At 74.8% G+C, this 898731-nt stretch carries 846 protein-coding genes, 12 tRNA genes, 1 rRNA gene, 1 other RNA gene, 7 pseudogenes and 3 riboswitches (1 of these 870 only partly in view); of the genes and pseudogenes, 386 read left to right on the plus strand and 481 right to left on the minus strand.

What is annotated here, in order from left to right; all coding sequences use genetic code 11:
- The 10 genes and pseudogenes from BLP29_RS00875 to BLP29_RS00920 all read right to left on the minus strand — a co-directional run.
- Positions 1–1879, minus strand: the 5' portion of a protein-coding gene (locus tag BLP29_RS00875; RefSeq protein ID WP_092798936.1) for a phage tail tape measure protein. Its footprint begins 1049 nt before the window's first position; the window shows 1879 of its 2928 coding nt (coding positions 1–1879); it begins with the start codon at positions 1877–1879; its stop codon lies beyond the left edge, outside the window.
- Positions 1880–3269: 1390 nt separating this feature from the next.
- A complete protein-coding gene (locus tag BLP29_RS00880; protein ID WP_092798938.1) occupies positions 3270–3929 on the minus strand; it encodes a hypothetical protein in 660 nt (219 codons plus the stop codon).
- Positions 3930–3943: 14 nt separating this feature from the next.
- Positions 3944–4546, minus strand: a complete 603-nt coding sequence (locus tag BLP29_RS00885) for a hypothetical protein (protein ID WP_133378946.1) — start codon at positions 4544–4546, stop codon at positions 3944–3946.
- An 11-nt stretch (positions 4547–4557) separates the two neighbouring features.
- A complete protein-coding gene (locus BLP29_RS20845) occupies positions 4558–4722 on the minus strand; it encodes a helix-turn-helix domain-containing protein (protein WP_165839236.1) in 165 nt (54 codons plus the stop codon).
- A gap of 829 nt (positions 4723–5551) precedes the next feature.
- Entirely contained in the window at positions 5552–5794 is a 243-nt protein-coding gene (locus tag BLP29_RS00895) for a hypothetical protein (RefSeq protein WP_092798944.1), read from the minus strand.
- Positions 5791–6714 (minus strand): bifunctional DNA primase/polymerase, encoded by a 924-nt coding sequence (locus tag BLP29_RS00900; protein ID WP_092798946.1) that lies wholly within the window; start codon positions 6712–6714, stop codon positions 5791–5793. Before BLP29_RS00900 ends, BLP29_RS00895 begins: the two co-directional genes overlap by 4 nt.
- On the minus strand, positions 6711–7139 hold the full coding sequence (locus tag BLP29_RS00905; RefSeq protein WP_092798948.1) for a hypothetical protein: 429 nt from the start codon (positions 7137–7139) through the stop codon (positions 6711–6713). The genes BLP29_RS00900 and BLP29_RS00905 overlap by 4 nt, the downstream gene beginning before the upstream one ends.
- Before the next feature lie 749 nt (positions 7140–7888).
- The gene (locus BLP29_RS20850; RefSeq protein ID WP_341537338.1) at positions 7889–8815 is read right to left on the minus strand and encodes a recombinase family protein; all 927 of its coding nucleotides are present in this window, start codon (positions 8813–8815) and stop codon (positions 7889–7891) included.
- Positions 8816–9000: 185 nt separating this feature from the next.
- Positions 9001–9252, minus strand: a pseudogene (locus tag BLP29_RS21935) (recombinase family protein); the annotation flags it as partial.
- Positions 9253–9284: 32 nt separating this feature from the next.
- Positions 9285–9995, minus strand: a pseudogene (locus BLP29_RS00920) (TadA family conjugal transfer-associated ATPase); the annotation flags it as partial.
- 190 nt (positions 9996–10185) lie between these two features.
- Between BLP29_RS00920 and BLP29_RS00925 the strand changes: the two are divergent.
- Complete coding sequence (locus BLP29_RS00925; RefSeq protein WP_092798952.1) at positions 10186–10527, plus strand: group I truncated hemoglobin; 342 nt, start codon at positions 10186–10188, stop codon at positions 10525–10527.
- Between the two features lie 7 nt (positions 10528–10534).
- On the opposite strand, the gene BLP29_RS00930 is transcribed toward BLP29_RS00925, so the two are convergent.
- Both BLP29_RS00930 and BLP29_RS00935 read right to left on the minus strand, forming a co-directional pair.
- Positions 10535–11347: a GIY-YIG nuclease family protein gene (locus BLP29_RS00930; protein ID WP_092798954.1), complete on the minus strand. Its 813-nt coding sequence runs from the start codon at positions 11345–11347 to the stop codon at positions 10535–10537.
- 1 nt (position 11348) lies between these two features.
- Positions 11349–12284 carry an NADP-dependent oxidoreductase gene (locus tag BLP29_RS00935; RefSeq protein ID WP_243469601.1) on the minus strand — a complete coding sequence of 312 codons (936 nt, stop codon included), beginning with the start codon at positions 12282–12284 and terminating at the stop codon, positions 11349–11351.
- Between the two features lie 113 nt (positions 12285–12397).
- On the opposite strand from BLP29_RS00935, the gene BLP29_RS21150 reads away from it, so the two are divergent.
- Both BLP29_RS21150 and BLP29_RS21155 read left to right on the plus strand, forming a co-directional pair.
- Positions 12398–13687 carry a bifunctional glycosyltransferase family 2/GtrA family protein gene (locus BLP29_RS21150; RefSeq protein WP_092798958.1) on the plus strand — a complete coding sequence of 430 codons (1290 nt, stop codon included), beginning with the start codon at positions 12398–12400 and terminating at the stop codon, positions 13685–13687.
- A complete protein-coding gene (locus BLP29_RS21155) occupies positions 13684–15594 on the plus strand; it encodes an ArnT family glycosyltransferase (protein WP_092798960.1) in 1911 nt (636 codons plus the stop codon). The genes BLP29_RS21150 and BLP29_RS21155 overlap by 4 nt, the downstream gene beginning before the upstream one ends.
- Here BLP29_RS21155 and BLP29_RS00950 read toward each other — a convergent pair.
- Together BLP29_RS00950 and BLP29_RS00955 are read right to left on the minus strand one after the other, a co-directional pair.
- Positions 15575–16063, minus strand: coding sequence for a hypothetical protein (locus tag BLP29_RS00950; RefSeq protein ID WP_092798962.1), 489 nt, complete (start codon positions 16061–16063; stop codon positions 15575–15577). The genes BLP29_RS21155 and BLP29_RS00950 overlap by 20 nt on opposite strands.
- Positions 16060–17259, minus strand: a complete 1200-nt coding sequence (locus BLP29_RS00955; protein ID WP_092798964.1) for an acyl-CoA dehydrogenase family protein — start codon at positions 17257–17259, stop codon at positions 16060–16062. Before BLP29_RS00955 ends, BLP29_RS00950 begins: the two co-directional genes overlap by 4 nt.
- 122 nt (positions 17260–17381) lie before the next feature.
- Here BLP29_RS00955 and BLP29_RS00960 point away from each other — a divergent pair, with 122 nt between their 5' ends.
- Positions 17382–17804, plus strand: a complete 423-nt coding sequence (locus BLP29_RS00960) for a DUF4190 domain-containing protein (RefSeq protein ID WP_092798966.1) — start codon at positions 17382–17384, stop codon at positions 17802–17804.
- Between the two features lie 38 nt (positions 17805–17842).
- Here the strand turns inward: BLP29_RS00960 and BLP29_RS00965 are convergent, their stop codons facing one another.
- The 3 genes from BLP29_RS00965 to BLP29_RS00975 are packed head-to-tail and all read right to left on the minus strand — an operon-like array spanning position 17843 to position 20609.
- Complete coding sequence (locus BLP29_RS00965; protein WP_092798968.1) at positions 17843–18796, minus strand: HpcH/HpaI aldolase/citrate lyase family protein; 954 nt, start codon at positions 18794–18796, stop codon at positions 17843–17845.
- A 47-nt stretch (positions 18797–18843) separates the two neighbouring features.
- Positions 18844–19761, minus strand: coding sequence for a DMT family transporter (locus BLP29_RS00970; protein WP_243469602.1), 918 nt, complete (start codon positions 19759–19761; stop codon positions 18844–18846).
- Positions 19758–20609 carry a PhzF family phenazine biosynthesis protein gene (locus BLP29_RS00975; protein WP_243469603.1) on the minus strand — a complete coding sequence of 284 codons (852 nt, stop codon included), beginning with the start codon at positions 20607–20609 and terminating at the stop codon, positions 19758–19760. The genes BLP29_RS00970 and BLP29_RS00975 overlap by 4 nt, the downstream gene beginning before the upstream one ends.
- Before the next feature lie 25 nt (positions 20610–20634).
- Here BLP29_RS00975 and BLP29_RS00980 point away from each other — a divergent pair, with 25 nt between their 5' ends.
- Both BLP29_RS00980 and BLP29_RS00985 read left to right on the plus strand, forming a co-directional pair.
- The gene (locus tag BLP29_RS00980; protein WP_092798970.1) at positions 20635–21873 is read left to right on the plus strand and encodes a magnesium transporter MgtE N-terminal domain-containing protein; all 1239 of its coding nucleotides are present in this window, start codon (positions 20635–20637) and stop codon (positions 21871–21873) included.
- 17 nt (positions 21874–21890) lie between these two features.
- Complete coding sequence (locus BLP29_RS00985; RefSeq protein ID WP_207798245.1) at positions 21891–22454, plus strand: DUF1003 domain-containing protein; 564 nt, start codon at positions 21891–21893, stop codon at positions 22452–22454.
- A 2-nt stretch (positions 22455–22456) separates the two neighbouring features.
- On the opposite strand, the gene BLP29_RS00990 is transcribed toward BLP29_RS00985, so the two are convergent.
- Genes BLP29_RS00990 through BLP29_RS01010 form a run of 5 tightly spaced genes read right to left on the minus strand, consistent with a single transcriptional unit; the run spans position 22457 to position 25706 of the window.
- Positions 22457–23875: an aminotransferase class I/II-fold pyridoxal phosphate-dependent enzyme gene (locus BLP29_RS00990; protein ID WP_092798972.1), complete on the minus strand. Its 1419-nt coding sequence runs from the start codon at positions 23873–23875 to the stop codon at positions 22457–22459.
- Positions 23865–24374, minus strand: a complete 510-nt coding sequence (locus BLP29_RS00995; protein WP_092798974.1) for a hypothetical protein — start codon at positions 24372–24374, stop codon at positions 23865–23867. Before BLP29_RS00995 ends, BLP29_RS00990 begins: the two co-directional genes overlap by 11 nt.
- Entirely contained in the window at positions 24371–24688 is a 318-nt protein-coding gene (locus tag BLP29_RS01000; protein WP_092800561.1) for a CHY zinc finger protein, read from the minus strand. The genes BLP29_RS00995 and BLP29_RS01000 overlap by 4 nt, the downstream gene beginning before the upstream one ends.
- 14 nt (positions 24689–24702) lie before the next feature.
- Entirely contained in the window at positions 24703–25011 is a 309-nt protein-coding gene (locus BLP29_RS01005; protein WP_092800563.1) for an AzlD domain-containing protein, read from the minus strand.
- Positions 25008–25706, minus strand: coding sequence for an AzlC family ABC transporter permease (locus BLP29_RS01010; protein ID WP_243469604.1), 699 nt, complete (start codon positions 25704–25706; stop codon positions 25008–25010). Before BLP29_RS01010 ends, BLP29_RS01005 begins: the two co-directional genes overlap by 4 nt.
- A gap of 130 nt (positions 25707–25836) precedes the next feature.
- Here BLP29_RS01010 and BLP29_RS01015 point away from each other — a divergent pair, with 130 nt between their 5' ends.
- Positions 25837–26988, plus strand: a complete 1152-nt coding sequence (locus BLP29_RS01015; protein ID WP_092798976.1) for an Mrp/NBP35 family ATP-binding protein — start codon at positions 25837–25839, stop codon at positions 26986–26988.
- Positions 26989–27014: 26 nt separating this feature from the next.
- Here BLP29_RS01015 and BLP29_RS01020 read toward each other — a convergent pair whose 3' ends face one another.
- The 4 genes from BLP29_RS01020 to sigE all read right to left on the minus strand — a co-directional run bounded on the left by BLP29_RS01020 (position 27015) and on the right by sigE (position 30059).
- The gene (locus BLP29_RS01020; protein ID WP_092798978.1) at positions 27015–27359 is read right to left on the minus strand and encodes a twin-arginine translocase TatA/TatE family subunit; all 345 of its coding nucleotides are present in this window, start codon (positions 27357–27359) and stop codon (positions 27015–27017) included.
- A gap of 14 nt (positions 27360–27373) precedes the next feature.
- Positions 27374–28801 (minus strand): S1C family serine protease, encoded by a 1428-nt coding sequence (locus BLP29_RS01025; protein WP_243469605.1) that lies wholly within the window; start codon positions 28799–28801, stop codon positions 27374–27376.
- Between the two features lie 131 nt (positions 28802–28932).
- Positions 28933–29478 (minus strand): anti-sigma factor family protein, encoded by a 546-nt coding sequence (locus tag BLP29_RS01030; RefSeq protein ID WP_092798982.1) that lies wholly within the window; start codon positions 29476–29478, stop codon positions 28933–28935.
- Positions 29475–30059, minus strand: a complete 585-nt coding sequence (gene sigE, locus BLP29_RS01035) for an RNA polymerase sigma factor SigE (RefSeq protein ID WP_092798984.1) — start codon at positions 30057–30059, stop codon at positions 29475–29477. Before sigE ends, BLP29_RS01030 begins: the two co-directional genes overlap by 4 nt.
- A 217-nt stretch (positions 30060–30276) precedes the next feature.
- On the opposite strand from sigE, the gene BLP29_RS01040 reads away from it, so the two are divergent.
- Positions 30277–30951, plus strand: a complete 675-nt coding sequence (locus BLP29_RS01040; RefSeq protein WP_092798986.1) for an O-methyltransferase — start codon at positions 30277–30279, stop codon at positions 30949–30951.
- Here BLP29_RS01040 and BLP29_RS01045 read toward each other — a convergent pair.
- Both BLP29_RS01045 and glgC read right to left on the minus strand, forming a co-directional pair.
- On the minus strand, positions 30948–31445 hold the full coding sequence (locus BLP29_RS01045) for a 2'-5' RNA ligase family protein (RefSeq protein WP_092798988.1): 498 nt from the start codon (positions 31443–31445) through the stop codon (positions 30948–30950). The two genes, BLP29_RS01040 and BLP29_RS01045, sit on opposite strands and share 4 nt — an antisense overlap.
- Positions 31445–32668 carry a glucose-1-phosphate adenylyltransferase gene (glgC, locus tag BLP29_RS01050; protein ID WP_092798990.1) on the minus strand — a complete coding sequence of 408 codons (1224 nt, stop codon included), beginning with the start codon at positions 32666–32668 and terminating at the stop codon, positions 31445–31447. The genes BLP29_RS01045 and glgC overlap by 1 nt, the downstream gene beginning before the upstream one ends.
- Positions 32669–32767: 99 nt before the next feature.
- On the opposite strand from glgC, the gene BLP29_RS01055 reads away from it, so the two are divergent.
- Genes BLP29_RS01055 through BLP29_RS01065 form a run of 3 tightly spaced genes read left to right on the plus strand, consistent with a single transcriptional unit; the run spans position 32768 to position 35532 of the window.
- The gene (locus BLP29_RS01055; RefSeq protein WP_133378950.1) at positions 32768–33331 is read left to right on the plus strand and encodes a hypothetical protein; all 564 of its coding nucleotides are present in this window, start codon (positions 32768–32770) and stop codon (positions 33329–33331) included.
- Positions 33332–33359: 28 nt separating this feature from the next.
- Positions 33360–34532: a glycogen synthase gene (gene glgA, locus BLP29_RS01060; RefSeq protein ID WP_092798994.1), complete on the plus strand. Its 1173-nt coding sequence runs from the start codon at positions 33360–33362 to the stop codon at positions 34530–34532.
- A 28-nt stretch (positions 34533–34560) separates the two neighbouring features.
- Complete coding sequence (locus BLP29_RS01065) at positions 34561–35532, plus strand: MsnO8 family LLM class oxidoreductase (protein ID WP_243469606.1); 972 nt, start codon at positions 34561–34563, stop codon at positions 35530–35532.
- On the opposite strand, the gene BLP29_RS01070 is transcribed toward BLP29_RS01065, so the two are convergent.
- A complete protein-coding gene (locus tag BLP29_RS01070) occupies positions 35501–36475 on the minus strand; it encodes an App1 family protein (protein WP_092798996.1) in 975 nt (324 codons plus the stop codon). The two genes, BLP29_RS01065 and BLP29_RS01070, sit on opposite strands and share 32 nt — an antisense overlap.
- The gene (locus BLP29_RS01075; protein WP_092798998.1) at positions 36472–37218 is read right to left on the minus strand and encodes an alpha/beta fold hydrolase; all 747 of its coding nucleotides are present in this window, start codon (positions 37216–37218) and stop codon (positions 36472–36474) included. The genes BLP29_RS01070 and BLP29_RS01075 overlap by 4 nt, the downstream gene beginning before the upstream one ends.
- A 33-nt stretch (positions 37219–37251) precedes the next feature.
- Here BLP29_RS01075 and BLP29_RS01080 point away from each other — a divergent pair, with 33 nt between their 5' ends.
- Positions 37252–38703 carry a phytoene desaturase family protein gene (locus BLP29_RS01080; protein ID WP_092800572.1) on the plus strand — a complete coding sequence of 484 codons (1452 nt, stop codon included), beginning with the start codon at positions 37252–37254 and terminating at the stop codon, positions 38701–38703.
- Here the strand turns inward: BLP29_RS01080 and BLP29_RS01085 are convergent.
- The 5 genes from BLP29_RS01085 to BLP29_RS01105 all read right to left on the minus strand — a co-directional run bounded on the left by BLP29_RS01085 (position 38700) and on the right by BLP29_RS01105 (position 42917).
- The gene (locus BLP29_RS01085; RefSeq protein WP_092799000.1) at positions 38700–40148 is read right to left on the minus strand and encodes a hypothetical protein; all 1449 of its coding nucleotides are present in this window, start codon (positions 40146–40148) and stop codon (positions 38700–38702) included. The two genes, BLP29_RS01080 and BLP29_RS01085, sit on opposite strands and share 4 nt — an antisense overlap.
- A gap of 55 nt (positions 40149–40203) precedes the next feature.
- Positions 40204–40389 (minus strand): Rv0909 family putative TA system antitoxin, encoded by a 186-nt coding sequence (locus tag BLP29_RS01090; protein ID WP_092799002.1) that lies wholly within the window; start codon positions 40387–40389, stop codon positions 40204–40206.
- A 41-nt stretch (positions 40390–40430) separates the two neighbouring features.
- Positions 40431–42023, minus strand: a complete 1593-nt coding sequence (locus BLP29_RS01095) for a leucyl aminopeptidase family protein (RefSeq protein WP_243469607.1) — start codon at positions 42021–42023, stop codon at positions 40431–40433.
- Positions 42024–42070: 47 nt separating this feature from the next.
- Complete coding sequence (locus tag BLP29_RS01100) at positions 42071–42238, minus strand: DUF3117 domain-containing protein (RefSeq protein ID WP_082522773.1); 168 nt, start codon at positions 42236–42238, stop codon at positions 42071–42073.
- A 127-nt stretch (positions 42239–42365) separates the two neighbouring features.
- Positions 42366–42917, minus strand: a complete 552-nt coding sequence (locus tag BLP29_RS01105; RefSeq protein ID WP_279385426.1) for a DNA-3-methyladenine glycosylase I — start codon at positions 42915–42917, stop codon at positions 42366–42368.
- Between the two features lie 25 nt (positions 42918–42942).
- On the opposite strand from BLP29_RS01105, the gene BLP29_RS01110 reads away from it, so the two are divergent.
- Positions 42943–44010 carry an NAD-dependent epimerase/dehydratase family protein gene (locus BLP29_RS01110; protein ID WP_092799006.1) on the plus strand — a complete coding sequence of 356 codons (1068 nt, stop codon included), beginning with the start codon at positions 42943–42945 and terminating at the stop codon, positions 44008–44010.
- A gap of 101 nt (positions 44011–44111) precedes the next feature.
- Positions 44112–45776, plus strand: coding sequence for an HNH endonuclease signature motif containing protein (locus BLP29_RS01115; RefSeq protein ID WP_133378952.1), 1665 nt, complete (start codon positions 44112–44114; stop codon positions 45774–45776).
- Between the two features lie 45 nt (positions 45777–45821).
- Here BLP29_RS01115 and BLP29_RS01120 read toward each other — a convergent pair whose 3' ends face one another.
- Both BLP29_RS01120 and BLP29_RS01125 read right to left on the minus strand, forming a co-directional pair.
- Positions 45822–46709, minus strand: a complete 888-nt coding sequence (locus tag BLP29_RS01120) for a DMT family transporter (RefSeq protein WP_092799010.1) — start codon at positions 46707–46709, stop codon at positions 45822–45824.
- Between the two features lie 73 nt (positions 46710–46782).
- Positions 46783–48126, minus strand: a complete 1344-nt coding sequence (locus tag BLP29_RS01125; protein ID WP_092799012.1) for a hypothetical protein — start codon at positions 48124–48126, stop codon at positions 46783–46785.
- 61 nt (positions 48127–48187) lie between these two features.
- On the opposite strand from BLP29_RS01125, the gene BLP29_RS01130 reads away from it, so the two are divergent.
- From BLP29_RS01130 to BLP29_RS01145, 4 genes are all read left to right on the plus strand, one after another.
- Positions 48188–48841 carry a glycosyltransferase family 2 protein gene (locus BLP29_RS01130; RefSeq protein ID WP_092799014.1) on the plus strand — a complete coding sequence of 218 codons (654 nt, stop codon included), beginning with the start codon at positions 48188–48190 and terminating at the stop codon, positions 48839–48841.
- Positions 48838–49488, plus strand: a complete 651-nt coding sequence (locus BLP29_RS01135) for a TIGR04282 family arsenosugar biosynthesis glycosyltransferase (RefSeq protein ID WP_092799016.1) — start codon at positions 48838–48840, stop codon at positions 49486–49488. Before BLP29_RS01130 ends, BLP29_RS01135 begins: the two co-directional genes overlap by 4 nt.
- A 67-nt stretch (positions 49489–49555) precedes the next feature.
- On the plus strand, positions 49556–50812 hold the full coding sequence (locus tag BLP29_RS01140) for a molybdopterin-dependent oxidoreductase (RefSeq protein WP_092799018.1): 1257 nt from the start codon (positions 49556–49558) through the stop codon (positions 50810–50812).
- Positions 50809–51267 carry a hypothetical protein gene (locus tag BLP29_RS01145; protein WP_092799020.1) on the plus strand — a complete coding sequence of 153 codons (459 nt, stop codon included), beginning with the start codon at positions 50809–50811 and terminating at the stop codon, positions 51265–51267. The genes BLP29_RS01140 and BLP29_RS01145 overlap by 4 nt, the downstream gene beginning before the upstream one ends.
- Here BLP29_RS01145 and BLP29_RS01150 read toward each other — a convergent pair.
- Genes BLP29_RS01150 through BLP29_RS01170 form a run of 5 tightly spaced genes read right to left on the minus strand, consistent with a single transcriptional unit; the run spans position 51243 to position 54149 of the window.
- Positions 51243–51701, minus strand: a complete 459-nt coding sequence (locus BLP29_RS01150; protein WP_092799022.1) for an SRPBCC family protein — start codon at positions 51699–51701, stop codon at positions 51243–51245. The two genes, BLP29_RS01145 and BLP29_RS01150, sit on opposite strands and share 25 nt — an antisense overlap.
- On the minus strand, positions 51694–52026 hold the full coding sequence (locus BLP29_RS01155; RefSeq protein ID WP_243469608.1) for a DivIVA domain-containing protein: 333 nt from the start codon (positions 52024–52026) through the stop codon (positions 51694–51696). The genes BLP29_RS01150 and BLP29_RS01155 overlap by 8 nt, the downstream gene beginning before the upstream one ends.
- Positions 52027–52031: 5 nt before the next feature.
- Entirely contained in the window at positions 52032–52832 is an 801-nt protein-coding gene (locus BLP29_RS01160) for an LOG family protein (RefSeq protein ID WP_092799024.1), read from the minus strand.
- Positions 52829–53950 (minus strand): succinyl-diaminopimelate desuccinylase, encoded by a 1122-nt coding sequence (gene dapE / locus BLP29_RS01165; RefSeq protein WP_092799026.1) that lies wholly within the window; start codon positions 53948–53950, stop codon positions 52829–52831. Before dapE ends, BLP29_RS01160 begins: the two co-directional genes overlap by 4 nt.
- Positions 53951–53960: 10 nt before the next feature.
- Entirely contained in the window at positions 53961–54149 is a 189-nt protein-coding gene (locus tag BLP29_RS01170; protein WP_092799028.1) for a hypothetical protein, read from the minus strand.
- A 37-nt stretch (positions 54150–54186) separates the two neighbouring features.
- Here BLP29_RS01170 and dapD point away from each other — a divergent pair, with 37 nt between their 5' ends.
- Positions 54187–55161 (plus strand): 2,3,4,5-tetrahydropyridine-2,6-dicarboxylate N-succinyltransferase, encoded by a 975-nt coding sequence (dapD, locus tag BLP29_RS01175; protein WP_092799030.1) that lies wholly within the window; start codon positions 54187–54189, stop codon positions 55159–55161.
- Between the two features lie 3 nt (positions 55162–55164).
- Here the strand turns inward: dapD and BLP29_RS01180 are convergent, their stop codons facing one another.
- Positions 55165–56265, minus strand: coding sequence for an alpha/beta fold hydrolase (locus BLP29_RS01180; protein WP_092799032.1), 1101 nt, complete (start codon positions 56263–56265; stop codon positions 55165–55167).
- A 140-nt stretch (positions 56266–56405) separates the two neighbouring features.
- Here BLP29_RS01180 and BLP29_RS01185 point away from each other — a divergent pair, with 140 nt between their 5' ends.
- Complete coding sequence (locus BLP29_RS01185; protein ID WP_092799034.1) at positions 56406–57203, plus strand: hypothetical protein; 798 nt, start codon at positions 56406–56408, stop codon at positions 57201–57203.
- Here the strand turns inward: BLP29_RS01185 and dapC are convergent.
- Both dapC and fdxA read right to left on the minus strand, forming a co-directional pair.
- Positions 57200–58297: a succinyldiaminopimelate transaminase gene (gene dapC, locus BLP29_RS01190; RefSeq protein ID WP_092799036.1), complete on the minus strand. Its 1098-nt coding sequence runs from the start codon at positions 58295–58297 to the stop codon at positions 57200–57202. The genes BLP29_RS01185 and dapC overlap by 4 nt on opposite strands.
- Positions 58294–58614, minus strand: a complete 321-nt coding sequence (fdxA, locus tag BLP29_RS01195) for a ferredoxin (protein ID WP_091056825.1) — start codon at positions 58612–58614, stop codon at positions 58294–58296. The genes dapC and fdxA overlap by 4 nt, the downstream gene beginning before the upstream one ends.
- 140 nt (positions 58615–58754) lie before the next feature.
- On the opposite strand from fdxA, the gene BLP29_RS01200 reads away from it, so the two are divergent.
- On the plus strand, positions 58755–59483 hold the full coding sequence (locus BLP29_RS01200; RefSeq protein ID WP_243469609.1) for a GNAT family N-acetyltransferase: 729 nt from the start codon (positions 58755–58757) through the stop codon (positions 59481–59483).
- Here BLP29_RS01200 and BLP29_RS01205 read toward each other — a convergent pair.
- The 7 genes from BLP29_RS01205 to BLP29_RS01235 all read right to left on the minus strand — a co-directional run bounded on the left by BLP29_RS01205 (position 59437) and on the right by BLP29_RS01235 (position 66810).
- Entirely contained in the window at positions 59437–59841 is a 405-nt protein-coding gene (locus BLP29_RS01205; RefSeq protein WP_092799040.1) for a hypothetical protein, read from the minus strand. The two genes, BLP29_RS01200 and BLP29_RS01205, sit on opposite strands and share 47 nt — an antisense overlap.
- Positions 59838–60722: an N-acetyl-1-D-myo-inositol-2-amino-2-deoxy-alpha-D-glucopyranoside deacetylase gene (gene mshB / locus BLP29_RS01210; protein ID WP_092799042.1), complete on the minus strand. Its 885-nt coding sequence runs from the start codon at positions 60720–60722 to the stop codon at positions 59838–59840. The genes BLP29_RS01205 and mshB overlap by 4 nt, the downstream gene beginning before the upstream one ends.
- A gap of 128 nt (positions 60723–60850) precedes the next feature.
- Positions 60851–61879: an ABC transporter ATP-binding protein gene (locus tag BLP29_RS01215; RefSeq protein WP_092799044.1), complete on the minus strand. Its 1029-nt coding sequence runs from the start codon at positions 61877–61879 to the stop codon at positions 60851–60853.
- Positions 61876–62979 carry an ABC transporter ATP-binding protein gene (locus tag BLP29_RS01220; protein WP_092799046.1) on the minus strand — a complete coding sequence of 368 codons (1104 nt, stop codon included), beginning with the start codon at positions 62977–62979 and terminating at the stop codon, positions 61876–61878. The genes BLP29_RS01215 and BLP29_RS01220 overlap by 4 nt, the downstream gene beginning before the upstream one ends.
- A gap of 10 nt (positions 62980–62989) precedes the next feature.
- Entirely contained in the window at positions 62990–63934 is a 945-nt protein-coding gene (locus BLP29_RS01225) for an ABC transporter permease (RefSeq protein ID WP_092799048.1), read from the minus strand.
- A gap of 16 nt (positions 63935–63950) precedes the next feature.
- Positions 63951–64940, minus strand: coding sequence for an ABC transporter permease (locus BLP29_RS01230; RefSeq protein WP_092799050.1), 990 nt, complete (start codon positions 64938–64940; stop codon positions 63951–63953).
- 145 nt (positions 64941–65085) lie between these two features.
- Positions 65086–66810: an ABC transporter family substrate-binding protein gene (locus tag BLP29_RS01235; RefSeq protein ID WP_092799052.1), complete on the minus strand. Its 1725-nt coding sequence runs from the start codon at positions 66808–66810 to the stop codon at positions 65086–65088.
- A 435-nt stretch (positions 66811–67245) separates the two neighbouring features.
- On the opposite strand from BLP29_RS01235, the gene BLP29_RS01240 reads away from it, so the two are divergent.
- Positions 67246–67416, plus strand: a complete 171-nt coding sequence (locus BLP29_RS01240; protein ID WP_092799054.1) for a CsbD family protein — start codon at positions 67246–67248, stop codon at positions 67414–67416.
- 51 nt (positions 67417–67467) lie between these two features.
- On the opposite strand, the gene BLP29_RS01245 is transcribed toward BLP29_RS01240, so the two are convergent.
- On the minus strand, positions 67468–68226 hold the full coding sequence (locus BLP29_RS01245; protein WP_092799056.1) for an NUDIX domain-containing protein: 759 nt from the start codon (positions 68224–68226) through the stop codon (positions 67468–67470).
- A gap of 26 nt (positions 68227–68252) precedes the next feature.
- Between BLP29_RS01245 and BLP29_RS01250 the strand changes: the two genes are divergently transcribed.
- The 5 genes from BLP29_RS01250 (at position 68253) to BLP29_RS01270 (ending at position 72366) form a co-directional block, all read left to right on the plus strand.
- The gene (locus BLP29_RS01250; protein ID WP_243469610.1) at positions 68253–68735 is read left to right on the plus strand and encodes an RrF2 family transcriptional regulator; all 483 of its coding nucleotides are present in this window, start codon (positions 68253–68255) and stop codon (positions 68733–68735) included.
- A 14-nt stretch (positions 68736–68749) separates the two neighbouring features.
- Entirely contained in the window at positions 68750–69286 is a 537-nt protein-coding gene (gene cysC / locus BLP29_RS01255) for an adenylyl-sulfate kinase (RefSeq protein WP_092799060.1), read from the plus strand.
- A 150-nt stretch (positions 69287–69436) separates the two neighbouring features.
- Positions 69437–71095, plus strand: a complete 1659-nt coding sequence (locus BLP29_RS01260) for a nitrite/sulfite reductase (protein ID WP_243469611.1) — start codon at positions 69437–69439, stop codon at positions 71093–71095.
- 154 nt (positions 71096–71249) lie between these two features.
- A complete protein-coding gene (locus BLP29_RS01265; protein WP_207798248.1) occupies positions 71250–71963 on the plus strand; it encodes a phosphoadenylyl-sulfate reductase in 714 nt (237 codons plus the stop codon).
- A gap of 97 nt (positions 71964–72060) precedes the next feature.
- Complete coding sequence (locus BLP29_RS01270; RefSeq protein ID WP_092799064.1) at positions 72061–72366, plus strand: 4a-hydroxytetrahydrobiopterin dehydratase; 306 nt, start codon at positions 72061–72063, stop codon at positions 72364–72366.
- Here the strand turns inward: BLP29_RS01270 and BLP29_RS01275 are convergent.
- The 3 genes from BLP29_RS01275 to BLP29_RS01285 form a co-directional block, all read right to left on the minus strand.
- Positions 72363–74291 carry a PhoX family protein gene (locus BLP29_RS01275; protein WP_092799066.1) on the minus strand — a complete coding sequence of 643 codons (1929 nt, stop codon included), beginning with the start codon at positions 74289–74291 and terminating at the stop codon, positions 72363–72365. The two genes, BLP29_RS01270 and BLP29_RS01275, sit on opposite strands and share 4 nt — an antisense overlap.
- A 108-nt stretch (positions 74292–74399) precedes the next feature.
- On the minus strand, positions 74400–74798 hold the full coding sequence (locus BLP29_RS01280) for a DUF3037 domain-containing protein (protein ID WP_092799068.1): 399 nt from the start codon (positions 74796–74798) through the stop codon (positions 74400–74402).
- Positions 74795–75649: a HipA family kinase gene (locus BLP29_RS01285; RefSeq protein WP_092799070.1), complete on the minus strand. Its 855-nt coding sequence runs from the start codon at positions 75647–75649 to the stop codon at positions 74795–74797. The genes BLP29_RS01280 and BLP29_RS01285 overlap by 4 nt, the downstream gene beginning before the upstream one ends.
- A gap of 39 nt (positions 75650–75688) precedes the next feature.
- Here BLP29_RS01285 and BLP29_RS01290 point away from each other — a divergent pair, with 39 nt between their 5' ends.
- The gene (locus BLP29_RS01290; RefSeq protein ID WP_092799072.1) at positions 75689–77092 is read left to right on the plus strand and encodes a M1 family metallopeptidase; all 1404 of its coding nucleotides are present in this window, start codon (positions 75689–75691) and stop codon (positions 77090–77092) included.
- A gap of 16 nt (positions 77093–77108) precedes the next feature.
- Positions 77109–77639 carry a DUF1990 family protein gene (locus BLP29_RS01295; RefSeq protein WP_092799074.1) on the plus strand — a complete coding sequence of 177 codons (531 nt, stop codon included), beginning with the start codon at positions 77109–77111 and terminating at the stop codon, positions 77637–77639.
- A 4-nt stretch (positions 77640–77643) separates the two neighbouring features.
- On the opposite strand, the gene BLP29_RS01300 is transcribed toward BLP29_RS01295, so the two are convergent.
- The 3 genes from BLP29_RS01300 to BLP29_RS21940 form a co-directional block, all read right to left on the minus strand.
- A complete protein-coding gene (locus BLP29_RS01300) occupies positions 77644–78360 on the minus strand; it encodes an FAD-binding oxidoreductase (protein ID WP_092799076.1) in 717 nt (238 codons plus the stop codon).
- Complete coding sequence (locus BLP29_RS01305) at positions 78353–78967, minus strand: sulfite oxidase-like oxidoreductase (RefSeq protein WP_092799078.1); 615 nt, start codon at positions 78965–78967, stop codon at positions 78353–78355. Before BLP29_RS01305 ends, BLP29_RS01300 begins: the two co-directional genes overlap by 8 nt.
- A gap of 98 nt (positions 78968–79065) precedes the next feature.
- Positions 79066–79263, minus strand: coding sequence for a M81 family metallopeptidase (locus tag BLP29_RS21940; protein WP_424321707.1), 198 nt, complete (start codon positions 79261–79263; stop codon positions 79066–79068).
- Here BLP29_RS21940 and BLP29_RS01310 point away from each other — a divergent pair.
- The 9 genes and pseudogenes from BLP29_RS01310 to BLP29_RS01350 all read left to right on the plus strand — a co-directional run.
- Positions 79205–79843: pseudogene (locus BLP29_RS01310) on the plus strand (succinate dehydrogenase cytochrome b subunit); the annotation flags it as partial. The gene BLP29_RS21940 and the pseudogene BLP29_RS01310 overlap by 59 nt on opposite strands.
- Positions 79844–79856: 13 nt before the next feature.
- Entirely contained in the window at positions 79857–81803 is a 1947-nt protein-coding gene (locus BLP29_RS01315) for a fumarate reductase/succinate dehydrogenase flavoprotein subunit (protein WP_092799082.1), read from the plus strand.
- Positions 81803–82558 carry a succinate dehydrogenase/fumarate reductase iron-sulfur subunit gene (locus BLP29_RS01320; RefSeq protein WP_092800584.1) on the plus strand — a complete coding sequence of 252 codons (756 nt, stop codon included), beginning with the start codon at positions 81803–81805 and terminating at the stop codon, positions 82556–82558. The genes BLP29_RS01315 and BLP29_RS01320 overlap by 1 nt, the downstream gene beginning before the upstream one ends.
- 144 nt (positions 82559–82702) lie before the next feature.
- Positions 82703–84049, plus strand: a complete 1347-nt coding sequence (gene gabT, locus BLP29_RS01325; RefSeq protein ID WP_092799084.1) for a 4-aminobutyrate--2-oxoglutarate transaminase — start codon at positions 82703–82705, stop codon at positions 84047–84049.
- A gap of 56 nt (positions 84050–84105) precedes the next feature.
- Complete coding sequence (locus BLP29_RS21390; protein WP_341537339.1) at positions 84106–84525, plus strand: GNAT family N-acetyltransferase; 420 nt, start codon at positions 84106–84108, stop codon at positions 84523–84525.
- Positions 84526–84534: 9 nt separating this feature from the next.
- Positions 84535–85530, plus strand: coding sequence for a dihydroxyacetone kinase subunit DhaK (dhaK, locus tag BLP29_RS01335; protein ID WP_092799089.1), 996 nt, complete (start codon positions 84535–84537; stop codon positions 85528–85530).
- Positions 85527–86138: a dihydroxyacetone kinase subunit DhaL gene (dhaL, locus tag BLP29_RS01340; protein ID WP_092800587.1), complete on the plus strand. Its 612-nt coding sequence runs from the start codon at positions 85527–85529 to the stop codon at positions 86136–86138. The genes dhaK and dhaL overlap by 4 nt, the downstream gene beginning before the upstream one ends.
- Positions 86135–86542, plus strand: a complete 408-nt coding sequence (gene dhaM / locus BLP29_RS01345) for a dihydroxyacetone kinase phosphoryl donor subunit DhaM (RefSeq protein WP_092799091.1) — start codon at positions 86135–86137, stop codon at positions 86540–86542. Before dhaL ends, dhaM begins: the two co-directional genes overlap by 4 nt.
- Before the next feature lie 51 nt (positions 86543–86593).
- Positions 86594–87550, plus strand: a complete 957-nt coding sequence (locus BLP29_RS01350) for a DUF808 domain-containing protein (RefSeq protein WP_092799093.1) — start codon at positions 86594–86596, stop codon at positions 87548–87550.
- Between the two features lie 2 nt (positions 87551–87552).
- Here BLP29_RS01350 and BLP29_RS01355 read toward each other — a convergent pair whose 3' ends face one another.
- A complete protein-coding gene (locus tag BLP29_RS01355) occupies positions 87553–87753 on the minus strand; it encodes a hypothetical protein (protein WP_092799095.1) in 201 nt (66 codons plus the stop codon).
- A gap of 23 nt (positions 87754–87776) precedes the next feature.
- Positions 87777–87947: a hypothetical protein gene (locus BLP29_RS20865; RefSeq protein ID WP_165839240.1), complete on the minus strand. Its 171-nt coding sequence runs from the start codon at positions 87945–87947 to the stop codon at positions 87777–87779.
- A gap of 64 nt (positions 87948–88011) precedes the next feature.
- On the opposite strand from BLP29_RS20865, the gene BLP29_RS01360 reads away from it, so the two are divergent.
- Positions 88012–88827, plus strand: a complete 816-nt coding sequence (locus tag BLP29_RS01360) for a polysaccharide deacetylase family protein (protein WP_092799097.1) — start codon at positions 88012–88014, stop codon at positions 88825–88827.
- A gap of 22 nt (positions 88828–88849) precedes the next feature.
- Here the strand turns inward: BLP29_RS01360 and ychF are convergent, their stop codons facing one another.
- Together ychF and BLP29_RS01370 are read right to left on the minus strand one after the other, a co-directional pair.
- On the minus strand, positions 88850–89923 hold the full coding sequence (gene ychF, locus BLP29_RS01365; RefSeq protein ID WP_092799099.1) for a redox-regulated ATPase YchF: 1074 nt from the start codon (positions 89921–89923) through the stop codon (positions 88850–88852).
- Positions 89924–89951: 28 nt separating this feature from the next.
- Positions 89952–91025 carry a glycosyltransferase family protein gene (locus BLP29_RS01370; protein WP_092799101.1) on the minus strand — a complete coding sequence of 358 codons (1074 nt, stop codon included), beginning with the start codon at positions 91023–91025 and terminating at the stop codon, positions 89952–89954.
- A 122-nt stretch (positions 91026–91147) separates the two neighbouring features.
- On the opposite strand from BLP29_RS01370, the gene BLP29_RS01375 reads away from it, so the two are divergent.
- The 4 genes from BLP29_RS01375 to BLP29_RS01390 all read left to right on the plus strand — a co-directional run bounded on the left by BLP29_RS01375 (position 91148) and on the right by BLP29_RS01390 (position 95068).
- Positions 91148–92650: an AlkA N-terminal domain-containing protein gene (locus BLP29_RS01375; RefSeq protein WP_243469613.1), complete on the plus strand. Its 1503-nt coding sequence runs from the start codon at positions 91148–91150 to the stop codon at positions 92648–92650.
- A complete protein-coding gene (locus tag BLP29_RS01380) occupies positions 92647–93165 on the plus strand; it encodes a methylated-DNA--[protein]-cysteine S-methyltransferase (protein WP_092799105.1) in 519 nt (172 codons plus the stop codon). The genes BLP29_RS01375 and BLP29_RS01380 overlap by 4 nt, the downstream gene beginning before the upstream one ends.
- A 21-nt stretch (positions 93166–93186) precedes the next feature.
- The gene (locus BLP29_RS01385; RefSeq protein ID WP_092799107.1) at positions 93187–94296 is read left to right on the plus strand and encodes a DNA recombination protein RmuC; all 1110 of its coding nucleotides are present in this window, start codon (positions 93187–93189) and stop codon (positions 94294–94296) included.
- A 169-nt stretch (positions 94297–94465) separates the two neighbouring features.
- Positions 94466–95068: a DUF6542 domain-containing protein gene (locus BLP29_RS01390; RefSeq protein WP_092799109.1), complete on the plus strand. Its 603-nt coding sequence runs from the start codon at positions 94466–94468 to the stop codon at positions 95066–95068.
- Positions 95069–95104: 36 nt separating this feature from the next.
- Here BLP29_RS01390 and BLP29_RS01395 read toward each other — a convergent pair whose 3' ends face one another.
- Positions 95105–96082 carry a 4-hydroxy-3-methylbut-2-enyl diphosphate reductase gene (locus BLP29_RS01395; RefSeq protein ID WP_092799111.1) on the minus strand — a complete coding sequence of 326 codons (978 nt, stop codon included), beginning with the start codon at positions 96080–96082 and terminating at the stop codon, positions 95105–95107.
- Between the two features lie 66 nt (positions 96083–96148).
- Here BLP29_RS01395 and BLP29_RS01400 point away from each other — a divergent pair, with 66 nt between their 5' ends.
- The 3 genes from BLP29_RS01400 to BLP29_RS01410 are packed head-to-tail and all read left to right on the plus strand — an operon-like array spanning position 96149 to position 98481.
- Complete coding sequence (locus tag BLP29_RS01400; RefSeq protein WP_092799113.1) at positions 96149–97009, plus strand: lipid droplet-associated protein; 861 nt, start codon at positions 96149–96151, stop codon at positions 97007–97009.
- A 45-nt stretch (positions 97010–97054) separates the two neighbouring features.
- On the plus strand, positions 97055–98275 hold the full coding sequence (gene xseA / locus BLP29_RS01405; protein ID WP_092799115.1) for an exodeoxyribonuclease VII large subunit: 1221 nt from the start codon (positions 97055–97057) through the stop codon (positions 98273–98275).
- Positions 98272–98481 (plus strand): exodeoxyribonuclease VII small subunit, encoded by a 210-nt coding sequence (locus tag BLP29_RS01410; protein ID WP_092799117.1) that lies wholly within the window; start codon positions 98272–98274, stop codon positions 98479–98481. Before xseA ends, BLP29_RS01410 begins: the two co-directional genes overlap by 4 nt.
- 72 nt (positions 98482–98553) lie before the next feature.
- Here the strand turns inward: BLP29_RS01410 and BLP29_RS01415 are convergent, their stop codons facing one another.
- Positions 98554–99168, minus strand: coding sequence for a DUF4245 domain-containing protein (locus BLP29_RS01415; protein WP_092799119.1), 615 nt, complete (start codon positions 99166–99168; stop codon positions 98554–98556).
- Between the two features lie 86 nt (positions 99169–99254).
- Here BLP29_RS01415 and glpX point away from each other — a divergent pair, with 86 nt between their 5' ends.
- Positions 99255–100310: a class II fructose-bisphosphatase gene (gene glpX / locus BLP29_RS01420; protein ID WP_279385427.1), complete on the plus strand. Its 1056-nt coding sequence runs from the start codon at positions 99255–99257 to the stop codon at positions 100308–100310.
- A 61-nt stretch (positions 100311–100371) separates the two neighbouring features.
- On the opposite strand, the gene BLP29_RS20870 is transcribed toward glpX, so the two are convergent.
- Positions 100372–101151: a hypothetical protein gene (locus BLP29_RS20870; RefSeq protein ID WP_092799121.1), complete on the minus strand. Its 780-nt coding sequence runs from the start codon at positions 101149–101151 to the stop codon at positions 100372–100374.
- A 187-nt stretch (positions 101152–101338) separates the two neighbouring features.
- On the opposite strand from BLP29_RS20870, the gene BLP29_RS01430 reads away from it, so the two are divergent.
- Complete coding sequence (locus tag BLP29_RS01430; protein WP_092799123.1) at positions 101339–102733, plus strand: class II fumarate hydratase; 1395 nt, start codon at positions 101339–101341, stop codon at positions 102731–102733.
- Between the two features lie 30 nt (positions 102734–102763).
- Here the strand turns inward: BLP29_RS01430 and BLP29_RS01435 are convergent, their stop codons facing one another.
- The 3 genes from BLP29_RS01435 to BLP29_RS01445 are packed head-to-tail and all read right to left on the minus strand — an operon-like array spanning position 102764 to position 105814.
- Entirely contained in the window at positions 102764–104155 is a 1392-nt protein-coding gene (locus BLP29_RS01435; protein WP_092799125.1) for an NAD(P)-binding protein, read from the minus strand.
- The gene (locus BLP29_RS01440) at positions 104148–104900 is read right to left on the minus strand and encodes a methyltransferase domain-containing protein (RefSeq protein ID WP_092799128.1); all 753 of its coding nucleotides are present in this window, start codon (positions 104898–104900) and stop codon (positions 104148–104150) included. The genes BLP29_RS01435 and BLP29_RS01440 overlap by 8 nt, the downstream gene beginning before the upstream one ends.
- Complete coding sequence (locus tag BLP29_RS01445) at positions 104897–105814, minus strand: GNAT family N-acetyltransferase (protein ID WP_092799130.1); 918 nt, start codon at positions 105812–105814, stop codon at positions 104897–104899. The genes BLP29_RS01440 and BLP29_RS01445 overlap by 4 nt, the downstream gene beginning before the upstream one ends.
- Before the next feature lie 78 nt (positions 105815–105892).
- On the opposite strand from BLP29_RS01445, the gene BLP29_RS01450 reads away from it, so the two are divergent.
- The 6 genes from BLP29_RS01450 to BLP29_RS21700 all read left to right on the plus strand — a co-directional run bounded on the left by BLP29_RS01450 (position 105893) and on the right by BLP29_RS21700 (position 112194).
- Complete coding sequence (locus tag BLP29_RS01450; protein WP_207798250.1) at positions 105893–106408, plus strand: sugar 3,4-ketoisomerase; 516 nt, start codon at positions 105893–105895, stop codon at positions 106406–106408.
- Complete coding sequence (locus BLP29_RS01455) at positions 106405–107532, plus strand: DegT/DnrJ/EryC1/StrS family aminotransferase (protein WP_092799134.1); 1128 nt, start codon at positions 106405–106407, stop codon at positions 107530–107532. The genes BLP29_RS01450 and BLP29_RS01455 overlap by 4 nt, the downstream gene beginning before the upstream one ends.
- Positions 107529–108584: a glycosyltransferase family 2 protein gene (locus tag BLP29_RS01460; RefSeq protein WP_092799136.1), complete on the plus strand. Its 1056-nt coding sequence runs from the start codon at positions 107529–107531 to the stop codon at positions 108582–108584. The genes BLP29_RS01455 and BLP29_RS01460 overlap by 4 nt, the downstream gene beginning before the upstream one ends.
- A gap of 4 nt (positions 108585–108588) precedes the next feature.
- On the plus strand, positions 108589–109899 hold the full coding sequence (locus tag BLP29_RS01465; RefSeq protein ID WP_092799138.1) for a citrate synthase: 1311 nt from the start codon (positions 108589–108591) through the stop codon (positions 109897–109899).
- A gap of 85 nt (positions 109900–109984) precedes the next feature.
- The gene (locus tag BLP29_RS01470) at positions 109985–110191 is read left to right on the plus strand and encodes a hypothetical protein (RefSeq protein ID WP_092799140.1); all 207 of its coding nucleotides are present in this window, start codon (positions 109985–109987) and stop codon (positions 110189–110191) included.
- Between the two features lie 191 nt (positions 110192–110382).
- Positions 110383–112194 carry an NlpC/P60 family protein gene (locus BLP29_RS21700; protein WP_092799142.1) on the plus strand — a complete coding sequence of 604 codons (1812 nt, stop codon included), beginning with the start codon at positions 110383–110385 and terminating at the stop codon, positions 112192–112194.
- A 67-nt stretch (positions 112195–112261) separates the two neighbouring features.
- On the opposite strand, the gene BLP29_RS01480 is transcribed toward BLP29_RS21700, so the two are convergent.
- From BLP29_RS01480 to BLP29_RS01515, 8 genes are all read right to left on the minus strand, one after another.
- Positions 112262–113002: a hypothetical protein gene (locus tag BLP29_RS01480; protein ID WP_092799144.1), complete on the minus strand. Its 741-nt coding sequence runs from the start codon at positions 113000–113002 to the stop codon at positions 112262–112264.
- Positions 113003–113015: 13 nt separating this feature from the next.
- The gene (locus BLP29_RS01485; RefSeq protein ID WP_092800593.1) at positions 113016–113360 is read right to left on the minus strand and encodes a hypothetical protein; all 345 of its coding nucleotides are present in this window, start codon (positions 113358–113360) and stop codon (positions 113016–113018) included.
- A gap of 98 nt (positions 113361–113458) precedes the next feature.
- The gene (locus tag BLP29_RS01490; protein WP_092799146.1) at positions 113459–114526 is read right to left on the minus strand and encodes a sigma-70 family RNA polymerase sigma factor; all 1068 of its coding nucleotides are present in this window, start codon (positions 114524–114526) and stop codon (positions 113459–113461) included.
- Positions 114527–114706: 180 nt separating this feature from the next.
- Positions 114707–115198, minus strand: coding sequence for a hypothetical protein (locus BLP29_RS01495; RefSeq protein ID WP_092799148.1), 492 nt, complete (start codon positions 115196–115198; stop codon positions 114707–114709).
- Positions 115199–115307: 109 nt separating this feature from the next.
- On the minus strand, positions 115308–115592 hold the full coding sequence (gene csrA, locus BLP29_RS21705) for a carbon storage regulator CsrA (RefSeq protein ID WP_092799150.1): 285 nt from the start codon (positions 115590–115592) through the stop codon (positions 115308–115310).
- 143 nt (positions 115593–115735) lie between these two features.
- Positions 115736–116620 (minus strand): flagellar hook-associated protein FlgL, encoded by an 885-nt coding sequence (gene flgL / locus BLP29_RS01505; RefSeq protein ID WP_092799152.1) that lies wholly within the window; start codon positions 116618–116620, stop codon positions 115736–115738.
- Between the two features lie 4 nt (positions 116621–116624).
- Positions 116625–118031: a flagellar hook-associated protein FlgK gene (gene flgK, locus BLP29_RS01510; RefSeq protein ID WP_092799154.1), complete on the minus strand. Its 1407-nt coding sequence runs from the start codon at positions 118029–118031 to the stop codon at positions 116625–116627.
- Positions 118028–118513: a flagellar protein FlgN gene (locus BLP29_RS01515; RefSeq protein ID WP_092799156.1), complete on the minus strand. Its 486-nt coding sequence runs from the start codon at positions 118511–118513 to the stop codon at positions 118028–118030. Before BLP29_RS01515 ends, flgK begins: the two co-directional genes overlap by 4 nt.
- Positions 118514–118774: 261 nt before the next feature.
- On the opposite strand from BLP29_RS01515, the gene BLP29_RS01520 reads away from it, so the two are divergent.
- The 31 genes from BLP29_RS01520 (at position 118775) to BLP29_RS01670 (ending at position 149365) form a co-directional block, all read left to right on the plus strand.
- Positions 118775–119641 (plus strand): sigma-70 family RNA polymerase sigma factor, encoded by an 867-nt coding sequence (locus BLP29_RS01520; RefSeq protein WP_243469614.1) that lies wholly within the window; start codon positions 118775–118777, stop codon positions 119639–119641.
- 139 nt (positions 119642–119780) lie between these two features.
- Positions 119781–120899: a flagellin N-terminal helical domain-containing protein gene (locus BLP29_RS21710; RefSeq protein ID WP_092799158.1), complete on the plus strand. Its 1119-nt coding sequence runs from the start codon at positions 119781–119783 to the stop codon at positions 120897–120899.
- A 188-nt stretch (positions 120900–121087) separates the two neighbouring features.
- A complete protein-coding gene (fliD, locus tag BLP29_RS01530) occupies positions 121088–122494 on the plus strand; it encodes a flagellar filament capping protein FliD (RefSeq protein ID WP_092799160.1) in 1407 nt (468 codons plus the stop codon).
- 37 nt (positions 122495–122531) lie between these two features.
- Positions 122532–122915 carry a flagellar export chaperone FliS gene (gene fliS / locus BLP29_RS01535; RefSeq protein WP_092799162.1) on the plus strand — a complete coding sequence of 128 codons (384 nt, stop codon included), beginning with the start codon at positions 122532–122534 and terminating at the stop codon, positions 122913–122915.
- Entirely contained in the window at positions 122912–123337 is a 426-nt protein-coding gene (locus tag BLP29_RS01540; protein WP_243469615.1) for a hypothetical protein, read from the plus strand. The genes fliS and BLP29_RS01540 overlap by 4 nt, the downstream gene beginning before the upstream one ends.
- 314 nt (positions 123338–123651) lie before the next feature.
- Entirely contained in the window at positions 123652–124005 is a 354-nt protein-coding gene (flgB, locus tag BLP29_RS01545; protein ID WP_243469616.1) for a flagellar basal body rod protein FlgB, read from the plus strand.
- Positions 124002–124409, plus strand: coding sequence for a flagellar basal body rod protein FlgC (locus BLP29_RS01550; RefSeq protein WP_133378957.1), 408 nt, complete (start codon positions 124002–124004; stop codon positions 124407–124409). Before flgB ends, BLP29_RS01550 begins: the two co-directional genes overlap by 4 nt.
- Complete coding sequence (gene fliE / locus BLP29_RS01555; protein ID WP_243469617.1) at positions 124406–124819, plus strand: flagellar hook-basal body complex protein FliE; 414 nt, start codon at positions 124406–124408, stop codon at positions 124817–124819. Before BLP29_RS01550 ends, fliE begins: the two co-directional genes overlap by 4 nt.
- Positions 124819–126387: a flagellar basal-body MS-ring/collar protein FliF gene (fliF, locus tag BLP29_RS01560; protein ID WP_092799164.1), complete on the plus strand. Its 1569-nt coding sequence runs from the start codon at positions 124819–124821 to the stop codon at positions 126385–126387. The genes fliE and fliF overlap by 1 nt, the downstream gene beginning before the upstream one ends.
- Positions 126384–127466 carry a flagellar motor switch protein FliG gene (gene fliG, locus BLP29_RS01565; protein WP_092799166.1) on the plus strand — a complete coding sequence of 361 codons (1083 nt, stop codon included), beginning with the start codon at positions 126384–126386 and terminating at the stop codon, positions 127464–127466. Before fliF ends, fliG begins: the two co-directional genes overlap by 4 nt.
- Positions 127467–127473: 7 nt before the next feature.
- Positions 127474–128292 (plus strand): FliH/SctL family protein, encoded by an 819-nt coding sequence (locus BLP29_RS01570; RefSeq protein ID WP_165839241.1) that lies wholly within the window; start codon positions 127474–127476, stop codon positions 128290–128292.
- On the plus strand, positions 128289–129608 hold the full coding sequence (locus BLP29_RS01575; protein ID WP_092799168.1) for a FliI/YscN family ATPase: 1320 nt from the start codon (positions 128289–128291) through the stop codon (positions 129606–129608). Before BLP29_RS01570 ends, BLP29_RS01575 begins: the two co-directional genes overlap by 4 nt.
- Positions 129605–130054: a flagellar export protein FliJ gene (locus BLP29_RS01580; protein WP_092799170.1), complete on the plus strand. Its 450-nt coding sequence runs from the start codon at positions 129605–129607 to the stop codon at positions 130052–130054. Before BLP29_RS01575 ends, BLP29_RS01580 begins: the two co-directional genes overlap by 4 nt.
- On the plus strand, positions 130042–130998 hold the full coding sequence (locus tag BLP29_RS01585) for an NlpC/P60 family protein (protein ID WP_092799172.1): 957 nt from the start codon (positions 130042–130044) through the stop codon (positions 130996–130998). The genes BLP29_RS01580 and BLP29_RS01585 overlap by 13 nt, the downstream gene beginning before the upstream one ends.
- Positions 130995–132719, plus strand: coding sequence for a flagellar hook-length control protein FliK (locus BLP29_RS01590; RefSeq protein ID WP_092799174.1), 1725 nt, complete (start codon positions 130995–130997; stop codon positions 132717–132719). Before BLP29_RS01585 ends, BLP29_RS01590 begins: the two co-directional genes overlap by 4 nt.
- Before the next feature lie 12 nt (positions 132720–132731).
- A complete protein-coding gene (locus BLP29_RS01595) occupies positions 132732–133154 on the plus strand; it encodes a flagellar hook assembly protein FlgD (protein ID WP_092799176.1) in 423 nt (140 codons plus the stop codon).
- A gap of 39 nt (positions 133155–133193) precedes the next feature.
- Complete coding sequence (locus BLP29_RS01600; RefSeq protein ID WP_092799178.1) at positions 133194–134483, plus strand: flagellar hook protein FlgE; 1290 nt, start codon at positions 133194–133196, stop codon at positions 134481–134483.
- A gap of 124 nt (positions 134484–134607) precedes the next feature.
- Complete coding sequence (locus BLP29_RS01605) at positions 134608–134919, plus strand: flagellar FlbD family protein (RefSeq protein ID WP_092800610.1); 312 nt, start codon at positions 134608–134610, stop codon at positions 134917–134919.
- Between the two features lies 1 nt (position 134920).
- On the plus strand, positions 134921–135700 hold the full coding sequence (locus BLP29_RS01610) for a motility protein A (RefSeq protein ID WP_092799180.1): 780 nt from the start codon (positions 134921–134923) through the stop codon (positions 135698–135700).
- Positions 135697–136632 (plus strand): OmpA/MotB family protein, encoded by a 936-nt coding sequence (locus BLP29_RS01615; RefSeq protein ID WP_092799182.1) that lies wholly within the window; start codon positions 135697–135699, stop codon positions 136630–136632. Before BLP29_RS01610 ends, BLP29_RS01615 begins: the two co-directional genes overlap by 4 nt.
- Entirely contained in the window at positions 136629–137111 is a 483-nt protein-coding gene (locus BLP29_RS01620) for a flagellar basal body-associated FliL family protein (RefSeq protein WP_243469618.1), read from the plus strand. Before BLP29_RS01615 ends, BLP29_RS01620 begins: the two co-directional genes overlap by 4 nt.
- A gap of 117 nt (positions 137112–137228) precedes the next feature.
- Positions 137229–138197: a flagellar motor switch protein FliM gene (locus BLP29_RS01625; protein WP_243469619.1), complete on the plus strand. Its 969-nt coding sequence runs from the start codon at positions 137229–137231 to the stop codon at positions 138195–138197.
- Positions 138194–138946 (plus strand): flagellar motor switch protein FliN, encoded by a 753-nt coding sequence (gene fliN, locus BLP29_RS01630; RefSeq protein WP_092799184.1) that lies wholly within the window; start codon positions 138194–138196, stop codon positions 138944–138946. The genes BLP29_RS01625 and fliN overlap by 4 nt, the downstream gene beginning before the upstream one ends.
- Positions 138943–139491 carry a FliO/MopB family protein gene (locus BLP29_RS01635; protein ID WP_092799186.1) on the plus strand — a complete coding sequence of 183 codons (549 nt, stop codon included), beginning with the start codon at positions 138943–138945 and terminating at the stop codon, positions 139489–139491. Before fliN ends, BLP29_RS01635 begins: the two co-directional genes overlap by 4 nt.
- A complete protein-coding gene (gene fliP / locus BLP29_RS01640; RefSeq protein ID WP_092799188.1) occupies positions 139491–140315 on the plus strand; it encodes a flagellar type III secretion system pore protein FliP in 825 nt (274 codons plus the stop codon). Before BLP29_RS01635 ends, fliP begins: the two co-directional genes overlap by 1 nt.
- On the plus strand, positions 140315–140590 hold the full coding sequence (gene fliQ / locus BLP29_RS01645; RefSeq protein WP_092799190.1) for a flagellar biosynthesis protein FliQ: 276 nt from the start codon (positions 140315–140317) through the stop codon (positions 140588–140590). The genes fliP and fliQ overlap by 1 nt, the downstream gene beginning before the upstream one ends.
- Positions 140591–140594: 4 nt before the next feature.
- Entirely contained in the window at positions 140595–141359 is a 765-nt protein-coding gene (gene fliR / locus BLP29_RS01650; RefSeq protein ID WP_092799192.1) for a flagellar biosynthetic protein FliR, read from the plus strand.
- 4 nt (positions 141360–141363) lie between these two features.
- Entirely contained in the window at positions 141364–142548 is a 1185-nt protein-coding gene (locus BLP29_RS01655; RefSeq protein WP_092799194.1) for an EscU/YscU/HrcU family type III secretion system export apparatus switch protein, read from the plus strand.
- A gap of 64 nt (positions 142549–142612) precedes the next feature.
- Positions 142613–144646 carry a flagellar biosynthesis protein FlhA gene (flhA, locus tag BLP29_RS01660; protein ID WP_092799196.1) on the plus strand — a complete coding sequence of 678 codons (2034 nt, stop codon included), beginning with the start codon at positions 142613–142615 and terminating at the stop codon, positions 144644–144646.
- The gene (locus BLP29_RS01665; protein ID WP_092799198.1) at positions 144627–149129 is read left to right on the plus strand and encodes a hypothetical protein; all 4503 of its coding nucleotides are present in this window, start codon (positions 144627–144629) and stop codon (positions 149127–149129) included. The genes flhA and BLP29_RS01665 overlap by 20 nt, the downstream gene beginning before the upstream one ends.
- On the plus strand, positions 149126–149365 hold the full coding sequence (locus BLP29_RS01670) for a hypothetical protein (protein ID WP_092799200.1): 240 nt from the start codon (positions 149126–149128) through the stop codon (positions 149363–149365). The genes BLP29_RS01665 and BLP29_RS01670 overlap by 4 nt, the downstream gene beginning before the upstream one ends.
- Positions 149366–149446: 81 nt before the next feature.
- On the opposite strand, the gene BLP29_RS01675 is transcribed toward BLP29_RS01670, so the two are convergent.
- From BLP29_RS01675 to BLP29_RS01695, 6 genes are all read right to left on the minus strand, one after another.
- A complete protein-coding gene (locus BLP29_RS01675; RefSeq protein ID WP_092799202.1) occupies positions 149447–150742 on the minus strand; it encodes an RNA 5'-3' helicase PhoH2 in 1296 nt (431 codons plus the stop codon).
- 214 nt (positions 150743–150956) lie between these two features.
- Positions 150957–151715: an ABC transporter permease gene (locus BLP29_RS01680; protein WP_092799204.1), complete on the minus strand. Its 759-nt coding sequence runs from the start codon at positions 151713–151715 to the stop codon at positions 150957–150959.
- Positions 151712–152701, minus strand: coding sequence for an ATP-binding cassette domain-containing protein (locus BLP29_RS01685; protein ID WP_092800619.1), 990 nt, complete (start codon positions 152699–152701; stop codon positions 151712–151714). Before BLP29_RS01685 ends, BLP29_RS01680 begins: the two co-directional genes overlap by 4 nt.
- Before the next feature lie 60 nt (positions 152702–152761).
- Positions 152762–152938, minus strand: a complete 177-nt coding sequence (locus BLP29_RS20875; protein ID WP_165839242.1) for a hypothetical protein — start codon at positions 152936–152938, stop codon at positions 152762–152764.
- Complete coding sequence (locus tag BLP29_RS01690) at positions 152935–154149, minus strand: DUF885 domain-containing protein (RefSeq protein ID WP_092799206.1); 1215 nt, start codon at positions 154147–154149, stop codon at positions 152935–152937. The genes BLP29_RS20875 and BLP29_RS01690 overlap by 4 nt, the downstream gene beginning before the upstream one ends.
- A 25-nt stretch (positions 154150–154174) precedes the next feature.
- Positions 154175–154954: an isoprenyl transferase gene (locus tag BLP29_RS01695; protein WP_243469620.1), complete on the minus strand. Its 780-nt coding sequence runs from the start codon at positions 154952–154954 to the stop codon at positions 154175–154177.
- Between the two features lie 106 nt (positions 154955–155060).
- On the opposite strand from BLP29_RS01695, the gene trhA reads away from it, so the two are divergent.
- Positions 155061–155897: a PAQR family membrane homeostasis protein TrhA gene (gene trhA, locus BLP29_RS01700; RefSeq protein WP_092799210.1), complete on the plus strand. Its 837-nt coding sequence runs from the start codon at positions 155061–155063 to the stop codon at positions 155895–155897.
- Here the strand turns inward: trhA and BLP29_RS01705 are convergent.
- Complete coding sequence (locus BLP29_RS01705) at positions 155894–156913, minus strand: hypothetical protein (protein ID WP_092799212.1); 1020 nt, start codon at positions 156911–156913, stop codon at positions 155894–155896. The genes trhA and BLP29_RS01705 overlap by 4 nt on opposite strands.
- Positions 156910–157242, minus strand: coding sequence for a PadR family transcriptional regulator (locus BLP29_RS01710; RefSeq protein ID WP_092799214.1), 333 nt, complete (start codon positions 157240–157242; stop codon positions 156910–156912). The genes BLP29_RS01705 and BLP29_RS01710 overlap by 4 nt, the downstream gene beginning before the upstream one ends.
- A gap of 166 nt (positions 157243–157408) precedes the next feature.
- Between BLP29_RS01710 and BLP29_RS01715 the strand changes: the two genes are divergently transcribed.
- Positions 157409–157654 (plus strand): hypothetical protein, encoded by a 246-nt coding sequence (locus BLP29_RS01715; RefSeq protein WP_092799216.1) that lies wholly within the window; start codon positions 157409–157411, stop codon positions 157652–157654.
- Positions 157655–157675: 21 nt separating this feature from the next.
- Here the strand turns inward: BLP29_RS01715 and BLP29_RS01720 are convergent, their stop codons facing one another.
- The 5 genes from BLP29_RS01720 to mca all read right to left on the minus strand — a co-directional run bounded on the left by BLP29_RS01720 (position 157676) and on the right by mca (position 161600).
- Positions 157676–158920 (minus strand): geranylgeranyl reductase family protein, encoded by a 1245-nt coding sequence (locus BLP29_RS01720; RefSeq protein WP_092799218.1) that lies wholly within the window; start codon positions 158918–158920, stop codon positions 157676–157678.
- 58 nt (positions 158921–158978) lie between these two features.
- Positions 158979–159692 carry a hypothetical protein gene (locus tag BLP29_RS01725; RefSeq protein ID WP_207798251.1) on the minus strand — a complete coding sequence of 238 codons (714 nt, stop codon included), beginning with the start codon at positions 159690–159692 and terminating at the stop codon, positions 158979–158981.
- A 117-nt stretch (positions 159693–159809) separates the two neighbouring features.
- Positions 159810–160349: a phosphate-starvation-inducible PsiE family protein gene (locus BLP29_RS01730; RefSeq protein ID WP_092799220.1), complete on the minus strand. Its 540-nt coding sequence runs from the start codon at positions 160347–160349 to the stop codon at positions 159810–159812.
- A 34-nt stretch (positions 160350–160383) separates the two neighbouring features.
- On the minus strand, positions 160384–160704 hold the full coding sequence (locus BLP29_RS01735; RefSeq protein ID WP_092799222.1) for a hypothetical protein: 321 nt from the start codon (positions 160702–160704) through the stop codon (positions 160384–160386).
- A complete protein-coding gene (mca, locus tag BLP29_RS01740; RefSeq protein WP_092800625.1) occupies positions 160701–161600 on the minus strand; it encodes a mycothiol conjugate amidase Mca in 900 nt (299 codons plus the stop codon). The genes BLP29_RS01735 and mca overlap by 4 nt, the downstream gene beginning before the upstream one ends.
- Before the next feature lie 175 nt (positions 161601–161775).
- On the opposite strand from mca, the gene greA reads away from it, so the two are divergent.
- Both greA and BLP29_RS01750 read left to right on the plus strand, forming a co-directional pair.
- A complete protein-coding gene (greA, locus tag BLP29_RS01745; RefSeq protein ID WP_243469621.1) occupies positions 161776–162279 on the plus strand; it encodes a transcription elongation factor GreA in 504 nt (167 codons plus the stop codon).
- Positions 162280–162287: 8 nt separating this feature from the next.
- The gene (locus tag BLP29_RS01750) at positions 162288–162656 is read left to right on the plus strand and encodes an RNHCP domain-containing protein (RefSeq protein WP_279385432.1); all 369 of its coding nucleotides are present in this window, start codon (positions 162288–162290) and stop codon (positions 162654–162656) included.
- A gap of 178 nt (positions 162657–162834) precedes the next feature.
- On the opposite strand, the gene BLP29_RS01755 is transcribed toward BLP29_RS01750, so the two are convergent.
- The 5 genes from BLP29_RS01755 to BLP29_RS01775 all read right to left on the minus strand — a co-directional run bounded on the left by BLP29_RS01755 (position 162835) and on the right by BLP29_RS01775 (position 168860).
- Positions 162835–164925 (minus strand): M3 family metallopeptidase, encoded by a 2091-nt coding sequence (locus BLP29_RS01755; protein WP_092799226.1) that lies wholly within the window; start codon positions 164923–164925, stop codon positions 162835–162837.
- 59 nt (positions 164926–164984) lie between these two features.
- Positions 164985–165791, minus strand: a complete 807-nt coding sequence (locus tag BLP29_RS01760) for an ABC transporter permease (RefSeq protein ID WP_092799227.1) — start codon at positions 165789–165791, stop codon at positions 164985–164987.
- Positions 165788–166789, minus strand: a complete 1002-nt coding sequence (locus BLP29_RS01765) for an ATP-binding cassette domain-containing protein (protein ID WP_092800630.1) — start codon at positions 166787–166789, stop codon at positions 165788–165790. Before BLP29_RS01765 ends, BLP29_RS01760 begins: the two co-directional genes overlap by 4 nt.
- A gap of 131 nt (positions 166790–166920) precedes the next feature.
- Complete coding sequence (gene ilvA, locus BLP29_RS01770; protein WP_092799228.1) at positions 166921–168144, minus strand: threonine ammonia-lyase; 1224 nt, start codon at positions 168142–168144, stop codon at positions 166921–166923.
- A gap of 20 nt (positions 168145–168164) precedes the next feature.
- Positions 168165–168860, minus strand: coding sequence for a GOLPH3/VPS74 family protein (locus tag BLP29_RS01775; RefSeq protein ID WP_092799230.1), 696 nt, complete (start codon positions 168858–168860; stop codon positions 168165–168167).
- A gap of 70 nt (positions 168861–168930) precedes the next feature.
- Between BLP29_RS01775 and BLP29_RS01780 the strand changes: the two genes are divergently transcribed.
- From BLP29_RS01780 to BLP29_RS01790, 3 genes are all read left to right on the plus strand, one after another.
- Entirely contained in the window at positions 168931–170367 is a 1437-nt protein-coding gene (locus BLP29_RS01780; protein ID WP_207798252.1) for a sigma 54-interacting transcriptional regulator, read from the plus strand.
- A 2-nt stretch (positions 170368–170369) separates the two neighbouring features.
- Positions 170370–172355, plus strand: coding sequence for a VWA domain-containing protein (locus BLP29_RS01785; protein WP_092799234.1), 1986 nt, complete (start codon positions 170370–170372; stop codon positions 172353–172355).
- A gap of 198 nt (positions 172356–172553) precedes the next feature.
- Positions 172554–173000 (plus strand): GNAT family N-acetyltransferase, encoded by a 447-nt coding sequence (locus BLP29_RS01790; protein ID WP_092799236.1) that lies wholly within the window; start codon positions 172554–172556, stop codon positions 172998–173000.
- Here the strand turns inward: BLP29_RS01790 and BLP29_RS01795 are convergent.
- Positions 172993–174354 (minus strand): DUF2252 domain-containing protein, encoded by a 1362-nt coding sequence (locus BLP29_RS01795; protein ID WP_243469622.1) that lies wholly within the window; start codon positions 174352–174354, stop codon positions 172993–172995. The genes BLP29_RS01790 and BLP29_RS01795 overlap by 8 nt on opposite strands.
- 65 nt (positions 174355–174419) lie before the next feature.
- On the opposite strand from BLP29_RS01795, the gene BLP29_RS01800 reads away from it, so the two are divergent.
- Both BLP29_RS01800 and BLP29_RS01805 read left to right on the plus strand, forming a co-directional pair.
- Positions 174420–175439, plus strand: a complete 1020-nt coding sequence (locus BLP29_RS01800) for an SGNH/GDSL hydrolase family protein (RefSeq protein ID WP_092799238.1) — start codon at positions 174420–174422, stop codon at positions 175437–175439.
- A gap of 57 nt (positions 175440–175496) precedes the next feature.
- Entirely contained in the window at positions 175497–176717 is a 1221-nt protein-coding gene (locus BLP29_RS01805; protein ID WP_092799240.1) for an acetyl-CoA C-acetyltransferase, read from the plus strand.
- A 168-nt stretch (positions 176718–176885) separates the two neighbouring features.
- Here BLP29_RS01805 and BLP29_RS01810 read toward each other — a convergent pair.
- From BLP29_RS01810 to BLP29_RS01830, 5 genes and pseudogenes are all read right to left on the minus strand, one after another.
- Positions 176886–177707, minus strand: a pseudogene (locus BLP29_RS01810) (DUF559 domain-containing protein); the annotation flags it as partial.
- Positions 177708–178008: 301 nt separating this feature from the next.
- Positions 178009–178818 (minus strand): Bax inhibitor-1/YccA family protein, encoded by an 810-nt coding sequence (locus BLP29_RS01815; protein ID WP_092799242.1) that lies wholly within the window; start codon positions 178816–178818, stop codon positions 178009–178011.
- A gap of 156 nt (positions 178819–178974) precedes the next feature.
- Entirely contained in the window at positions 178975–180603 is a 1629-nt protein-coding gene (locus BLP29_RS21715; RefSeq protein ID WP_092799244.1) for a M20/M25/M40 family metallo-hydrolase, read from the minus strand.
- Between the two features lie 121 nt (positions 180604–180724).
- Positions 180725–180801 (minus strand) — tRNA-Leu (locus BLP29_RS01825).
- 7 nt (positions 180802–180808) lie between these two features.
- The gene (locus tag BLP29_RS01830) at positions 180809–181570 is read right to left on the minus strand and encodes a uracil-DNA glycosylase (RefSeq protein WP_092799246.1); all 762 of its coding nucleotides are present in this window, start codon (positions 181568–181570) and stop codon (positions 180809–180811) included.
- 40 nt (positions 181571–181610) lie between these two features.
- Between BLP29_RS01830 and BLP29_RS01835 the strand changes: the two genes are divergently transcribed.
- Positions 181611–181916 (plus strand): DUF4235 domain-containing protein, encoded by a 306-nt coding sequence (locus BLP29_RS01835; RefSeq protein WP_092799248.1) that lies wholly within the window; start codon positions 181611–181613, stop codon positions 181914–181916.
- 10 nt (positions 181917–181926) lie between these two features.
- Here BLP29_RS01835 and BLP29_RS01840 read toward each other — a convergent pair whose 3' ends face one another.
- Genes BLP29_RS01840 through eno form a run of 4 tightly spaced genes read right to left on the minus strand, consistent with a single transcriptional unit; the run spans position 181927 to position 185260 of the window.
- On the minus strand, positions 181927–182874 hold the full coding sequence (locus tag BLP29_RS01840; protein WP_092800636.1) for a Ppx/GppA phosphatase family protein: 948 nt from the start codon (positions 182872–182874) through the stop codon (positions 181927–181929).
- Positions 182871–183377 (minus strand): DUF501 domain-containing protein, encoded by a 507-nt coding sequence (locus BLP29_RS01845; protein WP_092799250.1) that lies wholly within the window; start codon positions 183375–183377, stop codon positions 182871–182873. Before BLP29_RS01845 ends, BLP29_RS01840 begins: the two co-directional genes overlap by 4 nt.
- Before the next feature lie 22 nt (positions 183378–183399).
- A complete protein-coding gene (locus BLP29_RS01850) occupies positions 183400–183963 on the minus strand; it encodes a septum formation initiator family protein (protein WP_092799251.1) in 564 nt (187 codons plus the stop codon).
- Positions 183964–183976: 13 nt separating this feature from the next.
- Positions 183977–185260: a phosphopyruvate hydratase gene (gene eno / locus BLP29_RS01855; RefSeq protein WP_092799253.1), complete on the minus strand. Its 1284-nt coding sequence runs from the start codon at positions 185258–185260 to the stop codon at positions 183977–183979.
- Between the two features lie 49 nt (positions 185261–185309).
- Between eno and BLP29_RS01860 the strand changes: the two genes are divergently transcribed.
- Entirely contained in the window at positions 185310–186239 is a 930-nt protein-coding gene (locus BLP29_RS01860) for a DUF3592 domain-containing protein (protein ID WP_092799255.1), read from the plus strand.
- Positions 186240–186246: 7 nt separating this feature from the next.
- Here BLP29_RS01860 and BLP29_RS01865 read toward each other — a convergent pair whose 3' ends face one another.
- The 18 genes from BLP29_RS01865 to BLP29_RS01950 all read right to left on the minus strand — a co-directional run bounded on the left by BLP29_RS01865 (position 186247) and on the right by BLP29_RS01950 (position 207926).
- Positions 186247–187140 (minus strand): nucleoside triphosphate pyrophosphohydrolase, encoded by an 894-nt coding sequence (locus tag BLP29_RS01865; RefSeq protein ID WP_092799257.1) that lies wholly within the window; start codon positions 187138–187140, stop codon positions 186247–186249.
- A gap of 4 nt (positions 187141–187144) precedes the next feature.
- Positions 187145–188146 (minus strand): SurA N-terminal domain-containing protein, encoded by a 1002-nt coding sequence (locus BLP29_RS01870; protein WP_133378959.1) that lies wholly within the window; start codon positions 188144–188146, stop codon positions 187145–187147.
- A 35-nt stretch (positions 188147–188181) separates the two neighbouring features.
- Positions 188182–188985 (minus strand): hypothetical protein, encoded by an 804-nt coding sequence (locus BLP29_RS01875; protein ID WP_092799261.1) that lies wholly within the window; start codon positions 188983–188985, stop codon positions 188182–188184.
- The gene (gene mfd / locus BLP29_RS01880; protein WP_092799263.1) at positions 188982–192524 is read right to left on the minus strand and encodes a transcription-repair coupling factor; all 3543 of its coding nucleotides are present in this window, start codon (positions 192522–192524) and stop codon (positions 188982–188984) included. The genes BLP29_RS01875 and mfd overlap by 4 nt, the downstream gene beginning before the upstream one ends.
- 112 nt (positions 192525–192636) lie before the next feature.
- Positions 192637–194382, minus strand: coding sequence for a sugar transferase (locus BLP29_RS01885; RefSeq protein ID WP_243469623.1), 1746 nt, complete (start codon positions 194380–194382; stop codon positions 192637–192639).
- Between the two features lie 112 nt (positions 194383–194494).
- The gene (gene pth / locus BLP29_RS01890) at positions 194495–195148 is read right to left on the minus strand and encodes an aminoacyl-tRNA hydrolase (protein ID WP_243469624.1); all 654 of its coding nucleotides are present in this window, start codon (positions 195146–195148) and stop codon (positions 194495–194497) included.
- An 8-nt stretch (positions 195149–195156) separates the two neighbouring features.
- Entirely contained in the window at positions 195157–195852 is a 696-nt protein-coding gene (locus tag BLP29_RS01895; protein ID WP_092799265.1) for a 50S ribosomal protein L25/general stress protein Ctc, read from the minus strand.
- A 248-nt stretch (positions 195853–196100) separates the two neighbouring features.
- Positions 196101–197081, minus strand: a complete 981-nt coding sequence (locus BLP29_RS01900) for a ribose-phosphate diphosphokinase (RefSeq protein ID WP_092799267.1) — start codon at positions 197079–197081, stop codon at positions 196101–196103.
- Positions 197078–198541, minus strand: coding sequence for a bifunctional UDP-N-acetylglucosamine diphosphorylase/glucosamine-1-phosphate N-acetyltransferase GlmU (glmU, locus tag BLP29_RS01905; RefSeq protein ID WP_243469625.1), 1464 nt, complete (start codon positions 198539–198541; stop codon positions 197078–197080). Before glmU ends, BLP29_RS01900 begins: the two co-directional genes overlap by 4 nt.
- Positions 198542–198594: 53 nt before the next feature.
- Positions 198595–198667: transfer RNA gene (locus tag BLP29_RS01910), tRNA-Gln, on the minus strand.
- A 72-nt stretch (positions 198668–198739) separates the two neighbouring features.
- The gene (locus tag BLP29_RS01915) at positions 198740–199693 is read right to left on the minus strand and encodes a 4-(cytidine 5'-diphospho)-2-C-methyl-D-erythritol kinase (protein ID WP_092799269.1); all 954 of its coding nucleotides are present in this window, start codon (positions 199691–199693) and stop codon (positions 198740–198742) included.
- Positions 199694–199697: 4 nt separating this feature from the next.
- Positions 199698–200612, minus strand: a complete 915-nt coding sequence (gene rsmA, locus BLP29_RS01920; RefSeq protein WP_243469626.1) for a 16S rRNA (adenine(1518)-N(6)/adenine(1519)-N(6))-dimethyltransferase RsmA — start codon at positions 200610–200612, stop codon at positions 199698–199700.
- Positions 200575–201705 carry a resuscitation-promoting factor gene (locus BLP29_RS21720; protein ID WP_092799271.1) on the minus strand — a complete coding sequence of 377 codons (1131 nt, stop codon included), beginning with the start codon at positions 201703–201705 and terminating at the stop codon, positions 200575–200577. Before BLP29_RS21720 ends, rsmA begins: the two co-directional genes overlap by 38 nt.
- 234 nt (positions 201706–201939) lie before the next feature.
- A complete protein-coding gene (locus tag BLP29_RS01930; protein ID WP_424321705.1) occupies positions 201940–202782 on the minus strand; it encodes a hypothetical protein in 843 nt (280 codons plus the stop codon).
- 192 nt (positions 202783–202974) lie between these two features.
- Positions 202975–203847, minus strand: coding sequence for a TatD family hydrolase (locus BLP29_RS01935; RefSeq protein WP_092799275.1), 873 nt, complete (start codon positions 203845–203847; stop codon positions 202975–202977).
- On the minus strand, positions 203844–205640 hold the full coding sequence (metG, locus tag BLP29_RS01940; RefSeq protein WP_092799277.1) for a methionine--tRNA ligase: 1797 nt from the start codon (positions 205638–205640) through the stop codon (positions 203844–203846). Before metG ends, BLP29_RS01935 begins: the two co-directional genes overlap by 4 nt.
- Before the next feature lie 9 nt (positions 205641–205649).
- Positions 205650–206282: a hypothetical protein gene (locus BLP29_RS01945; RefSeq protein WP_092799279.1), complete on the minus strand. Its 633-nt coding sequence runs from the start codon at positions 206280–206282 to the stop codon at positions 205650–205652.
- A 126-nt stretch (positions 206283–206408) separates the two neighbouring features.
- Positions 206409–207926 (minus strand): amino acid permease, encoded by a 1518-nt coding sequence (locus tag BLP29_RS01950; RefSeq protein ID WP_092799281.1) that lies wholly within the window; start codon positions 207924–207926, stop codon positions 206409–206411.
- 136 nt (positions 207927–208062) lie between these two features.
- On the opposite strand from BLP29_RS01950, the gene corA reads away from it, so the two are divergent.
- Both corA and BLP29_RS01960 read left to right on the plus strand, forming a co-directional pair.
- Positions 208063–209151, plus strand: a complete 1089-nt coding sequence (gene corA, locus BLP29_RS01955; protein ID WP_092799283.1) for a magnesium/cobalt transporter CorA — start codon at positions 208063–208065, stop codon at positions 209149–209151.
- Between the two features lie 166 nt (positions 209152–209317).
- Entirely contained in the window at positions 209318–210247 is a 930-nt protein-coding gene (locus tag BLP29_RS01960; RefSeq protein ID WP_092799285.1) for a DUF559 domain-containing protein, read from the plus strand.
- Positions 210248–210379: 132 nt separating this feature from the next.
- Here the strand turns inward: BLP29_RS01960 and rsmI are convergent, their stop codons facing one another.
- Complete coding sequence (rsmI, locus tag BLP29_RS01965; RefSeq protein ID WP_092799287.1) at positions 210380–211213, minus strand: 16S rRNA (cytidine(1402)-2'-O)-methyltransferase; 834 nt, start codon at positions 211211–211213, stop codon at positions 210380–210382.
- 91 nt (positions 211214–211304) lie between these two features.
- Here rsmI and BLP29_RS01970 point away from each other — a divergent pair, with 91 nt between their 5' ends.
- From BLP29_RS01970 to BLP29_RS01985, 4 genes are read left to right on the plus strand one after another with little or no spacing between them, the layout of a single operon-like run.
- Positions 211305–212828 (plus strand): dolichyl-phosphate-mannose--protein mannosyltransferase, encoded by a 1524-nt coding sequence (locus tag BLP29_RS01970; protein ID WP_092799289.1) that lies wholly within the window; start codon positions 211305–211307, stop codon positions 212826–212828.
- A 37-nt stretch (positions 212829–212865) separates the two neighbouring features.
- Entirely contained in the window at positions 212866–213291 is a 426-nt protein-coding gene (locus BLP29_RS01975) for a MarR family winged helix-turn-helix transcriptional regulator (RefSeq protein ID WP_092799291.1), read from the plus strand.
- A gap of 42 nt (positions 213292–213333) precedes the next feature.
- The gene (locus tag BLP29_RS01980) at positions 213334–214653 is read left to right on the plus strand and encodes an MFS transporter (RefSeq protein ID WP_243469627.1); all 1320 of its coding nucleotides are present in this window, start codon (positions 213334–213336) and stop codon (positions 214651–214653) included.
- A 58-nt stretch (positions 214654–214711) separates the two neighbouring features.
- Positions 214712–215497 (plus strand): enoyl-CoA hydratase/isomerase family protein, encoded by a 786-nt coding sequence (locus BLP29_RS01985; RefSeq protein WP_092799293.1) that lies wholly within the window; start codon positions 214712–214714, stop codon positions 215495–215497.
- A gap of 43 nt (positions 215498–215540) precedes the next feature.
- Here the strand turns inward: BLP29_RS01985 and BLP29_RS01990 are convergent.
- From BLP29_RS01990 to BLP29_RS02010, 5 genes are all read right to left on the minus strand, one after another.
- Positions 215541–215613 (minus strand) — tRNA-Ala (locus BLP29_RS01990).
- A gap of 46 nt (positions 215614–215659) precedes the next feature.
- Positions 215660–216340, minus strand: a complete 681-nt coding sequence (sepX, locus tag BLP29_RS01995) for a divisome protein SepX/GlpR (RefSeq protein ID WP_092800654.1) — start codon at positions 216338–216340, stop codon at positions 215660–215662.
- 182 nt (positions 216341–216522) lie between these two features.
- On the minus strand, positions 216523–217086 hold the full coding sequence (locus BLP29_RS02000) for a GNAT family N-acetyltransferase (RefSeq protein WP_243469628.1): 564 nt from the start codon (positions 217084–217086) through the stop codon (positions 216523–216525).
- Positions 217087–217156: 70 nt separating this feature from the next.
- Positions 217157–218614, minus strand: a complete 1458-nt coding sequence (gene glp / locus BLP29_RS02005; protein WP_092800657.1) for a molybdotransferase-like divisome protein Glp — start codon at positions 218612–218614, stop codon at positions 217157–217159.
- A gap of 87 nt (positions 218615–218701) precedes the next feature.
- Complete coding sequence (locus BLP29_RS02010) at positions 218702–219640, minus strand: UTP--glucose-1-phosphate uridylyltransferase (protein WP_092799297.1); 939 nt, start codon at positions 219638–219640, stop codon at positions 218702–218704.
- Positions 219641–219666: 26 nt separating this feature from the next.
- Between BLP29_RS02010 and BLP29_RS02015 the strand changes: the two genes are divergently transcribed.
- A complete protein-coding gene (locus BLP29_RS02015; protein WP_092799299.1) occupies positions 219667–220260 on the plus strand; it encodes a 5-formyltetrahydrofolate cyclo-ligase in 594 nt (197 codons plus the stop codon).
- Positions 220261–220326: 66 nt separating this feature from the next.
- On the opposite strand, the gene BLP29_RS02020 is transcribed toward BLP29_RS02015, so the two are convergent.
- A complete protein-coding gene (locus BLP29_RS02020; protein ID WP_207798253.1) occupies positions 220327–221013 on the minus strand; it encodes a FadR/GntR family transcriptional regulator in 687 nt (228 codons plus the stop codon).
- 162 nt (positions 221014–221175) lie between these two features.
- Here BLP29_RS02020 and BLP29_RS02025 point away from each other — a divergent pair, with 162 nt between their 5' ends.
- The 5 genes from BLP29_RS02025 to BLP29_RS21170 all read left to right on the plus strand — a co-directional run bounded on the left by BLP29_RS02025 (position 221176) and on the right by BLP29_RS21170 (position 226007).
- Positions 221176–222486 (plus strand): SLC13 family permease, encoded by a 1311-nt coding sequence (locus tag BLP29_RS02025; RefSeq protein WP_092799303.1) that lies wholly within the window; start codon positions 221176–221178, stop codon positions 222484–222486.
- 15 nt (positions 222487–222501) lie between these two features.
- Complete coding sequence (locus tag BLP29_RS02030) at positions 222502–223686, plus strand: CaiB/BaiF CoA transferase family protein (protein WP_092799305.1); 1185 nt, start codon at positions 222502–222504, stop codon at positions 223684–223686.
- Positions 223671–225209 carry a carboxyl transferase domain-containing protein gene (locus tag BLP29_RS02035; RefSeq protein ID WP_243469629.1) on the plus strand — a complete coding sequence of 513 codons (1539 nt, stop codon included), beginning with the start codon at positions 223671–223673 and terminating at the stop codon, positions 225207–225209. Before BLP29_RS02030 ends, BLP29_RS02035 begins: the two co-directional genes overlap by 16 nt.
- A 122-nt stretch (positions 225210–225331) precedes the next feature.
- Positions 225332–225724 carry an AAA family ATPase gene (locus BLP29_RS21165; protein ID WP_207798254.1) on the plus strand — a complete coding sequence of 131 codons (393 nt, stop codon included), beginning with the start codon at positions 225332–225334 and terminating at the stop codon, positions 225722–225724.
- A gap of 73 nt (positions 225725–225797) precedes the next feature.
- Positions 225798–226007, plus strand: a complete 210-nt coding sequence (locus BLP29_RS21170; protein WP_207798255.1) for a hypothetical protein — start codon at positions 225798–225800, stop codon at positions 226005–226007.
- Between the two features lie 4 nt (positions 226008–226011).
- On the opposite strand, the gene BLP29_RS02045 is transcribed toward BLP29_RS21170, so the two are convergent.
- Entirely contained in the window at positions 226012–226488 is a 477-nt protein-coding gene (locus BLP29_RS02045) for a MarR family winged helix-turn-helix transcriptional regulator (RefSeq protein ID WP_092800663.1), read from the minus strand.
- A gap of 111 nt (positions 226489–226599) precedes the next feature.
- Between BLP29_RS02045 and BLP29_RS02050 the strand changes: the two genes are divergently transcribed.
- The 3 genes from BLP29_RS02050 to mscL all read left to right on the plus strand — a co-directional run bounded on the left by BLP29_RS02050 (position 226600) and on the right by mscL (position 228190).
- Positions 226600–226953, plus strand: coding sequence for an FmdB family zinc ribbon protein (locus tag BLP29_RS02050; protein WP_092799307.1), 354 nt, complete (start codon positions 226600–226602; stop codon positions 226951–226953).
- 113 nt (positions 226954–227066) lie between these two features.
- The gene (gene cpaB / locus BLP29_RS02055; RefSeq protein ID WP_092799309.1) at positions 227067–227714 is read left to right on the plus strand and encodes a Flp pilus assembly protein CpaB; all 648 of its coding nucleotides are present in this window, start codon (positions 227067–227069) and stop codon (positions 227712–227714) included.
- 38 nt (positions 227715–227752) lie between these two features.
- Positions 227753–228190 (plus strand): large conductance mechanosensitive channel protein MscL, encoded by a 438-nt coding sequence (gene mscL / locus BLP29_RS02060; RefSeq protein ID WP_092799311.1) that lies wholly within the window; start codon positions 227753–227755, stop codon positions 228188–228190.
- An 85-nt stretch (positions 228191–228275) separates the two neighbouring features.
- Here the strand turns inward: mscL and BLP29_RS02065 are convergent, their stop codons facing one another.
- Together BLP29_RS02065 and BLP29_RS02070 are read right to left on the minus strand one after the other, a co-directional pair.
- Entirely contained in the window at positions 228276–228509 is a 234-nt protein-coding gene (locus tag BLP29_RS02065; RefSeq protein ID WP_092799313.1) for a hypothetical protein, read from the minus strand.
- A gap of 22 nt (positions 228510–228531) precedes the next feature.
- Positions 228532–229077 carry a YbaK/EbsC family protein gene (locus BLP29_RS02070; RefSeq protein WP_092799315.1) on the minus strand — a complete coding sequence of 182 codons (546 nt, stop codon included), beginning with the start codon at positions 229075–229077 and terminating at the stop codon, positions 228532–228534.
- 43 nt (positions 229078–229120) lie between these two features.
- On the opposite strand from BLP29_RS02070, the gene BLP29_RS02075 reads away from it, so the two are divergent.
- The 3 genes from BLP29_RS02075 to BLP29_RS02085 are packed head-to-tail and all read left to right on the plus strand — an operon-like array spanning position 229121 to position 230462.
- On the plus strand, positions 229121–229507 hold the full coding sequence (locus tag BLP29_RS02075; RefSeq protein ID WP_207798256.1) for a VOC family protein: 387 nt from the start codon (positions 229121–229123) through the stop codon (positions 229505–229507).
- Positions 229504–229908 (plus strand): PaaI family thioesterase, encoded by a 405-nt coding sequence (locus BLP29_RS02080; protein ID WP_092799319.1) that lies wholly within the window; start codon positions 229504–229506, stop codon positions 229906–229908. Before BLP29_RS02075 ends, BLP29_RS02080 begins: the two co-directional genes overlap by 4 nt.
- A gap of 59 nt (positions 229909–229967) precedes the next feature.
- Positions 229968–230462 (plus strand): DinB family protein, encoded by a 495-nt coding sequence (locus BLP29_RS02085; RefSeq protein ID WP_207798257.1) that lies wholly within the window; start codon positions 229968–229970, stop codon positions 230460–230462.
- A gap of 1 nt (position 230463) precedes the next feature.
- Here BLP29_RS02085 and BLP29_RS02090 read toward each other — a convergent pair whose 3' ends face one another.
- From BLP29_RS02090 to BLP29_RS02105, 4 genes are read right to left on the minus strand one after another with little or no spacing between them, the layout of a single operon-like run.
- Positions 230464–231357, minus strand: coding sequence for an MSMEG_6728 family protein (locus tag BLP29_RS02090; RefSeq protein ID WP_092799323.1), 894 nt, complete (start codon positions 231355–231357; stop codon positions 230464–230466).
- Positions 231358–231372: 15 nt separating this feature from the next.
- Positions 231373–231681: a biopolymer transporter Tol gene (locus BLP29_RS02095; RefSeq protein WP_092799325.1), complete on the minus strand. Its 309-nt coding sequence runs from the start codon at positions 231679–231681 to the stop codon at positions 231373–231375.
- The gene (locus BLP29_RS02100; protein ID WP_092799327.1) at positions 231678–232544 is read right to left on the minus strand and encodes an NAD-dependent protein deacetylase; all 867 of its coding nucleotides are present in this window, start codon (positions 232542–232544) and stop codon (positions 231678–231680) included. The genes BLP29_RS02095 and BLP29_RS02100 overlap by 4 nt, the downstream gene beginning before the upstream one ends.
- Before the next feature lie 10 nt (positions 232545–232554).
- Entirely contained in the window at positions 232555–232998 is a 444-nt protein-coding gene (locus BLP29_RS02105; protein WP_092799329.1) for an SRPBCC family protein, read from the minus strand.
- Between the two features lie 222 nt (positions 232999–233220).
- Between BLP29_RS02105 and BLP29_RS02110 the strand changes: the two genes are divergently transcribed.
- From BLP29_RS02110 to BLP29_RS02125, 4 genes are read left to right on the plus strand one after another with little or no spacing between them, the layout of a single operon-like run.
- The gene (locus tag BLP29_RS02110) at positions 233221–234717 is read left to right on the plus strand and encodes a pyridoxal phosphate-dependent decarboxylase family protein (protein ID WP_092799331.1); all 1497 of its coding nucleotides are present in this window, start codon (positions 233221–233223) and stop codon (positions 234715–234717) included.
- Positions 234714–236024 (plus strand): lysine N(6)-hydroxylase/L-ornithine N(5)-oxygenase family protein, encoded by a 1311-nt coding sequence (locus BLP29_RS02115; RefSeq protein ID WP_092799333.1) that lies wholly within the window; start codon positions 234714–234716, stop codon positions 236022–236024. The genes BLP29_RS02110 and BLP29_RS02115 overlap by 4 nt, the downstream gene beginning before the upstream one ends.
- Positions 236021–236557, plus strand: a complete 537-nt coding sequence (locus BLP29_RS02120) for a GNAT family N-acetyltransferase (RefSeq protein ID WP_092799335.1) — start codon at positions 236021–236023, stop codon at positions 236555–236557. The genes BLP29_RS02115 and BLP29_RS02120 overlap by 4 nt, the downstream gene beginning before the upstream one ends.
- Complete coding sequence (locus BLP29_RS02125; protein ID WP_165839245.1) at positions 236554–238329, plus strand: IucA/IucC family protein; 1776 nt, start codon at positions 236554–236556, stop codon at positions 238327–238329. The genes BLP29_RS02120 and BLP29_RS02125 overlap by 4 nt, the downstream gene beginning before the upstream one ends.
- An 80-nt stretch (positions 238330–238409) precedes the next feature.
- On the opposite strand, the gene BLP29_RS02130 is transcribed toward BLP29_RS02125, so the two are convergent.
- The 8 genes from BLP29_RS02130 to BLP29_RS02165 form a co-directional block, all read right to left on the minus strand.
- The gene (locus tag BLP29_RS02130) at positions 238410–238856 is read right to left on the minus strand and encodes a VOC family protein (RefSeq protein ID WP_092799337.1); all 447 of its coding nucleotides are present in this window, start codon (positions 238854–238856) and stop codon (positions 238410–238412) included.
- Between the two features lie 10 nt (positions 238857–238866).
- Positions 238867–239295 carry a helix-turn-helix transcriptional regulator gene (locus BLP29_RS02135; RefSeq protein WP_092799339.1) on the minus strand — a complete coding sequence of 143 codons (429 nt, stop codon included), beginning with the start codon at positions 239293–239295 and terminating at the stop codon, positions 238867–238869.
- Positions 239296–239379: 84 nt separating this feature from the next.
- Entirely contained in the window at positions 239380–240546 is a 1167-nt protein-coding gene (locus tag BLP29_RS02140) for an acetate/propionate family kinase (protein WP_092799341.1), read from the minus strand.
- On the minus strand, positions 240543–242624 hold the full coding sequence (pta, locus tag BLP29_RS02145) for a phosphate acetyltransferase (RefSeq protein ID WP_243469630.1): 2082 nt from the start codon (positions 242622–242624) through the stop codon (positions 240543–240545). The genes BLP29_RS02140 and pta overlap by 4 nt, the downstream gene beginning before the upstream one ends.
- An 89-nt stretch (positions 242625–242713) precedes the next feature.
- Positions 242714–243376, minus strand: coding sequence for a response regulator (locus tag BLP29_RS02150; protein ID WP_092800669.1), 663 nt, complete (start codon positions 243374–243376; stop codon positions 242714–242716).
- Positions 243373–244521 carry a sensor histidine kinase gene (locus BLP29_RS02155; RefSeq protein WP_165839246.1) on the minus strand — a complete coding sequence of 383 codons (1149 nt, stop codon included), beginning with the start codon at positions 244519–244521 and terminating at the stop codon, positions 243373–243375. Before BLP29_RS02155 ends, BLP29_RS02150 begins: the two co-directional genes overlap by 4 nt.
- Before the next feature lie 18 nt (positions 244522–244539).
- Entirely contained in the window at positions 244540–245337 is a 798-nt protein-coding gene (locus BLP29_RS02160; protein WP_092799347.1) for an ABC transporter permease subunit, read from the minus strand.
- Positions 245334–246248 (minus strand): ATP-binding cassette domain-containing protein, encoded by a 915-nt coding sequence (locus BLP29_RS02165; protein ID WP_092799349.1) that lies wholly within the window; start codon positions 246246–246248, stop codon positions 245334–245336. The genes BLP29_RS02160 and BLP29_RS02165 overlap by 4 nt, the downstream gene beginning before the upstream one ends.
- Positions 246249–247134: 886 nt before the next feature.
- Between BLP29_RS02165 and BLP29_RS02170 the strand changes: the two genes are divergently transcribed.
- From BLP29_RS02170 to BLP29_RS02180, 3 genes are all read left to right on the plus strand, one after another.
- Positions 247135–247317 (plus strand): SMP-30/gluconolactonase/LRE family protein, encoded by a 183-nt coding sequence (locus tag BLP29_RS02170; protein WP_092799351.1) that lies wholly within the window; start codon positions 247135–247137, stop codon positions 247315–247317.
- 51 nt (positions 247318–247368) lie between these two features.
- Entirely contained in the window at positions 247369–247827 is a 459-nt protein-coding gene (locus tag BLP29_RS02175; RefSeq protein ID WP_092799353.1) for a DIP1984 family protein, read from the plus strand.
- 296 nt (positions 247828–248123) lie between these two features.
- Positions 248124–248345 carry a hypothetical protein gene (locus BLP29_RS02180; RefSeq protein ID WP_092799355.1) on the plus strand — a complete coding sequence of 74 codons (222 nt, stop codon included), beginning with the start codon at positions 248124–248126 and terminating at the stop codon, positions 248343–248345.
- 3 nt (positions 248346–248348) lie between these two features.
- Here the strand turns inward: BLP29_RS02180 and BLP29_RS02185 are convergent, their stop codons facing one another.
- From BLP29_RS02185 to BLP29_RS02225, 8 genes are all read right to left on the minus strand, one after another.
- On the minus strand, positions 248349–248618 hold the full coding sequence (locus tag BLP29_RS02185; RefSeq protein WP_133378961.1) for a hypothetical protein: 270 nt from the start codon (positions 248616–248618) through the stop codon (positions 248349–248351).
- Between the two features lie 125 nt (positions 248619–248743).
- On the minus strand, positions 248744–249415 hold the full coding sequence (locus BLP29_RS21175; protein ID WP_207798258.1) for a nucleotidyltransferase domain-containing protein: 672 nt from the start codon (positions 249413–249415) through the stop codon (positions 248744–248746).
- Between the two features lie 217 nt (positions 249416–249632).
- Positions 249633–250634: a nucleotidyl transferase AbiEii/AbiGii toxin family protein gene (locus BLP29_RS02195; RefSeq protein WP_092799359.1), complete on the minus strand. Its 1002-nt coding sequence runs from the start codon at positions 250632–250634 to the stop codon at positions 249633–249635.
- Entirely contained in the window at positions 250624–251181 is a 558-nt protein-coding gene (locus BLP29_RS02200) for a type IV toxin-antitoxin system AbiEi family antitoxin domain-containing protein (protein ID WP_092800675.1), read from the minus strand. Before BLP29_RS02200 ends, BLP29_RS02195 begins: the two co-directional genes overlap by 11 nt.
- A gap of 470 nt (positions 251182–251651) precedes the next feature.
- Positions 251652–253394, minus strand: a complete 1743-nt coding sequence (locus BLP29_RS02205; protein WP_133378963.1) for a hypothetical protein — start codon at positions 253392–253394, stop codon at positions 251652–251654.
- A gap of 108 nt (positions 253395–253502) precedes the next feature.
- Positions 253503–253802: a DUF2442 domain-containing protein gene (locus BLP29_RS02210; protein WP_165839247.1), complete on the minus strand. Its 300-nt coding sequence runs from the start codon at positions 253800–253802 to the stop codon at positions 253503–253505.
- A 62-nt stretch (positions 253803–253864) separates the two neighbouring features.
- Complete coding sequence (locus BLP29_RS02215) at positions 253865–254224, minus strand: hypothetical protein (RefSeq protein WP_092799365.1); 360 nt, start codon at positions 254222–254224, stop codon at positions 253865–253867.
- 821 nt (positions 254225–255045) lie between these two features.
- Positions 255046–255765 (minus strand): hypothetical protein, encoded by a 720-nt coding sequence (locus tag BLP29_RS02225; RefSeq protein WP_092799369.1) that lies wholly within the window; start codon positions 255763–255765, stop codon positions 255046–255048.
- Positions 255766–256207: 442 nt separating this feature from the next.
- On the opposite strand from BLP29_RS02225, the gene BLP29_RS02230 reads away from it, so the two are divergent.
- Positions 256208–257449: a hypothetical protein gene (locus tag BLP29_RS02230; RefSeq protein WP_092799371.1), complete on the plus strand. Its 1242-nt coding sequence runs from the start codon at positions 256208–256210 to the stop codon at positions 257447–257449.
- Complete coding sequence (locus BLP29_RS02235) at positions 257446–259509, plus strand: hypothetical protein (protein WP_092799373.1); 2064 nt, start codon at positions 257446–257448, stop codon at positions 259507–259509. Before BLP29_RS02230 ends, BLP29_RS02235 begins: the two co-directional genes overlap by 4 nt.
- 257 nt (positions 259510–259766) lie before the next feature.
- On the opposite strand, the gene BLP29_RS02240 is transcribed toward BLP29_RS02235, so the two are convergent.
- Positions 259767–259842: transfer RNA gene (locus BLP29_RS02240), tRNA-Arg, on the minus strand.
- A 221-nt stretch (positions 259843–260063) separates the two neighbouring features.
- Between BLP29_RS02240 and BLP29_RS02245 the strand changes: the two genes are divergently transcribed.
- Both BLP29_RS02245 and BLP29_RS02250 read left to right on the plus strand, forming a co-directional pair.
- Positions 260064–260396, plus strand: a complete 333-nt coding sequence (locus BLP29_RS02245; RefSeq protein ID WP_092799375.1) for a GNAT family N-acetyltransferase — start codon at positions 260064–260066, stop codon at positions 260394–260396.
- A gap of 26 nt (positions 260397–260422) precedes the next feature.
- Positions 260423–261772, plus strand: a complete 1350-nt coding sequence (locus tag BLP29_RS02250) for a cryptochrome/photolyase family protein (RefSeq protein ID WP_092799377.1) — start codon at positions 260423–260425, stop codon at positions 261770–261772.
- Between the two features lies 1 nt (position 261773).
- Here BLP29_RS02250 and BLP29_RS02255 read toward each other — a convergent pair whose 3' ends face one another.
- Together BLP29_RS02255 and BLP29_RS02260 are read right to left on the minus strand one after the other, a co-directional pair.
- The gene (locus BLP29_RS02255; RefSeq protein ID WP_092799379.1) at positions 261774–262232 is read right to left on the minus strand and encodes a CBS domain-containing protein; all 459 of its coding nucleotides are present in this window, start codon (positions 262230–262232) and stop codon (positions 261774–261776) included.
- Positions 262233–262309: 77 nt separating this feature from the next.
- Positions 262310–263146, minus strand: a complete 837-nt coding sequence (locus BLP29_RS02260) for an SCO6745 family protein (RefSeq protein ID WP_092799381.1) — start codon at positions 263144–263146, stop codon at positions 262310–262312.
- 78 nt (positions 263147–263224) lie between these two features.
- On the opposite strand from BLP29_RS02260, the gene BLP29_RS02265 reads away from it, so the two are divergent.
- Both BLP29_RS02265 and BLP29_RS02270 read left to right on the plus strand, forming a co-directional pair.
- The gene (locus BLP29_RS02265; RefSeq protein WP_092799383.1) at positions 263225–264031 is read left to right on the plus strand and encodes an Fpg/Nei family DNA glycosylase; all 807 of its coding nucleotides are present in this window, start codon (positions 263225–263227) and stop codon (positions 264029–264031) included.
- Positions 264032–264059: 28 nt separating this feature from the next.
- Positions 264060–264515 (plus strand): GNAT family N-acetyltransferase, encoded by a 456-nt coding sequence (locus BLP29_RS02270; protein WP_207798259.1) that lies wholly within the window; start codon positions 264060–264062, stop codon positions 264513–264515.
- On the opposite strand, the gene BLP29_RS02275 is transcribed toward BLP29_RS02270, so the two are convergent.
- Together BLP29_RS02275 and BLP29_RS02280 are read right to left on the minus strand one after the other, a co-directional pair.
- Complete coding sequence (locus BLP29_RS02275; protein ID WP_092800681.1) at positions 264512–264823, minus strand: putative quinol monooxygenase; 312 nt, start codon at positions 264821–264823, stop codon at positions 264512–264514. The two genes, BLP29_RS02270 and BLP29_RS02275, sit on opposite strands and share 4 nt — an antisense overlap.
- Before the next feature lie 29 nt (positions 264824–264852).
- A complete protein-coding gene (locus BLP29_RS02280; RefSeq protein WP_207798260.1) occupies positions 264853–265149 on the minus strand; it encodes a DUF1905 domain-containing protein in 297 nt (98 codons plus the stop codon).
- Between the two features lie 61 nt (positions 265150–265210).
- On the opposite strand from BLP29_RS02280, the gene BLP29_RS02285 reads away from it, so the two are divergent.
- The gene (locus tag BLP29_RS02285) at positions 265211–266539 is read left to right on the plus strand and encodes an FAD-dependent oxidoreductase (RefSeq protein WP_092799385.1); all 1329 of its coding nucleotides are present in this window, start codon (positions 265211–265213) and stop codon (positions 266537–266539) included.
- 135 nt (positions 266540–266674) lie between these two features.
- Here the strand turns inward: BLP29_RS02285 and ppc are convergent, their stop codons facing one another.
- Positions 266675–269470: a phosphoenolpyruvate carboxylase gene (ppc, locus tag BLP29_RS02290; protein WP_207798261.1), complete on the minus strand. Its 2796-nt coding sequence runs from the start codon at positions 269468–269470 to the stop codon at positions 266675–266677.
- Positions 269471–269526: 56 nt separating this feature from the next.
- On the opposite strand from ppc, the gene BLP29_RS02295 reads away from it, so the two are divergent.
- Positions 269527–270435, plus strand: a complete 909-nt coding sequence (locus BLP29_RS02295) for an SMP-30/gluconolactonase/LRE family protein (RefSeq protein WP_092799389.1) — start codon at positions 269527–269529, stop codon at positions 270433–270435.
- A 137-nt stretch (positions 270436–270572) separates the two neighbouring features.
- On the plus strand, positions 270573–271943 hold the full coding sequence (locus BLP29_RS02300; protein WP_207798262.1) for a cytochrome P450: 1371 nt from the start codon (positions 270573–270575) through the stop codon (positions 271941–271943).
- Here the strand turns inward: BLP29_RS02300 and BLP29_RS02305 are convergent.
- The 5 genes from BLP29_RS02305 to BLP29_RS02325 form a co-directional block, all read right to left on the minus strand.
- Positions 271936–272808, minus strand: coding sequence for an SDR family oxidoreductase (locus BLP29_RS02305; RefSeq protein WP_207798263.1), 873 nt, complete (start codon positions 272806–272808; stop codon positions 271936–271938). The two genes, BLP29_RS02300 and BLP29_RS02305, sit on opposite strands and share 8 nt — an antisense overlap.
- Positions 272809–272860: 52 nt before the next feature.
- On the minus strand, positions 272861–273838 hold the full coding sequence (locus BLP29_RS02310) for a TIGR03557 family F420-dependent LLM class oxidoreductase (protein WP_092799391.1): 978 nt from the start codon (positions 273836–273838) through the stop codon (positions 272861–272863).
- Between the two features lie 106 nt (positions 273839–273944).
- Positions 273945–275111 carry an ABC transporter permease gene (locus tag BLP29_RS02315; RefSeq protein WP_092799393.1) on the minus strand — a complete coding sequence of 389 codons (1167 nt, stop codon included), beginning with the start codon at positions 275109–275111 and terminating at the stop codon, positions 273945–273947.
- The gene (locus BLP29_RS02320; RefSeq protein ID WP_092799395.1) at positions 275108–276001 is read right to left on the minus strand and encodes an ABC transporter ATP-binding protein; all 894 of its coding nucleotides are present in this window, start codon (positions 275999–276001) and stop codon (positions 275108–275110) included. The genes BLP29_RS02315 and BLP29_RS02320 overlap by 4 nt, the downstream gene beginning before the upstream one ends.
- A gap of 46 nt (positions 276002–276047) precedes the next feature.
- Positions 276048–277220, minus strand: a complete 1173-nt coding sequence (locus BLP29_RS02325) for a glucose-1-phosphate adenylyltransferase family protein (RefSeq protein ID WP_092799397.1) — start codon at positions 277218–277220, stop codon at positions 276048–276050.
- 70 nt (positions 277221–277290) lie between these two features.
- On the opposite strand from BLP29_RS02325, the gene BLP29_RS02330 reads away from it, so the two are divergent.
- Positions 277291–277698: a hypothetical protein gene (locus BLP29_RS02330; RefSeq protein WP_092799399.1), complete on the plus strand. Its 408-nt coding sequence runs from the start codon at positions 277291–277293 to the stop codon at positions 277696–277698.
- Here BLP29_RS02330 and BLP29_RS02335 read toward each other — a convergent pair.
- Both BLP29_RS02335 and pdxH read right to left on the minus strand, forming a co-directional pair.
- A complete protein-coding gene (locus tag BLP29_RS02335) occupies positions 277683–278993 on the minus strand; it encodes an MFS transporter (protein WP_092799401.1) in 1311 nt (436 codons plus the stop codon). The two genes, BLP29_RS02330 and BLP29_RS02335, sit on opposite strands and share 16 nt — an antisense overlap.
- The gene (gene pdxH, locus BLP29_RS02340; RefSeq protein ID WP_243469631.1) at positions 278990–279661 is read right to left on the minus strand and encodes a pyridoxamine 5'-phosphate oxidase; all 672 of its coding nucleotides are present in this window, start codon (positions 279659–279661) and stop codon (positions 278990–278992) included. The genes BLP29_RS02335 and pdxH overlap by 4 nt, the downstream gene beginning before the upstream one ends.
- Before the next feature lie 185 nt (positions 279662–279846).
- On the opposite strand from pdxH, the gene BLP29_RS02345 reads away from it, so the two are divergent.
- Together BLP29_RS02345 and serC are read left to right on the plus strand one after the other, a co-directional pair.
- Positions 279847–280974: a citrate synthase 2 gene (locus BLP29_RS02345; protein ID WP_092799403.1), complete on the plus strand. Its 1128-nt coding sequence runs from the start codon at positions 279847–279849 to the stop codon at positions 280972–280974.
- Complete coding sequence (serC, locus tag BLP29_RS02350) at positions 280974–282089, plus strand: phosphoserine transaminase (protein ID WP_092799405.1); 1116 nt, start codon at positions 280974–280976, stop codon at positions 282087–282089. The genes BLP29_RS02345 and serC overlap by 1 nt, the downstream gene beginning before the upstream one ends.
- A gap of 15 nt (positions 282090–282104) precedes the next feature.
- On the opposite strand, the gene BLP29_RS02355 is transcribed toward serC, so the two are convergent.
- The 3 genes from BLP29_RS02355 to BLP29_RS02365 form a co-directional block, all read right to left on the minus strand.
- Complete coding sequence (locus BLP29_RS02355) at positions 282105–283583, minus strand: circularly permuted type 2 ATP-grasp protein (protein WP_092799407.1); 1479 nt, start codon at positions 283581–283583, stop codon at positions 282105–282107.
- A 7-nt stretch (positions 283584–283590) separates the two neighbouring features.
- A complete protein-coding gene (locus tag BLP29_RS02360) occupies positions 283591–285450 on the minus strand; it encodes a S9 family peptidase (protein WP_092799409.1) in 1860 nt (619 codons plus the stop codon).
- 78 nt (positions 285451–285528) lie between these two features.
- A complete protein-coding gene (locus BLP29_RS02365; RefSeq protein WP_092799411.1) occupies positions 285529–287313 on the minus strand; it encodes an N-acetylglutaminylglutamine amidotransferase in 1785 nt (594 codons plus the stop codon).
- 173 nt (positions 287314–287486) lie between these two features.
- Between BLP29_RS02365 and sepH the strand changes: the two genes are divergently transcribed.
- Together sepH and BLP29_RS02375 are read left to right on the plus strand one after the other, a co-directional pair.
- A complete protein-coding gene (gene sepH, locus BLP29_RS02370; RefSeq protein WP_092799413.1) occupies positions 287487–288410 on the plus strand; it encodes a septation protein SepH in 924 nt (307 codons plus the stop codon).
- Between the two features lie 107 nt (positions 288411–288517).
- Complete coding sequence (locus BLP29_RS02375) at positions 288518–288994, plus strand: YflT domain-containing protein (RefSeq protein ID WP_243469632.1); 477 nt, start codon at positions 288518–288520, stop codon at positions 288992–288994.
- A 70-nt stretch (positions 288995–289064) separates the two neighbouring features.
- On the opposite strand, the gene BLP29_RS02380 is transcribed toward BLP29_RS02375, so the two are convergent.
- A complete protein-coding gene (locus BLP29_RS02380; RefSeq protein WP_092799415.1) occupies positions 289065–289847 on the minus strand; it encodes a TrmH family RNA methyltransferase in 783 nt (260 codons plus the stop codon).
- A gap of 57 nt (positions 289848–289904) precedes the next feature.
- On the opposite strand from BLP29_RS02380, the gene BLP29_RS02385 reads away from it, so the two are divergent.
- Positions 289905–290843: an NAD(P)/FAD-dependent oxidoreductase gene (locus tag BLP29_RS02385; RefSeq protein ID WP_092799417.1), complete on the plus strand. Its 939-nt coding sequence runs from the start codon at positions 289905–289907 to the stop codon at positions 290841–290843.
- Positions 290844–290866: 23 nt separating this feature from the next.
- Here the strand turns inward: BLP29_RS02385 and BLP29_RS02390 are convergent, their stop codons facing one another.
- Complete coding sequence (locus tag BLP29_RS02390; RefSeq protein WP_092799419.1) at positions 290867–291505, minus strand: DUF4232 domain-containing protein; 639 nt, start codon at positions 291503–291505, stop codon at positions 290867–290869.
- Between the two features lie 30 nt (positions 291506–291535).
- Between BLP29_RS02390 and BLP29_RS02395 the strand changes: the two genes are divergently transcribed.
- Genes BLP29_RS02395 through BLP29_RS02405 form a run of 3 tightly spaced genes read left to right on the plus strand, consistent with a single transcriptional unit; the run spans position 291536 to position 295493 of the window.
- Positions 291536–292219 carry an ABC transporter ATP-binding protein gene (locus tag BLP29_RS02395; RefSeq protein ID WP_243469633.1) on the plus strand — a complete coding sequence of 228 codons (684 nt, stop codon included), beginning with the start codon at positions 291536–291538 and terminating at the stop codon, positions 292217–292219.
- Positions 292216–292866 (plus strand): ABC transporter ATP-binding protein, encoded by a 651-nt coding sequence (locus BLP29_RS02400; protein WP_092799423.1) that lies wholly within the window; start codon positions 292216–292218, stop codon positions 292864–292866. Before BLP29_RS02395 ends, BLP29_RS02400 begins: the two co-directional genes overlap by 4 nt.
- Entirely contained in the window at positions 292863–295493 is a 2631-nt protein-coding gene (locus BLP29_RS02405; RefSeq protein ID WP_092799425.1) for an FtsX-like permease family protein, read from the plus strand. Before BLP29_RS02400 ends, BLP29_RS02405 begins: the two co-directional genes overlap by 4 nt.
- Positions 295494–295534: 41 nt before the next feature.
- Here the strand turns inward: BLP29_RS02405 and BLP29_RS02410 are convergent, their stop codons facing one another.
- From BLP29_RS02410 to BLP29_RS02430, 5 genes are all read right to left on the minus strand, one after another.
- Positions 295535–296350, minus strand: a complete 816-nt coding sequence (locus tag BLP29_RS02410; RefSeq protein WP_092799427.1) for an acyl-CoA thioesterase — start codon at positions 296348–296350, stop codon at positions 295535–295537.
- A gap of 31 nt (positions 296351–296381) precedes the next feature.
- Positions 296382–296852 (minus strand): hypothetical protein, encoded by a 471-nt coding sequence (locus BLP29_RS02415; RefSeq protein WP_133378967.1) that lies wholly within the window; start codon positions 296850–296852, stop codon positions 296382–296384.
- Between the two features lie 71 nt (positions 296853–296923).
- Positions 296924–298255 (minus strand): MFS transporter, encoded by a 1332-nt coding sequence (locus BLP29_RS02420; RefSeq protein WP_092799431.1) that lies wholly within the window; start codon positions 298253–298255, stop codon positions 296924–296926.
- Positions 298256–298326: 71 nt separating this feature from the next.
- The gene (locus tag BLP29_RS02425; RefSeq protein WP_092799433.1) at positions 298327–298761 is read right to left on the minus strand and encodes a MarR family winged helix-turn-helix transcriptional regulator; all 435 of its coding nucleotides are present in this window, start codon (positions 298759–298761) and stop codon (positions 298327–298329) included.
- Positions 298762–298820: 59 nt separating this feature from the next.
- On the minus strand, positions 298821–300305 hold the full coding sequence (locus BLP29_RS02430; protein WP_243469634.1) for an NCS2 family permease: 1485 nt from the start codon (positions 300303–300305) through the stop codon (positions 298821–298823).
- Between the two features lie 59 nt (positions 300306–300364).
- On the opposite strand from BLP29_RS02430, the gene BLP29_RS02435 reads away from it, so the two are divergent.
- Positions 300365–300568, plus strand: coding sequence for a DUF2530 domain-containing protein (locus BLP29_RS02435; protein ID WP_243469635.1), 204 nt, complete (start codon positions 300365–300367; stop codon positions 300566–300568).
- Positions 300569–301012: 444 nt separating this feature from the next.
- On the opposite strand, the gene BLP29_RS02440 is transcribed toward BLP29_RS02435, so the two are convergent.
- Positions 301013–301810, minus strand: coding sequence for a DUF3027 domain-containing protein (locus tag BLP29_RS02440; protein ID WP_243469636.1), 798 nt, complete (start codon positions 301808–301810; stop codon positions 301013–301015).
- A gap of 100 nt (positions 301811–301910) precedes the next feature.
- Here BLP29_RS02440 and BLP29_RS02445 point away from each other — a divergent pair, with 100 nt between their 5' ends.
- Positions 301911–303518, plus strand: a complete 1608-nt coding sequence (locus tag BLP29_RS02445) for an MFS transporter (protein WP_207798264.1) — start codon at positions 301911–301913, stop codon at positions 303516–303518.
- Complete coding sequence (locus BLP29_RS02450) at positions 303515–304018, plus strand: DUF2771 family protein (RefSeq protein WP_092799439.1); 504 nt, start codon at positions 303515–303517, stop codon at positions 304016–304018. The genes BLP29_RS02445 and BLP29_RS02450 overlap by 4 nt, the downstream gene beginning before the upstream one ends.
- Here BLP29_RS02450 and BLP29_RS21970 read toward each other — a convergent pair.
- Entirely contained in the window at positions 304015–304398 is a 384-nt protein-coding gene (locus BLP29_RS21970) for a cold-shock protein (protein ID WP_092799441.1), read from the minus strand. The genes BLP29_RS02450 and BLP29_RS21970 overlap by 4 nt on opposite strands.
- Positions 304399–304547: 149 nt before the next feature.
- Here BLP29_RS21970 and BLP29_RS02460 point away from each other — a divergent pair, with 149 nt between their 5' ends.
- On the plus strand, positions 304548–304877 hold the full coding sequence (locus tag BLP29_RS02460; protein ID WP_092799443.1) for a hypothetical protein: 330 nt from the start codon (positions 304548–304550) through the stop codon (positions 304875–304877).
- A 76-nt stretch (positions 304878–304953) separates the two neighbouring features.
- Here the strand turns inward: BLP29_RS02460 and BLP29_RS02465 are convergent, their stop codons facing one another.
- Both BLP29_RS02465 and BLP29_RS02470 read right to left on the minus strand, forming a co-directional pair.
- The gene (locus BLP29_RS02465; RefSeq protein WP_092799446.1) at positions 304954–306600 is read right to left on the minus strand and encodes an AMP-binding protein; all 1647 of its coding nucleotides are present in this window, start codon (positions 306598–306600) and stop codon (positions 304954–304956) included.
- A complete protein-coding gene (locus BLP29_RS02470) occupies positions 306597–306824 on the minus strand; it encodes a hypothetical protein (protein WP_092799448.1) in 228 nt (75 codons plus the stop codon). The genes BLP29_RS02465 and BLP29_RS02470 overlap by 4 nt, the downstream gene beginning before the upstream one ends.
- Positions 306825–307017: 193 nt before the next feature.
- Here BLP29_RS02470 and BLP29_RS02475 point away from each other — a divergent pair, with 193 nt between their 5' ends.
- A complete protein-coding gene (locus BLP29_RS02475; RefSeq protein WP_092799450.1) occupies positions 307018–308241 on the plus strand; it encodes an MFS transporter in 1224 nt (407 codons plus the stop codon).
- Here the strand turns inward: BLP29_RS02475 and BLP29_RS02480 are convergent.
- Entirely contained in the window at positions 308238–308732 is a 495-nt protein-coding gene (locus tag BLP29_RS02480) for a hypothetical protein (RefSeq protein ID WP_092800701.1), read from the minus strand. The genes BLP29_RS02475 and BLP29_RS02480 overlap by 4 nt on opposite strands.
- Positions 308733–308775: 43 nt before the next feature.
- On the opposite strand from BLP29_RS02480, the gene BLP29_RS02485 reads away from it, so the two are divergent.
- The 4 genes from BLP29_RS02485 (at position 308776) to BLP29_RS02500 (ending at position 316206) form a co-directional block, all read left to right on the plus strand.
- Entirely contained in the window at positions 308776–311022 is a 2247-nt protein-coding gene (locus tag BLP29_RS02485; protein WP_092799452.1) for a helicase C-terminal domain-containing protein, read from the plus strand.
- Between the two features lie 66 nt (positions 311023–311088).
- Positions 311089–312372: an SAM-dependent methyltransferase gene (locus BLP29_RS02490; protein ID WP_092800704.1), complete on the plus strand. Its 1284-nt coding sequence runs from the start codon at positions 311089–311091 to the stop codon at positions 312370–312372.
- 67 nt (positions 312373–312439) lie between these two features.
- Positions 312440–314125, plus strand: coding sequence for a DNA repair helicase XPB (locus BLP29_RS02495; RefSeq protein ID WP_092799454.1), 1686 nt, complete (start codon positions 312440–312442; stop codon positions 314123–314125).
- Positions 314126–314436: 311 nt separating this feature from the next.
- A complete protein-coding gene (locus BLP29_RS02500) occupies positions 314437–316206 on the plus strand; it encodes a DEAD/DEAH box helicase (protein WP_243469637.1) in 1770 nt (589 codons plus the stop codon).
- A gap of 156 nt (positions 316207–316362) precedes the next feature.
- Here BLP29_RS02500 and BLP29_RS02505 read toward each other — a convergent pair whose 3' ends face one another.
- The 5 genes from BLP29_RS02505 to BLP29_RS02525 all read right to left on the minus strand — a co-directional run bounded on the left by BLP29_RS02505 (position 316363) and on the right by BLP29_RS02525 (position 322515).
- On the minus strand, positions 316363–316854 hold the full coding sequence (locus tag BLP29_RS02505) for a cupin domain-containing protein (RefSeq protein WP_092799458.1): 492 nt from the start codon (positions 316852–316854) through the stop codon (positions 316363–316365).
- 5 nt (positions 316855–316859) lie between these two features.
- Positions 316860–317435, minus strand: coding sequence for a DapH/DapD/GlmU-related protein (locus tag BLP29_RS21725; protein WP_092799460.1), 576 nt, complete (start codon positions 317433–317435; stop codon positions 316860–316862).
- A complete protein-coding gene (locus BLP29_RS02515) occupies positions 317432–320320 on the minus strand; it encodes a helix-turn-helix transcriptional regulator (RefSeq protein WP_092799462.1) in 2889 nt (962 codons plus the stop codon). Before BLP29_RS02515 ends, BLP29_RS21725 begins: the two co-directional genes overlap by 4 nt.
- A 277-nt stretch (positions 320321–320597) precedes the next feature.
- Positions 320598–321884 carry an MFS transporter gene (locus BLP29_RS02520; RefSeq protein WP_092799464.1) on the minus strand — a complete coding sequence of 429 codons (1287 nt, stop codon included), beginning with the start codon at positions 321882–321884 and terminating at the stop codon, positions 320598–320600.
- Between the two features lie 79 nt (positions 321885–321963).
- The gene (locus tag BLP29_RS02525; RefSeq protein ID WP_133378969.1) at positions 321964–322515 is read right to left on the minus strand and encodes a DUF7282 domain-containing protein; all 552 of its coding nucleotides are present in this window, start codon (positions 322513–322515) and stop codon (positions 321964–321966) included.
- Between the two features lie 134 nt (positions 322516–322649).
- Between BLP29_RS02525 and BLP29_RS02530 the strand changes: the two genes are divergently transcribed.
- Positions 322650–324074 carry a glucose-6-phosphate dehydrogenase gene (locus tag BLP29_RS02530; RefSeq protein WP_243469638.1) on the plus strand — a complete coding sequence of 475 codons (1425 nt, stop codon included), beginning with the start codon at positions 322650–322652 and terminating at the stop codon, positions 324072–324074.
- 202 nt (positions 324075–324276) lie between these two features.
- Here BLP29_RS02530 and BLP29_RS02535 read toward each other — a convergent pair whose 3' ends face one another.
- Positions 324277–325032 (minus strand): LURP-one-related family protein, encoded by a 756-nt coding sequence (locus BLP29_RS02535; RefSeq protein WP_092799468.1) that lies wholly within the window; start codon positions 325030–325032, stop codon positions 324277–324279.
- A gap of 31 nt (positions 325033–325063) precedes the next feature.
- Between BLP29_RS02535 and BLP29_RS02540 the strand changes: the two genes are divergently transcribed.
- On the plus strand, positions 325064–326329 hold the full coding sequence (locus BLP29_RS02540; RefSeq protein WP_092799470.1) for an ArgE/DapE family deacylase: 1266 nt from the start codon (positions 325064–325066) through the stop codon (positions 326327–326329).
- Positions 326326–326946 carry an HD domain-containing protein gene (locus BLP29_RS02545; protein ID WP_092799472.1) on the plus strand — a complete coding sequence of 207 codons (621 nt, stop codon included), beginning with the start codon at positions 326326–326328 and terminating at the stop codon, positions 326944–326946. The genes BLP29_RS02540 and BLP29_RS02545 overlap by 4 nt, the downstream gene beginning before the upstream one ends.
- On the opposite strand, the gene BLP29_RS02550 is transcribed toward BLP29_RS02545, so the two are convergent.
- On the minus strand, positions 326918–327193 hold the full coding sequence (locus BLP29_RS02550) for a DUF4031 domain-containing protein (RefSeq protein WP_092799474.1): 276 nt from the start codon (positions 327191–327193) through the stop codon (positions 326918–326920). The two genes, BLP29_RS02545 and BLP29_RS02550, sit on opposite strands and share 29 nt — an antisense overlap.
- A gap of 32 nt (positions 327194–327225) precedes the next feature.
- On the opposite strand from BLP29_RS02550, the gene BLP29_RS02555 reads away from it, so the two are divergent.
- Positions 327226–328209 carry a Gfo/Idh/MocA family protein gene (locus BLP29_RS02555; RefSeq protein ID WP_092799476.1) on the plus strand — a complete coding sequence of 328 codons (984 nt, stop codon included), beginning with the start codon at positions 327226–327228 and terminating at the stop codon, positions 328207–328209.
- A gap of 142 nt (positions 328210–328351) precedes the next feature.
- Here BLP29_RS02555 and BLP29_RS02560 read toward each other — a convergent pair whose 3' ends face one another.
- The 10 genes from BLP29_RS02560 to thrC all read right to left on the minus strand — a co-directional run bounded on the left by BLP29_RS02560 (position 328352) and on the right by thrC (position 339643).
- Positions 328352–329353: an iron-siderophore ABC transporter substrate-binding protein gene (locus BLP29_RS02560; RefSeq protein ID WP_092799478.1), complete on the minus strand. Its 1002-nt coding sequence runs from the start codon at positions 329351–329353 to the stop codon at positions 328352–328354.
- A gap of 199 nt (positions 329354–329552) precedes the next feature.
- Positions 329553–331178, minus strand: coding sequence for a chaperonin GroEL (gene groL / locus BLP29_RS02565; RefSeq protein ID WP_092799480.1), 1626 nt, complete (start codon positions 331176–331178; stop codon positions 329553–329555).
- A gap of 188 nt (positions 331179–331366) precedes the next feature.
- The gene (locus BLP29_RS02570; RefSeq protein ID WP_092799482.1) at positions 331367–331813 is read right to left on the minus strand and encodes a hypothetical protein; all 447 of its coding nucleotides are present in this window, start codon (positions 331811–331813) and stop codon (positions 331367–331369) included.
- 9 nt (positions 331814–331822) lie between these two features.
- Complete coding sequence (gene wecB / locus BLP29_RS02575) at positions 331823–332917, minus strand: non-hydrolyzing UDP-N-acetylglucosamine 2-epimerase (protein WP_207798265.1); 1095 nt, start codon at positions 332915–332917, stop codon at positions 331823–331825.
- Complete coding sequence (locus tag BLP29_RS02580) at positions 332914–333777, minus strand: hypothetical protein (RefSeq protein ID WP_092799484.1); 864 nt, start codon at positions 333775–333777, stop codon at positions 332914–332916. The genes wecB and BLP29_RS02580 overlap by 4 nt, the downstream gene beginning before the upstream one ends.
- Positions 333774–335564 carry a glycosyltransferase family 2 protein gene (locus BLP29_RS02585; RefSeq protein ID WP_092799486.1) on the minus strand — a complete coding sequence of 597 codons (1791 nt, stop codon included), beginning with the start codon at positions 335562–335564 and terminating at the stop codon, positions 333774–333776. Before BLP29_RS02585 ends, BLP29_RS02580 begins: the two co-directional genes overlap by 4 nt.
- On the minus strand, positions 335561–336154 hold the full coding sequence (locus BLP29_RS20880; protein ID WP_165839248.1) for an archaeosortase/exosortase family protein: 594 nt from the start codon (positions 336152–336154) through the stop codon (positions 335561–335563). Before BLP29_RS20880 ends, BLP29_RS02585 begins: the two co-directional genes overlap by 4 nt.
- Positions 336151–337224 (minus strand): GAF domain-containing protein, encoded by a 1074-nt coding sequence (locus tag BLP29_RS20885; RefSeq protein WP_165839249.1) that lies wholly within the window; start codon positions 337222–337224, stop codon positions 336151–336153. The genes BLP29_RS20880 and BLP29_RS20885 overlap by 4 nt, the downstream gene beginning before the upstream one ends.
- A 97-nt stretch (positions 337225–337321) precedes the next feature.
- Positions 337322–338245, minus strand: coding sequence for a nucleotidyl cyclase domain-containing protein (locus tag BLP29_RS02595; protein ID WP_092799488.1), 924 nt, complete (start codon positions 338243–338245; stop codon positions 337322–337324).
- 120 nt (positions 338246–338365) lie between these two features.
- Positions 338366–339643, minus strand: coding sequence for a threonine synthase (gene thrC, locus BLP29_RS02600; protein ID WP_092799490.1), 1278 nt, complete (start codon positions 339641–339643; stop codon positions 338366–338368).
- Between the two features lie 12 nt (positions 339644–339655).
- Positions 339656–339772: riboswitch (SAM riboswitch) on the minus strand.
- 31 nt (positions 339773–339803) lie between these two features.
- Here thrC and BLP29_RS02605 point away from each other — a divergent pair.
- Positions 339804–340625 carry an HAD family hydrolase gene (locus BLP29_RS02605; protein WP_092799492.1) on the plus strand — a complete coding sequence of 274 codons (822 nt, stop codon included), beginning with the start codon at positions 339804–339806 and terminating at the stop codon, positions 340623–340625.
- A gap of 6 nt (positions 340626–340631) precedes the next feature.
- Here BLP29_RS02605 and BLP29_RS02610 read toward each other — a convergent pair whose 3' ends face one another.
- The 5 genes from BLP29_RS02610 to rarD all read right to left on the minus strand — a co-directional run bounded on the left by BLP29_RS02610 (position 340632) and on the right by rarD (position 347428).
- Complete coding sequence (locus BLP29_RS02610) at positions 340632–341492, minus strand: ABC transporter permease (protein ID WP_092799494.1); 861 nt, start codon at positions 341490–341492, stop codon at positions 340632–340634.
- Positions 341489–344338 carry an alpha/beta fold hydrolase gene (locus tag BLP29_RS02615; RefSeq protein ID WP_243469639.1) on the minus strand — a complete coding sequence of 950 codons (2850 nt, stop codon included), beginning with the start codon at positions 344336–344338 and terminating at the stop codon, positions 341489–341491. Before BLP29_RS02615 ends, BLP29_RS02610 begins: the two co-directional genes overlap by 4 nt.
- A 110-nt stretch (positions 344339–344448) precedes the next feature.
- Complete coding sequence (locus BLP29_RS02620) at positions 344449–345891, minus strand: LytR C-terminal domain-containing protein (protein WP_207798266.1); 1443 nt, start codon at positions 345889–345891, stop codon at positions 344449–344451.
- 171 nt (positions 345892–346062) lie between these two features.
- Entirely contained in the window at positions 346063–346386 is a 324-nt protein-coding gene (locus BLP29_RS02630; RefSeq protein ID WP_092799500.1) for a DUF3263 domain-containing protein, read from the minus strand.
- A gap of 127 nt (positions 346387–346513) precedes the next feature.
- The gene (gene rarD, locus BLP29_RS02635; protein WP_092799502.1) at positions 346514–347428 is read right to left on the minus strand and encodes an EamA family transporter RarD; all 915 of its coding nucleotides are present in this window, start codon (positions 347426–347428) and stop codon (positions 346514–346516) included.
- Between the two features lie 70 nt (positions 347429–347498).
- On the opposite strand from rarD, the gene BLP29_RS02640 reads away from it, so the two are divergent.
- Complete coding sequence (locus BLP29_RS02640) at positions 347499–349136, plus strand: Na+/H+ antiporter (protein WP_092799504.1); 1638 nt, start codon at positions 347499–347501, stop codon at positions 349134–349136.
- A 1-nt stretch (position 349137) separates the two neighbouring features.
- On the opposite strand, the gene BLP29_RS02645 is transcribed toward BLP29_RS02640, so the two are convergent.
- From BLP29_RS02645 to BLP29_RS02660, 4 genes are all read right to left on the minus strand, one after another.
- Entirely contained in the window at positions 349138–349938 is an 801-nt protein-coding gene (locus BLP29_RS02645; protein ID WP_092799506.1) for a hypothetical protein, read from the minus strand.
- Positions 349939–349965: 27 nt separating this feature from the next.
- Entirely contained in the window at positions 349966–350412 is a 447-nt protein-coding gene (locus BLP29_RS02650; protein WP_092799508.1) for a PTS mannitol transporter subunit IIA, read from the minus strand.
- A complete protein-coding gene (locus BLP29_RS02655; RefSeq protein WP_092799510.1) occupies positions 350405–350713 on the minus strand; it encodes a PTS lactose transporter subunit IIB in 309 nt (102 codons plus the stop codon). Before BLP29_RS02655 ends, BLP29_RS02650 begins: the two co-directional genes overlap by 8 nt.
- Positions 350714–350789: 76 nt before the next feature.
- The gene (locus tag BLP29_RS02660; RefSeq protein WP_092799512.1) at positions 350790–351551 is read right to left on the minus strand and encodes a DeoR/GlpR family DNA-binding transcription regulator; all 762 of its coding nucleotides are present in this window, start codon (positions 351549–351551) and stop codon (positions 350790–350792) included.
- Between the two features lie 123 nt (positions 351552–351674).
- Between BLP29_RS02660 and BLP29_RS02665 the strand changes: the two genes are divergently transcribed.
- Entirely contained in the window at positions 351675–352073 is a 399-nt protein-coding gene (locus BLP29_RS02665) for a DUF5313 family protein (protein WP_092799514.1), read from the plus strand.
- On the opposite strand, the gene BLP29_RS02670 is transcribed toward BLP29_RS02665, so the two are convergent.
- Positions 352073–352144, minus strand: a tRNA-Thr gene (locus BLP29_RS02670). The two genes, BLP29_RS02665 and BLP29_RS02670, sit on opposite strands and share 1 nt — an antisense overlap.
- A gap of 160 nt (positions 352145–352304) precedes the next feature.
- Between BLP29_RS02670 and BLP29_RS02675 the strand changes: the two genes are divergently transcribed.
- Complete coding sequence (locus BLP29_RS02675) at positions 352305–353669, plus strand: trypsin-like peptidase domain-containing protein (protein ID WP_092799516.1); 1365 nt, start codon at positions 352305–352307, stop codon at positions 353667–353669.
- 63 nt (positions 353670–353732) lie between these two features.
- Positions 353733–355001: a DUF445 domain-containing protein gene (locus tag BLP29_RS02680; protein ID WP_243469640.1), complete on the plus strand. Its 1269-nt coding sequence runs from the start codon at positions 353733–353735 to the stop codon at positions 354999–355001.
- A gap of 147 nt (positions 355002–355148) precedes the next feature.
- Here BLP29_RS02680 and BLP29_RS02685 read toward each other — a convergent pair whose 3' ends face one another.
- From BLP29_RS02685 to BLP29_RS02710, 6 genes are all read right to left on the minus strand, one after another.
- On the minus strand, positions 355149–355520 hold the full coding sequence (locus BLP29_RS02685; protein ID WP_092800719.1) for a cupin domain-containing protein: 372 nt from the start codon (positions 355518–355520) through the stop codon (positions 355149–355151).
- Between the two features lie 107 nt (positions 355521–355627).
- On the minus strand, positions 355628–356596 hold the full coding sequence (gene rlmB, locus BLP29_RS02690; protein WP_092799518.1) for a 23S rRNA (guanosine(2251)-2'-O)-methyltransferase RlmB: 969 nt from the start codon (positions 356594–356596) through the stop codon (positions 355628–355630).
- A 34-nt stretch (positions 356597–356630) separates the two neighbouring features.
- Positions 356631–358031, minus strand: a complete 1401-nt coding sequence (gene cysS, locus BLP29_RS02695) for a cysteine--tRNA ligase (RefSeq protein WP_092799520.1) — start codon at positions 358029–358031, stop codon at positions 356631–356633.
- Entirely contained in the window at positions 358028–358537 is a 510-nt protein-coding gene (gene ispF / locus BLP29_RS02700) for a 2-C-methyl-D-erythritol 2,4-cyclodiphosphate synthase (protein WP_092799522.1), read from the minus strand. The genes cysS and ispF overlap by 4 nt, the downstream gene beginning before the upstream one ends.
- The gene (gene ispD, locus BLP29_RS02705; protein ID WP_092799524.1) at positions 358534–359250 is read right to left on the minus strand and encodes a 2-C-methyl-D-erythritol 4-phosphate cytidylyltransferase; all 717 of its coding nucleotides are present in this window, start codon (positions 359248–359250) and stop codon (positions 358534–358536) included. Before ispD ends, ispF begins: the two co-directional genes overlap by 4 nt.
- On the minus strand, positions 359247–359729 hold the full coding sequence (locus BLP29_RS02710; protein WP_092799526.1) for a CarD family transcriptional regulator: 483 nt from the start codon (positions 359727–359729) through the stop codon (positions 359247–359249). Before BLP29_RS02710 ends, ispD begins: the two co-directional genes overlap by 4 nt.
- 130 nt (positions 359730–359859) lie before the next feature.
- Here BLP29_RS02710 and BLP29_RS02715 point away from each other — a divergent pair, with 130 nt between their 5' ends.
- Positions 359860–360720, plus strand: a complete 861-nt coding sequence (locus BLP29_RS02715; protein ID WP_243469641.1) for a UbiA family prenyltransferase — start codon at positions 359860–359862, stop codon at positions 360718–360720.
- On the opposite strand, the gene BLP29_RS02720 is transcribed toward BLP29_RS02715, so the two are convergent.
- On the minus strand, positions 360714–362246 hold the full coding sequence (locus BLP29_RS02720) for a cryptochrome/photolyase family protein (protein WP_243469642.1): 1533 nt from the start codon (positions 362244–362246) through the stop codon (positions 360714–360716). The genes BLP29_RS02715 and BLP29_RS02720 overlap by 7 nt on opposite strands.
- 101 nt (positions 362247–362347) lie before the next feature.
- Between BLP29_RS02720 and BLP29_RS02725 the strand changes: the two genes are divergently transcribed.
- The 3 genes from BLP29_RS02725 (at position 362348) to disA (ending at position 365514) form a co-directional block, all read left to right on the plus strand.
- Entirely contained in the window at positions 362348–362908 is a 561-nt protein-coding gene (locus tag BLP29_RS02725; RefSeq protein WP_165839250.1) for a copper chaperone PCu(A)C, read from the plus strand.
- Positions 362909–362950: 42 nt separating this feature from the next.
- Positions 362951–364318 carry a DNA repair protein RadA gene (gene radA / locus BLP29_RS02730; protein WP_207798270.1) on the plus strand — a complete coding sequence of 456 codons (1368 nt, stop codon included), beginning with the start codon at positions 362951–362953 and terminating at the stop codon, positions 364316–364318.
- Between the two features lie 113 nt (positions 364319–364431).
- The gene (disA, locus tag BLP29_RS02735; RefSeq protein ID WP_092799530.1) at positions 364432–365514 is read left to right on the plus strand and encodes a DNA integrity scanning diadenylate cyclase DisA; all 1083 of its coding nucleotides are present in this window, start codon (positions 364432–364434) and stop codon (positions 365512–365514) included.
- Positions 365515–365578: 64 nt separating this feature from the next.
- Here the strand turns inward: disA and BLP29_RS02740 are convergent, their stop codons facing one another.
- Positions 365579–366295, minus strand: coding sequence for a DUF4232 domain-containing protein (locus BLP29_RS02740; protein WP_092799532.1), 717 nt, complete (start codon positions 366293–366295; stop codon positions 365579–365581).
- Positions 366296–366403: 108 nt separating this feature from the next.
- On the opposite strand from BLP29_RS02740, the gene BLP29_RS02745 reads away from it, so the two are divergent.
- Positions 366404–367276 carry an HhH-GPD family protein gene (locus BLP29_RS02745; protein WP_092799534.1) on the plus strand — a complete coding sequence of 291 codons (873 nt, stop codon included), beginning with the start codon at positions 366404–366406 and terminating at the stop codon, positions 367274–367276.
- A 72-nt stretch (positions 367277–367348) separates the two neighbouring features.
- On the opposite strand, the gene BLP29_RS02750 is transcribed toward BLP29_RS02745, so the two are convergent.
- The 9 genes from BLP29_RS02750 to BLP29_RS02790 all read right to left on the minus strand — a co-directional run bounded on the left by BLP29_RS02750 (position 367349) and on the right by BLP29_RS02790 (position 377840).
- A complete protein-coding gene (locus BLP29_RS02750) occupies positions 367349–369883 on the minus strand; it encodes an ATP-dependent Clp protease ATP-binding subunit (RefSeq protein WP_092799536.1) in 2535 nt (844 codons plus the stop codon).
- A 338-nt stretch (positions 369884–370221) separates the two neighbouring features.
- A complete protein-coding gene (locus BLP29_RS02755) occupies positions 370222–370578 on the minus strand; it encodes a histone-like nucleoid-structuring protein Lsr2 (protein ID WP_092799538.1) in 357 nt (118 codons plus the stop codon).
- Positions 370579–370724: 146 nt separating this feature from the next.
- The gene (gene lysS, locus BLP29_RS02760; protein ID WP_092799540.1) at positions 370725–372230 is read right to left on the minus strand and encodes a lysine--tRNA ligase; all 1506 of its coding nucleotides are present in this window, start codon (positions 372228–372230) and stop codon (positions 370725–370727) included.
- 33 nt (positions 372231–372263) lie between these two features.
- Positions 372264–373052, minus strand: coding sequence for a type III pantothenate kinase (locus tag BLP29_RS02765; RefSeq protein WP_092799542.1), 789 nt, complete (start codon positions 373050–373052; stop codon positions 372264–372266).
- 1 nt (position 373053) lies between these two features.
- Entirely contained in the window at positions 373054–373968 is a 915-nt protein-coding gene (gene nadC, locus BLP29_RS02770; protein WP_207798271.1) for a carboxylating nicotinate-nucleotide diphosphorylase, read from the minus strand.
- Positions 373965–375650 carry an L-aspartate oxidase gene (locus tag BLP29_RS02775; RefSeq protein ID WP_243469643.1) on the minus strand — a complete coding sequence of 562 codons (1686 nt, stop codon included), beginning with the start codon at positions 375648–375650 and terminating at the stop codon, positions 373965–373967. Before BLP29_RS02775 ends, nadC begins: the two co-directional genes overlap by 4 nt.
- Positions 375647–376072 (minus strand): aspartate 1-decarboxylase, encoded by a 426-nt coding sequence (gene panD / locus BLP29_RS02780; protein WP_092799544.1) that lies wholly within the window; start codon positions 376070–376072, stop codon positions 375647–375649. Before panD ends, BLP29_RS02775 begins: the two co-directional genes overlap by 4 nt.
- Positions 376069–376908 (minus strand): pantoate--beta-alanine ligase, encoded by an 840-nt coding sequence (gene panC, locus BLP29_RS02785; RefSeq protein ID WP_092799546.1) that lies wholly within the window; start codon positions 376906–376908, stop codon positions 376069–376071. Before panC ends, panD begins: the two co-directional genes overlap by 4 nt.
- Complete coding sequence (locus BLP29_RS02790) at positions 376905–377840, minus strand: Rossmann-like and DUF2520 domain-containing protein (protein ID WP_092799548.1); 936 nt, start codon at positions 377838–377840, stop codon at positions 376905–376907. Before BLP29_RS02790 ends, panC begins: the two co-directional genes overlap by 4 nt.
- Positions 377841–378081: 241 nt before the next feature.
- Between BLP29_RS02790 and BLP29_RS02795 the strand changes: the two genes are divergently transcribed.
- A complete protein-coding gene (locus tag BLP29_RS02795; protein ID WP_092799550.1) occupies positions 378082–378882 on the plus strand; it encodes an SDR family oxidoreductase in 801 nt (266 codons plus the stop codon).
- A 15-nt stretch (positions 378883–378897) separates the two neighbouring features.
- Here the strand turns inward: BLP29_RS02795 and BLP29_RS02800 are convergent, their stop codons facing one another.
- On the minus strand, positions 378898–380193 hold the full coding sequence (locus tag BLP29_RS02800; RefSeq protein WP_133378977.1) for a DUF6779 domain-containing protein: 1296 nt from the start codon (positions 380191–380193) through the stop codon (positions 378898–378900).
- 71 nt (positions 380194–380264) lie between these two features.
- On the opposite strand from BLP29_RS02800, the gene BLP29_RS02805 reads away from it, so the two are divergent.
- Entirely contained in the window at positions 380265–380870 is a 606-nt protein-coding gene (locus tag BLP29_RS02805) for a DUF1684 domain-containing protein (RefSeq protein ID WP_092799554.1), read from the plus strand.
- Positions 380871–380950: 80 nt separating this feature from the next.
- On the opposite strand, the gene BLP29_RS02810 is transcribed toward BLP29_RS02805, so the two are convergent.
- The 3 genes from BLP29_RS02810 to BLP29_RS02820 form a co-directional block, all read right to left on the minus strand.
- Complete coding sequence (locus BLP29_RS02810) at positions 380951–381961, minus strand: glycine betaine ABC transporter substrate-binding protein (RefSeq protein ID WP_092799556.1); 1011 nt, start codon at positions 381959–381961, stop codon at positions 380951–380953.
- A gap of 122 nt (positions 381962–382083) precedes the next feature.
- Complete coding sequence (locus BLP29_RS02815) at positions 382084–382782, minus strand: ABC transporter permease (protein ID WP_092799558.1); 699 nt, start codon at positions 382780–382782, stop codon at positions 382084–382086.
- Complete coding sequence (locus BLP29_RS02820) at positions 382779–383486, minus strand: ABC transporter permease (protein WP_092799560.1); 708 nt, start codon at positions 383484–383486, stop codon at positions 382779–382781. The genes BLP29_RS02815 and BLP29_RS02820 overlap by 4 nt, the downstream gene beginning before the upstream one ends.
- A gap of 41 nt (positions 383487–383527) precedes the next feature.
- Between BLP29_RS02820 and BLP29_RS02825 the strand changes: the two genes are divergently transcribed.
- Positions 383528–384736 carry an ABC transporter ATP-binding protein gene (locus BLP29_RS02825; protein ID WP_207798272.1) on the plus strand — a complete coding sequence of 403 codons (1209 nt, stop codon included), beginning with the start codon at positions 383528–383530 and terminating at the stop codon, positions 384734–384736.
- A gap of 1 nt (position 384737) precedes the next feature.
- Here BLP29_RS02825 and BLP29_RS02830 read toward each other — a convergent pair whose 3' ends face one another.
- The 10 genes from BLP29_RS02830 to dacB all read right to left on the minus strand — a co-directional run bounded on the left by BLP29_RS02830 (position 384738) and on the right by dacB (position 393907).
- Entirely contained in the window at positions 384738–385232 is a 495-nt protein-coding gene (locus BLP29_RS02830) for a DUF3180 domain-containing protein (protein WP_092799562.1), read from the minus strand.
- Complete coding sequence (gene folK, locus BLP29_RS02835; protein ID WP_092799564.1) at positions 385229–385732, minus strand: 2-amino-4-hydroxy-6-hydroxymethyldihydropteridine diphosphokinase; 504 nt, start codon at positions 385730–385732, stop codon at positions 385229–385231. Before folK ends, BLP29_RS02830 begins: the two co-directional genes overlap by 4 nt.
- On the minus strand, positions 385729–386091 hold the full coding sequence (gene folB, locus BLP29_RS02840; RefSeq protein WP_092799566.1) for a dihydroneopterin aldolase: 363 nt from the start codon (positions 386089–386091) through the stop codon (positions 385729–385731). Before folB ends, folK begins: the two co-directional genes overlap by 4 nt.
- Positions 386084–386926 carry a dihydropteroate synthase gene (folP, locus tag BLP29_RS02845; RefSeq protein ID WP_243469644.1) on the minus strand — a complete coding sequence of 281 codons (843 nt, stop codon included), beginning with the start codon at positions 386924–386926 and terminating at the stop codon, positions 386084–386086. Before folP ends, folB begins: the two co-directional genes overlap by 8 nt.
- Entirely contained in the window at positions 386923–387537 is a 615-nt protein-coding gene (folE, locus tag BLP29_RS02850; protein WP_481268980.1) for a GTP cyclohydrolase I FolE, read from the minus strand. The genes folP and folE overlap by 4 nt, the downstream gene beginning before the upstream one ends.
- Complete coding sequence (ftsH, locus tag BLP29_RS02855; RefSeq protein WP_092799568.1) at positions 387534–389546, minus strand: ATP-dependent zinc metalloprotease FtsH; 2013 nt, start codon at positions 389544–389546, stop codon at positions 387534–387536. The genes folE and ftsH overlap by 4 nt, the downstream gene beginning before the upstream one ends.
- Before the next feature lie 230 nt (positions 389547–389776).
- A complete protein-coding gene (hpt, locus tag BLP29_RS02860) occupies positions 389777–390358 on the minus strand; it encodes a hypoxanthine phosphoribosyltransferase (protein ID WP_341537335.1) in 582 nt (193 codons plus the stop codon).
- Complete coding sequence (gene tilS / locus BLP29_RS02865) at positions 390355–391323, minus strand: tRNA lysidine(34) synthetase TilS (RefSeq protein ID WP_092799570.1); 969 nt, start codon at positions 391321–391323, stop codon at positions 390355–390357. The genes hpt and tilS overlap by 4 nt, the downstream gene beginning before the upstream one ends.
- 4 nt (positions 391324–391327) lie before the next feature.
- Positions 391328–392401 (minus strand): zinc-dependent metalloprotease, encoded by a 1074-nt coding sequence (locus BLP29_RS02870; protein WP_092799572.1) that lies wholly within the window; start codon positions 392399–392401, stop codon positions 391328–391330.
- A gap of 147 nt (positions 392402–392548) precedes the next feature.
- Positions 392549–393907, minus strand: a complete 1359-nt coding sequence (dacB, locus tag BLP29_RS02875) for a D-alanyl-D-alanine carboxypeptidase/D-alanyl-D-alanine endopeptidase (protein WP_243469645.1) — start codon at positions 393905–393907, stop codon at positions 392549–392551.
- Between the two features lie 149 nt (positions 393908–394056).
- On the opposite strand from dacB, the gene BLP29_RS02880 reads away from it, so the two are divergent.
- Positions 394057–394551 (plus strand): inorganic diphosphatase, encoded by a 495-nt coding sequence (locus BLP29_RS02880; protein WP_091059257.1) that lies wholly within the window; start codon positions 394057–394059, stop codon positions 394549–394551.
- Positions 394552–394638: 87 nt separating this feature from the next.
- Here the strand turns inward: BLP29_RS02880 and BLP29_RS02885 are convergent, their stop codons facing one another.
- From BLP29_RS02885 to arsM, 6 genes are read right to left on the minus strand one after another with little or no spacing between them, the layout of a single operon-like run.
- Positions 394639–395613, minus strand: coding sequence for an NAD(P)H-dependent flavin oxidoreductase (locus BLP29_RS02885; protein WP_092799576.1), 975 nt, complete (start codon positions 395611–395613; stop codon positions 394639–394641).
- Between the two features lie 10 nt (positions 395614–395623).
- Positions 395624–396559 carry a dihydropteroate synthase gene (locus BLP29_RS02890; protein WP_207798273.1) on the minus strand — a complete coding sequence of 312 codons (936 nt, stop codon included), beginning with the start codon at positions 396557–396559 and terminating at the stop codon, positions 395624–395626.
- The gene (locus BLP29_RS02895; protein WP_133378979.1) at positions 396556–397290 is read right to left on the minus strand and encodes a dihydrofolate reductase family protein; all 735 of its coding nucleotides are present in this window, start codon (positions 397288–397290) and stop codon (positions 396556–396558) included. The genes BLP29_RS02890 and BLP29_RS02895 overlap by 4 nt, the downstream gene beginning before the upstream one ends.
- Before the next feature lie 10 nt (positions 397291–397300).
- On the minus strand, positions 397301–397717 hold the full coding sequence (locus BLP29_RS02900; RefSeq protein WP_092799580.1) for an arsenate reductase ArsC: 417 nt from the start codon (positions 397715–397717) through the stop codon (positions 397301–397303).
- Positions 397714–398841 carry an ACR3 family arsenite efflux transporter gene (arsB, locus tag BLP29_RS02905; RefSeq protein ID WP_279385428.1) on the minus strand — a complete coding sequence of 376 codons (1128 nt, stop codon included), beginning with the start codon at positions 398839–398841 and terminating at the stop codon, positions 397714–397716. Before arsB ends, BLP29_RS02900 begins: the two co-directional genes overlap by 4 nt.
- Positions 398838–399602 (minus strand): arsenite methyltransferase, encoded by a 765-nt coding sequence (arsM, locus tag BLP29_RS02910; RefSeq protein ID WP_092799582.1) that lies wholly within the window; start codon positions 399600–399602, stop codon positions 398838–398840. The genes arsB and arsM overlap by 4 nt, the downstream gene beginning before the upstream one ends.
- Before the next feature lie 100 nt (positions 399603–399702).
- Here arsM and BLP29_RS02915 point away from each other — a divergent pair, with 100 nt between their 5' ends.
- Positions 399703–400059 (plus strand): ArsR/SmtB family transcription factor, encoded by a 357-nt coding sequence (locus BLP29_RS02915; protein WP_092799584.1) that lies wholly within the window; start codon positions 399703–399705, stop codon positions 400057–400059.
- 27 nt (positions 400060–400086) lie between these two features.
- Here the strand turns inward: BLP29_RS02915 and BLP29_RS02920 are convergent.
- From BLP29_RS02920 to BLP29_RS02950, 7 genes are all read right to left on the minus strand, one after another.
- Positions 400087–400162: transfer RNA gene (locus BLP29_RS02920), tRNA-Thr, on the minus strand.
- Between the two features lie 58 nt (positions 400163–400220).
- Entirely contained in the window at positions 400221–401402 is a 1182-nt protein-coding gene (locus BLP29_RS02925; protein WP_243469646.1) for a DNA polymerase III subunit delta', read from the minus strand.
- The gene (gene tmk / locus BLP29_RS02930) at positions 401399–402034 is read right to left on the minus strand and encodes a dTMP kinase (protein WP_243469647.1); all 636 of its coding nucleotides are present in this window, start codon (positions 402032–402034) and stop codon (positions 401399–401401) included. The genes BLP29_RS02925 and tmk overlap by 4 nt, the downstream gene beginning before the upstream one ends.
- 63 nt (positions 402035–402097) lie before the next feature.
- Positions 402098–402859, minus strand: coding sequence for a class I SAM-dependent methyltransferase (locus BLP29_RS02935; RefSeq protein ID WP_092799590.1), 762 nt, complete (start codon positions 402857–402859; stop codon positions 402098–402100).
- Between the two features lie 34 nt (positions 402860–402893).
- Positions 402894–405854, minus strand: a complete 2961-nt coding sequence (gene topA / locus BLP29_RS02940; RefSeq protein ID WP_092799592.1) for a type I DNA topoisomerase — start codon at positions 405852–405854, stop codon at positions 402894–402896.
- 134 nt (positions 405855–405988) lie between these two features.
- A complete protein-coding gene (locus tag BLP29_RS02945; RefSeq protein WP_243469707.1) occupies positions 405989–407497 on the minus strand; it encodes an alpha/beta hydrolase in 1509 nt (502 codons plus the stop codon).
- Complete coding sequence (locus tag BLP29_RS02950) at positions 407497–407814, minus strand: hypothetical protein (protein ID WP_092799596.1); 318 nt, start codon at positions 407812–407814, stop codon at positions 407497–407499. The genes BLP29_RS02945 and BLP29_RS02950 overlap by 1 nt, the downstream gene beginning before the upstream one ends.
- Before the next feature lie 157 nt (positions 407815–407971).
- Between BLP29_RS02950 and BLP29_RS02955 the strand changes: the two genes are divergently transcribed.
- A complete protein-coding gene (locus BLP29_RS02955) occupies positions 407972–410551 on the plus strand; it encodes a DEAD/DEAH box helicase (RefSeq protein ID WP_243469648.1) in 2580 nt (859 codons plus the stop codon).
- Between the two features lie 9 nt (positions 410552–410560).
- On the opposite strand, the gene BLP29_RS02960 is transcribed toward BLP29_RS02955, so the two are convergent.
- The 7 genes from BLP29_RS02960 to ssd form a co-directional block, all read right to left on the minus strand.
- On the minus strand, positions 410561–411082 hold the full coding sequence (locus BLP29_RS02960; RefSeq protein WP_341537336.1) for an Rv3654c family TadE-like protein: 522 nt from the start codon (positions 411080–411082) through the stop codon (positions 410561–410563).
- Positions 411079–411516: a TadE family type IV pilus minor pilin gene (locus tag BLP29_RS02965; protein WP_243469649.1), complete on the minus strand. Its 438-nt coding sequence runs from the start codon at positions 411514–411516 to the stop codon at positions 411079–411081. The genes BLP29_RS02960 and BLP29_RS02965 overlap by 4 nt, the downstream gene beginning before the upstream one ends.
- A gap of 2 nt (positions 411517–411518) precedes the next feature.
- A complete protein-coding gene (locus BLP29_RS02970; protein ID WP_092799600.1) occupies positions 411519–411701 on the minus strand; it encodes a DUF4244 domain-containing protein in 183 nt (60 codons plus the stop codon).
- 141 nt (positions 411702–411842) lie between these two features.
- A complete protein-coding gene (locus BLP29_RS02975; RefSeq protein ID WP_092799602.1) occupies positions 411843–412547 on the minus strand; it encodes a type II secretion system F family protein in 705 nt (234 codons plus the stop codon).
- On the minus strand, positions 412544–413308 hold the full coding sequence (locus BLP29_RS02980; protein ID WP_092799604.1) for a type II secretion system F family protein: 765 nt from the start codon (positions 413306–413308) through the stop codon (positions 412544–412546). Before BLP29_RS02980 ends, BLP29_RS02975 begins: the two co-directional genes overlap by 4 nt.
- The gene (locus BLP29_RS02985) at positions 413305–414450 is read right to left on the minus strand and encodes a TadA family conjugal transfer-associated ATPase (protein WP_092799606.1); all 1146 of its coding nucleotides are present in this window, start codon (positions 414448–414450) and stop codon (positions 413305–413307) included. Before BLP29_RS02985 ends, BLP29_RS02980 begins: the two co-directional genes overlap by 4 nt.
- Positions 414443–415501: a septum site-determining protein Ssd gene (gene ssd / locus BLP29_RS02990; RefSeq protein ID WP_243469650.1), complete on the minus strand. Its 1059-nt coding sequence runs from the start codon at positions 415499–415501 to the stop codon at positions 414443–414445. Before ssd ends, BLP29_RS02985 begins: the two co-directional genes overlap by 8 nt.
- Before the next feature lie 126 nt (positions 415502–415627).
- Between ssd and BLP29_RS02995 the strand changes: the two genes are divergently transcribed.
- From BLP29_RS02995 to BLP29_RS03015, 5 genes are read left to right on the plus strand one after another with little or no spacing between them, the layout of a single operon-like run.
- Entirely contained in the window at positions 415628–416437 is an 810-nt protein-coding gene (locus BLP29_RS02995) for an HAD family hydrolase (protein WP_092799610.1), read from the plus strand.
- Positions 416437–417549 carry a MacS family sensor histidine kinase gene (macS, locus tag BLP29_RS03000; RefSeq protein ID WP_092799612.1) on the plus strand — a complete coding sequence of 371 codons (1113 nt, stop codon included), beginning with the start codon at positions 416437–416439 and terminating at the stop codon, positions 417547–417549. Before BLP29_RS02995 ends, macS begins: the two co-directional genes overlap by 1 nt.
- Positions 417546–418193: a response regulator gene (locus BLP29_RS03005; RefSeq protein WP_092799614.1), complete on the plus strand. Its 648-nt coding sequence runs from the start codon at positions 417546–417548 to the stop codon at positions 418191–418193. The genes macS and BLP29_RS03005 overlap by 4 nt, the downstream gene beginning before the upstream one ends.
- A 29-nt stretch (positions 418194–418222) precedes the next feature.
- Positions 418223–419635 (plus strand): argininosuccinate synthase, encoded by a 1413-nt coding sequence (argG, locus tag BLP29_RS03010; RefSeq protein WP_092799616.1) that lies wholly within the window; start codon positions 418223–418225, stop codon positions 419633–419635.
- A 27-nt stretch (positions 419636–419662) separates the two neighbouring features.
- The gene (locus BLP29_RS03015) at positions 419663–420088 is read left to right on the plus strand and encodes a YkvA family protein (RefSeq protein WP_092799618.1); all 426 of its coding nucleotides are present in this window, start codon (positions 419663–419665) and stop codon (positions 420086–420088) included.
- Here BLP29_RS03015 and BLP29_RS03020 read toward each other — a convergent pair.
- Together BLP29_RS03020 and BLP29_RS03025 are read right to left on the minus strand one after the other, a co-directional pair.
- Positions 420066–421133, minus strand: coding sequence for an aldo/keto reductase (locus BLP29_RS03020; RefSeq protein WP_092799620.1), 1068 nt, complete (start codon positions 421131–421133; stop codon positions 420066–420068). The two genes, BLP29_RS03015 and BLP29_RS03020, sit on opposite strands and share 23 nt — an antisense overlap.
- A gap of 76 nt (positions 421134–421209) precedes the next feature.
- Entirely contained in the window at positions 421210–422037 is an 828-nt protein-coding gene (locus tag BLP29_RS03025; protein WP_243469651.1) for a Fic family protein, read from the minus strand.
- 36 nt (positions 422038–422073) lie between these two features.
- Between BLP29_RS03025 and BLP29_RS03030 the strand changes: the two genes are divergently transcribed.
- The 4 genes from BLP29_RS03030 to pabB are packed head-to-tail and all read left to right on the plus strand — an operon-like array spanning position 422074 to position 425610.
- The gene (locus tag BLP29_RS03030; protein ID WP_092799622.1) at positions 422074–422610 is read left to right on the plus strand and encodes a histidine phosphatase family protein; all 537 of its coding nucleotides are present in this window, start codon (positions 422074–422076) and stop codon (positions 422608–422610) included.
- Positions 422607–423128: a bifunctional adenosylcobinamide kinase/adenosylcobinamide-phosphate guanylyltransferase gene (gene cobU, locus BLP29_RS03035; RefSeq protein ID WP_092799624.1), complete on the plus strand. Its 522-nt coding sequence runs from the start codon at positions 422607–422609 to the stop codon at positions 423126–423128. The genes BLP29_RS03030 and cobU overlap by 4 nt, the downstream gene beginning before the upstream one ends.
- Positions 423125–423871 (plus strand): adenosylcobinamide-GDP ribazoletransferase, encoded by a 747-nt coding sequence (locus BLP29_RS03040; protein ID WP_092799626.1) that lies wholly within the window; start codon positions 423125–423127, stop codon positions 423869–423871. Before cobU ends, BLP29_RS03040 begins: the two co-directional genes overlap by 4 nt.
- The gene (pabB, locus tag BLP29_RS03045; RefSeq protein WP_243469652.1) at positions 423868–425610 is read left to right on the plus strand and encodes an aminodeoxychorismate synthase component I; all 1743 of its coding nucleotides are present in this window, start codon (positions 423868–423870) and stop codon (positions 425608–425610) included. The genes BLP29_RS03040 and pabB overlap by 4 nt, the downstream gene beginning before the upstream one ends.
- Before the next feature lie 62 nt (positions 425611–425672).
- Here the strand turns inward: pabB and BLP29_RS03050 are convergent, their stop codons facing one another.
- The 6 genes from BLP29_RS03050 to BLP29_RS03075 all read right to left on the minus strand — a co-directional run bounded on the left by BLP29_RS03050 (position 425673) and on the right by BLP29_RS03075 (position 435463).
- Complete coding sequence (locus BLP29_RS03050; RefSeq protein WP_243469653.1) at positions 425673–426230, minus strand: FKBP-type peptidyl-prolyl cis-trans isomerase; 558 nt, start codon at positions 426228–426230, stop codon at positions 425673–425675.
- Positions 426227–429853: a cobaltochelatase subunit CobN gene (gene cobN / locus BLP29_RS03055; RefSeq protein ID WP_207798275.1), complete on the minus strand. Its 3627-nt coding sequence runs from the start codon at positions 429851–429853 to the stop codon at positions 426227–426229. The genes BLP29_RS03050 and cobN overlap by 4 nt, the downstream gene beginning before the upstream one ends.
- 53 nt (positions 429854–429906) lie before the next feature.
- A riboswitch (cobalamin riboswitch) is annotated at positions 429907–429974 on the minus strand.
- Positions 429975–430002: 28 nt separating this feature from the next.
- Entirely contained in the window at positions 430003–431748 is a 1746-nt protein-coding gene (locus BLP29_RS03060) for a SpoIIE family protein phosphatase (RefSeq protein WP_165839251.1), read from the minus strand.
- Positions 431749–431828: 80 nt separating this feature from the next.
- Positions 431829–433484 carry a class I adenylate-forming enzyme family protein gene (locus tag BLP29_RS03065; protein WP_092799630.1) on the minus strand — a complete coding sequence of 552 codons (1656 nt, stop codon included), beginning with the start codon at positions 433482–433484 and terminating at the stop codon, positions 431829–431831.
- Positions 433481–434449: a cyclase family protein gene (locus BLP29_RS03070; protein WP_092799632.1), complete on the minus strand. Its 969-nt coding sequence runs from the start codon at positions 434447–434449 to the stop codon at positions 433481–433483. Before BLP29_RS03070 ends, BLP29_RS03065 begins: the two co-directional genes overlap by 4 nt.
- A 90-nt stretch (positions 434450–434539) precedes the next feature.
- Entirely contained in the window at positions 434540–435463 is a 924-nt protein-coding gene (locus BLP29_RS03075) for a TetR-type transcription factor C-terminal domain-containing protein (RefSeq protein ID WP_092799634.1), read from the minus strand.
- 89 nt (positions 435464–435552) lie between these two features.
- On the opposite strand from BLP29_RS03075, the gene BLP29_RS03080 reads away from it, so the two are divergent.
- Together BLP29_RS03080 and BLP29_RS03085 are read left to right on the plus strand one after the other, a co-directional pair.
- Positions 435553–436788: an acyl-CoA dehydrogenase family protein gene (locus tag BLP29_RS03080; protein ID WP_207798276.1), complete on the plus strand. Its 1236-nt coding sequence runs from the start codon at positions 435553–435555 to the stop codon at positions 436786–436788.
- A gap of 181 nt (positions 436789–436969) precedes the next feature.
- Entirely contained in the window at positions 436970–437899 is a 930-nt protein-coding gene (locus BLP29_RS03085) for an NAD(P)/FAD-dependent oxidoreductase (RefSeq protein WP_092800764.1), read from the plus strand.
- Positions 437900–437901: 2 nt separating this feature from the next.
- Here BLP29_RS03085 and BLP29_RS03090 read toward each other — a convergent pair whose 3' ends face one another.
- Both BLP29_RS03090 and BLP29_RS03095 read right to left on the minus strand, forming a co-directional pair.
- Positions 437902–438636 carry a putative protein N(5)-glutamine methyltransferase gene (locus tag BLP29_RS03090; RefSeq protein ID WP_092799638.1) on the minus strand — a complete coding sequence of 245 codons (735 nt, stop codon included), beginning with the start codon at positions 438634–438636 and terminating at the stop codon, positions 437902–437904.
- On the minus strand, positions 438633–439955 hold the full coding sequence (locus BLP29_RS03095) for a DUF2254 domain-containing protein (protein WP_165839252.1): 1323 nt from the start codon (positions 439953–439955) through the stop codon (positions 438633–438635). Before BLP29_RS03095 ends, BLP29_RS03090 begins: the two co-directional genes overlap by 4 nt.
- Before the next feature lie 57 nt (positions 439956–440012).
- Here BLP29_RS03095 and BLP29_RS03100 point away from each other — a divergent pair, with 57 nt between their 5' ends.
- Positions 440013–441680, plus strand: a complete 1668-nt coding sequence (locus BLP29_RS03100; protein ID WP_092799642.1) for a hypothetical protein — start codon at positions 440013–440015, stop codon at positions 441678–441680.
- On the opposite strand, the gene BLP29_RS03105 is transcribed toward BLP29_RS03100, so the two are convergent.
- Entirely contained in the window at positions 441671–442501 is an 831-nt protein-coding gene (locus BLP29_RS03105) for a helix-turn-helix domain-containing protein (RefSeq protein WP_092799644.1), read from the minus strand. The genes BLP29_RS03100 and BLP29_RS03105 overlap by 10 nt on opposite strands.
- Positions 442502–442539: 38 nt before the next feature.
- Between BLP29_RS03105 and BLP29_RS03110 the strand changes: the two genes are divergently transcribed.
- Positions 442540–443079 carry a TIGR03086 family metal-binding protein gene (locus tag BLP29_RS03110; RefSeq protein WP_092800766.1) on the plus strand — a complete coding sequence of 180 codons (540 nt, stop codon included), beginning with the start codon at positions 442540–442542 and terminating at the stop codon, positions 443077–443079.
- Between the two features lie 6 nt (positions 443080–443085).
- Here the strand turns inward: BLP29_RS03110 and BLP29_RS21730 are convergent, their stop codons facing one another.
- Positions 443086–443409 carry a tetratricopeptide repeat protein gene (locus tag BLP29_RS21730; RefSeq protein ID WP_092799646.1) on the minus strand — a complete coding sequence of 108 codons (324 nt, stop codon included), beginning with the start codon at positions 443407–443409 and terminating at the stop codon, positions 443086–443088.
- Positions 443410–443490: 81 nt separating this feature from the next.
- Between BLP29_RS21730 and BLP29_RS03120 the strand changes: the two genes are divergently transcribed.
- The 4 genes from BLP29_RS03120 to BLP29_RS03135 are packed head-to-tail and all read left to right on the plus strand — an operon-like array spanning position 443491 to position 448220.
- On the plus strand, positions 443491–444729 hold the full coding sequence (locus BLP29_RS03120; protein ID WP_165839253.1) for an MFS transporter: 1239 nt from the start codon (positions 443491–443493) through the stop codon (positions 444727–444729).
- Between the two features lie 13 nt (positions 444730–444742).
- A complete protein-coding gene (cobG, locus tag BLP29_RS03125) occupies positions 444743–446011 on the plus strand; it encodes a precorrin-3B synthase (RefSeq protein WP_092799648.1) in 1269 nt (422 codons plus the stop codon).
- Positions 446008–446643 carry a precorrin-8X methylmutase gene (locus BLP29_RS03130; protein ID WP_092799650.1) on the plus strand — a complete coding sequence of 212 codons (636 nt, stop codon included), beginning with the start codon at positions 446008–446010 and terminating at the stop codon, positions 446641–446643. The genes cobG and BLP29_RS03130 overlap by 4 nt, the downstream gene beginning before the upstream one ends.
- Positions 446640–448220, plus strand: a complete 1581-nt coding sequence (locus BLP29_RS03135; protein ID WP_092799652.1) for a precorrin-2 C(20)-methyltransferase — start codon at positions 446640–446642, stop codon at positions 448218–448220. Before BLP29_RS03130 ends, BLP29_RS03135 begins: the two co-directional genes overlap by 4 nt.
- Positions 448221–448349: 129 nt before the next feature.
- On the opposite strand, the gene BLP29_RS03140 is transcribed toward BLP29_RS03135, so the two are convergent.
- Positions 448350–449315, minus strand: coding sequence for a hypothetical protein (locus tag BLP29_RS03140; RefSeq protein WP_243469654.1), 966 nt, complete (start codon positions 449313–449315; stop codon positions 448350–448352).
- Positions 449316–449512: 197 nt separating this feature from the next.
- Between BLP29_RS03140 and BLP29_RS03145 the strand changes: the two genes are divergently transcribed.
- On the plus strand, positions 449513–450703 hold the full coding sequence (locus BLP29_RS03145) for an MFS transporter (protein WP_243469655.1): 1191 nt from the start codon (positions 449513–449515) through the stop codon (positions 450701–450703).
- On the opposite strand, the gene BLP29_RS03150 is transcribed toward BLP29_RS03145, so the two are convergent.
- From BLP29_RS03150 to def, 6 genes are all read right to left on the minus strand, one after another.
- On the minus strand, positions 450690–451298 hold the full coding sequence (locus BLP29_RS03150) for a PilZ domain-containing protein (protein ID WP_165839254.1): 609 nt from the start codon (positions 451296–451298) through the stop codon (positions 450690–450692). The two genes, BLP29_RS03145 and BLP29_RS03150, sit on opposite strands and share 14 nt — an antisense overlap.
- Positions 451299–451400: 102 nt before the next feature.
- Positions 451401–452048, minus strand: a complete 648-nt coding sequence (locus tag BLP29_RS03155; protein WP_092799658.1) for an HAD hydrolase-like protein — start codon at positions 452046–452048, stop codon at positions 451401–451403.
- Positions 452039–452743 carry a cobalt-precorrin-6A reductase gene (locus BLP29_RS03160; RefSeq protein ID WP_243469656.1) on the minus strand — a complete coding sequence of 235 codons (705 nt, stop codon included), beginning with the start codon at positions 452741–452743 and terminating at the stop codon, positions 452039–452041. The genes BLP29_RS03155 and BLP29_RS03160 overlap by 10 nt, the downstream gene beginning before the upstream one ends.
- Positions 452744–452808: 65 nt before the next feature.
- Positions 452809–453549 carry a precorrin-4 C(11)-methyltransferase gene (gene cobM / locus BLP29_RS03165; RefSeq protein WP_092799662.1) on the minus strand — a complete coding sequence of 247 codons (741 nt, stop codon included), beginning with the start codon at positions 453547–453549 and terminating at the stop codon, positions 452809–452811.
- A complete protein-coding gene (gene cbiE / locus BLP29_RS03170) occupies positions 453546–454763 on the minus strand; it encodes a precorrin-6y C5,15-methyltransferase (decarboxylating) subunit CbiE (RefSeq protein WP_092799664.1) in 1218 nt (405 codons plus the stop codon). The genes cobM and cbiE overlap by 4 nt, the downstream gene beginning before the upstream one ends.
- Positions 454760–455317 carry a peptide deformylase gene (def, locus tag BLP29_RS03175; RefSeq protein ID WP_092799666.1) on the minus strand — a complete coding sequence of 186 codons (558 nt, stop codon included), beginning with the start codon at positions 455315–455317 and terminating at the stop codon, positions 454760–454762. The genes cbiE and def overlap by 4 nt, the downstream gene beginning before the upstream one ends.
- Before the next feature lie 32 nt (positions 455318–455349).
- Here def and BLP29_RS03180 point away from each other — a divergent pair, with 32 nt between their 5' ends.
- Positions 455350–456282 (plus strand): cobalamin biosynthesis protein, encoded by a 933-nt coding sequence (locus tag BLP29_RS03180; RefSeq protein ID WP_092799668.1) that lies wholly within the window; start codon positions 455350–455352, stop codon positions 456280–456282.
- A gap of 46 nt (positions 456283–456328) precedes the next feature.
- On the opposite strand, the gene BLP29_RS03185 is transcribed toward BLP29_RS03180, so the two are convergent.
- Positions 456329–456580, minus strand: a complete 252-nt coding sequence (locus BLP29_RS03185; RefSeq protein ID WP_133378981.1) for a hypothetical protein — start codon at positions 456578–456580, stop codon at positions 456329–456331.
- A gap of 60 nt (positions 456581–456640) precedes the next feature.
- On the opposite strand from BLP29_RS03185, the gene yczR reads away from it, so the two are divergent.
- The 5 genes from yczR (at position 456641) to BLP29_RS03210 (ending at position 461055) form a co-directional block, all read left to right on the plus strand.
- Entirely contained in the window at positions 456641–458095 is a 1455-nt protein-coding gene (gene yczR, locus BLP29_RS03190; protein ID WP_092799672.1) for a MocR-like transcription factor YczR, read from the plus strand.
- Positions 458096–458161: 66 nt separating this feature from the next.
- Positions 458162–458818 (plus strand): lysophospholipid acyltransferase family protein, encoded by a 657-nt coding sequence (locus BLP29_RS03195; protein ID WP_243469657.1) that lies wholly within the window; start codon positions 458162–458164, stop codon positions 458816–458818.
- Positions 458815–460314, plus strand: coding sequence for a cobyric acid synthase (locus BLP29_RS03200; RefSeq protein WP_092799676.1), 1500 nt, complete (start codon positions 458815–458817; stop codon positions 460312–460314). Before BLP29_RS03195 ends, BLP29_RS03200 begins: the two co-directional genes overlap by 4 nt.
- Positions 460311–460649 (plus strand): hypothetical protein, encoded by a 339-nt coding sequence (locus tag BLP29_RS03205; protein ID WP_092799678.1) that lies wholly within the window; start codon positions 460311–460313, stop codon positions 460647–460649. Before BLP29_RS03200 ends, BLP29_RS03205 begins: the two co-directional genes overlap by 4 nt.
- A complete protein-coding gene (locus tag BLP29_RS03210) occupies positions 460642–461055 on the plus strand; it encodes a DUF1810 domain-containing protein (protein ID WP_092799680.1) in 414 nt (137 codons plus the stop codon). The genes BLP29_RS03205 and BLP29_RS03210 overlap by 8 nt, the downstream gene beginning before the upstream one ends.
- A gap of 7 nt (positions 461056–461062) precedes the next feature.
- On the opposite strand, the gene BLP29_RS03215 is transcribed toward BLP29_RS03210, so the two are convergent.
- Positions 461063–461446 carry an acyl-CoA thioesterase gene (locus BLP29_RS03215; RefSeq protein WP_092800772.1) on the minus strand — a complete coding sequence of 128 codons (384 nt, stop codon included), beginning with the start codon at positions 461444–461446 and terminating at the stop codon, positions 461063–461065.
- A 28-nt stretch (positions 461447–461474) separates the two neighbouring features.
- Between BLP29_RS03215 and BLP29_RS03220 the strand changes: the two genes are divergently transcribed.
- Positions 461475–462065 (plus strand): MSMEG_1061 family FMN-dependent PPOX-type flavoprotein, encoded by a 591-nt coding sequence (locus BLP29_RS03220; protein WP_092799682.1) that lies wholly within the window; start codon positions 461475–461477, stop codon positions 462063–462065.
- Here BLP29_RS03220 and BLP29_RS03225 read toward each other — a convergent pair.
- On the minus strand, positions 462062–462571 hold the full coding sequence (locus BLP29_RS03225; RefSeq protein WP_165839255.1) for a class I SAM-dependent methyltransferase: 510 nt from the start codon (positions 462569–462571) through the stop codon (positions 462062–462064). The genes BLP29_RS03220 and BLP29_RS03225 overlap by 4 nt on opposite strands.
- A 67-nt stretch (positions 462572–462638) precedes the next feature.
- On the opposite strand from BLP29_RS03225, the gene BLP29_RS03230 reads away from it, so the two are divergent.
- Positions 462639–463064: a VOC family protein gene (locus tag BLP29_RS03230; RefSeq protein WP_092799686.1), complete on the plus strand. Its 426-nt coding sequence runs from the start codon at positions 462639–462641 to the stop codon at positions 463062–463064.
- Between the two features lie 9 nt (positions 463065–463073).
- Here BLP29_RS03230 and BLP29_RS20550 read toward each other — a convergent pair whose 3' ends face one another.
- A complete protein-coding gene (locus BLP29_RS20550) occupies positions 463074–463283 on the minus strand; it encodes a hypothetical protein (RefSeq protein WP_133378983.1) in 210 nt (69 codons plus the stop codon).
- Positions 463284–463458: 175 nt separating this feature from the next.
- Between BLP29_RS20550 and BLP29_RS03235 the strand changes: the two genes are divergently transcribed.
- Complete coding sequence (locus tag BLP29_RS03235; protein WP_092799688.1) at positions 463459–464085, plus strand: type II toxin-antitoxin system PemK/MazF family toxin; 627 nt, start codon at positions 463459–463461, stop codon at positions 464083–464085.
- Between the two features lie 9 nt (positions 464086–464094).
- Here BLP29_RS03235 and BLP29_RS03240 read toward each other — a convergent pair whose 3' ends face one another.
- From BLP29_RS03240 to BLP29_RS20890, 4 genes are all read right to left on the minus strand, one after another.
- Positions 464095–465171: an AbrB family transcriptional regulator gene (locus BLP29_RS03240; RefSeq protein WP_243469658.1), complete on the minus strand. Its 1077-nt coding sequence runs from the start codon at positions 465169–465171 to the stop codon at positions 464095–464097.
- 63 nt (positions 465172–465234) lie between these two features.
- Positions 465235–465540, minus strand: a complete 306-nt coding sequence (locus BLP29_RS03245; protein WP_092799692.1) for a transcriptional regulator — start codon at positions 465538–465540, stop codon at positions 465235–465237.
- The gene (locus BLP29_RS03250) at positions 465537–465977 is read right to left on the minus strand and encodes a hypothetical protein (protein ID WP_092799694.1); all 441 of its coding nucleotides are present in this window, start codon (positions 465975–465977) and stop codon (positions 465537–465539) included. Before BLP29_RS03250 ends, BLP29_RS03245 begins: the two co-directional genes overlap by 4 nt.
- Positions 465974–466423, minus strand: coding sequence for a hypothetical protein (locus tag BLP29_RS20890; RefSeq protein WP_165839256.1), 450 nt, complete (start codon positions 466421–466423; stop codon positions 465974–465976). Before BLP29_RS20890 ends, BLP29_RS03250 begins: the two co-directional genes overlap by 4 nt.
- Positions 466424–466452: 29 nt before the next feature.
- A riboswitch (cobalamin riboswitch) is annotated at positions 466453–466586 on the plus strand.
- 32 nt (positions 466587–466618) lie between these two features.
- Between BLP29_RS20890 and BLP29_RS03260 the strand changes: the two genes are divergently transcribed.
- The 7 genes from BLP29_RS03260 (at position 466619) to cobA (ending at position 474493) form a co-directional block, all read left to right on the plus strand.
- A complete protein-coding gene (locus BLP29_RS03260; RefSeq protein WP_092799698.1) occupies positions 466619–468706 on the plus strand; it encodes a putative cobaltochelatase in 2088 nt (695 codons plus the stop codon).
- Positions 468706–469320 (plus strand): cob(I)yrinic acid a,c-diamide adenosyltransferase, encoded by a 615-nt coding sequence (cobO, locus tag BLP29_RS03265; protein WP_092799700.1) that lies wholly within the window; start codon positions 468706–468708, stop codon positions 469318–469320. The genes BLP29_RS03260 and cobO overlap by 1 nt, the downstream gene beginning before the upstream one ends.
- Positions 469317–470687 carry a cobyrinic acid a,c-diamide synthase CobB gene (locus tag BLP29_RS03270; RefSeq protein ID WP_092800774.1) on the plus strand — a complete coding sequence of 457 codons (1371 nt, stop codon included), beginning with the start codon at positions 469317–469319 and terminating at the stop codon, positions 470685–470687. Before cobO ends, BLP29_RS03270 begins: the two co-directional genes overlap by 4 nt.
- A 62-nt stretch (positions 470688–470749) precedes the next feature.
- Complete coding sequence (locus tag BLP29_RS03275) at positions 470750–471178, plus strand: cobalamin biosynthesis protein (RefSeq protein ID WP_243469659.1); 429 nt, start codon at positions 470750–470752, stop codon at positions 471176–471178.
- Positions 471175–472188, plus strand: coding sequence for an Rv2231c family histidinol phosphate aminotransferase CobC (gene cobC, locus BLP29_RS03280; protein ID WP_092799704.1), 1014 nt, complete (start codon positions 471175–471177; stop codon positions 472186–472188). Before BLP29_RS03275 ends, cobC begins: the two co-directional genes overlap by 4 nt.
- Positions 472185–473234, plus strand: coding sequence for a nicotinate-nucleotide--dimethylbenzimidazole phosphoribosyltransferase (cobT, locus tag BLP29_RS03285; RefSeq protein ID WP_092799706.1), 1050 nt, complete (start codon positions 472185–472187; stop codon positions 473232–473234). Before cobC ends, cobT begins: the two co-directional genes overlap by 4 nt.
- Positions 473234–474493, plus strand: coding sequence for a uroporphyrinogen-III C-methyltransferase (gene cobA / locus BLP29_RS03290; protein ID WP_092799708.1), 1260 nt, complete (start codon positions 473234–473236; stop codon positions 474491–474493). The genes cobT and cobA overlap by 1 nt, the downstream gene beginning before the upstream one ends.
- Here the strand turns inward: cobA and BLP29_RS20895 are convergent.
- The 3 genes from BLP29_RS20895 to BLP29_RS03305 all read right to left on the minus strand — a co-directional run bounded on the left by BLP29_RS20895 (position 474487) and on the right by BLP29_RS03305 (position 478372).
- Positions 474487–476835, minus strand: coding sequence for a hypothetical protein (locus BLP29_RS20895; protein WP_092799710.1), 2349 nt, complete (start codon positions 476833–476835; stop codon positions 474487–474489). The two genes, cobA and BLP29_RS20895, sit on opposite strands and share 7 nt — an antisense overlap.
- An 81-nt stretch (positions 476836–476916) precedes the next feature.
- Positions 476917–477540, minus strand: a complete 624-nt coding sequence (locus BLP29_RS03300; protein WP_165839257.1) for a class F sortase — start codon at positions 477538–477540, stop codon at positions 476917–476919.
- The gene (locus BLP29_RS03305) at positions 477524–478372 is read right to left on the minus strand and encodes a hypothetical protein (RefSeq protein WP_092799714.1); all 849 of its coding nucleotides are present in this window, start codon (positions 478370–478372) and stop codon (positions 477524–477526) included. Before BLP29_RS03305 ends, BLP29_RS03300 begins: the two co-directional genes overlap by 17 nt.
- A gap of 203 nt (positions 478373–478575) precedes the next feature.
- Between BLP29_RS03305 and BLP29_RS03310 the strand changes: the two genes are divergently transcribed.
- From BLP29_RS03310 to acs, 3 genes are all read left to right on the plus strand, one after another.
- Positions 478576–479142, plus strand: a complete 567-nt coding sequence (locus BLP29_RS03310; RefSeq protein ID WP_092799716.1) for a hypothetical protein — start codon at positions 478576–478578, stop codon at positions 479140–479142.
- Positions 479143–479200: 58 nt separating this feature from the next.
- Positions 479201–480748 (plus strand): InlB B-repeat-containing protein, encoded by a 1548-nt coding sequence (locus BLP29_RS21735; RefSeq protein WP_165839258.1) that lies wholly within the window; start codon positions 479201–479203, stop codon positions 480746–480748.
- Positions 480749–480910: 162 nt separating this feature from the next.
- Positions 480911–482872 (plus strand): acetate--CoA ligase, encoded by a 1962-nt coding sequence (acs, locus tag BLP29_RS03320; RefSeq protein WP_092799720.1) that lies wholly within the window; start codon positions 480911–480913, stop codon positions 482870–482872.
- Between the two features lie 49 nt (positions 482873–482921).
- Here the strand turns inward: acs and BLP29_RS03325 are convergent, their stop codons facing one another.
- A complete protein-coding gene (locus BLP29_RS03325) occupies positions 482922–483554 on the minus strand; it encodes a hypothetical protein (RefSeq protein WP_092799722.1) in 633 nt (210 codons plus the stop codon).
- Positions 483555–483759: 205 nt separating this feature from the next.
- Between BLP29_RS03325 and BLP29_RS21180 the strand changes: the two genes are divergently transcribed.
- On the plus strand, positions 483760–484263 hold the full coding sequence (locus BLP29_RS21180; protein WP_092799724.1) for a phage holin family protein: 504 nt from the start codon (positions 483760–483762) through the stop codon (positions 484261–484263).
- Positions 484260–485171 (plus strand): alpha/beta fold hydrolase, encoded by a 912-nt coding sequence (locus BLP29_RS03335; protein WP_092799726.1) that lies wholly within the window; start codon positions 484260–484262, stop codon positions 485169–485171. Before BLP29_RS21180 ends, BLP29_RS03335 begins: the two co-directional genes overlap by 4 nt.
- 67 nt (positions 485172–485238) lie before the next feature.
- Here BLP29_RS03335 and BLP29_RS03340 read toward each other — a convergent pair whose 3' ends face one another.
- Genes BLP29_RS03340 through nth form a run of 5 tightly spaced genes read right to left on the minus strand, consistent with a single transcriptional unit; the run spans position 485239 to position 489001 of the window.
- Positions 485239–486420, minus strand: coding sequence for a MarP family serine protease (locus BLP29_RS03340; protein ID WP_092799728.1), 1182 nt, complete (start codon positions 486418–486420; stop codon positions 485239–485241).
- A 4-nt stretch (positions 486421–486424) separates the two neighbouring features.
- On the minus strand, positions 486425–486892 hold the full coding sequence (locus BLP29_RS03345) for a cupredoxin domain-containing protein (protein ID WP_092799730.1): 468 nt from the start codon (positions 486890–486892) through the stop codon (positions 486425–486427).
- Positions 486889–487638 (minus strand): NUDIX hydrolase, encoded by a 750-nt coding sequence (locus BLP29_RS03350; protein ID WP_243469660.1) that lies wholly within the window; start codon positions 487636–487638, stop codon positions 486889–486891. The genes BLP29_RS03345 and BLP29_RS03350 overlap by 4 nt, the downstream gene beginning before the upstream one ends.
- Complete coding sequence (locus BLP29_RS03355; RefSeq protein WP_092799732.1) at positions 487635–488222, minus strand: TlpA family protein disulfide reductase; 588 nt, start codon at positions 488220–488222, stop codon at positions 487635–487637. The genes BLP29_RS03350 and BLP29_RS03355 overlap by 4 nt, the downstream gene beginning before the upstream one ends.
- Entirely contained in the window at positions 488219–489001 is a 783-nt protein-coding gene (gene nth, locus BLP29_RS03360; protein ID WP_243469661.1) for an endonuclease III, read from the minus strand. The genes BLP29_RS03355 and nth overlap by 4 nt, the downstream gene beginning before the upstream one ends.
- Positions 489002–489139: 138 nt before the next feature.
- Here nth and BLP29_RS03365 point away from each other — a divergent pair, with 138 nt between their 5' ends.
- The gene (locus tag BLP29_RS03365) at positions 489140–489397 is read left to right on the plus strand and encodes a hypothetical protein (protein ID WP_092799734.1); all 258 of its coding nucleotides are present in this window, start codon (positions 489140–489142) and stop codon (positions 489395–489397) included.
- A 126-nt stretch (positions 489398–489523) separates the two neighbouring features.
- The gene (locus tag BLP29_RS03370) at positions 489524–490198 is read left to right on the plus strand and encodes a Crp/Fnr family transcriptional regulator (RefSeq protein ID WP_092799736.1); all 675 of its coding nucleotides are present in this window, start codon (positions 489524–489526) and stop codon (positions 490196–490198) included.
- A gap of 69 nt (positions 490199–490267) precedes the next feature.
- Here the strand turns inward: BLP29_RS03370 and BLP29_RS03375 are convergent, their stop codons facing one another.
- Genes BLP29_RS03375 through sp36 form a run of 3 tightly spaced genes read right to left on the minus strand, consistent with a single transcriptional unit; the run spans position 490268 to position 491719 of the window.
- The gene (locus tag BLP29_RS03375) at positions 490268–491080 is read right to left on the minus strand and encodes an NUDIX hydrolase (protein ID WP_092799738.1); all 813 of its coding nucleotides are present in this window, start codon (positions 491078–491080) and stop codon (positions 490268–490270) included.
- Between the two features lie 7 nt (positions 491081–491087).
- Positions 491088–491555, minus strand: a complete 468-nt coding sequence (locus BLP29_RS03380; protein WP_092799740.1) for a RidA family protein — start codon at positions 491553–491555, stop codon at positions 491088–491090.
- Positions 491552–491719: a Sp36 family protein gene (gene sp36, locus BLP29_RS20900; protein ID WP_092799742.1), complete on the minus strand. Its 168-nt coding sequence runs from the start codon at positions 491717–491719 to the stop codon at positions 491552–491554. The genes BLP29_RS03380 and sp36 overlap by 4 nt, the downstream gene beginning before the upstream one ends.
- 67 nt (positions 491720–491786) lie before the next feature.
- On the opposite strand from sp36, the gene bagA reads away from it, so the two are divergent.
- From bagA to BLP29_RS03400, 3 genes are all read left to right on the plus strand, one after another.
- The gene (gene bagA, locus BLP29_RS03390) at positions 491787–492761 is read left to right on the plus strand and encodes an ATPase BagA (RefSeq protein ID WP_165839259.1); all 975 of its coding nucleotides are present in this window, start codon (positions 491787–491789) and stop codon (positions 492759–492761) included.
- Positions 492758–493936 carry an ATPase BagB gene (gene bagB, locus BLP29_RS03395; RefSeq protein WP_165839260.1) on the plus strand — a complete coding sequence of 393 codons (1179 nt, stop codon included), beginning with the start codon at positions 492758–492760 and terminating at the stop codon, positions 493934–493936. Before bagA ends, bagB begins: the two co-directional genes overlap by 4 nt.
- Positions 493937–494056: 120 nt before the next feature.
- Positions 494057–496351: a penicillin-binding protein gene (locus tag BLP29_RS03400; RefSeq protein WP_092799746.1), complete on the plus strand. Its 2295-nt coding sequence runs from the start codon at positions 494057–494059 to the stop codon at positions 496349–496351.
- Between the two features lie 87 nt (positions 496352–496438).
- Here the strand turns inward: BLP29_RS03400 and BLP29_RS03405 are convergent, their stop codons facing one another.
- Entirely contained in the window at positions 496439–496891 is a 453-nt protein-coding gene (locus BLP29_RS03405; RefSeq protein ID WP_092799748.1) for a GatB/YqeY domain-containing protein, read from the minus strand.
- Positions 496892–496955: 64 nt separating this feature from the next.
- Here BLP29_RS03405 and BLP29_RS03410 point away from each other — a divergent pair, with 64 nt between their 5' ends.
- From BLP29_RS03410 to BLP29_RS03450, 9 genes are all read left to right on the plus strand, one after another.
- Entirely contained in the window at positions 496956–497894 is a 939-nt protein-coding gene (locus BLP29_RS03410) for a metallophosphoesterase (protein ID WP_092799750.1), read from the plus strand.
- 15 nt (positions 497895–497909) lie between these two features.
- A tRNA-Pro gene (locus BLP29_RS03415) sits at positions 497910–497986 on the plus strand.
- A 60-nt stretch (positions 497987–498046) separates the two neighbouring features.
- Complete coding sequence (locus BLP29_RS03420; RefSeq protein ID WP_133378987.1) at positions 498047–498472, plus strand: hypothetical protein; 426 nt, start codon at positions 498047–498049, stop codon at positions 498470–498472.
- Position 498473: 1 nt separating this feature from the next.
- On the plus strand, positions 498474–499790 hold the full coding sequence (locus BLP29_RS03425; RefSeq protein ID WP_092799754.1) for a glutathionylspermidine synthase family protein: 1317 nt from the start codon (positions 498474–498476) through the stop codon (positions 499788–499790).
- Positions 499790–500668, plus strand: a complete 879-nt coding sequence (locus BLP29_RS03430) for a DUF350 domain-containing protein (RefSeq protein WP_092799756.1) — start codon at positions 499790–499792, stop codon at positions 500666–500668. Before BLP29_RS03425 ends, BLP29_RS03430 begins: the two co-directional genes overlap by 1 nt.
- A 10-nt stretch (positions 500669–500678) precedes the next feature.
- Positions 500679–502028 (plus strand): amidase family protein, encoded by a 1350-nt coding sequence (locus tag BLP29_RS03435; RefSeq protein ID WP_092799758.1) that lies wholly within the window; start codon positions 500679–500681, stop codon positions 502026–502028.
- Positions 502029–502074: 46 nt separating this feature from the next.
- Complete coding sequence (locus BLP29_RS03440) at positions 502075–503421, plus strand: hemolysin family protein (RefSeq protein WP_092799760.1); 1347 nt, start codon at positions 502075–502077, stop codon at positions 503419–503421.
- Complete coding sequence (locus tag BLP29_RS03445; protein ID WP_092799762.1) at positions 503418–504485, plus strand: hemolysin family protein; 1068 nt, start codon at positions 503418–503420, stop codon at positions 504483–504485. The genes BLP29_RS03440 and BLP29_RS03445 overlap by 4 nt, the downstream gene beginning before the upstream one ends.
- 11 nt (positions 504486–504496) lie before the next feature.
- The gene (locus tag BLP29_RS03450; RefSeq protein WP_243469662.1) at positions 504497–506302 is read left to right on the plus strand and encodes a S9 family peptidase; all 1806 of its coding nucleotides are present in this window, start codon (positions 504497–504499) and stop codon (positions 506300–506302) included.
- Here BLP29_RS03450 and BLP29_RS03455 read toward each other — a convergent pair.
- The 3 genes from BLP29_RS03455 to BLP29_RS03465 are packed head-to-tail and all read right to left on the minus strand — an operon-like array spanning position 506292 to position 509793.
- Entirely contained in the window at positions 506292–507503 is a 1212-nt protein-coding gene (locus tag BLP29_RS03455) for a glycosyltransferase 87 family protein (protein WP_092799766.1), read from the minus strand. The genes BLP29_RS03450 and BLP29_RS03455 overlap by 11 nt on opposite strands.
- Positions 507500–508531, minus strand: coding sequence for an aspartate-semialdehyde dehydrogenase (locus BLP29_RS03460; protein WP_092799768.1), 1032 nt, complete (start codon positions 508529–508531; stop codon positions 507500–507502). The genes BLP29_RS03455 and BLP29_RS03460 overlap by 4 nt, the downstream gene beginning before the upstream one ends.
- Positions 508528–509793: an aspartate kinase gene (locus tag BLP29_RS03465; RefSeq protein WP_092799770.1), complete on the minus strand. Its 1266-nt coding sequence runs from the start codon at positions 509791–509793 to the stop codon at positions 508528–508530. Before BLP29_RS03465 ends, BLP29_RS03460 begins: the two co-directional genes overlap by 4 nt.
- A 60-nt stretch (positions 509794–509853) precedes the next feature.
- Between BLP29_RS03465 and BLP29_RS03470 the strand changes: the two genes are divergently transcribed.
- From BLP29_RS03470 to BLP29_RS03505, 8 genes are all read left to right on the plus strand, one after another.
- Positions 509854–511458 carry a phospholipase D family protein gene (locus BLP29_RS03470; protein WP_092800780.1) on the plus strand — a complete coding sequence of 535 codons (1605 nt, stop codon included), beginning with the start codon at positions 509854–509856 and terminating at the stop codon, positions 511456–511458.
- Between the two features lie 292 nt (positions 511459–511750).
- The gene (locus BLP29_RS03475; RefSeq protein WP_165839261.1) at positions 511751–512437 is read left to right on the plus strand and encodes a helix-turn-helix domain-containing protein; all 687 of its coding nucleotides are present in this window, start codon (positions 511751–511753) and stop codon (positions 512435–512437) included.
- 119 nt (positions 512438–512556) lie between these two features.
- Entirely contained in the window at positions 512557–515244 is a 2688-nt protein-coding gene (gene mbhE, locus BLP29_RS03480) for a hydrogen gas-evolving membrane-bound hydrogenase subunit E (RefSeq protein ID WP_092799774.1), read from the plus strand.
- Entirely contained in the window at positions 515241–515561 is a 321-nt protein-coding gene (locus BLP29_RS03485) for a sodium:proton antiporter (RefSeq protein WP_092799776.1), read from the plus strand. The genes mbhE and BLP29_RS03485 overlap by 4 nt, the downstream gene beginning before the upstream one ends.
- Positions 515558–517021, plus strand: coding sequence for a proton-conducting transporter transmembrane domain-containing protein (locus tag BLP29_RS03490; protein ID WP_092799778.1), 1464 nt, complete (start codon positions 515558–515560; stop codon positions 517019–517021). Before BLP29_RS03485 ends, BLP29_RS03490 begins: the two co-directional genes overlap by 4 nt.
- Complete coding sequence (locus BLP29_RS20905; RefSeq protein ID WP_165839262.1) at positions 517018–517353, plus strand: Na+/H+ antiporter subunit E; 336 nt, start codon at positions 517018–517020, stop codon at positions 517351–517353. The genes BLP29_RS03490 and BLP29_RS20905 overlap by 4 nt, the downstream gene beginning before the upstream one ends.
- Positions 517350–517619 carry an MrpF/PhaF family protein gene (locus tag BLP29_RS03500; RefSeq protein ID WP_243469663.1) on the plus strand — a complete coding sequence of 90 codons (270 nt, stop codon included), beginning with the start codon at positions 517350–517352 and terminating at the stop codon, positions 517617–517619. The genes BLP29_RS20905 and BLP29_RS03500 overlap by 4 nt, the downstream gene beginning before the upstream one ends.
- On the plus strand, positions 517616–517981 hold the full coding sequence (locus tag BLP29_RS03505; RefSeq protein WP_092799780.1) for a cation:proton antiporter: 366 nt from the start codon (positions 517616–517618) through the stop codon (positions 517979–517981). Before BLP29_RS03500 ends, BLP29_RS03505 begins: the two co-directional genes overlap by 4 nt.
- On the opposite strand, the gene BLP29_RS03510 is transcribed toward BLP29_RS03505, so the two are convergent.
- Positions 517922–518965 carry a calcium/sodium antiporter gene (locus tag BLP29_RS03510; RefSeq protein ID WP_092799782.1) on the minus strand — a complete coding sequence of 348 codons (1044 nt, stop codon included), beginning with the start codon at positions 518963–518965 and terminating at the stop codon, positions 517922–517924. The two genes, BLP29_RS03505 and BLP29_RS03510, sit on opposite strands and share 60 nt — an antisense overlap.
- A 180-nt stretch (positions 518966–519145) precedes the next feature.
- Between BLP29_RS03510 and leuA the strand changes: the two genes are divergently transcribed.
- The 4 genes from leuA to BLP29_RS03530 all read left to right on the plus strand — a co-directional run bounded on the left by leuA (position 519146) and on the right by BLP29_RS03530 (position 526717).
- Positions 519146–520876: a 2-isopropylmalate synthase gene (gene leuA / locus BLP29_RS03515; RefSeq protein ID WP_092799784.1), complete on the plus strand. Its 1731-nt coding sequence runs from the start codon at positions 519146–519148 to the stop codon at positions 520874–520876.
- A 104-nt stretch (positions 520877–520980) separates the two neighbouring features.
- Positions 520981–521721: a hypothetical protein gene (locus tag BLP29_RS03520; RefSeq protein ID WP_092799786.1), complete on the plus strand. Its 741-nt coding sequence runs from the start codon at positions 520981–520983 to the stop codon at positions 521719–521721.
- A complete protein-coding gene (locus BLP29_RS03525) occupies positions 521718–523289 on the plus strand; it encodes a DNA polymerase Y family protein (protein ID WP_092799788.1) in 1572 nt (523 codons plus the stop codon). The genes BLP29_RS03520 and BLP29_RS03525 overlap by 4 nt, the downstream gene beginning before the upstream one ends.
- A gap of 14 nt (positions 523290–523303) precedes the next feature.
- The gene (locus BLP29_RS03530; RefSeq protein ID WP_092799790.1) at positions 523304–526717 is read left to right on the plus strand and encodes an error-prone DNA polymerase; all 3414 of its coding nucleotides are present in this window, start codon (positions 523304–523306) and stop codon (positions 526715–526717) included.
- Positions 526718–526729: 12 nt separating this feature from the next.
- Here the strand turns inward: BLP29_RS03530 and mnhG are convergent, their stop codons facing one another.
- From mnhG to BLP29_RS03560, 6 genes are read right to left on the minus strand one after another with little or no spacing between them, the layout of a single operon-like run.
- Complete coding sequence (gene mnhG / locus BLP29_RS03535) at positions 526730–527152, minus strand: monovalent cation/H(+) antiporter subunit G (RefSeq protein ID WP_092799792.1); 423 nt, start codon at positions 527150–527152, stop codon at positions 526730–526732.
- Entirely contained in the window at positions 527149–527481 is a 333-nt protein-coding gene (locus BLP29_RS03540) for an MrpF/PhaF family protein (protein WP_092799794.1), read from the minus strand. The genes mnhG and BLP29_RS03540 overlap by 4 nt, the downstream gene beginning before the upstream one ends.
- Entirely contained in the window at positions 527478–528059 is a 582-nt protein-coding gene (locus BLP29_RS03545; RefSeq protein ID WP_092799796.1) for a Na+/H+ antiporter subunit E, read from the minus strand. The genes BLP29_RS03540 and BLP29_RS03545 overlap by 4 nt, the downstream gene beginning before the upstream one ends.
- A complete protein-coding gene (locus BLP29_RS03550; RefSeq protein WP_243469664.1) occupies positions 528056–529636 on the minus strand; it encodes a Na+/H+ antiporter subunit D in 1581 nt (526 codons plus the stop codon). The genes BLP29_RS03545 and BLP29_RS03550 overlap by 4 nt, the downstream gene beginning before the upstream one ends.
- Positions 529636–530232 (minus strand): Na(+)/H(+) antiporter subunit C, encoded by a 597-nt coding sequence (locus tag BLP29_RS03555; RefSeq protein ID WP_092799798.1) that lies wholly within the window; start codon positions 530230–530232, stop codon positions 529636–529638. The genes BLP29_RS03550 and BLP29_RS03555 overlap by 1 nt, the downstream gene beginning before the upstream one ends.
- Positions 530229–533120 (minus strand): Na+/H+ antiporter subunit A, encoded by a 2892-nt coding sequence (locus BLP29_RS03560; RefSeq protein WP_092799800.1) that lies wholly within the window; start codon positions 533118–533120, stop codon positions 530229–530231. The genes BLP29_RS03555 and BLP29_RS03560 overlap by 4 nt, the downstream gene beginning before the upstream one ends.
- Before the next feature lie 68 nt (positions 533121–533188).
- Between BLP29_RS03560 and BLP29_RS03565 the strand changes: the two genes are divergently transcribed.
- Positions 533189–533560: a helix-turn-helix domain-containing protein gene (locus BLP29_RS03565; RefSeq protein ID WP_207798277.1), complete on the plus strand. Its 372-nt coding sequence runs from the start codon at positions 533189–533191 to the stop codon at positions 533558–533560.
- Positions 533561–533695: 135 nt separating this feature from the next.
- Here the strand turns inward: BLP29_RS03565 and BLP29_RS03570 are convergent, their stop codons facing one another.
- Positions 533696–535495, minus strand: coding sequence for an ABC-F family ATP-binding cassette domain-containing protein (locus BLP29_RS03570; RefSeq protein WP_092799804.1), 1800 nt, complete (start codon positions 535493–535495; stop codon positions 533696–533698).
- Between the two features lie 118 nt (positions 535496–535613).
- On the opposite strand from BLP29_RS03570, the gene BLP29_RS03575 reads away from it, so the two are divergent.
- The 4 genes from BLP29_RS03575 to BLP29_RS03590 are packed head-to-tail and all read left to right on the plus strand — an operon-like array spanning position 535614 to position 539325.
- Positions 535614–537020 (plus strand): hypothetical protein, encoded by a 1407-nt coding sequence (locus BLP29_RS03575; protein WP_092799806.1) that lies wholly within the window; start codon positions 535614–535616, stop codon positions 537018–537020.
- 7 nt (positions 537021–537027) lie between these two features.
- On the plus strand, positions 537028–537738 hold the full coding sequence (locus tag BLP29_RS03580; protein ID WP_092799808.1) for a hypothetical protein: 711 nt from the start codon (positions 537028–537030) through the stop codon (positions 537736–537738).
- A 7-nt stretch (positions 537739–537745) separates the two neighbouring features.
- Positions 537746–538705: a hypothetical protein gene (locus tag BLP29_RS03585; RefSeq protein WP_133378991.1), complete on the plus strand. Its 960-nt coding sequence runs from the start codon at positions 537746–537748 to the stop codon at positions 538703–538705.
- Between the two features lie 53 nt (positions 538706–538758).
- Complete coding sequence (locus BLP29_RS03590; protein ID WP_133378993.1) at positions 538759–539325, plus strand: GNAT family N-acetyltransferase; 567 nt, start codon at positions 538759–538761, stop codon at positions 539323–539325.
- Here the strand turns inward: BLP29_RS03590 and BLP29_RS03595 are convergent.
- The 4 genes from BLP29_RS03595 to BLP29_RS03610 form a co-directional block, all read right to left on the minus strand.
- Entirely contained in the window at positions 539309–540262 is a 954-nt protein-coding gene (locus BLP29_RS03595) for a transglutaminase family protein (protein ID WP_243469665.1), read from the minus strand. The genes BLP29_RS03590 and BLP29_RS03595 overlap by 17 nt on opposite strands.
- Positions 540259–541209, minus strand: a complete 951-nt coding sequence (locus BLP29_RS03600; RefSeq protein ID WP_092799814.1) for an alpha-E domain-containing protein — start codon at positions 541207–541209, stop codon at positions 540259–540261. Before BLP29_RS03600 ends, BLP29_RS03595 begins: the two co-directional genes overlap by 4 nt.
- Positions 541203–542801 carry a circularly permuted type 2 ATP-grasp protein gene (locus BLP29_RS03605; RefSeq protein WP_092799816.1) on the minus strand — a complete coding sequence of 533 codons (1599 nt, stop codon included), beginning with the start codon at positions 542799–542801 and terminating at the stop codon, positions 541203–541205. Before BLP29_RS03605 ends, BLP29_RS03600 begins: the two co-directional genes overlap by 7 nt.
- A gap of 75 nt (positions 542802–542876) precedes the next feature.
- Positions 542877–543914 carry a LacI family DNA-binding transcriptional regulator gene (locus BLP29_RS03610; protein ID WP_243469666.1) on the minus strand — a complete coding sequence of 346 codons (1038 nt, stop codon included), beginning with the start codon at positions 543912–543914 and terminating at the stop codon, positions 542877–542879.
- 192 nt (positions 543915–544106) lie between these two features.
- Between BLP29_RS03610 and BLP29_RS03615 the strand changes: the two genes are divergently transcribed.
- From BLP29_RS03615 to BLP29_RS03640, 6 genes are all read left to right on the plus strand, one after another.
- The gene (locus BLP29_RS03615) at positions 544107–545414 is read left to right on the plus strand and encodes an extracellular solute-binding protein (protein WP_092799820.1); all 1308 of its coding nucleotides are present in this window, start codon (positions 544107–544109) and stop codon (positions 545412–545414) included.
- 76 nt (positions 545415–545490) lie between these two features.
- A complete protein-coding gene (locus BLP29_RS03620) occupies positions 545491–546492 on the plus strand; it encodes a carbohydrate ABC transporter permease (protein WP_133378995.1) in 1002 nt (333 codons plus the stop codon).
- Positions 546489–547391: a carbohydrate ABC transporter permease gene (locus BLP29_RS03625; RefSeq protein WP_092799822.1), complete on the plus strand. Its 903-nt coding sequence runs from the start codon at positions 546489–546491 to the stop codon at positions 547389–547391. Before BLP29_RS03620 ends, BLP29_RS03625 begins: the two co-directional genes overlap by 4 nt.
- A 5-nt stretch (positions 547392–547396) precedes the next feature.
- Positions 547397–548776, plus strand: coding sequence for a GH1 family beta-glucosidase (locus BLP29_RS03630; RefSeq protein WP_243469667.1), 1380 nt, complete (start codon positions 547397–547399; stop codon positions 548774–548776).
- A 154-nt stretch (positions 548777–548930) separates the two neighbouring features.
- Positions 548931–549944, plus strand: a complete 1014-nt coding sequence (locus BLP29_RS03635) for a pirin family protein (protein WP_092799826.1) — start codon at positions 548931–548933, stop codon at positions 549942–549944.
- A gap of 1 nt (position 549945) precedes the next feature.
- The gene (locus BLP29_RS03640) at positions 549946–550914 is read left to right on the plus strand and encodes a pirin family protein (RefSeq protein ID WP_092799828.1); all 969 of its coding nucleotides are present in this window, start codon (positions 549946–549948) and stop codon (positions 550912–550914) included.
- Positions 550915–551013: 99 nt separating this feature from the next.
- Here BLP29_RS03640 and BLP29_RS03645 read toward each other — a convergent pair whose 3' ends face one another.
- The 6 genes from BLP29_RS03645 to BLP29_RS03670 form a co-directional block, all read right to left on the minus strand.
- Positions 551014–553032: a TPM domain-containing protein gene (locus BLP29_RS03645; RefSeq protein ID WP_092799830.1), complete on the minus strand. Its 2019-nt coding sequence runs from the start codon at positions 553030–553032 to the stop codon at positions 551014–551016.
- Positions 553033–553203: 171 nt separating this feature from the next.
- The gene (locus BLP29_RS03650; protein WP_165839263.1) at positions 553204–555192 is read right to left on the minus strand and encodes a TPM domain-containing protein; all 1989 of its coding nucleotides are present in this window, start codon (positions 555190–555192) and stop codon (positions 553204–553206) included.
- A 29-nt stretch (positions 555193–555221) separates the two neighbouring features.
- The gene (locus BLP29_RS03655; protein ID WP_092799834.1) at positions 555222–556916 is read right to left on the minus strand and encodes a dipeptide ABC transporter ATP-binding protein; all 1695 of its coding nucleotides are present in this window, start codon (positions 556914–556916) and stop codon (positions 555222–555224) included.
- Positions 556913–557911, minus strand: a complete 999-nt coding sequence (locus tag BLP29_RS03660; RefSeq protein ID WP_092799836.1) for an ABC transporter permease — start codon at positions 557909–557911, stop codon at positions 556913–556915. The genes BLP29_RS03655 and BLP29_RS03660 overlap by 4 nt, the downstream gene beginning before the upstream one ends.
- Positions 557908–559002, minus strand: coding sequence for an ABC transporter permease (locus BLP29_RS03665; protein WP_092799838.1), 1095 nt, complete (start codon positions 559000–559002; stop codon positions 557908–557910). Before BLP29_RS03665 ends, BLP29_RS03660 begins: the two co-directional genes overlap by 4 nt.
- 92 nt (positions 559003–559094) lie before the next feature.
- On the minus strand, positions 559095–560723 hold the full coding sequence (locus BLP29_RS03670; protein WP_092799840.1) for an ABC transporter substrate-binding protein: 1629 nt from the start codon (positions 560721–560723) through the stop codon (positions 559095–559097).
- Positions 560724–560898: 175 nt separating this feature from the next.
- Between BLP29_RS03670 and BLP29_RS03675 the strand changes: the two genes are divergently transcribed.
- Positions 560899–561816 carry an aldo/keto reductase gene (locus tag BLP29_RS03675; protein ID WP_092799842.1) on the plus strand — a complete coding sequence of 306 codons (918 nt, stop codon included), beginning with the start codon at positions 560899–560901 and terminating at the stop codon, positions 561814–561816.
- Here BLP29_RS03675 and BLP29_RS03680 read toward each other — a convergent pair.
- Genes BLP29_RS03680 through BLP29_RS03690 form a run of 3 tightly spaced genes read right to left on the minus strand, consistent with a single transcriptional unit; the run spans position 561813 to position 564961 of the window.
- The gene (locus tag BLP29_RS03680) at positions 561813–563975 is read right to left on the minus strand and encodes a malate synthase G (RefSeq protein ID WP_092799844.1); all 2163 of its coding nucleotides are present in this window, start codon (positions 563973–563975) and stop codon (positions 561813–561815) included. The two genes, BLP29_RS03675 and BLP29_RS03680, sit on opposite strands and share 4 nt — an antisense overlap.
- A gap of 34 nt (positions 563976–564009) precedes the next feature.
- A complete protein-coding gene (recR, locus tag BLP29_RS03685; RefSeq protein ID WP_092799846.1) occupies positions 564010–564603 on the minus strand; it encodes a recombination mediator RecR in 594 nt (197 codons plus the stop codon).
- A 25-nt stretch (positions 564604–564628) separates the two neighbouring features.
- Entirely contained in the window at positions 564629–564961 is a 333-nt protein-coding gene (locus BLP29_RS03690; RefSeq protein ID WP_092799848.1) for a YbaB/EbfC family nucleoid-associated protein, read from the minus strand.
- 49 nt (positions 564962–565010) lie between these two features.
- Here BLP29_RS03690 and BLP29_RS03695 point away from each other — a divergent pair, with 49 nt between their 5' ends.
- Entirely contained in the window at positions 565011–565865 is an 855-nt protein-coding gene (locus BLP29_RS03695) for an N-acetylmuramoyl-L-alanine amidase (RefSeq protein WP_207798278.1), read from the plus strand.
- Positions 565866–565987: 122 nt separating this feature from the next.
- Here BLP29_RS03695 and BLP29_RS03700 read toward each other — a convergent pair whose 3' ends face one another.
- Complete coding sequence (locus tag BLP29_RS03700; protein ID WP_092799852.1) at positions 565988–566653, minus strand: TetR/AcrR family transcriptional regulator; 666 nt, start codon at positions 566651–566653, stop codon at positions 565988–565990.
- Between the two features lie 96 nt (positions 566654–566749).
- Between BLP29_RS03700 and BLP29_RS03705 the strand changes: the two genes are divergently transcribed.
- Positions 566750–568252 (plus strand): MFS transporter, encoded by a 1503-nt coding sequence (locus tag BLP29_RS03705; RefSeq protein WP_092799854.1) that lies wholly within the window; start codon positions 566750–566752, stop codon positions 568250–568252.
- A gap of 90 nt (positions 568253–568342) precedes the next feature.
- Here the strand turns inward: BLP29_RS03705 and BLP29_RS03710 are convergent, their stop codons facing one another.
- The 4 genes from BLP29_RS03710 to BLP29_RS03725 all read right to left on the minus strand — a co-directional run bounded on the left by BLP29_RS03710 (position 568343) and on the right by BLP29_RS03725 (position 572240).
- Positions 568343–571144 (minus strand): DNA polymerase III subunit gamma and tau, encoded by a 2802-nt coding sequence (locus BLP29_RS03710; RefSeq protein ID WP_243469668.1) that lies wholly within the window; start codon positions 571142–571144, stop codon positions 568343–568345.
- Positions 571145–571238: 94 nt separating this feature from the next.
- Entirely contained in the window at positions 571239–571907 is a 669-nt protein-coding gene (locus BLP29_RS03715) for a YceI family protein (protein ID WP_092799856.1), read from the minus strand.
- Between the two features lie 111 nt (positions 571908–572018).
- Positions 572019–572114, minus strand: an RNA gene (gene ffs / locus BLP29_RS03720) — signal recognition particle sRNA small type.
- A gap of 41 nt (positions 572115–572155) precedes the next feature.
- A tRNA-Ser gene (locus BLP29_RS03725) sits at positions 572156–572240 on the minus strand.
- 83 nt (positions 572241–572323) lie between these two features.
- Here BLP29_RS03725 and BLP29_RS21185 point away from each other — a divergent pair.
- Positions 572324–573895: a serine/threonine-protein kinase gene (locus BLP29_RS21185; protein ID WP_207798279.1), complete on the plus strand. Its 1572-nt coding sequence runs from the start codon at positions 572324–572326 to the stop codon at positions 573893–573895.
- Between the two features lie 43 nt (positions 573896–573938).
- On the opposite strand, the gene BLP29_RS03735 is transcribed toward BLP29_RS21185, so the two are convergent.
- From BLP29_RS03735 to BLP29_RS03755, 5 genes are all read right to left on the minus strand, one after another.
- Positions 573939–574028, minus strand: a tRNA-Ser gene (locus BLP29_RS03735).
- A gap of 10 nt (positions 574029–574038) precedes the next feature.
- Positions 574039–574497, minus strand: a complete 459-nt coding sequence (locus BLP29_RS03740) for a nucleoside deaminase (RefSeq protein WP_092799858.1) — start codon at positions 574495–574497, stop codon at positions 574039–574041.
- The gene (locus tag BLP29_RS03745; protein WP_092799860.1) at positions 574494–575129 is read right to left on the minus strand and encodes an HAD-IA family hydrolase; all 636 of its coding nucleotides are present in this window, start codon (positions 575127–575129) and stop codon (positions 574494–574496) included. Before BLP29_RS03745 ends, BLP29_RS03740 begins: the two co-directional genes overlap by 4 nt.
- Positions 575126–575596: a tRNA adenosine deaminase-associated protein gene (locus BLP29_RS03750; protein ID WP_092799862.1), complete on the minus strand. Its 471-nt coding sequence runs from the start codon at positions 575594–575596 to the stop codon at positions 575126–575128. The genes BLP29_RS03745 and BLP29_RS03750 overlap by 4 nt, the downstream gene beginning before the upstream one ends.
- Positions 575593–576255 carry an O-methyltransferase gene (locus BLP29_RS03755; RefSeq protein WP_092799864.1) on the minus strand — a complete coding sequence of 221 codons (663 nt, stop codon included), beginning with the start codon at positions 576253–576255 and terminating at the stop codon, positions 575593–575595. The genes BLP29_RS03750 and BLP29_RS03755 overlap by 4 nt, the downstream gene beginning before the upstream one ends.
- On the opposite strand from BLP29_RS03755, the gene BLP29_RS03760 reads away from it, so the two are divergent.
- The 3 genes from BLP29_RS03760 to BLP29_RS03770 all read left to right on the plus strand — a co-directional run bounded on the left by BLP29_RS03760 (position 576254) and on the right by BLP29_RS03770 (position 578148).
- The gene (locus BLP29_RS03760) at positions 576254–576832 is read left to right on the plus strand and encodes a PaaI family thioesterase (RefSeq protein WP_243469669.1); all 579 of its coding nucleotides are present in this window, start codon (positions 576254–576256) and stop codon (positions 576830–576832) included. The two genes, BLP29_RS03755 and BLP29_RS03760, sit on opposite strands and share 2 nt — an antisense overlap.
- A gap of 82 nt (positions 576833–576914) precedes the next feature.
- The gene (locus tag BLP29_RS03765) at positions 576915–577802 is read left to right on the plus strand and encodes a prephenate dehydrogenase/arogenate dehydrogenase family protein (RefSeq protein ID WP_092799866.1); all 888 of its coding nucleotides are present in this window, start codon (positions 576915–576917) and stop codon (positions 577800–577802) included.
- A 109-nt stretch (positions 577803–577911) separates the two neighbouring features.
- Positions 577912–578148 (plus strand): DUF2630 family protein, encoded by a 237-nt coding sequence (locus BLP29_RS03770; protein WP_092799868.1) that lies wholly within the window; start codon positions 577912–577914, stop codon positions 578146–578148.
- Position 578149: 1 nt separating this feature from the next.
- Here BLP29_RS03770 and BLP29_RS03775 read toward each other — a convergent pair whose 3' ends face one another.
- Positions 578150–578686 (minus strand): MarR family winged helix-turn-helix transcriptional regulator, encoded by a 537-nt coding sequence (locus tag BLP29_RS03775; protein ID WP_092799870.1) that lies wholly within the window; start codon positions 578684–578686, stop codon positions 578150–578152.
- Positions 578679–579788, minus strand: coding sequence for a hypothetical protein (locus BLP29_RS03780; RefSeq protein WP_092799872.1), 1110 nt, complete (start codon positions 579786–579788; stop codon positions 578679–578681). Before BLP29_RS03780 ends, BLP29_RS03775 begins: the two co-directional genes overlap by 8 nt.
- A gap of 193 nt (positions 579789–579981) precedes the next feature.
- Between BLP29_RS03780 and BLP29_RS03785 the strand changes: the two genes are divergently transcribed.
- From BLP29_RS03785 to BLP29_RS03800, 4 genes are all read left to right on the plus strand, one after another.
- Positions 579982–581274 (plus strand): alpha-hydroxy-acid oxidizing protein, encoded by a 1293-nt coding sequence (locus tag BLP29_RS03785; RefSeq protein ID WP_092799874.1) that lies wholly within the window; start codon positions 579982–579984, stop codon positions 581272–581274.
- Positions 581275–581294: 20 nt separating this feature from the next.
- Entirely contained in the window at positions 581295–582686 is a 1392-nt protein-coding gene (locus BLP29_RS03790; RefSeq protein WP_243469670.1) for an amino acid permease, read from the plus strand.
- 154 nt (positions 582687–582840) lie between these two features.
- Positions 582841–584307 carry an NAD-dependent succinate-semialdehyde dehydrogenase gene (locus BLP29_RS03795; RefSeq protein WP_243469671.1) on the plus strand — a complete coding sequence of 489 codons (1467 nt, stop codon included), beginning with the start codon at positions 582841–582843 and terminating at the stop codon, positions 584305–584307.
- Positions 584308–584315: 8 nt separating this feature from the next.
- On the plus strand, positions 584316–585455 hold the full coding sequence (locus BLP29_RS03800; RefSeq protein WP_165839264.1) for an ROK family protein: 1140 nt from the start codon (positions 584316–584318) through the stop codon (positions 585453–585455).
- Here BLP29_RS03800 and BLP29_RS03805 read toward each other — a convergent pair.
- The 4 genes from BLP29_RS03805 to BLP29_RS03820 form a co-directional block, all read right to left on the minus strand.
- On the minus strand, positions 585452–586555 hold the full coding sequence (locus BLP29_RS03805; protein ID WP_092799878.1) for an ABC transporter ATP-binding protein: 1104 nt from the start codon (positions 586553–586555) through the stop codon (positions 585452–585454). The genes BLP29_RS03800 and BLP29_RS03805 overlap by 4 nt on opposite strands.
- A 202-nt stretch (positions 586556–586757) precedes the next feature.
- A tRNA-Arg gene (locus BLP29_RS03810) sits at positions 586758–586830 on the minus strand.
- 21 nt (positions 586831–586851) lie between these two features.
- Positions 586852–586940 (minus strand) — tRNA-Ser (locus tag BLP29_RS03815).
- Between the two features lie 74 nt (positions 586941–587014).
- Positions 587015–588196, minus strand: coding sequence for an MFS transporter (locus BLP29_RS03820; protein WP_092799880.1), 1182 nt, complete (start codon positions 588194–588196; stop codon positions 587015–587017).
- A gap of 140 nt (positions 588197–588336) precedes the next feature.
- Here BLP29_RS03820 and BLP29_RS03825 point away from each other — a divergent pair, with 140 nt between their 5' ends.
- Positions 588337–588867, plus strand: coding sequence for a CGNR zinc finger domain-containing protein (locus tag BLP29_RS03825; RefSeq protein WP_092799882.1), 531 nt, complete (start codon positions 588337–588339; stop codon positions 588865–588867).
- Between the two features lie 104 nt (positions 588868–588971).
- Here the strand turns inward: BLP29_RS03825 and BLP29_RS03830 are convergent, their stop codons facing one another.
- Entirely contained in the window at positions 588972–590003 is a 1032-nt protein-coding gene (locus BLP29_RS03830; RefSeq protein ID WP_092799884.1) for a hypothetical protein, read from the minus strand.
- Between the two features lie 121 nt (positions 590004–590124).
- On the opposite strand from BLP29_RS03830, the gene BLP29_RS03835 reads away from it, so the two are divergent.
- Complete coding sequence (locus tag BLP29_RS03835; protein WP_207798280.1) at positions 590125–591567, plus strand: bifunctional phosphatase PAP2/diacylglycerol kinase family protein; 1443 nt, start codon at positions 590125–590127, stop codon at positions 591565–591567.
- Here the strand turns inward: BLP29_RS03835 and BLP29_RS03840 are convergent.
- Positions 591549–592196, minus strand: a complete 648-nt coding sequence (locus tag BLP29_RS03840) for a hypothetical protein (protein WP_133378997.1) — start codon at positions 592194–592196, stop codon at positions 591549–591551. The two genes, BLP29_RS03835 and BLP29_RS03840, sit on opposite strands and share 19 nt — an antisense overlap.
- A gap of 149 nt (positions 592197–592345) precedes the next feature.
- On the opposite strand from BLP29_RS03840, the gene BLP29_RS03845 reads away from it, so the two are divergent.
- Positions 592346–592936 carry a DoxX family protein gene (locus BLP29_RS03845; protein WP_092799888.1) on the plus strand — a complete coding sequence of 197 codons (591 nt, stop codon included), beginning with the start codon at positions 592346–592348 and terminating at the stop codon, positions 592934–592936.
- The gene (locus BLP29_RS03850) at positions 592933–593961 is read left to right on the plus strand and encodes a PHP domain-containing protein (RefSeq protein WP_092799890.1); all 1029 of its coding nucleotides are present in this window, start codon (positions 592933–592935) and stop codon (positions 593959–593961) included. Before BLP29_RS03845 ends, BLP29_RS03850 begins: the two co-directional genes overlap by 4 nt.
- Here BLP29_RS03850 and BLP29_RS03855 read toward each other — a convergent pair.
- From BLP29_RS03855 to BLP29_RS03870, 4 genes are all read right to left on the minus strand, one after another.
- Positions 593958–594659 (minus strand): hypothetical protein, encoded by a 702-nt coding sequence (locus BLP29_RS03855; protein ID WP_092799892.1) that lies wholly within the window; start codon positions 594657–594659, stop codon positions 593958–593960. The two genes, BLP29_RS03850 and BLP29_RS03855, sit on opposite strands and share 4 nt — an antisense overlap.
- A 75-nt stretch (positions 594660–594734) precedes the next feature.
- Positions 594735–596054 carry a UDP-glucose dehydrogenase family protein gene (locus BLP29_RS03860; protein WP_092800800.1) on the minus strand — a complete coding sequence of 440 codons (1320 nt, stop codon included), beginning with the start codon at positions 596052–596054 and terminating at the stop codon, positions 594735–594737.
- 40 nt (positions 596055–596094) lie between these two features.
- Entirely contained in the window at positions 596095–596838 is a 744-nt protein-coding gene (locus BLP29_RS03865) for a hypothetical protein (RefSeq protein WP_092799894.1), read from the minus strand.
- A gap of 87 nt (positions 596839–596925) precedes the next feature.
- A complete protein-coding gene (locus BLP29_RS03870; protein ID WP_092799896.1) occupies positions 596926–597387 on the minus strand; it encodes an FAD synthase family protein in 462 nt (153 codons plus the stop codon).
- Between the two features lie 309 nt (positions 597388–597696).
- On the opposite strand from BLP29_RS03870, the gene BLP29_RS03875 reads away from it, so the two are divergent.
- Genes BLP29_RS03875 through BLP29_RS03885 form a run of 3 tightly spaced genes read left to right on the plus strand, consistent with a single transcriptional unit; the run spans position 597697 to position 601587 of the window.
- Positions 597697–599211, plus strand: a complete 1515-nt coding sequence (locus tag BLP29_RS03875; RefSeq protein ID WP_133378999.1) for a YveK family protein — start codon at positions 597697–597699, stop codon at positions 599209–599211.
- Entirely contained in the window at positions 599208–600452 is a 1245-nt protein-coding gene (locus tag BLP29_RS03880) for a hypothetical protein (protein WP_092799900.1), read from the plus strand. The genes BLP29_RS03875 and BLP29_RS03880 overlap by 4 nt, the downstream gene beginning before the upstream one ends.
- On the plus strand, positions 600445–601587 hold the full coding sequence (locus BLP29_RS03885) for a glycosyltransferase (protein ID WP_092800801.1): 1143 nt from the start codon (positions 600445–600447) through the stop codon (positions 601585–601587). The genes BLP29_RS03880 and BLP29_RS03885 overlap by 8 nt, the downstream gene beginning before the upstream one ends.
- Before the next feature lie 3 nt (positions 601588–601590).
- On the opposite strand, the gene BLP29_RS03890 is transcribed toward BLP29_RS03885, so the two are convergent.
- The 7 genes from BLP29_RS03890 to BLP29_RS03920 all read right to left on the minus strand — a co-directional run bounded on the left by BLP29_RS03890 (position 601591) and on the right by BLP29_RS03920 (position 616496).
- Positions 601591–602844: an MATE family efflux transporter gene (locus BLP29_RS03890; RefSeq protein WP_243469672.1), complete on the minus strand. Its 1254-nt coding sequence runs from the start codon at positions 602842–602844 to the stop codon at positions 601591–601593.
- Between the two features lie 61 nt (positions 602845–602905).
- A complete protein-coding gene (locus tag BLP29_RS21460) occupies positions 602906–606175 on the minus strand; it encodes a PKD domain-containing protein (protein WP_092799902.1) in 3270 nt (1089 codons plus the stop codon).
- Between the two features lie 228 nt (positions 606176–606403).
- On the minus strand, positions 606404–612136 hold the full coding sequence (locus BLP29_RS03900; protein ID WP_092799904.1) for a PKD domain-containing protein: 5733 nt from the start codon (positions 612134–612136) through the stop codon (positions 606404–606406).
- A gap of 231 nt (positions 612137–612367) precedes the next feature.
- A complete protein-coding gene (locus BLP29_RS03905) occupies positions 612368–613009 on the minus strand; it encodes a hypothetical protein (RefSeq protein WP_092799906.1) in 642 nt (213 codons plus the stop codon).
- Complete coding sequence (locus BLP29_RS03910) at positions 613006–613791, minus strand: CDP-alcohol phosphatidyltransferase family protein (protein WP_207798281.1); 786 nt, start codon at positions 613789–613791, stop codon at positions 613006–613008. Before BLP29_RS03910 ends, BLP29_RS03905 begins: the two co-directional genes overlap by 4 nt.
- Positions 613788–615005, minus strand: coding sequence for a DUF1972 domain-containing protein (locus tag BLP29_RS03915; RefSeq protein WP_092799908.1), 1218 nt, complete (start codon positions 615003–615005; stop codon positions 613788–613790). The genes BLP29_RS03910 and BLP29_RS03915 overlap by 4 nt, the downstream gene beginning before the upstream one ends.
- A gap of 135 nt (positions 615006–615140) precedes the next feature.
- The gene (locus BLP29_RS03920) at positions 615141–616496 is read right to left on the minus strand and encodes a sugar transferase (RefSeq protein WP_424321706.1); all 1356 of its coding nucleotides are present in this window, start codon (positions 616494–616496) and stop codon (positions 615141–615143) included.
- Between the two features lie 513 nt (positions 616497–617009).
- Between BLP29_RS03920 and BLP29_RS03925 the strand changes: the two genes are divergently transcribed.
- Positions 617010–618149: an LCP family protein gene (locus BLP29_RS03925; RefSeq protein ID WP_243469673.1), complete on the plus strand. Its 1140-nt coding sequence runs from the start codon at positions 617010–617012 to the stop codon at positions 618147–618149.
- Positions 618150–618227: 78 nt separating this feature from the next.
- Here BLP29_RS03925 and BLP29_RS20910 read toward each other — a convergent pair whose 3' ends face one another.
- Positions 618228–618386 carry a hypothetical protein gene (locus BLP29_RS20910; protein WP_165839266.1) on the minus strand — a complete coding sequence of 53 codons (159 nt, stop codon included), beginning with the start codon at positions 618384–618386 and terminating at the stop codon, positions 618228–618230.
- Between the two features lie 241 nt (positions 618387–618627).
- On the opposite strand from BLP29_RS20910, the gene BLP29_RS03930 reads away from it, so the two are divergent.
- On the plus strand, positions 618628–619167 hold the full coding sequence (locus BLP29_RS03930; RefSeq protein ID WP_243469674.1) for an acyltransferase: 540 nt from the start codon (positions 618628–618630) through the stop codon (positions 619165–619167).
- Between the two features lie 225 nt (positions 619168–619392).
- Here the strand turns inward: BLP29_RS03930 and BLP29_RS03935 are convergent, their stop codons facing one another.
- The gene (locus BLP29_RS03935; RefSeq protein WP_243469675.1) at positions 619393–620934 is read right to left on the minus strand and encodes a sugar transferase; all 1542 of its coding nucleotides are present in this window, start codon (positions 620932–620934) and stop codon (positions 619393–619395) included.
- A gap of 383 nt (positions 620935–621317) precedes the next feature.
- Here BLP29_RS03935 and BLP29_RS03940 point away from each other — a divergent pair, with 383 nt between their 5' ends.
- Together BLP29_RS03940 and BLP29_RS03945 are read left to right on the plus strand one after the other, a co-directional pair.
- Entirely contained in the window at positions 621318–622838 is a 1521-nt protein-coding gene (locus BLP29_RS03940) for an oligosaccharide flippase family protein (protein ID WP_092799912.1), read from the plus strand.
- Between the two features lie 23 nt (positions 622839–622861).
- Positions 622862–623869 (plus strand): glycosyltransferase family 4 protein, encoded by a 1008-nt coding sequence (locus tag BLP29_RS03945; RefSeq protein WP_092799914.1) that lies wholly within the window; start codon positions 622862–622864, stop codon positions 623867–623869.
- On the opposite strand, the gene BLP29_RS03950 is transcribed toward BLP29_RS03945, so the two are convergent.
- Both BLP29_RS03950 and BLP29_RS03955 read right to left on the minus strand, forming a co-directional pair.
- A complete protein-coding gene (locus BLP29_RS03950) occupies positions 623857–624618 on the minus strand; it encodes a phytanoyl-CoA dioxygenase family protein (protein WP_092799916.1) in 762 nt (253 codons plus the stop codon). The genes BLP29_RS03945 and BLP29_RS03950 overlap by 13 nt on opposite strands.
- Before the next feature lie 85 nt (positions 624619–624703).
- Positions 624704–626311 (minus strand): FAD-dependent oxidoreductase, encoded by a 1608-nt coding sequence (locus BLP29_RS03955; protein ID WP_092799917.1) that lies wholly within the window; start codon positions 626309–626311, stop codon positions 624704–624706.
- 319 nt (positions 626312–626630) lie between these two features.
- Between BLP29_RS03955 and BLP29_RS20915 the strand changes: the two genes are divergently transcribed.
- Both BLP29_RS20915 and BLP29_RS21945 read left to right on the plus strand, forming a co-directional pair.
- A complete protein-coding gene (locus BLP29_RS20915; protein ID WP_165839267.1) occupies positions 626631–626786 on the plus strand; it encodes a hypothetical protein in 156 nt (51 codons plus the stop codon).
- A gap of 210 nt (positions 626787–626996) precedes the next feature.
- A pseudogene (locus BLP29_RS21945) lies at positions 626997–627125 on the plus strand (glycosyltransferase); the annotation flags it as partial.
- 251 nt (positions 627126–627376) lie between these two features.
- Here BLP29_RS21945 and BLP29_RS03970 read toward each other — a convergent pair.
- The 3 genes from BLP29_RS03970 to BLP29_RS03980 all read right to left on the minus strand — a co-directional run bounded on the left by BLP29_RS03970 (position 627377) and on the right by BLP29_RS03980 (position 631687).
- Positions 627377–628321 carry an aldo/keto reductase gene (locus BLP29_RS03970; protein ID WP_092799920.1) on the minus strand — a complete coding sequence of 315 codons (945 nt, stop codon included), beginning with the start codon at positions 628319–628321 and terminating at the stop codon, positions 627377–627379.
- A 16-nt stretch (positions 628322–628337) separates the two neighbouring features.
- Positions 628338–630383, minus strand: coding sequence for a hypothetical protein (locus tag BLP29_RS03975; protein ID WP_092799922.1), 2046 nt, complete (start codon positions 630381–630383; stop codon positions 628338–628340).
- 65 nt (positions 630384–630448) lie between these two features.
- Positions 630449–631687, minus strand: coding sequence for a glycosyl hydrolase family 28-related protein (locus tag BLP29_RS03980; RefSeq protein ID WP_133379003.1), 1239 nt, complete (start codon positions 631685–631687; stop codon positions 630449–630451).
- A 206-nt stretch (positions 631688–631893) separates the two neighbouring features.
- On the opposite strand from BLP29_RS03980, the gene BLP29_RS03985 reads away from it, so the two are divergent.
- Genes BLP29_RS03985 through BLP29_RS04000 form a run of 4 tightly spaced genes read left to right on the plus strand, consistent with a single transcriptional unit; the run spans position 631894 to position 636926 of the window.
- Positions 631894–633579 carry a GumC domain-containing protein gene (locus BLP29_RS03985; protein ID WP_133379005.1) on the plus strand — a complete coding sequence of 562 codons (1686 nt, stop codon included), beginning with the start codon at positions 631894–631896 and terminating at the stop codon, positions 633577–633579.
- Positions 633572–634465: a glycosyltransferase family 2 protein gene (locus BLP29_RS03990; RefSeq protein ID WP_092799928.1), complete on the plus strand. Its 894-nt coding sequence runs from the start codon at positions 633572–633574 to the stop codon at positions 634463–634465. The genes BLP29_RS03985 and BLP29_RS03990 overlap by 8 nt, the downstream gene beginning before the upstream one ends.
- Complete coding sequence (locus tag BLP29_RS03995) at positions 634462–635811, plus strand: oligosaccharide repeat unit polymerase (RefSeq protein WP_133379007.1); 1350 nt, start codon at positions 634462–634464, stop codon at positions 635809–635811. The genes BLP29_RS03990 and BLP29_RS03995 overlap by 4 nt, the downstream gene beginning before the upstream one ends.
- 8 nt (positions 635812–635819) lie before the next feature.
- On the plus strand, positions 635820–636926 hold the full coding sequence (locus tag BLP29_RS04000; protein ID WP_092800808.1) for a glycosyltransferase family 4 protein: 1107 nt from the start codon (positions 635820–635822) through the stop codon (positions 636924–636926).
- On the opposite strand, the gene BLP29_RS04005 is transcribed toward BLP29_RS04000, so the two are convergent.
- From BLP29_RS04005 to BLP29_RS04020, 4 genes are all read right to left on the minus strand, one after another.
- Entirely contained in the window at positions 636899–637717 is an 819-nt protein-coding gene (locus BLP29_RS04005) for a class I SAM-dependent methyltransferase (protein ID WP_092799932.1), read from the minus strand. The genes BLP29_RS04000 and BLP29_RS04005 overlap by 28 nt on opposite strands.
- A 117-nt stretch (positions 637718–637834) precedes the next feature.
- Positions 637835–638941, minus strand: a complete 1107-nt coding sequence (locus BLP29_RS04010; protein WP_243469676.1) for a glycosyltransferase — start codon at positions 638939–638941, stop codon at positions 637835–637837.
- A 22-nt stretch (positions 638942–638963) separates the two neighbouring features.
- Positions 638964–640493 carry a glycosyl hydrolase family 28-related protein gene (locus BLP29_RS04015; RefSeq protein ID WP_133379009.1) on the minus strand — a complete coding sequence of 510 codons (1530 nt, stop codon included), beginning with the start codon at positions 640491–640493 and terminating at the stop codon, positions 638964–638966.
- Positions 640494–640731: 238 nt separating this feature from the next.
- Positions 640732–640956 (minus strand): hypothetical protein, encoded by a 225-nt coding sequence (locus BLP29_RS04020; protein WP_092799938.1) that lies wholly within the window; start codon positions 640954–640956, stop codon positions 640732–640734.
- An 851-nt stretch (positions 640957–641807) separates the two neighbouring features.
- On the opposite strand from BLP29_RS04020, the gene BLP29_RS04025 reads away from it, so the two are divergent.
- A complete protein-coding gene (locus BLP29_RS04025) occupies positions 641808–642434 on the plus strand; it encodes an SUKH-3 domain-containing protein (protein ID WP_165839268.1) in 627 nt (208 codons plus the stop codon).
- Here the strand turns inward: BLP29_RS04025 and BLP29_RS20570 are convergent.
- Both BLP29_RS20570 and BLP29_RS04055 read right to left on the minus strand, forming a co-directional pair.
- Positions 642398–650248, minus strand: a complete 7851-nt coding sequence (locus tag BLP29_RS20570) for a WXG100-like domain-containing protein (protein ID WP_133379011.1) — start codon at positions 650246–650248, stop codon at positions 642398–642400. The two genes, BLP29_RS04025 and BLP29_RS20570, sit on opposite strands and share 37 nt — an antisense overlap.
- Before the next feature lie 57 nt (positions 650249–650305).
- Positions 650306–650710 (minus strand): YbaB/EbfC family nucleoid-associated protein, encoded by a 405-nt coding sequence (locus tag BLP29_RS04055; protein ID WP_092799952.1) that lies wholly within the window; start codon positions 650708–650710, stop codon positions 650306–650308.
- Between the two features lie 207 nt (positions 650711–650917).
- Here BLP29_RS04055 and BLP29_RS04060 point away from each other — a divergent pair, with 207 nt between their 5' ends.
- Positions 650918–651757, plus strand: coding sequence for a hypothetical protein (locus BLP29_RS04060; RefSeq protein ID WP_092799954.1), 840 nt, complete (start codon positions 650918–650920; stop codon positions 651755–651757).
- Between the two features lie 1964 nt (positions 651758–653721).
- Here the strand turns inward: BLP29_RS04060 and BLP29_RS04070 are convergent.
- The 8 genes from BLP29_RS04070 to BLP29_RS21975 all read right to left on the minus strand — a co-directional run bounded on the left by BLP29_RS04070 (position 653722) and on the right by BLP29_RS21975 (position 662167).
- Entirely contained in the window at positions 653722–654105 is a 384-nt protein-coding gene (locus tag BLP29_RS04070; protein ID WP_092799958.1) for a hypothetical protein, read from the minus strand.
- Positions 654102–654968 carry a hypothetical protein gene (locus BLP29_RS20920; RefSeq protein ID WP_092799960.1) on the minus strand — a complete coding sequence of 289 codons (867 nt, stop codon included), beginning with the start codon at positions 654966–654968 and terminating at the stop codon, positions 654102–654104. The genes BLP29_RS04070 and BLP29_RS20920 overlap by 4 nt, the downstream gene beginning before the upstream one ends.
- 9 nt (positions 654969–654977) lie before the next feature.
- The gene (locus BLP29_RS04080; protein WP_133379013.1) at positions 654978–655319 is read right to left on the minus strand and encodes a hypothetical protein; all 342 of its coding nucleotides are present in this window, start codon (positions 655317–655319) and stop codon (positions 654978–654980) included.
- Between the two features lie 22 nt (positions 655320–655341).
- Positions 655342–656463: a hypothetical protein gene (locus tag BLP29_RS04085; RefSeq protein ID WP_133379015.1), complete on the minus strand. Its 1122-nt coding sequence runs from the start codon at positions 656461–656463 to the stop codon at positions 655342–655344.
- 66 nt (positions 656464–656529) lie between these two features.
- Complete coding sequence (gene nrfD, locus BLP29_RS04090; RefSeq protein ID WP_243469677.1) at positions 656530–657804, minus strand: NrfD/PsrC family molybdoenzyme membrane anchor subunit; 1275 nt, start codon at positions 657802–657804, stop codon at positions 656530–656532.
- Entirely contained in the window at positions 657801–658892 is a 1092-nt protein-coding gene (locus BLP29_RS04095; protein ID WP_092799966.1) for a 4Fe-4S dicluster domain-containing protein, read from the minus strand. Before BLP29_RS04095 ends, nrfD begins: the two co-directional genes overlap by 4 nt.
- Positions 658889–661594, minus strand: coding sequence for a formate dehydrogenase (gene fdh, locus BLP29_RS04100; RefSeq protein ID WP_092799968.1), 2706 nt, complete (start codon positions 661592–661594; stop codon positions 658889–658891). The genes BLP29_RS04095 and fdh overlap by 4 nt, the downstream gene beginning before the upstream one ends.
- A gap of 12 nt (positions 661595–661606) precedes the next feature.
- Complete coding sequence (locus BLP29_RS21975; protein ID WP_092800810.1) at positions 661607–662167, minus strand: dehydrogenase; 561 nt, start codon at positions 662165–662167, stop codon at positions 661607–661609.
- Between the two features lie 216 nt (positions 662168–662383).
- Between BLP29_RS21975 and BLP29_RS04110 the strand changes: the two genes are divergently transcribed.
- From BLP29_RS04110 to BLP29_RS04150, 9 genes are all read left to right on the plus strand, one after another.
- On the plus strand, positions 662384–663622 hold the full coding sequence (locus BLP29_RS04110; RefSeq protein ID WP_133379017.1) for a hypothetical protein: 1239 nt from the start codon (positions 662384–662386) through the stop codon (positions 663620–663622).
- Between the two features lie 528 nt (positions 663623–664150).
- Positions 664151–664594, plus strand: coding sequence for a hypothetical protein (locus BLP29_RS20580; protein WP_133379019.1), 444 nt, complete (start codon positions 664151–664153; stop codon positions 664592–664594).
- A gap of 141 nt (positions 664595–664735) precedes the next feature.
- Positions 664736–667333: a putative bifunctional diguanylate cyclase/phosphodiesterase gene (locus tag BLP29_RS04120; RefSeq protein ID WP_092799974.1), complete on the plus strand. Its 2598-nt coding sequence runs from the start codon at positions 664736–664738 to the stop codon at positions 667331–667333.
- On the plus strand, positions 667330–669909 hold the full coding sequence (locus BLP29_RS04125) for a diguanylate cyclase domain-containing protein (protein WP_092799976.1): 2580 nt from the start codon (positions 667330–667332) through the stop codon (positions 669907–669909). Before BLP29_RS04120 ends, BLP29_RS04125 begins: the two co-directional genes overlap by 4 nt.
- On the plus strand, positions 669906–670670 hold the full coding sequence (locus BLP29_RS04130) for an MBL fold metallo-hydrolase (protein ID WP_092799978.1): 765 nt from the start codon (positions 669906–669908) through the stop codon (positions 670668–670670). Before BLP29_RS04125 ends, BLP29_RS04130 begins: the two co-directional genes overlap by 4 nt.
- Positions 670667–671272, plus strand: a complete 606-nt coding sequence (locus tag BLP29_RS04135; protein ID WP_092799980.1) for a DedA family protein — start codon at positions 670667–670669, stop codon at positions 671270–671272. Before BLP29_RS04130 ends, BLP29_RS04135 begins: the two co-directional genes overlap by 4 nt.
- The gene (locus BLP29_RS04140; protein ID WP_092799982.1) at positions 671269–673431 is read left to right on the plus strand and encodes a phage holin family protein; all 2163 of its coding nucleotides are present in this window, start codon (positions 671269–671271) and stop codon (positions 673429–673431) included. The genes BLP29_RS04135 and BLP29_RS04140 overlap by 4 nt, the downstream gene beginning before the upstream one ends.
- Entirely contained in the window at positions 673428–673838 is a 411-nt protein-coding gene (locus tag BLP29_RS04145) for a hypothetical protein (protein WP_092799984.1), read from the plus strand. The genes BLP29_RS04140 and BLP29_RS04145 overlap by 4 nt, the downstream gene beginning before the upstream one ends.
- A 105-nt stretch (positions 673839–673943) precedes the next feature.
- Positions 673944–674924 carry a glucosyl-3-phosphoglycerate synthase gene (locus tag BLP29_RS04150; protein ID WP_092799986.1) on the plus strand — a complete coding sequence of 327 codons (981 nt, stop codon included), beginning with the start codon at positions 673944–673946 and terminating at the stop codon, positions 674922–674924.
- A gap of 12 nt (positions 674925–674936) precedes the next feature.
- Here the strand turns inward: BLP29_RS04150 and BLP29_RS04155 are convergent, their stop codons facing one another.
- Complete coding sequence (locus tag BLP29_RS04155; protein ID WP_092799988.1) at positions 674937–675599, minus strand: HAD family hydrolase; 663 nt, start codon at positions 675597–675599, stop codon at positions 674937–674939.
- Between the two features lie 71 nt (positions 675600–675670).
- On the opposite strand from BLP29_RS04155, the gene BLP29_RS04160 reads away from it, so the two are divergent.
- Both BLP29_RS04160 and BLP29_RS21200 read left to right on the plus strand, forming a co-directional pair.
- On the plus strand, positions 675671–676120 hold the full coding sequence (locus tag BLP29_RS04160) for a DUF5946 family protein (protein WP_133379021.1): 450 nt from the start codon (positions 675671–675673) through the stop codon (positions 676118–676120).
- Positions 676121–676151: 31 nt separating this feature from the next.
- Entirely contained in the window at positions 676152–677009 is an 858-nt protein-coding gene (locus BLP29_RS21200; RefSeq protein WP_092799992.1) for a TetR/AcrR family transcriptional regulator, read from the plus strand.
- On the opposite strand, the gene BLP29_RS04170 is transcribed toward BLP29_RS21200, so the two are convergent.
- Both BLP29_RS04170 and BLP29_RS04175 read right to left on the minus strand, forming a co-directional pair.
- Positions 676916–677524, minus strand: coding sequence for a TetR-like C-terminal domain-containing protein (locus tag BLP29_RS04170; RefSeq protein WP_092799994.1), 609 nt, complete (start codon positions 677522–677524; stop codon positions 676916–676918). The two genes, BLP29_RS21200 and BLP29_RS04170, sit on opposite strands and share 94 nt — an antisense overlap.
- 110 nt (positions 677525–677634) lie before the next feature.
- On the minus strand, positions 677635–678525 hold the full coding sequence (locus tag BLP29_RS04175) for a 1,4-dihydroxy-2-naphthoyl-CoA synthase (RefSeq protein ID WP_092799996.1): 891 nt from the start codon (positions 678523–678525) through the stop codon (positions 677635–677637).
- 60 nt (positions 678526–678585) lie between these two features.
- Between BLP29_RS04175 and BLP29_RS04180 the strand changes: the two genes are divergently transcribed.
- A complete protein-coding gene (locus tag BLP29_RS04180; protein ID WP_092799998.1) occupies positions 678586–679395 on the plus strand; it encodes an endonuclease/exonuclease/phosphatase family protein in 810 nt (269 codons plus the stop codon).
- On the opposite strand, the gene BLP29_RS04185 is transcribed toward BLP29_RS04180, so the two are convergent.
- The 4 genes from BLP29_RS04185 to BLP29_RS04200 all read right to left on the minus strand — a co-directional run bounded on the left by BLP29_RS04185 (position 679379) and on the right by BLP29_RS04200 (position 682368).
- Complete coding sequence (locus BLP29_RS04185; RefSeq protein ID WP_092800000.1) at positions 679379–680029, minus strand: Pr6Pr family membrane protein; 651 nt, start codon at positions 680027–680029, stop codon at positions 679379–679381. The genes BLP29_RS04180 and BLP29_RS04185 overlap by 17 nt on opposite strands.
- Positions 680030–680054: 25 nt before the next feature.
- On the minus strand, positions 680055–680522 hold the full coding sequence (locus tag BLP29_RS04190) for an NUDIX domain-containing protein (protein ID WP_092800002.1): 468 nt from the start codon (positions 680520–680522) through the stop codon (positions 680055–680057).
- Between the two features lie 89 nt (positions 680523–680611).
- Positions 680612–681085, minus strand: a complete 474-nt coding sequence (locus tag BLP29_RS04195; RefSeq protein ID WP_092800004.1) for a CoA-binding protein — start codon at positions 681083–681085, stop codon at positions 680612–680614.
- Positions 681082–682368 (minus strand): O-acetylhomoserine aminocarboxypropyltransferase/cysteine synthase family protein, encoded by a 1287-nt coding sequence (locus tag BLP29_RS04200; protein ID WP_092800006.1) that lies wholly within the window; start codon positions 682366–682368, stop codon positions 681082–681084. The genes BLP29_RS04195 and BLP29_RS04200 overlap by 4 nt, the downstream gene beginning before the upstream one ends.
- Positions 682369–682443: 75 nt before the next feature.
- On the opposite strand from BLP29_RS04200, the gene BLP29_RS04205 reads away from it, so the two are divergent.
- Positions 682444–682797 carry a VOC family protein gene (locus BLP29_RS04205; protein ID WP_165839270.1) on the plus strand — a complete coding sequence of 118 codons (354 nt, stop codon included), beginning with the start codon at positions 682444–682446 and terminating at the stop codon, positions 682795–682797.
- An 18-nt stretch (positions 682798–682815) separates the two neighbouring features.
- On the plus strand, positions 682816–683115 hold the full coding sequence (locus BLP29_RS04210) for a hypothetical protein (RefSeq protein ID WP_092800010.1): 300 nt from the start codon (positions 682816–682818) through the stop codon (positions 683113–683115).
- On the opposite strand, the gene BLP29_RS04215 is transcribed toward BLP29_RS04210, so the two are convergent.
- A complete protein-coding gene (locus BLP29_RS04215) occupies positions 683087–684280 on the minus strand; it encodes a hypothetical protein (RefSeq protein ID WP_133379023.1) in 1194 nt (397 codons plus the stop codon). The two genes, BLP29_RS04210 and BLP29_RS04215, sit on opposite strands and share 29 nt — an antisense overlap.
- Before the next feature lie 112 nt (positions 684281–684392).
- On the opposite strand from BLP29_RS04215, the gene BLP29_RS04220 reads away from it, so the two are divergent.
- Together BLP29_RS04220 and BLP29_RS04225 are read left to right on the plus strand one after the other, a co-directional pair.
- Positions 684393–686015, plus strand: coding sequence for a tetratricopeptide repeat-containing diguanylate cyclase (locus BLP29_RS04220; protein ID WP_092800014.1), 1623 nt, complete (start codon positions 684393–684395; stop codon positions 686013–686015).
- Positions 686012–687613 (plus strand): GGDEF domain-containing protein, encoded by a 1602-nt coding sequence (locus tag BLP29_RS04225; protein ID WP_092800016.1) that lies wholly within the window; start codon positions 686012–686014, stop codon positions 687611–687613. Before BLP29_RS04220 ends, BLP29_RS04225 begins: the two co-directional genes overlap by 4 nt.
- Here BLP29_RS04225 and BLP29_RS04230 read toward each other — a convergent pair.
- The 11 genes and pseudogenes from BLP29_RS04230 to BLP29_RS04280 form a co-directional block, all read right to left on the minus strand.
- Positions 687591–688322, minus strand: a complete 732-nt coding sequence (locus BLP29_RS04230; RefSeq protein WP_092800018.1) for an IclR family transcriptional regulator — start codon at positions 688320–688322, stop codon at positions 687591–687593. The two genes, BLP29_RS04225 and BLP29_RS04230, sit on opposite strands and share 23 nt — an antisense overlap.
- 10 nt (positions 688323–688332) lie before the next feature.
- A pseudogene (locus BLP29_RS04235) lies at positions 688333–689319 on the minus strand (PDR/VanB family oxidoreductase); the annotation flags it as partial.
- Entirely contained in the window at positions 689283–689588 is a 306-nt protein-coding gene (locus BLP29_RS20590) for a hypothetical protein (protein WP_133379025.1), read from the minus strand. The pseudogene BLP29_RS04235 and the gene BLP29_RS20590, both read right to left, overlap by 37 nt.
- Positions 689585–690658: an aromatic ring-hydroxylating oxygenase subunit alpha gene (locus BLP29_RS04245; protein ID WP_092800022.1), complete on the minus strand. Its 1074-nt coding sequence runs from the start codon at positions 690656–690658 to the stop codon at positions 689585–689587. Before BLP29_RS04245 ends, BLP29_RS20590 begins: the two co-directional genes overlap by 4 nt.
- A gap of 87 nt (positions 690659–690745) precedes the next feature.
- Positions 690746–691906 carry an MFS transporter gene (locus tag BLP29_RS04250; RefSeq protein WP_092800024.1) on the minus strand — a complete coding sequence of 387 codons (1161 nt, stop codon included), beginning with the start codon at positions 691904–691906 and terminating at the stop codon, positions 690746–690748.
- Positions 691903–694218 (minus strand): 2-hydroxyacyl-CoA dehydratase family protein, encoded by a 2316-nt coding sequence (locus BLP29_RS04255; protein WP_092800026.1) that lies wholly within the window; start codon positions 694216–694218, stop codon positions 691903–691905. Before BLP29_RS04255 ends, BLP29_RS04250 begins: the two co-directional genes overlap by 4 nt.
- The gene (locus BLP29_RS04260) at positions 694218–695465 is read right to left on the minus strand and encodes a CaiB/BaiF CoA transferase family protein (RefSeq protein ID WP_207798282.1); all 1248 of its coding nucleotides are present in this window, start codon (positions 695463–695465) and stop codon (positions 694218–694220) included. The genes BLP29_RS04255 and BLP29_RS04260 overlap by 1 nt, the downstream gene beginning before the upstream one ends.
- Positions 695466–695526: 61 nt before the next feature.
- Positions 695527–696291 carry an amino acid ABC transporter ATP-binding protein gene (locus BLP29_RS04265; protein WP_165839271.1) on the minus strand — a complete coding sequence of 255 codons (765 nt, stop codon included), beginning with the start codon at positions 696289–696291 and terminating at the stop codon, positions 695527–695529.
- A 10-nt stretch (positions 696292–696301) separates the two neighbouring features.
- Entirely contained in the window at positions 696302–697183 is an 882-nt protein-coding gene (locus BLP29_RS04270; RefSeq protein WP_092800031.1) for an amino acid ABC transporter permease, read from the minus strand.
- Complete coding sequence (locus tag BLP29_RS04275; protein WP_165839272.1) at positions 697180–698052, minus strand: transporter substrate-binding domain-containing protein; 873 nt, start codon at positions 698050–698052, stop codon at positions 697180–697182. Before BLP29_RS04275 ends, BLP29_RS04270 begins: the two co-directional genes overlap by 4 nt.
- A 263-nt stretch (positions 698053–698315) precedes the next feature.
- A complete protein-coding gene (locus BLP29_RS04280) occupies positions 698316–698879 on the minus strand; it encodes a MarR family winged helix-turn-helix transcriptional regulator (RefSeq protein ID WP_092800035.1) in 564 nt (187 codons plus the stop codon).
- 125 nt (positions 698880–699004) lie between these two features.
- On the opposite strand from BLP29_RS04280, the gene BLP29_RS04285 reads away from it, so the two are divergent.
- Together BLP29_RS04285 and BLP29_RS04290 are read left to right on the plus strand one after the other, a co-directional pair.
- Positions 699005–700450 (plus strand): hypothetical protein, encoded by a 1446-nt coding sequence (locus BLP29_RS04285; RefSeq protein WP_207798283.1) that lies wholly within the window; start codon positions 699005–699007, stop codon positions 700448–700450.
- Between the two features lie 72 nt (positions 700451–700522).
- Positions 700523–701401 carry a PaaX family transcriptional regulator gene (locus tag BLP29_RS04290; protein WP_092800815.1) on the plus strand — a complete coding sequence of 293 codons (879 nt, stop codon included), beginning with the start codon at positions 700523–700525 and terminating at the stop codon, positions 701399–701401.
- A 9-nt stretch (positions 701402–701410) separates the two neighbouring features.
- Here the strand turns inward: BLP29_RS04290 and BLP29_RS04295 are convergent, their stop codons facing one another.
- The 8 genes from BLP29_RS04295 to BLP29_RS21980 all read right to left on the minus strand — a co-directional run bounded on the left by BLP29_RS04295 (position 701411) and on the right by BLP29_RS21980 (position 710761).
- Positions 701411–702607, minus strand: coding sequence for a cytochrome P450 (locus BLP29_RS04295; RefSeq protein WP_092800037.1), 1197 nt, complete (start codon positions 702605–702607; stop codon positions 701411–701413).
- An 11-nt stretch (positions 702608–702618) separates the two neighbouring features.
- Positions 702619–703554, minus strand: coding sequence for a PDR/VanB family oxidoreductase (locus BLP29_RS04300; protein WP_092800039.1), 936 nt, complete (start codon positions 703552–703554; stop codon positions 702619–702621).
- Between the two features lie 136 nt (positions 703555–703690).
- The gene (locus tag BLP29_RS04305) at positions 703691–704419 is read right to left on the minus strand and encodes an IclR family transcriptional regulator (RefSeq protein ID WP_207798284.1); all 729 of its coding nucleotides are present in this window, start codon (positions 704417–704419) and stop codon (positions 703691–703693) included.
- Complete coding sequence (locus BLP29_RS04310) at positions 704416–705915, minus strand: class I adenylate-forming enzyme family protein (protein ID WP_092800041.1); 1500 nt, start codon at positions 705913–705915, stop codon at positions 704416–704418. Before BLP29_RS04310 ends, BLP29_RS04305 begins: the two co-directional genes overlap by 4 nt.
- A gap of 5 nt (positions 705916–705920) precedes the next feature.
- Positions 705921–707171 (minus strand): ABC transporter substrate-binding protein, encoded by a 1251-nt coding sequence (locus BLP29_RS04315; RefSeq protein ID WP_092800043.1) that lies wholly within the window; start codon positions 707169–707171, stop codon positions 705921–705923.
- Positions 707168–708301 (minus strand): branched-chain amino acid ABC transporter permease, encoded by a 1134-nt coding sequence (locus BLP29_RS04320; protein WP_092800045.1) that lies wholly within the window; start codon positions 708299–708301, stop codon positions 707168–707170. Before BLP29_RS04320 ends, BLP29_RS04315 begins: the two co-directional genes overlap by 4 nt.
- Positions 708294–709187: a branched-chain amino acid ABC transporter permease gene (locus BLP29_RS04325; RefSeq protein ID WP_092800047.1), complete on the minus strand. Its 894-nt coding sequence runs from the start codon at positions 709185–709187 to the stop codon at positions 708294–708296. Before BLP29_RS04325 ends, BLP29_RS04320 begins: the two co-directional genes overlap by 8 nt.
- On the minus strand, positions 709184–710761 hold the full coding sequence (locus tag BLP29_RS21980; RefSeq protein ID WP_092800821.1) for an ATP-binding cassette domain-containing protein: 1578 nt from the start codon (positions 710759–710761) through the stop codon (positions 709184–709186). Before BLP29_RS21980 ends, BLP29_RS04325 begins: the two co-directional genes overlap by 4 nt.
- 138 nt (positions 710762–710899) lie before the next feature.
- Here BLP29_RS21980 and BLP29_RS04335 point away from each other — a divergent pair, with 138 nt between their 5' ends.
- Positions 710900–711754, plus strand: a complete 855-nt coding sequence (locus BLP29_RS04335) for a PaaX family transcriptional regulator (RefSeq protein ID WP_092800049.1) — start codon at positions 710900–710902, stop codon at positions 711752–711754.
- A 134-nt stretch (positions 711755–711888) separates the two neighbouring features.
- Here BLP29_RS04335 and BLP29_RS04340 read toward each other — a convergent pair whose 3' ends face one another.
- Positions 711889–712329 (minus strand): MarR family winged helix-turn-helix transcriptional regulator, encoded by a 441-nt coding sequence (locus BLP29_RS04340; RefSeq protein ID WP_092800051.1) that lies wholly within the window; start codon positions 712327–712329, stop codon positions 711889–711891.
- 65 nt (positions 712330–712394) lie between these two features.
- On the opposite strand from BLP29_RS04340, the gene BLP29_RS04345 reads away from it, so the two are divergent.
- From BLP29_RS04345 to BLP29_RS04370, 6 genes are all read left to right on the plus strand, one after another.
- Positions 712395–713300 (plus strand): SDR family oxidoreductase, encoded by a 906-nt coding sequence (locus tag BLP29_RS04345; RefSeq protein WP_092800053.1) that lies wholly within the window; start codon positions 712395–712397, stop codon positions 713298–713300.
- Between the two features lie 13 nt (positions 713301–713313).
- On the plus strand, positions 713314–714177 hold the full coding sequence (locus BLP29_RS04350) for an amidohydrolase family protein (protein ID WP_279385434.1): 864 nt from the start codon (positions 713314–713316) through the stop codon (positions 714175–714177).
- Entirely contained in the window at positions 714174–715715 is a 1542-nt protein-coding gene (locus BLP29_RS04355) for an acyl-CoA synthetase (RefSeq protein ID WP_092800057.1), read from the plus strand. The genes BLP29_RS04350 and BLP29_RS04355 overlap by 4 nt, the downstream gene beginning before the upstream one ends.
- The gene (locus tag BLP29_RS04360) at positions 715712–716179 is read left to right on the plus strand and encodes a MaoC family dehydratase (protein WP_092800059.1); all 468 of its coding nucleotides are present in this window, start codon (positions 715712–715714) and stop codon (positions 716177–716179) included. The genes BLP29_RS04355 and BLP29_RS04360 overlap by 4 nt, the downstream gene beginning before the upstream one ends.
- 132 nt (positions 716180–716311) lie before the next feature.
- Positions 716312–716896, plus strand: coding sequence for an LOG family protein (locus BLP29_RS04365; protein ID WP_092800061.1), 585 nt, complete (start codon positions 716312–716314; stop codon positions 716894–716896).
- 10 nt (positions 716897–716906) lie between these two features.
- Positions 716907–718007, plus strand: a complete 1101-nt coding sequence (locus BLP29_RS04370; RefSeq protein ID WP_092800063.1) for an NAD(P)/FAD-dependent oxidoreductase — start codon at positions 716907–716909, stop codon at positions 718005–718007.
- A 54-nt stretch (positions 718008–718061) separates the two neighbouring features.
- Here BLP29_RS04370 and BLP29_RS04375 read toward each other — a convergent pair whose 3' ends face one another.
- The 8 genes from BLP29_RS04375 to BLP29_RS04410 form a co-directional block, all read right to left on the minus strand.
- Positions 718062–719087, minus strand: a complete 1026-nt coding sequence (locus BLP29_RS04375; RefSeq protein ID WP_092800065.1) for a GGDEF domain-containing protein — start codon at positions 719085–719087, stop codon at positions 718062–718064.
- A 58-nt stretch (positions 719088–719145) separates the two neighbouring features.
- A complete protein-coding gene (locus BLP29_RS04380; protein ID WP_092800067.1) occupies positions 719146–720090 on the minus strand; it encodes a helix-turn-helix domain-containing protein in 945 nt (314 codons plus the stop codon).
- The gene (locus BLP29_RS04385) at positions 720087–720551 is read right to left on the minus strand and encodes a DUF3237 family protein (RefSeq protein WP_165839273.1); all 465 of its coding nucleotides are present in this window, start codon (positions 720549–720551) and stop codon (positions 720087–720089) included. Before BLP29_RS04385 ends, BLP29_RS04380 begins: the two co-directional genes overlap by 4 nt.
- The gene (locus BLP29_RS04390) at positions 720548–721585 is read right to left on the minus strand and encodes an ABC transporter permease (protein ID WP_165839274.1); all 1038 of its coding nucleotides are present in this window, start codon (positions 721583–721585) and stop codon (positions 720548–720550) included. The genes BLP29_RS04385 and BLP29_RS04390 overlap by 4 nt, the downstream gene beginning before the upstream one ends.
- Before the next feature lie 2 nt (positions 721586–721587).
- Positions 721588–723153: a sugar ABC transporter ATP-binding protein gene (locus tag BLP29_RS04395; RefSeq protein ID WP_165839275.1), complete on the minus strand. Its 1566-nt coding sequence runs from the start codon at positions 723151–723153 to the stop codon at positions 721588–721590.
- Entirely contained in the window at positions 723146–724315 is a 1170-nt protein-coding gene (locus tag BLP29_RS04400; protein ID WP_092800076.1) for a sugar ABC transporter substrate-binding protein, read from the minus strand. The genes BLP29_RS04395 and BLP29_RS04400 overlap by 8 nt, the downstream gene beginning before the upstream one ends.
- Before the next feature lie 26 nt (positions 724316–724341).
- Positions 724342–725751, minus strand: a complete 1410-nt coding sequence (locus tag BLP29_RS04405; RefSeq protein WP_092800078.1) for an amidase — start codon at positions 725749–725751, stop codon at positions 724342–724344.
- A 150-nt stretch (positions 725752–725901) separates the two neighbouring features.
- Positions 725902–726972, minus strand: a complete 1071-nt coding sequence (locus BLP29_RS04410) for a GGDEF domain-containing protein (protein WP_243469679.1) — start codon at positions 726970–726972, stop codon at positions 725902–725904.
- Positions 726973–727149: 177 nt separating this feature from the next.
- Here BLP29_RS04410 and BLP29_RS04415 point away from each other — a divergent pair, with 177 nt between their 5' ends.
- Positions 727150–729144 carry a helicase-related protein gene (locus BLP29_RS04415; RefSeq protein ID WP_243469680.1) on the plus strand — a complete coding sequence of 665 codons (1995 nt, stop codon included), beginning with the start codon at positions 727150–727152 and terminating at the stop codon, positions 729142–729144.
- Positions 729145–729238: 94 nt separating this feature from the next.
- On the opposite strand, the gene ddaH is transcribed toward BLP29_RS04415, so the two are convergent.
- Positions 729239–730078 carry a dimethylargininase gene (gene ddaH, locus BLP29_RS04420; RefSeq protein ID WP_243469681.1) on the minus strand — a complete coding sequence of 280 codons (840 nt, stop codon included), beginning with the start codon at positions 730076–730078 and terminating at the stop codon, positions 729239–729241.
- Positions 730079–730204: 126 nt separating this feature from the next.
- Between ddaH and BLP29_RS04425 the strand changes: the two genes are divergently transcribed.
- Positions 730205–730648: an Lrp/AsnC family transcriptional regulator gene (locus BLP29_RS04425; protein WP_092800082.1), complete on the plus strand. Its 444-nt coding sequence runs from the start codon at positions 730205–730207 to the stop codon at positions 730646–730648.
- Between the two features lie 84 nt (positions 730649–730732).
- Positions 730733–731317 carry a TetR/AcrR family transcriptional regulator gene (locus BLP29_RS04430; RefSeq protein ID WP_092800084.1) on the plus strand — a complete coding sequence of 195 codons (585 nt, stop codon included), beginning with the start codon at positions 730733–730735 and terminating at the stop codon, positions 731315–731317.
- A 12-nt stretch (positions 731318–731329) separates the two neighbouring features.
- Here BLP29_RS04430 and BLP29_RS04435 read toward each other — a convergent pair whose 3' ends face one another.
- Together BLP29_RS04435 and BLP29_RS04440 are read right to left on the minus strand one after the other, a co-directional pair.
- Entirely contained in the window at positions 731330–732346 is a 1017-nt protein-coding gene (locus BLP29_RS04435) for a LacI family DNA-binding transcriptional regulator (protein ID WP_133379027.1), read from the minus strand.
- Between the two features lie 244 nt (positions 732347–732590).
- Complete coding sequence (locus tag BLP29_RS04440; protein ID WP_092800088.1) at positions 732591–733043, minus strand: VOC family protein; 453 nt, start codon at positions 733041–733043, stop codon at positions 732591–732593.
- A gap of 99 nt (positions 733044–733142) precedes the next feature.
- On the opposite strand from BLP29_RS04440, the gene BLP29_RS04445 reads away from it, so the two are divergent.
- The 4 genes from BLP29_RS04445 to BLP29_RS04460 all read left to right on the plus strand — a co-directional run bounded on the left by BLP29_RS04445 (position 733143) and on the right by BLP29_RS04460 (position 738284).
- Entirely contained in the window at positions 733143–734183 is a 1041-nt protein-coding gene (locus BLP29_RS04445) for a helix-turn-helix transcriptional regulator (protein ID WP_092800090.1), read from the plus strand.
- A gap of 708 nt (positions 734184–734891) precedes the next feature.
- A complete protein-coding gene (locus tag BLP29_RS04450) occupies positions 734892–735329 on the plus strand; it encodes a hypothetical protein (RefSeq protein WP_092800092.1) in 438 nt (145 codons plus the stop codon).
- A gap of 105 nt (positions 735330–735434) precedes the next feature.
- Positions 735435–736058, plus strand: a complete 624-nt coding sequence (locus BLP29_RS04455) for a DUF305 domain-containing protein (protein WP_092800094.1) — start codon at positions 735435–735437, stop codon at positions 736056–736058.
- A gap of 165 nt (positions 736059–736223) precedes the next feature.
- Positions 736224–738284: a heavy metal translocating P-type ATPase gene (locus BLP29_RS04460; protein WP_092800096.1), complete on the plus strand. Its 2061-nt coding sequence runs from the start codon at positions 736224–736226 to the stop codon at positions 738282–738284.
- A gap of 87 nt (positions 738285–738371) precedes the next feature.
- On the opposite strand, the gene chrA is transcribed toward BLP29_RS04460, so the two are convergent.
- The 3 genes from chrA to BLP29_RS04475 form a co-directional block, all read right to left on the minus strand.
- A complete protein-coding gene (chrA, locus tag BLP29_RS04465; RefSeq protein ID WP_092800098.1) occupies positions 738372–739697 on the minus strand; it encodes a chromate efflux transporter in 1326 nt (441 codons plus the stop codon).
- Between the two features lie 178 nt (positions 739698–739875).
- Positions 739876–740316 (minus strand): chromate resistance protein ChrB domain-containing protein, encoded by a 441-nt coding sequence (locus BLP29_RS04470; RefSeq protein WP_092800100.1) that lies wholly within the window; start codon positions 740314–740316, stop codon positions 739876–739878.
- A complete protein-coding gene (locus BLP29_RS04475; RefSeq protein ID WP_207798286.1) occupies positions 740313–740834 on the minus strand; it encodes a Chromate resistance protein ChrB in 522 nt (173 codons plus the stop codon). Before BLP29_RS04475 ends, BLP29_RS04470 begins: the two co-directional genes overlap by 4 nt.
- Before the next feature lie 114 nt (positions 740835–740948).
- On the opposite strand from BLP29_RS04475, the gene BLP29_RS04480 reads away from it, so the two are divergent.
- From BLP29_RS04480 to BLP29_RS21205, 3 genes are all read left to right on the plus strand, one after another.
- The gene (locus BLP29_RS04480; protein ID WP_243469684.1) at positions 740949–741314 is read left to right on the plus strand and encodes an ArsR/SmtB family transcription factor; all 366 of its coding nucleotides are present in this window, start codon (positions 740949–740951) and stop codon (positions 741312–741314) included.
- Positions 741311–742483 (plus strand): cation diffusion facilitator family transporter, encoded by a 1173-nt coding sequence (locus tag BLP29_RS04485; RefSeq protein ID WP_092800104.1) that lies wholly within the window; start codon positions 741311–741313, stop codon positions 742481–742483. Before BLP29_RS04480 ends, BLP29_RS04485 begins: the two co-directional genes overlap by 4 nt.
- Positions 742484–743010: 527 nt before the next feature.
- Positions 743011–744669: a hypothetical protein gene (locus tag BLP29_RS21205; RefSeq protein ID WP_207798287.1), complete on the plus strand. Its 1659-nt coding sequence runs from the start codon at positions 743011–743013 to the stop codon at positions 744667–744669.
- Between the two features lie 51 nt (positions 744670–744720).
- On the opposite strand, the gene BLP29_RS04495 is transcribed toward BLP29_RS21205, so the two are convergent.
- Positions 744721–744807: transfer RNA gene (locus tag BLP29_RS04495), tRNA-Ser, on the minus strand.
- A 92-nt stretch (positions 744808–744899) separates the two neighbouring features.
- On the opposite strand from BLP29_RS04495, the gene BLP29_RS04500 reads away from it, so the two are divergent.
- Positions 744900–746030: a glycosyltransferase family 4 protein gene (locus BLP29_RS04500; protein WP_092800106.1), complete on the plus strand. Its 1131-nt coding sequence runs from the start codon at positions 744900–744902 to the stop codon at positions 746028–746030.
- Between the two features lie 154 nt (positions 746031–746184).
- Here the strand turns inward: BLP29_RS04500 and BLP29_RS04505 are convergent, their stop codons facing one another.
- The 4 genes from BLP29_RS04505 to BLP29_RS04520 form a co-directional block, all read right to left on the minus strand.
- Entirely contained in the window at positions 746185–747459 is a 1275-nt protein-coding gene (locus BLP29_RS04505; protein WP_092800108.1) for a fibronectin type III domain-containing protein, read from the minus strand.
- A 198-nt stretch (positions 747460–747657) separates the two neighbouring features.
- A complete protein-coding gene (locus BLP29_RS04510) occupies positions 747658–748512 on the minus strand; it encodes a MaoC/PaaZ C-terminal domain-containing protein (protein WP_092800110.1) in 855 nt (284 codons plus the stop codon).
- A complete protein-coding gene (locus BLP29_RS04515) occupies positions 748512–749864 on the minus strand; it encodes a 3-oxoacyl-ACP reductase (RefSeq protein WP_092800112.1) in 1353 nt (450 codons plus the stop codon). The genes BLP29_RS04510 and BLP29_RS04515 overlap by 1 nt, the downstream gene beginning before the upstream one ends.
- A gap of 14 nt (positions 749865–749878) precedes the next feature.
- Complete coding sequence (locus BLP29_RS04520; RefSeq protein WP_092800114.1) at positions 749879–751153, minus strand: acetyl-CoA C-acetyltransferase; 1275 nt, start codon at positions 751151–751153, stop codon at positions 749879–749881.
- A gap of 64 nt (positions 751154–751217) precedes the next feature.
- Between BLP29_RS04520 and BLP29_RS04525 the strand changes: the two genes are divergently transcribed.
- From BLP29_RS04525 to BLP29_RS04545, 5 genes are all read left to right on the plus strand, one after another.
- Entirely contained in the window at positions 751218–751934 is a 717-nt protein-coding gene (locus BLP29_RS04525) for a TetR family transcriptional regulator (RefSeq protein WP_092800115.1), read from the plus strand.
- On the plus strand, positions 751931–753985 hold the full coding sequence (locus BLP29_RS04530) for an acyl-CoA dehydrogenase family protein (protein WP_092800117.1): 2055 nt from the start codon (positions 751931–751933) through the stop codon (positions 753983–753985). Before BLP29_RS04525 ends, BLP29_RS04530 begins: the two co-directional genes overlap by 4 nt.
- 95 nt (positions 753986–754080) lie before the next feature.
- On the plus strand, positions 754081–754779 hold the full coding sequence (locus BLP29_RS04535) for a trimeric intracellular cation channel family protein (protein WP_092800119.1): 699 nt from the start codon (positions 754081–754083) through the stop codon (positions 754777–754779).
- A gap of 94 nt (positions 754780–754873) precedes the next feature.
- Positions 754874–757177 carry a putative bifunctional diguanylate cyclase/phosphodiesterase gene (locus tag BLP29_RS04540; protein WP_092800121.1) on the plus strand — a complete coding sequence of 768 codons (2304 nt, stop codon included), beginning with the start codon at positions 754874–754876 and terminating at the stop codon, positions 757175–757177.
- A 61-nt stretch (positions 757178–757238) separates the two neighbouring features.
- Positions 757239–758303: an EAL domain-containing protein gene (locus BLP29_RS04545; protein ID WP_092800123.1), complete on the plus strand. Its 1065-nt coding sequence runs from the start codon at positions 757239–757241 to the stop codon at positions 758301–758303.
- Between the two features lie 41 nt (positions 758304–758344).
- On the opposite strand, the gene BLP29_RS04550 is transcribed toward BLP29_RS04545, so the two are convergent.
- The gene (locus BLP29_RS04550; protein ID WP_092800126.1) at positions 758345–759265 is read right to left on the minus strand and encodes an aldo/keto reductase; all 921 of its coding nucleotides are present in this window, start codon (positions 759263–759265) and stop codon (positions 758345–758347) included.
- 250 nt (positions 759266–759515) lie between these two features.
- Here BLP29_RS04550 and BLP29_RS04555 point away from each other — a divergent pair, with 250 nt between their 5' ends.
- Both BLP29_RS04555 and BLP29_RS04560 read left to right on the plus strand, forming a co-directional pair.
- Positions 759516–759803, plus strand: a complete 288-nt coding sequence (locus tag BLP29_RS04555) for an HU family DNA-binding protein (RefSeq protein WP_207798288.1) — start codon at positions 759516–759518, stop codon at positions 759801–759803.
- Between the two features lie 141 nt (positions 759804–759944).
- The gene (locus BLP29_RS04560) at positions 759945–761162 is read left to right on the plus strand and encodes a serine hydrolase domain-containing protein (RefSeq protein ID WP_165839276.1); all 1218 of its coding nucleotides are present in this window, start codon (positions 759945–759947) and stop codon (positions 761160–761162) included.
- Position 761163: 1 nt separating this feature from the next.
- Here BLP29_RS04560 and glsA read toward each other — a convergent pair whose 3' ends face one another.
- Positions 761164–762096, minus strand: a complete 933-nt coding sequence (gene glsA / locus BLP29_RS04565) for a glutaminase A (RefSeq protein WP_207798289.1) — start codon at positions 762094–762096, stop codon at positions 761164–761166.
- 129 nt (positions 762097–762225) lie between these two features.
- Between glsA and BLP29_RS04570 the strand changes: the two genes are divergently transcribed.
- Together BLP29_RS04570 and BLP29_RS04575 are read left to right on the plus strand one after the other, a co-directional pair.
- The gene (locus BLP29_RS04570) at positions 762226–762651 is read left to right on the plus strand and encodes a PaaI family thioesterase (RefSeq protein ID WP_092800132.1); all 426 of its coding nucleotides are present in this window, start codon (positions 762226–762228) and stop codon (positions 762649–762651) included.
- 59 nt (positions 762652–762710) lie between these two features.
- Positions 762711–764315: a 4-coumarate--CoA ligase family protein gene (locus BLP29_RS04575; protein ID WP_092800135.1), complete on the plus strand. Its 1605-nt coding sequence runs from the start codon at positions 762711–762713 to the stop codon at positions 764313–764315.
- Between the two features lie 72 nt (positions 764316–764387).
- On the opposite strand, the gene BLP29_RS04580 is transcribed toward BLP29_RS04575, so the two are convergent.
- Positions 764388–765608 carry an FAD-binding domain-containing protein gene (locus BLP29_RS04580; RefSeq protein WP_092800138.1) on the minus strand — a complete coding sequence of 407 codons (1221 nt, stop codon included), beginning with the start codon at positions 765606–765608 and terminating at the stop codon, positions 764388–764390.
- A 59-nt stretch (positions 765609–765667) separates the two neighbouring features.
- Between BLP29_RS04580 and BLP29_RS04585 the strand changes: the two genes are divergently transcribed.
- Complete coding sequence (locus tag BLP29_RS04585) at positions 765668–766648, plus strand: NAD(P)H-quinone oxidoreductase (protein WP_092800141.1); 981 nt, start codon at positions 765668–765670, stop codon at positions 766646–766648.
- 12 nt (positions 766649–766660) lie between these two features.
- Here BLP29_RS04585 and BLP29_RS04590 read toward each other — a convergent pair whose 3' ends face one another.
- The gene (locus BLP29_RS04590) at positions 766661–767878 is read right to left on the minus strand and encodes a cysteine desulfurase-like protein (protein WP_092800144.1); all 1218 of its coding nucleotides are present in this window, start codon (positions 767876–767878) and stop codon (positions 766661–766663) included.
- 95 nt (positions 767879–767973) lie between these two features.
- On the opposite strand from BLP29_RS04590, the gene BLP29_RS04595 reads away from it, so the two are divergent.
- Positions 767974–768510 (plus strand): bacterial proteasome activator family protein, encoded by a 537-nt coding sequence (locus tag BLP29_RS04595; protein ID WP_092800147.1) that lies wholly within the window; start codon positions 767974–767976, stop codon positions 768508–768510.
- An 81-nt stretch (positions 768511–768591) separates the two neighbouring features.
- Positions 768592–769983, plus strand: a complete 1392-nt coding sequence (locus tag BLP29_RS04600; protein WP_207798290.1) for a PepSY-associated TM helix domain-containing protein — start codon at positions 768592–768594, stop codon at positions 769981–769983.
- On the opposite strand, the gene BLP29_RS04605 is transcribed toward BLP29_RS04600, so the two are convergent.
- From BLP29_RS04605 to serS, 5 genes are all read right to left on the minus strand, one after another.
- Positions 769980–771590: a methyl-accepting chemotaxis protein gene (locus BLP29_RS04605; RefSeq protein ID WP_092800150.1), complete on the minus strand. Its 1611-nt coding sequence runs from the start codon at positions 771588–771590 to the stop codon at positions 769980–769982. The two genes, BLP29_RS04600 and BLP29_RS04605, sit on opposite strands and share 4 nt — an antisense overlap.
- Before the next feature lie 143 nt (positions 771591–771733).
- Positions 771734–773575 (minus strand): dihydroxy-acid dehydratase, encoded by a 1842-nt coding sequence (ilvD, locus tag BLP29_RS04610; RefSeq protein WP_092800153.1) that lies wholly within the window; start codon positions 773573–773575, stop codon positions 771734–771736.
- Between the two features lie 9 nt (positions 773576–773584).
- Entirely contained in the window at positions 773585–774391 is an 807-nt protein-coding gene (locus BLP29_RS04615; RefSeq protein WP_092800156.1) for an HAD family hydrolase, read from the minus strand.
- On the minus strand, positions 774388–775317 hold the full coding sequence (locus tag BLP29_RS04620) for an HAD family hydrolase (protein WP_243469685.1): 930 nt from the start codon (positions 775315–775317) through the stop codon (positions 774388–774390). Before BLP29_RS04620 ends, BLP29_RS04615 begins: the two co-directional genes overlap by 4 nt.
- Positions 775314–776600 carry a serine--tRNA ligase gene (gene serS / locus BLP29_RS04625; RefSeq protein WP_092800159.1) on the minus strand — a complete coding sequence of 429 codons (1287 nt, stop codon included), beginning with the start codon at positions 776598–776600 and terminating at the stop codon, positions 775314–775316. Before serS ends, BLP29_RS04620 begins: the two co-directional genes overlap by 4 nt.
- An 84-nt stretch (positions 776601–776684) precedes the next feature.
- Here serS and BLP29_RS04630 point away from each other — a divergent pair, with 84 nt between their 5' ends.
- Positions 776685–777113: an ATP-binding protein gene (locus tag BLP29_RS04630; RefSeq protein ID WP_165839277.1), complete on the plus strand. Its 429-nt coding sequence runs from the start codon at positions 776685–776687 to the stop codon at positions 777111–777113.
- Between the two features lie 115 nt (positions 777114–777228).
- Here the strand turns inward: BLP29_RS04630 and BLP29_RS04635 are convergent, their stop codons facing one another.
- Positions 777229–777939, minus strand: coding sequence for a hypothetical protein (locus BLP29_RS04635; protein ID WP_207798291.1), 711 nt, complete (start codon positions 777937–777939; stop codon positions 777229–777231).
- A 107-nt stretch (positions 777940–778046) separates the two neighbouring features.
- Positions 778047–778823 carry a precorrin-6A synthase (deacetylating) gene (gene cobF, locus BLP29_RS04640; RefSeq protein WP_243469686.1) on the minus strand — a complete coding sequence of 259 codons (777 nt, stop codon included), beginning with the start codon at positions 778821–778823 and terminating at the stop codon, positions 778047–778049.
- 36 nt (positions 778824–778859) lie between these two features.
- On the opposite strand from cobF, the gene BLP29_RS04645 reads away from it, so the two are divergent.
- The 3 genes from BLP29_RS04645 to BLP29_RS04655 are packed head-to-tail and all read left to right on the plus strand — an operon-like array spanning position 778860 to position 780968.
- Positions 778860–780293: a GuaB1 family IMP dehydrogenase-related protein gene (locus BLP29_RS04645; protein ID WP_092800165.1), complete on the plus strand. Its 1434-nt coding sequence runs from the start codon at positions 778860–778862 to the stop codon at positions 780291–780293.
- Positions 780290–780637 (plus strand): metallopeptidase family protein, encoded by a 348-nt coding sequence (locus BLP29_RS04650; RefSeq protein ID WP_092800168.1) that lies wholly within the window; start codon positions 780290–780292, stop codon positions 780635–780637. Before BLP29_RS04645 ends, BLP29_RS04650 begins: the two co-directional genes overlap by 4 nt.
- A 7-nt stretch (positions 780638–780644) precedes the next feature.
- Positions 780645–780968, plus strand: a complete 324-nt coding sequence (locus BLP29_RS04655) for a GroES family chaperonin (protein WP_092800171.1) — start codon at positions 780645–780647, stop codon at positions 780966–780968.
- A 4-nt stretch (positions 780969–780972) separates the two neighbouring features.
- On the opposite strand, the gene pheA is transcribed toward BLP29_RS04655, so the two are convergent.
- A complete protein-coding gene (gene pheA, locus BLP29_RS04660) occupies positions 780973–781932 on the minus strand; it encodes a prephenate dehydratase (protein ID WP_092800174.1) in 960 nt (319 codons plus the stop codon).
- 115 nt (positions 781933–782047) lie between these two features.
- Between pheA and BLP29_RS04665 the strand changes: the two genes are divergently transcribed.
- From BLP29_RS04665 to BLP29_RS04675, 3 genes are all read left to right on the plus strand, one after another.
- Positions 782048–783841 (plus strand): GGDEF domain-containing protein, encoded by a 1794-nt coding sequence (locus BLP29_RS04665; protein WP_092800177.1) that lies wholly within the window; start codon positions 782048–782050, stop codon positions 783839–783841.
- Between the two features lie 124 nt (positions 783842–783965).
- Positions 783966–786743, plus strand: coding sequence for a diguanylate cyclase domain-containing protein (locus BLP29_RS04670; protein ID WP_243469687.1), 2778 nt, complete (start codon positions 783966–783968; stop codon positions 786741–786743).
- Between the two features lie 217 nt (positions 786744–786960).
- Positions 786961–787554 (plus strand): TMEM165/GDT1 family protein, encoded by a 594-nt coding sequence (locus BLP29_RS04675; protein ID WP_207798292.1) that lies wholly within the window; start codon positions 786961–786963, stop codon positions 787552–787554.
- 18 nt (positions 787555–787572) lie between these two features.
- Here the strand turns inward: BLP29_RS04675 and BLP29_RS04680 are convergent, their stop codons facing one another.
- The 3 genes from BLP29_RS04680 to BLP29_RS04690 are packed head-to-tail and all read right to left on the minus strand — an operon-like array spanning position 787573 to position 790619.
- Positions 787573–788016: an SRPBCC family protein gene (locus tag BLP29_RS04680; RefSeq protein WP_092800186.1), complete on the minus strand. Its 444-nt coding sequence runs from the start codon at positions 788014–788016 to the stop codon at positions 787573–787575.
- A gap of 57 nt (positions 788017–788073) precedes the next feature.
- A complete protein-coding gene (locus BLP29_RS04685) occupies positions 788074–788598 on the minus strand; it encodes a hypothetical protein (RefSeq protein WP_207798293.1) in 525 nt (174 codons plus the stop codon).
- Positions 788595–790619 (minus strand): NAD(+) synthase, encoded by a 2025-nt coding sequence (locus BLP29_RS04690; RefSeq protein WP_092800189.1) that lies wholly within the window; start codon positions 790617–790619, stop codon positions 788595–788597. The genes BLP29_RS04685 and BLP29_RS04690 overlap by 4 nt, the downstream gene beginning before the upstream one ends.
- Before the next feature lie 216 nt (positions 790620–790835).
- Here BLP29_RS04690 and BLP29_RS04695 point away from each other — a divergent pair, with 216 nt between their 5' ends.
- Positions 790836–791711 (plus strand): tryptophan 2,3-dioxygenase, encoded by an 876-nt coding sequence (locus tag BLP29_RS04695; RefSeq protein WP_092800192.1) that lies wholly within the window; start codon positions 790836–790838, stop codon positions 791709–791711.
- Positions 791712–791799: 88 nt separating this feature from the next.
- On the opposite strand, the gene BLP29_RS04700 is transcribed toward BLP29_RS04695, so the two are convergent.
- Positions 791800–794091, minus strand: a complete 2292-nt coding sequence (locus BLP29_RS04700) for a HelD family protein (protein WP_243469688.1) — start codon at positions 794089–794091, stop codon at positions 791800–791802.
- Between the two features lie 163 nt (positions 794092–794254).
- A complete protein-coding gene (locus tag BLP29_RS04705; protein ID WP_092800195.1) occupies positions 794255–796015 on the minus strand; it encodes an FAD-dependent oxidoreductase in 1761 nt (586 codons plus the stop codon).
- Positions 796016–796113: 98 nt separating this feature from the next.
- Here BLP29_RS04705 and BLP29_RS04710 point away from each other — a divergent pair, with 98 nt between their 5' ends.
- Complete coding sequence (locus BLP29_RS04710) at positions 796114–796995, plus strand: 3-methyladenine DNA glycosylase (RefSeq protein WP_092800198.1); 882 nt, start codon at positions 796114–796116, stop codon at positions 796993–796995.
- Positions 796996–797081: 86 nt separating this feature from the next.
- Here BLP29_RS04710 and BLP29_RS04715 read toward each other — a convergent pair whose 3' ends face one another.
- Complete coding sequence (locus tag BLP29_RS04715) at positions 797082–797963, minus strand: haloalkane dehalogenase (protein ID WP_092800201.1); 882 nt, start codon at positions 797961–797963, stop codon at positions 797082–797084.
- Positions 797964–798023: 60 nt separating this feature from the next.
- On the opposite strand from BLP29_RS04715, the gene BLP29_RS04720 reads away from it, so the two are divergent.
- From BLP29_RS04720 to BLP29_RS04740, 5 genes are all read left to right on the plus strand, one after another.
- Positions 798024–799046: a hypothetical protein gene (locus BLP29_RS04720; protein WP_133379029.1), complete on the plus strand. Its 1023-nt coding sequence runs from the start codon at positions 798024–798026 to the stop codon at positions 799044–799046.
- 69 nt (positions 799047–799115) lie between these two features.
- Complete coding sequence (locus tag BLP29_RS04725) at positions 799116–799877, plus strand: MerR family transcriptional regulator (protein WP_092800207.1); 762 nt, start codon at positions 799116–799118, stop codon at positions 799875–799877.
- Positions 799878–800005: 128 nt separating this feature from the next.
- Positions 800006–802294, plus strand: a complete 2289-nt coding sequence (locus tag BLP29_RS04730) for a putative bifunctional diguanylate cyclase/phosphodiesterase (RefSeq protein WP_133379031.1) — start codon at positions 800006–800008, stop codon at positions 802292–802294.
- A 306-nt stretch (positions 802295–802600) separates the two neighbouring features.
- Complete coding sequence (locus tag BLP29_RS04735; RefSeq protein ID WP_243469689.1) at positions 802601–804202, plus strand: methyl-accepting chemotaxis protein; 1602 nt, start codon at positions 802601–802603, stop codon at positions 804200–804202.
- 13 nt (positions 804203–804215) lie between these two features.
- Positions 804216–804539 (plus strand): TfoX/Sxy family protein, encoded by a 324-nt coding sequence (locus BLP29_RS04740; RefSeq protein WP_092800213.1) that lies wholly within the window; start codon positions 804216–804218, stop codon positions 804537–804539.
- A gap of 44 nt (positions 804540–804583) precedes the next feature.
- Here the strand turns inward: BLP29_RS04740 and BLP29_RS04745 are convergent.
- A pseudogene (locus BLP29_RS04745) lies at positions 804584–804841 on the minus strand (EAL domain-containing protein); the annotation flags it as partial.
- 177 nt (positions 804842–805018) lie between these two features.
- Here BLP29_RS04745 and BLP29_RS20925 point away from each other — a divergent pair.
- Together BLP29_RS20925 and BLP29_RS04750 are read left to right on the plus strand one after the other, a co-directional pair.
- A complete protein-coding gene (locus BLP29_RS20925) occupies positions 805019–805507 on the plus strand; it encodes a glycoside hydrolase family 18 protein (protein ID WP_165839278.1) in 489 nt (162 codons plus the stop codon).
- 17 nt (positions 805508–805524) lie between these two features.
- Positions 805525–806598: an FUSC family protein gene (locus BLP29_RS04750; RefSeq protein ID WP_165839279.1), complete on the plus strand. Its 1074-nt coding sequence runs from the start codon at positions 805525–805527 to the stop codon at positions 806596–806598.
- A gap of 58 nt (positions 806599–806656) precedes the next feature.
- Here BLP29_RS04750 and BLP29_RS04755 read toward each other — a convergent pair whose 3' ends face one another.
- The 3 genes from BLP29_RS04755 to BLP29_RS04765 form a co-directional block, all read right to left on the minus strand.
- A complete protein-coding gene (locus tag BLP29_RS04755) occupies positions 806657–807463 on the minus strand; it encodes a methyltransferase domain-containing protein (protein WP_092800219.1) in 807 nt (268 codons plus the stop codon).
- Between the two features lie 107 nt (positions 807464–807570).
- On the minus strand, positions 807571–808491 hold the full coding sequence (locus tag BLP29_RS04760; protein ID WP_207798294.1) for an SDR family NAD(P)-dependent oxidoreductase: 921 nt from the start codon (positions 808489–808491) through the stop codon (positions 807571–807573).
- Positions 808488–809834, minus strand: a complete 1347-nt coding sequence (locus tag BLP29_RS04765; protein ID WP_092800222.1) for a flavin-containing monooxygenase — start codon at positions 809832–809834, stop codon at positions 808488–808490. The genes BLP29_RS04760 and BLP29_RS04765 overlap by 4 nt, the downstream gene beginning before the upstream one ends.
- A gap of 131 nt (positions 809835–809965) precedes the next feature.
- Here BLP29_RS04765 and BLP29_RS04770 point away from each other — a divergent pair, with 131 nt between their 5' ends.
- The 3 genes from BLP29_RS04770 to BLP29_RS04780 are packed head-to-tail and all read left to right on the plus strand — an operon-like array spanning position 809966 to position 812540.
- Complete coding sequence (locus tag BLP29_RS04770; protein ID WP_092800225.1) at positions 809966–810604, plus strand: TetR/AcrR family transcriptional regulator; 639 nt, start codon at positions 809966–809968, stop codon at positions 810602–810604.
- Positions 810601–811794, plus strand: a complete 1194-nt coding sequence (locus BLP29_RS04775; protein ID WP_092800228.1) for an alanine racemase — start codon at positions 810601–810603, stop codon at positions 811792–811794. The genes BLP29_RS04770 and BLP29_RS04775 overlap by 4 nt, the downstream gene beginning before the upstream one ends.
- Entirely contained in the window at positions 811791–812540 is a 750-nt protein-coding gene (locus BLP29_RS04780; protein WP_207798295.1) for an amidohydrolase family protein, read from the plus strand. Before BLP29_RS04775 ends, BLP29_RS04780 begins: the two co-directional genes overlap by 4 nt.
- 31 nt (positions 812541–812571) lie before the next feature.
- Here the strand turns inward: BLP29_RS04780 and BLP29_RS04785 are convergent, their stop codons facing one another.
- Positions 812572–814086, minus strand: coding sequence for a glycerol-3-phosphate dehydrogenase/oxidase (locus tag BLP29_RS04785; RefSeq protein WP_092800231.1), 1515 nt, complete (start codon positions 814084–814086; stop codon positions 812572–812574).
- A 152-nt stretch (positions 814087–814238) separates the two neighbouring features.
- Here BLP29_RS04785 and BLP29_RS04790 point away from each other — a divergent pair, with 152 nt between their 5' ends.
- Together BLP29_RS04790 and BLP29_RS04795 are read left to right on the plus strand one after the other, a co-directional pair.
- Positions 814239–815927, plus strand: a complete 1689-nt coding sequence (locus BLP29_RS04790; protein WP_092800234.1) for an FAD-binding oxidoreductase — start codon at positions 814239–814241, stop codon at positions 815925–815927.
- 51 nt (positions 815928–815978) lie between these two features.
- A complete protein-coding gene (locus tag BLP29_RS04795) occupies positions 815979–816311 on the plus strand; it encodes an STAS domain-containing protein (RefSeq protein ID WP_165839280.1) in 333 nt (110 codons plus the stop codon).
- Here the strand turns inward: BLP29_RS04795 and BLP29_RS04800 are convergent.
- Positions 816274–817200 (minus strand): LysR family transcriptional regulator, encoded by a 927-nt coding sequence (locus tag BLP29_RS04800; RefSeq protein ID WP_092800240.1) that lies wholly within the window; start codon positions 817198–817200, stop codon positions 816274–816276. The genes BLP29_RS04795 and BLP29_RS04800 overlap by 38 nt on opposite strands.
- A 72-nt stretch (positions 817201–817272) precedes the next feature.
- On the opposite strand from BLP29_RS04800, the gene BLP29_RS04805 reads away from it, so the two are divergent.
- Both BLP29_RS04805 and BLP29_RS04810 read left to right on the plus strand, forming a co-directional pair.
- The gene (locus BLP29_RS04805; RefSeq protein ID WP_092800243.1) at positions 817273–818265 is read left to right on the plus strand and encodes an EamA family transporter; all 993 of its coding nucleotides are present in this window, start codon (positions 817273–817275) and stop codon (positions 818263–818265) included.
- 120 nt (positions 818266–818385) lie between these two features.
- Positions 818386–819588: an arginine deiminase gene (locus BLP29_RS04810; protein ID WP_092800863.1), complete on the plus strand. Its 1203-nt coding sequence runs from the start codon at positions 818386–818388 to the stop codon at positions 819586–819588.
- On the opposite strand, the gene BLP29_RS04815 is transcribed toward BLP29_RS04810, so the two are convergent.
- The gene (locus BLP29_RS04815; protein WP_207798296.1) at positions 819585–820796 is read right to left on the minus strand and encodes an FAD-binding protein; all 1212 of its coding nucleotides are present in this window, start codon (positions 820794–820796) and stop codon (positions 819585–819587) included. The two genes, BLP29_RS04810 and BLP29_RS04815, sit on opposite strands and share 4 nt — an antisense overlap.
- A gap of 87 nt (positions 820797–820883) precedes the next feature.
- Between BLP29_RS04815 and BLP29_RS04820 the strand changes: the two genes are divergently transcribed.
- From BLP29_RS04820 to BLP29_RS04830, 3 genes are all read left to right on the plus strand, one after another.
- A complete protein-coding gene (locus tag BLP29_RS04820; protein WP_092800249.1) occupies positions 820884–821210 on the plus strand; it encodes a DMT family transporter in 327 nt (108 codons plus the stop codon).
- On the plus strand, positions 821210–821788 hold the full coding sequence (locus BLP29_RS04825) for a TetR/AcrR family transcriptional regulator (protein ID WP_092800252.1): 579 nt from the start codon (positions 821210–821212) through the stop codon (positions 821786–821788). The genes BLP29_RS04820 and BLP29_RS04825 overlap by 1 nt, the downstream gene beginning before the upstream one ends.
- Positions 821789–821876: 88 nt before the next feature.
- Entirely contained in the window at positions 821877–822572 is a 696-nt protein-coding gene (locus BLP29_RS04830; protein WP_092800866.1) for a DUF4383 domain-containing protein, read from the plus strand.
- 45 nt (positions 822573–822617) lie between these two features.
- Here the strand turns inward: BLP29_RS04830 and araA are convergent, their stop codons facing one another.
- The 7 genes from araA to chvE all read right to left on the minus strand — a co-directional run bounded on the left by araA (position 822618) and on the right by chvE (position 831865).
- On the minus strand, positions 822618–824144 hold the full coding sequence (gene araA, locus BLP29_RS04835) for an L-arabinose isomerase (RefSeq protein WP_243469691.1): 1527 nt from the start codon (positions 824142–824144) through the stop codon (positions 822618–822620).
- Positions 824141–824857 carry an L-ribulose-5-phosphate 4-epimerase gene (locus BLP29_RS04840; protein ID WP_092800255.1) on the minus strand — a complete coding sequence of 239 codons (717 nt, stop codon included), beginning with the start codon at positions 824855–824857 and terminating at the stop codon, positions 824141–824143. The genes araA and BLP29_RS04840 overlap by 4 nt, the downstream gene beginning before the upstream one ends.
- The gene (gene araB / locus BLP29_RS04845) at positions 824841–826607 is read right to left on the minus strand and encodes a ribulokinase (RefSeq protein ID WP_092800259.1); all 1767 of its coding nucleotides are present in this window, start codon (positions 826605–826607) and stop codon (positions 824841–824843) included. Before araB ends, BLP29_RS04840 begins: the two co-directional genes overlap by 17 nt.
- 97 nt (positions 826608–826704) lie before the next feature.
- Positions 826705–827742, minus strand: coding sequence for a LacI family DNA-binding transcriptional regulator (locus tag BLP29_RS04850; RefSeq protein WP_243469692.1), 1038 nt, complete (start codon positions 827740–827742; stop codon positions 826705–826707).
- A 26-nt stretch (positions 827743–827768) separates the two neighbouring features.
- Positions 827769–829034: a multiple monosaccharide ABC transporter permease gene (gene mmsB, locus BLP29_RS04855; protein WP_092800262.1), complete on the minus strand. Its 1266-nt coding sequence runs from the start codon at positions 829032–829034 to the stop codon at positions 827769–827771.
- A complete protein-coding gene (gene mmsA, locus BLP29_RS04860; RefSeq protein WP_092800265.1) occupies positions 829031–830569 on the minus strand; it encodes a multiple monosaccharide ABC transporter ATP-binding protein in 1539 nt (512 codons plus the stop codon). Before mmsA ends, mmsB begins: the two co-directional genes overlap by 4 nt.
- A gap of 138 nt (positions 830570–830707) precedes the next feature.
- Entirely contained in the window at positions 830708–831865 is a 1158-nt protein-coding gene (gene chvE / locus BLP29_RS04865) for a multiple monosaccharide ABC transporter substrate-binding protein (RefSeq protein ID WP_092800268.1), read from the minus strand.
- Positions 831866–832269: 404 nt separating this feature from the next.
- Here chvE and BLP29_RS04870 point away from each other — a divergent pair, with 404 nt between their 5' ends.
- Positions 832270–833358, plus strand: a complete 1089-nt coding sequence (locus BLP29_RS04870) for a GGDEF domain-containing protein (protein WP_165839281.1) — start codon at positions 832270–832272, stop codon at positions 833356–833358.
- Between the two features lie 34 nt (positions 833359–833392).
- Here the strand turns inward: BLP29_RS04870 and BLP29_RS04875 are convergent, their stop codons facing one another.
- Positions 833393–834331, minus strand: coding sequence for a DUF5926 family protein (locus tag BLP29_RS04875; RefSeq protein WP_092800275.1), 939 nt, complete (start codon positions 834329–834331; stop codon positions 833393–833395).
- A gap of 53 nt (positions 834332–834384) precedes the next feature.
- Between BLP29_RS04875 and BLP29_RS04880 the strand changes: the two genes are divergently transcribed.
- The 4 genes from BLP29_RS04880 to mptB all read left to right on the plus strand — a co-directional run bounded on the left by BLP29_RS04880 (position 834385) and on the right by mptB (position 839662).
- Entirely contained in the window at positions 834385–835575 is a 1191-nt protein-coding gene (locus tag BLP29_RS04880) for a cytochrome P450 (protein WP_092800278.1), read from the plus strand.
- 46 nt (positions 835576–835621) lie between these two features.
- Positions 835622–837232, plus strand: coding sequence for a long-chain fatty acid--CoA ligase (locus BLP29_RS04885; protein WP_092800281.1), 1611 nt, complete (start codon positions 835622–835624; stop codon positions 837230–837232).
- A gap of 130 nt (positions 837233–837362) precedes the next feature.
- Positions 837363–838175 carry a polyprenol monophosphomannose synthase gene (locus BLP29_RS04890; RefSeq protein ID WP_165839282.1) on the plus strand — a complete coding sequence of 271 codons (813 nt, stop codon included), beginning with the start codon at positions 837363–837365 and terminating at the stop codon, positions 838173–838175.
- A gap of 50 nt (positions 838176–838225) precedes the next feature.
- Positions 838226–839662: a polyprenol phosphomannose-dependent alpha 1,6 mannosyltransferase MptB gene (mptB, locus tag BLP29_RS04895; protein WP_092800287.1), complete on the plus strand. Its 1437-nt coding sequence runs from the start codon at positions 838226–838228 to the stop codon at positions 839660–839662.
- Positions 839663–839669: 7 nt separating this feature from the next.
- Here the strand turns inward: mptB and BLP29_RS04900 are convergent, their stop codons facing one another.
- Entirely contained in the window at positions 839670–839999 is a 330-nt protein-coding gene (locus BLP29_RS04900) for a rhodanese-like domain-containing protein (RefSeq protein ID WP_243469709.1), read from the minus strand.
- 33 nt (positions 840000–840032) lie between these two features.
- Here BLP29_RS04900 and BLP29_RS04905 point away from each other — a divergent pair, with 33 nt between their 5' ends.
- Both BLP29_RS04905 and BLP29_RS04910 read left to right on the plus strand, forming a co-directional pair.
- Positions 840033–840533 carry a PH domain-containing protein gene (locus BLP29_RS04905; protein ID WP_092800293.1) on the plus strand — a complete coding sequence of 167 codons (501 nt, stop codon included), beginning with the start codon at positions 840033–840035 and terminating at the stop codon, positions 840531–840533.
- 1 nt (position 840534) lies between these two features.
- Positions 840535–841965, plus strand: a complete 1431-nt coding sequence (locus tag BLP29_RS04910) for a PH domain-containing protein (RefSeq protein WP_092800296.1) — start codon at positions 840535–840537, stop codon at positions 841963–841965.
- Here BLP29_RS04910 and BLP29_RS04915 read toward each other — a convergent pair.
- Complete coding sequence (locus BLP29_RS04915; protein ID WP_133379033.1) at positions 841949–842137, minus strand: hypothetical protein; 189 nt, start codon at positions 842135–842137, stop codon at positions 841949–841951. The two genes, BLP29_RS04910 and BLP29_RS04915, sit on opposite strands and share 17 nt — an antisense overlap.
- A gap of 63 nt (positions 842138–842200) precedes the next feature.
- Between BLP29_RS04915 and BLP29_RS04920 the strand changes: the two genes are divergently transcribed.
- The gene (locus BLP29_RS04920) at positions 842201–842836 is read left to right on the plus strand and encodes a pentapeptide repeat-containing protein (RefSeq protein ID WP_092800302.1); all 636 of its coding nucleotides are present in this window, start codon (positions 842201–842203) and stop codon (positions 842834–842836) included.
- A gap of 120 nt (positions 842837–842956) precedes the next feature.
- Here BLP29_RS04920 and BLP29_RS04925 read toward each other — a convergent pair whose 3' ends face one another.
- The 3 genes from BLP29_RS04925 to BLP29_RS04935 all read right to left on the minus strand — a co-directional run bounded on the left by BLP29_RS04925 (position 842957) and on the right by BLP29_RS04935 (position 846293).
- Positions 842957–844204 (minus strand): glutamate mutase L, encoded by a 1248-nt coding sequence (locus tag BLP29_RS04925; protein WP_092800306.1) that lies wholly within the window; start codon positions 844202–844204, stop codon positions 842957–842959.
- A 110-nt stretch (positions 844205–844314) separates the two neighbouring features.
- Positions 844315–845940 (minus strand): solute symporter family protein, encoded by a 1626-nt coding sequence (locus BLP29_RS04930; protein WP_092800309.1) that lies wholly within the window; start codon positions 845938–845940, stop codon positions 844315–844317.
- Positions 845937–846293: a DUF485 domain-containing protein gene (locus tag BLP29_RS04935; RefSeq protein WP_092800312.1), complete on the minus strand. Its 357-nt coding sequence runs from the start codon at positions 846291–846293 to the stop codon at positions 845937–845939. Before BLP29_RS04935 ends, BLP29_RS04930 begins: the two co-directional genes overlap by 4 nt.
- Before the next feature lie 169 nt (positions 846294–846462).
- On the opposite strand from BLP29_RS04935, the gene BLP29_RS04940 reads away from it, so the two are divergent.
- Positions 846463–847686, plus strand: a complete 1224-nt coding sequence (locus tag BLP29_RS04940) for a Rieske 2Fe-2S domain-containing protein (protein ID WP_092800875.1) — start codon at positions 846463–846465, stop codon at positions 847684–847686.
- Between the two features lie 93 nt (positions 847687–847779).
- Here the strand turns inward: BLP29_RS04940 and BLP29_RS04945 are convergent, their stop codons facing one another.
- Positions 847780–848823, minus strand: coding sequence for an ornithine cyclodeaminase (locus tag BLP29_RS04945; protein WP_092800314.1), 1044 nt, complete (start codon positions 848821–848823; stop codon positions 847780–847782).
- A 154-nt stretch (positions 848824–848977) separates the two neighbouring features.
- Between BLP29_RS04945 and BLP29_RS04950 the strand changes: the two genes are divergently transcribed.
- From BLP29_RS04950 to BLP29_RS05000, 11 genes are all read left to right on the plus strand, one after another.
- Entirely contained in the window at positions 848978–849436 is a 459-nt protein-coding gene (locus BLP29_RS04950) for a universal stress protein (RefSeq protein WP_243469694.1), read from the plus strand.
- 93 nt (positions 849437–849529) lie between these two features.
- A complete protein-coding gene (locus tag BLP29_RS04955) occupies positions 849530–850222 on the plus strand; it encodes an HAD family hydrolase (protein ID WP_243469695.1) in 693 nt (230 codons plus the stop codon).
- 77 nt (positions 850223–850299) lie between these two features.
- Entirely contained in the window at positions 850300–851508 is a 1209-nt protein-coding gene (locus tag BLP29_RS04960; RefSeq protein WP_092800320.1) for a sensor histidine kinase, read from the plus strand.
- Entirely contained in the window at positions 851505–852200 is a 696-nt protein-coding gene (locus tag BLP29_RS04965) for a response regulator (protein WP_092800323.1), read from the plus strand. The genes BLP29_RS04960 and BLP29_RS04965 overlap by 4 nt, the downstream gene beginning before the upstream one ends.
- Positions 852201–852301: 101 nt before the next feature.
- On the plus strand, positions 852302–853309 hold the full coding sequence (locus BLP29_RS04970; protein ID WP_092800326.1) for a hypothetical protein: 1008 nt from the start codon (positions 852302–852304) through the stop codon (positions 853307–853309).
- 4 nt (positions 853310–853313) lie between these two features.
- Positions 853314–854873: an efflux RND transporter periplasmic adaptor subunit gene (locus BLP29_RS04975; protein WP_207798297.1), complete on the plus strand. Its 1560-nt coding sequence runs from the start codon at positions 853314–853316 to the stop codon at positions 854871–854873.
- Positions 854870–855586, plus strand: a complete 717-nt coding sequence (locus BLP29_RS04980; protein WP_092800329.1) for an ABC transporter ATP-binding protein — start codon at positions 854870–854872, stop codon at positions 855584–855586. Before BLP29_RS04975 ends, BLP29_RS04980 begins: the two co-directional genes overlap by 4 nt.
- Positions 855583–856866, plus strand: a complete 1284-nt coding sequence (locus BLP29_RS04985) for an ABC transporter permease (protein WP_092800332.1) — start codon at positions 855583–855585, stop codon at positions 856864–856866. Before BLP29_RS04980 ends, BLP29_RS04985 begins: the two co-directional genes overlap by 4 nt.
- A 192-nt stretch (positions 856867–857058) precedes the next feature.
- Positions 857059–859683, plus strand: a complete 2625-nt coding sequence (locus BLP29_RS04990) for a putative bifunctional diguanylate cyclase/phosphodiesterase (protein ID WP_133379035.1) — start codon at positions 857059–857061, stop codon at positions 859681–859683.
- Positions 859684–859771: 88 nt separating this feature from the next.
- A complete protein-coding gene (locus BLP29_RS04995) occupies positions 859772–860107 on the plus strand; it encodes an STAS domain-containing protein (RefSeq protein WP_165839283.1) in 336 nt (111 codons plus the stop codon).
- A 17-nt stretch (positions 860108–860124) separates the two neighbouring features.
- Positions 860125–862131, plus strand: a complete 2007-nt coding sequence (locus BLP29_RS05000) for a SpoIIE family protein phosphatase (RefSeq protein WP_207798298.1) — start codon at positions 860125–860127, stop codon at positions 862129–862131.
- A gap of 16 nt (positions 862132–862147) precedes the next feature.
- On the opposite strand, the gene BLP29_RS05005 is transcribed toward BLP29_RS05000, so the two are convergent.
- The 7 genes from BLP29_RS05005 to BLP29_RS05035 all read right to left on the minus strand — a co-directional run bounded on the left by BLP29_RS05005 (position 862148) and on the right by BLP29_RS05035 (position 868407).
- Positions 862148–862462, minus strand: coding sequence for a hypothetical protein (locus BLP29_RS05005; protein ID WP_092800344.1), 315 nt, complete (start codon positions 862460–862462; stop codon positions 862148–862150).
- A gap of 38 nt (positions 862463–862500) precedes the next feature.
- Positions 862501–863520, minus strand: coding sequence for a D-alanine--D-alanine ligase family protein (locus tag BLP29_RS05010; RefSeq protein WP_092800347.1), 1020 nt, complete (start codon positions 863518–863520; stop codon positions 862501–862503).
- Entirely contained in the window at positions 863520–864806 is a 1287-nt protein-coding gene (locus BLP29_RS05015; protein ID WP_207798299.1) for an ATP-grasp domain-containing protein, read from the minus strand. The genes BLP29_RS05010 and BLP29_RS05015 overlap by 1 nt, the downstream gene beginning before the upstream one ends.
- A 65-nt stretch (positions 864807–864871) precedes the next feature.
- Positions 864872–865711, minus strand: a complete 840-nt coding sequence (locus tag BLP29_RS05020) for a TauD/TfdA dioxygenase family protein (protein ID WP_092800352.1) — start codon at positions 865709–865711, stop codon at positions 864872–864874.
- 10 nt (positions 865712–865721) lie between these two features.
- Positions 865722–866507: an O-methyltransferase gene (locus BLP29_RS05025; protein WP_207798300.1), complete on the minus strand. Its 786-nt coding sequence runs from the start codon at positions 866505–866507 to the stop codon at positions 865722–865724.
- Positions 866504–867736, minus strand: a complete 1233-nt coding sequence (locus tag BLP29_RS05030) for a sedoheptulose 7-phosphate cyclase (RefSeq protein ID WP_092800355.1) — start codon at positions 867734–867736, stop codon at positions 866504–866506. The genes BLP29_RS05025 and BLP29_RS05030 overlap by 4 nt, the downstream gene beginning before the upstream one ends.
- Positions 867737–867747: 11 nt before the next feature.
- Positions 867748–868407 (minus strand): HAD family hydrolase, encoded by a 660-nt coding sequence (locus tag BLP29_RS05035; protein ID WP_092800358.1) that lies wholly within the window; start codon positions 868405–868407, stop codon positions 867748–867750.
- A gap of 305 nt (positions 868408–868712) precedes the next feature.
- Here BLP29_RS05035 and BLP29_RS05040 point away from each other — a divergent pair, with 305 nt between their 5' ends.
- On the plus strand, positions 868713–869480 hold the full coding sequence (locus BLP29_RS05040) for an ABC transporter ATP-binding protein (protein ID WP_243469696.1): 768 nt from the start codon (positions 868713–868715) through the stop codon (positions 869478–869480).
- Positions 869481–869483: 3 nt separating this feature from the next.
- On the plus strand, positions 869484–871937 hold the full coding sequence (locus tag BLP29_RS05045; RefSeq protein ID WP_092800364.1) for an FtsX-like permease family protein: 2454 nt from the start codon (positions 869484–869486) through the stop codon (positions 871935–871937).
- Between the two features lie 54 nt (positions 871938–871991).
- Here BLP29_RS05045 and BLP29_RS05050 read toward each other — a convergent pair whose 3' ends face one another.
- Positions 871992–873566: a cation:proton antiporter family protein gene (locus tag BLP29_RS05050; RefSeq protein WP_092800367.1), complete on the minus strand. Its 1575-nt coding sequence runs from the start codon at positions 873564–873566 to the stop codon at positions 871992–871994.
- A 183-nt stretch (positions 873567–873749) separates the two neighbouring features.
- On the opposite strand from BLP29_RS05050, the gene BLP29_RS05055 reads away from it, so the two are divergent.
- The 3 genes from BLP29_RS05055 to BLP29_RS21465 all read left to right on the plus strand — a co-directional run bounded on the left by BLP29_RS05055 (position 873750) and on the right by BLP29_RS21465 (position 876970).
- Positions 873750–874610, plus strand: a complete 861-nt coding sequence (locus BLP29_RS05055) for a hypothetical protein (protein WP_092800370.1) — start codon at positions 873750–873752, stop codon at positions 874608–874610.
- 39 nt (positions 874611–874649) lie between these two features.
- The gene (locus BLP29_RS05060) at positions 874650–875750 is read left to right on the plus strand and encodes an MBL fold metallo-hydrolase (protein WP_243469697.1); all 1101 of its coding nucleotides are present in this window, start codon (positions 874650–874652) and stop codon (positions 875748–875750) included.
- A gap of 98 nt (positions 875751–875848) precedes the next feature.
- The gene (locus tag BLP29_RS21465) at positions 875849–876970 is read left to right on the plus strand and encodes a YrzE family protein (protein ID WP_243469698.1); all 1122 of its coding nucleotides are present in this window, start codon (positions 875849–875851) and stop codon (positions 876968–876970) included.
- Between the two features lie 85 nt (positions 876971–877055).
- Here the strand turns inward: BLP29_RS21465 and BLP29_RS05070 are convergent, their stop codons facing one another.
- Together BLP29_RS05070 and BLP29_RS05075 are read right to left on the minus strand one after the other, a co-directional pair.
- Positions 877056–877913: an Fpg/Nei family DNA glycosylase gene (locus tag BLP29_RS05070; RefSeq protein ID WP_092800889.1), complete on the minus strand. Its 858-nt coding sequence runs from the start codon at positions 877911–877913 to the stop codon at positions 877056–877058.
- A 133-nt stretch (positions 877914–878046) separates the two neighbouring features.
- Entirely contained in the window at positions 878047–878985 is a 939-nt protein-coding gene (locus BLP29_RS05075) for an ABC transporter substrate-binding protein (RefSeq protein WP_092800376.1), read from the minus strand.
- Positions 878986–879092: 107 nt separating this feature from the next.
- Between BLP29_RS05075 and BLP29_RS05080 the strand changes: the two genes are divergently transcribed.
- Positions 879093–879434, plus strand: coding sequence for a PadR family transcriptional regulator (locus BLP29_RS05080; RefSeq protein WP_092800379.1), 342 nt, complete (start codon positions 879093–879095; stop codon positions 879432–879434).
- Positions 879431–879940 carry an HAAS signaling domain-containing protein gene (locus BLP29_RS05085; RefSeq protein ID WP_092800382.1) on the plus strand — a complete coding sequence of 170 codons (510 nt, stop codon included), beginning with the start codon at positions 879431–879433 and terminating at the stop codon, positions 879938–879940. The genes BLP29_RS05080 and BLP29_RS05085 overlap by 4 nt, the downstream gene beginning before the upstream one ends.
- Before the next feature lie 3 nt (positions 879941–879943).
- Here the strand turns inward: BLP29_RS05085 and BLP29_RS05090 are convergent, their stop codons facing one another.
- Positions 879944–880726, minus strand: a complete 783-nt coding sequence (locus BLP29_RS05090; RefSeq protein ID WP_092800386.1) for a hypothetical protein — start codon at positions 880724–880726, stop codon at positions 879944–879946.
- Positions 880727–880801: 75 nt separating this feature from the next.
- Here BLP29_RS05090 and BLP29_RS05095 point away from each other — a divergent pair, with 75 nt between their 5' ends.
- Positions 880802–881248 (plus strand): MarR family winged helix-turn-helix transcriptional regulator, encoded by a 447-nt coding sequence (locus tag BLP29_RS05095; protein WP_092800892.1) that lies wholly within the window; start codon positions 880802–880804, stop codon positions 881246–881248.
- 40 nt (positions 881249–881288) lie between these two features.
- Positions 881289–881909, plus strand: a complete 621-nt coding sequence (locus BLP29_RS05100) for a DedA family protein (protein ID WP_092800389.1) — start codon at positions 881289–881291, stop codon at positions 881907–881909.
- 6 nt (positions 881910–881915) lie between these two features.
- On the opposite strand, the gene BLP29_RS05105 is transcribed toward BLP29_RS05100, so the two are convergent.
- On the minus strand, positions 881916–882368 hold the full coding sequence (locus BLP29_RS05105) for a DUF309 domain-containing protein (protein WP_092800393.1): 453 nt from the start codon (positions 882366–882368) through the stop codon (positions 881916–881918).
- Between the two features lie 179 nt (positions 882369–882547).
- Between BLP29_RS05105 and egtA the strand changes: the two genes are divergently transcribed.
- The 9 genes from egtA (at position 882548) to egtE (ending at position 890944) form a co-directional block, all read left to right on the plus strand.
- A complete protein-coding gene (gene egtA, locus BLP29_RS05110) occupies positions 882548–883801 on the plus strand; it encodes an ergothioneine biosynthesis glutamate--cysteine ligase EgtA (protein WP_092800396.1) in 1254 nt (417 codons plus the stop codon).
- Positions 883798–885060 carry an ergothioneine biosynthesis protein EgtB gene (gene egtB, locus BLP29_RS05115; protein WP_092800399.1) on the plus strand — a complete coding sequence of 421 codons (1263 nt, stop codon included), beginning with the start codon at positions 883798–883800 and terminating at the stop codon, positions 885058–885060. Before egtA ends, egtB begins: the two co-directional genes overlap by 4 nt.
- Positions 885061–885065: 5 nt before the next feature.
- On the plus strand, positions 885066–885755 hold the full coding sequence (egtC, locus tag BLP29_RS05120; protein WP_092800403.1) for an ergothioneine biosynthesis protein EgtC: 690 nt from the start codon (positions 885066–885068) through the stop codon (positions 885753–885755).
- Positions 885752–886720 (plus strand): L-histidine N(alpha)-methyltransferase, encoded by a 969-nt coding sequence (gene egtD, locus BLP29_RS05125; protein WP_092800407.1) that lies wholly within the window; start codon positions 885752–885754, stop codon positions 886718–886720. The genes egtC and egtD overlap by 4 nt, the downstream gene beginning before the upstream one ends.
- An 88-nt stretch (positions 886721–886808) precedes the next feature.
- Positions 886809–887627 (plus strand): DUF4397 domain-containing protein, encoded by an 819-nt coding sequence (locus BLP29_RS05130; protein WP_092800410.1) that lies wholly within the window; start codon positions 886809–886811, stop codon positions 887625–887627.
- A gap of 14 nt (positions 887628–887641) precedes the next feature.
- A complete protein-coding gene (locus BLP29_RS05135) occupies positions 887642–888328 on the plus strand; it encodes a class F sortase (protein WP_092800413.1) in 687 nt (228 codons plus the stop codon).
- 46 nt (positions 888329–888374) lie between these two features.
- Positions 888375–888962 carry an RNA polymerase sigma factor gene (locus BLP29_RS05140; RefSeq protein WP_243469710.1) on the plus strand — a complete coding sequence of 196 codons (588 nt, stop codon included), beginning with the start codon at positions 888375–888377 and terminating at the stop codon, positions 888960–888962.
- Positions 888943–889815 (plus strand): anti-sigma factor, encoded by an 873-nt coding sequence (locus BLP29_RS05145; RefSeq protein ID WP_092800420.1) that lies wholly within the window; start codon positions 888943–888945, stop codon positions 889813–889815. The genes BLP29_RS05140 and BLP29_RS05145 overlap by 20 nt, the downstream gene beginning before the upstream one ends.
- A 22-nt stretch (positions 889816–889837) precedes the next feature.
- On the plus strand, positions 889838–890944 hold the full coding sequence (egtE, locus tag BLP29_RS05150) for an ergothioneine biosynthesis PLP-dependent enzyme EgtE (protein ID WP_092800423.1): 1107 nt from the start codon (positions 889838–889840) through the stop codon (positions 890942–890944).
- 7 nt (positions 890945–890951) lie between these two features.
- Here the strand turns inward: egtE and BLP29_RS05155 are convergent, their stop codons facing one another.
- The 10 genes from BLP29_RS05155 to rrf form a co-directional block, all read right to left on the minus strand.
- On the minus strand, positions 890952–891269 hold the full coding sequence (locus tag BLP29_RS05155) for a DUF4333 domain-containing protein (RefSeq protein ID WP_092800426.1): 318 nt from the start codon (positions 891267–891269) through the stop codon (positions 890952–890954).
- A gap of 52 nt (positions 891270–891321) precedes the next feature.
- The gene (gene alc, locus BLP29_RS05160; protein ID WP_092800429.1) at positions 891322–892338 is read right to left on the minus strand and encodes an allantoicase; all 1017 of its coding nucleotides are present in this window, start codon (positions 892336–892338) and stop codon (positions 891322–891324) included.
- Positions 892335–893660: an allantoinase AllB gene (gene allB / locus BLP29_RS05165; protein WP_092800433.1), complete on the minus strand. Its 1326-nt coding sequence runs from the start codon at positions 893658–893660 to the stop codon at positions 892335–892337. Before allB ends, alc begins: the two co-directional genes overlap by 4 nt.
- Positions 893657–894370: an urease accessory protein UreD gene (locus BLP29_RS05170; RefSeq protein WP_092800436.1), complete on the minus strand. Its 714-nt coding sequence runs from the start codon at positions 894368–894370 to the stop codon at positions 893657–893659. The genes allB and BLP29_RS05170 overlap by 4 nt, the downstream gene beginning before the upstream one ends.
- A gap of 52 nt (positions 894371–894422) precedes the next feature.
- Positions 894423–895109, minus strand: a complete 687-nt coding sequence (gene ureG, locus BLP29_RS05175) for an urease accessory protein UreG (RefSeq protein WP_207798301.1) — start codon at positions 895107–895109, stop codon at positions 894423–894425.
- A 90-nt stretch (positions 895110–895199) separates the two neighbouring features.
- Positions 895200–895955 (minus strand): urease accessory protein UreF, encoded by a 756-nt coding sequence (locus BLP29_RS05180; protein WP_092800439.1) that lies wholly within the window; start codon positions 895953–895955, stop codon positions 895200–895202.
- Positions 895956–895957: 2 nt separating this feature from the next.
- Complete coding sequence (locus BLP29_RS05185; protein ID WP_092800442.1) at positions 895958–897679, minus strand: urease subunit alpha; 1722 nt, start codon at positions 897677–897679, stop codon at positions 895958–895960.
- Positions 897679–897981: an urease subunit beta gene (locus BLP29_RS05190; protein ID WP_092800445.1), complete on the minus strand. Its 303-nt coding sequence runs from the start codon at positions 897979–897981 to the stop codon at positions 897679–897681. The genes BLP29_RS05185 and BLP29_RS05190 overlap by 1 nt, the downstream gene beginning before the upstream one ends.
- A complete protein-coding gene (locus BLP29_RS05195) occupies positions 897978–898280 on the minus strand; it encodes an urease subunit gamma (RefSeq protein ID WP_092800448.1) in 303 nt (100 codons plus the stop codon). Before BLP29_RS05195 ends, BLP29_RS05190 begins: the two co-directional genes overlap by 4 nt.
- Before the next feature lie 182 nt (positions 898281–898462).
- Positions 898463–898579: ribosomal RNA gene (gene rrf, locus BLP29_RS05200) — 5S ribosomal RNA — on the minus strand.
- Positions 898580–898731 lie beyond the last annotated feature (152 nt).

An 898731-nucleotide genomic window follows, 5' to 3' on the forward strand; every position in this document is an offset into this window, starting at 1 on the left:
CGTCAACGACCGTCGTGGACGTCTCGACGTAGCCCTCCATCGCGGCCACCGCGTCGGGGAACCGGCGACGGAACTCCCCGATCTCCCCACCCGACCGCACCCACGCGTTGTACAGCTGCATCGTGGCGTTCGCGGCGGCCTCGGCGTTCCCGTTCCCCACCATCGCCGCCAGCGCGTCATCGAGGTCGGCCACGTTCTGCTGAGCCTGCGCAAACTCATCCCGCATCGCCTGCAAGTTGTCACCGCGGTCCTCGAACGTGAACAGCTGCCCCAGGTCGAACGACCCGCGATCATCCAGCAGCTCGAACTGGTAGAGCATCGAGTCGATGCCGCTGGTCACCTGCGGCAGCGTGGCGTTCATGTCGTCCACCAGCCCGCGCAGGCCAGCGCCGAAGATGTCCCGCAGCGCCCCATCGGCCACCCCGGTCTGCGCCAGGCCCTCCAGCGCCCGCTGTAGTTCCTCGGTGTCGGCGATGACCAGCTCAGCTGGCGGGTGCATCGCGTCGTAGGCAGCCGACAGCAGCCCGATAGCCACCCCAGCGGCACCGGCCTTCGCCGCGAACCGACCGAACGCACCCAGGCCCCGGTCAACCCTGATCCCAGCGTCGCCCATGTCCCGCAGCGTGTCCCGAGCCTCCGCGACCCGAGGGATCAGGGACCCCACCACGCCCAGCGCCAGCGTCCCAGCACCAGCCACACCCAGGACGCCCGTCGCGGCCCCCTGTAGCGGCCCAGGAAGCTCCGAGAACGTGTCGACGGCACCGGTGGCGGTCTGCACCAGGAACCGCAGCACACCGTTCGCTGAGGACCCCGACTGGATGAGCGCGGTGTCGAACGCTCCCCCGAGCCGTTCGATATCCCCGGCCAGGTTGTCCGTCAGCTTCGCGGCCTGCTCAGCCGCATAACCCTGATCGTTGACGTTCCTCGTCCACTCGGCGACGCCCTGCGAGCCGGCGTCGTAGAGGATCGTTGCCGCCCGGATCGCGTCGGTGCCGAAGATGGTCTGCAACGCGCTGTTGCGCTGCTCCTGCGACAGCCCCGACAGCCCGGTCTGGAGCTGGCCGGCGTACTCCTGCAACCCGACGAACTGACCCTGCGCGTCGTAAGCCCGCAGCCCAAGCTGATCCATGAGGTCGGCAGCTTCCTGCGACCGCGGGTTCAACGACATCAGCATTGTCTTGAACGACGTCCCGGCGTCCGACCCCAGCAGGCCCTGCGAGGCGAACAGCGCCAGCGCACCGGTCGTCTGGTCGATGCTCAACCCGGCGTTCTTCGCGACCAACGCCGACTGGTTCATCGCCTGGGACAGGTCATCTACCGACCCCTGCGCCTTCCCAGCACCAGCGGCCAGCAGATCCGCGACGTGGTTCATCTGCGAGCCCGACAACCCGAACACGCTCAGCGCCGTCGCCGCGATCTCCGCAGCGTCCGCCACCTCCAGCTGGCCAGCAGCTGCCAACGACAACGCGCCATCGAGGCCACCCGACAGGATGTCGCTGGTGCTGACGCCGGCCTTCGACAGCTCGGTCATCGCGTTCGCGGCCTCAGTTGCCGAGTACGCCGTGTCTGCACCCGCATCGAGCGCTGCCTGCCTCAGCTGCCCCAGCTGAACGGCCGAAGCCATCGACGCAGCACCCACCGCCGACATCGCCTTGTCGAACTCCGCGGCCTTCGCCACTGCCAGCCCAAACCCGGCCACCATCGCGCCGCCGACCAGGGTCGCGCCCATGCCAATCGTCTCGAGCCCAGCCCGGGACTTCTTCGAGTGCAGATCGACCAGCGACCCGAACTGCGTCGTCTGCGCCGCAGCCGCCCGCATACCGGCCATGTATTGGGCGATGTCCGCCCGGATTGCTACCGAGACAGTTCTGTTCGCCATGATCCGACGGTCGAGCTAGTTCCCCCTTCAACGCGCACTGACTACCTAGTCAGGAACTAGAGGTGCGGCCCCCGCAAGTGGACGCGGGGACGACTGCGCCGACGACTACGCGCCCAAAGGACCACCCGACCCACGATTGGCTTCCCGAAGCGGTTCCGCTCGAGGCGGGTCGCGACCCGCCTGCGCACCAGGAAAAACCGCGGCGGCAAAAGCGCGTACGACCGACAAAAGGCAAGGGCGCATCGCACACGCCAAAGGCCTACCCGAACGCACTTCCAATCGGTTCGACCGACGCCAAACCCGGACCCGTCCTGCCAGAACGCCGAAACTTTGAGGAACTCTGCAGCGAGCAGTTCTCGCTGCAGAGTGACGCCGAGCAACCGGCCACCCGCCCGTCTGCTCAACAGACGGACCCGTCTCCGACAGAAGGCACCACTCACGTACCTCTTGTGGACCGCACAGGCCATGAGCACGTGGGGATAGTGGTCCCCAGCGTCTGCGCTTCTGGCCCAGAGCAGGTCCACCAAAGCAAGGACGCGATTTTGCTGAGCTCGGAAGGCATCCCGCTGCACCTCATGGAGCCACATACTGCGGTCCTCACCATGGGGAACGGAGTCCGGCCTCCATGCGCCCGTCTTTACGCCAATCATCCAGCGAATCGCCGCGCCATGCCGCGTGATCTCGGGACCTAATACATTGTAAACATCTCCACTGCGCAGTCGCCCTTGTAGAACCAATCCTGCGCAGAAATCAAGGAACGTGACCACATTCTGAACGGGACCAACAAACGCATTCTTCACAGCACGCGTATCATCCCAATCGAGCCCATCGATCTCGTCGGCGATGTGGCGGACGCGGTCGCGGGTTTCTCGACTGGCATAGCTGTAGTAGTCCTCTGGACCTCGAGCCAGCACTAAGCTCAGAGACCAATCGGGTGCGAGCTTGACCCACTCAGTCCTCACCTGGGCCACGAGGGCGATCCGACTCTGTTGAAGCGCCTTGCGACCGGTCAGCGATGAGGCGGCCGAGGCAAGAAGAGCGAGACCGGAGATGACAATCGGTAGCACTTGAACCCACGTCAGGCCTGCAGCTTCTGGTTGCACAAGGGAGAGAGTGGCTTACGGCTCCGACAAGACCATTCGGACACCCGTCAGGACCCGTGGGGGGTGACCCCCTGACCAAGATCATCCGGCCCACCGCCGGGAGGTGTCCGATCCCCCTCCGAGGGTCGGTTCCACACCGTCCCCCCGCAGCAACGAACCCCCGTCACGCCCGGTGACGGGGGTTCGCGTGCGCGTGACCCTAGCGGGGTCCGGACAGCGAGATGCCTCCCGACGGTGGCTCGTTGATCTTGAGGGCGGGCGTCACCCCCCACCCCCGTCACGCTGGGTTACAGCGCCACCGCGGCGCCGGCGAGGGCATTGACCTCCCACTCGCTGAGGCCCGCGACCTCCGCAGGCGGCTCGAGGGCGAACGCCATCTCCTCGTTCATGACGTCGCGGGCACGAGTGTGGGTGTGTGCGATGGCCCAGTAACGGTCGACCGCGGGCTCGATGGCGGGACGCGCAGCGCTGAACGCGTTGACCACGTCGGCGCATGACCGGTCGATAGCCGCCTCGGCGACTGCTCGTGCCATGAACTCGTCACCGGCGCGCTCAGCGCGCTTGAGGAGCTCGGCCAGCACGGGCTCGGGGTGCTGCTTGAGGATGTCGGAGCTGTTCGCTGCGTCGAGGGCGGACCTGACCCTGTCCTGCGCATCTCGCATGGCGACCGACGCGGTGGCACGGGTCGAGGCGTCAGCCCTCCAGCCCACGATGCCGTCAAGGCCGAACAGGTCGGACTCCAGCTTGCGGCGTTCGTCAGCCGCGTTGGTGTTGAGCCGCTCGCGCAGGGCCTTGGCCGCGTCGCGGTGGGCCACCCACGACCGGGCGATCTGCCGCTGCCGGGCCTCGAAGGTGAGGTCGCGGTTCGCTCGGATGTGGGTGGCCTCGGCGTCGATGGTCTTGCGGAGCTGGTCGAGGGCCTGGGTGGTGGTGGGGTCGAGTCGCATGGTGTCTCCGTTGGTCAGGCGGCCGGGGCCGGGGTCTTGAGCTGTCCGCTGGCGTCGACGTGGCCGGCGAGCTCGGCGGGCATCTGCATGCGCAGCTGCATCTGGGTGTCGAGGATCGAGTCGGCGTGGCTGACGCGGGACAGCTCGTCGACGTCGGCCTGCAGGTCCGGGCGGGCCTGGAGGTAGGCGGTGACGAGTTCGTTCCACGGGGCTGCCGACGGGCCGGCCATCTCGTAGGCGTGGGCGAACACGGCCCGCTCGAGCACCTTGTCGCCGGACCCGCGGGCCATGCTCAGCAGCTCGTTGGCCTGGTCGGCGTTCTGGATGCGTGAGGCGCGGTCGAGGGCGTCGCGGTAGCTGATGACGTCGGCGCCGAGGGCGTGTGGGGTGAGCCCGAACAGGCGGCGTTCGAGGTCGGCCTTGTGCTTGGTGTCGCGCTCCCGGATGCGGTCGTGCTCGGCGCGCAGCTGCTTGCTCGCGGCCTGGTGGACGCTGAGCAGATTGGCTCGCTTGCCTTCATCGCTGAGGTTGCGGTCGGCGCGGATGCGGTCGAACGCCTCTGCGGCCCGGGCGCGGATGCCTGCGGCGATCTCGCGGTCCTTGTCGGTCATCGGCATGGTGGTCTCCTTCACGCGGCCCGCTGCCGGCGGACGGTCTTGAAGTGCTCGAACTCCTCGCGGGTGACAAACCAGCGGCCGTGCTGTCGCTCGGCCCGCAGTCGGCCGGTCTCGATTGCCACCCGCACACCGCGGACGGTCATGTTGAGCCGGTCGGCTACGTCGCTGGTCGTCATCCACTGCGAGGGTGGCGCCTGTTCCTCGCGCTTCCCGGGCGCGCTTCCTGTCGCGGAATCGAGCCAAATGGCTCCCGACGTGGCGATGGCTAGGAGCACGTTGTCGACCTCGGGGTCAGCGCCTCGGTGGGCAACTCGTAGGTCGGTGAGGTTGGCGCGGGATGTCAGCCAGGCAGCCACCCGGCCGGGGACGATGACGAACGAGCCAGCGCCGAGGCCGTGCACGTAGTGCTGAGGGGGCCTCACGGGCAGGTCGGCGCTCATGCGCTGGCCCGTCCCGTCCCTGTGGTGGTCACGCTGGGTCGGGCCTCGATCGGCGTCGGCCGCCGTGTGGTGGCGGTGTCAATGCCGAGGGACGTGAGTCCACGGTCAGGTGACACCCGGTCATGCACGGGGTGCGTGCCGTTGTCGGGGTTTGTCTTACTGACGCGCACGCGTATGGGTGCCTTCTCAGAGCACCCATCGCCATCTTCCGGACCTGCTGAAGGGTGTCGCGGAAGGGTGCTCTCTGCCCGATACCTTCCGAGTCGAAAGGTTGCGCTCTCGGGGCACCCTTCAACGACCTGCGCGGCGTACTTGGAGACCTGCCCGTTGTGCCCGCCGGCCACCTTCACCAACAGGCCAGCCTTCGTCGCCTGACCAACGAGCACGGTCACCCGGTGGGGGCTAATGCCGAGCTCGTCGGCGAGCTGGTCTCGAGGGACCTTGACGTATCCGCGGTCCTCCATGTGCATGACCGCCATGAGCGCGAGCAGCTCACGGCAGGGTCCGGTCACGAGGCGGGTCCTCAAGACCTCGGCGTACCAGCGGTCACGAACCGTCCGCCGGCTCACCGGTCGACCGCCACAACCTCCACGAGGCGCCGGTTGCGGTGCTCGAGGATGGCGAGGAGGTCGTCAACGCGGTTGGTGGGGCAGCACCACTGCTTGCGAATGGGGCACCGCATCCGTGGGATGCCTGCGTCATCGAGCGCCCGGAGCAGGCCCTTTCCGCGCAGCCAGGCGGTTCGCCGCCCAACCTCGATAAGCACTGGGCTGGGGTCGCGCCCGAACAGGGCCATCTGGTCGCTCATGCCGCGACCCGCCCCAGGAGCGTCTTCGCGGCTGCGGACATGTCCCCGTGGTGGGTCAGCAGCGCGTAGGCCCGGAACCGCGTCAAACCGACTGGGTTGCCGCTCTCGGTGACCGGTAGCGGGGTGTTTGGGCTGTAGACGAACAGCAGCCCGTGCCGCACGGTCGCGGACACCGAGGACGTCGCCGCCGGGTGCAGCCACCTCGAGCCGTCGCTGTCCCCATCGCCCCCTGCGCATCGCCAGCCGTGGGCGCCCAGCACGTCGTTCCAGGAAGCCTCGGCGCTGTACCGGTCTGCGATCCCCGGTCCGGCGCCGATGGTCACCACCTTGGCGGGAGGCCGCTGGGGGGGCGCCTGTGGCGTCAGGAGCGTCAGTAGCCAGTCGGGCATCCGCTCAGGCCGACGAGGGCCGTCCTGCATCCGGTAGGGGTGGCCTGTGTCGGGGTGGATGCTGGGGGGGAGCACGCAGTAGCCGGCGTGGGTCTTGAGGTCGAGCCCGGACCCCAGGCCGGCCCCGGACAGCGGCCGGTCGGGGCAGCGCAGGTAGAAGTGCCTACCGCCGTCACCGCGGCCGGAGATGACCGTGAGGGTTGAGGGCAGGCGACCGTGCTCGCGAACGAGCGCAGTCATGTTGTCCGCTCCCCCAGACCGGGGGTCGACGTCGAGCACAGCGACGCCCTTGGGGACGCGGCCCCCGATGTTCGCGGTGGGGTTCTGCCGCCACCACTGACGGACCGTCTCAGCGTCGCTGGTGGCGTCGAGGACCCCGTGCCCGATGCGTCCGCAGGTGCCCTTGCAGACGCCCCAGAGCGGGTCGCCCTGCGGGTGGGCCGTCTTGAACAGGGGGGCCTTGCCGCGCAGCGGGAAGATCTCCCAGCCGGCCGCTGCGAGCTGCTGGGCGTGGTTGGCGATAGCGGTCACGCGGCGTCACCGCCGACCCACTGACGCAGCCACGCGCCGTGGCGCGATGGCCTGCGGGACTGCACGAAGCCCATGGGTCGGATGAGGCCAGCCCGAGCGGCTGCCATGAACTGCGCGCCGACCGCATTCGGGTTCGCGGGGTCGGGCACGCCCAGGGCCCGCACCTCGTCGGCCGTGAATTCCCAACCAGTCGACGCCCAGTAGGCGATGCCGGTCTGCCAACAGCTGCGCGTCCAGCCGTCGAGCGACTCGTCGGCCCGCGCAATGCCCTCATCGCGCAGCAGGCGGTTCAACTGCTGCAATGTGAGGAGTGCCGGGAGGGCTGGCGTTGCGGTAGTCTCGGCGGTGAGATTCTGCAGCTTGGCGGCGGCGTTCTCGGAGGGGTCGGTCCCTGTGGCGGGGGCCGACCTTTCGTTTGCGCTCACGCAGCCGCACCCCCGCTGGGGATGGAGCCGTGAAGCAGCAGCGCCAACTTCTCGCGTTGCTCATTCGTCAGCGGGGGTGCGCTGGCTAACGTCTTCTGGAGGTACTCGGAGATGCGCTGAGCTGCGAGTTCACGTCGAACGTCGTCAGCATTGGCCTTACCCCAGCGCACGGCCGCGCCGGCTCGAGCGGCGCTTGAACGAAGATCGGGACTACTTGCGGGCATGCGGGAACCCCTTGGGTTCCGGTCGCCCTACTTCATCCGGTTCGGCATTCCATGCCGGGCTCTACGTGCTGCTGTGACGATAGCAAAGAATCCGGGTTAGTCACACCCGCACTACGTAGGGCCGTCCGGGTTTTCCAGCCGAGAGATCTGCGAGCAAGGACCGCCCAGTCAGAAATCGATCGAGGTGGTCACACTTCAACATCGCCCCCATCTGATCGGGCAGCGCCGGATCGGCAACGTCATCGATCGACACGACGCGGGGCTTCCACCGCCGGGCACCGTCCAGAGTGCGGCTTGCGCGAGCAGTTGCTGCGGAACTCTTCGCATTTTTCTCGGGCGATGTGCGGTACTGGGGTAGCCAGACGAACAAGCCGTTAGGCGTCTGAAAGCACGTGAGAAGCGCACATCCACGCTGTCGGCAGTAGTACTCGAGGACGGCTGCCGGCCGACGCTGTGCGCGAGTCATGCTCGACCAGGCGGCCCCGAGCGCCTCGATCTCCTGCTGGCGAGCGAGGAGGGGGTCCGTCATGAGTGCCTCCAGTCGATGCCCACCGATTCGGGCTTGAAGGTGCGGGCACCCCGGCCCGGCGAGAACAGCGTCACGACCATGAGAGCGTCGATGACGGCGCGCTTTCGATCGAGGTCCAAAGCGTCCCAGACCGACGCCACGTCCCCGCCCGCAACGAGCTCTCCAAAGACCGACACCCTGCCTGCGTCCGCAAGGCGCTCCTCCGCCACCCGGAGAGCTTGACGGGCTCGTTCGCTACCGCGGGTCAGCTGGGCCTTGCTGATCGCCCCGTCCGCGAACAGGTCAGTTAGCTCGCCCAGGCGCGTCCTAAGCGCCGCCGCCTTCTCGCGCAGTGCGTTCAGGTCTGGAAGCGTCTCGTCGGTCAACATCAAGTCTGCGGCGTCTGGTTGCGACAGCCGGCCGATGACGAGCGCGGAGACAAGGTTGTCGACCGGTTCGGCCGCCCGAGACATGTGACCGCGGGTCTCGCTGCACCGGTAGGTACGCGGCCCTCGAGACGACCGGCCAGTGATGACGGGGCTGCCGCACCGGCAGAGAGCGAGGCCCGCCAGTAGGTACTTTCGCGCCGTGTCCGGCGTCGTCCGTCGCGTCGGATCCTCCAGCAGCGCCACGGCTGCTCGGTAGGTGTGCTCGGGGACGATGGCTGGCCAAGAGCCGGTTCCTACCTCCTCGCCGAGATGGACCACGAGTCCCGCGTTGCGAGGGTTCTTCAGCGTGTATCGGACCGCATCCGGTCGCCAGGCACCCCCGCGGGTGGTCGGAATGCTGCTGGCGTTCCACTGTGAAGCCAGTCCGCGAAGGCTGCCGCCGCCGAGGAGCTGCCGGTAGCCGTCTCGCAGCAGGGCTGCCTCGCTCTCGCGGACTTCGTGGCCGCCCGGTTCGTACCCGAAGGTTCGGTTTCCTCCTGCTCGCGGTGCCCCCATCTGGGCCCGTTGCAGGTTGGCGCGCTTCTGTCGCGCCGACTTCCGCTCGATCTCTCCACGGGCCACTGCGCCCTTGATCCGCGCAAACAGGCGGCCACCGTCGGTGGACAGATCGGCGTCACGCCGATGGTGGCGAGAGCAAGGCGGTTTTTGTCGGCCAAAGCAATGAAGTGCTCGAGCTCGATGGGCTGCCGGTGCAGGCGGTCAAGATCCCAGGCAACTACGGCCTGGATAGCCCCGCGTTCGATGTCGGCGAGCATCCGCGTGTAGCCCGGCCGCGCCTTGCTCGACGTCGCGCTCGTGTCGTTGTCGACGTATTCGACCGGCGTCCAGCCGCGGTCGGCGCAGAGCCGTAGGCAGTCCTCGCGCTGGCGTGCGACTGCGAGTCCCGACCCGTCTCGGTCGAGTGACTGTCGTAGGTAGACGCCGGCTTGCACGTGTGCAATGGTATCGGCACCGGCAGCTCGAAGACCTCCTCGGCGGTGACCACCCGCTCCCGGGCGGGGATGGCGGCGCAGAGGCAGTTGAGCATCGTGGTCTTGCCGGCCTGGGTGCCTCCGCTGACCAGGATGTTCAGCCCGGCCGCCACGGAGGCCTCGAGGAAGCGGGCGACCTGCGGGGTCAGCGTGCCCAAGGCCACCAGCTCGTCGAGGCTGTGCGCCTGCAGCACGAACTTGCGGATGTTCACCGCCATGTGCCGGCGGGTGATGTCGGGGATGACGACGTGCAGCCGCGAGCCGTCGGGCAGCGAGGCGTCGACGAAGGGGGTCGACATGTCGACACGTCGACCCGAGGTGCGCAGCATCCGCTCGACGAGGTCGGCCAGCTCGCCGGCGCCCAGGATCGTGGTGGTCAGCTCGCTGCGCCCGCGCCGGGCGACGAACACCCGACCGGGCTCGTTGACCCAGATCTCCTCGACCTCGGGGTCGTCGAGCCAGCGCTGCAGCGGCCCGAAGCCGGCCACCCGGTCGAGCACGTCGCGCAGCACGCCCTCGGGGTCCGCGATCGGCGGCAGCGAGGAGGACGACGCCCGGTCGGCGTAGTCGGCCACCACCTCGCGCACCAGCGCCCGCACCGGGCCCGGGTCGACGGCGGGGTCCAGGCCCCGGCGACGCACCAGCTCGCGCACCTCGGCGTCCACCAGGTCCAGCGCGGTCGCCGCAGCGGGCAGCACGGGCACGCACGACTCCCCGAGGTCGGACGACAGGACGCCCGGAACCTACGAGACCCACCGGGTCCGCGGAACCCGGATCACCCCCCCTGTGGATGAGGTGCGACCAGCCGTACCTGATCGGGTGACCCCCGCGTCAGCGCGCCGTGGCGCCCCCGACACGTAGCGTCAACGCACGGCACACCGAGCGGAGGTCCCCATGAGCGCGCAGACCGGCAGCCCCTCGCTGCTCGACACCGCGGTCGAGCGCTTCTACGCGCTGGTCGTCGCCGACCCGCAGCTGGCGCCGTGGTTCACCGGCGTCGACGTGGACCGGCTGCGCCGGCACCAGGCCGAGTTCCTCGGCGCCGCCCTGGACGGCGGCAGCACCCGGTTCGACCTGCGCCGCACGCACGCCGGTCTGGGCATCGACGACGCGGCCTACGACCGGCTGGTCGCCCACCTCGCCGCCGCGCTCGCGGAGGTGGGCGTCGACGAGGGCCACGTCCGCGAGCTCGCGGCCCTCGTCGACGGCCTCCGCGACCAGGTCGTGGAGGCCTGACCCCGGCTCAGTTCCTGTTGAGTCCGTGCCGGCGGGTGTCGAGCGCGGTCTTGAAGTGGCCCTCCGCGGCGTCGATCACCGTCCTGGGCGTTGCCGGGTCGAACACCCGGAGCAAGGAGAAGCTGAAGCTGGTCGGGTCCAGGTTCCGCAGCTCCACGTTCCCGCCGTGGCCGTTGGTCGCGTAGGCGCCCCAGCGCTGGCGAACACTCTCGGCACCGTCGGCCTTGCCGACGTAGTGACGCCCGTCCCGCGTGTCGGTGATCAGGTAGACACCGACCACGGACGACAGCGCGGTCCGCCATGCGGCGTACCGGTGCTCCCGCATGACCGCCTGGAGCTGTGCGTGGTCGAGCACGAGCCGGTCGAAGCCCGGGAACGGCACCGGTTGGGCGTCGGCGATCTCCAGGACCGGGTAACCGGCCGCCGTGGCGCCGGTCAGCCGCCACGTCCGCGGCGACCGCCACCCGACCACGAGGCGGTCCCTGAGGTCGGCGAGGTGGTCCGACACGGCCAGGTCGAAGGTGCGCTCCACCCCGTCCGTGGACAGCTCGCCGCGGTTCTCCAGCACGGACCACAGCCGGGCGCGGTCGCCCCCCTCCCGCATGAAGACCACCCAGAACCGCGGCGGGCTGGCCGGGAAGATGCGCGGCTGCGCAGATTGGCGCCGGGTGTACTCCAGGATCTCCTCGTGCGTCGAGTCGGCGTGCAGGCCCGGGAGCCCGGTGTCCTCGTGCTCGCGCACGAAGGCGTGCCGGATGGCCTGGGTCTCCTCGGGGTCGATGCCCGCGCTCCGCAGGACGTCGCCGACGACCAAGGGCATCTCAGAACACGAGGACGAGGCGGCCGCGGACGCCGCCGGCCTCCAGGCGGGCGTGGGCTGCGGCGGCATCGGCGACCGGCACCTCGTCGGCCACCCGCAGGGTCACCTCGCCCCGCTCGGCCTGCTGGCGCAGCAGGTCCAGCGCCGCGGTGTTCTGCCCGTAGTCACGGACGAAGACCGGCTCGAAGCGGACGCCCCGCGCCAGCGCGTCGTCCTCACCCCGGTAGCCGCGCACGGTGGTGACCACGCCGCCGTCGCGCACCACGCGCGCGCCCTCGGCGCCGAGCAGGGCGCCGTCGGCCAGGCCGTCGACCCCGCCCGGGTAGCGGTCGAGCACCGCGTCGGCCCATCCCGCGCCGCGCTCGAGCACGACGTCGGCGCCGAAGGATCGCACCAGCTCGCGGTCGGCCTCGGACGCATCGGCCACCACGACCAGCCCGTCGACCTTCGCCAGCTGCACGACGTAGCCGCCGAACGCGCCGGCCGCGCCGGTCACCGCGAGCACCTGACCGGGCGCGAGGCCCATGCGGTCCAGCGCCAGCCGGGCGGTCAGCCCGTTCATCGGCAACGAGGCGGCCTCGGCGTCGGAGACCCCGGCGGGCACCGGGACGACGGAGGCGGCCGGCAGCACGATCTGCTCGCGGTAGCCGCCGTGCGCGCCGCTGGGCACCACGATCGCCATCACCCGGTCACCCACCTGCAGGGGCGTGTCCGTAGCGGGCCCGACCTCGTCGACCACGCCGGCGACGTCCATGCCGGGGATCCACGGCATCTCCTTCGGCGCCTTCGGGTGCTGGGCGTAGGTGCCGTTGCGGGCGTAGGTGTCGGTCGGGTTCACCGCGGCGGCACGCACGGCCAGCCGCACCTCCCCCTCACCGGCGTGCACCTCGGGCACGTCGAGCAGGTGCAGGGCCTCGGGCCCGCCGAACTCGGTCACTCCGACAGCTCTCATGTCCGTGGCCAAGGCGGGGCACCCCCTCCCGGATTCCCACAGCAGGCCTGCAGCAACTCCTCTGCCCGCCGTCAGGCAACGAGCACACAGTCCCCGCCATGCCCCCGCTGACGGAGTCCTCCGGCGCCCCCCTGGCCGTCTCCCCCGTGCTCGACGTCGTCGTGCCGGTGCACGACGAGGAGGCCGACCTCGAGCAGTGCGTGCGCCGCCTGCACGCCCACCTGGCGACGCTGCCGTTCAGCCACCGCATCACGATCGCGGAGAACGCCAGCACCGACGGCACCGTCGCCGTCGCCCACCGGTTGGCCGCCGAGCTGCCCGGGGTCGTCGTCCGCATCGAGACCGAACCCGGCCGCGGCCGGGCGCTGAACCGGGCCTGGGCCGCCAGCGACGCCGCCGTGCTGGTCTACATGGACGTCGACCTGTCCACCGACCTCAACGCCCTGCTCCCGCTGGTCGCCCCGCTGATCAGCGGGCACTCCGACCTGGCCATCGGCACCCGGCTGGCCGGGTCGTCGCGGGTGGTGCGCGGGGCCAAGCGCGAGTTCATCTCCCGCAGCTACAACCTGCTGCTGCGCGGCACCTTGGCCACCCACGTCTCCGACGCCCAGTGCGGGTTCAAGGCCATCCGCGCCGACGTCGCCGCCCGCCTGCTCCCCCTCGTCGAGGACACCGGCTGGTTCTTCGACACCGAGCTGCTGGTGCTCGCCGAGCGGGCCGGGCTGCGCATCGCCGAGGTGCCCGTCGACTGGGTCGACGACCCCGACAGCCGCGTGCACATCGTCTCCACCGCCAAGGCCGACCTGGCCGGCATCGTGCGCATGTGGCGCGCCTTCACCACCGGCCGGCTGCCCGTCGCCGACCTGCGGGCCCAGATCGGCCGCGGCCCGCTGGTCGACCCCGACCTGGACGGCGTCCCCGCCGGGCTGGTCGGCCAGCTGGTGCGCTTCGCCGCCATCGGCGTCGTCTCCACGCTGGCCTACCTGGCCCTGTTCGTCGCGCTGCGGCACGGGATGGACCCCCAGCCGGCCAACTTCGTGGCCCTCGCGGTCACCGCGGTGGCCAACACCGCCGCCAACCGTCGCATCACCTTCGGCGTCCGCGGCCGCGGCGGTGCGGCCACCGCCCAGTTCCAGGGCCTGTTCGTGTTCGCGCTCGGGCTGGCCCTGACCAGCGGCACCCTCGCCGGGCTGAACAGCTGGGACCCGCACGCCCACCGCCTGGTCGAGCTGGGCTTCCTGGTCGCGGCCAACCTGGCGGCCACCCTGCTGCGCTTCGTGCTCTTCCGGGCCTGGGTCTTCCGCAGCCGCGCGCCGCACGAGCACCGCCCGCTGCCCGCGACGCTGGCCGACCTGCGGCCCGCCGTCCTCGCCGACACCGCTCGGTGAGCGCCGTCCTGGACCGGCCCGTGGCCGGGCTGCAGCCGGACCAGGCCGAGCTCCCCCCGCCGGCTCCCGACCGCGACCCGGGGTGGGTGCGGCCATGCCTGCTCGTGCTGCTCGGCGCCTCCGCCGCCCTGCAGCTGTGGGACCTGGCCGCCTCCGGCTGGGCCAACGCCTTCTACGCCGCCGCCGCCCAGGCGGGCTCGCAGAGCTGGACGGCGTTCTTCTACGGCTCCTCCGACGCCGCGAACGCCATCACCGTCGACAAGCCACCCGCCTCGCTGTGGGTCATGGGCCTCTCGGTGCGGCTGTTCGGGCTGAACCCGTGGTCGCTGCTGGTGCCCCAGGCGCTCATGGGCGTGGCCACCACCGGCCTGGTCTTCCTCGCCGTGCGCCGGGTCGCCGGCCCCGGCGCCGGGCTGCTGGCCGGGGCGGTCATGGCGACGACGCCGGTCGCCGTCCTCATGTTCCGGTTCGACAACCCCGACGCGCTGCTGGTCCTGCTGCTCACGGCGGCGGCGTACCTGATGACGCGCGCGCTGCAGTCGGGGCGTCGGGCCACCCTGGTCGGCGTCGGCGTGCTGATCGGTGCGGCGTTCCTGACCAAGACGCTGCAGGCCTTCCTCGTCGTCCCTGGCTTCGCCCTGGTGTGGCTGGTCTGCGCCCCGGTGTCGTTCCGACGGCGGCTGGTCGACCTGCTGTGGGCCGGGCTGGCCGTGGTCGCCGCCGGCGGCTGGTGGGTGGCGGTCGTGGAGCTCGTGCCGGCCGACTGGCGGCCCTACGTCGGCGGCTCGCAGGACGACTCGGTCTGGCAGCTCATCTGGGGGTACAACGGACTGGGCCGGCTGACCGGTGCGGAGACCGGCTCGGTCGGCGGCGGTGCGGGCTGGGGCGAGACCGGTCTCGGGCGGCTGTTCGACGTCGAGATCGGCGGCCAGATCGCCTGGCTGCTGCCGGCCGCCCTCGTGCTCGGCGTCGCCGGGCTGGTCGTGCTGGGCCGGGCCCGGCGCACCGACGTGCGGCGCAGCGCACTGCTGGTCTGGCTGGCCTGGCTGCTGGTCACCGGCCTGGTCTTCAGCCTGATGGCCGGCATCTTCCACGCCTACTACACCGTCGCGCTGGCACCGGCGGTCGCCGCGGTCACCGGCATCGGCGGCGGGCTGCTGTGGGCCCTGCGGGACGCGTGGTGGGCCCGCGGCGTGCTGGCCGTCGTCCTGGCCGGCACCGGTGCCTGGTCGTGGGTGCTGCTCGGGCGCACGCCGGAGTTCGTGCCGTGGCTGGCCCCCGCCGTCCTCGCGGTGGCGCTGGTCGCCGCGCTCGGCCTGCTCGTGGTCCACCTGCACCGCACCGTCGCCGTCCTCGTCCTGACCGCGGCCGCAGCGGCCGCGCTCGGGGGGCCGACCGCCTACGCGGTGCAGACGGCCGGCACCGCCTACGCCGGGTCGATCGTCACCGCCGGACCCGACGGCGTCACCGGCACCGGCCGCAACGGGCACGCCCCGGGTGCGCCGCGCCCGGACACCGGCCACCCCCCGATCAGCGCCCACGGCACCCTCATCGGCGCGAGCGACCCCGGCCCGCAGGTGGTCGAGGCGCTGCACCAGAACGCCTCGACCTACACCTGGGTGGCCGCCGCCGTCGGCTCGCAGGTCGCCGCGGGCTACCAGCTGGCCAGCGGCGACCCGGTGATGGCCCTCGGCGGGTTCAACGGCAGCGACCCGACTCCGACCCTCGCCCAGTTCCAGCGCGACGTCGCCGAGGGCGACGTCCACTGGTTCGTCGCCGGCAGCATCGGGCGCAGCGGCAGCGGTTCGGACGACGCCGAGCAGATCGCCGCCTGGGTCGAGCGCTCGTTCCCCGCCACCACGGTGGACGGCATCGAGCTCTACGACCTCACCCGGGCGGTCCGCTGACGCTGCCCCACGGCGCGAACAGCCGGCGCGCCGTGGCGTCGGGGGTGCGGTAGGTCAGCGTCGACCCGTCGTGCAGCAGCACCGACACCACCAGCGGCTCGGCCGGGCCGGGGTGCTCGGGGCCGGTCAGCACGACCGCGCTGATCTGCTCGCCCCGGACCCGGCGGCCCGGGTGCTGCCGGCCCCGGGCGCGGAACCGGGCGATCCGCACGGCCGAGAACAGCAGCAGGCACAGGCCCACGACGGCGAGCACCAGACCCGACACGCCCCCCACCCCGTCGAGCCGGCCGGCGGCCAACGACAGCAGCACCAGGACCCCGAACCCGCCGAGCAGGAACAGCAGCTGGGGGCGCGGGTCGGCGGAGTCACCGATCGGCTGGGGTTGCTCGACCCAGCCGTCGTCGTCGACCGCCAGCCGCCACCGGTCGCCCGCGGCGTCCTCGGCCGAGACCCACCCCCGTCTGCTCACCCCTTGAGCATGTACTCCTTGAGCAGGCCGCGGCTGATGATGGTCTTCTGGATCTCGCTCGTGCCCTCGCCGATCAGCAGGAACGGGGCCTCGCGCATGAGGCGCTCGATCTCGTACTCCTTGGAGTACCCGTAGCCGCCGTGGATGCGGAAGGACTGCGTGGTCACCTCGGCGCAGTACTCGCTGGCCAGCAGCTTGGCCATGCCGGCCTCGACGTCGTTGCGCTTGCCGCTGTCCTTGAGCTTGGCCGCGTTGACCATCATCAGGTGGGCGGCCTCGACCTTGGTGGCCATCTCGGCCAGCTGGAAGGCGATCGCCTGGTGCTGGGCGATCTTCTTGCCGAAGGTCTCGCGCTGCTGGGCGTAGGCCACGGCCAGCTCGAAGGCCCGGATCGAGATGCCGCAGGCCCGGGCCGCGACGTTGACCCGGCCGACCTCGACGCCGTCCATCATGTGCGCGAAGCCCTTGCCGGGCACGCCGCCGAGGATGTCCTCGGCCTTGGCCCGGTAGCCGTCGAACACCAGGCTGGTGGTGTCCACGCCCTTGTAGCCCATCTTGTCGATCTTGCCGGGGATGGACAGCCCCGGCACGACCTCGCCGAAGCCGGTGGGCTTCTCGACCAGGAAGGTCGTGAGGTTCTGGTAGGGCTTCTCGGCGCCCTCGTCGGTGCGCACCAGCGCGGCGACCAGCGTCGAGCTGCCGCCGTTGGTCAGCCACATCTTCTCGCCGTCGATCACGTAGTCGCCGTCGGCGTCCTTCTTGGCCCGGGTGCGGATCGCCGCGACGTCGGACCCCAGGCCGGGCTCGCTCATCGAGAACGCACCGCGCACCTCGCCGGTGGCCATGCGCGGGAGGTAGCGCTGCTTCTGCTCGTCGGTGCCGTGCTGGATGAGCATGTAGGCGACGATGAAGTGGGTGTTGATGACGCCCGAGACGCTCATCCAGCCGCGGGCGATCTCCTCGACCACCAACACGTAGGTCAGCAGGCTCTCGCCCAGGCCGCCGTACTCCTCCGGGATCATGAGCCCGAACAGGCCCATCTCCTTCATCCCGTCGACGATCTCCTGCGGGTAGGTGTCGGCGTGCTCGAGCTCCTGGGCGCGCGGGATGATCTCCCGGTCGACGAACCGGCGGACCGTGGAGAGGATCTCGGTCTGGATCTCGGTCAGGTCGGCGGTCTGGGCCAGGCGGGTCATGGGTGCTCCTCGCGGGGACGACGGTGTCCGGGGTTACCGGTGAGTATGGCCCAGCGACCGTCGCCTCCCCGGTGGGCTGCATCACCTCTGCCAGGCTGTGCGGCGAACCCCAGGAGGACCCCATGAGCCAGGACGACGGCTTCTACCGCGGCGACCCGCCGGTGCAGTCCACCCAGGGCGCCGTGCCCCCGCCGGCGTACGGGCCACCCCCGGCCTACGGCCCGCCGCCCGGCTACGGACCCCCGCCCGGCTACGGACCCCCGCCGGGCTACGGCCCACCCCCGGGCTACGGGCAGCCGGTCTTCGTGGTGCGGCGGCCGACGAACACCACCGCCATCCTGGCGCTGGTGTTCGCGTTCGTGTTCCCGCCGGTCGGGCTGGCCCTGGGCATCTCCGCCCGGCGCACGGTGCGGCACACCGGCGAGGAGGGCGACGGCCTGGCGCTGGCCGGCATCGTCGTCGGCTCGATCGGGACGGCGATGTACGCGCTGCTGCTCATCACCTGGGTCTGGGCCGTGGTGACCGTGGCCAGCTTCGGCCCCTGAGCACCGAGGTCGGGACAGGGGCCGAAGCCGGCGGGGCCTCAGTCCTCGGGCGGGGTGAAGCTCGAGGTGCGGCCCATGCCGGCGGCACGGCCCTTGCCGGCGATGACCAGGGCCATCTTGCGACTGGCCTCGTCGATCATCTCGTCGCCGAGCATCGCCGAGCCCTTCTTGCCACCGGCCTCGCTGGTCGCCCACTCGTAGGCGTCGAGGATCAGCTCGGCGTGGTCGTAGTCCTCCTGCGAGGGGGCGTAGATCTCGTTGGCCGCGTCGATCTGGCCCGGGTGCAGCACCCACTTGCCGTCGAACCCGAGCATCGCCGAGCGCTTGGCGACCTCCTCGAACGCGGGCACGTCGCGCACCTGCAGGAACGGCCCGTCGATGGCCTGCACGCCGCGGGCGCGGGCGGCCATGAGGATCTGCATGAGGATGTAGTGGAACGGGTCGCCCGGGTAGTCCGGGTGCAGCGCGCCCACGACCAGCGACTTCATGTTGATCGAGGCCATGAAGTCGGCCGGGCCGTAGATGATCGTCTCGATGCGCGGGCTGGCGAACGCGATCTGGTTGACGTTGATCAACCCCTGCGCGGTCTCGATCTGCGCCTCGATGCCGATCTTGCCGACCTCGAGGCCGTTGGCCTTCTCGATCTGGGTCAGCAGCATGTCCAGCGCCTGCACCTGACCGGCGTCCTGGACCTTCGGCAGCATGATGCAGTCGAGGTTCGCGCCGGCGCCGCCGACGACCTCGATGACGTCCTGGAAGGTCCACTCCGTCGTCCAGTCGTTCACCCGGACGGTGCGGATCTTCTCGCCCCAGCCGCCCTCGTTCAGGGCCGCGACGATGTTCTTGCGGGCGCCGGGCTTGGCCAGCGGCGCGCAGGCGTCCTCCAGGTCCAGGAACACCTGGTCCGCCGGGAGGCCCTTGGCCTTCTCCAGGAACCGGGGGTTGCTGCCCGGGACGGCGAGGTTGGAACGGCGGGATCGGAGCTCGGCCACGGTGCCTCCACGATCGACGATGGTTACCGGAGAGTAACCAAGGCTCGTCAGGTCAGCGGCTCGACCACCGTCGGGGGCCGCGACGCCCGGACGACGAGGGCCACCCCGACCACCACCAGCGCCATCCCCGGCAGTGCGAGCAGCGGCGGCAGCTGCTGCAGCAGCACCAGGGCGACCAGCAGGGCGCCGGGCACCTCGAGCAGGATGGCCAGCCCCACCACGGTCGGCCCCACCGTAGAGAGCACCAGGTTGAACAGGGTGTGGCCCAGCAGCTGCGCCACGACGGTGATGCCGGCGATCAGCCACCAGTCGCGGGCGCTGAACCCGGTCAGCGGCACCCCGACCGCCAGCGCGGCGACCGCCACCACGACCGCGCACGTCGAGTAGCAGACCACCGCGTAGGCCGACGTCGACAGCGTCTGCCGCGCCTTCGCCCCGGCCAGCACGTACCCGGCCGCCGCGATGGCCCCGAGCAGCGCCAGGCCGTCACCGGCCAGGGCGGTCCACGACACGGTGACGTCGACCCCAGCGATGAGCGCCACCCCGCCGACGGCGAGCACCAGCCCCCACCAGACCTGGGCGGGCAGCCGCACCCCCGACAGCCGCGCGGCCAGCGCCGTCCAGATCGGGGTCGTGGTGACCAGCGCGATCGACGCCGCGACCGTCGTCATCGACAGGCTCGGCAGCCAGGCCGCGAAGTGCCCGGCCAGGAAGAGCCCGCCGACCACCGAGCTGAGCAGGTCGCGCCAGCGCAGGCCGCGCGTGGCCGCCCGCTCCCGGGTGAGCAGCACCGGCAGCAGGGCCGCGGCGCCGGCGGCGTTGCGCCAGAAGGCGATGGCCAGCGCCGGGGCGGCGACCAGCGCGGTCATCGGCCCCGACAGCGAGACGCCGACGACCGCCACGGCCATGATCGCGACGTCCCGGCCGCCGGGCCGGTGCAGGGCCCATGCGTCGGTGGAGCTCATGCGGGCACGGCGATCGTGCCGCGCGAGACCGGGTGCACGTCGCCGGCCACGGTCGCCGCGACCACCCGGCCGCCCTGCACCGTGACCGTGCCGTCGAGCACAGAGGGCCGGAGCAGCGCAGCGCCCTGGTGCAGCCGGTAGGTCGTCGTCCCCTCCCCCACCAGGCCCTCGGCCGCGAGCCAGACGCCGGTGCCCAGGGCCGCGGACCCGGTGGCCGGGTCCTCCTCCCAGGCCAGGCCGCCGGCGAACACCCGCACGGTGTGCTCGCCGTCCGCACCCCGGGCCAGCACCGAGACCCCGCCGTCGACGTCGGGGAGCAGCGCCGCCAGCGCGCGGCGGTCGGGCACGGCGCGGTCGAGTGCGGCGGGGTGCACGTCGAGCTGGGCGAACTCCAGGCCGCAGCCGACCACGGGGGCCGGCCGGCCGGTGACGTCGCCGGGACCCAGCCCGACGGCGGCGGCGAGCGCCGCCGGGTCGGGGCCGGGGCGCATCTGCACCGGGCCGCCGGTGAGCCGGGCACCGGTGGCGGTGACCTCGACCGGGACGACGCCCGCGCCGCAGTCCTGCAGGACCGTGCCGGGGGTGAGCATGCCCAGGCGCACCAGCGTGTGCGCGGTGCCCACGCTGGGGTGCCCGGCGAAGGGCAGCTCGGTCTCGGTGGTGAAGATCCGCACCCGGTACCCGCCGTCGTCGACCGCGGTGACGAACGTGGTCTCCGACAGGTGGAACTCCCGCGCCAGCGCCTGGCACTGCTCGGTGGTCAGGTCCGCGGCGTCCAGGACGACGGCGAGCGGGTTGCCGGCGAAGGGCCGGGGGGCGAAGACGTCCACGACCTCGAAGCGCAGCACGGGCGCGACGGTAGCCTCCACCTCCGTGACCACGGCGACGCGAGCGTACGTCTCCCGCCTGGCGGGGTTGACCGTCTTCGACCCCGACGGCGACCGGGTCGGCAAGGTCCGCGACGCCGTGGTGGCCCTGCGCGTGGGGCCGGCCGCACCGCGGGTGCTCGGCCTGGTGCTCGAGGTGGTCGCCCGCAAGCGGATCTTCCTGCCGATGGGCCGGGTGACCCGCATCGACTCCGGCGCGGTGGTGCTGTCCACCGGCACCCTGAGCCTGCGGCACTTCGAGCAGCGCGCCGGCGAGACCCTCGTGCTCGGCCAGCTGCTCGACCGCCGGGTGCAGCTGCTGGAGGACGACCGGCCCGGGGTCGTCGTCGACGCCTCGATGGAGCAGATGCGCACCGGCGACTGGGCGCTCACCCGCCTGGCGGTGGCCGAGCCCGGCCGCTTCGGCCGCCGCGGCCAGCTGCACCAGGTGGCCTGGGACGAGGTCGAGGGGCTGGCCCTGGAGGCCACCGGGCAGAGCGCGGAGGCCCTGCTGGCCACCTACCGCGAGCTCAAGCCGGCCGACCTCGCCCACGCCCTGCAGGGCCTGCCGGCCAAGCGCCGCATGGAGGTCGCCGACGCCCTCGACGACGAGCGGCTGGCCGACGTGCTGGGCGAGCTGCCCGAGGACGAGCAGATCGCCATCCTCGGCACGCTGGAGGACGACCGCGCCGCCGACGTCCTGGAGGAGATGGACCCCGACGACGCCGCCGACCTGCTGGGCGAGCTGACCGACGTCGACCGCCTGCGGCTGTTGAGCCTGATGGAGCCCGACGAGGCCAAGTCGGTGCGCCAGCTGCTGGAGTACTCCGAGGACACCGCCGGCGGCATGATGACCAGCGAGCCGGTGGTCCTGGCCCCCGACGCCACGATCGCCGAGGCCCTGGCCCGGGTGCGCGCCGAGGAGATCACGCCCTCGCTGGCCAGCCAGGTGTACGTGTGCCGCCCGCCGTCGGCCACCCCCACCGGCCGCTACCTGGGCCTGGCGCACATCCAGCGGCTGCTGCGCGAGCCCCCGTTCACGCTGGTCTCCGGGGTGCTCGACGACCTCGAGCCGCTGCGCCCCGAGGCGCCGCTGGCCGAGATCACCCGCTACTTCGCCACCTACAACCTGGTGGCCGCCCCGGTGGTCGACGCAGCCGGCCGGCTGCTGGGGGCCGTGACCGTCGACGACGTCCTCGACGCGCTGCTGCCCACCGACTGGCGCAACCGGGACCGTCGTGGCTGAGCCGCGCGAGGTGCACCGTGGCTGACGACCGTCGAGCCGACGCCGACCGGCGGGCCGACCTGCAGCTGGACCAGCCCTCGGGCACGCGCAGCTTCGCCCAGTTCCTGAACTTCAACCCCGACGCGATCGGCTACTACGCCGAGAAGATCGCCCGGTTCCTGGGCACCGGCCGGTACCTGGCGATCCAGACGATCATCGTGATCATCTGGATCGCGATCAACGTCGTCTGGGTGTCGATGCGGTTCGACCCGTACCCGTTCATCCTGCTGAACCTGGCCTTCTCCACCCAGGCCGCCTACGCCGCGCCGCTGATCCTGCTGGCGCAGAACCGGCAGACCGACCGCGACAAGGTGCAGATCGAGGAGGACCGCGCGCGGGCCGCGCAGACCCGCGCCGACACCGAGTTCCTGGCCCGCGAGCTGGCCTCGCTGCGGGTCGCGATCGGCGAGCTGGCCACCCGCGACTTCATCTCCCGCGAGCTGGACCGGTTGGCCCCGCCCGACGACGACGCCGCCGCGCGCCGCAAGAAGGAGCGCAAGCGCAAGCGCGAGCAGCAGGCCCGGGACAACGCTCCCGACTGAGCTCAGCGCACGACGCGCAGCGTGCCCAGCGTCGGGTCGGCCGCGTAGGCGATCCGCACGCCGGCGTCGCGGGCGGCCAGCAGGGCGCTCAACGCCGCGGCGGTCACCCGCTCGCCGGGCGCCAGCACCGGGATGCCCGGCGGGTACGGGGCCACGAGCTCGGCCGACACCCCGCCCACCGCGGCGGCGAGCGGGACCGCGACGGCGTCGGCGAAGAACGCCGCCCGGGGGACGAGCACCTGCTCGGGCTCGACGCCGTAGACCGCTGCCCCCACCACCGGCCGGGGTGCCCCCCGGTGCCGCTGGACCGATGCCGCGACCGCCTCGGCGAACCGGCCCAGGGTGGCGTCGTCGTCGGCGAGCGACACGACGCCGACGAGCAGGTCGCGCTCGGCGGCCTCCACGGGCAGCCCGGCGGCGAGCAGGTCGCGCTCGACCGCGAGACCGTCGGCCCCGGTGCCCGGCAGCAGCAGCGTGAGCTTGAGCGGGTCGACGTGCGGCCCGTCGAGCACCACCGACCCGGGGACGGCGGCCAGCCGGTCGCGGGCCCGGCGCGTGGCCGCGATCGCCGTCCCGAGCAGGTCGGCGCCGTCGCGGGCCAGCAGCGCCCGGGCCGCGTCGGTGCTGGCCAGCACGGCACCGGCCGGACTGGTGGTGGCGGTGGCCTCGACGCCGGCGTCCAGCCGGGCCGGGTCGACCCGCTCGGTGCGGGCCAGCACGAGCGCGGCCTGGCTCCAGGCCGGCAGGGTCTTGTGCGCGCTGGTGACCAGCACGTCGGCGCCCAGCTGCAGGGCGTGCCGGGGCAGGTCGGGGTGGAACCCGGCGTGCGCGGCCCACGCGCCGTCCACCACCAGCGGGACGTCGTGGTCGTGCGCCGCCGCGGCCAGCCCCGCCACGTCGCCGACCGTGCCGACGTAGGAGGGGTCGCCCACGAACACCGCACGGGCCCGCGGGTGCTCGGCCAGGGCCCGGGCGACCGCGGCGGGTGGCACGCCCAGCGGCAGCCCGGTGGCCGGGTCGACGTCCGGCCGCACCCACACCGGGGTCAGCCCGGCCAGCACGAGACCGATCAGCAGCGAGCGGTGCAGGGTGCGGCTGACCACCACCTCGTCACCGGGTCGACCCACTGCCAGGGCGACGGCCTGGTTGGCGTGGGTGGCCCCGCCGACGGAGAACCGGCAGACGTCGGCGCCCCACAGCGCGACGGCGCGGGCCTCGGCGTCGGCCAGGACGCCGGCGGACAGCTTCATCGTGTCCAGCCCGGCGTACAGGGGGACGTCACCGGCCACGACGTCGCCGACGAGGTCGTGCCGCTGCTTGTGCCCGGGGATCGTGAACGGGGTGGGCGCCTGCTCCTGGAAGCGCAGCCAGGCGTCGAGCAGCGGGGCGTCGCCCCGCAGCCCGCGGGGGTCAGTGGCCACCGGCCAGCTCCGAGAGGTTCCGCAGCTGCTTGCGCATCATGACGAGGTCGCCCCAGCACAGTGCCCGGTCGACCGGCCGGGGCAGCCGCCGGACCCGCAGCACGCCGAGCAGCCGGCTGCCGACCGGTCCGGGGGTCACCACGTACCCGAGGACGACGTCGCCCAGCGCCCGCGACACCGGCCCACCGGGGGCCGCGAGGGTGACCTGCTCCCCCGGCCGCACCGACGCGATGCGGAACACCCCGGCCATCCGCTGGCCGACCTCCAGGTGCTCCAGGCCCGGCGTGAGCGTGCGCGGGCTGCGCCGGCCCAGGTTGTCGACCAGGTCGTAGCTGTAGGGCGCCGCCCGCAGCTGGCACACCCACCGCCAGGTCACCGCCGGCGGTGCCTCGACGTCCACCCCGCGCAGCCACCGGCCGGGGGCGTCGGGGGCCCGCTCGTCGGCGTCGTACCGACGGGCCACCTCGGCCGGGGTCACGCCCCACCGGTCGGGGCTCATGCGAAGTACAGGTGGTGGTGCAGCCGGCAGCCCGGGTTGAAGGCCGCGCCGCAGGAGGGGCACCCGTCGGCGTCGACGTAGTCGGTGACCGACAGCGTGCTCCGGCAGACCCCGCACACGACGGCGTGGGCGCCGCGGTCGTCGGCCGGCCACACCACGGCGGGGTGGTCGGCGCACGCGGCGTGGCACAGGTGGCAAGCCCAGAACGGGGTGCAGCAGGCGAACCGGATGGCCACGACGTCGAGCTCGGTGCGGTAGTGCTCGCAGCGGCTCTGCCCGTCGACCAGCCGTCCGCCCAGCTCGACCTCGGCCATGCGCCGACGGTAGATCACGCCAGCACGTGCACCAGTGCCCCGGTCGCCCCGGCCAGCAGGAGGACGACGACGAACGGCGCCCGCAGCGCCAGGGCGAGCGCGGCCACCGCGAGCCCGGCCAGCCGGCCGTCGACGACGAGCTGCGACCCCGACGTCGCGGCCTGGACGGCGACCAGCGCGGCCAGCAGCGCGGCCGGCACGAAGTCGACCACCCGGCGCACCACCGGGTGCTCCACCCACGCCGCCGGCACGCTGAGCCCGGCCAGCTTCAGCAGGTAGCAGCCCAGGCACGCAGCGAGCACCGCGAGCCAGGTGGCGCTCACCGCCGCCACCCCCCGGCCAGCGCCACGGCCACGACCGCGGCGATGACCTGGACCCCGGCCGGCACGAACGGCGTGAGCACCAGCGCGACCACCGCCCCGCCGAGGGCCACCCGCCGCTGCGCCGCCGGTTCGGCCTGCGTCTGGGGCACGGTCCGCTGCAGCCGCGGCCACAGCAGGGCCAGGAAGGCAGCCGGCACGACGGCGTCCAGGGCGGCCAGCCAGGGCCCGGTCAGCGCGTCGGCGCCCAGCGCACCCAGCAGGGTGGTGGCGTTCCAGCCCAGGAAGATCGAGCCCCCGCCGACGGTGAAGGCCAGCCGGGCGTTCTCCCGGTCGGGCGCGGCCAGGGCCAGCGCGGTCGACTCGTCGATCACCAGGTGCGCCGTGCCCAGTCGGCGCAGGCCCCTGCGCGGCTGCAGCAGCGGCACCAGCCGGACCCCGTACACGGTGTTGCGGGTCCCCAGCAGCACCGCGCTGCCGACGGCGGCGAGCACCCCGCCCCCGGCGCCGAGCACCCCCACGAGGGCGAACTGCGACGCCCCGGTGAACATGAGCAGCGACAGCGCGCAGGCCTGCCAGGCGTCGAGGCCGGCGGCCACCGCGGCCGCGCCGAACGCGGCGCCGTAGAGGCCGACGGCCACGCCGAGGCCGAGCGCGTCGCGGATCGTCGCCCGACGGGCGGCAGCGGCGTCGGTCACTGGGCCGACTCTAGGTCCGGCGCCGGACGTACAGTGGTCGGTGGTCTGCAGCGCGGGTCGCCGCCCCCACCGGGGCGCGGGCGACCGCGACGACGCGGACCCCCACCGATGCGAGGAGACACACCACCGCATGTCCGACACGCTGACCGGCACCCCGGCCGCCGACGCGGTCAACGCCGCCCTGGCCACGGTGCAGGACCCCGAGATCAACCGCCCGCTCCCCGAGCTGGGCATGATCAAGGAGGTCCGCATCGGCGCCGACGGCCTCGTCGAGGTCGACGTCTACCTCACCGTGTCGGGCTGCCCGATGCGCGAGACCATCACCAGCCGGGTGACCGAGGCCGTGTCCGGCGTCGCCGGCGTGACCGGCGTCAAGGTCGGCCTCGACGTCATGAACGACGAGCAGCGGGCCGAGCTGCGCAAGACCGTGCGCGGCACCGACGCCCCCGAGGCCGTCATCCCCTTCGCCCAGCCCGGCTCGTTGACCCGCGTCTACGCGGTCGCCTCCGGCAAGGGCGGCGTCGGCAAGTCCAGCGTCACGGTCAACCTCGCGGCCTCCCTGGCCAAGCGGGGGTTGAGCGTCGGCGTGGTCGACGCCGACATCTACGGCCACTCGGTGCCGCGCATGCTGGGCGTCGGCGACCTGCCCACCCAGGTCGACAACATGATCATGCCGCCGCAGAGCTACGGCGTGAAGGTCATCTCGATCGGCATGTTCACCCCGGGCAACACCCCGGTCGTGTGGCGCGGGCCGATGCTGCACCGCGCACTGCAGCAGTTCCTCGCCGACGTCTGGTGGGGCGACCTCGACGTCCTGCTCATGGACCTCCCCCCGGGCACCGGCGACGTCGCGATCTCGGTGGCCCAGCTGGTGCCCAACGCCGAGATCCTGGTCGTCACCACCCCGCAGCAGGCCGCCGCCGAGGTGGCCGAGCGCGCCGGGGCGATCGCCACGCAGACCCACCAGCAGGTGGTCGGCGTCGTGGAGAACATGTCGTGGCTCGAGCTGCCCGACGGCTCGCGCATGGAGCTGTTCGGCTCCGGCGGCGGCCAGGCGGTCTCCGACGCGCTGACCAAGACGCTGGGTGCGCGCGTGCCGCTGCTGGGCCAGATCCCGCTGGACACGCGGCTGCGCGAGGCCGGCGACGCGGGCGCCCCGATCGTGCTGGCCGAGCCCGACGCCCCGGCGGCGCAGGCGCTGGAGAAGATCGCCGAGGGCCTCGCCGTCCGCTCGCGCGGGCTGTCGGGCATGTCGCTGGGCCTCACCCCGGTCCGCCGGTAGGCAGAACGGGCCCTACGGCGCCGGCGTCAGGTGGCGTCGGTGTCGTAGGGGGCGGGTCGGGAACGGTCGCGGACGACCCGGACCGGCCGGGAGACCGCGGCCTGGGCCGGCGGGGTGTCGCCGTCACCCATGAGCTGGTCGCGGATGAACGTCTTCGGGTGGTACTTGCGCAGGTCGAGGTCGCGCAGCTGGTCGAAGTCGTCGCCCAGGCTGTCGTGCAGCTGGCCGCGCACCCCGGTGATCGCCTCGCGGGCCTTCTTCAACCCCTGCGCGGCGTCCCGGGCCAGGGTGGGCAGCCGGTCGGGCCCGAAGATGAACAGCGCTGCCAGCCCCAGGACGACGATCTCGCCCCAGCCGATCGAGTCGAACACCGGTCCCCTCCCCCTCAGGCCGTGGTGAGCGTGGCTTGCACCTGCGTGGACGATGATCCACCGCGCACCAGCTCGACGGTGACCGTGTCGCCGGGCCGCTTGCTGTCCACGGCCACCTGCAGCTCCTCCGAGCTGCCCACCGGGGCGCCGTCCACGGCGATGATGACGTCCTGCTCCTCGATGCCGGCCTCGGCGGCGGGGCTGCCGGGCTCGACGTTGACCACGAGGGCGCCGTCGCGGGTGCCGTCGGTGACCGAGCGGGCCTGCACCCCGAGCGAGGCGTGCACCGCCGTGCCCGTGCTGATCAGCTGCTCGGCGATGTCGCGGGCCTTGTCGACCGGGATGGCGAAGCCGAGGCCGACCGACCCACCGCTGGTGCTGGCGATCGCGGTGTTGATGCCGATGACCGCACCGGTGGCGTCGACCAGCGCACCGCCGGAGTTGCCCGGGTTGATGGGCGCGTCGGTCTGGATCGCGCTGATCACGGCGTTGGTGTCGCTGCCCTCGCCCGAGAGCCGCACCGGCCGGTCGAGTGCGCTGACGATGCCGCTGGTGACCGTGCCCGACAGCCCCAGGGGCGAGCCGATGGCCACCACGGGGTCGCCGACGACGACGTCGGTGCCGGTCGCCAGCGCCGCGGCCACCAGGCCGGGCTTCTCGACCTTGAGGACGGCGATGTCGCTGGCCGGGTCGCGCCCGACGATCTGGGCCGCCGAGCCGCTGCCGTCGGAGAAGATCGCCCGGATCTCGGCGCCGTCGACGTCGGCGGCGCCGGAGATGACGTGGTTGTTGGTGACGATGTAGCCGTTGTCGGCGTCGACCACCACGCCGGAGCCCGTGGCCCCGGACTCGCCGACCCGCACCTCGATGGACACCACGGCCGGGCTGACCTGCTCGGCGATGCCGGCCACCGAGCCGGGTTCGCGGGTGATGCCGGGCTCGACCTCCGACAGCCGGGTGTCGGCGGTGATCAGCGGCTGCTCGCTGGCGGTGCGGCCCAGGTACCAGCTCAGGGTGCCGCCCAGCGCCGCGACGAACAGCAGGGCCAGGACGGCGACCACCGCCACCGGCACGGACACGTCGGACAGCCGCAGGCGCCGGCGGCCCTTGCGGTCGACCACCACCGGCCCGGGCTGCTCGGACTCCTCGACGTACTCGGCGGGGCGGCCCAGGGAGGTGGGGGCGGCGGGGTCACGCCACGGGTCGTCGGCGGCGTCGGCCTTCCACCACGGCCCGCTGGAGGTGCGGCGGGGGCCGGGGCGACCGCCCGGGGGCAGGCCGAGACCGCTCTGGCCCTCGCGCGGGGCGAACGCCCGCAGCACGGCCTCCGGCGGCGGGGCCAGCGGCGGGCGCGGGCGGGCCAGGGGCCGCCCACCGGCGAAGGAACCCTCGACGTCGACGGGTCGGCCGAACGCGGCCTGCTGCTCGGGCGGCGGCGGCACCGGGCGGTTGCGCGGCCGCGGAGGCGACTGCGCGACGCGGTCGAACGAGCCGTCGGTGCCGGCCGGCCGGCCGAAGCCGCCGTCGGCGTCCTCGTCGTGCGGCTCGCCGGCCCGGTCGTCGGGCCGCTCGCTCAGGGGGTGCCGCCGGTCAGCTCGGCGCCGACCGTCACCGTGCGGACGACCGGGGGCACGACCTCGGTGCGCTCGCCGGGGACGGAGCCCACGGCGCCGGCGTCGGTGCGGGAGACCTGCGCCGACGGCGAGGAGGCGGGCAGGCTGACCGCGAGGGCGACGACCCCGGCCCCGATGCCGACCAGGCCGGCGGTCATGCCGCGGCGCAGCCAGCGGGCGTGGCCCGGCCGGTCCGGGGGCTCCTGCGGCGCGAGCGGGCTGAGCTGCTCGAAGAACACCGTGCCCGTGCCGCCGAACCCGCCGGAGGCGGAGACGTCGGCGGTGAACGGGATCGCCTGCAGCCGGCTCAGCAGGTCACCGGGGACGGCGACGTCGCGGCTGGTGTGCAGGGCCTCCTTGGCCTCGCGCTGGGCCTCGACCGCGAGCCGGCACTGCAGGCAGCCGGTCAGGTGGCGGGCCGCACGCCCTGCGGCGACGCCGGACAGCTCGCCGTCGACGAGCGCGGCGATGGCCTCCTGGGCGAGGTGGCTGGCTGGGATGTTCACCGGATGCCCTCCCCGATCGCGTCGGCGCGGCCGGGGGCGCCGGGCGCGAGGTGGGCGAGCGCCTCGCGCAGCTGGACCCGGCCGCGGTGGATGCGGCTGCGGACGGTGCCGAGCTTGATGCCGAGGGTCGCCGCGATCTCCTCGTAGGTGAGGCCCTCGATGTCGCAGAGCACCACCGCGACCCGGAACTCCGGCGACAGGGCGTCGAGCGCGGCCTGCACCTGGGGGTCGAGGTGGGTGTCGGTGTAGACCTGCTCGGGGCTCGGCGCGGTGCCCGGCAGGCGCTCGGTGTCCTCGGGCAGGGCGTCGAAGCGGATGCGCTGGCGACGACGCACCATGTCCAGGAACAGGTTCGTGGTGATGCGGTGCAGCCAGCCCTCGAACGTGCCCGGGGAGAACGTGGCCAGGGAGCGGAACACCCGGACGAACGTCTCCTGGGTGAGGTCCTCGGCGTCGTGCGCGTTGCCGGAGAGACGGTAGGCCAGCCGGTAGACCCGCGCGGAGTGGTCGCGGACGACCTGTTCCCAGGTCGGCGCCACCCAGACGTCGGTGGCGGCTTCGGCCCCGGGAGTCGTGGTCACGGGTCCAGGATCGCAGACCGCGACCGCGCCGACCTCCTGACGGGGGGTGGAGGACTCGGCGGGTGACTCGGACGAAGGACGCTTCAGGCGCACGTCCGGTCCAACGGACGACGAGGCACCCGGTGTTCCCGGAACCAGGGGTCACAGGGACCCCACAGGTGGGCCCCGCCCGCGGCTCGGTGCGCCGTCGGGCCCCCCGGGCCACTACCCTCGCCGGGTGACCAGCCCCGCCGGACCACCGCCCCCGGGCGCGCAGCCCGCCGACGCGGCGGCCTACGCGGACACCTTCGCCGCCGAGCCCCCCGCCGTCGCCGCAGCCCGCCACCGGGCCGAGGCCGCCGTCGACGCGCTGGGCACCGTGGCCCCCGTGGAGCCCGCGGTCGGCGCCACGCTCGCGGTGCTGGCGGCCGGTGTCGGGGCCCGCTCGGTCGTGACGATCGGTGGCGGTGGCGGGGTCGCGGGCCTCTGGCTGCTGCAGGGCATGCGCGCCGACGGCGTCCTCACCGCGCTGGACTCCGACCCCACCGAGCTGCGCGCCGCCCGCCGCACCTTCACCGACGCCGGGCTGCCCAGCGGCCGCACCCGGCTCATCTTCGGCACCCTCGTCGAGGTGCTGCCCCGGCTGTCACCGGGCGCCTACGACCTCGTCTGCTGCGCCGGCCCGCCCGCCGAGTACAGCAAGCAGCTGCCCGGTCTGCTGGACCTCGTGCGCGGCGGCGGCTCGCTGGTGCTGCACGGCATCAGCGCCTCGGCCGTCGGCGACCGCTCCCAGCGCGACCCGCAGACCGTCGCGTGGCGCGAGCTGGTGCGCACGCTGAAGGACGACGAGGACCTCGTCCGAGCGGTCATCCCCGTCGGCGCCGGCCTGCTCGTCGCCACCAAGCGCAGCTAGCCGAAGGCGTACCGGGCAAGCGGCGTCCACGGGCCGCCGTCGTAGCGCCACAGGCCCAGGCCCTCGGCGCGCACGCGGTAGGGCTCGAACCCGGCGGCGAGGTCGGCGTGCAGGGCGCGGGCGACCTCGGCGTCGACCTTGTTCTGCACCGTGACGTGCGGGTGCCTCCACTGCGCGTCCTGGCGGGTGAGCCACGGCGCCCAGCGACGGGCCAGGTCGCCGCGCAGCGAGGTGACGACCTCCGAGTGCAGGTCGTAGGCGACCCCGCGACCCAGGAACCGCAGACCGCTGACCTCGACGTCGAACGGCGGCCGGGCGGCCGCCGTCCCCAGGTCGGCCCGGACGACGTCCTCGTGCTCGCCCGGGACGGCGTGGAACAGCGTGACGTGCGCCTGCAGGTGGTTGCGGTCGGCCGGGAAGTGGCGCGACCGCAGGTCGTCGAACCGCTGCTGCGCCTCGTCGTCGAGCAGCAGCGTGACGACCAGCGGGCGCATCAGTCGACGATGGCGCGGGCGCCCTTGCCCAGCACGGTCACCCCGCCGGCGCTCACGTGGTAGCGGGCCCGGTCGGCCTCGTGGTCGACGCCGATGCGGGCGAAGGGCGGGACGACGACGTTCTTGTCCAGGATCGCCCGCCGCACGACCGCGCCCTCGCCGATGTGGACGCCGTCCATGAGCACGCTGTCCTCGACGTAGCTGGCGCTGTCGACCCGGACACCCGGGCTCACGACCGACCCGCGCACCGTGCCGCCGGCGACGATGACCCCGGCGCTGACCATGGAGTCCTCGGCTCGGCCGCCCAGCACGAACTTGGCCGGCGGCAGCTGCGGGGGCAGGGTGTAGATCGGCCAGCGGTCGTTGTACAGGTTGAAGATCGGCGACACCGAGCGCAGGTCCATGTGCGCGTCGAAGTAGCTGTCCATGGTCCCCACGTCGCGCCAGTAGCCGTGGTCGCGCTCGGTGGCCCCGGGCACCTTGTTGGTGGAGAAGTCGTAGACCCAGGCCTCGCCCTTGTCGGCGAGCATCGGCATGATCGACCCGCCCATGTCGTGCACCGAGGAGTCGTCCTCGGCATCGGCGCGCAGGGCCTCCAGCAGCGCCTCGGTGGTGAACACGTAGTTGCCCATGGAGGCGAAGCTCTCCTCGGGCGAGTCGGGCAGACCGGGCGGGTCGGCCGGCTTCTCCAGGAAGCTCTTGACCTTGCCCTCGGCGGTGGCGTCGATGACGCCGAACTCGGTGGCGTCGGCACGGGGCACGCGCAGGCCGGCGACCGTGACGCCGGCACCGGTCTGCAGGTGCTGGTCGATCATCTGCGCCGGGTCCATGCGGTAGACGTGGTCGGCGCCGAAGACGACGACGATCTCGGGCCGGGCGTCGTGGATGAGGTTCAGCGACTGGAAGATCGCGTCGGCGCTGCCGGTGAACCAGCGCGGGCCCAGGCGCTGCTGGGCGGGCACCGGGGTCACGTAGTTGCCGAGCAGGCTGCTCATGCGCCAGGTGGTGGTGATGTGCCGGTCGAGCGAGTGGCTCTTGTACTGCGTCAGCACCGCGATCTGCCGGATCTCGGCGTTGACCAGGTTGGACAGCACGAAGTCGACCAGGCGGTAGTTGCCGCCGAAGGGCACGGCCGGCTTGGCCCGGTCCTGGGTGAGCGGGGAGAGTCGCTTGCCCTCTCCGCCGGCGAGGACGATGCCGAGAACCCGCGGTTGGCCACGCATGTGGTGAAGGTAACGGTTGATCACGCCCCCTGCGTCACCGGACGGCGCGGCATCACCCGTACGCGGCACGAGGGCCCGGTCATGGGGGAAGCTGGTGGGGTGAAGCGCAGTCGTCCCTCCCCCCGAGGCCTGGCACGGGGCACGGCCATGGAGGCCGCCCGCCGGGCAGCCGACCTCGCCCTCGACCGCTGCCTGCACGACCTGCGGTCCACGATCGGGGCCGACCGGGCCCTCGTCGTGTTCCGCCTGCAGCGCGGCGGTGACGCCCTCGGTCTGGCCGGCGTCGACGTGGTCGTCGACGGCACGGTGCAGGTGCTCACCCCGGTCGGCGAGCGGCTGGCCGACTGGACGGCGCTGTACGGCGACCTGCTGGAGGCCGTGGGCCGCTGGACCGGGACCCTGTGCCCCGAGGGCCTGGTCGTGGCCCTCGACCGGCGCACCGCGGACATCGTCGGCTACCCCGGCGAGCACTGCGACCACTGGGACGGCGGCCCCGACCTCGCCGTCGAGTACCCCGCCCCCGACCCGTTCGCCGCCTTCGACGAGCCACCCTTCCCCGAGTGCTGCCCCGGCCACCGGGTGCACGCCGCGCTCGAGGCCCTGGGCACCCCGGTGCCCAGCGTCCGCGGCGACTTCGACTGCGACGACGACCCGCAGGACTGATCGGGCGCGGGCGCACTAGGTTCTGCCCATGCGCGTGGGAGTCGTCACCCGGGAATGGCCGCCGGACGTCTACGGGGGTGCCGGCGTCCACGTCGAGCACCTCGTGGCCGCGATGCGGGGGCTGGCGAACGGGCCCGAGCTCGACGTCCACTGCTTCGGCGGGCCGCGCGAGGACGCCACGGCGCACGCCGTCCCGGCCGGGCTCACCGAGGCCAACGGCGCCCTGCAGGCCGTCGGCGTCGACGTGGAGATCGCCGCGGCGCTCGGCTCGGCCGACGTCGTGCACTCCCACACCTGGTACGCCAACCACGCCGGGCAGTTGGCCGGCCTGGTGCACGGCATCCCGCACGTGGTCACCGCGCACTCCCTCGAGCCCCGCCGGCCCTGGAAGGCCGAGCAGCTGGGCGGTGGCTACCGGCTGTCGAGCTGGGTCGAGCGCACCGCCTACCTGGCCGCCGACGCCGTGATCGCGGTCAGCAACGGCATGCGCACCGACGTCCTGGACGCCTACCCCGAGCTCGACCCGGCGAAGGTGCTGGTCGTCGGCAACGGCGTCGACGCGGAGGCCTACCGGCCCGTGCACGACGACGACGTCGTCCGCTCCGTGGGCGTCGACCCCGACCGGCCCTACGCGCTGTTCGTCGGCCGGATCACCCGGCAGAAGGGCCTCGTCCACCTGCTGGCCGCGGCCGAGCAGCTGCCGCCCGAGGCCGGGCTCGTGCTGTGCGCCGGCGCCGCCGACACCCCGGCCGAGCGCCAGCAGGTGGCCGACGCCGTCGTCGAGCTGCAGCGCCGCCGCTCCGGGGTGGTGTGGATCGAGGAGATGCTGCCCCGGCACAAGCTGGTCCCGCTCATCACCGGCGCGACGGTGTTCGTCGTCCCCTCGGTCTACGAGCCGCTGGGCATCGTGAACCTCGAGGCCGCGGCCTGCGGCACCGCCGTCGTCGCCTCCGCGGTCGGCGGCATCCCCGAGGTCGTCGACGACGGCCGCACCGGGCTGCTCGTGCCCTACGACGAGCACGACCCGGCCGCGTTCGCCGCGGGCCTGGCGGCCCGGATGTCCGAGCTGCTCGCCGACCCCGACCGCGCCGCCGGCATGGGCGCCGCCGGCCGCGACCGGGTGCTCGCCGAGTTCGGCTGGCCGGCCATCGCCGAGCAGACCGTCGCGGTCTACGAGCGGGTCCTCGCCGCCCGGGACTGACCGGGCTGCCCGGGGCGTTGCCTGGGTCGTGGACATCGGACTCTCGCTGCTCGACCGCACCCGCACGCGGGTGGGCGAGACCGATGCCCAGGCCGTCGCGCACACCGTCGAGCGGGCGCGGCGGGCCGAGGCGCTGGGCTACGACCGGTTCTGGGTGGCCGAGCACCACGGCGTCCCCGGGGTGGCCGGGTCGGCGCCGGCGGTGCTGCTCGCCGTCCTGACCGGGGTGACCTCGCGCATCCGGCTGGGCTCGGCCGGCGTCATGCTGCCGCACCACCAGCCGCTGGTCGTCGCCGAGCAGTTCGCCACCCTCGCCGCGGTCGCGCCCGGGCGCATCGACCTCGGGGTGGGCCGCTCCCCCGGCTTCACCGCACCGGTGCGGCGGGCGCTGCGGCAGGCCGGCACCGACTTCGCCGCCGACCTCGGCGAGCTGCGGGCCCACCTCGAGGGCGCCGCCGAGATCACCGCCCACCCGCGGCCGGCGGCCGCCGTCCCGCTGTTCGTCCTCGCGACGGGTCAGGGGCTGCAGGTCGCCGCCGAGCTCGGCCTGCCGGTGGTCGTGGGCGGCCCGCTGCTGCGCGACCCCGAGGAGCCGCTGGACCGCTACCGGCAGGCGTTCCGGCCCTCGGCGCAGGCCCCGCAGCCATGGGTGGGCATCAGCCTCGACGTGCTGGTCGCCGACACCGCCGCGCAGGCCCGCGCCCTGGCCCTCCCCGAGGCCTGGGCGATGGCGCAGGCCCGCACCACCGGCACCTTCCCGCCGCTGCAGCCCGCCGGGCCCATGACGGCGGTGCAGCAGCGCTACGCCGACGAGACCCTGGCCGCCGCGGTCACCGGGACACCCGGCCAGGTCGCCGAGCAGCTGCACGACCTGCTGGCCCGCACCGACGCGGCCGAGCTGGTGGCCTCCTCCAGCACGCACGACCGCGGGGCGCTGGCCGAGTCCGACGCCGCGCTGGCCGAGCTGGTCAGCGGCGCAGCGACGCCCGCGCGCGGCTGAGCGCGGCGCCGTCGGCGGCCCGGACCACCGGGACGTCGCCCACCGACGCGACGGTGGGCCCGGCGGCGGTGACGTCGCGCAGCAGGATCTCGGCGACCCGGTCGGGGTGCGCGCGGGCGAACTCCTCGTAGAGCGCCGGGTCGTGCTCGCCGGTGTCGCCCACCAGCGTCCAGTCGACGCCGGGCAGGTCCTCGGCCAGCCGCAGCAGCGAGCTGCGCTTGTGCGCCTGCCCGTCGCGGAACCAGCGGTCGGGCTGCAGCCCCCAGTCGGTGAGCAGCAGGGCGCCGGGCGGGAAGCCGTTGCGCTCGAGGAACCGCGACAGCGGGCCGAGCAGGTTCCACGGCCCGTTGGACAGGTAGAGCACCGGCACGTGCTCGGCGCCGGCGGTGACCTCGCGCAGCAGGTCGGCCATGCCGGGCACCGCCCGCCGCGACCCGCTGCGCTGCACGAAGGTGCGGTACGCGGCCCGCAACGGGTGCGCGATGTCGGTGACCAGCACGGTGTCGTCGATGTCGCAGACCACGCCGCGGTGGGCGTCGGAGGACGCCAGGTGCACCGGCGCGGTCGCCCACCGCAGGCCGGTGCCCATGCGCGCCGACACCGTGGGCCGGCCCTCCAGCGGGCGGGCGGCCGGGAGCACGGCGTCCAGCAGGCCGTCGTCGTCACTGGTCAGCCGACGCCGGGTGCCGGCGACCTCGACGACGACCTCGGTGCGCGGCGCCTCCAGCGTCAGGAACCGCTGCCAGCCCGGGATCCGCAACCGTGACTCCGGGTGGGTGCCGGCCGGGGCCAGCAGCACGCGGCCGAGCACCCGCACCCGCCCGCCGCTGCCGTAGCCGGGGTAGGCGATCGCCACCGGCGTCCACCCGAAGGCGCGGGCCACCCGGGAGGCGAGGTCGCGCAGCCCGGTCTCGAACCGGTAGGCCGCCCCGACGACGCTCACCGGCAGAACTCCAGGACCGCCGCGGCGAACGCCTCGGGCGCGGAGAACACCAGCCCGTGCGGGCCGCCGGGCACCACCTGCAGCTGACCCCGGGGCAGCACGGCGGCGAGGTCCTCGCACCACTGCTGCCCGGCGACCGGGTCCCGGCTGCCGCGCAGCACGAGCGTGGGGACGTCGACCTCGCCCATCGCGTGCTCCTCGGGCCGGCGCAGTGCGTGCCGCAGCACCGCGACCATCGTCAGCGGACCGGCGCGCAGGTAGTCCCGCACCGCCACCGGCAGCAGCGCCGGGCGCTCGCGGGGCGCGTCGAGCAGCAGCCGCCACGCCTGCCCGACCCAGGTGGGGGCGCTGGGGTCGCGGGTGGGCCCGACGAGCACGAGGTGCTGCACCCGCCCCGGGCGCTGGCGCACCGCCGCGGCGACCACCTGCGCGCCGAGCGAGTGCCCGACCAGGTCCACCTCGTCGAGCCCGACGGCGTCCATCCATCGGTTGAGCGCGTCGGCCAGCCCGGCGATGCCCAGCGTGCGGCCCCGGCCGCGGGTGCGGCCGTAGCCGGGCAGGTCCGGCGCCAGCGTGCGGCGCTCGCGGGCGAGGACCCGCAGGGCCGGCAGCATCGAGCGGCCGGACATGCCCAACCCGTGCACGAGCACGAGGGGTCGCCCGGCGGTGCCGGCCTCGCGGTGGTGCACCCGCACGACGCGACCGGGACGCAGCCGCACGGGGGTCCACACGTCGTCCGGCACCAGCGCACCGTATGTCCTCCTACGGTGGACGGCATGGCGCGCGTCGTGGTGGTCGGGGCCGGGCTCGGCGGGTTGGCCGCAGCGGCCCGGACGGCGGCCGGCGGGCACCGGGTGACCGTGCTGGAGCAGGCCCCCGAGGTGGGCGGCAAGCTCGGGTGGGTCTCCCGCGACGGCCACGGCTTCGACACCGGCCCCTCCCTGGTCACGCTCCCCCAGGTCTTCGCCGACCTGTTCGCCGCGACCGGCGACCCGTTGGACGACGTCCTGGACCTCGTGCGGCTCGACCCGGCGGTGGCCTACCGCTTCGCCGACGGCACCCGGCTCGCCGTCCCCGGCACGCTCGACGGCGTGCGCTCGACGTTGGGCCCGGAGTGGTCGGCGTTCCTGGACCGGGCCGCCGAGATGTGGCGGGTCACCGAGCAGCCGTTCCTCCGCTCGCCGCTGCAGGGCGCCCGCACGCTGGCCCGGCTGGCCCGGTCGGTGGCCGACGTCCGCACCGTGGCGCCCTGGTCGTCGCTGCGGAGCCTCGGCGCTGCGTACCTCACCGACCCGCACCTGCGCATGCTGCTGGACCGGTACGCCACCTACTCGGGCTCGGACCCCCGGCTCGCCCCGGCTGCGCTGGCGACCGTGCCGTGGGTCGAGCAGGCCTTCGGGTCCTGGTACGTGCGCGGCGGGCTGCGCCGACTGCCGCTGGCCGTCGCCGACCGGGCCGTCGAGCGCGGGGCGGACATCAAGACGTCGACGCCGGTCACCCGGGTGCTCGTCGAGGGCGGCCGGGCGTGCGGCGTGCAGCTGGCCGACGGCGGGCGCATCGACGCCGACGTCGTGGTCTGCAACGCCGACGCCGCCGCCCTCTACGGCGACCTGCTGCCGCGCCGGGCGCCGGTGCGCAGCGCCCGCGCCTCGTTGGCCCGGGCGACGCCGTCGTCCTCGGGGTTCGTGCTGCTGCTCGCGCTGCGTGGTCGCACCCCCGACCTCGCCCACCACACCGTGCTGTTCCCGGCCGACTACGACGCCGAGTTCGACGACCTGTTCGCCCGCCCCCGCCCGCTGCGCGACCCCACCGTCTACGTGAGCGCGCCCGACGACCCGGCCACCCGACCCGACGCCGACAGCGAGTCCTGGTTCGTGCTGGTCAACGCCCCCCGGCAGGGCCAGGTCGACTGGGACGCCCCCGGGGTTGCCGAGACCCACGCCGACCACGTGCTGGACGTGCTGGCCCGCCGCGGGCTCGACGTCCGCGACCGGGTGCGCTGGCGCGAGGTGCGCACCCCGGCCGACCTCGAGCGGGCCACCGGCAGCGTCGGCGGTGCGATCTACGGGACGTCGTCCAACGGCGCCCGCGCCGCGTTCCTCCGCCCCGCCAACGCCTCGCCGCTGCCGGGGCTCTTCCTGGTCGGCGGCTCGTCGCACCCCGGCGGCGGGCTGCCGCTGGTCACCCTCTCCGCCGAGATCGTCGCCGGCCTGGTCGGCCCCGCCTAGCCGCGCGCGGCGCCCACGCCGAGCACCGCGGCCAGGCCGAGGGCGCTGCGCGGGGCGTAGGGCCCGCGCCACAGGCCCCCGTGCGCCGCGGCGTGCGCTTCGTCCTGCCACGGCTCCTCGTGCGCCGGACCGCCGCCGGTGTGCAGGTCGTGCACCAGCAGGGCGGCCATGAGCACGTTGGACGTCGCGGGCTCGAACACCTCGACGCCGAACCGGTGGGCGCCGGCGTAGGCAGCGGCCAGCGCGCGGTTCTTCACCACCGACCGGGTGCGGGTGGGCGGCGCGACGTTCATCGACACCGTCGTCCCGGCCGCCCGTGCGGTGGTGGCCCGCCAGCGCTGCAACCGCTTGGCCAGTGCGTAGTTGGGGCCCTGCTGCGGCACCAGGCTGTCGGCGATCCCCGGCCCGGTGGCGTCCTTCGGGTACGCCCGCTGCAGCAGCCGGCCGGCGGTGACGGTGCGCAGGGGTCGGCCCAGCAGCTTGGCCACCTGCCCGCGGCCGGCGTACGCGGCCTGCGAGGCGGCGACCGCCTCCTCCGGGACGACGAACACGTCGGTCGGCGTGGCCAGGAAGGCCAGCGCGAGGTCGGGTCGCTGCCCCTGCAACCGCAGCGTGAGGGCGTCGACCGCCGTCGACACCCGCACGTTGGTGGCGCCGTCGGCGTAGACGTAGTTGCCGAGCACAGGGACGCCGTCGAGCCCGCCGAGCCAGTCGGCCACCGCGGGCACGTCGCCGATGAGGTCGGCCCCACGGACGTCGTCCCGGGTGGGCAGCAGCAAGGTGCCTGCGCCCCGGCGGGCGGTGTCGAGCACCCGCTCCCACAGCGGCGGGCGCGGCAGGTCGACCGCGGCGACGGTGGCGCCCCAGCGCAGCAGCGCGGTCAGCGGCCCCATCTCGGCCCCGGCGCCGAGCACCGCGACGGTGCGACCGGGCAGCGCCAACCATTCGGGGTGCGCGGCCACCGCGGCGACGGCGTCGGCGCAGCTGGGCTCGACCACGCCCCGGGCCACCCAGTCCTCGAGCTGCGCCGACAGCTCCGCCCCGCGCAGACGACGGCCGCGGAAGGGCAGCGTCAGCTCGCGCTCGGGCTCACCCTCCCCGGTGACCGTCTCGGTGGTCAGCGATCCCGACGGTGCGGCGCTGCGCAGGTGGGCGAGCTCCACCTCGGCCCCGTCGACCACCACCCGCATCTGCCGGTGCACCGAGGCGAGCCCGGCCTCGGCGACGGCCAGTGCCCCGGTCCGGGACCCGACCACGGCCTCGGTGGTGCGCCGCACGTGCGCCAGGTAGCCGGTCCGCCAGTTCGTCTCGCGCTCGGCGGCCCGCGCCCCGGTGGGGTCCACGGGCGCCAACGCGTCGGCCACGACCGTGCGGCCGACGGCGCCGGTGCTGCGCCGTCCGTCGGGTCCGGCGGGGAAGACGACGCCGTGCTGCTGCTCGCTCACCCCGCGAGCATGCCGCACCGTGCGGGCCGGGGGGACCCGGCCCGCACGGATGGGGTCAGCGCTCGTCGCCGCCGGACCCGATGCGGTCGTCGGCGGCATCGCGCCCCTTCTGGACCTGGTCGGCGTGCCCGCCCGCCTTGCCCTCGGCGAACGCAGCACCCTTGTCCAGGGCGCCGTCGCTGGCCTGCTCGCCCTTGTCGCTGTCCAGGAAGTCCTTGGCCTTGTCGCCCAGTCCTGCCATGGTGTCGCCTCCTCGCCGCCCGCCGCAGCGGTGCGATCCGGTCACGCCTGGTGGCGCGGCTCCGGGGGGACCGTGCCCGCTGCCGGGGGGCTCGACACCCCGGACCCGAGCCAGCGCAGCAGGGTGCGGACGGCGAAGCCCGTGCCGCCCTTGGTCGTCTCGGCGTGGTCGCCGCCGGCGCGGGCCGGGCCGGCGATGTCCAGGTGCGCCCAGGGCAGACCGCCGGTGAAGGGCTGCAGGAAGAGCGCAGCGGTGGTCGCACCCGGCTTGCCGGGGCTGTTGTTGGCGTCGGCGACCGGGCTGTCGAGCTGCTCGCGCAGGTGGGCGACGTGGTCGTCGGTGAGCGGCATGCGCCACCACGGTTCGCCGGCCGCCTCCCCCGCCGCGAGCAGCGCCGACGCCAGGTGGTCGTCGGTGGCGAACAGGGCGCCGGTGCGGGCGCCCAGCGCCGTGCGGGCGGCACCGGTGAGGGTCGCGACGTCGACGAGCAGGTCGGCGCCGAGCGCGAGGCGGGCGTGGGCGAGGGCGTCGGCGAGCACGAGCCGGCCCTCGGCGTCGGTGCTGCGCACCTCGGTGGTGCGGCCGCCGACGTGGGTGAGCACGTCACCGGGTCGGTAGGCCGCGCCGGACACCGCGTTCTCGGCCAGCGGCACCAGCGCGGTGACGTGCACCGGCAGACCCAGCCGGGCGACGGCGTCGATGACCGCCAGCACCGCTGCCCCGCCGGCCATGTCGGTGTGCATCTGCCGCATGCCTGCGGTCGTCTTGACCGAGACGCCGCCGGTGTCGAACGTGATCCCCTTGCCCACCAGCACGACGTGCGGGCCGGCGGTGACCTCGGGCAGGTGCTCGGCGACCACGAGCCGGGGCGGGCTGTCCGACCCGCCGCCGACGGCCAGCAGGCCGCCGAAGCCGGCTGCCCGCAGCTGCCGCGGGCCCAGCACGGTGGTGCGCACCCGGTCGTGCACGGCGAACCGCTCGACCGCCTGCGCGGCGAGCCAGTCGGGGTCGGCGGTGTCCGGCGGGGTCTGCACCAGGTCGCGGGCCCACACGACGGCCGCCGCGGTCACCAGCCCGCGGTGCAGGGCGTCGACGGCGGCGGGCTCGGCGGTGGGGACCACCAGCACGACGCGGGTCAACCGCGGCGGGTGCGGGGTCGACGTGCGGCGGTACCGGTAGCCGGCCAGCAGCACCGCCTCGGCGGCCACCCGGACGAGCTCGGGGTCGGCGCCGGGCGGCAGGGGCAGCACGAGCCGGGTGGCGCCGTGCTCGGCGAGGGTCTGCGCGCGGCGCACGGCCACCGCGACGTAGCTGCGCAGGTGCGCGGGGGTGGCGTCGCCGACCCCGACGGCCACGAGCGAACGGGGTCGCCGGCCCGGGACCGGCAAGTTGGTGATGCCGCCAGGCCGGCCGCCGTTGCCGGTGTCGGCCAGCGCGCCGCCCACCCACTCGGGGTCCAGGTCGGCGGCGGCCAGCCACGACGGCAGCGCCCCGCGGGCGCCCACCGGCACCGCGAGGACGTCGTCCTCGGTCAGCTCGGGCAGCGACGTCGCCAGCTTGACCCGCGGGTGCGGGGCCGTCGGGTGCGCAGCCGTCGGGTGCTTCGCCGTCGGATGCACAGCGGCCCCGGTCACCGGCGTGCTGCCGGCGGCCGGGGCCGTCTGTCGTCCTGCCGGACCCGTCAGCTGATCGCGCCCTGGAGCGCCTCGGAGAGCGCCGCCGCCTCGTCGGCGGACAGCTCGACCACGAGCCGGCCACCGCCTTCCAACGGCACGCGCATGACCAGGCCGCGACCCTCCTTGGTGACCTCGAGGGGACCTTCACCCGTGCGCGGCTTCATGGCCGCCATGCGTGCCTCCTTCAACCGGCCACCCGCTGTCCCGTGCGGGACGCGGTGTGGCTGTTCGTCAATGCTGGAACCAGAGCTGGGTCCATTCTCCCGCATGGTCGGGCGGGCACCAACACGAGCCCTCCCCCTACGAGCCGGACGCGGCCCGGAAGCAGGTGGCCACGTGGTCGTCGACCATGCCGGTCGCCTGCATCAGCGCGTAGGCGGTGGTGGGGCCGACGAAGGCGAAACCGCGCTTCTTCAGGTCCTTCGCCAGCGCCGTCGACACCGGGGTGGAGGCCGGGACGTCGGCGAGGGTGGCCGGGTTCGGCCGCGGCGGCGGGGCGTAGGACCACAGCAGCTCCGACAGCCCCTGGGGCAGCTGCTGCGCTGCCCGGGCGTTGCGCAGGGCGGCCTCGATCTTGGCGCGGTTGCGCACGATGCCGGCGTCGGCCATCAACCGCTCCACGTCGGCGTCGCCGAACTCGGCGACCGCGTCGATCGAGAACCCGGCGAACGCCGCACGGAACGCCGGGCGCTTGCGCAGGATCGTGATCCACGACAGCCCGCTCTGGAACGCCTCGAGGCAGAGCCGCTCGAAGAGGGCGTCGTCCCCGCGCAGCGGCACCCCCCACTCCTCGTCGTGGTAGGCGACGTAGTCGGGGGTGCTGGTCGCCCAGCCGCAGCGCTGCAGCTCCACGCCCGCGAGGTTAGCGTTCGCGATCATGCGCATCCTGGTCACCGGCGGAGCCGGGTTCATCGGCTCCCACGTCGTCGCCGCCCACCTCGAGGCCGGGCACGAGGTGCGGGTGCTCGACGCGCTGCTGCCCGCCGTCCACCCGGCCTACCCCGACGGCCCGCCCGGGCTGGACGGCGTGGAGCTGGTGGTCGGCGACGTCCGCGACGCCGCGACCGTGGACCGGGTGCTGCGCGGCGTCGACGCCGTCAACCACCAGGCGGCGATGGTCGGCCTGGGCATCGACGTCCAGGACATGCCGCTGTACGCCGGCACGAACGACCTCGGGACGGCGGTGCTGCTGGCCGCCATGGCCCGCGCCGACGTCGGGCAGCTGGTGTTCGCCAGCTCGATGGTGGTCTACGGCGAGGGCCGGTACGAGTGCGCCGAGCACGGGGCGGTGGCCGCCGCGCCGCGCCGCCGCCCGGACCTCGACGCCGGGGTGTTCGACCCGCCCTGCCCGGTCTGCGGACGGCAGCTGGCCTGGGGCCGGGTGGGCGAGGAGACCCCGCCGGACCCCCGCAACACCTACGCCGCCACCAAGCTCGCCCAGGAGCACCTGTCGTCGGCCTGGGCACGCTCCACCGGCGGCACAGCCGTGGGCCTGCGCTACCACAACGTCTACGGCCCGCGGATGCCGCGCGACACCTTCTACGCCGGCGTGGCGAGCATCTTCCGATCCTCCCTCGAGGGCGGCCGGGCGCCGCAGGTGTACGAGGACGGTGGCCAGATGCGCGACTTCGTGCACGTCACCGATGTCGCCCAGGCCAACCTGCGCGCGTTCGAGAAGTCGCCGGAGGAGTCGACCCTGCGCACGTACAACGTCGCCAGCGGCACCCCGCACACCGTCGGGGACATGGCCGCGGCGCTCGCCGACGCGTTCGGCGGGCCGGCTCCCGAGGTCACCGGGCAGTACCGCATCGGCGACGTCCGCCACGTGGTCGCCAGTCCCGCCCGCGCCCAGGACGAGCTCGGGTACGCCGCAGCCGTGACGTTCGAGGACGGCATGCGCGAGTTCGCCACCGCTCCCCTACGGGCCGCCCCCCAGCAGCCCTAGCTCGGCCGGCGGCGTTTCCGCGGAAACGCCGCCGGCCCGTTTTGTCGGTACCCCCTGCCACTCTTCGCTCAGGTGTTCGAACGAGAGCAGAGGTGGCCACCGTGCCGGAAGTGCCGCAGGACCCGGCCGGGGATGCCCCCGGGCCCACCGACCTCCCCCACCCGGCCGTGCCGGACGAGCAGGTCCGGGTGCCCCCGACGAACGAGTGGGAGCACGAACGGCCGAGCGACGCCGTGCCGCTGCCCCAGCTGGCTGCGCGGCTGTGCGCAGGAGCCGTGGCCATCTCGGCCGCGACGGCGGCCTGGTTGGTGCTGGTGGCCGAGTTCGACCGCCGGCGGGGCTGGGCCGTGCCCGGGGTGTCCTCGTGCGCGCACTGGTTGTCCTGGCAGTGCGGCATCAGCCCGGGCACCGCGCGCGACCACGTGCGGTTGGCCCGCGCCCTGCCGTCTCTCCCCCGGGTCACCGAGCAGCTCGCCGGCGGGGCCATCTCGTTCGCGAAGGCCCGGGCCATCGCCCGCGTCGCCGACGCCGACACCGAGGAGGTGCTGCTCCGCGTCGCCGAGCACTGCACCGCCGCCCAGCTCGAGAAGGTGGTGGCCGGCTGGCGCCGATCCGACGAGACCCAGACCCGGGGCGCTCGTCTGCGCAGCGAGGTTGCCGGGGAAGAGGCCCGAGCCGCAGCCCTGGCCGACGGCGCCTCCGAGGACGCCGCCGCAGCCGCCGGGCGCGAGGCCGCCGCCGCGGTGTGGCTGGACGCCTGGCCCGACGGCGCCGACCCCACCCGCCCGGTCCCGCAGTGGGAGCAACGGTTCGACTGGCACGACGAGGGCGACGGCAGCGTCACCCTGCGCCTGCGGCTGGCCGCCGAGGACGCCGCCGAGCTGGTCGCCGCCGTCGAGCACCGCGCCGAGGTGCTGAGCCGCCGCGAGCGCATCGCCCGCAACGGCTCGACCGAGGTGGACAGCGCACCGCTGGACTGGTCCGGCTGGGTCGCCGGGGACGACCTGTCCGACGACCGCGCGGCCGGCCGTGGCCAGGAGGTCGCGGCTGCCCGCCGGGCCAGGGTCAGCGTCGCCCGGACCTCCGCGCTGATCGACCTGGCGCGGGCCGGAGCCGGGGCCGTCGACACCCGCCCCGGCGACCCGGCCCGTCGCGAGGTGGTCGTGCGGGTCGACGCCGCGGTCCTGGCCGACGACGCCGCGGCCGGGCAGGCCACGCTCGACGGGGTCGCCGCGCTCAGCCCCGCCCAGGCCCGCCGGCTGGCCTGCGACGCCGCCCTGACCGTCGTCCTGGTGGAGGACGGCCAGGTGCTGGCCTGCGGCCGCACACGCAGGTTCGCCACCACCGCACACCGCCGCGTCCTGCTGCTGCGCGACGGCGGCTGCGCCCGGCCCGCCTGCCCCGAGACCCGGCCCGAACGGCTGCATGCCCACCACGTGGTGCCCTGGCTGACGGGTGGGCGCACCGACGTCGACAACCTGGTCCTGCTCTGCGACCGCTGCCACGGGCTGGTCCACGACCTCGACCTGACGCTGCGGCGCACCCCGCACGGCCCGTTGTCGGCGTGGACCTCCGACGGCGCGCCCGTGTGGTCCTCGGCCGACGACGGCCGACCACCGGAACCGTTGCCGGACGGCGGTCTCCCGGCGGCCTGGCAGGCGAACGGCGAACGCCTCGGCATCGGCTACGCGATCAGCGTCCTCCTCGACAACCGCGCCGCACTGCGCCGCCAGCAGACCGCCGGGACGGCCGCCGAGGCAGCGTGAGGATGCCGGGGCGTCTCCGTGGGAACGCCCCGGCCAGGGACAGGATCAGGCCGGGGCGACCGGGACGGGGTCGGGGGCACGGGTGCGGCGGGTGGCCAGCACGCAGCCGACGAGGATGACCGGCAGACCGACTGCGATGCCCACGGTGAAGGGCTCGCCGAGCAGCAGCACCCCGAGCAGCACCGCCACCGCCGGGTTGACGAAGGTGATCACCAGCGCACGCTGCGGACCCACCTCGCGGATGAGCCGGAAGAACAGCACCAGCGCCAGCGCCGTGCAGACCAGCCCGAGGACGACGACCGCGGCCACCGCATCCAGCGGGGCGCCGTCGAGCTGCCCGAGGCGGGGGACGGCGAACGGCGCGTAGACCAGCGACGTCACGCACAGCGCCACGGCGCTGGCGGCCACGCCCGGCACGTCGGCGAGCTGGCGGCTGATGATCAGCGGGGCCGTCCCGTACCCGATGACGGTCAGGACGACCGCCCCGATGGCCACCAGCTCGGCGCCCCGCACGTCGAGTCCGAGCAACGCCACGATGCCCACGACACCCAGCAGCATGCCGGCGATCCGCACCCGGGACAGCGGTTCCTCCCCGCCCACCAGTCGGCCCGCGAGCGCGGCGACGAACGGCACGCTGGCCACCAGCAGGCCGGTGAGCGAGGACGACAGCGTCTGCTCGGCGATGCTCAGCAGCAGCCACGGCCCGGTCATCTCCAGCACCGTGAAGGCCAGCAGCGGTCGCCAGTGCCGGGCCAACCCGCGCAGCTGCCCGCGCGCGACCACGAGCGGCACGAGCAGGACGGCGCCGAGCACGCAGCGGGCGAAGACCACCAGCACCGGGTCGAAGGTGCCGACGGCGACCTTGATCAGCAGGTAGGGCACGCCCCAGATGACCGACATGGCGACGAACAGCGCCCAACCCCGACGACTCACCCGCTCATCCTGCGCCGTGGTCGGCCCGGCGTCCGCATGCCCCGCTGCCAGTCATCGCCGGGATCCGGCCACCTCACCACTCGGTGCGGACGGTCACCTCGATGCCGATCGCCAGGACGGCGCCCAGCGCGAGCCAGAGCCGCAGCTGCCGCGCAGGCAGGAAGGCGGTCGCGCAGAGGACCCAGACGTAGAAGGGCAACCAGATGCGCTCGGTCTCCCCGCGCACCAGGCCGGTGGCGTCGCTGGCGAGGATCCCGACCAGCGCGGCCAGCGGCAGCAGGGCCAGCCGGTGCCGGCGCAGGCAGGCCAACCCGGCGACCGCGGCCGGCCCGACGGCGAGGACGGCGGCGGCCAGGTTGGAGAACAGGAAGAACCCGAGCGGCCGGTTGGCGTACGACGGCCCGGAGCGCACCCGGTCACCGGCGGCGTGGAAGCCGTCGAGCCACCAGTAACCGCCGAGCGCGAAGAGAGCGACCACGACCAGGACGCCGACCGCGCCGACCCCCAGCACCCGCACCACGCCGGCCCACCCGATGCGCCCGCGGTGCACCAGCACCACCACGACCGCCACCAGCCCGAGCGCGGTGAGCCCGAACGACAGGAACAGCGCCAGCCCGAGCAGCAGACCCCCGGCCAGCGCCTTCACGTCCCGGCGCCACCCCGTCGAGACCGCGGCGGTGGCCAGGCCGGCCACACCCCACGAGGCGACACCGGCGAAGAAGGCGTCGGCGCTGGTGGCCACCCACAACGCGACGGGCGCGAGCACCAGGAACGGAGCCACCACCCGTGCCCGGGCCTCGTCGGCGACGGCGCGGACCGTCAGCAGCACAGCGGGGACCGCGAGCACGCCACCGCCGATGCACAGCGCGGCGTCCCAGCCCAGGCCGGACAGGCCCAGCCGGTCGAGCAGCACGAAGGCCAGCAGCGCACCCGGCGGGTGGCCGGCGACGTGGGTGGTCCACGGGTCGGCGGAGTCCGCGGGCACGAAGTCGGTGAACGTGGCGAGGAAGGTGCCGATCGAGCCCACCCGCGGGACGTCGTTCGGGTACTCGTAGACCACCGACAGCGGCTCGGGCAGCCGGTGCCACCCGCTGGTCAGCGCCAGGGCCACGGCCCACCCCGCGGCGACCACCGCCGACCCCGCCGCCAGCGCCCCGAACCGCACGCGGGCCGCGAGCGCCGGACCGGCCAGCACCACGACGAGCGCGACGGCCACCGGCATGAGCACCCGGGGGGTCAGCACGACCTCCCACCCACCGCGCAGCACGTAGCCGCCGAGCAGGTGCAGGACCGTGCCGCCCTCGGCCAGGTGCCGGCCGATCGTCGTCATCAGCCAGACGAACAGGCCCGCGCCGACGACTGCGACGAACGGCAGCCCCCGCCGCACCCGGGACGTGGTCGGCTCCGCGCTGGTCACGCCGCCGGACTCTAGGTGCCTTCACCGGGCGGGGCCCGGGGAGCGCGGTTAGCGTCCACGGGTGCCCGACGTCGTCCTCCCCTGCCTCGACGAGGCCGGGGCGCTCCCCTGGGTCCTGTCCCGACTGCCCGAGGGGTACCGCGCGATCGTCGCCGACAACGGCTCCACCGACGGCTCCGCGCAGATCGCCGCCGACCACGGGGCCACCGTCGTCCACGTCCCGCAGCGCGGGTTCGGCGCCGCCGCGCACGCCGGCCTCGAGGCCGCGACCGCCGACGTCGTCTGCTTCTGCGACGCCGACGCCTCCATGGACCCCCAGCAGCTCCCCCGCGTGGCCGGACCGGTCGAGGCCGGCGAGGCCGACCTGGTGCTCGGCCGCCGTCGACCCACGAGCCGGGACGCCTGGCCCCCGCACGCCCGGGTGGCCAACACCGCGCTGAGCGTGCTCATGCGCCGGCGCACCGGCCTGCGGCTGCACGACCTGGGCCCCATGCGCGCCGCACGCCGGGCCGACCTGCTCGCACTGGGCATCACCGACCGCCGCTTCGGCTACCCGCTGGAGATGGTCACCCGGGCCTCGGACGCCGGCTGGCGCATCCGTGAGCTGGACGTCGACTACCACCCCCGCGCCGACGGCACGAAGTCCAAGGTCACCGGCACCGTGCTGGGCACCGTGAAGACCGTGCGCGACATGTCCCGGGTGCTGGCCCGATGACCCAGCTGCTGGTCATCACCAAGGCCCCGGTGCCGGGCCGGAGCAAGACCCGGCTCACCCCGCCCTGCACCCCGCTGCAGGCCAGCACCATCGCCGCCGCCGCGGTCGCCGACACCCTCGACGTCGTGCGGGCCACCCCCGTGCAGCGCCGGGTCGTCGCGCTCGACGGCGCCCCCGGCGACCTCGACCTGCACGACCTCGTCGTCGTCCCGCAGGTCGAGGGCGACCTGGGCACCCGGCTGGCCGCCGCGTTCGCCGCCGCGATGGACGGCGACGGCGACCTGCCCACCCTCCTGGTCGGCATGGACACCCCCCAGATCAGCCCCGAGCTGCTCACCGACTGCCTGGCCCGGCTGGTCGCCGCGGGCCCGGGGACGGCGGCCCTCGGCGTAGCCCCGGACGGTGGTTGGTGGGCGCTGGGCGTGCACTCCCCCGACGCCGCCGCCGTCCTGCCCGACGTCCCGATGTCCCGCGAGGACACCGCCACCAACACCCGCGCGGCGCTGGAGGCCGCCGGGCTGACCGTGGTCGACCTGCCGGTGCTCACCGACGTCGACCACTGGCCCGAGGCCGTCGAGGTCGCCGCCCTCTGCCCCGAGGACAGCCGCATGCGCCGCACCGTCGAGGAGATCGCCGCATCGATCTGACCAGTCCGGAGTGCCCCCGCGGCACGAACCCTCTCGACAGGCACTGCACCAGCCGATGAGGAGTCTCGTGACACGACCACTGGACCGCGTGCTGGGTGCCCGGCTGCCCGACCCGCCCACGGCGCTGAGGCGGGGCCCGTTCGCCGAGGGCGCGTTCCGCAGCCCGCTGCACACCGAGCGGCGGGCGTCGCGGGTCGGGGTCTGGCTCGGTTCGGGCTTCGTGGTGTGCTTCCTGACCGGCCTGCTCAGCCACCTCGTGCAGCACCCGCCGAGCTGGTTCGTCTTCCCCGCCTCGCCGGTCTGGCTCTACCAGGTCACCCAGGGCACGCACGTCATGGTCGGCCTGGCACTTGTCCCGCTGCTGCTGGTCAAGCTCTGGACCGTCTACCCCAAGCTGTTCAGCTGGCCACCCGCCGCCACCCCGGCCAAGGCCGTCTCCCGGCTCAGCCTGCTGGTGCTGGTCGGCAGCGCGGTCTTCATGCTGGTCACCGGCCTGGTCAACATCAGCCAGTGGTACCCGTTCGGCTTCTCGTTCAAGGTCGCGCACTACTGGACCGGGTGGGTCGCCGTCGGCGCCGTGCTCACCCACGTCGGTGCGCTGGCCCCCCAGATCCGGCGCGGGCTGGCCCGCCGCGGCAGCGCGGCCTCGGTCGCCGGGCTCGCCCCGGCCGAGGTCGAGGCCGCCCACGCGGCCACCGAGGCCGAGGAGACCGGCCCGGTGAGCCGCCGGGCCTTCGTGACGACGGCGGCCCTGGCCACCGGCGCCGTCGCGATCACCCAGTGGGGCCAGACCATCTCCCCGCTCGCGCAGGTCTCGGTGCTGGCCCCCCGGATCCCCGGGGTCGGCCCGCAGGGCCTGCCGGTGAACCAGACCGCGATCACCGCCGGGGTGACCGAGTCCGCCGTCGACCCCGCGTTCCGCCTGGTGGTGGAGGGTCCGACGCCGCTGTCGCTCAGCCTGGCCGACCTGCAGGCCATGCCCCAGTACACCGAGCGGCTGCCGATCGCCTGCGTCGAGGGCTGGAGCGCCAGCGCCGACTGGACCGGCCCCCGGCTGCGCGACGTCCTGGCCGCCGCCGGGCACCCGCGCGGCACCGTCGTGCACGTCGAGTCCATCCAGACCGGCGGCTCCTACCGGGTGTCGACCGTCGGCCGCCCGCACGCGGACAGCCCGAAGACCCTGCTCGCGCTGCAGGTCAACGGCCAGGAGCTCGACATCGATCACGGATACCCCGTGCGGTTGATCGCCCCCAACCGCCCCGGCGCGATGCAGACCAAGTGGCTGGGCCGGATCGCCCCGGGTGCCGCGGGCGTGGGCTCGTGAGCGGCAGCGACGAGCGCCGGCCCCTGCACTCCGCGCTCACCCCGTGGTGGCGCTGGCTGTTCCTCGTGCCCGGGCTCGCCGCCGTCGCGGTGGGGGGCTACGGCCTGTGGACCTACCTCAGCACGACCGCCCAGATCTCCTGGGGCATCTGGTTCGTCGGCAGTGCGCTGCTTCACGACCTGGTCATCGCCCCGCTGTGGATCGGCCTGGGGTGGGTCGCGAGCACGCTGCTGCCCCGCCCGGCCCGCGCGCCCATGGTGGTGGGCGCAGCCATCAGCGGCTCGGTCACCCTGGTCGCGCTGCCGTTCGTGCTGGGCTACGGCGGCGACGAGGGCGACACCTCGTTCCTGCCCCGCGACTACGGGCTCACGCTGCTCGTCGTCGTCGGGGTGGTGCTGGCCGTGAGCGCCGCGTGGGCGGCGCTGCGGGTTCAGCGGGCCCGCGACTCCGCGTAGCGGGCGAACCGGCGCAGCGACAGCCGCACCCCGGCGACGAACGCCGGCTTCACCAGCGGCCAGCCCAGCCGGCCGAGCGCCCCCAGCGGCAGGTCGAGGGTCTCCACCCACACGAACGTCGAGCCGCCGTCCCGCTCGCGCACCTGGAAGCTGCCGGTCCCGCGCACCACCCGGCCGGTGTGCCGGACGTCGACCACGTTCGGCGGGTCCCAGCCGGTGATGGTCATGCGGTCGAGCACGCCGAGCCGTCGTCCGCCGGGCAGCGGCACGCCGGTGCGCGCCTCGATGCGGCCACCCACCTCCTGCGCGTCGCCGTCCACGGTCCGGACGTCGGTGAGCAGCATCCACTCGCCCTGCGTCGTCCAGTCCACGAGCGCGGCGAACACCTGCTCGCGCGACGCGGCGACGTCCACGGTCTCGACCAGCTCAGGCACTGCGGGGCTCCTCGTCGGCAGGGGTACGGGCGTCGAGCTCGGCCTGCAACCGGGCGATCTCGACGTCGCGCTCGTCGATGGTCTGCGCCAACTGCTCCAGCAGCCAGTCGACCTCGGTCATCCGGTACCCGCGCACGGTCACCGACACCTGCAGCGCCCGCACGTCGTCCCCGGTGACCGGGCGGTCGTCGGGCAGCTCGACCGGCGAGCGGTCCAGCTCGGCCGGGGGCTGGGTCTCCCCGCGGCCCAGCAGCAGCGAGGCGCCCAGGAACAGCAGCCCGCCGACCAGCACCAGGCCGACGACGAAGACGACGAAGCTCAGCACCGGGGTCAGCCCTCGACGGAGGCGGGCTCGCCCGAGTCCTGCCCTGCGGCCTCGCGGGCCGCCTCGGCGTCGCGGATGACCCGCACGGCCTCGGCGACGTCGTCGGTGACCGTGATGAGGTCGAGGTCCTTCGGCGAGATCATCGCGTGGTCGGCCAGCGTGCCGCGGATCCAGTCCATGAGGCCCGACCAGTACGCGGTGCCGAACAGGATCACCGGGAACCGGGTGACCTTGGTGGTCTGCACCAGCGTCAGCGCCTCGAACAGCTCGTCGAGGGTCCCGAAGCCCCCGGGCAGGATCACGAAGGCCTGCGCGTACTTCACGAACATGGTCTTGCGCACGAAGAAGTAGCGGAACGAGATGCCGACGTCGACCCACTCGTTGAGCTCCTGCTCGAACGGCAGCTCGATGCCCAGACCGACCGACATGCCACCGGCCTCGCAGGCACCCTTGTTGGCCGCCTCCATCGCGCCCGGCCCGCCACCGGTGATGACCGCGTAGCCGGCCTCCGCGAGCGCGGCGCCGAGTTCGACCCCGGCGGCGTAGAACGGGTCGTCGGGCTTCGTGCGGGCGCTGCCGAACACGCTGACCGCGCGGGGCAGGTCGGCCAGCAGGCCGAAGCCCTCGACGAACTCGGCCTGGATGCGGAGGACACGCCACGGGTCGCCGTGAACCCAGTCCGAGGGGCCGCGGGAGTCCAGCAGCCGCTGGTCGGTCGTCGTGCCGGCGCGGCGCGGGTCGGGGTCGTCGCCGCGCAGCTGGACCGGGCCGCGCGTGCGGGCCCGTCGGGTGCCGTTGTCGCTCATGCCGCACTCCCCGTGCTCGTCAAGTAGGCGATCAATGCGTCCTCGGCGGGCTGCAGCCGGTCGACCCGGACGTGCTCGCCCCGCTGGTGCGCCTGGTTCGGGTCACCGGGACCGTAGTTGACCGCCGGGATGCCGAAGGCGGCGAACCGCGCGACGTCGGTCCAGCCCAGCTTGGCGCGGGCCGGCCGGCCCACCGCGGCGACGAACTCCGCGGCCGCGGGCTCGGCCAGCCCCGGCAGCGCGCCGCCGGACATGTCGGTCACCTCGAGGGTGACGCCGGCGGCCAGCGCGTCGGCGAACACCTCGCGCACGTGCGCCTCGGCGTCGTCCTCGTCGCGGTCGGGGGCGAACCGGAAGTTGACGGTCACCCGGCACTCGTCGGGGACGACGTTGCCGGCCACCCCGCCCTCGATGCGCACCGCGTTGAGGCCCTCGTGGAAGTGCAGCCCGTCGATCTCGACCTCGCGCGCCTCGTACGCGCCCAGCACCGCGAGGATCGAGGACGCCCCGTGGATGGCGTTCGCGCCCAGCCACGACCGGGCACTGTGCGCGCGCTTCCCCGGCACGGTGAGGACGACGCGCATCGTGCCCTGGCAACCACCCTCGACGTCGCCGTCGGTCGGCTCGAGCAGGATCGCGAGGTCGCCGTACAGCCACCCGCGCAGCTCGCGGGCCACCTGGCCGAGGCCGTTCTTCACCGCCTCGACCTCCTCGTTGTCGTAGAACACGAAGGTGAGGTCGCGGGCCGGGGCGGCGCCGGGGGTGCCGAACATCCCGGCCACCCGCAGCATCAACGCGTCGCCGGCCTTCATGTCGCTGGTGCCGCAGCCGTACAGGCGGTCCTCGCCGTCCACCGTCTCCCGCCGGCTGGGCACGTTGTCGGCGACGGGCACGGTGTCCAGGTGCCCGGCCAGCACGACGCGGGTGTCGCGCCCGAGGTCGGTGCGGGCGAGCACGTTGTTGCCGATCCGCACCACCTCCAGCCCACCCAGCCCGCGCAGCGCGGTCTCGACGAGGTCGGCCAGCGGCCCCTCGGTGCCCGACACGGAGGGGAGGTCGACCAGCGCGCGGGTCAGCGCCAGGACGTCGGCGGACAGGTCGAGCCCCGGAGCGGTCACGGCCGCCAGCCTAGGAGGGCCCGGTCCCCCTCCTGCGCACGTACCGGACGAGCAGCGCCACGGAGCCGACGACGAGCAGCACGCCGATGCCCTGCAGGCCCGGGGAGTCGTCGGCCCCACCCGCCACCACCGAGGCCACGCCCAGCAGCACGCCGAGGGTGGCGGCGAACGCGGCGAGCAGCACGGGGCGGTCGGTCACGGACCCATGATGGCCGCCCTCGGTAGCCTCGGCGACCGTGACTGATGCACCCACCGGCGCCACCGCCGTCGGCCTCGCGACCGTGACCACCGCAGGCGTCGTCCTCGACACCTGGTACCCCTCCCCGGCCCTCGGCGACGTCGCGACCACCGGCACCGAGCGGCTGGGCACCCTGGAGCTCGAGGGCGAGCTCGGCCCGGACTTCGGGTCGCTGCTGCGCATCGACGACGCCCGCGGCGTCGAGGTGGTCGCCGTCCGGACGACGATCGCCGACCTCGCCGCCGCCCCGGTCGACGCGCACGACGTCTACCTGCGCCTGCACCTGCTCTCGCACCGTCTGGTGCGCCCGCACGGCCTGAGCCTCGACGGCCAGTTCGGCCTGCTCGCCAACGTCGCCTGGACCAGCGCCGGCCCGGTCGAGGCCGCCGACTGGACGCCGGTGCGCGCGGCGAAGGTCCGGGCCGCCCACGGCCACGTCACCGTCACCCACGTCGACAAGTTCCCCCGGATGGTCGACTACGTGCTGCCCTCGGGCGTGCGCATCGGCGACGCCGACCGCGTGCGGCTGGGCGCCCACCTGGCCGAGGGCACCACCGTCATGCACGAGGGCTTCGTGAACTTCAACGCCGGCACGCTCGGCCCCTCGATGGTCGAGGGCCGCATCTCCGCCGGGGTCGTGGTGGGTGCGGACTCCGACATCGGCGGCGGCGCCTCGATCATGGGCACCCTGTCCGGCGGCGGCAAGCAGGTCGTGTCGATCGGGTCGGGCTGCCTGCTGGGGGCCAACGCCGGCATCGGCATCTCCCTGGGCGACAAGAGCGTCGTCGAGGCCGGCTGCTACGTCACCGCCGGCTCCCGGGTCACGCTTCCCGACGGCTCCGTGGTCAAGGCGCTGGAGCTCTCGGGCCGGCCCGGGCTGCTGTTCCGCCGCAACTCGGTGTCCGGTGCGCTCGAGGCCCTGCCCCGGGACGGCGACTGGGGCGCGCTGAACGCCGCCCTGCACGCCAACTGAGGCTCAGGTGAGGCCGGCGGGCTCCGCGGGCGGCGTCGTGAGGTGCTCGACCAAGGCGGCGACGAACTCCTGCGGGCGCTCGACGTGCGGCGCGTGGCCGACCCCGGGGAGCACCACCTCGCGGTAGGCCCCGCCGCTGGCGGCGTACCGGTCGAGCACGGCGCGGGTCTGCCCGACCATCGGCTGCGGCGGGAACGCGTCGGCGCCCGGCCAGCCGGGCACCGCGCCGATCGAGCCGAGGAAGGCCAGGTCGAAGGCCGAGGTGTCGCTGACGATCTGGTCGGCGTCGCCGCGCACCCACAGCACCGGGGGCTTGAGCGGCAGGTCGGTGATGCCCGAGACGTCGAGGACGGTCGGGGCCAGCGTGTTGAGCACGCCGCGTGCCCCGGGAGCCGCACCCGGCCAGGCGTCGGTGGCGACGACGTCACCGGGGTAGTGGTCCTCGCCGGTGCGGGTGGTCAGCATCGAGGCCACGTAGACGTCCTCCAGCCGGTCGTCGACGGGCAGGCTGTCCGGGGCGACGTAGAAGGCGCGGAAGATCGACCGCGGGCTCGTGGGTGCCTCCGCGGTCGTGACACCGGCGGCCAGCGCGGCCACGAAGTCCGGGTTCGCCCCGCCCGCCCCGGACCCGGTGCCGTCCGGGTGCACCCGCGCACCGTCGGCGCCGGTCGTGCCGCCGAAGCCGTAGGGGGACACGGGCGCCACCAGGGTCACCGAGGCGACGCGCTCGGCGTGGTCGAGCAGGTGCTGCAGGACGACGCCCCCGCCCATGCTCCAGCCCACCAGGTGCACCCGCTCGACGCCGAGGGCCTCGACCAGCGCGGCGAGGTCGTCGGACCAGTCGCGCACCCCGCGGGTGGCGTCCACGGGCTCGGGGTCGGTGCCGCCGAAGCCGCGCAGGTCCACCGCCAGGGCGCGCCACGACGGCGCCAGCGCGAGCAGCGGTTGCTGCCAGAACAGCGCCGAGCTGACGTTGCCGTGCACGAGGAGGACGGCGTCTCCGCCCGCGCGGGGGTCGACGTCCTCGCGGTGCAGCACCTGCTGGGTCAGCCGGGCGGTCTCGACGCGGGTGGCCCGGACACCGGGCAGCAGGGGCGCGGTCACGGGTCACACGCTAGTCAGCGCCTACTCTGGGAGCGGTGACCAGCGCTCGGCCGGCGGCCCGTCCCGCCGCGGCGCGGCCCCGTCCCCGGCCGGCGCGAGCGCCGCAGCGCCGCCGGCGGCGGCGGAAGCGGAGCAGCCGCATGGCCGGGCTGTGGGTGCCGCTGCTGGTCGTCGTCGTGGCCGTGGTCGGCCTCTCGTGGGACACCGACAGCCAGGGGGTGCCGCCGGTGGCCGGTCGCTGCACGATCGCGGGTTCACCGCTGACGTTGACCAACGAGCAGGCGGCCAACGCGGCCACCATCGCCGCCGTCTCCCGCTCGCGCGGGCTGCCCGAGCGGGCCACCACGATCGCGCTGGCCACCGCCCAGCAGGAGTCCCGGCTGCGCAACCTGGCCTACGGCGACCGCGACTCCCTCGGCCTGTTCCAGCAGCGCCCGTCGCAGGGCTGGGGCACGCCCGATCAGGTGCAGGACCCGGTCTACGCGACCGGGAAGTTCCTCGACGGCCTGGTCGAGGTCCCCGGCTGGGACACCGGCCGGCTCACCGAGGTCGCGCAGGCGGTGCAGCGCTCGGGCTTCCCCGAGGCCTACCAGCAGTGGGAGGAGATGGGCACGACCCTCTCCCGGGCACTGCTGGCCACCACCCCGGCGGCGCTGTCGTGCACCTACAGCCCACCCGACGCGGCCGGACCGGTCGACGAGCGGGCCGCCGCGGTGGCCGACGTCGTCCGCCGCGAGGCCGGTGCCCCCACCGTCCTGGCCGGGGGTGTCGTGTCGGTGGCCGCCACGGGCTGGCCCGAGGCCACCTGGGCCGTCGCCCACGCCCGCACGCTGCAGCTCACCGAGGTGCGCTTCACCGACTGGACCTGGACGCCGACCGGCGGCTGGGTGCAGACCGGCGAGGACGCCGGCGCCCTGCTGCTGCAGCTGGCGGTCTAGGCGGTCAGGCGCTCCACCGCGGCGTCGACGCGCTCGTCGGTCGCGGTCAGCGCCATGCGCACGTGGCGCTCCCCCGCCGGCCCGTAGAACGCGCCCGGGGCGACCACGACGCCCAGCGCGGCGAGGCGGTCGACCGTCGTCCAGCAGTCCTCGTCGCGGGTGACCCACAGGTACAGCCCGGCCTCGGAGTGCTCGATGCGGCCACCCCACGCCTGCACCGCGGCCCGCAGCCGGTCGCGGCGGGCGCCGTAGCGCGACCGGGCCAGCTCGACGTGGCCGTCGTCGCCCAGCGCCGCCGCGGCCGCGGCCTGCACCGGGCCGGGCACGAGCAGGCCGAGGTGCCGGCGGGTCTCCCACACCCGGGTGACCAGCGCCGGGTCACCCGACAGCAGCCCGGCCCGGTACCCCGCGGCGGTCGACTGCTTGGACAGCGAGTGGACGGCGAGCAGGCCCTCGTGGGTGGCCCCGGCCACCGAGGGGTGCAGCACCGACGTGGGGACGACGTCCCAGCCGAGCTCGACGTAGCACTCGTCGGCCACCACGGGCACGCCGCGCTCGCGGCCCCACGCGACCCAGGCCCGCAGCTCCTCGGGCGTCAGCACCCGGCCGTGCGGGTTGCCCGGGGAGTTCAGCCACACGAGCACCGGGTCGGCGACGTCGGCGGGCGGTGAGTCGGCGCGCAGCACCGAGAGCCCGGCCACGACCGCGCCGACCTCGTAGGTGGGGTAGGCGACCTCGGGGATCACCACCGTCCCGGCGTGCAGCCCGAGCAGCGTCGGGAGCAGCGCGACCAGCTCCTTGGAGCCCACCGTCGGGATCACCGAGGGGACGGCCCCGAGCGGGTCGGCCACCGTCACGCCGAGCCGGCGCTCGAGCCACCCCGCGGCCGCCGTGCGCAGCTCAGCGGTGCCGAGCGCCGTCGGGTAGCCCGCCGAGTCCGACCCGTCGGACAGCGCGGTGCGCAGCACGTCCGGGGTCGGGTCGACCGGGGTGCCGATCGAGAGGTCGACCACGCCCCGCGGGTGCTCGGCGGCCTTCGCCCGGGCCGGCCGCAGCGAGTCCCAGGGGAAGTCCGGCAGCGAGCGGGAGCTCACTCCCCCTGCGGCGGCAGCGCCGCGACCAGCGGGTGGTCCTTGCCGACCTTGCCGGTGCGCGCGGCGCCACCGGGGCTGCCCAGCTCGGAGAAGAACTCCACGTTGGCGTTGTAGAAGTCCTTCCACTTGTCCGGGACGTCGTCCTCGTAGTAGATGGCCTCGACCGGGCAGACCGGCTCGCACGCACCGCAGTCGACGCACTCGTCGGGGTGGATGTAGAGCATGCGGTCGCCCTCGTAGATGCAGTCCACCGGGCACTCGTCGATGCACGCCTTGTCGAGCACGTCGACGCAGGCCTGGGTGATGACGTAGGTCACGGGGGTCCCTCCGGGGTACGACCAGCTGGTTCTAGGGTCTGCACCAGTATGGCGGCGTCCGCGGCGCCCTGGAGGTCAGGGTCGCCTATCCCGCCACCCCCGGGAGGGAGATCGTGGGCCAACGACGCAGTCCCCTCGACGTGGTCGAGCTCGAGCGGCTGGCCGCCCGCGGCTGGCGGGGCACCGAGGCCGAGCCGTGGGGTGACTGGCTGCTGCGGGCCGGGGGTGCGGGGTTCAGCAGCCGCGCCCACTCCGCCCTCGTCGTCGGTGACCCCGGCGTCCCGCTGCCGGCCGCGGTCGACCGCGTGGTCGCCTGGTACGCCGCCCGCGGCCTGCGCCCCTGCGTGCAGCTGCCCGGCCGACAGGCCCGGCCCGCCGACGCGGTGTTCGCGGCCGCCGGCTGGGACCGCGACGAGGACACCATCGTGATGACCGTCGAGCTGGACGACGGGGAGCCCGGCCCCCGGGCCACCGTGCGGCTGGCCCCCGAGCCCGACGAGGCCTGGCTGGCCGCGTGCCGTCAGCACGGCACCCCGCTGCCCGCCGGCGCGGAGGTCGTGCTGACCGGTGCCGACCGCACCGCGTTCGCCTCCGTGCTGGGCGAGGACGGCGAGGTCGTCGCCGTGGCCCGGGGGGTGCTCACCGACGACTGGCTGGGCATCACCGCGGTGACCGTCGCCGAGGCGGCCCGCCGCGGCGGGCTGGCCACCTCGCTGACCCGCGGCCTGCAGTCCTGGGCGGTCGACGAGGGCGCCCGCTGGTGCTACCTGCAGGTGGTGGCCGGCAACGCCCCGGCGCGGGCGCTGTACCGGCGGCTGGGCTTCATCGAGCACCACCGCTACCACTACCGGCGGGCACCGGTCGGCTGAGCACGCGGCCCACCGCGAACGCCCCGAACAGCACCCCGACCAGCAGGAACCCCAGGCCCACCAGCTGGGCCGGGACCGTCTGGCCGGTGATGAGCAGGTCACCCTCGGGACGGCGCACCGAGGCACCGACCGCGACGACCACCCACACCAGCGCGGGCAGCACGCCGACCACCCGCGAGCCGGACAACCGGTGCGCCCAGGTGACCAGCAGCAGGTTGCCCACCGCCGCGGCCAGGACGGAGACCGGGACCGGCACCGGGCCGATGCGCAGCGGCAGCCAGAGGACCTCGACCACGGCCAGCCAGGCCGCGACCAGCACGGCCAGCAGGCCCCAGCCGACGGTGCGCAGCGTGGTCACAGGCCGGCGAACAGGTCGGTCTCCCAGCCGTGCTCCCCCGCGCCCGGGCCGCGCTCGCCGCGGACGAGCCGGTAGTGCTCGGTGGTGAGCACCTCCTGGCCCAGGTTGTTGGACAGCGCGTAGAACTCGCCGTCCATGGTCAGCTGGGTGGCGTGGGCGGCCATGGCGGCGGCCTTGGCCGCCCGGTGCGCGGCGCCGTCGATCTCGCAGGTGACGTCGGCGTCCTCGGCGGCGAAGGGGATCTCGCGGGCGTCGGTCACGCCGTCGTACCCGGTGTCGGCGGCGGCCAGGGCGTCGAGCCCCTGCTGCAGCACCGAGACCGGCACGCAGGTCCAGTAGACCTTGGCGACGGTGTGCGGCGCGCCCAGCTCGGGCCGGTGGGCGGGGTCGGCGGCGGCGTCGACGGCCCGCATGGTCACGCGGTGGGCCTGGATGTGGTCGGGGTGGCCGTACCCGCCGTGCTCGTCGTAGCCGACCACCACCTGCGGGCGCACCTCGCGCAGCACGGCCACGGCGGCGTCGACGGCTTCGTCGAGGTCGGCGTTCCAGAAGGCGCGGGGGTGCCCGTTGGCCGGGGTGCCGATCATTCCCGAGTCGCGCCAGCGGCCGGTGTGGCCGAGGAACCGGTGGTCGGTCACCCCGAGGGCGGCCATGGCGGCGGCGAGCTCGGCGATGCGGTAGCCACCGAGCTGGTCGGCCTGGTCGGCGGCCAGGCCGGCCAGCTCGGGCACGAGGATCTCGCCCTCCTCGCCGAGCGTGCAGGTGAGCAGCGCGACGTGCGCGCCCTCGGCGACGTAGCGGGCCATGGTGGCCCCGTTGTTGATCGACTCGTCGTCGGGGTGGGCGTGCACGAGCAGCAGACGACGATCAGCGAGAGGCACGGCTCAATGATCCCCGAGCACGGGCCTGGTGATCGCGGGGGTCGAAGACTCCCCGATCGCCAGGCCGGACGCGCTCGTCGCAGCAGGGGACGGCCACTGGCCGCGGTGCGGTCCGGAGGACCGCAGTGTCACAGCACCTTCAGCGCTTCGGCGTAGTGGCAGGCGCTCTGGTGGTCGGTCCCGCGGGACTCCAGCGGCGGCTCGACGGTCATGCACTTCTCGCGCTGGGTGTCGTCGAGCTGGTTGGCGAACTTCTGGCACCGGGTGCGGAACCGGCAGCCCGAGGGCGGGTTCGCCGGGCTGGGGACGTCGCCGGTGATGATGATCCGCTGGCGGCTGCGCTCCAGGCGCGGGTCGGGCAGCGGGATCGCCGACAGCAGGGCTTGCGTATAGGGGTGCGTGGGCGCCTCGAACAGCACGTCCCGCGGGGCCACCTCGATGATCTTGCCGAGGTACATGACGGCGACCCGGTCGGAGATGTGCCGCACCACCGACAGGTCGTGCGCGATGAACAGGTAGGAGAGGCCGAGGCGCTCCTTGAGGTCCTCGAGCAGGTTGATCACGCCGGCCTGGATCGAGACGTCGAGCGCGGAGACCGGCTCGTCGAGGACCAGGACCTTGGGCTCCAGCGCCAGCGCGCGGGCGATGCCGATGCGCTGGCGCTGCCCGCCGGAGAACTCGGCCGGGTAGCGGTTGGTGTGCTCGGGGTTGAGGCCCACGGTCTCGACCAGGGTGCGCACGCGCTCCCGCAGCTCGGCCTCGTCCTTGGTCAGGCCGTGGATGATCAGCGGCTCGGCGACGATGTCGAACACCGGCAGCCGCGGGTTGAGCGAGGCGTAGGGGTCCTGGAAGACGATCTGGATGTCGCGGCGCAGCGGCCGCATCTCCTTGCGCCCCAGACCCACGATGTCGCGGCCCTGGAACACCACGGACCCGCCGGTGGCCGGCTGCAGGTTGAGGATCGCCCGGCCGGTGGTGGACTTGCCGCAGCCGGACTCGCCGACCAGGCCGAGGACCTCGCCCGGGTAGAGGTCCAGGTCGAGCCCGTCCACGGCGCGGACGGCGCCCACGGTGCGCTTGATCAGCCCGCCGCCCTTGATCGGGAAGTGCTTCTCCAGACCGCGGACGCTGAGGATCGGTTCACGGGTGGCGGTCATCGGGCCGTCTCCTCCTGGGGGGTGGCGGGTGCGGGCTCGGTGGTCAGCGTCGCGTCGTCCGAGGAGTCCTCGAACACCGTCGCCGCGTCGCCCTCGGCCTTGCGCACCTCGTCGATGCGGATGCAGGCCGCGGCGTGGCCGTGCCCGACCTCGACCAGTTCGGGCTCCACGGCGTCGCACTCGGCGACGTGCAGCGGGCACCGCGGGGCGAACGGGCACCCGGGCGGCATGTTGACCACCGACGGCGGCGAGCCCTTGATGGGGGTGAGCCGCTGCTTGGTCGAGGCGTCGAGGCGGGGCAGCGACCCGAGCAGGCCCAGCGTGTAGGGCATGCGGGGCTCGTAGTAGATGTCCTCGACCCCGCCGACCTCGACCGGGCGGCCGGCGTACATGACCAGCACGCGGTCGGCGATGCCGGCGACGACGCCGAGGTCGTGGGTGATCATCACCATCGCCGCGCCGGTCTCCGAGAGCGCGGTCTGCAGCACCTCGAGGATCTGCGCCTGCACCGTGACGTCGAGGGCCGTCGTCGGCTCGTCGGCGATGATCACGTCGGGCTGGTTGGCCATCGCGATGGCGATGACCACGCGCTGGCGCATGCCGCCGGAGAACTCGTGCGGGTAGGACCGCACCCGCTCCGCCGCGTTCGGGATACCGACCAGGGCCAGCAGGTCCGCGGCGCGGGCCTCGGCGGCCTTCGAGCTCAGCTTGGGGTCGTGGACCCGCAGGGTCTCCTCGATCTGGAACCCCACCCGGTAGACGGGGTCCAGCGACGTCATCGGGTCCTGGAAGATCATCGAGACGCCCTTGCCGCGCACCCGCGACATCGCGCGGTCGCTGAGCCCGAGCAGCTCCTGGCCGCGGTACTTGACCGAGCCGGTGACCCGGGCCGAGCCCGGCAGCAGGCCCATGACGGCCAGCGAGGTGACCGACTTGCCCGAGCCGGACTCCCCGACGATGCCGAGCACCTCGCCGGAGTGCAGCTCGTAGTCCACGCCGCGCACGGCGTGCACCAGGCCGTCCTCGGTCGGGAAGCGGACGTTGAGGTCCTGGACCGACAGCAGCGGGGTGCGCGGGTCGGCGTCGTTCGTGATGGTCATGGCGTACCCCTCAGGACCGCACGCGGCGGTTGCTCGGGTCGAAGGCATCCCGGATCCCGTCGCCGATCAGGTTGATCGACAGCACGATGACCAGCAGGGTGATGCCCGGGAAGTAGAAGAGCCAGGGCCGGGTCGTGGTGGCCTGCACGCCGTCGGAGACCAGGCGGCCCAGCGACGTCTGGTTGGCCCCGTTGACGCCGAAGCCCAGGTAGGTCAGCGACGCCTCGAGGATGATGGCCGTGGCCGCGGCCAGCGTCGTCCACACGATCAGCGACCCGAGGGCGTTCGGGATCAGGTGCTTGAAGATGATCCGCTTGTCCGAGGCGCCCATGGCGTGCGCGGCCTCGACGTACTCCTTCTCGCGCAGCGACAGGAACTGGCTGCGCACGATGCGGGCCAGGTCCAGCCAGCCGAACAGGCCCAGGATGATGCCGACGCCCAGCGGCGTGCGGGACCCGGGGAAGTTCGTCGCGACGACGATCAGCACCACCAGCAGCGGCACGGTGAGGATCAGGTCGACGAACCGCATGAGCAGGCTGTCGACCCACTTGCCGTAGTAGCCGGCGAGCGCACCGACCAGCAGGCCCAGCGGCAGCGCGATGACGATGAACAGCAGCACGATGAACAGCGAGCGCTGCACGCCCTGCATGAGGCCGGCCAGCAGGTCACGGCCGATGGCGTCGCTGCCCAGCGGGTAGCCGTCGACGCCGGGGGGCACCGACTGCGCGCCGGAGTTCAGCGTGCCGTAGTCGGTCGTGTAGACCAGCGGGCCGCCGAAGCCGAAGACCAGCAGCAGCACGAAGACGACCAGGCCGGTCATCCCGACCTTGTTGCGCAGGAAGCGCCGCACGATCTGCTGGCGCTGGCTGCGCGCCTTGACGGTGAACTCGCGCTCGGCGCCGGGACCGGGCGTGTTGGCGGCGGCCGCCTCGGTGGCGGCCTGGGTGGTGGTCATGAGGTCTCCTGGCCGGTCAGGCGAGACGGATGCGCGGGTCGAGGACCGCGTAGAGGACGTCGGCGACGAGGTTGAACAGCACGACGAAGACCGCGCTGACCAGCAGCCAGCCGAGCACGACGTTGATGTCGTTCTGCCCGATGCCGTTCTGCAGCAGGTACTCGCCCATGCCGTGCCAGACGAACACCTGCTCGGTGATGACGGCACCGCCGAACAGCGTGCCGATGCCCAGCGCGACCACGGTGGTCAGCGGGATGAGCGCGTTGCGCAGCCCGTGCTTCATGACCACCCGGCGGTAGGGCAGGCCCTTGGCCCGGGCCAGGCGCATGTAGTCCGACCCCAGCACGTCGAGCATGGCCGAGCGCTGGAACCGGCTCCACGAGGCGAACGACAGCAGCGCCAGGCTGATGGTGGGCAGCACGAGGTGGCCGATGCGGTCGCTCCACAGCTCCCAGCCGCTGGCGTACAGCGACAGACCTGGTGTCTCCTCGCCGATCGTGTAGAGCACCTGCTGCCCGAACAGGTCGTTGACGCCGCCGGCCACGAACTCCTTGAGGATCGCGGCGAACCAGAAGGTCGGCAGCGCGATGAGGACGTAGGCGAGGAAGGTGAAGGCGTAGTCCGAGGGCTTGTACTGCCGCACGGCGCCGATGACGCCGACGATGACCGCCAGCAGGACGGCGATGATGATCGCCAGCAAGATCATGCGGCCGGTCACCAGCAGGCGGCCGCCGAGCTGGTCGGTCACGGGGGTGCCGCCGATCGTCTCGCCGAAGTCGCCGCGCAGCACGCCGGTGAGCCAGTGCCAGTAGCGGACCAGGAAGGGCTCGTTGAGCCCGAGCTGCTCGCGGACGCCGTCGAGGTACTCCTGGGTGGGGGGCGGCTGCCGCTGCCGGAACTTCGCCAGCGGGTCGAAGCTCGCGGCGCAGAGGGCGAAGACGAGGAACGAGCTGGCGATCAACACGAGGACCGAGGCGATGATCCGCCGGACCGTGAAGAAGAACATGCGGGGACCTTACGCCGAGAGCGGAAGCCGTCCGGGGGGAACGACCAGTTCAGCAGGGACGTCCGGGCACAGCACGGCCCCCGGGGGGTGAGCCCCCCGGGGGCCGTGACTGCGATCAGGTGTCAGCGGTGGTGCGACCTGTGGGTCAGCTGGACACGGCCCAGGTCTCGGCGTTCCAGAGCGGCCCGGTCTGCGAGGCGTTGTCCTCGACGTTCGAGATGGAGCTCTGGTACGCGATCAGCGTGGGCTTCTGGTACAGCGGCAGCGTGGCCATCTGGGCCCACAGCGCCTGGTCGACCTGGTTGGCCAGGTCGGCCGCCTTGTCCGGGTCGGGCTCGGACACCATCTGGCTCAGCAGCTGGTCGATCTCCGGGGTGCCGATGCGGGAGTAGTTCTGCCCCAGACCGTTCTCCGGCGAGTAGTAGATCGACTGGTTCGACGAGACGAACGGGGTGGAGACCCAGGCGAAGAGCGCGGCCTGGAAGCCACCGGCCACCAGCGAGGTGGGCTTGTCGACGTCGGCGAAGATGTCCGGGTTGGCGTTGAACGTCGCCTCGATCCCGGCCTCCTTCAGCTGCGGGATCATGACCTCGATGGTGGTCTGGCGCAGCGGGTTGTTGGCCGTGGTGTCGATGCGGATCGACAGGCGCTGGCCGCCCTTGGCGTAGATGCCGTCGGCACCCAGGACCCAGCCGTCGCCCTCCAGCAGCTGCTTGGCCTGCGCGGTGTTCTGGCTCTTGTACTCGTCCGGGGCGTTGTCCTGGTACTCCGGCTGGTTGTTCACGTAGAGCCGGTTGTCCAGCACCTGTGCGTCGGAGGAGAACTGGCCGACGGTCTGGTCGACGATCTCCTGGCGGTCCAGCGCCATGGCGAAGGCCTGGCGGACCGGCAGCGAGCTCAGGATCGGGTCGGTCGTGTTGAAGTCGAGGTGCTCGAACGTCAGACCGAAGGTGATCTTGTTCTCCACGCCCGGCTCGAGGCCGTCGAGCTGGTCGACCAGGTCGAGCTGGGGCTGCGGGTAGACGACGCCCAGCTCCTGGTTCTGCAGACCCTGGACCGTGGTCGTCGGGTCGTTGCCGACGTTCTGGATGACCAGGCGGGCCAGCTTGGCCGGCTCGCCCCACCACTCGGGGTTGGGGGTCAGGATGACGATCTGGCCACCGACGTCGATGTTCTCCTTCTTGACCTGGAACGGCCCGGCGGAGATGTCGTCGATGATGCCGTCGGCGATCGGGAAGCCGTTGGAGATGGTCTCGCAGAGGGCCGTCGGGTCCTCGTTGTCCATCAGGTGGGCCGGCAGGAAGGTGCTGAACAGCGACTGCCAGTCGGCGTAGGGCTCGGTGTAGGTGACGGTGACGGTCTTGTTGTCGTCGCCGCCGCCCTCGACCGAGGCGATGTTGGCGTAGCCGTTGGTCGACAGCACGGCCTCGCAGCCGCCGTCGGCCGGGTCCGCGCTGCGGTTGGCCTTCCAGGTGAAGGCGAAGTCGTCGGCGGTGATGGGGGTGCCATCGCTCCAGACGGCGTCGGGGTTGATCTCGTAGGTGTTGACCTGCTGCCCGCCGTTGTCCTCCAGCGTGGGCTCGGAGGCCAGGATGTTCTCGTCCCAGGTGACCGAGAAGTCGGGCGAGACGTTGAAGGCGCTGGGCAGGACCCGGCCGATGATGGTCTGGGTCGCGGTGCTGTTGCCCGCCGAGATGAACGGGTAGATGTTCTCCGGGAAGGCCGTGGGCTCGCCGAAGACGACCTGGCCGGAGCCACCCTCCCCGCTGCCTCCGCCGTCGCTGCTGCTGCCGCCGCCACAGGCGGACAGCACCATCGCGCCGGCGATGCCGGTGGCGACGAGCGCTGAACCGCGCTTGCTCAACTTCACGTTCGATTGCCTCCCTCGACCCGCACGCGCGGGGGGAACTGACCTGGTCTGCCCTCCTGGACGCGATCGGCGTCCAGGACGAACTGGGTACGAGCCGCGCCGCACCTGGCAGAGGACTGTCCGACCAGGCCGACCTGCAGGACACTAGGCATCGCCGCCGGGACGGGTCCACGGCCGTCACCATTTTGTGACCTGGGCTCACGACCCCGGGCCACGGGCTCGCGACCTGCTGGAACGCCCGCGCAACACCGCCGTCACGACAGGACGTCTTGCGGTCCGCGAGCCCGTGGAGCGCAGCTCTTCCGGGTCGTCCGGTACCGGCATCCCGGTACCGACGCCGACTGCCAGCGAACCGGCAGGTGGATCGATGTGTGCGCCCCACGGCCCCGGGTAGACGTGGTCTCGACCGCAGAACTCGAACGTGAGGAGAACGTGATGAGCGCCGTGGACAAGATCAAGAACAAGGCCGAAGAGCTGATGGGGCAGGGCAAGGAGGCCGCGGGCGACGCGACCGACAACCGCGACCTCAAGGCCGAGGGCCAGGCCGACCAGGCCTCGGGCAACGCCAAGCAGGCCGGCGAGAAGGTCAAGGACATCTTCAAGTAAGCAGTCCCCCGAGAGGCCCGTCCCGCGACCGCGGGGCGGGCCTCTCGTCGTTCAGAGGCGTGCGAGCAGCGCGCGCACCGCGGGTAGCAGGGGGCGGTCGGCCGGGATCCAGTCCAGCCCCTCCAGCTCGTCGCCGGTCAGCCACCGCACCTCGTGGTGCTCGTGGGCCACGAGCTCGCCGGCGCTCACCCGCCCCCACCACACGCGCAGCGTCGAGGCACCGGGCGGCCCGCCGGCGACGACCCCGGGCAACGGCACCTCCCCCAGGAAAGCCTGCGGGGCGACGTCGACCGACAGTTCCTCCCGGCACTCCCGGACCAGCGCGTCCAGCTCGGGTTCCCCGCGCTCGACCTTGCCGCCGGGGAATTCCCACTTGCCGGCCAGCGCCCCCGACCCGCGCTGGGCGACGAGCACGCGGTCGCCGTCCACCAGCGCCGCCCCCACCACCTGGACGACGTCCTCGGCCCGGCGCTGCGCGGCCGCGGCGTAGAGATCGAGGTGGGCCTGCATCGCGGCCAGCACCCGCCGACGCACGACCGTCCGGTCCAGCAGGCGGCCCAGCGGCCCGGGGACCCGGTTGTCCCACTCGACCTGGTCGTCGACGAGCGTGCCGGCGCCGGTCGGGGAGAAGCTCCGGGTGTGCCGCACCTGCGCCAGCAGACCGCCGCTGCCGGTGTGGGCGTCGGCGTGCGGCCGGTCGGAGGCGACCTCGGTGAGGGCCCACGGCCAGGGGCGCCCGAGCACCCGGGCGACGTCGAAGGCCACCGTCAGCGGCGCCTCCACCAGCGTGGTGAATCGCAGCCAGGGCACCGCGCCAGTTTCCCAGACCGGGCAGGATGGGCTCCGTGCGCATCACCGCCCGGGTGGACTACGCGGTACGGGCCGCCCTCGAACTGGCCGCCGCGAGCCCCGACGCCCTCACCTGCGACCGCATCGCCACCTCCCAGGGGATCCCGGCCCGCTTCCTGCAGGCCATCCTCGGCGACCTGCAGCACGCCCGACTGGTGACCAGCCAGCGCGGGCGCGACGGCGGCTACCGGCTGGCGCTGCCGCCGTCGGAGGTCTCGATCGCCCGGGTTATGCGCATCGAGCAGGGGTTCCTCGCCGAGGTGCACGGCCAGCGCCCCGAGGACGCGACCTACCCCGGCGTGGCCGAGGCGCTGACCGGGGTCTGGGTCGCCGCGCGCGACTCCTACCGCCGGGTGCTCGAGCAGGTGACCCTCGCCGACGTCGTCGCCGGACGACTGCCGGCCGCGGTCGCCGAGCTGGCCGAGGTCGAGAGCGCCTGGCGCTCGTTCGGGGCCGTGCCGGTCGACTGATTGACTCTGCGGCCATGAGCGGAGTCGCCGTCCTGCTGACCGGGCTGTCGGGCGCGGGCAAGTCCACGATCACCGACGCCCTGGTGGCCGAGCTGGAGGCCGAGGGCACCCCGGTCACCGTGCTCGACGGCGACGTCGTCCGCACCCACCTGTCCTCCGAGCTCGGGTTCTCCCGGGCCGACCGCGACCTCAACATCCGGCGCATCGGCTGGGTCGCCGGCGAGGTGGTCAAGCACGGCGGCACGGCGGTCATCGCCGCCATCGCCCCGTTCGAGCAGGCCCGCGCCGAGGCCCGCACGCTGGTCGAGGCGCACGGCCGGTTCGTGCTGGTGCACCTGTGCACCCCGCTCGAGGTGTGCGAGGCGCGCGACGTGAAGGGCCTCTACGCCAAGGCCCGCGCCGGGGAGATCCCGACGTTCACCGGGGTCAGCGACCCCTACGAGGAGCCGGTGCGCGCCGAGCTGCGCATCGACACCTCCGTGGTGGGTCTCGCCGACGCCGTCGCACAGGTCCGGTCGGCCATGGCCGGTGTGGGAGACTCCTCCGCGTGACTGGCCGCGGCACCCCCCTGGTCGCGCGGCTGCACATCGACCTGGGCCGCGTCGTGAGCGCCGCCTGTCGCCGCTCGATCTGAGCCGCGCCACCCCAGCCCCCGCAACGCCGCGCCGCCGTCGACCCCGGCGCGAAGATGGAGTCCTCCCGTGTCCTCCCCCACCCGCTCCAGCCGCACTGCCCAGAAGGGGCAGGGCCAGTGGGCCCTCGGCTACCGCGAGCCGCTGAACCCCAACGAGCGGATGAAGAAGGACTCCGACGGCCTCGACGTCCGGCAGCGGATCCTCGACGTCTACGCCCACACGGGCTTCGACGGCATCGACCCCGGTGACCTGCGCGGCCGCATGCGCTGGATGGGCCTCTACACCCAGCGCGCGCAAGGCATCCCCGGCGGGAAGACCGCCGTGCTGGAGCCCGAGGAGCTCGAGGACGCGTACTTCATGCTGCGGGTGCGCATCGACGGCGGGCAGCTGTCGGCCGACCAGCTGCGGGTGATCGCCGGCATCTCCACCGAGTTCGGGCGTGGCGTCGCCGACGTCACCGACCGGCAGAACGTGCAGCTGCACTGGATCCGCATCGAGGACGTCCCCGAGATCTGGCGGCGCCTGGAGGCCGTCGGCCTCTCGACCACCGAGGCCTGCGGCGACACCCCGCGCGTGATCCTCGGCTGCCCGCTGGCCGGCGTGCTCGACGACGAGGTGCTCGACGCCACCCCCGCCGTCGCCGAGGTCGTCGAGAAGTACCTGGGCGACCGCGAGTACTCCAACCTGCCGCGCAAGTTCAAGAGCTCGATCTCCGGCTGCAGCCACCACTGCACCAACCACGAGATCAACGACGTCGCCTTCGTCGGCGTGCGCAACGCCGCGGGCGAGGCCGGCTACGACCTCTGGGTCGGCGGCGGCCTGTCCACCAACCCCCGGTTCGCCGAGCGGATCGGCGTCTTCGTGCGGCCCGACCAGGTCGCCGACGTCTGGGCCGGGGTCTGCGCCGTGTTCCGCGACTACGGCTACCGCCGCTCGCGCACGCACGCCCGCATCAAGTTCCTCATGGCCGACTGGGGCCCGGAGAAGTTCCGCCAGGTGCTGCAGGACGAGTACCTGCACGAGGCACTGCCCGACGGCCCCGCCCCCGAACGGCCGGCCACCGACCAGCGCGACCACGTCGGCGTCATGAAGCAGGTCGACGGCACCAACGCGCTGGGCTTCGCGCTGCACACCGGCCGGATCGGCGGCGAGCTGCTGGCCACCGTGGCCGACCTCGCCGAGCAGTACGGCCGGGGCCGCATCCGGACGACAGCCGACCAGAAGCTGGTGGTCCTCGACGTCCCGGACGACGCGGTGGAGGCAGCCGTCGCCGCGCTGGCCGAGCACGACCTGCTGGTGCGCCCCAGCGTCTTCCGCCGGCAGACGATGGCGTGCACCGGCATCGAGTTCTGCAAGCTGGCCATCGTCGAGACCAAGGGCCACGCGAAGGAGCTGACCGCCGAGCTCGAGCGGCGGCTGCCCGGGTTCGACACCCCGGTGACCATCAACGTCAACGGCTGCCCGAACTCCTGCGCCCGGTTCCAGACCGCCGACATCGGGTTCAAGGGGATGATGGTCGCCGGTGAGGAGGGCTTCCAGGTGCACCTGGGCGGCCACCTGGGCTTCGAGTCCTCCATCGGCCGCAAGCTGCGCGGGCACAAGGTCGCCGCCGCCGACACCGCCGACTACGTCGAGCGGGTGCTGCGCGGGTACCTCGAGCACCGCAGCGAGGGCGAGACCTTCGCCGCCTACGCCACCCGCGCCGACGAGGAGTGGCTGCGCTGAGCGGCGAGGGAAGGGTCCGGCAGCTCCCGCCGTTCTACTGCCCGTACTGCGGCGAGGAGACCCTGCGGCCGCGCGACACCGAGGGAGAATGGCACTGCGGGTCCTGCCTGCGGACCTTCACCCTGCGGACGACGGGAACGGGAGTGCAGCAACCGTGAGCGCAACCCTGGTCGAGCCCACCCCCGAGCTGGCCGCCGAGGCCGACGCCCGCTTCGAGGGCATCACCGACCCGGTCGAGCAGGCCCTCGCCGTGCTGCGCTGGGCCGGGGAGACCTTCGGCGACTCGTTCGCCCTCACCTCCTCGATGGCCGACGGCCTGCTGGCCCACCTCGCGGCCCGGGCGCACCCCGGCGTCCAGGTGGTGTTCCTCGAGACCGGCTACCACTTCGCCGAGACCATCGGCACCCGCGACTGGATCGCCTCGGTGATGGACATCCGGGTGCTCTCGGTCGAGGCCGAGAAGACCGTCGCCGAGCAGGATGCCGAGTTCGGGCCGCAGCTGCACGACCGCGACCCCGACCTGTGCTGCGACATGCGCAAGGTGCAGCCGCTGGCCCGCACCCTGGCCGGGTTCTCCGCGTGGGGCTCGGGCGTGCGCCGCGACGAGTCCGAGACCCGCCTGGGCACCAAGGTCGTCGACTGGGACGCCAAGCGCGGCATGGTCAAGGTCAACCCGCTCGCGGCCTGGACCTCCGACGACGTCGACCGGTACACCGCCGAGCACCAGGTGCCGGTCAACCCGCTGGTCGACATCGGGTACGCCTCGATCGGCTGCGCGCCCTGCACCCGGCCCGTCGCCCCGGGCGAGGACCCCCGCGCCGGCCGCTGGGCCGGCCGCAACAAGGTGGAGTGCGGGCTCCACACCTGAAAGGCCCCCCTCGCCCCCCGGTACGCGCTCCGCACGCACCGGGTCCCTGCGAGGCGGCCGAGCTGCGACGACCTCCGGGCTGTTGCACTCTCCGTGCATGAGCAGACCGCAGGCACTGTCCGACGGGGAGGTCGCCGCGGCGGTGGCCGAGCTGACCCACTGGGACGGCGACGCCCAGGGCATCTACCGCCGGCTGGAGTTCGACTCGTTCCGGGCCGCCGTCGACACCGTGGTGCAGATCGCGGAGGTGGCCGAGGAGATGGACCACCACCCCGACCTCGACATCCGGTACACCAGCGTGCGGGTGGCCGTGGTGACGCACGACGCCGGCGGGGTCACCGAGCTCGACCTCGAGCTCGCCCGCCGGGTCGACGCGATCCACCCCGGCAGCAACGACGGCTAGCGCCGCCTGATCGCCACCACCGCCGAGCGCGGCACCGACGTGCCGCCGTCGGGCCAGTTGCTGGTCGGCTCGGCCAGGGTCCCGCCCTCCCCCGGGTGCTGCACGGAGGCGAACATCGTGGTCTCCGTGGTGTTGAAGAAGACACCGGTCATCTCGGCGCCGTACACCGCGCCGAAGATCTGCTGCGTGCGGCCGCGTCCGCTGCCCACGACCGGCAGGCCCAAGACGGCGTCGTTCATCGCGGTCGGACGCCCCCGGAACGCGCTCGGCGCGCCGTCGGTGGCGATCCAGAGCTGACCGAGGGAGTCGACGGCCAGGTTGTCCGGGCAGGCCAGCTCGCTGACCTGGTCCGGGGTGAAGCCGCCGTACACCGCGCCGTCGGTGGCGTCGCCGGCCAGCAGCAGGATGCCCCAGGCGAAGGTGGTGGCCCCGGCGTCGGACCCCGCCTCGACGATCTCCAGCACGTGCCCGGTGGCGTTGCCCGGCCGCGGGTTGGCCGCGTCGGTCTCCGTGCGCCGCGAGTTGTTCGTCAGCGCGACGTAGACGCTGCCGGTGACCGGGTTGGGCTCGATGTCCTCGGGCCGGTCCATCGGGGTGGCGCCCAGGGCCGACGCCGCCTCGCGGGCGTAGAGCAGCACCTCGGCCTGGTCGGCCCAGCCGTTCTCGGGGGTGAGCGGGCCCTGCCCGTGCACCAGCGGCAGCCAGACCCCGCTGCCGTCGTCGTCGAACCGGGCGGCGTACAGCGTGCCGGCGTCCAGCAGGTCGCGGTTGCGGCGGGCGCTGGGCGAGACCCGGTCGCGGGTGACGAACTTGAACACGTGCTCGAAGCGCGAGTCGTCACCCGAGTAGACCGCGTACCGGCCGTCGGCGGTGGTGGTGCCGGCCGCGGCCTCGTGCTTGAAGCGGCCCAGCGCGGTGCGCTTGCGCGGGGTCGCCCGGGGGTCGTAGGGGTCGATCTCGACCACCCAGCCGAAGCGGTTGACCTCGTTGGGCTCCTGGGCGAGGTCGAAGCGGGGGTGGTGGGCCTCCCAACGGCGCTCGCTCGCGCCCTCCGGCACGCCGAACCGCGTGAGCGAGGCCTGCTGGCGGGCATCGGTGACCGTCGACCGGTTCGCGAAGTACTGGTCGACGTTCTCCTCGCAGGTCAGCAGCGTGCCCCAGGGGGTCACGCCGCCGCCGCAGTTGTTGAGCATGCCGAGCACCCGGGTGCCGGTGGGGTCGGCGGAGGTGCGCAGCAGCGGGTGCCCGGCCGCCGGGCCGGTGAGCTGCATCGGGGTGGTCGCGGTGATGCGCACGTTGTCGCGGTGCGGCTCGTAGCGCCACGAGCCGTCCCGCTCCTGGCGCACCCGCACGAGCGAGCCGCCGTGCGCGGCCAGCTCGATGTCCACCTGCTCGCGGGTGGGGCTGCCCTCGACGTAGCCGGGCAGCATCATCACCGGGTCGGTGTACTCGTGGTTGACCCACAGCAGACCCTCGGTGCCCGCCCGGGGGCCGGTGTCACCCCGTCGGCGCGGGAACCAGGCGGTGTAGTCGGCGTTGAAGCCGAACCGCTCGGCCTGCTCGGCGGCGGTGAGCGCGGTGACGTCGAAGGGCGCGCGGCCAGGGCGCAGCGGGTCGCCCCACCGGATCACCACGTCGTGGGTGAACTCCGGGGCGATCACCGGTGCGTCGAACGGCGCCGGCGCGGTGGGCTGCGCCGCCGTCCAGGTGGTCAGGTCGAAGGCGTGGGCGGCCGGCCCACCCCCGGGCCCACCGCCGGGCCCACCGCCGTGTCCTGGCCGGGCCAGCGCCGGGCCGGCCGCCCCGGCGACGACCGCTCCCCCGCCGACGACGACGCCGACGCGGAAGAGGTCCCTGCGCGAGAGCCGGCGGCGGACGACGTCCTCGAACGTGCCGGTGGTCGTGGTGGGTCCGGTGATGGTCACGGCGAGCTCCTGGGGCAGCGGGCTGGTCGTGAGCCATGCTCACGAAGCCCGGCGACGCCCGGGTGGCGTCCAGGTGGGGACGACGTGAACCCGCCGGCCACCTCCCGTTCACCCGACGGGCAGCACCAGGAGCGACAGCAGCCGGTCGGCCTCGGCGTCGGGGTCGGCGGTCAGCCCGGTGTGCACCGGCCCGGGCTGGACGACGGTCGAGCGCGGCGCGGTGAGCCAGCGGAACCGCGAGCCGAGCACCTCGCGCCCGGCGGCACCGGCACCGGGCGACGCGGCGCACACGTCGGCGGCGGCCTGCAGTGCCCGTGCGACGGCGACCGGGTCGGCGGTGGGGTCCAGCGCCCGCAGCCGGTTGAGGTCCAGGAGCACGCGGGAGCCCAGGTAGTCGCGCTGCCGGCAGTAGACGAGCACCCCGGCGTTCATGCACTCGCCACGCTCGACCCGCGGCACCACCCGCAGCACCGCGTACTCGTAGGTCTCGTGCGCCGGGGTGGTCACCGCTGGGTGACCCCGGGCGGGGGCGGCGGACCGAGCCAGCCCGGCCGGTTCTGCCCGCGCGGCTCGGGTGCGCGACCCCGGGAACCGTCGGCGGCGGCCTGCACGAGGGGCGGCAACCACGCCGGGCGGGCGTCGAGGCGGGCAAGCAGCTGGGCGACGTACCGCTCGCGGGTGACCGCGGCCGGCTCCTCATCGGGCCCGCGCAGCCAGGCGTCGGGCACCAGGTCGAGGACCCGCTCGAGCAGCGGGCGGGTCACCAGCGGTCCGAGGGCGGCGTCGGCGGCGCGGACGTCGGGGTGCGACTCGACCAGGGCGTGCTGGGCGGCGTCGTAGGGCCGGGCGACCGCGGCGGGCGCGCCGGGCCAGTGGTGGTGGAACGTCAGGGCTGCGCCGTGGTCGATCAGCTGCAGCCGGCCGTGCCAGAAGAGCATGTTCGGGTTGCGCCACGAGCGGTCGACGTTGCCCACCAGGGCGTCGAACCACAGCACCCGCCCGGCCAGCTCGGGGTCGACGTCGGCGGCGTGCGCGGAGAAGTCGAGCGCCCCGGGCAGGTAGTCCATGCCCAGGTTGGTGCCCGCGGAGTGCCGCAGCAGCTCCTGCACCTCCTGGTCGGGCTCGCCCACCGCGAGCTCGGGCGCGACGTCCACGGTCACCAGGGCCGGCACCGGCAGCGCCAGCGCCCGGGCCAGCTCGCCGCAGACCACCTCGGCCGCCAGCACCGGCACGCCCTGGCCGGCCGAGCGCCACTTGACCACGTAGGTGCCCAGGTCGTCGGCCTCGACCAGGCCAGGCAGCGAACCGCCCTCGCGCAGCGGGAGGACGTAGCGGGTGGCGGTGACGGCGACGAGCACAGTGCCGCCGACGATACGGCCGGGCCCTACGGTGCAGCCATGCGCCGCCGACCCCTGCTGCTGACCGGCGCCCTCGTCGTCCTCACCGGCTGCAGCTCCGCCGTCCTCCAGCCGCTCACCCTGTTCGGCGCCCCGGGCATCGGCGACCCCTACTACCCCGGCGACGGCAACGGCGGCTACGACGTCGAGCGCTACGACCTCGACATCGCCTACGACCCGGCCGACGACGTCCTCACCGGGGTCGCCACCATCACCGCCACGACGACCGGGGCCCGCCTGTCCGGCTTCTCCCTCGACCTCGTCGGCCTGGACGTGTCCGCCGTCGAGGTCGACGGCACCCCGGTCGAGGTCACCCGCGAGGGCGACGAGCTGGTGGTCGACCCCGGCCAGGTGGTCGTCGACGGCGACTTCGCGGTGCGGGTGGAGTACTCCGGCGTCCCCGAGCCGGTCGAGGACGGTCCCGGGCAGTCCGGCGTCGTGCCGACCCCGGACGGCGTCCTGGTCGTCGGGCAGCCCGACGTCGCCGCCACCTGGTTCCCGGTGAACGACCACCCCCGCGACGCCGCCGCCGTCCAGCTCGCCGTCACCGTGCCCGAGGGCCTCGTCGCGGTCTCCAACGGCACGCTCGTCGAGCGCGGCGAGCCCGTGGACGGGCAGCGCACCTGGACCTGGCGCACCGACGAGCCGATGGCGCCCTACCTGCTCACCCTGGCCGTCGGCGACTACGAGCTGACCGAGCGCGAGGTCGACGGCGTCACCTACCGCGACGCCGTCTCCCGCCGGCTGAGCGAGCGGCTGGCCGGCAACGCCCGCACCGCGCTGGACCGCCAGCCCGAGGTCGTCGACTTCCTGGCCGAGCTGTTCGGCTCGCCGTACCCGTTCACCGAGTGCGGCGCGATCGTCACCGACTCCCCCCTCGGCTTCGCGCTGGAGACCCAGACCCGCCCCATCTACGCCCGCGACTTCTTCGGCTCGGCCGACGGCGCCGAGCTGGTGGTGGTGCACGAGCTGGCCCACCAGTGGACCGGCGACGACCTGCGGCTGGACCGCTGGCGCGACATCTGGCTCAACGAGGGGTTCGCGACCTACGCCGAGTGGGCGTGGACCGAGGCCCAGGGCGGCGAGACCGTCGCCGACCAGCTCGCCGCCGTCCTGGACACCGACGCCGACGACGAGTTCTGGACCCCGGCCATCGGTGACCCCGGCCCGGCCACCGAGGACCTGTTCGGCGAGGCGGTCTACGTGCGCGGCGCAGCGACCCTGGCGGCACTGCGGGAGGAGGTCGGCGACGACGCCTTCACCGATCTGCTGTCCCGCTGGACCACCGGACGCGCCGGGCAGGCCGTCACCACCGACGAGTTCACCGGGCTGGCCGCCGAGGTCGCGGGCACCGACCTCACCGACTTCTTCGACGGCTGGCTGGGCGCGGGCAAGCCCACCTGAGCCGACACTGGGGGCCATGGATCCCCGGCTCGCCGCGCTGACCGACGCCCCGTTCACCTACGCCGAGGTCGGTGCAACGAGGTCCGGCGAGCTGCCGGCCGGGGTGCACGTGGCTCGCCGGCGGGCGGTGGTGGGTCGCGGCGACGACGCGTTCGACCGGGCCGTGGCGGCGGTGTTCGACTGGGCGCCGCAGCGGAACGCCGGCCTGCGGGTGCGGGCCAGCGGGCCGGCCAGCGAGCCCGGCGCCGTCGTCCTCATGACCGCCGGGCTGCCGCCGCTGGGCCTGCGCATCCCCTGCCGGGTGGTGTGGTCGCAGACCAGCGGCGACCGCCAGGGCTACGCCTACGGCACGCTGCCCGGCCACCCCGAGAGCGGCGAGGAGTCCTTCGTCGTCTCCCGCGACGGCGCCGACGTGGTGTTCGAGATGGTGGCCTTCTCCCGGCTGGCCACCCGGGCCGCCCGCCTCGGCGGACCGGTCAGCCGCGTGCTGCAGGCGGTAGCGCTGACCCGATACACCGGCGCCGTGCGCCGCGCCGCCCGCGGCTGACCCCTCAGGTGCCGCTGGGCCCGAACTGCTCGACCTTCACCGACCCCGGCGCGAAACCGAGCCCCACCAGCAGGTCACCCGCCGTGCGGGCGAACCCGGCCGACCCGCACACGAACGCGGTCTGGCCCTCCTCCCACAGCGGGAAGAGGTCCACCGCGGTCAGCCGGGACGCCGGGCGGATGCCGTGCGCCTCCCGCGTGAGGACGACGACGGCGCCGGCGGCCTGCAGCTCGTCGGCGTAGGGCAGCTCGGCCAGCGTGCGGGCGCTGACCGCCACCCGCAGCAGGTCCTCCCGCCCGGTCGCCCGGGCGTGCCGCACCATCGCCACCAGCGGGACCACGCCGGTGCCGCCGCCGACCAGCAGCGCGGGGGTCTCGCCGTCCCAGGCGAACCCGCCCCCGATCGGCCCGCGCACCTCGAAGGTGTCGCCGGGCTCGACGACGTCGGCGAGGTGGGTGGAGACCTCGCCGTCGTCCAGCCGTTCGACGAACAGCTCGAGCAGCGGGTCCGACGGCGGGGAGGCCACCGAGTACGACCGCTGCGCGGTGTAGCCGTCCTCGGCGGTCAGCCGCACCACGTAGTGCTGACCGGGCAGGTGGTCGACCCGGCCGGCGACGTCCAGGCGCAGCTGCACGGTGCGCGGCAGCGGGCGCCGGACCCCGGAGACCGTGGCGGTCGTCCAGGGCCCGGGCGCGGGGGCGGTGACCACCGGCTCAGTCATCCCCCTGGTAGCGCTGCTGGCGCCACGGGTCGCCCCGGTCGTGGTAGCCGTTGCGCTCCCAGAAGCCCTGCTGGTCACGCTTGAGGACGTCGAGCTTGGTCACCCACTTGGCCGACTTCCAGAAGTACAGGTGCGGCACCAGCAGGCGCACCGGACCGCCGTGCTCGACGGTCAACGGCTTGCCGTCGAACTCCCAGACCAGCCACGCCTTGCCGCCGGTGAGGTCCTCCAGCGGCAGGTTGGTGGTGTAGCCGGACTTCGAGGTCGCCATGACGTACTGGCCCTCGGGCGTGGGCCGCGCGACGTCCCACAGGGCGTCGAGGGAGACGCCGGCGAAGTGCGTGTCGAACTTCGACCAGGTGGTGACGCAGTGGATGTCACCGCGGTACTCCGAGGACGGCAGCGCGTGGACGCCGTCCCAGTCCCAGGTGGTGGGGTTCTGCACGTTCCCGGCGACGGTGATGCTCCACGTCTCGGGGCTGATCCGGGGCACCGGCTCGGCGGTCAGCACCGGCCAGTCGGCACCGACGTCGTACTGGCCGGGGGGCAGACGCGGGTCGCGGGCGGTGCGGGCGCGGCCGAGGAAACCGCGGGTGGGTCCGGGCACGGGGGCCTCCTTCTCGGGGTCGGTGCGGGGAACACCGGGCGGGCTACGTTCGTTCCGCCCGGTAAGGGTGGCCTTCCATGAGACGTGTCACGCCGCGTTCACGTAGGTGTGACCTGTGCAGAGTCGTACCGTGTCCTCGTGGCGACAGTGACGACGCAGCAGGCAGGGCAGTCGGCGGGGGCGAACCCCGGTCCGAAGCGGCAACCGAACACCGGGCGGTTCGGTTCCTCGGTCTTCAAGAAGGCCGTCATGGCGGTCACCGGCATCATCTTCGTGCTGTACCTCATCGCGCACATGGTGGGGAACCTAAAGGCGTTCGCCGGGGCCGAGACCTTCAACAGCTACTCCGAGTTCCTGCGCGAGCTCGGCGAGCCGATCCTCCCCCGCCTGACGGTGCTGACGATCATCCGCATCGTGCTTCTCGTGGCCGTGGCCGCGCACATCTGGGCCGCCTTCTCGCTGTGGAAGCAGGCCAAGCGCGCCCGCCCGATCGCCTACCAGACGAAGAAGCGGGTGCAGCAGAGCTACGCCTCGCGCACCATGCGCTGGGGCGGGGTCATCCTCATCCTCTTCATCATCTGGCACATCCTCGACCTCACCCTGGGTGCGGTGAACCCGGCCGGTCGCGACTCGCTGCCCTACGGCCGCCTCGTCGAGGGTTTCCAGAACCCGGTCGTCACGATCTGGTACGCCGTCGCGCTGATCGCCCTGGGCATGCACATCCGGCACGGCGTGTGGTCGGCCACCCAGACGCTGGGCCACAGCAACAAGCGCCGCGAGCGGGCGCTGAACGTCTTCGCCACGGCCTTCGCCGTGGTGCTGATCGGCGGTTACCTGCTGATCCCGTTCTCCGTCCTCTTCGGCATCATCGACTGACAGGGAAGCTGACATGGCACTCGAGCTCTTCCTCGAAGGCGACCCGATCGCCGACACCAAGGCCCCCACCGACGTCCCGATCGGCGAGCGGTGGAGCGAGCGCAAGTTCCGCGGCAAGCTGGTCAACCCGGCCAACCGCCGCAAGATGACGATCATCATCGTCGGCACCGGCCTGGCCGGTGGCGCGGCCGCCGCCACGCTCGCCGAGGCCGGCTACCACGTGAAGTCGTTCTGGTTCCAGGACAGCCCGCGCCGCGCGCACTCGATCGCCGCCCAGGGCGGGATCAACGCCGCGAAGAACTACCGCAACGACGGCGACAGCGTGCACCGGCTGTTCTACGACACGGTCAAGGGCGGCGACTTCCGCTCACGCGAGAACAACGTGCACCGCCTGGCCGAGGTCAGCACGCAGATCATCGACCAGTGCGTGGCCCAGGGCGTGCCCTTCGCCCGCGAGTACGGCGGTCTGCTGGACAACCGCTCGTTCGGCGGCGCCCAGGTGTCGCGCACCTTCTACGCCCGCGGCCAAACCGGTCAGCAGCTGCTCATCGGCGCCTACCAGGCCTTCGAGCGCCAGGTGGCCGCCGGCACCATCGAGACGCACTCGCGCACCGAGATGCTCGACCTGGTCGTCGTCGACGGCAAGGCGCGCGGCATCGTCGTCCGCGACCTGGTCACCGGTGAGGTGACCACCCACGTCGGCGACGCGGTCGTGCTGGGCACCGGCGGGTACTCCAACGTCTACTACCTGTCCACGAACGCCAAGGGCTCCAACACCACGGCGATCTGGCGGGCGCACAAGCGGGGCGCGTACTTCGCCAACCCCTGCTACACCCAGATCCACCCCACCTGCATCCCGGTGTCGGGCGACTACCAGTCGAAGCTGACCCTGATGTCGGAGTCGCTGCGCAACGACGGCCGCGTGTGGGTGCCCAAGGAGCGCGGCGACACCCGCCCGCCCCAGGACATCCCCGAGGACGAGCGCGACTACTACCTCGAGCGCAAGTACCCCGCGTTCGGCAACCTGGTGCCCCGCGACATCGCCTCGCGCCAGGCGAAGAACGTCTGCGACGAGGGCCGCGGCGTGGGCCCGGGCGGGCTGGGCGTCTACCTCGACTTCGCCGAGGCCATCGAGCGCCTGGGCCGCAAGACCGTCGAGGCCAAGTACGGCAACCTCTTCGACATGTACGCCCGGATCACGGGCGAGGACCCGTACTCGGCGCCCATGCGCATCTACCCGGCCGTGCACTACACGATGGGCGGGCTGTGGGTCGACTACGACCTGCAGTCGACCATCCCGGGCCTGTTCGTGATCGGCGAGGCCAACTTCTCCGACCACGGCGCGAACCGCCTGGGTGCCAGCGCCCTCATGCAGGGCCTGTCCGACGGCTACTTCGTGCTGCCGAACACGATCACCGACTACCTGTCGGCCGCGCCGTTCGAGAAGGTCCCGGCCGACCACCCGGCGATCCTCGAGGCCGAGGCCGGCGTCAAGGCGCAGGTCGAGAAGTTCCTGTCGATCAACGGCACGCGCACGGTGGCCTCGTTCCACCGCGAGCTGGGCCGGCTGGTCTGGGACTACTGCGGCATGGAGCGCACCGCCGAGGGCCTGCGCAAGGCACTGGACCGGATCCCCGAGCTCCGCAAGGAGTTCTGGACCAACGTGAAGGTGGCCGGCGACGCGCACACCTTCAACCAGAACCTCGAGCACGCGGCCCGGGTCGCCGACTTCATCGAGCTCGCCGAGCTGATGTGCATCGACGCACTCGCCCGCGAGGAGAGCTGCGGCGGCCACTTCCGCGCCGAGAGCCAGACCCCCGAGGGCGAGGCACTGCGCAACGACGAGGAGTTCGCCTACGTCGCGGCCTGGGGCTGGACGCCCGAGGGCGAGCCGCCGGTGCTCCACAAGGAAGAGCTCAACTACGAGTACGTCCACCTCGCACAGCGGAGCTACAAGTGATGAAGCTGACCCTGAGGGTCTGGCGCCAGCCCTCCCCGCAGGTCAAGGGGAAGATGGCCAACTACCACCTGACCGACGTCTCCGAGGACATGTCGTTCCTCGAGATGCTCGACGTGCTCAACGAGCAGCTGATCCTCGACGGCGAGGACCCCATCGCCTTCGACCACGACTGCCGTGAGGGCATCTGCGGCAGCTGCGGGCTGATGATCAACGGCATCGCGCACGGCCCCGAGCAGACCACCACCTGCCAGCTGCACATGCGGTCCTTCTCCGACGGCGACACCATCGACATCGAGCCGTGGCGCTCCGGGGGCTTCCCTGTCGTCAAGGACCTCGTCGTCGACCGGTCCGCCTTCGACCGCATCATCTCCGCCGGCGGGTTCATCTCCGCGCCCACCGGCACCGCGCCCGATGCGCACGCCAACCCGGTGCCCAAGGTCGACGCCGACGCCGCGTTCGACGCGGCCACCTGCATCGGCTGCGGCGCCTGCGTGGCGGCCTGCCCCAACGGCTCGGCGATGCTGTTCACCGCCGCCAAGGTCACCCACCTCGGCCTGCTCCCCCAGGGCCAGCCCGAGCGCGACTCCCGGGTCGTGAAGATGGTGGCCCAGCAGGACGCCGAGGACTTCGGCGGCTGCACCAACATCGGCGAGTGCTCCGCGGTGTGCCCGAAGGGCATCTCCATGGAGACGATCTCGCGGCTGAACCACGACCTGCTCGGCGCCCTGCGCGCCAACGCGGTGCCCACGAGCTGACCGGCTCGGAGGTTCGGAAGGGGCGGTGCACCGGCAGGTGCACCGCCCCTTTCCGTCGTGCGGCAGCCCGAACGCGACGGATTCCGTTCGACGGCGATCGGTGACACCATGGGCGCCGACGACCCCCGCGTGAGGAGACACCCCATGACCGACGTGCTGGACCAGACCGGTGTGCAGCAGCGCCGCCAGCTGGTCACCGAGATCCCCGGCCCCCGGTCGGTCGAGCTCATGGCCCGGCGTCAGGCCACGGTGTCGGCCGGTGTCGGCACCACGCTGCCGGTGTTCGTGGCCCGCGTCGGGGGCGGGATCGTCGAGGACGTCGACGGCAACAGCCTCATCGACCTCGGCTCGGGCATCGCCGTCACCAGCGTCGGGGCCAGCGCGCCCCGGGTGGTCGCCGCCGTCCAGGCGCAGGTCGCCGACTTCACCCACACCTGCTTCATGGTCACCCCCTACGAGGGCTACGTCGCCGTCTGCGAGGCCCTCGCCGAGCTCACCCCCGGCGACCACGCCAAGAAGAGCGCGCTGTTCAACTCCGGCTCCGAGGCCGTCGAGAACGCGGTCAAGATCGCCCGCCACGCCACCGGCCGGCAGGGTGTCGTGGCGTTCGACCACGCCTACCACGGGCGCACCAACCTCACGATGGCCCTGACGGCCAAGAACATGCCCTACAAGCACCGCTTCGGGCCCTTCGCCGGCGAGGTGTACCGGGTGCCGATGAGCTACCCCTACCGCGACGGGCTGACCGGCGCCGAGGCCGCCGCACGGGCCATCTCGCAGATCGAGGTGCAGGTGGGCGCCGGCAACACCGCTGCGCTGCTCATCGAGCCGGTGCAGGGCGAGGGCGGGTTCATCGAGCCGGCCCCGGGCTTCCTGCCCGCGCTGCGCGAGTGGTGCACCGCGAACGGCGTCGTGCTCATCGCCGACGAGATCCAGTCCGGGTTCTGCCGCACCGGGCAGTGGTTCGGCGTCGACGCCGAGGGCGTCGTCCCCGACCTGGTCACCACCGCCAAGGGCATGGCCGGCGGCATGCCGCTGGCCGCGGTCACCGGCCGCGCCGAGATCATGGACGCCGTGCACCCCGGCGGGCTGGGCGGCACCTACGGCGGCAACCCGGTGGCCTGCGCCGCGGCCCTGGGCGCCATCGAGACGATGAAGGCCGACGACCTCGCCGGCGCCGCCCGTGCGATCGGTGAGCGCATGCTGCCCCGGCTGCGGGCGATGGCCGAGCGCTTCCCGGCGATCGGCGACGTGCGCGGGCGCGGCGCGATGATCGCCGTCGAACTGGTGCGCCCCGGCACCACCGAGCCCGACGCGGCACTGGCCGGCGCCGTGGCCAAGGCCTGCCACGCGCAGGGCGTCGTCGTCCTCACGGCCGGGTCCTACGGCAACGTGCTGCGGTTCCTGCCGCCGCTGGTCATCGGGCACGACCTCCTCGACGAGGCCCTCGACGTCGTCGAGGCCGCCTTCGCCGAGGTCACCGGCTCCTGATCCGCCGGCTCGACGGGCCCGACTGGGCCCTGCTGCGCGACGTCCGGCTCCGCGCCCTGCGCGCGGACCCGGACGCCTTCGCGTCCGCCCTCCACGTCGAGGCGGCGCACCCGGACGAGCACTGGCGGGCCGAGGTCGCCGCCGGGGTCTGGTTCCTGTCCCACCCCCTCGGCCTGGCCCACGGCACCCTCGACGGGTCCGACGCGGTGCTCAGCGCGATGTGGGTCTCCCCCACCGCACGGGGTCACGGCGTCGGGGTGTCGCTGGTCGGGGCGGTCGTCGACTGGGCGACCGCCGAGGGTGCCGACCGGCTGCTGGCCCGGGTGTTCGACGACGCCCCGCACGCCCGGGCGCTCTACGGCGGGGCCGGCTTCGTCCCCGAGCCGACGGCGCGGGCGAGCCGGTGGCACCCACCGCGCACGTGGCGCACCTGGGCGCTGCCGCTGCCCGTTGTGGGGACCGCCCCGGAGTCCTAGCGTCAGGGCATGAAGAAGCTGATCAACGACCCCGCCGACGTGGTCGCCGACGCCCTGCGGGGCATGGCCGCCGCCCACCCCCGGCTGCGGGTGGACCACGAGAACCGGGTCGTGCTCCGCGGCGACGCGCCCGTGCGGGGCAAGGTCGGGCTGGTCTCCGGCGGCGGGTCGGGCCACGAGCCGATGCACGGCGGGTTCGTGGGGCCCGGCATGCTCGACGCCGCGTGCGCCGGCGAGGTCTTCACCTCCCCCGTGCCCGACCAGATGGTGGCGGCCACCCAGGGCGTCGACGGCGGCGCCGGGGTGCTGCACATCGTGAAGAACTACACCGGCGACGTCATGAACTTCGAGATGGCCGCCGAGCTCGTCGCCGCCGAGAGCGGCACCGAGGTGGTCACCGTCGTCGTCGACGACGACGTCGCGGTCACCGACAGCCTCTACACCGCCGGGCGCCGCGGCGTGGGCACCACCGTGCTGCTGGAGAAGATCGTCGGCGCCGCGGCCGAGGAGGGCCGGCCGCTGGCCGAGGTCGCCGACCTGGCCCGCCGCGTCGACGACACCGGCCGCAGCATGGGCGTCGCGCTGACCTCGTGCACCGTCCCGGCCGCCGGCAAGCCCACGTTCGACCTGCCCGAGGGCGAGATGGAGATCGGCATCGGCATCCACGGCGAGCCCGGCCGCCGCCGCGTGCCGCTGGCCCCGGCCCGCGAGGTCGCCCAGATGCTGGTCGAGCCGATCCTGGCCGACCGCACCTTCACCGACGGGGTCATCTGCTTCGTCAACGGCCTGGGCGGCACGCCGCTGCTGGAGCTCTACGTGGTCTACGCCGAGGTGGCCGCGATCCTGGAGAAGGCCGGCATCGGCATCGCGCGCTCGCTGGTCGGCCCGTACATGACCAGCCTGGAGATGGCCGGCTGCTCGGTCACCCTGCTGCAGGCCGACGACGAGCTGCTGCGGTTGTGGGACGCCCCGGTCGACACCCCCGGGCTGCGGTGGGGCGCGTGAACGCCGCCCAGCTCACTGCCTGGCTCACCCGGTTCGCCGAGCTGGTGCACGCCCAGCGCGACGAGCTGACCGCGCTCGACTCGGCCATCGGCGACGCCGACCACGGGTCGAACATGGACCGCGGGATGACAGAGGTCGTGGCCGCGTTGGCCGAGGCCCCGCCCGACGACGCCGCCGCGCTGCTGAAGAGGACCGGCACGACGCTGGTCTCGAAGGTCGGAGGGGCGAGCGGGCCGCTGTACGGCACCCTCTTCCTGCGCATGGCCGGGGCGATCGGTGACGGCTTCGCCCCCGCCCTGCGGGCCGGGTTCGAGGGCGTGCTGGCCCGCGGCAAGGCCGAGCCGGGCGACAAGACGATGGTCGACGCCCTGGGGCCGGCCTGCGACGTGCTCGACGCGGGCGGGTCGCTCGCCGAGGCCGCGCAGGCCGCGGCCGACGGGCGCGACGCCACGGTCCCGCTGGTGGCCCGCAAGGGGCGGGCCAGCTACCTTGGTGAGCGCAGCGCCGGTCACCAGGACCCGGGCGCGACGTCGACCGCGCTGCTGCTGCAGGCCGCTGCCGAGACGCTGGGCGGGGTCCAGGGGCAGGGCGAGGAGGCGACGCCGTGACCGTCGGCATCGTCGTCGTCTCGCACAGCCGAGCGCTGGCCGACGCCGCGGTCGAGCTCGCCCGGCAGATGCTGCCCGGCCGCGAGCTGTCCGTGGAGGTGGCCGCCGGCACCGAGGACGGCGGGCTGGGCACCGACGCCGCGGCGGTCTCGGCGGCGATCGAGGCGGCCGACTCGGGCGAGGGCACCGTCGTGCTCATGGACCTGGGCAGCGCAGTGCTGTCGGCGGAGACCGCGCTGGAGTTCCTGGACGACGAGGTGCGGGGGCGCACGCTGCTCACCGCCGCGCCGCTGGTCGAGGGGCTGGTCGGGGCGGTGGTGGTGGCCGCCGGCGGGGCGTCGAGGGAGCAGGTGGCCGCCGAGGCCGAGCGGGGCCTCGCGCCGAAGCAGGCCCAGCTCGGCTGACATGCCCTAGCCTCGCGCTGTGACCCTGCTGAGCGTCCCCGGGAGCCGTTGATGGCCAGTGGCCTGTTCGCCCTGTTCGACGACGTCGCCGCGATGGTGCGGCTGTCGGCGGCATCGCTCGACGACATCGGTGCCGCTGCCGGGCGGGCCGGGGTCAAGGCCGCCGGCGTCGTGGTCGACGACGCCGCCGTCACCCCGCGGTACGTGCAGGGGCTCGAGCCCGAGCGCGAGCTGTCGATCATCTGGCGCATCGCCAAGGGGTCGATCCGCAACAAGCTGCTGATCATCCTGCCGGCGATCCTGCTGCTGTCGCAGTTCCTGCCCTTCCTGCTCACCCCGATCCTGATGGTCGGCGGCGCCTACCTCTGCTACGAGGGCGCCGAGAAGCTGTGGGAGAAGGTCACCGGCCACCACCCGGAGGAGACCGCGGCCGCCGAGGACACGGTCACCGAACCTGCCGAGCACGAGAAGACCGTGGTCTCCGGTGCCGTGCGCACCGACTTCATCCTGTCCGCCGAGATCATGGTGATCGCGCTCAACGAGGTCGACACCGAGCCGTTCCTGTCCCGGGCGATCATCCTGGTCGTCGTCGCGGTCCTGATCACCGCGCTGGTCTACGGCGTCGTCGCGCTGATCGTGAAGATGGACGACGCCGGGGTGGCACTGGCCGTCAAGCCCTCCAGGGGCGTCGCCGCGTTCGGGCGCGGGCTGGTCAAGGCCATGCCGATCGTGCTGGCGACGCTGGCCACGGTCGGGGTCGCGGCCATGCTGTGGGTCGGCGGGCACATCCTGCTCGTGGGCGCCGACGAGCTGGGCTGGACCTGGCCCTACGACTTGGTGCACCACGTCGAGGTGGCCGTGCACGACGCCACCGGGGCGCTGGGCGGGGTGCTGGGCTGGCTCACCAACACGGCGCTGTCGGCCGTCGTCGGCGTCCTGGTCGGCGCGGTCGTCGTAGTGGTGCTGCACCTGGTCCCGAAGCGCGGCGGCAAGGCCGCCGCGCACTGACCTCAGCCGCCGCGGGCGAACAGCTCCGCGGCCTGGGCGTCGTCCACGAAGGGGTACTTGACCTTGAACTGGGCCAGGGCGTCGGCGACCGACAGCACGTGGTTCTCGCGGCGTCCGGCGGCGTCGACGGTCTGCACGGTGACCATGTCGTCGTTGATCGGCACCCAGTGGGTCTCGGCGTAGTCGGTGAAGACGTTCGGCACGTCCGCGACGGTAGCCCGGCCGGTCAGTGCAGGGGCGCGAGCTCCCGGAACAGCTGTGCCTCGAGCGCCTCGGTGACCGCGGTGGACATCCACCCGGCGGCCAGGAAGAGGTCGGGCTGGCCCTCGGTCGCCGAGGAGAGGGTGGCCGCCAGGGTCCCGGCGCTGCCCACTGCGTCGCACACGGTCGTCGTCATGCCCCCCACATCGGCAGGCGACGGCCCCGTCCCGACGTCCCCGCCGGTCGCCTAGCCTCTTCGGGTGGACCGCCGCCGATTCCTCGCCCTCTCCCTCGCCGGCGGCGCGGCCCTCGCCGGCTGCCGGGCGACGCCGTCCGCCGACTCACCGGGATCGACGACGCAGCCCCCCACGACCGCCCCCGCCACCTCGTCGGCCGCGCCGACGACACCCCCGGCGCCCACCTTCCCGGCGCCCCAGCTGGTCAAGGTGCCCATCCCGGCCGGCCGGCTCACCGAGCTGCCCGGTGAGGGCACGCTGCTGGCCTGGACGGTGGACGACGGCGACGACACCACCGTGGTGCGCGACTACACGCAGTTCTCGAAGGACACCGGCACCCGGCTCACGTTCTTCCTCAACGGCTCCAAGCCCGCCTGGACCGACAACGCGGCCCTGCTCCAGCCGTTGGTGTCCGAGGGGCGGATCCAGCTGGGGAACCACACCTGGAGCCACGTCGACCTCACGTCGCTCTCGCGGGCAGGGGTGCAGGACGAGCTGCAGCGCAACCACGACTTCGTGCTGGCCACCTACGGGGTCGACATGCGGCCCTACTACCGGCCGCCCTTCGGGTACCGCAACGCGGCCACCGACGCCGCGGCCGCCGAGATCGGCTACACCTGCCCGGTGCTCTGGTACGGCTCGCTGTCGGACTCCGGCCTGCTCACCCCGGAGCAGATCGTGGGCTTCGCCGACCAGTGGTTCCTGCCCCAGCACATCGTGATCGGCCACCTGAACTTCACACCGGTCACGACCGTCTTCCCGCAGCTCACCGGCATCATCGCCAGCCGCGGGCTGACCACCGTCACCCTCGACGACGTCTTCGTGAAGCCCACCGGCTGAGCGACGAGGGGCCGGCCGCCGGTCAGACGTTGAAGCGGAACTCCACCACGTCGCCGTCCTGCATGACGTACTCCTTGCCCTCGATGCGCACCTGGCCCTTGGTCTTGGCCGCAGCCATCGACCCTGCGGTGACCAGGTCGTCGAAGGACACGACCTCGGCCTTGATGAACCCGCGCTGGAAGTCGGTGTGGATGACCCCGGCGGCCTGGGGGGCGGTGGCGCCGACCGGGATGGTCCAGGCCCGCGACTCCTTGGGGCCGGCGGTCAGGTAGGTCTGCAGGCCCAGGGTGGCGAAACCGACGCGGGCGAGCTGGTGCAGGCCCGGCTCCTCCTGGCCGACCGCGGCCAGCAGCTCGGCGGCCTCCTCGTCGGGCAGCTCGGCGAGCTCGGCCTCGGTCTGCGCGTCGAGGACGATCGCCTCGGCCGGGGCCACCAGGGCGCGCAGCTCGTCGAGCAGATCGGTGTTGGTCAGCTCGTCGCTGTCGACGTTGAACACGTACAGGAAGGGCTTGGTGGTCATCAGGCCCAGCTCGCGCAGCGGCTCGCCGTCCACGCCCGCGCTGAACAGGGTCTGCCCGCCGTCCAGGATCTTCTGCGCCTCGACCGCGGCGTCGTGCAACGCCTTGCGGTCCTTGTCCTTGCGCATCTCCTTCTCCAGCCGCGGCACGGCCTTCTCGAGGGTCTGCAGGTCGGCCAGGAGGAGCTCGGTGTTGATGGTCTCGATGTCGTCCTTCGGCGAGACCTTGCCGTCGACGTGCACGACGTCGGGGTCGCTGAACACCCGGATGACCTGGCAGATCGCGTCGGACTCGCGGATGTTGGCCAGGAACTTGTTGCCCAGGCCCTGGCCCTCGCTGGCCCCGCGCACGATCCCGGCGATGTCGACGAAGGACACCGTCGCCGGGATCTGCTTCTGGCTGCCGAACACCTCGGCCAGCTTCCCGAGCCTCTCGTCGGGGACCCCCACCACGCCGACGTTCGGCTCGATCGTCGCGAACGGGTAGTTGGCGGCGAGCACGTCGTTCTTGGTCAGGGCGTTGAACAGGGTCGACTTGCCGACGTTGGGCAGGCCGACGATCCCGATGGTGAGACTCACGTCGGACCAGAGTACGGCCCGGTGGACCTCAGCCGACCGCGACCGGGCCCCGCCGCAGCGCGTCCGCGCGGTGCTCGGCGGCGCGCTCCCAGGCCGCCACCCAGGAGGGGACCGTGTGCTCGGTCAGGTGCCGGTCCAGCACGACCTCGCGCGCCTGCCGGGCCTGCTCGCGGCGCCAGTCGGCGTCCTGGATGCCCTTGGTCAGGCCCTTGGCCCAGTCCTTGGCGCTCCTGGCCCGCCACCCCAGGCCCAGCCGCTCGTACTCGGGCGTGGCCGACCGCACCGCGTAGACCCCGCGCGCGCTGTACTCGAGCACCTTCAGCCAGCTCTTCGCGGCGTTGAACCGGTCGCTGCGCAACGGGGCGATGCCGATGTCGAACAGCTCCCCGAGGGCCTGGATGTAGCCGTCGACCTGGGGGATCCAGGGCACCTCGACCGGCTCCTCGACCAGGCCCAGTCGCTCCCGGGCATCCCACTTCTGCCCCAGCACGGTGAACCGGCTCGCGCCACGACCGGCATCCAGCGCCTGGCGCAACCCGGTGCCGATCTCCTGCAGGTCGTAGGGGTGGCCGCCGACGTTGCCCGCCCAGCCGACCTCGACGACGCCGGGGTCGCGCTCGTAGGCCGGTGGCAGCTCGGCCAACCGGCGCGGCACGGCGTTCGGGACGACGAACGCGCGCCCGTGCCCGCCGTACTCGGCCTGCAGGGCCGGCGTGGTCACCGTGACCGCATCGGCCTCCCGGGCGCACTCGGCCACCCGCTTGGCCTTCCCGGCCGCCACCAGGCCGTGGCCGACGTTGCCGAACGGGACCCCGGACAGCAGGTCGTCCACCTCGACGACGACCGCCACCCCGCGCGCCTGCAGGATCCGCATGCACTGCAGCAGCTCGGTCGTCTTGGGCAGCTGGAGGACGACGACGTCGGCCCCCTGGTCGTCGACGTCGAGCACCACGGGCTCCGCACCCCGGCTCATCGTCGTGGCGAGCCCGGCGACCACCTGCACCCGGACGCCGACGTCCGCCTCGGCCACGGCCCGGGCAGGCTCGTCGACCCGGTGGTAGCTGACCCCGGTGTACTTGGTCTTGCAGACGAGGATGTCCATGCGCGGGGCCTGACTGTGGGACGACGGTGGCCCCGCTGTCATCGGCGGCCCCGGCCGTCCGCCGGACGGCCATGTCCGATTCCCGCCAGAAGGACGGCGGGGCCGCTGGCATGCTCGATCCCGTGACCGAGCTGCTGGAGGGACGCGGGCTGGACCCCGAGCGCTGCTACCGCGCCGTCACCAGCCGCGATGCCCGTTTCGACGGCTGGTTCTTCACCGCGGTGCACACCACCGGCATCTACTGCCGCCCCTCGTGCCCGGCGCGCACCCCGTTGCCCGGCAACGTGAGCTTCCACGCCACCGCGGCCGGGGCCCAGGCAGCCGGGTTCCGGGCCTGCCGGCGGTGCCGTCCGGACGCCGTCCCCGGGTCGCCGGAGTGGGACGTGCGGGCCGACGTCGTCGCCCGCGCCGTGCGGGCGGTCGCCGACGGCGAGGTCGAGCGCAGCGGCGTCGCCGGGCTGGCCGCCGGGCTGGGCTACAGCGAGCGGCAGCTGCACCGGCTGGTCGTCGCCGAGCTGGGTGTCGGGCCGCTGGCCCTGGCACGGGCGCAGCGCGCGCAGACCGCGCGGGTGCTGCTGGAGACCACCGACCTGCGCGTCGCCGACATCGCCTTCGCGGCCGGGTTCGCCAGCGTGCGCCAGTTCAACGACACCGTGCGCGAGGTGTTCGCCACGACCCCCACGGGGCTGCGCGGCGCCCGACGGCCGCTGGCCGGGCCGTCGGGGTGGCTCGCCCTGCGGCTGGCCGCCCGCGCCCCGTTCTGCGCCGAGGAGGTGCTGCTCTTCCTCGGCGGCCACGCCGTCGTCGGCCTCGAGGAGTGGGACGGCGAGACGTTCTCCCGCGTGCTGGACCTCCCGCACGGGCCCGGCGTCGTCCGGCTCTCCCCCGGCGCCGACGGCGCCTCGGTCACCGCCCGGCTGCAGCTGACCGAGCTGCGCGACCTCGGCGCCGCGGTCGCGCGTTGCCGGCACCTGCTCGACCTGGACGCCGACCCCACCGCCGTCGACGACGTCCTGGCCGCCGACCCCGCGCTGACCGGGCTGGTGCGCGCCGCGCCCGGTCGCCGCGTGCCCACCCACCCCGATGCCGCCGAGGCCGCCGTCCGGGCCGTGCTCGGCCAGCACGTGTCGCTGGCCGGCGCGCGCACCTTCACCGCCCGACTGCTGACCGCCGCCGGGACCCCGCTCCCCGAGCCGGTCGGCACGCTGACCCACGCCTTCCCGCGGGCCGGGGCACTGGTCGACGCCGACCTGGGTGCCGTGGGGCTGACCGGCAGCCGGCGACGCACGGTGCACGGCCTCGCCGCCGCCCTGGCCGCCGGGGACGTCGACCTCGGCCCCGGCGCCGACCGCGCGGAGGCCGGCCGGGCGCTGCTCGCGCTCCCCGGCATCGGCCCGTGGACGGTCGCCCTGGTGGCTCTGCGCGGTCTCGGCGACCCCGACGTCTGGTTGCCCGGCGACCTGGCCCTGCGCCGGGCCCTCGCCGCCCTCGGCAGCTCGGACGCCGACGCCGCCACCCGTTGGCGGCCGTGGCGCTCCTACGCCGTGCTGCACCTGTGGGCGATGTCGGCCCCCGCCCTGTTCACCCGCCACCCTGCCCGATCGCCGACGGAGGCCCAGCCGTGACCGCCCAGTACGCCACCACCGCCACCCCGATCGGCCCCTTCACCGTCCTCGTCCAGGACGACGCCGTGCTCGCCAGCGGCTGGACCGCCGACATCGGTGACCTGCTCCCGGTGGTGCACCGCTCGCTGCGGCCGGCCACCGTGGCCGCCGTCGACCGGCTGCCCGTGCTCGAGGTCGTCGACGCCTTCCACGCCGGCGACGTCGCGGCCATCGACCACGTCGTGGTGCGGCAGCGCTCGGGCCCGTTCCTGCAAGAGGCGTGGGAGGTGCTGCGCACGGTGCCCGCCGGCGAACCGGACAGCTACGCCGCCTTCGCCGCCCGCTGCGGCCGGCCCGCCGCGGTGCGGGCGGCCGCCGGCGCGTGTGCCCGCAACGCCGCGGCGCTGTTCGTGCCCTGCCACCGGGTGCTGGCCACCGGCGGCGGCCTGGGTGGCTTCCGCTGGGGGACGCCGGTGAAGCGCTGGCTGCTCGACCACGAGGCCGCCGGCACCCGGGCCGGGGCGGGAATGTCGTAGCCCTCGTGCACCCTGCCCGGCATGGACGCGACCTCGTTGCTGCTGGGCCTCCTCGTCGGCGCGCTGCTGGCCACCGCGGTCACCCTCGCCGCGGTCGCCCTGCTGCGCCGCCGCGCCCCGCAGCCCGACGGTCTGGAGCCGGTGCACGAGTCGCTCGACCACCTGCACCGGCTGCTCGCCGGCATCGAGCGCGACCGGGCCACCGCGCACGGCGAGCTGCGCGAGCAGGTGGGCACCGTGGGCCAGACCTCCGCCCTCCTGCGCCAGGAGACCGCGGCGCTGGTCACCGCGCTGCGCACGCCGCACGTGCGCGGCCGGTGGGGCGAGGTGCAGCTGCGCCGCCTGGTCGAGGTCGCCGGCCTGCTCGAGCACTGCGACTTCGTGCAGCAGCCCTCGGCGGTCAACGACCTGGGCGCCGGGGTGCGCCCCGACCTGGTGGTCACCCTCGCCGACGGCAAGCAGGTCGTGGTCGACGCCAAGGTGCCCTTCGCCGGGTGGATCGAGGCGGTGCAGGCCACCGACGAGACGGTCCGCCAGCAGCGGGTCGCCGAGCACGCCCGCCAGCTGCGGGCCCACGTCGAGGCGCTGGCCCTGCGCCGCTACCCCTCGGCCTTCGAGTCCGCCGCGCCCTTCACCGTGCTGTTCGTGCCGTCCGACGGCTTCCTCACCACCGCGCTCGAGGCCGAGCCCGCCCTGCTCGAGCACGCCTTCTCCCGCGACGTCGTCGTGGCCACGCCGAGCACCCTGCTGGCCCTGCTGCGCACCGTGGCCTACTCCTGGCGCACCGAGCGGCTGGCCCGCGAGGCGGCGTCGGTGCTCGAGGCCGGCCGGCTCCTGCACACCCGCCTGGGCACGCTGTCGGGCCACCTCACCCGGCTCGGCAGTGCCCTGGGCTCGGCGGTGGGGCGGTTCAACGACACCGTGGGCAGCTACGAGACCTCGGTGCTCGGTGCCGCGCGGCGCTTCGACGACCTCGGGGTCGCGGCCACCCCCGTGCCGCAGCCGTCCGCGGTCGACGCCGAGGTCAGGGCCCTGCGGCCGGCCCCCGGCACGGCCCACCCGGTGTCCCCCGACGAGCACGCCGACCACCGTCCCGACCAGCGGGCCGAGGGTGGCCTGCGGTACGGGTGAGGCGACGCGTCACAACCCGCCACGCCCCGGGCGTGCGACCTCCAGCCGGTACCCAGGGAGGGCCGTTACCGTGACGTGATCGATCGGCGGGCCACGGACGGTTCTGCCGGGAGCGAGGAGGTGCACCATCGCACCGGTCAAGGCTGTCGAGTCCAGGCGGGAGAGCGACGTGCAATCCGAGCGCGACCACGCCGACCAGTTCCGGCCCCCCGTGCCGCGATCCCGGTCGGGGGCACCGGCTCCGCGCAGCCGGGCCACCGGGCGGGCGGCCCGCGACGAGTGGGCCGAGGACGCCGATCCCCGCCACGGCCGGGAGCCCCGTGCGTCCCGCGACCCGCGCGCCACCCGTGACCGACGCGGCCCTGCGCCGGCCCGCGACCAGGACGGCCGGCGCAGCGCCCGCCGCACCCCCGCCCCGCAGCGCGGCGTGCGCGGCGCCCTCGGGGTGCTGAGCATGTTCCTGCTCACCCTGGTGGGTGCGGCCGCCGACTCCTGGCTGGGCGTCGGGCTGGGCACCATCACCACCGTGGCCCTGATCGCCTCGACCGTCGTCGCGGCCCTCGTGGTGCGCAAGCGCGACCTGGCCACCGTCGTCGTCGCCCCGCCGCTGGTCTACGTCGGCGTCGCGGTGGTCAACATCGTGCTCGCGCCCTCGGCCACGTTCTCGCTGGCCACCATCGCCACGCTGCTCATCCGCGGTTTCCCGGCCATGGCCATCGCGGTCGCCGCGGCGCTGGTGCTCACGGTCGTCCGGCTCATCGCCCGCCGCTGACCCGGCCGCCCGCCGCGCGTGCGGCGGGCGGGTGGCTCACTCGGCCGAGGTGTCCACGGTCAGCGCCTCGCGGCGCTGCTTGAGCTCGTGCGGCAGCGCGAACACCAGCCGCTCCTCGGCCGCCTTCACCGTCTCGACGTCGGGGTAGCCGCGCTGGCCCAGCCAGTCCAGCAGCTCGCTGACCAGCACCTCGGGCACCGATGCCCCGCTGGTCACGCCCACGGTCTGCACGCCCTCGAGCCAGGCCTCGTCGACCTCGGCGGCGTAGTCGACCAGGTAGGAGGCCCGGGCGCCGGCCTCGAGCGCCACCTCGACCAGGCGCACCGAGTTCGAGGAGTTCGTCGAGCCCACCACCAGCACCAGGTCGCACTCGCCGGCCATCTGCTTCACGGCCTGCTGGCGGTTCTGGGTGGCGTAGCAGATGTCGTCGCTGGGCGGGCTCTGCAGCCCGGGGAAGCGCATCTTCAGCTGGTCCACCGTGGCCAGGGTCTCGTCCACCGACAACGTGGTCTGGGAGAGCCAGACCACCTTCTCCGGGTCGCGCACCTGCACGTTCGCGACGTCGTCGGGGCCGTCGACGAGCTGGGTGTGGGTGGGCGCCTCACCCATGGTGCCCTCGACCTCCTCGTGCCCGCGGTGGCCGATCAGCAGGATGTCGTAGTCGTCCTTGGCGAACCGCTGCGCCTCCTTGTGCACCTTGGTCACCAGGGGGCAGGTGGCGTCGATCGTGCGCAGCGAGCGCTGCGCGGCCTGCTCGTGCACCGCCGGGGAGACCCCGTGCGCGCTGAAGACCACCACCGCGCCCTCGGGCACCTCCTCGGTCTCCTCCACGAAGACCGCGCCGCGGCGCTCGAGGGTCGCCACCACGTGCTTGTTGTGCACGATCTGCTTGCGGACGTAGACCGGGGCGCCGTGGATCTCCAGCGCCTTCTCCACGGCGATCACCGCACGGTCCACCCCGGCGCAGTAGCCCCGGGGGTCGGCGAGCAGGACACGTCCGCGAGCTTCAGGCATGCCTCCACGGTAACCGCGCAGGCGTCCGGGAGCGCGGGTCCGCCGCGACTGGGGCACGCTGGTGGCATGGCCCGTGAGATCCCCGAACCCGTCCGCGCCGTCGCCGGGCTGGCTGCCACCCTCCTCGAGGAGGCGCGCAAGCTGCCCGCCACCCTGCCCGCGCTGCCCGTGCGCGCGATCGGTCTGGCGATGCAGACCACGCTCAAGCTGCAGCAGGAGTACTCCGGGCTGGTGGCCCGGGGCGACGAGGTGCTCACCGGGCTGCGCGGGGAGTCCGAGCCCGGCCTGGCCACCTTCGACGACGAGGACGACCTCCCCACCCCGTCCCCCGTCGGCGGCCTGGGCTCGCGCAGCTCGGCGTTCGACCGGGTCGAGGTGGACGAGGACGACGGCTACCTCGTGGACGAGGCGACCGACGAGGCGACCGACGACGGGGCCGACGACGGGGCCGACGAGCCGCAGACGCCGCTGCACGTGGTCGACGAGGCCGCCGCGGTGGGTGACGACGACCTCACCGACGAGACGCTGGCGCTCGAGGAGCTCACCGCCACGACGCTCACCGCCGACCTGGGCGGCGCCGACCTCACCGACGCCGACGTCGCGGCGCTGCCCGACGACCCGGCCGCCGACGAGATCACCTCCACCGTCGACGAGCTCGCGGTCAACATGAGCGAGGACGCCGCCGAGGACGACGCGATGATCGCCGCGTCGGAGAAAGCCATCGAGGCGGTGCACGAGGCCGCCGCCGAGGCCCCCGTCACCGGCTACGACGGCTTCACCGTCGCCCAGCTGCGCGGACGCCTGCGCGGGTACCAGCCGGTCACCGTCGACGAGCTGCTGGCCTACGAGCAGGCCCACGAGGCTCGGCCGGCCTTCCTGACGCTGCTGCGCAACCGGCAGGAGAAGCTGGCGCGCGAGCAGGGCTGACCGGCCCGCGCGAGCACCTGGCAGGCTCGCCGTCGTGACCGCACCGTGACAGCGCCGTCCTCCCCCGACCAGCCGTGGCCGGTGCGCACCGTCGCCCGCAAGGTCGCCGAGTGGATCGGCCGGCTCGGCGAGGTCTGGGTCGAGGGCCAGGTCGCCCAGCTCTCGCGCCGCGGTGCGGCCACCGTCTTCCTCACCCTGCGCGACACCGCGGCCGACCTCTCGGTGCCGGTCACCTGCCCCCGCGACGTCGCCGACCGGCCCGGGCTGGCGCTCACCGAGGGCGCCCGCGTGCTGGTGCGCGCCCGGCCCGACTACTACGTGGCGCGCGGGTCGTTCTCGCTGCGGGCCACCGAGATCCGGGCGGTGGGGCTGGGCGAGCTGCTGGCGCGCATCGAGCGCATCCGCTCGCTGCTGGCCGCCGAGGGGCTCTTCGACGCCGCCCGCAAGAAGCCGCTGCCGTTCGCACCGGGCGTCGTCGGGCTGATCACCGGCAAGGACAGCGCGGCCGAGCGCGACGTCCTGGTGACCGCGCGCCGCCGCTGGCCAGCCGTCCGGTTCGCCGTGCAGCACTGCCTGGTGCAGGGCCCCTCGGCCGCCGAGGACGTGATCGGCGCCCTGCAGCGGCTCGACCGCGACCCCGAGGTGGAGGTCGTGGTCCTCGCCCGCGGCGGTGGGTCGGTCGAGGACCTGCTGCCCTTCTCCGACGAGGGCCTGGTGCGGGCCATCGCGGCCTGCCGCACCCCCGTGGTCACCGCCGTGGGCCACGAGACCGACACGACGCTGGTCGACCACGTCGCCGACGTCCGGGCCGCCACCCCCACCGACGCCGCGCACCGCGTCGTGCCCGAGATCGGTGAGCAGCGCCGGCTCGTCGAGGGCCTGCGCGCCCGGGCCCGCGCCCTGCTCGCCGGCCGGCTGGACCAGCAGGAGCGCTGGCTGGACTCGGTGCGCAGCCGCCCCGTGCTGGCCGAGCCCGCCCGGTTGCTGGCCGGTCGGGACGACGACGTCGCCGCCCTGCGTCGGCGCGGCACCCGCACCCTCGTGCACCGGGTCGACCTCGCCGCCCGCGACCTCGAGCACGCCCGGGCCCGCATCGCCGCCCTCTCGCCGCAGGCCACGCTCGAGCGCGGCTACGCGCTGGTGCAGACCACCGACGGCGCGCTGGTCCGCGACCCCGTCGAGGTCGCCGTCGGCGAGGAGCTGGCCGTGCGGGTGGCCGGTGGGCGCATCGCGGTCCGGGTGACCGGGCAGGATGAGCAGCCGTGAGCGAGCCGAGCACCCCCCCGACGCAGAGCTACGAGCAGGCCCGCGAGGAGCTCGCCGACGTCGTGCGCAAGCTCGAGGGCGGCGGGCTCACGCTCGAGGAGTCGTTGGCCCTGTGGGAGCGCGGCGAGGAGCTGGCCGGGATCTGCCAGCACTGGCTGGACGCCGCCCGCGAGCGGCTGGACAGGGTCGGCCCGACGGACGACTGACGTCCGTCGGCCTCGTCGCGGGTTCCCTCGCCAGCGTGCGAGCGGAGAGGAGGACGGGGTCCTCCTGCCGGCTCAGGACGAGTAGGGCTGCACCGACGCGGCGAGGGTGCGCAGCTCGTCGTCGGTCGCGGAGCCGGTGACGACCACGGTGGCGGCACCGTCCTCGAGGCGGAAGGCGGTCTCGCCCCGGGCGGTGGTGAGCTGCTCCCACCGCCGGTCGCCGATCTCCACCACCCCGCCGTCGCGGGCACCGTCGACCACCTCGGCGAGGTCCTCGGCCCGCGGGTCGTCGCCGATCACGAAGCCGGCGTACTCCTCGCCCGGGGTGAACCAGCCGATCGAGAGGGTCACCGGGTCGCCCGCCTCGGTGGCCTGGCCGGCGTCGGTGCGGACGCTGGTGGGCCGCCACCCCGCGGGGAGGTCCTGCGGCACGAGCACGTCGTAGCCGGCCCGGGCCGCGGCGAGCTGGATGCTCGAGGAGGTCTCGACCTCGCGCACCGGGTCGGCCCCGTTCTGCCGCAGCGCCACCAGGCCCACGAGCGCCAGCACGATGACCGTCAACGGCAGCAGCGACCGCACCATGTTGGCGGCGGTGAACTTCGCCGCCCGCTCCTGCGACGACGAACGGGCGACCGCCGCGGTGACGTCGTCGGGAGCCTGCTGACCGTGCGGTGCGGTGTCGCCCATGCACCTAGGATCGCAGCAGCGCTCCCCCATCCCGTCGGCCGGCGGTGCACCCGACGGCGCGGCGGCCGCCCGAGGAGGTCCTCACCTTGTCCCTGCCCGTCCCCGACGGTCCGGCGCCGACGTACCACTCCGCGTTCCACGAGCAGACCCCGCCGACCGGCATCCGCCCCGACCGCAACCTCGCGATGGAGCTGGTCCGGGTCACCGAGGCCGGGGCGATGGCGGCCGGCCGCTGGGTGGGCCGCGGCGACAAGAACGGCGGCGACGGCGCGGCGGTCGACGCCATGCGGGCGCTGATCCAGACCGTGAGCATGCGCGGCACGGTCGTGATCGGCGAGGGCGAGAAGGACGAGGCGCCCATGCTGTTCAACGGCGAGGAGGTCGGCGACGGCACCGGCGCCGAGTGCGACGTCGCGGTCGACCCCGTCGACGGCACCACGCTGATGGCCAAGGGCATGCCCAACGCGGTCTCGGTGCTCGCCGTGGCCGACCGCGGCGCCATGTACGACCCGTCCGCGGTGTTCTACATGGACAAGATCGCCACCGGCCCGATCGCCGCGGACGTCGTGGACATCCGGCTGCCGGTGAAGGAGAACATCCGTCGGGTCGCCAAGGCGAAGAAGGCCTGGCCGGCCGACGTCACCGTCGTCATCCTCGACCGCCCGCGGCACGACAAGCTCGCCCAGGAGGTCCGCGACGCCGGGGCACGCATCAAGTTCATCTCCGACGGCGACGTCGCCGGCGCGATCGCCGCGGCCCGCGAGGGCACCGGCGTGGACCTGCTGCTGGGCATCGGCGGCACACCCGAGGGCATCATCACCGCCTGCGCCCTCAAGTGCATGGGCGGCGCCCTGCAGGGCCGGCTCATGCCCAAGGACGACGACGAGAAGCAGAAGGCCATCGACGCCGGCCACGACCTGGACCGGGTGCTGGACATCGACGACCTGGTGCGCGGCGACGTCTTCTTCGTCGCCACCGGCATCACCGACGGCGAGCTGCTGCGCGGCGTGCAGTACCGCGCCGGTGGCTGCACCACGCAGTCGCTCGTCATGCGCTCGCGCTCGGGCACCATCCGCGCCATCGAGAGCCTGCACTCGCTGGAGAAGCTGAACCAGTACTCGGCGGCCGGCTCGGAGTACTGAGCCACCGACGACGACGGCCGGTCCCCCCGCGGGGGGACCGGCCGTCGTCGTCAGCGGGAGGTCAGTAGGTGGCGCAGTCGAAGACCGAGGAGTCCTCGGTCCACGGCACGCGACCGCCGCAGCTCTCGGCGTACTTCTCGTAGGGCGACCCCACGTCGGAGTAGGTCCACAGGTCCAGGCAGCCCTCGACCGAGCCGTCGAAGCAGCTCTGCGCGTACTCGTTGAGCTCCGGGTCGCTGCCCAGGCCGTCGGGGGGCGTCGGGGTGCCCTCGATGATCGTGCCGTAGATGTCCCCGTCGTCGGTCTCGTCGGAGTCCGACGAGGAGGAGCTCGAGCCCGAGGAGCTTGAGGACGAGCTCGACGACGAGGAGGACGAGGACTGCGACGTCCCGGTGGGCAGCGTGGTGGTGCCCGGCGACGCCGTGGTCGAGTCGTCGTCCCCGCCGAGGAACACGACCAGGCCGACGACGACCGCCGCGATGACCACGACGGCGCCGATGGACAGCGCGATGATCGTGTTCTTGTTGTTCTTGGGCGGCTGGCCGTAGGGCGGCTGGCCGTACTGGCCGGGCTGCCCCTGCTGCCCGAACTGCTGCCCGTACTGGCCCTGCTGGCCGTACTGGTCCTGGCCGTACTGGCCCTGCTGGCCGTACTGCTGGCCGTACTGGTCCTGCCCGTACTGGGGCTGGCCGTACTGGGGGCCCTGCCCGTACTGGGAGCCCTGCCCGTACGGCTGACCGGGCTGCTGCTGCCCGTACTGGCCCTGCTGGCCGTACTGACCCGACTGGTCGCCGCCCCAGGGCTGCTGCCCGTCGTTCGGCGGATAAGGGGGCTGAGACATGCGTGGACTCCTCGGTTCCGGACCCTGGCGGACGGATCCTAAGGATCACCGGCGCACCGGGCCACTCGCCGTGACCGGGAGGTGACCCGGGAGGGTCGGACGGCGGCCTCCCGGGGCCGCCGGAGGGCCGGTGCACCGGTTGTCTAGGGTCGGGTCCCAACCGACCGACCACCCCCGGGAGCGCAGCGTGGCCACCGAGCAGGACTTCCGCATCGAGCACGACTCCATGGGCGAGGTCCGGGTGCCCGCGCACGCCAAGTGGCGCGCGCAGACCCAGCGGGCCGTCGAGAACTTCCCGATCAGCGGCACCCCCATCGAGCGGGAGCTGATCGGCGCGCTGGCGGCCATCAAGGGCGCCGCCGCCACCGTGAACGCCGAGCTCGGCGTCCTGGACGGCGACGTCGCGCGCGCCATCTCCGCCGCCGCGCAGGAGGTCGCCCGCGGCGACTGGGACGAGCACTTCCCGATCGACGTCTTCCAGACCGGGTCGGGCACCTCGTCGAACATGAACACCAACGAGGTCATCGCCACGCTGGCCTCGGACGCCTCCGGCCTCGCGGTGCACCCCAACGACCACGTGAACGCCTCGCAGTCCTCCAACGACGTGTTCCCCTCGGCCATCCACATCGCCACCACGCGCGCCGTCGTCGCCGTCCTGGTGCCGGCGCTGGATCACCTGGCCGCCAGCCTCGAGCGCAAGGCCACCGAGTTCGCCACCGTGGTGAAGAGCGGGCGCACCCACCTGATGGACGCCACGCCGGTCACCCTCGGCCAGGAGTTCGGCGGGTACGCCGCGGCGATCCGCTACGGCGTCGAACGGCTGCAGGCCTCGCTCCCCCGCATCGGCGAGCTGCCCCTGGGCGGCACGGCCGTGGGCACCGGCATCAACACCCCGCCCGGGTTCGCCTCGAAGATCATCTCGACGCTGGCCGCGGACATGCAGCTGCCGCTCACCGAGGCCCGCGACCACTTCGAGGCGCAGAGCTCGCGCGACGGCCTGGTCGAGGCGTCGGGCCAGCTCAAGACCATCGCGGTCGGTCTGGTGAAGATCTGCAACGACCTGCGCTGGATGGGCTCGGGGCCGCGCACCGGCCTGGGCGAGATCTACCTGCCCGACCTGCAGCCCGGTTCCTCGATCATGCCCGGCAAGGTGAACCCGGTGCTGCCCGAGGCCGCGATCCAGGTCGCCGCCCAGGTCATCGGCAACGACGCCGCCGTCACCTTCGCCGGCACCACGGGCTCCTTCGAGCTGAACGTGACCCTGCCGCTCATGGCCCGCAACGTGCTCGAGTCGATCCGGCTGCTGGCCAACGTCTCGCGCCTGCTGGCCGACCGCTGCGTCGACGGCATCACGGCGAACGAGGAGCAGTGCCGCTCCTACGCCGAGAGCTCGCCGTCGATCGTGACGCCGCTGAACAAGTACATCGGCTACGAGGAGGCCGCGGTCGTGGCCAAGACCTCGCTCAAGGAGCAGAAGACCATCCGCCAGGTCGTGGTCGAGCGCGGGTACGTCGAGCAGGGCAAGCTCACCGAGGCCCAGCTCGACGCCGCCCTCGACGTGCTCTCGATGACCCACCCCTGATCCCGCCGGGGCGGTTCGGGTGGCGCCCGCTCACCCGAACCGCTCGGCCAGGGCCAATCCCTGCACCACCTGGTCGGCCAGCGAGTTCAGCCCCGTCCCGAGCAGCCCCCCGGTGGGGACCGCACCGGCGCCGAGGAGCTCGTCCCGGGACCGCCGGTCCGCGGCGACCGAGGCCGCCGTCGGCACGGCGAGCGCCCGCGGGGCACGGAGCAACCGCAGAACGCGGACGTCGGGGTGGCCGGTTCCGCCGGCACCGGGGTCGGCGTGCGGCAGGCCCAGCAACCCGACCAGGTCCTCGACCAGCCGCCGGGCCAGATCGCCCCCCGAGTCGGCCAGCCGTTGCCCGGCCGCGCCGGCCTCCACGGTCACCCGGCGCCAGGCCCGGTCCCGCCCGGCCTGGGCGTCCTGGTCGGTGACCCGGTAGGCGACGACCGCGGGGTCGACGACGAGCAGGCAGCCCGCGGGGTCGCGGACGGCGTCGGCCCGGACCAGGCAGCACAGCACGGCGACCGGGGCGGCCGACCCGACCGGCACGGGAGGCAGCCCGAGCAGCTCGCGGGCCCGGTCCCGCGGCAGCCCGACCGCCGGCGCGGGGTGGTCGTGCACCGCACCGTCGGTGTGCACCCGCAGTGCGTCGCCCTCGCGGCGCACCGACCGGACGGGGCCGTGGTCGAGGGTCACCAGCGGATGGGCGGCGAGCTCGGCGTGCAGCCCGGTGACCACCTGGGCGACCAGGCCGGAGTCCGTCGTCCAGAAGGCGTGCTCCGGGACCGGTGTCGGCCGGTGGTCGGTGGCGGCGGCCACGGTGGCCGGCCAGTACAGCGGCAGCCAGGCGGACCGGTGGTGACGGGCCAGCAGGTGCTCGGCGGCCGACCCCAGGACGGAGTCCAGGAACGGGTCCACCAGCCGGGCCTGCACGTCGGGGCCGTGGTTGGCCCGTGCCGCCTCCCGGTAGGGCAGCTCGTCGTAGGCCTTGCCCGTCGTCTTGTCCGCCGCGTGCCTGGGGTCCGCGCGGTCCAGCAGCGGCGCGGGGGGTTCGGCCCCGGCGAGCACGTCGAGCCGGTCGGTCATCAGGTGGTCCGGGTGCCGTCGCCCCGCCACCAGGACCTGCGGCGTCGGGGTGCGGCGCAGCTCCACCCGACCCGCCTGCCAGCGGTCGACGGCGGCGGCGTAGCGGGTCCAGTCGTAGCGCCGGTCCGGGTCGTAACCGGACAGCGCAGGCACCGGCTGCGCCCCGGACGCCGGCCGCTCCAGGGTGACCATTCCGGTGTCGAACGCGACCCCGTCGACGACCAGCCCGGCGAAGTGGCCGCCGGGGGGCCGGCCGTCGGTGAGCAGGGTGACCCGCTGGCCGGCCGCGGCGAGCTCGCCCGCGGCCACGAGGGCGGCCAGGTTCGCCCCGACCAGGAGCGCGTCAGGCATCGACCGGCTCGGCGTCCACCCAGATCTCCGACCCCAGACCGGGCAGCTCGACGGCCAGCCGGTCCAGCCCGTCGAGCATCTCGGCGGTGAGGAACCCGCTGTCCACCAGTCGCTGCATCTGGGCGTGCGTGAACGGCTTGACCAGCAGGCTCCCCCGGTCGCGCACCCGCAACCCGGCGGCGGCCAGCTCGGCCTCCAACCGGGGGGCGTCGTAGACCGCACGCTGCTGGAGCACGCGCTGGTTCTCCGACTCGGTGTCCGGCGTCGGGATCAACCCCATGGCCACGGCCAGCAGACGGTGCAGGGACCGGGCGTTGGGCACGCTGACGTGGACCACCCCACCGGGCGCGCAAGCCGCCCGGGCGGCGCCCAGCAGCCGGGCCGGGTCGGGGACCTCGTGCAGCAGACCGGCGACCACCACCAGGTCGCACGGCCCGCCCAGCTCGTCGAGGCGCACCTCCTCGAGCAGGCCGGGCACCACCAGGACGTCCGTGCGGTCGGCGGCCTCGGCCCGGGCCCGTGCGACGAAGGCCTCCGTCGGCTCCACCACCACGTGCCGCGGGCCGCGGACGTCGACGAAGAGCGGGCGGTCGGCGCACCCGACCTCCAGGACGCGGGCCGGACGGAGGGCGCCGACCCGGGCCAGCACCAACCGTCGCCGGTAGGCCGCCTGCACCGGTTCGAAGGGCAGCAGTCGGTACTGCTCGGAGTAGTCCTGCAGGTCGCGCGCACCCGGGTCGGTCACAGGCGTGCCGCCAGCACCTTGCGGGTCCCGGGGACGGCGCCCACGGCACGCTTGAACGCGAGCAGGCCGGTGTTCGGGGTGCCGTCCTTCTCACTCGAGGGCCCCAGGTCCAGCAGGCGCAGACCGGCGGCCAGGGCCCGCCCCACGAGCAGGTGCGCCAGCAGGTCCATCGGCGAGCGGGCCAGGTCGTGCTCGGCGTCGCCCCAGGCGACGAGCAGGTCGACGTCGTCGAGCACCCGGTAGACCACGGCCGCGGCGACCGGTCGGCCCCCGACCCGCAGGAGCAGCAGCCGCACCCGGTCCGGGAACGCCTCGCGCGCCGACGCCAGGTAGTCCCGGCCGAGCCCCGGCGGGCGTCCGTGCGCCGCACGGTTGGTGGCCAGCAGGCGGTGCAGGGTCGACAGGTCCTCCCCGCCGGTCACCTCCTGCAGGTCGTGCGGCTCGCGCAGCGCGGCCCGCACCGAGGACCGCTTGCGCCGCAGCAGCGTGAGCGGGTCCTGGCCGGCGTGCATCGGCGCCAGGTCCACGTGCTGGTTGACGTCGCAGTGCGCGAGCTGGAAACCCCGGTTGAGCAGCACGTACTCCAGCAGCGGCTCGGCGGCCGAGTAGACCGGCGGGCGCGCCTGGATGCGGATGCCCCTCAGCCCGGCCGCACGAGCCGCGGCGAGCGCGCCGTCGACGAGGTCCAGCACGTCCTCCACCGGGGGGTCGGCCCGCACGAGGTCGGGGCCGCCGAAGGGTGCGCTGTGCCCGGACCGGAGCACGCCGTCGACGACCACCCCCTCGAGGACGCCGACCAGCCGTCCTCCCCGCCGCTGCTCGTGCCGCCACCGGTCGGCCGCCGGCACCCCGTTCAGGTCGTGGAAGCGCGGGTCGGTGAACAACGCGCCCCCGCCCAGCAGACCCTCGCGCACGGCGCACCCCCCGTCCCCGGCCCGGGCGGTCCCCGCGGGCGGTCCCCCTGATCCTCCCGGCTGCCGATGGAGAGGTGCGTGACCCTCCTCGACCGGCGCGCCTCCACGCCCGGCCGCCGAGTGGCCGACTGGAACCCCGAGCAGTCCGGGTCGGGCGCCGGGTGCCGCCTGGTCCCCCTGCCGCGGATCACCGACCCCCGGGGCAACCTCACCGCGATCGAGGGCGGCGACCACGTCCCCTTCGACGTCGCCCGGGTCTACTGGCTCTACGACGTCCCGGGCGGCGAGTCCCGCGGCGGGCACGCCCACCGCGAGCTCCAGCAGCTCATCGTGGCCGTGGCCGGGAGCTTCGACGTCGTCGTCGACGACGGCACCGAGACCGCCCGCTTCCACCTCAACCGGTCCTACGTCGGCCTCTACGTCCCCCGGATGACGTGGCGGGAGCTGGGCAACTTCTCCTCCGGCAGCGTGTGCCTGGTTCTCGCGTCCCTGCACTACGCCGAGGACGACTACCACCGGGAGCACGAGGCCTTCCTGCGGCACCGCCGGGCCGAGGACGCCGCCGCTGCGTCCCCCCGACCCGGTGCTGCGTGAACCCGTCCCCGACCGCACGCCCCGACGTCCCGTTCCTGGACGTGCGCGCCCAGCACGCCGAGCTCGCCGCCGAGCTGGACGCGGCCGCGCTGCGGGTGCTGCACAGCGACCGGCTGGTGCTCGGCCCGGAGGTCAAGGCCTTCGAGGCGGCGTGGGCCGCGCAGGTCGGGGCCCGGCACGCCGTCGGGGTCGCCAGCGGCCTGGACGCGCTCACCCTCGCGCTGCGCGCCGTCGGGGTGCGGCCCGGTGACGAGGTGGTCGTGCCCGCGCACACCTTCGTCGCGACGTGGCTGTCGGTGGTGCACGCCGGGGCCCTCCCGGTGCCGGTGGACGTCGACGGCGAGACCGGGGCGTGGCCGGTGCCGGCGGTCGCGGCCGCCCTCACCCCCCGGACCACCGCGATCGTCCCCGTCCACCTGTACGGGCACCCGGTCGACCTGGAGCCCCTGCTGGAGCTCGCCCAGCGGCACGGCCTGGCCGTGGTGGACGACGCCGCGCAGGCCCACGGAGCGCGCCGGGCCGGCCGCCCCGTCGGTGCCCGCGGGCACGCGAGCGCCTGGAGCTTCTACCCGGGCAAGAACCTGGGGGCCGTCGGGGACGCCGGTGCCGTGACCACGTCGGACGCCGCCGTCGCCGACCGGTTGCGCTCGCTGCGCAACTACGGCTCGACGGAGAAGTACCGGCACGACGAGATCGGTTGGAACAGCCGGCTCGACGAGCTGCAGGCTGCCCTGCTCGGCGTGAAGCTGGGCCGCCTCGACGAGTGGAACGCCCGCCGACGGCGCGTGGCGGCCCGGTACGGGGACGCGTTGGCCGACCTGCCCGACCTGCAGCTGCCCGGCGCGGCGGCCGGTACCGACCCCGCCTGGCACCTGTACGTCGTGCGGTCCCCGCGGCGTGACGCGCTGCGGGCGCACCTGGCCCGGGCCGGGGTGCAGACCGTCGTGCACTACCCGGTCCCCCCGCACCGGCAGCCGGCGTTCGCCGGCACCCCTGCCGCGGCGGCGGACCTGCCGGGCGCCGACCGGCTGTCCGCCGAGGTGCTCAGCCTGCCCCTCGGGCCCCATCTGCCCCGTCCCGACCAGGACCGGGTCATCGACGCACTCCGGGAGTTCTACCTGTGACCGAGCCCTTGGTCAGCGTGCTGGTGCCGACCTACAACGGCGAGCGCTTCCTGCGCCCGGCGTTGAGGTCGGCCCTCGAGCAGAGCCACCGCACCATCGAGGTGCTGGTCGGCGACGACGGGTCCACGGACCGGACGCCGGAGATCCTGGCCGCGGCGGCCGCCGCCGACCCCCGGGTGCGGGTGATCCGGCACGAGGAGAACCTGGGGGCCTTCGAGAACCCGCTGGCGTTGCTGGCCGCCGCCCGCGGGGAGTACGTGAAGTTCCTGCTGCACGACGACGTCCTGGCCCGGGACTGCGTGCGGGTCCTCGTGCGGGGCATGGAGGCTGCCCCGGAGGCGACGCTGGCGTTCTCCCGGCGCACCGTGGTCGACGTCGAGGGCCGCCCGACCCCCGGGGGCGTGCTCAGTCCGCTGCGCGACCGGGCCGGCCTGTGGGACGGCCACGAGCTCGGCGATGCCTGCCTGACCGCCGGGCAGAACCTGATCGGCGAGATGACCACCGTGCTCTACCGACGGACCGCGGTCGAGCTCGAGGACTACTGGCAGGTCGACGGCGAGCGGCTCGAGGTCCTCGGCGACCTCGGCCTGTGGCTGCGTCTGCTGGCCACGGGGCCGGCGTTCTACAGCCCCGACGCGCTCAGCCGCTTCCGGGTCCACGGCGAGCAGCGGTCGGCCGACCACGACCTGGCCACCCGCGGTGTCCTGGACTGGCCCCGCCTGGTCGACTGGGCCGAACGGGCCGGTTTCCTCCACGATCCCGCTGCCCGCCGGGCCGCCTACGCCGGCATCCTGCACGGGTGCGCCGGACGGGTCGTGGGACTCGGCGGGGCGCCGGGCTCGGGGGCGGCGCTCGAGGCCAGCTTCCTGGCCCTGGTCCGCTTGGCCGAGCTGGACCGACGGCCCACCGACGACCCGGGGCCCCCGGCACCGCTCGCCGTCCGGGCCCACTCCCCCGCCGAGCTGGCCCACCTCCGGCACGGTCTGCACCTCACCCCGGACGCGCCGGGCAGCCGACCGCGCCCCGGGCTCGTGGACTCGGTAGCGTCCTGACCTGATGAGCGCCACAGCAGACACCGAGGTACCCGGTCCCGCCACGCTGCACTACCCGGGGGGTGAACTCGAACTACCCCTGCGCACCGCCAGCGAGGGGTCCGACGGCTTCGACACCGGCAAGCTGCTGGCCACCACCGGCAACGTCGCCCTGGACATCGGCTTCGTCAACACGGCGGCGTGCACGTCGGCGATCACCTACATCGACGGCGACGCCGGGATCCTGCGCTACCGCGGCTACCCGATCGACCAGCTGGCCGGCAAGGCCAGCTTCGTCGAGGTCTCCTACCTGCTGATCCACGGCGAGCTGCCCACCCCGGCGCAGCTCGAGGAGTTCGACGGCAAGATCCGCCGGCACACCCTGCTGCACGAGGACCTCAAGCAGTTCTTCAAGGGCTTCCCCCGCGACGCGCACCCGATGCCGGTGCTGTCCTCGGCGGTCAGCGCGCTGTCGACCTTCTACCAGGACTCGCTGGACCCGTTCGACCAGGCGCAGGTCGAGATGAGCACGTACCGGTTGCTGGCCAAGCTGCCCACCATCGCGGCCTACGCCTACAAGAAGTCCGTGGGCCAGCCCTTCCTCTACCCGGACAACTCGCTGGGCCTGGTGGAGAACTTCCTCCGCATGACCTTCGGGTTCCCCGCCGAGCCCTACGAGGCCGACCCCGAGCTGGTCAAGGCCCTCGACATGCTGTTCGTGCTGCACGCCGACCACGAGCAGAACTGCTCGACGTCGACCGTCCGCCTCGTGGGCTCCTCGCACGCCAACCTGTTCGCCTCGGTCTCGGCCGGCATCAACGCCCTGTTCGGGCCGCTGCACGGCGGGGCCAACCAGTCGGTGCTGGAGATGCTCGAGGGCATCAAGGCCGACGGCGGCGACATCGCGAAGTTCGTGCAGCGGGTCAAGGACAAGGAGCCCGGCGTCAAGCTCATGGGCTTCGGCCACCGGGTCTACAAGAACTACGACCCCCGTGCGGCCATCGTCAAGGCCACCGCGGACAACGTGCTGGACAAGCTGGGCGGCAACAGCGAACTGCTCGACCTGGCCCGCCAGCTCGAGGAGGTCGCGCTCACCGACGACTACTTCGTGCAGCGCAAGCTCTACCCGAACGTCGACTTCTACACCGGCCTGATCTACCGGGCGATGGGCTTCCCCACCCGCATGTTCACGGTGCTCTTCGCCCTCGGCCGGCTGCCCGGCTGGATCGCCCAGTGGCGCGAGATGATCGAGGACCCGGCGACGAAGATCGGCCGCCCGCGACAGCTCTACACCGGGCCCACCGAGCGCGCGTTCGTGCCGCTCGACCAGCGCTGAGCGCACCCGTTCGCCGCACCACCACCGGAGCCCCGTCGTCCCCAGGGACGGCGGGGCTCCGTCGTCGCCGCGTACGGTGCCAGCCGTGATCACGGCTGGGGACCCGGACGACGGCGACACCTTCCGCGTGCCCCCGGTGCCGCTGGCCTCCGGCACCCGCCTGGGCGGGAGCGAGGGGGGCCGGGTCACCGCCGTCGAGCTCGTCGTCACCACCGAGGACGGCGCGACCACGCGGATCCCGTTGCGGGCGCAGCACGGCGCATGGTGGGCCCCGGATCCCCCGGAGGGGTGAGCGCGCACCCCCGGTCGGGGTGAGCGCCTCAACCGGGCCGGGCGGGGTCCCGATGCCGTGGGTGGACACCGGTCGACCGGCTGCCCGCCACCGGCGCGGGCGCGACCCGTGCCGGGGGGAGATCCGTGCCGCCGCGCTCGCCTGCCCCCGCCCGCCCCGCACAGCGGCCGGTGCGCGGCGCCCCGCCCCGCGTGCGCACGCCCGAGGAGGTCGCGCGCGCCCGCGCGCGTGCCTCCTCGACCGCCGCCCGCCGGGCGGCCGTCCAGCAGCTGCGCACCGAGCGCGCGGCCCGGGTCCGCGCCCGGCGGCGTGCTGCCCTGCGCCGCTGGACCCACCGCGCCGGGGCGGTGGGCGCCGCGCTGGTCGTCGTCCTGCTCGGCGCCGTCCTCGTCTCGGGGGTGCAGCCCGAGACGCCCGCCGCGGCCTCCGTCGCGCTGGACCTCACTGCGCGCGCGACCCAGCTGCGCGACCAGCTCACCGCCACCACCACCGACCTGCAGACCGCGCGCACCTCCGTCGCCGCGGCCGAGGCCGACCTGACCGCCGCCCAGGACGCGCTCGACGCGGCGCAGGCGACCCTCGCCGCCGCCCGCGCCACCGTGGGCACCGGCGCCGACGACCTGTACCGCGCCGGCCCCGCCGACCGGGCGGTCGCCGCCGGCTACCCGGCCGGCACCGACCCGGCGGTGTCCGGCAGCCTCGCCGTGGCCGCCGAGCGCGCCCGTGAGCAGCTGGCCGGGGCGACCGTCACCGCGCAGTCCGCCGCCCGCGCCACCGACCTCGCCGCCGTCCGGGTGGACACCGCGGCCGCCGTGCTCGCCGACGCCCGAGCACGGGTCGTCCAGGTGACCGACGCCGCCCGCGACCGCGCCGGTGCGCTCGAGCCCGGCGTGGCGATCGCGCTCACCGGCCTTGCCGGCGGACCGTCCGCCCCCGACCAGCAGGGCGTGGACGACGCCGCCCGCGCCGGCTGGCAGGCCCGGCTGACCGCCATCGCGGCCGCCGGTGTCACCCTGCCCACCGCCGAGCAGCTGCGCACCGGACAGCTGCCCGCCGGGCTGACCCCCGCACGCGACGCCGCAGGCGCCGAGGTACCGGGGGTGGCCGCCGGCGTGGTCGGCGGCACCGTCGTGACCATCCCGTCGGCCGAGGCGGCCGCCGCCGTCAGCTACGCCTTCGCCCAGCTGGGCACCCCCTTCGTGCCCGGGGGCACCACCCCGGCCGGCGTCGACTGCACCGGGCTGGCCGCCGTGGTCTGGACCGCCGCCGGCACCGCCCTGGGCACCGGGCTGCTGGACCAGTGGGTCGCCGGCGTCGTCGTCCCGCCCGGCCAGCTGCAGGCCGGTGACCTCGTGTTCGGCGTCGACCCGTTGGCCGGCCTCGACGACGTCGGGGTCTACACCGGCGACGGCTCGGTCGTCACGGCCTCGGCCCAGCGCCACCAGGTCGTCGTCGGCCCGCTGCCCCCCGGGGCCACCGGCATCCGGGTGACCGTGCCCGCCGAGAGCCCGAACGCGGCTCCCCCGGGCACCGGCACGCTGCCGGTCACCTGCGGGGTGCCGGCCGCGCAGGTGACCGTCGCGGCCGTCGACCCGGCGTGGGGCGGCTACGCCAACGGCCGCGTCCCGGTCTCGGCCCTGTGCCCGATCGGGGGTGGCCACCTGCTGCGGTGCGACGCCGCGGGGGCCTACACCGCCCTGGCGCAGGCCTTCCAGCTGCAGTTCGGCACCCCCTTGTGCATCACCGACTCCTACCGGTCCTTCGCCGCGCAGCAGGACGCCCATGCGCGCAAGCCCCGCATCACCGCGGTGCCGGGCACCTCGAACCACGGCTGGGCCCTGGCGGTCGACCTCTGCGGCGGGGTGAACGTCTTCGGCTCGGCCCAGCACGACTGGATGGACACCTACGCGGGCTGGTTCGGCTGGGTGCACCCGGACTGGGCCCAGCGGACCGGGGAGAACCCCGAACCCTGGCACTGGGAGTTCGGGAACCTGCGGAGCTGATGGAACTGCCCCGTCCCCGGGGACCGCGGCGTGCGGAGCACGTCGTGGGGTGGGACGGGGTCCTTCCTCAGGCCCAGGGCAGGTCGGCGACCTCGCGCCAGGGGAGCACGGCGCACGGCTCGGAGGTCTCCCCGGCCAGCCGGCCCGACACGCCGCGGTTGGCCCACGCCACCGGGCGGCCCGGGGTGATGACCACGCTGCCGTCGCCCAGCGGGAGCCCCAGCGCCGCGGCGCGGGCCAGCACCTGCTCGGGCGCGGCCAGTGCGGCGGTGGCCAGATGCGGTTCGTCGGCGTCCAGCAGGAGCACCGGGCCCTCGACGGTGCAGCGCACGACGACGTCGGCCGCCCGGGCCCAGGCAGCGGCGCGGGTGGCGAGCACGTCCCCGGCGGAGGTGAAGGGGTGCGGCGCCCAGGCCACGAGGCCGGTCGCGCGGCGCACCGCCACCTGCCAGGTCAGCCGGTCATCGGCGACCGGGGACCAGGCGAGCACGGCGATGCCGCGGCGGGCCGCCTCGGCGTCGGTCACCGGGCGCTCGTCGAGCCAGCCCCGCAGGGCGGCGGCGAGGTCGTCGGGTCCGGTGCCGGTCCGGCTGCCGGCGATGACCTGGGCCAGCTCCAGCAGGTCGACGGAGCACGAGCGCTCGTCCTCCTCGACCCGCAGGGTCGGGTGGCGCGGGTCGTCCTCGTCGAGGACCAGGTGCACCCCGGCCGGGCCGGTGGCGCAGAGGTCACGGGCCGCCTCGACGAGGTCCTCGACGTCGAGGACCCGGCGGGGCAGCAGGCGCAGGGCCGTCCCGAGCGGGGTCACCGGGGGACGGTGGTCAGGCGCTGCGGCCACCGGTGAGCGCAGCGCGCACCGGTGCCGGGAGCTCGGGCAGGCTCAGCGCGCACGCGAGCTCCATGGCCGAGAGGCGGACGGGCAGAGTGTCGGGGTCCCACCCGGTGACCAGCCGCACGCGGGCGGCCGAGGACGGCCAGACCACGTCGCGGGCCCGGGCCACGTGCAGCTCGGTCAGGACGTCGAGCAGGCGGTCGGCCGTGGCGGCCGGGAGGTCCTCGCGGGTGAGGGCGGACTCGAGGGCGGCGGCGAGGCCGTCGCGGTCGGCGGCGGACAGCCAGTGCGGCACCAGGACCACTCGGGTCTGCTGCTCGTAGGCCATCGTCATCGTCGACACGCTCCCCTGGGGTCGAGGGACGGCCCCGTACGGCTCATCCGTCCCACTGACCTCATGTATCGGCAGCGCGAGGGCCTCATCCATCCGAGTCAGCCGGCGAGTTCGAGCAGGCGGTCCTTGAGCACCCGCTCGGCCCGGTCGGCGTGCACGTTCATGTTGCGCACCGAGGTGCCCAGGTCGGCCGACAGCTGGGTCTTGGTCTGCCCGCCCCACGTGGTCAGGTACCAGGTGACCCACCCGAGCACGTTGGGCTGGCCGGCGCGCTGGTCGGCGCGAGCGGTCAGGTCGGGCGCGCACGCCGCGGTCAGCGCGTGCGAGAGCAGCGTCTGCTCGGCCTCGCCGAGGATCTCGTCGGGGGCCTGTGCCGTGTCGGGCAGCAGGTGGTCGGCGCCGTCGGGCACGCCGTCCAGGGACTGCAGGTTGCGCAGGCCGTTGAGGGTCGCGACGGACTGCGCGTTCTTGCGCAGGACGGCCACGCTCTGCCCCAGCAGGTCGGCCAGCTCGCGCTCGGTGGGCCGGCGCTGGTGCTCGGTGACGAACGCCGCGATCGCCTTCTGCTGCTTGTTCTCCGTGTCGGTGGCGGTGCGCCCGAAGGCGGCGCGCCCGAGGTCGTGCACCCACTTGGACAGCTGGGTGGCCAGGAAGGCCCCGAAGGGCACGCCCTTGGTCTCGTCGTACTGCGCGACGGCCTTGAGCACCCACTCGCTCACCTGCTGCACGACGTCGTCGTTGTCCGGGATGTGCAGCCGGATCGTGCTCATGTTGCGCTGCAGACGCTTGAGGCTGACCGGCCCGTAGTGCCGGCACAGGTCGGCCAGGAACTGCGGGGGCAGGTCGCGCGGTGCCCGCCGTCGCACGCCGCTCTCGGCCCGCAGGCCCACGGTGCGGTGGTCGTGCGCGGCGCACCAGTTCTTCACCAGCGCCGACAGGGACGCCGCCTGCCCGGAGTCGCCGTCGACCCGGTAGAGGCCCTCGCCCTCGTCGAGGGTGACCGTGACGCCCCCGGGCATCGCCGCGCGGAACTCGGCCAGCGGCAGCTCGCGCTCGGTGCGGAAGTGCACGCGGTCCCGCAGCGTGATCGGGGTGCAGGCCCAGGCCTCGGCCTCGGTCATGCCGCCGAACACCAGCGGTGGGTGGGACCTGCGGGGTTCGGACACCGGGTGACTCCTGTCGTCGGGTCGGGATCTCGGGGGAAGACGGACGGCCGGGTGGCCGGCGGTCCGCGGGATCGCGTCTCGGCGGAGCACGAGGTGCGACGGTGACGCGGTGGGTGCTGCGGTGGGTGCTGCGGTGGGTGCTGCGGTGGTGCCGCCGTGGTCGGGCGCGGGACCGAGGGGTCAGGCGCTGACGGCGCCGTGGACCTCGTCCTGCCAGACGGGCGCGACGGCCCAGCCGACCTGCTCGCCCGAGCGGAGGAACGGCGCCACGGCGGCGCTCTCCTCGGCGGTGGGCTCGGTGGCGTAGACCGGCATGTGGTCGTAGAGCACCGTGAACAGGTCGGAGACGAACCCGTAGGCGGCCTGGGCGGCCGGGGAGAACCGGGCCACCTCGAGGCGGGGGCCGAGGTCGACGGCGACGGTGATGCGCAGGACCCGGTCGTCCTTGCTCAGCCCGGCGAGCGCGACGGGCACGCCCGAGTGCTCGGTGGCCAGCTGCGCGAGCGCCACGAGGCACTTGCGTGCGGCAGCGCGCCGCGGCCGCAGCTGGACGTGCACCACCAGATGGTCGGCGGCGGCACGGTCGGCGGCACCGTCGATGCCGCCCTCGATGACGGCCATCTCGGCGCCGGCGTCGGTCCGGTGCGTCGTGTCGGTAGCGCTGTGTCGCATCTTCGTTGCCCCCTGTCACGTGCTTGGGGCAAGGATGGCGTACCGGAGGGGCCGACTTGAGCGGAAACGGTGTTCGTGTCGCCCAACTACCGACGAACTCGTGGGCAGATCATGCCGAGGCGCGCTCCGCCGTGTCGCCGTCGGGAACGGGGGTCGAGGTGCCACGGGTGCCACCGAGGGCAGCGGTCAGCGCGTTGACCGCGTCGGCGGCCACCCGGACGGCGAGGCGACGAGCCGCCGCGATCTGCTCGTAGACCTCCTCGCGGTGGATGGACACCTCGCGGGGGGCCTTGAAGCCGAGCCGGACGGTGTTGCCGCGGACCTCGACGACGTGCACCTCGATGTCGTCGCCGATGCGGATGGTCTCGCCGATCGTGCGGGTGAGCGTGAGCACCTGTACCCCTCCATGGGTGTCGGTGGCCGGGCGGCGTCCTCGTCGCCCCGGTCGGGTGGTCCCGCCCCCATGATCGGCAGTCGCGCAACCCCTCCGGTGATCACCGGTGCGGGAGCGCCCCCCGGGGCGGCTGGGACGGGTGATCAGCGGATGAAGTCCACCAGCGACGTCTGCACCGACTGCGCGCTGATGTTCAGGGCCGCCTCGTAGGAGTTCTGCCGCAGCTTGAGCTCCAGGTAGGCCTTGGCGGTGTCGATGCCCTCGACATCGCCCAGCTGGGAGTTCAGCGAGAGCGCGACGTCGGCGTTGACGGCCTTGACGGTGTCCAGCCGGTTCACCCGGACCCCGACCTCGGTGCGTGCCGTGGTCAACCGGCGCAGCGCGGTGTCGACGTCGGCGATCGAGGCGTGCAGGTCGTCGGGCGAGGACACCATCTCCCCCGCGATCCGCGACACGAGCGCGAACAGGTTGTCCGGGTCCGCGCCGAAGGCACCCGGGCCGTCGACATCGGTGCGCACCGTCTCCGAGGAGGACACGCGCACCTCCTGGGCGATGCCCGAGCGGCCGGTGAACGCACCGCTGGTGGGGTCGTAGGCCTGGATGCCCGACGTGGCCCCGCCGAACACCGGCCGGCCGTCGACGGTGCGGTTGGCCATGGCCAGCAGCCCGTCGCGCAGGCCGGCCACCTCGACCGACAGCGCCTTGCGCGACTCGGCGCTCTGCGCGCCGGTGTTGGCGCCCTGCGTGGTGAGGTCGCGGACCTTGCGCAGCAGGTCGCCCATGGTCGCCAACGCACCGTCGGCCGCGGCCAGCGCGGTGCTGGCCTGCGAGATGTTGGCGGTGTGCTGGTCGTTGGTGGCCAGCTCGTCGCGGGTCCGCATGGCGGTCGCGGTACCGCTGGGCGAGTCCGAGGGCCGGGTGATCGCCTTGCCCGACGAGATCTGGTCGTTGAGCTTGGCCACGGCCGCCAGGTTGGCGCCCATGTTGCGGATGTTGTTGTCCGCCAGGGTCCGCTGCGTGATGCGCATCAGGTCACCTTCCGACCAGTCCGGTGCGGTTGATCAGGACGTCGAGCATCTCGTCGAGAGCGGTCACCACGCGGGCCGCTGCCGCGTAGGACTGCTTGAACACGACGAGGTTGGTCATCTCCTCGTCCAGGGACACGCCGCTGACCGACAAGCGGTCGGCGTCGACCTGGCCGAGGACGGTGGAGGCGGTGGCGCTGGCGCTGGCCGCGCTGCGCGAGGCGATGCCCAGGCCGGTGATCATCTGGCGGTAGGTGGCATCGGGACCCGTGGGGGTCTTCCCCAGCTGGGCGATCCGGTCGGCCACGGCACCGTCGGCCGAGGGGTCGGTGCGCGTGCCGACGACCAGCGGGGGGTTCGCGGCGACCGCGAGCCTGGCCGGGTCGGTCATCACCACGGCGATGTCCCGGGCAGAGGTGCCCGCGAACAGCGGCGCCCCAGGGGTCGAGCCCGCCTGGTCGTACCCGGTGGCCAGGACGTCGTTCACGTCCTGCACCAGGTCGGCGACCGTGTCCAGCTGCGCCTGGTAGCCGGGCAGGACGACGTTCAGGGCGTCGATCCGGCCGGCGACGCCGCCGCCCACCCGCAGCACCGAGCCGCCGGGGACGACGGCCAGCCGCACCGGGTCCGTGGTCGCGGCCGTGGGGTCGGTGGCCCCGCGCAGCGCCAGCTTCGAGGCCCCCGTGCCCGAGACGAGGCTGGTGCCGTCGACGACGACGTCCACCATGCCGTCGGTCGTGTCCACCGACGTCGCACCCAGGGACTGCGCCAGCGTCGCCACGAGCACGTCGCGCTGGTCCTGGAGCTCGTTGGCCGGGTTCCCGGTCAGCTGCGCGTCGCGGATGGACTTGTTGAGGTCCGCGATCTGGGCCAGCGTGGCGTTGGCCTCGGCCACCACGTCGGTGGTGGCGCCCAGCGTGTTCGTCCACTGCCGGTCGACCGATGCCGAGACGGTGCGCAGGCCCTTGGCCAGGGCGTCGGCCGAGGAGAGCACGGCGATGCGCGAGGAGGTGTCGGTGGGGCGGGTCGACAGCTGGCTCCAGGCGGTGGACACCGCCGAGAGCAGGCTCTGCACACCGGTGCTGCCCGGCTCACCGGAGGAGGTCTCCAGCTGGTCGTAGGTGGCCGCGGTCGCGGCCGCGCGAGCTGCGTTGCCGACCTCCTGCTGGGCGCGCAGCTCCAGGAAGGCGTCCCGCACGCGGATGACCTTCTCGGCGCTGACCCCGTTGCCGGTGCTGTCCTCGCGGGACTGCAGGCCGTAGGCCGAGACGCTGGCCAGCGACTGCATCTCGACCCGCTGGCGGGTGTAGCCGCGGGTGTTGGCGTTGGCCACGTTCTGGCCCGTGACGTCGATGGCCCGCTGCTGGGCGGCCAGCGCCCGGGCGGCCACGTTCAGGGAGGAGAAGCCGCTCACAGCGCGCCGTCCAAGGTCACCGAGCGGTTGGCGCCGGACTGGGCGCGGCCGGCCGCGGAGTAGGTGCGCACCGAGTCCGGCCGCACGCTCAGCAGCGCCTCGTCGATGGCGGCCAGGCCATTGGCGATCAGGTCGCGGTTGGCGTCGGAGAGCCCGCGCAGCTCGCTGACCAGGACCAGGAGCGCCTCGTGGTGCCGGACGAGCAGGTCGTCCCAGGGGGCGCCGGCGTGCTCGGCGAGCACCCGCAGCGACGGGTTGGCCGGGAGCCCCAGCTGCTCGGCGATGACCTCGGCGACCGCGGCGCGCTCGACCTCGAGCGTACGCAGCTGCTCGAGCACGACCTCGATCTCGTGGGCGATGCGCGGCAGCCACCGGTTCTTGCCGGTGACGATGAGGTACTGCTTCTCCTCCGCCTTGAACAGGAGCAGGTCCAGGAGTTCCTGCTCCCGCCAGAGCAGGGTCGACAGGTGCTGGTAGTCCACCGGGTGCTCCTCTCGTCGTCGGGTCCGTGCCGGTGACGGTGCTGCTGGGCTGCCGTCCACCGGTCTCGGGGGCTGTCTTCGGCACATCACGACGACGGTTGAGCCGAGCGCTCAAGTTCGGTGACGGAGTTGCCGAGGAGGGTCAGGTGTGACTCGTGGTGCGCCGAGATAGGGGGCGTGAACCCGTCCCGCCCGTCGCCTCCCCAGGCGGGCCCCTCCCGACCCGGCCGGACCGCCCCCGCGGCCCCGGTCGGCACCGGTGTGGACGCACTGGTCACCGAGCACCTCGCGCTCGCCCAGTACGCCGTCAACGCCGTGGCCGCCCGGATCTCCCTGCCGGCACACGTCAGCCGCGAGGACCTCCTCTCCTGTGCACAGGTCGCCCTCGTGGAGGTGGCCCGGCGCTTCGACGCGACCGCCGGCGCCACGTTCGCCACCTATGCTCTACCCCGCCTCCAGGGCGCCGTGCTCGACGAGCTCCGCTCGGGCGACTGGGCCAGCCGCTCGGTGCGGGCCGCTGCCCGGCGCAGCGACGCCGCCGCCGACGCCCTGGCCGTGCGGCTGGGTCGTCCCCCGACGCGCGTCGAGCTGGCCGCCGAGCTGCAGGTCTCCCCCGCCGAGCTGTCCTCCCTGCAGGTGGACGTGCACCGCGCGGTCATGGTGAGCATCGACGCCAGCACCGGCGAGGACGGCACCGGGTTCGACGTGCCCTCCACCGGCGACTCCCCCGAACGCACCCTGGTCAAGCGCGAGCGGGCCCGCCATCTGCACGAAGCGGTGCTGGCGCTGCCCGACCGTCTGGGTGAGGTCGTCGAGCGCAGTTTCTTCGGTGACGAATCGCTGACCGACATAGCGGCCGACCTCGGCGTGACGCTCTCGCGGGTCTCCCAGATGCGCGCTCGCGCCCTGACCCTGCTGCACGCGGCCATGAGCGAGGCGTGGGAGGAACGGGCGGTCGCGCCCCAGGGCGGCGTCCGGGCCCGGACGCAGCAGAGCGGGTACGTGGCCCAGGTGGTGCAGCGGACCGCCGGGGTGTCACGGCCGCAGCTGGTCGGCTCCCGCGCGCTCTACCCCCCGCCGCCGCGCAGCTCGGCCGCGGTGCGGCGGGCCTTCGGCCAACCCGCCTGACCCGGGTGGGGGGGCCGCGGAAATTCCTGCGCGGTTCCGCTCAAGCTCCACCCGGTCCCAGCCGTAAACACCTCCGTACCACCCGCAGCACGGATGCAGCGGGAACCACCCAGCACAGCCTTTATCCAGGAGGATCACCATGGGCATGCGCATCAACACCAACACCGCGGCGATGAACGCCTACCGCAACCTGTCGGTCAACGACTCGGCGATGAGCAAGTCGCTCGAGAAGCTGTCCTCGGGTCTCCGCATCAACCGCGCTGCGGACGACGCGGCGGGTCTGGCCATCTCCGAGGGCCTGAAGTCCCAGATCGGTGGCCTCAAGGTCGCCACCCGCAACACGCAGGACGGCATCAGCGTCGTGCAGACCGCTGAAGGTGCGCTGGCCACCACCCAGAACATCCTCCAGCGCATGCGCGACCTCGCCGTGCAGGCCGCGAACGACAGCAACGACGGCAGCGCTCGCACCTCGATCGCCAACGAGGTCACCTCGCTGCGCGACGAGCTGAGCCGGATCGCCGACTCCACCAACTTCAACGGCAAGAAGCTGCTGGACGGCACCACCGCGTCGCTCGACTTCCAGGTCGGTGCCAACGGCGACACGGCCAGCAAGATCACCGTGAACCTCGCCACGGCCAACGTCAGCACCATCGCCACCACGCTGACCAGCGGCGGTGCCGGCACCTCGTTCGCCGTCGACACGCCCACGGCGGTCACCGGCAACCTGGCGTTCATCGCCGACGGCAACACGACCACCGTCGCCATGGGTGCCGCCGGCACCTACAAGACGGTCCAGTCGGTCGCCGACAAGCTGAACTCGGACGCCTCGTTCCAGCAGCGGTTCACCGCCTCGGTGGACAAGGACAACAAGCTGCAGGTCGTCGCCCGCACCGGCTCGGCCCTCACCGTGACGGCGCCGGGTACCGGTGTCGCTGCGGGTACCGCCAACACCGGTGGCCTCAGCTTCGCCGACGCGGCGTCCGCCCGGACGTCGATCACCACCATCAACACCCAGATCGGCCTGGTCTCCACCGCCCGGGCCGCCCTCGGTGCGATCCAGAACCGCTTCGAGTCCACCATCGCCAACCTGAACATCGCGGTGGAGAACCTCTCGGCGTCGAACTCGCGCATCGTCGACGTCGACATGGCCTCGGAGATGACCGAGTTCAGCAAGAACCAGATCCTGGTCCAGGCCGGCACCTCCATGCTGGCCCAGGCCAACCAGTCCTCGCAGTCGGTCCTCAAGCTCCTGCAGTGAGCTGAGGCGGGAGGAACACCCGCAGCACAGCACTCCCGGTGAGGGGGGCGGCCACCCGGCCGCCCCCCTCTTCGGCGTCCGGGTCCCCCGGACGAGGTGGGCGCCGCCGCTCGGCTCAACTCCCCGCCGCGACCGCCGATGTAGAGGGAGCGCCGACCGGCGCTCGGATCCACGAGGAGGACAGCGCCATGGTGAACCTGGGAATCGACGGACTGGCCTCCGGGCTGGACACGACGTCGATCATCGCGAACCTGATGAAGATCGAGGCCCGACCGCAGGACCTGCTCAAGACGCAGCTGACCGACACCCAGGCCAAGGCCGCCGCCTACCGCGCGGTCAACACCCGCCTCGACGCGGTCCGCTCGGCCGCCGAGGCGCTGACCACCGCCGGGCTGGCCGCGGCCCGCAGCGCGTCGAGCTCGAGCTCGACGGTCACCGCGAGCGCCTCCGCCGCGGCGGCCACCGGGGCCACCGTCCGGTTCGACGTGGTCTCGCTGGCCACGGCGCACACCGTGGTCCTGGGCCAGGACTTCACCTCGACCACGGCCCCGCTGCCGTCACCGAGCGTGCCGGCGTTCCCCATCGAGGTGCGCAGCACCGACGGCACCAAGGTCGGCCGCATCGCGCTGCCGGCCAACGCGAGCCTGCTCGACGCGGTGTCGGCGGTGAACGCCAGCTCGTACGGCCTCAACGCCACCATCATCCAGGTGGAGCCGGGCCACTACCGCCTCCAGGTGAGCGCCAAGGAGACCGGCGCCGCCAACGCCTTCACCATCACCCAGGACGACGGCAGCGGCAGCACCCAGGTCGCCCTGGACGACGTCGCCGTGGTCGTGCAGGGCGGTGACGCCGAGCTCGACCTGGGCCTGGGCGACGGCACGCGCGCCCGGTCGGCCACCAACACCTTCACCGACCTGGTGCCCGGCACCAGCATCACGGTCTCGAAGAAGGAGTCCGGCGTCACCGTGTCGGTCGGGACCGACAACTCGGCCGTGACCGCCAAGGTGAAGGCGCTCGTCGACGCCGCCAACGGCGCGCTCTCGGCCATCAAGGTCTACAGCACCTCGACCGCCGGCACGACGAAGGCGACGCTGCAGGGCGACAGCACCCTCGTGCGGCTCTCCGGCGAGCTGCTCAGCACGATCTCCTCCGCGGTCGGCGGCGGGAGCGCCAGCTCGATCGGCCTGCAGCTGTCCAAGGACGGCACCATCTCCTTCGACCCCGCGGTCTTCTCGGCCACCCTGGCCAAGGACCCCGCAACCGTCGCGAGGCTGGTCTCGGGTACCGCCGCCAGCACGGTGGGCGGGGTCACCACGCCCGCCGTCACGGGCATCGCCGGGGCGTTCGCCGCGCTGGCCCGAGCCGCGAGCGACCCGTCGACGGGGTCCCTGACGATGCTGGCCAGCGGTCGCGACACCCTCGCCGACACGCTCCAGGACCGCATCGACGCCCTGGACATCCGGCTCGACGCCCGCCGTGCGGCACTCACCAAGCAGTTCACCACGCTCGAGACCGCACTGGGCACGATCAAGAACCAGTCGGCGTGGCTGAGCTCGCAGATCGGCCAGCTGTACAGCCCCAACAAGTCGTCCTGACGCCCCCGCTCCCCCGAAAAGCCCAGGAGATCCCCCGATGACCGCCGCGCTGCGTTCCCGCTACCAGTCCTCCGCCGTCGAGACGGCGTCCCCGCAGCGACTGCTGGTGATGCTGTACGACCGGCTCGCGCTCGACCTGGTCCGCGCCGAGGCCGCCCTCACCGACGGGGACCGCGTGGAGGCGAGCGCCCAGCTCATGCACGCCCAGGACATCGTCCTGGAGCTGCACAGCACGCTGAACCCCGAGGTGTGGGAGGGCGCGGGCGCGCTCAGCTCGCTGTACACCTGGCTGTACGGCGAGATGGTGCTGGCCAACGTCAAGGGCGATGCCCGTCGGGTCGCCGACTGCCGCACCGTCGTCGAGCCGCTCCGCGACGCCTGGGCCGAGGCCGCGGCGATCCTGGGCCAGGGCAACGGGTGAGCCTGCCCGGCCTCCGGGCCATCGGCTCAGCGGACCCCTGGCCGGCCACCGCACCGAACCCCGCCCAGGACCACCCGGGCGGCCGGCGCCGCCGGTCGGACACCCCGCCCCGCACCTGGGGCGAGGCACTCGACGACCTCGAGCACGACACGCGGTCGGCCGAGCGCACGCTGGCGGGTGCCTCGGCCGAGGAGATCGCGGCGTGGGGCCGCCGGTCCACCGACTGGGTGCCCCCCGCCGGGCTGGGGCCGCTGCCCGACGACCTGCGCGAGCGGGCCGCCCGGTTGCTGCAGCACCAGCTGGCCGTGGCCGAGGCCCTCGTCGAGGGCATCGTGCAGTCCCGGCGCCAGCGGGACGTCGCGGCGCGCATGTCCCAGTCGCCGGCCCGACCTGCGTCCTCCTTCATCGACCGGCCGGTCTGACCAGCAGCCAGCAGAACCCCACAGGACCCCCCACCCGACCTTCGATCGGGCTGGGGGGTCTTGGCGTTGCATGCCAGATCGATGGTCACAACTCAACATCCGAGGCGGCGCGCCGATGATGTGCTCGACACCCCAGCCACCTCCACCGCCCGTCCCGCCCCGGTCGTCACACGCGTCGCCACGGCCACGATGGTCACGATGGGCCCGCGCACTGCCGATGAACGGTGCACACGACGGACCTGCCTTCCCGAGGGTCCGCCGAGGCACCCGGAGGTAGTGATGGAGCGCGTGACGCCCGGACGGACCGTCGTCCGTTGATCGGCATCGGCGACACCACGACGACCGCGTTGCACGCCGCCCTCTCGGGGCTGGCGCAGCGGCAGCGGGTCAGCGCGGACAACATCGCGAACGTCAACACCCCGGGGTTCCTGGCCGGGCGGACCGACTTCGAGTCCAACCTGCGCTCGGAGCTCAGCTCCGGCGACAGCCCCGCCATCACCGGCGGCTCGGTGCACCGGTCGCTGGCGGCCACCCGCACCGACGGCAACAACGTCGACCTGGACTCCGAGACCGTCATCGCCACCGAGACCGGCCTGCGCTACTCGCTCGCGCTGCAGGCCCTCAACGGCAAGTACGACCTCCTGAGCGCCGCCATGAGGACCCAGTGAGCGCCTTCGACGCCCTCCGGATCGCCGGCTCGGGCATGACGCTGCACCGCAAGTTCCTCGACGCCGTCTCGGACAACGTCGCCAACATCAACACCGCGGCGGCGCCCGGCCAGGAGGCGTTCAAGGAGCGCTTCATCGTGGCCCAGGCCAACGACTACGGGTCGGGCACCGGCGGCGTCCGGGTCGCCGGGGCGGCGTTCGGCAGCGGCGAGGGCAAGCTCGTCTACTCCCCCGACAACCCGATGGCCGACGAGGGTGGCTACGTCCGCATGCCCGACATCGACCTCGGCACGCAGATGACCAACATGCTCATCGCCCAGCGCGGCTACCAGGCCAACATCAGCGCGATCTCGCGCGCCACCGACGCCTACCAGGCGGCCCTCTCGCTCGGGAAGAACCTGTGACCGTCAACCCGCTCGCCCTGACCACCGGCTACGGGGTGGGTGTCAGCTCCGGCTACCGCAACAACGGCGTCAGCAACAGCATCCCGGCCGGGGACATCAGCGGCATGCTGACCAGCGGCATCTCCTCCACCGGCACGGTCGGTGCGGTCGGCACCCCGGGCACCGGGCAGGTCGCCCGCACCGCCGACGGCAGCACGTTCGCCGACATCCTCACCGGCTCGATCGGCCAGCTGCAGGGTCTGCAGAGCACCGCCGACGGCTACGCGAAGCAGGCCGCCACCGGCGACCTGCAGGACGTCCACGACTACATGATCGCCGCGTCCGAGGCCAAGCTCGCCACCACCGCCGTCGTGACCATCAAGAACAAGGCCGTCGAGGCGTTCAACGACATCATGCGGATGCCGGTCTGATGCCCGCCGCCCTGACCGCGCAGCTGGACCGGTTGCGCACCACGCTCGCCACGATGACCTTCCAGCAGAAGGCAGTGGCTGCGGCCCTCGTGCTCGGCCTGGCGATGGGCGCCTTCTTCTTCGTGCGGTGGGTGACCACGCCGACCTACGAGCCGCTGTTCACCAACCTCTCGCAGACCGACGCCGCCGCGATCAGCGACGAGCTGACCGCCGAGGGCGTCGACTTCCAGCTGCAGGGCACCAGCACCATCCTGGTGCCCAAGGACCAGGTCAACAGCCTGCGGCTGACCGTCGCCGGCAAGGGCCTCACCCCCCAGGCCGGCAGCGACTCGGGCTACGCGCTGCTGGACCAGCAGGGCATCACCACCAGCGAGTTCGAGCAGCAGACGACCTACCAGCGGGCGCTCGAGGGCGAGCTGAACAACACCCTGGAGACGATGGACGGCGTCACGACCGCCGCCGTGCACATCGCCATGCCCAAGGACGAGGTCTTCGTGACCGACACCAGCAACCCCACCGCCTCGGTGCTGCTGGACCTCAAGCCGGGCACCGAGCTGTCGGGCGAGCAGGTGCAGACGGTGGTCAACCTGGTCGCCGGCAGCATCGCCGGGATGAAGCCGTCCGACGTGTCGGTCAGCGACACCACCGGCCGGGTGCTGTCGACCACCGGCGGCGGCAACACCACCAGCCAGACCGACGCCACGGCCACCTTCCAGAACACGCTGCAGGCCAACGCACAGCAGCTGCTGGACCGCGTGCTCGGCCCCGGCAACGCCATCGTCACCGTCGCGGCGACCATGGACTTCGACCAGAGCCAGAGCACCTCGACGACCTACTCCTACCCGGCCCAGCTGCCGGCGACGTCGGAGCAGTCGAACACCGAGACCTACACGGGCACCGGCAACGGCACCGGCGGCGTGCTGGGCACCGACGGCACCAACGGTGCGACCACGGGCGGGGGCGACGGCACCTACAACAAGGAGTCGACGACCACCAACAACCCGATCAACACCACGGTCGAGAACACCATCAACGCCCCGGGCCAGGTCGAGCGCCTGACCGTGGCCGTCGCCCTGAACACCGCCGACGGCGTCACCGCCGTGCCCGGCACCATCCAGGACCTCGTGAGCCAGGCCGTGTCGCTGGACCCGGCCCGCGGCGACACCATCACCGTGGCCTCCCTCGGGTTCAGCACCGCCGCCGCCGAGGCCGCCCAGGCCGGCATCGCCGAGGCCCAGGCCGCCGAGGCCAGCGCCCAGATGTGGTCGCTGGTGAAGACCGGCGCGATCGTCGGCGGCCTGCTGATCCTGGTGCTGCTGGTCTGGCTCAAGAACCGCAAGAGGAAGGGTGACCTCGAGGACGACTACGAGGAGTTCGACGAGTACGACGACGTCGACGCGCTCCAGGTCGCCAGCACCCGCGACGCCGGCCTGCAGGCGCGCACCTCCGCCGCCGTCGAGGCCCTCGAGCGTCAGCGGCTGCGCGGTGAGATCACGTCCATGATCGAGACGCAGCCCGACGCCGTCGCGTCGACCCTGCGCGGCTGGTTGGCCGAGAGCCGGACATGACCCTCGCGTCCGTCGAGCAGATGGTGGGGCTGGAGCCCGCGGTCGACCCCGACCGGGCTCCCGTCCGCCTACCCCGACGCGACCTCTCCGGACTGCGCAAGGCGGCTCTCTTCCTCGCGCAGATGACCAGGGAGGAAGCGGGCGCGGTCATGGCCCAGCTCTCCTCCGAGGAGATCGACGCCCTCACCGGCGAGCTCATGCGCCTCAAGAACGTGGACCCCACCGACATCGAGGACGTCCTCTTCGAGTTCCACGACCGCATGGTGAACGCCACGGCGATCGGCTCCGGCGGTGTGGAGTTCGCCCGGCAGGCCCTCGCGGCCGGTCTCGGCGACGCCGAGGCCGCCGCCGTGCTCGGCCGGCTGCAGGTGGCGTACGAGGAGCCGCCGTTCACCTCGCTGCGCAACGCCGACACGCGCCAGCTGCTGTCCTTCGTGCGCGAGGAGCACCCGCAGATCATCGCGCTGGTGCTGGCCCACCTGCCCGCCCCGCAGTCGGCGGAGCTGATGAGCCGACTGGAGCCCGCGCGCCAGGCCGACGTGGCCCTGCGCATCGCGATGATGGACCGGACGACCCCGGAGGTCGTGCGGCTCGTCGAGGACGAGATCGGACGCCGGATGGGCTCGCTGCTGTCCTCCCCCGACCTGCCGGCCGCCGGCGGCGTCGAGACCCTGGTGGAGATCATCAACCGGGCGTCGCGGCCGACCGAGAAGTCGATCCTGGAGGGACTGGCCTCCACCGACCCGGAGCTGGCCGACAAGGTGCGCTCGCAGATGTTCGTCTTCGAGGACATCGTCATCGTCGACGACCGGTCCATGCAGCTCGTGCTCCGCGAGGTCTCCCCGGCCGACCTGGCTGCGGCCCTCAAGGGTGTCCGCGACGACGTCCGCGAGAAGGTCATGCGCAACCTCTCCGAGCGCGCGGCCCTGGACCTCACCGACGAGATCGAGCTGCTCGGCCCGGTGCGTGCCGCCGCCGTCGGCGAGGCCCAGGCCCGGGTGGTCGCGGTGCTGCGCACCATGGAGGAGTCCGGTCAGATCGTGATCGACCGGGGGGGTGACGACGATCTCATCGCCTGAGGGAGCCGTGCTGCGCGGGGCCTCGGCCGCGCGCGCCGTGGTCTGGGACCGGTCCGCCGGCTCGACCACCCGCACCGTCCGCGAGGCCCCCACCCGGGTCGAGCGGCCGGTGCTGTCCCGGGTCGGCGCGGCCGTCGACACCCCGTCGACGGTGCTGCGCGGCGAGGCCGCGGCCGACGTCGTCCCCTTCGTCGCCGACCGGCGCTCGGGTGACCGGGCCGGACGACGGTCCGGCGACCGGCCCACCCCCCGTCTCGAGGACGTCTACGCCGCCGAGCTGGCGCGGCTGCGCGAGCTGGCCCGCACCGAGGGCTGGGCGGCCGGGCACGCCGAGGGCCTGGCCGAGGCGGCCACCACCGTGGCGCGCGTCGAGGCCGAGGCCGAGGCGCGGCTGCTGGCCGTGCAGCAGCGGTGGGAGGCTCGAGTGGCCTCCACCGTCGCCGCGCTGACCGCCGCCTGCGCCCAGGTGGACGCCACCCCGCCCGTGGGCGGGGAGACCTTCGACCAGCTGGTGCTCGGCGCCACCCTCGGTCTCGTCGAGGAGGTGCTCGGGCGCGAGCTCGCCGTCGCCGCCGACCCCGGTGCCGACGCGCTGCGCCGGGCGCTCGCGCTCAGCCCCGAGGACGGTCCCACGGTCGTGCGGCTGCACCCCGACGACCTGGGCCGCATCGACGGGGCCGTGCTCGCCGGGCTGCCGCTGTCGGTGCGGCTGGTCGGGGACCCGGGCGTGGAACCCGCCGGCGCGGTCGCCGAGACCGGCGTGCACCGGGTCGACGCCCAGGTGGGCCCGGCGCTGCAGCGGGTGCGGGACGTGCTGGGGGCATGAGCGTCGCCGACGTCCTCGAGCGGGCCCGCGCGGCTGCCCGCCCCCTGTGCACCGGCACCGTCACCGGCGCCATGGGCCTGACCATCTCCGTCGACGGCGTCACCGCGGCGGTGGGCGACATCGTCGAGATCGGCGGCGACCCACGGCACCGGGTCGACCCGTTGCGCGCCGAGGTCGTGGCCCTGCACCGCGACCGGCTCACCTGCATGCCGCTGGGCGAGATGACCGGGGTGCACGTGGGCTCCCGCGTGCGGCCGACCGGCCGCCCGCTGCAGGTGCCGGTCGGCAACGCGCTGCTCGGCCGGGTGCTCGACGGCCTGGGCCGGCCGGTGGACGGCGGCCCCCCGCTGGCCGGCCGCGCCCGCTGGGTGGACCTGGCCACGCAGACCCCGCACGCGCTGGCCCGCACCCGGGTGCAGCACCCGCTGTCCTTCGGCGTCCGGGCACTGGACACCCTGGTGCCGGCCGGCCGGGGCCAGCGGCTGGGCATCTTCGCCGGCTCCGGGGTCGGCAAGTCCACCCTGCTGGCCCAGATCACCCGCGGCACCGACGCCGACGTGCGGGTCATCGGGCTGATCGGCGAGCGTGGTCGCGAGGTCCGCGAGTTCCTCGAGGAGAACCTCGGGGCCGAGGGCATGGCCAACACCGTCGTCGTCGTCGCCACCTCCGACGAGCCACCGCTGGTGCGCCTGCGGGCGGCCTTCGTGGCCACCCGGATCGCCGAGGAGTTCCGCGACCAGGGCCGCGACGTGCTGCTGCTCATGGACTCGATCACCCGCACCGCCATGGCCCAGCGCGAGGTGGGGCTCTCGGCCGGCGAGCCCCCGGCCACCCGCGGCTACCCGCCGAGCGTCTTCGCGATGATGCCCAAGCTGCTGGAGAAGGCCGGCACCGGCGCGGTCGGCTCCATCACCGGGCTCTACACGGTGCTGGTCGAGGGCGACGACCACAACGAGCCCATCGCCGACACCGCGCGCTCCATCCTCGACGGGCACGTCGTGCTCACCCGGCAGATGGCCACCGCCGGCCACTTCCCCGCCATCGACGTCCTGGAGTCCATCTCGCGCGTGGCCTCCTCGGTCACCGCCCCGCACCGCATGGCCGACGCCCGCGAGGCCCGCCGGCTGCTGGGGGCGCTGCGCGACGCCCGGGAGCTCATCGAGATCGGCGCGTACACCGAGGGCAGCGACCCGCTGGTCGACCGCGCACGGGTGCTCGAGCCGCAGCTCACCGGGTTCCTGCGCCAGTCGGTCGAGGACACCACCTCGCCCGAGGACGCGTGGGAGCAGCTGCACCGCATCGTGGCCGGTTCGTGAAGAAGGCAGGTTTCCGCCTCCAACCGGTGCTCGAGCTGCGCCGGGCGCAGGAGCGCACCGCCGCGCTCGCCGCCGTGCAGGCCGCCGCCGCCGCGGCCCGGCACGAGCAGCAGGCCGTCGAGGTGGCCGCTGCGCTGAGCTCGGCGGCGGTGCCCCGGCAGCTGGACGGCGCGACCTTCGTGGCGACCATGGTCGGGTTGCGCGCCCTGGCCGCCGATGAGGTGGATGCCCGGGCGACCGCCCGGGCCACCGCCGAGCAGGCCGAGGCGGTGCGCGCCGGCTGGACCGCAGCCGCCCAGGCCACCAAGGCCCTGGAGCGGTTGGCCGAACGCCACCGGCTGGCCGCGGCCCGCGCCGAGCTGGCCGCCGAGGAGCGCGCCGCCGACGACGTCGTCACCGGCCGGTACCGCACGAGCCGCAGGGAGGAGGACGCGTGGAGGGACTGACCGCCGTCCAGAGCCGGATCACCGAGATCCAGAGCCGCATGGCGACCTTCTCCGGCCGCACCCCGAACGCCGCGTGGCTGTCCGCCGCCTCGGCCGCCGGGCTCATGGGCACGGGCAGCACGACGGCGACCACGACCACCACCGCCGCGGCCGGCGCCACCGCCGAGACCGCCGTCGTCCAGGCCGCCCAGAAGTACCTCGGCGTGCCCTACCTGTGGGGCGGCACCGACCCGGCGAAGGGGCTGGACTGCTCGGGCTTCACCCAGCGGGTGTACGCCGACCTGGGCATCACCATCCCGCGGACCTCCAGCCAGCAGGCCACCGCCGGCACCGCCGTCGCGGGTCTCGCCGACGCCCGCCCCGGTGACCTCGTCTTCTTCGACAACAGCTCCGCCCGCGCCGGCATCGACCACGTGGGCATCTACCTCGGGAACGGGAAGATGATCGCCGCACCGCAGGAGGGCGACGTCGTGAAGGTCCAGGACGTCGGCAACCCCACCGTCATCCGCCGGGTGCTGCCCACCAGCAGCGCCGCGACCGGCTCGGCCCCCACGGGTTCGCTGTCCGGCGTCCCCTACAGCGACCTGTTCACCGCCGCCGCGGCCAAGCACGGCGTCCCCGCCTCGCTGCTGGCCGGCGTCGCGAAGGTGGAGTCCGGCTTCGACCCGGCCGCGGTCAGCCCCGCCGGCGCGCAGGGCCTCATGCAGTTCATGCCGGCCACCGCGGCCGGCCTCGGGGTGCGGCCGATGGACCCCGCCTCGGCCGTCGACGGCGCCGCGAAGTACCTCGCCCAGCTGACCCGCCAGTTCGGGTCCACCGACCTGGCCCTGGCCGCCTACAACGCCGGGCCCACCGCCGTGACCAACGCCGGCGGCATCCCGCCGTACGCCGAGACCCAGGCCTACGTCCGCAAGGTCACCGCTGCCGCAGCGGCGTACGCGTGACCGCCGCACTGGGCGCCGCGGTCGTCGTCGCGCCGTCCGGCCCCGCCCGCACCGGATCCGCCCCCGCCGACCCCGAGAGCGCGGCGGCCTTCGCCGGCCTGCTGCACGGCGAGGTCACCGCGCAGCGAGAGCGCCCCGGTGACCAGCCGGGCACCGAGACCGGGACCGCCGCGACGGACACGGCCGCGGACACCGCGACGGACGCCGTCCTCGACCCGGCCGCCGTCGTCGTGGCCCCGCCGGCGTGGTTCCTGGTCGCCCTCGGGACGGCGACCCCGGCCGCCGCTCCCCCGACCACCGAGGCCGCCCCGGGAACGGCCGGGGTGGCTGCGGTCGGCACGGCCGGCGTCGGCACGCCCGGCGCGGGCACGGCTGGCGCGGGCACGGCTGGCGCGGGCACGGCCGGCGCGGGCAGGGCGGCGGTGGGCACCGGCCCCGCACAGCCGGCCACCGCACTCCCGCCCACCGCACCCTCGACCACCGGGGCCGGGGGGACCGGCGGCTCAGCCCCGACCGGCGCCGTCCCCGCGTTCCCGGACCACCCCACCGTCGACGGCTCCGCCGGCCCGGTGCCCACCGCGGCCGGACCGACCGTCGCCCCCGGCACCGCGGCGCCGACCGGGGAGACCGGTCCGGCCGGCCCCGTCGGCGTCACCACCTCCGCCGCTCCCGGCGACCCGGCCAGGGGCGCCGTGCCGACGCACGGCGTGCCGGGCGCCCCCGCAGGTCGCCTTTCCGCCGGGCCGGCCGCACCGGGGTCGGTGCCCGCGACGGGCGCCCCGTCCCCGACGGACGCGGCCACCCCGGCACCGGGCGCCCCTGCGGTGCCCGGCGCCGACCAGCCGGGCACCGCAGCCGGCACCCTGCCAGGTGCCGCGCCCTCCGCCGAGGCGTCGGCTGCCGCAGCGGCCGCGCCGGCGGTCGCGACGCCACCGGCCACGGCCTCGGCCCCGCCGGCCGGCCCGCTCGCGGCGCCCACCGCGACCGGCCTGCAGACCGGCGCCCCGGTGCCGGCCGGTGACCCGGTCACGGCCGGCGACCCGTCACCGGAGGCCACGACCGCGCCGGCCTCCGGCGCGCCGGCCGGCACCGCCGCGGTCGACACCGCAGCGATCGGCACCTCAGCCGCCGACACCTCCGCCGCCGACACCTCGGCCGACACCTCCGCCGACACCGCGTCCGACGGCGTCCCCGTGGCTGTGGTCCCGGGGCAGCCGGCCGCAGCCGCGCCCGTGACACCGACCGGCCCGGCGGCCGCGGGCCCGGCCCCGGCCGACCCGCCGGTGGCCGCCCAGCTCGCCGCGCCCATCACCTCGCTGGCCAGCGTCGACGGGAGCCACTCGGTGACGATGGTGCTGGCGCCGGAGTCCCTCGGTGAGGTGCACGTGCACCTCACCGTCTCCGGTGACCAGGTGACGCTCGCGCTCGCCGCCGGTCACGAGGGCAGCCGGGCGGCGCTGGCCGAGGCCGTCCCCGAGCTGCGCCGCGAGCTCGCCGCCGCCGGCCTGGTGCTCACCGACGCCCAGGTGTCGACGGGCACCGGTTCGTCGGCGGGCGGTCAGGGCTGGTCGCAGGGCACCGACCCGCGGTCGGCACCCACCACCCGCTGGGGGCAGGTACCGACCGGTTCCGCGGCTGCCGATGAGGACAGCAGCACCACCGGCACCACCCGTCACACCCGTGGCGGCACGACGTCGACCGGCGTCGACGTCCGCGTCTGAGCAGGAGACCCCATGACCGTGACCGCCACCTCCGGCACCTCGCCGCTCGCCGGGATGGCCGGCGCGGCCAGCACCTCGGTGGGCAGCACCGGGATGGACAAGGACACCTTCCTCAAGCTCCTGGTCGCCCAGATGAAGTACCAGGACCCGCAGGCGCCGACCGACTCGAGCGCCCTGGTCTCCCAGACCGCGACGTACTCGCAGGTGGAGGCGCTGCAGAAGTTGACCGAGCAGAACTCCACGATGCTGGCGATGCAGCGGGCGTCCAGCGCCGGGGCCCTGGTCGGCAAGACCGCCACCTACGTGGGCGAGGACGGCCTCGCCGCCACCGGCCAGGTGACCTCGGTCATCCTCGGCAACGACACGACGGACGCCACGGCCGTCATCGGCGGCAAGACGATCGCCGTCGGCCGCATCACCGCCTTCTCCGCCTGACCCGGCGCTCCCCCGCCCACCCCACCCCAGGAGTCCCCCGTGCTGCGTTCGATGTTCTCGGCCATCTCCGGCCTGCGCGCCCACCAGACCAAGATGGACACCGTCGCGAACAACATCGCGAACGTGAACACCGTCGGGTTCAAGACCCAGAACACGGTCTTCGAGACCACGCTGACCCAGGTGCTGCGCACCGGTCGCGGTCCCGACGACACCGAGGGCGGCACCAACCCCGCCCAGGTCGGCCTGGGCGTGAAGCTCGCCGCCATCACCACCGACTTCGGCCAGGGCAAGACCCAGAACACCGGCCGCGCGCTGGACTTCATGATCCAGGGCGACGGGTTCTTCGTGACCAAGTCCGGCGGCCAGCAGCTGTTCACCCGCGCCGGCTCGTTCACCTTCGACGGCGCCGGCAAGCTCATCACCGCCGACGGCAACCGGGTGCAGGGCTGGATGGCCGACGCCGACGGGAAGATCGACAGCGGCGGCACCATGGAGGACCTGCAGGTGCAGTACGGCGCCGCGCTGCCGCCCAAGGCCACCACCTCGGTGACGATGAGCCGCAACGTCATGATCGACCCCACGGCCGCGGCGGGGGCCAACGTGCGCGTCGCCAAGGCCGTCGTCTACAACCAGGCAGGCGTCGAGCAGCGCCTCAACCTGACCTGGACCCAGCAGTCCACCGACCCGGGCAACGGCGACAGCTACTGGGTGCTCAGCATCGACGACGAGGGCGCCGTCGCCCCGAGCGCCACCGCGCAGACCTACGGCGCGAAGTTCACCGCCGGCGGGAAGCCGGTCTTCACCGCCGAGGGCGCGACGACCTCCACCCCGGCCAGCACGTTCCTCGCCGGCAACTCCATCCCCGTGACCGGGTGGGGTTCCCCCACCGGTGCGACCTTCGACTTCGGCCAGGTCACCGCCCAGGCTGCGGGCACCGCCATCCAGGCCGTCGACCAGAACGGCTACACCGCCGGCTCCCTGTCCAGCTTCTCGCTGTCCGAGGACGGCACGATGACCGGCGTCTACACCAACAACGAGCGCCGCGCGATCGGCAAGCTGGCCATGGCCACCTTCGACAACCCGTCGGGCCTGATCAACATGGGCAACACCAGCTACGCCATCGGTGACAACTCCGGCGTCGCCCTGATCGGCGAGGCCGGCACCGGCTCGCTGGGCACCCTGACCTCGGGCGCCCTGGAGATGAGCAACGTGGACCTCTCCGAGGAGTTCACCGGCCTGATCATCGCCCAGCGCGGCTTCCAGGCGAACAGCCGCGTGATCACCGCCTCCGACGAGCTGCTGCAGGACCTGGTCAACCTCAAGCGCTGACCTGGGTCAACCGGTAGGCGGCCCGGTCACCCCAACGGGGTGACCGGGCCGTTCCCCTTCAGAGACCCCGCCGGCGCGCCGAAGAGATGTGTGCGCCACCCACGACGACGACCTGGAGACACCGGTGATCTGCCTGACCCGCCTGAACGGGGAGCCGTTCGCGCTCAACCCCGATCTGATCGAGCGGGTCGAGGCGCACCCCGACACCGTCATCTCCCTCAGCGACGGCGGCGTCCGCTTCCTGGTGCGCGAGAGCCTGCACGAGGTGCTCACCGCCATCCGCGACTGCCGCGCCGACGTCCTGGCCACCGCCTACGCCATGGACCGGGGGGCCCACCCCCGCCCCCTGATCACCGTCGTCGCCGACGACGACTGCTACCCCACCGAGGACGGCGACCACGCCGTCCTGCCCTTCCCCCACCGCGAGGAGCGCTGACATGGATCCGGCAACCCTGATCGGCGTCGCCGTGGCCCTGGTGGCCATCCTGGTCTCGATGATCCTCGAGGGCTCCTCGCCCATGGCGATCATCCTGATCCCGCCGATCATCCTGGTCTTCGTCGGCACCTTCGGCGCCGCCGTCGCCGGCTCCACCATGGCCGACGTCAAGAAGATGGGCGCCTGGATGAAGCAGGGCTTCATGCCCGCCGCCGTCCCGCCCGCCGCCGACAAGATCGCCGAGCTGGTGACCCTGGCCGAGAAGGCCCGCAAGGAGGGCCTGCTGGCCCTCGAGGGCCCGATCAAGAACATCGAGGACCCGTTCCTGCAGCGCGGGCTGCAGATGGCCGTCGACGGCACCGACCCCGAGGACCTCCGCACCGTGCTGGAGGCCGAGATCTCGGCGAAGAAGGCCGAGGACAAGGTCGCCGCCAAGTTCTTCACCGCCATGGGCGGCTACGCGCCGACCATCGGCATCATCGGCACCGTCATCGGGCTCATCCACGTGCTGGAGAACCTCAACCAGCCCGACAAGCTCGGCCACCTCATCGCCGCCGCGTTCGTCGCCACCCTCTGGGGTGTGCTCTCGGCCAACGTGCTGTGGCTGCCCGCCGGCGCCAAGATCACCCGCACCAGCGACCTGCAGGCCGCCCAGATGAAGCTGCTCGTCGAGGGCATCTCCGAGATCCAGGCCGGCACCAGCCCGCGCACCGTGCGCCAGAAGCTCACCTCCCTCGTGCCGCCCAGCGAGGCCGCGGCCATGGCCAAGGCCGCCGCATGAGCAAGCACGACTCCGGCGGCAAGGGCCGCCGCCGGCACGAGGAGCACGAGGAGGAGGAGCACGAGAACCACGAACGGTGGCTGGTGTCCTTCGCCGACATGATGACGCTGCTGACCGCCGTGTTCATCGTGCTGTACTCGATCAGCCAGGTCGACCAGCTCAAGTTCGCCGCGTTCGCCGAGGGCCTGTCCGAGAGCTTCGGCGCCCCGACCTCGATCCTCGAGGACGGCTCGGTCACCACCCAGACCAGCGTGCTCGACGAGCTCAACTCGCCGATGCAGGTGGACAACCAGACCGACCCCACCCAGCAGGTCGACGGCACCACGATGGCCGCCGCGCAGGCCGCAGCCCTCGCCCAGCAGTCGGCGGAGACCCAGGCCGAGGCCCAGGCCCAGTACGACCAGCTGGCCGCGGCGCAGGCGGCGATCACCGCCGCGTTGACCGCCGCCGGGGACGCCGGCGCCGCCACGTTCCAGATCACGAAGGACGGCCTGGTCGTGCACATCGTCGCCGACCAGGTGCTCTTCGGGGCGGAGGAGGCCGACCTGCGCGGGGAGGGCAAGACCGTGCTGGACGCGATCGCACCCACCTTGGCCGGGCTGCCCAACCAGCTGCAGATCGAGGGGCACACCAACTCGCTGCCGGTGACCCCGGGCGGGCGGTACGGCTCCAACTGGGAGCTGTCCTCGGCGCGGGCGACCAACGTGCTGCGCTACCTGGTGGAGACCGACGGTCTCGACCAGAACCGGGTGCAGGCCGCCGCGTTCGCAGCGACGCGCCCGCTCCTGCCCGACTCCGACCCGGCTTCGGTGTCGGTCAACCGCCGGGTCGACGTCGTCGTCCTGTCCACCGCCTCCGCCGAGGCCAGTGCCCTGCTGCCCGGGCTCGCGTCGCAAGCCGCGGCCACCACCCCCGAGGAGACCACCCCGTGAGCGCACCGACCAAGGAACGCCCCGCCAAGGGCAAGGAGATCAAGGACGCCGAGGACGGCGAGGAGAAGAAGGGCGGCAAGCTCAAGCTGATCATCGTCGCCGTCGTGGCGCTGCTCGCGATCGGTGCCGGGCTCTACTTCTTCGTGTTCTCCGGCGGCGGCGAGGACGCCGAGCCCGCGCCGGTCGCCGGCATCGAGCTGCCGCTGGACGACGTGACCATCAACCTCGCCGGCGGGGGGTACCTCAAGATCGGGGTCACCCTGCAGCTGACCGAGGAGGCCGGCGAGACCGCCCCGGGCACCGCCAAGGCCACCGACATCATCATCGACATGTTCTCCGAGGCCCAGCCCACCGACGTCACCGGCAACCGCGACGCCATGAAGGCCGAGCTCGAGAAGCGCCTCGAGGAGGCCTACAACACCGAGGAGGCCGGGGACATCGTGATGGGGGTGTACTACACCTCCTACGTCACGCAGTAGCAGAAGGACCCCGTCCCACCCCACGACGCGCTCCGCACGTCGCGGGCCCCTGGGACGGGGCCGTTCCATCACCTCGCCACGGTCAGGGAGACCACCCGGGCCGCCGATGAGGGAGGCGTGACCCTCGCCGACGCCGTTCCCGCATCGCGCGGGGCGGCGTTGATGGCGTCCCGGCGCCGGCGCGGTGAACCGCGCAGCTACGACTTCCGCCGCCCCACCAAGCTCTCGCGCGACCACGTGCGGGTGCTGCAGAACCTGCTGGAGACCTTCACCCGGCAGACCGCCACCAACCTGACCCAGGCACTGCGCACCGAGGTCAAGATGGAGCTGGGCGGGATCGACCAGTTCGCCTACGACGACTACATCGCGCACCTGGACAACCCGGTGTTCATGTCGGTCGTCACCTTCGAGCCGCTGCGCGGGCGCGGACTCATGACGTGGTCGATGGACATCGCCATGGCGATGATCGACCTCCTGCTGGGTGGATCGGGCGCGGCCGAGCAGCCGCAGCGCCCGATGACCGGCATGGAGACCCGCCTGGCCAAGTACCCGGTCGAGCGGGTGCTCCACGAGCTGGGCACGGCCCTGCGCCCCATCGTCCGCGTGGACTTCGGCCTCGAGGGGTTCGAGTACCAGCCGAACCTGGCCCAGTTGGCGGTCAGCTCGGAGACCGTCGTGGTCTGCTCCTTCTCCCTCACCCTCGGTGAGCGCGAGACCGAGGCCACGCTCATGCTGCCCTTCGCGCCCTTCGCCCCGGCGCTGCACGGCGCGACCTCCCCCCAGCTCTCGGCGCACGCCCTGCGCGAGCGGCAGCAGGCCGCCGACGCGTTGTCCGACCGGCTCGGCGCCGTCCCGGTCGAGGTCAACGCCCGCTTCCGGCCGATCACCGTGCCCAGCGCCGACCTGCTGTCCCTGGCCGTCGGCGACGTCCTGCTGCTGCGGCACCCGCGGGACAGCCCGCTGGAGGTCACCACCAACGACGTCGTCTTCGCCCACGCCGTGGCCAGCAACCACCGACGGCGGCTGGCCGCCGAGATCGTCGCCACCCCGCCCGGTTCCACCAGCACCACGAGGGACGCCCAGTGAGCACCAGCACCGCCGGCCGCAACGACGACGCCGCCACCATCTCCGCCGCCGTGGTCGCCGCGGCGGAGGCCGCCGGGGCGCTGCTCCCGGCCCCGTCCGCGCTCAGCACCGGCACCCCCGTCGACGACCCCGACATCGCCCCGCTGCCCGGCGACGCCCCCGCGGCCATCACCGCACGGCTGTCCGGCGAGGTCAGCGGCGACGTCGTCCTGGTCGTCGCCGGATCCGTCGTCGAGGCCCTGGCGAACTCCCCGGTCGGCAAGCTGGACGTCGCCGCCGCGATGCGCCCCGCGCTGGAGGCCGCCGCCAGCGTCCTCGGTCGGGTGACGGTCACCAGCGAGCGCATGGAGGAGCCCGAGGCGGCTCTGGACGGGCTGCGCGACAAGGGCGTCTTCCTCGCCGTCCCGCTGCTGGCCGGCGGCGAGCACCAGGCCACCCTCGCGCTGCAGGTCACGCTCCCCCGCGCGCAGGCCACCCAGCGCGGCAGCCTCGAGCTGCTGCGCAACGTGGCCATGGAGGTCACCGTCGAGATCGGCCGCACCCGCATGACGGTGCAGGAGCTGCTCTCGCTCTACCCGGGCGAGATCGTCGAGCTGGACCGTGCGGCCAGCGCCCCGGCCGACCTGCTGGTCAACGGCACCCTCATCGCGCGCGGCGAGGTGGTCGTGGTCGACGAGGAGTTCGGCCTGCGGATCACCGAGGTGGTCACCGACGCCGCGGCCGCCGAGCTCGGGCAGGCCTCGGCATGACCTGGATGGTCATCCGGCTGATCCTGTCGCTGGCCTTCGTGGGTGGCGTCCTGTGGTTCGCCGCCCGCGTGGCGAAGAAGCGCGGGCTCGGGATGGGCAACGGGCTGATCGAGGTCGTCGCGCGGCAGCGGATGGGCCGCAGCAGCACCGTCAGCGTGCTGCGGGTCGCCGACCGCGTGCTCGTGGTCGGCAGCACCGAGGAGAACGTCACGCTGCTGGCCGAGATGGACGCCGAGGTCGTCGAGGAGGTGCTGGCCGAGGCCGAGCAGGAGCGCCTGGCCGTGCAGGAGGCCCGCCGGGTCGCCGTCGCCGCCCGTCGCACCACCCCCCAGCTGGAGGGGGCCGACGACCTCGAGCCCACCGACCCGCCCACCACCCGCATCGCCCTGCCCCCCATCCCCGGCCGGCCCGGCGCCCGGCGTCCCGTGCCGGCTGCCCGCCACGGCCACGGACCGACGGCCGGGCTCACCGCCGGCTCGGTGTTCGACCGTGCCGCGTGGACCCAGCTGGTCGAGGGGCTGCGGGAGCGGACGGTGCGCCGCTGATGCCCGCGCTCCTGCGGGAGCGCGCCGGTCGCTGGGCCACCCGGGTGGGGGTGGTCGCCGCCGTCGGCGCCACGCTCCTCTGCCTGACCGCGACCGCCGCCCTGGCGGTCGACGACCCCACCGCTCCGGTCGACCCCACCGTCCCGGTGGTCGACGGCGGCGGACTGGACATCAACATCGGGGGCGACAGCCCCTCCAGCGCCATCACCCTGATCCTGGCCATCACGGTGCTGTCCGTCGCGCCGTCGCTGCTGCTGCTGGTGACCTCGTTCACCAAGATCGTCGTGGTGCTGTCGTTGACCCGCAACGCCCTGGGTCTGCAGAACTCCCCGCCCAACCAGGTGCTCACCGGGCTGGCGTTCTTCCTGACCCTGTTCGTGATGGGGCCGGTGATCGCCGACATCAACCACCTGGCCATCCAGCCCTACCTCGACGGGCAGCTGTCGGTCGGGCAGGCCTACGACGCCGGAGTCGAACCGCTCAAGCACTTCCTGCTGGCCAACACCCGCGGCGACGAGCTCAAGCTCATGGTCGGGCTGAGCGGTGAGGACATGCCCGCCGACCCCGAGGCCGTGAGCATGCTGACGCTGGTGCCGGCCTTCGTGCTCAGCGAGCTCAAGAGCGCGTTCATCATCGGCCTGGTCGTCTTCATCCCGTTCCTGGTGCTGGACATGCTGGTCAGCGCCGCGCTCATGGCGATGGGCATGATGATGGTGCCGCCGGTGATCGTGTCGCTGCCGTTCAAGCTGCTGCTGTTCGTCGTCGTCGACGGCTGGGCCCTCATCACCACCGCGCTGGTGGGTTCCTACGGGAGCTACGGCTAGTGAGCGACGCGCAGATCACCGACATCGCGGTGCAGACCATGGTCGTCGCGGCCAAGGTCTCGGCACCGATCCTCCTGACCGCGCTGCTGGTCGGCTTCGCGATCTCGCTGTTCCAAGCGGCGACCCAGATCCAGGAGCAGACCCTCTCCTTCGTGCCCAAGCTGGTCGCGGTGGCCATCGCCCTGGTCATCACCGGGAACTGGGTGCTGTCGGAGCTGGTCTCCTTCACCCACCACCTCTTCGACGCACTGCCGGCGCTGCTCGGCCGGAGCTGACGGCGTGGACCTCGACGTCTCCGAGGCCACCCTCGCAGCCCTGCTGCTGGCCACCGCGCGCACCGCCGGCTTCGTGCTGCTGGCCCCGCCGTTCAACTCCAAGGCCATCCCGGGAGCCGTGAAGGGCGCGCTCTCGGTGTGCCTGGCCCTCGTGGTGTTCCACCAGGTCGAGAGCCAGCTCGGCGTCCTGTCCGCGGGCTACCTCGTGCTCACCGCGCTGACCGAGGTGGTCATCGGCGCCGCGCTGGGGTTCGTCGTCCAGCTGTTCTTCGCCGCGATCCAGCTCGCCGGCGACATCCTCGACGTCACCGGCGGCTTCTCCCTGCAGCCCGCCTACGACCCGCTGTCGATGAGCACCGCCTCGACCATCGGCCGCCTGCAGAACCTGCTGGCCACCGCGCTGCTGTTCACCAGCGGAGGGCACCTGCTGCTCGTGCGCGGGCTGTTCACCTCCTACGAGGGGCTGCCACTCGGCGCGGTGCTGCCCGGCGACCAGGTGGGGCAGGTCGTCGTCCACGCGATGTCGACGATGTTCCTGGCCGCGCTGCAGATCGCCGGGCCGCTGGTCGCGGTGCTGCTGCTGGCCGACGTCGCCCTGGGCCTGGTGTCCCGGGCGTCGCCGCAGATGAACATCTTCGCCCTGGGCTTCCCGGTCAAGATCATGCTCACGCTGGTCATGCTCGGGCTGACCTTCCCGCTGCTGCCCACCGCGCTGGACACGCTGATGGACACCGCGACCCGCGCCATGCTCTCGTTCCGGGCGGGCTGACGCCGTGGCCGACTCCCCGGGTGGTGAGAAGACCGAGAAGCCGACTCCCCAGCGCCTGAAGAAGGCGCGCGGAGAAGGCCAGATCCCACGGACGCAGGAGCTCGGCACCTGGATGGGTGCGGTGGCGGCGAGCTTCCTGCTGCCCATGATGGCCAGCTCGTCGTTCGAGGCGGCGGGTCAGCTGTTCGGCCAGATCGGGCAGATCGCCCGCACCCCCGACGTGTCCGCGATCGAGCACCTGCTCGGCGAGGCGCTCTCCTCGTTCCTCGGTGCGGCGTTGCCGCTGGCCGCCGGCGTCCTGGTCGTGGGGGTGATGTCCTCGGCCGTCCAGGGCGGTGTCGTGTTCGCCAGCAAGCCGGTGAAGCCGTCGTTCAGCAAGATCAACCCGTTCCCGGGCCTCAAGCGCATGTTCGGCGGGCACGGGCTCTGGGAGGTCACCAAGGCGCTGCTGAAGACCATCGCCATCGCCGTGGCGATCCTGCTCACCGTCTCCGACGTGAAGGCCCTCGTGGCGTCGTCGGGGTCGATGCCCCTGTCGGTCGTCGCCGGCGTCTTCACCGACTCGGCGCTGATGATGATCCGGGTCGCCGCCCTCACCGGGCTGGTGCTCGCGGTCGCCGACTACGCCGTCGTGCGCTTCCAGCAGATGAAGAAGCTCAAGATGAGCCACTACGAGATCAAGCAGGAGCACAAGCAGCAGGAGGGTGACCCGCACGTGAAGGGCCACCGCCGCGCCGTCGCGCTCGCCCAGGCGCGCAACCGCATGATGACCGACGTCACCACGGCCGACGTCCTGCTCACCAACCCCACCCACGTCGCCGTGGCGCTGAAGTACTCCCCCGCGTTCGGGGCACCGAAGGTCGTGGCCAAGGGGTCGGGCGAGGTCGCCCGGCGACTGCGCGAGCTGGCCGCCGAGCACGGCGTCCCGCAGGTGCGCGACATCCCGCTCGCCCGTGCGCTGCACGGCAGCTGCGACATCGGCCAGGAGATCCCCCCGCAGCTGTTCACCGCCGTGGCCCGGGTGCTCGCCTTCGTCATGCAGCTGGGCCTCAAGGGCGTGAAGGGCGGGGTGCACCAGCCCGGCTTCACCCCGCCGGACACCGAGGGCCTGCCGGTCGCCGGCCGCCGGCGCGCGACACCGGTCGCCGGCGGGGGCACCGGCGCCGTGGGCGGCGTCGCCGCGGCGTGATCTGCGCGGCCGGTCCGTGACGGGGCGGTCACGGCCACCGGGCCGCCTGCCGATGTAGACCTGCGTGAAGTGGACGACGGCAGCCGTGCCCATCGGCGTGGTGGCGATCGTCCTCATGCTCGTGGTGCCGATGCCGGCGATGCTGCTGGACCTGCTCATCGGCATCAACATCGCGGCCTCGCTGCTGATCCTGCTGGTCGCGATGTCGATCAAGCGCCCGCTGGACTTCGCCGTCTTCCCCTCGGCCATCCTCATCGCCACCCTGCTGCGGTTGGCGCTCAACGTCTCCTCGACCCGGCTGGTGCTCTCCGACGGCTACGCCGGCGCCGTCATCGAGGCGTTCGGCCACTTCGTCATCGGCGGCTCGCTGGTCGTCGGCCTGGTCGTCTTCCTGATCCTCGTGGTCATCCAGTTCGTGGTCATCACCAAGGGCGCCGAGCGCGTGGCCGAGGTCGGCGCCCGCTTCACCCTCGACGCGATGCCGGGCAAGCAGATGGCCATCGACGCCGACCTCAACGCCGGCCTCATCACCGAGGCCGAGGCCCGCAAGCGCCGGGCCGACGTCACCGCCGAGGCCGACTTCTACGGCTCGATGGACGGTGCCAGCAAGTTCGTCAAGGGCGACGCGATCGCCGCGATCATCATCGTGCTGGTCAACCTCATCGGTGGGCTGATCATCGGCATGGTCCAGGGCGGGATGAGCGCCGGGGACGCCGTCAGCACCTACTCGCTGCTGGCCGTCGGCGACGGCCTGGTCTCGATGGTGCCGGCGCTGCTGCTGTCCACCGCCACCGGCATCGTCGTCACCCGCTCGGCCGCCGACGGCGAGCTGGGCCAGGACATGATCGCCCAGCTCGGCCGCAGGAAGCAGCCGCTGCGCATCGCCGGCGGCGCCCTGCTGGCCCTCGGGCTCATCCCCGGCCTGCCGAAGCTGCCCTTCCTGCTGACGGGCGCGATCTTCCTGTTCCTGGCCTCCCGGGTGGACGAGAACCCCCCGGTCGAGGACGAGGCGCCGACCCCCGGTGCCGACGCCCCCTCCCCCGACTCGCCCGAGGCGATCGCCGAGAAGATGCGGGTCGACCCGCTCGAGCTCGAGGTGGCCTTCGACCTGGTCGAGCTGGTCGACAGCGCCCGCGGCGGCGACCTGCTCGACCGCGTGAAGGCACTGCGCCGCAAGGTGGCGATGGACACCGGCCTGGTCATCCCGCTGGTGCGCACCCGCGACAACCTCGACCTGCCCGCCTCCCAGTACGTGGTGTGGCTCAACGGCGTCCCGGTCGCCAAGGGCACCTCGCCCGCCGGCACCGTGCTGGCCATCGGCGACTCGCTCGACGGCCTGCCCGGCAAGCCCACCCGCGAGCCGGTGTTCGGGCTGGCCGCCAAGTGGGTGCCCGCCGAGCTGCAGCGCCAGGCCGAGATGGCCGGGGCCACCGTCGTCGACCGCTCCTCGGTCATCACCACCCACCTGGCCGAGGTCGTGCGGCAGAACGCCGCGCAGCTGCTGGGCCGCGAGGACGTCAAGCTGCTGCTGGAGATGGTCCGCCGCACGCACCCCGTCGTCGTCGAGGAGCTCACCGGCGGCGGGCTGTCCCTCGGGCAGGTGCAGCAGGTGCTGCAGGCGCTGCTCGAGGAGGGTGTCTCGATCCGCGACCTGGTGCGCATCTTCGAGGCGATGTCCCTGCGGGCCAAGACCGGCTCGGACCTCGACAGCCTGGTCGAGGCCGCCCGCGGCGCGCTGGGCCCGGCGATCAGCCACCCCTACGTCACCGCCGACGAGAAGCTCTACGTCATGACCCTGGACCCCGGCTTCGAGCAGCGCCTGCTCTCGGCGGTCCGGCAGGGCGAGCAGGGTGCCGTGCTGGCGCTGGACGCCGGCATGGTCGACGCCCTGGCCCGCGGCGCGAGCGACCTGCTCGACGACGCCGAGAAGCTGGGCATCACCGCCCTGCTCGTCTGCTCCCCCCAGGTGCGCCCCGCGCTGTCCCGGCTCATGCGCCAGGTCGTCGCCCGCTGCACCGTCATCTCGTACGCGGAGGTCTCGTGTACGGCCCAGATCGAGACGATCGGAGTGGTGAACGGTGCCGTCGCCCTCGCCTGAGCCGCCCGCGGGCACCACCCGGGACGAGGCCATCGCCGCCGCCCGCGCCCAGTACGGGCCCGGCGTGCGCATCCGCGGCGTCCGTCGCATCCGCAGCGGCGGGGTCGCCGGGTTCTTCAGCCAGGAGCGGTACGTCGCCGACGTGGTGCTGCCGGCCGGGGACGACGACCCGCGTGCCGCCGCGCCCACCCCCCGCGGTGCGGCACCGACGTCCACCGGTCGGCCCGCCGTCGCCCCGGCCCGGGCCGCCACCCCCACGGTCGTCGCCGAGGTGCCGGCTGCGCGGCTGACCCAGGCCGAGACGATGTCGCAGTGGCCGTCCTCCGGTCTGTCCGTGGACGACCTGCTCGAGGTCGCCCTGCAGGTGCGCGACGCCCAGCGGGCCGCCGACGAGACGCCCACCGGCGTGCTGCCCGTGGTCGACCCGGTCGACGAGCTGGCCGACCTGCTGGGCGCCGGCGGCGTCGAGCAGGTGGCCACCTACTCCCCCGCCTCGCTGGCCCGGCCCGGCGCGCAGCGGCAGGAGGCCCCCCGCCCCGCCGATGCCCGCCGGCCCGCGGCCCGACCCACCGCGCCCCCGCGCGCCCCGATCGCCACCCGCCGCGAGCCCGAGCCGCCCGCGCCGGCCGCCCCTGCCTGGGAGCGCACCACCCGTGCGGCCGCCCCGGTCGACCTCCACGCCGAGGACCACCGCGCCGAGGACCACCGCGCCGAGGACCCCGCGACCGAGGCGACCCCGTCCGTGGACGACGCCGCCCCGGACGTCACCCCGCCCTCGCCCTTCGCCGCGGCCCTCATGCGCGTGGTGACCCAGGACGACGAGGTCCAGGCCGCCGTGGCCGACGTCGAGCAGCAGCAGGAGGAGCAGCGGGTGGCCGCGCAGCAGGACGAGCAGCCCACGACCGAGCGCCAGGACGCACCCCGGGGGCGGTCTGCCGCGGTGCGGGCCGCTGCGCTGCGCGCCGAGGCCGAGGCCGTCGCCACCGCCCGCGCCGGGATCGACCGGGCCGAGGCCGCCGTGGCCGCCGCCGTCGAGACGTCCGTCGCGGTGCTGCCGGCCGCCGTCGAGGCCGCCCCGGCCACCCGCACCGCCGAGGAGCGGCGGGCCGCGGCCCGGGCCCGCGCGGAGGCCCGTCGCGCCGCCCGCACCCCCCGTCCGGCCACCACCCGCACCCGGCCGGCGGCCCAGGCCGGGACGGTGTCCCCGGCGGGGACGGCAGCCCCGGCCGCGTCGGCGCCCGAGGCCGTGGCGGAGGCCGTGGTCGAGGCAGAGGCCGTGGTGGAGGCCGTGGTGGAGGCCGTGGTGGAGGCAGAGGTCGTGGTCGAGGCAGAGGTCGTCGCAGACGCCGTGCCCGCGACCGGGCCGGTCCCGCCGGCCGTCGTCACCGTCGACGGCCAGCCCGTCTGGGACGCCACCAGCGTGATCGAGCTGGCCCCCCGCGCCGGGATGCCGGCGGCCGCCAAGCGTCCGCCCGCCCCTGCCCCGACCCGTCCGGCGAAGCCAACCCGGTCCCTCGCGCCCGCCTCCGCCACCGCGGCGGCGAGCCCGGCCCCGGCCGCGGCCGCCACCCCTTCCCCGGCCCCGACCCCGGCCCCGACCAAGGTCACCTCCGCCCGGGCCGGCGCTGCCGCGCTGCGGGAGGCCGCCATCCGGGCCGCTGGTGAGCTGGCGGAGAAGCACGTCACCGCCGGCCGCACCGCCCCGGACCTGCTCGACGAGTTCATCGACGCGGAGCTGGCCGGGGCTGCCGCAGCTCCGCGCGCCAGCTCGTCGCCTGCTGCCGCTGCGCCCACCGGGTCGACCGGGTCCACAGGTGTACCGCTCGCCGACCGGGCCGCCCGGCTGCGGTCGGTGCTGGCCGCAGCCACCCCGCTGGCGGAGCTGCCGGCAGGGTCCGGCGGTGCCGAGCGCCCGGTGCGTCGCCTGCTGCCCGCCGTGCCCCCCGCGACCGCGTCCGCCGACGCCGACCAGACGGCCACCGAGGCCGAGCGCACCGCCGCGCAGGCTGCGGCGGACGACGCCGCTCGGGTGCGGGCCGTGGCCGACGAGGCCGCCGCCGAGCAGGCCCGCGTCGAGGCCCAGCGCGCCGAGGCCGCCCGCGTCGAGGCCGAGCGCGTCGAGGCCGCCCGTGTCGAGGCCGCCCGCGTCGAGGCCCAGCGCGCCGAGGCCGCCCGGGTCGAGGCCCAGCGCGCCGAGGCCGCCCGGGTCGAGGCCCAGCGCGCCGAGGCCGCGCGGGTCGAGGCCGAGCGCGTCGAGGCCGCCCGGGCCGAGGCCGAGCGGGTCGAGGCCGCCCGGGTCGAGGCCGAGCGGGTCGCAGCGCTGCAGGCCGAAGCCCGTCGCGTGGCCGCCGCCGAGCAGGCAGCAGCCGAGCAGGCAGCAGCCGAGCGGGCAGCTGCCGAGGCGGCTCGGGTCGAGGCCCGGCGTGCCGAGGCCCAGCGGACCGAGGCCGCGCGGATCGAGGCCGCGCGGATCGACGCGGAGCGCCGGGCCGTGGAGCGTGCGGCGGCGGAGGAGGCCCGCATCGAGGCCGAGCGCGCCGAGGCCCGTCGGTTGGCCGCTGCCCGCAGCGCGGCGCTCGAGGCGGCTCGCGCCGAAGCGGCCCGCGTCGAGGCCGAGCGGCTCGAGGCCGCCCGCGTCGAGGCCGAGCGACTCGAGGTCGCCCGCATCGAGACCGAGCGTCTCGCCGAGCTGGCCGTGGCTGCACAGGTCGATGCCGAGCCGGTGCGCGAGCTGCGCGCGGTGGGTGCCGAGCCGGCCGAGGACGGCGGTCGTCGCCGCACCCGGGCCGAGCGCCGAGTGGCTGCCGAGGCCGCCCGCGACCGCTCCGCCGAGGTCACCGCGCTGCCGACGACCGCCCTCCCCGAGGACCGGCCCGCGACCCGCGTCCAGCGCACCGACGACGCCGTCGAGGTCGCCGCGGCCCGCGTCGCCGAGGTCACCGAGGCCCCGGCCGTCGACCCCCTGTGGGGCACCCTGGTGGCTCGTCCCGTCGAGGCCGCCGACAGCGGTCGGCACCGCGGTGCTGCAGCGCACCGCCGGCTGGACACCGTCGAGTCGCCCGCGGTGACCGCCGATGAACAGCCGGCCGGGGCCGCCGCCGTCCACGCGGTCGCGACGACCCCGACGTCGCCGTCGCCGTCGACCGTCCCGGGTCCCAGCACGGCGCAGACGTACACGGCCGGGTCGCGCTACGACGAGATCCTCTTCGGCTCCCCGCGGACCACGGCCCGCCCGGCGGCGTCGGAGGCCCTCGAGGCCCTGCGGGCCGCAGCGCTCGCCGGCGGGGTGACCGGGCCGCGTCGCCGTCGCGCCGAGGACGCCGGGCGGCACCGCACGCTGCCGACCCAGGTCGACATGCCCGCGGTCGGCGCCGCGCGGCTCACCGCGCTCGACGACCCGTCCGAGGCCACCTCGGGCTTCATCGAGGTGCTGCAGGCCATCGCCGACAGCGACTTCGTGAGCGAGCCGGCGCCCGAGGCGCCGCTGTTGGCCGCCGAGGTGTCCGGCGTCCTGGTGCAGGAGATGGCGCACGAGATGGCGGCGGGCATGGCCGAGGAGCTGGCCCGCACCGCCAGCGACCCGGCACCCCTGCCGGCCGACGGCACCTCGGTGCTGCCTGCGCTCGAGGGTCTGGTCCCGTCGTCGTCGCCGCGCGTGCGGGGTCACCGCCCGCCGGTGCCGGTGTCCTCCACGCGGACGCGGTCGCTGCCGCCGCACCCGTCCACCCGCATGCGCGGCGTCCGGGGCACCGACGACAGCGACGGCTGGGCGACCATCACCCATCTCGTGCCGGTCGCCGACGACCCGGCCCCGGCCGAGGGCGCCGCGGGGCTCGCCGCCCTCGGCGTGCCCGCCTCGGTGCTGGGCGCCGACTTCGCCGCCGAGGCCGGGCGCCGCGGCACCTTCGCCGCGCTGGCGTCGGCGCTGGGCCGTGCCCTGCCCGCCGCTCCCGCGCTCCCCGCCGAGCCCGGCGACGTGCTGGTGGTCGTGGGCCCGGGCGCCGAGGCCCTGACCGCCGCCCGCGGTCTGGCCCTGGCCCTGCGGCTGGACCCCGCTCGCGTGCAGTGGTGCACGCGGGGGCCGCTGGCCGGGCTCGTGCCCGACGACGTCCAGGTGCCCGGTGCCGCTGCGGCAGCCGAGCGCCGCGCCGTCGCCGCGGCGGCCGACGTCCCGACCGTCGTGGCGGTCGACGTCCCCCTCGGTGACGCCGGTGGCGCCTGGGCTGCCCAGATGGTGCAGGCCTGGGCCGGCACGGCCGTGTGGGCGGTCCTGGACTCCACCCGCAAGCCCGGTGCCCTCCGCAGCTGGCTGGCCGACCTGCCGCGGGTGGACGCCGTCGTGGTCACCGACACCGACTCCGCGCCCGACCCGGCTGCGCTGCTGGACGGCCTGTCCGTGCCGGTCGCCGTCGTCGACGGCGCCCGGGCCACGCCGCACCGCTGGGCCGCGCTGCTCTGCGAGCGGTTGGCCGGTCGCCGATGAGCCCGCTGCGCTGGGACGTCCTCGGCGCAGCGCTGCTCTTCGCCGTCCCCGTCCTGCTCCTGGGTGCGGTGGGCACGCTGGACACCGACGACGTGCTCGACCGTCTGCCGTGGTGCCTGCTCGCCGGCTGGGTGGCCAGCTCGCTGCTGCGCGCCGTCCTCCCGGCGCCGAAGCCCGAGCCGCGGGCACACCGACCGCGTCCTCGGCCCGCCGTGGAGGCCGAGGCCGAGGCCTGACCCCTGGCCCACCGGGTGTCGTCGACGACGGCCAGGGGGTGCACGGACGCCCGTCCTGCACCCCCGGCCGACGCGGCGGGGTCAGAGGGGGATGTCCTCCAGCATCTCGGTGACCAGCGCGGCGATCGGCGAGCGCTCCGAGCGGGTCAGCGTCACGTGCGCGAACAACGGGTGACCCTTGAGCGCCTCGATGACCGCGGTGACGCCGTCGTGCCGCCCTACCCGCAGGTTGTCCCGCTGCGCGACGTCGTGGGTCAGCACCACGCGGGAGTTGGTGCCCAGCCGCGACAGCACGGTGAGCAGCACCCCGCGCTCGAGCGACTGCGCCTCGTCGACGATCACGAACGAGTCGTGCAGCGAGCGCCCGCGGATGTGGGTCAGCGGCAGCACCTCGATGAGGCCGCGGGCCAGAATCTCGGTGACCACCTCGCTGCTCACCAGCGCGCCGAGGGTGTCGAACACCGCCTGCGCCCAGGGCGCCATCTTCTCGCCCTCCGAACCGGGCAGGTAGCCCAGCTCCTGGCCGCCGACGGCGTAGAGCGGCCGGAAGATGACCACCTTCTTGTGCGCCCGGCGCTCCATCACCGACTCCAGGCCCGCGCAGAGCGCCAGCGCCGACTTGCCGGTGCCGGCCCGGCCGCCCATCGAGACGATGCCGACCTCGGGGTCCAGCAGCAGGTCCAGCGCGATGCGCTGCTCGGCCGAGCGCCCGTGCAGGCCGAACGCCTCGCGGTCACCCCGCACCAGCTTGACGTGCTTGTCGGCGGTGACCCGGCCCAGCGCCGAGCCGCGGGAGGACAGCAGCACCAGCCCGGTGTGCGTGGGCAGCTCGGCGGCGTCGGGCAGGAACAGGGTGCCGCCGTCGTACAGCGCCGAGATCTCCTCCTCGGACAGCGACAGCTCGGCCATCCCGGTCCAGCCCTGGTCGACCGCGCCCAGACCGCGGTACTCGTCGGTCTCCAGGCCCACCGCGGCGGCCTTGACCCGCAGCGGGACGTCCTTGGTCACCAGGCAGACGTCACGGCCCTCGGCGCGCAGGTTGAGCGCGACCACCATGATCCGGCTGTCGTTGCTGTCGTTGCGGAACCCGGCCGGGAGCACCGAGGCGTCGGAGTGGTTGAGCTCCACGTGCAGGGTGCCGCCCTCGTCGCCGACCGGTACGGGCGCGTCGAGCCGGCCGTGCTGGACCCGCAGGTCGTCCAGGGTGCGCAGCGTCTGCCGGGCGAACCAGCCGAGCTCCGCGTGGTGCCGCTTCTCCTCCAGTTCCCCGATGACCACGAGGGGGACGACGACGTCGTGCGGACCGAAGCGGGCCAGGGCGCCCGGGTCGGAGAGCAGGACGGAGGTGTCGAGGACGTACGTGCGGCGATCGCTCACGGTCGACTCCTGGGGAGGCGCAGGACGCGCCCCTCATCGAAGGTGGCCGGGCCCCGGCGCAGAGGCCGTGGACCGGCCCCCTGGCTCGACGACGTGCATCGGACCAACCGGGCCTCCCGTGTCCGGGGAGGCGGGCTCCCCTGACACCGACGACGGTAGGCCCGCGACGTGTCGTGCGGGTGACAGGACACCCCGAGTCACCCGACGGAGTTGTTCAGCCCGATTCTTTACGGAACTGTGAGGTGCCGTACCAGGCGCCCAGGGCGGCGAGGACGGCGGTGAACAGCACGCCCCAGCCGACGTCGGGCGCGCCGAAGTCACCGGCGAACAGGGCCCGGGCGCCGTCGACGATGTGCTTGAACGGCACGACGTCGGACACGTTCTGCAGCCAGTTCGGCGCCAGCGTCATCGGCAGCAGGATCCCCGAGAGCAGCAGGATCGGGAACAGCACCACGTTGAGCAGCGGGGCGAACGCGTCCTCGCTCTTGAGCGTCAGCGCCAGGGCGTAGGAGACCGCTGCCAGGGACCCGCCGAGGACGGCGACCAGCGCGATCGTCAGCGCCACCCCGCCGACCGAGGCGTCGAGCCCGAACGGGACGGCGACCAGCACCAGCACCACGCCCTGGACGGCGAGCACCAGCACGTCGCGCAGCACCCGGCCCAGCAGCAGGGCCGCCCGCGGTGCCGGGGAGACCCGCTGGCTCTCGATGACCCCGGCGCGGTACTCGGCGATGAGGCTGAACCCCACGAACGCGGTGCCGAACAGGCCCAGCTGCACGAGGATGCCGGGCACGAACACCTGGTAGGCGTTGGCCCCGCCGAGCTGGCCGGCGATCGGCTCGAGCAAGGGGCCGAACAGCACGATGTAGAGCACCGGCTGCATGAGGCTGATGACCAGCCAGGCCGGGTTGCGCAGCGAGGTGCGCATCGCGCGGACGAAGACGGTGCCGGTGTCGCGGACCAGCGTGCTCATGCCTGCGCCCCCTCGGGCTCGGTGGTGGTCTGCTCGCCGTCGCGCAGCGAACGCCCGGTGACGGTGAGGAAGACGTCGTCCAGGCTGGGGCGGCGGCTCTCGACGCCGTCGACCTCGATGCCGGCGGCGTCCAGGTCGCGCAGCAGGGCGACCAGTGCGGCGCCGCCGGCCGGCACCCGGCAGCTGACACGGTCGCCGTCGACGGTGGGCGCCTCGGCGCCGGGCAGGCCGGCCATGCGGCCGGCCACGTCGGCGGCCCGGGGCGAGGTCAGGGTCAACAGGTCGCCGCCCACCGAGCTCTTCAGCTCGTCGGGGGTGCCCGAGGCGACGATCGTGCCCTTGTCGATGACCAGCACCCGGTCGCAGAGCGCGTCGGCCTCGTCGAGGTAGTGGGTCGTGAGGAAGACCGTGGTGCCGCGCTCGCTGCGCAGGCCCTCGATGTGCTGCCACAGGTTGGCCCGCGCCTGCGGGTCCAGGCCCGTGGTGGGCTCGTCGAGGAACACCAGCCCGGGCACGTGCACCAGGCCCATGGCGATGTCCAGCCGGCGCCGCTGGCCGCCCGACATCGCCTTGGGCTGGCGCTCCCACAGGCCGTCGAGGTCGAGCTCGGCGAACAGCTGCTTGCCGCGGGCGGTGGCCTCGGCGGTGCTGACGCCGTAGAGCCGGGCGTGGCTGACCAGCTCCTCCCCCGCCCGGTTCTCCGGCGCGGTCGACCCGGCCTGCGAGACGTAGCCGATGCGCCGGCGCACGCCGACCGGGTCGGTGAGCAGGTCGCACCCGGCCACCGTGGCGGTGCCCGCCGTGGGCGCCAGCAGCGTGGTCAGCATGCGCATGGTGGTGGTCTTGCCGGCCCCGTTCGGACCCAGGAACCCGACGATCTCGCCGGCCTCGACGTCGAGGTCGACCCCGGCGACCGCGACCACCTCGGTGGTCTGCTTGCCGCGCTTCTTGCGGAAGGTGCGGGACAGCCCGCGGGCGTGGATCACGGTGCGCAGCATGGCACCCGGGTCGGACGGTTCCCAGTGGTTCCGGGCTGGGCCGGTCCGCTACCGCGACGGACGACGCGGGCGCAGCGCCACCAGCGCCCAGACCACGGGCACCAGCAGCACCGGCCACTGCAGCGCGATGTCGCCCACCCACAGCAGACCGACGACGAGGGCGACGAGCAGGCAGGTCGCCGTCCAGAGGCCCAGCACCCGCTTCTCCTGCGCGGTGTGCCTCACCCGGCGAGCTCGGCGGTGATGCGCCCGGGGGTGAGCGGCTCGTCGAGCAGCCGGAGGAACCGGTCGGCGACGGGCTGCTCGGCCGGACGGGCGTGCAACCACCGTGCGAGCAGGTCGTAGCCCTCGACGTAGGTGGTGATGTAGGCCCGCCACAGCGGGTGGGTGAGGAAGCGCAGCTGCTGCACCGCCCGGTCGTGGCTGACCAGCGACCAGCGCTGCAGGTGCGCGACGACGTCGTCCGCCGACGCGCCCTGGTCGTGCAGCATGATCGCGGCGTCCTGGCGCACCCGGTTGAGCGGGGCGGCCGCGGCGGAGACCCGCTCGGCGAGGTCGCCGTCCAGCCGGAGCCCGAGGTCGGCGAGCACCTCGGCGGTCCACGGGCCCCACCCGGCCCCGACCGCGGCCTCCAGGCCGAGGTCGGCCAGCCCCTCGGCCATGAGGCACTCAGGGGTGTTGACCAGGAAGACCGTGTGCTCGACGTGCCCGGCCCGCTCGACCAGGCCCATCTCCTTGCGGCAGTGCTCGGTGTGGTGCCCCGGGTAGGACTCGTGGGCGACCAGGTGCGGCAGCTGGCTGGTGCGGTGCGGCAGGTCGGCGTTGATCGCCACGCGCGAGCGGTAGTCGCCGGCGTAGTAGTTGAAGCCCGACCACGGCTTGTCGGTGACCACCTCGTAGGCGACCGTCTCGGCCTCGGGCAGGCCGTAGGAGCTGCGCACCCGGTCGCGCAGCGCGCTGGACAGCGCGTGCACGGCCTTCTCCAGCGAGGCCGGCGGGCACTCCTCGCGACGGCGGTGCACCGCGTAGCGCTCGGCGAGCGTGCCCGAGCCCGGCAGCAGCTCCTCGAGCTCGGCGTGCGCCGCGGCGTAGGACGCCTCGTCGCCCAGGGCGACGTCGACCTGGAAGTAGGCCTGCACCTCGTCGCGGTAGCCCACCGGCTCGCCGGCCATCGTGCGGGCGGTGCACTCCAGCGCGGTCAGCTGGCCGCGCAGGTGCTGCACGCGGTCGGCCGGGAGGTCGCTGGATTCGAGCTCGCGCAGCAGCCCGCGGGCCTGGTCGCGCAGCCCCTGCGGGGTGGGTGCCGGCTCGTCGGCCACCTGCGCACGGATCCGCCGGTCACCGGTGTAGGCGTCGACGAAGCCCTCCTCGAGCCGGTCGAAGCGCAGACCCAGCCGCACGTACTCGAGGGGGACGTCGACCGGGCCGCTGACCATGGCGGCCAGTCTCCCAGCCGGCGCCTCAGCCGCCGAACCGGCGCTGCCGGGCCGCGTAGTCGCGCAGCGCCCGCAGGAAGTCCACCCGCCGGAACTCGGGCCAGTAGACGTCGGTGAAGTAGAACTCCGAGTGCGCGGTCTGCCAGAGCAGGAAACCCGACAGCCGCTGCTCGCCGCTGGTGCGGATCACCAGGTCGGGGTCGGGCTGGCCGCGGGTGTAGAGGTGCTCGGCGATGTGCTCGACGTCGAGGGTCTCCACCAGCTCGGGCAGCGTGGTGCCGCGCTCGGCGTGCTCGGCCAGCAACGAGCGGACGGCGTCGGCGATCTCGCGCCGACCCCCGTAGCCGACGGCCAGGTTCACCGTGGCTCCCGCGCGCCCGACCGTGCCCTCGGCCGCGCGCTGCAGCACCGCCGCGGTCTCCGGCGGGAGCAGGCCCAGCGCACCCACCGCGTTGAGCTGCCAGCGGCGGTCGGGCCCGGACAGGTCGCAGGCCACGCCCTCGATGATCCGCAGCAACGGGGTCAGCTCGTGCTCGGGCCGGGCCAGGTTGTCGGTGGAGAGCAGGAAGAGGGTGACCACCTCGACGCCGGCCTCGTCGCACCAGCCCAGGAAGTCGGCGATCTTGTCCGCTCCGCGGCGGTGGCCGTGGACGACGTCGCCGTGCCCGGCGGCCCGCGCCCACCGGCGGTTGCCGTCGACGATGACGCCCACGTGCCGGGGCACCGCGGCCCGGTCGAGCCGGTCGGCCAGCCGCCGCTCGTAGAGCGCGGTCAGCGCCTCACGCACCTGCTGGCGGGCCCCCACGGGGAGCAACCCTAGGACGCCGGGGGCACCCCGGGAGCACCGGCCGTCGACGCAGTTCACAGCTCCGCAGATGTCGTCGGCGGCCGCACGGTCGTAGCCTCGGCACATGAGCGCTCCACGCGACCCGGACGAGACGGTGCGCGTCGCCTCCGACGGCGCCGAGGTGGAAGCGCCGGCCGGTCAGGCGGTGACCGCGGTCCTCGAGGAGGGCGAGCAGGTCGCCGCGGTCGCGCGCGACGGCGAGTGGGCCGACGCCGAGTACGGCGACGCCGACTTCGACCACCCCGACACCCGACCGCGGATGCGCGGCTGGCTGCACCTGTTCGCCGCCTTCGGGTCGGTCGTCGCCGGGGCCGTGCTCATCCCGCTGGCGTGGGTGCACGGCGGGGTGCGGGCCGGGCTGCCGGTGTCGATCTACTGCCTGACCATCCTCGGGCTGTTCGGCATCAGCGCCGCCTACCACCGCCGCCGCTGGTCACCGCGCGGCTGGAAGATCATGAAGCGGCTCGACCACTCCATGATCTTCTTGTTCATCGCCGGCACCTACACACCGTTCGCCGCGCTGGCGGTGCCGTACCCGACGAACTGGTGGATCTTCGGCATCGTCTGGACCGGGGCACTGGCCGGGGTGGGGCTCAAGATGGCCTGGCCCACCGCGCCCCGGTGGCTGGGCGTGCCGATCTACCTGGCCCTGGGCTGGGTCGCGGTGTTCGTGCTCGTCGACATCCTCGACCTGGCCGGGGTCACGGCCATGGTGCTGCTGGCCGCGGGCGGGCTGCTCTACAGCGTCGGCGCCGTGGCCTACGCGACCAAGAAGCCCAACCCGTGGCCCGGCGTCTTCGGCTACCACGAGGTGTTCCACGCGATGACGATCGTGGCCGCTGCCTGCCACTACATCGCGGTCTACTTCGCCATCTACAACTCACCCTTCCTGCAGCGCTAGGGCGCTGGCGCCTCGGTCGGGGCCGGCTCCGGGGTGGGCTCGACCGGCGGGGCCGACGACGACGGCGCGGCCGTGGTGGGCAGCGGGGACTCCGCCGTCTGCGGGGTGCCGTACTCGTCGTAGGTGACGACCTCCTGCCGCTGCGGGTAGGCGTTGTCGGGCTGGACCGGCACCCCCTGCTGCGGACGCACCTCGGTGCCGTCGTCGTCCCAGGTCGACAGGTTGTCGATCGGGCGACCGTCCTGGTCGTACAGCAGGACGCCGGCCAGCGGCTCGCCGTCGGGGCCGTAGGGGACGATGTTGGTGATCGGCGTGCCGTCCTCGTGGACCAGCGTGGTCGGACCGGAGTCGTAGGAGACGGTGGTCGGGTCGTACCCGGCGTAGCTGAACCGGTCGGCCACCCCCACGACGGCGATCACGGTGCAGACCGCCAGCGCCAGGTTGACCGCGGCCCACCCGTGGGTGAGACCGGCCCCGGCGGCCCGGGTGCGCAACCCGACGCGCACCGACCACACGACCACCGCGAGCGTGATGGCCCAGCCGACCACCCCGAGCCCGAGGCTGGGCAGCGGCATCGTCACCTCGCCCTGCACGGCGTAGCCGAGCACGGCCACCACGGCCCAGCCGCGCACGACCCACCAGGCCGGGCGCAGCTCGGGCAGGAACTCCCGCACGGCGACGACGACGCCGTGGTCGGCGTACCGGTCGCGGTACCGGGCCAGGTCCCAGCGCCAGCCGTCGGTCCGGTCGCCCGGCGCACCGTCGGGAGCCTCGGGCAGGCCGGCGGCCCGCCGCAGCTCGGCGGCGTAGGCGGCCGGTGAGCCGAGCCGGTCGTCCAGCGGGCCGGGGGTCTCCGAGGCCACCTCGACCAGGTGCTCCTCGAGGTCCTCCAGCAGCTCCTCCAGCCGCGCCGCGGAGACGTCGGCGAGGGCCTCGCGCACCTGGCGGGCGTAGGCCGCGACCTCCGGGTCGGCCGATGCCGCCGATGCCGCCGATGACGTCGTCGGAGCGCTCATGCCGCCACCTTCTCCCCGGCGAGCAGCGCCGCCATCGTGTCCGCGAACCCCGCCCAGGTCTTGGTCGAGGTCTCCAGCTGGGCCCGGCCCGAGACGTTCAAGCCGTAGTACTTCCGGTGCGGCCCCTCCACCGAGGGCACCACGTAGGAGGTCAGGTGCCCGGCGGCGTAGAGCCGCCGGAGCGTGCCGTAGACCGAGGCGTCGCCGACGTCCTCCAGCCCGGCGGCGCGCAATCGGCGCACGACGTCGTAGCCGTAGCCGTCCTCGCCGTCCAGGACAGCCAGGACGGCGAGGTCGAGCACCCCCTTGAGCAACTGCGTGGTGTCCATGCGCCCCTCCGGTTCGTTCCGTGGACGGCACGGTACCGCGTATCCCGCACTAGCCCGCATCCACCTGTACCGGGCGTGTCGGAACGCGGCCGTCCCGTCGCGGGGCGGCGCGCCGATCCTGACGGTGCCCGAGGACCGGCATCGCTCGAGGAGAGAGCAACCCACCGTGACCCAGTACGCCGAGTACGACGACGTCCTCGAGGGGAAGTGCCCGCTCGGCGGGAACACCCTCGGCGGCGCGCAGGTGCACCGGGCCACCCGGCACGACCTGGTGTCCGGGTCGAACGCGCAGCTGCGGGCGGTCGCCGAGGTGCACGCCTCGGCCGACGGCCACGAGCGCTCCGTGCGCGACTTCGTGGCGGTCCGGGACGAGGTGATGATGGCCGACCGGTACGACGTCCGGGCCGGCTGATCACCGGGCCTGCGCGCCGGTTCAGCCGGCGCGCAGGTCCGCCGCGGGGAACGGGGGCCGCTGGTCCAGCCGGGTGCTGAGCCGGCCGGCGGCGCGCCACGCCCGCGCGGTGAGGTCGCGGTCCTCCTCGGTCACCAGGTTGCCCATCACCCGCAGCGCGACGGTCATGAGCGTGCGCGAGCGCATGCCGACCGGCCCCGCTGCCGGCAGCAGCCGGGGCAGGGTGAGCAGCCCGGCGAGGCGGCGGGCGATGGAGAACGCCTCGCCGTAGTGCCGGCGCAGGGTGGCCGGCCACGCCGTCGTCCAGTCGTCCTCGTCGAGCAGGCCGGCCAGCGTGCGGCCGGTCTCCATGCCGTAGTCGATGCCCTCGCCGTTGAGCGGGTTCACGCAGCCGGCGGCGTCGCCGACCAGCGCCCAGTTGCGCCCGGCGACCCCGGAGACCGCGCCGCCCATGGGCAGCAGCGCCGAGGCCTTGGCCCGCACGTCACCGGTCAGCTGCCACTCGTCGCGCCGGCTGTCGGCGTAGAAGTCCAGCAGCGGCTTGAGCTGCACGCCGGCCGGGCGCTTGGCGGTGGCCAGGGTGCCGACGCCGATGTTGACCTCTCCGTCGGACAGCGGGAACACCCAGCCGTAGCCGCTGAGCAGCTCGCCCTGGGTGCCGCGCAGCTCGAGGTGGCTGGAGATCCACGGGTCGTCGCTGCGCCCGCTGGTCACGTAGCCGCGGGCGGCCACCCCGTAGGCGGTCTCGCGGTGCCACTCACGGCCGAGCACCCGGCCCAACGGCGAGCGCACACCGTCGGCGACCACCAGCTTCCGGCACGCGATCGTGCGGCCGCCCTCGAACACGACGGCCGACACCCGGTCACCGTCGCGCTGCACGTCGACCGCGCGGGACCCCTCGACCGGCAGGGCGCCGTCGTCGAGGGCGACCTGCCGGATGCGGGCGTCGAGCTCGGTGCGCGGGACGGCGCTGCCGTGGTCGGGCAGCGACCCACCGGGCCAGGGCAGCAGCAGCTCCTGACCGAACCCGGCGGCCCGCAGGCCCCGGTTGGTGCCGTGGGAGCGCACCCACTCCCCCAGCCCGAGGTGGTCGAGCTCGGCCACCGCCCGCGGGGTCAGGCCGTCGCCGCAGGTCTTGTCGCGCGGGAACACGGCGGCGTCGGCCAGGACGACGTCGTGGCCGGCGCGGGCGGCCCAGGCGGCGGCGGCGGAACCGGCCGGCCCGGCTCCGACCACCAGGACGTCGGTGCTCTCGGGGGTGGACACCCCCTCATCCTCCCTGGTGGGGAGCCCGAAGGGGTGGCCACCTGGCGAGACGTCCGGCTCAGCCCAGCTTCGGACCCTGGGCGCGCACCTCCTCGACCGACTGCATGGCCGCGCGCAGCTGGGTCAGCCACTCGTCGGCGTGCTCGCCGACCAGCCGCACCGACCAGACCAGCGCGTCGGAGCGCGAGCGGGCCACGCCGGCGTCGACGAGGGTGTCGAGCACCAGCCGCTCGGACTGCCGCAGCCGGGTCATCACCGGCGCGGAGACCGTGGTGAACAGCTCGGTCACCTCGCCGCACCGGGCGCCCCACGAGACGGTCCGGCCGAACCGCTCCTGGGCGGCCTCGGCGATCTCGACCCGGCGGGCTCGGGTGTCCTCGCGGAAGCGGGCGATGCGGCCCGAGCGCGCGGCCTCGGCGGCGGCCGGCGTCTCGTCGGCCTCGGTGGGGGGTTCGGGGACGGTGACCACCACGATGATCTCGTCGCGGTCGACGGTCAGCCTGGGTGCGACCGCCGTCCAGTCGTCGGGCAGCCGGCCGGTGAACCAGCCGGCCACCTCGGCGCGGTCCAGCGGCGGCGGGGCGTCGGCCCCGCGGCCACGGCCACCGGGCCCGCCGGCGCCGCGACCGCGACCACCGCCACGACCGGGGAAGCCCCGACCGGCGCCGGCGAAGGCGGCCGCGAACGGGCCACCGGGGAAGGGACCGCCGCCGTGCTCGCCGCGGTCGCGGCCGTGCCGGTGGGGGCCCTGAGGGGGGAAGGGGGGACGCATGGCGCTCTCCTCGGATCGGAGGGCCCGCGGTTCGGGTCCTGCTGTGCATCACTGTAAGTGTGTAATCAAGTAATGCAAGCACGTTCCGTTGTAGGCGGACCGCCGGACCCGATGGGGTCAGGGGCGGTCGCTGGTCTCGGGGTCGGCCGGTGCGTTCTCGCCCTCGTCGGGCTCGCGCTCCTTGCGGCGCAGCAGCAGCGACGTCACGCCGAGCAGCAGGACCAGGACGCCGAGCACCCCGATCTCGATGATCCGGTCGGCGAACCCCGCGGTGCCGACCTTGCCGGCGGCCTCGACGCTGAGCACCACGATCTCCTTGATCGAGGCGATGATGCCCACGAGCAGGAACGGCTCGGCGATCAGCTCGCGCTTCTCGACGGTGGTGCGGACGGCGAACAGCAGCTCGACCACGATGAAGACCAGCAGCAGGACGTCGAGCAGCTCGAGCACCGGGGTGGTCGACAGGTCGGTGACCAGACCCCAGCTGGTCTTGCCGGCCAGCACGAGCAGAACCAGCGCAGTGACCAGCAAGAACAGCGCGATGCCCGCGTAGACGACGTTCTCGGCCAGCTCCAGCAGGCGGGTGCCCACCTTCCCGAACCCGGGCGGGTGCTCCGCGTCGTCGTGCTCGTCGTCCCTGCGTCGCTGGCCGGTCACGGCGCGATCATGCGGCACAGCTCACAGCCGCGCCTCAGGACGCGGCGGTGGGCCCCTCGTCGGGGTCGACGCGCCGGGGCGGCTCGATGGCCAGCGGCTGCCGGCGCAGCACGTCGAGCAGCTCCTCGCCCGGCCGCGGCTCGAACAGCTCGGAGGCGTCGTCGGGGACGTCGACCGGCGCGTCGGCCGGGTCGAAGCTGGGCGGCAGCCGCTTGAGGTGCTTGCCCATCGAACGCCCCAGGAGGAGGACGGCGACCAGCAGCACGACGGTCAGCAGCAGCCCGAGCGGGCCGGACTTGCCGACGTCCTCGGGCAGCTGCTGGTCGGCCGCGAGGATCAGCAGACCGGCGTTCATCGGACCCCCACCTCTTCGTCGGCGCGGCTGCGGATGCCGGCGAACAGGTCGTCCTCGGGCGTGGTGCTGTCGACCAGCGAGCGGGCCAGCTCGAAGTCCTCGGTCGGCCAGACCCGCTGCTGCATGTCCATGGGCGTGGAGAACCAGCGGCCGGTCGGGTCGATCTGGGTGGCGTGCGCGATCAGCGCGCGGTCACGGATGCCGAACCACTCCCCGCACGGCACCCGGGTGGTGACCCGGTGGGAGATGTCCTTGGCCGGGTCCCACTTCTCCAGCATCTCGGTGTAGGGGGACTCGAGCCCGCCGGCCAGCATGGCCTCGTGGATCGCCTTCGTGCGGGGCAGGGTGAAGCTCATGTTGTAGTACAGCTTGCTGACCTGCCACGGCTCGCCGAGCTCGGGGTAGGCGTCGGGGTCGCCGGCCGCCTCGAAGGCGTGCACCGAGATCTCGTGCGTCTTGATGTGGTCGGGGTGCGGGTAGCCGCCTCGCTCGTCGTAGGTGGTCATCACCTGCGGGCGGAAGCGCCGGATGAGCGCGACCAGCGGGGCCGCGGCCTCCTCGGTGGGCACCAGGGCGAAGCAGCCCTCGGGCAGCGGGGGCAGCGGGTCGCCCTCGGGCAGGCCCGAGTCGACGAAGCCCAGCCACTCCTGGCCGACCCCGAGGATCTCGCGGGCCGCGGCCATCTCCTCGGAACGGATCTGCGGGAGGCGTTCCCACACCTCGGGCCGGTCCATCGCCGGGTTGAGCACCGAGCCGCGCTCACCACCGGTGCAGGTGGCGACGAGGACGTCGACGCCCTCGTGCACGTACTTGGCCATGGTGGCCGCACCCTTGCTGGACTCGTCGTCGGGGTGGGCGTGCACCGCGAGCAGGCGCAGCTGGTCCGGTTGGGTCACGGGGTCCATGGTCCCACCTGTGCGCGGACCACGACGTGCACCCCGGGCGGACCCGCACCGTCTCGGATCCGGGCGCGTGCGGTTGCGGTGACGCGCACCTCGGTGTTCACTCGGCGGTTCGACCGCAGCCGCTCCCCGACCGGGGGGCGGCTCTTGAGTTGTAGGAGCCGTGATCGTGTCCACGACCGACGAGCAGGACCAGGGCGTCTGGCTGACCCAGGAGGCCCACGACCGGTTGAAGGGCGAGCTCGACGAGCTGATCGCCGGGCGGCCCGCCATGGCCGCGGAGATCAACGCCCGCCGCGAGGAGGGCGACCTCAAGGAGAACGGCGGTTACCACGCGGCCAAGGACGAGCAGGGCAAGCAGGAGGGCCGCATCCGCCAGCTCACCGACCTGCTGCGCAAGGCCCGGGTCGGCGAGCCGCCGAAGACCGCCACCGACGCCGCGCTGGGCACCGTCATCACCATCGCCTTCGACGGCGACGAGGACGACACCGAGAAGTTCCTGCTCGGCTCCCGCGAGATCGCCGGCACCACCGAGCTCTCGGTCTACTCCCCCGAGTCCGCCCTCGGCGCGGCGATCATGGGCGCGAAGCCGGGCAGCTCGGTCACCTACACCGCACCCAACGGCAAGGACATCACCGTGAAGGTGCTGGCCGTCGAGCCCTTCGTCCCCTGAGCACGACGCTGGACGAGCAGCCGGACGAGACCGACGGGCCCGGGAGCTACGGCTCCCGGGCCCGTTCGCGCGCTCGCGAGAACACGACCTTCGCCTGCGTGCACTGCGCCCGCACCGTGCCGGCGAACACCGACGGGCACTACCGCAACCACTGCCCGTACTGCCTGTGGTCCCTGCACGTGGACGTCAAGCCCGGCGACCGGGCGTCGGCCTGCCGGCGGGCGATGGAGCCCGTCGGCCTGGTCGAGAAGTCGGGCAAGGGCTGGCAGGTGGTGCACCGCTGCACCGCCTGCGGGCACCGCCAGCCCAACCGCCTCGTGCGCGACGGCGACTCCCCCGACGACCTCGACCTGGTGCTGTCGCTCCCCTGGCTGTGACATGGCGATCCTGCGGATCGCACCGCGACCAGGTACCGGTGCCGGTTGCGACGAGCGGGTCCTGCGATGCCGGCGGGAGGACTTCGTCCCCCGCACCGGCATCGCCCTGGGCTTCGCCCGGTTGCCTCCTCGTGGGCGGCGGTGCTGGGCTTCCTCGGGGACCCTGCGGGCCCCCTCGTCAGCCCAGGCCGCGGCGGGCGAGCAGGGGGGCCGGGTCGGGGTCGTGGCCGACGACGTCGCGGAAGGCACCCAGCGGGTCGACCGAGCCGCCGCGCGAGAGCAGCTTGTCGCGGAACGCGTCGCCGTTGGCCCGGGTGAGCCCTCCGTTGGCCTTGAACCACTCGACGGTGTCGGCGTCGAGCACCTCGGACCAGATGTAGGAGTAGTAGCCGGCTGCGTACCCGCCGGCGAACACGTGCTGGAAGTACGTGGTGCGGTACCGCGGCGGCACCAGACCCGACGCCACGCCGGCGGCCTCGAGCGCGGCGGCCTCGAACGCCTGCGGGTCCTCGACCACCGTGTCCGGGGTGATCCGGTGCCACGCCTGGTCGAGCAGCGTCGCCGCCAGGTACTCGAGCGTGCCGTGGCCCTCGCCCCACAGCGCCGCCGCCTCGATGGCCGCCACGACCTCGCGGCCCAGCGGCTCGCCGGTCCCGGTGTGCCGGGCGTAGTGGTCGAGGACCTCGGGCCACAGCGCCCACATCTCGTTGACCTGGCTGGGGAACTCGACGAAGTCGCGCGGCACGCTGGTGCCCGAGAAGCGCGGGTAGGTGACCGCTGAGGACAACCCGTGCAGGGTGTGCCCGAACTCGTGGAAGAGGGTGTTCACCTCGTCGAGGGTCAGCAGCGTCGGCTGGCCGGCAGCGCCCCGGGTCACGTTCATGACGTTGAAGACCACCGGCCGGGTGCCCAGCAGCCGCGACTGGCTGACGAACGAGCTCATCCAGGCCCCGCCGCGCTTGCCGTCGCGGGCGTAGAAGTCGCCCAGGTACAGCCCCACCGGCTCGCCTGCTGCGTCGGCGACCTCCCAGACCCGCACGTCGGGGTGGTAGCCGGGCAGGTCCGGGCGCGGGGTGAACGTGTAGCCGTAGAGCAACCGGGCGGCGTGGAACACGCCGTCGACCAGCACCCGGTCGAGCTCGAAGAAGGGCCGCAGCGCGGTGGTGTCGACCGCGTACCGGTCGCGCCGGACCTGCTCGCTGTAGTACGCCCAGTCCCAGGCGGCGAGCTCGACCCCGTCGGCGGCGGCCAGCTCGGCCAGCACCTCGGCCTCGGCGCCGGCGTTGCGCACCGCGGGCGGCACCAGGGTGGCCAGCAGCTCGTCGACCGCGGCGGAGGTCTTCGCGGTCTGGTCGGCGGCCACGAGGTCGGCGTGGGTGGCGAACCCCAGCAGCCGAGCGCGCACGGCGCGCAGGTGGGCGATCTCGGCGGCCACGGGCCCGTTGTCGTGCTCACCGGCCGACGCGCGCGTCACCGACGCCTCGTGCAGCCGGCGGCGCAGGGCCCGGTCGCGGAGCTTGGCCATCGCCGGCTGCCCCGAGGGCAGCACCAGGGTCAGCAGGTACCCCTCGCGGCCGCGCTCGGCGGCGGCCACGCCGGCGGCCTCGACCTCGGCGTCGCTGAGGCCGTCGAGCTCGGTGCGGTCGGTGACCAGGACGGCGGCCGCCTCGGTGGCCACGACGAGGTTCTGCCCGAAGGTGGTGGACAGCCGGGACAGCTGCTGGTTCAGCTCACGCAGCTGCTCGCGGCCGGCGTCGTCGAGCCGGGCGCCGGAGAGCACGAAGTCGAGGTGGTACCGCTCGACCAGCCGCACGGCCTCGGCGTCGAGCCCGTGCCCGCCGGCCTGCACCTGGGCGTGGACGGCGTCGATGCGGGCGAACAGTGCCGGGTCCAGCCGCAGGGCGTCGGAGTGGGCCGCCGCCAGCGGGGAGACCTCGCGCTCGATCTCGCGCAGCCGGTCGGAGGAGTTCGACGACGCCAGGGCGTAGAACACCGCCTGGGCACGCCGCAGCAGGGCCCCGGACCGCTCCAGGGCCACGACCGTGTTCTCGAAGGTCGCCGGCCCGGGGTCCGCGGTGATCGCGTCGACCTCGCCCCGCTGGGTGGCCATGCCCACCAGCAGCGCCTCGCGGCAGTGCTCGAGGGTCAGCCCGGTGAACGGCGGCAGCCCGAACGGCAGCTCCGAGGGGCGGGCCAGCGGGTTGTCGGCGGAGAGGTCGACGGGGGCGGGCGAGGTGCTGGGGGCGGACGAGGCCGCGGGCGTGGTCATCGCGGTCCAGTCTCCGCCCGGTGACCGGGTGCCCGCCCGGCGGGCGGTCACCCGGTCGATCAGCGGGTGGCGGTGCGCAGGTAGGCCCGCACGGCCAGCGGTACGAACACGGCCAGGATGGCCACGGCCCAGATCGCGGTGTACAGCACCGGGTTCTGCAACGACCAGGCGTCGGCCACCGGCACGCTGTCGGGCTGGTTGCCGAACAGGTCGCGGGCGGCCTGCACCACGGTGGAGACCGGGTTCCACTCGGCGAAGGTGCGCAGCACCGACGGGAAGCTCTCCAGCGGCACGAAGGTGTTGGCCACGAACGTCAGCGGGAAGATGACGATGAAGCTGGCGTTGTTGACCACCTCGGGGGTGCGCACGAGCAGACCGACCAGGGCCATCATCCAGCTGACCGCGAAGGCGAACACCAGCAGGATGAGGAACCCCCCGATCGCCTCGGGCACCGAGCTGTTGATCCGCCAGCCCACCAGCAAGCCTGTCAGCGCCATCACCAGGATCGAGATGGCGTTGAGCCCGAGGTCGGCGACGGTGCGGCCGATGAGCACCGCCGACCGGGACATGGGCAGTGACCGGAACCGGTCGATCAGCCCCTTCTGCAGGTCCTCGGCGATGCTGGCGCCCGTGGTGGTGGACCCGAACACGACGGTCTGGGCGAAGATGCCGGGCAGCAGGAACTCGGCGTAGGTGATGCCGTCGGGCAGGTTGATCGCGCCGCCGAACACGTAGCGGAACAGCAGCACGAACATGATCGGCGACAGCGTCGCGAACACGATCAAGTCGGGCACCCGCTTGACCTTGATCAGGTTGCGCCGGGTGATCACCAGGCTGTCGGACAGGGTGTGGCTCAGGGCGCTCATCGGGTGCTCTCCGCGGGCTCGGCGTCGGCGGTGGTCCCGGCGGTGGCGTCGACGGCGGCGTCGGCGGAGTGGCCGGTCAGGGTCAGGAAGACGTCGTCGAGGTCGGGCCGGCGCAGGCCCACGTCGAGCAGCTCGACACCACTGCCCTCGAGGAGCTGCAGCGCCTGCGCGAGCGTGGCGGCGCCGCCGGTGACCGGGACGGTGAGCCGACGGGTCTGCTCGTCGCGCTGGGGCTCGTCGACCGCCAGCGGCCGGAGCAGCTCGGCGGCCCGCGCCAGGCCCTCGCCCGAGCCCACCGTGAGCTCGATGCGCTCGCCGCCCACCTGCGCCTTGAGCTCGTCGGCGGTGCCGCGGGCGATGACCGCGCCCCGGTCGATGACCACCATGCGGTCGGCGAGGCGGTCGGCCTCCTCGAGGTACTGCGTGGTGAGCAGGATCGTGGTGCCGTCGCTGACCAGGTCGGCGATGAACTCCCACATCCCCAGCCGGCTGCGCGGGTCGAGCCCCGTGGTGGGCTCGTCGAGGAAGAGCACCTGCGGGCGGGCGATGAGCGAGGCGGCGATGTCGAGCCGGCGGCGCATGCCGCCGGAGTAGGTCTTCGCCGGGCGGCGGGCCGCGTCGGTGAGGTCGAACCGTTCGAGCAGCTGGCCGGCCCGGGCGCGGGACTCCTTCTTGCCGAGCCGGTAGAGCCGGCCCACCATCTCGAGGTTCTCCTCACCGGTCAGGTACTCGTCGACCGCGGCGTACTGGCCGGTCAACCCGATCACCGCACGCACCTGGTCGGCCTGGGTGGCGACGTCGAGACCGGTGATCTCGGCCCGGCCGCCGTCTGCCCGCAGCAGTGTGGACAGGATGCGCACCACCGTCGTCTTCCCGGCCCCGTTCGGGCCGAGCAGGCCCAGCACCGTGCCCTGCGCGACGGTCAGGTCGACCCCCCGCAGCGCGGTGAAGTCACCGAACCTCTTGACCAGCCCCTCGACCACCACTGCGTCGCTCATGCCGGGCACCGTAGGTCCTGACACCGACAGAACTGCTGCACGTCCGCTCCTCCGCGTCCCGGCGCCCCGCGATCACGGGTCGTCCGGGGTGGGGACCGGTGCCGGCTGCAGAACTCATCGGCACCCGTACCTCAGTCCGACGTCACCGCGTAGCCGACCCGGGTGAGCGCGGACTGCACCTCGCGGGCGTGGTCGGGGCCCCGGGTCTCCAGCACGACGGCGATCTCCACCTCGCCGAGGTCCAGCTGCGCCGTCGTCCGCTCGTGCTCGACGGAGAGCACGTTGGCCGACACCGCGGCCAGCTCGCGCAGCAGGCCGGCCAGGGACCCCGGCCGGTCCGGGACGCGGACCCGCAGGGACAGGTAGCGACCAGCCGCGGCCATGCCGTGCTGCACGACCTTGAGCATCAGCACCGGGTCGATGTTGCCGCCGGACACCACGGCCACGACCGGCGCGCGGAAGGCGGCGGGGTCGGCCAGCACCGCGGCCACGGCGGCCACCCCGGCCGGTTCCACCACGAGCTTGGCCCGCTCGAGGCAGAACAGCAGCGCGCGCGAGAGCTCGTCCTCGGTCACCGTGCGCACCTCGTCCACCAGCCCCGCGACGTGGGCGAGCGTGAGGTCGCCGGGTGAGGCGACGGCGATGCCGTCCGCCATCGTGGCCATGGTGGCCAGCGGCACCGGCACCCCCGCGGCCAGCGAGGCCGGGAACGCCGCGGCCATCGCGGCCTGGACGGCCACCACCCGTACGTCGGGACGCCGGGCCTTGACGGCGGCCGCGATGCCGGCCACCAGCCCCCCACCGCCGGTGCAGACCACGACGGTCTGCACGTCGGGGCACTGCTCGAGGACCTCGAGGCCGACGGTGCCCTGCCCGGCGATGACGTCGGGGTGGTCGAAGGGGTGGATGAACACCGAGCCCGTGCGGTCGGCGTACTCCCGCGCCGCCAGGAGGGGCTCGGTGAGCGAGTCGCCCAGCTGGTGCACCGTCGCCCCGTACCCCCGGGTGGCCGCGAGCTTGGGCAGCGGGGCCGGCTCGGGCATGAACACCGTCGCCGCCGCGCCGAGCTCGCGGGCGGCCAGCGCGACGCCCTGCGCGTGGTTGCCGGCGCTGGCCGCCACCACACCGGTCGCACGCTCGGCGTCGGTGAGCCGGGCGATGCGGGTGTAGGCACCGCGGATCTTGAACGACCCGGTGCGCTGCAGGTTCTCGCACTTCAGCCAGACCGGCCCACCGACCCGTTCGGCGAGCGCCCGCGAGTGCTCCAGCGGGGTGCGGCGCACCACACCGGCCAGCAGCGCGGCGGCGGCCTCGACCTCGAGCCCGGTGACGAGGGGGACGGCGGGTTCGCTCACCCCCCGATCCTGGCAGCCGGTCAGCTGCTGGTGGCCACGACCACCGGGACGAGGGTCGTCACCATCACGACGGCCATGAGGTCCTCGAGTGCCTTGGCGACCGCGCCCCCGGCCCAGCCGGACTCCCGGACGGCGTCGGCCCGGGCCTGCACCGCCTTGCCGTCGTCGCCCGGGAAGACCTTGGGGGCCAGCTTCGTCACCGACAGCATGGAGACCAGCAGCGCCGTCCGTGGGTCGGGCTCGGCGCCGAGGACGAGCACGGCGCGCACCCGCTCGCGCACCTCGCGCTCCACCGCCGGGTCGGCCTCCGGCCACCGCTGCGTCGGGAACAGGCCGAGCACCTTGCCGCGCTCGTGGGTGAGGACGCCCTCGGCGACCAGCTCGGCGAGCAGCTGCTCCTGCAGCTTCGCCCCGCGGTCGGTGAAGGTCATCGTGGTCAGCGCCCCGACGGCGTCCCCGGGCTTCTTGCCGTGGCAGGTGTCGACCACCTCGGCCAGCAGCGGATCGCTCGGGCGGGCCACCCCGGTGCGCCGCAGCCGCCCGGCCTTCACCTCCCCGCCGTCGACCTCCTGCAGCGCGAGGGCACCGGCGGCCGCGAGCTCGGCCACGGCGGTGCCGGCGAGTGCCGCGTTCAGGGTCGAGCCGTCGACGAGCCCCTTCCCCGACTTCTCGTCCAGGGCCAGCAGCAGCAGCTCGGCAGCGACGCTCCTCGACATGCCCCGACCCTGGCAGGGCCCCCACCTGCACGCATCCCGGGGAGGGCGCAGCCGTCGTACCGTGAGTGGGGTGACGGAGAGCCCCGCACCCACGACCCTCGGCGAGCTGCGCGACAGCGGTGCCACCCACGTCGGCGTCAAGGCCGAACTACGCGCGAACCTGCTGGCCCGCCTCGCGGCGGGTGAGCCCACCCTCCCCGGCATCGTCGGCTTCGAGGACACCGTCCTGCCCGAGGTCGAGCGCGCCCTCATCGCCGGCCACGACCTGGTGCTGCTGGGCGAGCGGGGGCAGGGCAAGACCCGGCTCATCCGCACCCTGGTCGGCCTGCTCGACGAGTGGACGCCGGTGCTGGTCGGCAGCGAGCTCAACGAGCACCCCCTCGCGCCGGTCAGCGTCTGGGCGCACCGGCAGATCGCCGAGCACGGCGACGCCACCCCCGTGGGCTGGCTGCACCGCAGCGACCGCTTCGGCGAGAAGCTGGCCACCCCCGACACCAGCGTCGGCGACCTCATCGGCGACGTCGACCCGATCAAGGTGGCCGAGGGCCGCACGCTGGGCGACCCCGAGACCGTGCACTACGGCCTCGTGCCGCGCACCAACCGCGGCATCTTCAGCATCAACGAGCTGCCCGACCTCGCCGAGCGCATCCAGGTCGCGCTGCTCAACGTGCTGGAGGAGCGCGACATCCAGATCCGCGGCTACCGGGTGCGGCTGCCGTTGGACCTGCTGCTGGTCGCCAGCGCCAACCCCGAGGACTACACCAACCGCGGGCGCATCATCACCCCGCTGAAGGACCGCTTCGGCGCCGAGGTGCGCACCCACTACCCCATCGAGCTGGCCGACGAGATCCGCCTGCTGCACCAGGAGGCGCAGACCTCGTGGGGCCTGGGCGACGGCGCCCTGGACAAGCCGCTCGTGCCCGAGCACCTGGTCGAGATCATGGCCCGCTTCACCCGGCTGGTGCGCGAGTCCAGCCAGGTCGACCAGCGGTCCGGGGTCAGCGCCCGGTTCGCCATCGCCGGGCTCGAGACCGTGGCCGCCTCCGCCGTCCGCCGCGCCGCCGTCGCCGGCGAGACCCGCCCGGTCGCCCGGGTGGTCGACCTGCCCTCGGTCGTGCCGGCCAGCCGCGGCAAGGTCGAGTTCGCCGACGCCGGGTCCGACGACGACGGCGAGCGCGAGCTCGAGGTCCTCGAGCACCTGCTGCGCCAGGCCACGGCGCAGACCTTCCGCGCCCGCTGCGGCGGGCTCGACCTGACCGGCCTGCAGGAGCACTTCACCTCCGGCGAGGTCGTCGAGTCCGGTGACCTGGTCAGCGCCCCCGCGCTCATGGGGCAGGTCGGCACCGTGCCCAACCTGGCCCAGCTCCTGGGCCGCCTGGGCGTGCCCGAGGGCGAGGAGTCGCCCGAGCAGGCGGCGGCCGCGGTCGAGTTCGCGCTCGAGGGGCTGTGGTTGACCCGCCGGTTGGCCAAGGACACCGACGGCGGCCGCACCGTGTACGGGAGCTGACCGTGCCCAGGGGCAACCGCGGGTACCGCTACGGGCGCTGGCGGGGCGGGGCCGACCCGCTGGCCCCGCCCTACGACCTCGGCGACGCCGTCGACGACATCGGCGACCAGGTGCTGGCCGGCAGCAGCGTGCGCGAGGCGCTGCGCGACCTGCTGCGTCGCGGCCTCGACGGCCGACGCGGTCTCGACGAGCTTCGCCGGTCGGTCCGTGACCGGCTGCGTGCGGCTCGCAAGGCCGGGAGCATGGACGGAACGCTGCAGGAGGTCCGCGAGCTGCTCGACCGCGCCCTGGAGGCCGAGCGGCGGGAGCTGTTCCCCGATCCCGACGACGCCGCCCGGCTCGCCGAGGCCGAGCTCGACGCGTTGCCGCAGGACACCGCGGGAGCGGTGCGGGCGCTGAAGGACAAGCAGTGGCGCTCGCCCGAGGCCGCCGAGGCCTACCGGCAGATCCAGGACCTGCTGCAGAAGGAGGTGCTGGACAGCCAGTTCCAGCACATGAAGCAGGCCCTGCAGCAGATGAACGCCGACGGGCAGGACGGCAACCAGGCCGTCAAGGACATGGTGGCCGACCTGTCCGCGCTGCTCGACGCGCACAACCGCGGCGAGGACACCGACCAGCGGTTCGCCGACTTCATGGACCGGCACGGGCAGTTCTTCCCCGACGACCCGCAGACGGTCGACGAGCTGGTCGACTCCCTGGCCCGTCGGGCCGCCGCGCAGGAGCGCATGATGGCCGGCCTGACCCCCGAGCAGCGCGCCGAGCTGGGCGAGCTGATGGGCCAGGCCATGCAGGACATGGGCCTGGCCAGCGAGATGGCGCACCTGGGCGACGCGCTGCGCCAGGCCCGCCCGGACCTGCCGTGGGGCCGGTCGGGCCAGGTCCCCGACGGCCCCGAGGGGCTGGGCATGGGCGATGCCACGACCGCGGTCGCCGAGCTGGCCGACCTCGAGGCGCTGTCCGACCAGCTCTCGCAGGGCTACGCCGGCGCCAGCCTGGCCGACATCGACGAGGAGCTGGTCGAGCGGGCGCTGGGGCGCTCCGGTGTCGACGACCTCGCCGCCCTGCGGCAGCTCGAGCGCGAGCTCGAACGACAGGGCCACCTCACCCGCACCGAGGGCAAGCTGGAGCTGTCGCCCAAGGCGGTCCGCCGGCTGGGCGCCACGGCGCTGCGGCGGGTGTTCGCCCAGCTGGACAGTGCCGGGCGCGGCGACCACGACGTCGCCGATGCCGGCGCCACCGGTGAGCTCACCGGTGCCAGCCGCGAGTGGCGGTTCGGCGACGAGCAGCCGCTGGACGTCGTCCGCACCGTGCGCAACGCGGTGCTGCGCACGGCCGGCTCCCCGCAGCCGGGGGCCGGTGTCCGCATCGCGGTCGAGGACTTCGAGGTCGTCGAGACCGAGCGCCGCACCGGCGCGGCGGTGGCGCTGCTGGTCGACCTGTCGTACTCGATGGCGCTGCGCGGGACGTGGGGTGCGGCGAAGTCCACCGCGATGGCCCTGCACTCCCTGGTCACGACCCGGTTCCCGCAGGACGCCATCGAGATCATCGGGTTCGCCTCCACCGCGCAGGTGCTGCGCCCCGAGACCCTCGCCGAGCTCAGCGTGGACACGCTGCAGGGCACGAACCTGCAGCACGGGCTGATGCTCGCCCGCCGGTTCCTGGCCCGGCACCACGACGCCGAGCCCGTCGTCCTGGTGGTCACCGACGGCGAGCCCACCGCGCACCTGGAGGACGACGGCTCGCCGTACTTCTGCTGGCCACCGATGCCGCAGACGATCGCCAGGACGGTGGCCGAGGTCGAGCGGGTGGCCCGGTCCGGGGCGACGATGAACGTGTTCGCCCTGGACCCCGAACCGGCGCTGGTGCACTTCGTGCAGGACATCACCCAGCGGGCCGGCGGCCGCGTCTTCCTCCCCGACGGCGACCGCCTCGGCGAGTACGTCGTCGCCGATTACCTGCGCGCCCGCAGGGGGCGGCGTAGCCGTTAGGCCCTGCGCAGGGTCCCGGCCCGCGCGCAGCGTGGGGCGGGGGGCGCCGGGTCCTTCTGCTGCGCGCCCGCAGGGGGCGGCGTAGCCGTTGGGCCCGGCGCAGGGTCCCGGCCCGCGCGCAGCGTGGGGCGGGGGGCGCCGGGTCCTTCTGCTGCGCGCCCGCAGGGGGCGTCGGGGGCGCTGAGGGACACTGGCCCGGTGAGCACGGTCAGGATCGAGCGGGTCCCGGTGGAGGACACCTACGAGCTGCGCGCCCGGGTGCTCCGCCAGGGCCGACCCGTGCAGATCACCGGCGACGACGCCCCCTCGGCCATCCACCTGGCCGCCCGCACCGACGACGGCCGGGTGGTCGGCGTCGTGCGGTTCCACCCCCAGGTCTGCCAGTGGCGGGAGTCCGAGTACGCCTGGCAGCTGCGCGGCATGGCCACCGACCCCGACGTCCGGGGGGTGGGCGCCGGCCGGGCGCTGGTCGCCGAGGGCCTGGTGCAGATCTCCCGGGCCGGCGCGGACCTCGTGTGGTGCGACGCCCGCGCCGCCGCGGTCGGGTTCTACGAGCGCATCGGCTTCAGCACCGTCACCGAGCCCTACGACATGCCCCCGGTCGGACTGCACCTGGGCATGGTGCTGGACCTGCCGATCAGGTGACCGGGTGCTCCCCGGCCGAGCTGATGCCGGGGATCTCGCCGGCCCGGAAGGCGTCGACGAACAGCCGGTGGTCGGCGCGCACCCGTGCGGCGTAGGAGTGCGCGAACACCGTGAGGTCGGCCACCAGCTGCTCGCGGCGGTCGCCCACCAGCGCCAGCACGGCGTCCTCGACCTGGACGTCGACCGCCTCGTGCTCGGCGTCGGCGTCCCCGATGCAGTGGATCTTCGCGGTCGCGCGGCCCAGCTGGGCGACCACCTCGGCGATCTCGTCGGGCTCGGTGAGGTCGTCCCAGTCGAGGTCGTCCTCGTAGGGCGACAGCTCCGAGACCAGGAACCCCACCCCGCGGATGACCGTGTGGCCCAGGAACGGCGAGGCGTGCGACTGCATGGCCCGCTGCGCGGAGACGGTGCGCTCGCCCTCGTGCTCGAACAGCGCCCGCACCTCGGGGTCGGTGACGATCCGCGAGGGCGCCGCCGTGCCCGCCTGCTTCAGCGACAGGACGACGTCGTTCTCCAGCGCCTGGTCGTAGCCCTCGAGCAGCACCGTGTAGGCGGGCAGCCCGGCGCTGCCGATGCCGAACCCGCCGGTGCCCACGACGTCCTTCACGTCGTAGGCGACCTCGCGACGGCGCACCCCGACCGGCACGGTCTCCCGGTAGGCCTCCACCGCGGCGAGCACCTCGGCGCGCTCGGCGTCGTCGAGCCGGCGGTGCCGCGGCACGTCGGCGAACCGGCGCTGGTGGTCCTCGACGACGGTCAGCCGCTCCAGCAGCGACACCCGGGTCTGCTCGGCGGTGGCGAGCACCAGGTCGCGCACCGCACCGACGGTGTTGTGCCGGTCGAGGGCGAACTGACGGTCGGCGTCGGTGCCGGCGAACGCGGCCACCTGGTCGAGGTAGGACTCGAGGTACACGCGCAGCACCCCCGCGATGACGTCGTCGCTCAGTGCCTTGCGCCAGGCCAGCAGCGCGAAGCTGGCGCAGAACCGGCGCAGGTCCCACGACAGGTGGCCCAGGTAGGACTCGTCGTAGTCGTTCACGTCGAAGACGATGCGGCCGGTGCCGTCCATGTAGGTGCCGAAGTTCGCCGCGTGCAGGTCACCGTGGATCCACGTGCGCGACGTGCGCTCGTCGGCCCACTGGTCCTCGGTGTCCACCAGGTCGGCGTAGAACAGGCACGCCGAACCGCGGTAGAAGGCGAACGGGTCGGCCGCCATCTTGCGGAACTTCACCCGGAAGGCGTCGGCATCGGCGGCCATGAGATCGGAGAAGGCGTCCACCAGGACCTCGACGATGCGGCTCCGGCGGGCCCCCTCGTCCTCGGGCGACGGCAGGTGCAGCGGGTCCACGGGCACGCGGACACCCTAGGGGCGTTAGCCTCGCCGGGCAGGGTGGACGACCGACCAGGGACGGTGACCGGGTGACACGGGCGAGCAGGGCACGGCGGCTCGCCACGGCGGCGGCCTACGGGGGCGGCGGGCTCGGGCTCGTAGGCGCCGGGCTGGCCACGCTGCTGCGCCAGGAGGCCCGGTTGGCCCGGCGCCGGGTCGAGTCCCGCACCGCCAAGGCCGACCCGCCCACCGGCGAGGGCCGGTACGGGCACCACCGCGGCAAGCAGATCGTGCTCGCGGTGCTGGGCGACTCCAGCGCGGTCGGCCTCGGCGTCGACCGCGCCGAGCGGACCCCCGGCGTCCTGGTCGCCTCGGCGCTGGCCGAGGTGGCCGAGCGCCCCGTACGGCTGGTCAAGGTGGCCGTCTCGGGTGCACGATCGGCCGACCTCGCCGGGCAGGTCGAGCGCGTGCTCCCGCACCGGCCCGACGTCGCGATGATCATGATCGGCGCGAACGACGTGACCAGCCGGTCCAAGCCCGCACTCGCCGTCCGCGACCTGGCCGCCGCCGTGCGGTCCCTGCGCGAGACCGGGTGCGAGGTCGTCGTCGGCACCTGCCCCGACCTCGGCACCATCCGCCCGGTCCAGCAGCCGCTGCGCACCCTCGGACGGCGGTGGAGCCGCCAGCTGGCCGCCGCGCAGACCATGGCCGTCGTCGCCGAGGGCGGGCGCACCGTCTCGCTGGGCTCGCTGCTGGGCCCCCAGTTCGCCAGCGACCGCACCATGTTCTCCAGCGACGAGTTCCACCCCTCGGCCGCCGGCTACGCCGCCGCGGCCGCCTGCCTGCTGCCGTCGGTGGCCGACGCCCTGGGCGTCTGGCCCGCCTCGGCCGACCGGGGTGCGCGTGGCCTGCGCCGGGACACCGTGCGGCCCATCGCCCGGGCGGCGGCCAGCGCCGCCGGTCGGCCCGGCACCGAGGTCCAGCCGGCGTCGGTCGACGGCTCGGACGCCGGCCCGCGGGGCCCCTGGGCGCTGCTGCGGCGGCGTCGTCCGCAGGAGCTGCCCGAGGCGACCCCCGCGACCGAGACCTCCGGAGCTACCGACCGGTAGCGTCGGGGGCACGTCCGCGCCCGCCACCACGGGTGCGCCTCACCGTGGAGGTCCTCCGTGCCCGAAGCCGTCATCGTCTCCGCCGCCCGCTCCCCCATCGGCCGCGCGTTCAAGGGGTCGCTCAAGGACCTGCGCCCCGACGACCTCACCGCGACCATCGTGCGCGCGGCGCTGGACCAGGTGCCCTCGCTCGACCCCCGCGACATCTCCGACCTGATGCTGGGCTGCGGCCTGCCGGGCGGGGAGCAGGGCTTCAACATGGGCCGCGTCGTGTCCGTGCTGCTGGGCATGGACCACCTGCCCGGCACCACGATCACCCGCTACTGCTCGTCGTCCCTGCAGACCACCCGCATGGCCCTGCACGCCATCAAGGCCGGCGAGGGCGACGTCTTCATCTCGGCCGGGGTCGAGATGGTGTCCCGCTTCGCCAAGGGCAACTCCGACGGCCTGCCCGACACCGAGAACCCGGTGTTCGCCGACCGCAAGGCCGAGATCGCCGAGGTGGCCGAGACCGGCGCCGACTCGTGGACCGACCCGCGCGAGGACGGCGGGATCCCCGACGTCTACATCGCGATGGGCCAGACCGCGGAGAACCTGGCGCTGCTCAAGGACGTCTCCCGCGCCGAGATGGACGAGTTCGCCGTCCGGTCGCAGAACCTGGCCGAGAAGGCCATCGCCGACGGCTTCTGGGACCGCGAGATCACCCCGGTCACCACCCCCGACGGCACGGTGGTCAGCAAGGACGACGGCCCCCGCGCCGGCACCACGCTCGAGGGCATCTCGCAGCTCAAGCCGGTCTTCCGTCCCGACGGCCGCGTGACCGCGGGCAACGCCTGCCCGCTCAACGACGGCGCCGCGGCGCTGGTGATCATGAGCGACACCAAGGCCGCCGAGCTGGGCATCACCCCGCTTGCCCGCATCGTGTCGACCGGTGTCACCGGCCTGTCGCCGGAGATCATGGGCTACGGGCCGGTCGAGGCCTCCAAGCAGGCGCTGGCCCGGGCGGGCATGACCATCGACGACATGGACCTCGTCGAGATCAACGAGGCCTTCGCCGCGCAGGTCATCCCGAGCTACCGCGACCTGGGCATCGACATCGACAAGCTGAACGTGCACGGCGGGGCCATCGCCGTCGGCCACCCGTTCGGCATGACCGGCGCCCGCATCACCGGCACGCTGCTCAACGGCCTGCGCTCGACCGACGGCACCTTCGGCCTGGAGACCATGTGCGTCGGCGGCGGCATGGGCATGGCGATGGTGCTCGAGCGCCTCAGCTGACCTGCGGGGGCGCCCCCCGCGCCCCGACCGGCCCACCCGACCCGGCCACTGTGCAGTTGCGGTCGCCCGCACCGGCGCGCCACCGCGCGTCGACGACCGCAACTGCACAGTCGCGCCTGCACACCACCGGGCGTCCCGGCTGCGCAGCGCAGAGCGCACCCGGTCCAGGACCACCTGCGGGCGCCCGAGGTGGACGTCGGCGAAGCGCAGCGTCAGCCATCCCTGGGCCGAGAAGAAGCTGTACCTCTCCACGTCGCGGCGGAACTGCTCCCGCTCGGCGTGCTGACGTCCCTCGTACTCGACCAGGATCCGCCACCGCTCGTAGCCCAGGTCACCGTGGGCGACCACGACGCCGGCCCGGTCGCGCACGGGCACCTGGACCTCGGGCGGCGGCAGGTCGCTGTCGAGCAGGTACCACCGGACGATGCTCTCGGGCCTCGACGCGGCGCCGGCGTGCAGCAGTGGGGCGACCCGTCTCGCGAGCACGACACCGCGCGCGCCCGCTGCGCCGTCGAGCAGGGCTGCGAGGTCGTCGCGCGCCAGGTGGCCGGACCGGAGCAGCGCGTCGCCCACGGCCAGCAGCTCTGCGGGGGGCAGGTCGGCGGCCAGGTCGAGCCAGGTGCGCCCGGGCGAGGTCAGGCGGAGGCCGAGGTGGGTCCGCACGTCCTCGTCGTCCAGGGTCCGCTGCGACGACCGGAAGCCCTCGCGCCTCGGCCTGGCCACGCCGGGTGGGACGACCACCCGGACCGGCGGCCGATGGTCCAGAGGAGCGCCCCAGAGCACCGCCGCCGTCCGGTGGCCGAAGACGGCGTCCACCGGGAGGACCAATGCGGCAGCCCGGCAGAGCGCGAGCAGCGAGGGCGGCAGCGCCTCGGAGACGTAGGCGCCACGCGTCGCCCGCCGGCCGTCCTGCCGCCGCTGCGCCCGGGTGAGGCCGGCGTCGTGCGCCTGCTGCCAGGTGTACACGGGTGCGAGCGCGCCGCCGGCCATGCCCGCCACCGTCGCCCGCCCGCATCCCTGCGGGGCCCATCCGGCCACGTCTGTGGACGGGGCCCCGCCATGTGGACGGCGGGCAGCGCGCCCCCTCCCGACCTGCTACGCCCGCCCGGCCCCTGCGCCCGTCGCGCCCGTCGACTGTGCAGTTGGGGTCGGCGACACGCAGGGGCTCGCCGGTTGCGACGACCGCAACTGCACACTGGCGGGGCCGGCACGGGCACGCGCGGGGACCCCGAACGGACCGAGGCCCGGCCCCCGTGCGGGGACCGGGCCTCGGTGCGTGGTGCGGGTGCGGCTACTCGCGGAAGTAGCTGAGCAGACGCAGGATCTCCAGGTACAGCCAGACGACCGTGACCAGCAGGCCGAAGGCGATGTACCAGGCGGTCTTCGGCGGGGCACCGCGACGGATCGCCTCGTCGGCCATGTCGAAGTCGAGCAGCAGCGAGAACGCCGCGACACCGATGACGACGAGGCTGAACCCGATGGCCAGCGGGCCACCGTCGCGCAGGCCGGTGTTGAAGCCGAACAGCGACGCGACGAGGTTGACCAGCATCAGCGCCAGGACGCCGAACATGGCGCCGACGATCCAGCGGGTCAGCTTCGGGGTGACGCGGATGGCGCCGGTCTTGTAGACCACCAGCATCCCGAAGAACACGCCGAGCGTGCCGATGACGGCCTGCGCGACGATGCCCGGGTAGACCTGGTTGAAGGCCTCGCTGATCGCACCGAGGAACACACCCTGGATGGCCGCGTAGGCCAGGGTGGCGCCCGGGTTGGCGATCTGCTTGAAGGTGATCACCATGCCGAGCACGAAGCCGACCAGCACCAGCGGAAGGGCCAGGCCGAAGGCGACGTCCTGCGGGACCATGACCCACGTGACGGCGGCGGTGAGCACCGTGACGAGGAACGTCAGGCCGGTCTTGGTGACGACGTCGTCCATCGTCAGGTACTGGGCACCCGTGGCCGCGTACGGCGACTGCTGGGTGTAGGGAGCCGGGGAACCCCACTGCTGCTGCGACTGCTGGCCCCAGGCGGTGGCCTGGGCACCCTGGCCGTTCGCGGCACCGGGGAAGCCCCGGCTGAACGCCGGGTTGCTGCTGGGCATCGTCATCTCCTCGAGGTGACTCGGTCGGGTGCGTGGGCCGGGTGGAGCTGACCCACTCGACCACCACAACGCACGTGTGCGCCGATCGGTTCCTGGGGGCCGGCTGGACGTGACCACACCGTGATCACCGAGGTGACCACGTCCAGCCGGAGGGGCTCAGGCCGTCGTCCCGCCGGGCCCGTGACCGTGCCCGGGGCCGCCGTGGCCGGGGCCACCGGGACCGCCGTGGCCGGGGCCACCCGGCCCCTGCCCGGGGCCGCTGCCCGCCTGGGCGGTCATCAGCACCGCGTAGGCCACGGCGTCGGAGTTCTGGTCCAGGGCGACCCGGCTGATGTTGGTGACGTCGTCGCAGGCCTGGTGGTAGCAGGGGTCGTAGGGCTGGCCCGCGGTGCCGCCGTACCTCACCGCCTGCTCCTCGGTCATGACCCCCTCGGCCCCGGAGAACAGCCCGCCCGACGGGATGCCCGCGTCGGCGAAGGCCTGGTAGTCGCTGCGGCCGTCGAACTCGGTGTCCTCGTAGGCGATGCCACGCGAGTCGTAGAAGTCCTCGAAGGTCTGCTCGATCGCGGCCGACGCGTCGCTGACGTACCCGTCGGGGGCTTCGAACGTGTCGCCGTCGCTGTCGTACACGAAGTTGGCGAAGTTCGGCGAGCCGAGCATGTCGAAGTTCAGGTAGGCGCCGATGCGGGCGAGCTCGTCGGCCGGCAGCGAGTCGACGTAGGCCTGCGACCCGAGCAGCCCGAACTCCTCGGCACCCCAGAACGCGAAGCGCACCGGGTGGGCCAGCCGGGTGTTCGCGAGGTTCTGCGCGACCTCCAGGATCGTCGCCGACCCCGAGCCGTTGTCGTTGATGCCCGGGCCCTCGGGCACCGAGTCCAGGTGCCCGCCGACCACGACCACGCCGTCGGACGAGCGGCCGGGCAGCTCGGCGGTGAGGTTCTCGGTCTCGCGCACCTCGCTGATCGCGGTCACGGCGATCTGCACCGTGTCCCCGGCGAGGGAGGCACCCAGCGCGTACGTGGTGCCGACCACCGGGATGGTCACCCCGGGCTCGCCCAGCGTCGGGTTGAGCAGACCGTCCTCACCCGTCGTGCCGCGGTTCACGATGACGACGCCGACCGCACCCGCCGCCTCGGCGTTGGCCGCCTTCTCGCCGAAGGAGCAGGTACCGCGCTGGACGAGGGCCACCTGCCCCGCGACGGCGTCGGTGAAGTCGCTCGCCTCGCACCCGCTCGTGCTGGTGTCGGAGGGGCTGAGGTCGGTGTCGACGGGGACCGCGGTGCCGGTCACGTCGGCGGACCCGGAGAAGCTGGCCACCGCGTAGTCGGTGCCGGCCGTGTAGGTCGCCGGTTCCGGGGCGACCTGCGCGAACACCGACGGGGCCGTCTCCTCGAAGTACGGGAACGCGAAGGACTGCCGGACGACGTCGTACCCGGCCGCGGTGAGCACGGCGTCGACGTGGTCGGCGGAGGCCGTGTACCCCGGCGACCCGGACGCGCGGTTGCCGCCGTTGCCCTCGGCCACGTCCTGGAGGGCCTGCAGGTGCTCGGTGACGCCCTCGACGGTGACGCAGCGCAGCAGCTTCTCGACGTCGGCGTTCACCCGCCGCTCGCACCCGGCCGGGGCACCACCGGGGCCTCCCCCGGGACCACCGCCCGGGCCGCCGGGCGGTCCCGCCGCCGCCGGCGCCGCCGTCAGCAGACCGGCCGCGGTCAGCAGGGCGGCGCCGCCCAGCGCCGTCCACCTCGTCCGGCCCCTGCGCCCCTGGTGCTCGAGTGCGTCCACGTCGTCGCCCTCCCGCCCGACCCACCTGCTGTGGATCTCCTGTGCCCGACCGTGGTCGATGGGCGGCGGGAGAACAAGCCTTGACCTGGGCGCCGCGGGAGGTTAGTGAGCGGAAGGAACCTGGTGCCCTCGGTGGGGTTCGAACCCACACTGGGACCCTTTTAAGGGGCCTGCCTCTGCCGGTTGGGCTACGAGGGCCGAGCCGTCATCCTGCCGCGAGCGCCACGGCGCGCTGCAGGACGGCGTCGAGCATCGGTTCGGTGAGCCGCCCGGTGAAGGTGTTCTGCTGGCTTACGTGGTAGCTGCCCAGCAGGGTCAACGGCCCGTCGGGGCCGACCAGCTCCACCTCCACCCCGTGCCCGAACCTCGGCCGGGGCCGAGGGAGCACGTACCCGGCGGCCGCCAGCACCGGCAGCAGCGCCGACCAGCCGAACCCGCCCAGCACCACGGCGACCCGCAACCGCGGCAGCAGCTGGAGCTCTCGGGCCAGCCACGGCGAGCAGGTGTCGCGCTCGGCCGGGGTGGGCGCGTTGTCCGGCGGGGCGCACCGCACGGCCGAGACGATGCGCACGTCGTGCACCTCGAGCCCGTCGTCCCGGCTCACCGACGTCGGCTGGTTGGCCAGCCCGGCCCGCCAGAGGGCGGCGAAGATCCAGTCGCCGGACCGGTCGCCGGTGAAGATGCGGCCGGTGCGGTTGCCGCCGTGCGCGGCCGGGGCCAGCCCCACGACGGCGATGCGCGCGTCGGCCGGGCCCATGCCGGGGATCGGCCGGCCCCAGTAGACCTGGTCGCGGAAGGCGGCCCGCTTCACCTCGGCGACCTCCTCCCGCCAGGCCACGAGCCGGGGGCAGGCCCGGCAGCCGCACACCCGTTCGTCCACCGCGGCGAGGTCGCGGGCCGACCGGGCGCCGCGCACCACCCCGGCCGGGGTGCGGGTGACGGGGTAGCCGTCGGCGTCGCGTGCCATCCACCCAGCAGAGCACAGGTGGGCGCGGCATGATCGGCCGGTGGCGAAGAAGCAGAAGGTCAAGACCCCGGCGCTCTACAAGCTGCTGGGCCCGGCGCTGGCCATCCCGACCGGCATCGTCGTGAAGAAGGTGGCCGACCAGGCCTGGATCGCCGTGCGGGGCACGCCGCCGCCGAAGAACCCCGACGTGCCGGGGATCAGCTGGGGCGACGCCATCGCCTGGGCCGCGGTCTCCGGGGTGCTGGTGGCCGTGGGCCGGCTGCTGGCCGCCCAGGGCGCCGCGAAGGCGTACACCGCGTTGACCGGGAAGTTCCCGGCCAACGCGAACGCCGACAGCGCCGCCTGACCAGGTAGCCCTAGCGCCCCAGGGCGAGGGCGATGCCGTCGAGGATGTCGTGCTCGCTGACCACGACCTCGTCGATGGCCAGGGCGTCCATCACCACCCGCAGCACGAGCGCCCCGCCGCCGATGACGTCCACCCGACCCGGGTGCATCACCGGCAGTGCCGCACGACGGGCCCGGGTGGCGGTGAGCAGCCCGGCGGTCACCGACCGCACGGCGCCGACCGGGATGCGGGCGCCGTGGATCGTGTCGGCCCGGTACTCCGGCAGCCCGAGGGCGAGCGCGGCGACCGTGGTCACCGACCCCGCGAGGCCGACCAGGGTGGCGGCCTCGCCGACGGGCACGTGGGTCGCGACGTCGGCCAGCGCCGCCCGGATGTCGGACTCGGCCCGCTGGATCTCGTCGGCCGTCGGCGGGTCACCGTGCAGGTGCCGCTCGGTGAGCCGCACGCAGCCGATGTCCACCGAGCGGGCGGCCCGCACGCCGTCCGCGTCGCCCAGCACGAACTCGGTCGACCCGCCGCCGATGTCGACCACCAGGTAGGGCGCGGGGGGCGGGGTCGAGCCGTGCGCGGCCGCAGCGGCCGCCAGCGACGCGGTCGCGCCCCGGAAGGACAGCTCGGCCTCCTCGAGGCCGGGGACGACGTCGGGCCGCTGGCCCAGGGTGGCGGCCACCATCTCCTCGAAGTCGGCCCGGTTGGCGGCGTCGCGGCTCGCGCTCGTGGCCACCATGCGGACGCGCTCGGCGCCCAGCTCGCGAGCCTGCTGCGCGTACTGCGCCAGGACGACGCGGGTGCGCTCGATGGCCTCGGGCGCCAGCCGGCCGGTGGCGTCGACGCCCTGGCCGAGCCGGACGACCTCCATGCGGCGCAGCACCTCGGTGTGCGTGCCGGCGCCGTCGACGTCGGCCACCAGCAGCCGGATCGAGTTGGTGCCGCAGTCGACGGCGGCGACGCGGGTCACGCGTCGGACCCGTCCTGCGCGGCGGCGCACGGCCCGGCCGTCCACCACTCGCCCATGCCCTCGAGCGCACGGTCGCCGACGGGGTTGACCCCCGGCCCGGCGGCCAGCGAGTGCGCGGCCAGGGCGTGCAGGCACTTGACGCGGTCGGGCATCCCGCCGGCGGAGGCCCGGGTGGGCAGGACGTCGACGGCGTCGCGGGTGGCGAGGAAGGCCTCGTGCGCTGCGGTGTAGGCCGCGGCCAGCTCGGGGTCGGTGGCCAGGTCGGCCTGCCACTGCTTCATGAGCCCGGCCGACTCCAGCCGGCTGGCGGCCGCGGACGCCCGCGGGCAGGTCAGGTAGTACACCGTCGGGAACGGGGTGCCGTCCTCCAGCCGGGGTGCGGTCTGCACGACGTCGGGCTGACCGCACGGGCAGCGGTGGGCCACGCCGACCAGCGCCCGCGGGGGGCGGCCGAGCTGACGGGCGACGACCTCGCGGTCCTCCGGGCTGACTGCTTCGCTCACCCCGGAATCCTCTCAGGCTCGGCTACCCACCTGAGCCATCAGCCGTCCCGACGGACTCCAGCAGGCCCTCGTACCAAGGCGGGCGGGGGGCGTCGTCGGTGGTGACACCGGGGGTCTGCGCCGGGGCCTCGCCCTCGACGACGGTGCCGTCGGCGACGACGACCAACCGGTCGCCGGGGAGCACGAAGTTGAGCCGCTCGCGGGCCTGCTGGGCGCGGTAGGCGGGGTCGGCCTGCCGGTCGAGCTCCTCCTGGAGCTGCTGCTGCTGCAGCGAGAGCGCCTGGTTCTGCGCGGCCAGCTCGGCCAGCTCCTGGCGACCGGCCACGAAGGACCGGATCGGGCCGGCGAGCGTGAGCGCCAGCAGGAGCACCAGGACACCGAGCAGGACGGCGCGACCGGTCACCAGCGGACGGTGCCCGGCGGTCGTCGTCGTCCGGGCCGGGCGACGGGTGCGGCGACGGCCCTGCCGCGCGTCGGCGGCCCCGCGCCCGCCCGGGGTGGCCGGGCGGGCGGTGGTGCGACGGCGTGCGGACGCACGACCGCTCCCGGCCGAGGACGAACCTCGGCGGGAGCGGTCGTCGCTCATCCGGTGACCGGCCTCAGGAGGCGGGGGTCAGCCGCGGGAACGCGGCGGCGCCGGCGTAGCGGGCGGCGTCGTCGAGCTCCTCCTCGATGCGCAGCAGCTGGTTGTACTTCGCGACGCGCTCGGAGCGGGCCGGGGCGCCGGTCTTGATCTGCCCGCAGTCGGTGGCGACGGCGAGGTCGGCGATCGTGGTGTCCTCGGTCTCGCCCGAGCGGTGGCTCATCATGCAGCGGTAGCCCGAGCGGTGCGCCAGGTTGACCGCGTCGAGGGTCTCGGTGAGCGTGCCGATCTGGTTGACCTTCACCAGCAGCGCGTTCGCCGCGCCCTGGGCGATGCCGTCGGCCAGCCGCACCGGGTTGGTGACGAAGAGGTCGTCGCCGACGATCTGCACCTTGTCGCCGATGGCGGCGGTCAGGTCGACCCAGCCCTCCCAGTCCTCCTCGGACAGCGGGTCCTCGATCGAGACGATCGGGTAGGCGTCGAGGAGACCGGCGTAGTACTCGGTGAGGTCGCCGGCGGTGAGGGTCTTGCCCTCGAAGGCGTAGCCGTCGGCCGAGTGGAACTCGGTGGCGGCGACGTCGAGGGCGAAGGCGATGTCGGTGCCGACGGAGTAGCCGGCCTTCTCGACGGCCTCGGCGATGAGGTCGAGGGCGTCGCGGTTGCTGGGCAGGGACGGCGCGAAGCCGCCCTCGTCGCCCAGGCCGGTGGACAGCCCGCGCTTCTTGAGCACCGACTTCAGCGCGTGGTAGACCTCGGCGCCGGTGGCCAGGGCCTCGGCGAAGGTGGCCGCCCCGATGGGGGCGATCATGAACTCCTGGACGTCGACGTTGGAGTCGGCGTGGGCGCCGCCGTTGACGATGTTCATCATCGGCACGGGGAGCACGTGCGCCGAGGGACCGCCGACGTAGCGGAAGAGCGGGAGACCGCTGGACTCGGCCGCGGCCTTCGCGACCGCGAGGCTGACGCCGAGGATGGCGTTGGCGCCCAGGCGGGACTTGTCGGGGGTGCCGTCGAGGTCGATCAGGGCCTGGTCGACCAGGCGCTGCTCGGTCGCCTCGAACCCGACGAGCTCGGGACCGATGACGTCGAGCACGCCGTCGACGGCCTTGGTCACGCCCTTGCCGAGGTAGCGGTCACCGCCGTCGCGGAGTTCCACCGCCTCGAAGGCGCCGGTGGAGGCGCCGCTGGGCACCGCCGCCCGGGTGATCGTCCCGTCGTCGAGGGCGACCTCGACCTCGACGGTGGGGTTTCCGCGCGAGTCGAGGATCTCCCGCGCGCCTACTGCCTCGATGCTGGCCACGGGGTGGAGCCTATCGGTGCCGAGCACCGGTGCGGGACCATGGCTCCCGATGACCGAGATGCCGCACACCCGGGCCCGCGCCCAGCTCCTGGTGGGCCTGGTCCCGGTGCTCGTGGTCGGGCTCGCGCTGCTCGTCCTCCTCGCGGTGCGGCTGGGTGACGCCCAGGAGCCGCTGGCCCGGGCGTCGGCGACCGCGGCGGCGACCGTCGAGTCGGTCGACGGCACCGAGGTCGCGGTGCGCTACCCGGGCCCGGACGGCGCGCAGCAGCAGGGGCGGTTGACGCTGCGGCAGGAGGTCGACGTCCCCACCGGCGCCGAGGTGACCGTGCAGTACGACCCGGACGACCCCGGCACGGTCTACGCCGACGGCGACGCCGCGCACGCCGCGGTGCAGGACGTCGTGTTCGGGTTGGTCGTCGTCACCGCCGTCCTGCTGGCCGTGGGGGTGCTCGGCGGCCGCGCCCTGGTGACCCGCCCGCGGCTGGCCCGGCGACCGACCAGCCGGGTGACCGCGACCCACCTCGTCGTGCGGCAGGGGCTGCTGGTGCGCAGCTGGCTGGAGCTGGGCACCGCGCGCGGGGTCCGCTGGCAGCCCGTGCACTGGGCGCCCGAGCTCGACCGGCTGCGCGCCGACTCCCCGCTCGAGGTGCACGGTGACCCGACCCGCGACGCCCGCGTGCTGCCGGTCCTCGACGGGCAGCAGGTGTGGCCGTCCGGGCGGCTGCGCCGGTCGGCCCCCCGCGGCGACGTCCGCCAGGCGCCCGTCGACCCCTCAGCGGGCCCGCAACCGCTGCGCCGTCAACTGCGCGCGGACTCCGTGGTGGTCGTCCTCGCCCCGCTGCTGGGGTTGGTGTGGGCCTACGTCGACGGCAGCGGCCCGGCCGGTTTCGCGGTCGCCTCCGTGCTGGCCGCGGCGCTGCTGTTCTGGCTCCCCCAGCAGCTGGGGTCCACCCCCGCGACGGCGTCCCGGGAGGACTGACCGCCGCTCAGGCGCGTGCGGCTGCGTCCACGGAGGCGTCCACGGAGGCGGCGTAGCGGCGGACGGCGGTGCGCAGCGCGTCCTCGACGTCCCAGCCGCGCTCGCCGGCCGCGGCCACGACGCCCAGCAGGTGCTCGCCGAGCGCCGCCGGGTCGTCCGCCGCCAGCTCGGCCGGCGGCGGCACCGGCAGACCCGCGCGCCGGGCCCGGGACACCAGCGCCGCCGCCCAGGCGGCGGCCGACTGCGAGGTCGAGATCCCCTCGGTGGGTGAGCGGCGCTGCTTCTCGGCCCGCTTGATCTCCTCCCAGCTGGCCTCGACCTGGGCGGTGTCCCGGGGACCCACGTCGCCGAACACGTGCGGGTGCCGGCGCACCAGCTTGGCCACCAGCTCGCCGGCGACGTCGTCCACGTCGAACCCGTCGGGGCGCTCGGCGGCGACCCGGGCGTGGAAGGCGACCTGCAGCAGCACGTCGCCGAGCTCCTCGCGCATGGCGACCGGGTCCTCGTCGGTGATCGCGTCGTAGGCCTCGTGCGCCTCCTCGAGCAGGTAGCGGCGCAGCGAGGCGTGGGTCTGCTCGGCGTCCCACGGGCAGCCCCCGGGCGAGCGCAGCCGGTCCATGACGGCGACGACGTCGAGCAGGCGGGCCCCGGGCGGCTCGGGGGCGGCCGTCACGACCGGGGCATCCCCGGCGTCGGCGGCGGTCACCAGGACGACGTCGTCGGGCCCGGCACCCGTGGTGTCCGCGACGTCGGTCACGGTCCACCCGGCGGCCCGCAGGGCGTGGGCGGTCGCCGCCGCCCCGGGGAGCGCCAGCACGGCGGGGGCGGCGGTGAGCACGCGCCAGGCGTCGGGGCCCAGCAGGGCGGGCAGGCGGGGGCTGACGGCGAGGAGGACGGCCACCCGGTCAGTCTCCGGCAGCGGCCCCGGTCGCGGCTGCGGCGGCCGCGGCGTCGTCCAGGATGCGCACCACGCCGCCGTCGTCGGCCACCACCGAGCCGTCCTCCAGTGCGCCGTAGCGGGGGTTGAGCGTCACGTCCAACCCGTCCTCGACGTCCTGCACGAGCGGCTGCGCGGCCTGGGACGCCGCCTGCCGGACCTGCCGGTCGAGGTCGGCCCGGAGGTCCTCGAAGGCCGGGAACCGCACCTGGCCGACCACGACGCCACCGGTCTCGGCGACGGGGAGGCTGAAGACGCCCTCGGGCAGCACGGTCTGCACCGGCGCGGCCAGCACCTGGGGCAGTTCGTCGACCGTGGTCAGCCGGGGCGCCACGGTGTAGGTGCCGGCGTACTGCGCTGCGAGGGCGTCGTAGCTGGCGGGGTCGGCCCGCAGCTGGGCCACGACGGCGTCGGCGGTGGCCTGGTCGGGCACCGTGATGTAGCCGAAGTCGAACTGCCGGCCGGCCGACCTCGCCTGCTCGTAGGCGGCCTGCAGGCCGTCGTCGGACAGGTCGGCCAGGCCCTCGGCCTCGGCGACCTCCTCGCGCACGAGCAGCTGCCGGACGATCTCGCGGGCGTCGTCGGGCAGCAGACCCTGTTGCTGGGCCAGCTGGGCGAACACCTGGTCGGCGTCCTGGCCGTCGAACAGCTGCTCGAGGCGGTCCTCCACCTGCGCGGGGGTGACCTCGACGTCGTAGCGGGCCTCGACCGCGTCGTACACCCGCTCGCCGATGAGGAGGTCGAGCACCTGGCGGGTGTAGGCGCCGTCGTCGAGCCCGGCGGCGTACCCGGCGACGTCGGGGTCGGCCAAGCCGTCGTCGACGGCGTCGCGCACCTGCTCGACGGTGACCCGTTCCTCGCCGACGTAGACCGCCACGTCGGGTGACGTGCGGCAGCCGGCCAGGCCGGCCAGTCCTGCGACACCGGCCATGCCGAGGGAGAGCAGGGACACGAGCGGACGTCGGCGCACGGGTGGACCCTCTCACGTCCGGCGTGACGCACGCCTCATCCGGTCCGCGCCGTCGACCCGTCCCGCCCGCTGCGCAGCAGCTGCACCGCGGCCAGCAGGGCGAGCGCGCACCCGGCCAGCGCCGCCGCCGTCCACCCCGGGCGCACGCGCTCGTCCAGCAGCCAGTGCCCGACCGCCGCCGGCAGCACCGTGCTCGTCACGTACATCAGGCCCAGCACCGGTACGGCGGGCGCGACGGCCAGCCCGCGGGTGAGGTGCAGCTGGCCGAGCAGCAGACCGCCCGCGGTGAGCAGCCCGGCGGCCCAGGTCCCGCCGGGCAGCTGCCAGAACAGCCACCACCGCTCGGGCAGCCCGGAGACCAGGACGCGGGCCCCGACGGCGCCGACGCTGAACGCGACCCCGGACAGCACCCCCGACCGCCAGGACGCGCCGGGCAGCGCAACCCCCACCGCCGCCACCAGCAACCCGGCCGCCGACCAGACCAGCACCGCCGACCCGCGGACGGCGGCGGGCCCGGTCACCGTGGCCGCGGCGAGCAGGGCCAGCCCGGCCACCGTGCCGGCGATGGCGAGGGCCTCGCCGCTCCCCCACCGGCGGACCCCGCGCGCGCCCTGCAGCACCGCGGTGACCGCCAGCGCGGTCACGATGGCCGACTGCACCACCAGCAGCGGCAGCTCACGCCTGGCCAGCAGGGCCAGGAAGAAGGCCCCGCCCTGCAGCGCTGTGCCGGTCCACCACGTGCGCGAGCGCAGCGCGGTGGCCGCGCCGGCGCTGAGCCGGTCGCCGGCGACGCCGTAGCAGAGGACGGCGCCGGCCAGCGCCGCGACGGCCACGATCACGCGGCGACCGGCTGCTCCAGCACGGAGGTGAGCAGCGCGTGCAGCTTCTCCAGCAGGGCGACGTCCCGCAGCGGCGTGCGCCGGTCGGGTCCGACCGGGACCTTGAGCGACACCGTCTCGCCCATCGACTTGTAGGTCGCGCCGTCGGCCAGGCGGGCCAGCTTCATCTGCTGGGACTCCCGCAGCACCACCGGCGAGATGCGCACGTTGCGCCCGGCCATCGAGACCTCGGTGACGCCGAGCCCGCGCATCGCGGCCCGGAAGCGGGCCACGGCCAGCAGGTTCAGCACCGGTGCCGGTGCGGGGCCGTAGCGGTCGGTGAGCTCGTCGAGCACCGCCTGGGCCTGGTCGTCGTCCTGCACCGACGCGACCTTGCGGTAGGCCTCCATGCGCAGCCGCTCGCCGGGCACGTAGTCGTGCGGCAGGTGGGCGTCGACGGGCAGGTCGACGCGCACCTCGGCGGGCTCGACCGCCGGGGCCTCCCCCGTCGCCTGGGCGCGGTAGTCGCTGACCGCCTCGCCGACCAGCCGCACGTACAGGTCGAAGCCGACGCCGGCGATGTGCCCGCTCTGCTCGCCGCCCAGCAGGTTGCCCGACCCGCGGATCTCCAGGTCCTTCATCGCCACGGCCATGCCGGCCCCGAGGTCGGTGTTGTGCGCGATGGTGGTCAGCCGGTCGACCGAGGTCTCGGTGAGCGGCCGGTTCGGGTCGTAGGTGAAGTAGGCGTAGGCCCGCTCGCGGCCACGGCCGACGCGGCCGCGGATCTGGTGCAGCTGCGAGAGCCCGAACGTGTCGGCCCGGTCGACGATCAGGGTGTTGGCATTGGGGATGTCCAGGCCCGACTCCACGATGGTCGTGGCGATCAGGACGTCGTACTCCTTCTCCCAGAAGCCGACCATGATCTTCTCGAGCTCGTGCTCCTTCATCTGCCCGTGGCCCACGGCCACCCGGGCCTCGGGCACCAGCCGGCGGATGGTGGCGGCCGCCTTGTCGATCGACTGCACCCGGTTGTGGATGACGAAGACCTGGCCGTCGCGCAGCAGCTCGCGGCGGATGGCGGCGGCCATCTGCTTGTCCTCCCACGCGCCGACGTAGGTCAGCACCGGGTGCCGCTCCTCGGGCGGGGTGAGGATCGTCGACATCTCGCGGATGCCGGTCAGCGACATCTCGAGCGTCCGCGGGATCGGCGTCGCGGACATCGACAGCACGTCGACCGCCGTCCGCATGGTCTTCAGGTACTCCTTGTGCTCGACGCCGAAGCGCTGCTCCTCGTCGACGATCACCAGGCCGAGGTCCTTGAACCGGGTGGTCGGCTGCAGCAGCCGGTGCGTGCCGACCAGGACGTCGACCTCGCCGTCGGCCAGCTTGCGCAGCGTCTCGTCGCTCTCGGCCTTGCTCTGGAACCGCGAGAGCACGGCGACGGTCACCGGGAACTGGGCGTAGCGCTCGGCGAAGGTCTTGTAGTGCTGGTTGGCCAGCAGCGTCGTCGGCACCAGGACGGCGACCTGCTTGCCGTCCTGCACCGCCTTGAACGCCGCCCGCACCGCGATCTCGGTCTTCCCGTAGCCGACGTCGCCGCAGATGATGCGGTCCATCGGGACCTCCTGCGCCATGTCGGCCTTGACCTCGTCGATCGCGGCCAGCTGGTCGGGGGTCTCCTGGAACGGGAAGGCGTCCTCCAGCTCGCGCTGCCAGACGGTGTCCGGGCCGAACGCGTGGCCCTTGGTCGCCATGCGCGCGGAGTACAGCCGGATGAGCTCGGCGGCGATCTGCTTGACCGCCTTGCGCGCCTGGCCCTTGGTCTTGGCCCAGTCGGCGCCGCCCAGCTTGGACAGCGCCGGGGCCTCGCCGCCGACGTAGCGGGTCAGCTGGTCGAGGGCGTCGGTGGGCACGAAGAGCCGGTCCGGCGGCTGGTTCCGCTTGCCCGGGGCGTACTCGACGATGAGGTAGTCGCGCTGCCCGCCGTGCACGGTGCGGCTGACCATCTCGAGGTAGCGGCCGATGCCGTGCTGCTCGTGGACGACGAGGTCGCCGGGCTGCAGCTGCACGAGGTCGACGGCGTTGCGCCGGCGGGCGGGCATCTTCTGCGCGTCGCGCATCGACGTGCCGCGCTGGCCGGTGAGGTCGTGCTCGGTGACCAGGGCGAGCTTGACACCGGGCAGCGTGAACCCGGCCTCGAGGTTGCCCTGGGTGACGTAGGTCAGGCCGGCGTCCTGGGCGGCCGGGACGTCGGGCACCAGCCGGACGCCGAGCTCGGCCTCGGTCAGCTGGTCGGCGGCGCGCTGGGCCGGACCCGGGCCGGCGAAGGTGAGCACCACGCGCCAGTCGTCGCGCGACCACTCGCGCAGCCGCGCGGTGGCGGCGTCGGTGTCGCCGTGGAACCGCTCGACCCCGCTCGCGTCGAGGGCGACGTGGGTGTCGTCGTCCTCGACGGCGAGGGTGAAGGCGCCGGTGGTCCACCAGGGCAGGCCGCGCCCGCGGGCGTCGTCGACGACGTCCTCGAGGTCGCGGAAGGACGAGGCCCCGAGGTCGACCGGCGCCTGCCCGGCCTCGGCGGCGGTCTGCCACGAGGCGGCGAGGAACTCCTCGGCGGTGCGCACGAGGTCGGCCGCGCGGCTGCGCACCCGCTCGGGGTCGCAGACCAGCACGTGGGTGCCGGTGGGCACCAGGTCGGTGAGCAGCTCCATGCTCGCGGACCCGATGAGCGCCGGGATCAGCGCCTCCATGCCCTCGACCGCGATGCCCTCGGCCAGCTTGTCGGCCACCTCGGCCAGCTCGGGGTGCGCGACGGCCAGCGCCCGTGCCCGCTCGCGCACCTCGGGGGTGAGCAGCAGCTCGCGGCACGGCGGGGCCCACAACCGCTCGGGGCGCTCGTCGAGCGAGCGCTGGTCGGCCGCGGAGAAGTACCGCAGCTCGTCGACCTCGTCGCCCCAGAACTCCACGCGCACCGGGTGCGGCTCGGTCGGGGGGAACACGTCGAGCAGGCCACCGCGGACGGCGAACTCACCGCGCTTCTCGACCAGCTCGACCCGGGTGTAGGCGGCGTCGACCAGCCGCTGGCCCACGGCGTCGAGCTCGGCGGCGTCGCCGGCCCGCAGCTCGACCGGGGCGAGGTCGCCGAGACCGGGGGTGAGGGGCTGCAGCAGGCTGCGCACCGGGGCCACGAGGACGTCGATGCGCCCGGTGGCCGCCTCCGGGTGGGTGAGGTCGCGCAGCACGGCCAGCCGGCGTCCGACCGTGTCCGCCCGCGGGCTCAGCCGCTCGTGCGGCAGCGTCTCCCAGGCCGGGAACACCTCGACCCGGCGGTCGGGCACGAAGCAGCGCAGCAGGTCGGCGGTGGCGTCGGCGTCGCGCTCGCCGGCGGTCACCACCAGCACCGGGACGTCGGCCCCGGGTGCGGGCGCGGCCAGGGCCGCGGCCACCAGGGGCTGCACCGTCGGCGGGGCGGTCACGGCCAGCTCGGCCGAGCCGGCCCGCTGGACCACCCGGGCGACGGCGGGGTCGGTCAGGACGACGTCGAGCACGCCGCGCAGGCTCACGAGGGGGCACTCCATCAGGTCCGGCCGCACCGCTCACGCTGCCCGCGCAGGTCGCACGGGCGCGCGGGGGGCCGTCGCCAAGATTAGCCCCGGACAGCCGGCAGGTGCCGGGTCAGTACGCCCCGGAGCCCGCGACCACCGCACGCGCCGTGCGCGCCAGGATCGACAGGTCCCGGCCCACCGACCAGTTGTCCACGTACCGCACGTCCAGCTCCACGGTCTCGGCCCAGCTCAGGTCCGACCGGCCGCTCACCTGCCACAGCCCGGTGACCCCCGGCCGCACGAGCAGGCGCCGCTGCATGTCCGGGCCGTAGGTGGCCACCTCGCCGGGCAGCGCCGGACGCGGGCCGACCAGCGACATGTCCCCGCGCAGCACGTTCACCAGCTGCGGCAGCTCGTCGAGGGAGAACCGGCGCAGCACCCGGCCGACCCGGGTGACGCGGGGGTCGATGCGCATCTTGAACAGCACACCGTTGCCCTCGTCGTCCTCGGCCAGCCGCTCCACCTGGGCGTCGGCGCCGACGCCCATGCTGCGGAACTTCAGCACGTCGAAGGTGCGCCCGTACCGGCCCACCCGGGCCTGCCGGTAGAGCACGGGTCCGCCGTCCTCGCGGCGCACCAGGACGGCGATGACCAGCAGGACCGGTGCGAGCACGACCAACCCGGCCAGGGCGGCGCTGCGGTCCAGCACGGTCTTGGCCAGCCGCCGGAGCCCGCGGTAGGAGGGCTCCATGATCTGCACGACGGGGAAGCTGATGGTCGGTCGCACCTCCAGGCGGTCGACGGCGACCTCGACCAGGCCGGGGGCCAGCAGCACCTCGATGCCGGTGCCCTCCAGCCGCCACGCCAGCTGGCGCAGGTAGGACGCCGCGCCGTCGCTGGCGGAGGCGACCATCACGGCGTCCGCGCGGGCCTGGTCGAGCACGGCGGGCACGAAGTCCAGCCCGCCGAGCACCGGCACCCCGATGCGGGCCAGGCCACCGGCGCCGGTGGGGTCGGGCACGCAGGCACCCACGACCGACCACCCGGAGGTCGCGTCGCGGCGCAGCCGCGTGGCGATGTCGACGAGGGCCGCCTCGCGGCCGACCAGGACCACCCGCTTGCTCATCAGCCCGCGTCGTCGTCCGGCGTGCAGCCGGGCGCGGGCCACCCGCCGGCCCAGCAGCGTCGCCCCGGTCGCGGCACCCACCGCCAGCACCGGGGCGACCGGCCCCTGGGTCGCGGCCAGGTCGAGCGCATCGGCCACGGCCACGGCCGCCGTGAGGCCGGTGGCGGCGATCAGCACACGCCGGTACTCCTCGGTGCCGGCGCCGAAGTGCGCCTCGCGGTACGCCCCGGCCAGGTGCAGCGCGAGCACCCAGAGGACGACGGCCCCCGCCACGTGCCGCGCCCCGACGGAACCGTCGCCGGCGAGGTGGGCCCCGAGCACCGTCGCGCCCGCGGCGGACAGGGCATCGAGGACCAGCAGCCCTCCGAGGTGGGCCGACAGCCACTCCGGCACGCGCCGGCGACGGGCTGCGAGGGGGTCGTACATGGGCAGGTCGGCCAGGGAGCCGCGCCCGCTGTCGCCCGCCCGCCGCCGGGGCAGCTCGGCCGCGGCGTGCGCCGGCCCACCACCGGACAGGGCGCGGGGGACGCCGGGCAGGCCGACGACCGGCCGGACGCCGTCGGCGTCCAGGGCGCCGGGCGACCCGAGTCCGTGCGCGGCGGCCTCCGCGGCCGCCGCCGTCGCGCGGGCGCGCTCGGCGGCACGGGCCGCCCGGGCGTCGCGGACGACGCCGTCGGCCGGGTCGGACGGCGGTCCGTCGAGCGGGTCGCGGTCACGGCGGTGCGGTGGCAACGCCTCTGGTGCGGACAACGATCAGCTCCCGGGTCGCGTGCACTCGACGTGCACCTCCCTGCACCGTCGACCGCGCACGTGCACGGGTCAACGCGGACCGGGCCGCGCCCACCCGGAAGGGGGACACCCGTCAGGTGCGCGGGTGGACGACGTTCTGCGCCGCCTCCAGGCCCTTCTCCAGCAGCAGCTCGACCGCGTCGGCGGCCTCGCCCACGAGCAGCTCGAGGGTCTTGCGCTCGGTGGCCGAGAAGTCCTTGAGCACGAAGTCGGCCGGGTCCTGGCGGCCGGGCGGGCGGCCGATGCCGACCCGCACGCGCAGGTAGTCCTTCGTGCCGGTCGACCGCGAGATCGAGCGCAGACCGTTGTGGCCGCCCTCTCCCCCGCCGCGCTTGAGCCGCACCACGTCGAAGTCCAGGTCGAGCTCGTCGTGCACGACGACGAGGGCACCCGGGTCGATGGAGTGGTAGTCCAGCAGGCCCTTCACCGGGCCGCCGGACTCGTTCATGTACGTGGTCGGCTGAGCGAGCACCACGCGGCGCCCGGCCAGCCGGCCGTCACCGGACACCGACCGGGCCCGCGGGCCCTTGCCCGGCGACAGCTTGGTGCCGACCCGCGCCGCGAGCTCGGCCAGCACCATCGCGCCGACGTTGTGCCGGTTGCCGGCGTAGTCGGGACCGGGGTTGCCCAGGCCGACGACAAGGTAGGGCCCCTCGGGCACCGGTGGCGGGGACGCCGCAGGGGCGCCGGCGGTGCCGGCGCCCCTGCGGGTCGTGCTCTCGGTCAACGGACCGCTCAGTCGTCCGCGGAGTTGCTGGCGGCGTCCATCGACTCGCCGCTGCCCTGGTCGGAGGGCTCGGGGACGACGTCGCCGTCGGTGTCGGACTCGTCGCGCTCGATGCCGGCCTCGGCCTCGGCCTCGGCGAGCTCGGCCTCGAGGGCCTCGGCGGTCGGGGCGGCGAGGAAGCCGATGACCTGGGCTTCGGCGTCGGTGAGCAGCGTGGCGCCCTCGGGCAGCTGCACGTCGGCGGCGGCGATGCCCTCGCCGGCGGCGCGACCCTGGACGTCGATCTCGATGTTCTCCGGGATCGAGGTGGCGGGCACCTCGATGGAGATCGTGTTGAGCTCGAAGTTGATGATCGTCTCGGGCGCGACGTCGCCGGTGACGACGACGGGGACGTCGACGGTGACCTTCTCGCCCTTGCGGACGATCAGCAGGTCGACGTGCTCGTGGACGCGGGTCAGCGGGTCGCGCTGGACGGCCTTGGTCAGCGCGAGCTGCTCCTTGCCGTCGAGGACGACGGTCAGCAGCACGTTGGTGCCGCCGTTGCGCAGGGCCGCGGCGAACTCGCGGGCCGGCAGCGAGAGGTGGACGACGTCCTGGCCGTGCCCGTACAGGACGGCGGGGACGCGACCGGCACGGCGGGTGCGGCGGGCGCTGCCCTTGCCGAACTCGGTGCGGGGCTCGGCGGTGAGGCGGAAATCAGCCACGGTGGTGTGCTCCTAGTCAGACAGGCTGCGGGACCGGCGGCGGACGCACGGACGCACCTGGAGGCGCACACGCACGTCGATCACGGAGCGGCAGCTCCCTCGCCGGGCAACAGGCACAGACGATACCCGATGTCGTCCTCCGGACTCCGGCCGCGGCCACGAGCCGTCCCCGACCACGCTGAGCCGAACCCCGTCCGACCGTCGGGAGCCTCCGGCCCCGCGACGGCCGGACGGCAAGCCAGGAGAACCTAGCTCGCCCCGTCGAAGAGGCTCGTGACCGAGCCGTCCTCGAAGACCTCCTTGATGGCACGGGCCAGCAGGGGGGCGATCGACAGCACGGTCAGCTTGTCGAACCGGCGCTCGGGCGGGATGGGCAGCGTGTTGGTGATGAGCACCTCGGAGGCCCGGCAGTTCTTCAGCCGGTCGACCGCGGGGCCGGAGAGCACGCCGTGGGTGGCGGCGATGACGACGTCGGCCGCGCCTTCGTTGAACAGCGTCTCGGCGGCCTTCACGATGGTGCCGCCGGTGTCGATCATGTCGTCGACCAGGACGCAGACGCGGCCCTTGACCTCGCCGACCACGCGGTTGGCGACGACCTCGTTGGGCCGGGTCATGTCGCGGGTCTTGTGGATGAAGGCCAGCGGGGTGCCGCCGAGCTTGTCCGACCAGCGCTCGGAGACGCGCACGCGACCGGAGTCGGGCGACACGACGGTGAGGTCGCGGTCGCCCCACTTGCGCTTGACCTCGTCGATGAGCAGGTCCATCGCGAAGAGGTGGTCGACCGGGCCGTCGAAGAAGCCCTGCACCTGCGCGGTGTGCAGGTCGACCGACATGAGCCGGTCGGCCCCGGCGGTCTTGAACAGGTCGGCGACCAGGCGGGCGGAGATGGGCTCGCGGCCGCGGTGCTTCTTGTCCTGGCGGGCATAGGGGAAGAACGGGGCGACGACCGTGATGCGCTTGGCCGAGGCGCGCTTGGCGGCGTCGACCATGAGCAGCGACTCCATCAACCACGTGTTGATCGGCGAGGTGTGGCTCTGCACGATGAACGCGTCCGAGCCGCGCACCGACTCCTCGAAGCGCACGTAGAGCTCGCCGTTGGCGAACTCGTAGCTCGAGGTCGGGGTCGGGGTGATGCCCAGGTGGCCGCCGATCTCGTCGGCGAGCTCCGGGTAGGCGCGACCGCTGAACAGCATCAGGCTCTTGGTCGGGGTCTGGGTGATCGCGCTCATGACCGGGCTCCCTGGGCGTCGTCGGTGTGGGGCGCTGTGGCGGCCTCGGCGGCTGCTGCTGCAGCAGTCCCGGGCCGGCGGCGGCGGACCCACCCTGCCACATTGCGTTGCGCGGCACGGGCCACGCCCATGGCCCCCGGCGGGACGTCGGTGGTGATCACCGAACCGGCCGCCGTGTAGGCCCCGTCCCCCACGGTGACCGGCGCCACGAACATGTTGTCGGCACCGGTGCGGGCGTGCGAGCCGATGGTGGTGTGGTGCTTGGCCACCCCGTCGTAGTTGACGAAGACGGTGGCCGCGCCGATGTTGGTGCCCTCGCCGATCGTCGCGTCGCCGACGTAGGACAGGTGCGGGATCTTCGAACCCTCGCCGACCGTGGCGTTCTTGGTCTCCACGAAGGTGCCGACCTTGGCGCCCCGCGCCAGCCGGGTGCCCGGCCGCAGGTACGCGAATGGTCCGACCTGGACGTCGGGGCCCACGACGGCCAGCTCGGCGTGGGTGCGCACGACACGGGCGCCGTCGCCGACCTCGGTGTCGGTGAGCGTGGTGTCGGGCCCGACGACCGCGTCGGAGCCGACCACGGTGGCGCCCAGCAGCTGGGTGCCGGGGTGCAGCACGGTGTCGGCGCCGACCTCGACGGTGACGTCGACCCAGGTGGTGGCCAGGTCGACGACGGTCACCCCGCTGCGCATGAGCTCGTCGAGCACCCGGTCGTTCAGCGTGCGCCGGCGGGCGGCCAGCTCACGGCGGTCGTTGCAGCCCAGGGTGTCGTCGGGGTCCTCGGCCGGGTGCCCGCCCACCGGTGCGCCGTCGCCGACGAGCAGGCCGAGGACGTCGGTGAGGTACTGCTCGCCCTGGTCGTTGGCCGCGCCGACCCGGGCCAGCGCGGCGCGGACAGCGGCGCCGTCCCCGACGTACACCCCGGCGTTGACCTCGGTGATCGCCCGCTGCTCGGCCGTGGCGTCGCGCTCCTCGACGATGGCGGTCACCCGGCCCCCCGCGTCGCGCACGATGCGGCCCAGCCCGGTCGGGTCGGCCACGACCGCGGTGAGCACGGTGAGCACGTCGCCGGCCGCCCGGTGCGCCTGCACCAGGGCCTCGACGGTCGCCGCGCGGAGCAGGGGCGCGTCCCCGTTCACGATCAGCACCGGGCCCTCGAGGTCGGTGATCGTCGCCAGGGCCACCGCGGCCGCGTGGCCCGAGCCGTTCTGCTGCTCCTGGACGACCGACCGTGCCTGCGGCGCGATCTCGGCGAGGTGGGCCTCGACCTGGTCGCGGCCCGAGCCCACGACCACCACGGTCGCGGCCGCCCCGAGCGGTCCCGCGGCGGCGAGCACGTGGCCGAGCATGCTGCGACCGCCCACGGCGTGCAGCACCTTGGGGGTGCGGGAGCGCATGCGCGTGCCCTGCCCGGCGGCGAGGACGACGACGGCGCTGACGGACGGACCGGTTGCTGGCACGGCTTCTCCCTGGCGATGGCGGCGCGGCACGGCACGGCCGGCGTCGGACTCAGCTGGGGGACTCGGACTCGAACCGAGACTGCACGGCTCCAAAGGCCGGCGGGCTGCCGATTACCCCATCCCCCACCACCCCCGGGCCTGCGAGGTGCGTCCGCGAGCCTAGGGCGCGCGCCCGGCCGGGGCGACCACGGGGAGCCCTCAGCCGGCCAGCCGGGCGCCCGGGACCGGGCCGTGCACCGCCTGCACGCCGCGGAAGGCCCCGCCGCGCTCCAGCGCCGCGGCCGTGGTGCCGGCGGCCTCGGCGTCGGCGACGAGCGCGGCGACCGTGGGACCCGATCCGCTCACGAGCGCACCGAGCGCACCGGCGCCGGTCATGGCGCGCAGTCCACGGTCGAGCTCGGGGCGCAGCGCCAGCGCGGGGGCCTGCAGGTCGTTGGCCAGGTGCCCGGCCACCTCGTCGGCGGGAGCGCTGCGCAGCGCGGTGAGGACGTCGTCCGCGGGGCCGGCGGTGGACCCGGCCGGCAGCACCCCGGCCGCACGCAGCCGGTCCAGCTCGCGGTAGACGGCCGGCGTGGACAGCCCTGCGTCGGCGATGCCGAGCACCCAGTCGGTGCGCCGGCGGGTCAGCACGGGGGTGAGCTGCTCGCCGCGCCCGGTGCCCAGCGCCATCCCGCCGACCAGGCTGAACGGGACGTCGCTGCCCAGCTGGGCGGCCAGCCCGGCCAGGTCGCCGCGGGTGCAGTGGGTGCCCCACAGGGCGTCGAGGGCGACCAGCGCGGCGGCGGCGTCGGCCGAGCCCCCGGCCAGCCCGGCCGCGGCCGGGATCGCCTTGTCGATGTGGAGGGCGGCGTCGGCCCGCACGCCGGCGTGCCGGGCGAGCAGCTCGGCGGCCTTCCACACCAGGTTGCGCGCATCGGTGGGGACGGCGCCGTCGGCGCCCTCGCCGGTCACGGTGACCGACAGGCCGTCCTCCGGCCAGACGGTGACGGTGTCCAGCAGCGAGACCGCCAGGAAGACGGTCGTGAGCTCGTGGAAACCGTCCTCGCGCAGCGGGTGGACGGCGAGGTGGACGTTGATCTTCGCCGGGGCGTGCGCGGTCACCGAGCCGTCGCCGGCGATGCGGCCCGGCCCGCCGGAGGTCGCGTGCGGCACCGCGTCAGCCTGCCTGCACGGGGTCGGTGGCCGCCAGCCGCGCGAAGTCGGTGACCGACAGCCGCTCGCCGCGCCACGTCGGGTCGATGCCCGCCTCCCGCAGCCGCGCCTCGGCGGCTGCCGGGCTGCCCGCCCAGCCGCCGAGCGCGGCCCGCAGCCCCTTGCGGCGGGTGGCGAAGGCGGCGTCGACGGCGGCGAACGTGGCTGCCCGGTCGCCGGCGGGGGGCTGGCGTCGGGTCAGGCGCACCAGGCCGGAGTCGACGTTGGGCACCGGCCAGAACACCGGCCGGCCGACCGCGCCGGCCCGCCGCACGTCGGCGTACCAGGCCGCCTTGACGCTGGGCACCCCGTAGGCGTCGCTGCCGGGGGCGGCCGCCAGGCGCTCGGCCACCTCGAGCTGCACCAGCACCAGCGCGGTGCGGATGCTCGGGAACCGCTCGAGCCAGTGCAGCAGCACCGGTACCGAGATGTTGTAGGGCAGGTTGGCGACCAGGGCCGTGGGCGCGGCGCCCGGCAGCTCGGTCACGCGCATCGCGTCGGCGGTCACGACCGTCAGCCGGTCGGCGCAGGCGGGGCTGCGCTCGGCGACGGTGCGCGGGAGCTGCTCGGCCAGGCGGGGGTCGACCTCGACCGCGGTGACCGCGGCGGCCGCCGGCAGCAGGCCGAGGGTCAGCGACCCCAGCCCCGGGCCGATCTCGACGACCACGTCGTCGGGCCGCAGCTCGGCGGTGCGCACGATGCGCCGGATCGTGTTGGCGTCGTGCAGGAAGTTCTGCCCGAGCTGCTTGGTGGGACGCAGGTCGAGCTGCTGGGCCAGGCTGCGGATGGCAGCCGGGCCCAGCAGCCCGTCGGACGCGTCGGCGGGAGCGCTCAGCGCCGGATCACAGTCGCTTGCCGCAGGACGGCCACGGCGAGGCACCGCGGGCGGCGTACGTGCGCTCGCCGACGGCGATCTGCTGCTCACGGGTGGCGAGGTCGGGGCGGGAGGCGAACTCCTGGCCGCCGTAGGCGTTCCACGTCGAGATGTTGTACTGCAGGCCGCCGTAGTAGCCGTTGCCGGTGTTGATGGACCAGTTGCCGCCGGCCTCGCACTGCGCCAGGGCGTCCCAGTCCAGCCCGCTGGTCGACGCCGGGGCCGAGGCGCCGGTGTTGCTGCCACCCGTGCTCGCAGCCGGGGCCGGGGCCTCCTTGGTGCCGACGCTCACCTGCTCGTCGACCGGGGCGCGGGTCACCGTCACGCCGGTCTGCACCCGGCTGGTCTCGACGCCGTCGGTGGTGGTGACCGAGAACGTGACGGTCTGCTCGCCCTCGACGCCCTCGGTGGTGACGGTGCGGGTGCCCTCGGCGGCCTCGGGGTCCTCGGTCTCGACGGTCTGGTAGTCCACCGGCTGGGTCTCGGTCACGTCGGCGACCTGGACCCGCCACACCTGCAGCACCATGCGGTCCAGCAGCGGGGCGGTCGGGTAGAGGCTGGTCCGGTCGGTGGCCGACAGCGCCAGCCCCTGCTCGGCGAGCAGGTCCCCGGCGGTGCCCGCGGTCGTGGTGACCTCGCGGGTGGCGCCGTCGGCGACCACCGTGATCGTCTTCGGGGTGGTCACCTGCAGGGCCATGCCGTCCAGCGGCAGGCGCTCGCTGCGGGAGGCGCTGAGCACCAGCCCGTCACCGCGGTAGCCGAGCTGGTCCAGGGCCTCGTCGACCGACAGCGCGGTGGTGGTCACCGTGGAGGTCACGCCGTCCACGGTGAGCTCCAGCGGACGCGCCCGGTTCAGGACGACGGTGTCGCCGTCGGTGACCTCGCTGTCGACCGAGGGCAGGACGACGTCGTCGCCGGCGACGTCGATGTTCTCGTCGGCCAGGAGCTCACCGGCGGTGTCGGCGTAGGTGCTCACCTCCCGGGACTGCCCGTCGACGGTGAGCGTCACCGCCTTCTGCGCGAGCACGTAGGCGGTGGAACCGCCGACGAGGCCCAGCAGGACGAGGGCGAAGAGACTGAGCTTGAGCGTTCGGTGCACGGCACATCCACGGGTCACGGGGGCCCGGGCAGGGGAGGCTGCGCCCCCACCCCGACGGGTCGGTCACGACACGATAACGAACACGGAGCACGAATCGGCGGTTCGAGCGACATCGAAACAGGTCGACCTGTCGACACGCTGTAGCCACGCCGACACCACTCGTCACGAAAGCCCTGTTCCGTCGCGCCGGACGGGTGATCGGGTGACGTGACCAGCGTCACGGTGTGAGCTGGGTCAGCGCGCGAGGGCCGGCTCCGCGCGGCGCACCGGCCGCAACCACGTCACCAGGAACACGGCGACCGCCAGGCCCGCCGTGATCGCCGAGAAGCCACCGGCCACCAGCGCCACCGGCACCAGGTCGACGCCGTCGGTCACCCGGTCCCCGAGGTCGATCCCCGCCACCAGCAACAGCGCCCCCAGCGGCACGAGCGCCAGCACGCTCGCCGCCCCGCACACCAGGTGCGCACCCCACGTGCGCAGCGCCTCGTCGACCGGCACGTCCGACCCGTCGGCAGCCAGCGGCCGCACCAGCAGCCGCAGCAGCGCCACCTCGGCCAGCACCCAGCCCACCGCCGGTGCCACCAGCGCGACCAGCGCCACCTCGTCGGGCAGCGAGTCCGAACGCCACAGGACGGCGGCGGCCACCAGCTCGCCCACCACGGCACCCCGGGTCGACCACAGCAACCACGGCGAGATCTGCTCGGAACGGCGCGGGCGGCGCGAGCCCGGCGCCCAGCGCGGACGCGGACGGGTGGCCTCGGCCAGCAGCACCCCGGTCAGCAGCCCGACGACCAGTGCCGGCAGCCATAGGAACACCGACGCCTCGGCGAACACCACGACGCTCGCCCCGATCAGCACCAGCCCGAGCACGAAGCCGACCCACCGCAGCCGACGACCGTGCCGCGACTGCCGGGCCAGCACCGCCGCGCCCTCGTCCGAGGGCGGGACCAGCTCCACCGCTCCGCCGGCCACCGCCCGCCGGTCGGCGGCGCGGGACCACGCCCGGGCCAGCAGACCCGACGGCACCATCACGGCGATGAACAGCACGACGGCGATGAGGCGACCCACCCTGTTCATTGTCGTCCTTCGGACTCCACCGCGCTCAGGTGCCGTTCCCCTGCTGCGATGAGCCCTGCGAGCACTCGTCGGGAAGCCCTCCGGGCCCCCGCTCCTCGTGCGGGCAACGCGGCGTCCGGGTGAGCCGTCCCCGGCTGCCGTCGCCGTCTGCGAGCGGCTTCTCGGGGACCCTCCGGGCCCCCTCGTCCCCGCTCAGTCCTGCCAGGGGCCGAAGACTCGTTCTGCCGTTGCGGTCAGGGAGCGGCAGAGGCTCTCCAGCTCGATGCCCGTCACCTCGGACAGGGCGCGGACGGTGTGGGTCACGAGCCTGGAGGCGTTCGGCCTGCCGCGGTGCGGGACCGGGGTGAGGAAGGGGCTGTCGGTCTCGACGAGGAGCTGGTCGACCGGGGCGATCGCGGCGGCCTCGCGCAGGTAGCCGGCGTTGCCGAAGGTCAGGGTGCCGGCGAACGACAGCACCGCACCGCGGTCCAGGCACTGCCGGGCGAACGCGGCGTCGCCGGAGAAGCAGTGGAAGACCGTGTGCTCGGGCAGGCCCTCGTCGTCGAGCACCCGCAGGATCTCGGCGTGCGCGTCGCGGTCGTGGATCACCAGCGCGATCCGGTGCCGCTTGGCGATCGCGATGTGCGCCCGGAACGACGCCTCCTGGGCGTCCCAGCCCTCGGGCCCGGTGCGGAACCGGTCCAGCCCGGTCTCCCCCACCGCGCGCACCCGCGGCAGCCCCGCGAGCCGGTCGATCTCGGCCAGCGCCTCCGGTGTCGCCCCGCCCGCACCGGCGTCGTTCGGGTGCAGCGCGACCGCGGCCAGCACCGACGGGTGCCGCGCAGCCAGCGCGGCCGACCACTGCGAACTGGGGACGTCGACGCCCACCTGCACCAGCCGGGTCACCCCGACGGCGGCCGCAGCGGCGATCTCGGTGTCCACCTCGGCGTCGGTGGGCAGCCGGTCCTCACCGCCGACGGCGATGTCGAGGTGGGTGTGGCTGTCCAGCGCGGGGGCCGGCAACGGCTCCGGGGACGGCGGCGGCTCGCCCCGCTTGTTCGCCCGCGAGGACGCCGACCGGCTCACGGTGTGCCCTCGGTGAACCGGGCCAGCTCCTCCTCCACGATCGACTCGTCGAGCTTGGTGAACACCGGCTTCGGGGCGGCCAGCGGCGTCCCGGGGGTGATCGGGACCGACGCCCAGACCGCCTGCCCCGTCTCGTAGTCACCGGTGATCACCGGGTAGGGGCGGCCGTCGTCGAGGTCGGTGACCTCCTCGATGCGCGGCGCGACCGACCAGGTGCCCTCGCCACCGAGGAGCTCGTGCACCTGCTGGGCGGCGTGCGGCAGGAACGGCGACAGCAGACCGTTGCAGTCCTTGATCGCCTGCAGCGCGGTGAACAGCACCGAGTCCCGGCGGGCCGGGTCCTCCTTCAGCTTCCACGGCGCCTGGTCCGAGAGGTACTTGTTCGCCTCGCCGACCACGCGCATGGCCTCGTTGATGGCCGCCTTCTGCCGGTTGCGGCCCAGCAGGTCCCCGACGGTGCCGAAGGCCCCGGACGTCGTCGCCAGCAGGTCGCGGTCGGCGTCGGCGAGGTCGCCGGGCTGCGGCACCGCGCCGACGTTCTTGGCGGCCATCGAGATCGACCGGTTGACCAGGTTGCCCCAGCCGGCGACGAGCTCGTCGTTGTTGCGGCGGCGGAACTCGGCCCAGGTGAAGTCGGTGTCCTGGTTCTCCGGCCCGGCGACCGCGATGAAGTAGCGCAGCGCGTCGGCGTCGTAGCGCTCCAGGAAGTCGCGGACGTAGATGACCACGCGGCGCGAGGAGGAGAACTTCTTGCCCTCCATGGTCAGGAACTCGCTGGAGACCACCTCGGTGGGCAGGTTCAGCGCCCCGTAGGAGCCCGGCGTGCCGCCCTTGTCGCCCGCGCCGTTGTAGCCCAGCAGCTGCGCGGGCCAGATCTCGGCGTGGAAGACGATGTTGTCCTTGCCCATGAAGTAGTAGGCGTCGGCGTCCGGGCTCTGCCACCACTGCCGCCACGCCTCGGGGTCACCCGACCGGCGGGCCCACTCGATGGACGCCGACAGGTAGCCCACCACGGCGTCGAACCAGACGTAGATGCGCTTGTCGTCGCGCTCGCGCCAGTCGGGCAGCGGGATGCGGATGCCCCAGTCGATGTCGCGGGTGTAGCTGCGCGGCTTGAGGTCCTCGAGCAGGTTGACGCTGAAGTTCAGGACGTTGGGCCGCCAGCTCCTCCGCGTGCCCAGCCAGTCGCCCAGCGCCTTCGCGAAGGCGGGCAGGTCGAGGAACCAGTGCTCGCTCTCCACGAACTTCGGGGTCTCACCGTTGATCTTGCTGACCGGGTTGACCAGGTCGACCGGGTCGAGCTGGTTTCCGCAGTTGTCGCACTGGTCGCCCCGGGCGCCGTCGTACCCGCAGATCGGGCAGGTGCCCTCGATGTAGCGGTCGGGCAGCGTGCGCCCGGTCGAGGGGCTGATCGCGCCGAGGGTGGTCTGCGGGAAGACGTAGCCGTTCTTCAGCAGGCCCAGGAAGATCTCCTGGCTCACCGCGGCGTGGTTGGCCGTCGTGGTGCGGGTGAACAGGTCGTAGCTCAGCCCCAGGCCGGTCAGGTCACCGACGATGATCCGGTTGTTCCGGTCGGCGATCTGCTGCGGCGAGACACCCTCGGCGTCGGCGGCCACGGTGATCGGGGTGCCGTGCTCGTCGGTGCCGCTCACCATGAGCACCTTGTTGCCGGCCATGCGCTGGTACCGGCTGAAGACGTCGGACGGGACACCGAAGCCCGAGACGTGGCCGATGTGCCGGGGGCCGTTGGCGTAGGGCCAGGCGACCGCGGTCAGGATGTGCCGATCACTCACGGCACGAGACTAGTGAGCGCTGTCGACCACGCTCGCGGGTGCGGTGCTGCCCGGCGCCGGGTGCCCGGTCACCGCGACGGTGGTGAGCACCGCCGCGATGACCGCGAGGGTGACCGCCCGGGCGCGGCGGTGGGCCTGCGGCGGGCGCGGGGCGCGTACCGGGCGGGGGGTGGTCGCCGTCCACGTGCCGGCCGCCGGGGACGTGCCCAGCAGCAGCTTGACCAGGGGCACGACGGCAGCGGTGACCGCCAGCGCGGTCAGCGGCAGGGGGCGGCCGGACAGCTCGACCGTCCGCACCCCGTCGACCACCCCGGCGAGGGCGAGCACCGCCAGCAGCGCCAGCTCCCCCACCGCGACCGCCACCAGCAACCGGTTGCCCGCGCCGTCGACGAGGGACGCACCGCCGGCGGCGGCGACCACCACCCACGCGGCCAGGCCGACCAGGGTGCCCACGACGAGTCCACCGGGCGGCCGCAGACCGTCGCCCCAGACCGCGTCCAGCGAGGTCAGACCCAGGGCGAGCAGCCCGACCGCCTCGGCGACGGCGAGCGCACCGACGGCCAGCACGGCGGCCGGCGGCCGGCGACGCGCGGTCGGGTGCACGGCCGGCACACGCGGCAGCGCGACGGTGGTGCTGGACAACGGGACTCCTCGGCCGGTGACGGGTGGTCACCGAGGACGTCGTCCGCCCGGGGCCGCAGCCGCAGACGACGGCGGGGCCGCCTCACCCCCTCGGGTGAGACGGCCCCGCCGTCGTCGTGCTGCCGGTTACTGCTTCGTGGCCGTGCCGTCGCCCGTCTCCACGCTGTGGTCGTGGTCGCCGCCCTTGGCCAGCCGGCTGTGCCGGCGGCCGTACAGGTAGTACACGGCCACGCCGAGGGCCATCCAGACCGCGAACCGGATCCAGGTGTCGGTGGGCAGGTTGAGCATCAGGTAGAAGCTGGCCAGGGCCGCGATGATCGGCAGCACCGGCATCAGCGGCACCCGGAAGGACCGGGGCAGCTCGGGCCGCTTCTTGCGCAGCACCACCACCCCGATGCTGACCAGCACGAAGGCGAACAGCGTGCCGATGTTCACCAGCTCGGCCAGGGTGCCCAGCGGGATCAGCCCGGCCATCACCGCGACGACCACACCCGTGATGAGGGTGATCCGGTACGGCGTGCCGTAGGTGGGGTGCACCTTGGCCAGCGCCGGGGGCAGCAGGTGGTCGCGGCTCATGGCGAACAGCACCCGCGACTGGCCCAGCAGCAGGATCATGACGACGCTGGTGAGCCCGGCCAGCGCGCCGACCGAGATGATCCCGGAGAAGAACGGCAGGCCGACGCTGGAGAACGCACCGGCCAGCGGAGCCGAGGCGTTGAGCTCGGTGTAGTTCTGCATGCCGACCACCACGAGGCTGACCAGCACGTACAGGATCGTGCAGACCGCCAGCGAGCCGAAGATGCCGCGCGGGAGGTCCTTGGCCGGGTTCTTCGTCTCCTCGGCGGCGGTGGCGACGATGTCGAAGCCGATGAAGGCGAAGAACACGATCGCGGCACCGGCGATGACGCCCTCGACGCCGAAGCTGGCCGGGGAGAAGCCGGTGAGCAGCTGGATGAAGGGCTGGGTGAGGCCGGAGCCACCGCCCTCGGCCGGCTGGGTCGGCGGGATGAACGGCGAGAAGTTGGCCGCCTTGACGTAGAAGGCACCGACCACGATCACCAGCAGGACGATGGCGACCTTGATGGCCACGATGATCGAGGTGATCCGGGACGACAGCTTGACGCCGAGGATGAGCACGCCGGTCATCACCAGGGCGATGACCATCGCGGGGATGTTGAAGCGGGCGGTCTCGCCGGCGATGGTCTCGGGCAGCCCGATGCCGATGTCGCTGAGCAGCTGGTTCAGGTACCCGGACCAGCCCACGCTGACCGTGGCCGCACCCAGCGCCAGCTCGAGGACGAGGTCCCAGCCGATGATCCAGGCGAGCAGCTCGCCGAACGTGGCGTAGGAGAACGTGTAGGCCGACCCGGCCACCGGGACCGTGGAGGCGAACTCGGCGTAGCAGAGGGCGGCCAGGCCGCACACGATGCCCGCGATGACGAACGAGATGGCGACGGCGGGGCCGGTGGTGGTCTGCGCGACCTCGCCGGTGAGCACGAAGATGCCGGTGCCGATGATGACGCCGACGCCGAACACGGTGAGGTCGAGCCCGGAGAGGTTCTTCTTGAGCTGGTGCTCGGGCTCCTCGGTGTCGGCGATGGAGTCCTCGACGCTCTTGACGCGCCAGCGATCGGTGACGGCCATGTGCGTTCCCCCTGCCCTGCTTGTTGATCACGTGTGGTGTGCGGAGCGTGCCACGCGTCACCGACAACCGCTCCTCGACCGGCCCTCCGCGCCGGCGGGCCTACGCTCGCCGTCGACCGTGCCGCGGAGGAGAGACATGACCAGCACCGACCGTCGGCCACCCCAGCCGCGCCCCCGACACGTGCCCGGGCCTGCAGGTGCCCCGCTCCACCCCGCCCCGCAGCGCCCCGACGGCGCGCCCGTCGTGGGCTGCGGGGTGTACGTCGAGGGCCGGCGAGTGCCCGACGTGCACCCCGACGACGCCCTGCGCACCGCCCGCGAGCGCGACGGCTTCGTCTGGCTCGGGCTGCACGAGCCCACCGACGCCGAGTTCGAGTCGATCGCCGAGGAGTACGGGCTGCACCCGCTGGCCGTGGAGGACGCCGTCTACGCCCACCAGCGGCCCAAGCTCGACCGGTACGACGACGGGCTGTTCGTCGTCCTCAAGACCACCACCTACGTCGACCACGGCGAGCTCACCGCCACCAGCGAGGTCGTCGACACCGGGGAGGTCATGGTCTTCCTCGGCGACCACTTCGTCATCACGGTGCGGCACGGCGCGCACGGCGGGCTCGCCGAGCTGAGGCGCCGCCTCGAGCAGCAGCCCGACCTGCTCTGCCACGGTCCCTCGGCGGTGCTGTACGCCGTCGCCGACCTCGTGGTGGACCACTACGTCGAGGTCGCCGCGGCCATGGAGGAGGACGTCGACGAGCTCGAGGCCTCGGTCTTCTCCCCCGACCGCACCGACGACTCCCAGCGGCTCTACCAGCTCAAGCGCGAGCTGATGCAGCTGCGCCGTGCGGTCACCCCGCTCGACCTCCCGATGCAGGCGCTCACCGACCGGCAGGGCGAGATCGTGCCGAAGGAGATGCGCTCCTACTTCCGCGACGTCCAGGACCACGTGATCCGCGTGCGCGACCAGATCGCCGCGCTCGACGAGCTGCTCGGCTCGATCCTGCAGGCGTCGCTGGCCCGCACCTCGCTGTCGGACAACGAGGACATGCGCAAGATCTCGGCGTGGGCCGGCATCATCGCCGTCCCCACCGCGATCGCCGGCATCTACGGCATGAACTTCGAGTACATGCCCGAGCTGACGTGGCACCTGGGCTACCCGCTGGTGCTCCTGGTGATGGCACTGGCCTGCGGCCTGCTCTGGCGGGCCTTCAAGCGCAGCGGCTGGCTGTAGCCACGGCGTCCTCCGCCGGCGGGGGGGTATCGGAAGCTCCACCCTGCCGATCCACCCCGCGGGACGGGGAGAAGCTTCCGATACGCCCGGTTGTGGATGGGGGTGCGCTGTCCACAGATGTGCGACGGCGCATCCATACCTCGTCCAGTCGGGTCAACCTGCGCGGGTGACCGACCACGACTGGCGCGCCCGCATCGATGCTCTGCTCCGCCGACAGCACGGCCTGGCGACGCGGCAGGACCTGCTCGCGGTCGCGCCGGCGGGCATCGTCGACAACCACATCGCCAGCGGGCGGCTGCAGCGCGTCTTCCCGCACGTCTACACCGCGCGGGGCAACCCCGCTGCCGGGGACCGCCGCCTGCGCGCAGCGGTGATGTGCGCAGGCGGGCTGGCGGTCCTGAGCCACACCACGGCGCTCGCCGTGCACGGGGTGCGCGACCACGCCGGCCCCGTGCACGTGACCATCGACGAGACCCGGCGGCGGGCCGGCTCCCGGGACCTCGTCGTGCACCGCCGCGTCGACCTGGCCGATGCGGACCGCTGCACCGTGCGGGCTCTTCCCGTGACGTCGCTGCCCGACGCCCTGGTCGACGCCTGGCCCCTGCTCCCGCGAGCCGAACGGAGACCGACGCTCGTCCGCGCCGCCCGTGACCACCACATCGAGGCCGACGCGCTCCGACGGGCGGCCGCGCGTCGGCCCAACCTGGGTGGCCACCGCGAACTCGTCCTCGCCGTCGACCTCGTGGCCGACGGCGTGCAGAGCGAGCTCGAGGCCCTCGGCGTCCTGAAGGTCTTCCGGCACCGGTCCCTCCCCCGCAGCCGCGGTCAGCTCGCCTTGGCCTGCCCGGACGGCGTCACCCGCCACCTGGACCGGGCCTGGGAGGAGGCGATGCTCGCCGTGGAGCTGGACGGCGCGGCCTTCCACACCTCCCCCGCGGATCGGCAGCGCGACCTGCACCGCGATGCCGTCCTGGCGTCGATGGGCTGGCTGGTGCTGCGGTTCACCTACGCCGAGGTGCTCCGCGACCCCGACGGCGTGCGGGGGAAGGTCCTGGCCGTGTACCGGACGCGGGTGGCCCAGCTGCAGTCAGCCTGACCCACCTGACCACCCGGGGTATCGGAAGCTGCACCCTGCCGATCCGGCCCGTTCACCGGGGTAGGGCTTCCGATACCCCGACGGGGGCGGGGGCGGGGCGGGAGCGGGGGCGCCGCCGGGGGCGGGGCGGGGTCAGCCGGGCTTGGCGGCGACGACGGCGTCGAAGACGGTGCGCTTGGGCAACCCGGTGCGGGTGGCCACCGCGCGGATGGCGTCCTTGCGGGTCTCACCCGCCGCCTCCTCGCGGGCCACCTCGGCGGCGAGGTCCGCGGCGGTCATCTCGACCGGTCCGGCGGGTGCACCGGCGACGACCAGTGTGATCTCCCCCCGCACCCCCTCGGCGGCCCAGGTGGCCAGCGACCCGAGGGTGCCGCGCACGACCTCCTCGTGGGTCTTGGTCAGTTCACGGCACACCACGGCGGGCCGGTCCTCGCCCAGTTCGGCCGCGGCGTCGGCGAGGGCGTCGGCCAGCCGGTGCGGGGACTCGAAGAAGACCATCGTGCGGGGCTCGGCGGCCAGGGCGGCGAACCAGGTGCGGCGCCCCCGGCGGGGCAGGAAGCCCTCGAAGCAGAACCGGTCGCAGGGCAGCCCGCTGACCGCGAGGGCGGTGGTCACCGCCGACGGCCCGGGCACCGACGTCACCTCGATGCCGGCCTCGACCGCCGCCCGCACCAGCGTGTAGCCGGGGTCGCTCACGGAGGGCATGCCGGCGTCGGTCACCAGCAGCACGGTCTGGCCCGCCTCCATCGCCGCCACCAGGCCCGGCAGCCGGGAGACCTCGACCGTCTCGTGGAAGGTGACGACCCGGCCGGTGAAGGTCACCTCGAGGTCCTGGGCCAGCCGGTGCAGGCGCCGGGTGTCCTCGCAGGCCAGCACGTCGGCGGTGGCCATCGCCTCGCGCAGCCGGGGGCCCACGTCCCCCGGCCGGCCCAGGGGCGCACCGCCCAGCACCAGTCGTCCCGTCACACCACGACACTGCCACGGCCCCCGTGCAGGGGCCCGGTGCGAGCCTGCGAGTGCCGGGGGGCACGGGGGTCCTCTGTCTACGCTGACGCCCATGGCGGTGCTGGCTCCCGAGCGCAGGGACGACGAGGCGCCGCCGGCACCCCGCCGCCGGGCACCGCGGCGCCCGGCCCGCCAGCTCACCCCGCCGCTGCCCACCGACCGGTGGCTGTCGTGGGTGCTGGCCCTGGCACTGGGCGCGATCACGTTCGTGAGCCGGCTCTGGGACCTCTCCTACCCCTCCGACCTGCTCTTCGACGAGGCGTACTACCCGCCCGAGGCGAACGAGGTCCTCGAGTGGGGCCACGAGTACAACCGCGGCTACACGTTCATCGTCCACCCGCCGCTGGGCAAGCTGCTCATCGCCGGGGGCATCAAGGCCTTCGGCTACGACAGCTTCGGGTGGCGCTTCCCCAGCCTGGTCGCGGGCACCGTCGCGGTGGTCGTGCTCACCCGGCTGGCCCGCCGGCTCACCGGGTCCACCCTGCTGGGGCTGGTCGCCGGGCTGCTGATGGCGCTCGACGGCTTCGCCTTCACGGTGGGCCGCATCGGCCTGCTCGACGTCTTCCTGCAGATGTTCGTCATCTGCGCGGTGGCCTGCCTGGTGGTCGACCGCGACCGGGTGCGCGCCCGGGTGCGGGCGCACGCCGACGCCGCGGCCGGGTTCGCGCTCGGGCCGCGGGGCTGGCGCCTGGCCGCCGGTGTGCTGTTCGGCTGCGCCGCGGCGGTGAAGTGGTCCGGGGTGTACTTCCTGGCGTTCTTCGCCGTCCTCAGCCTGTTCTGGGAGCGTGCCGCCTGGCGCGAGGCGGGCGTCCCGAGCCCCACCCGCACGACCCTGCGCCGCGGGCTGCCCGGTGCGGTCTGGGCGCTGGGGCTGCTGCCCGTGCTGACCTACCTGGCCACCTTCACCGGGTGGTTCCGCGGCGAGAACGCGCAGGGCAGGCACTGGGCCGACCAGAACCCCGACACCGACTGGCCGTGGATCCCCGGCCCGCTGCGCTCGCTGTGGCACATGCACGGCGAGTGGCTCACCTTCCACAACGGCCTGTCCACGCCGCACCCGTGGGAGTCCGGCCCGTGGTCGTGGCTGGTCGACGGGCGCCCGATCCTGCTGTGGAACCCGCAGGGCCTCACCGACGCCGACGGCGGGCAGGTCGTCCGCTACATCCTCATGGTCGGCACGCCCACGCTCTGGTTCGCCTTCGCCCCGGCCATGCTCTGGTTGCTGTGGCGCATCGTCGCCCGCCGCGACCCGGCGGCCCTCACCGTCGCCGTCGGCATCGCCGCGGGGTGGCTGACCTGGTTCGTCAACCTCGAGCGCACCATGTTCATCTTCTACATGGCACCGGTGCTGCCCTTCTTCGTGCTGGCCGTGACGCTGGCGCTGCAGGACGTCATGGGCCGGCAGCGGGGCCCCGACCGCGACCCGCCGCTGCGCCGCCAGCTCGGCCTGGGCGCGGTGGCCTTCTACCTGGCCGTGGTCGCCATGACGTTCGTCTTCTTCTACCCGGTGCTCACCGGCCAGCCCCTCTCCTACGACGAGTGGGTGCAGCGCATGTGGTTCCCGTCCTGGTTCTGAGGTTGCCCGTTCCATAGTTGCGTTGTACAACTGACGTGTGGACATCGACCGCACCGAGCTGGCCGCGCGCCTGGACGACGTCGTCGTCGGGCTGCGACAGGTGACCGCCAGCCGCAGCGACCTCAGCCTCACGGCCGCCGCAACCCTGGCGACGCTGCAGCGCTCGGGCCCGGCCCGGTTGACCGAGCTGGCCGTCGCCGAGGGCATCAGCCAGCCCTCGATGACCGCCCTCATCGCCCGGCTCGCCGGGCAGGGGCTGGTCGACCGCGCGGCGGACCCCACCGACGGCCGGGCCGTCGTCCTCAGCCTCACCGGTGCCGGCGCCGACCTGCTGGCCCGGCGCAGCGCCCAGCGGGCGGCCCGGCTGGCCGACCCGCTGGCGCACCTCGACGACGACGACGTCGCCCGCATCGCCGACGCGCTGCCCGCCCTCACGCGGCTGGCCGGCGTCCTCCAGCACTGATCCCGCACCGAACCCCAGAACCCGCACCCCGGAGGTGACCTGGTGAGCGCACACGGCGCGACCAGCGAGAAGAACACCCTGTTCGCCCAGCCGAAGGCCGTCTACGCGGTGGCCTTCGCCTGCGTCGTCAGCTTCATGGGCATCGGCCTCGTCGACCCGATCCTGCCCGCCCTGTCCAGCCAGCTCGACGCCACGCCCAGCCAGGTGACGCTGCTGTTCACCAGCTACCTGGTGGTCACGGCGGTCGCGATGCTCGGCACCAACTGGGTGTCCAGCCGGCTGGGCGCCAAGAAGACCCTCATCGCCGGGTTGGCGATCATCGTGGTGTTCGCCGCCCTGGCGGGCCTGAGCGACTCGGTCGGCGGCATCGTCGGCTTCCGCGCCGGCTGGGGGCTGGGCAACGCCCTGTTCATCGCCACCTCGCTGGCGGTCATCGTGGCCAGCGCATCGGGCGGGTTCGCCGGCGCGATCGTGCTCTACGAGGCCGCCCTCGGGCTCGGCATCGCGGCCGGGCCGCTGGTCGGCGGGCTGCTGGGCTCGGTCAGCTGGCGGGGCCCGTTCTTCGGCGTCTCGGCGCTCATGGCCGTCGCACTCATCGCGACCGTCGTCCTGCTCGACGCGACCCCCAAGCCCGCCCGGCCCACCCCGCTCTCGGCGCCGCTCAAGGCCCTGCGGCACCGCGGCCTGCTGACGATGGCCGTCACGGCCCTGCTCTACAACTGGGGCTTCTTCACCATGCTCGGCTACGCCCCGTTCCCGATGGAGCTCTCGGCGATCCAGCTCGGGTTCGTGTTCTTCGGGTGGGGCCTGCTGGTGGCGCTGTTCTCCGTGGTCGGCGCACCCCGGCTGCAGGCCCGGTTCGGCACGGCCCGCAGCCTGTACGGCGCGCTCGGGCTGTTCGCGGTGATCCTGCTGCTCATCGGCCTGTTCACCGACACGAGGTGGGCCCTGGTCGCCTGCGTCGTCGCTGCCGGCATCCCGATCGGCATCAACAACACCCTCATGACCCAGGCGGTCATGCTGGTCAGCCCGGTCGAGCGGCCGGTGGCCTCGGCGGCCTACGGCTTCGTGCGGTTCCTCGGCGGCGGCCTGGCCCCGTTCGCGGCCGGCAAGCTGGTGGAGTCCTTCGACGTCCACGTGCCGTTCCTGCTGGGTGCGGTGACCGTCGCCGTGGCCGTCGGCGTGCTGGCGACCGGCCACCGCATGCTCGAGCAGGCCGACGCCGGCCTCGACGAGGACGGCCACCCCGCGACCGACCACGGCCGACCCGAGGACGTCGCCGGTGAGGTGGCCGACGAGTTCGGCGGCGCACCGGCCGCGATCGACGCCGAGGTCGAGGCGGAGCTCGCGCACCGTCGCTGAGGACGTCGCCGAGCGCCCCCGGGTCCGCACGGACCCGGGGGCGCTCTAGCGTGCGGCCATGGACACTCCCCACCGCATCACGACCGGTGTCGACGGCGACGTCTGGCGGGTGGTGCTGGACCGCCCCGACGCCGGCAACGCGATCGACCTGGCGCTGGCCGACGCCCTGGTCGCGGCCCTGGCCGACCGTCCCGCGAGCACCCGCGCGGTGCTGCTGCTGGGCAACGGCCCCCGCTTCTGCGTGGGCGGCGACGTCGCGGGGATGGCCGCCGCGGAGGACCGGCCCGGGTTCATCGGCGCACTGGCCGACCGCTGGCACGACGCCGTCCGGGCCGTGGTCGAGGCGCCGGTGCCGGTGGTCGCCGGCGTGCAGGGCGCCGTGGCCGGCGCCGGCGTCGGCCTGGTGGGCGCCTGCGACCTGGTGGTCTGCGCCCGGTCGACGAAGATCCGGCCGGCCTACGGCGCGATCGGCCTGTCGCCCGACGGTGGCACGTCCTGGGCCCTGGCCCGCACCCTCGGCGCCCCGCGCGCCCTGGAGCTCATGCTCACCGACGGCACCCTGACCGCGGCCCAGGCGCACGAGGCCGGGCTGGTGGCCCGGCTCGCCGACGACGAGTCGCTCGCCGAGGCCGCCACCGCGCTGGCCCACCAGGTCGCCGCGGGACCGGTGCGGGCGATGGTGCGCACCCGGGGGCTGGTGCGCCGGGCTGCCACCACCTCGTTGTACGACCAGCTCGACGAGGAGGCGCGGCTGATCGTCGAGTCGGCCGAGGACGCCGAGGCGGCCGAGGGCATCGCCGCGTTCGCCGAGAAGCGGGCGGCGGACTTCCGGAACGCCCCGTAGAACGCGTCAGGCCGGGCCCGAGGGCCCGGCCTGACGGTGCGGGTGGAGCTGAGGGGATTCGAACCCCTGGCCTTCTCATTGCGAACGAGACGCGCTACCAACTGCGCCACAGCCCCTTGCGCACGACAGCTTACCGCCTCGCCGCCGCGCTGCCGCGGAGGGTCAGCCGGTGGCCGCCCGCGGCGTGTACGTGTCGATGTCGGCGAAGCCGATGTCGTCGTCGTCCAGACCGACCACGGCGCTGTGCTGCCAGCCGGCGGCCGCGGGCACCCCGTGCGAGGGGGCCACGACGCGGCCGGGGCGCAGCGGGTGGACCGGGGCCAGCGGGGCGCTGTGCACGGGCACCGAGGGGGCGGCCGCGGCTGCCGGGCGCGGCGCGGGACGGGCCGCGGGACGGGCCGGGCGGGCGGCGAGCCGGGTCCGGCGGCGGGCGGCGGCCCGGCGCTCCCGCTCGGCGGCGGCCCGGGTGACCATCAGGTAGCCGACGACGGCGAGGTCGAGCAGCACCTGCGGCGCCCACAGCCAGGAGCGGTAGGTCAGCGCGCCGACCAGCACCAGGACGGCCAGCGCCACGAGCCCGGCAAGGGTGCGACGGCGCAGCGCGTGGACGTCGACCACCAGCTCACCGGTGCGGTAGAGCTGCTCGCGGTCGACGGTCACCCGCTCGGTGTCGGCGTGCACGACGGGGTCGACGACGCGGCGACGGCGCAGCGTGCGACCAGCGCCCACGGCACCCACAGCACCTGCACGGGCCGGTGCTGCGTCGCCGCGGGTGACCACCATCGGCACCAGCACCACGAACCACAGCACGACCAGAGCGGCCAGCAGCACACCCGATCCCATCGCGAACCACCCCATCCCTGGCATCCCGCGTGTGCGGCGCCGATCCCTGGCGCCACACGAGTCACACGGGTCACTCGAGTGGGCACGTTAGGGCGCGCACTCCCCCGTGCGGGGGAGGCGCACCGGGACGTGCCCGTGTCGTGTCGCGCCGCACCGGCGTGTCGCGGCTGTCGGCGTGTCGGTCAGGACTGCGCTGACCGTCGCAGGTGCGCGACCACCCCGGCGGGGTGGTCGTCGGCGAGCAGCGCGTAGCCCTTGTGGTCGCGCCACGCGCCGTCGATGTCGAGGTACGAGCGGAAGAGTCCTTCCTCGCGGAAACCCAGTCGCTCTACCAATCGGCAGCTGCGGGCGTTCTCGGGACGTACGTCGGCCTGGATCCTGTGCAGACCCACCGGACCGAACGCGTGGTCGCACGCCATGGCCACCGCCAGGGACGCGATCCCCTGCCCCGCAGCGGCCCGGTCGATCCAGTACCCGACGTGCGCCGACCGCAGCGCGCCGCGCACCACGTTGTCCAGGGTGACCTGCCCGACCAGCCGGTCGCGGTGCCGGACGGCGAAGGGCAGCGTCAGCCCCAGCCGGGCCCGCCGGTCGGTCGCGCGGCGCATGCCGCGGTAGACCGTCGGGGTGTGCCGGGCGGCCCACGCGACGGGGGCCGAGGGCTCCCAGGGGGTCAGCCAGTCCTCGTTCTCCTGCCGCAGCCGCGACCAGGCCTGCGCGTCGGACCGGCGCAGCGGGTGGAGCACGACGTCGCCCTCGCGCAGCTCCGCGGGCCACCCGGGGTGCAGCGCGGGGTCACCCCAGAGGGGGGCCAGCTCAACCGCCCAGCAGCATGGGCATGACCGTCACCAGGCCGCCGGGGGCGACCTCGGTGACGTCCTCGTCGATGACGACCAGGCAGTTGGACCGGGCGGTGCGGGCCAGCGCGGCGTCGTGGCCGCTCTCGCCGCCGCCGACCGGCTCGACGACGTAGCCGCCGTCGGGGTGGCGCATGACCTGGCCGTGCAGGTACTGCCGGTAGCCCAGCGGGGACAGCAGCTGCTGGGCCGACACGGCCTGCACCGTGCGGCGGAACAGCTGCCGCTTGCCGAGCATGAGCCGGATGGCCGGGCGCACGAACACCTCGAAGGCCACCAGCGCGGCGGCCGGCTCGCCGGGGATGCAGATGACCGGCACGCCGTCGCGGCCCAGCCGCCCGAAGGCCTGGATCGCGCCGGGGTGCATGGCGACCTGCGCGAAGGTGACCTCGCCGAGCTGGGCCAGTGCCTCCTGCACGAGGTCGAACCCGCCGCCGGCGAACGTGCCGGCGATGAGCACGACGTCGCTGCGCAGCAGCTGGCTCTCCAGCAGCTCGACCAGCTTGCGCCGGTCGCGCGGCACGATGCCCGAGCGGTAGGCGTCGGCCCCGGCGTCGCGGGCGGCCGCGGCCAGGGCGTAGCTGTTGACGTCGACGACCTGCCCGGGCCCGGGGGTGGTGCCGACGTCGACGAGCTCGTCGCCGGCGCACAGCACGGCGATGCGCGGGCGCGGGTGCACCAGCACCCGGTCGCGGCCGACGGCGGCCAGCAGGCTGATCTGCGCCGGGCCGATGGGGCTGTTGAGCGCCACCGCGGTGTCGCCGACGGCGACGTCGTCCCCGGTGTGCCGCACGTAGGTGCCGGGCGCGAGCTCGGCGTGCACGCCGACGTGCGCGGCGCCGCCGTCGGTCCAGACGGTCGGGACGACGACGTCCGCGCCGACCGGGAGCATCGCCCCGGCCGCCACGCGGTGCGCCAGCCCGGGCCCGATGGCCGACTGCTCGGACGGGCCGGCGACGCTCTCCCCCACCACGGCCAGGCCGACCGGGTCCTCGGGGGTGGCGCCGATCGTGTCGACCGAGCGGGCGGCGTAGCCGTCGAGGGCGGCCTGCTCGAAGCCGGGGAGGTCGCGGCTGCTCACCACGTGCTCGGCGCAGAGCAGGCCCTGCGCGTCGAGCACCGCGAGCTCGATGGGGTCGGGGGTCGGCGCGGCGGCCAGGATGAGGTCCAGGTGCTGCTCGACCGTGCGCACCACGGGGACGGCGGCCTCGAAGGAGTCGGTGGCCGGGTCGGTGCGGCCGAGCCCGGGCAGCTCGTCCCGGTCCACCTGCACGGTGGCGTGGCCGGTGACCGTGCGGGTGCCGGTGATGGCCTGGGTGGGCTGCGGACCCACCGCGGCGGGCGTGCCGGTGCCCAGGTCGAGCGCGGTGGTCTCCCGGGTGCCCCGGAACCATCCCCGCGGCTTGTCCTCCGTCATGCCCACCACCGTCACCACCGCCGTCCTGGTCCGCAGCGCACGAGACGTGCCGCCCGGCCCACGATGGTGCCCGTTGCGGAGGCCTGGTCAGGCCTGCGACGCGCCCTCGGGTGCAAGGTCACCGACGAAATCGCGCAGCCAGGGCCGCAGTGCCGGGCCGAGGTCCTCGCGCTCGACGGCCAGCCGGATGACCGCCTTGAGGTAGTCGAGCTTGTCGCCGGTGTCGTAGCGGCGGCCGGAGAAGACCACGCCGTGCACGGGGACGCCCTGCTCGAGCAGCGCCAGGATGGCGTCGGTCAGCTGGATCTCCCCACCACGGCCGGGCGGCGTGCTCCGGATGGCCTCGAAGATCTCGGGCGCCAGCACGTACCGGCCGATGATGGCCAGGCTGGACGGCGCCTCCTCGCGCGGCGGCTTCTCGACCATGCCGGTGATGCGCACGACCTGGTCGCCTTCGCCGGCGTCGGTCTGCGGGGCGTCCTCGATGGCCACGCAGCCGTACTTGTCGATGTTCTCGGGCCCGACGTCGAGCAGGGCGACGACGCAGCCGCCGTGCTCGGCCTGCACGGCGAGCATCTGCTCGAGCAGCAGGTCGCGCTCGTCGATCAGGTCGTCGCCGAGCATCACCGCGAAGGGCTCGTCGCCGACGAAGGAGGCCGCCTGCAGGACGGCGTGGCCCAGGCCCTTGGCCTCGCCCTGCCGCACGAAGTGCACCTGCGCGACGTCGGTGGAGGCGGCGACGGCGTCGATGCGCGCCTGGTCGCCCTTCTTCTCCAGGGCGGCCTCGAGCTCGGGGGTGCGGTCGAAGAAGTCCTCGATGGCGGCCTTGCCGCGGCCGGTGACCATGAGCACCTCGGTCAGGCCGGCGCGGGCGGACTCCTCGACGATGTACTGCAGCGCCGGCCGGTCGACCACCGGCAGCAGCTCCTTGGGCACGGCCTTGGTGGCCGGCAGGAACCGCGTGCCCATCCCTGCGACGGGGATGACGGCCTTGCGGGCGGGACGACGGTTCGTCGGGCTCGACATGGGGCGACCCTAACTAGGCTGGGACCGTGGGCGCCTCCCCCGAGCTGGTGAGCCCCAAGACGGCCCTGCGCACACGGCTGCTGGCCTCCCGCGCCGCCCGCTCCCCCGTCGAGCGCTCGGCCGCCGCCCGGGCACTGTGCGCCCACCTGCGGCCGCGCCTGGTCGAGGCCGCCGGCACCGTCGCCGGGTACGTGCCCGCAGCGGAGGAGCCCGGCGCCGGTGAGCTGGTCGGTGCCCTCGGGGCCGGGGCGCTGTTGCCGGTGGTGCCACCGACCGGCCGGGTGCTGGCGTGGGCGCGGGCGACCGGGGAGCTGGCCCCGGGCCGGTTCGGGCTGCTCGAGCCGGTGGGGCCGCGCCTGCCGCCGGAGGCGCTGGCCACGGCGTCGCTGGTCGTCGTACCGGCGCTGGCGGTGGGACGCGACGGATCACGGCTGGGCCGGGGGGCCGGCTTCTACGACCGCGCCCTGCTGCACGCCGCGCCGGACGCCGTCCTGGTGGGCGTGGTGTTCGACGAGGAACTGCTGCCGTCGGTCCCCACCCAGCCGCACGACGTCCGCCTGCACGCGGTGGTCACCCCCTCCCGCGGCTGGCTGGACCTCGGGGTGGCCGCACATCCCTGACGGTGGCCGGCCGTCCCGTCGGCCGGCCACCGTGCGGGACGTCGGGCCACCCCCGCGGCTGCCCCGTCAGCCGCCGCCGAGGAGGGGGACGTCGGAGACCAGGCTGATGTGGGCGGCCATCGCGGCGGCCGCGGCGTCGGGGTCACCGGCGCGGATGGCCTCGGCGATCGCCCGGTGGCCCTCCAGCGACCGGTGCGGCCTGCCCTCCTGGGCGAGGGACTCGATGCGGGAGTCGCGGATGCGGTCGGCGATCTCGGCCATGAAGCGGGCCAGCAGCGCCGAGTGCCCGGCGGCGGTGACCGCGGCGTGGAACCGCTCGTCGCCGGCCACCCCGCGCCCCCCGGCGGCGACGTCGGCGCCCATCGCGTCGAGCGCGGCGTCGAGCTCGGCGAGGTCGGCGTCGGTGCGCCGGCGCGCGGCCAGCCCGGCCAGCCGCACCTCCAGCGCCTCGCGGGCCTCGATCACCGCACCCAGGTCCTCCCGGCGGGCATCGAGGGCGGCCAGCACCGACTCCGGCCTGGGCGCGGTGAGCAGCACGGTGCCGTCGCCGTGCCGGACGGCGACCACCCCGGTCACCTCGAGCGCGACCAGCGCCTGGGCGAGCGTGGCCCGGCTGACCCCGAGGGAGGCGGCGAGCTCGCGCTCGGCCGGCAACCGGTCACCGGGCCCCAGCCCGGCGGACGCCGCCCAGGTGAGCAGCTGGTGCACCACCTGCTCGTAGAGCCGGTTGCGGCGCAGCGGACCCGGACCCACCGGCACCTCCTTGACAGGGACGTCGTGACTGGTGCCACACTATCGCCGGTCCAGTGGCCAGTCCACTGAGCCAACGGCGCCGAGGTGCCGCTCCCGACCGGTACGAGCACGATCCGAGCACAGCCGACGCACAGCCGGCCCCCGACGACGTGGGAGAAGACCGTGTCACCCGAGATCATCTCGATCCTGGCGCTGGTGGCGATCTTCGCGATCGCCACCTTCCTGCCCATCAACATGGGCGCGCTGGCGTTCGTGGCCGCCTTCCTCGTCGGCACCCTCGCCGTCGGGATGACCACCGACGACATCATCGCCGGCTTCCCCGGTGAGCTGGTGCTGACGCTGATCGGCGTCACGTACCTGTTCGCCATCGCGCAGAACAACGGCACGGTCGACCTGCTGGTGCGCGGCGCGGTGAAGCTGGTGGCCGGCCGGGTGGCGCTGATCCCCTGGATCATGTTCGCCGTCACCGGGGTGCTCACCGCCATCGGCGCCCTCGGCCCGGCGGCGGTCGCGATCATCGCCCCGATCGCGCTGGGCTTCGCCGCGAAGTACTCGATCAGCCCGCTGCTGATGGGCATGATGGTGATCCACGGCGCGCAGGCCGGTGGCTTCTCCCCGATCAGCGTCTACGGCGTCACGGTCAACAACATCGTCGCCGCCAACGACCTCCCGGGCAGCCCGCTGGCGGTCTTCCTGGGCAGCCTGTTCTTCAACCTGGCCATCGGCATCGTGCTGTTCCTCGTGTTCGGTGGCCGCAAGCTCGCCGGCCGCCGGGTCGGCGACGAGCCCGAGGTGACGCCGGCCGACGGGGACGCCGAGGTGAGCGGCCACGGCACGTCCGCCGGGTCGTCGGTCGACGTGCAGGCCCGCGCCGGCGTCACCGCCGAGCAGGTGCTGACGCTCGTCGGGCTCGCCGCCCTCGTCGTCCTGGCCCTGGTGTTCGACCTCGACATCGGCTTCGTCTCCATCACCATCGCCACCGTGCTCGCGGTGTTCTCCGCCGCCCGGCACAAGGGCGCGGTCATGCAGATCAGCTGGTCGACCGTGCTGCTCATCGCCGGCGTGCTGACCTTCGTGTTCGTGCTGCAGGAGGCCGGCACCATCGACTACGTCGGCGAGAGCGTCACCGGCATCGGCGCCCCGCTGCTGGTCGCGCTGCTGCTGGCCTACATCGGCGGCATCGTGTCGGCCTTCGCCAGCTCCACGGCGATCATCGGCGTCGCGATCTCGCTGGCCGTGCCGTTCCTGCTCGCCGGCGAGATCGGGGCGGTGGGCGTCGTCGTGGCGCTCTCGGTCGCCTCGACCATCGTCGACGTCAGCCCGTTCTCCACCAACGGCGCCCTGGTGCTGGCCAATGCCCAGGACGTCGACCGCGACCGCTTCTACAAGCAGATCCTCGGCTACTCGGGCGTCGTCGTCCTGGTCGGGCCGCTCCTGGCCTGGCTGGTCTTCGTCGTCCCCGGCTGGCTCTAGACACAGGAGAACCGCATGTCCGCAGGACCTCTCGACGGCGTGCTCGTCGTCGACCTCACCCGCGCCCTCGCCGGGCCGCACGCCGGCATGATGCTCGGCGACCTCGGCGCCCGGGTGATCAAGGTGGAGAACCCCGGCAGCGGGGACGACACCCGCGGCTGGGGGCCGCCGTTCGTCCAGCCCGAGGACGGCGACCGGGAGTCGACGTACTTCCTGTCGACGAACAAGAACAAGGAGTCGATCACCCTCGACCTCAAGTCCTCCGAGGACAAGGCCGTGCTGACCGAGCTGATCAGGCGCGCCGACGTGCTGCTGGAGAACTTCCGCCCCGGCACCCTGGCCCGCCTGGGCTTCGGCACCGACGTGCTCGCCGAGCTCAACCCGCGGCTGGTCACGCTGGCCATCAGCGGGTTCGGCCACGACGGGCCCGAGGGCGGGCGGGCCGGCTACGACCAGATCGCCCAGGGCGAGGCCGGCCTGATGTCGCTGACCGGCTCCGGGCCGGAGGACCCGCAGCGGGTCGGCGTCCCCATCGGCGACCTGCTGGCCGGCATGTACGGGGCCTACGGGGTGCTCGCGGCGCTGCTCGAGCGCGAGCGGACCGGCCGTGGCCAGGTCGTGCGGACGTCGCTGCTGGCCGCCGTCGTCGGCGTGCACGCCTTCCAGGGGACGGCGTGGACCGTCGGCGGCAAGGTCGGCCACGCGCAGGGCAACCACCACCCCTCCATCGCCCCGTACGGGCTGTTCCGGTGCGCCGACGGCGGCTCGGTGCAGCTGTCGTGCGGGTCGGAGTCGCTGTGGCGCAAGCTGTGCGCCGAGTTCGACCTGGACGCCGAGGCCGAGGGGCTGGCCACCAACGGCGAGCGGGTCGGCAACCGCGACCGCGTCATCGAGCTGCTGGAGTCCGCGTTCGCGCAGATCGACGCCGAGACGCTGCTGGCCCGGCTGTCCGCGGCCGGGGTCCCGGCGGGCAAGGTGCGCACGATCGACGAGGTCTACGCCTGGGACCAGACGCTCTCGCAGGGCCTGCTGGTCGACGTCGACCACCAGACGCTGGGGAAGGTCCAGCTGCCCGGGCCGCCGCTGCGGTTCTTCGCACCGTCGACCGACGGCGAGACCGAGACCACCCGGCGGGAGCACACCGCTCCCCCGGTGCTGGGCGCCGACGGCGACGCGATCCGTGCGTGGCTGACCTCGTGAGCACCCGCATGGACGCCCGCTCGCTGCGTGACCTCGTGCTGGACGCCGACTCCTGGGTCTCCTGGGACTCCCCCATCGGGCCGCGCGACGTGTCCGAGCAGTACGCCGCCGAGCTGTCGGCCGCGCAGGAGAAGTCGCGCCAGGACGAGGCGATCGTCACCGGCGAGGGCCGGCTGCGCGGCCGCAGGGTCGCCGTCGTGGCCGGTGAGTTCGGCTTCCTCGCGGGCTCGATCGGCGTCGCCACCGCCGAGCGCCTGATCCAGGCCATCGAGCGGGCCACCGACGAGGGCCTGCCGCTGCTGGCCGCGCCCGTCTCCGGCGGCACCCGCATGCAGGAGGGCACCGTCGCCTTCCTGCAGATGGTCGGCATCACCCAGGCCATCGCCCGGCACAAGGAGGCGGGCCTGGCCTACCTGGTCTACCTGCGCTCGCCCACGTTCGGCGGCGTGCTGGCCTCGTGGGGGTCGCTGGGCCACGTGACCATCGCCGAGCCCGGCGCCTCCATCGGCTTCCTCGGCCCGCGGGTCTACGAGTCCCTCTACGGGGAGAAGTTCCCCGAGGGCGTGCAGACCGCCGAGCACCTGCACGAGCGCGGGGTGATCGACGCCGTCGTGCCGCACGAGCAGCTCGCCGACGTCGCCGACCGGGCGCTGCGGGTGCTGTCGGCGCGGTCGACCTGGCACCGCGGGGCGGCCATCGCCGGCCCGGTGGAGGGCGACGGCACCGATGCCGACGACCCCGAGGACGGCCGCACCGCATGGGACGTCGTCACCGCCTCGCGGCGCACCGACCGGCCCGGCGTGCGGCGACTGCTGCGCACCGCGGCCACCGACGTCGTGGCGCTCAACGGCACCGGCGCGGGCGAGGCCGACCCCGGCCTGCTGCTGGCGCTGGCCCGGTTCGGCGGGGCGCCGTGCGTGGTGCTCGGCCAGGACCGACGCGGCCAGTCCCTCACCGCACCCCTCGGCCCGGCCGCGCTGCGCGAGGCCCGCCGGGGCATGCGGCTGGCCGCCGAGCTGCGGCTGCCGCTGGTCACCCTCATCGACACCCCCGGGGCGGCGCTGTCCAAGGAGGCCGAGGAGGGCGGGCTGGCCGGCGAGATCGCCCGTTGCCTGGCCGACCTCGTCGTGCTCAAGGCGCCGACCATCGCCGTCCTGCTCGGGCAGGGCACCGGCGGTGGGGCGCTCGCGCTCGTGCCGGCCGACCGGGTGCTCGCCACCGCGAACGGCTGGCTGGGTCCGCTGCCGCCCGAGGGCGCCTCGGCGATCGTGCACCGGGACACCACCCACGCCGGGGAGATGGCCGCGCAGCAGGGCGTGCGGGCCACCGACCTGTGGCGCGCGGGCATCGTCGACCGCGTGGTGCCCGAGCGGCCCGACGCCGCCGACGAGCCGGTGGAGTTCTGCGAGCGGCTGGGTCGCGTGCTGGCCGAGGAGTTGGCCGGGCTGCTCGGGCGCGACGACGTCGAGCGCATGCGCAGCCGGGCGTCGCGCTGGCGCCACCTGGGCCGCCGCGCCCGCTGACGCCCGCACGCCTGGCGTGCGGCGTGGATCGACCCGGTTGATCGACGTCCGTCCTGGCTCACCGACGCCGGTGAGCCAGGACGGACTCCGGCGGCCCCGCCGGCGTGGGGCAGGATCCCGGCATGGAGCGACCCGGGGTGCGACGCGTGCGGGCCGACCGCGGCGCCGAAGCACCGCCGGACGACGTCTGGCCGATGACCGTGCCCGCCGTCGCCCAGCTGTGGGCCGACGGCCTCGAGCTCGCCCCGGGCGCCACCGTGCTGGTGGGCGAGAACGCCTCGGGCAAGTCGACCCTGGTCGAGCTGCTGGCCCAGGCACTGGGCCGCAACCCCGAGGGCGGGTCAGCCAACGCACGGTTCGAGACCCGGCGCACCGAGCCCGACCCGCTGCCGCTGGTGGTCGAGCGGTCACCGGGTGCGCCCCGCTGGGCGTACCTGCTCCGGGACGAGACGATGCACGCCCTCCACGCCTACCTCGACGAGGGCCACTCGGCCCCGTTCAGGGTCCCGCCCTGAGCTCGCGAAGGGTGGGGGGAACGGGGTCCTTCTGGAGCCCGACGCCGCGCTCTCCTTCGCCGGGCAGCTCCGGTTGGTCGCGGGGCTGCTGCACCTGCTCGAGCAGGGCGCGCAGGTCGTCGTCGCCACGCATTCGCCGCTGGTGGCGGCGCTGCCCGGCGCGCGCATCCTGGAGGTCGGACCGTGGGGGCTGCGCCCCGCGGCCTGGGACGAGCTGGAGCTGACCGCGAACTGGCGGCAGTTCCTGGACCGCCCCGAGGGCTACCTGCGCCACCTGCGGTGAGGGCTCAGCGCCCCCGGCGCAGCGACTGGTCGGGGTCGAGCCGGTCCAGGACGGCGGTGAGCGCCTCGTCGAGCGCTGCGGCCTGGTCGGCGGTGAGCGCGTCGAAGAACCCCTCGCGGACGGCGGCCACGTGCCCGGGCGCGACCCGCCGCACGACGTCCCACCCCTCGTCGAGCAGCACGCAGACGTTGCCCCGGCCGTCGTCGGCGGACTTCTCGCGCCGCACCCAGCCACGCTCCTCCAGCCGGGCCACGGTGTGCGAGAGCCGGCTCTGCGACTGGTTCGCCGCGCGGGCCAGCTCGCTCATGCGCTGCCGGCGCTCGGGTGCCTCCGACAGCATGGCGAGCACGACGTAGGCGGGGTGGGTGAGACCGGCGTCGCGCTGCAGCTGGGCGTCCAGCGCCCGGGGCAGCAGCTCCGCCACGGCGAGCCACGTGCGCCAGGTGTGCTGCTGCTGGTCGTCGAGCCAGGTCGGTGCCACGGTCGGCACGGTAAGGGGGCCTCGTGGCCATCGCACCACCGGTGGCGCATCATTGGCAGTCGCCGGGCGAGAGTGCCAGCCCGGTTCGCACCGACGGAGGAGTCCAGCACCGTGCCCACCTACCAGTACGCCTGCACCAACCCCGAGACCAAGCACCAGTTCGAGGTGGTCCAGTCGTTCACCGACCCCGCGGTCGAGACGTGCCCCGAGTGCGGCGCCGCCGTGCGCAAGGTCTACGGCTCGGTGGGCGTGGTGTTCAAGGGCTCGGGCTTCTACCACACCGACAGCCGCGACTCGGGCAAGAAGTCCTCGACCTCCTCGTCCTCGAGCACGTCGAAGGAGTCGACCTCCAGCGGCGACTCCTCCTCGAGCTCCTCGTCGTCCACCTCCTCGTCCTCGAGCTCGTCCTCCAGCTCCACCTCGAGCCCGTCGTCCAGCTCGTCCTCGGGCTCGTCGAGCAGCTGAGGACCTAGCACGGCCGGCGGGCGGCCGCTCCCCGCCGTCCACACAGGGGTGCTCCGTCCACAGATGCAGGACGGGGTCTCCCCGCGGCGACGGCGCGGACGCACGCTCGACCAGTGCCCCTCCCCCACCTCCGGCGCCCGCGGCACCCGGCGCACACCGTGCGCCGGGTCGCCGCCGGCCTGCTCGCCGTCGCCGCCCTGGCCCTGGCCCTCCGGCCGGCTCCGCCCCCGTCGCCCGCCGCCCCGGCGACCGCCCCGGTCGTGGTCGCCGCGGCCGACCTGGCCGCCGGCGCGGTGCTCACCCCGGCCGACCTGGCGACGGCGGGCTGGCCGCCCGAGGTGCTGCCCGGCGGCGCCGTGGACGACCCGGCGGGGCTGGTCGGGCAGGTGCTCGCCTCCCCCCTGCGCCACGGCGAACCGGTGACCGACGCCCGCGTCGTGGGCCCCGGCCTGTGGTCCCAGGTACCGGCCGGCCAGGTGGCCGCGCCGGTGCGGCTGGCCGACCTGGCGGTGGCCGACCTGCTGCGCGCCGGGGACCGCGTCGACGTGCTGGTGACCGTCGACGGCGCAGGCACCGCGGTGGTCGCGGCCGGTGCGCTGGTGCTCGCCGTGCCCGGTCGGGGCGAGGCGTCGCCGCCGGGGCCGGCGGCGGGGCCGGGCGGCTCGGGGCTGCTGGTCCTGGCCGTCCCGGCCGAGGTCGCCGAGGGACTGGCCACGGCGACCAGCACAGGCACCCTCACCGTTACCCTCGGCCCGCCCTGAGCTCACAGCCGGGGCACCGACCACACCGGAGGATCAGCATGCTCAAGGGCTTCAAGGACTTCCTGCTCCGCGGCAACATCGTCGACCTCGCCGTCGCGGTCGTCATCGGCACCGCGTTCACCGTGCTGGTCACCCAGTTCACCGAGTCGTTCCTGACCCCCCTCATCGAGCTGGTGACCGGCGGGGGCGAGACGGGTGGGCAGTTCACGATCAACGGGGCGTCCTTCACCTACGGCGCATTCATCTCCGCGGTCATCACGTTCGTGCTCACCGCGGCGGTCGTCTACTTCGTGGTCGTCGTCCCGATGAAGAAGATCCTCGAGCGGCGCAAGCGGGGCGAGGAGGCGGGCCCGGTGGCCCCGACGCAGGTCGAGCTGCTGGTCGAGATCCGCGACCTGCTGCGTGCCCAGCAGGGCCAGGGCCCCGGCCACGACCCGTCGGGCCCCGGGACGACCGTCCTCCCCGGCCAGCTCTGAGGTTCCCCGCCGCACAGACGGCCGGCCCCCTCGCAGGGCCCCGGCGACCCGCGGAGCGGGTCGTGGGGGGCGAGGGGGTCCTTCTTCAGTCGCTGCCCCAGTGCGGGGGGCGGTCGGCGAGGTAGCGGGCGTCGTCGTCGGACGCCGGGCGGTCGGCCCGGTCGGTGTCCGGCAGCGGCTCGACGGTGGGCTCCGGTCCCGCCGTGGAGCCCGCGCCGGTGCCCGGGGACGTCGCCCGGCGCCGGGGCCGCATCGCCGGCGGGGCCGTGGGAGGTCGGTAGGACGTCCGCCCCACCGGTCGCAGCTCGCTGTCGTCCATGCCCGCGACGGTAGGCCGATGGTCAGGCGACCGGTCGGCCCAGCCCCTCGAGCACCTGGGCACCGGGCAGGGCCGCCAGCACCTCGCCCGGCACCAGCAGCTTGCTGCCACGGGTGCCCGAGCCCACCACCAGCAGGTCGGTGCCCGCCACGGCCGCGTCGACCAGCACCGGCCACGCCGGCGGCAGCCCGACCGGGGTGATGCCGCCGTAGGCCATGCCGCTCTCGGTCACCGCGACGTCCTGCGGGGCGAACGAGGCCTTCCGGGCGTCGAGGTGCTTGCGCACCAGGCCGTTGACGTCGGCGCGCGTGGTGGCCAGCACCAGGCAGGCGGCCAGCGTGGTCTCCGCACCCCGGCGGGCGGCCACCACCACGCAGTTCGCCGAGGCCTCGGCCGGCACCCCGTAGGCCTCGCTGAACGCGGCGGTGTCGGCCAGGTCGTCGTCGATGGCGGCCACCCACACCGGTCCGGTCGACCCGGCCAGCGCCGCCGCCACGGGTGGGGCGAGCAGGTCGGTGCGGTCGGCGGCGGGGACCCAGGCGAGCGTGCCCAACTGCGGTGCGGTCATGCCCCGATCGTGCACCCCGTCCGCGTGGGCCAGGATGGCGGGCGTGATCGGTCAGCTGCACTCCTACGTCATCGACGCCCCCGACGCGCACGCCCTGGCCACCTTCTACGCCGAACTGCTCGGCATGCAGGTGCAGGGCTCCCCCGGCGACGACTGGGTCGTGGTCAGCGGGCAGGGCTACCGGCTGGCCTTCCAGCAGGCGCCGGACCTGCAGCCCCCGCAGTGGCCCGACCCCGACCACCCGCAGCAGGCCCACCTCGACGTCCGGGTCGCCGACATCGATGTCGCCGAGCCCGCGGCCCTGGCGCTCGGGGCGAGGCGGTTGCCCGGCGCGGGCGGGGACTTCCGGGTCTACGCCGACCCGGCCGGTCACCCCTTCTGCCTGGTCTGGGACGCTCCGCTCCCACCCCCCACCGAGGAGCAGCGATGACCGAGCCCGACCTGTCGAGCGGCGGCGCCTTCCTCACCGCCACCGGCTTCGTCCCCGCCGAGATGACCGGCACCCGCGTGACCGGGGCCGTCGAGCTGGGCCCGGACCACCACACCCCCTGGGGCGTCGTCCACGGCGGCGTCTACGCCACGGTCATCGAGTCCGCGGCCAGCATCGGCGCGAGCGTGGCCGTGCAGGACCGCGGCCAGTTCGCGGTCGGGGTCAACAACCAGACCGACTTCCTGCGCCCCATGACCTCGGGTCGGCTCGACGTGCTCGCCGAGCCGGTGCAGCAGGGCCGCACCCTGCAGCTGTGGCTGGTCACCCTCACCCGGGCCGACGACGGCAAGGTCGTCGCCCGCGGCCAGGTGCGCCTGCAGAACGTCCCGCTACCCGGCTGACCCAGGAAGTGTCGGACCCCGGTGCCACCCTCACCGCACCCGACTCCCCGGAGGCACCCGTGACGCTCGCCCGCGAACTCGACGACCTGCTCGGCACCCTCGCCGAGCACCGGTGGTTCCTGCGCCGCACGGCGGAGGGGCTCGACGACCAGCAGGCCCGGCTGCGCACCGGTGCCAGCGAGCTGACCGTGGGCGGCACCATCAAGCACTGCGTCGCCCAGGAGCGGATCTGGACCGACTTCCTGGTCCGGGGCGCCGTCGCGCACGACCTGCCGCCCGATGCGTTCGGCGCCCAGTTCGTGCTGCGCCCCGACGAGACGCTGGCCGGGGTGCTCGCCGAGCAGGAGCAGGTCGCCGCGGCAACCGAGGCGCTGGTGCGCTCGTTCGACGACCTCGACACCGACATCGCGCTGCCCACCGCCCCGTGGTTCCCACCCGGCGCCCGGTGGTCGCGGCGCAAGGTGCTCCTGCACCTGCTGGCCGAGCTCGCGCAGCACTCCGGGCACGCCGACGTCGTCCGGGAAGGCATCGACGGCGCCAAGACCATGGGGTGAGTCAGACGGCGGCGGGGTCGAGCACGACGCGGAACAGGGCGCGCGGGTCCTGCATGGTCGCCGGCGGGCGCACGGCCGAGCGGGGCACCACGACGTCGAACCGGGCCGGCCGCCGGTGCGGCAGCAGCTCCTTGCCCGCGTAGGCGTAGTCCCCGGTCACCTCGCCGAGCAGCAGACCCGATCCGCCGCCGACCGGCACGGCCACCCGGTCACCGGGCTGCACCTCGTCCAGGAAGGTCGACAGCTGGCGCAGGTCCTTGGCCGGACGCTTGCCGGTGAGCTCGTGGGCCAGCCCGCGCAGGGCGGCCAGGTCGAGCCCGGTGGCGTCGACGTCGACCCCAGCCTGCGTGCCCAGGCCCACCACCCCGGTGGCCAGCGCGGCGCCCAGCTCGGGGTGCGCCCGGGGCCGCACCACCCACACCGGCACCCCGTCGGGCGCGGGTCCGGGCGGCACGTCGTCGGCCGGCGGCCACACGTAGTCGAGGTCGTCGGGGTCGCCGGCGAACAGCGAGGCGTAGGTGGCCGGCTCCTTGCCCAGCAGCTTCGAGCGGTGGGACAGGTGCACGGCCTCGTCGCCCAACCAGCTGGGCAGCTCGCCGGCCGCACCGAGCTCGGCCTGCGTCCCCACCCCGGGCGCGAACTCCTCGATCTGCGCGGCGGTCGAGTCGGCGAACCCGCGGGCGACCCACTCGGCGGCCATGTCCAGGCCGTACCGCACCAGCGCCGGGGTGCGGCCGCGCCACATCACCACCGCCGGGTGCGTCGTCCAGCCGTAGTCGGGCAGCTCGAGCGCGCGCAGGATCTGCAGCGTCTCGACGCGCTGCTTGCCCAGCCGCGGGGCGTCGAGCAGGCGGGCACTGCCGGCGAAGTCGGCGACGGGGAGGAAGGTCTGCACCGGGTCCAGTCTGGGTCAGTCGAGGTCGTCCAGCGCGGTGAGCGCCTGCTCCCACCGGGCCCGGCGCTGGTCGTGGGTCTGCTCCCACCACTTCTCGCCGCGTTCGCCCAGGCCGGTCTTGGCCAGCTGCACGCGGGCCCGCGCCGCGGCCACCGCCTCGTCGTCCCCCTTCGCCGCACGCACCCCGCTGCGGCCGACGCCCAGGTGGTGCAGCAACCGCTCGCGGACGTCGTCGGGCAGCTCCGGGTCCTGCGCCCGCCACCGCCGCCCGTCGACGACGATCCACCGGCCGTCCTCGGTGCGCTCCACCTCGCGGCGGGTCATCGCAGCAGCCGGTCGACCAGGGCGGGCAGCACCCGGCCGAGCGGGGCGTCGACCCGCACGTCGGCCTTCTCGTCGCCGCGGGTCGGGCCGGCGTTCACGATCGCTACCGGGATGCCGTCCTTGGCCGCCCGCAGCACGAACCGGTAGCCGCTCATCACCGTCAACGACGACCCGAGCACCACCAACGACCGGGCGCACCCGACCAGGTCGAACGCGGCGTCGACCCGGTCGCGGGGCACGGTCTCGCCGAAGAACACGACGTCGGGCTTGAGCGGACCCCCGCCGCAGGCCAGGCAGTCGACCATGACGAAGTCGTCCAGCGCCTCCTCGGGCAGCTCGACGTCGCCGTCGGGGTTCACGGCCGGTTCGACGCCGGCCGGCTCGGGGCGGAACCCGGGGTTGGCCTCGCGCAGCCGCAGGTCGAGCTCGGCGCGGGAGGCGACGTCGCCGCACTGCAGGCACACCGTGCGGTCCAGCCCGCCGTGCAGCTCCAGCACGTCATCGGCGCCGGCGGCCTGGTGCAGCCCGTCGACGTTCTGCGTGATGACCCCGCCGACCAGGCCGGCCCGCTGCAGGGCTGCGACGGCGCGGTGACCCTCGTTGGGCCGGGCGTCGGCGATCTGCCGCCAGCCCACGTAGCTGCGCGCCCAGTACCGGTGCCGCCCCCGCGGGTCGCGGGTGAAGGTCTGCCAGGTCATCGGGCTGTGCGTGCGCCGCGACCCGGTGGCCCCGCGGTAGTCGGGGATGCCCGAGTCGGTGGACAGGCCCGCCCCGGAGAGCACGACCGCGTTGCCGTTGCCGACCAGTGCGGCGAGCTCGGCCAGCTCGGGGACGACGACGGATGGGGCGCTCACCCCGCCCATGGTCCCCGTTTCAGCGCAGTTCTGCGTCGAGCCGCTCGAGCATGCCGGTGTAGGTGCGGGCCAGGCCCTTGGGCGCGAAGGTGCGCTCGAAGAACCCGCCGATGCCCGAGGCGCCGTCCCAGGTGGTGCGCACCCGCACGGTGGTCGTGCCGGCGTCGGCCGGGTGGACGGTCCAGGTGGTGACCATGGAGGAGTTGGTGTCGCTCTCGACCAGCCCACCGCCGTCGGGCAGCTCGGTGACCGCCACGACCTGGTCGCGCACCCGCTTCTCGGTGGCGGCGAACCGCCAGTGCACGCGGGTGCCGGCGCCCTGACCGCCGGACTCGACCCGGTACTCGCTGAACTGCGGGCCGGCGATGCGCTGCCGGGTGCCCGCGTAGTCGGCGAGCGCGGCCTGCACCCGGTCGGCGGGAGCGTGGACGACGTGCTCTGCGGTGGCGACGACCTGACCCATGCCGTCCAGTCTGCCCACGGCGCCGGGCGGTCCCGGGACCGGGTCACGAGGTGTGGCCCTGGTCACGGTGCACCCCGCTGACCTGGGACGGGAGAACGGACCACGCCGTCCCCTTGCACGTCCCCACCAGGAACAGTTAGGTGAGGCTTACCTGAGCACGGCCGTCCGAGCAGAGCCGCGCAGCCCGGTGGGGCGTGCGCCCGAGACCTCGAGGACCTTCCCATGACCACCCTGCACACCCCCGCGCAGGACGCCCGGAGCACCGCCGACCAGCACCTGCTGACGACGGACAACCGCGACGCCTACCGCGCCGGGATGACCACCGCGGTCGACCTCGTCGCCGACCGGTTGGCCGCCGTCCGGCGCCCGCAGACCGGCGTGCGGCCGGCCGACCTGGCCCACGAGGTCGACGCCGTCGACCTGGACACCCCACTGCCCGACACCGCCGCGGCGCTCGACGAGCTCGGTCGGTTGTGGCTGCGCGACGCGGTCTGGTTCCACGACCCCGGCTACCTGGCGCACCTGAACTGCCCGGTCGTGCTGCCGGCGTTGGCCGCCGACGCGCTGGCCAGCGCGGTGAACAGCTCGCTGGACACCTGGGACCAGAGCGCCGGTGCCACCCTCGTCGAGCAGAAGCTGGTGACGTGGCTGGCCGACCGCGCCGGGCTCGGACCCGCCGCCGACGGCGTGTTCACCAGCGGCGGCACGCAGTCGAACCTGCAGGCGCTGCTGCTGGCCCGCGACGAGGCCTGCGCCCGGCTGCGCCGCGCCCGGCCCGGCGCCCGGCTGCCCGAGCTGCTCGGGGGCCTGCGGATCCTGGCCTCCGACGTCGGCCACTTCAGCGTGGTGACCGCGGCCCGGCTGCTCGGGCTGGGTGAGGACGCCGTGGTCGCCGTCCCCACCGACCACGGACGACGGATGCGCGTCGACGCCCTCGCCGCGGCGCTCGCCGACCTGCGCGAGCAGGGCCTGGAGCCCATGGCCGTGGTCGGCACCGCCGGCACCACCGACTTCGGCAGCATCGACCCGCTGCCGGCGATCGCCGACCTGTGCGCCGAGCACGGCGCCTGGTTCCACGTCGACGCCGCGTACGGCGGTGGACTGCTGGTCTCACCCACCCGCCGGCACCTGCTCGCCGGCGTCGAGCGCGCCGACTCGGTGACCGTGGACCCGCACAAGACGTTCTTCCAGCCGGTGGCCTGCAGCGTGCTGCTCGTCCGCGACGGCGCCAGCCTGCGGCACGTCACCCACCACGCCGACTACCTCAACCCCGAGACCGCGCCCGAGCCCAACCAGGTGGACAAGTCGCTGCAGACCACCCGCCGGTTCGACGCGGTGAAGCTGTGGACGACGCTGCGGGTGCTCGGCGCCGACGGCATCGGCGCGATGGTCGACCGGGTGGTCGACCTCGCCGCCGAGACGTGGCCGCTGCTGGACGTCCACCCGGACTTCGACGTCGTGGTCCGGCCCGAGCTCTCGACGCTGGTCTTCCGGTACGTGCCCGCCGAACGGCTGCCCGAGGACGACGTCGACGAGCTCAACCGGCACGTGCGGCGGTCCCTGGCCGCCACGGGCGAGGTGGTGCTCGGCGGGACGACGGTCGACGGCCGCGCCTTCCTCAAGACCACGCTGCTGAACCCGACCACCACCGGCGACCAGCTGGTGGCCGTGCTCGGTCTGGTCATCCGGCACGCCGAGGCCTGGCTGGCCGCCCGATGAGCACCCCGGCGCACGACCTCGTCGGCATCGGGGTGGGCCCGTTCAACCTGGGCCTCGCCGCACTGGCCGACCCCCTGGACCTCGACACCCTCTTCCTCGAGCAGCACGAGGACTTCGCCTGGCACCCCGGCATGCTGCTGCCCGGGGCGACCCTGCAGGTGCCCTTCCTCGCCGACCTGGTCTCGCTGGCCGACCCGACGTCGCGGTACTCGTTCCTGAACTGGCTCAAGCAGACCGGGCGGCTCTACCGCTTCTACATCCGCGAGCAGTTCGCGCCGCTGCGCGCGGAGTTCGACCGGTACTGCCGGTGGGCGGCGCACGAGCTGCCCTCGGTGCGGTTCGGCCGGCACGTGCACGCCGTCACCCACGAGGACGGGCTGTGGCACGTGCACTCGATCGACACCCGCACCGGCGACCGGCACACCGACACCGCCCGACGGCTGGTGCTGGGCACCGGGACGCCGCCGCACGTGCCCCCGGCCTGCGCCGACCTCGGCACCGGTGTCGCGCCGGTCGTGCACACCAGCGGGTACCGGCCGGCCCGCGACGCGCTCGTGGCCGCGGCCCGCGGCGGCACGGTCACCGTGCTGGGCAGCGGGCAGTCGGCCGCCGAGGTCTACCGCGACCTGCTGCCCGACGCCCGTCGCGAGGGCTACCGGGTCGACTGGGTGACCCGCTCGCCCCGGTTCTTCCCGCTGGAGTACACGAAGCTGACCCTGGAGATCACCTCGCCCGACCACGTCGACCACTTCCACGGGCTGCCGTCGGCCGCCCGCGACGAGCTGCTGGCGTCGCAGGCCTCGCTCTACAAGGGCATCGACGGCGACGTCGTCGACGAGCTGTACGACCTGCTCTACGAGCTCGACCTCGACGGCCCCCCACCGACCCGGCTGCTCACCAGCACCGAGCTGGTGGGCGCCGAGCGCGCCGGCGACCGGGTCGAGCTCGCCTGGCGCAACGTCCGGACCGGCGAGGAGTTCGCCACCACCACCCACGCCCTGGTGCTGGCCACCGGCTACCGCCAGCAGGTGCCCGACTTCCTGGCCCCGGTCGCCGACCGGTTCCGCTGGGACGACCGGGGCCGGTTCGACGTCCGGCGCGACTGGACCGTCGACCACGACGGCACCGTGTTCGTGCAGAACGGCGAGGCGCACACCCACGGCTTCACCGCCCCCGACCTGGGCATGGCCGCGCACCGCAACTCAGCGATCCTGCGCTCGGTCACCGGGCGCGAGGTGTACCCGGTGGAGCGGTCGATCGCCTTCCAGACCTTCGGGGCGCCGGCCCGCGAGGAGGTGCGGGCATGAGCATGCAGTTCACCGAGGTCGACCCGGTCGCCGACGGGCCGCTGCTGCACGAGTGGGTCACCGCCGAGCGCGCGGTGTTCTGGCAGATGCAGGGCGCCTCGCTGGCCGACGTCGTCGCCGCCTACGCCGAGATCGACGCCTCCCCGCACCACCACGCGTTCCTGGGCCGGGTCGACGGCGAACCGGTGTTCCTCACCGAGCGCTACGACCCCGCGGCCGACCCGGTGAGCCAGGTGTTCGAGGTCGAGCCCGGCGACGTCGGCATGCACCTGCTGGTCGCCCCGCCCGCCGCGCCGGTGCCCGGCTTCACCCTCGCCGTCATGCGCACGGTGCTCGCCTGGCTGTTCGACGACCCCGTCGTGCACCGGGTGGTCGTCGAGCCCGACGCGTCGAACACGGCGATCCACCGGCTCAACGCGCGCGCCGGCTTCGTCGTCCAGGGCGAGGTCGAGCTGCCCACCAAGCGGGCGCTGCTGTCGACCTGCACCCGCGACCAGTTCCTGGCCTCGCTCCGCGAGGAGGTGCTGCGGTGATCGACCACCTGACCCCCGAGGCGTGGGCCGCCGCCGGCCGGCACCTGGTGACCAAGGCGCTGTCGGAGTTCGCGCACGAGCGGCTGCTCGTCCCCGAACCGGTCGACGGTGGCTACGTCGTCCGCTCGGACGACGGCGGCACCGAGTACCGCTTCACCGCCCGACGGCTGCCCCTGGACCACTGGCTGGTCGACCCGGGCAGCGTCGTCCGGCTGGTCGGCGGCACCGAGCACCCGCTCGACGCCGTGCAGTTCGTGCTCGACGTCCGCGGTGCGCTGCGCCTGTCGGACGCCGTCCTGCCGGTGTACCTGGAGGAGATCACCTCGACGCTGGCCTCGCGGGCGTTCAAGGCCGCGCGGGGGCTGCCGACGTCGGCGGAGCTGGTGGACGCCGACTTCCAGACGGTCGAGACGTCGATGACCGAGGGCCACCCCTGCTTCGTGGCCAACAACGGCCGCCTGGGCTTCACCGCCGCCGAGTTCGGGCAGCACGCCCCGGAGGCGGCGAACCCGGTGCGGCTGGTCTGGGTGGCTGCCCGGCGCGACCGGTCGGTGCTGGCGGTCTCGGCCGGCCTGACCGAGCAGGAGCTGTACGCCGGGGAGCTCGGCCGGCCCACCCTGGAGCGGTTCGCCGGCACCCTGCGCGCGCTCGGCCTCGACCCGGCCGACTACCGGTTCTTCCCGGTGCACCCGTGGCAGTGGGCGAACCGGGTGGCGGTCACCTTCGCCGCCGAGCTCGCCACCCGGCAGCTCGTGCACCTGGGCGAGGGGGACGACGAGATGCTCGCCCAGCAGTCGATCCGCACCCTGTTCAACACCTCGAGGCCGCACCGGCACTACGTGAAGACGTCGCTGTCGGTGCTCAACATGGGCTTCCTGCGCGGGCTGTCGACCGAGTACATGGCGGTGACGCCGGCGATCAACGACTGGGTGCACGAGCTGGTGAGCGGTGACCCCGTGCTCGCCGGGTGCGGGTTCTCGGTGCTGCGCGAGCGGGCCGCGGGCGGGTTCCGCGCCGACTGGGTGCAGCAGGCCACCGCGCCGGGCTCGCCCTACCGCAAGATGCTGGCCGCGCTGTGGCGCGAGAGCCCGGTGCCCTCGCTGCGCCCGGGCCAGCGGCTGGCCACCATGGCCTCGCTGCTGCACGTCGACGACGCCGGCCGCCCGTTCGTCTCAGCACTGGTCGAGCGTTCGGGGCTGCCCGCCCGCGACTGGCTGCGCCGCTACCTCGACGCCTACCTGGTGCCGGTGGTGCACTGCCTGACCGCGCACCGGCTCGCGTTCATGCCGCACGGGGAGAACCTGGTGCTGGTGCTCGAGGACGGCGTCCCGGTGCGTGCGGTGATGAAGGACATCGGCGAGGAGGTCGCGCTGCTGAACAGCGACGTCGACCTGCCGGCCGACGTCGAGCGGATCCGGGTGCAGGTGCCCGAGGAGCACGTGCCGCTGTCGGTGCAGACCGACGTCCTCGACTGCTTCTTCCGCTTCCTGGCCCCCCTGCTCGACGAGGACGGCGTCCTGCCGGTCGAGGAGTTCTGGGCCGAGGTCGCCGCCTGCCTGCGCGCGTGGGAGGCCGCGACGCCGGGGCTCGACGGGCGGCGGGTCGACCTGTTCGCCCCCACCTTCCCGCTGTCGGCGCTCAATCGGCTGCAGCTGCGCGACAACCGGCAGATGGTCGACCTGGCCGACCCGTCGAGCGCCCTGCAGCTGGTCGGCGACCTGGTCAACCCGCTGTACGCCCACCGCGCAGCCGGGGTGCTCCCGCAGCGTTGACCATGCAGTTCGGCAACGGCGGCGCGCCGTCCAACCGCGTGGCGTCGTTGCCGATCTGCATGGTCAACGGGCCTGATGGGCTACTGCAGGTCCTCCACCGTCATCGCCGAGGCGTCGAAGTCGCGGTGCTCGACCAGCACCATCCAGTTGCCGGAGTTGTCGCGCATGAGCGCCTCGACCCCGTAGGGGCGTTCGGCCGGGGGCTGGATGAACGTGACGCCCTTCGCGGTCAGGTCCTCGTACGTCTTCTGGCAGTCGTCCACGGCCAGGCCGATGCCGGGCAGCCCGCCCTCGGCCTGCGCGCGCTGCATCGCGGCGACCAGGTCGTCGGACAGCGGCTTGCTCGGCGTCGTGAGGTGCACCGACAGCTCGGGCTGGTTCGGGTGCCGCACCGTGCACCAGCGGAAGTCCTCGGCCAGCTGGATGTCCTCCTGCTCTTCGAAGCCCAGGACGTCGACGTAGAACGTCTTCGACTCCGAGATGTCCTTCACCCACACGCTGACCAGCGAGATGTTCGAGATCGTCATGCCGACGACGCTAGGGGGCGGCGTCCCCCGGCTGCTTCTCCCCGCTTGCGGTCATGCCGCGCATGAACACCCAGCAGCCGGGGATGTGCGGCGCCCCGGTGGCCGCCCACCGCCGCTGGTAGGCGCTCGGGGTCTCCCCCACCAGCTCGCGGAACCGGCTGGAGAACGACCCGAGGCTGGAGAAGCCCACCAGGTGGCAGACCTCGGTGACCGTGAGGTTCGTCGTCCGCAAGAGGTCCTGGGCGCGCTCGACCCGGCGGCGCGAGAGGTGCGCGGCCGGCGAGACGCCGTAGGTGGCGGTGAACAGCCGCTGGAAGTGGAACGGGCTGAGCGCCGCGACCGCGGCCAGCTGCGCCAGCGTCAACGGCTGGTCGTAGTGCCGGTCGGCGTGGTCCCGCGCCCGCCGCAGGTGCTCCAGCACGTCGTCGTGCGCCCGCACGTCACCCTCCTCCGCCGTTGATCATGCAGATCGGCAACGGTGACGCGCCCGGCACCCGCGTGCCGCCGTTGCCGATCTGCATGATCAACGAGGGGCGACGGCGGCCAGGGCGTGGCGGGCGATCTGGAGCTCCTCGTTCGTGGGGACGACCAGCACCGGTACCTGCGCGCCGTCGGGGCTGATGGCCCGGGCTCCCCGGTCGCGGGCCGAGTTCGACGCCGGGTCGATCTGCAGTCCCAGGTGGGCCAGGCCCTCGACCACCCGCGCCCGCACCTCGGGGCTGTTCTCGCCCACGCCGGCGGTGAAGACCAGCGCGTCGAGGCCGCCGAGGTGGGCGAGGTAGGCGCCCACGTAGCCGCGGATCCGGTGTGCGTACACGTCCAGCGCGAGCTCGGCGCGGGGGTCACCGGAAGAAGCCGCCGCCAGGACGTCGCGCAGGTCGCCGGAGCCGGTCAGCCCGGCCAGGCCGCTGCGCCGGTTGAGCAGGGCGTCGACCTCGTCGACCGACATCCCGGTGCGCAGCAGGTGCAGCACCGCGCCCGGGTCGAGGTCGCCGCCGCGGGTGCCCATCACCAGGCCCTCGAGCGGGGTGAGCCCCATCGAGGTGGCGATCGAGCGGCCGTCGGACACCGCGCAGGCCGAGGCCCCGTTGCCCAGGTGCAGCACCACGAACCGGCCCTCGCGCCCCAGGAAGCGGGCGGCCTCGGCCGACACGTACTCGTGCGAGGTGCCGTGGAAGCCGTACCGCCGGATGCCCCGCTCGGCGGCGAGGTCGGCGTCGATGGCGTACGTGCTGGCCTCGGGCGGGATGGTCGCGTGGAAGGCGGTGTCGAACACGGCGACCTGCGGCACCCCGGGGAACGCCTGCCGGGCGGCCCGGACGCCGAGCAGCCCCGGCGGGTTGTGCAGCGGCGCGAGGTCGGCCAGCTCCTCGACGGCGGCCTCGACCTCGTCGTCCACCACGACCGGGGCGCTGAACCGGGCGCCGCCGTGCACCAGGCGGTGCCCGACCACGTCGGGTGCCAGGTCCAGACCGGCGGCGGCGCAGGTGCGCATCATCAGCGCCAACGCCGCCGTGTGGTCGGGGACGTCGGCGTCGACCACGACCTCGCCGTCCGGCCCGCGGTGCGTGATCGTGCCCGCGCCGCCGATCCGCTCGACCAGGCCCGAGCCGAGCACCCGCTCGGCGTCGTCCAGCAGTTGGTACTTCAGCGATGACGACCCGCTGTTGACCACCAGCACGGTGCTCACGCGCCGGCCGCCTGCACCGCGGTGAGGGCGATGGTGTTGACGATGTCGCGCACGGTGGCACCCCGCGAGAGGTCGTTGACCGGCCTGTTCAGGCCCTGCAGCACCGGGCCCATGGCGACGGCACCGGCCGAGCGCTGCACCGCCTTGTACGTGTTGTTGCCGGTGTTGAGGTCGGGGAAGACGAAGACCGTCGCCCGCCCGGCGACGTCCGAGCCCGGCATCTTCGCCGAGCCGACCTCGGGGTCGGCCGCGGCGTCGTACTGCATGGGCCCGTCGACGACGAGCTCCGGCGCCCGCTCCCGCACCAGCCGGGTCGCCTCGCGCACCTTGTCGACGTCGGCACCCGAGCCGGAGTCGCCGGTGGAGTACGACAGCATCGCCACCCGCGGCTCGATGCCGAACTGCGCCGCGGTCGCCGCCGAGGAGATCGCGATGTCGGCCAGCTGCGCGGCGTCGGGCAGCGGGTTGACCGCGCAGTCGCCGTAGACCAGCACCCGGTCGGCCAGCGCCATGAGGAAGACGCTCGACACCACCGAGACGTCGGGTCGGGTGCGGATGATCTCGAACGCCGGCCGGATGGTGTGCGCCGTGGTGTGCGCGGCGCCGGAGACCATGCCGTCGACCAGGCCGAGCTGCACCATCAGCGTGCCGAAGTACGACACGTCGGGGACGACGTCGTACGCCGCCTCCACGGTGACCCCGCGGTGCGACCGCAGCGCCGCGTACTCCTCGGCGAACCGGGTGCGCAGGTCGTGGTCGAACGGGCTGAGCACCGCAGCGCCGGCGAGGTCCAGGCCCAGCTCCGAGGCCCGCCCGCGCACCTTCGTCTCGTCGCCCAGGATGGTCAGCCGGGCGATGCGGCGGGCCAGCACGGTGGCGGCGGCGCGCAGGATGCGGTCGTCGTCCCCCTCGGGCAGCACCACGTGCTGGTCGGCCGCGCGGGCGCGCTCGGTGAGCAGGTGCTCGAACATCAGCGGCGTCACGACGGTGGACGGGCCGACGTCGAGGCTGTCGAGCAGCCGGCGGGTGTCCACGGCCTCGTCGAACATCGCGATCGACGTCTCGGTCTTGCGCGGGGAGTCCGAGGCGATGAGGCCCCGGGTGTGGATCACCCGGGCGGTGGTGTCGAAGGTGCCCAGCGAGGTGCGCACGATCGGCAGCGAGCTGCCGATGCCGGCGATGAGCTGCAGCACCGGCTCGGGCAGGTCGATGCCGCCGTTGAGCAGGATGCCGGTCGGCGAGGGGTAGGTGCCGGCCGCGTGCGCGGTCATCACCGCCAGGACGACGTCGGGCCGGTCGCCCGGGACGACGACCACCGAGCCCTCGAGCAGGCGCGGCAGCACGTTGACCATCGACATCGCCGCCACCACGACGCCCATGGCCTCGCGCTGCATCAGCTCGGGGTCACCGGCGACCAGCTCGCCGTCGACCGCCTCGGCCACCGTGGCGAACGTGGGGGCGATGAGGAAGGGCTCCTCGGGGATGGCCCAGACCGGCCGGTCGGTGACCGCCTGCACGGCTGCGACGCCGTCCTCCAGCCGGTCGGGGTCGGCGCGGTTGAGCACCACCGCGACCACCCCGGCGTGCTCGGCGGCCAGCTCGCGCAGGGCGGGCTCGGCGACGGCGGCCAGCGCCTCCGGGGTGCGGGCGGGCGCCTGGCCCAGCTGCTCGGCACCGGCCGGGTCGCGGCCGCCCAGCACCAGCACCACCGGGGTGCCCAGGTTGGCCGCGGTGCGGGCGTTGAACGACAGCTCGGTGGGCGAGCTGACGTCGGTGAAGTCCGACCCGACCACGACGACGGCGTCGCAGCGCGCCTCGACCGCCTTGTAGCGCTCGACGATGCGGGCGAGCGCGGCGTCGGCGTCGGCGTGGACGTCGTCGTAGGTGACGCCCACGGCCTCGTCGAACCCGATGCCCGCGGTGGTGCGCTCGAGCAGGGTGGCCAGCACCGGGTCGGTGGCGCCGCGGGCGACCGGCCGGAACACCCCCACCCGGCCGACCTCGCGGGTCAGCGTGGTGAGCAGGCCGAGGGCGACGATCGACTTGCCGGAGTGGCCCTCGACGGAGGCGACGTACACGCTGCGGGCCAGGGTGGCTCCTCGGGCTGGCCCGCGGCCGGCGGGCGTCGGCTCGCTGTCGGGTCGAACCTAACCGACACCCGGCCGGGTCACCCGCCGGGAGCCGGGCGCACCAGGCCGGTCTCGTAGGCCAGCACCGCGGCCTGGGTGCGGTCGCGCAGACCGAGCTTGCCCAGGATCCGGCCGACGTGGGTCTTCACGGTCAGCTCCGAGAGCACCAGCTCCGCGGCGATCTCGGCGTTGGACCGCCCGCCGGCCACCTGCACCAGCACCTCGCGCTCGCGGTCGGTGAGCGCGTCGAGCCGGGTGTCCCGGACGCCGGGGTGCGGCAGCTGGCCGGCGAAGGTCTCCAGCAGCCGCCGGGTGATCCGGGGCGAGACCACGGCGTCCCCGGCCGCCACGGTGCGGATGGCGGCCAGCAGGTCGGCGGGCTCGGTGTTCTTGAGCAGGAACCCGCTGGCCCCGGCGCGCAGCGCGGCGAAGGCGTGCTCGTCGAGGTCGAAGGTGGTGAGCACCAGCACCCGGCTGGGCAACCCGGCGGCGACGATCTGCGCGGTGGCCGCCACTCCGTCCAGCACCGGCATGCGCACGTCCATCACCACGACGTCGGGGCGCAGCTGCCGGGCCAGCGCCACTGCGGCCGCGCCGTCGCCGGCCTGGCCCACGACCTCGAGGTCGGGCTGGCTGTCGAGCACCATGCCGAACCCGACGCGCACCAGCGGTTCGTCGTCGACCAGGAGCACCGTCGTCATGCCGGCACCTGCGCGCCGATCGGCAGCGTGCCGCGCACCCGCCACCCGCCGTCGACCGGTCCGGTCTCGACCGTCCCACCCCAGGACCCGAACCGCTCGCGCATGCCGACCAGCCCGTGCCCGGCCGGCCGGTCGGGATCCCGCGGGCGCTCGCCGCGGCCGTCGTCGACGACCTCCACCTCGAGGGCGTCGGCACCCCAGCGCAGGGCGACCCGGGCCGACCGGGCGCCGTCGGCGTGGGTGAGCGTGTTGGTCAGCGCCTCCTGCACCAGCCGGTGGACGGCGAGCTGCGCAGTGGCCGGCAACGCCGCGGGGGTGCCGGTCACGCTGAGGGTGACCGCCAGCCCGGCGGAGCGGACCTGCTCGAGCAGCTGGTCGAGCTGGGCCAGGCCGGGGGCGGGGGCGTCGTCGGGCTCGCCGTCGGCGCGCAGCACGCCGAGCAGCCGGTGCATCTCGGCGATCGCCTCGCGCCCGGTCGCCGCCACCTGCGCCATCGCCCCGCGGGCCCGCTCGGGGTCGGCGGCCAGGGCGTAGCCGGCGCCGTCGGCCAGGGCGGTCATGACCGAGATGTTGTGCGCCACGACGTCGTGCACCTCGCGGGCGATGCGGGTGCGTTCCTCGGCGACGGCGGCGCGGGCCCCGGCGTCCCGTTCCCGCTCGGCGCGCACGGCCCGCTCCTCCAGCGCCACCAGCAGCGAGCGGCGGGTGCGCCGGTTGCGCCCGGCCACCACGGCGACCACGGTCACCGCGCTCAGCGGCACCACCCCCTCGCCCCCGAGCCGGCCGAGCAGGCCCAGCACCGCGAGGGTGACCGGCACCGCCGCGACGACGGCGGTCGCCACGACCACCTCGCGCACCGGACGGCGGTCGGCCACCGAGGCCAGCAGCCACAGCAGCACCACCCCGGCCGGCAGCAGCCGCTGAGGTTCCAGACCGTGGGCGACCCACCAGGCCCCGAGGACGACGGCGGCCACCCCCAGCGCGGCGAGCGGGGCGCGGTGCCGGGCCAGGGCGGTGGCCCACAGCAGCGTCGAGACGACCACCGCACCCGCCGTCAGCCCGCCGACCCGGACCAGCGGCCCCAGGGAGAGCACGGCCAGCACGACGACCGGTGCGACCAGGCGCACACGGGCCGAGGACGTCATGCCGGTCATCGTCCCCGCTCAGGCGTCGCGGGTGCGCAGTCGCCACACCGCGGCGGCCAGCCCGACCGCCACGTACCCGACCAGCACCGCGAACCCGGTCCACGGCGCGAACTGGTCGGCCGTGGTGGCCAGCCGCAGCAGGCTCCCGCCGGCCGAGCTGGGCAGCCACCGCACGACGTCGGGGCCCCAGTCGGCCGGCAGCAGGCCGCCGAGCACCGGGAGCAGGAAGACCAGCCCGAACAGGGTCGCCACGGCGCCCGCCGTCGAGCGCAGCAACCAGCCCAGCGCCGAGCCCAACAGGGTGATCGCGGTCAGGTAGAGCGCCGTCCCCAGCACGACCCGCAGCACGCCGTCCTCGCCCAGACCGGGCATGCCGTCGGCGACGGCCGAGCCGACCGCGTAGGAGACCGACGCCGCGACCATCGCCGTGACCAGCACGACCCCGCCCAGGACGGCGGCCTTGGCCGCGAGCACCGGCCAGCGCCGGGGCGTGGCCGCGAGCGTGCTGCGGATCGTGCCGGAGGTGTACTCGCCGGTGACCAGCAGGACCCCGAGCACCCCGAGCGCCAGCTGGGCCAGGTTGTAGCCGGCCAGCGCGAGGGTGAGGGGCTGGGCGAAGTCGACGCCGGGCGGGCCCCCGCCGTTGCCCCCCGGCCCGCCGTCGCCGGCCGTGCTGGTGAACAGCAGACCGAGCAGCACCATGCCGACGAGCGCGCCGGCCAGGACGTACCAGGTGGAGCGCAGCGAGCGGGCCTTGAGCCACTCACCGCGCAGGAGACCGGTCGTCGTCGCCGTGCGCTCCAGGGTCGCGGTCATGCCGGCTGCTCCTCGGTGCGGTACTCGCGCTCGTCGGCGGTGAGCGCCATGAACGCCTCCTCGAGGGAGGCCTGGACGGGGGTGAGCTCGTGCACGGCGATGCCGGCCTGCGCGGCGCGGTCGCCGACCACCTCGGGCCCGACGCCGCGGACCAGCAGCACCCCGGTCTCCGCGGACTCCACCACGACGTCCGGACCGGCCAGCAACCCCGCGAGCTCGGCGGCCCGCGTACTGCGCACCCGGACGCCGTCACCGCCGGCACGGCGGATGAACTCGGCCGTCGGCACGTCGGCGACCAAGCGGCCTCGGCCCATGACGACGAGGTGGTCGGCGGTCACCGCCATCTCGGCCATGAGGTGGGAGGAGAAGAAGACGGTGCGCCCCTCGGCGGCCAGCCGCCGGGCCAGGGTGCGGATCCACAGGACGCCGTCGGGGTCCAGCCCGTTGACCGGCTCGTCCAGGACGACGGTGGCGGGGTCCCCGAGCAACGCGGTGGCCACGCCGAGGCGCTGGCCCATGCCGAGGGAGAACCCGCCGACCCGCTTCCCGGCCACGGAGGTGAGCCCGGCCAACTCGAGCACGGCGTCGACCCGGGTGCGCGGCAGCCCCGCCGTGGCGGCGAGGACCTGCAGGTGGGCGCGGGCGGTGCGGCCCGGGTGCAGCGCCCGCGCCTCGAGCAGCGCACCGACCTGCCGCAGCGGGTCGCGGTGCTCGGCGTAGGGCCTGCCGTTCACCAGCGCGGTGCCCGAGGTCGGCCGGTCCAGGCCCAGCACCATCCGCATGGTGGTGGACTTGCCCGCACCGTTGGGGCCCAGGAAGCCGGTGACGACACCGGGCCGGACGGTCACGGTCACGTCGTCGACGGCGAGCCGCTCGCCGTAGCGCTTGGTCAACCCGCGCAGTTCGATCATGCGGACCAGCCTGCCGCCGGCGAGGCCGCCCGTCGTCGTCCGCGCGACGTCACCTGCTGACCTCCCGGCTACGCCTCCGGGAGTACTCCGGGCGCGACCGACTGTGCAGTTGCGGTCGCCGCCACGCCCCGACCCGCCGTGCACGGCGCCCTCGACTGCACACTCGCCGACGCGACGACCCGCCATGCTGGGCGCATGCCGGACATCCGTCTGCTGGCCGCACCGCCGTGGGAACGGGACCTGTTCGTCGCCGGCGCGTTCGCCCGGACCGCTCACGTCTGGTCGCTGGGCAGCGGGACGGAGCTCGCCGTCCTCGACACCGTCCTCGACTTCGGCGGGGAACGGCTGTGCCTGGTCACCGGCGAGGCGCCGGTCGTCGTGGCCGGCGCGTGGGAGCGCCACGGCGTGTGCGGCTACGCCTTGTCCGGTGAACTCCTCTGGCAGGACAGGACCCGGTCGAACGTCCAGCACGTCACGGCACTGCCTGCGGGCAAGGTGGCGGTCGGTTGCGCGAAGGGGCCGGCGAGGGTGCTCGATGCCGCGACCGGGGCCGAGCTGCGGTCCCTCCGGGGGGTCACGGAGGTCATCCCTCTGACCCCTGACATGTCCGTCCTGGTGAGCCAGTCCTACGCGCGCCTGGCCGATGCCGACTTCCAGCCGACGAGTGGTCGCATCACCCTGCCACCGTCCGCCCCGGTGGTCGGCAGCGCAGCGGCCGGCCCCGACCTCGTGGCGCTGACGACGATGGACGACGGCGTGTGGTTCCTGGACCCGACGGGAGCCCGAGTCGCGCGCCAGCATCGCCGGGGGTCTCCTGGGGGACGTCGCGTACGACGTCGGCGCCGGGTGCTGGCAGGTCGTCGTCCGCGTCGAGCGGGCGGACGAGGTGCAGTTCCACCTCGTGCGGCTCACCACCGCCGCGGAGGTGGTGGACCGCATCCCACTGCCGAACGTGCACGACTCGGTGTGGATGGACGACGGCCGGGTGCTCGTGGTCAGCACCGAGGACGGTGTCCTCGCCCTCGATCCCTCGACCGGGTCCACCCGGCTCCTCATCGAACCCACCTGACCCAGCAGAACCCCGTCGCCCAGGACGGTGGGCCCTCATACGGTGCGGGTCATGAAGATCGCCGAGGCGCTGTCGCTGCGCACCGACGCCCGTCGCCGGGTCGACCAGCTGCGGGCCCGGATCACCGCCAACGCCCGGTACCAGGAGGGCGAGGAGCCCACCGAGAGCTCGGCGGACCTGCTGGTGGAGGCCGAGCGGGCGCTGGACGAGCTCGAGTCGTGGATCGGCCGGATCAACCGCACCAACGCCGCCGTCGACCTCGGCGCCGACGGCACGATGACCGACGCCCTCGCCCGCCGCGACGTCCTGCGGTTGCGGCACGCCCTGCTGACGTCGGCCGCCGACGCCGCTGCGGGCACCGGGTTCCGGCAGCTGCGCAGCGAGCTGCGCCAGCTCACCTCGCTGCCGGTGTGCGAGCTGCGGTCCCGCGCCGACGACGTCGCCCGGGCGCTGCGCGAGCTCGACGTCCGCATCCAGCAGGCGAACTGGACCCACGACCTCGTCGACTGAGCATGGTGGACTGAGCTCGGCCGCCGCGGGAGTCGGTAGCCGCAGGAGGGCGGACACGAACCCGAGGGCCGGCGGGCAACCCGGTCCATATCTGGTGGGTGGAGGGCAGCCCCGGGGTTCGACTCCCCGACGCACGACGCAGCCCCGAACCGTGCACCGGTGACGGCGCAGCCAGTACGCATCACCACCACGTGTCGGCTCCTGCGGTGAGGGCGGGTCCGGGGACCTCCCGCGGCGGCCTTCTCCACCCTGGGGTGGAGACGGGATGGGCCCGGCGGCCGATGTGCGGGACGGCCATGATCACCAGACTCGTCGGCATGGAGAACGTGTCGCACGGACCGGAGATCGCCCGGGTGCTGCGCCAGCTGCGGCTGGCCGTCTTCCGCGGGGACGTCGAGGTCGACGCCGCCCGGTTGGACTCCTGGCCGCCCGGCGCACGGCTGGCGCTGGACCAGTGCGCCCGCCGGGCGCAGGCCCGCGGGCACCGCTTCGTCGTGCGCGAGCCCGTCGCCGCCTGAACCTCAGTGCGGGTTGCGCCGCCGCTCGACCGCCGGGGGCGTGGGCGGCGGGGTGAGCGGACGCAGGTACCGGGCGTCGACCCAGGCGTGCACGATGTTCTGCTCGAAGTAGCCGGGCACCGAGTAGGCCACCCGACCCCACCAGGTGCCGTGGTCGTCCTGCCGCCAACCGAGCAGGACGGCGGGGAACGGGTCGACCTGGTGCGGCATGCCGGTGACCCAGCAGTGCCGCGGGCGGGGGTCGGGGCGCTCGTGCATCCCGGGAGCCGCCATGCCGAGAAGCATGGCAGATCGTCCGAACACGTGTTCGATCGACGGTGGTGAGGTGCTAACCGATGCCGTGGCCAGCGGCGACGGCCCCATTTGTGCGGACCTCTTACGCGGTCTCGGCCGGGTTCTTACACATCGGCGTCCGGCTGGTCGCCCCAGCGGTAGAGGACCTGCACCGAGTCGGTGAACCGGCGCGGGTCCTCGGTGTGCAGGCTGATGTACCCGCTGCGGTTGCGCAGCAGCATCTTGGCCTCGGTCTCGGGCCAGAACAGTTGGTCAACGAACCGCTGGAAGGTCCGGCCGGAGGCGCGGGCGTAGTGGAGCGGGTTGTGGGAGTCCTGGAGCCACTCCTCTGTGCGTGGCGTCAGGACGATGGCAAGGTCCAGGTCGCCGAGCTGATCGACGTCGGGGCGGGTGTAGGAGCCGAAGACGGCCACCTCGCTGATGCGCAGCGGCTTGGTGTCGTCGGCGTTGTAAGCCCGCGTCCGCTCCAGGACGCCCTCCAGGAGCACCTGTGCGCGGGCGCGGCTGATCGGCTTCTGGAATGAGGCGTTGGCCAGCCCTCCGCCGGTGTCCTCGGAGGTGTGGAACTCCTGTCCGCTGCCGTCCCGGTCAGCGATGACGCGGAGGTAGCCGGCCTCCACGAGCCGCGTCAGGGCTACCTCGACCTCGGCGACGTCCCGTCGGACTTGTCGGGCGATGAACTCCAGCGGCGTCCAGGCGGTGTGGCAGGCGCGGGACAGGTCGCGGGCCAGTTCGGGGTCGACCCCGCCGACCAGCACGCCGCGCTGCAACCGCATGGCGGGCAGTCTGCCCGAGCGCGGTTGCGCTAGCCGTTCCTCCTGACGGGCGCGCGGACGCTGGCGGGGCTGGCCTGTCTGACCCAGCTCGTCGAGACACCCCTCAGTCCGGCCACCTGCCCGCAGTGCTGACCACCGCCTGACTTCCCTCACCTTGCGCGGACAGTCAGCGCCGCCCCTGGCCCCCAGACCCGCTGACGGTCCAGCCTGGCGGGAGCTACTGCGTTGCGGCCTCTCCGGCGGCGTCGATGTCGGTGATCCAGGCGTTGAGCGCCTCGACCGCGTCGGTCAGTTCCAGCGTCACGCCGCCGTTGCCGGCGGCTGAGGTGTAGTCGGTGCCCCAGTGCGCGTGGGCCACCGCGGCCGGCGGCCACTCCCGCGGCGTCCAGTCCGCGCGGCGGGCGTCCTCGGCGCGGGCGTCGAAGACCGCCACGCACGCCTGCCGGAGCTCGCCGAGGGTGGGGGTGGCCTCGGTGGCGATGAGGTCGCGCAGCAGGAGCAGATCGACCACGTCGCGGGCCCGGTCGTTCTTCTGCTCAGGCGGGGAATGCGGGTCGGTGCACGCGTGGATCTTCTGCGCGACCTGGAAGCGGACCGCGATGCCCAGCAGCTGGTCGGGGCTGGGGATCCCGAAGTGCTTCAGGTCCGGGGCGGGGAGCACGTCGTACTCGGCGGCCGCATCGGCTTCGTCCGGGGAGATCTCGACCTTGATCCTGCGCCACACGTCACCGCGCAAGGTGACCTGGATGTTGAACCGGCGGGGCAGGATGGCCTTGCCGGGGACGTTGATGACCTCGACCTCGGTGCGGGTCAGCTGCAGCGCGCCCCACGGCTCGGCGATCGCGGCGTCGAGCAGGTCGACGAACCGGTCGATGTCCCCGCGCACGATTCCGTCGACGTCCTTCGTCGGGCGGCTGGCAGCTCCCAGGCGGTACTGCAGGTAGGTGCCGCCCTTGAGCAGGAAGTTGGCGCGGCCGTCCTCGTCCACGGCACGCTGCAGGGCGGCAACGACGACCGCGGAGGCGACCAGCCAGCTCAGCCGGTCGGCTTCCAGGCCGACGGCGGACTGGGCGGTGGAGATCCAAGAGTTCAGCGTCGAGGCCGTGCGCGGTGCCTTGCCGCGGTCGCGCAGCTCGGCCATCCGGGCCAACGGGTCAGCAGGCTCGCCGGCAGCGTCGGCGCTGGTCTCGTTGGTGGTCTGGGTGGGGTCAGCCGACATCGCGGCGCTCCAGGTCGTCGGTGAGGGTGGCGGCCTGGGCGGCGGTGAGCAGCCCGCGGTCGCGGCCGGTGCGCAGGGCCTGGCGGAGCAGGTAGGTGGGAATGCCGCTGGCGATGCCCTGGTCGATCGCGGTGGGCAGGGTGACGGTGGGGATGCGGTGCCACCAACCCAGCTGGTCGGGGGCGAGGTCCTGGTAGTGCACCACGTACCGGTCGCCACCGTTGCGGCGGATGCGCTCACGCTTGGGCAGGGTGAGGTGGATCCGGTCGGGGTTGATGTCGCAGACGTCGTAGCCGGCCAGGGCGGTGTCGTGGCTCAGGCACGCGTCGGGGCGACCGGTCCACAGGACGGCCAGCATGTGGGTGTCGTACTCGGTAACCGGCAGCTCTGGGAACCGGTAGACCCCGTGCGCGACGCGCTCGAGAAGACCGCGGCCGGCGAGCTTCTCGACGGTGTGCCGGTCGAGGTCAAGCTCGTCGGCGTCTCGCTTCGTAACGTAGCCGTACTGCTCCACAGCCACGTTCCAGAGCTCTTGTCGTGCCGTCATCTTCACCATCCCCGCCTTCCTGGACTGTCAAAAGGCTACCGCTTTCGGTTGCCTTTTGACAGTGGTCGCCCCGCGCGGGGTGACACTCGCCGCGCCGACTTGAGCGCCGCGCACCGGGCCGTAGGTGGCCGTACGGATGCCGGGCGCTCCCTGTGCGCCGCCCGCCGTTGGTTCCCCAGCGACCACACCGCACCCAGCACGACGACCACGACGACAACAGCAGCAGCAGCAGCGCCTCCCGGCAGGAGCGGGAGACCGCGCGGTGACCACAGTGCTCAACGCGTGCGCCCGCGACGGAGGCAGTCCCCAACGGTCGCCGGCCTAGCCCGCGCTGCGTCACCCGATGGGGGGCCTACCGACTCGAGGCGTCGAGCCCGACAACCTCCCCACAGGCTGTGGGGGAACTGCGCAAGAGCCTGTTGCGCAACCTCGCTCCCGGCGGCCGCTCATCGCTCCGACGGAGCTGGGCGTCAGCGGCGGCCGGGCAGGCCGGGGACCGCCAAGTAGGGCTCACCCAGGTCATCGACCGCCCGGATCAGGTAGGCCTTGTGCTCACCGACGCAGGCGAACTGGGCGACCGCCGGTGCGACCGGGCGACCGGCTTGTTCGTCGGCGGCCAGGGCCTGCAGCTGCTCGCGGTTGATCAGCTGCATGCCGGGTGACCACATCGCCAGCCCGGGCACCTTGTACGTGGTGTCGCCCAGGGTGAGGGGGAAGGCGTCGGGGGCGCCGTACAGCGCGCCGGGCACGGTCGGCACCGAGTTCAGCAGCTGCCCGATCTGACCAGCGACGATGGGGGCGCTCAGACCGTCGTAGGGCAGCAGGCCCGGGGTGCCGGTCAGCGCCGAGGCCACCGCCATCAGCTCGCCGGCCTCCCGGCCGGCCGGTGGGTCGGTGGGGATGGGCACCAGCTGGCCGAGGTGGTTCTGCAGCACCTCCAGGGCGGCGATGAGGTTGTGCAGGTAGTCCACGTTGGCCAGCGCCTCGCCGCCGGCGTCGTAGGACGTCAGGACCACCGGGCCCTGCTTGAACACCAGCCGGGTCCCGGGCCGGCAGGCGGCCAGGAACGCGATCGCTGGCAGCGCGTCGTGCGGGTACCGCCCGGCCAGCGGGGCCATGCTCAGGTTGAGCTCGGTGCCCTCGGACTCATCCACGCCGCCCTGCACCCGGCCCAGCAGCAGGCCGCTGGGGTCCGCGCCGGTCAGCGCGACACCGTGCGGGGCGACGATGCGCTCGGTGAAGGCGAAGGGCACCGACGGCAGGCCACGCTCGGGCTCGTCCGGGCCGTGGGCCGCGGGGACGGCCACCCCCACCCCACCCGGCGGCGGGGCCGCGGTCTCGAGGGCCAGGGTGCAGTGCAGCGGCAGGTCGGTGGTGTCCGGGACGGTGATCAGCCGCACCGAGCTGACCTGTCGGGAGGGCTCCCCGAGGAGGCGCTGGGTGGCCTCGGAGGAGGCGAGCACCTGCACGTCCTCGATGAACCGGCCGTCGATCTCCACGTCTCCGCCTGAGCGCAGCCACCGCTGCAGCACGGCGCGGGCTTCGTCGGCGTCGGGGTCCCCGGCCGGGAAGGTGAACTGGGTGTTGATCGACACCGGGTCGGCGGTGGCCGCGTCGGGGGTCTGGGCGGTGAGCATGGTGGCCGGGCCGATCGGGCTGTCCTGGACGTCCCAGCGCCAGAACGGGCTGATGGTGCCGCCCAGGGCATGCAGGTCCTCGACCCGCTGCAGGTAGTCCGTTCCGGTGGCCAGCGCGGCGCGTTCCTGGGCGTGCTGGGCGGCGCGGCGCAGCACCTTGTACTGAGCGCCCTCGACGTAGCTGATCAGGTCCTCCCGGCCGGCGATCTGCCCGTCCAGCCAGTCACGGCCGAACCACTCCAGGAAGACGTGCGGGTGCTGGGTGCGCAGCTTGTCGAACCAGGCAAGCTCGGCGGGGGTGGGGTCCAGCGGGATGACCAGCACCCAGCGGGCCGGTGCGTGCTGGGTGACCGCGCCGGCCAGGGAGCGGGCGACCTGGCGCCGCTGGCTGGTGGTCAGGCGACGGGTGAAGGACTTGACCTCGTAGATGGTCAGCCCGTCGGGGCCGTCGTGGCGTAGGTCCTGGGACCCGTCCCCACCTGAGCCGTCGATGCCGGTGGCCCCGCATGCAGCGCGGACCAGCATCTTTACGACCCGCTCGAGCTTGGCGGGATCCAGCTCTGCCCAGTCCAGCACCACCCGAGTATGTGGGTAGGGGGTGTCCGCGTCCCGACCTTCGGAGCCCACGACGGGCCGCAGGCGTGATGGCGCATCCGTACCGCCGACGGTACGGATGCGCCATGCTCAACTGCCCGCCGCTGTTGGCGGTGAGGCTTCGGCGGGCTCCAGCTGGCCGGCACGGCGCAGGGCGACCGGGGAGATGTCCAGGCCGGTGGCCGTCCACACCAACGTGCCGGCGTCGGGGTCGACCTGCACGCCGGCGAGCACCGCCGGGTCGCGCACCCGTTCACCGACCTCCCCGACCAGGAACGGCTCACAGTCCACGGTGCTGGCCGGCCCGTCGGCCCAGCCCAGGCGCACCCGGTAGCCATTCAACGGGGTGACCGTGACGACGTCGACGAACTCCTCCGTGCCGGCCGACACGCCCTCCGACGGCGCACCAGACGCGTCGAGCGGTGTGTCATGGGGTGTGTCATGGGGTGTGGTCATCGGTCCTCGATGACGGTGACCGGGGTGCTCAACCGGATGGTGGGGTCCCCGGTGTCCTCCCGGACCGAGAGCAGCAGCTGCAGGGGTCGCCCGACGGTCATCGCAGGCCACGTCCACAGGTCCAGCCCTTCGCCGTCACGCCGCAGCGTGGCCCCGTCCGCGCGGCGGTGGCGGGTGGCGGTCATCGTGGCCGGGTCCAAGTCGTAGACGGTGCCGCTGAGGGTGTACACCCGCGCCCGGCGGGCGCCCGGCGGTGCTGGCCGGCGGGCCGCGACGTGCAGGACGACGCGCACCACTCCCCCGCCGGCGCCCTCGTCCGGGCCGTCGGCTGCCTGCTCGTCGCTGCGCAAACCCACCCCCTAACACGAACACATGTTCTATGCCGTCGTGCGGCGATCTTGCAGGCGTAGCCCTCCGGCGGCAAGCGACCAGATGCGCGCCTGTCGATGACGGCACCGACGGACGTGCGGGTCCGACCGGGTCGTTCGTGCATCGGGCGCTCACCGACGAGTGCCGCTCACTCCGAGGGGCCACCGACCCGTCGAGGCCAAAGCCGTGCTTGGCGCGGTGGCCCTCCTCGCTGCCCGGCACCTGACCCCCGCCGACGCCACCGGCTACCACAACCGATGGGCCGCGGTGCTGAGCGCAACCAGCCGCTGCGCCGCCCCGGTGGCCCCGGTCGACGCGTGCCCCGAGTGCCGCACCGACCGCGCCTGCCCCGCCGACACCTGGCCGCACGCCGTCGCCGTCGCCCTCACCGGCGCCCAGCGCAGCCTCAACCCGAAGACCGCCGGGGTGCGGCTCGGGTCCACCGGCCGCCTCGCCAAGCAGGCCATCGCCCAGCTGGCTGTCGCCGCCCAAGCCGCCTGGCGTGAGGTCACCAACCTCACCGAGAGGCGCGCCGCCAACGCCGACGACCTCGCCGCGCTCGCCTACGGGCTCGGGCTGGTCGAACCCCGGCTCGTGCACCGCCGCGCCCGCGCGGTCGCCGGCATCGGGGACCCGCCCACCGCCATCGCCCTGCTGGACACCGACCTGACCCACCTACCGCAACACCCTCGCCGCACGTCAGGCCGCCGCCGAGCGCAGCCGGCCCGTCCGCCCCACCGACGTGGACACAGCGCGCCGACGACCCGCCCGCTACGCAGGAGATTCACCACAGCGGAGGAACGCGCAGCTACCGCCACTCCGGCGGGATGTTCGCCGCCTGCGGCTCAGGCCGCCACCCCTCCGGTCGCTCGTCAGGAGAGAACCAGCGACAACCGTCCGCGTGCCATTTCGCCCGGCACTCCCGGACCCAACCGAGATTCAGGTCGTTCACGCCGGACTCCGCCCCACAGCAGGAGCAGATGATGTACTGCGCACCGTCCGGGCCGGTCCAGCGGTCCTCACCCTCGTCGTAGCCGCACACCCGGCAGACGCTCTCCACCGCCTCGCTCACCTGCCCGTACCCCGGCAGCCCGCCGTCGGGAACTGACCGCTTCCAGGGCAGGAGGCTGTCGCGCCCGCCTCGCCCGGTCCAGCAACGACCGTTAGTTGCCCAGAGGTCGAGGTGTCGCCATCGCCCTTCGCGGCGGATGCTCAGATTTCCGGCCATCACCGCCGCGCAGATGCCGAGCACGTCGGCGACGACAGCGGCCTCGTCGGTGAGGTCGAGCCATTCGAAGTAGTACTCGTCGTTGATCATCAGCATCAAGTCGTCGTCGAAGCCGTCGAACCAGAACCAGACCCCCGAACCTCGCCCCACGGGCGACAAGATGGTGTTCCAGCCGTAGCTGCCCGGCTCGTCCACGAAGTTGTGTTTGACGGACACGTCGCTGCGGCCGGCGCACAACTTCTCGACGGCCCGTCGCAGGGCTGCCATCACCGGCGGCGGCTGCTCCTCGACCTCGGTCATCGCTGTGTCCAGGTCAGCTGGACCACCTGCACTCGTCTGGGCACGGGGCCATCGTGCCGCCTGCCCGCATCTCGGAAGTCGGCAACGCACCGCTGCACCAGGTCGCCATCGGGACATGGACCCATCGCGTCACCCTTGTTTGCCGTACTCACCCTCCGCTGACCTGGGGGCACAGCCACCGCGGTTATCGGCCGCCGCTCACCGTCGGCACGGCCCGCGGGCCTGGTCGCGATTGCCGCCGCATCGCATCCTCGGGACCAGTGCGGCCGTGCTTCGTCCTGCGGCCACCGACCCACGCGGGTTGATCTTGATTTGCGGACGTGGTTCGCTTCGAACACCAGTTCGAACATGCGTTCGATGGATTGGGTGGCGGGGGAGGCCATCCCAGGCGGCGTGGAGGTCAGCGTGAGGCGCACGGCGGGCAGCAGGTCGGCGGTGCGAGGTGGCTGAGGCCCGCTTCACCCGCAGCGGCATCGCCGCCCGCAAGCCCACCGCCGCCCGGCCAGCCGCACCCGACGGCCCGGCCAGGCGCCTTCGCTCCCCCCGCGCCCAGACTGCCGACGCGGATCCCGCTGCGACGTCGCCGGCCGAGTCGGTCGACCTGGTGGCCGCGCGACTGCAGGTCGCCCTGGCCGCGCTGGACCCCGCGATGGCCGGCCTGATTGGCCGGTACCGATCCGCGGCCCTGGATGCCGAGCAGTGGACCCAGGCCGCCGACCTGTTCCGCCTGGGCATGGCCGTGCTGTCCCCGACTACGACCCGGGCGGCCTACGGCATCTCGATGGCGCTGAACACCCACAGCCGCGCCCGGCTGGCCGTGGGAGCCAGCCGGACCATCTCCGGCTGGTACGGCCCCGACGCGATCGAGACCACCCTGGCCGGCGGGCCCATCGGCACCGGCGCGGCGGCAGTCACCCCGCCGCCGTCCTACGCCTCCACGTTCGCCTCCCGGCTGCGCGCCATCGGCCGGATCCTCGTCGCCGAGACCCCCGCCGCACCGATGAAGTTCACCGCCCACGACCCCCAAGCCCCGCTGTCGGGCAGCGAGCTGGCGCAAGTGCTGGACTTCTGCGACAGCCACCGCAGCCCCCGCCTGGGCACCCGCCTGGGCGCGCGGCTGGCGCGGCTGGTGTGGCTGGGGCTGGGCACCGGGGTCCGCAACAGCGACCTGGTGCAGCGCGCCGACGGCGGGCTGATGCACCTGCGCGGCACCGACGTCACCACCACCGCGCAGGCCGTCGTGGTCACCACCCTCGGACCCGACGCCCGGCGCATCCCGGTGCTGGCCGCCGCCGAGCACGCCGTGGCCGCCGCCGCTCTGGAGGCCGGCGACGGGCAGTTCCTGGACCGGCTCAAGCGCACCACCAACGTCACCGACGAGGTCGTGCAGGCCACCGGCTGGGACCGCGACGCCCGCTTCCCCATCACCGCCGGGCGGCTACGCCAGACGTGGCTGGCCGCCGTCCTGGCCGGAGGCGCGCCCTACCCGGGCATCGTCCGCGCCGCCGGCATCACCGGCGAGCGCACCCTGGCCTCCCTCGCCGACCGGCTCACCCCGCTGGCCGACGACGCCTACGAGACCGCGCTGCGCTGCGGCACCGGCCCGGTGCCCACCGCCGGGCAGCTCGCCCTGCCAGGCCTCACCCACCCCGCCCCGCGGCTGCCCTTCAGGGACCCGCGGTGAGGGTCGACCCGCACACCGGCGAGATCCTCGACGAGGACCCCAGCGGCGAACACGGCGACGACGTCATCGACCTCGACGACGAGCCTGCCGACCAGCTCGTCAACCAGCCCGACGGCACAGGTCGGGACGTGCTCGGTGAGCTGATCGCCGGCCTCGTCCCGACCACCGGGCCCGACGTGCAGGTCGCTCTCCCCCGCCGCACCACGCCCGGGTTGGCGCCCCAGGAAGCGGCCGGGAGCTGGGTTGCGGTGACCGACGCCTCGGCCGCAGCGCCGCTGGTCGGCCCGGACAAGGTCACCGTGCTGACCATCCCCCGCACGCTGGTCACCCTCGCCGAAGCCACCGTCGACCGCGGCCCGCTGGTCACCTACATCGAGTCCCTGCTGCCCGCCCAGACCGGCCGGCGCACCGGCGGGCGCACCCGCGAGCTCGGCGTCCGCGCGCTGCTGGTCGGGCTGCTGCTGCTCGCCCTGGCCGAGCAGGCCATGATCCTGCGCGACGTCGTCGCCGTGCTGAACGGCCTGCACCCCACCGACAAGCACCGCCTGGGCGTGCCCGCCACCGTCACCGAACGCAAGGTGTCCCGGCTGTTCAATCAGATCGCCCACGCCCTGGACCCCTCCCCGGACTCCCCGCACAACTACACCGCCCGCCGCGCCGCCCACGACCGCATCCGCGAGGCCCACCCCGGCCCGGACAACCTCGAGCTGCGCCGCACCCTGCACACCGCCGCCCGCGCCACCCACGAGCAGACTCTCACCGCCAACCTGGCCGCGCTGCGCTACGTGCTGGACCGCGGCCTGGACGCCACGCTGCCCAGCGACCCGCACACCGGCTCCTACGCCGTCGACGGCTCGGCGCTGCCCAGCTGGTCACACCAGTTCCACAAGCAGCCCCGCCGCCCCGAGATGCTCTCGGACCCCGACGCGCGATGGAACGGCAAGGGCGCCGGCTGGTTCGGCTACTGGCTGCACGGCGTGGTCCGCGTCGGCGAGGTCGACGGCCCCGACACCCCGTGCCTGGTCGAGCGGATCGAACTCACCGCCGCCAACGCCGACTCCCGCGACGCCGGCCTGGAGCTGCTCACCCGCATGGTCGCCGACCACGAACGAGCCGACGAAGCCGCCGGCCGCCCGCACCGGGCCCGCCGCGACATCCTCGCCGACCGCGCCTACACCTCCGAGGTCGACCGCGCCGACGACTGGATCTGGCCGGTGTTCGCCCTCGGCTTCGACTCCGTGCATCACCTGACAGCCAACCAGATCGGGCAGGGCAAGCGCCCCCTGCTCAACGGCGCCATCGTCGTCGACGGGCAGCCCTACAGCCCCCGCCTGCCCCACCACCTGCGCGACATCACCCCACCGAAGGTCGCCGCCCCCCGCTCGGCGGTGCTGGCCTACCAGCAGCAGATCGCCCACCGCGCCCCCTACGCCCTGCACGCCGTCGGCGGGCGCCGCGACGACGGCAGCTGGGACTTCGGCTGCAAGGCCATGAGCCTGCTCGGGTCGCTGCGCTGCGACCTGAAGCCCACCTCGATGGCCAAGCCGCCCACCGGCCGCCGGCTGACCACCGACCCCGCCGTGTTCCGGCCGCGCACTCTGCCCAAGATCTGCGGCCAGCAGAAGTCCCGCGTCAGCATGGACGAGCTGCCGTTCTGGCAGCCCCTTCCGCACGGGTCCGCGGAATGGTGGAAGAGCATCAACCGGCGCAACCGCGTCGAGGGCATCTTCGGCAACGTCAAGAACGACGCCGCGCAGAACCTCACCCGCGGCCGGTTCCGCGTCATGGGCCTGGCCCGAACCACCCTGATGAGCCTGTTCACCGTGATGGCGGCCAACCTGCGCCTGATGCAGACCTTCACCGCCCGCCAGCGCAAGGCCGCGGCCGCGAAGGCCGCCGCGGCCGCCGGCGCCACCCCGGTGCGCTCGGTCCGCCGCAAGCCCCGCCTGCACACCCAGCTGCGGCTGGAGATGCGCGAACGCATCGGCGCCGCGCAAGAGCTCGCCGCTGCCGGCGATGCACGCGCCGCCGCACCACCGGGGTCACCACCGGCCACCTGACCGGCGACCCGGTCCAGCCCAGCACCACCCTGACCAGAACCACCGATGGCCTCGGCCTGCCCGTAAACGGGCAGCCGGGGCCATTTTTCCTTCCCGCTGGCGCCATTCCTGTCCCGGCGCCTTGTCTGGTGCCCTCCGGACGCCCGCCGCGGCCGCGACAACGGCCCCGCAACCCCATTTCGGGGCCGCGGGGCCGTTCGCTGTTCCCGCATCGGCCGAACGGTCAGCCCATTTCGGGACCAACGGTTAGGGCCAGGTGGTGCCCCCAGCAGGATTCGAACCTGCGACACACGGTTTAGGAAACCGATGCTCTATCCCCTGAGCTATGGGGGCTCTGGATCGTGACGAGGCTAGCTGGCGCCCCAGCGGCATCCAGCACCACGTCGGCCGCGCGACGCGCCGCGACGGAGCTGGACGGGAACCCCCGGACGAGGAAGATCGTCGAACCAGCAGGAGCGGAAACGGAACGCAATGGTTACCTTGTCTGTCCGGAGTCGAGCAGTCACGGCTCCACGTCCCGGCACCGGAGCCGGGCAGGAGGTGGAACGAGCACGATGAGCAGCACGCAGCAGGTGCACGTCGAGGACGCCCCCAGCCGGGGCCGCTTCGAGATCAGCGTCGACGGCACCGTCGTCGGCACGGCGACCTACCACGTCGACGCCGACGTCATGACCCTCCCGCACACCGAGGTCTCCCCCGCCGTCGCCGGCCGGGGCCTGGGCACCGTCCTGGTGGCCGCCGTCCTGGCCGCCGCCCGCGAGCGGCACCTCTCGGTGCTGCCGTACTGCTCGTTCGTGCGGCACTACCTGCAGCAGCACCCGGCCGACCACGACCTGGTGCGCCCCGACGACCGCCCGCACTTCGGTCTGCCGCTCACCGCGCACTGACCGTGCAACCTGCCTAGGTTCAGGCGGTGCCGACCGCCATCCACTGGTTCCGCCGCGACCTGCGCCTGAGCGACAACCCCGCCTTCCTCGCCGCCCGCGATGTCGGTGACGTGCTGCCGCTGTTCGTCCTCGACCCGGCGATCTGGGAGAAGTCCGGCGACCCGCGCCGGCACTTCCTCGCCGGCTGCCTGGCCGCGCTGCACGAGGCCACCGACGGCCACCTGGTCATCCGGCACGGCAAGCCCGAGGACGTCGTCCCCGCGGTGGCCCGTGAGGTCGATGCCACCTCGGTGCACATCACGGCCGACACCGGGCCCTACGGACGGCGCCGCGACGCCGCGGTCGAGAAGGCACTCGGCGACGTCGACCTGGTGCGCACCGGGTCCCCCTACGCCGTCGCGCCGGGCACGATCACCAAGGACGACGGCACCCCGTTCAAGGTCTTCACGCCCTTCTCGAGGCGGTGGCGCGACCACGGCTGGCACGACCCGGCCCCCCGGCCGCGCAGCGTCAGATGGGCGGAGGCGACGTCCGAGGACCTGCCCGAAGCGCCCGACCTCGGCGGCACCGAGGTGCTCGAGCCCGGCGAGGAGGCAGCCCACGAGCGCTGGAAGACCTTCCTCGACGAGCGCATCGCCGACTACGACGACCAGCGCAACCGCCCCGACCTCGACACCACCAGCCGCATGTCGGCACACCTGCACTTCGGCACGGTGCACCCGCGCACCCTGCTCAAGGACATCGCCGACTCGGGGCAGACCGGGAAGGGCGTCGACACCTACGTCACCGAGCTGTGCTGGCGCGACTTCTACGCCGACGTCCTGTGGCACCGCCCCGAGACCGCCCGCGAGTACTACAACCCCGAACTGCAGGGGATGACCTACTCCACGGGCAAGGACGCCGAGGAGGACTTCGAGGCGTGGGCCGCCGGCCGCACGGGCTTCCCCGTCGTCGACGCCGCCATGCGCCAGCTGCTCGCCGAGGGCTGGATGCACAACCGCATGCGCATGATCGTCGCGAGCTTCCTGGTCAAGGACCTGCACCAGGAGTGGACGGTCGGCGCGCGCTACTTCATGCAGCACCTGGTCGACGGCGACCTGGCCAGCAACAACCACGGCTGGCAGTGGGTCGCCGGCACCGGCACCGACGCCTCGCCGTTCTTCCGGGTGTTCAACCCGGTCACCCAGGGCCAGAAGTTCGACCCCGACGGCGACTACGTGCGCAAGTACGTCCCCGAGCTGCGCGGCATCGCCGGCAAGGCCGTGCACGAGCCGTGGAAGGGCGAGCTGCCCGAGGGCTACCCCGAGCGGATCGTGGACCACAAGCACGAGCGCGAGGTGGCCCTGGACCGCTACGCGAAGGCCCGCGGCCGGTAGGTCAGCAGCCGGCGGCGATCAGCGCGCGTTCGCGGGAGCGGGCGGCGATGTCGGCGTCGGAGCAGAAGCCGCGGCCGCTGCGCTTGAAGCAGAGCAGCCCCAGCAGGTGACCGCCCTCGTCCACCACAGCCAGGCGCCGGCGACCCTCGGCACGCAACCGGGTGACCAGCACGTCGGTCGGCGCCCCGGGGGGCACGGTGCGGCCGTAGAGCCGGCCGAGCTCGTGGGCCGGGACGTCGGGGGTCAGGGCGTCGGGGGTCGTCCTCCCGAGCAGGTCCTCGCGCTCGACGACGGCCAGCAGCCGGGCGCCGTCGACGACCAGCAGGGCGTGCACGTGGTCGTCGGCGAACAGTGCCCGCGCCTGCGCAGCGGTGGTGGACGGCGGGCAGGTCTTGGGGAGGAGCACCATGGCCTCGCCGGCGGTGCGGGCGCTCGACCCACCCGCGCAGGGGTCACCCATGCTCGCCCTCCCTCCGGCTCGTGGACCTCCAGCCTGCCCGGTCCGCGCCGGTTCCGCCGCACCGACCCGGTCACACCTCAGCCGCGGCTGCGGATCCAGTCCGGCAGCGTGCCCGAGTCCAGCATCCGCTGCCGCAGCGGGGTGACCAGCTCGACCAGCCGGTGCAGCCGCTCCTCCCCCAGGTGCGCCCAGCCCTCGACCGCCAGGAAGTCGGTGACGGTCTCCACGTCGTCGCGCAGGTCGCGGCCGGCCTGGGTGAGGCCGTCGTCGTCGACCAGCCCGCGGGCCCGCAGCCGCTCGGTGCCGGCCGCCCACTCGTCGTCGGACCAACCGCGGGTGGTGCGCACGAACTCGGTGGACCCCGAGGCCAGACCGCCGGTGACCAGCGCCTCCACCGGGTCCAGGCCGGCCGACAGGAGGGCCGTGACGTGGCCGTCGCCGCGGTGCTCGCGCAGCAGCAGGCCGGCGTGCCACAGCTGCAGCAGCGGGTCCTCCGGCCACTCCACCGCCGACCAGGCCGCGTAGATCGGCCGGCCGGCCGGGGTGAGCCCGGCGCACGCCTCGCGGGCCAGCTCGACGGCCTCGGCGACATCGGGCTCGCCCAGCACGTCGTGCAGCCGGGTGGCCACGCCCTCGCGGCGGGCGGCGGCCCAGTCGGCCGGCGGCGCGGCGTCCCAGACGGCCGGGACGGCGGCACGCACCAGCTGCGGGGCGAAGACGTAGAACGTGGAGACGACCAGCTCGGGGGCGCACGGACCGAACGCCGACGCCCGGGCGGCGAAGTACCCGGCGCGGGTGGCCGGCACGGCGAAGCGGTCGTAGGCCGCGTTCACCTCCGGGGCGAAGAAGCCCGTGACGTGCAGGGTCTCCAGCGTGCCCCAGGCGCGGCGGGCCAGGGCGGGGGTGACGGTCATGCCGCGATCCTGCCCCGCCGTCCGCCCGCGGGCAGCACGGTCGTGCACCACCGGTCAGGATGGAAGGCGTGATTCCGCATGCCTGAGGGCCACACCCTGTTCCGCCTGGCCCGTGAGCAGCACGCCGCCTTCGCCGGCCGCGAGGTGCACGTGACCAGCCCGCAGGGCCGGTTCGCCGCCGAGGCCGAGCTGGTCGACGGCCGGGTGCTCGACGAGGTCACCAGCTGGGGCAAGCACCTGTTCGCGGTCTTCGGGCCGGACGTCGTCCACGTGCACCTGGGCCTCTACGGCAAGTACACGTCCGGCCGCGGCATCCCGCCCGAGCCCCGCGGCGCCCTGCGCATGCGCTGGGAGGGCCCCGGCGAGGACGGCGAGGGCGTGTGGACCGACCTGCGCGGCGCCACGGCCTGCGAGCTGCTCACCGACGGCGAGATGGGCCTGATCCTCGACCGGCTCGGCCCGGACCCCCTGCGGAAGTCCGACCCCGGCAAGGCCTGGGCCCGGATCAGCCGCTCGCGGGTGACCATCGGCGCGCTGCTCATGGACCAGGCCGTGCTGGCCGGGGTCGGCAACGTCTACCGCGCCGAGGTGCTCTTCCGGCACGGCATCTCCCCGTTCCGCGCCGGCCGCGACCTGGGCGAGACGGAGTGGACGGCGATCTGGGCCGACCTGGTCGTGCTGCTGCGGGCCGGGGTCAAGGCCGGGCGCATCGTGACCACCCGGCCCGAGGACCGCTCCCGCCGCCGCGGCGCGGTCACCCGCGACGACGCGCACTACGTCTACCGCCGCGCAGGCCTGCCCTGCCGGATCTGCGGCACCCCGGTGCGCACCGAGGTGATGGTGGGCCGCAACCTGTTCTGGTGCCCGACCTGCCAGGCGGTCTGACACACCCCGGCAACGTGCGTCGGGTGGGATGACCGGTGTGCTGGCCATCCGACCCGACGACCTGACCGACCCCCGCGTGCGGGAGCTGATCGCCCTGCACGTGGGCTCGATGCTGGCCGACTCACCGCCCGGCACCTCCTACGCCCTCGACCTCACCGGCCTGACCTGCCCGGGCATGACGGTCTGGACGGCGTGGGACGGCGACTCCCTGGCCGGCATGGTCGCGCTGTCTGCGTCCGGCGAGCTGAAGTCGATGCGCACCCACCCCGACCACCTGCGCCGGGGCGTGGCCGCCGCGCTGCTCGCGCACGCGCTGGACCACGCCCGGGCGCAGGGGCTCGCCCGGGTGGTGCTGGAGACCGGCACGGCACCGCCGTTCACGCCCGCAGTGGCGCTGTACCGGCGCCACGGCTTCGTCGACCGCGGGCCGTTCGGCGACTACGCGGCCGGCCCGGACAACCAGTTCCTGGAGCTGCTGCTCTAGCGGAGCGCGCCCTTGGCGTCGTCCCCGGCGGGCACGGCCTCCAGGATGTGCACCTGCAGCGGCTCGGCGAGGTCGTCCTTCACGCCCTCGCTGAGCTGGTTGAACGTCGTCCCGGCGCCGTGCGCCTCGAGCGCGGCGCCGTCGCGCCACCGCTCGACCATGACCAGCACGCCCTTGCCGGCGTGCAGCGCGTAGAGCTCGCAGCCGTCCTCCTCGTGGACGGCGGGGATGGCCTGCACGAACGCGTCGCGGACGGCGTCGAGGCGGTCGGGCTTCGGGGTGATGGTGGCGACGACGGTGATGGACATGCTCCGGGTCTGCCCCGCGCCGACGGGGTTCACCCCTGCACCTCGACGTGCACGGTGACGACGTCCCCCAGGTCGATCCCCTCGGCCCGGCGGACGGCGACCTTCAGCGGCACCACGTACGCGCCTCCGCGGGGCCAGAGCGCCGTCGTGGACGTCGTCGCCCCGACGCGCAACCGCACGGGGACCATGCCCCAGCCGTAGGTCACCTGCCGGGCCACCTCGTAGACCTGCTCGGCCAGGTCGCCGGTCACCTCGACGAAGTGGTGCGGCGCCGGCCCGCGCCACTCGACGACGGGCCCGGTCACGTCGAACTCCAGGACGGCCACCCACGCAGCCTGCCCCGGCCGCGCCCTGGTGCCCAGTCCTCCCGTCGGGCACTGTTCGCCCATGGAGCGACCGTTGCGGGTGGCCGTCGTCGGGGCCGGTCCGGCCGGGATCTACGCGGCCGAGGCGCTGGCCGGCCAGGACGACGTCCCGGTGACCGTCGACCTGCTCGACCGGCTGCCCACGCCCTTCGGCCTCGTGCGGCACGGCATCGCCCCCGACCACACCAAGATGCGGGCGCTGGCCGACACGCTGCGGCACACGCTCGACCACCCCGGCGTGCGGTTCGTCGGCGACGTCGAGGTCGGCCGGGACCTGTCGGTGGCCGACCTGCGCGCGCACTGCGACGCCGTCGTGTTCACCCACGGCGCCTCGGGGGCCCGGCGGCTGGGCATCGAGGGCGAGGACCTGCCCGGGAGCCTGGCCGCCACCGACGTCGTGGCCTGGTACACCGGCCACCCGGACGCCGACCGCGCCCGCGTCGAGGCGGCGCTGGCCCGCGCGCGCGACGTCGTCCTGGTCGGGGTGGGCAACGTGGCCCTCGACGTCGCCCGGGTGCTGGCCCGCTGCCCGGCCGAGCTGGAGCAGACCGACATGCCCCAGCACGTGCTCGACGTCCTGGCCGCCGCCCCGGTCGAGCGGATCACGCTGCTGGGCCGGCGCGGGCCGGCGCAGGCCACCTTCACCACCCAGGAGCTGCGCGAGCTCGGCCACCTGTCCGCAGCCGTCGCGCTGACCGACCCCGACGGGCTGGACGAGGAGTCCGAGGTGCGCGCGGTGGCCCGCAACCTGGCCGCGCTGCGGGAGTTCGCCGAGCACGTGCCGGAGGCGGGCAAGGCCAGCGTGCGGCTGCGGTTCTTCGCCCGCCCGGTGCGGCTGTGCGGCGACGAGCGGGTGACCGGCGTGGTGGTCGAGCGCACCGCCGTGGACCCCGCCGACCGGTTGAGCGGGACCCGCGAGACCGAGGTGCTGCCCGCCGACCTGGTGGTGGCCGCGATCGGCTACCAGGGGCACGACCTGCCGGGCCTGGCCGTCGAGGGCGGCACCGTGCCGAACGAGGGCGGCCGGGTGCTGCGCGACGGCGCCGTCAGCCCCGGTGAGTACGTGGCCGGGTGGATCAAGCGCGGGCCGACCGGGGTGGTGGGCACCAACAAGCACGATGCCCGCGAGACGGTGGCCGCCCTGCTCGCCGACTCCCCCACGCTGCCTCGGGTCGAGGGCGCCGATCTGGTCGACACCCTGCGGGCGCGCGGGCGCCGGCCCGTGCTGCTGGAGAACTGGCGGGCCATCGACGACGCCGAGCACGCCCTGGGCGCCACCCGCGGCCGCGCCCGCACGACCATCCACGACCGCGACGCCCTGCGCGCCCACGCCCACGGGGCCCAGCGGTGATCAGGGCGTGCACGTCGGGCCGGTGACCCGCGGCGTGGATCAGCTGGGTCCACGAACGGCCGTCCTGGGTCACCGGCGTCGGTGACCCAGGACGGACCCCGGTGAACCCAGCTGATCCACGCCGGGTCCAGGGCGTCAGCCGGAGTTGCGCAGGGCGGTGGCGACGCCGTTGATGGTCAGCTGGATGCAGCGGCGCACGAGCTCGCCGTCGGGCTGGTCGTCGCCGCCCTCGCGCCGGCGGCGGAGCATCTCGACCTGCAGGTGGTGCAGCGGCTCGAGGTAGGGGAACCGGTTGCGGATCGAGCGGGCCAGCGAGGGGTTGTCGGCCAGCAGGTGGTCGTCGCCGGTGATCGCCAGCAGGACGGCGACGGTGCGCTCGTGCTCGGCGGTGATGACGTCGAACACCCGGTGCCGCAGCTGCTCGTCGGGCACCAGCTCGGCGTAGCGGGCGGCCAGCTCGAGGTCGGTCTTGGCCAGCACCATGCCCATGTTCGACAGCACCGTGCGGAAGAACGGCCAGCGGGCGTGCAGGTCCTGCAGCTGGGCCAGCCGGGCCGGGTCGTCACCGATCCACCCGTGCAGCGCCGTGCCCGTGCCGAACCAGCCGGGCAGCATGATGCGGGCCTGCGACCAGCTGAACACCCACGGGATCGCCCGCAGATCGGTGATCTTGTCGCCGGCCTTGCGCGACGGCGGCCGCGACCCGATGTTCAGCTCGGCCAGCTCGCGGATCGGCGTGGCCGCGCGGAACCACTCGACGAAGCCCGGGGTGTCGTGCACCAGCGCCCGGTAGGCGGCCTCGGCCCGGCCGGCCAGGTCGTCGAAGAGCGCGTAGACCCCCTCGGCTTCGTCGCCCAGGCCCTCCAGCGACAGCAGCGAGCTCTCGAGCGTGGCGGCGACCAACGCCTCGAGGTTGCGGCGGGCCAGGTCGGGCTCGGCGTACTTGGCCGCGATGACCTCGCCCTGCTCGGTGATCCGCAGCTGCCCGGCGACCGACCCCGGCGGCTGCGCCCGGATCGCCTCGTAGGAGGGCCCACCGCCCCGGCCCACGGTGCCGCCGCGGCCGTGGAACAGCCGCAGCTTGACCCCGGCCTCGCGGGCGACCTCGACCAGCGCCAGCTCGGCCCGGTACAGCGCCCAGTTGGCGGCCAGGTAGCCGCCGTCCTTGTTGCTGTCGGAGTAGCCGAGCATGACCTCCTGGGTGCCGCCCCGACCGTCGACCATCGAGCGGTAGACCGGCTCGGCGAGCATCGCGGCCAGCGTCTCGCCGCCGCCCTTGAGGTCGCCGATCGTCTCGAAGAGCGGCGCGATCATGATCGGCGAGGCGGGCAGGCCGTCCTCGCCGAGGGTGACCAGGCCGACCTCCTTGAGCAGGACGGCGACCTCCAGCACGTCGGAGACCGACTCGCACATGCTGATCACGTAGTTCGGGATCGCCCGCGGGCCCAGCCGCCGGACCTGCTCGGCCGCGGCGGCCAGCAGGTCGAACTCACCGCGCGCGAGCTCGGAGAGCTGGGCACCGGCCCCGACCAGCGGACGGCGCAGCCGCAGCTCACCGACCAGCAGCTCGCGCCGGGCGGTCTCGTCGAGCGCGGCGTAGTCGTCGCACACCCCGGCCCAGGCGAGGACCTCGGCCAGCACCTCTTCGTGCACCGAGGAGTTCTGCCGCATGTCCAGCCCGGACAGGTGGAACCCGAACACCTCGACGGCGTCGCGCAGGCGGCGCAGCCGGTCGTCGGCCAGGGCGCCGGCCCCGTGGGTGCGCAGCGAGGCGGCCACGACGTCGAGGTCGGCGATCAGCTCGGCGGGCTCGGCGTAGGGCTCGAGCTCGACGTCCGGCAGGGGGCCGGGCACGTGGCCCACGACGCCGAGGGCGGTGGCCGCCAGGCGCCGGTAGATGCCCCGTAGGGCACGGCGGTAGGGCTCGTCGGCGCGGAACGGCGAGTCGTCGCGGGACGCCTCGGCCAACGCCTCGAGCGCGGGGGTCGGGGTGACCAGGCGTTCGGACATCGACAGCTCGTCGGCGAGGGCGACCAGCTCGCCGAGGTGGTGCCCCAGCGCGGTCTCGGCGGCGCGGGTGGTGGCCCGGCGCACCGCGGCGGCGGTCACGAACGGGTTGCCGTCGCGGTCGCCGCCGATCCACGAGCCGGTGCGCAGCATCGGGGTGGGCAGCAGGTCGGCGTCGGGCCAGCGCTGGTGCAGCGCGGCGCGCAGGTCGGCGTTGATCTGCGGGACGACGGCGAACAGCGAAAGGTCGTAGTAGCGCAGCGCCTCGTCGATCTCGTCCTCCAGGCGCAGCCGCGACAGGCGCAGCAGGGCGGTCTGCCAGAGGGTGAGCACCTCGCGCCACAGGTGCGCCGACCACTGCGCCTCGTCGGCGGCGGTCTCGCGCGTGCGCATCAGCTCGGTGACCTGCCGCTGCACCTGCGAGACGGTGCGGCGGCGCACCTCGGTGGGGTGCGCGGTGACCACGGGGACGACGAGGGCGTCGGCCAGCTCGCGCGCCACGTCGGCCGGGTCGAGGTCGGCTGCGTCGAGCAGGTCGAAGCTCGCGGCCAGCGTGCCCTTCTGCGGGGCGGACCCCTCGCGGCGGTGGTGCCGGCGCCGGCGCTCGTGGTGCACGTCCTCGGCCAGGTTGGCCAGCAGCGAGAAGTGGCTGAACGCGCGGATGACGTGGTTGGCGCTGCGCACGTCGAGCCCGGCCAGGGTCTGCGCCAGCCCCCCGCGGCCCACCTCGGACCGGCGGATGCGGAAGGCCTCGACCCGGGCGGCCTCGACCAGGTCGAAGACCTCCTCGCCGGCCTGCTCGCGCACCACCTCGCCGAGCACCCGGCCCAGCAGGCGGATGTCCTCGCGGAGCGGGGCCTCGTCCTGCGGGCCGTCGGGGTCGGTGCGGCCGAGATCGGCGACGTCCACGGTTGCTTCAGACACGGCGCGCATTGTGCCGTCCGGGTGTGACGGCCCGGTGTCCCGGGGAGGATCGCGGCATGCAGACGCTGACCGCGACCCCCGTCCTGGACGTCGAGCCGGCCGTGCACGGGGAGGGCCCCACCTGGGACGCCGCCCGCCGCGAGCTGCTCTGGGTGGACATCGACGCCGGGCAGGTGCGCCGTGCGACGGTCTCCGCGGCCGGGGTGCTGGCCGAGGTGGGCGTGCACCGGGGCGGGGACACCGTCGGGTTCGTCGTCCCGGCGTCCGGGGGCGGCTGGTTGCTCGGCGCCGACGGCGGGTTCACCCACCTGTCGGCCGACGGCACGGCCACCGTGCTGCTGACGATCGACGGCGAGGGCCCCGACGCCGGCACCCGGATGAACGACGGCGCGGTCGACCCGGTGGGGCGGTTGTTCGGCGGCACGATGGGCTTGGACGAGCGGCCCGGTGCGGGCTCGTTGTACCGCGTCGACCTCGACGGGTCGGTGCACACCGCGCTGACCGACCTCACCATCAGCAACGGCATCGAGTGGACCGCCGACGGCCGCACGGTGTACCTGGCCGACTCCGGCGTCGCGCAGATCCGGGCCTACGACTACGACGTCGACAGCGGCGCGTTCGGCGACAGCCGCGTCTTCCTGGACCTCTCCGACGACGACGGTCCGCCCGACGGCCTCACGATGGACGACGAGGACCACGTCTGGGTGGCGCTGTGGGGTGCGGGCCAGGTGCGCCGCTACTCCCCCGCCGGCGAGCTCGTCGCCGTGGTGCGGGTCGGCGCCGCGAACACCTCGAGCTGCGCCTTCGCCGGCCCGTCCCTGGACCACCTGGTCATCAGCACCTCGACGCAGGGGCTCACCGACGTGCCACCGGACGCCGGGCGCCTGTTCGTCGTCCGGCCCGGGGTGACCGGCCGTCCCGCCGGCGTCTACCGCGGCCCGGTCGACGCCCTCCGCCGCGCCTGACGCCTGCACCTCCTCGGGTGTCGGAAGCTCTCCCCCACTCCACGGGCCCGTTCGCGGGGGTGGAGCTTCCGGTACCCCGGGTGAACCGGGGCGGCCGTGACGGTTCCGGATCCCCCCGGGTCGGGTAGCGCCCCCGGGTGACGACGACTCCTGCACCCCACGACCACGCCGTCCAGCTGCCCCCCGACGACGTCCCGCGCCCGGTGTCCCGGGCCGGCATCGGCGAGACCGTCCGCCTCGCGGCGACCGCGCTGGCCCCGATGCTGGCGCAGGGCATCATCGTCCGGCGTCCGCGCCTGGTACGGCTGGCCGACCGGCTGCAGGTCGACGACCGGGCGGTGCGCGCCCTGCAGCGCAGTCGCCGCCGGCACGGCCCCGGCCCGCTCCGGCTGCGGGTACCCGGCCGCAGCCTGGTGCTGGTGCTGTCGGCCGCCGACGCCGGCCGGGTGCTCACCGGCGGGCCGTTCCGGCCGGCGACCCGGGAGAAGAAGGCCGCGCTGCAGCACTTCCAGCCCGGCGGGGTGCTCATCACCGACACCGACCACCGCGCCGCCCGGCGCAGGTGGAACGAGCAGGTGCTGCAGATGGACGTGCCGCTGCACGCCCAGGCCGCCGCGGTGGCCCGGGTCGCCGCCGAGGAGCTCGGCCCGCTGCACGACGCGGGCCGCTGGGACTGGGAGACCTTCGCCCCGGCCTGGTGGCGGCTGGTGCGCCGGGTGACCCTCGGCGACTCCGCCCGCGACGACGAGGCGCTCACCGACCTCCTCGGCGAGCTGCGCGGACGCGGCAACTGGGCCTACCTGCGCCGCACCGACACCGAGGCCCGCGCCCGACTGCTCGCGGCCATCGGGCGGTACGTCGACCGCGCCGAGCCGGGCAGCCTCGCGGCCACGGTCGCCGCCGCACCGGCCGACCCGGCCGTGCCGGTGGCCGACCAGGTCGCCCACTGGCTCTTCGCCTGGGACGCCGCCGGCATCGCCACGTACAAGGCCCTGGCCCTGCTGGCCGGGCACCCCGACCACGCCGCCGCGGTGGCCGGCGAGGTCGCCGCGGCCGACCCCGACCGCCCCGACCTCCCGTCGCTGCGGGCCACGGTGCTCGAGTCGGTGCGGCTGTGGCCCACCACGCTGGCGGTGCTGCGCGAGTCGCATGGCCCCACCGACTGGGCCGGCACGCGGCTGCGCGACGGGACGACGTTCGTGATCGCCTCGTCGCTGGTGCACCGGGACGACGAGACCCTGCCCGACGCCGACCGGTTCGCCCCCGCGCTCTGGGCGGACGCCGACGCACCCGCCGGCACCAGCGCGTCGCTGTGGTCGATGGTGCCCTTCAGCGCCGGCCCGGCCCGCTGCCCCGGGCGCGACCTGGTGCTCCACACGACCGGGGTGGCGCTGGCCGCGCTCACCGCCGAACGCCGGGTCGAGCAGACCCGTGGCCGTCGGGTGGTCGAGGGGCAGGGGATCCCCCGCACCCTCGACCACACCGCGCTGGCCTACCGGCTCAGTTGATCGGCGAGCCGCCGGTCACGCCGATCACCTCACCGGAGGTGAAGCTGGCGTCCTCGCTGGCCAGGTAGACGTAGGCGCCCGCGAGCTCGGCCGGCTGCGCGGCCCGCTTGAGCAGCGCCTGCTGGCCGAAGCCCTCCACCTGGTCCTCGGGCATGGTCGCCGGGATGAGCGGCGTCCAGACCGGGCCGGGGGCGACGCAGTTGACCCGGACGCCGTCCTGGGCGAACTCGTCGGCCATCGACTTGGTGAGGTTGACCAGCGCGGCCTTCGTCGCGGCGTACGCGGCCAGGTTCGGCGACGGCGTGAACGCCTGCACCGAGCTGGTCACGATCACCGACGAGCCGGGGGCCAGCTCGGGCTTGGCCGCCTGCAGCAGCCAGAAGAAGGCGTAGACGTTGGTGCGGAACGTGCGGTCGATCTCCTCGGTGGAGAACTCCAGGACGTCGTCCACCACGTTCTGGAACGCCGCGTTGTGCACCAGCAGGTCCAGCCCGCCCAGGCCCTCGACGGTCTGCGCGACCAGCCCCTTGGCGACGGTCTCGTCGGCGATGTCGCCGGGCAGCACCAGGGCGGTGCGTCCGGCTTCGCGCACCAGGCGGGCGGTCTCCTCGGCGTCGGCGTCCTCGGAGAGGTAGGAGATCGCGACGTCGGCACCCTCGCGGGCGAAGGCGATCGCGACGGCCCGGCCGATGCCGGAGTCGGCGCCGGTGATGAGCGCCCGGCGTCCCTCGAGCCGGCCCGAGCCGCGGTAGGACTCCTCGCCGTGGTCGGGGCGCGGGGTGAGCTCACCGGTGCCGCCGGGGTGCTCGATCTGCAGGCCGGGGACGTCGGTCGGGTGCTTGGTGCGGGGGTCGATCAGGGTCACGGGAACCTCCGGTGGTGGTGGGCGGCGGGTGGTGGCGTGGGCAGCCGGGTGCTCAGGCGAACGCCTCGCGCCAGGCGGGCATGAGCTCGCGCTCGGTCCACTCGAGGTAGGGCTGCTGCTGGTCGCCGCCGATCTGCACCAGCGCCAGGTGGGTGTAGCCGGCGTCGGCGTACTCCTTCGCCGCCTCGATGACCGCGCCGACGTCGTCCCCGCACGGGATGGAGCCCTCGACGTCCTCCTCGCGGACGAACGCGCTGGCGGCCTCGAAGCCCGCCGTCCCGGGCAGGTCGGCGTTGACCTTCCAGCCCAGGCCGAACCAGCGGAACAGCTCGTGCGCGCGGGTCACGGCGGCGGCCTTGTCGGTGCCGTAGCTGATCGGCATCTGGCCGACCCGGTTCTTGCCCGCCCCGCCCGCGGCGTCGAACATCTCGCCGAGCTCGGGCTTGGGCTCGGTGCCGATCATGACGTCGGCGTACTCACCGGCCAGCTCGCACGAGGACTTCCCCGACACCGCGATGCCGATCGGCACACCGCCCTCGGGCAGGTCCCAGATCTTGGCGCCGTCGGCCTCGAAGTAGTCGCCGTGGAAGGTCGTGTAGCCGTCGCCGGCCAGCAGCTCCTTGATCAGCTGCACCGCCTCGGCGAACATCTCCTGCCGCACCGAGACGGCCGGCCAGCCCTCGCCGGCGACGTGCTCGTTGAGGTTCTCCCCGGAACCCAGGCCCAGGGTGAAGCGGCCCTCGGACAGGATCTGCAGCGTGGCTGCCTGCTGCGCGACCACGGCCGGGCGGTACCGGAAGGTCGGGCAGGTCACGTAGGTCATGAGGTCGATGCGGCTGGTCGCCTGCGCGGCCGCGCCGAGGGTGACCCACGCGTTGGGCGCGTGGCCCATCGAGTCCAGCCACGGGAAGAAGTGGTCGCTGCTGACGGCGAAGTCGAACCCGACCTGCTCGGCGCCGACCACGTGCGCGACGAGCTCCTTGGGGCCCGCCTGCTCGGTCATCATCGTGTAGCCCAGCTGCATGCTCATGCGCGGGCGCCTACCCCCCGCGCAGGCACCCCCAACCCCACCCCGGCGCGCCCACCCTCCGCTGCCGCCCGTCCCCGCCCCGCCTGCGCAGCGCGGGCGGCCGAGGTCAGGCGCGTTCGGCCTTCAGGGCCTCGCGGAGCTTGGTCCTGCCGCCCGTGCGCAGCAGCGCGCCGGCGTAGACCCGGCCGCCGATGCGCACCACCAGGGCGATCGCCGCGAGCATGATCGCCACCGAGACCGCGACCTCCCACCACGCCGCCTCGCCCGCGGCCATGCGCACCGGCATCACCAGCGGCGACAGCCCCGGCACGAACGAGGTGACCGTGGCCAGCGTCGAACCCGGGTCCTGAGCCGCCTGCAGCGACACGATGAACCCGACGACCAGCAGCAGGGTGGTGGGGGTCAGCACGCTGCCGAGGTCCTCCTGCCGGCTGACCAGCGAGGCCGCCGCGGCGAACACCGACGCGTAGAACGCGTAGCCCACCAGGAACCAGGCGATGACGGTCAGCACGGTGCCGATGAGCTGGCCGGGGACGCTGACGACGTCGAGGGCCAGCGCCCCGGTCACCCCGACGACGGCGATGAGCACGAGCTGCACCAGCCCCAGCACGCCGAGGCCGAGGATCTTGCCGGCCAGGAGCTGCCAGGGCTTCATCGTCGACAGCAGCAGCTCGACCACCCGCGAGGACTTCTCCTCCACCACGCCCTGGGCGACGAACTGGCCGAACAGGATGAGCAGGCCGTAGAGCACCACCACGCCCAGCAGGGCGACCACGACGGCCGGGCCGCGGTCGTCGTCGGCCGGGTCGAGCTCGGTGGTCGTGAGCTGCGGCGCGGGCTGCAGCTCCACGCCCTGCTCGGCCAGCTGCGCGGCCACCGACAGCGCGCTCACCGCCGACCGCACGATGCCGTCGTCGTCGGAGGAGGCCTCGACGACCAGCGTGGGCGAGTCGCCGGTGGGGTCGAGGACCGCGGCGTCGACGTCGCCGTCCTCGACGGCCTGCCGGGCGGCGGCCTCGTCGTCGAGGTCGGTGACGGTGACCTCGGTGCCGGCGGCCTCGCCGGACTGCTGCAGCGCGGTGGTGACCGAGGGGTTGCCGCCGACGACGCCGATGGTGGTCGAGGACGTCGTGCCACCGGAGACGAGCTGGAAGATCATCACGCCGACGACGAGCAGCACGATGACCAGCGAGCTGAGGATGAAGCCCTTGTCGCGGGCACGCGTGCTGATCTCGCGCCCGGCGACGAGCCGGACCTGGCCGAGGGTGCTCATGCTGCCGACACCGCTTCCCGGAAGAGCTCGACGAGGCTGGGTTCACGACGGGCGAAGTGGGTGACCGGGCCCGTGCGCAGGGCGGCGGCGAGCACCACCTGGTCGTCGGCGTCGGGCGCGAGGTCGAGCACGGTGTCGCCGCGCTGCTCGCTGACCACCCGCACGCCGGGCACGCCACCGGCCCACCCGGCCGGGGCGGCGGGGACGACGACGCGCAGCTGCCGCCCGCCCTCGCGGGCCCGCAGCTCGGCGACGGTGCCGCTGGCGACGATGCGGCCGCGGGCGAGGATGCCGACGGCGTCGCACAGCCGCTCGACCAGGTCGAGCTGGTGGCTGGAGAACACCACCGGGACGCCGGCCCGGCAGCGCTCCAGCAGGGCGTCGGCCAGGGAGTCGACGCCGACCGGGTCGAGGCCGGAGAACGGCTCGTCGAGGATCAGCACCTCGGGGCCGCTGACCAGGGCGGCGGCGAGCTGCACGCGCTGCTGGTTGCCCAGCGACAGCTTCTCGACCCGCTCGCCGCGCTTCGCGGAGAGCCCCAGGCGCTCGGTCCACTCGTCGACCGCACGGGTGGCCTCGGCGGACGACGCCCCGTGCAGCCGCGCGAAGTACGTGAGCTGCTCGGCCACCTTCATCTTCGGGTAGAGGCCGCGCTCCTCCGGCATGTAGCCGATCAGCCGACGGCTCGCGTCGTCCAGCGGCCGCCCCTGCCAGCGCACCTGCCCGGCGTCGGCGCGGGCCAGGCCCATCGCGATGCGCATGGTCGTGGTCTTGCCCGCGCCGTTGGACCCGCAGAAGCCGAACATCTGCCCGGGTGCGACGGAGAACGACACCCCCTGCAGCACCTGGTTGTCGCCGTAGCTCTTGACCAGGCCGTCGAACTCGAGCACGTGCCCTCCGCGGAGATCGTGAGTACCGCTCAGGACCGTATCGGTGTCACCCCTGCTCCGGGTGACGGGCCCCGGCCGGGACCTCGGCACCGTCGTCCAGCCGGGCGGCCAGGCCGACCAGGGTGACGTCGCCGTCCCCACCGACCACCGCCCCGCGCCCGACGTCGACGCCGTCGTCGAGCACCGCCCGGTGCACCCGGGCGCCGGCGCGCACCCGTGCGCCGGGCAGCAGCACCGAGTCGGTGACGGTCGCGCCCGCCTCGACCACGACGCCGGGCGAGAGCACCGAGCGGTGCACCGCCCCGGCCACGCGCGTGCCCCCGGAGACCAGCGACGCCTCCACCGACGCGCCGGGCAGCAACCGGGCGGCGGAGTGCCGGCCACCCCGGGTGGACACCCGCCAGGCCGGGTCGTCCAGGTCGAGCGGTGGCTCGTCGGCGAGGAAGTCCATGTGCGCCTGCCAGTACGCCGGCACCGTGCCGACGTCGCGCCAGTAGCCGTCGAACCGGTGGGCCCGGGCCGCGCCGTCGGCGGTCTGCGCGGGCAGCAACTGGGAGCCGAGGTCGTCGAGCCCGTCGTCCCCGGCATCGGCGGCCAGGGCCTCGAGCCGGTCCAGCGTCGCTCCGGGGGTGAACACGAAGACCTCGTTGGTGGCCGTCGTGGTGGCCGGGGAGTCGGGCTTGTAGGCGTAGTCGGTCACCCGGTCACCGTCGACCTGCACGATGCCGTAGCGGGCGGCGTCGTCGGCGGCGACCTCGGTGGTCACCATCGTCACCTCGGCGCCGGACTCGCGGTGCTCGTCGGCCACCGCCCGGTAGTCCAGCTTGTAGACGGCGTCGGCACTGACCACGACGAGGGCGTCGGGGTCGAAGTCGCGCACGAGGTCGGCCTGGCGCCACAGCACGTCGGCGGTGCCGGTCGCCCAGCCGCCCCGGTCGGTGCCCCGGAACGGCGGCAGGGTGAGCAGCCCGCCGGTGGTGCGGTCGAGGTCCCACGGGCGGCCGTTGGCCAGGTGCTGCGACAACGACGTCGGGTGGAACTGGACGGCGACCCACACGTCGGCGATGCCTGCGTGCTGGCAGTTCGACAGCGGGAAGTCGACCAGCCGGTACACCCCCGCGAACGGGACGGCGGGCTTCGCGCGCTGCTCGGTGAGCAGTTCGAGGCGACCGCCGGCGCCACCGGCGAGCACGAGCACGAGGATCTTCGACTGGGCCATGTGCCCCCTCTGCCCCGGACGGGGGGTCGCCACGCTCAAGCCCCCCACCGGCCGTGCCGATCAAGCACCCATGTTCTTCGGCAAGAAGCCCTCAGCCGCCCCCGTGAGCACCGGTCTGCTGACCTGGGCCCGCTCGTACGTCGAGCGCGAGCTCGAGGACCTCGCGGGCGACCCCCGCCGCATCGTGGTCAAGCAGCGCAAGGGCGAGTCCTCCCGCGAGACCCGTCCGGTGGGTCGATCCCCCCAGTCCATCCGCGCGTCGGCCGCCCGCGAGCTCGAGCTGGGCGCCTGGCGGGTGCTGGTCGTGGTGGTCGAGCCCGGCGACGACGGCGAGGTCGTCATCGCGTGCGAGGCGTGGCAGCGCGACGTCCGGGAGGCCCTGCGGTTCGTGCAGCCGGCCAAGGCCGCGTTCGGCGGCACGCTCAAGCTCATCGGCGCGCTGCGCCCGGACGAGGCCCCGGACTACCCGCCCGCCTGAGCCGCCCGCGACGCCCGGAACAGCCAGAAGGACGGGACGGCGACGGCGACCACGGCCATCGCCACCACGATCACCACGCCACCGGTCCACATCGCGACCGAGACCCCGAACGCGCTGGCCAGCGCGCCGGCGCGCAGGTCGCCGAGCCGCGGGCCGCCGGCCACCACCACGATGAAGACGCCCTGCATGCGGCCGCGCATGTCGTCGGGCGCGGCCAGCTGCAGCATCGACGAGCGCAGGACGGCGCTGACCATGTCCCCGGCCCCGGCGACCGCCAGGCACAGGACGGCGAACCACAGCGACCCGGCGAACCCGAAGCCGATGATCGCCACCCCCCACACGGCGATGGCGGCGAGCACCACCGCCCCCTGCCGATCGACCCGGCTCACCCAGCCCGAGGTCAGCCCCATGACCAGCGAGCCGATCGAGATGCCGGCGTAGAGCCAGCCCAGGCTGTTCGCGTCGCCGGCATACGCGGTCTCCGACAGCTGCGGGAACACCGCCTGCGGCCAGGCGAACAGCATCGCGACGATGTCCACGACGAACGTCATGAGCAGCACCGGCTGGGTGCGCAGGAAGACGAAGCCCTCCCCCACGCCGCGCACCGCCGAGCCCAGGCGCACCCGGCCCGCGGCACCGGCCACCGGCAGCGGCGGCAGCCCCCGCACCAGCCAGACGGCCGCGGCGAACCCGACGGCGTCGACGACGTAGGTCACGAACAGCTCGCCCTGCCCGATGAGCACCCCGGCCAGCAGCGGGCCGGCGATGACGCCGATCTGGCGCACCGTCATGGCCAGCGCGTTCGCCGCCGGCACCAGCTCGGTCCCGACGACGGCCGGGATGGCGGCGCTGCGGGTGGGCTGGTTGACGGCCGCGAAGGCCGACACCAGCGCGGTGAGCACCCACAGCACGGCCAGCGACTCGAGCCCGAGCCCGGCCTGGACGGCGAGCAGCGCGCTGGTCACCGCCGCGCCGATCGAGGTGATGAGCATGAGCCGGCGGCGGTCCATGGCATCGGCGATGGCGCCGCCGAGCAGACCGAACACCACCAGCGGCACGAGCGCGACCACCGACGTCACGCCGACCAGCAGCGAGGAGCCGGTCATCGCGTAGACCTGGAACGGGACGGCGACCAGCGTCATCTGCTGGCCGAGCATCGTCACCGTCACGCCGGCGAACAGCCGCCGGTACGCCGGGATGGCCAGCGGTCGGGTGTCCAGCGCCAGCGCTCTCCGGCCGCGCTGCAGGGGTCCGGGGCGAGCCGGCGATTCCTGGGGGGCAGCGGGGTCCGTCACGGGGCGAGGCGGCGGACGACCCAACCCCCACCCTCCTCGTCGTCCCGCTCGAACCGCAGCCGGTCGTGCAGCCGATCGTGGCCGCCCTGCCAGAACTCCACCCGCTGCGGGACCACGCGGTAGGCACCCCACGTCGCCGGGCGCGGCAGCTTCCCGTCGGGGGTCTGCTCGTCCAGCTCGCGGAAGGCGCGCACGAGGTCCTCGCGGCCGTCGACGACCGAGGACTGCACCGACGCCGCCGCGGCCAGCTGCGCCCCGCGGGGGCGGGGGTCCCACAGCGCGTCGGAGTCGGCGTCGGACAGCCGGGCCGCCGTCCCCACGACCCGCACCTGGCGCTGCAGGGCCTGCCACGGGAAGACCAGCGCCACCCGGTCGTCCAGCGCGAGCTGCGCGCCCTTCGCCGAGGCACCGTTGGTCACGAACACGAAGCCCTCGTCGGACAGGCCCTTGAGCAGCACCACCCGGGCGTCGGGGGCGCCGTCGGGATCGGCCGTGGCCAGCACCATCGCGTTGGGCTCGGGCAGGTCGGCGGCCACGGCGTCGTCGAACCACCGCCGGAACTGCGCCAGCCAGGTGTCGGCGAGGGTGGCCTCGGAGAAGCTGCCCTCGTCGTAGTCGCGGCGCATCGTCGTCAGGTCGGGCACGGTCGGCTCGGGCACGGAGGCCATGCTCCCACCCTGCAACCACCCGTCCACCGGTGAGCGACGAGTCCACGACCTGGTGTGACGCCCGTCGCAGCTGCCGGTGGACCGGACGGTCCGGTTGGGTGGGCGTCGGCGGGTTGACCTAGATTCACGCTCAGCCGTGTGCCGAGACCTCGCACGCGGATCCCGCGCGCAGAGGAGCATGCGAGATGTCGGACGACTTCGTTCCGGGCCTCGAGGGCGTCGTCGCCTTCGAGACGACCATCGCCGAGCCGGACAAGGACGGCGGGTCACTCCGCTACCGCGGCGTCGACATCGAGGACCTGGTCGGCAAGGTCACCTTCGGGCACGTGTGGGCCCTGCTGGTCGACGGCAAGTTCGGCCCCAGCGGCCTGCCCCCGGCCGAGCCGTTCCCGATCCCGGTGCACACCGGCGACGTCCGGGTCGACGTGCAGGCCGCGCTGGCGATGCTGACCCCCATCTGGGGCTACCGACCGCTGCTGGACATCACCGCCGAGGAGGCCCGCGAGGAGCTCGCCCGGGCCGCCGTCATGGCGCTGTCCTACGTGGCGCAGTCCGCCCGCGGCATCGGCGTCCCCGCCGTGCCGCAGAAGCGCATCGACGAGGCCAAGACCATCGTCGAGCGCTTCATGGTCCGCTGGCGCGGCGAGCCCGACCCCAAGCACGTCGCCGCCGTCGACGCCTACTGGGTGTCGGCCGCCGAGCACGGCATGAACGCCTCCACCTTCACCGCCCGGGTCATCGCCTCCACCGGCGCCGACGTCGCGGCCTCCCTCTCGGGCGCCATCGGCGCGATGAGCGGCCCGCTGCACGGCGGCGCGCCCTCCCGCGTGCTGCACATGCTCGACGGCGTGGAGAAGAGCGGCGACGCCCGGAAGTACGTGAAGGACCTGCTGGACCGCAAGGAGCGCCTCATGGGCTTCGGGCACCGGGTCTACCGGGCCGAGGACCCCCGCGCCCGCGTGCTGCGCCGCACCGCCGAGGAGCTGGGCGCGCCCCGCTTCCAGGCCGCCAAGGCCCTGGAGGACGCCGCGCTGGCCGAGCTGCGCGAGCGCCGTCCCGACCGCCCGATCGAGACCAACGTCGAGTTCTGGGCAGCGATCGTGCTCGACTTCGCCGAGGTGCCCAGCCACATGTTCACCTCGATGTTCACCTGCGCCCGCACCGCGGGCTGGTGCGCGCACATCCTGGAGCAGAAGGAGACCGGCCGGCTGGTCCGCCCGTCGGCCCGCTACATCGGTCCCGACACCCGCAAGCCGTCGGAGGTCGAGGGCTGGGACTCCATCAAGGACAAGTCGATCCTGGCGCCGCTCTGATGACCATCGAGATCCCCGCCGAGCTCCTGCCCGCCGACGGCCGGTTCGGGTGCGGCCCCTCCAAGGTCCGCCCCGAGGCCATGGCTGCCCTCGCCCGCGACGGCGCCGCCCTCATGGGCACCTCGCACCGCCAGGCGCCGGTCAAGAACCTGGTGGGCCGGGTCCGCGAGGGCCTGACCCAGCTGTTCGACCTGCCCGAGGGCTATCAGGTGGTGCTCGGCAACGGCGGCACCACGGCCTTCTGGGACGCCGCCGCCATCGGCCTGGTCCGTGACCGCTCGGCGTTCGGCACCTACGGCGAGTTCTCCGCGAAGTTCGCCTCCGGGGTCGCCGAGGCCCCGTTCCTCGCCGACCCGGTGATCACCAAGGCCGCGCCGGGCTCGCTGGCGCTGCCCGAGGCCGTCGCCGGCGTCGACGCCTACGGCTGGGCGCACAACGAGACCTCCACCGGCGTCATGGCTCCGGTCGTGCGCCCCGCAGGTGCCGACGACGACGCCCTCGTGCTGGTCGACGCCACCTCCGGTGCCGGCGGCCTGCCGGTCGACGTGCTCGAGACCGACGTCTACTACTTCGCCCCGCAGAAGTGCTTCGCCGCCGACGGCGGCATCTGGCTCGCGCTGATGAGCCCGAAGGCCCTCGAGCGGGTCGCCGAGATCAAGGCGTCGAACCGCTGGATCCCCGGTTTCCTCGACCTGTCGATCGCGGTGGACAACTCGTCCAAGGACCAGACGTACAACACCCCCGCGGTGGCCACGCTGTTCCTGCTGGCCGACCAGCTCGACTGGCTCAACGGGTTCGGGGGGCTCTCCGGGGCGGTCGCACGCACGCAGGACTCGTCGTCGCGGCTGTACGAGTGGGCCGAGAAGAGTGAGTACGCCACCCCGTTCGTGGCCGACCCGGCGCACCGCTCCTACGTGGTGGGCACGGTCGACTTCGCCGAGTCCGTCGACGCCGCCGCGATCGCCAAGGCGCTGCGGGCCAACGGCGTGGTCGACACCGAGCCCTACCGCAAGCTGGGCCGCAACCAGCTGCGGGTGGGCATGTTCCCGGCCGTCGACCCCGACGACGTCACCGCGCTGACCGCCTGCATCGACCACGTGGTCGGCCAGCTGTAGCCGCGGAGGGGCGGGTCAGGGCACCAACCAGGTGTCCTTCGACCCGCCCCCGCGGCTGGAGTTGACCAGCAGCGAGCCCTCCTCGAGGGCGACCCGGGTCAGCGGGGCGGGCAGCACGTGCGTGCTGGACCCGGCGACGGCGAACACCCGCAGGTCGGCGTGGCGGGGCACCACCACGCCGTCGACCAGCGTGGGCACCGTGGAGAAGTCCACCGGCTCCTGGGCGACGAAGCGGTGCGGCGCGGCGTCGACGGCCGCCGCCAGCTCCTCGAGCTCGGCCGCCGAGGCCGCGGGCCCGAACACCACGCCCTGGCCGCCGTACCCGTCGACCGGCTTCACCACGAGCTCGGCGAGCCGGCCGCGCACGGCGGCGAGGTCGGCGGGGTCGGCGAGCACCCACGTCGGCACGGTGTCGAGCACCGGCTCCTCGCCGAGGTAGAACCGGATCATCCCCGGCACGTAGCAGTAGGTGGCCTTGTCGTCGGCCACCCCGTTGCCCGGCACGTTGGCCAGCGCCAGCCGCCCGGCCCGCACGGCCTCGCCCAGCAGCACGTCCAGCGGGGTGCCGACCGGGTTGAGGTGGGCGGCCAGGTCGTCCTCGTCGAACCGCCGGTACAGGACGTCGACCGGCACCCGCTCGCCGTCGACCTCGACCTCGACCCCGCCGTCGGCCCGCGCCCACAGCCGATCGGGGGTGGCCACCGGGATGCCCATCGCCTCGGCCAGCAGCCGGTGCTCGAACCAGGCGGTGTTGACCCGGCCGTCGGTGAGCAGTGCCAGCTGCGGGGGCCCGCTGCACGCCGGCGGGGCGGCGTCGGCCAGGGCGGCCCGCAGCACCGCGACCGCGTCGTGCGGCTCGGGGAGGTCGGTCCGGTCGGCGAACAGGCCGGGCAGGGCCGCACGGGTGCTGTCGCGGTTGACGATCGCGAACCCGAGGCCCGAGGGCACCCGCAGGTTGTCCTCCAGCACCACCCACCCGTCCGGCCCGCGCAGCAGGTCGAGGCCGGCGACCGTGGCCCGCGGCTGGCCCGGTCCGGCCAGCGACGCCGCGCCCGGCCGGTGCCCGGGGCTGCGGGTGACCAGCCAGTCGGGCAGCACACCCGCCCGCACCGCGTCGGGCACGGCCCCGCCCTCGCTGCGCCGGCGCCCGGCCGGCCGGTGGACGTCGGCGAGGAAGGCGTTGAGCGCCCGGGTGCGCTGCTGCACCCCGCGAGCCAGGTGCGCCCAGTCGGCGGCCGGCACCAGGCGGGGCAGCGGGCAGACCGGGAAGGCCCGCTCGACCAGTCCGCCGTCCACGAACGACCCGAAGACCACACCGCGGGCGCGCCGCTCGCGGCCCATCTCGGCGACCGCCGCGGCCAGCCCGACGCCACCGAGCTCGTCGACGGCCGAGGCCAGCGCGTCGTAGCCGGGGCGGAGGCCCCCCTCGGCGCCGACGGCCTCGTCGACGGCCGACCCCGGGTAGCGCACGAACGCGCCCGTCGCTCCGGTCATGAGCCCCTCACAGCCAGCGGTCGAACCATCCGACGGTCGCCTCGGTCACGGCCACCACGTTCTCCCGGCCCACGACGGTGTGGCCCTCGCCCGGCAGCAGGAGCAGCTCGGCGGGCCCGCCCAGCGCGGTCAGCGCCTGGTGGGCCTGCACGGACTCCGCCGCCGGGACGTTGGTGTCGCGGTCACCGTGCGCCAGCAGCACCGGTGACCGCAACCGGGCGAAGGACGTCATCGGGCTGATCGTGGCCAGCATCTCCCGGTCGGCGACCGGGTCGCCGTACTCGGTCACCGAGGCCGCCGCCATCCACGGCTCGGTGGCGGCGAAGAACGTGCGCAGGTCGCTCATGCCGGCCAGGGAGACACCGGCGGCGAACAGGTCGGGCCACCGGGTGAGCGCCACCAGGGTCAGGTAGCCGCCGTAGGACCAGCCGTGCGCGCCGACCCGGCCGGGGGCGGCGATGCCCGCCTCGACCAGGTGCGCGACGGTGTCGACGACGTCGGTGAACGAGGCCTCGCGACCGGCGACGTCGTCCAGGCCCATGAAGGCTGCGCCCCGCCCACCGGAGCCGCGCACGTTCGGGGCGAACACGGTGATGCCGGCGGCGGCCAGCGACTGGGCCAGCGGTGACCACGCCGGGCGCTCCTGGCCCTCGGGGCCGCCGTGGAAGCTGACCACGGTGCGGTTCGGGCCGGCCACGCCGCGCGGACGGTAGAGCCAGCCCTCCAGCGCCAGCCCGTCGGCGGCCCGGTAGTGGTGCCGCACCGGGGTGGTCAGCAGTTCGGGGTCGGGGCGACGGGGCGAGCTGGGCAGCCGGGTGGTCCGGGCGGTCCGGGTGGCCCCGCCGTCCCCCAGGTCGACCCGGTGCAGGCTGCGGGGCGCGCCCGGCCCGGTGAGCTCGGCGACCAGGGCGCTGCCGTCGGCGGCCATCGACCACCCGGGCATGACCGGCTGCGGGAGCGGGATGCGGCGCACCAGCTCGCCGTCCGCAAGGCGGCGCAGCTCGAGCTCGGTGCTGCCGTCGGCGTTCCAGACGCACAGCACGGTGCCGTCGGCGCGGACGGCGTAGCCGTCGAGGTCGGCGTCGCGGCGGCCGACGACCACCCGCGCCTCCCCCGGCTCCCCGGCGGCCGACAGCGGGACGGCGACCAGTGCGGTGCGGTCCTCGCCCAGCGGGCCGGGCTGGGCGGCGCGCAGGTGCACCGCCCGCCCGTCGGGGGCGAACCGGCCGTCCTCGCTCTGCCGCCCGCCCGGCGCGTCGGCCGGGACCAGCCGCTGCTGGCGCCCGGTGGCGACGTCGACCAGGACGACGTGCCGCCAGCCGCGCGGGCCGCGCCGGGCCAGCAGCCGGGTCCCGTCGGGGGCCACCGCGGTGACCGCGAGGAACCCGCCCGTCGCCAGCGTGCGCGCGGTGCCGGTGACGACGTCCACCAGGACCACGTCGGCCTCCGCCCCGCGGGACACGGTGCAGGCGTAGAGGCCGGGGTGGGCGGTCCACCCACCGGCGAACACCGTGGTGCGGGGGTCGTCCCCCAGCACGCGGCGGCGGCCGGAGCCGTCGGGGCGCACGACCCACAGCTCGGCGCAGATCGAGCCGCCGGGGCTGACCAGGTAGGCCAGCCACGCGCCGTCCGGCGACCAGGCGACCGACACGACCTCCTGGTCGGGGGCCGACAGCACGACGGGGGGCGTGCGCTGGTCGAGGGTGGTCACCTCCAGCCGCGGCCGGCCGGTGCGGTCACCGACGCAGGCCACGCGCTCGCCGTCGGGCGCCAGGGCCGGGCACCAGGTGCCGGCCGCGGCAGCGAGGTCGGCCGCCACCGACCGGGTCGGGTCGGGTGCGGTGCCGTGCAGGTCGGGCCGGGTCATGCCACCTCCGCTCGTCGGGTGCGTCCTGGGCGTCCAGCAGCCACGTCCGCCCCGCTGTTCCCCATCGGCAGCGCGAGCTCAGCGGATGCCGTGCCGCTGCAGCCACAGCTCCAGCAGCCCCACCTGCCACAGCTGGTTGCTGCCCAGCGTGGTGCGGTGGGCGTTGGGCTCGGCCAGCAGCCGGTCGACGTACTCGGGCCGGAACAGCCCGCGCTCGCGCGCCTCGGGGGCGTGCAGCGCCTCGCGCACGCTGGCCAGGTGCTCGCCCTCGAGGTGGATGATCGCCGGCACCGGGAAGTAGCCCTTGGGACGGTCGATGACCTGCGCCGGGATGACCGCGCGGGCGGCCTCCTTGAGCACGCCCTTGCCGCCCTGGGCCAGCTTGAGCACCGGCGGCACCGCGGCGGCCAGCTCCACGAACTCGTGGTCCAGGAACGGGACCCGGGCCTCCAGGCCCCACGCCATCGTCATGTTGTCCACGCGCTTGACCGGGTCGTCGACCAGCATGATCGTCGAGTCCAGCCGCAGCGCCCGGTCGAGGGTGGTGGCGGCGCCGGGGCGGGCGAAGTGGTCGGCGACGAAGGCCCGGCTGGCGTCCTCGGTGAGCATCCAGCGGTCGGCCAGGACCCGGGCCAGCTCGGCGTGCGGGCGGTCGACGAACACCGAGGCGTAGGCCTCGACGGCGCGCTCGACCGGCACGTCGGCCAGTGGCGGGTACCAGTCGTAGCCGGCGAGCACCTCGTCGGCGCCCTGCCCGCTCTGCACCACCTTCACGTGCTGGCTCACCTGCTGGGCGAGCAGGTAGAACGCCACGCAGTCGTGGCTGGTCATCGGCTCGGACATCGCACCGACGGCGCCGGCGAGCCCGGCGTGCACGTCGGCGGTGGGCACCAGCAGCCGGTGGTGGTCGGTGCCGAAGTGCTCGGCCACGACGTCGGACCACGCGAACTCGTCGCCGTCCCTCCCGCCCACCGCCTCGAACCCGATGGAGAACGTGGCCAGGTCGCGCTGCCCCTCCTCGGCGAGCAGGCCGACGATCAACGAGGAGTCCAGCCCGCCCGACAGCAGGACGCCGACCGGGACGTCGGCGACCGTGCGCCGCCGCACCGCCGTCCGCAGGCTCTCCAGCACGGCGTCCTGCCAGTCGGCGGGCGACAGGCCGGCCAGGTCGGCGCGCCGCTCGTGCACCGGCGACCAGTAGACGTGGTCGGAGTGGCGGCCGTCGGGCTCGTACGTGCGCACCGTGGCCGGCGGGAGCTTGCCGACCCCGGCCAGGATCGTGCGCGGCGCGGGGACGACGGCGTGGAAGCTCATGTAGTGGTGCAGGGCGACCGGGTCGATGCTCGTGTCCACCCCGCCGGCGCGCACCAGCGCCGGCAGGCTCGAGGCGATGCGCACCCGCCCCGGGCCCGGGGCGAGGTACACCGGCTTGATGCCCAGCCGGTCGCGGGCGACCACCACCCGGCCGGTGTCGCGCTCGACCACCACGAACGCGAACATGCCGAAGAAGTGCTCGACGCAGGCCGCGCCCCACCGGTGGTAGGCCTTGAGCACCACCTCGGTGTCGCTGGTGGAGGCGAACCGGTAGCCGTGCCTGCGCAGCTCCTCGCGCAGCTCGCGGTGGTTGTAGACGATGCCGTTGAAGACGCAGGTCAGCCCGAGCTCGGTGTCGACCATCGGCTGGGCGCCGGCCTCGGACAGGTCGATGATCGCCAGGCGCCGGTGCCCCAGGGCGACCCAGCCGGACTGCCAGACGCCCGAGCCGTCGGGGCCGCGTGCGGCGAGCACCTCGCACATGGCTGCCACGGCGCCGACGTCGGCGACCCCGCCGTCGAACCTGATCTCGGCCGCGATCCCGCACACGAGCGACTCCCCTCGCCCGGCCGGCACCGGGACGTCCCTGTGGCTGTGCCGCCCACCCTGCCGGGTCCGTGTTGCGTCGGCATGTCCGGGCGTGTCCGCCACCGGCCACCGCCCCGGCGCAGCTAGCCTCGGCTCGGTCCACTGTCCCGCGCTGAGCCCTGGAGGTCGCACTGATGCGCACCCTGCGCCTCGTAGCGCTCTCCGACGACGGGCGCAGCCTCGTCCTCGCCGCGGACGTGCCGGACTCCATCGACAACGGCGAGCGGTTCTACCTGCCCATCGACGACCGGCTCAAGGCCGCCGCCCGCGGCGACGCCCAGCGCATGGGGCAGATCGAGCTCGACGCCTCGCACGCCCTGCCGCCGCGGGTCATCCAGGCGCGCATCCGGGCCGGCGAGACCCCCGAGCAGGTCGCGCACGCCTCGGGCACCCCGGTCGAGCGGATCATGCGCTTCGCCCACCCCGTGCTGCAGGAGCGCGCCCGGGTCGCCGAGCAGGCGCAGGCTGCCCGCGTGCGGTTGTCCGAGGGCACCCCGAGCGTGCCGCTGGTGCAGTTCATGACCGACCGCCTCCGCCTGCTGGGCGCCGACCTCGACGCCGTCCGCTGGGACTCCCACCGCACCGAGGACGGCAGCTGGCAGGTCCGTGCGGCGTGGAAGGCCGGGCACAAGTCGGGCACCACCCGCTGGAGCTACGACACCACCACGCGCACCGTCACCCCGGTCGACGCGACCACCACCGACTTCGCCGAGGGCACCCGCCTGGTGCGCGTCGTCCCCGACGTCCCGGCCGGTCTGCCGTCCGCGCCCGCCCCGCGGCGCACCATCGCCGCGGTCCCCGCTGCTCCGCCCGAGCCGGACTGGGCCGACGACCCCGCCGAGGACCCGGTGGAGCCCGTCGCCGACCACCACGACGACGACGAGGTGCGCAACGTCGTCCCCGTCGACGGCAGCCCGGTCGACGTGCTGCTCTCCGGCGACGGCGGGCCCGAGCACGACACCGTGGTGTTCGACCGGGTCGACCCCGAGGCCGAGGACCCGCGCGCGGCCATCCCGGCGTGGGAGGACATCGTCTTCGGGGTCCGCCGCCACCGCTGAGCGCTCCGGTGCGTCTGCTGTGACCTTCCTGGCACCGGTGTTCGCGCTGGTCGAGGCGGGGTAGTGCTGGGATCGGCAACAACGCCGCCAGCACGAGGAGGAAGACCATGACCGCATCGGTGTCCATGCCTGCCGGGGGCGTCCAGGTGGGGTCCTACGGGGACTACGCACAGGCCCAGCAGGCCGTCGACTTCCTGAGCGACAACCAGTTCCCGGTCGAGAACGTGCAGATCGTCGGCACCGACCTGCGCTCGGTCGAGCAGGTCGTCGGGCGGCTCACCTACGCCCGCGCCGCGGGTGCCGGGGCTGCGTCGGGTGCGTGGTTCGGCCTCTTCGTCGGGCTGCTGCTGGGCATCTTCGCCCCCGACGGCTCGAGCTGGATCAGCTCGGTGCTCACCGGCCTGGTCATCGGTCTGGTGTTCGGCGCCCTGTTCGGCCTGGCCGGCTTCGCCGCCACGCGCGGTCGCCGCGACTTCGCGACCACCGGGCAGAAGATCGTCGCCGGCCGCTACGACGTGCTGTGCAACCCGCAGGTCGCCGAGCAGGCCCGCGAGCACCTCGCCCGCCTCAGCCTCCGCTACTAGAAGGACCTGACTGCCCCCCACGACGCGCTCCGCACGCCGCGGGGCCCTGCAGCCAGGCCGTTCCAGCACCTCACCTCAGGTGGGCGAAGGCCACGGCCGCGGCGGCGGCGACGCCGAGGGAGTCCACGCCCGAGCGCATCGGGATGCGGGCCCGGACGTCCACCGCCGCCATGGCCGCGGCGCTGAGCCCCGGGCCCTCGGCGCCCAGCAGCAGCGCCGTGCGGGGGTGCTCGACGGGGTCGAGCGAGCGCAGGTCGACCTCGGCACCCGGGGTGAGCGCCACGGTGGTGAACCCGGCGGCCCGCACGCGCTCGAGGTCGCCGGGCCAGTCGGTGAGCACCCGCACCGGGAGCGTCAGCAGGTGGCCCATCGACACCCGCACCGACCGTCGGTAGTACGGGTCGGCGCAGGTGGGGTCCAGCAGCAGCGCATCGATGCCCAGCGCCACGGCCGAGCGACCGATCGAGCCGACGTTCTCGTGGTCGTTGAGCCCCTCGAGGACGGCGATGCGCCGCGACTGCGCCAGCACGTCGTCCAGGGCCGGGGCCTCGGGGCGCTCGGCGGAGGCCAGCACCCCCCGGGTCAGCCGGAAACCGATGGTCTCCGACACCACCCACTTGTCGGCCTCGTAGGCCGGCACCCCGGCCGGGAGGTCCAGGGCGGCCAGCCGACCGGCGACGCCGTAGACCGCCCGGATCCGCAGCCCGGTGGTGAGCAGCCGCTCGACGGCGGTCACGCCCTCGACCACGACCGGCCCGGTCCCCCGCTCGGTGCCGGGACGGCGGTCGCCGGCGTGCAGGTCGTGGAAGTCGGCCACCCGGGGGTCGCGCGGGTCGGTGATCGGGGTCGGCACCGGTCCATCCTCCCGCGCCGGTGAGCGCGACCGGCCCGCAGCCCGCAAGGTTGGGCGGTGACGACCACCGTGATCGGCGCCGGCATCGCCGGTCTCGCCGCCGCCCGAGCCCTGCACCACGCCGACCGGGCGGTGCAGGTGCTCGACCGCGGGCACCGTCCCGGGGGCCGCATGTCCGGGCGGGAGCTGCACGGGCGGGTCGTCGACCTCGGCGCCTCCTACCTGACCGCCACGCCCGGCAGCGACTTCGCCGCCGTCGTGGCCGACTGGGTCGACCGCGGACTCGCCCGGGAGTGGACCGACACCTTCGCCGTGGCGGGCCCCGAGGGCATCACCGAGCGCAAGACCGGGCCGATGCGCTACGGCGCCCGCAACGGGCTGCGGTCGCTGGTCGCCGACCTGGCCCGGGGGCTCGACCTGCGCACCGGGCACGCCGTCCAGAGCGTCACCGACGGGCCGGCCGTCGACGGCGACCCGGTCGACGCCGTCGTCCTCGCCCTGCCCGACCCGCAGGCCCGCCGGCTGCTGCCGGTCGGCAGCCCGGCCGAGCGGGTGCTCGACCCCCGCGGCTGGCAGGCCACGCTCGCCGTCGCGGTGGGCTTCTCGACCCGCACGTGGGACGCCGACCTGCACGGCGTCTTCGTGCACGACCACCCGACCCTCGAGTGGGTCGCCGACGACGGCGCCCGCCGCGGCGACGGCGCCGCCGTGCTGGTGGCGCACACCACCCCGGGGTTCGCCGCGGCCCACCTGTCCGACCCCGCCGCCGCGGACCCGGCCGTCGTCGCCGCCGTGCGCGAGCTGCTCGACCTGCCCGAGCCGGACTGGACGCACGTGCACCGCTGGACGTTCGCCAAGCCGGTCGACCCCCGGTCGGCCCCCTTCCACCTGCGCGACGGCATCGGGCTGTGCGGCGACGGCTGGTCGGCGCCGTCGAAGGTGGAGAGCGCCTGGACGTCGGGTCACCTGCTCGGCACCGAGCTCGCCGCCGGCTGACCGCGGGGTCGACCTCGACCTGCTCAGGCCGGGGCGCGCCAGGGGCCGACCACCAGGCGGGCGGTGGTCCCGAGGTCGACCGCCAGCGTCAGCAGCTGCTCCTGGGCGCCCGGCACCGCGGTGACCGCCAGGTAGCTGCCCGGCGCGTTCTCCCCCTCCGCGACCGTGTTCCGCCAGAGCAGCACCGCCTGGGCCGAGCCGCCCGGGGCGAGGGTCACCGCGGTGACCGGGAGCCCGGGCTCGTTGCCCACCGGGTCGGGCTCCTCGACCACGGCGACGTCGAGGTCGGCCTGCTCCTCGTCGAGCAGTCGCAGCCCCGGGTAGCCCTCGACCGTCGCCGTGGTCGCGCCGCAGTTGACCAGGGTGAGCGTCACCGCCCGCAGCCCCAGCGCGCCGTCCACCGGTCCGACGGACGTCGCGAGCCCCGGGTCCGGGCACCCGGTGGCCGGGGTGGTCGTGGGGGCGCCGGCCGGGGTGCTGCCCGTCGCGGACCCGGGGGCCGACGCCGTCACCGGGCCGGTCGGCGGCTGTCCACCGGCACCGGGCTGCGGCCCGCAGGCGGTCAGCGACAGGGCGAGCACCAGCGCGAGCAGCAGGGCCGGCGCGACCGTGGCGGGGGCCGGTCTCCCCCGGCTCGGGCCGGGTGCGGGGCGGCGGGGCACCGTCGCAGCATGGCACTAGGGTCGGCCGGGATGAGCGCCCCGGCCGAGCACCCCGCCGCGGCCTGCGTCGACGTCGTCAAGACCTACCGGACGGCGAGCGGGTCGGTCCCCGCGCTCACCGACGTCACGTGCACCGTCCCGCGGGGCCGCGTGACCTGCGTCGTCGGCCCGTCGGGCTCGGGCAAGAGCTCGCTGCTGCGCCTGCTGGCCTGCGTCGACTCCCCCGACACCGGCTCGGTCAGCGTCGGCGGGCACGCCGTCGACGGGCTGGGTGCACGTGGTCGCCGCCGCCTGCGCCGCCGGCAGGTCTCCTACCTGTTCCAGCGGCCCGGGGACAACCTGCTCCCCTACCTGACCGCCCGCGAGCAGCTGCGGCTGGCCGCCGACCTGCGCGGCGCCGCCGTGCCCGACGACGAGCTGGTGGACCTGCTGGACCGGCTCGGGCTGGCCGACCGGGCGGGGCACCGGCCGGCACAGCTGTCCGGTGGTGAGCAGCAGCGTCTCGCCGTCGCCTGCGGCGTGGTCGGCGGGCCGGCCCTGGTGGTCGCCGACGAACCGACCGCCGAGCTCGACACCGCCGCGGCCGTCCGGGTGCTGGAGGCGATGTCCACCCTGGCCGACGGCGGCGTGGGGTTCGTGGTGTCCAGCCACGACCCCCGGGTCATGGCGGTGGCCGACGGCTTCGTGCGCCTGGACCAGGGCCGGCTGGCATGACCACCGTGACCGCCACCGGCCTGGTCAAGCGCTTCCACCGCGGCGCGGAGACCGTCACCGCGCTCGACGGCGTCGACCTCGAGGTGCACGCCGGCGAGCTGGTGGCGCTGGTCGGGCCGTCGGGGTCGGGCAAGTCCACGCTGCTGGCGGTGCTGTGCGGGTGGGAGACCCCCGACGCCGGCACCCTGCGGATCGGCTCGGGTGGCGCCCCCCGCGGGCTGGGCTGGGGCGAGCTCGCCCTGGTGCCCCAGGCCCTCGGCCTCGTGCCCGACCTGTCGCTGGCCGACAACGTGCTCCTGCCCACCCGGTTGGCCGCGCCCGACGCGTCGGTGCGGGCCGGCGAGCTGCTCGCCGCCGTCGGGATCGCGCACCTGGCCGACCGCTACCCCCACCAGGCATCGCTCGGCGAGCAGCAGCGCGCCGCCGTCGCCCGGGCCCTGGTGCTGGGTCCGACGCTCGTGCTGGCCGACGAGCCCACCGCCCACCAGGACCGCGGGCACGCCGACGACCTGCTCGACGCCCTGGCCGACACCGCCCGCGGGGGCAGCGCCGTGCTGCTGGCCACGCACGACGAGGTCGCCTGGTCCCGAGCCGACCGGGTGCTCTCGATGCGCGACGGCCGGCTGCACCCGGGGGCGCCGGCGTGAGACCGCTGCCCCCGTGGACCCGCGCCCCGCTGCTGGGCCTGCGCCAGCCGGCGGCGGTGCTCGCCGTGCTGGTCACCACCGCGATCCTGGCCTGCGCGGTGGCCAGCGCCCCGCTCTTCCTGTCCTCGGCCCGCTCGGCCGCGCTGCAGGAGCAGCTCGGCCCGCAGTGCGCCGAGGCGGCCCGACCCGCGGTGACCGCGGGCATCCCGGCGCCGGTGGGCGACCGGGCCGCAGCCCTCGCCGCGGCCCCCGCCCAGGCCTGGACGACGCTGGGCCGCGCCTCGCGGACCGTGCTGGTCGTCGACGGGGCCCTGGGCGGCGGCGGCAACCGCCAGTTCGGGGTGCCCGTCGCCGGCGCCGACGGGTTCGACCTCAGCCAGCCGGCCAGGCTGCTGTGGAAGCCGGGCATGGTCGACCACCTCGACGTCCGCGCCCAGGTGCCCGGCGCCGGCGTCTGGCTGCCCGCCAGCTACGCGCAGGCGGCCGGGGTGACCGCCGGCGGCACGATCGCGGTGCGCGGGGTGCCGGTGCAGGTCAGCGGGGTCTACACCGACCTCTTCGACACCGACCCGGGCGCCTTCTGGTGCGACCAGGAGGACCTGTTCACCAACGCCGCCAGCACCAACACCCCGCCCCCGGCCCTGCTGCTGGCCACCGACGAGTCCACCCTCGTCGGGCTCGCCGAGCGGGCCCAGGGATCGTTGCGGGCCACCGCCGCGGTGCCGGTCGACGGCTCGAGGCTCACCGCCAGCCGGGCCGCCGAGCTGGCCGACCTGACCCAGCGGGCGCTCGCCGACGTCGCCGCGACCGACCTGCTGCCGCCCGACGGCCAGCTGTACGCCGACCAGCGGCTGTCCGACGCCACCGCCCGGGCGCAGGTGCTGGCCGACGGACTGCGCGGCCCCGTCGTGCCGGTCGCCGCGGCCGGCGGGTTGCTCGCGCTCGTGCTGGTCGCGGCCGCCGGCAGCTTCTGGGCCGACCGCCGGGCGGCCGAGGTGCGGCTGCTCGCCGCGCGCGGGGTGGGGCCGGTGCCGCTGGCCGGCAAGGCCGCGCTCGAGCTGGGGCTGCCCGCCCTCGCCGGGGCGGCCCTGGGCTGGGCGGCGTCCCGGGGGCTGACCGGGGTGCTGGGGCCGGCTCCCGAGGTCGACCCGTCGGCGACGTCAGCGGCGCTGGTCGCCGGGGTGGGCGCGTTCATCGTCGGGCTGGGGGCCGCCGCCGTCGTGGCCGGGCTGCGCGCCCGGGGGACGGCGGAGCGCCCGCTGGGCACCGGGCCCCGCTGGCCGGCGCGGGTGCCGTGGGAGGTGGCAGTGCTGCTGGCCGCGGGGCTGTGCTGGGTGCTGCTGCGCGGCCGCGACGCGGTCGTCTCCGACGGGGGCGTCGCCCAGGTGTCGGGCCTGCTGGTGGCGCTCCCCCTGCTCGCCGTCGCCGGCGCCGCGGTGCTGGTCGCCCGGGTGCTCACCGCCGGCCTGCCCCGGCTGCGGGGGTGGGCCGCCGGCCGTCCGGTGCCGGTGTTCCTCGCGGTCAACCGGTGGGCCGCCGCCCGCGGGGCCACGGCCGTGCTGCTGGTCGCGGTCGCCCTGCCGGTCGCCGTGCTGGGCTGCACCGCGACGCTCACCGCCAGCTCCCGGGCCACGCTGGAGGCCAAGGTGGGTGTGCAGCTGGGGGCCGGGGCCGTGGCGGCGACGTCCACCCGCATCGACCCCGCCGCCGTCACCGGCCCCGACGGCACCACCGTCGTGCGGTTCGGCCAGGCCACCGCCCAGCCCGCGGACGGCGGCCCGCGCACGGGGGTGCAGGTGCTGGCGGTCGACCCCACGACCTTCGCGGGCACCGCGTTCTGGGTCGACTCCTTCGCCGCCGAGCCCCTGCCCGACCTGCTGCGGGCGCTGACCGAGGACTCGACCGCGGTGCCCGTGGTGGCCGCGGGCCTGTCGACCGGCCCCCACCAGCTGCGCCTGGGTACCCAGGAGGTCGACGTCGAGGTCGTCGCGACCGCCGACGTGCTGCCCGGACGACGCGCCGACGCCCCCGTGCTCCTCGTCGACCGGTCCCTGCTGCCCGAGGTGCCGCGCACGGCCGGCTCGGACCAGAGCGTCGAGCGCTGGACCGACGGCGACGTCGCGGTCGCCGCCCAGGAGCTGCGCGACGCCGGCGCCGTGCGCGTCCTGGACACCGTGCCGGCCGACGTCCAGCGGGCCGCGAACCTGCTCGGCATCACCTGGACCTTCGGCTACCTGTCGGCGCTGGCGGTGTTCGCCGGGGTGATCGGGGCCGCCGGCCTGCTGCTGCACCTCGAGGCGCGGTCGCGCACCCGGGTGAGCGGCTACGTCATGGCCCGCCGGTTGGGCCTGCGCCGCAGCGCGCACCTGCGGTCGCTGCTCGTCGAGCTCGGTGCCGCGGCCGTCGTGGGCGTCGTGGTCGGTGGTGCGCTCGCCGCCTGTGCCGTGGCGACGGTGTACCGGCGCCTCGACGTCGACCTCGTGCGCCCGCCCACGCCGCTGCTCGACGTCCCGTGGCCCGCGGTCGCCGGCACGGTCGCCGCCGCCCTGCTGGTGGCCGCCGGGGCCGCCCTCTACGCCCAACGCGCCGCCGACCGCGCCGACCCCTCCAGCGTCCTGCGCGAGTAGGAGGACCTCGTCGCCACCCACGACGAGGCCGTTCCATCACCTCACCTGGGCAGGCGGGCGAGCTGGCGGGACTGCGCGACCAGGCGACCGGTGGAGTCCCAGACCCGGTAGTCCTCGTCGACCCAGCCGTCGGAGGCCTCGCCGCCGCGCGCCTCGACCAGGCACCAGCCCGGCGCCGGGACCGCCCGCACCAGGGTCTGCAGCTGCACCGTGGGCGCCCAGCCGAACCGGCCGGTGGCCCACGAGGTCGGCGGCAGCGCGTCGGTGAAGGCGACCAGGCCCAGCGGGTCGGGCTCGCGGCCGTCGGCGAAGCGCAGCCAGGCCCGCATCACCGGCTCGGCACCGGGCTGGCCGAGGGCCCAGCCGGCGGTGAGCGGGTCGAGCCGGGTCTCCACGCGCTGCGAGAGCCCCGGCACCTGCACCCCGGGCGGAGCGAGGTGGGCGTGCTCGGCGATCGAGAAGCAGTCCTCGACCGGGGTCGCCGCGGGCGGGGGGACGGAGTGCTCGGCGGCGACGTCGTGCAGGGTCGCCGTGGTGACCTGCACCGAGACGGCCGGCCCGCCGGGGTCGGAGAGGACGACGACCGCGTGCTGCAGGGTGCGGCCGGCCGGACCGGGGGTCACCGCGAGGGTGGCCGGCCCGGGTGCGGCGGCGCGCAGGTAGCTGGCCGACAGCGCGACCGGGTGCGCGTGCGGGGAGACCTCGACCGCGGCCCGGGCGACGACGGCCAGCAGGTAGCCGCCGTTGAGCACCCCACCGCCGACGTCCCAGCCGGGGTCCAGCTCGGTGGTGAAGCCGCCGGCGGTGGGGGTCAGCGCGGTGGCGCGGTCGAAGGCGGTGTCGGGCGTGGTCGGCACGCGGCACAGGGTGCCACCGCCCGGCGCGGGGTCAGCCGCGGGGCCCGGCCAGGACGAGGCCGGCGTCGACCAGCGCGACCACGAGCCGCAGCCGCTCCAGCTCGCGCTCCTCCCCCGGCGCGGTGCCGGCCAACCGGTGCGGCACCTCGAGGGTCGCCGCGGCCTCGGCCAGCACGTCGTCGTAGGCCGCCTGCACCCCGGCCCGGTGCGCGGCCGACCCGGTGGACACCAGGGCGAGCTCGCGGCCCAGCCGGCGCAGGTCGGCGGCCACGGCCTCCAGCGGCCGCCGCGGCGGTGCGCCCGCACGGGCGGACCCCGTCGCGGCGCGCTCCCGCGGCCGACGGCCGGGACGGCGGCGCACCCGTCGTGGCACGGGCAGGCGCAGGGTGCCGGTGAACAGTCGCAGGGCCAGCTCGAAGATCCAGCACCCGGCGACCGCCATGGCGGTGACGAGGCCCAGCTGCACGGGCCAGGAGCCGAGGACCTCCGCCGCCGCAGCCATGCCGGGACCGTAGGCGCTCCCGCCCCGGCCCACAACGGCCCGCACCGGCCCTCCACGGCGATCGCCGTCGGTCAGCGGCGGGCGACCGGCGTCCCCGGCACCTCGGCGGCGGCCTCCTCGACCACCCCGGCGACGGCGACCGGGCCGGGCAGCGGGTCGACGTGCAGCCGCACGCTGGGCGGGGCGACGTGCGCCTCGACCCGCACGTGCCGCCCGCGGGCCAGCACCGCCCCGACCGCGACCGCGGCCAGCAGCACGACCAACCCGCTGGAGACCAGCCCCCACCGGGCACCCAGGTGCTGGGAGACCCAGCCCACCAGCGGTGCGCCGACCGGGGTGCCACCCATGAAGCACATGAAGTAGAGCGCCAGGATCCGCCCGCGCATCTGCGGTTCGACCCCCAGCTGCACGAAGCTGTTGCAGGCCACGCTGAACACCAGCCCGGCCGCCCCGCAGGGCACCAGCAGCACGGCGTAGGCCCACTCGGTCGGCATCAGCCCGCTGACCGCGGTCACCGCGCCGAACGCCATCGCGGCCAGCAGCAGGAACCGCTGCTGCGGGCGGCTGTCGCGGCGGGTGGAGACCAGGGCGCCGCTGAGCGAGCCGACCGCGAACGCCGTCGACAGCAGGCCGAAGGCGCCGGCCCCCAGGCCGAACACCTCGCGGGCCATGAGCGCCACGGTGATCTGCGAGTTGAACCCGAAGGTGCCGACGACGAACGCCAGCACCATCGCCAGCTGGAGGTCGGGGTGCGCACGGGTGTAGGCCAGGGCGGCCCGCAGCTGCCCGCGGGCCCGGGCGACCGGGGGGCTGTGCTGCAGCTCGGCGTCGCGCATCAGCGCCAGCGCGCACACCGTGGCCGCGAAGCTGGCGGCGTTGACGAAGAACGCGGGTGCGGTGTCGCCCCCCGACGCGGCGATCACCCCGCCGGCCAGCGCCGGCCCCACCAGCCGGGCGCCGTTGAACACCGTGGAGTTGAGGCTCACCGCGTTGCCCAGCAGCGCCGGGCCGACCATCTCCGACACGAACGACTGGCGGGCGGGGGTGTCCAGGGCGCTCACGGCACCCAGGGCCAGCGCGAGGGCGAAGACGTGCCACAGCTCGATGCCCCCGCTGGCCACGAGCACGGCGAGCGCGAGGGCCAGGACGCCGAGCACGGTCTGGGTGACCAGCAGCATGCGGCGCTTGTCGTACCGGTCGGCGAGCAGCCCGCCGTAGAAGGTCAGGGCCAGGGTGGGGGCGAACTGCAGGGCGGTGACCACGCCGAGGGCGGTGCCGCTGCCGCCCGAGAGCTGGAGGACGAGCCAGTCCTGACCGATCCGCTGCATCCAGGTGCCGGTGAGCGAGACCAGGTTGGCGCCGACGTAGACCCGGAAGTTGTGCACGGCCAGGGCGCGGAACATGCCCGCGCGGCGTGGCGCGTCCTCGGTGCTGGTGCTCGAGCGGTCAGGCGTGGTCGGTCATCCCCCTGCGCTCACCCCGCGGCGAGCTCGTCCATGATGCGGGCGGCCTCCCGCAGGGTCGCCCGGTCCTCGGGCGAGAGGGCGTGCAGGCGCCCCGACAGCCACGCCTCGCGCGCCCGGGCCTCCTCGGTGAGCAGGCTCTCGGCGGCCGGGGTGAGGTCGATGACGACCTGACGACGGTCGGTGGGGTGCGGCGTGCGGGTGACCAGACCCTTGCCCTCCAGCGCCACCACGACCCGGGTCATGGACGGCGGCTGCACGCGCTCGTGCCCGGCCAGCTCACCCGGGCTCATCGCGCCGTGCCGCTTGAGCGTCGACAGCGCTGCGAGGTGGGTCAGGGTGACCGAGGTGTCGACGCGCTGGTTGCGCAGCCGACGGGAGAAGCGCATGACCGCCAGCCGCAGGTCGTGCGCGAGGGCGGCGGTGTCCAGCGTCGTCCGCGCCACGTGTCACCTCGTCAAGTCGTTAGCCCCGTTAAGAGTACATCGAGCGGGGCCAGCAACCCTCAGAGCAGCTGCTGGACCGGCTCGATCGCGAAGTACACCACGAACAGCACGCCGACGACCCACATGAGCGGGTGCACGCGTCGGGCCCGACCGGTGGCCGCCATGAGCACCACGTAGCTGATCGTGCCGGCGCCGATGCCGTTGGTGATCGAGTAGGTGAACGGCATGAGCGCGATGGTCAGGAACGCCGGGATGGCCAGGGTCAGGTCGTCCCAGTGCAGGTTCTTCACCTGGGCGATGAGCAGCGCACCGACGATGACCAGGATTGGCGAGGCGGCCTCGGAGGGGACGACGTCGACCAGCGGCGAGAACAGCGTGGCCACCAGGAAGAGCGCACCGGTGACGACGCTGGCCAGGCCGGTGCGGGCACCGTCGGCGACCCCCGCCGTGGACTCGACGTAGGTGGTGTTGGACGAGACGCTGGCGAACCCGCCGGCGGCCGCGGCCACCGAGTCGACCATGAGCACCGGCTGCGACTTCGGCAGGTTGTTGTGCTCGTCCAGCAGGCCGGCCTCGGCGCCGACGGCGGTGACCGAGCCGACGGTGTCGAAGAAGTCGGCCAGCATGAGGGCGAACACGATGAGCAGCGCGGCGATGACCCCGATGCGGGAGAACCCGCCGAACAGCGACACCTGGCCGATCTGGGAGAAGTCGGGCAGCCCGACGACCTGGTCGGGCAGCGTGGGCACCTGCAGCGCCCAGCCCTTGGGGTTGACCGACCCGTCGTCGAGGAAGGTCGGGCCGACCTTCGCGACCGCCTCGATGACCACCGCGAGCACGGTGGTCGCGATGAGCCCGATGAGCAGGGCCCCGCGGGTCCTCCGGACGACGAGGACGGCGGTGAGCAGCAGGCCGACGACGAAGACCAGCTGCGGCCAGCTGGCCAGGCTGCCGTCGATGCCGAAGGTGATGGGCACCGTGCCGGTCTGGGCGCGGCGCACGAAGCCGGAGTCGACCAGCCCGATGAGGGCGATGAAGAACCCGATGCCCACCGCGATGGCGGTCTTGAGCTGGTCGGGGATGGCCTCGAACACGGCCTTGCGGAAGCCGGTCAGCACCAGGACGGTGATGAGCAGGCCCTCGAGCACGACCAGGCCCATGACCTCGGGCCAGCTGAGCTGGGTGGCTGCGTAGGCGGCGACGACGGCGTTGATGCCCAGCCCGGCGGCCAGCGCGAAGGGGTAGCGGCCGATGACGCCCATGGCGATGGTGAGCACGCCGGCGACGAGGGCCGTGACCGCGGCGACCGACCCGAAGTCCAACGTGTTCCCGTTGATGTCGGCGCCGGACAGGATGATCGGGTTGAGCACCACGATGTAGGCCATCGTGAAGAAGGTGACGAACCCGCCGCGCACCTCGCGGGCCACGGTGGACCGCCGCTGGGTGATGGAGAAGTAGCGGTCCAGCCCGTTCCTGGGCTTCATGACGGGGCCCGCGCTGCGCTTCTTGGAGGCGGCCTCGGTGGTCTCGATGTCGTCCGGCACGGCGACAGGGTGCCATGCGCAACGGGTTCGCAGGTCTCCTCCTGGTTACAGTCGCCGACGTGCCCGCACCGACCCGTCCGTCGCCGCCCCCGCTGCAGGTGGGCCTGCGCCCCCTGGTGCTGGTCGGCGGTGCGCTGTGGGCCGTCGCGCTGGTCATCGTCCTGGTGCTCCCGGTCAACGCGGTGTGGGTGTGGACCTGCGTCTGCGGCCTGGTCCTCGCCGTCCTCGGCGTGGCCCTCATCCGCTGGCAACGCCAGCGCTGACCACGCAGCACGGGGCCCGACTGCGCGCGCCCCGGCCCGACGCCCGACGACCGACCGGCGCCCGGCACCGGCCCGGCACCCCGACGCACCCCGATTGCCCGGTTCCCGCCCCCTGAGGACGCCCTGGGAGGGCAGGAACCCCGCACTCCAGGTGCGGCACACCTCGAGACCGGCCTCCACGGGCTCTCGGCGCCCCGCAAGTCACCGCGGAGCCCGACCTCGACGTGCGGGGGCGAGGCACGAGCCCGATCTCGACGAGCGGGGGGCGCCGAGGAACGAGGCGCCTCCCCGAGGAGAGATCACCCCGCACCCGACAGCGACGGACCCCCGAGCGCAGCGAGCGGGCGCCGGGAGGGGGCCCGCAGGGTCCCCGATCCGTCGCAGGACGGGCTCAGCGCAGCCGGACCAGCCTCCTGGCCGCGGTCGGAGCCCGGAGGGCGACCATCAAAGGCTGTCGTAGGTGTCGGTGTTGTACAGCGGGGTCAGCTGGATCTCGGTGGTGTCGGCGGTGACCAGGTTGGCCTCGCTGTGCGCGCCGCAGCCGTGGTCGGTGGTGACGACGTGGCCGTCGGCGGGCGCGAACTCGTTGGCGCAGACGCCGAGCTCGAGCCGCACGGAGCCGGCCAGCGGCATGAGGAAGGCGCAGTCGCCGCAGGTGCCGGGGGCGTGCCGGGCGATGGGGGCGGTGGGGCCCCACTCGCCGGTGCGCCAGCGGGCGAGGGCCTCGCGGCGTCCCTCGAGGGAGAGCACGCGCTCGCGGCCGATGCCGATCTCCTGGGCGACCACCATGCCGGCGGGGTCGGCCGCGGCGTCGTCGTCTGCGAGGTAGGCGGGCACGAGCCGGGGGTCGTCCTCGGTGACGGGCAGGACGTCGCCGACGGAGAGGTCGCCGGGGCGGACGCGCTCGTGCCAGGGCACCCAGGCCGGGGCGAGCAGGGCGGCGTCGCCGGGGAGCAGCACCACCTCGTCGACGGTGACGTGCTCCTCGCCGGGCACGCGGGCGACGGTGACGGCCCAGTGCCAGCCGACGTAGCCGGGCAGGGCGGCGGCGAAGGTGTGGGTGAGCACCTCGCCGAGGTCGTCCGAGGAGGCCTCGCGCGAGGCGCCGAGGTGCTCGGCGACCTCGTCGGCGGCGCCTGCGACCTCGACCGCGGCGGCGCGGGCGATCTCCACGGCCGAGGTCAGCACGTCGCCGGTGGAGGGGGCGGGCGCGGTCGGGGTGGTGGGCTCGGGAGCGGACACGCCCCCCATGGTGCCGCACGTCGCACCCGCGGGTGCAGGCCAGGCGCACCGGGGCGTCCCCGGGGTGGGGCACGATGGGGCCCGTGATCGGGGTGGGTCGGTGAGGCGGCGGAGGTGGGGCCGCCGGCCACCCGTCGAGGCGCCGCGCACCGGGCCGGTCCGCCGGGCGCAGACCCGGCCGCTGCCGCAGGCGGCGTCCGCCCCGCCGGGCGACGACTCCCCCACCGTGGTGACGCCGGCGGCTGAGCCGCGCACGTGGCGGCCGACGTTCGACGTCCCGGTGGAGACCGCGCGCACCGCGCCGGTGCCCGACCTCGGGACCGCCCCTGCTGCCGAGCCCGCCGCACCGCCGTCCCCAGGTCTGGGCTCGCGGCCGCAGCGGATCACGGTGACGCGGGTCGCGGCCCGGCGGTCGCGGGAGCTGACGGTGGCCGCCGTCCGCCGGGTGAACGCGGCCAGCCGGGCCGACGGCGCCGGCGACAGCGGCCTGGCCCACGTGCTGTGGGTCAACGCCCTGCACACCGCCGGCGACGCGATGATCGCGGTCTCGCTGGCCGGCACCCTGTTCTTCGCGGCCTCGGCCGACGCGCAGCGCGGCAACGTCGCGTTGTACCTGCTGGTCACGATGGCGCCGTTCGCCGTCGTGGCCCCGTTGCTCGGGCCGCTGCTGGACCGCCTGCAGCGCGGACGGCGGTGGGCGATGGCCGCGAGCCTGGGCGGCCGGGCGGCGCTCGCGCTGGTGATGGCCGCCAACTTCGACGGCTTCTGGCTCTACCCCGCGGCGCTGGGCGTGCTGGTGCTGTCCAAGGCGCTGAACGTGCTGCGGGCCGCCGTGATCCCCCGGGTGGTCCCACCGGCGATGTCGCTGACCAGCGCGAACGCCCGCACCTCGGTGTTCGGCCTGGTGACGGCGGGCCTCTTCGGCGGTGTCGGGGCGGGCATCGCGGCGGTGGCGGGGTTCCCGCCGCTGCTGTGGGCGATCGCCGCGGTGTTCGGCACGGCCGCCGTCCTGGCGCTGCGGCTCCCGGCGCACGTCGACGTGCCGGTCGGCGAGGAGCCCTCGGACCTGCTCACCACGACGATGGAGATCCCGGTGCCGGGGCGGTCGGGCCGGCCGCGGGTGGCCCGCAGCGTCGTCGACGCGCTGCGCAGCGCCGCCCTGCTGCGCGTGCTGGGCGGCTTCCTCACCATCTACGCGGCGTTCCTGGTGCAGGCCGAGGTACCCGGCGGGTGGGAGCGCACGCTGGCGCTGGGCTCGATCGCCGGGGCCGCGGGGGTCGGCAGCTTCCTCGGCACGGCCATCGGCTCGCGGCTGCACCGCGCGACGCCGGAGTCGTTGGTGCTGTGGTCGACGGTGGCGGCGGTGGCGACGTCGGCGGTGGCGGCGGGGTTCTTCTCGCTGGCCCTGGTCGCGGTCACCGCCGGGGTGGCCGCGCTGGCCGCGGGGCTGGGCAAGGTCTCCCTCGACGCGATCATCCAGCGCGACGTCCCCAGCACCCAGCACGCCTCGGCGTTCGCCCGCTCGGAGACCCTGCTGCAGCTGGCCTGGGTGCTCGGCGGTGCGGCGGGCATCGCGCTGCCGGCCGACGCCCCGGTGCTCGCCTTCGGCGTCGTGGCGGGGGTGCTCGTGGTGGCCACAGGTCTGCTTGCTTGGCTGGGGCACCGCGGGCCCGACCGGGGCCCGTCGGGTGGACGGGGGTCGACGTGAGCTGGACGAGGACGACGGCAGCCGCTGCGGCGGGCGCCGTGGCGCTGGGGCTGCTCGCCGGGTGCAACGCCGGGGGCAGCAGCGGGGCGGCCGACCAGGGCGGCACGGCGCCGACGGTCCGCGTGCAGGCGGGCACCCAGCAGGTCACCGTGCAGCCCACCCAGTACTGCCTCGACGGCTCGGGCGAGCGCTACGCGGGCACCCCGCCGGTGGTCGAGGTGCCCGCGGACAGCACGATCGCGCTCACCGTGTCCGACGCGGTGGCCGAGCAGGGCTGGAGCGTGCAGGTGTTCGACGACCAGCTGCAGGAGCGGCTGGGCGACGTCGACGTCGAGGACGGCACCCGGGTGTTCACCGGCATCAACAGCTCCGACGTCGTCCCGGCGTCGTTCTACCTCGTGGTGGTCGAGGACTCCGACGACGACACCTGCAACGGGCTGTCGGGCGCGTGGCCGGTGGGCTTCATCCGCGCCGGCGACACCGCTGCCCCGACCGGTTAGCCGTCGAGGTCCGTCGCCACGGCGCGCAGGACGGCGGCGACCTTGGCGGCGGACTGGCGGTCGGGGTGCCGGCCGTGGCGCAGCCCGTTGCCGACGCCGTCCAGGAGCCGGATGAGGTCCTCGATGATCGGCACGAGGTCGTCGGGCTTCTTCCGCGTGGCGGCGACGGCGGAGGGCAGCGGGTCCAGGACGACGACCTGCAGCGCCTGGTCGCCGCGGCGGCCGGCGACGACGCCGTACTCGACGCGCTGGCCGGGCTTCAGCTCGGTGGTGCCGGCGGGCAGCGCGTCGCGGTGCACGAACACGTCGGGTCCGTCCTCCTGGGAGAGGAAGCCGAAGCCCTTCTCCGGGTTGAACCACTTCACCTTGCCGCTGGGCACGTCGATCCCTCGCTCCGCGTCGTCGGCACCCCGCCCGGGGCGCTCGCGGCCCAGGCTAGCCCGGGGGTGCGCGTCGGTCCGCCGACTTCCCGGCGGCGGGGTTACCGGCGGGTAGGCGCAGCACAGGAGCGGATGCGACGATGCCCGGCATGGCTGCCCGCAACGCTGCGTCCCGCGTCGTCGTCTCGATCGCCGCCGCGATCCGGCTGGTCTCCTCGGTCGTCGGCGGGCTGATCGTGCTCTACGCCGTCTTCGTGCTGTTCGAGGCCAACCCGGACAACCCGATCGTGCAGTTCACCGCCGGGGTGCGCAACGACCTGGGCGCCTTCACCCGCGACCTGTTCACCCCCGAGGACCCCAAGATCGCGAACACGGTCAACGCGCTGATCGCCGCGATCGTCTGGGTGGTCGGCGGCAACCTGCTCTCCAAGGCGGTCACCCGCCTCGCACCCCGTCCCAAGGCCTCGTCGAAGGACTGAGCGCCCCCGGCCGACGGCCCCCTCGCAGGGTCCCGCCCCGCGCGGAGCACGGATCGGGGGCGAGGGGGTCCTTCCGTCAGGCGGTGACCACCTCGGCGAGGCCGAGCTCCGCGGTGGAGACCTGGCGCATCTCGACCTTGCGCACCTTGCCGGTCACCGTCATCGGGAAGGTGTCGACGACCTTGACGTAGCGGGGCACCTTGTAGTGCGCCAGCTTGCCGGTGCAGAACTCCTTGAGCGCCTCGGCGGTGAGCTCCGGGGCACCGGCGCGCAGCTGCACCCAGGCCATGAGCTCCTCGCCGTACTTGGCGTCGGGCACGCCGATGACCTGGACGTCGGCGATGTCGGGGTGGGAGTAGAGGAACTCCTCGATCTCGCGGGGGTACACGTTCTCCCCGCCCCGGATCACCATGTCCTTGATGCGGCCGACGATGTTGAGGTAGCCCTCGGCGTCCATGACCGCGAGGTCGCCGGTGTGCATCCAGCGGGCGGCGTCGATGACCTCGGCGGTCTTCTCGGGTGCGTCCCAGTAGCCGAGCATCACCGAGTAGCCCCGGGTGCACAGCTCGCCCGCGGTGCCGCGCGGCACCGTGAGGCCGGTCTCGGGGTCGACGACCTTGCTCTCGAGGTGGGGGTGCGTGCGCCCGACGGTCGAGGTGCGACGGTCGAGGTCGTCGTCCGCGCCGGTCTGGGTGGAGACCGGCGAGGTCTCGGTCATGCCGTAGGCGATGGTCACCTCGGTCATGCCCATCTCGTCGACCACCCGCTTCATGACCTCGACCGGGCACGGCGAGCCGGCCATGATGCCGGTGCGCAGGCTCGAGAGGTCGTAGGAGGCGAAGTCGGGCAGCGCCAGCTCGGCGATGAACATCGTGGGGACGCCGTAGAGCGACGTGCACCTCTCGTCCTGCACCGCCTGCAGGGTGAGCGCGGGGTCGAACCCGGGCGCCGGGATGACCATGGTGGAGCCGTGAGAGGTGGCCCCGAGGTTGCCCATGCCCATGCCGAAGCAGTGGTAGTACGGCACCGGGATGCAGACGCGGTCGGCCTCGGTGTAGCCGCAGCCCTCGCCCACGAAGAACCCGTTGTTGAGCAGGTTGTGGTGGGTGAGCGTGGCGCCCTTGGGGAAGCCCGTCGTCCCCGAGGTGTACTGGATGTTGATCGGGTCGTCGGCGCTGAGCTCGGTCTCGCGCTCGGCCAGGAACCCGCGGTCGGCGGCCCGGCCGGTCGCCATCAGCCGCTCCCACTCGGGGTCGCCGAGGAAGAGCACCTCGCGCAGCGCGGGGCACTCGTCGCGGACCTCGGCCACCATCGCGCGGTAGTCGCTGGTCTTGAACTTCGGGGCCGCCACCAGCACCGAGATGCCGGCCTGCTGCAGCACGTAGGAGAGCTCGTGCGTGCGGTAGGCCGGGTTGATGTTCACCAGGACGACGCCGAGCTTCGCGGTGCCGTACTGCACGAAGACCCACTCGGCGCAGTTGGGCGCCCAGATCCCCACCCGCTCACCCTTCTCGACGCCGAGGGCGTGCAGACCGAGGGCGAACGCGTCGACGTCGGCCACCAGCTGCGGGTAGCTCCAGCGGCGGCCCGTGGCGCACTCGACGAGCGCCTCGTGCTCGCCGACCCGCGCCGCCGTCCGGTCGAGGTTCGCCCCGATCGTGTCGCCCAGCAGGGGGACCGTCGAGGTCCCGCTGGTGTAGGACGGCAGCGCGGGGGCGGTCATGCCCGCTCGCCCGGACGGAGCTGGACGCCGGCCCGGTTGGGCTTGTCGGTGGGGTGCGCGTAGCGCAGGTGCTCCACCGGCATCGGGAAGGAGTGGTCCTCGCCGAACGGCGACAGCGAGCCGGTCATCTCGCTGACCAGCTCGGTGAGCGGCGGGCCGCCGTCCTCGCTCTGGCCCCAGGTGGGCTCGACCAGGTGGGCGTTCTTGTCGTTCTTCTTGGCCATGCCGGGCTCCCGCCGTCGTGGCCGGCTCGCTCGCCGGCGCTCGGGCACATCGTCCCGCATCCAACCCCGCACCCCCGCACCCACGCCAGACCTGGCGCAACGCGACTGCATCGGCAACGCGACCGCATCGCCGGCACCCCGGGCCGGGAACCCGTGCGACACCGCGGACGGCGCGGCCTAGGGTCGGGTCCTCGTGGGGCGCATCGTGGAGACCGTGGTGCCGGCGCGGCTGGGCGCCGGGTTCCGGTGGCTGCTCGCCTCGTCGTGGTCGTCGAACCTGGGCGACGGCATCGCGCTGGCCGCGGGCCCCCTGCTGGTCGCCTCGCTGACCCGCGACCCGTTCCTGGTGTCGCTGGCCGCCGGGGTGCAGTGGCTGCCACCGCTGCTGTTCGGGCTGCTGGCCGGGGCGGTCACCGACCGGGTGGACCGGCGACTGCTCGTCGTGGTGGTCGACCTGCTGCGGGCGGGCGTGCTCGTCGTCCTCACCCTGGCCGTGGCCACCGACCTCATCGGCATCGGCTCGCTGCTGGCCGCCCTGTTCGTGCTGGGCACCGCCGAGGTGTTCGCCGACAACAGCTCGCAGACGCTGCTGCCCACGCTCGTGCACCGCGACGACCTCGCGGTGGGCAACGCCCGCATGACGGCGGGGTTCATCACCGTGAACCAGCTGGCCGGCCCACCGCTGGGGGCTGCCCTGTTCACCGTCGGCGCCGCGTGGGCGTTCGGCGCGGTCGCCGTGCTGGTGGCCCTCGGCGCCGTGCTGGTCTCGCGCATCGTGCTGCCGCCGGCCGAGGTGGTCGAGCGCCGGGCGGTGCACACCGAGATCGTCGAGGGGTTCCGGTGGGTGCGCCACCACGCCGCCGTCCGCACGCTGGTGCTCACGATCTTCAGCTTCAACCTGACCTTCGGCGCCGCCTGGTCGGTGCTGGTGCTCTACGCGACCGACCACCTGGGCCTCGGCGAGATCGGGTTCGGGCTGGTCACCACCGCGCAGGCCGTGGGCGGCATCGCCGGCATCGCCGCCTACGGCTGGATCACGGCCCGCGTCGGCCTGGGCGACCTGCTGCGGGTGGGGCTGGTCATCGAGACGCTGACCCACCTGGCCCTCGCGCTCACCAGCTCGCCGTGGGTGGCCATGCCGGTGTTCGTCGTGTTCGGCGCGCACGCGTTCATCTGGGGGACGACGTCGGTCACCGTGCGGCAGCGCGCCGTCCCGCGGCACCTGCAGGGCCGGGTGGGCAGCGTGAACCTCGTCGGCACCTTCGGCGGGCTGGTGATCGGCGCCGGCCTGGGCGGGCTCATCGCGCAGCACACCTCGGTCACCGGCCCGTTCTGGTTCGCCTTCGCCGGTTCCGCGCTGTTCGTCGTCCTGATCTGGGGCCAGCTGCGCCACGTGGCGCACGCCGACGCGACCTAGGGCGTACGGGCCCCGTAGAGGGTGCCGGCGCCGTCGGCGGTGAGCACCCAGCGGTCGCGCCCGACCTCGGCCACCTGCACCTCCTGGCCGTCCAGACGCTGCACGGCCCGGGTGCGCCAGGTGGTGGTCGACTGCAGCTGCAGGTCGACGTCGCCGCCGTCGAGCTCGACCCGCAGGGTGGCGGGGCCCGCGATGCGCAGCGTGCCGCGCCGCCACCCGGTCGCGGCCAGGCCGCGGGACCAGGCCGCCACCCGCAGCAGCGAACCCGCACCCGCGACGAGCGCGGCGACCCCGCCGAGCACGAGGCCGACGACCACGAGACCGGCGAAGGGCACCGGCTGACCGCCGTCGCCGGCTGCCTGCACCGTCGCCACGGCCAGCACCACCGCGAGGACGACGGCCACCGCACCGCCGCCCACCCAGCGCAGCGCACCGGCGCGGGTGGCCGCGAGGTCGGTCCGGGTCCGCGGGTCGTCGAGGGCACCGGGCATGCGCACGATGCTGTCATCCCGTGCGCGTCGTAGCGTTGAGCGGATGGCCACGACCCCGCCGACCCCGGCCCCCGCGACGCTGGCCGCGTGGTTGCGCACCCGCAGCGACGAGCAGCTGGGGGCCCTGCTGGTCCTCCGGCCCGACGTCGCCCGGCCCGCGCCCTCCGACGTCGTGGGGTTGGCCACCCGGCTGGCCGTGCCGGTGTCGGTGGACCGTGCCCTCGACGAGCTCGACGCCGGCACGTTGCAGGTGCTCGATGTCGTGCTGCTGGCCACCACCGACGGGGTGTCCCGCGCCGACCTCGCCGCCGCGCTGCCGGGGGCCCCGGTCGAGGCCGCCGTGGAGCTGCTCACCGACCGCGCCCTGCTGTGGGGCGACGACGTGCTGCACGCCCCCGAGCCGGTGCGCCGCGCGGTCAAGCACCCGGCCGGCCTGGGCCGCCTGCGCACCCCTCCCCCGGCCGACGTCGAGGGCGACCTGGCCACCGCCGACGACGACGAGCGCGCCGTGCTGGAGACCCTGGCCCGCGAGAACCCGGTGGGCCGGCTGCCGGTCGACAACCGGGGCACCGCCCCCGCCGGCCCGGCCCGACGGCTGCTGCAGCGCGGTCTGCTCACCCGCATCGACGCGGCGAACGTCGAGCTGCCCCGGCAGTACGGGCTCGCCCTGCGCGGTGACCAGCCCTACGGCCCCGTGCGCACCCGCCCCGAACCGCCGACCGCGCAGCGCGACCCCGCGGTGCTCGACCGGCGCGCCGCCGGGGCGGCGCTGGAGGCCGTCGGCCGGGTCGGCGAGCTGCTCACCGCGCTGGAGGAGGACCCGGCCGGGCTGCTGCGCAGCGGCGGGATGAGCATCCGCGACCAGAAGCGGCTGGCCAAGGCACTGGGCGTCGACGAGTCCGTGGCCGCGTTCGTCGTCGAGGTCGCGCACGCCGCCGGGCTGCTGGACCTCGGCGGGCCGCACCGCGACGAGTGGCTGCCCAGCCGTGGCTACGACACCTGGCGCGAGCAGCCGCTGCCCGAGCGGTGGGCCCAGCTGGCCGCCGCCTGGCTGGACTCGGTGCGGCTGATCGCGCTCGTCGGCCAGCGCGACCAGGCCGGCAAGGCGGTGAACGTGCTGTCCCCCGATGCCGTCCGGCACACCGTGCCCGCCGTCCGCCGGGTGCTGCTCGAGGCGCTGCGCGGCCTGCCCGCCGGGCACGGGCTGGCCACCGACGACCTGCTGGCACTGCTGCGCTGGCAGAGCCCGCGCCGGGCCGACCGGTTCGTGCTGGTGCCCGACCTGCTGGCCGAGGCCGAGACGCTGGGGCTGGTGGTCGGCGGCGCGCTGTCCTCGGGCGGGCGCGGGCTGCTGGCCGGTGGCGAGGAGGGCGCGGCCGACGCCGTGCGCGGGCTGCTGCCCGAGCCGGTGGACCACGTGCTGGCCCAGCCCGACCTCTCGCTCATCGCCCCCGGCCCGCTGGTGGCCGAGCTGGCCCGCACCCTGGCGACGGTGGCCGACGTCGAGTCCTCGGGCGGGGCGACGGTCTTCCGGGTGTCCGACGGCAGCGTGCGCCGGGCCCTGGACGCCGGCTGGTCGGCCGCCGAGCTGCACGACTTCTTCGCCCGCGCCTCGCGCACGCCCGTGCCGCAGGCGCTGGACTACCTGGTCGACGACGTCGCCCGCCAGCACGGCCGGCTGCGGGTCGGCGCGATCGAGAGCTACGTGCGCAGCGACGACCACGGGCTGCTCTCGCAGGTGCTGTCGGACAAGCGGTCGGCCCCGGCCGAGCTGCGCCGCCTGGCCCCCGGCGTGCTGGTCAGCGGGCTGCCCGCCGACGAGGTGCTCGCGGTCCTGCGGACCGCCGGGTACGCGCCGGCCGGCGAATCGTCCGGCGGCGCCGTCCTCACCCGGCCGCCCGGGCGGCCCCGGGCGACCGCACGGCCGGGCACCCGACCGCCGACCGGGCCGCGCCCGCTGGTCGCCGAGGAGGTGGAGGCGACGGTGCGCGAGATCCGGGCCGGGGACTCGGCGCTGGCCGCCCGTCGCGAGGACGCCGCGCGGCACGTGCCCGGGGTGACGACCGCCTCGACGCTGGAGCTGCTGGGCCGCGCGGTGCGGGAGCAGCGCCAGGTGTGGCTGGGCTACGTCGACGCGCAGGGGTCGGGCAGCCGGCGTGCGGTGCAGCCGCTGACCCTCGGCGGGGGCTTCCTGACCGGCTACGACGAGGGCAAGGCCGAGCAGCGCGTGTTCGCCGTCCACCGGATCACCTCGGTCGACCTCGTGGACGACGACGCCCGACCGGAATAGACCGACGGGTGATCGACTTCTCCGGGGCGGAAGTTGGTCGAAGCAACGAGTTCGGTGGTGGGTGGCATGGCCCGAGGACGATCGGTGGCGGAGCGGTTGGCGACGGTGCTGGGCACCGTGCTGGGCAGCGCGGAGCTGCCCGTGCGGTTGCGCGGCTGGGACGGCTCGGTCGCCGGTCCGCCCGGGGCGCCGGTGGTCGCCGTCCGCGACCGGCGCGCACTGCGCCGCCTGCTGTGGTCACCCGGGCAGCTGGGCCTCGGCCGGGCCTACGTCTCGGGTGACATCGACGTCGAGGACGACGTCTTCGACACCTTCGCCGCGCTGAGCTCCGCCGGCCGGCTGTCCGAGACCGGCCCGATGCGCCCGTTGTCGCTGGCCGAGCGGGCCGCGCTGCTGCGCACGGTCGCCGGCCTCGGCGGGCTGGGCACCGACCCCGAGCCCCCGGCCGAGGAGGCCGACCTCGGCCGGCACGGGCTGCGGCACACCCGGCGCCGGGACGCCGCGGCGATCGCGCACCACTACGACGTCGGCAACGACTTCTACGAGCTCGTCCTCGGGCCGTCGATGGTCTACAGCTGCGCGGTGTGGGACACCCCCGACACCGGCCTGGACGCCGCCCAGGAGGCCAAGCTCGACCTGGTCTGCCGCAAGCTCGGCCTGACCGAGGGGTCGCGACTGCTCGACGTCGGCTGCGGGTGGGGCTCGATGGCCATCCACGCCGCGGGCCGGTACGGCGCCGACGTCGTCGGCATCACCATCTCCGAGGAGCAGGCGACGCTGGCCCGCAAGCGGGTGGCCGAGGCCGGGCTGACCGACAAGGTCGAGATCCGGGTGCAGGACTACCGCGAGATCACCGACGGCCCCTTCGACGCGATCAGCTCGATCGGCATGGCCGAGCACGTGGGCCGGGCGCGGCTGGGCGACTACGTCGACCAGCTGGTCGGCCTGCTGCGCCCCGGCGGGCGGCTGCTCAACCACGCCATCGCCTGGAACGCCGGGGAGACCACCTGGGACGAGAACACCTTCATCGCCCGCTACGTCTTCCCCGACGGCGAGCTGCTCGGCCTGGGCGAGATGGTCGGCGCCGTCGAGCGCGGCGGCCTGGAGGTCGTCGACGTCGAGGCGCTGCGCCGCCACTACGCCCTGACCCTGCGGGCCTGGGTGCGCCGGTTGGAGGAGCACTGGGACGACGCCGTCGCGGCCAGCACCGAGGGCCGGGCGCGGGTGTGGCGGCTGTACATGGCCGCGTGCGCGCTCGCCTTCGAGGGCGGCGCGATGGGCGTGGACCAGGTGCTGGCGGTCAAGCCCGGCGGCGAGCAGCCCCCGCTGCGCCGCACCGCCTGGGTCTGACCTGCGGCGGGAAGGTCCTGTCGGTGCGCGCGGTTACCTTCTCGATGGCCGAACGCGGAGGAGAGCTGTGAGCGACGGACCCCTGATCGTGCAGTCCGACAAGACCCTGCTGCTGGAGGTCGACCACCCACAGAGCAAGGAGTGCCGGGCCGCGATCGCGCCGTTCGCCGAGCTCGAGCGCAGCCCCGAGCACGTGCACACCTACCGGGTCACGCCGCTGGCGCTGTGGAACGCCCGCGCCGCCGGGCACGACGCCGAGCAGGTCGTCGACGCCCTGGTGCGCTACAGCCGCTACCCCGTGCCGCACGCGCTGCTGGTCGACGTCGCCGACACCATGGACCGATTCGGCCGGCTGACCCTGGCCAACAACCCGGTGCACGGTCTGGTGCTCACCACCACCGACCGGGCCGTGCTCACCGAGGTGTCGCGCAGCAAGAAGGTCGCCCCGATGCTGGGCGCCCGCATCGACGACGACACGATCGCCGTGCACCCCTCCGAGCGCGGCCGGCTCAAGCAGGCCCTGCTCAAGGTCGGCTGGCCCGCCGAGGACCTCGCCGGCTACGTCGACGGCCAGGCGCACCCGATCGAGCTCGACCAGGCCGACTGGCACCTGCGCGACTACCAGCAGGAGGCCGTCGACGGCTTCTGGGCCGGCGGGTCGGGCGTCGTCGTCCTGCCCTGCGGGGCCGGCAAGACCCTCGTCGGTGCCGCGGCGATGGCCGAGGCCAAGGCCACGACGCTGATCCTGGTGACCAACACCGTCGCCGGCCGGCAGTGGAAGCGCGAGCTCATCGCCCGCACCTCGCTGACCGAGGACGAGATCGGCGAGTACTCGGGTGAGCGCAAGGAGATCCGCCCGGTCACCATCGCCACCTACCAGGTGATCACCACCCGCCGGAAGGGCGAGTACCGCCACCTCGACCTCTTCGACGCCCAGGACTGGGGCCTCATCGTCTACGACGAGGTGCACCTGCTGCCCGCGCCGATCTTCCGGCTCACCGCCGACCTGCAGTCCCGCCGCAGGCTCGGCCTCACGGCCACGCTCGTGCGGGAGGACGGCCGCGAGGACGACGTCTTCTCCCTCATCGGCCCGAAGCGGTACGACGCGCCCTGGCGCGACATCGAGGCGCAGGGCTACATCGCCCCGGCCGAGTGCATCGAGGTGCGGGTGTCGCTGGACGACGAGGAGCGCATGACCTACGCCGTCGCCGAGCCCGAGGAGCGCTACCGCATCGCGGCCACCGCGCACTCGAAGCTGCCGGTGATCCGCCGCGTGCTCGACCGGCACCCCGAGGAGCAGAAGCTGGTCATCGGGGCCTACCTCGACCAGCTGGAGGAGCTCGGCGCCGCGCTCGACGCACCGGTGATCCAGGGGTCCACGACCAACCGCGAGCGCGAGAAGCTGTTCGACGCGTTCCGGGCCGGCGAGATCAAGACGCTGGTGGTCTCCAAGGTCGCGAACTTCTCCATCGACCTGCCCGAGGCCGCCGTCGCCGTCCAGGTGTCGGGCACCTTCGGGTCACGGCAGGAGGAAGCGCAGCGACTGGGCCGGGTGCTCCGCCCCAAGGCCGACGGCCGGCAGGCGCACTTCTACACCGTGGTCAGCCGCGACACCCTCGACAGCGAGTACGCCGCCCACCGGCAGCGCTTCCTCGCCGAGCAGGGCTACGCCTACACGATCGTCGACGCCGCCGACCTGGCCGGCCGCGGCGAAGTCAACGGCCCCGACTGGGTGGACGAGCCCTCCGACTGAGGTCGAGTGCACGACTGCGGTGGTGCCCGAGGTCCGGGGACCACCGCAGTCGTGCACTCAGCGCAGCAACTCGACGGTGCCGACCGGGACGACGCCCTCCGCCCGTGCCCGGGCGGCCGCAGCGGCGCGCGGGGCGGGTGGGACGGAACGGTCCGCACCCGACGAGACGCTGACCACACCCGCCCGCACGGCGACGATGGAGCTGCAGGTCAGAGCCCCGTCCCACAACCCGTTACACGACGCTCGGCGGCACGCGAAGGGGAACCCGGGCTGGGCGTGTCGCCTCCCGACGGGTCAAGATGGACCACGCCATGGCCTCCCCCGCACCGATGTACGCCGCCGGCGCTCGCCCCCTCCGCGCGTGGCAGCAGCAGGCTCTCGAGCGCTACGAGGAGACCTCCCCCAAGGACTTCCTGGTCACCGCGACCCCGGGCGCGGGCAAGACGACCTTCGCCCTGACGCTGGCCGCCCGGCTGCTGCAGCGCCGCGAGGTGGCCCGGGTCGTCGTGGTCGCTCCGACCGACCACCTACGCCTGCAGTGGGCCGACGCCGCCGACCGCGCCGGCATCGTGCTGGACCCGGGCCTCACCAACGCCGTCGGCCCGGTGCGCGCCGGCACCCAGGGCTACGTCACCACCTACGCGCAGGTGGCCGGCAAGCCGATGCTGCACGCCGCCCGCGCCACGGCGGTCAAGTCGCTGGTCATCCTCGACGAGATCCACCACGCCGGCGACGGCCTGTCGTGGGGTGACGCGGTCGGCGAGGCGTTCGGCATGGCCGCGCGCCGGCTGTGCCTGACCGGGACCCCGTTCCGCACCAAGGCCGACGAGCGCATCCCCTTCGTGCGGTACGAGGAGGACACCTTCGAGGCCGACGACGGCGAGCGCGGCGTCGGGCTGGCCTCGCGGGCCGACTACACCTACGGCTACAAGGAGGCGCTGGCCGACAGCGTCGTCCGCCCCGTGGTGTTCGCCGCCTACACCGGCACCGCGCGCTGGCGGAACTCCGCCGGCGAGGTGGTCGCGGCCTCCCTCACCGAGGCCGGCACCAAGAGCGTCGAGATGGCCGCCTGGCGCACCGTGCTCGACCCCAAGGGCCAGTGGGTGCCGCACGTCATCGCCGCGATGGACGAGCGCATCACCCACCTGCGCGAGCACGGCATGCCCGACGCCGCCGGCCTGGTGCTCGCCTCCGACCAGGACGACGCCCGCGCCTACGCCCGCATCGTCCGCCGGATCACCGGCAAGGCCCCCGAGCTGATCCTCTCCGACGACCCCAAGGCGTCGAAGAAGATCGAGCGCTTCGCCACCGGGTCGGCCCGCATCGCCGTCTGCGTGCGCATGGTCTCCGAGGGTGTCGACATCCCGCGGGCCGCCGTTCTGGCGTGGATGACCTCCTACCGCACGCCGCTGTTCTTCGCCCAGGCCGTCGGCCGCGTCGTGCGCGCCCGCGACCCGCAGGAGTCCGCGACCGTCTTCCTGCCCGCCGTCCGGCCGCTGCTCGCGCTGGCCGCGACGATGGAGGAGCAGCGCAACCACGTCATGCCCCCGCCGAAGCGGACCGAGGAGGACCTCGAGACCCTCGACCTCGACGTCCCCGAGAAGGAGGCCCGCGAGGGCGAGCTGCAGAAGTGGGAGGCCCTCGAGGCCGACGCCCGCTTCGCGCACGTGCTGCACGGCGGCACCGCGCACACCGGGGCGGGCAACCGGCCGGCGCTGGCCCCCGACGAGGAGGACTTCGTCGGCATCCCCGGCCTGCTGACCCCCGAGCAGACCGCCGAGCTGCTCAGCAAGCGCGACGACGAGCTGCGGATCCGCATCGCCGCCAGCCACAGGCACGACGACGGCGACTTCATGCTGGTCGAGGACCACCCCGACGAGCACGAGACCAACGGCTGGCGCGACGCCGCCGACCTGCGCCGCGAGATCAACCGCCTGGTCTCCCGGGTGTCGGCGAAGACCTCGACGCCGCACGCGGTGGTGCACACCCAGCTGCGCCAGTCGGTGCCCGGTCCCCCGTCGGCCAGCGCGTCGGTCGACGTCCTGCGCATGCGCCGCGAGCGCCTGCGCACGATGCTCTGACATCGCGATCCTCCGGATCGCACCGCGGCCAGGTGCCGTGCCCCGGCTGCGACGAGCGTTGCTGCTCCCTCCTCGGGGAGGGACCTCGTGCCTCGGCCCCTCCCGTCGTCGGGATGGGGTGCCGGCACTCGTCGGGGACCCTGCGGGCCCCGCTCCTCATCCCGGGGGGAGTTCCACCTCGGACCAGTCGAGGCCGTCGAGGTTGACCACGACCGCCTCCTGGGTGGTGCGCGCGATCACCACCACAGCCTCGACGTCGGGGTCGGGGTTCTCCTCGCGGTGCGGGACCCACGGCGGCACGAAGACGTAGTCCCCGGGCGCGGTCTGCACCACCCGCTCGACCGGCTCGTCGCCCTCCACGTCGAGGAACACGAACCGCGGCGTGCCCGAGACGACGTAGATCGCGGTCTCCGACGCCCCGTGGTGGTGGTTGCCGGAGTTCGTCGCCCCGGGCACGTGGGTCTGGCCCATCCAGAGGTTGCGGGCACCCACGGTCGCCCCGCTGATCGCCTCGCGGCGGCGCATGCCGGTGGTCTGGGCGGTGTCGCCCACCAGCCCGGACGGCGCCACGTGGTGCAGCACGCGGTGGAAGGGGTCGATCGAGGCGGGCACGAGCACCCCGCTGGGGCTGCGCACGACGTCGGTCACGCCCCTCACCCTCCCCCGTCCGACCGCCGCCCGTCGAGCCGGACCGCCTCGGGCGGCACCACCACGGCGCCGGGCGGGACGTCCGTGCGCACAACCGCACCCGCCCCCACCACCGCGCCGTCGCCGATGCGCACCGGGCCGACCACGACGGCACCGGCACCCAGGCGCACCCGGTCGCCGATGACCGGCTGGCCGCGGCCGGTGTGGCCGACGGTCACGCCCTGGTTCACCCAGCAGTCCTCCCCCACCGACGTCGCGGTGAGCACCGTGGCCCAACCGTGCTCGACGAACAGCCCCGGCCCCACGTGCGCGGTGCCGATGTGCAGCGTCGGCAGCGGCGGGTAGGCGCGGCGCAGCAGCCAGCGCACCGCCCGCGGCAGCGGGGTGAGGCGGTGGTGCACGACGGAGCGGAACTCGGGGTGGTGCACCACGAGCCGCCCGAACCGCGCCCGCGGGGACAGCGCCGCCCAGCCGGGACGGGGCAGGCACTCGACGAAGCGGAGCGCGTCGCGCCGCAGGTAGGGCCCGGCCTCGGCCCGCTCGACCACCCACCACAGCGGTGCGGTGAGCACCCGGCTCACGGCAGCAACCCGCGCTCGGCGGCGACCGCGACCGCCTCGGTGCGGCCGGACACCCCCAGCTTGGCCAGCACCCGCGACAGGTGCACCGACACCGTCTTCTCGCTGATGTACAGCTCGGCGCCGACCTGCCGGTTGGTCAGCCCCTTCGCCACCAGGCCGAGCACCTCGGCCTCGCGCGGGGTGAACACCGCGGCGGCGTCCGGCGCCGGTCGGCCGGCCAGGCCGACGTCGAGCCGACCGCGGCGCGCCAGCGCCTCGAGCCGGGCCCGCAGCGGCTGCGCGCCGAGGGAGACGGCCACCGCGTGGGCGGCACGCACCCGGTCGGCGGCCCGCCCGCGGTCGCCGGTGACCAGCAGCGCCTCGGCCTCGCGCCACCGGCAGCGCGCCTGCTCCCACACCTGGGCGGGCCCGAACTCGGCGCCCGCGGCCGCCCACGCGGCGGGGTCGCCGGTGCCCCGCAACCGGGCGTGCTCGGCCGCCAGCCGCAGCGCCCATGCCCGCACCTCGGTGCCCCCCTCGCCGACGTGCTCGGCGAAGAGCTCCTGCGCCTCCCGGGCCTGGACCAGCAACCGCTCCCCCGCCGCCACCCAGCGGTGCGCCGTCTCCTCGTCCCCGCCCGCCCGGGCCCCCGCGGCCGCGTCGGCCACCGGGCCGAGCGCCACGGCGACCAGCCGCACCGCCACCAGGAAGTCGACCGGCCAGATCTCGCGCAGCCGGCGGACGCCCCGCTCGGCCGCGGCCACCGCGGCGGTCGCGTCGCCGCGCCAGCCCGCCAGCTCGATGCCGGCGCTGCTCGCGGTGAGCACCAGCGCGGCGTGGCCCAGCCGGTCGCCGGTCGCCCACGCCTGCTCGACCTGGTCGCGGACATCGGCACCCCGGTGGACGGCGACGTGCAGCGCCGCCGCCCGCACGTGGGCGGCGGTGTCGGGCATCCGGCCCAGCCCGTCGACGGTGGCCTGCACGGCGTCCCACTCGCCGCCGGCGAGCCCCACCAGCACCCGCAGGTAGCGCAGCTCGGCCACGTAGAAGCTCCACCCGATGCCCAGCTCGGCACCCCGGAGCACCGCGGGCTTCAGGTACGCGGCCGCACCCGCGAGGTCGCCGGCCTCCCAGGCGATGGTGGCCAGGTTGAACGTCGCACGCATCTCGACGTCGACGTCGCCGGCCCGGCGGGCGCGCTCGCGCGCCTGCGTGAGCGACGCCGTGCGCACCGCCGGGTCGCCCTCCTCGGTCATGCGGGCCAGCGAGATCATCGTGTCCGACCAGGCGCCGTCGAGACCGAGCTGCTCGGCGCCGGCCAGCGCCTCGCCGGCAGCAGCCCGGGCGACCTCGTCCTCCCCGCCGACCGACCAGGCGGTGCGGGCCCGGGTGGCGGTGGCCCACACCCGGTCGGGGGTCAACGGCTGCTCGGGGACCAGCTCCAGCGCTGCGGTGCTGGCCCGGACCGCCCCGGCCAGGTCGTCGACCCGGATCAGCGCCTGGGCCAGCGTGTACTGCACCCGCCCGGCCAGCAACGGGTCGGCCGGGTGCAGGTCGCCGGCCGAGCGCAGCAGGGCCACCCCGCGGTGCAGCTCGCCGGCGGCCCGGGCCGCCGCGGCCGCCCGCAGCAGCAGCCCGACCTCGCCGTCGGGCACCTCGGCGTGCCGGTCGGGCACCGCCGGCCACAGCGTGAGCGCGCCCTCGAGCTGCTGCAGGGCCTCGGCCGGGGCGCCGACCGCGTTGGCCTCGTCGGCCGCCCGCAGCGCCGCCTCGAACGCCGCGGGGAGGTCGTTGCTCTCGCGGGCGTGGTGGGCCAGCTCGGCCGCGGTGCCGGTGCCGTCGGCGCGCAGCCGCCCGGCGACCGCGGCGTGCACCCGGGTGCGCTCGCCGGGCAGCAGGTCGGCCAGCACCGCCTCCCGCAGCAGGGCGTGCCGGAACCGGAGCCGGCCATCGGGGTCGACCACCAGCACGTGCCGGTGCACCGCCTCGGCCAGCGCGGCGTCGAGGTCGACCTCGGGCAGGCCCGCGACCGCGGCGAGGAGGTCGTGGCGCACCCGCCGGCCGACGACGGCGGCCACCCGCAGCACCTGCTGGGCCGCCGGGCCCAGCTCCTCGACCCGCGACAGCAGCACCTCCGACAGCGCCCACGGCAGCTCACCGCCCCGGCTGCCCGCGGCCAGCAGCTCCTCGGCGTAGAACGCGTTGCCCTCGGCCCGGGCCACGACGTCGGCGACCAGCCGCTCGGGCGCACCGCCGTCGGGAGCCGCGGCCGCGCGCACCAGGTCGGCGAGGTCGGCATCGGGCAGGGGTGCGAGGTCGAGCCGTTCGACGCCCGGCAGCCGCACGAGCTCGGCCAGCACCGGCCGCAGCGGGTGCCGCCGGTGCAGGTCGTCGCTGCGGTAGCTGGCCACCACCAGCACCGGTTCGGCCACCAGCCTGGTGAGCAGGTAGCGCAGCAGCTCGCGGCTGGAGCGGTCGGCCCAGTGCAGGTCCTCGACCACCAGCAGCACGGGCTGGGCCGCGGCCAGCTCGCCCAGCAGCGCGGCCACGCCCTCGAACAGCGGCAGCCGGCCGCCCTCGGCCAGCGGCGCGTCGGGTGCACCCAGCAACGGGGCGACCGCCGGGTGCGCCGCCGGGTCCGCGCCCAGCGGGCGGAGCAGGTCGACGAAGGGCAGGTAGGGCAGGCCGACGTCGCCGAGGTCGATGCAGTGGCCGGTGAGCACCCGCAGGCCCCGCTCGCGGGCCACCTCGCCGACCGCGGCCAGCAACCGGCTCTTGCCCACCCCGGCGTCCCCGGCGACCAGGACCGCCGACGGCCGACCCGACCGGGCCCGCTCGACGTGCTCGGTCAGCCGGTCGAGCTCGGCGGCCCGCCCGACCAGCGGACGGTCCTCCCACTGCGGCACGTCCGCGATCGTGGCACGTCCCCCCGACACGACCGACCGGATGGCGGTCAGCGGCGCCCGAACGGCCAGCGTCCCCGGGCCGGACGGCGCCGGCGCGCGGTGCGCACCACCTGCTCGCGCCGGTAGGCCAGCTCGGCCTCGGCCCCCGGTCCCCAGACTGCGTCCACGGTGTCCTCCTCGTCCTCGGTGCGCGACGAGGAGGACGTTCGGCCTGAGGGGGCCGGCCGGGCATCGGGAGGTCACGTCGTCCCCGGGCCCGGCCGGGCCTGAGGGCCCCTCAGCGCAGCTCGGTGCCCTTCGTCTCGCGCAGCGTGAGGATGGCGAGGAACGCGATCACCGCGGCGACCGCCACGTAGACGAAGAACACCAGCGGGTGCCCGGCCTCGCTGAGCGCGGTGATGACCAGCGGGGCGGTGCCGCCGAAGAGCGCGACCGTGAGGTTGTACCAGGCCCCGATGCCCACGCCGCGCAGCTCGGTCGGGAACAGCTCGCTCATGACCGCCGGGGCGATCGAGGCCAGCAACGCGTAGAGCACGAGCCCGACGCTGAACACCACGACCAGCGAGAACAGGTTGGGCTGCACCAGGAACGACAGCGGCACGATGAGGACGGCGATGGCGCCGGACCAGACCAGCATCTGCGGCTTGCGGCCGAACCGGTCCGACAGCGCGCCGAACGGGTAGCAGACCGCCACGAAGAGCGCGGTGCCGATGGAGAGCGCGATGAAGACGTCGGTGCCGTCGGCGCCGCGGAAGTTGATCGCGAACGGGGTGAGCGCGGAGAAGAACGTGTAGTAGCTCAGCGTGGACAGCATGGTGAAGGCGCACAGCTGCAGCACCGCCCGCGGGTGGTCGCGCAGGGTGAGCCACAACGGGTTCTTCGTGGCCTTCGCCTTCTCGACGTTCTCCTCGAACTGCTCGGTCTCGGCCAGCGACCGGCGCAGCCAGAGCCCCACGATGCCGAGCAGGCCACCGACGGCGAAGGCGATGCGCCAGCCCCACGCCTGCAGCTGCTCGTCGCTCAGCGCGCTGGTGAGCGCCACGCCCATCAGCGAGGCGGCCAGCAGCGCCGAGCCGGTGGAGATGTAGAAGAACGCCGAGTACCGGCCGCGCCGCGCCGGCGGGGCGATCTCGGCCAGGTAGGCCGAGGCGTTGGAGACCTCGCCGCCCAGGCTCATGCCCTGCGCGATGCGGGCCAGCAGCAGCAGGATCGGCGCCAGCCAACCCACCTGGTCGTAGGTGGGCAGCACTGCGATGACCAGCGACCCGCCGGCCATCAGCAGGATGGTCAGCAGCATGCCGGCCTTGCGGCCCTTGAGGTCGGCGAACCGCCCGAGCAGCCACCCGCCGAGCGGGCGGAAGAAGAACGCCAGGGCGTAGGTCGACGTCGCCCCGATCAGGGCCAGGGCCTGGTTCTCGCTGGGGAAGAACTGGCCGGCGAAGTAGACGACGAACGTGGCGTAGACGGTCCAGTCGAACCACTCGACGGCGTTGCCGATGCTGGCGGAGACGAGGGTCTTGATCGGCAGCTTGTGCTCGGTGTCGCGTGCTGCAGTGGTGGTCACGGGTCTCCTCGGGGCAGCGCTGGGACCCGCGTCACGTTAGTGACCCGGGTCCCCAGCGCGCTCACCGGGAGGGCACAGCTCAGCTCAGCCGGTAGTCGGCGTCGTCGTCCACCACGTCGGTGTCGTCGTCGTCGTCGGCGTCCTGCGGCTCGGGGACGGCGACGTCCGCAGCGGAGAAGCTGCCGTCGCCGTCGGTGTCGGCGTACAGGGTCGCGGTGATCTCGGTGGCGTCGTCGTCCCCGGTGGCGGCCGGTACGGGGGTGTCCAGGTCGACCGTGACCCCGGTCGAGGTGCCGGCCGGCACCTCGGCCGAGCCGAGCACCTGGCCCGTACCGGGCTGGTCGTCGTCCAGGGTGACGACGACGAAGCCGTCCTCCAGGGCGGACACCGACGCGACCTGCACCGACGAGCCGTCGCCGGACTGGTCCTCCAGCTGGATGTCCGCAGCCGCGGAGATGCCCCCACCGGCCGCGTCGGACGAGGCGGACCCACCGGTGGCCGAGCCGGCCGTGGCGGTGGGGTTCGCGCTGCCCCGGGCGTCGTCGTCGGAACCGCAGGCGGGGAGGACGGCGAGCGCCGCGGCGGCGGGGACGGCGAGGACGAGGCGGCGGGTGGTCCGTCGTGAGGTCATGGCGAGGATGCTGCCCAGGGACCAGGAGGTCCGCATGAGGGGCGGATGAGAGCAGTCTCATCGGGATCCACAGGCATGCGTCGGGGTGACCGGGGCATGGAGGACCACGAGATCCGCGCGACGAGAGGACCACCGTGCCCGAGACCGGGACGACCGACAGCGACCTGCCCCCCACCATCTTCGTGCTGTACGGCGCCACCGGTGACCTCGCCCGGCGCATGGTGCTGCCCGCCTTCTTCCAGCTCGCCCAGCACGGCCTGCTGCCGCCGGACTGGCGGTTGATCGGCAGTGGCCGGGGCGAGCGCTCCGACGAGGAGTTCGTCGACCACGTCCGGGGCGCCCTCGAGGAGTTCGGGCCGTCCCCGGACGACGGTCCCTGGGACGAGTTCGCCCCCCGGCTGCGGTTCGCCGGCGGGGGCTTCACCGTCGAGGACCCCGGCACGCTGCTCGACGTGGTGTCCGCAGCCCGCGAGGAGCTGGGCGAGGAGGCCCAGCTGGTGCACTACCTGTCGCTGCCGCCGAAGAACTTCCTGGACTACACCAGGGCGCTGGGCGAGCACGACCTCGCCGAGGGCTCGCGGGTGGTCTACGAGAAGCCCTACGGGGCCTCCCCCGACGGGTTCCGCGAGCTCGACGAGGTCGTGCACTCGGTCTTCGACGAGCAGCAGGTCTTCCGGATCGACCACTTCCTGGGCAAGGAGGGCACCCAGGACCTGCACGTGCTGCGCTTCGCCAACGGCCTCTTCGAGCACGTCTGGAGCCGCGAGCACGTCGCCCAGGTGCAGATCGACGTGCCCGAGGACCTGGACGTCGCCGACCGCGCCGACTTCTACGACGGCACCGGCGCCACCCTGGACATGCTGGTGACCCACCTGTTCCAGGTCGCCGCCGAGGTGGCCATGGAGCCCCCGGTCAGCTTCGCCGCCGACGACATCCTCGCCGCGCGCGAGTCGGTGCTCGCCGCCTTCCGGCCGCTGGCCCCCGAGGACGTCGTGCTCGGCCAGTTCGACGGCTACCGCGAGCTGGACGGCGTCCCCGACGACAGCAGCACCGACACCTTCGTGGCCGCACGCCTGTACATCGACTCCGGCCGGTGGCGCGGGGTGCCGTTCCTGCTGCGCACCGGCAAGCGGATGGCCGCCAAGGAGCAGCGGGTCAGCCTGGTGCTGCACCGACCCAAGGGCCCGGTCAACGACGTCCCGGCCAACGGCAACGTGCTCTCCCTCTCGCTGGCCGGCGCCGGTGCCGTCGACATCGACGTCATGGCCAAACGACCCGGCCCCGACCTGGCGATGGCCCCGGCCCGGGTCTCGCTAGACCTGTCGAAGATCCCCGGCGGGGACCCGTTGCCGCCCTACGTCTCGCTGATCCACGACGTGCTCACCGGTGACCGGTCGCTGTTCACCACCAGCGAGGGCCTGGCACAGACCTGGCGGGCGCTGCAGCCGGTGCTCGACGACCGGCCCGAGGTGCACCCGTACGAGCCGGGCTCGTGGGGCCCGGCCCAGGCGACCGCCCTGGCCGGGGAGCACGGCTGGCTGCTCGGCCAGACCGAGTAGGAGGACCCCTGATACGACGAAGGCCCCTCCCTTACGGGAGGGGCCTTCCTCGTGCGTGGGGTCCGAGCCGGACGCTGGTCGCCTCGCGGCGAGTTGCGCATCCGGGGCTCCAGCCTCGAAAGAGCGGTATTCCCCGGCGGCAGTTATCCAGTGGAGCCCGGGGACACAGATCGCCCGGCCCGGACGACGTCCACCGTACGCCTCACCCGAAGCCGCGGTCGTCCTGCTTCAGCGCCGTGTCCACCGTCAGCGCGCTGGCCAGCACCAACGAGGCCAGCGGCTCCTCCAGACGACGGTGCACCTGCACCGCGTAGTTGTCGGCCGTGGTGAACATCGTGCGCGCCAGGCCCTCCCAGGTCTTGGTGATGCGGGCGACCTCGGTGCCGGTGTGGTCGGTGATCGCGAAGTTCCACGCGCGCCAGTTCTCGGCCTGGATCGCCCCGACCACCTGACCGCCGACGACCAGGTCGAAGCGGATCTTGCCGAACGCGTTGGCCTGCACGATCTCGCCGACCGGCTCACCCGACGCCCGGGCCACCTGCACCCGCGACTTCACCAGCTTCGCCGGGCGGGTGAGCACCAGCACCACGCCGGTCGCGTCGCGCACCTCGAGGGTGTGGGAGAGGAACTGGTCGATCGAGGAGACGAAGCGCAGCGCCTTCTTCGCCGTCGACTGGCCCACCTGGACGACGGCCCCGATCTGCTGGCCGCTGCCGTCGGAGACCTTGTACTCGTTCGTGAGCTCGATGAGCTTGGTCTTCTGCTGCACGACCAGCACCGGCTGCTCGAGCAGGATCGACCGCGCCTGCTGGTGCTGCGGCGGCTGGTACTGGGGTCGGGGCTGCGGGGCGGCCGGCTGCTGGAGGTGCTCGGTCCAGTTCTGCCCGTCCCACCAGCGGGTGGCCGGGCTGCCGGCGGGGTCGGGGTACCAGCCCGGCGGAGGCGGTGCGGACGTCATGGCGGCACCGTAGTGGGCGAGACTGGGCAGCGTGCCCGACCTGACCGCCGCCGAGGCCCGCGTCCTGGACGCCGTCGACGACACCTGGCTGCTGGACCGCCTGCGCGAGCTCGTCGCGGTGCCGTCGGTGGGCGGCACCGCCGCCGAGTCCGACGCCCAGCACCTCGTGGCCGGCTGGCTGCGCGACCTGGGCGCCGACACCGACGTCTGGGCGGTCGACCTGGTCGATGCGGCCACCGCCGACGACGCCCCCGGCCAGGAGGTCGTGCGCGACGAGGCCTGGGGCGTGGTGGGCACGCTGGGCGGCGCCGGGGAGCCCGGGCTGGTGCTCTGCGGGCACACCGACGTCGTCCCCGCGGGTGACCCGGAGCTGTGGCCCGGCGACCCGTTCGCACCGCGGCTGGACGGCGGGGTGCTGCACGGCCGGGGCACCTGCGACATGAAGGGCGGCCTGGTCGCCGCGCTCGCGGCCGCCCGGGCGGTGGCGGCTGCCGGGGTCCCGCTGGTGCGGCCGCTCGCGGTGCACAGCGTCGTCGGCGAGGAGGACGGCGGACTCGGTGCCTGGGCCACGCTCCGGCGCGGTCACCGCGGGGCGGCGTGCATCATCCCCGAGCCGACCGCCGGCGCCGTCATGACCGCCAACGCCGGAGCCCTCACCTTCCGGCTCACCCTCACCGGCCTGGCCGCGCACGGCGCGATGCGCGACCAGGGCGTGAGCACCGTCGAGCTGTTCGGCCACGTGCACGCGGCGCTGCGCGAGTTCGAGGCGTCGCGGCAGCGCGACGTCGAGCGGTTCGCCGGCACCGCGCTGCCCTACGGGCTGTCGATCGGCACCGTGCACGCCGGCGACTGGTCCTCCACCGTGCCCGACCGGCTGGTCGCCGAGGGCCGCTACGGGGTGCAGGTCGACGAACCGGTCGAGACCGCCCGGGCCGCGCTGGAGGCCGCGGTGGCCGCCGCCTGCGCCGAGCACCCCTGGCTGGCCGACCACCCCGCCCGTGTCGAGTGGGTGGGCGGCGCCTTCGCCAGCGGCCGGCTGCCGCAGGGCTCGCCGCTGCTGCCCGCCGTCCGCACCGCCGTGGTCGACGCCGGACGTGCCCGGCCCGCCGAGCGCTACGTGCCCGCCGGCACCGACCTGCGGCTCTACGCCGCCGCGGGCATCCCGACGCTGCACTACGGCCCCGGTGACCTCGGCCTCGCGCACTCACCGCGCGAGCAGGTGCCCGTCGCCGACCTGGGCCACGTGGCCCGGGTGCTCGCGCTGACCGCGTTGCGGCAGTGCACGGTGGAGGCATGACCGTCCAGTTCGAGGACTTCGCCGCCCTGACCGAGGACTCCCCCACCGCCCGCACCGAGTGGGCCGCGCTGGTCGACGCGTGGAGCGAACCGCACCGCCGCTACCACGACCTGGCGCACCTGGCTGCCGTCCTCGGCCTGGTCGGCGAGCTGGCCGCGCACGCCGCCGACCCCGCCGCCGTGGCGCTGGCCGCCTGGTACCACGACGTCGCCTACGACCCCACCGCCACCGACAACGAGGAGGTCAGCGCGCAGCGGGCGCTCGCCGGACTGCGCGGTCTCGTGCCCGACGAGCGGCTGGCCGAGGTGGCCCGGCTCGTGCGGCTGACCGCCGGGCACGCCCCGGTCGACGACGACACCGACGGCGCGGTGCTCTGCGACGCCGACCTGGCGGTGCTGGCCGCCCCGCCGCAGGCCTACGCCGGCTACGCCTCCGCCGTCCGGGAGGAGTACGGGCACCTGGACGACGAGGTGTTCACCGCCGGCCGCATCGCCGTCCTGGAGTCGTTGCTCGACCTGCCCCGGCTCTACCGCACGCCGACCGCGCAGCCCTGGGAGGCCCCGGCGCGGGCCAACCTCGAGGCCGAGCTCAGCCTGCTGCGCGCCCGGGCTTCCTGACCCGCAGGCCCGCGGCCAGCAGCCGCGCCAGCAGCTCGCGGCAGCTCACCGGCTCCGCACCGGCGGCCACCGCCACGTCGTGCAGCTCCTGCGGGACGTCGTAGTGGTCGCCCTGGAACGCCCGCCGCGGGATGCCGAGCTCGGCCTGGACGAACGCGTGCAGCTCGTCGTAGGAGGTGTCGCTGACCAGGTGCGACCACAGCTTCCCGCGCCAGGGCCACACCGGGGTGTCGATCAGCAGCGCCACGGAGCCAGTCTCCCCCCACTACCGTCGGCGGGGTGAGCACAACGACCCGCTGGGGCATCGTCGGACCGGGCCGCATCGCCGAGAACGTGGTGCGCGACTTCGTGCACGTGCCCGGGGCGGAGGTCACCGCCGTCGGGTCGCGGTCGCTCGACCGGGCGCGCGCCTTCGCCGACCAGCACGGCATCGGCACCGCGCACGGCTCCTACGCCGACCTGGTCGCCGACCCCGATGTCGACGTCCTGTACCTGGCCACCCCGCACCCGCAGCACCACGCGGTCGCCCTCGAGGCCATCGCGGCCGGCAAGCACCTGCTGGTGGAGAAGGCCTTCACCGCCACCGTCGCCGGCGCGCAGGAGGTCGTGGACGCCGCCCGGGCGGCCGGGGTGTTCGTCATGGAGGCCATGTGGACCCGCTTCCAGCCCGCCGTCGTGGAGCTGCGCCGGCTGGTCGCCGAGGGCGCGATCGGCGAGGTGCGCAGCGTGCAGGCCGACCTGGGCGTGGCCCGCGAGTTCGACCCCACCGACCGGCTGTTCGCCAAGGACCTGGGCGGCGGCGCGCTGCTCGACCTGGGCGTCTACGTCGTGTCGTTCGCCCAGCTGCTGCTCGGTGCCCCCGACACGGTCACCGCCACCGGATCGACCTTCCCGACCGGGGTGGACGCCGAGGCCGCGCTGCTGCTGGGGTACGCCGACGGCCGCGCCGCCACGCTGCTGACCTCGCTGCGCAACGCCCTGCCCGGGCAGGCGCGGGTGTTCGGCACCGAGGGGTGGATCGACGTCCTCCCCCGCTTCCACCACCCCGCGACGATCGTGCTGCACCGGGCCGGCGCCGAACCCGAGGAGATCACCCGGCCGGCCACCGGCACCGGCTACAGCCACGAGATCGCCGAGGTGCACGAGGGCGTGCTGGCCGGCCGCACCGAGTCCGCGGTGATGCCGCTGTCCGACACCCTCGCGGTGATGCGGGTGCTCGAGTCCGCCGCCACCCAGCTCGGCGTGGAGTTCGCCGAGGCCTGAACCGGCGCCGCGCGCCGACCTCGCCGACCCCCTGGTGGTCAGTGCGATGACGCCGTGACCTTGCAGATCGACAACGGGGACACGCCGGTGGTCGGCGTGTCCCCGTTGCCGTTCCGCAAGGTCGAGGGTTGGGCGAAGCGCCTCAGGACTCGGGCTGCTCCACGACCGTCGACGGGTCGGCGTCGGCCGCTGCGGCCAGCGGACCCACCAGCTGCTCGAGCAGGTAGGGCAGCGACAGCGGGCTGCCGAAGCCCACTGCGGCCGAGATGGCGCTGGAGTACTGGCCCAGCAGCACCGTGCGGTCCTCGGTCACGACGCCGAGCCCGGCGAGCAGGGTGTCGGCGTCCAGGGCGGCCTGGTCGTAGCCGTTCTCGACGAGCACGTCGGCGTCGAGCAGGTCCAGCCGCTCGGCCGAGAGCTCCTGGCTGGCCTCGGGCACCTCGAAGCCGAGGTCGGCGAAGAACTGGGTGCGCAGGTCGTCCTGGCCCAGCAGGTAGTGGCCCGAGCCGCCGAGACCGGTGAGGTCGACGGCGATCGACTGCCCGGCGAAGTCCGGGTTCTCCTCGACGGCCTGGGCGAACTGGCCCTCGACGTCGTCGACGAGCTGCTGGGCCGCGTCCTCGACGCCCAGCGCCCGCCCGGTGAGCAGCGTCTGCTCCTGCCACGGGGTGGCGCCGTCGGCGTACTCGTCGGTCTGCGCCAGGGTCGGCGCGATGGCCGACAGCTGGTCGTAGGTGCCCTGGTCGATGAAGGAGTAGACGCCGACGATGAGGTCGGGCGCCAAGGCGGCGATCGCCTCCAGGTTGAGCTCACCGCTGCCCACGGTGGGGACGTCGTCGGCGGGCAGCACGTCCTGGGCCCAGGGCCGCTGGGTGGCGTCGTAGTCGCCGATGAGCTCGCGCTCGCCGACCAGCTCGCCGCCGAGGGCCAGCACGAAGTCGGCGTCGTTGAAGCCGATGGTCACGATGCGCTGGGGCTCCGACGGGATCTCGGTGGTGCCGAACTTGTTCTCGATGCTGACCGGGAACGCACCCGTCGACCCCGACGACCCGGCCGCGGATCCGGAGGAGTCGTCGGACCCGCCGCAGGCGGTGAGGGTCAGGGCGAGGGCAGCGGTCGCGAGAGCGGCCAGGGGGCGGCGCATACGGGCACTCCTGAGCTGGAACTGGACGTTCCGCTGAGGTTAGCCTTGCCTGTACTGCTGCTGTGGGGCCGGGTACGCGGACGGGGCCGCCCTCCCGAGGGAGGACGGCCCCGCCGTCATGCGGAACGTTCTGGAACGGCTCCCTCGCAGGGTCCCGCGACGTGCGGAGCGCGTCGTGGGGGGCGAGGGGGTCCTTCTGTCAGAAGTCCATGCCGCCCATGCCGCCGTCGCCACCGGGCATGGCCGGAGCGGCCTTCTCCGGCTTGTCGGCGATGACGGCCTCGGTGGTGAGGAAGAGCGCCGCGATGGAGGCGGCGTTCTGCAGCGCCGAGCGGGTGACCTTGGCCGGGTCGATGATGCCGGCGGCGACCAGGTCGACGTACTCGCCCGAGGCAGCGTTGAGGCCCCAGCCGATCTCGGAGTTGCGCACCTTCTCGGCCACGACGCCGCCCTCGAGGCCGGCGTTGATGGCGATCTGCTTCAGCGGGGCCTCGAGCGCGACGCGCACGATGTTGGCACCGGTGGCCTCGTCACCCGTGAGCTCGAGCTTCTCGAACACCGAGCTGGCCTGGGCCAGGGCGACGCCACCGCCGGCGACGATGCCCTCCTCGACGGCAGCCTTCGCGTTGCGGACGGCGTCCTCGATGCGGTGCTTGCGCTCCTTGAGCTCGACCTCGGTCGCGGCACCGGCCTTGATGACGGCGACGCCACCGGCGAGCTTGGCCAGGCGCTCCTGGAGCTTCTCGCGGTCGTAGTCGGAGTCGGACTTCTCGATCTCGGCGCGGATCTGGTTGACCCGGCCGGCGATCTGGTCCTGGTCGCCGGCACCCTCGACGATGGTGGTCTCGTCCTTGGTCACGACGACCTTGCGGGCGCGGCCCAGCAGGTCCAGGCCCGCGTTCTCGAGCTTGAGGCCGACCTCCTCGGAGATGACCTGGCCACCGGTGAGGATGGCGATGTCGCCGAGCATGGCCTTGCGGCGGTCGCCGAAGCCGGGCGCCTTGACGGCGGCGGACTTGAACGTGCCGCGGATCTTGTTGACCACCAGGGTCGCCAGGGCCTCGCCCTCGACGTCCTCGGAGATGATCAGCAGCGGCTTGCCGCTCTGCATGACCTTCTCCAGCAGGGGCAGCAGGTCCTTGACCGAGCTGATCTTGGAGTTGACGACGAGCACGTACGGGTCGTCGAGGACGGCCTCCATGCGCTCGGTGTCGGTCACGAAGTAGGGCGAGGTGTAGCCCTTGTCGAAGCGCATGCCCTCGGTGAGCTCGAGCTCGAGGCCGAAGGTGTTGCTCTCCTCGACGGTGATGACGCCTTCCTTGCCGACCTTGTCCATGGCCTCGGCGATGAGCTCGCCGATGGAGGGGTCAGCGGCGGAGATGGAGGCGGTGGCAGCGATCTGCTCCTTGGTCTCCACGTCCTTGGCGGTCGAGAGGAGGTACTCCGAGACCGAGGCGACGGCCTTCTCGATGCCCTTCTTCAGGGCCATCGGGTTCGCGCCGGCGGCGACGTTGCGCAGCCCCTCGCGGACGAGGGCCTGGGCGAGCACGGTGGCGGTGGTGGTGCCGTCACCCGCGACGTCGTCGGTCTTCTTGGCGACCTCCTTGACGAGCTCGGCACCGATCTTCTCGTACGGGTCCTCGAGCTCGATCTCCTTGGCGATGCTCACACCGTCGTTGGTGATCGTGGGGGCGCCCCACTTCTTCTCCAGCACGACGTTGCGGCCCTTGGGACCGAGGGTGACCTTGACGGCGTCGGCGAGGGTGTTCATGCCCCGCTCGAGGCCGCGGCGGGCCTCTTCGTCGAAGGCGATCATCTTGGCCATGTGGTGGTGTCCTCCATGCGTGGCTCGCTGCTAGGCCGGGTGGTGCCCGCGACGGACGGCACCCGCGCCGTGGACGCTCCTGCGGCCCACGCGCCGGTACCTCACCGGTCCGACCTGGTTGGCACTCGGATACCCCGAGTGCCAGGTACGAGTCTGGCACTCGACCCAGGCGAGTGCAAGAACGGGGGTCAGCGCAGCGGACGGCCGCGGTGCCGCCGCCGGGCCGCGCCGACGACGGCGTCCACCCCGGCGACCACGGGTGCCGCGGCCACCAGCAGCAGGAACCACGGCCACAGGAAGAGGGCCAGCACCCCGAGCAGCGGTCCGGTGTACGCCGACAGCCCGGCCACCCCCAGCACGTACCAGGTCCACGGCACCACGACGGCGGCGCCGGCGACCGTCGCCGCCCTCCCGGCCCGCGTCTGCGGGCGGACGCCGAACCGCGGGGTCACCCCGACGACGACGAGCAGCCCGACGACGACCGCCGTCACCCGCCCGCCGAGCGGGTCGTCCTCCCACCCGAGCGCCAGCAGGACCACCGACACGACCACCAGCACGCCGACCAGCGCCACGTGCGCGACCAGCAGCGCGACCGCCCACGAGCGCGGCCGGTCCACGCCCTCGGGGTCGGCCACCCCGCGACGCTAGCCCAGCACGGGCACCCGGGCGGCGGTCAGCACGAGGGCGGCGATGCGCTCCCCCGCGTGCCCGTCGCCGAAGGGGCTGCTCGATCGGGCCAGCTGCTCGGGCCAGCCCGGTCGCAGCAGTCGTGCGGCCGCGTCCTGCACACCGTCGGGACCGGTCAGCACGGCGAAGCCCGCGTCGACCGCCTCGGGCCGCTCGGTGCTCCGCCGGACGACGACCAACGGCTTGCCCAGCACGGTGACCTCCTCCTGCACCCCGCCGGAGTCGCTCACCAGGAGACGGGCACCCGCGGCCAGGGCCAGGAAGGTGGGGTGGTCGACCGGCGCGGTGCAGCGCACCGAGGGCGGGACGACGGCGCCCGTCGCGGCGAGCGCGGCCCGGGTGCGGGGGTGCAGCGGCAGCAGCACGGGCAGCCCCAGCCCGCCGAGCGCGCGCAGCAGGGCCTGCAGCCGGGCGGGGTCGTCGGTGTTCTCGGGCCGGTGCACCGTGGCCAGCACGTAGCCGTCGGGGACGACGCCGTAGGCCTCCTGCACGGCGGCCCGCAGGGGTGCTGCGGGCAGGGCCCGGAGGGTGGCCTCGACGATGGTGTTCCCCGTGACGTGCACCGCCTCCGGGGGTGCCCCGGCGCGCAGCAGGTGCTCGGCGTTGCCCGCGGTCGCCGCGCAGTGCACGTCGGCGACCGCTCCGATCACCAGCCGGTTGACCTCCTCGGGCATCGACCGGTCGTGCGAGCGCAGTCCGGCCTCGACGTGCACGACCGGGATGCCCAGGTGGTGGGCGGCCTGTGCGCCGGCGTTGGCGGAGTTGGTGTCGCCCTGCACGACGACGGCGTCGGGCCGGTCGGAGCGGAACCACTCGGTGAGCCCGGTGAGCATCGCCGCGACCTGGCCGGCGCGGTCCCGCCCGCCGATCCCGCGCAGGGGCTGCAGCGGCCGCGGCATGCCCACCCCGGCGAAGAAGACGTCGGTGAGGGCGGCGTCCCAGTGCTGCCCGGTGGCCAGCGGGCGGGCGGCCGGCCCGAGGGCGGCGACCACCGGCGCGAGCTTGATGATCTCCGGGCGCGTCCCCATCACGACCGCCACCCGCGGCGTCACGCTGCCCACCCCGCCGCGGGCCGACGGGCGCGCACCCAGCGGGCGGCCAGCACGCCCCACCCGGCCACGACGGCGGCGGCCAGCGCCGTCCACCCGCTGATCGGCACCGCCGGCACGGGCAGGGTGACCACGTTGAGTCCGCAGCTGGACGTCGCGACGTCCACCCGCACCCCGCCGGTGAGCAGGTTGACCGTGAGGGCGCCGGCCCGGACGCTGCCGGCGCCCTGCGGCGCGGTCTGCCCGTTGAGCACGAGGGTCGCGACCCCCGGGACGGAGACACCGGCCCCCACCGCCGGTGCGGCCGCGAGGGGGATGGTGGTCGGCCCGAGGGCGGTGCTGACCACGACCCGGGCGTTGACCAGCGCCGCCGCCGCCGTGGTGGCCCCGCTCGAGGACGCCGTGCAGCGGGACGTGATCGCGTCGGCCCGGATGTCCACCGGCAACCCGCCGCCGAGCAGCCGGATCGAGACCCCGCCGCTGCCGTTGACGACGGTGCAGCTGCCGTCGGCCCCGATGGTGATGCTGCCCCCGGACCCGACCAGCCCGGAGCAGGCCGCCGAGGTGCCGTCGGCCCGCGCCACGGCCCGCTGCACGAGGGTGCCCGAGGTGATGAGGGTCTGGGAGCCGAGCACGGTCAGCGCCGGCTGGGGGTCGCCGGTGGTCACGGGGGTCTGGCCGTCGTTGCTGGCGGCCACGGTGCCCGAGGACGCGGTCGGGTTCCCGTTCGTGGACAGGCCGACCGCGGTGGCCGAGGCCTGCGAGGAATCGGCCAGGGCCGGCCCGGCGCCGACGACGACGAGTGCGCCCACGAGGGCTGTCACCATGCCCGCGCGGCGGCGCAGGTGCGCGGCGGTGGTCACGACGGCGGCTCCTCGTCGGGTCGGGGGACGGCGGGGCGGGCGGGTGGCCACGGGGCGGCCGGGCGGGAGGTGAGGACGCGCGGGATGCGCGCGGTGGCCGGGCCGTCGACGACGTCGGGCGCCGGTCCTGCGGCCGGGGCCACCATGGACGTCACCACGGACGGCGGCACGGACGTCGGCACGGACGTCGGCACGGACGGCGACACGGACGGCGGCGCGGGTGCGGCTGCCCGCGGCGGCACGGGCCGGGGACGGCTCGTCGGTGCGGCGGTCGGCGGGTCGGCCACCAGCACGCCGGTGGCCGACGCGGGCGTCCGCGCGACCACCGGCGGCTCGGCGGGCCAGGCCTCGGTCGACGGCGGCGCGGCGTAGAGCGCCGGCTGGTCGCGCCTCGGGGCGCGACCCGGCGGCGGCAGGTCGGGCCGCCCGGCGCCCGGCACCGCGTGGGTGGTCTTCTTCCAGTCCCGCCGGCCCCGCAGGATCCGGGTGAAGGCCCACCAGACGGCGATCTGCAGCAGGTAGGCGTAGACGACGTTGAGCAGACCGAGCGCGACCGCCCGGCGGCGGGTGACGGAGCCACCGGTGCGGGCGCGGTACACCGGACCCCACACGACGTGCGGCAGCACGCCGAAGAGCGCGGCGAGGGGCACCAGCCCCCACGCGCCACCGGACCACCAGCTGCCGACGCCGTCGCCGGTGTGCGTCATGTACCAGACCTGCACGGCCATGGCCGCCGGGAAGACGACCGAACCGAGCAGCTGGGACCACGGCACCCACAGGTAGTAGGCGATCTCCAGCGCCCCGGGCAGGCTGACCTGCGGCGAGCAGACGATGCGCCACAGGTACTGCAGGCACTGCATGCTGCCCTGCGCCCACCGGCTGCGCTGGCGCAGCAGCGGGCGGACCCGCGGCAGGCCGGTCTGGGCCACGAACGACTCGTCGCAGTACTCCGTGCGCGAGCCGGTCAGCAGCACGTGCAGGCCGAGCTCGAAGTCCTCGAGCAGCGCGCCGTGCCACGGGGTGCCGAACTCGTCGGCGATGCGGTCCAGGGCCGACAGCCTCGTGAACTGGCCGTTGCCGCCCATGCCGACGCTGCCGGTGCGTCGGCGCAGGCTCTGCATCGCCGCGATCGGCCCGGTGAACTCGAGGTCCTGCAGCTGGACCAGCCAGGTGTCCCGCCGGCGCACGGGCCGGTCGACCGCCTCGACCAGGCTGGCGAGGTCGGCGGCGGCCAGGCCGTCCACGTCGTCGGTCACCCGGACCTGCAGCTGGACCGCGGCCACCCGCGGGTCCACCAGGTACCCGCACAGCACGTCGGGGGCCAGCCGCTCGAGGCGCGCGTCGGCGTCCAGCACGCCGACGACCACCCGGTGCCGGTCGGCACCGGGCGGCAGGGCGGCCCCGATGGCGGCCCAGGCGGCGTTCAGCGCCGCGCCCTTGCCGCGGCGGGCGTCGGGGGCGCGCCGGGTGATCACCCGCAGCTGCGGGAACTGGTCGACCAGGTCGGCCAGGACGTCGGGGGTGAGGTCGGTGGAGCCGTCGTCGACCACCCACACCGTGGTCTCGGGGAAGGTGCCGAGCAGGTGCCGGACGGTCGCGCCGACGACGAGCTCCTCGTCCAGGCAGGGCACGACGAGGTGGACGTCGTACCCGGCCCGGCTGCCCGGCACCCCGTCGGCGCGGGCCAGGAACGGCCGCATGATGAACACGACGTAGAGCAGGAAGCTGACGCACAGCAGGAACGCCGTGGTGTTGAGGGCCGCCAGCGCCAGGTTGTCGGCGTTCACCGCCGTCCCACGCCCGGGCCGTGCGGCTGCGTGACCGGGTAGGTGCCGCGCAGCAGCACGAGCAGGAAGCAGCTGCCGGCGGCCACGACGCCCACGGTGCTCACCGCGGTCCCCACGAGCACGTGCGTGCGCCCGTAGCCGTCCTCGGGCCCCCAGGCCTCCATGCCGGCGATGATCGCCAGCACCCGGGCCTGGTTGACCGCCAGGACGACGACGACCGCGGCGGCCAGCGAGGCGAAGGCGCGCGGCGCCGGGATCCGCCGCACGGCCAGCAGCACGGTGGTGGCCGCGACGAAGGGCAGCAGCAGGAACGCCGCCGTGCAGCCGATGGTGATGTCGACCCCGGTCGGCTGGCCGGCGACGGTGAACAGCACCGAGCGACCCACCTGCCGGGCGTCCTCCAGCCCGATGAGGCGGGCCAGCGGCACCGTCGCAGCGGCCTCCAGCTGCTGCAGCCGGCCGGCCCCCACCAGCATCAGCACGAGGGTGACCACGCCGCCGGCGACCATGCCCGGGCGGACCAGCCCGACGTCGGGGGCGCCGTCGGGCTCGGCGGCCAGCAGGTAAGTGCCCGGGGCGGCGGCCGTCACCGGCCCAGCGCCTGGTCGCGGCGGGCGACGACGAGGGCGTTCTCCGCCCGGGCCCAGGTCGTGGACAGCGGCTCGAGCCCGGCGCGCATGGTGTGCGCGGTCGCCGTCCGGAAGCCGGCGCCCTCCAGGCGGGCCTGGACGAGGTTCGCCGTCCGGGCGACCTGCGAGGTCTGGTGGCCACCGGCCAGGATGCCGAGCTGGCGCGGGCCCGTGCGGGCCAGCTGCACCGCGCCGACGGCCTCCCGGGCCACCCCGATCGCCTTGCGCAACGAGCGCACGGTGCGCACCACGCCGAGGTCGACCAGGGCCAGGCCCACCGGGTCGCCGACGGGGGTGGCGAGCCGCTCCTCGGTGGCCAGCAGCATGGCCCAGCCCCGCCGGTCCGGCAGCCGGGTCACGTCGTCGTGGCTGGTCAGGCTGCGCTGGAAGCTCTCGGCGCGCTGGTCGGCCAGCCCGGCGATGTCGGCACTGAGGGAGGCCTGCAGTGCGGTGGCCTGCACGGCGAGCAGGTCCGACCAGTTGCGCTCGGCGGTGTCCAGGGGCTGGGCGCTGAACCCGGCGAGCGAGCCCAGCGGGCTGCCGTCGGGGGCCAGCAGCGCGATGCCGAGGTACCCGCGCAGCCCCCATCCGTCGGCGATCCGGCGCAGGTCGGGCACCGGGCTCGCGGCCAGGTCCGGCACGGTGATCGGCTGCGGCCCGACGAGCAGGTGGTGGCAGAGCGAGCGGTCCCGGGCCACCGGGGTGCCTGCGCTGTACTGCCCCGCCCGGGTGCCCGACCACGTCGAGCCCGGCGCGACGGCTCGGGAGGTCTGCTGCAGCGCCAGGCCGGTCCAGGTGTCCTCGGTGAGGCGGGTGACCGTCCAGGCGTCGACGCCGCCGAGGCTGCCGAGCAGGGCGAGTGCGGCGTCGGCCCCCGGCAGGGTGCCGCGCGACCAGACGGCGGCCGGCCCGGGCAGCGACACCGCCGAGCGCGTGTCCAGCACCTGCACCGCCGGGGCGGACACGAGGTCGTCGTCCCACCCGCCCGTGCTGCCGGCCCCCCGGTTCGAGGCCTCCACCTGCCACGCCATTCCGCCACCCCGTATCGCGCACATCAGTTCCGGATCGTCATCGCCCTTTATCGGCAGCGATCCGGGTCGGTGCGACCACGTCGCCCCGGGACGGCGCTCAGCCCACCCCGGCCCGCACCGTGACCAGGGCGTCCTCGGCCCGCCACCAGGTGGCCGCGGCACCCTCACCCGGCCTCCGGGCGGCCCACCCGCTCGTCGCCGGGTAGCCCGCGGCACGCAGGGCCTCCTGCGCCGCCGTCGCGACGGTCGCGGGGTGCCCACCGGCGGTCTCCCCGACCACCACCCCGAACCGGCGGTGACCCACCCGGCAGACCAGGTCCTCCCCGAGCGCCTCCCCGAGCACCTGACCGGCCCGCCGGACGCCGCGCACGGTGCGCACCAGCCCGACGTCGACCAGCACGACCGCCAGCTCCTCGCCCAGCTGCCGGCCGCGCAGGTCCTCCTCCTGCAGCAGCGCGGCCCACCCGCGACGGTCGGGCAGACCGGTCGCGTCGACCGACGTCGCCCGGGCCAACTCGTACGCCGCCCGGCGCTCGTCGGCGGCCGCGGCGAGCGCCCGGCCCAGCCGTCGTCCGAGGTCGTCGGCGGCGGCGGCGAGCAGCGGCAGGAGATCGAGGGCGCCCGCGCCGTCGTAGCGGTCGCCGGAGTAGCCGCAGACGCTGCCCAGCCGTTGCCCGTCGGGCCCCCGCAGGGCGGCGCCCACGTAGCCGGCCACCCCGTGCTGGGCCGCGACCGACCGCAGCGCCCGGTCCGGGTGCCCGTGCAGATCGGTCACCACGACCGGGCCGCGGTCCACCAGCAGGTGGTGGCAGGCCGTGCGGGCGACCGGTACCCGTCGGCCGACCGGGCTGGGCCGACCGGCGGCCCGCGCCGCCAAGCCGGTCCAGGACCGGTCGGTCATCCGACTGACGGCCACGACGCCGAAGGGCTGGACCGCGGCCAACCCGCCGACCGCCGCCGCAGCTGCCGCGGCGAACTCGGCGGCCGACGGTGACGCGCCGGTCCCCGGGGCGCTGCTCATCGATCCTCCCGCACTTCGGTCCGATTCAGTTCCGGACGAGTACGTTCTACATCGACGGCGTTCCGTAAGGCTTGAGCCGGGGGCCCCGGTGCCCCCTCCGGGGGAGCCGGGGCCGCCCGCTCAGGCGATGAGCCCCGCCTGCCGCAGCGAGCGCAGCGAGGGCTCGACCCGGTGGGTCGGGCCGACCACGGGGGCCAGTGGGTCGAGGGTCTTCAGGCCCTCGCCGGTGTTGAGGACCACGGTCTCGGCCGCGGGGTCGAGCAGTCCGCGCTCGACCAGCTGGCGCAGCACGGCGGTGGTCACCCCGCCCGCGGTCTCGGCGAAGACCCCCGTGGTGCGGGCCAGGTCGCGGATGCCGGCCACGATCTCGTCGTCGCCGACCCGGCCCACGGACCCACCCGTGCGGCGGATGGCGTCGAGGGCGTAGGGGCCGTCGGCGGGGTTGCCGATGTTGAGCGACTTCGCGATGCCGGTCGGCTTGACCGGCTTCACGACGTCCCAGCCGTTGTCGAACGCGGTCGCGATCGGGTCGCAGCCGGCCGACTGCGCGCCGAACACCTTCCACGGGGTGTCCTCGACGATGCCGGCGGCCACGAGCTCCTTCCAGGCCTTGTCGACCTTGGTGAGCAGCGAGCCCGACGCCATCGGGATGACCACCTGGGCCGGGATGCGCCAGCCCAGCTGCTCGGCGATCTCGTAGCCGACGGTCTTGGAGCCCTCGGCGTAGTAGGGCCGCACGTTCTGGTTGACGAACGCGGCGTCCTCGAACTCGTCGGTCTCGGCCAGCTCGCTGGTGAGCCGGTTGACCTCGTCGTAGGAGCCGTCGACGGCGATGAGCGCTTGGCCGTAGACCGCCGACTGCACGATCTTGCCCGGCTCGAGGTCGCTGGGCACGAACACGTAGGAGGGCAGGCCGTTGCGGGCGGCGTGCGCGGCCACCGAGTTGGCCAGGTTGCCGGTCGAGGCGCAGGCGATCTTGGTGTAGCCGAAACCCTTGGCCGCCGTGGCCGCCAGGCTCACCACGCGGTCCTTGAACGAGTGCGTGGGGTTGGCCGAGTCGTCCTTGACCCACAGCGGGGCGGTGAAGCCCAGCTCGTCGCCGAGGCGCTGCGCGCGCACCAGCGGGGTCATGCCGGGGTCGAGGCTGACCCGGGACGCCGGGTCCTGGCCGGTGGGCAGCAGCGGCGCGTAGCGCCAGATGTTCTGCGGGCCGGCCTCGATCTGCTCGCGGGTCACCGCGCGCATGAGCTCGGGGTCGTAGTCGACCTCGAGCGGGCCGAAGCACTCGGCGCAGGCGTGCTCGGCGATCAGCCCGAAGGTGGCACCGCAGTTGCGGCACACCAGGCCGCGGGCGGGGTTGGCCGGGACGGCGGTGGGGGCGGGTGCGGTCAGGGTCATACGACGACTACCTCCTCATCTTCCCTGCGTCGGGTCGTCGACCGCGCAGGACGGATGGGGCACCTGCTGCTCGCGCAGTGGTTGCCGGGGCTTCATCGGGCCGTGTCCCTCTGCCCCTCTGGATGAGTGGAACGCCTGGAGACTACTGCAGGATGGGCCCGTGCCCGCAGCGATCGTCTACACCGACCTCGACGGCACGATGGTGGGCCCGCGCGGTTCCTTCGTGCACACGGCTGCCGGCGAGCTCACCGCCGAGCCCTGGACGGCGCTGCTGGAGCTGCACCGCGCCGGCGTCCCGCTGGTGCTGGTCTCCGGCCGCACCCACGCCCAGCTGCAGGAGGCGGGCCGCGTGTTCGCCGTCGACGGCTCGATCGCCGAGCTGGGCTCGCTGGTCAGCTGGTCCGGCGGCCGCGAGACCCACCTGCTCACCGGCGAGCTGCCGCCGGAGTTCGCCGGGCGCGCCCCGGTGGAGGTCATGGCCGAGCTGGGGGTGGTCGACGCGCTGGTGGCCGCCTGGCCGGGCCGGGTCGAGTGGCACGCGCCCTGGTCGAGCACGCACGTCGGTGACGCGATGCTGCGCGGCCGGGTCGACACCGCCGAGGTCGACGCCTGGCTGGCCGGGCGCGGGTGGGGCTGGCTGACCATCAAGGACAACGGCCGGGTGCCGCGCACGTCGCGGGTCACCCTGGACGTCGAGGGCGACCCGCACGTCTACCACCTCATGCCGCGCGGCATCGGCAAGGGCCACGCCATCGCCTGGGACCTCGCCCGCCGCGGCGTCGACCCGGCCGACGCGGTCGCGGTCGGCGACTCGGTGAGCGACCTGGAGATGGCCGGCGCCGTGGGTCGGTTGTTCATCACCGCCAACGGCGCCGCCGTCCCCGGCATGGCCGAGGCGGTCGCCGCGCTGCCGAACGCCGCCGCCACGACCGGCGCGATGGGCCTCGGCTGGGCCGAGGCCGTCCGCACCGCCCTGCGCTGAGGCCCCTCAGCTGGTGACGTCGCGGCGGGCGAAGTGCCGGAAGGCCAGCGCCGTGAAGACCGCCGCGTAGACCAGCGACTGGATCACCCCGCGGTACAGGTCACCGGAGTCGACCGGCGTCTGCAGCAAGTCGGTCCAGGCGAACTCGTTCGCGGTCGGGAAGTAGTCGCGGATGCTGCCCAGCTGCTCGACCTGGTCGAGGATCGCGAACACGAACATCGTGAACACCGACCCGCCGACCGCGGCCAGCGGCGCGTCGGTGACCGTCGACAGCCAGAACGCCAGGGTGCCCACGACCAGCAGGTGGACGGCGAGGTAGCCCACCATCCCGGCCAGCCGCAGCAGCCCGTCGCCCTGGGCGATGCTGATGCCGATCGGGGTCTGGATGTCCCCGAACCCGAAGGCGATCCCCCCGGCCACCAGGGCGACCAGGGTGACCGTCAGCAGCGCCGCCACGCTCAGCACGAGCGCCGCGGCCCACTTCTGCCGCAGCAGCCGCATGCGGGGCACCGGGGTGGCCAGCGCGTAGCGCAACGACCCCCACTGCGCCTCGCTGGCCACCGTGTCGCCGAAGAACAGCGCGTAGACCACGACCAGGAAGAACGTCGTCGTCGCGAAGAGCACGAACAGGGTGAAGTTCAGCCCCGAGGCCGTGGCGACGTCGACCAGGTTGAGCCGGCCGTTGGCCTGGGCGTCCTCCGAGGCGCCCAGCTGCAGCGCGGCGATGAGCACCAGCGGCAGGGCGACCATGAGCGCGAAGACGCCGATGGTGCGCCGGCGCTTGAACTGCCGGCGCAGCTCGACCGGGAGCCGCAGCGTGCGCTCGGGGCGGTAGCCGGCGACGGCACCGGTGGACTGGACGGTCATGACTCCCCCACCAACGACAGGAACGCGTCCTCCAGACGGCGGCGCGGGGTGACCTGGTCGACCCCGATGCCGGCCTCGACCAGCGCGGCGACGGCCTCCGCCCGGGTCAGGTCGCCGAGCTCGACGACGAGGCCCTCGTCGGCGCGCTCGACCGAGGCCCCCAGCCCGGTGAGCACCTGCTCGGCCCGGTCCGGCTCGCCCTGCACGACCAGCAGCACCGCTCCCCCGGTGCCGATGATCTCCTCGACCGTGCCCTCGGCGACCTTCTGGCCCTTGGCCATCACGACGACGTGCGAGCAGGTCTGCTCGATCTCGGCGAGCAGGTGGCTGGAGACGATGACCGTGCGGCCGGTGGCCGCGTAGTCCTGCAGCACCTGCCGCATCGCGTGGATCTGCGGCGGGTCCAGACCGTTGGTCGGTTCGTCGAGCACCAGCAGGTCGGGCAGCCCGAGCATGGCCTGGGCGATGGCCACGCGCTGCCGCATGCCCTGGGAGTAGGACCGCACGCGCTTGTCCAGCGCCGTGCCCAGGCCGGCGATCTCGATCGCCTCGTCCATGTGCGCGTCGGCGAGGGGTCGGCCGGTGGCCGCCCAGTACAGCTCGAGGTTGTCCCGGCCCGACAGGTGCGGCTGCAGGCCCGTGCCCTCGACGAACGAGCCGAGCCGCGACAGCACCGGCGCCCCGGGCGTGGCCGGGTGCCCGAAGACGGAGATGGTGCCCTCGGTGGGCCGGATCAGGCCCATGAGCATGCGCAGCGACGTCGTCTTGCCGGCCCCGTTGGGGCCCAGCAGGCCCAGCACCTGACCACGGCGCACCTCGAACGACAGGTCGCGGACGGCGGTGAAGCCGTCCTTGTAGCTCTTGGTGACCCCGGTGAAGCGCAGCGGCACGTCCTCGCCGTCGGGGTCGACCACCGACAGCAGCCGGCGGCGCCGGGCGCCCCACAGCTTGGCCACCACGACCGCGCCGACCGCGAGCGCTGCCAGCACCCCCAGCAGCACCCACCAGCGGGAGGCGCCGGCGGTGCTCTGCACCGAGCCCTCGACGGTCGGCGCGCCCAGCGCGGCGCCGTCGGCCAGCCCCACCGCGTACACCGACGACTCGGCCGGGGCGGCGAAGGCCTGGTCGGTCGAGGACACCAGCACGCGCATCGTGTGACCGGCCTCGAACCGGTGCACGATGCCCGGCAGGGTCACCTCGACCTCGGTGGGCGCGGTCGGGTCGGCCGACAGGCCGGTCAGCGCCAGCGGTGCCACCAGCCCCGACGGGAGGGTCTGCGAGCCGTCGGCGGAGACGTCGTAGAGCTTGGCGAACAGGGTGGCCGTGCCGCTCGGCGAGGAGACGGCGAGGGTGACCGTGGACGCCCCCACGACGTCGACCGCGGCCTCGAGGGGCTCGGAGTCGAAGGCGGCGAACTGGCCGGGGATCTCCACGGTGGTGCCGCCGAGGGCGGAGGTGACCGCGCCCAGGCCCGGCACGGTGGTGATCGCCGCGGGGTTGCCGCCGGGAGGGGTGACCACGGGGAACGTGGTGCCTGAGAGCGGGACGTCGGTGCGGGTGACCGGGTCGGCGCCCTCGAGGCCCGGGTAGGCGTCCACCGTCTCGGTCTGCCCGCCGCCGCGCACGCTGCCGGCCGCCGCGCTGACCCCGGTCGGCACCGGGAAGGTGAACCCGGTGCCCGGGTCGGCACCCTCGCCGCGCAGGTGGAAGTCGAACCAGCCCGCGACCAGGTCGCGCAGGTCGGCGGTGTCGGCCTCGGAGGCGCTGGCGTCGTGGCCGCCGTCGTACCAGACCACCTTCACCGGGGTGCCGACCGCGGCGATGCCGCGGGCGTTGGCGTCGGCCTGGCCGAGCCCGAACAGCGAGTCCTGCGTGCCCTGCACGATCAACGTGGGGGCGGTGATCCGGTCGAGCACGCCGGCCGGGGACGAACGGTCCAGCACCGCCGCGATGTCGGGCGTGAGCGTGCCGCTGGCCGCGGCCTCCTGGTAGGCAGCGCAGACGTCGGCGCGGAAGCGCCCGCAGGTCAGCGCCTGCTCGACGGCCGCCGAGTCCAGCGTCGAGGGGTCAACGTCGGGCCGGCCACCGCCGGAGGACGAGGTCCCGCCGGTCAGCGAGGCGAGCAGCCCGTCGCCGGTGGGCACCGACCCGGCGCCGAAGAACAGGCCCGACCACAGCCGCTTGAAGACCCCGCTGTCACCGGTGTCGGGCGTGGCCGCCGGGGTCGCCTCGTCGACGCCGCCGGTCTGCGAGGGGAACAGGGCGGTGGTCAGGGAGTTCCACGTGATCTGGGGGGCGATGGCGTCGACCCGGGGGTCGTAGGCCGCGCCCAGCAGCGCCAGCGCGCCGCCGTAGCTGGCGCCGGCGACACCGACGCGCGGGTCGCCCGGGGCGTCGAGCTCGACGTCGCCGCGCTCGGCCAGGACGTCGAGCAGGGTGGACAGGTCGGCGACCTCGTAGCGCGGGTCGTCCAGGCCGATCTGACCGGTGCTCTGCCCGAACCCGCGGGCGGAGTAGGTGAGCACCACGTAGCCGCGGGCGGCCAGGTCCCGGGCGTCGTCGGCCACCGACTGCTTGCTGCCGCCGAAGCCGTGCGCGAGGACGACGGCCGGCGCGGGCTCGTCGTCGGTCGCCGAGGCCGGCACGTAGGTGGTGGTGTCCAGCTCGACGGCGTCCGCGCCGCTGCCCGAGGGGACGGTGGCGTCCTCGGTGGCGACGTCCTCGGCCGCCCGGGCGGCGTTCGCCGTGGGGACGGCGAGCGGGGCGGCCAGCAGGGCTGCGCTGAGCAGGGCGGTGGTGAGGGCCGCGAGCGCCGCACGTGCGCCGGAGCGCGGGCGGGGACGCACGAGCCCGGCGGTGGGGCGCACGGTGTCGAGAACGGACGGCGACCCCGCTGTGTTCCGGACGTGTCCGACCCGTGACCCGCAGGTGCGACCAGGAGGGCGTCAGGACGGCGTCAGGGCTGCCAGTTGCCCGTCGCGATGATCACGATGCCGGGGTCGGCGACGCCGGGGACGTCGAAGAACCGCTCCGAGGGCCCGCCGGCGATCTCGGGGAACTGGGCCTGCAGGGTCTCGGCGGCCTGCTCCTGCACGGCGTCGCCGGCGGTGAAGAACACCGTGGTCGTGGCGACGTCGGCGGAGCTGTAGCGCCCGGGCTCGAGCACCTCCCACCCCCCGGCGGTCAGGGCGGTGCCGATGGCCCCGGCCAGGCCGTCGACGTCGGTGGCGTTGAGCACGGTGACCGGGGCGAAGACCGGTCCGGCCGGGGTGGGCTCGGCCGTGGGCGCTGCGGTGGTGGCCGGTGCGCCGGTGCCGGGGGCGCTGGTGGCCGGGGAGCTGCTGGTGGTCGGCGTGGCGGCCCGGGATTCCTGCGGCCCCGGCTGCTGGAACGACCAGATGCTCAGCAGCACGAGGGCGACGACCACGACCGCGACCAGTGCGATGACCCGCCCCCGGGAGCCGCGGCGGCGCTCGTCGGGCAACGGCGGGATCGGGGTGATGCCCTGCCGTCGCTCCTCGCGACGACGGACGGCGTCGACCGCCTGCCGCTCGGCCCGGCTGGCCGCCCGTCCGCCGATCACCCCCGTCTCGCCGGTGCCCGGGTCCCGGCCGCCGGCAGCTCGACCGGTGCCGTCGGTGCGCGGACCAGTACCGGGGTCGGTGCGCGGACCAGAACCGGGGTCGGTGCGCGGGCCGCCGGCGACCCCCGTGCCGGGACCGGCGGGGGCCTGCCGGCCGTCGGCGAGCGGCGGCAGGGCCGGCAGAGGTCCCGCCCGGCGACGGTCGCCCGAGCTCGGCACCGCGTCGGGGCGCTGGGCGGTCCGCCGCTCAGGCCCGGGCCAGACCTCCCCGGATGAACCCGACGAGCCGGCCCGGTCCGAGCCACCGGCCGGCGTGGGCGGGCCGAGCGAGGTGGCCCAGCTGGGCAGGGTCGAGGTCTCGGGAGCGCGCCCGGCCGGCGGGCGGCTGCCCGGCAACGGATCCACCGACGTGCTCGGCCCCGCGGTGGCGGGGTGGGCCGACGACGGGCTGGGCGGCGGGGTCGGGAGACCGCGGGTGGCCGGGGCGTCCGGCGTCCGCGGGGTGGCCGGGCCGGCGGCGGAAGCGGCCGGTCCGGCGGCGGAGGTGGCCGGTCCGGCGGCGGAGGTGGCCGGTCCGGCGGCGGAGGTGGCCGGGCCGGCGGCGGAGGTGGCTGGGCCGGTCGGGCCGCCGGCCGGGGGGTTGGTGGGCGTGCGCTGCAGCGGAGGTGGCGGTGCACCACCGGGTCCGCGGCTCACCGGGGGCGAGGTGTCCGGCCGGGCGGCGGGGGCGGCGGGGATGCCCGCCACGTGGGTGCGCGGGCCGGCCTGCGCCGCGGGGCGACCGGTCGACGCCGGGTCGACGTCCCGGCCGGACATCGGGTCGGGACCGGGGGGCAGCAGACCCTCGCGTCGTCGCTCGGCGCGGCTGCGTCGACCGAGGGTGCTCGCCTGGTCGTCGGGGGCCTCAGCCCCCTCGCCGGGGGTGCCGTCGCCGGGTTCACGGTCCGGTACTCCATGCCTCCCCACGGTGATCGAGCCTAGTGGGCCTCAGACCTCGGTGCCCAGGGTGCGTGCCGAACGCTGCCGCTGGCGGGTGGCCCGCATGCGCCGCAGCCGCCGGACCAGCAGCGGGTCGACCGCCAGGGCCTCGGGACGGTCGATGACGGCGTTGAGCACCTGGTAGTACCGCGTCGCCGACAGGCCGAACTGCTCCTTGATGGCGGCCTCCTTGGCGCCGGCGTACCGCCACCACTGCCGCTCGAAGGCGAGCACGTCGCGCTCGCGGCGCGGCAGCCCGGCCTCCCCGGCGCCGGTGGCCGAGGACCCGACCGGACCCTCGGGCCGTGGGGCCGGGACTGCGTCGCTGGTCATCGGGGATGCTCCTCGAGCGTGTGCTGGGACGTGGGCGGGGACGTGGGCAGGGACGTGGGCAGAGCCGGGCGCGGGGTCACGGGAGGACCGACGGTAGACCGGTGCACGGGGCCGTGCGAGGGCGCGTTCACAGCCCGGCCGGCGCGGGGTCGGGGAGCGTGCGGCGGGCCGCCCGACCGGCCCGCAGGCCGTCGACGGTGAAGATCAGCAGGGCCACCCAGACGATCGCGAAGCCGACCACCCGGGCCGGCGACATGGGCTCGTGGTTGACGAACACCCCGATGGCCAGCTGCATGAGCGGGGTGACGTACTGCAGCAGCCCGACGGTGCTCAGCGGGATGCGCTGGGTGGAGGCGGCGAACAGCAGCAGCGGGACCGCGGTGGCGATGCCCGAGCTGGCCAGCAGCAGCACGTGCCCGGCCCCGGCCTCGTCCAGCGACCCGGCGCCGCGCACCTGCAGCACCACGAGCACGACCAGCGCCGGGACGACCAGCAGCGACGTCTCCAGGAACAGCCCCGGCGCGGCCTGCACCCGCACCAGCTTCTTCAGCAGGCCGTAGGTCGCGAAGGTGCCGGCCAGCAGCAGCGCGATCCACGGTGGGCGGCCGTTGTCGACGGTGAGGACGACGACGGCGACCGCCGCGGTGACGACCGCCCCCCACTGCAGGCGGCGCAACCGCTCGCCGAGGAAGGCCACCCCGAGCAGCACGCTGACCAGCGGGTTGATGAAGTACCCGAGCGAGGTCTCCACGACGTGGCCGGAGTTGACCGCCAGCACGAAGGTGAGCCAGTTGCCGGTGACCAGCACCGCGGCCCCGGCCAGGATGAGCAGCGTGCGCCGGTCGACCGCCGCCGCCCGCACGGCCGACCACGCCCGGAGCACGGTGAGCAGCAGCGCCACGAACACCAGCGACCACACGATGCGGTGCGCGACGATCTCGACGCCGCCGGCCGGTTGCAGCAGCGGGAAGTACAGGGGGAACACGCCCCACAGCCCGTAGGCGGCCAGCCCCAGCAGGACGCCGGTGCGCCGTTCGCTCATGCCGGGAACAGTAGGTGCGGGTACCGACGGTTCCACCCGGTGCACCCGACGACGAGAGGACACCCCGCACGTGGACGTGGCACCCCTGCTGGCACTGGCGGTCGGCGCGGTGGCGGTCACCGCGGTGGCCCGCAAGCTCGGCCGGCCGGCGCCGCTGCTGCTCGTGCTGGTGGGCTTCGCGGCCAGCTTCGTGCCCGGTGTCCCCGAGTTCGCCATCGACGGCGACCTGCTGCTGGCGGTCGTGCTGCCGCCGCTGCTCTACTCCGCGGCGCTGGAGGTCTCCTACGCCGACCTGCGCGCCCTGCTGCGGCCCATCGTCCAGCTGGGCGTGGGCCTCGTCGTCGTCACCACGGTGGTGGTGGCGCTCGTGGCGCACGCCGTCGTCCCCGGGTTGAGCCTGCCGGCCGCACTCGTGCTGGGGGCGGTGGTCGCGCCGCCCGACGCGGTGTCCGCGGCGGCCGTCGGCCGCCGCCTGGGCCTGCCCCGGCCGGTCATGACGGTGCTGTCGGGCGAGAGCCTGATCAACGACGCCGCCTCGCTGACCTTCTACAAGGTCGCCCTGGCCGCGGTGTTCGGCGCCGGCGGGGCGCTGCTGGGGCTGGACGCCTCGGCCGCGGCGACCACGTTCGGGCTGGCCGTGTCGGTGGGCGTGGCCCTCGGGCTGGTGATCGGGGTGGGCGTGCACCTGGTGCGGGTGCGGCTCGACGACCCCGTGGTCACGTCGGTGCTGGGCGTCGTCGTCCCCTTCGTGGCCTACCTGCTGGCCGAGGAGCTCTCGGGGTCCGGCGTGCTCGCGGTGGTCGCCGCCGGGCTCTACCTGGGCCACCGCTCGCCCGAGGCCGGCTACGCCAGCCGGCTGCAGGAGCGCCCGCTGTGGTCGTCGCTGGACCTGCTGCTGCAGGCGGTCGTCTTCGCCCTCATCGGCCTCCAGCTGCGCTACGTCGCCGAGGCCGCCGAGGCGTCGGCCCGGTCGAACTGGGCCCTCGCCGGCGCCGCCCTGGCCGTGCTGGCGACCGCGGTCCTGGTGCGCCCGGCGTTCGTCTTCCTCGCCGAGGGGCTGCGGCTGGTGCCCCGCCCCTGGCCGCGCCGCCGCTCCCGCAGCCACCCGCCGGGGTGGCGCCAGCAGACCGTCATCTCCTGGACCGGCATGCGCGGGGTGGTCACGCTCGCCGCGGCCGCCGCGGTGCCGGCCGACTTCCCCGACCGCGACGTGCTGCAGCTGCTGGCCTACGCCGTCACCATCGGCACCCTGCTGCTGCAGGGGCTCAGCCTGCCCTGGCTGATCCGCGTGCTGGGGGTCACCGACCCCGACCAGGCCCGCCGCGACGCCGAGGCCGAGGTGCACCTCGCCGAACGGGCCACCGCGGCCGCGCTCGAGCGCGTCGCCGAGGTCGAGAAGCAGCTGGCCGAGCGGCTGGACCCGCAGCGGGCCCACGCCGTGGCCGAGCGCATCCGCGGACCGCTGCTGGCCCGCGCGCGGTCGATGGCGGCCTCGGTGCGCGCCGAGGAGAGCGAGGACGGCGAGCGCGACCGGCGCCGGGCCCGCACCTTCCACCGGGTGCGCCAGGAGATCATCCAGGTGCAGCGCCGGGTGCTCATGGAGGAGCGCGACAAGGGCCACCTCAGCGACGAGGTGATGCGGGCGGTGCTCCAGGAGCTGGACTACGAGGAGGCGGCGACCGCGAACTCGTGGGTCGGGCGGCTCTGAGTCAGTTCAGCGCGAGCACGACGCCGATGACCGTCCCGATCAGGAGCAGGCCCAGGGACGCCAGCACCCGCGGGGTGGAGCCGGCCCGCCCGTTCGCCGTGGCGTCGGGACGGGTCGGCATGCCCCAGACGGCGGCCGCCCCGCGCGGCACCACGTAGCGCCCCTGCTCCTGACCGGCCCACACGGCCCGGCCGACCGCGTCCACCACGGCCGGACCCGCCTTGTGCAGCGCCTTGGCGTCCACGGTCAGCTGCGCCACGTCGTCGCGCAGCACCAGCTGGGTCGCCCGGGCGTTGGCGGTGGAGGCCACCGCGGTCAAGCGGGTCAGGTCGATGCCCTGCCGGCCGAGCAGCCCGGCGCCCTCGAGCACCCACCCGTCGCTGCGCACCGACCACACCGTGGCCTGCCAGATGAACATCATCGCCAGCATCGCGATGATCGCCGGCAGGAACCACATGATCACCTGGAACTTGTTGCCGCCGTAGAAGGCCACCTCGTAGCCGCCGAAGACCGCGGCGCCCACGAGCACCAGCCCGAGCACCACCAGCGAGGAGACGTGGACGGCGCCGGGCACGCGCTGCGGCGGGCCCAGGGGCGCGACCAGCCCGGGCGCCTGCGGCGGCACCTGCTGCTGGTGGAACTGCTGCTGGGATGCGAACTGCTGCTGGGGTGCGAACTGCTGCTGAGGTGCGAACTGCTGCTGGGGTGCGAACTGCTGCGGCGGCGCGAAATGCTGGCCGTGCAGGGGCGGACCGGGCTGCGGCTGGTACGGGCCGGGCTGGGGCTGCTGCGGTGGCTGCACCGGGGCATCGTGCCACCGGCCCCTGGGTCAGTCCTCGACCGGCGCGGTGAGCAGCTCGAGCACGTCGTCGACCTCGGTCGACACCCGCAGCCGCTCGGCCCGCTCGGGGTCCATCAGCACCTCGGCGAGCGCGGCCAGCACCGGCAGGTGCCCCTCGCCGACCGCGGCGATGCCGATGACCACGTGGGCGGTGCCGTTGCCCCAGTCGACGCCCGCCGGGTACCGCACCACGGTCATCGCGTCCGACCGCACCGCGGCCTTGCCGCCAGCCGTGCCGTGCGGGATGGCCACGCCCTCGCCCATGTAGGTGGACACCGAGTCCTCGCGCTCGAGCATCGACTCCACGTAGGAGGGGTCGACCGCGCCCGCGGCGACCAGCAGCTCGCCGGCCTGCCGCACGGCCTCGGTGCGGTCGGCGGCCCGGCCGTCGAGCCGGATGCGGCTGGGGTCGAGCAGCCCGCCGAGGTCAGCCATCGATGGTGGTGCCGCCGTGGATGGCGGCGACGACGCCGTCGACCGCCGGGTCGCCCACGAAGTCCCGGAACGCCACGACCGGGCGGTCGCCGGCGTGGGCCCGCGTGCGGTCGGCCAGCTTGGTGTGGGTGAGGACGACGTCGGCGTCGACCGGGATGGCGTCGATCGGGCTGTGCTCGATCACCACCCCGTTGTCCTTGAGCCGCTTCTTGAGCTGGTTGGCCATGAGCACGCTGCTGCCCATGCCCGCGTCGCAGGCGATGACGAGCTTGCGGACCTGGGAACCTTCGATGCTCGGCACGGGATCTCCTGCTCGACGGGGACGACCTCGGTGGTCGCGGCGTCCAGCTTCCCATCCCCCGGCCGGCGGCGCGGGGTCAGACCCGCTGCACCCGCGGGCCCGCCTCGGCCAGCTCGGCCGCCGTGCGGGCGTCCAGGCCGGTGTCGGTGATGAGCAGGTCGACCGCGTCGAGCTCGGCGAAGCGGGCGAAGTGGTCGCGCCCCACCTTGGTGTGGTCGGCGAGCAGCACCACCCGGCGGGCCGCGGCGACCATCGCGGTCTTCACGGCGGCCTCGGCCGGGTCCGGGGTGGTGAGCCCGCGCTCGACCGACACCCCGTTGGTGGCCAGCAGGGCCAGGTCGACGTAGATGCCCGACAGCGCCGACAGCGCCCACGGATCGACCGAGGCCAGCGTGCGCCCCCGCACCCGGCCGCCCAGCAGCAGCACGGTGAGGTTGGGGAACGAGGCCAGCCGGCCCGCCAACGACAGTGCGTTGGTGACCACCGTGAGCTCGCGGTCGGTCGGCATGAGGTCCCCGAGCCGGGCGGTGGTGGTGCCCGCGTCGATGAGCACCGCGCCCTCCTCGGGCAGCTCGGCGATGGCCGCCTTCGCGATGCGCTCCTTCTCCGCGGTCAGCACGACGTCGCGGGCGGCGACCGGCGGCTCGAAGCCCAGCCGCTCGACCGGGATCGCCCCGCCGTGCACGCGGCGCAGCACGCCGACCCGCTCGAGGGCCGTGAGGTCCTTGCGGATCGTCTCGGGTGCGACGTCCAGCTCGACGGCCAGCTCGCTGACGTCGACCCGGCCCGCGGCCCGAGCTGCCCGCAGGATGTGCTCCTGACGTTCCTCCGCGTACACGCGCTCCCCTTGGTCGAGCCTGCTGGGGCTGTGCTTACGGGCCCGGACGGAGCCAGTCAAGGCAGAACGGCACCCGGGCGCGTGGCACGCACCACTCCCGTCACCGGCCTATCGTCGGCAGGCGTGGCGACCGCGCGACCGAACCCCGCCCAGTGGGTCTGGTACGCCCTGGGCGGCGGTCTGCCCCGCTCGATGGCCGACTGGGTGCTCGCCGACACCACCGGTCCCGGGTGGGCCCGCCGCCACCTGACGCGTGCGCTGGTGCAGCTGAGCCCCGTGCTGCTGGTCTGCCTGCTCGCCGTCCCGGTGCCCGTGTCCTACCGCCTGGCGGCGTGCGGCGGCGGCGTGCTGCTCGGGCTGCTGTTCTCCGCGGCCTACATGACCGAGACCAGCGAGCACCGGGCGGTGAAGGCCGGCTGGCCGCCGGGCACCACTCGGCGGGTGCGGGAGGAGCGCGCCGAGCGGGCGGCGATCGAACGCGGTGCCCGCTACCGCCGGGACGGCGCCGGATCGTTCGACTGAGCCCCGTGTCCGGATCGAACGGACGACCTTCCGCTTACAAGGCGGGTGCTCTACCACTGAGCTAACGGGGCGTGCGTGCCCGGAGCAGGCTACCGGGCGGGGCGCCCCACCCGGACCCGCACCGGGGCTCCCAGACAGCTCACAGCCCACGTGCAGCGCCGGGATAGCCGGCGAGCCGATGGTGGTCCCCGAGCGAGCGGAGAAGCCCTCGCGTCGTGGGGAGGAACCACAGTGACCGAGCAGCACCGTCCGGGGGACGAGACCGGACAGCACGTCGACCGGTACCCGGGCCTGCCGGCGCAGCCCCCGCACCCGCAGCAGGGTCAGCACCCCCAGCACGGCCCGTACCCGCAGCAGCCGGCCGCGCCGCACCAGGGTTGGACGGGGCAGCAGCCGACCCAGGTGCTCGGAGCCCCGGGTGGCCACCAGCAGCAGGGCGCGGGCCACCCCGGCCTGCCGCCGGTCTTCACGCCCCCCGCCCCGCCGGCCGGCAGGGCCCGCACCGGGCGCTGGCGGATCGCGGTGGCCGGGCTGGCCGCCGGCGCCCTCATCGGCGGCGGCGCCGGGGCCGGCGTGGTCAGCCTGCTGGACACCCACGGGTCGTCGTCGACCTCGGCGACCGCGGCGCAGAACGTGGTCATCACCGACCCGCAGAACGCCACGTCGGCGACCGCCGCCGCGGCGAAGGCCGAGCCCAGCGTGGTGACCGTCTACGTCACCGACGGCTCGGGTGCGGGCTCGGGCTCGGGCGTGGTGCTGACCGACGACGGCTACGTGCTGACCAACAACCACGTGGTGACCCTCGACAGCAGCACCGGGTCGGCGAAGGTGCAGGTCACGACGTCCCAGGGCACGCTCTACGACGCCACGGTGGTCGGCACCGACCCGACCTCCGACCTCGCGGTCATCAAGCTGACCGACGCCTCCGGGCTGACCCCGGCCACGTTCGCCGACTCCGGCACGGTGCAGGTCGGCGACCAGGCCGTGGCCATCGGCGCCCCCCTGGGGCTGTCGAACACGGTCACCACCGGCATCGTCAGCGCCCTCGACCGCGCCGTGGCCACCGGGTCGGACCAGAACACCACGGTCATCGACGCCATCCAGACCGACGCCGCGATCAACCCGGGCAACTCCGGCGGCGCGCTGGTGAACGCAGCCGGCGAGGTCATCGGGATCAACTCGGCCATCGCCACGGTCGCCGGCGGGCAGGGCTCGCAGGAGTCCCAGAGCGGCAACATCGGCGTCGGCTTCGCCATCCCGTCCGACACCGCCCAGCGGGTCGCGAAGCAGATCATCGAGACCGGCACGGCCACCCACGCCCTGCTCGGGGTCAGCGCGCAGACCGCCTCGGCCAGCGGCTCCGAGGTCGGCGAGGGCGCGCAGGTCGCCCAGGTGGCCACCGGCGGTCCCGCCGCGGAGGCCGGGATCCAGGTGGGTGACGTGATCACCGCGGTGGGCGACCGCGAGATCACCACCTCCACCGAGCTCACCGCTGCGGTGCGCAGCGCCTCGCCGGGGGACCAGGTGACGCTGACCGTCCGCCGCGGGAGCAGCACCGACACCGTCGACGTCACCCTGGGCACCGCCTCCAGCTAGGCCGGGACGACGGAGGGGGCGGTACCGCGACGCGGTACCGCCCCCTCTGCATAGCCTGGGCCGGTGACGGCCCCCCTCCCGCTGACCGGCGCGCTCGACGACCCGGCCCGGGCCCGCGACCTCGCGAAGATGAAGCGCCTGGCCACCGGGCTGTTCGTGGGCGCCGCGCTGGTGTTCCTGGCCTGCGTGCTCCTCGGCGGCGACCGCACCTGGGTGGGCTACGTGCGCGCCACCGCCGAGGCCTCGATGGTCGGTGCACTGGCCGACTGGTTCGCCGTCACCGCGCTCTTCCGGCACCCGCTGCGGCTGCCGATCCCGCACACCGCGATCATCCCGCGCAAGAAGGACCAGATCGGCGAGAGCCTGGGCACCTTCGTGCAGGAGAACTTCCTGACCCCGGCGGTCGTCGACGAGCGGCTGGCCGGCTACGACGTCCCCGGCCGCATCGGGGAGTTCCTCGGCGCCCCCGGTCGGGCCGAGCGGCTGGCCGGCGACGCGGGCACCGCCGTCCGGGCCCTGTTCGACCTGCTGGACGACGACGTCGTGCAGGACGCCGTCGGCTCCCTCGTCGACCGCAAGGCGCGCGAGACCCCGGCCGCCCCGGTGCTGGCGCGGGTGATCGAGGCGGTGGTCGACGGCGACAAGCACCAGGACGTGCTGTCGGCCGGGCTGACCGGGCTGGCCGGGTTCCTGCGCGAGAACCGCTCGCTGTTCCGGGCGCAGCTGTCCGACGCCTCCCCCGCCTGGGTGCCCGACTGGGTGGACGACCGGGTGTTCGTGCGGGCGTTCGACGGCGTGCAGCGGTTCCTCGCCGAGGTGGGCGCCGACCCCCGGCACGAACTGCGCCGCTCGTACGACGCCCGGCTGCGGGCCTACGTGCACGCCCTGCGCACCGACCCGGCCACCGCCGCCAAGGTCGAGGAGTTCAAGGCCGAGCTGCTCGACCACCCGGCGGTGCGCGCCTGGTCGGCCGGGCTGTGGGGCACCGCGAAGACCGCGCTGCTGACCGCTGCCGACGACCCGGACTCCGCGCTGCGCGCCCGGGTGGCCGACCTGGTGCGCCGGGCGGCGACGCTGCTGCGCGAGGACGAGACCGTGCGCACCCAGGTGCAGAAGCAGACGCAGCGGGCCGCCCGGTGGGCCGTGCAGCGGTTCAGCGGGGACGCCGCCGAGCTGGTCAGCACCACGGTCGCCCGCTGGGACACCGAGGAGACCAGCCGGCGCATCGAGCTGCAGGTGGGCCGCGACCTGCAGTGGATCCGGGTCAACGGCACCGTGGTCGGCGGCCTGGCCGGCCTGGTCATCTACACCCTGGCCCAGCTGCTGGGCTGAGCCCGCGTCACCGGTCCGTGCGCCGAGGCACGCGTCGAGGGTGGGCAGCCGTGCTGCACGTGGAGAACGGGGTTCGCGCCCTCCCGCACACCGGCGAGGGGGCGGGAACCCCGCACTCGGCATGCAGAACGGCACCGACGGCACCGGTCAGCCGAGGGTGAAGCCGCTCCACTCGAAACCGGGCGAGACCACGCAGCTGACCAGCACCTCGCCGTCGACCGGCGCCGCGCTCTGCCGCACCCCGGCCGGGACGAGGACCTGCGGGTGGTCGGCGTCCAGGCGCACCTGCTCCTCCCCCACCTGCAGGTCGAGCGCGCCCGGGCCGTGCCACAGCCACAGCTCATCGGCGTCCACCGTGTGCGCCGCTGAGGACTCCCCCGCCGCCAGCAGGTACAGGATCGCGGTGGCCTGCGGGCGGCCAGCGTCGCCGGCCGGCCCGGTCCAGGTGCGCCGGAACCACCCGCCCTCGGGGTGCGCGGCCAGGTCCAGCCGCTCAGCCGTCGCCGGTCGCACGGTCATCGACACCCACCCCGCTCGTCGGCGGGGTGATCAGCCCGGGTCAACTGCTGCCCCCCACGCAGGAGGGCAGCAGCTGACCCGCGGTGATCATGCGCCCGCCGCCGGGATCAGCGGCGGCGGGCCGAGGCCGCGGCGTAGAGCGCGATGCTGGCCGCGACGCTGACGTTGAGCGACTCGGTGTCCTTGGTCATCGGGATGCGCAGCACGACGTCGCACCGCTCGCGCACCAGCCGGGACAGCCCGGCACCCTCGGCGCCCACGACCAGGGCCAGCGGGTCGGCGAAGCCGGTGAACTCGTGCAGCTCCATGTCCGCGTCGTCGCCGGCCAGGCCGACGGTCTGCAGCCCGGCCTCCTGGTAGGAGGCCAGCGCCCGGGCCAGGTTGACCGCGCGGGCCACCCGGATGCGGGCCGCGGCACCGGCGGAGGTGCGCCAGGCCGACGCGGTCATGCCGACCGCGCGCCGCTGCGGGACGACGACGCCGTGCGCGTCGAACGCTGCCGCGGAGCGGACGACGGCGCCCAGGTTGCGCGGGTCGGTGATGCCGTCGAGGGCCACCACCAGCGGCGCACGGTTGCCGTCGCGGGCGATGTCGAGGAGGTCGTCGGGGTGCGCGTAGTCGTAGGGCGGGACCATGAGCCCGATGCCCTGGTGCAGCGCGCCGTCGCTCATCCGGTCGAACTCGGCGCGGCCGACCTCCATGAGCGGCAGGCCGCGGTCGCCGGCCAGCTGCACGGCCTCGGCGATGCGCTCGTCGGTGCCCCCGCGGCTGGTGTCGCCGGTGACCACGTAGAGCGCGGTCGCCGGGATGCGGGCGCGCAGCGCCTCGACCACGGGGTTGCGGCCCAGCAGCAGCTCGGGCTGCTCCTCGTTGCGGCGTTGCACCCGGGCGCGGTTGTCCCGGCGGGCGGCGGCCTGCTTGGCCGCCTTGTACGCCGGGTGGTAGGGCCGGTCCTCGGCCTTGGGGGTGGCCCCGCGGCCGGCGAGCGACCGCCGGTTCTTGCCGCCGGTGCCGCTGGTGGCCGTCTTCTTCCCGGCCCCGGCCGACCGGCCGCGTCGCTGGCTGTTGCCCGCCATCAGCGGGTCACCTCTTCTCTGCTGCCGCCGCGGCTCACCGGGAGAGCTCCCAGCGCGGGCCGGACGGGGTGTCCTCGACGACGACGCCGAGGGTGGTCAACTGGTCGCGGACGGCGTCGGCCGCCGCGTAGTCCTTGCGGGCCCGGGCGGCTGCGCGCTGCTCGAGGGCCAGGCGCACGAGGCCGTCGGTGACCTCGGTCAGCCGGGTGTCCGAACCGCCCTCGGCCCACTGCGGGTCGAGCGGGTCCAGCCCGAGCACGCCCAGCATGGCGCGCACCGCGCCGAACTCGGCGGCCACCGCGGCGTCGTCCCCGTCGGCCAGCGCGGTGTTGCCGACCCGGGCGTGCTCGTGGGCCACCGCGACGGCGGCCGGCGTCCCGAGGTCGTCGTCCAGGGCGGCGGCGAAGGGGGCCGGCAGCGCGCCGCCCTCGGTGACCCCGACCCGCTCGACCGCGCGGCGGACGAAGGACTCCAGCCGCCGGTAGGCGGCCCCGGCGTCGGCGAGCGCGGCGTCGGTGAACTCGATGGTCGAGCGGTAGTGCGGGGCGACCAGGTAGTAGCGCAGCTCGACCGGCCGCACCCGGGTGACGACCTCGTCGACCAGGGCGGTGTTGCCCATCGACTTGCTCATCTTCTCCCCGCCCAGGGTGACCCAGCCGTTGTGCAGCCAGTACCGGGTGAAGGAGTCGCCGGCCGCGCGGGACTGCGCCTGCTCGTTCTCGTGGTGCGGGAAGCGGAGGTCCAGCCCGCCGCCGTGGATGTCGAACTCCCCGCCCAGGTACTTGTGCGCCATGGCCGAGCACTCGAGGTGCCAGCCGGGCCGGCCGCGACCCCACGGGGTGTCCCAGGAGGCGGTGTCCGGGTCGGTGGGCTTGTGCGCCTTCCACAGCGCGAAGTCGCGGGGGTCGCGCTTGAGGTCGTCGGTGTCGGCGTCGCCGGCGGGCTGCAGGTCCTCGACCTTCTGCCCGGTCAGCTCGCCGTACGCCGGCCAGGACCGGACGTCGAAGTACACGTCGCCGCCGGCGGCGTAGGCGTGCCCACGCTCGACCAGCCGGGCGATCATCTCGACCATCTCGGGCACGTGACCGGTGGCCCGCGGCTCGTAGGTGGGGGGCAGCGTGCCCAGCACCTGGTAGGCGCGGGTGCAGGCCAGCTCGTTGCGGTAGGCCCAGTCCCACCACTCGACGCCGTTCGCCGCGGCCTTGGCCAGGATCTTGTCGTCGACGTCGGTGACGTTGCGGACGAAGGTGACGTCGAGCCCGCCGTGGGTCAGCCACCGGCGCAGGACGTCGAAGGCCAGCGCCGCGCGCACGTGGCCGATGTGCGGCGGGCCCTGCACCGTCAGCCCGCAGACGTACATCGACACCTCACCGGCACGCAGGGGCGTGAAGTCGCGCACGGCGCGCGCGGCCGTGTCGTACAGGCGGAGGCTCACTGCGCGGAGTCTACGGAGGTCGCGGGCGCGCTCCGGACCACGAGCGCGGTGGCCACCGCCGCCCGCCCCTCCCCGCGGCCGGTGAGCCCCAGGCCGTCGGTGGTGGTGGCGGTCAGCCCGACCGGCGCCCCCAGCGCGGCCGACAGCACCTGCTCGGCCTCGGCCCGGCGGGGCCCGACCTTGGGGGTGTTGCCGATCAGCTGCACGGTCGCGTTGCCCACCACCCAGCCGGCGGCCGCCAGGGTCTCGCGCACGTGCACCAGGACGTCGGCCCCGCGGGCGCCGGCCCAGCGGGGGTCGTCGGTGCCCAGCAGGCCGCCGATGTCGCCCAGGCCGGCGGCCGACAGGACGGCGTCGGTGAGGGCGTGGGCGACGACGTCGCCGTCGGAGTGCCCGGCGCAGCCGTCGACGCCGGGCCACTCGAGGCCGGCCAGCCAGCAGGTGCGCCCGGCCTCGACCGGGTGCACGTCGGTGCCCGTGCCCACGCGGGGCAGCGGCGCGCTCACCGGGCGGCCAGCCGGTGCTCGGCCTGCACGAGGTCGTGGGGCACGGTGATCTTGGCGGCCAGCTCGTCGCCGGCCACGGTGTGCACGACCACGCCCTGCGCCCGCACGACGGAGGCGTCGTCGGTGTAGGCCTGCTCGTCGGTCACCGCGGCGTAGGCGGCGAGCAGGGTGGCGCGGTCGAAGCCCTGCGGGGTCTGCACCCGGCGCAGCGCGTCGCGGGCGACCTCGGTGACCACGCGGTCGCCGTCGACCTCGACGGTGGTGTCGACGACCGGCAGCACCGGGACGACGGCGCGGGCACCGGCGGCCAGCGCGGCCAGCACCCGGGTGACCACGGCGGCCGGGGTGAACGGCCGGGCGGCGTCGTGCACGAGCACCGGCCCGTCGCCCGCGACGCAGTGGGCCAGCGCGTTGCGCACCGACGCGGTGCGGGTGGCGCCGCCGGCGACCAGGGTGACCTCGGCGGGCAGCAGCGCGGCGAACTCGCCGCGGTGCTCGTCCGGCACGGCGACGACGACGTCGGGCACGCCGGCGGCCAGCAGGCCCTCGACGGCGTGCGCGACCAGCGGGCGGCCGCCGACCTCGACCAGGGCCTTGGGCACCGGACGCCCGGAGCGGACCGCGCCCAGACGCACTCCGCTCCCGGCCGCGACGACGATGGCGGTCGCGGATCCGGGAGCGGGGTGGTGGTGGTGCGGGGGGTTCGTGCTCAGCTGGCCAGGACCTCGTCGAGCAGGATCTCGGCCTTGTCCTCGTTGGTGCCCTCGGCGAGCGCGAGCTCGCTGACCAGGATCTGGCGGGCCTTGGAGAGCATGCGCTTCTCACCGGCGGACAGGCCGCGGTCCTTGTCGCGACGCCACAGGTCGCGGACGACCTCGGCCACCTTGTTCACGTCGCCGGAGGCCAGCTTCTCGAGGTTGGCCTTGTACCGGCGCGACCAGTTGGTCGGCTCCTCGGTGTGCGGGGCGCGCAGCACCTCGAACACCTTGTCCAGGCCTTCCTGGCCCACGACGTCGCGGACGCCGACGATCTCGGCGTTGTCGGCCGGGACGCGTACGGTCAGGTCGCCCTGGGCGACCTTGAGCACGAGGTACGACTTCTCGACGCCCTTGATCGTGCGCTGCTCGATCGCCTCGATCAGTGCTGCGCCGTGGTGCGGGTAGACGACGGTCTCGCCGACGGTGAAGCCCATGTGTGTGTGACCCCTTTCGCTCTGCCCAGAATACCACGGGACGGGTCGCACCGGACTGGTTGGTCCTGCCAAACGTGCAGGTCAGGGGCTTGTCGCTGGTCAGGGTGGGGTTGACAGAGGGGTGGTCGGTGTGCCTGTGGACGACGAGGAGGCCCCCCCGGGGGCGTGGCGGACGGTCGTCGCGATGGCCCTGGCGACCCATCTCGGGCCCACCGTGGCGGTCACCTCGGTGGCCGCGCTGCTGGCCGTCGCCGCCGACGTCGGGGCGGCCCGCACCGCACTGGTGGCCCTCGCGGTGCTCGCTGGCCAGGCGTCGATCGGCTGGAGCAACGACTGGCTGGACGCCGACCGCGACGCCGCCGTCGCCCGGGCCGACAAGCCCACCGTGCAGGGCCTGGTGACCCCGGCCCGACTGCGGGCGGCGGCGTTGACCGCGGTGGTCGTGGCCGTCGTCGCCTCGCTGGCCCTCGGCCCCGCGCCCGGCGTCCTGCTGCTCGGCGTGGTCGCCGGCGGCTGGGCGTACAACGCGGGCCTCAAGCGGACGGCGGCCTCGCTGCTGCCCTACCTCGTCGCCTTCGGCCTGCTCCCCGCCGGTGTGGTCGCGGCGGCGCCGGGCACCCCGGTCGCGCCCTGGTGGCTGGTCGCGGCCGGGGCCCTGCTCGGCGGCGCGGCGCACCTGGCCAACGTCGCCCCCGACCTCGAGGACGACGCGGCCACCGGCGTGCGGGGCCTGCCCCACCGCCTGGGCGCCCGCACATCCGCCCTGGTCGCCGCCGGCCTCCTGGGTGCGGCGTCGCTGGTCCTGGTGCTCGGCCCGGCCGGCCCGCCCACCGTCCTCGGGTGGCTGGCGCTGGTGGTCGCCGTCCCGGCCCTGGTCGTCGCGGGGCTCGCCGGCAGCGAGCGGTTCCGGGCCGCCGCGTTCCCAGCGGTGATGCTGCTGACCGTCGTCGACGTCGTGCTGCTCGTCCTCGGCGGTTCGGCGCTTCAGTAGGGGTCGGTGCCCCGCTCGCGCTCCTGGGCCACGACGGCCTCGAGGTCCTTGAGCCGGCCCAGCCCGGCCAGGGGCTGGGCCATGCGGCGGTTGCCGCGCAGCACCGGCTCGACCCGGTCGAGGAAGCCCCAGTACCCGGCGGTGAACGGGCAGGCGTCCTCGCCCAGCCGCTTCTTCGGGTCGTACCGGCAGCCGCCGCAGTAGTCGCTCATCCGGTCGATGTAGGCCCCGCCCGAGGCGTAGGGCTTGGTCGCCAGCACCCCGCCGTCGGCGTGCTGGCTCATGCCCACCACGTTGGGGACCATGACCCAGTCGTAGGCGTCGACGAACGTGCGGTGCATCCAGTCGGTCATCGCCAGCGGCTCGATGCCGCGCTGCAGGGCGTAGTTGCCCAGCACCATGAGCCGCGGGATGTGGTGCACCCAGCCGCGGTCGCGCAGGTCGCCGACCACGCCGGACAGGCAGGCCGCATCCAGGTCGGCGGTGTCCAGCTCCGCCATCCAGGCGGGCACCTCGGCGTGCGCGCCGAGGGCGTTGCCGTGCCGGTAGTCGCGGCCCAGGTGCCAGTACAGGTGCCAGATGTAGTCCCGCCAGCCCATCACCTGCCGCACGAAGCCCTCGACCGAGTTCAGCGGGAGGCCGTGCTCGCGGTAGGCGTCCTCGGCGCGCTGGACGACCTCGCGCGGGTCGACCAGCCCGAGGTTCATCGGGGCCGAGAGCAACGAGTGCGCCAGCCAGGGCTCGCCGGCGAGCATGGCGTCCTCGTGCGGGCCGAACGCGGACAGCCGGTGCTCCAGGAAGTCGCGTAGCCGGTGCAGGGTCTCGCGGCGGGTGACCGGGAACAACCGGGGGCCGTCGGCCCCGACGAACTGCACGTCGCCGTCGCGCTCCCAGCGGTCGAGGTCGGCGCGCACCTCCTCGTCGATCTCGTCCTCGGTCGGCAGCCACGGCCGGGGCGCCGGCGAGCGGCCGTCGGCGGGCGGGGGCTCGCGGTTGTCGTGGTCGAAGTTGTACTTGCCACCCGTCGGCTCGGCGCCCTCCATCAGGACGTCGTGGTGCTGGCGGGCGGCCCGGTAGAAGTCGTCCATGAGCAGCCGCTTCCCGCCGTCGGTGCCGCGGCCGGTCGCCCAGCGCCGGAAGGTCTGCTCGTCGGTGACGAACCCGCGCGAGGCGAGCACCTGCACGCCGTCGCGGGCGAGCACGAAGTCGCGGGCCGGCCAGGTGGTCGGCGCGCAGACGCTCAGCGGCTCACCGACGGCGTCGAGGGCCTCGGCGTAGGTGCCGGTCTGCAGGAAGCGGGCGCGGTCACCGAGCTCGGCGGCCCGGTGCCGCAGGGCCGACAGGATCAGGTGCGCCTTCTGCCGGTGGAACCGGCGGCGCCGGAACACCGCCCGGGACTCGACCAGCAGCACCTCCTGGTGCGGGTCGTCGAGGAAGTGCGGGCCCAGCTGGTCGGCGAAGCACCACCGCCGGGTGCCCGGCGCGCGCTCCGGGAAGTCGGCCAGCGCCGGATCGTCGTGAGCCACACCCGTCACCTCCACGCGCGCATCGTGGGGTGACCGTTAGGCTCTGCGCGACTCGAGTCGACGATGCCCGGTACCCCCGGTGCTCCAGGAGGTCCCCCGCCGTGAACCGCGTTGTGCGCGCCGCCACGATCGGTGTGCTGGTGCTGTCCCCGGTGGCCCTGTCCGCCTGCAGCGCCGGCCAGATCGCGCAGACCGCCACCCAGGACCGCGACATCCGCGGCGGCCAGGCCGACGTGGGCGACATCCACCTGCGCACGGCCACCACGGCGTACCCGCAGAACGGCGTCTACGCCGAGGGCGGCGACGCCCGCCTGCTGGTCGCCATCGCGAACTCCGGGCAGGCCGACGACGAGCTGGTCGACATCTCCGGCCCCGGCTTCGAGTCGGTCGAGATCCTCGACCCCCAGTCGGAGTCCGAGTCCCCCACCGGCTTCGTGATCCCGGCCGGCCAGAACGTGTACGTCGGCGACGGCGGCCCCGCGGTCACCCTGGTGGGCCTCACCGAGGAGATCACCCCGGCGCAGTCGCTGGAGGTCACGTTCACCTTCCGCGACGCCGGTGAGGTCACCGTGCCCGTCCTGGTCGGCACCCCCGCGCTCGACCTGCCACGCGGCGAGGGCTTCGACTTCCACCACGAGGGCGAGGGCGAGGGCGCGGAGTAACCGCTCCCGCGTTCTGTCGTACCCCCGCGGCACCATGACCGCGTGCCCCCGACCGTCGTGAAGTCCCGCCCCGGCCACCGCTGCAGCGAATGCGGTTTCGCCGCCACCCGCTGGATGGGGCGCTGCCCCGAGTGCCAGGCCTGGGGCACGCTCACCGAGGTCGGCGGCGGCGCCTCCGGCGGGCTGCGCGCGGTGACCCCCGGCCCGGTCACCGGGCGGGCCCGCCCGATCGCCCAGGTCGAGCTCTCGGGCTCGCGGGCGGTGCCCACCGGCATCGGCGAGTTCGACCGGGTGCTGGGCGGGGGCCTCGTGCCCGGTGCGGTCCTGCTGGTCGCCGGTGAGCCCGGGGTGGGCAAGTCCACCCTGCTGCTCGAGGTCGCCCACCGGGTCGCCGAGGCGAACGGGCCCACCCTCGTGGTCTCCGGCGAGGAGTCGGCCGCCCAGGTGCGACTGCGGGCCGAACGCATCGGCGCGCTGCACCCTCAGCTGTTCCTGGCCGCCGAGACCGAGCTGTCCGCGGTGCTGTCGCACATCGAGGAGGTCAACCCCTCGCTGCTGGTGCTCGACAGCGTGCAGACCGTCCGCTCCCCCGCCGTCGACGGCACCGACGGGGGCGCCACCCAGGTGCGCGCCGTGGCCAGCGCGCTCACCGGCATCGCCAAGTCCCGCGGCATGACCGTCATCCTGGTCGGCCACGTCACCAAGGACGGCGCCATCGCCGGTCCGCGCGCGCTCGAGCACCTCGTCGACGTCGTCATCAGCTTCGACGGCGAGCGGCACTCCACCCTGCGCATGGTGCGGGCGACCAAGAACCGCTTCGGCCCGGCCGACGAGATCGGCTGCTTCGAGATCGGCGACGGCGGGGTCGTCGGGGTGCCCGACCCCTCCCACCTGTTCGTGTCCAAGCGCTCGGTGCCGGTGGCCGGCAGCAGCGTCACGGTGACCATGGAGGGCAGCCGTCCGCTGCTGGCCGAGGTGCAGTCGCTGGTGGCCACCAACGCCGGTGGCGGCTCGCCCCGGCGGGCGGTCAGCGGCCTCGACCCGCAGCGCCTGGCCATGATCAACGCGGTGGTCGAGCGCCGCGGCGGGGTGCCGCTGGCCAGTGCCGACGTCTTCGCCGCCTCGGTCGGCGGCGTGCGCATCCTCGAGCCCGCCGCCGACATGGCGATCGCCCTGGCCATCGCCTCAGCGGCCAAGGACAAGGCTCTGCCGGTGGGCATGGTCGCCTTCGGCGAGGTCAGCCTGTCCGGCGAGGTGCGCCGGGTCGGCGGCATCGGGCGTCGGCTCGCCGAGGCGGCCCGGCAGGGGTACACCCTCGCGGTCGTCCCGCCCGACCCGGGCCCGGTCCCGCGCGGCCTGCGGGTGGTCGAGATCCCCGATCTCGGCTCGGTCCTGAACAGGCTGTTCTGAGCCCGCACGGCAGGTCTCCGCGAGATCACGGGGCGACCGCGGCCCCGGCCACGCCGAGGCCCGTCACCTAGACTCGTGCCCACGCCCCCACCCCCAGACCCCCAGGAGCGACCGTGCCGTCCGTGGACCCCGACGTCGCACTGCGTGAGCTGCTGGGGCGCATCGCCCCCGGCACCGCGCTCCGCGACGGGCTGGAGCGGATCCTGGCCGGCCGCACCGGGGCGCTGATCGTGCTCGGCTACGACCGCGTGGTCGAGTCCCAGTGCACCGGGGGCTTCGCCCTCGACGTCGCGCTGTCGGCCACCCGGCTGCGCGAACTCGCCAAGATGGACGGCGCGGTCATCGTGTCGGCCGACGGCAGCCGCATCGTGCGGGCCGGTGTGCACCTCATGCCCGACCCGACCATCCCCACCGAGGAGTCGGGCACCCGGCACCGCACCGCCGAGCGGGTGGCGCTGCAGACCGGTTTCCCGGTCATCTCGGTGAGCCAGTCGATGCACATCATCTCGGTCTACGTCGCCGGTCGCCGCTACACCCTCGAGCACCCCACCACGATCCTGGCCCGGGCCAACCAGGCCCTGGCCGCGCTCGAGCGCTACAAGCTGCGCCTCGACGAGGTCGCCAGCACGCTGTCCGCGCTCGAGATCGAGGACCTCGTCACCGTCCGCGACGCGATGAGCGTCAGCCAGCGGCTGGAGATGGTCCGCCGCATCGCCGACGAGATCGAGGGCTTCGTCGTCGAGCTGGGCACCGACGGCCGGCTGCTGGCCCTCCAGCTCGACGAGATGCTCGCCGGCGTCGAGGACGACCGCGGGCTGCTCGTGCGCGACTACCTGCCCGCCGACGGCCGCCGCACGCCCGCCGGGGAGGAGGTGCTCACCGACCTGCGCGCGCTGAGCGCCACCGAGCTGCTCGACCTCTCCGCGGTCGCCCGCTGCTACGGGCTGCCCACCTCGCCCGACGCCCTCGACTCCCCGGTCAGCCCGCGCGGCTACCGGCTGCTGGCCCGGGTGCCCCGCCTGCCGGCCGGCATCATCGACCGGCTGGTCACCCACTTCGGTGGGCTGCAGAAGCTGCTGGCCGCCACCATCGAGGACCTGCTGAGCGTCGACGGCGTCGGCGAGGCCCGCGCCCGCGGCATCCGTGAAGGCCTGTCCCGGCTCGCCGAGACCTCGATCCTCGACCGGTACAGCTAGCAGGAGGACCCGCCCCCCGCGACCGTGTGCGCACGCCGCGGGACCGCGGGACGGGGCCGCCGACCTACGTCAGGGTGAACGGCGTGGCCGGGCCGGTCTTGGTGCCCAGGCGGCCCTGCAGGGCGTAGCTGCCGGCCGGCGGGGCGGTCCGCGGGGCGGTGCAGGTCGGCTCGCTGGTGCGACCGCCCCACTGCAGCGGGAAGCTCGCGGCCTCGCCCGGTGCCAGCGTGCGCGACTCCGAGCTGACCTCCGGGAAGCAGTCGTTGCTGCCCCAGACGCGGGCGCCGGCCGCGTCGAGCAGCACGATCTCCCGCAGGCCGGCATCGGTCGTCCGGGTGCAGGGCACCCCGGAGACGTTGGTGACCACCAGCGTGAAGGTGGGCTTGTCACCCACCGCGGCCTGGCCCCCGGCGGGCGCGACGTCGACGGAGACCATGTCGTCGGTGCACGGCTGTCCGGGGTCCGGCGCCGCCGCGGGGGCCTCCACGGCGGGCGGCGCCTGCTCGGGCGAGGACGCGGGTGCCGGCTCCGCGGACGGCTCGGTCACCGACGGCGTCTGCACGGCCGCCAGCGAGGGCACCACCTGCTCGAGCGCCGGGGCCGCAAGCGAGGGCTGCACCTCGGTGCTGCTGGAGGCCACCCGGGTGCCGGCCTCCGCCGACGAGCCCGCCGTACCGACCAGCCACCCGCCGCCGCCCAGCACCGAGGCGGCGATGCCCAGCACGAGGGCACGCCGACGCCAGTAGACGCCGGCGGGGAGGTCACCGACCGGGTGCAGCACGGCGTGGACGCTAGCGTCGTGGGCCGGTCACCTGCGGGAAGGCACGCCGGTGCCCGGGCACCGCACTCCCCCGGGCCCGGACGGGCGCACCTGGGAGACTGGTGACCCGTGACCGATGCTGCGCCCGGCGACCTCGTCGTCGACTGGTACGCCACCGCCGCCCGCGACCTGCCCTGGCGCCAGCCCGGCGTCGACGCCTGGGCGGTGCTGGTCAGCGAGGTCATGCTGCAGCAGACGCCCGTGGCCCGGGTCGAGCCGGTCTGGCGGCAGTGGCTGGCCCGCTGGCCCACCCCGGCGGCCCTGGCCGCCGAGCCGGCCGGTGAGGTCATCCGTGCGTGGGGCAAGCTCGGCTACCCGCGCCGGGCGCTGCGCCTGCAGGCCGCCGCCGCGATGATCGCGGCCGAGCACGACGACGTCGTGCCCTCCGACGTCGCCACCCTGGAGTCGCTGCCGGGCATCGGGACCTACACCGCCCGGGCCGTCGCCTGCTTCGGGTACGGCCAGCGCCAGCCGGTCGTGGACACCAACGTCCGGCGGGTGGTGGCCCGCCTGGTGCACGGCCGCGCCGAGGCGTTGCCCGCCCGCGCCGCCGACCTCGACGACGTCGCGGCCCTGGCGCCCGTCGACCACGACCGAGCGGTGCGCTTCTCGGTGGCGGTCATGGAGTTGGGGGCGCTGGTGTGCGTGGCCGGCACCCCGCGCTGCGGCGTGTGCCCGGCGCGCACGACGTGCGCGTGGCGGCTGGCCGGGTCCCCGCCGCACGACGGCCCCCCGAGGAAGGTGCAGAAGTTCGCCGGCACCGACCGGCAGGTGCGTGGACGACTGCTCGACGTGCTGCGTGCGGCCACCGGCCCGGTCGAGCAGCCCGAGCTGGACGCGGTGTGGGAGGACCCGGTGCAGCGGGGCCGGTGCCTGGACTCGCTGCTGGTCGACGGCCTGGTCGTGCAGACCGACGACGGCCGCTTCGCCCTCCCCGGCTGACCGGACCGCAACGGCCCCGGACACGGCGGAGGCCGCCACCCGCGGTGCGGGTGACGGCCTCCGTCGGTGCTGCTAGTGGGACTCGGCCTGGCCGTCCTCGTCGTCGGCGCCCGAGAGGGCCACCGGCGGGGTGTCGGGGACGTCGATCGGCTTGGTCTCGCCGCGGAAGGTGAACGTCGACTTCGTCGGGTCGTCGTTCTCCTCCACGTCCACCACGATGATCTGGCCGGGGGCCAGCTCGCCGAAGAGGATCTTCTCCGACAGCGTGTCCTCGATCTCGCGCTGGATGGTGCGGCGCAGCGGCCGCGCACCGAGCACGGGGTCGAACCCGCGGGACCCGAGCAGCTTCTTGGCCGCCGGGGTGACCTCGATCGCCATGTCCTTGTTCGCCAGCTGGCTCTCCACGCGGGTGAGCATCAGGTCGACGATCTGGACGATCTCGGCCTCGGCGAGCTGGTGGAACACGACGATGTCGTCGATGCGGTTGAGGAACTCCGGCCGGAAGTGCTGCTTGAGCTCCTCGTTGACCTTGAGCTTCATCCGGTCGTAGTTGCTCTGGTCGTCGTTGCCGACCTGGAAGCCCAGACCCACGGCCTTGGAGATGTCCCGGGTGCCGAGGTTGGTGGTCAGGATCAGGATCGTGTTCTTGAAGTCCACGATCCGGCCCTGGCCGTCGGTCAGACGACCGTCCTCGAGCACCTGCAGCAGCGTGTTGAAGACGTCGGCGTGGGCCTTCTCGATCTCGTCGAAGAGGACCACCGAGAACGGCTTGCGCCGCACCTTCTCGGTCAGCTGTCCACCCTCGTCGTAGCCGACGTAGCCGGGAGGGGCACCGACGAGCCGCGACACGGTGAACTTGTCGTGGTACTCGCTCATGTCGATCTGGATGAGCGCGTCGTCGTCGCCGAACAGGAAGTTCGCCAGGGTCTTGGCCAGCTCGGTCTTCCCGACGCCCGAGGGGCCGGCGAAGATGAACGACCCACCGGGACGGCGGGGGTCCTTCAGCCCGGCACGGGTGCGCCGGATGGCCTGGCTGACGCTCTTGATGGCCTCTTCCTGGCCGATGATCCGCTTGTGGAGCTCGTCCTCCATCTTGAGCAGACGGGTGGTCTCCTCCTCGGTCAGCTTGAAGACCGGGATGCCCGTCCAGTTCGCCAGGACCTCGGCGATCTGCTCGTCGTCGACCTCGGCGACGACGTCCATGTCGCCGGCCTTCCACTGCTTCTCGCGCTCGGCCTTCTCGCCCAGCAGCTGCTTCTCCTTGTCGCGGAGGTTCGCCGCCTTCTCGAAGTCCTGGGCGTCGATCGCCGACTCCTTCTCGCGCCGCACGGCGGAGATGCGGTCGTCGAACTCGCGCAGGTCCGGCGGGGCGGTCATGCGCTTGATGCGCATGCGTGCGCCGGCCTCGTCGATGAGGTCGATGGCCTTGTCGGGCAGGAACCGGTCGGAGATGTACCGGTCGGCCAGCGTCGCGGCAGCCACGAGCGCGCTGTCGGTGATGCTGATCCGGTGGTGCGCCTCGTAGCGGTCGCGCAGACCCTTGAGGATCTCGATGGTGTGCGCCAGCGTCGGCTCGGCGACCTGGATGGGCTGGAAGCGGCGCTCGAGCGCGGCGTCCTTCTCCAGGTGCTTGCGGTACTCGTCGAGCGTGGTGGCACCGATGGTCTGCAGCTCACCGCGGGCCAGCATCGGCTTGAGGATGCTGGCGGCGTCGATCGCACCCTCGGCGGCACCGGCACCGACGAGGGTGTGGATCTCGTCGATGAACAGGATGATGTCGCCGCGGGTGCGGATCTCCTTGAGGACCTTCTTCAGCCGCTCCTCGAAGTCACCGCGGTAGCGGGAACCGGCCACCAGGGCGCCGAGGTCGAGGGTGTAGAGCTGCTTGTCCTTCAGCGTCTCGGGCACCTCGCCCTTGACGATGGCCTGGGCCAGGCCCTCGACGGCGGCGGTCTTGCCGACACCGGGCTCGCCGATCAGCACCGGGTTGTTCTTGGTGCGGCGGGAGAGGACCTGCATGACCCGCTCGATCTCCTTGGCCCGCCCGATGACCGGGTCGAGCTTGGAGTCGCGCGCGGCCTGGGTGAGGTTGCGGCCGAACTGGTCGAGGACCAGCGAGGTCGACGGCGTGCCCTCGGCGGGCCCGCCGGCCGCGGCCGGCTCCTTGCCCTGGTAGCCGCTCAGCAGCTGGATGACCTGCTGGCGGACGCGGTTGAGGTCGGCACCCAGCTTCACCAGGACCTGGGCGGCGACGCCCTCGCCCTCGCGGATGAGGCCGAGCAGGATGTGCTCGGTGCCGATGTAGTTGTGGCCGAGCTGCAGCGCCTCGCGCAGCGACAGCTCCAGGACCTTCTTGGCCCGGGGGGTGAAGGGGATGTGGCCGGAGGGCGCCTGCTGGCCCTGGCCGATGATCTCCTCGACCTGCTGGCGGACGCCCTCGAGCGAGATGCCCAGGGACTCCAGCGCCTTGGCCGCGACACCCTCACCCTCGTGGATCAGACCCAGGAGGATGTGCTCGGTGCCGATGTAGTTGTGGTTGAGCATCCGGGCCTCTTCTTGCGCCAGGACGACGACCCGTCGGGCTCGGTCGGTGAACCGTTCGAACATCTGCTGCTTCCCCTCTGACCGGCTCGGACGTACGGTGCTGCTCCCCTCGCGGGGTCGTGCTGACCGACGTCGTCGGTGTCTCCCACCGATGACGGGGCACCGGTCGTTCCACTGTAGTCGCGGACGACGGACGCCGGAGCGTCGTCCACACCCGGGGGGGTGGTGTCGTCCACCCTGCTCAACCTGCGTACCGGGGCCGGTGTTCCGCCGCCGTTACGCCGACAGCGGACGACGACCCGGCCCCCCAGGGGCCGGGTCGTCGTCGGAACCGGGTGGAACGGCCCCCTCGCAGGGTCCCGGGCCGCGCGGAGCGTGGTCCGGGGGCGAGGGATCCTTCTTCAGTGGGCCGATTCGTAGGCCTCGACGACGCTGGCCGGGATGCGGCCGCGGTCGCTGACCTCGTGGCCGTTCTTGCGGGCCCAGTCGCGGATCGCACCGGCCTGCTCGCGGTCCATGCGCCCGGCACCGGAACCGCCGGTGGCCTTGCTGCGACCACCGCCGGAGGCGCGCCCGCGCCCGGCCACCTTGCGGGCGGCGCCGACGTACTTGGCGAACACCTCGCGCATCTCGCTGGCGTTCTTGTCCGAGAGGTCGATCTCGTACGTCGTGCCGTCGAGGGCGAACGTCACCGTCTCGTCGGCGGGGACGTCGTCGTCGAAGTCGTCGCTCAGGATGACCTGGACCTTGCGTGCCATTTCTTCTCCTGCGGTCGTCGGCCCCCGTGGGACCACGTGCATTCTGCCGCCGAATTGCGGCGACCGGAGCAATTGCACCACACCGCGTCGTCGAATGACGATTCTGCGAGCAGAACTGCTCGCACGGGTGACCGATACCGAATTGTTCAGGAATTGATCGGTCGCACCAGAGGGAAGAGGATCGTCTCGCGGATGCCGAGACCGGTGAGCGTCATCATCAGGCGGTCCATGCCCATTCCCACGCCACCGGTGGGCGGCATGCCGTACTCGAGCGCCTCGAGGAAGTCCTCGTCGAGCACCATCGCCTCGGGGTCGCCGGCCGCGGCCAGCAGGGCCTGCTGGGTGAACCGCTCGCGCTGCACGGTGGGGTCGACCAGCTCGGAGTAGCCGGTGCCCCGCTCGATGCCGCCGATGTAGAGGTCCCACTTCTCGGCGACGCCCTCGACGCTGCGGTGCGCCCGGGTCAGCGGGGAGGTGTCGGTCGGGTAGTCCAGCACGAACGTCGGGTCCTGCAGCGAGTGCTGCACGAGCGCCTCGAACAGCTCCTCGACCAGCTTGCCGTGGCCCCAGGCCGGGTCCACGCCCAGCTCGACGCGCTCGGCGTGCGCGCGCAGCTGCTCGACCGTGGTGGCCGGGGTGATCTCCTCGCCCAGCGCCTGCGAGGTGACCTCGTACAGCGACACCTGCGGCCACTCCCCCGAGAGGTCGACCTCGGTGCCGTCGTGGTGGCGGGCGACGTGGTCGCCGAACAGCGCCGCGCACGACTCCTGCACCAGTTCCCGGGTGGTGCGCGCCATGTCCTGGTAGTCCGCGTGGGCCTCGTAGAACTCGAGCATCGCGAACTCGGGCGAGTGCGAGGAATCGGCACCCTCGTTGCGGAAGTTGCGGTTGATCTCGAACACGCGGTCCAGCCCACCGACGATGCAGCGCTTGAGGAACAGCTCGGGCGCGATGCGCAGGAACAGGTCGAGGTCGAACGCATTCATGTGCGTGCGGAATGGCCGCGCCGTGGCGCCGCCGTGCACGACCTGGAGCATCGGGGTCTCGACCTCGAGGTAGCCGCGGGTGGTGAGCCCGGACCGCACCGCGGCGTTGACCGCGGCGCGCTGGTGCACGGTGCGGCGGGCCTCGTCGCGCACGATGAGGTCGACGTAGCGGCGGCGGACGCGCAACTCCTCGCTCATCGGCTTGTGCGCCACCGGCAGCGGGCGCAGCGCCTTGGCCGCCAGCTGCCACGAGTCGGCGAAGACCGACAGCTCACCGCGGCGCGACGTGCCCACCTCGCCGGTGACCAGCACGTGGTCGCCGAGGTCGACGTCGGCCTTCCAGGCGGCCAGCGCGTCCTCGCCCACCCGGTCGCGGGAGAGCATGACCTGCAGCTCGGTGCCGCCCTCGCGCAGCGTGGCGAAGCACAGCTTGCCGGTGTTGCGGCTGAAGATGACCCGGCCGGTGACCCCGACGGTCTCCCCCGTCAGCACGTCGGCGTCGAGGTCGGGGTGCGCCTCGCGCACGGCGGCCAACGAGGTGGTGCGCGGCACCGACACCGGGTAGGGGTCGACACCGGCCTCGCGCAGCCGGTCGAGCTTGCCGCGGCGGACCCGCAGCTGCTCGGGGAGCTCGTCGTCGGTCGGTTCGTGCGGGCCGTCGGTCACCCGGCAAGCCTACGGAGGCCTGCCGGGTCCGTGTCAGCGCGCCGCCTGGTGCCGCTCGTGCGCCAGGCGCAGGCCCTGCACCGTGAGGTCGGGGTCGCGCTCGCCGACCGACCGGCAGCTGTCCACGACCAGCGGGTGCAGCCCACCGGTGGCCACCACGACCGGACCCACCCCGAACGAGGCCATGAGCTCGGCGGCGATGCGGTCGACCAGGCCGTCGACCAACCCGGCGAAGCCCAGCACCACGCCCGACTGCAGGGCCGCGACCGTGTTCTTGCCGATGGCCTTGGCCGGCACGGTCAGCTCGACCGAGCGCAGCTGGGCCGCCCGGGCGGCCAGCGCGTCCAGGGAGACCTCGACGCCCGGGGCCAGGGCACCGCCGAGGAACTGGCCCGCCGGGCCGACGGCGTCCACGGTGGTGGAGGTGCCGAAGTCGACGACGACGACCGGCCGGCCGGTGCCGTCGGGGCGCCTGCCGTACAGCTCGTGGGCGGCCAGCGCGGTGACCACGCGGTCGGCGCCGACCTCGCGCGGGTTGTCCACGTGCAGCGGCACCCCGGTGCGCACGCCGGGGCCGATGAGGGTGACCGGCACGTCGAGGCGGTCGAGCAGCTGGCGCAGCACGGGCAGCAGCTGGGGCACCGTCGAGCAGGCGGCCACCCCGGTCACCTCGGCGTCGCGCAGCAGCCCGCGCCACAACAGGTGGACCTCGTCGACGGTGGCCCGCGGCTGGGTACGCACCCGCCAGCACCCGGCCACCCGGTCGCCGTCGAAGGTGGCCAGCACGGTGTGGCTGTTGCCGACGTCCACGGTCAGGAGCACGTCAGGCCGTCCGCAGGTCCAGCGCGAGGTCCAGGATCGGCGAGCTGTGCGTCAGGGCCCCGACCGACAGGTAGTCGACGCCGGTGGAGGCCACCTCGCGGGCCACGGCCAGGGTGAGTCCGCCGGTGGCCTCGGTCTCGGCCCGGCCGCCCACCGCGGCGACGGCCGCACGCAGGACGTCGGGGGGCATGTTGTCCAGCAGCAGGAAGTCCGCACCGGCCTCGACCGCCTCGACGGCCTGGGCCACGGTGTCCGCCTCGACCTGCACCGTCACCCGGGGCGCCCGCTCGCGGACCGCGGCGACGGCGGCGGCCACCGAGCCCGCGGCGGCGACGTGGTTGTCCTTGACCATGGCGACGTCGTACAGGCCCATCCGCTTGTTGGAGCCGCCCCCGCAGCGCACGGCGTACTTCTCCAGCGGGCGCAGCAGCGGGGTGGTCTTGCGGGTGTCGAGCACGACGGCGCCGGTGCCGGCGACCGCGTCGACCCAGGCGCGGGTCGCGGTGGCGATGCCCGAGGCGCGGCTGGCGATGTTGAGCGCCGAGCGCTCGGCGGCCAGCAGCGCCCGCACGTGGCCCGAGACGGTCAGCAGGACGTCGCCGCGGCGCACCCGGTCGCCGTCTGCCGCGCCGGCGACCAGCGTGGCCGAGGGCGAGAGCCGGGTGAACACACGTGCGGCGACCGGCAGCCCGGCCACGACGCCGTCGGCCCGGGCGACCAGGTCGGCGGTGCCGCGCTGGGTGGCCGGGACGGTGGCGGCACTGGTGACGTCGTGGGCGACGGCCTGGTCGGGGGCGTGCGGCAGCGGCGCGCCGCCGGTGAGGTCCTCGGCCAGGGTGCGCTCGACCAGGTCGGTCACCCAGGCCTCGTCGAGGCCGGTGCCGGTCAGGTCACGGGGGTCGCGGGGAGCAGTCACCAGTGCACCTCGGGTGGCGTGCCGACGGGGCGGGGGGTCAGCTGCAGCGAGCCGTTGGGCAGCAGCCGGACGTCGAGGTGCACCCGCCAGGCGTCGTCGGCCTCGGGGTGGTCCTCGCGCCAGTGGCAGCCGCGGGTCTCCTCGCGGGCGCCGGCGGCGGCGGTGAGCGCGGTGGCGACCGTGAGCAGGTCGGTGGCCTCCCAGCCGGCCACCCCCGGCTCGGCGGTGCCCAGCAGCCCGGCGACGGCGGCCAGCTCGCCGGCCGCGACGACCAACCCCGCCCCGCTGCGCAGCGCGCCCACGCGGGCGGACATCGTGGCGGTGAGCCGGCCGCGCGCCGCCGGGTCGAGCAGGCCGTCGAGGTGCGCGGCCGGCGGGGGCACCGGGCCGGGCGCGGGCAGCTCGGCGGCCAGCGAGGCGCCGATGCGGCCGGCGAACACCAGGCCCTCGAGCAGGGAGTTCGAGGCCAACCGGTTGGCGCCGTGCACGCCGGTGCAGGCGACCTCGCCGCACGCGTAGAGCCCGGGCACGGTGGTGCGCCCGGCCAGGTCGGTCACCAGCCCGCCCGAGGCGTAGTGCGCCGCCGGGGTGACCGGCACCAGGTCGGTGACCGGGTCGACGCCGGCCTCGCGGCAGCGGGCCACGATGGTCGGGAACCGCTCGGCGAGGCCCTCGACGTGCCGGGCGTCGAGGAACACGTGGTCGGTGCCGTCGCGCAGCTGCACCCGGGTGATGGCCTTGGCGACGACGTCGCGCGGGGCCAGCTCGGCCAGCGGGTGCACCCCGACCATGAACCGCTCGCCCGCGGCGTCGCGCAGCAGCGCGCCCTCGCCGCGCAGCGCCTCGGACACCAGCGGCTGCTGCCCCCGCGAGTCCGGCCCGAGGTAGAGCGCGGTGGGGTGGAACTGCACGAACTCCAGGTCGGTGGCCACCGCACCGGCCCGCAGACCGAGCGCGACGCCGTCACCGGTGGAGACCGAGGGGTTGGTGGTGGCTGCGTAGACCTGCCCCATGCCGCCGGTGGCCAGCACCACGGCCCGGGCGCGCACCGCACCCACGCCGTCCGACGTGCCCTCCCCCAGCACGTGCAGGGTGACCCCCGCGGCCCGGCCCGCGGCGTCGGTGAGCAGGTCGAGCACCATCGCGTGCTCGACCAGGGTGATGCCGGGGTCGGCGGTCACCGCGGCGTGCAGCGCCCGCTGCACCTCGGCGCCCGTGGCGTCGCCCCCGGCGTGCACGATGCGGTCGGCGTGGTGCCCGCCCTCGCGGGTGAGCAGCAGCCGGCCGTCGGCCCCGCGGTCGAAGGCAGCACCCCAGGCCATGAGCTCACGCAGCCGGTCGGGGCCCTCGGTGACCAGCGCGTGCACCGCGGCCGGCTCGCACAGCCCGACACCGGCGGTCTCGGTGTCGGCGGCGTGCGCGTCCGGGGTGTCGGTGTCGGCCAGCACCGCGGCGATGCCGCCCTGCGCCCAGCGGGTGGAGCCGTCGTCCACCTCGACCTTGGTGACGACGGCGACCGACAGCCCCGCCGCGCGGGCGTGCAGCGCGACGCACAGGCCCGCCACCCCCGACCCGACGACGCACACGTCGGCGGTCAGCTCCCACCCCGGGACCGGTGCGGCCAGCCGCAGCGGCAGGGTGGTCTGCAGAGGGGGTCCCAGCAGCGGGCCGGCCAGCGTCACGCGCGGACCGTATCCCCCCGCACCAGGTGGTTGCCGGCCACTCCCGGCGGCGGGCTCGCGGGGTCGGCACCCAGCTCGACCACGCGGTTGTCGGCGTCCACGTGCACGACCCTCGGCAGGTAGGACTTCGCCTCGGTCTCGTCCATGACGCCGTAGCTGATCAGGATGACCAGGTCGCCGGGGTGCACCAGGTGCGCCGCGGCCCCGTTGATGCCGATGACGCCCGAGCCGCGCTCGCCGGGGATCACGTAGGTCTCCAGCCGCGCGCCGTTGGTGACGTCGACGATGGCCACCTGCTCCCCGGGCAGCAGGTCGGCGGCGTCGAGGAGGTCCTCGTCGATGGTCACCGACCCGACGTAGTGCAGGTCGGCCTGGGTGACCGTCGCCCGGTGGATCTTGGACTTGAGCATCGTGCGCATCATCGGGGGTCTCCCAGCTCGACGGGGGTGTTGTCGATCAGTCGGGTGCTGCCGGCGCGGGCGGCGACCAGCAGGCGGGCGGGGCCGGTGTCGGGTGCCGGGCCCAGGTCGGGGTCGGTGAGGGCCAGGTAGTCCGGCGCCAGGGACGGCTCGGCGTCGAGCACCTGCCGGGCCGCCGCGAGGACGGCGCCGGGACCCTGCGGTCCGGCGGCGGCACCGGCGCGCAGCGCGGCGGAGATCGCCGCGGCGGCCGAGCGCTGGGCCGGTTCGAGGTAGCGGTTGCGGGAGGACAGCGCCATGCCGTCGTCCTCGCGGACCGTCGGGACGCCGACGACCTCGACGCCCAGGGCCAGCTCGCGGGTCATCGCGCGGATGAGGGTGAGCTGCTGGTAGTCCTTCTCGCCGAACACCGCGACGTCGGGGCGCACCAGGCCGAACAGCTTCGCGACCACGGTGAGCACCCCGGCGAAGTGCCCGGGGCGCACGGCGCCCTCCAGGACGTCGCCCAGCGGACCAGGGTGGACCGTCACGCCGAGCGCCCCGGCCGGGTAGACCTCGTCGACGCCGGGGTGGAGCACCACGTCGGCGCCCTCCTCGGCGAGGGCCGCGAGGTCGGCGTCCCAGGTGCGCGGGTAGCGGTCGAAGTCCTCGCCGGGGCCGAACTGGGTCGGGTTGACGAACACCGAGACGACGACGCTGCCGCCCCGCGTGCGGGCGTGCCGCACCAGGGTGCGGTGCCCCTCGTGCAGGGCGCCCATCGTGGGCACGAGCACGACCGGGCCCGGCAGCGCGGCGACCAGGGTGCGCAGCTCGGCGACGGACTCGGCGACCGCGGTCACCGGGGCACCTGGACGTCGTCGAGGAGGTCGGTGAGCGGCTGGGCCTCGTGGGCCTTGAGGCGGCCGGCGGCGCGGGCGCGCTCGGTGGTGCGGCGGGCCATCGCGACGTACCCGGCGACGGCGTCGGGGGCCCGGTCGGCCAGCGCGGCCACGTGCCCGGCCACCGTGCCGACGTCGCCGCGGCTGACCGGGCCGGTGAGGCCGGCGTCCCCGCGGCGCAGCCCGTTGTCCAGCGCGGCGGTGAGCAGCGGGCGCAGCACGCGGGCGGGCTCGTCGACCCCGGCGGCGCGCAGCAGGTCGGCCGCCTCGGCCACCAGCGTGACCAGGTGGTTCGCACCGGTGACCAGGGCGGCGTGGTAGAGCACGCGGTCGCCCTCGGCGACCCAGAACGGCTCGCCGCCCATCTCCAGCACGACCGTCTCGGCGACCGCACGGTGCTCGGGCCGGCTGGTCACGCCGAAGGGGCTGCCGGCGAGGCGGTCGACGTCCTCGGGGCCGCCGGAGAACGTCATCGCGGGGTGCAGTGCCAGGCCCAGCACGCCGGCGTCGGCGGCGGGCGCCAGCACGGCCAGGCCGTGCGCACCGGAGGTGTGGAAGGCCAGCTGGCCGCGGCGCCACCCGCCGGTCTCGGCCAGGCCGGCGACCAGGCCGGGCAGGGCGTCGTCGGGTACGGCGAGGACGACGAGGTCGGCTGCGGCCACGACCTCGTCGGTGGGCAGCAGCGGGACACCGGGCAGCAGGCGCTGCGCGCGGTCGCGGGAGGCTGCGGACAGACCGGCGGCGGCGACCACCTCGTGGCCGGCGGCGGCGAGCGCGGCGCCCAGGACGGCACCGACCCGACCGGCCCCGACCACGCCGACCCGGAGTCGGGCGGGGGCGTCGGGGGACACGTGCCCGGCGGGGATGCGCGCGGGGCGACGGAACTGCTCCATGGGGTGCACCTCTCGTTCCAGTCCCTGGCGGGTACCGGACCTCTCGGCGGCGACCGGGGCTCCTCGTCGAGACCCGGGTGGTGCTGGTCGTGCGGTCGTGCTGACGGTGGGACCCGCTGCGACCCCTGGGGTGTCACGCGGGCTCCGTGCCGGTGCGAGTCTGCTACCCGCATGCGTCCTCGGCCACGCCTGACGGGTGTGGCCTCACTCACCCGCCGGGGCGGTGGCTACGGTGCGGGCTGTGACCGACGCGACCACGGCAGCGACGCCGTCCACCCGCCCCGACCCCACCTCCTTCGCCGGCCGCACGGCCCTCGTCACCGGCGGCAGCCGGGGCATAGGCCTGGCCATCGCCCGGTCGCTGGTCGACCGCGGCGCCCGCGTGGTGCTCACCGCGCGCAAGCCCGACGCGCTCGCCGAGGCCGTCGAGTCCCTCGGCGGTCCCGAGCTGGCCGTCGCCGTCCCCGGCAACGCCGCCGACCCCGAGCACCGCGCCGAGGCCGTGCGCACCGCCGTCGACACCTTCGGCAGCCTCGACCACCTGGTCGGCAACGTGGGCATCAACCCGGTCTACGGTCCGCTGACCGAGGCCCCGCTCGACGCCTTCCGCAAGATCCTGGACACCAACGTGGTGGGCACCCTCGGGCTCGTGCAGGAGGCGCACCGGGCCTGGCTGGGCGAGCACGGCGGCTCGATCCTCATCGTGGCGTCGGTGGCCGGGATCAAGGCCAGCCAGAACATCGGCGCCTACGGCGTGAGCAAGGCCGCGCTGGTCAACCTGACCACCCAGCTGGCCGTGGAGCTCGGCCCGCAGCGCATCCGGGTCAACGCGGTCGCCCCGGCCGTGGTCAAGACCAAGTTCGCCGAGGCGCTGTTCGAGGGCCGCGAGGACGCCGTCTCCAAGCAGTACCCGGTGGGCCGTCTCGGCGTGCCCGAGGACATCGGCGAGGCCGCGGCCTACCTGCTCTCCGACGCCGCCGGCTGGGTCACCGGGCAGACGATGGTGCTCGACGGCGGCGCGCTGTCGCAGGGCCCCATCTAGCCGGAGGGCCGCCGGTCAGCTGCCGAGGACGCGGGCGAGGACGTCGTCCTCCCCGTCGTCCTCGCGGTACCGGCGCCGGCGACGGCCGCCGACGGTGCTGCCGGACTCGGCGAGGATCTCGGTCAGCCGCTGGTGGCCGGCCGTCTCGTAGACGTCGGGCTCGTGCAGCGGCTCGGCCGGGGGCGGCGGGGGCTCCTCGGGGGCGCGCCGCCGGTGCGGCCGCTCGTCGGCCGCCGGGGTGCCCCACAGCGCCGTGACCGGCGCGTGCGGCGCGGCCCCGGGCCCCGCCTGCGGCTCGGCGTGCGGTGCGGGGTCGGGCTGCGGGACGGGCGGGACGGCGACCGGCGGGACGGCGACCTGCGGCACGACGACCCGCGGCTGCTCCGCGGTCGGGACGGGCTGCTCCGCGGTCGGGACGGGCTGCTCCGCGGTCGGGACGGGCGGCACCGGGGACGGGCGCCCGGTCGGGCGCTCGTCGAGCCGCTCGGCCGGTTCCTCGACCCGGTGGGCCGGGGTGGGCACGGCCGGGCGGTCGGCGACGGGCGAGGGCCGCGCAGGCGCGGTGCGCGCGGCCTCGTCGCGAGGGAGGTCGTCCCGCAGCGCCTCGGTGCGCAGGGCCTCGGTGCGCAGGGCCTCGGTGCGTAGCGCCTCGGTGCGCAGGGGCTCGGCGGGCGGCGTCGGAGGGGCGTCCGTCCAGTCCTGCAGCGTGCCGTCGATGGCCAGCGGCACGCCCGCGCCCAGCTCGGTGCGCTCGGAGGGCATGCGGATGGACTGGGTGCGCATGACGATGCGCTCGACCAGCATCTCGCCGGAGAGCTGCTCGGTCAGCTCGGCGCGCAGCCGGCCCATGTCGGCGCGCAGCTCGCCCAGCCCGCTGAGCTGGTCGCGCAGCCCGGCCAGCGAGGCCAGGTCGGCGCGCAGCTTGTCCAGCTCGGCGCGCATGGCCTCCTGGGTCTCGCGGCGCAGCTGGTTTTCCAGCTTGAGCTCGTACTCGCGGCGGGCGGCCACCTCGCGCTCGAGCTCCAGCGCGTAGGCCTGGCGCAGCTCGTTCTCGCGGCCCTCGGCCACGGCCTGGTCGGTGCGGCGACGCCCGGCGGAGAACGCCGCGATGACGAAGGCCCAGGCGACGGCGATGACAGCCAGCCGGAGGTGGACGGCGTTCTCGGTCAGGAACACCGCCAGCGTGGCGGCGACGGCCAGCGCGAACCCGAGCGCCAGACCGGTGATGCGCACCACCGGGGAGATGCGGGAGCCGTCGTGCCGGCTACGGGTGGGCGGCGTGTCGCGCAGCTCACCAGGCACTTCGGTCACGTCGCGAGGATATCTGCCGATGACGGCCGCCCGGCGCGCCGGCCTGCGGGGTCGCTGGCAGGGTGGTGGCGGTGACCATCTCGCTGCTGGACTGGCGCCGTCGGGTGCACGCCCTCTACGCCGCGGCTCGCTCCGCCGAGGACCCGGAGGACGGGTGGCGCACCTGGCGGGCCGGCCGCGACGAGCTGTTCGCCGGCCACCCCGACTCCCCACTCGGCGACGGCGCCCGTGCGTCGTCCACCGGGCTGCCGTTCGCGCCCTACGACCCCGACCTGCGCTTCCGCGCCCGGCTGGACGACGCCCCGCCGCAGCGGCTGGAGCTGCCCACCGCCGACGACGGCGTCGTCGCCCTGGACCGCATCGGGCGGGTGACCCTCGGCGACGTCGGCCGGCTCGACGTCTGGTGGCTGGGCGGCTACGGCGGCGGGGTGTTCCTGCCGATGCGCGACGGGTCGGCCGGCCGCGGCACCTACGGCGGCGGTCGCTACCTGCTCGACACGGTGAAGGGCGCCGACCTCGGCTCCGACGGTGGCCACCTGGTGGTGGACCTCAACTTCGCCTACCACCCGAGCTGCACGTACGACCCGCGCTGGTCGTGCCCGCTGCCCCAGGAGGGCAACCGGGTCGAGACCGTCGTCGCCGCGGGCGAGCAGCTGCCCGACGGCGGCTGGTACTGACGACGACGGCCCCTCCCGACCAGGTCGGGAGGGGCCGTCGTCCGCGGGCCCGGCTGCCGTCGGGCAGTCAGGTCCGCCCGCTACTGCTGGGCCAGGGAGCCGTCGGAGCTGAAGACCAGCCCGATGGAGACGTCACCGTTGAGGATCGCCTGCTTGGTGAGCGGGCCACCGGCGTCGTACTCCTGGAACCCGGCGAACTGCAGGCCGTAGGTGTCCTCCAGACCCAGCTGGCACGCCGGGCGCTCGGGGCACTCGGTCGGGCCGCCGAGGGTCAGCGAGCCGTCGCCGCAGGCGTCGGCCAGCTCGGACAGGGTGGAGACCCCCAGGGCATCGGCGAAGGCGGTGGTGACGGCGAAGGCGTTCTGGTCCTGCGCCTCCGAGGCCTCGCCGTAGGTGACGCCGAACTGGGCGGCCAGCGGCTCGACCGCGGTCAGGGTCTCGTCGACGTCACCCGTGGCGACGAGCGTGCCGGACCCCTGCACGTTCTCGCTGATGAAGTTCGCCGAGGTGGCCAGGTACTCGGGGAAGGCCTGCAACTGGCCCTGCGCGACGGCGGGGAGGTACACCTCGCGGTTGCCGGTGGTCTGCACCGTGGCCTGGAAGCCGGCGTTGGTGAGTGCGTCGGCGTAGACGTTGGCCAGGATGGTGGACTCGCTGAAGTTGCCCGCGCCGACCACGACGGCCCCGCTGCCACCGGTGACGTCGCCGGCGATCGAGTTGTCGTCGACGTAGGCCTGGGCCACCTCGGTGGCGTCCTGGCGCTGGACGTCGACCTGGTTGTTGAGCTCGATGAGGTCCTCGGTGGTGAGCACGGCCGAGACGGCGTCGAGGGCCTGCACCGCAGCCGGGTTGGCGCTGGCGAACGCGGTGTTGAGCACCGGCACCACGTTGTCGGCGTTCTGCAGGTCCTGGTCGTCCTCGAGGACGACGAGCTGGTCGCCGGCGACCGGGGCGCAGGCGTCGCCGGAGGCGGCCTCGCCGCCGCCGGCCGTCGAGCCGCCGGTGCCGGACGAGCCGGACTCGCCGCAGGCCGCGGTGGCCAGCACCGTGGCCAGCGCAAATGTCGTGAGCAGGGGGGTGCGCAGCCGCATGGGTCCCGCCTTCTGTGTCCCGGGCCGCCCGCAGGCGACCACGCGTGTCTGGCGGGAGGTGTCCCGCAAGCGGGAATGGAACCCCGGGTGGCGCTCGCCCGCCAGCGGGCGTTGCCGCTTCGTTATGCGGTGGCGCGGGCCCGGCGCAGCCGGGGAAGCGTGCGCGGGCCCGGCGTGAGCAACCAGGACAGCAGCACGAACACGGCCTCGGTGAGGACGGCGAGCACGGCGACCACGATGGCGCCGGCGACCACCTGGCCGTAGTCCTGCTGGCCGAAACCCAGGTTGATGATTCGGCCCAGCCCGCCCCCGGCCACCAGCGCGGCCAGGGTGGCGGTGGCCACGACCTGCACCGCTGCGGTGCGCACCCCGGTCATCACCAGCGGCATGGCCAGCGGCAGCTCGGCGCGGAAGGTCACCTGCCGCCCGGTCATGCCCATCGCCCGCGCCGCCTCCACGACGTCGCGGTCGACCTGCCGGAAACCGACGTAGGTGTTGGTCAGCACGGGCGGGACGGCGAACAGCGCGAGGGCGATCGTGGTGGCCTCGGGGCCGAACCCGATGGGCGTGACCGCGAAGACGGTGAGCAGGGCCAGCGTGGGCACGGCCCGGCCGACGTTCGACAGCGCCACGGTGAACGCCCCGCCCCGCCCGGTGTGCCCGAGCCAGATGCCCAGCGGCAGGGCCACCAGCAGCGCCAGCCCGACCGCGGCCCCGGAGATCTGCAGGTGCTGCACCAGCAGCACGAGGATGCCGTTGCCCGGTCGGGTCCAGTTGAAGGGGTCGTTGAGGAACAGGACGGCGTCCCCGAGGGCGCTCATGCCGCGCTCCCGGCCGTGGCGGCCCGCCGGCCGGCCCGGCGGCGGGTCGGCATCCGGGTCCAGGGGGTGGCCACCCGGCCCAGCAGGGCGATCACCGCGTCGAGGAGCAGGGCGAGCACCACGCAGCCGACCGCGCCGGTGACGATGGGTGCCCGGTAGAAGTTGGCGTTGAAGCCGCCGACGATCAGCTGGCCGAGCCCACCCTGGCCGACGATGACGCCGACGGTGACCAGGGCGACCGTGGACACCGTGGCGATGCGGATGCCGGCGACGAACGAGGGCAGCGCCAGCGGCAGCTCGACCCGGGCCAGCAGCCGGCCCCGGCCGTAGCCCATGCCCCGGGCGGCCTCGACGACGTCGGCGGGCACCGACTGCAGCCCGGCGAGGAAGTTGCGCACGAGCACGACCAGCGAGTACAGCACCAGCCCGACCAGCACCGTGGTCTCGGACAGGCCGGTGAAGGGCGCGATGAAGGCGAACATGGCCAGCGACGGGATCGTGTAGACCAGCGTCGACAGGCCCAGCACCGGCCCGGACAGCCACCGGCTGCGCCGCGCGAGCAGCGCCAGCGGCAGGGCGATGACCGTCCCGATGAGGACGGCGAGCACCGTCAACCTGACGTGCTGGGCGGTGTAGGCCAGGATGGTGTCCCAGTTGTCGACCACGTACGACGGGTCGATCCACGGGTTGGGCGCCGCGTTCACCGCGACCGGCCGCCCGCTACCACCGACGAGGAGTCCACCCGGTGCAAGCTACTGCCGCCGAGCCGATCCGGCTCGAAGGGGTCAGCAAGGTCTACCCCGACGGCACCGTGGGGGTGGCCGAGCTCGACCTCACCTTCGCCGCCGGTGAGCTGACCGTCCTGGTCGGCCCGTCGGGCTGCGGCAAGACGACGACCATGAAGATGATCAACCGGATCATCGAGCCGAGCACCGGCCGCATCGTCATCGGCGACGACGACGTCACGCGGCTGCGGCCGCAGAAGCTGCGCCGGCGCATCGGCTACGTCATCCAGAACGTCGGGCTCTTCCCGCACCAGACCATCCGCACCAACGTCGGCACCGTGCCCCGCCTGCTCGGCTGGGACAAGCAGCGCACGGCCACCCGGGTCGAGGAGCTGCTGACCCTCGTCGGCCTCGACCCGGAGGCCTACGGCGACCGCTACCCCCACCAGCTCTCCGGCGGGCAGCGCCAGCGCGCCGGGGTCGCCCGGGCGCTGGCCGCCGACCCGCCGGTGCTGCTCATGGACGAGCCGTTCTCCGCCGTCGACCCCGTCGTGCGCGGTCGGTTGCAGGACGAGTTCCTGCGCCTGCAGGAGACCGTGCGCAAGACCATCGTGTTCGTCACGCACGACATCGAGGAGGCCGTGCGGCTCGGCGACCGCATCGCGGTGATGAGCGAGGGCGGCAAGGTCGAGCAGTTCGCCACCCCCGCCGACCTGCTCGGCGACCCGGCCAACGACTTCGTCGCCGACTTCGTGGGCGCCGACCGCGGCCTGAAGCGGCTCGCCGTCACCGACATCGCGGTCGAGGACCTGGAGAAGCCGCCGACGGTCGCCCTCGACGACGGCTTGGGCACCGCACGGGCCGTGATCGCCCGCTCGGGCGCCAGCTGGGCGGTCGTCGTCGACGCCCCCGGGGTCACCGGCGGCGCGGGCAGTGGTCGGCACCAGGGCACCGGGCTGCCGCTGGGCTGGGTGTCGGCCGAGCACGCCGCCGACGCCGCGGCCGGTGGGGCCCGGGTGGTCGGCGACGTGTGGCGGCCGATGGACGCCTGGGTGCCGCTGGGTTCGTCGCTGCGGGCCGCCTACGCCAAGCTGCTGCAGGTCGACGCCGGGTGGGTCGGGGTGATGGACGGCGACAAGCTGGCCGGCGTCCTCACCCCCGCCTCGGTGCACGCCGCGCTGCGCCGCAGCGTCGCCGGCTCCGCCCCCGAGACCGCCGGCGAGCCCTGACCTACTCCTCGGGGGTGCGGCAGGCGCCCTCGAGGAGCAGGGCCGCGACGACCAGCGCGAGCGAGCACGCGACGCCGAGCCCGGCGGCCAGGGCGTCGGACGGGGCGGCGGCGAGGCGACCGACCTGCGTGCCGGTGAACACCAGCGCGCCGCCCCACAGCCCGGCGAACCCGGCCCCGGCCCACGCCGAGGCCTGGGCGAGCACGGCCAGCCGGGCGACCAGCATGGGCTCCACCGGCTCGTCGACCCGCTGCCCCGGGGTCATCGCCACCGCCTCCCCCGAGCGGGCCGCCCGGCGTCGCTCGCGGTCGGCACCGAGCCGGGCCCGCAGGGAACGGGCGCCGAGCACCTCGGCGACGGCCAGCAGCAGCAGCGGCAGGGGCTGCCACCAGTGGAAGCCGGGCAGGCTGCCGTAGAGGGCGCGCACCACGAGCCAGCCGACCACACTCAGTCCGAGGGCCACGACCGCCAGGTCGCGGCGGGACACCGGCCTCACGCCAGCTGCTCCCACCGGCGCACGCCCTCGACGTCCTCGGCCGGCAGCGCGGCGAGCAGGTCGCGGACCGCGCCCCGGCCGGGCAGCTGCGCGGCCGGGTCGAGGGCCAGCCACGGGACGAGCACGAACGCGCGCTCGTGGGCGTGCGGGTGCGGCAGCGTCAGGTCAGGATCCGCGGACAGCACCGGGGTCCCGTCGTCCTGGGTCACGGTGACCACGTCGACGTCGAGGGTGCGGGCACCCCAGTGCACCTCACGGGTGCGGCCCGCGGCCTGCTCGAGCTCGTGGGCCAGGGCCAGCCAGCCGGCGGCGTCGCGCTCACCGCGCACGACGGCGACCGCGTTGAGGAACGGCGGCTGCTCGACCGGCCCCCACGGCGGGGTCTTGTAGAGCACGGAGCGGGCCACGAGGCCCTCGGTGGTCAGCGCCCGCAGCGCGGTGCGCAGGGTGCCGGCGCGGTCGCCCAGGTTGCCGCCCAGCGAGAGCACGGCCCGGGTCACGAGCGGCTGCGGGAGATCGTGACCGTGACGTCGTCGAAGGGGACGCCGAGGTCGGCCTCGGGCTTGTGCACGGTGATCTGCACGGCCTGCACCAGCGGGTTGGCCAGGCAGGTGTCGGCCAGCCGCTGGGCGAGGGTCTCGAGCAGGTCGACCGGCTCGCCGGTGAGCACCGCGTGCAGGCCCTGGGCCAGCTCGGCGTAGTTCACCGTCAGCGCGAGGTCGTCGGTCGCCGCGGCCGGGGCCGTGTCGACGTCGAGCACGGCGTCGACGGAGAAGCGTTGCCCCTGCTCGCGCTCGACGGCGTAGACGCCGTGGTGGGCGTGGGCGGTGATGCCGCGGACGGCGATCTGGTCAGGCACGGGTCCTCCTGGCTCGGGCGGCCTGCACGGCGGCCACGGTGGCGACGGCGTCGACCGATGCGGCGGCGTCGTGCACCCGCACCCCCCAGGCGCCGGCCTCGGCGGCCAGGACCGTGGTGGCCAGGGTCGCGGCGTCGCGCTGGTCGGCGGGGCGGGGGGCGCCGTCGGGGCCGGCGAGCAGCCGGCCGAGGAACGTCTTGCGGGAGGCCCCGACCAGCAGCGGGAGCCCGAGGGCGACCAGCCGGTCGAGCCCGGCGAGCAGGGCCCAGTTGTGGTCGGCGTTCTTGGCGAACCCCAGGCCGGGGTCGAGCACGAGCTGTGCGGGGTCGACCCCGGCGGCGACGACGTCCTCGACGCGGGCGGTGAGCTCGGCGCACACCTCGGTGACGACGTCGCCGTAGCGGGCGGCGGCGTACATCTCGCGGCTGTGGCCGCGCCAGTGCATGAGCACCCAGGGCACGCCGCGCTCGGCGACCAGCGGGGCCATGCCGGCGTCGGCGAGCCCGCCGCTGACGTCGTTGACCAGCGTCGCCCCGGCGTCCAGCGCCGCGGCCGCGACCTCGGCGCGGGTGGTGTCCACCGAGACCGCGACCCCGGCGGCGGCCAGCTCACCGATGACGGGCAGCACGCGGGCGCACTCCTGCTCGGCGGCGACCCGGTCGGCACCGGGCCGCGTGGACTCCCCCCCGACGTCGACCCAGTCGGCGCCGGCGGCGTGCATGGCCAGCCCGTGGCCCACCGCGGAGGCGGTGTCGGCGAAGCAGCCCCCGTCGGAGAACGAGTCGGGCGTGACGTTCAGGACGCCCATCACCAGGCAGCGCCCCGCCACGGTCACCGCCCGAGGACCAGGCTCAGTGCCTCGGCCCGGGTGCTGGCGCTCTCCTTGAAGATGCCGCGCACGGCCGAGGTGGTCGTGCGGGCACCGGGCTTGCGCACGCCGCGCATGGCCATGCACAGGTGCTCGGCCTCGATGACGACGATGACCCCGCGCGGGTGCAGCGAGTCGACCATCGCGTCGGCGATCTGCTTGGTCATGCGCTCCTGCACCTGCGGCCGCCGGGCGTAGACCTCGACCAGCCGGGCCAGCTTGCTCAACCCGGTCACCCGGCCGTCGGCACCCGGGATGTAGCCGATGTGCGCCACCCCGTGGAAGGGCACCAGGTGGTGCTCGCAGGTGGAGTACAGCGCGATGTCGCGCACCAGCACGAGCTCGTCGTGGTCCTCGTCGAACGTCGTCGACAGGATCTGCACGGGGTCCTGGCGCAGACCGGCGAAGACCTCCGCGTAGGCGCGGGCGACCCGGGCGGGGGTCTCCTGCAGCCCGGGCCGGTCGGGGTCCTCCCCCACCGCGATGAGCAGTTCCCGGACCGCCGCCTCCGCCCGGGCGTGGTCCACGCCGTCCTGGTCGTGCGGCACCGGTCGGGGGTCCACGGTGGGGTCGATCACCGCGACTGCGGGGCGCCGGCGTCGCCGACCGGCAGCGGCTTCTCGACGTCGTAGCCGGGGTCGCCCGACACCCCGCGCGCCTGCTCGGCCGGGGTGAGCACCGGCGGCCGGTCGCTGGGGGTGCGCTTGCCGAAGCCGTTGTACGGCGCGAGGGCCGGCCGCTTCACGACGCCGGCGCAGATGCGCGCCATGTCCTCCTTGGACAGCGTCTCCTTCTCGATCAGCTCGAGCACGAGCTGGTCCAGGACGCCGCGGTGCTCGACCAGGATCTCCCAGGCCTCGTCGTGCGCGGCCTCGATCAGCGCCCGCACCTCACCGTCGATGTCGGCGGCCACGGCGTCGGAGTAGCCCGGGCGCGAGCCCATGTCGCGACCCATGAAGGGCTCGGCGTCGGAGCTGCCGTACTTGACCGCGCCGAGCTTGGCGCTCATGCCGTACTCGGTGACCATCGCCTTGGCGGTGCTCGTGGCCTTCTCGATGTCGTTGCCGGCGCCGGTGGTGGGCTCGTGGAAGACGAGCTCCTCGGCCGCACGGCCACCCAGCATGTAGGCCAGGGTGTCGATCATCTCCGAGCGCGTCTGGGTGTACTTGTCCTCGGTCGGGAGCACCAGGGTGTGCCCCAGCGACCGCCCGCGCGGCAGGATGGTCACCTTGTGCACCGGGTCCAGGTTGGGCAGTGCGTGCGCCACCAGGGCGTGTCCGCCCTCGTGGTAGGCGGTGACCTTCTTCTCCTTCTCGCTCATCGCCCGGGTCTTGCGCTCGGGGCCGGCCAGCACGCGGTCGATGGCCTCCTCGAGCGAGGCGTCGGTGATGACGCTGCCGCCGTGGCGGGCGGTGAGCAGGGCGGCCTCGTTGAGCACGTTGGCGAGGTCGGCGCCGGTGAAGCCGGGCGTGCGCCGGGCGAGGGTCTCGAGGTCGACGTCGTCGGCCAGCGGCTTGCCGGTGGCGTGCACCTTGAGGACGGCGACGCGGCCGAGCAGGTCGGGGCGGTCGACGGCGATCTGGCGGTCGAAGCGGCCCGGGCGCAGCAGCGCGGGGTCGAGGATGTCGGGCCGGTTGGTGGCCGCGATCATGATGACGCCGCCCTTGACGTCGAAGCCGTCCATCTCGACCAGCATCTGGTTGAGGGTCTGCTCGCGCTCGTCGTGCCCGCCACCCATGCCGGCGCCGCGGTGCCGGCCGACGGCGTCGATCTCGTCGATGAAGATGATCGCCGGGGCGTTGGTCTTGGCCTGCTCGAACAGGTCGCGCACGCGGCTGGCGCCGACGCCGACGAACATCTCGACGAAGTCCGAGCCGGAGATCGAGTAGAACGGCACGCCGGCCTCACCGGCCACGGCGCGGGCGAGCAGGGTCTTGCCGGTGCCGGGCGGGCCGAACAGCAGCACGCCCTTGGGGATCTTGGCGCCGATGGCCTGGTACTTGACCGGGTTCTGCAAGAAGTCCTTGATCTCGTGCAGTTCCTCGATCGCCTCGTCGGCGCCGGCGACGTCGGCGAACGTGGTCTTCGGGGTGTCCTTGCTGACCGCCTTGGCCTTGCTCTTGCCGAAGGCCATCACGCCGCGGCCGCCGCCCTGCATGGAGCTGAACAGCCAGAACAGCAGGCCCAGGATGATCAGGAACGGCAGGAAGCTGATCAGGATCGACGTCAGCACGTTGTCCTGGCTGACGTTGGTGTCGAAGTCGACCGCGCTGTCGGAGCTGCCCCCGTCGCCCGCGTCGGCCCCGCTGACCAGGTCGTACACCGCGGTGTCGGCCCCGGTCGGGTAGAAGGCCGTGATCTTCTGCTCGCCGTCGACCGCGTTCTTCAGGTCGATGTCGAGGGTCTGCTCACGGTCGTTGATGGTGACGCGGTCGACGTTGTCGTCGGCGAACTGGGCCAGCGCCGTGGAGGTCGAGACCTCCCTGTACTCGCTGCCCCCGCTGAAGGACTGCACGCCGATGGCCACGACCAGCACCACGAGGACGACCCAGAACCAGACCGACCGGAAGATCTTCTTGCGCTCCATGTACCGATGCCGGGCGGACGGGCGAACCCGTCGGTGCCCGCCGTCCCTCCTGCTCGTCCGGGGACGCCGCGCGACCCGAGGTGTCCTGCGTCGCGAGCGGCGACGTCGTCGGCCCCGAAGGTACACCGGCGTCCCTGTGCATCACCCGTGGTGACGTGCTGGAACGGCCCCGTCGTAGGGGCCCGCGGTGCGCGAAGCGCGCCGTGGGGGGCGACGGGGTCCTTCTACCCCTAGGAGGAGTAGACCTCGGGCTTGAGCGTGGCGATGTAGGGCAGGTCGCGGTAGCGCTCGGCGTAGTCCAGGCCGTAGCCGACGACGAACTCGTTGGGGATCTCGAAGCCGACGTACTTCACCGGCACGTCGACCTTCACCGCGTCGGGCTTGCGCAGCAGGGCGCACACCTCGAGGGACTCAGGGCCGCGCGAGCCCAGGTTCTTGAGCAGCCACGACAGGGTCAGGCCCGAGTCGATGATGTCCTCGAGCACCAGCACGTGCTTGCCGGTGATGTCGCGGTCGAGGTCCTTGAGGATGCGCACGATGCCCGAGGAGCTGGTGGCCGACCCGTAGGAGGAGACGGCCATGAACTCCATCTGGGTGGGCAGCTGCAGCGCCCGGGCGAAGTCGCTCATGAACAGCACCGCACCCTTGAGGACGCCGACCAGCAGCACCTCGCGGCCGGCGTAGTCGACGGCGATGCGGTCGGCCAGCTCGCGGATCTTGTCGTCGATCTGCTCGGTCGTCAGCAGCACGTGGTCGATGTCGGGGCCGTAGCCGTGGTCCGGGCCCAGGGGGCCGACGGGTGCGTCGCTCACGGGTGGGGCTCCTCGCTCGGGGGTGTGCTGCGGCGTGCCGGGGGGCCTTGCAGCGCAAGCCTGCCAGACGCCCGCACGACGCCGGCACCGCCGGGGAGGTCGACCCGGCCCTGGCCCCGCCAGTGCACGACGAGGGCTTCGACGGCGTGCAGATGCACCGCGGCTAGGTCGGGGACGCCGTGGGCCAGCAACCAGCCCCGCAGGGCCCGGCGGCGCACCGCGGCGGGCAGGGCAGCCAGCGCGGTGCAGTCGGCCGGGTCGGGCACCGCCGCGGCCAGGGCGTCCAGGGCCTCGCAGTCCTCGCGCAGCAGGGCCGCCGTGCGGGCCAGCGAGCCGGCCACGCCGCCGCCGAGGACGTCCTCCAGCAGCGGCAGCACCTCGTGCCGCAGCCGCACCCGGGTGAAGGCGGGGTCGGTGTTGTGCGGGTCGTCCCAGACCGGCAGCCCCTGGGCGGTGCACGCGGCGCGGGTGGTGGCCCGCGGCAGGTCGAGCAGGGGCCGCCACAGGTGGCCGCGCACCGGCGCCATCCCGGCCAGCGACCGGGGTCCGCTCCCCCGCCCCAGGCCCAGCAGCACGGTCTCGGCCTGGTCGTCGCGGGTGTGCCCCAGCGCGATGCGCGCCCCGTGGTCGGCCGCGGCCCGGTCCAGGACTGCGTACCGGGCCGCGCGCGCCGCCGCCTCCGGGCCGCCCGCCGTCCCCACCTCGACCCGGCGGACGACGACCGGGTGCAGACCCAGCCCGCGCAGCAGCTCCGCCGTGGACCCGGCGCGCTCGGCGGAGCCGGGCTGCAGGCCGTGGTCGACGGTCACGGCGCCGGCGGCCACCCCGGCGCGGGGGGCCTCGAAGGCCACGGCGGCGGCCAGCGCCACCGAGTCGGCACCCCCGCTGCAGGCCACCAGCACCGGGCCGGTCAGCCCGGGGCGCACGGCGGCGCGCACGGCGGCGACGGCGGGGTCGGGGCCCACCGGCTCAGTACGGGGTGAGGACGCGGTCGACCCAGCGCTGCGGGTCGGTGAGCTCCTCCTTGCGCGGCAGCGTGCCCGGCGACGTCCAGACGGTGTTGAACGCCTCCATGCCGACCCGGTCCACGACACCGGCGACGAAGTGCCGGCCGTCGGCGTACTGCTGCATCTTCTGCTCCAGCCCGAGCAGCCGGCGCAGCAGGCGGTCGACCGGCCCCACACCCTTGCGGCGCTGCCCGAACCGCCGCCGCAGGGTGCGCACGCTGGGCACGACGTCGGGTCCGACGCCGTCCATGACGAACTCGGCGTGCCCCTCGACCAGGCTCATCACCGCGGTGACCCGGTCGAGCACGGCCTGCTGCGCCGGGTCGGCCACCAGCGCCATGAGCCCGCCGGGGGCGTCGCCGTCGACGGGCTTGCCGCGCACGGCGTCGGAGAGGCTGCCCACCACCTCGCGCAGCCGGTCGCGCAGCACGGCGGGGTCGAGGTCGCTGGCCCGGACGAACTCCTGGACCTGCTTCTCCAGGTAGGTCTGCAGCCAGGGGAAGGCGGTGAACTGCAGCTGGTGGGTGACCTCGTGCAGGCACACCCACATGCGGAAGTCGTGCGGGTCGACGCCCAGCTTCTGCTCGGCCTCGACGATGTTCGGGGCCACCAGCAGCAGCCGACCCCCGGTGCCGAACACCTCGTACTGGCCCAGCACCTTGCTCGAGACGAACGAGAGCACCGCCCCGGCCTGGACGCCGGTGACCCGCCCGCCGACCGCCCGGGCGAGGGCGCCGGGGGTGCTGCCCGTCTTCTCCTGCAGCGCCTCGCTGATCGGGTCGAGCAGGGCGGCCATGCCCGCGGTGTTGGCGTCGACCCAGCCGGGCCGGTCGACCACCGCGGTGACCGGCGTCGGCGCCCCGGCGGCGGGGGTCAGCCCGGTGAGCGCCTCGACGTGGGCCACCGAGGCGGCCGCGCACTCGTGCAGCTCGGCGACGACCGCCGCGGCGTCCGCGCGCGTGGTCGCCGGCCCGGGACGACCCAGCCGGCGAGCCGTGCGCCGTGCCGTCTCCCAGTCCACCAACGAGCTAGCCATGGGGACGAAGGTAACCGCGGGACCGCACCACGGTGCGGGGTCGTGAGGAGTGGGGCCCGGAGGGTCCCGCGACCGAACGACGGACGCGCTCGTCGCCCCCGGGGGACGGCTCCTGGCCGCGGTGCGATCCGGAGGATCGCCATGTGCTCAGCACCCGCAGCTGGCCATGGCCTGGGCGACGGCGTCGAGGGCGGTCTCGGCGGCGGTGACGTCGCCGGGGGTGCCGTCGGCGAGCAGGGCGAAGGCCAGCAGGCGGCCGTCGGCGCTGACGACGAGCCCGGCCAGCGCACTGGTGGTGGACAGCGTGCCGGTCTTGGCGCGCACGGCCCCGGGTGCGGTCGCGGGGTCGGCGTCCCCGCGGTCGGCCAGCGTGCCGGTGTAGCCGGCGATCGGCAGCCCGGACAGCAGCGCACCGGCGGCGGGCAGCGTGCCGTCGGCGGCGGCCTGCAGCACGTCGACGAGCAACCGGGCGGGGATGCGGTCGGCGGCGGACAACCCGCTGCCGTCGGAGAGGGCGAGCCCCGTGGTGGTGAACCCGGCGGCGGTGACGGCCGCGGTGACCGCCGCGGCGGCGCCGGTGAAGCTGGCCTCGCGGCCGGTGGCCAGGGCGACGTGCCGGGCGAGCACCTCGGCGAGCAGGTTGTCCGAGGCGGTGAGCGCCTGCTCGACCAGCCGTTCCACCGGCGCGGACCGCACGCTGCCCAGCACCTGCGCGCCGGCGGGCGCCGTCCCCAGGCCCACCGGGGCGCCGGGCACGCCGAGCGCGGCGGCGAGGGCCCCGCCGGCGTCGGTGCCGGGCTGCCCGCTGCGCTGGGTGGTGCCGGGGGCGACCCGGGCGCCGTCGACGGCGGTGGCGGTGACCGGGGCGGCGTAGGTGGACGGGGCGTCCTCGCTGCCCCAGCCGGGCGCGGTGAGCGGGCCGGTGAACAGGGAGTTGTCCACCACCACTGAGGTGACGGCGGCACCGGCCAGCGCGGCCTGCACCTGCGCGGCGAGGTCGGCCACGGTGGGCGCGCCGGGGTAGCTCTGCGAGGGGGCGGTGGTGGACAGCGTGGGGTCGCCGCCGCCGACCAGCACGACCTCGCCGGGGCTCGCGCCCGCGACGACGGTGGTGGTGAAGGCGGCCTGCGGGCCCAGGGTGGTCAGCGCGGCCAGCCCGGTGAGCAGCTTGGTCGTGGAGGCCGGGGTGCCGGGGTCGGTGGCGTCGGTGTCCAGCAGCACGGTGCCGGTGGCGACGTCGACCACCTCCGCCGAGAGGCCCGTGCCCAGCGCGGGGGCGGCCAGCAGGGACGCCAGCCGGGCCTGCAGCGTGGCCGGGTCGGGCGTCGGGGCGCCCGCGGCGAGGGCGGCGAGCACCGGGCGCGGCTCGGCGAGGTCCGGGAGCACCGCATCGGGGACGGCGACCGCGTCGCTGGGGACGGCGGCCACGGCGTCGGGCGCCGGGTCCTCGCGGGTGGCCAGCAGCACCCCGCCGGCGACCAGCGCGGCGACGACGCAGAGCGCCACGAGCAGCTGCCACAGGCGCCGGCGCCACGGCCTCCGGGGCCGACGGGGCTGCACGGTGACCGTCGGGGCGCTCGCGATGACCCCTCCCCCGAGGCAGGTTGTGGACCCTCGACGTACCACGGCGCCCAGGCGTGGGCCACACTACGTCGGTGCAGTTCGACGTGACGGTAGAGATCCCCAAGGGCCAGCGGAACAAGTACGAGCTGGACCACGCCACTGGACGCATCCGGCTGGACCGGATGTTGTTCACCTCGACGCGGTACCCGGCGGACTACGGGTACATCGAGGCGACCCTGGGTCAGGACGGTGACCCGCTGGACGCACTCGTGCTCCTGGAGGAGCCGACCTTCCCCGGGTGCCTCATCACCTGCCGGGCCATCGGCATGTTCCGGATGACCGACGAGGCCGGTGGCGACGACAAGGTGCTGACCGTGCCGGCCACCGACCCGCGCATGGCCCACCTCAAGGACATCACCGACGTCTCCGAGTTCGACCGGCTGGAGATCCAGCACTTCTTCGAGACCTACAAGGACCTCGAGCCCGGCAAGAGCGTCGAGGGCGCCAACTGGGTCGGGCTGGCCGAGGCCGAGGCCGAGATCAACGCCTCGTTCGAGCGCGCCAAGCAGGCCTCGAACCACCACTGACCCATCCCGCCGGCCTGCGCGGGCCGATCACGCACCTGGACGACGGAGGGGCGCCGCACCGACCGGGTGCGGCGCCCCTCTGCGGTCTCAGACGGTGACGGGGGCGACGAAGGCGGCGTCCAGGGCCGCCTTGGCCTCGGCGTACTCCCGGCCCAGCCGCGCGATCAGCTCGGCGGCGGGCACCACGGCGTCGACCACGCCGATGCCCTGGCCCGAGCCCCAGACGTCGCGCCATGCCTTCGCGCCGCCGTCAGAGCCGAAGCTCATGGCGCTCGGGTCGCTCGTGGGCAGGTCGGTCGGGTCCAGGCCCGCGGCCACGATGGAGCCGGCCAGGTAGTTGCCGTGCACGCCGGTGAACAGGTTGCTGTAGACGATGTCGGACGCGGAGCTGTCCACGACCATCTGCTTGTAGCCCTCGGCGGCCTGCGCCTCGGCGGTGGCCAGGAAGGCGGAGCCGATGTAGGCGAGGTCGGCGCCGGCGGCCTGGGCGGCCAGCACCGAGCTGCCGTGCGCGATGGCCCCGGACAGGGCCAGCGGGCCGTCGAACCAGCGGCGGATCTCCCGCACGAGGGCGAAGGGCGACGTCGTCCCGGCGTGGCCGCCGGCCCCGGCGGCCACCGCGATGAGGCCGTCGGCACCCTTGTCGATCGCCTTGTGCGCGAAGCGGTCGTCGATGACGTCGTGCAGCACGATGCCGCCGTAGGAGTGCACCGCGTCGTAGACGTCCTCGCGGGCGCCCAGCGAGGTGATGACGATCGGCACCTCGTGCTCGACGCAGAGTGCGACGTCGTGCTCGAGGCGGTCGTTGGAGCGGTGCACGATCTGGTTCACCGCGTACGGGGCGACGGTCGCGCCGGTGGCCCGGGCCGCGGCCAGCCGCTCGTCGATCTCGGTGAGCCAGTCGCCCAGCTTCTCGGCCGGGCGGGCGTTGAGGGCCGGGAAGGACCCGACGACGCCGGCGGAGCTCTGGGCGACGACGAGGTCGGGCCCGGACACGATGAACATGGGCGAGGCGATGGCCGGGAGGCTCAGCCGCCCGCGCAGCACGTCGGGGAGGGTCACGCCCGGCAGGCTACACAGTCAGCCCTGACCGCTCGGTGGCCTCCTCGCGCTCGACGGGCAGGTCGGCCATGGCCCGCAGCACCGCCCGCACCCGCGGCACCTCGTGGGTGCGGTGGATGCCGGTGCCGCCCAGCCCGGCGAGCACGGCGAAGAAGCCCTCGGCCGTGCGCACCTCGTCCTCGAAGTAGTTGAACCCGCTGGGCAGCGAGTGGCAGACCGGCACCCCGAGCCGGCGCAGCCGGAAGCTCTGCAGCAGCAGCACCGACTGGTGGCGCACCCGCTCGAGGGGGTCGGCCAGCCGGGCCATCCCGAAGCCGGCCCCCGGGTCGACGCTGATGCCCGCCCGCACCCCGCGGTCGCGGGCGGCGGCCACCCGGGCACCGAGCGCGTCGAACAACGCGGGGTAGGGGTCGCGGTCGACGTCGGCGTCGTCGAGCTCGCGCGGGTTGACCCCGAGCACGTGGCAGATGACCAGGGCGGCGTCGAACTCGGCGGCGAGCTCGAACATCGTGTCGTCGTCGGCGGAGCCGGTCAGGTTCAGCAGCGTCGCGCCGGCGGCCAGGGCGGCCCGGACGACGTCGGGGTGGTAGCTCTCCACCGACACCGCGACGCCGGCCGCCGCCAGCTGCTCGACCACCGGCACGAGGGTGCGGATCTGCTCCTGCGGGCCCACCCGGGCCGCGCCCTCGAACACCGACTCGGCGCCGACGTCCACGACGTCGGCGCCCTGCGCGGCCAGCACGACGCCACGACGGACGGCGGCCTCGACCGAGGGCGCCACGCTCTCGCGGTAGGACGAGTCCTGCGACAGGTTGACCACGCCCATGATCGCCGGCCGGGCGTCGGTGTCCAGCACGCGCTCGCCCAGCCGGAACGGCTCGACCCGGTGGCCGAGGTCCTCGGCGTGCGCGGCCGCCAGCCGGGCCAGCGCGGCGAGGTCGATCACCGGTGGCCGGGCCGGGTGTACCGCGCCATGACGAAGCCCTCGGCGGTGATCAGGTGCACCAGGTCGAACCGGGCGACCTCGTCGGGGCCGTCGGTGCGGGGCGTGGTGGAGGTGCCGGCGAACATCGGCGACAGGGTGATGTCGGCCTCGTCGAGCAGGTCGGCGGCGACGACGGCCTCGAGCAGGCTCGGCCCGCCCTCGCAGACGATGCGGCGCAGCCCGCGGGTCTCCAGCGCGGCCAGCAGCGTCGCGGGCTCCAGGTCCTCGAGCACCGCGACCTCGGCGTGCTCGCGGGCGGTGGCCAGCGCCTCCGGGTCCGGCGAGGGGCCCGTGAGCACGAGCGGGCCGACGGTCGACCCGGCCCAGACCGGGAGGGACCAGGGCAGGTCGAGCGACCCCGAGACGACCGCGATGCGGGGGGCCGGCGCCTGCCCGGCCGCGGCCCGGCGGCCGGCGTCGGCGTCCTTGGCGCGCATGGGCCCGTACTCCTCGGCCCGCAGCGTCCCCGCCCCCACGAGCACGGCGTCGGCCAGCCGGCGGACGGCGTCGAACACCTCGCCGTCGACGCTGGAGGAGATCGAGCCGCTCAGGCCGTCGCGGCCCGCGGCCGCGCCGTCGAGCGTGGTCACCATCATCGCCCGCACCCACCGGCCCTCGTCGGGCCACGGGTACGCGTCGAGCAGGTCGTCCCCCGAGACGGGGCGCGACGGGGCCGGGTGGACCAGATGCATGCCGGCCAACCTAATCGCCGGTCCGCGGCTGCACCCCCAGGTCGGCGAGCAGGCCACGGATGCGGGACCCGATCTCGTCCCGGATCGGGCGGACGGCCTCGACGCCCTTGCCTGCGGGGTCGGCGAGGTCCCAGTCGAGGTAGCGCTTGCCGGGGAAGACGGGGCAGGCGTCGCCGCAACCCATGGTGATGACCACGTCGGAGGCCTGCACGGCCTCGGTGGTGAGCACCCTCGGGGTGGCGGCGGAGATGTCCACGCCCACCTCCGCCATCGCCTGCACGGCGGCCGGGTTGACCTGGTCGCCCGGCAGCGAGCCGGCGGACCGGACCTCGACGGCGTCGCCGGCCAGGTGGGCCAGCCACCCGGCGGCCATCTGGGAGCGGCCGGCGTTGTGCACGCAGACGAACAGGACGCTGGGGGCGGTCACGGTGTCGTGCTCCTCGGGGTGGTCGGGACGGTGGGGTCGCCGGGGAACCAGCGGCGGGCGGCCCGGAGCGAGACGTAGACGAGCGCGACGAGGACGGGCACCTCGATGAGGGGTCCGACGACGCCGGCCAGTGCTTGTCCCGAGGTCACGCCGAAGGTGCCGATGGCGACCGCGATGGCGAGCTCGAAGTTGTTGCCGGCGGCGGTGAAGGCCAGCGTGGCGGTCTTCGCGTAGCCCAGGCGCAGCCGCATGCCGAGCAGGAACGACCCGCCGAACATGAGGGCGAAGTAGGCGAGCAGGGGGACGGCGATGCGGACGACGTCCCAGGGCTGGGAAGTGATCGCCCCGCCCTGCAGCGCGAAGAGCATGACGATCGTGAACAGCAGGCCGTAGAGGGCGAGCGGCCCGATCCTGGGCAGGAACCGGCCCTCGTACCAGTCCCGGCCGCGCGTGCGCTCACCGATCGTGCGGGTGGCGAACCCGGCCACGAGCGGGATGCCGAGGAACACCAGCACCGAGACGACGATGGCCCAGACGCTGAACTCCGCCGAGGTGGTGGACAGGCCCAGCCAGCCGGGCAGCACCTGCAGGTAGAACCAGCCCAGGGCGGCGAAGGCCAGGATCTGGAAGACCGAGTTGATCGCGACCAGGACCGCGGCGGCCTCGCGGTCACCGCAGGACAGGTCGTTCCAGATCAGGACCATCGCGATGCAGCGGGCCAGCCCCACGATGACCAGACCGGTGCGGTACTCGGGCAGGTCGGGCAGCAGCAGCCACGCCAGGGCGAACATCAGCGCCGGGCCGAGCACCCAGTTCAGGCCGAGGGAGGCCAGCAGCAGTCTGCGGTCGCCAGTGACGCGATCGAGCTCGGAGTAGCGGACCTTCGCCAGCACCGGGTACATCATCAGCAGCAGCCCGATGGCGATCGGCAGGCTGACGTCGCCGACGGTGACCGCTTCGAGCGCGGTGTCCAGGCCCGGGACGAAGCGGCCCAGCAGCAGGCCGAGGGCCATGGCCGCGACGATCCAGACCGGGAGGAACCGGTCCAGGGTGGACAGCCGGGCCAGCACCGGGGTGTCCACGTCGGTGCCGGGTCGGACGGTCTCGGAGACGGGGTCGCTCACGAGGCTGTCCCCGCAGGCTTCGTGGCGGCGACGACCGCCCCGTGCAGGCCGTCGGCGACCTCGTGGGTGAAGGTCACGCTGGCGTCGACGAACCCGGCGGCGGTCAGCCCGGTCAGGTACTCCGAGCGCGAGAGGGCGCCGGCGATGCAGCCGACGTAGGAGCCGCGCTCGGCGCGCTGCTCGGGGGTGACGTGGTCCTCGGCGACGACGTCGGAGATCCCGATCCGGCCGCCGGGGGCCAGCACGCGGAAGGTCTCGGCGAGCACGGCGGGCTTGTCGGTGGACAGGTTGACCACGCAGTTGGAGATCACCACGTCGACCGCGGCGTCGGGCAGCGGGAGCTCCTCGATGGTGCCTGCCAGGAACTCCACGTTCCTCGCCCCGGCCCGCGCGGCGTTGGCCCGGGCCAGGTCGAGCATCTCGGCCGTCATGTCCACGCCGTAGGCGAAACCGGTCGGGCCGACCCGGCGGGCGGACAGCAGCACGTCGATGCCACCGCCGGACCCCAGGTCGAGCACCCGCTCCCCCGGTCGCAGGTCGGCCACCACCAGCGGGTTGCCGCAGCCCAGCGACGCCAGGACTGCCTCGGCGGGCAGCTGCGCGCTGGTCCCGGCGTCGTAGAGGGCGGCGCCGAACCGGTCGTCGACCTCGAGGGCGTCCACCGCAGGGGCACAGCACCCCTCGGTGTCGGCACCGGTGACCGACCGGGCCGCGGCGGCGTAGCGCGCCCGGACCTCCTCGCGCAGGTCGTCGCTGGGCATGGCCCCTCCATCCATTGATGACTGTCGATGGGCGACTGTGCCGGACACATCGATGTGCGTCAATATCGACAGTCATCGATGTCTGCGGCACAATCGGCCCATGCCGACGGCCCTGCACCCCACCGCCGAGGCGCAGGCCTGCTGTGCACCGCTGGTCGCCGCGCCCATCAGCGCGCAGGACGCCGAGGCGCTGGCCCGCACGCTCAAGGCCCTCGCCGATCCCACCCGGTTGCGGCTGCTGTCCCTGGTCGCCGCCCACGAGGGCGGGGAAGCCTGCGTCTGCGACCTGACCGACCCGGTCGGGCTGTCCCAGCCGACGGTGTCCCACCACCTCAAGGTGCTCGTCGACGCCGGCCTGCTGACCCGCGACAAGCGCGGTGTGTGGGCCTACTACGCCGTCGTCCCCGGCGCCCTCGACGCGGTGGCGGCTGTGCTGGACACCCAGCTGCGGCGGTGAGGCCGCCGACCGGTGGTGCGGGTGGAGTGGAGCCGCCTGTCGGAATCGAACCGACGACCTTCTCATTACGAGTGAGATGCTCTACCGACTGAGCTAAGGCGGCGTGGTGCCTCGGAGAGCCTACGCGACGGCGGTCCCGCTGCCGGGCGCCACCCCGGGGCTCAGCCGGGGAGCCGGAGGGCCACGCACATGGCCTCGACCGCGATCTGCGGCTTGACCGCCTGCTCGAGCGCCGTGCGGGCCGCCAGCACCGCATCGATGCGGCGCAGTGCACCCTCGGCGCCGACCTTGCGGGCAAGGTCGAGGGTGTCCTGCGCCCGGTCGGGGTGGTTGAGGTGCGGCACCCGCGCCATGTCGCCCCGCACGGTCGCGATGACCAGTGCGTCGCGGTAGATGCCGGCCAGGTCGACCAGCGCGCGGTCGAGGGTGTCGCGCCCGATGCGGGTGGCCCGCGACTTCTGCTGCTTCTCCAGCTCCTTGAGCTGGCCGGCCCCGCGGGAGGCCGCGGCCACGCCCGGACCGCGGGCGCCCACGCCGAGCGAGGCCTTGACCGCCTCGGTCTCCTTCGCGTCGACCGCCGCGGTCGCCGCCGTGGACTCCGCCGCCGCGGTGCCCACCAGTGCGTCGGCGGCGCCCAGGCAGGCGGCCAGGCTGGTGAGCGCGAGCGGGACGTCGAGCACCGCCTTGCGGGAGGCCCGGGCGTCGTCGTCGCGGGCCAGCCGGCGGGCACGACCGATGTGCCCGCCCGATGCCGACGCCGACCACGCGGCCAGCGTCGGGTCGATGCCGTCGCGGCGGACCAGCACCTCGGTGATCGCCTCGGTCGAGGGCGTGCGCAGGGCGACCACCCGGCACCGCGACCGGATGGTCACCGAGACGTCGTCGGGGTGCAGCGAGGGCGCGCACAGCAGGAAGACGGTGCGCGGCGGTGGTTCCTCCAGCATCTTGAGCAGCGCGTTGGCGGCCTGCTCGGTCATGCGGTCGGCGTCCTCGACCACCACGACCTGGAACCGGCCCTGCGACGGGGCCCGGCCGGCCAGGCCGATGACCCCGCGCATCTCCTTCACGCCGATGGACAGCCCCTCGGGCACCACTAGCCGGACGTCGGCGTGCGTGCCGGCGAGCACGGTGCGGCAGGCGTGGCAGGTGCCGTCGCCGCCGTCGGGGCACTGCAGCGCCGCGGCGAAGGCCCGGGCGGCGACGGACCGACCCGACCCGGGCGGCCCGGTGAACAACCAGGCGTGGGTCATGGAGCCCGGCTGCGCGACGGCCTGCTGCAGCTCGGCGACCGCGGCCGGCTGGCCGACCACGTCGCGCCAGACGCCGTCGGGCACAGCGGTCACCAGCCCGCCCCCAGCAGGACGGCGACCCGGTCGCGCACGGCGGCGGCGAGGGCGTCGGGGGTGCCGGTGGCGTCGAGCACCAGGTACCGGCCGGGCTCGGCGGCGGCCAGCGCGCGGAAGGTGGCCCGGACCCGCTCGTGGAAGTCGACCGACTCGGCCTCCAGCCGGTCGGCGGCGGCGCGGCCGCGGGCCCGGGCGAGTCCGGTCTCGGGCGGGAGGTCGAGCAGGACCGTGAGGTCGGGCTGCAGGCCCTCGGTGGCCCAGTGCGAGATGGATCGGATGTCGGACTCGGCGAACGACCGGCCGGCGCCCTGGTAGGCCAGCGAGCTGTCGACGAACCGGTCGGTGAGCACCACCTGGCCGGCCGCGAGGGCGGGGCGGACCACCTCGTGCACGTGCTGGGCGCGGTCGGCGGCGTACAGCAGCGCCTCGGCCCGTGCGGACAGACCGGTGTTGGCCGGGTCGAGCACGATCGAGCGGACCGTCGTGCCCAGCGCGGTGGCGCCCGGCTCGCGGGTGGTGCGCACGGAGTGGCCGCCGTCGGTGAGCGAGGCGGCCAGGCGGGCGACCTGGGTGGACTTGCCGGCGCCCTCGCCGCCCTCGAACGCGATGAACACCCCCGGGCCGGCCACGCGGTCACGGTACCGGCGGGCACCGACAGGCCCGCCCGGCGTCGACAGCCGGCGGCCGAGCGCTCAGCGCGGGGTCAGCCGGTAGGCGTGGGTCAGGTACGGCAGGTCCAGCACGTCCCGGTCCGCGGATCCCGGGTGGGTGTCCACGGTGCGGCGCAGCCCCGCGAGGAAGCGGTGCCGCTCGTCGTCGGCCATGACCGCCACGTAGCTGCGGGTGGCGAAGCTGGCCACCACCTCATCCGGGCTCAGCTGCTGGGCCACGGCCGACTCGTGCACCGCCACGTCGGCGGGCAGCGCGGCCGCGAACGCGTCGACGACCCCCTGGTCGGCCTCGTGCCCGCGGGCCTCGTCCTCGATGTCGCCCTCCAGGGCGCGCAGCCACGGCACGCGCAGGTCGCGGGTGTTCCAGACGAACCCCACCACCCCACCGGGGCGCAGCACCCGGCGCAGTTCGGTCGCCGTCGCGGCCGGGTCGAACCAGTGGGCGGCCTGCCCGGCGACCACGGCGTCCACGCTGGTGTCGGGCAGCGGCAGCGACTCGGCCCCGCCCACCGCCGCGGTCACCTGCGGGTGCCGGGCGGTGAGCTCGGCGAGCATGTCGGCGGACGGGTCGACGGCGAGGACCTCGTGACCGGCAGCCAGCAGCTGCTCGGTGAGCTTGCCCGTGCCGGCGCCCAGGTCGAGCACCCGCCGCGGCTGCCCGCCGAGGAGGAACGCGACGACGTCGGCGGGGTAGTCCGGGCGCAGCAGCGCGTAGTCCCGGGCCACCGAGCCGAACGAGCGGCGGCGGGTGTCCCAGGTCCGCTGGTCGAGCTCACCGGTCATGGTCGCCTCCTCCCCCCGGTCGGCCGTCCCCGCCTCAGCTGCCGGCGGGCACCGCACCCTCGCCGGCCGTCGTCCGCTTCGCGGCGGTGGTCTTCTTCGCGGCAGTGGTCCCGGCGGCGGTCGACGTGGCCGTCCCGGTCGCGGTGGTCTTCTTCGCCGCGGTCTTCGTGGCCGTGGTCTTCGTGGCCGTGGTCTTCTTCGCCGTCGTCTTCTTGGCCGCGGTCGTCTTCTTGGCCGTGGTCTTCTTCGCGGCGGCCTTCTTGGTGGCCTTCTTCTTCACCGGCGCGCGCTCGCGGCGGTCGGCCAGCAGCTCGGCCGCCCGCTCGAGGGTGATGGTCAGCGGGTCGTCACCCTTGCGCAGGCTGGCGTTGGACTCGCCGTCGGTGACGTAGGGCCCGAACCGGCCCTCGCGCACGGTGACCAGGCCGTTGGTGACCGGGTCGGGGCCCAGCTCGGCCAGCGGCGGCTTGGCCGCGGCCCGGCCACGCTGCTTGGGCTGGGCGAAGATGGCCAGCGCCTCGTCGAGGGTGGTGGTGAAGAGCTTCTCCTCGCTGTCGATCGAGCGGGAGTCGGTGCCCTTCTTGAGGTAGGGCCCATAGCGGCCGTTGAGCGCCTGGATCTCCTCGCCGTCCTCGGCCTTGCCGACCGTGCGCGGCAACGACAGCAGCTTGAGGGCGTCGTCGAGGGTCACCGTCTCGGGCTGCATGGTCTTGAACAGACTGCCCGTGCGCGGGGACTCCTTGCTGCCCTCGGGCACGAGGGTCGTGACGTACGGGCCGTACCGGCCGGCCTTGACCACGACCGTGTGGCCGCTCTCGGGGTCGGTGCCCAGCTCGCGGTCACCCGACGGCGCCTCCAGCAGCTCGCGCACCTTCTCGCTGGTCAGCTCGTCGGGGGCGATGTCGTCGGCGATCGAGACGCGGGCGCCCTCCTCACCGCCGGCCTGCAGGTAGGGGCCGTAGCGCCCCACCCGCACGACCACGGGCTCCCCGGCCGGGCCGGTGGCCTTCAGCGGGATCGAGTTGACCCCGCGGGCGTCGATCTCCTCGAGCCGCTGACCGACGACCTGCTTGAGGCCGCCCGAGGCCGCGATGCCGCCGGCGTGGCCGCCCTCGCCGCCGAAGTAGAACTCGGTGAGCCAGTCGACCCGGCGCAGCGTGCCGCCTGCGATCTCGTCGAGCTCGCCCTCGAGCGAGGCGGTGAAGTCGTAGTCGACCAGCGCGGTGAAGTGCTGCTCGAGCAGGTTGACCACCGCGAACGCGATGAACGTGGGCACCAGGGCGGAGCCCTTCTTCCACACGTACCCGCGGTCCTGGATGGTCTGCATGATCGAGGCGTAGGTGGACGGACGGCCGATGCCGAGCTCCTCGAGGGCCTTGGTCAGGCTGGGCTCGGTGTAGCGGGCCGGCGGGCTGGTGGTGTGGCCCTTGGGGTCGAGCTTCGAGGTGTCGAGCACCTGGCCGCGCTCGACGCGGGGCAGCCGGCGCTCGGAGTCGTCGGCCTCGGCGTCGTCGCCGGTGGCGCCCTCGTCCTTGCCCTCGACGTAGGCGCGCAGGAAGCCCGGGAAGGTGATGGTGCGACCCGAGGCGGAGAACTCAGCGACCTCGTCGGTGGAGGAGCGCCCGGCCAGCCGGATGGTGACCGTCTGCCCCACGGCGTCGGCCATCTGGGAGGCGACCGTGCGCTGCCAGATCAGCTCGTAGAGCCGGAACTCCTCGCGGGCCAGCTGGCCCGCGAGCTGGCCGGGGGTGCGGAAGGAGTCACCGGCGGGGCGGATGGCCTCGTGGGCCTCCTGTGCACCCTTGGACTTCTTCGAGTAGTGCCGCGCCTCGGCGGGGACGAACGCGTCGCCGTAGAGCTCGCGGGCCTGGGTGCGGGCGGCCCGCAGCGCCGTCTCCGACAGGTTCGTCGAGTCGGTGCGCATGTAGGTGATGTGGCCGTTCTCGTACAGCCGCTGGGCCGTGCGCATGACCTGCTGGGAGGACCAGCCGAACTTGCGCCCGGCCTCCTGCTGCAGCGTCGAGGTGGTGAACGGGGCGTACGGGCGGCGGGTGTACCGCTTCTCGTCGACCCGGGTGACGGTGACCTGGGCGCCCTCGAGCCGGGCGGCCAGCCCACGGGCCCCGGCCTCGTCGAGGTGCACCACGTTGCTGGCGACCGCGCCGGTGTCGGCGTCGAAGTCGCGACCGGTGGCGATGCGGCTGTCGTCGAGCGCCACGAGGTTGGCGGTGAGGTGGCGCGGCTCGCCCTCGTCGGCGGCGTCGGCCACCGCGACGTCGAAGGTGCCGGTCAGGCTCCAGTAGTCGGCGGCGGTGAACCGCATGCGCGCACGCTCGCGCTCGACCACGATGCGGGTGGCCACCGACTGCACGCGCCCGGCCGAGAGCTTGGGCAGCACCTTCTTCCAGAGCACCGGCGAGACCTCGTAGCCGTAGAGCCGGTCGAGGATGCGGCGGGTCTCCTGGGCGTCGACCAGCGCGGTGTCCAGCTCGCGGGGGCTGGCGACGGCGCGGGCGATGGCCTCGGGGGTGATCTCGTGGAACACCATGCGGCGGACCGGCACGTTCGGCTTCAGGGTGTCGACCAGGTGCCAGGCGATGGCTTCGCCCTCGCGGTCCTCATCGGTGGCGAGGTAGACCTCGGAGGCGTCCTTGACCAGCTGCTTGAGGCGGGTCACCTGCTGCTTGCGGTCGGGGCTGATCACGTACAGCGGGGCGAACCCGTTGTCGACGTCGACACCCAGCCGCGCCCAGCTCTCGCCCTTGTGGGCGGCGGGGACGTCGGCGGCGTTGCGGGGCAGGTCGCGGATGTGGCCGACGCTGGCCTCGACGACGTACTGGTCGCCCAGGTACCCGGCGATGGTCTTGGCCTTCGACGGGGACTCCACGATGACCAACGGCTTGCCACCCCGGGCCGCCGCGGTGCGCTTGCGCGGCGGGGTCGCGGCACCGCCGGCGGCGGTGTCGGTGGGGCTCTTCGTGGTCTTGGTGGGCAACGGGACTCCTGTCGGTGCTGATCGCTCACGCCGGGTCGGCGGTGCGGCGCAGGCCCTCGGCGGACGCCACGGTAGGCCACCGCGACGGGCCGGGCCGCGCCGCCAGTGCTCGCCGGGCGCGGCGACGGCGCCCCTCACTCCCCCTCCCGGGTCCCGGCGACCACCTCGGCGAGCGCCTGCGCGCTGGGGAACCACGGGCTGTAGTACTCGGTGTGCAGCTGCACCGGCGTGGTCGGCAGCGGCACGTCGCCGAAGCCGGGGTCCGACGGGCCGGGGCCGAAGCGCCCGAGGTAGGAGACGGGGTCGAAGGGGGTCCACGCCCCGTACACCTCGGGGGCCTCCATGCCGGCGGCGTCGTCGACCGGCACACCGGGGCTGCCCAGCAGGGCCACCGCGTCGGCGGCCAGCGGTCCGTCGGCCCGGGCGGCGTACCCGGCGACCACCGTGCCGTAGCTGTGCGCCAGCACCGTGGTGCGCGGCGGCGGGGGCCCACCCGCGGCAGCCCCGGCCGCCCGGGCGGCGGACAGCCCGTCGAGGGTCCGGTCCAGGGCCACCCCGCCGGCCCGCGCCTCGCGGGAGGAGGCGACGGTGAAGGCGTTCGGTGTGCTGTACCCCAGCCAGACCAGGGTGGCGACGGCGAGACCCGGTGCCGACGCGGCGGCCAGGTCGCCGATCGAGGTGGCGTCCCGGACCAGACCGGGGAGGTCGGTGGGCGTGGTCGCCATGCCGGGGACGAGGACCCCGACGGCCTCGGCGGTGTCGAGGTCGCCGACCGACAGCGCCACGAGCTCGCGGGTGGGGTCGAAGCGCAGCAGCTGGGACGTCGTGGTGCCCAGCGCCGCGAGCCGGTCGGCGGTCTGGACGGCGACGTCGTACCCGGCCCGACCGGGGTGGGCCAGGGCGTCCTCCAGCAGCAGCCGGTTGGCCCGGTCGCGCGCCCAGGCCGGCAGGCCGTCGAGCGCCCCCACGCCGGCCGGGTCGGCGGCCACGGCCGCGTCCCGCTGAGCCGGGGTCAGCCCCTCCCACCAGGACGCCGCCCGGGCCGGCGGCGCGGTGGGCACCGGCGGCGGGGGGCCCAGCGCGGCGGCCGCGGCCGCCACCCCCGCGAACCCGACGCCGGGACCGGCCGGCTGCAGCGGCACCAGCGGGTCGCCGGCGGCCCGAGCCGCAGCGAGGACGGCCGCGGCCGCCGTCAGCGCGGTGCGGGCGTGGCCCTCGGCCCGCACCGCGGCCCGCTCCCGGTCGGCGACGGCCAGCAGTTGGTCCTCGGCCATGCCGGGTGCGGCGATCGGGGGCACCGCACCCGAGTCCGTCAGCTCCACCGGCCCACCTGCCGCCGAGGCCCGGGCGGCCGCCACCTCGTCCTGCGCCGTGACCGCCTGCACCACGACGGCGTCGAGCTGCTCGGCGCTGCCGGCGAGGGCGTGCCGCACCTGCTCGGCGACCGCCGCCAGCTCGACCAGGGCGGTGGCCGCGACGTCGGCGGCCGGCCCCGACCACAGGTCCGCCGCCCGCAGCGCGCCGCGCACGCCGTCCAACCGGGCCTGCCACCCGGCCAGGCGCCCGGGCACCTCGCCGAGGGCGGCCACCGCCCCCTGCAGCGCAGGGACGTCCCAGGCCTCCACGGCGGCCAGCCCGACCATCACCGGGCGACCGCGGCGTGCGGCGCGGCGCCCATGCGCTGGGTCAGCAGGCCGTCGAGCGCGCGGTAGGAGGCGATCGCCTGTTCCAGGCCCGTGGCCACCACCTGGGCGCGGTTCGCGAGCACCTCCACCGACCCGGCCCACGCGGCGCCGGCCGCGGCCAGCTCGTCGGCCGCCGGGCCGGTCAGCGCCTGACCCAGCCGGGTGCCCTCGGCGCGGGTGGTGCCGCCGTCGACGGCCACCTCGGCGCCGAGGTCGGTCAGCTGCGCGGCCAGCGCCTGCACGGCGTCCAGCTGCATGGTCACGGTGTCGGGCACGGCGTCTCCTCCGGGCGGCCGGGCCCCCACCGGGCCCGCACGACCGCAGGGTCGCCCGGGGCACCGACGGCGTGGGCGCCGTCGTCCACACCCGGGGTCACCGTCCACAGAACCGCCGCCCACCTGGCGGGTTGCCCCGAGGTGTGACAGTGGAGGGGTGACGTCCGCCGCCGCGCCGCTGCCCCGGGACCTCCCGGGCGACGAGCTGCTGGCGGGGCTGCTCACCGGGGTGCCCGACGAGGACTCCCCCGTCACGCACGTGCACCGGCTGCCGGTGCGGCAGGCCGCGCACGGCGCCTGGCCCGCCTGGACGCCCCCGCAGCTGCGGGACCAGCTGGTGGCCCGGGGTGTGCGCGAGCCGTGGGCCCACCAGGTGGCGGCCGCCGAGCTCGCGCACGCCGGCCAGCACGTGGTGGTCGCCACCGGCACCGCGTCCGGGAAGTCGCTGGCCTACCAGCTGCCGGCGCTGGCCGCGCTCGCCGACGACCCGCGCGCCTGCGTGCTGTACCTGGCGCCGACGAAGGCACTGGCCCGCGACCAGCTGGCGGCGGTGGCCGGGCTGGCCGCCCCCGACGTGCGACCGGCGGCCTACGACGGCGACACCCCGCAGGAGGAGCGCGAGTGGGTGCGCCGGCACGCCCGGTGGATCGTGACCAACCCGGACATGGTCCACCGCGGGATCCTGCCGGCCCACCAGCGCTGGGCCTCGACCCTGCGCCGGGTGGCCTACGTCGTGGTCGACGAGTGCCACGCCTACCGCGGGGTGTTCGGCTCGCACGTGGGCCACGTGCTGCGCCGGCTGCGGCGAATCTGCCACCGCTACGGCGCCGACCCGGTGTTCGTGCTGGCCTCGGCGACGGTGGCCGACCCGGCGCTGGCCGCGAGCCGCCTGGTCGGGGCGCCGGTCACCGCGGTCACCGAGGACGGCTCGCCACGACCGGGGGCCACCTTCGCGCTGTGGGAGCCCCCGCTGACCGAGCGCACCGGCGAGCAGGGCGCCCCGCTGCGACGCTCCGCCGCCGCCGACGCCGCCGGGCTCCTCGCCGACCTCGTGCAGCAGGGCGCCCGCACGCTGGCGTTCGTCCGGTCGCGCCGGTCGGCGGAGTCGGTGGCCGACCAGGCGCGCCGCATCCTGCTCGACCGCGGGCGGGGTGACCTGGCCCGCCGGGTCGACTCCTACCGCGGCGGCTACCTGCCCGAGGAGCGGCGTGAGCTCGAGCGGGCGCTGTCGGCCGGCGAGCTGCTCGGCGTGGCCACCACCAACGCCCTCGAGCTCGGCATCGACATCGCCGGCCTGGATGCCGTCCTGCTGGCCGGGTACCCGGGCACGTTGGCCTCGCTCTGGCAGCAGGCCGGCCGCGCCGGGCGGGCGCAGCGGGAGTCGCTGGTGGTCTTCGTGGCCCGCGACGACCCGCTGGACCACTACCTGGCCCACCACCCGCAGGCGGTGTTCGGGCGGTCGGTCGAGGCCACCGTCACCGACCCGTCGAACCCCTACGTGCTGGGCCCGCAGCTGTGCTGCGCCGCCGCCGAGCTGCCGCTGACCGAGGAGGACCTGCCCGACTTCGGTGGCGACGTCGCTCGCGAGGCACTCGACCGGCTGGTCGCCGACGGGCAACTGCGCCGCCGGCCCACCGGCTGGTACTGGGCCGGCCGCGGGCGCCCGGACGTCGACATCCGCGGCTCGGGCGCCGAGCCGGTGTCGATCGTCGAGGGCGCGACCGGCCGCCTGCTGGGCACCGTGGACGGCGACGCCGCGCACTCCGCGGTGCACACCGGCGCGCTGTACGTGCACCGCGGCGAGACCTACGTGGTCGACGAGCTCGACGTCGAGGACGCCTGCGCCGCCGTCCACCCCGAGACACCCGAGTGGACGACGGTCGCCCGCGACGTCACCGACCTGTCGATCGTCGACGTCGCCACCACCCGGCGGCTGGGCACCGTCACCGCGCACACCGGCACGGTCGACGTCACCAACCAGGTGGTCGCCTACCAGCGCCGGCGGCTGGGCACCGGCGAGGTGCTTGCGGAGTTCCCGCTCGACCTCCCGGCCCGCCAGCTGCGCACCCGCGCGGTGTGGCTGACCCTCGACGAGCGGGCGCTGCAGCGGGCCGAGCTCTCCGACCGCGAGCTGCCCGGGTCGCTGCACGCGGCCGAGCACGCCGCCATCGGGATCCTGCCGCTGCTGGCCACCTGCGACCGCTGGGACCTCGGCGGTGTCTCCACCGCCCTGCACCCGGACACCGGCGCCGCGACGATCGTGGTCTACGACGGTCACCCGGGCGGGGCCGGCTTCGCCGAGCGTGGGCACGCGGTGCTGCGCCGCTGGCTCACCGCGACCCGGGCGACGGTGGCCACCTGCGAGTGCGAGCGCGGCTGCCCCTCGTGCGTGCAGTCGCCCAAGTGCGGCAACGGCAACGACCCGCTGGACAAGGCCGGCGCCGTGCGGGTGCTCGACGTCGTGCTCGACGAGCTGGCCGCCGCCGGGGACGTCGCCGACCCCGTCGAGGACCCGGTGGGGACCGAGCCGGACCCGCGGGGCCTCGGGGGCGCCTTCGCGCAGGCCCGGGGCGGGACGTCGGCCGCCCGCTCGCGGGCGCTGCGCCGGCGGGCCCAGCTGGGTGCCGCTCCCCCGCCGCGCGCGCTGCGCCGGCGTCCCGAGCCGAGCGAGGCCGACCCACCGCCCCCGGACGACGACCCGTTCGCCGAGCCACCCGAGGACGACCTCGTCTTCTGAGGCATGCGCTCACGGGGCGGCGCCCCACGGCACCGGCCCCGCCCGCGCCCGCCCCGTCGCCGCCAGCAGGCCGAGCGGGCCCAGCTGCACCGGCACGGACACCTCGACGGCCACGACCGAACCCGGTGCCACCGTGCAGCCGACCAGCTCGGCCCCGTTGGCCACCGCGATGGCGGTACCGGTGGCGCAGGCGCCGGGATCGCCCCGCACCGCCCGCACCGCCACGGCCAGGGCGGCGAGGTCGGCGGCGGCCCCGGCCCGGTGCCGGGCGACGACCGCCGCGCCGACCAGCACCGATGCGGCACCGAGCAGGGCCAGCAACCCGGCCAGCGCCACCGTCCAGACCGTGGCCGACCCGCGCTCGCCGTCCCCGCCTCCGTCGCCTCCTCCCCGGCCACTTCCGCGGTCGTCTCCCCTGCTGCCTCCGCCGGGGGATGCCCGGGGCGGTGACCGGTCACCCCGCAGGCATCCGGTCACGGCGTGCGGTGACCGGATGCCCCCACGCCGACCACCTGGCCGCCCGTGGCTCACCCCGCACCGTCCCCGAGCCCCGCGCCGTCCCCGAGCCCCGCGCCGTTCCCGAGCCCCGTGCCGTCCTCCCGCAGGGCGGTGGCCGACGCCGACACGGTGAGGGCCAGCGGCACCGGGCCGAGGGGCTGCACCCGGGCCGACACGGTCACCGTGACCCGGTCACCGGTGGCCGCGACGACCACTGCCGCGCCCTCGGGGCCGGCCCGGCCGGCCAGGTCGTCGACCACCGCCGCCGGTTCACCCCGCGCCGCGGCCCGGGCGCCCTCGCGTGCGGCGTCCACGCACCGCAGCTGGGCGCCGACCAGCACGACGGCGGCCACCGCGCCGGCGAGCACCAGCAGCAGCACGGGCAGGACGACGGCGGTCTCGGCGGTCACCATCCCCCGCTCGTCCCGCTGCCGGCCCCAGGACGGCCGGCCCCACCGTGCGGTCACCGTCAGGCCAGCGTGGCCAGCGCCCGGGCCACCAGGGCACCCAGGCCGGCGACGACCGAGTCCCCGGTGACCACCTGGTAGAGCACCGCGGCGAAGGCGCACGCCGCCACCGTCCCGACCGCGTACTCCGCAGTGCTCATCCCGGCCTCGGGGTCGGCCGTCAACCTCTCCAGCACCCTGCGCATGTCCTGCCTCCTCCTCCGGCCCGCGCGTCGGGCCACACCCCGACCCTGCTGCCGGCACGGCGTCGCCGGAGCCCCGTCGACCGATCTGTGGACAGCACCCCCCGGTGTGGACGGCGGGGAGCACGATCGCCGCGGATGTGCTCATCCCAGGACGTCGGCGGCGATGCCGAGCACCAGCGGGACGACGCCCAGGCACAGGAACGCCGGCAGGAAGCACAGCCCCAGCGGCGCCAGCACCCACACCCCGGCCCGCTGCACGGCGGCGGCGGTGGCCGTGCGCTGCGCAGCCCGCAGGTCGCCGGCCAGCGCGTGCAGGGCGGGCACCACCGACGACCCGGACTCCCCCGCCCGCACGACCACCCGGGCCAGGGCGGCAGCGTCGGTCGGAGCACGGTGCCAGGCCGTGCGCGGCGCGGCACCGAGCTGCAGCTGCCGGGCCACGGCGACGAGGGCGTCCCCGAGCGGGCCGCCGACCGCCGCGCCCACGGCCCCGACCCCGGCGCCGACCGGGGTGCCCGCGGCGAGGCAGACCGCCAGCAGGTCGCACACCAGCGGCAGGTCCGAGCGCACGCGGGCGCCCTCGTCCGGGCCGGTGGCCGCGCTGCGTCGGGCCCACCGCTCGACCGCGACCGCGATGCCCACCGCGAGCAGCGCCGTCCCCGGTCCGAGGCCGCCCACGGCGAGGACGGCGGCCCCGGCCAGGGCGGCCAGGCCCCAGCGCCGCCCCGCGCCGGCCGGCTCCGGCGGCTGGGCCACCCGGCGCTGCGCCACCAGCCGTGCCAGCGGGCCAGGCGCCGGTGGCCACACCAGCAGGGCCGCGGCCAGCAGCAGGACGGCCGCGGTCACGACCGGGCCGCCCGCTCGGCCAGCCGCCCCGACCAGACCAGACCTGCGACCTCGAGCCCCACCCCGACCACGAGCAGCACCGCGCCCGCCGGGGTGGTGGTCAGCACCCGCCACGGGTCGGCGCCGATGCCTGCGCCCATGAGCAGGCCGAGCACCGGCAGCCCGGCGAGCACGGTCGCCGAGGCCCGTGGCCCGGACAGGGCCGCACCCAGCTCGGCACGGGTGCGCAGCCCCGCGCGCAGGTCGTCCTCCGCGGCAGTGACGACCGCGGCCAGCGAGCACCCGGTGCGCGCCGACACCGACGCCGCGGCGACCACCCGGCCCAGCGCGGCACGGGCGGGCTCGGGGAGCCCGTCGGCGACGGACCCGCCGGCCAGCGCCGGCCCCAGGGACGCCGCGGCCGCGGGGTGCGGGCAGCCGGCGACCGCGCTGCCGGTCGCGTCGGGCAGGGTGCGGCCGGCTCGCAGCTCGGCGGCCAGCACGCCCAGCGCCTCGGCGAGTGCACCGACCTGGGCCAGCGCATCCCGGGCCCGGCTGCGGGCGCGCCACGACCGCACCCCCACCCCGGCCACCACGACGGCGAGCACCGCGACCACGGGCGTGCTCAGGACCGCGGCCACCGCCCCGGCCGCGACCGGCACGGCGGCACCGGGCACGAGCGGGGCCCGCTGCCCCCGGGAGGCCCGACGCAGGCGCGTCACCGGCGACACCCGCGGCCAGCACAGCGCGGCCGCGGTCAGGCACAGCAGCGCCGCGCTCACGTCGTCCCGAGGACGTCGTGCAGCTCGCCCGCCGCCGGGGCCGGGCCGCCGTCGGACCGCCAGCCGGGCACGACCTGCACCAGGCCCGCCGCCGAGTCCCCCGCCCGCCGCACCAGGCCGAGCTCGTGCACCTGGCGGCCCGCCGGGGTGCGCCGCAGGTGCACCACGACCGACAGCGCGGCCGCGGCCTGGCTGTGCACGGCGGCCCGGTCGAGGCCGGCGGCCACCCCCAGCGCCTCCAGCCGCGCCGGGACGTCGACCACCCGGTTGACGTGCAGGGTCCCGCAGCCGCCGTCGTGCCCGGTGTTGAGCGCGGCGAGCAGGTCGACGACCTCGGCGCCGCGCACCTCGCCGACCACGAGCCGGTCCGGCCGCATCCGGAGGGCCTGCCGCACGAGGTCGCGCAGGTCGACCGCGCCGACGCCCTCGACGTTGGCCGGGCGGGTGAGCAGCCGGACGACGTGCGGGTGGGCCGGGTCGAGCTCGGCGGCGTCCTCGCAGAGCAGCAGCCGCTCGGCCGGGTCCGCGGTGCCCAGCAGGGCCGAGAGCAGGGTGGTCTTGCCCGTGCCGGTGCCGCCGGTGACCAGGAAGGCCACCCGCCGGCGGACGAGTGCGGTCAGCAGTTCGGGGGCCCGGCCGGGGAGGGCACCGGCGGCGACCAGGTCGGGCAGCCCCAGCCGGGCCCGGCGCAGCACCCGCAGCGAGAGGCAGGTGCCGCTGCCCGAGACCGGGGGCAGGACGGCGTGCAGGCGGGTGCCGTCGGGCAGCCCGACGTCTGCCCAGGGCGCGGCGTCGTCGAGGCGGCGCCCGGCGGACCCGGCCAGCCGGACGGCGAGCCGCCGCACCGCGTCGTCGTCGGCGAACCGGACGTCGGCGCGCTCGAGCCCGGCGCCCCGGTCGACCCAGACCTGGTCGGGCCCGACCACCAGGACGTCGGTGGTGCCCGGTGCCCGCAGCAGAGGTTCGAGCACGCCGGCCCCGGACAGCTCGTCGACCGCGGCCCGGACGGCGGTGAGGACGTCGCCGTCGCCGAGCAGCCCCCCGCTCTCCTGGCGCACCAGCGCCGCCACCGTCGCCTGGTCGGGGCGACCGGGCCCACCGACCAGCCGGGCGCGCACCCGGTCGACCAGCGGGTCAGGCACGGGTGGGCACCCGGCCGCCCAGCCGGGGCAGCAGCTTGCGGGTGACCTGGCCCAGCGGGGTGCGGGCACCCACCTGGGGCGGCTCGCCGCGTTCGCCCCGGGCCAGGGCGGAGCGGTCGTGGGCCAGCTCGGCGACCACCGGCCGACCCAGAGCCGTGGCCACCTCCTCGGCCCCGACCCCGCCGGGCGCGGTGCGCGCCACCACCGCCGCACGGCCCCATACCGACCCGGTGAGCAACGCGCCGGCGGCGGCCAGCGCCCGCACCCGGCCGGGCACCAGCAGCACCGCCAGGTCGGCCTCGACCAGCAGCGGTTCGACCTCGACCGGGCCGCCCCCGCGCGGGACGTCGACGACCACCGGGTGCCCGGCGGCACGGGCGGCCTCGACCACGGCCAGCAGCGCCTCCGGCGGCACGGGCGCGGCCACCTCGCGGGAGGAGGCGAGCACGTGCACCCCGTGCGCCTCGGGCAGCGAGGCGACCACGGCGGCGCCGTCCACCCGTCCGCGCAGGCCGGCGAGGTCGGGCCAGCGCAGCCCGTCGGCCCACTCGGCGCCGAGCACGAGGTCCACACCGCCGGCAGACGGGTCGGCGTCGACGAGCACCGCGCTCCGCTCGCCGCGCACGGTGAGCGCCAGCGCCGTGGCCAGGGTGCTCGCCCCGGCGCCCCCGCAGACGCCGGAGACCACCACGAGCGCCCCGGGCTCGACCGGGTCGCGCACGGCGCGGGCGGCCCGCTCGACGAGCCAGCCCTCGTCGCGGGGCAGCACGACCACCCGCTCGGCGCCCACGGCGAGGGCCGCCTCGAACCCCTCGCCGGTGAGCTCGGTGCGGCTGGCCACCAGCACCCCCGGGCGCCGCGGCAGGTCCCGCACGGCGGCGACGCCGAGCAGGTCGGCACCGAGCACCACCAGCGGGGCGGTGCGGTGCGCCCGGCGCAGCGCGGAACCGCCGTGGGTGAGCTCGGGGATGGTGCCGGCCGCGGCCAGCAGGTGCAGCAGGTCGTCGACCAGGGCCTCGTCGGCGCTGACCACCAGGGGGTGTTCGTCCACGCAGGCAGTCAGCACCCTGCCGGGGCCCGGCGGGAGCCCTGCGGCGGATCTGTGGACAACCCCTCCGGGTGTGGACGACGGCGCGCCGGGCGTCGGTCGGTCGTGCTGCCCTTAGCCTCGTGCCCCATGAGCCGCGACGAGCCCCGCAGTGCGGTGTTCTTCGACCTGGACAAGACCGTCATCGCCAAGTCCAGCACCCTGGCCTTCGGCCGGCCGTTCTTCGAGGGCGGCCTGATCAACCGGCGCGCGGTGCTCAAGAGCGCCTACGCGCAGTTCGTGTTCTCCCTGGCCGGTGCCGACGCGGTGCAGATGGAGCGCATGCGCGCCCAGATCACCGCGATGTGCACCGGGTGGAGCGTCGACACGGTGCACGAGATCGTGCGGGAGACCCTGCACACCATCGTCGACCCGCTGGTCTACGCCGAGGCGGTGGACCTCATCGAGGCGCACCGGGCGGCCGGCCGCGAGGTGGTCATCGTCTCCAGCAGCGGTGCCGAGATGGTCGAGCCGATCGGCGAGATGCTGGGCGTCGACCGGGTGGTCGCCACCCGCATGGTCGTGGTCGAGGGCCGCTACACCGGCGAGATCGAGTTCTACGCCTACGGCGAGGGCAAGGCCCAGGCCATGCGCGAGGTCGCCGCCGAGCGGGGCTACGACCTGGCCGACTGCCACGCCTACTCCGACTCGATCACCGACGTCCCGATGCTCATGGCCGTCGGGCACCCCACCGCCGTCAACCCCGACCGGGGCCTGCGCAGGGCGGCGACCGACCACGGCTGGCCGGTGCTGGAGTTCCGCCGTCCGGTGGCCCTGAGCTCGCGCTCGGTGCAGCGCGGCCAGGTGGTCACCGGCGCCGCGGTGGGCGTGGGCGCCGCCGTCGCCGGGCTGGCCTGGTACGTGCGTCGCCGGGCGCTGGGCACGGCCCGCGGGGCCTGATGTCCGTCCCGCTCCGGCACCGCGACCTGCTCGCCCCGCTGTGGCGGGTGGTGGTGGCCTTCCGGCTGGTCTCCTGGGTGCTCGCCGTGGCCGGCTGGTTCCGCGAGCGCGACGACTACCCCGGGATGGTCGCGCCGCTGGCGGTGCTGGCCGCCATGGGCATCTGGACCGGCGTGGTCACCGTCGCCCACAGCCGTGCCGCCGGGCGGCGCACCCGCATGACCCTGCTCGACCTCGGTGTCACCGTGCTGCTGCTGGCCGCCACGGTCACCACCCAGCCCGAGGGCGCCTTCGGCCAGGGCGCACCCATCGTGACCTCGATCTGGGTGGCCGGGCCGGCCCTGGCCATGGCGTTGGCCCGCGGGCGCGGCGGTGGGCTGGCCGGGGCGCTGGTGGTGTGGGCCGCCGTCACGTTCCTGCGCGGGTACGTCGGCGACCGCGAGGTCTTCAACCTGACTCTGCTGGTGCTCGTCTCGGTGCTGCTCGGCTACGCCGCGACCATCACCCGGGCCGCCGAGCTGGCCCTGCGGGAAGCCGCCGCTGCGCAGGCCGCGTCGGCCGAGCGCGAGCGACTGGGCCGCGCGGTGCACGACGGCGTGCTCCAGGTGCTGGCCGCCGTCCGGCGCCGGGGCGTCGACCCCGAGCTGACCCGGCTGGCCGCCGAGCAGGAGGTCGCCCTCCGAGGCCTGCTCACCACCGGGCCCGAGGTGGCCGTGGGCACCGCCGACCTGGGGACGGCGCTGCGGCTGCTGGCCACCCCCGACGTCGAGGTCGCGGGCCCCGCCGAACCCGTCGAGCTGCCGGCGCAGACCACCGCCGAGCTCACCGCCGCGGTGCGCGAGGCCCTGGCCAACACCGCCGAGCACGCCCCTGGCGCCCGGTCGTGGGTCTCGCTCGAGCCGGCCGACGACGAGGTGGTCGTGGTGGTGCGCGACGACGGCCCCGGCATCCCCGACGGCCGGCTCTCCGCCGCGGTCGACGAGGGCCACCACGGCGTGCGCTCCTCGATCTGCGGCAGGCTGGCCGACCTGGGCGGCACCGCCGACCTGCACACCGGCCCGGGCCAGGGCACCGAGTGGGAGCTCACGATCCCGAGGGGGACCGATCGATGACGACGGTGATGGTGGTCGACGACCACCCGATGTGGCGCGAGGCCGTGGAGCGCGACCTGGTGGCCCGCGGCTTCGAGGTGGTCGCCACGGCGGGCGACGCCGGTTCCGCGGTGCGCCGGGCCCAGGCCGTGCGCCCCGACGTGGTGGTGATGGACCTCCAGCTCGGTGAGACCTCCGGGGTCGACGCCACCCGCGACGTCGTCGCCGCGCTGCCGACCACCCGGGTGCTGGTGCTGTCGGCCAGTGCCGAGCAGGCCGACGTCCTCGAGGCGGTCAAGGCCGGCGCCTCGGGCTACCTGGTGAAGTCGGCGTCGGCCGACGAGCTGGCCGACGCGGTGACCCGCACGGCCGCCGGCGACGCCGTGTTCTCCGCCGGGCTGGCCGGGCTGCTGCTGGGTGAGTACCGGCGCCTGCAGTCAGGACCGGACGACGGCGCCCCCCGGCTGACCGAGCGCGAGACCGAGGTGCTGAAGCTGGTCAGCCGCGGGCTGTCGGCCAAGGCGATCGCCGAGCGGCTGGTGCTGAGCCACCGCACCGTGGAGAACCACGTGCAGAACACCCTGCGCAAGCTGCAGCTGCACAACCGGGTGGAGCTGACCCGGTACGCGATCGAGCACGGGCTCACCGACCCCGACTCTGCATGACCATGCGTCAGCGTGCATAATCTCTGATCGTGTCCAAGGTCCTCACGTCCCTCCCCGTCGGCGAACGCGTCGGCATCGCCTTCTCCGGTGGTCTCGACACCTCCGTGGCGGTCGCCTGGATGCGCGACAAGGGCGCGGTGCCCTGCACGTACACCGCCGACATCGGCCAGTACGACGAGACCGACATCGGCTCGATCCCCGGCCGCGCGGCCCAGTACGGCGCCGAGCTCTCGCGACTGGTCGACTGCCGCGCCGCCCTCGTCGAGGAGGGCCTGGCCGCACTGACCTGCGGTGCCTTCCACATCCGCTCGGGCGGGCGGGCCTACTTCAACACCACTCCCCTGGGCCGTGCGGTCACCGGCACCCTGCTGGTGCGCGCCATGCTCGAGGACGGCGTCGGCATCTGGGGCGACGGCTCGACGTTCAAGGGCAACGACATCGAGCGCTTCTACCGGTACGGCCTGCTGGCCAACCCTGAGCTGCGCATCTACAAGCCGTGGCTGGACGCCCAGTTCGTCACCGAGCTCGGTGGCCGCAAGGAGATGAGCGAGTGGCTGGTCGCCCACGACCTGCCCTACCGCGACTCGACCGAGAAGGCCTACTCCACCGACGCCAACATCTGGGGCGCCACCCACGAGGCCAAGTCGCTGGAGCACCTGGACACCGGCATCGAGATCGTGCAGCCGATCATGGGCGTGCGGTTCTGGGACCCGTCGGTGGAGATCGAGACCGAGGACGTCACGATCGGCTTCGAGCGGGGCCGGCCGGTCAGCATCGACGGCCAGCGCTTCGACTCCGACGTCGACCTGGTGCTGGCCGCCAACGCCATCGGCGGGCGGCACGGGCTGGGCATGAGCGACCAGATCGAGAACCGCATCATCGAGGCCAAGAGCCGCGGCATCTACGAGGCGCCCGGCATGGCCCTGCTCCACATCGCCTACGAGCGGCTGGTCAACGCCATCCACAACGAGGACACCCTCGAGACCTACCACCGCGAGGGCCGCCGCCTGGGCCGGCTCATGTACGAGGGCCGCTGGCTGGACCCGCAGGGCCTCATGCTGCGCGAGTCGCTGCAGCGCTGGGTCGGCGCCGCCGTCACCGGCCAGGTCACCGTGCGGCTGCGCCGGGGCGAGGACTGGTCGCTGCTGGACACCCAGGGCCCCTCGTTCAGCTACCACCCCGACAAGCTGTCGATGGAGCGCACGACGGACTCGGCGTTCGGCCCGGTCGACCGCATCGGCCAGCTGACCATGCGCAACCTGGACATCGCCGACTCCCGGGCCAAGCTCGAGCAGTACGCCGCCATCGGCATGCTGGGCTCGCACGCCGACCTGGTGGGCGACCTCGAGGCCGGCGGCGCGGAGGCCATCGCGTCGCGGGGCGAGGCCTCCGAGGAGGACCAGATGCTCGACCGCGCCGCCATGGAGGTCGGCACCGACTGACGACGGACCCCGTCGGATACTGCTGCCGTGGACTGGTGGCAGGTCGTGCTCGGGGTGCTCGCCGGCGTGCTGGTGGTCTACGTCGTCCTGCTGGGACTGCTGTGGGCCTACGCGCGCCGGCACCCGGACACGGTCTCGGCCCGCGAGGCGCTGCGGCTGCTGCCCGACGTCGTCCGACTGGTGAAGCGCCTGGCCGGTGACGGTTCCCTGCCCCGCGGCGTGCGGATCAGGCTCGGCCTGCTGCTGGTCTACCTCGCCTCGCCGCTGGACCTCGTGCCCGACGTCGTCCCGGTGATCGGGTACGCCGACGACGCCGTGGTCGTGGCGCTGGTGCTGCGCTCGGTGGTGCGGGCCGCCGGTCCCGGTGCGCTCGACCGGCACTGGCCCGGCAGCCCGACCGGCCTCGAGCTGGTGCGCCGGCTGGCCGGGGTCAGCGCCGCAGGGCCTGCCTGAGCCTGCCCAGCACCGGCGCCGCACCGTCCTTGGCCCGCCCGAGCAGCGGACCGGCCTCGCTGCGGGCCCGCTCCAGCAGGGGCCCGGCCTCCTCCTTGGCCCGCTCCACCAGCGTGGGGACGGCGGCCTGCGGTGTGAACGCCCGGGCGGCCGCGGTCAGGGCGGCCACCTCGTCGGGCGCCAGCTCGAGGTCGGCGGCAGCGGCGTTGAACTCCAGCTGCTCGACGCTCGAGGCACCCGGGATCGCCACGGTGCGCGGCTGGGCGAGCAGCCAGGCCAGCGCCGCCTGCGCGGGGGCGACGTCGTGGGCGTCGGCGACCTCGCGCAGCACCGAGAGCAGCGGCTCGACGCGGCGCAGGTTCTCCGTGCCGAACAGCTTGTTCATCGCCCGCACCCCGCCCGGGCGGTGGTCCACGCCGTACTTCCCGCCGAGCAGCCCCTGGGCGAGCGGGCTGTAGGCGATGACCAGGCGGTCGTGCGCGTCGGCGAAGGGCACCAGGTCCTCCAGCGGGCCGGCGGCGGCGAGGGAGAACTCGACCTGGTTGCTGATGACCGGGCGGCCCAACGCCTCGTCGGCCAGCTGCCAGCGCTCGAGGCTGTAGTTCGAGACGCCCACGGCACCGATGCGGCCCTCGTCGAGCAGGGCGCCCATGCCCTTCATGGTCACGGTGTCCGGGACGACGGGGTTGGGCTGGTGCACCTGGTACAGCGGGATCCGCCGCACACCGAGGCGCTGCGCACTGCCCTGCCACGCCTTGCGCACCAGCTTCGGGAAGGGCGCGACGGGCAGCACCTTCGACGTCAGGACGACGTCGTCGCGGTCGTCGGCCAACGCCGCGCCGAGGATCCGCTCGCTCTTCCCGGGTCCGTACACCTCGGCGGTGTCGAACAGGGTGATGCCCAGCTCGAGGGCACGCCGCACGATGGCCGTGGCACCGGCGTCGGCGTAGTCGTCGCCGTAGCCCCATTCCCGCGACCCGAACTGCCAGGTGCCCAGCCCGATCCGCGAGACGGGACCGAGGCCATCGACGTCGAGTGAACGCATGCCCTCCCCCTGCCCACGTCGCCGACTGCTCACCCCTCCGGTTCCACCGAGTGCGGAAGCGCGGGCGCGGCGAGCGCTAGCCGCGGAGGAGGGACTCGCAGATGGCGAGGCCCTCGACGGCGCCGAGCTCGGTCGCGCGGGCGCAGTGGGCCAGCCAGCCGGCCACGCCCTCCGCCGTCCCGCTGCGGTAGCCCGCCAGCGCCGCGGCGTAGGCATCGGCGCCCAGCTCGGCGAAGCCCACCTCGGGCACCGAGACGGCCTTGGGGTCCAGGCCGCGGGCGATGCCGGTGAGCCGGCCGGCGGCGCGGGCCACCACCCCGCTGCCGGCGACGAACGGCTCGACTGCGGCCAGCTCGCCGTGCACCACCGCGGCGATGAGCACCGCAGGGGCCGACGTCGCACCGGTGACCAGCGAGAAGACCCCACCCAGCCGGGCGCCCGCGTGCGCGGCGGGGCGGCCGAGGTCGGCGGGGGCCACGAGGTCGGCGGCGGCGAGCACGTGCATGCGGGCCAGCACCTGGCCGGGCGCCCGGTCCCAGGTCTCGACCATCGAGCCCAGCGCCACCGACACGCGCAGCGCCCCCTGCAGCGTGGGCTCGCTGACGTCGCCGGAGCGCACCTGGGCCAGCGGGACGTCGACGCCCTCCAGCGACGCCGAGGCACGGGCCCCGCGCAGCGCGGACTCCGAGCTCACCCCGGCGGACTCGCGGCGCAGCACCTTGTGGCCGAGCAGCCGGTCGACCGCGGTGCGGGCGGCATCGGCCGCGTCGCGCACGCCGGGCAGGTCGAGCAGGGGGGCCAGCGGGTCCGGGCCGGTGGGCCGGGTCGTCCGCGGGGCGCCGCGGCGGGCGCCCAGGGCCGCGGCGCCGGGGCCGTCCGTCGGGGGCCGCATCGGGATCGTCACCCGCTGACGGTAACCAGGCCCCTAGGCTCCTCCGTGATGACCACGCTCCTGCTCGTCCGCCACGGACAGAGCACCTGGAACGCCGCCGGCCTCATGCAGGGGCAGACGGCGCACGTGCCGTTGACCGAGCTGGGCCACGAGCAGGCCCGCGGAGCCGCCACCGAGCTCGCCCAGCTGCACCCCGGCGCGATGGTGGCCAGCGACCTGCACCGCGCCGTCCAGACCGCCGAGCACTGCATGGCCGCCACCGGGCGCCGCTTCACCACCACGCCCGCGCTGCGGGAGCAGGGCTACGGGGTGCTGGAGGGCCGGCCCTCGCGCGAGCTGTGGGACGTCGTCGACTGGACCGACGTCCACTGGTCGGCCGAGGGCGGCGAGTCGCTGGCCCAGCTGCACGCCCGCGTGGCCGACTACCTGGGCCAGCTGCAGGCGCGGCCGCCGGCCGAGGTGGTCGCGCTGGTCACCCACGGCGACACCATCCGGGCGGCGCAGGCCGTGGTCGCCGGCGACGGGCCCGAGGCGATGCCGCACACGACCCCGCACAACGGCTCGATCACCCGGCTCGAGCTGTGAGCCGCACGCTGGTGCTCGGCGGCTCGCGGTCGGGCAAGTCCGCGCACGCCGAGTCCCTGCTCGAGGGGCACCCCGACGTCACCTACCTGGCCACCAGCGACCCCCGCCCGGACGACGCCGAGTGGCAGGAACGCATCGCCGCCCACCGTGCCCGCCGGCCGGCGACCTGGACGACGAAGGAGACGACCAACCCCGGCGAGCTCGTGCTGCCGGGCACCTACCTGGTCGACTCGGTGACCACCTGGGTCACCGCGATGATGGACGCCAGCGGGGTCTGGGACGGCGGTCAGCGCGCTCGTGACCGGCTTGCGCGGCGCGTCGACGAGCTGCTCGAGGCGTGGGTGATGACCCCGGCCCACGTGGTGGCGGTCAGCGACGAGGTGGGGCTCGGCGTGGTGCCGGAGACGGCCTCCGGGCGCATGTTCCGCGACGCCCTCGGCACGGTGAACCAGCGCCTGGCGGCCACGGCCGACGAGGTGTGGTTCGTCGTCGCCGGGCTGCCCCAGCGCCTGCGGTGAGGGCTGCCTTCGCCTGGCTGACCGTCGCCCGGGTGCCCGGCAACCCGTCGCCGCGCGGCGTGCTGCCGTGGGCGCCCCTGGTCGGTCTGGTGCTCGGCGACCTGGCGTCGCTGACCGGCTGGCTGGGCGCCCGGTACGCATCGCCCCTGGTCGGCGCGGTGCTGGCGGTGGCCATGCTCGCCTGGCTGACCCGTGGGCTGCACCTGGACGGGCTGGCCGACACCGCCGACGGACTGGGTCCCCTGCGCGGGCGCGAGCGGGCGCTGGAGGTGATGCGGGCCGGTGACGTCGGGCCGTTCGGCGTCGCCACCCTGGTGCTGACCCTGCTGCTCCAGGTCGCCTGCCTGGCCTCGCTGCTCACCGTCGACGGCGGCTGGCTGGCGCTGTGGACCGCGGTCGTCGCCGCCCGGGTGGCGATGGCGCGCTGCGGCCTGCCCGGGGTGCCGGTGGCCGCGGGCTCGTCGTTGGCCGCCGCCGTGGCGGGCACGGTGTCCCGCGTCTGGCTGGTGGGCTGCGCCGCGGTCGCCGTCCTGTGCGTGGTGGCCACGGCGTGGTGGCTGGGCGACCTCGGCCAGGGCGCACGGCTCGTCGCGGCCGGGGCGCTCGGGCTGGCCGCGGGCGAGGTGCTGCACCGCCGCGCCCGGGCCCGGCTGGGCGGGGTGAACGGCGACGTCATGGGCGCAGCCGGCGAGGTCACCGCGACCGCCACGCTGCTCGCCGCGCTGGTGCTGGTCGGCTGGTGACCGCCCGGTTCGACGACCTGGTGGCCGGGACGGCGTGGCTGTTCCCGGCGCCCGCCGGGGTGGTCGTGGCCCGCACGGTCGCGCAGGTGCAGCCCGCGCTGCGGGAGGTCGAGGCAGCGGTCGCGGACGGGGCGTGGGCGCACGGCTTCCTGTCCTACGAGGCGGCGCCGGGGCTGGACCCGTCGCTCGCCGTCCGCGCACCCGAGGACGGCGACCCGCCGCTGGTCTGGTTCGCGCTGTCCGAGCGCCCCACCGCCGCCCCCGCGCTCGCCGACGGGGAGTCCACCGGCCCGTGGGTGCTCGACCGCACGGACGACGAGCACGCCCGGGCCGTGGCGCAGGTGCGGGCGCTGATCGCCGCCGGTGAGACCTACCAGGTGAACCTCACCGACCGGCTGCGCGCGCCCTGCGCCGACCCGGCCGCGCTCCACGCCGGCCTCGTGCGCGCCCAGCGCTGCGCGTACGGGGCACTGGTCGACACCGGCACGCACGTGGTCGCCTCAGCCAGCCCCGAGCTGTTCCTCGAGTGGTCCGGACGCCGGGTGCGCACCCGCCCGATGAAGGGGACGGCGGCGCGCGGCCGGACGACGGCCGAGGACGACGCGGCGGTGGCGCAGCTGCGCGCCAGCCCCAAGGAACGGGCCGAGAACCTGATGATCGTCGACCTGCTGCGCAACGACCTGGGCCGCGTGGCCGAGGTCGGCGGCGTCGAGGTGACCGAGCTGTTCACGGCCGAGCGGTACCCGACGGTGTGGCAGCTGGTCAGCGAGGTGCAGGCGACGCTGCGCCCCGACGTCGGCCTGGTCGAGCTGCTGGCGGCGACCTTCCCGTGCGGGTCGGTGACCGGGGCGCCCAAGGCCGCGGCGATGCGGGCGATCGCCGAGCTGGAGGCGTCGCCCCGCGGGGTCTACTGCGGGGCGGTGGGCTGGTTGGCGCCGCCCGGGGAGCCGGTGTCGGGGCGCTTGTCGGTCGCGATCCGGACGGCGGTGGTCGCGGGTGGGCAGGCGGTCTACGGCGCGGGCGGGGGCATCACCTGGAGCTCCGACGCCGCCGCCGAGCGCCGCGAGCTGCGCGCCAAGGCCGCGGTGCTGACCGCGCCGACCGGCGGGTTCGAGCTGCTGGAGACCCTGGGCCACACCGCGGCCGGCGGGTTCACCCACCTGCCCGAGCACCTGGCCCGGCTGGCCGACTCGGCGGCGTACTGCGGCTTCGCCTGCGACCCGGTGGCGGTGCTGGCCGCGCTCGAGCAGGCCGTCGCGGGGCGGAGGTCGAGCCGGGTGCGGCTGACGCTGGACCGCGCGGGCCGGGTCACGGTCACCGTCACCGACCCGCCGGCGGCGACCGGCCCGGTGCGGTTGGCCGTGGACACGGTGCCGGTCGACGCCGCCAGCCCGTGGCTGCAGCACAAGACCACCCGCCGCGGCGTCTACACCGCCGCGGCCGCCCGCCACCCGGACGCCGACGACGTCGTGCTGGTGAACGAGCGCGGCGAGGTCACCGAGACCACGATCGCCACCCTCTGCGCGCGGCTCGACGGCGACTGGTGGACCCCGCCGACGACGTCGGGCTGCCTGCCCGGCACCGCCCGCGCCCGGCTGCTGACCGACGGCGCACTGGCCGAGCGGGTGCTGACCGTCGCCGACCTGCACGCCGCCGACGAACTGGCGGTGGTCAGCTCGCTGCGGGGGTGGCGCTCCGCCGTCCTCCTCCCCGGCCCGGGGGTGGCCCGACGTCCCTGACGGTCTGTACACCGCCCATCAGCCGGCCACCGTCGGGGATGTCCGGCCACCCCGGCACGGGGTCAGCTGACGGAGACGAGGTCCACGACGAAGACGAGGGTGGCGCCGCCGGGGATGGGACCCTGGCCGCGGTCGCCGTAGCCGAGGTCGCTGGGGATCGTGATCGCCCGGCGTCCGCCGACGGCCATGCCCGCCACGCCCTGGTCGAAGCCCTCGATCACCTGGCCACCGCCCACGGTGAACGGGAGCGTCTCGTCGGCGCCGCGCTGCCACGAGGCGTCGAAGACCTCGCCCGTGTCGTAGAAGGCACCTACGTACTTGACCTCGACCTGCGACCCCGACTCGGCGACCGGCCCGTCGCCGACCACCACGTCGGCGACCACGAGGGTGCACGGCGGCGGGGTCTGCGCGGCCGGCACCTCCGGTTCGGCCGACAGGTCGTCGGTGATCGACGGCGGGGCCTGCTCGGTGGCCGCGGCCGGCCCCTGGCAGGTGGTGGTGGCGACCGCTCCGCCGGACGCCGTTCCCCCGACGGTGGGCGACGGGGTGGAGGACCCGCAGCCGGCCACCAGCAGGGCGGCGGCGGGCAGGGCGAGCAGGGCGGTGCGGCGGCGGGTCACGAGGTCCTCTCGGCGGGGGTGCGGGGTCCGGCTCCGGCGCCGGATTCGAGGTCGCCCTCGGTCTCCAGGTAGGCCTGCTGCAGCTGGGCCAGGATCTCCGGGTCGGGCTCGGCCCACAGCTTCCGGTCGACGGCCTCGAGCAGCCGCTCGGCGATGCCGTGCAGGGCCCAGGGGTTGGACTCCTCCAGGAACGCGCGGTTCTCCGGGTCGAGCACGTAGCTCTGGGTCAGCTTCTCGTACATCCAGTCGGCGACGACGCCGGTGGTGGCGTCGTAGCCGAACAGGTAGTCGACGGTCGCGGCCATCTCGAAGGCGCCCTTGTAGCCGTGCCGGCGCATCGCGGCGATCCACTTCGGGTTGACCACGCGGGCGCGGAACACCCGGGAGGTCTCCTCGACCAACGAGCGGGTGCGCACGTGCTCGGGCCGGGTGGAGTCACCGATGTAGGCCTTGGGCGAGGCGCCGGTCAACGCGCGGACGGTGGCGACCATGCCGCCGTGGTACTGGAAGTAGTCGTCGGAGTCGGCGATGTCGTGCTCGCGTGTGTCGATGTTCTTCGCCGCGACCGCGATCCGCCGGTAGGAGCTCTCCATGTCCGGGCGGGCCGAGACGCCGTCGAGGTCGCGGCCGTAGGCGTAGCCGCCCCACACCGCGTAGACCTCGGCCAGGTCGGCGTCGGTGCGCCAGTCGCGGCTGTCGATCAGCGACAGCAGGCCCGCCCCGTAGGCGCCGGGCTTGGAGCCGAACACCCGGGTGGTGGCCCGGCGGCGGTCACCGTGGTCGGCGACGTCGGCGTCGACGTGCTTGCGCACGTAGTTGTCCTCGGGCGACTCGTCGAGGCCCGCGACCAGGGTGACGGCGTCGTCGAGCATGGTCACCACGTGCGGGAACGCGTCGCGGAAGAACCCCGAGATGCGGACGACGACGTCGATGCGCGGGCGCTCGAGCTCGGCCAGCGGGATCGGCTCCAGCTCCTTCACCCGGCGGGAGGCCTCGTCCCACACCGGCCGGACGCCGAGCAGCGCCAGCACCTGGGCGACGTCGTCCCCGCTGGTGCGCATCGCTGAGGTGCCCCAGACCGAGAGCCCCACCGACGCGGGCCACGAACCCTCCTCGTTCCGGTAGCGCTCCAGCAGCCCGTCGGCCAGGCCCTGCCCGGTCTCCCACGCCAGCCGGGACGGCACCGCGCGCGGGTCGACGGAGTAGAAGTTGCGCCCGGTCGGCAGCACGTTGACCAGCCCGCGCAGCGGCGAGCCCGAGGGCCCGGCCGGCACGTAGCCGCCGTCGAGGGCGTGCAGCGTCAGGTCGATCTCGTCGGTGGTGCGGGCCAGCCGCGGCACCAGCTCGTCGACGGCGAAGTGCAGCACCCGCTCGACCTCGGCGTGCCGGTCCCCCAGCACCTCGACGACGACCGGCTCGACGGCGGAGGTCACCCAGCCGGCGTCCTCCAGGCCCTGCACGAGCGCCAGCGCACGGGCCTCGACCTCGTCGGTCTCGTGCAGCCCGGCCGAGCCGTCCTCCACCAGGCCCAGCGCCTCGCGCAGGCCGGGCATCGCGACCGCGCCGCCCCAGATCTGCCGGGCGCGCAAGATCGCCAGCACCAGGCCGACCCGGGCGTCACCCTCGGGCGGGGAGCCGAACACGTGCAGGCCGTCGCGGATCTGGGAGTCCTTGATGGCGCACAGCCAGCCGTCGACGTGCAGGATCATCTCGTCGAACTCGGCGTCGTGCGGCCGGTCGTCCAGCCCCAGGTCGTGGTCCATCTTGGCGGCCTGGATGAGCGTCCAGATCTGCTGGCGGATCGCCGGCAGCTTCGGCGGGTCCATCGCGGCGATGTTGGCGTGCTCGTCGAGCAGCTGCTCCAGCCGCGCGATGTCGCCGTAGGAGTCGGCGCGGGCCATCGGCGGCACCATGTGGTCGACCAGCACGGCGTGCGCGCGGCGCTTGGCCTGCGAGCCCTCGCCGGGGTCGTTGACCAGGAACGGGTAGACCACCGGCAGGTCGCCGAGTGCGGCGTCGGGCGCGCAGGACGCCGACAGGCCCACCGTCTTGCCGGGCATCCACTCGAGGTTGCCGTGCTTGCCCACGTGCACCAGCGCGTGCGCGCCGAACTCCGAGCGCAGCCAGTGGTAGGCGGCGAGGTAGTGGTGCGAGGGCGGCAGGTCGGGGTCGTGGTAGATCGCGATGGGGTTCTCGCCGAAGCCGCGCGGCGGCTGCACCATCACCACGACGTTGCCGGCCCGCAGCGCGGCGAACACGATGCAGTCGTCGGTGGGGTCGACGAACAGCTGCCCCGGCGGCGGGCCCCAGTGCTCGACCATCCGGTCGGTCAGCTCGGTGGGCAGGGTGTCGAACCACTCGCGGTAGGCCGCGGCCGGGATGCGCACCGGGTTGCCGGAGAGCTGCTCGGCGGTCAGCCAGTCGGGGTCCTGGCCGCCGGCCTCGATGAGCGCGTGCACCAGCGCGTCGCCGTCCAGCTCGGCCACACCGGGCAGCGAGCCGGGGCCGTCGAAGGGGCCGATGTCGTAGCCCTGCCCGGCCATCGCGGCCAGCAGCCGGACGACGGAGGCCGGGGTGTCCAGGCCGACGGCGTTGCCGATCCGGGCGTGCTTGGTCGGGTAGGCCGACAGCATCACCACGACCTTGCGCTCGGCGGGCGGGGTGTGCCGCAGCCGGGCGTGCGCCACGGCGATGCCGGCGACGCGGGCGGCCCGCTCGGGGTCGGGCACGTAGGAGGTCAAGCCGTCGCGGTCGACCTCCTTGAAGGAGAACGGCACGGTGATGATCCGGCCGTCGAACTCGGGGATGGCGACCTGGTTGCCGACGTCGAGCGGGGAGAGGCCGTCGTCGTTGCCCGCCCAGGTCTCGCGGTCGCTGCCGAGCACCAGGCCCTGGATCACCGGGATGTCCAGGCGGGCCAGCTCGCCGACGTCCCAGGCGCCGTCGTCCCCACCGGCCTGGGCGGTGGCCGGGCGCGAACCGCCGGCCGCCAGCACGGTGACGACCATGGCGTCGACGGTGCGCAGCACGTCGAGCATCGCCGGGTCCAGCGAGCGCAGCGACGCGCAGTAGACCGGCACCGGCACGCCGCCGGCGGTCTCGACCGCGGTGCAGAGGGTGTCGACGAAGGCGGTGTTGCCGGCCAGGTGGTGCGCCCGGTAGTACAGGACGGCGACCCGCGGCCCGGTCGCGGAGGACGCCCGGTCGACGACGCCCCAGTCCGGCGCGACGGCCGGCTTCTCGAAGCCCTCGCCGTCCAGCAGCACGGTGTCGGCGAGGAAGCGGTGCAGCTGCACGATGTTCTCCGGCCCGCCCTGGGCCAGGTAGGCGTGCGACTCGGTGGCCACGCCCATCGGGACCGTCGACAGGCCCATGAGCTCGGCGTCGGGCAGCTGCTCGCCGCCCAGCACGACCACCGGGACGCCGAGCTCCAGCAGCGGCGTGACCATGTCCTCGTACTTGCGCCGCGAGCCGAGGATGCGGAAGACCACGAGATCGGTGCCGCGGGCGAACTCGACGAGGTCGCCGACCCGGTAGGGGTTGCCCAGCTTCCACTCGGAGTCGCTCGTGCGGGCGGCCAGCAGGTCGGTGTCGGACGTCGAGAGCAGCGTGAAGGTGCGCACCGTGAGCCTTCCCCCGGGTCCGCGCCCGGAGTTCGTCGGACACGGCAGCCGGCGTGTCTGGCTGGTCCCCCGGGGAGGGGACTCACAGTGGCGGGACCGCGCCGGGTTCGCACCGGCTTCCACCGCACTGCCGTGGTTCGGCGCCGACGCTACCCGGAGGTCGCCGGCAGCTCGGGGACGGCGGTCGGCCCGGCCTCGCGCGGGCGGGGGACGTCCTCGGGGTGGGCGCGCAGGGCCAGCAGCGCGACGTCGTCGTCCGGGCGGGCCGGGAGCGTGCCCAGCACCCGGTCGCACAGCTCGTCGAGCGGCACACCGCCCTGCACCAGCCGGCCGACGGTGGCGACCAGGCGGGCGATGCCCATGTCGAGGTCCTCACCACGCCGCTCGACCAGGCCGTCGGTGTAGAGCAGCAGCGTGGCGCCCGGCGCCAGGTCGACGACGTGGTCGTGCCGCGGATGGGTCGGGTCGACCCCGAGCAGCAGGTCGCGCTGGTCGAGCAGGCTGACCCGGCCCGCGGGGTCGACCAGCAGCGGCGGCGGGTGGCCGGCGTTCGACCAGCGCAGCACCCGCCGACCGGTCCCGTCGGGGGGCTGCTCCACCCGGGCCACCAGCACCGTGGCCAGGCTGCGCACGTCGAGCCCGGTCACCGCCCGGTCGAGCACGGCCAGAACCTCGGCCGGGGTGCCGCCGGAGGCCCAGGCGATGCCGCGCAGCAGGTTGCGCAGCTGGGCCATCGTGGCCGCGGCCTCGCCGTCGTGGCCGGTGACGTCGCCGATGACCAGGTGCGTGCTGCCGTCGGGGCCGAGGAAGGCGTCGTACCAGTCACCGCCCACCTGCGCCTCGGCCGCGGCAGGCACGTAGCGGGGCACCACGTGCAGGTGGTCGGGCTCGGGCGGGGCGGTGAGCAGCGAGCGCTGCAGCGTCTCGGCGAGCCGGGCCACCGCGGTCGCCGCCTCGGCCGCCGCCTCGGTGGAGGCGATGCGGGACAGGGTCTGCGCGGTCAGCGCGGCCAGGGCGCCGACGAACTCGCGGTCGGCGGGCCGCCAGTGCCGGTCGACCCGGTGGCCCAGCGCGAGCGAGCCGATCAGCCGGGTCGACGAGCGCAGCGGCACCGAACACCCCGACCGCACCCCTGAGCGCCGCCAGACGTCGGCGCCGCCGGGGAAGTCGCGGGCAGCGGTCTCGAGGTCGGGCACGAAGTGCGGCCGGCCGTGCACCGCCGAGTCGACCATCGGGAGGGGGAAGTCGCGCGGCAACCGCTGGATGGTGTCCATGGTCTGCTCGTCGAGCGCCCCGTCGACCAGCGTGGTCACCGCCGAGCCGTCGTCCTCGGTCAGGCAGAGGATCACCCCGCTCGTGCCCAGCGTCGTGGCTGCGTGCCGGGTGACCACCGCCAGCGCCGCCCCGACGGTGGCCGCGGCACCGAGCTCCTCGGCCACGGTGACCAGCCCGGCCATCCGCTGGGCGTCGGCGAACTGCTCGTGCGCGGCCTCGCGGGCATCGGTGACGTCGACGTTGGTGCCCACCATGCGCACCGGCGCGCCGCCGACGTCGTGCAGCACCCGCCCCAGGGCCGCGACCCAGTGCACGCTGCCGTCGGACCACACCACCCGGAACTCGACGTCGAGCAGGTCGCCGTCGACGATCGCCTCGTCGAGGGCCTCCTGCACCACCGGGCGGTCGTCGGGGTGGATGCCCCGGTCGATGTCGGCGACGGTGCCGGTGAGCTGCTGGCCGGTGAGGCCGTAGATGGCCACGCTGCGGGCGTCCCAGACCAGCTCGTCGGTGCGCAGGTCCCAGTCCCACAGGCCCGTGCCGGAGGCCTCGGTGGCCACCGCCAACCTGGCCAGGAGCAGGTGGCGGTCGGCGGAGAGCTCGTCGGGCGTCGGGGCCACCGACGCATTATGCGGCACCGGACCGCCCGGAAGGGAGGTCCGCGCGGTGGCCCGCGGCACCGGGCCACCGCGCGGTGCGCTCAGTTCCGCGCCCGCAGCTCGCGGCGCAGGATCTTGCCCGTGGTGGTCTTCGGCAGCTCGTCGACGACCTCCACGTACCGGGGGTACTTGTAGGCCGCCATGCGCTCCTTGGCCCACGCGATGACCTCGTCGGGGTCGATGCTCGCCCCCGGCCTCGGCGAGACGTAGGCCTTCACCGTCTCCCCGCGGACCTCGTCGGGGATGCCCACCACGGCGACCTCGCGGACGGCGGGGTGGCCGTAGAGGACGTCCTCGACCTCGCGCGGCCACACCTTGTACCCGGCCGCGTTGATCATGTCCTTCTTGCGGTCGACCAGGAAGAACCAGCCCTGGGCGTCCATGAACCCGACGTCACCGGTGCGCAGCTCGCCGCCGGGGATCGACTCGGCGGTGGCATCGGGCCGCTCCCAGTAGCCGGGCACCACCTGCGGGCCCGAGGTGGCGAACTCGCCCACCTCACCGACCGGCACCTCCTCGCCGTCCTCGCCGAGCACCCGGACGACGGTGTCGTACACCGGCACCCCGACGCTGAGCGCGCCGGAGTTCTCGTCGACCGGGGCCTTCACGCCCATGGGGACGCCGTGCGACGGGCTGTTGGTCTCGGTCAGCCCGTAGATGTTGTGCACGTAGACGCCGAGCTTCTCCTCCAGCTGGTCGGTCACCGCGGGCGCGATGGGCGCCCCGCCGGAGTAGACCGCCCGCAGCGAGGAGAAGTCCTCGCGGGTGGCGCCCTCGGCGTTGCCCAGCGCGATGAACACCGCGATCGCCCCGACGGTGAACGTCGGCCGGTGCTCCCGGATCGCCTCGAGCACGACGTCGGGGTGGAACCGGTGCGCGATGACCAACGGGCAGCCGACCAGCATGGCGATGGCCACGTGCCCGATCAGCCCGGTGATGTGGAACAGCGGCGCCACGCCCAGCACGACGTCGTCGGGGCCCAGCCGCATCCACTCGCGGTAGGTGCAGGCGTTGAACGTCATCGTCGAGTGCGTGTTCATCGCACCCTTGGGCCGGCCGGTCGTGCCCGAGGTGTAGGTGAGCACGCCGATGTCGCTGCCCGCGATCTCGACCTGCGGGGGCCGCTGCCCGGCGAACCGGGTCTGCAGCTCCGTGAGGTCGACGGTGCCCTCGGGGGTGCTCTTCGTCGTCCCGTCGAACAGCCGGGGGTCGGCCCGGGTCTGGTGGTCCAGGCCCGAGCACGTGACGACGGTGCGCACCGACGTCTCCGGCAGGACGTCGCGGGCCACCGTGTCGTACAGCTCGTCGAGGCACAGCAGCGCCGTGGCCCCGGAGTCGGTGAGCAGGTAGGTGAGCTCGGCGGCCTTGTTCATCGGGTTGATGGCCACCGCGGCCCCGCCGGCCTTCCACGCGCCGAGCAGCCCGATGACGAAGGCCGGGTCGTTCTGCACGTACAGACCCATGCGGTCGCCGTGCCCGAAGCCGCCCTCGAGCAGCCCGAGGGCCAGCGCGTCGGAGGCGGCGTCGAGGTCGGCCCAGGTGAGCACGCCGTCGAAGTAGCGGATCGCCACCGCGTCGGGCGTCGCGTCGGCCGTGGCCCGGAACACCGCCAGCAGCGTGTCGTGCTCGGGGGTGATCGAGCTGGGCTGCCCCTCGCCGTAGAGGGCCAGCCACGGCTTGTCGGCGTAGACGCTCACTTGATCGCCAGCGGGTTCACCGGCGACCCCGAACCCAGGTGCACCTTCAGCGGGGCCGCGGCGTAGAGGAACGTGTACTGCCCGTCCTCGGCGCAGCTGTCGGCCAGGGTCTCGAGGTCGGCGATCTCGGTGAGGGTGACCCCCAGGTTGCGCATCAGGGCGTTGTGCAGCGGCAGCGCGGTGCCGTTGTTGGGGTCGAAGGTGACCTCGTTGGCGATGGTGTCGGTGACCAGGTTGGGGATCTCCATGTCCTGGAACCACTGCACCAGCTCGGGGCTGTAGACCAGGCCGGGCTCGCAGAAGCCGTCGTAGAAGGCCTCGCCCTGCTCGTGGAACAGCTGCAGGAAGTTCGTGCGGATGACCAGCACGTCGCGCTTCTGGATCTCCGTGCCCTGGGCCGCAGCGCACGCCTCCAGGTCCTCGTGGGTGAAGGTCTCGGCCTTGTCCAGGGTGGCCTTGCCGCGGAAGCGGGCCATGTCGAGCAGGATGCCGCGGCCGACGACGCCCTTCTGCGCGATCGGCTCGACGCTGGCCTTCTGCAGACCGCCCACCGTGGTGCGGGCGTCGTAGCCGTTCCAGATCTTGCCGCCGTACCAGACGTGGCCCAGCGCGTCGTACTGCGTGGAGCCCTGCAGGAAGGCGTTGATCTTGTCGTCGGCGTAGTGCAGGCCACCGGGGAAGGACGGCGCGCCCTCGCCGTCCCAGGTGGACTCGTCGAGCACCTGGGTGCGCTCGGCCGGGGTGCGCCCGGGCCAGACCGGGTCGCCCTTCGGGTCACCGATGAGGCGCTGCAGGGTGTGCACCTCGCCCTTCTTCACGTGCGAGATGCCGCGCAGCACCTCGTCGGCGGTGAGGTAGTTCAGCGCGCCGACCTCGTCGTCCGGGCCCCACTTGCCCCAGTTCGTCGGGCTGTCGGCGAGCAGGTCGGTCAGGTCGGGGGCCGCAGGCTTCTCGGTGTCGGTCACGTCGTCTCCTCGTCGAGTACGCAGTCGAGTGCGCGGCAGCCGCGACCGAACAGTCGTCCGGTCCGGGCCTCGCGTGCAGGATGATGCAGGTCACACCTGAGGGGGGTCAAGGTGGACGACCGCGTCCTGCAACGTCGGCCGGCCGAGCAGCGCCAGGGCGAACCCGACGTACTGCGCGGCGAGGTCCTCGGGGGCCAGCGGACCGTCCGGGCGGAACCACTGCGGGATGGCCGTGCAGAGGGTGACCACGGCACGGGCCGCCGTCGGGGGGTCGGCGACGACGAGCTGCCCGGCCGCGACGGCCGCGGCCACCTCCTCGTCGACGGCCTGCTGCTGGGCCCGGCGGACGGCGGCGACCCGCACGTAGTCCTCCGGCCGCAGGCTGCGCATCTCGCTGGCGCCGAGGAAGGCGGTGGCGCGCCGGTGGCTGTGGAACAGCGCGAGGCACTCGACCAGCGCACCGACCCGGGCGACGGGGTCGGCGCCCTCGGCGCGCGCGGCCCGCATGCGGGCGTCGAGCTCGACCATCGTGCGGTCCAGCAGGGCGACGAGCATGTCGTACTTGCTCTCGTAGTAGTGGTAGAGACCCGACACCGACAGCCCGGCGTGCGCGGCGATCGTGCGGATGGTCGAGCCGTGGTACCCCACCTCGACGAAGGTGGCCAGGGCCGCGGTGAGCGCGGGGTCCAGCTGCAGCGGGCCGTAGTCGCGCCAGTCGGCCGGGTCGGGGGCCGGCTGCGCCGAGGTCCTGGTGAGCGCGCCGGGGCCGAGCACACCCGGGCCGAGCACACCGGGGCCCGGGCCACCGCGGCCGTCGGGGTCGAAGACCCGCGCCACCGGGACGCCGAGCAGGTCGGCGATCGCCGCCACCCGGGCGGCGCTCACGCCCGTGTGCCCGTTCTCGACGGCGCTCAGCGTCGCCGGGCTGACCCCGAGGCCGGCAGCCAGGGCGCGCAGGCTCACCCCCCGCGCCGTGCGCAGCCGACGGATCGAGGCGCCGATCTCCAGGGGCATCGCGGGTGCTCCTTCCGCTGGTGCTGTCGGTGGTCGCTGCTAGCGTGCCGCGACCGTGCACCGCAGCACGTGTTCAGGAAGGCTGAATGATGACCCATCCCCTCGCCGCCCCGTCCAGCACCGCGCTCGACCTGCACGCCCGCATGGTCGACTTCCTGCGCGAGGAGGTGCTGCCCGCCGAGGCCGAGTACGAGGCCGACCGCCGCGCCGCCGGCCCCGACGGCCACGAGGCACCCGCGGTCATCGAGCGGCTGAAGACCACCGCCCGCGAGCGGGGGCTGTGGAACCTCTTCCTCCCCAGCGAGTCCGGGCTCACCCAGCTCGAGTACGCGCCCATCGCCGAGCTGTCGGGCTGGAGCCTCGAGCTCGCCCCCGAGGCGATCAACTGCGCAGCCCCCGACACCGGCAACATGGAGCTGCTGCACCTGCTGGGCACCCCGGAGCAGAAGCAGCAGTGGCTCGAGCCGCTGCTCGCCGGCGAGATCCGCTCGGCGTTCGCCATGACCGAGCCCGCGGTGGCCAGCAGCGACGCCACCAACATCGAGACCCGCATCGAGCGCGACGGCGACTCCTACGTCGTCAACGGCCGGAAGTGGTGGACCTCGGGCGTCCTGGACCCCCGCTGCGCGGTGCTGGTGGTCATGGGCAAGACCGACCCGTCGGCGCAGAAGCACCGCCAGCAGTCGATGCTCGTCGTGCCGCGCGACACCCCCGGCGTGGTGGTCGAGCGCGACCTGCCCGTCTTCGGCCAGCACGACCAGCACGGCCACGGCGTCGTGCGGTTCGACGACGTGCGGGTGCCGCTGTCGGCGGTCATCGGCGAGGAGGGCGGCGGGTTCGCCGCCGCGCAGGCCCGGCTCGGGCCCGGCCGCATCCACCACTGCATGCGCGCCCTCGGTGCCGCCGAGCGGGCACTGGCGATGATGGTCGCCCGGGTGCAGGAGCGGGTCGCGTTCGGCCGGCCGCTGGCCGAGCAGGGCGTGGTGCAGCAGCAGATCGCCGAGTCGCGCATCGACATCGACCAGGCCCGTCTCGTGTGCCACCAGGCCTGCCAGGTCATCGACACCCACGGCAACAAGGCCGCCAAGGACCTCATCGCCATCGCCAAGGTCGCCGTCCCCCGGGCAGCCGGGCGGGTCATCGACCGGGCCATCCAGGTGCACGGCGGGGCCGGCGTCACCGACGTCACCCCGCTGGCCGCGATGGCCGGCTGGCACCGGGCGATGCGGCTGTTCGACGGCCCCGACGAGGTGCACCTGCGGTCGCTGGCGATGTCCGAGCTGGGTCGCACCCCCGTCGTGCCGGTCCCGCCCGTCACCGTCTGACCCCCGGCGCCCGGCGTGGATCGGCCGGGTCCACGGGAGTCCGTCCTGGCTCACCGACGCCGCTGAGCCAGGACGGCCGATGCCGGACCCAGCTGGTCCACGCCGCCCGGGCCGGCCCGCGCTTTGCCACATCGGCACGGATCGTTGCGGCATCGGCGAGCTGCGCCGCATGGTCGTCGGCATGGATGCAGACGTGGTGGTCATCGGTGGTGGACCGGCGGGGCTCAGCGGCGCCAAGGCGCTGGCCCGGTCGTTGCGGTCGGTCGTGGTGGTCGACGACGACCGACCGCGCAACGCCCCGGCCGACGGGGCGCACAACGTGCTGGGCAACGAGGGCATCCCGCCCCGGGAGCTGCTCGCAGCCGGCCGGCGGGAGCTCGAGTCCTACGGCGGCCGGGTGCAGCCGGGCCGGGTGGTCGACGCCCGGCCGGTCGACGACGGGTTCGAGGTGCAGCTGGCCGACGGCGGCACGCTGACCGCGCGGCGGCTGCTGCTGGCCGGCGGCGGGGTCGACGAGCTGCCCGACGTCGCGGGGCTGGCGGAGCGGTGGGGCCGGGACGTGCTGCACTGCCCGTACTGCCACGGCTACGAGGTGCGCGGCCGGGCGATCGGCGTGCTGGCCACGAGCCCGATGTCGGTGCACCAGGCGCTGATGTTCTCCCAGCTGAGCCCGGACGTCGTCCTGTTCGCGCACGGGGTCGAGCTCACCGCCGACGACCGGGGCACGCTGGCCGCGCGCGGGGTGCGGGTGGTCGAGGGCACCGTCACCGGTGTCGAGGTGACCGACGACCGGCTCTCCGGCGTCCGGCTGGCCGACGGCGAGGTCGTGCCGCGGGAGGCGGTGGTGGTGGCGTCGTTCGTGCGCGCCCGCACCGACCACCTCGCCGGGCTGGGCCTGCCGGTGGAGGAGCTGCGCATGGGCGACCTGGTGCTCGGCACGAAGGTCGCGGCGGACGGCGCCGGGCGCACCCCGGTGCCGGGCGTGTGGGCGGCCGGCAACGCGGTCGAGCCGATGGCCCAGGTGGTCGGCGCGATGACGGCGGGCCTGCTGGCCGGCGCGCAGATCAACATGGACCTGATCACCGAGGACGCCGCCCGGGTCGCCGGCTGAGCTCAGCGGGTGCCGACGACGACCACGGCGCCGCGGTCGTCGTCGGCGACCACCCGGGCCCGCAGGCCACCCCCCTCGACGGCGGCCACCGTCCCGTCCACCTGGCGCCGGCTGGTCTCCAGCAGCAGCGAGCCGCCGGGGGCCAGCCAGTCCCGGGCCCCGGCGGCGACCCGGCGGTGCAGGTCCAGTCCGTCGGGTCCGCCGTCCAGGGCCACGGCCGGTTCGTGGTCGCGGGCCTCGGGCGGCATGGCGTCGATGGCGTCGGTGGGCACGTAGGGCGCGTTGACGCAGAGCAGGTCGACCCGGCCGCGCAGGCCCGACGGGAGGGCGTCGTAGAGGTCGCCGACCACCGCGCCCACCCCGTTGCGCCGGGCGCAGGCCACCGCCGCGGGGTCGAGGTCGGCGGCGACGAGCTCGACGTCCCCCAGCCCGGCGGCGACGGCCAGGCCGACGGCCCCGGCACCGCAGCACAGGTCGACCACGACCCGGCCACCGAGGGCCACGGCCTGCTCGACCAGCAACGCGGTGCGCTGGCGGGGGACGAAGACGCCGGGGTCCAGCAGCACCCGCAGGCCGCAGAAGCCGACCCAGCCCAGCACCTGCTCCAGCGGCTCACCGGCCACCCGGCGGGCCACCAGGCCGTCGAGGTCGCGGCCGTCGGCGAGGAGCAGCGCGGCCTCCTCCTCGGCGAACACGCAGCCCGCCGCCCGCAGCCGGGCCACGACGTCGGCGGTCACCGCGGCGCCCAGTGCTCGGCCAGGGCGTCCTCGAGGTCGGTGCGCCACTGCTCGACCACGGCCGCCGGGAGGTCCGACGTGCGTGCGGCGACCACCTCGAGCCGCCCCCACCAGTGCCGCAACGCCTCGTCTGCGACCCCGGCCGGCGCCCGCCACGCCACCTCCCGCAGCAGCGCGGCCAGCCGGCGCAGCACCGCCGGCGAACCCTCCGCGTACTGCACCGGTTCCTCGAGCGCGACCTCCAGCAGGTCGGCGTAGCTCCACTGCGGCACCACCAACCGCAGCCGCCCCCCGTCGTCGGTGTACGACGCCGGGCCCAGCGACCGGTGCGCGAGGTCGCCCAGCAACGCGGACACGTGGCCGAGCCCGTGCACCGCCGTCGTCGGGTCGTTGATGCCGCTGCTCAGCGCCCGCGAGACCACGTCGACCGTCGTGCGCAGGCCGTAGCCGAGGTCGCGGTCGGCGTGCCGCTCGAAGTCCAGCTCCACCCCGGCGTCCAGGGCCTCCTGCAGCTGCCCGGCATCGGCCCCGTCGGGCAGCCAGGTGTGGGCCACCGGTACCCCGGCGACGACGCCGTCGCCGATGCGCGGGACGAGCACGACCACGGCGTCGCAGCGGGTCGCGGCGGCCACGATGCGGGCCTCGTCGACGTGCACGACGAACCCGCTCGACCGGGCCGGCAGGGCGGACGGCGGCCCGGTGGGCAGCGCCGGGACCGGCCGCGCGGGCCCGGAACCGACCTCCTCGTCGAAGGTCGACATGGCCTCGTCGTGCACGTCGCGCAGCATGGTCTCGACCCGCAGCGACCGGGCCAGGTGGCCCAGGAACAGCAGCAGTGCGACCACGGACCCCAGCGTCAGCAGGTAGGCCAGCGTGACCGACAGCCTGGGCACGAAGGCGCTGGTCCCGGACTCGTCGTCCTGCGTGCGCACCGTGCGCAGCACCGTCAGGGCGTAGACGAACGTGAGCACCAGCTGCGCCAGCGTCACCTGCACCACCCGGTCGCGGGTGAACGTCTGCAGCAGCCGGGGCGAGTACTGGCTGCTGCCCAGCTGCAGCGCGACGACGGTGAGGGAGAAGGTCAACCCGGTCACCGACACCAGGGACCCGGCGATCGCGGCCAGCACGTCGCGCGCGGCCGAGGGGCCCCCGCCGAAGACGAACGTGAACGGGGTGTCCCCGCCGAGCGCCTCGTCCAGCGCGGGGACGGCGACCCCGAGCCCGATGGCCAGCGCGACCCCCACCACGGGGATCGGCCACAGCGAACCGCGCAGCCGACGCCACGCCCGCTGCGGCCAGGGACGACGTCGGCTGCTCACCGGGGGAATGGTCGGGCACGGCGGCGCACCCCGCCCGGCCGGGGTTCACTGTGCGGCGTGGACGACTGGCGGACCCTGCTGCCCACCGCCTACCTGCTGACCGGCAGCGACGCCGGGGCCCGCGACCTGCTGGCCCGCGGGCTGGCCGGGGGCGGCGGGCTCGACGGGCTGGTGCGGGCCCACCTGCGCCGCCGGTTCGGCCGCGACGCCTCGATCGCCGGGACGTCGGGCGACCCGTGGTGGCTGTCCCCCGCCGACGTCGCGACCGCCCGCGCGACGGCCGCCGCCCTCGACGACCTCGACCGCCCCGCCCGGACGGCGACCGTGCTGCGCTGGCACGAGCGGCTGCCCGCCGTCGAGGTGGCCCGGCTGGTGCCCGGCACCGACCCCGACCCGCTGCCCGACCGCCTCGGCATCCCGGCCGACGAGCTCCCGGCCCGGCTCGAGGGCCTGGCCGAGCTCACCGACCTGCGCGACCTCACCGACGGCGACGTGGCCGAGGGCGTGCGCGCGGTGCGCAGCCGGCGCCGTGCGCGGGTGCTGCTGGCGGTCGGGGCGGTCGCCGTCCTCGGGGCCGGCGCGGTGTGGTTGCCCGGCGCCCTCCCCTCGGCACCGCCCACCGCAGCGGCCGGCACCGACGCGCCGGCGGCCGGCCCCCCGCGGGGTTCGCTGGCCGAGAACGACGCGCTGGTCGCGGCCCTGCGCGGCCGCCTCGACCCAGGACAGGACGACGGCCGGCTGGTCTACGCCGGTGACGTCGCCGGCCGGCGGTGGGTGCTCTTCGTGCGGATGACCGACGGCGCGCCCAGCGCGTACTGGTTCACGGGGGACGCGGGCGCCGACCCTGCCGACCTCCTGCTGTCCGGGGCGTCGTTCACCGACGGCGGCGGCCCCGCGGCCTGGTCGATGGCGGTGGGCACGGCGGGGGGCACCACCCTGCTCGTGGTGGCCGACCCCGGCGAGGACGTCGAGGTGACGCCGGGGTTCGCCGTGGCGGCCGACGGCACCGCCTCCCTCGCGTTCACCCCCGCCGACACCGAGGACGGCGTCGCGGCGGCGCAGCTGTCCGGCGCCGTCGGCCCACCCGCCCTGGCCTACCGGCTGGTCCGGGACGGCGAGGTGCTCGCCACCGAGCAGCCGGTCAACTACGTGTCCGACGTCGAGGGCTCCCGGGCACGGCCGGAGCCGGGCGCACCGCGGTCGGGGCCCGGTCCGGTGGACCGCACCGCCTTCGACGCGGCGGTCGACCAGGCGGTCGTGCCCACCGGCCTGGCCGGCACCGACCTGGCGGTGGCGGTGCTGGGCGCCGGGCAGTTCCCGGCCCCCGGCGGGCTCAGCGCCACGGCGGTGACCGTGGCGGTCACCTTCCCCAGCGGCGGGGTGGTCACCTCCACCGCGTGGGCCGCGCAGGAGACCGGCGGTGGGCGCATCGCCACCTGCGGGGTCGAGACCCACCCGGCCGGCACCGACCTCGCCGCGCTCACGGTGGTCACCCGGTGCTCGGGCTACGCCACCGACTCCTCGACCTTCGGCGCGACCGTGCTGGTGGTGGCACCCACCGGCGCCGCGGTGCGGGTCAGCGACGACGCCGGGGCGGCCGTGCAGCAGCCCGACCTCGACGCGGGCTGGGCCTACGTCGTGGACGGCGCCGACGCCCTCACCGTGTACGAGGCCGACGGGGTGCCCGGCGAGGTCTCGCGGGCGGGGGCCGGCCCCTACGACTGAGCGCCCCGCCGGTGGACCGCGGCGAACCGGGCCGGTGGGGTGCCGGTGACCGCCGTCCAGTCGCGAGTGAAGTGCGCCTGGTCGGCGTAGCCGAGCACCGCCGCCGTCTCGGCCATCGAACCCTCGCCGTGCCGCAGCGCCTCGGCGGCCTCGTGCAGCCGGCGCCGCTGGATCAGCCACTTCGGGGTCAACCCGAGCCGGCGCTGCAGCAGACGCTGCAGGGCCCGCTCCCCCAGCCCGGTGGCCTCGCACAGCTGGGCCACCCGCAGCAGGTCGGGGCGGCTCTCGACCAGCGCGACCACCCGGTCGACCAGCTCGCCCTCGGCGTCCACCGGCAGCAGCGGCGCCAGCACGTCGGCGTAGGCCGCCGTCGCGGCGTGGTGGGCCTCGACGGCGTGCGGGTCGGCGGCCATGGCCGCGCGCACCCGGGCGGGCAGGTCGGTGGCGCCGAGCACCTCGGCGATGTCGACATGTCGATCGGTGAAGGTCGACATGTCGACACCGGCCACCAGTGCCCCGGCCGCAGGGGTGAGCATCACGCCGACCGCCCAGCCGTCACCGGCCAGCGTGGTCGCCGACAGACCGGTGACCACGCCGTAGAAGCGCGCGTAGTCCGGCGCCACCACCAGCAGGGCGACCGGGTACTGCAGCACGTGCTGGGTCGACTCCTGCCCCGGCGGCACCGACCAGACCGGGACCCAGAACCGCTGCACGAGCGGTTCGAGCCCCGCGGGCGGGCCGTACCGGTACATCGTGTGCGAGCGGTCGCCGGGCGGCCTCAGGTGCGCGCGCTCGACCGCGTCGGTGCTGTCGGGTTCCATCAAGACCAGCCTGCCCGACGGCGTCCAGGGTGGTCACCATGACCGACACCGCAGCCTCCTACCGATCCACCGCCGCCGCGTTGGCCGCCGTCCTGGACGCCGTCCCGGCCGACCGGTGGTCCGCGCCGTCGCCCTGCGAGGGGTGGACGGCGGCCGACGTCGTCGCCCACGTCGTGGACACCCAGCGCGAACTGCTGGCCACCCACGGCGCCGACCTCGGCCCGCGGCCCACGGGCGACCCGGCCACCGTGTTCCGGGCGCACGCCGGGGCGGTGCAGGCCGCGCTGACCGACGAGCTGGTCGGGACGCAGTACGACGGCTTCTTCGGGCCCACCACCGTGGGCGCGACCCTCGAGCAGTTCTACGTCTGGGACATGGTGGTGCACCGCTGGGACGTCGCCCGCGCCACCGGCGGCGACGAGACCCTCACCGACGCCGAGCTGGCCCGCACCGAGGCCGGCGCGGACTCCTTCGGCGACGCCCTGCACATGGACGGCATCTGCGCACCGGCCCTGCCGGTCGACGCGGACGCCGACCGGCAGACCTCGGTGCTCGCCCGGCTCGGTCGGCAGGCCTGAGCCGGGTCAGCCCGCCGCGCCCAGGGCGTCGGCCATGCGGTGGTGGGCCGCCGCCTCCGCGGCCCGGTGCTGGCGCTCGAGCGTGCGGGCCAGGGCCCGGCGCGCCCAGCCGTCGGCCGGCGCCAGCTCCACCAGCTCACCGAAGGCCTCCTCGGCCTTCGCCAGCTGCGCGGACTCGAAGCACGCACGGCCCAGCAGCTCGAGCACGGCCACGTCGTGCGGGTAGTCCGCGACCACCGGAGCCAGGATGGACACGGCCTCGGCGGGCTGACCGCTGGTGAGGAAGAGCTCCGCGCGCAGGAACTCGGAGTGCAGGTCGATGGTGGTCATCGCGGCCTCCTCTCAGGCGGCCGGTGCAACACGGCGCCGCCCGCCGCATTCCCGCACCACCTGGGGTGGAGGATCCCCCTCGTGAGCGTCCCCGTCGACAGCGCCGACGACCAGGTCCGCGACCGGGCCCGCCGCCGGGCCGTCCCCGTGCTCGTCGGCAGCCAGGTGCTCGGCGGCGTGGGCGTGGCCAGCGGCATCGCCGTCGGCGGGCTGCTCGCCGAGGACGTCGCCGGGTCGACCGCGCTGTCCGGGCTCGCGCAGACCGCCACCGTGCTCGGGTCGGCCGCGCTCGCCGTCCCGCTGGCCCGGCTCGCGGCAGCGCGCGGCCGCCGTCCGGCCCTGGCCACCGGGTACGCGCTGGGTCTGCTCGGCGCCGGGCTCACCGTGCTGGCCGCCGTCCTCGGGTCGTTCGCGCTGCTGGTCGGCGGCCTGCTGCTGTTCGGCGGGGCGACCGCCTCGGGCCTGCAGGCGCGCTACGCCGCGACCGACGCGGCGACGCCCGAGACCCGGGGCCGGTCTTTGTCGGTCGTCGTGTGGGCCACGACCGCCGGCGCCGTGGCCGGGCCGAACCTGTCCGGGCTCGGTGGCCGGGTCGGCGACGCCCTGGGGCTACCGCCGCTGGCCGGGCCCTACCTGTTCTCCGCGGTGTCGTTCGCCGCCGGTGCGCTGGTCGTGTGGCTGCTGCTGCGCCCCGACCCGCTCGTGGTCGCCGGGGGGCCGGTCGCGCCCGGGCCCCGGCCGACCGTCGGCGCCACCCTGCGCGTGGTGCTCGGCATCCCGGCCGCCCGGCTGGGCCTGGTCGCCGTGATGACCGCGCACGCCGTGATGGTCGGCGTGATGGTCATGACCCCGGTGCACCTGGGCCACGGCGGGGCCTCCCTGGAGGTCGTCGGGCTGGTGATCAGCGTGCACATCGCCGGCATGTACGCGGCCTCGCCGGTGATGGGCTGGCTCGCCGACCGGGCCGGGCGGGTGGCCACCGTGGTGCTCGGCACCGGGCTGCTCGCCGCCGCGCTCGTGGTCGGCGGGCTGGCCCCGGCGCAGGCCCGGGGCTGGGTGACCGTGTCGATGCTGCTGCTCGGGCTGGGCTGGTCGGCGGCGCTGGTCGCCGGCTCCACCTTGCTGTCGGAGTCGGTGCCCGCCGAGGTGCGCACCTCGGCCCAGGGGACCTCGGACCTGGTGATGGGCCTGGCCGGCGCCGCCGCGGGCGCGCTGGCCGGCCCGGTGCTCGCCGCCGGTGGCTACCCGACGGTGGCCGCGGCGGCCGGCGTCCTGCTGGTGCCGGTGGTCCTCCTGCTGGGCCGCCGCAGCCGCACGTAACCTCGGGCGGGCCATGACCACCCGCGACCGAGCCGACGCCTGCCCGGGTGCGGTGCAGACCCACCTGGCCGCCGACGGCCGGCTCGCCCGCGTGCGGGTGCCCGGTGGCCTGCTGTCCGGGCCCCAGCTGCTGGTGCTCGCGCAGGCGGCGGTGGACCTGGCCGACGGGGCACTGGAGCTGACCAGCCGGGGCAACCTGCAGCTGCGCGGCCTGGCCGAGGACGCCCCGCCCGAGCTCGCCCGCCGGCTGCACGACGCCGGTCTGCTGCCGTCGGAGCCGCACGAGACCGCCCGCAACGTGGTGGCCAGCGTGCTGTCGGGCCGCACCGACGGCGGGCTGGTCGACGTCCGTCCCGTCGTGCGCGCCTTCGACGCCGGTCTGGTCGCCGACCCCGCCCTGGCCGCGCTGCCGGGCCGGTTCCTGCTCACCGTCGACGACGGCCGGGGCGACGTGCACGGCCTCGCCGGCGACGTGGGCCTGCTCGGGGTCGCCGCCGACGCCGTCGCGCTCACCCTCGCCGGCCACGACACCGGCCTGCGCGCCGACCCCGCCGAGGCCCACCGCCTCGCGCTGCGCGCCGCCCACGCCTTCCTCGCCGAGCGCGAGGCCCAGGACAGCCGGGCATGGCGCCTGGTCGAGCTGGACGACGGCCCGGCCCGGGTGTCCCGGCGCCTGGTCCGCGACGAGCGCGGGACCGAGGTGTCCCCCGGGGAACGGACGGGGACGGCCGTCGGCCCGGGGGGACGTACCCCGGCCGCGGTCCCGGCCGGAGCACGACCGGGTGCACCGACACCGGTCCCCGGGGATGCCTCCGGGACTCCGCTCGGCACGGTCCGTGCCGGATCGGCCGACCAGGCCGACGGGCTCGTCGCGCTCGTGGGGCTCGTGCCGCTGGGGCGGTTGACCACGCCGGCGCTCGACGTCCTGGTGCAGGTCACCGCGGCGCTGGGCAGCGAGGTGCAGGTGACGCCGTGGCGCAGCGTCGCCGTCCCCGACCTGCCCGACGAGTACGTCGACGACGTCGCCACCGCCCTGCACCACGCGGGCCTGGTGTTCGACGCGGACAGCCCGTGGGCGCACGTGACCGCGTGCGCCGGGCTGCCGGGGTGCGCGAAGTCGCGCGCCGACGTCCGGGCCGACGCCGCCCGGGCCGTCGCGACCGGCACGCTGCCGGTCGCGGGCCCCCAGCACTGGGCCGGGTGCGAACGCCGCTGCGGGCGCCCGGCAGGATCGACCGACGTCCTGGCCACCGGTCAGGGCTACGAGATCGGAGCAGGGTGACGAGCAGGACCGAGTACGAGTACGAGCACGACGGCGCCGAGATCTACCGGCAGTCGTTCGCCACGATCCGCCGCGAGGCCGCGCTGGACCGGCTGCCGGCCGACGTCGCGCAGGTGACGGTGCGGATGATCCACGCCTGCGGGCAGGTCGACCTGGTCGACGACGTGGCGTTCTCCGAGGGCGTGGTGGGCAAGGCCCGCACGGCGCTCGAGCGCGGCGCCCCGGTGCTGTGCGACGCGCAGATGGTCGCCGCCGGCGTCACCCGCAAGCGGCTGCCGGCGTTCAACGAGGTGGTCTGCACGCTGAACGACCCCCGCACGCCGGACCTCGCCCGCGAGATGGGCACCACCCGCACCGCAGCCGCGCTGCACCTGTGGGGCGAGAAGCTCGACGGCGCCGTGGTGGCCATCGGCAACGCGCCCACCGCGCTGTTCCACCTGCTCGAGATGGTCGCCGCCGGCGCCCCGCGCCCCGCGGCCGTCGTCGGGATCCCGGTCGGGTTCATCGGCGCGGTCGAGAGCAAGGACGCCCTGGCGGCCTCGGACCTCGACTTCCTGGTCGTCCGCGGTCGGCGTGGCGGGTCGGCCATGACCGCGGCCGCGGTCAACGCGCTCGCGAGCACCGCCGAATGACCGGACGCCTCTACGGGGTCGGGCTCGGCCCCGGTGACCCCGAGCTCGTCACGGTGAAGGCGGCCCGGCTGATCTGCGCCGCCGACGTCGTCGCCTTCCACTCGGCGCGGCACGGCCGGTCGGTCGCCCGCGGGCTGGCCGAGCCCTACCTGCGCGCCGGCCAGGTCGAGGAGCTGCTGGTCTACCCGGTGACCACCGAGACCACCGACCACCCCGGCGGCTACCAGGGCGCCATCGACGAGTTCTACGAGGCCGCCGCGGCGCGGCTGGCTGCGCACCTGGACGCCGGGCGCGACGTCGTCGTCCTGGCCGAGGGCGACCCGTTCTTCTACGGCTCGTACATGCACATGCACAAGCGGCTGGCGCACCGGTACCCGACCGAGGTGGTGCCCGGCGTGACCAGCGTGAGCGGGGCGTCGGCGGTGCTGGGCCGGCCGCTGGTCGAGCGCGACGAGGTGCTCACCGTGCTGCCCGGCACGCTGCCCACCGAGGAGCTCGCCGCCTGGCTGGAGACCGCCGACTCCGCCGCGGTGATGAAGCTGGGCCGCACGTTCCCCGCCGTCCGCGACGCGTTCGCCGTCGCCGGGGTGCTCGACCGCGCCTGGTACGTGGAGCGGGCCACCACCGACCGCGAGCGCGTGCTGCCGCTGGCCGACGTCGACCCGGACTCGGTGCCCTACTTCTCGCTGGCGCTGCTGCCCAGCGAGCTGACCGGCCCCGGCAACGACGCCCCCGACCTCGCCGTGCCCGCCGCGGCCCACGGGGAGGCGAGGGAGCCCCTGCACCACGCCCCGGGGGCAGAAGACGGTGCGGGGGCTCCCCTGCCGCAGGGTCCCGGGGCGGCTCCCGGGTCGGTGACCGTCGTCGGACTGGGGCCCGGCGCTCGCTGGTGGACGACGCCCGAGGCCGTCGCCGCGCTGGCCGAGGCCGACGACCTGGTCGGCTACGGGCCCTACCTCGACCGGGTCGCGGCCAACCCGCGGCAGGTCAAGCACCCCAGCGACAACCGGGTCGAGGCCGAGCGCGCCGCGGCCGCCCTGGCGATGGCCCGCACCGGCCGTCGGGTCGCGGTGGTCTCCAGCGGCGACCCGGGGGTGTTCGCGATGGCCGCCGCGGTGCTCGAGGTGGCGGCGGCCGACTTCCCCGACGTCCCGGTGCGGGTGCTGCCGGGCATCACCGCCGCGCAGGCCGTCGCCTCGCGCATCGGGGCGCCGCTGGGCCACGACTTCTGCATCCTGTCGCTGTCCGACGTCCTCAAGCCCTTCGACGTCGTGCTCGACCGGCTGCGGCACGCAGCGCAGGCCGACCTGGTCATCGCGATCTACAACCCGCGCTCGAAGGCCCGGCCGCAGCAGCTGTTCGACGCCCGCGAGGCGCTGCTCGAGGTGCGCTCAGCCGACACCGTGGTGGTCGTCGGTCGCGACGTCGGCGGGCCCGAGGAGTCGGTGACGGTGACCACGCTGGGCGACCTCGACCCCGGCACCGTCGACATGCGCTGCCTGGTGATGATCGGCAGCACCCAGACCCGGGTGACGCCGAGCGGGCAGGTCTACACCAGCCGCACCTACCCCGGCTGACCGTCGCCCGCCCCGCCCCGCCCCGCCCCGCCCCGCCTGGCGGCGGCGCCGACCGTGCTGTGGTTGCTGCCACCGCTCCGCCGACGGCGCAGAGATCGCACTCTCGACCATGGCCCACCCGTGCGGTGGTCAGCTGCCGGGGTGGAGGGGAAGCCCCACCTCGGCAGCGCGGATCTGCAGCGCCTCCCCGATCCGCGCCACCACGCCGGCCATGTCGTGGTGGTCGGGAGCCGTCACGTAGAACAGCCGCCAGCCCAGCTCCTGGACCTCGTTCAGCACGCGGCGGTCCTTCGGCAGGGCGAACCGGGTCTCGGGTCGGGTGGACGTGCCGATGTGGGTGGCCCCGTCGTACTCGACGGCCAGGCGCAGGTGCGGCCACGCGAAGTCCAGGAGCTTCACCCGTCGTCCGGAAGCATGGGCCAGCCGGTACTGGGCGACGGGCGGCGGCAGACCGGCGGTTCCCATGGCCAGGCGCAGGCGCGTCTCGGGCGGCGAACCGGCCAAGCCGTCGGCATCGAGGAGGGCAGCGCGCAACCCTCGGCAGCCACGGCCGGTCCAACCCGCGGCAGCACGGCGCAACGACACCAGCGAGGCCCCCGTCGACTCGACGAACTGGTCGAGGACGACGACGGAATCGACGTGGCTGCGGGCCGGGTCGGCGGCGAGTTCGAGCGCTGCGTGCTCGGGCCACAGCGTAGGCACGTCGCGGAGCCACGGCGGGGCGCCCACCTGGTGGTCCGCCAGCACCCGCCGACGGACGACGAGGCCTGGTACCCGGGTTCGACCGCCCGGGGGGATCGTCACCTCGACGTGGGGGCACCGCGCGGCACCGTCGGGCCCGTCGACGTCGACCCGCCAGAGCCAGGCCGCGCTGCGACCGGTGACCACCGCATCGGGCAGGAGCACCGCAGCCGCCCGCGCCCGCAGCTCGTGGGTGAGGTCCGCGTCCGCCCGGGTGTACACGTCGGGGAGGACGCGCTGCCAGCCGCGCCCGCGCAGCTGCGCCGGCGTCAGCAACCCCTGGGCCACGGCGACGGACCCACGGAACGGGCCGGCCAGCAGCTCCGGCGGGACCGGGCGGGCGGGTCGGGGCACGGCTGTGCAGCGTGCCGGACGACGACGCCCTCCGCACTCACCGTCCCCCCGGCTGTGGACAACCACTGCACACCCACGTCGACTGTGCGGCCCCTGTCGTCACGACGGTCTCCGGACAGCGCTGGTCGCACACCCAGCGGACCATGCGGGTCGCGGGGGCGGGAACACACGCGGGTCGCGCGGTGCTGGCCTGCTGCGTGCGCACCCTCTCCCGGCCCGTCGCGTTCTGGTCGGTGGCGGTGCTGCTGGTCCTCGTGCTGGCGGCCTCCGGCGTCCCGTCGCCGCTCTACCGCGTCTACGCCGAGGAGTTCGGCTTCGGCTCCGGGCTCATCACGGTCGTGTTCGCCGTGTACGCCCTCGCCCTGCTGGTCGCGCTGCTGACCGTCGGCGCGCTGAGCGACCACGTCGGACGGCGGCCGGTGCTGGCGGTCGCCCTGGTGGTCGAGGCCGCCGCGATGGTGCTGTTCCTCGCCGCCGACGGCGTGGCCTGGTTGCTGGCCGCCCGCATCGTGCAGGGCCTGGCCACCGGCGCCATGACCGGGGCGTTCGGTGCCGCGCTGCTGGACCTGCAGCGCACCGACCGGCCCCGCGGCGCGCTGGTGAACTCGGCCTCCCCCGGGCTGGGGCTCTCGCTCGGCGCGGTCGGTGCCGGTGTCGCGGTGCAGCACCTGCCCTCGCCCACCGACTGGGTGTTCGGGGTGCTCGCCGCGCTCTTCGTCCTCGCCGCGGTGGCGGTCTGGGTGGCGCTGCCCGAGACCTCGCCGCGGGTGCCCGGTGCGGCGGCCTCGCTGCGGCCCAGCGTCCACGTGCCGCGGGCCAACCGGCGGGCGTTCACGACGGCCCTGCCGTGCCTGATGGCCACCTGGGCGCTCGGTGGGCTCTACGCCTCGCTGGGCCCCTCGCTGGTCGCCGACGTCTACGGCGTCGCCGACCACGCCGTCGGCAGCCTGGTGGTGCTGGCGCTCAACGGCACCGGGCTGGCCGGCTCGCTGCTGACCCAGCGGCTGCGCCCCACCCAGGGGATGGTGGTCGGCGCGTCGGTGTTCGCCGTCGGCGTCGTCGGCACCGTGGCGGCGCTGGCCGCGGGGTCGTTGGCCGCGTTCTTCCTGGCCGCCGTGGTGTCCGGGTTCGGCTTCGGCTCGGCCTTCCTGGGCGCGATGGCCACGGTCACCCGCGGCGTGGACCCCGCCCAGCGCGCCGGGCTGCTCTCGGCGGTCTTCACCGCCAGCTACCTGGCCTTCAGCCTGCCGGCCATCGCGGCGGGCACCGCCGCCGCGCACGTGGGGCTGACCACCACCGCCGAGGTGTACGGCGGGGTGGTCGTGGTGCTGGCGCTGAGCGCGGTCGCCGGGCTGCTGGTGCAGCGCCGGCCGGTCACAGCAGGCTGAGCCGCCGCTGCTCCCGCAGTGCCGCGAACACCTGGGCCCGCAGCAGGTCGGCCATGCTCTCGGGCAGGTCGACGAAGGCGACGGTGATGTCCCAGCCGGTCGCGTCGCCGACGACGGTCCGCAGCGTGCCGGCGGCCGGGAAGACCGCGCCGCGCAGCAGCAGCCCGATGTCCACCGCGGCGCCCTCACCGGGCGCGTGCGGGCCGGTTTCGACCCGGGCCCGCAGACCGGCCTCGCTGAGGTCGGTGGTGCGGCCGCGGAAGACCGCGCCGGTGGCGAAGTCGGTGACCTGCAGCTCCAACCGCACCGGCGCCCGGACGGCGTCCCGGCGGTTGCCCCGCTCGGGGGACGCCGCGGGCAGCAGCTGCCAGCGGACGCCGGTGCGGACCGGCCAGCGCAGCCCCAGCCGGGCCAGCACCGTGTGCACGCCCTCGGGTGCGGCCCAGTAGATGCGCAGCGGCTCGGTGCGGACCGGCTCGACGGGCAGCTCGACGACGACGGCGCCGGGGCGCACCAGCGCCACGTGGCCCGTGAGGACCTCCGCGCCGGCCACGACGTCGACGAGCGCGCCGGTCACCGGCAGCTCCACCGCCACGCTCCACCTCCCTGTGGGGAACGTGTGCGTTCCCCGTCGGTCTGGTGATCGGCCGCGGAGGCCGTCGCGATGAGCCCACGGGCGGGTGATCACCCGCCCGGGTCAGGTCCGCAACGCCACCAGTGCGGCGGGCACCTCGGCCGGGGTGGCGACGACGACGGCCGCGCCGGCCTGGGCCAGCTCGCCCGGGCGCGCCGGCCCCCAGCCGGCGCCCACGCACGGCAGCCCGTGCACGCGGGCGCCGACGACGTCCTGCGCGCGGTCACCCACCAGCACCGGCTGCGCGCCGTCCGGGTGCTCGGCGAGCGCGCGGGCGACGACCTGCTGCTTGTGCCGCACCCGCCCGTCGAGCGTCGCGCCGTGCACGCTGTCGAACGCCTCGCCCAGCCCGACGTGGTCGAGGATCCGGCGGGCGAACTCCACGGGCTTGGAGGTGGCGACGGCGAGCAGCTGGCCCTCGCTGCGCAGCTGCGCCAGCAGCTCGGGCACGCCGGGGTACAGGGGCGCGTCGAACATCGCGCCGGCCGCGTAGTGCGCCCGGTAGGCCGCGACCGCCCGGTCGACGTCGGGCAGGTCGAGCCCGAGCACGGTGGCGAAGCCGTCCTGCAGCGGCGGGCCCACCATGGCGGTGAGCTGGTCGGACGTCGGCTCGGGCAGCCCCAGCCGGGCGGCGGCCACCCGGACCGAGGCGTGGATGCCCGGCGCGGAGTCCACCAGCGTCCCGTCGAGGTCGAACAGCGTCAGAGGCACGCGAGGGCCTCCTGCACCGAGGCGACCACGAGGACGCCGTCCGGGATCGGGGGGCGGCGCACCAGCACCACCGGGATGCCCAGCTCGCGTGCGGCGACCAGCTTGGCCGCGGTCATGTGCCCTCCCGAGTCCTTGGTCACGACGACGTCGACGGCGTGCTCCCGCATCAGGGCCAGCTCGTCGTCGACGGTGAACGGCCCGCGGGCCAGCAGCAGCACCGCCCCGGCCGGCAACGGGTCGGTCGGCGGGTCGACGCAGCGCACCAGCACCCGGCCGGGCAGCCCGGCGAACGCGCCCACGCCCTGCCGGCCGGTGGTCAGGAAGACCGTGCCGTGCACCATCCCGGCGGCGTCGGCCAGCGAGTCGGCCCACCGCCAGTCGTCGCCCGGGCCGGCCGTCCACCCGGGGCGCTGCAGGCGCAGCAGCCGGGTGCCGGTGGCGGTGCAGGCCCTGGCTGCGTTCGCGGTCATGCCGGCGGCGAAGGGGTGGGTGGCGTCGACGACGGCGCCGGGCCGGTGCTCGCGCAACCAGGCCGCGAGCCCCTCGACCCCGCCGAACCCGCCGACCCGCACGTCGCCGTCGGGCAGCCGCGGGTCGGCCAGCCGCCCGGCCAGCGACGACACGACGTCCACGCCGTCGGCCACCAGCGCCGCGGCCAGCTCGCGAGCCTCCCCCGTCCCGCCCAGCAGCAGCACGCCGGGGCGACCCCGTCGCACGGACCCGCCACGGACCTCCGAGGGGCGGGCGGCGACAGGGTCCGTCATCGCGGGCGCGTCGTGGAGTACAGGTGGCTGTCGGGGAAGGCCGCGGCGGTCAGCACCGGGCCGACGACGACGACCGCCGTCCGGACGACGCCCGCCGCGGCGACCTGCTCGGCGATGTCGGCCAGTGTGCCGCGCAGCACCAGCTCGTCGTCGCGGGAGGCCCGCGCCACCACCGCCACCGCACCGTCGGGGCCGTAGTGCTCGGCCAGCTGCGGGGCCAGCTCGGCGATGCGCTGCACGGCCAGGTGCAGCACCAGCGTGGCGCCGGTGGCGGCGTAGGCGGCGAGCTCCTCCCCCGGCGGCATGGCGGTCGAGCGGGCCGACGTGCGGGTGAGGACGACGGTCTGGCCGACGCCGGGCACGGTGAGCTCCCGCTTCAACGTGGCCGCGGCGGCGGCGAAGGCGGGCACCCCGGGGACGACGTCGTAGGGCACCTCGGCGGCGTCGAGACGGCGCATCTGCTCGGCCATCGCGCTGTAGACCGACGGGTCGCCCGAGTGCAGCCGGGCGACGTCGAGGCCGGCCTCGTGCGCCCCGACGAGCTCAGCGGTGATGGCGTCGAGGTCGAGGTCGGCGGTGTCGACCAGCCGGGCGTCGGGGCGGGCGGTGTCCAGCAGCTCGCGCGGCACCAGCGCGCCGGCGTAGAGCACCACGGGGCAGGCGGCGATCAGCCGCGCCCCCCGCAACGTCATGAGGTCGGCGGCCCCGGGCCCGGCCCCGATGAAGTGGACCGTCATCGCGTGCCGCTCCAGATGGTCACGGGCATGGCCGCCTTCCACCCGAGGAACCCGCCGACGGGTTCGGCGCGCTGCACGGCCAACCGCACCATGGCGCCGCCGTACCGGGACTGCCAGTCGGCCAGCACGGCCTCGCTCTGCACGGTGACCGCGTTGACCACCAACCGGCCGCCGGCCGCCAGGGCGTCCCAGCAGGCGTCGAGCAGCAGCGGCGTGGTGGCGCCGCCGCCGACGAACACGGCGTCGGGGGCGGGCAGGCCGGCGAGCGCGTCGGGCGCCCGGCCGTGCACGACCCGCAGCCCGGGGACGCCGAGCCCGGCTGCGTTGCGTGCGATGCGGGCGGCCCGCTCGGCCACCGGCTCGACCGCCACCGCCCGGGACGACGGGTGCACCCGCATCCACTCGATGCCGATCGACCCCGAGCCCGCGCCGACGTCCCAGAGCAGCTGGCCGGGCACCGGGGCGAGCCGGGCCAGCGTCACCGCGCGCACCTCGCTCTTGGTGAGCTGGCCGTCGTGCTCGAAGGCGTCGTCGGGCAGCCCGGGCGTCGTGGGCAGCAGCGCGGCGCCCCGGCACTCGACCGCGGTGACGACCAGCGGGTGGGCGCGGTCGACCCAGGCGGACGCCGTCCCGGTGGTCACCGACTCCTCCGGCCCGCCGAGCGCGGCGAGCACGGTGACCGTCGACTCCCCGTAGCCCCGGTCGGTGAGCAGCGCGGCCACGGCGGCCGGGGTGGCGCCGTCGGACCCCAGCACCAGCAGCCGGCGTCCGGGGTGCACGTGCGGGTGCAGCAGCTCGACCGGCCGGCCGACCAGCGACACCACCTGCGTGTCCTCCACCGCCCAGCCCAGCCGGGCGCAGGCCAGCGACACGGAGGACGGCGCGGGCAGCACCCGCACGGCGTCGGCGCCGAGCTCGCGCACCAGCGTGGTGCCGATGCCCGAGAGCATGGGGTCGCCCGAGGCCAGGACGACGACCGCACGACCGGCCAGCTCGGCGAACAGGCCGGTGATGGCCGGCACCAGCGGGGAGGGCCAGGTGCGGCGCTCGGCGGCCGACGTGGGCACGAGGTCGAGCTGCCGAGCGCTGCCGACCAGCACGTCGGCGTCCTGCACCGCGGCACGCGCGAGCGGCGAGAGGCCGTCCCAGCCGTCGGCGCCGATGCCGACCACGACGACGGGCGGGGTCCGGGGACGGGACGGGGCAGCCGTCACGCGGGGAGGTCCCCCTGCGGGCCGGCGGCCTCGGCCAGCAGCTGCTCGCGCTGCTCGGCGGGCAGGCGGTCGACGTAGACCGTGCCGTCGAGGTGGTCGACCTCGTGCTGCAGGCAGCGGGCCGCCATGCCGGTGGCCTCGATCGAGGTGGGGTCGCCGTGCGCGTCGACGCCGTCGACCCGGGCTCGGAAGGCGCGGTCGAGCTCGGCGTAGGGGCCGGGCACCGACAGGCAGCCCTCCTCGGTGCGCTCGACCTCGGGCTCGTCGTCGAGCGGCTCGAGGATGGTGAGCACCGGGTTGCAGACGTAGCCGACCACGTCGTTGCCGTGGGCGTCGGGGCAGTCGATGACGAACACACGGGCGTCGACGCCGATCTGGTTGGCCGCCAGGCCCACGCCGTCGGCGGCCTGCATCGAGGCGAACATGTCGAGCACCAGGTGCCGCAGGTCGCGGTCGAAGGTGGTCACGTCGGCGCAGCGCCGGTGCAGCACCGGGTTGCTGCCGTAGGTGACGATCGGCCGGGCGACGCCGTCGTAACGGCCGGGCAAGCGCATGGGGGCCGATCGTAGTTGGCACCATTCCGCGCGTGGACCTCCCGACCGCCGCCGGCCTCGCCCTGGGCTCGTTGGCCGACCAGGCGTTCGGCGACCCCCGCCGCGGGCACCCCGTCGCCGGCTTCGGCCGGGCCGCCGCCGCGCTGGAGCCGCTGACCTGGCGCGACTCCCGGACCGCCGGTGCGGGCCACTGGCTGGCCTGCGTCCTCCCGGTGGCCGGGCTCGGGGTGGCCGCCGACCGGGCCACCCGCGGCCGCCCCGTCGTCCGGGCGCTGGTCACCGGGGCCGCCACCTGGGCGGTGCTCGGCGGGACGTCGCTGGGCCGGGCCGGGGGCCGGATGTCCGAGCTGCTGGACGACCTGCCCGCCGCCCGGGCCCACCTGCCCACGCTCGCCGGGCGCGACCCGTCGGCGCTGGGCGAGGCCGAGCTGGTGCGGGCGACGGTCGAGTCGGTCGCGGAGAACACCTCCGACGCCGCGGTCGCCCCGCTGGTCTGGGGCGCGGTGGCCGGGGTGCCGGGCCTGCTCGCCTACCGCGCCGTGAACACGCTCGACGCGATGGTCGGGTACCGCTCGGCCCGGTACGCCCGCTTCGGCTGGGCGTCCGCGCGGGCCGACGACGTCGCCAACTGGGTGCCCGCCCGGCTCACGGCGGCGCTGACCGTGGCGGTGGCGCCGCTGGTGGGCGGGTCGGCGTCCGGGGCGTGGCGCACATGGCGGCGCGATGGCGGAGCCCATCCGAGCCCGAACTCCGGCCGCTGCGAGGCCGCCGCGGCCGGCGCACTGGGCGTGCGCCTGGGCGGGCGCAACGTCTACGGCACCCGGGTGGAGGACCGCCCCACGATGGGCGACGGCCGCGCCCCCGTGCGGGCCGACGTCGGCCGGGCGGTCGCGCTGTCCCGCGCGGTGTGGACGGCGGCAGCCGCCCTCGCCGTCACCGCCCGCCTGCTGCGCCGCCGCCCCTGACCTCCGGACTCCCGACCCCCGGATCGACGCTGGGCACCGGGCGCGGTCAGCGGGCGGCGCGGGGGACGAACGCGGGGGCGGGCTCGCGCGGCGCCGGCTCGCGCCCGGGCCCGGGGGCCAGCGCGGGAACGGCGCGGTGCACGACGCCGCGGGGCTGCGGCCAGCCACCGTCCCCGGGGTGGCTGCGCGGCGGGTCGGCCGGGCCTCGCCCACCCCGGACGGCGATCACCAGCGTGGTCACCGACAGGGCCGCGACCCCGAGCAGGAACAGCAGGACGAGCACTCCACCTGTGGTCATGCAGCAACTGTGGCGCAGGTTGGCCTGGTCAAGCCCGGTCCACTGCGGCATGGTGGACCCATGCCAATCACCGCCGACCAGTCCACCCGGGTGCACGAGCTGGCGGTCCTGCTGGGCGATGCGGCCGGTCACCCGGGCCCGCGGTACGCCGCACTGGCGAACCGGGTGCAGGAGCTGCTGAGCACCGGCGCCCTCCCGGTCGGCACGCGGCTGCCGGCCGAGCGCGAGCTGGCCGAGGCCCTCGGCGTCAGCCGGGTGACCGTCGCCAGCGCCTACCGCACCCTCCGGGAAGAGGGCTACGCGCAGACCCGGCACGGCTCGGGCACGGTCACCGAGCTGCCGCGCACGCCGGTGGTGGACTGGCCGCTGCCCCGCGACGCCGACGGGGTCATCAACCTCGCGCACGCCGCTCCCCCGGCCTCGGCGCACCTGCTGCCGGCCTACACCAGGGCGCTGGAGCTGCTGCCCGGGGCGCTCGGCGACTCGGGCTACCACCCCGACGGCCTGCCCGCCCTGCGCCAGGCGGTCGCCGACCGGTTCACCGCGCGCGGGCTGCCCACCGACCCCGACCAGGTGGTGGTCACCGCCGGCGTGATGGACGCCGTCGGCCTGGTCACCGCCGCCCTGCTGTCCCCCGGCGACCGCGTGCTGGTCGAGCACCCCACCTACCCGGGGGCGATCAAGCTGTTCGACGACCTGGGCGCCCAGCCGGTGCCGGTCGCGGTCGACCCGGCCGACCCCGACGCCCTCGTGCAGGCCGCGCACGCCGCCGCCCGGCAGAGCGCGCCGCGCATGGCCTACCTGATGCCCGACCACTCCAACCCGACCGGCGCCACGCTCTCGGCCACCGGACGGCGCCGGTTGGCCGCCACGCTCTGGCAGCAGGGCACGGTCACCCTGGTCGACGAGGTCACCAGCGGGCTCGAGCTGGACGACGAGACCGGTGAGCCGCCGCCCTTCGCCGCCGGCGTCCCCGACACAGCCACCATCACCGTGGGCGGGCTGTCGAAGTCGGTGTGGGGCGGGCTGCGAGTGGGCTGGTTGCGCACCGACGCCGCCCTGGCTGCGCGGCTGGCCGACACCTACGCCCAGCGGCAGCTCACCGTCGGGGTGCTCGACCAGCTCACCGCCACGTTCCTGGTCGCCGACCTGCCCCGGGTGCTGGCCGACCGCCGGGCCGAGCTGCGGGCCGCCCGCGACGTCCTCACCGCGACCCTCGCCGCGGAGCTGCCGGACTGGACGCCCTACCCCGCCACCGGCGGGCTGGCCCTGTGGTGCCGGCTGCCGGCGGGGCTGAGCTCGGCCGCGGTGGCCCGGGCGGCGCTGGTCGAGGGCGTGCGGGTGGCCGAGGGCCGGGCCTTCGGCACGGGCGCGGCGTTCGACGACCACCTGCGGCTGCCGTTCACCCGGCCGGCGGCCGAGGTGCGCGCCGCCCTCGCCGTCCTGGCCCGGGTCTCGGGGCCGCTGCGGGGCCGGGGCGACCGCACGACGTCGGCCTCGGTGCGCGCCGTCTGAGGCCCCGCCCAGGGCGGGCCGACGGCGCCGGGGGATGATGCCCCGGCATCGTCGAGCTCGCGAGGGGTGGTCCGCAGGGTGTTCTACTTCCTCGCCAGGTTCGTGCTCCGGCCGCTGTTCATCCTCACCTGCCGGCCGACCGTGGTCGGTGCCGAGCGGGTGCCCCGCACCGGCCCGGTGCTGCTGGCGAGCAACCACCTGTCGTTCATCGACTCGATCGCGATCCCGCTCATGGCGCCCCGCAAGGTGGGCTACCTGGCCAAGGCCGAGTACTTCACCGGCACGGGCATCAAGGGCTGGCTCACCAAGACCGTCTTCACCGCGCTGGGCGCCCGGCCCGTCGAGCGCGACTCCCAACGCGCCGCGCAGGCCGCCCTGGACACCGTGCTGCACGCGCTCAACGAGGGCGAGGCGTTCGGCATCTACCCCGAGGGCACGCGTTCGCGCGACGGCAAGCTGGCCCGCGGCAAGACCGGGGTGGCCTGGCTGGCGCTCACCGCCGACTGCCCCGTCGTCCCGGTCGCCGTGCACGGCACCGACCGCGTGCAACCGGTCGACGCGCCCTGGCCCCGCCCGGCCAAGGTGCACATCACGTTCGGCGAGCCGCTGACCTTCCCCGAGCAGCGCGGCCAGGCCCGCCGGGGCCCCGCCCGCCGGGTCGTGACCGACCGGGTGATGGAGGCCATCCACGGGCTCTCGGGCCAGGAGAAGTCCGGCTGGTGAGCGGCGCGCTGCTGGTCGCCGGCACCACGTCGGACGCCGGCAAGTCGGTGGTCACCGCCGGCATCTGCCGCTGGTTGGTGCGCCAGGGGGTGTCGGTGGCGCCGTTCAAGGCGCAGAACATGAGCAACAACTCCGGCGTCACGCTCGACGGCGCCGAGATCGGCCGGGCCCAGGTCTTCCAGGCCGCGGCCGCGCGGGTCGAGCCCGAGGCCGCGATGAACCCGGTGCTGCTCAAGCCCGGCGGCGAGCGCTCCAGCCAGGTCGTGGTGCTCGGCAGGGCCGTCACCGACGTCACCGCGATGAGCTACCGGGGTCTCAAGGCGCAGCTGTTCGAGCAGGTGCTGGCCTCGTTGGCCGACCTGCGCAGCCGCTTCGACGTCGTGGTCTGCGAGGGCGCCGGCTCCCCCACCGAGATCAACCTGCGCGACACCGACATCGCCAACATGGGCCTGGCCACCGCCGCGCAGCTGCCGGTCGTGGTGGTCGGCGACATCGACCGCGGCGGCGTCTTCCCCGCCCTCTACGGCACGGTCGCGCTCATGCCGCCGGGCGACCAGGCGCTGGTGGCCGGGTTCCTGGTCAACAAGTTCCGCGGCGACCCCCGGCTGCTGGCCCCCGGCCTGCACCAGCTGCGCGACCTCACCGGCCGGCCCTCGCTCGGCGTGCTGCCCTGGGTGCCCGGGCTCTGGCTGGACGTCGAGGACTCCCTCGACCTCGACGGCGACCGCGGCCCCACCCTGCCCCCGGTCGGCGAGGACGTGCTGCGGGTGTCGGTGGTGCGGCTGCCGCGGCTGTCGAACTTCACCGACCTCGACGCGTTGGCCGCCGAGCCCGGGGTGCTGGTGCGGTACGCGACCAACCCGGCCGAGCTGGCCGACGCCGACCTCGTCGTGCTCCCCGGCACCCGCTCCACCGTGTCCGACCTGGCCTGGCTGCGCGAGCGCGGGCTCGACGCGGCGATCACCCGCCGGGCCACCGAGGGCCGGCCGGTGCTGGGCATCTGCGGCGGCCACCAGATGCTGGCCCGCACCATCACCGACGAGGTCGAGTCCCGCGCCGGGTCGGTGCCGGGCCTGGGCCTGCTGCCCACCGACGTGGTGTTCGCCCGCGAGAAGACGTTGGCCCGGCCGACCGGCTCGTGGCGAGGCCACCCGGTGACCGCCTACGAGATCCACCACGGCGTGGTCACCCCCGACGCCGGCGAGCCCTTCCTGGACGGGGTCCGGGTCGGCGCGGTCAGCGGGACGACGTGGCACGGCGCGCTGGAGAACGACGGGTTCCGCCGGGCCTTCCTCGCCGACGTCGCGGCCACCACCGGACGCCGGTTCACCGTCGCCCCCGACACCGACTTCGCCGCGGTGCGGGAGGCGCGCCTGGACGCCCTGGGCGACCTGGTCGCCGAGCACGCCGACACCGACGCGCTGTGGCGGCTCGTCGAGCAGGGCGCGCCGCCCGGGTTGCCGATGCTGCCCCCGGGGGCAGGCTGGACGGCGTGAGAGCAGCCAGGGTCCTCGTCGTCGCGCTGTCCGGGCTGCTCGGGCTGGCCGGTGCGGTGCTCGCCGTCGTGTCGTTCCTCGACGGCGACGTGCCCCTCGGGGTGCTGTGGGGGTTCGTGGCCGTCGCCGGGGCGTGGTCGGTCGTGCAGGAGGCCCGCCGGGGCGACCGCGCCGCGGCGTCGGCGGCCGCGGCGGCCGACTGGCCGCCCGAGCGGGTGCACGCGACGGTCGGCGGGGTCGAGGGCGAGGTGCAGCAGGTCCGCGCCCTGCGCCGGGCCGACCCCGCCCTCGGCCTGGCCGACGCAGCCGCCCTGGTGCGGGGGCTCCGTGGCTGAGCTGCAGCGGTTCATCGACGCCCAGGCGCCGGTGTGGGACGACGTCCTGGCCGAGCTGCGGGCCGGGCGCAAGCGCACGCACTGGATGTGGTTCGTCTTCCCGCAGATCGACGGGCTGGGGTCCTCCTCGACAGCACGCCGGTTCGCGGTCGCCGACCTGGCCGAGGCCCGTGCGTACCTGGCCCACCCCGTGCTGGGGGCCCGGCTGCGCGAGGCCTGCGACGTCCTGCTCGGGCTGACCGGCATGACGGCGACCGCCGTCCTCGGGTACCCCGACGACCTCAAGCTGCGCTCGTCGATGACCCTGTTCGCCGCCGCCGATCCCGAGGAGCCGCGGTTCCCCGCCGTCCTGGCGCAGTGGTACGAGGGGCCCGACCCGCGCACGCTCGAGCTGCTGGCCGGCTAGCCCCGGGTCAGGCGACGGCGGCGCGCACCTGGTCGGGCCACGGCACCGCGACGCCGTCGCGGGTGGCCACGTAGGTCGACCGGACGACGCAGCACAGCCGCTCGCCCACCCGCACCTCGAAGGCCAGGGTCAGGCTGGTGCGACCCAGCTTCTCCAGGCCGCAGACGACGTCGACCACGTCGCCCCACCGCGCGGACGACGACCACTCCAGCGTCGCGGCCTTGACCAGCGGTTGCACCCCGCAGACGCCGTCGGGGTCCCAGGTCAGCCCGACCGACGGCCACCACGCGTTGGAGGCCTCGTCGGCCCACACGAGGTAGTTCGCGTTGAACACCACCCGCTGGTCGTCGCACTCGCTGTACCGGACCGGCGCGCTCCACCTCACTGACACGGCGCACACCGTAGGGGAGGCTGCAGGGATGGACAGCGCCCTGGACCACTACCGCGCACCGAACGCCCGGGCGGTCGACAAGGTCATCGACCACGTCGACCACCACTGCGCGGCGTTCATCGGCCTGTCGCCGTTCGCGGTGCTGTCCACCGCCGACGCCGACGGGTCGCCCGACGTGTCCCCGCGCGGCGGTGTGCCCGGGTTCGTGCGGGTGCTGGACCCGCGCACCCTGGTGCTGCCCGACCGCGAGGGCAACTACCGGCTCGACAGCCTGCACAACACCCAGGTGAACCCGCAGGTCGCACTGATGTTCCTGGTCCCGGGCATCGAGGAGACGCTGCGCGTGTACGGCCGCTGCCGGCTGGCCGCCGCCGACGACGTCGACCTCGACCTGGTGGAGTTCGGCAAGCAGCCGCTGTCGGTCATGCTCGTGGACGTCGAGCGGGCCTACTTCCACTGCGCGAAGGCGGTCATGCGCTCGAAGCTGTGGGACCCGGGCGCCCAGGTGCACCGCTCGGTCTTCCCACCGATGGGCAAGGTCTGGCGCGAGCACACCGCGACCGACTCCCCCGCCCAGCCCGACCACGAGATGCGGGTCGAGCTGGGCCGCGAGCTCTAGTCGGTGCGGCGCTCGTAGACCCCAACGACCTCGCCGCGGAAGAAGTCGGTGATGCCGGGGAAGGCGGCCATGACCTTGTCGTGGTCCCAGTCGTCGACCACGTGCACCTCGTGGTGGTTGTGCTCGAGCTCGCCCTGCGGGTAGTGGACGATCGGGATCGACATGTAGACCGCGCGCCCGGCGGCCTCGCCGGCCCGCCGCCAGAGGTCCTGGGCCTCCTCGACGGTCATGTGCTCGGCCACGTCGCCGAGGACGACGACGTCGGCCGCCGGCAGGTCGGTGGTGCGGGCATCGCCCAGCAGCACCTCGTCGTACAGCTCGCGCAGCCCGTACTTCTCCACGTAGGGCTCGAAGACCTCGAGGGCCACCAGGCGGGCGGGCCGGTCGTCGGCCAGCAGCTTGGCGTAGGTGCCGGCGCCGGCGCCGACGTCGAGCACCGACCCCGGGTCCAGCGCGGTGATCCTCGAACGGGTCCAGTCCTTGCCCTCGGGCGAGCTGATCGGCACCGACAGAAACTAGCCGGGCACGGCGGACGGCGCAGAACCGTCGCACCCCGGCGCTAGCTTGCCGGCCATGGCGCACACCTTCCAGGTCACGGTCGACTGCTCCGACCCCCACCCGCTCGCCGACTGGTGGGCGCAGGCGCTGGGGTGGCAGCGCGAACCCAGCGACGAAGCCTTCATCGAGCGCATGGTCGCCGCCGGTCACGCCCGGGCGTCCGACACGCTCCGGCACCGGGGCGAGCTGGTGTGGGCCGACGGCGCGGCCCTGGTCCACCCCGACGGCGGCATGCCGCGGTTGCTGTTCCAGCGGGTGCCCGAGCCGAAGACGGGCAAGAACCGGGTGCACCTCGACGTCCGGGTGGGCGCCGAGGCCGTCGAGGCCGAGGTCGCCCGGCTGGTCGCCGCCGGGGCACGCGAGCTCCACCGGGCCAGCCAGGGGCCGCACAGCTGGGTGACGCTCGCCGACCCCGAGGGCAACGAGCTCTGCATCAGCTGAGCGGGCGGGTCACTCCCGCTCGAACTCGCGGGCGACCAGCCGGGCGGCCACGGCCTGCTCGTTGCGGGCCCGGTCGCGCTTGCGCTTGCGCACGTGCTCGGGGATGCGACCGCGGGCGTCCTCGACCAGCTGGTAGGAGGCCAGGTCGACCGCGCGCACCCGTGATGTGCCGAACAGCCCAGGGCTCGTGGCGGGACGGGCCGGTTCGGCGCTGGTCATGTGGCTCACTCCCCGTGCGGACGTCGCGTGCGCCCTCGCACCATGGGATGTCCCGGCCGCGCCGTCGTCAACCCCCGACTGCGCAGATCGCCCCGTCGGGCGACAGATCTCACTCCCGCCCCAGCTCCGGCGGCGTGTCGGGGCGGCGCGCCGGGGGCGGCTACGGTCAGTGGTCATGGCGAGCGGGTGGAAGTCGGTGCTGTCCCGGGTGGCGTCCTCGGTGGTGACCACGGTGGTCCGGGAGGCCACCCGTGGGTCGTCGTCCCCCCGCCGCGGCCAGGGGGGCCGGTCGACCGCCGCGCCCCGGCCGGCGGGCGGTGGCGCGGGAGACCGGCCCGCCCCGCAGCCGGCACCGCGGGCACCCCTGCCCCCGGCCGGCGCGCCCAGCCGCCGGGCCCCGGCGTCGGACTTCACCGGCCGCGGCGAGATCTCCTACGCCCCGCGCGAGGACGGTCGGCCCGACCCGGGCGAGGTCGTGTGGGCCTGGGTGCCCTTCGAGGAGGGCGACGGCCGGGGCAAGGACCGGCCGGTGCTCGTCGCCGGCCGCGCCGACGGCGACCTCATCGGGTTCATGCTCACCAGCAAGGACCACGACCGCGACGCCGCCGACGAGGCCCGCCACGGCCGGCACTGGGTGGACATCGGCACCGGCGACTGGGACCGGCAGGGCCGACCCAGCGAGGTGCGGGTGGACCGGGTGCTGCGGGTCGACCCGGCCGACGTGCGCCGCGAGGGCGCCGTGCTCGACCGGCGGCGCTTCGACCAGGTGGCTGCCGAGGCCCGCCGCGTCCTGGGCTGGTGAGGCGGCGGGTCAGCCGCCGCGGCGCAGCCAGCGGGACAGCAGAGGTGCGGTCAGCAGCATGACGAACAGTCGCAGCACCTGGACGGCGAGCACGACGGTCGCGTCGGCCCCGCTGTCGGTGGCGGTCGCCAGGACGGCGTAGAGCCCGCCGGGCGTGGTGGCCAGGTACGCGGTCAGCGGGCTGACGTCGGCGGTGACCGCGAGCAGCGCGCCCAGCCCGGCGCTGGCCAGCACGAGGCCGACGATGAGCACGAGGGCCCACGGCAGCGCCCCGCCGACCACCCGCAGGCTGTCCCGGGTGAACGACAGGCCCACCTGCAGGCCGATGACGAGGAAGGCGGCCGCCTCGAGCAGTGCGGGGACGTCGGCCCCGCGGGAGAGCCCGGTCAGGTCCAGGGTGGCGGCCACGAGCATCGGGCCCAGCAGCGAGGCCACCGGCAGCCGGACGAGCCGGCCGAACGGGATGCCGGCACCGACGCCCACCACGGTGAACAGCAGGCCGACCCAGGCACCGGGGCCGTCGTCCACCGCGGTGCCCCGCCCGCCCACGGCGCCGAAGCCGACCGCGGCCACCACCGGCATGGTGACGACGATCAGCAGCACCCGCAGGTACTGCAGCACCGCGACCATGCGGGCGTCGGCGCCCAGTTCGCGGGCCATCACGGTGATGCCCGACGCCCCACCGGCGATCATCGAGAACGCCCCGGTCACCCGGCTGACCCCCGGTCGCAGGGCCATCAGCCGCCCGGCGACCAGGCTCAGCAGCAGGGTGCCCACGGTCACCGCGACGACCGGCAACCAGTCGGCGGCCACCGCCTGCAGCGTGGGCAGGGAGACCAGCGCGCCGATCGAGACGCCGACGACCGCCTGCGCGCCGGTCATCCCCTGCTTGGGCAAGGTCAGCGCGCCCCGCCCGAGCAGGGCCCGGCCCAACCCGGCGGCCAGGCCGGCGAACAGCGCCGCCGACGGCACGCCGAGCCAGGTGAGCAGTGCGGCGAGCACGGCGGCGGCGAGCAGAACCCCGAGCAGGTCGAGGGTGCGCCGCCGGTTCATCGCCGTCCACTCTGCTCCTGGGGCCCAGGTCACGCCGTCGGCACCACCGGGGCGGTCACCCGCGGTGGATGACCGGCCCGGTGGCGCACGCGGTGGTCAGCCGCCGGGGAGGCCGGCGGTGATCCGGCGCAGCTCGGCGACGTGGGCGGTGAAGGCGGCCCGGCCGGCCTTGGTGAGCGACAGCGACGTCCGCTGCCGGGAGGCGACGGTCGCCTTGCGCACCTGCACGTAGCCGGCGTCCTCGAGCTGCTTGACGTGCTTGGACAGCACCGAGTCGCTGACCCCCACCGCGTCGCGCACGGCGGCGAAGTCCATGACGTCGACCGCGGCGAGCAGGCCGCACACCTGCAGCCGGGGCGGGGCGTGCACGACCTGGTCGAAACGGGGCTCGACGGCGGTCACACGCCCTCCCGCAGCTCCCGCTGCCAGGTCCGGGTCCAGTGGTGGCTCAGCAGGGCGACGGCGACACCGAGGACCGCACCGGCCACCAGGAACGCCCACGGCCGGTCCAGCACGTACGCCGGGACGAGGACCAGGACGACGAACGCCGCCCAGCCGGCCAGCTGCTTCGGCGGGGTGTACGCCCATACGCCAGTGCGGCCCCGGTAGGCGCGCACCAGCAGCGCCACGCCCAGGCCGAAGACCAGCAGCGCCGGACCGGTCACGTACGGCGAGTCGAACGCGTTCGAGGAGATGAACAGGAACAGCAGGACACCGAGGGCCGGCCCGAACCAGCGGGGCGGGGCCACCCGGTCGGCGAGTGCGGCGCGGTCGGCGTCCAGTGCGGCGAGGTCGGCCGCGGCGCGGTCGGCGGTGGCACGGTCGCGGTCGGCGGTCATCGCCCGCTCCGCAGGTCGCGCTGGTAGGCCGTCGTCCACCGGTTGCTGAGCACCGCGGCGCCGACGCCGAGCACGACACCGGCCCCGACCATCGCGTACCGGACGTCGAGCACCAGCTCCGCGACCATCCCCGCGACCAGCACGACGGCGCAGGCCAGCGCCCACGCCCGCACCAGCGGCTTGGTCGAGGGGCTGCCGTGGAAGCCGCTCACCCACAGCCCGGTGTGCCGGCGGTAGGCCCGCACCAGCAGCCCGGTGCCGAGCGCGAAGACCGGCGCGGCCGCGAGGGTCGCCCACGGGAACGCGAAGGAGTAGGTGGCGAAGAACCCGCCCACCAGCACGCCCAGCGCGGGGTCGTACCAGCCGGGCTGGCGCACCCGCTCGGCCAGCGCAGCTCGGTCACCGTCGAGGGCGGCCAGCGTGGCCGCTGCATCGTCTCTTTCCATGTCGGAAAGTCTGCCTGATGACTTTCCGATTCGTCAAGTCGCCCGTCGTGGTCTCATTGGCGGCGAACTGCGACGGCAGTGCAGGAAGCCGGTGCGACTCCGGCGCGGTCCCGCCACTGTCAGCCCCCCCGGGGTGAGCCAGGAACTGCGGCCGTCGCCACCTGCCACCTCCGGGCGCGGACACCCGGGGAGAGGATGCGCACACCCGTGGTCTACCCCTTCAGCGCCGTGGTCGGCATGGACGACATGCGCCTGGCCCTCCTGCTCAACGCCGTCTCCCCCGCCGTCGGCGGTGTGCTCGTGCGCGGCGAGAAGGGGACGGCGAAGTCCACCGCGGTGCGCGCGCTGGCCGCCGTCCTGCCGCCCGTGGACGTCGTGCCCGGCTGCCGGTTCGGGTGCGACCCCGCCGTCCCCGACCCGGCCTGCCCCGACGGCCCGCACCCGGCCGACGGCCCCGCCGCGCAGCGCCCGGCCCGGCTGGTCGAGCTGCCGGTCGGCGCCTCGGAGGACCGGCTGGTCGGCTCGCTGGACATCGAGCGCGCGCTGACCGAGGGCGTGAAGAGCTTCGAGCCCGGGCTGCTCGCCGCCGCGCACCGCGGCGTGCTCTACGTCGACGAGGTCAACCTGCTGCACGACCACCTGGTCGACCTGCTGCTCGACGCCGCCGCGCTGGGCCGGGCCTACGTCGAGCGCGAGGGCGTCTCGGTGCAGCACGCCGCCCGGTTCCTGCTGGTCGGCACGATGAACCCGGAGGAGGGCGAGCTGCGCCCGCAGCTGCTCGACCGGTTCGGCCTGACCGTCGAGGTCGCCGCGCCCCGGGACGCCGGGCTGCGCGCCGAGGTGGTGCGCCGCCGGTTCGCCGCCGACGCCGACCCGACCGGCTTCGAGGCCCGCTGGGCCGCCGAGGAGCGTTCGCTGGCCGACCGGATCGCGGCCGCCCGCGACCTCCTGCCCTCGGTCGTGCTCGGCGACGCCGCCCTGGCCCAGGTCACCGCGGTGTGCGCCGCCTTCGGCGTCGACGGTCTGCGCGCCGACATCGTCACCGCCCGCGCCGCCATCGCGCACGCGGCGTGGAGCGGGCGCACCGACGTGACTGAGGACGACGTCCGGGTGGCCGCCCGCCTGGCCCTCCCCCACCGCCGCCGGCGCAACCCCTTCGACGCCCCCGGCCTCGACGAGGACACCCTCGAGCAGGCCCTGGACGACGCCCGCCCCGACCCCGACGACGACCCCACCCCACCCGAGGGCCGCGGCCCCGAGGACGGCGCCCCCACCGACGACTCCCCGGCGGATGGTCCCTCTGCCGATTCCCCCTCTGCCGACGACTCCTCCTCCGACGACGGCGAGGGAGCCCTTCCGCCACGATCCGGGCCGCAGAGTGGTGACGGGGATCCCTCGCCTCCCACCGGGAAGGGCGACGAGCAGCCCGACGGCGACGAGGAGCAGCCGGCTGGCGTCGCACCCGAGCGGCCCGCGGTCGCGCCCGACGCGGCGTTCCGGGCCCGGCGGCTCGAGGTCCCCGGCATCGGCGCGGGCGTGGCCGGGCGGCGGTCCAAGGCGCGCAGCGAGCGCGGCCGCGTCGTCGGCTCCACCCGGCCCACCGGCACCGTGACCCGGCTGCACCTGGTGGACACCGTCGTCGCCGCCGCCCCGCACCAGCGCGAGCGCGGCCGCACCGGCCCCGGCCTGCGGCTGGCCCGCACCGACCTGCGGCAGGCCGAGCTGGAGGGCCGCGAGGGCAACCTCGTGCTGTTCGTGCTCGACGCCTCGGGCTCGATGGGCTCGCGCACCCGGGTGGCCGCGGTGAAGGGCGCCGTCCTGTCGCTGCTCACCGACGCCTACCAGCGGCGCGACAAGGTCGGCCTGGTGACCTTCCGGGGTGCGGGCGCCGAGCTGGCGCTGCCGCCCACCTGGTCGGTCGAGGCCGCCGCGGCCCGGCTGACCGACCTGCCCACCGGGGGCCGGTCGCCGATCGCGGCCGGGCTGCTGCGGGCGCACGAGACGCTGCGCGTGGAGCGGGTGCGCGACCCGCGGCGCCGTCCGCTGCTGGTGGTGGTGACCGACGGCCGGGCCACCGGCGAGCGCGGCACCGACCACCTCGCCCACGCGCACCGCGCCGCAGGGCTGCTGCACGCCGCCGGCACCGCGTCGGTCGTCGTCGACTGCGAGTCCGGGTACGTGAAGCTCGGGCTGGCGCACACCCTCGGGATGCACCTGGGCGGGCAGACCCTCCGGCTGGAAGAACTGGGCGACCTCGTGCAGAACGTGAAGGCGGCCGCCTGATGCCCCAGGGACAGGTCACCGCGGTGCCGGTCGACGGGCTCACCACCAAGCAGCGCCGCAACCGGCCGCTGCTGGCGGTGCACACCGGCACGATGAAGGGCAAGTCCACCGCCGCCTTCGGCATGGCCATGCGTGCCTGGAACCAGGGCTGGTCGATCGCGGTCTACCAGTTCGTCAAGAGCGCGAAGTGGAAGGTCGGCGAGGAGAACGTCATGGCCACCCTGGGCCGCGTGCACGCCGAGACCGGCGAGGGCGGCCCGGTGGTCTGGCACAAGATGGGCTCGGGCTGGTCGTGGTCGCGCAAGCAGGGCGACGAGGTCGACCACGCCGCCGACGCCGCCGAGGGCTGGGCGCAGATCAAGCGCGACCTGGCCGCCGAAGCGCACCGGTTCTACGTGCTCGACGAGTTCACCTACCCGATGAAGTGGGGCTGGGTCGACGTCGAGGACGTCGTGCAGACCATGCGCAACCGCCCCGGCAACCAACATGTGGTGATCACCGGGCGCGACGCCCACCCGGCGCTGATCGAGGCCGCCGACCTGGTCGTGGAGATGACCAAGGTCAAGCACCCGATGGACGCCGGCCAGAAGGGTCAGCGGGGCATCGAGTGGTGAGCGTCCCGCGCATCGTCCTCGCGGCGCCGTCGTCCTCGGCCGGCAAGACGTCGATCGCCACCGGGCTGATCGCCGCGCTCACCGACCGCGGCCTGGCCGTCTCGCCGCACAAGGTGGGCCCGGACTACATCGACCCCGGCTACCACTCCCTGGCCGCCGGGCGACCGGGCCGCAACCTGGACAACTGGCTGGTCGGCGAGGAGCGCATCGTCCCGCTGTTCCTGCACGGCGCCCGAGGTGCCGACGTCGCCGTCGTCGAGGGCGTGATGGGCCTGTTCGACGGCGCCAGCCACCCCTCGGTCGAACCCGGCTTCGGCTCCACCGCGCACGTGGCCACCCAGCTGCGCGCCCCCGTCGTCCTGGTCGTGGACGCCAGCGCGCAGGCCCGCAGCGTGGCCGCGGTCGTGCACGGGTTCGCCACCTTCGACCCCACCGTGCGCCTGGGCGGGGTGATCCTCAACCGGGTCGGGTCCGACCGGCACGAGGCCATCCTGCGCGAGGCTCTGGGGTCGGCCGGGGTGCCGGTGCTGGGCGCGGTGCGCCGGATCGCCGACCTGGAGACGCCCTCCCGGCACCTCGGCCTGGTGCCCGCCGCCGAGCGGTCGGCCGAGGCGGTGCGCACCGTGCGCGCGCTGGGCGCCGTGGTCGGCTCGTCGGTCGACCTGGACGCCGTGCTGCGGCTGGCCCGCACCGCCCCCGACCTCGACGACGCCCCCTGGGACCCGGCCGCCGAGGTCACGCGGGTCGAGGGCCGCCCGGTCGTGGCCGTCGCCGGTGGACCTGCGTTCACCTTCGGCTACGCCGAGACCGCCGAGCTGCTGGCCGCCGCGGGTGCCGACGTCGTCACCGTCGACCCGCTGCGCGACCAGTCGCTGCCCCCGGGCACCGCCGGCCTCGTGGTCGGCGGCGGCTTCCCCGAGGTGCACGCGTCGGCGCTGGCCGCCAACGTCGGCCTGCGGACGGCGATCGCCGAGCTGGCGGCCACCGGGGCGCCGATCGCGGCCGAGTGCGCCGGGCTGCTCTACCTCGCCGGCGCCCTGGACGGCGAGCCGATGTGCGGGGTGCTCGACGCCGAGGCGGCCATGCACCCGCGGCTGACGCTGGGTTACCGGGCCGCCGTGGCGATGACCGACAGCGTGCTGGCCCCGGCGGGCACCCGGGTGCGCGGGCACGAGTTCCACCGCACCCGCACCACCCCCGGCGCCGGGGCGACGCCGGCGTGGCAGTGGAGCGCCGACGGGCCCGAGGGGTTCGTGCAGGGCGGGGTGCATGCCTCCTACCTGCACCTGAACTGGGCCGGGTCGCCGCAGCTGGCCTCGCGCTTCGTGGCCGCCGCGGCCCGGGTGCGCGCCGGGGTCCGCTCGTGACGGCCCCCGCCCGGCGTGGATCAGCTGGGTTCACCGATGGCCGTCCTGGCTCACCGACGCCGGTGAGCCAGGACGGACGTGGATCAACCCAGCTGATCCACGCCGCACAGGCCGGGGTCGCCGCCGCGCAGGTTGCGGCCGTCGAGGTGGTCGTGGGCGTGGGGGCGCGGCCCGGGACACCGGCCGACGAGGTGCTGGCGGCGATCGACGCCGTGCTCCCGCCGGGCTCCACCGTCGCCGCGCTGGCCACCGTCGACCGGCGCGCCGCCGAGCCCGGGGTGCAGGCCGCCGCCGCCGCGCGCGGCTGGCCGCTCGTCGGCCTGGCCGTCGACCGGCTGGCCCAGGTGCCGGTGCCCACCGTCTCCGCCCGCGTGGCCGCCGCGCTCGGCACGCCCTCGGTGGCCGAGGCCGCCGCGCTGGCCGACGGCGGCGAGCTGGTGGTGCCCAAGACCGTGCACGGTCAGGTCACCGTGGCCGTCGCCCGCCGGTGACCGACCCGACCCACGACCTCCGGCACCACGGGGACGTCGAGGCCACCCCCGGGCTGGTCGACCTCGCCGTCAACGTGCGTGCCGACATGCCCCCGGCCTGGCTGCGCGAGGTGCTGCACGCCGCGGTCGATTCGTCCGCGGCCTACCCCGACCCGGCCCGCGCCCGCGCCGCCGTCGCCGCCGCGCACGGGCGGCCCGAGGACGAGGTGCTGCTCACCGCCGGGGCGGCCGAGGCGTTCACCCTGGTGGCCCGGGCGCTCACGCCGCGCCGCGCCGTCGTCGTCCACCCGTCGTTCACCGAGCCCGAGGCCGCGCTGCGGGCACACGGCCACGCGGTGCACCGGCACCTGCTCGTGCCGCCGTCCTACCTGCTGAGCCCGCCGCCGGAGGACGCCGACCTCGTGGTGCTGGGCAACCCGACCAACCCCACCTCGGTGCTGCACCCGGCCGAGGCGGTCGCCGCGCTGTGCCGGCCGGGCCGCACCGTGGTGCTCGACGAGGCCTTCGCCGACACCGACCCCGGCGAACCCCAGTCGCTGGCCGGCCGCCGCGACCTGCCCGGCCTGCTGGTCGTGCGCAGCCTGACCAAGACCTGGGGCCTGGCCGGACTGCGGGTCGGCTACGCCCTCGGCCCGCCCGACCTGGTCGCCGCGCTGGCCGCGCACCAGCCGCACTGGCCGGTCTCCACCCCCGCGCTGGCCGCGCTCGAGGCCTGCGCGGGCGCCGACACCGACGGGTTCGCCCGCGAGCTGGCCGCCCACCGGCAGGCCCTGCTCGACCTGCTGCCGGCCGGGGTCGACGTCGTGGGCACGCCCCGGTCCTCGTTCGTGCTGCTGCGGGTGCGCGACGCCGACCGGGTGCGGCAGCGGCTGCGCGACGCCGGGTTCGCCGTCCGCCGCGGCGACACCTTCCCCGGCCTCGACCCCGACCACCTGCGGGTCGCCGTGCGCGACCCGGCGACCTCGGCGTCCTTCGCCGCAGCCCTGGCTGAGATCCTGGAGTCACCATGAGCCTGCTCGACGACACCATCGCCGCCATCGCGCCCCGCGACGCCGGGGCAGAGCGGGCCGCCCGCGAGCGGCTCGACCGCATGACCAAGCCCCCGGGCTCGCTCGGCGTCCTCGAGGACGTCGCCGCGCAGCTGGCCGGCACCGCCGGGGTCTGCCCGGCCCCGCTGCCCGGCCCCACCGCGGTCGCGGTGTTCGCCGGCGACCACGGCGTGCACGCCCAGGGCGTCACCCCGTGGCCGCAGGAGGTCACCGCGCAGATGGTGGCCAACTTCGCCGCCGGCGGCGCGGTCGTGAACGCGTTCGCCGCCTCCCTGGGCGCCGACGTCGTGGTGGTCGACGTCGGGGTCGCGACGCCGTCGGCCCCCGCACCCGGCTTCCTGGACCGCAACGTCCGGCGCGGCACCGCTGACCTGGCCGAGGGCCCCGCGATGACCCGCGACGAGGCCCGCCGCGCCGTCGAGGTGGGCATCGAGGTGGCCCGCGAGCTCGCCGCCGACCACGGCTGCCTGGTCACCGGCGACATGGGCATCACCAACACCACCGCCTCGGCCGCGTTGATCTGTGCGTTCACCGGCGCCACCCCGGACGGCGCGACCGGCCGCGGCACCGGCATCGACGACCCGACGCTGGCCCGCAAGGTCGAGGTGGTCACCCGCGCCCTGGCCCGCGACCGCAGCACCGACCCGCTGGACGTTCTGGCCGAGCTGGGCGGCCTCGAGCACGCCGCGCTGGCGGGGTTCGTCCTCGGCGCCGCGGCCGCCCGGGTACCCGTCGTGCTGGACGGCGTCATCGCCGGCTCAGCCGCGCTGGTCGCCGCCGCGCTGTGCCCCGCAGCGCTCGAGCACGCGTTCGCCGGGCACGTGTCCGCCGAGCCCGGCCACGCCCTCGCGCTGCGCCACCTGGGCCTGCGCCCGCTGCTGGGCCTGGACCTGCGGCTGGGCGAGGGCACCGGAGCACTGCTCGCCGTCCCGCTGGTCACCGCGGCGGCCCGGGCCCTGGCCGACGTCGCCACGTTCGACTCCGCCGGCGTCACCGAGAAGGCCTGATGCCCGCCACCCCCGTCGACCCGGCGTCCGGCTCGGTCTACCCCATCGGTCTGCGGCTGGCCGGCAAGCGCGTCGTCGTCGTCGGCGGCGGGCAGGTCGCGCACCGCCGCGTCGCCGGCCTGCTCGATGCGCACGCCGTCGTCACCGTCGTGAGCCCGGCCGTCACCCCCGCCCTCGAGGCACTGGTCGAGCCCGGCGCCGTCACCTGGCTGCAGCGGCCCTACGCCCCCGGCGACCTCGCCGACGCCTGGTACGCCGTGGCCGCCACCGACTCGACCGAGGTCAACACCGCCGTCGCCGACGAGGCCGAGCAGCGGCGCATCTTCTGCGCCCGGGCCGACGACCGCTCACGGTCCAGCGTCTGGACGCCGGCCGTCGGGCGGCAGGGCGACGTGGTGGTCAGCGTGCACGGCGGGGGCGACCCGCAGCGCGCGGTGGGCATCCGCGACGCCGTGCTGGCCGGGCTCACCGACGGCACCGTGCCCGACACCGTCTCCCGCCCCCGCGACGGCCGGGGCAGCGTCGTGCTGGTCGGCGGCGGCCCCGGCGACCCCGGGCTGATGACCGTGCGCGGGCGGCAGGCACTGGCCACCGCCGATGTCGTCCTCGCCGACCACCTGGCCCCGCAGTCGCTGCTGTCCACGCTGCCCCCGCACGTCGAGGTGGTCGACGCCTCGAAGCTGCCTCGCGGCCGCTCGATGGCCCAGGAGCACATCAACGCCCTGCTGGTCGAGCACGCCCTGGCCGGCAAGCGGGTGGTGCGGCTCAAGGGCGGCGACCCGTTCGTCTTCGGCCGCGGCTTCGAGGAGCTCGAGGCGTGCGCCGCGGCGGGGGTGCCGGTCGAGGTCGTGCCCGGGGTGACCAGCGCGATCGGCGTCCCCGGGCTGGCCGGGGTGCCGGTCACCCACCGCGGCATGACGCACGAGTTCGTCGTCGTCTCCGGGCACGTGCCGCCGGACCACCCGGCCTCGCTGGTCGACTGGCCGTCGCTCGGCCGGCTGCGCGGCACCCTCGTCGTCCTCATGGGCGTCGAGACCGCGCCCGCGATCGCCGCCGCGCTGGTCGAGCACGGCCGGGCCGCGGACACCCCGGTCGCCGTCGTGGTCGACGGGGCGAGCCCGGCCCAGCGGCTGTACCGCACCACGCTGGCAGGGCTGGGCGACACCCTCGTCGCCGAGGGCGTGCGCCCACCGGCCGTCTGGGTGGTCGGGGACGTCGTCGGGCTCGGTGCCGCGACGACGTCCCCGGGCGGTCAGTAGCCGAACTCCAGCTCCACCTCGCCGTCGCCCACGCTGACGTCGGCGTCCAGGCTGAAGCTGACGTCGCTCTCGTAGGGCCGCGGGGTCTGGTCCGGCGACGAGCTGAACGGCGGACGGCTGCCGGTGACGAGCACCTCGCCGTCGTAGTCCGACCGGATGACCAGCTGGCCCTCGTGGTCCAGCTCGAGCTCCCAGTCGGGCACGGTGACGACGCGCACGGTCAGCCCGGTGACGTCGTCGGGCACGTAGCTGTACTCGTCGAGGAACGGGCAGCCGTCCATGGGCACCGTGGTGCGGGCCGCGCAGTCGGTCAGCGCCTCGTCGACCGCCTGCGCCACCAGCTCGGTGACCTCGTCGCGCACCCGCGGCTCCAGCGAGACCGTGTCGTAGGAGAGGTCGCCGAGCACCGCCACCGTGAGCGGGTCGGCGGTGAGGACCTCGTCGTCGGCGGCGGTGAACGTGTAGGTGCCCGGCAGTGCGCGCTGCGAGCCCTCCGGGACGTCGACCCCGGCCACCTGCACCGCGACGCCCGAGGAGTCCTGCACGTAGAGCGAGCTGTCCCCGCCCTCGACCGTCCACCCGCCGAGGAGCCCGTCCTCGCGCGAGAGCCACACCCGCTGGGTGGCCCGCTCGCCGTCCACGGTGTAGCCGATCTCCGCCGAGGCCGAGGAGCCGTACGTGTCCACCTCGAGCACCTCCAGGTCGGTCGGGGGCGCGTAGGCGTCGCTGTCGAGGACCTCCGGCGAGAGCAGCACGTCGGCCGGGCCGGGCGGCTCCTCCAGCCCGAGCGCCGCGACGTCGCCCTCGGCCAGGGCGGCCAGGTGGTCGTCGAGCGCCGACTCCGGGGTCAGCACCGTGCTGCGGACGACGGCGACGGCACCGATCCCGACCACCCCCAGCACCGCCAGGACGCCGACGCCCAGCACCGTCCCGCGGATCGCCGCCGACCGCCGACCGGCCGGCGGCGGGCCCGTGCCGGCCACCGCGGCCAGCCACTGCGGGTGCTGCCGGCGGCCGCCGGCCAGGCGGACGAACCAGGCCGGGCTGGACAGCACCAGCGTGGGTCCGACCCGCACGGCCGCCACGGCCAGGGCAGCCCAGAACCCGCACAGCAGCGGGGCCCACAGCAGCGACGGCCCCAGGGACGCCTGCCCGATGCCGACCGCGCCGTAGCCGTAGCCGCTCGCGCCGCCACCCCCGGAGGCCCAGGCCCGCACCAGCAGCGCCAGCAGCAGGCCGGCCACCGCGCCGGCACCGGCTCCCACCAGCACGCTGCGCGGGCCGAGCGGCAGCTGGCGCCCCCGCACCGTGCGCCGCACGGCGGTCACCAGCACGACGAGGACGGGCAGCAGCAGGAGCAGCAGCAGCACCGGCTCGTCGACGAGGCCGTACTGCACCGTCTGGCTGGCCCGGATCCCGTCGGGCGAGCCGGTGAAGGCGCCGGCGCCGTACGCCGTCGCGGACAGCGGGACGCCGAGCAGGGCCAGGACCCCGGCGCCGAGCACGTTGCCCAGCAGCACCAGCGCCGCGCCCACCGCGAGCACGTCGCCGTCACCACCCTCGACGAACCCGTGGCCGGCCGCGTCCTGCACCGCCACGACCACGAGGAGGACGGCGGCCACCACGACCAGGCCGACGACGGCGGTGCGCAGCACCCGGCCCACGGCGCGCACCTCGCCCCACCACGCAGGCCGCGGTGAGCCGGTGCGCACCACGGCGTACCGCGCCGCGGCCACGACGATGCCGACCAGCAGCGCGGGGCCGAAGAACGCGCCGACGGCGCCCAGCCCGGTCGACACCTGGCCGGGCGATGCGACCAGCCCCCCGAGCTCGTCGGCGAGGAAGGTCGAGGTGCGGGTCAGCAGGGCGAGCAGCAGCACCAGCACCCCGGCGACCAGGCCGGCCAGGCCCGCGCGCACCAGCAACTGCGCCGGACCGGCGGAACGGTGCGCACGCTCGCTGCGGCGCGCCGCCGCGGCCAACGAGACCACGACCGCCGCGGTGACCACGAGCGGCAGCACCCGGATGCCCACGTCGACGCCGGCCGCACCCACCTCGGGGGCGACCTGCCCCTCGACCACGAGCCGGGCGCCCAGCGCGAGGCCGAACACCACGACCGCGGCGAGCAGCCAGTCCCCCGGTGAGCCCCCGTCACCGGCGATCGCGGCGCTCCCGCCCACCGCGGCGGTGAACAGGGCCAGCCCCACCAGGACCGGCAGCAGGCCCCGGGCCACCGTGCGCAGTGCCTGCAGCAGGTCGACGGCCAGCGGCGCGGTCGGTGCGGGCGGTCCGACGACGGGCGGTGGTGCGGCCCAGTCGCCGGCGTGGTGCTGTTCGGTCACGGGTGCTCCCGGGGTCGGCGACGACCCCGCGTCGGGGCCCAGCACATCATCGGCACCCAGGCGTCTCGGTGGAAGCCCGACTCACACGACCGAGGCGAACACCACCACGTTCTCGTCACTGGCCCCGGCGGACTCGTCGTACTCGCCACCGCACGTCACCAGCGCGACGTCGGCACCGTCGGGGTGGCCGTTGAGGGCGTCGGAGAGGGCCGAGGTCGACTTGTCCAGACCCGTGAGCGGCGCCTCGACGACCTGCAGCTGCAGCTGGGTGCCGCTCGCGTCGGTGAGGACGACGTCATCGCCCACCTGCAGGTCGCCCAACCGGTCGAACACGCCGGGGTCGTCGCCGGGGACGTCGTGGCCGAGGACCACGGCCATCCGGCCCGACCCCGGCTGGGGGCCGTCGGACCACCACGAGGTGGCCGCCATGTCCTCGGGCACCCCGTAGCCGGCGACCTGCTGCCCGGTGAAGGGGTTCGTGTACTCGACCGTGCCCCGCTGCTCCACCGGCGCCTCGACCCCGATCGCCGGCACGCTCAGCGCGGCCGGGACGAGCGGCACCTCGGCGGTCGAGGTCGCCGGCACGGGGTCCGCGCCCGCGTCGCCGTAGCCGTACCAGAGCCCGCCGCCCAGCAGCACAGCCAGGACCAGCAGCACCACCAGGCCCGACGAGGACCCGGTGTCGCGGTCAGCCGGCGACGCCACGGCGGGCCCGCAGCCACAGCGCGCCACCGCCGGTGGCCACGCCCAGGAGCCCGAGAGCCGCGAGGCCCTCGACGCCCTGGTCGTCGTCGGAGGGCTGGCCGCCGGTCGGCGCGTAGCCGGGGTAGGCGACCGCCTGGGTCTGCGGCGCCTGGGTGGTCACCGGGGCCGTCGTGGTCGGCGCGGCCGGCTGCGGCGCCGGAGTGGTCGCGGGGGGCGTGGTGGCCGCCGGGGCGGGGATGAGCGAGGCCAGGCACTTCACGAAGTCGACGACGACACCGACCGTCTGGGCCACGCCACCGATCACGACCTCCACGGTCGTCTCGAGGGACTGCTGCCCGTCGGCCAGCAACTGGGCCAGCCGCTCGGGGCTGAGGTCGAGCAGGCCGGCCAGCTCCTCCGGGGTCATCGGGAGGGTGGTGCTCGCCGTCCCGTCGACCACCGGGACCGAGGTCCCGCCCCCGCCGAGCAGCCCGATGAGCGCGTCGCGCAGACCGTCGGCGATGCCGGTGACGGTCACCTGGATGCCGGTGACCAGGCCCTGGACGCAGGCCGCGCCCGCGCTGATCGAGTCGGCCGGGTTCGGCAGGCCGCCGGCGCCCGGGAGGTCCGCCCCCGAGCTCGGGAGACCCGGGAGGCTGGGCAGGCCCGAGGTGCCCGGCACGACCGGGGTCTGCTGGGCCGGGGCGAGCAGGCCGCCGACGACCGGGACGTCGACGAGCGGGTTGTCCTGCGCCGAGGCGATCGCCGGGGTGCCGACGACGGCGACGGCGGCGATCGCGCCCGTGGCGAGCAGCCGGAGGCCGGCGTGGCGGGTGAGGTGGGGCAGGGGCACGGCGGCGACCTCCGTTGGTCGGTGCTGGCTCGGGCGGGTGCTCGGTCAACGACACCCGTGACGGAAGGTTACGGGTAGCTGTGACGGACCCGTCCCGACACCTCCGGACGGGTCCGCGGCGACCGTGGCCGCCGGACCGCCGGTCGCGATACCGTCGGTGGCCCACCGGTCCACCCCCGCGGACCGGCGCGAGGAGGTCGGTCGTGGAGCTGGTGCTCGTCCTGGTCGTGGTCGTGCTCCTGGCTGTGGCCGGCGTCGTCACCAGCGGGGTGCTGCTCACCCGCCGCGCCGTACGCGCTGTGCAGGCCAGCCCGACCCTGCGCCGGGGTCGCGAGCTGACGCAGTACGCCGGCACCGCGGTCGCCGTCGTCCGCAACCCGGGCCGGTCCGACCGGACGGCGGCCGCGCTGGCCGCCCGGATCTCCGCGGCCGGCATGGGCCTGCAGCGCGAGGTCACCGCGGCCCGGCGGGCGCAGGCCCACCTCGGCGACGTCCCCGAGGTGCTGCCCCAGCTCACCGACGAGGGCTACGCGCTAGCCCGGGCGCTGCGCGGCGAGGCCGCGGCCCCCACCGGTCGCGCCGACGCGCTGCACGAGGCGGCCCGGGCCCACCTGGCCGCCGTCGCCGACGTCACCGCCGCCGTCCGGGCCAGTGCCGCCCTCCCCGCCGCGCACGGCTCGGCCGCCGCCGTGGCCGCCCGCGCCGCGGCGGACCTGCACGCCTACGCCGACGCCTACCGTGACCTCACCGGCCCCGACCGCGTGGCCTGACCCACAGCACCGGACCGACGGGTTCCGACTCCGTCCGCGACTGCCGATGTGCGGAGGCGTGAAGCGCACCGCCCGGGTTCCCACCCTCGCCGCCCTGTCCGCACTCTCGCTCCCCTGCGTGCTGACCGCGGTCCTCACCGCCGGGCCCGCGCAGGCCGCCCCGGCGGTGGTGGACGTCAGCACGCTGTCGGCGATCGACACCGCCTGGTCGGCCGGGAACACCGCGCGCCTGGTCGCCGACGTCACCGCCCCCGCCGGGGTCGGGCTCGTGGCGCGGGACGGGGGGTCGGTGCTGGACCTCAACGGGCACAGCCTGACCATCCCGTCCGGGCCGGACAACTACGCCGCCCTCACGGTCCCCGTGTCGCGCAGCGCGACCGTCCGCGACTCGGCCGGCGGGGGCGCGCTGGTCCTCACCGGCGGGCGGGGCGGTCCCGGACTCGGCGGCGCCTCGGCCAACTGGAGCCACAAGGACTGCGGGACCGTCCTGGTCCAAGGTGCCCACGTGGTCGCGACCGGCGGCGCCGGCTTCGCATCCGGCAGCACCACCTACGGCGCCGGCGCCGGGATCGGCAGCGGCGGTGCCTCCGGCGGTGCCACCACGACCGGTCACGGCTGCGCGCTGACGGTGGACGGCGGCTGGGTCCAGGCCACCGGCGGCCGGGATCTCGACGCGAGCGCCGCCCCCGCCATCGGCAGCGGCAACGGCGTCGGGAGCAGTGGCGCCACCGGCGCGCCGGGGACCGTGGCGATCACCGGCACCGGGACCACCGGACCCCTGGCCGCGGGGTTCGACACCAGCACGACCGGCCGGGCGGGTGTCGCGCCGACCGCCACCGTCACCCCCGGCGGGACCCCGTTCACGGCCACCTCGGTGAACGGCTCCGCCTCGGTCGCCGCCACCGTGACGATCCGCACCGCCCACGTCATCACCTACGACACGGCCGGCGGGTCCGCCCTCGCCCCGGAGACCGTCCCCTTCGGGGCCGTCGCCACCGCCGGGGCGCCCACCCGTAGCGGGTACACCTTCGCCGGGTGGTCCACCGGTGCCGCAGGCGGCCCCGCATGGGACCCCGCCACCCCTGTGACGGCCTCGTCCACCGTGGTCGCGGCGTGGACGCCCGTCCCGGTCGTCAACCCGCCGGTGCCCACCCCCTCGGGCCCGGCCGCCCGCGGTGGCGTCGTCCTCGCCGCCGTCGCCGGCGACACCGCCGCTGGTCGTACCGTCACCATCGCGACGTCGAGCCTCGCCCCCGGCAGCGCCTGGATCCTGACCATGCACTCCGCGCCCGTGGTCCTCGCCTCGGGCATGGTCCCGGCCGACGGCACGGTGAGCACCACCGCCGCGCTGCCGAGCAGCGTGCCTGCTGGCTCGCACCGGGTGGAGCTGACCGCCACCGGCGCCGACGGCCAGCCCTACACCACGGCTTCCTGGTTCCGGGTGGCCGCCGACGGCACGGTCGTCGGGGTCTCCTCGACCGGGCCGGTGCCCGACGTCCTGGCCGCGACCGGTGTGGGCGACGCCGTCCCGCTGACCGTCCTCGGCGGGCTCCTCGTGCTCGCCGGCGGCGGCGCCCTCGTCGCCACCCGCCGACGGGTCGGCTGACCCACCCGTCGACGACGGCGCGCACCCGCTCCGGGTGCGCGCCGTCGGTCGTTGCCGGGGAGTTGCGGCCGCACCTGACGCCGTCGGGCCCGGCGCCCTAGGGTTCCCCGTGAGGCAGCGTCGCCGGGTCCGTGCCGGCCGACGCCCGAGACGGAGGTAGCGATGAGCGACGCCCAGAGCCTGACCGACGAGATCCCCGCCGGCGGGGTGTTCGAGCCCCCCGCCGAGCTGGCCGAGCACGCCAACGTCACCGCCGAGACCTACCAGCGCGCCGCGGACGACCGGCTGGCCTTCTGGGCCGACGCCGCCGCGCGCCTGGAGTGGTCCAAGCCCTGGGACCAGGTGCTCGACTGGAGCAACCCGCCGTTCGCGACGTGGTTCGCCGGCGGTGAGCTCAACGTCGCCGCCAACTGCGTCGACCGGCACGTGGCCGCCGGCAACGGCGACAAGGTGGCCTACCACTGGGTCGGCGAGCCCGGCGACACCCGCGACATCACCTACGCCCAGCTCAAGGACGAGGTCTGCCGGGCGGCCAACGCGCTGCTGTCGCTCGGTGTGCAGGCCGGCGACCGGGTGGCCATCTACCTGCCGATGATCCCCGAGGCGGTCATCTCGATGCTGGCCTGCGCCCGCATCGGCGCCGTCCACATGGTGGTGTTCGGCGGGTTCTCCCCCGACGCGCTGGCCTCCCGCATCGAGGACGCCGGCGCGAAGGTGGTCATCACCGCCGACGGCGGCTACCGGCGGGGCGCACCGAGCGCGCTGAAGCCGGCCGTCGACGAGGCGCTGACCAAGGTCGCCGGAGTGGACCACGTGCTGGTGGTCAAGCGCACCGAGCAGGACGTCGACTGGAGCGAGGGCCGCGACCAGTGGTGGCACGACCTCGTCGCCGGCCAGTCCACCGAGCACGAGGCGCAGCCCTTCGACGCCGAGCACCCGCTCTACATCATGTACACCTCGGGCACGACGGCGAAGCCCAAGGGCATCCTGCACACCTCGGGCGGCTACCTCACCCAGGTGTCGTTCACCCACTGGGGCACCTTCGACCTGAAGGCCGACACCGACGTCTTCTGGTGCGCCGCCGACGTGGCCTGGGTCACCGGCCACTCCTACATCGTCTACGGCCCGCTCTCCAACGGCGCCACCTCGGTCATGTACGAGGGGACGCCGGAGACCCCGCACCGCGGCCGCTGGTGGGAGATCGTCCAGCAGTACGGCGTCACGATCCTCTACGCCGCCCCGACCGTCGTCCGCACCTTCATGAAGTGGGGCGCGCAGGAGCTCGAGCCCTTCGACACCTCCTCGCTGCGGGTGCTCGGGTCGGTCGGCGAGCCAATCAACCCCGAGGCCTGGCTCTGGTACCGCAAGAACGTCGGCGGGGGCACCGCGACCGTCGTCGACACCTGGTGGCAGACCGAGACCGGCGCGCACATGATCGCCCCGATGCCCGGGGTGACGGCGACCAAGCCGGGGTCCGCGCAGCGGGCGGTGCCGGGCATCTCGGCGGCCGTCGTCGACGAGGAGGGCCAGCCGGTCGAGCCCGGCGCCACCGGCTACCTGGTGCTCACCGAGCCGTGGCCGGCCATGCTGCGCACCATCTGGGGCTCCGACGAGCGCTACGTCGAGACCTACTGGTCGCGCTACGGCAAGGACGTCTACTTCGCCGGGGACGGCGCCAAGCTCGACGAGGACGGCGACATCTGGCTGCTCGGCCGGGTGGACGACGTGATGAACGTGTCCGGGCACCGCATCTCCACCACCGAGGTCGAGTCGGCGCTGGTCAGCCACCCGGCGGTGGCCGAGGCCGCGGTCGTGGGCGCCACCGACCCCACCACCGGGCAGGGCATCGTGGCGTTCGTGATCCTGCGCGGGGGCGCCGAGGACTCCGGCGACGAGCTGGTCAAGGAGCTGCGGCTGCACGTGCGCAAGGAGATCGGCCCGATCGCCTCGCCGCGCCAGATCATGGTCGTGGCCGAGCTGCCCAAGACCCGCTCGGGCAAGATCATGCGCCGGCTCCTCCGCGACGTCGCGGAGAACCGCGAGCTGGGCGACGTCTCGACGCTGACCGACTCCTCGGTGATGGACCTCATCGGCGCGAAGATGCCCTCCTCGTCCGAGGACTGACGTCGAGCGCGCCGGGCGGGCTCCCCCGCCCGGCGCGCTCGACGGGGGATCAGACCCGCCAGACGACCGGGGCGTCCTCGTAGTCGCTGTCGAAGGGCGCGAACTCGATGCTGCCCACCGCGTCGGCGGCGTCGGCGGCCACCAGGATGCAGGTCGTGTAGCTCGTGCCCGGGTCGAACGGGTCGGGCGCGCTCTCGCCGTTGCAGGGCTCGAAGGTCGAGAACTCGATGATCGACGCCGTCGGCGACCCCGACGTCGTGACCACGTCGAGGTCGGAGTCCAGCGTCCCGTTGGACAGGTCGCCCTCGCCGCCCACCCGGGTCAGCGTGACGTCGACGTACCAGGGCAGCAGGCCGGCGGCGTCCTCCCCGATCTCGAGGCTGTCCAGCTCGGCCTGGGTGCCCTGGCGCACGGCGTCGACGGTGACCTCGACGGTGCCGGTGTCACCGGTGTACTCCAGCTCGAGGACGGCGGACTCGCCCAGCGCCAGCTCGGTGCCCGGTGCGGTCACGTCGCCGGCCGGTGCGGCCGCGCTGCTCGACGTCGCCTCCGACGACGAGCTGGTGGCGGACGAGGAGGACGTGGTCGTGGGTGCGGCGGCCTCCTCGTCGGACCCGCCGCAGGCGGCGAGGGCGAGGGTGGCGACACCGAGGACGGCGACCAGGGACGTGCTGCGGCTCATGCTTCTCCACTCCGGGACGGGACGGTTCCTGATCGAACCTAGGGAAGCGGACCGGGTCGTTCCACTTGAGAACCAGCTGTGAGAGCTGGATCACCCGGAGGGGGGTCCATCCCGCCGGGGCGCGCACACCCGGGCCGGATGAGGCACGATCGACACACCCGGGGCCCGGCCCCGGCGTCCTGATCTGCTCCCGAGAGGTTCACCCGTGGCCCACAGCGCGCCCAGCACCCGACCGTCCGGCCTGCCGGCCGGTCCCGAGGAGCCGTCGATCGGCTCGCTGGTGCAGAGCGCCATGGCCGACGTCTCGACCCTCATCCGCAGCGAGGTCGAGCTGGCGAAGGCCGAGGTCGGCGCCTCGGTGAAGAAGGTCGGCATCGGCGGCGGGCTGATCGCGGCCGGCGGCGTGATGCTCGCCTTCTCCTCGATCTTCCTGTTCATCGGCATCGCCGAGCTGATCACCTGGCTGGGGCTGGCCCGCTGGATCGCCTACCTCATCGTGTTCGGCGGCCTCGTGCTCGTCGGCGCCCTGGTCATCCTGGTGGGCATCCGGACCACGAAGAAGTTCCGCAAGCCCGAGCGCACCATCGAGACGCTCAAGGACCTCCCCGACGTCATGCGCCGCGAGGCCCCCGGTCAGCGGCAGCACGACCTGCCCGTCGTCCGCGGCGGCGAGATCGTCAAGACCGACCCGCACACCCGCCTGGGGTGAATGCGCCCGACGCCACCAGCGCGCTGGTCCCCGGCCCGTGGCGGCACCGGGACATCTCGGCGAACGGGGTGCGGCTGCACGCCGCCGAGGCCGGCGGGGGTCCGCTCGTGCTGCTGGTGCACGGGTACCCGCAGTTCTGGTGGGCCTGGCGGCACCAGCTCGTCGCGCTGGCCGAGGCCGGGTTCCGCGCCGTCGCCGTGGACCTGCGCGGGTACGGCGGCAGCGACAAGCCGCCGCGCGGCTACGACCTGCCCACGCTCTCGGCCGACGTCGCCGCCGTCGTCCGGGCCCTGGGCGAGGACGACGCCGTGGTCGTCGGGCACGACTGGGGCGGTCTCGTGGGCTGGACCATGGCCGCGCTGCACCCGCGCACCGTCCGCGGCCTCGTGGTCGTCTCCTCCGCGCACCCCCGCGAGCTGCGGTCGGGCATGACCGATGCCGCCCAGCGGCAGGCCTCGCGGTACGCGCTGCGCTACCAGCTGCCCCGGCTGCCCGAGCGCCGGCTGACCCGGGCCGACGACGACCCCGTGGCCGACCTGCTGCGCCGCTGGGCCGGCCCGGGCTGGGTGCACACCACCGACTTCGCCGACGCCGTCGCCCGCTACCGCGACGCCGCCCGGATCCCGCAGGCCGCCTACGGGGCGATGGAGTTCCACCGCTGGGCCTTCCGCTCGCAGTTCCGCCCCGACGGCCTGCGCTACGCCCGCCGCATGACGGCCCCGGTCACCGCGCCCACCCTGCAGCTGCACGGCGCCCTCGACCCCTGCGTGCTCCCGCGCACCGCCGCCGGGTCGGGCCGCTACGTGGCCGGCGCCTACGAGTGGCGCGAGCTGCCCGGCGTCGGCCACTTCCCGCACGAGGAGGTCCCCGGCACCGTCAGCGAGGCCATCGCCGCCTGGGCCGGGTGACGGACCGGAACGGCCCTCCGCAGGGACCCCGGACGCGCGGAGCGCGTCCTGGGGGCGGAGGGGTCCGTCATTCGCAGGGTCCGGTGTCGACCGGGGTGGAGGCGGTGCGACCCTGCGCGATGGCGTCGGCGACCTCGTCGTCGGTGAGCGCGTAGCCGGTGTTCGGGTCGTCGACGGCGGAGGCGAAGACCACGCCCAGCACCGAACCGTCCGAGGCCAGCAGCGGGCCACCGGAGTTGCCGGCCCGCACCTGCCCGTAGAGCGCGTAGACGTCGCGCACGACGGTCTGCTCGGCGCGGAAGTCGGGCCCGCTGATGGCCCCGCGGTCGCGCACGCGGGCCGCCCCGACGTAGAGGCCGCCACCCCCGGGGTAGCCCATGATGATCGCGTCGGCCCCGGAGTCGGCCGGGGTGCCGGTGAACGACAGCGGCGTCTGCGGGAGACCGGGCACGGCGATCACGGCGACGTCGGTCTCCTCGTCGACGTAGACCGGGTAGGCGTCGTAGGTGTCGCCCTCGGCCTCGACCGTCGGGTCGCTGACCCCGGCCAGCACGTGCGCGTTGGTCATCACGCGTTCGGGCGCGAACACGAAGCCCGAACCGTCGATCTGCCGCGAGCACGACGCCGCCACACCGCTGATCTTGACCACCGAGCCCTGCACCTGGTTCACCACGGCGCTCTGCGCCAGGGTCTGGTCGGGCACCGGGACGTCGCGCACCTGGGTCGGCGTCAGCGGGTCGAGGACGTCGGGCAACCCGCGCCGGTCGATCGCCTCGCGCAGGGAGTCGTACAGCGAACGCACCCCGTCGGGCACGCCCTGGTCGACCGCCTGCACCAGGGTGGACTGCCGCACCTGGCTGGCGACGGCGGGGAAGGCGGAGTTCGCGAGCGGGGTGGCGACCATCCACGCCACCAGCAGGACGGCGACCGCGGAGATGCCGGCGCCGGCGACCGAGTCGACGATCTTGGCCGGCTCCCACGTGACCTTCGTGCGGATGGCCCGGCCGAGGTAGCCGGCCACGACCTGCCCCAGCAGCGCCCCGGCCAGCACCACGACCAGCGCGACGAACACCCGCGACAGCGTCGACCCGCCCAGCTCGTCGGCCACCGGGCCGGACAGCTGCGCCCCGGCGACCGCGCCGCCGAAGAACCCGATGAACGAGGCGGCCGACACGATCAGGCCCTGCCGGAACCCCGAGAGCGCGAACAGCAGAGCCAGCGCGATGAGGACGACGTCGACGATGGACACCGGCTCACCCGCCCGCGGTGGTGGGCGCGGCCGACCCGCTGACGACCATGGTGCCGACCTGCCCGAGCGCGGTGTGGAAGGTGCACTCGAAGGGGTAGTCGCCCGGCTCGGTCACCGTGAACTCGATGGTCTCGCTCTGACCGGGTGCCAGCAGCGGGATCTGCTCGGTGATGTCCACCGGGCCCGCCCCGGTGGTGAACATGAAGTTGTGGGTCAGCTGCGTGGCCGTGTTGGTGACCGTGAGCCGGACCTGACCCGGGGCGACGGTGAACGTGTCCGGGGTGAAGACGTAGTCGTCGCCGGTCTCGATGGTGATCTCCTGCGCCCCGTCGGGCGCGGTGGTCACCTGGCCGATGCCCGCCTCGGGCGTGCGGGTGGCGTCGGGCGTGGCGGGCGTGCGGTTGCTGCAGCCGACGAGCCCCACGGCCAGCAGGACGGCGGCCAGCAGGACCCGTGCTCGGTTCGACGTCATCGCCCGAGGACCGTACGCGGCGGACCTGGGGACGGCGGCTCCTGCGCGACCGTCGGCGCGGCGCGGTCGGCGGGCCCCTCGACCACGGCGGCGGTACCCCGCACCCGCTCCTGCTCGGCGGCCAGGTCACGGACGTCGCGCTCGTCCCAGGGCCGGGCGAGCCCGGACGCGGTGAGGACGGCGTCGAGCACCCCGGCGGTGAACCCCCACACCACCATCCCGGCGACGTCGAAGGCCGGCCCCACGTAGCCCGAGGGGTGGCTCACCCGGAACCGGCGGGCGGGGTCGACCAGCTCGGCCAGCGGCACCCGGGCCACCTGGGCGACCTCGAACGGGTCGCCGGTGACCGTCTCGCGGGGGTCGTCCCACCAGCCCACGACCGGCACGACCAGGTTGTCGCTGGGGCCCAGGAACAGCTCGGGCAGGGTGCCCAGCACCCGGACCGACGACGGCTCGACCCCGGCCTCCTCCCACGCCTCGCGCAGCGCCGTGCCCACCGGGTAGTCCTCGTCCGGCTCGGCCCCGCCCCCGGGGAACGCCGGCTGGCCGGCGTGCGTGCGCAGCCGGTCGGACTTCTCGATGAGCAGGACGTCGTGGCCGCGGGCGGTCGCGCCGAACAGGATCAGCACCGCCGAGCGGCGGGCGGTGCCGGTCGCCTGCCCCATGCGGTGCCGTAGGGGCAGCGCGTCGGCGGACCCGACGAGAGCCTGGACGTGCTCGGGCACCCCGGTGAGGTCGACGGTCACAACGTCACGCCGAGGTGGTCGGCCACGAGCTGCTCGAACTCCGCCAACGAGCGCACGGGGCCGACCTGCGTGTAGGCCAACGTGCCGTCGGCCGCGACGAAGTACGTGAACGGCAGGACGTTGATGCCCAGTTCAGCCATCAGGTCGCGGTACTTGTCGAAGGCGTTCGGGAAGGTGACCCCGGCGTCCTCGGCGAACGAGTCGGCGGCGGTCAGCGGGTCACCGCTGGCCACGCCCATCACGAGCACCTCGTCCCCCGCCGCGTCGGCCAGCTGCTGGACCAGCGGCAGCTCCTCGCGGCACGGCCCGCACCACGATCCCCAGAGGTTGAGCACCATGGGCGTGCCCGGGGCGCGGGAGAGGTCGAGGGTGCCCCCGCCGATGCAGTCGAAGGTCATCGGCGGCAAGGCCTCGCCCGCCGTGATCGGGTCACCGGTCTGCTCGGGGCAGGGCTGCAGCGCGGTGTCGACGTCCTGCACGCCAGGGCTCGACGACGGCGCGGCGTCGCCGTCGGGCGCACCCGAGGAGGTGCAGCCGGCCAGCGCGAGCAGGACGGCGACCAGCACCACCACGGCGCGCCTCACAGCGTGTCCGAGGCGGCCGGGGTCTTGACCAGCTTCGCGGCCAGCACCGGGTCGACCGGGCCGGTGCCGAACGAGGGGCACGACCGCGCCAGCCCGCAGGCACCGCAGGCCGGCTTCTTGGCATGGCAGACCCGCCGACCGTGGAAGATCACGCGGTGGGAGAAGTCGGTCCACTCCTTCTTCGGGATCAGCTGGGCGATCTCGGCCTCGACCTTCACCGGGTCGTCCTCCGCCGTCCAGCCGAACCGGCGCACGAGCCGGCCGAAGTGCGTGTCGACCGTCAGCCCCGGGACGCCGAAGGCGTTGCCGAGCACCACGTTGGCCGTCTTGCGGCCCACGCCGGGCAGCGTGACGAGGTCCTCGAGCCGGGCGGGCACCTCGCCGTCGAAGCGCTCGACCAGCGCCCGGCCGAGCCCGAGCACCGAGTTCGCCTTGGCCCGGAAGAAACCGGTGGGCTTGAGGATCGTCTCGAGCTCGTCGCGGTCGGCCCCGGCGTAGGCGGCCGCGGTGGGGTACCGCGCGAACAGCGTCGGGGTGACGGTGTTGACCGTGCGGTCGGTGGTCTGCGCCGAGAGCACGGTGGCCACCAGCAGCTCGAGCGGCGTGGTGAAGTCGAGCTCGCAGTGCGCGTCGGGGTGGATCACCGCCAGGTCGCGGGCCATGCGACGCGCCCGCCGGGTGCGCCCCAGCGACGTCTCGGCCGGGTCGACCGGCGACAGGCCCAGTCGGACGGCGCGGGCGGGCCTGGTCGGCGGCGCGGGGAGAGCAGGTGCGGACACGCGACCGAGGGTAGGCGGGCCCTCCGACAGGACGGACCTGTCATGCTCGTCCCACCGGGCCCATCCGTCACAGCACGTGTCGGGCCCGCACCGGTGGGGCACACCCTCGCCGACCGTCGACGTCCGAGGAGGTGCTGGGTGGTCGCGCTCGTCGTCATCCTGTTCCCCCCGTTGGTGATCGCCTTCCTGCTGATCATGGAGCGGGTCGAGGAACCCCTGCGTCGTCCCACGTCGCAGCGCCAGGTCGAGGAGTTCCTCGCCTCGGCCACCCCCGGCGACGTCGACGCACTGGCCTCCTCCGGCATCCGTCGCGCCATGGACCGGTGGCGCCGGCGGCGCAGCTCGCCCACCGTCCCGGCCCGCGAGGCCATCACCGCCCAGCGCTCGGCGGACTGAGCGGTCTCCCCCGTCCGGGGGCGTGCCGGTGACGCTCCGCATGGTGAGTCCGCCCACAGGCCCTAGACTGCCTGCGGACGTGGGTGATCACTGAGCCCGCGACGACGTCGTACGAGAGGTGCACTGGTGGACGAGGTCCTTGCCCAGTCCGGTCTGTTCCAGGGGCTTTCCGCCGAGGCGGCGGAGCCCACGGCGAGCGGCCTGGAGACCGTGGTCCTGCCCCGCGGGCGGGTGGTCTTCAACGAGGGCGAGCCCGGCGACAGCCTGTACGTGGTGCTCTCCGGCAAGATCAAGCTGTCCCGCCGGTCGCCCGACGGCCGCGAGAACGTGCTGGCCGTCATGGGTCCCTCCGACCAGTTCGGCGAGCTCTCGGTCTTCGACCCGGGCCCCCGCACGGCGACGGCCACCGCGGTCACCGACGTCCGGCTGGCCAAGATGCCGCAGCAGATGCTGCGGCCCTGGATCGAGGCGCACCCCGAGGTCGGCGAGCGCCTGCTGCAGGTGCTGGCCCGCCGGCTGCGCCGCACCAACGACTCCGTCGCCGACCTGATCTTCACCGACGTGCCCGGCCGCGTCGCCAAGGCGCTGCTGCAGATGGCCGACCGCTTCGGCTCGCGCGAGTCCGACGGCCTGCGCGTCAAGCACGACCTCACCCAGGAGGAGCTGGCCCAGCTGGTCGGCGCCTCACGCGAGACGGTGAACAAGGCGCTGGCCGACTTCGTGCACCGCGGCTGGATCCAGCTGCAGGGCAAGTCCGTCGTCGTCCTCGACGAGGAGCGTCTGCGCCGCCGCGCACGCTGAACCGTCGAACGCGAGAGGCCCAGGACCGCGCCGGTCCTGGGCCTCTCGCGTCCCGATCCGCCGAAGCGCTCAGACCCCCGGCAGCGGGACGACCAGGCGGATGCGGGTGCCGTCGGGGAGCACGGCCCACTTCTGGCCGTCGGTGTCCTCGGTGAAGGTCGGGCTGATCGGCTCCAGGGGCTCGGGCGGCGACCCGGCCAGCACCGCGGCGACGTCGGGGAACCGGGCCAGCTGGCCCAGCGTGTGCACGGTCGGCGGCAGCATCGGGCGGGTGCCGGCCTCGTACTCGGCCAGCGCCGCGGCGGCGGTCGACCACCCGGCCTCGTCGGCCTCGCCCGAGACGTCCTGCGCCTCCTGCCCGACCGGCAGGGCCGCGGCGAAGAACTTGGTGTCGTAGCGCCGCGGCTCGACCGGCGGGGTGATCCAGTGCGCGAAGGGCCGCAGCAGGTCCGAGCGCAGCGCCAGACCGCGCACGGCGAGCAGGTCCGACAGCGCCAGCTCGCGGGTGAGCAGCGCCTGCCGCTGGGCCTCCCACTCGGGCCCGGAGACGTCGGGCACCACCCCACCGGAGGCCGGGCCGGCCAGCAGGACCCCGGCCTCCTCGAAGGTCTCGCGGACCGCGGCGCACACGAGCTGACGCGCCAGTGCCTCGTCGCACCCCCACGTGGTCGCCCACTCGGCCGACCCCGGACCCACCCAGTCCAGGTCGGCGCCGCCGTCGCGGGGGTCGACCCCACCGCCGATGTAGGCGGTCATCCCCCCGGCGAACGGCATGCCGCGGGTGCGCCGCTGCAGGTGCACCTCGACGCCGCCCGGCCCGTCGCGCAGCAGCAGCACGGTGGCCGCCTGGCGCGGCTGGGCGGGGGGCGCCGGTGCGGTCACGGGGAGGTCAGCGCAGCTCGACGGTGAGCTCGACCTCGACCGGGGCGCCCAGCGGCAGCTCGGCGACGCCGACGGCCGACCGGGCGTGCTCGCCGGCGGGGCCGAACACCTTGCCGATGAGCTCGGAGGCACCGTTGATGACCCGCGGCTGGCCGGTGAACCCCTCGGCGGAGGCCACGTAGCCGACCACGCGGACGACCCGGGCGACGGCGTCGAGGCCGACGAGGTCGTCGACCGCGGCGAGGGCGTTGAGGGCGCAGACCTTGGCGTCGTGGGCGGCGTCCTCGGCCTCGACCGAGCCGCCGACCTTGCCGGTGCGGCGCAGGCCGCCGTCGACGAAGGGCAGCTGGCCGGAGGTCATCACCAGGTCACCCACGCGGACGGCGGGGACGTAGGACGCCACCGGCGCGGCGACCGGCGGGAGCCGCAGACCCAGCTCGGCCAACCGGGCGTGCCAGCTCTGCGGCTCGGTCATGCCGAGGGCCGCTTCAGGTAGGCGACCAGCTGGTCGCCGCCGCCCGGGCCGGGCAGCACGGTGACCAGTTCCCAGCCGTCGACCCCCCAGGAGTCGAGGATGGCCTTGGTGTTGTGGGTCAGCAGCGGGATGGTGGCGTACTCCCACGTGGTCCGTGTGCTCATGGGCCGCGACGCTAGCCTCTCGGCCCACGACGTGCCCGGACGCCCCCCGCGCTCGTAGGCTTCGGGGGTGAGTCCCGACGCCGCGCCCGTGCGCTGCCACATCGTGACGGGCAAGGGCGGCACCGGGAAGACCACGGTCGCCGCAGCCCTGGCCCTGGCCCTGGCCGCCGACGGACGCCGCACGCTGCTGGTCGAGACCGAGGGTCGCCAGGGCATCGCGCAGCTGTTCGACACCCCGCCGCTGCCCTACGAGGAACGGCGGGTGGCCGTGGCCCGCGGCGGTGGCGAGGTGAAGGCACTGGCGATCGACCTCGACGAGGCGCTGCTGGAGTACCTCGAGCTCTTCTACTCGATGAAGCGGGCCGGCCGCGCCCTGCGCAAGATGGGCGCGATCGACTTCGCGACCACCATCGCCCCGGGCCTGCGCGACGTGCTGCTCACCGGGAAGATCAAGGAGGCGGTCACCCGCCGCAGCGACGGACGCCGGGTGTACGACGCCGTCGTGGTCGACGCCCCGCCCACGGGCCGCATCACCCGGTTCCTCAACGTCACCGACGAGGTCGCGGGCCTGGCCCGCTCGGGCCCGATCAAGACCCAGAGCGACGGCGTCATGGCCGTGCTGCGGTCACCGCAGACCGCCGTGCACCTGGTCACCCTGCTGGAGGACATGCCCGTGCAGGAGACCGCCGACGCGATCGACGAGCTGCGGGCCACGGGCCTGCCGGTGGGCTCGGTCCTGGTGAACATGGCCACCGAGCCGCTGCTGCCGGCCACCAGCCTGGCCCGGGCCGCGCAGGGTCGGCTGACCCCGGCCGAGCTGGCCCCGGCACTGGCCGCCGGCGGGCTGCCCGACGACCCCGCGATCGCCGCCGGCCTGGTCGCCGAGGCGGTCGAGCACGCCCGGCGCTGGCAGTCGCAGGACCAGCTCCGGGGCCGGGTCGCCGAGCTGGGCCGGCCCACCACCGAGCTGCCGCTGCTGACCGGCCCGGTCGACCTGGGTGCCCTGCACGAGCTGGCCGCCCGGCTGGAGGTGCTCCGGTGACCGCCGGTCTCGACCTCGACGCCCTGGTGCGCGACCCCGCGACCCGCATCGTGGTCTGCTGCGGCGCTGGCGGGGTGGGCAAGACGACGACGTCGGCCGCGCTGGGGCTGGCCGCGGCGGCGGCCGGCCGCTCGGTCGTCGTGCTCACCATCGACCCCGCCCGGCGCCTGGCGCAGTCGCTGGGGCTCGAAGAGCTGGACAACGAGCCCCGGCGCATCGAGACCGGTGGGCCCGGCGAGCTGCACGCGATGATGCTGGACATGAAGCGCACGTTCGACGACGTCGTCGTGGCGCACTCGACCCCCGAGCGGGCCGAGCAGGTGCTCGAGAACCCCTTCTACCAGGCCCTCTCCTCGTCCTTCGGCGGGACGCAGGAGTACATGGCCATGGAGAAGCTGGGCCAGCTGCGGGCCAGGGACACCTGGGACCTGATCATCGTCGACACCCCGCCGTCCCGGTCGGCGCTGGACTTCCTCGACGCGCCCGACCGGCTCTCGCGCTTCCTCGACGGCACGATGATCCGGGTGCTCACCGCCCCGGCACGGGCCGGTGGCCGGGCCGGTCTGCGCGTGGTCAGCGCCGGGTTCGGCCTGTTCAGCCGGGTGATCTCCAAGATCCTGGGCGGGCAGCTGCTGGGTGACATCGCCACCTTCATCGCCGCGCTGGACTCCATGTTCGGCGGGTTCCGCGAGCGGGCCACGGCCACCTACGAGCTGCTGAAGAAGCCGGGGACGGCGTTCGTCGTCGTCGCCACGCCCGAGCCCGACGCGCTGCGCGAGGCCTCCTACTTCGTCGACCGGTTGTCGGCCGAGGGCATGCCGCTGGCCGGGCTGGTGCTCAACCGCACCCACCCGCCGGCCACCACCGCGCTGTCGGCCACCCGGGCGGCCGCCGCGGCCGAGGCGGTGACCGAGGCCGGGGGCAAGGGCGCGAAGCTGGCCGCCGGTGCGCTGCGCGTGCACGCCGAGCGGATGGCCCAGGCCACCCGCGAGCAGCGGCTGGCCGACCGCTTCGGCCAGGCCCACCCCGAGGTCGCCGTCCGCACCGTGCCGGCCGCGGCCGGCGACGTGCACGACCTCGCCGACCTCGAGGTGATGGCCGCCGCGCTCACCGCCGCCGACGGGGACACCGGCACGGGCACCCCCCGCTCGCGGATCCTCCCCGCCCGCCGCTGACCCGCGTGCGCGTCGGCCCGGTCGGGCCCGCGTGACGGGTGTGGCCAAGCGGTCCGCGCCGGCTGCGCGTCGTCCGCGACACGCCCGAACGGGTGGATCCGCCGGGTACCTTGGGCCCCGATGTCCGAGAGCAGAGCTGTGTCCAAGGTCGCCACGCTGGTCAAGCTGGTCGCGACCGTCGTGGTCGCCGGGGCGCTCGTCGCCGGCATGATGCTGCCGTTCGTGGGGGGCAGCGGGCTGGTGGCCCGCAACAGCGCCTCGCTGCTGGACGCGCTGCCGGTCGAGCTGACCGACCAGACGCCGAACGGGATCACCACCGTGAAGGCCGCCGACGGGTCGATCATCACGAACTTCTACGAGAACAACCGCACGCCGGTGACCGCCGACCAGATCTCGCCGATCATGAAGCAGGCGATCGTCGACATCGAGGACAGCCGGTTCTACGACCACAACGGCCTCGACGTGCAGGGCACGCTGCGGGCGCTGGCGGCCAACATCGCCGCGGGCGGGGTGGCCGAGGGCGGCTCGACGCTGACCCAGCAGCTGGTCAAGCAGACGCTGCTGCAGACCGCCGACACCCCCGAGGAGCGCGAGGCCGCCGACGAGCAGACCGTCGGGCGCAAGCTCCGCGAGGCCCGGCTCGCCCTCGCCCTGGAGGAGACCTACTCCAAGGACGAGATCCTCACCCGCTACCTCAACATCGCCTACTTCGGCGCCGGCGCCTACGGCATCCAGGCCGCCGCGCAGCGCTACTTCTCGGTCAACGCGATCGACCTGAACCTGGCCCAGGCCTCGGTGCTGGCCGGTCTGGTGCAGAGCCCCACCAACGACGACCCGCTGGCCAACCCGGAGAACGCCCAGGCGCGCCGGGACACCGTGCTCGCCCGCATGAACCAGCTCGGCCACATCACCGACCAGGAGCTGGCCGACACCACCGCCCAGCCGGTCGTGACCGCCGAGGGCCAGCCCCCGGCCCGCAACTGCGTGGGCGCCTCGATCGGCGGCTTCTTCTGCTCCTACCTGCTCTCGTACCTCACGGGCACGCTGAACATGACGCAGCAGCAGATCGACAACGGCGGCTACACGATCCAGACCACCCTGCGCCCGGACATGCAGGCCACGGGCGACCAGGCCGTGCTCAACACGCTGCCCATGGGCGACTCGCTGGCCGGCATCTACACCGCCGTCCAGCCCGGGACCGGGCACGTGCTCGCGATGAGCGTCAACCGGCAGTTCTGCTCGGACGCGGCGAACCCGGCCTGCGAGTCGGTCGTGCTGAACACCGCCGCCAGCCAGGGCTCCGGGTCGACCTACAAGGTCTTCACCGCCGCGGCCGCCCTCGAGCAGGGCTACTCGCAGTACTACACGCTGACCACGGGCAACACCTACACGTCGCGCATCTACAAGAACGGCGGCAAGCCCTACACCGTCAGCAACGCCGGCAACTACCCGGCGACGCTGGACATGGTGAAGGCGCTCTACATGTCCTCCAACACCTACTTCCTCGGCCTCGAGGACGCCCTGGGGTCGGTCGAGGCACCGGTGCGCATCGCCCAGCGCATGGGGCTCTCGTCGATCGACGGCATCGCCGACCAGATCGTCGCCGAGAACCGCGGGTCGTTCACCCTCGGCCCCGAGGCCACCAGTCCGCTGGCCCTGACCAGCGCCTACTCGACGCTGGCGGCCAGCGGCACCCAGTGCGACCCCACCCCGGTCACCGCGATCACCGACCGCAACGGCCAGCCGGCCACCCTGCCCGACGGCACACCGATCAACACCGGCGACTCGTGCAACGCCGAGGCCATCCCGGCCGGGGTCGCCAACACGCTCAACCAGATCCTGCGCAAGGACGTCGAGCCCGGGAACTCCGGCCAGACCGCGGGCCGCGCCTACGTGTCGGGCCACCAGATCGCCGGCAAGACCGGCACGACCCAGAGCAACTGGTCGGCGGCCTTCGTGGGCTACACCCCCGAGTACACGGCCAGCGTGATGGTGCTCAACCCGAAGGAGAACCAGGACATCGGCGGCTTCGGTGGTGGCAAGCCGGCCACCATCTGGCGCGACGCCATGGCCCCGATCCTCGAGGCCGGGCCCACCGCCGAGTTCCCGCCCGCCGACGACACCATCGCCAACGGCAACACCCGCCAGGTGCCCAGCTGCGGGTCGCCGAGCGAGTGCCAGTCGGCCATCACCGGCGCCGGGCTCCGCTACGCCGGGCAGACCGACGTCGACTCCGACCAGCCCGCCGGCACCCTCGTGGGGACCAACCCGCCCGCCGGCAGCCGCGTGCAGCAGGGCGGCTCCGTGTCGGTGCAGGTCAGCAACGGCTCGGGCTTCAGCGCGCCGCCCGCGCAGCCCGCCACCCCGGCCGACCCGAACGCCCCCGACACCAACGGCGACGGCCAACCCGGTTGACCCCGCCCCGGCTCGACCGGGGCAGCACGGCACGGACGGCGAGGGCCGGTCGACCACCTGGTCGACCGGCCCTCGGCGCGTACGGGATCAGGCGAGCTGGCGACGGACCTCGGCGGCCACCCGGCCACCCTCGGCGCGGCCGGCCACCTTCGCGTTGGCCTGGCCCATGACCTTGCCCATGTCGCCCATGCCGCTGGCACCGGTGGCGGCGACCACCTCGGCGACCAGCGCGGTGAGGTCGGCGTCGGACAGCTGCTGCGGCAGGTAGGCCGCGACGACGTCGCCCTCGGCCTTCTCGCGCTCGGCCTGCTCGGTGCGGCCCGCGCCGGCGAACGCCTCGGCCGCCTCGCGACGCTTCTTCGCCTCGCGGCGCAGCACGGCCTGCACCTCGTCGTCGGACAGCTCGCGGGCCTCCTTGCCGGACACCTCCTCGGCGGTGACCGCGGCCAGCACCATGCGGAGGGTGGCGGTGGTCAGCTCGTCGCGGGCCTTCATGGCCGTGGTGAGGTCGTCGCGGAGCTTCTGCTTGAGGTCGGACATGGGCACAAGCCTGTCACGCCGCGCCATCGGGTTGCCCGCCGCCGGCGGGGCCTAGGCTCGTCCGGTGCGTCCTGCCCTCGCCGTCCCCGCTGCCGTCGTCGGAGCCGGGCTCGCCACCGTCGGCTACGCCACGCTGGTCGAGCGCGTGCACTGGACGCTGCGCCGGTTCACCGTGCCCGTGCTGCCCGAGGGCCAGCGCCCGCTGACCGTCCTGCACATCTCCGACCTGCACATGACCGCGGCGCAGACCTCCAAGCGCGACTGGGTGGCCGCCCTCGACGCCCTCGACCCCGACCTGGTGGTCAACACCGGTGACAACCTCGCCGGCCACGACACCGTGCCGATCGTGCTGGCCGCCCAGGAGCCGCTGCTCGACCGCCCGGGCCTGTTCTGCCTGGCCAGCAACGACTACTACGCCCCGCGCCCGAAGAACCCGCTCAAGTACTTCCGGACGAACCACAAACGGGTGCACGGCGAGGAGCTGCCCTGGCGCGACCTGCGCGACGGGATGCTCGCCCGGGGCTGGCAGGACGTCACCAACGGGACGGCGACCGTCGTGGTCGACGGCCGGCGCATCGTCGTCCGCGGCGTCGACGACCCGCACCTGCAGCGCGACGACTACGAGCCGCTGTCCGGCCCGGCCGACCCGACCGCGGACCTGCGGCTGGGTCTGGTGCACTCCCCCGAGCCCCGGGTGCTCGACCGGTTCGCCGCCGACGGCCACGACCTGCTGCTCTCGGGGCACACCCACGGCGGGCAGCTACGGGTGCCGTTCTACGGCGCGTTGGTGACCAACTGCGGCATCGGCCGGGACAAGGCGCGCTGGCTGCACCGGTGGGCCGAGCCGGCGCCGGGCAACCTGCACGGCACCTGGCTGCACGTGTCCGCGGGCATGGGCACCAGCCCCTACGCGCCCTACCGGTTCTGCTGCCCGCCCGAGGCCACGCTGCTCACGCTGGTCCCCCGGGACACCGCCGTCGAGTCGCTGCAGCCGGTGGGCTAGGCTTCACGTCGGCCCCGGGGTGTGGCGCAGCTTGGTAGCGCGCGTCGTTCGGGACGACGAGGCCGCAGGTTCAAATCCTGTCACCCCGACCACCACAGAAGGCCCGCTCACCCGAGCGGGCCTTCTGCGTTCCGCATCCGCGGAGCTGTGCCATGATCCCCGCTGTGAACCTCGGCACCGGTCTGCGCCGCGTCCCGGCCCTGTCCCTGGCCATGGTCGTGGCCTTCACCGCCTCGGGCTGCTCCAGCGACGACGACGAGGTCGCCTACTGCGTCGACCAGTCCAACCAGGTCGTCGACGACGACTACTGCGACTCCGGCTACAACGGCGGCGGTGGCTACTTCATCTGGCTGGGGTCGCCGGGCCGCAGCCTGTCCCGCGGCTCCACCGTGCCCTCGGGTGGGCAGACCATCAACCCCTCCGACAGCTCCGCCCGCACCGGCGCCGGCCTGCCGGGCTCGGGCAGCTACACCAGCGGCAGCGGGGGCAGCCGGTCCGGCGGCTTCGGCACCAGCATCGACGGCGGCGGCAGCAGCGGGGGCAGCAGCCACGGCGGCTTCGGCTCGTCGGGGAGCTGAGGTGCGCCGCGTCCACGACGGCGTCGTCCGGCCCGGGTGGCAGCAGACCATCACCGACCAGGGCCTGACCTACTGGGAGACCGAGCTGCCCGACGGCAGCACCACCAGCTACTGGCGCGAGGGCCAGTTCTACGACTTCACCGCTGTGGAGATCGCCCAGCTCGAGCGCGACGCGGCCACCCTGTTCGAGATGTGCGTCGAGGCCGGTGACCACATGGTCGCCCACCCCGAGCTGATGCTGAAGATGGGCATCCCCGAGTACACGCACGAGCAGGTGGTCGGCACCTGGAACGACGACCCCTCGCGGCAGAGCGTGTTCGGCCGGTTCGACGTCCGCTACGGCGGCGACAGCCGGCAGTCCCGGATCGACCCCACGCTGCGCCGTCCGCAGCTGCTGGAGTTCAACGCCGACACCCCCACGTCGCTGCCGGAGTCGGCCTACGTGCAGTGGGAGTGGTTCCGCGAGACCGGCCAGGGCGCCGACCAGTGGAACTCGATCTTCGAGCGGCTCACCCGGGCCTGGGAGCGCAACCTGGGGCTGATCGAGAAGCACCTGCGCCACGAGCCGGTCGTGTACTTCGCCTGCGACGGTGCCGACCGGTCCGGCGAGGACCTGTTCAACACGTTCATGATGCGCGACGCCTGCACCCAGGTGACCGACGGCGGGCACCCCCGGTACCGCACGCGGTCGATCATGATGAACCAGATCACCCTCGACGAGGCCACCGGCGGCTTCTACGAGGGCGACCCCGCCGACGGCCGCCACATCGACGTGCTGTTCAAGCTCTACCCGTGGGAGTGGCTGGTCCACGACGACTTCGGCCGGGCCGCGTTCGCCGACATGGCCCGCCCCGGCGGCACCGTGTGGATCGAGGCCCCCTACAAGATGCTGTGGAGCAACAAGGGCCTGCTCCCGGTGCTGTGGCAGCTGTTCGGCACCGACCCCGCGCGCAGCCCGCTCATCCTCCCGGCCTACTTCGAGGACGACGACGTCCCCGGCTGGATGCAGGAGTCGCACGTGCGCAAGCCGCTGCTCTCCCGTGAGGGCGCCAACATCTCGATCTACGAGGACGGCCGCACGCTGGTCTCCACCGGCGGCGACTACGGCGCCGAGGGCTTCGTGCTGCAGTCCTACGCTCCGCTGCCTGACTTCCCCGGCCCCGACGGCTCCCACCACCCCGTGCTGGGCCTGTGGATGGTCGACGGCGAGCCCGCCGGCCTGGGCATCCGCGAGAGCGCGGGCCTGATCACCGACAACCAGAGCCACTTCGTGCCGCACGTGGTCGGCCACGGCAGCCCCACCCAGCAGGGAGCCTGATGTTCCTCGACACCGCCCGGGACTACCTGGCGAACTGGCCGATCGCCGCGCTGCAGGTGGTCGTCGTCGCCGCGTTCGTGGCCGCGTTCTGGTACCTGGTCAACGCGCTGACCTCCTTCGACGACAACGCCGAGATCATCACCCGGGGCAACACCGGCTACATGGTGCAGCGGCTCGCGCTCTCCGCGGCGCTCGTGGTCGGCATGCTCAACTCGCTGGAGTACCGCTTCGACGAGATCGGCTGGGGCGCGATCACGAACCTGCTGGTCGAGGGCGCCTGGGTGTTCGTGGCCCTGCTCGCGGCCCGGTTCGTGGTCGACAAGGTCGTGCTGCTGCGGGTGGACAACGTGCAGGCGATGCGCGAGGGCAACGTCGCGGTCGGCGTCGTCGAGGCCGGCTTCTACCTGGGCCTGGGGCTCATCCTCAACGGCTCGCTCATCGGCAGCTCCCCGGACTGGCAGACCGGCCTGGCCAGCACGGTGGTGTTCGCCGTCCTCGGGTTGCTCGTGGTCGTCGGGGTGTACTTCCTGCACGACCTGGTCACCCGCGGGGTCATCCGGCGGGGCATCGCGGCGGGGTCCCTGCCGGCCGCGTTCGAGATCGCCGGGATCCTGGTCGCGGTGTCCCTCGTCGTCCGGGTCGGGGTGGCCGGGGACTTCACCGGGTGGGGCGACGGGCTGGTCGCCTTCGCCGTGACCGCGGTCATCGCCGTCGTCACGCTCTACCTCTTCCGGTTCCTGGTCGACCTGGTGATCCTGCGCGGGGTGACGGTGGCCTCGATCCAGCGCGACGGCCAGGTGGTCGCGGCCGGGCTCATGTCGGGCCTGTTCGTCGTCGTCGCGCTGCCGGTCGCCACCGTCGTCGCCGCCCAGCTGTAGAGGACCCGCCATGGCCCAGCTCGACCGCCTCGACATCGCCCGCTCCCGGGGCGGCACGGTCGCCGAGCGGCTCACCGACGCCGCGGCGCGGGCGCACGCCACCGACCACCTCGGGGCCTTCCTCGCCGTGGTGGACCCCGACCGCGTCGACCCCGGCCTGGCGCCCGAGGGTCCGCTGGCGGGCGTGCCGATCGCGGTGAAGGACAACGTCGACGTCCTCGACCTGCCCACCAGCGCCGGCACCCCCGCGCTGCACGGCTCCCGCCCGGGGCGCGACCACCACGCGGTCGCCCGGCTGCGGGCGGCCGGGGCCAGCGTCGTCGGCAAGACGAACCTGCACGAGCTGGCCTTCGGCATCACGAGCAACAACTCCGCCTACGGTCCGGTGCGCAACCCGCACGACCCGACCCGCTCCGCCGGCGGCTCGTCCGGCGGTTCCGCCGTCGCAGTTGCCACCGGCGTCGTACCGGTCGCCCTGGGCACCGACACCGGCGGCTCGATGCGGGTGCCCGCCGCGCACTGCGGCGTCGTGGGGTACCGGCCGACCACCGGCCGCTGGGGCGGGCACGACGGCGTCGTGGGCATCTCCAGCACCCGCGACACCGTCGGCGCACTGGCCAGCACGGTCGCCGACGTCGTCCTGCTCGACCAGCTCGTCGCCGGCGCCGGGCCCGCGACGGTGCCGCACGCCCGCATGCTGCGCCTCGGGGTCCCGCTGCCCGGCTTCTTCGACGGTCTCGCGAAGGACGTCGCCGACGCCGTGGGGCGGGCGCTGGACACCCTCGCCGACGCCGGGGTCGACCTGGTCGAGGTCGACGTCGTGGCCGCGCACGAGCTGGACGCCCGCTGCGGGTTCCCGATCGTCTTCCACGAGGTGCTGCGCACCCTGCCGGCCTACCTGGGCAGCCTGCCGGGCGGGCCGAGCTTCGACGAGCTGGTCGCCGGCGTCGCCAGCCCCGACGTCCGCGGAGCCCTCGAGCACGCGATCGGCGACCCGGTGCCCGGCTCGGTCTACGCCGAGTGCCTGGAGCTGCGCGAGCAGCTACGGGCCGCCTACGCCGCCGTGCACGAGCTGCCCGGTGGGGGCCGGCTGGACGCCCTGGTCTACCCGACCACGCCGCTCACCGCCCCGCCGTTGGGCGACGACGTCACCACCGACCTGGACGGCGAGCAGGTGCCGGTCTTCGGCACGACCATCCAGAACACCGGGCCGGGGTCCACCGCCGGGATGCCGGCCATCTCGCTGCCCTGCGGCACGACCCCCGCCGGGCTGCCGGTGGGCCTGTCGCTGGAGACGGTGCCCGACGCCGACCCGCACCTGCTCGCGGTCGCCCGGCGGGTGGAGCAGCTGCTGTCCTGACGTCCCGACGAGCGGTTGGCCGGCGCAACCCGCACGCTGGTGACCGATGACCGAGTGGCTGCTCCTGCTCGCCGCGGTGGTCCTCACCGTGGCCACCGGGTTCTTCGTGGCGGCCGAGTTCTCCTTCACCACCGTCGACCGCGGCCAGGCCGCCGAGGCGGCCGAGCAGGGACGACGGGGCGCCGGCGGGGTGGTCGAGGCGCTCAAGGGCCTGTCCACGCAGCTGTCGGCCGCCCAGTTGGGCATCACCATCACCACGTTGCTGGTCGGCTACCTCGCCGAGCCGGCCCTGGGCGGCCTGCTCGACGGGCCGCTGGAGTCCCTCGGGCTGTCCGAGGCGTCGGCGACCGGCGTGGCCGTCGTCGTGGGCATCGCGCTGGCCACCACGCTGCAGATGCTCATCGGCGAGCTCGGGCCGAAGAACCTGGCCATCGCCAGCCCGCTCGCGGTCGCCTCGGTGGTCGCCCCCGGGATGCGGGCGTTCACCGCGGTGCTCGGCTTCGTCGTCCGTGCGCTGCAGCGGCTCGCGAACGCGATCGTGCGGGCCCTGGGGTTCGAGCCCCGCGAGGAGCTCGACGACGCCCGCGGCGCCGGCGAGCTGGCCGCGGTGGCCCGGCGCAGCGCCGAGGAGGGCGACCTCTCCCCCACCGCCGCCCGGCTGCTGGACCGCTCGCTCGGGCTGCGCGACAAGTACGCCACCGACGTCATGACCCCGCGCACCCGGCTGGTCACCCTGCCCGACACCGCCACGGCCACCGAGGTCATCGAGGCCGCCGTGCGCTCGGGCAACAGCCGCTTCCCGGTCTGGCACGGCGACCTCGACGACGTCACCGGTCTGGTGCACGTCAAGCACGCGGTCGCCGTCCCGGAGGACGAGCGGGGCACGCGCACGGCCGGTGAACTGGCCCGGCCGGTGCTCGCCGTGCCCAGCTCGCTGCACCTGGACCCCCTGCTGGACCTCCTGCGCGAGGAGGGCCTGCAGCTGGCCCTGGTGGTCGACGAGTGGGGCGCCACCCACGGCATCGTGACGCTGGAGGACATCGTCGAGGAGCTGGTCGGGGAGATCACCGACGAGACCGACCGCCCGCTGCGCACGCTGCGCCGCGACGGCGAGGACTGGCTGCTGTCGGGGTTGCTGCGCCCCGACGAGCTGCGCGAGCGCGCCGGGGTCGCCGTCCCCGAGGGCCGCTACGAGACCGTCGCCGGGTTCGTCGCCCAGCAGCTGACCCGGCTGCCCGCCGAGGGCGACACCGTGGACGTCGAGGGCCACCGGCTCACCGTCACGCGCCTGGAGGGCCGGCGGGTGGCCGGGCTGCGCGCCACCCCGTCCCCGCGCGGGGACGACCTGCCCGCCCGCCAGCACGAGGTGGCCCAGGGGGTGGCGCAGGCGTGAACGACGTCCTGGCCCTGGCGATCCTGGTGGCCCTGCTGCTGGGCAACGCCTTCTTCGTCGCCGCCGAGTTCGCGCTGGTCTCCGCCCGGGTCGACCAGATCGAGCCGCGGGCCGCCGCCGGTTCGGCCCGGGCGCAGAAGACGCTGGCCGCCATGCGCAACGTGTCGCAGATGATGGCCGGGGCGCAGCTGGGCATCACCCTGTGCTCGCTGGGCCTGGGCGCCGTCGGCGAGCCGGCCGTGGCGCACCTGATCGAGGTCCCGCTCGAGGCCGCCGGCGTGCCCGCCGGGTTCCTGCACCCCGTCGCGCTGGTGATCGCGCTGGCACTGGTCACCGTGCTGCACATGGTCCTCGGCGAGATGGTGCCCAAGAACATCACCATCGCCGGCCCCGACCGCGCCGCGATCGTCCTCGGCCCGCCCATGGCCAAGGTCGTCGTGCTGCTCAAGCCGCTGATCTGGTTCTTCAACAGCCTGGCCAACGGCTTCGTGAAGCTGTTCGGGGTCACCCCCACCGACGAGGTCGCGGCCAGCTTCGACAGCACCGAGATCCGGTCGATGATCACCCAGTCGCGCAGCCGCGGGCTGCTGGGCGACGAGGTGTCCGACCTGGCCGAGGGCGCGCTGACCTTCGAGACCCACGACGCCCGCTCGGTGCTGCTGCCTGCCGACACCCTGGTGACCGTCGCGCGGGGCACCACGCCGCGACAGCTGGAGCAGGTGGTCGCCGAGCACGGTTTCAGCCGGTACCCGGTGTGCGGCCCCGGGGGTGCCTGGATCGGCTACGTGCACGTCAAGGACGTCCTCGGCAGCGACGACCGGGACCGGCCGGTCCCCGACGACGCCCTGGACCAGTTCGTCGAGGTCGCCCCCGACGAGCCCCTGCCGGAGGTGCTGCAGACGATGCGCCGCGCCGGGGTGCACCTGGGCCGGGTCGCCGAGGACGACGAGGTGCTCGGCGTGGTGGCCCTGGAGGACGTGCTCGAGCAGCTCATCGGCGACGTGCGCGACGCCTCGGCGGAGGGTGCCGCCCCGGCAGTGGGGAGCGGCGCCGGCGGGAGGTGAAGGATGGGGGCGTGCTCCCCGCAGACGTCACCGCCCGCTGGCAGGCCCGCTTCCGCGCCCCCCGCGTCTCCCTGCCCGACTGGGCCGAGGACGCCCCGCAGCGCTGCCTGTTCGCCTCCGACGTCACCGGCGTCGTCGAGCAGTACACCTGGGACCGCGACACCGGCGAGCAACGGCAGGTCACCGACCGGGCCAACGGCACGCTGGCCGCCACCCTGAGCCCCGACGGCGAGACCGTCTGGTGGTTCGCCGACACCGACGGCGACGAGTTCGGCATCTGGCGCACCCAGCCCTTCGCCGGTGGTGACGACGTGGTCGCCGTCCCCGAGGTCGAACCGGCCTACCCGGCCGGCCTGGAGATCGGCCGCACCCTGGTCGCGATCGGCCGCTCCACCGACGACGGCAGCGAGCTGTGGCTGGCCCCGGTGGGCGGCACCCCGCGCGTGTTCTACCGCACCCCGGACACCGCCTCGGTCGACGCGCTCTCCCGCGACGAGGACCGGCTGGTGCTCTCGCACTCCGAGCACGGCGACCCCCGCTACCCCGCGCTGCGCGTGCTCGACGTGGCCGCGATCCCCGACGGCCACTCGCAGGCCGAGGCCGACAGCCCGTGGGTGGTGGCCGAGAAGTGGGACGGCGAGGAGCTGGGTCTGCACGCGCTGGGGTTCTCCCCCGTGCCCGGTGACCTCCGGCTGCTGGTCGGCCACGAACGCCGGGGCCGCGAGGAGCTGCTGGTCTGGGACGTCGCCGCCGACACCGAGACCGAGCTGGTGCTCGACCTGCCCGGTGACGTGACCGCCGGCTGGTACCCCGACGGCTCCGCGCTGCTGGTGGGCCACGACCACGCCGCCCGCAGCGAGCTCTACCGCTACGACCTGGCCACCGCCGAGCTGGTGAAGCTGGACACCCCGCCCGGCGTCGTCCGCGGGGCCACCGCGCGTCCCGACGGGTCGGTGGAGCTGGCGTGGTCGTCGTCCGAGCGCCCGCCGGTGATCCGCCGGGCCGACGGCCCCGTCGTCCTGGCCGCCCCCGGCGACGAGCCGCCGGCGGCCTACCCGGTCGAGGACCGCTGGGTGCCCGGGCCCGGCGGCGACGTGCACGCCCTGCTGGTGCGCCCGGCCGGCGAGGGCCCCTTCGCCACCGCGTTCCTGGTGCACGGCGGTCCCGAGGCCGCCGACGACGACTCGTACCGCGCCCGCCGCGCCGCCTACGTCGACGCCGGCTACGCGGTCGTGCACGTGAACTACCGCGGCTCGTCGGGCTACGGGTCGGCCTGGCGCGACGCGCTGACCGGCCGGCCGGGGCTGACCGAGCTCGAGGACGTCGCCGCGGTGCAGGACGCGCTGGTGGCCGAGGGCATCGCCGACCCGGCGCGCTGCCTGCTCACCGGGGGGTCGTGGGGCGGGTTCCTCACGCTGCTGGGCCTGGGCACGCAGCCGCAGCGCTGGGCCGCGGGCATCGCCGAGGTGCCGGTGGCCGACTACCTGGCCGCCTACGAGGACGAGATGGAGGGCCTGCGGGCCTACGACCGCGCCCTGTTCGGCGGCTCGCCGGACGAGGTGCCGGAGGTCTACCGGCGCTCGTCGCCGCTGACCTACGTCGACGACGTCGCCGTCCCGGTGCTGGTGGTGGCCGGGGCGAACGACCCGCGCTGCCCGATCCGGCAGATCGACAACTACCTGGAGGCGCTGGCCGCCGGCGGCAAGGAGCACGAGGTGTACCGGTTCGACGCCGGCCACGGCTCGCTGGTGGTCGAGGAGACCATCCGGCAGGTGCAGACCGCGCTGGACTTCGCACTGCGGCACGTCACGCCTTGAGGGGCTCCCGCGGCCTGGTGGGCAGCGTGACCAGCAGGACCAGCGCCAGCCAGACGTAGGCGTTCTCGACCAGCAGGGTGACCGGCCCGAGGCCCCGCAACGGGGCGTCGGGCCCGTTCGCCCACCAGTTGACGCCCAGCGCCAGCACTGCACCCACGGCGACCGCGCCGCGGGTGGCCGACCGGCCGCCCCGCACGACGAGCAGCAGACCGGCGACGGTCAGCGGCCACAGGTGGTGGGTCCAGGAGATGGGGCTGACCAGACCGCCGGCGATGCCCACCAGCACGAACCCGGTGAGGTCGTCGCCGGCGCGGAACGCCTGCCGGGCCCGGGTCAGCGCGACGGCCAGCAGCACCGCGACCAGCGCCGCCCAGAGCACCCGCGGCGGGTGGTCGGCGCCGCCGGTGATCCGGCTGAGCAGGCCCAGCAGCGACTGGTTGTCGGTGATGTCGACCTTGCCGACCCGGTCGGTCTCCCACAGCGCCTCCGTCCAGAAGCGCACCGATGCCGCCGGGGCGACGGTCAGGGTCGCCACGGTGGCCCCTGCCGCGGTGCCGGCGGCGACCAGCAGGGGCCGGTACCGGCGGGTGGCCAGGAGGTACAGCAGGAGGACGGCGGGGGTGAGCTTGACCGCGACGGCCAGCCCGATGCCGACGCCGGCCCACCGCGCGCCGCGGCGCAGGGCGGCGACGTCGGCCAGCACCAGCGCGGCCAGGAACAGGTTGACCTGACCGAAGGCCATGGACTGGCGCACCGGCTCGCTGACCAGCACCAGCGGCAGCGCCGTGCCCAGCACCGCCCAGACCGGCCAGCTCGTGCGCTGCAGCAACGGCTTCAGCACCCAGGCGGTGCCGACGGTGACGAGCACCGTCGAGGCGACCAGGTTGAGGGCCACCGCCGTCTGCAGGCTGATGAGCGTCATCGGCAGCATCAGCAGGGCTGCGAAGGGCGGGTAGGTGAAGCCGTAGGGGGTGCCCGGCTTGAGGTAGTCGTACAGGCTGTCCCCGCCCAGCCCGGCCGCGCGCCAGCTGCTCACCGCGCCGTCGTAGACCGACAGGTCGAACCAGTCGTGCTGGGCGTTCTGCGCCAGGTACAGGAACACCAGCAGCGAGCCGACCGCCGAGGCGGCCACGACGCCGACCAGGCGCGGGTCCGAGGGGCGGACGGACCCGGTGCCCGGGCGGGACAGCTGCCGGGTCACGACCCGGCGGCGATCAGCTCCGCGATCTGCACCGTGTTCAGGGCCGCGCCCTTGCGGAGGTTGTCGTTGGAGACGAACAGCGAGAGCCCGTTCGGGCCGTCCTGCCGGATGCGGCCGACGTAGGAGGGGTCCTGCCCGGCGGCCTGCAGCGGCGTCGGGACCTCGACCAGCTCGACCCCCGGCGCGCCCGTGAGCAGCTCGCGGGCCCGCTCGACCGACAGCCCGCGCTCGAACTCGACGTTGAGCGACAGCGAGTGGCCGGTGAACACCGGGACCCGCACGCAGGTGCCCGAGACGCGCAGGTCGGGAAGGCCCAGGATCTTGCGGGACTCGTTGCGGAGCTTCTGCTCCTCGTCGGTCTCGAACGAGCCGTCGTCGACGACCGAGCCGGCCATCGGCAGCACGTTGAACGCGATGGGGGCGACGTAGACGGCCGGGTCGGGGTAGGTCAGCGCCTGCCCGTCGTAGGCCAGCTGGTCGGCGTGCGCGACGACCGCCTGCGCCTGTCCGTGCAGCTCGCGCACGCCGGCGACACCCGAGCCCGAGACGGCCTGGTAGGTGCTGGCGACGATGCGGACCAGACCGGCCTCGTCGTGCAGCGGCTTGAGCACCGGCATCGCGGCCATGGTGGTGCAGTTCGGGTTGGCGATGATGCGCTGCTCGCCGGCCTTGGCGATGTCGGCCGGGTTGACCTCGCTGCAGACCAGCGGGATCGACGGGTCCCTGCGGAAGGCCGAGCTGTTGTCGATCACGGTGACGCCGGCGGCGGCGAACCGGGGGGCCTGGGCGCGGGAGGTGGTGGCGCCGGCGGAGAACAGCGCGACGTCCAGGCCCGTGGGGTCGGCGGTGGCGGCGTCCTCGACGACGACCTCGCCGTCGCCCCACGGCAGGCGGGTGCCGGCCGAGCGGGCGGAGGCGAAGAACCGGATGCTGGCCAGCGGGAACCCGCGCTCGGCCAGGATCTGCCGCATCGCGACGCCGACCTGGCCGGTGGCGCCCACGACGCCCAGGTGCAGCGGGCGGCTCATCGGCCCGTCCCGCCGTAGACGACGGCCTCGACCTCGGAGCCGAGCTCGAACGCGTCGTGCACCGCCCGGACGGCGAGGTCGAGGTCGGTGTCGCGACAGACCACCGAGATGCGGATCTCCGACGTGCTGATCAGCTCGAGGTTGACCCCGGCGTCGGCGAGCGCGCCGAAGAACTTCGCCGAGACGCCCGGGTGCGAGCGCATGCCGGCGCCCACCAGGGACACCTTGCCGATGTGCTGGTCGAACTCGACGTCGGTGAACCCGACGGTGTGCTTGACCTTCTCCAGCGCGGCCAGCGCGGTGGGCCCGTCGCTCTTGGGCAGGGTGAAGGAGATGTCGGCGAGCTTGGACGTCGACCCCGACACGTTCTGCACGATCATGTCGATGTTGATCTCGGCGTCGGCGAGCACGCGGAACAGCTGGGCGGCCTCGCCCGGCCGGTCGGGCACCCCGTAGACCGTGATCTTGCCTTCGCTGCGGTCGTGCGCGACGCCGGAGATGATCGCCTGTTCCACCGTGAGGTCCTCCATCGAGCCGGTCACCGTGGTGCCGGGGAGCTGGGAGTAGGAGCTGCGGACGTGCACCGGGATGTTGTACCGGCGGGCGTACTCAACGCACCGGAGCATGAGGACCTTCGCCCCGCAGGCGGCGAGCTCCAGCATCTCCTCGTAGGTGACGGTGTCCAGCCGCCGGGCGTTGGGGACGATCCGCGGGTCGGCGGTGAAGACGCCGTCCACGTCGGTGTAGATCTCGCACACGTCGGCCCGCAGCGCCGCGGCCACCGCGACCGCGGTGGTGTCCGAGCCGCCGCGGCCCAGCGTGGTGATGTCCTTGGTGTCCTGACTGACGCCCTGGAACCCGGCGACGATGACGATCGAGCCGTCGTCCAGGGCCGAGCGCAACCGCCCCGGGGTGACGTCGATGATCCGCGCCTTGCCGTGGCTGGACGTGGTGATGACGCCGGCCTGGGACCCGGTGAAGGAGCGCGCCTCGTAGCCGTGCACCGAGATGGCGATGGCCAGCAACGCCATGGAGATGCGCTCACCCGCGGTGAGCAGCATGTCCAGCTCGCGACCGGGCGGGTCGGCGGTGATCTGGGAAGCCTGGTCCAGCAGGTCGTCGGTGGTGTCCCCCATCGCGGACACGACGACGACGACGTCGTGCCCGTTGCGCTTGGCCGCCACGACCCGCTCGGCCACGCGCTTCACGCGCTCGGCGTTGGCGACGGACGAACCGCCGTACTTCTGCACGACCAGGGCCACGGGGCCTGAGACTACCGGCGCGACCAGCGGGGACGGCCGACTGGTGGTGTGATCACCTGCGTGCCCGAGCCCGAGGACGACCTCACCACCTGGCTGCTCACCGATGCCGAGCGGGACAACCCGGCCTCGGCGCTGCCGCCGTGGACCGCCGGCAACCTGGCCGAGCCGCTGGTGCACGGCGCCGTGTACTTCGACCGGCTGGTCGACGCGGTGCGCGACCTCGAGTCCGGCGACCACCTGTTCTTCACCGACTGGCGCGGCGACCCCGACCAGTTGCTGCGCCCCGACGGGCCGACGGTCGACGAGCTGTTCTCCGACGCCGCCCGGCGCGGGGTGTGCGTGCGCGGGCTGGTGTGGCGGTCGCACTGGGACGGGTTGAGCTTCTCCAAGGAGGAGAACGCCTCGCTGGACCGGGAGCTCGAGGAGGACGGCGCGGTCGTCGTCCGGGACCAGCGCGTCCGGCGGGTGGGCAGCCACCACCAGAAGATCGTGGTCTGCCGGCACCCCGCCGACCCGTCGCGCGACGTCGCGTTCGCCGGCGGCATCGACCTGGGCCACACCCGTCGCGACGACGCCGAGCACCGCGGGGACCCCCAGCCGCAGTCGATGTCCTCGGCCTACGGCGACACCCCGCCCTGGCACGACGTCCAGCTGCAGCTGCGCGGCCCCGTGGTCGGGGTGCTGGACGACGCCTTCCGCGAGCGCTGGGACGACCCCACGAGCCCGGCGTCGGAGAACCCGGTCGCCTGGGTGCACGACAAGACCCTGCAGTGGCTGGGCCGCAACCAGATGGACCCCACCCCGTTGCCCGACCAGCCCGCGCCGCCCCCGCCGTGCGGTCCGCACGTGGTGCAGACGCTGCGCACCTACCCCAAGGTCTGGCCGGCCTTCGACTTCGCGCCCCAGGGTGAACGGTCCATCGCCCGGGGCTACACGAAGGCGCTGGAGCGGGCCCGCCGGCTGGTGTACCTGGAGGACCAGTACCTGTGGTCCTCCGACGTCGCCGACCACCTGGCCGCCTCGTTGCGCGAGCACCCCGGGCTGCAGCTGGTCGTCGTCGTCCCGCGGGTCCCCGACCAGGAGGGGGCGTTCTCCGAGCGGCCCCAGCAGCTGGGGCAGGCCCAGGCGATGGACCTGCTGCTGGGCGCGGCACCGGGCCGGGTGCACGTGTTCGACCTGGAGAACCACGAGGGGACCCCGGTCTACGTGCACGCCAAGGTGTGCGTGGTCGACGACGTGTGGGCCGAGGTCGGCAGCGACAACATGAACCGCCGCTCGTGGACCCACGACAGCGAACTGTCCAACGCCGTGCTGGACCCGACGCGCGACGACCGGGAGCCCCACGACCCCGCCGGCCTCGGCGACGGCGCACGCACCTTCGCCCGCGACCTGCGGCTGCAGCTGGCCCGCGAGCACCTGGACGCCGACGACGACACCGGCCTGGTCGACCCCGACGAGTTCGTCGCCGCCTGCGTGGCCAGCGCCGGGGCGCTGGACGCCTGGCACGCGGGCGACCGGGTGGGCCCCCGACCGCCGGGCCGGCTGCGGACCCACCGCCCCCGCCCGCTCACCCGGCTCGAGAAGATCTGGGCCACCCCGCTGTACCGGTTGGTGCACGACCCCGACGGCCGCCCCCTGCGACTCCGCCTGCGCCACACCTACTGATCCGCCGACGAGCTCGGGCCGTACCTCTTCCCCGACCAGCTCGTGCTCTGCGCACCCCCAGTGCGCAGACCGTTCTGCGCACCCGGGAGGTGCAGAACGGTCTGCTCACCCAGGAGGTGCAGAACGGTCTGCTCACGCAAGGGGTGCAGAGCACGAGCTCGCTCGGGTGGACATGGTCGGTCCCGATGAGCACCGCGCCCGGGTCGACGTCGGCTGTCCACAACCCGGGTCGCGATCCACAGATCGTCCGGGCCGCTGGATGCATGCCGCTGCAGCCGGGATCGTCGGACCCGTGCCCGGTGCGGAGACAGCCACCCCGACGTCGGGGCAGCCCAGTTTCGACCTGCCCGGCACGGTGCGCCGCATCCGACGACGGGCGCGCCTGTCCCAGCGGCAGCTCGCCACCGTCACCGGCCTCTCCGCCTCCACCGTGGCGCAGGTCGAGGCCGGGCACCGGTCCCTGTCCGCCACCCACCTCGCCGCGCTCGCCGACGTCGCAGGCCTGCGGCTGGTGCTGGTCGACACCGCGGACTCGGTCGTGCCGCCCATGCGCAGTGCCAGCGTCCGGGACGAGGGTGGGCGCCGGTACCCGGCCCACTACGACGTCCGGCACGGCGACGAGGGCTGGTGGTACCTGCCGCACCGCTCGGACCGGCCGGTCCCGTGGTTCACCTTCGACCGGCGTCCGGACGTCGCCCTGCAGGACGACGACCACCCCGCTCCCTCGGCGGACGACAACCCCCGGGTGCGGCGCGCGCAGCGCGAGCACGTCGAGCGCGTCGCACGAGCAGCCCGGCAACGCTGGGCCCGCGTGGACCGCACGCTCCGCCAGCTGACCGGTGAGCTCGCACCCGAACCCGAGGTCCAGGACCTGTGCGAGTGCCCGCCCGGGTGCGAGGCCCTGCTCGTCGGCGACGACCCGGCAGGCCAGCTCGACCCGCACGTCGCGGGGTGTCCCTGCCGTTGCGACGTCCACTGACGGAGCCCTACAACCGGTTGCAGGAAGAAACCGCAGGTCAGGAGCTTGGTTCGAGATGCGCGGGGGGCGATGGAGCCGCACCATGTCTGTATGACGACTACGGGCCCCCGCGCCGCCCGGTGAGTCTTCTCGTCGCCCTGGCGGCGCTCGGCGGCCTCGCCGCCGGCGCTCCGTTGCTGACCCGCGCGCTCGGGCGCAACGCCGGGTACGTCCTCGCCGCCGGGTTCCTCGGCGTCGCCTGCCTGCTCGCCGCTCACACCCCGACCGTGCTGGACGACCGCACCGTCGACTGGTCGGCCGACTGGATCCCCTCCCTCGGGGTCTCCCTGGCACTGCGGCTGGACGGCGTCTCGCTGGTGTTCAGCCTCGTCGCGCTGGTCGTCGGCGCCCTGGTGATGGCCTACTGCTGCCGCTACCTCGGCGACGCGAGCGCCCGCGGCCCGGTCTACCCGCTGCTCGCCCTCTTCGCCGCCGCGATGGTCGGGCTGGTGCTGGCCGACGACCTCGTGCTGCTCTACGTGTTCTGGGAGATCACCACCCTGTGCTCCTTCGCCCTGGTCTCCACCGCGGGCGCGAAGGCGGCCGGTCCCGGACGGCACGCACTGGTGGTCACCGTCGTCGGCGGGTTGGCGCTGCTGGTCGCCGTCGTCCTGCTGACCCTGGCCACGGGCACCACCCGGCTCTCGGCCGTCCTGGCCGACCCGGCGTCGGTCCTGGACAGCCCGTACGCGCTCCCGATCGCTGCGTGCGTGGCACTGGCCGCGTTCACCAAGAGCGCGCAATTCCCCTTCCAGTCCTGGCTCCCCGGGGCGATGGTCGCGATGACCCCGGTCAGCGCCTACCTGCACGCCGCCACGATGGTGAAGGCCGGCATCTACCTGCTGGTCCGGATGAGCCCGTTGTTCGCCGGGCAGACCGCGTGGTCGGCCGTGCTGATCACCGTCGGGCTGACCACCGCCCTGCTCGGCGCGGTGCAGGCGCTGCGCGAGCACGACCTGAAGGCGATGCTGGCGCGCTCGACGGTCAGCCAGCTCGGCCTGCTGGTCGCGGTCATCGGCGTCGGCACCTCGACCGCCCTGGCCGCCGCGCTGCTGCACACCATGGCGCACGCCCTGTTCAAGGCCACGCTGTTCATGCTGGTCGGGATCGTCGACAAGGAGACCGGCAGCCGCGACATCCGCGAGCTGTCGGGCCTGCGCAAGGTCATGCCCTGGACGGCGGCGGCCACCGCGGTCGCGGCTCTGTCCATGGCCGGCGTGCCACCGATGCTCGGGTTCGTCAGCAAGGAGTACCTGTTCATGGGTCTCCTCTCGGCCGACGTCACGCCCTGGGCCGGTCCGGTCGCCGGGGCCGTGGCCGTCACCGCGTCGGCGCTGACCTTCGCCTACGGCGCCCGCATCGTCTGGGGCGCCTTCGGCGGGCCGGTCGAGCAGCCCGAGCTGTACGAGCCGGCGCCGGCCTTCCTCGCCCCGGCAGCCGTCGCCGCCGTGGTCGGGGTCCTGGCCGGGCCCGCCGTCTCGCTGCTCGACCCGGTGATCGACAGCGCCACCACCGACGCCCTGCCCGGTTCCACCCCGCCCTCTATCTACGCCTGGCACGGCCTCAGCCCCGAGCTGGCCATGTCGGCGACCACCGTCGCCGTCGGGCTCGTGCTGTTCTGGCAGCGCGACCGGGTCGACGCCGCCTTGCAGCGGCTCCGGTTCCCCGACGGCCCGGCCCTGTTCACCCGCGGCCACGACGCGCTGCTGGCGTTCGGCGGCCGGGTCGGCGCCCCCGACCGGTCCCCGTCGCTGGCTGCGCACCTGGCCCGGCCGTTGCTGGCCGTCGTCGCGCTGGGAGTCGTCGGGCTCCTGACCGTCGGGCCGGTGCCCGCCCGGGTCGACGCCGGCGACCCCGGGCGCTGGCTGGTCGTCGCGCTGCTGGGCGCCGCCGTGCTGGGCACCGCACTGGCCACCCGCACCGTCGCCCTGGTCGCCCTGGTCGGGGTGGCCGGGCTGTTCGTGTCGCTGTGGCTGCTGCTGTCGGGCTCGTTGGACGTCGCGATCACGCTGCTGCTGGTCGAGGTGCTCACCGCCGTCGTGCTGGTGCTCGTGCTGCGGGACCGTCCGCTGCGGTTGCCCGCGCCCGGGCCCCGGCGGCTGCCCACCGCCGTCCTGGCCGTCGCGGTGGGCCTGGTCGCCGCGGGTGCCACCGCGGCGCTGACCGGGCGCCGCGAGCTGTCCGCGGCCGGCACCTTCTTCCTCGACCGCGCCGAGGAGCTCACCGGCGGCACCAACGTGGTGAACACCGTGCTGGTCGACTTCCGCGGCCTGGACACGCTGCTGGAGTCGGTCGTCGTCGGCGTCGCCGCCCTCGGCCTCCTGCTGCTGGGCACCGCGACCGTGCCGCACCCCACCGACACCGACGACGTCCTGCTGCGCGTGGGCACCCACCTGCTGGCCCCGGGGATGCTGCTGCTGTCGGCCTGGTTGCTGTGGCGCGGCCACGACGAGCCCGGTGGCGGGTTCATCTCCGCGCTGGTCGCCGGCATCGCGGTGGCGCTGCGCCAGCTGGCCTCGGGCACGGTGCCCACCCGCGCGTGGCTGCAGCCAGGGCCGCTGCTGGGGGTGGGCGCAGTGCTGTCCGTGGGTGTCGGGCTCGCCCCGCTGCTCGTCGGCGACGCTCTGCTCACCCCCTTCCACCTCGTCCCCTTCCTCAGCTCGGCGCTGGTGTTCGACCTCGGGGTGTGGCTCATGGTGCTGGCGCTGGTGGTCGCCGTCGTCCAGGCGTTGGGCGCCCGGCCCGAGCACGAGCAGGTGGCCGCGTGACCGCCGCGGTGGCGGTCGGCCTGCTGGTGGCCGGCGGCTCGTACCTGGTGCTGCAGCGCGGCCTGCTGCGCGTCGTCCTCGGGTTCGTGCTGCTCGGGCACGCGATGGTCGTGCTCGTGCTGGCCGCCGGCGGTGATCGCGGCGGGTTCGCGCTGCCCGGCAACGGCGGCGGCGAGCCCGCCGACCCGCTCCCCCAGGCCTTCGTGCTCACCGCGGTGGTCATCGCCTTCGCCGTCACCGTCTACCTGCTGGGCCTGCTGCGCGCCGGCTCCGAGGAGCCCAGCCCGGCCGACGACGATGCGCGGGGCCCGTCGTGAACGCGCTGGTCATCGCGCCGATCGCGCTGCCGCTGGTGGCCGCTGCGGTGCTGCTTCTGGCACCCCGGTCGACCACGCTGGCCCGGGTGGTGGGCATCGGCGCCACCGCGCTGGTGGTGCTGGCCGCCGCGGTGCTGCTGGCCCGCACGCTGACCGGCGAGGTGCCGGTGGTGCAGGTCGGCGGCTGGCCGGCGGGCATCGCGATCGTCCTGGCGCTGGACGCCTTCGGCGCGCTGGTCCTGCTGCTCACCGCCGCGGTCACCCTGCTCGGGCTGGTCTACGCCATCGGCACCGGCGAGGACCGCGAGCGCACCTTCACCCCGCTGGTGCTGGTCATGTCCGCCGGCGTCTCCGGGGCGCTGTCCACCGCCGACCTGTTCAACCTCTTCGTCTTCGTCGAGGTCGTGCTCATCCCCAGCTACGTGCTGCTCACCCTGGCCCCCCGGCGGCAGCGCATCGCCGGCGCCCGGCTGTACGTGGGCGTGAACCTGCTGGCCTCCACGCTGTTCCTGGGCGGGATCGGGCTGCTCTACGGGGTGACCGGCACCGTGCAGCTGGGCCAGCTGGCCGGGGTGGCCACGGCCAGCGCCCCCGCCGCGCTGGCCGCGACCCTGCTGCTGGTGGCGATGGGCATCAAGTCCGCCGTCGTCCCGCTGCACTCCTGGCTGCCCGGCTCGTACTCGGTCGCAGGTCCCGCGGTCACCGTGCTGTTCTCCGGCCTGCTCACCAAGATCGGCCTGTACGCCCTGTTCCGGCTGTACTCGGTGCTCTTCGACGGCGACCCGCGGTTCCTGTGGGTGCTGCTCGTCGTCGCCGTCCTCACGATGGTGGTCGGGGTGCTGTCGGCTGTGGGCGCCACGGCCGTCCGCCCGGTGCTCACCGCCCACATGGTCAGCCAGATCGGCTACGTGCTGGTCGGGCTGGGCCTGTCGACAGCGGCCGGGCTGGGTGCCGCGACCTTCTTCCTGGTGCAGTACGTGCTGGTCAAGGCCGCGCTGTTCATGGTCGGCGGCGCGGTCGAGGTGCGGTACGGCACCGACGTGCTCGCCCGGGTCGGCGGCGGGCTGGTGCACCGCGAGCGCTGGCTGGCCGTGGCGTTCGCCGGGTCCGCGCTGGCACTGGTCGGCATCCCGCCGACGTCGGGGTTCGTCGCGAAGCTGCAGCTGGCCACCGCCGCGGCCGCCGACGGCCCGTGGTGGGTGCTGGTGGCCGTCGTCGCGGTCAGCGCGGTGACCATGGTGTCGATGCTCAAGCTCTGGAACGGCGTCTTCTGGGGCGAGCCGTCGTCGCTGCCCGCCCCGGCGCGCGGCGCGTCGGCCACCCTGGTCGGCCCGCCGCTGCTGCTGGCCGCCGTCGCCCTCGTGCTGGGCATCTGGGCCGAGCCGCTGCTGGCCGCCAGCACGATCGCCGGGCAGCAGCTCGCCGACCCGTCGGCCTGGGTCGCGGCGGTGACCCGGTGAGCCGCCTGCGCGCCGTCGTGTCGTTCGCCGCCTGGTACGTCGGCCAGTTCCTGGTCGCCAACGTGCGGGTGGCCGGGCACGTGCTGCGCCCCCGCCTGGCCCACCGGCCGGTCGTGGTCCGCTACGAGCTGCGCGGCCGCACCGACGTCGAGGTGGCCAGCTTCATCGCCCTGGTCAGCCTGACCCCCGGCACGCTGGTCGTCGACCGTGCCGAGGGCGTGGTCACCGTGCACGCCGTGCACGCCCTGGACTGCGACCGCGAGCTGGCCGCGATGCGCGACCTGGAGGACCGGATGCTCGCGGCGTTCGGCCCCAGGGGGAGGACCACGTGATCACCCAGGACGTCGTGCTCGACGTCGCCCTCGTGCTGCTCGCCCTGAGCCTGGTGGTCGCCGCCGTGCGCGCAGTGGTCGGCCCGACCGACGCCGACCGCGTGCTGGCCGTCGACTTCGGGTTCCTCGTCACGCTGTGCGCGGTGGCCCTGCTGTCGGTCCGCCTGGACACCCCGGCGCTGCTGGACCTCGTCCTGATCGGCACCCTGGTCGGCTTCCTGGCCACGGTCGCGCTGGCCCGACTGGTCGCGAGGCGGTCGCGGTGACCCTGCAGACGGTGGTCGGCGACGTCCTGCTGATGCTGGGCGTGGTGCTGATGGCGGTGGCCGCGGTCGGGCTGGTGCGCATGCCCGACGTCTACAACCGCACCAACGCGGTGGCCAAGGCCGGTGGGCTGGGTCTGGTGCTGGTGCTGCTCGGCGTCGTCGTGCTGGACCCCGGACCGACGGCGGTGGTCGTGCTGCTGCTGGCGGTGGTGCTCCAGCTGTTCACCGTGCCCATCGCCGGCTTCGAGATCGGCCAGGCCGCGCGGATCTCCGGCGCCCCGATGACCCCGGGCACCCGCACGTCACCCGGCGCGGACCTCCCGGACGGCGAACCCGGCCGCGGCGACGACGGTGACCGGTAGGCAGAACCACAGCAGGACGGCGCTGAAGGGCCCCAGCGCGTCGTGGTCGGCGGAGTCCAGCACGAGGTAGGCCGTGTAGGCGACGAACCAGGCCAGCAGCACCGCCCCCTCGGGCCGGCTGACCCGCGAGCCGGTGTACAGCACCACGCCCAGCGCCACGGTCGCCGCGATCATCACCGGGACGTCGAACCGCACCGCCGCCGGGTCGACCGCGATGCCCGCGGGCAGCAGCAGCGCCGGGACGCCCAGCACCATGCCGATGTTGGCCACGTTGCTGCCCACCACGTTGCCCACCGCGAGCTGGGTGTCGCCCTTGGCCGCGGCGATGACCGCGGTGGTGATCTCGGGCAGCGCGGTGCCGACCGACACCACGGTGAGCCCGATGACCAGGTCGGACAGGCCCAGGGACGACGCGATCGTGCTGGCCGAGTCGACCAGCCGGTTCGCCCCCAGCACCAGCAGGGCCACCCCGACCAGCAGGAGCGCGCCGTCCCGCAGCGGCCTCGGGTCCCCGGTCGGTGCGGCGCCGTCCCCGGCCTCGGCCCGTCGTCCGCGCACCACCGCCACGGCCAGGTAGCCGACCAGGGCCAGGGTGAGCAGGGCGCCGTCCCACCGGCCGAGGCCGCCGTCCAGCCCGAGGACGAGCAGGGCGGCCGCGAGCACCAGCGCGACCGGGAGGTCGAAGCGCAGCAGCGCCCGGTCCCCGGTCTGCGGACGGACCAGCGCGGCCACGCCGAGCACCAGCAGGATGTTCACGGTGTTGCTGCCCACCGCGTTGCCGACCGCCAGCCCCGGCGACCCCGACAGCGTGGCGTCGAACGAGACGGCGAGCTCGGGTGCGCTGGTCGCGGTGGCCACCACGGTCGCCCCGACCACCAGCGGCGAGAGGCCGGCGGCGCGGCCCAGACCGGTGGCCCCGCGGACCAGCAGCTCGCCGCCGACGACCAGCAGCACCAGGCCCGCCACCAGCCAGAACACCGTCATCCGCGGATGGTCGCACCCGACCGGGCGGTCCGCTGCTACGGTGTCTGCGTGCGCGGCAGCCTCCTTCTTCTCCGCCGCGGCGAGGCCCTCTCCTAGGTCGGCTCCCTCGCCGCGGTGTTCGCGCGTGTCCACCCCGCGCTGCCGGACCGCACACCTCGGCACACCAGGAGAGCCACCCCCATGAGCACCCACCCGCACGCCCGCAACGCCCAGCAGCCCTCGGCGATGCCGACCGGCAAGTACGCGCCGTTCGCCGCGATCGACCTGCCCGACCGCACCTGGCCCGCCCGCACGACGACGGTGGCCCCCCGCTGGTGCGCGGTCGACCTGCGCGACGGCAACCAGGCGCTGATCGACCCGATGACCCCCGACCGCAAGCGGCGCATGTTCGAGCTGCTGGTGCAGATGGGCTACAAGGAGATCGAGGTCGGCTTCCCGGCCGCCAGCCAGACCGACTACGACTTCGTGCGCCAGCTGATCGACGAGGACCTGATCCCCGGCGACGTCACCATCCAGGTGCTCACCCAGGCCCGCGACGAGCTGATCGAGCGCACCTTCGAGTCCCTGGTGGGCGCGAAGCAGGCGATCGTGCACCTGTACAACTCGACCTCCACGCTGCAGCGCCGGGTCGTGTTCAACAGCGACAAGGCCGGGATCGTCGACATCGCCGTCCACGGCGCGCGGCTGGTGCGCAAGCTGGCCGAGGGCATGGACGGGACCGAGATCCGCTACGAGTACTCCCCCGAGTCGTTCACCGGCACCGAGCTGGAGTTCGCCGTCGAGATCTGCAACGCGGTCACCGACGTCTGGGAGCCGACCCCGGACAACCCGACCATCCTGAACCTGCCGGCCACCGTCGAGATGGCCGAGCCGACGGTCTACGCCGACCAGATCGAGTGGATGCACCGCAACCTGGGCCGGCGCGACTCCGTCGTCCTCTCGCTGCACCCGCACAACGACCGGGGCACCGCGGTGGCCGCGGCCGAGCTGGGCTACCGGGCCGGCGCCGACCGCATCGAGGGCTGCCTGTTCGGCAACGGCGAGCGCACCGGCAACGTCGACCTGGTGACCCTGGGCCTGAACCTGTTCAGCCAGGGCATCGACCCGCAGATCGACTTCTCCGACATCGACGAGATCCGCCGCACGGTCGAGTACTGCAACCAGATCGGCGTCCACGAGCGGCACCCCTACGGTGGCGACCTGGTCTACACCGCGTTCTCCGGCTCGCACCAGGACGCCATCAACAAGGGCTTCGCGGTGATGAAGGCCGACGCCGCGGCCGCCGGGGTCGGCGTCGACGACATCCCGTGGGCCGTGCCGTACCTGCCCATCGACCCCAAGGACGTCGGCCGCAGCTACGAGGCCGTGATCCGGGTGAACAGCCAGTCCGGCAAGGGCGGCGTCGCCTACATCATGAAGACCGAGAACCAGCTGGACCTGCCGCGCCGGCTGCAGATCGAGTTCTCCGCCGTCGTCCAGCGGCACACCGAGGACGAGGGCGGCGAGGTCACCGCCGAGCAGATGTGGACGGCGTTCTCCTCGGAGTACCTGCCCGACCCGCACGCCCCCTGGGGCCGGCTGTCGCTGACGGGGCACCGGCACTCCGCCGACGGCTCGGGCACCGACACCATGACCGTCGAGCTCACCGACGACGGCGTCCCGGTGACGTTGACCGGCCGCGGCAACGGCCCGATCGCGGCGTTCGTCGACGCGCTCAAGGCCTTGGACGTCGACGTGCGGGTGCTGGACTACGCCGAGCACGCCCTGTCCTCCGGCGGCGACGCCAAGGCCGCGGCCTACGTCGAGTGCGCCGTGGGCGAGCGGGTGCTGTGGGGCGTGGGCGTCGACCCGAACATCGTGAGCGCGTCCCTGCGCGCCGTCGTGAGCGCCGTCAACCGCGCCCTGCGCTGACCGCCGGGCCCGGCCGCGGGCCGGTTCACCTGGGCGGGTGAACCGGCGCGCCGGGGCGGCCTGCCGGTTTGACATCGATCGAACACGTGTTCGATCCTTGTCCGGTGACCGCGCTCCCGCCCGACCTCGCCGAGCGGCTGGCCGCCGCCCGGTCGGCGGTCGCCGCGGTCGACAGCCGGTTCGGCAGCACCACGCCCCGGCGCCCGCTGGAGACGGTGCCGGGGCTGGCTCCGCTGCTGCCCGGCGGGGCCCTGCACACCGGGGCGGTCTACTCGGTGCTCGGCTCGGTCGCGCTGGCCACGGCGCTGCTGGCCGGGCCCTCGGCGGCCGGTGAGTGGTGCGGCGTCGTCGGGGTGCCCGGCTTCGGCGCCGAGGCCGCCGCGGGCATGGGCGTCGACCTCGCGCGCACCGTGCTGGTGCCCGACCCCGGCACCGACCCGGTGGGCATCGTCGACGCGCTGGTGGGGGCGCTCACCGTCGTCCTGGTCGGGCTGCCCCGCCGGGTCGCCCCGGGCGAGGCGAGCCGGCTGACCGCCCGGCTGCGCCAGCGCGGCGCGGCACTCGTGGTGCACGCCCCCCACGGTGCCCACGGTGCCTCGGCCTGGCCGCAGACCGAGGCCCAGCTGACCGTCACCGGCAGCGAGTGGCGGGGGCTGGGTGAGGGGCACGGCCACCTCACCGGGCGCATCGCGGCGGTCGCGGTGCAGGGCCGCCGCGCGGGCCGGGCCCAGCACACCCGGATGTGGCTGCCCGACGCCGAGGGCCGGGTGCGCCCCGCCCTCGAGCCGGCGGCCCCGCAGACCAGCACCCCGTCGACCACACCGCTCACCAGGGTCGCCGGGTGAGCCGGTCCCCGAACCGGACGATCGTGCTGTGGTGCCCCGACTGGCCGGTCACCGCCGCCGTGCGGGTCGCCGACTGCCCGGCCGGCCCGCCCGCCGCCGTCGTCGAGCGCGGGCGGGTGGTCGCGCTGTCCCCCGCCGCGCACGCCGCCGGGGTGCTCGCTGGGCTGCGGGTCCGCGAGGCGCAGGCGCGCTGCCCCGAGCTCGTCGTCGTCCCGGCCGACCAGCGCCGCGACGCCCGCGCGTTCGAGCCGGTGCTGCGCGCGGTCGAGGCGGTGGCCCCGGGCGTGCAGGTGCTGCGGCCGGGCACCTGCGCGGTCCCGGCCCGCGGCGCCAGCAGCTACCTGGGCGGTGAGGCGGCCGCCGCGGCGGTGCTGCTCGACGTGGTCGAGGGGCTGGGCATCGAGGGCGTGCGGGTGGGCATCGCCGACGGCCCGTTCAGCGCCGAGCACGCCGCCCGCACCGCCCCCGCGGTGCCCGGCACCCGGGTGGTGCCCGTCGGTGGCGACCGGGCCTTCCTGGCCGACCTGCCGGTCGAGGTGCTGGCCCCGGTGCTCGAGCCCGACGCCCCCGACCTGCTCCGCCGCATGGGGCTGCGCACCGCCGGGGCGTTCGCGGCGCTCGAGCTCACCGACGTCCTGGCCCGGTTCGGTGCCGACGGTGGCCGTGCGCACCGGCTGGCCCGGGGCGAGGACCAACGCGCCGCCGCCGGTCGCGCCCCGCTGCCCGAGCTGGGCCGCACCGTCGACCTGGACCCCCCGCTCGACCGCGCCGAGCAGGTGGTGGCCACGCTGGGCCCCACCGCCGAGGACTTCGTCGCCGGCCTGACCGGCCAGGTGCTGGTGTGCACCGGGCTGCGGGTGGAGATCGAGGACGACCGCGACGGCCTCGTCGTCCGCCGCTGGCTGCACCCCCGCTTCTTCACCGCCGCCGACGTGCTCGACCGGGTCCAGTGGCAACTGGCCGCCGGCGGGCTGACCGGGCCGGTGGCCCGGGTCGACCTGGTGCCCGAGGACGTCGAGCCGCAGGGCGCGCACGCCGAGGGCCTGTGGGGCGGGGCGCCGCACGAGCAGGTGCACCAGGCGCTCACCCGCGTGCAGAGCCGGCTGGGCCACCGCGCCGTCGGCACCACGGTGATCGGCGGCGGCCGCGGCCCGGCCGACCGCATGACCTTCGTCCCCTGGGGCGACCGCCCGGTGCCCGCCCGCCCCGGCGAGCCGCCGTGGCCCGGGCAGCTGCCGCCGCCGCTGCCGGCCACCGTGCTCCCCCGCCCCGGACCGGCCGGGGTGCTGGGGCCGGGCGGGTCACCCGCCGTCCTGTCCGACCGCGGGGTGCTGTCGGTGCCCCCGGTGCGGTTCCGGGTGGACGACGACGCCCGGCCGGTCGCGGGCTGGCCGGTGGGCTGGCAGCCGGTGCAGGCGTGGGCCGGGCCGTGGCCGGTCGACGAGCGCTGGTGGACCGACGACGCCCCCGGGCAGCTGGCCCGCTTCCAGGTGGTCGGCGTCGACGGCAGCGCCTGGTTGCTGCTGGTCGGCGGCGGGCGCTGGTGGGTCGAGGCCAGCTATGACTGAAGGAGCGCGCTGACGTGGGCTGGCAGAACCCACCCATCCCGTGGTCGGAGCTCGAGCGCCGGCTCTCCGACCGCCACCGCCCCGGCTCCCCCACCCAGGGCGACGGCGGCGACAGCCCGGCCTGGTCGCGCAAGCGGCAGCCCTACACGCCGCCGCCGGTCGAGACCCCGCAGCCGGTGCTGCCCGGCGTCCCCTACGCCGAGCTGCACTGCCACACCAACTTCAGCTTCCTCGACGGTGCCAGCCACCCCGAGGAGCTCGTCACCGAGGCCGCGCGGCTGGGTCTGCACGCGCTGGCGGTCACCGACCACGACGGGTTCTACGGGGTGGTCCGCGCCGCCGAGGCCGCGAAGGCCCACGACCTGCCCACCGTGGTGGGCGCCGAGCTGTCGCTGGGGCTGCCCGGGCCGCAGAACGGCGTCGCCGACCCCGAGGGCAGCCACCTGCTGGTGCTGGCCCGCGGCACCGCGGGCTACCACCGGCTCTCGGCCGAGATCACCCGGGCGCAGCTGCGCGGGGCCGAGAAGGGCCGGCCGGTCTACGACCTCGAGGAGCTCGCCGCCGCGTCCGGCGGCGACTGGCTGGTGCTCACCGGCTGCCGCAAGGGCACCGTGCGCGCGGCGCTGGCCTCCGGCGGCCCGGACGCCGCGGCCGCCGAGCTCGACCGGCTGACCGCGCTGTTCGGCCGCGACCACGTGGTGGCCGAGCTGTTCGACCACGGGCACCCCACCGACAGCCGGGCCAACGACGCCGTCGCCGGGCTGGCCGCGGCGGCCGGGCTGCCGGTGGTGGCCACGGGCAACGTGCACGTCGCCACCCCGGCCGGACGACGGCTGGCCACCGCGCTCGCCGCCGTCCGGGCCCGGCGCGACCTCACCGGCATCGACGGCTGGCTGCCGGCCACGGGCGCGGCGCACCTGCGCTCCGGTGCCGAGATGGCGGCCCGGTTCGCCCGCTACCCCGGGGCCGTCGCACGGTCGGTGCACCTGGCCGACCAGCTGACCTTCCCGCTCGAGCTGGCCCGGCCCCGGCTGCCGCGCACCGAGATCCCCGCGGGGCACACCCCGATCAGCTGGCTGCGCGAGCTGGTGCTGCGCGGTGCCGAGAAGCGGTTCGGGCCCTCGGGCGGCTGGCGGGTCGACGAGCGCGAGTACACCGACCGGGTGCACCGCGAGCTCGACGTCATCGGGGAGAAGGACTTCCCCGGCTACTTCCTCATCGTGCACGACCTGGTCGCCTTCGCCCGGGGCGAGGGCATCCTCTGCCAGGGCCGGGGGTCGGCGGCCAACTCGCTGGTCTGCTACCTGCTCGACATCACCGCGGTCGACCCGGTGCGCTTCGGGCTGCCCTTCGAGCGGTTCCTGGCGACCACCCGCGAGGAGGAACCCGACATCGACGTCGACTTCGACGCCGACCGGCGGGAGGAGGTCATCCAGTACGTCTACGGGAAGTACGGACGCCGCAACGCCGCCCAGGTCGCCAACGTCATCACCTACCGGCCCAAGCTGGCGGTGCGCGACGTCGCCAAGGCGCTGGGGCACAGCACCGGGCAGCAGGACGCCTGGTCCAAGCAGGTCGAGGCGTGGGGGTCGGTGGCCACCGCGGCCGACCACGACATCCCCGACGCCGTGGTCGACCTGGCCGGCGAGCTGCTGGGGTTCCCGCGGCACCTGGGCATCCACTCCGGCGGCATGGTGCTCACCGACCGGCCGGTGGGCGAGGTCTGCCCGATCGAGCACGCCCGCAAGGAGCAGCGCACCGTGCTGCAGTGGGACAAGGACGACTGCGCCGCCATGGGCCTGGTCAAGTTCGACCTGCTGGGCCTGGGCATGCTGGCCGCCCTGCAGCACTGCTTCGACATCGTGGCCGAGCACACCGGCGAGCGCTGGACGCTGGACTCGATGCCCAAGGAGGAACCGGGCGTCTACGACATGCTCTGCCGGGCCGACTCGATCGGGGTCTTCCAGGTCGAGAGCCGGGCGCAGATGGGCACCCTCCCCCGGCTGCGACCGCGGCAGTTCTACCACCTGGTCATCGAGATCGCGCTGATCCGGCCCGGGCCCATCCAGGGCGGGGCGGTGCACCCCTACATCCGCCGCAAGCTGGGCCAGGAGAAGGTCACCTACCCGCACCCGCTGCTGGAGCCGGTGCTCGAGCGCACCCTCGGCGTCCCGCTGTTCCAGGAGCAGCTCATGCAGATCGCCCAGGCCGTCGGCGGGTGCAGCGGGGACGACGCCGACCTGCTACGCCGGGCGATGGGTTCCAAGCGCGGGCTGGAGAAGATCGGCCGGCTCAAGGACACCCTGTTCGCCGGCATGGCGGCCCACGGCATCACCGGCGGCCTGGCCGAGGACATCTACGCCAAGATCGAGGCGTTCGCGAACTTCGGGTTCGCCGAGAGCCACTCGATCAGCTTTGGGCTGCTGGTCTACAGCTCCAGCTGGCTGAAGCTGCACTACCCGGCGGCGTTCCTGGCCGCCCTGCTGCGCGCCCAGCCGATGGGCTTCTGGTCCCCGCAGACGCTGGTCGCCGACGCCCGCCGGCACGGGGTCGAGGTGCGCACCCCCGACATCCTGCGGTCCGGGGTGCACGCCGACCTCGAGCGGTCCGGCGAGGACCCCCGCCCGACCGGCGACCCGGCCTGCCGCAGCCTCGAGCAACCACCCAGCGGCGAGTTCGACCCCGACGCGCCCTTCGACACCGCCGACCACCGGCTCGACGAGGGCTTCGTCGTCCGGCTGGGGCTGGCCGGGGTGCGCACGATCGGGCCGGACGTCGCCGAGCGCATCGTGGCCGCCCGGGACGCCGACGGCCCGTTCACCTCGATGGCCGACCTCGTGCTGCGGGTCGGGCTGACCACCGCCCAGCTCGAGGCCCTGGCCACCGCCGGCGCGTTCGACCCGCTGGGCATCTCCCGACGGCAGGCGCTGTGGGAGGCCGGCCGGGCCGCCCGCGAGAGCGCCGACCTGCTGGCCGGGACCGCCGGGTCCGAACCGCCGCCGATGCTGCCGGGCATGAGCGACCCCGAGCTCACCATGGCCGACCTGTGGGCCACCGCCATCTCCACCGACAGCCATCCGGTGCAGCACGTGCGGGCCGAGCTCGACGCCACCGGGGTGCTGTCGGCGACCGCGCTGGGCCGCGCCGAGCCGGGCAGCCGGGTGCGGGTGGGCGGGGTGGTCACCCACCGGCAACGCCCGGCGACGGCGGGGGGCACCACGTTCCTGAACCTGGAGGACGAGACCGGGCTGGTGAACGTGATCGTGTCGGCCGGGGTCTGGGCCCGGCACCGCCGGGTGGCCCGGGAGGCCTCGGCGCTGGTGGTGCGCGGGCGGGTCGAGCGCAACGCCGGCGTGGTCAACCTGGTCGCCGAGAGCCTCGACCAGCTGGCCATCACCGCCCGCACCACCTCCCGCGACTTCCGCTGAGGCAGGCGCAGGTCAGCGGGTGGGACGGGCCTCGGGGCCGTCGGCGGGCTCGTCCGCATCGGGGTCGCCCTCGGGGTGCACCGGGTGCGGACGGGCCGGCAGCGTGTCGCCGGTGGTGCCCAGCTCGTCGACCACGAGCAGGTCGCGGCGCACGTGCCGGCGCCGGTAGGCGATGCGGCTGACCATGTGCGCGCTGACCGGGGCGGTGAGCAGCTGGAAGACCGCGACCAGCACCAGCATCCACACGATGGGCTGGCCGGTGAGCCGGATGACCGCGCCGGTCATCACCAGCAGCACGCCCAGCACCTGCGGCTTGGTGGCGGCGTGCATGCGGTTGAGCACGTCGGGGAAGCGCACCAGGCCGAGCCCGGCGGTCAGGCAGAGGAAGCAGCCGAGCACCAGGCAGATCGAGGCGACGACGTCGGCGGCGCTCACGGGGCCTCCTCCCGACCCTGCCTGGTCGACCCGCCGACCACGGGCTCCTCGTCCGGGCCGGGCTCGGTGGCCACCAGCATGCCGCCGATGTACCGGGCCACCGAGACCGAGCCGACGAAGGCGAGCAGGGCGACCACCAGCAGGACGGGCTCCAGCGAGATGTCGCGGTACACCGCGCAGTAGACGGCGATGCCGCAGGCGATGGTGACCAGCAGGGCGTCGGTGGACACCACCCGGTCCAGCAGCGAGGGGCCGATGGCCAACCGGGCCAGGATCAGCACGGCGCCGGCGCCCAGCAATGCGAAGCAGACGATCGCGACCACGGTCATCGCTGGCTCATCCTCTCGGTGCCGTCGATCTCGGGGGTCACGGTGCCGGGTGCGTCCAGCCGCGCGATGTCCTCGGCGGAGCCGAAGGCGCGCACGACGCGGTCCTCCATGCCCAGCACGTCGGCCCGCAGCCGCTCGACGTGGGCCGCGTCGCGCACCTGCACCAGGTGGACCGCCATGGTCGAGTGCTCGCGGTCCAGGTCGAGCACCAGCGACCCGGGCACCAGCGAGAGGGCCTCGGCGATGACGGTGAGCAGCAGGTCGGAGTCGGTGCGCAGCTGCACGGTGATGATCGCCGAGCGGTGGGTGCCGGGCCGGAACGCCAGCCACGACACCTCGACGCTGGACACCACAAGGTCGGCCAGGAACCGGCCCACGAACCGGACCGCGGCCACCGGCCGGAACGCCGCGACCGTCTCGACGGTGGGCAGCGGCAGCAGCGTCGTGATGACCAGCGCGATCACGACGCCGCTGAGCAGGTTGGCCCAGGAGAACGTGCCCCAGAGCAGGTTCCAGACCAGCACCAGCCAGACCAGCAGGAAGCCCTGCTGGCGCAGCCGGGAGACCCGGGCGGTCACGGGATCGCCCCTTCGCCGAAGACGGACTCGATGTAGGGCGATCGGTCGAGCAGGTCGGTGGCGGCGCGGTCGGCGACCCCGTAGAGCACGCCGCCGAAGACGGTGATGGCCAGCGTCACCGCGACGAACCCGGCGGTGGCGGCCACCATCGTGCGCGGCAGCCGGGCGGCCTGCAGCTCCTCGGTGGTGGTCGACGTGCCGGGCGCCGGGCGGATCGCCTCGACGTCCTCGTCGGCGGTGTCCACCGCACGGGGCCGCCAGAACGCACGGCCCCACACGCGGGCGATGGCGACCAGGGTGAGCAGGCTGGTGAGCACGGCCCCGCCGACCAGCACGTAGGGGCCCACCCCGCCCATGGCCACCCCGGCCTCGATGAGGCCCAGCTTGCCGATGAAGCCCGACAGCGGCGGGATGCCGGCCAGGTTCATCGCCGGGACGAAGAACAGGATCGCCAGCAGCGGCGAGGCCTTGGCCAACCCGCCCAGCTTCTCGGTGTTCGTCGTCCCGCCGCGGCGCTCGACCAGGCCGGTGGCCAGGAACAGGGTGGTCTGGATGGCGATGTGGTGGACCACGTAGAAGATCGCGCCGGCGAAGCCGGCCGTCGTCCCCAGGGCGACGCCGAACACCATGTAGCCGATGTGGCTGACCAGGGTGAACGAGAGCATGCGCTTGACGTCGGTCTGCGCGACCGCGCCCAGGATGCCGATCACCATGGTGGCCAGCGCTGCCCACAGCAGGACGTCGTCGAGCGCGCCGTCGGGGAACAGCAGCGTGTTGGTGCGGATGATCGCGTAGACGCCGACCTTGGTGAGCAGCCCGGCGAACACCGCGGTGACCGGGGCCGGCGCGGTCGGGTAGCTGTCGGGCAGCCACGCCGACAGCGGGAACACCGCGGCCTTGATGCCGAAGGCGACCAGCAGCATGGACTGCAGCAGCAGCTGCGTGCCGTCGGGCAGGTCACCGAGCCGGACGGCGAGCTGGGCCATGTTGACGGTGCCGGTGGCGGCGTAGACCAGCCCGATCGCGGCCAGGAAGACCAGCGAGCTCATCAGGCTGACCACCACGTAGGTGATGCCCGCCCGGATGCGGCCGGCCGTGCCGCCGAGGGTCAGCAGCACGTAGCTGGCCGCCAGCAGCACCTCGAAGCCGACGTAGAGGTTGAACAGGTCACCGGCCAGGAAGGCGTTGCTCACGCCGGCCACCAGGACCAGGTAGGTCGGGTGGAAGATCGACAGCGGGGTGTCGGTCTCCTCGCCGTCGGCCAGACCCTGCCCGACGGCGAACACCAGCACGCCCAGGGTGACGGTGTTGGCCACCACGAGCATGAGCGCACTGAGCCGGTCGACGACCAGCACGATGCCCAGCGGCACCGGCCACCCGCCCACCGACACCGACGTCGCGCCCTGGTCGTCGGCGAGCACGAGCAGCGCCACCGAGACGGCGAGCACCCCGCTGAGGACGACGATGCTCACGGTGCGCTGCAGCTGGGGGTGCCGGCCGACCAGCAGCGCGGCGGCCGCGCCCAGCAGCGGCAGCAGCACCGGCAGCGGGGTGAGCACCCGGATCAGGTCGTCCATCAGTGCTCCTCCTCCCGGTCGACGGGGCGGCCGCCCGCGGGGGTGCGGTCGGGGGTGCCGGCGGCGCGGGCCTCGGCGGACTCGTTCTCGGCCGCCTCCTCCCGGGCCAGCGCCAGGGCGACGTCGTCCGAGGGCGGGGTGACCTCACCGTGCAGGGGGTCGCGCTCGACGGTGAACCCGTCGCCGGGCCCGCGGTCGGCGGGGTCCATCGCCTCGGGGTCCATGTCGTCGGCGTCGATCTCCTCGCGGGTGGCCACGCGGAGGTCCTCGGCGTCGTCCTGCACGACCTCGTCGCGCACCAGCCGCCACGACCGGTAGATCATCGCCAGCACGAACGCCGAGATGCCGAACGTGATGACGATGGCGGTGAGCACCAGCGCCTGCGGCAGCGGGTCGTTGATCAGCGAGGTGTCCGACACGGGCAGGATCGGCGCCAGCCCGGCCACCCCGCCGGCCGACAGCAGCAGCACGTTGGTGGCGTTGCCCAGCAGCAGGAAGCCCAGCAGCACGCGGGTGAGGCTGCGGTCCAGCAGCAGGTAGACGCCGGCGGCGTAGAGCCCGGCGACGATGACCGGCAGCACCACGGTGGGGGTCATCGGGTCGCCTCCGCGGTGCCTGCGCCGTCGCGGGCGTCGTCGTCGCCGTCCTCGTCGTCGGCGTCGATCTGCGCGCCGAGGCTGCGCAGGACGTCGAGCACGAGCCCGATGACGATCAGGTAGACGCCCATGTCGAAGAACAGCGAGGTGACCAGCTTGACGTCGCCGAGCACCGGGAGGGTGGCCTGCAGGATCGTGGTCTGCAGGGCGTCGACGCCCAGCACCAGCCCGGCGACGCCCGTGCCCCCGGCCAGCAGGAGACCCCCGCCGAGCAGCTTGCCGGGGTCGACCGGGGCGGCCTCGCCGAGTTCGTAGCGTCCGCCGGCCAGGTAGCGCAGCACGAGGGCGAGCCCGGCCACCAGGCCGCCGGCGAACCCGCCGCCGGGCACGTTGTGCCCGCTGAACAGCAGGTACACGCTGAGGACGACGATGGTGTGGAAGAGCACCCGGGTGATCACCTCGAGGATGACCGAGCGCCGCCGCGGGTCCAGGGTGGCGCTGGCGGCCAGCCAGCGGTCGCGGGGGGCGCGCCGGGCAGCCGAGCGCGCGACGCCCCCGGCCCGGGCTACCGCACCCGTGCGCTCGCGCAGGAACACGAGGCTGGCGACGCCGGTGGCGACGACGACGAGCAGCGAGACCTCGAGCATGGTGTCCCAGGCGCGGATGTCGACCAGGGTGACGTTGACGATGTTCTCCCCGCCGCCGAACTCGTAGGCCTGCTCGGGGTAGTCGACCGACACCGGCGTCGCGGTGCGCGCACCGAGCGCCACGACGCCGACGCCGCCCATGAGCAGCCCGACGGCGACCGCGATGAGCCCGCGCGCGGTGCGCTCCTTGGCGCGGTGCCGGTCGGAGATGTCCTTGGGCAGCTTGCGCAGCACGAGCACGAAGGTGACCAGCGTGAGCGTCTCGACCAGGAACTGGGTGAGCGCCAGGTCGGGCGCGCCCTGCAGGGCGAACAGGACGCCGACGCCGTACCCGGTCACCCCGACCACCAGGACGGCCGACAGCCGCTGCCGGATGCGGATGGCCAACGCTGCGGCGCCCAGGACGACGACGCCGACGAGCGCCTGCACGGGGGTGTCCCAGAGCCGCACGTCCTCGGGCCAGGGGGCGCTGAAGACCAGGGCGGAGCCCGGCAGCAGAACCAGCACGACCAGGATCACGCCCAGGTAGGTGGGCAGCGATCCGCGCTGGGTGGTGCGGGTGGCCGTCTGGGCCACGCGGTCCAGGCCGCGCATGGTGTGCCAGTAGCCCTCGTCGGCGGAGGGGTCGACGGCCAGCCGGCGCTGCAGCCGGGCGACCAGGTCGCGGGCGGCGAACAGCGCCAGGCCGCCGCCGAGGGTGACCAGCGAGAGCAGCAGGGCCGGTTGCCAGCCATGCCACAGCGCGATCTTCTCGGCCTCCTCGGCCACCAGCGGGAGCGTGTCGGCGTAGGGGGCCACCAGCGGATCGAGCAGGCCGGAGAACGGCCCGGCCAGCAGGCCGAGGACGGCGAGCACGGCGGGGGCGGCCAGGAACGCCGGGCCCGGGCGGTGCAGGTGGGCCGGCGACGGGCGGTCGGCGGCGCACCGGCGCAGCGACCCCCCGGTGCCGAAGGCCCCCCACAGGAACCGGGCGGTGTAGGCGACGGTGAGCACCGACCCGAGCACCAGGCCCAGCAGGGTGAGCATCGCCCAGGTGCGGCCCTCGAGCCCGCCGTCGAGCAGGGCGGTGAACGCGGCCTCCTTGCCGACGAACCCCAGCAGCGGAGGCAACCCGGCCATCGAGGCACCGGCCAGGGTGGCGATGACCGCCAGCACGGGGACCCGGCGGCCCAGACCGTTGACCTCGCGCAGGTCGCGGGTGCCGCAGGCGTGGTCGACGATGCCGACGACGAGGAACAGCGTGGACTTGAACAGCCCGTGGGCCAGCAGCATCACGATGCCGGCCGCAGCGGCCTCGCGGCTGCCGATGCCGACCAGCACCATCAGGAAGCCCAGCTGGCTGACCGTGCCGAAGGCCAGCAGGAGCTTGAGGTCGTACTGCCGCAGCGCGCGGTACCCGCCGAGCAGCATGGTGGCCACGCCCAGCCCGATGAGCACCGGCCGCCAGCCCGGGGTGTCGGCGAAGCCGGGGGCCAGCCGGGCGACCAGGTAGATGCCGGCCTTCACCATCGCCGCGGCGTGCAGGTACGCGCTGGTGGGGGTCGGCGCCTCCATGGCCGCGGGCAGCCAGAAGTGGAAGGGCACCATGGCCGACTTCGTGACCGCACCGGCCAGCACCAGCAGGACGCCGACGGTGACCTGCGCCCCGCTGCCGGGGTTCGCGACGACCTCGCTGAGCAGGTAGCTGCCGCTGGCCTGGCCGATCATCACGAGCCCGACCAGCATGGCCAGCCCGCCGGCGGTGGTGACCACCAGCGCCTGCTGGGCGGCGCGGCGGCCGGCGACCTTGGCGCCGCTGCCGCCGATCAGCAGGAAGGAGAAGACGGTGGTGAGCTCCCAGAACACGTAGAGCAGGAGCATGTCGTCGGCGACGACGAGACCGAGCATCGAGCCGGCGAAGGCCATGAGCACGCCGGCGAACCGACCCAGGCCCTCGTCGCCGGGCTCGAAGTAGCGGGCGCAGTAGACGAACACCAGGGCACCGACACCGGTGACCAACGCGGCGATGGTCAGCGCGAGCGCGTCGAGGCGCAGGGTGACGTCGAGGTCGAGGGCGGGGATCCACGTGGTGCGCTCGTCGACCGTGCCGCCGTCGAGCACGGTGCTCAGCTGGGCGCCGAGCCAGACGAACCCGGCGGCGGGCACCAGCGCCAGCGCGTAGTAGGCCGACCGCCCCCACCAGCGCACCAGCAGCGGCGCCAGGCAGGCTGCCGCCAGGTGTGCGAGGAGCAGCAGGCCCACAGGTCTCCATCGGGGTCGGGGACGCCCATCGGCGTGCGCGTTCGTTTCGTTCGATTTACAGTCTGCCCGTGGACGGCCGGATGCGCGAGTCGACGGTGCACCCACCGGCGTCGGTGCCCGCCGTGCCGCCCGGCCCGTGGGTGCTCTGCGGCGCCGACGGCCACGGCGTCCCGCTGCCCGACGAGGTGGCCGAGGTGCTGGCCCTGGCGCTGGACGCGTTCGCGCACGGTGCCGCGGTGACGCTCACCCCGCACGAGCGCACGCTCACCACCCAGGAGGCCGCGGACCTGCTCGGTGTGAGCAGACCCACCGTGGTGCGGCTGCTCGACCACGGGGCGATCCCCTACGACCAGCCCGGCAGCCACCGCCGGCTGAAGCTCTCCGACGTCCTCGAGCACCAGCGCCGCTGCCACCACGAGGACCCACCGCTGCCTGCCTGAGGCCACACCACCCCCGGGCAAGGGAGCCCTTCCGTACCGGAGGCGGCCTGCCCGGGGTGGAAGGGATCCCTCGCCTCGGCGGGAGCGCGAGCCGGGGCCGCGGAACCCGGGGGGGGCCGAGGCGCGGCCAGCGCCTCAGCCCTCGGCGAGCTCGGCGGCCTCGAGCCAGGCGGTCTCGGTCTGCTCCTTCTCGGCCTGGACGGCGAGCAGCTGCGCGTTCAGCTCCGCGACCTTCGCGTGGTCGGTGGAGGCGGCGAGCAGCTGGTCGTGCAGCTTCTTCTCGTCGGCGTCGAGCTTGAGCATGCGGCGCTCGAGCTTCTGCACCTCCTTGCGCGCGGCCCGGGCCTCGGCGGCGCTCACCGCCGGGGCGGCAGCCGTCGTCCCCAGGTCGCCCCCGGCGGCGGTCGAGAGCTGGGCCTGACCGGCGGCACGGCGGCGCAGGTACTCCTCGACGCCCCCGGGCAGCTGGGCCAGCGACCCGTCGCCGAGCAGCGCGACGACGGTGTCGCAGACCCGGTCGACGAAGTAGCGGTCGTGGCTGACCACCAGCACCGTGCCGGGGAACCCGTCGAGCAGGTCCTCGAGCGCGGTCAGGGTGTCGATGTCGAGGTCGTTGGTGGGCTCGTCGAGCACCAGCACGTTCGGCTCGGCCATGAGCAGGCGCAGCAGCTGCAGCCGACGGCGCTCACCCCCGGAGAGGTCGCCGACCGGCGTCCACTGCCGGTTGGCGGCGAACCCGAAACGCTCGGCCAGCGTGGACGCCGAGATCTCCTGGTTGCCCAGCCGGGCGACCCGGGCGACGTCCTGCACGGCCTCGAGCACCCGCGCCTTGGGCGGCAGCTCGGTGACGTGCTGGGACAGGTACGCCACCGAGACGGTCTGCCCGACCTTCACCGTGCCGGCGTCGGGCTCGTTCTCCCCGACCAGCATCTTGAGCAGCGAGGTCTTGCCGGCGCCGTTGACCCCGACCACGCCGATCCGGTCACCGGGGCCGACGTTCCAGGTCAGGTCGCGGAACAGCGTGCGCGGGCCGTCGTCGGTCGGGACGGCGTAGTCGACGTGCTCCAGCTCGTAGACGGTCTTGCCCAGCCGGCGCGCAGCGAAGTTCGCCAGCTGCATCGAGTCGCGGGCCGGCGGCTCGTCGGCGATGAGCGCCTGGGCGGCCTCGATGCGGAACTTTGGCTTGCTGGTGCGGGCCGGCGGGCCACGGCGCAGCCAGGCGAGCTCCTTGCGCACCAGGTTGAGCCGGCGCTCCTCGGTGACGCTGGAGATCCGGGCGCGCTCGGCGCGGGCCAGCGTGTAGGCCGAGTAGCCGCCGTCGTAGGCGTAGACCGAGCCGTCGGCGACCTCCCACGTGGTCGTGCAGACCTCGTCGAGGAACCAGCGGTCGTGGGTGACGACCACCATGCCGCCGGCGCGCGCCTTGACGTACTCGGCCAGCCAGGCCACGCCCTCGACGTCGAGGTGGTTGGTGGGCTCGTCGAGCACCAACAGGTCCAGCGGGCGCACCAGCTGCGCGGCCAGCGCCACGCGACGGCGCTCACCCCCGGACATCGGGGCGACCGGGGCGTCGAGGCCCAACCGGTCGAGCTCGAGCCCGGTGAGCACCGACCGGACGGCGGCGTCGGCGGCCCACTCGTGCTCGGCGCCGAACCCGGCCAGGACGACGTCGTGCACGGTCGTCCCCGCGGGCAGTGTGCCGCTCTGGTCGAGCACGCCCATCGCGGTGCCGCCGCGCATGGTCACCCGGCCCTCGTCGGGCGGCTGGGCGCCGGTGATCACCGACAGCAGGGTGGACTTGCCACCGCCGTTGCGGCCGACGACGCCGATGCGCTCACCGGCCGCGATGCCGAGGGACACGTCGTCGAGCAGGACCGTGGTGCCGTGCGCCTTGGAGACCCGCTCGAGCGAGACCAGGTTCAGGGGGGTCGTCATAGAGCACCCATGGTCCGGCATGCGGGTCGGCGCCGGTGCGGCGGCCCGCAGCGCCCGCCGGGGAGAGCACCGCGGGCCGGCCGTGCCGATCTGCCGGGGCACTGCCGATAGGCGCGGCGTGACCTCCCGTCTGCTCGCCCGCCGCCCCCTCCAGCTGGGCGGGCTGCTCCTCGCCGCCACCACCGTGGGCCTGGCCACTTCCCCGGCCGCCCTCGCCGAGGACCTCCCGACGCCGCAGGCCGACCCGTCGGCCGATGCCGGCACCCCGCAGGTGCTGCCCCCCGCCCCCACCACGTCGACCACCACGTCGACCACCACCGGGACCGACACCACCGGGGGCGGATCGTCCGTGACCGACCAGTCGGCCGACCAGGACGGGGCGGCGCCGCAGGTCGCCGCGGCGAACCCGCCCGGCGCCCATTTCGGCACCGGCAAGCTGAACCCGTCCCTGAACACCACCGCGGACCCCCTGCCCGCGGGCGCGGTCCTGGCCGCCGCCGGCGCGCAGCTCGAGATCCGCTTCAGCCAGATGGGCGGCGCGCCGTCCACGGCCAGCGGCACCTGCGACCTCGTCGCCCCGTACCCGTCGAGCCCCCTCATCACCGACTGCAGGTTCCGTCCCGGCCACTCGCTGCAGACCCAGGACTACGGTGCGGGCCCGGCCCCGACCCTGCCGGCCGACTCCGTCTTCACCCTCACCCTCGTGCAGCCGCCGACGTCGGGTCAGCTGCTGGCTGCACCCATGTCCGTCCAGGGGTGGACGGACACCACCGCGAGCCCCGGCTTGGACAGCGACCTGCGGCTGGCTGTCAGGCACGGCTACCGGGCGCTCGGGGTGGCCGTGGTCGACGGCGCACCGGCCGGCACCCGGGTGCTGCTGTGCCCGGCCGTCGGAAACGGCTGCGCGAACGGGTCGACACCGGTCCCCGCCACCACCGACGCCTCCGGCCTGGCCACGTTCGACGGCCGCTACCTGCCCGGTGACTACCTGCTCATCCGCGGCACCGAGCGCACCCGGTTCACCGTGGCCCCGGCCACCACCACGACCGAGCGCGACACCCCGCTGCTGCTGAGCCTCGGCGTGCCCGTCACCCCGCTCACCCCGACCCCGACCCCTGCGCCGCCCACCTCGGCACCGGGCGCCGCCACCGCCGCGTCGGCGACGCTGGCCGTGGGTCGGCAGCAGACCGTCACGGCCGGCGGGTTCACCCCCGGTGAGACGGTGCGCGGCACGCTGTACTCGACCCCGGTCGACCTGGGCACCGCGGTCGCCGATGCCCAGGGCGTCGCCACCTTCACCTTCACCGTCCCCGCGGGCCTGGAGGTCGGCGTGCACACGGTCACGGCGGTGGGGCTGACCAGCGGCTCGACCAGCACGGTCACCTTCACCGTGACCGCGGGCGGCGACGCGGTCCTCGCGACGACCGGTGTGGACGTGGCCCCGCTGCTCGGCCTCGGCGCCCTGGCCGTCGGTGCGGGCTCGGCGCTGGCGTTCGCCGGCACGCGGCGTCGTCGGACGGCATGATCCCCGCGTGACCCCCACCGTCGGCACCGACGTCTGGTACGCCCGGCACACCGTCCCGGACGGCGGGGTGGTGCTGGTCGGCGTCGCCGGGCCGGGTTTCCCCGACGGCGCGGTGGTCGACCTGCCCGGCCCGCCGGCCCACCCGACGGGCTGGTTGGCCGAGGCGCACGTGCGGGACGCCGGCCACGTCCCCGTGCTGGTGCGGGTCTCCCCCGACCTGGCGCCCGGGTCGCCGCACCTGTGGTTCACCCTCGGCCCGGCCGGCGCCGGCGACGCCGTCGACCTGGTCGCCTTCTCCACCACGGCGCTGGCCGACGGCCGCGTGGTCCCCGCCGCCGACCTAGCCGACGCCGGGGTCACCTGGGCCGACCAGGTGGCGGCCGTGCGCTGGTCGCCGTCCAGCGGTCTGGTGTCGCAGGTCTACGTCGCCCCGCGCGCCCGGCGGCGCCGGGTCGGCACCCGGGTGGTGATCACCGCCGACGCCGTCCGGGTGGCCCTGGGGTGGGCGCCGCTGGTCAGCGACGGCCGGGTCACCGACCTGGGCGATGCGTGGCTGTCGGCGCAGTCCGAGGCGTGGCGGGCCCGGGTGCCGGCCGGCGGCGAGCGTCCGCCGCCGATGACGCCGGAGGACGAGGCGATCGGGCTGCCCACCCGGCTGCTGGTCCGGGACGAGCCCACGGCCTCGGCACGTACCAACCGGGTCGGGCACTGCCGATAGGGGTCGCGTGACCTCTCGCCCGCTCGTGCGCCGTCCCCTGCAGGTCGGCGGCCTGCTGCTCGCCACGGCCGCCCTCGGCACGGTGCTGGCCCCGGCCGCGTCGGCGATGGTCGACCCCGCCGCCCCGGTCGACCAGACGCCCGACGAGGCCCCGGTCGCCGCTCCGCGGGTGCTGACGACCTCGCCGGTCTCCTACTTGGGCTCTGAATCCGACCGGGTGGAGTTCGGGGTGGGCAAGGTGCAGGTCTACGTCGCCCCGGCAGCGGAGGTCGATGCGCCGGAGGAGGAGGACCTGGCGGGAGCGCAGGTCAAGGTGACCCTGCCGGACCCGGACAGCGACGACGGAGCCGAGGTCAGCGCCATCTGCACCACCGTCTCGACCGGCCTGTGCGTCTTCCCGGAGGGCTCCCCGGGCATCGTCGACGGGATGCTGTCGGTCAACGGGCGGCAGACGTTCACCGTGGAGCAGATCGCCGCTCCGACATCGCGGAGATTCACCCTCCCCACGACGGAGAACGCCGTCGTGCACGGGGTCGGCGGCTACTGGATGCCGCTCGAGACGGAGTTCTCCGAGCTCGACGGCACGGGCGCGACTGCCCCTGTCGGAGCTCCGGCCGTGGTGCAGGCCCTGCAGTGGGACATCGAGCCCCGGCCGGACGACGTCATCGGCACGATCACCTTCTTCGACCCGCTGGTCACGGTCTCCGCGGGGCAGCCCGGCGACACCGCCGTGCCGCCCGCCCCGGGCATGGCCGGGGCCGCCCCCGACGCGACCGCGGCTGCGCCGGGCGTCCCGGTGGTCGCCGATGCGACCGCCGGCACGGCGACGGACGCGGCGACCACCCCGGGCGCCTCGACCCTGGCGCTGACCGGCGCCGACGTCGGCCCGATGGCCGCGGTCGGCGGCGGCCTGCTGGTGGCGGGGGCCGCCGGCCTCGTGCTCGCCCGTCGCCGGGCGCCCCGCTGACCTCGCTCTGGTACGCCCGTCACCCGGTGGGCGACGGGCACGTGCTGGTCGGCGTGGCCTCGATAGCCTTCCCCGACGGTGCCGTGGTCGACCACCCCGGCCCGCCGTCCCGGCCCGCCGGCTGGCAGGTGGAGGCGCACGTGCCGCAGCCGGGGCGGGCGCCGTCGCGGGTGCTGGTGTCCGAGGACGTCGCCCCGCAGGCACCGCACCTGTGGTGCGTGCTGCGCGCCGCCGGGCCGCAGGCACCCGGCGGGGACGTCGACCTCGTCGCCTTCTCCACGGCTCACCTGGACGACGGCACGCTGGTCGGCGCGGCGACGCTCGAGCAGCTCGACGTCGGCTGGGCCAACCAGGTCGGCGCGGTGCGGTGGAGCGCGGGCACCGGTGTGGTCGGCCAGGTGTTCGTGGCCCCCGAGCACCGCCGGCTGCGGGTCGCGGCGAAGCTGCTGATGGTCGCCGCGGGCGTGCGGGTGGCCCAGGGCTGGGCCTCGTTGCGCAGCGACGGCCGGCTCACCGACCTCGGCGACACCTGGCTGACCGCCGCCCCCGACTGGTGGCGCTCACGGGTCCCCGAGCGCACGGCCCACCTGCCCCCGATGGATCTCAGGCCAGGCGGGTGACCTCCACGACCACCGAGTGCCCCTCGCTGCGCGGGCCGGAGAAGATGCCCTTGAGCGGGGGGACGTCCTTGTAGTCGCGACCGCGGCCCAGCGTGACGTGCCGGGTGCCGATCTCGACGACGTTGGTGGGGTCGTAGCCGGTCCAGGCACCGTCCCACCACTCGACCCAGGCATGGCTCTCGCCCTTGACCGGCTCGCCGATGCCGGCGGCCGGGCGCGGGTGCAGGTAGCCCGAGACGTAGCGGGCCGGGATGCCCAGCGCCCGCAGCAGGCCGACCGACACGTGCGCCATGTCCTGGCAGACGCCCTGCCCGCGGGTCCAGGCCTGCATCGCGTTGGTGCGCACGTCGGTCGAGCCGGACAGGTACTGCATGTGGTCGTGCACGAACCGGCAGATCCGCAGGCCGGCCTCGCGCGGGTCGACGTCGCCGACGGCCTCGCGGGCGGCGCGGACGACGGGGGCGTCCATCGCGGTGAGCCGGGTGGGGGCGAGCATCTCGCCGAAGCGGTCGAGCACGTCGGGGTCGGACAGGGCGTCCCAGCCGACGACCTCGGCCTGCTCGGGCTCGGGCCCGGCCTCCACGACCGAGGTGGCGACGACGGCGAGCTCGCGGTGCGGGCCGTGCAGGTCGAACGCGGTGACCGTGGAGCCCCAGTAGTCGCGGTAGGCCTGCATGGTCGCGGCCGGCTCGACCTCGACCCGCGAGCGCAGCGTGGTCTGCCGGGTGGTGTTCTCCGGGGTCATGCGCGCCTCGTTGTAGGAGCTGCGCACCGGGCCGGCGTAGGAGAACTTCGTGCGGTGCACGATCTGCAGCCGCCACCGCTCGACCCCGTGCGGCGCGGGCTGGGCCGAGAGCACGCCGGTCTGCGGCACGGCCGACCGCGGCAGCGGGCCGGTGACGGGCTCGGGCGAGCGCTGCCCCTGGGACTGGTTCACAGTGCACCCTCCGGGACCCACACCTGGGGGGCCTGCTCGGTGAAGAACCTGCTGGTCACTGCCTCGCTGGCCGCCGAGCAGGTGCGCTGCAGCTCGTCGAGGCGGGTGGGCAGCTGGGCCAGGATCTCGTCGGTGCCCATGAACTCGAGCATCGTGCGGGCCCGCCCGACGATCCGGTGCGCCTCGCCGGCCACGCCGATGCGGTGGCCGTCGCGCACGTTGGAGCGCTCGAGCTCGGCCAGGCACCCCTCGGCCTGCTCCAGGGCGGCGAACACCGACCGGGGGAACAGCCGGTCCAGCAGCAGGAACTCCGCCGCCCGGCTGGAGTTCACCGCGCCCCGGTAGGTGCGCAGGTAGGGCTCGTAGGCCCCGGTCGAGCGCAGCACCAGCGTCCAGGACGGCGCGGCGTCACCGGCCAGCACCCGGGTGGAGAGCATGCGGCTGGTCATGTCGACGCGCTCGAGCGAGCGGCCCAGGATGAGGAACAGCCAGCTCTCGTCGCGGCTCATCGTGGCGTCGGCCAGGCCGAACACCATCGCCGAGCGCTCGCGGACGAAGCGGAACAGCGAGTGCGGCCCGTACCGGCGGGCCATGGTGCGCTGCTGCGGCAGGGCGTTGTGGGTGACGTTGAGCGATTCCCAGATCTCGGCCGAGAGCACCTCGCGGGCACCGCGGGCGTTCTCGCGGGCGGCGCTGAGCGCACCGACGATCGAGCTGGGCGCGATGCGGTCGAAGGCCAGGGTGGCCAGCACGCGTTCGGTGTCGGCCTCGGCCGGGTCGCACGGGATGCCCATGAGCGAGAGCAGGTTGTGGCAGGCCCGCCGCTCGTCGATCCACGGGTCCTCGACCAGGCGCTGGGTGTGCACGTCGAGGATGCGGGCGGTGTCGTCGGCGCGCTCCACGTAGCGCCCGATCCAGAACAGCGACTCCGCGATGCGGCTCAGCACGACGGCACCCCCGGCCGCTGCTGCTGCTGTTGCTGCTGCTGGCCCTGGCCGACCGCGTTGTCGTTGGCCGGACCCGGGTCCTGGGCGGGCGGTTCGTCGGGCAGGTCGGCGGTGGTGAACTCGATCTGCGTGCGGTCGGGCACCGGCGCGTCGGCCGGCCGCGGGCCGGAGATCACCCAGGTGTCCTTGGACCCCCCGCCCTGGCTGCTGTTGACCACCAGCTCGCCCTCGGGCAGCGCCACCCGGGTGAGCCCGCCGGGCAGCACCCACACGTCGTTGCCGTCGTTGACCGCGAAGGGGCGCAGGTCGACGTGCCGGGGTGCGATGCGCCCGTCGATGAGGGTCGGGGACGTCGACAGCCCGATCGGCTTCTGCGCGATCCAGTCGCGCGGGCTCTCCCGCACCTTCACCGCCAGCGCCTCGAGCGTCTGCTCGTCGGCCCGCGGGCCGATGACGATGCCCTTGCCGCCGGAGCCGTCCACCGGCTTGAGCACCAGGGACGACAGGTTCTCCAGCACCCACTCGGTCGCGTCGCGGTCGTCGAGCCGGTAGGTGTCGGCGTTGGCCAGCACCGGCTCCTCGTTCAGGTAGTACCGGATGAGGTCGGGCACCCACGTGTAGATCAGCTTGTCGTCGGCGACGCCGTTGCCCACCGCGTTGGCGATCGTGACCCGGCCGGCGCGTGCGGCGTTGAGCACGCCCGCGCAGCCGATCACGGAGTCGGAGCGGAAGTGCACCGGGTCGAGGAACTCGTCGTCGATGCGGCGGTAGATGACGTCGACCCGCTGCTGGCCGTCCGTCGTCCGCATGCTGACCTGGCCACCGGAGCAGACGAGGTCGCGGCCCTCGACCAGCTCGACGCCCATCTGGCGGGCCAGCAGGGCGTGCTCGAAGTAGGCCGAGTTGTAGACGCCCGGGGTGAGGACGACGACCGTCGGGTCACCGACCGTCGAGGGCGCCGAGGCCTTGAGCGCCGCGAGCAACTTGCTGGGGTAGTCGGCGACCGGCTGGATGCGGTGGTCGCCGAACAGCTCGGGCAGCACCTGGCTCATGGCCGCCCGGTTGGTGATCACGTAGCTGACGCCCGAGGGTGAGCGGAGGTTGTCCTCGAGCACCCGGAAGTCGCCGGCCTCGTCGCGCACCAGGTCGATGCCCGACACGTGCACCCGCACCCCGTTGGGCGGCACGAGCCCGTGCGCGGCCCGGTGGAAGTGCGCGCTGGTGGTGATGACCCGGCGCGGCACGACGCGGTCGGCGAACACCTGGCCGGCGCCGTAGACGTCGGCCAGGAAAGCCTCGAGCGCGTGCACGCGCTGGGCCACCCCGCGCTCGACGTGCGCCCACTCGTCGGAGCCGATGACCCGGGGCACGATGTCGAGCGGGAAGGGCTGCTCCTCGCCGGCGTGGGCGAAGGTGACGCCGGCGTCGCGGTAGGTCTGGCTCAGCACGTCGGCGCGGGCCGCCAGCTCCTCGCCCGAGATGTGCTGCAGCGATCCGAAGAGGCCGGCGTACGGGGGCCTGGGTTGGGCCGGCGCGCCGAACATCTCGTCCCACTGCTCCCCCAGGGGGTAGCCGTCGAAGAGGTCCGCCATGGGGCGAACCTAGTTCCCGGCCGTGAACGGCGCGTTTCGGCGCGCAGGGGCCCGCGGGCAAGGGAGGGTCGGCGGTCAGGCGGAGGCGCGGCGGACCAACCGGGTCGGGCAGGTCCGGCTCTCGGTCGGTCCGGCCTCGCCGTCGATGCGGGCGCGCAGGAGGTCCACCAGCTCGGTGGTCATCCGGTCCAGCGGCTGGGCGACGGTGGTGAGCGGCGGGTCGCAGGTGGTGGCCACCGCGGCGTCGTCGAACCCGACCACGGCGACGTCCTCGGGCACCCGCCGACCGGCCGCACGCAGGGCCCGCAGCGCGCCGACCGCCATGGGGTCCGAGGCCACGAACACCGCATCGAGGTCGGGGGCCTGGTCCAGCAGCCGGGCCATCGCGGCCTCGCCGCCGGCCTCGGTGAAGTCACCGTGCGCGACGAGCGCGGGGTCGGGTTCGCGGCCGGCGTCGGCCAGGGCCTGCACCCAGCCGGCGTACCGGTCGACCCCGGCGATCATGTCCATCGGCCCCGTGAGCGCGGCCACGCGCCGCCGGCCCAGCCCGAGCAGGTGCTCGGTCGCCACCCGCGCCCCGCCGCGGTTGTCGGCGTCGACGTAGGCCACCTCGCGGCCGTCGTAGGGCCGCCCGCACAGCACCAGCGGGACGGCGGCCTCGCTGAGCATGTCGGGCAGCAGGTCCTCGCTGTGCAGCGACATGAGGACGACGCCGTCGACGTGGCCCTGCCGCGCGTAGCGGGCGATCTTGCGCTGCTCACGGGCGTCGCGGGCGGTCAGCAGCACCAGCGTCAGGTCGGTCTCGGCCAGGGCGGCGGAGACCCCGTGCACGATGCTGGCGAAGAACGGGTCGGAGAACACCTGGCTGTTGGGCTCGCTGAGCACCAGCGCGATGGTGTCGGTGCGCCGGGTGACCAGGCTGCGGGCGGCCCGGTTGGGCACGTAGCGCAGCTGCTCGATGGCCGCCTGCACGGCGACCCGCGCCTCGGGGCTCACCCGCGGCGACTCGTTGACCACCCGGGACACCGTCGCGCGGGAGACCCCGGCCAGCACGGCGACCTCGTCCAGGGTGGGCACGCCGGGGCGCGCGCCGTGGGTGAGGTCGGTGGTCACGGGGGCCATCGTGCGGCATCCGGGGCGTCCTGGGAAGCCTGTCGTGGAAGCGCTCCCACATTTTCGGGACAGGTTCTTGACAGACTCGTGTGAGCCCGACCACTCTCTGCCGTGCAGGCCGTGAGAGCGTTCTCACGGCCCCGCCGGAGGGCACAGGCGCACCGACCCGGCGGCTCACCTCGGAGGTTCCCCATGCTCGTGTCCCGGAGGGCCAAGGCCGCTGCTGCGGCCGCCGTCTCCCTCGCCCTGCTCACCTCGGCCTGCGGCGGCGACGCCGGGGACGACGACGGCGGCAAGACCACGCTCACCCTCGGCCTGTACGGCACCTTCGGCTACGAGGAGGCCGGGCTCTACGACGAGTACATGGAACTGCACCCGGACATCAAGATCGAGCAGACCGTCGTCGCGCAGAGCGGCCCGTACTACCAGGCGCTGCAGACCCGGCTGGCCGCCGGCTCGGGCATGGCCGACATCCAGGGCATCGAGATCGGCTTCGTCTCCGACGTCGTGCAGAACCACGCCGACGCCTTCGTCGACTTCGCCGCGGAGGACGACGCCGCCGACCTCCAGGACACCTTCTACGACTGGAAGTGGGACCAGGCCAGCACCACCGACGGCCGGACCATCGCGCTCGGTACCGACGCGGGCCCGCAGGCCATGTGCTACCGCCAGGACCTCTTCGCCGAGGCCGGCCTGCCCACCGACCCCGCCGCCGTCAGCGCGCTGTGGCCCACCTGGGACGACTACATCGCCACCGGTCAGCAGTTCTCCTCCTCGCCCACCCGGCCGGAGGGCACCGCGTTCGTGGACAGCCCCAACAGCGTCTTCGCCCCCGCCGTCCGTCAGGGTGAGGTCACCTACGCCGACGACGAGGGCAACCCCGTGGTCGAGGACAGCGACGGCGTCCAGACCGCCTGGGGGCTGGCCAGCCGCGCGGCCGGCGACGGGCTGACCGCCCAGCTCGGCCAGTTCAGCGACGAGTGGACCGCCGCCTTCGCCAACGACGGCTTCGCCACCATCGCCTGCCCCTCGTGGATGCTGAACTACATCACCTCGCAGCTGGGCGACGAGGGCGCCGGGAAGTGGAACATCGCCACCCTGCCGGGCCAGTCGCAGGCCGGCAGCACCTGGGGCGGTTCGTGGCTCGGGGTGCCCAGCAGCGGTGAGCACGTCGAGGAGGCCAAGGAGCTGGTCGAGTGGCTCACCGCCCCCGAGCAGCAGGTGAAGATGTTCGTCTCCCAGGGGTTCTTCCCGTCGAGCTCGGTGGCCGCCGAGAGCCCCGAGGTGACCGGCGCGACCAGTGAGTACTTCAGCGACGCCCCGATCGGCGAGATCTTCGGGACGGCGGCCGACGCCGTGCGACGGAACCCGATCAGCCCGTACGACACCCAGATCCAGGACGCCTTCTCCCAGGCCCTGACCACGGTGGCCGACGGCAGCCGCAGCCCCGACCAGGCCTACGACGACGCGCTGGCGGCGATCGAGCAGGTCACCGGCTGACCCGCCGCGGCGCCCGGGGGTCGGACCCCCGGGCGCCGCGTGCCCCCCTCCGCCACCAGCCCCGCAGGAGATCCCCGTGACCCTCGCCGACGACAGCCCGCGGACGCTCACCGCGACCGTCGAGCCCGCCGTGACCGACCCGCCCGCCGCCGTCCGGCCGCCGCGCCGCCGCGGCCCCTCCCTGTCGCGCAACCGGTGGGGGTACGCCTACGTCGCCCCGTTCTTCCTGGTCTTCGGCGCGTTCAGCCTCTTCCCGTTCCTGTTCACCGCGTGGGTGTCGCTGCACGACGCCCGGCTGTCGGACATCGGCGGCGGCGAGTTCGTCGGCCTGGACAACTACGCCGCACTGCTGGGCAACGAGTTCTTCTGGAACGCGCTGCGCAACACCATCACCATCGGGCTGCTGTCGACGGTGCCGCAGCTGTGCCTGGCCCTCGGGCTGGCGCACCTGCTGCACTACAAGCTCCGCGGCCGCACCTTCTTCCGCACCGTGATGCTGATGCCCTACGCCACCAGCATCGCCGCGGCCACCCTGGTCTTCGCCACCCTCTTCGGCCGCGACTACGGGATCATCAACACCGCGCTCGAGGCCGTCGGGCTGGACCGCATCGACTGGGAGTCGGGCACCCTGTCCAGCCAGGTCGCCATCGCCGTCATCGTCACCTGGCGCTGGACCGGGTACAACGCGCTGATCTACCTGGCCGCGATGCAGTCGATCCCCGGCGAGCTGTACGAGGCCGCCGAGATGGACGGCGCCAGCCGCTGGCGGCAGTTCGTGCACGTCACGATCCCGTCGCTGCGGCCCACGATCCTGTTCACCGTGGTCGTGTCGACCATCGGGGCGGTGCAGCTGTTCGGCGAGCCGCTGCTGTTCGGCGGCAACGGCGCCACCAGCGGCGGCGGGCGCAACCAGTACCAGACCCTGGGGCTGCTGATGTACCAGCAGGGCTGGTCCAACTTCAACATCGGCCAGGCCGCCACGACGGCGTGGGCCATGTTCCTGATCATCCTGCTGGTGGTGGGGACGGCCTTCGGTGTCGGTCGCCTCCGCGCCCGCCGCGAGGGAGCCCGTCGATGACCGCCGTCCTGTCCCGCCCCGCCCCCGAGCCCGCGTCCGCGGCCGCACCCCGCCCGAGCCGCCGCCGTCCGCGCGGTGCCCGCGCCGGGCGGGCCGGCCCGGTCGCCTACACGCTGGTGGTGCTCACCGCGCTGGTCTCGGTCTTCCCGCTGTACTGGACCCTGGTCGCGGGCTCGCACACCAACGCCGAGATCGCCGCGACCCCGCCGCCGTTCCTGCCGAACGCGACGTTCTTCGAGAACGTCTCGGCGGCACTGGACCAGGCGCCGCTCGGGCTGGCGATCGTCAACTCGGTGATCGTGGCCGGCTGCATCACCGTGGGCACCGTGCTGTTCTGCACGCTGGCCGGGTTCGCCTTCGCCAAGCTGCGCTTCCGCGGCAGCGGCCCGCTGCTGGGCCTGGTGGTCGGCACGATGATGGTGCCCACCCAGCTCGCGGTGATCCCGCTGTTCATGATGATCGCCGAGCTGCAGTGGGTGGACTCCCTGCAGGCGGTCGTCCTGCCCACGCTGGTCAGCGCGTTCGGCGTCTTCTTCATGCGCCAGTACCTGGTCACCGCGCTGCCCGACGAGCTGCTCGAGGCCGGCCGGGTCGACGGCGCCTCGACGCACCGCATCTTCTTCTCCATCGTGCTCCCCGTCGCCCGCCCGGCGATGGCGGTGCTGGCGATGCTCACGTTCCTCACGGCCTGGAACGAGTTCTTCTGGCCGATCATCGCCCTCACCGCGGCCAACCCCACGGTGCAGGTGGCGATCGCCAACCTCGGCTCGGGCTACGTCCCCCAACGCGCGGTGATCATGGCCGGCACGCTCCTGGGCACCCTGCCCGTGCTGGTCGTCTTCGCGTTCCTCGGCAAGCAGATCGTCGGCGGCATCATGTCCGGCGCAGTGAAGGGTTGATCTCGGTGACCAGCACAGCTCCCGCCCCCCTGACCGTGCGGTTCCCGCCCGGCTTCGTGTTCGGCGCCGCCACGGCGGCCTACCAGATCGAGGGCGCCGTCCACGCCGACGGCCGCGGCCCCTCGATCTGGGACACCTTCAGCCACACCCCCGGCAAGACCCACCTCGGGCACACCGGCGACGTGGCCGCCGAGCACTTCACGCGCTACCGCGAGGACGTCGCGCTGATGGCCGACCTGGGCCTGTCGGCGTACCGGTTCTCGGTGGCCTGGTCGCGGGTGCTGCCCGAGGGCACCGGCCGGGTCGAGCAGCGCGGCCTGGACTTCTACCGCCGGCTGGTCGACGAGCTGCTCGGCGCCGGGGTCGAGCCGTGGCTGACGATGTACCACTGGGACCTCCCGCAGGCGCTCCAGGACCGCGGCGGCTGGACGAACCGGGACACCGCGCACCGGTTCGCCGAGTACGCCGACGTGCTGCACGGGGCGCTGGGCGACCGGGTCACCCACTGGTCGACGCTGAACGAGCCGATGTGCAGCGCGCTGCTGGGCCACATGTCCGGCCAGCACGCCCCCGGGCACACCGACGCCGTCGAGGCCTCGCGGGCCACCCACCACCTGCTGCTGGCGCACGGCCTGGGCACCCGGGTGCTGCGCGAGCGCGGGGCGACGTCGCTCGGGCTCACGCTGAACTTCACGCCGATGACCCCGGCCACCGACTCCCCCGCCGACGTCGACGCCGCCCGCCGCTGCGACGGCCAGCAGAACCGCATGTTCCTGCTGCCCGCGGTCACCGGCGCCTACCCGGCCGACGTGGTCGCCGACCTCGCCGCGGCCGGCGCACCGCTGCCGGTCGAGGACGGCGACCTGGAGACCATCGCGGCACCGCTGGACTGGCTGGGCGTCAACTACTACTTCAGCTCGGTGGTGCGCGAGACCGGCGAGCCCACCGGCAAGCAGTCCTCGTTCATCGGGGCAGGGACGATCGCCGACCTCGAGCCCGAGGGGCCCACCACGACGATGGGCTGGGGCATCGACGCGCCCGCCTTCACCTCGTTGCTCACCTGGATCTCCTCGGTCGCCCCCGGGTTGCCGCTGGTCATCACCGAGAACGGGTCGGCCTGGCCCGACGAGGTGACGCCCGAGGGCCGGGTGCACGACCCCGAGCGGGTGCAGTACCTGCACGACCACCTGGCCGCGGTCTCCGCCGCGGTCGACGCCGGGGCCGACGTCCGGGGGTACTTCGCCTGGTCGCTGCTGGACAACTACGAGTGGGCCCGCGGCTACGACCAGCGCTTCGGCATCGTGCACGTCGACTACGACACCCAGGTGCGCACGGTGAAGGACAGCGGCCGGGCCTACGCCGAGGTGATCCGCGCCCATCGCTGACCCCCCGCCCCCTGGGCAAGGGATCCCTTCCACCACGATCGGCGTCCATCCGTGGTGGAGGGGATCCCTTGCCCGATCCGGCCGGGGAAGACATCCCGGGGTCCGTGGGTTACCGTCTCCGCAAGTAGTTGAACACTCAACTCAGGAGGTCGGGATGCCCGCCGTCACCGTCGAGGACACCACCACGCTGGCCCGGGTCCCGCTGCCCGCGCCCCGGACGGTGCGCCGCCGCGTCCGCTCCGTCACCACCGCCCCACGCGGGTTCGAGGGCGAGGGCTTCCCGGTGCGCCGGGCCTTCGCCGGGGTCGACCTGCGCGACCTCGACCCCTTCATCCACATGGACCAGATGGGCGAGGTCGAGTACGCCCCGGGCGAGCCCAAGGGCACCTCGTGGCACCCGCACCGCGGCTTCGAGACCGTCACCTACATCATCGACGGCACCTTCGAGCACGCCGACAGCCACGGCGGCGGCGGGTCGATCACGAACGGCGACACCCAGTGGATGACCGCCGGCGGCGGCGTGCTGCACATCGAGCGTCCGCCGGAGTCGCTGGTGGTCAGCGGCGGCCTGTTCCACGGCCTGCAGCTGTGGGTGAACCTGCCCAAGGCGCAGAAGTGGGTCGAGCCCCGCTACCAGGACCTGCGCGCCGACCAGGCCGTGCTGCTGGCCAGCCCGGACGCCGGGGCGTTCCTGCGGGTGATCGCCGGCGACGTCGGCGGCCACGCCGGCCCGGGCACGACGTACACCCCGATGGCGATGGTGCACGCGACCATCGCGCCCGGGGCGACGCTCGACCTGCCGTGGGACCCGTCGTTCAACGCGCTGGTCTACGTGCTCTCCGGCAACGGCAAGGTCGGCATCGACGACCACCCGGTCACCGGCGGCCAGCTGGCGGTCTTCGGCCCCGGCGACACCATCACGGTCAAGGGCGCCGAGCACCAGGACAGCCGGACCCCGTCGCTGGAGGTGGTGATCCTGGGCGGGCGCCCGATCCGCGAGCCGATCGCCATGTACGGGCCGTTCGTGATGAACACCCGCCAGGAGGTCATCGACGCCTTCACCGACCACCAGGCCGGGCGGCTGGGCAGCATCCCCGCGGCGCACGTCCCGCACACCGGGGTCCGCGACACCGTCGACGTGCACGCCGCGACGGAGCAGGATTCCTGACGTGAGCGACCTCGAGCCCCGCCCTGAACCGCACGTGCTGGGCGGGCTCGGGGGCGTCGCCGCACGCCCGGCGCTCGACCTGCTGCCGGGCAAGACGGTCACCCTCGGCGAGAAGATGCAGGTCCGCCGCCTGCTCCCGACCTTGGGACGACGGATGGTCGGCGCCTGGGCGTTCGTCGACCACTACGGGCCCGACGACGTCGCGGGCACCGACGGCATGCAGGTGATCCCGCACCCGCACACCGGGCTGCAGACCGTGTCGTGGCTGATCGAGGGCAGGGTGCACCACCGCGACTCCCTGGGCAGCGACGTCTCGTTCGGCCCCGGCGAGCTGGCGCTGATGACCGCCGGGCACGGCATCAGCCACAGCGAGCAGTCCCCGGTGGCCCACCCGCGGCTGCTGCAGGGCGCCCAGCTGTGGGTCGCGCTGCCCGACGCCGCCCGCGACACCGCGCCCGCGTTCGCCCACCACGCCGACCTGCCCGGGTTCAGCTCCGACGGCGTGACCGCCACGGTGCTGATGGGCTCGCTGGGCGGGGCCACCTCCCCCGGGACGGCGTACTCGCCGCTGGTCGGCGTCGACCTCGCGCTGGACGCCGGGGCCGACGTCGAGATCCCGCTGGAGCCGGGGTTCGAGCACGCCGTCCTGGCGTCGTCGGGGTCCTCGGTGGTCGAGGGCGCCCCGGTCGAGCACGGCTCGATGCTCTACCTGGGAACCGGACGCCGCACGCTGCGCGTCTCGGCCACCGCGCCGTCCCGGTTGCTGCTGCTGGGCGGGGAGCCGTTCAAGGAGCAGATCGTCATGTGGTGGAACTTCGTCGGCCGCGAGGGCGAGGAGGTCGCCGGCTTCCGCGAGCAGTGGGAGGCCGGCGAGCGCTTCGGGCACGTCGAGGGCTTCGAGGACGGCGAGCGCACCCCCGCCCCGCCCATGCCCCCGGTGCCCCTCAAGCCCCGCGGCCGCGAACGCTAGACCCGCCCCCACCCACCGAACCAGGCGTCATGTGACGGTCAGAACCCAGTTCCAGCGCATCCTGGGTCCTGAGCGTCATGTGACGCCGGACCGTGGGGCCTAGAAGCCTCCGCCGCCGAAGTCGCCGCCGCCCCCGAAGTCGCCGCCGCCGAAGTCGCCCCCGCCGCCGTCGCCGCCGCCGAAGCCGCCGCCGTAGCCACCGCCCAGGCCGCCGAAGAGGATGTTCCCCAGCGCCACGCCCGCGATGCCGCCGACCACCGCGTCGCCCATGCCACCACCACGTCGGCCGTAGCCCCGGCCGTAGCCGTAGCCGCCGCCCTGGCCCCAGCCGTCCTGCTGCTGGTAGCGCTGGACGTCCTGCTGCGCGGCGGTCATCGCCTGCTGGGCCATGCGCTCGGCCGTCTGCGCCTCCCGCAGCGCGGGCACCGGGTCCTTGGCCGCGGCCAGCCGGTTGGCCTCGTCGAGGTGCCGGTCGGCCTCGGCCAGCCGGGTGCGGGCCTGTGCGCCGACGGCCCCGCGGCGGGTGGCCACGAAGTCGTTGGTGGCGTCGACGGCGGAGGCCGCCGCGCTGAGCGCCTGACCGAGGTGGGCCAGTGCCCGCTCCTGCTGCTGCCGGGCGTCGCGGGCCGGCTCGAGCGCGGCCTCCAGCGCCTGGTCGGCGTCGTCGAGGGTGCGGGTGGTGCCGACCGGGTCGGGCAGCTCGCCGTCCGGGACCGGCCGCAGCGCCGCGGTCAGCGCGGACTCGGCCCGGGCCAGCTGCTCCCGCAGGCCGGGGGTGTCCACGCCCTTCTCGAGCAAGGTCCTCGCCTCGGCGATGTCGCGCTCGGTCTCCTCCCGCACGGCGGTGAACCGGGCGGGGGCGTCCCGCAGGTCGGCGACGAGCTTGTCGACGGCGGCGAGCAGGCGCCGGGCCTGTGCCAGGGCGTCCTCGGCGGCGCGCACCGCCGGCACGGCACCGGCCTGCCGACCCGCGGTCAGTTCGTCCTGCCCGTGCTGCACGGCCTGGCGGGCCAGCCCGACGCGCTCGGCGGCCTCCCGGCCGTTGTCGGCCACCGCGGCCCAGGTGGAGCGGGCGTACCGCACCTGCAGGTCGGCCAGGGCCTGTTCCGCCGGGGCGATGCGGGCCTGCACCTGGTCGACGTCGGACGTCAACCGCTGCAGCGTGGCAGGGGCGTCGTCCTCGAGGCGGCGCAGCTCGCGGTGCGCGGCGGCCTGCTGGTCGAGCCGGCCGCGGGCCGAGCCGGTCAGCGCGAGCAGCTCGGCCAGCATGCGGCGCTGCGTGGGCTCGTCCTCGGGGATCTCGTCGTCGAGCTCCTGCCGGATCTGGAAGGCGCGGCCCAGCTCGGCGCGGGACTCCTCCAGCGCCGCCGACGACGAGGTGACCGAGTCGGGGCCGTACTGGGCCCGGGCGTAGTCGACGTCGATCTGGCTGGTCTTGATCGCCTCGTCCAGGGCGAGCAGCTCGCCGCTGGCCCGGTAGTGCAGGTCCTGCGTGGAGGTGCCGTTGTGCGGGTCGCGGGCGGCCTCCTCGGCCGCGGCGATCTCGGCCGCGCGGGCGCGGGATGCCTCCACGGCCTTCTTCTTCCGCCGGTTGCGCACCAGGGCGTACCCGCCGGCACCGAGGACGGCGACCCCCACCAGCCCACCGAGGGCGTAGGTGCCGGTGTCGCTGGGCTGCAGCTCCTGCGCGAGCGTCGTGGCCGCCGCGGCGTACTCACCCTGGGAGAGCAGGGGCTCGACGTCGTCCTGGACGATCGACTGCAGGCTCGTACCGGTCTCCTGCGTCCCGTAGCCGACCCGGTTCGTGTCCGTCGCCACGGCGAGCAGGACGTCGTTGCCACCCAGCCCGCCGTCGGCGTAGGCCTGCTGCGTCCACTCCCCCGGCGTCAGGTCGTCGAAGCTGTCGACGTAGACGACGTACAGCGACGTGCCGTCGTCCTGGAGGGCGTCGATGGCGTCCTGGACCTGCTGCTCCTCACTGCTGGAGAGCACGTCGGACTGATCGGTGACGCGGTCGACCGGCGCGAACGGTTCCTCGGCGAGGGCCGGCGCAGCGCCGGTGAGCGCGAGGGTGAGACCGACGGCGGACCCGGCGAGCAGGCGGAGCGGCAGACGCATGACCCCATCGTCCCTGCCGCCGGCCACCCCCGCCGCAGCCCGGGTCCGATCCGGTCCCTGCACGGCCGCACCGCACCCCGGCTCGCGACCGCGCAGCGACCACGCCCGAACCGCGGCGGCCCGCGCCGGGACGGGGGGGCGGACGTCGCCGCGGGCCGCGGAACGGTCGGATCAGAAGCGGCCGCCGCGGCTGCGCCGTCCGCTGGACCGGCTGCTGCTGGACCGCCGCGACGACGACCGCGAGGAGGACCGCGACGACGAGCGCGACCGGGAGCGGTAGGACGACCCGCCACCCCAGGAACCGCCCCACGAGCCGCCCGAGCTCCACCCGCCACCGGACCCGCCCCACCCGGACTCCCGGCTGCGCGCATCGGCGGCGCGCCGGGCAGCGGCGAGGTCGGCCTGCAGCTGCTGCCGGGCGGCCTGCGCGGCGCCCTGGGCCTGCACCGCCGCGGCCAACGCGGTCACCGGGTCGGCCCCACCGGTCGCCTCGGCGGTGACCAGGGCCCGCTCGGCCTCGGCCAGCCGACTGCGCGCGGACCCGCCGACGCCGGACCCGCCGAGCTCGACCCGGCCCCGCGCGTCGCCGACGGCCGCCCGTGCGGCGGCGAGGGCAGCGGGCAGGGCCTCGGTCGCCTTGGCCACCCGGTCGCGCGCCTGGTCGACGGCCAGCAGGGCGGCGTCGAGCACCTCGTCGGCCTCGGTCAGCCGGGCCAGCGCGGTCAGCGGGTCGCGCGGCACCGAGGTGAACGCCTGCTGCGCGGCCGCCCGGCCGGTCTCGGCGGCGGCCAGCACGCCGGCCGCCACTCCCCCACCGGCCGCCGCGAGCTCGGCCGGCGGCACCGTGCGCACACGGGCGATCTCGGCGTCCACCTCGGCCAGCAGCCGCGGCACCTCCGTGTCGGCGGCGGTCAACCGCTGCTCGTGCCGGGTGATGCCGTCGAGCAGGGTCTGCGCCTGGGTGACGGCGGCCTCGCAGGCGTGCACGGGGGTGACGGCCTGGCCGTCGGTGCCCGCGGCGACGGCCTGCTGCCCGGCGGCGAGGGCGGCCTCGGCGGCGGTGACGGACTGCTCGGCCCGTGGGACCACGTCGGCGACCTCGGCCAGCGCCGGTGCGGCGTAGCGCTGCTGCAGGCTGGCGACCCGGGTGGCCTCGCCGCCCAGCCGGCCGCGCAGCGCGGTGACCCGCCCGGCCAGGCCGGCGAGCACCTGGGGTGCGGTGTTCTGCAGGTCGCGTAGCGCGGCGAAGTCGGCGGCCGCGGCGTCCAGGCGGGTGTCGGCGGCGTGCAGCAGCTCGAGCTGGTGGGCCAGCTTCTCCCGGACGGCGCGGTCCTCCAGCGGGGTGTCCGGCGCCTCGAGCAGGTCGAGCTCCTGCTGGACGGCGAAGGCCTGGTCGAGCTCGCCGCGCGCGGTGGCCAGGGTGGCGGCGTGCTCGGCGACGGCCTGCTCGCCGTACTGCAGGCGGGCGTAGTCGAGGTCGAGCTGGCAGGCCCGCACGGCCTCGTCGACCTCCAGCAGCCCACTGCCCACCCGGTTGCGCAGCTGGTCGGTGCTCTCGTCGGGGAACGGCCCGGCCGCCCGGATCGCCGCGGCCTCCTCCGCGGCCCGCCGCCGACGCCGGACTAGTGCATACCCCCCGCCACCGAGCGCGGCAGCACCGACCACGCCGGCCAGCACGTACCGGGGAGTGGTGCTGGGCCGCAGCTCGTCGGTCAGGGCCTGCACCCCGCCCACCCAGTCCTGGTCGCGGATCTGCTGCTCGACGGCGGTGTTCAGGTCCTGGAACTCGGCGTCGTCGACCAGCTCGTAGGAGGCCGACACCGCGAACGAGCGGTCCTCGACGGCCACCGCGAGCAGGACGTCGTCGTCCCCCAGGTCCGACAGCTCGGCCGAGCGGTCGGCCCAGTCGGTGGCCGAGGCGCCGTCGAACGAGTCGACGAGGGCGACGAAGACCTGCACGCCCTCGTCGGCGACCAGGTCGTCGATCGACTGCTGCACGGCGTCCCGGTCGGACGACGAGAGCACCCCGGCGGTGTCGGTGACCTCGCTGACCAACCGCGACGGCTCGTCGGCGGCGGCGGGCCCGGCCAGCTGCACCGGCCCCACCCCCAGCGCGAGGACGGCGAGGAGGCGGGCCGGCACGGCACGGGGTCGCGGCATGGGCCCCATCCTGGCCCGTCGCCCGCCGATCAGCGCAGGGCGGACCAGCGGGCGCGGCGCTCGGCCTGCTCGGCGGGGTCGGGCACGGGCAGGGAGGCCAGCAGCCGCTGCGTGTAGGCGTCCTGCGGGTCGCCCAGCACCTGCTCCCCGGTGCCCTCCTCGACCAGCCGGCCCCGGTGCAGCACCGCGATGCGGTCGGCCAGCAGGTCGACGACAGCCAGGTCGTGGCTGATGAACAGCGCCGCGAACCCGAACTCCCGCTGCAGCTCGTCGAACAGGTCGAGCACCCGGGCCTGCACCGAGACGTCGAGCGCCGAGGTGGGCTCGTCGGCGATGAGCAGCTCGGGCTGCAGGGCCAGCGACCGGGCCAGCGAGGCGCGCTGGCGCTGACCGCCCGACAGCTCGTGCGGGAACCGGTCGCCGAACTCCTTGGGCAGCTGCACCGCCTCGAGCAGCTCGTCGACCCGGCCCCGGGCGTCGTCGGTGTCGCCGGCCCGGCCGTGCACCACGAGCGGCTCGGCGACGGCGTCGGCGATGGTGAGCAGCGGGTTGAAGCTGGTCGCCGGGTCCTGGAAGACGAACCCGATGCGCTTGCGCACCGGCCGGAAGGCCTTCTCCCCCAGGCCGGCCACCTCGGTGCCGAGCACCTGCAGCGAGCCGCCGGACACCTTGGTCAGCCCCGCGATGGCCCGGCCGATGGTCGACTTGCCGCTGCCGCTCTCGCCGACCAGGCCGAGCACCTCGCCGGGGGCGATGGTGAAGTCGACGCCGTCGACGGCGGTGAAGTCGGGCTGGCGGAACCGGCCGGGGTAGACGATCCGCAGGTCGCGGGCGACGACCACGGGTGCCTGGTCCGCCCAGCCCGCAGGACGCCGGGCCGCGCGGTCCCGGGCCCGCACCGCGCCCTGGCCCAGCTTCGGCACCGAGGCCAGCAGCTTCTTCGTGTACTCCTGCTGCGGCGCGGCGAACAGGGTGGCGACGTCGGCGGTCTCCACCAGCTCGCCCTGGTACATGACGGCGACCCGGTCGGCGAGGTCGGCGACCACGCCCATGTTGTGGGTGATGAGCACGATCGATGCGCCGAACTCGTCGCGGCAGCGGCGCAGCAGGTCGAGGATCTCGGCCTGCACGGTGACGTCGAGGGCGGTGGTGGGCTCGTCGGCCACGATGACGCCGGCGTTCAGGGCCAGCGCCTGCGCGATGACGATGCGCTGCTTCTGCCCGCCGGAGAACTGGTGCGGGTAGTGGTCGACCCGCACCTCGGGGTCGGGGATGCCGACCCGGCGCAGCACGTCGACCGCGGTCGCCCGGGCCTCCTTCTTGGAGACGTCGCCGTGGGCGCGCAGGCCCTCGGCGATCTGCCAACCCACCGGGTAGACCGGGTTGAGCACGCTGCCCGGCTCCTGGAACACCATCGCGACGTCGCGACCGCGCACCCGGCGCAGGTCACCGCCGCTCAGCGTGACCACGTCGGAGGTCGTGGCGCCGTCCTTGCTGCGCAGCACCACGGCCCCGCGGGTGAGCGCGGTCTCCGGCAGCAGCCCGAGCACGGTGCGGGCGGTGACGGTCTTGCCGCTGCCGGACTCGCCGACCACGGCGAGCACCTCACCCGGGAGCAGCTGCAGGGAGACGCCCTTGACCGCGGCGACGTCGCCGCCGTCGGTGGCGAAGGTGACCCGCAGGTCCCGGATGTCGACGACGGGTTCGCGGGCGGGCTCGGTCACGGGGTGCTCCCATCGGTGCCGGCGGCCAGCCCGCCGCCGGGGGTGACGGCGACGTCGGCCGGCGGAGGTGCGTCGGCGGCGCGGCGGCGGCTGCGCAGCCGCGGGTCGGCCAAATCGTTGAGGCTCTCGCCGACCAGGGTCAGCCCGAGCACGGTGAGCACGATCGCCGCACCGGGGAAGATCGAGGTCCACCAGATGCCGCTGGTGACGTCGGCGATCGAGCGGTTGAGGTCGTAGCCCCACTCGGCCGCGGCGGTGGGCTGGATGCCGAAGCCCAGGAAGCCCAGGCCGGCGAGGGTGAGGATCGCCTCGGAGGCGTTGAGGGTGACGATGAGCGGCAGCGAGCGGGTCGCGTTGCGCAGCACGTGCCGGGTCATGATCCGCCACGTGCTGGTGCCGACCACCCGCGCCGACTCGACGAACGCCTCGTTCTTGATCCGCACCGTCTCGGCGCGCACGACCCGGAAGTACTGCGGGACGAAGACCACCGTGATCGAGACGGCCGCGGCCAGCACACCGCCGACCAGGCTCGACTGCCCCCCGCTGATCACGATGGCCGCGACGATCGCCAGCAGCAGCGACGGGAAGGCGTACACGGCGTCGGCGACGACCACGAGCACGCGGTCCAGCCAGCCGCCCAGGTAGCCCGAGACCAGCCCGAGCAGCACACCGGCCACGATCGACAGCACGATGGCCACGACGATCACGAACAGCGCGGTGCGGGTGCCGTAGAGCACGCGCGACAGCACGTCGTAGCCGCCGACCGTCGTCCCGAGCAGGTGGTCGGCCGACGGTGCCTGCTGGGCGCCGAAGGTGCCGTCGGGGCCGCGCAGCTGACTGAACCCGTAGGGCGCCAGCAGCGGGGCCAGCAGGGCGGTGAGCACCAGGAGCCCGGTGAGCACCAAGCCGGTGACCAGCATTCCGCGCTGCAGGCCGACGCTCTGCCGCAGCTGGTGGACGACGGGCAGCGACCGCCATGTGCGTCGGCGGCTCACGAGTACCTCACCCGGGGGTCGATCAGCGCGGCGACGACGTCGACCACGAAGTTGGTCAGGGCCACGATGACCGCCAGCAGCGCGACGATGCCCTGCACGGCCACGAAGTCGCGGGCCTGCAGGTACTGGCCGAGCTGGAAGCCCAGGCCGCGCCACTCGAAGGTGGTCTCGGTGAGCACCGCGCCCGACAGCACCAGGGCGATCTGCAGGCCGATGACGGTGATGATCGGCACCAGCGCCGGGCGGTAGGCGTGCTTGCGCACCAGCCGCGACTCGGCGACCCCGCGCGAGCGGGCGGCCTCGACGTAGCCCGAGCCGAGCGTGCCGATCATGTTGGTGCGCACCAGGCGCAGGAACACGCCGGCGGTCAGCAGGCCCAGGGCCAGCGAGGGCAGGACGGCGTAGCGCAGCACCTCGCCGACCAGCTCGCCGTCGCCGGTGCTGATCGCGTCGATCAGGTAGATGCCGGTGTGGGTGTCGCCGCGGGTCAGCTGCAGCTCGCCACGGGTGGACACGCGACCGGCGACGGGCAGCCAGCCCAGCCAGACCGAGAAGACCAGCTTGAGCAGCAGGCCGGCGAAGAAGACCGGGGTGGCGTAGCAGAAGATCGCGAAGAACCGCAGCGCCGCGTCCGGGAACCGGTCGCGCAGCCGGGCGGCGACCATGCCGAGCGGGATGCCGACCAGCAGGGCGACCGCCATGGAGTAGACGGTGAGCTCCAGCGTGGCCGCGCCGTAGGTGACCAGCACGTCGGTGACCGGACGGCGGTCGCTCAGCGTGGTGCCGAAGTCACCGCGCAGCAGACCGCCCAGGTAGTCCAGGTACTGCACGAGCAGCGGGCGGTCGTACCCGGCCTCGCGGATGCGCTCGGCCAGCTGGTCGGCCGGCAGCCGCCCGCCCAGCGCCGCGGTGATCGGGTCACCGGTCGTGCGCATGAGGAAGAAGACCGTCGTGACCAGGATGAACACGGTCGGGATGATCAGCAGGGCGCGGACCAGCAGGTAGCTGCCCAGACCCCCGCCGCGCCGACGTCGTCGTCCGGCGGGTGCGTCCTCGGCCGGCGGGGCCGGGTCCTGCGTCGCGGTCGTCATGGGTTCCTCACGGGGTGCTCGCTCCAGGGAGACGCAGTGCGGCCCCGGGCCGCCCCACGAGGGGACGACCCGGGGCCGGGGTGCAGCTCAGGTCAGCTGGCGGACAGGGCGCCGTAGCGGAACTTGAAGGAGGCGTCGAGGGTGTCCGACACCCCCGTCACGCCCGAGCGGACGACGGCGACCTGCGAGCCCTGCAGGTAGGGCACCGTGGAGAGGTCCTCGGCGACCGTCTGCTGGATCTGCTCGATGAGCTCCTGGCGGGCGGCCTCGTCGGGGGTGCTGGCCTGCTGGGTGATCATCTGGTCGACCTGGGCGTTGCTGTAGTGGTTGCCCAGGAACCCGCCGTCGAGGAAGAACGGCGTCAGGTAGTTGTCGGCGTCGGAGTAGTCGGGGAACCAGCCCAGCTGGTAGGCCGGGTAGACGTCGGCGACGCGGTCCTCGGTGTACTGCGTCCACTCGGTGGTCTGCAGGTCGACCGTGAACAGGCCGGTGGCCTCGAGCTGGTCCTTGATCAGCGCGTACTCGTCACCCGAGCTGGGGCCGTAGTGGTCGTTCGAGTACTGCAGCGACAGCTGGACCGGGGTCTGCACGCCGGCGGCGGACAGGGTCTGCGCGGCCTTGTCGGCGTCGGGGCCGCCCTCGCCGTCGCCGTACAGGCTCTCCAGCGGGGTGGTCGCCCCGGTGAGGCCGTCGGGCACGTAGGAGTACAGCGGGGTGTAGGTGCCCTTGTAGACCTGGTCGGCGATCTCCTCGCGGTCGATCAGGTCCGCGACGGCCTGCCGGACGGCGAGGGCCTTGGCCGGGTCGGCCTCGGCGGTCGTGGCGCCGAAGGGCTGGGTGTTGAAGTTGAAGACGATGTAGCGGATCTCGCCGCCGGGGCCGTCCACGACCTCGACGTCGTCGTTGCCGCGCAGGTCGTCGATGTCGGTGGCCGACAGGCTGCGGAAGGCGACGTCGATGTTGCCCTGCTCGATGTCGAGCTTGAGGTTGGAGGCGTCGGTGTAGTACTTCACGTCGACGTTCTCGGTCTTCGGCGCGCCCAGCAGCCCCTGGTAGTCGGGGTTGGCCGTGTAGGAGACCAGGCTGTTGATCGTGTAGTCGGTGATCGAGTACGGCCCGGCGAAGGCCTCGCCCGCCACGATCTCGTCGTCGGGGGTCAGCGCGTCGGCCGAGAAGACGTCCTCGTCGACGATCGGGCCGGCCGGGCTCGAGAGGATCTGCGGGAAGAGCTGGTCGTTCTCGGTCTTCAGCGTGAACACGACGGTGGTGTCGTCGGTGGCCTCGACGGAGTCCAGGTTGTAGAGCAGCGAGGCCGGCCCGTTGGGGTCGTTGATCGCCAGCTGCCGCTGGAAGGTGAAGACGACGTCGGAGCTGGTCAGCTCGTTGCCGTTGGCGAAGGTCAGGCCGTCCTTGAGCGTCACCGTGTACTCGGTGGGCGAGGTGAACTCGGCCGACTCGGCGATGTCGGGCTCGACGTCGGGGCTGCCCAGCGGGGTGTTCATCAGGAACGGGTAGACCTGGTTCATGACGGCGAACGAGCCGTTGTCGTACGAGCCGGCCGGGTCGATCGTCGTGATCTTGTCGCTGGTCCCGATGAGCAGCGAGTCGCCGCCGCCGGAGCCACCGCCCCCGTTGTCGTCGCCGCTGCCGCACGCGGCCAAGGACAGGGCGGTCAGGGACGCGGCGGAGGCCGCGAGCACCCGGGTGGTTCGGCGCTGCATGCTGGAGGACCTGCTTCCTCGGCTCGTAGGAGCCGGACGAGCTGTCTGCGGGAGGCGCGCCCACGGGACGAACTCCCGTCGACGGCGGGAGGAACACTAGGTCGTTGCCCTGTCCCACCTGTGTCGCCGGACACCGATCGTCACCGGATCGAGACCTGGGCGGCAGGATGGGTGCGTGAGCGCTCAGCTGGGACTCGGACTGGCCGCGGTGGGTCGCCCCGCCTACATCACCCTGGGCCGGGACGCCGACCTGCCGGCCGACCGGTCGCCAGCCGCGCTGGAGGCCCGGGCGCACGAGCTGCTCGACGCCGCGGTGGGCCTCGGCATCGGCTGGGTGGACACCGCGCGCTCCTACGGCCGCGCCGAGCAGTTCCTGGCGAGCTGGCTCCCGACGGCGCCCGGGGACGTGACGGTGTCGAGCAAGTGGGGCTACACGTACACCGCTGAGGACCCGACCGTCGACGCCGACGAGGTCAAGACGCACGACCTGGCCACCTTCGACCGGCAGTGGGCCGAGTCGCGGGCGCTGCTGGGCGACCGCATCGACCTCTACCAGGTGCACTCGCTCACCCCCGACAGCCCGCTGTGGGACGACGACGCCCTGCTGCACCGGCTGGCCGAGGTGCGCGACGCCGGCACGGCCCTGGGCTTCTCCACCTCGGGGCCCCGCCAGGCCGACGCGGTACGCCGCGGGGTGGGCCTGCAGGTGGCCGGTGCGCCGCTGTTCTCCGCCGTGCAGAGCACGTGGAACCTGCTGGAGACCTCGGTCGGCCCGGCGCTGGCCGAGGCCGCCGACGCCGGGTTCCGGGTGCTGGTGAAGGAGGGCGTGGCCAACGGTCGGCTCACCGACCGCGGGCTGCCGGCCGACTCCCCCGTGCGCACCGCTGCCGACCGCGCGGGGGTGGGTCCCGACGCCGTCGCGCTGGCCGCGGCATTGGCCCAGCCGTGGGCCGACGTCGTCCTGTCCGGGGCGGCGACCACCGAGCAGCTGCGCTCGAACGCCGACGCCCGCGGGCTGGACGTCGACCTGCCGGACCTGGCCGAGGATCCGGACGCCTACTGGGCCACCCGCTCGGCGCTGCCCTGGCTCTAGCCCTCCTGCTTGCGGAGCCGGCGCCGCTCGTGCAGCACGGGCTCGGTGTAGCCCGAGGGCAGCTCCATCCCGCGGACGACGAGGTCGCGGGCGGCCAGGAACGCCTGCCCGTCGTAGCCGGGACCCATCGGCACGTAGCCCTCGCCGGCCTGCTGGGCGTCGACGACGTCGGCCATGCGGTGCAGGGCGTCGTCGACCTCGTCGGCGGTGACCACGCCGTGCCGCAGCCAGTTGGCCACGTGCTGGCTGGAGATGCGGCAGGTGGCGCGGTCCTCCATCAGCGCGGTGCCGTGGATGTCGGGCACCTTGGAGCAGCCGATGCCGTCGTCGACCCAGCGCTTCACGTAGCCGAGCACGCCCTGCAGGTTGTTCTCCAGCTCCGCGGTGCGCTCGTCGGCGCTCCAACCGGCGTCGGCGGCGACCGGGAGCGTGAGCAGGTCACGCAGCCGGGAGCCGGCACCGGCGGCGGCGAGCTCGTCCTGGACCGCCGCGACGTCGACCTGATGGTAGTGCAGCGCATGCAGGGTGGCCGCCGTCGGCGAGGGGACCCAGGCGCAGTTCGCCCCGGCCCGCGGGTGGCCGATCTTCGCCTCGAGCATGGCGGCCATGTCGTCGGGCCGGGCCCACATGCCCTTGCCGATCTGCGCCCGGCCGCGCAGGCCGCAGGCCAGGCCGATCGCGACGTTCTGCGCCTCGTAGGCATCGATCCAGGCGGTGTCGCGCATGTCGGCCTTGCGCACCATGGGGCCGGCCAGCATCGAGGTGTGCAGCTCGTCGCCGGTGCGGTCGAGGAAACCGGTGTTGATGAAGGCGACCCGGCCGCGGGCGGCCGCGATGCAGGCGGCGAGGTTGACCGAGGTGCGCCGCTCCTCGTCCATGATCCCGAGCTTGATCGTGCCGGTGGTCAGCCCCAGCAGGGCCTCGGTGCGCGAGAGCAGCGCGTCGGTGAACGCCACCTCCTCGGGCCCGTGCATCTTCGGCTTGACCGTGTACACCGCCCCGGTGCGCGAGTTGCGGAACCGGCCGCGCTGCTGGACGTCGGCCAACCCGCACAGCGTGGTGACGACGGCGTCCACGATGCCCTCGGGGACCTCCTCGCCCTCGAGCAGCACGGCGTCGGTGGTCATGAGGTGGCCCACCTGGCGCAGCCACAGCAGCGACCGGCCGGGCAGCACGACCTCGGCGCCGTCGCGGCCCTGCAGGACCCGGTCGGGGGCGAGCTCGCGACGGAAGGTGCGCCCACCCTTGGTGACGTCCTCGGCGAGCGTGCCCTGCATGAGCTGCAGCCAGTTGCGGTAGCCGGCCACCTTGTCGGCGGCGTCGACGGCGGCCACGGAGTCCTCGAGGTCCATGATCGTGGTGACCGCGGCCTCCACCACGACGTCGGCCACCCCGGCCGCGTCCCGGGCCCCGACCGGTCCGGCGGGGTCGACCACGATCTCCACGTGCAGGCCGTGGTGCACCAGCACGACCGCCTCGGGGGTCTCGGCGGACCCCCGGTGTCCGACGAACGCCGACGGGTCGGCGAGCCCGACCGGGCCACCCGGCAGCGCGACCTCCAACGCCCCCTCGCGGACGGTGTAGCCCTGGGCGTCGGCGTGCGAGCCCTGGGCCAGCGGGAACGCATCGTCGAGGAACCGGCGCACCCGGGCGACCACCTCGTCGCCGCGCACCGGGTTGTAGCTGGTGCCCTTCTCCCGCCCGTCGGTCTCGGGGACCACGTCGGTGCCGTAGAGCGCGTCGTACAGCGAGCCCCACCGCGCGTTGGCGGCGTTGACCGCGAACCGGGCGTTGGTCAGCGGCACCACCAGCTGCGGACCGGCGACCACGGCCACCTCGGGATCGACGCCCGACGTGGTGACGGCGACCTCGGCCGGCGCGTCGACGAGGTAGCCGATCCCGCGCAGGAACGCCTCGTAGGCATCCGCGTCGGTGACCGGACCGGGGTGCTCGGTGTGCCACTCGTCGAGGGCCCACTGCAGCTCGGCGCGCCGGGCCAGCAACCGGCGGTTGACCGGCACCAGGTCGCGCAGCAGGGCGGCGAAGCCCGACCAGAAGGCGTCCTCGTCGATGCCCGAGCCCGGCAGCGCCTCGTCGCGCACGAAGGCGTGCAGCTCCGGTGCGATCTCCAGCCCGTGGACCTGCACTGCCTCGGTCACGTGACGCTCCTCTTCCGGGGTCGGGGTGGTGCCTTCAGATGCGGCGGCGGCCCTCGAAGGCCCGGCCGAGCGTGACCTCGTCGGCGTACTCGAGGTCACCGCCCACGGGCAGGCCGCTGGCCAGCCGGGAGACCGCCAGCCCCATCGGTGACACCAGCCGGGCCAGGTACGCCGCGGTGGCCTCGCCCTCGAGGTTGGGGTCGGTGGCGATGATCAGCTCGGTGACCGAGCCGTCCATCAGCCGGCTCATCAGCTCCTTGACCTTCAAGTCGTCGGGGCCGATGCCCTCGATCGGGCTGATCGCGCCGCCCAGCACGTGGTAGCGGCCGCGGAACTCACGGGTGCGCTCGATGGCCACGACGTCCTTGGGCTCCTCGACGACGCAGATGACGTCGAGGGTGCGCCGGGGGTCGCGGCAGATGCGGCACTGCTCGGCCTCGGCCACGTTGAAGCAGATGCTGCAGAACCGCACCTCGGCCTGCACGCGCTGCAGCGAGGCCACCAACCGGCCGACGTCGGCGGCGTCGGCGGCCAGCAGGTGGAACGCGATGCGCTGGGCGCTCTTGGGGCCGACGCCCGGGAGCCGACCGAGCTCGTCGATCAGGTCCTGGACGGCGCCTTCGTACACGGGGGGACTCCTGGAGGGCAGTGCGTCAGAAGCCGGGGAGGCCCATCCCGCCCATGCCACCGGCCAGCGGGCCCATGGTCTGCTGGGTGAGCTCGCCGGCGGCGCGGTTGGCGTCGCGCACGGCGGCGACCACGAGGTCCTGCAGGGTCTCGACGTCGTCGGGGTCGACGGCCTGGGGCGAGATCGCGATGGCGGTGAGCTCGCCGCTTCCGGTCATCGTGGCGGTGACCATGCCGCCGCCGGCCGTGCCGGTGACCTCGGCCTCGGCCAGCTGCTCCTGCGCGGCGGCGAGCTGCTGCTGCATCTTCTGCGCCTGCTTCATCAACTGCTGCATGTCGGGCTGTCCACCGGGTCGCATGCGGACGAGGGTATGCGGTGGGTCCGACAACCCGCCCTACGCTGCGGGCGTGCGACGAGCTGCAGCGGTCCTGACGGCGTCGGCGCTGCTCCTGGCCGGGTGCGGGGGCACCGACCCGGCCGCCGCCCCGGCCTCGGCCACCGCCACCAGCGCCCGCACGACGTCCGCCGTCCCCAGCACCGCCGGCCCCAGCACCGCGGCGCCCACCACCGACGCCCCGCCGACCACGACGCCGGCGCCCACCACCCCGGCGGCACCCGCGCCGGTCGTCGTCCTGGACCCCGGGCACAACGGGGGCAACGCAGCGAACCCCGGCGCGATCAACGCCCCGGTGCCCGACGGCACCGGCGGCACGAAACCCTGCAACACCACCGGCACCTCGACCGACGCCGGCTACCCGGAGCACGCCTTCACCTGGGACACCGCGCTGCGCGTGCGCGACCTGCTCACCGCGGCGGGGGTGCAGGTGGTGCTGACCCGCGACGACGACACCGGGGTCGGGCCGTGCGTCGACGTGCGCGGCCAGCTGGGCGCCCAGGTCGGGGCGGCGGCGTTCGTGGGCATCCACGGCGACGGCGCCGCACCCGGCGGACGGGGGTTCCACGTCATCACCTCGTCGATCGACCCCGGCGGGGCCGCGGTCGCCACCGCCACGCAGCAGCTGGCCCTCGCCCTGCGCGACTCCCTCATCGCGGTCGAGCCGGTGAGCGACTACCTGGGCAGCGACGGCCTGGACTCCCGGGGCGACCTGGCCGGGCTGAACCTCAACACGGTGCCGGCGGTGTACGTGGAGTGCGGGAACATGCGCAACGCCGCCGACGCCGCGGCGATGTCCTCCGAGGCGGGCCGGCAGGCCTTCGCCGAGCAACTGGCCGCCGGCGTCCTCACCTACCTCGGCCGCTGACCCCGTCCCGGCCCCCGCAGCGTTGATCAGGGTCCCTGATCATCGTCCGTCCTCCTCCACCGGATCCGGCGGAGGAGGACGGACGTCCGCGCAGGAGGACCCCGGGCGGGCGACGCGAGAGCTCAGCGGCGAGGTCGGGGCTGCTCGAACACGCAGGCCAGGTCGTCCTCCGACGTCTGCACCGGGGTCAGCGGCGTGGGGGTGTCGCGGCGCACCACGAGGCCGTCGAGCAGGAGGGTGACGAAGCGGTGCCGCAGGTCGGCGCGCTCGGGCCCGCCCACCCGGCCGATCAGGGCCACGACCATGCCGACGTCGAGTTCACCGACGTCGGGACGCAGCACCCCGGCCCGCTGGGCGTGCTCGACCAGCGCCTGCACGGCCGGGCGCAGGCGGTCGCGCTCGCGGGCCACCCGCTCGTGCCCCCGTCCGGCCGAGGCCAGCACCTGGGCCAGCCCGCGGTCGGCGGCCTGCGCATCGGTGCCCCAGTGCAGGAAGTCGGCGAGCCCGCGCCAGGGGTCGGGGTCCGCGGCCGCCTGCTCGGCGCGGGCGACCACGGCGTCGATCTCCTGCTCGAACAGTGCCTCCACGAGGTCTCCGCGTTCGGGGAAGCGCCGGTAGACCGTGCCCACGCCGACGCCTGCCACCCGGGCGATCTCGTCGAAACCGGCGTCGAGACCCTGCGCCGCGAACACCTGACGGGCCGCGTCGAGGATCAACCCGCGGTTGCGCTCGGCGTCCCGGCGCAGCGGCCGCCCGCCCTCACCGTTCGCCTGCGTGACGGAGGACATGCACCCGATCGTAATGGAAACGGAACAGATCCTCCGTTTTCGTTGCTACCGTCGCGGTAGAACCGGAAAAGCTGTTCCACTTCGTTCGGAGGACGCATGACCAGCACGACCGACACCGACCGCGGCGCACCCGCCGCGGCCCCCGCCACCGGGGGCGACCGCCGGCGGTGGCTGGTGCTGGGCGTCGTCGCCCTCGCCCAGCTGATGGTCGTGCTCGACGCGACCATCGTGAACATCGCCCTGCCCACGGCCCAGGCCGACCTCGGCTTCGGCAACGACAGCCGCCAGTGGATCGTCACCGCCTACGCGCTGGCCTTCGGCTCGCTGCTGCTGGTCGGCGGTCGCCTCGCCGACCTGCTCGGGCGCAAGCCGGTCTTCCTGGTCGGCCTGGTCGGGTTCGCCCTGGCCTCCGCCGTCGGCGGGGCCGCCGACGGCTTCGGCGTGCTCGTGGCCGCCCGCGGTGCCCAGGGCGTCTTCGGCGCGCTGCTGGCCCCCGCTGCCCTGAGCCTGCTCACCGTCACCTTCGCCGAGGGCCGCGAGCGCGGCCGCGCGTTCGCGGTGTTCGGCGCGATCTCCGGCGCCGGCGGCGCCATCGGCCTGATCCTGGGCGGCGCGCTGACCGAGTACCTGTCGTGGCGCTGGTGCCTCTACGTGAACATCCCGATCGCCGTCGCCGCCGTCGTCGGCGCGTTCCTCTTCCTGCCGCGCCGCAGCACCCGGGCCGCCGATGCCCCCGGGCTCGACGTCCCCGGTGCCGTGCTGAGCGTCGCCGGCCTGGTCTCGCTGGTGTACGGCCTGGCCAGTGCCGAGACCGACGGCTGGTCGGCCGGCTCGACGGTGGGCTTCATCGTCGCCGGCCTCGTGCTGCTGGCCGTGTTCGTCGTCGTCGAGACCCGGGTGGCGCACCCGCTGCTGCCGATGCGGGTGGTGACCGACCGCACCCGCGGTGGGGCCTACGTCGCCGTCGGACTGGTCGGCGCCGGCATGTTCGGCGTCTTCCTCTTCCTCACCTACTACCTGACCCAGGTGCTGGGCTACGAGCCGCTGCCCACGGGCATCGCCTTCCTGCCCATGATCGTGGCGCTGACGATCGCCGCGCAGACCGCGCCGGTGCTGGTCAACCGGGTCGGCGTCAAGATCCCGGTCGCGGTCGGCTTCGCCGTCGGCGCCCTGGGCATGCTGGTGTTCACCACCCTGGACGTCGACAGCGGCTACTGGACCCACGTCTTCCCGGGTCTCGTGGTCGTCGGGTTCGGCATCGGCCTGGTCATCGCGCCGGCGTTCGCGGCCTCCACCCTGGGCGTGCGCCCGGACGACGCCGGGGTCGCCTCGGCCGCGGTCAACACGTTCCAGCAGATCGGCGGCTCGGTGGCCACCGCGGTGCTCAGTGCGCTCGCCGCCGCTGCGGCCACCGACGCGCTGGTCGGCGTCGACCCGTCGGACCCGGCAGCCCTGCTCCAGGCCTCGGTGTCCAGCTACACGACCGTGTTCGCCTGGTCGGCCGGCATCTTCGCCGCCGGCGCGGTGATCTGCGGCCTGCTGCTGCCGCACGGCGCGGTGCAGCAGGACCCGGACGCCGCCCCCGTGATGGCGCACTGACCTCTGGTCGGCCGCGGGCCCGGCGCTGCTCCCTCGGGGGGCGGCACCGGGCCCGCGTCGTGCTGGCGCCGAGCCCGCGGCGCCCGGGTGTCAGCTGTCGACGGGGTGGGCGCCGAGCTGGGTGCGCAGCAGCTGGAGCGCGGCCTGCTCGGGGTCGACCGGCGGCGGTGCGTCACGGCCGTCGACGGGGTCGGCGGCCCGCTCGGCCATGAGCTCGTCGGCCTCGGCGGACTGTGCCGCGTACTGCGCCCGCTGGGTCTCCTGCGCCGAGGGGGGCGGGCCCTGCGGCGCACCCCGGCCGGCCGCGGGCGCGGCGTCGCCGCCGTCGACCACGGTGGCGACGCGCCAGCGGACGCCGAGCAGCTCCTCGAGGGCGGTGCGGATGACGTCCTTGTTGAGGTCGTCGCCGAGCCGTCGCGACAGGGCGGGCGACGTGGTGGAGAGGGTCAGCACCCCGGCCGTCAGGTCGTGGACCTGCGCGTTCTTCAGCAGCGCCTCGGTGGTGCGCTTGTGCCGCTTGACGACGCCCATGAGCTCGGGCCAGATGCGCCGGACGTCGGTGGTGGTGAGCTCGCCGTCGTCGGCCTGCTGCTCGGGCGGGTTGGCCGACACCAGGGGCGTCGGCTCACCCCCGCGCGGCGCCGGCGACGACTCGGCCGCGGCCCGCGGCGGCGGCTCGCCGGTCGTCGACGCAGCACCCCCGGAGGTCGCCGCACCGCCGGCCGCCGAAGCGTTCCCGACGGCGGGGGACGCACTGCCGGACGGCGGTGCGCTCACCGACGGGGACGCACCGGGCGACGCCGCACCGGTGGACCGGGCATCCGGCGCGGACGACCCCGGGCCGGGGCGGGCGGACGCGGCGGGACGCGAGGGCGGCGCCCAGTCCTCGTCGTCGGTGGGCTCGGGTGGCAACGGGATGTCGGGCTCGCCGGCCGTCACGCGGGGCGCCCCGCGACCGGCGTCGCCGTTCCCCGTCGCCTCGGACCCGGCCGACGGTGCCGCGGGGGTCTGCGGGGCCTGGGCTGCTGCGGGGGCCGCAGCTGCGGGCGCCGGACGTGCCGGCGGCGCACCGGGGACGGCGATCTCGGGCCAGCCGTCGACCTCCGCCGGGGCCTCCGCTGGCCGGGCGGGGGCGGGCGCCGCCGAGCCGGGGGTGGCGATCTCGGGCCAGTCGTCGTCGGCCGTCCCCGCGGCACCGGCACCGGCACCGGCACCGGTCGCATTCGTGCTCGGGGATGCCGTGGTCGGGGATTCGGCGCTCGGGGGTGCCGTGCTCGGGGATGCCGAGGCCTCAGCGCCGGGCCGCCGGGCGGCGGGCTGGTCCGCCGCCGGACGCACGGCTTCCGCACCCTGGGCTTCGGCACGCTGGGCCTCGGCACCCTGACTGGCCGGCGACATCGCGTCCTGCCCTGGGCCCACCGTCGACCGCGACGGCTCCGGACGGGTCCGCTCCCGGCCCGCCTCCTGGGCAGGAGGCGCCGACCGACCGGGCTCCTGGCGTGGGGCCTCCTGGCGCGGGGCCTCCTGGCGCGGGGACTCCTGGCGCGCCTGCGACGGGCGGACGTACTCCCGCCGCGCCGCCCCCCCGGCCCGGTCGACCTCCGGGGACGACGGTGCCGCAGGTGCTGCAGGTGCCGCAGGTGCGGCAACGGTGCCCGACGAGGGGGCAGGCGGGGCGGCCGAGGGGGTCGGCGCGGCATCGCCGGCCGGACCCCCGACGTGCTCACCGGCGATGGACATCCGGCGCTCGAGACGCTCGAGCCGCTGGAGGGTGGCCGCGGCCGAGCCGTCGGTGCCCGGCAGCAGCATGCGGGCGCAGACCAGCTCGAGCAGCAACCGCGGGGCCGTGGTGCCGCGCATCTCGGTGAGGCCCTCGTGCACGGTGTCGGCCAGCCGCGACAGCGAGGCCTGCCCCAGGGCCATGGCTTGGCGGCTCATGAGGTCGAGGCGGTCGGGCGGGCAGTCGAGCAGGCCGTTGCCCCCGGCCTCGGGCACGGCGTTCAGCACGATGAGGTCGCGCAGCCGGTCGAGCAGGTCGGTGGCGAAGCGGCGGGGGTCGTGGCCGGCCTCGACCACGCGGTCGACGGCCTGGAAGACACCTGGCGCGTCGTGCACGGCCAGGGCGTCGACGGTCTCGTCGAGCAGGGCGTCGTCGGTGACCCCGAGCAGACCCACCGCGGTGCGGTAGGTGACGCCCTCGGGCCCGGCCCCGGCCAGCAGCTGATCCAGGATCGACAGCGAGTCGCGCACCGAGCCGCCACCGGCCCGCACGACCAGCGGGAAGACGGTGGGCTCGACGGTGACGCCCTCGCGCTCGCAGGTGCTCTCGAGCAGCTGGCGCAGCGTGGCCGGGGGCACCAGCCGGAACGGGTAGTGGTGGGTGCGCGACCGGATGGTCGGCAGCACCTTCTCGGGCTCGGTGGTCGCGAAGACGAAGACCAGGAACTCCGGCGGCTCCTCGACCACCTTGAGCAGGGCGTTGAAGCCCTGCGTGGTGACCATGTGCGCCTCGTCGACGATGTACACCTTGTAGCGGCTGTGCACCGGGGCGAAGAAGGCCCGCTCGCGCAGGTCGCGGGCGTCCTCGACACCACCGTGGCTGGCCGCGTCGATCTCGATGACGTCGATCGAGCCCGGGCCGTCGGGGGCCAGGGCCACGCACGACGTGCACACCCCGCAGGGGGTGGCCGTGGGCCCCTGCTCGCAGTTCAGCGACCGGGCCAGGATGCGCGCCGAGGACGTCTTGCCGCACCCGCGGGGCCCGCTGAACAGGTAGGCGTGGTTGATGCGGCCCGCCTCGACGGCGTTGACCAGCGGCGCCGTGACGTGCTCCTGCCCGACCACCTCGGCGAAGGTCGCCGGGCGGTACTTGCGGTAGAGCGCCAATGCCACGACCCGAGGCTACTGGCCCCCACCGACACCCCCGGCCCCGCCGTCGGCGCCGCGGCGGACGACCGCCGGGCGCCGACGCGGCGGGGTCGACCGACTACTGCGTGAGGGAGAGGAAGAACTCGATCGCCCCGGTGTCCTGCACCGACACGAACCCCAGGTTCGGCGGGGTGACGCCGTAGTCGGCGAAGGTCACGGGGATCGAACCCGACGCCTGGACGCCGTCGGCGGTGCGCACGACCGACAGGTCGACCGTGACCTGCTGGGTCACGCCGTGCACCGTCAGCGACCCGGCGACGGGCACGGTGACCGGGGTGCCGGTCAGCTCGGGCAGGTCGACGGCCTGGTCGACCTCGAAGGTGGCGGTCGGGTAGGTGCCGACCTCCATGACGTCGTCGCGGAAGTAGGAGTCGCGGCGGTCGCTGTCGGTGGTGACCGATGCGACGTCCACGTCGACCTCTGCGGAGGTGAGGTCGCCGCCGGAGATCTCGAGGGTCCCGGTGACCTGGTCGGTGGTGCCCACGACGGTGACGTCCGCGCCGTTGAGCACCTCGTCGACCCGGTAGCCGGCCGAGGAGCCGGACCCGATGGTCCAGGTGCCGTCGGTGGCCTCGGAGAGCGGGGCGTCGGAGTCCTGCACCTGCACCGTGGCGGCGGGCGCGGCCTCGGGCTGGAGCGCGGCGTAGACGAGCGGGCCGGCGACGGCGCCGACCACGACGACCCCCGCGACGCTGCCGGCGATGATCCACGTACGGCGACTGGGCATGCTGCGTGCTCCTCTGGTTGAAGGTTCATGCAGTACAGCAGCCGAAGCTGAGGCTCAGCTGTGCGGGCGATGAGCAACCCTGTGCGCAGTGTCGGCCGGTGGCCCCGGAACGCAAGGGACCCCCCGCACACCCGCCAGAGCCCGCTTATCCTTGCTGCCTTCCGGCCCTGGGGAGGTTCACAGGTTGACGCCGCACGAGGGGTCTGCCGGGAAGTCTAGAGGACGCCGCGGCGGGGGTGGAGCGTGGGCGGAGGATGGGAGATTCGAACTCCCGAGGGCTTGCACCCAACCCGCTTTCCAAGCGAGCGCCATAGGCCACTAGGCGAATCCTCCAACGTGCGCCGGCCAGACTACCGGGCCGACGCCGGGCGACGTCCGAGGGGTGGACCCGCCGCGCCGCCGGTAGCGTCCCTGCGGTGACGGACCCCCAGGTCGGGCCCGGGTACCGGGTCGCCGGCCGCTACCGGTTGACCGCCCGCCTCGGCGGTGGCGGCATGGGCGCGGTCTGGCTGGGCACCGACGAGCGCCTGGGCCGGGAGGTCGCGGTCAAGCAGCTGGTGATCCCCGTCGGCACCTCTCCCGAGGCGGCCCGCGAGCAGCGCGAGCGCACCATGCGCGAGGGCCGCATCGCCGCCCGCATCAGCCACCCGCACGCGATCGGTGTCTACGACGTGGCCGACGACGCCGGCGTCCCGTGGCTGGTGATGGAGCACCTGCCGTCCCGCAGCCTGGCCGAGGTCCTGTCCGCCGACGGGGTGCTGCCCGTGCAGCAGGTGGCCCAGATCGGCGCGCAGCTGGCCGACGCGCTGGTGGCCACCCACGCGGCCGGGATCGTGCACCGCGACGTCAAGCCGGGCAACGTGCTGGTCGGGCGGGGCGGGCGGCTCGAGGGTCTGGTGAAGATCACCGACTTCGGCATCTCGCACGCCACCGGCGACGTCCGGCTGACCCAGACCGGCATGGTCACCGGTACCCCCGCCTACCTCTCCCCCGAGGTCGCCCGCGGCCAGGAGCCCGGCCCGGCCGGTGACGTGTGGTCCCTCGGCGCCACCCTGTTCACCGCGCTCGAGGGCGATCCGCCCTTCGGCAGCAGCGGCAACTCCCTCGAGCTGCTGTACCGGGTGGCCGCCGAGCAGCCGAACCGCCCGGTCCGCTCGGGGGCGCTGACCCCGGTGCTCGAGCGCATGCTCAGCACCGACCCGGCGGCGCGCCCCTCGATGGCCGAGGTGCGCGATGCGCTGGCCCGCATCGCCGCGGGGTCCGACGGCGACGTCACGGCGGTGCTGGCCGCCCGCACCCCGCTGCGCACGGTGCCCCCGCCGCCGCGTGACCCCACCCGGGTCGGTCTGCCGGCGGCGACCTCCCCGGCTCCGGCGGCGGCGACGTCCTCACGGCCCGTGGTCGCGCCCCGCCCGGCCGCCCCGCCCCGCCGCGCCCCGCGCTGGACGGCGGTCGCGGCCGCCGTCGTGGTGCTGCTCCTGCTCGTCGGCCTGGGGGCCTGGCTGGGGCTGCGCAACCGCGACGCCGGGACGACGGCCGCACCCGCGTCGACCACCACCCCGGTCGCCGCACCCCCGGCCGCGCCCACCGAGCAGACGACGGCCGAGCAGTCCACCACCCAGGCGCCGAGCACCACCACGGCCACGACCACCGAGGCGCCCACCAGCGAGCCCGAGGTGGTCACCGCCGCCGAGGTGGCGCAGGCGATCACCGACTACTACGCGCTGCTGCCCGACGACGCGAAGGACGCCTACGCCCTCACCGGCCCGACGCTGCAGGGCGTCATCGGCGAGAAGGGGTACCGGGACTTCTGGAAGGGGTTCGACGACGTGGTGCTCGGACCGGTCAGCGCGACCGACGGCTCGCTGGTGGCCACCGCGCAGGTGACCTTCGTGGAGGACGACGAGCAGCTGGTCGAGCAGCACCGCTTCACGCTGGTCGAGGGACCCGACGGCACCCTGCTGATGGACGAGGACATCGCCGTCTGAGACGCGAGAGGGCGGCACCCGCGTGGGTGCCGCCCTCCCGTGCTGGCGGTGGCGGTGGGATTTGAACCCACGGAGGCTTTTACACCTCACCCGCTTTCGAGGCGGGACCCTTCGGCCGCTCGGACACGCCACCGTCGACCAGCCTACAGGCCCCGCTTGGATCGGAAGAAGGCACGTAGCAGCGCGCCGCACTCTTCTTCGCGGACCCCGGCCACGACCTCGGGCCGGTGGTTGAGCCGGCGGTCGCGGACGACGTCCCAGAGCGACCCCGCGGCCCCGGCCTTCGGGTCGCGCGCGCCGTAGACCACCCGGTCCACCCGCGACAGCACGGCGGCGCCGGCGCACATCGTGCAGGGCTCCAGCGTCACGACGAGCGTGGCACCGGTCAGCCGCCAGCCGTCGCCGTGCACCCGGGCCGCGGCGCGCAGGGCGAGCACCTCGGCGTGCGCGGTGGGGTCCCCGACCTTCTCGCGCTCGTTGGCCGCCTCGGCGAGCACCGCGCCGTCGGCGCCGAGGACGACGGCGCCGATGGGTGTGTCGCCCCACCCCGCGGCGTCGGCGGCGAGCTCCAGCGCTCGCCCCATGGCCTCGTCGGGGGTCATGTCGACACGTCGACACCGGTGGCCCGGCCCAGCTCGGCCAGGGCGTCGGCGGGGTCGACCACCTTGATCGTGTGCCAGCCCAGCTCGCGAGCGGGCTTGAGGTTGGGGCCGAGGTCGTCGAGGTAGACGACCTCGGCGTGCGCGACGGTCCGCCCGATCGCCGCCGACAGCCGGTCGAGGGTCAGGGGGTAGATCGCCGGCTCGGGCTTGCGGATGCCCTCGACCGAGCTCTCCACCACCACGTCGAACAGCTCCATCAGCGCCCCGTGCTCGGTGCTGGGGTCCATGGGCGCGGCGTTGTTCGACAGCAGCGCCAGCGGCACACCCGCCGTCCGCAGGGCCCCGATCGCGGTGACCACCGCGGGCCGGACGGCGCCGTGCAGTGCGTCGAGCACACGGGTCGCGTCGACGTCGTACCCCGCCGCGGTGGCCTCGGCCTCGAAGACCTCGACGAAGCCGTCGCGGTCGAGCTCGCTGCGCTCGAAGCGCGCCCAGGCGTTCTCGTGCGGGTTGGTGGTGTTCAGCCGGGCGACCAGCCCGACGGGGAGCCCGGCCTCGCGCTCGTAGTCGTTGAACGCCGCCAGCGGGCTGGTCGTGATCACCCCGCCGAGGTCGAACACCACGGCGGTCACGCCGTCACCGCCGTGGCCAGCTCGTCGGCGAAGCCCAGCCGCCGGGCGATCGCGTCGACCATCTCGTCGGCCCACAGGTCGGCGGTGAGGATGTGCTCGAGGTCGGCGCGCGGCAGCCCGGCGTCGGTGAACAGGTCGAGGTCGCCGGCCGGGTGCTCGGACTCGTCGTCGGCGTCGACCTCGACGCCCTCGATGCCGTAGCGCTCCATGGTCTCGGCGGCCAGCAGGAACTCCGGCAGCGCGCCGTCGCTGATCATCGCCCGCACCATGCCGCCGGGGCCCGGCGTGAGCGCGACGAAGTACAGCCGGGTGTCGACGACGAACACGAACGGCCCCGGCCACTCGCCGGACAGCGCGCCCTCGAGCACCGGCAGCTCGGTGCCGGCGTCGTCGGCCAGCAGCTCGACGCTCCACCGCTCGCCGGTGCGCGCGGCCCGCACGGCGAAGGAACCCAGCCGCTCGCTCATCGGACGCGCAGCAGGGTCAGGCCGTCGGCGACCGGCAGCAGCACGGTGTCGAAGCGGTCGTCGGCGGCGAGCGAGGCCGCCAGCGCGGCGATCGCCCGGTCGTCGTCGTCCTGCGGGTCGAGCACCTTGCCCGCCCGCAGCGTGTTGTCCAGCACGAGGAGTCCTCCGGGGTGCATGCGTGGGTGCAGGGCGTCGACGTAGCCGGCGTAGCCGGTCTTGTCCGCGTCGACGAAGGCCAGGTCGAAGGTGGGGCGTCGGGGCAGCTGGGCCAGCAGCTCGGCGGCCTCGCCCAGGCGCAGCTCGACGCGGTCGGCCACGCCGGCGCGGCCCCAGTACCGGCGGGCGACGTCGGTCCAGTGCGCGTCGCGGTCCAGGCACAGCAGGCCGCCGTCGTCGGGCAGGCCGCGGGCGATGGCCAGCGCCGACAGCCCGGTGAACGTACCGATCTCGATCGCCCAGCGAGCCCTCGCGACACGGGTGAGCAGGGTCAGGAACGCCGCCTGCTCGGTCGCGACCTGGTAGGTGGGCTTGCCGTCGCCGGCGGCGGTCATGGCGGCGGTCTCGGCCACGAGGTCGGTGACGACGTCGTCCGGCGGGTCGGCCGAGGCGCGGACGAACTCCGCCAGCTCCGGGCTCAGGAGGAACGACTGGGGCGTCATGGGTGCGATCATGGCCGACGTGCCCGAGCCCGACATCTCCCCGGAGCTCTTCGCCGCCCTGGCCGCCGACCCGCTCGCCGCCCAGCTGGGCATCCGCCTCGAGCAGGTCTCCCCCGGCTACGCCCGGGCGTCGATGACCGTCGGGCCGGCGCACCTCAACGCGGTCGGCACGGCGCACGGCGGCGCGACGATGGCGCTGCTCGACGTCGTGCACGCCGCGGTGAGCAACAGCCACGGCACGGTCGCCGTCGCGCAGGACGTGCACACCGAGTTCCTCGCCCCCGGCCGCCCCGGCGACGTGCTCACCGCCGTGGGCACCGAGGTCCACCTCAGCAAGCGGACGGCGGTCTACCGCATCGAGGCGACGTCGGCCGACGGCCGACTGGTGGCCACCGCACTGGCCCGGGTCTTCCGGCTGGGCACCCCGTGGGCCCTCGAGGAGGAGGTCGTCGTGATGGGGGCGCCTCCCCCGGTGCCGCCCACCATGCAGATCTCCACGGTCGAGCACCCGCCGCCCTCCCCCGGCGAGGGCACCAACCCCGCCGGCGTGACGCCGCCGCCGGACGAGCTGCGGTGAGATCACCCCAGGACGCGGCACCGGCGGTCACCGGGCTGCCGCTCGCCGGCGGGGCGGTCCGGTGAGCCTTCCGGTCCCCACCATGGAGGCACCGCCCGTCGCGGTGGTCGGGCTGGGCCAGCTGGGCGGGTCGCTGGCCGCCGCCCTGGTGGCCGCCGGCCGCACGGTCACCGGCTGGGACACCGACCCGGGCGCTCGCGAGGCCGCCGCTGCTCGCGGGGTCGTCGTCACCCGCGAGCTGACCGGCGTGGTCGTGCTGGCCACCCCCATCCCGGCGCTGGCGACCGCGCTCGACGACCTCGACGTCGCCCCCGACGCCACCGTCACCGACCTCGGCTCGGTGAAGGTGCCCGTGCTGGAGGCCCTGGGCGAGCGGTTCGGGAACCGGTTCGTCGGCGGGCACCCCATGTGCGGCACCGAGCGCAGCGGGCACGCCGCCACCGACCCCGAGCTGTTCCGGGGCGCGCGGTGGGCGGTGTGCCTGGAGCCGGGCACCGAGCTGCCGCGCTGGCTGCGGGTGGCCGAGGTGGCGCTGGCCGCAGGGGCCTCGGTGGTGCCGGTGACCGCGGCCGAGCACGACGCCGCCGTCGCCGCGATCAGCCACGTGCCGCACCTGCTGGCCGCTGCCCTGGCCGCCGCGGCCGCCGACGCCGGCCCGCTCGCCCTGGCGCTGGCCGCCGGCAGCTTCGCCAGCGGCACCCGGGTGATCGCCAGCGACCCCGCCTTCGTCACGGCCATGGTCGAGGGCAACGCCGTCCCGACCGCGGCCGCGTTGGCCGCCGTCCGGGCGCAGCTCGAGCGGCCCTGGCCCGAGCTGGTCGAGGCCGGGCACGCGGTGGCGGCGCGCTCGGGCGAGCGGCGCACGGTGCGGGTGCCGCTGGACCGCGCGGCGCTGCTGGCCCTGGGCCGCGCCGGCGGCGCCGTCGACCGCCGCCTCGCCGCCTTCGTCGAGGGCTGGCTCCCCGCCTAGCCCTCGCCCCCACCCCGTCACCGAGCCCCGTCCCCCGCGAGGCGGGGATGGTTGCTCACCGCATCGGCGGGGCAGGGCTCGACGGACGCCGACGAACGAGGAGCAGACGATGGACGAGCAGGACATCCTGGGCCGGATCCACGCGCTGGTCGAGGAGGAGCACCGGCTCCGCGACAGCGCAGCCGAGCACGGCGACGACCAGCGGGCCCGCATGGCCGAGCTCGAGCGCCACCTCGACCAGGCGTGGGACCTGCTGCGCCAGCGCCGTGCGAAGCAGCAGTACGGCGCGGACCCCGACGAGGCCGCCGACCGCCCGGAGTCGCAGGTGGAGGGCTACCTGCAGTAGGTCAGCGCGGAGGGCGGGCGCCCGCGGCGACGCGGGCGAGCGCGTCGGTCACGGGGCCGGCGGAGGCCCCCAGGGCGCCGAGCAGGTGGGCCAGCAACTGGTCGTGGGTCTGCCCGGCGCGCGCCATGCGTCCGCGTCCGTGCTCGGTGAGCCGGGCGCAGGTGGTGCGCCGGTCGGTGGCGCCCCGCTCGCGGGTCACCCAGCCGTCCTCGGCCAGCCGGGCCAGGGCCTGGCCCACGCCGGCCGGCGACGACCCGACCTCCTCGGCCAGCCGGCCCACCGAGGCACGCTCGCCGTGCGCCGCGTCGACGAGCCGGAGCAGCCGCAGGTCGGCCAGTGACAGCCCGTGACCGGCCCGCAGCGCGGCGTCCAGCCGGCGGCCCACCCGCTCGTGGGCCTGGCTCAGCCGCAGCCAGGTCTCCTGGGGTCCGGGACCGGCGCCGGCCATCCCGCGCAGGTCGCGCGGGGCGGTGGTGCGCGGCGCGGCGCGGCGGCGGGGGTGCGCGGGACGGCCGTGCGGTTCGTGCCGGTCAGCCATCGCGCGCCGGGCCGGCCGGGGCCGGCCAGTCGTCGGAGCGGGGCCGCCGGGTCGCCGCGACCAGGGCGGCGGCCACCGCCAGCAGGGCGAGGCCGGCCGCGACCAGGGGCCAGGGGGTGCCGGCGACGGCGGCGGGGCGCTCGCGGGCGGCGACGTCGAGGGCCACCTGCGTCGCCGCCGCGGACTCCTCGCCCACCAGCTGGACCACCGCGGGGCCCAGGACGACGTCCTGCGGGATCTGGACGACCGCCTCGACCCGGCCCTCGTCGTCGGCGGTGACCGTGGCCAGCGGGACCCCGGTGCCCACGAGGGTCACCGTGACCTGCTCGCCCGGCGCGAAGCCGGTGCCGCGGATGGTCACCACGCTGCCCGGGGACACCTGGCCCGCCGAGGCGGTGCCGCCCGGCGGGGCCGCCGCCGAGCTGGACGCGGGCGGGGCGGTCGTCGTGCCCGGGGACGGCGCCGGCGCCGTGGTCGGGGCCGGAGTGGTCGTGGGCGGGCGCGACGTCGTGGGCGGTGTCGTGGGCGCCGTGGTGGGCGCGGACGTGCTCGCCGGCGGCGGGGCCGGGGTCGACGACGGGGCCGGGGTGGTCGTGGGCGGCGTGGTGGGCGCCGGCGAGGTGGGCTGCGGTTCGCCCACCGCGTCGCAGTCCTGCTGCGCGGGGCGGGTGGAGGTGCCCAGCGGGATCGGTGCCCCGGCGCCGTCGGTGCTGCTCACCGCCACCTGGACGTCGACCTGCGCGCCGCCGGCCACCTCGGGACCCTCCAGCACGGTCTGCTCACCGGGCCCCAGCGTCACCGACCTGCCGACGTCGGCGCCGTCGTACTGCAGCGTGACCGTGCGGCCGGCGGTGCCGTTGGTGACCTCGACCCGGACGTAGCCGTCGGTGCAGTTGGGGCCGTGCACGAGCCGGGCGGTGGGCCGCGCGGGGTCGACGACGGCCGCCGAGCTGGAGGTCGACGGCGGCTCGGAGGTCTCGGGGGCGGCCAGCGCGGGGACCGCCAGGAGCACCCCGGTCAGGGCCGCCGCCAGGGTCAGGACGCCGGTGCGCAGCAGGGTCGCCGGGCGCACCGCGACCGTGCCCGTCGTCGCGCTGCGCACCCCGCCACCTCCTCGACCCGTCCGCCGTCGTCGTGCCGCCGGACGATCACCGCAGGTGGGACCCGGCATCCCATCATCCCCACGAGCTGCCCCGCCTTGTCGAGCGGCTCCCCTGCGCCCGGGCGTGTCGACGGCGTGTCGGGGCCGCCTGTGCCGGGTGGGGCAGGAGGCGTCCCCGGGTTAGCGTCGGCGGATGGACGCAACGGCACGCAACGGGGCAGGGACCGGGCGGCGGCGGCAGGACGAGGTCTACCGGGCCGGGGTGTACGGCCGCCGTCCGCGGGTGCCCACCGTGCACACCGCGCTGGCCGCGGCCGCCCGGCGGAGGCTGACCGACCGGGCACTGGGCTACGTCGCCGGCGGGGCCGGGGGCGAGGCCACCGTGCGCGCCGACCGGGCCGCGTTCGACCGCTGGCAGGTGGTGCCGAGGGTGCTGCGGGACGTCAGCAGCCGCGACACCTCCGTCGAGCTGTTCGGACGGCGCCTGCCCGCCCCGCTGCTGCTGGGCCCGGTGGGCGCGCTCGAGCTGGTGCACCGCGAGGCCGACCTGGCCGTGGCCCGGGCCGCGGCGGCCACCGGCGTCCCGATGGTGTTCTCCAACCAGGCCTCGGTGCCGCTGGAGACCACCGCGGCGGCGATGGGCGATGCGCCGCGGTGGATGCAGCTGTACTGGTCGACGTCCGACGAGCTGGTCGAGAGCCTGCTGCACCGGGCCGAGCGGGCCGGCTGCGAGGCCGTCGTCGTCACCCTGGACACCACGATGCTGGGCTGGCGCCCCCGTGACCTCGACCTGGGCCACCTGCCGTTCGCGCTGGGGAAGGGCATCGCGCAGTACACCTCCGACCCGGTGTTCCGCCGCCTCGTCGAGGAGCGGGTGGCCACCGCCGCACCGCAGGGGAGGCAGCCGCTGCCCACGCCGGCCGCGGTCCGGGCGCTGGTGGGCATGGCGAAGGCCTGGCCGGGGTCGCTGGCGGACAACCTGCGCTCACCGCTCCCCCGGGCCGCCGTCGAGACGTTCCTGGCCATCTACTCCCGGCCCTCCATCACCTGGGACGACCTGGCCTGGCTGCGCAGCCGCACGTCGCTGCCGCTGGTGCTCAAGGGCGTGCTGCACCCCGACGACGCGCGGCGGGCGGTCGACGCAGGCGTCGACGGGTTGGTGGTGAGCACGCACGGCGGCCGGCAGGTCGACCGGTCCATCGGCGCCCTGGACGCGCTGCCCGACGTGGTGGCGGCGGTCGGCGACCGGGTGCCGGTGCTGCTGGACAGCGGTGTGCGCAGCGGCGCCGACGTGCTCGTGGCCACCGCGCTGGGGGCACGGGCCTGCCTGCTCGGCCGCTCCTACGTGTACGGGCTGGGCCTGGCCGGCGAGCCCGGCGTGCGGCAGGTGGTCGAGGACGTCGTCGGCGAGTTCGACCTCACGCTCGGCCTCACCGGGCACACCGCCGTCGACCAGCTCACCCCCGAGGTGCTGCGCCGGGCCTGAGCGCGCCCTACCGTGCGGCGGTGACCTCGCAGCTGCTCCGCCGCAAGCCGGTGACGGCCGAACCCGCCGACGGGCTGACCCGCAGCATCGGCACGTTCGGCCTCATGGCCCTGGGCATCGGCGCCACCATCGGCACCGGCATCTTCTTCGTGCTGACCACCGCGGTGCCCGAGGCCGGGCCCGCGGTCACGGTGGGGTTCGTGCTGGCGGCGGTGACCGCCGGGTTCACCGCGCTCTGCTACGCCGAGCTGGCCTCGACGATCCCGGCGTCGGGGTCCTCCTACTCCTACGCGTACGCCACGCTGGGCGAGCTGGTCGCCTACGTCGTGGGCTGGTGCCTGGTGCTCGAGTACGCGGTCAGCTCGGCGGCGGTGAGCGTCGGCTGGTCGGAGTACCTGGACCAGCTGCTCGGCGACACCCTGGGCTGGTCGATCCCCGCCGCGCTGGCCGCGGCCCCGGGCGCCGGCGGCGTGGTCAACCTGCCGGCCGTGGTGCTGGTCGCCCTGTGCGCGCTGCTGCTGGTCCGCGGGGCCAGCGAGTCGGCGACGGTCAACGCGGTGATGGTCGTGGTCAAGGTGGGGGTGCTCCTGCTGTTCGTCGTCCTGGCGCTCACCGGGTTCGACAGCGGCAACCTCACGCCCTTCGCCCCGCTGGGCATCGCCGGCATCAGCGCCGCCGCCTCGTCGATCTTCTTCTCCTTCATCGGCCTCGATGCGGTCTCCACCGCCGGCGAGGAGGTGCGCGACCCTCGGCGCACCCTGCCCCGGGCGATCATCGGCGCCCTGGTGGTGGTCACCGTCGTCTACCTGCTGGTCGCCCTCGCCGCGGTCGGGGCCCAGCCGGCGGCGGACTTCGAGGGCCAGACGGCCGGGCTCGCGGTCATCCTCGAACGGGTGACCGGGGCGAGCTGGCCGGGCATCGTGCTGGCCGCCGGTGCGGTCGTCTCGATCTTCTCGGTCACGCTGGTGACGCTCTACGGCCAGACCCGCATCCTCTACGCGATGAGCCGCGACGGCATGGTGCCCGCGGTCTTCTCCCGGCTGCACCCGCGCACCCGCACCCCGGTGCGCGGGACGGTGCTGGTCGCGCTGTTCGTCGGCGCGCTGGCCGGCTTCCTGCCGCTGGACTTCCTGGTCGACCTCACGTCGATGGGCACCCTGGTGGCCTTCGCGGTGGTGTCGGTGGGCGTGGTCGTGCTGCGCCGCACCGCCCCCGACCTCCCGCGCGGGTTCCGGGTGCCGGGCTACCCCGTCGTCCCCGTGCTGTCGGTGCTGTTCTGCCTGTACCTCGTCGCCGGGCTGTCGGGGACGACGTTCGCGCTGTTCGCCGGCTGGCTGGCGCTCGCGGCGGTGGTCTACGTGACCTACGCGCGGAAGCACTCGACACTCCGGGACGGGGTTGACGGCGCGTAGTGGCGTGGGTCACAGTGGTCGTGGGCGGGGCAGCCGGCAGATGAATGGCTCCTCACCGCTGAGCGAGACCGACCAACGCGGCCAGACCGCCAGGCCCGGCGCCCCGCCCCACAGCCCCGCCCCACAGCTGCGACCCCGGATCTAGGGTGACCGCGTGACCACCACCGCGAGCGTCCCCGGCGTCCAGACCCCCGTGCCCACCGGCCTGTTCGTCGGCGGGCAGTGGCAGGCGTCGTCGTCCGGGGCGACCTTCGACGTGCTCGACCCCGCCGACGGCTCGGTGCTGGCCCAGGTCGCCGACGGCACCTCCGAGGACGTGCTGGCCGCGGTCGGGGCAGCGCACGCCGCCCTGCCCGGCTTCGCCGCGACCGCCCCGCGCAAGCGGTCGGAGATGCTGCGCCGCGCCTTCGAGATCCTGGTCGAGCGCGGCGAGGAGTTCGCGCTGCTCATGTCGCGGGAGAACGGCAAGGCGCTGCCCGACGCCCGCGCCGAGCTCACCTACGCCGCCGAGTTCTTCCGCTGGTTCGCCGAGGAGGCCGTGCGCATCGACGGCGACTACCGCGTCGCCCCCGCCGGCGGCACCCGCACCGTGGTCACCCACCAGCCGGTCGGCGTCTGCCTGCTCGTGACGCCGTGGAACTTCCCCGCCGCCATGCTCACCCGCAAGCTCGGCCCGGCCATCGCCGCCGGCTGCACCAGCGTGGTCAAGCCCGCCGAGGACACCCCGCTCACCGCGCTGCTGCTCGCCCAGGTGCTCACCGAGGCCGGGGTGCCCGACGGCGTGGTCAACGTCATCCCGACGATGAACGCGAAGGACGTCGTCGCCACCGCGATGGACGACGACCGCGTGCGCAAGATCAGCTTCACCGGGTCGACCGAGGTCGGGAAGATCCTGCTCCGGCAGGCCGCCGACAAGGTGATGGTCAGCTCGATGGAGCTCGGCGGCAACGCGCCGTTCGTGGTGTGCGACGACGCCGACCTCGACGCGGCCGTCGACGGCGCGATGCTGGCCAAGATGCGCAACGGCGGCGAGGCCTGCACCGCGGCCAACCGCTTCTACGTGCAATCGGGCGTCGCGTCGGCCTTCGCCGAGAAGCTGGCGGCCCGCATGGGCGCGATGACCGTGGGCCGCGGCTCGGACGACGGCGTCACCCTCGGCCCGCTGGTCAACGAGGAGACCGTGGCCAAGGTCGACCGCATCGTCACCGACACCGTGGGCGCCGGCGCGCGGGTGGTCACCGGGGGCACCCGCCCCGAGGGCGCGGGCTTCTTCTACCCGCCCACCGTGCTGGTCGACGTCCCCACCGACGCCGCGGCCATGACCGAGGAGACCTTCGGCCCGGTCGCCCCGATCGCCACCTTCGACACCGACGAGCAGGTGCTGACCCTGGCCAACGCCACCCCCTACGGCCTGGTCGCCTACGTCTACACCGGCGACCTGGCCCGCGGCCTGCGGCTGGCCGAGGCGCTGGAGACCGGCATGGTCGGCATCAACCGCGGCGTGGTCAGCGACCCGGCGGCCCCCTTCGGCGGCGTCAAGCAGTCGGGCCTGGGCCGCGAGGGCGGGCACGAGGGCATCGGCGAGTACCTGACGACGAAGTACGTCAGCTTCCCGCTCTGACGCCCGCGGTGCCCGACCTTGACGACAGCGTCCGCCAGGTCGCGGTGCACGTGCTGCGGCACGGGCCGGCGCCGCGCGGCGCCGTCGCCCGTGCCCTGGGGCTGTCGGCCGGCAGCCTGACCCGGCTGGGCAAGCCCCTGCTGGACGCCGGGGTGCTGGTCGAGACCACCCCGGTGACCGACCCGGCGACCCGGCGGCCCACCCGCCCGCTGGACGTCGTCCTCGACCCGCACCGGTTCGTCGGCGTCTCGGTCACCGGCACCGGCGCCTGGGCGGTGGCCACCGACCTGCGGGCCCAGGTGCGCCGCCGGGCCCACCGGCCGCTGACCGGGACGGCACCGGCACAGGTCGCCGCCGCGGTCGCCGGGCTGGTCGAGGAGCTGGGCGGCCCGCCGACCGGGGTGGGCGTCGCACTCGCCGGGGTGGCCGACGGCGCGGGCCGGGTGCTGCAGGCCGATGCCCTGGACTGGCGGCCCGGGGTCGACCTGGCCGCGCTGGTGGCCGCGCACACCGGTGGGCCCGTGGTCGTCGACGACGACGTCGCCTGCCTGGCCGCCACCGAGCACTGGTTCGGGCTGGGCCGCGAGCAGCCGGCGTTCGCGCTGCTCACGCTGGACACCCGGGTGGGCTACGGCCTGGTCGTGGGCGACGCCGTCGTCCGCACGGCCGGGCCGCAGCTGGTCGGGCACCTGCCGATCGAGCCCGGGGGGCCGCGCTGCCCGCAGGGCCACCGCGGGTGCGCCGGTGCCCTGGTGACGGTGCCGGCGCTGCTGGCCGCCGCGCACGTGGCCTACGGGCGGCCGGTCACCTGGCGCGACCTGCTGGTCGACGCCGTCGACCGGGTGGACCGCGCCCGGCGGGTGGTCGACGACGCCGCCGCCCACCTGGGCCGGCTGGTCGCGCTGGTCTCCGGCACCACCGGCGTCGTCCAGGTGGTGGTCGACGGGGAGGGCGCGGACCTGGCCGTGGTGGGCTACGAGAGCCTGCAGGCCGCGGTCGACGAGCACCGCGACCCGCGCTCGCCCGCCGTGGAGTTCACCGTGCGGGACCCCGACCCGTACGCGTGGGCCCGGGGTGCGGCCGGCGCGGCCGTGGTGGAGTTCGCCTCGGGCCCCCGCTGGCTCGCGGGGCCTGAGGCGGCCCACTAGTCCGTGATGCGCTGGCCGGTCTCGGGGTTGAACACGTGCAGCTCGTCGGGCACGACCTGCAGGTGCACGGTCTCGCCCTTCATGGGCACCTGACGCCCGGGGATCCGCACGGTGACCAGGCGGTCGCGGCCGGCCTCGGTCTGCGCGCCGGGGAAGTTGCCGTAGGCGAAGGCGTCCGAGCCCAGCTCCTCGACGACCGTGACCTCGAAGGGGATGCCGTCCTCGGCGGAGGTGAGCGAGGTGGCCTCGGGGCGGAACCCGATGGTGGCCGACGTCTGGCCCTGCGCCGACAGCGCGGCGAGCGCGGAGCGGCGCAGCGGGACGGGCCGCCCGCCCACGGTGGCGCCGTCGCCGGTGAGCTGCACGTCGACGAGGTTCATGGCCGGGGACCCGATGAAGCCGGCGACGAAGACGTTGTCGGGCTTGTCGTAGAGGTTGCGCGGGGTGTCGACCTGCTGGAGGAAGCCGTCCTTGAGCACCGCCACGCGGTCGCCCATGGTCATGGCCTCGACCTGGTCGTGGGTGACGTAGACGGTGGTGGTGCCCAGCCGGCGCTGCAGCGCGGCGATCTCGGTGCGGGTCTGCACGCGCAGCTTGGCGTCGAGGTTCGAGAGCGGCTCGTCCATGAGGAAGGCCTGCGGGTTGCGCACGATGGCCCGCCCCATGGCCACGCGCTGGCGCTGACCGCCCGAGAGCGCCTTGGGCTTGCGGTCGAGGTACTCGGTGAGGTCGAGGACCTTCGCGGCCTCCTCCACCCGGGTGCGGATGTCGGACTTGCCCATGCCGGCGATCTTGAGCGCGAAGCCCATGTTGTCCGCGACGGTCATGTGCGGGTACAGCGCGTAGTTCTGGAACACCATCGCGATGTCGCGGTCCTTCGGCGCCACGTGGGTGACGTCGCGGTCGCCGATGCGGATGCTGCCGTCGGTGACGTCCTCGAGGCCGGCCAGCATGCGCAGCGAGGTCGACTTGCCGCAGCCCGAGGGGCCCACGAGCACGAGGAACTCGCCGTCGGCGATCTCGAGGTCCAGGGCGTTGACCGAGGGCTTGTCGGCGCCGGGGTACTGCAGGGTGGCCTGGTCGTAGGTGATCGACGCCATGGCGGGAGGTCCTCTCGGGGCGGGGGCGTGTGACCGGGGGCACGCCCGCAGCCGGGCAGACCATAGGCACACACCAGCCCGCCCCGGGGCCCTCGTGCGAGCGGAGGTTCCGCGACGGAACTCTCGGCTACCGGGCCCCGGGAAGACGTCGGCCCCCGCACTCGCGAGGAGCGCGGGGGCCGACGGCTGTCTCAACCTGACGTGCACCCGAAGGGATTCGAACCCCTAACCTTCTGATCCGTAGTCAGATGCTCTATCCGTTGAGCTACGGGTGCGTGGTGTTCAGTTGTGTGGCGCGGAGGCTCCGGGATTTGAACCCGGGATGGGCCAAAACCCAAACCGCATTAGCAGTGCGGCGCCATAGACCGGACTAGGCGAAGCCTCCCGGGCCCCCAGGTCTCCCCGGAAGCACCGAGGAGGAACGATACCAGCGCCCCTCCCCGGCGCCACGAGGGGGTGTCACGCCAGCGCCGGCACCCGCCGTCCGGGCAGGAGGGTGACGACGACGGCCAGCGCCGCCGCGGCCGTGGCCAGCACCAATGCGCCCCCGACGCCGTAGGAGGTCTCCACCAGGGCACCGCCGATCGCCGCGCCGACGGCCGAGGCGCCGAAGGCGATGGTCGACAGCCAGGTGAAGGCCTCGGTGGTGGCGTCGGCCGGGGCGATCGACCCGACCAGCGAGCTCTGCACGGTCAGCGTGGGTGCGATGGCCGTGCCGCCGAGGAAGAGCAGGGCGCCCAGCAGCAGCGGGCTCGACACGGCGGCGAGGGGCAGCATGCCGATCGTCGTCCCCAGCAGGCCCCAGCGGTAGAGCCGCGGCAGCGACGTCGACAGCACCCGGGCGCCGAACCACAGCCCCCCGGCGACCGACCCGAGCGACCACACGCCGAGCAGGACGCCGGAGAGCCCCGGCGAGCCGGCGGCGTCGGCGAACGCCGGGACGGCGACCTCGATCGCGCCGAACCCGAGCATCAGCGCGGTGCCGCTGACCAGCACGCGCGGCATGCCGGGCACCGTGACGGTGGCGAACAGGCTCTTCTGGACGGCGACCACCGGCCGCCAGGCGCGCATGGCCCCGGAGAACGCGATGCCCAGCGTGCCGACGACGGTGAACACCCCGGCGAGCGCGATGGCCGCGACCGGGCTGGCCAGCAGGGTCAGCGTGGCCACCGTGGTGGGGCCGGCGACGAAGACCAGCTCGGTGGTGGTGGCGTCGAGGGCGAAGGCGGTCGGGCGCACGCGCTCGTCGACCCGCGACCACAGGGCGCGCACGGTGCCGCTGACCAGCGGGGTGGAGAGCCCGGCCGCGGCCGAGGCGGCCAGGATCACCGCGGTGCTCGTGGAGGTCAACACCGCGGCGGCCAGCACGGCCAGCAGCAGCGGGTAGGTGATCGACTGGGTGAGGAGCACCAGGCGGGGCCCGCGACGGTCGGCCAGCCGCCCGAGCACCGGGGCCATCACGGCCATCGCGATGCCGTAGGTGGCCGAGGCCAGTCCGGCGACCGCGTAGGAACCGGTCTGCTGCTGCACCATCAGGAGCAGCGCGAGGGGGACCATGGCGGACGGCAACCGGCCGGCGAAACCGGCGACGAGCAGCACCGGCGCGGAGGGAAGCCGCCACACGGTGAGGTACTGACGCATGACTGAGCTCGCTTCGAACGGTCTGGAGGGGAATCGTAGGGAGTCAACTCCGGTTGAGTCCCTACGCATTCCTGACGCTACGAGATCGAGCGTAGGGAGTCAAAGCACCATGACCGCCTACACCCAGTCAGGGATGTGAGATGGACTACGACGGCTACGGCTCCGACGCCCTCGAGCTCGCGGTGGACCTCGCCAACGCCGACCGCGCCGACGAGGCGTGGGCGTCGACCTTCTGCGCCGCGCACCACGAGTGGTTCACCGACGGCACCGTGCTCGAGCTCTCGCGCCGGGAGTCGAAGGCCGCCGCGACCACCGGGGACCTGGTGCGGGAGGTGGCGGTGGCGTCGTCGGAGACCGAGGTGGTCGAGCGGCTCAACGCGCTGCTGGCGGTGGCCAGCCCCAAGCCCTACGCCACCGACCACGACGGCTCGCTGCACCTGCACTACGCCGCACCCGGGGCCGGGGCGCTCGAGCAGCTGACCACCACGGTGGCCATGGGGCTGTCGCAGGTGGTCGTGCAGCACGGGTGGCAGCGCCTGGGCGTCTGCGCGGCCGAGGGCTGCGGCAACGTCTACCTGGACACCTCGCGCAACGGCAGCCGCCGCTACTGCTCCAACACCTGCTCGAGCCGCTCGACGGTGGCCGCCTACCGCGCCCGCCAGAAGGGCTGAGCCGCCCCACCCGCTGAGGCAAGGAAGCCCCTCCCCCACGGATGCGGTCGATCCGTGGGGGGAGGGCTCCCATGCCCGCCTCTGCGTGCGGGCGGCGGGGACGACTAGGCGAAGGCGGCGCGGCGGGCGGCCATGCGGCGGCGGACGGTGGTGCGGCGGGCGCTCACCGCGGCAGTCCCGGCCACGCCGAACCCGAGGACGACGACCGCACCGAGGGCGTAGACCGCCGCGGCGTCCGGCAGCTGCTCCGCCGCCGACGCCGGGTCCAGGCGGGCGGCGCGGGCGGTCAGGGTGTCGACGACGTCGGTCACCGGCCCGGCAGCGGCGGCGACGGCGACCTGCGCGGTGGCGGCGCGGTCCACCGACACCCCGGCGGCGGCGACCACCTGCTGGGCGTAGGCGGTCTGGTCGGCGACGCCGGCCGCGGTCTGCGGCAGGGCGCGCACCTGGTCGAGCAGGTCGGCGGCGCGCGCCTGGGCCTGCTGCGCGGCGGTGAGCGAGGCGGCCACGGCGGCGTCCTGGTCGGCGAGCAGACCGGCGACGGTCCGGGCCTCGGCGAGCGCGGCGTCCAGGACGTCCTCGGGGGCGTCCAGGGCGACGGCGCCGGCACGCTGGGCCCGCACCAGGTAACCCTGCACCAGCAGGGCCCCGGCCTCGGCCTCGGCGGCTGACTGCGCCCCGCCGCGGGCGCCGGTGGCGGCCTCGGCGGCGAGGGCGGCGGCGGTGCCGGCCTGGGCGGACCCGCCGGTGGTCGGCTGCTCGGGGACCTCGACCGGCGCGACCGGCGCCACCGCGACCTGCGGTGTCCTGCGGGTCGGCGCGGCCACGGGGGCGGAGTCGACGACGGGGGCCGCGACCGGGGCGGGCGCGGCGACCGGGGCCGGCGGCTCGGCGACCACGGGAGGGGCGACGGGCTCGGGGGTGGGCACCGGCTCGGGCTCGGGCACCGGGCTGGGGACCACCGGGGTGCTCGGCGGCGCGGTCGACGGGTCGGCGGGCGCCGAGGTGGAGGGCCCCGCGCTCGGCGTGGCCGCGACCGGGTCGGCCGACGCGGGACCGGCGGCGACGACGGCGCCGAGGAGCACGCCGGCCACCGAGGTGGCGAGGAGGGGCAGCAGGGCGGGGCGGGTGCGCACGGGAGGATCCCTCGATCAGGTGGGGGTCTGGTACTGCTGGCATCGACCGGTCCCGGTCGGCACCTCACCCCCCGGGGTGCGATCTCACCCCTCCGGGGTGGGCCGTCTACCGTCCGCGGACGTGGCCTCGAAGCGATCCCTCCCCCGCCGCCTCGACGCCCGGCTGCAGGCCCGGATCGGCCGGCTGCCGGCCAGCCCGGTGGACGGCGTGCTGCGGCGACTGAGCCAGGCGGCCGACCACGGCAAGCTGTGGATGGGGGTCGCGGCGGTGCTCGGCACGAAGCGGGGTGCACCGCGCCGGGCGGCGGTGCGCGGGGCCGGGTCGCTGCTGGTCTCCAGCGCGCTGGTCAACGTCGTCCTCAAGCCCGCGTTCGGCCGGGTCCGGCCCGAGCCGGGCGGGGTCTCCACCGACCGCATGCTCGACCGGGCGCCGCACACGCTGTCCTTCCCCAGCGGTCACTCGGCGTCGGCGGCCGCGTTCGCCACCGGGGTGGCGATGGAGAGCCCGCTGCTGGGTGGGCTGGTGGCCCCGGTGGCGCTCGGGGTCGGGTACTCGCGGGTGCACGTCGGGGTGCACTACCCCGGCGACGTGCTGGCGGGCATGGCCGTGGGCGGGGCGGTCGCGGCGGCGTCGCAGCACTGGTGGCCGCGCCGGCCGACCACGCCTGCCGAGGTGCGGCCCACCGAGCGGGCCCCGGCGCTCCCCCGCGGCGAGGGCCTGGTGGTGGCGGTCAACCCGCGCTCCGGCGACGCCGACTACGACCCCTCGGCCGACATCGGCGAGCTGCTGCCGGGGGCAGTGGTGGTGGACATCGACGCCGAGCACTCGGTCACCGACGTCCTCCAGCGGGCCGTGCGCGACGGCGCCCGGGCGCTGGGCGTGGCCGGCGGCGACGGGTCGGTCGCCGCGGCCGCGGCGGTGGCGCTGGAGCACGGCCTGCCGCTGGCGGTCCTGCCGGCGGGCACGCTCAACCACTTCGCTCGGGACGTCGGCGTGGCCACCCCGGTCGAGGCGGCCCGGGCGGTCGAGGCCGGCGACGGCGTGCTGGTCGACGTCGCGGCGGTCAACGGCACCCCGTTCCTCAACACCGCGAGCATCGGGGCCTACCCCGAGATGGTGCGCCGCCGCGATGCGCTGTCGGGCCGGCTGGGCAAGTGGCTGGCGCTCACCGTGGCGGCCGGGCAGGTGCTGCGCACCGGCCGGCCCGTGCGGCTCGAGGTCGACGGCCGGCGCATCGACGCCTGGATCCTCTTCGTCGGCAACGGCGTCTACACCCCGCGCGGGCTGTCCCCGGCCTGGCGACCGTCACTGGAGGACGGCCTGCTCGACGTGCAGTACCTGCGCGCCGACCTCCGGTTCGGCCGCACCCGGGCCGTGCTGGCGACCCTGCTGGGGGCCAGCGAGCGCAGCCGCTCCTACCGGCAGTTCCAGGTGCAGAAGCTGACGGTGCGCTCGCTGTCGGGCCCGCAGGCGGTGGCCTTCGACGGCGAGACCGGCGACCCGGCCACCGAGTTCGTCTTCACCAAGCGCCAGCGGCTGGTGGTCTACCGCTCGGAGCGGTGACGCGCGGGCCGCTCGGGCAGCCGGCGCACAAGGACGGCGAGCAGCGCCAGGGCGGCCAGGGCCTCGCCCAGCTCCTCGACGGTCGTCGCCGCGGCCATCGCGAACGGGTGCGGGTCCAGAGCCACCACGACCGCGGTCACCCGGTCCAGGCCCAGCGCGGCCAGGGCGTAGACCGCCAGCGCCAGCACGACGTCCCGCGAGCCGGGCACCCGCCAGGCGCGGCCGAGCGCGGCCAGCACGGGCAGGCCGAGCACGCTGGCCACGACGCCGCCGACGAGGGTGGGGCCGGCGCCGTCCGTGCGCTCCAGCACCGAGTGGGCGCTCAGCAGCTTGGCGCCCACCAGCCCGACCCCGGCCAGCGCGATCGCCGTCCACCACAGCGCGCGCCGTCCCGCGGTGCGGGTCACCGCCAGCACGGCGACGACCGTCGAGGCGATGAAGAGGGAGGTGGTGAACAGCCGCGGCAGCCCGCCGACGGCGTCGAGGTCGAGCAGCCACAGGTGGCCGGCCAGCGGGCAGGCGCCCGCCGTGCACCGCCACCGGACGACGAAGCCGACCCCGAAGAGCCCCACCGCCAGGCCGAGCAGCGCCCAGAGCCAGGTGTCGTCCCGCACCCGGCCACTGGTCATCGCCCGAGTGTGGACGCCTGGTGCGACGATCCGCTGCCGGCCTTCCCCGGGCGGCGGGCAGCCGGGGTCACTACGGTCGCGACGAGGGTTCGCCGTCCGTCCGAACGGGCACCGGACCCGCCGACTGCCGTCGAGGGAAGAGGTCTCCCATGCTGGTCCGCAGGATCGCCCGTCCACTGCTCGCCGCCTCGTTCGTCTACGGGGGGATCGACACGCTGCGCAACCCCGGCAGCCGGGTGCCCGGGGCGAAGCCGATCGTCGAGCAGATCACCAAGGCCGCCGACGAGCAGCTCCCGGTGCAGGTGCCCCGCGACGTCGAGCAGTGGGTCAAGATCGACGCCGGTGTGAAGGTCGGCGCCGGTGTGCTGTTCGCGCTGGGCCGCTTCCCGCGGCTGTCGGCGCTCGCGCTGGCCGGGTCGATCGTGCCCACCACGCTGGCCGGGCACCGCTTCTGGGAGGACAGCGACCCCGAGCAGAAGTTCAGCAACCAGGCGCACTTCCTGAAGAACGCCGGGTTGCTGGGCGGGCTGCTCATCGCCGCCGTCGACACCGAGGGCAAGCCGTCGGCCGGCTGGCGGGTGCGCCGCGCGTCGGACAAGGCCGTCGCCCAGGCCGAGGCCAAGTTCGAGAAGGCCCAGAAGAAGGCCGAGAAGGCGCAGAAGAAGGCCTCCCGCGGCCGCACCCAGCGCAAGCTGAAGAAGCAGGCGAAGAAGGTCGGCAAGGAGATCGGGCTCTCGTGACCCCCGCGGACGCGCTCCGGAGGATCGCGTTCCTCCTGGAGCGCGCCCGCGAACCCACCTACCGGGTGTCGGCCTTCCGCACCGCGGCGCACGTCGTCGACGGGTTGTCCGACGCCGAGCTCGACCGGCGCATCCGCACGCGCACGCTGACCGACCTCAAGGGCATCGGGGCGAAGACCGCCGCCGTCGTGGTGCAGGCGCACGCCGGCGAGGAACCCGAGTACCTGGCCGGCCTCAAGGCCCAGCACCCGCCGACGACGCTCGAGGGCGCGGCCGGGGAGCTGCGCCAGGCGCTGCGCGGGGACCTGCACACGCACTCCGAGTGGAGCGACGGCGGCAGCCCGATCCGCGAGATGGCGCTGGCCGCGATCGGCATCGGGCACGAGTACCTGGCGCTGACCGACCACTCCCCCCGGCTGACCGTCGCCAACGGGCTGAGCGCCGAACGGCTGGCCCGCCAGCTCGACGTCGTGGCCGAGCTGAACGAGGAGCTCGCCCCGTTCCGGATCCTCACCGGCATCGAGTGCGACATCAACGCCGACGGCACCCTCGACCAGACCGACGAGCTGCTGGCCCGGGTCGACGTCGTGGTGGCCAGCGTGCACTCCGAGCTGCGCGCCCCGGCGTCCCAGATGACCCCGCGCATGCTGGCAGCGGTGGCGAACCCGCACACCGACGTCCTGGGGCACTGCACCGGGCGGCTGCTGGTCGAGCGCACCCAGAAGGGCGGGAAGTCGCAGAAGCCGCGGCCCGAGAGCGAGTTCGACGCCGAGGCCGTGTTCCGCGCCTGCGTCGAGCACGGCACCGCCGTCGAGATCAACTCCCGGCCCGAGCGGCTGGACCCGCCGTCCCGGCTGCTGCAGCTGGCCGCCGACCTCGGGTGCGAGTTCGCGATCGACACCGACGCGCACGCGCCGGGTCAGCTCGACTGGCAGGGCGCCGGTTGCGAGCGGGCCGCCGCGGCGGGCATCACGGCGGAGCGGGTGATCAACACGCGGACAGCAGGCGAGCTGCTGGCCCGCTAGGCGCGGCGGGAGACCTCGCGGGCCTGGGCGGCGACGACCACCAGCAATCCGGCGGCGGAGAGGCCCTCGGCGGTCTCCTCGACCCAGCTGGACAGGTCGCCGGCCAGGGTCGACACCCCGGCCAGCAGCACCGACACCGCCCCGAGACCGACCGAGGCCGACGCGTAGAGCGCCAGCCAGGTCACCACTGCCACCCGGGTGCCTCGCCGGACCCAGCGGCCGCTGAGCACGGCCACGGCGAGCCCGGCCAGGCTGACCGCCAAGAACACCAGCTGGGCGCCGGGCAGCCGCGCCTCGAGCACCGAGTGCAGGGAGGTGGCCTTCGCGGCCGCGAGGGTGCCGGTGCCCAGCGCGAGGGTCGCCCACCAGAGGCCGGCCCCCTGCCGGCCGGCGCGCAGCACCGCCCACCCGCAGCACAGGGCGACGACGGTCAGCACGGACGTGACGAGCAGGCGGGGCACCGACCCGAGGGCGTCGAGGTCGAACCGGTCGGTCCACGGCGCGCAGGCGGTTGCGCGGCAGGCCACCCGGGTCGCCAGGCCGACGGACTCGGCCAGCACGACGCACCCGGCGAGCGCTGCGGTGGTCGCCACCGGGCGGCGCAGCGGCAGCGCCAGGGCGGCATGCACCAGCCCCGGCAGCGGCTCGGGGTGGGCCGTGCCGGTCAGCGGGCGGGCGACGTCCTGGGTGGTGCGCACCTCAGGGTGCTCGACCGGCCGGCACCGCCGCCGGAGGGCTCGGTGGTCCCGGGTCCCCCGGGCGGGTGAGCGCGGTCAGCCGGCGCGGCGGCCCAACGCCCGGTAGGACCAGCCGGCCGCCACCCAGGTGTCCCGGTCCAGCGCCTGCCGCCCGTCGAGCACGGCCTTGCGGGCCACCACCTGGCCGAAGGCGACCGGGTCGAGCTCGCGGAACTGCTTCCACTCGGTGAGCACCAGGACGGCGTCGGCCCGGTGCGCAGCTTCCTCGGCGGTCTCCACGACCTCCAGCTGCGGCCAGGACCGGCGGATGTTCTCGTTCGCCGCGGGGTCGGTGACCCGCACGGTGGCGCCCTGCAGCTGCAGCTGGGCGGCCACGTTCAGCGCCGGGGAGTCGCGGATGTCGTCGGAGTCGGGCTTGAACGCCGCTCCCAGCACCGCGATGCGCTTGCCCAGCAGTGACCCGTCGCAGACCTCGCGGGCCAGCTCGACCATGCGGATGCGGCGACGCATGTTGATGTTGTCGACCTCGCGCAGGAAGGTGAGCGCCTGGTCGGCGCCCAGCTCCCCCGCCCGCGCCATGAACGCCCGGATGTCCTTGGGCAGGCACCCACCACCGAAGCCGAGCCCGGCGTTGAGGAACTTGCGGCCGATGCGGTCGTCGTAGCCGATCGCGTCGGCCAGCTGCTTGACGTCGGCGCCGGTGGCCTCGCACAGCTCGGCCATCGCGTTGATGAAGGAGATCTTGGTGGCCAGGAACGAGTTGGCCGCGGTCTTCACCATCTCGGCGGTGGCGTAGTCGGTGACCACCTGCGGGGTCCCGTCGGCGACGATCGTGGCGTACACCTCGTCCAGCAGCGCCCGCGCGGTGTCGCCGTCGGTGCCGGCCGGCAGGCCGTAGACCAACCGGTCCGGGTGGAGGGTGTCCTGCACGGCGAAGCCCTCCCGCAGGAACTCGGGGTTCCACGCCAGCAACGCCCCGGGCACCTTGCCGGTCACCAGCTCGGCCAGCCGCGCCGCGGTGCCCACCGGCACCGTCGACTTGCCGACCACCAGCTCACCCGGGGCCAGCACGTCTGTCAACGACTCGGTCGCGGACTCCACGTAGCGCAGGTCGGCGGCGTACTCCCCGCGCTTCTGCGGGGTCCCCACGCACACGAAGTGGACCTGCGAGCCAGCCGCATCGGCCATGTCGGAGGAGAACCGCAGCCGCCCCGAGGCCAACGAGTCCTTCAGCAGCGTCTCGAACCCCGGCTCGTGGAAGGGCGCCGTGCCCGAGGCCAACAGCTCGGCCTTGGGGACGTCGACCTCGATGCCCACCACGTCGTGGCCCAGCTGCGCCATCGAGGCCGCGTGCACCGCGCCCAGGTAGCCGCAGCCGATCACCGAGATGTCCATGATGTCCCCACCGTCGACGAGCGCGTCGGCACCGATCCTGTCAGGCTCCCTGCGCTCGTCGGTCGGGCACGGGGCCGCCGACGTCGTCCGCGCGACGGAGCCCGCGTGCGGCCGGGAAGACCAGGCGCGGCGCACAGCCCACCAGGACGGCGACGAGCACACCGAGCGCGGCGAGCGCCTCGGCGCTCTCCTCGACGAGGACGAAGGTGGCGGTCAGCGCGCTGCCGTGCCCCCACGCCCCCTCGGCCAGCGCCGACGGGACGGTCAGTCCGCCGGCGGCGAACCCGTAGGCGGCCAGCCAGCGCAGCACCCGGCGCCGGTCGCGGCGCTCGTCGCGGCTCAACCGGAACAGACCGGCGAGGACGACGGCTCCCACCGCCGCCGAGCCGAGGACCGTGCGGAGCGGGTGGGCGTACCCGTCGACCGCCTCCAGCACCGCACGGTGCACGGTGCTGCCGACCTTCACCAGGGCGGCGAGGGTGCACAGCAGCGCGACGGCGGTCCACCACGACCGGCGCCGGGGCAGCCGGGCGGCACCGGTCGCCGCCGCGACGGCCGCCAGCACGAACACCGTCGCGATGAGCATCCGCGGCAAGGAGAACGGCAGCTCCATCGACAGCGGGTGGCTGATGGCGCGTGGGGCTCCCAGCACGCGGAGGCCGTAGCCGAGCAGCTCGGCACCGACCAGCAGCAGCGCGGCGGCCCGGGCCCACGGGGGCACGGGGACCCGCCAGCGGGGTCCGCCCGCCGTGGGCAGCGGGGGGTGCAGCTGGGTCCCGGTCACCCGGTCTGCCTACCGGTCAGGGACGCCCCGTGCACGCAGGCTCACCGTGCGTGCACCCGTGTGGGTGACCGGTCCGTCCCGGCCGCCTCAGGAGGTCAACGCGCGGGCGACCCGGCCGACCGGCTCGGGGGCGTCGATGGCGTCGAGGGCCCGCCGCAGGATCGTGCTCGAGGTGTGCATCGTGTACGGGAAGTAGTGCACCCGGACGCCGAGGGCGCCGAAGTCGGTCTCGAGCCGGTCACCCTTCTCGGTGCCCCGCCAGTCGTCGCCCTTGAAGATGACGTCGAACCCGCCGACCTGCCGCCAGGTCTCGACCTTGTCCGGGACGACCTCGGCGTGCACCTGGTCGACGAAGCGCAGAGCAGCCACGATCTCCATGCGCTCGGCCAGCGGGATGACCGGCAGCCGGCCCTTGGTCTGCTCCAGCACCTCGTCGGCGACGACCCCGGCGATGAGGTGGTCGCAGTGCTGGGCCGCGTGCCGCAGCACGTTGAGGTGGCCGATGTGGAACAGGTCGTAGGCGCCGGGCGCGTACCCGATGACGGGCAAGGGATCCTCCAGAGCTTCAGGTGGAGCACGGACAGCGTAGGCGACGGCGACCACTCTGCGTAGCGTCCGGCACGGGGGCACGGCCACTCACCCGGAAGAGTTGGCTGCTCAACGCAGGGTGACGGTGGCCAGACGACCACCGAGAGTGAGCCGCAGTCTGGCACCATCGACTCCGGTACGGGGAGCCCTCTCCCCCGATCGGGTGGCCGACCCCGCCTCGGAACAGCCGCGGAGCGGTTGCCCGCCGTAGGTTCCTGCACTGGACGTGGCCGCTGGGTCACGGGGAGTCGATCGTCACGGAGGCCCGGGGTGGAGCTGCGCGAGTACGTCGCGGTGGTGGGACGGCGTTGGCGGTGGCTGGCGGTGTGCCTGCTGGCCTGCTTGCTGGTCGCGTTGTCCGCCGCGCTGCTGACGCCCAGGACCTGGACCGCGCAGACCGAGGTCTTCGTGTCCAGCACCACCGAGAACGTCAGCCCCTCGTTCCTGCAGCAGCGGGTGAAGAGCTACCCCGACGTCGCCAGCAGTGCTGAGGTCCTTGACCCGGTCCGCGACACCCTCGGCCTGGACATGTCCCTGGCACAGCTGCGCGCCGCGGTCGACGCGGAGAACCCGGTCGACACCTCGCAGATCAACATCTCGGTCACCGTGGACGACCCGCGGCAGGCCGCCGACATCGCCGATGCGGTCGCCGAGGAGTTCAGCTCCGCCGTCGAGCGTCTGGAGACCACCGGGTCGGGGAGCAGCCCGGTCACCCTGACCGTCACCAACCCGGCCACCGTCCCCACCTCGCCGACCAGTCCGCAGGTCTCCCTGCTCGTCGCGCTCGGCCTGGTGTGCGGGTTGGGCACCGGCATCGCCGCCGCGGTCGTCCGCGACCGGTGGGACACCCGGGTGTGGACGCCGGACGACGTCCGGTCCGCCTGGGGCGCCACCGTGCCCGACGTGCTCTCCACCCGCGGCCGGCGCGAGCCCGGCGACCGCGCCGCGCAGGTCCTCGCCCGCCGGGTGGAGCGCCGGGCGCAGGACGGCCCGGTGCGGGTGCTCATCGTGGCGCCCAACGACCGGGCCACCCCGGCGGTGGCCGACCTGACCGCCGACCTCACCGACGTGCTGACCCGCCGCGGCCTGCTCGTGGAGAGCACGGACCAGCCGGCGACCCCCGCCGCCTCGACGCCCGACGCCGAGGGCCCTGCGAGCGCTGCACCCCGTGACGCCGCAGGCGACGACGAGCAGGGCGACGCCGCGCCGGCGTCCGGTCGACGTCCCGACGTCGTCTTCAGCACCGTCGCCCCGGACGCCGCGCTGACGACCTGGCGGGCGGAGGTGAGCGGCAGCGACGGCGTGGTCGTCGTGTGCCCACCGGGGTCTGCGGACCGGGTCGACGTCTTCGAGCTCGGTCAGCTGCTGGACGGCGTCGAGGCCGTCACCGTCGGCGTGGTGTTCACCGCACCGGGGCACAGGGGTGGTCCCGACCACACCTCCGGGTCCGTGGCCCCCGCGACGACCCCGGCGTCCCCGCCGGCCCCGGCCCGGCAGGCCGCCACCCGCCGCCCGTCCGCCGACGACACCGGCTGGGCCCGGCTCACCTCGCCGACGACGTCCCCGACGTCCCCGACGCCCGCCGGTCCCACGACGTCCGAGCCCACCGCCGAGGACCGCCCGGGTGCGGTGCCGGCCAGGCCGGGTCGCCCCCACGGCGACCGACCGACCGTCACCCCGGTCCGCAGCAACCGGGTGGCCGGCTCCTCCCGCCGGGTGCCGGCGCTGTCCCGGAACAACCGGAGCCAGGTCACCGTCCGCATCCCGCCCGCGCAGGACCGGTGAGCGACACCGCGCCGCTGCTGGCCCGACCCCGGGCGGCCGCGCTGCTGCCCGTCCTGCTCGTGGTGGTCGGCAGCGTGGCGTGGCGTCGCGGTGACGTGTTCTCCGGGGGTGTCGACCCGGTGGTGGCCACGAAGGCGCTGGTCAGCGTGGCTGCGCTGGCCCTGGCGTTCCGGCTCGACCAGCGCTCCACCGCCGGGCGCCGGGTCGGCACCGGTGGCATGTGGGTGCTGGCCGTCGTCCTCGTCGCCTCCGTGCTCGGCGCCCTCGGCCACGGCACGCTGGTGCCGTCGGCGGTGGTCGCGGTCCGGGTGGCCATCCTCGCGGTCACCGTCCGCCTGCTGGTCCGCGCCCTGGGACCGGCCGTCGTGCTGACGGCGGTCGTGTGGTCCTGCGGCATCGTCGGCGGAGTGGCGGCGGTGTCCGGCGTGCCGTCGGTGCTGGCCGGCGGGCGACTGTTCGGCGGCATCCCGCCGTTGAACCCCAACGAGATCGCGCTGCTGGCCGGGGTCGTCGTCATCGGCGCCGCCTGGCCCACCGTCCTCGGCCGGGGCACGGGCCTGCAGGCCGCCGTCGCAGTGACCGCGCTCGGCGTGCTCTGGCTCACCGGCTCGCGCACCTCGCTGGCCGTCCTGCTGCTCGCCGTGGCCATCGCCGCGACCCGGCTGAGGCGCCCACAGGTCGGCCTGGTGGTCGGGCTCGGCCTCGCGGTCGCCGCCGGTGCCCTGCTGCTGGCCTCGACCGACGCGGTCAGCTCGTTCGCCGACCGCACGGACGCCTCGGGCAACAGCACCCTGGACTCACGCCTCATCGCCTGGGGCGCCGCGCTGGACTTCGCCTCCTCGGCCTGGCAGTGGGCCTTCGGCGCCGGTCTCTCGGTCAAGCTCATCCCGGTCGCCGGGCAGTGGTGGAACGAGCAGTTGCTGGACAGCAGCTGGGTCTCGGTCGTCGTCCAGGCCGGCCTCGTCGGCGCGCTGGTCGCGCTCTGCTGGGTGGTCTCCTCCGCCCGCGGGCTGCGCCGGCTGCCGCCGGTCCAGTGGCCGGTCGCCGCCGGGCTGCTGTTCTTCGTCGTGCTGCGCAGCGTGCTCGAGAGCGGGCTGTTCGACGCGACCCCCGCGCTGCTCGTGCTGCTGGTGGTGTCCCTCGCCGGCGAGCGCGGCACCCACGAACGACCCCCTCCGCAGCTGGGCCGCACCCTCGCGCCCGGCGCCCTCGACCGTGGACCGGTGCACCTCCGTGGCTGATCACGCCCCCCGGGTGCTCGTCGCCCACCCGTCCTCCGACGTCTACGGCTCCGACCTGCAGCTGGTCGAGAGCGTCCACGGCCTGGTGGCCCAGGGCTGGGCCGTCACCGTCACCGTCCCCGCCGACGGCCCGCTGACCGGGCCACTGCGCGGCGCAGGTGCCGACGTCGTCCAGCTACCCGTGCCCGTGCTGCGCAAGGCGCTGCTGCGGCCCCGCGGCCTGCTCACCCTGGGGCGGGACACCCTGCGCTGGCTGCCCCCGGCGTGGCGGCTGCTGCGCCGGGAGCGGCCCGACGTCGTCTACGTCAACACCGTCACCGTGCCCTCGTGGCTGGCGCTGGCCGCGGTGCTGCGCGTGCCGGCCCTGGTGCACGTCCACGAGGCGGAGTCCGACCTGCCCCGCTGGCAGCGCTTCGTGCTCAACGCCCCGCTGCTGTTGGCCCGGCGGGTGGTGGTCAACAGCCACGCCGCCCGGGACACCGTGCTCGACGCCGTCCGCGGCCTCGCCGCGCGCACCCGCGTGGTGCACAACGGCATCGCCGGCCCGCCCACCGAGCCCGTGCCGGCCACCGGCACCGACGGGCCCGCGACCCTGGTGCTGGTCGGGCGGCTGGCCCCCCGCAAGGGCAGCGACGTCGCCGTCGAGGCCACCGCACTGCTGCGCGGGCGCGGCCTGGACGTCCGGCTGGAGCTGCACGGCAGCGTCTTCCCCGGCTACGAGTGGTTCGAGGACCAGCTGCGCGAGCGGGCATCCCGGCCCGACCTCGCCGGGCACGTCGAGCTCGCCGGGTACACCTCCCCCACCTGGCCGGTCCTGGCTCGCGCCGACGTCGTGCTCGTGCCCTCGCGCGCCGAGCCGTTCGGCAACGTCGCGGTCGAGGGCCAGCTGGCACTGCGCCCGGTGGTGGCCAGCGCGGTGCAGGGCCTGCGCGAGATCGTGCTCGACGGGGAGACCGGCCGGTCGGTGCCCCCGGACGACCCGGCCGCCCTGGCCGACGCGGTGCAGCATCTGCTCTCCGACCGCCCCGCCGCCGCAGCGCTGGCCGCGGCCGGCCGGGCCCGGGCGGTCGAGCGGTTCAGCACGGACCGCTACCGGCGGGCCGTCGTCGAGCAGGTGGCCGAGCTGGCCCGCTGAGCCTCAGGCCCGGCTGCGCGGCACCAGCACCCGCCACCGGACGGCGGCCGCCGCGGCGACCGGGCCGAGCGCGAGCACGGCCGGCGCCCAGTCGGCCGCCCCCGGGCGGAGCACCACCAGGACGAGCACACCGACCAGCGCCGCCATCTCGACGGCTCGCCAGCCCAGCACTGCCCGCTGCGCGCCATGCACCGACGCGAGGCCCGCGTAGGGCAGCAGCAGCGCCCCGGTGACCGCGTAGCCGCCCCAACCGGCGACCGCGACCGCAGGCACGGCGTAGTCCCCGGCCGACAGCAGCGGGCCCAGCCAGGGCAGCAGCGCCACGACCACGACCACGACCAGGGCCACTCCGGCCGCGGCGGCCACCGCCGCCCGGTCGGCCCGGCGCAGCAGCTCGGCGGCGGGACGGTGCCGGGCGCCGGCGAACCAGGGCAGCAGGAACGAACCCAGGCCCGCGACGAGCACCAGGGTGGGCGAGGTGAGCACCCGGGCCGCCTCGACCGGGCCGTAGGCGGCGGCACCGGCAGCGCCGATGACGACCAGGCGGAGCAGGGTGAGGGTGGCCGGGCGCACGGTCTGCCCGGCGGCGCGCCAGACCCCGAACGCCAGCACGGTGCCGACGGCGGCCCCGCGCCACGGGCCCGCCGGCCGCTCCCCCCGGGGCACCAGGACGAGCGCGACCGCGCAGGAGACCAGTTGACCGACGGCGAGGGCGACGAACAGGTCGGTGACGTCGAGCGACCGCTCGGACCGCAGCACGACCAGCACTCCGAGCGCGGCCACCGCGCCGGACAGGTCGACGGCGGGCAACCGCCAGTACCGACCGGTGGCCTGCAGCAGCCGGCGGAGCAGGTCCTCCAGCACGAAGGCCAGGGTCGCGACACCGATCCAGACCCCGGCCCACACCGATCCCCAGCCGGTGAGGACGACGAACAGGCCGCCGGCGAGCGCGGTCCCGGCGGCGGTGCCGAGCGCCAGCCTGTGCAACGCTGCGCGGACGCCGGGGTCGTGCCTGTCGAGCACGGTGAGGGAGTCGCCGACCAGCCCGCTGGTGACCGCGGTGGCCAGCACGACCGCGCCGTAGACGACGGAGAAGGCGGCCAGACCGGCCGCGCCGAGCTCGCGCGCTGCGGCGACCTGCAGGACGAGCCCGGCCAGCGCGAGGGTGCCCTGGCCGACCAGTGCGCCGACCAGCCGGCCGCGACCGGCGCGCGCAGCGGGCACCGGGACGGCGGCCGGCGTAGCAGGGGTGGTCACGGTGCCCACCCCAGCACGCCGGTGCCCGCGGGGGGCACCGGCGCGCCCGGGTGCGCGCAGGTCACGCGCCGGCGGTGACCGTCAGCGGGCCGAAGCGGACGACGGTCCCGGCGGTCGAGGACCCGGTGAGGTAGGCCGCCAGGCCCACGCCGCCCGGGGCCTGCAGGGCCCCGGTGTCGTCGGTGCGGCTCAGCGACGGCGCCTCGGGCCGGGTGGTGCCCGCCACCCAGACCGTGCCTGTCACCGTCGTGGTGCCCGAGCCGGCGGCCGCGACGTCCACGGCGAGGGCCTGGCCGGGCACGTAGCCGGTCACCACCACGACCTCGCCGCCCACGAGGGCCTCGGTGGCCGTCCCCGCCAGCCTCGTGACCGCGGCGCGCACGGTTCCGTCGGTGAGGAAACGCAGCCGCACCCGGTACTCCAGGTTGGCCCCCACCCGGCGTGGGGTGACGTACACCGAGGTGCCGCCACCGGTGGGCGCGGAGGTCAGCGTGACCGTGGTGGAGACGTCGGCCGACGCCGCGGACACCTCACCCAGGTGGGCCGCGGTCAGGTTGCCCGGCGCGGTGAGACCGAAGGCCGCTGTGCCGCCGTCCACCGACAGCCGGGATGCACCGTTGGCCGTCGTCCAGGCACCGCCGGTGTCCGCCGTGCCCAGGCCACCGGTCGTCGTCCGGGCGAAGGCGTCGGTGGCCAGGACCCAGACCGCGGGCCGGGTGACCACGACGTCCTGCGCGGTGGTGCCGACGGCACCGCGGTCGTCGGTCACGGTCAACGTGACCCGGTAGGTGCCGGGGGTGGCGTAGTCGTGGCTGACCTGCGCGCCGGCACTGCTGCTGCCGTCGCCGAGGTCCCAGCTCCAGGAGACGACCCGGCCGTCGGTGTCGGCGGAGGCGCCGGCGTCGAGGGCCGCCGAGAGGTCCGTGGTGGTCGAGGTGAACGCGGCCGTCGGGGCCCGGTTGGGCAGCGCGGTGCGGCGGTGGGCCGCGATGGTGTCGGCGGTGAGCTGCGTCGGGTAGACCGCGACCGCGTCCACCGAGCCCACCAGGTCGGTGCGGCCGGCGCCGGGCCAGGAGGTGAGCGGACCGCCGCCGACCTGCCAGTACCCGTTGTAGCTGCTGGCCGAGGTGACCGCGGCGTTCGCCGCGACCTGGGTGCCGTCGACCCACAGGGTCATGCCGCCGGCGCCGAGGGTCGCCACCACGTGGTGCCAGGCGCCGTCGTTCAAGCCGGCCGGGCTGGTCACCGTGCGGCGGGAGCCCGAGGTGACGCCGAAGGTGACCCGGCCCGACCCGTCGAGGTAGACGTGCCGGTCGTAGGTGGTGTTCGACCCGCTCGCGGAACTGCCGAAGCCGGCGAGGCGACCACCGGTGGTGGAGGTGGTGGAGAACCAGAGTTCGAGGGAGAAGGTCGAGGGGCTGCGCACCGCGCCCGCCGAGCTCGCGACCATGCGGGAGGAGGACGTGCCGTCGAGCCGGAAGGAGCCCGAGGCGTCGTCGGCGACCGCGCCGGTGACCTGGGGGCGGACCGCCGCGGGCACGCTCAGCGGCGCGCGGCCGGTGGCGTCGGGGCTCGTCCCGCCGGTGACCGTGCCCAGCGGCCAGGCCGAGATCGCGCCGTCGGCGACCACGCGCTCGGTGTACAGCGAGGGCAGCGGCTCGGCGCTGACCGTCCCCGAGGTGGCCGGGCTGGTCACCGAGTTGCCGGTCGTGTCGACCGCGCGCACCACGTAGGAGTGCGTGGAGAGCGGCGCCTGCCGGCGGTCGACCAGGGTGACCGTCTGCGGCTTGAAGAACAGTGAGTCCACCGACTGGCTGGCCACCGGTGTGGCGCCGCCGTCGCGGTAGAGCTCGTAGGTGAGGAACCGGTCGTCGCGGTCGGACGTGGTGGTCAGCGCGACCGACAGGGCGCCGGCGCCGGTGGCGGTGACGGTGGGCGCGGCCAGGCTGCCCGCGGCCGGGCCGACCTTGTTCGGCGCCAGGGGCCGGACGGCGAACCGCACCAGGCCCTGCTGGCCGGTGCCGTTCACCCGCGGGAACTCCCCGCCGTAGACGACGTACTGCGAGGTGCCGGTGACGCTCCACCCGGCCTGGCCCTGACCGGTGACCGTGCCGGGGGTCAGCTGCGGGTACCAGTCCATGACCGCCGGCGCCGGGGCGCCGCGGAAGGCGGTGTTGCCCCAGGTGCCGTTGCCGACCGTGCCCGCCACCGCCTGCGACAGCGCGGTGCCGAACCGGCTGACCCGCGGGGTGACCTCCGGGAACCCACCGATGTTGCTGCACACGTGGGCGTGGCTGGCCAGGTAGACCGCGCCGCCCATCGGGAAGGTGGAGTAGGTGTCCCCGCGGCAGTCGGCGTCCCAGACCAGGGTGCCGCCGTCGGCCCGCACGGCGATCGCGCCCTCGGCGTTGCCGGGGCCGGAGAAGTCGTAGGCCGAGAGCCACACGGTGGTGCCGTCGGTGGTGAGGCTGGTGACGCCGCTGTCGTCGCCCTGGTTGGTGATCCGCTGCCCGATCGCGAAGGGCCGGACGATGCCGGTGGCGGCGTCGACCGCACCGACGCCGCTGGTCGCGGTGCCGTTGATCGACCCGAACCGGCCGCCGACGACGACCTGGCCGGCGGTGAGCGCCAGGGAACTGACCGCGGCGCTGGCTGCAGTGCTGCCGTCGCGGTTGCGCCCCACGCCCGTGGACGGCGCCCAGGGCAGCAGCTGACCGGCGGTGGAGAAGGCGGCCAGCCGGAGGCGCGGGGCGCTGCCGACGGCGTTGAAGTCGCCGCCGACGTAGACCGTGTCGGCGGCGACCGCGATGGCCCGCACGGAGGCGGTGACGGCGGGGGCGAACCCGGGGACCAGAGCGCCGGTGGCCGGGTCGAGGGCGGCGATGCGGCGGCGGGTCTCGCCGTTGACCGAGGTGAAGTCGCCGCCGACGTAGATGCGGGAGCCGTCGGGCGAGGCGGTGATGGTGAGCGCTTGGGCGTTGAGGGTCGGCGCCCAGCCCGGCACCAGGACGCCGGTGCGGATGTCGTAGGCCAGCAGGTTGCCCCGCGGGGTGAGGTTCGTGCCGGCGGCCGCACCCGCCGGGCGGGCGTTGGCGAACCGACCGGCGACGTAGACGGTGTCCCCGACGACGACCTGCGACCACACGACGCCGTCCACCTGCACGGTGGGCAGGGCGTCGGCGGAGACCGTGGTGGCCGGGGCGGTCGAGCCGCCCGCAGTGGTGGGGCCCTCGGCCCGGGCGGGTGCGCCGGCCACGGTGGCGGCGACGAGGCCGGCCAGGGCCGCGACCAGGAACCGGGCCGGACGACCGAGGGTCTCGGCAGTGCGCATCAGGGATCCCACCGTCCACGAGGAGTGCGAGGCCGGGTGCGGCCCGAGGAGGAGCGTGCCCCCCGGCGGTCACCGTCGGTAGTACTCGTCCGGGGGATGGATCACGTCCGGGTGAGTCCTGCACGGATGCACCCGGTGCCCGGTCACCCGTGGTGACGGGGCCGGACGGCGGACGGGCCGCACCACCGGGTGGCGGTGCGGCCCGTCCGTCCTGCTGTCCTGCTCAGGTCACGGCACGTCGGTGACGGTCAGGGCACCGAAGCGGGCCACGGTGCCGCTGGTCGCCGACCCGGACAGGTAGGCCGTGAGGCCCACCGAGCCGGCCGCCTGCAGCGAGGCGGTGGTGTCGGTCCGACTGATCATCGGTGCGGTCGGGGCGGCGTCGCCGTCGGCCCAGACCGACCCGCTGATGGTCGTCGTGCCCGTCCCGGTGACCCGGAGGGACACCTGGAGGACCTGGCCGGCGGTGTACCGACCCGGCAGCGTCACTTCGCTGCCCAGCACGGTCTCCGAGGCCGAGCCCGCCAACCGGGTGACCGCGAGGCCGACGGCGCCGTTGGCCTGGTAGCGCAGCCGCAGGCGGTACTCCTGGTTCAGCCCGACCCGGCGGCCGGCGACGTAGACCGTCGTCCCGCCGCCGGTGACGGCGCCGGACAGGGAGACCGAGGTCCGCACGTCCACCGCGGTGGAGGACACGCCCTGCAGGTAGGCGCCGGTCTGGTTGGTCGGGCTGGTCATCGCCAGCTGGGCCGTGCCCGGCGTCACCGAGAGGCGGGCCGCACCGTAGGTGGCGACCCACGTCCCGCCGAGGTCGGCGTTGCCGAGGCCCCCGTTCACCGTGCGACCGAAGGCGTCCGACGCCCGCACGGTCGGCGAGGCCGGGGCCACGGTGACCTCGCGGGTGGTGGAGCCGGTGGCCCCGCCGTCGTCGGTCACCGTGAGCGTCACGGTGTAGGTGCCCGGCGTCGCGTAGGTGTGCGACGCCTGCGACCCGGTCGCCGTGCCGCCGTCGCCGAAGGACCACGCCCAGGAGGCGACGGTGCCGTCGGGGTCGGAGGACGACCGGCCGTCGACGGCCACCGTCAGGGCACTTCCCGAGACGGTGACGCCGGCCGACGGTGCCCGGTTCGGCGGGTCGGTGGCGGTCACGTCGCGGGTGGCCGTCGCCGTCGCACCCTTGTCGTCGGTCACGGTGAGGGTCACCGTGTAGGTGCCCGCCGTGGCGTAGGCGTGCGTCGCCGTCGCCCCGGTGGCGGTGGCCCCGTCGCCGAAGTTCCACGCCCAGGAGACGACCCGGCCGTCGGTGTCGGTGGAGCTGGAGCCGTCCACGCTGACCGTTCGGTCGCTCGTCGTGGCCGTGAGGCCCGCGGTCGGCGCGACGTTCGCCGGCGGGGCCGGGGCCACGGTGACGTCCGTCGTCGTGGTGCCGGTCGCGCCGTCGTCGTCGGTGACGGTCAGCCGCACGGTGTAGGTGCCCCCGGCGGTGTAGGTGTGCGAGGTCTGCGCACCCGTGCCGGTGGAGCCGTCCCCGAACTCCCAGGCGTACACCGCGACGGTGCCGTCGGCGTCCGAGGAGCCGCGGCCGTCGAGGGTCACGACCAGGTCGGCCGCGGTGGGCTGACCGATCACCGCGGTGGGCGCCTGGTTCGGCGTCACCACGGTCACCGACTGCGTCGTCGACGCGGTCGCGCCGTCGTCGTCGGCCACCGTCAGCCGCACCGGGTAGGTCCCCGGGGAGGCGTAGGTGTGCGTGGCGGTCCGCCCGACCTGCGTGGTGCCGTCGCCGAACTCCCACGTCCAGGACGCCACGGTGCCGTCGCTGTCGGTGGAGCCGGTGCCGTCCACGGCCAGCCCGAGCCCCGTCGCGGTCGCCGTGAAGGCGGCCGTGGGGGCGCGGTTCGGCGGCGGGGCCGTCGTGGTGACCGTCTGGGTCGACGTGGAGGTCTGGCCCTTCGAGTCGGTGACGGTCAGCGTGACCTCGTGGTCGCCGGCGGTCTCGTAGCGGTGGCTGACCGGGGTGCCGGTCGAGGTGCTGCCGTCGCCGAAGTCCCACGAGTAGCCCGCGATGGGGCCCTCGACGTCCGAGGACGTCGAGCCGTCGAAGGTGACCTCCATGCCGTCGGCGGTCGCGGTGAACCGGGACACCGGGGTGGCGTCCGGGCCGAGACCGGAGGCGCGGAAGTGCGCCGCGACCTCGGTGGCCGGGAGGGCCCGGTCGTAGACCGCGGCCTCGTCGATGGTCGCCGCGACGTAGGGGTCGCCGGACCAGCTGTTGTCGCCGCCGACCCGCCAGTAGCCGGCGTAGTCCTGCGCACCGGTGTTCGGGTTGGTGCCGACCAGGTTGCCGTCGACGTAGAGCGCCATCCCGTCGGGGCCCATGGTCGCGGTGACCTGGTGCCACTTGCCGTCGTTGTAGGCGGCCGGGCTGGTGATCGTGTTCGTCTGGCCGGTCCACGTGCCGAAGGTCAGCTGACCCGAGGGCTCGAGGTAGACGTGGCGGTCGTAGCCGCCGCTGCCCCCGGATTGGTTGGTGCCGAAACCGATCAGCTTCCCACCGCGCGTGGTGGTCGTCTGGAACCACAGCTCGGTCGAGAAGACGAGCGGGTTGTTGACCTGCGTGCGGGAGTACAGCCCGTCGTCGACGCCGTCGAAGGTCACCGCGGTGTTGGCCGTGGTGCCCACCAGCGGCGGGCCGGCGACGGCGAGGGTCGGGCCGCCGGTGTAGGTGCCCCGGCCGCCGCCCGGTGCCGCGGCGGCAGCCGTGGTGGAGCCGGTCGCGTCGTCCATCCGCCAGAACAGCCGCGGGACGGAGTCGTAGACGGCGGCGCCGTAGGCGTCGGCCGGCTTGGACGGAGTCGGGGAGGCCTGGCCCGCGGCGGTCCAGTGCGCCGAGACCTGGGCCGGGGTCAGCACCTTGTCGAAGACGGAGAACTCGTCGACGAGGCCGTCGAGGGACTGGGTGTTGGCCCCGCCCCACATGTTGTCGCTGCCCACCCGCCAGTAGCCGTCGTAGGCGTCGACCGAGCTGCCCGGGCCGGAACCCACCAGCTGGCCGTCGACGTAGAGCGCCATGCCGCCCGCGCCGAAGGTGGCCACGACCTGGTGCCAGTCGCCGTCGTTGTAGGCGCGCGGGGTGTCGATGACCTGCTCACCGGGGCCCCAGACGCCGAAGCGCAGGCGGCCGTCGCTGAACATGTAGACGAACCGGTCGTAGTTGTTGCTCCACTGGTCCTGCGTGCTGCCGAACCCGACGATCCGGCCGCCCTGGGTGGAGGTGGTGCTGAACCACGACTCGACGGAGAACGTGGTCGGGTTCTCCGACCGGTTGTTCGCCACGACGTAGCCGAACCGGTTGTCCAGGTCGGCGGCGGTGCCGCCGGTGACGCCGACCAGCGGCACGCCGGCCTGGCCGCGGACGACGTCGCCGCGGTAGGAGCCGCTGTTGCCGTTGCCGGACAGGTCGGCGGCGCTGTCCTGGCCGCCGGACTCGCCGAGCCGCCAGAACAGGCTGGGCTCGTCGGCGACGACCGCAGCACCGTAGGCGTCGGACGGAGCCGGCGCCGTGGTCAGCGTGCGACCGGTGGCGGTGTAGTGGTCACGGACCTGCGCGGTGGTCAGCGCGGTCGGGTAGACGGCGGCCTGGGCCAGCTGGCCGCTGAACTCCAGCCGGTCGGCCCAGCCACGGCCGGTGCCCAGCTGCCAGAAGCCGCGGTAGTCCTGCCCCACGGTGACGCGACGGTCGGTGCCGACCTTGACGCCGTCCACGTAGAGGGTCTGGCCCTCCGGGGACATCTCGGCGACGACGTGGTGCCACTGGCCGTCGTTGACCGCCTGGGTCGTCCGGATGGTCTCGGCGCGGCCGGTCCAGATGCCGAACACCAGGTGGCCGCTGCCGTCGAGGTAGATGTGGCGGTCGTAGTTGTCGTTCTCACCGGTCGCGCGGTCACCGAAACCGGCGAGGCGACCCGACGGCGAGGTGGTGCTGAACCACAGCTCGAGGCTGAACGTGTTCGGCGCCTGCTGTGCCGCGCCGGACCCGCCCATGGTGCCGCGCGCCGCGCCGGTGCCGTCGCCGGTCAGCGACGTGGTCGTGGTCGGCGAGCCGTCGGACTGGGTCAACCCACCGGCGGTGACGACGTCGTTGAGCCCGACGTAGTCGTAGCTGGTGGTGCCGTTGACCGACTCCAGCGGCCAGTAGCCGGTGGCGCCGTCGGCGAGCACGCGCTGCGAGTAGGCCGGCAGGGTCGCCGAGGAGGCCCGCACCGTGGCGCTGCCGCGGGTGACGCTGTTGCCGTCGGGGTCGACGACGGTCACGCGGTAGGTGTAGCTGGTGCCGGCGGTGACGTTGCGGTCGACGAAGCCCAGCGTGGGCCGGTTCCACCAGACCGAGGCGGCGGTGGTCTCGAAGACCGGGGTGCTCGGCTTGTCGGAACGGAAGACCCGGTAGGTCAGGTTCGCGTTGTCGTTGTCGTACGCGGAGGTCCAGGTGACGCGCACCGAGCCCGCGGCCACCGAGAGGGCGGTCGGGGTGATACCGGCGTCGGAGACCGGGCCGACCTTCTTCGGGGCGACGTTCGGCATCGCGTAGCGCACCAGGCCCTGCTGGCCGGTGCCGCCGGCCCGGGTGAACTCACCGCCGTAGAGCAGGTAGTCACCGCTGGCGGTGATGTCCCAGCCGGCCTGGTAGGCGCCGGTGATCGAGCCGACGTTCACGTCGGGGAACCAGTGCAGCTCCTGGGGTGCCGGACGGCCGCCCCAGCCGTTGTACCGGTTGGTGCCCTGCGGGGTCAGCGACACCGCGGTCGCGTACTTGCTGACCCGCGGGTCCTGCTCCGGGAAGCCGCTGATGAAGTCGCAGTTGTGCGGGTGCCCGGCCATGTACAGCGCCCCGTTGAACGGGACGCTGGAGTAGGTGTCACCCAGGCAGCTGTTGACCCACTGCAGCGTGCCGCCGGTCGCGGTGGCCGCGAACGAGCCCTCGAGGTTGCCCGGGCCGTAGTAGTCGTAGCCGGTGCCGTAGACGGTCGATCCGGCGGCGTCGGTGGACAGGCTGTAGATGGCCGAGTTGACGCCCTGGTTCGTGATCAGGGTGCCCATCTCGAACGGGTTGGTCGCGCCGGTGGTCGCGTCGAGGGCGCCCACGCCGGAGGCCGCCTGGCCGTTGAGCGTGTAGAAGTGGCCCGAGACCACGACCTGGCTGCCGCCGTTGGTGATGACCAGCGACTTCACCTCGTTGGAGGTCTGCGAGTTGCGGGTGTTGCCACCCAGCTCGGGGGGCAGCCGGTTGCCCGAGGTCGGGCCGACGCCGGGCACGGGGGCCCAGCCCAGCAGCGCGCCTGCGGGGGTGACGGCGGCGAGCCGCGTACGGCTGACCCCGCCGACCGCGCTGACGGTGCCACCGAGGTAGACCGCGGAGTCGGTGACGCCGAGGGCCTTGACGACGCCGGACACGCTCGGCGCGAACGAGGTCAGCGAACCGCTGGCGACGTCGAAGGCCGCGATGCGGTTGCGGGTCACCGAGCCCACCCGGGTGAACTCGCCCCCGACGTAGAGCGTCCGCTTGTCGGGGCTCACGGCCAGGCTGTACGCCTGCGCGTTGAGGTTCGGGTTGAACGAGGAGACCAGGACCCCGGTCCTCAGGTTGTAGGCCAGCAGGTTGTTCCGCGACACCTCGTTCGTGCCGGCGGCCGCCCCGGCCGGGCGTGCGGTGCTGAACCGACCGGCCACGTAGACGGTGTCACCGACGACGGCCTGGTCCCAGACGACACCGTTGACCTGGGTCGTGGGCAGGGAGTCGGCAGTGACGGTCTGCGGAGGGGTGTAGCCGGCGGCATCGGCCACCGGTGCCGTGTCGGCACGGGCCGGCGTCGGCGCGCCGGCGAGGACGCCGATGGACAGGGCCGCGGCCAGCAGGCCGGCGGCGGCAGCGCGGAACGCGCCGGGGAGTGCAGTCGTGCCCATGGGTCTCTCGATCTCGCTGGCCGGCAAGCCCCCAGGCGTCCGGCATCGGATGTCACTCTGCGTGGTGTTTGAACTCGGCACCAGAGGGAAAACGACCTCGTTCGGATGAATTCCCTCGTGTCGGATCGGTAGTGCGTACGTCTCGTCGCCGTGCGTGACTGCGGCGATGACCCAGATACCGCTGGTACCGGGTTCTCGCAGGTGGGCGGGGCGTGTCCGGAGGCCGGCCGGTCAGGACACCGAGCCCCGCCACACCAGGTACGGCGCACCGGCCTGGTAACCGACTTGGATGGTCACGTCGCCGCGGTCCGTCTCCGGCACGTAGAAGACGTAACTGCCGGTGACCGACCCACCTGGGTCGACGGTCCCGCGCAACGGGCTCGCCTGGGGGTCGTCGAGGAGGGTGGCCGGGGTGAGGGCCGCGCCGGTGTACGCCTCCGCGGCCACGGCGTCGAACGAGACCGGGGCGTCGGTGCCGTTGACCAGCTCGACGGTGACCAGGATCGACGGGCCGTCGACGTTCCCGACGCCCTCCCCGTCACCCTGCACGGCCTCGATCGAGACCAGTCGACCGGTGACGCCGTCCCCCACGGCGGCCTCGTCGGACAACCCCACGGCGGGCGCGGTCGGTGGCAGGTCGGTCGCGTCGGCCGTCGGTCCGGTCGGCGCCGGCGTGGGCGGGTTCGTCGGCGCGGGCTCCGAGCCGACGGGGTCCCCGGGAACCGTGGTGGCGGGGGCCGCGGCATCGTCCTGCCCGTCGCCGCCCCGGGTGGACAGGAACAGGGCGACGGCGACCAGGACGACGACCACCGCCCCGACCACGACCAGGAGCCGACGAGAGGGCCGGCGGGTGGTGGAGGTGGGCGAGCTCATGACGCGGTCCCGTCCCGACGGCCGAGGGCCGCCATCTCGTTGCGCCAGCGCGGCAGCGCCAGCAGCAGGTAGGCGGTGGTGCCCAGGGCCAGGAGGCCGTAGGCGGTGAGGAAGAGCGGTGTGGCGCCCAGCAGGACGAAGACCAGGCACAGCACGCCGTAGTCGGTGGGTGCCACGAGCAACGAGCGCAGCACGCTGGCCCGCTCGCCGGGGACGGCGCGGGCCGCACGGGTACGGGCGCCGTGCTGGGCGCGCAGTGCCTCGTTGAGCAGCGTCAGCGAGAAGTGGGTGACGGCGACGACGGCGAAGCCGAGCGGCACGAGCAGCCAACCCACGGCCAGCTCGCCGGTGCGGTACAGCCCGACCAGCACGCACAGGTGGACGGCGACGACCTTGGTCGAGTCGACCGCGTGGTCCAGCCACTCCCCCGCCGGCGAGCCGCCACCGCGCAACCGGGCCAGCTGTCCGTCAGCGGAGTCCAGCGCGTACCCGAGGACCAGCAGCGCGGTGACCAGCGCGCCGGTCAGCCAGGTGTGCGGGGCGAGCGCGACCACGGCCAGGCCGGTGAAGGTGCACACCGCGCTCAGGCCGGTGACGGCGTCGGGCGTGAGCCCGCGGTGGAAGGCCAGCGCTGCCAGCACCCGGCCGACGGGACGGTTCACGAACCGCGAGTAGGCCGGCGCACCCTTGGCGCCCTTCTGCGCACCGGCCAACCGGCGCACCGTGGCCCCGACGGTCTCCCCGGGCTCGGGGCGGCGGGCGGGGCTCAGCGCGGCGCTCACGCGACCGACCGCAGAGAGGCGGGGCCGTCACCGTCGGGGTGTCGGGTGCCGGTGGCGACGGGCCCCGAGGGACCGGCCCTGCGCCCTGCCGGACGACGGCGCGGGAACTGGCGGGTCGCCAGCCGGTGCGCGAGGTCGGCGTAGCGGGCGGCGACGTCGTCCCAGTCGTAGGCGCCGGCGCGCTCGCGCGCCTGCGCCCCGCGCTTGCGGGCGTTGGCCGGGTCGTCCTCGGCACGGGCCAGCAGGGCCGGCAGGTCAGCCGGCGCGGCGAAGAACCGGCCCGCGACACCGAGGACCTCGCGGTTGAAGGAGACGTCGTGCGCGAGCACGGTCGCGCCGGCGCCCAGTGCGCGCAGCAGCGACGGGTTGGTGCCGCCCACGGAGTGCCCGTGCAGGTAGGTGGTGGCGTGTGCGTACAGGACGTCGAGCAGGTCCTGGTCCCAGACGCCGCCGAGGAACCGGACGCGGCCGTCGGCCAGGCCGTGCACCCGAGCGGTGTACTCGTCGGAGTAGGGGGCCGAACCGACCACGACCAGTGGCTGGTCGGCGTCGCTGGCCACGTAGCCCTCGACGATCTCGGCGACGTGGTTCTCGGGTTCGAAGCGCGCGACGACCAGGTGGTAGCCGCGGGCTGCGAGGCCGAGCTCGGCGAGGCGGTCGGCGGGCGGGTCGATGACCGGGGCACCGTAGGTGATCAGGTCGGTGGTGGCCCCGAACTGCTCGGTGTAGTAGTCGGCGATGCCCTGGGCGTCGGCGATGAGCGCGTCGGACCAGCGGACGGCGAGCGCCTCGGCCGTGCGGTAGTACCGCTGGCCGGCCCCGCTCCACTTGGTGCGCTTCCACTCCAGTCCGTCGACGTGCGTGGCCACCGGGATGCGGGCGACGCGCAGTGCCGGCAGCAGCGGGGCGTTGGCCGCGTTGAACACGAACGCGGCGTCGGTGCGGTGGGTGACCAGGTGACCGACCGAGAGCGCGGTGTGCGACAAGGTCTCCAGGGCCCGCTTGCGCGCAGCCGGTAGGTGCACCAGCCGCATCCCGAGGTGGGTGGCCGGGCGGTCGTCGGCGGAGCCGGGCGTGGTGCGGCAGTACACGACGACGTCGTGGCCGGAGTCGGCGAGCCGACGGCCCACCTCCTCGACGGCCGTCTCGAATCCGCCGTACGCGGCCGGGACACCTCTGGTGCCCACCAGTGCGATGCGCACGGTCGCCTCCATCTCGTTCTCGTTGCGGGAGTGCTGAGTCTCGGACCCATCGACCCGGCTGCGACCGCTCTGGAGGCGAGGGTCACCCGCCCGGGTGGTACGCCCTCCCCCGCGGGCGCCGTCGGCGGACCGACCCACCCCGTCGGGTCAGTAGGCCCCCGACGACGTCAGCACGGCCCGCCCGGTCCGCCACAGGATCGACGCGTCCATCGCCAGTGACCAGTTCTCCACGTAGCGCAGGTCGAGCCGCACGGACTCCTCCCACGACAGGTCGCTCCGCCCGGAGATCTGCCACAGACCGGTCAGGCCGGGCTTGACGAGCAGCCGCCGGGTCGCCGACCCGTCGTAGCGGGCCACCTCGACGGGCAACGGCGGGCGGGGACCGACCAGGGACATCGAGCCGCCGAGCACGTTGAACAGCTGCGGCAGCTCGTCCAGCGACAACCGGCGCAACCAGCGGCCGGTACGGGTGATCCGGGGGTCGCGCCGGATCTTGAACAGCACCCCGTCGAACTCGTTGGCCGCGTGCAGGCCGGCCAGCTGACCCTCGGCGTCCGCGACCATGCTGCGGAACTTGATCATCGAGAACGTCCGGCCGTCCTTGCCGACCCTCTCCTGCCGGAAGAGGACCGGACCCGGGGAGTCCAGCCGGACGGCGACCGCGACGGCGACCAGCACCGGAGCGAGCACCACGACGGCCGCCAGCGCCAGACCACGGTCCACGGCGGTCTTGACCACCCGCCGCCACCCCTCGAACCTCGGCTGCTCCACCGCCAGCAGGGGCAGGCCGTCGTAGGGGCGGATGTGCAGCCGGGGTCCGGCCACCTCGATCAGCCCGGGGGCCACCAGCAGCTCGATGCCGCTGCCCTCGAGGTCCCAGGACAGCCGACGCAGGTACTCCGCGGCGGTCTCGCTGGCGCTGGTGACGGCGACGGTCTCCGCCTCGAGCTCGGCGGCCAGGGCGCGGACGCCGTCCAGCCCGGCCACCGGCAGACCGGTGACCCCCTCGACGTGCCGCCGGTCGGCATCGGTGACGCAGGCGCCCACGACCACCAGCCCGGACGCCGGATCGGCCGCGAGCCGCTCGGTCAGGCCCAGCACGGCACGGCCGCGGCCGACCACCAGCACCCGCTTCGAGCAGCGGCCTGCCCGGCGCAGCGAGCGCAGCCGCCAGCGGGCCACGTAGCGCACGACGAGGGATGCCAGCACGAGCGTGGGCATGACGACCACCACGAGCGCCCGGGACAGGGCCAGCTCGAGGGCGTAGGAGGTGAACCCCATGACGGCCAGGACGCCGATGCCCCCCCGCAGGACCCGGGACAGCTCCTCACGGCCCAGCGCGGCGACGCGGGCCGCGTACCCCCCGGCGAGCGCCACGACGACGGGCCACATCAGCGGGAGCGCCAGGCAGACCCAGAAGAGGGTGTCGCGCGGCGAGCTCCACGTGCGCGACGACGCGATCAGCCCGGCGGCAGCCCCGAGCACGGCGTCGGCAGCGACCAACGCGCCCACGTAGCCGCGGATCCAGGAACCCTGCCGGACGGGGACGGAGCCGGGCGCGGACTCCGGGACGGCGGCGGGAGCACTCGCACGAGGCGCACGGAGGCTGCGTTGAGTCACCGCCACGCTGCTCACGTGGTCCGGCACCATGGCCTCCCCTCGCCGCACGTACACCCGCGCCCCCTCACTCGATGTAGTCGTCCGCTCGCGCCGTTGACCGTTCCCGGTGCTCTGGCCGGGAGGGTCGGCTGCGTTCCCCGGCATACAGTGACGGTGGGTGACCGAACAGGCAAGAGGTTCACGCGCGGTCCACCTGTTCGTGTCATCCGACGCCCGGACGAGCAGACGGTGACGCGGAGATGAACGACTACTCGGTGTAGTCGTTCGACCATCGACGGGTGAGTGCCTGGACGATCGACCTTCGTGACCCCACTGGGTGACGAGGTCGCCCGCCCACCGCGGGGCAGGGACGAACCGCCCTACCCTCAGCACGACCACCAGACAGGGGACCGAACAGTGCGCGACGACGACCCGGCGGACAGCTCCGCGGACGACCCGCAGGGTGCCCCCTCGGACGGGCCGGGTGACGACCGCCGGCAGGAGGTCGCGGACGAGGCGACCAGCGAAGCCGGCATCCCCGCGCGTCGGCGTCGGCGAGCCCTGCGCACGGCGCTGGTGTCCCTCGGCGTCATCGGCCTCGTGCTCGCCCTGCTGGTCGGCGGCGGCGCCTGGTTCCTGGCCGACCGCTACGGCGGCAACGTCGACCGGGTGCAGGACGTCTTCGCCGGACTCGACGAGGGCGACCGCCCCGCCCCGGCCAGTCCGGCGACGTCCACGTCCGCAGACCCCGTGACGTTCCTGCTGGTCGGCTCCGACACCCGCGCCGACGTGGTCGACGGGCAACTGCCCGATGCGCGCTCCGACGCGATCATGATCGCCCGGCTGTCGGGTGACCGGCGGCACGTGCAGTTCGTCTCGATCCCCCGCGACTCCTGGGTCGACGTCCCCGGGCACGGCAAGGACAAGATCAACGCCGCTTACTCCTACGGTGGCCCGAGCCTGCTGATCCAGACGGTGGAGAACCTGACCGGGGTGCGGATCGACCACTTCGCCGCCATCAGCTTCGACCAGCTGATCTCGATGACCGACCAGCTCGGCGGGGTCGACGTCCAGGTGGCCGAGACCACCACCAACGGGCCGTACACGTTCACCGCCGGGCTCAACCACCTCGACGGCGACATGGCCCGCTGGTACGTCGGTCAGCGCTACGACCTCCCCGGCGGGGACTTCGACCGGGTGAAGCGGCAGCAGAACTACCTGCGCTCCATGTTCGGCAAGCTCTTCGCCGCTGGCACCTTCGACAGCGTGGGGCAGGTCGACTCGGTGCTGCGGATCATCACCAGCTCCATCGCGGTCGACGACACCCTCAGCACGCCGGACCTGCTCTCGATGGCCTGGTCGGCCCGCGACGTCACGCCTGCCGACGTCGACTTCTTCACCGCACCGGTCCTGGGCACCGGCCGCGAGGGCGCAGCCAGCGTGGTCTACCTGGACTCCGTCACCGGGGCCCGCATGTGGGGCTACCTGGACACGGACTCGCTGGGGCAGAACGCCGACGAGTTCGCCGACCAGGCGCTGCCGACCACTCCTCGCTGAGCCGCCGGACCAGACCGCGCTCGGCTGCACGGACCGCGACGACGACCCACCCTGGACGACGGCACCGGCTGCGCGGTGTCAGATCGCCCGTCGACGGGCCCTGGTCGGGACCGTGCGGCTCATCAGCGCAGCGGTGGTCCCGGACGTCGCGACGCGCCCGTGCGCAGGGAACGCGGGAACGGCGGCAGCCAGCGGGGCCAGCAGCGCCGGGATCAGGGTGACGACGGTGGTGTCCATGGTCCCCCCGGTATCGGCACCGTCGTGCTCGGACTGGAGCCGAGAGCGAGGTCGATCCGCGAGAACCGGTCGCGTCCGACCACCAGGGCGAGCCCGCGGAGCGACGCACCGTCGGGCACCAGCGCGGTGACGACCCCGTGACGACGAGTGGCGCCGGTCACGGTGGCACGCTCGACCAGGTGGGTGCCCCACCTCGGTACCCACCCGCTGGTGCTCTGCCCGGCCGACCGTTGGGAACCCCTTGCACTTCACCCCCGCTGGCGCACGACGACTGGCCGGCAAGTTCCTGGCCGACGTCTCGATGTCGCCGATCTGGCCGGTCGTCGCCCGGCGCCGGGTCCTCGTCGCCGCCGGCCTCGACCTGGCCCCGTCGGTGGACGTCAAGGACCGGGTCCGTTTCGTCACCCGCAACACGACCGTGGGCGACGGCACCCGGATCAACCGGTACAGCTACTTCGAGGACCATGCCGGCGTGCACATCGGCCGCGAGGTGTCCGTCGCGGCGCACTGCAGGCTGCTCACCACCACCCATGAGCTGGGGCCCGCGGCCCGCCGCGCCGGCGAGCTGCAGGAGCGGCCGATCACCATCGGCGACGGGTCCTGGTTGGGCGCTGGGGTCATCGTGCTGCCCGGGGTGTCCATCGGTGCTGGTTGCGTCATCGCAGCCGGGTCGGTCGTCACCGCCGACTGCGAGCCGCACGGCCTCTACGCCGGAGCACCGGCCCGGCGCAAGCGCGACCTCGTCGACCGGGAGGTTCAGGTCCCCGCGGCGTCCAGCTGATCAGCGACCCAGGCGTCGGGCACGCGGACGAGGTCCTCGACCGCGGTCCCGGGTGATCGGCGGGCCAGCAGGCGACCGGTCGACACCGCGACCACGGGTGCACTCGCGCACCATCCGACCAGCCCGGCCACCACCCACCACGTCACGGGCACAGGAATACCGCTCTGCGCCCCACGATGGGGGGATGCGTGACGGCGTGTCACTGAACGAACGCGCGCAGTGGCGTCAGTACGCCCCGGAGCCCCTGACGACGGCACCGAAGGTCTTGGCCAGGATCATGAAGTCGAACGACAGCGACCAGTTCTCGACGTAGCGCACGTCGATGCGCACCGACTCGTCCCACGACAGGTCCGAGCGACCGCTGATCTGCCACAGCCCGGTGATGCCCGGCTTCACCAGCAGCCGGCGCCGCATGTCCACGCCGTACTGCTCGACCTCGCGGGTCACGTGCGGCCGCGGGCCGACCAGCGACATGCTGCCGCCGATGACGTTGAAGAGCTGGGGCAGTTCGTCGAGCGAGTAACGGCGCAGCACCGCGCCGACCCCGGTGATGCGGGGGTCCTGCTTCATCTTGAACTGCACGTCGTTGCCCTGGTTGGACGTGGCGAACAGGTGGTCGACCTCCCGGTCGGAACCGGGCCGCATGCTGCGGAACTTGAGCACGTCGAACGGTTCGCCGTCCATGCCGATGCGCTGGTGCCGGTAGAAGACCGGACCCGGGCTCGTCACCTTCACGGCGATCGCGATGGCCACCAGGACCGGCGCGGTCAGGAGCACCAGCAGCCCGGCGACGGTGCGGTCGAAAGCTGACTTGGCCCAGCGGCGCGGGCCGCTGAACTCAGGGCTGTCCATGTGGAGCAACGGCAGCCCGGCGACCGGACGGATCGCCACTCGAGTGCCCACGATCTCGGTGACAGCGGGGGCAAGCAGGAGCTCGGCGCGGGTTGCCTCGAGCTCCCAGCCCAGCCGGCGCAGGTGCGGGCCGTCGAGCTCGGGCGAGGGCAGCACGGCGACGGTGTCGACCTCGTACCTCTGCACGACCTCGGCGACCTGGGTCATGTCACCGAGCACAGGCAGGCCGTCGAACTCGTCCTGCGACTCGTCGACGCCTTGACCGGGGGGCAGCACGCAGCCGATGACGCGGTAGCCGTGGTGGGCCTCGCGCTCGATCTGCCTGTGCAGATGGGCCACAGCGTTGCGGTGCCCGACGATGACGGTGGTCTGGGTGTGCCGCCCGGCGGCGCGCTGGTGGTGCAGCACCGTGCGGTGCACCCATCGGCCGACCAGGGTCAGCACGGCGGCCATCGGGATGGCCGTCATGGTGAAGCCGCGGGCCAGGTCGAGCTTGAGCGCCCAGGACACGAACGCCACGCCACCGAGCAGCGCCAGTGTTGCCCGACCCACGCGGCGGTACTCCTCCGGACCGATCCAGAGGTAGCGCTCCTCGTAGCTGCGCGCGGCGAACATCAGGGCGACCCAGCCCAGCGGCATCGCGAACGCCAGGAAGCGCGCCGCCGACTGCGGCACGCCATCGATCGGGGCGTCGTCCCCGAAGTGGAACCAGTAGCTCACGGCAGTAGCCAGCGTGGCGGCCACGAGGTCGGTGAGGGCGATCCGGCGCCGGTACTCGCCGCGCCACGCTCGGCGGGCGTCCGTGCCCTTCCCGCGCAGGCGGGTGGCGAACGGCCGTCGACGGGCCCGCAGCGGTCGTGTCGGCCCGGTGTGCGGCGCTCGCGCCGCAGCACTCAGCTCAGTCGTGTCGATCACGTCGTTCGGTGTCCCCCGCACAGAGCCCCCGTGGCTCTTCCGTGGTGTCTGCCGTCCGCCGTTGGACGCTGGTTCAGGTGAACAGTATCGACCGATGTCACGCTGCGTCACCCGAGAAGTGGTGATCGACGGCTCAACCTGGATCGATGCGGGCGCCGTCTCCCCCAACGTGGCGGTCCGCCTACTCAGCGTGACAACCACCCCGTTGTGGTCACCGGTCGTTCATCGCACCGATCCGAGTCGGCCTCGTTCGTGAATCGCGTCACACCGCACGGCCAGGGAGGCCGCCCGCCGGGCACGGGCCCACTCGGCCCAGCCCTCTACCCTCGAACGTTGCAGACCGCCGCGGCACGCTCGTCCGCCGATCCCAGCCGGAGGAGCCCGTGCCCGACCAGCCCCCGCCCGACCCCGTGGTCGAGGTGACCGCCCGCCGAGGCACCGTCTCGGGGGGGCTGTGGAACGCCGCGGCGACCGTGCTGCCGATGGGCAGCACGCTGGCGCTGTCGATCGTCATCAGCCGCGAGCTCGGGGCGGCCGTGCTCGGCGAGCAGAGCGTGATCGCCTACGTGGCGTCCCTCCTGGTGTCGGTGCTGATCTTCTCCTTCACGAGCGCCAGCATCCAGCTGCTCGCCACCGCAGTGGGTGCGAAGGACGACGACCGGCTGGCATGGCTGGCACGCTGGTCTGGTTCTGCGCACCTGACCGGTGGGCTGCTGGCCGCGGGGCTCATGGCCGGCATCGGCGTCTTCCGCGACGAGTACCGGTTGCTGTGGTTCCTGGCCGCCGCGACCGCGCTGGTGGACGCCGTGGGCTGGTCCCGCACCGTGCGCGACATCGCGCACCGGGGCTGGACCCGCACCTCCCGACGGCGCCTGGTCGCCCAGGCCGTCGGCCCGCTCGCCTCCATCGCGGCGATCTACCTCGGCTGGGGCATCGAGGGCGTCTTCGCCGCCCAGCTGGTGGTCGCGGTCGGTCTGCTCATCACCCTCGCGCACCTGGACCGCTCGCTCCCCCGGCTCCCCCGCCGACCGGCGGGCCGGCCGGACTGGCGGCCCGTGGTCACCACCTGGCTGGCGTTCTCCGGGTCGATGCTGATCAGCCAGATCATCCAGCGCCGCATCGAGCTGGTGTTCCTCGACCAGTTCCACGACGGTCCCACCGTCGCCATGTTCTCCGTCGCGGCCAACGTCATCACCATCCCGGTCGTGCTCACCAGCACCCTGATCGGGGCGTCGCTGCCGGCGATCGCTGCCCGCTGGGTGCAGGACCCCGAGACCGTCACCGCCGTCATGGGCCGCACCGCGCGGGTGGTCTGCACGCTCGGCGTGCTGCTCAGTGCCGCCACCTTCGCCGTCGGGCCCGGCCTCGTCCGCACCGCCTACGGCGCCGAGTTCACCCAGGCCGCCGAGATCGTGCGCTACCTGGCGCTCATGCTGCTCGTCGTCCCGCTGGGCCAGGTGTGCACCACGCTGTGGACCGGCATCGGCCGGCTCCGGCCCGTGCTGTGGTGCGGCGGCATCGCGGCGGTCACCGACGTCGTCCTCGCCCTCGTGCTCATCCCGCCGTTCTCGTTGGCCGGCGCCGTCATCACCACCTTCGTCGCCCAGACGGTCGGCGCGGTGCTGATCCTCGGGTACACCCTGCGCCAGGGCGTCGCGCTGCACCTGGCCCCGTGGCGCCTCGCGGCTGCGGTGGGCGTCGCCGCTGCGGCGGCCGCAGCGGCGGTGCTGGTGCGCGCGGAGGTCGACGGCCTCCTGGGGGACGTCTGCGCCGGCGCCGTCTTCCTCGTCGTCGCCGCGGTCGGCGTCCGGCTGGCGCGGGTCTTCGCCGCCGATGACCTGCACTGGCTGGCCGAGGCCCTGCCCGGTCCGGCCGGTCGCGCCGTCCGGGTGCTCGCTCCGTGACCGGCCCCACCCGAGGAGAGCCAATGCGCATCACCCACGTCGTCGTCACCCCGTCCTTCGCGGGCACCGAGCGCTACGTCGTCGAGGTGGCCACCGTGCAGGCTGCCGGCGGCCACCAGGTCGCGGTCATCGGCGGCGATCCGACCCGGATGCGGGAGCTCCTGCCCCCCGAGGTCGACTGGCTGCCCGGGGACACCACCCGCACAGCGCTGGCATCGCTGCGCCGCACCGGACGCCGCGATGTCGTGCACTCCCACATGACGAAGGCCGACTTCGTGGCCCTCGCGGCAGCGCCGACCACCCGGGGGAGGCGCTTCTCCACCCGGCACATCACCGCCCCGCGGGGGTACGGCCGGGCGGCGAGGTTGCTCGCCCCTGTCGTGCGGCAAGCCCTCACCGCCGAGATCGCCGTCAGCGAGTTCGTCGCGCAGCACCTCGAACGACGACCCGAGGCAGTGCTGCTCAACGGCGTGCGCTCCCAGGAGTCCGGCCCTGCCACGCGGCGCGACACCGTGCTGGTGGCCCAGCGGCTCGCCCCGGAGAAGGACACGGACACGGCGCTGGCCGCGTTCGCGGCTTCGGGCCTGGCCTCCCGGGGCTGGACGCTGACCGTCGCCGGCGACGGGCCCGAACGCGTCGACCTCGAAAGGCGTGCGCACGGCCTCGGGCTGGGCGACGCCGTCGACTTCCTCGGGTGGGTGGCCGACCCGGCTGACCTGCTGGCCGGCTCGGCGGTGCTGCTCTCGACCGCCCCGGCCGAGCCGTGCGGGCTGTCGATCCTGGAAGCCATGGCCGTGGCCACCCCGGTCGTCGCCGCCGGCGCGGGCGGACCCCTCGAGACCGTCGGTCTCGTGCCCGGCGCCGCCCTCTTCCCCCCGGGTGACGCAGCCGCGGCCGGTCGTGTGCTCGCCCGTCTGGCCGACGACCCCGCCGGCCGGGCCGCTTACGGCGAGTCGCTGCGGGAACTGCAGCGGTCGTCGTTCGAGCTCACCGGCCACGTCGACCGACTGGAGCAGGTCTACCGGCGCTGACCCCGCAGGCCCAGCACGGTCCGCTTCGCCCCCCGCAGGACGCGGCGGTGCAGCGGCGCGGTGGCGAAGTCGATCACCCAGGCCCTGCGCGTCCGGGTACCGGCGTTGTTGCCCGCGCCGTGCACCGTGTAGAAGTCGTGCATCGTGACACCGCCGGCGGCGCACGGCACGTCGACAGCGGTGTCGGCGTCGACCTCGAGGTGGAACACCTTCTTGCCGCCCGGACCGGTGCGCTCCAGGTGCGCCATGCGGCCACCGAGGTGGCTGCGCGGCACGTACTTCATGCACCCGTCGACGACCGCGGTGTCCTGGAACGGCACCCAGATCGCCAACCCGTGGTCGAGCACCTGGTCGAAGCCGGCGTCCTGGTGCCACGACGTGGTGCCCCCGATGCCCGGCGGCTTGTAGATGGCGTGGTCGTAGGTCGAGTACGTGCCCGGGCCCAGCACCGTCCGCGCCACCTCGTGGGCCGCCGCCCACACCGCGGTCGCGCGCAACCGGGGCTCCAGGGTGGCGCAGTCGAGCACCTCGGGCACGGTCGGGCGCTGCGGGTCACCGCCGGCGCCGAGGTCGTGCGCCTTGTCCGCCGGCAGCTCGTCGAACCGGTCGAACAGTCCGTCGAGCAGCCGCCCGGCTTCGGCGAGGTCATCGGCGGAGACCCCGAGGTCGGGGAGGTGGGCGTACCCCTCGGCGCGGACCCGGGCAGCGAGGTGGTCGTACCGCCGGGTCCGCTGCTGCGCTGCAGTCATCTGCGGAAGCTATGTGCAGTCCCGGGGCCCCTGCTGGTCGGGAGGTGCGGCCGCGGCGTCGCCGACACCCGAGCACGGCCCGTCGTCACGCAGGGTGGTCGCTGACCTCCCGCTGGCGGACGAGGTGCTCGGCCAACCGCAGCGCCAGCGCGACGATCGTCAACGTCGGGTTCGCGTACCCGGCGATGGGGAACACGCTGCTGCTGGCGACGTACAGCCCGTCGACGCCGTGCACGCGCAGGTCGGGGTCGACCACCCCGGTGGTCGGGTCGGTCGACATCCGGGTGGTGCCGGCCGGGTGGAAGGCGTCGGCCACGCTCGCACGCCATGCCTCGTCATCGGTCATGGCCGGCAGCTCGGTCACCTCCGCCAGGCCATGGGTGCGCAGGTCCTCGGCCACCCAGCGCGCCATGGTCCGGCTGGTGCGGACCTCGGTCTCCGACACCCGCCAGTCGACCCGCGGCGAAGGGAACCCGAAGGCGTCGCGCCGGTCGGCGTCCAGGGTCACCCGGCTCTCGGGGTCGGGCACCTGCTCCAACCACACGTCCAGCCGCACCCGCGATGCCGGGCGGCCCGAGGCCAGGCCGCGCACCCAACGTCGCCATCCGGTGCGCACCGTGGGCAGCACCGCGCGGACCGCCAGCCGCAGGTCGGTGCCGAGGTCGTCGGGCAGCCGACGGCGCCGGAGCGCACCGGCCAGCCGCCGCACCGCGTCGAGCTCGGGTTCGTCGACCTCGTGCACCAGCACGGCGTTGGCCGCCACCAGCTCTTCGCGCTCCTGGGCCGCCGGCGCCAACCGCACCTTGGGCCAGATGCGGGAGTCGCGGGCGAACAGGTGCGAGGTGCGGTCCTGGAGCCAGGCGCGCCGGGTCGGCACCACCTCGAGCAGCGCGGCCACCGGGTGGTCCTGCAGGTACCGACCGGTCAGCTCGCGCCCCGCGCCCAACCCGACGCCCTCCGGGTCGGACAGCATGAGCAGCCGGGCACTCTCCACCGCACCGGCAGCCAGCACCACCGTCCCCACGGTGAGGAAGAGCTCTCGACCGGACGGGTCGCGCAGCTCCACCCCGCGGACCCGGTCGCCCTCGACCCGCACCCCGACCGCGGTGGCCGACACCAGGGTCTGCACCGTCGTCGACGTCCGCAGGTGCTGCCGGAACCGGTCGCCCAGGTGCGGCATGGGCGTGTACTCGGCGAAGTCGTCGAGCAGCCGGTCGGCCGTCCACGGCAGCGGCGACAGCCGGCGGTGCTCGGTCCACCGACCCCGGTCGTAGCCCCGGCCGCTCAGCTCGAACCACCGCTCCGCCGCCTCGTACCACGGGTCGAGGTCGGCCAGGTCGAGGGGCCACCCGCTGTGCGGCAACCACGGGCGTGGCGAGAGGTCACCGTCTCGCAGACGCGTGCACTGGCCGTGCCACAGCTGCGTGGCCCCACCGAGGCTGCGCTGCCGACCGTCGGTCAGACCCCGGTACTGCTGCCCGACCACCTCGCCCCCGTTCAACGGCGCCGCCGCCGCGACGGCCTCACCGTCACGGGGGTCGCCCCCGGACTCGACCAGCACGACCGGCCGACCGAGCTCCTCCAGCCGCAGGGCCACGGCCAACCCGGCCGCCCCGCTGCCGACGACGGCGATCGCGTCCGGACGGTCCAGCTCGGCAGCACCGGGTTGCAGTGCGGCGAGGTCGAGGATCATCGGGTGCGGGGCTCCATCCGTCAGGGGTGCTCGACCGCGGACCGGCCGAGCACCCAGCATGACCGCCGCCGCGGGGCCGCGCCGTCCCCCGCGCCGTGATCCCGGCAACCCCGCGCCGTTGGTGTGGCGCCGTGTGCACCCTGGTGGTCCTGTCCGACCTCGGCGACAGCGGCGCCCACCGGGTGGCCCTGGAACGGGCCACCGCGTGGGCGCAGGCCGGCGACCAGGTCGTCCTCCTCGTGCTCGTCCACCCCAGGCCCGGGGACCTGCCCGCAGCCTGGTTCGGGCACGACGCTGGGCGGCCCGCGCCGACGTGGTGGTGTCGGGGTCCGAGATCGGGCTGGGCATGCTCGTGGCCACCGCCGCGGCTCGGGCCGCTGGTCGACCGATCAGCGTGCTCGTCCAGTCCGAGCCCGAGCGGGCCATCTCCCTCTACGTCCGCGTTGGGCACGCCGAGCCACCCGCGCCGCGTTGACCACCGCCGCGCAGACGGTCTGCGTCAGCACCGGACCCGCGGCCGGGCTCACGCCGTCCCGGCGAGGCAGGGACACCGTGCCGTCCCCAACGCGGTCGCGGCCGCTCGCGGGCAGAGCGCTCCGCCTGTGGAGGTCGTGGTCCTCGGCGAGGGCGACGACCGGGTGGAGCTCGAGGACGAGGCCGCGCGGTCGCTCGGCGCAGCGCCGTCCGATCCCCCGGCCACGTCGCCGACCCGCACCGCGTCATCGGGGCAGCCGATGCGTTCGTGCTGTCCTCGCGCTGGGAAGGCTTCGGGCTCGTCCTGGCCGAGGCGCTGGCCGGTGGCACACCCGCCTGACCTTCGACTGCCCGACCGGTCCGCGCGAGGTCCTCGCCGACGGGGCCTTCGGCGCCCCGGTTCCGCCCGAGGACGCCGCAGCCCTGGGCCGGGCTCTTGCCGACCACCTGGCCGACCCGACCCCTCTGCGCGCTGCCGCGGCCCGGGCCGGGGCCGAGGCGCCACGCATGTCGACCCCGAAGCCGCCGCAGCCGTCCACCGGGCCGCACTCGCCCGGCTCGTCACCGACCGACGCTGAGCCGACCGGCGGGTCAGCCCGCCGGCCGGGCCAGCGCGGTCAGTGCGTCGCGCACAGCCGGGGGCGGGGGGCCAGCAGCGACCGCGGCCACCGCGCTGGCCAGGCGACCTGGCCGGGAGGTCGCCAGCAGCACCTCGTCGACGCCTTCGGGGAACCGCCCCAGCAGCGCCCTGGCCAGACCGCCCTCGCCGTCGTAGGCCGTGCCCGCCACGGCGGCCCGCCACCGCTCGGCAACGGCCGGGTCGGCGGCGAGCCGGTCGGCGGTGGTGCGCAGAGCGGCACCGCCCGCCCCCAGCAGCCCGTGCCCGACGCGGGTCGTCACGCCCGGGAGCGGGCCCACCGAGGAGTCGGCCGGACCCACGGCGTACTGCGCCACGGTGAACAGACCCTCCCCGCGCTCGACCGCGGCCGCGGTCGCGCTCACCTGCGTGGCCACCCCGACGGCACCGACGTCGCCAGCCTCCACCGCGCGGCGCAGCACGGCCACGAGGGCCGGAGTCACCTCGTCGGGCTGCACCTCGTGCAGCAGGTACCGGTCGACCCGGCCGCTCAGCCGCCGCAGCGACCGGGCGAGCGACTCCTGCACGGCGTCGGGGTCGAAGCGCCCTCGCGAGCGCTCCTGGCTGGCCCTGCGCAGCCGGCGGGTCACCGCCTCGGGCAGCACGGCCCGGGCCACCCGCACCAGCTGTCGACCACCGCCGCGGGTGCCGAGCGCGGGAGCCAGCCCGACCTTGGTGGCCACGACGTCGACCCCCTGCCGACCCTCCAGGAAGGCGCCGACCTCCTCCTCGGTGCGCCCACCGCCGTACGAGGGCGCCGTGTCGAACCGGCGCACCCCGGCGTCCCAGGCCTCCTGGAGCAGAGCACGGGAGGGGTCGTCTCCGGCGACCAGCCCGAACAGGTGGGCAGTGCCCGCCACCACGGTCGGGGAGTCGGCCTGGGCAGGTGTCCCGGTCATCTCCTCGACGGTACGGCTACGGCCGGTCCGGGGCAGGCCGGGGCCGTCGGCGCAGCAACCACTCACGCTGCAGGCGGCGGGGCACCCGGGCCAGTCGCTCCGGGTCCACGGCGTCGCGCAGCCGCACCGCGGCGCGCACCGGAGCGGAGCTCAGCCGCACCGAGCCGTTGCGCCAGTACAGGGGCAGACGCCACTCCGGCGGCCCGAAGCCGGCCGCACGGAGCAACCGGCGGGCGGTGATCGGCCGCGCCAGCGGGAACCACCGCTGGTTGGCGAAGTCCTCGCCGTAGGGCTGCGCCCCCCACGACTCGGCCTCCGCCACGGTGGGCCGGCGCCACAGATCCAGCAGCTGGGCCCAGACCGTGGGCCGCAGGTCGACCTCCGGCCCGGCCGGGCCCGAGTCCACGAAGGCCTCGACCGCCAGCTCCAGGGCCCGCCGGTAGTCCTGGAACGACCAGCCCGACGCGACCGGGTTGGTGGGGGCGGCCAGCACCGGCGCGACACGGTCGCCCTCGCGGGCGAACGCCGTCGTCGTCCCCTGCCGTCCCATGGCCAGGCTCTCGACCAGCATCACCGGGTCCTCCCCCGGCTCGCTGCGGGCCGGCAGACCACGGGCGGCGTCGACCAGCCAGGCCGCACTGCGCCCGAACAGCTCGGGGCCCAGCCGGCGCTCGGCCGGTCCGAGCAGCCCCACGAACAGGTAGGCCGCCGGTGCCTCTCGGCCCGACGCCGCGAGCAGGTCCTCCAGCGACCGGGTGGCCCGGCCCGTCCAACCGACGTCGACGACGCCCACCCGGCCGGGCCCGGTGACGCCCTCCTGGTCGAGGTAGGCCAACAGCAGCTCGGCCCGCTCCTCGGCCCGGCGGGTCGCCTCCGCCCCCACCGGACCCCGCTGCAGGTGCGCCTGCAGGTCGGCCCAGCCGGCCGCCCCGACCGGCTGGTCGACGGCCGGGGCCGTCAGCCACCGCGCCGGCGCGATCGCCGCGACCTCGTCGGGGGTGAGGTCGACCAGGTGCAGCAGCTCGCGCGGCGTGAGCTCCTCGGCCCGGAAGTCGTCGGGGATCCACAGGTCGCCCACCACGTCGTGCCCCTCCCGGCCCGCGGCGGCCAGCCGCCAACTGCGCCGCGACCCGTGCAGGTAGCGCAGCTCGGGGCCGTCGGCGCCGCGCGCGGCGGCGACCCGACGAGCGACGTCGAGCAGCACCTCGCCGTCGCGGGCCACGAAGTACAGCCGGTCCAGCCCGCGCAGCTCGGCCTCGCGCAGCACCCACCGGGCGAACCCGACGAACAACGGCAGGGCGACGGTTCCGGCGACCGACACCACCCCGGGGTCGAGGCCCTCCTCCCGGCCCTGCAGGCGAGCCGCGCGGGCGGCCGACGCGAGCCGGCCGGACACGCCCTCCGTGGCCTGCGCCCCCGCGGCCAGCAGCCGTTCACGGCCCGCCAGGTGGGCGCTGCGGTCGAGGGTCACCTGCCAGCCGCGCTCCAGGGCGTGGGCGCCGTCGGCCCACCGGTCGTCGCCGGTGTGCCACAGCTCGCCGACCGGCGCGCCCAGCCGCTCGGCGACCACGTCGAACAGGCCGCCGTGCTGCTTGGAGCTGCCGACGTCGGCCGAGGCCAGCACCTCGTCATCGGGGGCGAACAACCCCTCCCGCTCGAGCAGCTCCTGCAGGAACGGTGCGGGCAGCGGTGAGTCCGACACGTAGACGACACCGCGCCCGGTGCGTGCCCGCGCGGCCGCCACCCGGGCCACCGCGCCCGGCACGGCCCGGCAGGCGGCCCGCTCGACGTCCAGCTCCGCCGCGACCAGGTCGGCCGCGATCTCCGGCACCCCCAGCCGGGCCGCCGTCGCCGCCGCCAGGTCGGGCAACCGCACGTGCACCGCGACGTCCGTGGTGCTGTCGTGCTGCGCGGCCCGGCGGGCCGCGGCGTAGACCATGGGCGACACCGCGAGCACCCCCCGGTCGCGCAGGAGACGACCGGTTGCCTCGTCCACGTGCTCCGGGGCGCCCAGCGCGCGCACGAGCACGGTCTCGAACACGTCGAACGTCGCGACGGCCACGTGCCACCTCCTCCGGGCGGCCCCACGGCCGCGCCCCGGGGATCGTAGAACCCAGTCGATACCGTTCAGTTCTGGTCGGGTACCTCGTCGCCGTCGCGGGTGATGCCGGTGAGCGCGACGTCGGCGTCGGGCTCGTTCGTGCCGTACTCGGCACCGGGTCCGTCGCCGTCAAGGGACAGGTCGGTCAGCTCGATGCCCGAGACGGAGCCGGCGTCGACGACCACGCCCAGCCACCGGCTCGCGCTGGACCGGGTGTCGGAGACCTCCAGGTCGGAGACGACGACGTCGTCCACGGACCGGTTCTCCGCCCCGCTGTAGACGAGGACGGCGCCGTGGTCGATGGCCTCGTCGGTGTTGGCACCGGTGACGGTGCCGCCCTCGACCCGGACCCCGTCCACCGACGCGGTGTCGTAGCTGCCCTCGGCCGCCACGTACACCCCGGCCGCGGCCGTGCTGGACACCGTGATGTCCGTGTACGTGACGTCGGTGCCGCCGACGACCGAGATCCCGCGCGCGTCGGTGCCCTCGACCACGGGCGACTCGACCCGGATGCGGGCGCACGGGTCGCCGTCCTGGGCGTAGGACACCACGGCCACACCGTCGTCGCCGACGTCGCGGACCACCGGCTGCAGCACCTCGCCGTCGGAGGCGCCGGCGGTGATGTGGACCCCGTCGGCACGGGTGCCGCTGACCTGCACACCGTCGAGCACGAAGTCGCGGGTGCCGTAGACGTAGATGCCGGCGGCGGCCGAGCCCTCGACGGTGACGTCGCGCACGACGACCCCGCTGTGGCCGTCGAGCCGGAGCCGCTGCTGCTCGAACGCGTCGAACCGGCGCGACGTCGGCTCGATGGTGAGCGTGACGTCCTGCACGACGACGTCGTCGGCGGCCACGGTGAGCGAGGACTGCTCCTCGTCCGTGGCCAGCAAGGTGCCACCTCCGGTGAGCACCGCCCCCTGCACGGACAGCGTCAGGACGTCGTCGACCGCATAGGTGCGGCCCTCCGACAGCAGCACCGCCCCGCCGGGCCGGACGGCGTCGAAGGCTTCCTGCACCGCGGCCGTGTCGTCGGTTCGCCCGTCGCCCACTGCCCCGTAGTCCTCCACACGGACGGCGTCCGCCGGGTCGTAGGTCGCGTCGTCGGAGCCGCCGCGTACGACCAGCCACCAGACGAGCCCGGCGGCCAGCAGGGCGACGACCACGCCGACCGCGACGAGCACCCGTCGGGGCCGGCGTCGGGACGGCGGCGCGGTCGCCGCGTCGGGGTCCTGGGGCGGAGCGGTCGAGCTGCCGGTGGCGGCCATGGGGCACTGTCCCGTCGTCGGATGGGGCCGTGGGTCGTCGTGCGGCTCTGCACACACCTTGCTGCGCCGGGGGGCGCACGGAACCTGCCGCGGCGGCCGGTCGTGGATACTCGAGGGGCCCGGCCTCCGCCACGGGGCGGTTCGGCGTTCCGGTGACCATACCGCGCGTTGCACGACGACGGCCGGGACGAACAGGAGCCACGATCGTGACCAGCCAAGCCGCACCCGGCGTCGACGCGTCGTCGGCCGACGACTCCGCCCGCCGGGCCGGCAGCTCCGGTCGTCGGCGCCGCGCCCTCGTCGGCGCCCTCGTCGGGGCAGTGGTGTTCGGCGCCGTCGGCGGCGTGCTGGCCGCCACCGCCGACCCCGAGGTGAGCGCGTCCGCCCTCGTGCAGAGCTACCCGGACCCGGCATCGGTGGAGAACCCGACCACCGGTGTCGTGGACGGCGACCAGGCGGCCCGCAACGCCACCTACGTCGAGACCGAACTGGTGTCCCTCAACAGCGCCGACCTCGCCGAACAGGTCGCGGCCGCGGTCGGCGAGCCGGTGTCCGACGTGCAGCTGGAAGCGGTGCGCGTCGGCGACTCCAACGTCATCACGATCACCGCCACCGCGGGCACCGCGGCGGAGGCGTCCGCGGAGGCCCAGTCCGCCGCCGACCTGTACGTGGCTGGCCGGCAGCAGCGACTGGCCGACCGGATCACCGGGCTGCAGACCACCGTCGAGTCGCAGATCACGGCCAACCAGCAGGCCCTGGACGCCCTGCCCGTCCCGCCGACCGACGGCGTGGACGTCAACGAGCAGCAGCGGGCCGCCCTGGCCCAGCAGAACGTGGAGCTCCTCGGGGCCCGCGACACCCTGCAGCGGGCCGCCGCCGACACCGGACAGGTCGCCGGCATCATCCAGCAGGCCACGGCTCAGCCCACCGGGGCACTGTCCACCGCGGTGCTGACGGTGGTGGGTACCGCCCTCGTCGGCGCCCTCCTCGGCGGCGTGCTGGCACCGGTGGCGTCCTCGCTGCGCGGCCGGGTCCGCGATGCCCAGGACGTCACCGGGCTCGGCGTCCCGGTGCTCACCCCGGGCCTCCCCGTCGTCGCCCGCGGCCGGCGCGCGGGTGACCTGCGCCGGGCCGTGCAGCTGCAGGGTCTGCAGCTCCCCGACGGCCCGGTCAACGGCGGCAGCCTGGCCGTGGTCGGCCCCGGCCCGGGCGTCGGGACGACCTTCACCGCGGTGGCGCACGCCCGGCACGCCGCCGTCCGCCGGCCCACCCTCCTGGTCACCTACGACCTCGACGAGGCCACCGAGCTGCTCGGTGGCCTCCACGAGCCGTCCGTGCTGCTGCTGGGCGGACGGATCGACACCTCGGGCCACGGCATCCCGGACGACCGCCCCAGCGAGGTGCCGGTGCGCCGGACCCGGTCGGTCCCCGGCCTCGCCGTGCTCGAGGTGCCCGCAGGCAGCAGCATCGCCGACCTGGTGCCCAGCGGCCTCGCCGATGCGGCGTCGGCCGCCGGGTGGGCGGTGGTCGTCGATGCGCCGCCGCTCGACCGTTCCGACGAGCCCCTGCGCGCGGCGTTGCAGTGCCGGGAGACCGTCGTCGTGACGACCGTCGGGTCCAGCCGGATCGCCGACGTCGACCGCGCCGTGCAGATCCTCCACGGCGCGGGCGCCACCCCGGCCGGCATCGTGGTGAACCACGCGCCGCGCGGCCGCCGTACCGGGCGTCGCTCCGCCGCACCCGGTACCGGTGCCACGACCGAGCAGCCACCCGCTGTCGAGCCGGGTGCCGCCCTCGACCCGGTCACCGCGCCCGACCCCGTCGAGGACACCGGCCGGCTGCCGGTGCTCCCCGCCGAGGACCGGACCAGCCTCCCCGGCACCCGTGCCTGAGGCCGCTGCCCCCGTCCTCTCCCTGGTGGTGAGCACGGTGGGCCGTCCCGAGGAGTTCGCCCGGCTGGTCGACTCGCTGGTGCGCACCGCCCCCACCGGTCAGGTCGAGCTGGTGGTCTGCGACCAGAGCGCCGACCAGTCCTGCGCCACCCTGCTGGCCGAGCTCGACCCGCCGCTGCCCTGGCAGGCGACCACATCGGGCCGCGGCGCCTCGGTGGGTCGCAACGCCGGGCTGGAGCTCGCGCGCGGCAGCCTGCTGGGGTTCCCGGACGACAACTGCTGGTTCCCGCCCGGGGCGCTGGAGCGGGTGCTGGCCACCTTCGCCGCCGAGCCCGACCTCGCCGGGCTCTCCGGTCAGCAGCAGACCCTCGACGGCCGCCCGTCGATGCTGCGCTGGCCCGGGAAGGGCGGGCCGGTCACCCGGACCAACTTCATGAAGACCTCGATCATGAGCACCATGTTCTTCCGGCGCGACCGGCTGGACCAGGTGGGTCGGTTCGACGAGGGCATGGGGGTCGGCTCGGCCGGCTGGTACGGGGCCGGCGAGGAGTCCGACCTGCTGCTGCGGGTGCTCGACGACGGCGGGGCGGTCCGCTACGACCCGGCCCTGGTGGTGCTCCAGGACGAGCCGCGCGACGAGGCCGACGACCGGTTCGTGGCCAAGATGCTGCGCTACGGCTGCGGCAACGGGCACCTGTGGCGGCTGCACCGCCTCCCCCGCTGGCTGCTCGTCTGGTACTCGGCGCGCAAGGCCGTGGGCGCGGCGGTGCGGCTGTCCCGTGGCGAGCGGGCCCTGGCCCGCGCCGACGTCGCCTACCTGCGGGGCACGTGGGCCGGCTGGGTGGATCGTCGACCGGGGGACTGGCCGGTCGGGACCGGGTCGTGACCAGCCCGGCCCGGCTGACGGCGCCGTGGTGGATCACCCCGGCCGGCGCCCTGTCGCTGCTGGTCCCGGTCACCCTGCTGCTCACCTGGCGGCTGGACGACCAGGCCTTCCGGTTGTTCTACCGCAGCTCCAAGTCGGTCACCGACAGCACGCTGCTGCTGATCGCGGTCGCGGCCCTCGTGCTGGCCGGGGTGGCCACCGCCACCGCCGTCCTGGCGCCCCGCAGCCGACGGGCGCTCATCCCGGTCCCCGGCGTCGTGCCCGACCGGCTCGCCGCTGCGGCGCAGGGCCTGTTCTGGGTCACGGTGGGCGGCTACGTGCTCTACACAGGCGCGGGCATCGCCAACGGGCTGGACCCGGCGGCCGTCGTCCAGGCCCTGGTGACCCAGGAGAACTACAGCGGCCAGGCCAAGGAGGCCCTGCAGGGCATCGCCGGGGTCACCAGCCTCACCCAGGTCGGCATCGCCTTCGTGGTCGTGGCGACCTGGGTGCTGGTCACCCGGTGGGAGCGGCGCCTGGCCTGGCAGCTGGCGGTGGTGCTGCTGCTCAGCCTCGTCCGGTCGTTCGTGGCCAGTGAGCGGCTGGCCCTGGTCGAGGTCGCCGTCCCCGCGGTGGCGATCGTCGTGCTGGCCGCCGCGAGGTCACGGGTGCGCGCCCGCCGGCTGGCCGCGTCGTTGGCCCCGGTCGTGCTCACGCCCCTGGTGTTCGTCCTCTTCGCCGCGTTCGAGTACTCCCGCAGCTGGCAGTTCTTCAAGACCCGGACCGACGAGTCGTTCCCGGTCTTCGCACTGATCCGCCTGGTCGGCTACTACGCCACCTCGTACAACAACGGGCAGCTGCACCTGGACCACGACCCGTTCCCCGGCCGGCTGCCGCTGGACTCGGTCGCTGCGTTCTGGACCGCACCCGGCATCAGCCAGCTCGACCTGTACGACCGCCTGTCGGCCCCTGCGCCGGCGGTGTCCCAGGACGTCCTCGAGCGGTTCGGCAACCCCGAGTTCAACAACCCCGGTGGGTTCACCACCCCGTTCGTGGACTTCGGCACCGTCGGCGGGCTGCTCTTCTTCGTGGTGGTCGGGGTGGTCATCGGACTCCTGTTCCGCGGCTTCCTCGAGGGGTCACCGGTCGGGGCGCTGCTCTACCCGATGGTCGTCACCGGCCTGTTCGACCTGCCCCGGTACCTGTACTGGACGCAGGGCCGCGTAGTCCCCGCCGTGCTGGCCCTGCTCGTCGTCGCCCTGTACGTGGGGCGCCCGGCGACGAAGCGACGGGCGCCGCACCTGCGCTCCGCCCGGGACCGGCTACCCACGCCCGCGCACGCCGTCCTGGTGGGTGGCCGACGGTGACCCGTCCGATGCGGTGGCTCCTCATGGCCGGCCACGTCCCGGGCAGCACCCGCGGCGGCGGCATCGTCCGCTACACCGTGGAGCTGGCCCGCGCCCTGCATCGGCGTCCCGACGTCGACCTGCACCTGCTGGTCGCCCCCGACGCCGTCGACGGCCTCACCGACCTGGTCGGTTCCCGCGACCGGCTGCTGGTGCTGCCCGCGCTGCCCGGGCCCGCCGTCCCGGCCTACGAGCGGGCCGCCCTGGGCCTGCGGCTGCGCGGCCGGTACGACGTCGTGCAGGGCGTCAAGCACCTGCTGCCGCGCGGCCTCGGACGCACGCACGGAGTCCTCACGATCCACGACATGCTGCTGGTCGACCGCCCTCAGGACTTCGGGGCGGCCAAGCGCACGCTGCTGCAGCTCCCCTACGCCGGGTCGATCCGGGGGGCGGACACCCTGGTGTGCGTCAGCAGCGCCACCCGCGACCGGCTGACCGCGTTCGACCCGCGCACCGCTGCCCGCAGCACCGCCGTCCCCCTGGCCACCAGCCCGACGCTGCTGACCGCCGCGCCCCGGCCGGTCGACGGGCTCGGGGGCCGGCCGTTCGCGCTGGTGGTGGGTGACACCCAGCCGCGGAAGAACCTGCCGACCGTGATCACCGCCTGGCGCCAGGTCGTGGCGCAGCGCCCCGACGCGGTGCTGGTGCAGGTCGGTCCGCCGCCGTGGGGCGCCGAGGCCTACGGGCCAGACTTCGACCCGCTGGTCGCGTCGGGCCACCTGCGGCAGCTCCAGGGCGTCGACGACGGCACCCTGCGCTGGGCCTACGAGAACGCCGCGGTCGTGCTGGCGCCCAGCCTCGCGGAGGGCTTCGGGTTGCCGGCGGCCGAGGCGCTCGACCTGGGCGCCCCGCTGGTCACCTCGACCGACGCGGCGCTGGTGGAGGTCAGCGGCGCGCGGGCCCAGCACCTCCCGGCCGAGGACGTCGACGCCTGGGCGACCGCCGTCCTGGACCACCTGGGCCGCCCCCGTCCCGACGTCGCCGCCCGGGCCGACCGCCGCACCTGGGACGACGTGGCCGAGGGGACGGTGGCCGCCGTGCGCCGGGGTCAGGCCGGACGCACACCCTCGACGTAGAGGCTCTCGTCCCGCCGGTGCGGGGAGTCCGGTGACGGGTCGACCCGGCCGGCGCCGTAGGTGGACACCGCCACCTCGACGAACCCGGCGGCGCGCAGCAGCTCGGTGAGGGTCTCGGCGTCCCAGATCGACACGTGCCCGTGGTCGTAGACCACCTCGGCCAACGCCAGCAGGTCGGTGGGTCGGCCCGGCCGCACCACGCTGAGCAGGTCCGCCCCCTGGTTGCCGGAGCGGCGGGCGGCGTAGTCGACCGCGTAGCGGCCGAAGTCGGGCACGCTGACCCGCAGCACGCCGCCGGGGCGCAGCAACCGGAACGCCTGGTCCATCGCGGCCAGGCCCACCGGCGCCGGCAGGTGCTCCAGCACGTGCTCGAGGAACACCCCGTCGACCGAGCCGTCGGGCAGCGGGAGCGGACGGCGGAGGTCCCAGACGACGTCGGGGTGCACGCCCCACAGCGCGTGGAGCCCCCACAGGTCGATGTTCACCCAGCCCGCGGCGTTGTAGGTGCCGCTGCCCAGGTTGAGCAGCAACCGGTCCCCGCGGCCGTGCAGCTCGGCGAGCCGGCGGGTGGCGCGGCGGGCCAGCAGCCGGGTGCCCACCACCTTGGCGGCGGCGCGCTGGCGTGGACCGACGAGCGACCGGACCGCACCGGCCACCGACCCGACGCCGACCGCCGGCGCGGGTTCGGTGCCGGGCGCGAGGTAGCTGCGCAGGCCCTCGCGGGGCACGGTGAGGTGCGGGTGGGGGGGCAGCTCACCGGGCGTCGCCGGGGCGGTCTGGTGCTCGTCCACGTAGGTCCTCCTCCACCCCGTCGCTCGACCTGCCGACGGCAGCGGGCGGACCGGGTGCGGCGAACCTAGACCGGGCGTACCGCTCGCCGACACCCGTCGTGACCCGGCCGGGTGAGCTCAGCCGGCGAGCACCTCGGCCACGACCTCGCGCATGCGGTCGCGGAAAGCGGCCCGGGAGAACGACTCGGCGTGCCGCCGGATCGCCGTGGCGTCGTAGCGGGCCGGGTCGAAGTCGCGCAGGGCGGCGGCCCAGGTGGCGACCTCGTCGCGGGCGTCGACCGGGGGCACCAGCTCACCGGTCACGCCCGGGACGACGGTGTCCTGGGTTCCGCCGGCGTCGACCGCCACGACCGGGGTGCCGCAGGCCTGGGCCTCGACCGGGACGATGCCGAAGTCCTCGACACCGGGCATGAGCAGTGCGGTGCAGCTGCGGAACAGCCGACGCAGCTCGGCGTCGTCGACCCGTCCGACGAACCGGGTGTGCGGCCCGGCGAGCGCCTCGAGCTCGCTGCGGGCCCGGCCCTCGCCGGCGACCACCAGCGGGACCCCGGCCGCCTCGGCGGCGCGCACGGCCAGGTCGGGTCGCTTGTAGGCGACCAGCCGACCGGCCAGCAAGAAGAACTCCTCGCGCGGCACGTCGGGGTCGGGGGTGTAGCTCTCGGTGTCGACAGGCGGGTGCACGACCGTGGCCGGCTGCTGCCACCAGTCGCGGATGCGGGCGACGACGGCGGTGGAGTTGCCCAGCAGGGTGTGCACGCGCGCGGCCGCCCGGACGTCGGCCGGGCGGTACAGGGCGGAGAACGCGGCCAGCCCCGCGCCGCCGACCCGCCCGCCGATCTCGCCGGCCCGCATCGCCGGGTCCCAGGCCCAGCGGGCCGGGGAGTGGACGTAGGAGACGACGGGGGCGTCGGTGGCGTGCACGACCTGGTTGGCGAAGGCGTGGTGGGAGGCGACCACGACGTCGGACGGCGGGACCGGCAACCGGCGCACCGCCGCGGGCAGCACCGGCAGCAGGTGCGCGTAGGTGCGCCCGCGCAGCAGCCGGCTGAGCGCGGTCGTGGTGACCCGGGGCTCGATGTCGGGCGGCATGACCCCGGGCAAGCCGATCGGGGCCAGCACGGGGGCCGCCGGCCACTCCCGGGCCAGCTGCTCGACTACGGCCTCGGACCCGGCGAACTCGGTGAAGCGTTCGTGCACCAGGGTCACACGCGGCGGGGTCGTCACCGCACGAGCCTGCCACGGCGGTCTAGCGGAAGTACCCGCCGGTCCGGACGAGACCCGCTCCGTTGCGCAGGACGGAGGTCACGGCGAAGGTCGTCGAGGACTGGTTGCTCACCAGGGCCGCGGGCCGTCCGTCGCCGGTGATGGCGATGCCGCTCAGCGTGGCGTTCCGGATCCCCGGGGAGGACGCCGAGTCCACGATCAACCCGAGCACCCGGCTGACCGAGGCGCGGTAGCCGCTGACGGTCAGCCCGGTCAGGGTGACGTCGGAGACCAGCTGGTCGGGCGTGCCGTTGTAGACCAGCACCGAGCCGTGGTCGATCGACGTGGCGGCGTTGGCGTTGACGATCGCCCCGCCGCTGACCCGGACCCGGGCGACGCCGGCGGTGCCCCAGCCACCCTCTGCGGCCAGGTAGACGCCGGCGCCGTAGGTGTTGCGCACGTCGATGCCGGTGAAGTCCACGTCGGTGCCGCCGACGACGGACAGCCCGCGCCCACCGGTCGAGCCGTCGACCGAGGGCGAGGTGACCACGATGCGGGCGCAGGGGACGCCGTCCTGACGGTAGGACACGACGGCCACGCCGTCGTCGCCGACGTTGCGGACGACCGGCGACACGACCTGGCCGTCGTGCGAGCCCTGGGTGATGTGGATGCCGTCGGCGCGGGTGTTCATGACCGTCACCCGGTCCAGCACGAAGCCCGAGGTGCCGCCACCCACGTACACGCCGGCGGCGGCCGACCCGTCGACGACGACGTTCCGGACGACGGCACCGGTTGCGCCGTCCAGCCGGAGGCGCTGCTGCTCGTAGGCGTCCCACCGACGGGTGGTGGAGGCGACGGTGAGCGTGATCCCGCTGACGGTCACCCCCGGCGCGGAGACGGTCAGCGACGACGTCGCCTCCCTGGTCGCGCGGAGGGTGCCACCGCCGGTCAGGGTCATGCCGCCCCGGCGGACGGTGAGGACGCGGCTGTGCGCGAACGTCGCACCGGCCGGGAGCATGACGACGTCGCCGTCACCGGCCAGGTCGAATGCGGCCTGCAGCGCGAGCGAGTCGTCGGTGACGCCGTCGCCGACGGCTCCGGTGTCGTAGGGCGAGATGAGCCGGACGGCGCCCTGGGTCGGGGGGTCAGCGTCCACCGGGACGGCCGGCGGGGCGGGCAGGGCGGCGGGCGGCGCCGTCGGGTCAGCGGCAGAAGGGGCGGACCCGGGTGCCGTCGAGGGCTGCGTCGTGGCCGGCGTCGAGGGTCGGCCGGTGGTCGGACGAGCGGCGGTGGGCGTGCTGCCCTGGCTCGCCGACCCGGCCACCGGGGGCCGGGAGGGGTCGGCCACCGCACCGGCGGTCTCGCCGGGCGCAGACGACGTGCCGGGTGCCGAACCGGACGACGCGGCGGCGCCGGTACCGGGCGCGTCGTCGGCGGAGATCAGGACGGGGGCGGCCTCGTCGCCCGGGGACGAGGTGGCGATGGCGGCCACCGGCACGACCACGGCCGCCACGAGCGCAGCCGTCCCCGCGAGCAGGGCTCGACGCACCCGTGATGCCTTGTCCGTGCGCATGGCGTTCCTCCTCTTGGCAGACCTGCACGAGGAGGATCGGCCCGGCGGTGCTGTTGCTTGAGTGACTCGCCGAACTTGTTCCGTCACTGTCGGGAATCAGCCCCTGGCCTCATCCACCCGCCCGCACCGTCACCCTTTCGCGCGAAGGCGGGCCCGGCCTCCCAGGCAGGTTCGGACGGCGCCACCGTCACCCCAGCCCGGAGCGCGACGGAGGTGCACGAATCGACGACGACGCCGGTCAGGGGACCTGGGCGGCAGCCGGCATCTCGGCACGGCTCGACGGCGCACCCCGCATGCCGACGACGGCCGCCACCACTCCCCCGGCGTTGCCGGCGAGCAGGCCAGCCCCGGCGGTGACCACGAGATCGGCACCCGTCGAGCCGAGCAGCAGGCCCGCGACGACGGACACCGCCAGCCCGGTCAGCAGCCCGATGACCAGCAGCCACCACCCGCGCAGCAGCACGTCCCGAACGTCTCTACCCACCCCGACCCCTGCCTGCGTCCCGACGACCCGTACACGGATCAGCTTCGGAACCGTAGCGTCATGGACTGACTACGGAACGCTGCTACCGCGGAAGCGCCGCCGCGTCGCCCCACGCATCCCACCTGCACCGGACCGTCGACGGGCAGCAGGGGCGTGACCCGTCCTGGCGAAGAGCAGCCTGCACGACGGGGTCGCCGTAGGTCGACGACGGCCGGGGGCGGGTTCATGCCGTGTGCCCCGCGTGGCCCATCTCCGACATCGCAGACCGGCTCCGGACGGACAGCTCTCAGCAGCGGTTCTCGGCCGTGGTGCGCGCTCACCTGGAGGAAGCAGGCTGGTTCCCCGGTCGCCGCATCCTGGATGCAGGAGGTGGACGCATTGATCGCCGCACGACCTGGCGTGGACGGCGTGGTGGTGCACGGTGGAGCGAGGTCGACCCTTCGTGAGTTCGGCGGACTGCGCATCGGCGCCGCCGCTGGGCGGGACGTCGAGTTCTTCCCTCACCCGGTGTCCGACGGTCGATGGAGGAGCGCCTCGGTCATCCGTGGCTGGGGCACCCCCGATCACCCAGATCCGGGCACGGCCGGTTCTCGAGTCCGTCGACGCCAGCCCACGTTCCACAGGGTTCTGGACCGGGGCCGGGAGTCGGGCAGGATGCACGCATGATCAGCGAGGACGAGGCCCGGGCGGAGCTCGCCCGTCGTGCGCTCCGCTTCCGAGCTGCGGCCGCAGGACGGGAGAAGGACCTCATCCGGTCCGAGGTCCTGGGAACGGCTGTACCGGATGAGCTCCTGGGTTCGCTCCCGGCGGTCCATGCCGGACTGCGACAGGTGGCCGACGGATGGCTGCTCTGGATCACGAACCACCGGGGCGAGGAGTCCGTCCGCGGTCCCGGTAGGCGGATCCACCTGTTCGAGCACGCAAGGGTGGCCCAGGCGCACCGTTGGCCCAACTGGCCGGTCGATGAGATCGCTGACCGGATCGGTTCGGCTGCGCCCACCGATCGTTTCCCGCCCGTCGCGGTCGCGGTGCTCGAGGACGCCGGATGGTTCCCCGGCCGAGTGCTCCCCGAGGCCGAGATCACGGCGTGGGCTGCCGCTCGCGTCCCCGACGACGACGTCCGACTGCACGACGCCGCTCGGAGAGCCCTGGTGGAGTTCGGCGGGCTCCGGTTGCACTCCGAGGGGGTCTGCGACCTCGAGTTCTTCCCGCACCCGACTCCTGACGTCCGTTGGCGAGAGGCAGCCAGTCTGGCCCACTGGGCCGGATCCGTCCTCTTCCCCGTCGCCGAGGACCGACGACAGCGGGTCGAGGGCTTGGTGGTGGTGCTCGAGGACGGGCCGGGCATCTCGGGAGTCGTGCTCGCCGGTGAGATCGACCAGTACGTCGTCGGCCGCACAGTGGACGAGATGATCATCAACTACGCAACGGGGGCCCCACCGCAGCCGGTCGACTGACCGGGGTCCAGACGCAAGGCGCTGCGGGCAAGCAGCACCTCGGCGGGCGGGAGCACCCGGACCTCTCCTGTCGCCTCCACTCCCCCACCGTTGGTGGGACTCACTGCCAGCTGGGCCATCACCCGACGGCCGAGGCGGTCGATCCGTTCTCCCAGGACGATCATGGTGGCCCACCGGTCGGGATCCGGGTGCAGGGCTTCGCGTGCCCGATCGATGAGCTGGGTCAGGGCCTCGGGGGTGCTCCACCAGAACGGATGGCCCGGGAGCTCGGCCAGCACGAGCACGTCTCGCTGGTCCCGGCTGGTCTCGACCCACCGGGCTGCCACCCACCTCCGCTCACCCCCCGGGGAGTCGACGGGGACGGTCGTCATGGACGTCGATCCGGCGCCGTCCGCCCAGTTCTCGACCCTGGTCGAGCTCGGCCGGAGTTCGTCGTCCTCCTCGGGCCAGTCCCCCGTCGCGTTGGTGATGCGGGCCGCGAAGGATGCGTCGGTCGGTTGGGGGCTCGCCGTCGGCGTCCGGCCATCGGCGGGGTCCACGTCCTCGCGAGCCATCACGCGTTCCCAGTCGAACTCCGCGTTCGCTGCGGCGTGCAGCAGACGGTGCGGGGTTGCCGGGTGAGACGCACGGAGAGCGGACTCGACCACCTCGTGCATCACCAAGGTCACGTCGCTGTCCCGCACCCCGCGGCCGCTCACCAGGCGCGAGAGGGCCGCGATGATCTCGGGGTCCAGGGCGAACCGAGCACGGCGGACGTGCTCGTCACCCAGCTCGCCGATCGAACCGGTGTGCCCCGATCCGAGGGCCCGCGCCACCGACGCCCAGTCGACGAGCAGGTGGTCGTCTGCCGCCAGGTGCCGCAACGCCTGGCGCACATCGGATGGCGTCGGTACGGGTATCCCGAGTTCGACGGCCTTGAGCGCCACCGATCGCGTGATGGCATCAACCGTCCGTCGCTCGTCCGCGAGCATCCCTCCGTACAGGTCGGCGGGTGCCGACGTCCCTGGAGGACCGCGGGAGAACGCAGTCGGGGGCCACGCCTCGATCGGCCGCTCACGCCCGCCCGTCTCGACGGGCGCATCCCGCTGGACGACCGAGCCAGGGTGAACCCTTCGCTCGACGGGAACCCAGTCGGCGACAGGCTGCTCGAGCGGGGCCACCCTCGACGGCACGATCGCTGCGCCGAAGACCGAACCGGGCCCGACCAAGTGCTCACACGTGGAGCACGGCGGGAAGTCCTCGAAACGGAACCGCACGTCCTCAGCACGGCGGTGATCGACCACCAGCCGGCTGACCGAGATCGTCGACCGAGCCACGTGGGCCACGGCAGCGAGCCGCAGCGACTCCGCATCAGCCCACTGCGCCTGGTTGACCGCGTCCGCCTCGAACTGCCACAGAGCATCCGAGAGCACCGCGACCTCGGCGCAGCGACCATGCCCGGGCCCGCGGTGCTCGGGATCGATCCGGTCGAGCGCAGCGGCCATCACCGGGTGCAGGTCCGGCTCACGTGCATGTTCTGCGGCGCCCGCTGTCCTCATCGAGGTGCTCACCGTGACCTCTCCGTCGGGCGAGACGAGGGCTGCAGCTGCGGGGGATACCTGCCGGGCGACGGCACGCACGTTGCCCACCGATCCTGCGGCCATCGCCACGACCGCATCGGCAAGCGCAGCAGACAGAGCACGCGCCGACAGAGAAGCGGCGACTGCTGGGTCACCCCCCTCGTCCAACTGCCCCGCATCCAGGTCGAAGGTCAGCAGCGGCGCCCCCGTTCGGCCGTTCCGGTGCAGGTAGTCGACGAGCAGGCTCACATCCCGCGAACGGCGTCCACCGGACTCGACGGCCGATGCAGCCCCGCCCGATCCTGGCCCGCCGCCGACCTGACCGCCGTCCAGGAACAGGTCCACCCAGACGTCTGAGCCCTGGGCGCGGGTGATGACGGAGTAGCCGCTGTAGGGAGTGGTGTACGGCGGCGGCCAGGCGTGGTGGTCGGCGGTCTGGCCGTCGATCCACTCGACGCCGTCCTCGGTGACGGCCGCGTTGAACCAGTGCCCGCCGTCCCAGTGACCCGTGGGGTCGGCCCAGCCGAGCAGCACGATCGCCACCGTGCCCTCGGGGAGCGAGGCCAGCGCCGCGCCGATGCGTGCATCGGCGTCGTCGGTGAAGTCGGTGGAGAACGTGGCGGACTCCAGCCCCCACCAGTGCCATCCGGGCTGGATCCCGGCCCAGCGCCACATCTCGTTGAGCTCACCCGGATCGGTTCCCCAGATGACGTGGTCATCGAGCACGCGCCCGCCGTTGTCGCCGAACGCGGCCCGCGCATCCCTTCCGTGCAGCAGGTCGGCCACCGCACGGGAGCAGTCGCCGCAGTTGTTGCTCCACGGCGTCCACCGGGCCACGGGGAAGCGGGCGTGGTGCGGGTTCACGAACGGCAGCCACCGCAGGGCGTTCTCGACGGCCTCGCTCACCGACGAGGGGGTCCACCCGGCCACCGCTCTCCTCATGGCCTCCCGTGTCCAGAACCCGGGATCGATGTGCCGTTGCGGTTCGACGTCGGTGCGCAGCACGCCGGGTTCGTCGTGCGCCGGTCGGGCCACCTCGAACTCCGTCACCCGCATGCCGACGAAGCCGTCGTCCGCGAGCACGCCCTGCACTCGGAACTGCCGGACGGCGCCCTGCTGGAGTGCTTTGGTCAGTGAGTCGACGGCCCCCTTGTAGGCCGGGTACGCAGCCAGCTCGTTGCGCAGCTGCCCGATGTCGGACGTCGTCCCCGCCTGTTGCAACCCGGGTCGACTGCCGGCCAGCGCGTCGTTCTCAGCCACGGAGACCGTGACCACGGCGAGGTCGCCGTGGTCGAGCTCGACCAGCACACGCCCGTTCGACTCGGCCAGTGGCTGCACCCCCTGGTCCACGAACTGGGCCACTGCCGGTGCGACGGCGTCCGTCATCCACTTCTCGGCCTGCCGTCGCAACTCAGCCCGTCGCCGAGCCCGTGCCTCCACGGCGGCGGCGTGCTCCTCGGTCCCCGGAGCCGTCTGCAGCTTCTCGTCCTGCTCGGTCGCCCGGAGCCGAGCGAGCGTCTCGACGGAACCGTCGACCAGCTGCACGGCGCTGGGCTCGTTGACCCAGCTGGCGAACGCCTCCGCGGGGATGAGCTCCTCACCCTTCACCCGAGCCAGAGCGCCGGCCCGTCGGGCGTCGACCCACCCCTGGGCCGCATCCCAGACGAGCGTCGGTGCACCGTCCACGCGACGCCGGGCGAGCCCGGGCGCGGCGATCTCGTGCGTGCCCGGGTCGAGCGTGGCCCGCTGCGCCAACCAATGGGATGAAGGCCCCGCCTGCCCGACATCGGGGTCGGTCAGGGCCATGAGCAGGTCACCGAGGAACCTCGAGGTCGCCGGGGTCAGAGGTCCGTCGTCGAGGTGGAACGCGCCCACGGTCCACATCTGCAGGGGCCGATCGGGGTCCGTACGCGCCCAGGGGTTCAGGCCGGTGTTGACCCGCACCGAGGACCCGTCGGCCAGCAGGAGCACCTGTCCGGGCAGGACGCCGTCCGCGCCCTCCCACAGGACGGCGGGGTCCGCCTCGGCGAGGACGTGCTGCCATGCGGCACCGCCGTCCGCCCCGACGGCGAGCGGCCCGGTCAGCGCTGGCGGTTGCGCAACCTCGCCCGGTCCTCCGAGGTCGCCGACATGCCCAGCTCCCGGCCCTCCTGGTTGCGGCACATCTCCAGCAGGCGTTCCGGGCTCGGCAGCGTCGTCCCCTTCAACCGGGCCAGTTCCTCCGCCTGCTCCCGCGTGGCCGGCTCCAGCAGCACGTACGGGTCCTCGTCCGCCTGGTGCGCGATCTCGCTCGCGCTCACCGGGTCCCAGATCCAGGTGTGGCTCGGTACGTCGAACAAGATCGTCTCCTGCCCCCCGTCCACCACCCAGTGGCTGGCCAGGATCTGCTTGGTCCCCAGCTTCCGCCAGGTCGCTATCCGATAGGTGAAGACCTTCTCTTCTTCCCGTTGTTCGGCCTCCAGCTGCACCAGCATGTCCAGACGCTCCGGTCCCGGGTCGTCTGGAAGCTCCTGGTATGAGGCCGTCGGAAGCCCGGCGCGCTGGTCCATCACCCGGAACCTCTCCCACATGGCCCGGTCCTTCTGCCGGGTCCGTTCCCACAGAGGCCACCCCGGGTGATTCGGGTCCGTCATCGTTGCTCTCCTTCGGTGCCGACGTGGCGGGTGTCGTCTGAGCGCCCAGGGCGTCAGCTATGTGCTGTGCGGTCTCAGCCGAGACCTTCGCTCGCATCAAGGCCGCGGCTACGGACCCGAATTTGCTTTCCGCGGTGGCCAGGAATGCCGCGGCAAGGCGAGGTTCCTTCTTGAAGATCTGTGTCGGCCCATTGGCTTTCACCGGCCCGAGTAGGTCCAGACCTGCAGGGAGATGCGCCTCTACCCCTTCGGCTCGGACGATGTCCAGGATCCTGCCGAGCGCAACCACCCGTTCGAACGGGTCGCCCTTCGTGAAGCGCAGGGTCTCGTAGAAGTCATGGGTCCGCTTGCCGACGGCCCAGGACTGCGGGGTCGGGAACTGCATCTCCACCCGCTGGCCTGTCGTGGCGTGCGTCATCACGACCAGCAGTCCGTGGTGCCGGTTGCCGATGGCCCAGGTGTTGCGCCAGTCGTCGTGGGTCTCGCCGGGACCCGGGTCCTCAGGAGCAGCCCATCCGAGTGCCCGGAAGGCCCGCAGCGCCTCCAGCACGGATTCGCCGTAGCGGTCGGGGTCGATCTGCAGCGAGAACCGCACGAGGTCGTCCATCGACCAGATCGACGCGGCGAAGGTCGAACCACCCTGGATCGACGGCTGGATCTTCCTGGCTGCCGACTCCAGGCTCTTGACCGCGTTGACCAGTCCCACGGCCTCGGGCGCGGGCAGCCCCTGCTCCTGCAGCCGGGCGAAGACATCCACCATCTGGTCCTGCACCAGGTCAGCCCACACCTGGCCGTGCGCCACCGCCTCCATCAGGTACCGCCGCAGCGGCTCCGGCATGCCGTCGTACAGCTCCTGCTCCGGCGTGGGCGGAGGGACGGGCGGGTCTCCTGCACCGTTTTCGGGAGCGGACGTCGGCCCGGTCTGCGGGACACCGGAGTCGGACCCCGGACCGGCCGTTACGCCGGTGGGCTCACCAGAACCGAGCCCGGGCTCACCATCGAGGCGTCCTCCGGGTGCAGGAACAGCCCGACTTGCACCCCCGCTGGTGTCTGACGGGTGTGCAGATCGAAGGAGCGGATGCGGACCGGCGTCCCGTTCGCCTCGACGTGCAGCGTCGTCCCCGTCACCGGGACGTCGCCCTCCTCCAGGATCCCCACGGCCGTCGGCCCCATCCCCGTGAGCTGGAACGTCCTGGCCACGGTGAAGCGCACCGGCACCGTCATCGTTCGTCCTTCCCTCGCCGGACGTCATCCCGGCCCGCTGCGCCGACCCCGAACTCTCCGTGTCGGTCCTGATCCTCGCGCCGCCCCCGGTCGGTGCCGCGACGCGGGCTGCTTTGCGGCCGGCGATCTCGCGCAGCGCGTACTCGCGGGCTCGGACCCGCGACGTCCGTTGCGACTCGGTCTGCGCCGACTGGTGCAGCAAGGCCTGCTCGACGTCGGACCGGCTGACCGGGCCGCCACCGCCCGTCGCCGCGATCGCCGTGAGGTCAGCCGCCAGCCGGTCGAGCGACGCCTCGATCCGGTCGGCGCGAGCGGGCGCCACCGCGACGGTCTCCGTCGGCGTCACCTCTGCCGCCGGGTCGACCGAGGTCCCCGCCTCCGCTGCGGGGTCGGACGGTTTCCCGGTCGGTGCCGCGGTCGCCGGACCGGACGTCGACTCCGCGTCGGCCGTCACCGAACCCGGCCGGGGGGTGCCCGTCGGGGCCGCGCTCGTCGTCGGGCCCTCGGCCTGAGCTGCTGCCGCCGACGCCTGCGCCGACGTGGCCTGCGCCGACGCGGCCGGGGCTGAGGTGGGAGCAGCCCCCACCGGGCTTCCCTGGGCCGCGACGGGTGCGGTATCGACCGGGGCGGACGACTGCGCCGCGGGGGACGTCGACCCGGCAGCTCCTGGCTCCTCGGTGGTCGAGTGCGCGTCGGCGGGGGCCAGGCCGGCTCCCGTCGCCCCCGCCCCGCGCTCGGTCGGGGACGCGTGCGCGCTCCCCTGCGTCTGACCCGACGAGGACGACGACGCCGAGCCCGTCGACGATCCGGGCGAGGCCGACTGGCTCGCGGGCGACTGGATCGAGGACGGCGAGGAGGACGACGGTGCGGGGGCCACGGACGCCGACGCCGGACCGGCCGCCGCACTCGACCCGACCGGAGTGGCCGCGACCGGGGCGAAGGAGACCGGGGCGGAGGAGACCGGAGCGGAGGAGACCGGAGCTGCCACGGCCGGGGCTGCGGGCGGCGACGTCGTGGTGGTCGGGGACGCGGTGGCAGCGGCCGGCTGGGCGGCGAGCGGAGAACCGGTCGTCGTCCCCGCCGTGGTGGAACTGCCCCCGGTGGCCGCCGCAGCCGTCATCCGCCCGGTCGCGGGGGTCGACGACGGTGCCGTGCTCGACGGTGCGGTGCCGGTCACGCCGCGCGCTGGTGACGTCCTCCCGTGGACGTCCGTGCCGGGCGTCGTCGTCACGGACGTCGTCCCCGCGGCGGACGCGGCCCCCGCAGCGGTCGTCGTGCCCTGCTGCGCCAGGTGCCCGGCCAACGCGTCGACGTGCACCTGGGCCAGGGTCTGGACCGGGTGCACGGCGGCGTAGAGCACGGCCGGGTTGGTCGGGCTGACCGTGCCGTACCGGCCCATCGCGCCCAGGGCCGCCATCCCGAAGACGGACCCGTCGAGCGCCGGGAACCCCTGCCCGGTCAGCAGGCTCGCCGCGATGCCACCGGCCGGTGACGCGACCGCGTTGGTGCCCGCGGTGGCGGCGAGCCCACCCGTGTGCCGGATCCCGAAGTTGCCGGTGCGGGCCAGCCGTCCCCCGTCGGCGCCCAGACCGGCGACGGCGCTGACCCGTGGTGACCGGCGCAGGCGGGCGAACACCGGCGCGACCAGCCCGGCACCGGCCGCTCCGCCGAACCCGCCCCCCAGGCCGGCCTGCACCGTCGAGAGCACGTTCCAGTCGGTGCGGCTGCCGTCGGCCATCTGCCACGCCTGGGTGGTGACGTCGATGACGAGCTCCTCGAGCACCTCCTCGGCGATCTCGTACGCGAGGTGCCGCCCGGTCGAGTGCGCCGCGACCCGGCCGGCGAGCGCGACCGTCTGCTCGGTGACGGCGCGGCGCACCCCCTCCACGAGCGCCTTGCGGCCGGCGGCCTCGGCCAGCTTGTCCAGCGCAGCGATGACCGCCTGCCGGGCCGTGCTCGCGATGGGCCCGAGCCCCGCCAAGGACAGTCCCCCGGCCCAGGCCATGACGACCGCGATGACCGCCGCCATCGCGGCCACCGCGACGGCCACGTTGACCGACACCTTCGCGTACTGCAGCTCGACCCCGAACCCGCTGGTCTGCTGCGCGATGGCCACCGCGTTCTGGATGTGGCCGGGCAAGCCGAACTCCGGCGACCCGAGCAGCTTGCGGGCCAGGTCGTCGAACCCCTCCGCAGCCGGGGCGTCCCAGGCAGCGAGGAGGTCGGCCGCTGCTGCCTGCAGCCCCTCGGACGCCGCGCCCAGGCCGTCGGCCAGGTCGATCCACTCCTGGGACAGCTCCCAGACCGCCGTCTCGCTGCCCTCGGGCCAGGCCGACCCGGCGAAGATCATCGACAGCAGGTCGTTCCAAATGCCGTCACCGTCGGCGCCCAGCCACATGAAGGGGTTGACGACGTCGTCGGGGTGCTCCATCACCTGCTCCGGCGGACCACGGCGTCAGCGGCGGCCGCGGAGCTGGTCGTCGACGATCGAGGCGACCTGCTCGTCGTCGCCGTTCAGCATCGCCCGCACCTGCTCGCCGTCGGCGACCTCGGACATGATCTCGACGACGCGGTCCTCCGCCGTCCACACGGCGTGCTCGATGGTCTCGGTGATGAGGTCGGCCAGCGCCCGGGCGTCCTGGTTGCGGTAGATGCGCGGGTCCAGGTCGAGCCGGACGACGCGGCCCTGCGGGCCGACCGTCACCGACACGAGGCCGTCGGGCGAGGTCTCCGTCGCCTGCACCGCACGGGCGCGGCGTGCGAGCTCGGGCCCCTGCTCGACCAGCTTGCCGAGCTTGACCTGCAGCTGCTCGGAGTAGGCGCGGAAGCCGTCGAGCTCACTGCGGTCGGGCGCGGTCACGGCACTGCTCCTCTCAGGAGGGCTGAGGTCGGTGGGGCGCCACCGTAACCGGTGCTGCCCGGGTCCGGATCCCCGTCACCGGGTGGACATGCCGCCTGAGCTGCGCGTACGTAGTTGTCCACAGGCACCGGTCCGCAGCTTGGGGATGTCGTCCGGGCCCCCTAGGCTCGGCGAACCCGAGGCACCAGCAGCGAAGGAGGAGGACGCATGACGGACGGCACGCGGGTCGACGCCGACGCACTCCTGGAGTTCTCCCACCGCCTCTTCGAGCGGTCGAACGCTTTCGGGCAGTCCTCCGCGACGGCGCGCATGACCACGTCCGGGGCGAACCTCGGCGGCAGCGGCATGGTGGAGTCCCGGTCCGCAGCGTCGAGCTACGCCGACTCCCAGTTCATCACCGGGCAGTTCCTGGACGACGTCCGCGACGGCCTCCTCGCTCTGAGCTACGTCTCCGCGACCGTCGCCGAGCGGTACCGGTACTCCGACGCCGACCAGGCCGACCAGATGGCCACGGTCGGTGCCGCCTTCGCACCTCCTCCGGGCCAGGCCAGCATCTCGTCGCGGCGCGCCGAGGAGCGAGCTGCGCAGACCACGGCGTCCGCAGCGAACGCCGAGCAGCAGCGGTACCTGAACCAGCTCGACGCCGGTTCCGCGGGTCGACCAGCCGACCACGAGGAACAGCGCTTCCTCAACCAGGCCGATGCCGGGCGTCGTCCCGAGCCCGGATCCCGGCACGACCAGTACTCACGGGCAACCGACGAGGTCGCCGCGCACTTCGAGAGCATCGGGCAGTCCGGCCAGGCGGCCGAGGGCCGTTACGACCCCAGGGCCGGGTACGCCGAGGCCGAGCGGGCCGCGGATCGGCTGTCCGACCAGTTCAACACCCCCTTCGTCGTCCGGGTCGACGAGCACGGCAACAGCGAGGCGGTGTCGGTGGTCCCGTTGGACCCCGATGCCGAGCCGGATCCGGTTCTGGAGCAGACGGCCGAGGAGTCGCACGCCCAGCAGGCGGCGGACCTCGACCGTGCACTCGGGGCGAACGGCTGACATGCCCACAGCACGCACGGACGGCGAGAGCGGTGCTCGTCCAGAGGTCGAGGGCCAGGATTTCCGGCTGTTGAAGATCACCGAGATCTACCCGCTCGTCATGCTCGAGGACACCGAGGGCATGCGTGACGCCGCAGTGGCCTGGCAGAACCTGGGCGCTTCGCTGGACGCCGAGGCCAGGGCTCTGCGCGGATCCCTGACCGGCCTCGCGGCGTCGTGGCAGTCCGACGCCGCCACCGTGTTCGCCGAACGGGGGGAAGCCGCCGCTGCCTCGGTGGACCGGTGGTCCGACGTAGCCGCGAACCGTGCGAGCGAGCTGTACGACCTCGCAGTGGTCGTCGCCAGCAAGAAGCTGCGCATGCAGTGGATCTGGGACGACTTCACCCAGGCGGCCGACGCCATCACGGCGCGTGCGGACGCCTCCTCCGGCTTCAGCGCCGACCCGGAGGGGGACGCGCTCACCGACGTGGTCTCTGGCCTCGTGATCGATGCAAGCCTCGAGGACAACGTGGAGGAGCACACCCGACGAACCCTCGACGAGGTGGTGAACCCACTCGCGAACCGGTTCGCCGAGGCGGCAGTCTCGTTGTCCGAACGGGGGCCCATCTACCGCGGGCCCACCGACGCCGCCGTCCCGGCCGACAGGGCACTGCAGGCGATGGTGACCGGGCACTGGTCACCATCCATGCCTTCCATGCCTTCCATGCCCTCCATGCCCGGTGATCCCGGGGCATCCGTCGCCTTCCCCCGACCAGGTGCCCCGTCCGCGCCCGACCTACCGACGGCTCCCTCCGCGGCGGTCGCCGCAGTCCCTCTGGTGCCCACTTCCCCGGTACCGACGCCGGCACCGGTTCGGGGTGCCGTGCGCGGGCCATCACCTGCGCCTGCGGGCCCCCGCCTTCCCGCCGGCACCACCTTGTCGTCGCTGGTCGCCGCTGGCTGGGCCGGAGCGCCTGCCCTCGCCGGTCGGCGCGCCCCCGCGATGCCGACGGTGCCCGGAGCCCCCGGGTCCCCCAGCGCGGTGGGCTCGCGCTCCCCCGGCTCGGCCCCGATCCAGCGTGCGCCTGGCATGCCGGGCGCGACCCCACCTGGTCTCCCTGGTCGGGCCGCGTTGCCGGCCGCGAGTGCGTCGCCCCCGGTCGGGGCCCCCGGCGCTCCGCAGCCGCCCGGCGCTCCCGGCCTGCGGCCCGGAGCCACCCCGCCACCGCCTCCTCGTCTGCCGGGCCGATCGACCACGTCCGCGCCGTCCTCGCCGACCGCGCCGCCGCCTCCGCCGGCCCTGCCCGGGTCCACCCGCCCGCGCGCCGGCGGGCCCGCTCTGCCCGGCACCCGACCTCCTGGTGGCCCATCCGGCACGAACCGGTCAGCTGCGCCTACGACCCCACACGTCCTCGGTCGCCCCGGTCCTGCCGACGCAGCACCACCCTCGCCCCCGCCCCCACCCGCCCGCGGCCAGCCCCGGCGGCAGAGCAGACATCGCCAGGACCCCCCGCGGCCGAGCAGCCCGGCGCGGCCCGGCGCCCACCACGGAGCCGACGTCGACCCGTCGGTCCCGATGGCCCTGCGATCAGCCCGCACGACCGGCACCGTCGCGCTCCCCGGCTCGGTCACCACCCCGCCCGCTCCCGCCGATCCGCGCCTGAGCCGTCAGGCCCCGGCGGCCCTCGGGACTCCGAACGCATCGGGTCCCCTGGGCGGCAGGACCAACCGTGCACCTGGCGAGCACCGGTCCGGCGGGCACGCTCGGCCGGTTGCTGCGGAGTCGCCCGCCCGAGGAGGTCGACCACCGATCGGTGGATCCCGGGAGCGGGGTGCTCGACGCACCGCCCCGGACACCGCCCACGAGCTGGGCGGGCGCACCGCTGCCGAGGCGACCGCGCCCACCCCGGCGGAGGTCCGCGCTGCCGACCGCGCACGACGTCGCGCCGAGTGGGAGGACGCACGCCGACACCACGCAGCCGCGGTCAGCCCGTGACGCCCCGCTCCTCCACCTCGAGCTGCTCGACCTCACCGCGGGGCACCCAGCGCCGCCGCACCCCGACGTCCACCCGCTCGAACCCCAGCTCGCCGGCCGCCGCCGCGTCACCACCGGCGTCCTGCAGCAGGTAGCCGTCGGGGCGCTCGCCGACCACCACGCACGCGACCCCGCGCCAGCGCGCGACCGTGCGGCGGTGCAGCACCGCCTCGCACTCGGCGACCGGCACGGTGCGCACCCACGGCCCGTCCTCGGTCAGCAGCTCGAATCCCTCCCGCACCGCGGGGACCGACAGCCACACCCACCAGCCGTCGACCCGCAGCTCGGGCGCGGCAGCCAGCTCCTCGCCCCGCCACCGCGCCACCCAGCTCACGACGCCGCCCCCGTGGTGACCAGCTGCCAGACCTCGCGCACGGCGTCCCAGCGGGCCCGCTCCTGCTCCCGTCCGCGCACGTCGACCTCCACCACGGCGGCGCCGTGCGGCAGCGCGACGTCGTCCACGCGGTGCTCGCGCACCGGCACCGCGCCCGCCGCCAGCCCCGTCCCCCGGAACGGCGGGGGCTCGACCAGCCAGCCACCCACCGCGTCGCGCTGCTCGGCGTCGCGGCCACCGCGGGCCACCCGGTACAGCTCGGCGGCGAACACCGGCCAGCGCAGCACGTGCAGCGAGCCGTCGTCCGGGATGAGGTCGCGCTCCTCGTCGGCCCGGCCCAGCGCACGCAGCAGCACCGTGGGCGCCCCGATGTGGGCGAGGTCGTCGCACCGGTGCACGACCCCGCTCACCCGGCCTCGGCCACCGGAGAGCAGCGGACCCAGCCGGTCGAGCGGTACCAGCTGCTGCACCCACACCGCGTGCCCGGGGTCGGCAGCCAGCTCGTCGACGAGGTCGGGGACCACCAGGCGCACCAGCGCACCGGGCTCCACCAGCAGCGGGTGCTCGGTGCCGGCGCCCACGGCCAGCCCCCAGCGCAGGTCGGGCCAGCCGTGCACCAGGTCGACGAACGAGCTGCGCCACCAGGGCGCCGCCGGGTCGGGCAGCAGGTCGGGCGCGGTCCACGCCGTCACCCAGGTGCGGCCGTCGTGCTGGGTCACCGGCCAGGTCGGCGGGTCGTCCGGCGGCAACGGCAGGGCCAGGTCGGCGCCCCGCAGCAGGGCCAACCGGGTCGCGTCGTCGCCGGCCCGCGCCGCGGCCGCCCAGACCGCCGCGAACTGCGAGGGGTCGAACGGCTCACCCACGGGCAGCGGTCACAGCGAGTCGAGGGTGCCCTGCGTGGACGCCAGGGAGGAGGCCTGCTCGCCGTCGGAGGCCAGCGACGCCTGAACGGCGGTCTCCACCTGCTGGCCGACCTCCTCGAACTGTCCGGCCAACGAGGACACCGCCCCGCGCGACGGCTCGGCCCCCTCGAGGTAGGTCGTCCCGAACTCCCGCCCGCTGGAGTCGCCACCCCACGGCTGCGCCCCCTCGGCGGCCTCGATCGCGCCGGAGCACTGCATCACGGTCTGCCGCAGCTGGGCCGCCGACGCCTGCCAGGCCTGCAACGCGGCGGCAGCAGCGTCGGGGTCGATCCGCACCGAGTCGTAGGACATGGTTCCTCCCAGGTCGCGCCGGTCATGCTCCCACGGGCGGCACGGCACCGGCCCGGCGTCGCACCTCTGCCTCGAAGCTGGCCAGCCACCCCTGACGACGGGACAGTGCCTGCTCGAGGGTGTCGCGCCGGAACGCCCGGGTGACCTGGTCGACGGGCACGGTGCGGCCGGCGGTGCGCATCCCGGGCACCTTGTCGGCTCCCTCGGGCACCAGCGCCAGCAGCTGCTGGGTCACGCGCACACCCCCGCGCAGAGCCCGCACGCACCAGACGAGCGGCTCGTCGTCGAGGGCCGCAGGGGACACCGGGCGCACCACCAGGCGACCGTCGACCTCGGTGGGGGCCGACTGGCACACCTGGTCGGCCTGTTCGCCCAGCCACCACAGGTCGGAGCCGCCCAGCTCCGGCGTCTCCCCCTCCCGCAGCGCCGCACCCAGCTGCTCGGCCGGTTCACCGCACGCACCACAGGTGTAGCGCACCCGCCACCCCGACCCGTGCCGGTCGTGCACCGGGACCACCTCGGGGGGCTGCGCCGGGTAGGCGTACCCGAAGGCGCCGCAGGTGTGGACGCGGACCCCCGGGAGGCAGGCGGCCTGCTCGGCATCGGCGACCCGCACGCCGCGGCGCAGCTCGACCTGCTGGGGCCAGGCCCGCGCCGCGTCGTTCTGCAGCAGCACCCACGGGAGCCACAGGAAGGCGACCCCCGCCGGCACGAGGGCCATCGTCCACGGCATCTCCTCGCCCTGCGCGACGAGCGCGATGGCCGCCACCCCCACGACCACGAGCCCGATGAGCGACAGGCGGGCGAGGAAGAACCCGTCGTCGTAGGAGCCCAGGTGCACGGTGCGCTTGACCCCGCGCCACCCCAGGCCAGCGAGGGTGAACAGGATGATCCCGAGCAGGCACGAGAACAGCCCCTGCCAGAACCCGGCCGAGAACCCGGGCAGCACGACGGCCACCGAGGCGACGGCCAGCGCGAGCACCGGCACGGTCATCAACACCCCGGCGACCAGCACCGGCAACGGTGCCCGGAGCTGCCCCAGGCCTCGGAGGAAGACGCGGGACGACGGCCCGAGCCCGGCCGGCGGGCGGGCGGCCTGCACCGCCTTGCCGGTCTCGCCGTAGGGCACGCGGTTCGTGGTCACGCCGGGCACCGTGCCACCGTGACTCCGGGGGTCGCAAACGCGTCCACCCGGCCTGTGGACAACCGGTCAGGCGTCCTTCGGCGAGCTGTCGGCGGCGGCGCGGGCGGCGAGGCGTTCGCGCTGCGGGATCACCACGTACTTCGGGTCCTTGGACGACGCCATGCCCGCGTCGAAGACCCCGAAGCGGGTCAGCAGCGAGCCCGCGGCCAGCAGCGCACCGCTGGCGACGGCGCCCCAGCGGCGGCCACCCACCAGCGCGGCGCCGACGGCCCCGGCGGAGGTGCAGGCCCGTGCCGCGCGCAGCAGCTTCCCGGCCCGGCCGATGTGGAAGGGCTCGCTGACGATGCCGTGGTCGTGCTCCACCTTGTGCATCGCGGCCAGCTCGACCGCGGCGCCGACCACCGCGGCCGAGCGCGCCGGCCCGGCCTGGTCCACGGGGGTGAACGCCATGCAGAGCCCGCCACCGGCGGCCAGCGCCGAACCGGTGAACACGAACGGCAGCTGGTTGCCCGGCTCGTGCCAGCTCGGCGTCGCGGTGTTGGCCAGCAGCACCGCGGTGTAGGCCGCCATCGGCCCACCGAAGGCCGCCGCGCCCACGCTCGCCGTCCGGCGCAGGCCCGCCGAGCGCACCAGCCGCGGGAACCAGCCACGCGACCGGCGCACGGCGGGCACTCCGGAGAGCAGGGTGAGGGCAGCCGCTCCCCCGGCCGCCGTGCTGAACGGCGACAGGATGTAGGAGCCCACGCTCAACGGCGAGGTCGGCTTGAACACCCGCAGCATGTGCAGGAACCGCTCGGGCCGACCCAGGTCGTGGATCAGGAAACCGACGCTGGCGATCGCGCCACCACCGGCGACCAGGTGCGCAGCACGGGCGAGGGCGGGGCGGCCGGTGAACTCGGCGCCGGCCCCCAGCACCGCCGACGACCCCGCCGCACCGCCGAGGAACAGGTAGAGCGGTACATCGGGGGTCTTCCACACCGCCGACTTCACGATCTGCCGGCCGTAGTAGCTCTGGAAGTCCGCATCGCCCACGGTCGGGTCGCCGTCGCGGGCACCTCCGCGGCGTCCCCTCCGCTTGCGCTTCTCGCGCCCGGACGCCGAGGGTCCGTCGGCCTTGCGCCAGCCACCACCGGGGGTGGCCACGCCCGAGACGCCGGGCCGGTGGTCGAGCGGGGCGTCGACGTCCTCGCTGGGCACACCGGTGCGCCCCATCTCGGGGGTCCGCGCCTGCGCGACCTCGGGGTCGGGCTGGGCGACCGGGGCCTGCGCCGCCCGGTCGGGTCCGGCGCCCTCGGCCGGCGCGCCGCCGTCGCCGGGCTCGCTCGCGTGCCGGGGGGTCATCGCCGCCGCCCCAGGAAGCCGGAGAGCGCCACGCCGACCAGCATCGCCGCGGCACCCGCGGCGTGCCGCCACATGGAGGGCAGGTCACGGGTGGTGACCACCGGGTCCGGCGGCAGCCCGTAGACCTCCGGCTCGTCGAGCAGCAGGAAGAACGCCCCCGCGCCGCCCACGCCGTCGTCGGTGTCCCGGCCGTAGAGCCGGGCAGTGGTCACACCCTGCTCGGTGAGCGTCGCCAGCCGCGCGTCCGCGCGGGCCTGCAGCTCGTCGAGGTCGCCGAACTGGATCGACTGCGTGGGGCAGGCGGTGGCGCACGCGGGCTGCAGACCGTCGGTGAGCCGGTCGTAGCACATCGTGCACTTGAAGACCCGGCCGTCGTCCTTGCGTTGGTCGATCACGCCGTACGGGCAGGCCGGCACGCAGTAGCCGCAGCCGTTGCAGATGTCGTCCTGCACCACGACGGTGCCGAACTCGGTGCGGAACAGCGCCCCGGTCGGGCAGACGTCGAGGCAACCGGCGTGCGTGCAGTGCTTGCAGACGTCGCTGGACATCAGCCAGCGGATCTCGCGGTCCGCCGACTGCGCCGTCTGCGGGTCGAACGAGGACAGCGCCTGCGCGTTCAGCACGCTGTGCTGGTCGATCGTGACGCCGTCGGCGTTCGCGTGGGACGGCGTCTCGGCCGACCCGCAGGACCCGCCGCACCCACCGGCGGACCCGACCCCCTGGCCGGGCGCAGCCGGGGCCCCGATGGCGGGCATGGGGAGGTCCACCGAGCGCGACTGCTCGACGAACGCCACGTGCCGCCACGAGTTCGCGCCGAGCATGCCGGTGTTGTCGTAGCTCATGCCCGACAGGCCGAGGGCGTCGCGGTTGCCGTCGGCGTCGTCCATCGGGAGCGTGTTCCACTCCTTGCAGGCCACCTCGCAGGCCTTGCACCCGATGCAGACGCTGGTGTCGGTGAAGAACCCGACCCGCGCCGGGTGGTCGGGCTCGTAGCCGGCCTCGCCGGTGACGTCGGGCAGCGGCCCGAACAGCCGGTTCTCCGGGTCGTTGCCGGTGAAGGCCGGGCTGGCGGAGCTGATCTGGCTCACGAGGTGCCCTCCGCGATGTGGTCCGGTGCGCTCTGGGTGGTGTCCGCGCCGGAGTCCTCACCGGTCATGTTCGTCTCCTCGACCGGCGAACGGCCACCGACCGGCACGCGGCCGCTCTTGACGCCGGCCCGCTGCCGGTAGCTCTCGACCAGGTCGACCAGCGCCGGGCCCCGCGGACGGCGACCGGCCTGGATGTCGCAGGTGGCGACCTTCGACTCCTGGATGTGCACGTTGGGGTCCATCACCACGCCGAACAGGTCGTTGCCGCTGTCGCCGGTGGAGATGCCCTGCTCGCCCCAGTGGTACGGGACGCCGATCTGGTGCACGACCCGCCCGCCGCCCACCTTCAGCGGCCGCATGCGCTCGGTGACCAGCACCCGCGCCTCGATCGCCGTGCGGGCGCTGACCAGCGTCGCCCAGCCGCCGTTCTCCAGCCCGCGCTCGTGCGCCAGCTGGGGGCTGACCTCCACGAAGAACTCGGGCTGCAGCTCGGCCAGGTAGGGCAGCGTGCGGCTCATGCCACCGGCCGTGTGGTGCTCGGTCAGCCGGTACGTGGTGAACGCGTACGGGTAGACGTCGCTGGTCGGCGGGTTGCTGCGGTTCCAGGCCGCCTCGATGACCTCACGCCCCGGGTTCGCCTGCTGCCGGTAGAGCAGGTTCGGCATCGGTGACTCGTCGGGCTCGTAGTGCGTCGGCAGCGGCCCGTCGGCCAGGCCCGACGGCGCGTACAGCCAGGCCTTCCCGTCGTTCTGCATGATGAACGCGTCGGCGCCGCTGATGCCGGCCGCGCCCTTCGCCCCGGGCTCGGGACGGTAGGACGGCGGCTTGGTCGCCTCGAAGTCCGGGACGTCGTGACCCGTCCACCTCTGGGCGTCCTCGTCCCACCAGACGTAGGCCTTGCGCTCGCTCCACGGCTTGCCCTCGGGGTCGGCCGAGGCGCGGTTGTAGAGCGTGCGGCGGTTGGCCGGCCACGCCCAGCCCCACTCCGGGGCCACCCAGTTCTGCTCGCGCCCGGGCTTGCGGCGGTCGGACTGGTTGACCTCGTCGGCGTAGACGCCGGTGTAGATCCAGCAGCCGGCCGTCGTCGTCCCGTCGTCCTTGAGCTCGGTGTAGCTCGAGAGCGCCTTGCCGTCCGGGCCCACGCCGTTGATCTCGCGCAGCACCGCCTCGGCCGACGGCTCGACCAACGGGCCGTGCGTCGGGTAGTCCCAGGTCAGCGCCTGCAGACCGCGGTCGCGCGGGTCGGTCGAGTCGCGCAGCCGGTCGCGCAGGATGCGGCCCAGGTGGAAGTAGAACCACAGGTCGCTGCGGGCGTCGTCCGGCGGCTCGATCGCCTGGCGGTGCCACTGCAGCACGCGCTGGGTGTTGGTGAAGGTGCCTTCCTTCTCCGTGTGCGTGGCCGCCGGCATGAAGAAGACCTCGGTGCCGATCTGGTCGGTGACCAGCTCGCCGGTGGCGATCTCGGGCGCGGTCTGCCAGAAGGTGGCCGACTCGATCATCTGCAGGTCGCGGACGACGAGCCAGTCGAGGTTGGCCAGGCCCAGGCGCTGCATCTTGCCGTTGGCGTGCCCGACCGCAGGGTTCTCGCCGACCAGGAAGTAGCCGGGGATCTTGCCCTGGATCATGTCGGCGACCTGGCGGTACGAACCGTGGTCACCGTTGATCTTGGGCAGCAGGTCGTAGCACCAGTCGTTCTCGGCCGTCGCGGCGTCGCCGAACCAGGCCTTGAGCAGGCTGACCATGTAGGCCCGGGTGCCGCCCCAGAACCCGACCATCTCGTCGCCGACCTTGCAGAAGTCGTCGAGGGTGGCGTGCTCCTCGGCGTGCGGCATCGGCAGGTAGCCCGGCAGCAGGTTGTACAGCGTCGGGATGTCGGTGGAGCCCTGGATCGAGGCGTGCCCGCGCAGCGCGAGGATGCCGCCGCCGGGCCGGCCCATGTTGCCCAGCAGCGCCTGCAGGATGCCGGCGGTGCGGATGTACTGCACGCCGACGGTGTGGTGGGTCCAGCCGACCGAGTACACCCAGGCGGTGGTGCGGTCGCGGCCGGAGTTCGCCGTCACCGCGCGGGCGACGTCGAGGAACACCTCGGGCTCGATGCCGCAGATGTCGCCCACCATCTCGGGGGTGTAGCGGGCGAAGTGCCGCTTCATCACCTGGTAGACGCTGCGCGGGTGCTGGAGGGTCGGGTCGGTCACCGGCTGGCCCAGCGAGTCCTTCTGCGGTGCCGGCGGGTCGATCTCGTCGGTGCCGGTGGCGCTCGGCTCGTGGGCGCCCTCGAACTGCCACGACGTCTTGTCGTAGCTCTTCGAGTCCTGGTCCCACCCGGAGAAGAGGCCGTCGAGGTCCTCGGTGTCGACGAAGTCCTCCCCGACCAGCGACGAGGCGTTGGTGTAGGCCAGCACGTAGTCGCGGAAGTCGAGCTCGTTCTCCAGCACGTAGGAGATCAGCCCGCCGAGGAACGCGATGTCGGTGCCCGCGCGCAGCGGCACGTGGGTGTCGGACACCGCCGACGTGCGGGTGAAGCGCGGGTCGATGTGGATGACCTTCGCCCCGCGCGCCTTCGCCTCCATCACCCACTGGAACCCGACCGGATGGCACTCGGCCATGTTCGAGCCCTCGATGACGATGCAGTCGGCGTTGACCAGGTCCTGCTGGAACCCGGTGGCCCCGCCGCGGCCGTACGTGGCACCCAGACCGGGCACCGTGGCGGAGTGCTATATGCGCGCCTGGTTCTCGATCTGGATCGCGCCCATGGCGCTGTACAGCTTCTTCATCAAGTAGTTCTCTTCGTTGTCCAGCGTCGCGCCACCGAGGCTGGCCAGCCCCATGGTGCGGTTGACTCGCTGGTCACCGTCGACGTCCTGCCAGCCCTTCTCCCGCGCGGCCAGCACGCGGTCGGCGATCATCTCCATCGCCTCGTCGAGGGCGAGGTCCTCCCACTCGGTGCCGTACGGACGCCGGTACTTCACGGTCGTCACACGGGTCGGCGAGGTGACCAGCTGCTTGCTGGCGCTGCCCTTGGGGCACAGCCGGCCGCGGCTGATCGGCGAGTCGGGGTCGCCCTCGATCTGCACGATCTGCTCGTCCTTGACGAACACCCGCTGGCCGCATCCCACGGCGCAGTAGGGGCAGATCGACTTCACGACCCGGTCGGCCGTGGCGGTGCGCGAGGTGATGCCCTCGGTCTTCCTGCTCCGCGCGGCCTGGCCCCGGCCCAAGGGGTCGGAGCCGGTCAGCTGGCGGAACACCGGCCACTGGTCGAGCCACGTCTTCACCAGCGTCACTGTGCCACCCGGAACCGCATCGTGCGCGGGGGCGGGGCGGACGGGTCCGCCCGTCCCACCGGCCGCACGACCCCCATGTGCCGCACGTCCCTGCGACACGCCGCCGACGCACTGTCGTCATGTCGCTTCGGAGTGTCACCATTCCCGCCGATCGGGTGCCGCACGGAGCACCGGGACGGGTGGAGGACTGCCAAGGTGGACGAGCACGTGATCGCACCGCGCCGCCCCCTGCCACCCGTCCCGGGCGTCGGCCCCGCAGCGGCCCCGCCGGTGGACGAGACCAGCTGGTACGACCCCCACGACCTGCTCGTCGACTCCGGCATCCACACCGGCGGCACCGCGGCCGAGGCCGCCCGCGACCTGGTCGCCGAGTCCGGACGCCTGCTGGTGCTGGACGAGCAGCTCCTGGCCGCGCTCGACGCCGCCGCGAAGGCCGCCGAGGCCCGCCGGGCCCTGACCGCCGGCGCCGTCACGGCCGCGCCGGGCGGGCTGGCCGACCTCTTCGCCCCGCCCGCGGTCGGTGGCCCCTCGACCGCGGTGGCCCCGGTCCCCGCCCTCCCGCCGCTGCCCCTGCCGGTCCTCTCCACCCGCGCCGACCTGCTCCCCGTCGACGCCTTCCCGGCCCTCCAGGCCGCCGATGCCCAGGACGAGGGCGTCGACGCCCGTGACGACGACGACCTGGACGACGAGGGCCCCGACGAGGGCCACGACGTCGAGGCAGCCGAGCTCGAGGTGCACGCCGAGCCGGCCGCCCCCGCCGTGCCCGAGCTCGACGTCGCCGCCGAGTTCGCCCGGCACGACGACCTGGTCGAGACCGGCCGGCACGCAGCGCTGGACGACGCACCGGCCGGTACCGCCCTCGCCCTGACCGACACCGGCCGGCACCACCTGGCCGTCCGCGGCGACGACGAGCGCGACGGGTGGGCCGACGACGTCCCCGCCCTCGGCACGCTGACCCACCGCACCCTCGTCACCCGGGGTTCCGGCCGGCGCTGGATCCCGGTGGGCGTCGGTGCCGGAGTGCTGTCCATCGTCGCCGCAGTGCTGCTGACCAGCGGGTTCGCCTCGAACGGTCCGGCGACCGACACCGACGAGGCGGCGCGCACCGGCGCCAGCACGACCGAGGCCGCCGTGCCCAGTGCGACCACGACCACGCCGCCCCCGCCGGCGATGAACACCCTCGACCTCTCCGGGCCGGTCGTCGTCGACGACTCCGACCGACCCGCGGACGACGACGCCGACCGCCCCGCCCCCACGAGCGCTGCCGGCCGCACCACCACCCCCGCCCCCGCCCCGGTCCAGCCGCAGGTCGCCGCGCCCCCGGCGGCCGACACCCCGGTGGTCGTGGAGACGCCTGCCGCCACGGCGAGCACGGCCACGTTGACCGCCGAGACCGCGCCCCCGCCCGTCGAACCGGTCACCCCGGAGACCACGCCCTCGAACTGAACCGGTCCCCCCACCGCGCGCACCCGCCCGTGCGCGATGTGTGAACGCGAACATCTCTCGGCGAGTCGCGGATGACACGCCGATGTCGACTTCTCCGTCACGCATCGGAGTCACTACGTTGCTGATCCGTCAGGGACGAATGACACGCATGCAATTCACCGGGGGACAGACGTGGGCGGACACCGGCACAGCGCCGACACGGGCGGACGGCACGCCGGCCCACCCACGGGCGCCCGCAGCACCGCCGTCCCGTCGCGGCCGGTCCCGCTCCCCCCGCCCCCGCTGACCGGCGTCCGCGGCCCCGCCGCCGGCCCGTCCACCGGTTCCTCCCGGGGCCCGTCCACCGGCTCTTCCCGGGGCCCGTCCACCGGCTCTTCCCGGGGCCCGTCCACCGGGTCGTCCCGCGGCCCCGCCACGGGGTCACGGCGCGCGCCGGGTCGACGGGACCTGCGCTGGGTCCCGGTCGCGCTCGCCATCTGGATCGCCAGCTTCCTGGCCGTCCCGGCCGCCGTCCTGGTGCACGAGGCCGTGACCTCCGACGCCACCGCGGTGGAGAACGCAGCGGACACCCGCACCGACGACGGCCCCGCACCGGGCGCCGGCGCCGGTGCCGGCAGCACGGGTGCTGCCCCGGCCGACCAGCCCAGCACCGCGCCGAGCACCGCGGCGGTCCGGGTCGACGACCCGGAACCGGCCGACGGCGCCGAGACGGTCGACGGGGCCACCCCGGCGGGGTCCGCCCCCGTCGGCGGTGCGGCACCGGCGGCGCCCTCGGCAGCGGTGGCCGGTGGTGCGGCGTCCGCCTCGCCGTCCCCCGCCCTGGCCGGCGGCCCGGCAGCACCGGCCAGCTCGTCGTCCAGCGCCGCCGCCACCGAAAGCCCCTCCTCCGCACGGGCGGAGGAGCCCGTCGCCCCCGAGGTCCCGGTCGAGGCCGCCCAGCTCGCCCCGGCCGAGGGCGCCCCAGCTTCCTGATCCGCCGGCGACCCGCCCCCGAGGGGTGAGGAGCCACCGCACGGGCTCAACGCGGGGTCCGCCGCGGCCGACCTGCCCTCTGTGAACCCTGGTCCCCCGCAGCCCCGCGGCGGACCCCGGGGCAGGGCGACCCCAGGTCGTGTGGCCGCCGGGGCCTGCCTGCTCGGCATCGGCACCCTCGTGTCGGCCGCGCTCCCGCAGCCGGCCGTGGACGTCGGCGTCGCCTCCTGCGCCTCGCTGGCCTTCGTGGGCGCCCTGCTGGTGGGCGTGCCGGCCGGTCGGCGCAGCATCCACCGCGACGTCTGGGGCCGGTACCTGGTGGCGCTGCTCGTCGCCGCCGTCGGGGCCGCCGTGGCCCTGCACCTGCCGGGGTCGTCGATCCCGATGACCGTCGGCGCACTGCCCGGCATGCTGCTCACCGTCCGGCCGCTGCCGCGGCTGCTGCCCCCGGGCACCTGGCACCGGCTGCGGGCCCAGCTCGTCACGTCGCTGCTGCTGTTCGTCGTGGCCTGCCTGCTGTGCGCGCTGGCCGTCTTCGAGCTGCTCGCCGGACGCACCCTGCGCCTGGACTCCGCCTTCGACGCCACCCTGGCCGCGCTGTTCGCCACCCTTGCCCTGATGGTGGCGGTCGGGCTGCTGGTCGTCTCGGCCACCACCGGCGGACTGCGCCGGGTCGCCGTGCTCGCCCTCACCGGCCAGGTGGCGGTCAGCGCGGGCGTGGTGCTCATGGCCTTCTCCGACGAGGCGCAGGCAGCCTCGCCCCCGCTGATCGCGACGTCGGTCTGCGCCATCGCCGCCCTGGCCCTGCTGGTGTCGGCGGCGCTGCTCGACCGCGAGCACGACCGGCCGTCCGACGCAGCTGCCCTGCCGGTGCTGCCCGCCCTGCTGCCGCACGTGACCGCGACGACCGGTGGGCTGCTGCTGCTGGTCGGCGTCCTCGTGCACGGCCGGCTGGGTGTCGCGCAGACCGTGCTGGCCGGTGTCGGGCTGCTCCTGCTGACCGTGCACCAGTGGGTGACGCTGCGCGACGGTCGGGACCTCACGCACCGGCTGCAGCGCAGCGAGGCCTACTTCCGCGCCGTCGTGCGCTCCGCGGTCGACCCCGTGATCATCCTCGACGCCGACCTCACCATCACCTGGTCCTCCCCGTCGTTCACCGCGATGCTGGGCCGCGGACCCGAGCGGATCGTCGGCGCCGACGTCCGGGTCGCCGTCCACCCCGACGACCGGGCCGCGCTGGCCGCCGGCCTGCTGGCCCCGCAGGACGACGCCGACCGCGAGGGCCGGACGATCACCGGTCGCGTTCGGCACGACGACGGCCGCTGGCGGCTCGTGCAGAGCCGGGTGCGCGACCTGCGCGACGACCCCGACGTCGGGGCCCTGGTGCTGTACTGCCGCGACGTCACCCGGGACGACGCCCCCGGCGCGGCCCCCGGAACGGCCCCCGCCGTCGTCGCCGAGACCGGCGGCGTCGACCCCGACACCGGCCTGCCCGACCGCAGCGCCCTGGTCGTCCGACTGGCCGACCTGGCCCGTACCCGCACGCCCGCCGCGCTGGTGAAGATCTGGGTGAGCGGCCTGGCCGACACCCACCGCGGCACCCCCGCACCGCCCGAGGCCCTCGTGGACCTCGCCGGCCGGTTCGCCCGCGTGCTGCGCACCGGGGACGAGCTGTGGCGCACCGGGACGCAGGAGTTCACGGTCCTGGTGCAAGGCAGCATCAGCGACGCCGAGACCCTGGCCCACCGCCTCGTGGGCACGGTGCCCGCCGACGCCCCGGTGCACGGGGTCCGGCTGTCCGCCTCGGCCGGCATCACCGGCCTGCAGGACGGCGACCCCGAGCCGGTGCAGGTGCTGCGCCGGGCCGGGATGGCGCTGGAGAGCGCGCGCACCGCCGGCCCCGGCCGGGTGCGGCGGCACTCCGTCGCCTCCCTCATCGCGCAGAACCGGCGCGAGGCCCTGCGCGCCGACCTCGCCGTCGCCCTGGGCCGCGGCGAGCTGCGCATGGTCTACCAACCGGTCGTCGACCTGGTGCTGCAGCGCCCCGGGTCCGCCGAGGCGCTGATGCGCTGGCAGCACCCCACGTGGGGCGCGGTCTCCCCCGGGGAGTTCGTGCCGCTGGCCGAGGAGTCCACGATGGTGGTCGAGCTCGGGCGGTGGGCGCTGCGCACCGCCACCGCGCAGGTCGCCGGCCTGGGCCGCCCCGACCTCGCCGTCGCGGTGAACGTCGCCGCCCGGCACGTGCGCAGCGGCCAGCTGCTGACCGACGTGCAGGACGCGCTGCAGGCCAGCGGCCTGCCGGCCGGTCGGCTCACCCTGGAGCTCACCGAGTCGGTGCTGCTGGACGATGCCCACGTGACCGACGAGCTGGAGGCCCTGCGCCGGCTGGGGGTGCGCATCGCCGTCGACGACTTCGGGACCGGCTGGTCCTCGCTGGCCTACCTCGTGGGCCTGCCCATCGACGTGCTCAAGATGGACCGCCAGTTCCTGGCCTCCCTCGAGTCCGACCCCCGGCACCAGGCCCTCTGCCGCTCCGTGCTCCACCTGGGCTCCAGCCTGGGCCTGGACGTCGTCGTCGAGGGTGTGGAGACCCCGCGCGAGCTGCAGCTGCTGCGCGACATGGGCCACCGGTTCGTGCAGGGCTTCCTGCTGGCCCGGCCCACCGAGCTCCCCGCGCTGGCCGGCGTCCTCGACGACGTCCCCGCAGCGGTCACCGGCGCACCGGGGGCACTGCGGTGACCGGCGCCGGGCGCAGCGGCGCTGCGGTGGGCGGTGGCGTGCGCGGGAGCGTGCTGGTCGTGCTGCTCGGCCTGCTGGCCGTCGGGGCGTCGCTGCCCTGGACGCCGTCGGACGCCCTCGGCGCCCAGGCCGACAACACGGTCCTGGGCGTGCTCGCCGTGGTCGCCGCCGTCCGCACGGGGTCCGCCTCCCGCGGCCGGACCGGCCGCTGGCGGGCGACCGGGTGGGCGATGACCGTCATGGTGGCCCTCTTCGCGGTGGCCTGCCTGGTCACCGGCAGCGGGGTGGCGGGCGCGTTCGGCGTCGCCGGGGTCGGCGACCTGCTCCTGGTGCCGGTGCTCGTCGTCCCCCTCGTCGTCTGCACCGTGCTGGCCCACCAGGTCAGCACGTCCCGGTGGGTCACCCTCGCCGTCGACGGCGTCGCGGTGGTCCTGGCCCTGGCGGTGGTCACCGACGTCCTGGCCCTGCACTCCCCCGACCTGACGCAACCGGTCAGCGCGGTGACGCTGGGCTACGCCGGGTACGCGGTGGTCGCCGTCGGCCTGACCGGGGCGCTGTGCACCGTGTCCACCCGCGACCTGCAGCGCACCGCCACCGCCATGGTGGTCGCCAGCGTCGGGGTGGCCCTCGCGACCGCCATGCTGGCCGTGGGCAACGACCGCCCCACCCTGCTGTGGCAGGCACTCGGCGACGCGGCCTCGGTCGTGGCGCTCGAGGCCTGCGTCGTCGCCGTCCGCTGCATGCCGCGCGCCCGCCCCGGCCGGGACGACGTCCTGGCGCAGAGCCCGCGGGTCGTCCCGGCCGGGCTGCTGGTCACCGTCCTCTCCCTCGGCGGCCTGCCGGTGGCCCTGGCGGTGGCCGCCGCCCGCGGGCAGCAGCTCACCACCGGGTCGCTCGTCGCCGTGGCCGGGGTGGTCGCGCTGCTGCTGGTCCGCAGCACCCTGCGGCTGCGCACCAGCGCCCGCCTGGTCGCCGACGCGGTGCGCGCCGAGGAGGACCTGCGCAGCCTCGTCGAGGGCAGCACCGACGGCGTCGTGGTCGTCGACGACGCACTGCGCGTGCAGTTCGCCTCGCCCGCCGCCCGCGCCCTGCTGGGCCTGCCGGACGAGGCCGGCGACCCGGCCCACCTGCCCGACCTCGTGCTCGCCGAGGACCGCGAGCGGGTGGCCGCAGACCTGCGCACCGGCGCCGCACCCTCCCTGCACCTTCGGGTGCCCGACGTCGGCCAGCCGACCGAGCTCGAGGTCACCGCGCACCCACGGGCCGACGGCGGACGGCGGGTGCTGCACCTGCGCGACGTCACCGTGCGCCGCCGCCGCGAGCGCGAGCTCGAACGCATGGCCTACACCGACCACCTCACGCAGCTGCCCAACCGGGCCCGGCTGTTCCGCGAGCTGGCCGTCCCCGCCGGCGACCGGTGCCTGCTGGTGCTCGACCTCGACGGGTTCAAGGCGGTCAACGACGTCGCCGGGCACGAGGCGGGTGACCACCTGCTGGTCGAGGTGGCCCGCCGGCTGCGCTCGGTCGTCCGCGAGCAGGACCTCGTCGTCCGGCTCGGCGGCGACGAGTTCGCCGTGGTCGTCGCCGGCACCCTGGCCGAGGCCGTGGAGGCCGCCGAGCGGGTGGTCGACGTGGCGGCCCTGCCGCACCGCGCCGCCGGCCGGACCTTCGCCATCGGCGCCAGCGTCGGGGTGGCCCCCGTGGGCGGCGCCGGTGGCCAGCACGCCTTCCGCGAGGCCGACGACGCGCTGCGCGCGGCCAAGGCCGCCGGCAAGGGCTGCGTGCGCGTGCAGGACGACGGCGCCGTCGACGGCGACGACACGGTCACCGCCGCCCTGGCCGAGGGGCGGGTCGAGCTGCGCTACAGCGTCACCGGCTCGACGGGGGACCCCCGGTCGCTGCACGCCGAGCCCTTCTGGCACCACACGGTCACCGGCCTGCGCCCGCCCGCCGAGCTGTGGGCCGCGGCCGGCCGCGAAGGCTGCGACGCCGCGCTGCAGGCCTGGGTGCTCGACCGTGCGTGCCGGGACACCGCCCCGCTGCCCGGGATCCGGGTGCTGGCCGTCGACCTCCCCGCCGGCCACGTGGCCGCCGACCAGCTCGTCGCCGACGTCCGGCGGGCCCTCGACGGCTCGGGCCTGGCGCCCGGCACGCTGTCGCTGGCGCTCACCGAGGCCGCCCTGCAGACCTCCCCGCCCGCGCTGCCGCCCGCGCTGCGCGAGCTGCACGCCCTCGGGGTGCGGATCTGCCTGGACGACTACGGGCTGGGCCAGACCATCCACGCCCACCTCTCCCGGGCCCCGCTGACCAGCGTGCGCATCGACGTGGCGGCGCTGGGCGCCCGCGGCGACGAGGAGCTGACCCGGCGGTCGGTGCGGGCCATCGTGGCCACCTGCACCGCCTACGGGCTGGACACCGTGGCGCACGGCGTCTCCCCCGGCCCGCTGCTGGACGCCGTCCTGGCCGCCGGCGTGCAGACCGTGCGCACCCGCGCCGACCTGCACCACGTCACCGTGGAGCAGGTGCGGCGCGAGCTCCGGCCGGGTGCTGAGGGGGCACGGATACTGGCCCGGTGACGCTCACGTTCCTGGGGCACTCCACGGTCCGGGTCGAGCTCGCCGGGCGCACCGTGCTGACCGACCCCGTGCTGACCGGGCGGGTCGGCCCGCTGCGCCGCGTCGTCCCCCCGCTCGACCCGGCCACCTGGGCCGACGTCGACCTCGTCCTGCTCAGCCACCTGCACGGCGACCACCTGCACCTGCCCTCGCTGCGCCGCCTGGGCCGCAGCACGCCGGTGGTCGTGCCCCGCGGGGGCGGCGCCTGGCTGCGCGGCAAGGGGTTCACCGACGTCACCGAGCTCGCCCCCGGCGACACCCTCGCCGACGGCGGGCTCACCGTCACCGGCACGGCGGCCGCGCACAGCGGCCACCGGTGGGGGCCGCGCTCGACCCACGGACCGGACGCCGTCGCCATGGGCCACCTGCTCACCGGCGACGGGACGACGGTCTACGCGGCCGGCGACACCGACGTCCTGCCCGGCATGGCCGACCTCGGGCCGGTCGACGTCGCGCTGCTGCCCGTGTGGGGCTGGGGCGCCACGCTCGGCCCGGGCCACATGGACCCCGCCGGCGCCGCGCTGGCCTGCACCCTGCTGCGCCCGCGGGTCGCCGTCCCGGTGCACTGGGGCACCCTCGCGCTGCCCGGCGTCGCCCGCACCCGCCGCATGCGCAGGCTGCTGGTGGACCCCCCGCGCCGCTTCGCCGACGACGTGGCCGCCACCGGGGTGGGCACCCAGGTGCTGGTCACCGAGCCGGGCTCCCGGGTGGACCTCCCGTGAGCGTGCAGGTGCTCGCCTCGGGCTGGACCGACAGCGGCTCGCTGGGCTACCCGGTGCTCTTCGGCGGCGTGCTGCTGGGGTCGATCGTGCCGGTGGTGCCCACCGGGCCCCTGCTCTCGGTGGCCGCCGCCGTCGCGATGACCACCGACCGGCTGGACATCGTGCTGGTGCTGCTGCTGGCGGTGCTGGGTGCGTTCGTCGGCGACGTGGTCACCTTCGCGGTCGCCCGGTTCGGCGGGCCGGCGGCGGTGCGCTGGGTGTCCCGGCGCCAGCACGCCGACCGGCTGGCCGAGGTGCGCCGGCAGTTCGCCGCGCACGGCTGGCAGATCGTCGTCGTGGGTCGGCTGCTGCCCGCCGGCCGCATCCCGGTGCTGGTCACCGCCGGTGCGCTGGCCTACCCCTGGCGACGGCTGCTGCCGGCCTCGCTCGCCGCGGCCACCCTGTGGGCCGTGGCCTACGCGCTGCTCGGCGTCGTCAGCGGGGGCATCTTCGACGACCCGCTGGTGGCCACGCTCGTCGCGACCGCCCTGGTGCTGCTGGTCGGGCTGCTGTCCAACCGGCTGGCCGCGCGGCGCCGCCGGAAGCGGGAGCGTTCGTCGTGACACCGCCGCACACCCCGCCCGGCCGGGTGCTCACCGGCGGCCGGGCGGTCGCCCGGGTGCTGCTCGTGTGGGTGCTCACGACCGTCGCCCTGCTGGGCCTGGACCGCTGGCTGACCGGGTTCGCGATGCCCTCGTGGTGGCAGCCCCCGGTCGCCGCGCTGCTGCTGGGCGTGCTGGCCGGGGTGGTCTGGCCGCTGCTCATGCGGGTCGCCCTGCCGATCGCGATCCTCACCCTCGGGCTGGGCGGCTTCCTGGTGCTCGGCGCCGGCGTGCTCGGCATCTTCCTGGCCATCCCGGGGGTCCAGGTCACCTCCTTCCGGACCTCGGTGGTCGTGGCGGTGTCGATGGCCGGGGTCGCGGCGGTGATCAGCAGTCTGCTGGCCCTCGACGAGGACGAGCTGTTCTTCCGCCGGGCCCGTCGCCGGGGCGCCGACGCCGCGGCCACCGAGGTCCCCGGCGTGCTGTTCCTCCAGGTCGACGGCCTGGGCCACGCCACCGCCCAGCGCGCCGTGCGCGACGGAACCATGCCCACGCTGGCCGCCTGGCTGCGCGCGGGCAGCCACCGGCTCACCTCGTGGCACACCGACTGGAGCTCGCAGACCGGGGCCAGCGTCTGCGGCATCCTGCACGGCTCCAACCACGACGTCATCGGGTTCCGCTGGTACGAGAAGGACCGCGACAAGGTCGTCGCCGTGTCCCACCCCGAGGACGCCGCCCTGGTCGAGTCCCGGCACAGCGACGGGTGCGGCCTGCTCTCCGGTGACGGCGCCGGGCGGGGCAACCTGTTCACCGGCGACGCCCGGCACGTGTCGCTGACGATGAGCTCGCTGGCCGTCGTCGTCCCGAAGGGCTCCCGGCGGGCGCGCCGCGGCACCGACCGGGTCGGGGCCGGCTACTACGCCTACTTCGCCAACCCGGTGAACGCCCTGCGCACCCTGGTCGCCTCGCTGGTCGACGTCGGCCGCGAGCTGACCGCGGCCAGGCGGCAGCGCCGGGCCGACGTGCGGCCGCGCATCCACCGCGGCGGGCTGTACCCGCTGGCCCGGCCGGGCACCACGGTCATCGCCCGCGACGTCGTGGTGGCCGCGCTCATCGAGGACATGCTGGCCGGGCGCCCCGTCGCCTACGCCGACTTCCTCGGCTACGACGAGGTCGCCCACCACTCGGGCATCGAGCGCTTCGACACCCTCGAGGTGCTGCGCTCGATCGACCAGCAGATCGGCCGGCTCCGGCGGGCCACCCAGCTGGCCCCGCGGCCCTACCATCTGGTGTGCCTGTCCGACCACGGCCAGACCCAGGGCGAGAACTTCGCGAACCGGTTCGGCGAGACCGTCGAGCAGCTGGTCGGCCGGCTGTGCGGGGCGCCGCCCGACCCGGCGCCGGACGCCGCCGACCCGGCGCCCGGGGCCGCCGGCCCGGCGCCCGGGGCGCGGGGGCAGCGGGCGACCGAGGGGTGGCAGGTCGGCGCCGCGCTGGCCGAGGCCGCGAGCGGTCCGGGGCTCGTGGCCCGCCGGCTGCGCGACCGCGTCGAGCGCGCCGGGTCCGCCGAGCACACCCCGCGGGACGTCGCCGGCGCGCCCGGGAAGGTCGCCCGGGTCGCCCCCGGCGTGGTCTGCGTGGTCAGCGGCCACACCGCGATGGTCTCCTTCACCGACCTGCCCGGACGGGTGCCCATCGAGCAGATCGAGCGGCGCTGGCCCCGGCTGCTGCCCGCGCTCGTCGACCACCCCGGCGTCGGCTTCCTGCTCGTGCACTCCGAGGAGTTCGGCCCCGTCGTCCTCGGCCGCGACGGCCTGCACCGGCTGGACTCCGGGGTCGTGGTCGGCGAGGACCCCCTGGCCCCCTACGGCCCGCACGCCGCCCGGCTGGTCGCCCGCACCTCGACCTTCCCGCACTGCGCCGACGTGATGGTCAACAGCCGCTTCGACCCCACCACCGAGGAGTCGCCGGCCTTCGAGCCGCACGTCGGCTCGCACGGCGGGCTCGGCGGCCCCCAGCAGCACGGGTTCCTGCTGCACCCGGCCGGCTTCGCCGACCCCGGTGAGGTGGTCGGGGCCGAGCACCTGCACCGTGTGCTGCGCGGCTGGCTCACCGATCTGGGTCACCCCGACCCGCGCGCCTCAAGGACGACGGGGGTCGAGCCGATCCACACCGCATGACCCTGCTGGAGCACCCCGCGACCGCGCTGCCGTGCGCCGGCTCGCTGGCGGCTGCCCTGCTGGTGGCCGGTCGCTCGGGGACCCTGCTGGTCCTGGCCGTCGACGAACCCGGACCCGCACGCACGGCGGCGGTCCGCGCCGCCGTCCGTCGCGAGACCCGGGTGGAGGACTGGGTGGGCACCGAGGGCGACGACGTCGCCGTCGTGCTCTCCGTGCTGCCCGCCGACCTCGACGCCGTGGCCGACCGGCTGCTCTCGGTCGCCGAGCGGGTCACCGGCCGCCCGGCCGCCGGCGGCCTCAGCGCCGCCCGCCCCGACCACTCCCCCGCCGAGCTGCTGCTGCGCGCCCGGGCCGGCCTGCGCGTCGCGTGGGCCTGCGGTGGCAGCCGGGTCGTGCGCCACCCCTGACCCTGCGTGACCAGCATGTTTCCGGCTCCTGGACCTCCGTGAAGATCGCGTGAACCCGGCCGCTCGGGCGCGACAGCGGCGGCGCACGTGGCCGACAGTGGGCCCATGCGACCCGACACCCGAGCCTGGTTCGAGCACCGCACCTCCTCGGCCACCTCGCTGGCCGGGGTCGACCCCGTCGCCCTGCTCGCGGCCAAGCGCCGCGGCGGGCACCGGGTCAGCGTCGTGCTGCCCGCCCGCAACGAGTCCGCCACGGTCGGCGGCCTGGTCACCGACCTGGTGAGTCGCTGGGTCGAGCAGGTGCCGCTGGTCGACGAGGTCGTGGTCATGGACTCCGACTCCACCGACGACACCGCGGCCATCGCCCGGGCCGCCGGTGCTCGCGTGGTGGCCACCGCCGACGTGCTGCCTGCGCTCGGCACCCGCCCGGGCAAGGGCGAGGCGCTGTGGAAGTCGCTGGCCGCGACCACCGGCGACCTCGTCGTCTTCATGGACTCCGACCTGCTCAACGACGTCTCGCACTACGTGCCCGGCCTGCTCGGGCCGCTGCTGGCCGACCCGCGCATCGACTACGTCAAGGGCTGCTACACCCGGCCGCTGAGCGTCGACGGCGAGGTGCGCGCCGCCGGCGGCGGGCGGGTCACCGAGCTCACCGCGCGTCCGCTGCTCAACGCCCTGTGGCCCGAGCTGGCCGGGTTCGTGCAGCCCCTGGGCGGGGAGTACGCCGGCCGCCGCTCGGCGCTGGAGCAGGTGCCCTTCGTCTCCGGCTACGGGGTCGAGGTGGGCCTGCTGGTCGACCTGCTGCAGGTCAGCGGCCTGCCGGGGCTGGCCCAGGTGGACCTGGGCACCCGCGTGCACTCCCACCAGACCGACGAGGCCCTGGGCGCCATGGCCGGCCAGATCGTCTCGACCGTGCTCGCGCGGGCCTCCCGCGGCAGCAGCGACCGGCACCGCAGCGCGCCCGGCGGCCTGCTCACCCAGTTCGGCCACGACGGCACCGGGTTCGTGCCCACCAGCATCCCGGTGGCGGTCGACCAGCGCCCGCCGATGGTCACCGTTCGCGACTACGTCCAGCGCGCCGCCTGACCCCGGCCCGGATCAGCGCAACGGCGTGTCGTCGAGGGCGGCGGCGAGGTCGGCGGGGGTGTCGTGGAGCGAGACCGCGCCGGCCTCGTGCAGCTCGTCGTCCCCGAACCCGCCGGACCGGACGACGAGCGCGGGCATCCCCGCCCGCTTCGCCGCCTCGACGTCGTAGACCGAGTCGCCCACCACCACCGCCGGCGCGTCGTCGGGCTCCCCCAGCTTGCGCAGCGCCGTCAGCAGCAGGTCGGGGGCGGGCTTGGAGGACTCGACGTCGTCGCTGGTGGTCCAGGCCTCGGCGAGGTCACGGACGTCGAGCAGGTCCAGGTAGTGGTCGACCTGGTCGGCCTTGCCCGAGCTGGCCAGCACCAGGCGGTGGCCGCGCTCGCGGACGGCCACCAGCAGGTCACGGGCCCCCGGCAGCGGGGACAGCTCGCCGAGCAGCGGCTGCACCTCCTCCTCCCAGCGGGCACGGGCCGCGTCGCCCAGCCGCTCCTCCAGCTCGTCGCCGCCGACCGCGGCCACCAACTGGTCACCGCCCATGCCGATCAGCCGGTGCAGCCGCCACACCGGCACCGTCTCGCCCAGCGACCGGAACGCCCGGTACCAGGCCAGCGCGTGGTGGTAGTTGGAGTCGACGAGGGTGCCGTCGACGTCGAGGACGGCGATCTTCGGAGCCATCGCCCTCACCTGCCCGGGCGCGGCGGGGGTCAACCCCGGCGGGCACCACCCGCGTGGTGCAGGATCGGCGGGTGCCTGCCGCCCGCCCCGCCGACGGGTCCCCACCCCCGCCGCACCCGCCCACCCTGGTGTCCCGTTGCCCGGGCTGCGGCGCCGTGCTGGCGGTCGCCCCCGGCCTCGAGGCGCGGCACCCCGGGGCCTCGCCGGGGTGCACCCGGCTCTTCGACGTCACCGTGCGCGGCCTGCGCGACGAGGCCCCCAGCGACCTCCGCGCCGCCGCCCTGCTGGACCTCGCCGGCGTCGCCTACGACGCCCAGCACTCCCCCGACGGCGAGCCGGTCCAGCGGCTGCGCGCCGCGCTCGGCGAGGGCGCCCGCCGACCCGTGCGCGACCACCCACCGACCGCCTGGCGCACCACCGTGGCCGACGTCGCCGCCGACCTCGACGTCGTCGACCTGTCCACCCTCGTGCGCTCCTGGGCCCAGGCCGTGTCCGCGGACTGGGCCGGGGACGACGCCTGACAGGGCGGATCCCGACACCTAGGCTGCCCCCATGCCCCAGGAGCTCGCCGACCGCCGTGCGCGGAAGAAGGCGCGCACCCGCGTCGAGGTGCGGCGCGCCGCGCAGCGGTTGTTCGCCGACCGGGGCTTCGACGCCGTGACCGTCGCCGACGTGGCCGAGGCCGCCGACGTCGCCGTCCAGACGGTGTTCAACCACTTCGCCACCAAGGAGGAGCTCTTCTTCAGCGGGCGCGACTGGTGGGCGCACGGGGCCGCGGCGGCGGTGCGCTCCCGGCGCCCGGGCACCGGTGCGGTCGCCACCGCGCACGCCTGGCTGGAGAGCCACGTGCTGGTGGTACCCCGGCTGCTGCGGCGCCCCGCGATCGCCTGCTACCTCGAGACGATCATGGCCAGCCAGACCTTGCAGCTGCAGCAGCGCGAGCTGATGCGCCGCGCCGAGTTCGAGCTGTCCGACGCGCTGCACGCCACCTGGGTCGAGCAGCTGGGCGACCTCCCCGGCCTGCGCGTGCCGGCCGACCTGCTCAGCGGCGTGCTGGTGACCTCGGCGCGGGTGGTGCTCACCGAGCAGTGGCGGCGGGGGTGGGGCTCGGCCTCGGTCGAGGTGGCCGAGCAGGGCGTGGAGACCGAGCGGGCCGAGATGCGCGAGCTCAGCCAGCTGACCTTCAGCGGGGTCATCGCCGGCCTGGGCGCGGTCGCCGACCACCCCGCCGACAGCTCGGTGCTGGCCCGGGTCGCCCAGCTCGAGAAGCACCTGCCGCCCGACCTCGTCGTCGCGCGGCGGGCCCGTCCGGGTGGTCAGCGCCCGGAGGCACCCACCACGGGCAGCAGCGCGCCGTCGACCAGCGCCGCGAGCTCGTCGGCGGGCAGCGGCTCCGCGAACGCGGTGTAGCGGTCCCACCACAGGGCCAGCAGCAGCTGGCCGAGGAGCCGGCGGCTAGTGGCCGAGACGCCCTCGCCCCGGCGCTCGGCGCGGTCGAGCACCTCCTCGACCACGGCACCCAGCGGCCCGACCACCGCGGTGTCGAGGCCGGCGCGCAGGTCGTCGTCGTGCCGGGCGGCCCCGACCAGACCGGCCACCGCCCGCTCCTCGCGGTCCAGCGGCCGACCGAAGGGGGCCACGAGCTCGAGCAGGTCACCGCGCAGCGAACCGGTGTCGGCCGGCCGCGGGACCAGGTCGAACCCGCTGACGGCGTGCCGCACCAGGGCAGCCATCGTGGGCCAGCGCCGGTAGATGCCGGCCTTGCCGGCCCGGGCCCGTGCGGCGACGCGGTCGCTGTTGAGCCGGCCCCAGCCCTCGTCGGCCAGGATGTCGACGGCCACCGAGACGAGCTGCTCGGACAGCTCCGGGCTCAGCGGGCGCCCCGGGGACCGGACGTCGGCGCGGGGGGAGAGGTCGGTGGTCACCCTCGCATGGTGCCTGTTCGAGTGGAGTCACCACAACGACCGACGACGTCCAACCAGTGTGTGTCGAGACTCACCGGCGCGTCCGAGCACGGTGCGTGACCACACGCTCCTCAGACGTGCCAGGGGAAACGGGAGAAGTCCGCCGTCCGCTTCTCCAGGAACGAGTCGCGGCCCTCGACGGCCTCCTCGGCCATGTAGGCCAGCCGCGTGGTCTCGCCGGCGAACAGCTGCTGGCCGACCAGACCGTCGTCGGGGAGGTTGAACGAGTACTTGAGCATCCGCTGCGCGGTCGGGCTCTTGGCCACGATCCTGCGCCCCCACTCGAGCGCGGTGGCCTCCAGCTCGGCGTGCGGGACGGCGGCGTTGACCATGCCCATGCGGTGCGCGTCGGCCGCGGAGTACTCGTCACCGAGGAAGAAGATCTCGCGGGCGAACTTCTGGCCCACCTGCCGGGCGAGGTAGGCCGAGCCGTAGCCGCCGTCGAAGCTGCCGACGTCGGCGTCGGTCTGCTTGAACCGGGCGTGCTCGGCACTGGCCAGCGTCAGGTCGCTGACCACGTGCAGGCTGTGCCCGCCACCGGCTGCCCACCCCGGGACGACGGCGATGACCACCTTCGGCATGAACCGGATCTGCCGCTGCACCTCCAGGACGTGCAACCGCCCCGAGCTCCCCGCACCGGCCTCGTAGCCGTACTTCCCGCGCACCCGCTGGTCACCGCCCGAGCAGAACGCCCAGCCGCCGTCCTTGGGGCTCGGACCGTTGCCGGTGAGCAGCACGCAGCCGACCGTCGTGTCCAGCCGTGCGTGCTCCATGACCTGCAGCAGCTGGTCCACCGTCTGCGGCCGGAACGCGTTGCGCACCTCGGGCCGGTCGAAGGCCACCCGCACCACACCGGCGTCCACCGCGCGGTGGTAGGTCAGGTCGGTCAGCCCCTCGAAGCCGGGGACCGCCGTCCAGGCCGTGGGGTCGAAGGTCTCCGAGACGCCGTCCAGTGCACTCACGGGCGGGACGCTACGCGACCCCGGGGTGCCGCGATCGTGCACAACCTGCACCCTGTCCCGGTGCGCGTGGGCTCGTTGAACATCGCCTCCGGCCGGTGCCCGGACGGTGCGTCCGTCGACGCCGCCGGGCTCGCGGCCGGCCTGGACGGGCTCGACGTCGACGTCCTCGCCGTCCAGGAGGTCGACGTCGACCAGCCCCGCTCCCACCGGGTGCACCAGCCCTCCGTCGTCGCGGACGCGCTGGGCGCCGTCGACTGGCGGTTCGCCCCCACGCTCGCCGGCACCCCCGACCCCTTCGCCTCGTGGCAGCCGCTCTCCGGAGTGCTCGACCACGGCGGGCTCGGCGGCCCGCACTACGGCATCGCGCTGGTCTCGCGGGTGCCGGTGCGCCGCTGGCACGTGCTCGGGCTGGCCCCCGGTCCGCTCAAGCTCCCGCTGGTGGCCCCCGACCCCCGCACCGGGGCGCGGAGGCTGTGGTGGTTCCCCGACGAACCGCGCGCCGCCGTCGCCGCCGAGCTCGACGGGCTGACCGTCGTCGCCACCCACCTCTCCTTCGCCGCACCCACCGCCCTGCGGCAGCTGCGCCGGGTGCGCGCGTGGGCCGCCGGGCTGCCCGGTCCCGTGGTCGTGGCCGGGGACCTCAACCTGGGTGGCTCGCTCGCGCCCCTGGCCACCGGCGGGCGCCGGCTGGTCACCGAGCGCACCTGGCCGGCGGCGGCGCCCCGGGTGCAGTTCGACCACGTGCTCGCCCTCGACGACGTCGGCGGCACCGACCCCGAGGTGCGCCGGCTGGCCTTCGGCGACCACCGGTTCGCCGCGGTGACGGTGCACCCGGGGCCGCGGCACGGGACCGCTACGCGGCCCGGATGACCCCCGTGCGCGGCAGGCGCCGGTCCAGGAGGCGGAAGCCCGACAGCAGCACCAGCGCCAGGACGGCGACCAGCGCGAGGTTGCGCAGCGCGGTGGCGTATCCCAGCGCCGCGACGTCCAGGAACGGGTAGGGGTACCAGCCGCTGACCGCGCCGTGGGCCAGCGTGTACGCGATCCACGCCAGCGGCCAGACCATCGCCCACCCCACGGTGGACCAGGTGACCCGGGGCCGCGGGCCGAGCACCAGCCAGCCCAGCAGGGCCGCGACCGGGGCCACGTAGTGCAGGCCCGCGTTGGTCCACACCCCCAGGCCGACCGGGTGGTCGGTCGGCGCCAGCACCACGGCGTACACGAGCCCCGTCACGACGATGCCCAGCAGCGCGGTCAGCCGCAGCGGCCGCCACCACCGGCCGTCGTGCTGCGGGTCGCGGACCAGGGGCAGCACGGCGAGGAACGTGAGCACGTTGCTCTGGATCGTGAAGTAGCTCCAGAACCGCACGACCCGGGTGCCCAGCGGTTCGGGGTCCTCGCCGACACCGGCCAGCGTGCGCCCGAACTCGGTGAGCACCGACGCCAGGACGACGAGGGCGAGCAGCGCCCAGAGCACGCGGGCCACGCGGTTGCGGTCGGACACCCCGGGATCATGCACGGCCGGGAGCTCACCCGATGAGGTCGCGCAGGCCCGGGAGGCTCGCCGCCAGCCCCGGGTGGAGCTCCACGCCGGGGTGGTCGAGGGCCAGCCAGGCCACCGCGGTGCTCTCGGGGTTCAGCCGCAGCGCGGCGGGGTCGAGCGGCCCCGCGGGGACGGCCAGCACGGTCGTGTAGCTCCACCCGCCGTGCTCGTCGACCGACTGCACGCCCAGCACGAGGTCGGCCGCGGTGAGGCCGAGCTCCTCGCCCGCCTCCCGCAGCGCGCCGTCGACCGCGGACTCGTCGGGCTGCAGCGCCCCGCCCGGGGTGCCCCAGGTACCGCCGTGGTGGCTCCACTCGACCCGGTGCTGCAGCAGCACCTCGGTGCCGGTCGGACCGGCACGGTGCACCAGCAGCCCAGCGGCCCCCGCGAGCCCCCAGTGCCGGTGCCCCAGCGCGCAGGTGGTCCACCCGTCGGTCGGCGAGGTGTGCGGCACTCCCCCATCCTCCCCGCCACGCCCGGCCACCGCCCGGCACGCCTGGCCGGACGGGGTGGCGGCTGGGGCGGCGTCACCTACGGGGTGGGTCAGCGGTGGGGGCGGCGGCGGGAGGTGATGACGCCGGTGTCGAAGCCGGCCAGGTGCAGGCCGCCGTGGAAGCGGGCGTGCTCGATCTTCAGGCAGCGGTCCATCACGACGTCCAGCCCGGCTCCCAACGCCCGCTCGGCCAGGGCGCCGTCGCTCAGCCCCAGCTGCAGCCAGAAGGTGCGCGCCCCCACCGCGATCGTCTCGTCGAGCACCCCGGGCAGGTCGGCCGGCTTGCGGAACACGTCGACCAGGTCGGGCACGCCGGGCAGGGCGTCCAGCGACGGGTACACCGGCCGGCCGAGGATCTCCGACACCCGCGGGTTGACGAACCAGACCTCGTAGTCGGTGCTGGCCAGCAGGTAGGTGGCCACGAAGTAGGACGCCCGCGACGGGTTGTCCGAGGCGCCCACGACGGCCACGGTGCGGGTGCGGTCGAGGATCTCCTGCCGCTGCCCCGCGGTCGGGCCGGTCACTTCGTCGCCGCCGTCAGGGCCTGGTCGAGGTCCCAGAGGATGTCCTCGACGTCCTCCAGGCCCACCGAGATGCGCACCAGGTCCGCCGACACCCCGCCGGTCTCCAGCTGCTCGGCCGACAGCTGGCCGTGCGTCGTCGAGCCGGGGTGGATGACCAGCGTGCGGGCGTCGCCGATGTTGGCCAGGTGGCTGCACAGCTGCACCGCCTCGATGAACCGGCGTCCGCCCTCGCGTCCGCCGACGACGCCGAAGCTGAACACCGCCCCGGGCCCCTCGGGCAGGTACCGCTGCGCGCGCTCGTACGAGGGGTGCGACGGCAGGCCCGAGTACCGCACCCAAGCCACCCGGTCGTCGGCCTCGAGCCACTCGGCCACCCGCCGGGCGTTGGCCACGTGCTCGCGCATGCGCTGCGGCAGCGTCTCCACGCCCTGCAGCAGCAGGAACGCGCTGTGCGGCGACAACGACGCCCCGATGTCGCGCAGCTGCTCGCTGCGCAGCTTGGTCAGGAACCCGTACTCGGCGAAGTTGCCCCACCACGACAGCCCGCCGTAGGAGGCCGTCGGCTCGGTCATCTGCGGGAAGCGCCCGTTCGCCCACGGGAAGGTGCCGGCGTCGACCACCACGCCACCGATCGTCGTCCCGTGGCCGCCGATGAACTTGGTCGCCGAGTGGATCACGATGTCCGCGCCGTGCTCGATCGGCCGGCACAGGTACGGCGTCGCCGTCGTCGCGTCGACCACCAGCGGGATGCCCGCGGCGTGCGCCACCTCGGCCAGGCCCCTGATGTCGCTGACCTCGCTGCCCGGGTTGGCCACCACCTCGGCGAAGAGCAGCTTCGTGCGGTCGGTGATGGCCGCGGCGTAGTCGGCCGGGTCGGTGCCGCGCACGAACGTGGTGGACACCCCGAACCGGCGCAGCGTCACGTCGAGCTGGGTGATGGTGCCGCCGTAGAGGTTCGCCGAGGCCACGATCTCGTCGCCGGCCCCGGCCAGCGCGGCGAAGGTGAGGAACTCCGCCGACTGCCCGGACGACGCCGCCACCGCCCCCAGCCCGCCCTCCAGCGAGGCCATGCGCTCCTCGAACGCCGCCACCGTCGGGTTGCCGATGCGGCTGTAGACGTTGCCGTACTTCTGCAGTGCGAACAGCGCCGCGGCGTCGTCGGCGCCCTCGAAGACGTAGCTGGTGGTCTGGTAGATCGGCACCGCACGGGCACCGGTCGTCGGGTCGGGCTGACCACCGGCGTGCAGCGCACGCGTGCGGAAGCCCCAGCTGCGGTCGGCCATGCCACCCAGTGTCGCCGACGGTTGCCACCCCCACCGGACGGGCAGGGCCTGCGGACCCGACGAGAGGAGGCCGTCATGGCCAGCGGAGTGGCGAGTGTGTGGGTCCCGGTGGACGACATGGAGCGCGCCCGAGCGTTCTACCGCGACACCCTGGGGCTCGAGGAGGGCAAGGTCACCGACGAGTGGAGCGAGTTCGACGCGAACGGCCTGATGATCGGCCTGAACGCCCGCGAGGGGACGGCGAAGCACGCCGACGGCGGCGCGGTGATCACGTTCCAGCCCGACGGCGGGATCGACGCCGAGGTCGAGCGGCTGCGGGGTGCCGGTGTCGAGTTCACCGGCGGCATCAGCGACCACCCGTGGGGCCGGCTGGCCCCGTTCAAGGACTCCGAGGGCAACGACCTGCAGTTCTACGGTCCGCCCGCCTGAGCCGGCAGACTCCCGGGCGTGACCACCACCGTGCAGCTGCGCCGCTACTCCGTCGAGCCCGGCCGCATGGCCGACTTCGTCGCGTGGTTCCCCTCCATCGTGCCGGTGCGCGAGCAGTACGGGTTCCGGGTGCTGGAGGCCTGGGTCGACGAGGCCAACGACGCGTTCGTGTGGTCGGTCGAGCTCGACGGTGACGAGGCCCGCTTCACCGAGGTGGAGACCGTCTACAACGCCTCCCCCGAGCGGGCCGCCGCGTTCGAGACCTTCCCGGCGGTGGTCACCAGCCAGCTCAACGCCTTCGTCCGGCCGGCTCGCTGACCTCCCCCGTCACGTCGGCGCCGTCCGCGTCGCCGTCCGCGTCGTCGTCCACCTCCCCGTCGGGGCCCTCGCCGAGGGCGTCGCGGCGGTACCGCCAGACCAGCCCGAGGACGACGAGCTCCGTCGCGGCGGCACCCGAGGCCACCCACTGGTCGGTGTAGAACAGCAGCACGTTGACCAGCGTCAGCGCCAGCAGCAGACCGCCCTGCGCGACCTCGACGCCGCGGCGGTCCCGCCCGCGGGCCACCAGCACGGCGCCGACCAGCAGCAGCACGCCGACCACGACGTCCAGGCCCACCCGCAGCAGGAGCAGCGTCGTCCCGAGGCCGTCCTGGATGCCCACCCGGGCGTAGCGGTTGGCCGCGTCGGCCAGGGAGGTCGTCGTCCCGTCGAGCAGGTCCAGGCCGATGAAGCCGACGACGGCGAGGTCCGCAACGGCGACCACGCCCAGCACGGCCAGCGCGCCGACGGTCACCCGGCGCAGGCGGGCCCCGGACAGGTGCCGGTCGGTCCAGCGGTCGAGCCGGGTGACCAGCCGGCGCACCCGACCGGGGGCCGTCACCCCGCCGTCGAGCGCGCCGCTGCGGGTGAGCTCCAGCAGGTCCTCGGCCAGCCGCCGCAGCCGCTCGGGCTCGGCGTCGCAGGCCGACTCCAGCCGCCGCTCGAGCTCGCGCCGGTCGGACCGGGTCAGGTCGCGGTCGACGACGTCGCCGAGCAGCTCCAGAGCGGCGTGCAGCTGGGAGGCCGGCGAGGGGTCCCGTCGCCCGCGCACCCGGAACCAGACCCACAGCGTGAGCACGAACACCGCGTAGGCGACCGGCGCGGCCGCGGCGAAGAAGTAGTCGTTGTCGACGGTGATGAACTTGCCGATCTCGTCGACGAACAGCCCGGCGCCGACCCCGGTGGCCAGCGCCGCGACCAGCAGCGCCGAGCGGTTGGCCAGGGCCAGCGGCAGCAGGCCACCGACGAACAGCAGCAGGCCACCCCAGACGGCGTGCGCGATGTGCAGGGTGTCGCCCCCGACGGTCGGGTAGCCGGTCAGCTCGAGGTAGAGCCGGGTGAGCACGATCGACCCGCCGAAGCCGAGCAGCAGGATGACCAGGTACCGGTCGGCGTCCAGCCGGCGCACGAGGTGGTGGAGACGGCGGCGGAGCAGAGAGGGCACACCGGATGCTGCCCGCTGCGGCGCGGCGGCAACCGTGCGCGCCGGCCACCCGGAAGGGTGATCTGGGGCGCGATCGGCTCGGAACCGGGCCACGGGTGACGATGGAGGTGACGTGGACGTCGGACCGTTGACCTCGGTGGAGCAGCCCGCGCTGCCCGCCGTCGTCGCCGCGCTCGACGAGCTGGAGGCCGACGCCCGCTTCGAGAGCGAGCTCCCCCGCATCGCCCCGGCCGCCGTGGCCGTGGCCCGGGACGCCCGCCTGCTGGGCCGCGAGGACCTCGCCTGCCGGGCCGACCTGGTCTCCGCCGACATCCGCCGCCGCGCCGGGCACCTGGCCGACGCCGGCCGCACCGCCCGCGAGATGCTGCAGTGGGCCGAGCAGAACGACGCCCGCATGGTGCTGGCCCGGGCCCACCACCTGATGGCCGCGGTGTTCAACGAGCTCGGCGACCTCGCCCAGGCGCTGGAGCACGCGGTGCACTCGGTCGACCTGCTCGACGAGTCCACCCCGGCCCCGGTGCAGATCGACCACCGCAAGCGCATGGCCGACTGCCTGGGCCTCAGCCGCGACCAGGGGGCGCAGGAGCTGTACCTCGAGGTGCTGGCGCTGGCCGAGCAGGCCCACGACGTGCACCGCGCCGCCACCATCCTGAACAACAGCGCCTACTGCGCGTCGCTGGCCGGCCAGCACGACGAGGCGCTGACCGCGATCGGCCGCCTGCGCGAGCTGTCCGACGCGCACGACCTGCCGCTGGACCTGGCCACCCTCGACACCGTGGGCCGGGTGCTGCTCGGCCTGGGCCGCTGGGACGACGCCGAGCAGGCGCTGCGCCCGGGCCTGGAGCCCGAGGTGCTCGACGCGTCGGTGACCGGCGACGGCGGGGCGGACTTCCTGCTCACCCTCGCCGAGGTGCAGCGGGTGCGCGGGCAGCACGCCGAGGCCGGCGCCGCCCTCGACGAGTGCATCCGGCGCTGCGAGCGGCACGGGCTCACCTCGATCCGCACCCGTGCCCGCCGCGAGCGCGCCGCCCTGCTGGCCGCCGCCGGGGACCACCGCGGCGCCTACGAGGAGCACGTGCGCTACGCCGCCGAGGCGTTGGCGCAGCAGTCGGAGCAGCGCGAGGCGCGGGCCCGCACCCTGCAGGCGATGTACGAGACCACCGAGGCCCGCCGGCAGAGCCGCCGCTACCGCGAGCTGGCGCTGCGCGACGCCCTCACCGGCCTGTACAACCGCCGCCACGTCGACGAGCGGCTACCGGCCCTGCTGCTGCGCCGCGAGGTCGACGGCGACCCGGTGACCGTGGCGCTGCTGGACCTCGACCACTTCAAGCAGGTCAACGACACGTGCTCGCACGAGGTGGGCGACGCCGTGCTGCAGCAGGTGGCCCGCATCCTGCAGGCCGCCGCCGACGCGGCGCCGACCGGCAGCTTCGCGGCGCGGATGGGCGGCGAGGAGTTCCTGCTCGTCCTCGCCGGCCTGGACCGCGACGCCGCGGCCGACTGCCTCGAGGGCGTCCGCCGGTCGGTGGCCGAGCACCCCTGGGTCGCGCTGACCCAGGGCCTGCCGGTCACCGTGAGCATCGGGGTCGCCGCCGACGGCGGCGCACCCGGGGCCGCCGAGGTGCTGGCCCGGGCAGACGTGAACCTCTACCAGGCCAAGCGCACCGGCCGCGACCGCGTCGTGGGTCCGGGGGTCGTGGGTCCGGCACAGGTGGGCACCGGGCCCGCCCGGTGACCGGCCTGGGCCTCCTCGACGCCGACCTCTCCGAGCTCGAGCAGTGGGCCGCGGTGGCCCGGTACGGGGTGGGCGCGTTGCCGGCCCAGCTCGCCCGGGCCGAGGTCCTCCTGGACCGGGCCACCCGGAGCGGGAGCGCGCTGCGCGTGCAGCGGGCCCGTCTGGTGCGCGCCCAGCTCGGTCGCCGCGCGGGTGGCGTCGTCGAGTGCGCCCAGGTCGGCGAGGAGGTGCGCCGGTGGGCCGAGGAGCACGGCCACCGGCTGCTGCTGGCCCGCACGCACTTCGTGCTCGCCGGGGCGCTGTCGGAGATCGGCGACCGGTCGCTCGCCCTGGAGCACGCCGTCCGGGCGGTCGACGGGCTGCCCGACGACGCCCCGGCCGCCGTGCTCGCCGACCACCGCAGCCGGCTGGCCGACACCCTGGCCCAGCTGCAGGACCCCGCCACCGAGGACGCCTACGCGGCCGCCCTCGACCTCGCCCTGCAGCTCGACGACCGGCACCGGGTGATGCGGGTGTTCAACAACCGGGCGTACACCCGCTTCGAGCTCGGTGACCTCGAGGGCGCCCGCGACGACGTCCGGGCGCTCCAGGAGGAGGCGCGGCTGGACGGCACCGGGCTGGACGTGAGCGAGCGGGACACCGTCGCCTGCGTCCTGCTGGGTCTCGGGCAGGCCGAGGACGCCGCCGCCGTGGTCGCCGCCGGTCTCGACCCCGCCACGCTCGAGGCGGCCACAGCCGGCGACGGCGGTGCGGAGCTCCTGCTCACCGCGGCCGAGGTGGACCTCGTGCGGGGGAAGCTCGGTCCGGCCCAGCAGCACCTCGCCGACGCGCGGCAGCGCTGCGACGCCCGCGGGCTCACCTGGCTGCGGCTGCGGGTCGACGAGCTGCAGGCCCGGCTGCACGCAGCGCGCGGGGAGTGGCAGCAGGCCTACGAGGGCCAGCGGGCCTACACCGCGGCGTTGCTGCGCCAGCAGTCGGTCGACCGCGAGGTGCGCGCCCAGACCCTGCACGCGCTGCACGACACGGCCGAGGCGCGCCGCGAGACCCGTCAGTACCGGGAGCTGTCGCTGCGCGACCCGCTGACCGGCCTGTTCAACCGGCGGCACGTCGACGAGGTGCTGCCCGTGCTGCTGCGTGGCCCCTCGGCCGTGCACGTCGCGCTGGTCGACCTCGACCACTTCAAGCGGGTCAACGACACCCTGTCGCACGCGGTCGGCGACGAGGTGCTCCGCCGGGCCGCCCAGCTGCTGCGCGACGCCGTGCCGACCGGCGGCCCCGAGACCGGCGGGTTCGCCGCACGGATGGGCGGCGAGGAGTTCCTGCTGGTGCTCGTCGGGCTCACCGCCGCGGACGTCGTCGACCGGGTCGAGGCGCTGCGGGTGGACCTCGCCGGCGCGCCCTGGGCCCCGCTGACCGGGGACCTGCCGGTGACCGCGAGCTTCGGCGTCGCGCACGCCCGGCCGGGCCAGCCCGCGCCCGAGGACCTGTCCACCCTGCTGTCGCGGGCCGACGGCGCGCTGTACGAGGCCAAGCACGCCGGCCGGGACCGCGTGCGGGTGGCCGTCGCGGTCGCGGTCAGTCCCCGAGCGAGCGGCTGATCCCCCGCGCCGCCGCCATCACGCCCGGGACGAAGGGACGGACGACGGACGGCGACCCGCCCCGCACCACGATCGACAGCGCCGCCACCACGGTGCCCCGCTGCCACACCGGCGCGGCCACCGACACCGCGTCGTCGGTCACCTGCCGGTCGCTGATCGCGTGCCCGGCGCGGCGCACCTCGGCCAGCACCCCGCGCAGCCGCCCGGGGTCGACGACGGTCTGCCGGGTGTGCCGGGTCAGCGGCGCGGCCAGCACCGCCTCCTGCACCTGCGCCGGGGCGTGCGCCAGCAGCACCAGGCCGACGCCGGTGGGCGGCAGCGCGAACCGACCGCCCACCTGGGTCAGCACGGTCACCGCGCCCCGGGCGGCGAACCGCTCGACGAAGAGCACCTCGTGGCCGTCGCGCACGCCCAGCTGCACGTTCTCGTGGGTGACCTCGTACAGGTCCTCCATGAACGGCAGGGCCGCCTCGCGCAGGCCCAGCCCGCGCGGGGCCAGCGCACCCAGCTCCCAGACCCGCAGGCCGACGCGGTAGCCGCCGTCCTCGTCCCGCTCGAGGCCGCCCCAGGCGGCCAGCTCGCCGACCAGCCGGTGGGCGGTCGACAGCGGGACGCCGACCGCCCGGGCGATCTCCGAGAGGGTCAGCCGCGGGCGCTGGCGGGTGAACGCGTCGAGGACGGCGAGCAGCTTGCCGTTCGCCGTCCTCACCGGCGCAGTGTCACAGCTCCAGCACCAGCTTGGGGCAGGCCGCCCGCGAGACGCAGACGAACATGACGTCGTTGGCGGCCTGCTCGTCGGGGGTGAGCAGGGAGTCGCGGTGGTCGACCTCGCCCTCGAGCACCCCGGTCTCGCAGGTGCCGCAGGTGCCCTCCTCGCAGGAGCTGAGCACCTCGACGCCGTTCTCGCGCAGCACCGCCATGATGCTGCGGTCCGGCGGCACCGTGAGGGTCTTGCCGCTCAGCGACAGCTCGACCTCGAAGGAGTCGGCGCGCACGGGTTCGCCGACGTCCTTGGGCGCGAAGCGTTCCACGTGCAACCGACCGGCCGGCACGCGCTGCTCGACCGCGGCCAGCAGTGGTTCGGGGCCGCAGCAGTAGACCAGCGTGCCCCCGGGCAGGTCGCCGAGGATGGCGTCGAGGTCGAGCAGGCCCACCTCGTCCTGCGGGTGCAGGGTGCCCTCGAGCTCCTCGAGGAAGGCCATCGACCGCCGGCTGCGCCCGCCGTAGTGCAGCTCGTAGGGCGTGCCCGCGGCGCGGGCGGCGGCCGCCATCGGCAGGAGCGGGGTGATGCCGATGCCGCCGGCGACGAAGACGTACCGGTCGGCGGGCACCAGCTCGAAGTTGTTCCGCGGGCCGCGGACCTGCACCGCCGCGCCCTCGAGCAGGTGGTCGTGCACGTGCGCGGACCCGCCGCGGCCCTCGGGCTCACGCAGCACGCCGATGCGGTAGACACCGCGGTCGGCCGGGTCGCCGCACAGCGAGTACTGCCGGGTCAGGTCCTCGGTGAGCACGAGGTCGACGTGCGCGCCGGGGGTCCAGCCGGGCAGCTCCGCCCCGGTGGGGTCGGCCAGCTCAAGGACGACGACGCCCTCGGCACCCTCGGTGCGGCGGGCCACGGTCAGCTGCAGCTCGTGCTCGCCGGCGGCGGTCGGCGTGGACTGGACGGCGGTCACCGGAGCGGCGTCCGCGGGCCGGCGGCCTGCTCGGGGCGGGCCACCCGGTGCGGCGGGGGCACGTGCACCGCAGCCGCGGCGGCGTCGGGCTCGGCCACCTGCGCCGGGTGGTCGGGGTGGGCCAGCAGCCACTGCCACATGCCGATCGGGTCGCCGCCCTCGGCGCGGGCGCCGCACGAGCACTCCCCCATCAAGCGGTCGCTGCCGGGCAGCCAGGCCACCCGGGTCACCCGGTCCCCGGAGAGCACCCGGGTGGGGGCGACCGTGGGCCCCGCCGGGACGGTGCGCAGCGGGCTGGTCATCGAGCGAGCGCCGCGGGGCTCTCGGGCACCTGCTCGGCGCCGGCGGCGGCCTGGGCGGCGATGATCCGGCGCGCGGCCAGCCCACCGGTGTCGATGTTGATCGAGAGCTCCTGGTAGCCGTCGGGCTCGCCGGCCAGCACGCGCTCCAGGGCGTCGAGGGCGACGACGTCCTGCAGCACCACGGTGCGGTTGCTCTCGCGCAGGAAGTCGCTGACGCCCTCGTCGTCCAGGGCGAAGTCGCGGGCGACGGCCCAGAAGTCGTGCGTGGAGTGCTCGGTCTCCGGCGTGATGGCGTAGACCACCTCGACGTGGAAGCCGTTCGGGTCGGTGCCGTCCTCGTTCGGCAGCACGCCGACCGGGGCCACGCGGCTGTGCAGCAGGTAGAGGCACGGCGGGTGGAACTCGATGTCCTGCCAGCGCACGATGCGACCCTGGATGCCGGTGGACTTGGCGTAGAAGGGCGGGCAGTCGGCGTCGTCCATGTGCCGGGAGACGTAGACGACCTGGGCGTCCTCGTCGACCTCGGTGGTGATCGGGGTGTTGGCCACCTCGGGCGTGCCGATGTAGCCGCCGTGCAGGTAGGTCTCGTGGGAGAGGTCCATGAGGTTGTCCACCAGCAGGCTGGCCCGGGCGGCGAGCGGCTCCATGCCGGAGACGGTGGTGTAGCCCTCCTGGTCCAGCCACGGCGCGCGCGGGATCGGCACGGTGTCGCTGCGGTCGTCGTCGCCGATGAACACCCAGACGAAGCTGTCCTGCTCGACCACGGGGTAGCTCTTGAGCCGGGCGGTGCGCGGCACCCGGGTCTGCCCGGGGACGGCGACGCACTTGCCGTCGGCGTCGTAGGTGAAGCCGTGGTAGCCGCAGACGACGGTGTCGCCGACGAGGTGGGAGGGCTTCTCGCTCAGCGGGAAGCGGCGGTGCACGCAGCGGTCGCTCATCGCGGTGACCGAGCCGTCCTCGCGCCGCCAGAACAGGATCGACTCGCCGCAGATGGTCCGGCCGAACACCTCCCGGCCGATCTCGCGCCCGTAGGCGGCGACGTACCACTGGTTGCGGACGATCGAGGTCATGCGGGTCCCTCCCGGGGCGTCGTCGGTGACCGGTCCATCGTGAGGCCCGTCACCACGGCCACAGAACCCGACTTCCACCATGCGGAATCATCGGCGGCGGGCGAGGGCGGCTGCGGCGGCGAGCACGACCAGGCCGCCGGCCACCGCAGCCGTCACCCGCGGACCGAGGACGTCGGCCCCCAGCCCCATGAGCGGTGCCCCCAGCGGGACGCCGGCCACCAGCGCCACGGTGAACACCCCGGTCACCGCCCCGCGCACCTCGTCGGGCACCCGCACCTGCACCAGCGCGCTGCCCTGCGAGGCCATGAACACCGACGTCGCCCCGCACAGCACCAGCGCCCCCAGGTAGACCGGGAAGGTCGGGGCCGCCCCGGACGCCGCCGCCGCGAGCCCGCACGCCACCGCCCCGGCGCCGACCGTGCCCGGCATGGGTGTCCGCCGCCCGGCCGTCGTCCACAGGGCACCACCGACGGCACCGACGGCCAGGGCGAGCGCGGCGCCGCTCACCGCGAGGGCGTCGCCGCCGAACTCGCCCACCACGGTCAGCGTGGCCAGCGTCGTGAGGTTCGGCCCCACCAGGCCGCCCCAGCCGACGAACCAGAGCACGAGCACCAGGGCCGGGTCCGCACGCAGCGCCGCCCACGCGCCGGGGCCCGTACGCGGTCGTCCGGACCCCACCCGGCGCCGCGCGCGTGGCAGCAGCACGGCGGCGAACGCGAGGAACAGGGCCGCGCACCCCGCGAACAGCGCCGCCGTGCCGCGCACCGCGGTCAGCAGCGCGCCGGCGGCCGGGCCCAGCACCCGGCCCAGCTGGGTCGTGAGGACGACGGCGCCCACCCCCCGCGGGAGGTCGGCGACAGGCACGAGGTCGGCCACGGCCGAGGTGCGCACGGGCTGGTCGAGGGCCGCGGCGCACCCGAGGACCCCGGCCAGCACCAGCGAGTGGGCCAGCACGGGGGTGCCCGCCACCGCCCGGACCACCTCGGTGACCGCCACCCCGGCCATCACCGACTGCCCGGCCAGCAGCACCGCCAGGCGCGGCACCCGGTCGGCCACCCCGCCCAGCACCGGGGCGAGCAGCACCACCGGCACGGTCTGCAGGGCCGCCAGCACCCCGACGCTCCACCCGGCCACCCCCGGCACCTGCAGCAGCGCCAGGGTCTGCCCCAGCCGCAGCATCCAGATGCCGGTCCCCGAGCCCAGGGCGCCCACCACGTAGGCCAGGAACCACCCGCGGAACAGGCTCACCGCGCGCTGCGCGCCCCCAGCAGGCCGTCGACGAACTCCTCCAGCCGCTCCCGGGCCACCGCGCCGGCGTCGTGCGCCGTGTTGTCCAGCCCCAGCCGCAGCACCGGGACGCCGGCGTCCTCGAGCGCCCGGACGACGAACGGGTCGGCGTCGGCGATCGCCACCGCGGCGTCCACCCCGTGCCGGCGGGCCTCCTCGACGTGCCACGGACCGGCCCAGCCGGGCATGCGCAGCTCGTCACCCATGACCACGAACCGGCTGGCCAGCGCCCGCAGCGGGTCCTGCCCGGGGGCGCAGCGACGCTCGTAGCCGTCGGCGGCCAGCCCCAGGTACATCGACCAGACGAAGACCGCGCCGTGGCTGGCCTCCAGGTGCTGGTACAGGCCGGTGTCACCCCACATGCCCCGGCCCACCCACATCAGGCGCAGCCGTTCCTCGGCCACCACGCCCTGCCCGGCGGCGACCCGGTCGACCAGCTCGTCGCGCAGCGCACGGGCGGCGTCACGGGCCCACACGGTGCCGCGGTGCCACTGCGGCACCATCGTCGCCGGCATCGTGTCCACCACGCCGGCGGGCGCGGGGCGGGCGGCGGCCAGCAGGTCACGGGCCTCACGGTTGGCCCGGGCCTGCTCGTTGGCCAGCTCCAGCACCTCGGCCAGCCGGTCGTGGTCCAGCCGACGCCCGGTGACCTGCTCCAGCCCCGCCACCACGCCGTCGAGCTCGGCGCGCAGCAGGTCCAGGCGAGGTGCCTCGACGGCGTCGTCCCAGTGCTCGGGCAGGTCGGCCCACCAGGTGGGGCTCACCCGCGCGCGCGACTCCGCGGTCCGCTCGACCGGCAGGTAGCGGGCCCCGGTCTCGCGGGCCCAGGCCGAGTACAGCCGGTGGGTGACCGGGGTGCCCAGCGCGGCTCCGAGCACCGCCGGTCGGGGCAGGCCGCCCCACGGGCCGTCGCCGACGAGGTGGCTGGCCAGGCCCTGCGCGCTGTACGGCTCGACGTCCGGGGCGTAGCCGGCGGCCGCCATCGCGGCCAGGTTGCCCGGCGTCATCCGCTTGGACCCGACGATCGAGGCCCACCACTGGGTGACGACGTACGGGATGTCGAGGGCGCGCAGCAGCTCGTGCGGGTAGTCCGCGCCGACCACCGCGAAGGGCTCCCCCTCGCGCGCCCGGCCGGTGACCTCGGCGAACCACTCCCGCTGGTACGCCGTGTAGCTCTCCGCCACCGTCAGCACCTTGCGCGACCGCGGTGCCGGCGGGCCCGTGCGGGCACCCCCCGCCGGTCGCGGCGCGGACGCCGGACCGGGCTGCGGCGCCGTCCGGACGGGGCTGCGCAGCACCACCTCGAGGTCGGACGGGGCGAGGACGGCGAGCCTTGCCGCGTCCCAGCGGGCCACCTCGTCGTCGGCGCGCGCCACGTGCACCAGCACGGTGGCGCCGCAGTCGCAGGCCTCCCGCACGAGCTGGTCGACGAACTCGCCGTCGGGCCGCCCCGGTCGGGTGGCATCGACACCCAGCTCGGCGCCGTCGGTGGCGTCGAGCACCACCAGCCCGTCGGCCTCGACTTCGGCGACGAGGCCGGCGTCGTCCTGCGCGCTGCCGGCCAGCACGACCCGACGGTCGGGGTGCAGCGGGGTGGGCGCCGAGGCGTACCCCTCGTCCACCAGTGCCTGCAGCAGCTCGAGGTGGGCTGCCGGGCCCATGGCCGCGCCGGCTCGCCGCACCACGGCCGCGGCCCAGCCGCTCAGTCGCGGGGCCGACGACCGACGCTCGGCGACCAACTCGGCCAGGAGGGCGTCGCGACGGGCCACCACGCCCCCGGGACGCGCGCCGTCCGACGGGTCGACGTCCGGCGGCCCGGGCACTGCGCCCGGCAGGCCGCCCAGCCAGCGGCGCACCTCGGCGACCCGGGCCGAGCGGTAGGCCGCGGACGTCGCCCGGTCCAGGCCCGGGAGGTCGAGGTGGGCCAGCGGCGGGAGCGGGGTGCCCGTCGTCCGGCCGAGTTCCCGCAGGACGGCGAACAGCCCGGCGTCCGCGGGGGTGCGCCCGGTGCTCAGCACCCCGGCGACCGTGCCGGTGCGGGCGAGCACCTGCTCGACCAGCGAGCGCTCGCGCGGGGGCAGCGCGACGTCGCCGGCCAGGGCGTCCAGGCGCGGGGTGGGGTCGGCGGCGTCGGCGACCAGCTCGACCGGGTGCAGGCCGGCGTCCAGCACGAGGTGGGCCGCCGGCACCGGGCCGAGCAGCAGCACCCCGCCGTCCGGGCCCGGGTCGCGTCGCCCGGCATAGGCGGCCAGCAACCGGTCGAAGGGGGTCATCAGATGACCCCGCGGTCCCTGAGCTCGCGCAGCCGGTCGTCGTCGTAGCCGAGCAGGTCGCGGTAGACCTGCTCGTTGTGCTCGCCCAGGTGCAGCGGCAGCACGTCGTCGAACCCGGTCGCGGCCTCGGTGAAGGTGATGGGGATGCCGGCGGTGTGCAGGTCGGAGGGCCCGTGCACCGGGTGGACGACGGGCACCGACTCGCGACGGCGCAGCGTGTCGGGGTCGGTCAAGGCCTCCTCCGGCGTGCGCACCGGGGCAGCCGGCACCCCGCGGGCCTCCAGCGCGTCCAGCGCCTCGGCGAGGGTGCAGGTGCGCGACCAGTCCTCGATGCGGGCCTCGAGCTCGACGGCGTGCGCGACCCGGGCGTCGCGGGTCGCGAACCGGGGGTCGGCGCCCAGCTCGGGGGCCCCCATCGCCGCGAACAACCCGGTCGCGAGCTTGTCGTGGACGGCGACGACCGCCACCCAGCCGTCCTTGCACTCGAAGACGCCGAAGGGCGACAGCCGGTGCACGGTGCGGCCGGTGCGGGCCTCCATGCCGGCCGCCGCCATCGCGCCCCAGTTCTCGATGGCGACGAACGAGGTCAGCGCGCCGAGCATCGAGACGTCGACCCAGTCGCCGGTGCCGGTGCGGTGCCGGCGCTCGAGCGCGGCCAGCACGCCGATGACGCCGAACACCGGGGCGAGCATGTCGGCCACCGGGATGCCCAGCCGCACGGGCGGCTCACCCGGCTCGCCGCTGGTGTACATGACCCCGCTCAGTGCCTGGACCAGCACGTCCATCGCCTTGCTGCCGGCCCGCGCGTCCTGGCCGAAGCCGCTCAGCGACAGGTAGACCACCCGCGGGTTGATCTCCCGCACGGTGTCGTGGTCGACGCCGAGCCGGGCCGCCGTCCCGGCCGTGAAGTTCTCCACCACGACGTCGCAGCCGCGCACCAGGTCGGCGAAGACCTCGCCGGCCGCCTCGTGCTTGAGGTCCAGCGTGATGCCGGACTTCCCGCGCGAGCGGGTGAGGTGGGAGAAGGACACGTCGTCGGGGTCCGACCGGCCGACGGTGACGCCGTCCTTGCCCAGGTAGGGGCTGTTCTCCCGGGCGAGGTCGCCGCCGACCGGGTCCTCGAGCTTGATCACCTCGGCGCCGAGGCCGGCCAGCAGCAGCGTCGCGTAGGGCCCGGCCAGCGCCCGGGTCAGGTCGAGCACCCGGATGCCGGCCAGCGGCCGGTCGTCGGTCTGGTTCTCGGTCACGGTGGTTCCTCTCGCGGGCATGCCGGAGGCACGCCGGGGTGGTCCGGCGGGTGGGGGCAGGTCAGGAGGCGGCGGAGAACCGCTGCAGGAAGGTCTGCAGGCGCTCGGTGCGCGGGTTGCCGAACACCTCGTCGGGGGTGCCCTGCTCGACCACCCGGCCGGCGTCCATGAAGACGACGCGCGTGGCGACCTCGCGGGCGAACTGGAGCTCGTGGGTGACCACGACCATCGTGGTGCGCTCCTGCGCGAGGCTCTCCATCACGGCGAGCACCTCGCCGACCAGCTCAGGGTCCAGGGCGCTGGTGGGCTCGTCGAAGAGCATGAGCCGCGGCCGGACGGCCAACGCCCGGGCGATGGCCACCCGCTGCTGCTGGCCGCCCGAGAGCTGCACCGGGTAGGCGTCGCCCTTGTGCCCCAGCCCGACCCGTTCCAGCAGCTGGTGGGCCCGGGCGCGGGCCTCGGCGAGGGGTTCGCCGAGGGCGCGCACCGGCGCCTCCCACACGTTGCGCTCGACGGTGAGGTGGGCGAACAGGTTGAACGACTGGAAGACCATGCCCATGCGGCGCCGTTGCGGGGCGGTCCGGCGGGCGGGCAGCCGGCGCAGCACGCCGCGCCGGTCGACCCGGAACCCCAGCAGCTCGCCGTCGAGCTCGACGGAGCCGGCGTCGATGTCCTCCAGCAGGTCGATGCAGCGCACCAGGGTCGACTTGCCCGACCCCGACGGGCCGATGACGACGACCACCTCGCCCTCGGCGACGTCGAGGTCGACGTCGGCCAGCGCGACGGTGTCCCCGAACCGCTTGCCCAGGCCGCGGACCCGCAGCACCGGAACAGGATCAGTAGCCACGGGAGAACCGCCGTTCCAACCAGGACTGCCCTGCCGTGAGGGCGGCCACGAGGACGATGTACCAGAGGATCGCGACGATCAGCAGCGGCACGACCTCGAACGTGCGGGTGTAGACCTCGCGGGCTGCGCCCAGCAGGTCGGTCATCGCGATGACGCTCACCAGCGAGGTGCCCTTGAGCAGCGAGATCACCTGGCTCCCCATCGGGGGCAGGATGATCCGGGTGGCCTGGGGCAGCCGGATGCGGAAGAACGTGTCCCGTGCGGGCAGACCCAGCGAGCTGGCCGCCTCCAGCTGCCCGCGCGGCACGGCCGACAGGCCCGAGCGGATGATCTCGGCGCTGTAGGGGCTGTTGTAGAGCGACAGCCCGATCACCGCGGCGGTGTAGGGCGTGATGACGTCGTTGGCGCTCCACTCCCCGACGCTCGGCCCGAACGGGATGCCGATCGACAGCACCGGCACCAGGTAGGCGAGGTTGAACCAGAACAGCAGCTGCACCAGCGGCGGCACGCTGCGGAACACCGCGATCCAGGCCGCGGCCGCGTACCTCAGCGGCGCCAGCGAGCTCAGCCGGGCCAGGCAGACCAGAGCGCCCAGCACGGTGCCCAGCACGGTCGCGATCGCGGTGAGCGCGATGGTGGTGACCAGGCCGTCGAGGATGGGCTCGGCGAAGAGGTACTCCCCCACCACCGACAGCTCGAGCCGGTCGCTGCGCAGCACGAACGCGACGAGCTGGGCGAGCAGCACGACCAGGACGGCCCACGCCACCCAGAGCCAGGGGCGCCGTTCGGGCCGGCTGTCCCGGGCGTCGGGGACGCCCGTGGCCGGGGCGGGGTCGGGGGCCTTGACCGCCCCCGGGGCGGGCCGGCTCACGACGCCGGGTTGAGGACGGGCTCGTCGACCGCGTTGTCGCCGAGGTTCCAGCGGTCCATGAGGTCCTGGTAGACGCCCTGGTCGATGAGCGCCCGGAACGCCGCCTCCATCGCCTCGCCGAGCCCGGTGCCCTTGAGCGCCATGCCGGCGGTGAGGTCGGAGGTGCCGGTGTCCTCGACGACGACCTCGTACCGGCCCTCGCGCTGGAGCTGGATGTACCGGGCGTCGGACTCGTTGGCCGCATAGGCGTCGGCCCGACCCGAGTCCACGGCCAGCCGGGACCCGTCGGCGGTCAGCGGCAGCGGGGTCAGCGTGTCGTCGCCGCACTCCTCGGCCAGCGCCTCGACGAAGGACTGCATCGAGCTGCCCTCCTCGTAGGAGACGGTCAGCCCGCACAGGTCGTCGGGGCTGGTGATCTCGTCGGCCCGGTCGGCCTCGATGAGGTAGGAGGGGCCGACGGTCAGCCAGGCGACCAGGTCGAAGTCCTGCTGCCGCTCGGGGGTGGCCCGCACCCCGCCGACGAAGAAGTCCGCCCGGCCCGACTGCAACGAGAGCAGCACCGAGTTCAGCCCGTCGGTGGGTTGGAACTCGATGTCGACGCCCAGCACCTGCTCCATCGCGGTCTGCAGGTCCGGGCCCAGGCCGGTGAACCCGTCGGCGCCGTCGATGTAGAACGGCGGCTTGGGGGCCCCGGTCCAGATCATCGTGCCGCTGTCCTGGATGGCCTGGGGCAGCAGGTCGGCGGCCTCCTGGGAGAACTCGGCCTGCACGTCACCCGCCCCCGAGGTCGCGGCCGACTCCTCCGACGCCTCGCCGGAACCCCCGCACGCGGTGAGCGCGAGCAGGGCCGCGGCGGTCGCAGCGGTCATGAGCCTCTTCATCGGAACTCCGTCCTCGCAGCGCCCACGGCGCCGGCACATCGGTGTGACCCACAGCTCACTGGGTGCCCGAAAACTAGTCGCTTGCGTTGCGACCGTCAAGGAAGTGCCTCAGGTTTGCCGGGTCCGGGGCCGCCGAGGCCTGGTCCACCCACGTCGCCCCCCATGCCATGACCCGGTGGAGGGGACGCCGGCAGGCGTCGACCGACGCGGCAGGCGGGGACGGGGCGGCGACGGGCGGCGACGGGCGTCGGTCAGGAGGACTGGCGGCGGAGGTCGGCCGCGGCGCGCTCGAGGTCCGCATCGCCGAAGAAGCCCCCGGCCAGCACCTCGGCCGCGCCGGTGAGCGTCGGCAGCAACTGCTCCCGCTGCCGTGCGGGCAGGCCGGCCCGCAGTCGTTCCTCGACCGCGACGACGTCGGCGACGCAGGCGTCGAGGACGGCGGCCCCCCGCTCGGTGAGCCCCACCAGCCGGATCCGCCGGTTGTCCGGGTGGGCCGCGCGCCGGGCCAGCCCGCGGCGCACCAGCCCCGCCACGACGAGGTGGCTGGCCTGGGCGGTGACGAAGGACAGCCGGGCCAGCTCCGCGTTGGACCGCGGCACCTCGTCACCGAGCAGGAGCAGCACCCGGTACTCCGGCACGCTCACCCCGTGCCGCGCGGCGATCACCTCGGTCGAGCGGGTGAGCGCCCGCGCCAGGCGCTGGGCGACGTACTCGACCCGGGCAGCCGCGGCTCGGGGCAGCCGCTGCGGGTCGAGGCGGCCGGCCGACCCGCCGTCCGCCGTCCCGTCCGGGGACCCGTCGGGGGCTGGGCTCACCGATCGAGTCTCCCAGCAGCCACTTCTATCAAGCTGCTTGACATCATGCCGGGCCCGCGGGAAGTCTCCGCAGCACCCGCCGGGGACGTCGTCCCCGCGCCGCACCCCTCACCGTGGAGGCCGCCGTGCACCCTCGCCCACGCTCGTCCCGCCGCGCTTCGGCCCGTCGCACCTCGGCCCCCCGCACCTCGGCCCGTCGCGGCGCCGTCGTCGCCGGCGCCCTGGCCCTGCTGGTCGGCGGCGCCGTCGCGCCCGCCACGGCCGCCCCGGCCCCGTTCCCGGGCGGCACGCCCTGCCAGCAGGACGCGCCGAGCCGGCCCACCTGCCTGGCCGGCACGCTGGAGGACGGCACCCCGTTCGAGTTCGTCGTCCCGGCGGACTGGGACGGCACCGTGGTCGTCGCGCTGGACTTCGTCGGCCCCGGCCCCACCGAGGCCCTCACCCAGCGCCTGCTCGCCGAGGGCGTCGCCCGCGGTGGCACCACCCGCGCCGTCACCGGCTGGGACATCGCCGCCGCGATCGACAACCAGGCGGAGGCGCTCGCCCGGTTCGAGGATGCCTACGGGCCGGCCCGCACCGCGGTGGCCTCGGGCGCCTCGATGGGCGGGTTCGTCTCGGCCGGGGTCGCGCAGGAGCACCCCGACGCCTTCGACGGCGCCGTCCCCATGTGCGGCGGCCTGGGCGGCTCGGTCGCCCAGTGGGACCAGAAGCTGGACACCGTGTTCGTGCTCGAGGAGCTGGTCGCCCCCGGACTGCCGGTGCTCCAGGTGGACGACGTCCCCACCGCGCAGCAGGCCTGGATCTCCGCCCTCACCGCCGCGCAGCAGACGCCGGAGGGCCGGGCCCGCATCGCCCTGGCCGCCGCGATCGGCCAGCTGCCGGCCTGGGGTGTGCAGCCCGACGGCACCCAGCCACCCCCGCCGTCCCGCCACGACGACGCCGGGCTGCAGCAGGGCGCGTTCCTGGCCCTGGCCGGTGGCCCGCTGCCCTACATCGGGCAGGCCATGAGCAGCCGGCGCGCCCTCACCGCGGTGGCCGGCGGCAACCCCTCGACCAACGTCGGCGTCGACTACGCCCGCCAACTGCAGACCGCCGACCCGCAGGCCCGCCAGCTGGTGCGCGACCTCTACCGCCAGGCCGGCCTCGACCTCGACGCCGACCTCGGTGCGCTCGCCGCGGCCCCGCGCATCGCCGCCGACCCCGCCGCCCGCGAGCGCTTCGCCGCGGGCATCGTGTTCGACGGCCAGCTCGAGGTGCCGGTGCTGACGCTGTCGCCCACCGGTGACCAGATCTCGACCGTGGCCCAGCAGCAGTACTACGAGTCGCTGGTGCGCCGGGCCGGGAGCGCGTCCCTGCTGCGGCAGACCTACACCGAGACGGTCGGGCACTGCACCTTCTCGCCGGCCGAGCAGCAGGCGGCGATCGACACCCTCGTGCAGCGGGTGGAGACCGGGCACTGGCCGGCCACCTCCGCGCCGGCGATGAACCAGCGCGCCGCCGCCCTCGGGGCCGAGCCCGCGCCCCGGTTCGTGCCGTTCACCCCGCCGCGGTTCAACCGGCCGCTGGACTGATCCGTGCTCGCCCGGCCGGTCCGGCCCGCCCACCGCGGCGGGCCGGACCGGTCGTCGGTGACACTGTCCCCGGTGGACGACGTCGAGCAGCGGGCGGAGCCGGGTGAGCGCGACACCGGGGAACCGGTCGGGCCCCCCGGGGACGTCGCGCTGCGCCCGGAGAGCCTGCTGCTCACCTTCTACGGCGCCCACGTGCTCGACCGCGGCCTGCTCGTCGCCACCCCCGGCCTGGTCGACGTCATGGCCCGGTTGGGTGCCAGCGAGCACGCCACGCGGTCGGCGATCACCCGCATGGTGCGGCGCGGACGACTGGTCGGGCACAAGCGCGGCCGCCAGGTCTACCTGGGCCTGACCCCCTTCTCGGTGGCCGCCCTGCGCGCCGGCTACACCCGCATCTGGCAGCCCGACGCCACGGCCGACGCGCAGTGGGACGGCACCTGGACCCTGCTCTCCTTCAACCTCCCCGACACCTGGCAGCGGCAGCGCCACGAGCTGCGCACCCGGTTGCAGGGCGCCGGCTTCGGGCTGCTGCAGGGCGGGCTGTGGGCGGCCCCGGGCGCGCTCGACGTCACGGCTGCGCTCGGTGACCTCGAGGCCGCCGCGCACGTACGGGCCTTCACCGCGCACCCCACCGGCGGGCTCGACCCGGCGGCGCTGCTCGGCGAGGTGTGGGACGTGCCGGCCGCCGCCGCGGCCTACGCCGCCTTCCTCGAGCGGTGGGACGGCGGCAGCTCGGCCACCCGGTGGACCGATCCGCTGGCCCGGAAACTCGCGCTGCAGGAGGAGTGGCGGCTGACCCTGCGCGACACCCCGCGCCTGCCGCTGGAGCTGCTGCCCGACCCGTGGCCCGGGCTCGCCGCGCAGGAGCTCTTCACCCGCGAGCACGCCCGCATCGCCCCCGCCGCCCACGCCGCCGCCGACGCCCTGCTCGACACCATCCCGGAACCCTGACCCGGCGAGTCAGCAGGTCAGGCGCAGCGGCAGGGACTCCCACGACCGCAGCGTGTTGTTGAGGTGGCGCACCGGGTCGCCGGCCAGCTCCAGCGAGGTGACCCGGGCCAGCAGCGCGGTGAGCAGCGACTCCGCCTCCAACCGCGCGACGTGCTGGCCCACGCACTGGTGGATGCCCATGCCGAACCCGACGTGCCCCGACGGGTCGCGGGTGAGGTCGAAGGCGTCCGGGTCGGCCCACCGCCGGGGGTCCCGGTTGGCCGCGGCGAAGAAGACCAGCACCTTCTCCCCCGCCGGGAGCACCGCGTCACCCACCGGCACGTCGCGCACGGTGGTGCGGAAGAACGCCTGCACCGGGGACTCCCAGCGCACCGCCTCGTCGAAGGCCACCCGCACCAGCTCGGGCCGCTCGCGCAGCAGCTGCCAGGCACCGGGCGTGACGGCGAGGGCGTGCAGCACGGCCCCGATGCCGTGCACCGTGGTGTCCACCCCCGCGGTGAGCAGCGAGCGCACCACCAGCGGGGCCTGAGCGTGGGTGAGCTCGCCGCGGTCGGCGGCGGCCCAGATGTCGGCGCCGAACCCCACCGCGGCCAGGTTCTCCCGCTCGCACTGATCCGCCACCCAGCCGGCGTGCTCGGGCATCGACGCGTTGCCGGCCAGCACGAGCGGGTTGTCGGTGGGCCCGAAGGCGTTGAACGCGTGGTCGCCGTAGGGCAACAGGTGCTCCCGGCCCTCTCGCGCCAGGCCGACCGCGTCGGGGAACACCCGCAGCGGGAAGGCCGCGGCCAGCGCAGGGACGGCGTCCAGCTCGACCGTGCGCCGCCCGAGGACGTCGGCGACCAGCGCCTCGGCGTCGGCCAGCCAGTCGGCCCGGAGCCTGCGCAGCGCCCGCGGGCCGAGGACCTTCGCGAGGACGGTGCGCGGGGCGTCGTGGTGCGGCGGGTCGGCCTCCAGCAGCAGCGACGGCGGCCGCCACGGGGTCTCCGTGCGGAAGTTGGTCAGCCCCACCCCGGCCGAGGACTCGAAGGACTGCCAATCGCTGAGCGCGGCGTGCACCTCGGCGTAGCGGGCGATGGCCCAGGTGCCGTACCGCGGCAGCCGCACCAGCGGGCCGGCGTCGCGCAGCGCGGCCTGCGCGGGCAGCGGGTCGCGCAGCACCTCGGGGTCGAAGGGGTCCAGGTCCAGGGTCGGCAGCACGGCGGTCATCGCGGTTCCCCTCACAGGTCGAGCACCAGACGGTCCCCGCGGGAGCGGGACACGCAGACGAGCAGGCAGTCCCCCGCGGCCCGTTCGGCCTCGTCCAGGACGGAGTCGCGGTGGTCGGGGTCCCCGGCCAGCACGGTGGTCTCGCAGGTGCCGCAGGTGCCCTGCCGGCACGAGGACAGGACGTCGGCCCCGGCGGCGCGCACCGCCTCGAGCACGCTGACCTCGGGGGTCACCACCACCTCGGCGCCGGTGCGGTCCAGCACCACGGTGAACGGCTCGTCGCGCACGGGGGCGCCCTGCTCGCGGGCGACGAACCGCTCGGTCCGCAGCAGCCCGGGCGGGCAGGCCGCCTCCACCGCGTCCAGCAGCGGGGCGGGGCCGCAGGCGTAGACCCGGGTGCCGTCGTCCAGGCCGGTGAGCAGGTCGGCCAGCGGCAGCAGCCCCCGCTCGTCCTGCGGCCACTCGGTCACACGAGGGTCCTGGAGCTCGTCCAGGAACGCCATCGAGGCGCGCGCCCGCCCGCCGTACACCAGCCGCCAGTCCGCGCCGAGCCGGCGGGCGGCGTCGACCATCGGCAGCAGCGGGGTGATGCCGATGCCGCCGGCGAGGAAGAGGTAGGAGGGCGCGGGCACCAGCCGGAACTGGTTGCGCGGCCCGCCGAGCCCGACCAGGTCGCCGACGGCCAGCTCGTCGTGCACCCAGGCCGAGCCGCCGCGGCCAGCGGGTTCGCGCAGCACCGCGACCCGGTAGGCGTGGGCGTCCCAGCGGTCACCGCACAGCGAGTACTGCCGGGTGTCGCCGGTGGGCAGCACAAGGTCGACGTGCGAGCCGGGCGTCCAGTCGGGCAGCCGGGCGCCGTCCGGGTCGACCAGGGTGAGCGCGACGACGCCGTCGGCGACCTGCTCCTTGGCGGCCACGCGGACGGTGGAGCGGGCGGCGGTGGTCATGCCGGGGATCGTGGCGGGCTGGACGTGACCGGGACCATGCCGTTCTCACCCAGCGAGAGGCGGGCCCCGTCGATCATGCAGAACGGCAACGGCTGCGCGCCGCGCACCGGCGTGGCGGCGTTGCCGAACTGCAAGGTCAACGCAGCTGGCGCCCGATCCCCCGGGCGGCCGCCCGCAGGGCCGGCACCTGGGCGCGGGCCTCGGCGTCGTTGGGCACGATCACCGCCAGCGCGGCCACCACGGCGCCCGCCGGGTCGCGCACCGGGACGGCGATGCCGCACGCGTCGGGGTGGATGTGCCCGGGGCAGAACGCCACGCCCTCCCGGCGCACCTGGTCCAGCACCGACCGCAGCCGGCCCGGCGTCCCGACGGTGGCGGCGGTGAAGGTGCGCAGCGGGCCGGCGATGGTCCGCTGCTGCAGGTCGCGGGAGGCGTGCGCGAGCAGCACCAGCCCCGACGACGACGCGTGCAGCGGCAGCCGGCCGGCGATGCGCGTGTAGTTGACCACCGCGCCGGGGGCCGACAGCCGCTCCAGGAACAGCACCTCCTCACCGTCCAGCACGCCCAGCTGGGTGTGCTGTCCGACGACGGCGTGCAGGTCCTCCATGAGCGGCATCGCCACCTCGCGCAGGGACAGCGCCGGCGAGGCCCGGGCACCCAGCTCCCACAGCCGCAGGCCCAGCCCCACCCGGCGGTCGCTCTCGCGGCGCAGCAGCCCGAGCTCCACCAGCTCGGCGACCAGCCGGGACGCCGTCGCCACGTGCAGCCCCGAGCGACGGGCGATCTCCGAGACCCCGAGCACGGTCTCCCCCGGCCGGAACGCCTCCACCACCGACACCGCCCGGGCGACGGTGGAGCGGGTCACCGCTCCGCGGCGGTGGTGCGCAGCAGCGCCCGCTGCACCTTCCCCGACGGCGTCATGGGCAGATCGTCCACCACGTGCCAGCGGCGGGGGACCTTGAACGGCGACAACCGCTCCCGGCACCACGCCTCCAGCTCGGCGGGGTCGACGTCGGACCCCGTCGGGACGACGAAGGCCACCACCAGCTCGCCCCACCGCTCGTCGGGCCGGCCCACGACGGCGGCGCGGGCCACCCCCGGGTGCTCCACCAACGTCTCCTCGACCTCCACCGGCGAGACGTTCTCCCCGCCGGTCTTGACCATGTCCTTGAGCCGGCCGACCACCTGGCAGCCCCCGGCCGCCGACATCGTGGCCAGGTCACCGGTGTGCAGCCAGCCCTCGGCGTCGATCGCGGCGGCGGTGGCCGCCGGGTCGTCGAGGTAGCCGTCGGTGAGCCGGGCGCCGCGCACCCACAGCTCCCCGGCCTCGCCCACCGGCACGACCGAGCCGTCGGGGGCCGCGATGCGCACCTCAGTGCCCGCGATCGGCCCGCCCACGGTCCCCCGGCGCACCTCGTCGGGGTCGTCGGGCCCGCTCATCAACGCCGACCCGCAGGTCTCGGTCATCCCGAAGGTGGTGGCCAGCCGCGCGCCGAACGCGCCCTCGACGCGGTCGACGAACCCCGGCGTCACCGTCATCCCGCCCGTGAACAGCACGCGCAGGTCGGGCAGGTCGGGCACGCCCTCGGCGACCATCAGGTCCAGCAGGGTGGGGGCGGCCGACAGCATCGAGACCCGGGACGACGCCAGCGCCTCGAGCACCGGGCCGGGCGCGAAGGGGAGCACGACGTGGTCGGCCCGGGCCCACAGCGCCCCCACCACGCCGAGCACGTTGCCGGCGGTGTGGAACAGCGGCATCGGGTTGCACCACACCCGCCCGGCCGCGGGCCCCAGCCGCTCGGCGAACGCCGCCCCGGTGGCCACCATCCCGGCGTGGCTGATCCGCACGCCCTTGGCCCGGCCGGTCGTGCCGGAGGTGAACTGCACCTGGGCCAGCGCGTCGGGCGCGACGACGGGCAGCTCCACCGGGTCGGCCAGCAGCGACCGCCAGTCGGTCACCACCGGCACCCCGCTCATCGCCGTCCCGGGGTCGGCCACCGCCAGCACCGCGCCCGAGAGGGTCAGGGCGTGCTCGACCTCCGCCGGCCGCGACCGCGGGTTGACCGGCACCAGGGTCTGCCCGGCCAGGGCGACCCCGAGCTGCACGAGCACGGGTGCGGCGCCGTTGGTCAGGCAGGTGGCCACCCGCGCCCCGGGGCCGGCGGCGGCCAGCAGCCCCGCGGCCAGCGACGTCGCGTCGGCGAGCAGCTGCGCCGCCGTCCAGACCTCACCGGTGGCCGGGGTGCTCAGCAGGACGTCGTCGGGCCCCAGCTCCACGGCCCGGCGGAGGACGTCACCCAGGACGCCGTCCGCCGGGCCGGTGGCCGGTGCCCGCAGCTCGCTGGTGACGAGTGCGGGCACCGGGCTCAGCCGCCGTAGGAGAAGGACTCGGCGCTGGGCCCGCTGACCTGGTCCAGCAGCTCGAGGCCGGCCTCGGCGTCGCGGCTGACCTTGGAGACGAACACCGTGGTGGTGGGCGACTGCCCGACCTCGGAGTAGTCCAGGCCGTCGGGCAGCACGCCCTCGGTGTCGACCTCGCCGCCGTCACGGAAGGCCGCCACGACGCCCTCCGGCGTCAGGTCACCGGACTCGCAGGCGCCCTCGAGCGCCTGCTTGAGCAGCTCGGCCTGCACGTAGGCCAGCGGGACCTCCCAGCCCACGGCGCCGTCCGGGGCGGCCGAGGCGTACAGCTCGTTGGCCGCCTGCACGCCCGCCGAGTCCGCGTTGTCGTACGGGGAGACGCTGGTCATCGAGTAGGCGTTGGCCAGCAGCGCGTCGGCGGCCGGGGTGGTCAGCAACGAGGGGTTGAACGTCGGGTTCATCCCGATGATCGGCACGTCGGCGCCCTGGGCCGACAGCACGCCGGCCAGCGAGGCCAGCTGGGTGGGCGCCGCGGCCAGCACGACACCGGCGACGTCGGCCTGGGCCAGGGCCGATGCCTGCGCCGAGAGGTCCGTGGTCTGCGAGGTGATCTCCTGCGCCACGACCTCCAGGCCGCGCTCCTCGGCGGCGTGCTCGGCACCGGCGAGGGCGTCGCCGCCGTAGTCGCCGGTGAAGTAGACGACGCCGATCGAGGAGCCCTCGGGCACGTCGAGCTCGTCGACCATGTAGTCGACGGCGTTGGCGGCCTGGATGGCGTTCGAGGCGCCGGGCAGCTGGTTGTTCTCGTAGGCCAGCGCCGAGCCGGCCCAGCCCACGCCGCCGACGTAGACGCCGTCCTGCTCGGCCAGCGGCAGCACCGCGGCGCTGGTCGGGCCGCCGAGCACCTGCTGCAGCGCGACGACGTCGGGCGCCATCGAGCGGTACAGGGTCACCGCGCGCTGCGGGTCGTAGCCGTGGTCCTGCACGTCGACGGTGACGTCGCGGTCGCAGATCCCGCCGTCGGCGTTCACCTGGTCCCAGTAGGCCTGGGTCTCGGTCACCTGCACCGCGGCGCCGGCGGCGAAGGGGCCGGAGAGGTCGGTGATCATGCCGATGGTGATGCCGGAGTCGGTGACGCCGTTGCCGGTGGTCACGTCGTCCCCGCCGCCGCCGGAGGCCGTCGGGGCGGTGGTGCTGCAGGCCGCCAGCGCGAGGGCTGCGGCGGCGAGCGTGGCTGCGCGGACGCGGTGCTTCATCGGGTGGTCTCCTTCGACCGGGGTGGGTCACCGGCGACCGGGCGGTCGACGGCAGGGGTGGGGGCGGCTCCGGCACGGGACCCGGTGAGTCGCCCGCGGAGCCGGCCGGCAGCGCCGGCGAGGCCCCCGCGCAGGAACACCAGGACGGCGATGATCGCCAGCCCGTAGACGATGCGGGACGCGGTGGAGGGGTCCAGGCCACCGGATCCGGGAGCGGCCAGGAAGGGCAGCGCCGAGCTGTACTGGGCCAGCACCAGCGGCAGCGAGGTGACGAAGACGGCCCCGACGACGGCGCCGGCCACCGAGCCGAGCCCGCCGAGCACGATCATCACGAGGTAGTCGACCGACGCGGTGAGGCTGAAGACGTCGGGGGCGACCCGTCCGTAGGCCAGTGCCAGCATCGCGCCGGCCATCCCGGCGTAGGCCGAGGAGACGACGAACGCCGAGCGCTTGGCCCCGGCCACGCCGACGCCCATGGCGGCCGCGGCGGTCTCGGAGTCGCGCACGTTGGCCCAGGCCCGGCCGGTGCGCCCGCTGCGGATGTTCGAGGCCAGCCAGATCGCCAGCACCGCGACCAGCACGAACAGGTACCAGAGCCGGTGCAGGCCCTCGAACTCGACACCGGCGATGGCCAGGTAGTCGGGGTCGCGGTTGCTGAAGCTGAACCCGGGCACGGCGAAGGGCTCGACCGAGCGGCCCACGAACCCCCCGGTCCAGTCGTCGAGGTTGACCAGCAGGTGCCGGACGACGAAGACCAGCCCGAGCGTGGCCAGCCCCAGGTAGATGCCGCGCAGCCGGCCGGCGACCGGGGAGAAGGCCGCCCCGACCCCGGCGGCGACGAGCGCGGCCAGCACGAGGCCCAGCAGCGGCGGCAGGCCGAGCCCCTCGACCGTGGTGGTCGACTCGCCGGTGGTGAAGGCGTAGACGTAGGCGCCGATCGCGGCGAACGCGGCGTGGCCGAGCGACAGCTGCCCCGCCACCCCGACCAGCAGGGTCAGCCCCACCGCCCCGACCGCGGTGGCCATGACGAACAGACCGGTCTGCAGCCAGAAGTCGGTGAGCACGAACGGCAGCGCCAGGGCCACCAGCAGCAGCACCAGCCCGACGAGCTTCTTCGGGAGCTCAAACACGGACGGCCTCCTTGCTGCCCATGAGCCCCGAGGGCCGCACGAGCAGGACGACGATCATCACGACGTAGGGCGCGACCTCGCCGAACCCGGCGCCCAGGAACGGCTCCAGCTCGGCCTCGTAGCCGGTGACCAGTGCGCTGGTCAGCCCGATGAGCAGGCCACCGACCACCGCGCCGGGCACGGAGTCGAAGCCGCCCAGCACCCACGCCGGGATCGCCGCGAAGGCGCTCAGCGCCACGGTCGGCGCGACGCCGGGGGCAGGGAAGGAGGTGAGGAAGATGCCGGCGACCGCGGCCAGGATGCCGGCCAGCGCCCAGCCGGTGGCCGCCGTCCGGGAGAGCCGGATGCCCATGAGCGAGGCGGTGGGGCCGTCGGCCGCCGCGGCCCGCATGCCCACGCCGAGGTCGGTGCGGGAGAACAGGTACCAGAGGCCGGCGAACGCGACGACCGTGACGCCGGCGGCCAGCACCCGGCCGGTGGGCAGCGTGACGTCGCCCAGGCGCACCACCGAGGCGCCCCACGGCGCGCCCAGGGTGAGCACCTGGTTGCCGATGCGGCGGGTCAGCTCGGTGAGCAGCACGATGTCGACGCCGAGCATGAGGATCGCCGCCGTGCCCGGGTTGGGGTCGGCCAGGTGGCGCACCAGCAGCATGTTGATGAGGACGCCGACGACGGCCGCGCCGAGGAGCCCGACGAGCACCGCGGGCCAGAACCCGATGGTGTCGTGCAGGACCGCGACCAGGTAGGCGCCCAGCAGCACGATCGAGCCGTGCGCGAAGTTGAGCACCCCGGTGGAGGTGAAGACGATCGCGAAGCCGGCGGCGATGAGGCTCAGCACGAGGCCGTAGGACAGCCCGTTGAGCACCTGTTCCAGGAAGTAGCTCATGCCGCGGCGTCCCCTGCGGCCGAGGCGCCGAGGTAGGCCCGGAGCACCTCGGGGTCGCGCTGCACCTGCGCCGGCGTCCCCTCGGCGATCTTCTTGCCGAAGTCCAGCACCGTGACCTGCTCGGCCAGCCCCATGACGAAGGGCATGTCGTGCTCGACCAGCACGATCGACAGGCCGAGGTCGCGGCGCACCTGGCGGATGGTCTCGGCCATGTCCTGGCTCTCCCCGTGGGTCATGCCGGCGACCGGCTCGTCGAGCAGCAGCAGCGAGGGCCGGGCGGCCAGCGCGCGGCCCATCTCGACCCGCTTGCGGTCGCCGTAGGCCAGCGTGTGCACCGGAGTGCGCAGCAGGTGGGCGATGCCCAGCAGCTCGGCGATGCCGGCGACGGTCTCGCGGTGCTCGCGCTCCTCGCGGCGGGCGCCGGGCAGCCGCAGCGCGCCGGGCACCAGACCGCGGCGCATGAGCCGGTGCCGCCCGACGAGCAGGTTGTCCTCGACGGTGTCCTCGAGGGCGAGCGAGATGTTCTGGAACGTGCGCGCCACGCCCAGGCCGGCGACCTTGTCCGAGCGCAGCGCGGTGAGCTCGGCGTCGCCGTAGTGGACGGCGCCCTCGGTGGCCCGGTAGGCCCCGCCCAGGACGTTGACCAGCGTGGACTTGCCCGCGCCGTTGGGTCCGATGAGGGCGTGCACGGTGCCCGGCTCGACGGCGAAGGAGACCTCGGAGAGCGCGGTGATGCCGCCGAACCGCACGGTCAGGCCCTCGACCCGCAGCGTCTTGGGAGGCTCGGCGGTGGGGACCGCGGGCTCGGCCTCGACCACCTCGGTGGCCACGACCGGGACGGCGACGCCCAGGTACCGCTCCTGCACCTCGTCGCTGGCCGACAGCTCGGCCGCCGTCCCCGACGCGGTGACCCGGCCGGTCTCCAGCACGTAGGCGGCGTCGGCGACCCGCAGGCCCATGACCGCGTTCTGCTCGATGAGCAGCACCGCGGTGCCCTGCTGGTTGATCGCGGTGACGATCTCGCCGATCTGGTCGACCAGCAGCGGGGCGAGGCCGAGCGAGGGCTCGTCCAGCAGCAGCAGCTGCGGGCTCACCATGAGCGCGCGGCCCATCGCGAGCATCTGCTGCTGGCCGCCCGACAGCAGGCCGCCGGGCTGGTCGCGTCGCTCGGCCAGGATCGGGAACAGGTCGAACACCCGGTCGCGCGCCTCGGCACGGGCCTTCGCGTCCTTGACGGTGTAGCCACCGGCCCGCAGGTTCTCGGCGACGGTCAGGTCCCGGAAGATCCGGCGCCCCTCGGGCACCTGCACCAGGCCGCGGCGCACGACGGCGGCGGCGTCGGTGCCGGCGAGGTCCTCCCCGGCGAAACGGACGGTGCCGCCGGTGACGGTGCCGCCGTAGGGCTGCAGGGAGCGGGAGACCGCCCGCAGCAGCGAGGTCTTGCCCGCCCCGTTGGAGCCCAGCACGGCGACGACCTGGCCGGGCTCGACGGTCAGGGAGACGTCGGAGAGCGCGGTGATCGTGCCGTCGTACACGACGTCGAGGTGCTCGACGGACAGCAGCGGTGGGGACATCACGAGCCCTCGGGTGCTAGGCGACAGTGTTCCGGGTCACGGGAAAGCTAGAGATGATATGGACGTCCGTCAACAACCTGTCTAGCTTTTCATCGCCAGCTGCAGGTGTGCTGGGATCTGCAGCGGACGAGGAGGCACATGAGCACCCCGGTGGACCCGGACGACGGCGGCGGCACCGGCTCGGCACAGGGGCCCGCACACCGCCCGCAGGAGCTGTTGCTGAACTTCCTCGGCGCACTGGTCCTGGACGCCGGCCTGCCCGCGCTGCCCTCGTCGACGCTGCTGGACCTGCTGGGCGACCTCGGCGTCGGCGAGGCCGCGGCCCGGGCGACGCTGCAGCGCATGGTGCAGCGCGACCTGCTCGCCCGCGGCCAGGTGGGCCGCACCGCCGAGTACTCGCTCACCCCGCGCATCGAAGCTGTGCTGCGCCGGGCCGACGCCCGGGTCAGCGCACCTGCCCCCTTCGACCACCCGGCCGGGGAGTGGACGCTGCTGAGCTACTCGGTGCCCGAGAGCCGGCGGGACCTGCGGCACCGGGTGCGCACGCGGTTGACCTGGGCCGGGTTCGGCGGGGTGCGCGACGGCCTGTGGCTGGCCCCGGGCACCGTCGACGTCGCCGACGTGCTGGGCCCGCTGGCCGAGGCGGCCGAGCTCGCCGACGCCTTCTCGGCCCGCCCGCTGCCCGGCACCGACGTCGGGGCGCTGGTGCACCGGGCGTGGGACGTGCCCGCCGTCCGCGCCGCGCACGAGTCGTTCGCCGCCACCTGGAGCCGACCTCCGCGGGTGGTCGGCTCGCTGGCCCAGCTCACGCTGCTGGGCGCCGACTGGCTGCACCTGCTGCAGACCGACCCCGGCCTGCCCGCCGAGCACCTGGGCCCGGACTGGCCCGCACCGACGAGCACGGCGGTCTACCGGCGCGCCTTCGACGCCCTGGCCCCGGCCGCCCGAGCCGCCCTCGAGCGCTCGCTGCGCGCCACCGGCCGCGTCGCCTGACCTCCGGCTCCCGCCCGGCACGGATCAGCTCAGCTGATCGAACTCCGTCCTGGCTCACCGGTGTCGGTGAACCAGGACGGACGCCGGTGGACCCAGCTGATCCACGCCGAGCCCGTGGCACCCCGGCGCGACCGTCAGCCGGCGGCGGTCCAGATGCGGGTGAGGACGTCGCGCAGCCGGTCGCGCTCGGCCTCGGCCAGCAGGCCCAGGGGGCCCTCGACGGCGACCGCCGCGTCGCGCTCGGCGGCCGCCCGCACCTCGTGCCCGGCGTCGGTGGCCAGCACGAGCCGGGTGCGCCGGTCGGCCTCGGAGGGGCGCCGCTCCACCAGCCCGCGCCCGGTCAGCTCGTCGACCAGCAGCACCACCTGCGAGGGGTCCAGGCCCAGCACGTCGGCCAGCTCGCGCTGGGTGACGCCCTCGGCGGCGTCGCAGGCCAGCACCAGCACCGAGTACTGCCGCACCCGCAGCCCGTGGGCGACGAGCGCGGCGTTGGTGGCCCGGACGACGGCCCCGCTGGCCCGCGAGAGCAGGAACCCCAGGTCGTCGGTGAGCGGGTGGCCCATGAACACCTCCATCGTTGACAACCTCCACGATATCGCCCTACGGTCCGGGCACCACCCCCCAGCACCGAGGAGTTCGCGTGGAGCTGACCGGCAAGGTCGCCGTCGTCACCGGATCGGGCCGAGGCCTCGGCCTGGCCTACGCCCAGGAGCTGGCCCGCCGCGGCGCCTCCGTCGTCGTCAACGACGTGGACGCCGACGTCGCGCAGGCCGCCGTCGAGTCCATCACCGCAGCCGGCGGCGCCGCCGTCGCCGAGGTCGTCCCCGTGGGCGGCAGCGAGGCCGCCCAGGCCCTGGTCGACCGGGCCGTGTCGGACTTCGGCCGGCTCGACGTGCTGGTCAACAACGCCGGCATCCTGCGCGACACCACGGTGTGGAAGATGACCGACGAGCAGTTCGACGCCGTCATCACCACCCACCTGCGCGGCACCTTCACCTGCACCCGCGCGGCGGCGATCCGCATGCGCGAGCAGGGCGACGGCGGCCGGATCATCGCCATCGGCTCCCCCACCGGCCAGGTCGGCAACTTCGGCCAGACCAACTACGCCGCGGCCAAGGCCGGCATCGTCGGCATGGTGCGCACCTGGGCGATGGAGCTGGCCCGGGCCGGCATCACCGTGAACGCCGTCGTCCCGGTGGCCGCCACGGCCATGACCGAGACGGTGCCCTTCCTCAAGCCCTACGTGGAGGCCCTGCAGAACGGCGACCCGCTGCCGCCCTACGCCCGCAAGCAGCTGGGCTTCGGCTCCGCGCAGGACGTCGCCGGCCTGGTCGCCTTCCTCGCCTCCGACGAGGCCGCCGGCATCACCGGCCAGGCCATCGGCATCGGCGGTGACCGCCTCGCCCTGTGGACCCACCCGACCGAGACCGTCGTGGAGTTCGCCGACGGCACCGGCTGGTCGGCCGAGGCCATCGCGGACATCTGGCCCACGACGTTCGCGGCGTCGAAGCAGACCGTCGGCCAGCAGTTCGAGCCGGAGAGCTGACATGGCCCTGCAGCTGGACCTGGACAACCTGGTCGCCATCGACGTGCACACCCACGTGCACGCCGACACCCACGGCCACAAGGCTCTCGACGACGAGCTCAACGCCGCGGCGGCGAAGTACTTCAAGGGCGACCCCTACGACCCGACCGTGCCCGACATCGCGGCGGACTACCGGGCCAAGAACATGGCCGCGGTCGTGTTCACCGTCGACATCGAGCACGCCACCGGGCACCCGGCGCTGTCCAACGAGGAGATCGCCGACCTCGCCGCGCAGCACCCCGACGTGCTCATCCCGTTCGGCTCGGTCGACCCTGCCCGCGGGGCCAAGGGCATCGCGCTGGCCCGCAAGCTGGTGACCGAGCACGACGTCCGCGGGTTCAAGTTCCACCCGTCGATCCAGGCGTTCGAGCCCAACGACCGCGCGGTCTACCCGCTGTACGAGGAGCTGCAGAGCCTCGGCGTCCCGGCGCTGTTCCACACCGGGCAGACCGGCATCGGCGCGGGCCTGCCGGGCGGGCGCGGCATCAAGCTGCGCTACTCCGACCCGATGCTGCTCGACGACGTCGCGGCCGACTTCCCCGACCTGACGATCATCATGGCGCACCCCTCGGTGCCGTGGCAGGACCAGGCGATCTCGGTGGCCACCCACAAGGCCAACGTGTACATCGACCTGTCGGGCTGGTCGCCGAAGTACTTCCCGCCGCAGCTGGTCAAGGCGGCCAACGGCCTGCTCAAGCGCAAGGTGCTGTTCGGCTCGGACTACCCGCTGCTCAAGCCCGAGCGCTGGATGAGCGACTTCGAGACCCTCGACATCAAGCCCGAGGTCAAGCCGCTCATCTTCAAGGAGAACGCGATCCGCGCCCTGGGCCTGCGGTGAGGGACCAGGGCCTGGGCAGCTGGCCCGAGCGCCGGCTGGTCATCTCCCCCGACAAGCCCGCGCTCTGGTTCGAGGGCACGACCTCGACCTACCGCGAGCTGGCCCTCGACGTCCGGCGCACGGCGTCCGCCCTGCACGACCTCGGCGTGCGGCGCGGTGACCGGGTGGCCTGGCTGGGCGCCAACCACCCCGCCGCGCTGCACCTGCTCTACGCCTGCGGCCAGCTCGGCGCGGTGTGGGTGCCGGTCAACGCCCGGCTCTCCCCCGCCGAGGCGCGCTACGTGCTGGAGCACTCGGGTGCGTCGGTGGTCGTGCACGGCCGCGAGCACGGGACGACGGCCGACGCGCTCGCCGACCAGCTGCCCGGGGTCGCGCACTGGGCGGCGGCCGAACCCCCGCTCGAGGGCGGGGCCGCGTCGCTGGACTGGCCGGCGCTGGTCGCCGCGGCCGAGCCGGTGCACCGCGACGAGGTGGTCACGCACGACGACGTCTGCCTGATCATGTACACCTCGGGCACGACCGGTCGGCCCAAGGGCGCCACGCTCACCCACGGCAACATGACCTGGGCGTGCCTGAACCAGGTGCTGGGCTTCGACTTCACCGGCGACGAGCGCACGCTGGGCCTGGCCCCGCTGTTCCACATCGGCGGGCTCAACGGCTCGGTCAACCCCACGCTGCTGCGCGGGGGCTGCGTCGTGCTGGTGCGCGGGTTCGACCCCGCCGGCACGCTGCAGGTGATCAGCGAGCAGCGGGTGACCTCGTTCTTCGCCGTCGCCACGATGATGGACGCGATGAGCCGGCAGCCCGGCTTCGGCACGCTCGACCTGTCGGCGCTGCGCACCGTCGCGGCCGCCGGGGCGCCGCTCCCCCTGCCCCTGCTGCGCACGTGGCTGGACCGCGGCATCACCGTGCAGCAGGCCTACGGCATGACCGAGACCGCCCCGGCGGGCACCGTGCTCGACAGCGCCGACGCCGTGGCCAAGGTCGGGTCGGCCGGCAAGCAGCAGTTCTTCGTCGACGTGAAGGTCGTGCGCCCCGACGGCACCGAGTGCGGCCCGGACGAGATCGGCGAGGTGCTGCTCAGCGGCCCGAACGTCATGGCCGGCTACTGGGACGCCCCCGAGGCGACGGCGTCGGCGGTGGTCGACGGCTGGTACCGCTCCGGCGACGCCGGGTCGGTGGACGCCGAGGGCTACCTCTACATCCGCGACCGCTACAAGGACATGATCATCTCGGGCGGCGAGAACGTGTACCCGGCCGAGGTCGAGTCCACGATGCTCGAGCTGCCCGAGGTGCAGGAGGTCGCGGTCATCGGGGTCCCCGACGCCCACTGGGGCGAGGTCGGCCTGGCCGTCGTCGTCCCCACCCCCGGCACCTCGCCGGACCCCGACGCGATCCGCGCCGCCCTGCGCGAGAGGCTGGCGGGGTTCAAGGTGCCCAAGCAGGTGCAGTTCGTGACCGAGCTGCCCAAGACCGCCACCGGCAAGATCCGCAAGCCCGACCTCCGGGACACGTACTCACCGAGGAGTGACGCATGACCACGACCACCACGCTCGCCGAGATGCCCGGCCTCAAGGGCCAGGAGCTGGGCACCAGCGACTGGTACGAGATCACCCAGGAGGCGGTCAACACCTTCGCCGACGCCACCGGTGACCACCAGTGGATCCACGTCGACGTCGAGCGCGCCAAGGCCGAGAGCCCCTTCGGCGGCCCGATCGCCCACGGCTTCATGACCCTGTCGCTCGCCGTCCCGCTGGCCACCGGCACCTACACGATCAGCGACTCGACGATGGGCGTGAACTACGGCCTGAACAAGGTGCGCTTCCCCGCGCCGGTGCCGGTGGGCTCGCGCGTGCGGGCCACCACCACCCTCAAGGACGTCGAGGAGGTGGCCGGCGGCCTGCAGAACACCATCTCCGTGGTCATCGAGCGCGAGGGCGGCGACAAGCCGGTCTGCATCGCCGAGTGGGTCACCCGCGCCTACGGCAAGCCCGCTTCCTGACGTCCTGCCTTCTCGGGCGTGGATCAGCTGGGTCCACCTCCGGCCGTCCTGGCTCACCGGCGCCGGTGAGCCAGGACGGCCCCCGGTGAACCCAGCTGATCCACGCCGCGGGCAGGTGGCAACCTCCACCCCATGCGCATCGCCGTCTTCACCGGGTCGCAGCTCGGCCCGCCCTCGCACCAGCACGCCACGGCCGCCTTCGGCGAAGCCCTCGCCCGGGCCGGCGTCGGCATCGTCTACGGCGGCGGCCGGGCCGGGCTGATGGGGGTCCTCGCCGACGCGGCGCTGGCCGCCGGCGGCGACGTCGTCGGGGTCATCCCGCAGCACCTGGTCGACGACGAGCTGGCCCACCCCGGCCTCACCGACCTGCGCATCGTGCAGACCATGCACGAGCGCAAGGCCGCGATGGCCGACCTCGCCGACGCCTTCGTGGCCCTGCCCGGGGCCGCCGGCACCCTCGAGGAGCTCTTCGAGGCCTGGACCTGGGGCATGCTCGGCCTGCACGCCAAGCCCACCCTGCTGCTGGACGTCGAGGACTTCTGGCAGCCGCTGGTGCTGCAGCTGCGCCGCATGGTCGACGACGGCTACCTCGACGGCCGACGCCTCGACGCCCTGGGGGTGGTGCACACCGCCGACGGCCTGCTGGAGTTCGTCGCCGGCTACCAGCACCCCGAGCGCAAGTGGGCCCGTCCGGCCGGACCGGCCGCGAGCGCCTAGCGTCGCGACCGTGGAGCGCTGGGACGTCGTCGTGGTCGGCGGCGGACCGGCCGGGGCGGCCGCCGCCCTGTCCGCCCGCCGGCACGGGGCGTCGGTGCTGGTCCTCGACCGCGCCGACTTCCCGCGGGACAAGGTCTGCGGCGACGGCATCGCACCCGAGGCGCTCGACGTCCTGGCCGCGCTGGACGCCGACGTCGCCGCGATCACCGACGGGTACCCCGCGGTGCCCCGGCTGCGGCTGACCTCGCCGGCCGGCCGCACCGTCGAGCGCACGATGCACCGGCCGGCGGTCGTCGTCCCACGGGCCGTGCTCGACGGCCGGGTGCTCGACGCCGCGCTGACCGCGGGGGCGCGGCTGCGCCGGCACACGGTCCGGCGGATCACGCCCGGCCCGCACGGCGTCGACGTCGACGGCCTGCTGACCGCCGGGGTGCTGGTCGGCGCGGACGGCGCCGAGTCCGTCGTCCGGCGGGCCCTGGGCATCGGGGCCAACCGACCCGACCGGCTGGCCGTCGCCATCCGCGGGTACGCCGCGGCGGGCCAGGAGGGCGTGCAGGTCATCACCACGACCGAGCAGCGCTGGCCCGCCTACGCCTGGTCGTTCCCGATCGGCGACGGCCGGGCCAACGTCGGGTACGGCGAGCTGGTGAGCGCCGGCGCCACCCGGGCCGGGCTGGTCGAGGGCCTGCACCGGCTGCTGCCCGGGGTCGCGCCCGAGGGCCTGCGGGCGCACCGGCTACCGCTGTCCACCGGCCGGCCGCGGCAGCCCGACGGCCGGGTGCTGCTGGCCGGCGACGCCGCGTCGCTGATCAACCCGCTGACCGGCGAGGGCATCTTCTACGCGGTGCTCTCCGGGGCGCTCGCCGGCGCGGCCGCCGCCCGCGGGGCAGAGGCCGGACGCACGCTGCGCCGGGCCCTGGCCGCCCGGCTGGGCACCCACCTGCGGCACTCGACCGCGGCCTCGCGGCTGAGCAGCCGACCGTGGCTGATGGACGCCGCGTTCGGTGCCGCGGCGGGCGACCAGCGGGTGTTCGACGAGGTGGTGGCCCTCGGCCTGGCCGACGGCCGGCTCACCCCGCGCACGCTGCTGCGCGCCCTGCGCCCGGGCTGAGCGGGGCGCGGGTCCGGCGGCCGCGGTCAGGCGGCGATGGTCAGGCGGCGATGGTCAGGCGGCGACGGCGAAGCGGTCGCGGCCGGCCCGCTTGGCGCGGTACAGCGCGGCGTCGGCGGCGGCGTACAGGGCCGACAGGTCGCCGGCGTCCGAGGGGGCGTGCGCAGCACCGACGCTGATCGTCAGCGCCAGCCGCGCGCCCCCGGCGAGGGCCAGCGGCGCGGCCCGGACGGCGGCCACCAGGTCCGCGGCGCGGGCCGCGACCCCCTCGCGGGCGCAGCCGGGCAGCACCATCACCAGCTCGTCGCCGCCGAGGCGCCCGACCACGCAGTCGTCGTGCCGCACCTGGCTGCGCAGCACGTCGGCCAGGTGCACCAGCGCGTCGTCGCCGACCAGGTGGCCGTGCGCGTCGTTGATCTGCTTGAAGCCGTCGACGTCGACCATGAGCAGGGCCACCTGACCGCGTCCGAGCGCCGTCCCCAGCGCGGTGTCCAGCGCACGGCGGCGCAGCAGCCCGGTCAGCCCGTCGGAGCTGGCCTGCTCGTGCAGGACGGCGAAGGCCTCGTCGCGGCGGTCGGCCGCGCGCGCCAGCACCACCGCGACGGCCAGCATGGCCGACCCGACGACGACGGCGTCGGTGAACCCCTGCGAGGTCGGGTTCATGGCCACGGTCGCCGCGCCGGACGCCAGCACGCCGAACACCGCCGTGAGCAGCGCGCCGAGACGGCGCAGCTGGGTCGCGCCCAGCAGCAGCGGCACGATGAGGAAGATCTGGGCCGACGCCGAGACGTCGCCGGTGAGCACGTTGGTGGCCGCGACGACCGCGCAGCCGAACACCGGGACGGCGAACGTGGCCCCGGCGCGGTCGAGGCGCTCGGCGTCCCCGCGTGCCAGCCCCCACGTGAGGCCGAACAGCAGCAGCGCGACGGCCACGCACGCGGCCATCTGCGCGGGGGCGAGCAGCGGTGGGAGGAACAGGGCCCAGGGCAGCAGCACCACCCCGCTGAACCCGGTGAGCGTCGCCGCGGCGCGCGCGGCCGCGACCGGCTCACGCGCCCTCAGTCCCCCCGGTACCTGCACAGCTCGACCATCGGCCGGTGCGCGCCCCGGCCGCAGGCCGCCTCACCCGGTCGGGGGATCAGACCCCGGAGTTCAGCTTGCGGTAGGCGGCCGGCGGTTGGCCGTACTGCGCCCGGAACAGGCGGTTGGCCGCCGCGGGGTTGTCCAGGCCCCAGCGGCGGGCCAGCCCGGCGACCGTGTAGGTGGTGAGCGAGGGGTCGAGCAGGTCGTGCCGCAGGTGCTCCAGGCGCCGCTCGCGCACGAACGAGGACACGGTGCTGCCGTTGCCGGCGAACACCGCGCGCACGTGCCGCACCGACACGTGGTGCGCCGCGGCCACCTGCTCGGCGTCCAGCCCCGGGGTCTGGATCCGCTCCTCCAGCCACTGCGTGTACAGCCCGAACGGGTCGGTGGCCGGACGCGGGCCCGCCGGGGCCACGCCCTCGTCGACGACCGCGCGCACCAGCGAGTGGATGGCGTCGGCGCAGTGCAGCTTGCCGCCGGGCCGCAGGGTGTCCCGCGACTCCGCGCAACCGCGCAGCAGGCCGGCCAGCAGCTCCCCCGCCGTCCCGGTGGCCGTCATGTCCCCGGCCAGCAGACCGGACACCGACTGGGTGTCCGTCCCGATCCGCAGGAACCGCAACCGGCACACCAGCCAGCGGTGCGCCCCGGGGGTGGTGATCCGGTAGGGGGCGTGCCCGTGGAAGAAGGTGAAGTGGCCCTCGCCCAGCACGACCGACCGGCCGACCTGCTCCAGGGCGACCTCCCCGCCCAGGCACATGCCCACCACCAGCCCGGCCCACGGCGCACGCTGGCGCACCGCGGGCTCGACCGACACCCCCTGGTCGCCCTCGAACAGCGCGAAGTCCAGGTCGCCGAACTGCCACGCGGTCATGCTCAGCGTGGCGCCCGGCCCGCCCCACGACAGCTTGATGTCGTCGGCGGGGATGCCGGCCGGCCCCCGGTCGAACGCCTCGCCCTTGCCCAGGTAGCCGGCCAGCCGGGTGGGCGCGGTGCTGGTCACGCCGGCGGTGCCAGCACCTCGAAGACCTCGATCGTCGTCGCCTCTGGCGTCACCCGCGCCCACCCCAGGAACAGGCTGTCCAGCAGCCACCGGTGCTCCTCCACGTCGGTCCGGAAGGTCGGGCTGGTGGGGAAGTACGAGGGCACCTCCTCGCCGTCCGCGGGGCGGCCGGCCAACCCGGTGTTCAGGATGTCGATGATGGTGCCCGCCGCGGTGCGGATCTGGTAGCGCGCCTCGACCAGCACGCTGCCGTCGGGCCGGAACACCGCCCAGTCCGCGCCGCCGTCGAGCACCTCGCCGTCCAGACCGGCGCCGGTGACGGTGCCCCCGGTGATCGGGATGACCTGCAGAACGCCGCCGACGACGTCCCCGACCCGGCGGTAGGGGCCGACCTCGGCCCGGATGGAGAACCGGTGCACCAGACCCGGGGCGCTCGCCGGGCCGCTCACGGGGGCGCTCACCGGGACCGACGCAGTCGACCCAGGCCGGCGACGCCGACCGCGAGCAGGAGGGCGGCACCGGAGAACACCTGGCTGACCCAGGCCGGGGACCCGATGAGGGTCAGCCCGCTGGTGCTCACGGCCAGGAAGAGCACGCCGATCACGGTGCCCAGCACTGAGGGCCGCCCGACGTCGATGACGATCGTCGACAGCAGGACGGCGGTCAGCGCGGGGAACAGCATGGTCATGCCGTTGTCCGCGGTGGCCGCGCCCTGGCGGGCCAGCAGCAGCACGCCGGCGGCCGAGGCGACCAGCCCCGAGAGCACGAACGCCGACAGCTGCACCCGGCGGACGTCGACGCCGACCAGCCGGGCGGCCGCCGCGTTGGACCCGACGGCGAACAGCCGTCGTCCGAACGCGGTCTGGGCCATCACGAACCAGCAGACCGCGGCCAGGACCACCGAGACCACGACGATGCTGGGCAGCCCGGCCCAGCGACCGGACCCGACCGCGGTGAGCGAGGGCGAGATGCCCTGGGTGATCTGCAGCCCGCCGGTGTAGGCGAAGATGCCGCCGCCGAGCAGGGTCGCCGTCCCGAGGGTGGCGATGAACGGGTTCATCTGCAGGTAGGCGACCAGCACGCCCTGCAGGCCGCCGATCAGCACGCCCGCGAGCAGGGCCAGCCCGATCGCGACCGGCAGCGGGAACTGGTGAGCGCTCATCGCCGCCGCGGTGATCACCGAGCAGGTCGCCGCGACCGCGCCGACGGAGAAGTCGAAGAACCCGGCCGCCATGGGGAACAGCAGGGCCAGCGCCACGGTGAGCGTGACGGCCTGGTTGGCGGTGAGCGCCAGCCAGTTGGCCGGGCTGCGGAACGCCTCGCCCGAGGCCGGGGCCAGGGAGAAGAAGGCGACGACGCCCAACAGCACGAGCACCAGCCCGTACCGCTCGACGAGGGCCCCGACCCGCACCGGGGGGCGGGCGGCCGGCGGGGGCGTCGGCGCGGGGGTGGGCACGTCGGGCACGGCGGCGGCCGCCGTCGGTTCGCTGGTCATGGTCATCGGGGGTCCTGTCGGTCGGGGGTCTCGGTGTGGGCGGCGTGCGCGATGACGTCCTCCTGCAGCTGCGCGCCGGTCAGCTCGGTGCGCAGCCGCCCGCCGCCCACCACCAGCACCCGGTCGCACAGGGCGGCCAGCTCGGCGAAGTCGGAGGAGACGACGAGCGCGGCCCGCTCCCCCTCTGCCACGTGCCGGCGCACCAACGCGTGGATCTCGCGGCGGGCCATCGCGTCGACGCCCTGGCTGGGCTCGTCCAGCAGCAGCACGCGGGGCTCGGTCCAGGTGGTGCGGGCCAGCACCGCCTTCTGCTGGTTGCCGCCCGAGAGGGCGGCGAAGGGGACGTCGGCGTGCGCGGCCCGCACGGCGTACCGGGCGGCGGCGGCCATCGCCGCCTTCTTCTCCGCCCGCCGGGCGACCCCCCACGGCCGCACGAACCGCGGGTAGGCGATCGCCGAGACGTTCTCCCACAGCGGCCGGTCGGCGAAGGCTGCCTCCCGGGCGCGGTCCTCGGGGACGTACGCGATGCCGTCGGCCAGTGCTGCCCGCGGGCTGCGGTGGCCGACCGTGCGCCCGCCCAGCTCGAGCGTGCCGGCGGTGCGCGGCAGCTGGCCGGACAGAGCGCGCAGCAGGCGGCTGCGCCCGGACCCGAGCAGCCCGGCCACGCCGACCACCTCGCCGGGGTGCAGGTCCAGGTCCACCGGCCCGACCCCGGGGAACTCCAGGCCACGGGCCCGCAGCACGGGGTCGCCTTCCCGGTCGGGGGCCGGGTGCGGCACGGCGAGCGCCTCGGCCGAGGCCGCGCCGGTCATCAGGGTGACGATGGCCGCCTCGTCGAGGCCCTCGACCGGGCCGCTGTAGGCGACGGTGCCGTCCCGCAGCACGGTGAGGTCGTCGGCCACGGCCAGCACCTCGGGGATGCGGTGGCTGACGTAGACCACCGCGTGCCCCTCGGCCCGGCGGCGGCGCAGCTCGGCGAGCAACCCGTCGACCTCGTGCCGCGGGAGGCTCGCGGTCGGCTCGTCGAGCACCAGCACCAGCGGCCGGTCGGCCGCGCCGCCCTGCAGGGCCCGGGCGACGGCCAACAGGGTGCGGTCACCCGGGCGCAGCTCGCGCACCCGGGCGCGGGGGTCGATCGCCAGACCGGCGTCGGCCAGCTCCTGGGCGGTGCGCCGGCGCAGCGCCCGCCAGCCGACGATGCCTCCGCGGCCGGGGAAGCCGTGCACCAGGGCCATGTTCTCCGCGACGGTGAGGTCGTCGACCAGGCCGAGGTCCTGGTGCACGAACCGCAGCCCCGCGGCGTGCGCCGCTGCCGGGCTGAACCCGTCGGCGGGGTGCTGGGTCCCGCCGACGGTGATCGTGCCGCCGGGGTCGGCGGAGTACACGCCGGCCACGATCTTCAGCGTGGTCGACTTGCCCGACCCGTTGCCGCCGAGCAGGGCGTGCACCCGGCCGGCCCGCACCTCGAGGTCGACCCCGCGCAGCACGGGGACGCCGTCGAAGGTCTTGCCCACGCCGGACAGCCGCAGGGCGGTGTCCGGCGGGGCCGCGACGGCGGTGTCAGACACCCCAGGCTGCCCGGTAGTCGGCCGCGTAGTCGACCGGGCCGGTGTACCACTCGCCCTCGGCGGGGAGGTTGTTCTCGGCGTCCACCAGCTGCTCGCCGAGGCCGGAGTCGACCACCTGCTCGCCGGCGAAGGCCCGCACGAGACCGTCGACACCGGCGTAGGAGAGCCAGCCCAGCGACTGCCCGACGCACATCTCGATGCCGCCGCCGGTGTGCAGGTAGCCCACCGAGTCACGACTGCACTCGCCACCGGCGACGGCCAGGTCGGTGGTGGCCGAGGTGGTCAGCGCCTGCTGGATGCCGGCCTGCAGCATGAAGTCGACGTCGACGGCCACCGCGTTCGCCTCGGGGTGCTGCAGCATCGCCGTCTCGAACTTCTGCCGGAGCACGGGGATGTCGGCCGGGGTGATCACGACGGTGCCCACGATCTCGCACCCGCTGCACTCGGCGATGCGCTCGTTGAACGCGTCGGCCAGGTACTCGCCGAACGCGACCCCGCGGAACTCGACGTGCACGACCTTGGCCGCACCGCCCGTCTGGGCCACCACCCAGTCCGCGCGCAGCTGACCGGACTTCTGGTAGCTCTCGGCGATCGTGGCGCCGCCGACGAAGGGCACCGTGACGTCGAACATCGGCTGCCCGCCGCCCTGGGTGGGGTCGTCGCAGTCGAACGAGGTCAGCGAGGCGATGAGCACGCCGGCCGCCTTGGCCTCGGCGAGCGCCTGGGCCACCGGGGCGCAGTCGATGGATTCGAGCACGATGGCGTCGGCACCGGCCGCGACGGCTTGCCGCACGCACTTGGCCCAGGCCCCGTCGGTGTTGTTCTGCCCGTCGCACACCTCGGTGCCCCAACCCAGCGACTGCGCCGCCTCGACGGTGGAGTCGGTGAGGTAGGCGAGGTTGGCCACCTGCTGGAAGGCGGAGAGCACCCACACGGTCTTGCCCTCGGCCACGGCCGGGGCGTCGGTCGGGGGCTGGGTGCTGGTGCCCTCGTAGGCGGCGTCCACCGCGGTCATCGCGTCGGCGGCGGCCTGGCTGGAGGCGCCGTCGCCACCACCGGAGCCGCCGCCGTCGGTCGACGACGAGCAGCCGGTGAGCACGAGGGCACCGGCGAGCGCGGCGAGCAGGCCGCGCCCGAGGGGGGACAGGAAGGAGCGCTTCATCGGGTTCCTCTGGGTGGGTGGGCGGATCAGGCGAACGCGGGCGGGAGGGACGTCGTCCAGCCGAAGGCGGGCTCGACGGAGGCGGCCAGGCGCACGAGCGTGGCCTCGTCGAAGGGGCCGCCGACCAGCTGCGCGCCGACGGGGATGCCCTCGGGGGTGCGGTGCACCGGCAGGCTGATCGCCGGCAGCCCGGCGATGTTCACGAACGAGGTGAACGAGATCATCTGGTTCTCGGCGACCCGGGGTCCCTCGGGGTCGGCGTTGGCCTCCTCCAGCACCGTGCCGATGGGCGGGGCGACCGTGGCCATGGTCGGGGTGAGCAGCACGTCCCAGTCGCGGCCCCACTGCGCGTTGACCGCGCGGGTCTCGATCTGCAGCAGGGCGTCGACCGCCGCGTACTCCCCCGCGTGCCGCTCGCGGCCGCGGGCCATGCGGTGCTGGATGTAGGGCTCGGCCAGCGAGGCGTCCTCGTAGGGCAGCACGAGCAGCGAGGCGTTGACGATCACGTCGAGGTACCCGCGGACGGCCGGCTCGGAGTACCCGTGCAGGGTCGCCGGGACGACGACGTGGCCCAGCCGCTCGAGCTCGGCGGCCAGCCGCTGGGCGGCGAGCACGCACTCGGGGTCGACCGGCAGCCCGGTCGGGGCCTCGGTGAGCAGGCCGATGCGCAGCGGGGCCTGGTCCCGGCCGACCTCCTCGGCGAAGGGCCGCTCGGGCTGCGGTGCGGAGTACCAGGCCAGCGGGTCGAAGGGGCTCAGCACGTCGAGGAACGCGGCGGCGTCGAGCACCGAGCGGGTGATCATGCCGTCGGTGACGCCGTGGTCCCAGGCGCCGACCAGCTGGGGCACCCGGCCGCGGGAGGGCTTGAGGCCCACCGTGCCGCAGCACGACGAGGGCATGCGGATCGAGCCGCCGCCGTCGGAGGCCTGCGCCGCCGGGGCGAGGCCCGCGACCACCGCGGCCGCCGCCCCGCCGGAGGAGCCCCCGGCCGTGCGGGACAGGTCCCACGGGTTGGCGGTCCTGCCGTAGCGCCGGTTGTCCGACACCGACATGGGGCCGAGCTCGGGGCTGTTGGAGCGGCCCATGAACAGTGCACCCGCCCGGCGCAGCAGACCGATGCAGAGGTCGTCCTCGGTCTGCACCTGGTCGCTGAAGCCCAGCGAGCCGCGGGTGTTGGGCTGCCCGGCGGCGGTGGTCAGCTCCTTGACCGGGATCGGGACCCCGAGGAACGGGGGCAGGTCGCCGCCCTCGGCGACCTGCTTCTCGGCGGCGCGGGCGTCGGCCATCAGGCGCTCGTCGTCGCGCCAGACGATCGAGTTGACCGGGCCGTCGAGGCGGTCCACCCGGTCCAGGTAGTACTCGGCCACCTCCACCGGGCTGACCTCGCTGCGGCGGATGGCGGCCGCGAGCGCGGTCGCCGTCGTCGTGGGTTCCATGGGTGCTCCTCGCTGGTCGTGGCGAGGAGCATGGCGCGGCGCAGGTCACATGTTCTTGCTCGTCCCGTCAGTTCTCTTGCACGGGACGGCAGGAATCATGACGCAGGCCACACCATCAGCACGGGGCGCGGCGGGCAGCGAGGACAGCGGTCAGCCCGCAGCCACCGCGAAGCCGTCGCGTCCGGCTCGCTTGGCGGCGTAGAGCGCGGCGTCGGCCGCCGAGTACAGGGTGCGGACGTCGACGGCGTGCTCGGGGGCGTGCGCCACCCCGACGCTGACGCTCAGCGGCACCGTGGTCCCGTCCTCCAGCACCAGCGGGGTGCCGCGCACCGCGGCGACGAGGTCGCCGGCGCGGGTACGGGCGACGTCCACCGGGCAACCGGGCAGCAGCACCGCCAGCTCGTCGCCGCCGAAGCGGCTGACCACCGCGTCGGTGCTGCGCACGGCAGCGGCGAGCACCGACCCGACGTGCCGCAGGACGGCGTCGCCCACCGGGTGCCCGTGCCGGTCGTTGACCGCCTTGAAGTGGTCGAGGTCGACCAGCACCAGGGCGGTGCCGGCCTCGGCCACGGCGGTGGACAGCGAGGCGGCCAGTGCCGCGTCGAGCACCCGCCGGTTGACCAGGCCGGTGAGGCCGTCCACGGCGGCGGTGCGCTCGAGCTCGGCCAGCAGCGCGGCGATGTGCTCCATCCCGTGCACCACGAAGACGGCGAGGATGACCAGGCACCCGCAGACCAGCGCCACGTCGACCCAGAACTCGGGCGCGCTCGCGTCGGCCGAGGTGATGAGCAGGACGGCGACCGACGCCGCGCAGGCCAGCGTCGTGGCGGCGATGGCCACGGCACGGCGGAACATGCTGCTGGCGTAGATCACCGGCAGGCCCAGCAGGATGGCCCAGGCGTGCAGGGTGCCGGCGAGGAGCACGGTGCTCACCGCCACGGCGGCGGTCGCGGTGAGCACCGCGGAGGCGACCACCAGGTCACCGGCGACGGTGCGCGCGGGGACCACCCACACGGCGGCGGCGTGCACCGCGAGGGTGGCGGTCAGCACCCAGCCCACCCAGGACCCGGCCGCGGCGGGCAGCACGACCAGCGTGAGGGCCAGCAGCGCCGCGCCGCTGAGCAGCAGGGGGGCAGCGACCAGGCGGGTCAGACCCGGGCGCACCGGGCGCAGCCACGGGACGCCGGGCGCACGGCGGCGCGGGGCGTCGGCGAGGGGCACGGGCGGGACATCGGCGCAGCTCGGCGGGGACTTTCGGGCATGGTGCCGTTCCTCACCCCCCGGAGGGTGGTCGGTGTGGCACGGTGGAGGAGGGCACAGAACGGCCGTGGCCGCTGTTGCCCCTGGCAGGTCCCGAGCGCACCACTGCGCCGACCGCCCCCGGACCCGAAGGACACCGTGACACCTCCCTCCCCCACCGCCCGCCGCCGGGTGCGCACCCCCGGTGACCGCACCTCGGCGCAGGCCACCCGCAACCGCGCCGAGCGCACCGCCCAGCAGACCTGGGTCGACGGCGCCGAGCCGGCCCTGCCGGTGCGCACCGCCCGGCCCGAGCACGTGGTCTTCCACCTCGGCCCGACCAACTCGGGCAAGACCTACGAGTCGCTGCAGGCCCTCGCGGCCGCCGGCTCGGGCGTCTACGCCGCCCCGCTGCGCCAGCTCGCGCACGAGGCCTACGCCAAGCTCACCGCCCAGCTCGGCCCGGGCAAGGTGGGTCTGTCGACCGGCGAGGAGGAGATCGACCCGCACGCGCCGATCGTCTGCTGCACGGTCGAGAAGGCCCCGCCGCGCGGTGAGCTGCTGGTGCTCGACGAGTCGCACTGGGTCGCCGACCCCGACCGCGGCCACCACTGGGCCCGGCTGCTGCTCACCGGCGAGTACCGCGAGATGCACCTCATCTCGGCCGCCGAGGCGTTGCTGCTGCTCAAGCCGCTGGTCGCCGATGCCGAGCAGGTCGTGGTCGTCAACCACAAGCGGCTCTCGCGCCTCGACGTCCTCCCGGCCCCCGTCAAGCCGGCGCAGGTGCGCGAGCAGACCCTGGTCGTGGCGTTCTCGCGCAAGACCGTCTACTCGGTGGCCGCCCAGCTCGACCCGCACCGCAGCGGCAAGGTCGGCGTCCTCTACGGGGCGCTGCCGCCGGCGACCCGGCGCGACGTCATCGCCCGGTTCACCCGCGGCGAGCTCGAGGTGCTGGTGACCACCGACGTCATCGGCCACGGGATCAACGTGCCGGCCACGACGGTGCTGTTCGCCGAGACGCAGAAGTTCGACGGCACCGAGATGCGCCCGCTGCGCACCTGGGAGGCCGCGCAGATCGCCGGCCGAGCCGGGCGCTACGGGCTCACCGGTCACGGCCAGGTCGGCGTCCTGGGTGGCATCGCCGGCCTGAAGCCGATGCCGTCGCTGGTCGCCGCCGGCGCGGCCGTCGCGCGCGGCGACGTCATGAGCGACCTGCCCAACCGCAAGCCGCGGCTGCGCCCCGAGCTCGAGGACCTCGGCGCGTTCGAGGCGGTCGACCTGCCCGAGGCGCTGATGCGCTGGTCGGTGTGGGCCCGCACGGCCACCCGCACCGAGGCGATGACCCCCGACGACGTCAGCGGCCTGGTGCTGCGGGTGCACGCCCTGCTGCCGATGCTGCGCGGCCCGCTGGCCACCGACCTGTGGACGGTCTGGCGCCTGGTCAACCTGGCCATCGACCACGACCCGCCGCGCAAGGTGCGCTGGCTGGCGCTGGCCCGCGCCGCCCTGCAGCACCAGGCCGGGCTGGCCGTGTCGCGCGAGCTCGTGCTCCCCGCCGTGCCGCGCGGCACGACCGTGCAGGAGTACGAGGCCGCTGCCGCGCAGGCCCGCGAGGCCCAGACGCTGCTGCGGTCGTTCCCCGGCGTCGCCGGGCTGACCAGCGAGGACGCCGCCGAGGTCGAGGAGCTCTGCGCGAACCGGATCACCGAGCTGCTGCCCGACGCGATCGCCCTCACCGGCGCGGCGCGGTGCACCTCGTGCGGGGTCGGCATCGCCCCCTGGTTCACCACCTGCCGCGACTGCGGCACCCGCCCGTCGGGCCGGCCGTCGTCGGACCGCCGCCCGCCGCGCGCGTCGTCGGGCCGCTCCGGGGGGACGTCGTCCGGCCGGGGGGCCGGAGGGACGTCGTCCGGCCGGGGTGCCGGAGGGACGTCGTCCGGCCGGGGTGCGGCTGCGTCGTCCGCCGGCCGGGGGGCCGGGGGACGGAAACCGCGGAAGTCCGACGTCGGGGCCGGCGGCCGCACCGACCCGAACGCCTTCGACCGCAGCGCGCGGGGCCGGGGCTCGGACGCCGGCCCCCCGCACGGCGACTCCGCCCGCCCCAAGCACCGCCGCCGCGGGCGCTCCGCCGGCGGCCCCACCGGCGCCCGGTAACGCCCGCCGCCCCACTGTGCAGTTGCGGTCGCCGACACGCGGCGACCCGCCGCGCCGGACGACCGCAACTGCGCACTCGCGCCCGGGGGCGACCTCAGCGCAGTCCGCGCAGCTCCTGGGTGCAGCACTTGACGCTGCCACCGGCCTTGACCAGCTCGTCGAGCTCGACGGGCACCGGTTCGAAGCCGGCGGCGCGCAGGTCGGCGGCCAGCCCGGTGGCGGTGGCCGGCAGCACCACGTGCCGGCCGTCGGAGACCGCGTTGAGGCCGAAGGCCAGGGCATCGGCCTCCGAGGCCTCGACGGCGTCGGGGAACAGTGTGCGCAGCACCTGCTGGCTGCCGGTCGAGAAGGCCCCGGGGAACCAGGCGACGGTGGTGTCGTCGAGCACGGCCAGGCAGGTGTCGAGGTGGTAGAAGCGCGGGTCCACCAGCTGCAGCGAGACCACCGGCAGCCCGAACAGCTCCTGGGCCTCGGCGTGCGCGGCGCGGTCGGTGCGGAACCCGGTGCCGGCCAGCACGAGGTCGCCGACCACCGCGAAGTCGCCCTCGCCCTCGTTGGTGTGCACCGGCTCGTGCACCTCGACGCCCAGCTCGGCGAGCAGGCGCCGGTGCTCGGCGGCCTCGGGACGGCGCTCGGGGTGGGTGAACCGCGCCCCGAGGGCGCGGCCGCCGACGACCGTGGCCCCGTTGGCCGCGAAGACCATGTCCGGCAGGCCGGCGACCGGCGGCAGCAGCTCGACCCGGTGACCCAGGCCCTGGTAGGCGGCGACCAGCCCGGACCACTGGCCCATGGCGAGGTCGCGGTCCACGGGCACGGCGGGGTCCATCCACGGGTTGAGCACCGAGACCACCTCGAAGTGGGTGGGCGGGCACATCACGTAGTGCCGGGTGCGCGCGGTGCGCACCACCTCGGGGGCCGGCTGCAGGACGGTCACGGATCACCTCTCGTCGGACGGACGGCGACCATCGTGCGGTGCGGCCCGCACGCAGTCGATCCCCGTCGAATGCGTCTGCACGACGATCCGTTGCGTACAGAGCGCCCGTGGTGCAATGCTTGGCGCATGGACGTCGACGACATCGACCGCGGCATCGTCGTCGCGCTGCAGCGCGACGCCCGGGCCACCTTCGCCGAGATCGGTGCCGAGGTGAACCTCAGCGCCCCGGCGGTGAAGCGGAGGGTCGACCGGCTGCTGGCGTCGGGGGCCATCCGCGGGTTCACCGCGGTGGTCGACCCGGTGGCGCTGGGTTGGTCGACCGAGGCCTACGTGGAGGTGTCGTACTCCGGGGTGGTCTCCCCGCGTCGGCTCACCGAGGACTTCAGCGGTGTCCCCGAGGCGGTCAGCGCCTGGACCGTCTCGGGGGTCCCCGACGCCGTGGTGCAGGTGCAGACCCGCGACGTCCGGCACCTCGAGGAGGTGCTGCAGCGCATCCGCGGCCTGCCCGACGTCACCGGCACCCAGACCGAGATCGTGCTGTCCCGCCTGTTCCGGCGCACCCAGGACTGATCCGGCCCCGGAGCACCCCCGGGCGGACTTGAACCATGAAGTGGACCTCGGCCGGGTCCGCCGGCCGCCGAGGGGGTCGTCGTCGTGTCCGCTGCTGCACACGTCCGGGACGAGCAGGACCGGAGCCGCGTCGGCCGGCCCCGCGACCCGGCCGCGACCTCGCGGGTGGTCGAGGCGACCCAGCACCTCCTGGCCACCCGGGGGGCGTGGATCACCGTCGACACGATCGCGGCGCACGCCGGGGTCGGCAAGGCCACCATCCACCGCCGGTGGCCGACGATGGTCGACCTCCTCGCCGCGGCGGTGCGGGCGACCGACCCCCTGCCTGTCGCCCCGGGCAGCCCGGGCAGCGCCCGGGCGCAGCTGACCGCGCTCCTGCGCCGGCTCACCGAGTCGCTGCTGCAGGCCGAGCTGGTCGTCGCGGCCGCCCTCACGCGCTCGACCCGCGAACCGACCCTGCACGAGGCGGCCGAGCAGGTCCTGCTGGTCCCCCTCCGGGAACGCGTCCGGGCCGCCTGCGGCAGCGAGGCCGCGACCGCCGTCACCGCGGTGGAGGGGCTGTGGGTCCGCCGGTACCTGCTGCCGGTGGCGCTGTTGGCCGACGCCGAGGTCGACGGCCTGGTCGACGTCGTCCTGCAGGCTCCTGGCCCCGGCCTCCGTGCCTCGTGACCCCTGCAGGGCTCAGGTGCTGCCCCGCACCACGATCCGCGCCGTGTCCACCGCGATGCGCCCGGGCAGCGGCCACGCCGGGTCGGCGACCGCCGAACGGATGATCTCGGTGAACCGGTCGATGAGGGCGCCGAGGTCGGCGCGGACCGTCGTCAGCGCCGGCCGCACGAGGGTGCCGATCGGGAAGTCGTAGGCGCCCACCACCGCCAGGCTGCCCGGGACGGCGATGCCCAGCCGGTCGGCCGAGGAGACCACGAGGGCGGCCACGTCGTCGTCCATGGTGGCCACCGCGGTGACCTCGGGGTGGTCCCGCAGCCACGTGACTAGCGCCTGCTCGGCCGCGTCGGGGTCGGTCGGCACGTCCAGGACCGGGATCTGCGCCTGGCCCGCGTCCGCCATCACCCGCAGCAGCGCCGAGGCCCGGCCGAGGTCGGTGGCGGAGGGGTGCTCGCGCGCCCAGCGCACCAGGCCGATGCGGTCGTGCCCGCGGTCCCGCAGGTGCTGGGCCTGGGTCGCCCCGAACTCCCCGGACCCGAACTGCACCTGCCAGGGACGGAGGTCACCGGTGCCGGCGATGCCCACGACCACCCGCACCCCCGAGCCCTGCAGCGACGCGACGACGTCGTCGTCGACCGGGGTCAGGGCGACCACGCCGACCGGGTCAACAGTGCGCAGCAGCTCGGCCAGCCGGGAGGTGCCCAGCGGGGCCGGCTGCAGCAGCAGGGACAGCCCGACCGCGGACAGCGAGGTGGCCAACGTCGCCATCAGCGCGCTGAAGGTGGCGGTGTAGCCCGTGTCCGGCACGAGCCCGACGACGACGTCGGAGCGCCCGACGCGCAGCGACCTGGCGGCGGCGTTGGGCCGGTAGCCCAGCCGCGCCGCGGCGTCCAGCACCCGGCGGCGCGTGCTCTCGGGGATGCTCTGGCCCGGGGTGTCGTTGAGGACGTAGCTGACCGTGGCCGCCGAGACCCCCGCCTCCCGGGCCACCACCGCACCGGTCACCCGGGGTCGGCGCGGTGGTTGCTCCACGCATTCACTGTGGCACACGTGACGGTGTCGGGGCAGGTCAGGCGCCCGGGCGGGTCCAACTGCATCCCCGCGCCGGACCGGCGTCGTGCACCGACCGCACAGGCAGCTCCCGTTCCGCGGGACGTCGAGACGGTCAGCCCGTCCATGTCCGGTTCCTCCACCTGCCGACAGCCCCGGGTGACGGGTGGAGCGGAGGGGTGCCGCGGCGCAGGTCGGGTGCGCCCGCGCCGCGGCAGGGGCCTGGTCAGGCGGTGACGCTGACGCTCCAGGTCACGCCGAAGCGGTCGGTGAGCATGCCGAAACCGGCGCTCCACGCGGAGGCGGCCAGCGGCTCGACGACCGTGGCACCGACGGCCAGCGCGTCCCAGTACCCCTGCAGCTCCTCCAGACCGGCGGCCCCGATTGAGACGAACAGCGCCTGGTCGGTGATCGTGGTGCCGTTCTCCCGGCGGGTGGACCCCCCGCCCACGAGCGGACCGGCGCTCTCCCCGGGGACGTCGTAGCCCATGACGCGGAAGCCGTCCTCCGCGGCGACGAGACCGAACACGACCTTGTCGGCGCCGGGCACGTCGGCCGGCATCCCGAAGTCGGCGTAGGTGTTCACGACGAGGTGCCCGCCGAACACGGACCGGTAGAACTCCAGCGCCTGCCGGGCATCTCCGCGGAAGTTGAGGTGGGTGGTGGTCTGGATGGTCATCGCTGCTCCTAGGTGATCTCGGCCCGATCGGCTCGATGCACCTAGTCTCGACCCCGTATAGGTCAGTTACTGTCCTAGACCTGATCGAGAGTGGAGGACATGACGACGGCATCGCGCCTGCTCGACCTGTTGTCCCTGCTGCAGACCCGCCGGGACTGGCCGGGTTCGCTGCTCGCCGAGCGACTGGGCACCAGCGACCGCACCGTGCGGCGCGATGTCGACCGGCTGCGCGGGATGGGCTACTCGATCCGGGCCACCATGGGGCCGGACGGCGGCTACCGCCTGGACGCCGGGGCCGAGCTCCCCCCACTGCTGTTCGACGACGACCAGGCGGTCGCGGTGGCCGTCGCCCTGCAGGCCGCTCCCGCCCTGGGGGCGGGGATCGGGGAGGCCGCCGTCCGCGCCCTGGCCACCGTCCGGCAGGTCATGCCCTCCCGGCTCCGGCATCGCCTGGACGCCCTGGAGGTCACCGTGGTCGGTCGCCCCGGAGAGGCCCCCCGGACGGCGGTCGCCCTCGACGTCCTGGTCGTGCTCGCCAACGCGATCCGCGACCGGGAGACGCTCCGCTTCGACCACCCCCCACGCGGCGCCGGCGAGGTCGACGAGCAGCCCCCGCCCCCGCCGCGCCGCACCGAACCCCACCACCTCGTCACCTCGAACGGGCGGTGGTACCTGCTCGGGTGGGACCTCGACCGCGCCGACTGGCGCCTGTACGGCGTCGACCGCGTACGCCCGCGCACCCCCAACGGACCACGCTTCACCCCGCGCACGGTGCCCGGCGGCGAGGTCGACGAGTTCGTGTCCGCCCGCTTCAAGGGTGCGGACACCGACGCGTGGCCCTGCCGCGGCTCCGTCGTCCTGCAGCTGCCGGCCCGCGAGGTCCTACCCTTCGCCGGCGACGGCACCGTCACCGCCGTCGACGAGCACAGCTGCCGCCTCGAGTCCGGCTCGTGGTCCTGGGGAGCCCTTGCTTCCTCCTACGGCCGGTTCGCGGCGCCCATGGAGGTCGTCGGTCCACCCGAGCTCGCGGCCGCCTTCGCGACCCTCGCCGACAGGTACCGGGCAGCCGCGAGGGTGGTGGACGACCAGGCAACAGCGGAGGGCGAGGGATTCGAACCCTCGAGGAGCGTGAACCCCTAGCAGTTCCCAAGAATGCTGATGCTTCTCACGCGCCCTGGGTGAAATGGGGAATCGCAGCTCAGCGCGCTGCGGCTTCCACCGCTGGCGACCGCTTCTGACTCCTTCTCGCCATCCCCACGGGCACGTAGCGGGCACGGAACGCGGGCGGCGAAGAGGCCGCCGAGCTGGGCTCACGCGGCGACACTCGTTCGAGGTGCACCCGGCCGCGGGCACGAGACGCAGCTGTGGCGCGGCCCAGAGCGGGCAAAGCAAGCCCACGCGGTCAGCCCCCAGTGGGCACCGCGACACCGTGTCACCGGCCCAGCCCTCTGTTGCTCATGAGGTTGCGGGTGGTCCGATATCGGTAACCCTCGAAGAGCTGACACGTCACCCGCTCGAGGCTCCGACGCCAATCGTGCGCCTCGCTCACGGGTTTCGGTCCCGCCACCGCAGCGATGAACCTGGCGTTTTGTGACCTGCGGTCGATCTGACCAGTGTCGTGTCACAAACGGGGGTTTCTGGACGTCGACGATGACGCCTGACTACACGCGTCGTCGCGGCAACCCGCTCGGCCGACGAGCCTCCGCGATGGATGCTGACCGATCCGCGAGCCCACGAAGCCAACCCTCACCACCTGCTGGCCGACCACCAGCAGTCCTGACGCCGGGTGGACGACAAGTCGCCCATGGGTACCCTGGTGGGGTATCCGCCGGTGGCAGGAGGTGTGGCATGAGGGCTCGGCTGGGCTGGGCGCTGCTCCTGCTCGCCGCCGTCTTCGCCGTGCACGGCCTGCAGTGCATGGCCGCCGAACCCACAGCGGACGCCTCACCCAAGCACGGCGTCGTCGCCATGCAGATGGCACTCGCCGATGGCCACGCATCCCCTGAGGGCGCCGAGGCCGCGCCGCACGTCGTCCCGTCCGCCCACGCTGCGAGCGGGGACGTACCCGCGGGCCACTCGGCCGCGATGCACGCGCTGATGGTGTGCCTGGCCGTCCTCGCAGGCGGCATCGGTGTCGCGCTGGCCGCACTGGCGGCCTGGCTCGCGCGTGGCCGAGCCCGCTCCATGACCCGGCGTGCAACGACCGCGGTGCGCGCCGTCCTCGATCGGCATCGACCGTCCCTCCCTGCCCCGGAGTTCGCGCGTCTCTGCGTGCTGCGGATCTAGGCCGAACGCCGCTGCGCCCAGCCTTACGGCTGACGGCGCCCGCTTTCGGCCACATCCGCTCGGGCCGAGCCCTGCGCTCGGCCACCCAATCCTCAGGAGACGATCGTGCGTTCCACCCTGCCCACCCGCACCACCCACCGCCGCACCGTCCGGCTGGCCGGCGTCCTGCTGGCCGGCGGCCTCGCCCTCGCGGCCTGCTCCAGCGGCGACGACCAGCCAGCCGCCAGCAGCTCGGTGCCGGCCCACGCCACCTTCAACACCGCGGACGTGACGTTCGCGCAGGACATGGTCCCCCACCACGAGCAGGCCGTCGAGATGGCCAAGATGGTCCCCGACCGGTCGACCAATCCGCAGGTCCTCGACCTGGCCCAGCGGATCCAGGCGGCCCAGGGCCCGGAGATCGACACGCTCAACGGCTGGCTGCAGGACTGGGGCGTCGCCTCCGACGAGGAGGACGGCGGGCACTCCGGCATGGACCGCTCCGGCATGGGCGGGATGATGAGCGCGGAGGACATGTTCGCCCTCCAGGACTCCTCCGGCACCGACTTCGACCGCATGTGGCTGCAGATGATGCTCGAGCACCACACCGGTGCGGTGGGCATGGCGCAGACCGAGATCGCCGACGGCGAGGACCCCGACGCCGTCGCGATGGCCCAGGACATCAAGACCCCCCAGAGCGCGGAGATCACCGAGATGGAGCAGCTGCTCCAGGACCTGTCCACGCAGTAGGTCCTCCGGTGGCCGGGGGCGTGCGCGTCCCCGGCACCGGAGCTCCGCCGTCGGCCGGTCGGCGACCCCCGCCGCCGAGTTCCTCGGCGACTGGTCAGGTATACCCCCCCGTGGTATACCGGAGCGTGTACGGCATACCCCCCCTAGGTATCAGGGAAGGCCACCATGGCGACCGACCACGCGCACGCCCCCGCCGCCCACGGCGACACCCACGAGGGCGCTCACTACGGGGCCCACGACGCGCACTCCCACCATGGGGGGCACGGGGACCACGTGGCGATGTTCCGCCGCCTGTTCTGGTGGAACCTGCTGCTGGCGGTGCCCACGGTGGCGCTGTCGACGATGTTCGCCTCGATCATCGGCTACCCGCTGCCCGGGGTGACCTGGGTCGGGTGGGTGTCACCCCTGCTGGGCACGGTCATCTACCTGTGGGGCGGGCGCCCCTTCCTCACCGGCGCCGTGTCGGAGATCCGGGCCCGGCAGCCGGGGATGATGCTGCTGGTCGCGCTGGCCATCACCGTCGCCTTCGTCGCGTCGTGGGCGGCCACGCTGGGGCTGGTCCGCCACGGGCTGGACTTCTGGTGGGAGCTGGCCCTGCTAGTGGTGATCATGCTGCTGGGCCACTGGGTGGAGATGCGGTCGCTGGCGCAGACAGCCTCGGCGCTGGACTCCCTGGCCGCGCTGCTGCCCGACGAGGCCGAGCGGCTGCGCGACGGACAGCTGGAGACCGTCACCCCCGACCAGCTGGTGGTCGGGGACGTGGTCCTCGTGCGCCCGGGCGGGCGCATCCCGGCCGACGGCCGCGTGGTCGACGGGTCGGCCGCGGTGGACGAGTCGATGATCACCGGTGAGTCCCGGGCCGTGCGCCGCGACGTCGGCTCGACGGTGGTGGCCGGCACGGTCGCCACCGACTCCGGCATCCGGATCGAGGTCACCGCGACCGGCGAGGACACCGCCCTGGCCGGCATCGGGAAGCTCGTCGCGGACGCCCAGGCCTCCGGCTCCCGCGCCCAGCGGCTGGCCGACACCGCCGCCGGGTGGTTGTTCTGGTTCGCCCTCGGCTCCGGGGTGGTCACCGCGATCGTGTGGTCGCTGCTCGGGTCCCCCGACGAGGCCGTCATCCGCACCATCACCGTGCTGGTCATCGCCTGCCCGCACGCCCTCGGGCTGGCCATCCCCCTGGTCATCTCCATCGCCACCGAGCGCGCCGCCCGGGCCGGCGTCCTGGTGAAGGACCGGGTCTCCATGGAGGCCATGCGCTCCGTGGACACCGTGCTGTTCGACAAGACCGGCACCCTCACCCTCGGCCGCCCCACCCTCACCGCGGTCCAGCCAGCCGACACCGGCGCCGACGAGGAGCAGGTGCTGGCCTGGGCCGCGGCCGCCGAAGCCGACTCCGAGCACCCGCTGGCCCGCGCCGTCGTCCGAGCCGCCGCCGACCGGGCGGTGACCGTGCCGGCCGCGACCGGCTTCACCTCGTCGCCGGCCGTCGGCGTGCAGGCCACCGTCGACGGGCGCACCGTCGCCGTCGGCGGGCCGGCCCTGCTCGAGCAGACCGGCGCCCACGAACTGCCCGTCGCCGACCAGTGGCGTCAGGACGGCGCGATCATCCTGCACGTCCTAGTCGACGACCAGGTCGCCGGAGCCCTGGCTCTGGCCGACGAGGTACGAGCCGAGTCCCGGGCCGCGGTCGACCAGCTGCGCGCCCGCGGCGTCGAGGTCGTCATGATCACCGGCGACGCGCAGGCGGTGGCCGCCTCGGTCGCCGGACAGCTCGGCATCACCCGCTGCTTCGCCGGAGTCCGCCCCGAGGACAAGTCCGCGACCGTCTCCGCGCTGCAGGACGAAGGACGCCGCGTGGCGATGGTCGGCGACGGCGTCAACGACGCCCCCGCACTCGCCCAGGCCGACGTCGGCATCGCCATCGGGGCCGGCACCGACGTCGCGATCGCCTCCGCCGGCATCGTGCTAGCCAGCGAGGACCCCCGCTCGGTCGTCTCGGTCATCGACCTGTCGACCGCGACCTACCGCAAGAGCATGCAGAACCTGGCCTGGGGAGCCGGCTACAACCTCATCTCCGTCCCCCTCGCCGCCGGCGTCCTCGCCCCGATCGGCTTCGTCATGCCCATGTCGGCGGGAGCCCTGCTCATGTCCGCCTCCACCGTCGTCGTCGCGCTCAACGCCCAACTGCTCCGCCGCCTCAATCTCCACCAGCGACCCTCCTGAGTCAGGTCGCGACGCCTCGGGTTTCGGTCGCAGTTCTGGGCTGCATCTCGTAGGACCGAATACCGGGGTTCGTGGTCGTCGCGAGGGTCAGATGACGGGCAGCCCGGCGAGGCCGGCGGCGAGGCCGAGGAGTGCACAGATGCCGAGGGTCTTCAGCACCGACAGCTTGACCCGGAACAGCAGGACCGCCGCGACGACGGTCAGGACGACGGCGACCGGCCGCAGGGTGCTGACGTCGGGTAGTTCGAGGGCGATGGGTCCCCAGCTGACGCGACTGCTGTCGGCGAAGAGGGTGTGCACGGCGAAGTAGACGCCGAGGTTGGCGATGACGCCGACGACGGCGGCGGTGATGCCGGTGAGGGCGGCGGACAGCGTGCGGTTGCCGCGCAGCCGCTCCATGTAAGGAGCGCCGAGCAGCACGAACAGGAAGCTGGGCACGAAAGTCACCCAGGTGACCAGCAGCGAGGCCAGGACGGCGGCCACCCACGGGTCCAGGTCGCCGGGGGCCCGGTAGGCGCCGAGGAACGCGACGAACTGCACGACCATGATCAGCGGCCCGGGTGTCGACTCGGCCAGCGCGAGGCCGCGGACCATTTCCCCCGGGGACAGCCAGCCGTAGACGGTGACGGCCTGCTGGGCGACGTAGGCGAGCACGGCGTAGGCGCCGCCGAAGGTGACCACCGCGGCGCCGGAGAAGAACAGGCCCTGCTCGGTCAGGGTGGAGTGGGCGCCGGTGAGCACGGCGACGATCACCAGCGGCACGCCCCAGGCGATGAGCCCGACCACCAGGGTGCGCAGGGTGCGCCCGGCGGAGGGGGTCTCGGTGTGCAGGGCGTCGTCGGAGATGACCGGCGGTGGACCGTCGTCGACGGCGGCGGCCTTCCTCCGCTCGCGCAGCAGCCCGGGCCGGAACCGGCCCATCGCCCACCCGGCAGCACCGGCCAGGGCGACGACGACCGGGAACGGCGTACCGAAAAGCGTGAGTGCCACGAAGGCCGCGACTGCGATGGCGACCAGAGCCGGGCTGGTGAGTGCCTTCTTCCCGACCCGGGTGACGGCCTGGGCGACCACGGCGAGCACCGCGGGAGCCAGGCCGGCGAAGACAGCGAGGACGGCGGTGGTGGTGCCGAAGGCGACGTAGATCGCCGACAACACGAGCAGGGCGAGCAGGCCGGGCAGGACGAACAGGCCGCCGGCGACCAGGCCGCCGCGGGTGCCGTGCAGCAGCCAGCCGACGTAGGTGGCGATCTGCTGGGCCTCGGGTCCGGGCAGCAGCATGCAGTAGTTCATCGCGTGCAGGAACCGGCGTTGCCCTATCCAGCGCTTCTCCTCGACCAAGGAGCGCTGCATCACCGCGATCTGCCCCGCAGGACCGCCGAAGGTTTGCAGCGAGATCAGGAACCACGCCTTCACCGCAGCCGAGAACGGGACGGTGGTCTGCCCCGTCGGGCTGCCCGACCGGGGTGCGCCGGGTACCCGCGCGGGGTCTGGGGTCTGCGCGGTGTCCGGCGTCGCGGCCGGGGGCGTAGCGGGATCGATGGTCACGGTGATTCCTCGTGGCCGTGGGCAGCTGCCCGGGTACGGGAGGGGGTCAGGCGGGTTCATGGCCGCGCAGCAGCCGCTGGCGGTGGTAGGCGTGCAGGCCGTCGAACACGGCATCGGTGACCGCGAGGGTCTGCTCGTCGGTGCCGCTCATCGACAGCCCCCGCACCACGGCGTCCATGCCCGGCGCCTCGGGGGCGTCGAATGCGTCGTCGTCGAGGTCGGCCACGTGCACGATCTCCGCGATCCGCCACAGCACCGGGTCGTGCAGCTCGTGCACCCGCAGCAGGGTCTCGAAGGTGCAGTCCTCCCCCCGGTGCCCGAAGCCGACGCCGGGGACGTCGAACAGCACCAGGTCCGGCGGCAGCGCGGTCGGGTCGGACCAGTCCTCCAGGAAGACGAACTCGGCCGCGGGGTCGATGTGCCGGCGGATCAACCACGCGCAGGCCGCTCGGTCGATGTGCACCCCGGCCCGGGTCGCCCACCTCATGCCCGGCTCGTCGAGCCGGTGCCGGTCTGCGTGACGGGCAGGGTGCCACCGGCGGAGCGGCCGAGCTCGGCTACGGCCCGTTCGGCGTCGTCGCGCTGGGGCGGTGAGGTGAAGTCCCGGCGGGTCACTGCTCGCAGCTCACGGCGCACCCGCCGGAGCTCTCGGGTTCGGTCTTCCTCGGCCAGCTCTGCTGCCTCGTGGGCGGCGACGGTGAGGGAGTCGTACTCGGCAGCGCGTGCGGCGGCCATCTCGGCCAGCAGCTGCTGCTCGTGCTCTGCCGTCAACGCCCGGGCCAGCCATACCCCAGCGCGACCGCCGGCGGCCACCACGTCAGCGGCGATCCACTCGAGCTCCTCGCGGGTGCGGGCGTCTGCGGGCAACCCGACGACCCCGTCGCCGAAGGAGGCCACGCCCATGCGGCGAAGCCGACGCCAGACTGTGGTCCGAGGCCCTGAGGGCTCGCGCGGGAGGCGGTGGCTGAGCACCACCCATTCGCGGTCCGTCGTCTCGCTGGTCACATCCAGATGCAACCACAGTTGCCTTCAGGTCTGCACAGCTGGGGTGCGCCTCGACCCACCACGCTTCTGCCTTGGTATCCGCGTATGCGTGCGGAAAGCAGGGATGTACGGCCGGTGCTGCCGGCTGAACAGGTCGACCTGGCAGTGGAGACCTTTCGAATGCTGTCCGACGCGACCCGCATCCAGCTGCTGTGGGCGCTGATCGGGCAGGAGCTGTCGGTCAACGACCTGGCCGCACGGGTGGGCAAGACCCCCGGGTCGGTGTCCCAACACCTGGCCAAGTTGCGGATGACCCGCCTGGTGCACACCCGCCGAGAGGGCACGCAGGTGTTCTACCGGCTGGAGAACGACCACATCACGCAGCTGATCACCGATGCGGTGCACAACGCCGACCATCTGGTGTCCGCGAGCCCTGACCACCACCGCGCCGAGGCCGGCGTCCGGGCGTTGCCCACCGCCGAGGGTGGTGCCACACGATGACCACGCCGAGCAGGTACAACAACCCCGACCCAGGTCGGCGCGAGCACACCGACGGGCATGAGCCCCGCACGACAAGCGACCACGGCCACGCCGCCGGCCACGGCCACGACACCGGCCACGGCACCGGCACCGGCACCGGCACCGGCACCGACCACGGACACCTCGAGCACGGTCACGAGCACCCATCGGGCATCCGCGGATTCATCCTCGGCCTGATCAAGCCGCACAGTCACGACTCTGCCGACTCTGCGGACTCCGCGCTGGAGGCCAGTGCTGAGGGCATCCGGGCGCTGAAGATCAGCCTGGTCGTGCTGCTGCTGGCCGCGCTCGCCCAGGCTGTGGTGGTCTGGTTCACCGGGTCGGTCGCCCTGCTCGCCGACACCGTGCACAACTTCTCCGACGCCCTGACCGCTGTCCCTCTGTGGATCGCGTTCATCCTCGGTCGGCGCGCGGCGTCCCGGCGGTACACCTACGGCTACGACCGCGCCGAGGACCTCGCCGGCATCTTCATCGTCGCCATGATCGCCCTGTCAGCTGTCCTGGCCGGTTGGGAATCGGTCCGCCGGCTCATCGACCCCCAGCCCATCACCAACGTGGGCGTCGTGATCACTGCCGGCCTCATCGGCGCTGCGGGCAACGAGCTCGTGGCCCTCTACCGCATCCGGGTCGGGCGCCGCATCGGCTCAGCCGCCCTCGTCGCCGACGGCCTGCACGCCCGCACCGACGGCCTCACCTCGCTCGCCGTTGTCATCGGCGCGATCGGGGTCGCCGCAGGCTTCCCCCTTGCCGACCCGATCGTCGGCCTGGTCATCACCGTAGCCATCCTCATCGTCCTCAAGGGCGCCGCCCGCGACGTGTACCGCCGGCTCATGGACGCCGTCGAACCCGAGGTCCTCGACGCCGCCGAAACCAGCATCCGCGCCACCCCCGGGGTGCTGGACGTCGAGCGACTGCGGGTGCGCTGGACCGGCCACCGGATCCGAGCCGAGGCCGCCGTCACCGTCGACGCCCAGCTCACCGTCACCCAGGGCCACGACATCGCCGTCGACGTCCACCACCGCCTGCTCCACGACGTCCCCGAGCTCATCGATGCCACCGTGCACGTCAGCCCAGCCGCCCACGGGGCCGACCCGCATCACGTCCTGGCCCATCACCACGTGCCCAACTGAAGGTTTCGAACCGGGTTGGGGAATCGACTCGGTAGGACCGCATACGGGGTTTCCTGGTCGGTACTCGTCGGAACCACCGTCATCCCCGTCGAGCACCGCCGCGGACCCGGTGGCACCGGCACGCCGACCACCTGATCGAGCGGGTCGGTGCTGGCCGAGGCGGTTCTGCAAGCCGATGTCGGAACGGGTAGGCAGCCCGGTTGCGTCGGCTCCTGCACCGGGGTTCGCGGCCATCGACAGTCGACCCACGTCGCCGTCGTCGACGCCGCCGGGTGCCCGGCGGTCTCCCGGACGACGTACGTGCTGCTCAGAGCGGAGGGCGAGGGGCTCGAACCGTGCCGACCCCGACGCCACGTGGGCCGCCGCCCAGGCCGCGGTCGAGGCGGTCGCGGCGTCCATCGGGCACGACCGGGCGCCGGCAGCAGCGGTACGGGTGAGGTGGACCCACGGGCCCGGTGCCCCGTCGCCCCTCGTCTGCCGATACCACCCTCGTGGTGCAGATGGACCGTCGCAGGCGGACTTCGTGGTTGGCCCTCCTCGTCGTGGTCTGGTCGGTGCTGATCGGCCTCGTCGCGCACCCGGTGAGCGCCGCCCCCGTGGGGGTGCCGGTCGGAGGAGCCGCCGGCACCGTGGTCGCCTGGGGGAACACCGCCGGAGGGCACGCCACCGTGCCCCCCGGGCTCTCGGACGTCTCTGCGGTCGCCGCCGGCGACGCCCACACCGTGGCGCTGCGGTCCGACGGCACCGTCGTGGCCTGGGGGTGGGACTTCTACGGGCAGGCCACCGTCCCGGCCGGGCTGACCGGCGCCGTCGCCGTCGCCGCCGGCGGCAGCCACACCCTGGCGCTGAGGTCCGACGGCACCGTGCTCGCCTGGGGCGACAACAGCTACGGGCAGACCACCCTCCCGGCCGGGCTCACCGGCATCACCGCCATCGCCGCCGGCACCACCCACTCGGCGGCCGTGCGGTCCGACGGCACCGTCGTCGCCTGGGGGAGCAACCTCGCCGGGGAGACCACCGTGCCCGCCGGGCTGACCGACGTGGTCGCCGTCGCCGCCGGGGGCCTGCACACCGTCGCGCTGAGGTCCGACGGCACCGTCGTCGCCTGGGGGTTCAGCGCTCAGGGGCGGACCAGCGTGCCGGCCGGGCTGACCGACGTCACCGCCATCGCCGCCGCCGGCGACAGCCAGCACACCCTGGCACTGCGGGCCGACGGCACGGTCGTCGCCTGGGGCGTGGACGACTACGGGCAGGCCACCGTCCCGGCCGGGCTCGACGGCATCACGGCCATCGCCGCCGGCCGCTTCCAGTCCGTTGCGTTGCGGGCCGACGGCACCGTCGTGGCCTGGGGCGACAACCGTTGGGGGCAGGCCACCGTGCCGGCCGGTCTCAGCGGCGTCACGGCCATCGCCGCCGGCCGGGTCCACGTGGTGGCCCTGCGGCGGCAGTCCCCGGTGCTGACCGCGTCGACCCCGCCCGCGACCGGGACGGCCGGCGTCGTCTACGCCGGGTACGCCTTCGCGGCGACCGGCACACCGGCGCCCACCTTCACCGTCGACACCGGAGCCCTCCCGGCCGGCCTCGCACTGTCCCCCGCCGGGCTCCTCTCGGGTACCCCCACCACCGCCGGCGTCGCGACCTTCACCGTCCGGGCCGGCAACGGCATCGGCAGCCCGGCGGTCAGCGCGCCGGTCACCATCACCGTCGCCCCCGCACCCGTCACCAGCCCTCCGGTGACCGGTCCCGCGCCGTTCAGCCCACCGGCCACCCCACCGACCGGCGACGGCACCCTCGTCGTCACCGGCACCACCGGCGTCGCGACCACCACCGCCGCGGCCGGCACCACCACCGTCCTGAGGGCCGACGGCTACGCCCCGGCCACCACCGTCACCTTCGTGGCCTACTCCACCCCCACCGTCCTGGGCACCGCCACCGCCGACCACGCGGGGACGGCCACACTGCCCGCCGTCGTCCCGGTGACGCTCGCCGTCGGCACCCACACCCTCGTCGCCTTCGGCACCGCCCCCGATGGCAGCTCCCGCGCGACCACCGCCACCATCACCGTCACCCCGGCCGAGCTCGCCGACACCGGCGCCGACCTCGACGCCCTCCCGGTCGGCCTGGTGCTCCTCCTCGCCGGGTCTGCCGCCCTCGTCCTGACCCGAGGACGCAGCGCCACCGCCTGACCCCTGGGCGGCGTCCAAGCCGCACCGGGCCAGGTGGCTGCGCCATGGAAGCGGAGGGCGAGGGATTCGAACCCTCGAGGAGCGTGAACCCCTAGCAGTTTTCAAGACTGCCGCCATCGGCCACTAGGCGAGCCCTCCCGGCCCGGGCAGCCTAGCCCGCCGCCGGATCGGCACCCGGCCGTCGACGCACGGACGACCGGGCGTCACCCCGCCCGGCTCTGCTGGGCACCATGCGCGTGGCACTGGTCTCCGAGACCTTCACCCCGGCGGTCAACGGCGTCGTCACCTCGGTCCTGCGGGCCGCCGACCACCTCGCTCTGCGCGGGCACGAACCGGTCGTCATCGCCCCCTCGGGCACCGACTACGAGACCCGGTGCGGTGCCGTCGTCGCGGTGCACGCCGTGCGGTCGGTGCGACTGCCGCGCTACCGCGAGCTGCCGCTGGCCGCCCCGACCGGCGAGGTCGGCGAGCTGCTGGACCGCGTGCGCCCGGACGTCGTCCACCTGGCCTCCCCCGCCGTCCTGGGCTCGACCGCCGCCCGGGCGGCGCAGCAGCGCGGCATCCCGGCGGTCGCGGTCTTCCAGACCGACCTGGCCGCCTACGCCGGCCGGTACCGGGTGCCCGGCGGCTCCGGCACGACCTGGCGCTGGCTGCGCGCCCTGCACGACCGAACGGCGCTGACCCTCGTGCCCTCCTCGGCGACCATGGCCCAGCTGCGCCGGCACGGCATCGGCCCGCTGGCGCTGTGGGCCCGCGGCGTCGACCTCGAGCAGTTCGCGCCCCGGCACCGCTCGTCGGCCCTGCGCGCCCGGTTGGCCCCGGGCGGCGAGCTGCTGGTGGGCACCGTGGCCAGGCTGGCGGTGGAGAAGCGGTTGCACCTGCTGGGCCCGCTGTCGGAGCTGCCCGGGGTCCGGCTGGTCGTGGTCGGGGACGGTCCGCAGCGGCGCGCGCTGCAGCGGGCCCTGCCCCGGGCGGTGTTCACCGGGCGGGTGGTCGGGCCCGAGCTGGGCGCACTGGTCTCCTCGCTCGACCTGCTGGTGCACCCCGGTGCCGACGAGACGTTCTGCCAGGCGGTGCAGGAGGCGCTGGCCGCCGGCGTCCCCGCCCTGGTCGCGGCGTCGGGCGGGCCGCTGGACCTGGTGCGGCACGGCGAGAACGGCTGGCTGTGGGCCGGTGACGACCCCCATGTGCTGGCCGCGCTGGTCGAGGGCCTGCGCGACGACCCGCTGGCGCTGCGGGCCGCGGCAGGCCGGGCGCGCGCCTCCGTGTCGCACCGCACGTGGGGCCGCCTGGGCGACGAGCTGGTCGGCCACTACGACCGCGTGCTCGGCCGCGCGACGGTGCACCCGCTGGCCGCCTGACCCCGCCCGCCCTCCCCTGCCCCCTCGTTGATCTTGCAGAACGACAACGCCGCCACGCCGGTGGACGGCGTGGCGGCGTTGCACATCTGCAAGGTCAACAGCAGACGGCCCCGCCCCCCGGGTGGGGGACGGGGCCGTCGTCGGGTCGGGCAGGTCAGACGGTGGTGCTCCGGCGACGACCGCCCAGCACCAGGCCGGCGCCGGCCAGCACGACCAGGCCACCGCCGACCGCGACCGGGACGGCGTCGAAGCCGGTGACCGCGAGGGTCGCCTGACCGCCGCTCACCGTGACCGTGATGACCAGGTTGCGGACGTTGCCGTCCTTGTCCACGCCGGTCGCGACCAGGTGGTGGGTGCCGTTGACCAGGTTCGCCGGCACGGTGACCGTGGCGGTGAAGGTGCCGTCGGAGGCGACGACCGCGCTGCCCAGGTCGACCGGGGTCGAGAACATGGTCAGCCGGACCACGGAGCCCGCCAGGAAGCCGTCGCCCTTGAGCACGACCTGCGTGCCGGCGGTCAGGGTGGAGATCGGACCGGCCGGGCCCTGGATGTCGCCGTCGTCCTTCGTCGGGACGGCGGTCGGCGCCGGGGCGCTGACGGCACCGGAGCGCACGGACGCGCGCTCGCCGCCGTTGAACTGGGTGTCGAAGGCGATGATGGAGATCCCGTAGTCACCCGCGGTGGGCAGCGCGAACGTGCACGTGTGCACCGTGGGCTCGACCTCGCACTCAGGCCCGCCCGACTGCGCCCCGTCCTCGCCCCAGCTGACGCCGTAGGAGGCGATGCCGTACGTGCCAGGCGAGGTCGGGTCCGCCCAGGTGACCGTGACGCCGGTGAGGCTGCGGGTCACCTGCACCCCGGTGACCGGGCCGACCTTCTTGTAGGCGGGCGCGGTGACGCCGTTGCTGGGGTCGCTCGCGCCCGATGCGTTCACCGCCCGCACCTTGGTCGTGTACTCCACGCCGTTGGTCAGGCCGGTGACGGTGCCGTACGTGCGGTTGTTCTTGACCTGCACATCGCTGAGGGGGGCCCAGTGCGCGCCGTTGTCGATCGTGTACTCGAACGACGTGGCCAGGTCCGGTGCCACGCTCTGGTCGACGAAGTTGTAGCGCAGCCCGCCGTCGATGCCCTCGGGGAAGCCGTTCAGGTAGGGGGCGGCCGGGGCGGCGGCGGCGACCTCGCCGCCCGGTGCCGTGGTGTCGGAGGACGTGGTGCCCGACGGGCTGCTCTCCGAGGACGGGCTGGACTCCGCCGGGGCGGTGCCGTCGACCGGGGGCAGCGGCAGCTGGGGCAGCGGCTCGATGATGGAGGGCGCCGGGGCGACCTCGTCACCGGCGAGGGCGATGCCGGGCATCGCGAGGGTGGAGAGGCCGACGACACCGGCGGCGGCGAGCCCCAGCACACGGCGGGACACGAGGGACGAGCGCATGGAGGGAACTCCCCGAGATGCCCGGGACGCCGGGTGACGGCGTCACCTTCTGGACGCACCGATCCCATCGGCAGCTTGGGAGCCCCCTGTGACCACTCCGGCGTCCTCCTCCACGCAAGTCCGTCCTCCTCCAGCAACTCCGGTGGAGGAGGACGGACTCTCGTGCACCCCCCTGATCGACGATGAGCAGGCGAGGGGCTACAGGGGGCGGACGGTGGCGAGCACGTGGTCGGTGCCTGCCTTCGCACCGCGGACGGCGAGGTCCCAGCCGCCGTCGCGCTGGCCTGTCGACAGGGTGACCGTCGAGGGCAGGAACAGCGGCTTCCGGAACGAGACGTCCATCGAGTACGACCCGGGCAGCCGGCCACCCAGCGCGGCCAGCGCCCGGGCCTTGACCCACATGCCGTGCGCGATGGCCCGCTTGAACCCGAACGCCTTGGCGGTCAGGCCCGAGAGGTGGATCGGGTTCACGTCGCCCGAGACCTTGGCGTACCGGCGCCCGGCGTCGTCGGGCACCCGCCACACCGCGGCCTGCGCGACGTCCCCGATCTCCAGGTCCGGGACGTCGGGCACCGGACCTGCGGGCGCGTACGCTCCCCGCGCCAGGTAGGTCGAGCGGCCGCGCCACACCTCGTCACCGCGCGAGCGCACCGAGGCGACCAGGTCGACGGTCGCGCCGCTGCGGTGCGGGGCGAACCGGTCGGCCCACACCTCGAGGTCCAGCTTCTCCGACACCGAGACCGGCCGGACGACGTCGACCCGGTTGCGCACGTGCACCAGCCCGGGCAGGGCCAGCGGGAACGACCGGTCGGCCATGAGCGCGACCTGCAGCGGGAACGTGAGCACGTGCGGGAACGTCGGCGGGAGGGTGTCGCCGAACCGGAACCGGCAGACCTCGGCGTAGTCGGCCACCTGCTCCGGGTCGACCTCGACGGCCACCCTGGTCAGGTGGGTGTCGGGCAGCGAGCCACCCCGGCCGCGCGCGGTCAGCGCGGCCTGGGCGAACAGCTTCCCCATCGACGGCGCCGAGGGGAGGACGACGGGCGTACCCATCAGGCGCCCAGCAGGTTCTGGCCGCAGACCCGCAGCACCTGGCCGTTGACCCCGGCGCTGGCCGGCTGGGCCAGCCACGCGATGGCCTCGGCGACGTCGACCGGCAGACCACCCTGCTGCAGCGAGTTCAGCCGGGCGCCGACCTCGCGGGTGCCGAACGGCATCTTCGCGGTCATCTCGGTGACGATGAACCCGGGCGCGACCGCGTTGATGGTGGCCCCGCGCGAGGCGAACTCCGGCGCCCACGAGCGCACCATGCCGATCACGCCGGCCTTGGACGCCGAGTAGTTGGTCTGCCCGCGGTTGCCGGCGATCCCGGACTGCGAGCTGACCGCGACGATCCGCGCGCCGGGCTTCAGCGCGCCCTCGGCGTCGAGCAGGGCCTGGGTCATGTCCAGCTGCGCCTGCAGGTTCACCGCGAGCACCGAGTTCCAGCGGGCGGCGTCCATGTTGACCAGCAGCTTGTCGCGGGTGATGCCGGCGTTGTGCACGACGACGTCCACCCCGCCGTGCCGCTGCACGACGTGCTCGACCAGGCGCTGCGCGGCGTCGGGGGCGGTGATGTCCAGCTGCAGCGCCGTCCCGCCGATGCGGTTGGCCACCTGGGCCAGCGCCTGGCCGGCGGCCGGGACGTCGACGGCGACCACGTGGGCGCCGTCCCGACCGAGGACCTCGGCGATCGAGGCGCCGATGCCCCGGGCCGCCCCGGTGACGACGGCGACCTTGCCGGCCAACGGGGTGGACCCGCCGTCACCGGAGGGCACGTCGGCGGCGCTCAGCGTCACGGTCTGGCCGTCGACGTAGGCCGACCGGCCGGACAGGAAGAACCGCAGCGGCCCGGGCACCGATGCCTCGGCGCCGGCGGGCACGTACACGAGGTTGGCGGTGGCGCCGGCCCGCAGCTCCTTGGCCAGCGACCGCACCAGGCCGTCGAGGGCCTGCCGGGCCGCGGCCAGCGCCGGGGACGGCGCCTCGCCGGGCACCTCGCCCAGGACGACGACCCGGCCGTTGGTGCCCAGCCGCTTGACCGCGGGGGCGAGGAAGTCGTGCGCGGCGGCCAGGTCGGCCGGGGTGGTCACGCCGGTGGCATCGAGGACGACGGCGGCCACCTTCGCGCCCTTCTCCCCGTCGGCGGTGACCGGGGAGAGCACGGTGACGCCGTCCTCCTTCAGCACCGACTCGACCTCGGCGCGCAGCCGGCCCTCGCCGGCCGAGCCCACGAGGGCCGGGCCGTCGAGCAGCGGCTGCCCGGGTGAGTAGCGGCGCAGCCGCACGGGCCGGGGCAGGCCCAGCTGCTTGGTGATCGTGCTGCCGATGCCGGAGTTGGCGAAGTCGCGGTACCAGTCGCTCATGGCGGTGTCCCTTCTCAGCTCTCGAGGATGGCGACGACGCCCTGGCCGCCGGCCGCGCAGATGGAGATGAGCCCGCGCTTCCCGGGCCCGAGCTCGTGCAGCATCTTGGCCAGCGAGGCGACGATCCGGCCGCCGGTGGCGGCGAACGGGTGCCCGGCGGCCAGCGACGAGCCGTTGACGTTGAGCTTGGACCGGTCGATCGGGCCCAGGGGCGCGTCGAGACCCAGCTTCTCCTTGCAGAACCCCGGGTCCTCCCATGCCTTCATGGTCGAGAGCACCGTCGAGGCGAAGGCCTCGTGGATCTCGTAGAGGTCGAAGTCCTGCAGCGTCAGGCCGTTGCGGGCCAGCATCACCGGCATGGCGTAGGCCGGGGCCATCAGCAGGCCCTCCCCGCCGTGCACGTAGTCGACAGCGGCGGTCTGCGCGTCCACCAGGTGCGCCCACACGGGCAGGTTGTGCTCGGCCGCCCACTCGTCGCTGCCGAGCAGCACCGCGGAGGCGCCGTCGGTGAGCGGGGTGGAGTTGGCCGCGGTCATCGTGGCGCCCTCGCCCTTCCCGAACACCGGCTTGAGCGTCGCCAGCTTCTCCAGCGACGAGTCGGGGCGCAGGTTGTCGTCGCGGGTCAGGCTCAGGAACGGGGTGACCAGGTCGTCGAAGAACCCGCGGTCGTAGGCGGCGGCCAGGTTGTGGTGGCTGGCCACGGCGAGCTCGTCCTGGGACTCGCGGCTGATCTCCCACACCTTCGCGGTCTGCGCGGCGTGCTCGCCCATCGACAACCCGGTGCGGGGCTCGACGTTGCGCGGCTGGTCGGGCACGAGCTGGCCCGGCCGGATCCGGCCCAGCAGCTTGAGGCGGTCGGGCAGGGTCTTGGCGTTGTTCGCCGCGATCAGCACCTTGCGCAGGTCGTCGTTGACCGCCAGGGGCGCGTCGGAGGTGGTGTCGGTGCCCCCGGCGATGCCGGACTCGATCTGGCCCAGAGCGATCTTGTTCGCCACCAGGACGGCGGCCTCGAGGCCGGTGCCGCAGGCCTGCTGCACGTCGTAGGCCGGGGTGGACGGCGACAGCTGCGAGCCCAGCACGGCCTCGCGGGTCAGGTTGAAGTCGCGGGCGTGCTTGAGGACGGCGCCGGCGACGACCTCGCCGACCTGCTCACCGGCCAGACCGTGCCGGGCGACCAGCCCGTCGATGGTGGCGGTGAGCATGTCCTGGTTGCTCGCGCGGGCGTACTTCTTGTTCGAGCGGGCGAACGGGATGCGGTTCCCGCCGACGATCGCTGCCTTGCGGGTCATGGGGGCCTCCGGGGCGCGCTGGGTGGCGTTGTCGGTACCGACGGTATCAGGTACCGTCGTTCACATGAAGTCGGAGGCGGTGACCCCGCCCACTCCAGCCAGCACCGTCCCGCGACGGCGCGACCGCCGCGACTCCAGGTGGGACGAGCACCGCCGCGCCCGCCGCGAGCAGCTGGTCGCCGCCACCGTCGCGGCGGTCGGCGAGCACGGCCCCGGGGTCGGCATGGAGCACATCGCCGCCGCCGCCGGCACCAGCAAGACCGTCGTCTACCGGCACTTCGCCGACCGCGGCGAACTGCACCTGGCCGTCTGCGCCCGGGTGGCCGAACAGCTGCTCGACGCCCTGCGCGCCGCGATGACCAGCACCGACAAACCGCGGCAGATGGTCGCCGCGGCCATCGACACCTACCTGGCGTTCATCGAGGCCGACCCCGAGCTGTACCGGTTCGTCGTGCACGCCCCGGCCGAGCGCGAGCCCGGCGCCGACCCCATCGCCGGGCTGTCGGAGCTGGTGGGCGACCAGGCCACGGCACTGGTCGCCCTCGCCCTCGAGCAGGCCGGCCGGCCCGTCGCCGCCGCCGAGCCCTGGGGCCACGGCCTCGTCGGCCTGGTCCGCGCCGCCGGCGACCGCTGGCTCGGCGGCAGCGCCCCCATGCCGCGGGCCGAGCTCACCGCCCACCTCACCGATCTCGCCTGGGCAGGCCTGTCCGGCGTCGTCCAGCCCCGCACCACCACACCCCGCACCACCACGCAGCGCCCCACCACGGAGGGATCCCGATGACCAGCACGCAGCAGTCCCTGACCCCGGTCGACCCCGCGCGCCTCACCGAGGTGCTCGACGGCCGGTGGGCGCACGTGCGCCGCGACGCCCGCGACCAGCTCGGCGAGCAGAAGTACGCCCCGGTGTACGGCGAGACCGGTGCCGAGGCCCGCGAGCGCATCACCGGCCTGCTCAAGGACCTCGCCGCCACCGGCCGCACGCGGCTGGGCTTCCCGAAGGCCTACGGCGGCGAGGAGGACTCCGGCGCCTCGGTCACCTCGATCGAGATGCTGGCCTACGGCGACCTCTCGCTCATGGTCAAGGCCGGGGTGCAGTGGGGCCTGTTCGGCGGCGCCGTGCAGCTGCTGGGCAGCGAGCGCCACCACGAGGCCTACCTGCAGAAGATCATCGACGCCGACCTGCTCGGCTGCTTCGCGATGACCGAGACCGGCCACGGCTCCGACGTCCAGCAGCTGCGCACCACCTGCACCTACGACCCGGCGACGCAGACCTTCGACCTGCACACCCCGCACGAGGCCGCGCGCAAGGACTACATCGGCAACGCCGCGAAGGACGGCCGCATGGCTGTCGTCTTCGCACAGCTGGTCACCCAGGGCCAGCGGCACGGCGTGCACGCCTGGCTGGTGCCGATCCGCGACGAGGCCGGCAACCCGGTGCCCGGCGTGACCATCGGGGACGACGGCCCGAAGGCCGGGCTCAACGGCGTGGACAACGGCCGGCTGAGCTTCGACCACGTCAGCGTGCCGCACGACATGCTGCTCGACCGCTACGGCCAGGTCGCCGAGGACGGCACCTACACCTCGTCGATCGAGAACGAGACCCGGCGCTTCTTCACCATGCTCGGCACCCTCGTGCGCGGCCGCGTGAGCGTCGGCGGCTCGGCCGGCTCGGCCACCAAGCTGGCCCTGCAGATCGCCACCCGGTACGGCGACCAGCGGCGCCAGTTCGCCGCCCCCGGCGAGGACCGCGAGATCGTCATCAACGACTACCTCGTGCACCAGCGCAAGCTCCTGCCGGCGCTGGCCAAGAGCTACGCCCTGCACTTCGCCCAGGAGGAGCTCACCTCCACCATGCACGACGTGCAGGGGGCTGCGGACGTCGACGAGGTCGCCCAGCGCGAGCTCGAGTCCCGCGCCGCCGGGCTCAAGGCCGCCAACACCTGGCACGCCACGGCCACCATCCAGATGTGCCGCGAGGCCTGCGGCGGCGCCGGGTACCTGGCGGAGAACCGGCTGCCGGCCCTCAAGGCCGACACCGACGTGTTCACCACCTTCGAGGGCGACAACACGGTGCTGCTGCAGCTGGTCGCCAAGGGGCTGCTCACCGGCTACCAGGACTCCTTCGGGTCGCTGGACAGCTGGGGCAAGGCGCAGTTCGTCGCCGACCTGGTCAAGGAGACGGTGCTCGAGCGCACCGCCGCCCGCGGCCTCATCGCCCGCCTGGTCGACGCCGTCCCCGGTCGCGACGAGGAGGTCTCGCTGCTGGACCGCGGTTGGCAGCTGAAGATGTTCGAGGACCGCGAGAAGCACACCCTCGAGGGGGCGGCCAACCGCCTGCGCAAGGGCGCCTCGAACAAGGAGAACCGACTGTTCGACGTCTTCAACGACGTCCAGGACCACGTGCTGCGGACGGCGACCACCCACATCGACCGCGTGGTGCTGGAGGCGTTCGTCGCCGCCGTCGACCGCACCGCCGACCCGGCGGCGAAGGCGCTGCTGGCCAAGCTGTGCGACCTGTACGCGCTGAGCACCATCGAGGCCGACCGCGGCTGGTTCCTCGAGCACGGCCGGCTCACCCCGGCCCGGTCCAAGGCGGTGACCAGCGCGGTCAACGCCCTGCTCAAGGAGCTCCGGCCGCACATGCGCACGCTGGTCGACGGGTTCGCCATCCCCGACGCCTGGGTGCAGTCGCGCATCGTGCGCGAGGAGGGCCCGCGCCAGGACGCCATGGCCGCCGAGGACGCGCGGGTGCGCGCCGTCCACGGGGAGGGCTCGGCCGTCGACACCCCCGACGCCACGGCCGTCGACCTGGAGATGGCCCCCGCCCAGTAGCCCACGCCCGGGGTATCGGAAGCTCCACCTCCTCGATCCACCCCGATGGGCGGGGTAGAGCTTCCGATACCCGGGGTGGGCGGGAGGATGACGCGGTGAGCGCCGCTGCCGACGTCCTGCGCATCCCGGTGGCGGTGGACCTCGCCGCCGTCGTCGTCGGAGCCCTCACGGGTGGCCTGCTGGCCGCCCGTGAGGGCTTCGCGCTGTCCGGCGTGCTGCTGCTCGGGGTCACCGGTGGTCTGGGCGGCGGTCTGATCCGCGACGCGCTCATGGGCGTACCGGCCGTGGCGCTGACGAACCCGGCCTACCTGCCCGCGGTGGGGATCGCGGCGATGATCACCTTCTTCTTCTCGGGCTGGCTCAACCGCACCACCGGCCTGCTCAACACCCTCGATGCCCTGAGCCTGGGCTTCTTCACCGTCATCGGCGCGCAGAAGGCCCAGCTGGCCGGGCTGCCGGTGGCCAGCGTCGTCTTCCTCGGGGTGGCCACCGCGGTGGGCGGCGCGGTGATCCGCGACGTGCTGCTCGCCCAGCGGGCCGACATCGTCCAGCCCGGGCCGTACAACGCCGTCGCCGCGCTCATCGGCGCCTCGGTGCTGGCGGTGCTGTCCGGGCCGCTGGACCTCCCGCTGCTCCCGGTCGCCGGCATGACCATCGCGCTGGTGGCCGGGCTGCGGCTGCTGTCGGTGCACCGGGGCTGGTCCGCGCCGGTCGCCATCGACCTGCCCCTGCAGGCCCGCACCCGCTGGACGCAGCGCCGCAGCCGCGGCGGCCCTCCCGATGACCCGGAGTAGCGGAGCGATCACTCCCTAGAGGGATGCGTCGTGCACGACCCACCGGGAGGATGACCCCGCCGGCATCCGGGCCGGAGTCGCAGGAGGAGACCTCATGGAGCGGGGACACCGCGCGGCCGGACCACCCTCGTGGGCCGTCCTGGCCTCCGTCGCCGTCGTCCTCGCCTACCTGGCCGCCCTCGCGCTCTCGCCCGCCGACGTCTTCGAGCGCTACACCTCCAACCTCGTCCAGGCCGCGGCCGGGCTGGTCGCCGCCGTCCTCGCCGCGCGGCGGGCGCGGGTCTCGACCGGGCGCTCCCGCTGGTCGTGGGCCTGCCTGGCCGCCGGCACCGGCGCCTGGACAGCCGGGCAGGGCTGGTGGTGCTGGGTGCAGGTCGTGCAGGGCGGCGAGGCACCCTTCCCGTCGGTCGCCGACGTCGGGTTCGTGGCCTTCCCGCTGCTGGCCGGGGCCGCGCTGCTGCTGCAGCCCACCGCCGACGGCTCGGTGGGCCGGGTCCAGCGGGGCCTGGACGCCGCCATGACCTCGGCCGCCGTCGGCCTGGTCAGCTGGGAGACCACCCTGGGCGCCGTCGTGGCCACCAACACCGGCGACGACCTGCTCACCGGTGCGCTGCTCGTGGGCTACCCGGTGCTCGACGTCCTGCTGGTCGTGCTCGGCGTGCTCACCCTCGCCCGGGCCACCGGCGACCGGGTGCCCACCGCGCTGGTGGTGCTCGGGCTGCTGGCCTTCAGCGTCTCCGACAGCGCGTTCGCCTACGTCGCGGCCGCGGGGAGCTACGACGGCAACCTGCTCGACCTCGGCTGGGTCAGCGGTTTCCTGCTGATCGGGCTGGCCGCGCTGCGCACCCCGGCGGCCCCGGGGACGGCGAGCACCCAGCGCGAGCGCGCCCGGCGGATCTCCCGGGCCGACTTCCTCCCCTACGTGCCGGTCGCCGCGGCGCTGGCGATCACCACGATCCTGGTGGTGGCCGGCCGCACGCTGAACCGCTGGGAGCTGCTCACCGCCGGCGTCGTCATCGCGCTGCTGCTCACCCGCCAGTACGTGGCCCTGCGCGACAACGGCCGGCTCGCCCTCGAGCTGGCCACCCGCGAGGCGGAGCTGCGCCACCAGGCCTTCCACGACGGGCTCACCGGGCTGGCCAACCGCGCACTGTTCCTCGACCGGCTCGCCCACGCCCTGGCCCTGCACGCCCGCGACCTGCGCCCGGTCGCCGTGGTCTTCCTCGACCTCGACGACTTCAAGGTCGTCAACGACACCCTCGGCCACGCCGTCGGCGACGAGCTGCTGGTGCGGGTGGCCGAGCGGCTGACCGGCGCCGTGCGCACCGGGGACACCGTGGCCCGCCTGGGCGGCGACGAGTTCGCCGTCCTGCTCGAGGACGGCGGCGACCCGCTGCCGATCGCCGCCAAGGTCGCCGACGCCCTGGTCCCGCCGTTCACGCTGGCCGGGGACGTCGTCGACGTGCACGCCAGCGTGGGCATCTGCGAGCTGTCCCCGCACGACGCACCGCTGGCCGCCGACGAGCTGCTGGCCCGCTCGGACACCGCCATGTACGCGGCCAAGCGCTCGGGCAAGGACCGCATCGTGTCGTGGTCGTCGGGCATGAGCCTGGCCGAGCTGCAGGACGAGGAGCTGCGGGCCGCCCTGCGCGCCGCCATCGACGACCGCAGGGTGCGGCTGGCCTACCAGCCGATCGTCGAGCTGGACACCGGCCGCGTGATCGGCCTGGAGGCCCTGGCCCGCTGGCGGCACGAGGGCCGGGATGTCCCGCCCGACGTGTTCATCCCGCTCGCCGAGCGCACCGGCCTCATGACGGCGCTCACCGCCGACCTGCTCGAGACCGCCTGCGGCCGGTTGTCGGCCTGGACGATGCGGCGCGCGGAGCCGCTGGCCGTGCACGTCAACGTGGCCCCCAGCCAGCTGGTCGCACCCGGGTTCGTCGGCACCGTCGCCGCGCTGGTCGCCCGCTACCGGCTCCGTCCGGGCGGCCTGGTGCTGGAGATCACCGAGTCGGGCATCTTCGCCGACCTCGACGCCGCCCGGCGGACCGTCACCGAGCTGCGCCAGCTCGGCGTCGGGGTCTCCCTCGACGACTTCGGGGTCGGCTACTCCTCGCTGGCGCAGCTGAACTCCATGCCGCTGGACTCGGTCAAGATCGACCGCTCGTTCCTGGCCGGCATCGACACCGACCCCCGCCAGGCCACCTTCCTGCACGCGGTGCTGCGGTTGGCCGAGGAGATCGACCTCCCGGTCGTCGCCGAGGGCGTCGAGCGGCCCGCCCAGCTCACCCTGCTGCGCGCGCTGGGCTGCCGGCACGCCCAGGGCTACCTGCTGGGCCGTCCGGTCGACCCCTCACTGGTCCCGGGCCTGCTGGGCGGGGTCCCCGTCCCGGTCTGACCTCCCCCCTGCGGGGGACGCCGGGGTCAAGGCCGGCGCACCGGGCGACGATCCCCCGGGCGTGACCGACCTGTTCGAGCCCACCCGCCGCGCCGACTGCCGCCCGCTGCTGGCCGACCCCGACGACCTGGCCGTCGTGCACTCCCCCGTGCTCGACCTCGTGTCCGGTGAGGTCACCGGCTGGTCGGCCGCCGCCCGCTTCCCCGGTACCGCCACCCCCGACGTCTGGTTCGCCGCCGCGCACGACGCCGGCCTGGCCGCCCCGGTGCAGGCCCTGCTGCTGCAGAACGCCCTGGCCACCCGCCCCGACGGCGGCCGGGTGCACGTGCCGGTCGACCCGTGGCTGCTCGGCGCCCCGGTGGTGCACGCGGCCCTCGACGTCCCCCTCGACGGCGTCGTGCTCGAGCTCACCGACAGCAAGGTGGACGACGACGCGGCCCTGCTGCGCCGCTGCGCCGTGCTGCGCGAGCGCGGTGCGGCGGTGGGTGCGCCGGCCCCGCTGGTGGCCCGTGTGCCCCAGCTGCCGGTGGACGTCGTCGTCCTGCCCGCCGACCTCGTGGCCGGGCTGGCCGGCGACCCCCGGCGCACCGCCGTGGCAGCCGGGGTGCTGGCCTACGCCGAGCGGGCCGGCGCCACCGCGCTCGCCGACGGCGTCGAGACCGACGCCGAGCTCACCGGCCTGCTCGACCTGGGCGTGCACGCCGCCCGCGGCTGGCTGGTGGGCCACCCCGCCGACGGCTACGGCCCGGCCGCCGCCCGGGTCGTGCGGGCGCTGCACGCCCGTGCCCGCACCGCCGACCTGGACCGCACCCTCGCAGGCCTGCTGCGCCCGGTGCGCACCTGGTCCCCCGGGCGCGACGACCGGCAGCTCACCCCGCCGGTGCTCGTCCTGGACGACGCCGGGCACCCCTCGGCGCTCTCGCTCGTGGACAGCCGGACCGGCGCCTGGTTCGAGGCGCCGGCCACCCTGGTGCTGACCGCCGACACCCCCGTCGACGAGGCGCTGCGCCGGGCCCTGGGCCGTCGTCCGGCCCTGCGCTTCGACCCGGTGCCGGTGCTGGACGGCGGCCGGGTGGTCGGTCTGGTGCGGGTGGAGGACATGGCCGCGGCAGCGGTCGTCGGGTAGCGCCGCGGCAGCGGTCGTCGGGTGGCGCCGCGGCAGCGGGGTCAGGCCGAGGCGGCGTCGAGGGCGTCCCGCTCGTCGTCGGTGAGCCGCAGGTCGAGCATCGGCAGCAGGTCGGCCAGCTGCTCGACCGAGCGGCCGCTGGCGATCGGGGCGACCACCGTGGGCCGGTCGGCCAGCCAGCGCAGCGCCACCGCCGAACCGGTGGTGCCGTGCGCGTCGGCGACCTCGGCCAGTGCGGCCAGCACCCGGTCACCCTTCTCGCCCACGTAGGCCGAGGCGCCCTTGGCGCGCGGCGAGTCGATGCTCTCGCCGGCCCGGTACTTGCCGGTCAGGAAGCCCTTGGCGAGCGAGAAGTAGGGCAGCGTGCCCAGCCCGCGGTCGGCGACGACGGCGCGCAGCTCGTCCTCGTAGGCCGCGCGCTCCATGAGGTTGTAGTGCGGCTGCAGCGCGACGTAGGGCGCCAGCCCCTGCTCGCGCTGGATGGCCAGCGCCTGGTTCAGCCGGGCCGCCGAGTAGTTCGACGCCGCGACGTGGCGCACCTTGCCGGCCTGCACGAGCTCGTCGAAGGCGGAGAGCGTCTCCTCCAGCGGCGTGGTCTCGTCGTCGTAGTGGGCGTAGTAGAGGTCGATGTGGTCGGTCTGCAGGTTGCGCAGCGACCGCTCGGCGGCGGCCCGGATCTCCGGGGCGCTCAGCGGGTGCTCCTTGTCCCCCGGCGAGGCCTTCGTGGCCACCACGAGCCGGTCGCGCCCGTGCTCGACGAGCCACCGGCCGAGGATCTGCTCGGACAACCCGTTGCCGTACATCTCGGCCGAGTCGACGAACGCCGTCTGCGTGCTGGGCACCGCGTCGACGAAGCGGTCCAGCAGCGCGTGCGAGGTGGCCTCGTCGGCGGTCCACCCGAACACGTTGCCGCCGAAGCAGAGGTCGCTGACGGTCAGGTCGGTCCCGGGGAGAAGTGGCATGGGTCAACCATAAGGAGGGCCGACGGGTGCCGCAGAGGGGTGCATGGGCCTCCTGGGGCCAGAAAAGCCTGTCGATCCGGGCCTGCGACTGGCCAGACCGCGTCCCGGCATGGCAACGTGCCGGGGGTCCCTGACCGGCGACCGCGTCGGCCAGACCGCCCGCGACGGGGTCGGACCCCGTGCGGATGCCCCGAACCCGGGGAGGGCCCGCCGTCCCGGCGGGCCGCGCAGACCACCGAGAGGAACCGCTGTGAACAAGGCCGAACTCGTCTCCGCCGTCGCCAAGCGTGCCGACGTCCCCGCCAGCACCGTCGACTCCGTCATCGCCGCCCTCGGCGAGGAGTTCGTCGAGGCCCTCACCCGCGGCGACAAGATCGCCATCGCCGGGCTGCTCACCCTCGAGCGCACCACCCGCTCGGCCCGCACCGGCCGCAACCCGCAGACCGGTGAGTCGATCGAGATCGCCGCGGCGAACACCGCGAAGCTGACCGCCGGCTCGAACCTCAAGAAGGCCGCCGCCGCCGTCCCGGTGAAGTAGAAGGACCCCTCGCTGCCGATGCGCAGCGTCGATCAGGTCCCCTGATCGAACTCCGTCCCCCTCCACGAGATCTGGTGGAGGGGGACGGACCCTTGTGGGGGGAGACGGGTCCCCGTCGGACCCCCGGTGCAGGATGCGGATGTGCTCACCGTGGAGAACGACCCCGCCGCCGCCGGACTCGACGCGACCCGCCTGGCCCGGCTCGACGCCCGGCTGGCCCGCTGGGTCGACGGCGGGCAGCTGCCCGGGTTCCTGGTCACCGTGTCCCGCCACGGCGACCTCGTGCACGTGGGCGCCCGGGGCCACCGCGACGTCGAGGCCGGCCTGCCGGTCACCCCGGACACGATCTGGCGCATCTACTCGATGACCAAGCCGGTCACCTCCGTCGCGGCGATGTCGCTGTACGAGGAGGGCGCCTTCGAGCTCACCGACCCGATCAGCCGGTGGCTCCCCGAGTTCGCCGAGCCGCGCGTCTACGTCGCCGGCAGCTCCGCCCGCCCGGTCACCGAGCCGGCCACCGAGCCGATCCGCATCTGGCACCTGCTCACCCACACCGCCGGGCTCACCTACGGCTTCCACCACACCCACCCGGTCGACGCCATGTACCGGGCCGCCGGGCACGAGTGGGGCACCCCACCCGGCGCCGACTCCGCCGAGGTCAGCCGGCAGTGGGCCGCGCTGCCGCTGGTCTTCCAGCCCGGCAGCGAGTGGAACTACGGCGTCTCCACCGACGTGCTCGGCCGACTGGTCGAGGTGGTGGCGGGCAAGCCGCTCGACGAGGTGTTCGCCGAGCGGGTGTTCGGGCCGTTGGGCATGACCGAGACCTCGTTCGGCCTGCGCCCGGACGACGACCCGGCCCTGCTGGCGCGCCTCTACGCCCCGGGCCTGACCCCCCTGGCCGCCTTCGAGCCCGCCGCGAAGCAGAAGCCGGCGTTCCTGTCCGGCGGCGGTGGGCTGGTGTCCACCGCCGGTGACTACCTGAAGTTCGTCGAGATGCTGCGCGCCGGCGGGGCCGCCCCCGACGGCCGACGCGTGCTGGGCTCGCGCACCGTCGCCCACATGGTGCGCAACCACATCCCGGGCGGTGCCGACCTCGAGACCTACGGGCGACCGCTGTTCGCCGAGACGCCCCTGCGCGGGGTCGGCTTCGGGCTGGGCTTCTCGATGGTGCTCGACCCGGCGCGCTACGGCACCGTCGCCTCGGTGGGCGACTACTCGTGGGGCGGGGCGGCGTCCACGGCGTTCTACGTCGACCCGGTCGAGGACCTCGTCGTCACCTTCTACACGCAGCTGCTGCCCTCCAGCACCCTGCCCATCCGCGGCTACCTGCGGTCGCTGGTGCACCAGGCGCTGCTGTAGCTCACAACAGCGAGAGCCCCAGCCGCTCGCTCAGCAGGTGCAGGGCCGCACGTCCGGCACGGGAGTTGCCCGCCGCGTCGAGCGGGGGCGACCACGCGCACACCCCGAACCGGTTCGGCACGTCGCCCATGACCGCCCCGGCGACCCCGCTCTTGCACGGGAACCCGACGTCGTAGGCGAACTGGCCGGCGGCGTCGTAGGTACCGCAGGTCAGCATGACGGCGTTGACCCGGCGGGCCAGCGGCTCGGCCAGCACCCTCCGACCGGTGCGGGGGTCGACCCCGTCCGACGCCAGGAACCGCGACGCCCGGGCCAGCTGCCGAGCGGTGACCTGCAGTGCGCACAGCTGGGCATAGGCGTCGACCACCTCGGCCGGCGGGTGGTGGAAGTTCCCGTACGAGCTCATCAGCCACGCCATGGCCGTGTTCAGGTCGGCCCCCTCCCGCTCCTCCGCCAGCACCGAGGGGTCGGGTGCCAGCCGCTCGCCGACCAGGTCCGAGAGCAGGTCGGCGACGGCGTCCCGGGCGGCGTCCGCCGAGCCGGTGGCGCCGACCAGCACGTCGCACACGACCACCGCACCGGCGTTGATGAACGGGTTGCGCGGGATGCCGTGCTCGCGCTCGAGCTGCACGAGCGAGTCGAACGGGTCACCCGAGGGTTCCCGGCCCACCCGTGCGAACACCTCCTCGCCGACCAGCCGGAGGGCCGCGGTCAGCGAGAACACCTTCACCACGCTCTGCACCGGGAACCCGACGTCGGCGTCCCCGGCCACGTGCTCGGTCCCGTCGAGCTCGCACAGGGCCAAGCCGAAGTGCTCCGGACCGATCCCGGGTTCGTGCACCTGGTCGTCCTCGGCGAGCGGGCGGGCCTCGGCGGCCACCCCCTCGAGGGTGTGGGTGAGGTCGTCGGGCAGGTCGTCGGGATGCGGGGGCACACCCGAGGCTGTCACGGACGGGGGCCGTCAGCTGGTCGAGCTGGTGGTGACCGGGGCCCGTCCCCCCGACCCGGGGCGGGATCCGGTCCCGTAGCCGGGCCCCCGCACCGTCGCGGCTACCGTCCGGGCATGGCCGCCACCGGGTTCCACACCGCCGACGAGCTCAACGACCTGCTGCCGGGCACCCTGCCCGGGCTGGTCGGGGTGGTCGTGGACACCCACGAGACCGGCCGGCTCACCAGCCACCTCGACGTGCGGCCCGAGGTGCTCGCACCCAACGGCTACCTGCACGCCGCGACGGTGGTCGCACTGGCCGACACCTCGTGCGGGCTGGCGACCCGCGCGCTGCTGCCCGAGGGCGCGACCGGGTTCACCACGATCGAGCTGAAGAGCAACTTCCTCGGCACGGCGCGCGAGGGGCGCATCGACTGCGTGGCCAGCAACGTGCACGCCGGCCGCACCACCCAGGTCTGGGACGCCGTCGTCACGAACGCGGCCACCGGCTCGACCACCGCGCTCTTCCGCTGCACGCAGCAGGTGCTCTGGCCCCGCTGACGGCACCGGATCGGCGGGTGTGAGACTGGCGTCACGTCCACCCCCAGGAGGAGAACCCCGTGGTGCTCGCCAGCCGCTTCCCCGACGTCGAGATCCCCGACGTCGCCGTGCCCGCCTACGTGCTGGCCCGCTCGCGCGAGCTGGGTGACGCCCCGGCGCTGGTCGACGGCCTGACGGGCGAGACCATCACCCACGCCCAGCTGGTCGGGTACGTCGACCGGTTCGCCGCCGCCCTGCACGCCCGCGGCCTGGGCAAGGGCGACGTCGTCGCGGTCTTCTCCCCCAACACCATCTGGTTCCCGGTGGTCTTCCACGGCATCGCCGCGGCCGGCTGCGTGATGAGCCCGATCAACTCGCTCTACACGCCCGACGAGATCGCGTTCCAGCTCAGGGACTCGCGGGCGAAGCTGCTGGTCACCGTCTCGCCGTTCCTCGACCGCGCCCGCCCCGCGATGGTGGCCGCCGGCGTCACCGACCTCGTGGTGCTCGACGGCGCCGAGGGGGCCGACAGCCTGCGCGACCTGCTCACCACGCAGGCGCCGTCGGTGGACCCCGACCTCGACCCGGCCACCGACCTGGTCACGTTGCCCTACTCCAGCGGCACCACCGGGCTGCCCAAGGGCGTCATGCTCACCCACCGCAACCTGGTGGCCAACGTGGCGCAGACCCGGCCGCTCATCGACCTGGCCCCCGACGGCGAGCGGATCATCGCCGTCCTGCCGTTCTTCCACATCTACGGCCTCACCGTGCTGATGAACCAGGGTCTGCAGTGGGGCGGCGCGGTCATCACGCTGCCGCGGTTCGACCTCGAGCAGTTCCTCCGGGCCATCCAGGACCACGAGGTGACCCGCGCGTTCGTGGCCCCGCCGATCCTGCTGGCGCTGGCCAAGCACCCGCTGGTCGAGCAGTTCGACCTCTCCAGCCTGCGGTCGATCAACTCCGGCGCCGCCCCGCTCGACGAGTCGTTGGCGCTGGCCGCCCAGAGCCGGCTGCGCGAGCTGGCCGGCACCGGCGACGAGGGCGTCACCGTCGCGCAGGGCTACGGCATGACCGAGCTGTCGCCGGTCAGCCACACCACGCCCGACCGCGGGCTCAGCCCGGTCGGCGACCCCGACGTCCCGAAGGGCTCGGTCGGCTACGCCCTCCCGGGCACCGAGTGCCGGCTGATCGACCCCGCGACCGGCGAGGACGCCGCCGCGGGCGAGCGCGGCGAGCTGTGGGTGCGCGGGCCGCAGGTGATGGCCGGGTACCTCAACAACGAGCAGGCCACCAGCGACACCCTCGACGGCGAGGGCTGGCTGCACACCGGCGACGTGGCAGTGGTCGACGAGCTGGGCCGCTACACCGTGGTCGACCGGGTCAAGGAGCTGATCAAGTACAAGGGCTACCAGGTGGCCCCGGCCGAGCTCGAGGCCGTGCTCATCGGCCACCCCGGCATCGCCGACGCCGCCGTGATCGGGGTCAAGGACGAGGAGTCCGGCGAGGAGCTGCCCAAGGCCTTCCTGGTCCGGGCGCCCGGCTCGGAGATCACCGAGGACGAGGTCAAGGCCTACATGGCCGAGAAGGTGGCCCCGCACAAGAAGATCCGCCTCGTCGAGTTCATCGAGCAGGTGCCCAAGAGCGCCGCCGGCAAGATCCTCCGCAAGGAGCTCCGCGCCCGCTGAGCGTCGTGACCTCGCAGAACCGCAACGCCGCCACACCGACCACCGGCGCGTCGCCGTTGCGGTTCTGCACGGTCAACGGCGGGGCAGGCCCTTGCGCCAGGCGCTGAAGCTGCTCACCGGGCCCGCCCCCGGACGGTGCAGCCACGGCCACGGGTGCAGCTCCACCGGGCGGACCTCGGCGGCGAGGCGGCGGAACCCCGGCACGGGGGCATGGGTGACGGCGACCTGCCGTCCGACGAGCACCTCGGCGGGGTCGCCGAGGTGCAGCTCCACCTCGCGGTCGAGCGCCAGCTCCGCCAGGGTCTCGGCGAGGAACACCAGCCGCTTCGACGCCAGTCGCAGCCGGGCGAGCAGCGGCTCGTCGAACACGAACACCACCGGCAGGTCGGGGTGCGCGGCCAGCGCGGGGTCCGCCGTCCCCAGGGACTCCGCGGTCAGCCAGACCGCGGCCGGCGCGCCCGTGGACTCGACCGCGGCCGGGCCGGCCGTGACCTCAGGCGACGGGTCGGCGGCCAGCAACGGCTCGCGGGGCAGCCAGCGGGTGGGCTGGTCGTCCGGCCAGGCCTCGATCGGGCAGTCGGTGGCCAGCGGGCAGCGCTCGCACAGCCCGGGCGCACGCTTGCGCACCTGCCAGCGCGAGAACCCGTAGGCCTTGCCGTTGCCGGCGCCGACGGTCCACTGCCAGCCCACCCGGTTGGCCGCCCGCGAGCCGTCGAGCAGCCGGGCGTACAGCTCGTCCTCACCCGCGGCCCAGTCGTGCCCGGCCCGCACGGTCCACTGGGAGGACACCCACATGCGGGTCTGGTTGACCAGCCAGCCGTCGTCGTCCAGCTCGCCGAGCACGGTGTCCAGGCAGAGCATGTCGCGGGGCCAGGGCTCCTGCCAGCGGGCGTGCGCCCGGGCCGGCTCGGCCCGCAGCGCCGAGCGGGTGCGGGTGCCCAGCCGGGCGTAGAGGTGCCGGCTGTACTCCTGCCAGAGCAGCTCGTCGCGGTACTTCGTGCGGTCCCTGGTGGGGGCGTCGGCGACGGCGTCCCAGACCTCGCCCAGCTGCAGCAGCCCGTGCCGGACGTACGGGCTCATCGCGCTCGCCCCGCGGCGCTCGGGTGGCAGCACCTGGCTGCGGCGACCGGCGTACCCGGCGACGTCGAGGGTGGCGAGCGCGGCGTCGGCGGCGGCCTGGCCCCCGCGGAACCGGCCCGAGGGGCGCACGGCGTCGTCGCGGTGCAGGTGGCCGAGGTGCTCGCCCACCCAGGCGGGGACGGCGTCGACGGCGGGGACGGGGAGCTGGTGCACGCCCCACCCTGCGGGTTGCCGCCCGGGCGCGCTCACCGACCGGCCCCTACGGTCGGGGCATGCGTGCGATCACCCAGGAGTCCCCCGGCGGCCCCGACACCCTGGTGTGGGGCGAGGTCCCCGATCCGGTCGCCGGCGAGGGCGAGGTCGTGCTCGACGTCGTGGCGAGCGCCGTGAACCGGGCCGACCTGCTGCAGCGCGAGGGCAACTACCCGGTGCCGCCGGGCGCCAGCGAGGTGCTGGGCCTGGAGTGCAGCGGCATCGTCAGCGAGGTCGGCCCGGGCGTCGAGGGCTGGCGGGTCGGCGACGAGGTGTGCGCCCTGCTGGCCGGCGGCGGGTACGCCGAGCGCGTCGCCGTCCCCGCGGCGCAGCTGCTCCCCCGACCCGCCGGGGTCGAGCTGGCCGCGGCCGCCGCGTTGCCCGAGGTCGCCTGCACCGTGTGGTCCAACGTGTTCATGCAGGCCGGGCTGGCCGCGGGTGAGCTGCTGCTGGTGCACGGCGGCGGCAGCGGCATCGGTACCATGGCCATCCAGCTGGCGAAGCGGGCCGGTGCCCGGGTGGCCACCACGGCCGGCAGCGCAGAGAAGCTGGCCTTCTGCCGCGAGCTGGGCGCCGACATCACGATCAACTACCGGGACGAGGACTTCGTCGAGGTGGTGCGGGCCGCCGGCGGGGCCGACGTCGTGCTGGACAACATGGGCGCGGCCTACCTGGCCCGCAACGTCGCCGCCCTGGCCCCGGACGGCCGGATCACCGTCATCGGCATGCAGGGCGGTCGCAAGGGCGAGCTGGACATCGGCGCGCTGCTGGCCAAGCGGGGCAGCGTCTACGCCGCCGGGCTGCGCGGGCGACCGGTCGAGGGGCGCCACGGCAAGGGCGCGGTGGTCGCCGCCGTCCGGGCGCACGTGTGGCCCGACGTCGAGGCCGGCCGGGTGCGGCCGGTCGTGCACACCCGGCTGCCCATGGCCCGGGCCGCCGACGGGCACCGCATCCTCGAGGAGAGCTCGCACACCGGCAAGGTGCTGCTGGTCAACGACTGAGGAAGGACCCGTTCAGGCGAGGGCGGCGACCGCGTCGACGACGCGGTCGACCTCCTCCATCGTGTTGTAGTGCAGCACCCCGAGCCGCACGGCCCCGCCCTGCTCGTTGACGCCCAGTGCGTCGAACAGCTCGCCGGACTGGTAGTCGCCGTCCCAGGCGCAGATGCTGCGGCGGGCGAGCTCGCGGGCCACCGCGCGCGGGGTCATGCGCGAGACGGTGAACGACAGCGTCGGGGTGCGGTACAGCGGCGACCCGAGCACCTGCACGTGCCGCATGCCCCGCAGTTCCCGGTCCAGCCGGTCGAACAGCGTGCCCTCGTAGCGCACCACCTCGGCCATCGAGGTGGCCAACCGCTCGCGGCGGGTGCCGGTGGCGTCCGGCGCGAGCGCAGCCAGGTGCTCCACGGCCGCCGAGACCCCGGCGAACAGCTCGAAGGCGGCCGTGCCGGTCTCGAACCGCTCGGGCACCCGGTCCGAGGTGGGCACCCGCCGGTCGGGGTCCAGGGACTCCAGCAGGTCGGGGTCGGCCACGACGGCGCCGACGTGCGGGCCGCACCACTTGTAGGCCGCCATCGACAGGAAGTCCGCGCCGCTGGCGGTGAGGTCGACCAGCCCGTGCGGCACGGCGTGCGCGCCGTCGACGAACACCAGGGCCCCGACCGCGTGCGCCCGGTCGGCGATCGCGCGGACGTCGGGGCGGGTGCCGATCGCGTTGCTGGCCATGGTGACCGCCACCAGCCGGGTGCGGTCGGTGAGCAGCTCGTCGTACTGCCACTCGGGCAGCTCGCCGGACTCGATGTCCACCTCGGCCCACTTGACCAGCAGCCCGGCCTCCTCGGCCAGCTGCACCCACGGACGGATGTTGGCGTCGTGGTCGAGCCGGCTGACCACGATCTCGTCGCCGGGCCGCCAGGCCTTGGCCAGCGTGCGGGCGAACGTGTAGGTCAGCGAGGTCAGGTTCGGGCCGAGGACGACACCGCGCGGTTGACCACCCACCAGGTCCGCGATCGCCGACCGGGCCCCCGCGACCAGCTGCTCGGCCCGGGCGGACGACGGGAAGACCCCGCCCCGGTTGGCGATCGGCACGCGCATGGCCTGGGACACCGCCCGCAGCACGCTCTCGGGCACCAGCGACCCGGCCGGGCCGTCGGCGTGCACCAGGCCGTCGGAGAGCCCGGGGAACAGCCCGCGCACGCGCGCCACGTCCAGCCGTGCGGCCCCCGGTCCCATGCCCCGCACCCTAACCGTGCGGCCGTCACCGTGAGGGGCCGATCCGTCACAGGGGCCGCCGGGCCCGGCGCGGGCCGCCCGGGCAGGATGGGGGCATGACTGCACCCGAAGCCCAGGGCCAGCCCGGCCGCCAGGTCGTCGTCGTCGGCCCCGACGGGCAACCGGTGGGCGCCGTGCCGATGCCCGGCGTCGGCGAGGGTGCCGAGGGGGCCGAGGGCCTCGACGGCATGGTCGAGCAGCCCGCCAAGGTCATGCGCATCGGCACCATGATCAAGCAGCTGCTGGAGGAGGTGCGGGCCGCTCCGCTCGACGACGCCAGCCGCAACCGGCTCCGGGACATCCACGCCGCCTCGATCCGCGAGCTGGAGGACGGCCTGTCCCCCGAGCTGCGCGAGGAGCTCGAGCGCATCGCGCTCCCCTTCACCGCCGACGAGACCCCCAGCGACGCCGAGCTGCGCATCGCCCAGGCGCAGCTGGTCGGCTGGCTCGAGGGCGTGTTCCACGGCATCCAGACCGCGCTGTTCGCCCAGCAGATGGCCGCCCGGGCCCAGCTCGACGAGATGCGGCGCAAGGCGCTGCCCGGCGGCCCGCAGGGCGCGGCCCCGCAGCCCGGGGGCGGTCAGTACCTGTAGTCCGGGAACTCCCCGCCGTCCGGTGACGACTGATCACCGAGACGGCGGCCCCCGGGGTCGGCGCCCGATCCCTGGAGACCCGTGTCGCTGGACAGCACCACCCGCCCCGCCCCACCCGTCGCCCGCCCGGGCACCTGGGCACTGCTGCGCCCGTTGCTGCTGCGGCTGCACTTCTGCGCGGGCGTGCTCATCGGGCCGTTCCTGCTCGTGGCTGCCCTCTCCGGTGCGGCCTACGCGCTGAGCCCCCAGGTCGAGCGGGTGGTGTACGCCGACCTGCTCACCGGCGGCGCGCCCGACCCGACGGTCTCGCTGGCCGACCAGGTCGCCACCGCCGAGCAGGTCACCACGGTCGACGGCCTGGTCGCCGTCCGGCCGGCGCCCGAGGGCGGCACCACCCGGGTGCTGTTCGACGACGGCACGCTGGCCGAGTCCACCCGGCACGCGGTCTTCCTCGACCCGGCCACCGGCGAGGTGCTCGGCCAGGAGGACGTCTACGGGACGTCGGGTGCCCTGCCGGTGCGGGCCTGGGTCTCCGACCTGCACCGCACCCTGCACCTGGGGGACGTCGGACGGCTCTACAGCGAGCTGGCCGCCTCCTGGCTGTGGGTGGTGGCCCTGGGCGGGCTGGCGCTGTGGGTCGCCCGGGCGCGGGCCCGGCGCTCGGCCCGCGCCGCGCTGCTGCCCGACCGCGCCGCCACCGGCCGGTCCCGTACCCGCTCGTGGCACGCGGTGCTGGGCACCTGGTCGGTGCTGGGCTTCCTCATGCTCTCGGCCACCGGGCTCACCTGGTCGGCCTACGCCGGGGCGCACGTCACCGACCTGCGCGCGGCGCTGGGCTGGTCGAACCCGGCGCTGGCCACCAGCCACGAGGGCATGGCGGTGGACGAGCACGCCGGGCACGGCGGCGGCGCCGCCCCCCGACCCGTCGACGCCGCCGTGGACCCCGCCGACGTCGACCCGGTCTGGGCGGCGGCGGTCGGGGCGGGGATCACCAGCGACGAGGTGGAGATCGCGCTGCCGGCCGCCCCCGGGTCGTTCTGGACCGTGACCGAGGTGCACCGGGCCTTCCCGACCGCCGTCGACGCAGCCGCGGTCGACCCCGACGGCTTCCAGGTCGTGGACACGACCCGCTTCGCGGACCACCCGCTGATGGCCAAGCTGGCCCGCTGGGGCGTCGACCTGCACATGGGCGTGCTGTTCGGGGTGGCCAACCAGGTCGCCCTGGCCGGCCTCGCGCTCGGGTTGGCCGCGGTGGTGGTGCTGGGCTACCGCATGTGGTGGCAGCGCTCGCGCCGGTGGCCCGCCCCCGCCGGGCTGGGCCGGCTGCCCCGCCCGATGCTGGCCGGTCTCGCCGTCCTCACGGTGGCGGTCGGCTGGTTCCTGCCCCTGCTCGGGGTCAGCCTGGCCGCCTTCCTGGCGGTCGACGTCCTGCTGGCCCGCCGTCGGAGGACGGCGGGCCAGCAGTCCGCCTAGATCCGGAAGCGGGCGACGGCGAGCTCGAGGTCCTGGCCCATGGTGGCCAGCTCGGCACTGGCCGCCCGGGTCGCGGCGACCCGCTCGCCGGCGGCGCGGGCGCCCTCGGCCAGCCCGGCGATGGCGCCGGAGATCTCCTCGGTACCGGCGGCCGCGGCAGCCACGTTGCGGTTCATCTCGGTCGTGGTGGCGGTCTGCTCCTCGACGGCGGCCGCGATCGTCGCCTGGTAGTCGTTGATCTCGCCGATCACCGAGGAGATGCGCCCGATGGCCTCGACCGCGCCGGCGGTGTCGCCCTGGATGGTCTCGACCCGCCGGGCGATGTCCTCGGTGGCCCGGGCGGTCTCCTGCGCCAGCTCCTTGACCTCGCTGGCCACGACCGCGAAGCCCTTGCCGGCCTCGCCGGCCCGCGCCGCCTCGATGGTGGCGTTGAGCGCCAGCAGGTTGGTCTGCTCGGCGATCGCGGTGATCAGCTTGACCACCGAGGCGATCTCCTGGGACGACTCCCCGAGCGTGTGCACGGTGCGGGTGGTCTCCGCGGCGACGTCGACGGCCTGCGCGGCGACCTGCGAGGCCTGCTGGGCGTTGTGCGCGATCTCCCCGATCGCCGAGCGCATCTGCTCCGACCCGGCCGAGACGGTGGCCACGTTGCCCGAGACCTCGCCGGCGGAGGCCACCACGACCTCGGTGCGGCGGGCGGCCTGGGCGGAGTCCTGGGCGACGACCTCGGCTCCGGCCGACAGCTCCGACGAGGCGGCCGACAGCCGGGTGGCCGACCCGGTGACGACGGCGAACACCTCGGCCAGGCCGTCCAGCGTCCGGTCCAGCGAGCGGGCGACGTCGCCGAGCTCGTCACGGCCGGCCGCGCCGACCCGCACCCGCAGGTCACCGTCGGCCACCTGGCCGAGGACCTCCTGGATGCGGCCCACGGGACGGGTGACGCTGCGGGCCACCAGCACGGCCAGCGCGATCGCCGCGACCAGCGCCGCGGCGGCGATGGCGACGGTGGTGGTGCGGGCGGACTCGTAGTCGGCGCGGGCGCCCTCGGTGATGGCCGTCGCCGTCGCCGTCGCCGCCGCGGTGGCGTCGACCAACGCCTGGGCGAGGATCTGCTGCTGCTGGCCCATGGTGGCCAGCAGGGCCGGGGCCTGCGAGTCGTCGCCGCTGGTGCGGGTGCCGACGAGCGAGACCAGCGCCGTGTCGTAGGCCGCCTTCGCGGTGGTGAAGTCGGCGACGGCCGTACGCGCGGCGTCGTCCAGCGGGAGCGCGGTCAGGGCCTGCAGCTGCCGGCCCACCTCGGCGTTCAGGTCCTGGGCGTTCTTCTGCCAGCGCGCCGTGTCCGACGGGGGCAGACCCTGGATCGAGGAACGGGCCTCCTCGGTGGACTGCTGCCACCAGGTGGCCTGCAGGGTGCGCAGGGCGTCGAGCGGGACCATCCCCTCGGAGGCCACCCGCTGCGCCTCGGCGCTCAGCCCGGACATCCGGGCGACGGCGAACCCGGCGATGCCGGCGCACGCGGCGGCGACGACCAGGATGGCGGCCAGCAGCCGGGCGCGGAGGCCCCACGACGACGGGGCGAGACGGGACGGTGCGGCGCCGGTGGCCATGCAGGAGCTCCTGGGGGTGCGGACGGGGCGGTTCTCGATCCGCACGCACCTTCGGCAGCCGCGGCGGGGCCCTTGAGCCCCGCCGCGAATCAGCGCGGTGACCGTCCCCCCGGCGTCGACATGTCGGTCGCCGGGGGGACGGATCAGGGCAGCCGGCGGACGGCGCCGGTGTCGGCGCCCGAGGTCAGCGCGGCGTAGGCGCGCAGCGCACGGGACACCGGACGGTCCCGCTCGGCCGGCTGCCACGGCCGCTCCGAGGCCTCCATCTTGGCCCGGCGGTCGGCCAGCTCGGCGTCGTCGACGGCCACCTCGAGCAGCCGGCGGTGCACGTCGATGGTGATGACGTCGCCGTCGCGCACCAGCCCGATCGCACCCCCCGCTGCGGCCTCGGGGGCCATGTGGCCGACCGAGATGCCGCTGGACCCGCCGGAGAACCGGCCGTCGGTGATCAGCGCGCACTTCTTGCCCATGCCGGTGCCCTTGAGGAAGGCCGTGGGGTGCAGCATCTCCTGCATCCCGGGGCCGCCGGCCGGGCCCTCGTAACGGACGACCAGCACCTCGCCGGCCTGGATGGTCTTGGAGAGGATCACCTCGACCGCGGCCTCCTGGCTCTCGACCACACGGGCCGGACCGGTGAAGACCCACAGCTCCTCGGGGATGCCGGCGGTCTTGATCACCGACCCCTGCGGGGCCAGGTTGCCGGTGAGCACGGCCAGGCCGCCGTCGACGGTGTGCGCGTGCGCGACGTCGTGGATGCAGCCCTCGGCGGCGTCGGTGTCGAGCGAGCTCCACCGGTTCGCGGTGGAGAACGCCTGCGTGGTGCGCACGCCGCCGGGGGCGGCGTGGAACAGCTCGATCGCCTCGTCCGACGCCGACCCGCCGCGGACGTCCCAGCGGTCCAGCCACTCGGCCAGCGACGACGCGTGGACGGCGTGCACGTCCTCGTCCAGCATCCCGCCGCGGCGCAGCTCGCCCAGGATGGCCGGGATGCCGCCGGCGCGGTGCACGTCCTCCATGTGGAAGTCGGAGTTCGGCGACACCTTGGCCAGGCAGGGCACCCGCCGGGAGATGGCGTCGATGTCGGCCAGGGTGAAGTCGACCTCGCCCTCCGCGGCGGCGGCCAGCACGTGCAGCACGGTGTTGGTCGACCCGCCCATGGCGACGTCGAGGGCCATGGCGTTCTCGAAGGCGGCCTTCGTGGCGATCCCGCGGGGCAGCGCGCTCGCGTCGTCCTCGAAGTACCAGCGCTTCGCCAGGTCCATGACGGTGTGCCCGGCCTGCACGAAGAGCTGGCGGCGGGCCTCGTGGGTGGCCAGCGTCGACCCGTTGCCCGGGAGCGAGAGGCCCAGCGCCTCGGTCAGGCAGTTCATCGAGTTCGCGGTGAACATGCCCGAGCACGAGCCGCAGGTCGGGCAGGCCGACCGCTCGACCTCGCTGAGCCCGGCCTCGTCGACCGCCTCGGACGCCGACGCCGAGATCGCGGTGATCAGGTCGGTCGGCGCCTGCGCGACCCCGTTCACCACCACCGCCTTGCCGGCCTCCATCGGCCCGCCGGAGACGAACACGGTCGGGATGTTCAGCCGCATGGCCGCGTTCAGCATGCCCGGGGTGATCTTGTCGCAGTTGGAGATGCAGACCAGGGCGTCGGCGGCGTGCCCGTTGACCATGTACTCGACGGCGTCGGAGATGACCTCGCGGCTGGGCAGCGAGTAGAGCATCCCGCCGTGGCCCATCGCGATGCCGTCGTCCACGGCGATGGTGTGGAACTCCTTGGGCACCCCGCCGGCCGCACGCACCGCGTCGGCCACGATGTCGCCCATGTCCTTGAGGTGCACGTGCCCGGGCACGAACTGGGTGTAGGAGTTCGCGATCGCGACGATCGGCTTGCCGAAGTCGTCCTCGCCGGTGCCGGTCGCCCGCCACAGCGCACGGGCGCCGGCGGCGTTGCGGCCCTGGGTGGTGACGTCGGAACGCAGGTGGGGCATCGCGGTCTCCTAGCGAAGGGAGGCGAGGAAGCGGGCCACGCCGTCCTCGTCGTTGGTGTCGGTGATGTCGGTGGCGGCGGCCAGGACGTCGGGGTGCGCGTTGCCCATGGCGACCGCGCGGCCACCGCCCTCGCGCAGCCAGTGGAAGGCCGCGAGGTCGTTGGGCATGTCGCCGAAGAAGACGACGTCGGCCGCGGTGAGCCCCCGGGCGGCGCACACCTCGGCCAGCCCGGTGGCCTTGCTGATGCCCGGGGCCGAGATCTCGGCCATGGCGTCGGAGGAGGAGTTGGTGACGGTGGCCCGGTCGCCGACCACCTCGGCCACGAGCGCCAGGAACTCCTCGCGCGGCAGCTGCTCGTGCCGGGCCAGGAGCTTGGCCGCGGGCGCGGCGACCATCTCCTCCAGCGTGGCCTGCGCGACGCCGGGGGCGTCGACGTCCCAGCGGGGCTGGTACACCGGCTCGTGCCGGAACTCCAGGCCGTACTCGACCGCGAACCAGGTGTCGGGCTGGGCGGTCCGCAGCCGGCCGGTGACCTCGCGCAGCACCTCGGGGGCGACCGTGTGCTCGGCGAGCACCTCGAACCGCTCGAGGTCCAGCTGCACCGCGCCGTTGCAGCAGATCGCCGTCCCGGTCGTGATCACCTCGCGGATCGCGACCATCCAGCGCGGCGGACGGCCGGTGGCCAGCACGAACGGCACGCCGTCCTCGCCCCACAGCCGCAGCTGGTCCAGCGTGGCCGGGGCGACGGTCTCGTCGCTGCGCAGCAGCGTGCCGTCCATGTCGCTCGCGATGAGCTTCGGTCGCCAGTCGCTCATGGGTGCAGGGCCTCCAGGTAGCGGGCGACGCCGTCGGCGTCGTGGCCGCTGGTGCGTGCGGTGGCCGCCGCCAGGACGGCGGGGTGGGCGTTGGCGACGGCGACCGAGCGGCCGCCGGCCGCGGTCACCGCGGTGATCATGGGCAGGTCGTTGGGCATGTCGCCGAACACCAGGACGTCGGGCAGGGCGACCCCGAACCGCTCGAGCGCCACCGCCAGACCCGAGGCCTTGGTGACGCCGGGGGGCAGCACCTCGATGAAGCCCAGGCCCGCGTGGGTGACCTCGGCGACCGCGGGGTCGGTGACCGAGCGGGCCAGCGACAGCAGCTCGTCCTGCCCGAGCGTCTCCGAGCGCAGGAACACCTTGAGCACGGGGCCGGCGGGCAGCACCTCGTGCCGCGGGAGGAGGTCGGCCGGCTCGGGGTAGGGCCACTCGAAGCCGTGCTGCACCCGCAGCGGGGAGAGCGCCTCGCTCTGGGTGGCCGCGTCCTCGACGGCCAGCACCAGCTCGCCGGTCACCGCCTCGATCGCGTCGATCACCGCCTGCGCCTCGTCCCGGGGCAGCCCGACCGTGCGCAGCACCTCGTCGTCGGCGGGGGTCTGCCCGAACGCGACCACGAAGCCGCCCTGCGCCAGCACGCCGATGCCGCGCCCGCCGAGCGTCGTCCGCACGCTGTCCAGCAGCCGCGGCCCGCGGCCGGTGACGCCGACGACCGGCACCCCGGCCACCCAGCTGGCCTCCATCGCGGCGCGGGTGCGGTCGCTGACCGTGCCGTGCCGGGTGAGCAGCGTGCCGTCGAGGTCGGTGGCCACCAGCCGGGGGCGCCAGGGCCCGAGGTCACCGAGCTCGACGACCTCGTCGCTGCCGGCTCCCCCGCTGTGCTGGGGCAGCGTGTTCGCCGCCCGCGCCGGGATGTGGGACGTCACGGGGTGGGCACGAGGGACATGCCCGGCCGGAGCTCCTCGAGGCCGCCCAGCCAGGGCCGCAGCGCGACCGGCACGTGCACCGAGCCGTCGGCGCGCTGGTGGAACTCCAGCAGGCAGGCGATGGTGCGGGCGATGGCGCAGGCGGTGCCGTTGAGGGTGGCCACGGTCTGCGGCTTGCCGTCGGCGTCGCGCGAGCGGATGCCCAGCCGGCGGGCCTGGAACGTGGTGCAGTCCGAGGTCGAGGTGAGCTCGCGGTAGGTGCCCTGGGTGGGGAACCACGCCTCGAGGTCGTACTTGCGCGAGGCGCTGGTGCCCAGGTCGCCGGCGGCGATGTCGACCACGCGGTAGGGCAGCTCGAGGGCCTGCAGGAACTCCTCCTCGAACTGCAGCAGCCGCAGGTGCTCGGCGGCGGCGTCCTCGGGGGCGCAGAAGCTGAACAGCTCGACCTTGTCGAACCAGTGCACGCGGATGATGCCCTTGGTGTCCTTGCCGTAGGAGCCGGCCTCGCGGCGGAAGCAGGCGCTCCACCCGGCGTAGCGCTTCGGCCCGGCGGAGAGGTCGAGCACCTCGTCGCCGTGCATGGCCGCGATCGGGACCTCGGAGGTGCCCACCAGGTAGAGGTCGTCGCGCTCGACCCGGTAGACCTCCTCGTCGTGCTCGGTGAGGAAGCCGGTGGCGGCCATCGCCTCGGGGCGCACCAGCGCCGGGGCGACCACCGGGGTGAACCCGGCGGCGACGGCCCGGGTGATGGCCAGCTGGGCGAGGGCGAACTCGAGCAGCGCGCCCGGACCGGTGAGGAAGTAGAAGCGCGACCCGGAGACCTTGGCGCCGCGCTCCATGTCGATCGCGCCCAGGGCGGTGCCGATCTCGAGGTGGTCGCGCACCTCGAAGTCGTAGGTGGGCACCTCGCCGACGTGGCGCAGGGTGACCGAGTCGTCCTCGCCGCCGGGGGGCACCTCGGGGGCCACGACGTTGGCGATCGACATGTGCGCCGCGCGCAGGGCCTCGTCGGCGACGCGGGCGGCCTCCTCGGCGGCCTTCACCTCAGCAGCCAGGGCCTTCGCCCGCTCCAGGACGGCGGGCCGCTCCTCGGGGGTGGCCTTCTTCACCGACTGGGAGGCGGCCTTCTGCTCGGCCCGCAGGTCGTCGGCGCGGTGCACGGCGGCGCGGCGCTCGGTGTCGGCGGTCAGCAGCCGGTCCACCGCGGACTCGTCGTCGCCGCGGGCCCGCTGGCTGGCGCGGACGAGGTCGGGGTTCTCACGCAGGAGCCGCAGGTCGATCACGTGTCGATGGTAGGTGGGTGGGCGTTTCCACCTCCGGCGCGTCGGGGCATGCCGCTGGTGGACGTCGACCGGAGGAGGACTGCCGTGGCCGAGCACACGACCGCCTGGCAGCAGCACCACCCACCGGAGGCCCGACCGCTGTGGCACTGGGCGCCCACCGGGCTGGCCGACCTGCCCCGCATCCGCCGGGACCTGCGCGACCGGATCAGCGAGCACCGCACGGACGGCCGTCCCGCCGTGGCCGACCCCGACATGTTCGTGCTGGCCGTCGACGAGCTGATGTCCAACGCGCTGCGGCACGGCCGCACCCCCGTCGAGGTGGACATCGGCCGCACCGACGACGCCTGGCTGCTCACCGTCTGCGACCGGGCGGTCGAGGACCCGCCGCGCCCGGCGCTGGACCGCGACCCGGCCGAGGGCGGGATGGGGCTGGGGCTGGTCGCGCACGCCGCGCTCGGCGAGGGCTGGTACGCCAGCGACGCCGGCAAGCACGTGTGGGTGCTCCTCCCCTGAACGCACGGAACCCCCACCGCCCGGAGGCGGTGGGGGAACGTGCCGTGCTGGAACGGCCCGGCTGCGGGGCCCCGCTACGCGCGGAGCGCGTCGTGGGGGGCAGCCGGGTCCTTCATCAGGCGGTGGGGATCGTCAGGGTGGCGACACCGACCAGGAAGTTGTCCGGGACGGCGCCGGGGGCACCCAGGGTGGTGTTGAGGAACTCGGCGGCGGCCGGGGAGACCTCGACCTTGGTGCCGGTCAGGATCGCGTTGCCCGAGGAGTCCACGGTGACGGGCTCCAGGGTGGTGCCGTTCAGGTTGAACAGCGGGAACGACGGGGCGGCGAGCTCACCGTTCACCGAGACGTCGGCGAAGAGGATCGCCGGCTTGCTCGGGACGACGACGAAGTTCTCGAGCTGGATGACGTTCGCGCCGGCGGTCAGCGAGATACCCGAGCCCTGGTGGAAGATCGCGCCCTGGACGAACGGGCGGTAGCCCGAGTCCTTGTCGTAGACGGTGGCGGTGCCGCCGGTGATCGGGAAGTCGAGGGTGGTGCCCTCGAGGGTGGCCCCGCCGATGACGCCCGGGGTGACGCCCAGGCCGGTGATGGCGTCGAGGAAGCCCTGGTCCAGGGCCACGGCCGTGTCGCCGCCGGAGATCGCCGGGATGGTGGCGATCGGCTCGGGGTTGGTCACGGTCGACTCGGTGGCCGCGGCGGCGGAGGTGCTGGTGCCCGCGCTGGAGCTCGTGCCGGAGTCGGAGCTGCAGGCAGCCAGGCCGAGGGCGGCGCTCATGGCGACGGCGGCGACGGCGGTGCGCTTGGCGGTGGTCTTGTTCAGGTTCACGGTCGAGCTCCTCGTGTGTGTTCGACATCCGGGTCGTCCGGGGGGTCACGAGGAGTTCGGGCTCGGGTCAAGATCTGGATGTCACGGTTCGATAACGGTCAACCCGATCACGGACGACGCAGCAGGTAGGTGTCCATGACCCACCCCTTGCGCTCGCGGGCGGCGGCCCGCACCTCGGCGATCTCGTCGACCACGTCGGCGAGCTTCCCGGACACCAGCAGCTCGTCGGGGGTGCCGAGGAAGGCGCCCCAGTAGATGTCGAGGTCCAGGTCGGCGTAGCGCCGGCAGACCAGCTCGCTGTCGAGCATCACCACGACGTCGTCGGCGTTCGGCGGGAACTCCCGGGCCAGCCGCCGGCCGGTGGTCAGGTGCACCGCGCCGCCCACGCGGTTGAGCAGGATGCGGTGCCGGGCGGTGAGCGCCTGCACGCTGGTGATGCCGGGGACGACGTCCCACTCGATCTCCAGCTCGCCGGCCGCGGCGATCTCCTCGAGCACCCGGATGGTGCCGTCGTAGAGCGAGGGGTCGCCCCACACCAGGAAGCCGCCGGTGCCGCCGTCGGGGACCTCGTCGGCGATGGCCTGCTGCAGCAGCACGGCCCGGTCGGTGCGCCAGTCGTCGACCGCGCGGGTGTACCGGTCGACCTTCGCCACCGAGGCGGGGTCGCGGTCGCGCTCGGGGTCGGACAGCTCGACGAACCGGTACTCGCCCTCGACGAACCGCTCGCACACGTCGCGGCGGGCCGCGGTGAGGTCGGCGGTGGCCGGCCCCTTGTCCAGCACGAGGAACACGTCGACCTCGTTGAGCGCGCGCACGGCGCCGACGGTGACGAAGTCGGGGTCGCCCGCCCCGATGCCGATGACCAGCAGACGTCGCATGCTCATGAGCCAACCAGACCCGGGATGCGGGACCATGGGGTCATGCGGTTCCTGAACGAGCAGCGCCCGACGACCGACCTGACGTACTCCGACGTCTTCATGGTCCCCAACGACTCGACCATCGGGTCGCGGCTGGAGGTCGACCTCACGACCCCCGACCGGGTGGGGACGACGATCCCGCTCGTCGTGGCCAACATGACCGCCATCTCGGGCCGGCGCATGGCCGAGACCATCGCCCGCCGCGGTGGGCTGGCCGTCATCCCGCAGGACATCCCGGTCGACGTCGTCGGCGAGGTGCTGGGTTGGCTGAAGACCCGGCACACGGTCTACGACACCGCCATCAGCCTGCCCCCGACCGCCACCGTCGCCGAGGCGCTGCAGCTGCTCACCAAGCGCGCGCACGGGGTGCTGGTCGTGGTCGACGGCGGCCGCCCGGTCGGGGTGGTGACCGACGGCGCCTGCCAGGGGGTCGACCGGTTCACCCAGCTCTCGGAGGTCATGGCCCCCGACCCGCTGACGATCCCCGCCGGCACCGACCTGCCCAAGGTCTTCGACGTGCTCACCGACGCCCGCATCAACGCCGCCCCCGTGGTCGACGGCGACCAGCTGGTCGGCGTCATCACCCGCAAGGGCGCGCTGCGCTCGGCGCTGTACACCCCGGCGGTCAACGCGTCCGGGCAGCTGCTCACCTCCGCCGCGGTCGGCATCAACGGCGACGTGGCCGGCAAGACCGAGGCGCTGCTGGCGCACGGCGTCGACGTGCTGGTGGTCGACACTGCGCACGGGCACCAGGCCAAGGCGGTCGAGGCGGTGCGCGCGGCCCGCTCGGTGGCCGGCGACGTCCCGATCGTGGCCGGCAACGTGGTCACCGCGGCCGGCACCCGCGACCTGCTCGAGGCCGGCGCCGACGTCGCCAAGGTCGGCGTGGGCCCGGGCGCCATGTGCACCACCCGCATGATGACCGGCGTCGGCCGGCCGCAGTTCTCCGCCGTCGAGGAGTGCGCGGCCGCCGCGCGCGAGGGCGGCAAGCACGTCTGGGCCGACGGCGGCGTGCGGCACCCCCGCGACATCGCCCTCGCGCTGGCCGCGGGCGCGGCCAACGTGATGGTGGGCTCGTGGTTCGCCGGCACCTACGAGAGCGCCGGCGACGTGCACGAGGACGGCTCGGGCCGGCTGTACAAGGAGAGCTTCGGCATGGCCTCGGCCCGCGCGGTCAAGGCCCGGACGGCGTCGCAGAGCGGCTTCGAGCGGGCCCGCGCCGGGCTGTTCGAGGAGGGCATCAGCTCCTCGCGCATGTACCTGGACCCCGCGCGCCCCGGCGTCGAGGACCTCGTCGACCAGATCGTGGCCGGCGTCCGGTCCTCGTGCACCTACGCCGGCGCCCGCACCGTCGACGAGCTGCACGAGCGCGCCGTGGTGGGGGTGCAGTCGGCCGCGGGCTACGAGGAGGGCCGTCCGCTGCCCACCAGCTGGTGAGGCCCCTCCCGCTCGAGGAGTTCGAGGACCTGGTCGCCGACGCGCTCGACCAGGTGCCCGCCGAGCTCATGGCGCTGGCCGACAACGTGGTCGTGCTGGTGGAGGACCGCAACCCCGACGAGCCCTCGCTGCTGGGGCTCTACGAGGGCTACGCGCTCACCGAGCGCTCGTGGGACCTCTCGGGCCAGCTGCCCGACCGGATCATGATCTACCGCGCGGCGATCTGCGACGTCTGCGAGACCGCCGCCGAGGTGGCCCAGGAGGTCACGATCACCGTGGTGCACGAGATCGCGCACCACTTCGGCATCGGCGAGGAACGCCTGCACGAACTGGGTTGGGGATGATCTCGCAATGACGGACGACGTGCGGTTGCCGATCAAGATGCTGCACGACCGGGTGCTCGTGTCGCTCCGGAAGGACGACGGCGACCGGCGCAGCACCGGCGGCATCCTCATCCCCGCCACCGCCCAGATCGCCAAGCGCCTGGTGTGGGGCGAGGCCCGCGGGGTCGGTGCGCACGTGCGGCAGATCAAGGTCGGCGACCAGGTGCTGTTCTCCCCCGACGACCAGCACGAGGTCGAGGTGCACGGCGAGGACCTGCTGATCCTGCGCGAGCGCGACGTCCACGCGGTGGCAGCGCAGCGCATCGAGGAGACCGGCGGCCTCTACCTCTGACCGCTCAGCCGCCCGCGCCGGCCCGCAACCGGTCCACCCACGCCTGGGCCGCACCGAACGCCCCGTCGGCCAGCGGCGCGGGCACCGGCGCGGCCGCCCGACCGTCGGCGCGGGGGTAGGAGCCCAGGAAGCGCACCTCGTCGCACAGCCGGTGCAGCGCCACCAGGGCGTCGCCGACCCGGGCGTCGGCCAGGTGGCCCTCGCAGTCGAAGGTGAACGAGTAGACGCCCAGCCGCTGCCGGGTGGGGCGGGAGTCCAGCCGCGTGAGGTTCAGCCCGCGCGAGGCGAGGACGGTCAGCAGGTCCAGCAGCGCGCCGGTGCGGTCGGGCACCGAGCAGGTCACCGTCGTGCGGTCGGCCCCGGTCGGGGCGGGCAGCCGGCCGGGCCGCTCGACCTGGACGAAGCGGGTGACCGCCCCGGGGGTGTCGGCCAGCCGGCGGGCGGTGACGTGGAGGCCGTAGCGCTCGGCGGCGAGCTCGGGGCACACGGCCGCGTCCGGTGCGCCGGGGGCCGCCTCGGCGACCAGCCGGGCGGCGTCCGCGGTCGACGCCGCGGCCACGACCTCGGCGCCCGGGAGGTGCTCGGCCACCCACCCGCGGGTCTGGGCCAGCGCGTGCGGGTGGCTGGCCACCCGGGTGACCTCCCCCGGGGCGAGCCCGGGGCGCACGCCGAGCACGAAGTCGACCTCGAGGAAGACCTCGCGGGTGATCAGCAGCGGCTCGCCGGCGGCCAGGCCGTCGACGGTCGGGGAGACCGAACCCTCGACCGAGTTCTCCAGCGGCACGACGGCGGCGTCGACCTCGCCGGCCCGCACGAGGGCCAGCGCGGCGGGCACGCTGGGGGCCGGCACCGAGCCCCCCTCGGAGGGGGTGCCGAGACTGTGGAGGGCCGCTTCGGTGAAGGTACCCTCGGGCCCCAGAAAGGCGAACCTCGTCGGGGTCGGCCGCACAGGTTGATCGTGCATCCGGCGAGGGTAGTGCGGCCGGGTCGGGCGTGGTGTCCGCCCCGGGGGGAGCTGCCTCGCCACCCGTTCGACGACGGCGCCGCGTGCCCGTCGTCCACCAGGTGAGGAGGACCGCGTGACCACCGGCAGCCCGGCTCTCCTCGACGAGGCTGCCCTCTCCCGTGCGCGCTGGGCCCTGCTCGACGCCAGCGACCGCGAGGACCCCCGCGCGTTCACCGACCGGCTCACCGCGGTCGAGGACGCCCTGGCGGCCGGCGAGGCACCGCGGTGGCTGGCCTGGTCGCACGCGTTCACCGCCCGCCGCCAGCTCATCGAGCACGACAGCACCGGCGCCGGCCACCACGTCACCGCCGCCCGGGCCGCCCTCGAGGACGCCCCGGCCGACGCCGAGCGCGCCCTGCTGCTGGCCTACCTGGCCCACCTCGAGGCCACCGGCGACCGCTTCGAGGCCGCGCTGCACCTGGCCGTCGACGCCAGCCTGCTCACCGACCAGGTGCCGGCCGACGCCCCCAGCCGCGAGCTGCACCAGGCCCACCACTGGCTGTCCCTGGCCCTCACCCACCTCGACCTCGAGGAGCTGGCGGTCGCCCAGGCGCTGCGCGGGCACCGGGTCGCCGCCGAGCTCGACGACGACGCGGCCCGCTGGCAGCTGCTGCGGCTGTGCGCCCAGCAGCACGCCGAGCTGGCGCAGACCGTGCACCGGCGGGGCGACGACGTCCGCGCCGCCCGGCTGGCCGCGGTGGCGCTGCGGTGCTCGTTCACCGCGACCGACGCCGCCGCCGGCTGCGACTACGAGCCCCCCGACGACGAGGCCGACCTGCTCGCGGTGGTGCACGGCTGGGCGCTGACCCTGACCGGCGACGTCGAGGACACGCTGCCGGCCCTGCGGCGGGTGCGCGACCGCATCGCCGCCGAGGGCAGCCCGTGGCTGCGCGGCTACGCCGACCTGGCGCTCTCGCGCCTGCTCTCGCGCATCGCCGGCCCGCCCGACGCGCTGGGCGCCGAGGCCGACGAGGCCGCCGACCTGCTCTACGCCGCCGCGAACGCGTTCGCCGGCGCCGGTGACCGGCGCCGCTACCGCCAGTGCCTGCTCGAGCTGGGCCAGACCACGGCGGCCCTGGGCCGGGCGACGGAGGCGCTGCGGTGGCTCGAGGCCTACCGCACCGAGACCGCGCGCGCCCACCACGGCAGCCGCGAGCTGTGGGCCGAGATGTTCGTGCGGCGCAGCCGGCTGCGCGAGGCCGAGCGGCAGAACGCGCTCATGCGCCGGCACGCCCTCGAGGACCCGCTCACCGGTCTGGGCAACCGCCGCAGCGCCGAGCGCCGGCTCGCCGAGCTCGACCCGGCGTCGAGCCCCGTGGCGTTGGCCGTCGTGGACATCGACCGGTTCAAGACCGTGAACGACGCCCACTCCCACCTGCACGGCGACGCGGTGCTGCGCCAGCTGGCCGACCTGCTGCGGCAGCACTGCCGCACCGGCGACGAGGTCTACCGCTGGGCCGGCGACGAGTTCGTGGTGGTGCTGCCCGGCGCACAGGAGGCCCAGGCGGTCGTGGCCATGGAGCGGGTGCGGGCCGCGGTCGTGGCCTGCGACTGGCCGGCCCTGGGGCTGCGCGCGGCGGTCACGGTCAGCATCGGCATCGCCGTCTCCTCCCCGGGGGCGCCGCGCACCTGGCGCCAGCTGTTCGACGACGCCGACCTCAACCTCTTCGCCGCCAAGCGGGCCGGCCGCGACACGGTGGCCACCGCGGCCGACGGCGGTCCGGCGGGCTCCCCGGCCGGACCGCACACCTCGGTCGACGACCTGGTCGTCGAACTGCTCGGGGCCCGGTCGGCGCGCACCCCGGGCTGGGCGTTCGAGCCCGAGGACGCCGATCCCGGCGACGAACCCGCGGGCGCCGACTCGTGAGGCCCGCGGGGCCACCGGGGCGCACGGGACCCGTGGGACACCCGTGACCCGGCGCAGCCCCCGCCCCCGGCGTGCCACCGACGGAACACGTGACAGAACGGGTCCACCCGGGCACAGTGCGCTCGTGCCACCGGGAATCCTGCACGAGCAGGTCAGCACCGCGCTGGCCAACTGGCACCTCGACGCCGCCGAGTCGCTGCTCGCCGACGTCGACGCCGACCCCACCCCGGGCGTCGCGCCCGGCGCTCCGCTCACCTCGCTGAGCCGGGCGTGGTCGGACACGCTGCGCGCCGAGCTGCTGGTGCGCCGGCTGCGCCAGGCGGGCCTCACGCTGCTCGGCGACCCGATCGACGAGTCCGGGGCCGCCGCGCAGCTGCAGACCACCGACGACGGCGCCCGCTCGGAGTCCGCCGCCCAGGCCGCCGCCGCGATCGCGCTGGTGCGGTCGGCCCGGGCCGCCTTCGACGCCACCGACGACGAGCTGCAGCGGGCCGCGGGCCTGGCGCGGCACGCCCGCATCGAGCTGCTCTCCCGCCGGGTCGACGCCGCGATGGACGAGGCGGTCGAGGCCGCCAGCCTGCTCGACCCCGCCCTGGCGCCCAGCCCGCTGCTCGTGCACACCCTCGGCGCGCTCTCCGGGGTGCTGGCCGACCTCGAGCTGATGCCGCTGGCCCTGGACTACCAGCGCCGCGCCCACCACACCGCCCTGCGGCTGGCCGAGGACGACCCGGGCCGCGGCTCCCTCGGCCTGGTCGGCGACAGCGCCGCCCGGCTGGCCGCGCTGTGCGCCGAGGTCGGCGAGGGGCTGCTGGACGACGGCAGCAGCTCCGACGCCGACCCGCACTTCGCCGAGGCCCGGGCGCTGGCCGAGGAGACCCTCGCCGGACTGCCCGACGACGACCCGCACCGGCCCACCGCCGAGGTCGTGCTGGGCTCGGCGCAGGTCGGGCTGGGCGAGCACGCCGAGGCCGTCACCACCCTGACCCGGGTCGTCGGCTCGCTGCCGGCCGACCAGGACCGCGCCCTGCTGGCCTCGGCCGAGCTGGCCCTGGGCCGGGCACTGCGCCGGCAGGACCGCGGCACCGACGCCGACGACCACCTCGCCCGCGCCCTCGCACTGGCCACCGAGCACGGGCTCCCCCGCCTGCGCCGGGCGGCGCTGCGCGAGCTGTGCACGCTGCACGCCGACCTCGACGACGCCGTCCGGGCACTGCCCTACCTGCAGGCCTACCTGGCCGACGAGCTCGACCGGGTCGACGAGCGCCGCACCCGCTGGGTCGAGCTGTTCGGCCGGCGCAAGAGCCTGCTGGAGACCGAGCGGGCCGCCGGCCAGCTGCGCCGCCAGGCCTACGAGGACCCGCTGACCCACCTGCCCAACAGGCGCTACGCCGAGGGCCGCCTCGACGGCCTGCTGGCCGCCGGCAGCGCCCCCGCCCTCGCCGTCGTGGACATCGACCACTTCAAGTCGATCAACGACCAGGCCGGCCACCCCGGCGGCGACGCCGTGCTGCGCGCGGTCGCCCAGCTGCTGGTCGACGGCGTGCGCGACACCGACGAGGTCTGCCGCTGGGCCGGCGACGAGTTCGTGATCCTGCTGCCGGACACCACCGCCGAGCAGGGCGAGCGGGCCATGGAGCGCATCCGGGCCTCCATCGCCACCAACGACTGGTCGGCGCTGGGCGTCGACGTCCCCGTCACGATCAGCGTGGGCATCGCCTCCGCCGCCCGCGGCGACGACCGGCGCACCCTGTTCGCCGCGGCCGACGGCGTCCTCTACGACGCCAAGCGCAGCGGCCGCGACCGGGTCGTGCGGCTGTCCGGGGTCACCCAGACCCGGGCCGAGGACGGCGGGGTGGACGACGCCCCCGCGCCCGTCGCCCCGGTGCTGGAGGGCGAGCTGCTCGACCTCGACACGGCCCCCGTCGGTGACACCTCGTCGCCGTCCGGTGCGGATACCGTCACCGACGTGCACCCGCAGCGCTCCGTCGACGACCCCGCCGCCCGCACGGCTCGGCCGACCGACGTCCTGTTCGGCGGCCCGCGCGACGTGCCCGCCCCGCGTGTCGACGACGACCACCGCAGCTCCCGCGAGGGCGAGCGCGACGGGGTCGACGCCCCGGGTGCGGACGCCGCCGGTGGTTTCGGCCGCCTGCTCGTCGAGCCCGTGCCCGCGCCCGGTGGACCCCGTCCGCAGGGCGGCGGGCGGGTCGTCGGCCCGGCCACCCGCGACGACGGGGCCGGCGAGGGTGCTCTCGACGCCGAGGCCCAGCCGCCCGCCACCCGCACGGCCACGACCCCCGGGCCCGACGTCGTCCGGGGCGCCGGGCGCAGCACCGAGCAGGTGCTGGCCCTGGTCCGCGAGGCCCGTCGCGACCACCCGGACCGGCCCGCCGTCGTGGTCGGCGCCAGCGCCGACACCCTGGTGGCCCTGGCCAGCGAGCACGACGCCTACACGACGATGGACCACGCGGCGATGGCCGCGGCGGTCGGCCCGGTGCCCGAGCCGCGCGGGCGGGTCGCGGTGCTGAGCGCCGGCGCCGCCGACGCCGCGGTGGCCGCCGAGGCCGCGTTCGTCGCCCGGGTCGGCGGCGCCGGCACCGTGCGGGTCGACGACGTCTCCGGGTCCCGGCTGCGCGGTCTGCTGGCCGACGGCTCGCTGCTGGCCGACGTCGACTGCGTGGTGGTCGTGGCCGGGCTCGACGCGGCGCTGGCCTCCACCGTCGCCGGGCTCACCGACGCCCCGGTCGTCGCCGTCCCGACCTCGACCGGCCAGGCCGGCGGGTTCGGCGGCATGGGGGCCCTGCTCACGATGCTGAACTCCAGCACGGCCGGGGTCGTGGTCTCCCCCGTCGACGACGGCCACGCCGCCGGGGTGGTGGCGGCGCGCATCGCCCGCCGCTGACCCCACCCTCCGGGGAGTCGGCTATCCTTCCCCGCGGAGAAGGGGAGTAGCCCCCCGTCCGCTGGTCGACATGCTGGTGCCGTGCGCACCCGGTCAGCGGGTCCGGCCCCGGCCGGATGGGCGAGACCTTCGACTGGAGCAGCCCATCCGTGGCGCTGCCGGTCGGAGGCTGCGCACGCCCACCGCCCGGCCGTGCCGAGCACAGAAGAGAGCCCCCGTGGTCCTGTCGGTCATCGCCGCCGCCTTCATCCTGATCCTCCCGGTCGAGCTGCCGGACAAGACGCTGTTCGCGACCCTCATCCTGGCCACCCGGTTCGCGCCGCTGCCGGTGTTCGTCGGCGTGGGCACCGCGTTCGCCGTCCAGTCGGCCATCGCGGTCACCGCCGGCTCGCTGCTGTCGCTGCTGCCCCCGGCGGTGGTCAGCGGCGTCGTCGCGGCGCTGTTCCTGGTCGGCGCCGTGCTGCTGTGGCGCAGCGCCACCGACGGGCCCGAGGACGGCGGCGAGGCGGCCGACGAGCGCGAGCAGGTGCCCTTCCTCAAGGCCGCCGCGATCTCGTTCGGCGTGCTCTTCGCCGCCGAGTGGGGCGACCTGTCGCAGCTGGCCACCGCCGGCCTGGCCGCCCGCTACGACGCCCCGCTCTCGGTGTTCCTCGGGTCGTGGGCCGCGCTGCTGGTCGTCTCGGGCCTGGCCGTCTTCCTGGGCAAGAAGCTCGCCGACCGGCTGCCCATCACCCTGATCCGGCGCGTGGCGGCCGGGTTGTTCCTGGTCTTCGCGGTCATCGCCGTGGTGGAGACGGTGCGGGCGCTCTGACCCCGGGCCACCCGGTGGCTACTGCGGGGCGGTGCGCCGCTCGACGACGGCGGCCAACCGGTTCAGCGCCTCGGTGTTGCGGTGCCGCAGCAGCGCCTCCGACACCGGGTTGTGCACCCACTTCCCGGGCCCGCTGACCGGCGTCTCGCTCATGGTGACCCGGGTGCCGCCGTCCTCGCTGCGCAGGTCGAGCTCGACCCGGGCCGACCCCAGCGGCCGCCCCTTGGCCAGCAGCACCAGCCGGCTGGCCGGCTTCGAGACCTCGACGACGGCTTCGTCGTCGAGGGTGACCGGCCAGGTGCCCTGGCTGTGGTGCAGCTTCGCCCCGGCGGCCGGCCACGCTGCGTCGACGGCGCGGACGGTGGCGGTGCTCACCACCCACTGGCTGTAGGTGAAGCCGTCGGCGAGGACGTCCCAGACGGCGGTGGGTGCGGCATCGACGTGCCGGGAGACGGTGGCCATCCGCCCATCGTGCTCGGGCACCGGGGGGTACCGCATGGGCAGCGGCGCTTACGCGGGTCAGGGGGTCAGGCGTTCGCGCAGCCCCACGGCCAGCCCCTCGACGGTGAGCCGGTCGGCCGCGCCGCCGAGCACCCGGGCGGCCCTGCGGTGCCGCACCCCGGCCAGCCGCAGCCGCAGCCGCACCCGGGTGCCCGCGCCCTGCTCGTGCAGCACGATCGCCCACGTCAGGCGGACGTGACCGCGGGTCGAGCGGTGCACGAGCACGTGCGGCGGGGTCATCGTGTGCGCGGTGAAGGTGGCGTGCCGGCCGCCCCAGTCGGGGATGGTGTCGCCGACCGCCAACCCCAGGAGGGCGGGGTCGAGGTGCCGCAGGCCGCGCCGGGCGCGCGGCACCACGGCCTCGACCCAGCGGGGCAGGTAGTAGCCGCCGCGACGCTTGCCCAGCTGCACGAACCACGGCCACACCTGCGCCGGCGGTGCGGGCAGGTCGAAGGCGGTGTCCATGACGACGTCGGCGTCGGGCACGACGTCGTCCCCGGGCAGGACGGCGGCCCGCTCGGCCGCCGTCGGTCGCGCACTCACCCCGGCACGTTCGCGCGCAGCTCGGCCAGCCAGAGCGCGGCCGAGCCGTCCGACGGCGCCCGCCAGTCGCCGCGCGGGCTCAGCGAGCCGCCGGCGCTGACCTTCGGGCCGTTGGGCATCGCCGAGCGCTTGAACTGGCTGAACCCGAAGAAGCGCTGGCAGAAGACCTCGAGCCAGCGCTTGATCTCGGGCAGGTCGTAGGCGACCTTCTTGGCCTCCGGGTGGGCGTGCGGCCAGTCGCCGGCGGCGGCGTCGTGCCAGGCGTGCCACGCGAGGAAGGCGATCTTGCTCGGCCGGAAGCCGTAGCGCAGCACGTGGAAGAGCGTGAAGTCCTGCAGCGCGTAGGGGCCGACGCTGGCCTCGGTGGACTGCGCGGTCTCCCCCGGCACCAGCTCGGGGCTGATCTCGGTGTCGACGATCGACTGCAGGGTGGCGCCGACCTCGTCGTCGAACTGCTCGGTGGCGATGACCCAGCGGATGAGGTGCTGGATGAACGTCTTCGGGATGCCGCCGTTGACGTTGTAGTGGCTCATCTGGTCGCCCACGCCGTAGGTGGACCACCCCAGCGCGAGCTCGCTGAGGTCGCCGGTGCCCAGCACGATGCCGCCGCGCTGGTTGGCGATCCGGAACAGGTAGTCGGTGCGCAGGCCGGCCTGCACGTTCTCGAAGGTGACGTCGTAGACGGGCTCGCCCGACCCGGCGGGGTGGCCCATGTTCTGCAGCATCAGCGTCGCGGTGGGCTGGATGTCCAGCTCCGCGGCGGTCACGCCGAGGGCGCGCATGAGGTCCCAGGCGTTGCCCTTGGTGTGGTCGCTGGTGGCGAAGCCGGGCATGGTGAAGGCGAGGACGTCGCTGCGCGGCCGCCCCGCCTTGTCCATCACCTGGGCGGCGACGATCAGGGCGTGGGTGGAGTCCAGCCCGCCGCTCACGCCGATGACGATCTTCGGGTCGCCGATGGCCGACAGGCGCTGGGCCAGGCCGGCGACCTGGATGTTGTAGGCCTCGTAGCAGTCCTGCTCGAGACGGGCGTCGTCGCTGGGCACGAACGGGAACCGCTCGAGCTCGCGGCGCAGGCCGAGGTCGGCGTCCGGCGGGTCGAGGGTGAACTCGACGGTGCGCACCTGCGGGTCGTGGTGGCGGCGGTTGTCGTCGAAGGTGCCCATCCGGGCCCGCTCCTGGCGGAGCAGGTCGAGGTCGACGTCGGCCACCGCCCGGCGGTCGCCGTCGGGGAAGCGGTCGGTCTCGGCGAGCAGGACGCCGTTCTCGTAGACCAGCGTCTGGCCGTCCCAGGACAGGTCGGTGGTCGACTCGCCCTCGCCGGCGGCGGCGTAGACGTAGGCGGCCAGGCAGCGGCTGGACGCCGACCGGACGAGCAGGCGACGGTCCTCGGCCCGGCCCACGGTGATCGGCGACCCGGACAGGTTGACCAGCACGGTCGCGCCGGCGAGCGCGGCCTCGGCGGACGGCGGGATCGGCACCCACATGTCCTCGCAGACCTCGGCGTGCAGCACGAGCCCCGGGACGTCGGTGGCGGCGAAGAGCAGGTCGGGGCCGAACGGGACCTTCTGGCCGCCGACGGTGATCTCCCCGCCGGCCTGGTCGTCGCCGGGGGCGAGCTGGCGGCGCTCGTAGAACTCGCGGTAGGTGGGCAGGTAGGACTTGGGCGCGACGCCGAGCACCCGCCCCCGGTGGACCACGACCGCGCAGTTGTAGATGCGGTTGCGGTGCCGGAGGGGGGCGCCGACGACGAGCACCGGGAGCAGGTCCCGCGACCCCTCGACCAGCGTCTGCAGCGCGGTCTCGACGGCGTCCAGCAAGGGGTCCTGGAGCAGCAGGTCGTCGATCGAGTAGCCCGACAGCGTGAGCTCCGGGAACACCGCGACGGCGACGCCCTCGTCGGAGCAGGCCCGGGCCTGGCGCAGCACGGACTCGGCGTTCGCCGCCGGGTCGGCCAGGGCGGTGCGCTGCGTGCACGCGGCCACCCGCGCGAACCCGTGCCGGTAGAGCGAGGTGAACCCCATGGTGATCAGTGTCCCGCGCCCGCCGCCCGCCGTCCTGCCGCCCTCCCCCGGCGGGGTGGCGCAGCGATGATCAGGGGGGGTGCACCATCGTCCGTCCCGGAGGCGACCTGGTGCACGTCGGTTGCGGGGTTCTTGCCCCCTCCCTGGGTCCGCAGGGGACGAGAAGCCCGCAACCGGCATGCATCGACGTGCACTCGCCTGGTGCACGATGCGGGCATGAGCGAGCACGCGGGCGAGCGGCCCATCGAGGCGGGGATCCGGACCGATCTGCGGGACACGATGAGCTACGGGGGCTACCTCGACCTCGACCGGCTGCTCTCGGCACAGCACCCGGTCAGCGTCCCCGAGCACCACGACGAGCTGCTGTTCATCATCCAGCACCAGACCACCGAGCTCTGGTTCAAGCTGGTGCTGCACGAGCTGCGGGCGGTGCGCGCGAACCTCGACGCCGACGACCCCGCACGTGCACGCAAGGGCCTGGCCCGGGTCAAGCACATCTTCCGCACCCTGGCCGAGCAGTGGTCGGTGCTGGCCACCCTCACCCCCAGCGAGTACGCCGAGTTCCGCGGGTCGCTGGGCAGCTCGTCGGGCTTCCAGTCGCACCAGTACCGCGCCGTCGAGTTCATCCTCGGCAACAAGAACGCCGGCATGCTGACGGTCTTCGACGCCGACCCCGCCGCCCGCGCCGTGCTCGCCGAGCTGCTGGACTCCCCCACCGTCTACGACGCGTTCCTGCGCCACCTCGCCCGCCAGGGCCACGCCGTCCCCGACGAGGTGCTGCACCGCGACGTCCGGCAGGCCTGGACGATGCACGAGCACCTGGTCCCTGTGGTCCGCCGCATCTACGACGACACCGAGACGCACTGGGCCGACTACGCCACCTGCGAGGACCTCGTCGACATCGAGGACGCCTTCCAGTTCTGGCGGTTCCGGCACCTGCGCACCGTGCAGCGCACCATCGGCTTCACCACCGGCACCGGGGGCTCGTCCGGCGCGTCCTTCCTCCGCCGCGCCCTGGACCTCACCTTCTTCCCCGAGCTCTACGAGGTCCGCACCGGCATCGGCGCCTCCGCCACCCCTCCTCGCAGGTGATCATGGGGTTGTGCACACCGGACACGCACTGGTCGGCGCGGCGACGGCCACAACCCCATGATCATCGGGGCAGGAGGCGGCGAGGGCCTCAGTCGGTGAGGCGGCGCAGGCTGTCCGGGAGGTCCTCGGTGTGCAGCACGGCCAGGCGCTGGGTCGCACGGGTCAGCGCGACGTAGAGGTCCGAATCGCCACGCACGCCCTCGCTCAGCACCGCGGCCGGCTCCACCAGCACCACCGAGTCGAACTCCAGGCCCTTCGCCTCGGCCGGGCGCAGCAGCACCGGGCCGGCCGAGGAGTCCGCGTCCGCCCCCGCGGTCGCGTCGGGCAGAGCGGCCACCGCGCCGTCGAACAGCGACGGCGGCACGATCACCGCCGTCGTCCCGCCCTTGCCGGCGAGGTCGGCGGTGACCTCGGCGACCCGGTCCAGCAGGTCGGACGCCGCCACCCGCTCCGCACGGGGCTGCTCGCCGCTGCTGCGCACCGACCGCGGCGCCTCCAGCGACGACCCGGACGCCGCCAGCACGTCGGCGGCGACCTCCATGATCTCGGTCGGGGTGCGGTAGTTCACCGTCAGCACCGCCTGCCGCCACTGCGTGCGGGCGTGCGGGGTCAGCACCTCGCTCCAGCTCATGGCCCCGCCGAGGGTCCCGGTCTGCGCCAGGTCGCCCACCACGGTCATCGACAGCGTCGGGCACTTGCGGGCCAGCACCCGCCACGCCATCGCCGACAGCTCCTGCGCCTCGTCGACCACCACGTGCCCGAACGTCCAGGTGCGGTCGGCGGCGGCCCGCTCGGCGGTGGAGCGGTAGTCGGCCTCGTCGGTGCGCGCGGCCAGGCCCTCGGCGTCCAGGAGGTCGCCGGCCATCAGCTCCTCGGACTCCTCGTCGTCGTCCGCGTCGTGCGAGCGCGAGCCGTGCAGCAGGTCCAGCACCCGCTGGGCCTCGTCGACCCCGGCCTGGCGCCGGCGCGCCGCGGCGGCCCGGTCGGCGGAGTCGTCGACGCCGAGCAGCTCGTCGGCCTCCTCCAGCAGCGGGACGTCGGAGACCGTCCACGGCGCATCGGCGTCGCGCAGCAGCAGGGCACGGTCGGCCTCTGAGAGCGCGCGCCCGGCCCGGGCCAGCCGGTCGGGTGAGCTGAACAGGTCGCGCAGCAGCTCCTCGGGGGTGAGCAGCGGCCACAGCTCCTCGACCAGGTCGACCACCGCGGGCTCGCCGGCGATCTCGCGGCGCAGGGCACGCCGGTCCTCGGCGTCGAGCAGGTTCTCCCCGCCGCGGACGTCGGAGCCCAGCCGGTCGGCCAGCCGCTGCGCGATCAGGTCGACCAGGCCGCGGTAGAACGCGGGCCGGGCCAGGTTGTGCAGCCGCGACGCCCGCCGCGCCTGGGTGCGCACCCGGGCGATGTCGCCGGCCCGCAGCCGGATGCGCTCGCGGTCCACCACGATCTCCCGGGTGCCGCGCAGGAAGGCCTGCCGGTCCTTCACGGCGTTCGCGACCACCTCGGCCATGGCCAACCGGCCCTTGACCTCGGCGGTGGCCGGGTCGTCGGTGACCGTCGTCGACAGGCCCGGGCGCAGCTGCCCCAGCCCGGCCATGACCACGCCGGTCTCGCCGAGGGCGGGCAGCACGTCGGCGATGTAGCGCAGGAACGTCGGGGTGGGCCCGACGACGAGCAGGCCGCTGCGGGCCAGCCGGTCGCGGTGCGTGTAGAGCAGGTAGGCCGCGCGGTGCAGCGCGACCGCGGTCTTGCCGGTGCCCGGCCCGCCCTGCACGACGAGGATGCCGCGGGCGTCGGAGCGGATGATCGCGTCCTGCTCGGCCTGGATGGTGCGCACGATGTCGGTCATGCGGCCGGTGCGCTCGGCGGTCAGCGCACGCAGCAGCGCAGCCTCGCCGGTCAGACCGCGGTCGTCGACCTCCTCGCCCTCGGCGAGCACCAGCACCTCGTCGTCGACGCCGGTCACCCGCCGGCCCAGGGTGCGGATGTGCCGGCGCCGGGCGATGCCCTCGGGCCGGAACGGCGTGGCCGTGTAGAACGGCCGGCTGGCCGGTGCCCGCCAGTCCACCAGCGCCGGGTCGCCGCCGGGGTCGTCGGCGGGCAGCCCGGTGCGCCCCACGTACAGCGGCTGCGGGTTCTCCTCCCGGTCGAGGCGGCCCAGCACCAGCCCGGCCTCGGCGGCGTCGAGCTGGACGATGCGGGTGCCGTGGAACCGGACCGCGGCCTCCTTCTCCCCCATCGCCTGCGGGTTGTCCACCAACGGCGCCGAGATGGCCTGCTGGCGGCGGGTCACGGCCAGCTCGCGGGCGGCGTCGAGGCGGGCGTACAGCCCGGTGACGTGCTCCTGCTCCTCGTGGATCGCCTGCTCGGTGGTGCTGCTCGACACGTACGGGGCTCCTCGGGTGGGGCGGGCCCGACAACGGTAGTCGCCGAACCTCCCGATCGGTGATCACCGCGCGCCGAGAGCGCCAGCACCTCGCCGAGGCAGGGGATCCCTTCCACCACGACCAGCGGCCCCCAGTGGTGGAAGGGATCCCTTGCCTCGGGCGTCAGGAGGCGCGCGCCCGGCCGAGGACGGCGTCCAGCGCGCCGGCCAGCCACGCCCGGGCGTCCGGCCCGGGGGCCTCGAGGTGGCGGGCGGCGACGTAGCAGTCGGGGCGGACCAGCAGCACGCCGCCGTCGGCGATCTCGCGCAGGTCGGCCCAGGTGCCGTACGGGTCGTCGACCGGCAGCCCCGGCCCGATGGCGACCGGCGTGATCTCGAGACCCCGCTCGGCGCCCAGCGCGGCGGCGGCCTCCAGCCACGCCTCGCCGCCCACGCCGGTGACGACGGCGAAGCGCCCGTGCCCGACCAGGTCGAGCGTGGACACCTCGCGCCCGCCGTCGCGGGTCACCCAGGCGTGCGGCAGCTTGGCACCGGGCCAGGTGGTGGGCCGGGCGTAGAGCTGGTGGTCGCGCTCGTAGGGCGGCATCGGCGTGCCGTCGGGCACCACGGCGCCCGAGGCGTAGCGCTGGTTGTGCTCGACGCCGTGCGCGTCGAACTCGTAGGCCTTGTAGGCGATGGCCTCCCGGACGGCGGCACGCACCTTGTCGCCCTCGGGCCCCGGGGCACGGCGCAGCGCGAGCTGGCGCTCGAGGGCCTCGGTGTCGGTGGTGTCGGTGAGCTCGAGCGCGGCCATGATCCGGCCGGTGTCCGCGATCGACTGGTTCGCCCGCTCGACCACCTGCCGGGCGATCGGGGCCCGCTCGGCGTCGTAGGACTCCAGCAGCGCCGGGTCCGCCGTCCCGGCGATGACGTGGGCGAGCTTCCAGGCCAGGTTGTAGCTGTCCTGGATGGAGGTGTTGGAGCCCAGGCCGTTGGTCGGCGGGTGCCGGTGCACGGCGTCGCCGGCGCAGAGCACGCGACCCTTCGCGATCGTGGTGGCGAAGTGGTGGTTGACCGTCCACGGCGAGCCCGAGAGGACCTCCATCTCGAAGTCGTCGCTGCCCACCAGCCCGACGGCCAGCTCGCGGACGAACTCGTCGGACAGCTCGGGCGGGCCGTCGGCGACCGCGTAGCCCCACATGATCATCCACTCGGTCCAGGGCTTGATCATGCGGAGCACGCCCAGGCCGACGCCCTCCTTCTCGGCCCCCGGCTGCAGCATCCAGTAGAGGACCGAGGGCCGGTGCGCGACCAGGTGGGTGAGGTCGGCCCTGAACACGATGCCCAGCGCGCCGCCCACCGCGCCGGGGCCCTCGTAGGGCAGCTCGAGGTCAGCGGCGACCTTCGAGCGGGCGCCGTCGGCGCCGACCAGGTAGCGCGAGCGGATCTCGTACTCCAGGCCGCTGAGCCGGTCGCGCACGGTGGTGGTGACGCCCTCGTCGTCCTGCACGTGCCGCAGGTACTCGGTGTCGAACCGCACGGTGGCGCCGCGGTCCTGGGCGGCCTTCACCATGACCGGTTCGGTGATGGTCTGCGGGGCGTCGAGCATCGTGCACGGGCTGGCCAGCTGGTAGTCGGCGTGCCGGGCGGGGTCGGTGCCCCACGACGGGATGCGACCCAGCTCCTCACCGGCCAGCGAGGTGCAGAAGGTCGTCGTCCCCATGAGCTCCCACGGGGTGGCCAGCGCCATGAGGGTGTCCTCGACGCCCATGTCGCGCAGGGTCTCCAGCGCCCGCTGGTTGGTGATGTGCGCCCGCGGGTCCTGGGAGAGCTTCGAGTACTTGGTGACGACGACGACGCGGGTGCCGTAGCTGGCCAGGAACAGGGCGGCGGAGGCGCCGGCGGGGCCGGTCCCCACCACCAGGACGTCGGTCTCCACGGGCACGGGGCACTCCTCGTCGGGGGCTGGTGACCGCGGTCACGGTCTGCAGCCGACACTGGTTGAACGTTCGACCACTGTCAAGGCGGACCTAGGCTGGGCCGGTGACCGTGCTCGACCCCGCCGACGCCGCCGCCCGCGCGGCCGCGCACCGCGACCGGCTGCTGACCTGGGTGGGGCCGCACCTCGAGCGCCGGCAGCGGCACGAGGCGCACCCGGTGCTCGACTTCCTGTTCACCTACTACTCCGAACAGCCGGCCCGCCTGCTGCGGTGGCACGCCGGCGTCGGGCAATCGGTCACCGGCGAGCTCGCGGAGGAGCGGCTGGGCTGGCCGCTGTACGCACGGCTGCCCGACGGCTCGGTCGGGCTCGACGTCGACGCGTTCCGCGCCAAGCGGGGGACGTCGGCCGGCTGGGTCGCCGGGTTGCTGGGCGCCACCGCCGGGCGGGCCGGGCAGTTCGGCTGCTTCGGGCTGCACGAGTGGGCGATGGTGCACCGAGCGGCGCCGCGGCACGACGCCGTCCCGCTGCGGCTGGGTTCGGTGGGTACCGACGCCGTCGTCGAGTCGCACCGGCTGCAGTGCACGCACATCGACGCCTACCGGTTCTTCACCCCCACCGCGGCGCCGCGCAACGCGCTCACCCCCACCCGCGACACCCAGGCCGAGCTCGAGCAGCCGGGCTGCCTGCACGCCGGCATGGACCTCTACAAGTGGGCCTACAAGCTGGCCCCCGCGGTGCCCGGCGAACTGCTGGCCGACTGCTTCGAGCTGGCGGTGGACATCCGGGTGCTCGACATGCGCGCCAGCCCCTACGACCTCGCCGACCACGGCTACGACCCCGTGCCGATCGAGACGGCGGCGGGCAAGGCCGAGTACGCGTCGGCCCAGCGGGCGTTCGCGGCGCGCGGCCAGGCGCTGCGCGCACGCCTGCTCGCCGTCTGCGACGCCGTCCTGGCCCCCGCGGGAGCACCTGCCCCCGGTTGATCATCGGCAGGTGGCTGCCCGCCACGCCGTCGGTGACGACCACCCGCCGATGATCGACCCACGGGGCGGGGCGGGGCACCCGTGGGTCAGGTCAGGCCGCGCAGCCAGCCGGCGATCGCCGTCCCCAGCTCGTCGGGGCTGTCCTCGGGGACGAAGTGGTTGCCCGGCACCTGGACCTCGGTCAGGTTCGGCCAGCGGCGCACCAGGTTGCGCTGGCGGCCGACCAGGATCGAGCCCGGGTCGGCGTCGACGAACAGCTTCGGGACGTCGGAGGACGCCAGCCACTCGCCGTAGGCGTCGACGGCGGTGTGCACGTCCGGCGGCACGTGCTCGATCGGGATGTTGCGCGGCCACTCCAGCGTCGGCCAGCGGCTCTCGGGCGTCGGGTAGGGCGCCCGGTAGCGGTCGTGCGCCTCCGGGGTCAGCCCGCGTAGCGTGGACGCCGGGAGGATCCGCTCGACGAAGGTGTTGCGCTCGAGCACCAGCTCCTCGCCGCGGTCCGAGCGCATGCCCTGGAACACGCCCTTGGCCGCGCGCGGCCAGTCGGCCCACAGCAGCGGCGTCACGATGGTCTCGGTGAACGCGATCGCCCGCACCCGGTCGGGGTTCTTGCGGGCCCAGTCGAAGCCCAGCGCGCCGCCCCAGTCGTGCAGCACCAGGGTCACCCGCTCGGTGGCCTGCACCTCGTCGAGCAGGTCGGCGAGGAACTCGGCGTGGGTGGCGAAGGAGTAGGTGCCGCGCTGCGGGTCGGGCAGCTTGTCGGACTCGCCCATGCCGATGAGGTCCGGCGCGATGCACCGGCCCAGGCCGGCCAGGTGCGGGATGACGTTGCGCCACAGGTAGGACGACGTCGGGTTGCCGTGCAGGAACACGACCGGATCGCCCTCGCCGGTGTCGACGTAGGCCATCTCGTGCCCGCGGATGCGCACCCGCGAGCGGGGGTACCGGTCCTCCGGCGACACCGTCATCACCCGATCCTGCTCCGCACCGGCCCCGGTCCGCGACTCGGCTGTGCCAGGGTGCTGCTCGTGACCGAGCAGACCCGCGGGACCGCCGCCCGCCGCACCCCGCGTCGCCGCGTCCTCGTGCTGGCCGGGGTGGTCGTCGTCGCGCTCGCCCTGGGCGGGTGGGTCCTGGGCCAGCGGGCTGACCCCCGGGACCTCGTCGTCGACTACCTCGACGCGATCGCCGCCGGCGACGTCGAGGCGGCGAACGCGCTGGCCACCGACGGCGTCTTCACCGGCACCGGCCTGCCCGAGCCCGGTACGACCGACGACGCGGACCTGATCAGCGGTGTCCGGGTCGGGGACGACGGCCGCGACACCCACGTCTCCCCCTACTCGGGCCCGGACTACGACGCGCTGGGCTACGAGGTCACCTACGAGCTCGCCGGGGAACGGGTGTCGGACACCGTCTACGTCGAACGGACCGGCGGCTCGTGGCTGCGGCCGGAGTGGCGGATCCGGGGGTCGCTCGCCCAACCGGCCCGCCTGTCGGTGCTCCAGCCCCTGCAGGAGGTCGACGTGGTGGTGGGGTCGACCGCCATCACCACGAGCGCCGGCACCACCGTGACCGAGGTGCCCCTGTACCCCGGCACCTACCGGGTGGTGCCCGACCCCGAGGCGCCCGTCGTCCTGGACACCCAGGAGGTGACCGTCGACGAGGACGGGCCGTTCCTGCTCCTGGAGGCCTCGCCCGAGCAGCTCCGCGCCGGGGCGGAGGCGGACCTGCTCGCGGCCGCCGCCGAGGACCTCGACCTGTGCACCGTCCTGGCCGACGACGACCTCGTCTGCGACGACGGCGCGTTCGCCTCCCCCGACGGCACCGCGGGCCGGGTCACCTGGCGGGTCGAGGGCGACGTCGTGCTGGACCAGGAGCCGCGCTCCGGCCAGACCTGGCGCACCACCGCGACAGTCGTCGCGAGCTGGACCGATCCCGACGGCAGCGCCCGCGAGCAGCGGTTCGACCTCGAGGGCCAGGCCTCCGTCCGCGCGGTCACCCCCGACGGCGTCCAGGTCGTCGCGGGCTGGACCGACTCCACCGACACCTGATCGGGGAAAGCCCTTGACCCTGACGCGACGTCAGGCACTTCCATCGGTCTCGTCGAGGAGGCAGAAGGCATGAGCCACACGGTGGGGGAACTGGCCGCGCTGGCCGGGGTGACGGTGCGCACGCTGCACCACTACGACCGGATCGGGTTGCTGACCCCGTCCGGCCGCACCTCGGCCGGCTACCGCGTCTACGAGCTGTCCGACGTGGACCGGCTGCAGCAGGTGCTGGTCTACCGCGGGCTCGGCTTCGGCCTCGAGGAGATCGGATCGCTGCTGGACGACCCGGACGTCGACGCGGGTGAGCACCTGCGCCGGCAGCACCAGCTGCTCCTGGAGCAGCGGGACCGGACCGACCGCATGGTGGCGGCCGTCGAGAAGGAGATGGAGGCACTGGACATGGGCACACCCATGACCCCGCAGGAGAAGCTCGAGGTGTTCGGCGACTGGCTGCCCGAGGAGTACGCCGACGAGGCGGAGCAGCGCTGGGGCGACACCACCGAGTGGTCGCAGTCCCAGGCCCGCACCGCGGCCTACTCCAAGCAGGACTGGCTGGACATCAAGGCCGAGACCGACGACCTCGAGCGGCGGCTGGCGGCCGCGCTGGCCGAGGGGGCGCCGGCCGACGGCGAGCGCGCGATGGACCTGGCCGAGGAGCACCGGCAGCACATCAGCCGCCGGTTCTACGACTGCAGCCACGAGCTGCACGCCTGCCTGGGCCGGATGTACACCGACGACGAGCGGTTCACCGCGTACTACGAGGGCATCGCGCCCGGTCTCGCGGCGTACCTGTCGACGGCCTGCCAGGCCAACGCCGCCCGCCACGCCGCCTAGCGACGCCCGGTCGTCCTCCCCCGTGCGGGGTGGAACGGCACGGTACCGGTCAGGTCGGGCCGGCGGGCCGCCGAGAACGGTCGGACGAGCGGCACCCCCGCCGCTCGTCCGACCGCTGACAGGTGACGATGAGCCGGCTCCCCCGTCACGACCCGGTGCTGGCCGCCCTGGGCGCGGCCGCGGGGGTGCTCGCCGCGTGGTTCGTGCTCGCCGTCGGCACCACGGGCGCCGGCACCTGGCGCGTCGTGGTCGACGTCCTGGTGCTGGCCGTCGTGCACGGGGTCGCCGTCGTGGTGACCCTGACCCGGCGGCGCCCCGACCTCCCGGGCGGGCGCACCCGGGTGGTGCTGGCCGGTGGGCTGGTCGCCCTGGGCGTCGCCGCGGTCGGCGCGCGGCTGCTGCCGGTCGGCGGGCCCAGCACCCTCGGCTGGCTGCTCCCGGCCGGCCACCTGCTGGGCCAGCTCTGCCTCGCCGCCGTCCTGGTCTGGCTGGTGCGGCGCGTGCACGGCCGGCTGCTGGGGTCGGCGCTGGCCCTCGACGCGGCGAGCGCCGCCCTGGCCATCGCCGCCGTCGCCGGCACCGTGGTGTGGATCGGGCTCGACGAGCGGCAGCCCGTGGCCACCGTCGTCGCCGTCCTGCTGCTCACGGCGTGCGACGTCGCGCTCGTGGCCGGCTCCGCGGCCCTGTTCTCCGCGCTGCGGCCCGGTCGCACGGGCGGGGTCGCCCTGCTCCTGGTCGGCACCGTGCTGGTGCTGGCGGCCGACCTGGTCAACGGCTACACCCTGCACCGCGACGGCAGGATCGCCACCCCGCCCGCCGCCGCGCTGAGCGCGGCGGCCTGCCTGGCGCTGGCCTGGGCCACCGACCGGTCGGTGCGCACCCGCGACCGGCTGCTGACCACCGCCGACCGGCTCGACGCCCGGTCGCACCTCATCCCGTTCTCCAGCGGTGGCGCCATCCTGCTCGCCGTGTACGTCGCCGACACCCGGCTCGACGTGCAGCAGTGGCTCGTCCCCGCCCTGCTCGGGGGCTGCGGCAGCCTCGCCCTCGTGGGCATCCGGTTCCACCTCGTCCTCCAGGTGGCCCGCGACGCGCTCGCCCAGCTCGCCGACGCCCGCACCGATCCGCTCACCGGGCTGCTGAACCGGCGCGGGCTCGGTGCGGCGCTGGACCGCTGGTCGGCCGCGGGTGACCCGGTGACCTTGCTGGCGCTGGACCTCGACGGGTTCCGCCGGGTCAACGAGGAGGCCGGCCACGAGACCGGCGACGAGGTGCTGCGCCGGGTGGCCACGCGCCTGGCCCGGCTGGCCGGGCCGGGCACCGTGGCCGCCCGCATCGACGGCGACGACTTCGCCCTGGCCTTCCCGGGCACCGACCCCACCCGCGCCGACCTGCTGGCCAGCGAGGCGCGTGCGCAGCTCGGTCGCCCGTTCGACGTCGGCCAGCACCGGTTGCACCTCACGGTCAACGTCGGGACGGCGGTGAGCCACGGGGTGGCCGACGAGCCCGGCATGACCGACGGCCTGCTGCGCTGCGCGGACCAGGCGCTGGCCCAGGCGCAGGCCAGCACGAGCGGCCGCGCCGTGCACGACCCCGCCCGCTGCGGCCGCACCCAGGACGCCGGCCTGCTCACCGGGGTCGCCGACCTGCACGCCGCCCTGGCAGCCGAGGACCAGCTGCTGCTGCACTTCCAGCCCCAGCACCGCATCGTCGGGCACGGCACCGGCTCGACCGCGACCGTGGTGGGCTGCGAGGCCCTGCTGCGGTGGGCCCACCCCACCCGCGGCCTGCTCGGCCCGGCCGAGGTGCTGCGGGCCGCCGAGCACGGGCACCTCAGCGCTGCCGTCGCCGAGCGGGTGCTCGACCTCGCCCTCGGTGCCGTGGCGAGCTGGTGGGACTCCCGCGAGGTCCCCGTCGCGGTCAACCTCAGCCCGGTCGACCTGGACGACGAACTGCTGCCGCACCGCATCACCGGTGCCCTGGACCGGCACGGGCTGCCGGCCCGGGCGCTCACCGTGGAGGTCGTCGAGGACACCCTCATGCTCGACCCCGACCGGGCGCTGCAGACGCTCACCGCGCTGCGGTCGATCGGCGTGCGCATCGCGGTCGACGACTACGGCACCGGCTACAGCTCGCTCGCCTACCTGCACCGGCTGCCCATCGACGAGGTCAAGTTCGACCGCTCGCTCACCGCGGGGATCTCGAAGGACGCCGCGGCCGCCGTGATCGTGGGGCACAGCATCCGGCTGGCGCACGACCTGGGGCTCTCGGCGCTGGCCGAGGGCATCGAGGAACCGGCCGACCTCGAGCTGCTGGCCCGGCTGGGCTGCGACGCCGTGCAGGGCTGGTTGACCGGCTACCCGCTGCCCGTGCAGGGCTGGGTCACCACGCTCGACCTCGGCGCAGCCACCCGCTGACCTCATCGGGGCGCGGTCACCCGACCCGGCCGTGTCGTCAGGTCGACATCCCGGCCGTGGCCCCACCGGTCGGAGGGAGCTGACCACAGCCGGCACCCGACGGCATACGGCCAGCTCAGCAGTTCACACATCGGGAACACGTCCGTCACGCGCCCACCATCGGCGTTCCGATCCCGGACGGCTCGGATCCGGCACCGGAGGGAGACGCAACGCTTTCTCGGCGCTGAGCTACAGGTTGTGGCGCAGTCGGCCGTTGTGGGCGGCAACGAGCGCTCCGGCTCAGAACGACGACGATTGGTCATCCCTGTGCGCAACCCCGTGAACACCTGGTCGGTCCCCGTGCGCCTGGGGGTCGGGTTCGGCACCGCCGCCCTCGCCCTCGGCACCATCGGGCTCTCCAGCGCCGTCATGTTCGGCCACGTCGGCACCACGACGGTGCAGAGCAACCACACCCGCGAACTGGCCTCGCTGGCCGCCGAGGCCAAGTACGCCGCCGCCGACTGGAACGGCTGGCAGACCGCCTACGCCCTCGACGCCAACCTCGGCCGCGACCTCGCCTCGTCCGACAGCTCGCACCAGCACTTCGTGGACGCCGCCGACACCCTCGACGGGTTGCTGGGCCGGCTCGCCGCCGCGGACGGGCTGACCGCCGACGAGACGGCCCAGGTCGCCTCCGCACAGGCTGCCTTCGCCGACTTCATGGACACCGACCAGCGGGTCTACGCGGCCTACCAGCTGGGCACCCCCGAGGGCGTCGAGCAGGCGAACGGGCTCGTCCTGGGCGAGGAGATCCAGCACTACTCCGCGGTGGCCGCAGCGACCGCCTCGGTCGCGGGGAGCATCGACGCCCGCAGCGCCTCGACGGTGGCCGCGGCGGCCGACACCGGCCGGGCCGTGGCCATCACCGTCGCACTGGTCGCCTTCGTGGTGCTGGCCGTGGTCGGCGTGGTGGTCACCCGCAGCATCACCCGCCCCCTGACCCGGGTGGTCCAGGCGCTGGAGGCGGTCGCCGGCGGTGACCTCACCACCCGGGTGCCGTACACCTCCGGCGGCGAGCTCGGGCGCCTGGAGTCCTCGCTGAACGAGTCGGCCGCGGCCGTGGGCTCCGTCATCGCGACCGTCGCCACCTCGGCCGACGCGGTGGCGGCCTCCAGCGAGGAGCTGTCGGCCTCGGCGGCGCAGATCTCGGCGTCCTCGGAGGAGACCAGCGTGCAGTCCACGGTCGTCTCCGGCGCCGCGGACGAGGTGTCCCGGTCGGTCGCGACGGTCGCGGCCGGGGCCGAGGAGATGTCGGCGTCGATCCGGGAGATCGCGCAGAACGCCAACGAGGCCGCCCGGGTCGCCGCCGACGCGGTCAGCGAGGCGGAGGCGACGAACCAAACGATCCAGAAGCTGGGGTTGAGCTCGAAGGAGATCGGTGACGTGGTCAAGGTGATCACGAGCATCGCCGAGCAGACCAACCTGCTGGCGCTCAACGCGACCATCGAGGCCGCCCGTGCCGGTGAGGCGGGCAAGGGCTTCGCGGTCGTCGCGAACGAGGTCAAGGAGCTGGCCCAGGAGACCGCCCGGGCCACCGAGGACATCGCCCGCCGCGTCGAGGCCATCCAGGCCGACACCACCGGCGCGGTCGAGGCCATCGGCCGGATCGGCACCGTGATCGGGCAGATCAACGACTACCAGCTCACCATCGCCTCCGCGGTCGAGGAGCAGACGGCCACCACCAACGAGATGTCCCGGTCGGTGGCCGAGGCCGCCGGCGGCACCACCGAGATCGCCGCCAACATCACCGGCGTCTCCGGCGCCGCGGACGCCACCACCCAGGCCCTGTCCCAGACCAGGGTGGCCGTGGACGAGCTGTCCCGGATGGCCACCGACCTGCGCACCACGGTCGGCCGCTTCACCTGCTGAGCAGGATGGGGCCGTGGCCTACGACGAGGACCTGGCCGGGCGGGTGCGGGAGTCGCTGGGCGGCGTGCCGGACGTGACCGAGAAGCGCATGTTCGGTGGGCTGGCGTTCCTCGTCGGCGGGGCGATGGCGGTGGCCGTCAGCGGCAGCGGGGGTCTGATGGTCCGCTGCGCGCCTGCGGTGGCCGACCAGCTCGTCGAGCGCGACGGGGTCGCCCGCATGGTCATGCAGGGCCGCGAGCTGGCCGGCTGGGTGCTGGTCGACCCCGCCGTCCTCCACGACGAGCCCGGCATGGACGAGTACGTCGCCGCCGGCCTCGCCGCCGCCCGGGCCGCCTGACCCGGCCCACCGGGGCACGGACCGGGTCGGGTGCGGCAGCCGGATCAGGTCAGCGCGGGCCGGACGGCGGCCGGCGCCGGGGCGGGCAGGCCCAGCAGGAAGCCCTGGCCCAGCCGGACCCCGCACGACTGCAGGGCAGCGAGCTCGTCCTCGGTCTCCACGCCGCTGGCGACGACCTCGCAGTCCCGGGCGAGCGCGAAGGGCACCAGGGCCGCCAGCAGGGCGCGGCGGGCCGGGTCGGCTGCCAGCCCCACCGTGGTCTCGCGGCCGAGCTCGAGGAACGCGGGTCGCTGCTGCTCGACCCGGCTGCAGCTGTCCTAGCCCACCAGCGGGTCCTCCAGCGCGACCCGGACACCCCGGGGCACGTCGTCCTGGGTGAGGTCGCGGGCGCCGACCAGGCCGCCGGACTCCAGCACGACCGGGACCGCGGCGAACCGCTGGAGGACGCCGACCTGTGGGCCCGCCCGGGCGCGACGCCGATGATCGGCCAGAACGACGTCGACGGCGAGGTCTTCACCGTCGAGGACGCGACTGCCCTGACCGCGTTCGCCCGTGACCGCGGCCTCGGCCGGCTGTCGATGTGGTCGATCAACCGCGACCAGCCCTGCGGCGCCGGCTTCACCGACGTCGCCGTGCACTCCAACACCTGCAGCGGCGTGGCCCAGGAACCCCTCGCGTTCACCACCGCGTTCAGCCGCATCGGCAGCGCGGGTGCCGCGGGCACCGTCACCGAGGTGGTGCGCACCGACTCCCGCCAGCCCGTGCTCGACGACCCGGCCACCAGCCCCTACCCCGTCTGGCGCGCCGATGCCCAGTACCCGGCCGGCTACGAGGTGGTCCGGCACGGTCAGGTCCACGAGGCCCGCTGGACCGTGCAGGCGACCTCGCCGGGCGTGCAGTTCCCCATCGGGCCCGACGAGCCGTGGGCCCCGCTGTTCACCATCCCGGGCGAGCCCGCCGGGAGCTGAGGAGGCACGCTTCCGGCGTGAGGGAGCTCGTCGAGGTGCTGCGTCGGCCGTGGGTGCAGCGGGGGGTCCGGGCCTCGGTGGCCGCCGGCCTGGCCTGGCAGATCGCGGTGCTGCTGCCGCCGACGCTGTCGGACTACGCCTACTACGCCCCGCTGGGCGCGGTCATCGCCGTCCACCCCACGGTGGCCGACTCGGCCGGCGCCGCCTGGCGCACGGTGGCCGCGATGTTCCTGGGCTTCGGGCTGGCCGCCGGGGTCTACGAGCTCACCCGCGAGGTGCCGAACGCGTTCACGATCGCGCTCATCGTGGCGCTGGCGATCGTCGTCGAGCAGTGGCGGCTGCTGCGCGAGCAGGCCAGCTGGGTCAGCTTCGCCGCCGTCCTCATGATCACCGTCGGCACCGACGACCCGGGCGCCTACGTGCTGCGCTACGGCGGGCTCACCCTGCTCGGCGCGGCCGTCGGGGTCGCGGTGACCACCGTGCTGTTCCCGCCGATGATGCTCACCGTCGCGGTCGACCGCATCGCCGTGACGCGCGGGCTCGTCGCCGCCCACCTGGTGGACATGGCCGACGCCGTGCGCGGGGGCACCGTCCCCGACCCGCACGACTGGGCCCGCCGCGGTGCAGCGCTCTCGGTCGCCCTGGACCGCATGCGCACCGCGGAGACCCAGGTCGAGCGGGCCCGGCGGGCCAACCCCCGGGCGGCCCGGTGGCAGGGCGCCGCCGACCGGGTCCGCGAGCAGTCGCGCGCGCTCGACCGGGTCGCCGTCCTCATCGACGACCTCACCGACCTGGTCGCGGAGTTCCAGCCGCACCGGCGCGGCCTGGACCGGGTCGACGACGGCACCGGCTGGGTGCTGGCCGACGCGCTGTCCTCGCTGGCGCTGGTGGTGCGCATCCCGTACCACCACGGCCCCGGCCGGGACGCCCGCGACGACGCCGTCGACGCGGCGGTCGGCTCGCTGGACCGGCTGACCCAGCTGCTGCGCAGCTCGGAGGTGCCCGACGACGAGGGGTTCTTCGCCCTGGGCGCGGTCACCGTCGGCGTCCGCCGCTCCCTGCACGCCCTCGAGGCCCACCCGCGTCACTGAGCCGGCCGGTACCGGGCTCAGTGACGCCGTCGCAGGAGGTGATCGGCGCATCCGACGGTCAGCTTGAGCGAGGGATCCGCACGAGCAGCTCCCCGTGCAGCATGCCCAGCCAGCCGTCGTCCGCCGCGGCCCAGCGCTGCCAGGCCGCGGCCACCTCGGCCAGCTCGTCGGCCGTCGCCAGGCCGTAGGCCACCGCCTGCTCGGCGAACGACGACGCGGTGGCCCGGCCGGCCCACGAGTCACCCCACCAGCGGCGCTCGGCGTCCGAGGCGTAGCAGTAGGTGGAGGCCGACGCGGTCTCCTCGCGCAGCCCGGCCGCGTGCGCCCAGGCCCGCAACCGGCGCCCGGCGTCGGGCTCGGCGTCGTTGCGCCGCGCCACCCGGCGGTAGAGGTCCAGCCAACGGTCCAGGCCGTCGTCGGCGGGGAACCAGGTGGTGGCGGCGTAGTCGACGTCGCGGACGGCGACCAGCCCGCCCGGCCGGCAGACCCGGGCCATCTCGCGCAGCGCGGCCACCGGGTCGGTCAGGTGCTGCAGCACCTGGTGGGCGTGCACGACGTCGAACGAGTCGTCGGGCAGGTCGAGGGCGTAGACGTCGTCGACCGCGAACTCGACCGGGACGCCCTCGCGGTCGGCCAGGTCGCGGGCCTCCCCCAGCGGTGCCGGGGCGGCGTCCAGGCCCAGCACGCGCCCCGGGGCCACCCGGCGGGCCAGGTCGACGGTGATCGTGCCCGGCCCGCACCCCACGTCGAGCACGTCGAGCCCGGCCCGCAGGTGCGGCAGCAGGTACGCCGCGGAGTTCTCCGCGGTGCGCCACCGGTGGGACTGCAGGACGGCGTCGCCGTGCCCGTGCGTGTAGGTGTCCATGCGGGCATCGTGCACCTCACCGTCCCAATCAGTGAACCGCCGTCCCATTCAACGGGACGACAGCAGCGGTCCTGCCGGGCGGCGGTCCGGGCCGGCCGCCGGCCCGGTCACCGGGCCAGGGCCCAGCCGCCGCCGTCCCGCACGACCTCGCCGCGGCGCAGCAGGTCCTCCAGGTAGGCGCGCTGGCCGTCCTCGCCCTTGCCGGCGAAGAACGGCATCAGCGTGGGCAGCAGGTTCGGGACGGCCATCGCCAGCCGCACCAGTCGCGACTCGGCCGGCTTGGGGTAGACCTCCAGACGCGGCCGGTCCAGCAGCGAGAGCACGGCGTCGACGACGTCCTCGGCCCGCTGCGGCGGGCCGCTCTGGAACTGCAGCGCGTTGCCGCCCTCGACCGCCTCGCGGCGCAGCATCGGGGTGTCGGTCGCCGAGGGCAGCACGCTGCCCACCCGGATGCCCTCGGCGTGCAGGTCCAGCGCGATCGACAGCATCGCCCCGCGCAGCCCGAACTTCGACGCGCAGTAGATGGGTGTCTCGGCCTGCGGGAAGATCCCGGCCAGCGAGACGGTGGTGACCACCCGCGGGTCGCTCGAGCGGCGCAGCAGCGGCAACGCCAGCCGAGTCACGTGCAGCGGCGAGAGCGTGTTGACGGCGATCTCGCGGTCGATCGAGGCCAGCGACCGCTCGCCGAAGCGCTCGGCGCTGGTCATGCCGGTGTTGTTGACCAGCACGTCGATCCGCCCCGCGCGGCGCTCGACCTCGGCCAGGACGGCCTCGATGCGGGCCGGGTCGGTGAGGTCGCCGTCCAGCGCCGCGTGCCGCCCCGGCCCGGGCAGTCCGGCCGCCACGGCCGCCGCCCGCTCGCCGTCCCGGTCGACGACGACGACCGACGCGCCCCGGCCGGCCAGCCGGTGGCACAGCACGCTGCCGATGCCCCCGGCCCCGCCGGTGACCACGACGACCCGGCCGGTGCCCGACCAGGTACGGTGGGTCAGCAACCGGCGCAGCTCGCCGAGCGCCTCGCCGATCACGCCGGCACCGCGGCCGGCGCCGGGGCGGGGGTCCCGTGCTCGGCCCGCCAGGACATGCGTCCCATCACCTCGCGGCGGAACGCGGTCAGCGCGTCGGCGTCGACGTAGCCGGCGTGCCGGGGCGAGTCGTCGAACCGGATGCCCCCGGAGAGGTCGGGGCGCTCGTGCCGCACCATCGAGCGGAACCTCGCGTAGGCCGCCGGGTCGTCGCGGCGGTCGGCCAGGTGCGCGGCGACCAGCTGGGCCAGGCCGTCGAAGTGGCCGTAGGCGCCGGAGTTGGTCTCGGTGAACCCGATGCCGAACAGTCCCTCGTGCTCGCGGGAGAACGCGGTCAGGTAGAGGTCGGGGTGCTCCTCGCCGGTGAACAGACCCTCGGCGTACGGGATGGTGTGCCGGTAGCCGGTGGCGGCGATGACCAGGTCGACGTCCTCGGTGCTGCCGTCGGTGAAGGTGACCGTCGTGCCGGCCATGTCGGCGATGCCCGGCCGGGGGACGACGTCGCCGTGCTGCAGGGCCAGGAACAGGTTGCTGTTGAGCACCGGGTGGGTCTCGAACACCCGGTGGTCGGGCTTGGGCAGGCCGAGGCGCTCGGGCCTGCCGTAGAGCTTGTTCAGCACGAACCCGAACACGGCCTGCTCGATGCGCTTGGGCAGGTGCGGGCCGCGGGCGGCGAAGACGTCGGACGGGACGCCGAACACGTGCTTGGGGATGAACCAGTAGCCCCGCCGCATGCTGATCACGGCGCGCTCGGCGGCCCGGGCGGCGTCCACGGCGATGTCGCAGGCGGAGTTGCCGCCGCCGATGACCAGCACCCGGCGGCCGCGCAGCTGGTCGAGGTCGCGGTACTCCTTGCTGTGCCGCACCTCGCCGGTGAAGGCCGCCGGGACCTCGGGCATGCGCGGGGTCCACTGCGCGCCGCTGCAGCACACCACCGCGGCGTACCGGCGCTGCTCGCCGCCGCCCAGGGTGACCAGGTAGCCGTCGCCGTCGCGCTCGACCGCCGACACCGAGCGGCCGGTCTCCACCTGCTCGGCGAGGCGGTACGCGGCGGCGAAGTCGCGCAGGTAGGCCAGCACCTGCCGGTGGTCGGGGTAGTCGGGGAGGTCCTCGGCCATCGGGAAGCCCGGGAAGCCCGAGAGGGTGCGGCTGGAGATGAAGTGCGCGGCCTCGTACATGGGGCTGCCGGGCGCGTCGATGTCCCAGATGCCGCCGACGCCCTCGTGCCGCTCGACGTGGTCGTAGGGCAGCCCGCGGGCGGCCAGGGCGCGGGCGGTGGCCAGACCGGCGGGCCCGGCGCCGATGACGAGGGTGGCGTCGCCGCGGTCGGTGGGGGTGCTGCTCATCGGGGTCTCCTCCGTGCTCGGGTGCTGGGGAGTGTGCGCTGGGTCGCACGTCCAGGTCAAGTGTCTGGGTCAGATGACCCACACAGCTGTCCCGTGGTGCCGGGGGCCGCTGGCGTGCGACGATCCGGGGCATGCCACCCGCGACCCGACGCAGCCCCGCGCGGCGTGCGCCGGTGGTGCGCAAGGCGCTGGCCGACCGCCGCGAGGACCTCGTCGAGGCTGCCCTGCGGGTGCTCGTGCGCGACGGCGTCGCCGCAGCCACCACACGGGCCGTCGTGGCCGAGGCCGGCGCCAGCCTCAGCGCCTTCCACTACTGCTTCGACTCGCGCGAGGAGCTGCTCGTGCTCGCCGCCGAGCGGATCACCGACCGCACGCTGGACCACGTGCGCGCCGGCTTCTCGGTCGAGGGCGACCTGCGCACCGTCGTCGTCGGGTCGCTCACCGCGCTGTGGGAGCGGCTCGAGGCCGACCCGCACCGCGAGCTCATCGGCTACGAGCTCTCCCAGTACGCCCGCAGCCACCCCGAGCTGCGGCCCGCGGTGGCCCGGTTGTTCCGGCACTACCTCGACGTCCACGAGCAGTTCCTCACCGAGAGCGCCGCCGCGGCCGGCTTCACCTGGGCCACCCCGGTGCCGGTGCTGGCCCGGCTGATCAACTCCACGCTCGACGGCCTGGCGCTCACCTGGCTGGTCGACCACGACGGCGACGCGGCGCGCGAGGTGCTGTCGACCCTGGCCGACGTCCTGCTGGCCGCGGCCCGGCCGTCGTGAGCACCGACCGGCTCGCCGCGCTCCGCTCGGCCACCGCCGGGCTGCAACCGCCCTTCGCCGTCGTCGACCTCGACGCCTTCGACGCCAACGCCGCAGCGCTCACCGCCCGCGCCGCGCCGGGCACCACCATCCGGCTGGCCAGCAAGTCCGTCCGCTGCCGGGTGCTGTCCGACCGTGCGCTGGCCCGGCCCGGGTTCGCCGGCGTCCTCGCGCTGACCCTGCCCGAGGCCCTCTGGCTCGCCGCCGACCACGACGACGTCGTCGTCGGCTACCCCAGCGTCGACACCGACGCGGTCGCCGCGCTGGCCACCGACCCCGCCCTGGCCGCCCGGGTCACGCTCATGGTCGACTCGGTCGAGTCCCTCGACGTGGTCGAGGCCGCCGTGGGCCGCTCCCCCGCCGCCCCGGTCAAGGTCTGCCTCGACCTCGACGCCGCGCTCGAGCTGCTCGGCGGCCGGGTGCACCTGGGCCCGCTGCGCTCGCCGGTGCGCACCCCCGCGCAGGCGGTCGCGCTGGCCCGGGCGGTGCTGGCCCGGCCGTGGCTGCACCTCGACGGACTCATGGCCTACGAGGGCCAGATCGCCGGCACCGCCGACGCCGCCGGGCCCCGCCTGCGCCAGGCCGCCGTCCGGGCGGTGCAGCGGGCATCGGCCCGCGAGCTGGCCGAGCGGCGGGCCGCCGTGGTCGAGGCCGTGTCGGCGCTGGCCCCGCTGCGGTTCGTCAACGGCGGGGGCACCGGCTCGGTCGAGCAGACCTCCGCCGAGCCCGTGGTCACCGAGGTCGCCGCCGGGTCGGGGCTGTACGCGCCGGCGCTGTTCGACTCCTACCGGCGCTTCCGGGCCCGGCCCGCCGCGTTCTTCGTGCAGCCCGTGGTGCGCCGCCCGTCGCCGCGGGTGGCCACCGCGCTCGGCGGTGGCTGGATCGCCTCGGGGCCGCCCGGGCCCGACCGCCAGCCGGTGATCACCTGGCCACGCGGCCTGCGCTACAGCCCGCTCGAGGGCGCCGGCGAGGCCCAGACCCCGCTGCTGGGCCCCCGCGCCGGCGAGCTGCGGCTGGGTGACCGCGTCTGGTTCCGGCACGCCAAGGCCGGTGAGCTGTGCGAGCGGGTGGGCGAGCTGCACCTGGTCTCCGGTCACGAGCTGGTCGGCGCGGTACCCACCTACCGGGGCGAGGGGAAGGCGTTCCTGTGAGGCTGTTCGACGCCCACCTCCACGTGGTCGACCCCGCCTTCCCGCTCGTGCCCAACCAGGGCTTCGTGCCCGAGCCGTTCACCGTGGCCGACTACCGGGCCCGGGTCGCCGGCCTCGACGTGGTCGGCGGCGCGGTCGTCTCCGGGTCGTTCCAGGCCTTCGACCAGACCTACCTGCTGGCCGCGCTGGAGCGCCTGGGACCCGGGTTCGTCGGGGTCACCCAGCTGCCGGCCGACGTCCCCGACGCCGAGGTGCTGCGGCTGGACGCCGCCGGCGTGCGGGCGGTGCGGGTCAACCTGCGCCGCGGCGGGTCGGCCCCGGCCGCCGACCTCGACCGGCTGGCCCGCCGCGTGCACGAGCTGGCCGGCTGGCACACCGAGCTCTACGTCGACGCCCGCGACCTGGCCGAGCTGGCCCCGGTGCTGCACGCGCTGCCGCAGGTGTCGGTGGACCACCTCGGCCTGCACGCCCACGGCCTGCCCGACCTGCTGCGGCTGGTCGAGACCGGCGCGGTCGTCAAGGCGACGGGGTTCGGCCGGGTCGAGCTCGACGTCGCCGACACCGTGCGGCAGGTGCTCGCGGTCGACCCGCGGGCCCTGGTCACCGGCACCGACCTGCCCAGCACGCGGGCCCGCCGCCCCTTCACCGACGCCGACCTCGACCTGCTGGTCGCCGCGGTCCCGGAGGAGCACCGGGACGCGGTCCTCGAGCTGAACGCCCGACGCCTCTACCGCCTCCCCGCCTGACTCCCCCGCTGCTCCACCTCCGCTGCGGTGATCAGCCGGCGACGGCGGGCTCGGCGAGGACGGCCTCGGCCCGGTCCACCGCGGCCAGCCGGTCGGCGGCCACCAGGCCGATCCTCGTGCGGCGGTCCAGCAGGTCGGCCACGCTGCGCGCGCCCTCGACCCGGACGGCGAAGCGCAGCTCACCCACCGTCTCGGGCCGGCCGGCCACCACCGGTTCGGCGCCCAGCCCGTGGACCCGGGCGGCCTCGGTGCCGTAGCGGGCGACCAGGCGCGGCGGGGCGTCGACCCGGTCGAGCACCCGGCGCGGGGCCGCACCGACCAGCGGCAACCGGGCCGTCGGCGAGCGCCGCGCACCCCGGCCGAGCAGCTGCACCGCGGCGTCCACCGTCTCCTCGGCCATCGCCCGGTAGGTGGTCAGCTTCCCGCCGACCACCGTCAGCACCGCTCCCGACCGGTGCAGCAGGTGCTTGCGCGAGAGGTCCGCCGTCGCGTCCCCCGGTCCGGCCCCGGCGGCGGCCGGCAGCACGAGCGGGCGCAGGCCGGCGTAGGCGCCCACCACGTCGGCGCTGGTCAACGGGTCGACCAGCACCCGGTTCACGGTCGCCAAGAGCTGCTCGACCTCGGCGGCCGAGGGCTGCGGGTCGTCGTCGGGGACCGGACCGTCGACCGGCTCGTCGGTGATGCCCAGGAACACCAGCCCGGTGTCCTGCGGCAGCGCGAAGACGTACCGCGACCGCGACCCGGGCAGCGGCACGGTGAGCGCCGCGGTCGGGTGGCCCAGCCGCTCGGACCGGACCACCAGGTGCGAGCCCCGCGAGGGCACGAGCCTGACGGCCTCGTCCAGGGCGGCCGACCAGACCCCGGCGGCGTTGACCACCACCCCGGCCTCCACCTCGACCCGCCGCCCCTCGACCTGCACCGTGGCGGTGCGCCCGTCGACGCCGACCACCGAGGCACCCGTGAGCACCGCGGCCCCGTACCCGGCGGCCGTGCGGGCCAGCGCGACGACCAGCCGGGCGTCGTCGGTGAGCTGGCCGTCCCAGAACGCTGCGCCCCCGCCGCCCGGGCGCACCGCCGGCAGCCAGGCGGCCACCTCCGCGGCCGACACCCGCCGGGCCCGCGGGAGCGAACCCCGGCCGCCGCGCACCGACGTCCGCACCCCGTCGCCGAGCGCGCCGCCGAGGCCGGCGACGGCGGCGACGTCCCACCCGGCCGCACCCGGTACGCAGAACGGCAGCGGGCGCACCAGGTGCGGCGCGGTGGTGCCCATGAGGACGGCGCGCTCACGGGCGGACTCGCGGGCCAGCCCGACCTCCCCGTGCGCCAGGTACCGCAGCCCGCCGTGCACGAGCTTGGAGGACCACCGGCTGGTGCCCGCGGCCAGGTCGGCGCGCTCGCACAGCAGCACCGACAACCCGCGGGCGGCGGCGTCGAGGGCCACACCCGCGCCGGTCACCCCGCCGCCCACCACCAGGACGTCGACCCCCGAGCCCAGCCGGTCGAGGTCGCGTGCCCGTCGGGCGGCGTCCAGCCGCGTCCCGTCCACGCCCCCACCCTGCCCGCCGCCCCGGGGTATCGGAAGCTCCACCCCGCCGGACGGGGTCGATGGACGGGGTAGAGCTTCCGATACCTGGGCGATCGGGGTGCGGGCGAGGTACGGGAGCCCGGCCAGCGGGGTCGGGCGGGCAGACTGGGGCGGTGGCCGAGCAACCGGAACTGACCGTCCAGGGCTGGGGTCCCCCGGGGACCCGCGTCGCGCACGTCGCCGAGGGCGGCTCCCTCGAGCTGACCGCCGACGCCGCGCTCCGGCGGGCGCTGCCCAAGCCCGCCCGCAAGCACCTGGCCCGCGAGCTGGGCTGGACCCCGCGGCACACCCCACCGGTGCCGGTCGAGCAGATCGAGCTGCCGCCCGGCCGCTTGCCGGTGCCCGTGCGCGCCGAGCTGGTGACGCTCCTGGGGGTCGAGAACGTGCACGACGACCGGGAGTCGCGGCTGCGGCGCACCGGCGGGAAGAGCTACCTGGACCTGCTGCGCCGCCGCTCGGGCGACGCCTCCGACGCCCCCGACGCCGTGCTGACCCCGGCCGACACCGAGCAGACCGCCGCGCTGCTGGAGCTGTGCAGCCGGCACGGGGTGGTCGTCGTCCCCTTCGGCGGCGGCACCAGCGTGGTCGGCGGGCTGTCGGGCACCGACGTCGACGACCGCCCGGTCGTGGTGGTCGACCTGTCCCGCATGGCCGGGTTGGTGTCGGTCGACGTGCCGAGCTCGCTGGTCACCGCCGGTCCGGGCATGCGCGGCCCGGCCCTGGAGGACGCCCTCGCCGAGCACGACCTCACCCTCGGCCACCTCCCGCAGAGCTGGGAGTTCGCCACCCTGGGCGGCTACGCGGCCACCCGCAGCGCCGGTCAGGCCTCGACCGGGGTGGGTCGGTTCGACGAGCTGGTCGAGGGGCTGACCCTGGCCACGCCCACCGGTGTGCTCCAGCTCGGGCACGCGCCGGCCTCGGCGGCGGGCCCGGACCTGCTGGGCCTGGCCGTGGGCTCGGAGGGCACCCTCGGGGTGATCACGGAGGTCACGCTGCGGGTGCGGCCCCGACCGCGCACCGAGGGGTACGAAGGCTGGTCGTTCCGCAGCTGGGCGGCGGGTCTGGCGGCGCTGCAGCGGCTGGCCCGGCACGACCTGCTGCCCGACGTCGTGCGGCTCAGCGACCCCGACGAGACCCGGGCCAACCTGCTGCTCTCGGGTGGTGCTGGCGCCCGGGCGCTGCGCGGGGCCCTGCGCAGCCGCGGGCACGGCGCGGGGTGCCTGCTGGTGGTGGGCTGGCAGGGGCTGCCCACGATCGTGCGCGCCCGGCAGCGGGCGGCCACCTCGCTGCTGCGCGAGGACGGCGGCAAGCGCGCCGGCGCCCGGGTGGGCGAGGCCTGGGAGCGGCACCGCTTCGAGGGGCCCTACCTGCGCGACCGGCTGCTCGACCACGGTCTGCTGGTCGAGACGCTGGAGACGGCGGCCACCTGGTCGGCGCTGCCCGCGGTGTACGACGCCGCCCGCCGGGCGCTGCGCGAGTCGCTCAGCGCACCGGGCAAGAAGCCGCTGGTCATGACGCACGTGTCGCACGGCTACGCCACCGGCGCCTCGCTCTACCTCACCGTCCTCGCCGACCGCGACGACGACCTCCCGCTGCAGCAGTGGCTGACCGCCAAGCGGGCGGCCACCGACGCGGTGCTGGCTGCCGGCGGCACGCTGACCCACCACCACGCCGTGGGCGCCGACCACCGCCCGTGGCTGGACCGGGAGATCGGCGCCCGCGGGGTCGACGTGCTGCGCGCGGTCAAGGCCACGCTGGACCCGGAAGGCATCTGCAACCCCGGGGTGCTGCTGCCCTCCTGAACGAGCACGTGTCGGGTTTGCCGATCAGCTCCTGCGGACATGCAGCCCGGCATGACCCAGGACGTTGAGACCGCAGCGCCCGAGCACGGTTCCGTCGAGCTGACCGAGGGGGGCTCCCTCCTCGTCCTCAGCGGCGAGATTGACAAGGAGGTCGTGCGGCACTTCCGCCTGACCGTGCGCCCGGCCGACTGGCCGGCCCGGGTCGACGCGCGCGGGGTGACGTTCATGAGCTCGGCCGGTCTCGAGCTGCTGGTGCACCTGGCCCGCAAGCAGAAGCGGGCCGGCGGTGAGCTCGAGGTGGTCGAGCCGCCGGCGTCGCTGCGCATGCTGCTGACCCAGACCGGGCTCAGCCGGGTGTTCCGGTCGGTGCCGGCGCCCGCCTGATCCCGTCCGCCACCGCCGCCAGCTCCTCGAGCACCACCGCGACCACCCGCCGCTGGGCGACGTCGGGCCGCACGAGCGCGTCCACCTGCCGGCCGGCCCGCACCCCGGTCAGCGGGACGAGCCGCACGCCGGGGTGCCCGCCGGAGCTGTAGCGGGGCAGCAGCGCGACGCCGTGCCCCGCGGCGACCAGGGCCTCCACGACGTGGAAGTCGTTGATCCGCTGCACCACCCGGGGCGTGGCACCCGACCGGGCAGCGACGTCGGCGAGGACCCGTGCGACCGGGAAGCCCTCCTTGACCGCGATCCAGTCGACGCCGGCGAGGTCACCCGGCTCGAGCGCGGCTCGACCGGCGAGGGCGGAGGACACCGGGACGGCGACGTCCAGCGGTTCGCGCAGCAGGGGGACGGCGACGACGCCCTCGCCCCAACCCGGGTCGCCCTCGGCGGGCCGGTGGGCCACCACCACGTCGTGCCGGTCGGTCAGCGCGGCGAAGGCGTCCTGGGCGACGTCCTCGTCGGCGCACTCGACCGCGATGCCGCCGATGGCCGCGACCCGGGTGAGCAGCACGGGCAGCAGCAGGCGGGCCGCGCTCTGGAAGGCCGACACCCGCACCGACCCGGTGGGCGAGCCCGCCCAGGCGGCGCACGCGGCCCGCGCCCGCTCGAGGGCCACCGCGACGTCGACGGCGGCGTCGGCGAGCGCGTCGCCGGCCGCGGTGAGCCGCAGCCCCCGGCCGACGCGCTCGGTGAGCGGCACCCCGGCGTCGCGGGCGAGGGCGGCCAGCTGCTGGGACACCGCCGAGGGCGTGAGGTGCAGGACGGCGGCCGCGGCGGTCACCCCGCCCTGGCTGCGCACGGCCCGGAGCGTCTCCAGCGCACGCACGTCCATGCAGTGACGCTACAACGACGGTCCACCAATCGGAGATGGTGCTGAACGGACGCAGCGCCCAGAGTGGACGGCGTGAGCACCCGTGACCGCCTGCTGGCCTGCCTCGTCGCCGTCTGCTGGGGGCTCAACTTCATCGCGATCCACCTGTCGCTGGAGCAGTTCCCGCCGTTCTTCCTGGTGGCGCTGCGGTTCGCGGTGATCGCCGTCCCCACCGTGCTGCTGGTGCCGCGGCCGGGCGTGCCGTGGCGGTGGGTGCTCGGCTACGGGGTCGGCTTCGGCGTCCTGCAGTTCCTGTTCCTCTACCTGGCCATGGCGGTCGGGATGCCCACCGGCCTCGCCTCGCTGGTGCTGCAGTCCTCGGCGCCGTTCACCGTGCTGCTGGCCGGGGTGCTGCTGCGCGAGCGGATCTCGGCCCGGCAGGGCTTGGGTGTGGCGGTGGCGATCACCGGGCTGGCCGGCATCGCCGTCCACCGGGCCGACGTCGACGGCGGGGCGCTGCTGCTGCCGGTGCTGCTGACCCTCTGCGGCGGCCTGGGCTGGGCGCTGGGCAACCTGGCCACCCGCCAGGCCCGTGCGCCGCACCCGCTGCGGCTCACGCTGTGGATGTCGGTGGTGCCGCCGCTGCCGATGCTGGCGGTCTCGCTGGTGGTGGAGGGCCCCGCCCGCATCGGGGACGGGTTCACCGGCCTGGGGACGACGACCGGCCTGCTGGCCCTCGGCGGCCTGGCCTACACCGTGCTGGTGGGCACCCTGCTCGGCTCGGGGCTGTGGGCGGCGTTGATGAGCCGCAACCCGTCGTCGTCGGTGGCGCCGTTCTCGATGCTGGTGCCGGTCGTGGGCATCGCGGCGGCCTGGGTGCTGCTGGGCGAGCCCACGTCGGGCACCGAGCTGGCCTGGGGCGCGCTGGTGGTGGCCGGGGTGCTGGTCGGGTCAGCGCGGCCCGCGGCCCACCGGCGGCAGCTTCGCGGCGGCGCTGCGGGCCAGGAACCCGCCGATCACCGCGGCCAGCAGGCCGACGACGACGACGATGCCGGCGCCCACCTGCTCGGCGCCCAGCGCGGCTAGCGCGAAGAAGCACAGGGCCGCGACGGCCACCGCGAGGCCGAGACCGAGCACGACCACGAACCAGGCGGGCTGGGCGGGCGCGGGTTGCTGATCATCCTGGTGCACCGGCACAGTCTGCCCATGATCTCCCCCCTGGTCACCAGCGAGGTCGGCCGGCTGCGCACGGTGGTGCTGCACCGCCCGGGCGCCGAGCTGCGCCGGCTGACCCCGCGCAACAACGACGAGCTGCTGTTCGACGGCGTCCCCTGGGTCGCCAAGGCGCAGGAGGAGCACGACGCGTTCGCCGCGGCGCTCACCGACCGGGGTGTCGAGGTGCTGCACGTCGACCGGCTGCTGGCCGAGGTGCTCGAGGTCCCGGCCGCGCGCGAGCAGCTGGTGGCCGCCGCCGTCGACGACCCCCGGATCGGCGAGACCCTGCAGCGCACCTGCGTCGAGCACCTGTCGGGGCTGGCCTCGACCGACCTGGCGGCGGCGCTCATCGGCGGGGTGGCGCACGACGAGCTGCCCGGTGCCCGGGGGTTGGCGTTCGAGCTGATGGGCCCGGGCGACTTCGTGGTGCGGCCGCTGCCCAACCTGCTGTTCACCCGTGACTCCAGCGTGTGGGTCGGCGACCAGGTGGCGGTCACGTCGCTGGCGATGCCGGCCCGGCACCGCGAGTCGACCATCACCGGTGCGATCTACGACCACCACCCGCGGTTCGGCGGACCGCAGCGGCTGTACGACCCGTCGCTGGAGCACCTCGAGGGCGGCGACGTGCTGGCCCTGGCGCCGGGCGTGCTGGCGGTCGGGGTGGGCGAGCGCACCACGGCGGGCGGGGCCGAGCGGCTGGCCCGGCGGGTGTTCGCCCGCGGCCTGGCGCACACGGTGCTGGTGGTGCCGATCGCCCAGGAGCGGGCGACCATGCACCTGGACACCATCGCCACGATGGTCGACGTCGACGCGATGGTCATGTACCCCGCGGTCGCCGACACCCTCGCCGCGTGGACGGTGCGCTCGGGCGAGGACCCCGACACCGGCGACCTGCGGATCACGGGCCCGGAGCCGTTCCTCACCGCCGCCGCGTCGGCCATGGGCATCGACCGGCTGCGGATCGTCGACACCGGCCTCGACCCGGTCACCGCCGAGCGCGAGCAGTGGGACGACGGCAACAACACCCTGTGCATCGGGCCGCGGTTGGCGGTGGCCTACGAGCGCAACACCGTCACGAACAAGGCGCTGGAGGCCGCCGGCATCGAGGTGGTGGCCATCGCCGGTGACCAGCTGGGCAGCGGTCGGGGCGGCCCGCGGTGCATGAGCTGCCCCGTGGTCCGGGATGCCCCCTAGCTGCTCGAGCGCACGCCGAGCGCGACCAGCCGGGGCGAGCTGAACACGCCGGCCGGGTCCAGGGAGTCGAACAGCTCGCGGGCCTGCGCCAGCCGGGGCACGACGGCGGGCAGGTCGTGCACGGTGTGCGCCTTGCCCCAGTGCGGGCGGGCGCCGAAGGGGGCCAGCGCCTCCTGCACCGCCGGGATCGCCACCTCGTGCGTCCCGGCCGCACGACGCCAGGTGAAGTGGACGGCGAGCGAGTCGCGACCGTGGGCCATCGACAGCCAGAGGTCGTCGGCGGCCACCGTGCGCAGCTCCCCCACCACCAGGTGGTCCCGGATGCGGTCACCGACGGCGGCCACCGCCGCGATCGCCGCCGCCGCGTCGGCCCGGTCCACGAAGAACTCCGACTGCACCTCGTCGCCGTTGCTGGGGGTGCTGTCGTGCCGGAAGTGCGGCAGCCGTTCGTGCCACGGCCCCGGCTCCCCGCCCTGCGGGGTCACGTTGCCGACGATCTCGTCGGTGATCCGGTCGCGGCTCTCGGGGTCCCGGGGGGCTCCGGCCACCGCGTCGGGCACCCGGGCCGGCAGCCGGGTCTTCACCCAGAGGTCGGCGACGCCGTCCCAGCGGGTGAAGGCGCTGACGCTGTCGCCGGCCCCGAAGGCGTCGGCCACGTCGGCGGTGGCCAGCCCGCGGTACACGTCCTGGCGCACGTCGTAGGTGGGTTCGGTGGCCAGCACCAGCTCGGTCACGACACCGAGGGCCCCGAGGGACACCGCCTGGGCCGCGACGTCGGCGCCCTGCACGGTGCGCAGCTCGCCGTCCGGGCCCACGACGGTGAACGCGCGCACGGCCGTGGCCAGGGCACCGGCCCGGTCGCCGGAGCCGTGGGTGCCGGTGGCCACCGCACCGCCCACCGAGATGTGCGGCAGCGAGCCCAGGTTGTGCAGCGCCCGGCCCTGCCGGTGCAGCTCGCGGGCCAGTGCGCCGAACGTCGTCCCGGCCGTGACCGCGACCGTGCCGTCGGGGCGGACGTCGACCCGGTCGGGCAGCGCGGTGAGGTCGACCAGCACGCCGGGTGAGTCGGCCAGTCCGTTGAAGGTGTGCCTCGTGCCCAGGGCGCGCACCGCCGTCGCACCGCGCACGACCTCCTGCAGGTGCGCGACGTCCCGCGGGCGCACCACGGGTGCGGTGTAGGTGTACGTGCCTGCCCAGTCCTGCTCCACGCCCCCACGGTAACCGGGAGGCTCTCCGGTACGGACGTACCGGTATTCAGGTACGGTCGTACCGATCCGCATCGAGAGGAGGCCGCCGTGGCCTGGGTCCTGGTGGTCGTCGCCGGCCTGTTCGAGACCGCGTTCGCCGTCTCGCTGAAGAACTCCGAGGGGTTCAGCCGGCACTGGTGGACGGCCTCGTTCATCGTCTGCGCCGCCGTCAGCTTCACTCTGCTCAGCATCGCCCTGCGTGACCTGCCGGTGGGCACCGCCTACGCGGTCTGGACCGGCATCGGTGCCGCGGGCACGGCGATCGTGGGCATGTGGCTGCTCGGCGACCCGGTGGGCACGGCGCGCATCCTGTCCATCCTGCTGATCGTGGCCGGCGTGGTCGGGCTGAACCTGGCGCCGTCCTCGGCGCACTGATGGGCACGCCCAAGGGAGAGGCACGGCGCGAGGTCCTCGTGGCGGCCGCGGCCGGGCTCGTGGTGGAGGCCGGTCCCGCCGCCGTCTCCCACCGGGCCGTCGCCGCAGCGGCCGGCCTGCCGCTGGCAGCCACCACCTACTACTTCCGCGACCTCGCCGAGCTTCGGGTGGCCGCCGTCGCCCGGGTCGGCGAGCAGGACACCGCAGCCGCCCGCGCGGTGGTGGAGGCGCTGCCCGCCGCCCGGCGCAGCTCGCGGGAGACCGCGGCCCGCCTGGCCGACGTGCTGCTGGGCGTCGACCGGCACACCGACGAGCAGGTGCAGGCGTTCTACGAGCGCTGGCTGGCCGGCGGCCGCCACCCCGAGCTGCGCGAGACCCTGCGCGAGACCCGCGCCCGGCTCGACGAGCTGGTCGTCGCGGTGGTCGCACGGGGCGGCCACCGCCCCGTGCCCGCGCACCGCCTGGTCGCCCTCGCCGACGGCAGCGCCCTGGCCGCCCTCGTCGAGGGCGGCGGGCAGGCCCGCGCGGCGATGGAGGCCGCGGTGGCCGACGCGCTCAGCCGGCGCCGCCGGTGGTGATCGCCCCAGCGGCGTAAATCGTGGTTACTCCCCGCGGAGCCGGGTACCTCGGGTGCTGTCGTTCAGCCACGAGCGCCAGGAGGCAGCCATGAGCATCGCACCATCCCCGGCCCGTCGGGCGCAGCCGCGGGTCCACGAGGACGTCGTCTCGACCCCCACCGCCCGCCGCGTCGTGCGCGTGCACCGCGCCGGTGCGTTCACCGTCGCCGCCGTGCTCGCCGTCTTCGGACTGCTGGGCTTCATCGGCGGCCTGGACTACTTCGACACCGGGGGCCAGGTCGTCGGCCTGTCCTCCAACGGTCTGCTGTCCACGATCTCGCTGGCCACGGCAGCCCTGCTGGTGGCGGCCGCGGTGAAGGGCGGGCGCATCTCCGGGTTGGTGATGACCGGGGTCGGCACGGCCTTCCTGCTGTCGGCGTTCTGGCACCTGGTCGTGCTCAACACCGGGCTGAACGTGCTCGGCTTCGGCATGTCCAACGTCGTGTTCTCGATCGTCGTGGGCATCCTGCTGCTCACCCTGGGCCTGTACGGCCGGGTCAGCGGGAACCTGCCCGAGGACAACCCCTACCGGGCCAACCTGGTCACCGGCTCACCGCAGCTCGAGGAGGAGCCGGAGCTGCCGCCCCGCACCGCCGCCGAGCGCCGAGCCGAGGCCGAGATCCGCGCGGCGGAGATCGCCGTCGCCGAGCACCGCGCCACCCCCGAGCAGGCCGCCCGCGTGGAGGCCATGCGCAGCGAGCGCACCAAGGCCGGGCGTCGCCGCGTCTGGATGCAGCACAGCTGAGCCACCGGGGGTGGGCCGGCGCACGGCCCACCCCCGGGAGGTCCCTCAGAGCCCCTGGGCGAGGCGGTGGTAGGCCGCCGACCAGCGCAGCTCCTTGGCCAGGCTGCGCCGGGTGGAGTCGGCGTCGATGACCACGAGCTCGGTGCGGAACACGTCGGCCAGGTCGGTCAGCTCGGCCGTGGTGAGCTGGGTGGTCAGCACCGTGTGGTGCGGGCCGCCGGCGGTGAGCCAGCCCTCGGTCGAGGTCGCGAAGTCCGGCCGGGGCTCCCAGACCGCGCGCGCGACCGGCAGGTTGGGCAGCGGCTCGGACGGCGGGACGACGTCGATCTCGTTGGCCACCCAGCGGAACCGCTCGCCCAGGTCGGCCCAGCCGATCACGACGCCCTCGGCGGGGGCGGCGGAGAAGACCAGGCGGGCCGGGTCCTCCTTGCCGCCGATGCCCAGCGGGTGCACCTCGAGCGAGGGCTGCTCGCCGGCGATGGTGGGGCAGACCTCGAGCATGTGCGCGCCGAGGATCTTCGGCGTCTCGCTGGAGAGGTCGTAGGTGTAGTCCTCCATGAACGAGGTGCCACCCGGCAGCCCGCGACCGGCGGTCTTGAGCACCCGCAGCAGGGCCGAGGTCTTCCAGTCGCCCTCGCCGCCGAAGCCGTAGCCGTCGGCCATGAGCCGCTGCACGGCGAGGCCGGGCAGCTGGCGCAGCGCGCCGAGGTCCTCGAAGTTGGTGGTGAAGGCGCCGAAGCCGCCCTCGGTGAGGAACCGGCGCAGCGCGACCTCGAGGCGGGCCTGGTAGCGCACCGACTCGTGCCGGTCACCACCCGGGCGGAGGTCGTCGGCGATCGAGTACAGGTCGAGGTACTCGCCGATGACCGCGTCGACCTCGGCGTCGGTGACGGTCTCGACCACGGCCGCGAGGTCGTTCACGCCGTAGGTGTTGACCGACACGCCGAAGCGCAGCTGCGCCTCGACCTTGTCGCCCTCGGTCACCGCGACGTTGCGCATGTTGTCGCCGAACCGGGCGAGCTTGAGCGAGCGGGCCTCGGCGGCGGCGACGGCGGCGCGGGCCCAGCCGCCCACCCGGGCCTGCACGGCGGGGTTGCCCGCGTGCCCGGCGACGGTGGTGCGGGGCACCCGCAGGCGGGTCAGCGCGTAGCCGTACTCCCGATCGCCGTGGGCGGCCTGGTTGAGGTTCATGAAGTCCATGTCGATCGTCGCCCACGGCAGGGCGGCGTCGGCCTGGGTGTGCAGGTGCAGCAGCGGCTTGCGCAGCGCGTCGAGGCCGGCGATCCACATCTTGGCCGGGCTGAACGTGTGCATCCAGGTGATGACGCCGACGCAGGCCTCGGTCTCGTTGGCCTCGCCCATCGCCCGGCGGATGGCGCCGGGCTCCTTGAGCACGGGCTTCCAGACGATGCGCACGGGCACCCCGGCCGCCGCGTCCAGGGTCTCGGCGACCCGGCGCGACTGGTCGGCGACCTGCTGCAGGGTCTCCTCGCCGTAGAGCTCCTGGCTGCCGGTGAGGAACCAGACCTCCTGGCCGGGGAACGGGGACTCGCTGGTCATCTCGCTGCTCACTTCTGTCCGTAGACGTTCTGGTAGCGCTCGTACAGCGCGTCGATGTCGGCCTGGGCGATCGGGACCGGCTCGCCCAGCTGCCGGGAGACGTGCACCGTGCGGGCGACGTCCTCGGCCATGACGGCGGCCTTGACGGCGGCCTTGGCGCTCTTCCCGATGGTGAAGACGCCGTGGTTCTGCATGAACACCGCCGGCGAGCGGTGGCCGGTGAGCGTCTCGACGATGCCGCGGCCGATCGAGTCGTCGCCGATGAGGGCGAACGGGCCGATCGGGATGGGCCCGCCGAACTCGTCGGCCATCGCGGTCAGCACGCAGGGCACCGGCTCAGCCCGGGCGGCCCAGGCCGCGGCGTAGGTGCTGTGGGTGTGCACCTGACCGTTGACCTCGGGCATGTTCCGGTAGACGTAGGCGTGCGCGTCGGTGTCGCTCGAGGGGGCCCGGACGCCGTCGACGGCCTTGCCGTCGAGGTCGCAGACGGTGATGCCCTCCCAGGTCATGCCGTCGTACTCGACGCCGCTGCCCTTGATGACGAAGAGGTCCTCGCCGGGCACGCGCTCGCTCACGTTGCCGGCGGTCCAGGTGACCAGGGCGTTGGTCACCAGCAACGCGTGCAGCGCGGCGACGTGCTCGCGCTGCTCGCGGTGGGTGCCGCGCTCCTCGGTGGCGGCCTGCCGCACCGTCAACCGGGTGGGGGTGTCACATCCCGAGCACATCGGACTGCTCCTCGATCGCAGGGGCCTCGACCTCGGGGGCGACCGGGGTCGACGTGGTGGGCGCACCGCCGGCCCGGCGGGCGGCGGCGTCGCGGCGCAGGGCGCGCAGCCGGTGCAGGACGTCGTTGCCGCCCCCCGGCTGCCCTTCGCCCCGCCCGAAGAAGTCGTGCAGACGCTTGTACTCCGCGAACAGCACGTCGTAGCGGTCGGCGCGCTCGTCGTCGGGGGTGTAGACCCCGCGCAGCACCTTGCCCATGGCCCGCGAGGCGGCCGGGACGTCGGCGTGGGCACCCGCGGCGACGGCCGCGTGGATCGCCGAGCCCAGCGCCGGCCCCTGCTCGGAGTCGATCGTCGACAGCGGTCGGCGGCAGATGTCGGAGTACAGCTGCATGAGGAACTGGTTCTTCAGCAGCCCGCCGGCCACCACCAGCTCGGTCACCGGCACGCCCGAGCCCTCGAAGGCCTCGATGATCGTGCGGGTGCCGAAGGCGGTGGCCTCGAGCAGGGCCCGGTAGGTGTCCTCGGGGCGGGTGGCCAGCGTCTGGCCCAGCACGACACCCGAGAGCTCGGCGTCGACCAGCACGGAGCGGTTGCCGTTGTGCCAGTCGAGTGCAACGAGGCCGTGCTCGCCGACCTCATGCTGGGCGGCGAGCTCGGTGAGCAGCTGGTGCACGCTGATGCCGCGCTCGCCGGCGGCCTGCACGTAGGCCGGGGGCACGGAGGTGTCGACGAACCAGCCGAAGATGTCGCCGACGCCGCTCTGCCCGGCCTCGTAGCCGTAGCGCCCGGCGGTGATGCCGCCCTCGACGACGCCGCACATGCCCGGGACCTCGGCGAGGGTCTCGCCGTTCATGACGTGGCAGGTCGAGGTGCCCATGATGGCGACCATCTGGCCCGGCTCGATGGCCTGCGCGGCGGGGGCGGTGACGTGCGCGTCGACGTTGCCGACCGCGACCGCAATGCCCTCGGGCAGCCCGGTCCACTGCGCCGCCTGGGGGGTCAGCCCGCCCGCGCGCTCGCCCAGCTCGCCGATGCGGTGGTCCAGCTTGTCCTCGACGAACCCGGCGAACTCGGGGTTCAGCGCGGCCAGGTAGTCACGGGAGGGGTAGCCGCCGTCCTGCCGGATGCCCTTGTAGCCGGCGGTGCAGGCATTGCGGACGTACTCGCCGCACAGCTGCCAGACGATCCAGTCGGCGGCCTCGACCCAGTGGTCCATCGCGGCGTAGACCTCGGGGTCCTCCTCCAGCAGCTGGAGGCCCTTGGCGAACTCCCACTCGCTGGAGATCAGCCCGCCGTAGCGCGGCAGCCACGCCTCGCCGCGCTGGTGAGCCAGCGCGTTGATGCGGTCGGCGTGCGGCTGGGCGGCGTGGTGCTTCCACAGCTTGACGAAGGCGTGCTTGCGGTCGGCGAACTCGGGGAGCTCGCAGAGCGGGGTGCCGTCGGCCGTGGTCGGCACCATCGTGCAGGCGGTGAAGTCCGTGGCGATGCCGATGACGTCGGCGGGGTCGACACCGGAGTCGCGGACGGCGGCCGGCACTGCGGTGCGCAGCACGTCGACGTAGTCGCTGGGCACCTGCAGCGCCCAGTCCGGGGGCAGGACCTCACCGGTGCCGGGCAGTTCGCGGTCGACCACCGCGTGCGGGTAGGCGTGGGTGGCACTGGCCAGCTCGGCACCGTCGGAGACCCGGACGACCACGGCCCGGCCCGACAGGGTGCCGTAGTCGACGCCGACCACGTACTGCTCGCTCATGCATTCCTCCAAGGCCCGCGCCGCTGCCGTGCGGCCGCCGGGGATCGCCGTATGTTAGCGCTAACAAGAGTGGTTGGGAACACATGCCCCAGCAGGATCACCCCGGCGGTGCGCCGGTCGACCCGCGCACCAGCAGCCGCGGCTCGACCAGGTCGGGGCACGTGTCCGCGCCGGCCAACCGGGCCAGCACGAGCTGGACCCCGCGCCGCCCCAGCTCGTCGAAGTCCTGGCGCACCGTGGTCAGCGGCGGGCTGAAGTAGGGCGCCTCGGGGACGTCGTCGAACCCGACCACGCTCACGTCGCCGGGCACCGCCAGCCCCCGCTCACGCAGGGCCACCATGAGGCCCAGCGCCATCTGGTCGTTGGCCACGAACACCGCCGTCAGCTGCTCGCCCGCGGCCACGCGGTCGGCGAGGACGAGCCCGACCTCGTACCCCGAGGCCGGCCACCAGTCCCCGTGCCACAGCTCCCCGGCCGGGGCACCGGCCTCGGCCAGCGCCTCGCGCCACCCGGCCAGCCGGCGGGCCGACTCGACGGAGTTCTCGGGGCCGGAGAGGTGGTGCACGGTGGGGTGCCCGAGGTCGAGCAGGTGCTGCACGGCCAGCCGGGCGCCGGCCTCCTGTCCGACCGTGACGGTCGGGCCGAGCCCCTCACCGCCCATCTGCACGGCCACCACGGGCACGAGCGGGTCCAGCAGCTCGAGCGCCTCGACGGCGCGGAGGTCGGCGATGTGCATGACCACGGCGTCCACGGACTGCCCGACGAACCGGTCGACGGCGTCCTGGATGGCGGCGGTGTCGGCCCGGTCGAGGATGGTGACCGACAGCGAGTAGCCGGCGCCCCGGGCGGCCTGCTCCAGGCCGATCATCGTCTGCGCCGGGCCGTACTGGTTGACGTCGATCGTGACCAGGCCGATGGTCCGGGAGGACCCGGTCACCAGCGCCCGCGCCGCGGCGTTCGGCCGGTAGCCCAGCTCCTCGATCGCCCGCTGCACGCGGGCCCGGGTCAGCGGCGCCACGTTGGGGTGCCCGTTGACCACCCGGGACACCGTCTGGTGCGACACCCCCGCGCGGGCGGCGACGTCGCTCATGACGAGCGGGCGGGCCGGGGCGGACCCGGTCGTGTCGGTCGACACCGCTGGATCCTCCCCGGCCCCCCGCCTCAGCGGCTGGAGCCGGCCCGGCGCTTGTTGTAGACGTCGAAGGCGACGGCCAGCAGCAGCACCAGGCCCTTGACCATCGACTGGATGGACTGGTCGACGCCCATGAGCTGCATGCCGTTGCTCATGACGCCGACGAGCAGACCACCGACCATGGCGCCGACGACCGTGCCCACACCACCGGTGACCGCTGCACCACCGATGAAGGCCGCAGCGATGGCGTCGAGCTCGAAGCTGTTGCCGGCGCCGGGCTGCGCACCGTTGGACCGGGAGGAGAACACGACCCCGGCCACGGCGGCCAGGAAGCCCATGTTCACGAAGATCCAGAAGTTGACGACCTTGACCTTGACGCCCGAGAGCGTCGCCGCGGCCAGGTTGCCGCCGATGGCGTAGACCTGGCGGCCGAAGACGGTGCGCTTGGTGACGACGCCGTAGACCAGGATCAGCACGGCCAGGATGACGAGCACGTAGGGCAGACCGCGGGCCGTGGCCAGCTGCCAGGCGAAGGCCATGACGACGGCCGCGACGACCACGATCTGGGCCACGAACAGCGGGAACGAGGGAACCTGCTGGTTGTAGCGGACGCGGGCCTGCCGGGTGCGGAACTGGCCGTAGGCGTAGGCCACCACGGCGATGCCGAAGATCAGCAGGGTGAACGCGTCGTAGCCGGCGCCGCCCAGCAGCCCGTTGCTGAAGCCCGAGGCGATCTTGCCGTACTCGGGGGTGAACGGGGACAGCGAGACGTTGTCGAGCACCTGCAGGGTCAGGCCGCGGAACAGCAGCATGCCGGCGAGGGTGACGATGAAGGCGGGGATGCCGACGTAGGCGACCCAGAAACCGTGCCAGGCGCCGATCGCCAGGCCGACGGCGAGCGCGGCGAGCACGCCGACCCACCACGGCTGGTCGTGCCGGATGACCAGCACGGCCGACACCGCACCGGTCACCGCCACCACGGAGCCCACCGACAGGTCGATGTGCCCGGCGATGATCACGATGACCATGCCGATGGCCAGGATCAGGATGTAGGAGTACTGCAGGACGATGTTCGTGATGTTGCCCGGCGACAGCGACGTGCCACCGGTGAGGATCGCGAACAGCGCGACCACCACGACGAACGCGATGTAGATGCCGCTCGTGCGCAGGTTGCGGGTCATCAGCGTGCGGATGTCGCTGGTGCCGACGCCGAGCGCGGCGGCCGGCGCGACGTCCTTGGCCTGGGTGGCGTCCTCCGCCTGGGGCTCCGAGGTGGGGCCGACGCTGCGCGTCATCCGACGAGCTCCTTCTCCTGGGTCATGAGGGTCATGAGGCGTTCCTGGTTCGCGTCCGCGACCGGCAGCTGACCGGTGATCCGGCCCGCCGAGAGGGTGAACACCCGGTCGCAGATGCCGAGCAGCTCGGGCAGCTCGGAGCTGATGACGACGACGGCCTTGCCGGCGGCGACCAGCTTGTTGATGATCGTGTAGATCTCGTACTTGGCGCCGACGTCGATGCCGCGGGTGGGCTCGTCGAGGATCAGCACGTCGGGGTCGGTGAGCAGCCACTTGCTCAGCACGACCTTCTGCTGGTTGCCACCGGACAGCTTGCCCACGATCGACTTCACCGTGGGGGCCTTGATGTTCATCGACCGGCGACCCTCCTCGGCCGCCTTGGTCTCCTCGTTCGCGTCGACGAACCCCCGGGTGGACAGCTTGTCCAGCGCCGCGGCCGAGTTGTTGCGGGCGATGTCGTCGATGAGGTTCAGGCCGTACTTCTTGCGGTCCTCGGTGGCGTAGGCGATGCCGGCGTCGATGGCCTCGGCCACGTTGCGCGCGCGGGTCTCCTTGCCGTGCAGGAACAGCCGGCCCTCGACGTAGGTGCCGTAGGAGCGGCCGAAGATGCTCATGGCCAGCTCGGTGCGCCCGGCACCCATGAGGCCGGCGATGCCCACGACCTCACCGGCCCGCACGTCGAAGCTCGCGTGGTCGACGACGAGGCGGTCCTGGGTGGGGTGCTTGACGGTCCAGCCCTCGACCCGCAGCACCTCCTCGCCCGGGTGCGACTCGCGCTCGGGGTAGTAGGAGTCCAGCGCGCGCCCGACCATGCCGCGGATGATCCGGTCGACGGTCACCTCGGGGTCGGCCATGTCGAGGGTCTCGACGGTCTGGCCGTCGCGGATGATCGTGGTGTGGTCGGCGATCGCGTCGATCTCGTTGAGCTTGTGCGAGATGATGATCGAGGTGATGCCCTGGTCCTTGAGGCCGCGGATCAGCCCGAGCAGGTGCGCCGAGTCGGTGTCGTTGAGCGCCGCGGTGGGCTCGTCGAGGATGAGCAGCTTGACGTCCTTGGAGAGCGCCTTGGCGATCTCGACCAGCTGCTGCTTGCCGACGCCGAGCTGGCCCACCGGCGTGGTGGGGTTCTCGTCCAGACCGACCGAGCGCAGCAGCTTGTCGGCCTCGGCGTTGGCCAGGTTCCAGTCGATGAGGCCCAGGCGGCCGCGCTTCTCGCTGCCCAGGAAGATGTTCTCGGCGATCGAGAGGTAGGGCACCAGGGCGAGCTCCTGGTGGATGATCACGATGCCGGCGTGCTCGGAGTCGCGGATGCCCCCGAAGGACACGACCTGCCCGTCGAAGACGATCTCGCCGTCGTAGTCCCCGGCCGGGTAGACCCCGGACAGGACCTTCATGAGGGTCGACTTGCCGGCGCCGTTCTCCCCGCAGATGGCGTGCACCTCGCCGCGCTCGACGGAGAGCGTCACGTCGGAGAGCGCCTTGACGCCGGGGAAGGTCTTCGTGATGGAGCGCATCTCGAGGATGTGGTCAGCCATGGGACTCCGTCGTCTCGCTCGTGGGGCTGTGCTGCTTCGGGGCTGTGGTGCTGTGGAGCAGGTGGTGCAGGCCGTACAGGTGGAGCCGGCCGGGCCCGACAGCATGCGCTGCCGGACCCGGCCGGGTTCAGGGGTGGGTCAGTCGGCCTGGCCCGACTCGACCTCGGCGGCGGTGTAGTAGCCCGAGTCCACGAGGACCGACTGGATGTCGTCCTTGTAGACCGTCTCCACCGGGAGGAGGTAGGAGGGGACGACCTTGTTGCCGTTGTCGTAGGTCTCGGTGTCGTTCGCCTCGGGCTCGTCACCCTCGAGGAACGCCTTGGCGGCGGTGACGGCCTGCTCGGCCAGGTTGCGGGTGTCCTTGAAGATCGTGGAGCTCTGGACACCCTGGTTGATCAGCGCGACCGAGGCGATCTCGGCGTCCTGACCGGTCACGACCGGCAGCGGCTTGGGGGTCGAGGCCAGGTCGGGGCCGTAGCCGGCGTTCTGCAGGGCGGTGATGATGCCGCGCGAGATGCCGTCGTAGGGCGACAGGACACCGTTGAGCACGGTGCCGTTGTTGTACGACCCGGTCAGCAGGGTCTCCATGCGCGACTGGGCGGTCTCCTGCTGCCAGCGCAGCGTGGCGGCCTGCTCGATGTCGGTCTGGCCCGAGGGGACGACGAGCGTGCCGTCATCGATCAGGGGCTGGAGCACGTCCATCGCGCCGTTGAAGAAGAAGAACGCGTTGTTGTCGTCGAGCGAACCGGCGAACAGCTCGATGTTGAACGGGCCGGTGGCCGTGCCCTCGCCGCCGTCGGCGGTCTTGAGGCCCAGGCCCACGAGCAGGGCGTTGGCCTGCGCCTGGCCGACCGCGAAGTTGTCGAACGTGACGTAGAAGTCGATGTTGTCCGTGTCGCGGATCAGGCGGTCGTAGGAGATGACCGGGATGTTCGAGTCGGCCGCGGCCTGCAGCTGGCTCGAGAGGGCCGTGCCGTCGATCGCGGCGACGATGAGCAGGTCGGCACCCTCGGTGACCATCTGGTCGATCTGCTGCTGCTGGGTGGGGATGTCGTCGTTGGCGTACTGGAGGTCGACCTGGTAGCCGGCGTCCTCGAGCTGCGACTTGACGTTGTTGCCGTCGGCGATCCACCGCTCGGAGGTCTGGGTGGGCATGGCCACGCCGATGGTGAGGTCCGCGGGGTCGGCGTTGGCGGTGTCGTTGCCGCCGCCGCTGCCGGCGCCGCCGCCACCACAGGCGGTCAGACCGATCGCGGCCACCGCACCGATCGCGGCAAACCTGAGCTTCTTGCTCACTGGAACTCCTTCACGAGACGACTGCCCGCCGGACACATCTCGGCGCTCAGGCCCGCAGCTGTGCGAGCGCTCACATTGTGAACGCTAACAACCGGGGTGAGTCAAGCGGTTCCCGGCCCTGGGCGGTCACGTTCTCGTAACGAAGCCGACATCTCCTCATGCGTCTTGATCGACCCGGATCGGCCCGGACGAGCTCTGGTCTGCCGGCTGACCTGCACGCAGCATCCGGGCGCGGTGCAAACGGGCCGAACCGGGCCAACGCCCGACCCGGCCGCACCAGGGACCCCACCCGTCGGGGTCAGGCGGGCCCGCGCCGGGTGTCACCCGCACCGTTCCGTGCCGATGGACGAGGACCGGTCCACGCCGATCCCCGAGCGGTCGACCGAGCACCCAGACGAGGACCCGTGAACCCAGACCGTGCGCTCGACGCCGACCCGCCCGCCGGGCCGGTGCGGCTGCGACGCCGTCAGCGCTGGTTCGGCACCCGGGACCCGCGGTCGGCCGCCCGGCTGGCCGTCGCCGTGATGCTGCCGGCCGCCGGGGTCCAGGCCGCGTTCGCGCTGTTCGCCGACCAGTCGAGGGTCGCCGACGCGGGGTCCTGGCTGGCGGTCGGGCTGCTGCTGTGGGCCAGCGCCGCGCTGTGGCGCACCGATCCGCGCCGTCCGGACGCGCACGGCCTGCTGGCGCTCGTGCCGCTGGGCGGCGCGCTCGTGCTGCTCACGCTGAACTGGGTCACCCGGGACACCTCGGCCGCGGCCCAGGTCTTCGCCGTGCTGCCCACGCTGTGGGCGGCATCGCAGCTGCGCCCCGTGGGCGCCTGGTGCATCGCGGTGGTGACCGGTCTGGCGAACGGCGTCCTCGTGCTGCACCTCGAACCGCTGGAGCGGGCGCTGCCCGACGCCGCGTTCGTGGCCACCACCCTCGTGATGGCCACCGCGCTGCTCACCACCGCCGGCAACCGGCAGGACCGCCTCGTGCAGCGGCTGCACGAGTTGGCCACCGTGGACCCGCTGACCGGCCTGGTCACCCGGCACGTGCTCGACGCCGCGCTGGTCGGCGCGGTCGACGGCGGAACCGGCCGCGGCACCGCTCTCGTCCTGGTCGACGTCGACCTGTTCAAGACCATCAACGACCGGCACGGCCACCCGGTCGGCGACGACGCACTCCGCCACCTCGGCGAGGTGCTGCGCCGCACCGTGCGCGGCAGCGACGCGGTCGTCAGCCGGCTGGGCGGCGACGAGCTGGCCGTGCTGCTCCCCGGGTGCGCGCCCGACGTCGCCGCCCGCCGCGCCCAGGACCTGGTGGACGCCGTCCGCGCCCACCCGCTGGTGCTGCCCGACGGCGGCGCGCTGCCGTTGACGGTCAGCGTCGGCGTGGCCCAGGCGCCCGCGGACGCCGGCGACGTCCGCGGGCTCTACACCGCCGCCGACCGGGCCCTGTACCGCGCCAAGGAAGCCGGCCGCGACCGGGCGGTCGCCGCCGGCGCGGGCTGAGCGCCGCCGCGGCGGGGGCCCGGCCCGGCGGGGATCAGCGCAGCGTGACCTGGCGCGAGAGCAGCCCGGCGCGGGAGCGGCGGGCGGCGGCGTCCAGCGGCCCCGTCTCGGCCAGCGCCGCGGTCAGCCGCTCGTCGAGCTCACGGGCCGGGCCGGTCCAGTCGGCCGCCGGCACGTCGGCCGGGACGTCCCACACCGGGACGACGAGGCCGTGCGCCCGGAACGCCCCGGCGTACTTGGTGCCCTCGCCCAGGGTGAGCTGCTCGGTGCCGCCGAGGCGGGCCAGTGCGTCGAGCAGCTGCTCCTCGGGCTCGGGCCGCACCCAGCGCACGTGCGCGCGGTCGGCGGCCGGCCGGCACCAGTAGGCCGCACCCAATCCCTCGAGCAGGACGGTCGGGATGATCGCCTCGTTGGCCTGCTCCAGGCCGGCCATCGCCGCCGGGCCGGCGCCGGTGCCCTCGAGCCAGAAGCCGAAGTCGTCGTGCACCGTGACCTCGAGCTCGGCGGCGGGGTCCAGGAGGTCCTGCAGCCGCGGGCCGGCCGACCCCTCGGCACCGATCGGGCCCGGGTCGACGGGCGCGCCGGCGGGGGCGTCGAGCGCCGCGGCCAGCGCGGTGCCCAGGTCACGGCTGACGTCGTCGGAGGAGGTCTGCAGCTGCACCCCGACGAGCACCTCGCCCGAGGCCCGGACCAGCGCCGGGGCACCGCCGGGCAGGACGCTGGCCAGGGTCGCCGTCCGGCCGTCCTTCGTGGTCAGCGTCGCGGTCGCGGCGGGCACCAGCTCGCGCAGCGCGACCCAGTGGGTCTCGCCCGGCAGGCCCTCGAAGGGCCGGGTGACCACGGGGGCGTAGCCCGAGCCGTGGCAGTGCTTGTACTTGCGCCCCGAGCCGCAGGCGCACGGCGCCTTGGGGTTCTGCTCCCCCGCCGCGGTGGGGCTGGGGGCGGGACGGCGCTTGGTCTGCGTGCGGGCCATGCGTCCGAGACTATGCGGGCCGGCCGTGCGGGGGTGGGGTGCACAATCTCCCGGTGCTGGACCTGACCGACGCCTCGTTCGTCGAGAACCCCTACCCCGCCTTCGCCGCGGCCCGCGCCCAGGCGCCGGTGCAGTGGGACGAGGGCCTGGGCATGTGGCTGGCCTACGGGCACGCCGAGGCCAACGCGGTGCTGCGCACCCGGGCGCTGGGTCGCATCTGGAGCGACCGCATGCCGACCGAGCGGTTCGGGCAGTTCAACCTGATCCACCGCAACGCCATCCTGGAGATGGAGCCGCCGGACCACACCCGGCTGCGCCGGCTGATCAGCGCCGCCTTCGCCCGCGGCCACGTCGAGCGACTGCGCCCGTGGGTCGAGGAGCTCGCCGCGTCGCTGGTCGACGCGATGGTCGAGCGGTCGACCGCCGGCGAGCCGGTCGACCTGTTCACCGGCATGGCCGAGCAGCTGCCGGTCGAGGTCATCGCCGAGCTGCTGGGCGTGCCGCAGGCCGACCGCCCGCTGCTGCGGCCGTGGTCCAACGCGATCGTGAAGATGTACGAGTACGGCCGGACGACGGAGACCGAGGACGCCGCCGAGGTCGCCGCCGCGGAGTTCGTGGCCTACCTGCGCGACCTGGCCGCGCAGCGCCGCACCGCGCCCGGGGAGGACCTGCTCACCCACCTGGTGACCGCACGCGACGCGGACGGCGACCGGCTCACCGAGGACGAGCTGGTCACCACCTGCGTCCTGCTGCTCAACGCCGGCCACGAGGCCACCGTCAACGTGACCGGCAACGGCCTGCTGGCGCTGCTGCAGCACCCCGACCAGCTGGCCCGGCTGCGCGCGGACCCGTCGCTGCTGCCCACCGCGATCGAGGAGCTCATGCGCTTCGACTCGCCGCTGCAGCTGTTCGAGCGCACCGCCACCGCCGACGTCGAGCTGGGCGGGGTCGTCGTCGAGCAGGGGCAGAAGATCGCCGCGCTGCTGGGGTCGGGCAACCACGACCCGGCGGTGTTCGCCGACCCCGACACCCTCGACGTGGCCCGCGCCGAGAACCCGCACATCTCCTTCGGCGCCGGGGTGCACTTCTGCATCGGGGCGCCGCTGGCCCGGGTCGAGCTGCAGGCCTCGTTCGGGGCACTGCTGGCCCGCACGTCGGTGCTCGAGCTGGCCGGCGAGGCGCGCCGCCGTCCCGAGTTCGTCATCCGCGGCCTGGCCGAGCTGCCGCTGACGTTGCAGCGGTAGCTACCCACGGGTAGAAGGTGGCGGCGCTCACTGGTTTGATGCCGCCATGCGCGGCCTCATGCAGCAGACGCCCCTGACGATCGACTCGATCTTCCGCTACGTGGAGCGACACCACGGCGACAAGACGATCGTGACGAACTCCCCCACCGGCCCGGTGCGGACGACGTACGCCGAGTGGGCCGTGCGCACCCGCAAGCTGGGCGGGGTCCTGGACACCCTCGGCATCTCCGCCGACGGCCGGGTGGGCACCTTCGCGTGGAACTCGGCTCGGCACCTCGAGCTGTACTTCGCCGTCCCCAGCACCGGGCGGGTGCTGCACACGCTGAACATCCGGCTGTTCCCCGAGCAGCTGACCTACATCGCCAACCACGCCGAGGACGAGGCGGTCTTCGTCGACCGCACCGTGCTGCCGCTGCTGTGGCCGCTGATCGACACGATGACCACCGTGCGGCACGTCGTGGTGATGGACGACGGCGGCGACAACGAGATCCCCGACGACCCGCGGGTCTCGCTCTACGAGGACCTCATCGCCGCCGCCGAGCCGATCGACTTCCGGGTCGAGGACGAGAACACCGCGGCCAGCATGTGCTACACGTCGGGCACCACCGGCAACCCCAAGGGCGTGCTCTACAGCCACCGCTCGACCGTGCTGCACACCATGGCCGTGGTGCAGCCCAACGTCTTCGGCATGGCCGAGACCGACGTCGTCATGCCGGTCGTGCCGATGTTCCACGCCAACGCCTGGGGCCTGGCCCAGGCCGGCCCGGCGGTCGGCGCCGCGATGGTGTTCCCCGGCCCGATGATGCAGCCCAAGGCACTGGCCGACCTCATCGTCGACGAGGGCGTGACCTTCACCGCCGGCGTGCCCACCATCTGGCAGGGCGTGCTGCCCGAGCTGGAGGGCCGCGAGCACGTGCTGCGCGACATCGGCTGCGGCGGGTCCGCCGTCCCGAAGGCCCTGAGCGAGGCCTACCGCGAGCGGGTCGGCCTGCCGATCCTGCAGGCCTGGGGCATGACCGAGACCCACCCGGTGGCCACCTCGGCCCGGCTCCCCCGCCGCCTGTTCGACGGCTCGGACGACGACAAGGCCAGCTACCGGGCCCGCGCCGGCATCCCCTTCATGGGCGTCGAGGTGCGCATCGTCGAGGCCGGCACCACCGACGAGCTGCCCTGGGACGACGTCGCCACCGGCGAGCTGCAGGTGCGCGGCTCGACCACCGCGCTGGACTACTACAAGCCCGACGCGGGCGTGGAGCTCGCGACGTCCGACGGCTGGATGAAGACCGGCGACGTCGCCGCCATCGACCCCACGGGCTCGGTGCGCATCGCCGACCGCACCAAGGACCTCATCAAGTCCGGCGGCGAGTGGATCAGCTCCGTCGACCTGGAGAACGCGATCATGAGCCACCCCAAGGTCAAGGAGGCCGCCGTGATCGGCATCCCCGACCCCAAGTGGGACGAGCGCCCGCTGGCCTGCGTGGTCGTCGCCGACGGCCAGGAGCTCACCGCCGACGAGGTGATCGAGCACATCACCCCGATGGTGGCCAAGTGGTGGCTGCCCTCGGCCGTGGAGTTCATCGACGAGGTGCCCAAGACCAGCGTCGGCAAGTTCTCCAAGAAGGACCTGCGCACCCGGTTCGCCGACTACAGGGCCTGAGCCCGACCGGCGCCGTGAGCCGGATCACCGGCTCACGGCGCCCGCTCGCACGACCCACAGGTTCCCGTCACCATCCGTTCAGGTGGAGCTGCTCCACTGTGCTGCCCCTGAACGCAGACGGAAGGCCGTTGTGGACCACGAACGCGTCCTGGTGCTGATCCCCACCTACGACGAGCGGGAGAACCTGCCGCGCATCGTGGGTCGGGTGCGGGCCGCCGTCCCCGCTGCCGACGTGCTGGTGGTCGACGACGACAGCCCCGACGGCACCGGCCAGGTCGCCGACGACCTGGCCCGCACCGACGCGCAGGTGCAGGTGCTGCACCGCGCCGGCAAGGAGGGCCTGGGCGCCGCCTACCTGGCCGGGTTCGCCTGGGGCCTCGAGCGCGGCTACGACGTGCTGGTCGAGATGGACGCCGACGGCTCCCACCAGCCCGAGCAGCTCCCCCGCCTGCTGCACGCCCTCGACGGCGCCGACGTGGTGCTGGGCTCGCGGTGGGTCCCCGGCGGCGCGGTGCGCAACTGGCCCGCCCACCGGCAGCTGCTGTCCCGCGGGGGCAGCGCCTACACCCGCTGGGCCCTCGGCATCGGTCTGCGCGACGCGACCGGCGGCTACCGCGCGTACCGCCGCCACGTGCTGGAGGAGATCGACCTGCGCCGGGTCGCTTCGCACGGCTACTGCTTCCAGATCGACCTGGCCTGGCGCGCGCTGCGCGCGGGCTGCCACGTGGTCGAGGTGCCCATCACCTTCGTGGAGCGCTCGTGGGGGTCGTCGAAGATGACCGGCGCCGTCGTGGGCGAGTCGCTGGTGCGGGTGACCCGCTGGGCGGTCGAGGAGCGTGCAGCGCAGCTGCTGCGCGTGGCCCGGCGCCAGCCCGTGCGGGTGCAGCCGGGGTCCGCGCCGCGCAGCCGGGCGCGGCTGGTCGAGCTCGGCGGCACCGCCTGAGCGGGACCGCGGCCGGCCCGGACGCGTCGGGGTCCCCCGGCCGGGGCGCCGTGCCGGTCGACCGGGTCGGCGTCGTCGTCCTCGTCGGCTGCGTGGTCGGGCCGGCCCTGGTCGCGCTGGTCACCGCCCAGGCCGGCACCACCCAGCTCGTCCGGTTGGCCGACTGGTGGGGCGCGTGGCCCGTGCGCACCCCCGGCGACCTCCTCGGGTGGCGGATCACCGCCGTGCTGGCCACCGCCGGCTGGCTGGCCAGCTGGGCGGTGCTGGTCCGCCGGCTGCTGCGGGCCCGGGCGGCCGCCCGGGGACGCGACGTCGCCGTCGTCGGCGGGCTCGCGGCGTGGGCCGCCGTGCCGTTCCTCACCGGGGGTCCGACGGGCAGCCTGGACGCCGGCAGCTACGCGGCGATCGGCCGGCTGGCCTCGCTGGGCGCGGACCCGTACCGGGTCTTCCCCATCGCCCTGGACGACGCCTACGGCGCCGCGGTCGACCCGCTGTGGCGGCAGACCCCGACGCCCTACGGCCCGCTGCAGGTCGACCTGTTCCGCTGGGTGGTCGAGCTGGCCGGCCGCGACCAGCAGCTGGCGGTGCTCGGCATCCGGGCGGTGGCGGTGCTGGCCCTGGCCGCCGCGGTGGTGCTGGTGGCCGCGGCCGCCGACCCCCGCGACCGGGCGGTGGCCCTCGCGCTGACGGCGGCCAACCCGCTGGTCGTGGTGCACGTGGTGGGCGGCGCGCACGTCGACGTCCTCGTCGGCCTGGGCGCGGTCGCGGTCGTGCTGCTCGTGCGCCGGGGGGCCACCGCGGTCGCGGTCGCGGCCGCGGTGCTGCTCACCTTCGTCAAGGTGCCGGCGGCGCTGCTGGTCGGCTACGTGCTGCTGCACCTGCTGCGGTCCTCGGCGCCGGGCGCCCGGGCGGCCCTGGCGCGGGCGGTGGCCACCGCCGGGGCGACGACCGCGCTGGTGCTCGTGGTCATGCCCAACCCCCTGGGGTGGCTCGGGGCCATGGGGGTGCCCGGCGTCGTGCGCAACGGCACGGCCCCCAGCACCTGGCTGTCCTACCTGCTGTCGTGGACGGTGCCGGGCCTGGGCGTCGACGAGGCGCTCGACGTCGGGCGCTCGGTGGTCGGCGTCCTCGGGGCCGGCCTGGCCACCTGGCTGGTGTGGCGGGCCGCGGCCGGCACCCCGCGCCAGGCGATGGCCACGCTCGGGCTCGCCCTGTTCGCACTCGCCCTGAGCGGCCCGGCGCTCTACCCCTGGTACCTCACCTGGGGGCTGTTCGCGGTCGCGGCCGGCGGCGGGGTGCGGGCGCGCTGGTTCCTCGTCGCGGCGTGCACCTACCTGGGCCTGGCCGGCGCCGTGACCGAGGGGCTGGCCGTGCAGCTGGTCGCCGGTGCCTGCGCGCTGGCCCTCGTGGCCGGTGCGGCCCGGGTGGCCGGCGACCTGCCCGACCTGCTGCTGCGCCCGCCCTCGGTGCTGGTGCGCACGCGCTGACCCCGCCTCAGACGACGGTCGGCGCCCCGCCGGTCTCGCTGACCATCGGACGACCGGCCGCCTGCCAGTCGCCCATGCCGCCGCCGACGTTCACCGCGTCGTAGCCGTTGGCGTTCAGCCAGGCCGCGACCCGGGCCGAGCGCCCGCCCCCGCGGCAGGTCACGTAGAGCGGGTCGCCCTCGGGGAGGTCGTCGAGGCGGGCCGGCACCTCGCCCATCGGGATGTGCGTCGCACCCTCGATGTGGCCGGCCACCCACTCGGCGTTCTCCCGGACGTCGAGCACGACGGCGTCCTCGGGGACCTCGCTGGCGGGCACGGTCGGGACCTGCTGCGGCATCGTCACGCCACCCATCGTCGCGCACCCGGGAGGATGGGGCCCGTGCACCCCGAACCCGCCCGCACGCCTGCGTGGTCCCCGTCCCGCAACGCCATCGGGTTGTGGACCGTCGAGGGGGCGCTGGGCACGCTCGTGCTGGCCGCCGTCGTGGTCGGCGTCGCGGTGTTCGCGCCCGTGCCGGGGTGGCTGGTCGTGCTGCTGGCGGTGCTGGTCGTGGCCGAGGGCGTGGTCGCGGTCGGGGTGCGGCCCCGGCTGCGCCACCGGGTGCACCGCTGGGAGGTCACCGACGAGGCCGTCTGCACGCTCACCGGCTGGCTGTCGCGCACCTGGACCATCGTCCCGGTGTCGCGGATCCAGACCGTCGACGTCACCCGCGGGGTGGTGCAGCAGCTGTTCGGCCTGGCCAGCGTGGCGGTGCTGACCGCCTCGTCGCAGGGCACGGTGCGCATCCCGCACCTGGACGCAGAGGTCGCCGCCCGGGTGGCCGACGACCTGGCGCGGCGGGCCGAGCTGGTGCGCGACGAGGCGACCTGACGTGCGCACCTCCTGGCGCATCGTGCTGGTGCACACGATCACCTTCAAGCAGGCCCGGCAGTGGGTGCCGGTGGTGCTGGGCATCGGCGCCGTGCGCGGGTTCAGCGACGGGCCCTGGGCCGTGGCGGCCGTCGCCGCGGCGGTCACGGCGGTGTCGTTGGTCAGCGCCGTCCTGGGGTGGTGGCGGTTCTCCTACGCCCCCGGCGACGCCGCGGTCGTGGTGACCCGCGGGCTGCTGTCGCGGTCGGTGCGCACCGTGCCGCTGGACCGGGTGCGCGGCGTCGAGGTCGAGGCGCCGCTGCTGCACCGGGCGCTCGGGCTGGTGCGGGTGCGCATCGACGCGGCGGCCGGCGCGGTGTCCGGCGACGACGAGGAGCTGGTCGTCGACGGGCTGCCCCCGGCCGAGGCCGACCGGCTGCGCAGGCACCTGCTCGTGCGCCGGGCCGACGCCGTCCCCGACCCCGCCGCGCCCCCTCCCGAGGAGGAGTTCGCCCGCCTCGACGACCGCTGGCTGCTCTACGCCCCGCTGGTCGGCAGCTACCTGGCCGTGCCGCTGGCCGCGGTCGGCGCGCTGTTCCGGCTGGTCGACGAGCTCCCCCGGCGCTGGCGCCCCGACCTCGACCGCCCCGACCTCACCGACACCGCGGTCGTGGGCGTCGTCCTGCTGGCCGTGGCGGTGCTGCTGGTGGTCGGGTCGATCGTGGGCAGCGCGCTGGTCAACTGGAGGTTCCGGCTGGTGCGGCGCGGCGGGTCGCTGGTCGCCGTCCGGGGGTTGCTCACCCGGCGGCACACCGAGCTGGAGGTCGACCGCATCCGCGGGTGCACGGTCACCGAGGGCATGGGCATGCGCTGGGTGCGGGCCGCCCGGGCCACCGCGCTGGTGACCGGCCTGGGGGACGCCGCCCGGCGCGGTCAGCTGCTGCCGCTGGGGCCGCGGGCCGAGGCGTGGGCGGTCACCCGGCGACTGGTCGAGGACCCGGGCCCGCTGCGCGCCCACCCCCCGGCCGCGCGGCGCCGGCGGGTGCTGCGCGCCACGGCGCCCGGCGCCGTCGTCCTGGTGGTCGGGGTGGTGCTCACCACCATCCTCGGGCTGTGGTGGGTGCTGCTGGCCGGCGCCGTGCTGACGGCGCTCGGCGTGCCGCTGGGCCTGGGCCGCTACGCCGCGCTCGGCCACGTGGCCGGGGCGCGCACGTTCTCGGTGCGGTCGGGCTGGCTGGTGCGCGAGCAGGCCGTGCTGCAGCGCCGGGCCGTGGTCGGGTGGCAGGTGCGGCAGACGTTCTTCCAGCGTCGGCAGGGCCTGGCGACCGTGGTGGCCGCCGTCGGTGCGGGGGCGGGCGGGTACCAGGCCCTCGACGTGGCGGCCGCGGACGCCGTCCCGTTCGCGGTCGCCGCGTCGGGCCGGTGGGCGCAGACGCTCAGCGTCCCCGGCTGACCCCCTGCTGCAGCGGCATGGCCACCGCGGCCACCCCGATGCCGATCGAGACGCACCAGAACGGGTTGTCCACCACGCCCATCGCGAGCAGCACCAGCCCGACGACCAGGCCCAGCACCGCCCCGCCGAGCGCCCACCCGGTCAGCCGGCCGAGGAACGTCATCCACTCCATGCCCCCACCGTCTCGGAACCCGGGGCCGACCGCCACCGGGCCGACGCCTGGGAGGGTGGGGCGGTGGACGTCGCCGAGCTGCTCGCGCCCCTGCCCCCGCTCGCCGACGCCGGACCGCACGACCTCGCCGGCGGGACGGCGGACGGGTTGCGGTTCGCCGGGCTGGAGCTGACCGGGGACGCCGGTGCCGCCCAGCTGCTGGAGTGCCTGCTCGAGGACTGCGCACTCGACGGGCTGGGGCTCGCCCGGGCGCGGTTGTCGACGACGGGGCTGCTGCGCTGCCGGGCCACCGAGCTGCTCGTCCATGACGGCACCTGGCTGGACGCGGTGGTCGAGGGCGGCCGCTACGGGGCGTTCACCGCGCACGGGGCCAGCTGGACCCGGGTCACCCTGACCGGGGTGCGGGCCGACTACGTGAACCTGCGCGGCGCGACGCTGGTCGAGGTGCAGCTGGTGGACTGCGCGCTGGGCGAGCTCGACCTCGGCGGCGCCGACCTGCGCCGGGTCACGGTGACCGGCGGCGAGATCGGCACCCTGCACGCGAGCGGGGCCCGGTGCCGCAGCGTCGACCTCACCGGCGCCGGCCTGCCCGACCTCGACGGCGTCACCGGCCTGCGCGGGGCGACGATCAGCGCGGCCCAGCTGGCCGGCTGGGCGGGCGCGCTGGCCGCCGAGCTGGGCATCCGCGTCGCCCGCTGACCCCACGGCCCCTCGGCGTGGACCAGCTGGGTGCACGAGCGGCCGTCCTGGCTCACCGGCGTCGGTGAGCCGGGACGGAGTTCGATCAGCCGAGCTGATCCACGCCGGGGCCGACGGGCGTCAGGGCAGCAGGGTGGCGGCCAGGGCGCGGGCGGCGCCGGGGTGGTCCCGGGCGAGCAGGCCCACCGCGGCGAGCACGTAGTCGGCGTCCACCACGACCTCGGTGCCGGTGAGCACCCCGCCGGCACCGCCGCGGTCGCCGGCCAGCCGGGCCACCACGGCGTCGCGGTCGGCCGCCGCGGCGTGCCGGAACACCCCGCCGGACAGCACGACCAGTCCGACGCCGCGGGCCGACGACCCGCCCGGGCCGTAGGCCGCCTCGGCACGCAGGTGCCGGCGCAGCGCCACGGTGGCCGCGGCCTCGCCGAGGGCCAGGGCGCCGCCGGCGAGCGGGGGCAGGTTCTCGGCGGCCGCGGCCGCCCGCAGGTCGTCCACCGCGTGGTGCACCCCGAGGTCGCCCTCGACCGTGCGCCGGTGCGCCGGGACGCCGACCGCCTCGCGGCGCAGCGCGGTCTGCTCGGCGTCGAGGTCGGGCACGCAGTAGACGTCGGTGGTCGCCCCGCCCACGTCGAGCACCACCACCCCGGGGACGTCGGCGACGGCCCGCAGCCCGGCCAGCACCACCACGCCGTCGAGGACCGCGTCGGGGGTGACCGCCCGCACCCACTGCCGCAGCCGGGGGTCGGTGGACAGCTTCTCGCCGCCGATCACGTGCTCGAGGAACACCGCACGGATCGCGGCGCGGGCGGGCTCGGGGGCCAGCTCGCCGATGTCGGGCAGCACGTTGGCGCAGACGGTCACCGGCAGGCCGCCGTCCCGGAGCACGGCGGCCACCTCGTCGGCGACGTGGGCGTTGCCGGCGAGCACCACCGGGACGGACCGGTCCCACCCCGCCAGCGCGGCGGCGTTGTGCCGCAGGACGGCGGCGTCGCCCCCGTCGGTCCCGCCCACCAGCAGGACGACGTCGGGCCGGGCCGCTCCCAGGGCCTGCAGACCGGTGACGTCCAGCCGTCCGGCGGCCACGTGCACCACCCGGGCGCCGGCCGAGAGCGCGGCCCGGTGCCCGGCCTCGGCGCTGATCAGCTCCTCGTAGCCGACGACGGCCAGCCGCAGCCCACCACCGGCCGACGAGCAGGCCACCACCGGGGCGTCGACCGGGAACCCGGCGGTCGCCCCGAGCGCTCCGCGGACGACGTCGTCGAGCGTGGTGGGCGCCTGCGCGGTGGCCAGCAGCCGACCGTCGGCCAGGTCCACGAGAGCCGCCTTCGTGAACGTCGAGCCGATGTCCACGCAGGCGACGACGTCCACCCGCGCACGGTATCCGGCCGGCGAGCCGGCCAGGACGCAGCGAGGGAGCCCTTCCACCACGCCGGGCGGCGCACCGTGGTGGAAGGGCTCCCTCGCCCGGTCGGTCGGGACTAGTGGTCGACGGCCTTCTCGGCGCCGATGCCGGTCAGCGAGCGGACCTCGAGCTCGGCGTACTTGGCGACGTCGGGCTTCTCCTTGGACAGCACCGTGCCCAGCCAACCCAGGAAGAAGGCCAGCGGGATCGAGACCAGACCCGGGTTGTTCAGCGGGAACCACGAGAAGTCGACGTCCTGGATCAGCGACGTGGACTTGCCCGTGGCCTCGTTCACCGGCGCCCCCGAGACCACCGGGGAGAACACGATGAGCACCAGGCACGAGATCAGCCCGCCGTAGATCGACCACAGCGCGCCCTGGGTGGTGAACCGCTTCCAGAACAGCGTGTAGAGGATCGTCGGCAGGTTCGCCGAGGCCGCGACGGCGAAGGCCAGCGCCACCAGGAAGGCGATGTTCAGCCCGGCCTGCAGCGCCAGGATGCCCAGCCCGATCGCCACGGCGCCGATGACGCAGGAGGTGATGCGGGCGACCCGCACCTCCTGCGAGCCGGTGGCCGACCCCTTCTTGATCACCGAGTTGTAGACGTCGTGCGCGAAGGACGCCGACGCGGTGATCGTGAGCCCCGCGACCACCGCGAGGATCGTGGCGAACGCGACGCCGGCGATGATGCCCAGCAGCACGGTGCCGCCGAGCTCGAAGGCCAGCAGCGGGGCCGCGGAGTTGACCGCACCGGGCGCGGCCAGGATGCGGTCGGCCCCGACCAGGGCACCGGCGCCGTAGCCGATGACCAGGCTGAACAGGTAGAAGAACCCGATCAGCCAGATGGCCCAGACGACCGACTTCCGGGCGTCCTTGGCGGTGGGCACCGTGTAGAAGCGCATGAGCACGTGCGGCAGCCCCGCCGTCCCCAGCACCAGCGCCAGGCCGAGCGAGACGAAGTCGAGCTTGGAGGTGCCGGTCGCGCCGTACTGGCCCATCGGCGAGAGCACGTCGCGCGGGGTGGCCTGCTGCGCCGCGGTGTCGGCCGCGCCGCCCAGCAGCGACGAGAGGTTGAACCCGTACTTGCCCAGCACCCAGACGGTCATGACGAAGGCGCCGGCGATGAGCAGGGTGGCCTTGATCAGCTGCACGTAGGTGGTGCCGCGCATGCCGCCGACCAGCACGTAGAAGATCATCAGCGCGCCGACCACGACCACCGTGGCCGCCTGCGCACCGGCCCCGCTGATGCCCAGCAGCAGGGTGACCAGACCACCGGCGCCGGCCATCTGCGCCAGCAGGTAGAACAGCGAGACCGCGAGCGTCGAGAGCGCGGCCGCGGTGCGCACCGGCCCCTGGCGCATGCGGAAGGCCAGGACGTCGGCCATCGTGAACCGCGCGGTGTTGCGCAGCAGCTCGGCGACCAGCAGCAGGGCCACCAGCCACGCCACCAGGAAGCCGATCGAGTACATGAAGCCGTCGTAGCCGTAGACGGCGATGGCCCCGGCGATGCCCAGGAACGAGGCCGCCGACAGGTAGTCGCCGGCGATGGCCAGACCGTTCTGCGTGCCCGAGATGTTGCGGCCGGCGGCGTAGTAGTCGGCGGCGCTCTTGTTGTTGCGGCTGGCCCGGAAGGTGATGACCAGCGTGATCAGGACGAAGACGCCGAAGATCGAGATGTTGACGACCGGGTTGCCGATGGTCACTGCTGGCCCTCCGACCGGAACTCGTGGGCCTCGAGGCGACCGCGCATCTCGTCGGCGATGGGGTCGGTGTTCTTGGCCGAGTAGGCGACGTAGAGCTGGGTGATGAGGAACGTGGTCACGAACTGCCCGAGCCCGAGCAGGACGCCGAGGTTCACGTTGCCGAACACGTGGGTGTTCATGAGGTCGACCGCGTAGGTCGAGAGCAGAACGTAGAGCAGGTACCAGGCCAGGAAGGCCACGGTCATGGGGACGGCGAAGCGCCGGAAGCGGCGCCTGAGCTCGGTGAACTCCGGGGAGTCCTGGGCCTGCCGGTACTCCTCGGCGGTGAGCAGCCGGCGTTCGGGTTCGGTCACGGTCGGGCACCTCGCTGTGGTTCGGCTGTGTGATCGCCGACACTAGACGGCGGTACCGACATGTCGACCGGACGCGCCCGTTCCGACCCGCAACCGTGACCCGGCCGATCGGCACCGACACGTCACGCCCGGGCAACGCGGCCGGAACGCGCGGGCGGTGCACTGGTGCATGGCCTCCTCCCGGTCCCTCCCCGCCCCCGCCTGGTTCCCGGTCGCCCGGGCCGCCGACGTCGGCACCACCCCCGTCCAGGTCGGTGCGGGCGGGCGCGCCTGGGTGGTCGTCCGGCTGCACCCCCGGGGCGAGGTGACCGCGTTCTCCCCGCAGTGCCCGCACCGCAGGACCGGGCTCGTCGGCGCGGCCGTGGTCGACGGCGCGCTGCAGTGCCCGGGCCACGGCTGGCGGTTCGCCGCGGACGGGCGGTGCACCGTCGTCCCCGGCCTCGGCACGCACGCCGTGCCGCCGCCGCGGGCGGACCTGGCCACGCCGTGGGCGGTGGAGGAGCGCGACGGCTGGGTGTGGATCGCCCCCGACCGCACCGCGCAGCAGCGCCCTCCGCGGGCGACCGCGGCCACGACGGCCGAACCGGTGCCCGCGCCGCCGGCGCCCTCGGGACCGGTGCTGGACAACGTGGCGCCCGGGCTCGCGCACGCCTGGCACCCGGTGGCCGCCGCCGACCAGCTCGCCCCGGGCGGCTGGCTGTCGGTGCGGCTGCTCGGCCGCACCTGGACCCTCGAGCGGACCCTCGAGCGGACCCTCGAGCGCCGGGACGGCGGGATCGCCGTCCAGCCCGGCACGTGGGGGGTGCGCGAGCGCGAGGGCATGGTCTGGATCGCCCCGGCCCGCCCGCTGACCACCGACCTGGGGTCGGCCGGCGCCGGCCGGGCGCAGTGGCTGCCGCCGATGCGCACGGCCACCCCGGCGGCGGTGCTGCTCGACGCCCTGCTCGGCGCCGGCGCGCAGGTGCAGACGTCCCGCGGCGGCTTCACCAGCACCCGGGACGACGGCGACCGGCGCACCCGCACCGAGGTGGCCGCACCGTTCCAGCTGCTGCGCCGGGTCGAGCCGGCGCAGGGTCCGGCGCACTGGGAGCTCGTGCTGCTGCAGCCCGAGGACGCCGACTCCACCCGCGTGCACGCCCGGGTGTCGGTGGAGGGCCGGGCGACCCGCCCCGAGCTCACCACCGCGGCACTGCGCCTGCAGGACCAGCTGACTCGGCTCGACCCGCTGGACCGGGGTCGGAGCAGCGGTGGCGGCCTGCCGCTGACCCCGCGGGACGAGGTGCACGTGGCCACCGACGCGCCGGGGGTCGCCCTGCGCGCCGTCCTGGCCGACCTGGTGGTCGCCGCCCGCACCACCGACCAGGAGGAGGACGACGATGTGGCCGCTGCCTGAACCCGCCCGACCGGAGGACGCCGAGCGCTGGGACCCGCCGGTGCTGGTGCGGCTGCCCCTGGACCACGGCTGCGACGAGCAGCCGGAGCGGCCTCAGCCCCGACCGGCGCCCTGGGGCATGCGCACGGCATCGAGGAGGCCGTAGAGGTCCTTGGGGTCGGCCGGGTCGGCGACCAGGTCGAGGTCGGTGGACCACGGGGTGCCCCGCACCGCGTCGGCCAGCCAGCACAGCGCGCTGAAGTCCTCGATGGCGAACCCGACCGAGTCGAAGAGCGTGATCTCCTCGGCGGACCGGCGCCCGGGGTGCGCGCCGCCGAGCACCTGCCACAGCTCGGTGACGGGCGAGTCGGCGGGCAGGGCCTGGATCTCGCCCTCGATGCGCGTCTGCGGCTCGTACTCCACGAACACCGAGGACGCCGTGACCAGGTCGACGGGCAGCTCGGTCTTGCCCGGGCAGTCACCACCGATGGCGTTGAGGTGCGTGCCGGGCGCGACCGCGCCGGACGGGACGACGAGGGCGCGCGACTTGTCGGCGGTGCAGGTGGTGACGACGTCGGCGCCGGCCACCGCCTCGCGGGCGGAGGACGCCACGGCGACGGTGAAGCCGGCCGGTTCGAGGTGGGCGACCAGCTTGGCCACCGCGGCGGGGTCGGGGTCGAAGACGGCGAGATCGGTGATGCCGAGCGCCGTGCGCATGCCCCAGGCCTGGAACTCGCCCTGGCTGCCGGCGCCGATCATCGCGTGCCGGGTGGAGCCGGGGCGGGCGAGCGCCCGGGCGGCGACGGCGGAGGTGGCCGCCGTCCGCACCGCGGTCAGCAGGGTCATCTCGGCCAGCAGCACCGGGTAGCCGGAGTCGACGTCGGCCAGCGCACCGAAGGCGGTGACCGTCTGCAGGCCGCGGGCCGGGTTTCCGGGGTGCCCGTTGACGTACTTGAAGCCGTAGCGGTGCCCGTCGCTGGTGGGCATCAGCTCGATGACGCCGACGGCGGAGTGGCTGGCCACCCGCGGGGTCTTGTCGAACGCCGCCCAGCGCACGAAGTCCGCACGCACCCGTTCGGCGACCTGCTCGACCGCCGGGCCCACCCCGGTCGTCGCCAGCAGCCGCGCCATGTCCCGCACACCCACGAAAGCAGTCACGCCGCCATGGTGGACCGGGTGCTGGACGCAGTCGATCCCCGGCGATTGCACATCGGCGTCGATCCGTTGCGTCAGACACCGGTTCGGAGCAACGCATGGCGCCCAGATGCCCCCGGACCGACGAGCCGGCCGACGACGGGTGCAGGATCGGTGCGTGCCGAAGGTGGAGTGGGTGCCCGAGCGGGGCACCGACGGGCCCAAGGTGATCCTGGTCGGGGTCGACGGCTCGGCCACCTCGCTGCGGGCGGCTGCCTACGCCGCCGGGCTGGCCCGCCGGCAGCGCTCACGGCTCGTCGTCGTCCACGTGCGCACCGGCTTCACCCCGCTGGCGGGGCTGGTACCGGGGTCGGCGGCCGTCGCGACGGCCACGGCCGGGGAGATCGCCGACGAGGTCGAGGAGATGGTCGCGCGCGGGGCGGCCCAGGTGGGCATCCCGGTGGAGTACGTGCCGGCCAGCGGCGACCCGGTCACCGAGATCGCGCGGGTGGCCGACGAGCTGCTGGCCGACGCCGTGCTGGTGGGGGCCTCGGAGCAGGCCGGGCACCGGTGGGTGGGGTCGATCGCCGTCCGGCTGGTGCGGGCCGGCCGGTGGCCGGTGACCGTCGTCCCCTGAGCCGCGCCCCGGCCCGCTCCCGTCGTCCAGCGGTCACCCCGGTTACCCCTCCGGGCCGCGCCCCGGCTCCCGGGCGGTGGAACAATCGGTGACGTGCAACGGACCTCCGCGCCCTCCGGCGCCTTCCTGGACCTGGACGCACTCGCCGGCCGCACGTTCGACGGCGTGCTCTTCGACATGGACGGCACCCTCATCGACTCGATGCGGGGTTCCCTCGCCGCCTGGCGCACCTGGGCCGACGAGTTCGGCGTCGACCCGGCAGCGCTCGGGGCCCTGGGCGGGCTGCCGGCCCGGCGCATCGTCGCCGAGCTGGTGCCCGACGCCCGCCGCGCGGGCGCGCTCGACCGCATCCACGAGCTGGAGATCGACGTCGCCGGCCACGGCATCGAGGTGCTGCCCGGTGTGGTCGCGGCCCTCACCGCACTGCCGGCCAACCGGGTCGCGATCGTCACCTCGTGCACCCGCCCGCTGCTGGCGGCCCGGCTCGCCGGTTCGGGGCTGCGCGCCCCGCGGGAGATCGTCTGCGTCGACGACATCGCGAACGGCAAGCCCTCCCCCGACCCGTTCCTGCTCGCCGCGCACCGGCTCGGGGTCGACCCGCACCGCTGCCTGGTTGTCGAGGACGCCCCGGCCGGCCTGGCCGCCGGCCGCGCCGCGGGCTGCGCCACCCTCGCGGTCGGCGACACCCACCACCACAGCGAGCTCGAGGCCGACGGCTACGCCCCTGACCTCGGCCACGTGCGGTTCGGCGCCACCCCGGCCGGGATCGCCGTCTCCCCGGCCTGAGGTCCGCCGGCGGTCGGACGCCGACCTCATCCTCCGGGACGACGACGCCGGCCACCGGACTGCCTACCGTCTCGGTGATGGAGCCCAACCCGACGCCGACGCTCGTCGACCGGGCACGTGCGCACCCCTTCCGGGTCGACCTGGCCCTGGTGGTCACGGTGCTGCTGGTCGGCGCGGCCGTCGGCGCTGCGGACATCGGCGGTCCGGCCGAGGTCGTCGTGACCCTGGGGCTGATCGTCCCGCTGGCCTGGCGGCGGGTCGCGCCGGTGCCGGCCGCCGCCGCCGTCCTCGTCGTCGGGCTCCTGCAGATCCTGCTGACCAGCCAGTTCCTCGTCGCCAACGTCGCGGTGCCGATCATGATCTACGCCCTGGCCGCCTACGGACCCCGCTGGGCCGAGCGCGCCGGGCTCGTGCTCGGCCTGCTGGGGGCCGGGGTGGCTGCCCTGCGCTACTTCGGCGGGCCGTTCAACAGCGGCTACTACGACTCCTACGTCGGCGGCCTGTTCGAGCTGGCCGTCACCGCCGGCGCCATCGGGGTGCTGGTGGTGGCCTGCTGGTCGATGGGGCTGGTCAAGCGCGGCCGGCTGCAGCGCGAGGCCGCCATGCGCGAGCGTGCCCAGCTGCTGGAGCTCGAGCGCGACCAGGAGGTGCGGCTGGCCGCCTCCACCGAGCGGGCCCGCATCGCCCGAGAGATGCACGACGTCGTCGCCCACTCCCTGTCGGTGGTGATCGCCCAGGCCGACGGCGGCCGGTACGCCGGCCGCACCGACCCGGAGGCCGCCGTCGGGGCGCTCGAGCAGATCTCGGCCACCGGCCGGCAGGCCCTGGCCGACATGCGCTCGCTGCTGGGCGTGCTGCGCGAGGGCGACGCGCAGGAGTTCGCCCCGCAACCCGACGTCGCCGCCATCCCGGCGCTGGTCGAGGACGTGCGGCGCAGCGGTCTGGACGTCGACCTGCTCACCGAGGGCGAGCCGGTCGACCTGGCGGGCGGCACCCAGCTGGCCGCCTACCGCATCGTGCAGGAGTCGCTGACCAACGTGCTCAAGCACGCCGGCCCGGCCAGCCGCGCCTGGGTCCGCCTGCAGTGGCGGCCCGACGCGCTGGAGGTCTCGGTGCTCGACGACGGGCGCGGTGCCGCCGCGATGGTGACCTCCGACGGCCACGGCCAGGGCGTGCTGGGGATGCACGAGCGCGCCGCGCTGCACGGCGGCCGGCTGGAGACCGGACCCCGGCACGGCGGCGGGTTCGGTGTGCACGCGGTGCTGCCCTACCGTCGACGCCGATGACGGTCAGGGTGGTGCTGGTCGACGACCAGCAGATGGTGCGCGCCGGGTTCCGCATGGTCATCGACTCGCAGCCCGACCTCGAGGTGGTCGGCGAGGCCGGGGACGGCGCGGCCGCGGTCGAGCTGCTGCGCCGCACCCCGGCCGACGTCGTCCTCATGGACATCCGCATGCCCGGCACCGACGGCATCGAGGCCACCCGGCAGGTGACCGCGCTGCCCGAGCCGCCGCGGGTCGTCGTCCTCACGACCTTCGACCTCGACGAGTACGTCGTGGCCGCCATCGGGGCCGGGGCCAGCGGGTTCCTGCTCAAGGACGCCGCCCCCGAGGAGATGCTGGCCGCGCTGCGGACGGTGCACGCCGGGGACTCGGTGATCGCGGCCAGCTCGACCCGGCGGCTGCTGCAGCACGTGGCGCCGCTGCTGCGCGGCGGCGCGCCGGCGGCCCACGGGGGCCCCGACCCCGCGCTGGCCGAGCTGACGCCGCGCGAGACCGAGGTGCTCGTGCAGATGGCCTACGGGGCCTCCAACACCGAGATCGCCCGGGGCCTGTTCGTCAGCGAGGCGACCGTGAAGACGCACGTCGGGCGGGTGCTGGCCAAGACCGGCAGCCGCGACCGGGTGCAGGCGGTGGTGCTGGCGTTCCGCTCGGGGCTGGTGCACCCGGGCGACCTGCTGCGCGACGCAGCTCCCTGATCCCTGGGGCGGACCTGCGAATCCGCCCCCGGTATGACGCCGAGCGGTCTCGGATTGTCCTACGGTGCTCCCACAACCGCCACCCGGAGGAGCCCGACCCCATGCGCACACGCCGCCTGACCGCCACCCTGGCCGCCTTCGGCACCGCCGCCGTCGTCCTCGCCGGGTGCTCCTCGTCGCCCGAGAAGGGCGACGACGCCGCCGCCGAGCAGGAGTCCCCGCTCAGCGAGTACCTCAGCGCGGTCTGGGGCGGCGACCTCTCGCCCGAGGAGCAGCAGGCGCAGTACGACGAGCAGAACCGGCAGATCGAGGAGACGGTCGCCGACTGCATGGTCGAGCAGGGCTTCGAGTACGTCCCCAACACCTCGAACGGCGGGTCGATCAGCACCAGCGAGGACGTCGTGTGGGAGCCCGACGACCGCGAGTGGGTCGAGCAGTGGGGCTACGGCGCGGTCGACAACCCGTACAACGACCAGCCCACCTCCGAGGAGGACGAGTACGTCGACCCCAACGCCGACTACGTCGAGAGCCTCTCGGAGTCCGAGCAGACCGCCTACTACGAGGCGCTCAACGGCCCGCAGGCCTCCGAGGAGGACCAGGCGGCCATGGAGGACGGCACCTACGAGTACGACTGGACGAAGTCCGGCTGCTACGGCGCGGCCCAGCACGAGGTCTACGAGGAGGGCGACCCCACGCAGTCCGAGGAGTTCAAGCCCCTCATGGACGCGATGAACCAGTTGTGGGAGCAGACCACCAGCGACCCGGCCATGGTCGAGCTCGACGCCGCGTGGTCGGCCTGCATGGAGGCCGCCGGGCACGGGGGCTTCGCCACCCAGTCCGAGGCGCAGAACTCGATCTACGACGAGCAGAACAAGCTGTACGAGGACGCCGCACCCGCCGAGGGCGAGGAGTACGTCGAGCCCGACCAGGCGGCCATGGACGCCCTCGGCGAGAAGGAGGTCGAGCTGGCCCTGGCCGACCTCGACTGCCGCGAGGAGACCGACTACCGGCAGCAGGCGCAGGACATCCAGTTCGCCCTGGAGGAGCAGTTCATCGCCGACCACAAGAGCGAGCTGGAGGCCCTGAAGGCCGCCGCCGAGCAGGACTGACCCGGTGACCCGACCCGACGAACCCGGCACCACCCCCCTGCCCGCGGCCGATGCCGACGAGACCCCGGCTCCCCCCGGGCGGTTCGCCGCGTGGACGAGCCTGGCCCGGCGCAACCGGGCGCTGTGGGTCACCGCGGCCGTCGCCGTGGTCGCCCTGGTCGCCGGGCTCGTGCTGGGCCGGTACGTGTTCACCCCGGACGACGCCGCGGCGCAGACCCCCGAGCCGGGCCTGGTCACCGCGCCGGTCGAGCTCGGGCAGCTGAGCAACGACGTCGTCATCCGCGGCGAGGTGGGCTACGCCGACCCCGTCGAGGTCACCGTCGACACCTCCGGGTTGTCGGGTCCCGCGGTGGTCACCGGGCAGGTGCCCGAGGTGGGTGCCGAGCTGGGCCCGCTGTCGGTCGCCCTGGAGCTGGCCGGGCGGCCGGTCGTCGTCCTGCCCGGCGAGCTGCCGGCCTACCGCACGCTGCGGTTCGGGGTCTCCGGCCCCGACGTCGTCCAGTTCAAGGAGGCCATGCGGGCCGTCGGGCTCGACGCCGGCGACCCGGCGAACGACGTGTTCGACCGCACCGCGGCCGACGCCGTGGCCTCGCTCTACGCCCAGGCCGGCTACCCGGCCCCGGCCGGCGAGGAGGGCGCCGCAGAAGGGGTCGCCGCCGCTCAGGAGGGCGTCCGGTCGGCCCAGCAGTCGCTCACCGCGGCCCAGGCCGAGCTGACGGCCAAGCGCGCCGGCCCGTCGGCCGTCGACGTGCGGACGGCGGACAACGCGGTCGCCAGCGCCCAGCGGGCCCTGGACACCGCCCTGGCCACCACCCCCGAGGACGCCGCGACCATCGGTGACCTGCGCGACGCCCTGGCCCTGGCCCAGCTGCAGCGCCAGCAGCTGAACGCCGCACCGAACACCACGGCCGAGCAGGCGGCGGTCACCAGCGCGCAGAACGCGGTCTCCGACGCCCAGGACGCCCTGGCCGTCGCCCAGCAGGAGGCGCTGCCCGCGCTGCCGGCCGGCGAGATCCTGTACCTCACCCAGCTGCCCCGCCGCGTCGACGCCACCGAGCTGAAGCGCGGTGCGGTGCTCGAGGGCACGGCCATGACCGTCTCGGGCGCCACCCTCGGCCTGTCGGGCACGGTCGCCCCCGCCGACGCCCGGCTGCTGACCCCCGGCATGACCGCGGCCTTCGACCTGCCCGACGGCGGCGAGGCCACCGCCACCATCGGCACGATCACCCCCGGCGACGACGCCGAGGCCCGGGCCACGGTCGCGCTCACCCCGGCCGACCTCACCCCCGAGCAGGTCACGGCGTTGCAGGGCACCAACGTGCGCGTCGTCATCCCGGTGGGGGCCACCGAGGGCGACGTCCTCTCGGTGCCGCTGGCCGCCCTGACCGCCGGGCCGGGCGGGGAGTCCCGCGTGGAGGTCGTGGACGGCGACCCCCGCGACGGCGACCGGGCCGAGACCCACCTGGTCACCGTCGAGACCGGGCTGGCCGCCGACGGCGCGGTGGAGATCCGGCCGAGCGGGGACGACCTCGGCGAGGGCGACCTCGTCGTGGTCGGCAGATGACCGCGCCGACGACGGTCTCCGCACCGGAGGACGTCGAGGCGCCCGTCCCGGCGATCGAGCTGCGCGACGTCACCCGCTCGTTCCCCGGCCCGCCCGAGGTGCAGGCGCTCAAGGGCGTGAACCTGACGGTGCCCGACGGCGACTACCTGTCGATCATCGGGCCCAGCGGGTCGGGCAAGTCCACGATGCTCAACCTGCTCGGCCTGCTCGACCGGCCGACCGTCGGGGAGTACCGGCTCGGCGGCGTGCTCACCAGCACCCTGACCGAGGACGAGCGGGCCGCCCTGCGGGCCCGTCAGCTGGGCTTCGTGTTCCAGGCGTTCCACCTGATGTCCCGGCGCTCGGTGCTGGACAACGTCATGCTGCCGATGCTCTACGCCGGCACCCCGCGCGCCGAGCGCGAGCCCCGGGCCCGCGAGGCGCTCCAGCGGGTTGGCCTGAGCCACCGCATGGGCTTCCTGCCCGGCCGGCTCTCGGGCGGTGAGCGCCAGCGCGTGGCGGTGGCCCGGGCGGTGGCCACCCGGCCGCGGGTGCTGCTGGCCGACGAGCCCACCGGCAACCTGGACCAGACGACGACCGGCGAGATCATGGCGCTGTTCGAGGAGCTGCACGCCGACGGCCTCACGCTGGTGCTCATCACCCACGACGGCGGGGTCGCCCGGCGCGCCCACCGCCGCATCCGGCTCACCGACGGCCGCGCGGAGGAGGTGTGAGGCTGCGCCGCGCCCCCGCCGCCGTGCGCCCCGAGGTGGTGGAGAAGGTGCCCGCCGCCGACCGGTTCACCCTCGCCGACCTGCTGGGCGAGGCCACCGCCGACATCGGGTCCCGTCCTGGCCGGCTGGTCACCACGATCGTCGGCACCGTGCTGGGGGTGGCCGCGCTCATCGCCACCATCGGCTTCGCGCAGACCGCCGCCGGCCAGATCGCCCGGCAGTTCGACGCCGCCGCGGCCACGTCGCTGGTGGTCACCCCGTCGACCGCGCAGACCGGCGGTGCGAGCGGGTCCTCCGTCGCCACCGGGGTGCTGCCCTGGGACGCCGTCGACCGCATGGAGCGACTGGCCGGGGTGGACTCCGCGGCGCTGCTGGCCGAGCTGTCGCTGCCCGACGCGACCGTCACCGCCGTCGCCGTGAACGACCCCTCGCAGGCCCCACCCGCGCCCCCGGCGCTGTACGCGGCGTCGGCGGAGCTGCTGGACGCCGTGGGCGGCCACGTCGCCACCGGCCGGTTCTTCGACGCCGGGCACGACGCCCGCGCCGACCGCGTGGTGGTGCTCGGCAGCCGGGCCGCCGACCGCCTGGGCATCGAGCGGGTCGACAACCAGCCCTCGATCTTCGTCGACGGCATCGCCTACGCGGTGCTCGGCGTCGTCGACCGCACCGACGTGCGCGGCGAGCTGCTCGACGCGGTGATCATGCCGACGGGCACCGCCCGCGCCGACGTCGGGCTGGCCACGCCCGGGGACCTGCAGGCCCGCATCGCCGTGGGCGCCGGCCCGCAGCTCAGCGAGCAGGCACCGCTCACCCTGGCCCCCGACGAGCCCGGCAGCCTGCAGGTGCAGGCGCCGTCGGCGCGGTCGCAGCTGGGCCAGGCGGTGCAGGCCGACGTCAACGGGGTGTTCGTGATCCTGTCGGTCATCGTGCTGCTGGCCGGCGGGGTCGGCATCACCAGCGTCACCATGCTGTCGGTCGTGGAGCGCACCGGCGAGATCGGCCTGCGCCGCGCGGTGGGCGCCACCGCGCGGCAGATCGCCGGGCAGTTCGTCGCCGAGTCGGTGGTGATCGGCCTGCTCGGCGGGCTGATCGGGGCCGCGGTGGGCGTGCTGGGCGTGGTCGCCATCTCGGTCGCCCGCGACTGGGCCCCGGTCGTCGACCCGTGGGTGGCGCTGGGCGGCATCGCCGTCGGCGCCGTCCTGGGGTTGCTCGCCGGGGGGCTCCCCGCCCGCCGGGCCGCCCGCATCGAGCCGGTCGAGGCCCTCCGCGGCGGCACCTGACGTCGCGGGGCCGCACGGGGTGACCCGGACGGGGTGGTGCGCAGCCGGGCGGCTCAGGTCGGCCGCCGGGGCGCCGATGGATCACGAGACCTGGAGACAGCGGGTCCCGTACGCATCCCCGAGGAGCCCCCGCTGAGCGCCACCGCACCCCGGTCCGCCGGACCGACCACCGCCGTCCGGGCGGTCGTCGCCGTGCTCGCCGTCGTGGCCCTGTGCCGGCTGCTGCTGCCGTCGGGCCCGGTCGCCGACCTCGCCTACCTGCTGGTCGTGACCGGGGCGGCGGCCGTGTCGTGGTGCGCGATCGCACGTGGCGGGCGAGCCGGCGGCTGGACGTCGGCGGGGGTGACGCTGTCGGCCACCGGGGACTGGCTGTGGCAGCTGCTGACGTGGGCAGGGGCGGACACCGACGTCTCGGTCGCCGACCTCGCCTACCTGGCCTCCTACCTGGCCATCGGCATCGGGCTGCGCCGGGTGCTCGACGGCGTCCCGGGGTCGCGCTTCGACCGGTTCGTCGACACCTCGGCGGTGTTCCTGGTCGTGGTGTACCTCGAGTGGCTCCTCGTGCTGCGGCACACCGTCGAGGACGACGCGCTCACCCCGCTGGTCCGCACCGTGACGGCCGCCTACCCGGTGCTGGACGCGTGGCTGCTCGCCCTGGTGGTGCGGTTGTGGTTCGTCCGCACCACGCTGCGCGCCGAGGCCGGCTGGGTCGCCGCCGGCGCCACCGCCCTGTTCGTGTCCGACCTCGCCTACCTGGTGACCGGGCAGACCTCCGTCGGCCTCGACGTCGGGTGGACCCTGGGGGCCCTGGCCCTGGCGGTGTCGGTGTGGGCCGCCGGCGCCCCGGTCGCCAGCCCGGGCACCGACGCCGCCGACCGGGTCGCGGCGTCGCCGGCCGTCTCCCGGTCACAGGTCGCCCTCGCCCTGGCGCCCCTGGTGCTCCCGGGCGTCGTCGAGCTGGTGGCCTTCCGGGACGGACCGGACGTCGACCCCGTCCCGGGCATCCTGCTGACCGGCGCGATGGTCGCGCTGGCCTTCGCCCGGGCCACGCGGCTGCTCCGCCAGCAGTCGCTCCTGCGCCGGGCCCTGGAGCTGCGGGCGCGCCGGGCCTCCGCCCTGGCGGCCGACTCCGCCGACGCGCTCGTCGTCGTCGACCCCACCGGGGTCCCCCTGGGCGGCCTCGGGCTCCCGGCGCCCTCGGCACTCTGGGCCGCGGTCGGTGCGGCCGACCCCGCCGGACGCCGCGACCTGCTGGAACGGGCCGGGCGGTCGCCGGGACGGGTGTGCTCCGCCGAGCTGCCCGGTGCCGACGGCACCTGGGTGCAGCTGCGCGTGGTGGACCGTTCGGCCGAGCCCGACGTGGGGGGCCTGGTGGTGACCCTGCAGGACGTCACCGACCGGCGCCGCATGCAGGACGAGCTGGCCCACCAGGCGTTCCACGACGTGCTCACCGGGCTGGCCAACCGCGCGCTGTTCGACGACCGGGTCACGCACGCCCTCGCCCGCACCGGCCGCACGGGGGTCGACCCGACGGTGCTGTCGCTGGACCTCGACGGGTTCAAGGCGGTCAACGACACCCTGGGCCACCCCGCGGGCGACGAGCTCCTCCGCCAGGTGGCCACCCGGCTGCTGGACCAGGTGCGACCCGCGGACACCGTGGCCCGGTTGGGCGGCGACGAGTTCGCCGTCCTGCTGGAACCGGGTCGGGGCGACACCCCGGAGGACCACCGGGCCGTGGCCGACCGGCTGCTCGCCGCGCTGACCCCGCCGTTCACGGTGGCGGGTCGGACGGTGCGGGTCGGTGTCAGCATCGGGCTGGCGACGGCCGACCCCGACGAGGACCCCAGCACCGGGTACCTGCTCCGGGACGCCGACACCGCGCTGTACCGGGCGAAGAGGGCGGGGAAGGCCCGCGTCGTCGTCTTCGAGCCCGGCATGCGTGCCGAGCTCGAGCTGCACACCCAGCTGGCCGCCGACCTGCCCACCGCGTTGGCGGCCGGGCAGCTGCGCGTGGTCTACCAACCCGTCGTCGACCTCTCCACCGGCGCGCTGCAGAGCTTCGAGGCGTTGCTGCGCTGGGAGCACCCCACCCTGGGGTCGGTCTCCCCGGCGGTGTTCATCCCGATCGCCGAGGAGAGCGGGGTGGTCGTGGAGATCGGCCGGTGGGTGCTGCAGCAGGCCTGCGCGACCGCGGCCGCCTGGCGCTCGGGGCCCGCGGCCTCGCCGGTGACCATCGCGGTCAACCTCTCGTCCCGCCAGCTGGAGGCGCCGGGGCTGGTCGCCGAGGTGGCCGACGTGCTGGCCGGGAGCGGGCTGGCCCCGCAGGCGCTGTGCCTGGAGCTGACCGAGACCGCCCTGGTCGACGACACCGACCACGCCGCACGCACGCTGGGCCGGCTGCGCGAGCTGGGCGTGCGCATCGCGGTGGACGACTTCGGCACCGGCTACTCGTCGCTGACCCACCTGCGCCGGTTCCCCATCGACGTGCTGAAGATCGACCGGTCGTTCGTCAGCGGCCTGCGCCCCGGCGCCCCGGGGACCCCGATCGTGCAGGGCCTGCTGGAGCTCGCCCGGGTGATGGGGCTCGACGTCGTCGCCGAGGGGGTCGAGTCCGAGCACCAGCGCGACCACCTCGCCGCCGAGGGCTGCCGGTCCGCCCAGGGCTGGCTCTTCTCCCCCGCCCTGGAGCGCGCCGAGGCCGACCTGCGGGTGGCCGCAGCGGCGTCCGTCGGGGCCGGTCGCGGGGCCGTCGCCGGCCCGGGGTGGTTCCATGGGCCGACGCCCGAACCCGTGGCAGGTACCGGCTCCGGCCGGTGAGCAGCAGGAGCCTGCGATCCGTCCGTCCCCCGCGTCCCCCCTCGGCGAGGACCCCCCGCCCGGTCCCGCCCTGCCCGGTGCGGCGCCGGTGCGGGTCGAGGACGGCGTGCTGGTCCTGACCGGTGTGGTCGACCACCGCTCCGTCGCCGCATGGCGTCGTCGGCACCCCGTCCTCCCGCCCGTCCACGAGGTGGACGCCGCCGGGGTCACCTTCCTCAACTCGTCGGGCGCGGCGCTCCTGGTCGACGCCGCGCGGGCCCTGCGCCCGGTGCTCCTGGTGCTGCGGTCGCCCAGCCGGGCCGCACTGCGGCCGCTGCAGGTGATGGGCCTCGACCAGCTCCTCGACGTCCGCCCCGGGCCGGTCGGCCCGTTCGCGGTCGCCGACCTGGGACGCTCGACCCCGCGCCCGGCCCCGGCGCGATGACGGGGAGGGGGACGGACGTGCCGGCTGGGCCCGAGGTGCCCGGTCACCGCGAAGCCGACCTGCTGCGCCGCTCGCTGGCCGTGGACAGCGGGCAGGTCGGCAGCTTCGACTGGGACCTGGCGTCGGGTCGGCTGGTCTGGGACGAGCGGCTGCACGCCCTGTTCGGGTACCGGGTGGGCGAGTTCGGGGGCACCATCGAGGCCTTCGACGCCCGGGTCCACCCCGCCGACCGCGAGCGGGTGACCCAGGCCCTGCGGGGGGCCATCGACAGCTGCGGCAGGTTCGAGGCCGAGTACCGGGTGGTGCTCCCCGACGGGACGACCCGGTGGGTGCAGGCCAAGGGGCGGGCCCTGGCCGGCGCCGACCCGACCCGGGCCGTGCGGGTGCTGGGCGCGGCCTACGACACCACCGACGTCCGCGACGGCCAGACCCGCACCACCCGGTTGCTGGAGGCCATGCCGGCCGGCTTCTTCTCCCTCGACGCGCAGTGGCGCTTCACCTTCCTCAACTCCGCCGCCGAGCGGCTGCTCGGGCAGCTGCGCGGGGAGCTGCTGGGTCGGTCCGTCTGGGAGACCTTCCCCGACGCGGTGGGCTCGGACTTCGAGACCGCGTACCGCGGCGCGGTCGAGTCCGGGCAGCCGCAGACGTTCGAGGCGCACTACCCGGCCCCGCTCGACGCCTGGTACGACGTCCTGGCGTGGCCGGCGCCCGACGGGCTGGCGGTCTACTTCTCCGACATCACCCACCGCAAGCGGGCCGCGGCGTCGGCCGGCCGGGCCGCCGCCCGAGCCGCGCTCCGCGCCCAGGTCACCAACCACCTGGCCGACGCCTCGGACACCACCGGCGCGGTGGCCGACGTCGCCCGGCTGCTGGTGCCGACCCTGGCCGACGGCGCGATCGTCACCCTGCTGGCACCCGACGGCCGACCCGAGGACGTCGGGCACTGGCACGTCGAACCGGCGCACCGGGCCGCCCTGGCGGCGTGGAGCAGCGCCCGCCTGGACGTCCTGCCCGTCACCTCCCCCCTGGCCACGGCGCTCCGCGACGGCACGCCGGTCCACAGCAGCACCGCGGCCGTCGCCGAGCTGCTCCCGCCCGGCCCGGACCGGACCGCCCTGGAGGTGCTCGCCGCCGACGACCTGCTCGTCCTGCCCATCCCCGGGCGCGGGCGCGTCCTCGGCGCGCTCACCCTCTTCACGTCCGCGTCCCGGCCGCTGCGGGGCGTCGTGCAGGACACCGCGGCGGACCTCGCGGCACGGATGGGCCTGGCCCTGGTCAGCTCCCGCCTGGTCGCGGCCCAGGGCCAGATCGCGGAGAGCCTCCAGCGCAGCCTGCTGACCGACCCGCCGCATCACGACCAGGCGGAGATCGTCGTGCGGTACGTGCCCGCGGCGGAGTCCGCGCGCGTCGGGGGCGACTGGTACGACGTCTTCCGGCAGCACGACGGGTCGACGGTGCTGGTGATCGGGGACGTCGTCGGCCACGACCTCGCGGCCGCGGCGGCCATGGGTCAGCTGCGCGGTCTGCTGCGCGGCATCGCCACCTCCTCCGACGTCGGCCCGGCCGAGGTGCTGCGCCGGCTGGATGCCTCGATGCGGCTCCTGGGGGTGGACACCCTGGCCACCGCGGTCGTGGCCCGGCTCGAGCAGCCGGCCGGGCACCCCGGCACCACCCGCCTGACCTGGTCGAACGCCGGGCACCCCGCCCCGCTGCTCATCCACCCCGACGGTCGCCAGACCGTGCTGGACGTCGAGCGCGGGGAGCTGCTGCTGGGGGTGGACGACCGGACCAGCCGCACCGAACGGGTCCGCACCCTCGAGCCCGGCACCACCGTGCTGCTGCACAGCGACGGGCTCACCGAGCGGCGCGACTCGACGCTGGACGCCGGCCTGGAACGCCTGCAGCGGGCCCTCGCCGAGCTGCACGGCTCACCCCTCGACGCGCTCTGCGACGGGGTGATCGACCGGTTGGTCGACGGCCGGCCCGACGACGACGTCGCCCTGGTCGCCGTCCGGCTGTCCTGACCTCGCCCGCTGTGCCCTAACCGGGGAGGAGGCCGCTGCGGGTCGCGGCGGTGTGCAGGGCGGCCAGCTGCTCGGGGGTGACCTGCAGGGCGCCGGTGATGACGGCGTCGTCGATGTCGGACCACTCGAGCTCGGCCCACAGCCCCCCGCCCAGCTCGTCGACGTCGGGCTGCACCCGCAGCAGCCCCGCGGCCAGCAGCGCGAAGACCCCGGGACCCTCGTCGACGACCAGCTGCAGGGCGGGTTCGAGCTGCGGGTCACCGCACGCGGTGCGGATGAGGGCGACCTCGAGCTCGTCGGCGGTCCAGACACCGAGCAGCGACGGCCTCACCGGCGACGACCCGGGCGCGCGAAGATCATCCGCAGACCCTACGAGGGCCCCCGTCCGCGCGCGAGCGCAGCCGCCACGGCGTCGTCGAGGAGCTCGGGCAGCTCGACCCCGGCAGCCCGGGCCATCGTCGGGACGACGCTCTGCCGGGCGAACGAGTTGTAGAGCCCGGCCTCCAGGAACCACGGCACGCCGTCGGGGTCGACCCGGAAGTCGAACAGCGAGTAGTCGCGGCAGCCCAGGGCCTCGTGGCACACCAGCGCCGCCGCCTGCACCGGGGCGGTGACCGGGTCGTCGACGTCCACGATCCACACCGTCGGGGTGTCCTTGGCCATCAGGCCCAGGGTGCCGTCGTCCGCACGCACGATCTTGTCCTCCGCCGTCCGCACGGGGTGGTCGGCCGACAGGCCGTACTCCTCCAACGGCAGCGCGACCAGCGCGCCGTCGCGGACCACGACCCCGCAGCGCACCTCGCGGCCCAGCGGCACGAACTCCTCGACCAGCGCGTGCGTCGACTCCGCCCAGGCCGCGGCCAGCGCGGCGGGGAGGGCGCCCACGTCGGTGACCAGGGTGATGCCGTGCGAGTTGTCGGCGTCCACCGGCTTGACCACCAGCGGCGGGGCGAGCGTCGGGTGCTCCCCCGGCGCCAGCACCTCGCCGGCCGGCACCTGCACCCCGGCGGCGGCGACCACCGCACGGGCCCGCGCCTTGTGCGCGCCCAGGGCCATGACGTCGGCGGTGTTGCCGACGAACGGGATGCCCAGCACGTCGAGCAGCGCGCGGTAGGAGGTCATGCCGGGGATGCAGAACATCTGCGGCAGCGCGACGTCGACGTCCAGGGCCGTGAGGCGGGCGAGGGCCTCCCCCAACGGCACCGGCGGGGCGTCGTCCAGGGCCCCGAGCGTCGCGGGGAACCGCCACGACCCGTCGGGGGACACGTGCGCGACGACGTGCTCGTGCTGCCCGCCCACGTTCGCCAGGCAGTCGGCGGCGTAGAGCCGGGACAGGTCGTCCATGAACGCGCTGGTCGGCGAGCCGACCAGGTGCAGCACGCGGGCCATCAGTCACCCGCCGGCTGCACGAGCTTGCCGATGTTGAAGTCGATGCGGTTCCACGCCCCGCCCGAGCGCAGGCTGGCCAGCAGCAGCAACGGGATCTGCACGTGGTGCAGCACCAGGTAGGGCAACGGGTCGGCCCGGTCGAACACGGCCTCCTTGCCCTCCCGGACCACCCGCCAGCGCTCGGCGGCCGTTCTCGGTCGGCTCAGCGCGCGCCACAGCTCGTGGTACAGCCAGTAGGTGGGCCGGCTGGTGGGCAGCGGCTCGAGCGGGGTGTCCCGGGCGTGCAGGTAGGCGTCGGCCAACCCGGGGTGGGCCGGGTGGTCGTGGAACATCGTGATCGCCGAGTGAGTTCGGGGGTTGCACTCGATGGCGAACGGGGTGCCGTCGGCGTCGACCAGGAAGTCGAACGAGACCTGGCCGGTCAACCCCAGCTCGCGCACGAAGGTGGTCACCCACTCGCGCACCCGTGGCCGGTCGACCTGGGCGTAGTTGACCTGGAACGCCGACGAGGGGCAGCAGCACCAGACGGTGACGACGCCGTCCCGGGCCGTGGAGTGCGTGCAGATCTCCTCGCCGGTGACGAACTCCTGCAGGATCCACGGGTTCTCCGGGCTGATCGGCTTGCCGGCCAGGAAGGCCTCGGTGTCCGCGCGGGTGGGCAGCGGCAGGTGCGTGAGGTCCAGGCGGTGGACCGGGTCGTAGGCGATCGACTTGAGCACGTAGGGCCGGGTGGCGCCGGAGAAGTCGTGGTCGAGCACCTGCTGGGGGTCGGTGACCAGGTGCGTGTCGGGCACGCTCAACCCCAGCGAGGCAGCCAGCTCGGTGAAGCGGTGCTTGTCGTCGAGGGTGCGCACCATCTCGGGCTCCAGGCTCAGCACCTCGCAGTGCCCGGCCAGCACGTCGGCGGCCGCGGCGTCGAACTCCGAGGCCACCGGCGAGCAGACCGGCACGTAGAGGTCGACGCCCTCGGCCCGCACCACGTCGAGCAGCGCCTGGGCGTAGCCGGGGTCGCGGGGGTCGGGCACGACGTGGAAGGCGTCGACCGCCCGGGAGAAGCGGTGGCCGGTGAACCGGTACGTGCTCTTCTCGACCAGGACGACGCGGTGCCCGGCAGTGGTGAACGAGCGGGCCAGCTGGAGCGCCTTGGTCATCTTGCCGCCGCTGATGAGCACGGTGCGCCGGTGCGCCGCGGGGGCGGGCCGTCGACGCCGGGTGGTCAGCAGCGCGGCCGCGGTGACCGCGAGGTCGACCGGGAGGGTGAGCGTCAGGCCGGCGAGCACGGCCACCGACCGCCACGGCGTGGGCCGGGGACCGGCAGCGGTGCTGCGCCGCCGGTCCGGGAGCACGGCGGTCAGCGGGACGCCCCGGTGGTGCGGTCCGGCGTGCGGTCGGTGGCGTGGTCGGTGGCGTGCGGGCCGTGGTCGCGCACCATGCCGCGGTGCATGACCCGGTCGCCGACCACGACCGAGTGGTCGCCGCGGTGCAGCACGCAGGCGTTGTCCCACATGACCACGTCGCCGGGGGCCCAGGCGTGGGCCAGGCTGTTGTCCTCGGTGGTCGAGTGCGCGTACAGCGTGGCGACCAGGTCGGCGGCCTCGTCGTCGGGCAGGCCGCTGACCGCCGCGCAGCGCTTGGGGGTGGTGAGGAACAACGCCGGGTGCTCGGTCAGCGGGTGCGGCCGCACGACGGGGTGCTCGGCTGCGGTCTCGTCGTCCGCGGTGAGCAGCTCGGGGTCGATGCCGGTCACCACGTGCCGGATGCGGCGGTCGCGCACCCGCTCGGCCAGCTCGGCGGGCAACGTGCGCAGCGCCCGGTACTGGTCGGTGAACACCGTCTCGCCGCCCCGCGACGGGATCTCCACGGCCCGCAGCGCGGTGTAGGCGGGCGGGGTCGACAGGTAGGAGCTGTCGACGTGGAAGGTGCTGCGCGGCGGCTCGGCACGGCCGACGTTGCTGATCACGTTCAGGTCGGGGAACCCGTCGACCGGGGTCTCGCCGGCGGTGAAGGTCAGCTCGCCGAACGACTGCAGGAAGCCCAGGAAGGCGGTGTCGTCGACGTGCTGGTCGCGCAGCACCACGACGCCGTGCTCGGCCAGGGCGGCCCGCATGCCCTCCACGTCGGCCACGCCGAGCGGGCCGACCTCGACCCCGGACACCACCGCACCGAGCGGTTCGAGCGGCTGGATCTGCATGGGGGTCTCCTCAGCTCTGGGTGCGACGGACGAGGGTGATGCCGTCGCGCAGCGGGACGAGCACCTGCTCGACGCGCGGGTCGGCGGTCAGGCGGGCGTTGAACGCGGCGACGGCATCGCCGTTGGGGGTGCGCTCGCCGGCCCAGGGCTGGCCCTGCATCAGGGTGTTGTCCACCGCGACCAGGGCGCCCTCGGCGAGCAGGCCGGTGTCCAGCAGCGCGTCGAGGTAGCCGGCGTACCCGGCCTTGTCGGCGTCCACGAAGACCAGGTCGAACACCTGGCCCTCGGCCGCCAGCGCGGCCAGGGTGTCGGCCGCCGGCCCCACCCGGACGTCGATCGGCGCGCCGTCCGGGAAGCACTCCTGGGCGAAGGCGGCCACGTCGGCGTCGAGCTCGCAGGCGACCAGCTCGCCGTCGGCGGGCAGCGCCTCGGCCATGGCCAGGGCGCCGTAGCCGGTGAACATGCCGATCTCGAGCACCCGGCGGGCCCGCGTCGTGCCGACGAGGAAGGCCAGGAACCGGCCCTCGACGTGGCCGCTGAGCATCTCGGCCTCCAGCGTCCCCGACCAGGGTGCGGTGCGGGTGCGCTCGGCCAGCGCCGCCAGCGCCGGGGACTCCGGGGAGGTGTGCTGCTCCAGGTAGGGCTCGAAGCCCGCGGCCAGGTCCCGGACGGCGGCCAGCTCGGCCGCCACCTCGGGCGACAGGTCCGGCCGGGCACAGACCGCGTCCAGCCGCGCCGCCAGGATCCCCAGCGGCGTGACCGGACGCAGTCCGACGTCCGTGCTCGCCGAGGTCACGGAGCTGCGACCACCGGGCTCGTGCGCGGCACCATGAACGCGTCGACACCCTCGCCGCCGCGCGGCAGCTGGGCGGCCACCTCGCGGTGCAGGTCGAGCGTGCGCACGAGCTCGTCGTCGGACACGTCGTTCATGAACGTGCACTCGCCGATCGGCTCGGGCGCGGCGGCCCGGAGCAGTCCGTCCCGCGTCTGCAGGATCGACTTCGTCGAGTCGCGCAGCAGGTCCGCGGTCAGGTACGGGCTGTCGACGGTGAGGCCCAGCCGGCTCATCAGGGCGTGGATGCGGTCGCGGTCGGCCACGGCGATGTAGCCCCGCTCGGCGGCCAGGGTCGCCGAGTAGGCCATGTCCACCGAGATGGCGTGCCCGTGGAAGTACGGGATCTCCGGGGTGAGCTCGAGCGTGGGGCTCCAGGTGTGGCCGTAGGCGATCACCCGGTCGAGGTCCAGCTCGGCGAGGTTGGGCACCTCGAGCTGCAGCATGGTGTCGATGGCCTCGTCGGTGACCTGGTCGGCGACCTTGCGGATCTCGGGGTTGCCGTCGAGGTGGCCGAACCGGGTGCGCAGCAGCTCCTCGCCGTGCTCGTCGAGCAGGTCGAACACGGTGCGGTTGGCCACCACCGCGATCTTGATCAGCTCGGCCATGCCGTTGCGCACCTGGTCCTCGGCGAGGCTGGCCAGGAAGGAGAAGTCCAGGAAGACCGTCGAGGACGCGTGGTAGGCGCCGAGCCGGTTCTTGGCCTTGCCGTGGTTCACCGCGACCTTGATCGACACGCTGGCGTCGATGAGCCCGATGAGGGTGGTGGGGATGCGGATGTAGGGCGTCGACCGCTTGTAGGCCGCGCAGGCGAACCCGGCGACGTCGGTGACCAGACCGCCCCCGACGACCAGCGGGGCCTCGGTGCGCAGCAGGCCGTAGGCGCCGAAGGCGTCGACCAGCCGCTCGAGGGTGCCCATGGTCTTGTCGGTCTCGGCGATGGCCACCGGGACGACCGTGAGCTCGACCCCGGCCGCGGCGAAGTAGGCCTCCATGGCCTCCCGGTGCAGGGCGAGCACGTTCTCGTCGACGACGGCGAGGCAGCGGCCGGCCGCGCGGTAGCAGTCGGCGAGCTGGGGGTTCTCCGGCGCGAACACGCCGTCGACAGGCACCAGGCGGTACTCGGTGCGGTGCACGGCCTCGACGGTGAAGCCGCCGTCGGCGCGGGTGACGCTGGAGCTGACCGTGGTCATGACCGGCCCCCTCAGCCCTGGAGCCCGGTGGGCAGGTCGGCGGTGGCGAGCTGGTCGACCACCCGGGCCGACCCGAAGTCGTGCCCGGCGGTGTTCGTGTTCGGGAAGGCCAGCACCTCGACCCCGGCGGCCTGCGCGGCCTGGACCCCGCCCACGTTGTCCTCGACGGCCACGGCGTCGGCGGCCTGCTCGCCCAGGGTCTGCAGCGCGTAGGCGTAGGACGCCGGGTCGGGCTTGGACTCGCCGACCTGAGCGTTGTCGACCAGCAGGTCGAAGTCGGCCGGCTCGATGCCCTCGGTGGCCTGCAGCACCGCGGCCACGTTGGCCGGCGAGGTGGTGGTGACCAGCGCGACCTTGCCGCCGGCGTGCTTGGCGCTGCGCAGCGTCTCGAGAACGCCCGGGCGGGCGGTCAGCCCACCGGCGAGGGCTTTCTGCTGGAACAGCTCGGACTTGGTGGCGTGCACGGCGGCGGCGTCGACGTCCTGGCCGCGCTCGGCGGCGTAGGCGGCGATGCGGTCGGCGCCGCCGTTGCCCCGCAGCAGCTCGCGGTACTCCTCGCCCTCCCAACGCCAGTCCAGACCGTGGCTGGCGAAGGCCTCGTTGAACGACTCGCGCTGGAGCTCGGAGGTGTCGGCGATCGTGCTGATGGACCCGAAGAGGAGAGCGGACACGCAGTGACCTCGCTTCTGGGGCCGCGGCGCGCTGCTGGCCGCGGCGGTGCGAGGACGGTACCCCGGTAATCAATCTTTACGCAGGTCGGGGCATCACCGCTGGTCCGTCGGCTGCGGTGCTGCCCCCAGTCCACCACCTCCACCCCCGCCCCGCCCACCGAGGGCCCGGTCCTCCCCGGGGATGACACGGGTCCACCCTGGGGTGCAGCACAGGGTCCCGACAGTCGGGACCCAGCTCCGACGCGGGCAGACCCCCTCCGCCGCGAGGGTGGGTGCAGTCCGCGATCCCCGTCCGAGGAGCACCTGTGTCCGTACCCGTGATGACCGTCCCCGGCGAGGCGCCGCCGACCACCGCCGCCGTCCGCGCGACCGGGCTGACCAAGACCTACGGCTCCGGCGAGACCGCGGTGCACGCCCTCGCCGGGGTCGACGTCGAGTTCCAGCGCGGCCGGTTCACCGCGATCATGGGCCCCTCCGGCTCGGGCAAGTCCACGCTCATGCACTGCCTGGCCGGGCTGGACACCGCCACCGCCGGGCAGGTCTGGCTGGGCGACACCGAGCTCACCCGGCTGCGCGACGACCAGCTGACCAAGCTGCGCCGCGAGCGCATCGGCTTCGTGTTCCAGGCGTTCAACCTGCTGCCCGTGCTCAGCGCGGAGGAGAACATGACGCTGCCGATGCAGCTGGCCGGCCAGCGCCCCGACCGCGCCTGGATGGACGACGTCGTCGACCGGCTGGGCCTGCGCGACCGGCTGGGGCACCGCCCCTACGAGCTCTCCGGCGGCCAGCAGCAGCGCGTCGCCGTCGCCCGCGCCCTGCTGCCCCGCCCCGACGTCGTGTTCGCCGACGAGCCCACCGGCAACCTGGACAGCCGGGTCGGCGCCGAGGTGCTGGGCCTGCTGCGCTCCAGCGTCCGCGAGACCGGCCAGACCGTCGTCATGGTCACCCACGACCCGGTCGCGGCCGCCTACGCCGACCGCGTGGTGCTGCTGGCCGACGGCCGGCTGGCCGGCGAGGTCCACCACCCCACCGCCGACGCCGTCATCGACGCGCTGCGCGGGCTGGGCGGCTGAGCCGTGAACCGCGTGCTCCTCGCCCAGGTGCGGGCCAACGCCGGCCGGTTGGTCGCCTCCATGACCGCCATCGTCATCGCCGTCGCGTTCGTCGTCGCCACGCTGGTGCTCAACCAGACCGCCAAGTCCACCGTGCTCGACGCGGTCGGCGCCCAGTACACCGGCACCGACTACGTGCTCTCCTCCACCGAGAGCGACGACCTGGCCGACCAGGCCGACGCCGTCGCCGCCGTCCCCGGAGTCACCGCCGTCGCGCCCGACTGGGACACCTCGCTGCAGACCGTCCTGCCCGGCACCACCGGCGCCCGCTACGTGTCGGTCGGCGCCGTCGCCGACGCACCCGAGCTGCGCTGGCAGCAGCTCACCGCCGGCAGCTTCCCGACCGGACCGGGCGAGATCGCCCTGTCCGCGGACTCCGACGTCGCCGTCGGCGACCGGGTGCCGTTCACCACCTACGACGCCGAGGGCGCCGAGCTCACCGGCGACCTCACCGTCACCGGCCTGGTCGACGTGTCCGGGTCGATCACCGGCGGGCTCTACACGCAGGGCTTCGTGACCCCGGCGCAGATCCAGCAGTGGAACGGCTGGGCCACCGAGCTGCTCGTCGCCGGCGACCCCGACCCGGTCGCCCTGCAGGCCGCGATCGCCACCCGCGCGGTCACCCTGCAGACCGGCACCGAGGCCGCCGAGGCGAAGGCCGCCGCCCTCACCGGCGGCTCGAACGCGCTCGCCGTCGTCCTGCTCGTCTTCGCCACCGTCGCCGTGCTGGTCGCCGGCCTGGTCATCGCCAACACGTTCGCCGTCCTGCTGGCCCAGCGCACCCGCGAGCTGGCACTGCTGCGCTGCGTCGGGGCGACGTCCGCCCAGATCCGTCGCAGCGTGCTCGGCGAGGCCCTCGTCACCGGCATCGCGGCCTCCGTGCTCGGCGTGCTCGGCGGCATCGGGCTGGCCGCGGGGGTCTCCGCGCTGGCCGGCGCCCTGGACTCGCCGATCCCGCTGTCCGGTGTCTCGGTCCCGTGGCTCGCCGTCGTCTCCGGGCTGGTCGTCGGCGTCGTCACCACGCTGGTCGCGGCGCTGGCCCCCGCCCGCGCCGCCACCCGGGTCGCCCCGCTGGCCGCCCTGCGCCCGACCGACGCCGCCCCGCTGCGCTCGCGGTCGGGGGTGCTGCGGCTGGTGCTCGGCCTGCTGCTGTTCGTGCCCGGCGCCGCCCTGCTGGTGTGGGGCGCGGCGGTCAGCGAGGTGCTCGTCGCGCTGCCCGGCGGGGTGCTGAGCTTCCTGGGCGCGATCCTGCTCGCCCAGCGCGCCGTCCCGCCGGTGGTCGCCGCGGCCGGCCGGCTGCTCGGCCGGGCCGGCGGCGTGCCCGGCCGGCTGGCGGCCGGCAACGCGACCCGCAACCCCCGCCGGACGGCGGCCACCGCCACCGCGCTGGTCATCGGCGTCACCCTGACGACGGCGATGGTGGTCGGTGCGGCCTCCACCCGGGCCACCGCCTCCGCCGGCCTGGACGCCGCCTACCCCACCGACGTCATCGTGCAGGACCAGACCGCAGGGCTGCCGACGTCGCTGCTCGGCCAGCTCGAGGCCGTCGACGGGGTGTCCCAGGGCGTGCCGGTCACCGGGGGCGAGGTCACCGGACCCGACGGCGAGCTGTGGCAGGCCGAGGGCTTCGACGTCCCCGCCACCCTGCCGGTGCTCCGGTCGGCCACCGACCAGCCCCTGCCCGCCCAGGGCGAGGTCGTGCTGCCGCCCTACCTGGCCGAGCAGTTCGGCGTGGGCGCCGGCGACCCGGTGACCTTCACGGCCGACGACCGTTCGCTCACGTTCACCACGGTGCTGGGGACCACCGACGTCTACACCCCGCGGTTCACCGCCACGGAGCTGGCCGCCCTCGACCCGGAGGCCACGGTCGGCCAGGTCTGGCTGCGCCTGGACGACGGCACCGACACCGCCGCCGCGATCGAGGCGATCACCGACGTCGCCGGCACCGCGGTGCCCACCGCCTTCGTCACGGGCATCGCCAGCGAGCGCGCCGCGCTCGACGACGTCCTGGACACCTTGCTGCTCGTCGTGACCGGCCTGCTCGGGGTCGCCGTCGTGATCGCCCTCATCGGCGTCGGCAACACCCTCGCCCTCTCGGTGGTCGAGCGGCGCCAGGAGAGCGGGCTGCTGCGGGCGCTGGGGCTGACCCGGGGTCAGCTGCGCGGCCTGCTCGCCTGGGAGGCCGTGCTGGTCGCCGGGGTGGCCGCGGTGATCGGCGTGCTGCTGGGCGGCGGGTACGGCGTGGTCGGCGCCGCCTCGGTGCTGGGCTCGCTGTCGGCCGAGGGCACCGTGGTGAGCATCCCGTGGGCGCAGGTGGGTGCGATCGTCGTCGTCGCCACGGTCGCCGGGCTGCTGGCCAGCGTGCTGCCGGCCCGCCGCGCGGCCCGCACGCCCCCGGTGGCCGCGATCGCCGCGTAGCCCGTCGCGGCCCGGCCGCCGCGCCGCCCCGGTCACCGGGGCGGCGCGGTGCGGTCACTCGGCCGGACGGCGTTGGACGGCGCGGTCGGCCAGCTCGGCCCCCGCGCCCTCGTACAGCTGCAACCCGATGTCGGCGCCCTCGTCGAGCACCTCGGCGAGGTCGTCGTCGAACTGCGTCACCGCGGCGACCGTGCCGGTGAAGCCGTGCGAGCGCAGCCGGGTGAGCGTGGCCAGGTTGTTGTCGTGGGCGGGCATGGCAAGCAGCACGAGCTCGACGTGGTGCAGCTCGAGCTCCTCCCACAGCCGCGGGTCGGTGGCATCGCCCTCGATGGCGTGCACCCCCTCGGCCTGCAGCTGGGCCACCCGGTCGCCGTCGGCCTCGATGCCGATCGCCCGCAGCCCGTACTGCACGGTCAGCCGCCGGTGCGCGGACGACCCGACCCGCCCCATGCCGAGGACGACGGCCTGGGCGTCGCCGAGGTCCAGCGGCCGGTCGTCGGGGTGCAACCGCTCGGTGGGCCGGTCGGGCAGCCAGCGGCGCAGCACGTCGACGAGCTGGTCGGGCCGGTCACCCACCAGCGAGGGCAGCACGAAGGACGCCGCCACGGCCGCGGCCAGCGGGGCGGCCCAGCCGGGGTCGAGGAGGTCGTCGGGCAGCGCCACCACCACGATCAGCCCGAACTCCGAGAAGTTGGTCAGCACGGTCGAGGTGAAGACGGCGGTGCGCCGCCGCAGCCGCGCCAGGTAGAAGAGGACGACGAACACGAACGCCTGCACCGGGAGCAGCAGCAGGAGCGCCCCGGCGATCACCAGCTCGCCGCCGGTGGGCAGCCCGGCGAGCCCGATGGAGACGAAGAACCCGACGAGCAGCAGGTCCTTGATGGAGAACAGCGACTTGGCCAGCTCGGCCGAGCGGGGGTGCCCGGCCAGCAGCATGCCCAGCAGCAACGCCCCGAGGTCGCCCTTCACGCCCAGCGCGGAGAACAGGGCGTAACCGGGCACCAGGGCCAGCACGATCCCGTAGAGCGGCAGCATCTCGTCGTGCCCGAGCCGGCCCAGCAGCCGGCGCAGCAGCGGGGCGGCCGGCACGAGCAGCACCAGCAGGACCGCCCACGGGCTGGGCACCTTGCCCTCGGCGACGGCGAGGAAGACCACGGCCAGCAGGTCCTGGATGACCAGGACGCCGATCGCCAGCCGCCCGGTCAGCGTCTGGGTGGCGCCGCGCTCCTCGAGCACCTTGACCACGAACACGGTGCTGGAGAACGACAGCGCGAACCCGATGAGCAGCCACGCACGCGGTCCGCCGTCGGCGGCCAGGCCCACCCCGAGGACGGCGAGCAGCCCCAGCAGGCCGGCGGTGACCGCGGTGCTGACCAGTGCGTGCACGCTGGAGGTCAGCCAGACCTCCTTGCGCACCAGCGAGCGCAGGTCGATCTTCAGGCCCACCCCGAACAGCAGGACGGTGACGCCGAGGTCGGCGACGGTGCCGAGCTCCGGCGGGGCCTGCACCCCCAGCGGGTAGAGCACGAAGCCCGCGGCGAGGAACCCCAGCAGCGGGGGCAGCCGGAGCAGCCCGGCGGCCACCCCGCCGAGCAGGACGGCCAGCAGGATGGCCGAGACGTCGTCCACAGGTCCCCTCTCGCGGGTGGTCGCAGGTGATCCTGGCCCACCCGGGGCCGCATGCGGGCTCCGGCGCGCCCGTCGCTGCGTGCTGGATCGAGGACGCTGAGCGACGTCTGCGCAGGTCACAGGTGCGCGCCGTCCCCATCCGTGGTGCCATGGGCAGGTACCGAGGACGGGGGTTCACAGGTGATGACCACTCCAGACGACGCCCGGCAGCCGTGGATCGACCCCGACGCCGCCACCTACGGGCGGCACGCCGACACCAACCCCCTGCCGCTCATCACCCCGGCCGCCGAGGTGCCCCCTGCCCCGCCGGTGCGCGTCGTGCGCCGCCCGCGGCCCCGTCGCCTGCGCCGCCGAACCGCCCCGGTCGCCGCCGTCGGGCTGGGCGCGGTCGCCGTCGGCGGGCTCACCCTGCTGGCCGCGGCCTCCCCCGCCGCGCAGTCCGACGACGCGCCCCGCGCCGCGGTCCCGCCGGTCTCGGCCTCCCCGGCCGCCCGCACCAGCACCACCACGGACGCCGCCGTCGTGGGCGCCACGCCCAGCAGCGCGGCGACCACCGACCCCGGCACCCCGGCTGACTCCACGCCCCGCCCGGTGGACCCCACCGCGCCCTCACCCGCCCCCGATCCCGGCGCGCTCGACCCGGGCGGCGCCACCACCGACGTCCCGGTCACCCAGCCCGGCGACGAGGCCCCGGTGGACGAGGCGCCGGTGGGCGCCGGCACCACCGCTCCGCCCGGCACGCCGGGCCCGGGCAGCACGGCGCCCGGCAGTACCCCGCCCACCACCGAGCCGACCCCGACCCCGACCCCGACCCCGACCGAGCCGACGACACCGGCGGAGGGCGCGACCAGCGGCGAGACCACGACGCCGCCCAGCACGACCCCCTCCGGCACCACGCCGCCCACCAGCACGGACCCGACGGCGACCACCGACCCGACCGGACCGGGCCCGACCACCACCGCGACGCCGACCACCGACCCGACGGCCACCGACCCGACGGCCCAGCAGCCGACGAGCGGGGGCGCGACGACCGACGGGGGCTGACCCGGGCGCCGCACAGCTGCGCCGGGGATGCTGGTGGGCGTGCCGTCCCTGCGCTCCGCCGTCCTGACCGCCGTCCTCGCCGTCCCCGCGGCCGCCCTGGCCCGCGCCGCCTGGGGGGTGCCCGTCGCGATGGGCGCCAGCCGCCGTGCGGTGCGCCCGTTCGTCGCCGGGTCCGAGCACCACTCCGACGGCAGGTTCCGCAACACCGTGCCCACCTCGTCCCTGAGCCCCGGCAGCAGCGGCGACCTGCTGCGCGAGGCCCGCAAGGGCCGCAAGGCCGGGGTGCCGTCGCAGCCGGTGCCGCTGGTCCGCCCCGAGCTGCCCACCGCGGCCGCCGAGCTCGCCGTCACCTGGTTCGGGCACGCCAGCGCCCTGCTCGAGGTCGACGGGCACCGGGTGCTGGTCGACCCGGTGTGGGGCGAGCGGGTGTCGCCGTCGGCGGTCGTCGGCCCCAAGCGGCTGCACCCGGCGCCCGGCCCGCTGGAGGAGATCCCGCAGGTCGACGCCGTGCTCATCAGCCACGACCACTACGACCACCTCGACCTGCCCACCGTGCGCCGGCTGGTCCGCGAGCAGACCGCGCCCTTCGTCGTGCCGCTCGGCATCGGGGTGCACCTGCGCGGGTGGGGCGTGCCGGCCGAGCGCGTGGTCGAGCTCGACTGGGACGGCGTGCACCGCGTCGGCGAGCTCACCCTGGTCTGCGCCGAGGCCCGGCACTTCTCCGGCCGCGGCCTGACGCGCGACGACACCCTGTGGTCCTCGTGGGTGGTGTCCGGGCCCCGGCACCGGGTGTTCTTCGGCGGCGACACCGGCTACCACCCGGCCTTCGCCGCGATCGGCGCGCAGCACGGCCCCTTCGACCTCACCCTGCTGCCCGTGGGCGCCTACAACGAGCAGTGGGCGGCGATCCACATGAACCCCGAGGAAGCGGTGCGGGCGCACGGCGACCTCGGCGGACAGGTCCTGCTGCCCATCCACTGGGCCACGTTCAACCTGGCCTTCCACGGCTGGGCCGAGCCGGTCGAGCGGCTGCTGGCCGCGGCCGGGGACGTGCCGGTCGTCGTCCCCCGGCCCGGCGAGCGGCTCGACCTCACCGACGGGACGCCGACCACACCCGACTGGTGGTCCGCGACCGCCTGACCGGAGCGCGTCGCGGTTGACGGCGGCCTCCCCCGGGCACCCATCACCGACGGTCGGTGCCGACGTGGCACCGGCGCAGCCCAGATGGAGGTCGCACGATGGCCGACGACACCCGGGGCACCACGCCCCCCGCCACCGGCTCGAGCGCCGCCCCGCTGGACCCCGACGCGGGCCGGCACGGCACCGCCGCGCCCCTCGGCGCGGCCCCCCAGGCGCCGGGCAACCTGTCCACCGCCCCTGCGGCCGCCGGCAACGGGCCCACCGCCGGGTACGGCGCGGTGACCGACGGCCCGCACGCCCCGGGCAACCGGGACACCCACCACCCGGCCGACGGCCTGGCCGACCGGGTCAGCGACCGGCACGACCACGACCACGTGGCCGGGTACGGCACCGACCGGCACGACCACGACCGCCGGGACCACCTCGCCGGGGACGGCCACGATCGGCAGGACACCGTCGTCGCGCCGGTCGTCGACGGCCGGGACCGCGAGCACACGCACCATGCACCCGTCGCACCCGTCGCACCCGTCGCGCCGGTCGGCCACGACCGGGCCCACGACGGTGTCCACGGCAGGACCCACGACGGGGTCCACGAGCGGGCCGTCGACCGGGACGGGGACGGCCGCGAAGACCGCACCGGGGCGGTCATCCCGACGACCGCCAAGGAGATGGCCGCCGCCCAGCGCGCCCGCTACGGCGGCCTGCACATGGGCTCGGCGTTCTTCGGGTGGATGAGCGCCGTCGGCATCGCGGTGATCCTGCTGGCCGTGCTGTCGGCCGCGGGCCTGGCGTTCGGCCTCTACTCCACCCTCGGCACCGCGCAGGACGCCGCCGACCAGGCGAACTCCGGCATCGGCCTCGGCGCCGCCATCGCGCTGCTCGTCGTCCTGTTCATCGCCTACCTCGCCGGCGGGTACGTGGCCGGTCGCATGGCCCGGTTCAACGGCACCAAGCAGGGCCTGGGCGTATGGCTGTGGGGCGTCATCGTGACCGTGCTCGCCGCGCTGGCCGGGCTGGTTCTGGGCACGCAGTACAACGTGTTCGACCAGCTGAACCTGCCGGCGCTGCCGGTCGAGTCGGGCACCGCCACCACCGCGGGCTTCATCGCCCTGGGCGCGGTGCTCGTCGTGACGCTGCTGGGCGCGATGCTCGGCGGCAAGCTCGGCTCGCACTACCACCGCAAGGTCGACCGCGCCGCCTTCGAGCCCGTCGAGGCCTGACCCCCCCGCTCGACTGTGCAGTTGCGATCGTCGACCCGCCCCGGCGCACCGGAGGCAGCGACCGCAACTGCACAGTCGGCCGGAGTCAGCGCAGGAGCTTGGACATCCGGCGGTCGGCCAGCGGCTTTCCGCCGGTCTGGCAGGTCGGGCAGTACTGCAGCGAGGTGTCGGCGAACGAGACCTCGCGCACCGTGTCCCCGCACACCGGGCAGGGCAGGCCGGTGCGGGCGTGCACCCGCAGGTTGGCGCGCTTCTCGCCCTTGAGCTTCGCGGCCTGCTGCCCGACCTGCCGCTCCAGCGCGTCGGTCAGCGTCGTGCGGACGGCGTCGTAGAGGCGCAGCACCTCGTCGTCGGTGAGCTTGTCGGCGCCCTTGAACGGCGACAGCTTCGCCACGTGCAGGATCTCGTCGGAGTAGGCGTTGCCGATGCCCGAGACCAGCGTCTGGTCGGTCAACGCCCCCTTGAGCTGGCCCTTCCGGCCCTTCATGAGGGCCGCGAAGGCCTCGGCGTCGACCGCCAGGGCGTCGGGGCCCAGCCGGGCGATCCCCGGCACCTCCGAGGACGGCGACCGGACGACGTAGACCGCCAACCCCTTGCGCGTGCCCTGCTCGGTGAGGTCGAAGCCCGCACCGTCGTCGAGGTGGACGCGCACCGCCAGCGGCCCCTTGCCCGGCTTGGGTGGGGCAGTCGGCAGCTCCGCACGCCAGTGCAGCCACCCCGCACGGGCCAGGTGCACCACCAGGTGGATGCCCGACACGTCGAGGTCGAGGAACTTGCCCGTGCGCGAGGCACCGGTGACCTCCAGCCCGGCCAGCGACGACAGCGGCGGGTCGAAGGTCTTCAGCGACTGGATGCCGGCGAGGTCCACCCGCGTGACGACCTTGCCCACCGCGTTCTCCCGCAGGAACGCAGCGAGGGCCTCGACCTCCGGCAGCTCAGGCATGGGCACATCGTCGTCCTCGGGGCTACACCGCGTCCAACGGTCGTCCCCCGGTCGGGGGGAGCCCCACCGGCGATCGGCCGCGGCAAGCCGTTACCACGCGAGGCGAGGGCTGGGCAGCAGGGGGGCGGCGGGGTCAGCGGGAGGCGGCGATCTCCGTCAGGTCGTCGAGGACCAGGTCCGCGCCCGACGGGCCCAGGCCGAGGAACCAGCGGGCGTCGTCGACCTCGTGCGCGTCGCCCGAGGCCACGGCCGGCAACGTGGTCCACAGGCCCCCGGTCTGCAGGGAGGCCGCCTCACCACTGCCCTCGTCGGTGAAGCCGGGTGACCAGAAGACGACGTCGGCGGTGACCAGGTCGAGCGTCTCGGGGACCAGCTCCACCCGGTTCTCGGTGCTGTCCAGCGCCGTGGGCCAGGTGAACCCGACGTCCTCCAGCACGCTGCCGATGAACGAGCCCCGGGCGTAGGCGCGGATCTGGCCGCCGCCCATGAAGCGCAGCACCGACACCTCGGTGGCGGACGGGTCCCCCCACGCCGCCGCGATCTCGCCGACCCGCTGCTCGTGGTCGGCCAGGATCTCCTCGGCCTCGGCGGACATGCCCATCGCCTCGGCCGACAGCCGGAAGTTCTCCTTCCACACCGCACCGAGGTCGCCGGTCATCACGGTGGGCGCCAGGCCCGACAGCTGCTCGTACAGCGCCTCGTGCCGGACCGAGTTGGTCAGGATCAGGTCCGGCCGCAGCGCGGCCACGGCCTCGAGGTCGGGCTCGGCGATGGTGCCCACCACCGCGACGTCCTCGGCGTCGAAGTCGTGGGTGGTCGCCAGCTCCTCCAGCAGTCCTTCGGTCTCCACCGTGCCCACCGGCACCACACCCAGGGACGTGACGGCGTCGAGCTCACCGGTGTCCATGACCACGACCCGCTCGGGGGTGCCGGTGACCTCGGTGGTGCCGACGGCGTGGACCACCGTCCGGGTCTCCGCGCCGGCCGCACCGGGCGGGGCCTCGACCTCCGACCCGCACGCGGTGAGCCCGAGGGCCAGCACGAGCACGGGCAGCATGTTCCGACGGGTCACCGAGCGCCTCCTGTTGATTAGGTGAGGCTCACCTTAACCACACCCGTTCAGCTGTCCGGGGACTCCACTAGTTGACGAGCCTGACTAGTAACCGCTACGTTCTACTCATGGACGACGACATCCCGACCGAGTGGCTGCGGGCGGTGCTGCCCCTGGCGGTGCTGGCCGCCGTCGCCGAGGAGGACACGTACGGCTACGCGGTCGCCCAACGGCTGCAGGCCGGTGGGCTGGGCACGGTCAAGGGCGGCACGCTCTACCCGGTGCTCAACCGGCTGGAGGCCGACGGCCTGCTGACGTCGTCGTGGCGCGAGGGCGTCGGCGGGCCCGGCCGCAAGTTCTTCGCCGCCACCCCGGCCGGTCGCGACCACCTCGCCCGCCGCAGCGCCGCCTGGCACACGTTCACCGAGCAGGCCCGCAGCCTGCTCCCCGACCCGAGGAGCACCCGATGAGCGCCACCCCCGAGACGGTGACCGACTACCGCCAGTCCCTCGTGCTCCACCTGCGCCTGCAGGAGGTGCCCGCCGACCGCATCGGCGAGATCGTCGCCGAGGTCGAGAGCCACGTGGCCGAGACCGGCGAGGACCCCGCCGAGGCCTTCGGCAGCCCCCGCGACTACGCCCGCAGCCTGACCGACGAACACCGGAAGCCGCCCCGCTGGTGGACCGTGACCACGCTCGTGCTGGCCGCTGCCGCCGGCTGGCTCATCGGGCAGGGCGCGTTCGCCGTGCTGCTGGACGAGCCCTGGCTGGGCCGTTCGGGCTGGCTCTGGCTGGCGACCGGCGTGGCCGTGGGCATCCCGCCGGCGTACATGGTGGGCCGCCGCTCGCGGGAGGTGCTCGACCCGCGCACAGGTCGACCGCTGGTGCGCACCCCGCGGTGGGCGGCGTTCACCTTCTACCTGATCCCGGTCGCGATCGTCCTGGTCGGCTGGCTGGCGATCCTGGTCATCCGCTGAGGGTCAGCCGACCAGCAGGGCGCGGGCGCTGACCCGCGGCGCGGCGGCCCGCACGCCGAGCGCGACCACCACGACCGCGGCGGCCCCCACGGCGGCGACCGCCACCGGCAGCGGACCACCGGCCGCGGCGATGGCCAGCACGCCCCAGACGACGGCCGCGGCGAACGGGCCGGCCGCCACCTCGGCGTTCAGCACGACGAACGACCCGATCAGCGCGACCGCCACCAGCGCGGCGACCGCCGCGACCGTCGAGTACGTCGCGGAGGGGTCCGCGCCCAGCGCGACACCGGTGTTGCCCACGTTGGCCACCGGCGCCACGGTCACCCAGCCCAGCAGCAGCCCGGCGGTGGCGGCGGGGAGCACCCGGGCCGCCCCGGTCAGGTCGCGCTGCACGTCGGGGCGCTGCAGCCGGGCGAAGCCCACGGCCGCGGCGGCGGTGATGCCGAAGATGACCACCTGGGCCACGTACTGCCAGACGCCGCCCAGGGGGTAGACGACCTCCCACACGGTGTTGCCGAGGAAGGCCAGCGCCAGCGGCCAGCCGGTCACCCGGTGCACGAGCCGCGTGCGCTGCGAGGGCAGGGCCTGGAAGACCGCCCAGGCCAGCGAGCCGAGGAAGACCAGACCCCAGATCGAGAACGCGTAGCCGGCCGGGGTGACCAGCGAGCGGGCCCCGTCGCTGACGTCGCCGACGCTGCGGCCGGAGAGGGCGGTGCCCAGCGGGCTGCCGACGATCTGGGCGACGGCGGCCACCACGACCGCCACGACCCGGGTGCTGTCCTTCATGGTTGTCTCCTCGCACGGTTCTCGACGACCAGATGTCTCTACCGTCGAAGTAAACGGTCCAAACCGGGGGTGACGATGGACGCAGCGCACCGCGAGGTGGCCCTGTTGCTGCGCCGGCTCACCGTCGAGAGCAACCGCACGTCGGCCGTCTTCGGCGACACGCACGGCCTGCACCGCACCGACCTCGACGCCCTGGCCGTCGTGGTGGGCGCCGCGGCGGCCGGGCGCGAGATGACCCCGGGGCTGCTGGCCACCGAGCTGCGGCTGTCCTCCCCCGCGACCACCGCTCTGGTCGACCGGCTCGAGCGCGCCGGGCACCTGGTGCGCGAGCGCAGCAGCACCGACCGCCGGCAGGTGGTGCTCCGGGTGCAGGACCGGGCCCGCGAGCTGGCCCGCGAGTTCTTCGTCCCGATGGCGGACCGGGTCGCCGACGTCCTGGCCGACATGCCGGACGACGACGTCCGGGTGGTCACCGCCTTCCTGCACCGCGCGGTGGAGGCCCTGCGCCACCCGACCGGCTGAGCCATGTTCGGCCCGCCGCCCGGCGGGGCACCACCGGGCGGTGGACGACCTGCTGCGCGCCTTCCTGGACACCCCGCGGGGCACCGGGCTGGCCGTGATCGCGCTCGTCCTGGTCGTGGAGTCCGGCTTCCTCGCCGGCATGCTGCTGCCCGGCAGCACCGCGGCCCTGGCGGCCGGGTGGCTGTCGGTGAACCGTGGGCTGCCGCTGCCGCTGGTGATCGGCGTGGTCACCGCGGCCACGGTCGCCGGTGCGCACCTGTCGTGGTGGCGCGGCCAGCACAGCGACGCCCCCGCGAAGGTGAAGGGCCGCCTGCGCCGCCTGCTCTCCCGGGTGTTCGCCGGCCTCCGTCAGCACCCGCTCGTCGTCGTCGCCGTGGCGCAGTGCGTGGCCGGCACCCGCACACTGACCCCGCGGGCGGCGGCCGCCGCCGGGGTGTCCTACCGCCGGTTCACCGTGGCCCAGCTCGCCGGGGCCACCGCCTGGGCGACCGTGCTGGTCGTCAGCGGCACCACCGCTGCCTCGCTGGTCCCGCCGCTGGACCCCGACCTCTACGCCACGGTCCCGCTCGCGGTCGGCGTCCTGGTGGCCGTCGTCCTCGCCCTGAAGCTGGTCCGCCGACGCCGCGCCGTCCGGGCCGTCCCGGCGGGCGCCCCGGCCTGAGCCGGCTCAGCCCCGCAGCCGCGGTGGCGGGCCCGGGTCGACGGGATCCACCCCTCGTGCCCACCGGGCCAGCCCCGCTGCGTCGACGCCCAGCTCGGCGGCGACCTCGGCGGCCGCCGCGGTGTGCCCCGCGCCCCGGTCGAGCAGCGTGCGCGCCCCGGCGAGGTTGCCGCGGGCGGCGTGCGTCAGCCCGACGGCGAGCTGGGCCAGCCCGCGCCAGAGCTCGCGCTGCTCGGCCGGCCCGGTCTTCCAGGCGTCCTCGAGCACCTCGTGCGCGTGGAACGGTCGCCCGGCGTCGAGCAGCTCCTGCGCCTCGGCGAGGGTCTGCGCCGGTGTGCGGACGACGCCCTCCGGGGCGCGCGGCTCGCCGGGCACCCCGTAGGGCAGCGGTCGGCCCAGCCCGTCGCGCGGCCGGGCACTGCGCGCCCGGCCCTCGTCGTCCCGGTCCCGCGGTGGCATGTCCCCCACTCCACCACCTGCGGTCCACCCGGTGCACGGACACCCCCCGGGGTGGCGTCGGCCGTGCACGAGGGGCACCCTGGACGACGAGGACGGCCCGCACCACGCGCGCGAGTCGCCCCCGCACCGACCCGCGGTCGTCACCGACCGGTCCGGACCTGGAGGGGGTGGCTTCGGCCATGCACGACACCGAGCAGCTCGTCCCGTTGGCCGGGGTCGACGACGCCCGCGCCCACGTGCAGCGCGGCGCGCTGACCCCCGCGGACCCGGGTCCAGTGGGCCTGGAGCTGGAGGCGCACCTCGTCGACCTGGCCGACCCGGGGGCGCGGGTGCCGTGGGCCCGGGTCACCACCGCCGTCGCGGCGCTGCCCGCGCTGCCAGGGGGCAGCCGGGTGACCCTGGAGCCCGGCGGCCAGGTCGAGCTGTCCGGCCCGCCCCGCGACGACGTCGCCGGCGCCGTGGCCGCGCTGCGCGCCGACGCCGTCGTCGTGCGCACCGCACTCGGCGAGGTGGGGCTCGGCCTGGCCCCGTTGGGCACCGACCCGCTGCGCCCGGCGGCGAGGGTCAGCCCCGGTCAGCGGTACCTGGCCATGGAACGGCACTTCGCCGCCGTCGGCTGCGCCCGCGCCGGCGCGGCCATGATGACCTCGACGGCCTCGGTGCAGCTCAACCTCGAGGCCGGGGCGGGGGCCGAGCAGCACGACCGGGTCGCGCTGGCCCATGCGCTGGGCCCGGTGCTGGTGGCCGTGTCGGCGTCGTCCCCGATGCTGGCCGGGCGCGAGACCGGCTGGGCCTCGACCCGTCAGCAGGTGTGGGGCGACCTCGACCAGGCGCGCTGCGGCCCGCTGCTCGGGCGCCGCGACCCGGCCGATGAGTGGGCCGACTACGCCCTCGCCGCCCCGGTGATGCTGGTGCGCTGGACCGACGACGGCGGCGCCGAGGCGGTCACCAGCCGGGTGCCCTTCGCCGACTGGGCGTCCGGCCGCACGCTGCTGGGTGGCCGCCGCCCCTCGACCGGGGACCTCGACTACCACCTGACCACCCTGTTCCCGCCGGTGCGGTTGCGCGGGTTCCTCGAGATCCGCTACCTCGACGCGAGCCCGGCCTGGCCCGCCCTCGCCGCGCTCGCCGCCACGGTGCTCGACGACCCGGTGGCCGCCGACCGCGCCGCCGAGGCCTGCCTGCCCGTCGTCGGCCGGTGGGACGACGCCGCCCGGCACGGCCTGGCCGACCCCGCCCTGCACGAGGCCGCCCGGGCCTGCCTGGCGGCGGCCGCCGACCGCGGACCCGCCGATCTCCGCCCCGAGCTGCACGCCCTCGCCGAGCTGGTCGAGGCCGGCCGCGGCCCGGGCGACGCCGTCCTGACCACCGCCCGGACGTCCGGGCCCGAGGCCGCGCTGCTCGCGGCCACCTCCGGAGAGGACCTGGCATGACCGACATCGACACCGTGGTGCGCGACCTGGCCGCCGCCCGCGAGCGCACCCTGCACCTCACCGACCTCGACGAGCCCGAGCTGCTGCGCCAGCACGACCCGCTGATGAGCCCGCTGGTCTGGGACCTCGCGCACATCGGCCAGCAGGAGGACCTCTGGCTGCTGCGCGGCGGCGAGGCCGGGCGCTGCGGCATCCTGCGCCCCGAGGTCGAGCAGCTCTACGACGCCTTCACCCACCCCCGCGCGGTGCGCGCCCAGCTGCCGCTGCTGCCGCCGGTGGACGCCCGCCGGTACGTGGCCGAGGTGCGCGAGCGGGTGCTGGACCGCATCGGCGACGCCGACGCCTTCGAGGTGGCGATGGTGGTCAGCCACGAGCAGCAGCACGACGAGACCATGCTGCAGGCCCTCCAGCTGCGCTCGGGCCCGGCGCTGCTCGGCGCCGGCAGCCCGCTCCCGCCCGGCCGCCCCGGGGTGGCCGGCACCCGCGTGCTGGTGCCCGGCGGACCCGTCGAGATCGGCGTCGACGGGACCACCGAGCCGTTCAGCCTGGACAACGAGCGGGGCGCGCACACCGTCGACGTCCCCGCGTTCGAGATCGGCCGGGTGCCGGTCACCGTCGCCGAGTACGCGCAGTTCATCGGCGACGGCGGCTACGCCCGGCCCGAGCTGTGGACCGACAGGGGCTGGCAGGTGCGCACCGACATGGGCCTGGCGCACCCGATGACCTGGCACGGCGACGGCACCCGCACCCGGTTCGGGGTCACCGAGCAGGTGCCCGGTGACGAACCGGTCCAGCACATCACCTGGTTCGAGGCCGACGCCTACGCCCGCTGGGCCGGTGCCCGGCTGCCCACCGAGGTCGAGTGGGAGAAGGCCGCCGCCTGGGACCCGGCCACCGGACGGCGCCGCCGGTACCCGTGGGGGTCCGCCGACCCGACCGCGCAGCACGCGAACCTCGGCGGCACGGCGCTGCGCCCGGCCCCGGTCGGCGCCTACCCCGCGGGCGCCTCGGCGTACGGGGTCGAGCAGCTGATGGGCGACGTCTGGGAGTGGACGTCGTCGGACTTCACCGCCTGGCCGGGCTTCACGCCGATGCTCTACGCCGACTACTCCGCCCCGTTCTTCGGCGGCGACTACAAGGTGCTGCGCGGCGGGGCCTGGTCGGTGGGGCCCTCGATACTGCGGCCGAGCTTCCGCAACTGGGACCACCCGCAGCGCCGCCAGGTGTTCAGCGGGGTGCGGCTGGCCTGGGATGCGTAGGCACCGTGTGTAGGCACATCGCGTACCTGGGCCGACCGCGCACGCTGGCCTCGCTGGTGCTGGAGCCGCCGTCCTCGCTGCTCGTGCAGTCCTACGCACCCCGGCGGCAGCGGCACGGCACGGTCAACGCCGACGGCTGGGGCGTGGGCTGGTGGGGCCCCGACCGCGCCGAGCCCGCCCGCTGGCGTGCGGCCACCCCGCTGTGGGGCTCGGCGTCCTTCGCCTCGGTGGCACCGGCGGTGGCGTCGTCCTGCATCCTGGCCGCCGTCCGCTCGGCGACCGTCGGCATGCCGATCGACGAGTCGGCCGCGGCGCCGTTCACCGACGGCCGCTGGCTGCTCTCGCACAACGGCCGGGTCGACCGCGCCGTGCTGCCGCCCGCGCCGGGTGCGGAGTCGGTCTGCGACAGCGCGCAGCTCGCCGCGGTGGTGTTCGCCCGCGGCGTCGACGCGCTCGGCGACGTCGTCGTCCAGGTCGGGACGGCGGACCCCGCGGCCCGGCTGAACCTGCTGGCCACCGACGGCACCCGGCTGCTGGCCACCACCTGGGGCGACACGCTCTCAGTGCTCGAGCTCGACGAGGGCACCGTGCTGGCCAGCGAGCCCTACGACGACGACCCCCGCTGGACCGACGTCCCCGACCGGCACCTCGTCACGGTCACCCCCGACGGCACCGCCCTGGAGGCACTGCAGTGAGCTTCACCCTGACCGACCACCTCGGCCCCGTCGACGCCGGCGCCGCGCTGCGCGCCGACGTCCGGGCCGGCCTGACCGCCACGCCCAAGACGCTGCCGCCCACCTGGTTCTACGACGCCCGCGGCAGCGAGCTGTTCGACGAGATCACCCGGTTGCCCGAGTACTACCCGACGCGGGCCGAGCGGGCCATCCTGGTCGAGCACGCCGACGAGGTGGCCGTGCTCTCGGGAGCCGACACCCTGGTCGAGCTGGGCAGCGGGACGTCGGAGAAGACCCAGCTGCTGCTGGAGTCGCTGACCACGGCCGGCACCCTGCGCCGGTTCGTGCCCTTCGACGTCGACGCGTCGGTGCTGCGGTACGCCGGGCAGGTCATCGGCGAGCGGTTCCCCGACCTGGCCGTGGACGCCGCGGTCGGCGACTTCACCCAGCACCTGGGCAAGCTGCCCCGCGAGGGCACCCGGCTGGTGGCCTTCCTGGGCTCGACCATCGGCAACTTCGAGCCCGCCGCGCGGGCATCCTTCCTCGCCGACGTCGGCGCGATGCTCGACCCCGGCGACTGGTTCCTGCTGGGCACCGATCTGGTCAAGGACACCGGCCGGCTGGTCGCCGCCTACGACGACGCCGCGGGGGTCACCGCGGCCTTCAACAAGAACGTCCTGGCGGTGGTCGACCGGGAGCTCGACGCCGACGCCGACCTCGACGCCTTCGAGCACGTGGCGGTGTGGGACGCCGAGCACTCGTGGATCGAGATGCGCCTGCGCTCGACCCGGGACCAGGTGGTGCACGTCGGCGCGCTGGACCTCGACGTCCCGTTCGCCGCCGGCGAGGACCTGCGCACGGAGGTGTCCACGAAGTTCACCGTCGAGGGAGTGGCCGCCGAGCTGGCGGCGGCCGGGCTGCGGGTCGCCGAGTGCTGGACCGACCCGGACGGCGACTTCGCGCTGACCCTGGCCACACCCGTCTGAGGATTCTCCCGGGATCGTGCATCCGGGTGGGGGGTCGGGCCGGAAGAGGGGGTGAGAGCACCGCACACCCCCCACGGAAGGACCGACCATGACCCCCCTCCGCAGGACCCTCGCCACCGGCGCCACCGGCGCGCTCGCCCTCGGCGCCGTGGCCTTCGCCGCCACCCCCGCCGCGGCCGCGGACACCGCCACCGTCTCCGTACTGCACGCCGTCCCCGGGGTGCCGGTCGACGTCTACGCCAACGGCGAGGAGCTGATCCCCGACTTCCAGCCGGGCACGCTCACCGACCCGCTCCAGCTGCCCGCCGGCGAGTACGACCTCGCGATCTACCCGGCCGGGTCCGACCCGGCGACCACCCAGCCGGCCGCGAAGGCCGACGACGTCGCCGTCCCCGCCGGGGCGAACGCCACCGTCGCCGCGCACCTGACCCCCGAGGGCACCCCGGTCCTGACGCCCTACGTCAACGACACCTCCGCGGTGCCGGCCGGCCAGGCGCGGGTGACCGTGCGGCACACCGCGGCCGCCCCCGCCGTCGACGTCCGGGCGAACGGGGCGGTCATCGCATCGAACCTGACCAACCCGGGCGAGGCGTCCCTGGAGACCGCGCCGGGCACCGTGTCCGCCGACGTCGTGCTCGCCGGCACCGACACCGTGGCCATCGGCCCGGCCGACCTGACGCTGGCAGAGGGCACGTCCACCGTCGTCTACGCGTGGGGCTCGGCCGACGCCGGGTACCAGCTCGCCGTCCAGACCATCGAGGGCACGCACTCGAGCCCGTCCGGCGTCCCCGGCGGCTCGGCCGGCCTCGTCGACCCCGGCCTGCCGCTGCCGGTCGTCGGCGCCACCGTGCTCGGCATGGTCGTCCTCGGTCTCGGCGCCCGGCGGCTGACCGCCGAGCGCCGCTGACGCGGCGACCACCCATGCGCTCCAGGGTCCGCCTCCCCGTCGTCCTCGTCGTGCTGGGCGTGCTGCTCGTGGTCGGCGTGCCGACCGCCTGGCTGCTCACCCGGCCGGGGACGTCGGAGGGCCCCCCGGTCGCCGAGGTGGTCGCCAGCACCCCGGCCCCGGCGGCGCCGTCCGCCGGGGCCGGGTCCTCCGGGTCCTCCGGGTCCCTGCCCCCGGTGACCACCCGCCCGGCCACGCCGGAACCGGCCGTCGCCCTGCCGGACCCGGTGCGCCTGACCGTGCCCGCGCTCGGCATCGACGCACCCGTCGACGCGGTCGGCGTCGAGCCGGACGGGAACATGACCATCCCCGAGGACGTGTCCCGGGTCGGCTGGTACCGGTTCGGGCCCGCCCCCGGCGCGGTCGAGGGCTCGGCCGTGCTGGCCGGCCACGTCGACGACGTCGAGCAGGGCCTCGGCGCCCTGTCCCCGCTGTCCCGGGCCTCGGTCGGCGACCAGGTGCAGGTCGCCGACGCCGCCGGCGGCACCACCACGTGGCAGGTCGTGGCCCGCGAGGAGTTCAGCAAGCAGTCGGTGCCGCTGGCCGACCTGTTCGCCCGCACCGGCCCGCCCCGGCTGGTGATGATCACCTGCGGCGGCCCGTTCCTGGCCGACATCCGGTCCTACGAGGACAACGTCGTCGTGGTCGCGGAACCGGTCTGACATGCCGCTTGCGCAGGTCAGCCCTAGGGTCGATCGCGTGGTCGCCATGGACGTGCCCCCCGGGGCCGAGCAGGGCGCACCCGTCGACCCGACCGACGAGGAAGTCGGCCGCCGGTTCGCCGCCGGCGACGAGCGCGCGCTGGCGTGGGCGTACGAGCGGTGGGGTGCCCGGCTGCACGGCATGGCCGTCCGCGCCCTGGGCCCCGGCCCGGACGCCGAGGACGTCGTGCAGCAGGCCTTCGTGTCGGGCTGGACCGGCCGTGCGGGCTACCGGCCCGACGCCGGGCCGCTCCCGGCCTGGCTGACCGGGATCTGCCGGCACCGCATCGCCGACGTCTGGGCCCGTCGCGAACGCGACCGCCGGGCGGCCGAGGCGGCCGGCACCGTCACCCCGACCGCACCGGACCCCCTCGACCGCACCGTCACCGACCGGGTGCTCGTGCTCGGCGAGCTGGAACGCCTGGGGCAGCCCCAGCGCGGCATCATCGAGCTGGCGTTCTTCGCCGACCTGACGCACAGCGAGATCGCCGCCCGCACCGGCATCCCGCTGGGCACGGTCAAGAGCCACATCAGACGCACCCTGGAGCGGTTGCGCGACCGGTTGGAGGTGGACGGTGCCGCACTGCAGCCCTGAGGACCTCGCCCTCGCCGCGCTGGGTGAGCCGCTGTCCCCCGCCGACGCCGACCACATCGCCGCGTGCTCCTCCTGCACGGCCGAGGTGGCCTCGCTCGGCCGCGCCGTCGACGCCCTGGACACCTCCGGGCTGCCCGCCGACGACGGGCCCGACATCCCCGTGCCCGACCGCGTGTGGGCGGCCATCGCCGCGCAGACCGGTGTCTCCAGCGCCCCCCGGGCCGCCGCCGGCCCCGCCCTGGTCGGACTGCCCAGCCCGGCCGATGGCCCCGCTCCCTCGCAGGCGTCCGCGCCCACCCTCCGGTCCCTGCCCACCCCGGCCGAGGACGACGCCGTCGACGACGCCGTCCAGGCGGTCGACGGGACGCCCGCGGGCACCCCGGCCCCCGCCCGGCGGTCGACGACGCGACGCTGGCTGGTCGTCGGCGCGGTGGCCGCCGGTCTGCTCGTCGGGGTGGCCGTCGGCGCCGCCGTGACCAGCGGTGGGCCCTCCTCCCCCGGGCCGACCGGCCCCGACCCCGGCACCGCGGTCGCCGCCGCCCAGCTGGACCCCTTCGGCGACTGGGACAGCCGGGGCGAGGCCACCCTGCGCGACCTGGACGGCCAGCTGGACCTCACCGTGCAGCTCACCGCGCCCCCGGCCGACACCGGGGACGGCTTCTACGAGGTCTGGCTGCTCTCGGCCGACTCCGGCGCGCTGTCCCTGGGCACGCTGCAGGGCGCCTCGGGCAGCTTCGTGGTGCCCGACGGGGTCGACCTCGCCGACTACGACACCGTCGACGTCTCCCTCGAGCCCTTCGACGGCGACCCCGAGCACTCCACCGACTCGATCGCCCGCGGCACACTCGGCTGAGCACGACCGGGAGAATGGCCCGGTGACCCTCCCCCACCCCGAGCTCGGCGCCGCCTGGCGTGCTGCCCGTCCCCGCCCCGCCGGGGTGCACCTGGACTCGGCCGCGTGCAGCCGCCAGTCGACCAAGGTGCTCGACGCGGTGGCCCACCACGCGCGGCACGAGGCCGAGGTCGGCGGGTACCTGGCCGAGGAGTCGGCGGAGATGCTGCTGCAGCAGGGGCGCTCGGTGCTGGCCGGGTTGGTCGGCATGGCCGCCGCCGACGTCTCGTTCACCGAGAGCGCGTCGTCGTCGGTGCGGATCCTGCTCGACGCCTGGCGGCTGCCGGCCGGGGCACGGGTCGCCGTCCTGCCCGGCGAGTACCACGGCAACCTCGCCGGGCTCACCCACGAGGGTCTCGAGCCGCAGGTGCTGGCCGCCGACGACCTCGGGCGCGTGGACGTCGACGCGCTGGCCCGGTTGCTGCGCTCCACCCCACCGGCCGCGGTGCACCTGACCGCGGTCGCCAGCCACCGCGGCGTCGTCCAGCCGTGGGTCGAGGTGTCCCGGCTCTGCCGGGCGACCGGGGTGCCGCTGGTCGTCGACGTCGCGCAGGCGCTGGGCCAGGTCGACTGCGACATCCCGGCCGACGCGGTCTACGGCACGTCGCGCAAGTGGATGGCCGGCCCGCGCGGCGTGGGCTTCCTGGTGACCCGGCCGGCGTTCCGGGCCGGGCTCACCCCCGTGCAGGGCGACCCCGCCGACGCGCTGTCCTACGAGACGCACGACGCGCACGTCGCCGGGCGGGTCGGGTTGACCCTGGCCGTCGGCGAGCACCTGGCCGCCGGGCCGGTCGCCGTGCGCGAGCGGCTGGCCGGCATCGGGCGGGCGGTGCGCGAGCGGCTGGCCGGGGTGCCCGGGTGGCAGGTGGTGGAGCCGGTGGACGAGCCGACCGCGGCCACCACGCTGACCGGCCCGGACGTCGTCACCGCGCACGCCCGGCTGCGCGCCGAGCACGGCATCCTCACGACCCTCTGCCTGCCCGCCCGGGCGCCCGGCGAGCTGTCCGCGCCGGTGCTGCGGGTGTCCCCGCACCTCGACGTCACCGACGCCGAGCTCGACGTCCTGGCGCCGGCGCTGGCCGCCGGCTGACCGCAGGTCAGCGCGGGGTGTCGGCCACCTCGATGTCGAAGTTGGCGGTGTCGCCCTCGACCGACGTGGTGGTCATCGTGACGTCGTAGGTGCCGTCGAGGCCGTCGGCGGTCAGCGCGCAGGTGATCGTGGCGCCCTCCTCGGCGGGGAGGTCGTCCTCGCAGTCGATGTCGGGGCGCACGTCGGTGCCCAGCTGCTGCTGCAGCTGCGTCTCGGCCTGGTCCTCGACCTCGTCGGAGTCCACCGACCCGGCCCCGCAGGCAGCCAGCGAGACCAGGAACGGCAGGCCCAGCAGGGCGGCGGTGGTGCGGGTGCGGACGGTCATCGGGTCTCCTCGGCCGGGCGCACCTGGGGGTTCCCTGTGCGTCGTCCAGAACCTAGGCGGCGCCGTCCGGTTCCGCACGACCACCACGGAAGGCCCGCTCCAGCTGCGCCCGACCCGCGTCGGTGGGCCGCCCCCACAGCCGCAGCCGCGCCATGCCGCCGTCGGGGAACACGTGCAGCCGCACCGCGACCACCCCGGGCACCGCGCCGAGCACGAAGCGGTGCCGGGTGTCGGGCTGCAGGGGCGTGCGGGGCAGCAGGTCGACCTCGGCGCCGTCGGCCGTGCGGCCGGTGAGGGCGGCGGCGCCGGGGGCGTTGCCCAGGAACCACGAGGTGTCGAGCTCGGCGAGGGTGACGACACCCTCGCAGGCCAGCTGGACGTCGACCCAGTCGTTGCCCTCGCCGCGGCGGCGGGCGTTCTCCCAGCCCCCGCCCATGTTCGCGGCGTCACCCCGGCCCAGCAGCTGGTGCGGGCTGCCGTAGAAGGCGTTGCTGACCGCGGTCACCCGCCCGCCGTTCTCCAGCGCTGCCAGGTCGAAGGGCCCGGCGTCGAGGAACCGGGGATCGGGGACGGCGGTGCCGTGCACCCGGAAGCGGGCCACGCCGCCGTCGGGGTGGATGGTCAACCGCACGTGGGTGACCCGCGGCCCGGGTGCGACGTCGAAGGCGTTGGCCGTGCCGCCGGCGAGGTCGACGCGGGGCAGCAGCGGCCGCCAGTCGGCCGCCACGAGCTCCTCGACCGACGGGTGGCCGTCGACCGCGACGGCCTGCACCGAGGCCTGCGGCGGGTAGTTGCCCAGGAAGAAGGCGGTGTCGACCACCACGCCGGCGACCACGCCCGGGGTGCCCAGCCGCACGATCGCCCAGTCCTCGCCCGGTTCGCGGCGGCGGCGGGTCTCCCAGCCGTCGTACTCCTTGCCCTTGTGCCCGAAGTCGGGCCGGGCGACCGCCGGCCAGGGCAGCACGAGGTTCTCCCGGGCGGCGAAGAACTCGTCGTTGGCGGCCACCACCGCCCCGCCCTGGGCGCGGTTCGCGAGGTCGGGCAGCGCGGTCCAGCCGGGTGCGGTCACGGGGCCACTCTGGCAGAGCCACCGCGGTCGAGCAGCCGTCCGCGCGGGGGGCCGCCGTCCAGCTCCTGCCCGCCCAGCCAGACGCGCCGCACGACGCCGGTGAGCTCGCGTCCGGCGTAGGGGGTCACCGGGTTGCGGTGCTCGAGCGCGCCGACGGTGGACCGGGCGTCGGGGGCGAAGGCCACCAGGTCGGCGTCCTTGCCGACGGCGATCCCGCCCTTGGTGGGGAGACCCGCCAGCGCAGCCGGCGCCGCGGACATCAGCTCCACGACCCGGGACAGCGGGACGCCGCGGGTGCGGGCGCCGGTCCACACCGCGGGGAGCGTGACCTGCAGGCCGGCGATGCCGCCCCACGCCAGCCCGAAGTCGCCGACGTCGAGCCGCTTGAGGTCGGGGGTGCAGGGCGAGTGGTCGCTGACCACCAGGTCGACCGCGCCGTCGGCCAGCGCCCGCCACAGCTCCTCGCGGTGGGCCGCCTCGCGGATCGGCGGGCAGCACTTGTAGGAGGTGTCCCCGTCGGGCACCTCGTCGGCGGCGAAGGTCAGGTAGTGCGGGCAGGTCTCCACCGTGACCCGGACGCCGTCGGCGCGGGCCCGGCGCAGCAGCGGCAGGGCGTCGGCGTCGGCGAGGTGCACGACGTGCACGCGGGCCCGGGTCACCGCGGCGGCCGCGACCAGCCGGGCGATGGCGGTCTCCTCGGCAGCCGGCGGACGCGAGGCGAGGAACCCGGCGTAGCTGCGCCCGGCCGGCTCGGGCGCGGCGGCGATGGTCTCCTCGTCCTCGCAGTGCGCGATGAGCAGGCCGTCGACGGGGGCCAGCTCGGCGAGCGCAGCCAGCAGGCCGTCGTCGTCGAGCGGGGGGAACTCGGGCACGCCGCTGTCGAGCAGGAAGCACTTGAACCCGACGACGCCGGCGTCGAGCAGCGGGCGGAGCTGGTCGGCGTTGCCCGGCACGGCCCCGCCCCAGAACGCCACGTCGACCGACACCTGGCCGAGTGCCGCGGCCCGCTTCACCGCCAGCGCGTCGACCGTCGTGGTCGGCGGCACCGAGTTCAGCGGCATGTCCACGATCGTCGTGATGCCCCCGGCCGCCGCGGCGCGGGTGGCGCTGGCGAAGCCCTCCCACTCGGTGCGGCCGGGCTCGTTGACGTGCACGTGGCTGTCGACGAGCCCGGGCAGCAGCACCTCGTCCTCGGCCAGCGTGGTGACGTCGCCGGTGACGTCGTCGAAGGCGGTGACGGCGGTGATCCGGCCGTCGGCGACGTGGACGGCGGCGGGCTGCTCACCCCCGGGCAGGACGACGCGGTGCGCGCGGACGATCACGACAGGGCCTCCTCCACCGGTGCCGGCTGCCCGAGCAGGGCCAGCCGGGCCAGGGTGGGCGTGAGCCGCTCACCCCAGGCCGTGGCCACCCAACCACGGTCCAGCGGCAGCCGGACGGCGTCGTCCCCCGTGGCACGCCCGGCGGTGCTGCCCAGGTGCACGGTGCTGGCATAGGCCTGCGGTGCCACCGGCGGCAGCCAGGCCGCCGCGCCGGGACCCAGCCCGACGGTGGTGTGCAGCAGCGGCACGCCCGCACGCTCGATGCGGGTGGTCCCGGTCCACCGACCGGGCTGCTCGCCGGAACGACCGAGCTGCACCTGCTCGGTGGCGGTGAGCTCGGCGTCCTCGGTGAGCTGGGCGTGCAGAACGGCCCGGTGGTGGGCGCCGGCGGTGACCACGGTGGGCTCGGGGCGCACGTCGAGCACGCCGGCCACCTCGGCGCGGATGCGCTGCAGGGACGGCGGGGACTCCCCCCGGGCGGGGAGCACGACGGCGGCCGCGACGGTGCGGACGATCAGCCGCGCCCCGGCCTCGACGACCAGCCGGACCTCGGCGTCGTCGCCCCCCAGCGGCCCGAAGGCGGTGGCCACGAGGTGCACCGTCGTCGGGCCCGTGCGCCGGACGGCCAGCTGCCCGCTCGCCCGGACGACCGGCAGCACCGTGCGCCCGCCCGGACCCGGACGGGCGACGACCTCCACCAGCGTCCTCATGTCCCCGTCCTCACCGAGCGGTCCTCACGCCGGAGTCCTCACGCCGGGGCCCTCACGCGTGCTGGGCCGCCCGGCTGCGCAGCTGCTGGCGCACCCACGCGGCCACCTCGGTGGCGGCCGGGTCCTCCCGCAGCGAGATCAGCAGGGTCGGCTTGCCGCCCCGCACGGCGGCCGCGTCGCGGCGCATGACGTCGAGGTCGGCGCCGACGAGCGGCGCCAGATCCGTCTTGTTCACCACCAGCAGGTCCGACGCGGTGACGCCGGGACCGCCCTTGCGGGGCACCTTGTCCCCGCCGGCGACGTCCACCACGAACACCTGGACGTCGACCAACCCGTAGCTGAACGACGCCGTCAGGTTGTCCCCGCCCGACTCGACCAGCACCAGCTCCAGGCCGGGGTGCCGCGCCTCCAGCAGCTCGACCGCGTCGAGGTTGGCGGTGATGTCGTCGCGGATGGCGGTGTGCGGGCAGCACCCGGTCTGCACGGCCTCGATGCGGTCGTCGGGCAGCACGGCGTGCCTGCGGAGGAAGTCGGCGTCCTCGGTCGTGTAGATGTCGTTGGTGACCACGGCGAGGTCGAGCTCGGCGCCCAGCGTGCGGCACAGCGCGGCCGCCAGCGCGGTCTTACCCGAGCCGACCGGACCTCCGAGGCCGACACGCAGCGGGCCGTGGCGGCGTCCTCGGGCGGCGGGGTCGTCGTAGGGGTCGACGTAGTCGTCGAGCAGGTGGTCAGGCGGCACGGTGGCTCCTCGGGGTCACGGGGGCTGGGCTCCCTGCTGTGCAGGTACCGGGGCTCGGCGTCACGGGGGTCGGCGTCACGGGGGTCGGCGTCACGAGGCGAAGTACCGGTCGCCGCGGTCGGCGTGCACCTCGGCGAGGAGGTCGAGCAGGGGGTCGGTGTCGGCGGGCAGCCAGTCGGGGTCCCGGCCGTCTCCGTCGGTCGTGCCCGTCGACACCCCGGTCGAGGTCCCGGGTGAGGTCCCGGGTGGGGTCCTGGACGAGATCCCGGTCGAGGTCGTGGAGGTGGCGGCGGCGACCCGGTCGACCTCGTCGCCGAGCCGGGCGGTGACCGTGGCGACGGTGATGGGGTCCATCGCCAGCAGCCGTTGAGCAGCGGTCGCCGGGCCGGTGACCGCCAGGTAGGCCGCCGCCCGCGCCGCGTCGTCGGGGCCGAGCCCCGCGGCCACCGCGGCGACGCCCAGGGCCAGCGGGTGGTGGGGGCGGTCGGGCAGGTCGTCCCACACCGCGGCCGGCCATGCCCGGCGACCGACCCGCACGAGCCCGCGGCCCTGTTGCCGGGACGCGCGACGCAGGGCCGGGGACGGGGTGCGGGCGTCGGTCTCGGCGTCGATCCGGGCCCAGCCCGCCCTCCGGTCGGCCGGCGCACCCCCGCCCTCGCGGGCCGCCGCGGCAGCGGCCCCGGCCGCCACGGCCCCGGAGGTGACCAGCCGACGCCGCAGGAACACCTCGAGGGACCGGGGGTCGTGGACGAGCCCGGCCACGATGGCCTGCTCGACACCGCCGGAGTGGGTGTGCCCCCCGGCGGGCAGCCTGGAGTCGGCGAGGGCGAGGAGCGCTGCGGTCACGGTCAGAAGAGGAAGTACCGCTGCGCCATCGGCAGCTCGCTGACGGGTTCGGGATCCCACACCTCGCCGTCGACCGACACGGTGAAGGTGTCGGGGTCGACCCGGATGTCGGGCAAGGCGGTGTTCTCGGGCATGTCGGCTTTGCCCAGCCGGCTGGTGTCGGTGACGGCGACCAGCCGGCGGTCGACGGCGAGCCGGTCGGGCAGACCGGCATCGAGGGCCGCCTGGGCCACGAAGTGCAGCGAGGTCTGCGCCGGCACCGTGCCGTAGGCGCCGAACATGGGCCGCGGGTACACCGGCTGCGGGGTGGGGATCGAGGCGTTGGCGTCGCCCATCTGGCCCCAGGCGATCATGCCGCCCTTCAGCACGACGTGCGGCCGGACGCCGAAGAGCTTCGGGTCCCAGAGCACCAGGTCGGCGAGCTTGCCCGGCTCGACCGAGCCCACCTCGCCGTCGATGCCGTGCGCGACGGCCGGGCAGATCGTGTACTTGGCGACGTACCGGCGGGCCCGGGCGTTGTCTGCCGGACCGTCGCCGGGCAGGGAGCCCCGCCGCCGCTTCATGACGTGCGCGGTCTGCCAGGTGCGCATGACCACTTCGCCGACCCGGCCCATGGCCTGCGCGTCGGACCCGATCATCGAGATGGCGCCGAGGTCGTGCAGCAGGTCCTCGGCGGCGATCGTGGTGGGTCGGATGCGGCTCTCGGCGAAGGCCAGGTCCTCGGGCACGGAGCTGTCGAGGTGGTGGCAGACCATGAGCATGTCGAGGTGCTCGTCGAGGGTGTTCACCGTGTGCGGCCGGGTCGGGTTCGTGCTGCTGGGCAGCACGTTCGGGTGGCCGGCGACGGTGATGATGTCGGGTGCGTGCCCGCCCCCGGCCCCCTCGGTGTGGTAGGCGTGGATGCTCCGGCCGGCGATCGCGGCCAGGGTGTCCTCGACGAACCCGGCCTCGTTCAGGGTGTCGGAGTGCAGGGCGACCGGGACGCCGTGCCGACCGGCCACGGTGAGCGCGGCGTCGATCGCGGCGGGGGTCGACCCCCAGTCCTCGTGCAGCTTGAACCCGCTGGCTCCGGCCCGCAGCTGCTCCTCGAGGGAGGCGTGCGAGACCGTGTTGCCCTTGCCGAGCAGGGCCACGTTCACCGGCCAGACGTCCATCGACTCGAGCATGCGGGCCAGGTACCAGTCGCCCGGGGTGATGGTGGTGGCCTTCGACCCCTCGGCCGGGCCGGTGCCGCCACCGATGAGCGTGGTGACACCCGACCCCAGCGCCGTGGGGACGATCTGCGGGCAGATGAAGTGCACGTGGCAGTCGATGCCGCCCGCGGTGAGGACCTTGCCGTTGCCGGCGAGCACCTCGGTCGCCGGCCCGATGACCAGCTCGGGGTGCACGCCGTCCATGGTGTCGGGGTTGCCGGCCTTGCCCAGGGCCACGATGCGGCCGTCGCGGATGCCGACGTCGGCCTTCACGACCCCCCAGTGGTCCACGACCACCGCGCCGGTGATGACGAGGTCGGGGGCGCCCTCGGCCCGGGTGGCGCGGCCCTGGCCCATGGACTCCCGGATCACCTTGCCGCCGCCGAACACCGCTTCCTCGCCGGCCAGGCCGGGGCCACCGGAACGGTCCTCGGTGACCTCGATGAGCAGGTCGGTGTCGGCGAGGCGGATGCGGTCGCCGGTCGTGGGGCCGTACAGCTGGGCGTAGCGCTCGCGGGACAGCCGGACCATCAGTCCAGGCCTCCTTCCGCAGTCAGACCAGGCACCAGACGGGCACCGGCCAGGGGCACCAGCACCACCGTCTGCTCGATCCCTGGCTCGAACCGCACGGCGGTGCCGGCGGCGATGTCGAGGCGGTGGCCGCGGGCCGCGGCGCGGTCGAACACCAGGGCGGTGTTGGTCTGCGCGAAGTGGAAGTGCGATCCCACCTGCACGGGCCGGTCGCCGCTGTTGACCACATCGAGCTCGACGCGGGGCGCACCGGGCGACGTCTCGATCCAGCCGGCTGCCGGGATCACCTCACCCGGGATCACGGGATCGGGTGGTGGACGGTCACGAGCTTGGTGCCATCGGGGAACGTCGCCTCCACCTGCACCTCCTCCAGCAGCTCGGGGACGCCGTCCATGACGTCGTCACGAGTGAGGACGGCGCGGCCGCTCTGCATGAGCTCGGTGACCAGGACGCCGTCGCGCGCCCCCTCGAGGACGTGGTCGGCGACGAGGGCGGTGGCCTCGGGCAGGTTGAGCTTCAGTCCACGCGCTCGCCGGCGACGGGCCAGCTCGGCCGCGTAGCTGAGCAGCAGACGTTCCTGCTCGTGCGGGGTGAGGTGCACACGTCCTCCGTCTCGGATCCCAGCGGACGTTAGTCCGGGGGTGTGACGGACGTGTTGCGTCGACCCGGAGCTGCACACCTGGGTGCCCTCGGCGCTTTCGGCACCCGAGCCTGGGGCGAGTTGCGTCAAGAACGCAACAAGGGGGTCACAGCGTGTGCTGTGACCCCCTTGTCGGAAAGTGTGTCCGGCGGCGTCCTACTCTCCCACCCAGTCCCCCGGGCAGTACCATCGGCGCTGAGAGGCTTAGCTTCCGGGTTCGGAATGAGACCGGGCGTTTCCCTCTCGCCATGACCGCCGTAACGCTGTGAAAGTTTCCTCCCCCGGTTCACCCGGGTCAGCGGGTGGGTGGGGGCGGTGTGAACACACGGGTGTGTTCGTGCTTTCAGAACCGCACAGTGGACGCGAGACAAGTTGGTTCAACCCGTGAGGTCGAACGATTTTTGTTTGTTGT

This window comes from Klenkia marina, from assembly GCF_900101025.1.
Classification (GTDB): Bacteria; Actinomycetota; Actinomycetes; order Mycobacteriales; family Geodermatophilaceae; genus Klenkia; species Klenkia marina.

Coding starts and splice junctions, on each gene's coding strand:
- BLP29_RS00880 (WP_092798938.1), bottom strand. CDS start 3,929: ATGCGACTCGACCCCACCACCACCCAGGCCCTCGACCAGCTCCGCAAG.
- BLP29_RS00885 (WP_133378946.1), bottom strand. CDS start 4,546: ATGCCGATGACCGACAAGGACCGCGAGATCGCCGCAGGCATCCGCGCC.
- BLP29_RS20845 (WP_165839236.1), bottom strand. CDS start 4,722: ATGACGACCAGCGACGTAGCCGACCGGCTCAACATGACCGTCCGCGGT.
- BLP29_RS00895 (WP_092798944.1), bottom strand. CDS start 5,794: ATGAGCGACCAGATGGCCCTGTTCGGGCGCGACCCCAGCCCAGTGCTT.
- BLP29_RS20850 (WP_341537338.1), bottom strand. CDS start 8,815: ATGGGGGCACCGCGAGCAGGAGGAAACCGAACCTTCGGGTACGAACCG.
- BLP29_RS00925 (WP_092798952.1), top strand. CDS start 10,186: ATGAGCGCGCAGACCGGCAGCCCCTCGCTGCTCGACACCGCGGTCGAG.
- BLP29_RS00930 (WP_092798954.1), bottom strand. CDS start 11,347: ATGCCCTTGGTCGTCGGCGACGTCCTGCGGAGCGCGGGCATCGACCCC.
- BLP29_RS21150 (WP_092798958.1), top strand. CDS start 12,398: ATGCCCCCGCTGACGGAGTCCTCCGGCGCCCCCCTGGCCGTCTCCCCC.
- BLP29_RS00955 (WP_092798964.1), bottom strand. CDS start 17,259: ATGACCCGCCTGGCCCAGACCGCCGACCTGACCGAGATCCAGACCGAG.
- BLP29_RS00960 (WP_092798966.1), top strand. CDS start 17,382: ATGAGCCAGGACGACGGCTTCTACCGCGGCGACCCGCCGGTGCAGTCC.
- BLP29_RS00970 (WP_243469602.1), bottom strand. CDS start 19,761: ATGAGCTCCACCGACGCATGGGCCCTGCACCGGCCCGGCGGCCGGGAC.
- BLP29_RS00995 (WP_092798974.1), bottom strand. CDS start 24,374: ATGAGCCCCGACCGGTGGGGCGTGACCCCGGCCGAGGTGGCCCGTCGG.
- BLP29_RS01000 (WP_092800561.1), bottom strand. CDS start 24,688: ATGGCCGAGGTCGAGCTGGGCGGACGGCTGGTCGACGGGCAGAGCCGC.
- BLP29_RS01015 (WP_092798976.1), top strand. CDS start 25,837: ATGTCCGACACGCTGACCGGCACCCCGGCCGCCGACGCGGTCAACGCC.
- BLP29_RS01045 (WP_092798988.1), bottom strand. CDS start 31,445: ATGCGCCCGCTGGTCGTCACGCTGCTGCTCGACGACGAGGCGCAGCAG.
- glgC (WP_092798990.1), bottom strand. CDS start 32,668: ATGCGTGGCCAACCGCGGGTTCTCGGCATCGTCCTCGCCGGCGGAGAG.
- glgA (WP_092798994.1), top strand. CDS start 33,360: ATGCGCGTGGGAGTCGTCACCCGGGAATGGCCGCCGGACGTCTACGGG.
- BLP29_RS01080 (WP_092800572.1), top strand. CDS start 37,252: ATGGCGCGCGTCGTGGTGGTCGGGGCCGGGCTCGGCGGGTTGGCCGCA.
- BLP29_RS01090 (WP_092799002.1), bottom strand. CDS start 40,389: ATGGCAGGACTGGGCGACAAGGCCAAGGACTTCCTGGACAGCGACAAG.
- BLP29_RS01100 (WP_082522773.1), bottom strand. CDS start 42,238: ATGGCGGCCATGAAGCCGCGCACGGGTGAAGGTCCCCTCGAGGTCACC.
- BLP29_RS01110 (WP_092799006.1), top strand. CDS start 42,943: ATGCGCATCCTGGTCACCGGCGGAGCCGGGTTCATCGGCTCCCACGTC.
- BLP29_RS01135 (WP_092799016.1), top strand. CDS start 48,838: ATGACCCAGCTGCTGGTCATCACCAAGGCCCCGGTGCCGGGCCGGAGC.
- BLP29_RS01160 (WP_092799024.1), bottom strand. CDS start 52,832: ATGAGCGACAACGGCACCCGACGGGCCCGCACGCGCGGCCCGGTCCAG.
- BLP29_RS01185 (WP_092799034.1), top strand. CDS start 56,406: ATGGCCGGGCTGTGGGTGCCGCTGCTGGTCGTCGTCGTGGCCGTGGTC.
- BLP29_RS01215 (WP_092799044.1), bottom strand. CDS start 61,879: ATGACCGCCACCCGTGAACCGATCCTCAGCGTCCGCGGTCTGGAGAAG.
- BLP29_RS01220 (WP_092799046.1), bottom strand. CDS start 62,979: ATGACCATCACGAACGACGCCGACCCGCGCACCCCGCTGCTGTCGGTC.
- BLP29_RS01225 (WP_092799048.1), bottom strand. CDS start 63,934: ATGACCACCACCCAGGCCGCCACCGAGGCGGCCGCCGCCAACACGCCC.
- BLP29_RS01230 (WP_092799050.1), bottom strand. CDS start 64,940: ATGTTCTTCTTCACGGTCCGGCGGATCATCGCCTCGGTCCTCGTGTTG.
- BLP29_RS01240 (WP_092799054.1), top strand. CDS start 67,246: ATGAGCGCCGTGGACAAGATCAAGAACAAGGCCGAAGAGCTGATGGGG.
- BLP29_RS01250 (WP_243469610.1), top strand. CDS start 68,253: ATGGGCTCCGTGCGCATCACCGCCCGGGTGGACTACGCGGTACGGGCC.
- cysC (WP_092799060.1), top strand. CDS start 68,750: ATGAGCGGAGTCGCCGTCCTGCTGACCGGGCTGTCGGGCGCGGGCAAG.
- BLP29_RS01270 (WP_092799064.1), top strand. CDS start 72,061: ATGAGCAGACCGCAGGCACTGTCCGACGGGGAGGTCGCCGCGGCGGTG.
- BLP29_RS01290 (WP_092799072.1), top strand. CDS start 75,689: ATGCGCCGCCGACCCCTGCTGCTGACCGGCGCCCTCGTCGTCCTCACC.
- BLP29_RS01295 (WP_092799074.1), top strand. CDS start 77,109: ATGGATCCCCGGCTCGCCGCGCTGACCGACGCCCCGTTCACCTACGCC.
- BLP29_RS01300 (WP_092799076.1), bottom strand. CDS start 78,360: ATGACTGAGCCGGTGGTCACCGCCCCCGCGCCCGGGCCCTGGACGACC.
- BLP29_RS21940 (WP_424321707.1), bottom strand. CDS start 79,263: ATGTGCGCGATGAGGTACAGCACGAAGATGATGCCGGTGACCGCCATG.
- BLP29_RS01315 (WP_092799082.1), top strand. CDS start 79,857: ATGGCACTCGAGCTCTTCCTCGAAGGCGACCCGATCGCCGACACCAAG.
- BLP29_RS01320 (WP_092800584.1), top strand. CDS start 81,803: ATGAAGCTGACCCTGAGGGTCTGGCGCCAGCCCTCCCCGCAGGTCAAG.
- gabT (WP_092799084.1), top strand. CDS start 82,703: ATGACCGACGTGCTGGACCAGACCGGTGTGCAGCAGCGCCGCCAGCTG.
- dhaK (WP_092799089.1), top strand. CDS start 84,535: ATGAAGAAGCTGATCAACGACCCCGCCGACGTGGTCGCCGACGCCCTG.
- BLP29_RS01350 (WP_092799093.1), top strand. CDS start 86,594: ATGGCCAGTGGCCTGTTCGCCCTGTTCGACGACGTCGCCGCGATGGTG.
- BLP29_RS20865 (WP_165839240.1), bottom strand. CDS start 87,947: ATGACGACGACCGTGTGCGACGCAGTGGGCAGCGCCGGGACCCTGGCG.
- BLP29_RS01370 (WP_092799101.1), bottom strand. CDS start 91,025: ATGGACATCCTCGTCTGCAAGACCAAGTACACCGGGGTCAGCTACCAC.
- BLP29_RS01385 (WP_092799107.1), top strand. CDS start 93,187: ATGGACGCGACCTCGTTGCTGCTGGGCCTCCTCGTCGGCGCGCTGCTG.
- BLP29_RS01395 (WP_092799111.1), bottom strand. CDS start 96,082: ATGCCTGAAGCTCGCGGACGTGTCCTGCTCGCCGACCCCCGGGGCTAC.
- BLP29_RS01400 (WP_092799113.1), top strand. CDS start 96,149: ATGGCCCGTGAGATCCCCGAACCCGTCCGCGCCGTCGCCGGGCTGGCT.
- BLP29_RS01415 (WP_092799119.1), bottom strand. CDS start 99,168: ATGGGCGACACCGCACCGCACGGTCAGCAGGCTCCCGACGACGTCACC.
- BLP29_RS20870 (WP_092799121.1), bottom strand. CDS start 101,151: ATGTCTCAGCCCCCTTATCCGCCGAACGACGGGCAGCAGCCCTGGGGC.
- BLP29_RS01435 (WP_092799125.1), bottom strand. CDS start 104,155: ATGCCTGACGCGCTCCTGGTCGGGGCGAACCTGGCCGCCCTCGTGGCC.
- BLP29_RS01465 (WP_092799138.1), top strand. CDS start 108,589: ATGAGCGCCACAGCAGACACCGAGGTACCCGGTCCCGCCACGCTGCAC.
- BLP29_RS01485 (WP_092800593.1), bottom strand. CDS start 113,360: ATGACGATGGCCTACGAGCAGCAGACCCGAGTGGTCCTGGTGCCGCAC.
- BLP29_RS01495 (WP_092799148.1), bottom strand. CDS start 115,198: ATGCGACACAGCGCTACCGACACGACGCACCGGACCGACGCCGGCGCC.
- flgL (WP_092799152.1), bottom strand. CDS start 116,620: ATGCGCATCACGCAGCGGACCCTGGCGGACAACAACATCCGCAACATG.
- BLP29_RS21710 (WP_092799158.1), top strand. CDS start 119,781: ATGGGCATGCGCATCAACACCAACACCGCGGCGATGAACGCCTACCGC.
- fliD (WP_092799160.1), top strand. CDS start 121,088: ATGGTGAACCTGGGAATCGACGGACTGGCCTCCGGGCTGGACACGACG.
- fliS (WP_092799162.1), top strand. CDS start 122,532: ATGACCGCCGCGCTGCGTTCCCGCTACCAGTCCTCCGCCGTCGAGACG.
- fliF (WP_092799164.1), top strand. CDS start 124,819: ATGCCCGCCGCCCTGACCGCGCAGCTGGACCGGTTGCGCACCACGCTC.
- fliG (WP_092799166.1), top strand. CDS start 126,384: ATGACCCTCGCGTCCGTCGAGCAGATGGTGGGGCTGGAGCCCGCGGTC.
- BLP29_RS01575 (WP_092799168.1), top strand. CDS start 128,289: ATGAGCGTCGCCGACGTCCTCGAGCGGGCCCGCGCGGCTGCCCGCCCC.
- BLP29_RS01595 (WP_092799176.1), top strand. CDS start 132,732: ATGACCGTGACCGCCACCTCCGGCACCTCGCCGCTCGCCGGGATGGCC.
- BLP29_RS01610 (WP_092799180.1), top strand. CDS start 134,921: ATGGATCCGGCAACCCTGATCGGCGTCGCCGTGGCCCTGGTGGCCATC.
- BLP29_RS01615 (WP_092799182.1), top strand. CDS start 135,697: ATGAGCAAGCACGACTCCGGCGGCAAGGGCCGCCGCCGGCACGAGGAG.
- BLP29_RS01635 (WP_092799186.1), top strand. CDS start 138,943: ATGACCTGGATGGTCATCCGGCTGATCCTGTCGCTGGCCTTCGTGGGT.
- fliP (WP_092799188.1), top strand. CDS start 139,491: ATGCCCGCGCTCCTGCGGGAGCGCGCCGGTCGCTGGGCCACCCGGGTG.
- BLP29_RS01670 (WP_092799200.1), top strand. CDS start 149,126: ATGAGCCCGCTGCGCTGGGACGTCCTCGGCGCAGCGCTGCTCTTCGCC.
- BLP29_RS01680 (WP_092799204.1), bottom strand. CDS start 151,715: ATGAGCACGCTGGTCCGCGACACCGGCACCGTCTTCGTCCGCGCGATG.
- BLP29_RS01690 (WP_092799206.1), bottom strand. CDS start 154,149: ATGGTCAGCGGCCCGGTCGACGTCCCCCTCGAGTACGTGCGGCTGGGT.
- trhA (WP_092799210.1), top strand. CDS start 155,061: ATGAGCGCTCCACGCGACCCGGACGAGACGGTGCGCGTCGCCTCCGAC.
- BLP29_RS01705 (WP_092799212.1), bottom strand. CDS start 156,913: ATGAGCGCTCCGACGACGTCATCGGCGGCATCGGCGGCATCGGCCGAC.
- BLP29_RS01710 (WP_092799214.1), bottom strand. CDS start 157,242: ATGGACACCACGCAGTTGCTCAAGGGGGTGCTCGACCTCGCCGTCCTG.
- BLP29_RS01725 (WP_207798251.1), bottom strand. CDS start 159,692: ATGCGTCCCCCCTTCCCCCCTCAGGGCCCCCACCGGCACGGCCGCGAC.
- BLP29_RS01735 (WP_092799222.1), bottom strand. CDS start 160,704: ATGAACGCCGGTCTGCTGATCCTCGCGGCCGACCAGCAGCTGCCCGAG.
- BLP29_RS01755 (WP_092799226.1), bottom strand. CDS start 164,925: ATGACCACGCCCGCGGCCTCGTCCGCCCCCAGCACCTCGCCCGCCCCC.
- BLP29_RS01760 (WP_092799227.1), bottom strand. CDS start 165,791: ATGAGCGCCCTGAGCCACACCCTGTCCGACAGCCTGGTGATCACCCGG.
- BLP29_RS01765 (WP_092800630.1), bottom strand. CDS start 166,789: ATGAGCGACGCAGTGGTGGTCGAGGGGCTGGTCAAGAGGTTCGGTGAC.
- BLP29_RS01775 (WP_092799230.1), bottom strand. CDS start 168,860: ATGTCGAGGAGCGTCGCTGCCGAGCTGCTGCTGCTGGCCCTGGACGAG.
- BLP29_RS01815 (WP_092799242.1), bottom strand. CDS start 178,818: ATGCCCAGCAGCAACCCGGCGTTCAGCCGGGGCTTCCCCGGTGCCGCG.
- BLP29_RS01830 (WP_092799246.1), bottom strand. CDS start 181,570: ATGGCACGCGACGCCGACGGCTACCCCGTCACCCGCACCCCGGCCGGG.
- BLP29_RS01850 (WP_092799251.1), bottom strand. CDS start 183,963: ATGAGCGACGACCGCTCCCGCCGAGGTTCGTCCTCGGCCGGGAGCGGT.
- BLP29_RS01860 (WP_092799255.1), top strand. CDS start 185,310: ATGACCGAGATGCCGCACACCCGGGCCCGCGCCCAGCTCCTGGTGGGC.
- BLP29_RS01900 (WP_092799267.1), bottom strand. CDS start 197,081: ATGAGCGCGATCACCCAGACCCCGACCAAGAGCCTGATGCTGTTCAGC.
- BLP29_RS01930 (WP_424321705.1), bottom strand. CDS start 202,782: ATGAACAGGGTGGGTCGCCTCATCGCCGTCGTGCTGTTCATCGCCGTG.
- BLP29_RS01950 (WP_092799281.1), bottom strand. CDS start 207,926: ATGGCCGTCACCGATCGCTGGCGCGTCAAGAGCGTCGAGGACTCCATC.
- corA (WP_092799283.1), top strand. CDS start 208,063: ATGACCAGCACCGACCGTCGGCCACCCCAGCCGCGCCCCCGACACGTG.
- BLP29_RS01970 (WP_092799289.1), top strand. CDS start 211,305: ATGGCGGTGCTGGCTCCCGAGCGCAGGGACGACGAGGCGCCGCCGGCA.
- BLP29_RS01985 (WP_092799293.1), top strand. CDS start 214,712: ATGGACACTCCCCACCGCATCACGACCGGTGTCGACGGCGACGTCTGG.
- sepX (WP_092800654.1), bottom strand. CDS start 216,340: ATGGGATCGGGTGTGCTGCTGGCCGCTCTGGTCGTGCTGTGGTTCGTG.
- glp (WP_092800657.1), bottom strand. CDS start 218,614: ATGACGGAGGACAAGCCGCGGGGATGGTTCCGGGGCACCCGGGAGACC.
- BLP29_RS02010 (WP_092799297.1), bottom strand. CDS start 219,640: ATGTCGAGCCCGACGAACCGTCGTCCCGCCCGCAAGGCCGTCATCCCC.
- BLP29_RS02030 (WP_092799305.1), top strand. CDS start 222,502: ATGTCCGCAGGACCTCTCGACGGCGTGCTCGTCGTCGACCTCACCCGC.
- BLP29_RS21165 (WP_207798254.1), top strand. CDS start 225,332: ATGGAGCGACCCGGGGTGCGACGCGTGCGGGCCGACCGCGGCGCCGAA.
- mscL (WP_092799311.1), top strand. CDS start 227,753: ATGCTCAAGGGCTTCAAGGACTTCCTGCTCCGCGGCAACATCGTCGAC.
- BLP29_RS02065 (WP_092799313.1), bottom strand. CDS start 228,509: ATGGACGACAGCGAGCTGCGACCGGTGGGGCGGACGTCCTACCGACCT.
- BLP29_RS02070 (WP_092799315.1), bottom strand. CDS start 229,077: ATGACCGCACCGCAGTTGGGCACGCTCGCCTGGGTCCCCGCCGCCGAC.
- BLP29_RS02080 (WP_092799319.1), top strand. CDS start 229,504: ATGACCGAGCCCGACCTGTCGAGCGGCGGCGCCTTCCTCACCGCCACC.
- BLP29_RS02095 (WP_092799325.1), bottom strand. CDS start 231,681: ATGACCCGCCGCGAGGTGGAGCGCACCGAGGACGGCCGGTGGATCGTC.
- BLP29_RS02100 (WP_092799327.1), bottom strand. CDS start 232,544: ATGGGCGGGGTGAGCGCCCCATCCGTCGTCGTCCCCGAGCTGGCCGAG.
- BLP29_RS02105 (WP_092799329.1), bottom strand. CDS start 232,998: ATGGGTCAGGTCGTCGCCACCGCAGAGCACGTCGTCCACGCTCCCGCC.
- BLP29_RS02110 (WP_092799331.1), top strand. CDS start 233,221: ATGACCACCCTGCACACCCCCGCGCAGGACGCCCGGAGCACCGCCGAC.
- BLP29_RS02115 (WP_092799333.1), top strand. CDS start 234,714: ATGAGCACCCCGGCGCACGACCTCGTCGGCATCGGGGTGGGCCCGTTC.
- BLP29_RS02120 (WP_092799335.1), top strand. CDS start 236,021: ATGAGCATGCAGTTCACCGAGGTCGACCCGGTCGCCGACGGGCCGCTG.
- BLP29_RS02130 (WP_092799337.1), bottom strand. CDS start 238,856: ATGACGATCTCGAACATCTCGCTGGTCAGCGTGTGGGTGAAGGACATC.
- BLP29_RS02150 (WP_092800669.1), bottom strand. CDS start 243,376: ATGACGACGGTGCTCCTGGTCGACGACGAACCGCTGGTGCGCGTCGGG.
- BLP29_RS02155 (WP_165839246.1), bottom strand. CDS start 244,521: ATGACGTCCTCGGCCCGTGTGCGCCTGGTCGCACCGGTCGTCGTGCTG.
- BLP29_RS02160 (WP_092799347.1), bottom strand. CDS start 245,337: ATGACCGCGACCCTGGAGCGCACGGCGACGACGACCGGTCTCCTGCGC.
- BLP29_RS02165 (WP_092799349.1), bottom strand. CDS start 246,248: ATGATCGAACTGCGCGGGTTGACCAAGCGCTACGGCGAGCGGCTCGCC.
- BLP29_RS02175 (WP_092799353.1), top strand. CDS start 247,369: ATGAAGATCGCCGAGGCGCTGTCGCTGCGCACCGACGCCCGTCGCCGG.
- BLP29_RS02180 (WP_092799355.1), top strand. CDS start 248,124: ATGATCACCAGACTCGTCGGCATGGAGAACGTGTCGCACGGACCGGAG.
- BLP29_RS02185 (WP_133378961.1), bottom strand. CDS start 248,618: ATGGCGGCTCCCGGGATGCACGAGCGCCCCGACCCCCGCCCGCGGCAC.
- BLP29_RS21175 (WP_207798258.1), bottom strand. CDS start 249,415: ATGCGGTTGCAGCGCGGCGTGCTGGTCGGCGGGGTCGACCCCGAACTG.
- BLP29_RS02195 (WP_092799359.1), bottom strand. CDS start 250,634: ATGTCGGCTGACCCCACCCAGACCACCAACGAGACCAGCGCCGACGCT.
- BLP29_RS02200 (WP_092800675.1), bottom strand. CDS start 251,181: ATGACGGCACGACAAGAGCTCTGGAACGTGGCTGTGGAGCAGTACGGC.
- BLP29_RS02225 (WP_092799369.1), bottom strand. CDS start 255,765: ATGACCGAGGTCGAGGAGCAGCCGCCGCCGGTGATGGCAGCCCTGCGA.
- BLP29_RS02245 (WP_092799375.1), top strand. CDS start 260,064: ATGAGCAGCACGCAGCAGGTGCACGTCGAGGACGCCCCCAGCCGGGGC.
- BLP29_RS02255 (WP_092799379.1), bottom strand. CDS start 262,232: ATGGGTGACCCCTGCGCGGGTGGGTCGAGCGCCCGCACCGCCGGCGAG.
- BLP29_RS02260 (WP_092799381.1), bottom strand. CDS start 263,146: ATGACCGTCACCCCCGCCCTGGCCCGCCGCGCCTGGGGCACGCTGGAG.
- BLP29_RS02265 (WP_092799383.1), top strand. CDS start 263,225: ATGCCTGAGGGCCACACCCTGTTCCGCCTGGCCCGTGAGCAGCACGCC.
- BLP29_RS02270 (WP_207798259.1), top strand. CDS start 264,060: ATGACCGGTGTGCTGGCCATCCGACCCGACGACCTGACCGACCCCCGC.
- BLP29_RS02275 (WP_092800681.1), bottom strand. CDS start 264,823: ATGTCCATCACCGTCGTCGCCACCATCACCCCGAAGCCCGACCGCCTC.
- BLP29_RS02285 (WP_092799385.1), top strand. CDS start 265,211: ATGGAGCGACCGTTGCGGGTGGCCGTCGTCGGGGCCGGTCCGGCCGGG.
- BLP29_RS02295 (WP_092799389.1), top strand. CDS start 269,527: ATGCAGACGCTGACCGCGACCCCCGTCCTGGACGTCGAGCCGGCCGTG.
- BLP29_RS02310 (WP_092799391.1), bottom strand. CDS start 273,838: ATGAGCATGCAGCTGGGCTACACGATGATGACCGAGCAGGCGGGCCCC.
- BLP29_RS02315 (WP_092799393.1), bottom strand. CDS start 275,111: ATGAGCACCCTCGGCCAGGTCCGGCTCGTCGCCGGGCGCGAGATCAGC.
- BLP29_RS02325 (WP_092799397.1), bottom strand. CDS start 277,220: ATGGCCCAGTCGAAGATCCTCGTGCTCGTGCTCGCCGGTGGCGCCGGC.
- BLP29_RS02330 (WP_092799399.1), top strand. CDS start 277,291: ATGTTCTTCGGCAAGAAGCCCTCAGCCGCCCCCGTGAGCACCGGTCTG.
- pdxH (WP_243469631.1), bottom strand. CDS start 279,661: ATGGCCTCCGTGCCCGAGCCGACCGTGCCCGACCTGACGACGATGCGC.
- BLP29_RS02345 (WP_092799403.1), top strand. CDS start 279,847: ATGTCGGACGACTTCGTTCCGGGCCTCGAGGGCGTCGTCGCCTTCGAG.
- serC (WP_092799405.1), top strand. CDS start 280,974: ATGACCATCGAGATCCCCGCCGAGCTCCTGCCCGCCGACGGCCGGTTC.
- BLP29_RS02355 (WP_092799407.1), bottom strand. CDS start 283,583: ATGACCGGAGCGACGGGCGCGTTCGTGCGCTACCCGGGGTCGGCCGTC.
- BLP29_RS02360 (WP_092799409.1), bottom strand. CDS start 285,450: ATGACCCGGCCCGACCTGCACGGCACCGCACCCGACCCGACCCGGTCG.
- sepH (WP_092799413.1), top strand. CDS start 287,487: ATGCGCACCCTGCGCCTCGTAGCGCTCTCCGACGACGGGCGCAGCCTC.
- BLP29_RS02375 (WP_243469632.1), top strand. CDS start 288,518: ATGACCGCATCGGTGTCCATGCCTGCCGGGGGCGTCCAGGTGGGGTCC.
- BLP29_RS02395 (WP_243469633.1), top strand. CDS start 291,536: ATGAGCGCCCCGGCCGAGCACCCCGCCGCGGCCTGCGTCGACGTCGTC.
- BLP29_RS02400 (WP_092799423.1), top strand. CDS start 292,216: ATGACCACCGTGACCGCCACCGGCCTGGTCAAGCGCTTCCACCGCGGC.
- BLP29_RS02415 (WP_133378967.1), bottom strand. CDS start 296,852: ATGGCTGCGGCGGCGGAGGTCCTCGGCTCCTGGCCCGTGCAGCTGGGC.
- BLP29_RS02420 (WP_092799431.1), bottom strand. CDS start 298,255: ATGTTCCGCGCCCTGGCCGTGCACAACTTCCGGGTCTACGTCGGCGCC.
- BLP29_RS02460 (WP_092799443.1), top strand. CDS start 304,548: ATGGCTGCCCGCAACGCTGCGTCCCGCGTCGTCGTCTCGATCGCCGCC.
- BLP29_RS02465 (WP_092799446.1), bottom strand. CDS start 306,600: ATGACCGCCCCCGCGCTGCCGTCCTACACCAGCGGGACCTCGACGGTC.
- BLP29_RS02470 (WP_092799448.1), bottom strand. CDS start 306,824: ATGGCCAAGAAGAACGACAAGAACGCCCACCTGGTCGAGCCCACCTGG.
- BLP29_RS02480 (WP_092800701.1), bottom strand. CDS start 308,732: ATGCCCGGTGCCCTCGACGACCCGCGGACCCGGACCGACCTCGCGGCC.
- BLP29_RS02485 (WP_092799452.1), top strand. CDS start 308,776: ATGGCCACGACCCCGCCGACCCCGGCCCCCGCGACGCTGGCCGCGTGG.
- BLP29_RS02490 (WP_092800704.1), top strand. CDS start 311,089: ATGGCCCGAGGACGATCGGTGGCGGAGCGGTTGGCGACGGTGCTGGGC.
- BLP29_RS02500 (WP_243469637.1), top strand. CDS start 314,437: ATGGCCTCCCCCGCACCGATGTACGCCGCCGGCGCTCGCCCCCTCCGC.
- BLP29_RS02525 (WP_133378969.1), bottom strand. CDS start 322,515: ATGACCTCACGACGGACCACCCGCCGCCTCGTCCTCGCCGTCCCCGCC.
- BLP29_RS02535 (WP_092799468.1), bottom strand. CDS start 325,032: ATGACGTCCGCACCGCCTCCGCCGGGCTGGTACCCCGACCCCGCCGGC.
- BLP29_RS02545 (WP_092799472.1), top strand. CDS start 326,326: ATGACCGTCCAGTTCGAGGACTTCGCCGCCCTGACCGAGGACTCCCCC.
- BLP29_RS02560 (WP_092799478.1), bottom strand. CDS start 329,353: ATGCGCCGCCCCCTGGCCGCTCTCGCGACCGCTGCCCTCGCCCTGACC.
- groL (WP_092799480.1), bottom strand. CDS start 331,178: ATGGCCAAGATGATCGCCTTCGACGAAGAGGCCCGCCGCGGCCTCGAG.
- BLP29_RS20885 (WP_165839249.1), bottom strand. CDS start 337,224: ATGGCGTGGCAGGTGGAGGCCTCGAACCGGGGGGCCGGCAGCACGGGC.
- BLP29_RS02595 (WP_092799488.1), bottom strand. CDS start 338,245: ATGAGCAGCGCCCCGGGGACCGGCGCGTCACCGTCGGCCGCCGAGTTC.
- thrC (WP_092799490.1), bottom strand. CDS start 339,643: ATGACCCTGACCGCACCCGCCCCCACCGCCGTCCCGGCCAACCCCGCC.
- BLP29_RS02610 (WP_092799494.1), bottom strand. CDS start 341,492: ATGACCGTCCAGTCCACCGGTGCCGTCGCCGGCTACCGCCCCGAGCGC.
- BLP29_RS02620 (WP_207798266.1), bottom strand. CDS start 345,891: ATGTCCGGCCGGGACGTCGACCCGGCGTCGACCGGTCGCCCCGCGGCG.
- BLP29_RS02630 (WP_092799500.1), bottom strand. CDS start 346,386: ATGACCAGCGACGCAGTCCCGGCCCCACGGCCCGAGGGTCCGGTCGGG.
- rarD (WP_092799502.1), bottom strand. CDS start 347,428: ATGAGCGAACGGCGCACCGGCGTCCTGCTGGGGCTGGCCGCCTACGGG.
- BLP29_RS02650 (WP_092799508.1), bottom strand. CDS start 350,412: ATGGCTGACCTCGGCGGGCTGCTCGACCCCAGCCGCATCCGGCTCGAC.
- BLP29_RS02685 (WP_092800719.1), bottom strand. CDS start 355,520: ATGACCGTGCGACCGGCGACGGCTGAGCGGCTGGACCTGGCCGCGCAC.
- rlmB (WP_092799518.1), bottom strand. CDS start 356,596: ATGGCGGGCAACAGCCAGCGACGCGGCCGGTCGGCCGGGGCCGGGAAG.
- BLP29_RS02710 (WP_092799526.1), bottom strand. CDS start 359,729: ATGGGCTTCACCGTCGGCGAGACCGTCGTCTACCCGCACCACGGCGCA.
- BLP29_RS02750 (WP_092799536.1), bottom strand. CDS start 369,883: ATGTTCGAACGGTTCACCGACCGAGCCCGACGGGTCGTCGTCCTGGCG.
- BLP29_RS02755 (WP_092799538.1), bottom strand. CDS start 370,578: ATGGCACGCAAGGTCCAGGTCATCCTGAGCGACGACTTCGACGACGAC.
- panD (WP_092799544.1), bottom strand. CDS start 376,072: ATGATGCGCACGATGCTCAAGTCCAAGATCCACCGGGCGACGGTCACC.
- BLP29_RS02790 (WP_092799548.1), bottom strand. CDS start 377,840: ATGGAGCAGTTCCGTCGCCCCGCGCGCATCCCCGCCGGGCACGTGTCC.
- BLP29_RS02810 (WP_092799556.1), bottom strand. CDS start 381,961: ATGCGGCTGCGCACCCCCCTGCTCACGACATTTGCGCTGGCCACGGTG.
- BLP29_RS02815 (WP_092799558.1), bottom strand. CDS start 382,782: ATGAGCGCCCTCGGGGACGCCGTCCTGTTCCTCAACGACCCCTTCAAC.
- ftsH (WP_092799568.1), bottom strand. CDS start 389,546: ATGGAGCGCAAGAAGATCTTCCGGTCGGTCTGGTTCTGGGTCGTCCTC.
- BLP29_RS02870 (WP_092799572.1), bottom strand. CDS start 392,401: ATGGCTAGCTCGTTGGTGGACTGGGAGACGGCACGGCGCACGGCTCGC.
- BLP29_RS02895 (WP_133378979.1), bottom strand. CDS start 397,290: ATGCATCTGGTCCACCCGGCCCCGTCGCGCCCCGTCTCGGGGGACGAC.
- arsM (WP_092799582.1), bottom strand. CDS start 399,602: ATGCCCAGCGACGACCTGCGCGAGGAGGTCCGGGCGCGCTACGCCGCC.
- BLP29_RS02915 (WP_092799584.1), top strand. CDS start 399,703: ATGCCGACGGCCCTGCACCCCACCGCCGAGGCGCAGGCCTGCTGTGCA.
- BLP29_RS02935 (WP_092799590.1), bottom strand. CDS start 402,859: ATGACCGGTGAGCTCGACCAGCGGACCTGGGACACCCGCCGCCGCTCG.
- BLP29_RS02945 (WP_243469707.1), bottom strand. CDS start 407,497: ATGGTCGGGCTGGCCGCCGTGGAGGCCTGGGACGTCCCTGCGCTGCAG.
- BLP29_RS02970 (WP_092799600.1), bottom strand. CDS start 411,701: ATGCGCAGGGTGCTGGAGAGGTTGACGGCCGACCCCGAGGCCGGGATG.
- BLP29_RS02995 (WP_092799610.1), top strand. CDS start 415,628: ATGAGCCGCGACGAGCCCCGCAGTGCGGTGTTCTTCGACCTGGACAAG.
- macS (WP_092799612.1), top strand. CDS start 416,437: ATGTCCGTCCCGCTCCGGCACCGCGACCTGCTCGCCCCGCTGTGGCGG.
- BLP29_RS03005 (WP_092799614.1), top strand. CDS start 417,546: ATGACGACGGTGATGGTGGTCGACGACCACCCGATGTGGCGCGAGGCC.
- BLP29_RS03020 (WP_092799620.1), bottom strand. CDS start 421,133: ATGCGTTCACTCGACGTCGATGGCCTCGGTCCCGTCTCGCGGATCGGG.
- BLP29_RS03030 (WP_092799622.1), top strand. CDS start 422,074: ATGACCACGCTCCTGCTCGTCCGCCACGGACAGAGCACCTGGAACGCC.
- BLP29_RS03075 (WP_092799634.1), bottom strand. CDS start 435,463: ATGCCCCTGGAGATCGGCGCCTCGATCCGTCGGCTGCGCACGGCGCGG.
- BLP29_RS03080 (WP_207798276.1), top strand. CDS start 435,553: ATGACCCATCCCCTCGCCGCCCCGTCCAGCACCGCGCTCGACCTGCAC.
- BLP29_RS03085 (WP_092800764.1), top strand. CDS start 436,970: ATGGATGCAGACGTGGTGGTCATCGGTGGTGGACCGGCGGGGCTCAGC.
- BLP29_RS03105 (WP_092799644.1), bottom strand. CDS start 442,501: ATGGAACCCGACAGCACCGACGCGGTCGAGCGCGCGCACCTGAGGCCG.
- BLP29_RS03110 (WP_092800766.1), top strand. CDS start 442,540: ATGACCGACACCGCAGCCTCCTACCGATCCACCGCCGCCGCGTTGGCC.
- BLP29_RS21730 (WP_092799646.1), bottom strand. CDS start 443,409: ATGACCACCATCGACCTGCACTCCGAGTTCCTGCGCGCGGAGCTCTTC.
- cobG (WP_092799648.1), top strand. CDS start 444,743: ATGACCACCCGCGACCGAGCCGACGCCTGCCCGGGTGCGGTGCAGACC.
- BLP29_RS03135 (WP_092799652.1), top strand. CDS start 446,640: ATGACCGGACGCCTCTACGGGGTCGGGCTCGGCCCCGGTGACCCCGAG.
- cobM (WP_092799662.1), bottom strand. CDS start 453,549: ATGACGGTCCACTTCATCGGGGCCGGGCCCGGGGCCGCCGACCTCATG.
- def (WP_092799666.1), bottom strand. CDS start 455,317: ATGCGCTTGCCCGGCCGTTACGACGGCGTCGCCCGGCCGATCGTCACC.
- BLP29_RS03185 (WP_133378981.1), bottom strand. CDS start 456,580: ATGACCACAGGTGGAGTGCTCGTCCTGCTGTTCCTGCTCGGGGTCGCG.
- yczR (WP_092799672.1), top strand. CDS start 456,641: ATGCCAATCACCGCCGACCAGTCCACCCGGGTGCACGAGCTGGCGGTC.
- BLP29_RS03220 (WP_092799682.1), top strand. CDS start 461,475: ATGGACAGCGCCCTGGACCACTACCGCGCACCGAACGCCCGGGCGGTC.
- BLP29_RS03230 (WP_092799686.1), top strand. CDS start 462,639: ATGGCGCACACCTTCCAGGTCACGGTCGACTGCTCCGACCCCCACCCG.
- BLP29_RS20550 (WP_133378983.1), bottom strand. CDS start 463,283: ATGACCAGCGCCGAACCGGCCCGTCCCGCCACGAGCCCTGGGCTGTTC.
- BLP29_RS03235 (WP_092799688.1), top strand. CDS start 463,459: ATGGCGAGCGGGTGGAAGTCGGTGCTGTCCCGGGTGGCGTCCTCGGTG.
- BLP29_RS03250 (WP_092799694.1), bottom strand. CDS start 465,977: ATGACCGCCGACCGCGACCGTGCCACCGCCGACCGCGCCGCGGCCGAC.
- BLP29_RS20890 (WP_165839256.1), bottom strand. CDS start 466,423: ATGGAAAGAGACGATGCAGCGGCCACGCTGGCCGCCCTCGACGGTGAC.
- BLP29_RS03260 (WP_092799698.1), top strand. CDS start 466,619: ATGCGCACACCCGTGGTCTACCCCTTCAGCGCCGTGGTCGGCATGGAC.
- cobO (WP_092799700.1), top strand. CDS start 468,706: ATGCCCCAGGGACAGGTCACCGCGGTGCCGGTCGACGGGCTCACCACC.
- cobT (WP_092799706.1), top strand. CDS start 472,185: ATGAGCCTGCTCGACGACACCATCGCCGCCATCGCGCCCCGCGACGCC.
- cobA (WP_092799708.1), top strand. CDS start 473,234: ATGCCCGCCACCCCCGTCGACCCGGCGTCCGGCTCGGTCTACCCCATC.
- acs (WP_092799720.1), top strand. CDS start 480,911: ATGAGCGACGCCCAGAGCCTGACCGACGAGATCCCCGCCGGCGGGGTG.
- BLP29_RS03325 (WP_092799722.1), bottom strand. CDS start 483,554: ATGAGCCGCAGCACGTCCCTGGTCGCCGTCCTCGGTGTCGCCACCCTC.
- BLP29_RS03345 (WP_092799730.1), bottom strand. CDS start 486,892: ATGACGTCGAACCGAGCACGGGTCCTGCTGGCCGCCGTCCTGCTGGCC.
- BLP29_RS03380 (WP_092799740.1), bottom strand. CDS start 491,555: ATGACCGAGCCGCAGAGCTGGCACGCCCGGTTGGCCGAGCTGGGTCTG.
- sp36 (WP_092799742.1), bottom strand. CDS start 491,719: ATGAGCACACGGACCACGTGGGAGTACGCCACCATCCCGCTGCTGACC.
- BLP29_RS03400 (WP_092799746.1), top strand. CDS start 494,057: ATGTCCGAGAGCAGAGCTGTGTCCAAGGTCGCCACGCTGGTCAAGCTG.
- BLP29_RS03405 (WP_092799748.1), bottom strand. CDS start 496,891: ATGTCCGACCTCAAGCAGAAGCTCCGCGACGACCTCACCACGGCCATG.
- BLP29_RS03420 (WP_133378987.1), top strand. CDS start 498,047: ATGATCCCCGCTGTGAACCTCGGCACCGGTCTGCGCCGCGTCCCGGCC.
- BLP29_RS03430 (WP_092799756.1), top strand. CDS start 499,790: ATGTTCCTCGACACCGCCCGGGACTACCTGGCGAACTGGCCGATCGCC.
- BLP29_RS03435 (WP_092799758.1), top strand. CDS start 500,679: ATGGCCCAGCTCGACCGCCTCGACATCGCCCGCTCCCGGGGCGGCACG.
- BLP29_RS03440 (WP_092799760.1), top strand. CDS start 502,075: ATGACCGAGTGGCTGCTCCTGCTCGCCGCGGTGGTCCTCACCGTGGCC.
- BLP29_RS03460 (WP_092799768.1), bottom strand. CDS start 508,531: ATGAGCCGCCCGCTGCACCTGGGCGTCGTGGGCGCCACCGGCCAGGTC.
- BLP29_RS03510 (WP_092799782.1), bottom strand. CDS start 518,965: ATGACGGTGTTCTGGCTGGTGGCGGGCCTGGTGCTGCTGGTCGTCGGC.
- leuA (WP_092799784.1), top strand. CDS start 519,146: ATGAGCACCCACCCGCACGCCCGCAACGCCCAGCAGCCCTCGGCGATG.
- BLP29_RS03540 (WP_092799794.1), bottom strand. CDS start 527,481: ATGACCGTGGTCGCGATCGTCTGCTTCGCATTGCTGGGCGCCGGCGCC.
- BLP29_RS03550 (WP_243469664.1), bottom strand. CDS start 529,636: ATGGACGACCTGATCCGGGTGCTCACCCCGCTGCCGGTGCTGCTGCCG.
- BLP29_RS03555 (WP_092799798.1), bottom strand. CDS start 530,232: ATGACCCCCACCGTGGTGCTGCCGGTCATCGTCGCCGGGCTCTACGCC.
- BLP29_RS03570 (WP_092799804.1), bottom strand. CDS start 535,495: ATGACGACCCCCCTGAACCTGGTCTCGCTCGAGCGGGTCTCCAAGGCG.
- BLP29_RS03605 (WP_092799816.1), bottom strand. CDS start 542,801: ATGGCGGACCTCTTCGACGGCTACCCCCTGGGGGAGCAGTGGGACGAG.
- BLP29_RS03615 (WP_092799820.1), top strand. CDS start 544,107: ATGCTCGTGTCCCGGAGGGCCAAGGCCGCTGCTGCGGCCGCCGTCTCC.
- BLP29_RS03625 (WP_092799822.1), top strand. CDS start 546,489: ATGACCGCCGTCCTGTCCCGCCCCGCCCCCGAGCCCGCGTCCGCGGCC.
- BLP29_RS03635 (WP_092799826.1), top strand. CDS start 548,931: ATGCCCGCCGTCACCGTCGAGGACACCACCACGCTGGCCCGGGTCCCG.
- BLP29_RS03645 (WP_092799830.1), bottom strand. CDS start 553,032: ATGCGTCTGCCGCTCCGCCTGCTCGCCGGGTCCGCCGTCGGTCTCACC.
- BLP29_RS03650 (WP_165839263.1), bottom strand. CDS start 555,192: ATGCCGCGACCCCGTGCCGTGCCGGCCCGCCTCCTCGCCGTCCTCGCG.
- BLP29_RS03665 (WP_092799838.1), bottom strand. CDS start 559,002: ATGACGACCGCGACGCAGGACCCGGCCCCGCCGGCCGAGGACGCACCC.
- BLP29_RS03670 (WP_092799840.1), bottom strand. CDS start 560,723: ATGCAGCGCCGAACCACCCGGGTGCTCGCGGCCTCCGCCGCGTCCCTG.
- BLP29_RS03690 (WP_092799848.1), bottom strand. CDS start 564,961: ATGCGACCCGGTGGACAGCCCGACATGCAGCAGTTGATGAAGCAGGCG.
- BLP29_RS03700 (WP_092799852.1), bottom strand. CDS start 566,653: ATGTCCTCCGTCACGCAGGCGAACGGTGAGGGCGGGCGGCCGCTGCGC.
- BLP29_RS03705 (WP_092799854.1), top strand. CDS start 566,750: ATGACCAGCACGACCGACACCGACCGCGGCGCACCCGCCGCGGCCCCC.
- BLP29_RS03715 (WP_092799856.1), bottom strand. CDS start 571,907: ATGCCCAGTCGCCGTACGTGGATCATCGCCGGCAGCGTCGCGGGGGTC.
- BLP29_RS03740 (WP_092799858.1), bottom strand. CDS start 574,497: ATGACCCCCGACGAGGCCATGGGGCGAGCGCTGGAGCTCGCCGCCGAC.
- BLP29_RS03750 (WP_092799862.1), bottom strand. CDS start 575,596: ATGAGCGAGCGGCTGGGTTCCTTCGCCGTGCGGGCCGCGCGCACCGGC.
- BLP29_RS03760 (WP_243469669.1), top strand. CDS start 576,254: ATGGGTGCGATCATGGCCGACGTGCCCGAGCCCGACATCTCCCCGGAG.
- BLP29_RS03755 (WP_092799864.1), bottom strand. CDS start 576,255: ATGACGCCCCAGTCGTTCCTCCTGAGCCCGGAGCTGGCGGAGTTCGTC.
- BLP29_RS03765 (WP_092799866.1), top strand. CDS start 576,915: ATGGAGGCACCGCCCGTCGCGGTGGTCGGGCTGGGCCAGCTGGGCGGG.
- BLP29_RS03770 (WP_092799868.1), top strand. CDS start 577,912: ATGGACGAGCAGGACATCCTGGGCCGGATCCACGCGCTGGTCGAGGAG.
- BLP29_RS03775 (WP_092799870.1), bottom strand. CDS start 578,686: ATGGCTGACCGGCACGAACCGCACGGCCGTCCCGCGCACCCCCGCCGC.
- BLP29_RS03785 (WP_092799874.1), top strand. CDS start 579,982: ATGGACGCAACGGCACGCAACGGGGCAGGGACCGGGCGGCGGCGGCAG.
- BLP29_RS03805 (WP_092799878.1), bottom strand. CDS start 586,555: ATGGCGTCGATCACCTACGACCAGGCCACCCTGCAGTACCCCGGCGCC.
- BLP29_RS03820 (WP_092799880.1), bottom strand. CDS start 588,196: ATGCGTCAGTACCTCACCGTGTGGCGGCTTCCCTCCGCGCCGGTGCTG.
- BLP29_RS03825 (WP_092799882.1), top strand. CDS start 588,337: ATGGACTACGACGGCTACGGCTCCGACGCCCTCGAGCTCGCGGTGGAC.
- BLP29_RS03840 (WP_133378997.1), bottom strand. CDS start 592,196: ATGACCAGTGGCCGGGTGCGGGACGACACCTGGCTCTGGGCGCTGCTC.
- BLP29_RS03845 (WP_092799888.1), top strand. CDS start 592,346: ATGCTGGTCCGCAGGATCGCCCGTCCACTGCTCGCCGCCTCGTTCGTC.
- BLP29_RS03860 (WP_092800800.1), bottom strand. CDS start 596,054: ATGGACATCTCGGTGATCGGCTGCGGCTACCTGGGCGCGGTGCACGCG.
- BLP29_RS21460 (WP_092799902.1), bottom strand. CDS start 606,175: ATGCGCACTGCCGAGACCCTCGGTCGTCCGGCCCGGTTCCTGGTCGCG.
- BLP29_RS03900 (WP_092799904.1), bottom strand. CDS start 612,136: ATGGGCACGACTGCACTCCCCGGCGCGTTCCGCGCTGCCGCCGCCGGC.
- BLP29_RS03905 (WP_092799906.1), bottom strand. CDS start 613,009: ATGAGCTCGCCCACCTCCACCACCCGCCGGCCCTCTCGTCGGCTCCTG.
- BLP29_RS03915 (WP_092799908.1), bottom strand. CDS start 615,005: ATGGAGGCGACCGTGCGCATCGCACTGGTGGGCACCAGAGGTGTCCCG.
- BLP29_RS20910 (WP_165839266.1), bottom strand. CDS start 618,386: ATGGACACCACCGTCGTCACCCTGATCCCGGCGCTGCTGGCCCCGCTG.
- BLP29_RS03945 (WP_092799914.1), top strand. CDS start 622,862: ATGCGCATCACCCACGTCGTCGTCACCCCGTCCTTCGCGGGCACCGAG.
- BLP29_RS03950 (WP_092799916.1), bottom strand. CDS start 624,618: ATGACTGCAGCGCAGCAGCGGACCCGGCGGTACGACCACCTCGCTGCC.
- BLP29_RS03955 (WP_092799917.1), bottom strand. CDS start 626,311: ATGATCCTCGACCTCGCCGCACTGCAACCCGGTGCTGCCGAGCTGGAC.
- BLP29_RS03970 (WP_092799920.1), bottom strand. CDS start 628,321: ATGACCGGGACACCTGCCCAGGCCGACTCCCCGACCGTGGTGGCGGGC.
- BLP29_RS03980 (WP_133379003.1), bottom strand. CDS start 631,687: ATGGCCGCCACCGGCAGCTCGACCGCTCCGCCCCAGGACCCCGACGCG.
- BLP29_RS04000 (WP_092800808.1), top strand. CDS start 635,820: ATGCGGTGGCTCCTCATGGCCGGCCACGTCCCGGGCAGCACCCGCGGC.
- BLP29_RS04015 (WP_133379009.1), bottom strand. CDS start 640,493: ATGCGCACGGACAAGGCATCACGGGTGCGTCGAGCCCTGCTCGCGGGG.
- BLP29_RS20570 (WP_133379011.1), bottom strand. CDS start 650,248: ATGTGGCTGGGCGCCGACGGTGACGGCATTTGGAACGACCTGCTGTCG.
- BLP29_RS04060 (WP_092799954.1), top strand. CDS start 650,918: ATGACGGACGGCACGCGGGTCGACGCCGACGCACTCCTGGAGTTCTCC.
- BLP29_RS04080 (WP_133379013.1), bottom strand. CDS start 655,319: ATGTCCTACGACTCGGTGCGGATCGACCCCGACGCTGCTGCCGCCGCG.
- nrfD (WP_243469677.1), bottom strand. CDS start 657,804: ATGACCCCCCGGCACGCGAGCGAGCCCGGCGACGGCGGCGCGCCGGCC.
- BLP29_RS04145 (WP_092799984.1), top strand. CDS start 673,428: ATGACCCTGCTGGAGCACCCCGCGACCGCGCTGCCGTGCGCCGGCTCG.
- BLP29_RS04150 (WP_092799986.1), top strand. CDS start 673,944: ATGCGACCCGACACCCGAGCCTGGTTCGAGCACCGCACCTCCTCGGCC.
- BLP29_RS04155 (WP_092799988.1), bottom strand. CDS start 675,599: ATGGCTCCGAAGATCGCCGTCCTCGACGTCGACGGCACCCTCGTCGAC.
- BLP29_RS21200 (WP_092799992.1), top strand. CDS start 676,152: ATGCCCCAGGAGCTCGCCGACCGCCGTGCGCGGAAGAAGGCGCGCACC.
- BLP29_RS04200 (WP_092800006.1), bottom strand. CDS start 682,368: ATGGCCGACCGCAGCTGGGGCTTCCGCACGCGTGCGCTGCACGCCGGT.
- BLP29_RS04205 (WP_165839270.1), top strand. CDS start 682,444: ATGGCCAGCGGAGTGGCGAGTGTGTGGGTCCCGGTGGACGACATGGAG.
- BLP29_RS20590 (WP_133379025.1), bottom strand. CDS start 689,588: ATGACCAGCCCGCTGCGCACCGTCCCGGCGGGGCCCACGGTCGCCCCC.
- BLP29_RS04245 (WP_092800022.1), bottom strand. CDS start 690,658: ATGACCTCGATCGTCCGCAACCAGTGGTACGTCGCCGCCTACGGGCGC.
- BLP29_RS04255 (WP_092800026.1), bottom strand. CDS start 694,218: ATGACCCCCTTCGACCGGTTGCTGGCCGCCTATGCCGGGCGACGCGAC.
- BLP29_RS04275 (WP_165839272.1), bottom strand. CDS start 698,052: ATGACCGCTGCGACCGCCGCGGCCCTGCTCGCGCTCACCGCGTGCGGG.
- BLP29_RS04295 (WP_092800037.1), bottom strand. CDS start 702,607: ATGACCGCCGTGCTGCCGACCCTGGACCTGGACCCCTTCGACCCCGAG.
- BLP29_RS04300 (WP_092800039.1), bottom strand. CDS start 703,554: ATGACCACCGCCGCCCGCTCCACCGTCCGCGTGGCCGCCAAGGAGCAG.
- BLP29_RS04315 (WP_092800043.1), bottom strand. CDS start 707,171: ATGAAGCACCGCGTCCGCGCAGCCACGCTCGCCGCCGCAGCCCTCGCG.
- BLP29_RS04325 (WP_092800047.1), bottom strand. CDS start 709,187: ATGAGCTACTTCCTGGAACAGGTGCTCAACGGGCTGTCCTACGGCCTC.
- BLP29_RS21980 (WP_092800821.1), bottom strand. CDS start 710,761: ATGTCCCCACCGCTGCTGTCCGTCGAGCACCTCGACGTCGTGTACGAC.
- BLP29_RS04335 (WP_092800049.1), top strand. CDS start 710,900: ATGAGCACCCCGGTGGACCCGGACGACGGCGGCGGCACCGGCTCGGCA.
- BLP29_RS04340 (WP_092800051.1), bottom strand. CDS start 712,329: ATGGAGGTGTTCATGGGCCACCCGCTCACCGACGACCTGGGGTTCCTG.
- BLP29_RS04360 (WP_092800059.1), top strand. CDS start 715,712: ATGACCACGACCACCACGCTCGCCGAGATGCCCGGCCTCAAGGGCCAG.
- BLP29_RS04365 (WP_092800061.1), top strand. CDS start 716,312: ATGCGCATCGCCGTCTTCACCGGGTCGCAGCTCGGCCCGCCCTCGCAC.
- BLP29_RS04390 (WP_165839274.1), bottom strand. CDS start 721,585: ATGACCAGCGAACCGACGGCGGCCGCCGCCGTGCCCGACGTGCCCACC.
- BLP29_RS04400 (WP_092800076.1), bottom strand. CDS start 724,315: ATGAAGCGCTCCTTCCTGTCCCCCCTCGGGCGCGGCCTGCTCGCCGCG.
- BLP29_RS04405 (WP_092800078.1), bottom strand. CDS start 725,751: ATGGAACCCACGACGACGGCGACCGCGCTCGCGGCCGCCATCCGCCGC.
- BLP29_RS04425 (WP_092800082.1), top strand. CDS start 730,205: ATGGACGTCGACGACATCGACCGCGGCATCGTCGTCGCGCTGCAGCGC.
- BLP29_RS04440 (WP_092800088.1), bottom strand. CDS start 733,043: ATGACCATCCAGACCACCACCCACCTCAACTTCCGCGGAGATGCCCGG.
- BLP29_RS04445 (WP_092800090.1), top strand. CDS start 733,143: ATGACGACGGCATCGCGCCTGCTCGACCTGTTGTCCCTGCTGCAGACC.
- BLP29_RS04450 (WP_092800092.1), top strand. CDS start 734,892: ATGAGGGCTCGGCTGGGCTGGGCGCTGCTCCTGCTCGCCGCCGTCTTC.
- BLP29_RS04460 (WP_092800096.1), top strand. CDS start 736,224: ATGGCGACCGACCACGCGCACGCCCCCGCCGCCCACGGCGACACCCAC.
- BLP29_RS04470 (WP_092800100.1), bottom strand. CDS start 740,316: ATGAGGTGGGCGACCCGGGCCGGGGTGCACATCGACCGAGCGGCCTGC.
- BLP29_RS04485 (WP_092800104.1), top strand. CDS start 741,311: ATGACCACGCCGAGCAGGTACAACAACCCCGACCCAGGTCGGCGCGAG.
- BLP29_RS04500 (WP_092800106.1), top strand. CDS start 744,900: ATGCGCGTGGCACTGGTCTCCGAGACCTTCACCCCGGCGGTCAACGGC.
- BLP29_RS04505 (WP_092800108.1), bottom strand. CDS start 747,459: ATGCGCTCGTCCCTCGTGTCCCGCCGTGTGCTGGGGCTCGCCGCCGCC.
- BLP29_RS04510 (WP_092800110.1), bottom strand. CDS start 748,512: ATGGGTACGCCCGTCGTCCTCCCCTCGGCGCCGTCGATGGGGAAGCTG.
- BLP29_RS04515 (WP_092800112.1), bottom strand. CDS start 749,864: ATGAGCGACTGGTACCGCGACTTCGCCAACTCCGGCATCGGCAGCACG.
- BLP29_RS04520 (WP_092800114.1), bottom strand. CDS start 751,153: ATGACCCGCAAGGCAGCGATCGTCGGCGGGAACCGCATCCCGTTCGCC.
- BLP29_RS04525 (WP_092800115.1), top strand. CDS start 751,218: ATGAAGTCGGAGGCGGTGACCCCGCCCACTCCAGCCAGCACCGTCCCG.
- BLP29_RS04530 (WP_092800117.1), top strand. CDS start 751,931: ATGACCAGCACGCAGCAGTCCCTGACCCCGGTCGACCCCGCGCGCCTC.
- BLP29_RS04540 (WP_092800121.1), top strand. CDS start 754,874: ATGGAGCGGGGACACCGCGCGGCCGGACCACCCTCGTGGGCCGTCCTG.
- BLP29_RS04550 (WP_092800126.1), bottom strand. CDS start 759,265: ATGCCACTTCTCCCCGGGACCGACCTGACCGTCAGCGACCTCTGCTTC.
- BLP29_RS04570 (WP_092800132.1), top strand. CDS start 762,226: ATGGCCGCCACCGGGTTCCACACCGCCGACGAGCTCAACGACCTGCTG.
- BLP29_RS04585 (WP_092800141.1), top strand. CDS start 765,668: ATGCGTGCGATCACCCAGGAGTCCCCCGGCGGCCCCGACACCCTGGTG.
- BLP29_RS04590 (WP_092800144.1), bottom strand. CDS start 767,878: ATGGGACCGGGGGCCGCACGGCTGGACGTGGCGCGCGTGCGCGGGCTG.
- BLP29_RS04595 (WP_092800147.1), top strand. CDS start 767,974: ATGACTGCACCCGAAGCCCAGGGCCAGCCCGGCCGCCAGGTCGTCGTC.
- BLP29_RS04605 (WP_092800150.1), bottom strand. CDS start 771,590: ATGGCCACCGGCGCCGCACCGTCCCGTCTCGCCCCGTCGTCGTGGGGC.
- ilvD (WP_092800153.1), bottom strand. CDS start 773,575: ATGCCCCACCTGCGTTCCGACGTCACCACCCAGGGCCGCAACGCCGCC.
- BLP29_RS04615 (WP_092800156.1), bottom strand. CDS start 774,391: ATGAGCGACTGGCGACCGAAGCTCATCGCGAGCGACATGGACGGCACG.
- cobF (WP_243469686.1), bottom strand. CDS start 778,823: ATGAGCATGCGACGTCTGCTGGTCATCGGCATCGGGGCGGGCGACCCC.
- BLP29_RS04645 (WP_092800165.1), top strand. CDS start 778,860: ATGCGGTTCCTGAACGAGCAGCGCCCGACGACCGACCTGACGTACTCC.
- BLP29_RS04655 (WP_092800171.1), top strand. CDS start 780,645: ATGACGGACGACGTGCGGTTGCCGATCAAGATGCTGCACGACCGGGTG.
- pheA (WP_092800174.1), bottom strand. CDS start 781,932: ATGCACGATCAACCTGTGCGGCCGACCCCGACGAGGTTCGCCTTTCTG.
- BLP29_RS04680 (WP_092800186.1), bottom strand. CDS start 788,016: ATGGCCACCGTCTCCCGGCACGTCGATGCCGCACCCACCGCCGTCTGG.
- BLP29_RS04690 (WP_092800189.1), bottom strand. CDS start 790,619: ATGGGGTTCACCTCGCTCTACCGGCACGGGTTCGCGCGGGTGGCCGCG.
- BLP29_RS04695 (WP_092800192.1), top strand. CDS start 790,836: ATGAGCGAGCACGCGGGCGAGCGGCCCATCGAGGCGGGGATCCGGACC.
- BLP29_RS04715 (WP_092800201.1), bottom strand. CDS start 797,963: ATGACGGTGTCGCCGGAGGACCGGTACCCCCGCTCGCGGGTGCGCATC.
- BLP29_RS04725 (WP_092800207.1), top strand. CDS start 799,116: ATGAGCCACACGGTGGGGGAACTGGCCGCGCTGGCCGGGGTGACGGTG.
- BLP29_RS04730 (WP_133379031.1), top strand. CDS start 800,006: ATGAGCCGGCTCCCCCGTCACGACCCGGTGCTGGCCGCCCTGGGCGCG.
- BLP29_RS20925 (WP_165839278.1), top strand. CDS start 805,019: ATGATCGGCCAGAACGACGTCGACGGCGAGGTCTTCACCGTCGAGGAC.
- BLP29_RS04755 (WP_092800219.1), bottom strand. CDS start 807,463: ATGGACACCTACACGCACGGGCACGGCGACGCCGTCCTGCAGTCCCAC.
- BLP29_RS04765 (WP_092800222.1), bottom strand. CDS start 809,834: ATGAGCAGCACCCCCACCGACCGCGGCGACGCCACCCTCGTCATCGGC.
- BLP29_RS04770 (WP_092800225.1), top strand. CDS start 809,966: ATGCCACCCGCGACCCGACGCAGCCCCGCGCGGCGTGCGCCGGTGGTG.
- BLP29_RS04795 (WP_165839280.1), top strand. CDS start 815,979: ATGACCCAGGACGTTGAGACCGCAGCGCCCGAGCACGGTTCCGTCGAG.
- BLP29_RS04800 (WP_092800240.1), bottom strand. CDS start 817,200: ATGGACGTGCGTGCGCTGGAGACGCTCCGGGCCGTGCGCAGCCAGGGC.
- BLP29_RS04810 (WP_092800863.1), top strand. CDS start 818,386: ATGATCTCCCCCCTGGTCACCAGCGAGGTCGGCCGGCTGCGCACGGTG.
- BLP29_RS04825 (WP_092800252.1), top strand. CDS start 821,210: ATGGGCACGCCCAAGGGAGAGGCACGGCGCGAGGTCCTCGTGGCGGCC.
- BLP29_RS04830 (WP_092800866.1), top strand. CDS start 821,877: ATGAGCATCGCACCATCCCCGGCCCGTCGGGCGCAGCCGCGGGTCCAC.
- BLP29_RS04840 (WP_092800255.1), bottom strand. CDS start 824,857: ATGTGCTCGGGATGTGACACCCCCACCCGGTTGACGGTGCGGCAGGCC.
- araB (WP_092800259.1), bottom strand. CDS start 826,607: ATGAGCGAGCAGTACGTGGTCGGCGTCGACTACGGCACCCTGTCGGGC.
- mmsB (WP_092800262.1), bottom strand. CDS start 829,034: ATGACGCGCAGCGTCGGCCCCACCTCGGAGCCCCAGGCGGAGGACGCC.
- mmsA (WP_092800265.1), bottom strand. CDS start 830,569: ATGGCTGACCACATCCTCGAGATGCGCTCCATCACGAAGACCTTCCCC.
- BLP29_RS04875 (WP_092800275.1), bottom strand. CDS start 834,331: ATGGCCCGCACGCAGACCAAGCGCCGTCCCGCCCCCAGCCCCACCGCG.
- BLP29_RS04885 (WP_092800281.1), top strand. CDS start 835,622: ATGCGCGGCCTCATGCAGCAGACGCCCCTGACGATCGACTCGATCTTC.
- BLP29_RS04900 (WP_243469709.1), bottom strand. CDS start 839,999: ATGCCGCAGCAGGTCCCGACCGTGCCCGCCAGCGAGGTCCCCGAGGAC.
- BLP29_RS04905 (WP_092800293.1), top strand. CDS start 840,033: ATGGGGCCCGTGCACCCCGAACCCGCCCGCACGCCTGCGTGGTCCCCG.
- BLP29_RS04915 (WP_133379033.1), bottom strand. CDS start 842,137: ATGGAGTGGATGACGTTCCTCGGCCGGCTGACCGGGTGGGCGCTCGGC.
- BLP29_RS04940 (WP_092800875.1), top strand. CDS start 846,463: ATGGCCTCCTCCCGGTCCCTCCCCGCCCCCGCCTGGTTCCCGGTCGCC.
- BLP29_RS04960 (WP_092800320.1), top strand. CDS start 850,300: ATGGAGCCCAACCCGACGCCGACGCTCGTCGACCGGGCACGTGCGCAC.
- BLP29_RS04965 (WP_092800323.1), top strand. CDS start 851,505: ATGACGGTCAGGGTGGTGCTGGTCGACGACCAGCAGATGGTGCGCGCC.
- BLP29_RS04970 (WP_092800326.1), top strand. CDS start 852,302: ATGCGCACACGCCGCCTGACCGCCACCCTGGCCGCCTTCGGCACCGCC.
- BLP29_RS04980 (WP_092800329.1), top strand. CDS start 854,870: ATGACCGCGCCGACGACGGTCTCCGCACCGGAGGACGTCGAGGCGCCC.
- BLP29_RS05010 (WP_092800347.1), bottom strand. CDS start 863,520: ATGGCCCGCGTGCTGCACCTGGTCGGCTCGCCGACCAGCGCGTTCATG.
- BLP29_RS05020 (WP_092800352.1), bottom strand. CDS start 865,711: ATGCAGATCCAGCCGCTCGAACCGCTCGGTGCGGTGGTGTCCGGGGTC.
- BLP29_RS05030 (WP_092800355.1), bottom strand. CDS start 867,736: ATGACCACGGTCAGCTCCAGCGTCACCCGCGCCGACGGCGGCTTCACC.
- BLP29_RS05055 (WP_092800370.1), top strand. CDS start 873,750: ATGACCACTCCAGACGACGCCCGGCAGCCGTGGATCGACCCCGACGCC.
- BLP29_RS21465 (WP_243469698.1), top strand. CDS start 875,849: ATGGCCGACGACACCCGGGGCACCACGCCCCCCGCCACCGGCTCGAGC.
- BLP29_RS05070 (WP_092800889.1), bottom strand. CDS start 877,913: ATGCCTGAGCTGCCGGAGGTCGAGGCCCTCGCTGCGTTCCTGCGGGAG.
- BLP29_RS05080 (WP_092800379.1), top strand. CDS start 879,093: ATGGACGACGACATCCCGACCGAGTGGCTGCGGGCGGTGCTGCCCCTG.
- BLP29_RS05085 (WP_092800382.1), top strand. CDS start 879,431: ATGAGCGCCACCCCCGAGACGGTGACCGACTACCGCCAGTCCCTCGTG.
- BLP29_RS05090 (WP_092800386.1), bottom strand. CDS start 880,726: ATGAAGGACAGCACCCGGGTCGTGGCGGTCGTGGTGGCCGCCGTCGCC.
- BLP29_RS05095 (WP_092800892.1), top strand. CDS start 880,802: ATGGACGCAGCGCACCGCGAGGTGGCCCTGTTGCTGCGCCGGCTCACC.
- BLP29_RS05105 (WP_092800393.1), bottom strand. CDS start 882,368: ATGCCACCGCGGGACCGGGACGACGAGGGCCGGGCGCGCAGTGCCCGG.
- egtA (WP_092800396.1), top strand. CDS start 882,548: ATGCACGACACCGAGCAGCTCGTCCCGTTGGCCGGGGTCGACGACGCC.
- egtB (WP_092800399.1), top strand. CDS start 883,798: ATGACCGACATCGACACCGTGGTGCGCGACCTGGCCGCCGCCCGCGAG.
- BLP29_RS05130 (WP_092800410.1), top strand. CDS start 886,809: ATGACCCCCCTCCGCAGGACCCTCGCCACCGGCGCCACCGGCGCGCTC.
- BLP29_RS05135 (WP_092800413.1), top strand. CDS start 887,642: ATGCGCTCCAGGGTCCGCCTCCCCGTCGTCCTCGTCGTGCTGGGCGTG.
- BLP29_RS05140 (WP_243469710.1), top strand. CDS start 888,375: ATGGACGTGCCCCCCGGGGCCGAGCAGGGCGCACCCGTCGACCCGACC.
- BLP29_RS05155 (WP_092800426.1), bottom strand. CDS start 891,269: ATGACCGTCCGCACCCGCACCACCGCCGCCCTGCTGGGCCTGCCGTTC.
- BLP29_RS05170 (WP_092800436.1), bottom strand. CDS start 894,370: ATGAGGACGCTGGTGGAGGTCGTCGCCCGTCCGGGTCCGGGCGGGCGC.
- BLP29_RS05185 (WP_092800442.1), bottom strand. CDS start 897,679: ATGGTCCGGCTGTCCCGCGAGCGCTACGCCCAGCTGTACGGCCCCACG.